This window comes from Actomonas aquatica (genome assembly GCF_019679435.2).
Taxonomy (GTDB): Bacteria; Verrucomicrobiota; Verrucomicrobiia; order Opitutales; family Opitutaceae; genus Actomonas; species Actomonas aquatica.
On the sequence record NZ_CP139781.1, the window covers coordinates 1,267,993 to 2,190,738 of the forward strand.

Genomic DNA, 922,746 nt, shown 5'->3' on the forward strand with positions numbered 1-922,746 from the left:
TGCGCTGATCGAACGAAAGTAATTTTCGTTTTTTCGGAAATAATAGACCGACCGGTCGCCTCTCATATCTAAAATAGACCGTCCGGTCGGTCGCCTTTAACTCACCAACAACAACGTCGATTCCCTTACCCCCATGAACTTAGGCCCCACCCTTCGCCCCAAAGCCGTTCCCACCGCAGCCGAGTTCACCATCCCCCCTTTCCTGCTCTTCAACCACCCGTCGCAGGGGCCTAACCCCTCCGGTCGGTCAATCGCCACGAGCCTGCGTCAATGACCGTCCGGAGGGTTTCCCTCCTGTCTCCCCCGCCCTCTCCCGACGCCCCCCCCACCTCTCCGCTTTCCGCCTTCGTCATGAACGAGAACTTCACCCACCTCGCTTTCGGCCCTTCTGCCCTCTCTCTTCAGGAACGCTACGGTTCACGCTTCGCCTACTCTCGGGTCGCGCAATCCGGCGAGCGCTTCAGGCTCACGCCTTCCGAGATCGATTTTATCCGCGAGCGAGACGGTTTCTACTTCTCATCCGTTGGAGCCAACGGCTGGCCCTACGTCCAGTTTCGCGGCGGTCCCACGGGCTTCCTGAAGATTCTCGATGAGCGCACCCTCGGTTTCGCCGATTTCGGCGGCAACAAGCAGTTCATCAGCATGGGCAACATGGCCGACGACGGACGGGTGGTCCTGTTCCTGATGGATTACGCGCGCCGCCAGCGTCTCAAAATCTGGGCTGAAGCCCGCTGGACCTACGCTGAAGAGGACCCCGAGCTTATCAATCGCCTGCAGGATCCGACCTACCCGGCGGGGCGCGCCGAACGCGCCGTCGTGCTCACCCTCCGTGCCTACGACTGGAACTGCCCTCAGCACATTCCGCAGCGCTACACCCTCGATGAGATCCGCCGCGATCCGGACCTGCTCCGTCAACTTGGCACCGCCGCCTGATCCCGCCGTCCCTGACTCCATCTTCTCTCCTTCCGCTTTTTCCCAAACCAACCCGAACCTACCCATCCAGCCATGACCACCGATCTCGATATCGAAGCCATCGCCGAGGAGCATTACGTGCCCCTCTTTCGTTTCGCCGCCTCCCTCACCCGTGAGTCCCACACGGCCTCCGATCTCACCCAGCAGGCCTTCCTCGCTCTGGCCCGCAACAGCCACGCCGTTCGCGATCGCTCCCGGGTGAAAAGCTGGCTGCACACCACCGTATATCGGGAGTTCCTCCACAACCGCACCCGCCAGAATCGTTGGACCGACACGGAGAATATGCCGGAAACCGCCGACCACTCCGCCGTCCCTGGCACCGGCTTCGGCCGCGACGAAAAGGAAGCCGTGCGCAAGGGCATCGATTCCCTCGAGCCGATGTATCGCGACACCCTGCGCCTGCGTTACCTGCAGGGCATGGACTACCGCTCCATCGCCAAGCATCTCAACATCCCCATCGGCACGGTCATGTCGCGCCTCTCCCGGGCCCACCGTCGCTTGGCGAGCTACATCCAAGACTCCGCGTCTGAAGTGCTCACCACCTGCCTCGCCCGCTAAAAGAAGGAACGGCTAATACGGTTCCGCGTAGCCGATGCGAAAATCAGCTACGCGGGCCGGTGGCAAAGCCATCCACCGAATCCGGACTGGGCGCATACTCTCCCGTGCGAACCGTGCCCTCGCGATAGTTGTAAAGTTCGATGACCCGCAACAACTCGGTCAGCGAGAGGTATCCATCTCGATCGTAGTCACCGGAATGATAACGAGCCAATGCCACGCCGCTTTCAGCCAAGCGAGATGCGTCCGAACTAAACCCGTCCACGCTGGCGCTCGCCACCGCATAAGCTCCAGTCCGCACGGTGCCATTGCGGGTGTTGTAGAGCTCGATGATGCGCAGCAGCTCCGTGAGATCCAGCGCCCCATCCTGGTTGTAGTCGCCGGAGTGAAAGGCTCCGCTGCCGCCGAACGTGATTTCGTCAAAGCTCACTGCAAACGCCGCGTCCCCATCCAGAAGGCCGCCCGACAGGCGCAACACTTCCACTTGGCTCGCATCAAACTGCGACGAAGCTACCAGCATCGCACTCACCGTTGCGGGAGCATCGCCCGCAAAGGCCGCTGCCTCGAACATGGCATAAGCGGACGCCCCGGCCGTATCGAAAAGACGCACCTCGATCGCCGTCGCCTCGTTGCCACTCAGCACGTGGGCCTTGACCGAGAGGGTCTGAGCCTCCCCGAGGTCAATCGGCGTGGTGAAATGCCGCTCCAAAAACGAGCCCGCATCGTTGGTCGCGCCACCCGCATCGACGTTAAAAACACCCTCCCCCTGAGTCAGGGAAGCCTGCGGGGTCGTCGAACCACTCACCGAAGCCGCCGACTCCCAGGAACCGGCAAAATAAGTCGAGTCACCCAAGAGCGCAGAGAAATCCTCCAGCGTGTCAGCCGCGAACGCCTGGGAGCCAAACACTCCGGCCACCAAAGCCGCGGGCACCATCTGAGAGAGAAAACGAGATGAACTACGCATGGCTGAATCCTCAGGAAGAAACCGGGTTGCTCAGGACCAGGCTCGACGTTCCGGCCGTCGCACCTCGCCGCAGAATCTGTAAGGGTTTGCCCGCCGGGACGACCACCGAGCCGCGGTCGCTCGCTGCCCCCACCGTGCGGCGCCAAGCACTGCCGTCGTGATAATAATACACCCAGCCAGCGCCGACCGATACGCCTACCAAATCCGCCAGGTCCGGGTTTGCGTCACTCACCCAGCCGGCAATGGCCGTATCGAGCCCCAGCTCACCGAGCGTCTTATCGACCGGAAACCCGACGTGCGTGTAGGTGACGCCGGAGTTGGCTACCGGGAAATTTAGATCAGTCGATGCGACCCGACCGGTAACATAGAACGTCAGCGCTGGTCCGCGGCGCGTCACCGCCACCATGCCTTCCGGGCTGAGCCGGATATCGCTGGCCGGTGTCGTCGGTGCCAGCGCCTCCACCCATTGCTCGGCCGTCGTGTCGTAATAATACGCGCCTCCCGCTGCGCCCAGATGTTTGACGGTCACGCCATCGGCGGTGTCTGCACTCGCGCCGCCATCGAAGAGGTCGTTGGCAAACAAGGTCTCCAAAGTGTCGACCGGCACGAGCTCCAGGCTGTCGCCTTCGGTCCCCGCACTCAGCCCCAACGCGGCCAGATCTCGCCCGGCCAGATTGACCGTATCGGTCGTATTCGCCGTGATCGCCGCCCGCGTCCCCGTGGCGGAGCCACTGAGCACCCGCGCGTCATAGGGGAAGGCCGACAAGGCGAGCGCTCCGTCCGTCCACCCCGCGCCGGTGGCCGTCAGCACCGTGCCATCATAGGCGTTGGCCACAAAAACCTTGGCGCCACTGGCCCCGGGCGTGTCGGCCAAGGGCAGGCTGAAGGTCGTCGTAACCGGAGCGGCTGGCGTGCCGCCTTCGATGCGATAGGCCATGATCCCGATAGGCGTGGTGTAAGCCGATTGCGCGACCAGCGCGCCTCCCGTCAGCAACCCACCGAATGCCAAGATAAAACCGAAACGTGCACGCTTAGCTTTCACGGAGGAAACCGAGTATCGAAACGTCTCTAGGGCGGCAAGTCCGTAGCCCTAATAGGGAAAATTAATTCCGGTAACCGTCCCCCCGATCCCCTCCCGCACCGGGCCGCAGAAACAAGAAGGGCGCCCTTTGATGGACGCCCTTCACTACCTAACACCAAGCAAAACTTAAGAACTAAACCCTAACTGCTACGACCTTTCTAAAGTCGTTGTGCAGAGGTAGACGCCGGGCTCCTTCAAAACGCTCAAAGAAAACTGGAAGTTTTTCCATCGACCGCCCCCGAACTACGCTTCCTGTTGTAGTTCTTCACCTTGCAAAAGTATGCACAGTTTTCGCCCCCGCCCAATACCGTGACTATTCCCCCCAACAAATAGGGGCGCCCCCAAGAAAAGGGCGCCCCTAATGACCTAACACCAAGCAAACCGTAAAACCTCAACCACAGCTGATTCTCTTACGGGTGCTGTCTATCTGCACCGGGATAGACGCCGGCTTTTGCAATTCGCTCAATTTTCCTGCCGGAAAACTGAAAAAATATTCATACCAGTTTGATCCGCCTCCGCGAAGGCGTGGCGCAGGGCCAACCTTCCCTATTCAGGAAGCGTCGATCAAAGCAGCTGGATCCTCCACTGCCCGCTTTAAGCCAGTAGAGTGCAGCGGGTAGCGGAACTGCTTCCCTTCGTAGTTTCGAAACACCACTTCGTCGTCGGTGATCTGCTCCAGATAGTCCGGATTGATGGGCACTTTGCCACCGCCACCGGGCGCATCGATGACGTATTGCGGCACCGCGTAACCCGTGGTGTGACCACGCAGCGCGCGGATGATTTCAATGCCCTTGCGCACATCCACTTTGAAGTGCGCCCCACCGGTGATGAGGTCCATCTGGTAAATGTAATAGGGCCGGACCCGCATCCGCAGGAGTCGATGCACCAGTGCCTTCATCGTCTCGGGATCGTCATTCACGCCGGAGAGCAACACGCTTTGATTGCCCAACGGCACGCCGGCAAAGGCCAGTCGCTCGCAGGCATCGCGTAGCTCGGCGGTCGCCTCCTTGGGATGGTTCACGTGGATGCTCATCCAGATCGGTCCGTATTTTTTGAAGATCTCGCACAGCTTCGGCGTGATGCGCTGCGGCAGGAACACCGGGATGCGCGATCCGATGCGGATGAACTCGACATGCGGGATCTCGCGCAACCGCGCCAAGAGGTGCTCCAGCTTGCGATCGGAGAGCAACAGCGGGTCTCCCCCTGACAGCAGCACGTCGCGCACCTCCGGGTGGGATTCGATGTAGCGCAGACCCTGCTCGTATTCCGGGTGGAAATTGTAGTCCTGAGCGTTGGAGACCAACCGACTGCGCGTGCAATAGCGGCAATAGGCGGCACAACGATCGGTCACCAAAAACAGCACGCGATCCGGATAACGATGCACAATGCCCGGCACCGGCGAGTGTTCGTCTTCACCGAGCGAGTCCAGTTGCTCCTCGTTGGAGATAAACATTTCCCCTTCACGCGGGATCAGCTGCTTACGGATCGGGCAGTTGGGATCGTTACGATCGATCAGATTGAAGAAATAGGGCGTAATCGACATCGCCAGCTTCCGCCCGGCAAAGGCCACCCCGCGCTTTTCCTCCGGCGTGAGGGTCATGTAACGCTCGAGATCCTCGCCCGAGGTGAGGCGATTCTTAAGCTGCCAAGTCCAGTCCTGCCACTGTTCGGCTGGGACGTGTTGCCAGAGTCCTTGGCCTTCAAACCAGCTGGAGCGATCGTCGGTATATGCCATTATGCCCGCAGTAAGCGGCCCCAAAGCGCGCTGTCAAACGAGGTGCCAGCTTCCGACCTCCGAGAATCTCACCACCGGTTTATTCCCGCATTCGCGCAGAACTTGGGCGCCCCCTGAGAAATCCCTTGGCAGGTGCCGGACCACGAGTTTTCGTCCGCCTTTAATGTCCTCATCCAAACCCGCGGTCCTCGCCCTCGAAGATGGTTCGGTCTACCATGGCCTCGCTTTTGGCGCCGATGCCACCGTCGCCGGAGAATGTGTTTTTAACACCTCCATGACGGGTTATCAGGAGATCGTCACCGATCCGTCCTACTTCGGCCAAATCGTGACCATGACCGCTGTCCAGATCGGCAACTACGGCATCAGCCCCGAGGACGCCGAGGCCGGACACCCGATGTGCTCCGGTTTTGTGGTGCGGGAACTCTCCCCTATCGCCTCCAATTGGCGTTCGACCATCACGCTCGACGCCTACCTCGCGAAATACGGCATACCCGGCATCAGCGAGGTCGATACCCGCGCCATTACCAAAAAGCTCCGCGTCGACGGCGCCATGAAGTGCTGCATCAGCACCCTGCCGATCACCGACGAGGAAGCCGTGGCCCAGGCCCGCGGCTGGCAAGACATGGCCGGCAGCGACTACGTAAAGGACGTGAGCTGCAAGGAACCCTACATTTGGGGTGCCGATGAGCCCGAGCGCTACAACGCCCCCTACTTGCCCGACGGCACGTCCTTCGGCGCCCACCAAACCCGCGAGAAGCGCTTCCGCGTCGCTGCCTTCGACTTCGGCGCCAAGCACACCATCTTCCGCAAACTCATCCGCCACGGCTTCGACGTGCAGGTCTTCCCCTCCACCGCGACGCCCGAGATGATCCGCGAACACGCCCCCGACGGCCTCTTCCTCTCCAACGGCCCCGGCGACCCGGCCGCCCTCGACTACGTGCACCGCACCGTCAACGCCCTGCTGCCCGAGCTGCCGACCTTCGGCATCTGCCTCGGCCACCAGATGCTCACCCACGCCATGGGCGGCAAAACCTTCAAACTCAAGTTTGGTCACCGCGGCGGCAACCAGCCGGTCAAGAACCTCGAGACCGGCCGCGTCTCCATCACCGCGCAGAACCACGGCTTCGCCACCGATCCCGATAGCCTCGAAGCCGGCGGCGCCATGGTCACCGAGATCAACTTGAACGACAACACGGTCGAAGGCCTGCGCCACAAGGAGCTGCCGATCTTCTCGGTGCAATACCACCCGGAAGCCGCCCCCGGCCCCAACGACGCCGATCCGCTCTTCGTCGACTTCTACAACCTCATCCAGAAGCGCAAAGACGGAAAGATCTGAGGCCGCACCTCACTCCGTTTCACATCCCCACCTTCTGCAAAGGCCGGCCATTCGCCGGCCTTTGCTTTTGCCCGGGTCACTCCTCCGGCTCGGGCGCGGGTGTCGGCAGGTCCGCCGGATCCTGAATCACAATGCCCAGCATCTGCAGATCGATACCGTGATGCCGGAACAGCGCCCGCGCATTCGCATTTTCGTTGGTGCGCGTGGCCGTCGCCACGGCGCCGTAGGAGACCGGGATCTGCGTCTCGCCCGGCGTCAGCACGAAGTCACCAAACGCGCTCTCGCCGTTGGCGTCCACGGTGTATCCAGGTCCCACATACAGCGAAATCTCGTGCATCGGGAACGTGCGCAGCTTGTAGGACTGGTAGCGGGTCTCCTGCAGTTTCGCCGTCACGTAGGCTGGATTGGTGGTGCCGATGTCCTCGATGAGCGTGCGATCCGTTTCCCGTTGCAGGGAATACGCCCCGGCTGCGCGCAGAATCGCCAGCGCATCCTCGCCCACCGCCGGGTCGTCGGCCAACGCCATCAACGTGGTGAGGAGCTCCTCATCCGACACCTCGTCCGGATACGGATAGCTTTCCCAAATGCTCTGCCACGGCAGCTCGCTCAGGGGTTTGGTGGCCTGCTCCTTCGGCTGAATAAACGCCCGGCGCGAGAAGCTGGTGTAGGCGCTGAACACCCCATTATCCAACTGCGCGTCCACCGGGATACAGATCGCCAGCACCTTCACCCCGACCGCCTCCGAAGCGCCCAAGCCACCGAAGGTGCGCGCCGTGTAAGTCGACTTGATCCGGTCCTTCAGCAGATTGAACGGCTGCTGCAGCAGGTCGCAGTGGTTGAAGCTCAGGGGCTGCGACACTCGGTAACTTTGCGACGTGAATCGCTTTAACCCCGTCTCGGTATCCGGCGTCGCCCGCAGCCCCTCCAACGCGCCCTTGGCCGAGGTGAGACTGAACCCGGGCACCGACGTCTCGGTCCCGTTCAGGGTGCCGTTCAGCACCATCGCGATCGGGCCCTTCTTGCCCGGAGCCACATCAAGCACGGCGTTTTCGCCCAGCCCGACTCCCAAATTGATCGCCGCCGTGGTCACATCCACGCCCGGCTGACACGCCGCCAAATAGCCCCCCGAGGTGACGGTGCTCAGCACCGCATTCGCGATGATATCGACCGTGAGGTCGACCACCGCATCGGCCACGATTTTGGTCGCCTCCTCGTCGCCCTCGCTCTGCGTGGTCACCAACAGATCCACCGCCGGATCGCCCAACGCTTGGCGCTCCGTCAGGTTCAGACCGGCTTTGATCTTCCACGTGTCCGGATTGGCCGGCGCGTAATCCAAGGGATCCACCCCGATCGCGAAACTCGCCGAGATCCGCACCCCCGTCTCGACCGGCGCTTTCTTGTCGACGTCGCTGCCGTAAATCATGACCGGCCGCGGTTGAGTCGACCCGAGAAAGACCTCTTCAAACTGCGGCTTCGTCCCGGCCGCCGCGCCCACCGCGCCGAGGCGCGTCAGCGAGACTTGCTCCAGGTCATCCTCGATCGCCTCGCTAAACGGATCCCGGATCTGGTCGGCCTGCCCCTTGATCAGATAACCAGCATGCAGGCCCGGTAACTGCGCCCCGGGCAGCGTCGCTTCGATGGCAAAGGTCGGCGCATCGTCGGTGCGCACATCCACAAACCCACCCGAAACCGCACCCAGCCGAGGCAACAGTTCCAGATCATTGAGCGAGCCCGTCTCCGCCGTAAGATCCGTCACGATGTCGAGCCCAAGCAAGTCCGACGAGTTGGGCACGTAGTCGAACCGATTACTCGCCAGTGCCGCGGCCCCGTAGATCGCACTCGCCTCCGCGCCCACCACCGGAATGGCCGCATAAAACGCATCGCGCAGACGCGGTTTCGGCACGCTGCCGTGGTGCGCGTCGTAGAGCACACCATCGAGAGCGACGCCAAAATGGTGGCGCGTGGTGCCCGTCGGCGTGCCGGGCGGATCGAGTGGCGTGTATTCACGCACTCGCCCGTCTTTGCCCAAGTCGAAGACGGTGCCCTGATACACCTCCATCTGGAAGTATTGGTCCAGGACCCCACCGTAATACTGCGACGGCCATTGCCCGTAGAGGATATTCTCAAACGATGTCGTGGGCTCCTCCCCTTCCGGTGTCTCCGCCCGGAAGTGATCAAAGTCCGTCGCCTCGTGATCGACCCACACGGAGACCGACCGCGTGACCTTGGGATTGCCCGCCACATCCGCCAGGTTGAGCGGCAGATCAAACTGCGAGTAGCGCCGGTAGGTTTCGTGCAGGTCGGCCTTCACGTCGTCGAAGCCGATCACCGGTTCCTCCTCCGCCGGCACAAACTCGGTCGTAAAGTTATAGGCCGTGAAACGCTGGTAATCGACGTAGTTGCCGCTCGCGGTGATTTCCACCGCCTCGGCGCCCTGCCCGGAACTCAAGAAGTCCGGCAAGCCGTCCGGCAGGCCCAGCTCCCCCAATTGGCGACTGCGGCTGACCGTGCGTCGATCTGTAGTGTTCCCGTAGATACGCAGGCCCGTCCACGTGCCGATCGTGAACTCCCGCGCCAAGTCCCGCACCACCGCCTCGCCAGTGAGCGGGTCGGTCTGACGAGAGAAACCCAGCAAGGGACTGGTGGCAAATTGACCGCGGAAGCCCGCCGCCCCCGCCGCGACATCGGCTTCGTCAAAACGGCCGTCGTTATTGGTATCTTCCTCCGGGTCCGCGACGCCGTCCTGATTCGCATCCCACACGGCATGGATCGACGGGCGCAGGGTCGCGGTGAGCGGAGGCAACGTGAGCCCGCGTCGCTCAAACCCAAACTCCACGCTCCCACGCGGTGCCGCCAAACCGTAGCTGGCGTTCAGCGCGACATCGACTTCGCCATTCGGATTCTTCGGCGTGAGCGCCGCGCCGAAAAGTTGGAATTCACCGGGCCACGTGGAGCCGTCACCCAACACCAACTCCACCTCGCGCACGTCGTAGTCATTGGTCGTCGCACTCCCCCAATAGGTCGCGTCGACATCGATCACGAGACGCAGGGCGTCGCCGTCGATTTCGTGACTCGCCAACGATAAACCGTCGCCCAGATCGAGGGTCCCGTCAAAACCCGCGGCCAAGGCCTCAGCAAAACCTTCCGTGCCTTCGAGTGTCACGCGCACTTGCGCCGCTTCTGCCGGCAGGTCGCCATCGGCCACGGCTTGCCGCACCCGCTCGGACGGGATCGGCAAGCGGTCCGGCGTGAACACCACGCCGTGACCACCGATACGGATCACGAAGTTGTGCAGCGCACTCCAGGCGGGATCGGCGTAGTTAGCCGCTGCAATCGTTGGCGGCGCGATCGCGGGTTGTTCGGTCAGCGGGTAGCCCGAGCCGTTGAACGTGTAGGTGTAACTGAAAAAGCGATCACCCTCAAAGGGCGTGTAGTAGTCGCGCTGCACCGGAGTCAGGTCGAAGCCGATCAACAAATCGTAGCGTTGTTGTTCCGCAGTGTAATTGGAGTTTTCCAGCACATTGATCGTGAAAGCCTGCTGACCGGTTGCATCGACGTAGAGGTTGTCCTCGTAACCCTGCCCCGTATCGAACTGGTCGTAGTCAAACGTCACGCCCGGGCCGATCAGCCGCCGCGGTCGCGCATACAGCAACGTGGTCGAGGGAGCTTCCACCCGCTCCGCATAACCGCCGACGTAGCTCTCCTGAAACGTCTGCCCGACGGCCATCGCCTCGCCGGCCGCGTTGTAGTGCTGCATCACGACGCGAATCGACTTGCCGGGAATCCACACCCCGCGCTTCGGCCACAGCACTTCGATGCCGCCCAACATCATGTTGTCCGGCACCTGCTCGCCACTGTCGTGCCAGGGATTGTCCCCCTTCGTCGGCCAGGTGAGCTCATCCAACGACGGCACCGAGAAGGTGAACGGCGCGGTCGAAATCTCCGGCCGGCCCGCCAGCGCGCGTCGCACCGTGTAGGTGCCAGGCGCGTCGAAAAACTCCTTAAAGTCGTAGAAGTTGGGCACCTCCGAGACCGGCACATGCAAGGTCCCGCCGCCCGCCGCCGACGATCCGGCGTCCGTCACGCCTTCCTCCGGCTGCACGGCCGGACGTTCGATCACCCACTCCTCGGGGTAGAGGTCCGCCCAGCTCGTGCCGTTGAACTGCATGCTGCGTAGATTGGGCTGTCCCTCCACCAACTGCAGTGGCAGGAAATGACGCACCGGCAATTGGTTGTCCGGCGGCACCGGCCGCCCCACCAACTCGACCATCTGCAGCTCCGGCTGAATGACGTTCAGCGTGAAGGTCTGGGCCGGGATGTTGGGATCATTCACGACACTCACGCGAAAGGTCATTTCGCCCGCGCGGGTCGGCGACACGCTGAAACGTGCCCGTCCGTGATTCGGATGCACGGTTACGCCGAAGCCACCCGTATCCGGCAAATTTGACTCAGCCACAAAACCCCGAAATTCCGCGGTCTTTTCCACCATCACATCGGTTACCGCCGTGCCATTCGTCGGCGGCAGCTCCCCATCCCGCAGATACCGATCGTAGACCACCCAGAACTCGTCGCCCTCCACGACTTCCACTTTCACTTCCATTTTGCCGACAAAAACACTCGCGCCGTTTTCGTAGTCGCCTTCGAAGGGGTTGCTCAGCTGCACGTCGAAATCGATCCATTCGGTGATGTAGACCTCGTCCGTCGCTTCCGTCTGCGACCCCATCACCGACACGTTCATGTCGAGCTGCGTGTAGCGCACATTCACGGTGGTGGAATTCTGATACTCACCGTCGTCATACGACACCGTGACGACGCCCTGCCCCGCCGTGTCGCCGATCTCCAGCACGCCGGACTTTTCCTCGATGCGCGCCGCGATGCCGGTGTTCTGCACGATGCGATCGAACTGGTTATAATCCACCACGTCTCCAGTTGCTGAATACGTAATGGCGGCGATGTCCCGCCCGCTGATGTGCTCCGGCTCGGGACCATAAATGCTGTAGAATGGAACCCGGGTGATACGCAGCCGCGGGTCGAGCGCAAAGGTCACATCGGGTTGCGTCACCTCGATCTGGTTGTATCCGCCCGCATAGGACACGTCCCCCAGCACCTGTGCCTCCACCGCCCAAAAATACACCGGCTCGCGCGCTTTCACCGTCGCTCGTCCGACCACTTGGTAGGTCAGGTCCTGCGCCGTTACGACCGCGAGACCCGGTTCCTCCCACACCGTCATCAAGCCGGTGTCATCGACCGTGACCCGTTCCTCCGGATTACTCGTCCACGAAAACGCCGCTGCCCCCGGGGTGCCGGTGGTGCCATCCGAGAAATGCCGCGTCGCCACAAACTGAGTCTGCGGTTCGGTGTCCCATTCCGTTTCGTCGAAGCGCACCACTTCCCCCGGCGAGATCTCCACATCGACCAGCGTGATCGCGGCCGTCTGCAGCGGCGCCTGTTCCGCCCCCAGCGAATAACCCACCACGATATCCACCGGCAACGCATCCGGCAAAACCGGCGGAGCCGTGTAGGTGCCGTCCAGCGACAGCGCGCCCAGGCCCGGCAAGCCGCCCACGTAGTTGTTCAGTTTCCAGACGGCGTTGCGCAACGGCAGGAAGCCGAAATCCACAATATGGATACCCGCCTGAAACTGCACCGTCTCCCCCACCCCGATGATGGAATCACCCGGCACAATGACCAACTCACCGGGCAACGCCTCCACCGTCACCCCCGTGTCGGCCACACGCGAAGCGTCATCCAAATCGGTCGCCCGCAGGGTCACGTTGAGCCCGGTCGTGCCGGTCGGCGCGGTGTAATACGCCACCGCCGAATCCGTCAGGCTGACCCGAATCGTGCCGACGGTCCCATTGCCGCCTTCCACGCCGTCCACGCTCCAAGCCCAGTTGCCCCCCGCGCCCCCCTGCAGACGCAGAATCAAGGTGTCGCCCGCCAGCACCCGCTGGTCTTCCTGCAACAGCTCAAACAGCTCGTCCTCGCCCAAGATCCGCGCCCGGTAAAACCGCTGCCGCGCACCGCTCACCCCCAGCCCGTCATCGGTCGCCGCATGCGCTCCGCCCGCTAACGTGCCGCGTTCCAACTCCGCCCAATGGATCAGGTCGTCCGAAACTTCGATCACCACCGGTTCACCATCCGGACCTGTCACCCTCACCTGCAGCTCAGCAGTGGATACGGATTCAAAATCGATCGAGAGCTCCTGCGCGACGACCGCGATCCCGGAAAGGATCCACGCGGCGAGGCAACGGACGCGTTGGGGGAAGAGGGACGAAAGCACCATGGGACCAGTTGGGGCACCCGCCAGAACGGCAGACATTAATGCCCCTATTGCAGGTCACTCTCATTTGCGACCCTAAGTCCCCCCGACGAGGCCATCAGCAGCAGAGGTTATAGAAAATCCCCCGCGACATGACCGATCATGGCCCGAACCGGTGCGCGCTCCGCCAGCCCGGTCGCGATCCGCCGCTCAACCCAGCGCCGCCTCAAAACGCTCGGCATCCGCCGGCGTATCGACGCCCAGCCCCGGATCATCGGTCAAACCGACCGCAATGTCGTAGCCATTCTCCAACACCCGCAATTGCTCCAGCTTCTCGATCTGCTCGAGCTGTCCTTGCGGCAAACCAGCAAACTGCTCCAACAACATCGCCGTGTAAGCATAGAGACCGAGGTGCTTGCGGCAGGGATTCGCCGCCACCCAGTCGTCCTCAATCGTGAGGCCCAGATCGCGCGGAAACGGCATGCGTGAGCGCGAAAAATACAGCGCACGCCCGTCCCGCCGCATGACGACCTTCACCTGATTCGCGTTGTAGAAATCCACCACCCGCTTGAACGGCGTCGCCAGCGTCGCCATCGCCACCGGCCCCTGCACCAGCTCGGCCAGCGCGCGGATCTGCTCGCCCGTCACCAGTGGCTCATCGGCCTGCACGTTGATCACGAACTCCGCCCCGACCGTGCGGTTCGCTTCGGCCAGCCGATCCGTGCCGCTCTGGTGGTCGGCGCGGGTCATGATGGTCTGAAAACCCGCCTCGCGCAGCGGCGCTTCGAGCAAGGCATCATCCACCGCAAACCACAGCGGAAACTCCGGTGCCTCGGCCGCGATCCGGCGCGCCACCCACAGCACCAGCGGCACGCCGCGCACCTCATGCAGGAGCTTGCGCGGGAAGCGCGAGGATTCGAGACGACAGGGGACGATGATCGCGAACTTTGGCATGCAAAAGGCTGAGACCTTGAGTAACAGGTTTTTGAGTTGCAAGCCGCCCTGCCGCTCCGGAGCCTTTCCCGCTCATGTCTGAAACGTCCGATCCCGCCTCCCCCACTGCACAAACCGCCCGCGAGCTGGTCGTGCAGAACAAGATGGGTATCCATGCCCGTCCTGCGGCCATGATCGTTCGCGTCACCAACAAGTTCAAAGCCGACGTATTGGTCGAAAAGGACGACGAACAGGTGAACGGAAAAAGCATCATGGGTCTGATGATGTTGGCCGCCGGCAAGGGCTCCAAAGTGCGCTTCAGCGTCACCGGCGACGACGGTGCCGCCATGCTCGACGAACTCGAGGCGCTCTTCGCCCGCAAGTTCGACGAGGCCTGATCCACTCATCGGCACATCGTGCTCCTCTAGTTTAGAAATTTGAACCAGCCGAGTCTTGACCAATAATCCATTATATTGGATACCCCATCCACCTTGGCAGATAACCCGCGCTCCAGCGTCAACGAACACATCGCCGCCCGGCTCCGCGCCCTGCGCGACGCCCGGGGCGTCTCGCTCGCCGCGCTCGCCGAACGCACCGGCGTCAGCCGCTCGATGTTGTCGCTGATCGAACGCGGTGAAAGCAGCCCCACCGCCACCGTCCTGGAGAAGATCGCTACCGGCCTCTCCGTGCCCTTGGCCGAACTCTTCTCCCCCGTCCCCACCACCGATGCCACGCCGCCGTCGCCCCTACGCCGCGCCGCCGAGCACGTCGTGTGGCGCGATCCCGCCTCCGGTTATCAACGCACCGAAGTGAGCCCGGCCGGAGCCACCGACTTCGCCCGCATCGTCGACGTCTCCTTTCCCGCCGGCGCCCACATCGCCTTCGACACCACACACTACGACGCCCCCGTGCATCAACAGGTTTGGATGCTCGAGGGCGCCATGCACATCCGCCACGGCGACGACACCTACGAACTTAGCGTCGGCGATACCCTCGCCTTCCTCCTCGACCGCCCCACCGCCTTTCACAACCCAACTCGATCCGAAGCGCGCTACGCTGTCGTGATCGTGCCATCGGCCGCTTCCCGCCCCCGCTTGCCATGAGTGCATCGCCGCCTTCCATCCGTCTTCTGAGCGACCCGCTGCCCCACGAGCTCGAGCAACTCGCGTCGGTGTTGCACGACTGCGTAAACGGCGGCGCTTCCGTGAGCTTTATGGCGCCCTACTCCCTCGACGACGCACACAAATTCTGGGAGCGCATTGCGATGGATGTCCGCGCGGGGCAAAAAGCCCTGCTGGTCGCCGAAGACGAGCTGGGCATCTGCGGCACCGTGCAGCTCCACCTCGATCTGCCCCCCAACCAACCGCACCGCGCCGACCTCGCCAAGATGTTGGTCCACCGCCGCGCTCGTCGCCGCGGTCTCGGCGAAGCTCTCATGCGCGCCGCCGAAGCCGAAGCCATCGCCCGCGGCAAAAACTTGCTCGTGCTCGACACCGTCACCGGCAGCACCGCCGATCGCCTCTACACGCGCCTCGGTTGGGTGCGCGTCGGCGAGATTCCCCGCTACGCGCTCATGCCCGACGGTGAACCTTGTCCGACCACCTACTTCTATCGCGATTTACGCGACGAAGCTCAGACCGCCGTCGCCGGCAGACCGTAAAACGCCCGTGCGTTCCGCGTCGTGATCGTCGCCAGCGTCTCGTAATCGACGCCAAACATCTCGGCCGCAAAATCCGCCGTGTGGCGCACGTAACTCACTTCGTTGGGTTTGCCGCGGTGCGGCACCGGCGTGAGATACGGCGCATCGGTTTCGAGCATGAGGTGCTCCAGCCCCTGCACCTTCGCCGCCTCCCGCACCGACTCGGCGTTCTTGTAAGTCAGAATGCCGGTGAAGGAGCCAAATCCGCCCCGCTCGCGCAGCACGGTCATCTCGGCCGGACCTTCGGCGAAGCAGTGAAACACCACCCGCTTCCAATTCACCCCGCTCGCGTCGATCAACTCGACACACTCGGCAAACGCGCCCCGCGAGTGCACCACCACCGGCGCGTCCAACTCCTTGGCCAGCGCCAGTTGCGCCGCAAAGGCCGCCTTTTGCCAGGCCATCAACTGCTCGGCCTTCGCTTCGTCCTTCTTGGGCAAATGAAACCGATCGAGCCCACACTCGCCCAGCGCCACGGGCACCAGTCCGCCGTCGCGCCAGAAGACCGGCAACTGCGCCAGCTCCTGCTCCCATGTCTCGTCGACCGAGCACGGATGCAGCCCTGCGGTGTAAAATACCGTGCCGGCCTGCGCCATTGCCAGTTCCCGGTAACCCAACCAGTCGTCGCTGGCCGTGCCGACCGTGATCATGGCGTCGACGTCGGCCGTGCGCGCACGGTCCAGAATCGGCGCCAACTCCCCGCGCCGCACAAACGAGTCGAGGTGCGTGTGTGAATCGATCAGGCCCATTGTTCAGACTTGGTAAAGGCTCGCGTATCGATCTTCCAAATACGCCAGCAGCGGTTGCGGCGAGAGCGGTTTGCCCGTCACCTTCTCCACCAGCTCGAGCGCCGAATAACGTTTGCCGTGAGCATGCACATTCTCGCGCAACCAGCCGAGCAGCCGCCCAAACTCGCCGCGCGCAAAGTCCGCTTCCAGATCCGGCATCGCCCCCCGCACCGCATCCCACAGCTGCGCCGCGATCATGTTGCCCAGGCAATAACTCGGGAAGTAGCCAAAGGCGCCGCCACTCCAGTGCACGTCCTGCAGCACGCCCTCGGCATCGTTGGTCGGACGCTGTCCGAGCAGCGCTTCACAGCGTTCGTTCCACGCCGCCGGCAGATCGGCCACCGCCAGCTCGCCGGAGAAGAGCCGCTGCTCCAACTCGAAGCGCAGGATGATGTGCAGGTTGTAATACACTTCGTCGGCTTCGACCCGCACCAGCGTCGGCGCCACGGCATTGATCGCCAGCAGCAGTTCGTCGGACGATATGCCTTCCAACTGCGCCCCGAAACGCGCGCGGAATTGCTGCTCAAAAAACATCCAGAACGGCCGTCCCCGTCCCACCTGATTCTCCCACATCCGACTCTGCGATTCATGCATCGCCATGCCCGCGTGCTGACCCAGCGCCGTCGCATGATGCTCGAGCGGCAGGCCCTGTTCGTAGAGACCGTGGCCGGTCTCATGGATCGAACCAAAGAGTGAACTCAGCGGCAGGTCGGCCTCATACCGGGTCGTCATGCGGATGTCGGCCCCGCTGCCTTCACAAAATGGGTGCGGCGACACATCGATGCGACCGCGGCGATAGTTAAAACCGATCCGCTCCGTCACCTCGCGCAGAAACGCTGCCTGCGCTTCGACCGGAAAACCACGCAACCGCTCGGGCTTCGCCTGCACCGGCGAGGCCGCGATGCGCTGCACCAGCGGCACCAATCCTTCGCTCAGTTCAGCGAACAGCTTGGTTATGGTCGCGGCGTCGAGCCCCGGATCGTGCTGATCGATCGCGTAGTCATACGGCCGATCGCCCCAGCCGAGATAGGCCGCCTCACGCTTGGCCAGCTCCAGGTGTTTTTCCAAATACGGCGCGTAGCTGGCAAAGTCGTCCGCCTCCTTGGCCTTGTGCCAGGCGTGGTAACTCGCACTGCAGTGTTTGGCTTTCTCGGTGACAAACTCGCTGGGCAACTTGGTCACCCGATCGTAGTCCCGCCGCGCCGCCCGCACGACCACCCGTTGCGCATCGTTCAAGCTATCGAGATCGCTTTCCAGCTCCGCCAACGCCTCGCCGATCGCCGGCGCGCTCGACGCCGCGTGAGCCAACTCCGCCATCACCGCCATCTGCTCACCGCGCAGGTCACTGCTGTCGGGCGGTAGGTTCACCTGCTCGTCCCAGCCCAACAGGCCGAGCACGGAGTTTAGGTGATGCACTTTGTGCAAATGGGTGAGAAGCGAATCGTAGGCTGCAGGCATGGTCAAAGTGCAGACACCATCAAGGCGCGATCCGCCCTGAGGCAACCCCACTCAGAACCAATCGTTCTCCAACTTGGGCATCGTCTTGATCACCACGTCGCCCCCACTGGAACGCACGTCGAGATTCACCCCGCCACCGTTGGAAACGCCTTCCAAGCGCCGCTTGCCATCGCCGCCCCGCAAAACTTCGTCAAAGGCGTAACGCGATCGCACCCGCCCCCAACTCGCCCGCGCCTTCAACGCAAACGCCGTGCCTTCATCGATCGACATCATCACACTGCCGCCGTCGGCCACCAACGAGGCCGGCTGCTGCAAATCCGAGCTGAACTGAGCAGTCACATTGCCATTCTCGGCTTCCGCCAAGACGCTGCCCTGCACCTTCATAAATTCGATACTACCGCTCTTGGTCGCGAGGCTGGCGTTGCCCAACACCGTGCCGACGGTGATTTCGCCGAAGCCACAGTTCACGTTCAAGTCGCCCGCCGTGCGCGACACCGTGACGCTGCCTCGCACCGATTTGGCCGAAACCGAGCCATCCACCCGCCCAAAAAAAATGTCTCCGTCCCGCACCCGGGCGCGCATGTGACCCGTGATGTCATTGCCCACATCGATGCCGCCAAGATCAGTCTCCAAATCCAAACTACACTGCGGCGGCACCCGCAAGGTGATGGCCAGCTCCCGAATCGGAGCATCGCCAACCCCAATATCCACGCCCCAGTCCGAACGTTTGATCGACACCGACACGCCCGCGCCAAACGCCGCACCGTTCACATCGATCGCCTTCAGCCAATCGTCCGGCGTCTCGTTGTTTCCTTCGTTGGCGTGCACGATCAAACTCACCCGTCCCGGCGCGGACCGCTCCACCTGAATCGTGCCCCGAAAGGTGTGCAGCTTCACCATCGGCATATCCCCCACCTCCCAGGAAAAGGCCTCAAAACGCTCAGCAGCCGTGACCACCGGACTGAGCATCAGGGACATCGCAATAACCGAAAAAAAGAGGTGAAGTGCTTTCATTTCTGGCGTGACGGCGGACTTTAACGGGAAACAGGCCCGCGGTGGAGTGAAACCCGGACCTGCCCATCCAGACTAGGGTTTTTACCCTACCTGTCAATTCTTCGTCACTCGTTTGAGGAATAGAGCAGGCCAAATAGGTCTCTTCCCGACATGCGCTCCCTTTTTGCCCTCTTTCTTGGCTCAATCCTCATCCTGCTGGCGGGGTGTGAAACCGACTCGCTGGATGTCCGCGCGGCTCCGCCGCTGCCCGCCGATGCCGCCGCCGCCGTGGCCGCCGCCGACCTCACCCCGATCACCCGCTCCGACGCCGAATGGCGTGAGACGCTCACCGCTGAGCAATACTACATCCTCCGCCAGGACGGCACCGAACGCCCCTTCACCAGCCCTCACTTGAAGGAAAGCCGCCCCGGCTATTTTGCCTGCGCCGCCTGCGGCCTGCCCCTCTTCAGCCAGGACACCAAGTTTAAATCCGGCACCGGCTGGCCCAGCTTCTGGGCCCCCATCGCCGATGGTTTTGTGGCCGACAAACGCGACTTCAGCCTCGGCATGGTGCGCACCGAAAACCGCTGCGCCCGTTGCGACGGCCATCTCGGCCACGTCTTCGCCGACGGTCCCCGCCCCACCGGCCTGCGCTATTGCATCAACGGCGACGCGCTCACCTTCGTGCCGGCTGAGAACTGAGCCCTCTCTCTGACTAACGGTTCGCCGAGGCGCGCGCGCCGGATCTTTGCGCCAAGCTGGCCTCGCGTCCAAGGTTGCGGGCATGCCCCATCCGTTACCCTCCCCTCGCCGGTGGCTACCGGCGCTCGCGGGCGCCCTGTGCCTGCTCGGCCTCACCGGCTGCGAAACCACCCAACGCCTCGCCCTGCTGCCTTCGCCCACCACACCCGTGCAGAGCGATGCGTCCCTCGCCATGACCCAACGACATCGCGTCAGCCTCGCCCTCGAGCGCGTTGACTTCAGCAACGAGACCGCCGCGCTCCCTTCACTCGTCCTTCGCGTGACCAACCTTGGCGAAGAACGCCTCTCCCTCACCCCCGGCAATGTGCGGGTCTTCGCCGGCGACCGACCGATCCCGCTGCTCACCCGCGACGCCTACATCGCACGCATCCACGAAGACGCCCGTCGCGACGCCGAGGCCTACACCGGTCAACAGGCCGAAGTGATCCTCGCCGCCGACGCCTCCCGACACGATCCCAGTTCGGCCCTGGCCAACCTCGCCGCCGCCAAACGCACCAACCGCGCCGGTAAACAAAAGCTCCACGAGGCCGAGCTCCTTTCCCGCGCCTACCGCGTGCTGCACCAACTGGACGTCGCCCCCGACGCCACCGCCGAGGCACTCCTGGTGCTGCCCGCCACGGAGCTGACCGCCGGGGAATCCATGCAGGTGCGCATTGCGCTCGACGAACAAATCTACCCGTTCGATCTCAGCGTATCCGCCAACTGATTACGACCGCCGCGGCCGGACCGGACCCGGGCGCTCAGCGCAAAGCCGCCGCCCAAACCTCTTCCTTGAAGCCCACCAGCCCCACCGTGTCGGTGAGCAGAAACGGCCGCTTCACCAGGTTACCGTTGGCGTGCAGGAGGTCGAACGCTTCCGTCTCGGTCATCGTGGGTAGCTTGGACCCAAGTTTCATTTCCCGATAATCGCCGCCCGAGGTGTTGAAGAGTTTCTTCAGCTCCCCGTTTTGCGCCGCCAGCATGCGCTTGAGTTCCGCCTTGCTCGGCGGGGTCTCCCGAATCGGTTTTTCGGTGAAGGATATGCCCTCAGCCTCCAACCATTTGACCGCTTTGCGGCAGGTGGAGCATTTGGCGTAGGTGTAAACGACCGGCTTTTTCACGGCACCCAACTGATATCCTGCACCACGAACTGCCAACTCCCTTTGTAGGTTCCGAGTTCGCCGTAAAACTTCACCCGGCGGTTGCTCGCATGCTGGGCCTTGAGTTCGTCGATGACCTCACGTTGCGGCGCGTAGATGTCGTAGACCTGGCCGCGCACCCGCACCTTAACCCGCCGCCCGGCGATGGAGCTGCCTTCCACCAGGAAGAGTTTCCCACTCCAGCTGCCGTCCTGGAGATCCACGCTGTCCGGCAAGGCATCGATATCGACCGCTTGGTTGAGATCCACTCCAGCATAGTTCACGCGGTAAACATCACCGTTGATCGTTTCATCACTCGGGTTCTCCAAGGGCATGCCCATATCGGCGCGGTTGGCATCGACCGTGCGGAAATGGGCGTAGATCGGCAGGTGATCCGAATAGCCACCGCCCACCGGACCGCCGCCATCCCAACGCCGCGGCGCGAGCGCGGCATCGGCGTTCACGCCGGGTAACCGGGCCACCCGGAAGGAGTTGTCCTGGTATTGCACGCCCGCCCAATCGTAGAGGCCGCGTGACACCACCATGTTCATGAGCGTGCCCCACTCGCCGCGGTAAACGTCACTTCCCCGCACGGGCGGCGGCAGTTCAAACCACAGGTTGTAGAACCGGGCTTTGCCGGCCTGCAGCGCCTTCTCACTCCCCTGCGCCTGCAGCACATCATTCATGCTCGTGCGCGGCATTTCCGGGTAGCGCGCCTTTTGATTATAGTGCGCGTTGAAGTCGCCACCGATCACGATGTCGGCCCCGGCATCGGCCGCCAGGAGCGCGTCGAGCCGCTCCTTCAAAACCGTCGCATTCTGGATGCGCAGCACCTCCATCTGTTCGCTGCCCGCACCGGACTTCCAGTGGTTGTTGAACACATACAGGCTGTGCCCATCGATGGTGAACTCGGTCTCCAAAATATTGCGCGCCGACTCGATCGCGTAACGCCGCACCGCCGTCGCTTCATACTTCGAAAGAGTCACGCACTTGATCGCTCGACGACTGTCCGCATTCGCCGACGACGGCTCATCCGCGCCGCTGTAAACGTGATACTCCGTCATGCCGGCCTCGCGCAGCGCGGCCAACAACCAGGCCTCGGCCGGCGCATCACGCCAGACCTCGGGCAGGGTCGCCATCTCCGCGAGGCTGGCGAGCGTGACGCCACGCGTCGCTTCGAGCCACGCCGCTTGATCCCAGTCCGCCGCCCCGGGCGTTTGATCAATCTCGATCTCCTGCAACAAAACGATGTCCGGTCCTTCGCCCTGACGGAAACGCGACAAAATCGAGGCCACGTTGCGCACCTTGGTGATCACGTGCCGGTGCGAATACAGCTCCGGCTGGAAATCATCATAGACCGCCACGCCGTCCGCATCGTGGAGGTTTTCCACGTTGTAGGTGACGATGGTGAAGGAGTGTCCGGCCAGGACGGTCGCCGCCGTGGCAACCCAGAGAGTCAATCGAGTCAGTGCGCGAGCCAACATAAGCGCGCCAAACTACGCTTCGACTTGGGCGGCGCCAGTGCTTTCCCGAACTTTCACCCAATTTCCACCGCGGTCGAAACCGGTTTTGCCCCTTTGTAGATCGGACGCGCTCACGTTGCGCCGCCTTGCTTGTCATCAGATCGATCCGCACCTACACCCTTCCGCTCCTCGCCCTCATGGACGGTCCCACCGTGGATTCAAACGAATTGCACCATGCCGACAGACACCGCGCCTGCGCCTCACTCGCCCTTGCTAAACATTGATCGCCTCACTCTAAAACGCGGTCAGAAGACCTTGCTGCGCAATGTCGATTGGACCGTTCAGCCCGGCGAAAACTGGGTCATCATGGGACCCAACGGCTGCGGCAAAACCTCCCTGCTCCGCGCCCTCACCGGATTTCTCACCCCTAGCTCCGGCGACATCTCCCTCCTCGGAGCCATCTATGGCGAAACCGATTGGCGGGAAATCCGCCGCGGCATCGGTCTTGTTTCGTCCTCTCTCCAACCGCACATCCCGCCCGCCGAGCCCGCCATCGAAACCGTCATCAGCGGACGCTACGACCAACTCGATCTGTGGGTGGAAACCACTCCCGCCGACATCCGCGCTGCGCGCCGTTTGCTCAAACAACTCGATGCCACCGAGATCATCGACCGCGAATGGATCTACCTCTCGCAAGGTGAACGCCAACGCGTGTTGATTGCGCGTGCGCTCGCCGCCGAGCCGCAACTGCTCATCCTCGACGAACCCTGCGCCGGCCTCGACCCCGTCGCCCGCGCGTCCTTCCTGCGCAGTCTGGCCCGACTCGCGGCAGATCCTTCCGCTCCCGCCATCGTGCTCGTCACCCACCACGTCGAAGAGATTACCGCCGGCTTCAGCCACGCGCTGCTGCTGGCCAAGGGCCGCCGCGTCGCCGCTGGCCCGCTGCGCGCCACCCTCACCTCCGCTCAGCTCAGCGACACTTTCGGCGCACCGGTCACCGTGCGCCGTCGCGGCGACCACTGGTCACTCACTTTGTAGCACGCGCTGCGCTCAGCCCAAATAATCCGCCAACCGGATCACGTCACCCGGCTGCACCGGAAGCGCCCGCGCCGCCGCCAGCGCTTTCGCCGTCTGGTAGACCAAACGCCCGCCGCGAATCACCGCCAAGGCACGCTGAGCCACCCCGACCTTGGCCATCGCACTGCTGCCATAAACATTCAGACCTGTGCGCCATGGCACCCGCACCACCGTGCCGGTTGAAATATCCACAAAGGTCACCATGCCCGCCGCCGAGAGTTTGCTTAGCGAACGAATGCTCGCCGCGCTCAGCGTGCCCGCCGCCTCCACCGATGCCGCCGCCACCCGCGTGCCAGCGTTCACCGAAGCCGCCGAGACCCGGCCTGAACCCTCCACCGACGCCGCCGAAACCCGCGAGCTCGAGCGCACACCTGAGACCGCTACCCGACCCGCGCCACTCACCGCACTGCCCGCGACCTTGCCGCTCGTGGCGACCGACTTCGCCGCCACCTTGCTCGTCTGCTTCACCGCTTCCGCCGCCACGCCCACCGGCGATGTCGCCGCCTTGGCCAAAGCCAAAATGGTGCAACCGGACAACAGGGGTGTAGTGGCAATCAGGATACCCGCAAAACAGCGGAGGGGCTTCATGAGTTCGCGACCATGCGCCCGCCCTCTTCCGCGTCAATCCTCGGTCCGCCGCAATTCCTCGCGACTGAAGCGGTTGAAGGAGAACCGCAGGCCACCCGCTGATTCCTTACGGTAGTAACTGATCAGGTCGTTCATGTAACCGTAGCGATACCAGAACTTCAGCGGGAAGCCGTTGATCAGCAGACCCGCCTCAGCCTCGAAGGTGTGATGCCGAAACGGTCGCGCGATGCCGGTTTTGTAGATGAGCGCCCACTCCGAATCGATCTCCACGCCATCGAACAATTCCCAACGCGCCAACGGCATCATGCCATCGTAGCGCAGCTCGAAGCCATCCACCCAATCACGCGGTTTGCCTTCGGCGTCGTCCTCCCAAATCGCAAACTCCTCGGCGTCCTGCTGCAGCAGGCCCCAGCTCAGATAGTGGCTCAACTTCATCTGCAGGCGGTGATTGTCATTCGGCAAAATCCCCCCGCCGCGCACGCTGAAGTTCAGCCCAATATAATCCCAGCCGCGGCTGATTTCGTCCCGCGTCGACTCATAAGCCGTGCGCAGCGCCCGAGCCCGCAGGGCGTCATTTAGCGGGCCGCGCTCTTCCTCCAATCGGTGCAACTCGTCGAGGTAGTGCAAACCCAACGACGCCCGAAACGGCGCTTCGCCCGATATCCACTGCCCGTTGGATTCGTGCGCGTAAACCAACTCCACAAAGGTGTCCGCCCGCGCCTCCGGGGACGCCCCCTGATTCCACCACCAATACCGCGCACTGATCAGTGGATTAAACCGCTTGCCCACCACCGGCTGCGAATTGCGCGTGTTGATGTATTGGCCCGCCCGCCCCGTGAACGCGAAATAAGGCCGCAACTTGCTCCCCGCCGGCATCTCCGTCTCCCCGGTCGGCGGTGTCTCCAAATCCGGGTAATAGCCGTGGAGCAGCGGCACCATCACCGACAGGGTGAAGTCGAGGAAATGCTCGTCCTCCTGGAAGGTGTAGCCGACCGACAACGGTTCGTAAGCCCGCAGGAACGGTCGCCGCCGATCCGTCTTGGCATAGCCGCCGTCCTCCGCCGCGTCAGGCTCCGCGCTATCCGCCTCCGCGAGCACCGGCTCCGTCTCCGCCGCCTGACCGGTCTTTTCCACCACCGCCGCGATCTCCGCCGCCGTGGGCAAGGAGGGACGCGCGTGCGCGATCGCCGCGCTGCCGACCAGCGCCATTATCTGCCAAAACTTACCCCGAAAAACTAGCATCCGTGGCCAATGCCGCGCGTCCGCCTGCGGGTCAACTCCCGCTCACCGGGATCCGCCACCGAAGAGGCCACCCAGCGCATTCAGGCTCTTGATCGGCTTTTGTTTGGTTTTACCGGGCAGCGGCGTAATCGCCAGTGGCTTGGGCTTCGGCTTCGTCGCCCCCCCAACCTCCGGCGCCACGCTCGCTTCCGCCAATCCGGCTCCGGCGCGCACCGCCGCGATCGCCCGCTCGACCTTCTTCACCGACACCGGTTCCGCCGTGCCGAGATGTTGCGCGAATACACTCACCCGCAACTCCTCCAGCAACCAACGCAGCTCCGCCGCCCCCGGTTTGCCCACCACCGCCTCAGCTGCTTTGGCCAGCTGGGTCAGCTCCGCCGCCCGCTGCTCGTCTTTGGCGCGATTCTGTTGCCAACGCTCCGCCCGCAGTAACCGCGCCTGCAGGTAACGCGGCAGGTGCTGCAGCTGCGCCTGCGGCACATCCCGCAGAAAATGGCGGCCGACCAGCGCCGCAACCTCGGCCTGCATCCCCGGATACGGCGTCGCGTGCACCTGCGTCTGCTGCCGCAACTCCAGCACCGCTTTCACCTCATCCAGAAACTGCGGCACGCGTCGTCGCAGCGCCACCTTGGTGTCCGCCACCACCCGCTCAAACTGCACCCGCGTGCGCCGCCCGTCCACCGTCGGCAAACGCGCCGGATCCGTCGCCCACGTGGTGAGGTTGGCCAGCGCGTCGACTTGCAACTCCGCCAGCGGCACAAACGTCGCCGCCAAGGGCCCGACCGCCTTCAGCGCCTTCAGATCCTTTTCCAACCATGCGATCTCGTAACGCAGCCCTTGCGCCAGCATCGCCCGCAGACCCGCCGGTCGCCGCCGCGCCGCGTCGTCCTCCGCCCGGCTTAGCCGCAGCATGATGCCTTCCGCCGTGTCTTGGAAAACCGGATACGCCTTGATCGCCACGCCCGCCTGTTCGCCGATCTGCACCTCGTCGGGAATCGCGCGCTCGGGCCACGTTTCGAGCGGACCATCCTCCCAATCGCGCCGCGCCTTCTTCCAGACACTCGGAGCCTCTTTGACGACCGCCCGGCTCGCCTCCGCTTCGCGCGCGGTCAACGCGGCCTGGATCTCCGCCAACTCGCGCGAGGCCGCGATCTCGCGGTCGTTTTCGTCGAGCACCCGCACCCGCACGCGCAGGTGGTTCGGCAGCGGGCGTTCGTCCCAGACCGACGGACTCACCCGCAGTTGAAAACGTTCGCCCAGCAGCGCCGCCACCGCCTCGGCCACCGTTTCGCGTCGCCCGGTCAAGCGGTCGCGGGATTGCAATTGCGCCACCATCGACGCCGCCGTCGCCGCCAGCGGCGTCACCGCCCGGCGCAACTCCTTCGGCAAGCCCTTCAGGTAATGCTCCACCTTGCCGGCGAGGTGTCCCGGCACCGCCCAGTCGAGCTCCGCCGGGGTCAGCGTCGTGGCCGTGAGCACATCGACATCCAAAGTCACGCCGTCGTCGTCTTGGCCCGGTTTGTAAACGTAGTTGAGCGGCAGCACCGTCGTGCCCAGCGGCAGGCTCTCCGGGTAGGCCTGTTCATCCACCTGCGCTTCGCGCGGCGGCTGCAGGTCGGCCGCATTCAACTCCAGAAAGTGCGGCTCCCGCCCCTTCTGCTCGCGCACCAATGCGATCAGTTCACCGACCGCCGAAACATAAAACTCCCGTTCCAGCAGCGCGTCCTCATAAAATCGATACACCGCCTCATCGAGGTTCATCGCCGCGCCGTGCCGGGCCCGCGTTAACTGCAGCTCCACGTCGGCGCGCACCTTGCGGTTGTGCGACAGAAAATCGAAGGGCCACTTGATGGTGTCATTCACCAACGCTTCGCGGATGAACAACTCGGTCGCGTGCTCCGGGTTCACCTTCCCATAGCCCACCGCTCGGCTTTCGATTTCCAGGCCGTAGAGCCGCGTGCGCTGCCGCACCATCACCCGCCCCTTCTCCTCATCCCAGAATGGTTCGCTGTGCTCGACCTTCAGCAAATGGGCGCCGAGCTCCAAGGCCCAGCGCGGATCCAGCCGAGCGCAGGTGCGGGCGTAGAGGCGCGAGGTTTCCATCATCTCGGCCGACATGATCCAGCGCGGCCCTCGCGGTCCGCCGCCGCCCAGCACCGGTTTCAGCGCGCCGTTTTTGCCGCGCTTGCGCTCTTCTTTCACGAAGAGGCCCGAGCCGGGAAAAATCGCCACCTTGCGATCGTGCGTCGCTTTGTAGCCACCCTTCTCTTCGTCGCGCGCCGCGATGTTGCCGAGCAAGCCCGACAGGATGCTGCGGTGAATCGCGCGGTAGGCCGGGTGCTCACAGCGCAAGTCGCCGATGTCGACCGGCTCTTTAATGCCGTCGTTCACCGAACTCATGCGGAAGTCCCGCCGCTCCCGCAGCGTATCCACCAATTGGCTATGGATGTCGCGCCATTCCCGCATGCGCGTGTAGCTCAAAAAGTGGGTGTGGCACCAGCGCCGCATCTTCGACTGCGACAGCCGTTCAAACTCATCGTGCAACGCTTCCCAGATCGCGAGCAGGGTAAGAAAATCCGACTCCGGGTGCGTGAAACGCCGATGCGCCTGATCCGCTGCCTGCTGCTTGTCGAGCGGTCGCTCCCGCGGATCCTGCACGCTCAATCCCGCCGCGATCACCAACACTTCGCGCAACGCCTTTTCGCTGCGCGCCTGCAGAATCATGCGGCCCACCGCTGGGTCCACCGGCAGACGCGCCAACTCCCGACCGATGTCACTCAGGCGGCGCTCCCCCACCGTCTCCGGTTCGGCGTAGGCGTGCAGTTCCTCCAACAGGGCGTAGCCAGCTCGCACTGCCTTGGTCGCCGGCATGTTGATGAAGGGAAAACGCTCAATGTCGCCCAGCCCAAAGGCCTTCATGCGCAGGATCACGTCGGCCAAATTGGCGCGCTGAATTTCCGGCTGCGCAAAGCGCGGTCGCTCCTCGTAGTCCTTCTCCGAATACAACCGCACGCACACGCCCTCGGCCACGCGACCCGCGCGGCCCTTGCGTTGATCGGCACTGGAGCGCGCCACCGGCTCGATCGGCAGTCGCCGCGTGCGGGCCTGCGGCGCATAACGACTGATGCGCGCCAAGCCCGTGTCGATCACGTAGCGGATGCCCGGCAACGTAAGCGACGTCTCCGCAATGTTGGTCGCCACGATGACGCGGCGCCGGGCCGTCGCCGCAAACACGCGTTGCTGCTCGGCATTGGAGAGGCGGCCGAAGAGCGGAATCAAATCGCAGCCCCGCGCCGACCGCGATCCCTGCAGCAAATCGATCGCCTCGCGAATATCGCGCTCGGCCGGCATGAAGACCAACACGTCGCCGCCCGCCGTCGAATCGAGGATGCGTTGCGCCGCCTCCACCGCGCCGTCGATGTAGTGCAGCGACTCGTTGCGCGAGGTGGGTTCGTCCCCTTCGGCCTCGTCGCTGCCAAACTCGTCCAGCGGCGCATACACCACCTCCACCGGAAAGGTGCGCCCCGAGACCTCGATCACCGGTGCGTCGTCAAACGCCTTGCTGAACGCCGCCGTGTCGATCGTGGCCGAAGTCACCACGATGCGCAGCTCCGGGCGCCGATGGCGCAGTTGGCGCAGATGGCCGAGCAGGAAGTCGATGTTGAGCGAGCGCTCGTGCGCCTCGTCGATGATGATCGTATCGTATTCGCGTAGCTGCGGGTCGCCCTGGACCTCGGCCAGCAGCATGCCGTCGGTCATAAACTTCACCCGCGTGTCGCGGGAGGTCTGATCGGCAAACCGCACCTTGCAGCCTACTTCACGTCCCCACGTAACGCCCATTTCCTCGGCCACCCGACGCGACACCGACAGCGCCGCCACGCGTCGCGGTTGGGTGCAGGCGATGCGCCCCTTCTCGCCGCCGCCGGCCGCGAGACAGAGTTTCGGGATCTGCGTGGTTTTGCCGGAGCCGGTTTCACCCGCCAAAATCACCACCTGATTATCCCGCAAGGCCTCCATGATCTCCCCAGCGCGCGCGCTGATCGGCAGCTCGGGCGGGAATTCCAAACGGAAGGGAAATGGCTTTTGGTCTGGCACAGTTGAAAAAGGCGAACGCAGAGTGAACGTCCCACGCACCATGGCTGGCAAGACAGCACCTAAACCACCTCCGCTTCCCCTTGAGATCGCCGAACGGGTCAACCGTTTGGCGACCACCCACGGTCGCATCATCATGGTCATGTCGGGGGTGTTTGCCCTGATTGCCGCCCTTCAGCATCGCACGCCCACCGCGATCGCCGCGCTGCTCGCCTTCGGCGCCGGCGCCAGCGAATGGCAGGGCGCAAAACACCTGCGGGAAGGACGCGCGTCCGGGGTCAGTTGGATGGTCGCCGGCGAACTCGCCCTGCTCGTCGTGATCCTCGCCTACAGCGCCTGGATGATGACCCACTTCAACTACCACGAGTTTATCACGCAGATTCCCCAGTGGCAGCAGGACAAGCTGTTCGACGATCTGCGGGCGCAAGGCGCGACCGAGGCGGAGATTCCCGACCTGTTTCGAGTGCTTAACGCCATGGTCTACGGCGTGCTCTCCTTCGTCAGCGTTTTCTACCAGGGCGGTTTTGCCCTCTATTATCACCGTCGCCGCGGTCCGATCACCGTCGCCATGACCCAGCTGCCCAACTCACGCTGAGCTGCGTCGTTCGCCTCGCGCTTGCGTCCCGCGCCGCCCTCTACCTACGTTCCGCGCCATGTCGAAAGAGCGTTTCATTGCCGCCAAGGAAGCGTGGGCCCAGAAGCAAGTTGCCCGCGGGGTGCGTCCGCGTGAAGTCCGGTCCGAGGATCGCCTGCCGCCCGGCCAGAAACTCACCACCAACTTCCCGGTGCTAGACCTCGGCATTCAGCCCGAGCTCCCGCTCGCCGAGTGGACCCTCACCGTCGACGGCGAGGTCGCCCAGCCTACGACCTTTGACTGGGCTCAGTTTAACGCCCTACCGCAGGTCGAGGACACCAGCGACTTCCACTGCGTCACCACGTGGAGTCGCTACGACTGCCGCTGGACGGGCGTGCCTTTCACCGCCCTTTACGAGGCGGTGCAACCCACCGCCCAGGCCCGCTTCGTCTACTTCACCGGTTACGACGGTTACTCGACCAACGTCCCCCTCGAGGCCTGCCTCGACGACGACGTCCTGCTCGCCACCCATTTCGACGGCCAACCCATCACCCGCGAACATGGCGCGCCCGTCCGCGTGATCATCCCCAAGCTCTACGCCTGGAAGGGGGCAAAATTTGTCAAAGGCGTGCACTTTTTGGCCGACGACAAACTCGGCTTCTGGGAAGTGCGCGGTTACTCCAATGGCGCCGACCCGTGGAAAGAGGAACGCTACGCCTGATCGGGCCGGTCCGGCACCCGCAGTTTCAAGCCCGGTGCAAAAACGCTGCGCCTAGGGCACTTTTCTTCGGTTAGTTAACATTCTGGCTCGTTTGCTGCTTGGATTTTCCGCAAGTCGCCAACCTCACGGGGACCGCAGCACCTGAGCCAATATGCCGATCCTGGACAGCCGAAAACTACTCGCCTTTGTGACCTTGGTTCGCGTCGGGAGCTTCACCCTCGCCGCAAAAGAACTCAACGTGACGCAATCGGCCGTAAGTCACTCGATCAAATCCTTGGAGGATGAGCTGCAGTTGCGCTTGGTGGATCGTCGGGGACGCAAGATCCGGCTCACGCCCCCGGGCAAAGAGCTGCTCAACCACGCCCACCGCATCCTCAACGAGATGCAAGAGGCGCGCGCCGACCTCGCGCTCTACGTGCGCTAGAACGTTTTCCGGGCTGCTCGCAGCCGATTCGGCAGCTTAACAACCCGAAGGCGTTGCTCCGACTGTCGCGTTCTCCGTCCAACGCAAAGCCCCCTCTCTCAAGAAGAAAAAGGGGGCTTCAAAATGGTGCCCAAGACTGGACTCGAACCAGCACGCCTCGCGGCACAGGCTTCTGAGACCTGCGTGTCTACCAATTCCACCACCTGGGCAGGAGGAAGGACGAGGAAGACACGACGCCCGCACGACCTTGGCAAGCCCGGATTTTGACCTTTCTTGAAGCATTCCGGCTTTCATCCCTCCGCCGCCCGGCCCAACGTGCCCTCCGATGCTTAAGAAGGAGGTTCTGCAACGCCTGGATTCCCACCGCCTCATCGCTCTCGCCCGCGCCGATTCCGCCGCGCAATTGCGCGAACTCGGCCAAACGCTGCTCGATGCCGGCCTGCCTCAACTCGAACTGCCCCTCACCAGCCCGGCCGTGCCGGACATCATCGCCGCCGTCGCCGCCGACCTGCCGCAACTAACCCTCGGCCTCGGCACCGTGATCGATACCGACACTGCCCGCCGCGGCATCCTCGCCGGCGCCCGCTTTATCAGCACTCCGGCTCTGCGGCCCGAGGTCATTCTCCTTTGTCGCCGCCACCACGTGCCCGTCATCTGCGGCGCCCATTCCACCGCCGAAATTGAGGCCGCTCTCGAAGCCGGCGCCGATGCCGTCAAACTTTACCCGTCACGGGATCGTTTTGGTCCCACCCACGTGCGCGAGACTCGCCAACGTTTCCCGGACGCCCGCTTGTATCCAGTGGGTGGAGTCAACGCATCCAACGTCGCCGACTTCATCCACTGCGGCGCCAACGCGGTCTTTGTCGCCAGCGGACTGGGCTTTTCGTTCGAAGACGGCGCTGCCGCCACGCCCCCCTCGGCTCACGAACTCGCCGACCACGTCCGCGCGTTGATCGCGGCCCTGCCAGCGGCCGACATCGCTGCCACGAACTGACCGCTCACCTTCCTGTCTTTCCTCCGATGCTGCGTTCCTCGCTCCGCCTCCTTCCGCTTGCGCTATTGAGCATAACCCAAACTGCCTGCGCTCAGAATCGCGACGCGCCCGATCTGTTCGCCCAGTTCTGCGCCAATTGCCACGGCCCCGATCTCGGCGGCGGCAGTGCCCCATCCATGCTCGATGATGTGTGGACCTACGGTGGCACCGGCACCGACGAGGAGCTCGCCCACCAGATCGCCAAGGGTAACCTCGAGAAAGGCATGCCCGCGTGGGAAAGCGTGTTCAACGAGGCTGAGATTCGCGCGCTCGTCGTCTTCATCCGCGAGCGCCGTGCCGGTTACCAACGCAACCGCGAAACCCTGCCCGCCCCGCCGGCCGACCTCGTGCTCCATACTCAGCAACACGACTTCGTCATCGAAACCGTCACCGACGAAGTCGACACGCCCTGGTCGATCAACTGGCTGCCCGACGGCACCATGTTGATCACCGAAAAGTCCGGCTCTCTGCGCCTCCTGCGCGACGGCGAACTCCTGCCTCCGGTCATGGATACACCTTGGGTGGACGGCGCCGGCCAAGCCGGTCTGCTCGAGGTCGCTCCGCACCCCGACTACGCCACCAACGGTTGGATCTACCTGAGTTTCAGCGACCCCGCCACCACCCCCGCCGGCGCCAACGTCAGTTTCACCAAGATCGTGCGCGGCCGCATCACCGACGGCACTTGGACCGATGAGGAGGTCATCTACGCCGCCGACATCGCCCACTACCGACAGCCCGGCAGTGTCCACTACGGCAACCGTATCGCTTTTGATGATACGGGCCACATCTTCTTCTCCATCGGCGATCGCGGCGCTCAGCAACACGCCCAGGACCTCGGCCGCCCCAACGGCAAAATCCACCGCCTGCACGACGATGGACGCATCCCCAACGACAACCCCTTCGTCGCCGATCCCACCGCCCTGCCGTCCATCTGGAGCTACGGTCATCGCAACCCGCAGGGGCTCGACTTCGATCCCGCCACCGGCGAGCTCTGGTCGACCGAACACGGGCCGCGCGGCGGCGATGAGCTCAACCTCATCACCCGCAGCACCAACTACGGCTGGCCCCTCATCACCTACGGCATGAATTACAACGGCACGCCCATCACCGCCCGCACCGCCGCCGCAGGAATGGCCCAACCCGTCATCCACTGGACCCCGTCCATCGCCGTCTGCGGCATCGATTTCTACGAGGGCGACCTCTTCCCCGGCTGGCGCGGCAACCTGCTCGTCACCGCGCTTGCCCAACAACACCTGCGCCGCGTGGTCATCGTGGACAATCAGGTCGTCGAACAAGAAATTCTCTTCCAGGATTTTGGTCGTTGTCGCGATGTCGCCTCCGGTCCCGACGGCGCCATTTACGTCGCCCTCAATCGTCCCGATCGCATCGTGCGCCTCGTGCCGGCGCCGACTGCTCAACCCTGATTTCCCGTCCCGCGCCGCCTGTTTCGTTTTAGCTCATGAAAGTCCTGCTCCGGTCCTGTCTCGTTCTCGCTCTTTGTTTAACTCTGCCCGCCTACGCCCAGCGCTCGGCGGTCCAAGCCGGACGCGGCATGGTCGTCTCCGCGCACCACCTCGCTTCGCAGGCCGGCATCGAAATCATGCGCCAAGGCGGCAACGCCATCGACGCCGCCGTGGCCACCGGCTTCGCCCTCGCCGTCACCTACCCGCGCGCCGGCAACCTCGGCGGTGGCGGATTTATGATCGTGCAGACGGCCGACGGCGAAGAGGTCGCTCTCGATTTTCGCGAAGTTGCGCCGAGCGCAGCTCACCGCGACCTCTACCTCGACGCCGACGGCAACATCATCCCGCGTGCTTCCACGCACGGCTACCTCGCCAACGGCGTGCCCGGCACCGTCGCCGGCCTCCATCATGCCTGGGCGCGCTACGGTTCTGGTCAGGTGAGCTGGGCCGCCGTGCTTGAGCCAGCCCGCCGACTCGCCGCCGATGGATTCACCGTCAGTCCCGCCCTCGCGCAGGACCTGATTGCCAGCACCACCCTGCTTTCCGCCAACGCCGAATCGAAACGCATCTTCCTGCGCGACGGCCGCCCCTACGCTGCCGGTGATCGCCTTTGCCAACCCGACCTCGCCGCCACCCTCGCCCGCCTCCAGGCCCACGGCGCCCGCGAGTTTTACGAGGGCGAAACGGCCGCACTCATTGCCGCCGACCAAGCCCAGGGCGGCGGCCTCATCACCGCGGCCGATCTCGCCGCCTACCGCCCCGTCGAACGCGAACCGATTCGCTTCACGTATCGAGGTTTTGAATTCGTCACCATGCCGCCGCCCAGTTCCGGCGGCATCGCCCTCGCCCAAATGTTCGGCTTGCTCGAGCCCTACGATCTGCGGGAGATGGGCCTGCACTCCACCACCTACATCCACCTCGTGACCGAAGCCATGCGCCGCGCCTTCCGCGATCGCGCCGAGTTCCTTGGTGATCCCGATTTTTATCCGGTGCCGCAGGAGGCCCTGCTCTCGCCGGCCACGCTCGAGCACCACGCCGCTTCCTTCGATCCGCAACACGCCACGCCGAGCGAAGGCCTCGCGCCCGCGCCGATTCCGTCTGCGGAGTCGACCGAGACCACCCACTTCGCCGCCGTCGATGCCGCGGGCAATGTCGCCAGTTGCACCTACACCCTCAACGGCCTCTACGGCAACGGCGTCACCGCCGCCGGCACCGGCGTGCTGCTCAATAACGAGATGGACGACTTCACCTCCAAGGTCGGGGTGAAAAACATGTTCGGCCTGATCCAAGGCGAATCCAACGCCATCGCCCCCGGCAAACGTCCGCTCTCGTCGATGACCCCGACCATCGTGAGCCGCGACGGCAAACCCTACCTCGTGACCGGCTCTCCCGGCGGCCCCACCATCATCACGACCGTGCTGCAGGTGTCGCTCAACGTCATCGACCACCAGCTCCCACTCACACTCGCCGTCGATGCACCGCGTTTTCACCACCAGTGGCAGCCGGACCAGATTTATCGCGAACCGTTCCTCGCTTCGCCCGACACCCTCGACGCGCTCGAAGCCATGGGCCACACGCTCGCCCTCCGGCGCCTCTATCGCAACGAAGCCGTGCAAGCCGCCCGCTACTGGGGCGACGCCGAAAGCATCCTCATCGACCCGGAAACCGGCATGCTCGAAGGCGTGAGCGATCGCCGTAGTCCCGAGGCCGCCCCGGCTGGTTTCTGACGCCGCCTGCTCAACGAGCGGCAGCGTCCCTCGATTCGGGTTCGGCAACCGTCGCCACGGCCGCTTAGGCTTCGGCCACGATGAATTACCGTAAGTTTGGTCAGCACGAACCTCTCGTTTCCGAAATCGGCTTTGGCGCCTGGGCCATCGGTGGCTCCTGGGGTGCACAGGACGACAGTGATTCCCTCGGCGCGCTCCATCGCGCCCTCGATCTCGGCTGCACCTTCATCGATACCGCCGCCGGTTACGGCGACGGCCGCAGCGAAAAACTCATCGGCCAAGTCCTGCGCGAGCGCCGCGCCGCCGGCCACGAAGAATCGGTTTTTGTTGCGACGAAAACCCCGCCCAGCCCCGGTATCTGGCCGCCCTCGCCCTACTGCCGCGCCGAAGATCGCTACTCCGAAACCTACCTGCGCACCGACCTCGCCGAACGCCTCGCCAAGCTCGGCACCGACCGTCTCGACCTGTTGCAACTTCACACCTGGACGCGCGCCTGGAACCGCAACCCGACCCCTTTCAAGATTCTGCGCCAGCTGCAGGCCGAGGGCAAAATCGGTCTCATCGGCGTCTCCACACCCGAACAGGATCAAAACAGCGTCATCGATCTCATGCGCGACGGGTGGATCGATTCCGTGCAGGTCATCTACAACATCTTCGAACAGGAACCGGCCGCCGAACTCCTCGACGTCGCCGCCGAATGTGGCGTGGGGGTCATCGTGCGGGTCGCCTTCGACGAAGGTGCACTCACCGGCAAGTTTACGCCTGAGACGACCTTCGCCCCCGACGATTTTCGGGCCGGCTATTTCGCCGGTGATCGCCTCGAGCGTGTGATCAAGCGCGTCGACGCGGTCAAATCTGACCTCGTCGACAGCGGTTACACCATGCCGCAGGCCGCGCTCAAATTTGTCCTCGCCCACCCCGCCGTGAGCGTGGTCATCCCTGGCATCCGCACCGTCGCCCAAGCCGAGGCCAACTGCGGCGTGAGCGACCTGCCCGCCATGCCGGCCGAACTCGTCACCAAACTTCAGCGCCACAACTGGCGCCGCGGCGTCTGGTATGGTGGCAAGTAAGCGCCCCCCAACCGCTACCGCAGATACGAACGCACGATCTCGGCAAAGGTGTCCGGCTCAAACGGCTTGGCGATGTAACCCGAAAAGCCAGCGTCCAACGCCTTCTGCTCATCGTGAGGTTGCGCGTAAGCGGACGACGCGATGAGCGGTAAATCGCTCGTCGCGGGATTTGCTTTGAGCAGTCGCGCCGCCTCGTAGCCGTCCATCACCGGCATCTGCAGATCCATCACCACGAGATCCGGTTGCTCGCTTTGCGCCATCGCGACTCCCTCCTGGCCGTTCGCCGCGTGCAGCACTTCCATGCCGGCGCGTTCGAGCAGGAAACGCACGAGGTAAACATTGGAGTCATTGTCTTCGACGAGCAGGATACGCGGTTTCATGAGCGGTTGGAATCAAAGGGGGGGTTGCGATCCGGAGCGCGGCGCGGTGGCCCGCAGCGGCAGCCAAAAATGAAAGGTGGAGCCCTGCCCGAAGACGCTGTCGACGCCGATCGCGCCGCCGAGCATGGAAACAATTTTGCGACTGAGATAGAGCCCCAGCCCCGTGCCTTCAAAATGGCGGCGGGCCGAACTGTCGACCTGACGAAACGCTTCGAAGAGATAACCCATCTTGTCGGCCTCGATGCCCATGCCCGTGTCCACCACCTCGAACCAAAGTTTCTCCTGCTTCTGGGTGACGCGCACCGTAACGCGCCCCTGTTGGGTGAACTTCACCGCATTGGTCGCGAGGTTGACCAACACCTGATACACCCGCGTCGGGTCACTCACGATCTCCACCTCCGGCGCTTCGTTCTGCACCACAAACTCCATGTCTTTTAATGCTACCATCGGCGACAGCAGGTGCCGCAAATCATCGAGAAGTTTTTGCGGATTGAATCGCTCCACCGCCAGCCGCATGCGCCCGGCTTCGATCTTGGACAGATCCAGCAGATCGTTGATCAAACCCAGCAGGTGCACGCCCGCACTGTGCACGCGGGTAATCTGGTTGGTCTGCTCCTCATTCAACTCCCCCGCCAACCCCGTCTTCAGAATCTTACTGAAACCGATGATCGAGTTGAGCGGCGTGCGCAGCTCGTGACTCATGGTGGCGAGGAACTCCGACTTGAGTCGGTCGAGTTCCTGCAAGCGTTCGTTGGCCAACTGCAACGCTTCCGTGCGCTCTGCCACACGCTGCTCCAGCGACGTATTCAACTCATGCACCGCCCGTTCCGCCCTCACTCGCTCCGTCACATCCTCCACCAGCGAGCTGATACCCAGCGCCCGGCCGTCCACGTCGCTCAACAAACTGTTGTGCCAGTCGCAAATCACCTCGCGTCCATCCGCGGTGCGGTTGCTCACCCGCAATTCGATACTGCTGTTGTTGCGCAAGACCTCCCGCCAACCTCGCACGACCCGCAGTCGATCCGTCTCGTCGACCAAAAACCAACCACTTTGCCCGAGCACCTCCGCGGCCTTCACCCCGAACAAACGCTCCGCCGCCGGGTTCCACCCCCGAATGCGCATATTGCGATCCCACTCAATCGCTGCCAACGGCGTGCGCGCGATGAGTAGGCGCATGCGCTCCCGCGCTTCCTCATTTTCCATCTCGGCGATCCGGCGGGCTTCGCTCTCAAAAACACTGCCCACCATGTCGGCGATCGCGCCGACGAAGATCTTCTCTTCCTCCGTCCAAGCGTGCCGCGTGGTTGTCGACTCGATGCGCAGCATCCCCGCCAATTCACCACGTAAGCGCACCGAAGTATCAAACAGGCTCACCACCCGTCGCTGCGCCAATTTTTCCCCGCCCAGTTCGTCGGCCCACTCATGCTGGCTCACCACCGGAACCAAGACATGCCGCTGCGCCTCCAGTGCCGCCATGTGTCGCGGTGCCACGGCGCGAGACAAACACTCCACTTCGCCGCGCTGCTCCTCCCGGGGCCCCACCCGATGATGCAGCTCCAACCGGTCAGGCTGGCGATGTCGGAACCACACGCTCACCTGCACGCCGGTCAGACCATCCACACAAATCGTGGTGAGACGCCTTAGGGCTTCCTCCGCCTTGTCGCCGTGCACCACCGGATCCGTCGCCACCCGACTGAGCGCCGTATTCATCTGTCCGATACGATCGGAGCGGCGCCGCAGATACTCCTCGGCTTGACGCCGCGCCAGTGACTCCATCCGCAACGACAACACGTCCGCCACCGCGCGAATAAAGAACCGTTCTTCCGGTCGCCACTCCCGCTCCAGATCGGTCACCTGCGCACAAATCACGCCCACGGTGCGATCGCGGGAGAACACCGGCGCGATGAGACAATTGAAGGCCGGCAACTCCGGCAGGTTGCGGGAAAAATACGCCCCCAGCACCGGATGCTCCATACTGTTGGGCAACACCACACACCGCTCATCCGCCAACTGCCGCAGGAGCCCCGCCAGCGCCCGCGACGGCAAGGGCACGCCCTGCAGATGCTCTCCGCTCTTCACGGCATAGACGTCCGCATTCTCGTAAACTTGATCGTTGTCGGCGCCCAGCCAGACCACCACGTAATCAACCTCGAGCGCCTCGCCGCAATATTGGTTGGCCGCGCGCACACCTTCCTGAATTGAGCCCATCGCGCTGATCTCCCGGGTCAACGCCGCCACCAGTTCGCCATTCCGCGCCAATCGACTCGCCTGCACCTCCAGAGCCCGCTCGGCCCGTTCGCGCGCTTCCCGCTCGAATGCAAAAGCCAACAGATCGGTCATCGCGCGTGCCACCAATTCGTCCTCCGGGCTCCATTGATTCGGCCCCTCGCGGTGCACTGAAAACAGGCCCGAAAGTTGCCCGCCCACGAAGACGCCCAGATCCAGCGCGGCAAATGGGCCGTCCTCCGGGAGGCGCTCCGCCACCAACGCCTTGGTCCGTGGGTCCGTGGTCACATCCTCGATCACGACCCGGCCATCCCGTTCCATGTCGCGCCAATAACCGGGTTGATCCTCGTGCGAAAGTCGTCGCGTTTCGCGGGTCATTTCCGCCTCGGCGGTGCGCAACGCCACCAGCTCGAAATCGCTGCTTTCCTCACATCGCCGCCACACCGAAACCCGCCACGCCCGCAACAGTTCCACACTCGATTCCAGAACCTGCTCGATCGCGTCCGCCAAGGTCGTCTGCGCGAGCACCAAGGCGATCTCGTGCATGCTGTCGTTGGCCCGCCAAAGTCGCCGCGCTCGCGCCCGCAGGGATGCCTCCGCCTGCCGCCGCGCGTCCCGTTCCCAAAGCAGCGCCACGACGTCCGCAATTCCACCCGCCAACAACATCTCTTCGGCCGACCAACCTTCCTCCCGACCTACCGTCTGCAACGACACCACTCCCGCGAGTTTACCCTCCGATTTAATCGCTACGTCCAACAATCCCACCCGGCCGTCCACTTTCGGCCGCCGTGCATAAAACTCGGCAATGACCGGATCACGGGCCGCATCTTCCGTCACCAATCGTCCCGTTTCCCTTAAGGTCACATGATAGGTCGGCATATCCTTCCACGGCAAAAATACATACCCTTCGCCAGGCACCACCGCCTCGCCGCAGCTTCCTACGCAGGCGATGCCACCACGAACGTCATCCACTCGCCATATCATGGCCAGTTGCACCTCGATCGCTTCCATCACCAATTCGAGCAAACGCTCAAAATGACTGGCCGCCTCCCCCTTGGCTTCCACCACCTCCTGCGCCGCGGCTAACAACGCCCGGTGTGTCGCCTGCACCCGCTGGCTCTTGGCCCGGGCCTGCGCTTCCGCCGCCACCAACTCCTGCTCCCGCTGGGCCACCCGGTCCGCCATCACCTTAAAACGCTGCGCCAGCTCTTTGACCTCGCGCGGCCCTCGTTTGCCCACCTCCAGGTCCACCTCCTCCGCCCGGGACAATCGATCCACCTGGGTCGACAACTTGATCAGCGGCCGATTCAGCCCCGCCGCCAGCAACCATGAAAAGGCCAGACCGCCCGCCGCGATGAACGCCAACCCCCAAAACGTCGCCCACTGCAATGCGTTCAGATTTCCGCTCACCGCCGCCACTGGCAGGACCGATACCACCATCCATTTGGGTTGCGCCTCCCCCGAGAGCACGAGTGCCGACGCCACGTAATCCTCCTCATCAAAGTGGAGTAACACCGACTCCGCTTGCCCGCTCGCAAACGAATCGAATCCACCGGCCAAGCGTTGCGAGCTGGCCAACACCAGCGGATCAAAGGCCAGTCCAGCCGCACTGCCCAACGCCATCGCTTCGGCGTCGGAATGCACCACCAGACGTCGGCTGCCATCGCTGCGCTCTTCAAGCACAAAGACCTGCCCCGCGATGCCGCGCTGCAACTCGGCCACATAGCGCGACAACTCCAAGGTCCCAAAATCCACCTCAACCACCGCCAGCAATTCCTCCGCCTCGCCGCGTATCCCCGCCGCCAGCGTCACCCCACGCTCGGCGGCGGTGAACTCGTTGGCGGGAAAGAGGTAACTGTCCGTCCACACCCGTCCCGTTCGGGCCTGTGCCGCTTGGTAGAACGGTCGCTCCCGCACATCATATCCATCCCACGGAGACTGCGTCTCCCCCTCCATCGTGCCATCTGGCCGCATCGCCGCGTCACGAATGATCCATGCGCCCGTTTCATCCCGCGTGTAGTGCCGCAGTCCTACGGCGCCGGATTCCCGCCGTTGCAAAAAGGCATATTCACCCGTCCCGGCTACCGCCACCCCCGCATATGTCAGCGTGTCTTCAGCCAAAAACAACGGGGCCACTTCCAATAACGCCCCCACCGGGTTGACCGTCTTGCCCTGCCGCGCCACCACCGTTTCCAGAATCTGTTCCTGCCGCACGGCGTCGGCGGTGATGGAACGGAGCTGACTGACCATGCGCTGCAACCCCTGCTCAGCCAAAGCCTCGGCATGCGACACGATCATTCCTTGGCCGTAGTGCCGATTGAGGAGCAGCATGGCGATAAAACCCAACATCACGACACTCGCCATCGCCGCGAGAAAACGCGCCCGATAACTGTCGAGACTCATCCGCACGAATCGGCCCACAATCTGCATTCCGCGCAGCCCTGTTCCAAAATGCAAATCATTGCCCTGCGTCCCAAAGCTCTTTTCCTGACTAGCCACACTCCGGCCCGCTAATTTGACCCTTCGCTCCACCACCTTCTCCCGCGTTTTCCTGGTCGCTGTCGCGGCGGGAGGCATCGGCCTGTCCTGGTTGGCGAGTCACACCATCCACCGCGATGAAGCGAGCGCCCTGCATGCTCGCAACGAAACCCTCGCACTGCAGTCCTCGGCTTTGGTCACACGCCGGGCCGAAACCTATCGCGACATCCTGCTCGAATCGGCCCACCCGTTTGCCCAGGACACGCAACCGGTCGCCGTCACCCTGCCCTCGCCGTTTCGGCAGATCGCGTGGATTCCCGCCGCCTCGGCGTCCCCCGCCTCGGCGCCGCCCCCTCCGGCACGGCTGCTCGCTCCCGCCAACGCCGACCTCTCGCTCGCCCAAATCTCGATGTGGCATAACTCGCTTTGCGGCGCGCACGTTGATACCAACGCTCCGCGCCTCTTCCGGGTGAACGACACTGCGTGGGCGCACCTTTTTTTGCTCGACGTGCCGGTGTTTCGCACCGCGCCCGACTCCCCCCACGCTTTGCCGGCCGGTCACTTGGTGGGTGTGCTCTCCGCCGCGACCTTGATGGCCGACCTCGAACCCTACCTGCTCATCGGAGCCGACCACGTTCTGCTGCTGCAAAGTGCGCCCGGCGCATCACCGCGCGCGGTGGGGCTATTGGCGCGGGGCAATGCGCCACTCACCACCGCCTTGCCGAATCCGGATACGTTTGGCGCCCAATATCCCCACGCGGCCACGGTGCCGTTTTCACTCTTTCAGAGTCATTGGGACATCATCGCTGAGGCGCCGACGCTGACGTCATCGACGGCTTTCGGCTCCACCAGCAATCTCGTGCTCGTTCTCGGTCTGATCGTCACTGCCGTGCTGTTTTTGGTGAGCTGGCAAAACCACCGGGCTCTGGCGCACTTTTGCCTCACCAGCGCGCAAAACGACGCTCACGCCAAACGCTTGGAGCAACTCAAGGACAGCCTCATCGCCGCCAGTCCCCAACCCATCTTCATCAAAACTCCCGACCTGCGCTACATCTCGGCCAACGAGCCCTTCGCCCAAATCCACGGTCTGTCCGCCGCCGCCATCGTGGGCAAAACCGATGCGGAGTTGTTTCCGCCGGAACTCGTCAAAAGCTTCCGCGAACGCGACCAACAAGTCTTCTCGCGCGGACTCATCATCATGTTTGAGGACGTGCTCGAAACCCCCAAAGGTCCGCGGCGCTTTCTCGTGACCAAGTTTCCCATCCGCGACGAAAAGGGTCAGATCTACGCCCTTGGCGGCATTGGCACCGATCTCGATCGCCTGCTCTAAACGCCCTCCATCGCCGTCGGCCGCCGCCCCTTCGCATGCTCACCCACCCCCGCCAGACCCGCTCTTTTCTCGGTCAAGTTGCCGATGGCGGACTGTTCATGCTGGCACTGGGTCTGGCCTACACCCTGCGCGCCAACCTCGCCCGCTTCTCCCTCGATCCGCTTGAGGACATCATCAAATACCTCTGGCTCTTCCCGTGGGTCGGCGTCTTTGGCCCGCTCATGCTGCGCGCGCAGGGCTTCTATTCCCAACCCCGCCTTTCCTCCCGCTGGGGCACGCTGATGATCATCGTCCGTGGCTGCCTCATCACGGTCGCCGGCACCATTCTGCTGCTCTTCCTGGTGCGCGAGGAATTCGCCCGATCGGTCATCCTCTTGGTTGGTGGTTTTGGTGGTATTCTGGTCTACGGTCGCCACGAGCTTTCCCGCTGGAGTCGGCGCGACGAACGCTGGCAGCGCCGGGTGCTGTGGCTCGGATCCGCCGCCGAAAACCGGGTCGCCCAAGCCGCCCTCTCCGGCATGGAACGCGAAGCTCTCCACACGGTCGCCGAACGCGATCCCGCCACGCTCAACTCCGCCGACCTCGCGGCACTGCTGCACACCGAAGCCATCGACGCCGTCATCGCCAACCTCGCCGGCACCGACGCCGATCGCATCAAGCCGCTGCTCGACACCTGCGAAAGCGAAGGCGTCGAACTGCTCATCCGCCCGGGCCTCCCCCTCGGTTCGGCCTGGCGCCTCGCTGTCGACGAGTTTGCCGGCGAACCCGTGCTCTACGTGCGCGCCCAATCCGCCGCGCCCACCGCGCTGGCGATCAAACAAGCCTTCGACTACCTCGCCGCCGGCGCGCTGCTTCTGGTGTTGTCACCTCTCTTTCTGCTGCTCGCCGTGCTCATCAAACTCACCTCTCGCGGCCCGGTGCTGTTTCGCCAACAACGCGGCGGCCGCAACGGTCGTCCCTTCACGATGCTGAAGTTTCGCACCATGCGCGTTGGCGCCGAAGCCGAGCAGGCCGCCCTCGCCGAGCAAAACGAACTTAAGGGCCCCGCCTTCAAACTGAGCTCCGATCCCCGCATCACCGCATTCGGTCGTTTCCTGCGTCGCCACAGCCTCGATGAACTGCCGCAACTCTGGAACGTCATCCGCGGCGAGATGAGTTTGGTGGGCCCCCGCCCTTTGCCGCTCTCCGAAGTCGCCGCTATCGCCGAAGGCCACGACCGTCGCCGCCTCAGCGTGAAGCCCGGCCTCACCGGCCTCTGGCAAGTGAGCGGTCGCAGCGACCTCGCCGACTTCGCCGACTGGGTGCGCCTCGACCTCGCTTACATCGACCAATGGAGCCTCTGGCTCGACCTGCGCATCCTGCTCGCGACCATCCCCGTCACCCTACTGGGCCGCGGCGGCCGCTGAACGACTGAGGCGGGAACGCAATCTCCTGTGGGTCGGGCTTTACGCCCGACAGCGTTTCCACCTGCAAACCTCAGTCCCCGCGCAACGCCTCCATCGGGCTCACCCGCAGCGCCCGCCACGCCGGCACTGCGCAGGCAAACGCGCCCGCCGTGAGCAACACGATCACCGTCGCGCCAAAGGCCGGCGGATCCGTCGGCTCCACTTGGTAGAGGAAGCCCTGCAGCATTTGCGCCGCGAAGAAGGACAATCCCAGCCCCACCACCAGTCCGATGCCGAGCTGCCTTCCGCCCTGGCGCAGCACCAGCCCCATGATGCTGCGTGGATTCGCGCCCAGCGCCACACGCACGCCGATTTCCGGCACGCGCTGACTCACACTGTAAGCCATCACGCCGTAGATGCCGACAGCCGCCAGCACCAAGGCGACTCCGCCAAAGATGCCAAAGATCCACGCGAACAATTGGCCGAAAAACTGCGCCTGATCGATGTGCTGCTGCAGCGGCTGCACCCAGTAGATCGGCAGGTCCGGATCAATGCGGCGCACCTCCTCGCGCATGATCGCCGCCGCCGTCGACGCATCGCCCGTGGTTGTGCGCAACAGCAGCGAATAATACCGGGCGTCGCCCTGCGTCATCGCCAGATACACCTGTGGCTCCAGCGGATCCTCAAAATCGCCTTGGTAAACCGAGGGCGTTACGCCCACCACCGTCACCCACGGCGCATCCGTCAGATCATCAGTATGGCCCAACTTCAGCCGCTTGCCGATCGCACTCTCGCCCGGCCAGAAGGTCTCCGCCGCCTTCAGATTGACCAAGGCCACCGGATCGCGTTCTGCCGTATCCGTATCCATAAAGTCACGACCGTCGACGAGCTGAACCCCCAGCGTCGCAAACCAATCCCGCGACACGTAGCCGGATCCCGCCCGTGGTTGGACTTCACCGCCGGCCAACGGTGAATCCTCCAACACGACTGATCCCGAGCCATCCCAGGTCGGCAGCCGCGTGCTGAGCGCCGCCGCCGTCACCTCCGGACGCTCCTGCACATTGCGCAGCAGTTTTTCAAAAAACGCGATGCGACCGGGCTCGTCGGTGTATTGCGCCTCGGGCAGACCGATGCGCGCCGACATAATGCCGTCGGGATCATAACCGAGCGGAATGTCGGCGGACTTGATCACCGAGTGAATCATCAGGCCCGACATGACCAGCAGCACGCACGACAGCGCCACTTCGCCCACCACCAGCACGCGCGTGAGGCGGCCACCTTTGGCGCCCGTGCTGCCCCGCGAGGCGTCATTAAGAAAGGTCACCAGATTGGTCGTGCTTAGCCGCAGCGCCGGCAGCAGCCCCGCCAGCACGCAGGTCACGACCGCCACGCCCGCGACGTAGAGCAACACCATGCCGTCGATCTCCCATGTCATCCAGGCCGGTTGGGTCTCGCCGGAGAGAGCCATCGCGCGGTCAAAGGCATCGAGGAGCACCTGCGCCAGCGGCAATCCCAGCGCCGCACCGCCCAGCGCCAGCACGAGACTTTCCATCAGCAGCAAACGCACCGTCCGCCCGCGCGCCGCGCCGAGTGCCGTGCGCACCGCCAGTTCTTTGGCCCGCGCGCTGCCCCGCACCAGCAGCAGGTTGGCGACGTTGGTGCAGGCAATCAGCAGCACCATGGTCACGCAGGTCATCATGACGCCGAGCATCCGCGCCGTGTTGTCGCCGATAAAATCCTCCTTCAACGGCACGACCCGAATGGCCAGCGCGTCATACATTTCCGCATGGTTCGCCGCCCAGCCGGCGAACAACACTTCCATCTCCCCGCGCGCCTGCTCGATCGTCACGCCCGGACGCAGCCGCCCCACCACGTTGAGGTAGCGCGTGTCGCGCTCTTCATCCGTGCGGCTGTAGCGCCGGGGCATCCACAGGTCGGTCGAGTCCGGAAAATCAAATTTCGACTGCGTCACGCCAATGACGGTCGCGACTTCGCCGTTCACCCGCAGCGTCTGACCCACCACGTCGGGCGCCGCGCCAAACCGCGTCTGCCACAGCGTCTCGCTGATCACGACCACCGGACTGGCGCTGGCCAGCTCCTCCTCCGCCGTCCACCAACGCCCGATGCGCGGCTGCGCGCCAATCGTCTGCAATCCGCTGCCCGTCATCCAGGTGCCCGTAAAACGCTCCGGCGCGAGCTCGCCGCCACTCACGTTGAACGTGCCCGACTGCATGGAGAACAGCCCCTCGAGCGTGGTCGCGCCCGCCGCCAGTTCGTTAAATTCCTCCATCGATAGGTCGCCCCGCAGCCAACCCTCGGTGGGATTCGAGAGGTTCACCGCCACAAGCTCCTCGGGCCGTTCGTAGGGCAGCCCACGCAAGAGGACTGCGTTAACGATACTGAACATCGTGGCGTTCACCCCGATGCCGAGAGCGAGGGTAAAAAGAGCCACGAGCACGAAGCCGGGGGCCTTGGCGAGGGAGCGCAGCGTGAAGCGGAGGTCTGTCAGCATGCCGAAACCACCCCGCAACCACGCTTCAGGTTGCGAAATATCGCAATTTTCTGCGACCCGGCCCCAAATTTGCGGTCCGTCCGGGAGCTTTTGTGCTTTCTGCCCCCGTCCGCAGGCAGCTAGACAAAGGGCGTCACTCGCCTGACACACACACTACTACAGACCCACCGATATGTTTCGTTTCATCGCCCGCCGCCTGCTGGAGGCCGTTCCGGTCCTCTTCATCATTGTGGCCGTTTCCTTCGTGATGCTCCACCAGGCGCCCGGAGGTCCCTTCGACAGTGAAAAGGCCGTCACGCCCGAGGTGCTTGCCAACCTCGAGGCCCACTACGGCCTGAACAATCCGCTGCACGTGCAGTTCTTCGACTACTTGAAGAGCATTCTGCTGCACTTCGATTTTGGGCCCTCGTTCAAATACCCGAACCGCACCGTCAATGAGATCATCGCCGACAAGCTCCCCGTTTCGCTGGAGCTCGGCCTCACCTCACTGACCGTCGCGCTCCTGATCGGTATCCCGCTCGGCACCCTCGCCGCGGTCTACCGCAACAGCTGGGCCGACTACCTGTGCTCTTCGATCGCGATGACCGGTATCTGCATTCCGACCTTCGTGCTCGGTCCGCTGCTCGTTTTGTTCTTCGCCATCCACCTCGGGTGGTTCAACGCCTCGGGCTGGTATACGAGTTACGACCGCGTGCTCCCGGCCGCCACCCTCGGCATGGTTTACGCCGCCTACGTCGCCCGCCTCACCCGCGGTGGCATGTTGGAAATCCTTAACCAGGATTACATCCGCACCGCCCGCGCCAAAGGAGCCAGCGAGACGCGCGTCATCTTCAAGCACGCCCTGCGCGGCGGTCTGCTGCCGGTGGTGTCCTTCCTCGGCCCGGCCATCGCCGGCATCCTCTCCGGCTCCTTCGTCATCGAGACCATTTTCCAAATTCCCGGCCTCGGCCGCGAATTCGTGAACAGCGCCTTCAACCGCGACTACACCTTGGTGCTCGGCACCGTCATCCTCTACGCCTCGCTCATCATCACGCTCAACCTCGTGGTCGACGTCGTCCAAGTGTGGCTGAACCCCAAGCTCAAGTTCGAGTAAGCCGACCGACGCCTTACTTCATCCTTCGAACTTCTTACTTCCTACTTCGAGCATGTCCCTTTCCCTCTCTCCCTCCGCCGAACAACTCCCGTCCAGCGCCCCGCTGCCCGAGGACCTCGAGCAAGGCTCCTCCCTCTGGCGCGACGCCTGGCACCGCCTGGCCAAAAACAAATTGGCCCTCTTCGGCGGCATCGTCCTCATCGTGCTGACCATCGCTTGTATCGCCGGCCCCTGGTTCAGCCCCTACAGCTACGAGGAAACCAACCTCAACAACACCTTCGCTTCGCCCAGCGCCGCACACTGGCTCGGCACCGACCAACTCGGTCGCGACCTCATGGTGCGCCTGCTCTACGGCGGTCGCATCTCCATCGGCGTGGGCCTTTGCGCCACCTTCGTCGCCCTCACCATCGGCGTCGTTTACGGCGCCACCGCCGGCTTCTTCGGCGGCAAGACCGACTCCGTCATGATGCGCATTGTCGACATCATGTATGCCCTGCCCTTCACCATCTTCGTCATCCTGCTGATGGTGTTTTTCGGCCGTAACATCATCCTGCTCTTCGTCGCCATCGGCGCGGTCGAATGGCTCACCATGGCGCGAATCGTCCGCGGCCAGATCATGTCGCTCAAGAAAATGGAGTTCATCGAAGCCGCCCGCTCGCTCGGCCTCGGCAAACGCCGCATCATCTTCCGCCACATGATCCCCAACGTGCTTGGGCCGATCATCGTTTACACCACCCTCACCATCCCGGCCGTCATGTTGCTCGAGGCCTTCCTCAGCTTCCTCGGCCTCGGTGTGCAGCCGCCCATGAGCTCCTGGGGCTCGCTGATCAAAGACGGCGCGGAAAAGATGGAGGAATACCCGTGGTTGCTCCTCTTCCCGGGTGCGGTCTTCTCGCTCACCCTCTTCTCGCTCAACTTCCTCGGCGACGGCCTGCGCGACGCTCTCGACGTCCGCTCCTCCAAGGACTGATTCACCGCGCCTCGTTCGCGGTCTCATCATGAAGCGTTTCCGTCCCTTTCTCGGCTACCTCAAGCCGGTCAAAGGCACGCTCATCGCCGCGCTGTTCTGCGGCCTGATCTTCGGTGCCGCCAACGGTGCCGGCCTGCCGCTCATGATGAAGTGGGTCTTCCCGCAGATCTTTGCGGAGGACGCCGTCGCACTCACCACGATGGAGCTGTTGCTGGTCGCCGCCTGGCTGCCACTCATCTTCGTGATCCGTGGTCTCTCCGGCTACGCCAACGTCTACCTGGTGCAGCTGGCCGGCGTGAAGGTGCTCGAACGCATCCGCCTCGATTTCTTCAGTAAGCTCCAACGCCTTCCCCTGTCGTTCCTACAACGTCAGTCCAGCGGTGACCTGATCTCCCGCGGCCTCGCCGACACCAATCAGCTCCAGTTCACCCTCACCTTCGCGGCCAACGAAATCATCCGCCAGCCCGCCACCTTGCTGGGCTCGATCGGCTTCCTCGTCTGGGTCGCCTTCAACGAGCGCGGCGTCGCCCTCGTGTTGGTCTGCCTCGCCGTCGTGCCGCTCTGCGTGCTGCCCATCCGCTTCATCGGCAAAAAGATCGTGCGCCGCGCTCAGGAGGTGCAGACCGAACTCGGCTCCATCACCGGTCGTTTCAGCGAAAACCTCGCCGCCGCCCGCGAGGTGCGCGCGTTCGGACTCGAGGAGCGTGAGGTGGGCAAATTCAGCGGCATTAGCAGCGCCCTCGTGCGCTTCCAGATGAAGGTGGTGAAATACCAACAGGCCCTCAACCCGGCCATTGAGATCATCTCCGCCGTCGGCATCTCCATCACTCTCATCTATGCCTACCGCGTCGGCGTGGAGTTGGAGTCCTTCCTCTCTCTCATCACCGCCCTCTACCTCAGCTACGAGCCGATCAAAAAACTCGGCGGACTGAACAACGAACTCAAAAAGGGCTCCGCCGCCCTCGCCCGCATCGAGACCGTGCTCAACGAGCCGGTCACGATCAACGACCCGGCCGATCCGCAACCCTTCGACCAAGTCCGCGGCGACATCTCCATGGAGAACGTCGCCTTTGCCTACCGCGGCAGCGAACTCGTGCTGCAGGACATCAACGTCCACATCCCCGCCGGCACCGTCTGCGCACTGGTCGGTCCGTCCGGCGCCGGCAAATCCACCTTCGCCAACCTCGTCCCGCGCTTCTACGAAGCCGCCGCCGGCGCGGTGAAGATCGACGGCACCGACGTGCGCGATGTCACCCTCGCCGACCTCCGTCGCCACATCGGCATCGTTTCCCAGGAGTCCGTCCTCTTCGACGACACGGTTTACAACAACCTGCTCGTCAGCCGGCCCAACGCCACCCGCCAAGATGTCGAGGCCGCCGCCCGCGCCGCCTACGCGCACGACTTCATCATGTCCTTGCCCCACGGCTACGACACCGTCGTCGGCGAACGCGGCGCCTCGCTCTCCGGCGGACAACGTCAACGCCTCGCTCTCGCCCGCGCCTTCCTCCGCGACGCGCCCATCCTCATCCTCGATGAAGCGACCAGCGCGTTGGACAGCGAAAGCGAAGCCTTCATCCAATGGGCCCTGCGCGAACTCGTGGTCGGCAAGACGGTGCTCATCATCGCTCACCGTTTCAGCACCATCCGTGACGCTTCCATGATTCTCGTCTTCGACCGCGGCCGCGTTGCCGCCCGCGGCACCCACGCCGAACTCCTCGAGTCCAGCCCCCTCTACAAAACCCTCTACAACCGCCAAGCCACCCTCAGCAGCGAGTGATTCATTTGAACCACCGATAAACACGGATAAGCTTCGCTACCGCTGCGCTGGATGGCTCCTTGGGAATTCAATGCGGCGCCGTTAGGCGACGATATCCGTGTCCATCCGTGGTTTAATAAAGTTCTGAGAGTATGCCGCCCAAAGATCCCGAAGTGCCCAAATTTAGCCGTCTCGCCGAAGAACTCATCGGCGACTTGCGCGGCGTGCCCTTCGAGGAGCCGCGGCGGCAGGTGAAACGACCCACGCAGCACGCCAGCAACATCATCGAGAACCTGCTGCACAAGTATCACCTCTCGGACAACTCCCCCGTTCAGGAACTGCGCAACCGCTGGCGCGAACTCGTCACCCCCACCCTCGCTGCCTACTCCAACCCGGTGGAGATCAGCAAAGCCGGTTGGCTCGTCGTCCTCGTTTCCAACTCCGTCGCCAAACAGGAACTCTCCAACAACCGCCGCCGCTTCCTGCCCAAGATCAAAGCCGTCCCCGGCTGCACCGCGATCAAAGGCATGACCTTCCGCGCCGGTTAAACAGACGGTGGGTGTAGCAGCGACCGTGTCGGCCGCTCCCCCCTGCCTCTCAGCTCACCCGGCCTTCCGTCCGCGCATCATCCAGCCGCGGCCATCCTCCAAGGCCATGTAAAGGCACGGCACGAGCACGAGGATGATCATCGTCGCAAACACGATGCCGAAGCCCAGCGAGATCGCCATCGGGATCAGATACTGCGCCTGCATCGAGCGCTCGGCGATGATCGGAATCAACCCGCCCGCCGTCGTCATCGTTGTCAGCGCAATCGGCCGGAAACGCCGCAGGCCCGCCTGCAAAATCGCATCGAACGCCGACTTCCCGTCGCGCCGCTGCCGATTGGCAAAATCGATCATGATGAGCGAGTCGTTCACCACCACGCCCGACAGCGCGATGATCCCCATCAGGCTGATCAACGACAGGTCGTAGCCCAAAATCATGTGGCCGATCACCGCCCCGATCCCTCCAAACGGGATCGCCACCAAGACCACCAACGGCTGCACATAACTGCCAAACGCGATCGCCAGCAGCGCGTAGATCACAAACAGCGCCATGCCCAGTCCGGCATACAGCACATCCGTCGATTCCCGCATATCGGCCTGCGAACCTTCGAAGGTCCAGGTGAGCCCCGGGAAATCCGCCCGCAGTTGCGGCAACACTTCGTTGTCGAAGGCCTCGATCACCTGCCCCACCGCGCGCTTCGGCTCCACATCCATCGACACGCCGACCACTCGCCGGCCATCGCGTCGATTGATGGAGGTGAACGCTTCGCCGTAACTCAACTCCACCACATCGTAGAGCGGCACCTCCGCGCCCGACGGCGTCATGATCACGAGGTCCTCCAAATTGTGCAGGTCCTTGCGTTCGGCCAACGGCAGTTTGACCCGCACCTCCACTTCGTTGGTGCCGCGCATCTGTCGCGTGGCCAAGGCCCCATAAAACGCATCGCGAATCTGCTGCCCCACGTTGTCCGAGGTCAGCCCCAACGCCCGACCTTCCGGCCGCAGGCGGAAATCGATCTGCTTCTTCCCCTTGTTGTAGTTGTCGCTCACATCGCGGGTGTTCGCGAACTGCTCCGCCCGCTCCACAAAAGCCGCCGTCGCGCGCTCCAACACGTCGATGTCGTCGTGACTCAAATCCACATCGATGTCCTGCCGGTAACCACCGGGGCCACTCTCCGCCTCAAAAGTCATCTGGCTCACGCCCGGGATGTCACCGATCTCGTCGCGCCACAACGCGATCACTTCCGCCGCCGTCATGTCGCGCTCATCCGGCGGTCGCATTACGATCTCCACATCCACGAAGCTCCCGCCACGCACGTTGGTTTTAATCCCCTCCGCCACGGCGTAGAGATTGTGCTCCTCAAACATGCGCTGCGTCGACTCGGTCACATCCATCGCCACCCGGGCCGCCTGGGCCGGCGTCACACCCACCGGCAGGCGGATGCCTGCTTCGATTTCGTCCGCGGCCACCTCCGGCATGTTGATCATGCCCATGTGCGCGCTGGTGGCGTAACTGCCCACAATCACAAACAAGGCCAACGCCGCTGTAAGTGTCACGTAGCGCGCCCGCAGGCAGGCGTTCAGGAAACGCTTGTAACGCGTGTTCACGAAGCCACTGAAGCCTTTCGCAAAACGTTGCTGCACCCCGTGGAGTCGCGCGCCGATCCGACCGCCTCCCCCGCCCGTCTTGGTATGCGCCAGATGCGCCGGCAGGATGAACAGCGCCTCGAAAAGCGACACCAGCAGCACGATGATCACCACCGCCGCCAGCGGCCACCAGAACATGCCGGTCTCCCCCGGAATGAAGAGCAACGGAATGAACGCCACCACGTTGGTGAGGATGCTGAACACCACCGGCCCGGCGATGTCGCGCGCCCCCTTCACCGCCGCCTCCATGGGGCTCATGCCTTTCTGGCGGTATTCGTAGACGTTCTCGCCCACCACGATCGCGTCGTCCACCACGATGCCCAGCACCACCAGGAAGGCGAACATCGAGATCATGTTGATGCTCACATCAATTGTAGGTAAAAACAGGATACCGCCGATGAACGAGATCGTCATCCCCATCATCACCCAGAATGCCAGACGGAACTCGAGAAACACCGAGAGGATGCCCAGCACGATGAGCATGGCTAGCAGGCCGTTCTTCACCAGCAGCGAGAGTCGCTGCCGGTAGTCCTCCGCCGCGTTGCTGTCGATGCGCCACTCCATGCCCGGCGGCAGGCCGGTTTCGAAGTCGGCCATGATCTCCTCCACCGCTGCCGCGATCTCCAAGGGCGACTGATCGCCGATCCGAAACACGTTCACTTCGACCGACAGCGACTGATTAAACTGCGAGGGAAAACTGCCTTCCTCAAAACCGTCGGTGATCTTCGCAATGTCGCCCAGCAACACCCGCGCGCCGTCCGGCGCCGCCAGGATTTCAATCTGCGCATACTCCTCCGCCCATTGCTTGCGCTCCTTCATGCGCAACAGGATCTCACCCGTGCGCGTCTCCACCGCGCCAGCCGCAATGTCGTCGCTGGAAGCGCGGATGATCGCCGCCACTTCGCCGAGTGTAAGTTGATACTCCCGCAAGGTCGCGCGCGGGATCTCCACGTGTGTCACGAAGTCCGGCGAGCGCCCCAACTCCACTTGCGTGATCCGCGGATCACTCAGCATCCGGTCCCGCAGCCGCTCGGCCATGCGCCGCAAGGTCCATTGGTCGCCCGCACCGAAGAGCACGATGTTCAACACCTCACGTTCCCTCGACCGCAGGCTCACCCGCGGCTCTTCGATATCGTCCGGAAAGGTGCGGATCCGACTCACCGCCTGATCGACATCCTGAAACGCCCGCATGCGATCCGCCCCAGTCACCAGCTCGATCGTCACCGAGCCACCGCCTTCGCGGGCCACCGAGGTGATTTCCTTGATGCCGTCCACCCCTCGCACGGTCTCTTCAATCGGCAGCAAAATACCCTGCTCCACCTCCGCGGGAGCCGCCCCCGGGTAACCCACATTCACGGTCACCACATCGAGCTGAAACGACGGGAACACCTCCTTCTGGATATTCACCGCGGTCCACAAGCCCCCCACCAACAGTATCACCACCAGCAGATTGGCCGCGACCGAGTTGCGCGCCATCCATCCGATGACGCCATCGCCCTCCGATTTCGGCGGCTGCGGGACGGGCGCTTCGTCGCTCATTCGTTGCCTCCTTCGCCCTCGGTGCGGAGAGGCGCACCTTCAACCACCGCGCTCAACCCCGTCGTCACCACCGCCGCGCCATCGGCCAACCCGTCGCGAATGTAAACATACTGAGCATCACTGAACACGACCTCGACCGCGACAATGCGGAGCTCGCCGCCGTCATTCACCCACACCGTATTATCCTCGCGCAGGTAACTGCGATCCAGCCGCAGCACGTCATCCAATGGCGCTCCGTCAATCGTCACTTCCAACAACGCACCGATGATGAGCGGCGACTCACCGGCATTCCCGGCCGAACGCGCCAGCGGATCGTCGACCACCACGTTCACCCGCGCCAGTCGCGTGTTTTCATCCAGCGCACCGATCAGCCGATCCACCCGCCCCTCGCGCGTCGCCCCGGTCGGCCAGGTCGCCCGACTGCGCACCGTCACCGCCGAGCCGCCCACACCTTGCGTATCCGCGAACTGGATGCGCGACAACTTATCGAGCGGCACCGTCGCCGTGACCCAATACGAGTCCACGCTCACCAGCCGCCCCAGCGACTCGCCGGCGCTCACCTGCGAACCGACGCCAACGTCCCGCGAAAGCACCATCGCCTCAAACGGCGCGCGCACCGTCGTGCGCTCCAGATCGAGTAGCGCCTGATCGAGATCCGCCTGCGCGGCCTCAACGTCGGCCTTGGCCGCTTCGAGCTGCGGTTCGCGTAGCACCAGCGAAGCGTTGTCCGTGCCGAGTTCATCGCCCAGCAGTTCGTAATCGAGTTTCGCCACCCGCTGCCGCCCCATCTCCAGCTCCAGATCGGCCTCCGCCTGGTGCAAAGCACTGCGACGCTGCGCGACGGTGTTTTCGTAATCGGCCGGATCCAGTTTCAGCAGCAGCTCACCGGCCGCGACCAGGTTGCCGGGCTCAAAGGCTGGCAGCCGTTGCAACACCTCGCCGCTCACGCGCGGGCTCAGTGCCACATCATCGCGGGCCCGCACCACCCCCATCACCACGATCTGGGGACGATACGTGCCGCGCTCCACGGTCACGGTGTCGACGAGCATGGCGGTCCGCTTGCTCATGGTGGAGCGCTCCGCCGCCGGTTCCGTCGAATAGATCAACCACGAGAGTCCCGCCGCGATGGCGGCGATGATCACGCATACGAGCAGGCTTCGTTTCCAATTCATGAGTTCAAAGGGCGATGCGGTTCAGGGGTTGCCGACCAGTTCCTCCAGCGCAGCCCGATCCGGCACGATGTTGCCCCCCAGCGCCCGATAGACCGCCACCCGGTATTCGGCCAACAGACGACGGGCTTCGAGGAGATCACGTTCCAATTGCTGCGCCTGGTTAAGCGCGGTGAGCGCGCCGAGGTATTCGGTCACGCCGTTAAGGTATTCATTGAGCAGACGCCGATACGCTTCCTGTGCCAGCCGCTGCTGCTCAACCAGACTCGCCAACCGCTCGGCCTGTCGTCGCTCCCGCACCAACGCATCCTCCACCTCTCGCAGCGCCTCCAATGCGGTCTGACCATACTCAGCCAACAACCGGCGAGCGACCGCTTCGTTGCGATCCACCTCCGCCCGGCGACCTCCCGCATCAAACAGGGGCGCCAGCACCTGACCACTGAGTGAGCGGATCCAATCATCAAACAAGCCCGAGGGATCCTCCGCCACCGTCTCGAGTGACGCGCCCAACGTGATGCGCGGAAACCGTGCGGCCACCGCCACCGCCACGTCTTCGTTGGCCGCCCGCAATCGCGCCCAAGCCGCCTGCAGATCGGGTCGCCGTTGCAACAGCTCCGCCGGCACGCCCGTCCGCGGCATCGCCGGCAACTCCGGCAAAGCCTCGGGCGTGACCTCCGCGCCACTCCCCGGTGCCCGCCCCTCGAGCACCGCCAGCGTGTGCTGCAGCAGCGCGATCCGCATTTCGAGCAACGCGAGCTGGCCGCGAGTGTTCTCCACCAATTGCTGCTGGCGCAACACGTCGGCGCTGCGCACCAGCCCGCCACTGAAACGGGCTTTCTGCGAGGTCAGGACCTTGCCGTTGGTCTTAAGCTGCGCCTCCAGCAGGTCGCGCTGCTGCCGCGCCTCGATGAGTTGAAAATAGGTCACCGTCACCTCCGCCGCGAGCGACAACGCTGCCGCCTGCACCTCCGCCTCGCTCGCCGCCGCCCGAAACTCTGCCGCCGACGCCGCCGCACCGACCCGCCGCCACAGGTCGACTTCATACTCCGCCGCCAGCCCCGCGGAATATTCGCTCGAACTGGCCCCGTCTTCCCGGCGCTCCCCGCCGCTAAACTCCGCCTCCAGCGTCGGCCAGCGGGCCGCGCCCTCGCGCCGCGCCACCGCCTCGGCCTCACGCAGCGTTTCCCACGCCGCTTCCAAACTGAGGTTTGCCGCCAGCGCCCGCTCCACCCGGCGGGTCAGCTCCGCATCGCCCCACGCTTCCCACCAACGCGCGGCCTGCGGCAGATTTCCGCCAACGCCTCCAAATCGTTCCGGCACGGCGACCGGCGGAGATTCCGTCTCGACCACCAGCGATGCGCACCCCGTCCAGCCGACCAAGCTGCCCAGTATGGCAACCAGCGCCGCGACTCCCCTCACTCCCTTGCAATGATTTTGCACCCGGGAACGCGGCGCTGCTCGTCGCGACTGGTGGGGGTAATCGAACACGCGCCCACCCAAACCGAGTCCGCCCGAGAATCAAATTGCCCCGGACGATTACCCCTTCCATCCACCCCGTGCGTGCCCGGACATTGACCCCATTCCCGACTGCTCAATTGGGGTCATATCGCCCCTGACAGAATGCGTAAAAATTGCGCTTGCACGGCGCGTCCCGGTTTTTGAATGTCGCCCCTTGCGTTAGTGAAATCCCGCCGGTTGCGGGGTTCCACCATGACTGGTTTCGCATTCCGCGGAATTGGAACGGTGGTCTCGGCTGATGGCACAGTTAGCGCTGTGTTGGATGCGGGGATCTCGGGGCTGCGAAGCCCCCTACAGTTATGCAACCCTCCTAATAACCAATGTCTACCGTCGCTAAGCCCGAAATCATCGAAAAGTTCAAGACCCACGATAAGGACACCGGCTCGTCCGAAGTCCAGATCGCCATCCTGAGCGCTCGTATCAACCACCTGACCGAGCACCTGCGCACCCATCGCAAGGACTTCCACTCCCGTCGCGGCCTGCTGCAGATGGCCTCCCGCCGTCGCAAGCTCCTCGACTACGTGAAGCGCCACGACCTCGCGAAATACCAAGAGCTCCTCCAGAAGCTCAACCTGCGCAAATAACGTTTTCCCCCTTCACGGGCGCCTCCCTCACCGGGGGCGCCCGTTGTTCTTTTCACCGCCCCTCGTCCTCTCCCATCGGGACATTTCCGTCTGCCGCCGGCTCCTCATCCCCGGCGCCAAACGGAAATCTCTCGAAACCAGATTTGAGAGTCATCGAGAGCGGTTACCGCTCCTTAAAACCCCTCCCCTTCCTCACTTTCCGGGACTCCCTCGCGGCTCTTCCGCCACTTCCGTGGCGACGAGCGTGAGTGAGTGGCACCTGCCACCTCCAGTCCCTTTCGGAACCCGTCCACTGCGTGTGGTGACGTGTTCCTTTCGTCCGCCACACGCACTTTCCGTTAAGCGATAATGAATAACAAACAAACCGTCGAAGTCCCGGGTATGGGTCTTCAGTTCACCACCGGCGACATGGCCAAATTTGCCAACGGCGCCGTCACCGTCACCCAGGGCGAGACCAAGGTCTTCGTGTCGGCCACCGCCGCCACCACCATGCGCCCCGGCCAGGACTTCTTCCCCCTGACCGTCGACTACCGTGAGAAATACTCCGCCGCCGGCCGTTTCCCGGGCGGCTTCTTCAAGCGCGAGGGCCGTCCCTCCGAGAAGGAAATCCTCACCTCCCGTCTCTGCGACCGTCCCTGCCGCCCCCTCTTCCCCGAGGGTTTCCTCAATGAGGTGCAGCTCATCGGTCTCCTCCTGTCGGCCGACCAGATCAACGAGTCCGACATCCTCATGCTCAATGGCTGCTCCGCCGCCCTCGCCATCTCCGACATTCCGTGGAATGGCCCCGTCGGCGCCGTGCGCGTCGCCGAGATCGATGGCGAGTTCGTCGCCAACCCGAACCACGAGCAGATGGGCATGTCGACCCTCGACCTCATCTACGTCGGCACCAAGACCGAGATGCTCATGATCGAAGGTTCCGCCGACCAGATGCCGGAAGACCGCTTCATCGAGGCCCTCGAGTTCGGTCAGCAGGCCATCCAGCCGATCATCGCCTCCATCGAGGAGCTCCGCGAGAAGGCCGGCAAGGCCAAGAAGGAGTTCGACCTCGTCAAGGCTTCCGACGCCGCCCGCGCCATCATCGAGCGCGTCGCCGGTGACCGCGTTGGCCCCGCCATCTTCGGCTTCGAGAAACAACAGCGCGCCGCCAACGTCCAGGGCATCAAGGACGAGGCCCGCGAGGCCCTCACCGCCGAACTCGGCGAAGACGGCTTCACCGATGCCGACATCGCCATCGTCTTCGAGGAGCTCCAATACAAGGCCTACCGCAAGTCCGTCCTCAAGGAGAACATCCGTGCCGACAAGCGTGGCCCGAAGGACCTCCGTCAGATCGACTGCGAAGTCTCCGTCCTCCCCCGCGTCCACGGTTCCGCCCTCTTCCAGCGCGGCGACACCCAGGGTCTGGTGCTCACCACCCTCGGCCCGACGAAGGAAGCCCAGTCCATGGACGGCCTCACCGGTGGTGCGACCTCCAAGTCCTTCATCCTTCACTACAACATGCCGCCCTTCACCGTCGGTGAAGCCGGCCGCTTCGGTGGACAGTCCCGCCGCGAGATCGGTCACGGCGCCCTCGCCGAGCGTTCCCTCGTGCCGGTGCTCCCCTCCGAGGAAGTGTTCCCCTACTCCATCCGCGTCGTCTCCGAGCTGATGGCCTCCAACGGTTCCACCTCCATGGCCTCCATCTGCGGCGGCTGCTTGTCCCTCATGGACGCCGGTGTGCCGATCATCGCCCCGGTTGCCGGTATCTCCTGCGGTCTCATCACCGAGAACGAAGAGAAGCCGCTCGAGGGTAAGTGGGAAACCATCACCGACATCCTCGGTGAGGAAGACCACTTCGGCGACATGGACTTCAAGCTCGCCGGCACCACCGAGGGCATCACCGGCTTCCAGCTGGACCTCAAGATCAAGGGCCTCCCGTTCGAGATCGCCAAGCAGGCCATCTACCAAGCCCGCGACGCCCGCATTGAGATCCTCAAGAAGATGCTCGGCGCCATCCCGGCCCCGCGTAAGGAGCTCAGCACCTACGCCCCGCGCATCCAGACCATCCAGATCGACCCCGAGAAGATCGGTCTCCTCATCGGCCCCGGTGGCAAGACCATCCGCCGCATCGTGGAAACGTCCGGCGCGCAGATCGATATCTCCGACGACGATTCCGGCAAGGTGTTCATCTACTCCAACAACGCCGACTCCATGAACCGCGCGGTCCAGGAAATCGACGCCCTCTGCGGCGGCGGTTCCCAGATCGAAGTGGGCAAGATCTACGAAGGTCGCGTGACCGGCACCAAGGAGTTCGGCGCCTTCGTCGAATGTCTCCCGGGCAAGGAAGGCCTCTGCCACATCTCCGAGCTGGCCGACTTCCGCGTGCGCCGCACCGAGGACGTCTGCAAGGTCGGCGACTCGATCACCGTCAAGTGCATCGGCATCGACGAGCGCTCCAAGAAGGTCCGCCTCTCCCGCAAGGCCGCCCTCGCCGAGCTCGAAGAGCAGAAGGAAAAGGAAGCCGCCCCCGCCGAGGAGGCCGCTCCCGAAGCCCCGGCTGCCGACGCTCCCGCCGCCGAAGAGCCCAAGTCCGAGTAAGACTCCCGACGTCTGAACGACGTCTTCACCTTCCGGCCCGCGTCCCTTCCCGGACGCGGGCTTTTTGTGCGGTCGAGAACCAAGCGCCCTACTATTTGACCAACCACGCATATGGCCAATAGACGCGCAGGCTAACGCAAGGAAGGATTCAGTTCCGGCATTGAGCTGAACGGATTAATTCCCTTGGGTTCAAGGCACTGACATGCCTCCCGTGTCTACAAACCCCTACGCGTTTCTTGCGCTCTTTCTCGCCGTCGCTCTCGCCTTTCCACTCATCATGTTGGGCGTCGCGCGACTCTGGGTGAAAACCTTTCAGGCCGCCAAACCCGGCCCGCTCAAGAACGCCACCTACGAATGCGGTCTGCCCGCCACCGGCACGCGCATCCAGTTCAAGGCGCACTACTACCTATACGCCATTTTCTTCCTCATCTTCGACGTTGAGGTCCTCTTCCTTCTGCCCTTCGCCGTCGCCTTCACCGGCCTTTCCACCGGCGCCCTGGTGACGATGTTCGTGTTTCTCCTCCTCCTCGCCGAGGGCCTCGTATGGGCCTGGAGCCGCGGTCATCTCGACTGGAAATAACCCTGACCATGAGCGAGACCTCCGACCGTTCCTCTCTCCCGCCGGCCGCCCCCGAACCCTTCCCCGCGGCCGGCAACATATCGGATGAAGAGCGCGAGGAACTCCGCCGCCACGGCATCCTCCTCACGAGCCTGGAAGAACTCTACAACTGGGGCCGCACCAACTCCATCTGGCCGCTCCAATTTGGCCTCGCCTGCTGCGCGATCGAGATGATCGCCACCGCCACCGCCCGCTTCGACATCGCCCGCTTCGGCGCCGAGATTTTCCGTCCCTCGCCCCGCCAGGCCGACCTCATGATCGTTTCCGGCACCGTCACCAAAAAAATGGCCCCTCAGGTCGTGCGTCTCTTCAACCAGATGCCCGAGCCCAAATACTGCATCGCCATGGGGGCCTGCGCCATTTCCGGCGGCCCCTTCAAACAGGGTTACAACGTGCTCAAGGGCATCGACCGTTACATCCCGGTCGACATCTACATCCCCGGTTGTCCGCCGCGGCCCGAAGCCCTGCTCAACGGCCTCATCCAACTGCAGGAGAAAATCAAAACCGAGCGCCTCAAGGGCCCGGCCACCGCCCGCCACCTCAAGCCCGACGCTCCCAGCGAGTATCCGATTCCCGAATACGATGCGCACGATTTAAAACCGCCCAAAAATCCGGCGGTCTGGACGCAAAACCCCCTCCCCCGCGACCAGTAACCGCCGACCTCCCTCCTCCCCGTTTTCTCATCCATGTCTTCCACCGCTGAACTCCTCGACCACCTGCGCGCCCGCTTCCCGGACGCGACGCTCGAGCTGGTGGAGAACCCCGGCCCCGCCGCCCAACACGGCCTGCGCCTCGACCACACCTCCGCCCGCCTCATCGCCACCTACCTGCGCGAGGATCCGGCCTGGCAACTCGACTACTGCTCCAACGTGAGCGGCGTTGATTGGATCGACCGCGAGGAGACCGAAAAGGTCACCACCACCGTGACGGCCGAAGACGGCTCCACCGCAGAAAAGGTGGAGAAGGTCACGCGCACCATTCCCGGCTATTTCGAGGTCGTTTATCACCTCTATTCCATGGCCCGCAAAACCAGCGAGCCCGTCATCCTGCGGCTGCGCACGGCCAACCGCACCGACGACACTGTGGTGCCTTCCCTCACCCCGGTCTGGCGCTCCTGCGAATTTCAGGAACGCGAGGTTTACGACCTCTACGGCGTCTCCTTCACCGACCATCCCGACCTGCGCCGCATCCTCATGTGGGACGAGTTTAAGGACCACCCCATGCGCAAGGACTACGTCGAGCCCGACGACTACGAATACGAGCCGACGCCGCACGCCACCGTCCTCGAACGCGCCGCCAAACACTATCCCCCCGCATCGCCTGCCGAGGAGGGCTCGCAATCATGAAGGACCTCCCGTCCGTTCCTCCCTTCGGCACCCCGGGCAGCCCCTTCGGCGGTCCGTCCGTGCGCTCCGTGCATGACGATTTTCACGGCGACCTCCTGGAGGTTTCCATGGGCCCGCAACACCCGTCGACCCACGGCGTGTTCCGCATGAACGTCGCTCTCGACGGCGAGACCATCGTTAAACTGCAGCCCGTCTTCGGTTACCTCCATCGCAACCACGAGAAGCTCGGCGAAAACACCGGCTACCTCCAGTCGATGCCCTACACCGACCGGCTCGACTACCTCTGCGCGATGACCAACAACTGGGCCTACGCGCTGTCGGTCGAAAAGCTCGCCGGCTTCGAGGTGCCTGAGCGCGCCGAATACCTGCGCATCATCATGGGGGAACTCACCCGCCTGGTGAACCACCTCTGCCTCGTCGGCTTCCTCTTCAACGACCTCGGCACCTCCTTCACCCCGCTGCTCTACGCCTTCCGCGAACGCGAAAAGATCCTCGATCTCTTCGAAGCCCTCAGCGGCTCGCGCATGATGGTCAACTACCAGCGCTTCGGCGGCTGTCGCGTTGACCCGACCCCCGAGTGGCTCGACGCCGTGCGCGCAATCGTCGACCGATTCCCGCGTTTCCTCGACGAGTATGAAACCATGCTCACCGGAAACGAGATCCTGCTCGCCCGCACCCAGGGTGTCGGTCCGCTCTCGCCCGAGCTCGCCATCAACGCCGGCCTCACCGGCCCCGTCCTGCGCGCCACCGGCGTCGATTACGACATCCGCAAGGTCGACCGTTACGGCATCTACGATCGTTTCGATTTCCGCGTCCCTCTCGGCGACCACGGCGACACCTACGACCGCTACATGCTGCGCATCCTCGAGATGCGCGAGACGCTCAAAATCCTTCAACAAGCCCTCCGCGACATTCCGGCCGGCGACATCATCGCGCCCAAAGCCAAGTCCCGCGGACTCCGCCCACCCGCCGGCGAAGCCTACGGCCGCATCGAGGGACCCAAGGGCGAGATCGGTTTCTACCTCATCAGTGACGGCAGCGCCCAACCCTACCGCTACCGCGTGCGTCCGCCCTCCTTCGTCAACCTCACCGTCCTCGAGGACATGTGCATCGGCACCACCATCGCCGACGCCGTCGTCATCCTCGGCTCCATCGACATCGTCCTCGGCGAAGTCGACCGGTAGCTGCCCCACTTCTTACTTCTCACTTCTTACTTCCGACTTCCGCCCATGCTCGGCTCCGGCATCATCAAAGGTCTCGCGGTCACCGCGAAAAACTTCTTCGGCACTTACACGAAGCCCGAGGAATGCATGACCACGGTGTCCTATCCGGAGGAACAGGCGCCAATCGGTGAGCACTACCGCAGCTTTCCCTTCCTCGTTTGCGACGATGAGGAAAAGCCCTTCGACACGATGCGCTGCGTCTCCTGCACCATCTGCGAAAAGGAGTGCCCGCCGCAGTGCATCTACATCGTCAAAAGCAAGGACAAGAAGCCCGATCACGTCGGCAAACCCCAGTTTTACCCCGTCGTTTTCGACATCGATACCTCCGTCTGCATGAGCTGCGGCATCTGCGCCGAGGTCTGCCCCTTCGAGTCGATCAAGATGGACAAGGACTTCGAAATCGCAGCCACCAACCGCTTCGAGGGTCTCATGCTCCACCGCGACACGCTGCTCAAACCCAACAGCCACTACCAAAAGATCCGCCCCACCGACGCCGCCGTATCCGACGCCAATCTCGCCCAACAAAAGGAAGCCGCCGCCAAAAAAGCCGCCGCGGCCGAGGCGAAGAAAGCCGCTGCCGCCAAAGCCGCGGCCGAGGCCAAAAAAGCTGAAACTGCCGAAGCGCCCCGCGCCGACGCCGATAAGTCTTCGTCTTCCGACGCATGAACCCGACCGCCACTGGTCCCTTCCTGGAACGGGCCCCGCTGGAACTCCGTGACGCCGTCGTCGGCTGGTTCCCCCAGCCCCTTCACTGGCTGGTGCACCACCTCATCACCGTCGTCGCGATCCTCGCGGTCTTTGGCCTGTTCTTTGCGATGCTCACCATCGTGGAACGCAAGTTCCTCGCCCGCATCCAAAACCGCCGCGGCCCCAATCGCGCCGCCCTGCCTTGGGCTCCCAAGCTTCGCCTCTGGGGCCTCACCCAACCCTTCGCCGACGCCGTCAAAGCCCTCACCAAGGAAGACGTCGTCCCGGCCGACGCCGACAAGTTCCTCCACTTCCTCGCGCCGGTCGTGGTCTGCAGCTTTGCCCTGATGACCTTCGCGGTCATCCCCTTCGGCCAAAACATCATCGCCATCGAACTCGACGCCGCGGTGCTCTACTTTTTCGCCGCCGGCGCCGCCTCCGAACTCGCCATCTTCATGGCCGGTTGGGCCAGCCAGAACAAATACGCGCTGCTCGCCGCCATGCGCGCGCTCGCCCAGCTCATCAGCTACGAGCTGCCGCTCTTGCTTTCCATCGTGCCGGTCGTGCTCATCACCGGCTCCCTCTCCACCATGGAGATCGTCGAAGCCCAGGGCGGTTACGCCTTCGGTTTTATTCCTCAGTGGAACATCCTTACTCCGTGGGGCATCGCCGGGTTCCTCGTCTTCTTCATTGCCACCTTGGCCGAGACCAACCGCTCGCCGTTCGACCTGCCCGAGGCCGAAAGTGAACTGATCGCCGGTCACCTCACCGAGTATTCGGGTTTCAAATACGCCCTCTTCTTCATGGCCGAATACTTCGGCATGACCGCCCTCTGCGGTTTCGGTGTCACCCTCTTCCTCGGCGGCTGGCAGGCTCCGTTGCCCTTCCTCACCTTCATCCCCTCCTACGCCTGGTTCGGCCTAAAGCTTTTCCTCATGGTGCTGTCGCTCATCTGGATCCGCGGCACACTGCTGCGCCTGCGCATCGATCAGCTCACCCGCCTGTCGTGGAAGCTGCTCGTGCCGCTCGCGTTGGTGAACCTGCTGAACGCCGCCGTCTGGTCGCTCACCGCCGACGTCTCGCTCGTCGGCCAAATCCTTCGTTGGACGATCTCCCTCGCGGTGGTCGTCACCACCTTCGTGGTCCTCGGCCGCCGCCTCGGCTCCGGCCTCGGCCCCCGCACCTACCGCTACGCGTCATGATCGGCTTCGTCATCATCACAGGTTTCATCGCCGGGTCGGTCGCGCTGGCCTTCACCCGGCGCAATCCCGTGCACGCCGCCCTCCTCCTCGTGCTCACGTGGGCCGGCATTGGCAGCTACTACCTTTGGGCGGGCGCCGAGTTCCTCGCCTTCGCCCAACTGCTGGTTTACGCCGGTGCCATCTCCATGGTCGTGCTGTTCGCGGTGTTGCTGACCCGCCCGCAACCCGAAGACCCCGCCGACCTCCCGCCCGATTCCCGCAAACGTGCCAGCATGGCTATCATCGCCGCGGCGGCCGTCGGTGCCGTGCTCTTCAAGGCCATCAGCGCCACCGAATTTAAGACGGCCCCAGCCACCGCGCCCACCGTCACCGTGAAAGACCTCGGCGAGCAACTCATGGGCGCTTACGCCCCGGCCCTGCTCATCGTCGGCCTCATCCTTACGATCGCCCTCATCGGTGCCACCACCATCGCCGCCGCCCGTCGGGTTTCGTCGACCAACCGCGCTCAACCGGAGGACCACGCATGACCCCGCTCGCCGCCTGTCTCATGCTTTCCGCGTTCCTGTTCTGTGCCGGCCTCGCCGCCGCGCTCGCCCGTAGCAACACCATCCTCGTGCTCCTCGGCGTCGAGCTGATGCTCAACGCGGCCAACCTCAACTTCATCGCCTTCTGGCGCTTCAATCCCAACCCCGACGCCGGCACGGGCATTGTGTTTGTGCTCTTCGCCATCGCCGTCGCCGCCGCCGAAGCCGCCGTAGGCCTCGCCCTCATCATCGCGATCTACCGTCACCGGCAGACCATCAAACTCCAAGAGGCCAACACCCTCAAAGGCTGAAGGACCAATGACGCTCCCGGTTTCACTTCTTTGGCTCATTCCTGCGCTGCCCTTGCTGGCCGCCGGCATCACGGCGCTGCTCCCGGCCACGGCTCGCCGCGCGGGTTCCAGCCTGGCGATTGGCGCGCTGGGCCTCTCCTTTATTCTCTCCGTCGGGGCGCTGCTCACCGCCCTGCAGGATCCCGCCGCTCACTCGGTCAGCAACTTTGCCTGGTTTGACCTCGGCGACGGCGCGCTCCGCCTCGGTTGGCTGCTCGACCCACTCACCGCCTTCATGGCCGTGATGGTGACCTTCGTCGGCACCCTCATCTTCATCTTCGCCAGCGGCTACATGGCCGACGATGCCCGCTACAAACAGTTCTTCTGTTTCCTCAGCCTGTTCGCCGCCGCGATGCTCGGCCTGATCGTCGCCAACAGCCTGTTGCTGCTCTTCATCAGCTGGGAAGTGGTCGGCCTCGCCTCCTACCTGCTCATCGGTTTCTGGTTCACCAAACCCGAAGCCGCCGCCGCCGCCAAAAAGGCCTTCATCACCACCCGAATCGGTGACCTCGGTTTCCTGCTCGGTCTGGTCTGGCTCTACGATGCCGGCGGTTCGCTGCTCCTCTACGATGGCGGCACCGGAGTGCTCGAGCCCGCAACGCTCGCCCATCTTTCGACCACCTTCGTCTGCGGTGGCCTCGCCGCCTCCACCGCCATCGGTCTGCTGCTCTTCTGCGGCGCCGTCGGCAAGTCCGGCCAGTTCCCGCTGCACGTGTGGCTGCCCGACGCCATGGAGGGTCCCACGCCGGTCTCGGCCCTCATCCACGCGGCCACCATGGTGGCCGCCGGCGTCTTTCTCATCGCCCGCATTTTCCCGCTCATGGCCGCCGACCAAGGCCTCGCCGAGGTGCCGGTGCGCGCCCTCACCGTCGTCGCTTACATCGGCGCAATCACCGCCCTGCTCGGCGCCTGCATCGCCGTTGCTCAGAACGATCTCAAACGCGTCCTCGCTTTTTCAACCGTCTCCCAGCTCGGCTACATGATGCTGGCGATCGGCGTCGGTTCGTGGGTGGCCGCCATCTTCCATCTGCTCACCCACGCCTTCTTCAAGGCCCTGCTCTTCCTCGGCGCCGGCTCGGTCATCCACGGCATGCACCACGAGCAGGACATGCGCTTCATGGGCGGACTCTCCAAGAAGATGAAGACCACCTTCCGCACCTTCGCCGTCGGCATGATGGCGCTCGCGGGCGTGCCCTTCCTCTTCTCCGGATTTTGGAGCAAGGAAGCCATTCTGCATGCCGCGCACGAATGGGACGTCTCTCACCTGCCGCTGGTCTTTGGCCTCATCGCCGTCGTGCTCACGGCGTTCTACATGACCCGCCTGATGGCCGAAACCTTTAGCGGACACGGCCGTTCATCTCACGCCGAACACGCTCACGAATCTCCGGCCAGCATGACCCTACCGCTCGTGATCCTGGCGGTCTGCGCAGTGCTGCTCGGTTTCCTCGGCACGCCCGCGTGGCCTTGGCTGCAGAGCATGTTGCTCGGCCAACATGAGGTGCATGGTCACTCCATTTTTGCCGGTGCCGGACTCATGGTCCTGTCCATCGTGCTCGTCGCCTTCGGCATCGGTGCCGGCTGGTTCATCTACGGCCGCTCGCCCCGCCGTTACGCGCAGGATGCCGATCCACTGCAGGCCAAAGCCCCCGGACTCTTCGCCGCGCTCGCGGCCCGGCTCGGCTTTGACGAGCTTTACGCCGCCACCGCCTTCCGGCTCAACGACGCCGTCGCCACTGCCGCGGACTTCGCCGACCGCTGGGTGTGGGGTGGGGTGATCAAGGCCCTCGGCGGGCTCGGTCGTTTGATCGGCCTCACCAATCTTGAATCCGACGAAGAGATCATCAACCGCGGCTTCGACGGCACCAGCCGCTCACTGCGCGAGAGTGGTGAGTCCTACTCGCGCGTCCAAACCGGCGATGCCCACGGCTACCTGCTCACGATCGCCCTCTCCTTCGTCGTCCTCGCCACCCTCTTGCTGATCGGAGGTCTGCGATGAGTAACCTGCCGCTGCTTTCCCTGCTCATTTTCGCCCCGTGGGTCTTCGCGCTCATCCTCGCGCTCTCGCCCAAACTCGGCCGCACCTTCGCCCTCGTCGGCAGCCTCAATACGCTCGTGCTCGGCCTCGTCGCGCTGACGCACTTCGACCCCGCCGCCGGCCTGCAGTTCGTCGAGCGTCACAACTGGATCGAGCCGCTCAACATCACCTACCACCTCGGCCTCGACGGCATGAGCCTGCTGCTGGTGCTGCTCACCGGCATCATCGCGCCGATCGCCCTGCTCGCTTCGTGGAATGAGAAGCGCGACACCCGTCTCTTCGGCGCGCTCTTCCTCGTGCTCCAAGGTGCCGCGCTCGGCGTGTTCCTCGCCCTCGATTTCTTCCCGTGGTTCATCTGCTGGGAACTGAGCCTCGTGCCGGCCTACTTCCTCATTCGCCTCTGGGGCGGCCCCCGCGCCACCGCTGCAGCGTATCAGTTCGTAATCTACACGATCGGCGGCAGCGTGTTCATGCTCGCAGCCTTCGCCGCGCTCTACGCCTCCACCGGCACGCTCAACTTCACCGAGCTCGCCGCCCTGCGCGCCAATGGTGCGCTCGACGCCGCCCTCTCTCCGACCCTCGCCACCGTCGTGTTCGCGGGTGTGCTGATCGGCCTCGCCGTCAAGGTGCCGCTCTTCCCCTTCCACACGTGGTTGCCCGCCACTTACGCCGAAGCGCCCACCGGCGCCTCGATGTTCCTCACCGGCGTCATGTCGAAGATGGGCGTCTACGGTTTCCTCCGCATCCTCTGGCCGCTCTTCCCCGCCCAACTGCAGGCCTGGGCCACGCCGCTGCTCTGGCTCGCGCTCGCCGGAGTCGTGCTCGGGGCCTTCGCCGCCCTCGTGCAACGCGACCTCAAACGCGTCATCGCCTACTCTTCGGTCAACCACTTGAGCTACTGCCTGCTCGCGCTTTTCGCCGTGGCGAGTGCGCCCGGCAGCAATCCCGCCGCCGCCACCGCCGCCCTCAACGGCACGCTCCTGCAGATGTTTAACCACGGTCTCTCCGCCGCCGCCCTCTTCGCCTGTATCGGTATGTTGGAGACGCGCAACGGCGGTCGTCGCGGCCTGCACGACTTCGGCGGAGTGCGCACCGCCCTGCCGGTCTTCGCCGGTTTCTGCGGCGTGGCGCTCTTCTCCTCCCTCGGCCTCCCCGGCCTGAATGGCTTCGTCGGCGAATTCCTCATTTTCCGAGGCGTCTTTGGTTTTGCCCCGGTCGTGACCGCCATCGCCACCCTCGGCCTGCTCGCCACCGCGCTCTTTCTGCTGACTCTGTGGCAACGCGTTTTCCACGGCCCCACCCGCGGTGACGTCGCCAGCTTTGCCCCGCTCGCCGCCAGCGAAAAGCTCACCCTCATTCCGCTGGTGGTGCTCATGTTCCTCTTCGGCATCCTGCCGCAACTCCTCATCGGCTTGGTCAACCCCCTCGTGACCACCTGGGCCCTCAACCTGCCATGAACGCGCTGCCCTACGCCATCTACCTGTCGTTTGCCGGCGCCCTCGCCTGCCTGCTGCTCGGCTCTCGCTCCGCCGCCGCGGCTCGCGTGACCGCGCTCCTGACCGCCCTGGCTGCCTGGGCCTGCACCTTGTATGCCGCCTGCGGATACATCCCGACCATCGGCCTGCAGGACCTGACCCTCGTGCCGTGGATCCCCGAGCTGGGCATCCACTACCATCTGGCCGCCGACGGCATCAGCCTCACGCTCGTCGTGCTCACCGGTCTGGCCGCGACCGCCGGCATTCTGTTCTCCTGGAACATCGAGGAACGCGCCGGTGAATTCTTCGCCCTCTTCCTCGCGCTCATCGGCGGCGTTTACGGTGTGTTTCTCAGCGCCGATGCCTTCGTGTTCTTCGTCTTCTACGAGATCGCGATCGTCCCGAAGTATTTCCTCATCGCCAATTGGGGCTCCACCAACCGCGAGTATGGTGCGATGAAGCTGGTGCTGTATTCCTTCGCGGGCAGCGCCCTCGTGCTCGCCGGACTGGTCTGGACCTACGCCGCAGGTGGTGCGGTCAACTTCTCCCTGCCCGAGCTTGCCTACGCCGCCTCCACCCTCAGCTGGGCCGAGCAACTCACCGTCTTCGGTTTCCTTTTCTTCGGCTTCGCCACCCTCGCCGGTATTTTCCCGCTGCACACCTGGGCCCCGACCGGCCACGTCGCCGCGCCCACCGGCGCCTCGATGTTGCTGGCCGGCGTGGTCATGAAACTCGGCGCTTACGGCTGCCTGCGCGTCGCGCTGCCGCTGCTGCCCGACGCCTTCGCCGCTTGGCAACCCATCATCGCGGGCCTCGCCCTCATCGGCATCCTCTACGCTGGTCTCGTTGCGCTGGTGCAGGAGGACTTCAAGTTCGTCATCGCCTACTCGAGCGTCAGCCACATGGGCTTCGTCATCCTCGGTCTCGCCGTCGCCAACGAACACGCCCTCAGCGGAGCGGTGCTGCAAATGTTCTCCCACGGCGTGATCGCCGGCCTGCTCTTCGCCGTGGTCGGCCGCATGGTTTACGAACGCACCCACACCCGCAAACTCACCGCCCTGCGCGCCCTGCCGCTCTTCCGGTTGATGCCTTTCGCGGCCGTGACCTTTGTCATCGCCGCTCTCGCCTCCATGGGTATGCCCGGCTTCTCCGGTTTCCCTGCCGAGCTCACGATCCTGATCGGCACCTGGACAACGTCCCCCGTCTGGACCTTCGCCGCCGCGCTCGGCGTGATGATCGCCGCCGCTTTCACCCTGCGGGTCCTGCAACTTTCCTTCTTCGGCAAGTCCGGGACCACCGATGTCTCCAGCGGCCATCCCACCTACCCACCGCTCACCTGGCCCGAGAAGACCGGCGCCGTGCTGCTTCTGGCCACGACCATCCTACTCGGCCTGCGGCCCGACCTGTTGCTCAACTGGATTGAGCCTGCCCTGCAGTCGCCGCTCATGTCCGCCATCTCGAAAGGACTCACCTCATGATCGCGCCCCTGCTCTATTCCGATCTGCTGCACGCCATGCGGCCGGAGCTCGTGCTCACGGTCGGGGCCTTGGTCGTGATTGGCGTGGACCTGAGCTTCGGCAAACGCCTCACCGAGGCTGCCCGCATGAACACCGCCGCCACGCTCGGCGTCATGTGGCTCGTCGCCGCCGCCTTTGGCGTTTTCCAAGTCGGCGCTCCCGGTAACCTCTTCGGCGGCGTATTCCGCCTCGATGTGCTCGGTGGCATTTCCCGCCTCGGCATCCTGTTGCTCAGCCTGCTCACCGTCGGCCTCGCGCCGTCCAGCACCCGCGTGCGCAATCCTGTGGAGTTTATCGCGCTCGTGCTGCTCGCCACCGCCGGCCTCACGCTCATGGCGGTCGCCCAGCAACTGCTGGTCGTCTTTCTCGCGATCGAGCTCGCCAGCCTCTCGCTCTACCTGCTCACCGGCTTCGACAAACGCAGCGGCGCTTCCGCCGAAGCCGCGCTGAAATACTTCCTCTTCGGTGGCATGGCCGCCGCCTTCCTGCTCTTCGGCTTCAGCCTTCTCTACGGCATCACCGGCTCCATCGAGCTGCCACAAATCGCCATCGCCCTCGGCGCCGTTGACTCCTCGCAACCACTCATGCTCGTCGCCCTCGTCATGGTGGTGGTTGCCCTCGGCTTCAAAGCCGCCGCCGCCCCTTTCCACCTCTGGGCGCCCGACGTTTACCAAGGCGCCCCGGCTCCGGCCGCCGCGCTCATCGCTTCGGCCTCCAAGCTCGCCGCCGTCACCGTGTTTGCCCGCCTGCTCTGGCCGGGACTCGCCGCGGCCTCCGGCGGACCGGGCACCGATATTCCCATCGCGGGCTGGCTGCCCGTCGTGGGCATCCTCGCCGCCGCGTCCATCGTGCTCGGCAACCTCGGCGCCCTCGCCCAAAGCAACGTCCGCCGTCTGCTGGCTTACTCCGCCATCGCCCACGCCGGCATCATGTTGCTCGGCATCATGGTGGCCGATCACGCCGGCTACGGTCCACTCGTGTATTACGCGCTCACCTACGGCCTCGCCACCGTCGGCGCCTTCGGCGTCATCGGTTTGATCGATCGCGCCGAGATTGGTCCCAACTTGCGCGACCTTGCCGGACTGCATCGCCGTTCACCACTCCTCGCAATCACGCTGCTGGTGTGCCTCCTGTCCCTCGCCGGTGTGCCGCCGCTGGCCGGTTTCTTCGGCAAGTTTGGCGTGTTTGTCGCCGCCATCCGCAACGGTGGTGTGCTCGGCGCCACTGGCGGTCTCGCCCTGCTCGGCATCGCCGCCAGCGCCGTGGGCCTCTATTACTATTTGCTGGTCCTGAAAAACGCTTGGGTCGTCACCGCGACTCCCGCGCAGCCCCCACGCATCGCCGTGCCCGTCGCCACCACCTGCTTTCTTTGGGCCATCAACCTCGGGCTCCTCGCCCTCGGTTTGGCGCCGTCCCTGATCCTCTCGCGACTGTAGGCGCAATTTCTGCGCGTTTCACCCCAGGGGCGAGCGCCACTCGCCCCGCGCGGCCGACAACCCGCCCCGCCGTCCGGCCGCATGGCCACTGTCGGATTCTCGGCGGTGCCAATATCTGCATAGGTCCCGGCAGCACGACGCCCCAAAGTCGTTGCTTTGCCCCCATACCTCGATGCCCCGCCTTGCCCCTCTCCTTGCTGGGGTCGCCTGCCTAGCTGCGACCTCTCCGCACCTTTCCTATGCGGAAACCAATCCGGTCCTGTTCTGGAATGAACAGGCTCTCAACGCGACCCGCCTCGCCCGCAACCCGCCCCCCGTCAGTGCCTTGTGGTTCGGTTCTTACCATGCTGCCATCGCCGATGCGGTGAATGGCATCGAGCAACGCTGGGAGCCGTGGCTCGTGAAAGAATCCGCCCCGGCCGGTGCCAACGTCGATGCCGCCATCGCCGCCGCCGCGCGCACCATGCTCCGTCAAATCTGGGGCCAGCAGGCCAATCCGCGCCTTTTCGACGTGGCTTACACGGACGCCCTCGCCGCCATTCCCGACGGGCCCGGCAAGGACGCCGGCCTCGCCTGGGGCCAAAAGGTCGCCGAAGCCGTGCTCACCCAACGCTCCCTCAGCGGCTTTAAAGTTGCCCCCAAATACCTCCCCAGTGACGCCCCGGGGAAATGGCGTCCCACCGCGCCGGACTTCCGCGCTGGAGTCACGCCGCAGATGGCCACAACCCAACCCTTCGTCCTGCAAAAACCCAACCAGTTTCGCGCCCCACCACCGCCGCCGGTTGATTCCAAGGCTTACGCCGAGGAGCTCATGCATGTCATGCGCGTGGGCAGTCGCGACGATGCGGATCGCTCCGAATACGACACCCTCAGCGTGCCGTTCTGGGCCGATGGCCTCGGCACCGCCGGTCCCTCCGGCCATTGGAACGAAATCACCGCCCGCATCGCCCGCGACCGGGGTCTCGACACCATCGAATGCGCCCGGCTCTTCGCGTTGCTCAACTTCGCCGCCGCCGACGGTTTCATCACCGCATGGGACAGCAAATACTTCTACAACACCGCTCGCCCCGAAACCGACGCCCGCGAACTCACGGCCGAAATCAACCCTTACTTCAAACCGGACCCGGACTTCATTCCCAGCATGGCGTCCCTGCCATTCCCGGCCTACATCTCCGCCCACATGACCTTCACATCGGCGGCCGTGCGTGTCCTGCAACGCTACTTCGGCACCGACGAAGTGGCCTTCTCCATCGGCTCCGACGCCTTGCCCGGCGTCGTGCGCGACTACCAGACCCTCTCCTCCGTGCGGGAGGAAGTTGGCGCCAGCCGCATCTTCGGTGGCATCCACTTCCCGATGGATGTCGACGCCGCCCGCATCGCCGGCATCCATGTCGGAGACTGGGTGTTCGAAAACAGCCTTCAACCCCAGCACTGATGTCCTCGCTTCCTCGCCCCACCTCCGCCCCCAACGAGTCTGTCATGCTACCGTGGATACTGCGCATCGGCGTGGCCGGTTGTTTCATTGGTCACGGCGCTTTTGGCATCATCACCAAATCCGGTTGGTTGCCCTACTTCGCCGTCGCCGGCATCCCGGCCGACCTCGCCTGGCAACTCATGCCCATCGTCGGCACCATGGACATCCTCATGGGCATCAGCGCCCTTGTTTTCCCGACCCGCGCCCTCTTTCTCTGGGCCGGACTCTGGGCCGTATGGACCGCGTCACTACGCCCGCTTGCGGGTGAGCCGTTTTGGGAAACCCTCGAACGCGCCGGCAACTACGGCGTGCCCTTCGCCTTGCTGGCTGTGGTCGGTTTGAGCGGCCCGTTGTTCAAACGGCTGCCCAACGCCTGGCCGTCCCTCGACGGCGTCACCCGCCAACGACTGGCTTGGACCCTGCGGATCACTACCGCACTGCTGCTCATCGGCCACGCCGGCCTCGGCCTGTTCAGCCAAAAAGCCGGGCTCGGCCACCACTACGAATCAATCGGACTTTCGGCGGGAATCACGCCTGCCGTCGGAGCCTTTGAGTTTTTCCTCGCCGCCATGGTGCTGCTCCGTCCGGCCCCTGCTCTCCTGATCGGCGTTGCGGTTTGGAAGCTGCTCACCGAAATGCTCTTCCTCCCCGCTGGGGCTCCCTTCTGGGAAGTCATCGAACGCTTCGGCAGCTACACCGCTCCGCTCACCCTGGCCTTGATGATGCGTCGCGACTTTCCGCGCCTCGCGGCGCGGTCACTGCACACCGCTTAAACGCCCCTCCCCTATGTGCACTCGCCTCGTCCTGCGGCTGCTCGCTGCGGGTTGCGGAACCGTCTGCCTGACGGCATCGCATCTCTCCGCCCAAGCCCCATCCCCTGCGCCGACGTTTCAATTCCTGCGCTGGCAGGAAGACTGGTCGGCTTGGTCCCCTCCGGCCGGACCCACGTCCGGCTTTGATGCCCTCAAACACGTCACCCTTAAATCCGGTGACTGGTTGAGTTTTGGCGCTGATTTCCGCGCCCGCGCGGAATCCTGGCGCAACTTCAATTTCGGGGCCCCCGCCGGTATTTCCCACGACGATACTTTTATCCTCACGCGCTGGCGCGCCCACGCTGACTACCATGCCACCACTGGATTGCGCGCCTTTGCCGAGTTGAAAGGCGCCTACGCCAGCGAACGAGATTTGCCCGGCGGAATACGGCCCATCGATCAGGACAAATTTGAACTCCAACAGGCCTTTCTGGAGTTCGATCTGCCGTTCGCTCCCTCCGTGCGGGCGCGCGCCGGTCGACAGCTCTTTGCCTTCGGCGCCCAACGCCTTATCAGCGGATTGCCTTGGGCGAATGCCTTGCGCACCTGGGACGGTTTGCGTCTCGATACAAGCGTGGCCGGTTGGCAGATCAGCGGTTTCGGCGCCGCATTTGTGCCCTCCACGGCTCGCGGCATCGGCACCGCCGCCGATGACAATCGCCTCTTCGGCGTGTATGCATCGCGCCCCGGTCTCGACGCCTACGTGCTGCACCACCAGTGGCCTTCCCGCACATTCAACGGCAGCACCGGTCGCGATGCCCGCTGGACCCTCGGCACCCGCCTCCACGGTCGCGTTTCCGCCCGCACCGACTACGAACTCGAACTCAGCTACCAGACCGGCTCAGTCGGTCCGCACGATGTCACCGCCTGGTCCATCGCCAGCCAAATCGGCCTGCGTCCACTCGCCGAAGCTGACACCCTGCGGCTTTGGGTGGGCTTTGATGCCGCCAGCGGCGACGATCGGCCGGGCGGCCGCGTGGGCACCTTCAATCAACTTTACCCGCTCGGCCACGCCTACTTCGGCATCGCCGACGTGATTGGACGACAGAACATCATCGACCTCAGCGCCGGCGCCACATGGAAACCGTTCCCACGTCTTACTTTGAACGCCGCCTGGCACCACTTCCGGACCCAAGACACCGCCGACGCGCTTTACAATCCCGGCGGCGGAGTCGTCCGCGCCGCCGGGACTTACACCGATCCCGAAATCGCCGACGAACTCGACCTGGTGGCAGCGTGGAAAATCAACCGTCACGTCGTCGCCGCGCTTGGCTGGGCCCACGTCTTCGCCGGTCCGGCCATCCGCCAAAGTGGGCCCGCTCAGGACATCGATTTCGCCTACGCCACGACTACCTGGACCTTCTAGCCCCGCCTCGCCGAACCGGTTTGGCGATTTACGGGTAAAATTCTTTCCCGAACCAATGGAGGTTATCCGGCACTCGACTGTCTCAGACCGACAGACGTGCCAACCGCCCTCCAAAGAGATTTGCCAGCTGCTGACCTGCCCCCTCAAATGGGCGCTACTTCAGCGCGTCTGGCCCGCGCGGTGACACCCATGAAAGATCCAGACGACGCGTCCACCCGCCCGGCCCAAGATTTTAGCAGCCTCTACCAGACGACCATCGCACCACTGCGTCGCTACTTGGGTCGTTTGCTCGGCAACCATTCCGAAGCCGAAGAGATTGCCCACGATGCCTTTGCCCGCATCTATCAACTTCCGGCCAACAAACCCGAGGCACTGCTCTACACCACCGCCCGGCGCCTCGCCATCAACCGGATCAAACGCCGCTCCATTTCCCCCATTGCGCCCACGGACGCGCCCTTGGAAAACGCTGCCTCGAGCATGCCGGATGTCACCCGCCAGGTCATCGCCCGCCAGGAGCTCGAGTTGCTTGATGAAGCCATCAACGACCTGCCCCCCGGCTGCCGTAACGTGCTCCTCCTGCGGAAGGTGGAGCTGCTCTCGCACAAGGAAATCGGCGAGCGTCTCGGCATCGCAGTGAGCACCGTCGAAAAACAACACGCCCGCGCGCTGCGCCTGCTGCGCGCGTCCCTGCTCGCGAAAGCCGAGGACGCCTCCTCGCCCTTCGCGACCGACTCTCCCAGACCATCATGAATCCTTCACCATCCCGTCCCGAGTCCTCACTCGAGGAAACGGCCTCTCTGTGGGCGGCGCGGTTGGAGGGTGCAACCCTCACCGCCGATCAGCGCAACGAGCTCGACTCTTGGCTCGACGCCGATCCGTCCCACCGGGAAGCACTCTCAAACTTCTGCCAACTCTCGACCGACCTTGAGCGGCACCTGCCTCAACTCCTTTCATCCGGTTCCGTCACCATGCCCGTAGCCTCCCCGGCCGCCGCGACGCGCCCAGCGCGTCACGGTCTGGTCTGGGGATGGCTCACGGCGACGGCCGTAGCCGCTCTCGCGCTCACCACCCTATGGTGGCAATCCCGTCCGGCCCCCGCCTCTCCCACGCACTTTGCCACCGCCGTCGCGCAGAGTCAGTCGGTCATCCTCGCCGATGGCACGCATGTTGATCTCAACGCCGGCACCCGCCTCGTCGTTGAACACACCGCCAAAGAGCGCCGTGTTCGCCTCGCCGGCGGTCAGGCCTTCTTCCAGGTCACCAAAGACCCCAGCCGTCCTTTTATTGTGGATACACCCGCCGGATCCGTGCGCGTCACCGGCACTGCATTTGACGTGCGCACCCCATCGTCCGGTCAGATCGAAGTCACCGTGCAGGAAGGTTCCGTCCAGGTGCGCCTGGGTCCCGAATCCGCCCCAGCAGATGTCGGTCCGATCTCGCTCACAGCCGAGGACCAGCTCACCTCCCACGGTCCCGCCGCACCGCTCGTGCGGCGCATCGGCTCCGACGGTGTGGCCGATGCCCTCGCCTGGCGCGATGGCATGATCGTCTTCGACCGCACGCCGATGGAGGAGGCGCTGGCGCGCTTCGCCCAATTCCATGGCCGCGGCATCAGCGCCGCGCCGCAGGTGTCCGCGACCGAAGTCAGCGGCCGTTACCCGCTCGCCAATCTGGATTTCTTCCTCAACAGCCTCGAGTCGGTCTTCCCCGTCACGGTCATCCATGACCAAAGCGGCACCATCCGCGTGTTACCACGCGCCTAGACTGCCGTCGTTCCGACTTCCTCCTTCGTCTTCGTATGCGATTATTCGCCGTCCCTTTCCGGGCGACAGTTCACCTGTGCCTTGCCTTCTGCCTAAGCCTCTCCGCGGTTTCGTCGGTCCTGGCGGCTCCGCAGCTTTTCGACATTCCGGCACAACCAGCCGACCGCGCCCTCGCCACCTTCACGCGCGTCACCTCCGTGACCCTGCTCTACGCCCCGGCCGAGCTGCACAAAGTTCAGTCCACCGCCGTCCACGGCGAGTTTGAGCCCAGTGATGCGCTGGTGCGCCTCCTCCGCGATACCGGTTACGTCCCCCGCCTGCAGGATGGCGCCTACCTCATCACCAGCGCAAAGGAACCACTGGGCGCACTCGTCGGCCGCATCACCACCGGCAACGGCGCGCCTCCCGCCGGAACCCTGGTCGCCATTCCCGCCCTGCATCGTCAGACCGTCACCAACCGCCACGGCGAATACCACTTCCCGAATTTGCCGCGCGGCTCCTATCAGATCGTGGCCAACCGCGCCGGCTACCACCCCTTGCACATCAATGCTGCGCAAGTGACCGCCGAGCCCTTCACCTATCTGGCACCTGCGGTCCTGCGCCCGGCCAACACCGCCACCGAACTCGCCCCCGTGGTCGTCGAAGGCCGCCTCAATCGCCGCGGCCCGCTCGATCCCGGCCCCACCATCTGGGGACCACGCCGCGCGGGCGACAACCTCGACCTCAACCGGCACCTCAACGACGCGCTCCCGTTCATCATCTACGACCGCGATCGCATCACCCGCAGCGGAGTGGTGAACCTCAACGATTTCCTGCGTCGCGAAATTTTGGATACAGATGCCACCGCGCTGCCACCGGATCAAAACAGCAGCGGGAGTCTCATCGCCAGCGGCAGCTCCAACCTCAATCTCCGCGGATTCAGCGCCGAGGAAACCGTCGTGCTCGTCAACGGCCGCCGCCTGCCCGAGATCCTCACCACCACCGATCCTTCCGACGGCAGTCGTCCCGGCTACCAACCGCCCGACGTCAACTTCATCCCGCTCTCTCTGGTGCAGCAGGTCCAGGTGCTGCCGGCCTCAGCCTCCGCGCTCTACAGCGGCAATGCCATCGGCGGCGTGATCAACATCCTCCTGCGCCCCGACGGACTCGGCACCGAACACAGTGAGATCACCGCCACCTATACCAATGCCACCGAGGGCTTCGACGCCGCCTACAGCTCGGTTTCGCTCATGCACACGCAGTCGTTGCTCGACGGAAAACTCGCCCTGCGCCTCAACGCCAACTTCGTCTCCACCGTTCCCGCCACCGAAGCCGAGCTGCACTATCAGCGGAACAATGCCCCCGCTGAAATTGCCCCCAACGATGCGCTTTATCGCGCCACCCCCAACGTCCGCGCGGTCGGCTCCGGCAGCTTGTTTCCAGACTCCCCCGCAAGGGTGACCTCCGTGGCCCCCGGCGCCGATGGCTCCGGGGGTCTTGCTGCTTTTGCGGGCCGGGAAGGCCAACGCAATTTCGACCTCTACGATTCGCCCGGCACCCTCGCCAACGCCCTCTACGGCATCGATTACCCCTACGGTCGCGAACAGAAGCGTGAGCTCTACTTCGCCTCCGCCGTCTACACCGTTTCGCCCTGGCTGGAACTCGGCCTCGATGCCGCGTATTCGTCGACCACCATCAATCGCGGCTACGATGTCTTCCGCGCCGATTTGCTGCTGCGCCGCAACAACCCGCTCAATCCCTTCGGCACCGACGCGCGCGTCTCCCTCTACGAAACGCCAACCGCTCTCGGACAAAACTACAGCGAGGCCAACATCGATTTTTACTCTCTCGTCGGCAGCGCCCTCATCACCCTGCCGTGGGATTGGAAAGCCGTCATCGACACCCAATACTCCCACAGCGCGACCAAATACCGCGGCCTCGCTGACGTCGACCGCGCGCGTTGGCAGGCCCTTGTCGATCGCGGCGATTACAATCCCCTGCGCGACACCCAACTCGATGGACCGCCGCAAGCCTTCTACGACGAGGTGCTCATCTACACCGGAGGCCGCGATCAGTTTGTCACTCTCGGCGACTACGAAACCTTCGACGGTGCGTTCCGCCTCACGCACGAGAACCTGCCGCTGCCCACCGGCCGTTCGGTCGTCAATCTGGGCGCCGACTACCGCATCACTACCCTCAAAGGTTATGACGCGGTGCGCCGCTACGGTGACGGTTCCTTGCAACGGCTCCCTGATCGCTGGCGTGGACGCACCCTCGAACGCGTGAGCGCCTTCATGGAGTTGCAGGCTCCGCTCTACCCGCGTCAGCGCCTGCCCACCTGGATCGAGACGATCGAAGGCGACTTCGCCACCCGCTTCATCATCGCCGACACCGCCGCCGAAACGAACATCGCGCCCACCGTGGCGATGAAGATCGGCTTCACCAACGGGCTCACCCTGCGCGGTAGCTTCACCACCTCCAACCGTTTCCCGACGCCCTACATGAGCCGCAACACCGGCAACGGCGTCACCACCGGCACCGGCGTGCGCTACGTCGGCATCACCGACCCCCGTCGCGGCAACGAAGCGTATGAGGCCGAAGAGGTCTCCGTGCTCAACCCCGGCCTGCAGAGCGAAAACGCCGTCACTCAAACCTTCGGCATCATTTACGAACGGGGGGAACGCCACCGCCTGCGCCTCTCGCTCGACTTTTTCGACACCCAGAAAACCAACGAAATCCGCGGACTGGGACCGTCTGAGCTGCTCAACCTCGAGGCCTATTTCCCGGAACTCGTCGTGCGGGAAGCGCCCGCGGCCGGAGATCCCTACGCCGTTGGCCGCATCACTGAGTTCCGCACCGGCGCCTACAACCTCGCCAGTCGTCACTCCCAAAACTACGTCGCCGCCATCGACTATGCTCGCCGCGATGTGTTTGGCGGCACCCTCGACCTGCGCGCCCGGCTGCTGTGGTTCGACAAATACGACCAGGAAATCTTCCCGGAAGAGCCGCTCATCGACGAGATTCGCGATCCCAGTGGGGCCACCGGCTTGTTGGAGTATCGCGCCACCTTTGGCGGCGGATGGTCCAACCGTTGGTTCGCCGCCGGCTTCGACGGACAATACTTCCACTCCCGCCGTCTCCCGCGCTTGGAATGGCCAGCTCAGGGGGCCCGCACCCTTGATCCCTATTGGCAGACCGATATCTACGTGCAGGGCGACCTCGGCCATTGGTTTCTCCCCGAGGAATCCAAGCTCGGGCTGAAAGGCCAGCTGCGCGTGAACAACGTCTTCAAGAAGGATTATCCCTATTACGCCAACGGTCCGTCCAGCTCCGGCGTGCAACCCTACGGCGACTGGCGCGGCCGCACCTTCTCCGTCTCCCTCACCGCCGAGTTTTAGTTGCGCGAACTAGCGGGCTCGTGGCCGCGGATTGTCTTGATCGCCAACATGCGATCACGCGCGACACCTCCCTCCCGTCGGTCGAGTTCGGCCGTTTCCCTGCTCGGCTTGGCGGCTCTCCTGTTCGCGAGTCCTGTGTCGGCGACACTCGGGATTCTGGAATCGGGCACATCGACCGCTCCGCGCGCTCCTCTCAACCGTGAAGTCGGCACCGCAATCGCCTTCACGGTGGCTTGGCCCTCCGCCACCGAACTCGCGACTGAAGACCTGCAATGGTTTCACAACGACCAGCCCATTCCGGGGGCTGTCACAACCGAACTTGCGCTCGATCCGTTGACTCTGTTGCACTCCGGCAACTACGAGGCGCGGACCGCTTCGACCCGCAGCAACATCATCGTTCTGAACGTGGCCCCCGCACGGCCCGCGCTCGTGAAGCAGACCTTCGACCTTCCACTCGATGGCTCAAACTACCGGTTCCTTCACTACGACGCCGACGGCACCCTCTACGTCTTCGTGAGCCGGCCGGATGGGAACCACATCCTCGCGCATCAAAACGGCACTCTACGCGCGGACTTCGACATCGCTCTCGAGCAACGCAGCGTCTCCTTCCTCGAGCCGCTGAGCGGCGACCGCTACTTGGTCGGCACCTCTTGGGCTTCCGGCAGTTTCGAAATCTCAAATCAGACGGTAGTTTTCGACAACGTCGGCCAAGCTTCCGCCCCTACGCTGCGGTATGACACGCATGTGGCCGCAACCGCGCGCCTCCCTTCGGGCGCTCTCTTTATCGGCCAAAACCTGCATGACGTCACCGGCAACTACCGCCACGTCATCCATCGCCTTCGTGCCGACGGAAGCGTTGATCCTACCTATGCCCGCACTAACTCTCGCGCAGGGGTCCTGTATCATCTACTTCCAATCGACAACGACAGTTTCGTCGCAGTCATCCTCGACCCTGGCAACAATGGCAACCGGAGGTTTCGCATCGAACGCTATCGTGCCGACGGCTCGGCTTACCCCGGTTTCCACACCTTCTACAGTGCCGATATCATTCGACTGCATACCGCTCTGCCCGACGGCAGGTTCGTGATCGGAATCGAGAATCGAGACGCCGCTGGGCCACAAAACGTGCAAAGGTTAAACGCCGATGGCACCTGGGATTCCGCCGCAGGTATCCTTTCCCGCTACGACAGACACCCCCTGCGTGTCACCCGCGACGGCACCTTATTCGATCGAGTGGGGGTCAACAGTGATGGGAATATTCGGTGCCTTCTCCGACGCATTCAGTTTCCCGGCACCTCCTCTCCACCCGCTCCTTTTGATGATATCGGTGCCAGCACCTCCTTCGACTTCTACATCGACCGTGAGGATCGGATCGTGACCGTGGGTGACTTCGTCTCGTTCGGCGGAGTCCCGACATCACACGCCGCCGTGCTCGACAGCAGCTACATCTCGCCCCCTTTGCCTCCGTCAGCCGCGATTGAAGCATCCGTCACGTTCGACGACGAAACGTATCAACTCCGCACGGCCACCCTTTCGACCAGCGATCAGCCCGCCGCCGACACCACCATCGAGTGGCTCGCGCTTGATGGCCCCACGCCGGCCGATCCCGCTAGCACAGCTCTCACCCTGACTGCTGGCACCAGAGGCCGTTTTCAGCTTCGCGCAACCAATGCGGTAGGCAGCACCTACAGCCGTATCGTCACCATCCCTGCCACCGCGCCGTCGCCCATCCTGACCAATCTATCGGCGCGTATTCAGATTCCACCTACCGGCGACCCCGCCACGCTGGGATTCATCTCTCGCGACTCTCCAACCACGCCCGGCGTGCCGGCGCTGCTCTTCCGCGGCATTGGCCCGGGATTGGCGCCTTACCTCGACAGCGCAACGGTGGCCGACCCGCAGATTACGCTACGCTCTGCCAACGGCTCCGTCTTGGCCTATAACGACAATTGGGCGGCTGAGCTGAATTCCGCATTCGCCCAAACCGGAGCCTTTCCTCTGTCGACCGGCAGCAACGATGCCGCCATCGTGACCACCATTCCGGCCGGCCTGCACACGCTGCAGCTTTGGCCGCTCGACGAGAGCACGGCCAAAGCAGGTCTCCTCGAAGCCTACCTCGCAGGCGATGGCCAGGAACTGCACAATCTCTCGGTGCGCGCATTTACCGAAACCGGCGACCACGCCCTCATTGCCGGTTTTGCCCTCGCACCTCCGCTCGACCAACTCACCGCGCCTCGCCCAGCGCGACTTCTCATCCGCGCCATCGGCCCCGGTCTGCAGGACTACGGGATCACCTCCCACCTCCCCAACCCACGCCTGCAGATCTTCGACCATGAAAACCGCCTCATCGCCGAGAATGTGAGCTGGTCGGACGCCACCGATCCGGCGGAACTTAAAGCTGTCATGTCATCGATAGGAGCCTTCCCGCTCACCGAAGACTCCGCCGACGCCGCCCTCATCATCGAACTGCCTTCCGGGGTCTACACCGCAGTGGTTTCTCCTGCCGACGGTCAACCGGGCACGGCTCTCCTTGAACTCTACCTCCTGCCCTAGGGGCTGTCTTCAAATTACGTGAGTCCATCGCCGTGAATGCAGCAGGAGGCAGCCAAGGCGGCGCGCAGGGAGCTGTGCCCGAAGGCACTGCGCCTGCGCGACAACGCCGGCCGCCTCCTGCTCCGTCGCGGCCCGAAGGGTGAGCCACGTTTGCCGCTCACGCTGGACCCACGTAAGTTGAAGACAGCCCCTAACTCTCGCCCTTTCGAAAAAATTGCCCCCCGCGATGGCGAGTCTCCCCTTCCCGCCTGTCGAGACTCTGTAACATGCCTTCCGCCACCCTGACTTCCGAAGCCGACCTGCGCAGCGCGCTCAAACGCTGCCGCCCCCAGACCATCGACGCGGCCGTGGCGTATCGGCAATCCGGAGACGCCGCCTTGTTGCCGGTCATCATCACCGGCGTCATCGAACGCTTCGTCGAACCCGACCTGCGTCCCGTCCTGCGCAGCGCCGATGACACCCTGCGCCTCAGCGAAGACCTCGGCCTCGATTCCCTCACCATGATGGAAATCGTGCTCCTCGCCGAAGAGGTTTTCTCGATCAACGTCAGCGCCGAGGAGCTCCGTCACCTCTGCACCCTCGGCCAGATCAAGATGTTTATCGTGCACAAAGCTCGTAACAGCTGACGCCTTCCCGCGTCTTTTTCACCATGCCCTGCCCGTTACCCCTGCGACGGTTGACCTTTCTCGCCGTCTGCACCTTGGCTCCGTTGGGGGTCAATGCGGACCCGATTACCGAATTGCCGGTCGATCGATCTCTATTTGATACCAACGTCGAGATCTTCACCGAGCCCTTCGAGGCTCACCTGCCCGGCCAACCCCACTTCCCCCGCCCCGGTGCCAACGTGATCCTGCGCGCCACGACGCTGCCCGGGGACCATCTGCAGTGGTTCCGCGACAGCGATCCCGTGGCCCCCGATGTCACCACTCGGGAACTGCGCCTGAAAAACGTCACTCCCGCCGACACCGGCGTGTATTGGGCGCGCATCACCCGCGACGGTGTCTCCGTTGATACCGCCCCGGTCCCGCTCAACGTCGTCACTGCGCCCTCCTCCAGTTTGGTCGATCCGACCTTCGTCAATCGCTCGGTGCCCCCGGGCGACATGCTGCCCTACAGCTTGCTGGTCGAAAACAATGCCGGGGAGATCGGATACCTGCGCTTCTTCAGTAACTTCTTCTCCGGCTCCTGGGGCTGGCTCAGCCCGGGCGGTGACTACAGTGAAACCGTGTATGCGTGGTCCTACGGCGAGAGTCAGGTGGACGAAGTGGCGACCCTCCTCCCCGACGGCTCACACCTGCGCGTTGCCAACTCGCGCTTAACTCGCATCGACCGCCAGGGCCAATCGACGGTCATCGACTACCAAGGCGAGATCCCCCTGGAAGTCCATCAGTGGAACCTCGCGGAAAACGGGGATCTACTCCACCTTGCTGGCGCCCATCTCCTATGTTTGGCCTCCGACGGCGCCGTGCGCGCCACCCTCCTTCCCGAGACCGTGGATTGGGCCAGTTTCACCCAGCTCACCCCGTTTCGCGATGGCTCCGGGCGACTGTTGATCCAAGGTTACGACAACGACGCCAGACCGGTCGCCCGCGTATTGGAGGCCGATGCGGTTCCCGTCGCCGGATCATCCACGATTCATACCCTGGAGGGCCAACCGCCCACCCGTCTGACGAACGGCGATTGGGTGGAAGTCGCCAACTCCACCCTACGTCGCTACGGCCCCGACCTCACTCTCATTTCGGAATCTGATCTGGGGCGCTGGAGCACGCTCAGCTGGCAGCCCCTGCCCGACGGCTATCTCTACGCCTTCGTCGTTGGACAGGGTATCCTTCGACTGGATACCGAGCTCAATCAGGACATGGGTTTTTCCGTCCAACTCCCGACTGATGCCGCGCCTTCCCACGGACGCAGCTTTCTCCTCTCGGGCGACAGGCTGTTTGTCTCCGGACAATTCGACATAGCCGATGATCTCGCCACCCGGCTGGTTGCCCGTCTGGACCTCACCGGCAACGCGTCAGGCCATGCGCCGAGGCCCTTCATCAACTCGCGGGATTCTGTTCTTGGCGGCCATGTGCTTACCTTGGACGCCTTTGCGATCGGCAACGGTCCCTTCACCTACGAATGGCTTAATCTGGATCAACCAAACCTGCAATTTCCGGCGGAACCGTCGATCACCCTCAGCCCCTATAACGCCACCAACGCCGGTCGCTACGTGGTGAAAGTCACTTCGGCGGCGGGCACGGCATACAGCGAAGCCTTCGATCTCCGCGGATCCAATAGTGTCCCCGTCCTGCGCAACCTCTCCGCCCGCCTGCCGTTGGGACCGAATCAACCGGTGTTGTCCATGGGGATCGTCGTCGCCCCGCAACTGCCGCTGGAGCTGCTGCCTCAGCCCTCTCAGGTGGTGGTCGCCCGCGGCATCGGACCGACCTTGGCCGAGTTTGAGGTCCCAAATCCGCTCGCCGACCCGATGCTGCAACTCTCCACCGACTCCTCCGCGCCAACGCAGTGGACCAACGATGACTGGAGGCCTTTGAACGGATTCGATATCCTCGCTTTCAACGCAATCGGCTACCTGCCCCTGCTCCCCGGTTCCGCCGACAGTCAACTCTCCGCGACTCTCTCTCCTGGTGTCCATCATCTGCAGGTCCTCGCCAAACCTGGCGACAGTGGCATCACCCTGGGCGAAATCTACGCGCTCTACACCACCCCGCAAAACGCCACCTTTACCAATCTCTCGCTCCGGGCGCGCACCGGCGATGGCGACGACACCGTGATCGGTGGCTTCGTGATTGATGATCCAGCCGAGCTGGGTCGCCCCGTGCGCCTCTTGATTCGGGCCATCGGCCCCGGGTTGCTAGATTTTAACGTGGCAGACGTGGCGACCGATCCGGTGCTGCAGATCTTCGACCACACTGGTGCACTCGTCGCCAGCAACGACAACTGGTCCGACGATGCCTCCAATACGCTCGCAGACACCGCCCTGCGCGTCGGCGCCTTTGCCCTCGCGGTCAATTCGACTGATGCGGCCGTGCTGCTCGAATTGGCACCCGGCCCCTACACCGCTCAAGTCAGTGTCGCTGACGGCCAACACGGCCAGATCCTGCTCGAGCTCTATGTCGTGCCCTGACCGTCCAACCGGTTCGACCCGCGCCCGCACCGCGCCTCCTTCAGCCGTTCAGCCAGCCCTGCCGCCGTTCATCACCGCGGCGTTGCCATCGGCCCGATTCCGACTGTCTTGGCCCACCATGCAACTGAACCGCCCGTGGGGGACCTGCGCCCTCGCTCTCTCTCTGATGTCCGCGCCGCTGCTCGCCAGCGAGGTGGAGTTCATCCCCATGCAATTCACCACCGAGTTCATGGATCAATCCGTCGACCCCGCCGTCGACTTCAACCGCTACGCCAACGGCGGCTGGCTCGACGCCACCGAGATCCCGTCCGACAAGTCCCGCTGGGGCGCCTTTGATGCCCTCGCCGAAAACAACTGGCGCCGCATCCACCTGCTCCTCGAAGAGATCGCCGAGTCCGACGCCCCCGCCGGCTCCAACCTGCAAAAGGTCGCCGACTTCTATCGCACCGCCATGGATACCGCGGCCATCGACGCCGCCGGCATCACCCCGCTCCTGCCGACCTTCGAACAGATCGAGGCCATCGGCGACATCGACGATCTCGCCGACTACGTGGCCGCCGCCCACGCCGGCATCGGCAGCCCCCTCTTCGGCCTCTACATGTATGCCGACCAGCGCAACAACGAGGACGTCATCTTCATCATGGTCCAGGGCGGCCTGAGCCTCCCCACCCGGGACTACTACTTCGACGAGCAATACGCCAAATATCTGCCGCTCTTCGTCGATCACATGACCACGATGTTTGAGCTCGCCGGCACGCCGACCGATCAGGCCCGCGCCGACGCCGAGACCGTGCTCGCTCTCGAAACCAAACTCGCTGGGTTCTCCAAAACGGTCACTGAGCTGCGCGACCCGATCGAAAACTACCACAAGATGCCGATCGCCGAGGCCGACGCGCTCATGCCCGACTTCCCGCTCGAGCGCTACATCCGCGCCCTCGGCGTGCCGGAGTCCGAGACCGAGCTCGACTTTAAACAACCTGAGTTCTTCGCCGGCCTCAGCGAGGTGCTCGCTTCCGAGCCGCTGGAGAACATCAAGACCTACCTGCGCTGGCAGGCGCTCACCAGTGCCGCCCCTTACCTCGCCAGCAGCTTCGAGCAGGAGAACTTCCGCTTCTTCTCCACCGAACTCAGTGGCACGCCCGCCCAGGAACCGCGCTGGCAGCGCTCCGCCCGCATGCTCGATCGCAACGTCGGCTTTGCCCTCGGTGAAGTGTATGTCGCCAAATACTTCCCGCCCGCCGTCAAAGACCGCCTCGAGGAAATGATCGTCACCATGCGCGACGTGCTGCACGAGCGCATCGTCAACCTCGATTGGATGACCGAACCCACCAAGGAGAAGGCGCTCGAGAAACTGAAGACCTTCCGCGTCGTCGTCGGTTACCCGCCGGAGTGGCGCGACTACTCCGCCCTCACCATCACCGACGAGAGCCTCTACGCCAACATCCTGGCCTCCGCCCAATTCGAAACCCAACGCCAGCTCGCGAAGCTGGAGAAGCCCTTCGACAAATCCGAGTGGCTGCGCACGCCCCAGCAGGTCAACGCCTACTACCAGCCGTCCGCCGGCCAACTCGTCTTCCTCGCCGGCATCCTGCAGCCGCCCTACTTCGATCCGGAGCTCGACGACGCCGTCAATTACGGCGCCATCTGCGCCGTGATCGGTCACGAGATCACCCACGGCTTCGACGACAAGGGCCGCAACTACGACGCCCACGGCAACCTCGCCGATTGGTGGACCGAAGCCGACGCGACCGAGTTCGCCGGCCGCGCCCAAAAACTCATCGACCAATACAACAGCTACGAAGTCCTTCCCGAAGTCTTCGTGAACGGCGAACAGACCCTCGGTGAAAACATCGCCGACCTCGGCGGCGTTTCCATCGCCCTCGAAGCCCTGCAACGCTCCATTGCCGGCAAAGAGGATCCCATGATCGACGGCCTCACCCAGGAGCAACGCTTCTTCATCGCCTGGTCCCAAGTTTGGCGCACCAAATACCGCGACGACGCCCTCAAGCGCACCGTCTCCTCCAACGTGCACTCGCCCGGCATGATCCGCGCCATCGGCCCGATCGTGAACGTGCCCGAGTTTTACGAGGCCTTCGGCATCAAGGAAGGCGACCCGATGTGGTTGCCCACCGCCGAGCGCGCGAAGATCTGGTAAGGCCTTCTCGGCCCAGCGGTCCATTTCCCTCCAGCCCGTTCGCCCCGCGCGGACGGGCTTTTTTGCGTCCGCCCACGCTCACCTGTGTTACCGTAGAACCGATCCCGCCGCCAACCGGTCTACGTCCCTCGACTCAGCATGCCCGATTCCCACTCCACCGATCCCAAGCAAGGCGAACGCGAATACTACGCGCAGCTCGGCGATGCCGCCATCGCCCACGCCATCCGCAAACCGTTCTCCGATGAGAACTGCGCCTTCAACCTGGCCAACCTCGCCGCCCTCTTTCACCTCCTCCCTCCACCACCACTGCGCATCCTCCACCTCGGCTGCGGGGTCGGCTGGCTCAGCCACATGCTCGCCGAACGCGGTTACCACGTCACCGGCATCGACATCGCCCCCGAAGCCATCGCCGCCGCCACCCGGCGTCGCGACGAGGCCGGTTTGACCGATCTCGTGTATCAACTCGGCGACTACGAAGACGCCATCAACCACGAGCCCTACGATGTCGTGCTGTTCTACGATGCACTCCATCACGCCGAGGAGCCGTCGCGCGCCCTCACCACCGCCGCAGCGGCCCTGAGGCCCGGCGGCAAACTGATCGCCTTCGAACCCGGCGAAGGTCACCACGACTCCGCCAAGTCCCAACAGGCCATTGCCAATTTTGGCGTGCACGAGGCCGACATGCCCCCGGCGCGCATCATCGCCCTCGGCCACGCCGCCGGATTTAGCCGCCACCAGATCATGCCGCATCCCGCCGATCTCATGGCCGAGCTCTACCACCCCGACTACGCCGTCGCCACCGATCAGATCGCCCTCGCGCGCCGCCAATTCGACCGCTCCTGGCAATTGGTGCGCGAACTCTGGCGCGAGCCCCGCCGCCACGCCTTCACCGTGCTCTGGAAATAGGGGCCGAGGCGCGGCGCGGTGACCGCGAAAAAAACCGTGTTCATTTGGCGCTGGGCGTGGTTAACACAGCGGCTCCTCCAGCGCCCATGATCGAAGTCGACCAACTCACCCGCGTTTTCCGCACCTACAAAAAGCAGCCCGGATTTTGGGGTGGCGTGAAAGGCCTCGTGAAGCGCGAGTTCGAGGAACTCGCCGCCGCCAAGGACATTTCCTTCTCCATCGCCGAGGGCGAATTTGTGGGCTTCCTCGGGCCCAACGGTGCCGGCAAGACCACCACGCTCAAGATGCTGGCCGGCCTCATCTACCCGACCAGCGGCAGCGCGCGGGTCGCCGGCTTCGATCCCACCAAACGCGAGAACGCCTACCGGCGCATTTTCGCCCTCGTGCTCGGCCAGAAGAACCAACTCTGGTGGGACCTCCCCGCCATCGAGTCATTCCACCTGCTGCGCCACATTTACGGTCTGCCCGCCGACCAGTATCAGGAAACCCTCGACGAGCTCGTCGACCTGCTCGCCGTCCGCCACAAGCTCAACGTCATGGTGCGAGAGCTCTCCCTCGGCGAGCGCATGAAGATGGAGCTCATCGCCGCCCTGCTCCACCGTCCCCGCGTCCTCTTCCTTGATGAGCCCACCATCGGTCTCGACGTGGTGTCCCAGCGCGCCGTGCGCTCATTCCTCAAGGCTTACAACAAGCGTCACAAGGTCACCATCCTGCTCACCAGCCACTACATGGCCGACATCCAAGAACTCTGCGACCGCGTCATCGTCATCCACAAGGGCACCAAGATTTACGATGGCGACCTCGCCCGCCTCGAAACCGGCAACGCCGGCACGCGCCAGAAGATCATCACCTTCGAGCCCGACCTGCACAGCGCCGAAAGCGCCGGCCGCGTCGCCTTCCCCGCCGACTGGCAATCCGCTCACGGTGCCACCACTCGCGACGACGCCGGCAAGTTCACCCTCCGGGTCGCCAGCAACAAGGTCGCCGCCGTGTCACAGGAGATCCTGCAACACGGTCCAGTCGCCGATATCACCATCGAAGACGTCCCCCTCGAGGACGTCATCGCCGACCTCTTCGAGCGGCACTGAGGGAAACCTTATTCTCCACCGTTCAACGCTGCGTATTCGACCGGCAGTGCTCCAAGAGTGCTGCGCCTGTTGCGTCCACCGTCATCAACACCTTCCGTGTCGCCAAGCGAATCGAGGCGATTTCAGGCAAACAGGACACCCGCAAAGCATCCAACTCCTGATCACTTAAAATCATCTCAAGCCGTCTGGCGTCATGAAACGAGGTCAACCCTCGCCGCACCCGCAACTCGTGCGCCAGCGTAAATGCGATCTCCGCAAGATTAACATGCAGCCATCGTTGAGCAGCCAATAGTTCCCCTCGCTGGAGCTTCGTTTCTATCGAATCAGCCAAGACATGAGCCCCGACCATAGCGTTCTGCACCGCCGCAGCATCCATTAGCGGCACCATCACTTCCGTGGCGATAATGTTATAAAAACGCTCCCACCTTTGCCCACCCTTCAGCACCTTGTATCCACCCCGCAACAACAAGCGGATGTAGCCGGCGAAACGCCGCACGATAGCGAAGTGCCGGTGAAAACCCAGCAGCAGCAGCAGCCTCAGGAAGGTGACCCGCGGCCACGGCACTACACTCACGTCCACCGTCGCACTCTCGAATTGCAGGGTCACTCGCAACACCCCACCAAAGGCCGGCTGCAAATAGAAACGTTTTATGGGGTGATCACCAACCAGCCTCTGGGCCTCCTGTTCCGAAAGAAAAAGCGCCGGCTGCGTTGTCACAATCTGCAGATCATAGTCTGAGAGTGAATCGGAACCGATCGCATCCTCGCGAGCCCTCGAACCGAACAATAGCACCGCCTTCACCGCAGGCGATTCCAGTAATTTTTCTACTGCTCCAAACATGGGCATCGCTACGAATATAGGCGATCGGCTACCAACATTTGACCGACATCAGGATCTCGTTTCCTGCCATCCCCGGGCCGGCGTGAATGCTCCCGCCGTGCAGGCGCAAAATCTCCTTCGCGATAAACACCGTAAGACGCCCTTGGTTTGGAGTGTCCGTCGCGTTGCTCACAGGTATGATCCCCTCGAGTTCCAGATTACTCCCCTGGATGGAAATGAGAGCTGTGGTTTGCTCTCCTTCCCCGGTGGATCGCAACTGTAGCACCAGAGGTGCCACGACATCTGTCGGTCGGTTCTCCTGCACAGTCCGCACTAGCGATTCCAAGGCAAAGGAGAGCATGGGGGAAACCACCTTCAACTCCACGACTGTGCGCGGAAGCTCCAGCTTTACATCCAAGTCCTTGGCCAACTCCGTCAACATTTGGCCGATATCAGTCAACTCCTCATCACACTCTTCGAGGTTACCCATCGCAGCAAGATCCTCGTTCAAGCGTCTCAATCGTTCCAAATCCTGCAGGATCGTTTGCGCCATACGAGGCGGGATCGGCTTTCCCGAATCCAGATGCTGCAACGAAGTTAACGATACCAAAGCATTACCGATCTCATGGTTCAACGTCAGCGACAAATCCCGCAGCAGAGCCAGACGTTCTTCCCGTTTCGTTTGCGTGAGGTCATATACCTCGCCACTGGCTTCCTCCCAAGTCGCCCAGACACCTCCGGTTTCAGGCACGACGCCAGCAGAAGCACGAAACGGCTGACCGGCTGAGGGTCGGAGGAACTGATTTTCTCCTTCATATCGCACGCGATCTATCAAGGTGCGCACCACCAACGGAACCTGTCGGGACGGCGCTTCATCTCGCCCTAACACAATCCGGGACGGCAAGTATCGATCCCCCACCAGTGAGTCGCGATACAGTCTTTCCAGCCGGGAGTAATGTTGATTCTGTCCAACCAACTGCCGCAGCAATCGCGCCACGGAAATGGCCCGGGATTTATCGTTCTCGTCATACGGCTGTCCGTCATCCCGCACCCCGCAGGATATGATTCCAACCAAGTGCCCGTTGTCATGCATCGGCACCAGTAATCGCGCCCCCCAAATCGCCATCTGGTTGCGCACCGCCATTTCAGCAAGCGGATCAGAAGGACTGGGCCACTCTTCTCCATCCAATACCACCGGATGAGTCGAAAGATAGGAAATCATCGGATCGTGCACCGAACATTGAGACGCACCGCGATCCGCTCGAAACTCCATATCCTCACGGAGGAAAAATACGGTGTGCGAAGCTCGCAACAGGTGGCGCGAGGCCCGACGAAACTCCGCCAACAGGCGTTCTCGCGAAGAAATGTTCTCCACCGCGCCTTCCAAGAAATCCCAAATCTCGACCGGGAGCTGCGAACCTGCGCTGGCCGGCAGCATTGGCGGTCGGCTCAGGCTCGGTCGGCGTGACTTATCCGCCAGAATCTCCAGCGCCGCGCCGCGCTCCGCGACCTCTTCCAACAGCCCGATGTAAGCCACCAGTTGGGTTCGACTTTCCTCATAATTGAGCGAGCAGCGGGCTTGGCCACCTGCCTTCAGGGCCTCAAAGGCCGGGGTGTGTTTTTTGCCCACCAAAACCAACGGACAACGTCCCAACCCACCCGGCACGACATCCGCCTTCAACGCATCGAGCACGATCACAATTGATACCCCTGCAGGGACCGAACCGAACGATTTGACCTGCTCTAGATTCAACAGCGGCCGTCCCCGCGGGATCTGCTTACTCCATGATTCAAGCAGAGACTTGTCGTCAGTGATTAGTAGGAACGATGCGGGCATGGCAGTTGAATGCGAAAGGTAGCTCCCTTTCCGGGCTGATAGGGATCCAAGATGATCGTCGACCCAAGGCTCGACAGGATATCACGGCACACGGTTAGCCCTAACCCAAAACCTTTCGATTTTGTCGAATGAAACGGTTCAAACAACTGCGCACGAGCTTCTGGGGGAATGCCAGGGCCATTGTCCGAGACCTCCAATTCGACAGAATCCCCACGGCTCCGAGTCGTGATCCGCACAGAAACCGCGACACCATCCCGCCTGCTTTCCTGCGCTTGGACCGCGTTGAAACACAGATTCAACAACACCTGTTTTAATCCGTTTGAATCGCTCAGCACGACATCCGGCTCCGCGGTCAAATCCTGCTCAATCGTCACCACGTCCGCATCCGCTCGCGCCATCACCACTTCCACGCTTTCCCTTACGACCGCATGCAAATCGACCTGCGTGGGTTGAAAGTTCTTAGGAGAAGCCAAATCCAGGAGTTGTTCGGTCAGTCGATCTATCCTCGACACCTCCTGCCCGATCAATCGGGAGAAGCGCTCTCTGAACGTGGGGTCATCGTAGTGCTTCGGCATCAACTGCGTGAATGTTTTGATCGAAACCAACGGGTTGCGAATCTCGTGCGCCACACTCGCTCCCAACAGCCCCACCGTCGCCAGTTGCTGAGCACTCTGCGCCTTTTCAATCATCTCGGTGCGCGACAATCCCGTCTGAAAAATCGTGGCCAGCTCCTTCAACTGATTCACTTCCGGAAAGGTCACCGGACGGCGGGTCGCGCGGACTCCAACTCCCACCAGCAGAACAGCGCCGCCTCCTTCCTGCCACAATAGCACCCCCAGTCCGTGTTCCCGCATACAGCGCTTCAATAACCGACGCCCTTCGGTCTCTCGCTCGCGCTCCAATCGTTCGGGCGTCACCCACTTCAGAGACCTGAGTGACTTCAACGCGGGATTGTCCTGATGATATTCTTCTTCACCGATCAGAAAGGACTCTCCCTCGCGGAGTGAGATCAAAGAGTGCTCCGATTGCCCCCAACCGTCCAAAATTGAGCAGAATTTTTTGATCAGAGACTCCGTCTTCGCCTCGGCTTGAGAAGCCCGCACTGCTGCCATTCGCGCCTGGATCGCGTTGGGATAATGAAAGAACGCACGGTCCAATAACCCATTTAGCCAAAACGAAAACCAAAGCATGATTGCCACCGTCGCCGCAAAGGCGACGGAACTGGTGAGGAACATGGATAAGACGATCCAACTCAACCAAGCCAAGGTGACACATGTAGCCCACAACAACCCGCGCTGCAGCGCCACGAGGAAAATGTGACGGGCATCAAAAATGCGGTAAGTCGTGATCGCCACCGCCGTCCACGAGTAAAAGACAAGCACGATAACCGGTTGCAGACTCAATGACACTTGGACGACCGAGCGAATCGCCATCAGAGCCAATATGCACAGCGACGCCGAACATCCGCCCAACAGCCAGACCTGCATCTCCAGACGCGGCAGTCCGGACAAGGTTCGCATTCTTACAAATGTCCGCCAGCCGATGAGCAAATAGAGCAGCAACGTCGCTCCGATGTAAAAATAGTAGCCGCCACCATAAACCCGCTCGGTGTTCGTTGAATACGATGGGATGAACCAATTCGTGTAACAAACGACGGCCAAGGACGTCGATGCCATTGCCCAAGGCAGTGCCCTCAGGACCAATCGCCTTGAAAGTCGATACTTCGCTTCGGCGATCACTTCCTGCACCATCCACGCGCTGAACGGCACAAAGGCACCAATCGCCGTGGTCAAACGCAGGAAGGGCAACCCTTCCTCGGCCAAAAGGGTGAAGTGCAAAGCACCGAGCCACGCCGCCACGTTCACCGAACAAAGCCCCACCATCCGATTCGTCCAGCGACTGGGATTCGCCCAAAGAATGGCTATCCCCAAGCCCAAAACCGCTAAACTGGCAAACAACGCGAAGCTCATCAGCTGCGACTCAATACCATCGCCGAATTTACGCCGGCCAATCCATGTGCATTCACCAAACAATGTTGGTGTCGTAACTTCTCCGCCCGGTTCGATAGCGGGAGATCACAAGCTGGATCCGGGAACGACCAGTTCACCGTCGGCGGGATCTCTCCTGCCTGTAACCCCAGGGCAGCCACTGCCACCTGCAATGCCGGCGCTGCGCCCAGCGCATTGCCCACGCTGCCTTTGATCGACCCCACCATCACACTTTTTATCTCCCCACCGAAGACCTGATGAATCGCCCCACTCTCCGCCGCATCAATCTCGCGGTGGCCCGGCGCCCAGGCACTGAGCACGTCGATATCGCATGGCCGCAATCCCGCGCTCGCAATGGCATGTTCCATCGCCTCGACTAAACCACCGCACAAGGCCGTCGGCCCATCGCTGCCGTTGCCATAACCTGCAATAAAACCGTAACCGTTCCGCGGCGAATCTTCGGGCTCCAGCACCAACATGGCCGCACCTTCTCCGATCGTCCCGGTTGTTCGCCACAAATCGAATGGCCGACAGTGTTTCTCGGCATTCTCCCAAGTTGCCGGCGTAAGTCCCGCCAAACGAAACTCAAGCAACGGATGAATGAAAAGCGGCGCTTCTGCGCCTCCCGCTATCACAATATCTGCTGCGCCGCTCGCAATCAGATCCGCCCCATGCGCGATGGCATCCATCCCGGAGCAACAAGACGACTGCACTGCCATGGCCCGCCCGTTCACTCCCGTCGCATGCAGAATCGCCGCCGGCACGTTGGCCACACTTGTAGAATAAACCAGCCGCGGAGAAACCCCGCGCAATCCACGGCGGGCGAATGATTCCGCGCCATGTGAGATACCGCCAAAATCCATCAATGAGGTTCCGGTCACCACCGCAAAATCCTCTGGGTTGATCTCGCCGGGCGATATACCCGCATCGCGCAACGCCAATATCCCCGCAATCGCTGCGAACCAAGAATGCCTCGCGAGATGCTTCGGCAGCAGCGTTTTCGGCATCACCTCCTCAAGCCCCGCATCGTCCACCGTCGTGGCGATGAACGGTCCCCATTCGCTTCCCAACTGCTCAAACGCCCGCACGCGGCTCACCGGCTCCAAAATGCCCTTCCAAAAGGCATCCCGACCGATGCCAGCAGGGGTCACCGGGCCGACCCCGGTGATCTTCACTCGGCGTCGCCTCATTTGATGGCCGGGAAGGTCAAGTGGACGGTCGTGCCGGAACCGCGTTCGGACTCGATGCCGACGCTCGCACCGTGCGCTCCCAACAAATGCCGGCAAATGCTTAAGCCCAGCCCAGTGCCATGTGTCTTCGTGGTGAAACCACCTTTCAGCGCACTCTTCGCCGTCGCTTCATCCATTCCGGAACCATTGTCGGTGACGAATACTTCCACCGCATCCGCACCTCCGACAAATCTGACCTTCACCTTGTTGGCCCCCGCCTCCAACGCGTTGCGAAACACATTCTGGAAGACCCGCGCCAATTCAAAGCGCGACCCCCGCACCGACGCCGTCAACGCTCCACCAAATTCCAACGCAGCGTTGCTGAAGAAAATCACCTGCTTCACCTCCTCCGCCAACGCTACCAGATCCACCTCCGTGAATTCCGCCGACTGCCGCGCCGCCCGCCGCCAATTCTCCGCCAGGTGGTGACAATACTCCGCCGCCCGTTCCACGATCTGGGCATACTCCTTCAGGCGCTCCGCCTTTCCAGGGGCCACTTGACTGAGTCCATCCGCCTCCTCCGAAAGCAAACCAGAATAACCGATCATCACCGTGAGGGGATTCGCCAAATCGTGCACCAACTCCACTGAGGCCCGCCCCTGCCACACCGAAGACTCCGACTCCGCCATCTCCTGCTTGAGCCGGCTCAGCATGCTCTTGGTCTTTTCCACCGAAGCAGCTTCCCGACGCCGCACCTCCGTGCCCTTCGCTTGCGTCCTCACCGCCTCGAGCAATTCCTGCACATCCGGCGGCTTGCGCAAATACTGATTGGCCCCGCCCAACATCGCTTGCTGCGCCGTCGTCAAGGTGCCGTATCCCGTCAACATCACGACCGCGATCTCCTTGTCCATTTCGCGGATCCGCGCCAGCGCCTTGATGCCATCCATCTCCGGCATCCGGATATCGAGGATCACGACGTCAAAAACTTCATTCGCCAGCTTTTCGAGCGCCTCGATCGCCCGCTCCGCCGTGTCCACTTCAAACTCCGTCCCCAACGTGAACGCAATAGACTCACGCGGACCATATTCGTCATCCACCACCAAAACGCGAATTGGACTCGTCTTCGTGGTTTTATCGGCGGTCAACGGTTCGGCAGCCATGTTGTAAATAGATCAGGGTTCGCATCCTCAGGGCCGGCTCAGTAAAACGGGCGCAGCCACACCCGTAAGGTCCTGATCGCTGCGAGGATGTGTTTGCGAGGTGCCGCCAGCAGTGTCAAGAAGGTCGGATGGCAGTCGTTTGCAGTAACGACTCACTCCACCTCTTTACATGGATTTTACATTTCTAAGCATCCTCGTGCTGCTTGTCGCCTGCGCGATTTACGCCATTCGCCTGCACCTTCGCCAAACGCATGTCGCGACGGAACGCGACTACGCCAAACGCGAACTCGACGCCCTCCGCGCAGCAGCATCCCAAGCCAGCGCCGATCTACAGCGCGAACGCGCCGCCCACGCCGCTGCCGAGCAAAAACTGGCCGCCGTCGAAGCCGAGTCGACCGCCCGCCTCGAAGCCGAGCGCAACCGCTTCGCCGAACAGGAAACGCGCACCAAACAATACCTCGCCGATCTCGAAAAACTGCGTGCCTCCATGCAGACCGAGTTCCAAGCCGTCGCCGCCAAGCTCCTCGACGAGAAATCCAAAAAGTTCTCCGACCAAAACAAGGAACAGGTCGACACCCTCCTCCACCCACTCCGCCAACAGATCAAAGAATTCCGCGAGCGCGTCGACACCGTCTACAAGGGCGACACCGAAGACCGCGCCGCGCTCAAGACGCAGATCGAGCAGCTGCGCCAACTCAACACCCATATCACCGAGGAAGCCTCCGCGCTCACCCGCGCCCTCAAAGGCCAGTCGCAAGCCCGCGGCGCTTGGGGCGAACTCGTCCTCGAGCGCCTCCTCGATTCCGCCGGCCTCGTCAAAGGCGAGAACTACCTCGTCCAGGAATCCATCACCACCACCGACGGCCGCCGCCTCCGCCCCGACATCCTCGTGCGCCTCCCCGACGAGCGTCACCTCGTCATCGATTCCAAGGTCTCCCTCATCGCCTACGAACGCGCCGTCAATGCCGAGGACGACGCCGCCAAAACCGCCGCCACCACCGAGCATGTGCGCGCCGTGCGCACCCACGTCGAGCAGCTCAGCGCCAAGCAATACGACGACACCGGCAAACTCGTCACGCCCGACTACGTCTTCATGTTCGTGCCCCTGGATCACGCCTTCGCTATGGCCATCCACGCCGATCCCGCCCTCTACGAATGGGCCTTCGATCGCCGCGTCATCCTCGTCACCGCCCCCAGCCTGCTCGTCGCCCTCAAGACCGTGGCGATGGTCTGGAAACAGGATCGCCAAACCAAAAACGTCCAAGCCATCGCCGACCGCGGCGGCGCGCTCTACGACAAGTTTGTCGGCCTCATCAACGATCTCGAAAGCATCGGCAAAGAACTCACCCAAGCCCAGAGCGCCTACGACGCCGCCATGAACAAACTCAGCACCGGCCGCGGCAATTTGCTCAACCAAGTCGAGGACCTCAAACGCCTCGGCGCCAAAGCCAAAAAATCCCTCCCCGCCGCCGATCCCGCGCTCGACGACTGAGGCCCCCTACCGCACCTCGGCAAACACCCGCCGCGCTCGCTGGTCGTCCCGCGAAAACACCAACCGCGTCGGCGGTCGGTCCGTGATCTCCAGCACCTCTTCGACCGAGAACGAAGACTCGGTCACATCCGTCGCCACGAAGCGCACCGCCACCGAGACGGGCTGGCGCAGGAAACCGTGAGCGGTCACCGGCAACTCCACGCGTTGCGGGGCCAAACCCACCGCCTGCCGATTCACCACCACCATCCCGGCGCCGTCACCATCAGCCACAGTCACTTCGATGACCGCCATCGCCACCTCCGAACCCGGCTTCTCCAGCGGCAGACCCTGCTCCACCGGCTGAGGCATCGCTTGCGCTTCCTCCGGTTTGATCGTGCCACACCCAGTCAGTGCTCCCATGCCCACCAAAGCACCAAAGGTTATCAGCCACGACTTCACCGGCACATTCATTCGCCAAGCTGCGACCGCCCGCCAAGCCTCAAAGTTCCCGCCGCGCCTTTCACCATTCACCATTCACCATTCACTATTCCCAATTCTCCATGCCTCGCTACATCGCCTTCCTCCGCGGCATTAACCTCGGCAAACGTCGCATCAAAATGGACGCCCTGCGCGCCCTCTTCGCCGAGCTCCCCCTCACCGACGTCGCCACCTACATCGCTTCCGGCAACGTGCTCTTCACCTCGTCCAGTCGCTCCCCCGCCAAACTTGAAGCGACCATCGAATCCCATCTCCAGACGCGCACCGGCTGGGACGTCCCCACCGTCATCCGCTCACTGCCCGAGCTGCAACGCATCGTCGACGAAGCTCCCCTCGGCGACCTGTTCACCGATCAACCCCACGCCAGCACCCAAGTCACCTTCTTTAAAACGCCCGTGCCCGCCGAACTCGCCAGCCGCATCACCGCCACCCATACCGCCACCGATCGTTTTGCCGTGATCGATCGCGAGGCCTATTGGCGCTGCGCCACCAAACTCACCGAGTCCATCGTCTGGAACGACCAGAAGAACAGCACCTATACCCTCCCCGCCGGCACCACGCGCAACCTCAACACCCTGCAGGCCATCCTCGCCTTGTAGGAAATCACACCGCCGGCAGACAAATCCTCACGCCCGCGGCGCTTACTCGTCCGTGACCCGCCCGCGCCTCTGCTTCACCACACTCTTGCGCCGTTTCGATTCCACCTGCCGCCGCTTCGTCGCTGCACTTTTGCCGCGCTTGCGCCGCTTCTCCTTCTCGCGCGCCGCCAACACCGCCGCCCGCGCCGCGTTACGCCGCTCCTCCAACTTTTCACACAGCGCCAGCCACGCCAGTCGCCGATTCACCGCCTGCGAGCGCTCCGTCTGCCGCCGCACCTCCACTCCGGAGTCGCCATGGCGCAACACCACCGTCGACGCCGTTTTGTTAATCTTTTGCCCTCCCGGTCCCGCTCCACGCACAAACCGCTCCTCCACCTCGTGGGCTTCCACGCCGAGGTGCTGCAGTCGTTCTTCGATTTGAGGTGGTAAATCCACGGGTGGCTCCTTTGTTTCGCCCGAAACACTTCCGGCAAATCCGAGTCAACGGACACTTCCGTCCTCTCCTCAACCTTTACCATGATCAACGGTTCCACTTGGTCCCAAAATCTTCGCGCCGAAATCGGCAAGGCCGTCATCGGCCAGGATGATGTTATTGAACGCCTGCTCGTGGCCCTGCTCGCCAACGGTCACGTGCTGCTCGAGGGCATGCCCGGTCTTGCCAAGACCCTGCTCATCAAATCGCTCGGCACCGCCTTGGGCGTCCAGTTCGAGCGCATCCAGTTCACCCCCGACCTCCTACCCAGCGACGTGGTCGGCACCATGATCTTCCAGCCCAAGACCGGCGAGTTCACCGCCCACCGCGGACCCATCTTCGCCAACCTCGTCCTCGCCGACGAAATCAACCGCGCCCCTGCCAAGGTCCAGAGCGCCCTCCTCGAGGCCATGCAGGAACGTCAGGTCACCATCGGCGGCGGCACCATTATTCTGCCCAAGCCCTTCTTCGTCATGGCCACCCAAAACCCGGTCGAGCAAGAGGGCACTTACCCGCTGCCCGAGGCGCAGGTCGACCGCTTCCTCTTTAAGCTGCTCGTCGATTACCCCGAGGCCGACGAAGAGGCGCTCATGATGCAACGCTGGGGCCAGGTCACCAAAGCTCCCGAGCTCAAAGCCGCCTCCTCCGGCGAGGAACTGCTCTCCCTCCGCACCGCCGTCGACGAGATCCACGTCTCGCCCGCCGTGCAGGGTTACATCCTCGCCCTCGTCCGCGGCACCCGCGCTCTCACCGTCCCCGACGACAAGGGCTACCGCCTCCTCAGCTTCGGCGCCTCCCCCCGCGCCTCCCTCGCCCTTTACCAAGCCTCCCGTGCCCTCGCCTGGCTGCGCGGTGAAGACTTCGTGTCGCCCGCCCTCGTGCAGGACATCGCCCACGACGTCCTCCGCCACCGCATCGGCCTCACCTACGAAGCCGAAGCCTCCGACAAGACACCCGATCAAATCCTCGGCGAACTCATCGCCAAAACCCCGGTGCCCTCGGCGTAAAATTTTCGAATTTCGATACTCGATTTTGGATTGAGCTAAACGAGCGACGGGAACGATCGCCTCGTCCCCGCCCATCGAAAATCGAGAATCAAAAATCCAAAATCCCTTGTCTTCCGACACCAACGATCTCGTCACCACCTCCGCCCTGGCCCTCCTGCGGCGTTTGGAGTGGCGCGTGCGTCACGCGGTCGAAACCGTGCTCTCCGGCGAATACCGCTCCGCCTTCCGCGGCCGCGGCATGGAGTTTGATCAGGTCGTGCGTTACGAGTTCGGCGATGACGTGCGTGACATCGATTGGAACGTGACCGCCCGTCTCGGTGAACCCTACCGCAAGAAGTTCGTCGAAGAGCGCGAAATCACCTTCATGGTCCTCTTCGAGGATTCGCCCTCGCTCCAATTCGGCTCCGGCGCCCAATCCAAACGCGAGGCGCTCCTCGAACTCGCCGGCCTCGTCATGCTCCTCGGCGCCGTCAACCGCGACCGCGTCGGCTGTATCCACGCCACCCCTACCGGCTACACCTTCAACGAACCCATGCGCGGACGCGGTGCCATAATGCACTCCGCCGCCAATCTCGTCGGCCGCCCCGCCCCCGCCCTCGACGGTCCGCAATCGGTGGAGTTCCCCTGGCGCCTGCTCTCCAAAGCCGCGCCCAAGCACTCCATTCTCATTTGGCTCGGCGACTTCCCCCCGCGCATCGCGCCCGAGGGCTGGCCGGTGATGGCGCGCCGCTACCAGACCATGGGCTTCCGCGTCGATGACCCCTGGGACCGTGAACTGCCCAGCGGCGACCGCTTCGCCGCCTACGACCCGCTCACCTCCCAACTCGTCACCCTCGACGGCTCCCGCGGCGAACGCGCCGCCCACGCCGCCTGGCGCGAAGAGCGTGAACAGGCCTGGACCGCGCTCTTCCCCGATCCGCTAAGCCGTCTCGTCGTCAGCACCGAAGAAAACCGCCTCGACGCCCTCGTCCGCTTCTTTCACGCGAGACTCGCCGCCCGCTAAACCGCACCGCGCTAATTCCTAAAACCGCCTCCGAACCACATCCCATGTCCGACCACTCCCCTTTAGGATTTAGTGCCTAGGATTTAGGATTTCCCCACCGATTTAGGATTTCCACCTCGTGATCACCTACGCCTTCCAAGACCCGCTTTGGTTCGCCGCCCTGCTTTTGCTGCCGGTGGTGTTCCTGCTGCGCGGTCGCCGACGGCTGCCCGTTCGCGTGGTCCCGTTTGCTGCCGCCTGGCATCGCCCCTCGGCTGTCAACGCGTCCCGTCTGCCCGCCGTCTTCGCCGTGTTGGGACTCATCCTGCTCACCGCCGCGCTCGCCCGCCCGCAGCGCCAAGAGGACCGCCGCGAGGTGCACCAACAGGGCTACGACCTCATGCTCGCGATCGATTTGTCGGGCTCGATGTTGGCCGAGGACTACATGCGCGGCGGCAAACACATCAACCGCCTCCAGGCCATCAAGCCGGTCATCTCCGCCTTCATCAAAGACCGCCCCGGTGACCGCATCGGCATCGTCGTTTTCTCCGGCCGCGCTTACACCCTCGCGCCCCTCACCTTCGACCACGAATGGCTCGCCCGTCAGGTCGAGCGCCTCTCCGTCGGCCTCATCGAAGACGGCACCGCCCTCGGCGACGGACTCGGCGTCGCGCTCTCCCGCCTCGAGCAGGAAGACCGCACCGTCAACAACCGCCGCCAAGGCGCCTTCGTCATTCTTCTCACCGACGGCGTCAACAATGGTGGAGCCCTCGATCCCATCGACGCCGCCGAGATCGCCGTCAACCGCGGCATTCCCGTCTACACCATCGGCGCCGGTCGCAACGGCATGGTGCGAGTGCCGCGCATCGACCCCGCCACCGGTCGCACCATGGGTTACGCCCAACGTATGTCCGAGCTCGATGAAGCCACCTTGCGCCGCATGGCCGACATGACCGGAGCCGACTACTTCCGCGCCGGCGAAAGCGACACGGTCGAGTCCGCCTTCGCCGCCATCGATCGCGCCCAGAAGATCGAGTTCGAAGCCAAGTCCTACCTGCTCGCCGACGAATTGTTTTTCTACTTCGCCGCCCCCGGCGCGCTCCTGCTCCTGCTCGCCGCCGCCCTCGCTGGCCGCACCCGCCGCCGCGGCAGCGATGTTCACGCCGCCCTGTCCTCCGCATGACCTTTCACTGGCCCATTGCTCTTTGGCTACTCGTCCTGCCCGCCGCTCTGATCCTCGCCGAAATCAGCCGCCGGGTGCGCGCCAGTGTGCGACGTCATCCCAAGATCCTGCGCGCCGAAGCCGCCCCCTCCGGTCTGCAACTGCTCGCCGACACTTCCGGTGTGATCGCCAACCGCACCCGCGTGCGCTGGCGCCTCTGGCTCGGCCTCGCGCTCGTCATCACCGCCCTCGCCCGTCCGCAATGGGGCGAAGTGGAAGAACCCGTCTTCGAGCAGTCCCGCGAGATCCTCATCGCCCTCGACCTCTCGCGCTCGATGCTCGCCCCCGACGTCGCCCCCAGCCGACTCGAACGCAGCAAACTCCTCATCACTTCGCTGCTCGAAAAACTGCAGGGCGAACGCGTCGGCCTCATCGTTTTTGCAGGCACCGCCTTCCTCCAAAGCCCGCTCAGCGCCGACTACGAGATCCTCGAAGATTTTCTGCCCGCCCTTGACCCGGCCTTCCTACCGCAGGGCGGCACCGACTACGACGCCCTGCTCACGGCCGCCCTCGACGCGTTCAGCCACGAGACCAACGCCGACCGCTACCTCATCGTCCTCAGCGACGGCGAATCTCAGACCGAGACCTGGCAGAGCCGCGTCGACGAAATGCGCGAACGCGAGATTCATGTGCTCACCCTCGGCGTCGGCACCGCCGACGGCGCCATGCTGCCCGACGGCACCGGCGGGTTCATCAAAGACCAACGCGGCGCCGTCGTCCTCTCTCGCCTCAACCCGTCCACCCTCGAAGACCTCGCCCGCCGCACCAGCGGCCTCTACCGTAACGCCTCCGCCTGGGTCGACCTCTCCGAGCTCCTCCAACAAACCGTCGAGGCCGGCCGCCAAGGCGAGTTTGCCGAAACCCGCCGCGCCCGCCGTATCGAGCGTTTCCAATGGGCTCTCGCGCCCGCCATGCTCTTCCTGCTCTGGAGCTTCTGGCGCGAGTTTCCCGTGCAGCCTCGCCAGCGCGCCATGACTGTTAAAACGGCCTCTCGCCGCGCCACCAGCATCGCCGCACTGCTCGTATCCGCGTTTCTCTTACAACCGGCGCCAACCACCCGCGCCGTCGAAAAAGTCGACGCGACCGGCAACACCATCGACGATCCCAACCAGATCCTCCAACCGCTGAACGGCGAAGGTGCCGAAACCACCGAACCGCCCCCGCCGCCGGAGGCCCCGGTGCGCGACGTCATCGGCCGCCTCGCCCTCAAGGACGAGATCACCGCCAGCGACTACGCCGAGGTCGCCAACGACACCCTCACCTACGGCGAGACCGTCAAGTCCGCCGGTGAGCAGCTTCACAAACCCGCCGTCCATGACGCCCTCGATGCGGTCGACGCCGGTGAAGCTCTCGATGCCGACGCCGCCGATTGGCCCGCCCTCCGCGCCGCGCTCGAAAAGCTGCTCGAGGATCCGCCCCCGCAAGATCAACAGGATCAGGACGGTGACCAAGGCGAGGACGGTGATCAGGAAAACCAGGACGACCAACAAAACCAAGGTGACCAAGGTCAGCAGGACCAGAACGGTGACCAGGGCGAAAACGACGACCAAGGTGAGTCCGGCGACCAAGGCAATCAGGGCGAGCAAGATCAACAGGGCGAGAACGGTGACCAATCCGACCAGTCCCAATCCGAGCAGGAAGACGGTTCCGATTCACAACAAAGCCAGGACGGCGAAGGCGACGAGCAACAGAACCGCGATCCCGCCGGCTCCGACAACCAATCCCAGGATTCCGAACACCGCCCTCCCGAAAACCGCGAGTCCGCGTTCGGTGATCTCGGCGACGAGGAGGAAGAGGCCCCGCAGCCGCAACCCCAGCCCCAACCGCAACCTCAGCCCACCCAAGCCGGCAACCAAAGTATCGGCGGCAAACCCACCCAGAGCACCGAGGCCACCGACAACCCCGCTCTCGCCGTGCCCCTGCAAAAACTCGACCAACTCAAGCAGCAGGACTCTCCCGCTCAGCTCTTTCAACTCATGCAAGATCCACAATCCACGAAGTCCGATCCCGGACGCGATTGGTGACCATGCGCAACCGACTCCTCCTCCTCTTCCTGGCCCTCGCCTGCACCCTCGGTCTGTCCGCCCAGACCGTCCGCTGGCAGCAGCCCGACTACTTCGCCATCGGCCAAGTCTCCAACTTGGTGCTCTTGCTCAACAACTGTGAGATCGAGGGCGACCTCACCATCCCGCAGGTCCCCAACCTCGAGATCGGCCAACCCCAGCGCGGTGAGCAAAGCTCCACCCGTATCATCAACGGCGCCCGCACCGACCAGGTCCTCGTGTATTACGCCTTCCCGGTGCGCCCCCTCGATCAGGGCCCGGTCCAAATCCCCACCTTCACGCTGCAGACCAATGCCGGCCCGCAAACCGTGCCCGGCCTCAGCGTGCCCGTGCGCGAAGCCACCCTCGGCGACACCAACATCCTCATTTCCGACATCACCGCCTCGACCCTCGAGGTCGGCGACGGCAGCCCGATCTGGGCCGGCCAAGTCGTGCCGATCACCTACTCGCTCGGCGTGTCCGCCCGCTTCAACGCCAACCTCGCCAGCGAACCGTCCTGGGAACCCTCCCCGCTCATCGTCGAGTCGTGGACCGACCCCACCGGCCGCGCCGAGGGCTCCGGTCGCGACGCCCGCAAACTCGTCACGTATCCCTCCCGCGGATACTTCCCCGCCCCCGGCAGCTACACGGTCAACTCCGTGCAACAGTCGGTGAACATCGGCATCCCGTCCTCCGGATTCTTCAACTCCCTCCGCGGCGAAACCTTCGCCATCACCAGCGACGCTCCGCAGGTCACCGTGCAACCGCTGCCCGCCCCCGCACCCGCGTCCTTCGCCGGCGCCGTCGGTTCCTTCACCCTCACCTCCCAAATCGTCCCCGAAGACGCCGCCGTCGGCGATCCGATCACGTGGACGCTCGCCCTCGAAGGCACCGGCAACTGGCCGGTCATCTCCGCCCTGCCCGCCCGCCAGGCTTCCAACACCTTCCGCGTCGTTCAACCCGAAGCCACCCGCTCCAATCCCGAGGGCAAACTCTTCGACGGCAGTATCTCCGAGGACGTCATCCTCATCCCCACCACCGCCGGCACCTTCACCCTGCCCGCCGTCGAGTGGACCTACTTCGACCCGACCTCCGGCACCTACCAAACCCTCACCACCGAAGCACACGAGCTGACCATCAGCCCCGCCGCCACCACCTCGACGCCCGCGACCAACCCCACCGCCGCCAACGGCACCACGCCGCCCGCCGTCAACGGTCCGCTGCCGCTCGACGCCACCGCGCCCATTCGCTCCGCACCGGCCCCCGACTCCCCGTCGGCCCTGCCCCTCGAGCCCTTGCCCGCCGCGCCCATCGCCGCCCTGCCGCTCGCTCGCCGCGACCTTGCCGTCGCCGGCATCGCCCTCGCCGCGCTGCTGCCCCTGCTGTGGCTCGTCCTCGCTTATCGCCACGCTCGCGCCGCCGATCCGGGCCGCATCGCCCGCGCCGCCAAACGCCAGCTGCCCGTCGCCATCAGCCGCGTCAGCCACGCCGCCACGCCGACCGATCGCTCCGCCGCGCTGTTGGAGTGGCAGCGCCTCACCGCGATCCTTTGGCAGTCTCCGCTCGCCACGCCCTCGGCCAGCCTCTTCGCCTCCGACGACACCTGGCATCAACTCTGGCAGGAAGCCGATCGCGCGCTCTATGCCCGCGACGTCGAACTGCCCGCCGACTGGACCCAGCGCGCCCACGCCGCCGCCAAACAGAAGCGCGGCCCCGGATTCCCCGTCTTCCGTTGCCTGGCCCTGCGTCACCTCTTCCCGGCCATCGCACTCCTGCTCACCGCCTTGGCCTTGACGCCGAACCACCTTCCGGCCGCCGAACCCGCCGCCGATCCGATCGCCGCCTACCAGAGCGGCGACTTCGCCGCCGCCGAAGCCACCTGGCGCGCCGCCGTTGATGCTGCGCCGACCGACTGGGTCGCCCACCACAACCTCGCCCTCGCCCTCGCCCAGCAGAACCGTTGGAACGAAGCCGGAGCGCACGCCGCCGTCGCCTTCCTCCAAAACCCGCGCGATCCCTCCACCCGCTGGCACCTCAACTACGTGCTCGATCGCGCCGGCTACAGCCCGCCCATCATCGGCCGCTTCCTCAATCCGTCGTGGACCGAAAAGATCGCCGCCCAGGCCTCTCCGCCTGAGTGGCAACGGCTCCTGCTCCTCGCCTTCGTGATCTTCGTCGCCGCCATCGCCGCGATCATCGTCTGCGCCTACCAACCGCGCTGGCGCCTCCTCCGCGCCTTTGCCTGGCTCATGGTGGTGCTCGCCATCGGCACCGCCGCCGGCGCCGGCCTCAGCCTGCGCACCTACGGCCTCACCATCGAGTCCGACGCCGTGCTCACCTGGCGCTCCGCCACGCTGCGCTCGATCCCCAGCGACTTGGACGAAGAACAACAATCCACCCCGCTCGCCCCCGGCTCCCTCGCCCGCGTGCAAAAGTCCTTCCTCGGCTGGCGCCAACTCAGCTTCCCCAACGGCCAAACCGGCTGGATCCGCGCCGAAGAACTGGTCGGAATTTGGAAGAAAAAATAGTGAATGGTGAGTGGTGAAAGGCTCCGAACTGCCTCCCCTTCTCGTTTCACCATTCACTCTTCACCATTCACCATTCACCATTCTTCCCGTTTTCCGCGCCATCCGCAGCATCGACTCCTCGCTGTTGAATTCGGCCATGCGCTCGATCTCGATCCACGCGAGGTCATGCGACTCATCGGACACCACGAACGCTTCGTCCGCATTTGCCTCGACCATGAAGCGCAGGTCGTAATGCCAATGCTCCGGTTCTCCCTTGCGGGCCGGAATCCGATGCCGATCGACGTCAAACAGCGTCGGCGACACCAAACGCAACTCGCTCAGGCCGCTCTCCTCCTCCGCCTCGCGCATCGCCACCGCCGCGATGTCGAGATCGCCGTCGGCGTGCCCGCCGAGCTGCAGCCACATGTTTAGTTTTCGATGATGTGTGAGCAGCGTCTTGCGCCGCGTGCGATCCACGATCCACGCCGATCCGGTCAGGTGACCGACTTCCAACGAGCGCTCCGCGCAACGCGGCTCCGCTTCCACAAACGACAGCGTGGCTTCCACCATCGCCGCCTCATGACCAGCCTCAGCTCCGCTCACCAAATGCGCCCGCAGCAGCGCCGCGACGTGTTCACGCGTTCCCACGACGGCCATCAGGAGGACCTCCACAACGCATCCACTTCAAAGGCTTCGGGTGAGGTCAGCAGCGGCCAGATTTCCTCCACCGTCGACGCCACGCCAAAGAGCTTGCGCATGCCATCCGACTTAAAGCGCTCCACGATCATGCGCTCCAAAAACTTCAACAGATCGTCGTAGAAGCCATCTTGATTGAGCAGCACCAACGGCTTCTGCGTGAGCGCCAACTGTCGCTCCACCATGATCTCGCTCACCTCCTCCAGCGTGCCAATGCCGCCCGGCAAAGTGATGAACCCATCCGCGCGCTCCGCCATCACGCGCTTACGTTCGCGCATCGTGTCCACGGTGATCAACTCGTCGGCCTCGTCGTAAGCCAACTCCCGCGACTTCATGAAGTCCGGAATCACGCCCACGACATGACCACCCGCCTGATGCACGCCCTTGGCCACCGCGCCCATCGTGCCCACGTTGCCGCCGCCGTAGATCAGCCCCCAGCCTTGCTCGGCCAACCCGCGCCCCACCGCTTCCCCCACCTCATAATACTTGGGGTCCAGTTTCCGACTCGAAGAACAATACACACAAATCAGCTTGGTCATGAGCCCCCCGGAACAACCACATTCCCCCGCGGCCCACAAGCCCGCCTTCCAAACGTTTCTTTTTAACCACGGATGAACACGGATGGCTCCACTAACGTTTCGCCTTTGGGACCTCGTTTCAGTGGTTTCGGACAACTTCAAATCCTTGCTGCGCGTAGCCGGTAGGCGAAGCCATCCGTGTTCATCCGTGGTTAAAAAAACACTCTGCCTCTCCGCCATTTCCTCCACACCCTACCCCTCCGTGGTTCACACCTCCCAACCCTATCTCGGTCGCCTCGCGCCTTCGCCCACTGGGCTGCTGCACTTGGGTCACGCGCACACCTTTTGGCTCGCCGCCCAGCGCGCCGCCGCGGCTGGCGGTTCGCTCCTGCTGCGCAACGACGACCTCGATGCCGCCCGCTGCCGTCCGGAGTTCGTTGAAGCTTTTCAAAACGATCTGCGTTGGCTCGGCCTCTCGTGGACCGAGCCCATGCTAACCCAAAGCCAACGCGTCCCGCTCTACCGCGCCGCCCTCGCCCGCCTCCACGCCGCGGGTCACATCTACCCCTGCCATCACTCGCGCCGCGAGATCGCCGAGGCCGCAAGCGCTCCGCACGAAAACGGTCTCAACGACGAACCGCTCTACCCCGCGGAATGGCGCCCGCCGCCCGACGCCTCGTTACCCCCGCTCACCGATCCCATCATCTGCAACTGGCGCTTCCGCGTCCCCGACGGCGAAACCGTCGCTTTCACCGATGCCCACGCCGGCCCGCAATCCGCCATCGCCGGCCGAGACTTCGGCGACTTCCTCGTCTGGCGCAAAGACGACGTGCCCAGCTACCAACTCGCCTGCGCCCTCGACGACGGGGAACTCGGCATCACCGAAGTCGTCCGCGGCGACGACCTCATCAAATCCACCTTCCGCCAACTCCTCCTCCTGCGCGCCCTCGGCCTGCCCGAGCCCACCTACTACCACGCCGACCTCGTAACCGACGACACCGGCCAACGCCTCGCCAAACGCCACGACGCCCTCTCTCTCCGCGCCCTCCGCGACTCCGGCCAATCCCCCGCCCAACTCATCGAGCGGTTCTAATTTCAGCGTTTCAGTTTTCAGCGTTTCAGCATTTCAAAGATCAGATGATCCGCATCGGTGTCCTCAACATTTCCGACCGCGCCGCCGCCGGCGTTTATGCCGACGAACCCGGCCAAGCCTGCGTCGCCCTCCTGCGCGAATGGCTCACCACGGAGTTTGAGCCCGTGTATGCCATCATCCCCGATGAACAGCGGCAGATCGAAGCCGAGCTCATCCGCCTCGCCGACACCGCCCACTGCGCCCTCATCGTGACCACCGGCGGCACCGGTCCGGCCGCGCGCGACGTGACCCCCGAAGCCACCGAAGCCGTCTGCGAAAAGATGCTCCCCGGCTTCGGCGAACTCATGCGCGCCACCTCGCTGCGCTACGTGCCCACCGCCATCCTCTCGCGCCAAACCGCCGGCACCCGCGGCGCGACCCTCATCGTCAACCTGCCCGGCCGCCCCAAAGCCATCCGCGAAAACCTCGAGGCCGTTTTCCCCGCCATCCCCTACTGCATCGACCTCATCGGCGGCCCCCGCCTCGAAACCAACCCCGAGGTCATGCCCATCTTCCGCCCCAAGCAATAGGACTTCAAAATGTAGCAGCGGCCATCTTGGCCGCTCCTCGTTGCCCCTCCGCCCCTTCTACCGCCGTCGCGCAACTGCTTCGCTGTTTCCTCCCTTCCCTCTCCCAAACCGCCTTCAGAGCTCCGTATACTTATCCGCCCGGCCCTTGGCCTTCTCCACCGGATACTTCGCCGCGTTGGCGGCCATCTTGCGTTCGATCGCCGCGGCCAGATCGATGCCGGTCATGTTGGCGAACTCGATCGCGTAGATCACCACATCGGACAATTCCTCCTCGATCTTCGCACGCTTCACCGGCTCCTTCACCGCATCGCGCGAGGCCTCGGACGTCGTCCACAGGAAGTGCTCCATCAGCTCTCCGGCCTCAGCCGCCAGCGCCATACTCAGGTTCTTGGGCGCATGAAACTGCTCCCAATCGCGTTCCTGCGCAAAGCCCAACACCCGGGCTTTGATCTCCGCCAACGTCGTCACGTCGTCACTCATCGTGCTCATAGGCTCGCGACGATGGCTTGTCCCGACATAGGACGCAATCTCCCACCGCCTCAGCATCGCGCCCTGAGTCACGCAATCTTGGCCATGGATAGCACAGATTCCCACGGATCCGATCCACGCTCGTCCCTGCCCATCCTTGAAATCCGTGGCTAAACCTTCGTCTCGCCGCGTGACCGCCACCACGCCGCGAAGATACTCCCGATCACAGAATGCATCGCGGCTGAGATCGCGCAGGGCACCGCCGCGAGGGCCACGCCACTCGCCGGATTTATGAAGTGCTTGTTCGCCAGGACCACGCCCAAACCGGAGTTCTGCATCCCCACTTCAATCGCCACGGTCCGCGCGGAGCGCTCCCGCAACTTGAGCAAGCGCGCCAAGCCGTAGCCCAGCGAGAACCCGAAGAGATGCAGCAGCGTCACTGCCAGCAACAGCGGACCAAAGCTCGCTTTCACTTCGTCCACCCGCTGCCCAATGATGCTCGCGCAGATCAGCGCGATCACGATGACCGACACCAAGGGCGCCACCGGCAGCAAGCGCTGCACGGGACGGTGGAAATACCGGTTGAGCACCACGCCCAGCACCACCGGGATAAACACGACTTGGATCGTGCTCTGAAAGAGCCCCCACGCATCCACCGGCACCCGCGTGCCCACCAAGGTCGCCGTCAGCAAGGGCGTCATCACCGCCGCCGCCAAGGTCGAACACGCCGTCATCACCACCGACAGACACACGTCGGCTTTGGCGATGAAGGTCACGACATTGGATGCCGTCCCGCCCGGACAGCACGCCACCAGCACCAGCCCCACCGCGTATTCAGTGGGCAACGACAACGCCCACCCCAGGCCCCAGCCCAGCAGGGGCATGATGGTGTATTGGGCCACGAAGCCCACCGCCACCGCCTTGGGCATCGTCTTGATGCCGCGGAAGTCCTCCAGCGTGAGCGTCACGCCCATGCCGAGCATGATCACCGCGAGTCCCCACACGATCCACGGACCGCGAAACCACGTGAAGGCATCCGGCACCACCAAGGCGGCGCCACACAGCGTGAGGACCCAAAGCGGGAAGGCATGGGTCAACCAGGCAAACAGTCGGGGTAGGGGCATAAACCGCGACGCTGAAACCTCCCACCCCCTCACGCAACCCCGTCCACCGCCGCCGCGGCAAGGATGCCGCGCCCACCTCGTCCACCCCAAAGTGGCCGAGGCTTCCAGCCTCGGCCCCCTGCCCCTCCGCCATCCCCCATCTCCCATCCCGCATCCCGTATCCCACATCCCGCATCCCGCATCACCCATCCCGCATCCCGATCGCCCGCCGTCACCCAATCTTCACGCGCAAAAATGCCCTCTGCACTTGGCACGACGCATGCATGTGCCGTTAGTGTAAGCAGAATCCCATGACGCTCGCCTCCGCCAATTCCAATCCGTGCCTTACCGCTGCCAAATCTATGCAGCGCGGCACGGTGGTATGCGGCCAGCAAGGTCATGACTCCGTGCAGCGTTGGCAGAAACACCAGCGACGTGCGGGCTTTCAGGCCTAAACCCTTTCCTCCCACGGATCTCGTTTAGCCCCCCTGAATAGCCCGGCCGCCCAAAAAGGCTCCGAGGTCCGTATCCTCCCTTTTACCAACAGTTTCCTGCCATGAATAACATCACCCTCCCTCCGCCGTCTGCACCGAAGTCCCGTCGTGAGGAAACCGCGTCCTCCGTGACCGCTTTCCGCACGCCGCACTTCGACTGCGAGACCCTGCCCGATGCCCTGAGGCTTATCGTGTATGTGCCGGGAGTTCAGCCCTCCGGCGTGGAAATCGCCACCCGCGGGCCCGATCTCACCGTCACCGCCCGCAAGGCGCACGTGGTGCGAGCCAACTGGAAATCCATGCATGTGGAGGGTGTGCAACGCGATTATTTGCTCAATCTCCGCCTCGGGCGGTCGTTGAACTTCATGGCGTTGCAGGCAGAGCTCCGCGACGGCGCCCTCACCATCACCATTCCCATGCGGAATGGCTCCAGCGTGACCGGCGTCTCCGCGGCCAGTGTCCGCGCCGCCTAATTACAACAGGGGAAGGACCAAGCCCCGGCCGCTCTCTGCGCATTCACAAAAATGCGCGGGGAGCGGACTTTTTTTTTAAGAATCGGGAGCCAAGGCCGATGTCTCTGGTCAGAGACAGCGTTCGGGTGAGCCGGATGTCCGTCTCTGACATCCATGGACACCCCGCCTCCGCCTCCACCTTCAACCGCAGACACCAAACCCATCGTGCAACACGTCGTCGTTTCCCAACCCAAAGCCGACGCCATCTGGGGCCGCCCGATCTTCCGCGCCCCCGAACTCAAGAGCTTCACTCCCCGGAAAAAGGAAGGTTACTTCCCGCAAAAGCCCTTCAAGGGCCGCGTCCGCGATAAACGCGCCGGTTAAGGCGTAAGCTCTCGAACTCAGCGTCGCCCGTCTCCCTCTCCCTATTTTTGTGTAGTCTGTGTAGGCGTCCCGCCGGACTGGACCAGTCCCGCGGGACTTTTTTTGCCCACTCACCTCGGTCGCCCCGCCGCTCAGCGCTCCGGCACCAACCACCGCAGCGAGCCTTCGCCGCCCGCCGCCTGCGCCAAGGTTTCGCCCAGCCAAGTCATCGCCGGTGCCACCGCCTGATCAAGTTGCCACGGTGGATTGACCACCATCACGCCGGCCCCGCGCATTTTTAACCCGGCCTCCGGTCCCGCCACGGTGAGCTCAGCCGTCCAAGTCGGCGCCCAATCGGCCTCTTTTTCCACCGCGGCCAAAAACGTCGGTGCCCCGGCGCGCGCCGTCAGCGGATACCACACCGCAAAGGTGCCGCCCGGCAGCCGTCGCAATCCCTCGCGCAACGCGGTCATCACCTTGCGGGCTTCGTTCTCCGCTTCGTAAGGCGGATCAATCAACACCAGCGCGCGGCGCTCCAGCGGCGGCAGACAACCGCGCACGGCTTCGTAACCATCGCGCTGCTCCACCTGCACCCGCCGCCGCGGTCCAAGATTCTCGCGCAGCCCGTCAGCCTCGCCGCCCTGCAGCTCACACAAGACCGCCCGGTCCTGTTCCCGCAGGCGATCGACCACTAGAACCGGCGACCCCGGATACGGTTTGAAAGAATCACTTTGCTCAGTCGGAGCCGACTCAACCTGCCGCTGCGCAAAACCGCTCACCGCCGCCGCATAATCGCGCAACAAGGTCGGCACCTTGGCCGCATTTTCGCGCCAAGCTGCCTCCACCCGTCCCCAGCCCATCGGCCATTCCGGCGCGCGTTGCAGACTGTCCCCCTGAGACGCCGCCGCCAAATCGTAGGCCCCGCGTCCGGCATGCGTGTCGAGAAACAGGAAACCCTTTTCCTTGCGCTGCATGCCCGCCACCAGCGCCAGCACGATGGCATGCTTCGCGACGTCGGCGAAATTGCCCGCGTGATAATGGTGCCGGTAATTCACAGGCGCACCTTCACCACGGTCTTGTGCGCGAGCACCGGCGCCGCGCCCGCCGCCAGCGACGGTTTGTGCGCATCACCCGGGAAAAACACCGCGATCTCGCCCGGGGCCACCACCCAACGCGACACCGCTGCACGATCCGCCAAAAACACCACGTCCTTGTCGGCCAGCAAATCTTCGGTCACCGCGAGACCAGCACGTGCCGTCACCTCCATCGCCTCCTCGCCCGACAGCACCGCCTGCAAATCGACATACTGGTCATGCGCTTCAAAGCGCCCCTCGCCCGCCGGTTTGCCCGTGTAAACCTGCTCGAGGGCAAACACCCCATCGGCCAAATCGACCCGCTCCGTCACGCCCTCCGCGATAGCCATGATCCGACCATGGACCGCCGAACCCGGCGCGAGCGCCTCACGCAAATACGCCAGCGCGGCCTCGAACCGTTCATTCGAAGCGAGTTGTTGGGAAATGAGATCCAGCGTGCCCCAGATAGCCATGCCCCGCACTCCAGCGCCGCCCCCACCCCGCCGCAAGCTCATCCACCAAGCTCACCACTCCGCACTCGTCTGTGTCCACTGGTTCGCCTCTGGCGCATTCGTGGTTCAAGGAAACCTTGCCCCACGGCCAATTCACCAAGGCGAAACGTTAGTGAAGCCATCCGTGTTCATCCGTGGTTAAAAAATTCTCTGCCCCACCGCCCTCTGCCCCTCCGCCACCTACCTCGCCGCCCTCAGCTCTCAGCCCTCCGCCGCAAACATCCCCTTTTCCAGCGGCGGATTCCCCTCCATCCAATTCATCATCGTTTCGCTCACCAGCTCCTCGCCCGCCCACACGACCACTTTGTGCGGCAGGATGACGCCCTGCACGGGGCGAAAATCGCCATAGAACGTCTGCGTCTCGCTCTTCGAACCATCCGGGCGCAACTGCACGCGATCCTGTCGCACGATGAAATACGTGTCGGCCGCGATATAGAGCACGCTCTGATCCGAGGCACTGCGCGTCGCGATCAACTTCACCACCGGACGCTCACCCACCTCGTCCTCCCCCGCGTAGTCGAGCACGTAACCGCGCTCCTCCGGATTCACGAGGGGGTCATCAAACTCCGACTCCAGCTTGAAGGCACTCGCCAACGCCGGCGGCATCGCCCGCCGCTCCCCCTCCGCGCCGGCTTGGATCCACGGTTCTCCTTCGCCGCTCCAGCCCTGCACCATGTAAAGCCCCTGCGCCTCCACTTCGATGCGCACCGCGTTCGGTCGCCGCGCCCACATCTGGAAGTCCATTTCCTGGCCGCTCGCCACCGTCTCGCCGCCTGCCCGCAACGACTCCAAACGATTGATCCGATCCACCCCGCCGATCGCCTCCACATGGATGCGCGCGATATCCGCCGCCACGTTGGCATTGGCTTTCGCCGTCTGTGCTCCCGCCAAAACGAGGAGCCCGATCAGAACCGTGGAGAAGCGCACTTGCATCCGCCGATCTCAACCGACGCGCCCGCCGCGGCACAAGCCTGTTGCCCTTCCTGGCCAAATCCCCTGACGTCCCCCGCTCTCCGTTTCCGTTCGCCACCACACCATGCTGCGCATCCTTTCCGACCTCCATATCCGCGACGCTGCGTCCAAGATTCGCCGCCTCGCCGACCTCGAGCCGCTGCTCGATGGAGTCGATGAACTCTGGCTCAACGGCGACACCTGCGACAACCAAACCGGACTCGCCCCCGCCGACCTCGACGAGATCCGCGCCTTCTTCATCGCACGCGTCCCCGTCGTGCGTTTCCTCACCGGCAACCACGATCCCGACATCTCCACCGTCCACGAAGCCAGCGCCGCCGAGGGTAGGCTCTGGGCGACGCACGGTGACGTCTTTCTCGACAGCGTCGTCCCCTGGAGCCGCGTCCGCGATAAGATCGAAGAGCGCGTCGCTCGCGCCCTCCAAGCCGACTCGGCCCTCGATTTAACCACCTTCGAAGGCCGCATCGCCGCCATGCGCCAAGCCTGCCTCGGCTTCGGCCGCGAATGCGACCCTGAGCGCAATGATCCCGCCCATCGCCTGCGTCGCCTGTTCACCGAGTTTTTCCCGCCCCGCCAGCCGCTCGCCATGCTGCACACCTGGTGGACTTTCCCGCACCGCGCCGTCACCCAAACCCGCCGCTGGCGCCCCGACGCTCGCGTCATCGTCACCGGCCACGTGCACTTCCCCCGCGTCTGGCAGAGGGGCGACTATACCGTCATCAACACCGGCGCCTTCACCGGCCCGCTCGGTGCCCGCTGCGTCGACGTTTTTGACGGCCACCTCGCCGTGCGCACCATCACCTGGCGTCGCCGCGCCTGGCACGCCGGCGACCGAGTCGCCACGATTGCGCTGGCCACCTGACGAATCACCCGCCTATCGCTTCAGCCATGAGTAGCATGTTCGAATTCGGTTGGTGGAACCGCGATCCCGAGGAAGGCAAATACGAAGTGAAAGCCTCCTTCCGCGGCGGCGTGCTCAGTTTCCGGCGCCATCAGGGCCACCACACCCTCTGGCAAGACCACACGCCCAGCCAGGATGACTACGACCGCCTGCTCAAGGAAGCGGAGAAACGCGTCCCCCGTCGCCTCATCTCGCCCAAGCAGATGAAACAGCTCGAAGAGCTCGTCGCCCGCGAACGCGACCGCCGCCTGTAAATCGGGCCGCGCCCCCCGCCGCGTCAAAGCTGCCGCGCCCACAACCGGAACGTGGCCGAGGCTTCCGGCCTCGGTGCCCAACCCGAGCGCCCCCAATCGAGAATCGAGACTCCAAAATCGAAAATCCGAAGCCTCAATTTGTTGCAAATGAGCTTCAGGTCTTGAACCCCTCCGCGCGGGCCGGTTGAACCGTCCGCATCATGTTTGCTTACGCCCTGTATAAGGGCGGGTTGGTCGTGTCGTCCCCGCTTCGCAACGGACTGCTTACGTCGCTCGCTTTCCTGGTTCTGGCCCCCGTTCTCTCCGCCGACCGCCTGCGCGGTCAGCTCCGCCACGAGTTCCTCGACAATATCCCGGTCGCCGGAGCTCGCATCGAACTCGCCGACGCGACCGATCCCACCCAGACTGACGTCGTCGAATCCGATGCGCTGGGCTACTTCGTTTCCACCGCCTTCTACGCCGGCGATGAGGTCAACGTCACCGCCACCCACCCGGCCTACCAGCAGGAGACGCCCACCGTCACGCTCGCCAGCGACGACCACTTCGAGTCCATCCTCATGACCCCGCTCGGCGAGGTCACCACCGACTACCACAACATCATCATCCAGGTCGCCGGCGCCGTCGCCCAACTCCCCCTCGCCGGCGTCCCGGTCGAGATCACCCGCTGGTCCGCCGACAACACCCTGCTCTCCACCGATCAGGTCGAAACCGATGCCAAGGGCGTCGCCGTCCTCCGCGGCGCCCGCTCCGGCTTCTACGAGTTTAAACTCAACGACTCTTCCCTGCCCGACACCGATCGCCGCGCCCGCTACGAGGACTACGCCACCCCGCTCCTCCAACGCGTTGAGATCACGCAGGACCATTTCATGAACGTCTTCCTCAAGCCGCTGGAGCAGGACCTCAAGGTCCGCGTCACCGGCTACGACTTCGTGAAAAAGGAGGGCGACGCCCCGCTCGAAAACGTGCTCGTCGAAATCCGCGGACTCGATCCCGCCGACCACGACATCGAGGTTCTCCACCCGCGCAGCGATTTCACCGTGCTCTTCGACGCCGGCACTGCGGGAGGGAGCGGCAGCGGCAGCTCCGTCGATCCAACTCTTTTCTACCTGCAAAACGGCGAGGTGGTTTTCCAAGGCCTGCCGCCGGTCGCCTATGAGGTGAAGGTCAGCCGTTTCGGCTACATCACCCAGCGCATTCTCCTCGAGCCCGACTCCGTCACCGGCCTGCTGCCCAACAGCTACGACGTCCCGCTCGAAGTTTCGCTCCCCGCCGAAGGCCACGCCGTCGATATCCTCGTCGATTTCCCTCACCACGTCTCCGCGACCTTTGATCAAAACGGTCTCTTCGCCGGCAGCGGCGTGACTGGCCTCGGCCTCAAGGTGCGGGTCGTCGGTATCGAAGGCACGAATACAGACGGTCTCAGCTACGAGGCCTACACCGGCCAGAACCTCAACGGCGAAACCTACGCGCCTTTCTACGAGCCCTTCCTTTCCGGTCGCTATCGCGTCTTCGTCGACGGCCTCTCCGGCGAGACCAATTTCGAATACAACGAGACCTTCGACTACTACAGCCCGGTCGGCTACGACTACGACCTCGCCTCCACTGGCGCCACCATCATCGAGGTGCCCGTCGGCCGCACCGAAACCACGCCCGAGTTCCATCGCTTCACCGTCGACCTCGAAACCCCGCTCGTCCCCATCCGCGGCCAACTGCTCGCTGCCGAATCCATCGAACCCGATTCGCGCCAACCCATTTTCCGTCCCTACACCGATCAAACCATCGAGCTCGTGCCCGGCCCCGCCGAGCGCAACCTCGCCGATCCCTCCGCCGCCGCCGTCACCGTGACCACCGACGCGCAGGGATACTTCGGCGCCGAACTCCTGCCCGGTCTCTACGGCATCCGCCTGCCCGGCATGGACGACTATTTCGGCGACGAGGTCATCGTGCACGTCGGCGAAGCCACTCGCCCCAACAACGCCAACCGCACCACCACCTACGAGTGGCCCCTCGCCGAAGCCTTTCCCGAGGTGCCCGGAGCGGTCTCCCTCCAAGCCCACAGTTACTTCGAGCTCAACGGCCTGCCCATCCATGCCGGTCGCGACCAATTCCTCGAGCTGCGCGTCCGCCGTGAGCACTACATCATCGAGGCCTACGGCACCGAAAACACCGACTTCAATCGCAAGGTCGTCGCCGTCACCGGCACCGGTTTTCCCATCGAAGCCGACTACTCCCCAACCCTCGCCAACCAAACCACCATCACTCTCCTCGGTGCCGATGGCGACGTGACCACGACCATCGAACCCGAGCCGCCCGGCAGCTTCTACAACCCTCTCTACGCGCGCTGGGATAACCTCGCCCCCGGCGACTACACCGGCGTCACCGCCACCATTCCCGGCCACGACTTTTCCGCCGAGTATTTTGGCGCCAAAACCCTCTTCGATTGGCCCACGCCCGGGTCCGCTCCCGATCTCACCCAAGCCGCCCTTTTCGACGTCGTTAACTTTCCCAACAACGAATTCCCCTGGGAGCCGCTCACCCCGGTCCAAACCGGCGGTTTCGAAATCGTTATGACGCCGTATGAAGCCGCCACCTACAGCGTTTACCAATGGGAGGAACGCACCGTCGATGGCGAGACCGTCGGCGAATACGTGTTCCAATACGATACCTCCGAGGGCTTCATGACCGAGACCACCGTCGCCCCCGGCTACTTCGGCGGCTACCCTTCTCTCGGCGGTCCCGTCACCGCCATCTGGTCCAACGGGCTCGACGACCAGGGCAACTCCTACCGCGTGCGCCTCACGCCCGGCGGCCGCCTTAACCTCGAGGGTCCCTCGGCCACGCCCGAGACCGCCATGCCCAGCCTAAGCTACACCCTGCTCATCGACGGCGTCGCCGCCACCGATTCCGCCACCGCCATCAACGACGTGGAATACACCCTGAGCAATAGCGGCACCACCATCCTCACCGGCACCCCACTGCCCGGCCTCACCGAATCGCCCAACGTCTACAAAGCCTCCTCCGACAACTACAGCGAACAATACCAATCCAGCATCCGCGTCCTCACCGACGCCGCCAGCCCCACCCTCGGCATCACCGTCGGCCTCGAGCCCGGCATGGAGGTCACCGCCACGCTCCGCGACCAGACCCCCACCGGCCTCTCCCAAACGCCCATCGACATCCCCGCCGCCAACCTGCCCGTCCAGATCCGCAACCGCTACGGCCGTCTCCTCGCCACCGAAACCACCGACGCCGAGGGCAAGGTCACCTTCAACGCCCTCCCCGGCTACGCCGATTACTTCCTCACCGTCGACGCTCCCGGCTTCACCCCGGTCCGGCGTCGCCTCGCCGCCGCCGACGCCACCCTTTCCGAGAGCCTCGATACCGCCGCCACCCACGATGTCACCCAGGACGTCGTGCTCCTGCCGCGCCCCACGCTCCACACCACCGGCGTGCCCCACGATCGCTGGGGCATGTTCCTGCCCACCGTCTCCCGCTCGGGCGACGTCAACGCCGAGGACGGCATCAAGACCTTCGACTTCTTCGCCGCCGCCGACGCCCTCACCACCACCTGGAAAGTCGAAGTCACCCCCTACCAACTTAACCTCACCCTGCCCGGCTTCGACAACGGCCTCGGCACCACGCCCGCGGACGACACCCTCACCGGTCCCGACCCCATCGTCGCCGCTTACCTCATCGACGAACGCCGCTTCCAAAAAGACGGCTTCAGCGGCGGCACTGATCCCCTCGAAGGCGAAGAACTCTTCGCCATCCCCGCCGACGACGAACCCACCGACCTCGCCGCCATCGTCAAAGCGACCACCCAAATCCAAAGCGAGCAGGACGGCTCCTTTGTATCCACCAGCCAACAACGCCGCGTCTTCGTTGACCCCGCCGATTCGATCAAGATCGATGCCACCTCCGGCCGCACCGTCGTGACCGGCAAGATGCCGCTCTGGGATCTGCCCCCCGGCGAGTTTGATCCCGTGATCGTGCTCCAAACCCAGCGTGGTGCCTTCCTCGCCTACGATGTCGCTTACACCGGCGACGATGCCCCCAAACGCCTCCGCGGCCCCGAGCTCCCGCCGTGGTTCGCCAACCTCCTCGATCTGCTCGGCATCGCGTCCGGTATCGCCGGCACTCAGGGCCGCGTGCAGGAAGCCCTCAAAGACTACGTGCCCGAGGATAAATTTATCCCGCTACCCGACTTCTCGATGACCATCACCGTCGACAAGGACGATCCCGAGAAGGAGGAGGGTTACCTCAAATACGCCCTCAAACTTGGCATGAGCGAAGAGGTGGGCCAGGAGAGCAAAGCGGCCGGTCTGCTCTCTTACGGTCCAGGTTTCCTTGGCGTTAAACTCGAAGCCTCCGCCGAACTCGCCACCAACGGGCGCGAAAACACCACCGCCTTCACCCTCGCGGCCAGCGCCTCCAAAGAAAGCCTTATTGACGAAGACTACGGCACCAAGATCGCGCCCATCGGCGGCTCCAAGGTCAGCTTCGAAGATCCCCGCGGCGGCGTCTCCACCACCGCCTCCACCAACTATCCGGGCGGCGACGACGCCGACCCGCTCAAATTTCAACTCACCGCCACCGCCGGCGCCGGCGTTGCGGCCAAGGTCTCCGCCAACCTCAACCAATACGCCCGCCCCATTCCCTACGCCGGCCCCGTCATCGGCATCCTCGGCGACACCGGCATCGCCTCTCTCGACGCCGCCATCTTGGGCCGCATCGCCGCCTCCCAAACCTACACCATCAAGACCGAGTTCCCGCGCTCCCGCAAAGTGAGCACGCGCCCGCGCGACGAAGCCGTGCCTCGCTCCAGTTTCCTCGGTGAAACCGTCACCGCCGAGACCGAGTTCTGCCTCGGTGTCGGCTTCGGCACCGAACTCACCCTCTCCAGCCAAATTGGCACCCAGAATTTTAACGTGTTCTCCGGCAACGCCAAGATCGCCTTCGATGTCGGCGGCGGTGGCTGTGGCGTTTCCGACAAGCTCGGCACCATGGAGATGAAGCTCAACCCGCTCGGCGGCTGGCCGCTCATCACCGAGATCAGCGGCGAAGTTTCCGTCAAAGCCGAGGCCTCCGCCGGCGCCGGCCTCGCTCAGATGAAGGGCGAATGGACCCTCGCCAAGGCCGATTTCAAGGTGCAGTTTGGCACCGAGACCGTCGTCACCCACTACCCGGTGCAGGCCGTGTATTCACTTTCCGGCGACGTCGCCGCCGGCGAAGGCCTGTTCGTCGACGCCGGCCCCGAAATCGTCGGCGGCCTCGCCCCCGCCGCGACCTTCAACGTCAACGGCGACCTCACCGACTCCTTCGCCTTCACCACCTTCGACGAGACGTCCGGCCAGTTTGTCCTCCGCATCGCCGGCCGCACCGGCGAGCACAGTTGGTCCGACCCACTCGACATCGCCCTCGCCCCGCAGATTGGTGCCTCCACCAGCCTCGTGCTGGGGGACGGCCGCACCCTCATCGTTTACGCCACCCTCGTCGACGGCCATGACCCCTACGATCCCTACGCCGACCACCAAATCTTCAGCCGCCTCATCGAAACCGACGGCACCGTCGGCCCCCAAACCTCCGTAGCCTACCTCAACAACCCGGTCACTCAACTCGCCCTCGCCCAGTCTGGCAGTCGCGTGGAACTCCACACCAAGGCCCCCGCCACCGATGGTAGCCAGCACTACTGGCAGATGTTCCTCACGCCCTTCGATCCCACCACCGCCACCTGGGACAGCACTCAATTCCGCGTCAACGAATCCGAAGACTTCGCCCTCTCACTCACCTCCGGCGGCCCCAGCGGAGCCGACGAAATCCTCCTGCACTGGGTGACCACCTCCGGCACTTGGAAATGGCTGCGCTCGACCGACTCCACGCCCCAAACCGTCACCGGCACCTTCGCCGCCCCGCCCGCCAGCTGGGCCACCGCATCCTTCTACGAACTCGTCGCCCCTGCCACCGACGGCCGCCTCCTGCGCTTCGGCCAAACCGCCCTCACCGGCGCGCCCAGCGAACGCGACACCCCGCTCACCACCGGTCGCTCCACCGTCGAAGTGGGTCTCACCCAACAATCGGTCACCGCCGAGGGCGGCTACCTCCTCGCTTGGGTCGAACAGGTCGGCTCCCACCGCGAACTCTTCTACCTGACCTACGCGCCCGACGGCACGCCCACCATCGATCCAACGCCAGTGACCGCCAACACCGTCGGTCGCTACTCCGATCTGCGCCTCACCCGTCAGAACGCCACCGCCGCCTACATCTTCGCCCGCTTCGATCACAACGACGTGCACAACCTGCGCACCTTCGAAATCGATCTGCTCGACGGCCTCGCCGACAACGATGCCGACGCCGACGGCCTCCCTGATCCGGCCGAGCTGCTCATCATCGACGCGGACACGACCGACGGCATTGAACTCATCGACCAAGTCCTCGCCGGGGACGACTTCGACAGCGATGGCTTCACCAACGGCGAAGAAATCCTCGCCGGTTCCGATCCCGCCAACCCGTTCTCCACACCCGCGCCGCCCGGCCCGCCCGTGGTCAGCCTCGTCGCTATCGACGCCGTCGCCGGCGAAGGCCTCTCCGGCACCGCCAGCTTCACCGTGCAACGCACGGAAAATCTTCTGGCCGACCTGCCCATCAGCCTCACCTACAGCGGCACGTCATTGCTCGACACCGACTACAGCACCAGCCCCAGCGCCCCCACGCTCGCCGCTGGCTCGGCCTCGACCGAGGTGACGCTCACCCCGCTGGCCGACGACCTCGCCGAGGGCCCGGAAACCATCACCGTCACGCTCGACCCATCCGCCGACTACGAGCTCGGCACCACCACCAGCCTCACCCTCAATCTCGCCGACCTGCCCATCCAGCAATGGCGCCTCGATCAGTTTGGGGCCGAGGCCAACACCACCGCCGCTGCCGCCACCAGCGACGCCGATGGCGACGGCATCATTAACCTCCTCGAATACGTCTTCTTCCTCGATCCCGTCTCCCCCGATGGCCCCGGCGGCCTCGAGCTCGCCCTCGCCCCCCTCGATGGGACGACGTATCTGGAGATCCACTACACTCGCAACCCCGCCGCCACCGACGTGATCGCCACCCTGGAAGGCTCCGCCGACCTCACCACCTTTACCGAAGTCGCGACGGAGTTCACCGAAGTGTCTACCACCACCAACCCCGATGGATCGGAGACGGTCGTCCTCCGCAGCACGGCTCCCTTCCAGGACCTAACCGCCCGCTTCTTCCGCCTCCAGCTCGAGCTGATGCCCTAGGGCCACGCTTTCACCTCCGGCTCAAGCGCAGCTACGTGTCGGGGCACAAGGCATCTGGCCCCACACACAAAAAAGCCCGGCCAACCTTGGCCGGGCTTTGCCTTAAAATCAGGCGGCCAACTGGCTGCGTCGCCGCCGCCAACCGGCCCATCCCAGCACCCCGCAACCAAAGATCAGCGCATACGTCCCCGGCTCCGGCACCGCCGAAGTGGCGATTCTCACCGAATTGACCGTAAACCAAGCCGAATAGTTTTCCGGGCTGCCGTCTCCGTTGGTGTAGAATTGCAACTGCAACCAATCATCCCCCGAAAAGGGACTGCTGTAGGTTCCGGTGAAATCGCTGAAGTAAGTCGCCACATCCGAGTCGAGGTTACCCTCGCTGAAATCCGGGAACGGAGACCCAGAAACATTCGCGCGGATGGATACCAAATCCGTGCCCCCCAGGGAGTTTAGTCCAATATCACCGGTATAAAGGGGATCCTCCCCGCCTGATTCCGTTTCGTCCGTGGCCTCGAACGTCAGCCCGGGAGACCCGGTCACGTTGAGTTTGGAGAACGTAGCGTCGCCAGATGGCGTAATATACGAGCCCGCCAAACCCGTGCCCGAGATGGAGGACCAGATGTCCGTTTCAGACGACAAGGTGGTTTCGTAGTAGGGAGAGCCCTGGTAACTGCCCGCCGACCCATAATCCGTCGCCGACCGCGATCCATCGGTCGTGAAGATGAAGGTGTAACTGGCCCCACTGGTGTAACCTTCTGCAGTGGAGTTCGCGGTGGCCGTGATGGTGAAGGTGACCTGAGCCGACAAAAACGTGGTGCCGAGCACACACGTGAGCAGAGCCAAAAGTGGCAATCGTTTGGGAATCATGAGCGTTTGGGATAGAGGTGGATTCACGTGACCTAACGCCCCCCAAAGCGAAATCCCCCCAAACGATGGGCCATCCCCTACCCAATTTCCCCCTCCCCGTTCCGCCCCCCTTCGAAAATCAAGAATCCAAAATCAAAAATCCCCTCATCCCGATCATCCCAGCTTCCCCTCGCCCACCAACCGCCACCACAGCAACCGGAACGCGGGCGCGAAGGCCTCCGGCTCCGCCTCAATCGCCGCGCTCACTTCGCCCACGCCCCACCAGCGCCCTTCGTCGATTTCCGCCGGATGCAGTTCAAACGGTCCTTCGTGCTCCAAATGGTAAACCCACACGAACTCCCAGCCCGTCGCCTCCGAGGGACGTTCGTAGATCCAGCGCTTCGGCGGAAACGACACCGTCACCCCGATCTCCTCCTCCAGCTCCCGCACCGCCGCCACATCGTAATCCTCCCCGGCATCGAGATGCCCGGAACACGAGGAGTCCCAACATCCCGGGGCCATGTCCTTCGCCATCGAGCGTTTTTGCAAAAACACCTCACCTGCGCGGTTAAACACCAGCACGTGAATCGCCCGATGCCACAACCCCTGCGTATGCACCGCCTTGCGCGTGGCCTGCCCGATCACCTCATCCTCGGCATTCACCACATCAAAAACCTCGTCGTCACGCTGGGCCTTTACTTCGTCACTCATGTGTGCCCCCTTCGTGAGCCAAATCCCTTTTCTCCGCCATGCCCAAAATCGATGTAAACCAAGTCGCCGATATCCTGAAACGTAACGAAGTTGATCCCAAGCTGCTCAACCAAATCGTCTCGGAAATCAACGCCGTCCTGGAGCAGGAGGCCGGTGAGGAGAAGCCGCCGCCCGTCAAAAAGCAGTGGTGCATTCTGGTGTCCGATCCGGAGGGCAAACTCCCCGAGGACGCCGACTTCGCCGGCTGGGTCGTGCAGATCCCCGAGGGCGAAAGCCCCGCCTCCACCCAAGAGCGCATCAACCGCGCCGCCTACGATTTTAACGCCACCAAACGTGGTCGTCTCCTCCCGGCCACCACCGTCGGCGAGGCCCTCGAAAACGTCGCCGCCAAACACTTCAAGGAAGCCGGCATGTGGGTCAAAACCAAGGAACCGGTGCTCATGCTCCGCACCGACAACAAGATCCCGACCGAGAAGACCGACAAAGACGCCCGCCGCGGCAACCTCGGCTAAGCGCCTAAACGTGTCGGGTTCGACTTCGGGTCGAGCCGCGACCGTCACCCGACCGTCGCCCGACCACCGCTGCTCTCACTCCACGTCTTCCAAGCCGGCGTAGTCATGCACGCGGAAACCGCGTGCTTCCACCGCCGCCTTGAGCGCGGCCAGGTCGAGCTTGTCGCCCAGCTTGATGCCGAGTTCGGCGAATCCGCCCTGCTTCAACTCGAGCGCGTATTGCACATCGTCGCGGAAGGAGCGCACCGACGTCTCGTCGTAGGGATACATCGGATACACCTCGCGCAGCACACCGTCGTTGGTGAAGAAACCGATGTCCAGCGCCGTCGGCGTATTGCGCATCCAGAAACTCAACACCTGCGGTTCGCGGTAGAGAAACAACATGCCCTGGCGGTCCGTCAGGTCGGTGCGCCCCATCAGCCCCCGCTGCATCTCGGTCATGCGCATGGCGAGCTGCATATCCACCGTCGTATCCCCCACCGAGATCGAAAACCAATCCTGCACCGTCTTCGGTGCCACGGTCTCGGACTCCTTCGTTTGGCCACAGGCCGTCAACATGAAGGACGCCAAAAGGGCCAGGCCCACACTCCATCGCCACGAAACCGGATTTGCGTTTTTCATCAACGCGTTGGCTAATCGGCCCCAGTTCGAAATTCAACCTCCATACCATTCCCTCCCGTGCCAAAATCCGCGCTTCTTTTCTTCGACGAAACCCTCCGCTCCCTCGACCTCCGCTACTTCTGCGGCTTCGAGGTGCATGACCCGTTCATTGCCGTCCAGGTCGGCAGCAAACGCATCGGCGTGCTCAACGCCCTCGAATACGGCCGCGCCCTCAAAGAGTCGTCCTTCGACCAAATCATCCCGCTCGAAGAACTGACCGCCGCCGCCCAGGAAGCCGGCGTCGAACAGCCCGGCCCCTCCGATCACATCGCCGCCCTCGCCAAGCGCCTCAAAATCGCCTCCTTCGACGTGCCGGAGGATTTCCCGTCTGCCATTCTGGTGAAGCTCCTCGATATGGGCATCGACCTGCAGATCATCGACGGTGCCGTCTTCCCCGACCGCGAGATCAAGTCCGACGACGAAGCCAAATGGATCCGCGAAGGCAACCGCTGCGCCTCCGCCGGTTTCGCCGCCGCCGAGGCCATGCTGCGCGCCTCCGAAATCAAAGGCCGCCGCCTCGTTTACAAGGGCAAGACGCTCACCAGCGAGATGGTGCGCACCGCCATCCAAACCGCCTGTATCGCCGCCGGCGGTTTCCCGGCCGACGCCATCGTGGCCGGCGGTGACCAGGGTTGTGACCCGCACTGCCGCGGCTCCGGACCGCTCCGTCCGCACGACCTCATCATTCTCGATATCTTCCCGCGCATGTTCAAAACCGGTTACTGGGGCGACATGACCCGCACCTTCCTGCGTGGCGAACCCAGCGACGTCCAACGCGACCTCGTCGCCGCCGTCGCCAAGGCCCAAAAGGCCGCCACCAAAGCCATCAAGGCCGGCGTCTACGCCGACTCCGTGCACGCCGAGTCCAACCGCGTCTTCGATGAACTCGGCTACAAAACCGAACGCACCGCCGAAGGCGCCGTCGGCTTCTTCCACGGCACCGGTCATGGCCTCGGTCTCGCCATTCACGAATCCCCCCGCCTCGGCTCCGTGCACCGCAAGCTCAAGAAGGGCATGGTCGTCACGGTCGAACCGGGCCTCTACTACCCGGGCTTGGGCGGCTGCCGCATCGAGGACGTCGTCCAAGTCACCGACGCCAAACCCAAGAAGCTCTCCAGCTTCCACTACAACTGGGTCTTCTAAGGCAAGTAGTCCCGCGAACGCGGCGATCTCGCCCGCTCCCCCTGCCCCTCAGCCCGTCACCCACCGTGGCCGAGGCTTCCAGCCTCGGCTAACCTGCCGCGTGGGATCGCCGACGCCCCCGTCGGCATCCCCTACGACGAACGCGGGCGACACGCCCGCGGCTACATCCCCGTCCGAGTGTGTAGCAGCGGCCGTCTCGGCCGCTCCGACCTGCCCCTCGGCCCGCCACCCATCGTGGCCGAGGCTTCCAGCCTCGGCTAACCTGCCTCTCGGCCAGCCCCTCCTACTTCCGCCCGATCCACCCCCGCCGCCAGAAGTAGAACGCCAGCCCGCCCGAAATCGAAATACACGCCCCCCAGAACACGGCGTAGCTGTATCTCCATGACAGCTCGGGGATGTAGTCAAAATTCATCCCATACACCCCGGCCACAAAAGTGATCGGGATGAAGAACGAAGCCATGATGGTGAGCACCTTCATGATCTCGTTCATCCGGTTGCCCACCGCCGACATATACAAATCGTTCAGACTCGCCGCCTGCTCCCGGTGCATCTCCACGATTTCCATGATCTGGAGCGCATGGTCGTAAACGTCGCGCAGGAAGGTCCGCACCTCCGCATCGATCAACGTCGTCTCCGAGCGTTGCAACTCGTTCGCCACTTCGCGCAACGGCCACATCACCCGCCGCAGCACCGACAACTCTCGCTTCACGCCGTGGATGTCGCGCTGCACCGAAGGCCCCGGATCGTCCAACACCACCTCTTCCAACTGCTCCAGCCGCAGACCGTAGGTTTCCAGAATCGGATAAAAATGGTCCACCACCGCATCCAGCAGCGCGTAAAACAGATACGACGTATCCAGTGAACGGAGACGCCCGCCCGCCCGCTTCAACCGCTCACGGATCGGTCCCCACACGTCGCCCGGAATCTCCTGAAACGTGATCACCGTGCGCTCGTAAAGCAGCATGCTCACCTGCTCCTGTTTCAGCACCTCCCCTTCCAGCCGCATCATGCGCACCACCGTGAAAAGGTGGTTTTCGTAGAGCTCCATTTTCGGTCGCTGCGAGGTGCGCAGGATGTCCTCCGCCGTCAGCGTATGGAACTTATACTTTTTGCGCAGCTGATTCACCGCATAGGGGTGCAGGCCATCCACATTCACCCAACGCGCCGTCGACCACTCCGGCCGCTTGGACGCATGAAACTCATCCACCGTGCCCTGATGCCACTCGATACGATCGGCCGTGTAGTCGCACCAATACACCCGCACGGCCTCTGGATCCGGCGGTTCATCGAGTCCCGCGATCGATTCGATGCCGGGCGATTCGCCGGGTCGCGCCTTCGGTGACGGCGCACCGCTCGTAAAGGGATTCGCCCCGCTCAAGCCCGACATCAACCAGCGGCCCAGACGGCTCACGCCTTTGAGTGGATTCACCGACAGTTTGGAGGGGGTATCGTTCGGCACGTCCGCATCAGTGTCACAAATCGCCGCCGTTTCAATCCCCCACAAGACTTGTCCTGTCGCCGCCCCTGCCTTCAGCTCCCGCCATGCCCGAACTCGCCGAGGTCGAATTCTACCGCAAGCGCTGGCACCTCGCCGGTGCCGGGCAGCGCGTGACCAAGGTGCGCGTCCACGCCGGCAAAAAGACCTTCCGCGAGGCCCCCGCCGCCAGCATCCGCCGCGCCCTCACCGGCGCGACATTCACCAGCTCCGAGACTGCCGCCAAACAAATGGCCTTCCGCTTCGATTCCGGCGCCTGGCTCGGCGTCCACCTCGGCATGAGCGGCGAGCTCACCACCGCCCCGCTCGGCACTCCCGCCGGCAAACACGACCACCTCGTGCTCGATTTGGAAAACGTCAGCCTCGTGTTCACCGATCCCCGCATGTTCGGCGGCGTGCGTTTCGCGCCGGGCCCCGACGCCCCCGACTGGTGGACCCGCATCGCGCCCTCCCTGCTGTCTTCCGCCTTCACGCGCGCCGCCCTCACCGCCTTTCTCCAACGCCGGGCCCGCGCCCCCCTCAAGGCCGTGCTGCTCATGCAGGAACGTTTCCCCGGCATCGGCAATTGGATGGCCGACGAAATTCTCTGGCGCGCCGCCCTCCATCCGGCGCAGCCCGCCGGTTCTCTCACCGCCGCCGAAATCAAAACCCTCTATCGCGAGATCCGCACCGTTTGCCGGCTCGCGCTCAAAAACATCGCCGGGGCCGGTGACCTGCTGCCGCACGACCTCAACGTCGGCATCCCCGACACCTGGCTCTTCAACCACCGTTGGCGCAACGGCGGCATTTGCCCCCGCACCAAGGTTCACCTCGCCCGCGCCGAAATCGGCGGCCGCACCACCTGCTGGTCCCCCGCCCGCCAACTCCTCCGCGAGACCACGCCATGATCCGATTCGCCTCGGCCCAACCCATGTCGGGCATAAAGCCCGACCCACATTCCCGTTCCGCCTCGCCGTGTGGGTCGGGCTTTATGCCCGACATCATCCGTCGCTGATCGCCCCCCTTCTCGCATGAGTTCCGCCCCCAAACAACGTCTCGACGAACTCCTCGTCGCCCGCGACCTGGCCACCTCCCGCGCTCAGGCCAAGGGCCTCATCATGAGCGGTCGCGTGCGCCACGGCACCACGCGTCTCGATAAACCGGGCAAGACCTACCCCAGCGACATCGAAATCGAAGTCGAACAACCGCCCCGCTTTGTCAGCCGCGGCGGCGAAAAACTCCAGGGCTTCCTCGCACACTTCGACCTCTCCCTCACCGACGCCCACGTGCTCGATGTCGGCGCCTCCACCGGGGGGTTCACCGACTGCGCCCTCCAGGCCGGTGCCGCCGACGTGGTCTGCATCGATGTCGGCCGCGCCCAGCTCCACGCCAAACTCCGCGCCGACCCCCGCGTCACCAACATCGAAAAACTCAACGCCCGCCACGTCACCGCCGCCGACCTGCCCCGCGCCGACTACGATGCCATCGTGATGGACCTGTCCTTCATCTCCTTGCGCCAGGTGCTCCCCGCCGTATGGCCCCTCCTCGCCCCCGGCGGACGCCTCATCGCCCTCGTCAAACCCCAGTTCGAAGCCGGCAAAGCCGAGGTCGACAAGGGCCGCGGCATCATCCGCGATCCGGCCGTGCACGAGGCCGTGCTCTCCGGTATCCGCGACTTCGCCCTCGCAGAGCTTCCCGGTGCCACCCTCATCGGCACCATCGACTCCCCCATCGAGGGCACCGACGGCAATCGCGAGTTCCTCCTCGGCCTCCAAAAGTAAGCCCCCTCGCGCCCCCGCGCCGATTCTATGATGGCCAACCCCAAGCACTTGCTGGTTTGGTCAAAACGTGTCCCTTGTCGGACATCGCCCGGACCGATCTTCCTTTGCCGACCATGACGCCTCTCCGCCATCTCGCCTTTGTCATCAACGCCCAGAAAGAGGGCGCGGCCGACATCGCGCACGACCTCATGGCCATCGCCACCGAGGCCGGTGCCACCGTCAAAACGACCTCCGACTACCCTGTGGCCGACGACTTCCTGGAAGACTGCGATTCCTGCTGCGTGATCGGCGGTGATGGCACCTTGCTTGGCGTCACGCGCGCCGCCGCCCGCTCCAACGTGCCCATCATCGGCGTCAACCGCGGCAGCCTCGGCTTCCTCACCACGTTTTCCGCCGAGCAGGCCCGCGAGTATTTCGCCGATATCATCGCTGGCAACTACACCATCTCCGAGCGCGCCCTGCTCGACTGTTCCTCTGCCCCCGGCCAGCACGACCTCGCCCTCAACGACGTGCTCATCAAAGACGAGCGCCACTCCCGCCTGGTGGAGCTGTCCCTCTTCGCCGACGACGAGTTTGTCACCACCTACTCCTGCGACGGTCTCATCTTTTCCAGCCCCACCGGCTCCACCGCCTACAACCTTTCCGCGGGCGGCCCGCTCATCCACCCCACCGCGGAGACCATCGTGCTCACGCCGATCTGCCCGCACACCTTGAGCAACCGCTCCATCATCTTTCGCCAGGATGTGCAGCTGCGCGTCATCCCCCGCCACAGCGAGGCCTGCCTGCTGGTGGCCGTCGATGGTCAGCGCAACATCAGCATCTGCGAGGGCAACCCGGTGCACATCACGGTATCCGATAAAAAACTACGCCTGATCAACCACTCCACCTACAACCACTTTGCGGTCGTCCGCCAGAAGCTCGGTTGGTCCGGCGGAGCCATCAAAGGCTGCTGAACCGCCGCCGACCGGGAGCGCTCACGCCTCCCCCAGCTCCGCCACCAAACGTGCGCGAATCCCCGCCAGTCCTTTGTAGGCCGCGACGCGCTCCGGCATCGTGGCCAACGCCCGCCGCAAGCCTGTGCGCGCCGTGGCATCGGCCACCACTTCGCCCCACGGATGCAACGCGATGCGGATGCCAAACACGATCGCCCCACTCTCCGGCAAGGCCGCGAGAATCTGATGCTCCACGCGCAGCCACACCGACTCCAACGGTGTGTCGGCCCGCAAGCGCGGTCGCCCCAGCGCCGGGTGCAAATTCAGCTCCGCCGTCGCCGCCAATCCCCAGTTGGCGCGCATCGCCGCCGCGCCCGGTTTCAGCCGATCGAGGAAACGGTCGATGGCCGCGCCGATCTGCGCGTTGAGTCCCGGCACCACGTCATGGGTCTCCGCCAGCGTCAGTCCGGCCTTCTCTGGCAGCGCCCAACTGGTCGGAAACACCACCACGCCGCTGCGCACCCGAAAAGCCCCCACTTCATCGCGCCGCAGCAACACCACGTCCGGCTCGACCTGCGCCCCCAACGCCCGCGGCTCCGACGCGCTCACGCCGATCGCGCCCGCCAACTCCGCCCACGCCGGCGCACTCTCCGGGTCCTCGATCACAGAGTCCTGCGGCCGTTCCGCCAGCCAACGGCGCCGCTCCGCGAGCACCGTCGGCGCGTCGTCCGAAGCGGCGAAAAACGCCCGCAACTCGCCCCGCTTGAGCGTGAGTCGGAAGCCAAAATCCTCCGGCGGAAACAGCGCGGCGAGCGGTGGCGGCGTCACGGTCGCACGACCAATTGAGTGCAGGCGCGGCGGTTCAGGTAACGCTTGGCAAAGTCCGCCAGCGTCTTCGCCGTCACCGCGTTCACCTTGGCTTCGTAGTCCGCGCCGTCATCCAACGGCGTGCCGTAGAGTTCATTGAGCGCCGCGTGCATCGCCTTCGAGCCGTTGGACTGCAGCCCCATGCGGCGCGCTGCACACAAGCGAGTCTGACACCGCGCCAACTCGGCCTTGCCCACGCGCCCGCGAGCCATGCGCGCGATCTCGGCTTCGATTTCGGCCAGCACCTCGCCTTCCTTGCCCGGCGCCGTGCCGGCAAAGAAGTAGAACATGCCCTGATCGAGTCCGATCACCCGCGCCGAACGCACGTAGTAGGCCAGCCCCTTCTCTTCGCGCACCCGCTCAAACAGGCGCGAAGACATGCCGCTGAACAATTCGTCGGCCACTTCGGCCACATGGAAATCCTCGGCACGCACGCCCGGCCCCAAGTAACCTTGGAAAACGACGGCCTGCTGACGCGGCTGCGTTTCGACAAAGTCCGCCACCTCGGCCGGACCGGCGAGCGTCGGCGACTCCACCGCCAAATCGGCTTTGCGGAAACGCCGCAACAGGCTGCGCAGTTTCGGCGCGAGCACCTTGGGATCAAAGTCCCCCGTGACCGAAAGCACCACGTTGGACGCCACCATCAGGCGGCGGTGCAGCGCTTTCACGTCGGCCGGTTTCAGCGCGCGCAGATCCGCCACCTCGCCATGCGCATCGATCGCCAGCGGATGCTCGCCAAAGAAGCGTTTGCGCAACTGCCGCCGACCGATCGTCACGATGTCATCGGCGTCCTGCTGCAGGTCGGCCACCTGCGCGTCGCGCTCGATGGTGAACGACTCCTTCGTGAAGTTCGGCTTGAGCGCCGCTTCGGCCAACAGATCGAGCGCCAGATCCACATCGTCGGGCAACACCTCCACCGCGAGGCCGAAGGTATTGTTGCCGAAGACCGGCGAAAGCGAACCGCCCACCGACTCGATCGCCGCGGCCACCTTCGCGGCCGAGCGTTTGGCCGTGTCGCGCGCCAACAACGTCGACATCAGCGCGGTCGCGCCGCGTTTGCCGGGTTGCTCAAAAATCGGTCCGCCCATCGCCAGCAGACGCAGGTGCAGGTTGGGGAGTCGCCGATCGGGCTGCAGCAGCAGACGGGCACCATTGAGCATCTGCTCGCGGGTGATCGTCGCGTCGCTACGCGCCGCCGACTCCGCGCTCGCGGCCGCCGCGGCCTCCGTCGCCTCAGGTCGCGGATTGAGCGAGACCGTCGTGGGATGACCGTCGATCAGGTAGGTTTTGAGCACGGCCTTCAGGCGCGCCGGCGTAACGGCCTTGAGTCGCTCAAAATAGCCCTGGGTGAAAAGCATTTCGCCGGCGATGACCTCCGCCACACCCAGGCGCGACGCGCGGCCCGCGACGGTTTTGCGTCCGTTGATTTCGCCCACCACCAACTGGCGCACGGCCTTGCGAATCTGCGTCGTCGTAAAACCTTTGCGCAGGACCCGCAGCAGCTCCTTTTCCACCGCCTTGAGCGCCGCGTCGCGCTGACCCGGATCGCAGACGATGCTCACGTAGAACAGACCCTGTTGGGAGGGATTCCAACTCGTCGCGTCGATCGAATGCACCAGCCGTGCTTTCTCGCGCAGCGACTGCCAGAGGATCGAGCTGTCGCCGTGGCCCAGCACCAGCGCGAGCACATCGAGCGCCGCCGCGTCCGGATGCGTGAGCCCCGGGATGCCCCAAGCCATCGCGCCCCGCACGATCTCCACGTCGTCTTCGATGTGTTGCGTGCGACGGGACAACGCCGGTGGTTCGGACGGCAGATAGATCGGCGCCAGACGCTTGCGCGGTGCCTGCCCGAAGTGCTGCTCCACCGCCGCCTCCACGGCCGCCCGATCGAAGCCGCCCGTGATCACCAGCACCATGTTGTTGGGCACGTAACGCTCCTGATAGTAACGCCACAGCGTGTCGCGATCGATGGCCTCAAACACCTCGCGATGACCGATGATCGGCTGCCGGTAGGGGTGTTCCCGATACACGCTCTCAAAGAGCGATTGCCACAGGCGTTGCTCGGGGTCGTCGAGCCCCATGTCGATCTCGCGCAGGATGACCTGTTTCTCCCGCTCCACCTCGTCGGCGGGGAGCGTGGAGTGCAGCACCGCGTCGCCCAGAATATCGATCGCGACCGGCGCATGCTCCGCCGGGATATCGATGTAATACACCGTGCGCTCGAAGGACGTGTAGGCGTTGATGTAACCGCCGTGAGCCTGCACCTCGACCGAGATCTCGCGACCCGCCCGTCGCGTGGTGCCCTTGAAGAGCAAATGCTCGAGGTAGTGCGAAAGCCCCGCGCCCAATTGCTCCCCCTCGTGGATGCTGCCGGTCTTTACCCAAGTTTGCACCGAGGCCACGGTCGCAGCCGGATCGGGTTGGAGGATGAGCGTCAGGCCGTTCGGCAACACGCGGCGCACCGGCGCATCGCGCCAAAGGGCTCGCAGGAGCTTAAAATCGTTGGAAGCAGACATGTAAAAGAATGAGGGGGCTTCAGCACCGCTGGACCGCGGCGCTTAGTCATCGCACTAGGGCCTGCCCGGTGGTCGGGCGCAATCTTCGCGTCAATTCTCGCCAATTAGACCCACCACCACGTCCCGGTCGCTTCACGCGCCCAGCGGCTTCTTCGGCAGGAACGGCTCATCGAAGGCCTCGTCGAAGGTGTAGACCTCGGAGAAGTCCTCCCGACGGTCCTTCTCCGTTTTGCTGAAGACGTTGTATTCGATGAGGTTAAATACGATATCGCCGAAATGGGTGCATTTTTTGATGCCCCATTCATTGAGAACCGTGCGCGCCATCGGGCCATATTGGTCGAGCGCGTAGGCCCGCAAGCCCATCAGCAACTCCACCCCCGTGACGTGCAGAGAGCGACCAGCCCGCCGCGAATCGCTCTTCTTCAATTCCTTGACGGTGAAATCGAGGCCTTGTCGCACAAAATTGTAGGCCTGCTTTTGAAACCGATTATCTTCTTTGCAAATCAGTGTCACCACTTCACTAAAGTCTAAGTCTTGCATGATCTTGTGCTTATAAAACGGAACCTGCCCGCCAAGGCAACGGGTGCAACACCCTAGATTCGAACCTGTAAAAATGCCATGCAGGACAATGCATTTGTAAATAGAATGTAAAGCGATGCTCCTTGTTTACATTTTGCGTTACCTAACTGTAACTCTCTGTCAAAAGGACCACCGTAAACAATGATTGCCTCGACTCAAACCAATCACCCGCTTCCCACCAGCAACGACGACGAATCGCCGACCGCCGCTGCTCTCCAAGTGGCTTGCAATCGCCTGAAGAGCGCTGGCCTGCGCATCACCCAGCCGCGCATTGCGATCCTCGAAGCGCTCATCAAGCGCTCGCTGCCCGCCAGCATCGAGCAGATTCACGCCGAGCTGTCGCACACCGCCTGCGACCTCGTGACCGTGTATCGCTGCTTGGCGGCGTTTGAGGAGCTCGGCCTTGTGCGCCGCTGCTTCTTCCACAACGGGACCAGCCTCTACCAGATCGCGCTCGATGACACGCCGTCCTACCACGTGGTGGACAAGAGCAACAACTCCGTCAGCGAACTCGATTCCGACCTCGCCGTGGAACTCCGCGACGCCATGGAAGAAATCGAGAAGAAGCTCATCGCTCGTGGTTACACCAACGTGTCCCACATGATCGAGTTCTTCGCCCGCGCCCCCAAGCACCCGATCGATCGCGTGCAAAACGGCGCCGTCATGGCCGAGATCCGCTAAAGCGAGATTCGTCCTCTCTCCTATTTTCCGAGACCGCAGTTCTGGCCAACTGCGGTCTTTTTGTGCCCCAACCGGGACCGGGCCCGTCACAACGCGGTTCTGTGAACCACGAATAGACCTGAACGGCTCCAATACCGCTACGCCATCCCCCTCCCTGGATGAGCTACGTTTCAGTGCGTAGCCGGTAGGCGGCCTGTGCGCCGAAGCCTAGGCGAAGGAGTAAGCCATTCGTGTCCACTTGTGCGCCTCAGGCGCATCCGTGGTTAAAAAAACCTGCGTTGCCTATCAGCCTTCCAAGTAAGCCGCCAACTCCGACACCGTCAGGAACACACATCCCTGCCGCCGCAACTCCGCCAAGATCGCTGGCATCTGCTCCCGAGTCTCCCGCCGCCACTCGTGGAAATTGATCAACGTCCCATCGCGCACGTCGGTCGTCGCGTTACGCAGAATTGCCGCCGCATCCACCTCCGGGTTCCAATCATGTGACCAGACCTGGTGCGTGAACCCGAAGTCGCGAATCTCCGCCTCCGCCCAACCCGCCGCCTGCCGCGGGTCAGCCTCCGCATAGGGTTTCCAATACCACCGTGGCGCTACCCCAAGCTCGGCCGTCAGCACGCGCTGCGCTTCGACGATGTCTTCCCGCAGCTCCGCATCACTGCACTCGGCCGGGTGTCGATGCGCCAACGAGTGGTTCACCACCTCATGACCAGCCGCCAACATCGCCCGCGCTTCCTCCCGATGGGCCCGCACCTGCTTTGCAACATACGCCCAACTCACCTTTACATTCTCGGCCCCCCACAACGCCCGCCAAGCCGGACCGCAGACCTCGTCTGGCCCGTCGTCAAAAATCAACGCCACGTGTTTCCGACCGTCTGCTGCAGGTGTAGCCATCGTCGTCCTGACTTCCGTCGTAATCACCACGCTCGTCAACGTCGTGCGCACGACCGCGGCTTTTGCTCCGACGTCCCTTGCGCCTTCCTGCCCTCGGTTTATCGATGGGCCACCATGCCGAGAACCCCACTCCGCCGCTTCGCCCCCGTTGCCGCCCTGCTCCTGCTCTTCACCCTGCTCCTTGCCCCCGCCCGCGCCGCCCTCGAATCGGGCGAAGTCCATGTCTGGACCCAGCAGGAAATCCAACTAGAGGCCAACGGCACCTACGCCAATCCCTACACCGACGTCACCTGCTGGATCGACCTGCGTGGCCCCGATTTCGCCCAGCGCGTTTACGGCTTCTGGGACGGCGGCAATACCTTCCGCGTGCGCTTCGTCGCCACCACTCCCGGCGAATGGACCTGGACCACCGGCTCCAATCAACCCACCGACGACGGACTGAATTCCGGCCGCGGCAACCTGCGCGCCGTCGCATGGTCGACCGCCGAACACGACGCCAATCCCAATCGCCGCGGCTTCATCCGTGCCACCCCCAACGGTCGCGCGCTGCAATACGCCGACGGCACGCCCTTCTTCTGGCTCGGCGACACCTGGCTCGCCGCCTCCACCTGGCGCCTGCCCTACCGGGGCGAACGCGCCGCCCCCGACTACGAACCCGCCGCCGGCATCTCCTTTGAGGAGGCCGTGGCCTACCGCAAACGCCAGGGCTTCAACTCCGTTTCCTTCATCGCCGCCTTCCCCAACTGGGCGGCCGATCACCGCGGCGCCACCTACGCCAACGCCGACGGTGTCTACCTTCGCAACGCCTGGGAAAAGTTCGGCCATTGGGCCGCGCACGGTGAGATCAGCACCGCTGACGGTGCCATCACCACCGGCAAGGACATGCACGACGAGCACGGCAATCGCCCCTTCGCCATCCTCCCCAACCGCGAGGGTCTGGCCGACTTCGACTCCATCAACCCGGCCTACTTCCGCAGCCTCGACCGCAAGATGCAGCACCTCTCAGAGGAGGGTTTTGTGCCCTTCCTCGAAACCATCCGCCGCGACAACGCGCCGTCCTGGAAGGCTTACTTCGATTTCAACGCGTCCTACGCCCGCTTCGTCCAGTATCTGATTTCTCGATACGGCGCCTACAACATGGTCTTCAGCGGCATCCACCTCGATTGGATTCCCGAAAACTACAGCCTCACCGAACACGAGTTCAACGAGGCCCTCACCTACCACCATCAGCACTACGGTCCGCTGCCCTTCGGCCAGCCCTACACCACGCTCATCGACAGCACCACCTACCGTCGCTTCGGCCACGGCGACGACGCCCCCTGGCTCACCATGCACACTGTGGGCAACAAGCCGCGCAACCACGCCATCTACGCCTTTATCGAGGAGAGCTTCAACCTGCCCGATCCCTACCCGGTCGCCAACCTCGAGCCCTACTACACCGGCTGGAACCACTCAATCAACCGCCCCGGCGGCGAAACGCCCACGGCCGGCTCCGCCCGCGACATCTACTTCGCCCGCGCCCAGATGTATGGCTCCGTCCTCTCCGGCGGCCTCGCCGGTCACGTGCATGGCACCGCCGCCTACGACATCACCACCACCGGCGAACCCGAGGGCTGGCGCCCGCATATCTGGACCGCCCTGCGCTACGCCTCCGGCGCCCAGATGCAGCACCTGCGCGACTTCGTGCTCTCCCTCGGCCCCGCCTACCGCGACCTGCAACTCGCCAACGACGCCCTCGCCCCCCGCACCGCCCCCGGCGCCATCGACGACGGACTCGACGGCTGGTCCTTCGCCATGCGCACGCCCGACGCCGCCCACGCTTTGCTCTACTTCGAGCACCAAGCCGTGCCGACCACCCTCGCCGGCCTCACCGCCGACGCCGCCTACACGTGGACCTGGTTCAACCCGCGCACCGGCGCATGGCTCGACGCCCAAACCGTCACCACCGACGCCGCCGGCACCCTGCGCAGCCCGCCCTTCCCGAGTGACGCCGATTCGCCGATGACCGACTGGGCTGCGCGCCTGCAACGCACTGAGCGCTGAACAGTCAGCGCGCTTCGTCCCCATCACTCTCCGCCCCGCGTTGCCGTCCGGCCCCGCGAGCGCACCAATACCCCCTCACCCCTTGATGCCCCACCGCCTCTGCGCGGCGGCTTTGCTGTAGCCCCAAACCATCCCCGTGGCCAAATCCGCCTTCGCCCTCCTCCCCTTCGCCGCCTCTCTCCTCCTCGCTTCGCCGTCCGACCAGCACCGCACCTGGTCCGACTACGGCGGCGGTCACGACCAGTCCAAGTTCACCACCCTCAGCCAGATCACGCGCGAAAACGTGACCGATCTCGAGATCGCCTGGATGTATCCCACCGGCGACGAGCGTTCCTACCAGTTCAACCCCGTCGTCGCCCACGGCGTGATGTATGTCCTCGCCAAGGAAAACTCCCTCGTCGCGATCGATCTCGATACCGGTAAGGAAATCTGGATACACGCCCACCTCAGCGGCATCTCCCGCCGCGGCATCAGTTATTGGGAAAGCGAGGACGGCTCCGATCGCCGCCTGCTGTTCACCCTCAACAACACCCTGCAGGCCATCGATGCCCGCACCGGCAAATCAATCCTCAGCTTCGGCGACAACGGCATGGTTGACCTCCGTCGCAACATGCTCCGCGACCCCGCCACCGTTTACCGCGCCACCTCTAGCACGCCCGGCCGCGTTTTCGAGAATCTCATCATCCTCGGCTCCTCGCCCGGCGAGGGTTACCTGTCCGGCCCCGGCCACATCCGCGCCTACGATGTCGTCACCGGTGAATTCATGTGGCGCTTCAACACCATTCCCCAGCCCGGCGACTACGGCTACGAAACCTGGCCCAAGGAAGCCTACCGCTACGTCGGTGGCGTCAACGTCTGGGGCGAGATGTCCGTCGACGAGGCACGCGGCATCGTCTTCCTCCCGCTCGGCTCACCGTCCTACGATTTCTACGGGGCCGACCGCCTCGGCGAAAACCTCTTCGGCAACTGTCTTGTTGCCCTCGACGCCCGCACCGGCCGCCGCCTCTGGCATTTCCAAACCGTGCACCACGACCTCTGGGACTACGACCTCGTCTCCGCGCCCCAGCTCATCACCGTCGAACGCGACGGCGAGCGCATCGACGCGGTCGCCGCCGCCTCCAAACAAGGTTTCCTCTTCGTCTTCAACCGCGAGACCGGCGAACCTATTTTCCCCATCGAGGAAAAACCCTTCCCCGCCTCCGACATGCCGGGCGAAGAAGCCTGGCCCACCCAGCCCGTCCCCGCGCTGCCGCCCTACGCGCGCCAGATCATGACCGAGGACGACATCACGCCCGTGCTCATCACCCCGGCCGAGCGGGCCCACTGGCAGGAGCGCGTCGCCAAAGCCCGCAAGGGGCTCTACGTGCCACCCTCCCTCGATGAAGTCGTCTCCCTCCCCGGTGCCGTCGGTGGCGTCAACTGGGGCAACTCCGCCGCCCACCCCGAGGACGGCATCGTTTACCTGCTCAACCAGGATTTCCCGTCCTTCTACAAACTCGCCAAACGCCAGCCCGTGCGCCTGCGCAACCGCGCAGGCGACAGTGACGAAGAAACCGCCGCCGCCAAACTCCGCGGCGAAAAACTCTACGCCACCTACTGCGGTGCCTGCCACGGCCCCGACCGCGCCGGCTCCGATGTCGGTCCCTCGCTGCTCGCCGTCGGCAGCCAGATCAACCAAACCCAAGTTGCCCGCTCCATCATGTATGGCAGCGGTCGCATGCCCGCCCTGCCGCACTTCACCGACGAACAAATCGACGACGTTTACACCTACCTCGATGACGGCGTTTCCCCCTACGCCTCGCTCTTTGCGGCAGCGCAAAAAGAAGACCTACCCGAGGGCCCCGTAGTCGCCTCCGGCGGCGCCCCGCTCCCCGATGAAGAGGCCTTCGCCGGTGGCTTCCGTTTTAACCGCGGCGAAAACGACTATCCACCCGGCGTCGACGCCCCCGCCGATCGTTACTTCACCGACTACGGACTCGGCCACCCCTACATCATCACCCCACCCTGGTCGACCATCCTTGCCTACGACCTGAACAAGGGAGTGATCAAATGGCGCCAACCGCTTGGTCAGGATCGTGACGCCGCCGCCGCGGGCATGACCGGCACCGGCGTCCCGCGCGGTTCCCAACGCATGGGTATGATCGTAACGGATACAGGTCTCGTATTCTCCACCGCCAAAGACGGCCACGTTTACGCCTTCGACGCCGATAACGGTAAAGTCCTCTGGAAAGGCGCCCTGCCCATGGGCGCCGAAGGCCTGCCTGCCATGTATGAACACAACGGCCGCCAATACCTCGTCATCCCCGCCAGCACCCCGCTCACCTGGGGCCTCAAATCCCGCGAAAGCGGCATCGGCTCCACCGAGGAAAAAGGCCACGGCGGCTACGTCGCCTTCGCCCTCCCCGCACAGAACTGATTTCACACCAAGCCAGCAAAGAAAGCAAAGGCCTCCCTCCAGCCCGCTCCTTTTGTGAATTTTTGTGCCTCTTCGCGGCAATCCCCACTGCCTCTCAGCCCCCAGCCAGCCTCCTTTGCTCTCTTTGCGACCTTGGTGTAAAAACCCTCCCTGTCTCTCCGCTCTCTCCGCCTCCTCGCCGCCCCATGCTTCGTCGTCACTTCCTGTTCTCCACCGGCCTCGCCCTCACCGTCGGACTCACCACCCGCAGCTTCGCCCACACCCCGCTCAAGCACGGCAAACGCCTCGCCATGGGCACGGTCATCTTTCGTCACCGCTTCGCGCAGACGCGTTCCGACAACCTACCTCACCCCGGTTCGCCCCTCACCCTGCTCGATGTGCCGGAGTATTATCACCAGCGCTTCGGCCTCAGTCAGGTCGAGTATTGGAGCTACCACTTTGAGTCGCTCGAACCCGCCTACCTCGCCCGTCTGCGCGCCGCGCTCGATGCCGCCGGTTCGCGCCTGATCAACATCCAGATCGACACCGATTATAACCTCGCCGCCGAAAACCCGACCCGCCGCGCCGAGTCCATCGCCGAGGTCGAACGCTGGATCGACGCCGCCGTCGTGCTCGGCTCCCCCAGCGTGCGCGCCAACCCCGGCAACGGTCCCATCGAGCACGCCATCGCTTCCCTCCGCGAGATCAACACCTACGCCCAGGACCACCGCATCGTGCTCCTCAACGAAAACCACTTCGGCATCGAGATGGACCCGGATATTCACCTCCGCATCCGCGAAGAAGCCGGCCCCGAAAACCTCTACACCCTGCCCGACTTCGGCAACTACAGCGACGAAGCCCGCTTCGCCGCGCTGGAGAAGATCCTGCCCTACGCTTACCTCATTTCCGCCAAAGCCGTGCGCTTCGACGCCGAAGGCCACCACCAGCCCTACGACTTCGATCGCTGCGTGCAGATGGCCGAAGCCGCTGGCTTCAAAGGCATCTACTCCGTCGAGCAATGGGACCGCACCGACCACGACATGGACTACGAAAAAGTCGCCGACTGGCTCCTCACCCACGTCTCCCAAAACCTCCGCACCTAAGCCCCTCTTGTAGCGGTCCGCCTCGCCAGCCCCTCCCCTTCGCTTCGCTCTCTTTGCGGCCTTGGTGTAAAAAGAAAACCCCTGCCCCTCCTTTTCGTGACTTTTTGTGCCTCTTAGTGGCCATCCCATCCCTGCCTCACAGCCCACCTGCTCCGTGCTCTCCGTGCCTCCTCCGTGACCTCTGTGTCCAAACCAGCCCTGCCCCTCAGCCTGCCAGCCACCCCACTGCACCTCCTTCGCTACCTTGGTGTTAAGCCAAACTATCCCGCCTTCCGCACCGCAATCCGGCTCATCGCCGCCAGCACGACCACGCCACCCGCGACCATGCCAACGGTAAGCCGCTCGCCGTCCAACAACAGCAGCGATTCAAACACGCCCGCCAGCGGAATGAGGAACCGATAGGTCGCCAGCTCCGGCGCGGGGAAAAGCGTCGATAGGTGGTTCCACAACGCAAAGGCCGCCGCCGACACAAACGCCAGCCACGCCGTCCACGCCCACACGTAGGCGTCGAACCACGCCAACCCGCCCGCTTGCACCGCAGGCCAACCGAGCGCGAGCAACACCACGCCGCCCAGGAACAACGAATACCCCGTGCCGGCCCGCGCCCCCATCGTGCGCTTCACTCGCTGAAAGGCCAGTAGCCCCAGCGCCCCAAAAAAACTCGCGGCCAAGATCAACCCGCCCCCCAGCCGCGGACTGCCTTCCCCCACGCCCGGCGAATAGACCGCCATGGTCACGCCCAGCGCCCCCGCCGCCAGCACCAGCCACTGTCGTCGCGTCAGCCGCGGCGTCCCCAAAAACGGCGGCGCCAACAACACCCACCAGAAGCTCCCACTCGAAACCAGCAACGACGCCAGCGCCCCACTCGACAGGCTGAGCCCCATGTAGAAGCACACGTATTGTCCCACCGTCTGCGCCGCCGCCATCGCCAGAATCCAATACCGCGGCGTCTCCGCCCATTCTCGCAACGGTGCCCGCGCAAACAACAACAGCCCCAAACCCGCCACCGTAAAACGCACCCCGGCAAACAACGACCGCGTCGCAAAATCCGCCTCGATCCCCTGCGCCGCCCAGTGGTCGAAGACCAGCTTGATGCCTGGAAACGCCGACCCCCACAGCACCGCACACACCGCCACCAGGGCCAGCAGTTGCCACCGTGAACGCCGCTTGGCGCCATACTCAGGATCCATCACCGAAACCATTGCGTCACCACCACGCACATACGTCCCGCCACCGCCAGCCCGAAGCTGCGCGACCAGAGCCCCGTCACCCGGCGTCTCATCCTTCGCCCAGTCGGGCTTTACGCCTGCCTCCCCCCTACTCAATGTCGCGCCTTTCATGCCCCGTCCCCCCGCCCAGTCCCGCATCGGTTGGATCCCTAAACTCCTTCTCGTGGTGCTCGCGCCGCTGCTCTTCCTCAGCGCGCTTGAACTCTCCTTGCGACTGGGCGACTACGGCCGCGATCCGCACTTTTTTATCCCCGACGACTCCCCGGGCGCACCAGCCGATGCGTTCCGCAGCAACCCACGTTTCACCGAAAGTGTCTTCCCGGCTTCCTTCGGCCTCAAAGCGGTCAACCTGCGCCTCACCCGCACCAAACCCACTGGCACCAAACGCGTCTTCCTGCTCGGCGGTTCCGCCGCGATGGGGGTGCCGGAGGCCGGCTTCGGCCTCGCCCCGCAACTCGAAGCCGCCCTGTCCACCATGCTGCCCGGCGAACCCATCGAGGTGCACAACCTCGGCATCACCGCCATCAATTCCCACGTCGTCCTGCCCATCCTCCGCGAGGTGCTGGCCTTCGAACCCGATCTCCTCGTCATCTACCTCGGCAACAACGAGGTGGTCGGTCCCTACGGTCCGGGTTCGGCCATCACTGCCGCCACCCCGCCCCTGCCCCTTATCCGCGCCAGCCAACGCCTTCGAGCCACCCGCACCGGTCAACTGCTGGAGTCCCTCATCGGTCAGGTCAAAGGAGCCGCCGCCTCCGATCAACGGTCGTGGCGCGGCATGGAAATGTTTGCCCGCGAGGAAGTGCCCGCCGATGACCCGCGCCTCGCCACGGTCTACGCCAACTTCACCGCCAACCTGCACGACATGCTCGAACTCGCCGCCGCCGCCGAGGTCCCCGTCGTCGTATCCACCGTCGCGGTCAACCTGAGCGACTGCGCTCCGTTTGTGTCCCGCCCCGCCCCCGACGGACTCGACGCCGACACCCATTTTCACCGCGGCCGCGAACGGCTCGCCGCCGGCGACACCGCCGCCGCGACCACCCACTTCCGCACCGCCCTCCAATACGATGCCCTGCGCTTCCGCGCCGACGACCGCATCAACCAGATCATCCGCGACACGACCGCCGCCGCCCCCGGCGCTTACCTCGCCGACTCCGCCACCGCCCTAGGTCTCGGCGGTCGCCGCCACTTTTTCGAGCACGTTCACCTCACCTTCACCGGCAACCACGCCATCACCCGCGAGCTTGCGACCGTCGCCGCCCCCTTGCTCGCACCGCACGCCACGATCGGTCGCTTCCCCTCCATCGCCGACCTCGCCGCCGCGATCGGCTTCACCCCCGTCGGTCACCTGTCCCAGTGGCAGGTGATGAACGACCTCGTGACGCGCCCCCCCTTCACCGGCCAGTCAACCTACGCCGAAGACCGGACCTTCGCTCGCGCCGAAATCAACCGCCTGAACCACCTGCTCACCCCGGATGCCCTTTCCCGCGCCTCCGGCACCATCGAAGCCGCTCGTCTCGCCGATCCCGGTTCCGCCTTCCTTGCGTTCCACGCCGCCAAGCTCGCTGTTCAACTCGGCGACCGCGCCCGCGCCCTCCGCCTGCTCGACGCCCACGACGCCATCGTCCCGGCCAACGCCGAGTCCCGCGTGCTGCGCGCCTTTCTGCTCGCCGAGACCGGAGCCCCCCGGGCGGCAGTGGACCTCTTCCTCGCCGTGATCGAGGCCGAACCCTACTACCCGCAAACCTATCCGCTGCTCGCCTCCCTCTGGAGTGCCCTCGGCGACTTTGACACCGGCCGCACCGCCTTTGCCACATGGGTCGAAGCCATGCCCAACAACCGTGGCGTGCGCCTCGCCTACGCTCAATTGCTCGACGCCGCCGGTGACCGCTCCGCCGCCGTCACCCAGTGGCAAGCCGTGCTCGCCATCGTGCCCGACGACGAACGCGCCCTGCAACCGCTCCTGCAATACCACCTCGCCGCCGAGCGCTACGACGACGCCGTCGATCTGATGTTGGCCGCCCACGCCTACAACCCCCGCAACTTCACCAACAACGACCGTCTCGTGCAGGTGTATCAGTCGCGTGGTGACACCACCGCCACCCTGCGCTACATGCGCGACCTTATGGCCAGCGGTCCGGTCTCGACCGAACTCCGCCGCGACTACGAACGCCTCTCCGCCGCCGCCAACGCCGCTTCTTCCCGGTGAGAACTTACATACTCGGCCTCTCCGCCTTCTACCACGACTCCGCCGCCGCCCTCGTCGTCGACGGCGAGATCGTTGCCGCCGCCCAGGAGGAGCGTTTCACGCGCAAGAAACACGACGCCGGGTTCCCTCAGCACGCCATCGACTACTGCCTGCGCGAGGCCGGCATCACCGCCGCCGAGCTCGACCACGTCGCCTTCTACGAAAAACCCTTCCTGCGCTTTGAGCGCCTGCTCGAGACCTACCTCGCCGTCGCTCCGGCCGGCTTCGCCTCTTTCCTCAAGGCCATGCCGCAGTGGATCCACCAGAAACTGCAACTCCCCCGCGAGATGAACCGCGGCCTCGGCGGGCTCTACACCAAACCTTACGTCTTCACCGAGCACCACGAGTCCCACGCCGCCAGCGCCTTCTTTCCCTCGCCTTTTGCCGAAGCCGCCATCCTCACCATCGACGGCGTCGGCGAATGGGCCACCGCCAGCCTCGGCCACGGCGACGGCAACCGCATCACGCTCACCTCCGAGCTGCACTTCCCCCACTCGCTCGGCCTGCTGTATTCAGCTTTCACCTACTTCTGCGGCTTCCGGGTCAACTCCGGCGAATACAAACTCATGGGCCTGGCGCCCTACGGTGAGCCGCGCTACGCCGACACCATTCGCGACCACCTGCTGGACCTGCGCGACGACGGATCCTTCCGCCTCGACCAGAGTTATTTCAACTACTGCCAGGGCCTCACCATGACGTCCGACAAGTTCGCCAAGCTCTTCGGCGGACCGCCCCGGCGCCCCGAAGCCAAGCTGACCCAACGCGAACTCGACCTTGCCGCCTCCGTGCAGGTCGTCACCGAGGAGATCGTCCTGCGCATGGCCCGCCACCTCCATGCCACCACCGGCTCGCGCCACCTCTGCCTCGCCGGCGGCGTTGCCCTCAATTGCGTCGCCAACGGTCGCCTGCTGCGCGAATCCTCCTTCGAGCACATCTGGATCCAACCCGCCGCCGGCGACGCCGGTGGAGCCCTCGGCTCCGCGCTCTTCACCTGGCACCAACTTCTCGAAAAACCCCGCACTCACCGCACGCCCGACGCCCAACACGCTTCCCTCCTCGGTCCCGCCATCACCACGACCGACATCGAGGCCACCATCGCCCGTCACCAAGCGGTCGCCGAACACCTGCCCGACGAATCCGCCCTCCTGCAACGCGTCGCCGAACTCCTCGACGAGGGGCAGGTTGTCGGCTGGGTGCAGGGCCGCATGGAGTTTGGCCCCCGCGCCCTCGGCAGCCGCTCCATCCTCGGCGATGCCCGCGACACGCGCATGCAGAGCACGATGAACCTGAAGATCAAATTCCGGGAATCGTTCCGCCCCTTCGCCCCGCTGGTGCGCCGTGAAAACGCCAGCGATTACTTCGAGATTTCCCCCGAGCACGACAGCCCCTACATGCTCATCGTCGCGCCCGTGCGGGAGGAACACCGTCGTGAGGTCACCACCGATCCCCGCGAGGGCGTCGAGCGCGTCAACGAAGTCAGGAGCACCGTCCCCGCCATCACCCACGTCGACTATTCTGCTCGTATCCAAACCGTGGACACCGAGCGCAGCCCCCGCCTCCACCGCCTGCTCACCACCTTCGCCGAGCGCACCGGGTGTCCCGTGCTCATCAACACCAGCTTCAACATCCGCGGCGAACCCATCGTCTGCACCGCCGAGGACGCCTACCGCTGCTTCCTCGCCACCGGCATGGACGCCCTCGTCATCAACGACCACCTCTTCCTCAAGGACGCCCAACCCGAGACAGCAGTAGACGAACGCACCGCCTACCTCGCCCGCTTCGGCAACGACTGACCGCCCCCCCCACCACCACTTTTGCAGCCACGAACTTACACGGATGGATATGCCCAGATTCCCGAGAGTAGCTGCGCTTGAGCCGGAGGTGAAAGCGTGGCCCGAAAGCGACCACTCCGCTAACACCGAACCGTTGCACTCCAACCCACCCACCGGCAGAGACAAGCTCGAGGGCGTGTCGGGGAAAACCTTCGGGCAGGAATCCGTGTTTATCGGTGTGATCCGTGGCCCCACTTTCATACTAACGAAGTAGAACGAGTCGCCCCCGCCATTATAGCTTTTTAGCCTTTCAGTTTTCAGCATTCCGACAGCGGCTCCGCCGCTGCCCTCCCTCATGTCTTTGATCAAAATCAACCGCCACCCATCGCCCAAAGACCTGCGTGTTTTCGCCACGCTCTGGCTGCTCTTCCTCGGCGTTTTCGGTTTCGTCGCTCAACACCGCGGTGCGTCCAACCTTGCCTGGACGTTATGGTCGCTGGCCGGCCTCGTCGGCGCACTCGGTTGGATCGTTCCGCCCGCCGTCCGCTGGGTTTATCTCGCCGCGATTTATATCACCTCCCCCATCGGCTTTGTCCTCTCGCACGTGATTCTTGGCCTGGTCTATTACCTCGTCCTCACCCCCATCGGCCTCATCATGCGTGCCTTGGGCCGCGACCCACTGGAACGCCGCTACGACCCCACCCAAACCTCCTACTGGAAACCCCGCGCCGGACAACGCCCCCCCGCCTCCTACCTCAAGCAGCACTAGAGCCCCTCAAAGTAGCTGCGCTTGAGCCGGAGGCGAAAGCGTGGCCCGATGCCGCCCCACCACATCGACATTTTATCCGTGTTCATCTGTGCCCATCTGTGGTTAAGAACTCTCCAGCCATGCCCGACGACACCGAACCCAGTTTTGCCGAAGCCTCCCGCCAAGAACAGCGCGGCATGATCGCCGAGTTTTGGGATTTTATCCGTCACAACAAAAAGTGGTGGCTCACCCCCATCATCATCGTGCTTCTGCTCGTGAGTGCGCTCATCCTACTCGGCGGCTCCGGCGCAGCCCCCTTCATCTACTCGCTGTTCTGACCCCGTAGCGGCGGCTTCAGCCGCCGTTCCCGAGTTATGCCGCCATCTCGGCTCAATGCTCGTGCTGCAGCCACAGCGCGACCACCGCCAACACCGCAAACAACGCCGCCAGCAGCCCGGCTTCGTAGCGTTCAAAACGCTCCACCCGCAGGCGTTCGCTACCGACCAGCGTTAACCACGTGAGCAGCGTCATGCCGCCCACCGCGCCCAGCGCCAAAATCACGCTCAGCACCACAAAACCGGTCCAGCCAAACTGCACCCCGCTCAAATAGATCGGCAAAAAGCCTTCACACGGCGACAGCGTGAGCATGACAAACAAGCCACTCACCGCCGCCCAATCGCCGCGGTCGGGTTTCACCAAAGGCGTGTCCTTCAGCTCGTCGTCCCAGTGGGTGTGGCCGTGGTCATGTTCATGCTCCCCACAAGCCTTGCTCGGCGCATGCGTCGTCCCGGGCGGATGGTGATGGCACACGCCCCGACCCGTGAGTTGCCGCCACCCATAGTAGAACGCGATGGCCGCGAGCAGCCCCGCCGTCAGCAGCGGAAACGCGTGCCCCAGCTCCTCATCGAGTCGAAAGCCAAACCACGCGATCGCCAGCCCCAGCAGACTGGTCAACGCCACATGGCCCAATCCAGCTGCGCTCACCATCGCCAAAGTCTTGGCGTGGGACCACGAGCGGGCCTTCGCCACGAGGACAAAAGGCAGCCAATGGGTCGGGATCGCGGCATGCAGAAAAGCAACGGCGAAACCCGTCAGGGCAATGGTGGCTAAAGCGGTATCGTTCATGAAGAAATGCGTCTGGCGGACGCCCGGCGCACCATCCATCGCGATGGTTCGCCCGCTGTCCAACGCGAACTCTAGCAAAGTCGTCAAGCCCCCTCAGCCCGAAAAACCTGTCGCAACCAAACTGCCGCCAATCACCGCGACCCGGAAAGCGCCATGACGCTATCCGGCCCACGCCGCCCCACTACCCCCCAACTGATTCACCCTGCCCTGTTGGCCTCAGGAGTTGGTTCGGCCTCTCTGCCGCAACCTTACTTCTACTTGTTATGCTCATACGCCAACCACTCCTCTAGGCCTCCAACAAACGTCCCGTTTTCGAAGAAGAAACGCGCCTCTTCGCCGGCCCCCTCGCCGTAAGTGAACGTGAGGGAAAAGCGACCTTCCGTATACGGCTGAGTGCTATTCTCGTGAAACGTAATCCTCAAGGAGTCCAAGCGCGGTGCGACGATGCCTTCTACGGCGCTGGATGGCACCTGATACTCGATGTCTTCACGTGAAACGACCGTAATCGCGGTCAAGGCAACAGTGTTGAGGTGTGTCGTGAAAATCACGCGATCACCGCTTTCGAATGCGACCTCGATACGTTCGATGTGCGGGTGATATGTCCGAGTCGCAAACAACGGGGACGCCAGCGTCATTAGAATGAAAAAGGCGATCAATCGTTTCATATGCTAAATTTTCCAACGATTCATAGGTCAGACAGGCCGACTTGTCGGCCTTGTCTGCACCGGTTGGTTGGGCTTTGACTTTGATTTCGCCAGGTTGCGCAGGCCGCCAGCGATACAAGCAAGACCACTCGAAATCAGTAAGAGCCGGCCGGCGGTATCTTTCTCGAGCACGGCCAATAGCAAGGCAACGGAGCCGAATACGGTCAGAGTCTTCGCGGTCAGGCTGACCTCTCGTAGGGACATCTTCCGACCGGACGTGCATGCAAAATGGTAGGCCAAGTAGCACGAAAACAGCGTGAATCCGGCGGTGAGAAAAATCGCTACCACACTTTTCAGGAATGTGACCGAGAACCAAAGTGACGCCCCTCCAACGGCACACAAGACGAGCGCGCAAATCACCCCAACCGCTCTTTCGAAAGAGGTCGGCTTACGATCGAGATTCCAGTCTGCACTCATCGGTTCTTAGCGCCCAACGTCTAAGCTGAGACAGGCCGACTTGTCGGCCTTGTCTGCACCAGGTGTGTTGGACTCTTTCCTGAGAATCATGATGCGCCAAACACTGATGCCGTGAGAAGGAGTAGGATCGAAGCAACGAACGCGACGAGGAATCTCAGATACCACTTTCGATACCACAACCCTTGGGGCGAAAGGGCCTCAGGACGAAACGGAAGAGTGCCCCAACTAAAAATCACCCAATCGCTGAATGGCCGCAGATCTTCATTTGTCTCACCGACAAGTAGAACATTCAGAATGGTCATGGCTGCCACCGAAATGAAGCCGACTGCAAAACAGAGACCTGCGACGATTTCCGCACTCATCAGCGTCCAACGTCTAAGCTGAGACAGGCCGACTTGTCGGCCTTGTCTCCGGCGATTGGTCCAGCCCTTTTTCTTTCGGAAACTCCCGAGTCACTGCTGGCTTAAAAACCAAGAAGTAGAGACACGCAGCCGAGAGGAATGGAACTGACGCAGGAAGGTGAAGTGCCGACGAGGCGAGTATCACCCAGGTTCCGAAGCTAGCCCCCAACGAAACGAACAACGCTGTCGCACGTTCAGGGCGGCGCAAAAAGGCGATTCCGCTCAATACCGCACCGACCGCGGATATCGCCGCGAGCGTGAACACGGGAAGAACGAACGAGATGTGGTGCGGCCCATCGAACCAGGCCTCCGCAACGATCGCTCCACCTACACGAACGAACGCAAAGAACCCTCCGACAATCGCAACGAATGAGGCAGCGCGTAAGTATTTCATAGGCCGGATGCTGAACGATTAAAGTGAGATACTCCAATCAGTGCGAAGCACTGACTGGAGTTGTATCGACTGGTTGGTTGGCCTTCTTCTCTTCATGGGTTTAGGGTTTGGAGATACTTGGCGACAATCGAGAACCCATTCGAACGTGCGTATGCCTCGGCAGTTCGCTGCGAAACTCCCGAATGAATTCTAGGATTCGCTCCGGCCGCGACTAACATCTGCACGACCTCCAAGTGACCGTTCGATGCGGCCATCATCAGCGGAGTCGGATATGTGTCGTAGTCCTCATGTAGATCGGGCCACGCGCCACTGCCCAATAGCTCCTCGACGACATGAAGATGCCCGCGCCCAGCGGCATGGCACAACGCGGTCCTACCATATCCGTCCGGCACATTGGGATCGACCGCTTCGAGCAACAATCTTCTCACCGTCACCAAATCGCCGACGTAAGCTGCCGATCTTAGCGCTGTGGCAGGAGTGCTCATTTACGGCCAACGTTAGAACTGAGCCGCGCCGGACGCGTCCCTTTACTCCTCCAACACTCAATCTCCGCTGAAGCTTCGGACTGGGAGATTCGGGTGAACTTCGTCTCAGGGGGGAGATACGGCGTCAGGAATCCTGAGCCCCGCTTCAAGTTTGGTCGCAACTATCTCTTTGTCGCACCAAAAGAGGGCAGAAATCGCGTAGTCGATAACGGTATCGGCCTTTACGTGGGCCACGATGTCAATGGTGGGCAGCAAAGGGGCTACCCCACTTACGAAAGATGCGTCGTCCCATCTCACGACCGTCAACAGATCATCTGCAGTGGCAGTCCGCGCCGACACTACCAAAGGATGTCGAGGGTCCCCTTCGCCGCGATAAAGGACGCATCCGTCGAAGTCTGAGGTAATTTGGAAATGCACCGTTCTGGTCGAGACGGCCTTCCCGATCAGAATGCCTGCGTAAACCAAGGTAATGGCTCCGATACAGACCACCGTGCGTTTCTTCACTCGCCCAAGCACCTTCATATTTGTCAAACGATCTAAGTGTGGGGCAATGGCCGCGCAGCGGTCGCCGTTGTCTCGACCGGTTGGTTGGGCTCATTTTTTTTCATAAACCGTGGCGATGAGGGCGGCTGAGCCGATGGCTGAATAAAACAATCCACTCGCAAACGCATGACCGAGCAAATGCCGATTTTCAGGAGGATCGGGTAGGGCAAAGATCATCTGGGAAGGGAAAAACAGCCGATTCTGTGAGAACGGACTAGAATGCCCAGACATGCCAAAGCTCCACATCTGGAAGAGTCCAGATACGATCGAGAAGCCTAGGACAGTAATCGTATACGCCACAGTCAGAAACGCCCACCAACGAACGAAGATCTTCGAGTATCGATTCATCTTGGATTGCCCAATGTTAGAGGTGAGCCAAGAGGGTCCGCGCAAAGCGCTGGCCCGAATTGGCTCTACTGATTGGTTGGATCATTGATTCCTGGCTCCTTTGGTAGGAAAGCATGGGATATAAACCGAGATCGTAGCGCCCTCGAATCCTCCTCTGCAATCTCCCCCTCATACTTCAAGAATTCTTCGGCCATCAGGTCTGCTACGCTCCTCGTGATCTCAGGATCTGTGTGGATGAAACCCATCTCCACGATCAAACTCAATCGAACCAAGCCAATAACCGTATTCTGAGAAAATACCTCGAACCCGACCTCGTCGGAATATTCGCGCTCTCCCAAGTAGGGATCAGCAACTGATCGCTCTAGTCCCTCATCGACCACTCTTCGCCAATATCTTCTCTTCAGGTCGTGGCTGCTCGCTACCAACACCACGGTTCTCGCATCCTCCCCGGATATGATCGCGTCATCGACGACGTCCGAAGACCTGGCTGACCGCAGTATTTGGACAAGAGCATACGAATGATACTCGATCTTTCCATTCGAGCTTTTGGCGCATCCGAACAAAAGGAGGCCAAGTAGCGCTGGTAAGAAGTATCTCATATTCATCGTCTCAAGTGAGCCGCGAGTCACAGCGCGGAGCGCTGTGGCTCGTTGGCTCGACTGGTTGGTTGGACCTTTTCATTTCAGGGGGAAATGTAGTGATAGCGGGCTACCAAGCGGCCCGACTCATCAAACCCAAACGCATACTGTTCGGGAAAGAAGAAAGCTACGCACCACACTTCTTTCTTCACGTCGGGGTGATTCTGGCGGAGCGAATATCCGAGAGGGGACTTTCCGTCTTCGAACTCGAGGGTCTCCCACCAGAGCGCCTGCTTCACTTCTTCCTCGGACCTGCCGTCCGGGAGGATTTCGAACTTCTGCTTCCATCCGTCTTCGGCGACCAATCGACCAATCGCGAAGCCCAAGCACATCAAGGCTAACGGAATGCCGATCTTCCTTCGACGTGGTGAGAAGGCCATCACGACGCCGGTCAGAAATGCGATCAACAGCAGTGGAACGCCCAGAATATACATCTCTGATGTCCAACGTCTGAACTCAGCCGCGCATGTCAGCGGAGCTGACATGCGTTGGCTGCGGTGGGTGGATGGGCTCTTTTCTTTTCATGAAGCGTGGAACGATCCAGATGCCGATCGAACTCCAAAATGATACGAAGGAAATCCCAAGTGCGATATTGCTCACGAACTTCAAGTGAGGCTGGTCTGCGGAGCCGGTGCCGGACGCCCAGCCCCAAAACAGAGACAGATAGAGGGTCACTGCCGAAACGATGAGAAGGAGAATCGTCGCTCCGATCCGAAGCAGGTCTTTCGTATCACGATTCATTCGTCCGCCCATCGATTTAGCTGAGCCGCGAGCGCCGACGCGTAGCGGCGGTGCTCGTTGGCTCGGGCGACTGGATGGGCTCTTTCTTCATTCGTAGTGCTTTCCTGCGTGGAGGATTTCCGCACACCGTTTCCATGGGTTCGCGGCGGCACGAAACTGGGGGGATCTCTTCGAGCTTTCGGCCCAAGCGGCCGCAGACTCCAAGAATGCTTCGACCGTGGCATTCTCCCATCCGTTCGCGCCGGGTCCAAACGGAGAGGACGGTGACTGCTCTTCTTTCCGAAGTTCGTCAGCGCGATCGGAAGCGAGCGCGCTGACGAATGCCACAAAGCTGACCTCATCACACACAGCATCGAGCTTCGCCTGTAGACTATCGCTCATCACTTGTTCGCCCATCGTCTCAGCTCAGACAGGCCGACTTGTCGGCCTTGTCTGCGGCGGCTGGTTCGGTCCTTTCTTCCGGGGTTCGGTATCGATGCGACGAAGAACTCTCATGGTCAGCGCGAGGCCTACAAAACCCAATATCGTGCCGAGTGGGAATAGAAAGATCTGAACCACCGATGAGACCAGAATCCCCCAAACGATCTTCTTACTTCTCTCCTCTTCACGCAGGAGCGTCACAAGCAAGGCGATGAAGCCTAAGAAGCCGACGATCCTACTGGCTCGGACGAAGCTCCAGTTCGCTTCAAGCGTGGCACTGACAGCGTCAGAATCACCCTGGTCGGCGTAGTTCAATGCGCGTGTGATCGCAGTAATACCGACCGCGAGACCAACCCAAAGAAGCGCCTGCGAAAAAAGCCCAAGTAGAGAAACGATTCGATATGGACGCATCTTTTAAACCGAACGATTCAAGTGAGACGCGGAGTGCAGTGCGCAGCACTGCACGGAGTTGTCTCAACTGGCTGGTTCGCCTTCTTGGAACTTCTCATAAGAAATCTTCGTTCGGATTTTGGGCTCTGAACTCTTCCGCGATCTTTTCAGCAACAGGGTCTTCAAAATACAATAGCGAGCTGTAGGCCCAAGACCGGACTGCCATGAGGTCGCTTTTCAGCTCTGCTTCTAGGATCGGGATAGCCTCGCTCCGTTTTGAATCGCCAACCAACTCAACGAACTTCGACCGAATGTCTTCGTCTTGCTCCTTCTGCATAAGCACCACGATGTCTTTGAAGTGCGTGCTTAGGAATCCCTGAAGCCACTGGTAGCCGTCTTCGTAGGTCATCGGGTCTTTGCTTCTCAGCATCCCCACACACTCTTCGAACGTCGGAGTCTCCATTTTGGGCGAACGAGACTGTCGGGAAACCCGCTGCTGTCGAGGTTGGGGTGGGCTTGGTTGGGATTGATATAGGGGCACGGGATTTTTGCTACAGGGGCGCGGTTTTGGGGAGGATCTGGGGATTTGAGGGGAATGATGCGATAGGATGCCTTGGCGGCGGCGTTGCGCGCCGCGATCGCGGGCTGGATTGCGCCCCTTCGCTCATCTTATGGGTCTGCCGTGGCGGGCGATCTTCTCCAGGTTGTGCACCAGGCAGTAGAGTTTCCATTGGGTATCCACTTTGGCCCTACCGCGCAGCGTCGATCGGTTCATGCCTTTTTGCGCGCCGAGGTTGCCGAAGACCGGCTCCACGATGCCGAGGCGGCGGCTGTAGATCTGTCGGCCCTCAGGCGTGTCGATCTTGTCCTTCATGCGCGAGGTGAGGGTCTCGGTGACGCGTCCGTGGAAGACGCGCACTTGGCGTGGGTTGCCGCTCTCGGGGTGTTGCAGGCAGCGGTCACGCAGCTCGCAGCTTAAGCAGGCGGTCTTAGGCGCGCGGTAAGAGGTGGCGCGGTAACCTTGCGCGGTGACGTGGTCGTGGCCGCAGCGATACAGGCGCTGGCCGGCGGGGCACATGAGGCGCTCAGTGGCTTCGTCGAACGTGAAGTCGTCGCCACGGAACCAGCGACGTTTGGAGCGGTAGTCCTGTTTGCGGCGGTCGGTCGGGCGACGGTGCCGCTTGGCGGTGGCCAGTTGCGGGTCACGGGAGCGGAACTTCGGATCGGGCACGTAGGCGTCGACCTCGGCGGCCTCGAACGCTTCGAGGTTTTGGTTGGAAAAATAGCCGGTGTCGGCGCTCACGATCTTTTGGCGCAACGGGTCGTCCTCGCCGGTGGCGTGAGTGAGGTGGGTGGCGGCGCCGGCCAGCATGGCAGTGGCCACCGCGCCGTCGTCGCCGACGCCAAAGGCTTCGCCGTGCACGATGACCTGGTGCTTCGCGTCGACCATGGCGTTGGCGTTGTAGCCCTGGATGATGCCGTGGCTGCTCTTCATCTTGGCCGACTCGTTGTCGGTCACGTTGCTTTGGATCTCGGTGCCACTGCGGCCCTGGCGGGGTTCGTTTTCGTTGAGGAATCGTTCGATGCGCTCGGCCTGGCGTTGGAGGCGCGCGAGGCGCTTGGCGGGATCGCGGGGCAGCAGGGACGAACTGCCGCCGCCTTTGCCGTCTTCACTGCGACGGTCGTTGTGCTGGTGCGTGCGCACGTGTTCGCGCACCAGCTCCTTGAGCTTGTCGCGCTTTTTGCGCAGGTCCTCATGCGTGCCGCTCGATTCCTTGGCCGCGTTGCTGGAGAGCTTGTAGCCGTCGATGGCGAAGTGGGTCCCTCCGAGTAGCTCGGCCTCATGGCAGACCAAGAGCACCTGTGAGAACAGCGTGCTGATGCGTTCCTCGCCCATGCCCGAGACAAACGTCGCGATCGTGCTGTGATCCGGCCGTTGGCCGCAGCACAGGGCCATGAACACGATCTGTTCGCGGCACGCCGCCTCCAGCTTGCGAGAACTGAGCAGCCCCCGCGAGTAGCCCAGCAACACGACCTTGAGCAGCACCCGTGGATCGTAACCCGGGCGGCCCCCATCGTCGTTGTGATGCTCGGCGTCAAAGGCGCGCAGATCGAGTCGCTCCTGCACCACGTAGTGGATCGTGTGTTCCAGTGTCCCCGGCTGCAGTTGGTCCGCCAGCGACACCGCCACCATCATCGTCTGCGCGTAGTCATAAGGTTTATACTTCGCCATGATGTGCACGCCTCTTTCGGGCGTGCCCATAACCCATCATTTATCAGGCCAACCGTGTATCAAATAATCACCGACAAACGGGGTTTTTCGACAGTCTCAACGATTGAACTCAGCCGCGACTGACAGCGGAGCTGTCAGTCGTTGGCTGCGGTGGCTGGATCGGCTTCTTCTGCCTCCGGTATTCAGAAAGCTGGTGGTCAACACCTCCAGCGCTGCCGAGTATGGTGACGGTGCCTGAGGCTCCATCGACCACGACCGGACCATTCCCGGCGAGCGCGAAAGAGATCTTCTTGGTTTCGAGGTAGCGGCGCGAATTGTAGAAGAACACCCAGCCGAAATATTCTTCTTTCGTGGCTTCGTCGACGATCGCCGGCTCGTCGTCGCTCACAGACCAACCTGAGCGTATCTTCGCCATCGCAAGCTCACGTGCTTTTTCGCGGGAGATCATCTTTCTTCTGCCGATCGTCTGAGCTCAGCCGCGACGGGGCGCCAGCCCCGGCGTTGGCTGCGCCGGTTGGTTAGGCTCTTTCACGACTACGGCGATTCGGTAGGCGTATTGGCTCTCACGCGTCACCCGAACGGGAAGAACCTCGGTAAGTGCAGACATAAACCTATCGATGTCACCAAGTGCTAGCTCTCCGCTAAATCTCAGTGAACTGGCTTCCTGAGTAACCGTGAATTCAACGCGATTGGCGTCTGCGAACTCGCGGACAATACTGCCCAATCTCGCGTTCGAGAATTTGATTCGTCCGTCAACCTTGTGGATTTCGCCCTCGAATTGCTGAGCCAAAGGTTGGCTTGCGGTGCCGTGATTCGACTGCGCGATAGCGATCGAACAGTGTAGTCCTGCCACGAATAGTAAACCTGATCTGAAAGCGGCCATGACTCGGGTGCGTATGCCTAACGTTTGAGATGAGCCGCGGGTGTCAGCGCGGAGCGCTGACACCCGTTGGCTCGGTCGATTGGTTAGGTGATTTCATCTTCAAATCGACACCTTTCAACTACAGCTCCCGTCACATCGAGTTTCATCCAAGCTGGAACAAGGCGGACCCCAGGGCGGTAGTGGTCATCGTCTCGAAATTGGCGCCCGTGCATCGCCTCTGGCGAAAATGCGATCGCATCGCCTCGAAAATCATTCTCTTTCACTCTTTGCTCCAACTTCTTGAGGAAGGGAAGGCAGGCAAGGTGTATGGCATCTAGTCGCTTCCCTTTCTCTTGCTGCCTGTAAATCCAATCCGGCTGCAATCCCCAGTAGATCATCAAAGCCGTTCCCTTCGAACAGTGTCGATGTGCGGCCATGTCCACGAGCTCGCGAACTTCGAATCCGTCGTGATTGAACCACCATGCGACTTGGTGGAGCTCAGCCGACGTCTCGACCTGCGAAACCAATCGGCTGCGCTCTTCGAGGTCTTCATACTCGTCGAAAGCGAGCCTGCGTATTCGGACTAATTGGGTATCACTATACATTTACCTAACGATTTAGCTGAGCCGCGAGCGCCGACGCGGAGCGGCGGTGCTCGTTGGCTCGGGCGACTGGATAGGCCTTCTTCTTAGTTTTTCGTCAGTCCAACTGACTCTCGAAAAAGCAATCTTCTGCTCCAGATCCTCACCATGGTAGACGGCTTCGATCAAAAGCTCTCCGAGCGGAACGGTGACAGTGGTAGAACGGGTCTCCATCTCTTCTTCTTTCAAGACTTCCGCATGCACGGTGGCGTCCAGATTGAAGTAGAACTGTAGAACCGTCTCGGGGGAAAGCCGAATCCCCATGAAGCTCCCCTTTGGTCCGAGCCGAGCGAATACGCCTCGGGCTTCTGACTCGTCCGCTTCGACGGGCGTCGCGGCAGGCACGTCGTCCCGTCCGTAAGCTCCGTGAAAGTATATCAGCATCGTGATATTCCGCCTATCGTCTGAGCTCAGCCGCGACTGCCAGCGGAGCTGGCGGTCGTTGGCTGCGGCGGATGGTTAGGCCCTGTCTTCTTCATGTGACAGGGTGATAAGATAAGAAATAGATGACCGCATGTTTTCTGTGATCTGCCTCACTGACTTCATGCCCTCCTCAAGGACCTCCAAGTTCAGTAACTCTGATGTCTGAATATGGAGCTGACGCTTTCTGTCCTCTGGATAGCGAAAAACCATACCGATCGGATCGATACACGAAAAATCAGATATCGCCTGCTCAAGCTTCAGAACATCGTCGGCCTCAACGACGGGTGCAGGGAGCTCGCTAATCCGAGTCTTAAGGTCACGCCACAACTCTCCAAGATCGTGTATCATCGGCAGCTCGGGATTTGATCGTAATACCAAGGTCGATTCGATGAGCAAATGCTTCAAGGAGAGTTCCAGTCCGTGTCTATACGACTGAACAATCGGATAGATTGCGGTATCGATGTGCAGTCTCGGTTCGCGTCGAGAACGAATCGACTCAATGAGGTGCTCAGCGGCATCGAAGAAGCCATCTGCATATGCCCGGTAGTCGTGGGGGCCGCCATTTGTTCCAATGCAGGCGTTCATTTGCCAGTTGACGCCTTTTCGAAACAGGGAGTTTGGGGAGTATGGCATCGCGCCTAACGTTTCAAGTGAGCCGCGACCACAGCAGATCACGGACGGGGAGGTGAGCCAATGAAACCGACCGAAAAAGGACGGCCTGTGGTCGTTGGCTCCACTGGTTGGTTGGCCTCTTCATCTAAGTTCGATCTTGTTCAGGGCGGGACATATACACCCTGCGCGGACTTTCGTGCCGTATCGATTCGGCTTCCCAAATACGGGCCATGTCTTCTGTCCACAACGTGGACACGACTCGCGATATGGCTCTTCGACCGGCGATTCCGCCGGCTAGGATTCCGTCGGATACCGCGCTTATATCTGGTGCCTGATCGCTGGTCACAGCTCGTCCGGCATTCTCCAGGCGAAGTCGAAGGAAATAGCGTGTGCGCTCATCTACTTCAGGCCACGACCCTGTCCGAATCCATACGTCTTCAGCTTCTTCTGCTGCGCTCACACCTGACCAGAGATGCTCTCGCCAGAATGTATCCGGACGATGCTCCCATGGATCAAATCGGGGCGACCAGCACTCTTCGGGGACGGCGTGAAACTCACTGGCTAGAACCTCATGTATGTCGTGCGATCTCATGGCTTACGGCCAACGAGACTGTCGGGAAACCCGCTGCTGTCGAGGTTGGGGTGGGCTTGGTTGGGATTGATATAGGGGCACGGGATTTTTGCTACAGGGGCGCGGTTTTGGGGAGGATCTGGGGATTTGAGGGGAATGATGCGATAGGATGCCTTGGCGGCGGCGTTGCGCGCCGCGATCGCGGGCTGGATTGCGCCCCTTCGCTCATCTTATGGGTCTGCCGTGGCGGGCGATCTTCTCCAGGTTGTGCACCAGGCAGTAGAGTTTCCATTGGGTATCCACTTTGGCCCTACCGCGCAGCGTCGATCGGTTCATGCCTTTTTGCGCGCCGAGGTTGCCGAAGACCGGCTCCACGATGCCGAGGCGGCGGCTGTAGATCTGTCGGCCCTCAGGCGTGTCGATCTTGTCCTTCATGCGCGAGGTGAGGGTCTCGGTGACGCGTCCGTGGAAGACGCGCACTTGGCGTGGGTTGCCGCTCTCGGGGTGTTGCAGGCAGCGGTCACGCAGCTCGCAGCTTAAGCAGGCGGTCTTAGGCGCGCGGTAAGAGGTGGCGCGGTAACCTTGCGCGGTGACGTGGTCGTGGCCGCAGCGATACAGGCGCTGGCCGGCGGGGCACATGAGGCGCTCAGTGGCTTCGTCGAACGTGAAGTCGTCGCCACGGAACCAGCGACGTTTGGAGCGGTAGTCCTGTTTGCGGCGGTCGGTCGGGCGACGGTGCCGCTTGGCGGTGGCCAGTTGCGGGTCACGGGAGCGGAACTTCGGATCGGGCACGTAGGCGTCGACCTCGGCGGCCTCGAACGCTTCGAGGTTTTGGTTGGAAAAATAGCCGGTGTCGGCGCTCACGATCTTTTGGCGCAACGGGTCGTCCTCGCCGGTGGCGTGAGTGAGGTGGGTGGCGGCGCCGGCCAGCATGGCAGTGGCCACCGCGCCGTCGTCGCCGACGCCAAAGGCTTCGCCGTGCACGATGACCTGGTGCTTCGCGTCGACCATGGCGTTGGCGTTGTAGCCCTGGATGATGCCGTGGCTGCTCTTCATCTTGGCCGACTCGTTGTCGGTCACGTTGCTTTGGATCTCGGTGCCACTGCGGCCCTGGCGGGGTTCGTTTTCGTTGAGGAATCGTTCGATGCGCTCGGCCTGGCGTTGGAGGCGCGCGAGGCGCTTGGCGGGATCGCGGGGCAGCAGGGACGAACTGCCGCCGCCTTTGCCGTCTTCACTGCGACGGTCGTTGTGCTGGTGCGTGCGCACGTGTTCGCGCACCAGCTCCTTGAGCTTGTCGCGCTTTTTGCGCAGGTCCTCATGCGTGCCGCTCGATTCCTTGGCCGCGTTGCTGGAGAGCTTGTAGCCGTCGATGGCGAAGTGGGTCCCTCCGAGTAGCTCGGCCTCATGGCAGACCAAGAGCACCTGTGAGAACAGCGTGCTGATGCGTTCCTCGCCCATGCCCGAGACAAACGTCGCGATCGTGCTGTGATCCGGCCGTTGGCCGCAGCACAGGGCCATGAACACGATCTGTTCGCGGCACGCCGCCTCCAGCTTGCGAGAACTGAGCAGCCCCCGCGAGTAGCCCAGCAACACGACCTTGAGCAGCACCCGTGGATCGTAACCCGGGCGGCCCCCATCGTCGTTGTGATGCTCGGCGTCAAAGGCGCGCAGATCGAGTCGCTCCTGCACCACGTAGTGGATCGTGTGTTCCAGTGTCCCCGGCTGCAGTTGGTCCGCCAGCGACACCGCCACCATCATCGTCTGCGCGTAGTCATAAGGTTTATACTTCGCCATGATGTGCACGCCTCTTTCGGGCGTGCCCATAACCCATCATTTATCAGGCCAACCGTGTATCAAATAATCACCGACAAACGGGGTTTTTCGACAGTCTCAACGATTGAACTCAGCCGCGACTGACAGCGGAGCTGTCAGTCGTTGGCTGCGGTGGCTGGATCGGCTTCTTCTGCCTCCGGTATTCAGAAAGCTGGTGGTCAACACCTCCAGCGCTGCCGAGTATGGTGACGGTGCCTGAGGCTCCATCGACCACGACCGGACCATTCCCGGCGAGCGCGAAAGAGATCTTCTTGGTTTCGAGGTAGCGGCGCGAATTGTAGAAGAACACCCAGCCGAAATATTCTTCTTTCGTGGCTTCGTCGACGATCGCCGGCTCGTCGTCGCTCACAGACCAACCTGAGCGTATCTTCGCCATCGCAAGCTCACGTGCTTTTTCGCGGGAGATCATCTTTCTTCTGCCGATCGTCTGAGCTCAGCCGCGACGGGGCGCCAGCCCCGGCGTTGGCTGCGCCGGTTGGTTAGGCTCTTTCACGACTACGGCGATTCGGTAGGCGTATTGGCTCTCACGCGTCACCCGAACGGGAAGAACCTCGGTAAGTGCAGACATAAACCTATCGATGTCACCAAGTGCTAGCTCTCCGCTAAATCTCAGTGAACTGGCTTCCTGAGTAACCGTGAATTCAACGCGATTGGCGTCTGCGAACTCGCGGACAATACTGCCCAATCTCGCGTTCGAGAATTTGATTCGTCCGTCAACCTTGTGGATTTCGCCCTCGAATTGCTGAGCCAAAGGTTGGCTTGCGGTGCCGTGATTCGACTGCGCGATAGCGATCGAACAGTGTAGTCCTGCCACGAATAGTAAACCTGATCTGAAAGCGGCCATGACTCGGGTGCGTATGCCTAACGTTTGAGATGAGCCGCGGGTGTCAGCGCGGAGCGCTGACACCCGTTGGCTCGGTCGATTGGTTAGGTGATTTCATCTTCAAATCGACACCTTTCAACTACAGCTCCCGTCACATCGAGTTTCATCCAAGCTGGAACAAGGCGGACCCCAGGGCGGTAGTGGTCATCGTCTCGAAATTGGCGCCCGTGCATCGCCTCTGGCGAAAATGCGATCGCATCGCCTCGAAAATCATTCTCTTTCACTCTTTGCTCCAACTTCTTGAGGAAGGGAAGGCAGGCAAGGTGTATGGCATCTAGTCGCTTCCCTTTCTCTTGCTGCCTGTAAATCCAATCCGGCTGCAATCCCCAGTAGATCATCAAAGCCGTTCCCTTCGAACAGTGTCGATGTGCGGCCATGTCCACGAGCTCGCGAACTTCGAATCCGTCGTGATTGAACCACCATGCGACTTGGTGGAGCTCAGCCGACGTCTCGACCTGCGAAACCAATCGGCTGCGCTCTTCGAGGTCTTCATACTCGTCGAAAGCGAGCCTGCGTATTCGGACTAATTGGGTATCACTATACATTTACCTAACGATTTAGCTGAGCCGCGAGCGCCGACGCGGAGCGGCGGTGCTCGTTGGCTCGGGCGACTGGATAGGCCTTCTTCTTAGTTTTTCGTCAGTCCAACTGACTCTCGAAAAAGCAATCTTCTGCTCCAGATCCTCACCATGGTAGACGGCTTCGATCAAAAGCTCTCCGAGCGGAACGGTGACAGTGGTAGAACGGGTCTCCATCTCTTCTTCTTTCAAGACTTCCGCATGCACGGTGGCGTCCAGATTGAAGTAGAACTGTAGAACCGTCTCGGGGGAAAGCCGAATCCCCATGAAGCTCCCCTTTGGTCCGAGCCGAGCGAATACGCCTCGGGCTTCTGACTCGTCCGCTTCGACGGGCGTCGCGGCAGGCACGTCGTCCCGTCCGTAAGCTCCGTGAAAGTATATCAGCATCGTGATATTCCGCCTATCGTCTGAGCTCAGCCGCGACTGCCAGCGGAGCTGGCGGTCGTTGGCTGCGGCGGATGGTTAGGCCCTGTCTTCTTCATGTGACAGGGTGATAAGATAAGAAATAGATGACCGCATGTTTTCTGTGATCTGCCTCACTGACTTCATGCCCTCCTCAAGGACCTCCAAGTTCAGTAACTCTGATGTCTGAATATGGAGCTGACGCTTTCTGTCCTCTGGATAGCGAAAAACCATACCGATCGGATCGATACACGAAAAATCAGATATCGCCTGCTCAAGCTTCAGAACATCGTCGGCCTCAACGACGGGTGCAGGGAGCTCGCTAATCCGAGTCTTAAGGTCACGCCACAACTCTCCAAGATCGTGTATCATCGGCAGCTCGGGATTTGATCGTAATACCAAGGTCGATTCGATGAGCAAATGCTTCAAGGAGAGTTCCAGTCCGTGTCTATACGACTGAACAATCGGATAGATTGCGGTATCGATGTGCAGTCTCGGTTCGCGTCGAGAACGAATCGACTCAATGAGGTGCTCAGCGGCATCGAAGAAGCCATCTGCATATGCCCGGTAGTCGTGGGGGCCGCCATTTGTTCCAATGCAGGCGTTCATTTGCCAGTTGACGCCTTTTCGAAACAGGGAGTTTGGGGAGTATGGCATCGCGCCTAACGTTTCAAGTGAGCCGCGACCACAGCAGATCACGGACGGGGAGGTGAGCCAATGAAACCGACCGAAAAAGGACGGCCTGTGGTCGTTGGCTCCACTGGTTGGTTGGCCTCTTCATCTAAGTTCGATCTTGTTCAGGGCGGGACATATACACCCTGCGCGGACTTTCGTGCCGTATCGATTCGGCTTCCCAAATACGGGCCATGTCTTCTGTCCACAACGTGGACACGACTCGCGATATGGCTCTTCGACCGGCGATTCCGCCGGCTAGGATTCCGTCGGATACCGCGCTTATATCTGGTGCCTGATCGCTGGTCACAGCTCGTCCGGCATTCTCCAGGCGAAGTCGAAGGAAATAGCGTGTGCGCTCATCTACTTCAGGCCACGACCCTGTCCGAATCCATACGTCTTCAGCTTCTTCTGCTGCGCTCACACCTGACCAGAGATGCTCTCGCCAGAATGTATCCGGACGATGCTCCCATGGATCAAATCGGGGCGACCAGCACTCTTCGGGGACGGCGTGAAACTCACTGGCTAGAACCTCATGTATGTCGTGCGATCTCATGGCTTACGGCCAACGAGACTGTCGGGAAACCCGCTGCTGTCGAGGTTGGGGTGGGCTTGGTTGGGATTGATATAGGGGCACGGGATTTTTGCTACAGGGGCGCGGTTTTGGGGAGGATCTGGGGATTTGAGGGGAATGATGCGATAGGATGCCTTGGCGGCGGCGTTGCGCGCCGCGATCGCGGGCTGGATTGCGCCCCTTCGCTCATCTTATGGGTCTGCCGTGGCGGGCGATCTTCTCCAGGTTGTGCACCAGGCAGTAGAGTTTCCATTGGGTATCCACTTTGGCCCTACCGCGCAGCGTCGATCGGTTCATGCCTTTTTGCGCGCCGAGGTTGCCGAAGACCGGCTCCACGATGCCGAGGCGGCGGCTGTAGATCTGTCGGCCCTCAGGCGTGTCGATCTTGTCCTTCATGCGCGAGGTGAGGGTCTCGGTGACGCGTCCGTGGAAGACGCGCACTTGGCGTGGGTTGCCGCTCTCGGGGTGTTGCAGGCAGCGGTCACGCAGCTCGCAGCTTAAGCAGGCGGTCTTAGGCGCGCGGTAAGAGGTGGCGCGGTAACCTTGCGCGGTGACGTGGTCGTGGCCGCAGCGATACAGGCGCTGGCCGGCGGGGCACATGAGGCGCTCAGTGGCTTCGTCGAACGTGAAGTCGTCGCCACGGAACCAGCGACGTTTGGAGCGGTAGTCCTGTTTGCGGCGGTCGGTCGGGCGACGGTGCCGCTTGGCGGTGGCCAGTTGCGGGTCACGGGAGCGGAACTTCGGATCGGGCACGTAGGCGTCGACCTCGGCGGCCTCGAACGCTTCGAGGTTTTGGTTGGAAAAATAGCCGGTGTCGGCGCTCACGATCTTTTGGCGCAACGGGTCGTCCTCGCCGGTGGCGTGAGTGAGGTGGGTGGCGGCGCCGGCCAGCATGGCAGTGGCCACCGCGCCGTCGTCGCCGACGCCAAAGGCTTCGCCGTGCACGATGACCTGGTGCTTCGCGTCGACCATGGCGTTGGCGTTGTAGCCCTGGATGATGCCGTGGCTGCTCTTCATCTTGGCCGACTCGTTGTCGGTCACGTTGCTTTGGATCTCGGTGCCACTGCGGCCCTGGCGGGGTTCGTTTTCGTTGAGGAATCGTTCGATGCGCTCGGCCTGGCGTTGGAGGCGCGCGAGGCGCTTGGCGGGATCGCGGGGCAGCAGGGACGAACTGCCGCCGCCTTTGCCGTCTTCACTGCGACGGTCGTTGTGCTGGTGCGTGCGCACGTGTTCGCGCACCAGCTCCTTGAGCTTGTCGCGCTTTTTGCGCAGGTCCTCATGCGTGCCGCTCGATTCCTTGGCCGCGTTGCTGGAGAGCTTGTAGCCGTCGATGGCGAAGTGGGTCCCTCCGAGTAGCTCGGCCTCATGGCAGACCAAGAGCACCTGTGAGAACAGCGTGCTGATGCGTTCCTCGCCCATGCCCGAGACAAACGTCGCGATCGTGCTGTGATCCGGCCGTTGGCCGCAGCACAGGGCCATGAACACGATCTGTTCGCGGCACGCCGCCTCCAGCTTGCGAGAACTGAGCAGCCCCCGCGAGTAGCCCAGCAACACGACCTTGAGCAGCACCCGTGGATCGTAACCCGGGCGGCCCCCATCGTCGTTGTGATGCTCGGCGTCAAAGGCGCGCAGATCGAGTCGCTCCTGCACCACGTAGTGGATCGTGTGTTCCAGTGTCCCCGGCTGCAGTTGGTCCGCCAGCGACACCGCCACCATCATCGTCTGCGCGTAGTCATAAGGTTTATACTTCGCCATGATGTGCACGCCTCTTTCGGGCGTGCCCATAACCCATCATTTATCAGGCCAACCGTGTATCAAATAATCACCGACAAACGGGGTTTTTCGACAGTCTCAACGATTGAACTCAGCCGCGGCGCGCTAGCGCCGTTGGCTGCGGTGGCTGGTTCGACTTTTTCATTTTATCGGCGCGGAAAGAATAGGGGCCTCCATAAACATACTTACGGCGTAGAGCAAAACCCACACTAAGACCGAAATCAAAAACGCCTTAAAGCAGCGGTCACGAATCTTCCACATGATCCAGGCTTCCTGTTTGTAGCACTCGATCGGTGTCATCGGGCTCCCCAGAAACAAAGACGATGTGGTGCGCCTCTTCTCGATCGCTTCTGGATCGCCGAAAAACAGAAGCGTGATCGACGCGGTAAAACCGCCAACAAAAACCACGACCATCGCGATCGACAAAGCGGAGGCACAAACATGGAGAATGGTGTCAGTCATTCTATTTCCGTCGAACGATTTAACTCAGCCGCGGCGGCTTGCCGCCGTTGGCTGCGGTGACTGGATCGGCTTTTTCGTCCCTGGCGGAGATGCTGCTCGGAAACAGCAGGGCGATCCAAAGGCACAGATTCAGAAACGGGACGAACGAGACAATCGATATCCAAGGGGACCAACCGCAATCTCGGCAGCGCGGCCGAACGATAAACATGAACCAATAGATCAGCGCAATGAATGAAACTAAGAGTAGGGATAGCGACGGAACGTATTCCTCCTCTTCAACCCTCGCCATTTCGAGCGAAACGGGGGCACACAGAAAAACGAAGATGAGCATGCGGATTAGATACGCGATACGGTCGATCTTCCTAGGGAACAACAGTGTCATCATGTTCAGTCTTCCGCCGATCAGTGTTATTAGCCTACCTCCGGACTTACTTCCGACTGGGGTAAATACCTGCGGTGGAATGATTTGCTAAATTCTTGGTGCATTTTTTGCTTTGGGATTCAGACACTCCTTACACCGCAAAATTTACGGGGCAAAATTTACGGACGCTGGATTTTATACCTTGTCGCTGCGCGGTTTGTGAAAGATTCGGGGGCATTTTTGCGTTCCAAGGGTATGGCACGACAGAAGGCGCGATTTCGGATTTCGATAAAGGACATGGAGCGCGGATACACGCTCAAAGTCGAACTCCTGCCCTGTAACCGACTCTGGTCGGAACACCTTTTCACGATCCGCGTGAACGACCGAATGTCCGAACGTTTTTCCGCGGTCTCCCTGACCACCGTCTTCAACCGCCTGCGCCGCTGGTTGGTCATGCGATCACACCACCGGCAAGAGCATTAGGAACGCCAAGGAGCCACGCTTGGCCCGGCGGTGACAGCGTGGTCCCAGGGGCGACCATTCCACAGCCGCGGGATCGCTGCGCGGCAACGCGGCTACCGCGCAAGCCCCCTTCACCTGACTTTCACGTTGCCCGGCGGGCGGACTCTGTTCGGCTTGGCGGTCTGCCATGTCCGACCTGCCCGACCTTTCCGCCGTCCGCTCCTACCTGCTCGATCTGCAGGATCGCATCTGCGCGGGGCTGGACGCCGAGGAAACGGGCTCGGCCCGCTTTGAGACCGACGAGTGGATCCGCCCGGCCGGCGGCGGCGGACGCACCCGCATCATCGCCGACGGCGAGACCTTCGAGAAAGGCGGCGTCGGTTTCTCCCACGTCTGCGGCGACCAACTCCCGCCTTCCGCCACCGCCAACCGCCCCGAGATCGCGGGCAAACCGTGGCAAGCCATGGGCGTCTCCCTCGTCATCCACCCCCGCAATCCCTACGCACCGACGAGTCACGCCAACGTGCGCTTTTTCTGCGCGGGCGACGGCCTCGATGATCCCGCGGTATTCGAGAATCCAGAATCGAAAATCAAAAATACCACGTGGTGGTTCGGCGGTGGTTTCGACCTCACCCCTTATTACGGTTTCCGCGAAGATGCCGTGCACTGGCACGAGACCGCTCGCGCCGCGGTCGCGCCCTTTGGCGAGGACTACTACCCGCGGCTCAAAACGTGGTGCGACGACTACTTTTACCTGAAACATCGCGACGAGCCCCGTGGTGTCGGCGGCCTCTTCTTCGACGATTTTAACGAGCTCGGTTTCGCCCGGAGTTTCGCCTTCATGCGCAGCGTGGGCGACCACTACCTGCCCGCCTATCAGCCGCTCGTGGCCCGCCGCAAAGCCACGGCCTACACCGACCGCGAACGCGACTGGCAGTTGTATCGGCGCGGTCGTTACGTGGAGTTCAACCTGGTCTGGGACCGCGGCACCCACTTCGGCCTGCAGAGTGGCGGCCGCACCGAGTCGATCCTCATGAGCCTGCCGCCGCAGGTGTCGTGGAAATACAACTACACGCCCGAACCCGGCTCCCCCGAAGCCGCCCTCCACACCGATTTCCTCCGCCCCCAAGACTGGCTCGCGGAGGTTTAGGATTTAGTCTCTAGGATTTAGGATTTTCACCATATGACCTCCCGCGAACGTTTCCTCAAAGCCTGCGCCTGCGAGCCGCTCGACCGACCGCCCCTCTGGGTGATGCGCCAGGCCGGGCGCTACCTGCCTGAATACCGCGAGTTGAAGGCCAAGTCGTCCTTCCTCCACATGGTGCACACGCCCGAGCTCGCTCTCGAGGTCACCCTGCAACCGCTGCGCCGCTTCAACCTCGACGCCGCCATCCTGTTCTCCGACATCCTCACCATCCCGGAAGCCCTCGGCCAACCCTACCACTTCCGCGACCAAGGCGGCATCGGCATGGAATACCGGCTCGAGACCCGCGCCCAGGTCGACGCCCTCGCCGGTCCCGACGCCGTGGGCGAAAAGCTGCACTACGTGCCCGCCGCGCTCCGCCTCATCCGCGCCGAGTTGGGCGACAGCAAGGCCGTGCTCGGTTTTGGCGGCTCCCCGTGGACGCTCGCCACCTACATGGTCGAGGGCGGCAGCTCCGACGACTTTGAACGGATCAAGCTGCTGTTCTACACCGACCGCCCGATGTTCGACGCGCTGCTCGGCAAACTCACCGACGCCCTCATCGCCTACTTCAAGCTGCAGATCGAGGCCGGGGCCGACGCCATTCAGATCTTCGATTCCTGGGGCGGCATCATCGCCGGGCCCGACTACGAGGCCGCCTCCCTCCAGTGGATCAAACGCATCGTCGCCGCGCTGCCGGCCGACTTCCCCATCATCCTCTACGCCAAGGGCACCGCGCCCCACCTCACTGATCAGGCCTTCAGCGGCGTGCGCGCCATCAGTCTCGACTGGACCTGCGACCTCGCCATCGCCCGGCGCAATCTGCCCGCCAACGTCGCGGTGCAGGGCAACCTCGATCCGGTGCTCATGCAGACCACGCCCGAGATCGTGCGCTCGGCCGCCACTCGCCTGCTCGACTCCATGCGCGACCTGCCCGGCCACATCTTTAACCTCGGCCACGGCATCACCCCGCGCGCCAAGATCGCCTGCATGGAATCGCTCGTCGACACCGTGACGAGTTGGGACAACGCCAACACTTAAGCACCCGAACCGATGGCCTTTGTTTCGAAAACGTCGGTCGACGACGCCTCTACGGCAAAATTCGCGCACGTCGCGACCGACTTTTCGGCTAAGCTGAGCGGCAAGATGCCCGAATCACGCTCGATTGCCGTCATCGGTGGCGGTGCCACCGGCCTCGCCGCCGCCCACGACCTGGCTAAAGCCGGTGCCAAGGTCCGCCTCTTTGAGTGCAACACCCACCTCGGCGGGGCCGTGCGCAGCGAACGTGACGGCGAGTGGTTGATCGAGAGCGGTCCCAACTCTCTGCAGGAAAGCGCCGAGCTGGGTGCCCTCATCGCTGAGCTGGGGCTGGGCAACGAACGTTGTTACGCGCAGCCCGAAGCCAAGAACCGCTACATCCTGCGCGACGGCCGCCCCGTCGCCGCGCCCGCGTCGCCTCCGGGACTCTTCCAATCGAAACTCTTCTCCTTCGGTGCCAAGGTCCGCCTCTTTGCGGAGATCCTGAAACGCCCGCGTATCCGTCCGGCGGATATCAGCCTCGCCCAGTTCATCCGCTCCCACTTCGGCGACGAGTTGGTCGACTACGGTCTGAATCCCTTCGTCTCCGGCGTCTATGCCGGCGACCCTGAGAAGCTGTCGGCCAAATACGCCTTCCCCTCGCTCTGGAAAATGGAGCGCGAGACCGGGTCCATCATCCGCGGCCAAATCAAGGCCGCCAAAGCCAAACGCGCCCGCGGTCAGAAAGCCGGCCCGCCCGCCATCATTTCCTTCCGCGAAGGTCTCGGCACGATTCCCGCCGCCCTGGCCCGTGAGTTGCCCGAAGGGGCCATCGAGACCAACGCCCGCGTCACGACCCTGGTGCGCGGCGAAACGGGTTGGACGCTCGTGTGGGCCCGCGACGGCAGCACCTCCTCCGAGACCTTTGATCGGGTAGTGATCGCCCTGCCCGCGCTGCCGCTCTCGCAACTCGCCATCGGCCCCTTGGGCGAGCGCCCGTTGGCCGAACTCGCCAACATCGTCTCGCCGCCCGTCGCCTCCCTCTTCCTCGGCTATCGGCGCGAACAGGTCACGCACCCACTCGACGGTTTTGGCATCCTCATGCCGCAAAAGGAAAACCGCCAGGTGCTCGGCGTGCTCTTTTCCTCGTCGCTCTTCCCCGGTCGCGCCCCCGACGGCCACGTCGCCGTCACGGTCATGATGGGCGGAGTGCGCCGCATGGATTTGGGCCGCGCCGACGAAGACCAACTGCTCGCCATTGCCCGCCGCGAACTCGGTGAGATCCTCGGCGTGAGCGGCGACCCGGTCTTCCACCGCCTCAACCGCTGGCCTCGCGCCATCCCGCAATACGACCTCGGCTACGGGGCCTATCTGAAGGCGATCGAAGCCTGCGAGCGCACCCATGCCGGCCTCTACATCGGCGGCCAGGTGCGCGACGGCATCGCGGTCCCCAGCTGCCTGAGCGCTGGCGCCAAACTCGCCGAACGCGCCCTGGGCTAAAGGGTGGACGAAACTGTCGGGCATGAAGCCCGACCCACTGCAAAGCGCTGAAACAAAATGTGGGTCGGGCTTCACGCCCGACAGCGCCTCGCGGCGGTCTGCAACCCCGGATCCTCCGCCCTCAACTGTATCGCCAGCGCCCTCCTTTGCTCCCTTGGTGTAACAACCTTCCCTGCCCCTCCTTTTCGTGAATTTTTGTGCCTCTTCGTGGCCATCCCCCCCTGCCCCTCAGCCCCCAACTCCGCTTCCTTCCTGTCGCTTGCCCGTCCTTCGGCGGGCTCCCTTCTGTAACAAAAAAGCACCTACGCCACCGGCTCATCCAAGATCTCGCGCACACGCCGCGACAGCGCCGCCGGGCCAAACGGCTTCTGCATGAAGCCCATGCCCTTGCCGAGCGTGCCGGTGCTGAACGCCGCCCGGTCGGTGTAGCCCGAGATGAACAGGACCTTCATTTCCGGCGCGACCAGTCGCAGCCAGTAGGCCAGCTCCCGTCCGTCCATCTGCGGCATGATCACATCGGCCACCAGCAGGTCGATCTGGCGACAGCCAAACTGCTTGGCCATCTCCAACCCCTGCGCGCCGTTCTCGGCCGTGAGCACCCGGTAACCGAGCCCCTCCAACACGATGCTGGTCAGGTTGCGAATCGTGCCGTCGTCCTCCACCACCAGCACGGTCTCGTCGCCTGTCGGTCCCCCGCCGCCATCGACAAAGGGATGACGGCTCGGCGGCGCTTCCGGCACCAGCGGCAGGAAAAATCGCACGGTCGTGCCCTGACCCAACTCGCTGCCCACCAGAATCTGTCCGCGGTTTTGTTGAATGATGTTGTAGCAGGTCGCCAGCCCCAGCCCGGTGCCCTTGCCCTCTGATTTTGTGGTGAAGAAGGGCTCAAATAACTTGGACTGCACCTCGGCCGACATGCCCGTGCCGTTGTCGCGCACCGCGACCTCCACGTAGTCGCCATCCGCCAAACCGATCATGGGCGGCGTGTCGGCATCCGGAATCTGAATACGACGGGTGCTGATGCCGAGCAGGCCGCCGTTGGGCATGGCGTCGCGCGCGTTGACCACCAGGTTGAGGATCACCTGTTCGATCTGCGTGGCGTCCGCTCGGATCGATAGGGTCTCGTCCGCCAGCGAGGTCTCCAACACAATGTTTTCGGTGATGAGGCGGCCGAGCAGCTTTTGCATGTCCTGCACGACCCGGTTCAGGTCCAGCACCTGCGGCAGCACGGCGTGTCGCCGGCTCAGGATGAGCAGCTGCCGACACAGCGCCGCCGCGCGTTGCGAGCCATCCATCATGGCGTCGAGGTAGGTCTTGGCCGGCCCTTCCGGCACCAGCGTGCGCAGGATTTCGGAGTAGCCGACCAAGGCCGTGAGGATGTTGTTAAAGTCATGCGCCACCCCGCCGGCCAAGCGACCGATGGCATCCATCTTCTGGGCCTGCCGCAGCTGAGCTTCGATCTGCTTGCGCTCGGTGATGTCCTCAATGAACCCCTCAAAATACAGCAGCTTGCTCGTCTTCGGATCCCGCACCACCCGCGCGTGCTCCGAGATCCAGATGAGCGAGCCGTCCTTGCGCTGCACCTGATACTCCATGCCGCGCACTTCCCCCTTCTGCTCCATCAGCCGCACAAACTCCTCCCGCACCGACGGGTCGGCATAGACCGACCTCGAGATGTCATCGATGCTCTGCACCAGGCTCGCCGGCGAATCATAACCGTAGAGCCGCGCCAGGGCCGGGTTGACCAACAGGAAGCGTCCATCCGGCGTCGATTGGAAGATGCCTTCGACCGCATTCTCCACGATGCTTTCGTAGCGCTCCAAGGAAGAGGGGAATGGCGAGCCGCTACCCTGCTCCGAGGTGGGCGGGTTATTTATGTGATTCATGGACAGCGCCCAGCGCCGCAAGCCTTGTGCCAATTCCGCTGCAAACGGCCGGCACTTTCCCCGCGCCCCCACCGGCGGGATCCGGCGACAAAGTCGCCGGATCGCGTCATCCTCAAATTCGTCGTCGTCGTATCCAAACAATCGCTACGGCCATGAGCCCCATCGCCACCGCGTAGGTGGCGGGTTCGGGGACTGCACTCAGGGAGGCGGTGACCTGCAGCACTTGGTTCTCGATGCCGAAGGTGAAACTCAACCCTGCCACGCTGTCACCCAGGGTGAAATCGAGCACATCAAAACCATTCACCGCTTCCGCCCCCTGGAAGTTGATCAAATCGTAAGTGCCGACACCCAAATACTCTCCGTTGATAAAGTTGAAGGTCGCGCCGCCCACCGAGTCAGGGCCGGTGAGCACACCGCCCGTCACCATGATGAGGTCCGACGCCTCTTCGCCGAGTTCCCAGTTAAAAACCGCACCGTCGAGGATGGTAAACCCATCGGCGAAGGTAATCGTGCCCGGGGAATTACCTGGTGCGATGACACCGCCCGCGCCCACCGTGACTTCCCCGTTAAAGGTGCCGATGCCCCCCAGGGTTCCGCCTGCATTGACCTGCGTGAGCGACGCGAGGATGCCATTGTTTTCCAAAAGGCCGCCGTTCACCACCGTCGTGCCGGTAAACGTTTGTGTCCCGGTGAGACGCAGGGTGCCGCTGCCGATTTTGTGCAGTTCGCCGCTACCGGAAATCACCCCGGAGAAGTCTGCCGTGGGCAGACTCTGCCCCGCCGACAGGGTGGCACCGCCCAGCAGAACCGACCCGGCACCGGAAAAATCACCGACGGTTTGGTCGAAACCATTGAGGTTAAAGACCGCTCCGGCATCGACGCCGATCCCACTCGCCTGTGCGATGACGTTCTCGGCCTTCGCCGTCAGGGACCCCTCCGCCACGGTGAGCCCGCCAGTGAACGAATTTTGACTGCTGAAGATCAGGTCGCCAGCGCCCACCTTGGCCACCCCGCCCGAGCCACTGAGATCCCCCGCCCAACCGGCCGACCCGATACTGTTCGCCACGAACAAGGCCGCCCCATCGCGTAGCACAACGTCGCCCGAGCCGGAAAAATCGCCCACGCTCTGGGTGTAACCATTCAGGTCCCAGGTCGCGCCAGCCAGGACGCCGATGCCACTGGACGAAGTTAACGAAAGCGCTGACGCCATCAACAGCGTGCCCTCTTCCACCGTGGTGCCGCCACTGTAGGTCATGACCGTGTTGAAAGACAGCGTGCCCGCACCGTTCTTGATGATGCCGCCACTGCCCCCCATGGCCTGGTTCAGACCGAGCGTGGCACCGTCGACCGCACTCAAACGCGCACTGCCAAAGCCCAGGGTAATCGGGCGATCAAGGTTGACGGAGGCGGTGGCCTGAAACGTAGCCAGATTATCAATACTCACCCCCACGCCGGCCGCGCCAAGGGCGGCATCGCTGTTAAAAGCCAGGGTGCCGCCCGTGAGCGCGGTGCCGCCGGTGTGGGTGTTGACCCCGTTGAGCGTGAGCGTGCCCGCGCCCTGCTTCTGCAAGGACCACACCCCGTTGGTGCCGCCGTTGCCGGAGAGGCCGCTGCCGACTTCGTCGGTGATCGTATTGTTTATGGTGTAAGCTTCACCCGTCGTATTCGTCACCCGCAGAACACCAAAGCCCTGCAGGAAATACCCCGCACCCGCCCCCGACCCGTCGGTCCCGTTGTGATTGGAATTCGCATGAACCGTGCCCCCGACCGCCGACCCACCGGACTGGTTACCGCCACCTTGCAAGTGGAGCACATACTCTCCGCCTCCGGCCGTGGGGTTTCCCATCACAAACAAGGCTCCGCCCAAACCGGCACCACCACCTCCCGATGGGTAAAGCGATCCCCCGAATGGGGTGGCCACTGTGCCGCCAGTGGCATTGGTGGTCTCAAACGAAACGTTGATGAGATTCACATTGGACCTAGTGGCGTTGCCGAAGATGGCGATACCACCGCCCGCACCGAGGCCTCCTCCGCCAGACCCACCGCCCGTAATGCTCCCGTTGGTAAAATATTCCTCGTAGGTTCCCGCCGACCCTTGCCCGGCACCAAAACCCGCCGCGCCGCCGGTCCCGGCTCCGCCACCGCCTCCGCCGCCGAAGCCGCCGGCACCACCCTTGGCCAAGGCACCACCGCCTCCGCCACCGCCAAAACCACCGGCACCTCCGACCGCACCCGCCACCGGGGGCGAGTGCGATAACCTATACTGCCCGCCCGAACCTCCGCCGCCACCGCCGAAACCGCCCGCACTGCCCACCGCCCCGACACCACCGCCGTCCGCCACGTCGAATTCACCGAAGCCACTCAATAACTCGCCGAACTGACCGCCGCCAGCACCGGGCACAATGCCACCGCCCACGCTGTGGACATATCCGCCACCCGCAGCTGCTCGACCAAAACCACCCGCTCCTCCTGTGTTACCTGCCCCCCCGTCCGACGAACCGCCAGCCCCACCCAATCCTCCACCACCGGCGCCTAAGACCCAAGCATCGGCGCTGTTGAACTGTCTGGCGTGGCCCGCCCCACCCGTGCCACCAACCGCCCGCGTGTTCTGCACCGTCAAATTTTGAAAGGTCACATCACTGTCATACACCGTGAAACCTTGATTCACGTTGCCCCCATCATAGCTGTAACCCGCGCCGTCGATGATCCAGCTCCCTCCGCCCGAGATGGCTTCCAGCACCGTCCCGGTGTGGGTGATGTCGTTGGTAAAGACGATGTGTTTGGAGCCGCCGGCACGCCCCGCCGCCACCGCCGCATTAAACTGAGCCTCCGTGCCCACCAACGTTTGGGTCCAACCGAGGGCGGCAAGATTCAGGAATACCGCGCTCCCCAGGAGCGCACTTCGAACAGAGTTTTTCGTCATCGAGGTAGGGTAAGTTTAGTTGATCGGCATCCGGGTTTTGTCGGGACCCGGACGCCCTCCAGCCAATCGCAGGTGAGTGGCAGCAACCTGCTCATCCGCTTCCGCCCGGCAAGCCCCAAACTTGCTCCCGCCAACCTCCGGCAAATACCCCTTCGCCGCCCTTGACTCGCACGGGGCCCCGGGTAGCCTCTGCGCCCTTTATTTCCGGATGGCGCAAGACCTGAAAAATACGCTTCTGCTGCCCAAAACCGACTTCCCCATGCGAGGCAACCTCGTGAAACGGGAACCGGAGCGCCTCGCGCATTGGAACCAGCTGGACCTCTACCAGGCGATGCAAAGCCTCCGCGCGGATGCTCCCACCTTCGTGTTGCACGACGGCCCGCCGTTCACCAACGGCGACGTGCACATCGGCACCGCGCTCAACAAGACGCTCAAGGACATCGTCTGCCGCTACAAAACCATGCGCGGCTTCCGCACGCCCTACGTGCCGGGTTGGGACTGCCACGGTCTGCCCATCGAGCAGAAGGTCACCCGCGAGATCCAAGCCGCCGGCGAAGACCTCTCCACCGCCGAACGCCGCGCCCGCTGCGACGCCTTTTCCGAGAAGTGGATCGGCATCCAGAAGGAGCAGTTCAAACGCCTCGGCGTGCAGGCTGACTGGGCCAGCGAATACAAAACCAAGGCCCCCGCCTACGAGGCCGACATCATCCGCACTTTCGCCTCCTTCGTGGAGCAGGACATCGTCTACCGCTCCAAGAAGCCGGTCTATTGGTCGATCCCCTTCGAAACCGCCCTCGCCGAGGCCGAGATCGAATACAAGGACCACGTCTCGCCCGCCATCTGGGTGAAGTTCACCGTGCCGACCGACCAGGCCGAGAAGTTTGGCCTGCCGACCGACAAGCCCCTTTCCGTCGTCATCTGGACGACCACCCCGTGGACCATCCCGGCCAACCTCGCCATCGCGGTGCACCCGCAGGTCGACTACGTCGTGGCCGACCTCGGCGCGGAACGCATTCTCGTCGCCCAAGCACTGCTCCCACAGGTGCTCAGCTCGGCCAAGATCGAGGGCGAAGCCCCGGTCGTCCACACCACCAAGGGCGAACAACTCGAACACCTCGCCACCCGCCACCCGCTCATCGATCGCGCCTCGCCGATCGTGTTGGCCGACTACGTCACCACCGACAGCGGCACGGGCTGCGTGCACACTGCCCCCGGCCACGGTGCGGAGGACTATCTCACCGGTCTCAACTACAAGCTCGATATCTACTGCCCCGTCGGCGACGACGGTTGCTACGTCGATGATGGTCAGGTGCCCGCCGAACTCGTGGGCCTCTCCTGCCTCGAGACCGTCGAGGACCTCGCCGCCAAGAAGACCTCCCCGGCCAACATCGGCGTGCTGAAAATGCTCGCCGAAAAGAACGCCCTGCTCGCCAAGGCGCGCTACCCGCACAGCTACCCGCACTGCTGGCGCTCCAAGACCCCCATCATTTTCCGCGCGGTCGACCAGTGGTTTGTCTCCCTCGACAAAGCCAACCACCGCGCCAAGGCCCTCGACGCCATCGGCGGCGTGCAATGGATCCCCGGCTGGGGCGAGTCCCGCATCCGCGGCGCCGTGGAAGCCCGCCCGGACTGGTGCATCTCGCGTCAACGCTCCTGGGGCGTTCCCATCATCGCCTTCTACGGTCCCGACAAAGCCCCCTACATCGACGGCGGCGTGATCCGGGCCGTGGCCGACAAGATCGCCACCCGCGGCACCAACTACTGGTATGACGCGCCCGCCACCGAGCTCCTCGACGGCGTGGAGCTGCCCGCCGGTTGGCCCGCCGCCAGCGAACTCACCGCCGGCCGCGACACCCTCGACGTGTGGATCGATTCCGGCTCCTCCCACAACGCTGTGCTCGGCACCCTGCAGGGCACCACCTCTTGGCCCGCCGACCTCTACCTCGAAGGCAGCGACCAACACCGCGGCTGGTTCCAGTCCTCGCTCTGGACTTCCATCATCTCCCGCGGCGCCGCCCCCTACAAAGCGGTGCTTACCCACGGCTTCATCGTGGGCGAAGACGGCAAAAAGATCTCCAAGAGCGGCCAATACGAGAAACCGCCCACGTCCGATCGTTACATCAACGAACACGGCGCCGACGTCATCCGCCTCTGGATCGCCTCCCAGGATTTCACGCAGGACATCACTTTGTCCGACAAGATCCTCGGCATCGCTGGCGACGCTTACCGCCTCTTCCGCAACACCTTCCGCTATCAGCTCTCGACCCAGTTCGATTTCGATCCGGCCACCGACACCGTGGCCGTGGCCGACATGGACCGCCTCGACCGCTGGGCCCTGCATCAGACCGCCGTCCTCGCCGAGGCCTGCACCGCGGCTTACGACGCCTACGAATTCCACCGCGTCTTCCAGCTCTGCAACCACTTCTGCTCGGTCACGCTCTCGGCCGTCTACCACGACATCCTCAAGGATCGTCTCTACACCTTCCCGGCCAACCACCCGCAGCGCCGCTCCTCGCAGACCGCCATCCGCGCGATCTTCGACACCCTCGTGCGCCTGCTCGCGCCGGTCCTCACTTTCACCGCCGACGAAGCCTGGTCCCATGGCACCGCCGGCAGCGATTTCACCGACCAGACGATCCACTTGCAGGATTGGCCGGTCATCCCCGCCGATTGGAAAAACGACAGCCTCGCCGCCGAAGTCGCCGCCCTGCTCAAGGTGCGCGCCCAGGTGACCGAGGCCATCGAGCCCGCCCGCCAGGCTGGCAAGATCGGCAAATCTCTCGACGCCACCGTGTCTCTGGCCATCGCGGACGACGTCGAGCCCGCCGCCCTGCTCAAGCAATACCAAGACCTCCTGCCCGAACTCTTTATCGTTTCACGGGTCGATCTCACGACCACCGATGAGAAAGCCCTGCAGGTTAAAGTCTCCCATTGCCAAGAGCACGGCGACCAACGTTGCCCGCGCTGCTGGCGCTGGGTGCCCGAACTTTCCGCCACTCCCCATGGCGAAACCTGCCCCCGCTGCGCGGAGGCCCTCGGCTAACTCCCTCCCCCCAAACTCCCCATCATGGCTAAGAAGATCCCCACCCGCTCCGCCTCCCCCAAAGCGACCGCCAAGAAACCTTCATCCCCTAAGCCAGCCAAAAAATCCTCTCCCACCAAAAAGACCGCCGCCACCAAACCTGTTGCCAAGAAAGCCGCCGTGAAAAAAGCGCCGGCCAAAAAGAAAGCTTCCGGCAAGGCCACCAAGGCTCTGCCCGTGAAAAAGGCGCCGGCCAAGAAAACCACCGCTAAAACATCTCCCGCCAAAAAAGCCGCCCCGACCAAGGACAGCGGCACGAAATCTGTTTCCACCGTTAAGAAAGCGACCAAATCGCCGAAGAAAGCTGCGGCCACCCCGTCAGCTCCGGCCAAAGCCGCGACCAAAACCAAATCCACTTCTGTGAGTTCCTCTGGAAAACCCAAACCCACCAAAAAGTCCGCCCTGCGCAGCCGAGCCCTCGGTCGCGCCAAAGGCTCCAAATCGATCGCCTTCTCCCTCGATGAGGTGAAGGAAATCGCCAAGACGGCCGCCCAGCGCGAGGAGGAGGAAAACAAGGCCAAGGCGACCAAGACCGCCGAGAAGAAGGCCGCCATCGAGGCCTCCCTCAAGGCCGCCAAACCCTCCCACGTCGCCGCCGCTTCCCTCGCCGACATCCTCGGCTTCAACCCGGCCGGCGGCGCCAAAAACAATTACGACGATCCGTCCCAAGTGCCGGACAAATACCGTCGCTATTACAAGGCCCTGCTCGAGCTCCGCGAGGCGCTCACCGGCCAGATCGACCAGCACTCCGAAGACACGCTCAAGCGTTCCTCCAAGGATGACGCCGGCGACCTGTCGTCCTACGGCCAGCACATGGCCGACGCCGGCACCGATACCTTCGACCGCGACTTCGCCCTCTCTCTCGTCGCCAACGAGCAGGAGGCGCTCTCCGAGATCGAGGCCGCCATCCAGCGCATCAAAAAGGGCACCTACGGCGTCTGCGAAGTCACCGGCAAACCCATTCCCAAGGACCGCCTCATGGCCGTGCCCTTCACCCGCTACTCGGCCGAGGCCCAGAAGCAGCTGGAGCGCAACCGCCTCCGCGTCCGCTCCCAAGCCGGTCTCTTCGGCGAAATGGGCGAAGACGGTCCCACCCTCAGCGACACCAGCGAGGACGATTGATCATCCGTAGCGGCGGCCCCGGCCGCCGCTTTCTGCGGTGAGCGCCCCCGATTCGCCTTCGCCGGAGACCACTCCGGCCCCCCTTTCCAGCCAGCCGCCCGCGCGCGACTGGCTGTCTCGCTTTGCGGCCTACCGCCTGCTCTGGATCCTCGCGCTCACCACCCTGGTATTCGACCAGGTGAGCAAGTTCTGGATCGTGCAGCACCTGCCCCTCGGCACCTACCACCTGCAGCAAGGGGCCATCCCGGTCATCGAGGGTTTCTTCCATCTCGTGCACGTCGGCAACACCGGCGCAGCCTGGAGCCTGTTTACCGGCAAATCCACCCTGCTCGCCCTGCTCGCCGCCTTCACCCTCGGCGCCATCTACTGGTGGCGCCATGAACTGGGCCTGCGCGACCGCATGGTGCAGTGGGCCTTCGGACTGCTCTGCGGCGGCATCGTCGGCAACCTCATCGACCGCATCGCCTATAAACACGTGGTCGACTTCCTCGACTTCCACTTCGGCAGTTACACCTACCCCACCTTCAACATCGCCGACAGCGGCATCTGCATCGGCGTAGGGTTATACCTGATACATTCGCTGAGGCAGCCACCGGAAGGTGAAAACCCCAAATCCCAATAAACAAATCCCAACCGATCAGACATGGTTGGGATTTGGGGTTTAAACCATTGGGATTTCCGACGCCCCGCGTCGGCGCGTCGGCCTTATTCCTGATACATTCGCTGAGGCAGCCACCGGAGGGTGAAAACCCCAAATCCCAATAAACAAATCCCAACCGATCAGACATGGTTGGGATTTGGGGTTTAAACCATTGGGATTTCCGACGCCCCGCGTCGGCGCGTCGGCCTTATACCTGATACATTCGCTGAGGCAGCCGCCGGAGGAGGAAAACCCCAAATCCCAATAAACAAATCCCAACCGATCAGACATGGTTGGGATTTGGGGTTTAAACCATTGGGATTTCCGACGCCCCGCGTCGGCGCGTCGGCCTTATTCCACATTCGCGATTTGCTCGCGCACGCGCTCGAGTTCGTTCTTCAGCTCGATGACGTGTTTGGAGATTTCCAGGTCGTTGGCCTTGCTGCCGATGGTGTGGATCTCACGACCGATTTCCTGCAGGATGAACTCACCTTTGCGGCCGATCTCGCCGTCGGTTTTGAGCAGCGCCTCCAGCTGCTGCAGGTGGCTTTTCAGGCGGGTGAGTTCTTCGGTGATGTCGGAACGATCGGCAAAGAGCGCAACTTCCTTGAGCACGCGTTCGTCGGACGGATCCAACTCCAGGTCGGCCTCCCGCAGGCGCTTGAACAGCAGCTCTCGGTAAGCCGGCGCGACCTGCGGCGCGCGTTCCGCGACGGCCGCCACGTTTGTCCTCAGAATTCCAATACGCGTGAGAAAATCGATCAGCAGGGCTTCCCCTTCCTTGGCCCGCATCGCGGCAAAGGCGCGCAGGGCCTCCTCGACCGCCGACAGCACCGCGTCCTCCACCGCCTCATCGAGTTCAGGTTCGACGGACGCACGACGGTCGTTGGCGATGTCCCACAACAGGCGGGCATCGGGTTGAAACGGCAGCCCGTTGGCGTCGGCGATCCGGCGCAGGCGCTCGAGTGCAGCCTCGACTTTGGCCTCGTCGCCGCTGGCGGCTTCCATGCCCACCTGGACATGCACCTTGCCACGGGTGGCCACCTCACGCACGGCCTCGGCGATCTTGCTCTCAAGAGCCGCCCAAGCCTCCGGCAGCCGCATCGTCAGATCGAGTGTCTTCCGATTCACCGAGTTCACCTGCACCACCACGGACCCGCTCCCCAACGAAGCCACCGCCCGCCCAAATCCAGTCATACTCTTCATGCCCTAGTCCATGAAGAGAAATCCCAACCGCTTAAATCCCAAATCCCAAATAGTTACCGTCCCAAACGATTGATGATCGCCGAGAAGATCGAGACGAACTGCATCGCTTCATCAACCAAACGAGCACGCTCGATTGCCAATGGCTCAGCGGTGCCGACATCCACCAAAGACAGCCACAAGCGCGATTCCTTGGCTTCTTTGCGGCAGATGCGAAACCTCATCAGTTTGTCCTTCGGCCCCAATGCGTCATCGGCTTCGATGTAGTTGGCGGCCACAGATCCGGAAGCGCGCACCAATTGCTTCACATCCTCACGATTGCTCACAGTGCATGGGAGCATTTTTACAAACGCTCGCACCTCTCGAGCAAACCGCTCCGTCCTTGGTCCCAAATCCTCCGGCTCCTTCATCGCTTCATTCCGTTGGGATTTGGGATTTCCTCTGTTGGGATTTCGGCTGGGCGATCAGTGCAACTCAACACCCAGCAGCTTCGCGACTTGCGATACGTCTTTATCTCCTCGTCCGCTCAGATTGATCACGAGGATCTCATCCTTGCCCATCTCCTTGGCGCGTTTGACGCCGTGCACGAGGGCGTGGGTCGATTCGAGGGCCGGGATGATGCCTTCGGTGCGGGAGAGGAGTTGGAAGGTCTCCATCACCTCGTCGTCGCAGGCGTAGGCAAAGTCGATGCGCTTACGGTCCCGGTAATAAGCGTGCTCCGGACCGATCGCGGCATAGTCGAGACCGGCACTCACCGAGTGCGTGAGCTCAATCTGGCCGTCCGGATCCTGCAGGATGTAGGTCTTGCAGCCCTGCAGCACGCCGAGCTTGCCGCCTTCAAAACGCGCCGCGTGGTCGCCACGCGTGATGCCGCGGCCACCCGCTTCGACGCCGACGAGACGCACCGCCTCGTCTTCCAGAAATTCGAAGAAGAACCCGATCGCATTCGAGCCACCGCCCACACAGGCGATCATCTCGTCGGGCAGTCGGCCCTCGGCGGCGAGGATCTGTTCCTTGGTCTCCAAGCCGATCACGCGGTGGAAATCGCGCACCATCATCGGATACGGGTGCGAACCCAGCGCCGAGCCGAGGATGTAGTGCGTCTCGCGCACATTCGTCACCCAGTCGCGCATGGCTTCGTTGATCGCTTCCTTGAGGGTCTTCTGACCGGCTTCCACGCCAATCACCTCGGCCCCCATGAGACGCATGCGAAACACGTTCAACGCCTGCCGCTCCATGTCGACTGCGCCCATGTAAACGCGGCAACTCAGCCCAAACTTCGCACACACCGCCGCCGTGGCCACGCCGTGCTGACCAGCTCCCGTCTCGGCGATGATGCGCTTCTTACCCATGCGTTTGGCGAGCAGCGCCTGGCCGATCGCGTTGTTGATCTTGTGCGCGCCCGTGTGCAGCAGGTCCTCACGCTTCAGGTAAATCTTGGCGCCGCCGCAATGCTCGGTGAGACGCTCGGCGAAATAGAGCTCGGTCGGGCGACCGGCGAACACCTTCAAATGGTGACGCAGCTCCTCGATGAAGGACTCGTCCTGCCGCGCCGCCTCGTAGGCCTCGCCGAGCTCCTTGAGCGCGGTCATGAGGGTTTCCGGCACGTAAACGCCGCCGTAAGGCCCAAAGTGTCCCGCGGCATCGGGCAGCGAGAAACGATCGTGGGTCGGGGCGGAGGGAGAATCGACAGGAGTGGACATGGGAACGCTCACACTGGAACCCGCTTCGCCCCACTGGCAAACCGGATTTCGCCGGGGCCAAGCGTCTCAGCCAAATGTAGCAGCGGCCGTCTCGGCCGCTGCGGCCAATCCACTGCAGAACGGCCGACACGGCCGTTGCTACAACACTCCGCGCTCGTCACCGCGCTGTAGGGCTGCCGCTTGCGGCACGCCGCCCTGCCCCTCGGCCAATCCACCGCAGCACACGGCCGACACGGCCGTTGCTACAACACTCCGCGCTCGCCACCGCACTGTAGGGCTGCCGCTTGCGGCACGCCGCCCTGCCCCTCAGAGCCGCCCGCCGCCTAACGCCTAATACCTAACACCCAACCTCCTACGCCTTCACCGAATCGAACACCATCACCTTGGCCCAGCGGTGCTCATTCTCATCGATGAACTTCTGGTGCAGCGGATGGCTCTGGTAGGTCGCCTGCGCTTCGAGGCTGTCGAACAGCAGGATCTCCGACGCGCTGTAACTGTTCTCCACCACTTCGCGCTTTTCTGTGTCGGCCGGCACGCCGACGTGCAGCCCTTTCACGCCCGGGATCTCGGCGAGCGCGCGAATGCCATCGAGCAGCGCATTGAGGTCTTCTTTTGAATCCGGGTTCTTCAGCCAAAAGAAGACGTGGTGAACGAGAAAGGTATCTTGGAGTTTGGACATGGTGGACGAGGTTGTAGCGGTCTGGCCGTTGGCGCCAACCGCGAACATCGCGCCCAGGGCGGCGGCACCCGCGACAAACTCGCGGCGGTTAAGCGAAGGCGCGGACGGGCTGGCGGAGGACGGTTTCATTTCGGGCACGCCGCACCAGCGCCTCAACGCCACTGAAACGCAAAGTAGCGCGACGGTTTTTCGCCGTGGGTGAACAGTGAGTGCGGATCGTTTGCCGCCACAAAATACACGTCGCCCGGTTTGCCGATGTAGCTCTCGCCGTTGATCTGCAAATCCACGTGCCCTTCGAGCATGATCACCATCTCCTCGGCCTCGTGGGTGTGCACCGGGTGGTTTTGCACGCCCTGCACCAGCGTGGTCTCGTGCAACTCAAACAACCGCAGCGTCTCGGTCGTGCCGTTAAAGAAACCGCGCCAGCCTCCCCGCGGATTGGCCGAGAAAGGCACCTCCGCCGAATCGTAGATCGCCGAACTCAGCCGCTTCTCCGCGTCCCCCTCCGCGTCGAAGCCGAGGCGGCTCTTGTAACGTAAAACATAATACGTGACCGGCTCGTCGCCCGTATTGGACCAGCCATGCGGATCACCGGCCAACGCAATCGCCACACTGCCCGGACCCACTTCCTTGGTGAGCTCACCCACGGTGATCGTGAGCCGACCTTCCTTCACCACGATCATCTCCTCCATGTCGTCGTGCGTATGCGGCGCATGCGGTCTCTGACCGGGGTTGAGCGTCGTGGCGTGCACCAAAATCCGCGAGGCGTCCGCGCCTTCACCGGCGAAGATCTCCCGACGCTCGCCGCTGTTCGTCTGCTCGACCGGCAACGCGTCCCAGCCCCAGACACCAGATTGTAACCTTTCACCACCGAGGGCGACCGACAGGGATGACGCGGACATTAGACAGCAAAGGACGAGGGTTTTCATAGGGGCAGACCCCACCCAACGACTGCTCCCCACCGCACCGCAAGCCACCCGACGCCGGGTCTCGCCAATCGTTAAACTTCAGTTGATTCGCCCCCACCGCCTCCGCACAGTGCCGCCCGTGCCGATCCGTCTTCGCCTCGCCACTCTTCTTTTCCTCCTGCTCGCCTCGCCCCTCGTCCACCTGCGCGCCGACGACGTCGCGACGACCGACCTCGACACCGCATGCGACCTCTTCAACGAGCGCCGCTACGCCGAAGCCCAACCGCTCTTCGAAGCCGCCCTCGCGGCCGAGCCCAACAACACGACCGCCCTGCTCCACCTTGGCAAACTCGCCGCCAAACGTCGCGAGCGCGAGCTGGCCGTTGATTACCTGCAACGCGCCGTCGACCTCGAGCCGGACAACGCCGAGTTCCAATTCGAATACGGTGCCGCCTGCAGCTTGCACGCCGGTTCCCTCGGCACGTCCTTCGGCGCGCTCCGCCAAGCCCACCGCGGTCGCAAAGCCATGGAACGCGCCGTCGAACTCGCGCCCGAAAACCTGATCTTCCGCCAAGGTCTGCTGGAGTTCTACGCCACCGCTCCCGGCATCGCCGGCGGCTCCATGCGCAAGGCCTTTGAGCAAGCCGAGGCCATCGCCACCCGCGACGCCGACCAAGGCGCCTTTGCCCGCGCCAACCTGCAGCGCGCCGAAGACGATCACGCCGGCGCCCTCGCCACCCTCGGCGGCATCCTCGAACGCGCGCCCGACAACTACTTTGCCCTCTATCAGTTCGGCCGTTGCGCCGCCGAGTCCGGCCTCGAACTCGAACGCGGTCTCGCCGCCCTGCAGCATTGCCTCGAACTACCGGCCCCCGACAAAGGTGCTCCGCCCGCTTACGTGTGGTGGCGCATCGGCGAGATTCAGGCGCAACGCGGCGATCCGTCCGCCGCCCGCGAGGCCGCCGCCCGCGCCCTCGAGCTGGCTCCCAATGATCAGCGCCTGGCTCGCGGAGTGGCCGATATCGCCAAAATACCGGACGCCTGAACCCATCCGCCGTCGCGCTCCCACCTTGGCAGGGAGGTTGCTAAACGCGTCGGCCAATGCCAGTCGCTCCCGTTTCCCACACTCCGCTGTGCGTCGCCCACGACGCCACCTTCTGGCCGTGGCACCGCTGGCCGGAGTTCGCCCACTGGCCCGACCCGGCCTCCACCCTCGTGGTGGTGCCCATCGCCGGCTTCGGTGAGTGGGGCCTCGGCCACGGTCAGGACGTCGAGGAGACCGTGCTCAACCACGTCCTGCGACGTGCCCTGGAACTGGATACACCCGCGCCGCACTCCCTGCTCGTCATCCCGCCGCTGCGCTTCGTCTTCGCGCCCAATGACGACAGCCCCTTCGCCCTCGATCCGCCCACCTTCCACACGCTGCTGGAAGAGGTCGTCACCTCAATCAAAGCGTCCGGCTTCCGCCGCATTCTGCTCTACAATGCCAGCCCGTGGAACGATCCCCTCACCGCCGCCGCCGCCCGCGACCTGCGCATAGATCACGAACTGCAGATGTTCCGCATCTGCCTGAGCGGACTCGATCTCGGCTTCGACGCCGCGACCAATCCCCACCACCGCGACCTGCAGACCCTGCTCACCGGCCTCACTGGCGCGGCGCCCCGCGGTCCCGCCGCCGAGGGCGCTCTGCCGCTCGCCGCAGCGACCGATGCGGCCACCGCCCTGCTCGACCGCGCCGCCACGCGCCTCGCCGGCCTGCTCGGTGAAATCCAAGCCTGGCCCGCCCTTCCCGACGAAGGCCGCATCCCCCGCGCCGTCCCGCCCGCCGCCTCGACCTCGACCCCGACCACGCCCTCCGCATGACCGCCACCACCTTTCCCACCTACCGCTCTCGCTATCTGCCGGCCATGTCCGCGGCCGAGATCGCCGCCTTGCCCGACAAGGAGTGGGCGCCGGTCATCGTCACCACCGGCGCGATCGAGCAACACGGCCCCCACCTCCCGGTCGCCGTCGATGCCCTCATGGGCCAAGCGTGGCTCGAGCGCATCATGCCCTGCCTCTCCGCCGAGGCCTCCTGCTACGTCGCGCCGCCCATCACCATCGGCAAGAGCAACGAACACGTCGGCTTCCCCGGCACGCTTTTCGTTTCCAAGGACACCCTGCGGCTCCTCCTCTTCACCATCGCCCGCCAGATCGCGGCCTGGGGCTTCCGCCACCTGCTGGTGCTCAACACCCATGGCGGCAATACCGACGTCATCCTCTACACCCTCGCCGAGATCGAAACCCGTTGGGGACTCAGCACCGGCTTCCTGCGCCACGGCGTCGACTACGGCCTGTCCGAAAAGGAACGCACCCTCGGTATGCATGCCAACACCGCCGAGACCGCCTGGGTGCGCGTGATCGCGCCCGGTTGCGTCGATATGGACGCCGCCGTCGCCGAGTATCCCGATGATGCCGCCTCCGCCGGCGAACTCCGCCCCGAGGCCGCCCCCGCCACCTTCGCGTGGGTCACCGCCGATGTCTCCCGCACCGGCATCATGGGCGACGCCCCCGCCGGCACCGCCGAGCGCGGTGAAGCGTGGCTGGCCACGACTGCCCAGGCCTACGCCAACCAAATTGAGACCATTTGCCGGAAAAACCGGTCTGACTAGAGTTCAGGTGATACCCCTACCCACCTCGTAACACATTTCCTGATACCCCGGCCGAAAAATCCGGCTGGCTTCAAAGCTGCTCAAAGCGATCCCAAGCTGGCCGCCCAAGGGGAGCGCATCGCTTCACAGCGCCAGCTCACAGGAACAGAAGTCTCCATGCTCAGATCCGTTGCGGATTACCCGATGGCTAGTTACCGTCAGGGGCTCCACCAACCCGGGAAATACCACCTCATGACCCTCGCGGAAAGTGAACGCGAAGGGCATGATCGGCACGTCCCTCATCGGCATGATTTCTTCGAAATTGTTTGGATCCAGCGCGGCCACGGTCACGTGAGCTGCGACCTCAACGGATTCGAATATCGAACGAATACCTTGCTGATTGTCTCTCCGGGCCAGTTTCACGCCTGGCGTCGTGAGAGCGAAACCGAAGGCTTCATCGCCGGCTTTTCACCCGACTTCCTCGCCGTCAACAGCGAGCACCCGGGTCTGCTGGCCAAGATGCCGTTTCTCTATCCTGAGAACCTCGATCCCATCCTCCATCTCGACCGCGTCGAAGCCGGTCGGGTGGATCAGATCTTCGAGCAATTTCAGGATCTGGCCCGCCAGGATGCGCCCGGTCGCGACGACCTCGCCCGCGGCTTCCTGCTCGTGCTGCTCAGCTACATGCGGCAGCTCTTCGCCCACCGTAACCAAACCGCGGATACACCGACCCGCGGCGAAAGCGAATTGCTGGTGCAGCGCTTCCGCCTCGCGTTGGAGGAACACATCCCCGAGGTGGTGGAGGTTGGCGAATTCGCCGAGCTGCTCGGCGTCTCGCGCACGCACCTCAACAACGGCCTGCGCCGTTGCACCGGACGTTCCGCGAGTGAGCTGATCCACGAGCGCATGCTGCTGGAAGCCAAACGCCGCCTGCTGCACTCGTCGCTCACCATCGCCGAGATTGCCTACGAGCTGCGTTTCCAGGACCCGTCCTACTTCGGCCGCTTCTTCCGCAAATACACCGGCGTCACGCCCGGCGTCTACCGCGGTTCGATGCAACAGGAACTGCTCGCCGGATAAGCCACCGTCGCTCGCTCCCCTTCCAAAACTTTCGGCGCACCGTTCACCACGGTGCGCCTTTTTTTTGGCGCGTCTCACGCTCCGACCAACCGCAGCGATGTCGGGCGTAAAGCCCGACCCACAAGAAAGTTACTCTTCAATAATGTGGGTCGGGCTTTACGCCCGACATCGCCCTGCCTCTCGGTTCCGTGGGCCAAACCGATCCGACGCGAGCGCGAGCAAGCTCGCGGCCTACAATGCGCTCCCGAAACCCAAATGTAGGCTGCGAGCTTGCTCGCGCTGCGTTGCCCCTCCGCCACATCGCCTTCCGCCTTCCGCCTTCCGCCTTCAAAAACCAAAAGCGCCGGCGGATCTTACTCCACCGGCGCTTCCTGCTATAGACTATCAACCAATAGGAAATCAGGGACGATACGGGAGGCTGATCTTGGCCTTGGCCGGCCACGGATACACCGCCTCCCCTTCATCCGGAAAAGGCATGAGCCCCAGCTTCTGGAGCTTGCCCACGTTGTCGTCGAAATACTCGAGCCACAGGATCATCTTGCCGTCGACGATACGGCCGACGCCGAGGGTGAACTCGTGCTCCGTGAAGTTGTCGCTCAGGTAGGTGGCTTTGTAATTCCACTCCACCGCGAACCACTCGCCGTCGTAGACGTAGGAGCGGTCGAAGATCTGCCAGTCCTTGGTGATCGGATTCTGGAACCAACGGGCCTGCACCCATTGCTCGTGGAAGCGATTACTGCGACCACCGGGAAACTGCCCTTCCCAATCGGGATGGTAATAGTCCCACCAGGTCTCGCCGTAGAGCGGTATCCACTCGGCGGAGTCGTTGGTGTAGACCTCCATGGGTTTCGTTTCCGCGGCAGCGCCCAAGGCACCAACGACGGTGAGACAGAGTAGACTCAGAATGCGCGTTGTTTTCATGGCGTGGGGGGTTCCGGTTCTCAGTCGATGGTGTCGGGACGCAGCCAAACCGAAGCCGGCCACGGCGTGACGACACCTTCATCGAGCGGCAGCTGACCGGCCTTTTGGCGCGGTGCCACCTCGGTGTCCCAATACTCTTTGAACAACACGATCTTACCGTCGGCGATTTTGCAGAGCACGCCGGTGCCGACCGCGAAACGTTGCTCCGTCTCGCGATCGGTGGCGGCGAATTGGTAAGCCGTCACATGGGTCTCTCCGTTGGTGATGAAGTAGTCGGCGAAGTAGATTTTGATCGCCGTCTTTTCCTCCTGATAGGAGTCGAACAAGGCGATGACTTCGTCGCGGTTCAGGCGTCCGCCGGGATAGGCAAACTCCAAGTCCGGGTGCAGCGCGGCGGCAAAGGTCTCGGCGTCACCAGATTCCCATGACATCAGGAATCCTTCGATGAGCGCCTTGGCTTCCGCGCGTTCGGTGGCGGCGTGCGCGCCGCTGACCGCCCCGAGGAGGAGCAGGGCCAGCAACCCACCCCGCGCCACCCCGGAGCGCAGACTATTCAGCTTGAGGAAAGACCACATGGACAGCACCTCGGCTTAGAACTTCACCTTGAGGCTCAGCTGAGCTTCGAAGGGTTTGGCCTTGGTGACGATCATGGTCGGCGCGAACGACGAGCCGATGAAGTAGTCCTCATCCGTGAAGTTGTTCAGGCGGAGGAAAACTTCGTAGCTGTCGGTCTTGTAGAAGACGTTGGCGTTCCAGACCAGCGAGTCGGGGAGCTTGAGGGTGCGCTCGTTATCGAGCCAGAAGTCCTCTTTGTAGCTCGGGCCGACGCCGAGACCGAAGCCGTTGTCGAAGTTGTAAACCGCGAAGAGGTTCCAGCTCATCTGCGGGTAACCCGAGCGGATGCCCTCCGGGTTGTTCGCGTAGCGGCCAGTGGACTCACCGACGACGCGGGCATCCCAGCTGTATTGGATGGCACCGGAGTAGAGGGCGACGTTTTCGGCGTTGTAGAACGGATAGGTCGCGAAGGGATAGCGGTCGACGTAGCGGGCTTCGAGTTCACCGATGTTGCCGACGATCGTGAAGTTGTCGGTCGGGGCCCAGGTCAATTCGAACTCATAACCCTCGGCCTCGTAGGCGTTGGTATCGACGCCGGTGACGTTGAGCGAGAGGCTGGTCTTCTCGTATTGGTAAGCCGCGAAGGAGGCGAAGAACTTGCCGTCCGCGGAGCTCACCTTGACGCCGCCTTCGTAGAACGGCGCTTCGAGGAAGTTGCCTTCACCGCTGGCCGCACCACCGGTCTGGCCCGGCTCAAACGCCGTGCCGCCTTGGATCGCACCGTAGAAGGAGATCCAGGAAGCCGGCTTGAAGACCGGGTTGATCGACCAGTTGACATAGTCGGTGTCGCCATCCGTCCAGGACGGCGTGGCGGGGAATTCCTTGGCGGTGGAGGTGTAGGAGAAATCGGCACGCTCGACGCGGGCACCACCGAAAAGGGAGAACTTTTCCCCGAAGCCGGCCTTGAATTGGGCGAAGGCACCGAGCTGGGTGAGCTTGGACTGGCTGCCACCGACGAACCAACCGGGCAGACCGACGCTGGTCGGATCCCAGTCGTAGAGCGGGCCGGTGTAGACGTAGGACCAGGCCGGGATGTCGGAAGAGCTCACGTCACGACGGTTGAACGGCTCCACACCGAAGTCGTTGGCGTCGTTGTTGTAGGTGTAGCGAACGTCCGCGCCGTATTGCAGGGAGACATCCACGCCGCCCAACTCGAGCGACGAGTCGACCGAGAGCTTCTCTTCGACGGCCCAGGAATCGGAGTCGTGGGCAAAACCGTAGCTGGAGAGCTTACGCGTCTCGAGCGACTCGAAGAAGGTCTTGGCGGTGATGGTGCTGCCGGAGTCGGCATGGTAAACGAGGTCGGCAAACCACAGGAAGGTGGTCGAGTCGGCGTAGTCGCTCGGGTCGGAGAGGACCTGGTTGCCCTCGATCTTGCGGGTCAGAGCGGTGCCACCGTTGGCGAAGTATTCCGGGGTGTATTTGTAACCGAAGAGGTCACCGTTGTAATACACCGGCGTGGCGAAGGCAGCGGCGCCGCCCAGATTCGGGTAGGCCGCGAGGAAGTCCGCCTCCCGCACCACGATGGCGAGGTTGGGATCGTAGCCCGTGGCGTAGGCGATATCGACCTGGTTCATCAAGAGACCGGGATCGGCGGTGCCGTTGTAGACGGCGGACACCGTGTTGGGATCCATCTCACCGATGATGTAGTTGCCGTTGTCGATGAGGTCCTGCGTCACGCGATTCCAACCGGCATTCTCGTTCGACTTGAAGTCGTAGTATTCGAAACCGGAGTAGAAGCTGAGCTTCGGCGTGAGCTTGGCCTTGGCGGCGGCGTAGACCGAAATGTAGTCGTTGCGCACCGCGTCGTAGTAGCTGTCGGCCTGCTGGTTGGTGATCGAAACGCGGTAGGCCATCGGCTTGTCGCCGATCATCATCGGACCACCGATGTCGACCTTGGTGTTATAGAAGTCGTAGGAGCCGAGCGTGAACTCCACCGAGCCGCGACGCTGGTCAAAGTAAGGCGACTTCGGGATGAAGTTGGCGTAACCACCGGCGTTCGTCGGGCCGAGCTGCGCCGGCGCCGGACCCTTAACCAAGTCCATGGCGTCGAGCGAACCGAAGGAGGTCGGCGTCTCGTTCTGATTGGCGATGCGGCGCATGCCATTGTAATACACGCCGGCGTTGTTGCCGCGCATGAAGGGCAGACCCGGGAGGCCGAAGATGTTGGGCCGAGTCATGCCCGCTCCGACGCGATCGAGGTCGCTGAAATCTTTCACCGCAAATTGCTTCATGGCCTCGGGGGTGAGCACCGTCACACTGCGGGGCGTGTCGAGGGCACTTTGTTCACCGAGGAAAACCGAGCCGATCGGCCGCGAGTTCTGCAGGAGGTCACCTTCGCCGGCGCCGCCGGTTTCTTCGAGGATGAAGGCTTCGAGCGACAATACATCATCCGTCGTCTCCTGCGCCGTCGCGGAAGATATCAAAAACGAGGCACTCGCTGCCGCCAGGGAAACGGCCGCGGTCACTCGGTCTAGGTTCGATAAGGTCTTATTCATGGTTGGTAGTTCGCACAGTAGTTTGCGTTGCGTGAGGCCAGTGGTTCACGACTGCTCACCCCCTGCCTTAGCATGAAGCTCACCCATCTGTGCCATGGGCGGGCAGAACGCGTGGAATTTTTGCGCAGATTGTAGGACTTATGGGCAACTGCTTATTTTTTGCTCTCTTCGGCCGCCCGATCGCGCACCGCAATGACGCGTTTGTTCACCTCTCGGCCGACATTTCTGTAATCGTGTTGCGTTAGCCGGCCGGCCTCGACGCGCTTTTCGCCGCCGACGTAAACCGCGGCCACATGCTCCTGCGCCGCCATGAAGGCGAGCGTGGCATAGGGATCAAAAACGACCCCGAAGTCCGTCGGATCGATGACCACGAAGTCGGCAAACTTGCCCACCTCGAGACTGCCGACCTGATCGGCGACCCCCAACGCATCGGCGCTGCCCCAAGTATGCAGGCGCAGCACGGTGTAGGGCGAAAGCACACTGGCATCCTCATATTTTGCTCTCACGGCATATAAACCGATCCGCACGTTCTCCAACGGATCGGCCCGATCGGCACTCGCCTGCCCATCCACGCCCATGCCCACCCGCAGGCCTTCAGCAAGGTAATGCGGGATGTCCGCCGTGCCCGAAGCGAGGCGCCCATTGGACAGCGGATTCCACGATATCGCCGCACCCGCATCGATCACGTGACTCAGGATCCAAGGGTCCACGTGGATGAAATGCCCCATCAAATCGCGCTCCGTGATCAACCCGGCATCCACCATCCAGCGAAAGCGGCTGCGCTCTTCATACTGCTCGGGGGCCGACTCCAGAATGTGCAGGTGGTTGCCGATCCCGTAACGCTCCCCCACCGCCGCCTCAGTGATCGCGGCCTGCGCTGTATCGCGAAACGCCGCGCTGCCGTTGATCATCACCCGCAGCATCTGGTCGCCGGTGTCCTCAGCTTCGATCCACTCTATAAAGGAACCTGCCGACGCCAGCCCTTCCTCCACCGTGGGCACCTGCCCCCAGCCGCCAAAATTCTGGCCGTGCACAAAACGCACGCCGGACTCCATCTCCCCCTTGAGCTGCACTTCGGCGAATTCCGGCTGCGCCCAGGCGCCGTAGTTGAAGTTGTAGGTGGTGGTGATGCCGTGCCGCAAATGGTCGAGCGCCCCCTGCAGGGTGAACCAATAAAAATCCTCCACCGGCGCAAACTGCGCTTGTTCCATATAGAGGGCCTCCACCCAGCCCATCAGGGTCTGGTCCGCGCCGAGTCCACGCCAGGCACTCTGCCAAAGATGACTGTGCGCCGACACAAACCCCGGCAGAATCCACATTCCGGATACATCGAGCTTCGGCGTGTCCGCCCACTCCGCGCCCGGCGCCCCCGCGCCGACTTCCAACAATTTGCCGCCTTCGTCGATCACCATAAAACCGTCGAACGGTTCCGGTTGATCGGCCGCCATCGTAAACAACTTGGCCTCGGTCACCACTAGCTTGGCGCTCTGCGCCAGCATCGGCCCGACCGCCGCCGTCAACATTCCCAACGCCATTCCGTAACAACAAGCACGCGAGTTCATGCCTCCGTTGCAGCCGTCCGCGAGCCGGAGCGGAGGCCGATCCAGCATTTGCGCATAAACACCATGTTTCCCGAACCGCCGCGCACGGGGCAAGCTGCCACCCCGGTATGCCTTGCACCCGCGCTTACGCGCCCGTCGTCCGCTTTACCCACCGCCGGACGTTTGGAGCGCTACTGCTTCTGCTCAGCCTGAGCCTCTCGCCGTCCTTCGCGGCTTCCCTGCTGGTTAAGAATGCCCGCCTCATCACCGTCGACCCCGCTCAACCCGACGTGTTTGTGGGTTGGTTCAGCGTCGACGCCGAGGGCCGCATCGACGCCCTCGCCGCCGGCGAACCGCCCGCCGATCTCGTCGCCGATTCCACCCTCGACGCCGCCGGTCGCTTCGTCGCCCCCGGGTTCATCTCCGCCCATAGCCACATCTATATGAGTCCGGTGCGCGGCGTGGGCTTCGACTCCACGCTCTACGGCTGGGGCAGCGCACTCGGCCCCATTCTTAAGCGCACGACCGGCGACGACATCTACTGGTTCACCCTCCACGGCGCGCTCGATTTTCTGCGCAACGGCATCACCACCGCCTACGACTTCACCAACAGCGGCGTCGATCGCATCGCCGCCGTGGGCCTCAACGAAAAGGTCCCCTACGGCGTGCAACGCCCGGGCCCGTTTGAGGAAAACCAGATCCGCGCCAAAGCCGCCGCCGGGCTGCGTTTCGTCAACAGCGTGGGCCTGCCGCGCGTCGGTCCGCCAGACGTCACTCGCGCGCGTTTTGAAAATGTCCTCGAGTTTTTCAACGACTTCGCCGCCACCGAACCGCTTGCCATGAAGATGGCCATCAGCGGCGGCGTGCAGCGCGCGCCCGACATCGGTGCCGCCCATCTTGAGGCCGCGCTCATGCGTGACCACGGGCTGCTCAATCAGAGTCACTTCCTCGAAAGCCCGGAGCGCGTCGACGAACAGCAGGCCAAGTTTGCCTGGTATGAGGAAGCCGGCGCCCTCGGCCCGCAGCTCATTTTTGGCCACTTCATTCAAGTCAACGACGAGATCGTGACCAAAGCCGCCGAGACCGGCTGCCGCATGTGCTGGCAACCCACGTCCAACGGCCGCCTCGCCTCCGGCATCCCCGATGTCACGCGCTATCGCGAGGCCGGCATGATCGTGGGCATGGGCCTCGACGATCAGAGCTGCACCGACATTTCCGACCCCTTCCAGAACATGCGCATCGGCATGTATACGATGCGCGCGCTGCACAGCGACGCCGCCGCCATGCCGATCGGCGACATCCTCTTTCTCCACACTCTGGGCAGCGCCGAGCTCCTCGATATCGATGACGACGTCGGCAGCCTCGAAGTCGGAAAATACGCCGACTTCCTCGTCGTCGATCCGCGCGATCCCGACACCGGACCGATCCACAATCCGCTCGCTTCCTACGTGCTCGCCTGCGGTCTGCGCAATCTTGACCTCGTCTACGTCGCCGGCCGCCCGGTCGCCGACGGCACCACCATGTTGAGTTACGACGAAACCGAAGTGCGCCGCGAGGTCGACACCCGCATGGCTCGCATCAAAGCCGACATCGCCGCCGCTGCCGCCGCGACGTCGACCGATTCATGAACGCTTCGCGCTCAATGATGTCCGCCCGCCTTCGCCCGTTTGCCCGCCACGGCCGCCTCGACGGCCAACGCGGCTTTGACGTCGAGCGCCGTGATCTGCTTGCCCTGATCGTAGGTGGTGAAGCCGACGTAAACCTTGCCGTAGATGTTGCGGATCTCGGGGTGATGATCGAGCTCCTCCAGCGAGTAGGACATGCGCACAATCATCGCGACCGCATCCTGAAAGGTGCCGGCCACGAAGACCTTGTAGAGAATCCCCTCCTGCGCCACCCAGCCGGGCAGCTCGGCCAGCGCGGTCTCGATCTCAGTCTCCGACAGGAGCTGCGTGCGGTCCGGATTGAGGTGCGGGTAAACCGGCTCGAGGCCGAGTTCCGCACTGTCCACCGCGCTCGCCGTCAGCGCCGCCGCGCCCATCGCCAAGCCACCGATCACGCCGCGCCACCACCGACTTTTTGGAATCATCATGCCCCGGCCCTCAGCAGGTCGGATGCCGTCTCCCTGTAGTTAATTCTTCAATACCATGCCACGTCCGCGCTCTGCCTCCTTTCACCGCCTGATCCTGCTGCTGCTCGCCGCCGCCGTGAGTGTAGCCCCGCTGTCCGCCGCCAAGCTGCTGGTGAAAAATGCCACCCTCATCACCATGGCCGATGATGCGGCGGAACCGTTCGTGGGTTGGTTCACCGTCGGCGAAGACGGCCGCATCGCCGCACTCGCCGCCGGAGACGCGCCCGCCGACGTTAGCGCCGACTCCACCATCGACGCCGCCGGCAAACTCATCGCGCCGGGCTTCATCTCCGCCCACAGCCACATCTTCATGAGTCCGCTGCGCGGCCTCGGTCACGACGTGACACTCTACGGCTGGTTCCGCGCCTGGGACCGATACCTGAGCCACACCACCGCCGAGGATGTGTATTGGTTTACCCTCCACGGCTCCCTCGACTTCCTGCGCAACGGCATCACCACCGCCTACGACTTCACCTACAACGGCGGCGTCGGCAAACCGGCCATCGGTCCCGGCGAGAAAGTGCCGCCGCCCGTGCTGAAAGCCGGTCCCTTCGAGCAGATGCAGATCGACGCCAAGATCGACGCCGGCATGCGCTTCGTCGACAGCCTCTTTATCTTCGAACTCGATACCGTCTCCGAGACGCGTGCCCGTTTTGAGGAGATCCTCGCCTACGGTGCCGAACGGCAGGCCGAGTCGGACCTCTTGCTCAAGATGGCCATCAGCGGCCGCGTGCAGTTTGAGCCCAATAAAGAAACCGCCTACATGGAGGCCGCCTTCATGCGCGACTACGGTCTGCTCAACCAGTCCCACTTCCTCGAGAGCCCCGAGCGCGTGCCGGAGCAGCAGCAGAAGTTTGAATGGTATGTCGAAGCTGGCGCCGTCGGCCCGCAGCTCATTTTTGGCCACTTCATTCACGTGAATGATCACATCCTCGACACCGTGCAGGCCGCCGGCGCCAAGATGTCCTGGCAACCCACCTCCAACGGCCGCCTCGCCGATGGCATCGCCGACATCGTGGAATATCGCCGCCGCGGCATCCCGGTTGCCGTGGGCCTCGACGACCAGAGCTGCACCGACGTTTCCGATCCCTTCCAGAACATGCGCATTGGGCTCTACACCATGCGCGGTCTGCACAAAGACGCCACCGTGCTCTCCGTCCATGACATGCTGCGCCTGCACACACTCGGCAGTGCCGAGGTGCTCGGCATCGAAGACGACGTCGGCTCGCTCGAGCCCGGCAAATTTGCCGACTTCCTCATCGTCGATCCACGCGCCCCCGACACCGGCCCCGTCTACGATCCGCTCGCCACCTACGTGCTGGCCTGCAGTCTGCGTAACCTGCAGCAGGTCTACGTCGGCGGTGAACTGCGGGCCGACGGTCTGACCCTGCCCGGTCAGGATGAAGCTCAACTGCGCGCCGAGATCGACACCCGCACCGATCGTATCCGCGCCTTCGCCATCGCCGAAGATCACGTGGTCGCCGCCGCCCTCGCCCGCCGCGACGGCGACGACGAACAGGCCATCGCCGAACTCACCGCCGCCATCGCCGCCGCGCCCACCTACGCCGATCCCTACATCGAACGCGCCCAGATCTACTACTACCGCGGCGATCACGCCGCGTCCTCCCGCGACTTCCGCGCCGCTGTCGCCGCCGATCCGACGTCCGCCCGCGCGCTGATCTATCGCGGCGATTTGGTCGCCCGCGCCGTCGATCGCGACTGGGCCGCCAGCGAAGCCGACTACGCCAAGGCGCTGGAGCTCGATCCCCACTTCCACGGCTATCACGCCTACACCGCCGAGCTCTACCTCTACAGCGGCGACCCCGCCCGCGCCGTCGCCGAGGCCGGCCAGGGCATCGCCCGCGAGCCCGACAATCTCATTCACCAAATCAACCTCGCGCACGGCCTCGCCTTCAGTGGCGACCTCGCCGCCGCCAAACGCATCTACCTCGAACTCTACGACGAAGAGATCTTCCCCGGTCGCAAAGGCGCTGCCTTCGCCCTCAGCGACTTCAAGAAGATCCGCGCCACCGGCGCCGTCGATTATCCTCAAATCGCCGAACTCACGCCCTGGCTCGAAAACCTCGCGCGCCCCTGATCGCGATCCAACTCCTCACCTCTGGCCCTCCCTCTCCCTCGACTCACCACATGACCCGCATCCTCGACTGCCACATCCACGCCTACCCGCCCGAAGTCTTCAACCAACCCCGCGCCTGGGGCGAAGCCCACAACGAACCGTGGTTCACCCACTGCGTCGCGCCCAAAGGTAAACCCACCATCCAAGCCTGGGCCGACACCGACCAGCTCCTGCGCGACATGGACCGCGCCGGTGTCGAGAAGGTCATCATGCTCGGCTGGTATTGGGAGAACCAGGAAACCTGCGAAATTCAGAACCAGTGGTTCATGGACTGGCACCGCGAACACCCCGACCGTATCCACGCTTTCGCTACGGTGAAACCCAGCTCCGGCCAGCGCGGCCTCGACAACGTCAAACGCTGTTTCGACGCCGGCCTCTGCGGACTCGGCGAACTCCTCCCGCAGGCCCAGGACTTCTCCTTCCAGGACGACAACTTCGCCGCCCTCGTCGAACTCGCCGTCCAGGCCGATGTGCCGTTCAACCTCCACGTCACCGATCCGCTCATCATCGGCGAGGCCAGCACCATGCCCACCCCACTGGGCGACTACCTGCAGATGGCCATGGATTACCCCGACGCAACCTTCATCCTCGCGCACTGGGGCGGCGGCATCCCCTTCTTCGAACACAATCCGCGGGTGAAGGAGCGCCTTAAAAACGTCTACTACGACACCGCCGCGTCGCCCTTGCTCTACGACAAAAAGGTCTTCCGCAGCGTCGTCGATATGATCGGCCCCGACCGCATCCTCTTCGGCACCGACTACCCGATCATGCTTTACCCGCGCGACTCATCGGATGCCGATTTCTCACGCATGATCGATGACATCCGCGCGGCCGGCCTGACCGACGCCGAGTTTGACGCCATCATGGGCGGCAACCTGCGCCGCCTCATGAAGTGGGACTGACGCAACCGCCGACGATGTCGACACCTCCCTCTCCTCCACCGCCGTCCGCCCCGGCCGATACTTTCGCCGGCCTGCAGGGCGCCGAACGCCGCATCACCTTTCACGATGCCGCATCCATTGGCGGCGCGCCCGTCGCCTACGTGATCGTGCTGGCGACCGTGATCGCCGTGCTGTCGTTCATCCCGTTTTCCATCGTGCTCTCGGGCGGTAGCAGCTTCCCCATGGCGCAGGGCGTTTACTCGCTCAATGGCTGGTTACTCGGTCCGTGGGCCGGTTTCGTGGCCAGTAGCGTGGGCTCGCTCGTCGGCGTATTCCTCGCGCCCCACACCGCCGGCATCCCGTGGCTCGCCGTCACCGGTGCCGGCCTCGCCGCCCTCGTCGCCGCTTCCCTGCATCCGACCGGCCGCAACCGCCTCTGGGCCGCGATCAGCGTGCTCATACTGGTGGGCTGGGTGAGCTTCTATCACCACGCGGTGAACCTCAACGGCGTCCGCCCCGCCGTCTTCATTCTCTGCTACCTCACCCACCTCTCCTCGACCTTGCTCTTTCTCGCGCCCACCCGGCGTTGGATCGGTCGTGCGCTGCGCAGTCCCGATCTCAAGAAAGTCGCCATCGGCCTCTTCCTCGGCACCTGGGTTTCGGCCAGTCTCATGATGTTCTACATGTCATGGTTGAGCTACATCCTGCTCACCTGGCCCGAAGAGGTTTTCTACATCTTCTTCGTCATGGTCCCGATCGAAAACGCCGCGCGCAGCGTCATCGGCGCGGTCATCGGCACCGGCGTCATCGCCGGTCTGCGCTCGATGGCCTTGGTCAAACCGCCGCACGCCAACTTCTGACCCGGCCGCATGACTCACCCGACATCTTCCACCTCGCCTGCCGCGCCGTTGGTCTGCTGCGAACAGGTTTCCTACGCCTACCCGACCTCGCCCGGCCCGGTCCTCCGCGACCTCAACCTCGAAATCGCCCCCGGCGAAATCGTCGGCCTGCTCGGTCCCTCCGGCGCGGGCAAATCCACCCTCTGTCTCGCGATGGTGGGTATCGTGCCGCAGTTCTACGGCGGACGCTTCTTCGGCAAGCTCACCGTTTCCGGTCAGGACACCATCGATACTCCCATCCACACGCTGTCGCGCACCGTTGGCCTCGTCCTGCAGGATCCCTCCTCGCAGCTCGTCACCGCCACCGTCGAAAACGAGGTCGCCTTCGCCCTCGAAAACGCCGCCCTGCCACCCGACGAAATTCGCGCCCGCATCACCTGGGCACTCGATGCCGTGCGCCTCGGTGACTTCGCCGCCAAACACCCGCACGAACTTTCCGGCGGACAACAACAACGCCTCGCGCTCGCCGCCGCCCTCGCCCTGCAGCCGCCGCTCATCGTGCTCGATGAACCGACCTCGCAGCTCGACCCGGCGAGCACCGCTGAAGTGTTTGCCTTGGTGCGCGAACTCAACGCCTCCCACGGCATCAGCTTCGTCATCGCCACCCACGCCAGCGAAGAACTTGCCGCCACCGCGCAACGCATCCTCGTGCTGGAAGAGGGCCAACTCAAAGCCGACGGCCCCACCGCCGAGATCCTGCGCGACACCGCGCTCTTTGATCGTCTGCACCTGCGCCCGCCCGAAGCCACCAGCACCTTTGCCCACCTGCGCGACGCCGGACTCTGGCCCGCCGATCAGGCGCTGCCCACGACCCTGCCCGAGGCCATCGCGGCACTGCCGCAGTTGCCGCCCGCCCGGTCCTTTGACCCGCCTCCGCCCGCGCCGCCCAACCGCGGCCGACCCATTCTCGCACTGCGCAACGTCACTCACACCTACCCCGACGGCACCACCGCGCTGAACAACATCACCGTCGAGATTCCGCGCGGCGAATACTGCCTGCTCATCGGCCAAAACGGCGCCGGCAAGAGCACCCTCCTGCAGCACTTCCTCAACCTGCTGCAGCCCTCCAGCGGCGAAGCCCAAATCGACGACGTCGACCTCGCCCAGTTCAACGTCGCTCAGCTCGCCCGCCGCATCGGCTACGTGCCCCAGAACCCCGACCGCCAGCTCTTCAACGCCAGCGTCGAAGCCGAGGTAGGGTTTTCCCTGCAGAGCACCGACCTCGACGAAGCCGCCAAAAAGGCCCGCCTCGAGGAGGCGCTCGCCGCGATGAACCTCACCCACCTGCGGCACGCTCATCCTTTCTCGCTTTCCAAGGGCGACCGGGCCCGCGTCGTCATTGCCGCCGTGCTCACGCTCGATCCCGAGGTGCTGATCTTCGACGAGCCCACCACCGGACAGGACGCCGCCGGCGCCCGCGCCATCCTCGACCTCACCCGCGAGCTGCACGCCCGCGGCCGCACCATCGTCATCGTGACCCACCATCTGTATTTGATGCCCGAATACGCCCGCCGCGTGCTGGTGCTCGGTCAGGGTCAGCTGCTGCTCGACGCGCCCATTCGCGAAGCCTACCACGCCATCGAAACCCTGCGCCAAACGTCCGTCGATCCGACCCAGGCCGTCGCTCTCGCCCAAGCTTCCCACCCCGGCAACCGCGCCCTCTCGCCGCGCGAACTCGCGGCCACCTTTCAACCCGTGCCCGCCGACTCATGAACACGCCTTCCTTCGTCTCGGCCACGCGCCACACCGGTTTCTCCGCGCTCGATTTTCGCGCCAAGCTCGCCCTCTTCATCGCCGCCACCGTGGCCGCCGTGATGTGGAACGACCCTTGGCTCAACCTGCTGCTCGCCGCCGGCATTTGTGGCACCTGCTTCGCCGTTGGTATCCCGGCCCCCTACCTCAAGTTGGTCGCCAAAGTGATGACGCCGTTCTTCGTCATCCTGCTCATCACCCACGGCTTCTTTAATGTGCAACACGTGCAACGCCTCCTCGGCGGACGCGAACTCACGCCGCTGTTCCACTTACCCGAAAACCTCTGGTTCATCGGCGGCGCGTCCTTCTCGCGCGAAGGCGCCCTCTATGGCCTCAACGCCATCGGCAAAAGCCTTACCTTCATCCTGCTGGTCCCGTTGTGTGTATTCACCACGGATCCAAACCACCTCGTGGTCAGCCTCGTGCGATTGGGCCTGCCCTACAAACTGGCCTTCGTGATGACGTCCACCTTGCGCTTCTTCCCACTCATCTTTGACGAGATTCAGGCCGTGATCCGCACCCAACGCCTGCGCGGCTTTGCCCCCGAGGATCTCTCGGCGGTGCAGCGCCTAAAAATCTACGCCAAGGTCGCGGTGCCCGTCATCCTCGGGGCCCTGCACAAAGCGCAGCAAACGGAGGTCGTGCTCCAGGCCAAAGGCTTCTCCGGCAGCGCCCAACGCACCTACCTGCACCGCGCCGAACTCGGTGGCCGCGACTACGCCACCATCCTGGCCGCGGTCCTCATCATCGCCGCCGCCGCCTGGCTCACCCTCAGCGGCATCGCCCGCTTCCACGGGTAAGGGGCGGCCTCACCGGGCTCACCGAGCCCGGCTACAGCACCAAGGAATGTAGCAGCGGCCGGTCTCGGCCGCTCCGCCCTGCCTCTCCGCCGTCACCCCGCAAATCTGCGCCCCTCTGCGTAATCTGCGGTTAATCCCGTGTCGGCCGCTCCGCCCTGCCCCTCCGCCGCGCCACCAGCCCTTTGCTCCCTTTGCTACCTTGGTGTAATAAATCGCTTCCGCCGCTCCTCACCGCCAACCGCCCCTCACCGCCCCATCCCGCCGCGCCACCTCACGGCGTCGCTTCACTCAAGAACGCGATCAACGCCGCAAAATCCTCATCCGTAAACTGCGGGTGACGCGGCATGATCGTCTCCGGATAAAACTGCTTCGGATCCGTGACCATCTTGCGGAAATAATCGGCGTTAAACTTCGCGTGCGTCTGCAGCACCATGAAGGGACGCTGCGACACGTTGCCGCCGGCCATTCCCGGCCCTTGGTGGCAGGAGTTGCAGTTGGCCAAAAACAGCGTGCGCCCGGCCTTGGCGGTGTCACTCAGCGCCGCGTTCGCTCCCGCGTAAAACGGTTTATACCGCGCCTCCTCGTTCGCCGCGCTGATCTTTACCACCTGCGTTGCGGAGATCATGCCGTGCGGGGTTTCATCCTTAAAATCCGGATGATCCGCCGGGCTCACAAACACGTAATACGGCGCCATGGCTTCGATGCCGTTAAAGATCGGCCAACCGTCACCTTCGCCCGGCGCGTTGCCGTTGTAGTAGAGGAGCAAATACGGCTCACGCTCTTCGACCAGACTGTTGGGCAACCACGATTCCCAACGGTCCTCGCACGTCAGCACGAGGCCATCCGCGTCACCTTCCCAACCCAGTTCCGCCGTCAGCACGGAGATCGGGACCACCGTCAGATCGGCTTCGGGCATCGTCGCCCACGGCCGATCACGCACGGTCTTCGCCCCCGGCAGCGCCGCGAGGTCGGCCCGCGTGGCATAACGCACCTCGCCGTCCGGCACGGCCGCCCAGGTGCCGTCAAAGGCGAGGTCATGTTTGCCCTGCGGCTCAGCCGAAAGGGTCAATTCTGCTCGCGCGGCGGATGCTCCCGCCAGCGTCAGTGCCAGCCCCGCGACGGTGAAAATCGAGTGTCGAATCATCCCCTCACCGCGAGCACCGCACGTGCCACGACCAGGCGGTGCCAGACTCCGCGCAAATTCACCAGCCCGCCCGGCACCGGGGCTGCTCTACAAATCCCAGTCATGTCCACTCCCGGTTTTGTCCCGCTCTCTGCCACCTTCATCGCCGCGCTCTCCGACCTGCTCGGAGCCGACAACGTCATCACGTCCGGCAAGAACCTGACGACGCTCTCGCAGGACTTCTATTGGTATTCCCCCGTGCTGCGGGAACGCATCGGCGACCGCTACGCCGCTGCCGCCGCCAAGGTGTCTTCGCTCGATCAGCTGAAGCAAATCGTCTCGCTCGCCGTGAAAGAACGCGTGCCCCTCACCGTGCGCGGTGGCGCCACCGGCAACTACGGCCAATGTGTGCCGCTCTTCGGCGGACTCGTCCTCGATCTCACCGGCATGGACAAGATCATCGACCTCAGCGACGGCGTCGTGACCGCCGAGCCCGGTGCCCGCCTCGGCATCATCGAAAACCAGGCCCGCCCGCTCGGTTGGGAACTGCGCTGCTACCCGTCCACCTGGATCAAATCGACCATCGCCGGTTTTGTCGGCGGCGGCTCCGGCGGCATCGGCTCCATCGCCCACGGTGGTCTGCGCACCCCCGGCACCATCAAGCAGTTTAAGATCCTCACCATCGAGGAAGAGCCGCGCATCCTCACCCTAGACGAGGCCGAAACCATGCGTGTCTTCCACGCCTACGGCACCAACGGCATCATCGTCGAAATGCAGCTGCGCCTCGCGCCCGCCCGCCCTTGGCAACAGATGGTCGTGTCCAGCGCCGACTGGGATGGGTTGCTCAACTTCGCCGACGAACTCGCCCACGATCTCGACGTGCCCAAGCGCCTGCTTTCGGTCATCGAGGACCCGCTCCCGGCCTACTTTAAGCCCATCAAAAAGTTCTACCCCGAGGGCCATCACGTGATCTTCCTCGAGGTCGACGAAGCCTCCGCCGACGCCGTCGCCGCCCGCGCCGAAGCCGCCGGACTCGAGGTGCCGCATCGCATCCCCTACCACTTCCCGCGCAAGGCCCCGATGCTGTCGGACTACACCTGGAACCACACCACCTTGTGGGCGCTCAAGGCCGACCCGGCCTACACCTACCTGCAGTGCGGCTACGGCGAAAACTTCCGCGAACAGGTCAAGACCCTCCAGGCCCGCTTCCCGGGTGAGATGTTCTTCCACTTCGAATTCACCCGCGGCAATTCCAAGATGGGCCTCGAGGACAACATCGTCTGCGGCGGCGTGCCGGTGGTGAAGTTCTCCACCGAAGAGCGCCTCAAAGAGATGATCGATGCCTGCCACGAGATCGGTGTCTTCGTCGCCAATCCCCACACCTGCATCATCGAAGAAGGTGGCCGGGACCTCGGCTACGACATCCAACTCGAACTCAAAGCTGAAGCCGATCCGCACAACCTGCTCAATCCCGGCAAGATGAAGCAGGCGCCGCTCCCCGAATTTGCCACGCCGGGCTCCATGCCCAAATTCCTTTATTCGTGATCGGGCAAAACCTCACCGACGCCTTCGCCGACGTCGCCCTCGAATCCGGCGTCGTTGCCACCATGCGCGACGGCACCCGGCTCGTGGCCGACATCTATCGCCCCGCCGGGCCCAACGCCGGACCCGGCCCCTGGCCGGTCCTGCTCATGCGCCAGCCCTACGGTCGCGACATCGCGTCGACCGTCGTCTACGCCCACCCCAACTGGTGGGCCCGACAGGGCTTCATCGTCGTCATTCAGGACGTGCGTGGCCGCGGCGACAGCGAGGGGTCATTCTACACCTTTCGTAACGAGGTCGACGACGGCTTCGACACCGTCGCCTGGGCCGCCGCCCTGCCCGGCAGCAACGGCCGCGTGGGCATGTATGGGTTCTCCTACCAAGGCTCCACGCAGCTCCTCGCCGCCCTCGCCCAGCCGCCCGCGCTCAAGGCCCTCGCGCCGCATATGACGGCGTTCGATCTCTACTCCGGTTGGTTCTACCGCGACGGCATCCTGCAACTCAGCACGACCGTCGCGTGGGCCAGCCAAATGCTGCGCGAAGACGCCCGCCGCGCCGGCGCCACCAGCGTGGCCGCGCTCGATGCCAATTGGCTCAACCCCGGTCGTCTCAGCAGCGTCATGCCGCTCCGGGACGCCGCCCCCCTGGCCAACGACGACGTGCCGTCCTACGGCATCGACTGGATTCGCCACGCCACCAAGGACGATTACTGGGCGGAGTTTGATCTGCTCGAGCGCGTCGCCGAGCTCGGCCTGCCCATGTTTCACATCAGCGGCTGGTATGACTTTTACCTGCGCGGCTCCGTCGACGGATTCCGCGCCATGGCCGCCGCTCATCCGAACCAGGTTTTGCTCGCCGGCCCCTGGCAACACATCCCCTGGGGCGAACACGTTGGCGGCACTCACCTCGGCCCCGGCGCCAAACCGGAAACCGATACCGCCCTCGCGGCGTGGTTTCACCACTGGCTCGACCACGACACGCCGACCGCCCCCGCGCCGCTCCCACCGGTCCGCTACTACGTGCTCGGTGCCGACACCTGGCGCGACGCCCCCGCTTGGCCACCACCCGCCGCCATGCCGAGCACCTGGTTTCTCACCTCCTCCTCCCGCGCCAACTCGCGCTACGGGGACGGCCAACTCTCGCCCGCCGCCCCCGGCGGCCCCGAAGACCTCTACACCTACGATCCGGAAGTCCCGGTCATGGCCCCCGGCGGTAATCGCGGCGGCAACGTCGCCTTCGGTCCGCACGACCTTTCGGCGCAGCAGGAAGGCAACAACCTACTCGTTTACACTTCGGCGCCGCTGGCCGACCCGCTCTCGGTGGCCGGCGACCCGACCTGCACGCTGCATGTCCGCTCCAGCGCCCCGCACACCCACTTCGTCGTGCGCCTCAGCCGTGTGCGCCCGAGCGGTCGCGCCGAGTTCCTCACGCTCGGTGCCAAAGCCGTCAGCGGCGCCGATGCCCCGGAAGGTTTGGAAATCGAACTCCCACTCGACCCCATCGCGGTCGATTTCGCCGCCGGCGACGCCCTCCGCCTCGACGTCGCGAGTTCCGCCTATCCGCTGCTCATCCGCTCCCCCAACACCGCCACGGACCCAGCCGCCATCGCAGCCCCCGGCGAATTTAAACGAGCCCTCCAAGTCGTCTACCACGACGAGACGCACCCCTCCACCCTCACCCTCCCGGTGATCGGGTAAAGGGAGCCGCCAACAAAACTGTAGCCGGGGTCGTTGACCCCGGTCGTCGCCAGCCGGCCGCCTACATTTCGTTTTCGAAACCACACTGTAGGCCGCGAGCTTGCTCGCGCTCCCGCTGCCCCTCGGTCCCGGATCCTACCCGGTCAGCAACTCACCACACTGCCCACCATTTCGGGCGTAAAGCCCGACCCACAAACAAGTTACTCTGCATAATGTGGGTCGGGCTTTACGCCCAACATGTTCGCTGCGGTCAGCCGCCCCCGCCCTCTCCGGCTACAGCAGCCCCGAGTGTAGCAGCGGCCGTGTCGGCCGCTCCTCTGCCCCACCGCTCCGTTCCCCTCTGTTACCTCCTGTTAAAAAAACACCCTGCCCCTCCGCTTAGCTCCCTTTGCGACCTTGGTGTTCAAAAAGAAAGCCCGGCCCCTCAGCTCACCTGCCCCTCGGCCTCCCGCCCTTCACAGCTCCCCGTCCGCAAACGCCTCCTCGACCAGCGTAAAATCCGTCCACGCCGCCATCGGCTCGAGCTCGGCGTCCGGATGCGTCGACCGAAACCGCTCCGCCGCCTCCGTCCACGTCGCCGGACTCGCCGCGCCCGTGCGCTTATCCTCGGCCCACACCAGCTCGCCGATCTGTTTGAGCGACTCCACCTGATAAGCCAGATCCAGCTGCGGCTCATAACGCTCGACCACCAGCTTCGCCGCCGCTTCCGGATCCGCCAACGCCGCCTGCCAGCCGCGGTGGTGCACCTGCAAAAAACGCACGAGCGCATCCCGGTTTTCGGCCAAGGTCGTTTCGCTCACAAACAACACCTGCGAATACGCCCGATGCCCAAAGTCCTTGTAGCGCAGCACCGTCACGTCGTGGCCTGCCTGCCGCATGCGCACAAACTCGTCCACGTAGTAGGCCTGCTTGGCATCCACCTCGTCGCGCAACAAGGGGCCGTCACCATACTCGGCTTCACTCACCGTCACCAGCGCCGGATCCACGTCGCCGGTCTCCAACACCGTGGCCAACGCCTCGTGCCCGTCGCCGTGCACCGCCACCTTCAGCCCCACCAAATCGGCCGGCGTCTTCACCCCGTGATGGACCTTGGACACCAGACCCAGCGGCGAAGCCTGGAACATCGTGCCGATCGCCACCACCGGCTCACCCGCCGCCCGACCCGACAAAAACAGCCCGCCTTCGATCGAGCCGATCGTGTGCTCCCCCGCCGCCACGTTGGCCGCCAGATCACCGTAGCCCTTCGGCAGCGGACGGATCTCCAGATCGAGCCCCGCCTCCTCAAACCACCCATGGGCATCCGCCCATAACACGCCGGCAAACTGCACGTTACGCACGCCCAGATCGAGCTGCAGCACCAGCTTGTCCGGCTCCTCCGCACGCGCCGCCCCGACCGCGATTCCCGCCGCCAACACCATTCCCGCCACTCCCCGCATCCACCGCATCAGGCCATGTTTGATCATCGGTTTTTCCATATCGCCGCCCGTTCGCACCTTCTGCGCCAAAACCGGTTTCGACGGACGTTTTTCGCCGCTGCGATTGGCCAAAAAACGTGCATGAATCCTGCTCATGGCACTTGTGACCGATCTCCTGACCTTCCCGACGCGTGGCAAGCCGCCTGCTAACCGTATCGCCTCCGATTCGACCTAAATCCCGCATGCCCGACCGACCGCCCATTGTTAAATTTGACCACGTTGAAAAACGGTATGGTGACGGCCCCGTCATTCTCGACGACCTGAGCTTCGAAGCCCGCCGCGGCGATTTTGTGTCCCTCATCGGACCCAGCGGCTGCGGCAAGAGCACCATCCTCAAACTCATTTCCGGTCTCAATCCCATCACCCGCGGCACCGCCACCGTCGAGGGCGTCGCCCCCACCGAGGCCGCGCAGGAACTCGCCTTCGTTTTCCAGGAACCGACCCTCCTGCCCTGGCTCAATGTCCAGCACAACGTCGAGGTCCCGCTCAAGCTCCGCGGCACCGATCGCACCAAACGCGTCAAACTCGCCCAAACCTGCCTCGATCTCGTCGGCCTCAAGGAACGCGCCACTTACTACCCTCGCCAACTCTCCGGCGGCCAGAAGATGCGCGTGTCCATCGCCCGCGCCCTCTCCCTCTCGCCCAAGATCCTCCTCCTCGACGAACCCTTCGGCGCCCTCGACGAGATGACCCGCGACCATCTCAACGAAGAGCTGCTCGCCATCCGCGCCCAAAAGGAATGGACCGCGTTCTTCGTCACCCACTCCGTCGCCGAGGCCGTCTTCCTATCCAACCGCATTTTTGTGCTCAGCGCCAACCCCGGCCGCCTCCATCGCGAGATCAAGGTCGACCTGCCGTATCCACGCACCGATGACACCCGCCAGTCGCCCGAATACCAGCGTCTGGTTGCCGAGGTGTCCAAACTCCTTCGCTCGGTCGAATCCGCCCACCGCTGAAGCCCTCCCTTTCCCGGCACCATGTCCAAACGCCTGCTGACCAAGCTGCTTCCTCTTCTCACCGGTCTCGTCTTCATCGGCCTGTGGTATGCCATCCGCGCCGGCCTCGGTGAGGAGCAACACTTCCTCCTGCCCACGCCCGACGAAATCATCCGCGCCTTCGGCACCTACGGCAGCGAACTCTGGGCCGGCTCGATCAACACGCTCAAAGGCGCGGTGCTCGGTTTCTTTTCCGCGGTGCTGGTGAGTTTTATTTTCGCCCTCATCCTGTCGCTCACACCGACCATTCGCGCCAGCCTCTACCCCTACCTGATGATCCTGCAGATGACGCCGATCATCGTGCTCGCCCCCATCCTCATCCTCTGGGTGGGACCGGGCCTCATCAGCGTGACGATCATCACCTTCCTCATCTGTTTCTTCCCGCTCACGGTCAACACGACCCAGGGCCTCATCTCCACCGATCGCAATCTGGTCGACCTCTTCCGCATGTGCAAAGCGACCAAGCGCCAGGAGATCTTCCTCCTGCGCGTGCCCGCCGCGCTGCCCTACTTCTTCACCGGCCTGCGCATCGCCGCCACCCTCGCTCCCATCGGGGCCATCGTGGGAGACTTCTACGCCGGCAACTCCGCCGGCGGCCAAGGCGGACTGGGTTTCCTCACCATCATCTTCAGCTCGCAGTTCAAAATCGCCGCCCTCTTCGCCACCGCCGCCGCCAGCTGCGTGCTCGGCTTCCTCTTCGCCGGCATCGGCATCGGCTTGGGCTGGCTCAGCTTGCACAAATGGCACGACTCCTACGCCAAAACCGACTCATGACCCTCCGCACTCTCTCTTCCCTCGCCCGTCCCGTCGGCCTCGCCGTCCTCGGCCTCGTCGCCCTCAGTGGTTGCGGCGGTGGCCACGCCGACGAAACCGGCGAAAGCGGCCTGCCCAAGGTCACCTTCCAAACCGATTGGTATCCACAAGCTGAACACGGCGGCTACTACCAAGCGGTCACCTCCGGCTACTTCGCCGACGCCGGCATCGAGGTCGACATCCTGCCCGGCGGCCCCGGCGCTCTCGCCACCCAAAAGGTTGCCACCGGCCGCGCCGATTTCGCCATGGGTCGCAGCGACGACGTCATGTTGGCCGTTCAGGAAGGCATGCCGATCGTGATTGTATGCGCGCTCATGCAACACGATCCCCAGGCGCTGCTCCTCCACGAGGAGAACCCGATCACGTCGTTCGCCGAACTCGACGGCAAATCGATCATGACCGTCCCGGGCTCCGGCTGGTTGGTGAACCTCGAGGCCACCTACGACATCGATATCAACATCATCCCCATGAACTATGGCCTCGCCCAGTTCATGTCGGACAAGAACTTCATCCAGCAGTGCTTCGTCACCAACGAGCCCTACTACGTGCGTGAAAACGGCGGCTCGCCCAAAACCATGCTGCTGGCCAACTCCGGCTACGATCCCTACCGCGTTATCTTCACCAGCCGCAAATACGCCGAGGCTCACCCCGATCGCGTGCGCGCCTTCATCAACGCCTCCATCAAGGGCTGGGAAACCTTCCTCAATGGTGACGCCACCGCCGCCAAGGCCCTCATCGCTTCCCGCAACGAAGCCATGCACACCGAGTTTATGGACTTCTCCATCGCCGCGATGAAGGAAAGCCAACTCGTCGGCGGCGACCCCGCCAAAGGTGAGCGCATCGGCGCCCTCCGACGCAGCCGCCTCGCCTCCATGGGTGACCGCCTGCACGAACTCGGCATCCTCAACGCGCCCATGCCGGTCGACCGCTACGTCGACTTCTCCTTCCTGCCGGCCGAACTGCAGCCCCTGGTCGAACAGTGAGCGCCCTCCGCTTTCGTCGCACCGTCGCGCTACTCGCCGTCGGTGCGCTCGCGCTTTCCAGCTGCCTTCACGCCGAAGCGGAAGCTGACGAACTGCAACCCGTGCAGTTCAACCCGGGCTGGTTTCCCTCCGCTCAATTCGCTGGCGTCTTTGTCGCCATCGATGCCGGGCTCATGACCGAAGCTGGACTCGCCGTCACTGAAGGCACCTTTGCCTACGGCCAGAACAGCACCGCGCTGCTGCAACAGGACCTGACCACGCCCACCCTCGCCACCATCGAGGGTTACATCCTGCTGCAAAAGCTCGACCGTGGTGACGACCTCGTCGCCCTCGCGCCCATGCTTCGCGAAAGCCCGGCCGGCGTGATGAGTCTCGCGGAGAGCAACATCACCTCCGCCGCCGATTTCGCCCACCAACCGATCGGAGTGCACGCCTACGCCGACGCCCTGTTTCACTGGTTCGCCACCGCCGCCGGTGGGCTCAGCGAGGACGAAATCAACTTCGTGCGGGTCGAGGACGACATCGCCGATCTGCTCTCCGGACACGTCGTCGCCATGCAGGGTTACGCCTCCGAAGAATACGTGCGCCTGCAGTCCGCCGCCGCGCCGCGCGAAACACGGTTCATTTCCTTCGCTGCCCTCGGCTTCCGTTCGTATTCAGAAATCCTCTACACCTCCCGCGACCAGTGGGAGCAACACGGTCCGGTGCTGCAGCGCTTTGTGCAGGCCGTGCGCGCCGGCTGGGAACTCGCTTACCGCGAGCCCGAGTTGGCGGTGAAAGCCGTCGCCCAACGCCGCGGCCCCGACGCCGACCCGGAGCACATTGCCGCCGCCCTGCAGGCCCTGCGCCCGTATGTGCTCGGCGACGACGGCCACGCCCTGCCCCCCATGGACGCCGACCTCTGGCGCAACCTACAAACCATCGCGTCCGAAATCGGCCTCATCCAAAACACTCCCGCCGACCCCACCACCTGGCTGGCCCCATAGTCCCAACCGTAGCGGCGGCTTCAGCCGCCGTTCCGCCGAGTGAGAGAATGCCTGCGTTCCCACTCCAGCGCTAGCGCGAGCAAGTTTACCCGCCTATGGCGGCGCCGAAGGCGACCAGGGCTCACGGCCTACACCGAGGGGCAGGTGGAACGACGCGGCCCGGAGGTCCGCGTCCACCTCACTCTCCCGGCTTTGCGATCTCTCCGTCCTTTGCGCCTTTGCGTTCCCCCCCCCTGCCTCTCCGCCACCCACCAGGCCTTTGCTCCCTTTGCTACCTTGGTGTTTAAAAAACCTTCCGGATCACTCCCCCGATTCCGCGCTGATAAACGCGACCAACGCATCCAACTGCGCGTCGGTGTAATGCGGATGCGGCTCCATCGTCGCACTGGGAACCAGCGACTTCGGGTCCCGCACGTATTTGCGGAAATAGTCGGTGTTGTACTTGGCGTGCGCCTGCAGCACCGGAAACGGCCGCTGACTCTTATTGCCGCCCACCAAACCACCCGGACCCGGGTGACAGCTCGAGCAGGAATTCACCCAAATCGTGCGCCCCGCGGCGGCCAACTCACTCACGTCCGACCACTCCCCGGCAAAGGCCGGAGCGAGGGCTTCGTCTTCATTGACGAACTTGATTTTGTCGACGCCCCACGGCCGTTTGTGACCGACATCGAGAATCGCGCGCGTGCCGGGCACCACCTCATCGGCGACACTGATCACGTAAGGGCCCGGATTAAAACTCAGCCCCTCCGGCGGCCATTTGTCCGGACCGTCGCCGTTGATTTTTACCACCACGAAAGGCTTCTGCTTCGCGATGAACTCCGGCGGATAAATCGAAAAATAATCATCGGTGCACCACGCCAGCAGCGTGTCGGCTTCGGCTGCGACCGGCAGCACCTTCCAGAGGTCCTCCACAAACACCACCGTCACCTCCTGCTTGCCGGGCACAAACTCTCCGGTGAGCTCCAGCGTGGTGGTGGGCAGTCCGGCCACCTCGTCCCAGCTCACATAACGCGTCTCGCCAGCCGGCACCCCATCGAGGCCGCCGAGAATCGCCAAGTCATAGGGCGAGGACGATTCAGTCGAGAGGGTCAGGTCTCCTGCGTTAGCCAGCGGCGCCACCGCGGTCGCGAGGAGACCGGCGCAAAGCGCGAAACCAGATTGGAACGAACGACGACCCGAACAGCGGGACCAAGGAAATGCGTAACCAGACATAGAATACAGAGAGGTTTGAGACGACGCGGGATCCCACTCGCGCCGAAGCAACCCGCGCGAGGGCTCCGGCATGACCGTCGATCCTCACGATCGTGGCCGCGTGGTTGCCAGCAAAACAGATGCCATTCATGGTCTCCCCAGCATGAAGCCAGCCCTACTCCCACGTCTTTTGATTTTGTGCCATTGCCTCGTGTTCGCCGCGTGCTCTCGGTCGTCCAACGAAAAGGCCGATTCCACCCCGACTAACACCGCCCCCGCCGCCGACAACACTTTCCCTGTCGTCGTCCAACTCGACTGGATTCCTGAACCCGAACACGGCGGCTTCTTCCAAGCCCAGGCCCGCGGTTGGTTCGCCGAAGCCGGACTGGACGTGCGCATCGACCAAGGCGGTGCCAATGCCTTCCCCATGCAGAAGCTGGCCACCAATCAGGCCAACATCGCGCAGGCCGACAGCACCAACGTCATCCTCGCCATCGCCGAGGGCCTGCCGGTGGTCAACATCGGCGCGGTGTTCCAAAACGATCCGTCGGTGCTCATGCTGCACGCCGAGAACCCGATAAGCAGCTTCGCCGAACTCGATGGCAAAACCATCATGGCCCGCCCCGAGTGGGCGTTTTTGCCCTACCTGCGCAAAAAGTATGATATCGATTTTAACCTCATCCCGCAGAACTTCCAGGTCGCCAACTTCATCGCCGACCGGAACTTCATCCAGCAGGGCTTCTACATCGCCGAGCCCTTCTACATCGAGCAGGGCGGCGCCCAAAAACCGAAGTTCCTCTACGCTTGGGATGCCGGGTTTGACGCTTACACCGTGATCTGCGCCAACAAAGACTGGGCCGCCCGCCACCCCGAACAGGTGCGCGCCTTCATGGCTGCTTACATCCGCGGCTGGGAGGACTACCTCTACGGCGACCCGACGCCCGCCCATGAGCTCATGAAGCAGGTCAACCCGCGCAACACCGACGCCTTCCTCGACTACTCCCGCCAAATGATCATCGACGAAAAGCTCGTCATCGGTCGCATCGGCGGCGGCGTTGAACAAATCGGTCGCGTGAGCGCCGAACGTTTCGACGTGCAAATCCAACAACTCGAGGACCTCGGCATCCTGCGCCCCGCCGGCAAGCTCAGTGCCGACGATGTGGTAACTACGCGTTATCTACCGTGACTTTTGAACACGGGCACATCGTGAGCTGAAAATTGCGGCGATGCATCTGTTTGAAAATGCGCGTGTTCCGGCCGCTTGTGTGCCCGCTGAACTGATCGCCGGGGCCCCCGCCCCCGACGCTCTGGAGCCGTGGGTGTCCTGCGACATTTGCATCGAGGGCTCCACCATCCAGGCCGTGCGCGCCGGCGATACCACCGTCGGTCTGTGGCCCGAGACGCCTCCCGCCACCACCGATCTCGGCGGCGCGATCACCTGGCCCGGGCTGCTCGATGCCCACACCCATCTCGACAAGACCCACACCTGGGATCGCGCGCCCAATCCGCGCGGCGAGTTCTGGGACGCCATCCGCATCCTGCGCGAAGATGCCCTCGCCAACTGGACCCCCGAGGACGTGCACCGTCGTGCCGACTTTGCGCTCCGCTCCGCCTGGGCTCACGGCACCGTCGCGCTGCGCACCCACCTCGATTCCAGCGAACAACTCGGCCAGGAATCCCACGCCGTCATCGCCGAGTTGCGCGACCAATGGGCCGGCCGCATCGCCGTCCAAACCGTGAGCCTCTGCAACCTCGCATCGTTCATGGAACGCGATGCCGACTACGTCATTGAAATGTCGCGACGCTACGGCGCTTCCGCCGTCGGCGGTTTCCCCCAACCCGGTCCCGACCTGCCCGCCCAACTCGACTACCTGCTCGCCGCCGCCAAGGAAGCCGGGCTCGGCGTGGACCTGCACGTCGACGAAAGCAGCCTGCTCCACGCCGAGTGTCTGCGCGCCACGGCCGAAGCCGTGCTGCGCAACGATTTTCCCTATACCGTCACCTGCGGCCACTGCTGCTCCCTCTCACTGCACGACGACGAACGCGCCGCCTCGACCATCGACCTGCTGCGCCGGACCGACATCCGCGTCATCGCCCTGCCCCTCTGCAACACCTACCTGCAGGGCCGCAAGTGGACGCCCGACGGCCGTCCGCTCTCCAGCCAGTGGCGCGGGCTCACCCGCGTGCACGAGCTCATGGAAGCCGGCCTCACCGTCGCCTGCGCCAGCGACAATGTGCGCGACGCTTTCTTCGCCTGGGGCGACTACGACCTGCTGGAAGTGTTTCACGCCAGCGTGCGTATCGGTCACTTGGATACTCGCCTCCCGGCCGCCCCCGGCGTGGTGACCACGGCCGCCGCCAAGATCATGGATCTGCCGCACTACGGCACAGTGGGCCCGGGCGCACCCGCCGATCTCATCGTGACCGCCGCACGCTCCTTCAGCGAATTCCTCGCCCGACCGGGCGCGCCCCGGCGCCTCGTGCACGGTGAAGGCTTCCGCGAAGCCGCGCCGCCCGACTTCCGTGAACTGACCACCTGAACCTTCTGCCGCCTCCGCCTCCTTTCGACCGCCATGCTCAGCACTCGTATCTGCAAAATCGCTCTCGTCGCCTCCGTGGCGCTCTTCCTCTTCATCGTCGTTCTTAACAACGCGATCTTCGACTACCCGTCCAACTACGGCTTCGTGCACCACGTGCTGGCGATGGACACGCTCTTCTCCGGCGATAGCCAATCCTGGCGCGCGCTCCGCGACCCGACGCCGGACGACGGCTCGTGGTGGTTCTACCATATCTTCTACGCCACCATCATCATGTGGGAAGCCGCCGCCTGTGTGCTCTGCACCGTGGGCGCATGGAAACTCTGGCGCAACCGCACCGCTCCGGCTGCCGCGTTTGCCGCCGCCAAGAAGCTCGGCCTCATCGGCCTCTCCGTGAGCATGCTGCAATGGTTCGTCGCCTTCATCACCGTCGGCGGCGAGTGGTTCCTCATGTGGCAATCGAGCACCTGGAACGGCCAGGACGCCGCCTTCCGCATGTTTGCCTGCCTCGGCATCATCCTGCTCTTCCTCAACCAGCCCGACGAGTAAGGCTGGTGCGATAAGCACGGGCTGCGGTAGGGTGACGCCATGCGTTTCCTACCCCTGCTCGGCGGCCTGCTGCTCCTCGCTTTCACCTCGGTATCCTGCTCTCGCGAAGCGCCGCCGCCGCCTCCACTGCGGGCGCTCATCATCGACGGGCAGAACAACCACGACGTCTGGCCCAAATCGACCTTCATGATGAAGGCCTACCTCGAAGAGACGGGCCTCTTCAGCGTCGACATCAAGCGCACGGCCTTCACCTGGCGCGGCGGCAAATGGTTGCCCGCCTACCCACTGGCCGACGCTCCCGCCACTCAGGATCTGGCCGAGCCGACCGCGGATCCGGACTTTGCGCCCAACTTCGCCGACTACGACGTCGTCATTTCCAACTTCGGTTGGCAAACCGCGCCGTGGCCGGACGCCACCCGCGCCGCCTTCGAGGACTACATGGCCAACGGCGGCGGACTCGTCGTCGTCCATGCCGCCAACAACAGCTTTCCCGAGTGGCCCGCCTACAACCGCATGATCGGCCTAGGCGGCTGGGGCGGTCGCAATGAAACCCACGGGCCCTACCTCTACTACAACCTCGAGGACGAGCGGATCGCCGATCCCTCGCCCGGTCGCGGCGGCAGTCATGGTCCGCAACACGAGTTCGTCATCGAGTTACGCGAACCGCATCCCATCACCGCCGGCCTGCCCGCGCGTTGGCTGCACACCATGGACGAGTGTTACGACCGCCTGCGTGGTCCGGCGGAGAACGTCACCATCCTCGCTACCGCGTTCTCGTCCCCGGAGCAAAAGGGCACCAATCGCCACGAGCCCATGCTCATGACGATCAACTACGAACAGGGCCGTGTCTTCCACACCACCCTCGGCCACGACGACTACTCGTTCGCCTGCGTCGGTTTCACCACCACCTTCCAACGCGGCGCCGAATGGGCCGCCACCGGCAAAGTCACGCAAACCGTGCCAGCGAATTTTCCGGACGCCACCACCACGAGTTCGCGGGAGTTCTGAACTCCGGGCCAACGCAGCGCGAGCAAGCTCGCAGCCTACAATCCGCCGTTCGAATCCTCCATGTAGGCCGCGAGCCTTGGTCGCCTTCGGCGCCGCCAGAGGCGGGTAAACTCGCTCGCGCTGGCCCTGCGTCTCGGGGCTCTACCGCTGCGGCGTAGCCAGGCCACTCGCCCCACCCGCAAACGCCTTGCGGCATTCCACCACATTACACCGGAAATGGTCTCGTTCTGAGGCAGAGAAATTGCCTCGATTTCGGCCATGTTTGTTCCTTCGCGTCCCTGCTTGCCGGCCTCCCGGCAGCACTCTCGAAACCCATCCCGCTCAACACCCTCACAAGGGTTCCTGCTTCGCACCGTTTCGTTGCTCTGCGCGCTGTGCTTTTTCGCCGGCCCCGCCTCCGCCCAAGGCATCCAGCAAACCAAGGGGGCCTTCCAAGATAAGTTCCGCCAACTGGACGAGGTGCTGCCCACCCCCAACACCTACCGCAACGCCTCGGGTCAACCCGGACACGACTACTGGCAGCAGCGCGCCGACTACGTCATCGCGGCCACACTCGACGAGGAGGCCCGACGCCTCACCTCCTCCGCCCAAATCACCTACCACAACAACGCGCCCGACTCCCTGGAGTTTCTGTGGCTGCACCTCGACCAAAACATTTTCCGCAAAGATTCGCTCAAGGAACTGACCGACGATTTCGGCGGCTCGGGCGGCCGCGGTCCGTCCGCCAGCGCTCCTTCCAGCCGCTCGCCCGCCCGCATCAGCTTCGGTGAACTGCGCCGCCAACAAGGCATGGCCGACGGCGATTACGGCTTCGACATCACGGCGGTGACCGACGCCAACGGCGCGCCCCTGAGTCACAAGATTCTGGATACCTTGATGCGCATCGACCTCGCGCAGCCGCTGGCGCCGGGCGAGACGTTCACTTTCTCCATCGATTGGGCCTACACCATCCACGAGCAAAAGGCCGTCGGTGGCCGCGCGGGCTACGAGCACTTCGCCGACGACGAGCGCGAGGGCGGCAATGACATCTTCGAGATCGCTCAATGGTTCCCGCGCATGGCCGTCTATTCCGACTACGAGGGCTGGCACAACAAAGCCTTCCTCGGCCGCGGTGAGTTCACCTTGGAATTCGGCGACTACGACGTGACCCTCACCGTGCCCGACGACCACATCGTGGCCGCGACGGGTGCGCTGCAGAATCCGACCGACGTCCTGACCGCCACCCAGCAACAGCGCCTCATCGAGGCCCAGACCGCCGACCGCCCGGTGTTCATCGTGACGCAAGACGAAGCCCTCGCCAACGAGAGCTCACAGCCCACCGGCACCAAGACCTGGCATTTTGTGGCCGAAAACGTGCGTGACTTTGCCTGGGCCTCCTCCCGCAAATTCGCCTGGGACGCCCAGGGCTACCATCAACCCGACGCCGCCATGAAAACGGTCATGGCGATGTCCTTCTGGCCCAAGGAAGGCGGCGAGCTCTGGCGCAAATATTCGACCCCGGCGATCATTCACACGCTCGAGGTCTACGGCCGCTTCTCCTTCGATTTCCCTTACCCCGTGATCCAATCCGTCAACGGTCCCGTCGGCGGCATGGAGTATCCCATGATCACCTTCAACGGCCCCCGCACCAAGCTGCAGGACGACGGCGATCGCACTTACACGATGGCCGAAAAAGTCTTCCTCGTCGGCGTGGTGATTCACGAGGTGGGCCACAACTACTTCCCCATGATCGTCAATTCCGACGAGCGCCAATGGACCTGGATCGACGAGGGCATCAACAGCTTCCTCGACTCCGTGGCGGGCTACGAGTGGGACCCCGACATGCCGTGGACGCGTTCCCTGCCGCGCGACCTCATCCCCTACATGATCAGCAGCAACCAAGTGCCGATCATGACGCAGTCGGACTCCATCCTGCAGTTTGGCAACAACGCCTACGGCAAACCCTCGGCCGCCTTCCATCTGCTGCGCGACACCATCCTCGGTCGCGAGTTGTTCGACCACGCCTTCAAGACCTTCGCCAACCGCTGGAAGTTCAAGCGCCCCACCCCCTCGGATTTCTTCCGCACCATGGAAGAGGCCTCCGGCGTCGACCTCGACTGGTTCTGGCGCGGCTGGTTCTACACCACCGATCACGTCGATGTCTCCCTCGACGCCATCTACCGCCTCCGCCTCGACACCGAGGATCCCGACATCGACTACACCCGGCGGCGCCAGGAGGAGTTGGACAAACCCATCAAGGTCGGCGTGAAGCTCAACGAGCAGGAGGGCATCGAAACGTGGGTGGATCGTCACCCCGACCTCCGCGACTTCTACGACGAAAACGACGTCTACATCGTCACCAACAAGGAGCGGAACAAGTATCACGAGTTCCTCGAGAAGTTGGAGGATTGGGAACGCACCGCGCTGGAACGTGCCGTCGCCGAGGACAAAAACTACTACGTGCTCGAGTTCTCCAACCTCGGCGGACTCGTCACCCCGATCATCCTCGAACTGGAGTTCGCCGACGGCCGCAGCGAACGCCGCTACATCCCCGCCGAGATCTGGCGGCGCAATCCCCATCAGGTGCGCAAGCTCATCGTGTTGGAAAAGGGGGACGAACTGACGAGTGTCGTGATCGATCCCGACTGGGAAACCGGCGATGCCAACGTCGACAACAACGCCTACCCGCGGCGCATCATCCCCTCTCGCATTGAGTCCTACAAAGACAAGCGCGAGGGCTTCACCAATCGCGACATCATGCAGGACATCAAAACCGAATTGAAGAGCGACGAAGCCAAGGACGACGCGGATGAAGACACGCCGTAAACACCTCGCCGCCCTTCTCCTGCTGAGCCTTTGCCTCGCAGGAGTCGGCGCCACGGCCGTCTCGGCGCATGAACAAAAAGCCGCCGAGACGGACGTCTTCTACAACGTGCACTCCGGCAACCTGGAGGTCGCCCACCGCTTCATCCTGCACGATGCCGAGCACGTGCTCCGTCAGGTCACGCACTCGGAAGCCGACCTCTTGACCTCGGCCGAGGCTCGCCGCGCCTTCTCGCGTTACGTGGCCTCGCGCTTCGCGATCACCCGCGTCGACGAGCAGCCGCTGGAGTTCACGCTGGTCGGCGAAGAAATCGACGGCGGTGCCTTGTGGGTCTACCAGGAGACTTCGCTCCCCCAACCGCTCGACACACCACTCTACCTCGAGAACCGCATCCTGCAGGACGTGATCACCGGTCAGGTGAACCGCGTAAACGTCCGCTACGGTTCGCAGGTGAAGACCTTCGTCTTCGAAGTAAACACCGGCAAAAAACGCTACGACGGCCCCGTGCTCGCGACACCCGCAACGGGATCCGAGTAAGCACCACTCCCACGCAGCGCGAGTAAACTCGCGGCCCACACTCCGCGTTCGACACCTCAATGTAGGCCGCGAGTTTACTCGCGCTAACCCTGCCCCTCCGCCGCCCCGCCCCGGCTCTTTGCTCTCTTTGCGTCCTTGGTGTGAAAACCAAACTCACTCCGGCAGCGCAAACGCCACGTAGGTGTCGCCGCTCTTGGTGCCCATCTTGCCGCCGCCACAGGCGACAACAACATACTGCCGTCCATCCACCTCATAAGTCGACGGCGTGGCATAGGCCCCGGCAGGCAATTTGAAGCGCCAGAGTTCACGCCCGGTCTTGGTGTCGAAGGCGCGGAAGTGTTCATCTTTGCTCGCGCCGATGAACAACACCCCGCCCGCCGTGACGACCGGGCCGCCGTAGTTCTCGGTGCCGGTCGGCGGAATACCCAGCGCGCTCAACTCCGGCAATTCGCCCAGCGGCACGGTCCACAGAAACTCACCCGAGTTCAGATCGATGGCGTTCAACGTGCCCCACGGGGGCTTGACCGCGGGGTAACCATCCGGGTCGAGAAAACGGTTGTATCCAGTATGCGTATACGGCGGCGCCGGATGATCCACCTGGCCCTCGTCGCCCACGTAAGTCACCCACCCCTCCTTCGGCGGCTCCGCGTCCGGATCCGGGGCGGCACGATCGGGTTCCGGCACCGGACCATGCAGGAAATCGAGCACGCCCTCGAGCTGGTCGCCCGAGAGAAAACCCCACGGCGGCATCATGCCCCGCCCATGCACAATCACCTCACGCGCCTGTTCGCGATCGAGGCGTGCGTTCAGCTCCAGTAGCGACGGGATGCCCATGTTGTTGCCCGCCCGGTCCGCGCCGTGACAGCCGACGCAGTTCTGCAGATACACCTGTTCGCCGACCGTCGCACTGCCGCCGGTCTCGATCATCGTGAGCACCCACGCCATCTCGTTGGCGTTGACGTAAATCACGCCCCGCGGATCGGTCGCCGCCCCGCCCCATTCGCCACCACCGTCAAAGCCCGGGAAAATGATCGTGCCCTGCTCACTCGGCGGCGCGAACTGGGTGTGGGCCCGCAGGCGTGCGAAACGCTCCAGCACCGCGCGGCGCGCTTCGGGCGTGCGATTCGTCACTTCCGCCGCGGTGAAAAACTGCCGCGCAAACGGCGCCGGTTTCAGTGGCAGGGGTTGTGTCGTCGCCGCCACTTCGCCGGCGAGATCCGACGACGGCACGATGACCTCTTCCATCGGAAACAGCGGCTCGCCCGTCTCCCGATTGAAGACAAACACGTGCCCCGACTTCGTGATCTGCGCCACCGCGTCGATCTCCTGCCCGTCGTGCGTGACCGTGAGCAGGTTGGGCGGGGCCGGCAGGTCACGGTCCCAGATGTCGTGGCGCACAAACTGGTAATGCCACACCAGCTCGCCCGTCTCGACTTTGATCGCCAGCAGGCAGTTGGCGTAGAGGTTGTCGCCGAGGCGATCGCCGCCCCAAAAATCGAAAGCCGCCGAACCCGTCGGCGCGAAAAGCAGCCCACGCTCTTCGTCGACACTCATGCCCGTCCACACGTTCACACCGCCCACGTAGGTGTAGGCATCTTCCGGCCAGGTTTCGTAGCCGGGTTCTCCGGGCTGCGGGATGGTGTTGAACACCCAACGCAATTCACCCGTGCGCACATCGTAGGCGCGAATCGGTCCGGGCGCAGCCGGGGCGGGTCCTTCGCCGAGCCGCATGCCCATCACGATGAGGTCGCCCACCACGATGCCCGGCGTGTTGGCCTGGATCGCAAAGCCCGTCACATCGCGGCCCATGTTTGCCGCCAGGTCCACCCGTCCACCTTCGCCAAAACTCTCAATCAGCTTCCCGGTGCGTGCATCCACCGCCTGCAACCACTTGCCCGCGCCGAAGAGAATGCGTTGATCGTCGCCATCCGCCCACCACGCCACACCGCGGTTTACGCCGGTCGGCTCATGGGCCGCATAACGCCAGCGCAACGCGCCCGTTTTGCCGTCCAGCGCCACCAGATCAAGACTCGGAGTTGTGGCATAGATGACCCCATCGATCACCAGCGGATTGCATTGGATCTGGGTGGAGTTGCCCCGCGCGTCGCCGGCCTCCCAAGTCCACGCCACTTCCAACTCCGCGACATTGGCCGGCGTGATTTGATCGAGGGTCGAATACTGACTCGAGTGCGCATCGCCCAGATAACTCGACCAATTCTGATCAGAGGCAGCGACGACGACGGACGAAAGAAAGAGAGAAGCGGCAGCAACAAGGAACGACGTCCGACCGGACGTCAGGGCGGGGTAAGGCATGGGCAACATCCAGTCGCAACGCCCACCGCCCGCCAAGCCCAAGTCCGCGTTTTCGTCGCGCGTCCACGCCATCCGTTGAGCACCGCGTCGCGCTCGCAGCTCCGCCCCTCGCGCCCGCTTGCACATTTCCGAGATGTAAAAACCCGCCGGACAAGCCCGTCCTCGCTAGGACATTACTTAGCTCTCTTAATAGACTAGACGGGTTCCAGTTGCTTTCCCGCCCGGGCGTGGTCTCCTTTGGCAAATCGACAGCGCTGCGACAGCCCCCCTCGGTCGCGGAAATGTCCTCCCTCCAAACCCCTTAGTTACCCATGAAAGAGCGACAAGTCTTAGCTGGCTCGTGCCCCGGCAAACCCCTTGATCTCCACGCCCGCGCTGAAATGCGGGAGCTTTTCGCCCAGAGCATTCTCGCTGCCGATCGCCAACGTCTGCGCCTGCGCATCCCTCGAGCCGAGGGCCTGCTGCTTAAGCGCAAGGACATGCACTTCCATTTCCGGCCCGAGATTTTTGTGCAGATTCACGGCAGCACCACGTTCCGTTTTCCCAAGGAGGAATTCACCCTCAACCCCGGAGAGATGCTCATCGTGCCGGCCGGTCTGCCGCACGGCGAAACCATCTTTCGCGATGACTTCGGCAAGTTCCGCAACCTCGTCGTCGGGTTCTACAGCCACACCCTCTCGCTGCACTTCGCGCACGAGGTTGCCCCCGGCCGCCCCGACATCGAGACGATCGAGTTTTTTGAGGCGCCGGAGTTGGAATCGTTGGTGGGCCTCACCAATCAGCTCGTGAGCACCTTCCACATGAACACGCCCGCCCGCGACGCCGTTCTCAAGGGCCTCACCATGGCGGTGCTCGGCACGTTCCAAAACCTCGTCGAAACCGGCGGCGGGTCGCTCGAAGGCGACATCGGCAAGGTGCTGCAGACGAAGTGGATCGTCCGCGAGCAGTTCTCCAACCCCAACCTCAACGTGAAGACGATCGCCGAGCGTCTGCAGTGCTCACCCGATTACCTTTCACACCTCTTCCACACCGAGACCGGCGAGAAGCTCATTCACTACATCCAGCGCGTGCGCATCGACGGTGCGGTGCTGGCGCTGGAAACCACCCCGCTCTACGTTTCCGAAATCGCCTACGCGTCCGGCTTCTCCGATCCGGCCTACTTCGCGCGGGTCTTCAAAAAACACCGCGGCGAATCGCCCGCCGACTTCCGCGAACGCCTCGATAAAGAGCGCCGCAACCAGGAAGAGCGTCCCAAGACGATCTACTACGACCGCGTCGACTTCACCGCCGGCGCCCCCGTCAAAGCCGGGGCGTAGCACAAACGTAGTGCCGGCTTCAGCCGGCATTCTGCGATTCCCCGAGTGGCAGGGTTAGCGCGAGTAAACTCGCGGCCTACAGTCCGGTTTCGCACACGCACTGTAGGCCGCGACCTTGGTCGCGCTAACGCCGGATCGGAACATCGCTCGCCTGTCCCTCACCCCGCCCCCTGCTCGCCTTCCGCATCGGCGTGCGGCACGAGCACCATGAGCAACACGGCCGCCAGCACGAGCGACGCGCCACCGGTCATCACCGCCGGCATGGCGCGCCCGTCGAAAAACCAGCCCACGACCTTGCCCATCACGGCCGAGGCCAGGATCTGCGGCAGCACCACGAAGTAGTTAAACACGCCCATGTAAAACCCCATGCGGGACGGCGGCAGCACGTTGGCCAACATCGCATAGGGCAGCGCCAGGATGCTCGCCCACGCCACGCCCACCAACAACATCGAGGCCAGCAACGGCGTTGAGCTGTTCCACAGGCCCGCGCTCAGCAGGCCGAGTCCGCCCAGCGTGAGACACAGGGCATGCACACCGCGGGCGGAGAATTTTTTGACCAGCGCGACCAGCAAAAACGCGAAGCCAAACGCCACGCCGTTGTAGACCGAAAAGCACAACCCCGCCCATTCGATGCCATCCTGATAGGCCGCACTACCGGGCTCCCCACCAAAGATCGTGCGACCAATCGCCGGCGCAAAATAGATCCACATGCAGAACAGCCCGAACCAGGTAAAAAACTGCACCACCGCGAGGCGCTGCATGAGCTTCGGCATGCCGACAAATCCACCCAAAATTTCCTTCACCGCATGCTTCACGCCCGCCGTGCGTTTCCGCTCCGCCTCGAAGGCCGCCATGTCCGCCGGCGGATGCTCTTTCGTGGTGACGATGGTATAAACCACCGCCGCGATAAATACGACCGCGCCGATGTAGAACGAGAGGTGCACCGACCACGGGATGCGGGAAACTTCCGCGCTCGCGCTCCCCGCGCCGCTCGCTTCGCCGACGCCAAACACGTTGGTCAACAACCACGGCAGCGACGAGGACGCCACCGCGCCCAAGCCGATCAATACACTCTGCATGGCGTAACCGACCTTGCGTTGCTCCGGCGGCAGCATGTCGCCCACGAAGGCCCGGAACGGCTCCATGCTGATGTTCACCGACGCATCCAGAATCCACAGCAGCCCCGCCGCCATCCACAGCGCCGACGCATTGGGCATGGCGACCAGCGCCAGACTCGCAAGGATCGCGCCGACCAAAAAATACGGCCGACGTCGCCCGAGCCGTGTCCAGGTGCGATCGCTGTAGTAGCCGATGATGGGCTGCACCACCAACCCCGTCACCGGGGCCGCCAGCCACAGGATGGCCAGCTCACTCTCCTCGGCGCCGAGGAACTGGTAGATGGCGCTCATGTTGGCCATCTGCAGCCCCCAGCCAAACTGGATGCCCAGAAACCCAAAACTCATGTTCCAGATCGCGGGCAGAGAGAGACGTGGCGGGTGTTTCATGAGAGGGACGGGGTGGTGCTGCTGATTACGACGGCAGACTCGGAGCTTGGCAACGCGGTCAACTCACCGGGCGGCGCGCTGTAGTCTCGTTGCCGCGGATCGCCGTCGCGATCAAACAGCCGGTGCCAGTGCCGCAGGGTTTCTCCATGTTTGCGGACCAGCTGATCGAGTTGGCCCTTTTGGAAACGCCAACGCCAGTTGTCCTCCATCGTGCCGGGGCGATTCATGCGCGCACTCGAAGGCAGATCCAACAGGTCCTGGATCGGCACAATCGCCAGCCGCGCCACTGACGCAAACGCGGCCCGCAACAGCGGCCAGGCCGTATTGGATTCGCCGATACCAAAATACTCCGCCACCGGCTCGCGCGCTTCCGCATCGAGATGCTCCAGCCAGCCGCGCGTGGTGTCGTTGTCGTGCGTGCCGGTGTAGACCACCGTCTCCGCCGGATAGAAGTGAGGCAGGTTCACGTTGTTGTCATCGTGGCCGTAGCCAAACTGCAGAATTTTCATCCCGGGCAGGCCCACCGCCCGGCGCAGCTCGGCCACCCCGGCGTTGATGTAGCCCAGATCCTCCGCAATGAGGCGCACCTCCGGCAGCGCCGCAGCGATGGCTTCAAAAAACGGCAGTCCCGGACCGTCGCGCCAGACCCCGCCGCGCGCATCGGGCGCGCCCGCCGGAATCTCCCAAAAGGTGTGAAAGCCGCGGAAGTGATCGAGCCGCACGATGTCGCACATCGCGAAGGCCGCGCGCAGGCGCTCGATCCACCAGGCATAGCCGGTCTCGGCCTGTTGCGCCCAGTTGTAGAGCGGATTGCCCCAGCATTGGCCGCGGTCGGAAAAGTAGTCGGGCGGCACCCCGGCGATGGCTTCGGGGCGGCCCCGTTCGTCGAGCCGAAACACCTCACGCCAGCGCCAGGTGTCGGCGCTGTCCATCGCCACGAAGATCGGCACATCACCGATAATGGCGACACCGCGCGCGGCCGCGTAGGTGCGCAGCGCCTCCCATTGGCGGAAGAAAAGAAACTGGCAGAAACGCTGGTGCGCGGCGTCCTCGGCGGCCGGGGCCGGCAAGCGTGCTTCGATGCCCGGTTGCCAGTCGCGCCAGGTGGTGAGCCACAGCGTCCAGGCGTGGCCGCCGAAGTGGTTCTTGAGCGCCATAAAGGCGGCATAGGACGGCAGCCACTCGGAGTGCGTGGCTTCGAATTCGGCCAACGCCGACGCCCCGCCCCACGGCGCATCTTCACCGCGGGCCAGAAAACGCTCGTGAGCCCGCGCGAGGAGCGTGCCAAAACGTTCGTAAAGGGTGCCGTAGTCAACGGCGTGCGCGGGCAGCGCCCGCAGCGGAGCCAGTTCGTCCGCCGTCAGTAGCCCCTCCGCCTCCAATTCACCGAGGTCGATGAAGTAGGGGTTACCGGCGAAACTGGAAAAGGATTGGTAAGGCGAATCGCCAAAGCCGGTCGGGCCGGCTGGGCAGATTTGCCAGTGCTGAAACCCCGTGTCGGCCAGGAAGTCGACAAAGGCGCGGGCGCCTGTGCCCAGATTTCCGATACCAAACGCGCCGGGCAGCGCCGAGAGCGGTGCCAGCACGCCGGAGGACCGGCAGCGCAGCCAAGTGGGACGGGAAGCGTTCACGGGAGTCTGAAAAGAGGTTGAGTCGAAAAGGGAGCCAGCTCGCGCCAAGCGCTGAGCCGCGACCGCTCCCCGTCGCCGCGTCACCGTCAACGGGGACGGTTGCGCGGGCATCAAGGACAGGGAGCGGTTTGGTTCAGTAGCGGTTCAGGTGTGACCGCAGCTCAGAAGCGGTAGGCGAAACCGAGGGAGTAGGACGCGCCGTATTCCTGGAAGTTGATCACCTGGCGCGGGTCGTCGTTGTTGTAGGTGACGAGCGGCTCATTGGTGAGGTTGTAGGCTTGCAGGAAGAGCGAGAGACCTTCGGCCGGACCGCTTTGCAGCGTGTAGCTAACCTGCGCATCCATGACCGACTCCGGCTGGGCGACCGAGAAGCCGCCGTTGGGATTCACGTCACCACCGGGATTGGGCGGACCAAAGGTGGTGATGTATTGGCGATTCTCGGAACGGTAGCGGTTGCTCACGCGGGCGGAGAAACCACCGCGCTCGTAGTAAACCGTGAGGTTGGCGACGTGGCGGGAGAGACCAGCGATCGGCGCATCACCACCATCGGGGCCCCAGGGCTGCACGCTGCTGTCGGTGTAGGCACCGCCGAGCACGAGACCGAAGCCGCGGAAGTTCGGGTTAATCATCTCCGAGGCGAGCGAGAGCGTGAACTCGAGTCCGCGCACGTTGCCGCCCTCGCCGTTCACCGGCTGGGAAATGATACCGTAATCGAGCGACGGCATCACGCCGCCGGGGACCGGGTAGCTGGAGAAGTCCGCCACATCCTGCTGCTCGTAGATGTAGTTTTTGAGGTCCTTGTTGAAGGCCGCGACCGCGAGGTAACCCCGGTTCTGGCTGAAGTATTTTTCAATGGAGAGGTCGATCGAGTCGCTCTTCCACGGCTTCAGCTGCGAGTTGCCGCCGCCACCACTCCACGGGCTCTGGGACGGATCAGTCGAGTCGACCTTGGAGCCATCGAAGCCCCAGCTACGGGAGGCACGCATGTCATACATGCGGGGACGGGCGATCTGACGCGCGACGCTGAAGCGCACGTAGAGGTTGTTCCCGAAATCGAAGTTCAGGTTCAGGCTCGGCGCGAAGTCCGTGTAGGTGTCGCCGTCGGTGACCGCGTTGAGGGAGTTACCATTGGCGGAACGACCTTCGGAGGACTGGTCGGTGTGGACGATACGGCCACCGATGTTGCCGGTGACATCGACATTACCGAGCTTGGTCTCGAAGGTGCCCACGCCGTAGAGCTGGCTCACCTTTTCACGGATCATAAAACGATTGGCCACGATGCCGGTGTCGGTGTTGGGCGTGAAGCCCCAGACGCCATTTTCGAAAGAGGCCAACGGATCGTAGGCATAGACCTCACCGAGACCGAGGAAACCGAGATCGGTGGTGCCGACCTGCGGCGGCAGCGGCAGCGTAATTTGGCTGGCGCTGGGCGAGTGGATGTAGCCGGAGGGATCTTCACCGTCGCGCTTGTAGCGGTCGGTGTAGCTGGCGCCGATCTTCACGTTGGTGAACAGCCCGTCCATGGCGTGCTCGGTGGAGAGCTGGAGCTGGCCGAGCTCGTCCTTGGAGCGGAAGCCCTTGTAGTAACCATACATGCCATTGCCCGGCAGCGTGTCGGGTCCCCACCCTTGCGGGTCGGTCAGACGCAGCACCGAACCATCGGCGTAGTCGAGCGAGGAGGTAATAGTCGGGATCTGGCCTGGCACGAGCTGGATGCGCATGGTGTCGGGCGTCGTAGCGTTTCCGCGGATACCGAGGCCGGACCAGGTCTCAAGATTGATGTCGTCGCGCACCACGCGGGAGTAGCTGGCGTCGAAGGTGACGGGCCAGGTGGAGTCTTCGCCCAGCACCACGTTCCAGCCGATCGCGATCGGCTCGGCGTCGCGGTCAAACACATCGTTACGCACGACGGGCTGCACGTTGGTCATGGTGGCGTCGGTGTAGAGGCCATCCTCCACCGTCGGCGTGCCCTGCATCGCCGCGCCACTCCAGATGAGCGGGATCTCCATGCCGCGGAGCAATTGGCGCTCGTTGAACTGGGAGGCAAAGACGTCGAAGGTCGTGTGGAAGTTGTCGTTCGGCTGATATTCGATGGTCGCCATCACGCCGTCACGATCGAGCACACTGTTGCGGGCGTAGGACTTGGTGCCGCCCAAACCATAGTTGCCGTCTCCATCCTGTGGATACCCCCACGCCTGGAACTGCTCGCCGGCGAAGGGTTTGCTGGAATGCGAAAAGCCGACGGCGACACCGAGGGTGCCCTCTTCGTTCTGGTCGATGTAGGACACGCTGAAGCGGTTGCCGGTGGCGCTGACGCCCGGGGTGAGTTTGCCGAGCTGGTTCCACTCGTAGTAGCCGTTGAGGGCGATCACGCGACCGGTGCGGCTGAGCGGACGGATTGTCTGCAGATCGATGGTGCCCGCGAGGCCCTGACCGATGAGATCGGCCTCGGCGGTTTTGTAGACGACCACCGAGTTGAGCAGATCGGCCGGGTATTGGTCGAACTCGACAGCGCGGTTCAAGCCGGTCGAAACCTGTTCGCGGCCATTGAGCAGGCCGGTGGAGAAATCACCGGTGAGACCGCGAATGCTTATCGCCTGGCTGCGACCGTTGGTGCGTTGGGTGGTGAGACCGGTGAGGCGCGTGAGCGCGTCGGCGATCGAAATGTCGGGGAGTTTGCCGATGTCTTCCGAGGCGATGACTTCGGCGATGATTTTTTGATCCTGCTTGATCAACGCAGCGGCGGCGAGACTGCCGGCAAAACCGGTGGTGACTTCGAAGGCGTCCATCACAACGACGTCTTTATCTTCGTCGTTGGTCGCCTGGCCAAAACCAGGCGCGCTGATGCCCAGGGAAAGGGCGACCGTCAGCGCAAGTTTGGAACGGAGGTGGGTATGCATGGTTCGTAGTGTTGATGTCCTAAGAAAGAAGAGCGCGCGGACTGACTTACCGGGCCGGGGGCTTTCAAGCTGAGGGGTTGGGTAGGGGTTCACGCGCTATTCGCGTTGCTTGATCCAAACGTGCGCTTCACGCGCCATTTCGCCACCGCCAAACCCTCGGATAAACTGATATGAACAGGACAAAACTTCGGTCCACCGGTTTCCGTATCCGTGGAATAACTACTTTTCCCCGGGGCGCTTGAGGGATCGCCCTCGGTTCCGTCAGGGTGCCCCAAGTTTTGTCCTGATCAGGCATCGTGGAGCAGCGCGTCGCCCTGCCCCGCCGCGTCCAACCTTGCCAACGACACCACAAAAAAGGGCGGCCCTGCTTACGGGCCGCCCAATCGGGATCCAACTAACAGACTAAATTCGAAACCTATTCGCTCACCAGCACCAGGTAGCCCCACGCCGGCAGGGCAAGCGAGACGCTGCCCTTCAGCGTGTGCGTCGCACCGCCGAAGACATCCTGCCAGGTGCCGGCCAGTGCCGGAGCAGCGGCATCGAAAGTCACGGGGGCGTCACTCAGGTTGAGAAAACCCACCACCTTCTCACCGGTCGCATCTTCGCGCAGCAGTGCATAGATTGACTCGTTGGCCGTGGTGCCGATCCGGGTCATGCCGGTGCCGGTGTGCAGTGCCGGGTGATCGCGGCGCAGCTGGTTGAGGGTGCGATAAAACCCCGCCAGCGGATGCGGCCGCCACGCGATGGGATCGCGCTCAAAAAACTCCAGACGCTTCGCCATGCCAGCTTCCTGACCGTTGTAGATGAGCGGTATACCGTCGAAGAGATAGGTGAGCACCGCAAAGGTCTCCACGCCCCCGCCCAAACGCTCCTGCACGGTGCCCTGCCAGGAGTTTTCATCGTGGTTGGTAGTATAGTAAATCAGGGCGCCGTCGTCCGGAAAACGCACCTGCGTGCGGGCCAGTTGATCGTCGAGGTGCGAGGCCCCGTGTTCGCCGGCCGCGACCGTGTTGATGACGTGCATCATGCCGAACGAATAGGAGGCGTTGAAGGCATGCAGCTGGTGTTGCGGCACCTCCGACTCGGAGAGCATAAAAAAGTCCGGCTTCGCCTCGCGCAGACGACGCCCGGCTTCGTTCCAGAAGGCCGTGGGCACACCCGTCGCGTAGTCGCAGCGGTAACCGTCGATACCGGCGACCTCCACCCAGTAGAGCATGTCGGCAATGGCCGCATCCCACGTGGCGTGGTTTTCGTAATCGAGCTGGATGACATCGGTCCAATCGAAGCCGAACGGCGGCACAAACTCACCGGCCTCGTTGGTGGCGTAATACTCGGGGTGCGACGACGTCCAAGGGTGATCCCACGCGGTGTGGTTGCCCACCCAATCCATCACCACTCGCATACCCATGGCCTGCGCGGCTTTGACCAAGCGCACGAAGTCGGCCTCGGTGCCAAACTCCGGGTTGATGCCGCGATAGTCGGCGATCGAATAATAGCTCCCCAGCGGGCCCTTCCGGTTGATCTCTCCGATCGGATGCACCGGCATAAACCAGAGGATGCCAACCCCGAGGTCGCGAATGCGCGCCAAGTCGGCCTCGACCGCCGCGAAGGTGCCGGCCTCGGAATACTGGCGCACGTTGATTTCGTAAATCGTCTCGGCCCGCACCCAGTCCGGCACGCCGAGGGCGGGTTGACCTTGGCAGACTTCCAGCGGCTCGGGTTTAAAATCAGCCGCCAGCGGCACCGACGACAAAACCGCGGCTACGGCGAAACGAAGAGAGAGGGTAAAGCGGCGCAAAGGGATCATGGTTCGCAGGGGTTGTTGCTTCCCTCACCATCCACGCCCGACGCGCCGGGGCCACCGGATTCGTGAGGACAGAGCCACGCTCAGCCGGACAATTCTTTGCCTGACGACGTTGCTTATTCGCCCGCGTCAGACCGCGATGCGTGCCCACAAAAAAGCCGGGGACACTTGGAGTATCCCCGGCGATCTAGGCGCGAGCTTCGGCGTTGAGCGTCTGCCGTGAGCTCACTCCGAGCTCGGCGCCTGATAGGAATAGTGGAACTTGCCCGACACGAACTGGCCGTTTTTCACCGCCGGCACAAAGGGCACCGTGGCAAACGACTTCGCCACCGCATTGAGATACTTGTCGGGAATGCCCGGGCCGGGCTGCACGACCACGTTGGTCGCCTTACCCGTCTCGTCGATTTCTGCATCGAGCTCAAACGCGGTCACGCCGATCCGCGCGAGCAACGAATCGAGCAAAGGCGGCCCCACCAGCATCGGACCCGCTTCGCCCTTGGCGAACTCCCGTTGGCGCACGTTCTTGTAGTAGTCGACCTTCACCATCCAGGTCTTGGGATTGTTTGGCACCATCGCGCGCAGCAGACCCTCGAGTTCGGCAAACACCTGGTCGATATCCGACGTGAGCAAACCGGGTTTACTCGTCATCAGAACGCCATGCCGGTTGATCAAGGCATAACCCGGCGTCGGGTCCGGCACGTAGTCGGCGATTTCCACCAACCGATTTTGTTCACTGCGGTTCATCACCAACCACGGCATGCCGAGGCTCTCCGCCAAGCCGATCTGGTCGGCCAAGGTGTGCCGCACGCCCACGAACAGGACTTCAAAATCGTCACCATACTTTTCCGCCAACGCATTGTAGGGATCGATCGCCGCTCGAAACAGTTCCCGCGCATTGCCGCCCGCTTCCACGTAGAGCACGAGCAGCAATTCCGGCTCCGGCCGATCGGAGAGATCGACATCCTGCAGCTTGCCGTCGATCACCCGCTGCACGCGTCCGAGCAGCTCCTTCGAAATCTGGCTTTCGCCATTCGCCCAGACCGGGGCGCGCTCCGGCAGCTTCCGCAGGCCTTGGTCAAATCGATAGGCATCCTCCGGCCGCAGGAACGGCAACGGGAGTCGTTTGCCGCGTTTGCGTCCGGGTTTGAACAGCGCCAGCGGTCCGACGAGACCCGCCGGGTCGCCGGAAAACTTTTCGCCTTGGGTATCTACCCAGTCTTCCGCCTGCGCGGCGGGCAGCACGAGGGAGGAAGCCAGGACCGCAGCAGCCAGCAAGCTCCTCATGGAGAGTCGAGAGGGGGTAATCATAAGCATAAGGGGGTTAGGGTCGGCCACAGGCTCCGGAGAAATCGCCCTGAAGGCAAACCCCGGAAGTTGTCGCGGCACGTCATTTGCAGCATGTTCAGCACATGCCGACTCTGCGCGATTGCATCCTCCTTCACGGGCCCGACCTCAACCCGATCCATTGTAAAACTTTTGCCTGGCAGGACGATCACGTCACCGAAATCGCCGTGGGCGACCCTGCGCCTACGCTCCCTGCGCCGTCGCTCGTCGTCATTCCTGGCCTCTACAACGGCCACACCCATGTCGGCGACGGTGCCCTGCCCGACGGCGCCGCCGGCCTCACGCTCGAAGAGGGTTTCTTTCGCCCCCACGGCTACAAATACCGCGAACTCGGCAAACTCACGCCGGCCGAGCTTCGCGAACACATGACCAACACGCTGCAGTTTATGGCGCGCACCGGCACCGTCGCCCACCTCGACTTCCGCGAACAAGGCGCCGAGGGCGCGCAACTCCTCCGCGAAGCCAGCAACAACACCGGCATCGACTCCATCATCCTCAACCAGTTCAACGAGTCGCCCTTCGACGAAGCCACGCTCGACGCCGGCACCGCTTCCCTGCCCGCCTCAGCCTTGGCCGAGCTCGAGGCCATGCTCGCGATCGCCGACGGCTTCTCCGAGAGCACGATGAACGATCTCACCCCGCGCGCCTGGCGCGAGATTCGCGAACGCACCGCCGCCACCGGCCAGCTCCGCGCCATCCATTGCTTGGAGAATCCGGCCTATCGCGACATCTCGATGCGCCGCAACGGCCGCGGTGACCTCGCCCGCGCGCTCGATACAACCGATTACGACGCCGACTTGATCGTCCACCTCACCCTCGCCAACGCTGCCGAGATCAAACTTATGGCCGAGTCCGGCCGCACCGCCGCCCTCAATCCCCGCGCCAACGCCACCCTCGGCCTACCGTTGCCTCCGGTCACCGCCCTGCTCGACGCCGGCGCCCGCCTTCTGCTCGGCACCGACAACGTCATGCTCACCCCGCCCAACCTCTTCGCCGAGCTCGACTTCACCCACCGCCTCGCCCGCTCCCAGGCCACCGAAGCCCGCCCTTCCGTGCCGCCCCCCGTCGACATTCTGCGCATGGTCACCTCCAACATTCGCCCGCTCCTCGGCGGCGACCACTACGGCTACCTCGACGTCGGCCTGCCCGCCTCCTTCGTCGTGCTCGACTTCACCGCCCCTCACCTCCGCCACACCCGCAACCTGCTCGCCTCCATCGTCGGTCGCGTCGGCACGGCCGACATTTTGGCCACCTATCACCGCGGACGGGAACTCTGGCGTTCCGCCGAACTTTCCTTCTGAGTGCCGGGCGCATGTCCCAACTCCCGCCTCGCGAACGTTTTCTCACCGCTCTCCGCCAAGCCGTCGCCGACGACGCCCTCGTCAAACTGACCCTCGGCCATCCGTCCCCCGACGCCGACCCGACGCTGCGCAATCTCTTCGTTCGCCCGGTCGCCCTCAAAGCCGGCCCGCACCTGAGTTTCGTCACCCGCCACGAGACGCGCGACCTGACCAAAAACCACCCGCCCGAGGCCGCGCTCGCCGAGATCGAGCACCTGCTCGGCTTCACCTTTCTCGACGCCCATCTCTTCACGCCCGCGCAGACGGTGCAGTTCACCACCGCCCCCAACGGCCGCTGCCGCGTCAAGTTCCAGCTGGCCGACAGCGCCCCGCCCGCCCCCAGCGCCCGCCACGACAAACAAAAGTCCCGCCTCGTCGACACCCACGCCGGCTGGCTGCAGGACCTCGGCGTCACTTCGCCCGAAGGCCAGCCGCGCCCAGGCATGGCAGCCAAGTATCGCCAGATCCAAAAGTTCGCCGAAACGCTCTCCCATCTCCTCACCACCGCCGGACTGATCGACGGCTCCGCCCTGCGCGTGGCCGACATGGGGGCCGGCAAGGGTTACCTCACCTTCGCCACCGCCGCCCTCCTCGGTCCCACCGCCCGCGTCACCGGCATCGAGCGCCGTAATGACCTCGTGGATACCTGCAACCGCGTCGCCCGCGCCCACGAACTCACCGGCCTCAGCTTCACCGCCGGCGACATCAACAGCGCCGCCGCCGATCTCACCGAGCTCGACGTGCTCATCGCCCTGCACGCCTGCGACACCGCCACCGACGACGCCCTCGCCGCCGGTATCCGCGCCGGCGCTGCCCTGCTGGTCGTCTCGCCCTGCTGCCAAAAGGAACTGCGCCCGCAACTCACCGCCCCGCCCGTGCTCGCCCCCGCGCTGCGCCACGGCATCTTCCAGGAACGCCACACCGAGTTTGTCACCGACGCCATGCGCGCCCTCCTCCTCGAAGCCGTCGGCTTTGAAACGAAAGTATTCGAGTTCGTTTCCACCGAGCACACCGCCCGCAATGTCATGCTCGCCGCTTGGCGCAGTCCCGAGGCCTCCCGCGTGCCCCGCCCCGCCGCCGTGCAACGCGTCCGCGAGTTCGCCGCCTTCTACGGCATCAGCGACCACGCCCTCGCCCGTCACCTCGATATCCCCCTCGGGTAAATCGAGTATCTAAAATCGAAATTCGAAAATCCCGTGACTTGGGACGAACTCGACTGGTCCATCCTCGATCGCCTGCGCGACGGTTTCCTTTCCGGCGGCGCCGCGGCCGGGCCGTATTGGCAATCCCATGACGACCTCGCCCATTACGATCACACTTACGCCGAACGCATCGGTTGGAAGTGGGATCACGTGCTCGGCGAACTCCAGCGTCGCGGTTGGACGCCCCCGCCCGGCCATCTGCTCGATTGGGGCTGCGGCTCCGGCATCGCCACCCGCCGCGTGCTCGCCCACTGGCCCGACGCCGTGAGTCCGGACCACGCCGCCCACTTCTTCGACCACTCCACCCTCGCCGAGAGTTTTGCCCAGTCGCGCCTGCGCGAAACCCATCCGAATATCGCCGCCCAATCCTGGGACCGCAGCGCCGCCCCCCTCGGCACCGTGCTCATCAGTCACGTGCTCAACGAACTCGATGAGGACAGCGCGACCGAACTGCGCGAAACCCTCGCCCACGCCTCTGCCGTCATCTGGGTGGAGCCCGGCACCTCGACCGTGGCCGGCCAACTCGTCCGCTGGCGCGAAAACCTGCTCCCGGACTTTCGCGTCCTCTATCCGTGCCCGCACCAAGGCGCCTGTGGCATGCTCGCGCCCGGCAACGCCCGCCATTGGTGTCACCATTTCGCGCCGCCGCCTCCCTGGATCTTCGGCGATTCCAACTGGGTAAAGTTTGGCCAAGGCGCCGGCATCGATCTGCGCAGCCTGCCCTACAGCGCCCTCGTCCTCGAACGCGCCGATCGACCCGCCACCGCCGCCCCCTTGCCCTCCGACGCCGGCCGCATCATCGGTCGCCCCGAACGGTTTAAACCCTACGCCCGTCTCCTCGGCTGCGATACCACCGGCCTGCCCGAACTCACCCTGCCCAAACGCAGCCACGCCCACCTCATCAAACGCCTCGACCGCGCCGACGCCCCTCGCCTCTTCCGCTGGCAACACGACGGCTCCACCATCAGCCGCGCCGAACCACTCCACCCCGCGAGCGAAACTTGAAACTTCGCGTCCCATTATTGGGAATACCCATTGCCAACTTCGCGGCACTTGCCCGCCCCGCCACCCGATCTCCACCATCACAACTTAGCCCCCACCCGCAGCTTACGTCCGCCCCCTTCAACTGGCACACGACCTGATTACACGGTCCCTTCTTTCACCCTTCTCACTTCACCCTTCACCATTCCCCATGATTTCCCTCCGCGGACTCGAACGTGTCTATCGCCTCAAGGGCGGCCCCTTTTACGCCCTGCGCAACATCAACCTCGAAATCGCGGCCGGCGACTTCGTCTCGATCATGGGTCCCTCCGGTTCCGGCAAGTCCACGCTCCTGCACGCCCTCGGTCTGCACGACAGCGCCTGGGAGGGTGAATACTGGTTCGACGACGCCCCCGTCCATAAGCTCAACCAGAAGCAACGTTTCGCCCTGCAAAAGCAGAACATCGGTTTCGTCTTCCAAAGCTACCACCTGCTCGACGACCTCACTGTTTACGAAAACCTCGAGGTGCCACTCTCCTACCGCGACACCCCGCGCAAGGATCGCGAGTCCATCGTCTGCGACATGCTTGATCGCTTCCGCATCGTCGGCAAACGCGACCTCTACCCCAGCCAGCTTTCCGGCGGCCAACAACAACTCGTCGGCATCGCCCGCGCGCTCATCGCGAATCCGCGCATCATCCTTGCCGACGAACCGACCGGCAACCTCCACTCCGACCAAGGGGCCGAGATCATGGAGCTCTTCAAGAAGCTCAACCAGGAGGACGGCGTGACCATCGTTCAGGTCACCCACTCCAACGACAACGCCGCCTACGGCTCCCGCACCGTCCGCCTCGCCGACGGCATGATGGTGGGTTGATACCAGTCCCGGTGTGTAGCAGCGGCCGTCTCGGCCGCTCCGCCCTCAGGAGGTCTGCGTCCTCCCCGTCCCACCGGTGGACGCGGACGTCCCGGCCGCGTCGCCCCTGCCTCTCCACCGCCCCCACATCCCGTCGCGCCGCCTCTCGCGCCCGTCCCAAAATCGGGACGCCCCTTTCCCGACCGCGACGACCGCCCGTCACCGCCCGAAAGCCCCGTAATTCTTTCCTCCTACGCTGCAGCCACTTACGCCACCCCACCACCATTTGGCACAGGCACTGCATAAACCGACGCATCATCAATTCCCGCATGCGACGCTCCCGTTTCCGTTCCCGCTTCCTCTCCCTCCTGCCCTTGGCTGCCTGCGCGCTCGCCCCGCTCACCGCCAGCGCCCAAGAGCGTCTCGACACCTTGTCGCTCAACGACGCCATCCGCGCCGCGCTCGCCAAGAACTACACCATTCAGGCCCAGGCCGCCGGCACCAACGCCTCCCGCGCCGACCTCTCCGCCGAATGGGGCGCCTTCCATCCCGGTTTCCGCGCGACCTACGACTACACCTCCGACGGTAGCCCGCAGTCCGCCGATCCCTTCACCGGCAACCGCCCGCCCGCCTCCGTCGTCGAGACCGATGCCTACAGCGTCGGCGTCGGTGGCGTCACCCCCTGGGGCCTCAACTATACGGTCTCAGCCTACTCCCAAAACCAGCGCGGCACCTACAACGGCTTTGCCGACAACTATTACTCCTTCGCCGGCATCGAGCTCACCCAACCCTTGCTCAACGGCTTCGGCTGGGACGCCAACCTCGTCGGCGTGCGCCTCGCCCGCGCCGCCCACAACACCGAGCGCTGGGCCTATCGCGGCGCGGTCATGAACATCGTCACCGCCACCATCAACGCCTACCTCGAACTCGACTTCGCCCAAAAGAACCTCGCCATCGCCCGCCGCTCCCGCGACCTCGCCCAGGGCCTGCTCGACGAAAACGAAAAACGCTTCGAAGCCGGCTCCCTCTCCCAAGCCGACGTCACTTCCGCCCGCACCCGCGTCGCCACTCGCGAGGAAGCCATCCTCCTCGCCGCCCGCGCCGTCTCGATCGCGCAAAACAACCTCAAACGCCTCATCACCGACGAACACAGCCCGGCCCTGCTCGCCGACACGCTGCACATCACCAGCGTCCGTCCCCTCGCCGACCGCGAGCCCAACCCCGCCGCCGAATTCCTCGCCGCGCTCGATCGCCGCCCCGATTACCAACAGGCCAAGTTCAACGTCACCCGCGCCGACGCCAACCGCCGCTACCGCCGCAACCAACTCATGCCGCGCGTCGACCTCGTCGGCTCCCTCGGCTACAACGGCCTCGATCCCGATTTCTCTGAGAGCCGCGATCAGGTCCTCGACCGGGACAGCCGCTCCTACTCCCTCGGCGTCGTCTTCAACAGCCCCATCACCTTCGCCGCCGAACGCGGCCGCTACCGCTCGGCCAAGTTCAACCAGCAACAGGCCGAACTTTTCCTCGCCCAAACCGAACAGGACATCGTCGTCTCGCTCGGCAACGCGGCCACCGACATCGACACCGCTCGCCAACGCGTCAAAGTCACCAACGACTCCCTCGGCCTCGCCGAGCAGGCCCTCGACGCCGAACTCAAGAAGCTGCGCGCCGGCACCGGCTCCACCTTCGTCGTGCTCGCCCAGCAGGAGATCCTCGCCGGAGCCGAGATCAGCGCCTACCGCGCCGAGATCGATTTCCAACGCGCCCTCGCCGAATACAACCGCCAGCTCGGCCTGACCCTCGAAGCCCACGGCATCTCCATCGAGGGCGACACCCAGACGAGTTTCTGAACGCCGGATTTTCCCGGCCTCGAGGTGGACGTCGACCTCCGGGCGGCGTCTCCCCTGCCTCTCGGTCGATTCAAGGCTCCTCCCTTGACCTCGCCGGCCACCCGCACACGTTGGCCATTCGTGCGCCCCAACCGCTCCCGCCTTCTTACCGTGCTTGTGCTGATGGTGCTGACCACTTGGTCGGCGGCCACCGCGCACTGCATGCTGGAGGCCGTCGGATTGATCCCGCACACCTCGGCGGCCACCGATGATGGTTGCTGCCAATCCACCGACGATTGCTCCGCGGACGCCTGCGATGTTGTCGAGGACGAGAATTACTCCGCCCCCACCGACGACCTCGCCGCCCCCGCCCCGCACCTCTTCGTCGAACGTTGCCTGCAATGCCTCTGGGACGCCTCGCTGGCGCTCGCCAACGAGCCGCCCTTGGACGACTCCCACGAGCGTGCACAGCACGCCCCCAGCACCCTTGGTGAGACCCTGCGCGTAGCGCACACCGTGGTGTTCCGTTTGTAAGCCTCCGAAGCCTTCCCGGTTCCCGTTCTCCGCCTGTCCGTATCCCGGACCCGGATACACCCGTCAACGCTTCAGGTTTCACATGCACTTTCCCTCCCTTTGGGCTGGGCTGCTCCTTGGCAGCTCGGCCGGGCTGCTTGCCCAATCACTTCCGCCCCCGGAACTCTCTGCGCCGGTCTCTCTCCCCGTCGCCCGCCAATGGGCGCGCGACCAGGACCCGCTGCTCCGCCAGTTCGCCACGCTCGATGACGCCGCCGCCGGCCAGGTCGAGCAGGCTGGCTTGCGGCCCAATCCCGTCGTCGGCGCCGAGCTCGAAAACATCCTCGGCACTGGTCCGCTCTCCGGTGTCGACGGTATGGAAATCACCGTCGGCATCAGCCAACGCCTCGAGACCGCCGCCAAACGGCGCCATCGCACGACCGTCGCCGAGCGCGAGCGCGATCTCCTGCAATGGCAGGCGGCCCAACGTCGCGCCGAGCTCGACGCCGCGGTGAGCGCCGCCTTTGTCGAGGTCCTCCTCGCCCAACAAACGCTCGACCTCGATCGTGAGTTGCTCGACCTCGCCAGCCAGAGCCTGCGTGAGACCGAACGCCTCGTCGAAGCCGCCCAAAGCTCCGCCGTCGATCGCTCCCGCGCCGCGCTGGCCGTGTCGCGCCACCGCTTCGCCCTCGCCCAAACCGAACGTGAACTTGCCGCCGCTCGCGACGGCCTCGCTTCGCTCTGGGGCATGGCGCCCGCCCCCGCGTTCAGCGTGACCGGCGAAACCTCGCCACCACCGCCGCACGCCTTGGCCGACCTGCTCGCGCTCCTCGACGCCACCGCCGCACTCGGCCGCTTCGCCGCCGAAAGCGCCCACCGCGAGGCCCAACTCACCCTCGAGCAGGCCCGGGCGCACCCCGACGTCGAAGTCTCCGCCGGAGCCCGCTACTTCAATGAAGCCGGTGGCGACGGTGCCTTCCTCGTCGGCGCCAGCATTCCCTGGCCGCTGCACGATCGCAACCAGGGCAACATCCGCAGCGCCCGCGCGCGCCTCCAGGCCGTCGACCACGAGCGCGAAGCCGCCCGCCGGGAACTGCTGCGGGAGGTCGCCCTCGCCCATCGCGAGTGGACCAACGCCCACGCCGCCAGCGAGACGCTCGCCAACGACCTCCTGCCCGCCGCCCGCCAAACCCTCGCCGATACCGAGGCCGGCTACCAACGCGGTCAATTCACCTTGCTCGCCGTGCTCGAAAGTCGCGGCGCCCTCATCGAGGTGCGCGCCGCCCAACTCGAAAACCTGCGCCGCGCGCACCGTGCCGCCGCCCGCATCGAGGCGCTCACCCGCCCCGCAGACCTCCAACCCTGATTTCCCTTCACCGCTATGAAAACCCGTCCCTTTCTGTTTTCGCTTAGCCTCCTGCTCGCGACCTCCTGCTTAAACGCTCAATCCCACGACCACGATCATGGTGCGGCAGCGCTCGACGATGATCACCACGACGAAGACATCGTCCAACTCAGCCCCGCCGTCCTGCGCGAGTTCGACCTCGAGCTTGGCCCCATCGGTCCCGGCGCGCTCCATGAGACCGTCGTCCTGCCCGGCGAGATCGAGTTCAACCGCGAACACACCGCCATCATCACCCCGCGCTATGACGCCACCGTGACGCGCATCGAGGTGCGCCTCGCCGATCGCGTGCAACGCGGCCAGGTCCTCGCCCGTCTCGAAAATACGGATACGCTGCGCCCCTTCGAAGTGACCGCGCCGATCGACGGCACCGTGGTCTCCTACGAACTCACCCCGGGCCAGGCCGTGGCCGCCGGCACGCCGCTCTTCACCATCGCCGACCTATCCACCGTATGGGCAGATCTGCGCATCTATCAACGCGACCTCGATCAGATTCACGAGGGACAGACCGTGCGCGTTTCCAGTCGCCATGGTATCACGCCGTTTGACGGCACCCTCTCCTACATCGCGCCCACCATCGACGAACACACCCGCACCGGCCTCGCCCGCGTGGTGGTCGCCAACCCCGACGGCCGCTGGAAGCCCGGCCAGTTTGTGCGCGGCACCGTGTCGATCGAAGAGCATCCGGTCGACCTCTGGTTGCCGCGATCCGCCGTGCTCACCTATGAGGAGCAAACCGTCGTGTTTGTGCAGACCGAGGAAGGCTTTGCACCACACCCGGTGCAACTCGGTCACCACGACGCCGAGGGTTACGAGGTGCTGGGCGGCGTGCAGGCCGGCGACATCGTTGTCCTGCGCAACGCCATCTCCCTCAAAGCCGAGCTGAGCAAGGGCGCCTTCGGCGGCCATCACCACTGAGACCGAAGGATCGCCTCCCATGTTTGACTCCCTCGTTTCCAGCGCCCTGCGCAACAAGCTGGTCGTCGTGCTCTTCACCTGCGCCGTTATCGGCGGCGGGTATTGGGGCTACAAACGACTGCCCGTCGACGCCTTCCCCGACGTCTCGCCCGCCCTCGTGCAGGTCTTCACCGTCACCTCCGGCCTCGGCCCCGAAGAGGTGGAGAAGTTCGTCACCTTCCCGGTTGAAGCCGCCATGAGCGGTCTGCCCCGCGTGCGCGAAATCCGCTCCGTTTCCAACTTCGGATTGTCCGTCGTGAGCGTGTATTTCGAAGAGGACACCGACATCTACTTCGCCCGTCAGGTCGTCGGCGAACGCCTCTCCGAAGCCCGCGAAGCCATCCCCGCCGGCTTCGGCGAACCCGAGATGGGCCCCATTTCCACCGGCCAGGGTTTGGTGCTCTACTACAACCTCATCGACACCACCGGCACCTACTCACTCGAAGAGCTGCGCACCCTCCAGGACTGGGTGGTGAAATACAACCTGCAGACTGTTCCGGGCGTCACCGAGGTGCTCGGAATCGGCGGCTACGTGAAGCAATACCAGGTCAACATCGATCCCGATGCACTCCTGCGCTACAACCTGCCGCTGCACACCGTCATCGAGCGCATCGAAGCCAACAACCAAAACGTCGGCGGCCAGTTTCTCGAGCGCAACGGCGAGATGTTCATCGTGCGCTCCGAGGGCCTCGCCCAAAGCATCGCCGATCTCGAAAGCATCGTCGTCACGCACGAAGACGGCACGCCCGTGCATCTGAGTGACGTTGCCACGATCCGCCTCGGCGGCGAAATCCGCCAGGGCCTGCAAACCCGCAACGGCACCGAAGAGGTCGTCTCCGGCATGGTGATCAAACTCTACGGCACCAACTCCTCCACGGTGATCGACGCCGTCGAGGCCAAGCTCACCGAGATCGAAGCCGCCCTGCCCGCCGGCGTGATCATCGATCCGTATTACCAGCAGAAGACGCTGGTGCAGTCGGCCGTCTCCACCGTCACCAGTTCGCTGATACAAGGCGTCGTGCTGGTGGTGCTCATCCTGCTGATTTTTATCGGAGGTTTTCGCCCCAGCGTGGTCGTCGCGCTGGCGATTCCATTCTCCGTCCTCTTCGCGACGCTCGCGATGTATTATGCCGGAATCTCGGCCAATCTCATGTCGCTCGGCGGCATCGCCATCGCCATCGGCATGATGGTCGACGGCACCATCGTCATGGTGGAAAACGCCGACCGTCTGCTGCGCGCCGCTCCGGCCGACGAACCGAAACACCACACCATCGCCGCCGCCTGCCGGGAAGTCGCGCGACCGATTTGCTTCTCCATCCTCATCGTGGTGCTCGTTTTCCTGCCGCTGTTCACCCTGCAGGGAGTGGAAGGCAAAATGTTCCGACCGCTCGCCTACACCGTTTCCCTCGCGATGTTTGGTTCCTTACTCTACGCCCTCGTCGGCGCGCCGGTTTACAGCTGGCTGTTTATGGCCAAACCGCGCCGCGTGCACGCCAACCGCGATGTCTGGATCGTGCGTCTGCTGGTCACTGCTTATCGCCCGATCGTGCGTGCCTTTGTCCGCGCTCGTTTCGCCGCGGTCTTGCTCGCGCTCGGTCTGCTCGCGCTCGGCGCCATCGTCTTCCCGCGGCTCGGCTCCGAATTCACCCCGCGGCTCATGGAAGGCGACATCATCGCCAACCTGACCATGGCGCCGTCGGTCTCGCTGGAGGAAACCAAACGCAACACCCTCATCGCCGAAAAACGCCTGCTGGAGATCCCCGAAATCGCCCAGGCGGTTTCCCGCATCGGTCGCGGTGAAGTCGGCGCGCACGCCGACCCCATCAACACCGTGCACATGATGGTCGTGCTGAAACCCTCCGCGGGGTGGCGCGACGGATTCACCCAAATCGACATCGAAAACGCCATGCGCGAAAAGCTGCACGGCATGCCGGGGGTGATGGCCAACATCACGCAGCCGATCCAGCTCACGGTCGACGAACTCATCGGCGGCTCCAAAGCACAGCTCTCGATCAAGCTCTTCGGCCCCGACCTCGATCTGCTCAAAACCCACGGCGACGAACTCGCGGCCGTCCTCCGCCAAATCGACGGTGCGGCCGACGTGCAGGTGGGCCAGCTCACCGGCGCACCACAAATCGTCGTCCGCCCCGACCGGGAAGCCATCGCCCGGCACGGTCTCAACCTCTCGGAGGTTCAGGAGCTGATCGAAGCCGCCGTCGGCGGCGTGCAAGCCGGCCAAGTTTACGAGGGCGTCCAGCGCTACGACATCCAAGTGCGCTACCGCGAGGACGCCCGCCGCACCATCGAGAATCTGCGCGACCTCATCGTGCACACCACCGACGGTGCGCTCATCCCGCTCAGCGAAATCGCCCGCATCAGCGAAGTTGTCGGCCCCCGCGAGATCGTGCGGGAAAACAACCAGCGTTACATCGAGGTGCAGGCCAACGTGGTCGGCCGCGACATCGGCAGTTTTGTGGCCGAAGCGCAGGCCGCCATCGCTCGCGACGTGTCCTTGCCCCCCGGATACCTCGTGAGTTGGGGCGGGCAGTTTGAGTTGCAACAGGAGGCCAACGCCCGGCTCGCCGTGGTGGTGCCGGTCACCCTCGTGCTCATCGCCCTGCTGCTTTACCTCAGCTTCCACTCGCTGAAGAACACCGCGCTCATCCTCCTCAACATCCCGCTCGCCCTCGTTGGTGGCGTGGTCGGACTCTGGCTGGCGGGCGAAAACCTCTCGGTGCCTTCCAGCATCGGTTTTATCGCCCTCTTCGGCATCGCGTTGGGCAACGGGATGGTCCTCGTCACCTACCTCAACCAACTGGTGGCCGACGGTCGATCGATCGACGAAGCCAGCATCGAAGGCGCCTGCCTCCGCGTGCGGCCCGTGCTCATGACAGCCGGCACAACCCTCCTGGGACTGCTCCCCCTCCTGCTCGCCAGCGGCACCGGCAGCGAAGTCCAGCGTCCCCTCGCCATCGTGGTCATCGGCGGCCTCGTCTCCTCCACCCTCCTCACCCTCCTGGTCATCCCCGCCCTCTACAAATGGTTCACCAGGTAGGGTCGGACCGCCCCGTGAGCAGCGCTTGACTCGCACGCTCGGGTTCGCGAGAAACGACCCTTTCACTCCTTTCATCACTATGGGCCAACAAATCAACAAGATCCAAAAACGTCGTCGTCGCGAAGCTTACCTGAAGCGCAAAAAAGAAGCCGCCAAGGCCGCTCCCAAGAGCAAGGCCAAGGCTAAGAAGTAAGCCGCCTCCCGCTTTTACGCACCAGAAACCGCAGCCTTACCGCTGCGGTTTCTTGGTTTCTGGATTTCCGCCCCAACACTTTTTGTTATGCCTGCCCCCATGTTCCCCGCCTTCAAGGAGTGGCAGGCCGTCGTCAACGCCCTCGCGAGCGGGCATCAGACCCTCATCCTGCGCAAGGGCGGCATCGCCGAGGGCCGGGGCGGCTTTCGTCCCCGCGGTGAACCGTTTTGGCTCCTCCCCACCGGCTTCCACGCCCAAGCCGATAAACTCATCCCGGCCGCCGCCCCGTTCCTGCCCGTTGCCGAGACACCGGCTCTCGCCACCGTCACCCTCACCGCCTGGGCCGAACTCCACCATCACACCTTTCTCGACGATTGGGAATCCGTCACCCGCCTTGCCCCGAACCACCTCTGGACCGAGACCACCGTGCGGGAACGATTCGACTGGACGCAACCTGCCGGACTCCACCTGCTCGTCCTGCGGGTGCATCGCTTGGAGACCCCGGTGGACTTCGCCCTCACCTCCGCGCAGGCGGGCTGCAAATCTTGGGTCGAGCTCCCGCTCGATCCGACCGACCTCCCCAGCCGACCGGCCCTCGACGATGCGACTTTCGCGACCGCCATCCGTGACCTCCTCCAGCCATGATCACACTACGACGTTGGGGATGGCTGATTCCCCTGCTCTTGCTGAGCACCGCCTGCTCCCGGCAGGAAACCGCGACCGCCACTACGTCGGCAGCGGACTCCCCCGCCGCTGCGACCGCGCCCTTCGTCGATGAAACCACCGCCGACTATTTCGACCTCGATCTGTCCCCCTTCGCGGTGCGCGAGTGGCCCCCTTCCTTTGCGTCCATCAATCTCGACGGACGCCCCCTGCACCTCGACCCGTGGACGCTCACCGCGCTCCTGCTCCAGACCGAATCCCACAGCACCAACCGCGACGACGAAGCTCGCCTCCAACTCGAATCGCTCCTGCGCGCCTTCGATCCGAGCGACTTGGAGCGGGCGCCCCCCGAGCTCCTCAAAACGCGCGCATTGGAATTCATCCGTCCCCAGATCGGCGACGGCGCTGAGCGACCGGCTCGCTACAACGCAGCCAGCGCCTCGCTCAGTCGCGTGGTCCGCACCGGCACGTGGCAGTGCCACACCGGGACCCAGTTGTTTTTCCTCTCCGCCCTGCGCCTGCCCGCCGACGCCTTTCGCCGCCATCATTTCGTGTTGATCTACGAACGCGGCCACGTCCTGCCCGGCTACCTCCGCCAGATCAACGGCACCTGGTTCCTCTACGGCATCGAAATGACCGTGCTCGGCGCCGGCCACAAACCCTACGGCCCCACGCCGCGCCTCGCCGAACGTGGCTTCGACCTGCGCATCGTATCCGCCCCCGAAGCGCTCACACTGCAGGCGGTTGGGCCTTACCTCACCAACAGCGCCACCCTGGCCACGCACCTCCTGCGTCGCACCGCCGAACGCTACGACATCCCGCTCGCCGACCTCGAACGCAACATTCGCGCCTCGGAGCAACGCACCCAACGCACCACCACCGGTAGCACGGCCGCCGGTGCCGATACCAACATCCGCCAACCCGCCCTCGCCTCGCCCTGGGCCTTCGGCCGCGCCGAGGTGCCGGAAGGCGATCGCCCCATGCTTACCGCCGAACGCCTCAATCCACGTTTCGTCACCTACTCCTTCACCGAAGTCCTCGGCATGCTCCCCGCCGACGCCACCCGTGACGACCCGCTCAACCCCCACGCCACCACCACCGACTCCGAAGGCGACAGCGAGCCCGCGGTCGGCGAAGAAAGCGACGAAGGCGACCTCGGCCTGGTCTACCCCTGGCACCCCGACTACCCCGGCAACAACTGAGCGGCACTGAGGTCTGCAATCTCGGATGGACACAGATGAAAGGCACGCGGTGCGTAGCCGGTAGGCGGAGCCCTTCGTGTCTATTCGTGGTTAAAAATGTCCTGCCTCTCGGCCCCACGCTTTGCGTTCGCCATCACCGCGGATCGGACGACCGTTCTGATATGATCACCTACCGCACGGCGACCCGTGCCGAACTCGATATCGCGGTTGAATGGGCCGCCGCCGAGGGTTGGAATCCCGGCCTCCACGACGCCGCCTTGTTCTGGCACACCGATCCCGCGGGCTTCGTCTGCGCCGAACGCGACGGTGGGGTCATCGCCACCGGCTCCATCGTGGCTTACGGCGACGCCGCCGGGTTCATGGGCTTCTTCATCGTGCGCCCCGACCTGCGCGGCCAAGGCATCGGTCGCGAGTTCTGGACGTGGCGTCGCGATACCCTGCGCGCCCGCCTGCGTCCCGACGCCCCCATCGCCATGGACGGCGTGTTTGACATGCAGGCCTTCTACGCCCGTGGCGGTTTCCAATTTACCCACCGCAATCTGCGCATGGCAGGCACCGGCCGTCGCTCCGCCCAACTCGACCCCGCGCTCGTTGACCTGTCTGTCCTGCCTTTCGCCGATGTGTTGGCCTACGATACCGCTCACTTCGGTTGCAGCCGGGCCAGGTTCCTCGAGCCTTGGATCCGCCCGGCCGGTGGACTCGCGCTCGGTTTTGTGACCCACCACACCCTGCGCGGCATCGGCGTCATCCGTCCCTGCCGGGAAGGATATAAGATCGGCCCGCTGTTCGCCGACGACGCCCACATTGCCGAAGCCCTCTTCGTCGGACTCTCCGCACACGCCGCCGACCAGCCGCTCTTCCTCGATACACCGGAGAACAACCCCGCGGCGCTCGCGCTCGCGCAAGCCCACGGCCTGACCGAGGTCTTCGGCTGTGCCCGCATGGTGCACGGCCCGATTCCGGACCTGCCGTGGAACCGTATCTACGGCGTCACTACGTTCGAACTGGGTTGAGCCAACGCCGTCGGGCGTCCCCGCCTCAACTTTCGCCTGCTGCCATCTTCACAAACGCATCGATGATGCCGTCGAAGGAGCCGTTGGTGAAGAAGACCACCACCCGCGGTTTGCCGTCGCCGGGCAGCGTGCTGACTTCGAGCTTCACCAGCAGTTTGCCGTTCGTTTCGGCCGTGTGTGCTTCGGTGCCGTGTCCGGTCAGGTAGGCCATCACCGCCTCGCGGTTAAAACGTTCGGCTTCGCTGAGCCGTTCCGCGCGATTGACCGCGCCGAGATACACCTCATCGGCCAGAGCGAGGGCGTGCATGAACGGTTCCTCCAGCGCCCGGGTGCGCGCCGTGTTGCTGCGCGGCTCAAACACCGCCGTGAGCACATATTCCGGATAACGCGCCCGCAGCGACCGCAGGGTCTGATCCAGCGCCGTCGGGTGGTGACCAAAGTCTTCGATCACCACCAACTTCTCCTGTTGCACGCGAATCTCCTGCCGCCGCCGCACGCCCCGGAACTTCGCCAGCGGCGCCAACGACACCACCGTCGGATCCTCGGGGTTCAGAGCCAGTCCCGCCGCCGTCGCCGCCATCGCCGCATTGCGCGCGTTGAACAGCCCGGCAATCACCCACTCGACCCGCCCCCAGTCGCGACCGCGCCATTGCAGACCAAAGCTCGCGCCGGTGCCCGACTCGGCAAAATCCACGATGCGCACGTCGTTGTGCTCCCCCACGCCGACCCGCAGCACCTGCGTCCACGGCATGTCGTCGAGCTTGGCCAGATTGGCGTCATCGCCGTTTAGCAGCACAAAGCCATTGCGCGGCACGATGCGCGTCAGGTGGCGGAACGTCCGCTCCACATCGACGAGATCGCGAAAGATGTCGGCGTGATCAAACTCGAGGTTGTTGAGCACCGCGATGTGGGGTGCGTAGTGAATGAACTTCGACCGCTTGTCGAAGAACGCGCTGTCGTATTCGTCACCCTCGATCACAAACGGATCGTCCAGTGCCCCGAGGTGCTGCCCCACCGGCGGATCCAGCGGCACGCCGCCGATCAGGAAACCCGGATCGCACCCGTTCTCGCGCAGCAAAAACGCCGTCATGGATGTGGTGGTCGTTTTGCCGTGCGTGCCACAGATCACGAGATTGCGCCGCCCCGCCAACACCGTCTCCGCCAACAAAGCAGGCAGCGACGTGAAGCGCAGCGCGCGGGACTCCAACAGCCACTCGACCTCCGGATTCCCGCGGCTCATCGCATTGCCCACCACCACCAGGTCCGGGGCCAGCTGCGCCAGCCGCTCCGCATCGTAGCCCTCGTGCACGGTGATGCCCGCCTCCGCCAGCACGTCGCTCATCGGCGGATACACCCCGGCATCCGCGCCAGACACCTCATGCCCCGCCGCCCGCGCCAACAACGCGGCGTTGCCCATCGCGGTTCCACAAATGCCCATGAAGTAAAGCTGCATAACGAACCTCTCTACCTACTCTATCGGTCCTTCGCCAGCCCTCCCGAACCAAAAAATTCGCGCCCTCTACGGGGCCAGCACCACCGCGCCTTGCCGGGCTTCGCTTTCCACCAGGCGATGGGCCTCCGCGGCCTGCGCCAAAGGCAACACGCGATCGACGATCGGCCGCAAGGTGCCATCCGCCAACATCTCCATCAGCGTATCCAGTTCGGCCTGAGACTCGCCCGCAAACGCCACAAACACCATCTTGCCCTCGGCTTTACCGGGCTTGCCGAAGCTGCCGCGCAACAAATCGCCAAAACGCGGATTCCCCAGCAGCACCCGCCCGCCCGATTTCACCCCAGCCAAACAGGTCGCCAGCGAGACCCCCACCGGCATGCTGAAAATCACGTCAAACGCCGCGCCGCGGTCCTCCCACCGCTCCTGCGTGTAGTCGATGAAATCGTCCGCCCCGGCCCTGCGGATAAGCTCCGCCTTCTCCGTCTTGTCCACCACCGTGACGTGCGCCCCGCGCGCTTTCGCGATCTGAATCGCCAGCAAACCAATGCTGCCGCCACCGCCGATGATCAGCAGCTCCTCGCCCGGTTGCAGCTTCGCCAGATTCAGAAAGTGCAACGCATTCAATCCGCCCAGCAAGCTCGCTGCCACCGCGTCGAAATCCACCGCCGCCGGCAGTCGCGCGATCGTATAATTTTCCGGATACACCGCTTCCTCGGCGTAAGCGCCCATGCGCAGCTTGGCGCATCCGGCCACCCGGTCGCCGACTTTAAATCGCGTCACCGCCGCCCCACACGCCGTCACTTCACCGGCCCAATACCCTCCCAGCACCTGATGCGCCCGCCGTGGCCCCGTCACGCCCCACGCCAAACGCAGCGCCCACGCGAACCACTTCACCGGAAACCGCATGCTGCGCAGCTCACAATCTCCCTTCGTCGCCTCGACCGCGCGAATGCGCACGCGCACCTCGTTCGGCTTCGGTTCCGGCTGGGGCCGCTCGACCACCCGCAACACCTCCGGCGGCCCATAGGATTCATAAACAACGGCTTTCATCGCAACGCCCCCCATTCCCCGCCATCCGCCCCAAATGACAACCTCCGATCCCGGACCGCATCCAATATAACCGTTTGGTGCCTATTGCAGCTGACACTGCCTGCCCCGCCCAACCACCATACCCACCCCCATTCCCCGGCCTTCCCTGCTCCTCCGGCAGCGCCCTCCCTGTGGTCAAAAACCCTCCCCCTTCCATGCGCCCAATCTTCCCCGCACTTTTCCTCGGAATCGTCGCCACGGCCACCGCCACCACCCTCTCCGTCGACCTCGACGCCCCCGGCAAAGCCATCAGCCCCGACCTCCTCGGCATTTTCTACGAGGACCTCAATTACGCCGCCGACGGCGGTCTCTACGCCGAACTCCTCCAAAACCGCTCTTTCGAATACCGCGCCTCCGAGCGCAGCTCCTGGACCAACTTCACCGCCTGGCAACTCGAGCAACGCGGCGGCGCCGAGGGCCGTTGGGAACTCGGCGACGCCCGCCCCGTCCACCCGCGCAACCCGCACTACCTCCACCTGCGCACCACCGCCCTGCCCGACGAATCCACCGACGCCGCCGTCGGCATCAGCAACGCGGGTTTCGACCAGATTCCCGTCACCGCCGGCGACGCCTACGAGGCCTCCTTCTTCGCCTACCAAACCTACAACGGCATCATGTGGCGCGACGCCGACCAATCCGTCCCCATGCCCGTGACCGTCCGCCTCGAAGCCGCCGACGGCACCGTCCTCGCCGAGCAATCCCTCGAGATCACCGGCCGCGCCTGGACGAAGTATGCCGCCACTCTCACGCCCACCCGCAGCGACGACCACGCCCGCTTTGTCCTGCTCATGCACCGCCTCGGTGGTGTCGCCCTCGACATGATTTCGCTCATGCCGCACGACACCTTCAAGGGCCGCCCCAACGGCCTCCGCCGCGACCTCGCCCAAGCCATCGCCGACCTCCACCCGAAGTTCATGCGCTTCCCCGGCGGCTGCCTCGTCCACGGTCAGGGCGCTCACCGCTTCTACGACTGGAAAAACACCCTCGGCCCGCTCGAAGGCCGCGAATCCGCCCGCAACCTCTGGGGCTACGACCAAACCTTCGGCCTCGGCTACTTTGAGTTCTTTCAATTTTGCGAAGACATCGGCGCCAAACCCCTGCCCGTCGTCGCCGCCGGCGTCAGTTGCCAACACTCCGGCCACAGCCCCGGCCGCGGTCAGGAATGCCTCCCGCTTGAGGAAATGCCCGCCTACATCCAGGACGTGCTCGATCTCATCGAGTGGGCCAACGGTCCCGCTGACTCCACCTGGGGCGCCCTCCGCGCCGCCGCCGGCCATCCGGAACCCTTTGGCCTCACCTACCTCGGCGTCGGCAACGAGGACGCCATCACGCCCGAGTTCGAGGCACGCTTCACCCTGATCCGCGACGCCATCAACGCCCGCTATCCCGACATCGTCGTCATCGGCACCTCCGGCCCCTTCGCTTCCGGTGAGGATTACGAAAAGGGCTGGGCCTTCGCCCGCGCCACCGACGTCGCCATGGTCGACGAACACTACTACGTCCCGCCCGCCTTCTTCTGGGACAACCAACAGCGCTACGACGCCTACGATCGCGACGGCCCGCTCGTCTATCTCGGTGAATACGCCGCCCACGAACCCAACCGTCGCAACACCCTGCGCAGCGCCATCGCCGAAGCCGCCGGTCTCATCAGCTACGAGCGCAACGGCGACCTCGTGCGCTTTGCCTCCTACGCCCCGTTGCTCGCCCGCCGCGGCCACACCCAGTGGCACCCCGACATGATCTACTTCGATGCCACTCAGGTGTATCCGAGTGCCAACTACTACACCCAGCAGCTCTTCGGCCATCACGGCGGCGACACCTACCACACCACCACGCTCGAAGGCCTGGCCACCGACACCCGCCTCGTCGCGGGCACGGTGTCCGACTCCACCACCGGTGACATCATCCTCAAGATCGTGAACGGAGAGGCCGAGCCCCAGACCGTCGACCTTCAGCTCGCCGGCCTCGGCGGCCCGACCACCGCCACCCGCATCCTCCTCACCGGCCCCGCCGCCGATGCCGTCAACGAGGACGGCGAGCCGCCCGTCATCGCCCCCGCCACCGACACGCTCACCCTGTCCCCCACCACCACCTACACCGCCCCCGCCCACTCCCTCACGGTCCTCCGCTTCTCCCGCTGAGCCAGTAATCAAATTGTTGTAGCAACGGCCGTCTCGGCCGTTCCCCCTGCCCCTCGGAACAATCCCCCCCCCCAAGGCGAATCGTTAGTGAAGCCATCCATGTCTACTTGTGCGCCTCTGGCGTATCCGTGGTTAAAAATAACCCTGCCCCTCCGTCTCTGCCCCTCCTTCTCCCCATGCGCCCCTCCCGCCTGCCCCTCGCCACCCTCGCTCTCACCGCTGCTGCGCTGCTCCCCCTCGCCACTACCACCGCCAGCGCCCAAACTTGGACCGCCGATAACGGCGACGGCACCTACACCAACCCACTCTTCTACGACGAGTTCTCCGACCCCGATATCATTCGCGTCGGCGAGGACTACTACCTCACCGGCACGACCATGCACTCCATGCCGGGCCTGCCCGTCCTGCACTCCCGGGATCTCGTCAACTGGTCGCTCGCTTCCTACGCCGTCGAGACGCTCGACCTCGGCCCTGAATACCGCCTGGAGGATGGCGGCTCGATCTACGGCCAAGGCATCTGGGCCCCCTCCTTCCGCTACCACGACGGCGTTTTCCACATCTTCGCCAACGTCAACCGCCAGCGCACCCAACACTTCTACACCACCGATCCGCACGGCACCTGGACCCACGAGCAGATGGACATCTCGCTCCACGATCTCTCCGTGCTGTTTGAGGACGACGGCACCGCTTGGGTGATCTGGGGTTACCGCGGCATCCACCTCGCCCAACTCACGCCCGACCTCAAAAACATCGTGCCGGGCACCGAGCAGCTCATCATCGGACCCGATTCCGGCATCGGCGAGGGCGTGCACTTCTACAAGTGGGACGGCCGCTACTACATCACCTCGTCCAACTACGACCCCGTCGGCTACATGGCCTGCGCCCGCGCCGACCGCATCGACGGTCCCTACGAGGTCATCACCATCAGTGCCCAGGAAACCCTCGGCACCGGCGACGGCTACCGCCTCCAAGGCATCGGTCGCGGCCCCTTCGGCGAGTTCACCATTCACCCGCGCAACCCGTCTTCGATGGGTGCCATTCCCATGCACCAAGGCGGCATCGTCGACACCCCCTCCGGCGAGTGGTGGGCCGTCTCCATGACCGACCACAACTCCGTCGGCCGCGTCTCCGCCCTCTCCCCCATCACTTGGCAGGACGGCTGGCCCTTCTTCGGCCTCCCCGGCAACCTGCTGCGCTCGCCGCGCACCTGGATCAAACCCAACACCGGCCACACCGTCGACACGCCCCACGCCCCCTACGCGCGCAACGACGACTTCTCCGGCCCCGAGCTCGGCAAGGTCTGGCAATGGAGCCACGTGCCGGTCGCCGACGCCTGGTCGCTCTCCGCCCGCCCCGGCCACCTGCGTCTCACCGCCCTGCCCGCCAAGGAGTTTTGGTTCGCCCGCAATACCCTCACCCAACGCGCCATGGGCCCCGAGTCCATCGCCACCACCGTCATCGATCCGGCCGGCATGCAACCCGGCGACACCGGTGGCCTCGCCGTCGTCAACTACCCCTACGCCTGGATCGGCATCACCAAAGCCGCCGACGGTTCGATCAACCTCCGCCGCTACGATCAAAACGGCGGCGATCGTTACAGCCGCCCCATCGTCGCCGATCGCATCTGGCTGCGCACGCACTGCAATTTCGACACCGAACAGGCCACCCTCAGCTACTCCACCGACGGCGAAAACTTCACCACCCTCGGCGATCCCTTCACCCTGGTCTTCCAGCTCCGCACCTTCCAGGGCGTGCGGTATGGACTTTTTCACTACAACGCCTTCGGCGAAACCGGCGGACACCTCGACTTTGATGCCTTCACCGTGGACGAGCCTCGCGCCGTCCGCTCCATTCCCTTCGATCGGCAGATCCGCCTGACCTCCCGCGCCCACGGCAGCGTGCTCGCCAATTGGCGCGGCCGCCTGCGCCTCTTCGCCGCCGACTCCGAAACCGCCCAATCCGACGCCGCGTGGTTCCACGTCATCGATCGCGGACAGGGCCGTGTCGCCCTCGCCGCCGCCGATGGTTCCGGCTTCGTCACCGTCACCGGCCTCGGCGCCATCGCCGACGTCAAACTCACCGCCGAGATCGATCCCGTCGCCTCCGTCTTCCAGTGGCAGCACATGCTGCAGGGCGACACCATGCTGCTCTCGCTGCTCACCGAACGTTTCCTCACCGCATCGCCTGCCGTCAACGGCCTCGCCTCAGCCGACGCTCCCGGCGCCGCGCCCGACCGCAAGGGCGGTGCCACCTTCACCTTCGAGACGCGCCCGCTCCCGACCGTCGCCACGCCACTGCGCTACTTCGAGCTCGACGACGTCACGCTGCTCGACGGCCCCTTCAAACACGCCCAGGACCTCAACGTTTCCTACCTGCTCGCCCTCGATCCCGATCGCCTGCTCGCCGGTTTCCGCCTCGAAGCTGGCCTCGAACCGCGCGCCGAGAAATACGGCAACTGGGAAAACATCGGCCTCGATGGCCACACCCTCGGCCATTACCTCACGGCCCTCGCCCAAAGTTGGGCCGCCACCGGTGACGCCGAAATGAAGCGCCGCCTCGACTACTGCGTCGCCGAGCTCGCCCTCTGCCAGGAAGCCAACGGAAACGGCTACGTTGGCGGCGTGCCCGAGTCCGACAAAGTCTGGGCCCGCGTCGCCTCCGGCGGCTTCGACGCCCAGGGCTTCTCCCTCGGGGGCGCCTGGGTGCCTTGGTATAACATGCACAAGACCTTCGCCGGTCTGCGTGACGCCTGGCTCATCGCCGACAACGCCCAGGCCCGCGACGTCCTTGTCAAACTCACCGATTGGTGCGCCGACCTCCTCGGCCAGCTCTCCGATGCCGACGTGGAGATCATGCTGCGCGCCGAACACGGCGGCATGACCGAAATTATCGCCGACGTCTATGCCATCACCGGCGACGCCAAATACCTCCGCCTCGCCCAGCGTTTCACCCACCGCGCCATCCTCGACGACCTCCTCCAGCGCCGCGACAACCTCACCGGCAAACACGCCAACACCCAGATCCCCAAGATCATCGGCTTCGCCCGCATCGCCGAGCTCGGTGGCGACCCGGCCTGGGACGGCGCTGCCCGCTACTTCTGGGAAACCGTCGCTGCCCACCGCAGCGTCGCCTTCGGCGGCAACAGCGTGCGCGAACACTTCAACGCCACCGACGACTTCCTCGACATGTTGCGCTCCCGCGAGGGCCCCGAGTCCTGCAACACCTACAACATGCTCCGCCTCTCCGAGGCCCTCTTCCGCCGCGACGGCGACGCCCGCTACGCCGACTACTACGAACGCGCGCTCTACAACCACATCCTCTCCACCCAACACCCCGAACACGGCGGCTTCGTCTACTTCACGCCCATCCGTCCGCGCCACTACCGGGTCTACTCGCAACCCGAACAGTGCTTCTGGTGCTGCGTTGGCTCCGGCATCGAAAACCACGGCAAATACGGCCAGTTCATCTACGCCACCAACGACGCGCACGACCTCTGGGTAAACCTCTTCATCGCCTCGCGCCTCGATGCCGGAAACGGCCTCACCGTCACCCAGGAAACCGCGTTCCCCGACGAGGCCTCCACCCGCCTCACCCTCAACCTCGCGGCCAACACCAAGCGCGACTTCGCTCTGCACCTGCGCCACCCGTCTTGGACGCCCGCCGGCGCCTTCGCGGTCCGCGTCAACGGCGAGCCCGTGCGCATCACCTCCACGCCCGGCAGCTACCTCGCCCTCGAACGCACGTGGCAGGACGGCGACGTGATCGAGATCGACGTGCCCATGAGCACGCACCTCGAACGCCTGCCCGACGGCTCCGACTACGCTGCCATCATGCACGGCCCCATCCTGCTCGCCGCCAAAACCAGCACCGATCAACTCGACGGCCTCATCGCCGACGGCTCCCGCATGGGCCACGCCGCCCCCGGCGCCTTCAAGCCGCTCGACGCCGCCCCCATGTTGGTGGGCAACCCGATGGCCATGGTCGCCGCCATCCAACCCGTGCCGGGTGAGCCGCTACACTTTACCGCCGCCGACGCCATCCGTCCTGACAATTTTGATACGCTCGAACTCGAGCCTTTCTTCCGCGTGCACGACGCGCGTTACATGATGTATTGGCGCATCGCCTCCGCCGCCGACTACGACCAAGTTGTCGCCGACCTCCACGCCAGCGAAGCCGCCCGCCTCGCCCTGGACGCCCGCACCGTCGACCTCGTCATGCCCGGTGAACAACAACCCGAAGTGGAGCACAACTTCGCCGGCGGCGACACCTGGCAGGGTCACACCTTCGGCCGTTCCTTCCGCGCCGCCAACGATTGGTTCTCCTACGAGCTGAATCCCCACGGTGCGACCGAGCTCGAACTCCAACTCACCCACTGGGGCAACAGCTGGCGTCCCGAGCACCTCGCCGTCGAACTTAACGGCACCCCGCTCGGCACCGTCACCCTCCCCGGCAACGAAGGTGAAGCCTTCATCACCAAAACGCTGCAAATCCCCGCCAGCCTGCTCACCGCCGACACGCTCACCGTCACCTTCCGTCCCGGCCACGACTCCACCCGAGTCCCCGCCCTCTACGAAGTCCGCCTCACCAAACCCCAGCCGTAGAAACCACCGGGGCTTTTTAACCACGGATGGACACGGATAGCTTCGCCTACCGGCTACGCACTGAAACCTAACTCCACCGTGGACGCAGGAAGAGCCTACTAAAGGCGCAACGGTAGTGGAGCCCTTCGTGTCCACTTGTGCGCCTCAGGCGCATCCGTGGTTAAAAATCAGCGCTGCCTCTCGGCTTCCGTCCGGCCGCGGTCTATAATTCGTCCTGCTGCTTTCGCGACCCGCCGCGGGCTTCGCCGTTAGAACACACGTTCCCCATTTCCATGAAGAACCTGCTACCCAAAATCACTACCCTGGCCGCCGCATTGACGGCCGCCACCACCCTCACCGCCGCGGACCCGGCGCCCGTGGTGTTCGAGTCCTTCGAATACACCGGCAACGACACCATCTTCAACCTCCCGCTGGCCGATGGTGAATACCGCAACCCCGTCCTCGCCGGCTATTACCCCGACCCGTCCATCTGCCGCGTCGGCGAAGACTACTACCTCATCAACTCCTCCTTCGCCCACTTCCCGGGCATCCCGGTCTTCCACTCGACCGACCTCGTCAACTGGACCCAGATCGGCAACGCCATCGACCGCGTGGACCAGATGCCGGCCGACGGCCTGCGCATCACCCGCGGCATCTTCGCCCCGGCCATCAGCTACCACGACGGCCTCTTCTACATCGTCTGCACCAACGTCGATGCCGGCGGCAACTTTGTGATCACCGCCGAGGACCCCGCCGGTCCGTGGTCCGATCCCATCTGGCTTGAGTTCGACGGCATCGATCCGTCGATTTTCTTCGACGAGTCGACCGGCCGCGCCTGGATCGTCAACAACGGCAACCCGCCCAACAACGACCCGATCTACCAGGGTCACCGTGCCATCTGGATTCAGGAGTGGGGCATCAAGGAGATGAAGCCCATCGGCCCGCGCAAGATCATCATCAACGGCGGCGTCGACCTCAGCAAAGAGCCCGTCTGGATCGAGGGCCCGCACATCTACAAACGCGGCGACTGGTATTACCTCAACTGCGCCGAGGGCGGCACCTCCGTCAACCACTCCCAGGTCATCTTCCGCTCCAAGTCTCCTGACGGTCCCTACACGCCGTTCACCGACCATCCCACCCTCACCCAACGCGACCTGCCGGCCGATCGCGATCACCCCGTGACCTGCACTGGCCACGCCGACTTTGAAATCGGTCCCGATGGCAACTGGTGGTCCGTCTTCCTCGCCTGCACGCCGTATGTGGATGGCCACTACAACACCGGTCGCCAGACCTTCCTCCTGCCCGTCACCTGGAGTGAGGACGGTTGGCCCACCATCCTCAAACCCGGCCTCGAGGTGCCCTACACCCACACCAGCCCCGCCGGAGCCGTCTTCGCCGATCCCGCCGGCGCCACCATCACCGCCCCGGACTTCCCCACCACCGGCAACTTCACCTGGCGCGACGAGTTTGATCGCGACGAGCTCGGCAATCCGTGGCTCTTCCTCCGCGCCCCGCAGCAGACCTTCTGGTCTCTCGCCGACGGCGCCCTGCAGGTCACGCCGCAGGACCGCGTGCTCCGCGATCTGCACACGCCCGGCTTCATCGGTCGCCGCCTCCAGCACAACCGCTTCGTGACCTCTACCACGATGCAGTTGCCCGCCCAGACCGGCGTGCGCGCCGGCCTCTCCGCCTTCCACAACGAGACCCGCCAATACAACTTCCTCGTTCGCCGCACGACCACTGCCGGCAACGCCTACGAGATCATGGTGGAAACCCAGCGCGGCGCCCCCGAGGACACCCAGCTGACCGTCGGCCAGCTCAACGCCGCTCCCGGCAGCGCCATCACGCTGCGTCTCACCGGCCACGACGAAGCCTACGTCTTCGATTACAGCCTCGACGGCGGTTCCACCTGGACTCAGCTCGGCGGTGTCTTCGACGCGCGTAACCTCAGCGTGGATACAAGCTACGACTTCATCGGCGTCCTCCTCGGCGTTTACGCCACGACGAAGTAACGCCGCTCGTTCACGTCACCCACACCTTCCCCCGGGGCACCCATCGCGGTGCCCCTTTTTTGTGCGCCGACGATCCGCTCTTCGCGGCACGCATAGGGTTATACGCCAAGCGCATAGCGGCTAGGCGATCCGCACATTAGTCAGATGCCCGAAGCAGGAGTAAAGTAGACCCAGTCAATCAACCAATCATTCCAGCATATGAAAATCTCCATCATCGGTTCCGGTAACATGGGTCAGGGTCTGGCCCGCCTCCTCTCCGCCAAACACGAGGTCACGCTCGTCTCTCGCCAAGCCTCGGCCGACGGCGCCAAACTCCCCGGCGTCGCCTCCGCCACCTACGCCGACGGCGTGAGCGAGGCCGAAGTCGTTTTCTTCGCTCTGCCCTACGAGGGCGTGAGCGCCGCCGCCGAGAAACTCGGCGACCTCGCCGGCAAGCTCGTCGTCGATATCACCAACCCGCTGACCGCCGACTACATGGGTCTCACTCTCGGCTACAGCACCTCGGCCGGCGAACAGATCGCCGCCCTCTTCCCGCAGGCCAAGGTGGTGAAGGCCTTCAACACCATCTTCGCGCCCGTTCTCGCCCTCGCCGCCCAAGGCGCCAAGTCCCTGCCCACCGTGCTGATCGCCGGTGACGACGCCGACGCCAAGGAAACCGTGCGCCAACTCGCGACCGACATGGGTTTCTCGGCCGTGATCGCCGGTCCGCTCAGCACCGCCCGCTACCTCGAGCCGCTCGGCGGCCTGCAAATCCGCCTCGCCTACGCCGAAGGCCACGGCGCGGAAGTCGGCTTCACCTTCGGTCCCGTGGCGTAAGCCGCTCCCGCCATGCTCTCCTCCCTCCTCCTTCTCGCCGCGCTGGCGGTGTTCGTGTCGCTCGACGCCCACGACACCCCGCAGGCCTGAACGATTCTTCCCCCACTCTCTCTCAATCTAAACCAAACCTACAAAAAACCATACCATCATGCGTAAGCTCCTCATCTCCCTCCTCGCCGTTGCCGGCTCCTTCATCTCCGTCGCTCGTGCGGCCGACACCTACAATGTCGACCCGGCTCACACCAGCCTCACCTTCTCGGTCCGCCACCTCGGCCTGACCAACGTCAAGGGCCACTTCAACGAGTTCACCGGCTCCCTCACCTTCGATGGTGAAAAGCTGCAAAGCGCCCAAGCCACCATCCAGGTCGCCAGCATCGACACCGGTGTCGAACAGCGTAACGCCCACCTGCGCACCGCCGACTTCTTCGACGCCGAGACCTACCCGGAAATCACCTTCGTGACCAAGCGCATCGAAAAGGACGGCGACAAAACCATCCTCGTCGCCGACTTCACCATGCGTGGCGTGACCAAGGAACTCCGTCTCCCCGCCAACTTCTACGGTCCGGCCACCGATCCCTGGGGCAACACCCGCATCGGCCTCACCGCCATCGCCAAGATCAACCGCCTCGACTACAACATTAACTACAACCCGCTGCTCGAGACCGGCGTGGCCGTCGTCGGCGAAGAGATCTCCCTCGAGATCAACGCCGAAGCCGTGAAGGCCTCCGCGGAATAAGACGCATCTCCGTCAGCTTCCTCTTCCAACGCCTCGGACGATTTCGTCCGGGGCGTTTCTTTTTGCCCCGTCTTCACCCCGTCACGCCGTTTGCCTTTTGCGGCGAGCCGCACTGGTTGCGGCATGGTTAAACTTTCCATTCTCGATCTGGTGCGCGTGCGCGCAGGCGGTGACGCCCGGCAGGCGCTGGATCAGGCCCGCGACCTCGCCCACCACGCCGAAGCGTGGGGCTACGAACGCTTCTGGGTCGCCGAGCACCACAATTTCCCCGGCATCGCCAGCGCCGCCACTTCGGTCGTGCTCGCCCACATCGCCGCCGGATCGCAACGCATTCGCATCGGCGCCGGCGGCATCATGCTGCCGAACCACGCCCCCCTCGTCATCGCCGAACAATTTGGCACCCTCGCCCACCTCTATCCGGGCCGCATCGAACTCGGTCTCGGCCGCGCCCCCGGCACCGATCAAGGCACCTTGCGCGCCCTGCGCCGCCGCATGGGCGCCGTCGAGTCGTTTCCCCAGGACATTCAGGAACTCCAGCACTACTTCGCCACCCCGGAACCCGGCCAATCCGTGCAGGCCGTCCCGGCCGCCGGCACTGAGGTGCCCCTCTGGATTCTCGGTTCCAGCCAATACGGCGCCGCCCTCGCCGGCGAGTTGGGCCTGCCCTACGCCTTCGCCTCCCACTTCGCCCCGGCCGAATTGATGCCCGCCCTCGAAACCTATCGCCGACGCTTCAAACCTTCGGCCCAACTCGACCGTCCCTACGCCATGGTCGCGGTCAACATCGTCACCGCCCCCACCACCGCCGAAGCACGCCGTCTCCACACCACCCAGCAAATGTCCTTCACCCATCTGCTGCGCGGCGACTCCCAACTCAGCCAACCACCGATCGACGACATCGACACCTATTGGACCCCGGCGGAACGCTACCGCGCCCAGGAAATGCTCGCCCGCTCGCTCGTCGGCACGCCGGCGGAAGTCCGCGACGGCATCGCCGCCCTCGTTTCCGAAACCGATGCGGATGAACTCATGGTGGTGAGCGACGTATTCGATCATTCCCTACGCCTGCGTTCCTACGAACTCACCGCCGAAGCCCTCGCCACCGCCGCGGCGTAAACCCGCCAACCGCTCGTCACGGCGCGGCCGCCACCCACTCCGGCAGCACGTCGATCTGGACGCCGAACACATACGGCCCCAACAGCCAGATCACGCCCACGATCAACGGCACCAGCAACAGGTTGAGCCACAGTCCGGTGCGCGCCATCACCGGCAAGGGAATCGCCCGACTGCCAAACACGATCGCGTTCGGTGGCGTGCCGACCGGCATCATGTAACTGCAGTTGGCCGCCAGCGCCGTCGGCACCAGCAACAGCAGCGGGTGTTGCCCGAGGCTGATCGCCACCGCCGCGATCACCGGTAGGAAGGTCGCCGCCGTCGCCGTGTTGCTGGTGAGCTCCGTCAGCATCAGGATGCCAAAACACACCGTCGCGACGGTCAGCACCAACGGCAGGCCACCGAGCCCAACCGCCTGCTCGCCCAGCCACGCCGAGAGTCCGCTGTCCTGCACCCGTCCCGCCAGACAGAGGCCACCGCCGAAGAGCAACAACACATCCCACGGCAGCGCCTTGGCCGCGTCCCAGCTCATCACAAAACGTCCCGGCCGCTGCGGATCCGGTATCATAAACAGCACTACGGCGCCTGCGATCGCGATCGTGGTGTCGGAGATCATCGGCGAAATCTCGGTCAGCCAGCGCCGCGACACCCAACCCAGCGCCGTCAGCGTAAACACGATCGCCACGATGCGCTCCGCGCCCGCGAAGGCGCCGAGCCGACGCTTCTCGTGCGCGATCAACTTGCCCACCTCCTCCAGCGGCGCGGAGCCCACCCGGAACGCCACGCGCGTGAGCACCACATACACCACCGGCAGCGCCAGCAGCACCACCGGCACGCCCACCAACATCCACTGCCCAAACCCGATCGCGACGTCGTATTGCCGCTGCATGAAACCCGCGAGCAAGGCATTCGGCGGCGTCCCGATGAGCGTGCCCATGCCCCCCGTCGTCGCGCCGTAAGCCACCGCCAACAGCAGGGCCACGCGGAAGGTGCGCGCCGCGTTCGCCGCCTCGCCCTCATCCGGCACCAGCGCGGCCACCGACAGCGCGATGGGCAACATCATCAGCGCCGTCGCCGTGTTGCTCACCCACATGCTGAGAAACGCCGCCGCGATCAAAAACCCCGCCACGATGCGCCGTGGTTTTAGTCCCATGATGCCGATCAAACCGAAGGCGATCCGCCGATGCAGCCCGCTGCGTTCCATCGCCAGCGCGAGCAGAAACCCGCCGAGAAAAAGAAACACAATCGGATCGGCGTAGGCCGGCATGATGCTGCGAATCGGCGCCAATTCCCCGAGCGGAAACAGCACGATCGGCAACAAGGCCGTCACCGGAATCGGCACCGACTCGCTGATCCACCACACCGCCATCAGCGCGGCCACACCCGCCGTGCGCCAAGCGTCGTCGCTCATCCCGGCCGGCGCCGGCGCGAGCCAGGTGAGTAGCAGAAGGAGCGGTCCCAGCACGGCGCCGATCTTCTGGCGCAGGCCGTAGGTGGTGGGATGCTCGAGCGAGTCTTTGACGGAATGGGGCGTTCTCAAAACGGGGTAGTGTCGCCGACCCTAGCCAGCCCTCCCGGCAGGAAAAGCGGGAAAGTAGGCATCCCGTTGCGCAACTCAATCGGACTGCGCCGCCGCCGCGTCGGGCCGCACCGCTTTGCTGCCCGCCGGTCCCGGCGCACTCGCACCATCCATCCAAGTCGCGCCGATGAGGGTCGCGCGCGGAAACTCATGGATGCCGGTCTCGTTGTTGTGGATTTGGCTGATCACCATGTCCACCGCCGCCTCGCCGACCGCAAAGTTGTGCTGATTCATCCCCGCCACCTCCGGTCGCGTCGCCCGCCATTCGAGCTGAATCGCGCCGATATCTTCCGGGATGCGTCGGCCGGTCGCTTCGATCCAGCGCAGCACGCGATTGTAGAGCGTGAACACGACATCCGGCTGATGTTTGTCCAGCCACTGGCGAAACGCCATCGGGACATCCTCGCCCAGCCCTTGCGCGTCAAACACCGGCACCTGCCGCGTCTTGGGCAGATGGCGCTGCGCCGTGCGAAAACCCGCCGAAAAACGATGCTGCACGAGCGCGTCGATGACTTCGTCGATCACGAGACCCGGCCGCTGATAGCCCAGCTCCAACGAACGCTCCAGCGCCCGCATCGCCACGTGATGATGGTCGACGCAGCAGAACGAGAGCGCCGGATTGCGCGTGCGCACCCCCGTCACGACCGTCGGAAACGCCTCCCAGACCGAAGTGTGCTCGGGCGGCAGGCGATTGGAATCCATCAGGCCCACCAGGATGATGCCCTTGATGCCCCGCGTGTGCAGAACGCGTTTGAGCCGCTCCGGTTTGTAGGCCGGGTCATGCATCCAAAACCGGTCAAAGGCATAGCCGGTTTTTGCCGCCCGGCTCTCGCAGCCTTCCACGTAAGTCGGAATCGTTGGATGCTGCGTGAGCGCATCGCGATCGCGATTGGCATTGATCAAGGCCAGCTTCGCCTGAAACCCCGTCGACCGCGAGGCGCGCAGCTGCGCCATGAGGTGGGCCACCACGGCGTTGGGTTTGTAACCCAGCTCATCCGCCGCCGCCTGCACCTTTTCGCGCGTGCGCGCCGAAATGCGACTGTCCCCCTTCAGCGCCAGCGAGACGGTGTATTTGGAACAGCCCACGTGACGGGCAATATCTGCGAGCGTGCAACGCGCCATCCGCCCCTTGTCCCCGGATTCTAGCTAACGGTCAAGTATTGCGCCCGTTTTTCGCATCCGTCCGAGCACCTAAAACGCCCCTTTCCCTTCGCGCGGCCCGGCTCTCGTCGCCGGTCAATCCTTCCCCATCACAACCCCTCCCCCTCCCCTCCTTCTCATGCCCGCCACCTATACCCTCGGCCTCGACTACGGCACCAACTCCGCTCGCGCGCTCATCGTGCGCACGTCCGACGGCCAGGAGTTCGGCTCCTGCGTCGTCAACTATCCCAGCGGCCACCAAGGCATCCTGCTCGATCCCAAGGATCACAACGTTGCCCGCCAAAGCCCGCTCGACCACCTGCACTGCCTCGAAACCGCCACCAAGGGCGCCCTCGCCCAAGCCGCCAAGAAGCGCGGCTTCAAAGCCGCGCAGGTCATCGGCATCGGCGTCGACACCACCGGCTCCTCGCCCATCCCGGTCGACAAAAACAACCAGCCGCTCGCCGCCCAAAAGAAGTTCGCCAATAACCTCAACGCCCACTGCTGGCTCTGGAAGGATCACACCTCCTGGCGCGAGGCGGCCAAGATCACGACCCTCGCCGCCAAACACCGCCCGGAATACATCGCCAAGTGCGGCAACACCTATTCCTCCGAATGGTTCTGGGCCAAACTCTGGCACTGCCACAACGTCGACCGCACCGTCTTCGACGCCGCCTACTCCTGGGTCGAGATGTGCGACTGGCTCCCGGCCATCCTCGCCGGCGTGACCGACCCCACTGCCGTCAAACGCGGCGTCTGTGCCGCCGGTCACAAGGCCCTCTACGCCGAAGACTGGGGCGGCCTGCCCGACAAAAAGTTCCTGCGCAAACTCGCCCCCGCCCTCGCCGACCTGCGCGACCGCCTTTACACCGAAGCCTTCGACGCCAGCGCCTCCGCCGGCAACCTCTGCGACGAGTGGGCGACCAAGCTCGGCCTGCCCGCCGGCATCCCGATTGCCATCGGTGAATTCGACGTGCACTACGGCGCCATCGGTTCCGGCGTCGCCGAAGGCACGCTCGTCAAAGTCATCGGCACCTCCACCTGCGACGTGGGCGTCGTCTCGGCCAAGAAAGAGGTCGCCGACATCCCCGGCATTTGCGGCATCGTCAAAGGCGCCATCCTCCCCGGTTACTACGGCATCGAGGCCGGCCAATCCGCCGTCGGCGACATCTTCAAATGGTGGGTCGAAGTCGTCTGTGGCGGCGACGACAAGACGCACGCCGCCTACACCAAAGCCGCCGCCGCGCTCGCTCCCGGCGAAAGCGGCCTGCTCGCGCTCGATTGGAACAACGGCAACCGCACCATCCTCGTCGACCAACGCCTTACCGGCCTCCTCCTCGGCCAGACCCTGCACACCCAACCCGCCGAAGTTTACCGCGCGCTCATCGAAGCCACCGCCTTCGGCGCCCGCGCGATCATCGAACGCATCCGCGAATACGGTGTGCCGATCAAACGCGTCGTCTGCGCCGGCGGCATCGCGGAGAAAAACCCGATGCTCATGCAGATCTATGCCGACGTCACCGGTTGCACCATGCTGGTCGCCGGCTCCTCGCAGGCCTGCGCCCTCGGCTCCGCCGTCTCCGCCGCCGTGCTGGCCGGCGCCCATCCCGACTTCGCGACCGCCGAAGCCAAAATGACGTCCCTCAAAGACGTCACCTACAAGCCCGAGCCCAAGGCGCGCCGCACCTACAACCAGCTCTACGCGCTGTATCGACAACTCCATGACAGCTTCGGTGGCGTCAGCCAGAACGCCGACCTCGGCAAGGTCATGAAGGACCTGCTCACCCTCAAGGAAAAGGCCCGCGCCTAACCGCCTCTTTTTCACTCTTTCCCATCACTATCTTTCTCCCCCCATGAAGCTCCTTCCCTCCCCCGAGATCTGGTTCGTTTGCGGCTCCCAGCACCTTTACGGTCCGGGCCCGCTCAAAGAAGTCGCCGCCAACGCCGCGACCATTGCCGCCAAACTCGACGCCGCCAAACAGCTGCCGCTCAAGGTGGTCTTCAAGGCGCTGCTCACCACGCCCGACGAGATCACCAATCTCTGCATCGAGGCCAACGCCAACCCGAACTGCGGTGGCCTCATCGTGTGGATGCACACCTTCTCGCCCTCCAAAATGTGGATACGCGGACTCGGCCTGCTGAAGAAGCCCTTCCTCCACCTCCATACCCAGTTCAATCGCGACCTGCCGTGGGGCACGATCGACATGGATTTTATGAACCTCAATCAGGCCGCTCACGGCGACCGCGAGGCCGGGTTCATCCACACCCGCATGCGGCTCGATCGCAAGGTGGTCGTCGGCCACTGGAGCGACAGCGAGGTGCAGGATCGCATCGCCGCCTGGATGCGCGCCGTGCGCGGCTGGACCGATTGGCAGGGCGCCAAGTTTGTCCGCTTCGGCGACAACATGCGTTTCGTCGCGGTGACCGATGGTGACAAGGTCAGCGCCGAGATGAAGCTCGGTTTTGCCGTCAACACCCACGCGGTCGGTGACCTCGTGGCGGTCGTCAACAAGGTCAAGAAAGCCGACATCGACGCCCTCTGCGCCGATTACGAAAAGGCCTACGCCGTCGTGCCCGCCCTGAAGAAAGGCGGCCAGCGGCACGAGGAGCTCCGCTACTCCGCCCGCCTCGAACTCGGCATGGGCCAGTTCCTCGAGGAAGGCGACTACAAGGGCTTCACCGACACCTTTGAAGACCTGCACGGTCTCAAGCAGCTTCCCGGCATGGCCACGCAACGCCTCATGGGCGCCGGTTACGGCTTCGGTGGCGAAGGCGACTGGAAAACCGCCGCGCTCGTGCGTGCCATGAAGGTCATGGGCCACGGCCTCAAAGGCGGCACCTCCTTCATGGAGGACTACACCTATCACATGTCGCCCAAGGGCCACCAGGTGCTCGGCGCTCACATGCTGGAGATCTGCCCGTCGATCGCCTCCGGCAAACCCAAGATCGAAGTCCACCCGCTCGGCATCGGCGGCAAAGAGGACCCGGTCCGCATGGTCTTCGACGCCCCGACCGGCGAAGCGCTCAACGCCAGCCTCGTCGATCTCGGCAACCGCTTCCGCCTCATCGTCAACGAGGTCAAGGCCGTCAAAACGCCGAAGCTGCCCAAGCTCCCCGTCGCGCGCGCCGTCTGGGAATGCAAACCCGACTTCAAGACCGCCTGCCAGTCCTGGATTCTCGCGGGCGGCGCCCACCACACCGGCTACAGCTACACCGTCACCAGCGAGATGTTGGAAGACTTCGCCACCATCGCCGGCATCGAAACCGTCCACATCGACGCCGACACCCGCATCGCCCAACTCAAACAAGACCTCCGCAACAACGAGGTCTATTACCACCTAAACCAGGGCTTCCGCGCCTGACCCAATATTGCCCACGGACCACACGGAAAACACGGACCTGATTGGAGTGATTTCCGTGTCGTCCGTGTAGTCCGTGGGCTAATAATCCGACCATGCTCCTCGAACTCAAACGTGAAGCCTACGAGGCCAATCTCGCGCTGCCGCGCGAAGGTCTCATCAACCTGACCTTTGGCAACGCCTCCGCCATCGATCGCGCCAAGGGCGTGTTCGCCATCAAACCCTCCGGCGTCGCCTACGAAGACCTCACGCCCGAGGACATGGTGCTCGTCGACCTAGAGGGCGAAATCGTCGAAGGCAAACTGCGGCCATCCTCGGACACCCCGACGCATCGCCGTCTCTTCATCGCCTTCGAGTCGATCGGCGGCGTCGTGCACACCCACAGCTCCCACGCCACCGCCTTCGCCCAGGCCGGCCGTGCCATCCCGATCTTCGGCACGACGCACGCCGACTACTTCTACGGCGACATCCCCGTCACCCGCAAAATGACCGCCGACGAAATCGGCGGCGGCGCCTACGAGTGGGAAACCGGCAACGTCATCGTCGAAGCCTTCGGCGACAAAGACCCGGCCGACTTCCCCGCCGTGCTGGTCAACCGTCACGCCCCCTTCACCTGGGGCCCCACCGTCGCCAAAGCCGTCGAGGTCGCCGTCGCGGTTGAATGCATCGCGCACATGGCCCTCATGTCGCTGCAGCTCGCGCCGCAGTTGCCCACCATCGAGTCCGAGCTCCTCAACAAACACTTCAAACGCAAGCACGGCCCCGGCGCCTACTACGGCCAGACCGGCAACTGCTGAGCGACACTCATCACCCTTTTGCTCGAGACGCCTTTCGCTTACCGCGGGGCGTCTTTTTTTTGCGCCCACTCGCCGACGGCAGCGCCCACGCCACCAACGCACCGGTCACAAAACCGCCGGCATGCGCCCACCACGCCACCCCGCCCGCCGGCTGAGCGCCCAGCGTGTCCATGCCTTGGGATAGCTGTAGGACAAACCACACCACCAAAAACACCACCGCCGGCACCGGCAGGATCGGCACCACCCACGGCACCAACGAGACGATCCAGCGCGTCGGCAGCCGCAGCAGGTAAGCCCCCATCACGGCCGAGATCGCCCCACTCGCCCCGACCATCGGGATCTCGCTGCCCGGCGCCGCCGCGATCTGCGCCAACGCCGCGCCCACCGTTCCCACCGCATAGACGAGCAGGAAGCGCCAGCCGCCCATCTCCTCCTCCAGCGAGCGGCCAAACACCCACAAAAACCAGGCGTTGCCCGCCAGATGCATCGGTCCGCCATGCAGAAACGCCGCGCTGAAGACAGGGCCCCAGCCGATCCATCGCTGCCACTCCTGTATCCACCGCTTGGGCACGAGCGCCAAACGCGTCAGCCACGCCTCGGCCATCGCCGGGTCAACCCAAGTCAGCGCGACCTGCGCGATGAAGACCACCAGCATCAGCCCGACCAAGGTGCTGGTAACGTTAGCGCGTCGATGAAGCGTAAGTTTATCCCACAATGGAAACACGCGGCGCAGCTTGGCTCCGTGCCGGCGCAGGGCGAGCCTGGCGCCGCAACTTTTCACCGGGCGCGACAAATTCTATTTTGCCGGGCATTGATCTGGCTCCCCGGGCCCGCTCACATTCCCCGTCTTGCCGCCCCCCGAATCGTCGTCCGCCTCTTCGAACTTCCGTCGCGTCCACATCGTGGCGGCGCTGCTGCTTACGATCGTCGCCCTGCTGCCCTGGTGGCGCAACCACGGCCTGCTGCGCGAACCGCTCGACTACAGCCTCATGATGCGCGCCAGCGCCCGCATCGCCGCCGGGGAGCGACCCTACGTCGACTTCGCGTCGGCTCAGCAGTCCGGTTCGCTTTGGCTCAATGCCGTGATCGAGCGCATCGGCGGCGGCACCTACCAAGCGCTCACTTGGGGCAATGCTGCGGCCATCGTCGGAATGATGCTCTTACTGGGATTCATCCTGCGCCGTTGCTTTTCCCCTGCCATGGCTCTGCTCGGCGCTGCCGTGCTCGTGGTCGGCACCCTCGGCCAGCATACCATCGTTTGGTATAATGCCATCGGCACGCTGGCCTTGGCCGTTGCCGTGCTGACCGCAGCACAGGCTCCGGTTTGGCACCGATCAAGTTGGGCCTGGCACGCGCTGACGATCGTCGCCCTCCTGGTCGGTGGACTGAATAAACTCAATTACCAGGCGGTCGCCTTGGCTGGCACCTGCGCCTGGGTCGTGCGAGCCGCGCTGCTGGGGCACGCCAGCATGACCCGCAGCATCTTCACCCTCGTGGGTTTGGTGCTGTGTGGCACCGCCCTCCCGCTCGTGATCGAACTCAGTTGGACGGGGGCCGACCTCGACGCTTGGCTACGAAACGTCATCATCGCACCCGCGCAGAGTCGCGGAGGCCTGCTCCGGCAGCTTCTCTCACTCTCCCCCTACCTCGCCCCCCCGCACGACCACTATGGGGCGGTGCTGCGCCCGGTCGGTCTATTAATGGTGGGCTGGCTCGGCTGGACGGTGGTGGGCTTGTGGCGGGGCCGGTCCGGACTCGATCGTTTGCTGCTACTGACCGCGGCCGCGTTTGTGATCACCGCGACCATGGCGTTGCTGCTCACCAACCTGGAGATCAATTATCTGGCCCTGTCCGCCGGTTTCGCCCTGCTACTTTCCCTCTGGATCGGCTTTGGGCCTCTCCCCCTGCCGCAGACCAAACGCGCCATCTCCCTCTGGCTTCCCGCAGTTCTGGCGGGGTTGATCATGTGGGGCTCTGCCTGGAGCGGCCAACGCGCCCTGTTCGGATCCGATCGTGCCGACCGTGCAACCTTCCGCGAACTGAATGCCGCCGACGAACGATTCGCCTATTTCGCAGGCACCCGCCTCCCGCCCAACCTCGCCGACGATATTGAGACGCTCGTGCTGGACCTGCCCCGCCACCCACCGAACGCCGGCTCGCCCTATCTTTACGCGACCGGCACGGAGTGGCTCGAACGGATTTACCCGGTCGATTCTTTGCACGGACTACCGTTGCTGCTCACGGGGGTGGGCCTCGAGGCGGATCGGATGGCGCAGCTCAAAACCATGCTCGCTCCGCCAGGCCCCGTAGAACGGGTCTTTGGCATCTCCAGCTGGGTATGGCCGGGCGACCTCGAAGCCCATGTCAAACTACGCGGGCCTCTGATCCTGCGGGGCCGGTTGAAATACTACGACCTGCGTCCCACGGCCCCGCCACTGCCTTTGAGTGACCTCGGTGATAGCATCGAACTGATCAACCAGTTGGGCTCGGGCATGGATCCAAATTTGGTCCACCTCAACCCGATCCACCCGGTCCGCCCGCTGCGTCTCCCCTCGGGGCAACACGTGCTCGGCATCACCAGCGGAACGGGGGCCTTCCAGTTTGCTCGTCCCAGCAAGTTCATTCGCGGCGAGGTCCGGTTGGCTCGCACCAGCGGTTCGACCGGGTCGCCCTTGTCCGCTCGTTTCACCGTGAGTCACGCTGGCCGCCCCGACCTGCCTCCGTTCTGGTCGGCGGACGTTCGGCTCCCGGCCGGGGAGACGGAGACCACCATGTCATACGATCTGGACGCGGCCAACCAGCCCACTCGCTTCGCCGTCACCGTCGCCGACGACTATGCCGAGCAACTCCACGCCGGTTGGCGCATGCCCCAAATTTACGATTCACGGGTCGACACCCCCACCCCGCCTCAACTGCGACGGACTTACCGCTCGGAAACCACGTTGGAATCCGCAGACCGCTTGGCCCTGCTGCCGCCGGGATGGGCCGAGCGTGCGCAGGTTGTGGTGCGCGGTGGCACAATGGAGCTTAACTCCCTTCATCTTCCCGCCGGGGGAGAGGGGTGGATCCGGCTGGACGACTATTTTCGCACGATGCGCGTGCGCGTGAGAAATCCCGATGCCAACCCTCAGATCAAACCCGTTGTCCGGGTGCTTTGGTATAGAGGTGGGCGCATCGAGATGATCACCCAACGGGAAATCCCCGCCGAAGGCGAAATCTCCTTCGATGCCTGGATGGCGGAATACCAAGGCTGGGTGGCCGTGCTCGTCGATCCCAACCCCGAGGAGGCCAAGGTCCGGCTGCAAATTGAATATATCGACGACACTCGATAACCCGTTGCGTCGCCCCGGTTTTTCTCCATCACCCGTGCCTTTGGGCTCGAACCAGCCACGCGCTTTCATCCTGCGAAGCCATTATCATGTCTCGTTTCAAGAAGTTGATCCTGACCATCTTTGTCGTGGGTGCTCTGTTGGGAGTGTTCTTCCACTTTTGGTGGATGCGTTCGTGGGGCCCGCGTGCTGGTGTGGTGGATACACCCGCCGGTCGCTACGATTGGGCGGCCGATCTGCCGGTGGCCCGCACCGAAGCCGGTGGCACCAGCGTGGGTAACACCTTCTACGTCCTCGGTGGCATCAACGCCTGGGCGCAGACCTATCAGGACCTGCTCGCATTCGACGCAGCCAGCAACCAGTGGGAAGAGCGCGCCCCATTCCCCTACCTCATCAACCACCCCGGCGTGACCAATGATGGGCGTTACGTTTACGTCGCCGGAGGCTTCGGTCCCCTCGGGATCCGCCTGCGTGGTTTCATGTTCGCCCGCTGGGATCCGATGGAGCGGCTCTGGCGCTACGATCCGGCAACCAACGCTTGGGCCGAACTTGCATCCATGCCCGCGCCGCGCGGTGCGGGAGGCGTCACGTGGGGCGACGGCAAACTCTGGTATGTCGGCGGCATCAACGAAAACCGCGAACTCGCGGCCGAGCTCTTCGCCTACGACCCGAAGACCGACACGTGGGAAGAAATGCCGCCCATGCCGACGCCGCGCGATCACATGCGTTTGGAATACGTCGACGGCGCGCTCTACGCCCTCTCCGGCCGCAAGGACGACATGCGCTTCAACCTGGGCCAAGTGGAACGCTTCGACATCGCCACCCGCACCTGGTCATCCCGCGCCCCCATTCCGACACCACGCGGTGGTTTTGGCAGCGCCGTGCTGGATGGCCGCATCTACACCTTCGGCGGCGAAGCCGTCTGGACCTGCTTCGAAACCGTGGAAATCTACGATCCGCAAACCGACACGTGGAGCACCGGCCCCTCCCTGCCCGAGGCTCGCCACGGCATCATCGCCGGCGCGATTGGCGACGACATCCACTTGGTCTCCGGCGGACGCCATCCGCGCGTTTCGATCAGCGCCCTGCACCGGGTCTTCACGCCCACTCCCCGCCCGACCCAACCGTGAGTCGCTCGGCGCGCCCGACCATCTCCTTCGTCGCTCTCTTTTATCGCGACGCGCCGACCGTCGAGAGCGTTCTCAGGGCACTCGACCGGGTGCTCGCCGAGCTTTGCGAGAGCTACGAAATCATCGCCATCGATGACTGCAGCCCCGACGACACCTGGGCCACCATCCAACGCGTTGCGACCACCCTCCCCCGCGTCGTTCCGGTGCAAAACCCCACGAACCTGGGAGTGGGGGCCAGTTTCCAGCGGGCCGCTCGACGGTGTGCGTATGACTGGATCGGATACACCGACGGTGACGACCAGTTTGAAGTCGATGATTTGCGCCTGCTCACACCTCATCTGACTGAGGCCGATGTCGTTTCTGGCCGACGGGCCCGCCGGGCCGACGGATTTCGCCGAGTCTTGGCCTCCGAAGTATTCAATTTCCTGGCGCGCAGCTGCTTTCCCATCCCGTTGCGCGACATCAACTCGGCGCTGAAGCTCTACCGCACAGCTCTGCTCAAAGCCCTGCCCGATTGGGACAGTGGCGCGTTCTACGACACGGAGATCATCGTGCGACTGGCCGTCGATCACTCCGCCCGTATGGTGGAAGTGCCGGTGCGCCACAAACCACGTCCGTTCGGCGAGGCTGGTGGACTCTCGACCCGCAACATTCGCAACATCCTCCAAAACTTGTCGGGGGAACGCATGCAGCGCTACCGCCGGCCGGGTCCGGTGGCGGCGACCACGCGCGTCGCGCTCAGCGTCGCCCTCCGCTGCCTGCCGGCCGCGACGTGAACCTGCGGCCCCTCAGAGCGCCCGTTCGGTGATGAAGCCGCGGATGGCGTCGGCGGTGGCGGCGACCGGGTGTTTGATGATCGGACGCTCCTTCAGCGCTTCCAGCGACGGATGCGTCGGGTCGACTCCGATGGCCGCACGGATCGTGTCGGGGAACTTTGCCGGGTGGGCGGTTGAGAGCACCACGCTGAGACGATCCGGATCGTGTTCCGCAAAGGCGCAGGCCGTGTGCGGATCGGCAACGTATCCGTAGCGATCATACACCGATTTGATGATGCTCGGGATCTCGGCATCGTTGCAACGCGAAGCCGAGAAGGTGTCGGCGTCGAAGTTCTCGAAGCGATACTGCCCGGTCGCTTTGAAAGTGCTCATGATCTCGCGCACTCGGGCCGCGTCACGCCCGACGGAGAAATAGAGGAAACGCTCGAAGTTGGACGCCACTTGAATGTCCATCGACGGGGCGAGGCTCGGCGCCACCCGGTCGACCTGGTATTCGCCGGTGGTGAAGAGCCGGTAGAGAATATCGTTCTGGTTGGTCGCCACCTTGAAGCCGCGGATGGGCACGCCCATTTTTTGCAGCATCCAGCCGGCGAGCACGTTGCCGAAGTTGCCGGTCGGCACCACAAACTCGACGTTGTCCTGGCGGTCCGCCGGTAGCCGCAACCACGCCGAGAGGTAATACACGCACTGCGCGAGGACCCGGGCGAGATTGATGGAGTTCACCGCCGACAAGCGATGCGAGAGGCGAAAGTCCTGATCGGCAAAGATCTCCTTCAGCGCGGTCTGCGCGTCGTCGAAGGAACCTTCGATCGCCATGGCGAAGACGTTGTCCGCCCCCGTGCAGGTCATCTGCCGCTCTTGGAGCGGCGCGACGCGGCCATCCGGATAAAGAATGAAGATGGCCGTGCCGGGTTTGCCGAGCAGGCCGTGAATGGCGGCCGCACCGGTGTCGCCGGAAGTGGCGCCCAGCACGTTGATCGTCTGCTGACGCGTCGCGCATTGGTGTTCGTAGAGATTGCCGAGCAATTGCAGGGCAAAGTCTTTGAAGGCCAGCGTCGGTCCGTGGAAGAGCTCGAGGACCTGCAGGTTATCGGCGAGCGGGACCAGCGGCGCGATCTCCGGATGCGAAAACGTCGTGTAGGATTTGGCGACGATCGCGGCGAAGGTCGCGTCGTCGATATCCGTGGCGAAGCGACGGAAGAACGCTGTGCACAGCGCCGGATAATCGAGCCCGGCAAACGCCTTCAAATCATCGCCGGAGAACTGCGGCAGCTCTTCGGGCAGAAACAAACCGCCGTCCGGCGCGAGACCAGTAGCGACTGCGTCACTAAAACCAAGCGCCGGTGCTTCGCCGCGAGTGGAGATGAAGTTCATGGGAGTCTTTAAACCGTTCTCGGGGCCGAGTGTGTCGGGCGTAAAACCCGACCCACCGGGCGCGGAATTTTGACTTGGAAGGTGCGTCGGGCCTTACGCCCAACATCCGATCCTACTCGGCGTCGAGGCCGAAGATGGTGTGCACGATACGGGCGGCTTCGTCGGCGCGATCGAGCTCGATCACCACCGAGATCTTGATCTCGGAGGTCGTGATGAGGTCGATGTTGATCGACGCATCGGCCAGACCCTTGAACAGGTCGGCAGCGACGCCGGAGTGCGTCTTCATGCCCACGCCCACGACGGAAAGTTTCGCGATGGCTTCGTGCACCGCCACGTGACCGCCGCCGATTTCGTCGAGCACCGGCTCGAGCGACTTCTGGGCTTTGAGGGTGTCGCCCTGCGGCACGGTGAAGGTGAGATTCGCGATGCCGTTGCGACCGACGTTCTGCACGATCATGTCCACGACGATGTTCGCATCGGCCAGGGCGCGGAACACTTTCGCGGCGGAACCGGGCTTATCGAGAATGTTGCTCACGATAATCTTGGCCTGGTCCTTATCGACCGCGACGCCGCGGACGACGACTTTTTCCATGTGGGGGACTTCTGCTTTCACTACGGTTCCTCGGTTGAAGTTAAAGGATGAGCGGACTTCGAACAAAACGCCGTGCTTTTCGGCGAACTCGACAGAGCGGGGTTGCATGACCTTCGAACCGGACGAGGCCAGCTCGAGCATTTCGTCATAGGAAATTTCGTTGATCTTCTGAGCCTTGCCCACGATGCGCGGGTCGGCGGTGTAGACGCCATCGACGTCGGTGAAGATCTCGCACTTGTCGGCCTTCACGGCCGACGCGAGGGCGATCGCACTGAGGTCGGAACCACCGCGACCGAGCGTGGTGATGTGGCCTTCCTCATTGATGCCCTGGAAACCGGCCACGATGACGACCTTGCCGGCTTCGAGCTGCTTTTCCACGGCCGAGGCGTCGATGGTGACGATGCGGGCCTTGGTGTGGGCGCGGTCGGTCTGGATGCCGGCCATGGCGCCCGTGAAGGACACGGCGTCGACGCCTTGATCGTGCAGTGCCATCGCGGTGAGTGCGATGGTCTCCTGCTCGCCCACGGCCAGCAGCATATCCATCTCGCGCTCACTCGGGTCTTTGCACACCGCGCGAGCGCGGGAGAGCAACTCGTTGGTAATGCCGGCCCGGGCAGACACCACCACCACGACCTGGTTACCCTGGGCGGCGGTGAGTTTGACGCGTTCGGCGACTTTCTTGATTCGTTCGACGTCACCTACGGAGGTGCCGCCAAATTTTTGCACGATTCGTGACATGGATGGAGGGGGAAAAGGAATCAGTCGTCGAAGCTGGCGATGCGCAACAGCAGGGGCTCGCCCAGCACGCAGGCGAGACGGGACAGGTGTTTCACGGTCGCGCGAATCGCTTTTTCGTTACTGCGGTGGGTCGTCAGGATGAGCGAGGCGGCGTCCTTCTTGTCGGCCGGGCGTTGCTGCAGGCTGGCGATGCTCACCTTGTATTTGGCGGTGACGCTGGAAATCTTCGCGAGCACGCCGGGCGTATCACTCACGTCCATACGCAGGTAATATTCGCCTTCGATCCGTTCCGGCAGGCAGAGCGGGCACTGGTGCTCGACCGGCTCCGGCAACGGCGCGTTGCCGCGCAGCAGGAGGGCGATGGCATCGACGATGTCGGAAATGACCGCGCTGGCGGTGGCGTCCTGGCCCGCGCCGCGACCGATGTAAACCGTCTCGCCGACCACGTCACCGGCAACGGAGATGCCGTTGTAGACCTCGTTGACGTTGGCCAGCACCTTGGTGCGCGGCAGCAGGGTCGGAGCCACGCTCACGGCGAGTTCGTCGGAATCGAGGTCGCGTGTGATGACCGCGAGCAGCTTGATCGCGTAGCCGCTTTCCTCCGCAAACTGGATGTCGGCTTGGCTCAGCTTGGTGATGCCCTCCACCACCATCGACTTGGTCGGCACCCAGGTGCCGTGGGCGAGGTAGGCGAGAATCGAAGCCTTGTGCGCGGTGTCCCAGCCTTCGACGTCAAGCGACTCGTCGGCCTCGGCGTAACCGAGGGCCTTGGCCTCTTTGAGGATGACCGGGTAGGACAGCCCCTCGCGCTCCATGCGCGTGATGATGTAATTGCAGGTGCCGTTGAGGATACCGTAGATGCGGCCGAAACGATTGGCCACGAGACCCTCGCGCAGGGCTTTGATGATCGGAATACCACCCGCCACCGACGCTTCGAAGAAGTAATGCCCGCCGTTCTCGCGTGCCGCCGCGAAGATCTCCGGACCACATTCGCAGACGAGCGCTTTGTTGGCCGAAATGACGGTCTTGCCCAGCTTGAGCGCCGCCAGCGTGACCTCCTTCGCCACAGTGGTGCCGCCAATCAACTCACAGACGATCTGAATGGACGGATCGGTTGCGACCGCCATCGGATCGTCCGACATGCGGGACTTGCTGACCCGCACGCTACGCTTCTTGGCGAGGTTGCGCACCGAGGCTCGTTTCAGGACGAGTTTGGCCCCGAGGCGGGATTCAAATTTGGCACGGGAACGGGTGATGTGTTTCCACACCCCCTGCCCTACGGTGCCGAGGCCGCAGATGCCGATATTAACGACAGGGAGATCGCTCATGAGTAGGAAGGAAGGGAACCGACTACTTACGGTCCCAACGATGCTCGGTGCCAGCCATGAGACGGCTGATATTCGCGTGATGCCGCACGATGACGAGCAAACCGAGCAGGGTCGCCATCACGTTGAGGGTCATGCCAAACGACAGGAACCACGGCGTAATCGCTATGATTGCGGCGGCCACAATGGACGCCAAAGAAACAAACCGGCTCGCAAAGAAGGTGACCACCCACGCCACCGCGGCAACGAGGCACGGCAGGGGCATGAGCATCAACAAACCACCGGCAGCCGTCGCCACCCCCTTGCCGCCGCGAAAGCCGAGGAAGCAGGAGAAGGAGTGCCCGAGAACCGCTCCGACCACGCCGGCCACGCCACCGAGATCATAAAGGAAGGTGCCCGAACGAGCGGAATCGCCGAGCACGATCGGAAACACGATCAACGGCGTGATGGTCGCGAAGATCCCCTTGCAGACATCCAGCGCAAACACGACGTTGCCGGGGCCTTTGCCCAGCACGCGTTTTACGTTGGTGGCGCCGGGATTTTTGCTGCCGACCTCGAGGATGTTAACGCCCTTGCGCTTCGCCACCCAGTAACCAAACGGCAACGATCCCAACACGTAGGCAAAGGCAACGGTGAGGAGGATCGGGGTGATCATGGGTGGAGGAGCGGGCGCGGCAGCGGGGCTAAGTCGAACGAGGTTACAACTGCACGAACTTGGCCAGCTTGATCTTCGGGTGCGCCTTGAGTTCGGTGCGGGCTTCGTCGCCCGGCTCGCTGTCGACGCGCACCACCATGTAGGCGGTCTCGCCCTGCACGAGTCGGCTGAGCGACATGTCGGCGATGTTGACCCCGGTGCGACCGAGCAAGGTGCCGACCTCGCCGACCATACCGGGCTGGTCGAGATTCTCGAGGACGAGCAGCTTGCCTTCTGCCGCCACCTCGACCTCGCGGCCGTTGATGCCGACGATGCGGGGCTGCTGAGCCTTGCCGATCAGGGTGCCCAGCACGGAGTGAGACTTGCCTTCGCCGTCGATGGCGGCGACCGAGATGAGCTCGGTGTAGTCCACGTCGGAGTTCGACTTGGTCACCTCCACCTCCACGCCGAGGCGCTTGAGCAGGTAGGGAGCGTTAACCTCGTTGACCTCATCGCCGGAGATGCGGCGGAGGTAACCGCGCTGGATCGAGCGGGTGACGGCGTTGGCGTCGAGGTCGATGATCTTGCCCCAGTAGGTGATCCGCAGGCTGCTGATCTGATTCGGGGAAATCTGTTGCACGAGCGTGCCGAGCTTGGAGCCGAGATCGAGATACGGGCCGAGCACCTTGATGGCGGCGCTGTCGATTGAGGGCATGTTCACCGCGTTGCGGATGATGCCCTTGCTCAGCACGTCGCTGATCTGTTCGGCGATTTCCACACCGACGGCGGCCTGGGCTTCGACGGTCGAGGCACCGAGGTGCGGGGTGAGATTCACATTGGACAAGGAACGCAGCTCGCTGTCGTTCGCGAGAGGCTCCTCTTCAAACACGTCGAGACCGGCGCCGGCAACCTGACCGGACTTGAGGGCCTCGATGAGCGCGGACTCCTTGATGATGCCGCCGCGAGCACAGTTGTAGAGGCGCACGCCCGACTTGCACTTCGCGAGGGCCGCCTCGTCGATCATGTATTTGGTGTCGTCGGTGAGCGGCATGTGCACCGTGATGAAATCCGATTTCTCGAGCAATTCGTCGAGGGTGACGGCCTCCACCTGCATGGCCTTGGCGCGGCTCGGGGCGAGGTAGGGATCGTAGGCGACAACTTGCATGCCGAAGGCCTGCGCGCGCTTGGCGACTTCGCCACCGATGCGGCCCATGCCGATGATGCCGAGGGTCTTGCGGAACAGCTCGACGCCGGCGAAGACCTTGCGGTCCCAGCGACCGGCCTTCATCGAAGCCGCGGCCTGCGGCACCGGGCGGGCACCACTGAGGATGTGGGCGAAGGTCAATTCGGCGGTCGCGATGGTATTGCCCGAGGGCGTGTTCATCACGACGACACCACGTTCGGTGGCCGCCTCGACATCGACGTTGTCCACACCCACACCGGCACGACCGACGACCTTCAGTTCCGGGGCGGCCTCGAGGACCTCCCGCGTCACCTTGGTCTCGGAGCGCACCGCAATGGCGTGCACGTCTTTGACGAGCTCGAGCACTTGCTCGGGGGAGGAGCCATAGGCCTCCACGACTTCGAAGCCCGGCTGCTCACGCAGATAGGCTACTCCTTTGGCTGAGATCTTGTCGGCTACGAGGATTTTCATGGAGACAGTCGCGGTGGATCGAAGGGGCCGCCATGAAAACCGGCAAGGAAAAGCTGCACCCCGCCTAGCGGCCTTTTTGCAATCCGATGGCGCCCATCAGACTCGCATTGCGCGCCCTCCGCTCGTTCGACCAAGCTGGGCCATGGAACCCTCGTCCGCTTCGCTCGACCGCCTCGGTCGCCAGATCGCCTTCATCGTGGAGGTCGACAAACTCAAAGAGATCTTCCGCCAGACGCTGGTGATCAACAGCCGTCGGCAGGAAAACGACGCCGAGCACTCCTGGCACCTATGCCTCGTGGTCATCACCCTCGCGGAATACGCCAACGACCCCGACCTCGATGTGTTGCGCGTGCTCAAGATGCTCATCTTGCACGACATCGTCGAAATCGATGCCGGCGACACCTTCGCCTACGACACTGTCGGCATGAGCGACCAACACGAGCGCGAAGCTCGCGCCGCCGATCGTCTCTTCGGTCTGTTGCCCGATGACCAAGCCGCCGACTTCCGCGCGCTGTGGGACGAGTTTGAGGAGCGCGCCACGGCCGAAGCCAAGTTCGCCGCCGCCTGCGATCGCTTCCAACCGATGCTGCTCAACCTCAACACCGAGGGCGCTTCCTGGCGCAAACACGGTATCACCAAACCCCAGGTCGTCGCGCGCAACCAACACGTCGCCGAGGGGTCTCAAGCCATGTGGGAGCGCATCTCCGCGCTGCTCGATGAAGCGGTCGCCAACGGTCTCCTACCTGCCCAAGCACCGGCCAAATGAGCCCGCACTTGCGCAAGCACGATCAAGCGCCCGCCGCCCTGCTCTGTTAATCTTTAGCCGCACTCAATCATGCGGCCTGTTACCCTCAACGACTACAAACGACGCTTGCTGCGCGTCATCGAGCACATCCACGAAAACCTGGATGAACCGCTCCCGCTGGCGACCCTCGCCGGCATCGCGCACCTCTCGCCGTTTCACTTTCATCGCGTCTTCACCGGCATGCTCGGTGAGACCGTGCAAGGACTGGTCCGCCGCCTGCGTCTCGAACGCGCCGCCTGGCAACTGCGCCAGCCCGCTCGTCCCGGCATCCTCGATGTCGCCCTCGATGCCGGCTATGACTCCCACGAGGCCTTCTCCCGTGCGTTCGGGCGGGCCTTCACGGTGAGTCCCAGCCGCTTTCGCGGCGACCGGGCCCGGCCGCCGCGTCTGCGCGCGCATTCCGGAGTGCATTATGACCCCGCCGGCACCCCGGTCGGGTTTCGCTCCCGCCCCGTGCGGCCCTTTGCCATGAAAGTCACCATCAAACACCTCCCCTCCGTCCTCGTGGCCTGTGTGCGCCACGTGGGTCCCTACGAAAACTGCGGCATCGCCTGGGAAAAGATCTGCACCCTGCTCGGCGCCGAAGGTTACATCGGGCCCGGCAGTCAACTGATCGGGATCAGCTACGATGACCCGGAAAACACGCCCCCAGCTGAGATCCGCTACGATGCCGCCATCAGCGTGCCCGACGATTTTGTCGCACCGGCAGGCGTCACCCTTCGCCGCATCGCCGGCGGCGACTACGCCGTCCTCACCCACCAAGGGCCCTACAACCAGGTGAGCCGCGCCTACCGTCATCTCATGGGGGAATGGCTGCCGCGCTCGGGTCGTGAGCTGGCCGACGAACCCTGCTTCGAAAGCTACCTCAACGACCCGGACAACACCCCGCCCGCCGAGCTACTGACCGACGTCTATCTGCCGCTCGCTCCCCTGCCCGCCTCCGCTCACGCCTGACCACCCTGCCCCATGCCTGCGACCGACAAAATCGACCTCTTTAAGTCATTAAAAACTGAATACGCCTCCCCGCGCCAACCGCGCCTGATCAACACCTCGCCGGGACGTTACCTGAGCCTCACCGGCAGCGCGGTCCCGGGGAGCGAAGCCTACGGCGCTCACGTGGCCGACCTCTATGCCGTGGCTTACACGATGAAATTTCGCGCCAAGCTCCACGGCGGACTCGATTACGCCGTCGGCAAACTCGAATGCATCTGGCTGAGCCTGCCCGACGCGCGCGACGCGACCACGGGCTGGCGCTGGCAACTGCTCATGCGTGTGCCCGACGCCATCGGCGAGGACGACCTTGCCACCACCATCGATGCGCTGATCGACAAAAAAAAGCCGGAGTCCGTGCGCGATGTGCAACTCGTCGCGCTGCACGAAGGCCGTTGCGTCCAGATGCTGCACGTCGGTCCCTACGATCGTGAACCGGAGACCTTTGCCCTCATGGCCGAGTTTGCCGCCGCCGAGGGCTTGAGCACCGCTGGCGGTCACCACGAGATCTACCTCTCCGACCCACGCCGCGTGGAGCCGGATCGCCTGAAAACCATCCTGCGCCTGCCGGTCACCAGCTGAGGCCACGCTCGACATCTTCACGCTCCGGGCCACCGTCTGTCGTCGTGCCTCACCTGCGCTTCGACACCGTGCTCGGCCCCTGCGTGATATACTGGGAAAGCGACCAGCTCACCGGCTTTGCGCTGCTGCCCGATGACCCAAGCGACGAAGCCACCGCACCACCACCCGAGTGGATCGTCCGCATCGCGAGTCGCGTGCGCGCCCACCTAGCCGGCGCCCCGGAGGATTTCAGCGCGTTGCCCTACGCATGGCACACCGTCAGCGATTTCCAGCGACAGGTTTACGAAGCCGCCCTCCGCGTGAAGTCCGGCCACACCGCCACCTACGGAGACCTCGCCCACGCCATCGGCCAGGGTCCCGCCGCCGCCCGCGCGGTCGGCACCGCCCTCGGCCAAAACCCGTGGCCGCTGCTGGTGCCCTGTCACCGTTTCGTCGGGGCCGGCGGCAAGATGACCGGTTTCTCCGCGCCCGGCGGCGTGCAAACCAAACTCCGGCTGCTTGCCATCGAGGGGAACCAATTGTTCGCCGATTAGCCTCCCCTCGGCGCCCCCCGAATCTTTCATTCGCATTCAGATTGTTTCTGCCGGGGCGGGACTTCCATGCTGCGCCCATGTCTGAACGCACCATGCGGGCCATTGCCAAAACCTCCGCCGGCCCCGGCCTCGAAATGATCGAAGCGCCGGTGCCCCAGCCCGGCCTCAACGACGTGCTCATCCGCGTCAAACGCACCTCCATCTGCGGCACCGATGCCCACATCTACAACTGGGACACCTGGGCGCAGGAGACGATCAAACCGCCCCTGATCATCGGCCACGAATTCGTCGGCGAGGTGGTCGAGGTGGGCTCCAACGTGCAGGGTTTTGTTCCCGGCGATCTGGTCGACGGCGAGGGCCACATCGTCTGCGGTCGTTGCCGCAACTGCCTCGCGGGCCGCCGCCATCTTTGCCAAGCCACCAAGGGCGTGGGCGTAAATCGCAATGGCGCCTTCGCCGACTATTTGTGCATCCCCGCCACCAACGCCGTGTTGGTCGACCCGAGCATTCCGCTCGATGTGCTCTCCTGCTTCGACCCGCTGGGCAACGCCACCCACACCGCCCTGCAATGGGACCTCGTTGGCGAGGACGTGCTCATCACCGGCGCCGGTCCGATCGGCTGCATGGCCACCGCCATCGCCCGCAAATCCGGCGCGCGCAACATCGTCGTGACCGACGTCAACGACGACCGCCTCGCCCTCGCCCTGCGCATGGGCGCGACCGCCACCGTCAACGTGGCCCGCGAAACCGTCGCCGATGCCCAAAAACAACTCCGCATGAAGGAGGGCTTCGACATCGGTCTCGAAATGTCCGGCAACCCCGCCGCCTTGCGCGACATGATCGACAACATGACCCACGGTGGCCGCATCGCCCTGCTCGGCATCATGCCCGGTGCCGCCGCCATCGATTGGAACAAGGTCGTGTTCAACATGCTCACCCTGCGCGGCATCTACGGCCGTGAGATGTATGAGACGTGGTATAAGATGACGGCGCTCATTCAGAGCGGTTTGGACATCTCCCCCGTCATCACCCACCGCCTGCCCTGCACCGATTTCGAGGAGGGCTTCGAGCTCATGCGCTCTGGCCGCTCCGGCAAGATCGTGCTCGACTGGGAAAACAACTGAACCGCGTCCGCGCCATGACTCCCGCTTTTCAAGACCATCTGTCCTCCACCCTCGCCGACATCGAGTCGTCCGGTCTGTTCAAAACCGAACGCCTCATCGCCACGCCGCAAAGCGCCCGCATCGCCCTGCACGACGGCCGCGAGGTCCTCAATTTCTGCGCCAACAACTACCTCGGCCTCGGCAACCATCCCGAGATCGTCGCCGCCGCCCACGCTGCCCTCGATCGCTGGGGTTACGGCATGGCTTCCGTGCGTTTCATCTGCGGCACGCAGGAGATTCATCGCGAACTCGAGAACGCTCTCAGCCGCTTCCTCAGCATGGACGATACGATTCTGTATTCGTCCTGCTTCGACGCCAACGGCGGCGTGTTCGAAACCCTGCTCGGCCCCGAGGACGCCGTAATCAGCGACGCGCTCAATCACGCCTCCATCATCGACGGCATCCGCCTCTGCAAAGCCAAACGCTTCCGCTATCGCAACCGCGACCTCGACGACCTGAAGGCGCAGCTCGAAGCCGCCGATGCAGCCGGTGCCCGCTTCAAACTCATCGTCACCGACGGCGTGTTTTCGATGGATGGCTACATCGCGCCGTTGCGGGAAATCTGCGACCTCGCCGATCAGTTCGACGCACTCGTCATGGTCGACGACAGTCACTCCGTCGGATTCATGGGCGCTCGCGGTCGCGGCACGCCCGAGCACTGCGGCGTGAGTGACCGTATCGACATCATCACCGGCACGCTCGGCAAAGCCCTCGGTGGCGCCAGCGGCGGCTACGTGAGCGCCCGTCGCGACATCATCGGGCTGCTCCGCCAACGCTCCCGCCCTTACCTGTTTTCCAACACGCTCGCGCCTGTGATCACCAACGCATCACTCAAGGCCCTCGAACTCCTCGAAGCCTCCACGGAGCTGCGCGACACCCTCGAAACCAACACCGCCTATTTCCGCGCCGAACTCGAAAAACTCGGCCTCGAAATCAAAGCCGGCACCCACCCGATCGTCCCGGTCATGTTGGGCGATGCCGCCCTTTCGCAACGCGTGTCCGCCCGCCTGCTCGAGCTTGGCATCTACGCCATCGGCTTCTTTTATCCGGTCGTGCCCGCCGGTGAAGCGCGCATCCGCACCCAAGTCAGCGCCGCCCATACGCGCGCCGATCTGGATGCTGCGATCGCCGCCTTTGCCACGGTGAAGACCGAATTTAAGCTCTGACTCCCATGCCACGTTCCGCCGCCTCGCGCCCGCTCAGCCAAGCCAAACTCAAAACGCTCGAGCGCGCCGCCAAGGCCGCCGCCGATCACTCCTACTCGCCCTACTCCGAGTTTCGGGTCGGCGCCGCCATCCTCACCGCGAGCGGCGAAACTTTCAGCGGCTGCAACGTCGAGAACGCGTCCTACGGCCTGTGCAACTGCGCCGAGCGCACCGCCATCTTCACCGCCGCCGCTGCCGGCCACCGGCAGATCCGTTGTGTGGTGGTTTACACCCCCACCACCAAAGCCACCGCGCCCTGTGGGGCTTGTCGCCAGGTGATCTACGAGTTTGGACCCACTGCTCGCGTGGTGAGCGTGTGCGACAGTAAGGACCGTTTGGATACAGACATCAACGCCCTGCTCCCGGGCGCATTCGGTCCGGCGGACCTCGCCTGAACGCTCGCGAGGTCAGCCGTCGGTCTCGTCGTCGACCGTCACGCGCTGATGACCGGCGAGCGCCAGCGCTTGCTCGGCCTTCGCCAAGGCATCCTGCCGCACCAACACATAGTCGGTGTCAAAGGTCGCCATTGAGAGAATCGGAATGCCGGCCTTCGCCAGCGGACTCACAAACCGCACGAGGATGCCCACGGCGTCGAAGGCGAACGGCCCCACGACCTTCAACACCCGCCACCCCCGCTCCATGCGAATACCGGCCGGCACATTTTCGGCGGCGCACACGATGGAGAGTTCGTCCTGCGTGCGCGTGATGTTGCTATACCCCGGTGCCCGTGCCCAGTCCGGCTCGGGCTCACTGGGATCGAGGCGACAAACGGCAAAGTCGCCCGGCAATACGCGGTATCGCAGGGAATCGGTCGGCATACTTAATCGTCTCCGCTCAGGAAGTCGCGCACCGCCAGCGCAATCTGTTCGCGAGGCACCTCCACTTCTTCACGTTTGGCGAGATCGCGCAGCTTGACCACCCCGCGGGCGAGTTCGTCACCGCCATAAATGATCGCGAGGCGTGCGCCCGACTCGGTCGCAGCTTTGAACTGCTTGCCGAAGCCGAGGTCGCGCAACGGATAGTCGACGCGGAAGCCGCCGGCGCGCAACGCGTTGATATCGGCAAACGCCGCGAGGCGTTCGTCGGCACCGCCGATCACGGCGTAAACATCGGGCTTCGAAACGAGGTCCGGCAGCAAACCACGTTGCTCGAGCAGGAGCTCCATCGTCATGTCGCCGATGGCAAAACCGACCGCCGGCAGATCCGGTCCGCCGAGCTTGCCCACCAGGTTGTCATAGCGACCGCCACCGGCCAGCGCCCGCAGGTCGCCCTTGCGATCGAAGGCCTCGAACACGAAGCCCGTGTAGTAAGCGAGCCCGCGCACCACACCGAGGTCGACGCTCACAAACTCGCCCAGCCCCATCGCTTCGAGCGCGCCCAGCACCTTGCGCCAGTCGCCCAGCCGCGCGGTGAGGTTTTCGCCGCCCAGTTCGCCCACCACGCTTTCGAGGTCGGCCAAGGATTTGATCGCGAGAAAGGCTTCGATCTTTTCGCGGCGCTCCGGCGCGAGTTCGCCGTGCGCATCGGTGTAAATCTTGAAGGCCTCGCCGCCCAGTCGCTCGTATTTGTCGATCGCCTGCAGCATGCCCTTGGCCTGCGTCTCGTCGAAGCCCAGCGCCTCGAGGAAGTAGAACCAGAGATTACGATCGCTCAGCCGCACAAAAAAGTCGGCAGCCTCCAGCCCGAGTCCGCGCAGGCATTGCACGAGCAGCGAGATCAACTCGATCTCCGCCTCCGGACCGGCCTCGCCAAAAATGTCGGCGTTGAACTGCGCGAAGCAGCGACCGCGCCCCTTCTGCATGCGCTCGTAACGGAAAAAGTCGGCGATGCTGAACCACTTGATCGGGCGCTTGAGGGCGTTGGCTTTGGCGCCGACCAGACGGCACACCGTCGGCGTCATCTCCGGCCGCATCGCGACCTCGCGTCCGCCCTTGTCGGTGAAGCTGAAGAGCTGGGCTTCGATCTCGTCGCCCGACTTGGCCTTGTAGAGATCCAGCGGCTCCAGCACCGGCGCATCATACTCTTGAAAACCGTAGACATGCGCGGCCTGGCGCCAGCAACGGAACAGATGATTCCGACGCGCCAACGCTTCGGGATAGAACTCACGAAAACCGGGCAAAGACTGAAAAGTAGCCATGGGAATCGGAGAACTTGTCCCGGCAGCGGCGCTCGCGCCAACCGAAAAATCGGTCTCGGAAAACTCCGCTCGAGGTCGGACTCCCCCCCGGTGGCTACGAGCGTGAGCGAGTGGTTTGGAGAGGTCGCACCTCCACTCGCTCACGCTCGTAGCCACCGCCCCCCCTCTCCCGCTGGCCACAAAAAAAGCCGGACCCGCGGGTCCGGCTGAGAAAGAGACGAGTGAGCGGCGACCTCAGTTGATGGTGCCGATGTCGAGCTTCTTGAGCTTCTGCTTGAGAATCTTGCCCGACTTGAACTTCACCACCGCGCGTTCCGGGATGACCACCTCGGCCGCCGGCTTGTTCGGGTTGCGGCCGATGCGGGACTTGCGGCGCTGCACTTCCAGCACACCGAAATTCCGCAGCTCCACGTTGCGCCCTTCCGCCAGCGCACTCATGATGATATCGAGAGTCATCTGGACCGTCGCGACCACTTCCTTCTGAGGGAAATTGGTCTTCTCGTAAATCTGCAGCACAATTTCGCGCTTCGTGAGGTTCGGGAGATTCGAGGGCATGAAGGGTGTTCCTTTCGACAAAAAGTTCGTTTAGTGACCGCAGATCGTTTTCAGAAGTCCTAAAAGGTCAATCGATTAGGACGGATTTACCTAGCAAAAATGAGTGAAAAACCTCCACAAGATCCTTTTGAACAACTCCCTAAGCAACTCAGGGACCTATTTAAGAGCTCTCCATTCGGAGGGTCATTTCAATCAGGAGTGACCCCGCCTGCGTCGGGAAGTTCCTCCCCTGCACCGGATTCTGAGAAAGATCCGCACGCCGAAGTCATCGAGCGCATCCGCAATTTTAACCTGCGCCCGCGGGAGATCCGCGACCACCTGGACCGGTTCGTGATCCAGCAGAATGAGGCCAAGAAGGTCCTCTCCGTCGCCATCTGCGACCACTACAACCACGTGCGCCGCTGCCTCGAGGACCCCACCCTCACCGAGCGCGACTACGCCAAGCAGAACATCCTCCTCCTCGGCCCGACCGGCGTCGGCAAGACCTACCTCATGCGCTGCATCGCCCGTATGATCGGCGTGCCGTTCGTCCGGGCCGACGCCACCAAATTCTCCGAAACCGGCTACGTCGGTGGAGACGTCGAAGACCTCGTCCGTGACCTCGTGAAGGCCGCCGATGGCGACGTCGACCTCGCCCAATACGGCATCGTCTACATCGATGAAATCGACAAGATCGCCCAAAGTTCCGGCCCGGCCGGCAGCGGCGGCGGTCGCGACGTGTCGGGTCGCGGCGTGCAGATCAATCTGCTCAAACTGATGGAGGAAACCGACGTTTCCCTCACCAGCCAGAACGACATCGCCTCCCAGATGCAGGCCATGATGGAGATGCAGCGCGGCGGCAAACCGCGCAAAAAGACCATCAATACGCGCCACATCCTCTTCATCGTCAGCGGCGCTTTCGACAAACTCTCCGACCGCATCAAGAAGCGCCTGCAGAGCGCCTCCATCGGTTTTGCCGCCAACCACGGAGATGCCGACAAACCCGACAGCGATTACCTGCGCCACGCCCAGTCCCGCGACATCATCGACTACGGCATGGAGCCGGAGTTTGTCGGTCGCCTACCCGTGCGGGTCGCCTGCCAATCGCTCGAGCCCAAGGACCTCGAAAAGATCCTGCTCACCAGCGAAGGCAGCATCCTGCAGCAATACCGGGCCGACTTCGCCGGCTACAAAATCGATTTCGACATCACGCCCGAGGCCGTCACCGAAGTCGCCAGCCGCGCGCACCGCGAAGGCACCGGCGCCCGCGGACTCATGACCGTGCTCGAGCAGACCTTCCGCAACTTCAAGTTCGAGCTCCCCTCAACCGGTATCCGCTCCTTCAAGATCGAAGCCAACACGGTCGCCGAGCCCGAAAAGACCCTGCGCGCCCTGCTGGAGTCCAACGCCGAAAACCAACGCGACGTGCTGCGCGCCGAAGTGCAGACCTTCGCCGATCGTTTTCATCAGGCTCACGGCTTCACCCTCAACTTCCAGGAAGACGCCATCAGCGCGCTCATCGAGCAAAGCCTGGAGACCGACAAAACCATCCGCGCGCTCTGCGAGGAACGTTTTCACAACTTCCATCACGGCCTCACCCTGCTCTCCCGCGACGGCACCACGCCGAGTTTCGACATCACGGCCGACGTCGTGCGCGATCCGGAGAAAGCCCTCTCCAAATGGGTGGTGGAACGCTTCCGCGACAACGAAACCGACGCTCCCGCGGCGTCTTAACGCTTCCCAATCCGGAACGTCGGGCGTAAAGCCCGAGGTTCCGCTGGACGTCCCAGCCTAGTTCGTGTGCGTCGGGCTTTACGCCCGACATCTCTCCTGCTGCTCTCGCTCACCATACCATGCCCGATCCCAACGCCGTTAATTCCATGTTTGGCCGCATCGCCGGCCGCTATGACGTGGCCAACCGCTTGCTCAGCGGGGGCGTGGACATCTGGTGGCGCAAGCGCCTCATCCGCGCCGTGGCCGCCCACCAACCGGCCGACGTGCTCGATCTCGCCACCGGCAGCGGCGACGTCGCCTTCGCCCTCGCCGATGGCCTGGCTGACGGCACGCCCATCACCGGCATGGACTTCTGCCGCCCGATGCTCGACGAGGCCGAGATCAAACAACGCGACCGCGGTGGCTATGAGCAGATCACTTTCCGCGAGGGCGACGGTCTGAACCTGCCGGTCGAAGACGCCAGCTACGACGCCGCGACCATTTCCTTCGGGCTGCGCAACATGGCCGACCGGCATCGCTGCCTCAGCGAATTGCACCGCATCCTGCGCCCCGGCGGCCGCCTCTGGGTGTTGGAATTTTCGCAGCCCTACCGCTGGTTCCGCCCGATCTACTACGCTTACCTGAAGTATCTGCTGCCCATCATCGCCGGCATCGTGACTGGCGACAAAGGCGCCTACGACTACCTCTGCGGTTCGATCGAAACTTATCCCGGTCACGAAGGCATCGCTGCCGAGATGGAGCGTGCCGGGTTCGACGCCGTGGAGTGCCATCGCCTCACCCTCGGTATCGTCGCCCTGCACGGCGGCTGGAAAAAGCCCAGCGCCTGAGCGCCGCGTTGCGAATCAGCTGAACGACTTGCCGCAACCGCAGGTGCTCTGCGCGTTGGGGTTCTGGATCTCAAAGCCCTTGCCCTGCAGTCCGTCGTCAAAATCGATGTTGGAGCCGTCCAGGTAAGCGTGGCTCGCCGGATCGACTAAAAACTGCACCCCGGCCGATTCGAGCTGCTCGTCGTCGGCTTTCGGCGCGTCAAAGGACATGCCATATTGAAAACCGGAGCATCCGCCGGTTTCCACAAACACGCGCAGCAGCTGGCCTTCGGTGGCCGACTCTTGGTGCATGGCTTGGATCTGGCGGGCAGCGCGCTCGGTCAAAGTGATCATGCCGACAACCTGCGGTCTCCCCCTCGCCTGTCAAATCCCGGACTCGTGGAAGCAAGTTCCATGCTAGATGAATTTTTCGTTACTTGCCACGCCGCCCGGGCCTGCTTTGCTGGCCGAACGTGAACGCCCTAAAGAATCTTCTCACCGAGGTCCACTTCGAGATCGTGCGCAAGATCGCCGACGGTGGCATGGGTATCGTTTACGAAGCAGCGCAACTCGGCGCCGGCCAGTTCCGCAAGCGCGTCGCCCTGAAACTCATCCGCGAAGAGTATTCCGCGATCTCCGAGTTTCAGAAGAATTTCATCGGTGAGGCCCGTCTCGTCGCCGACTTGATCCACACCAACATTGTCCAGACCTACCATCTGGGCGAGGTGCACGGCCAATACTTCATGGTCATGGAATTGGTGAACGGGCTCAGCTTGGAGCAGGTCCTCGAGCGTCATCGCGAGCTCGGCCGCCCCATCCCGGTTGATCTGGCGGTGTTTATCATTTCCCGCATCGCCCGCGGTCTCGCCTACGCCCATCAAAAGACCGACGAGCGCGGCCGTCCTCTCGGCATCGTGCACCGCGACATCGGCCCGAAGAACGTGCTGCTGGCTTGGGAAGGCGACGTGAAGCTCACCGACTTCGGCATCGCGAAAGCCCTCGACCTCATGTATAACGAGGAAGGCAAGGTCATCGCGGGCAAAGACGAATACCTTTCCCCCGAGCAGGCCAGCTATGCCGTGACCGATGCCCGGGCCGACCTCTTCCCTCTCGGAATTGTGCTCACCGAGCTTCTGCTCGGCCGCAACATCTTCCGAGCTCCCGACCGTCTCGATTCGCGCCGCAACATCCTCACCATGCCGATTCCCCGGTTTGGCGATCTGCGCCCCGATATCGACGAACGCCTCGAGGCCATCATTCAGAAGGCACTCCGTCGCGACCGCGACCAACGCTATCAGTCCGCGTGGGAAATGCTCACCGAACTGGAAATGTATCTCTATTCGGACCGCTACGGCCCCACGAACGAAAAGCTCGGTGTGTATCTGCGTGAACTCACCGGCTATTCCGCCCCGGGTGTCGTGTTACCCCCGTCCTGATCACCCGCGCTCTCGCCCCATCGCATAAGCACGCTGTTTCATGGCCGGTCCCGGTTTTTCGCAAAGTCTTAGTCAAAGGCAGACGCAATCGCTCGTTCTGGCGCCTCAATTGCGCCAGTCGCTCAAGATCCTGCAGGTCGCTGCCATGGACCTGCGCACCGTCATCCAGGAGGAGCTGCAGGCCAACCCGACCTTGGAAGAGCTGCCCATGGACGGCGTGTCCCTCGATCACGAGACCGCCGCCGCCAGCGGCGATTCTGATAGCGGCAGCGACTCCAGTCACGGCGACGATGGTCCGTCCTCCGGCGGCGACGAAATGGACTTCTCCAAGGAGTTCGAAATCCTCACCAAGCTCGATCAGGACTGGCGGGACTACATGAGCAACGCCGGCGGCAACCAGCCGCACACCAGCGAGGACGAGGAAAAGCGCCAACACTTCTTCGACTCCCTCGTCAGCGAGACCTCGCTGCAGGAACACCTCATGAGTCAGGCCGAAATGGCCGACGTCGACGACGCCACCATCGAAGCGATGCAATACCTCGTCGGCAGCCTCGACGACCGCGGCTTCCTGACCCAATCGATTCCCGACATCGCGCTCCAGACAGGCCTCCCCCTCGACGCCGTGCAGAGCGCCCACGCCCTGCTCAAAACCTGCGAGCCCGCCGGCATCGGTGCCGCCGATCTGAAGGACTGCCTCGCGCTGCAGCTTGTCGCCAAAGGCCGCGGTGACTCCCTCGCCGCCCGCATCGTGCGCAACCACTTCCCTCTCCTCATCCGTCGTCGCATTCCCGACATCGCCCGCCGTTCCGGCGCGACCCTCGAGGACGTGCAACACGCCATCGAGGAGATCGGCACCCTTGATCCCGCCCCCGGCCGCCGTTTTGCCGACGACTCAAACCGCGTCGTCACGCCCGATGTCACAGTCGAAAAGGACGGCGACGAATGGAAGATCGAGCTCAACAGCGACTACATCCCGCGTCTCCGGATTTCGAATACGTATAAGGACCTCATCGCCAAGGGTTCCCTCAACCGCCAGGAGCGCGACTACCTGCGCGAACGCATCCGCTCCGGCCGTTTCCTCATCAATTCCATCGAACAGCGCCAACAGACCATCGAGCGCATCACCCGAGAGATCATCAAGGTGCAGGAGCCGTTCTTTGACGAAGGCGTGTCCAAACTGCGTCCGCTCACCATGACGCAGATCGCCGACACCGTCGGTGTGCACGAGACCACCGTGAGTCGCGCCATCGCCAACAAATACATCCGCACCCCGCACGGCGTCTTCGATTTCAAATTCTTCTTCACGCCCGGTTATCAATCCGATGGCGGCGCTTCCGTCTCCAACACCAGTGTGAAGGAGATGATCCACGATCTCATCGACATCGAGGATCGCAGCCGACCGCACAGCGATCAGGACCTCGTGGCCAAGCTACAGGACAAGGGCATCAAAATCGCCCGCCGCACCGTCGCCAAATACCGCGAAGAGCTCGGCATCCTCCCCAGCAACCTCCGCCGCGAATACGCGTAGGCAGGCGCAGATCGGACGACCATCCATCGCTGTCGGGCGTAAAGCCCGACCCACAGTAAACGCCTCCAACATGTGGGTCGGGCTTTACCGCCCGACATCCTCAGCGCGCCAGTGGCATGCTGGGGTGAATAGCCAGTTCGGCCGGCGCCACGTCCTGCACCATCGGATCCACCCACGCGGCAAACGCGATCATGCCGGCGTTGTCGCCAGTGTGCTTCGGCTGCGCGGCGAGGAATTTAAAATGCCGGCGCTCGGCCATCGTCTGCATCGCCGCCCGCAGGGTGCGATTGTTGGCCACGCCACCCGACAGCCCCACGCTGCGAAATGTCTCGGTGCGCGACGCCAGTTTGGCCTTGCGCACAAGGGCATCGATCACCGCCTGCTGGTAGCTCGCACACAGGTCCGCTTTGCGCGCTTCGATTTCCTCCAGCGACATTTTTTCCAGCTGGTATCGCAGCGCCGTTTTTAGCCCTGAAAAACTGAAATCGAGCTCGGCCTTCTTGCCGATGCCGCGGGGAAAATCGAAAGCCGTCGCATCGCCCTCCGCCGCCAGCTTCTCCACCCGCGGACCGCCGGGATAACCCAGCCCCAGCAGCTTGGCACCTTTGTCCAAAGCCTCGCCCGCCGCATCGTCGCGCGTCGACGAAATCACCGTAATGCGCCGCGCTTCGTCCAATTTGAAGAGCAGCGTATTACCGCCCGATACGATCAGGCCGAGATGCGGCAGGAGCGCAGCGAAGGCCTCATCAAATCGCTCCGGCGCTTCGGCGTGCAGCGCGATGAAAGGCGAAAAGGTGTGCCCCCGCAGATGGTTCACTCCGGCCAGCGGCACGCCTTGCGCCACCGCGAGCGCCTTGGCCGAACTGGTGCCGATAGCCAGACAGCCGGCCAATCCCGGTCCATGCGTGACGACCACGCGCGTCACCGCCGTGAGATTGTGCTGTTTGCCAACTTCGGCCAACAGCGGTCCGATCGTGCGTAAGTGCTCACGCGTGGCGAGATCCGGCACCACACCGCCATAGTCCTCGTGCAACGCCATCTGGCTGTGCACCCACTCGCCCACCAGGCCGTGCGCGGGATCAAACAACGCCACCGCGCTTTCGTCGCAGGAACTCTCGATCGCCAGAATCACGGTTGTGCCGCCTCTTCCTTTTGCTCGATTAACAACGCGGCTTCGAGGATCGCCTGCGCCGCGTCCAACTGCCGGTCCGCGACCGGCGCGATACCAAAGCGTTCCTCAAACGCCGCCGGATCATTCAAGTCCGGCCGCAGGCGCTGCAGGGCCACGTTGCGGTCCTCGTCGGGTGACATGATCACCTCGACATCCGGCGGCACGCCGCGCTCGTGAATCGTCTCACCGCCCGGCGTGTAGTAGCGCGCCGTGGTAAGGCGCAACGCCTCGCCTTCATTCAGGCGGAAAAGGGTTTGGACGGAGCCTTTGCCAAAGGAGCGCTCGCCGACCACGACCGCTTTGCCGGTGTCCTTGAGCGCGCCGGCCAAAATCTCCGCCGCGCTGGCGCTGCCGGCATTGATGAGCACCGCCATCGGCAATTCGATCGGATCCTTCTCGTTGCGCGAACGCAGTTCCTCGCGGTCCTCCGCCTGACGTCCCTGGGTGTAAACCAACAAGTCCCCGCGCTCGAAAAACGGCTCGAGCACATCCGCCGCCGACGTGAGCAAACCGCCGGGGTTGTTGCGCACATCGATGATGAGTGCCCGCGCGCCTTCTCCCAACAATTGGGCGAGCGCCGCGTGCATCTCCTCCGCCGTGGGCTCCGAAAACTGCACAATCCGCACGTAGCCGATGTTGCCCTCCAGCATCCGCACATCGGTCACACTCTCCACGCGGATAAACTCCCGCACGATCGTCAGCTCGATCGGTTCATCTACCCCCTCACGCCCGAAACTCACCTGCACACTCGTGCCGGGTTTGCCGCGCATCCGCTCCACGACCTCGTTGAGCGTTTTGCCTCGCATGGATTCGCCCTCGACCGCCAACACCACGTCGCCGCGCAAAATGCCCGCGCGTTCTCCCGGAGTGCCCGCGATCGGTGCGACCACCACCACCTGATCCTCGCGCCGCTCAATCTGCACCCCGATGCCCCCAAACTGACTGTCGAGATCCTCCTGCAGATGCGCGAAGTCGCTCGCCCGCAGGTAGGACGAGTGCGGATCCAGATTCTCCATCATCCCAACCAGCGCCTCCCGCGTCAGCGTGTTCACGTCCTCAGCCGCGGCTTCGTCGACGTATTGCTCCTGCACCAACTGCAGCACCTGCCGGTAGTAAGTGGACGCCTTTCGCAGCTCGGCGTCCTGCCGCAGGCCGAGCAATTCGACCACGTGCAGCAGGCCCATCGCAATGAGCGTGCCGACCACCATGCCGACTGAAAGGGACAGAATCCGTTTGAGCATCACGGCGACTGTGACCAATGCATCGCGCTTGTAAATGGGTTCATCGTCACAACCGCATCCCACCACTCCGCACATCGCCACCCAACTGCGCGCGCGTGCTGCCGCCGACGGCTTTATCCCCTTTGCGGACTTCATGGACGTCGCCCTCTACGACCCCCAAACCGGTTTCTACACCGCTGATCGCGAGCGCGTGGGTCAATCGGCCGGCACCCATTTTTACACCGCCACCTCCCTCGGCCCGGTTTTTGGCGAACTGGTCTCAGCGGCCGCGCAACATCATCTCCAACGGCACCACGCCGACCCCGCCGCCTACCGTTTCATCGAAATAGGCTCCGAACGCGGCCGCACCGTGCTGGACGGGATCGAACATCCTTTCGCCGAACTCGTGCCACTGGGCGTCGGCACCGAGCTCAAGCTCTCCGGCCCCTGCATCGTATTCTCCAACGAGCTATTTGATGCCCAACCCTGCCGCCGCTTCCTGCGCTCCGGCGACGCTTGGCTGGAACGAGGTGTGACGCTCGACGCGCAAAACCAGCTGCACGAAACCACCCGCCCGGTCGCTCCGGCCGACGCCATCGCCCTCCGACTTCCGGCCGACGCGCTCGATGGCTACGAACTCGATCTGCCAATCGCCGCCGATGCCCTCGCCGCCACCATCGCGAGCCAACCCTGGCACGGCCTCTTCCTCGCTTTCGACTATGGCAAAAGCTGGCACGAACTTAGTCACGAAACCCCGCAGGGCACGGTGCGGGCCTACCATCATCACCGCCAGAGCAACGCCCTCTACGACCACATCGGCGAGCAGGATCTAACCTGCCACATCTGCTGGGACACCTTGGGCGAGGCCCTGCAGAAGGCCGGATTTTCCGTCGATTCCGCCCTCTCGCAGGAGGCCTTCTTCATCAAAAACACCGCCTCAACCCTCGCTCGCATCATGGCCGCCGAGGCCTCCACGATGAGTCCGCGAAAAGCTGGGCTCATGCAACTCCTTCACCCCTCAGCACTTGGACAAAAGTTCCAAGCGCTAACGGCTTGGCGTGACGAAGCGTAAAAAATCCCCTTGCTTCGCACTCCGCCAAACCCTTAAGTCCGCCCCTTTTAACTGAGGAAAAGCCATGTCCCGAATCTGTGCCATCACTGGAAAGCGCCCCACCACGGGCAGCATCATTCATCGTAAAGGTGTCGCCAAGAAGAGCGGCGGTATCGGCACGCACGTGACCAAGGTCACGAAACGCACCTTCCGCCCGAACCTGCAACGCATCCGCGTGAAGCTGCCGAACGGCACGATCAAGCGCATGTGGGTCTCCGTGAAGGCCATCAAGGCCGGTCTGGTCCAAAAGGTCTGACCCCACCCGCTCACCGCGGTCACACACACTACTTTCCCACCGCCGCTTTTTCGCAAGCGGCGGTTTTTTTGTGCCCGGCGCGAAACAACTCCAACCGCAGCGCGAGCAAGCTCGCAGCCTACATTCCGCGTTCGTTCCCGCACTGTAGGCTGCGAGCTTGCTCGCGCTACCCTGCCCCACGGCCCGCCCTCCTTTACGCACCTATGCGTATACCGGATGGCGCCCCTCCTCCGCTAAGGTTTTGGCGTGCGCGACGCCACCCCCTCCGACACCAGCGACCAACCGATCCTCTTCCGTCATCCACACGGCAGACGCATCCGGCTGATGGCCCGCGCCGCGAGCGCCCTGGGTCTGCTCACGGCGGTCACCACCACGAGCGTGGTCCTACGCGCCGCCTTTCAGCACGGCTTCGCGGAGCTGCACGCGCCGGCGCTTGCCCTGGCCTCATTGCTCGCCGTCGGCGGTCTGGGATTTGCCCTCCTCGCCTGCCGCTTCGCGCGGAGCTTCGTCACTCATTTTGAACTGTGGCCACGCAGCCATCTGGCGGTGGTGCGTGCTGCCGGCTGCTGGCGCGAGCAACTACAGCTCCTCGCTTGGCGTGAGTTCAGCACGGGGCACCTCAAGGCACACGCTCTCGCGCACGATCCCACGCTGCGTTTTTACACCCGCTCGCACGGCGCACTCATCTTCGAGCAAAGCGCCGGCGAAGCCCCCCACGGTTGGGTGGCCCTGCACCGTTTCCTGGAGAAGTGCAGCTTGCCGGAATGCCCGACGTCGCGAGACGAAAGGGAGGAAACCCTCCTCCGCACCCGCGTCGCCCGACCGACTCAGACCTTGCGGAAGACGACGGCGGCGTTCTGACCACCGAAGCCGAGGTTGTTGCTCAGCACCGTATCCACTTTGGCCTCACGCGCCGTGTTGGGCACGTAGTCGAGATCACACTCGGGATCGGGTTCGTGGAGATTGATCGTCGGCGGCAGCGTCTGGTGTTCGATCGCTTTCAAACAGGCGATGCTTTCGATACCGCCGGCGGCGCCCAGCAGGTGACCGGTCATCGATTTGGTCGACGAGACGGCGAGCTTGGTCGCGTGGTCGCCGAAGAGACGCTTGATCGCCATGGTCTCAAACTTGTCGTTGTAGGGCGTCGAGGTGCCGTGGGCGTTGATGTAATCCACGTCGGTGGTCTCGACTCCAGCCCACTTGAGCGCACGGGTCATGGCCATGCCAAGGCCCTTGCCTTCGGGATCGGGCATCGTGATGTGGTGAGCATCAGCCGTGGCCGCGTAACCCGCCACTTCGCCGTAGATCCGGGCACCGCGCGCCTTGGCGTGTTCGAGCGATTCGAGAATCAGCACGCCGGCGCCCTCACCCATCACAAAACCATCGCGGCCCTGAGAGAAGGGACGGCTGGCGGTGAGCGGATCGTCGTTGCGCGTGCTCATGGCCTTCATCGAGCAGAAGCTGGCGTAGGCAAACGGCGTGATCGCCGCTTCTGCGCCGCCTGCGATCATGACCTTGGCGTCACCGCGGCGGATCATGTGCATCGCTTCACCGATGGCGTGGGTCGCCGTGGCACAGGCGGACACCACGCCGAAGTTCGGACCACGCACGCCGTAGCGGATGGCGATGAGACCCGAGCAGATGTTGCCGATGAGGGCAGGAATGGTGAACGGCGAGACCTTGCGCGGACCACCATCGACGAGACGACGGAGCTGTTGCTCGTAGGTGAGCATGCCGCCAATGCCGGAGCCGACCAACACGCCGATCTCGTCGGGGTTCTCAGCGTCAAAATCGAGACCCGAATCCTCCACGGCCTGCTTCGCCGCCACAAAACCGAAGTGGGTGTAGCGGTCGTTGCGCCGCGCTTCCTTGGGATCCATGTGCTCCTCGACATTCCAGTCTCGCACTTCGGCACCAATTTGGCAGGCGAACGGTTCGGGATCGAACAACGCAACGCGGTCAACACCGGGTTTGCCGGCGACCAAGCTGGACCAGAAGGCCACCGGATCGTGGCCCAAACCGTGCACCGCACCGAGACCGGTGACGACCACACGCTGGGAATCGGGAAGGGTATCCATTCAGCGAAGACTTAAGGGAGGAACGATTTTAACAACAAAAAGGGCGCCCCACAGCGGCTCGCTTACGAGACCGGTAGGACGCCCAAAAATGTGACGGAAGACTCAGCTGTTGCCGGCCTTACCCTTGATGTAGTCGACGACCTGACCGACGGTCTGAAGCTTCTCGGCGTCGGACTCGGGAATCTCACCCTGAATCTCTTCCTTGAACTCTTCCTCGAAGGCCATGATCAGCTCGACAGTATCGAGGGAATCGGCACCGAGATCATCCAGGAACGAAGCTTCCGGAGTGATCTGTTCCTCGTTCACGTTGAGTTGGTTAACGATGATTTCCTTAACCCGTTGTTCGATGGTTTTTTGGTCGGACATGTGGAGGGACTACTAAAGGCGCTGAGGCTTCACATCACCATACCGCCGTCAACGGTAAAAACCTGTCCTGTGATGTAGGAGGACTCCTCACTGCACAGGAAGGTCGTGGCGTTGGCGATGTCGGTGGCTTCACCGAAGCGGCGCATGGGAATGAATTCAACGACTCCCTTTTGCACTTCTTCGCTGAGCTCAGCGGTCATATCAGTTTTGATGAAGCCGGGAGCGACGACATTCACGGTCACATTGCGGCGCGCGAATTCCTTCGCGACCGTCTTGCTGAAACCGATCATGCCCGCTTTCGCGGCAGAGTAATTGGCTTGGCCGGCATTCCCCATGATGCCGGAAACAGAAGAGATGTTGACGATGCGACCCCAGCGGTTGCGGCACATCGGCCAGCCGATGGCTTTGGTCCAATGGAAGCAGCTGGTGAGGTTCGTCTGCAGCACGGCGTCCCAGTCCTCTTCGGACATGCGCGCGAGCAATCCATCGCGGGTGATACCGGCGTTGTTCACCAAGATATCGATCTTGCCGAACTCCTTGAGCAACTCTTCGGCAGCGGCCTGCACGGCCGGTCCATCGGACACGTCAACCGCCCGCGCGACGGCTTCACCGCCGGCGGCTTTAATGGCGTCAGCGACCCCCCCGCAGCTGGCGGGATTCTTGGACACACAAATGACTTTAACGCCCTTTGCGGCGAGGGACTCGGCGATGGCCTTGCCGATGCCACGGCCAGCGCCCGTCACCAATGCGGTGCGATCAGTAAACGTCATAGAAGGTGCAAAGTGCGCGAAGCTCTTAACCGGGGGCGAGGACAAAATGCATCGGCTGCGCCCACCGGTTTAACACATGCGCCCTCACTCGTCTGGCGGCGTAAAGCCGCGCCGCAGCACGTTTTCACTCACCAACCGCGGGACGAGGAAGTTCTCCAGATAACCGCGGCCGCCCGCCTTGGTGCCACCACCACTCATGCGGTAACCGCCAAACGGCTGACGTTCGACGATGGCCCCGGTGATCGCGCGATTGAGGTAGATGTTACCCGCTTCGAGCTCAGCCGCGGCCCGACGCAATGCAGAAGGTCGCCGCGAGAACAAACCGGCCGTGAGCGCATAGTCGGTGCCGTTGGCCCACGCGATGGCTTCATCGAGATCACGGGCCCGCAGGATCGCGACAACGGGTCCAAAAACCTCGTCTTGGGCGATGCGATGGTCGGGCCGCACCTCGGTGAACACGGTCGGCCCAATGAACCAACCGTGGGCCGGCGCGGTGCCTTGATAAGCCAGACGCGCCTCCCCTCGCCCGGTATCGATGCAGCCGCGAATCTTGCGCTGCGCCTCCTCGTCGATGACTGGCCCCACCAACGTGCCGGGATCGGTCGGGTCGCCGATTTGCAGGCTGCCGCAGGCCGCGACAAAACGCTCCACAAACGTATCGTAGATGCCGTCGAGCACGATGAGTCGCGACAGGGCCGAACACTTCTGACCGCTGAATCCAAACGCTGAATACAGCGCCCCAGGAATGGCTTCATCCAAGTCGGCGTCGTCGTCGATGATGAGTGCGTTCTTGCCGCCCATTTCACAGACCACCTTCTTGAGCTGCGTCTGGCCCGGCAGCGTGCGCCCGGCGGCTTCCCAAATGGCGGTGCCCACCGCTCGCGAGCCCGTGAAAGCCACGAAGCTGATCTGCGGATGCGCCACCAGATGCGCGCCAATTTCCTCACCTCGCCCGGGGAGGAAGTGCAGCACCTCGGCCGGCACGCCGGCCTCGCGCAGGATGTCGTAGCATACGCCGGCGATGAGTGTGGTTTGCTCCGCCGGTTTCATGATGACCGCATTGCCCCCGACCAGCGGCGCGACGGTGAGACCCGTGAGGATGGCGAGGGGGAAATTCCATGGCGCGATCGCCACCCCGACGCCGCGGGCGGTCCATGTCGTGGTATTGCGTTCACCCGCCACGCGCTGCGTCAGCACAGGTGCATCGATCCGCCGCATCTCGGCCGCGTAGAAACGGCAAAAGTCGACCGCCTCCGACACATCGGCGTCGGCTTCCGGCCAAGGTTTGCCGGCCTCAAGAATGATGAGGGCGGTAAGTTCGGAGCGGCGCGCCTCCATCAGATCGGCGGCGCGGTCCAACATGCCAGCGCGCTCGGCCACCGGCGTGCGTCGCCATTGCGGCCACGCTTTTTGCGCGGCAGCTACGGCCTGGTCCGCATCAGCGATGGTGGCGACGCCCCAACGGCCGAGCACCTGCGCGGGATCGGCGGGGTTGCGCGATTCGAGCCATTCGCGGGGCGCGATGGCGCGGCCGCCCACGATCGGCGGACGCTCCTGGCCGAGCTTGGCGCGGACGTCCTCGATCGCCTGCGCCAGACGCTCGCGTTCCGCCGTTTGGCTGAAGTCGCGATTGGGCGCGTTGACAAATCCGGTCGCCGCGGGCGGCGCCGGCTCGGCAGTCACATCCGCGGCGGGATCCCGCAATAAGGTCGCCGCGGAGACTTCGCCGGAGGCGGCCGAGCTGAGGAAGCCTTCGTTACTGGTATTTTCCAGCAAGCGGCGCACGAGGTAGGCCATGCCCGGCAGGAGTTCGCCGATCGGACAATACTCGCGCACCCGATGACCCGTGGCGGCGAGGGCTGCCTTGAGATCATCGGCCATGCCGTAGAGCGCCTGAAATTCGTAGTCCCGCGGGTCGAGTCCGAGCCGTTCGGCTTGCGCGATCGCGTGGGCGCAGGACCGCACGTTGTGCGACGCAAAGGCCGCCGTGATCCATTCGTGCTCTTCGAGCAGGCGGGTGGACAGGCGCTCAAAACAGGCATCACTCTGCGCCTTCTGCGACCACACCGGCACCGGCCAGCCCCGCTGCTCGGCGAGCACCGTTTCGAAATCCCAATACGCGCCTTTGACGAGACGCACCGTAATCGGCCGACCCTGTTGCCGCACCCATTGAATCAACGCGTCCAGATCGGCATCGGCCGAGCGCAGGTAAGCCTGCAACGCGATGCCCATGGCGGGCTGTTCGCGAAATTCGGCTTCTTCCAAAATCGAACGAAAGAGCGCGAAGGTAAGGTCCTTCAGCTTGTAGCTCTCCATATCGAAATTGATGAAGGCCCCCACCTCGATGGCGCGTCGCAGCAGCGGTCGCAGACGCTCCTTCAGCGCACGTAAACTGGTGGCGGGATCGGCGGGGTTCACTTCTGGTGTGAGCGCCGAAATTTTGACGGAAAGATTGAGCCGCGGCAGCGGACCGCGACTGGTCGCATCGCTGAACCCGCCCTCCCCGTCCTTCTCCATCGCGGCGGAGACTTCGGTGAGAACCTCAAGGTTGCGTTGTAGAAACACATCCGCTTCGGCTTCGCTCACCACCGTTTCGCCGAGTAGGTCGATGGTGGTCGCGATGCCGCGCTTGGTGTTGGATCGGATCCGCTTCACCAAATCGCGCGGCGTCTCGCCGGCTACAAATTGGCGGGCCATATCGGTGACCTGCGCTTTGACCGGCCCGGCCACCAATTTCGGGGCAAATCCCGCCGCGCCCAGACCAGCTTTGAGCGCCGGATGCAACACCACCGCGTGGTCGCCCAGATACTCCCGCAAATGGCCGACAATCTCGGCCGACGAACGGAGCACCGGCAATACATCCACGAAGCGAAACAACTGCGCCTTGAAGGCCGGATCGCGCATCGCCCACTGCATGATCCGCGCATAAGCGCCGGACTTGGAGAGGAGCCCGGGCGCCGGGTGCTCCGCCATGCGGTTGAGGAGGTCTTCTCCGATGGCCCGCACCGTTGCTTCGGCTTCAGGGGCATCGACCGAATTCGTCTTAAGCATGGCCCAAGCTAAGCACCGGTTTGACCGAGGAAAAGCTGGATCGCTGACCGTTTTCGCGCGCAAAAAAAACGCCGCCCTCACGAGGAGGCCGGCGTTCGGGAAAAGCACGGAAACGAGTGACGACTCAGTAAACGTCGCGCTGGTAGCGCTTGTCTTTCTTGAGCTGCTTAACCCACTCGGCGGCATCTTCGACGCTCATCTTACCCTGCTCGGCGGCGATGTCGTGCAGGGCTTGGTCGACGTCCTTGGCCATACGTTTGGCGTCACCACACACGTAGAACAGCGCACCGTTCTGCAACCACTCCCACATCTCGGCGGCATTCTCGCGCATCTTGTCCTGCACGTAAACCTTCTGCTCCTGGTCGCGGGACCACGCGAGGTCGAGTTTCGTGACAGAACCCTTGGCGACGTAATCCTTCCACTCGTCCTCGTAGAGGAAATCGGTGGCGGCGTGCTGGTCACCAAAGTAAACCCAATTACGCCCCTTGGCGCCCACCGCGTCACGCTCCTGGACGAAGGCACGGAACGGTGCGATGCCGGTGCCCGGACCGACCATAATGACGTCACGCTCGGCATGATCTTCCGGCAGCCCGAAATGGGAGCTAGAGACAAACACCGGCACCGGTGTTTCGCTGACGATCGCGCGATCCGCCATAAACGTGGAAGCCACGCCCACGCGCTCACGGTGGTTGGATTCGTAGCGCACAATGGCGACCGTGAGATGCACGCCCTGCGGCGACACGGCCGGCGAGGACGCGATCGAGTAGAGCCGCGGCATGAGTTTGCGCATTTGGTCGACCAACTCCTGCGGGCTTAGGCGAGTCTTCGGAAACTCCTGCAACACGTCGATGTAATGACGCTCTTCGAGGTAGGTGCGCAGGACCTCCTTGCTTTCCGGGGCCAGCAGTTCGTCAAGTTTGGCCTTTTCCGCCGCGTCGGTGGCCTTTTCGGCCAGTGCCTTCATGAGCTTCGGCGTCGGCGAAGCCAGCGCCAGACGGTCGGAGAGGGCTTCGCGAAGCGTAATCGGCGTTTCCAGCTTCAGCATGGCCGGCGAAACCAGTTCTCCGCCGGAGGCGTGGATCGCCTCGAGAACCTCCGCCACCTCCACCGGGCGATTGGACGGAAATACCCCCAGCGAATCGCCGGCGGTGTAGGAGAGGCCACTGCCGGAAATATCCACCACAAAATGGCGGGTCTCTTTGGCGGAGCCAGGCTGGTTCAGCACGCGATTTTCGATGATGCGCGCGGGAAAGGGATTGGTCTTGGAGTAGGCTGAGTCGGCTTCAGGTGCGGACATAAGTAAGTGAATTGATCAACACACTCGGCTTACGTGCAAGGCTTAGTTGAGTCGGACAGAACGGCATTCCCGCCGTGACGGCTTGCCACACCTCGGCAAATCCAGCCAACTGCGCGTTAATGTCATTAGAGCCTATCCGTGTGCAAAAATTTCTGGCCGACGCCGGCGTCTGCTCCCGTCGAGCCGCCGAAGCGCTGATCGCGGAGGGAGAGGTCACCGTCAACGGCCAACCCGCCGAGCTGGGTCAACGCATCCGTCCCGGAGAGGACGAAGTGCGCGTGGACGGTCAGCGCGTCAAACCGGTCGAGGAATCGCATATCACCGTAGCGGTGCACAAACCGCGCGGATTGGTCTGTTCCAACGACGATCCGCATAACCCCCGCACGGTGTTCGACTTGTTGCCGCCGGCGCTGGCCGCGCGACGCCTCTTTTGCGCCGGTCGCCTCGACAAGGATTCCGAGGGTCTGGTCATTCTCACGACCGATGGAGACCTCGCCAACCGCCTCATGCATCCACGCAACGTCGTCGTGAAGCGCTACCAGGTGAAACTCGACGAACCCTTCCCGCGCGCCCGCCTCGCGCGCCTGATCAAGGGCGTGAAGATGGAGGATGAATGGTTCAAAGTGGAACGGGCAGCGCTGGTGAACCCGCGTAAAGACGCCTCGGTCGACCTCGACGTGTGGATGCACCACGGCAAAAAGCGCGAGATCCGGCAGCTCTTTCTCGCCCTCGGTTTTCCGGTCCAACGCCTGCGACGCTACCAAATCGGAGCCTTTCCTCTGCGGGGAATCCCGTTGCGCGCCGTGAAGCAACTTTCTAGCAAGGAAATCGACCGCCTTTTCCAAGTGCCCACGGCTCCGCTCCCGGAACATCAAGCTGCCGTGATCCGCAAACCGTCCCGTCCTCGTTCGAACCCATCATGACCGTCAAGTCGCCGCTCGCCGTCCTTCTCTGCCTGCTCACCGCCACACTCGGTGCTCAAACCGCCCAGCGCGCCACCCCGATTCATACCGCGCCCGAGGTCACCGCTCCGGTCGTCAAACTCGTCAAACCGGGCGAAGACCTCCCGGCTGCCTCCCCCACCGGCACCGCCCCCGCCGGCTGGAGCGCTGTCGTCCTGCCGGGTCCCCACGAACTCTTCGTTCGCAACAGCGACATCGGCAAAGACCTCGACATCAAACCTGGCTCCTCCCTCCGCGCCGACCCGAAATCCGACGCCGCAGAATTAACCACTTTTCAAGCAGGCGATGAAGCAGAGATCACCGGCCTGCGGGGACGTTGGACCCAGATTCGCCTCAACCGCGACGTGATCGCCTACGTGCAAGGCACGAGCGCCCCCGCGGTGCAGCGCACTGCCCCGGTTGTCACGACCGCGCCGGTGACCGATGCTCCCTACTCCGCCGGTAGCAACACCTCTCCGGTGGTGAACCCCACGCCTCGTCCGGCCGTCGGACGTCCGGTGGACCGCACCGCTTCCGACCGCTCGAGTTTGGCTGCCCTGCCCCGCTTGTTTGAGGGCAAACTGGCCTCGACTCGCGTGCCGTTGCGTCCGCGACGTCCCTACGACTTCGCGCTCGAAGCCGAAGACGGCACGCGCTTCGCCTACCTCGATCTCACCAAGCTGCTGCTCACCGAACAGATCGAAAAATACATCGACCGCACCGTCGTCGTTTATGGCGTGGCCCGACCCGTGCCCGATACCAAAGACATCGTGATCGCCGTTGAATCGCTGCAGTTGCGCTGAGCTCGCGGCAAATCATCCGCCTCCTCCACTCTCTCCCATCCGCCAAGACCCCGTCCCTCTCCTGCTCAAATGGAATTGATTAAAGGCAACGATATCGCCGCCACCATCATCGCCGAACTCAAGGCCGAAGTCGCTGCTATCAGCGGTCGCAAACCGTGCCTCGCGCTGGTCCGGGTCGGAGACGACCCCGCCTCGGTTTCCTACGTGAAGAAGAAGGAGAAAACCGCTGCGGAAATCGGCGTGGAAAGCCGCGTTATTCTGCCTCCAGTCGACATCAGCCAGGCTGAACTGGAGAAACTCATCGACGACCTGAATGCCGACGAGACCGTCGATGGCATCCTCGTCCAGTCCCCCCTGCCCAAGCCACTCGACGAGCTGGCCATCTTTCGGCGGGTGTCTCCAGCCAAGGACGTTGACGGTTTCCACACGCTCAACCTCGGCAAACTCGCGCAGGAAGATGCCACCGGCTTCGCCTCCTGCACCCCCGCCGGCATCATGGAGTTGCTCGGCCGCAGTGATGTCGACCTGAAGGGCAAGCATGTGGTGGTGCTCGGCCGCTCGCTCATTGTCGGCAAGCCTATCGCGTTGCTGGCCCTGCAAAAGAAGGCCGGAGCCAACGGCACCGTCACTATTTGCCATTCCGCCACCAAGGACCTGCCCTCGATCACCCGCTTGGCCGATGTCCTGATCGCCGCCATTGGGCGTGCTCACTTTGTCACCGCCGACATGGTGAAGGAAGGCGCGGTGGTCATCGACGTCGGCATCAACCGTATTCCTGATGCGTCACGAAAATCCGGATACCGCTTGGTGGGTGACGTCGATTTCGACAACGTCGCGCCGAAGACCGCCCAGATCACCCCGGTGCCCGGCGGCGTCGGTCCCATGACGGTGGCTATGTTGATGAAGAATACCGTCAAAGCGCGTCAGCAAGGCACCGCCGCCTGAAACAGGTTGCGCTCCCGCATTGCGTAACGCGTTCCATCTGGTCAACTTACCCTCTGATGCCCGCTCCCAAAATCCTGGTGGTCGACGACCAGCTTATCAACGTCCAGCTGCTCAAACGGAAATTGGAGCGCGAGGGCATCACCGTGATTTCCGCCTACTCCGGACAGGAAGCACTCGATGCCGTCGCCGCGGACAAGCCTGACCTCATCCTGCTAGATGTTATGATGCCTGAGATGGACGGCATCGAGGTTTGCACCCGACTGCAGTCCCGCGAAGAAACCCGCTCCATCCCGGTGATCTTCATCACTGCCCGGAATTCCAAGGAAGGGAAAATCGAGGGCCTCGCGGTCGGTGCGGTCGATTACATCACGAAACCCATCGATCTCGACGAAACCCTGGCCCGGGTGCAGACGCAGCTGCGTTTTGTGCACATCAACCGCGAGATGGTTGATCTACAACGCCGCCTCGCGGAGGCCCGACGCGCCGCCACCGTCGGTGCCGTCACTCAAGGCATCGCCCACAACCTAAACAACCTGCTAGGCGTCGTCATCGGCTACCTCGACCTAATCAAGAGCGGAGCAGACAAACCCGATGCCGTTCGCCGCAACGCCGATGCAGTGGAACGGGCGGTGCAGCGGATCGTTTCCATCATCAAGCAACTCAGCTCGATGGTGGTGAAGACTCGCCTGCCCACTGAACGCTTTAAACTCTCCGAGCTGCTGGATGGCGCCATCAAACGTTTTGAACAAGAGGTCGAAACGACCGGAGCCGTCACCCTCCAAAACGAAATTGGAGATCTCGATATCGATAGCCATGTCGAGGTTTTCGAAAGCGCGATCAGCGCGCTGCTGTGCAACGCGTGGGAAGCCTACGGGCATTTGCCAGCCGGCGAGCGCCACATCGTGCTGAAGACATCGATGAAGCCCGATGCCGAAGTGCCCACCCTTGAACTGCGCATCGAAGACAGCGGACGCGGTATCGACCCCACGATTCGTGATCAGATGTTCGAGCCCTTCATCAGCACCAAGCACACGGTGGGAGTGGGCATGGGCCTCACCGTTGCCCGCCATGCCCTGCGGAACATGAGCGGCGACCTCATTCTCAAGGATCTGGAACAAGGCGGCACCGTCGCCATTGCCCATCACCCCATCAACCGACCGGAACGCAATCGTGCCTAAAATCGCCTTCATCGGGGCGGGCCGGATGGCTTCAGCCATCGTTGACGGCCTGCTCGCCCAAAACTCCGAGCGCCGAGCTCAGATTTCCTGCTATAGCGCCAGCGGTAAAAGTGCCGTCGCGCTCTCCCAACGCACTGGTATCCAATACGCCGCCGACTTGCCCGAGTTGCTCGATGGAGCCGATTGTGTGGTGGTGGCGTTCAAACCTCAGCATCTGGCCACGGCCGATTCCCGCCTCGCGGAGCTTACAACAGGTAAGATTGTGCTCTCCGTGCTGGCCGCCAAAACCATTGCTCATCTGGAGGCGGTTTTCCCGCAGGCTCGCGCCGTTGTTCGCACCATGCCCAATACGCCCAGCGCCATTGGAGCCGGCATTACCGGCTGGTGCACCCGCGAACCGCTGCCGGATACAGATCGTAGCATCGTAACCGAGCTACTGGGCGCCGTGGGCCAGGCAATCGAAGTGCCCGAAGAAAAAATCGACGCGCTCATGGGTGTGAGCGGCTGCGGTCCTGCCTTCGTTTTTGAGTTCACTGCGGCCTTACGCGACGGCGGTGTCGCAGCTGGGTTGACTGAAGAAGAGGCTTCAACCCTGGCGCAAGAAACGGTGCTGGGCGCTGCCCGTTTGATGGCCCGCAGCGAGCTGACTCCGGAACAACTCCGCGATCAAGTCACTTCCCCCAACGGCACCACCTACGCGGGCCTCCAACGCATGTCCGCGCACAATATTCGGGATATCATGCGCGAGACTGTGCTGGCAGCCAAAACCCGTTCTGAAGAACTGGCGCGCGGCGACTGATCCAGCCCGCCGCTTTTGCAAAATATCCCAACAAAAAGACCGTCGTTGGAACGACGGTCTTTTGCTTTGAAAGCGGTGTCGGGATTCGCGTCGAGCTTACTGGATCGCCAGTAGCTCTTCGGCGGAATATTGAGTGGAGCGGGAACCGTCCGCTTCGCGAATCGCTGTGACTTGCTCCGGCGAGATGGGTTCAGCCTCGTTGCCCCATTCCGAACGGATGTAGGTCAACACATAGGAAATACGCTCATCGGTCCAGTTGTAGGAGCTGCCTTGGCCGAACGCCGGCATGTTGCCGTTGTAGGTGTTGCCGCGCACTTCAACCGGACCAGCCAAGCCGTGGACCAAGATACGAACGAGCCGCTCTTCGGACCCAAGAACCCATTCTGACTCCGCCAACGGCGGAAAGGCACCGGGAAGACCTTGGCCATTCACCTGGTGACAGGTCGCGCACACTTGGGTGTAAAGGCGTTTGCCCATCACCAGCGGATCGACTTCTTGCACCACTTGCGCGCCACCATCGGTCTTCGGATCGAAGAGCGGATCGTAAATGAGCGCCGCCTCGTGAATGCCTTCGGTGAGGCCGCCCCGGTGATGGATGAAGTAAATCGAGACGATGAAGATCATCGCCGACACGAAACCGAGCAGGAAGAGCGGCATCGGCGTGTAGCCTTCGCTGGGCTCACTCTTTTCGCGCAGGAGGACAGAGTGCAGATTCTGAATCTGCTCATCAGAGGCCGCGGCCTGTTCGATCTTAGGATCGGACTTCTTGAAATTGTCTTGGCTCATCTCAGTTGCCCTCCTCTTCGCTGTCCGCGGCGTCTTCTTCCTCCGCCTTCTCGTGGTGCAGCTTAAATGCCTCCGGGAAACCGTAGGTATCCTTACGTTGAATGAGGTAGGCGACCAACGCCTTGGCACGAGCCGTAGGCACGACCTCATAACCTTCAGCCGGGATGGAGTGCGCCGGCACCGCCACACCGTCGGTGTAGGTGGTCGGAATGCTGATCGCGTCCGGACTGGGTTCACCCACGATCTTCCGCATCTCAAAGAGGAAGCGATACGGAGGCATCACTGAGCCACGGGACGTCAGCTGCGGATCGTAAAGATGCAGGAGGTGCCACGTTTCGTCGGACTGGCGTGCGCCGATGTTCCGGAGGTCCGGACCGGTGCGCATCGTGCCGAGCATCACGCGATTCTCGTAAATGTAGTCGCGGGCGACACTGCCGCGTTCACCCCAACCGCGCTCGATATCCGAGCCATAGCCCGGACGACGCACCTGTTGGGTGTGACAATAGACACAACCGAGGTCTTGGTAGACCAGTTCACCGCGCTTCACGATGCCAGGCATCGGCTCGGGGAAGGCCTTACTTTCGTTTTCGTCGTAGATCGGAGTCAGGCTGCCGTAGGCAATCTGGTTAACCAGCACGATGCCGGTCCACGAAAACGCGAGGGCGAGAAAGACGCCGAGGAAAATCAGAGGAGCGCGATTCATCGGGCGATCTCCATGGACTCGGGATTACGGAACAGCGTGGGCGCGGAGGCTTCGGTGGAGCGGGACTTGAAGAGCATCCATGCAAAGTTCACCGCAAAGGCAATGTGGCCGACCGTGATGAGGATACCGGCGAGACTGCGCGTCACGAGGTAACGTTTGGTCATCTCGACGATATCGAGGAAGATCGGGTAGTTATCCACGTCGTTGAGCGCGAGCCCCTGCTCGACACCACCGATGGACAAGGCCGCGACATAGATCAGGATACCAATCGCAGTGGCCCAGAAGTGAGCGGTGATGAGCGCGGCGGACGGCCACTCCTTCAGCAGCAGGCGCGGCAGGATGTAATAGATGCTGCCAAACATCACCATGGTGAAGAAGGCATACATACCCCAATGCGCGTGACCGACCGTGTAGTGGGTGAAGTGCGTCACCTCAGCCCAGCTGCGGATCGCCATGGAGGAACCCTGCAGGGAAGTCAGCGTGTAGGAAACCGCACCAAATACGATGAAGCGCAGGGTCGGGCTATACTTCAGCGCACCGAAGCTGCCGACCATTGTCATGTGATGGTTGATGGCGGTCACCACCACCGGCACGACCATCATGAAGGAAGCGGCAATACCAGCGGTCTGCACCCACGCCGGCACCGGACCACCGATGAGGTGGTGAACACCAGCCCAGTTATAGAAGAACGCGAGGGACCAGAAACCGAGCACCGACAGGTAGTAACTGTGAATCGGCTTACCGAGCACCTTGGGCAGGAAGTAGTAAACGGCGCCCAGACCGATCGGCGTGAACCAGAGGCCGAGCACGTTGTGGGCGAACCACCAGTTAACGAGGGCCTGCACCGTGCCACGGGCCGGCTCGAAGATGAGCATCATCTGGGCGATGGAATAGAGCCACGGGAACCAGAAGAGGGCCGCCATGATATACCACTGCGACACGTAGATGTGCTGTGACTTGCCGAAACGGAAGGTGATGATCGCCCAAGCACCAACGAGGGCGTAGGCCACAAACAGAAGAGGCGTGGCGTAGGCCGGCATTTCTAGCCACTCGATGGAATTCGAGTCGCCGCGCATGATGCCAAACACGCCGATGCTGACGCCGATGTTCCAGAAGGCACCGGCGACGAAGAGCAGCTTCGGGTGACGCAGCACCGAACGGGAGAGACGCGCCATAAGCCAAAAGGCCACGGCGAAAGCGGCATTCACGCTCCAGCCGAAGATGACCGTATTCAAGTGAGCGGTGCGGGCCCGACCAAAAGTCATCCATTCCCAGTCGCCCATGAACTCGGGGTTGTGCAGCTTGAAGGACGAGATCAGTGCGAACACCGTTCCCGCCAGCAGCCATAGCACACTGGAAATAAGGAAGAATAATGCGGGCGCTTTCGTCGAAGCGTCGATTTCGCTCAGCTCCGCGCGGGACACCGAAGTGGCCGACGTCGCGGGATCAAGCGATTGAGCGATACTGGGGGCGGATGCCATCGTCTTATTGAAGCAGAATTAGCGGCGGGTTGGATCCGCCGGTCGTCGACCAGGAAAATAATCGGTGGGCTGACCCACGGGCTCCTCGTCGTCGAATATGGAAGCAGCGTTTTTCTCGAATTCCTTGAGCTGGCCGTTCTTCACCGCCCAGTGCAGCGCATAGGCCGCAGACGCCAGAAAGAGCAGCGTAAAGGGCAGCGCGACGGCATAGAAAAACCAGTCCATCAGATCAGCGAGTAGCGTTGATATCGGCCAGCGTGAGTTCGATCGCGCGGTCGACGGGGAGTTGGACGACGCCCTCCTCCTGATTGATCCAAGCGTAACTGTCGGCCTTGGCGTCCGCCGCACCGCGCAGCTCCTTGAGACGGCCCTTGCGGCCATCTTCCGTCAGTTTCCATTGCTCGCTCTCCGGCACGTTGGTCGCCTGCGTGAGCGGGGTGACCGGCGTGCGGGCCAGGGCCATGATGACGAGAAAGATCGCGAAGACACCGATGATCGCTACGGCGAGCGGCCAAATCGGGCTGTCGGTTTTCTGAGACGGGTTACTCATGATAGGTCAGGGATTCGCCGATGCGGGGATCGCGGATCGGGATGAGTTTAGCGGTCGGGAAGCTCTTGAGGTAGGCCCAGATCCAGATGCCGCCCACGCCGATGATGGCGGTGAGGGTCCAGAGCTGGTGGGTCGCGAGGAACGGGAGCGCATCGCCGACGCCGAGACCGTAGGCGTGGCCGGATTCAACCATGTCGACGGTCACCTTCTTGGAGGGCCAGATGTTGTAGATCATGTCGACCATCACGATGGTCAGGATCCAGTAGGCCATAAACTTCATCCACTTCTTGCTGACCTTCGCCGGGTAGCTGATGAGGCCGAGGAAGGGGAAGAAGAAGTGACCAAAGAGAATCAGCATACCGATCCACTTCCACTGGTTGGCTTCGCCCGTGCTCAGGTTGATCTCGCGCAGGTTATACCAGAAGGTTTCTTCCGGCACATTGGCGTTCCAGATCAGGAAGTATTGGGAGAAGGTCACGTAGGCCCAGAACACCGTGAAGGCGAAGGAGAGCATACCGATGGAATACCAGTGGTTGGTGTTCAGGACTCCCTTGTAGTCGCCCCGCACCCACAGCCAGCACATCATCAACACGCCGACGGCGAGCGCCGCACGGACGCAGTTGGCGAAGAACCAGACACCATACATGGTGGAGAACCAGTGGTAATCGAGCGCCTTGACCCAGAGAATCACGCAGAGCGTGAGCGTGACGGCGGTGAAGGGAATACCGGCAGCCGCCCATTTGCGGCTGGAGATGGTCCACTTGGCATCACCGTCGCTGTCTTGGGTGAAGGAGTTGCGACGGAAGCGGCTCGCGAGGAAGATCCAGCCGAGGAAGGAAACCACCGTCGCACCGATGAAGAAGTTGATGTTCAGCATGCCCGACTTCTTCACCCAGAGCACGTCTTCGCCAACGGTGCCATGACCACCGATGGAGCCGAGGTCGTAGGCGGGATTGAAGTATTTCCAGAGCAGGCTGGGATCCATCACCGCGGCAACGACCAGCGGGATGAAGAGGAGGGCCAACCATTTGAAGGCGGAAACGCCATGTTCAAACTGGCGGCGGATCACCGTGGACCAATTCGCATCGAAGATGTGATGGATCATGATCAGCATGAGCATGCCGATGGTGATACCGGTCCAGAAGGTCATCGCGGTGAGCCACGAGAAGGCGACCTTGGAGCCACCGGAGACGGCAATGCCCGCGGCGGTCAGCACGATACCGATCACCCCAACGGCGAGAGCGAGCCCGGCCGGCGTGCTTTTGCTCGCGGCGGGAGCTCCGGCCGCAGCGGCGGTGGAGGCGGAAACAGTGGAAGAGGCAGAAGACATGTTAGTTCAACTCCGCTTGGTAAGCAGCCGGCACATCGGAGAGGCGGCCATTCTGAGAACGTTGCAGGGCGCGAACGTAGGCGATGACGGCCCAGCGGTCCTCGGGGACCAGCTTGTCGCCGTAAGCAAACATGGTGTTCTTGCCGTGGGTGATGGTATTGAAGAGCTCGCCTTCAGTCTGCGCGCGGAACGTATCGCTGTGCAGATTGGCCGGCGTGCCCCAGCCATACTGGGTGACGATGCCGCGGCCGTCAGCGAGGGTGCCGTGACAGGGCGTGCAGTAGATGTTGTAGCGCTCCTGACCGCGAAGGATGAAAGCTTCATCGATGTCGAGCGACGCCGGGAAGCCGGCAGCGAACTCGCCATCGGCGTTGCGACCCGTGGTGAGGTGCGCATCACCGATGATGATCTCACGAGCAACCGTGCCCGCGGGGATCGGCCGATCGGCCCGACCATCGGCAAAGAAGGCCGACTCACCCTGCGGTTGGTATTTGGACTGGCGATCCATGTCCGGGAATACTTCCAGCGGCGGCTTGGTTGAAATGGAGCCTCGGAATCCGAGAGCACCAACGGTCAAAACGACCAGAAAGAAGGCGACGAGGTAAACGTAACGCATCTGGGTCAGGCCTCGATTTCGGTGATGTCTTTACCCCCGATGGACTCGAGCAACGACTTGGTCGCAGCGGCGTCATACTTGGGGTCGCGGGATTCGATCACGATGAGGAATTTGTCATCGAGACCCTGGTGGATGTGCGGCGCTTTCAACACCGGGTGATAATGCATGGGCAATCCGTTGAGGATGAACATGCCGCCGATGGTGAAGAAGGCCGTGAGCAGAATGGTGAGCTCGTAAGACACCGGGAAGGCAAACATCGGGCTGAAGAGCGGCTTGCCGCCGACGATCAGCTGGTAGTCCACCGCGCCGGTGAAGAAGATGAGGGACATGCCGGTGGTGAAACCGAGGATGCCGCCGATGAGCGAGAAGCGCGGAACCTTGGAGCGACGCACGCCCATCGCACCATCCAGACCGTGAACCGGACACGGGGTGATGCAGTCCCAGAATTTGAAGCCGGCGTCGCGCACTTTCTTGGCCGCCTCGTAAATGTCCGAGGCGGTGTCGAAGGTAGCAATCACGCCATGTGAAGGAGCAGCCATGATCGTAAAAGTTGAATTGCGCTGGGCTTAGTGGTGGCCGTGACCCGCGTGCGGATCGGCTTGCGGGGTGACCGCCTTGATTTCCGCCATCGGCATGATGGGCAGGAAGCGGATGAAGAGCAGGAACAGCACGCTGAAGACACCGAAGGTGCCGAAGAAGGTGAAAATTTCCACGATCGACGGGCTGTAGTAACCCCAGCTGGACGGAAGGAAGTCGCGGGCCAGCGAAGTAACGATGATCACGAAGCGCTCGAACCACATACCCACGTTGACGAAGATCGAGAGGATCCAGACGAACATGGTGTTGTTGCGCACCGCCTTGAACCAGAAGAACTGCGGCGTGATGACGTTACAGCCAATCATCCACCAGTAGGCCCAAGCGTAGTGACCAAAGGCACGGTTGATGAACGCGAAGCCTTCATACGGATTCGCGCCATACCACGCGATGAAGAACTCCATACCGTAGGCGTAGCCCACGATGGTGCCCGTCGCCAACGTGATCTTACACATGCAATCGATGTGATACTGCGTGATGAGATCCTCGAGTTTGAAGATCGCGCGCAGCGGCAGCATGAGCGTGAGCACCATACCGAAACCGGAGAAAATGGCGCCGGCTACGAAGTAAGGCGGGAAGATGGTGGTGTGCCAGCCCGGGAGGAGCGACACCGCGAAGTCGAACGACACGATGGTGTGCACGGAGAGCACCAGCGGGGTGGAAATACCGGCGAGCACCAGGTAGGCCATTTCGTAGTTGGACCAGTGGCGGTTCGCACCGCGCCAGCCCATGGCGAACAGGCCGTAGAGCCAGGAACGCACCTTGTTGCCGGTCTTGTAGAAACGGTCACGCAGGATGGCCAAGTCGGGAATCAAACCGACATACCAGAAGAGGACCGAAACCGTGCCGTAGGTCGAAACCGCGAACACGTCCCACTCCAGCGGCGAACGGAAGTTCTGCCAGATGTAGTTGGCGTTGGGGATCGGGAAGAGATACCAGGCGAACCAAACGCGACCGACGTGGAAGACCGGGAAGATCGCGGCGCAAACCACCGCGAAGATCGTCATGGCCTCGGCGGCACGATTGATCGAGGTGCGCCACTTCTGTCGCAACAGACAGAGAATGGCGGAGATCAGCGTGCCGGCGTGACCGATACCGATCCAGAACACGAAGTTGACGATGTCCCAAGCCCAGTTGACCGGATTGGCGTGGCCCCACACACCGACGCCCGTGGCGACGAGGTAGGTGATGCCGGCTACGGTCCAGCTGGCGACGAAGCAGGCGAGCGCGAAGCAAATCCACCACCAGGTGGGGGTCTTGCCTTCGATGATGCCGCAAATCTTATCGGTAATCCAACCGAAGCTGCGGTCATGCTCGACCAGCGTCGCGCGCGGCAACACCGCGGGCTTCACTTCACTGAGAATTGCCGGAGCGGCGGCGGAGTCTGCGTGCGACGACATTAGCTAAGTCCTCCCGTGCGAAGGGCGTTCTTCATGATCGACGTGTGACCATCGGTCGGCTCGTGATGGCCGGCTTCCTCTTGGTCGTGATGGCCGCCACCGTGACCGGAATCGTCACCATGGGCGGGATGGTTCTTGGTGTTGTATTCGACGCGGCTCAGGGGCAGCTCGTTGTAATCGGGCATCTTCGGGTTCGGGTTGCGCAGCTTGCCGAGGTAGGTCGTGCGCGGACGGATGTTGAGGTAACCCAACAACGCGTAGTCCTGCTCACGCTTCTTGGCCTTCGAGACGGCGCTCTCCGGATCCTTGATGTTACCAAACTCAATGGCGTCGACCGGGCAGACCTGCTGGCAGGCCACCTTGATCGTGCCGTCGGGAATAACGACGTTGTCGGTGTCGCGGGCCTTCGCCTTTTGGGCGATCTTGGCCTGCTGGATGCGTTGCACGCAGTAGGTGCACTTTTCCATGACACCGCGCATGCGCACCGTCACGTCCGGGTTCTTCACCATCTTGACGAGCTCGGGCATGCCCTTGTCGCCCGCCGGGCCCATGTAGAGCTGGTCGAGCGAACGGTCATTCCAATCAAAGAAGTTAAAGCGACGCACCTTGTAGGGGCAGTTGTTCGCGCAGTAACGCGTGCCAATACAACGGTTGTAGGCCATCGTGTTGAGACCTTCGTCGTCGTGCACCGTGGCGTTCACCGGGCAGACCGTTTCGCAGGGAGCGAGCTCACACTGCATGCAGCCCACCGGCATGATGGACGCCTGCGGATCCTCGGGGATCTGCTTGTTGCCCTCACCACCGAAGGCGGCGGCGTCGATGTTGCCATCGGAGTAGTAACGATCGAGACGGATCCAGTGCATTTCACGACCGCGCAGGACCTGGTCCTTGCCGACGATCGGGATGTTGTTCTCCGCCTGGCAGGCCACGACGCACGCGTTGCAGCCCATACAGGTGTTGAGGTCGATCGACATGCCCCACTGGTGCACGCCTTCGAAATTCGGCGTCTCGTAGAGCGAGTTACCGCGCGGCGTTTCGGCAGCGACGACGCTCAGCGGTTGGTCCTTGTCTTTGCCGAGGTTGGCCGGGGCGTGGGACTCGATGCCGAAGGTATCAACGAAGTTCGGAGTGTGGTCGAATTCGCTCTTGTTGGCTTCGCGCACGATGTCGCGACCTTCCATCGACCAGTGCTCTTGCGTGTTCGCGAGCAGGTAACGTTCGTCGAGCACCTTGATGGAGGCACCGGTGGCGAAGGCCATCGAGCCCGAGGTGCGAGCCGGGAAGTAGTTGTGACCAGTCCCCTGCCCCACGCGACCGGAAGCGGTGCGCCCGTAACCGAGCGGCAGCACGATGGTCCAGTTGGAGAGACCCGGTTGGATGTGCAACGGACCGCGGACGGTCACGCCGTTGACGGTGACTTCACCGATGAAAGCAGCTTCCTTACCCTGAGGGTAATCCGCGAGCTCCTTACGGGCCACCTGCAGCGCGACACCATCCGGCTCGATGCCGAGTTCCTTGCCGAGACGCGGGCTGACGAGGATCGCGTTGTCCCAGGAAATCTTGGTGATCGGATCCGGGCACTCCTGCAGCCAGCCGTTGTTAGCAAAGCGGCCGTCGTCGAGCTTGTGGTCGATCGCAAAGCGCACTTCGAGGTTGTCCTTGCTCAGCGCCGCCGAGGAAGCCGAGGCAGTGAACAGCGAGCCAGCGCCCGATTGGTCGTAACGAACCGAGGCGGACTTGTAGGCGGAACCGGCGAGCAGACCATCGTGGAGGAACTTGCGGAAAGCCTCTTCGGCGTTGCCGCCGGCGATTCCAGTGACGGTTTCAAACACGATCGCGTAAGGATCGGCGTTCTCTTCACCAGCGAGACGGGCCACGACTTCGAGTTCGGTAAGACCATCGAAGAGCGGCAGAATCATCGGCTGGATCGGCACGATGGTGCCGTCGGCCGTGCGGGCATCGCCCCAGGATTCGAGGAAATGGGTTGCGGCGATGTGCGTGCCGGCCAAGGCCGACGTTTCATCGACGTAATAACCGTAGCGAACGACGTCGCCGACCGCACCCGCGATACCAGCGAAATCGAGATCCGCCGGAGCGTTGTAGGCCGGATTGCCGCCGAGCACCACGAGCGTCGAAACCTGACCGGCCTTGGCGGCAGCGGCGAGGTCGGCGAGCGAAGCGGCGTCGTTTTGCGGGACCGACACGAAGTCGATCGTGTGGCCGACGTTACCGAGGAAGGTGTTGATCGCGTAAACGAGAGCGTGGACCTGCGGGCTCTGGTGAGCACCGGCCACCACGAGACACTCACCCTTGTGGGCGGCGAGGTCGGCGGCGCAGGCTTCGATCCATGCGTCCTTGTTTTTGAAATCGAGGCCCTGCGCGAGCGAAGTCAGCTCCGAGCGACCGGAAAGCTGCTGCAGCAGCGCCGCGGCGAAGGCCAGCATGTGGCTGCTGGCGAGACGCAGCCGGTGGTCAGCCATCGAACCGGTGAGCGTGAACATGCTCTCGACCGCGTAGAGGCGGTTCATCGGATCGTTGGCCTTCAGCACCTTGCGGCCCTTGGCGAAATCGCGGGCGTAACCGAGGGCGCCGGATTCGGCGTGGAAGAAATCGGAGTCGATCGAAACGATGCGCTTGGCCTTCGCGAAGCGGTAGAGCGGCTTCACGTTCTGACCAAAAGCAGCGCGCGCGGCGGCGGCCGGCGGCGTATCGATCACCGCGTCATACTCCGCCCAGATCGCATTCGGCAGCTTTTGCTTGAGCGAGCGGACGAGACGAGCGCGGCTGGGCGACGAGGAGGTCTCGGCGAGGATGGCGAGTCCGGCACCACCACTGCTGGCAGCTGCGGTATGGATCGCGGCGAGCTTGTCGCGCATGGCGACGGCCGTGGAGGCCCTCCCACCCGTGGTGTGGGTCGTGGCGCGGTCCGGGTCGTAAAGATCGAGTACGGAACCTTGGGAAACCAGCGACGAGGCACCGCCGTAGGGCGCGTAGCTCGGGTTACCCTCGAGCTTGGTCGGGCGGCCTTGATGCGTCTCAGCCAGCAAGGGCAACGCTGCGCCACGCAGCGGGAACGCGGTGGCGAAATATTGCGGCACGCCGGGGATGACGTTCTCCACCGACTTGCCGTAAGGCAGGATGTTCGCCTCGGGGCGACGGCAGCCCGTGGCCAGACCCATACCACCGAGGGCAAAGGAAGCCGCCATGAGCTTGAAGAAGGAACGGCGGTCAACGCCGTTCAGATTCGAGGCACCTTCGGGGAACTCGCGGGCGAGCTTGTCCTGGAAACCGGGGGTCTCCACGAGCTCGTCGAGGCTGCGCCAGTAGCGCGGACCACTCAGCTCACGGGCGGAGGGTTCGGGATGGTTAACTTTGCGTTTCATCGGTGGCAGCCTGAGCAGCTTTGCGGAGGATGGATATTCCAGTCGTGAATGAACTTCTCACCGTCGGCGCGTTGACCGTCTTCGCCGCCGGGGTGCTTCCAATCGAGCTGGGTGACAAGCTTGGGGTCGCGGAGGCGCGGGGCCGGATCGCGATGGCAATCCAAGCAGAAGCCCATCGAGAGCGGCTTGGAGTGCGTGACCACTTCCATCTCGTTGATCTGACCGTGGCACTCCACGCAGGAGACGCCGCGGTTCACGTGCACGGAGTGATCGAAGTAAACATAGTCAGGGGCTTGGTGCACCCGCACCCACTCGACCGGGTCACCGGACTCGTAGCTGGCGCGCACCGGCGCGAGCAACGGGCTCTGGTTCTTCACCTGGGAGTGGCAGTTCATGCAGGTCTGCGCCGTGGGCACCGCCGCGTGGCCCGCCTTTTCCACCGTGGAGTGGCAGTAGCGGCAATCGATACCGAGCTCGCCATTGTGCTTGGCGTGGCTAAACGGCACCGGCTGGACCGGAGCATAGCCAATCCGAGTATACTTCGGCGTGGCGTAATAAGTCGTGGCAGCCGTCACGATACCGCCGAACACCACCAGGAAGATGATGATCTGCAGCGGCAGACGGTTGGCCGATTTCGGGAAGATATGCGACATGGGCCGGTGGCTTCTGGCGTCTGGGCCGGGGTTAGAGCGAATCCTCGTCACGCGCTACCGCACGGACGTCGGGTTTGAGCGTAAATTTGGTCCGTCCCGCAGGATGAACGACCGCTCGGGTCGCGGACTTCGCCATGATTTTAGGCGCGAAAACGGCAGCGGCAAAAATCGCTCCGATTCGGCCAAAGAAAGACTTGCGCGTAGTTGGCTGGCTCACGGGTTCAAGAGTGGTCACGGTCAGCCGGTCAAAGAACCGGTCGAGTTTTCCAAAGTAAAACAAAATTTCTCATCGAAGTGGTCTGATCCGAACTATTAGCGAAAACACACACGGTTTCCGCCGCACCTAATCGTTACTTGCGAAAAACGACGCATTTTCAGCCATCTCTCAGGCTGCGTTCTTCGAGACATTCTTCGGGGCGCGCCGCAACGAGGGACGGCGCTTTCCGGCGACCACGGCAGCATCGATCACAACCTCGGCCACATCATCGCGGTCCGGCAGGTCATACATCACTTCCAGCATGATTTTTTCCATAATGGAGCGCAGGGCGCGAGCGCCGGTCTTCAGGTCGATCGCCTTCTGCGCCACCGCCCGGATCGCATCCGGCGTGAAGCGCAGTCGAGCGCCGTCCATGGCGAAGAGCTTCGAATACTGCTTCACGATGGCGTTCTTGGTGCGGAGCAAAATCTTCTCGAGATCGGCGATCTGCAGCTGATCAAGCACAGATACCACCGGCAAACGGCCGATGAACTCCGGGATCATGCCGAAGCGCACCAAGTCCTCGGGGGCGATTTGTCGCATGATTTCGACGGAATCGAGTTCGACCGACTGATCACGCGTAAATCCGAGCGAGCGAGCGCCCAATCGCTTCTGAATAATGTCTTCGAGGCCGACGAAGGCACCACCACAGATGAAGAGGATGTTGGCCGTGTTGATCTGGATGTATTCCTGGTTCGGGTGCTTGCGCCCGCCCTGCGGCGGCACGTTGCAGACCGTGCCCTCCAAAATCTTGAGCAACGCCTGCTGCACGCCTTCGCCCGACACGTCGCGCGTGATCGAGACATTTTCGGTTGTGCGGCGGATCTTATCGATCTCGTCGACGTAGATGATGCCGCACTCGGCCTTCTTCACGTCATAGTTCGCCGACTGCAGGAGTCGCAGCACCACGTTCTCCACGTCCTCCCCCACGTAACCGGCTTCGGTCAGCGTGGTGGCGTCGGAGATGGCGAACGGCACATCCAGAATGCGCGCGAGCGTGCGCGCCAAAAGGGTTTTGCCAGAGCCGGTCGGCCCCGAGAGCAGGATGTTGCTCTTCTCGACTTCGACGCCGTCGAACTCCGGCGCGAGCGTGGCGCCGTCACTCTCCGGGCCTTGTCCGTTATCGAAGGCCAGTCGCTTGTAGTGGTTATAGACCGCGACCGAGAGCACCTTTTTGGCGTGCTCCTGCCCGATAACATGTTCGTCGAGGGTGGCCTTGATCTGCGCGGGCTTGAGGAGGCGGAATGACGGCTTGGACTCGATCGGGCTCTGCTTCGTTTCGCGATCGATAATCGTCTTACAGACGTTCACGCACGAGTCGCAGATGTAGACGCCCGGCCCCGCGATGATTTTTTTCACCTCGGTCTGGGATTTACCACAAAAGGAGCAGAGCGTCATCCGCGACGATTTAGCCATATCGGAGGGTTATCGGCACGAATTGCTCTGTCGAGGGGAGAAAAATGCAAAAACGGACCAAAAAGATTTTGGTCCGTTTCGAAAGTGCTGCGAACAGCTGAAATAATGAGTGGCGAAACGCGTCAGGCGGCGGACGGCTCGGAGAGGTTTTGGGCCTCGCGGGTGGATTCCACCACGTGGTCCACCAGACCGTATTCCTTGGCTTCAAGAGCACTCATGTAGTAATCGCGATCGGAATCCTTGGCGACCTGCGCGGCAGTCTTGCCAGCGTGTTTGGCGATCGTGGCATTCAGCGTCTCGCGCCAGCGCAGGATCTCCTTGGCGGCGATCGAGATGTCGGTCGTCTGACCGCCGGCACCACCGGAGGGCTGGTGAATCATCACCCGACTGTTCGGCAGCGCGAAGCGTTTGCCCTTCGTGCCAGCGGCCAGCAGGACGGTGCCCATGGAGGCCGCCATGCCGATGCAGTAGGTCACCACATCGCATTGCAGGAAGTTGATCGTGTCGTAGATGGCCATGCCACCCGTCACCACGCCCCCGGGGGAGTTGATGTAGAGGTGGATGTCCTTCTTGGGATCCTCCATCTGCAAAAAGAGCAGCTGGGCGATCACGCTATTGGCCACACCGTCATCGATCGGCGTGCCGATGAAGATGATCCGATCCTTGAGGAGCCGGCTGTAAATATCCATCGACCGCTCACCACGGCCGGTGTTTTCGATGACGTAGGGAATGTAGTATGAGCTCACGGGCGTTGAATTAAATCGGTCGCCGCTGGCCTAACTTTATTCAGCAGACGGAGCGGCGCCTTCAGTGACACTGGATTTTGCGACCACCAGATCAAGGGTCTTGTCGAAGAGGATCCCTTGCTGAATGGAACGCAACCGTTCGCGATCCTTTGCCAGCTCCTTAACGAACTTGTCCGGGCCCTGACCGCTGCGCATGGCCTGCTGGTAAATGACCTGGTTCATGTCGTTCTCCTCGACCTTAACCTTCTCCTTCTCGGCGATCTTGGCGATGAGCAACTGGCTTTGAATGCGAGTCTCGGCGGTCTTGCGCGCGTTGGCGTAGAGCGCCTCCTTGTCCTCTTCAAATTTCTCGGCCGGCACGCCCTGGCGCATCTGCTGGTCGATGAACTGGCGCAGCACGCCTTGGGTTTCCTGCTCCACCAGCGATTCCGGGGCGGCGATGGCGACCTTGCCGAGCATGGCTTCAATCACCTGACGACGCTGCTCGGAACGGTTGCGCGACTCCTTCTGCATCTTCACGTGGTTGCGGATGTTGGTCTTAAGCGACTCCAGGTCGTCGGCCTGATGGGCCTTGCAGAATTCTTCGTCGAGCTCCGGCAGCACGCGCTCGCGCACCTCCAACAGCTCCACGGCGTAGACCGCTTCTTTGCCCGCGAGGGCCTCAACGGCCTTGAAGTCGGCCGGGAAAGTCACGGTGGCGTCTTTCTTGTCGCCCTTGGCGAGGCCGCCGAGCTGGGCACCGAGACCGGGGATGAGACCTTCGTTCTCGCCCTCAACCTCTTCCCACGTCTGCGGGACCTTGCCGTAAATCTGCTTGTCCGGAGCGATCTCGAGAATCGGGGTGCCGTCGATCGTGCCTTCGTAGGCGATCTTCACGTAGTCGCCCTTTTGGGAGGCGCGGTCGGCCTCCTTAAAGTCCGCGCGTTCAGCGCGCATGTTTTCGAGCACCTTCTCCACGTCCTCATCGGTGGCCTCGGTGGGCTCGACGGTGGTGGGGATGCCTTCGTAATCCGGCAGCTCGAAGCTCGGCTGAATGTCGACCGTGATCGTGATGGTCGCTTCGGCATCTTTGGAAATCTCGCCTTCCTGGACGTCGGTCACGCCGATCACGTCGAGTTTCGCTTCGTCCATGGCGCTCTGGTAGGCCTTGGTGACGACCTTCTTACGGAACTCGCCCTCGATGTCCTTGGCATAGCGCTTGGTCACCATGGCGGCGGGAGCCTTGCCGGGGCGGAAGCCCGGGAGGCGGGCCATCTTGGTAAACTCAGCGACCACGGCTTGGTGCTCAGCGGCGACCTCGGCGGCGTCGAAGGACACGACCAGGCTCTTGCGGGTTTCAGAAACGTCTTGGGTTTGGATGTTCACGACCGAAATTGTGGTGAAGGATTCGTTGAGAGAATTGGACACGCTACGGAGCCCGCTTCGGGCCGGTCAATGCCGGATTGCAGGCCTGTTCCCGTCGCTGAAACCGCCAGCCCCGCCCCGCCGTCTTGTCTCTGCATGCCCGCTACCCCTGCGCTACCCCACCTTACCGCTGAGACCGCCTGGCAACCGCTTCCCGCCGAAGATTGGTCTGCCTCACACGCGCGCCATCTTCTGCGGCGCGCTGGCTGGAGTGCCCAACCTGCAGAGGTCGAACGCGCTCTGGCCGACGGTTTGCCCGCCACCTTGCAGCGACTTTTCCCTCCCTCACCTCCGTCATGGCCCGCCCCCGCTGCCGTAGCGGAAACCGGACGCGGCTTACGGGAAACCCTCCGAGAAATCCGCGACTTGCCCGAACCGGAGCGCCGCCGTGCCCGCAATCGCCTCCAGCAACAATCCCGCGCAGCCGGCCAAAGTCTCGCCCTCGATTGGTTGCAACACGCTCGCGCCCCCGAACACGCCACCTTCAGCAAATGGGTCCTGTTTCTCGATGATGTCTACGTGGTGTCCGCCCAGAAGGTGAAGCAGCCGGCCCTCATCCACGCCCACGACCACATCCTCCGCACTCACGCTTTCGGCCCGGCCCAGGCTCTGACCAAGGCCGTATCCCGCTCGCCGGCCATGATCGTCTACCTCGATCTGCAGCAAAGCAAAGCCAAGTCCCCCAACGAAAACTTCGCCCGCGAGCTCTTCGAACTCTTCGTCCTCGGCGAGGGCCACTACACTGAAAACGACATCAAGGAAGCCGCCCGCGCTTTCACTGGCTACCGCCAAGCCGGTGGCGAGTTCCGCTTCGCCCGCCGCCAACACGACCGCGGACGCAAAACCGTCTTCGGCCACACCGGCGCCTTTGATGGTGATCAGGTCATCGACCTCGCCTACGCGCAACCCGCCGCTGCGACCTTCCTGCCCACCGAACTCGCCCGCTTTTACCTCACCGAAGACCCGTTGCCCGCCGATTGGATCGCAACGCTCGGTGACGCCTGGCTGGACGACGCTTTCGATTTGCGCGCCCTCGCCCTCCGGTTCTTCGGCAGCCGCGCTTTCTTCGCGCCGGAGTTTCGCGGCAACGCCATCAAAAGCCCGATCCAGTTCTACCTCGGCCTGCTGCAGGACCTAGATCTCGACGTCCTCCCCGCCCCGCGCTTCACCCTCAATGCCCTCCGCGCCATGGGCCAACTGCCCTTCACTCCGCCCAACGTGCGCGGCTGGGTCGGCGGCCGCCGCTGGATCAACTCCACCACCCTCGCCGCCCGCCGCCAAACCGCGGCCTTCCTCATCGAAGGACTGCCCCACAACCGCTTCAACGCCGACGAACTCCGCGCCATGGAGGCCGCCCGCGCCGCCGGTCATGAAACGTTCTTCCTACCGCCGGAAGCGCTGATCGAACTCTCCGAAGACTCCCCGTCTGCCACCGTGCAGAACTGGGCGTCACGCTGGCTGGCCTCTCCCCCGCCGCCCGACGCCCTCGCCGCCCTCGCCGAGCTTCTGGCCGACGCCGACCGCGACGAAACCGCCACCGCGCTCACCACCCTGCTCCAATCGCCGGACTACCAACTCTGCTGAAGCCCCCCTTCCATGTCTGCCTCCTTCCCCTCCGACTTCCCCACCACCCGCCGCGAGTTTCTCCGCACGACCGGCAGCGGCATCGGGCTGCTCACCTTCGCCCAGTTTGCCCCCGCGTTTTTGGTCAACTCCGTGCGCGCCGCCGCCCCGTCTCCCGAACGCGATCGCACCATCCTCGTGCTCGTCCAACTCGCCGGCGGCAACGATGGCCTGAACACGGTCGTGCCCTTCGCCAACGATCACTATCACCGCCTTCGCCCCTCCCTCGGCCTGACCCGTCAGGCCGTCCTCCCCATCAACGACGAGCTCGGCCTGCATCCGGCCTGCCGCGAGTTGTATGCGCTCCACCAGGACGGCCAGCTCGGCATCATTCAAAACGTCGGTTACCCCAACCCCAACCGCAGTCACTTCCGCTCCACCGAGATCTGGGAAACCGCCAGCGAGGCCGACGACACCCTCAGCACCGGCTGGCTCGGCCGCTACCTCGATAACGCCTGCGCCGGTGCCGACGCTGCGACCACGTCCGCCGACCCCGCCGCCATCCATGTCTCCGGCGAGACGCCACCGTCGTTCGCGTCCGACGCCGATCACGCCATCTTCGGTGTCCCCGAACGCCCGCTCCGTCGCAGCACCCGCAACCGCCGCAACACCACACCGACTGACGTCTTGGAAGCCTTCGCTCGCAGCCCCGATCACGCCCACGACGACGACCATTCCAACCACGCCTTTCTACGCGCCACCGCCATGAATGCGCTCGTCACCGAACGCCGCGTCGAAAAGGTCCTCGCCGCCTACCGCCCCGGTGCGGCTTACCCGACCGACAACCGTTTCGCGCAGTCGTTGCAAAAGGTCGCCGCCATGATCGCCGCCGGCTTCGACACCCGGGTGTATTTTGTGAGCCTCGGCGGCTTCGACACCCACGCCAACCAGGCCGGCGCGCACCAAAACCTGCTCGCCACGCTCAGCGGTGGACTAGCCGCATTCCAAGCCGACCTCACCGCCCACGGCCTCGCCGACCAGGTGCTCACCACCACCTTCTCCGAGTTCGGCCGTCGCCCGGCCGAAAACGAAAGCGGCGGCACCGACCATGGCACCGCCGCGCCCCTCTTTGTGCTGGGCTCCAAACTCGACCAAACCCTGCTCGGCGCCGCCCCCGACCTCGACCTGCCGTCGCCCAAAGCAGACCTCACCTACAGCACCGATTTTCGCTCCGTCTACGCGACCCTGCTCGATCGCTGGCTCGAAGCCGACGCCGATGCCGTGCTCGGCCAACGCTTCGATCGTCTTGCCTTCCTCTAAACGGCCGCGTCTCGCTGCACGCTTGCACCGGGTCGGGCACCGACGTTTTCTCGGCCCTTTCCTGCCGTGACGTCGATCCGCGAACTCCTCACCGAACACCCGTCGCTCCTCCTGATCGACGCCGCCTCGACGGTGCTGCACCTCGGGCTGACCCGCCCGGGCATCGCCCCGGTTTGGCTGCACCGCGAGGGTGAAGCGAGTTCGACGCTCTTTGCCCTGCTCGCCGAGTCCGGCGCGAGCCCCAACGACTTCGATGGCTTTGTCTTCTGCGAAGGTCCGGGCTCCATGCTCGGTATCCGCACGGTCGCTACAGCCTTGCGCACCTGGGTCGCGCTGCGCCCGCGGCCCATCTGGAGCTACCGCAGTCTCGATCTGCCTGCCTCTTCCCGCGGCACAGTCGGCGACGCCTTCATCTGCGACGCCCGGCGCCAATCCTGGCATGTGCTCACGCTCGCCGACGAAACCGCCAGCGCGACACCGCTCCGCCGACTCAAAACCGAGCAATTGGCCCACACCTTCATGCCGGCCGGTTTCCGCACCTGGACGCCGTTACCCGATCCTGCGCCCACGGTTGTGCCCTATGAGCCGTCAGAGCTCACTGGCGCGCTGATCGACGCCCCGTTGCTGCGCGCCAACCCGGAACCCGACGCCTACCAGGACACCGCACCGGACTACGTGCGCTGGACACCGCAAGTCCATCGCGCCCCGGAAGCCAGCCGATGATCCCGCGCACCCAAGTTCCGCTGCGTTGCTGGGCCGAGATCGATCTCGCCGCCCTCGAACGCAACCTGCGCCGCATCCGCGCCTCCCTGCCCTCCTTCATGCGCTACGTCGCCGTCGTGAAGGCCGACGCCTACGGCCACGGTCTGCACCAGGTGGCCGCCCGTTTGATGCACGCCGGGGCCGACCTCTTTGCTGTCGCCACGCTCTCCGAAGCCGCCGCCTTGCGTGAACTCGGTCCCGGTTGGCCGATTCTCCTGCTCAGTCCGCTGGTGCCGGAAGAGGACGACTACATCCCGCGCCACGACGTGGCCGTCACCGTTTCGTCCGCCGACGAAGTGGACCGCTTCGCTGCCGCCGCCGAACGCGCCGGGCGCAAGATCAGCGTCCACCTCAAGATCGATACCGGCATGGGCCGCGCCGGCGTTTGGCACGAAACAGCCGCCACGGTGTATCAAAAAATCCGTGACGCCGCCGGACTCACCCTCGCCGGCATCTACACGCACTATTCCAGTTCCGACGACGATCCGGCCTTCACCGCCGAGCAACGCCAACGTTTCCGGCAAGCGCTCGCCTCCTTCGACGGGCTCGATCCGACCTCATTGCTCATTCACGCCGACAACAGCGCCGGCCTCGAAACCATCGAACGTGCGGGTCCCTTCAACGCCGTGCGCATCGGCCTGCTGCAGTTCGGCATCCTGCCCCGCACCGGATCACTGCTGGCCGACGTGCACGCCGAGCCGGTGTTCAGTTTTCGCACCCGCGTGGGCCTCGTGAAAGACCTGCCCGCCGGCACCGCCATCAGTTACGGCCAAACGCATCGCCTCGAGCGCCCGTCCCGCATCGCCGTGCTCACCGCGGGTTACGGCGACGGCATCAACCGGCTCCTCAGCAACCGGGGCGCTGTGCTCATCGGCGGTCGCCGTTGCCCGATTCTGGGCCGCGTCACGATGGACCAAACCATCGTCGACGTCACCCATCTCGACACCGTCAAATCCGGCGACGAGGTCACGCTCATCGGCCATCAACAAGGTGCCGAGATTTCCGTTACCGAGTTCAGCACTTGGGCCGAAACCATTCCGTGGGAAACACTCTGTTCGGTGACTAAACGCGTGCCCCGCCTCTACCGCACCGCCCTCGGCGTTTAGTTGCGTTCCGGATCGTCCGGTTCTTCCGCCAACAGTTTCCACTCGGGGCTCACGCGCACCAAAATGCCCCGCCACATCGACTCGTTCTGCTCGTAATCGAGCACGTCCGATGGGATCGCACTCACCGCCCAGGTATCGTGATCCAATTCGTTTTCAAGCTGCCCTTCGCCCCAGCCGGAATACCCCACAAAGGCGCGCAACTCGATGTCGTCGCCCTGCTCCGCCTTGAGCTTCTCCGCCTCCAGCGGCTCCAGGCCAAAATGCAAACGCAGCCCCGCGCCGTCCGAATGAAATCCGAGCGCGCAAATCAGGAGCCGATCCGTCTGCACCGGCCCGCCCGCCAACACCGGCACCGTCGCCAAAGCCCCAAACGCAAACGCCTCATCGAGGTCCGCCAGGGTTTTACCCGTTCCGCGATTCAGCACCACGCCCATCGCGCCTTCCGCGTCGTGCGCCGATAGCAACACCACCGTGCGCCGGAAATTCGGGTCCTTCAGGCTCGGGTGCGACAGCAGCAGCGAGCCCGCCAGAGACTCCGCCGCTTCCGCTTCACTCGGATCGTTTTCCATCATGCCGTCGTCTCGCTGCGTTGATCGCTCCAGTTCGCGTCGCGCCTCACTCTACAGTTTCGTCACTTTCACGCCCGCTTCGACGAGCACGTCGGCCACAATCGGGTCGTTGTGGTAATCGGCCCGGTAACGCACTTCGGCGATGCCGGCCGCCGCCAGAATCTTCGCACAATTGATGCACGGGTAATGGGTCACGTAGGCCACGCAACCTTCCATCGAGGAACCGCGTCGCGCCGCATCGGCCACCGCGTTTTGCTCGGCATGCACCGTCGCCTGCTCGTGTCCGTCACGCACCCGCGAGGTGTGCGGCGTGCCGGGCAAAAAGCCGTTGTAGCCCGCCGCCACGATGCGATTGCGGCGATCGCCGCCACTCACCAGCACGCAGCCCACGTGCAATCGCTCGCACGGCGAGCGCGTCGACAACAACACCGCCGTGGCCATGAAATATTCATCCCAGGACGGGCGTTTGGTAAACTTCGACGCCGCGTCGGCGATCAGATCCACGGGGTCAGTGAGGTCGAGTTCCGCGATGGTGCGCTCCATGTTCTCCACCGCTAAGCCGCCCCCCGCCAAAAATCCACCTCGAAAGCCCGCCGCTGATCCCCCTAACGTCTGCCCATGCCTTCTCTCGACGAACTCGTCGCCTACGCCAATCAACGCACCCGCCTCGACGCCTACCAGGACGCCCCCGGCGCCCGCAACGGCCTCCAGGTCGCCAACAACGGCGCCGTCACCAAGATCGGCGCCGCGGTCGATTCCGGCCTCGTGCCCTTCCAACGCGCAGTCGCCGCCGGGGTCGATTTCCTCATCGTGCATCACGGCATGTATTGGGACATGCCCCAGCTCCTCACCGGCCCGGTTTACACCCGCGTCAAAACCCTCTTCGACGGCAACTGCGCCCTCTACTCCAACCACCTGCCGCTCGATGGTCACCCCGAGATCGGCAACAACGCCCTGCTGGCCAAACAACTCGGCCTCACCCCCGACCGCCCCTTCATGGAGACCGAGGGCGGTGCCGTGGGTTGCTCCGCCCCTTGGTCAGGCTCGCGCGATGACCTCAAAACTCAGCTCGAGGCTCAATACGACCGTGTCGTGCCCATCACCTGCGGCTCGACCACCCCCTCCCGCATCGCCTTCTGCAGCGGCAGCGGCAACAGCGCCATGAAGGAGCTCGTCAAAGCCGGCATCGACACGCTGGTCACCGGCGAACTCCGCGAGGAATGGTTCAACTTCGCCCAGGAGCGCGGCCTCAACGTCTTCCTCTGCGGCCATTACGCCACCGAGGTGCACGCCGTCCAGGCCCTCGCCGCCGAGCTCGCCGCCAAGTTCGACTTGCCGTGGGAGTTCATTCGCACCGAAAACCCGCTTTGAACGAAAAGCGTTCTCTTTCCGCGCCGCATCCGTTTTCACCAACCCCGTCCATGAAACGCATCGCCATCCTCAACGGCCCCAACCTCGATCGCCTCGGCAAACGCGAGCCGGAGATCTACGGCTCCACCACGCTCGCCGATCTCGAGACGCAACTCACCGCCGCGTTCGTCGATCAGGCCGAGTTCTCCTTCTTCCAGAGCAACCACGAGGGCGCGCTCGTCGACCAAATCTCCGCCCTCGCCGAAGCCGGCATCGACGGCCTCGTCATCAACGGCGCCGCTTACACCCACACCAGCGTCGCCCTGCGCGACGCCTTGCTCGGCTCCAAACTCCGCGCGGTCGAGGTGCACATTTCCAACATCTACCGCCGCGAGGATTTCCGCCACAACTCCTTCACCGCGCCCGCTTGCGTCGGCGTGATCACCGGCCTCGGTCTCGAGGGGTATTACGCGGCCGTGCGCTTCCTACTCCAAGACGCGTGAGCGACACCGATCCCGCACCGTTCAGCGCCTTCGCCAGCGTCGAAGGCGAGTCGTGGTGGGTTTGCCACACCAAACCCCGCTGCGAAAAGAAGTTTGCCGCGCTCATGAACGCTGAGCGCATGCCGCACTACTTGCCGCTCATCACCAGCGTGCGACGCTACGGCAACCGCGAACGCAGCTTCACCAAACCGCTCTTCGCCAGCTACGTCTTCGCCCGCGTGCCCGACGAAAAGAAGGCCCGCATCTACCAACAGGACCTGCTCGCCCGCGCCCTGCCGGTCACCAACGAAGCCCTCTTTCTCGCCCAGCTCGCCGACGTGCAACGCATCGTCAGCTCCGGTTTCGAGACGTCGATCCACCCGCTCTTCAAACAGGGTCAACCCGTGCGAGTCGTCAGCGGTCCGCTCCGCGGCCTGGAAGGCGTCATCGACGATCCGGCCGACCCCAAGGGCATCATCGTCACCGTCGACGTGCTGCAACAAGGCCTGCACGTCTCGATCCCGATCGCCGACCTCAAGATCCTGCCGCGATGACCCTCTACCCTCACTCTCCTGTAGCCGGGGGCGGTGACCCCGGTCCGGCCTCACCGAGGCCAGCTACAGCGCCTGCGTCATGAGCGAATCCGACCCCACGCCCGCCCCGGAACTCCTTCCGCTGCCGCCCGTGCCGGCCTACGCGGCCTCGCGCCTCGACGCCGCCGCCATCGCCCGCCTCACCCGCTACGGTGAAGCCCTCGCCAGCGACGGGGTCATTCGTGGACTCATCGGCCCGCGCGAGGTGCCCATCCTCTGGGACCGTCACCTGCTCAATTGCGCTGCCATGGCCGAGGCCATCAAACCCAACGCCAAGGTTGTCGACATCGGCACCGGCGCCGGGCTGCCCGGTATGGTCCTCGCCCTCGTGCGTCCCGACCTGCACCTCGTGCTCGTCGACACCCTGCAACGCCGCTGCGAATTTCTCGAAGAGATGGTCGCCGCCTTCGACCTCGCCGATCGCGTCGAGGTCATCTGGGGCCGCGCCGAAAGTATCCCGCCCTGCGAGGCCGACATCGTCACGTCGCGCGCGGTGGCTGCGCTCAAAAAGCTCGCCCCCTGGTGCCTGCCGCACGCCCGCATCGGCGGCCGTTTGCTCGCCATGAAGGGTCAAAAAGCCGGCGAAGAACTCGTCGCCGCCCGCAAAGTCCTGCACCAATGGGGCGCCGCCAAAAGCGCCCGTGTCGTCACCTGCGGCGAGGGCTGGATCGAGCCCACCGTCACTCTCGTTTCCGCGACGCGCACCAAATAGGATCGCGCCGCGCCGCCCGCGATCAGTTCAGCATCGCGATCACCTGCGCCAGCACATGCAGCGTCAGGCAGGCCGCCAGCGCCGCCGCGATATCGTCAGCCACCACGCCCCAGCCATCCGGCAGGTCCTGCAGTTTGCCGATCGGTCCGGGCTTCCAGATGTCGAAGAGACGAAAGAGCGCGAAGCCGGCCAGAAACACCGCCCACGGCGCCGCCCAATTTGGCAACACGACCGCCACGTAGGGCCAGCCGATGAAACAGAACGGGATGGCGATGAACTCATCCAATACGATCTCACCCGGATCCCGTCGCCCGAGCCGAAACTCCGCTTCGCCACACATGGCGACAGCCAGGTAGATGCCCAGCGCCCCAAAGAGCACCGTGCCGAACCAGCCCACGTCGTAGAAGAACAGGGTGAAATACAGCAGCCCCGCCACGGACCCCCAGGTGCCCGGCGCTTTGCGGATGCGGCCCACCGGCCCCACCGTCGCGAAATTGAGCACCAGCTGCAGCGGCAGAAAGCGCGGCCAGATCGGTTGACGCAGTTTCATCGTCGTGCGCTCCGCTTAGTCGGCGAACACGTGCGCGTGGCGGCGCAGGTAGTTCCAACCCGAGGTCACCGTCAGCAGCGCCGAAAGGAAATAGAAGCAAAGCCCCACGATGTGCACGACGCGGATGATCATCATGTCATCCCCCGGAAACAGGTCGCCAAAATCATCCGACAACATGCGCGCGCCCATCAGCCAACCGATGGCATTGAGCTGCGTGAAGGTCTTCACTTTGCCACTTTTGTCGGCTTCCACCACGAGGCCCTTCACCGCCGCGATCATGCGCAGACCGGAGATCGCGAATTCGCGCGTCAGGATGCAGAGCCACGCCATCAGCGCGATCAGCGTGAGTTCCCCGAAGTAACCGCCTTGCAACAGCGCGACCATCAGGCCCAGCACCATCACCTTGTCGATCACCGCATCCATAAACCGCCCAAACTGCGAAACCTGACCCGACTTGCGGGCGATCAACCCATCGAGCCAATCAGACAAAGCCGCGACGATGAACAGCCAGAAGGCCAGCGTCGCCGCCGGGTTGAAATCGGCGATCATCAAGCCCACGACGGCAAACATCATCGGCACCCGCGAAACGGTGATCACATTGGGCAGAGTCCAGCGCATTACCTCGATTCACTGCCCCCGCTTCGTCGCTGGCAACCCCGGAAACATTACGATTTGCGCTCGCTCCATTTGCGCCCCTCGCATCTAGTGCCCCTTCGCTCATGCGCCACTGCATATACCCCGGGACTTTCGACCCTGTCACCTACGGCCACCTCGATGTTTTGCGCCGTGCCGCCAAGCTGTTTGACCGCGTCACCATCGCCGTCGCTCACAATCCCGGCAAAGGTCCCCTCTTTCAGCCCGAGCAACGCATCGAGATGATCGGCCCCAACATCACGGAGATGCCCAATGTCGATGTGACCACCTTCTCCGGCCTGCTCGTCGACTTCGCCGTCGAACAAAAAGCCACCGCCATCATCCGCGGTCTGCGTGCGCTCTCCGACTTTGAGTTCGAGTTCAACATGGCCCTCATGAACCGCCACCTGAAGGCCGAGATTGAAACCATCTTTGTCATGCCGGCCGAGGCGTTCAGCTATACCAGCTCCCACCTCGTCAAGCAGGTCGCCAAATACGGCGGCGACGTCACGAAGTTTGTCCCCGCCAACGTCGCCGCAGCCCTCGCCGAGGCCTACCGCACGTAACTGCCCACGTCGTTCTGCAAGCCCGGCGCGTAGAGCAACGCGTTGAGCAACATCGGCACCGACGCGTGCCACATCGCCCGGTAGCCCGGCTCGTCGCTGAACAGAATCAAGTGGCCGTCGCCGATCGGCTCGTCGATCACCGCCGCCGCCCTCGCCAGTAGGCGCTCCGTATTCTCCGGCCAGATGTGGCCCGACACCCACAGGTTCTCGTCAGCAAACCGCACCACATTCGTGCCGGTCGTGGATGGTTGGAAGAACGCGTCCCCATCGGCGAAATACGGCAGCTCCGTCTGCGCATAACCAAAACTCAGGAAGTGCTCCGGCTCGATCGTGGCCCGCAGCAACGCCCCCGGCAGCGGCAGCACCTGATCGTCAAACGCGACCTCTTCGTCCTCGCCGTCCGCGACACCCACCAGCCGCGTGTCGGTCCAGCCCGTGTCGGCGTCGACCGCAAACTCCGCCGCGCCGCCCAGACAGATGAGCGTGCCGCCTTGCTCCATCCACGACCGCAGGTGCGCCCGACCGTCTTCGTCGAAGGCGTCCGACCAGCGACCCGACCACGCCGACGGCAGAATCACGACGTTGAAGCCGCTCAGGTCGAGCGACCCCAGCCGATCCGCCGCCACCGGCACGTAGTCCACCACGCCCAGCGTATCCAAAAGATGATACATCGCCCCATAGCTGGCCGGCGTCACGGGATCTCCCGCCGCCACGATCACCTTGGGCACTTTGAGCGCCATCATCGCCACCGAACCCACGCCGGTGCTGCCGTCCTCAGTGAACGTGCCGTGCACCGGCACTACTCCGGCAGCTTGGCCGTCGAGACTGAACGGCCCGAGCCGCGCCACCACATCCGCCGGATTGCGCTCCGCCCGCACCACCAAAGATCCGGCCGGGAAACTCTGATTGCCGACCTGCAACGGTTTGACCGCCGCCGACACGCGGTAGCCCGCGCGCAACAAGCTCAGCGCGCGCTCCTTCATGCCCGCTTGGTCGACCGGCAGCACCCACGCCGTCGCGTCCTTCACCGACAGCGCCGGCTTCACTGCCACCGGCGGCAACCCGCTCTTCGATCGCGCTGTCGTCGCGACCGACGCCAGGTCGACCGGCGTCGCCGTTTGGTAAGCCTCCACGCCAAACAGCAACGGCAGGCTCCACGCCGTCTGATCGTAAAACTCGTAGTCGTCCTCGGGCGCGTTGTCCCCGCGCTCGCGATTGCGCTCCACCTTGGCCAACTGCCGCTCGACAAACGCCGCGTCCATCTGCGAATGCGTCTGCAACAGCGCCCGCGCCAACGGCCCGCGCGGCTGCGCCAGATCCACCACCAAGGTGCCCGGCGCCAACTCGATCTCACTCACGTCGCGACCTTCAAAGTCGCGCGCCCCAGTCAGCCGCACGCGCTCGTTGAGCTGTTGCACTTCGATCCCCTGCCCGCGCAACAACGCGCTGAGCGGGTGTTCGAAAGGCAAACCCGGCAGAAACACCTGCTGCATCTCCCCCTGCCGACCGACGGCCACAGCATCAACAAACGCCGCGTGGAAGTCGCGCAACCGCGCATCGCGGTTCGCCGCCGCCGTGCGGATCGTCGTCATGCTCGCCACAAAGTGTTTCGCGATGGCTTGGCGCAGCGTCATCGTCGTGCCGTCGTCGCGCCGATAATTGCGGCCTCGTTTGCCCCCGCCGCTGGTCTCGTAGGTCATGCCGGTGGCGCCTTGGAGCGACGGCCAGCTGTCCCAGTAACCCGGGTAAAAAATGTCGAAGTCGTCACGCACGTAGTAGAGCCAGTGCTGCGCGTCGAAGGCCGCCGCGTTGGCGCGGCCAAACACGTCCTGCCAGCGTTCCGTCTGCTCGCGCGGCAACTGCGGATTGATCGGCAGCATCGCCGGCGGGAAGAAATACTCTTTGGTTTCGCCATGATGGTCCGCCGCCACCTGCGGCATCCACTCGAGGTAGGCCGCGGCGGTGTTGCGACTCTCCACCTGCGAGAGCGCGATCATGTCGCGGTTGAGGTCAAAGTAGTAGTGATTGTAGCGACCCTGCACGTTCCACGGGTTCTCCTTCTCCCACGCAAAACGCTCCGGCCGGCCGATGCCGTGGGCGTTGGCCCACACCACAAAACGTTCCCGACCATCCGGGTTCTGGCAGGGGTTCATCACCACCACCACGTCGCGCAGCAGCGCCTCCACTTCGGCGCTCCGCGACGCGAGCAAGGTGTAGAGCACCTGCATCGCCGCCTCCGTGCCCGCCGCCTCGTCGCCGTGGATGTTGTAACCGAGCCACACGATGATCGGCTGCTTCGCCACCGCGCGATCGAGCGCTCGTCCGCTGAGCGGAGCCCGCCCGTCGACCAATCGTTGGTTGGCCGCTTTGATCTCCTCGAGGCGGGCGAGGTTTTCCGGCGAAGAGATCACCAGCACCTGCATCGGCCGCCGTTCGTTGGTCATGCCCGTGGGCTCAATCATCAGGCGTTCGCTGCCGCGGTAACGATCCACCAGCCGCAGCACCGCGCCGTAATCGGCGTAGGCCTCCCCCACGGCATAACCCAGCACGGTCTCCGGCGCCGGCAACGCCTCGTCCAAGGTCCAACCCGCGCGGAAGTCGAAGGGCGTCTCCGCCACCGGCAGATACGGCGTGGGCTCCTGCGCCCCCAGGCTGACGGTCAGCGCGACCAGCGCGCCCACCCACTTACAACGAGACCAGGAAAATAGCGTAGCGATCATGTGGCGGAAATCCGAGCGACGGAACCAGCAAGCAAGGTTCCGCCACCCCACTCCCGCAACGCCTTTCCCTGCGCGTCACCGGGTCCGACCACATTTTTCAAAACGCGCTCAAATCTGCTGAGCCGTTTTGCCGATCCCTTGCGCATGACTTCCCGAACGAGCGCATCTTTTCCCGCTTCCACGCCCCTCGGGTGTGGGTTGACGACCCCGCCCCGTCCGGCTCCGGCCGGGCGGGGCCCCGTTCCTTTGCTCCCGTCTCCTAATCCACCATAACGGAGCCCCCGGCCCCGGGACCGTCACGTCCCGGGGCCATCCGGGATGGCGTCCGCTCAAAAAAAATCGCCCAACGCCGGGAGCGTTGAGCGATTCAAAAAAACGGGGTCGTCGCGGGATCAGAGCGAACCGCAGAAGCGGGCCAGACGATCCAAGCCCTTTTGCAGGGTCTCGTCCGAAGTCGCGTAACTGATGCGCAGGAACCCTTCGGTGCCAAACGCACTGCCCGGCACGGCGGCAACCTTTTCGCTCTCCAGCAAACGCGAGCAGAACTCCATGTCGGGCACGCCAAAACTGGAGACGTTCGGGAAAAGGTAGAACGCGCCCTGAGCGAGCTGACAGTCGATACCGGAGATGGCGTTGAGTCCGGCGTGGACCAGTTTACGTCGACGGTCGAAGGCCACCAGCATCTCATCGAGCGCCGCCTTCGTTTTGTCCCACTCGGTATACGCCGCGAGCGCGCCCCACTGGGCGAAGGTGGTGGCATTGGACGTCATTTGGCTCTGCAGATCGGCGATCGCGGTGGCGATCGGCGTCGGCGCGACAATCGTGCCCAAGCGCCAACCCGTCATCGAAAAGGTTTTGGCGAAGCCGGAGACGATGATGGTGCGCTCCCGCGCTTCGGCCGAAAACGACGCCGGCGAAACATGCGTGACGCCATCGTAGAGCAGGTGCTCATAGATTTCGTCCGACATGATGTAGAGGTTGTGCTTCACCGCGACGGCCGTGATGGCCTCCAACTCCTCACGGGTGTAAACTGCACCAGACGGATTGGAGGGTGAATTGAGAATGATCAGTTTGCTCTTCGGCGTGATCGCCGCTTCGACCATGTCCGGCGTGAGCTTAAAGCCGGTCGCATCGGTCGCCACGACCACCTTGGGCGTCGCCCCCGCCAGCTTCACCATCTCGGGATAACTCACCCAAAACGGCGCCGGCACGATCACCTCGTCACCCGGCGAGCACAGCGCGAGGATCGTAAGGTAACAGGAGAACTTGCCACCCGGACTCACGACCACTTGAGCCGGCTTCGTCTCCAGGCCGTAGACGTCGGCGTATTTCGCGGCCAACGCCTCGCGCAGCGGCGGGATGCCGGGGGTCGGGGCGTATTTGGTTTTACCATCCCGCAGCGCCTGCGCCGCGGCCTCCTTGATGTGATCAGGGGTGTCGAAGTCGGGCTCACCGGCGGCGAACCCACAGACGTCTTCACCGGCTGCTTTCAGGGCCTTGGCCTTGGCGTCGACAGCAAGCGTCGGCGACGGCGAGACATTCAGGGCCCAGGTGGATAATGGGGAGGGGGCTTGGCTCATGGTCAAAACGGGACGGAACGCTTGGTCGCGTTCGTCAAATAATCAAGTTCATCGGGAATGCGCGCCGCCAGTCTGAGCGACCGGATCGGTCGCGCGCAAAAAAGAAGCCCCCACCAGCGGTGAGGGCTCGCAAATCTGTGCGGAAGCTAACCCGCGACTTAGCGGGACTTCTTGCCCTTCTTGGCGGCTTTCTTGGCCGGAGCAGCTTTTTTGGCCGGAGCCTTTTTCACCGCGGCTTTCTTGGCCGGCGCTTTTTTAGCGGGAGCCTTTTTCGCCGGAGCGGGCTTGGCAGCGGCCTTCTTGGCGGTCGCCTTCTTCTTGCCCTTGGCCACGGTGGGCTTGGCCGGTTTGGTCACCGCGAGGTCGTCGAGTGCCGCGCGCAGGAGCTCACCCACGCTGACCTTCTTTTTCTTCGAGGTGCGGGTCAGCACCGTCTTCATGTCGCCCGGCAGGCGGACCGAAATCTGACGATGCTCTTCACGAGTGCTCTCGTAACGATCAAAGTTGTAGGAAGCGAGAGCGAGGCGAACCACTTCACTGGTGGACGCGAGACCCATCTTGGACTGGGCGGACGTGATCTTGCTGATCAACGAAACCGGCAGGTCAAAGGTGAGCGGGGAAGCGGGGCTGGGAGCTTTTTTTGCCATGGCAGAGTGACGTTCAACCGGAGAACAGGAGAAGAGAGTGCTCAAGGCAATCCACGGGACCGCCCACCAAGCAATGCTAAACTGCCGTCATTGCCCGGTTTGAGCCATTCTCCGACCACAATTACGCTGTATTGACGCTTTCCCTACCCTGCCCGACCGCGTCGAGTCGCGCGATCGCGCCCGCATTAGGAGAGCGCAGCCACCAATTCACACCGCGTCGATTCACTTCCGCCCACATAAAACGTGCGCGGCATTTCGAGGTCGAAACGTCGTAACGGCAGCGGCGAATTCGCGATGAACGTCACGTCTCCTCCCGCACCGCGCACCATCGCGATGCCTGCCGCGATATCCCACAACTTCACGTTGTGATCGACCACGCCGTCGAACAGGCCGGCGGCCACGTAAGCCAAGTGCAACGCACTGCTGCCGAGCGCCCGAATCTTGTAACGGCTGACCAGCGCTTCGCCGTGGCCGGGAAATTCTCCCTGCGCATGCGGGCTGTGGAAACCGATCACCGACTTCGATCCCAACGGTCCCGGACGCACCCGCACAGCCTCTGCGCCATCCCACATGCCGATCCCTGGCCCGCCATGCATCAGCACGCGCCGGGCGGCGTCATAGATTACCCCATACACCGGCTCGCCATGTTCCAGCAGGGCCAACGAGATCGCACACTGCGCCAGGCCGGTGGCAAAGTTGTTGGTGCCGTCGATCGGATCCAGCACCCAAGTGAAACGACTGTCAGCCTCCAACACCCGATCGGTGAGCAACTCCTCGCTGAACCCACGGTCCTCCGGATGGGCCTCCGCCACCGCCGCCAGAATCGCGCGCGAAATCGCATGGTCGATCGCCGTCACCCGACTGCCGTCCGCCTTCCATTGGCTGCTGACCTGCCCCAGATTTTCGTGCAGGCAGTCAACCTGACCGAGCACCACCGTCTTGGCGGTGGCGATACGTCGTTGCAGATCAGAATCGGTGGCAGTCGTGGCTTCGGACATGTTTGTGTTCAACATGCGACAAGCCCCGGACACATGGCATCAAAAAAGTCCCCGCGACGACGAAGCGTAACGCGGGGACTAGAAAATCACTCGTAATCGTAGAGCTGCGGATCGCGGCGCGGCGGCCGCAGGCGACTGCGGAAGCGGTGCCGCTTTTCCTTGGGCTCGGGGGCGCCTCCTTCCGGCCCGCCTCCCATGCCGCCCATGCCCATGGGATCGCCGTAGGGATCCATGCCGTCGCCGCCGGACTCATCGCCCATCATGTCTTCGAGCGAATCGGGATCGGCCCCCTCCTCCAACTTGCGCACGACTTCTTCCATTTCACCATCGAGCTTTTCGCCGGTGAGTTCGGACATGCGGCGCATCATGCGCCCCATCGCCTTGGGGTCGTTTTCGTCGACGTTGGCAAACTCACTTTCCATCGCCGCCATCGCGGCCTCCATGCGCGGATCGTCCGGATCGCCGCCTGCTCCTCCCCCGACGTCCGGCGGCGGCTCGTCGCTGCTGCCGCCCTTGGTGATGGCGAAACCCGAGACCATCTTGCTCATCTTAAACTTCGGGTTGTCGGGGCATTTGGGCACCGTCTGACCTTGGGCCAGCGACTTGGCGTAGAACTGGTAGACGGTGTTATTGTCGGGACAGTAATACTCGTAAATAGGCATGACGAAGGGACAAAAAAGAGGAGCACCACTGCACTCCTCTCCTTCGGCTTGGCAAGCTCGCAGCGAAGCTCCGATCAGCGCAGCGGAATCCAGACGGAGGTGTCGGCGTGAAACGCCTGCCAGGCGAACCAGAAGCAGGAAATGACCGGCAAGTTCTCGCGCGTCGTCATATCCTGCACCAGCACGTCCCCCGTATCGGCGTTGTAGGTTACTTTGATCGTCTGAGCGCCGATCGCATCGTAGAGTTGTCCCTTCTCCTGCAGCTTCGCCAGCGGCCAGCAACGTTGCGCGTCCTCGCCCACGTATCCCACCACTCGCTCCTTGGTGCTAAACTCGTTACGGTTTACATCGAAGGGAAAGATCGTCGCGCGATCGAACGCGTAGTCGCCGTAGGGCCAGTCACCAAGGTAATCCACCGCAAAGCCTGTCTCGCGGGTCAGCACTTTGCCGGCCGGAAAAGCCTGCTTCCAAGCAGCCCAGGACATGCGTCGCACCGGAAGGAGTTCCAACGCCGTTTCGTTGGCCTCGCCCGCGATCGACGCCATCCCCATCTGCGACCACAGGCTCTCCGTCGCATGGTCATACATCAGCAGGCAACTGTTATAGAGCACGCCCGACACCCCGAAAGTCCGCGTCGAACCGTCGGGATTGTTGCCCGGCGCGAACGCGATGCCCGAACCGCTCAACGCACTGTAGGTGATCGCCACCGGGATGTCGCCGAACTGGTCATTCACCACCTCGTGCCATACCAGAATGCGCAGCGGATAGGCTCGGGTCTCCTCCCCCATCGTGATGCTCAAAACCTCATCGGTATCCGCCAGCCAATCACCCGCCGTGAGGTCACCCCACTGCGGTTCCATGATCGCCTGAATACTGTCTTTGGCGGGAGCCGCACGCACCAGGTGCGTCGCCGGCACCGAACGTTCATCAATGTTAAAACCGTTGATGGTGGCCGCGACCAACGGGTTCAGGAGGGCCGAGGCGCCGAGAAACACCACGAGTGCAAGTGGGCGTCTCCAAGCGCTTACGGCTGCGAAGAGAGCTGGGTAATTCGCAGTAAGCATCGGGTAGGGTCGTGCGTGCAATGTCCGACGACGGTGCCACGTTGGCGACAGAAATTTTACTTATTCCCAGTATTCGAATTACGAACACCTACGGACGCCGCGGCGAGCCGATCCCCCGCCGCCGTCCCGCCCCCGGCGCTTCCAACTGATGCCCGTGCAGCACATTGGCTCCGCCGGCAGCATTCAGTCGGTCAAGATAGCCCGCCAATCGGCGCCGCCGTTCGTCAGTCTCGCCGAAGATGTCGAGCTGTCGGGCACCGTCCTCCACCCCCGACACTTTGATGCTGATTAACCGAAGCGGTCGCCGCTGCGTCCAGGCCTGTTTCACCAACTTGGGAATCAGCGCATAAAACGCCGTCTCAAGATCCGACGCCTCCGGCAGGCTCCGCCCGACTGACTCCTGGGTAAAATCCGGGTATCGCACCAGCAGCGTGAGCGTGCGCACGCGCTTCCCGTCTGCCCGCACCTTGGGGAGCAACGAGTCCACCATCCCTTTGGCGATAGCCTCGATCGCCGCGACGTCGCGGATGTCCTCCCCAAAGGTCTCCTGCTGCGAATAGCTCTTGGCCTCGCCTCGCTCCGGGTTCACTGGCCGATCATCCTCGCCCCGACACCGCGCCAGCCATTCCCGCCAGTCCCGCCCAAACAACGACGCCAGTTCGGCCTCCCCGCGATCCACCACGTCACCGATCCGATGCACGCCGCGGTTCGCCAAACGTTCCTGCGTCTTCTGGCCGATCCCGGGCAACACCCCAATATCAAGCGGCGCCATAAACGCCGCTTCCCCACCCCGTGGCACCACCACGAACCCACGCGGCTTGCGCAGCTTGCTCGCCACCTGAGCCACGAGCCGATTGGCCGCGATGCCCATCGAAACCGGAATCTGCAACACGTCCCAAATCCGCCGCTGCAACTGCCGCGTGCGCGCCTCCACCGCCGCATCATCGGCCAAACCACAGGGCCCCAGATCCAGATACCCCTCGTCGATCGAGTTGCGCTGCACCAGCGGCGTCACCTCCTCACACAGGTCAAACATGCGCCGCGACACCCCGGCGTAGTCGCCTTCATGCGGTAACAAAATCAAATCCGGACACGCCCGCAGCGCCCGCTGTGTCGGCATCGGCGTGTAAACCCCGGCCGCCCGCGCCTCATAACTGGCCGAAGAAATGATGCCCCGACTCCGCCCGCCCACCGCGACCTTTTTACCCCGCAACTCCGGCCGCAGCGCCAGCTCGACCGAAACAAAAAACGCATCGGCATCGAGGTGGACAATGGCAGCGGGTTTCACCGCTCCACGCAACGAGCGGTGCCCGCCGCTGGCAAGCACCGCCCCGCAAATCCTCCCGCCGCATCGTGTCGTGCGCTCAGAACCGCTCTGCCGCGGCCGCTTCGCGCCACTCGCGGGAATGCTCCCGGGCGATCGCCTGCAACGGCTCGGTGCGGCCATTGGCCGAGACCACCACCAGCTCATCGTCACTGCAGACCACCAGACAGAGCTCCAACGCGTCCGGATCCGCCGCCGCTTCGGGCGAGAAAACCATCACCACGTCGTCACCATCGCGCACCGCGACCACCCGATGCCAGCCGTCTTCCCGCATGTTGGCCGCAGTGACTTCCATCATCGCGATGCGTTCGTTCAGCGAGGGGGCCGAGTCCAGTTGATAGACGCCCACACTCGCACTGTGCACCGCTTCCATGGCCCGCAGGGCTTCCGGCGGCACGTCGTCCACAAAACCGGCCACAAACCGCACCAACCCGATCGCCCCCGGACCGACCGAGAACTGCACCGTGGTGGTCGCATCGCCCTTCACCACGCGGTGAATGGCCGAGCGCAGTTCACCGGCTTCCCGACTCAGGCGGAACATGCTCGCGGCCTCCACCACCGCCACGACGGTCATCGCCGCCAGCATCACGAACAACCAATGCAACCAACGGAAACCGCGGCGCGCCGGGCGGGAGGAGGTGGAGGGAGAAGCGGACGTAGTCATCGTATGGATACGTTAAAGGTTGGGACAGGCGGGAGCAGCGATCAGCCGATTTCAGGCCGACTTGCCGTGCGCTTCCTTGAGCTTGAGCTCGCGCAGCGGCTTGATGTCGAGGGAGTCGCCGAGCTTCGCGATCTGCTCGATCGCGACGTCACCGACCACGTTGACGAGCACGGCTTCACCGTCGCCGCTCATGACCGTGACGACCACACCGTGGATGGTTTCACCCTCGGCCTGCTTGATGAAGACCGCGACGTTGTCGCCGCTGTTCTCGCGCACCGTTACGACCTGCTCCCAGCCTTCGTTGGCCAGCTTGCCGCGCAGGCTTTCCATACGCTCGAGCGTCGCCGCGCGATTGTCGTCGTTCACGCCGAAAACGTTTACCCGCACGCGCTCCAAGTTGTTGAGCAAGGCCGCGACTTCGGGTTCGTCATTCTGCGTGAACGCCGCGGCGAGGCGCAGGAGGGATCCGTTGATGTCGACCTCGACATACTTGTCGCCGGAGCCGTCCGACATCTGATCGAAATCAACATAACCCGGCGAAGCGGCGAAGGCGGAAACAGCGAGGACAGAAGCAACCGTAACGGCAGCGGTGATTTTTTTGAGAGAAGCGATCATGGCAAAAAGGAGGGTTGAGGATTTAAGCGGCCGACCATCGGTCACTCATGCCTACATCACCCCCTCATTTGCCCCGGGGTTGCAGAATTCTGCCAAAAAAGTTTCCGGCCCGAATCGTCCTAGCTGCCGATTGGCGCCACGCCATCCCATCGCATCACCACGTCGCCGGTCTCCCGTGAGGCCGCGAGATCCACGTCCAGTCGCAGCTCCCAATCCCCGAGTCCCTCACCGTCGATCAAAACCTGGGCCACGTGCCAAATGGAGCCGTCTTCCTCGATGTGCGTGTGTTTGGCCGCGCGTCCTTCCGGGTCGAGCCGCAGGCGCTCGCTCGCTTCGAAATAGGGTCGCCACGCATCCTCGACCGCCAACGCCTCACTGCCGGTGCGTTGGGCGATGGTCTCAAAATCGCCCGCGTTCGCATCCTGCAGAACACCGTGCACCGCAAAGCGCACCAGCCGCAGAAACGCCTTGGCGTCGCGCGTGATGTCGACCGGCGTTTTGCGCTGCGGCTTATCCGGAGTCTCCGCCGCCTCGAAGTCCGGGTTCTGCATGCGTTCCCACTCCTCCAACAAACTCGAGTCGATGCCGCGAATGAGCTCACGGAAATACACTTCCAGTTCTTCGACCTCCTCCGTCTTCGCCGCCGCCGGCACCGTCTGGCTCAGCACCTTCCACGTCTGCGACAAGTGGCGCAGTAACAGGCCTTCACTGCGCTGCAGTCCGTAGCGCTTCACGTAGTCGGCAAACGAGTCGTAGCGCTCGAACATTTCCCGCGCGATCGACTTGGGTCGCACGTTCTCCTGCTCCACCCACGGGTGCTTCGCCGCAAACTCGTTAAAACGGTCGTAGAGAAAATCGCGCAACGGCTTGGGATGCTCGATCGCGTCCAGCTTATCCATCCGCTCTTCGTAGCCGAGTCCCTGCTCCTTCATCTCGGCCAAGGCTTCGGTCTTCGCCCGGTCGATCTGCTTCCGCAGGATCGCATCCGGATCCTCCACGATGGATTCGCACAACGTCAGCACATCCAGCGCGTGATCCGGCGACGTCACATCGAGCAGCGGCAGCGTATCGATGAGGAAAAGCGACAACGCGTGATGCAGTGAAAAGTCCTCCTGCAGTTCCACGTTCACCCGCAGTTTTCGGCCGCCGGCCATCGGCCCACTGGCGCCATCGAGCCGACGTTGCGGCTCCACGATACCACGCTCAATCAGGCCGCGAAACAGCTGCCAGGCGCGTCGCCGCAACTGCTCTTTTTTGTGCGGGGTTTCATGACAATCACGAATGAGCCGCTGCATCGCCCGGCAGCCGTCGCCCGGGCGCGAGAGCACCAGCAGCAACATGCCGTGCGACACGCCAAACTGGGAGCTCAGCTCCTCGCACGGCGCGTCCTGAAGTTTCTGATACGTGCGCTCGTCCCACACCACTGCGCCCGGCGGCGCGGTGCGGCGCACGAGCTTCTTTTTCTTTTTCGGGTCGCTCGCCGCCTTGGCCTCGGCGCGCTTGTTTTCGATGATGTGCTCGGGCGCCTGCGCGACCACCAGTCCTTCGTTGTCGTAACCACGCCGCCCGGCGCGGCCGGCCACCTGCCGGAAGTCGCGCACACTCAGAACCGCCGCCTTTCGGCCGTCGTATTTCCACAACTGGGTGAAGACGACCGTGCGAATCGGCACGTTGATACCAACGCCCAGCGTGTCGGTGCCGCAGATGATTTTGAGCAGGCCCTGCTGCGCCAGCCGCTCCACCAGGATGCGATACTTCGGCAACAGCCCGGCGTGGTGCACGCCGATCCCGTGCCGCAGCCATCGCTTCATATCCTTGCCGTAGGGACTGTTAAAACGTTCGCCCTCCAAGGCCTCGGCCAAGCGCGCCTTTTCCTCCTTGGAGGTCAGGTTGAGACTCATCCAGCCCTGCGCCGACTCCGACGCCGAGCGTTGCGTAAAATACACAAGGTAAACCGGGGCTTTGTCGCCCTCCACCAACTCCGCCACCCGCTCCGTCAGCGGCGTTTCCGAATATTCAAAGGTCAACGGCACCGGCCGGCGATCACTGCGCACGGTCACACTCGGTGCCGCCGTGACGCGCGTGAGTTCACGCTCGAAGAACGAGGTATCGCCCAGCGTCGCCGACATCAGCAGGAAACGGCACTGCGGCATCGTGAGCAGCGGCACCTGCCACGCGTAACCGCGCTCGGAGTCACTGTAGTAGTGAAACTCGTCCATCACCACCACCCGCACGTCCGAATCCGGTCCACGCGCGAGCGCGATATTGGCCAGGATCTCCGCCGTGCAGCACAGGATGGGCGCGTCCGGATTCACCGCCGCATCCCCCGTCATCATGCCCACGTTTTCCGGCCCGAAATCCCGGCACATGGAGAGGAATTTTTCATTCACCAGCGCCTTGATCGGGCACGTATAGACCGAGCGCTGGCCCGCGCACAGCGCCCGGTAATGAGCAGCCGACGCAACGAGAGATTTGCCGGAACCGGTCGGCGTATTGAGGATGACGTTGCTGCCCGCAAACAGCTCCAGAATCGCCTCCTCCTGCTCGTCATACAGTTCCAGACCCCGCTCGCTCATGACCGTCAAAAACCGGTCGAGCACAGCGTCGGAATCAAAGGGAGGCGGAAGTGGTGGAAGCAGCGCGGACACAGGAAAAGCCCCCAACACGACGGCACTCCCGGCGGAGTGCAAGCGTCGGCTAGCCCGCCGCAACTCGTCGCTTGTCCCCGGCGCTGACGCCCCATAAGACTGGCTGCCCCATGAGTCGCTGGATGCGGTTACCCCTCCTCATTGTCAGTGCCACCGCTTTCGCGGGGATTTTGCGTGCCCAAACCCCGACCACCGCACGCCCCCACTACACCGTCGGCGTGCTGTCCGACAATTTCCCCTACGCCTACTTTCCCGCCAACGAGGTGCATCCGGTCGGATTTGCGGTCGAGTTACTGCAGGCGATCGTCGATACGAGCCAGTTGGATATCGAATGGGTGGTCGGCGGGACCCTCGATATACAACAACGTTTCCAAGCCGGCGAGATCGATGCACTGATCGCCTACGCCTATTCGGCAGAACGCGCCGAGCGCTTCGCGTTCACGCGCCCCTATCTGGAAATGTCCGGCAAGGTGTTTGTGCGTCCCGAAAACGCCGGCTGGGACAACCTGAGCGATTTGCGCGGGCGCCGCGTGCTGGTGCACCGCAACAGCCTGGGCGAACAGGTGCTGCGCGAACAGGGCTTGGCCGAGAGCATCGTCTACGCCGACTCCGTCAACGCCGCCATGCATCGGGTCTCGGAGGGCGATGGCGACGCCACCCTCGTCACCATCCTCTCCGGCGCCTCCATCGCGGAGCGCGACCGGCTGAATCTTGTGCCGACCGCCATCACGGTGCCCGACTACGACGTCGACTACTGCATCGCGGTGCAAAAATCGCAGCCCGACCTGCTCGCCACCTTGGACGAGAGTCTCGCCATCCTCTATCGCAACGGCAGCTACGAGACCATCTACCGCAAGTGGTTCGGCCGACTCGAGCCCCGCCGCTTCACCCCCGTGCAGGTGCTGCTGGCGGTCTGCGCCGGTCTCGTCGTCGCCCTCGTGGTCGCCATGGTCGCCGCGGCCCACCAGCGACGCCTGCGCCGGCAACTCACCACCACCCTCGACGCCCTCACCGAGTCCGAGCAACACTTCCGCGAAGTCTTCGACGCGACTCCGATTGGCTTGTTGGTGGTCAGCAGCACCTCGTCGCCCTCGCCCACCGGCTTGAACCTCGATGACGCCAATCCCGCGGCGCATCGGCTCTTCGGTTGGCGGGAGCCTCCGTTCAACGCCGAGCTCTCCGCCAGCACGCCCGTCTTCGCGCCCCTCTGGGAAGGCATTGCCGCCGTGCGCGCTCACACCTCCCCGCGCCCGGCGGATCTGCGCATCGACCTGCCGGACGCGCCCCCCCTGCACCTGCGTTGGTCGGCCGTGCGTGATGATCAACGGATCCTCGTCGTCATCGAAAACACCACAGCCCAGGTGCGGGCGACCGAAGAGCTACGGGCCAGCGAACGCCATCTCCAGCAGACCCAAAAACTCGACGCCCTCGGCAACCTTTCCAGCGGCATCGCCCACGATTTCAACAACGTGCTCACCAGCATCCTCGGCAACATCGAGCTGCTGCGCCTCGAAACCGCCCCGGATTCTTCCGCCCAGGAACTGACCGAAAACATTCTGCGCGGCAGTCGTCGCGCCCGTGACCTGGTGCGGCAGATTCTCACGTTCAGTCGCCAGTCCCCGCCCGAGCGCAAACCGGTCGATCTGCGCGAAATCATCGGCGAGACCCTGCAGCTCGTTCGCGCGGCGGTGCCCCGTTCCATCTCGCTGCCGAGCAAGCTCCCGGCCTCCCCGTGCGTCGTCTCGGCGGACGGCACGCAGATCCACCAAGTCATCCTCAATCTCATCACCAACGCCGCCCAAGCCATCGGCGACGCCCCCGGCGAGATCACGGTCACCCTCGAGGAACGCACCGTGCGGGCCCGCGCCGACACCCGCTCGCCCTTCGGGCTACCCGCCGACCGCTACCATTGTATTACTGTTTCGGATACTGGCCCCGGCATGCCCGCGGAGGTGCTGCAGCGGGCGATGGAACCGTTTTACACCACCAAGCAACAAGCGCGCGGCACCGGACTGGGACTATCCGTCGCCCACGGGGTGGTCACCCAACATGGCGGTATGCTCCGCCTCGAAAGCACTCCCGGTGAAGGGACCCGCGCCGAGGTTTGGTTGCCGATTTCCGCCGAACGATTGCCCGAAGGCGCCTTGGATCTGCTCGACATCGAACCGGTGGCCGACGACGAACCGTTGATCCTGGTGATCGACGACGAACACATCGCCGCCCACACGGTCGCTCGCATGTTGAAACGCCTCGGCGCCGTGCCCGATGTGCACGAGAACCCGCTCGAAGCCCTCGCGAAATTCCACGCCGCGCCTCAGCGCTATCGCGCCGTCCTGTGTGATCTCTCCATGCCTGAGCGCAGCGGGCTTGAGGTATTGCGCGAGATCCGCGCAACCCGCCCGGATTTACCCACGCTCTTGATGACGGGATTTTGGTCGAATGGCTCCCGCGACAAAGCGCGGGACCTCGGGGTGAACGTGCTTTGTGAAAAGCCGCTCTCGATCACCGAATTGCACGCCTACCTCACGCTGCTCCTTGAACGATAGCAGCGCAGGAGGCGCGAAATCGTTCAGCTGCCGATTTCTTTGTCGGCGACTTCGCGACGACGCAGGTTGGCCTTTTCGCGATCCGTGAGGAGCTGGCCCATCGGCACCTCGGGACGAGCGTCCGCGCGGGCCTGCAGGATTTCCATCTCTTCATCGGTCATGAGCTGCATGTAGTCCTGCAGGGTATAGCCGTATTGGTCCTGCACCGGTTGCGCGCGCACGGTGCCCCGCTCGTAGCGGCGGTCTTCCTCGCGGTCCTTGGCCGCGCCCATGGCAGCACCCGCGGTGCCTCCCACGGCGGCGCCAATGGCCGCGCCGGCGGCGGTTTCGCCTGATTGGTGACCGATGATGCCGCCGATGATCGCACCGGCGACGGCACCGGCTTCGGTTCCACGGCGTTCATGGGTGTTCGGCGCGGAACACCCCACCATCAACAACAGGCCGAGGCCAACAACGGAGGAAGTGAGAGTCTTTTTCATAACAGGTATCTTGGTTTCGACCCCTTGTGACGTTCCAAGTTCGGCAAAGATTCACTCCCGCGGCAAAATTCCCGCGTCGTCCCTCCTGAAATCTCTGCGCTTGCCGCCCCCAAAGCCCCTCGGCTAGTTGCTCCTCATGGGTCGCCAATGGCTGCACGCGAAACGTGCCATCGTTAACAACAAAAAGGGTCAATTTGTCGGGAAACTCGTCAAAGAGCTTTCGGTCGCCGCCAAACTCGGCGGACCCGATCCCGACGCCAACCCGCGCCTCTTCGCGGCCATGGAAAAGGCCCGCAAGGCCAGCGTCACCCGCGAGGTCATCGAGCGCGCCGTGCGCAAGGGCGCCGGCATCGGCGACGAGAAGATGGTCATGGAGCACGTCGTGTTTGAGGGCTACGCCCCGCACAAGGTTGCCGTGATCGTCGAGGCCTACACCGACAACGTGCAGCGCACCACGCCCGAGATCCGCGTGCTCTTCCGCAAGGGCACCCTGGGGCTCGCCGGCAGCAACAAGTTCCTCTTCGAACACGTCGGCATCGTCGAAGCGTCGCACGCCGACACCGGTTTGGACCCCGAGGAAGCCGCCATCGAAGCCGGCGCCAACGAGGTGGAGTCCCTCACCAACGAGCAAAACGACGACATTCCGGAGGACCACCTCGGCGCGCGATTTCTGGCCGAGCGCACCGACACCCACGCCGTGTCGACCTGGCTGGCGAAAAACGGCTGGTCGGTCGTGACCGCTGAAATCGGCTACGTCGCCAAGATGTTCCCCGACCTCGACGACGACCAACGGGCCGAGGTCGGAGAATTCCTGCAAGCGCTCGAGGACCACGACGACGTGCAGCGCGTCTGGGCCGCGGTCCGTTGAGGCTGGGTGATTAACGCTCGTCCGGACGGCGGTTGAGCGGCGGCAACGCCTCGCGCAATTCGTTGGGCTGACCGTCCCGCTTGATCAGCTCAAAGCGATCGTAGAGCCGCCCCGTCGCGGTGCGGGCTTCGAACGACAGGGTCTGCCCGTCGACGCTGATGATCTGATACAGCTGCGTGTCTTCCGCCGAACGCACGAAGGCCTCCTGCGTGATCTCATACATCTTGGGACCGCTCACCGATACGACATACACCGTGCCGATGGCCGGATCGTAAGCCTGGTTGTAGCCGGCGGGCAGGTTGTGAATGCCAACCGTCGCCGACACATCGCCCGTGCGGGCATAGGTGTGGTCGTGACCGGTCAACACGAGGTCAACTTTGTGCGCGTCAAACACGGGTTTCCACAGCTCGCGCAGCTTGGGATTATCGCGGTTCTTGGCCGGCGAAAAGATGGGATGGTGGAAGGTGACAATCGTCCAACGCTGCGGGTTGTTCGAAAGCACCTGCTCGAGCCACGCCACCTGCTCCTCCTGCTTTTCGTTGGAGTTGAGCGCGATGATGCGCGCCCCCTGGTAGTCGATGTAGTAGCAGGTCTCCTCGAGACCGGCGGGCACCGCTTGCTCCGGGAAGGAGAACTGCGGCCGCCAGTGCTCGGAGATGCGGCGCTCACCCTGCACTGCCACGCGATCGCGTAGCGGCAGCTTGTCGGGTTGCACACCGCGCAAGGTCGCGAGGTTGTAACCCGTGAGCGCGGTGAAGCCCGCATCCATACCGGTGATGAGTCCCTGCGCATCAAGCAACACGGCCGCACGACGTCCATCGGTGGCAGTCGCCTCGACCCGCGTGCCGACCTTGGCACCGGCGGGGTCGCGCAATACTTCGAGTTGCACCGACACCGCGACCGTTTCGCCGTTGGCGGTATCCCACAGGCGGTCGGTTTCCGGTCCGGCGCCGTAGCGATAATACTCGTGGTTACCGGGCGCGGCGATTACCGGCACCGTCGCATTCACCCACCCCGGCGCGCCGAACCACTCGCCCCACTGGGCATCGTTGTTGGCGTTGTTGATGAGGTCACCAGCGTGCAGCGTGAACGCCGCGCGCGGCGCATCACGAAATGACTCACGAAACACGCGTGACCAATGCGTCTTCACGTCGTTCTGCGCGTCGCCGAAGTAAACGAACTTAAACGGCTGAGCGTCGCGCGAGGCGGTGCGGAAGTGGAACCACTCGCTCCAGTTGAGGCCGTCCCCCACGCGGTAAGCGTAGAGCGTGTCCGGCGTGAGCCCCACAAACTCGGCGTGGTGCTGGTGCGCCTCACCGAGGTTGCTGACAAACTCCTCGGTCTCGGCCGCGATGCGCACCGGCTGCAGGGCGCGACCGTTGTCGTTGGCGATCGCGAGTTCCGCGACCGCGCGTTCGATGCTGGTGTCGGTGCGCCAGGTGACGGTCTGGCTCGTGCTGGGATCACCGGTCCACGTGAGCACGATGCGATCGGGCAAGGGCCGCGGGGCGTGCGCGGCGGACTCGGCGTAAGCCGTCGGCTGCCAACTCACGGCATCGAGATGGGTGCCGGGCTCGTCATGCGCCAAGGCGGCTGAGGTCGTCACTGCCAGCAGGAGCGCGGGTCGGAAAAAAGAATAAGTGTTCATATCAAAAATAGCGCCGCCGCCTGCAGATTGGCAGCAGACGGCGGCGAAGAAGGTTCAGAGTCGAAGCGGTTTAGAACGTGTAGGTTGCGCCGATCGTCGCGCGCCACGAATAGGTGGTGAAGTCCTCGGGATTGTCGGTGCGCAGGTAGCCCTGATAGGACATCTGCGGCTCGTCGGTGAGGTTGCTCACGTTGAGGAACACGTTGAGCTTGTCGCTGAAGCGATAGCTGCTCTCCCAATCGAGCGACTCGTTGGCGCCGAACCAGTCGTCGAGCGTTTCGTTGCCGTCGAGACCTTCGAGGTAGTCGGAACGGTAGCGGTAGCTGAGCTGCCCGCGGAACTTGCCGCGCACGTATTCCAACGCCGCGTAGTAGATGCGGTCGCTGAAGCCGTAGGTCGGCAGCTCTTCGTCCAAGCGACCTGGATACTTGCCATCACTCTCGGTGAAGGTCGCGGAGAGCGAGAGGTAGAAACCGTCGAGCACCGAAGGCAGGAAGTAGAGCTGCTGCCGTGCGATGAGTTCGATGCCGTAGTTCGTCGCGCCGAGGGCGTTGTCGACGGTGGAGAACTCGTAGGGACCCAGCGGATCGATGATCGGGTAACCGCTGGCATCAAACTCGGAGAAGTTGGTGGTCCGCTCGTAGTAGAAACCCTTCATGTCCTTGTAGAACAGGCCCACGGAGTAGAGACCGGCGCGCTCGGTGTAATACTCGAGCTGCACGTCGAAGTTGTCCGAAGTGGTTTCGGTGAGGTCGGGGTTGCCGCCCTCGGCGTTGCCGTCCTCGTCGATCTCGATGCCCTGCACCAGCGCGTCCATATCGGGTCGGCTGTAGCTGCGGTTGTAGCTCTCGCGCAGGATGAGGTTCTTACGAAGCTCGTGCCGGAAGTGGATGCCCGGCAGCCACACATCGAAGTCCTTCTTGCCGTGCACGACGGTCGGGTTGAGCGCGTCGGTTTCGTTGAAGGCGTAGGTGTCGGACTCGAACGTATTATGTTCGTAGCGCAGGCCCGCGATCATCTGATGACGGCCCTTGGTCAGCGTGCCCATTGCGTAAGCCGCCGTGATGGTTTCCTTGGCGGTGAAGTCGTCCACCACGCTGTCGAGCACCGCGCCTTCTTCATCCAGGCTGAAGAGATTTGGCTGGCTGGCGAAAAGCGCTTCGAGGGCATCGATGTCCGGCTCAAGATACATCGTCACGCCCATCGGCGCGTAGTTGCTGGCACGCATGACACTGGCATAGGGAAACCCATCCGCCGCGGAATCGGTGCGGAAATTGCGCTCCTGTTTGTCGCGCGTCTTTTCGTTGGAACGATACTTCGCGCCAAACTTGAGCGAGCCGCTCAGGTCCTCGCCCACGAAGGACTTTTCCCAGTCGGCTTTGAAGCTGTAGACTTCCTCTTCCACGTCGTTGGTTTCCAGCCCCATATCGCCGCGGGAAATGTTGTTTACGTCCATCGGATCGACGCCGTTGCGAATGGTGTAGATCGGCGCGGTGCGGTCGGTCTGGTCGTAATCGAGCTGATAGCCCGAGCTGCGCACGGTGAAGCTGGTGTCGCGATCGCGGCTATCCTCGTTGGTCGAATAGAACGCATCGAAGTTCATCGTGATCGTATCCATCTCGTAGATACCGCCAAAGGAGAAACCGTAGAGGTCACCGTCGTCGTGGTTTTTTTCGTTTTGGAAGCGGATGTCGGTCAGGCGGTCGGGTTCACCGCGACCGGTGTTGTAGTCCATCTCCGCGATGTAGCGGGTGTTGGAAACCGTATAGAAACGATTGCGGGCCTTCTCGGCGGTCGTTTCACGATCGCTCCAGAAGGGTTTGAAATAGAGCGTGGCCGACTCGGAGAGACGCAGGTCAAACGCCAGATTCACGCCCAACGACTCGGTGTCGCGGAAGTTGGTCTGCGGGGTGCCGTTGGTGTGAAAGTAAAGCGGCTCGGCTAGGTTCAGATCCGGGCGGGAAGCGGGGTCGATGAAAGCGTAGTCCTTGTCGAGGTTGTCGTAATCGCGCGAGGTCTTGTAGGAGCTGAGGTTGAGGCTCAGGCCAAAGTTATCCTCGCCGCCGAACGCGTTGTAGAGGTCGCTGAACGACAGGCCCACGTTGTGGCCCCAGGAGTCGTTTTTGTCGTAGTAGACGCCACTGGCCGTGACGCTGGCGACGCGGCCCTCACGCTGAAACGCGGAGCGCGTCTTCACATTGATGATACCACCAATAGCGTCGCCGTCGCGGTCCGGCGTGGCGGCCTTGATAACCTCGATGTTGCTGATGCCATCGGCCGTCATCTGGCTGGTCGAGAAGTTGCGGCCCGTGCCGCTGGTGGGCATGCGGTTACCGTCGATCTGGAACGAATTGTATTTCGACTCGAGACCGCGGATGTTCACGCCGTTGGGTGTGCCGTCTTCGGACTCGTTTACGGTGAGGCCCGGCAGACGCTGCAGGGCGTAGCCGATGTTGCCGCCGATCATGTTGCCGAAGGTTTCCTCGGACACGACGTTCACGATGCCCGCGGCGGTCTTCTGCTGGTTGACCGCGAGAGCCTGGCCACGCGCCTTTTCGCTGACCGTGAAGGCCTCCATGCTGAGCACCTCGCTGGCGAGGCGCACGTTGACTTCAACGGTCTCGGCGCGGCGCACCGTGACGGAGCCGCGCCATTCGTCGAGGCCGACGTATTCGACCTGCAGCGTCTGGCTGCCGGCGGCGACCTCCGGCAGATAAAATCTACCGTTCGCGTCGGTCGCATCGGACGCCGTGCTGCCGATGACCGTGACGATCGCACCTTCGAGCGAGCGCCCCGAGGAATCGTCGGAAACGCGGCCGCTGATGCCGCCGTTGTCCGAGGTTTGAGCCGAAGCGCGGAATCCAAATCCCAACGCCACGAACGTAGTCAGCACGGCGATACAACGCCGGCCGAATTTGTGGTTTTGCATGAGTGTTGTGTTACGAGTCGAGACAGTGCGGCCGTCACAGGACCAACCATCGCGATCAACCCTCCGCCCGCACGCTCAGCAACCTACCCGGCAATTGTGACCAAACGGCGTCCTTTGGCTTACAACGCGGTTAACGGTAAGTGACAAAATGGAAGCGACCCGCGCCCCACTCATGCAGGGGCTGCGGGTCGCGCAAGGAATGGAGGGGTAAGCTATTCTTTATGGGTAACCCAAAGAACGCTGGCGACCGCGGCGAACATCAGGGTCGGCAGGATGATCCAGTTGGCGTTGAGCGGCACGTTCCAGTGCTGGAACGCCCAATTCACAAACACGCACTTGGCCAGAATCACCAACCAGGCAATGGCGAGAAACCACTGTTCGCCCCGGGTCATGGGCACCTCCGGGAGATGTAATTTCAGGTGCATGGCGATAAGCTATACCGGCGCCGCGTTTCGCGCCCCGCTCCCCTTGCCTTAGCCTGCGCGCCTCTTGGCGTGACGCCAACCGCTTGCGGCGGCCCGCCAGTTGCTCGCAAAGGCCTCAGGCCGCCAACAGCTCCGCGGCGTTGAGCAACGCCTGCAATTTGGCGATGTCGATTTCCCCGGGCGCCGCTTCGATCGCTGCGCCCTGCAACAACAGGCTGCGCGCCTGCGCCGTGCTGACCGCTTCCGCGATGTTTTCCGGCGTCAGTCCACCGGCCAACACCCACTCGCATTTCGCGTGCATGGCTTGAAGTCGCGCGAACTCGTTCCAATCCCCGATCTTCGCCTCCAGCGCCATCGAGTTGGGCCGGTAACGATCCAGAATCATGCGGTCGGCCAGCGGCAGAAATGCCAGGTCGAGGATGCCGCCCGGCAACACCTGCGGCGCAAACCACAGTTTTTCCGGCGCCACGGTGTCGGTCCAAAGGGCGACTTCGAAGAACGGAGTTTCGTTGGGGAAATAGATGATGACCTGATCGAACTCATCGCCGGCCACGGCCTCCAGGTCGCCAAAACCCGGATTGCGCACGAGGGCGACTTTGGTGACGTCGCCCGGCAACTGCCCCCACCACGCCGCGCGATCCTCCGCCGCCACACAGCGCGGCGACGTCGGCGAGACCTCCACCGCCACGGCATCCGCACCCGCTGCCGCGACGGCTTTTGCCACTTCGAGAGAGCGCACGCCCGCGACACAGAATTTGAGTTGGCCAACCATGGAGGGAAACAGGAACAAAAAAACGCGTCCCCGGCAGGGGGCTAGGGTCACGCGTCCGTCTTCTCTTCGACACTTCCCCGGATCGATTTAGGAAATACTCCAACTCCCTACCCCACAGGCGCTTGCGCCCAACGCCGCAGCGCCGCTCCCGTCAGACTGCGCGGTTCATCCACGATGCCGCGGCGGTCGCCGGCGTAGACGATGTCGCCGCCGTTGCGCCCGCCCCCCGGCCCCAGATCGATGACCCAGTCGGCCAGATTGATCACATCCAGATTGTGCTCGATCACGATGACGGTGTTGCCGGCGTCGCGCAGTTTGAAGAGCAGGTCCATGAGGTGCTGGATGTCGACCCAGTGCAGGCCGGTGGTTGGCTCGTCGAGGATGTAGAGGGTGTCGCCTTGCTGGCGCTTCGAGAGCTCCAGCGAGAGTTTCAGGCGCTGCGCCTCGCCGCCCGACAACGTCGTGGCCGACTGGCCGAGCTGCAGGTAACCGAGTCCCACCGCGGCCAGCGTCTCCAGTTTGTCCATGATCCGCGGGATGTTGCGGAACAGGTCCATCGCGTCGCGCACCGTCATCGCCAACACATCGGCGATCGAGTAGCCGTGGAAGAGCACCTCGAGCGTCTCGCGGTTGAAGCGTTGCCCGCCGCAACTCGGACACGGCGCGTAGGCGTTGGCCATGAACTGCATGTCCAGCTTGATGGCGCCGTCGCCCTGGCAGCGTTCGCAGCGCCCGCCGCGGATGTTGAAGGAAAACCGGCTCGCCTTGTAGCCGCGCACCTTTGCCAGCGGCACCTGCGCGAAGAGATCGCGCAGGAGGTCGAGTAACTTGGTGTAGGTCGCCGGATTCGACCGCGGACTGCGCCCGATCGGCGACTGGTCCACCTGCACGAGTTTGTTGAAGAAATCGAGATGCTCGATGTGGCGGTGCAGGCCCGGCACGGACTTCGCGCCGTTGAGCTTTTTGGCCGCGCCGGCCGCGAGGATGTCGTTCACCAGCGTGCTTTTGCCCGAGCCGGAAACGCCCGTCACGCAGGTCAACAAGCCCACCGGGAAACGCGCGTCGACGCCGCGCAGGTTGTGCTCGCGGGCTTCGCGCACGGTGAGGAAGGCGCCGTCGGGCACCTTGTTGACGGCCGACTTCTCGACCTTTTGGCGTTTGGCCAGATAGGGGCCGCTCACACTTTGTTTGGCGCTTGTCGCCATGAGTTCCTGCGGTGTGCCCTGAAAGAGGATACGTCCACCCTCGCTGCCCGCGCCGGGGCCGAGTTCAAGGATCTCATCGGCGAGTCGCATGGTGTCTTCGTCGTGCTCGACGACCAACACCGTGTTGCCGCGATCGCGCAGCTCGCGCAGCAGCTCGAGCAGCCGATCGTTGTCCGCCGGGTGCAGGCCGATGCTGGGTTCGTCCAACACGTAGATCACGCCCATCAGGCCCATGCCCAACTGCGTCGCCAGCCGCACGCGCTGCGATTCACCGCCGGAGAGACTGCCGTAGTCGCGATCGAGCGTGAGATAACCCAGCCCCACTTGACCGAGAAAACGCAGGCGTTGCTCGATGCCCGTGACCACGTCCCGCAACGCTTCCTCCTTGGCGAAACGCGCCTGCAGATCCTGCGCGACTTCGTGCGCCGCCGTCACATCGAGGGCGAAAAACTCCGGCAGATTCAGCGTTCGCTCGCCTGCTCGCACGATCACCGCGCCGCTGCGGGCGTTGAGCCGCGTGCCTTTGCACTCCGGACAAGGACCGCTGATCATGTAAGTCGTGAGCCGCGCGCGAAACCCTTCGCTGTCGGTCGTGCGCCAGGTCTCTTCCAACGACGGGATGATGCCCGCCCATGGCATCGCTCGCGGCTGGCGCATGCGTTTGAGTTTGAAGGCAAACAACCGATCGCCCGCCCCGTGCAGCAGCGTCTGGCGCGTGTCCTCCGGCAGCTCCTGCCACGGTGTCTTCGCGTCGAACGGCAACTGCTCCGCCAGCTGCTTGAGCATGGCGTTGTGCTGAATGATCAGGTTCTTGCCGCCGAGTCGCCACGGTTTCAGCGCGCCACCGTGCACGCTCTTGGTCGGATCGGGCACCACCAGTTCCGGCACGAAGCGCAGTTTGCGGCCGAGTCCGCCGCAGGTCGTGCACGCGCCCTGACTGTGGTTGAAGGAAAAATGCCGCGGGGTGAGCTTTTCGAATACGTCGCCGCAAATCTCACAGGCCAGCGATTGGCTCAATTGGATCTCCCGCCACGGCGCACTGCGATCGGCCTGAGCCAGAATCACCGCCCGGTCCTGCCCTTCGCGAAAAGCCAGCTCCAGCGAGTCGGCCAGACGACTGCGTTGATCCACGGTCGCGACGAGGCGATCGACCACGATGTCGACGGCGAGTTCTTCCGGCGGCAATCCACTCGGCAACAGGTCGGGTTCGTCGAGCTGCTTCACCTCCCCCTGCAAGCGCACGCGCTGGAAGCCCCGTTGTCGCAGCCGCGGCAACTCATCGCGCAACACGCTCGGCTTCGCGTGCAACGCCGGCGCCAGCACCATGATGCGTTGCCCCGCCGCCTCGGCCAACACTCGCGCGACATTGTCATCGAGCGAGCGCCGCACCACCCGACCGCCGTCCTTCGGGCAATGCGCTTCACCGTGCAGCGCCCACAGCAGCCGCGCGTAGTCCGCCACCTCGGTCACCGTCGCGATCGTATTTCGCGGCGACTCGCCGGCCGTGCGTTGCTCGATGGCCAACACCGGCGAGAGCCCGTGCACAAAATCCACATCCGGCCGTGGCAGTTGTTCGAGCACCTGACGCGCCGAAGTCGACAGCGACTCCATGTATTTGCGATAGCCCTCCGCATACACCGTATCGAAGGCCAACGACGATTTGCCCGAGCCCGACGGCCCCGTCACCACGATCAGTTTACCGCGCGGCAGCCGCACCTCCAGATTCTGCAGATTGTGCTCCCGCGCACCTTTGATGTGGATGTGAGTGTCGGCCTGCATGATGACGAACGCACACCTTAGCCAAAACGTGCCTACCGCAAGGGTGTAATCTCAGGTTTGTTACCCCGTATTATCCCCTATCCGAACGGGCGTTTACCGCTTGTCTAGTCCCTTTCACCTCGTAACGTCCGCGTCACAAGATCAGCCGGGGAAAAACCCTCTTTCCCACTCCGGCCGCTCTGCGCGAACCCTCTTAGCGACCGCTCGGTCCTACTTCGAACCAAACCACGTCCATGCAATCACACTCCCCTGCCCGCAGCTGGTGGCTCGCGGGAAGTCTGCTTACGGCAACCTCGCTCTCCGCCATCACCTTCACCCACGGTGATCTGAGCGGCAGCTTCGACACGACCGTATCCGTCGGTGGCATCTACCGTCTCGACGACCCCAACCCGGCCTTCATCGGCACCTCCAACGGTGGCCTGGCCAACTCCGTCAACTCCGACGACGGCAACCTCAATTTTGACGACGGCTGGGTCTCAAAGGCCTTCAAAGTCACTTCCGAACTCGAACTGCTCTTCGGCGAAAACCTCGGCTTCTTCACCCGTGGTTCCTGGCTCTACGACGATGCCGTCGAAGGCGCCAAAAACCTGCGCAAGCCCCTTTCCGAGGAAGCCCTCGACCGCGCCGGCAATCGCCTCGACTACTTCGATCTCTACGGCGTCGTGCGCTTCGACGTTGGCGAGATTCCGGTCGACGTGCGCATCGGCCGTCAGGTGCTCAGCCTCGGCGAATCCACCTTCCTGCCCAACGGCAACAACATCATCAACCCGATCGAAGTTGCCAACCTGCGCGTCCCCGGCGCCGAGCTCCGCGAGGCCTTCCTCCCGGTTAACATGCTCAAGGTCTCCGCCGACCTCACCTACAACCTGTCGATGGAGGCCTTCTGGCTGCTCGAGTTCCGCCACACCGAGATCGAGCCCGCCGGCACCTTCTTCTCGACCAACGACTTTGCCTCCCGCGGCGGCGACACCGTTTACCTCGGCTTCGGCGCCCTGCCCGACACCGCTCCGCTCGGCGGCATCCCGCGCGGCCGGGATGACGAGGGCAACAACTACAACCAATGGGGTCTCGCCCTGCGCTACCTCGCCCCGGGCCTCAACGACACCGAGTTCGGCCTCTACTACGCCAAGTTCCACAGTCGTCTCCCGCTCATCAACGCCCTCACCCCGACCCGCGGCATCAGTGTCGCCGAGGTGCAAGGCACCGCTTCGGCCCTCGCCCAACAGCAGCTCGTGCCCGCCATGGTCGCCAACGGCGTGCCCGCCCAGGCCATCCCGACGATCCTGCCGCAGCTGCTCGGCGCCGCCCTCACCGACGTGCCGGCCGCCGCCATCGCGCAGCACCCGACGCTCGCCGGCTTCGCGCCCTTCTACCCGGCCGCCCAACAGATCGCCGCCGGCGCCCGCCAGCTCGGCCTGCTCTCCGCCGCCGCCACGGCCAACTACTTCATCGAGTATCCGGAAGACATCACCATGCTCGGCGCCTCCTTCAATGCCGACCTCGCCAGCATCGGCGTCGCCTGGCAGGGTGAAGTGTCCTACAAGCAGGACGTGCCGCTGCAGGTCGACGACGTGGAGCTGCTCTTCGCCGCCCTTTCCACCCTCGCCCCCCAGTTCGGCGCCAACAACCAGCTCGGCAACTATCTCGGCCAATACGGCCAGATCATCCGCGGCCATCGTCGCCACGACGTCTGGACCGCCCAGACCACCTTCACCAAGGTCTTCGGTCCCACCCTCGGCGCCAACGCCCTCACCATGGTCGGTGAAGTGGGCGGTCTCTGGGCCGACATCCCGTCCAAGGACGTGCTCCGCTACGAGGTCCAGGGCACCTACACCTCCGGCGATCAGGCCGCCATGATCGGCACCGGCAGCGCCCTGCCCGCCACGCCGATGAGTTACTTCGCCGATGACTTTGCCTGGGGCTACCAGCTCCTCGCCCGTCTCGAATACAACAACGTCTTCGCCGGCGTGAACGTGTTGCCCACCGTCGCCTTCTCGCACGACGTGAGCGGCAACAGCCCCGCACCGCTCTCCAACTACCTCGAAGGCCGCAAATCGCTCAGCCTCTCCGCCGAGTTCGTGTGGCAAAACGCCTGGTCCGCCGACGTCCGCTACGTCTCCTACTTCGGCGGCGGCGTGCAAAACCTCCTCGGCGATCGCGATTACTTCGCCACCACCTTCAAGTATTCCTTCTAACCCGGGTTCACTCCCCCACGTGCCACGATGAAATCTCTTCTTCACCTCACGGGTAGCCTCCTCCTCACCGCCACCTTTGCCTGCGCCGAGATCAGCGACACCGATCTCGCCCGCCTCGGCAACGACCTCACCCCGCTCGGCGGTGAAAAGGCTGGCAACGCCGATGGCTCCATCCCGGCCTGGACCGGCGGCATCACGACGCCTCCCGCCGGCTTCCAAGTCGGTGACCACCATCCCGATCCCTTCGCCGATGACCAACCGCTGGTCACGATCACCCGCGCCAACCTCGCCCAGTATCGCGACCAGCTCACCGCCGGTCACGTCGCCCTGATCGAGGCCTACGACGACTACAAACTCGTCGTCTATCCCACCCACCGCAGCGCCTCGGTGCCCCAGCGCATCTACGACGCCACCAAGGAATTCGCCCCCACCGCCCGCCTCGTCAACGACGGCGCCGGCATCGAGGGCGCCATCCGCGGCATCCCCTTCCCCGTTCCGCAAAACGGCCACGAGGTCCTCTGGAACCACCTCACCCGCTACCGCGGTGACGCCGCCATCCGCTACATCGGCCAGGCCGCCCCGCAGCGCAACGGCAGCTACACCATGGTCGAGTTTGAGGACGAGTTCTGGTTCAACTACGCCCGCACCGACATCGGTCCGGACGAGCTGAACAACACCCTCGTTTACTTCAAACAAGCCGTGCTCGCTCCCGCCCGTCTCGCCGGCACCATCCTGCTCGCCCACGAGACCCTCGACCAAGTCATCGAGCCGCGTCGCGCCTGGGTTTACAACGCCGGCCAGCGCCGCGTCCGCCGCGCCCCGCAGGTTGCCTACGACAACCCCGGCACCGCCGCCGACGGCATGCGCACCTCCGACCAGTTCGACATGTTCAACGGCGCGCCCGACCGCTACGACTGGAAGCTCGTCGGCAAGCGCGAGATGATCGTGCCCTACAACAGCTACAAGCTGCACAGCGATCAGGTTTCGCCCGACGAGATCCTGCAACCCCTGCACATCAACCAGGACCTCGCCCGCTACGAAAAGCACCGCGTCTGGGTCGTGGATGCCACCCTCAAGGACGGCACCTCCCACCTCTACTCGCGCCGCACCTTCTACATCGACGAAGACTCCTGGCAGATCCTCGCCGCCGACCAATACGACTCCCGCGGCGAACTCTGGCGCGTCTCCGAAGCCCACTGCATCAACTACTACGACGTGCCCGTTTTCTGGAGCACCCTCGAAGTCCACACCGACCTCGTGGCCGGTCGTTACCTCGCCATCGGCTTGGACAACGACCAGCAGATGTATGACTTCAGCATCCAACGCGGTGAGCGAGACTACTCGCCCAACGCCCTGCGCCGCGACGGTATCAAGTGACCTCCTCCGCCCGACCACGCATTCCCTGTGGGTCGGGCTTTATGCCCGACATCCGCGGCGGCCTGCGCCTGCTCCTGGCGCTGGTCGCCCTCTGCGCCGCAACCGTCGGGTTCGCGGCCCCCACCGGCCCCCTCCTGCTCGACGCCACCTTCGCCGGCGAGTCCATCGTGACCGTCGGTGAACGCGGGCTCATCCGCCGCTCCACCGATGGCGGCAAAACCTGGATCACCTCCGATCCCGTCGTGCCCTACACGCTCTGCGCCGTGAGTTTTGCCGACGCCCGCAACGGCTGGGCGGCCGGCCACGGCGCGGTCGTGCTGCGCACCACCGATGGTGGGCTGTCATGGCAACACCAATACACCGGGCCCGACCCCGAGTCGCCCTTCCTCGACCTGCTCGCCCTCGACGGCGGCCACCTCATCGCCATCGGCGCCTTCGGCTCCTACTTTGTCAGTCATGACGCAGGAGCCACCTGGGAGCAGGAATGGATCCTGGATGAGGACATGCACCTCAACCGCATCACCCGCATGGCCGACGGCACCCTCTTCATCGCCGGTGAAATGGGCGCGCTCCTCCGTTCCAGCGACAACGGCGTCACCTGGGACACACTCGACACCGGCGAAGACGGTTCGCTCTACGGCGTGATGGAGCTCTCCGACCACACCCTGCTCGCCTACGGTCTGCGCGGCCGCGTCTATCGCAGCACCGACCGCGGCGACAGCTGGACCGCGGTGAAAACGCCCGGCACCGGCCTGCTCATGACCGGCATCGAACTCGGCGCCGCCCGCACCATCATCCTCGCCGGCCAAGCCCGCACCTGGTGGATGAGCCGCGACGGCGGCCGCACCTTCACGGCCCCCACCGATCGCACGCCCAGCATCGCCGAGGTCCTCCTCACCCCCGCCGGCCAACTCCTCACCTTCGGCGAGAACGGCGTCAACCCAGCTCCGTAAGCTGAATTCTTAGACCCAGAGGACACTGCGGTGAACACAGAGCGCACAGCGTCACTTGCCGACTATGGTCTCCACCAAGGTCCCTATGACCGCCTCCTGCGCCAGGCTCTTCGCTGCCTTTGCTACCTTGGTGTAAACCCCACCGTGCCTCTCCGCCTCCGAGCCCTCTGTGCCCCCTCTGTGCTCTCCGTGACTCAAAGCCCATGAAGGATCGCATCACCGCCGCCTTGGAAAATTTCGTGTTTGGTAACCGCGCCAAACTCGTCGTGGTGTTCGCCCTCCTCACGGCGTTGATGGCGTGGTTCACCTCGCGCACGCACGTCGACGCGAGCTTCAAGAAGTCGCTGCCGCTCGACCACCCCTACATCGATACCTTCACCCAATACGAATCGGACTTCGGTGGCGCCAACCAGATCGTCATCGCGCTTATGGCGCGCAACGGCGACATGTTCACCCCCGAGTTCTTCGCCGCCCTGCGCGAAGCCACCGACGCCGTCTTCTTCCTGCCCGGCGTCGACCGCGCGCAGGTGCAGTCCCTCTTCACGCCCAACGTGCGTTACGTCGAGGTCGTCGACGGCGGTTTCGCCGGCGGCAACGTCATCCCCGCCGACTTCACCCCCACCCCGGCCAACTTCGCCAAGGTGAAGGAGAACATCATCAAGTCCGGCAAACTCGGCCAACTCGTCGCCAACGACTTTTCCGGCGCCATCATCAGCGCCCAACTCCTCGAGGTCGATCCCACCACCGGCGAGCGCATCGACTACATCGAGGTGGCCGACGCGTTAGAGAAAAACATCCGCGGCCAATTCTCCGGCTGGGCCGTCGATGTGCGCCTCGGCGTGCACATCATCGGCTTCGCCAAGGTCATCGGCGACATCTCCGACGGCGCCCAGAACGTGCTCTTTTTCTTCGCCGTCGCCTTCGTCATCACCGGCCTGCTCATCCTCTTCTATTCGCAGTCGCTCAAACTCACCGCCTTCACCCTCGGCTGCGCCTTCATCGCGGTCCTCTGGCAACTCGGCACGCTCAACGCGCTCGGCTTCGGCCTCGATCCCTACTCGATCCTCGTGCCCTTCCTCATCTTCGCCATCGGGGTGAGTCACGGCGTGCAGATGATGCGCGCCTACCGCGCCGAGGCCTTTGCCGGTCGCAACAGTGTCGAGGCCGCGCGCGCCGCCTTCCGCCAATTGCTCGTGCCCGGCGGTGTTGCCCTGCTCACCGACACGCTCGGCTTCGTCACGATGCTCATCATCAAGATCGAGGTCATCCGCGAACTCGCCATCACCGCTTCGCTCGGCGTCGCCGTCATTCTCATCACCAACCTCTTCCTGCTCCCGATTCTGCTCTCCTACGTGAAGCTGCCGAATCACTACCGTGAGAAGATCGCCGGTCGCCGCACCCGCACCGACGCCGCTTGGAAGAAGGTCTGCATCGTCATGCGCCCCGGCGTTTCCGCCACCATCCTGCTCGTGTGCGTCGGCCTCGGTTGGTGGGCCTTCGGCCAATCCCAAAAGGTGCGCATCGGCGACACCCAGGCGGGCGTGCCGGAGCTGCGCCAGACCTCCCGCTACAACGAGGACAGCCGCACCATCACCGACAAGTTTTCCATCGGCGTGGACATCCTCAAAGTCATCGCCGAGGGCGGCCCCAATGCCTGTGTCGACTACGACGTCGTCACCCTCATGGACCAATTCCAAGGCCACATGAGCACCGTGCCCGGCGTGCAGTCCATCATCAGCCTCACCTCCGTCGCCAAGACCGTGAACGCCGGCTGGAACGAGGGCTCCCTCAAGTGGCGCATCCTGCCTTCCCACCCCGCCGCTCTCGCGCAAGTCGTGTCGCCCATCGAGACCTCCACCGGCTTGCTCAACGCCGACGGCAGCGTGATGCCCATCCTCATTTTCCTCACCGACCACCGCGCCGAAACGCTCACCCGCGTGACCGATGAAGTGAAGGCGTTCGCCGCCGCCAATCCGTCCGAGAAAGTGAAGTTCCGCCTCGCCAGCGGCAACGCCGGCGTGATGGCCGCGACCAACGAAGTCGTCGCCGCCGCCCAATACCCGATCGTCTTCTGGGTCTTTGGCGCCGTCATCACCCTGTGCCTGATCACCTTCCGCTCCGTGCGCGCCATGCTCTGCATCGTGCTGCCGCTGCTGCTGGTCAGTTACCTCGGCTACGCGCTCATGGTTGCGCTGCAGATCGGCCTCAAAACCTCCACCCTGCCTGTCGTCGCGCTCGGCGTCGGCATCGGCGTCGACTACGGCATCTACATTTTCTCCCGCTTCATGATCTGCCGCCGCGAAGGCATGGCGTTCGAAGACGCCATGTTTGAAGCCTTCACCCGCACCGGCAGTGCGGTGGTGTTCACCGGCCTCACCCTCGCCATCGGCGTGAGCACCTGGATCTTCTCCGAACTCAAATTCCAGGCCGACATGGGCGTGCTGCTTACCTTCATGTTCCTCGTCAACATGATCGCGGCCATCGTCATCCTGCCCGCGCTCGCTCGCTGGCTCTTCGGCAGCCGACGCGTAAAGACCCTCGACTAGGGTTTCGGCGCCTGCCGGAGTTCCGTTGATGGCTCTGCTCTGCCTGCTTGTTCTGCTCCTCGGGGCCGGTCTGCCCTTGGCTCCGCGCCTCGCCGATACGCCTTGGCGGCGCGCGGCCCTCACGCCGTTTGCCGGGTTGTTGGTGCTGTTTCTGATCGGCGCGCTGCTGCACGGTCTGCGTCTGCCTGCGACCTGGTGGCCGCTGGTCGGTCTGCTCGCCACCGGCGGACTCTGGGCGGGCCGCCGTGAAGTGAAATCGTGGATACAGGATCCTGCCACGCGCACCTTGCTCGCCCACTGGGCGTTGTGGGCCCTGTGGTTGCTCGGCTGCCTCGCGCTCATTCGCCACTACTCCGGCGGCGATTGGACCAATGACTGGATCGGCCACTACCACCGCGCCCAACACATCCTGCACCAGAGCCCGACCGATGCCGCGTTCTTCGCCGCCGATCCCTTTCCCTCGCGTCCGCCCCTGCTCAACACGATCACCGCCCTCGTGCTCGGCACCGTCGGCGACACCTTTGCCCACTATCAAGTGGTGATGACGCTGCTGGGTTCACTCGCCTTCTTTCCTGCCCGCCTGCTCGTGCGCGAGCTCTGCACCGGCACCACCGAAGACCGTGCCGCCCGTTGGTTGCTGGTGCTGCTCATGGCGTCGCCCGCGCTCATGCAGAACGCGACCTTCCCGTGGACCAAGCTAGGCACCGCCGCGTGGGTGCTGCTCGCCGCCGTGTTGACCTGGCGAGGTCTGCGCCACCAACACGCCCGCGACCTGCAGCTCGCCGGGGCCGCCGCCGCCGGGGCCGTCGTGAGTCACTATTCCGCCGCGATCTACTTGGTGGTCGCGTTGGCGACGCTCGCGTGGATCGCGCGGCGGCCCGAGCCCCGTCGCCTGCTCCTGCGCGCGCTGCCGTGGAGCGCCGCCTTGTTTGCGGTCGTGATGGGCACCTGGCTGCTCTGGTCGGTCGGTCGCTATGGCTGGACCACCACTTTTGCCTCCAACTCCACCGTAAGTTTCGCCGCCGAAGGTGACGCCCTGCGCGCCTTTGCGATCAACCTGCTGCGCACCGTGGTGCCTGCGCCCTTCTTGCCGCCGTTTGATCCGAGCTACGTGCCGCCCGCCAACGTGATGGCCGATTGGCGCGACCATCGCTTCCATTTTTATCAGGAAACGCTGCCGGGCATGCTCGGCCTCACCGGCCTCGTGGTGCTGGTGCTCTCGCGCGCGGTTTGGTGGCCTCGACTCGGGGCCGTCGTCCGCCAACTCGGTCTGCCCATCCTCGCCGTCGTGCTACTCGGCATCGCGGCCCACACCGCGCCCGCGGCCTGGGGCGTCGCCCACATCTGCCTGCTCACGCTGCCCCTCGCCTTCGTCGCGGGCGCCGCGGTGCTCCTGGCCAAACTGCCGTCACCGCGCCGCGTGGTGCTCGCCGCGGCCCTCTTTTTCGATCTGGCCGCAGGTATCGGTCTGCAGCTCTTCATCGAGAACGCACGCATCACGCCGGGCATCCTCGCCTACGGCAACGGAGAACCCCTCCTCCACGCCTACGGCCAGACGCTCTGGCTCAACGCCGCCATGCAGATCCGCGCCGGCTACACCTTGTTGGGCGAACAACTGCCCGGCTTCGCTTGGGCCCCGCTGACGCTCGGCCTAGTCGCCTTGTTCATCACCACCTTCCGCCGCGCCCTCCGTGCCTAAAACCGCGCCTAGCGCCGCGCCATCGCCAGCTGCAGCATTTCCGCCGCCGCCTCAAACAGGCCCAGAAACGTTTCCTCCGCGAGACCAAGCCGACGGCCCTTCAAGTGACCCACGCCCCACTCCCGGCGCAGCGGTTGGACGCCAATGGGCACCGGCACGAGCGAACCTTCCTCCACCTCCTTCTGCGCCACCCAACGCGCGAACACTCCCACCCCCAGGCCGATTTTCACCAGCTCCTTCGCTGCTTCCATACTGCCCATTTCGATGGGGTTCTGCAGGGTGACGCCTTCGCCCCGCAGGTAGTCGGTGACCATGCCGTAAGTGTAGGTGCTTTTATCATACAGCACGTAAGTCTCACTGCTGCGCTCCTCCGCCGAGGGCACCGCCTTCGGTTTCGTAGCCCACCGATGATTAGCCGCCACGTAGAGTTCCAACTCGTCGGTAAAGATCGCCCTAAATTCCACGTCTTCCCGGCTCGGTGGCCGCAGCATGAGCGCCAGGTCGATATTGTTGGCCCGCAGCGCTTCGCCCATCAGCGGACTGTCGCCCGGCTCGATCCGGATCACACACTCCGGGAAACTCTGCTTAAACTCCCGCAGCACGCCCGGCAGCAGATACTGACACGCCGTCGTGCTCGCGCCCACCCGCAGACGCGATTGCCCCCAGTTGCACAGTTCTTCGATGCCACTGCGCGCATCCTGCATCTCCCGCAGAATCCGATCCGCATGCGTGAGCAAACGCTCCCCCGCCAGCGTGAGATGCGCCTTCTTGCCCACCCGATCGAAAACCTTCACTCCGAGATCCGTCTCCAGCGCCTTGATGGCGTGGCTCACCGCCGACTGAGTCAGAAACAGCTCCTTGGCCGCACTGGTGAAACTGCCGTGGCGGGCCAGGGTGGAAAACGCGAGGAGTTGGCGACTGTCGATCAGAGCAGGCATCGATTGTGACGTGTTAGCATGAGCAGACTTGGCCGTTTCCTAGCAGTTCATGCGCCAGCCTCATTGTATTTGGCATTCCCCTAGCTCTCCGCGCGCTGAACATGCCGCGCAAAGCCTCCGCCAAATCGACCGCCTCGTCCTCGCCTTCCCCAGCCGCTCCCACGACGCCCACTGGCTCGCGCGTGCGCCTGGGCTTTGTTTCGCTCATCGATGCCGCCCCCCTCGTGGTCGCTCACGAATACGGCCTCTTTCGTCAGCAGGGCCTCGACGTGCAACTCCGCCGCGAACTCGGTTGGGCGACGATTCGCGACAAGATTGCCTTTGGCGAACTCGAGGCGGCCCAGGCCATCAGTAGCCTGCTCATCAGCACCCGCCTCGGCTTGGGCGGCGCGGCCCCCACCGACTGCCTCACCGCGTTCGTGCTCAGCACCGGCGGCAACGCCATCACCCTCGCCAACCGCTGGTGGGAGCGCGGGGTGCGGGACGCCGCTTCGTTCCGCGAGCAGATCGTCGCCTCACGCCACGAACACCAGGTCGTGCTCGGCGCCCCCGGCCTGCACTCCACCCACTACTTGCACCTCTGTGACTGGCTGGCCTCTGGCGACATCAACCCGCGCCGCGATGTGCGCATCGTTACCGTGCCGCCGCCCCAAGTGTTTCGTAATCTCTCCGCCGGCACCATCGACGGCTACTGCGTCGGCGAACCTTGGAATACCCTCGCCGTCCAAGCCGGCATCGGTTGGTGCCCCACCACCAGCGCCGAGCTCCACCCCGGCGAACCGGAAAAGGTGCTCATGGTGCGCAGCGAGTTCGCCCAGTCCCGCCACGACGAACACATGCGCCTGCTCGCCGCCCTCGCCGCCGCCTGCACCCAATGCGAAGACCCCGCCTTCCGCCCCGAGCTCATCAAACTGCTCGCCCGCCGCGAATACCTCAACCAACCGGCCCGCGCCGTCGCCGCCTCCCTCGCTGGCCCCATGGACCTCGGCCAGGGCCGCAGCGCCTCCCTCGAGACCTTCCTGAGCTTCGGCGTCGGTGAACGCTCCGCCCCGGACCCGCGCTGGGCCGACTCCCTCCTCGAGCGCATCAAACGCCACGGCCTGCTCCCTCCCGGCACGACCATCCCGCCCCACTTTGCCCGCTCCCTCTTCCGCCGCGACCTGCACCAACAGGCCATGCGCCGGGCCGCTGCATCCGCGGCATAGCCCGCCAAATCTGCCCATTGGACGTTTCTGCACAACGATATGGGCAAATCGCACCACCCGGTCCGCCCCCCCAAGCCAGCACCAACGCTAATGCGGCATAGAAACATCTCATATCACCGCCCGTGCCGTCCCGGGATGAACGCCCAATTCACTCATGTATGAATGATCCGGCGGATTTTCATCGATTTGATCCATCTCACTATTCGTCCACTTTGGCACGGTTGGCACCGCGGGAGCTAAAACAGGGGCCGATGGCGCAAGCTGCGCCGCTATCTGCGAACCGACCAACCTGACTTCACTACCATGCTTCGTTCCCTCCGATCCTCCCGCCTGACCCGCCTCACCCGCGGTCTCGCCGCGCCGGTCATCGGCCTGCTCGCCCTCGGCTCCGCCGTCACCGGCTCGGCCCAACTCACGCCGGAAAAGACCGAACTCAAGTTCGGCTTCATCAAGCTCACCGACTGCGCCCCGATCGTCATCGCCAAGGAAAAGGGCTTCTTCACCGACGAGGGCCTCGCCGTCGAGGTCATCGCCCAGCCCAACTGGAAGACCCTCCTCGACAACGTGATCTCCGGCAACCTCGACGGTGCCCACATGCTCTCCGGCCAACCCATCGCCGCCACCATCGGCATCGGCACCCAGGCCCACATCGTCACCGCCTACACCCTCGATCTCAACGGCAACGGCATCACCGTCTCCAACTCCGTCTGGGAGCAGATGCAGCTCGAGGACATCGACCTCGACACCCCCGAGCCCCAGCACCCGATCTCCGCCCGCGGTCTCCGCCCGGTCGTCGACGACTACCTCGCCAAGGGCGCCAAGCTCCAGATGGGCATGGTCTTCCCCGTCTCCACCCACAACTACGAGCTGCGCTACTGGCTCGCCGCCGCCGGCATCCACCCGGGCATGTATACCGCCACCGACATCGGCGGACGCACCGACGCCGAGGTCGAACTCTCCGTCACCCCGCCCCCGATGATGCCCACCGTGCTCGAAGCCGGTAACATCCAGGGCTACTGCGTCGGTGAGCCGTGGAACCAGCAGGCCGTCGCCAAAGGCATCGGCGTGCCCGTCACCACCAATTACGACATCTGGAAGAACAATCCGGAAAAAGTCTTCGGTGTCTCCAAGGCCTGGGCTGACGCCAACCCGCAGACCCACGTCGCAGTCGTCAAAGCCCTCATCCGCGCCGGCAAGTGGCTCGATGAAACCGACGCCTCCGGCAAGCTCGTCAACCGCGAGGAAGCCGTCCGCATCCTCGCCCAGCCCAACTACGTCGGCGCCGACTACGACGTCATCAAAAACAGCATGACCGGCACCTTCATCTTCCAGAAGTCCGACGTGCGCGAGATGCCCGACTTCAACGTCTTCTTCAAATACCACTCCACCTTCCCGTGGTATTCCGACGGCGTCTGGTTCCTCACCCAGATGCGCCGCTGGGGCCAGATCACCGAGACCAAGTCCGCCGAGTGGTATGCCCAGACCGTCAAGGACATCTACCTGCCCGACGTCTACCTCGCCGCCGCCAAGCTCCTCCTCGAAGAGGGTCACATCGCCGAAGCCGACATCCCCTGGGACACCGACGGCTACAAGCCGGCCACCGACGAGTTCATCGACGGCAACCCCTTCGATGCCCGCGACCCGATCGGTTACATCAACTCCTTCGCCATCGGCAACAAGGACACCGTGTCCGACGCCGTCGCCGCCAATCCCTAGTCCGTAGCACTCGTTGCGGGGCGTGGCCGCCCGCCGCGCTCCGCAACTCCTCTCCCTCCTCCGTCTCCTCTCTTTCGCGTTTCGCCCGTCCTCGGAGTATCCACTCATGAAATACAAGATCCTCAAAGCCCTTGATGTCGCCGGCCTGCAGGTGTTCGACCCCGTGGTCCGCCTTTGCTACGGCGAAGAGCCCAAGGCCCAACTCAAGAAGATCGGTCAGTTCATCGTCATCCCGCTGGTGACCTTCCTGCTCTTCCTCGCTTTCTGGAACTTCGCGGGCCCCCGCCACACCACCAAGTCCGGCGAAGTGCCGACCCCGGGCGTCGTGGTCGATGCCGCCGACGGCGTGCTCACCTTCCACCAACGCGAAACCATCAAGGGCGAAGACATGCTCCGCACCGGCGCCGAACGCGAGGCCGCACTCGCCGCCGTCGAGGCCCGCATCGCCGAACTCACCCCGCTCGCTGCCACCGCCGCCGAAGAACTCAAAGCCACCGAGACCGCCTCTCGCGAAGCCCTCAAATCCAGCACCGCCGCCATCAACGACGCCTACCGCGCCAAGCGCCTTGAATACCGCGACACCGCCAAAGCCCGCCAAGCCGAACTCACCGCCCTCGCCGCCCAGGTCGTCGCCGGTGACGCCACGCCGGACCAACTCCTCGCCGCCGTCGCAGCCGATCAGGTCGCCACCGAAACCGAGACCGCCGAGATCCAAGCCCTGCGCGACGAGCGCACCGCCCTCGAGAACGCCAAATACCCGCCGCTCATCGCCGCCCGCGCCGCCTCCAACCGCCTCGAGGAAGAACTCCAGTTCCTGCGCAAGCGCCGCGACCTGCTCACCGATGACAATCGCTCGCTCAAAGTCGCCGACGCCCAGGCCCAAATCGACGCCCTCCGCGCCGATCTTGCCAACGCCACCGATCCCGCCGCCGCGCTGAAAACCGCCACCGCCATCCAGCAACAAGAGGGCAACCTCACCACCCTCGCCGTCGCGACCTACTCCAAGCCCTGGACCCTGCCCGCCCAGATCGACCGCTCCGTGCGCTGCGTGCTCTTCGGCTTCCTCGTCGCCTCCGTCATCGCCATTCCGATCGGCATCCTCTGCGGCCTCTCCCGCATCTTCATGGCGGCCATGACCCCGATGATTTCCCTCTTCAAGCCGGTCTCCCCCATCGTCTGGCTCCCCATCATTTTCATCATCGTCGGCGGCTTCATTCCTGACCCGTCCGACAGCGCCCTGCTGCGCTTCTTCGACGCCATCCCCGGCCTTTCCGGCATGGACGTCAACCCGGCCTTCCTCGCTTCCGCCCTCACCGTTGCGATGTGCTCCCTCTGGCCGACCCTCGTCAACACCGCCCTCGGCGTCGCCTCGATCGACAAGGATCACCTCAACGTCGCCCGCGTCCTGCGCCTCGGCTTCTTCGCCCGCCTCTTCAAGATCGTCATTCCCTCCGCCCTGCCGCTCATGTTCACCGGCCTGCGCATCTCGCTCGGCGTCGGATGGATGGTGCTGATCGCCGGCGAGCTGCTCTCCTCCTCCGAAGGCATCGGCAAGTTCGTCTGGGACATGTTCAACAACGGCAGCTCCCAGACCTTCGCCCAGATGTTCGTAGTGGTCTTCGTCGTCGGCGCCATCGGCCTCGCCTTCGACCGCATCATGATCGTCCTCCAACGCCTCGTCTCCTTCGACGGCGCCCCCACCGCCATCTGAGCTGAATCTTTAACCACAGATTACACAGATGAACACAGATACTCTGACGCCTCTCTCTGCGGCCTCTGCGTCCTCTGCGGTTAAGTCCGCACCCTACTTGGAACTGAAAGGGGTTAACGTCGGCTACGGTCCGTCCAACAACCGCACCGAGGTCCTCGCCAACGTGAACCTGCAGGTGCAGGAAAACGAGTTTGTCGCCATCATCGGGTTCTCCGGCTCCGGCAAGTCCACCCTGGTCAACCTGCTCGCAGGTCTCCAACAACCGGATACAGGCGAGGTGCGCATGGCCGGCCAGCTTGTCACCGAACCCGGTCCCGAGCGCGGCATCGTTTTCCAAAACTACTCGCTCCTCCCCTGGCTCACCGTCGCGGGCAACATCGATCTCGCGGTCAAATCCGTCTTCCCGCAGTTCACCGCCGCCCAGCGCCGCGCCCATGTCGCCCGCTACATCGACATGGTGAGCCTCACCCCCGCCGCCGACAAAAAGCCCCGCGAGCTTTCCGGCGGCATGCGCCAGCGCGTCTCCCTCGCCCGCACCCTCGCCATGCAACCCGGTGTGCTGCTCCTCGACGAGCCGCTCTCCGCCCTCGACGCCCTCACCCGCGCCAACCTGCAGGACGAGATCACCCGCATCTGGGAACAGGACCGCCGCACCGTGGTGCTCATCACCAACGACGTCGACGAAGCCCTCCTGCTCGCCGACCGCGTCATCCCCCTCACCATGGGCCCACGCGCCACCCTCGCCACCTCGTTCACCAACACTCTCGAACGCCCCCGCGATCGCACGGCCATGAACCACGATCCGGCCTTCAAACACCTCAAGGCCGAGATCACCCACTACCTGCTCGAGCTCAACCGCGAAGCCAAGGCCCTGCGCGTCAACCAGACCCTCGAGATGCCCAACGTCCTGCCCGCCGACTTTTCCTCCGGCCGCCGCGAACCGCCGCGCGCCGTCACCCGCGAGGGTATCCGCCAGGCCAATACTCGCTTCAACGACGACTCCAACTCCTCCGCCGCATGAACGCCGATCGCTTCCTCGAAATCTCCAACCTCGTCAAAGCCTACCCCAATCCCTTCGGGGCCGAGGTCAAAGTCGTCGACGGCTTCAACCTCACCGTGCGCCAGGGCGAGTTCATCTCCGTCATCGGCCACTCCGGCTGCGGTAAGTCCACCGTGCTCACCATGATCGCCGGCCTCAACCCAATCTCCGACGGCGGCATCATCGTTGACGGTCGCGAGATCTCCGGCCCGGCCCCCGACCGCTCCGTCGTGTTCCAAGCCCCCTGCCTCCTGCCGTGGCTCACCGCTTGGGGCAACGTGATGCTCGGCGTGAAGGAGGTCTATCCGCACGCCACCAAGCAGCAGAAGAAGGACATCGTCGCCTACGCCCTCTCCGCCGTCGGCCTCGCCGAGTCCATGCACAAATACCCGCGCGAGATGTCGGGCGGCATGCAGCAACGTGTCGGCATCGCCCGCGCCATCGCCCTCAAGCCCAAGATCCTCCTGCTCGACGAGCCCTTCGGCCGCCTCGACTCTCTCACCCGCATGGAGCTCCAGGATGTCATCCTCGGCATCCTCGATCGCGACCAGATCACCACCATGCTCATCACCCACGACGTCGACGAGGCCGTCTACATGTCCGACCGCGTCTGCATGATGACCAACGGTCCCGGCGCTCACGTTGGCGAGCTCATGGAGATCGACTTCCCCCGCCCCCGCGATCGCGACGCCATGATGACCGACGATCGTTTCTTCGCATACCGCGAACGCCTGCTCCGCTTCCTCGACGAGTGTGAGCACGCCAAAAAAGCCAAGGTCAAACCTGGCTCCGGCAGCGGCCACCCGCCCGCCGCCAAACCCACTTTCCGTCAGCGCATGACGGGCGCCATTGCCGCCCTGTTCTGACCGAAAACCGAACCGACCCTGCACCGTCAAAATCTGCCTATCATGACCAAGTTGTGCCCAAAAATATCGATGTGCGGCCTCGCCGCCTTCGTTCTCGCCGCCGCCACGGCCCCCGCCGCCTCGACCTTGGACGAGGTGTTTTCCGAAGGTAAGGTCTCCCTCGCCTCCCGTCTCCGTTACGAATACGGCGACCAGCCCGGCGTAAACGACTCCACCGCCTTCACCTTTCGCAATCGCCTCGGCTTCACCTCCGGCAAGTTCAACGGCTGGAGCTTCATGATCGAGGGCGAGAACGTCCACGCTTTCGATCCCGATGCCTACAACCAGGCCGGCCTCAACCCCGGCGGCGCCGGTCAGGTCGTCATCGCCGATGTCGAGGGCACCGAGGTCAACCAGGCCTTCCTCGCCTACGCCGGCGAGAGCGTATCCGGAAAACTGGGACGCCAGCGCATCGTGGTCGACAACGTCCGCTTCATCGGCGACGTCGGCTGGCGCCAGGACCAGCAGACCTACGACGCCTTCACCGTCAGCGGTTCGCCCACCCCCGAGCTCAAGCTCACCTATGGCTACCTCTGGCAGATCAACCGCATCTTCGGCGATGCGCGCGACTGGGAGTCCGACAGCCACTTCCTCAGCGCCGGCTACAAGGTCGGCTCCGGCACCCTCGCCGGTTACGCCTACCTGCTCGACTTCGACAACGCCGCCGCCAACTCCTCCGCCACCTACGGCGCGAGCTACAACGGCACCGTCAAGATTGATGACACCACCTCGATTCTCTACCGCCTCGAGGCCGCCACCCAGTCCGACTACGGCAACAGCCCCTTCGACTACACCGCCACTTACTACGTCGGTGAACTCGGCGCCAAGTTCGGCAAGGTCACCGCCAAGATCGGTTACGAAGTGCTCGGCGCCGGCAATGGTCAGGGCTTCAAGACCCCGCTCGCCACCTTGCACGCCTTCAACGGCTTCGCTGACCTCTTCCTCGGCACGCCCGGCACCGGTCTCGAGGACTTCTACGTCAGCGTCGGCGGCCCGATCGTCGGCGTCAACGTGACGGCCTTCTACCACGACTTCTCCGCCGAGAGCGGCGGCGCCGACTACGGCTCCGAAATCGACCTCGTGGTGGCCAAGAAGTTCGCCCAGCGCTTCACCGCCATCGCCAAGTTCGCCTCCTTCGAGAGCGACGGTTTCGCCCGGGACACCGACCGCTTCAGCGTCGAACTCAACTTCGCCTACTGACCGTAGGTGCTGTCCAGCTGCAACCAACGGGAGGGCCGGCTTCAACCGGCCCTCCTCTCCATCCGACAATCGATAAACGCGCCTCATTATTTCGAGCAATTCCACGCGCCGCATTAATTGCTCATTTCGCCCCCACGGCACCGCCGCTGCTATTTCTCTCCCCGTGAACACGTCGCTTCCTCCCTCCTTTCCCGCCTCCGGCAGCTTCTCCGCCGAACAAAAGGAATACCTCCAAGGCTTCCTCGCGGGCGCCATGGCGACGGGACACCTACCCTTCGTCGGCGAGAACGACGCGGGCCAGCTCACAGACGATCCCGCCACCGGTGGCCCCAACCTCGCCGCCGCCGCTCCCGAGACGGTTTACGGCACCCCTCTCGAGGACCTCTGCAAACCCGAGCTCATCAAACACGAGCTCAATGGCCTCGACATCTGGGACCGCCTCGTCGCCCACGCCGACGCCGGCACCTTCCCTGACGAGAGCGACGCCTTCCGCTTCAAATACTACGGCCTCTTCCACGTCGCTCCGGCCCAGGACAGCTTCATGTGCCGCCTGCGCATTCCCGCCGGCATCCTCACGTCCACCCAGCTTCGCGGCCTGGCCGCGCTCGCCGACGACCTCGGCAACGGTCGCCTCGACATCACCACGCGCAACAACCTCCAGCTGCGCGAATTTGCCCCCAAGGACATCGTCAACGTCCTCACTCGCATCCAGGACCTCGGCCTCACGTCCAAAGGTTCCGGCGCGGATAACATCCGCAACATCACCGCCACGCCCACCGCCGGCTTCGACCGCGACGAACTCCTCGATGTGCGCCCCTTCGCCAAGGCGATGCATCACTACATCCTCAACCACCGCGACCTCTACGGCCTGCCCCGCAAGTTCAACATCGCCTTCGATGGGGGCGGCACCATCTCCGCCGCCGCCGACACCAACGACATCGGCTTCTTTGCGGTCCGTGTCGGTGAAGGCCACGAGGGTATTGAACCCGGCGTCTACTTCCGGGTGCAGCTCGGCGGCATCACCGGCCACAAGGATTTTGCCCGCGACACCGGCCTGCTCATCAAGCCTTCCGAAGCCGTCGCCCTCGCCGCCGCCATGGTTCGCGTCTTCGTCGAGAACGGCGACCGCACCAACCGCAAAAAAGCCCGCCTCAAATACCTCCTCGCGCAGTGGGGTGATGCCAAGTTTGTCGAAGAGGCCGAGAAGCGACTCGCCTTCCCCCTCACCCGCCTGCCCCTCACCGCCTGCGAGCCGCGCAAGCCCGTGCTCAAACACGGCCACCTTGGCACCTACCGCCAAGCCCAGCGCGGCCTCAACTACATCGGTCCCGTCGTGCCCGTCGGCCGCCTCGAGTCCTGGCAGGCCCGTCGCGTCGCCGACCTCGCCGATCACTTCGGCCAGGGCGAGATCCGCCTCACCGTCTGGCAAAACTTCCTTATCCCGCACGTGCCCGACGCCTTCACCGGCACCGTCGAAACCAGCCTCGAACGGATGGGCCTCACCACCAAGGCCTCCACCTGCGCCGGCTGCGTTGTCGCCTGCACCGGCAACACCGGCTGCAAATACGCCGGCGCCGACACCAAGGGACACGCCATCTGTCTCATGAAACACCTGCGCGGCCGTCTCGGTGAACTCGACTTCCCGGTCAATATCCACCTCACCGGCTGCCCCCATTCCTGCGCCCAGCACTACTGCGGCGACATCGGCGGCGTCGCCACCAAACTCAAGGACGGCCGCGAGGGTTACCACATCGTGCTCGGCGGCGGCATGGACCAGGAGCAGGGCATCGCCCGCGAGATCTTCAAGGGCGTCGGCCACGACGAACTCCCCGCCCTCTTCGACCGCATCCTCGATACGTATCAGGAATCTCACGACACCGGCGAAACCTTCGTCCAGTGGACCCGCCGCCACAGCGTCGGCGAACTCCAAGAGCTCTTCGCCAACCAAGTCTGAGCACATCCGACCTCAAACATCTTACATCAAACATCAGACATCTTACATCAGACATGTCTCCCACCGTCCCTTTCGTCCCCGACAGCGCCCCCTTCTCCCCCGAGCAACGCGCCTGGCTCAACGGCTTCTTCGCGGGTGCGTTCTGCCGCACGCCCTTGGACCAATCCAAAATCGAAAATCCAGAATCAAAAATCCCAGCGGCGGCGACGCCGCTGACGATCCTCTGGGGTTCCCAAACCGGCACCGCTGAGTCGCTCGCCAAGCAGGCCGCCAAGACCGCCACGAGCAAGGGCTTCACCCCCACCATCCTCGACATGGCCGCGGCATCGCCCGCCGATCTCGCCGCCCACGAGAACGTGCTCGTCATTACCAGCACCTACGGTGAAGGCGAACCACCCGACAATGCCAAGGCCCTCTACGATGCCGTGTTGGCCGACGGTGCCCCCGCCCTCCCCGGCTCCCTGCGCTACAGCGTGTGTGCCCTCGGCGACACCAACTACGAAGCCTTCTGCCAATGCGGCAAAGCCTTCGACGAGGCCTTCGCCAAACTCGGCGCCACCCGCATCGCCGAACGCGTCGACTGCGACGTCGACTACGACGAACCCTTTGCAACGTGGCTCGAGCAAGCCCTCACCACGCTGCAAAAGTCAGAAGTAGGAAGTAAGAAGAACGAAGTAACTTCAGCAGCCACCTCTACTTCTGACTTCAAACTTCAAACTTCAGACTTGGACGCGGCCTACGGCCGCGCTCGCCCCTTCCCCGCGCCCGTCCTCACCGTGCGCAACCTCAACGGCGCCGGCTCGGCCAAGGAAGTGAACCACGTCGAGTTCTCTCTCACTGGCAGCGGTCTCACCTACGAGGCCGGCGACGCCCTCTCCGTCATCCCGCACAATTGCCCCGAGCTCGTCGCCGGCGTCCTGCAGGCTCTCGGCTGCGACGGTGAGGAAGCCGTCACGACCGCCAACGGTGAGCTCCCCCTGCGCACCGCCCTCACCACCTGCTTCGACCTCGGCAAACCCACCAAGACCCTGCTCGAGCTCCTGCAGCTCCCGGCCAGCGATACCACCCTCGATGTGCTCGACGCACTCCATGCCGCCTGCCCCGCGGCAATCGAAAATCTAAAATCCCAAATCCAAAATCCCGACTTCCTGCGGAAGCTCGCCCCCCGGCTCTACTCCATCTCCTCCAGCCCCAAAGCCCATGCCGACCAAGTCCACCTCACCGTTGGCGCCGTGCGCTACGACCACGGTGGCCGTCCGCGCAAAGGTGTTTGTTCCACCTTCCTTGCCGAGCGCGCCCTGGCCGCTGGCACCGCGCACGTCTTCGTTCACAGCAACAAAGCCTTCCGTCCGCCCGCGGATCCGACCGCGCCCATGATCATGGTGGGGCCCGGCACCGGCATCGCGCCATTCCGCGCCTTCCTCCAGGAGCGCGAAGCCACCGCCGCTGCCGGCCGCAACTGGCTCTTCTTCGGCGACCAACACGCCGCCAGCGACTACCTCTACCAGGACCAGATCGCGGCCTGGCAAAAGACCGGCCTGCTCCATCGCGTCGACACCGCCTTCTCCCGAGATCAGGCGGAGAAAATCTACGTGCAGGACCGCATGCGCGAAGCCGGCGCCGAGCTCTGGCAATGGCTCGAAGACGGCGCGCATTTCTACGTGTGCGGCGACGCCAAACGCATGGCCAAGGATGTCGATCTCGCCCTGCACGACATCATCGCCACCCACGGCCAAAAAACCGCCGAGCAAGCCGCCGCCTACGTCAACGCCCTCAAAGCCGCCAAACGCTACGGCCGCGACGTCTACTGAAGTAGCATCGCGCATCCCGAATCCCGCATCGCGCCATGATCGCCCCCGGCAAACCACCGCTGCTTTCCCTCGTCGACGAATTGCTCGCCGAGCAGCAGACCTTGCAGACGCCGGTCGGTCGTTTCTCGCGCCTGCACGACGCCGGGACCACGCCGGACCTCGAGCCGGTTTACCGCGATCTCATCCCCCTCACCGCGCCCGGTCCGGGCGAGCAATACGCCTTCGAGGTCGATCTCGATGCCTGCTCCGGCTGCAAGTCCTGCGTCTCCGGTTGCCACTCCCTCAACGGCCTCGACGAGACCGAAACCTGGCGCGACGTCGGTCACATTGTTGGTGGCTGCTCCGACCATCCGTTCCAGCAAACCATCACCTCGGCCTGCCACCACTGCGCCGACCCCGGCTGCCTCAACGGCTGCCCCGTGCTCGCCTACGAAAAGGATCCCCTCACCGGCATCGTCCGTCACCTCGACGATCAGTGCATCGGCTGCAGCTACTGCATCCTGAAGTGCCCGTATGATGTGCCCAAATACAACGAGCGCCTCGGCATCGTGCGCAAATGCGACATGTGCCACGGCCGACTCGCCGAGGGTGAAGCTCCCGCCTGTGTCCAGGCCTGCCCGACCCAGGCCATCAAGATCGTCAAAGTTGCCATCGACCTCAACGGCTCCCGCCCGCGTGTCGACACCGACCACTTCCTCGCCGCCGCGCCTTCGCCGGAAGATACCCAACCCACCACCCGCTACGTCAGCCGTCGCGAGCTGCCCACCAACCTCCGCCCGGCCGACGCCGACCACCCGCGCCCGCAGCACGCGCACTGGCCGCTGGTGATCCTCCTGAGCGCCACCCAAGCCGCCCTCGGCTTCAGCGTCGCGGCCTCGTTCTCGGCGTCACCATGGATTGGATACCTCGCCGTCGCCCTCGCCACGCTCGGCCTCGGCGCCAGCGGCGCTCACCTCGGCCGCCCGCTCCGTGCCTGGCGTATTTTCCTCGGCCTGCGCCGTTCCTGGCTCAGCCGCGAGGCGGTCCTGCTCGGCCTCTGGTTCCCGCTCCTCCTCGGCGCCGTCTTCGCCCCGACCTGGGTGCCGCCGCTGCTTGCCGCCGGGATCGGCACCGTGGGCATCTTCTGCTCGGCCATGATCTACATCGATACGCCCCGACGCTTCTGGCGTGCCCCCGCCACCGCCATCCGCATGGGCGGCACTGTCACCATCGCGGCCACCCTCCCGTCCCTCCCCCTCGTCGCCGCCGCTCTCCTCCTTGGCAAACTCGCCTACGAGCGCCACCAAAGCAGCGCCACCACGCCCTCCGCTACCCTCCTCCGCACCGTCCTTCGCCCCCAATTCCGCCTCCGCATCACCCTCGCCCTCATCGCCTTACCCACACTTGTCACGTATTACGTGACAAATTCACCAGTGGCCTTGCTGGGGTCCATTGCGCTCGTTTTGGGCGGGGAGCTGGCGGAGCGTTACCTCTACTTCCGTGCGGTCGATACCGCCAAAATGCCCGGAGTCGCCGCGCCATGACCGAGATGCTCACGCAACTGCTGCGCCCGCGTCAGGGCCCCACCACGGCGGAACTCGTGCAGGAGCCCGGCCGCTTCGGTCTCGGCCGCGTGCCCTCCCGTGTGGCCCCGGTCGCCACCGCGCGTTCCGTCTGTGGCTTTTGCGCCACCGGCTGTGGTCTGAAGGTCCACCTCGGTCCCGTCGGCAACGCCCTCAACCTCTCCCCGGACTCCGCCTACCCGGTCAACCTCGGCATGGCCTGCCCCAAAGGCTGGGAAGCCCTCGCGCCGCTCGCCGCCACCGACCGCGCCACCACCCCGTTGCTGCGCGATCCGGCTTCCGGCGAACTGCGCCCCACCGACTGGAGCACCGCCCTCAACACCTTCGCCGCCCGCATGAAGGCCGTGCAGGAAAAGCACGGCAAACACAGCATCTCCTTCCTCTCCACCGGCCAGATCCCGACCGAGGAAATGGCTCTGCTGGGCGCCCTCTTTAAATTCGGCATGGGCGGTCTGCACGCCGACAGCAACACCCGCCAATGCATGGCCACCGCGGCCACCGCCTACAAACAGGCCTTTGGTTTCGACGCCCCTCCCTACACCTACGCCGACTTTGAAGAGAGCGATGTGCTGGTGTTCATGGGCGCCAATCCCGCCATCGCTCACCCCATCATGTGGCAGCGCGTCATGCGCAATCCCCACGATCCGCGCATCGTGGTGATCGATCCGCGCCGCACCGAGACCGCCATGGCCGCCACCGATCATTACGCCGTCGCGCCCAAAGGCGACCTCTGGCTGCTCTACGGCGTCACCCACGAACTGATCACCCGCGGCTGGATCGACCGCGACTTCGTCGATGCTCACACCACCGGCTTCGCGGAACTGAGCACCTTTATCGCCGACTACAGCCCGGAACGCTGCGCCACCGAATCCGGCATCTCCGCCAAACGTATCCGCGAACTCGCTACGATGATCCATCGCGGCAAGGCCGTCTCCTTCTGGTGGACCATGGGCGTCAATCAGGGACACCAATCCACCCGCCTCACCCACGCCCTCATCAACCTTGCCCTGCTCACCGGCAACATCGGCCGCCCGGGCACCGGCGCCAACTCCATCACCGGCCAGTGCAACGCCATGGGCTCGCGCCTCTTTGGCAATACCACCTCGCTGCTCGGCGGCCGCGACTTCGCCAACCCACAACACCGCGCCGATGTCGCGCACCTGCTCGCCATCCCGGAGGAGGTCATTCCGTCCGAACCCTCGCTCGCCTACGACCAGATCATCGACGGCATCGAGTCCGGCACCATTCGCGGCCTCTGGGTGATCGCCACCAACCCCGCTCACTCCTGGATCCACCAAGGCCGCTTCGCCGCCCTGCGCGAGAAACTCGATTTCCTTGTCGTGCAGGACATGTATGCGACGACCGAGACCGCCCGCATCGCCGACCTTGTCCTGCCCGCCGCCGGCTGGGGCGAAAAAGACGGCACCTTCGTCAACTCCGAGCGCCGCATCGGCGTCACCCGCAAGGTCACCCGCGCGCCCGGCCAAGCCCTCGCCGATTTCTCCATCTTCAAACTCATCGCCGAAGCCTGGGGCTGCGGCGCGATGTTCGAAGCGTGGTCGTCCCCCGAAGCCACCTTCAAACTGCTCGCCCGTCTCTCCGCCGATCAGCCCTGCGACTTCAGCGGGATCACGGACTATCCCTTCCTGCAGGACGCCGGCGGCATCCAATGGCCTTATCCCGCCAGCTCCGATCGGGTCGCTCCGCCGGCCAACACCGCACTAAACCGCCTCGCGCCGGCCCGCCCCACCGCCACCGCCGACGTCTATCAGGAGCGCCGCCTCTTCAACGACGGTCGGTTCTTCACCCCCGATCAGCGCGCCCGCCTGCTGTTTGAAGCCCCGGCCCCCGCTCCGGAATCACCCGACGAGAGCTTCCCCTTCTGGCTCAACACCGGCCGCGGTTCCTCCGCCCAATGGCACACCGGCACCCGCACCGACAAAAGTCCCGTGCTGCGTAAACTCGCGCCCAAGCGCGTCTACGTGGAGATCAACCCCGACGATGCCGCCCAGCTCGGCATCCACAACGCCGAGCCTGTCACCATCCGTTCGCGCCGCGCCAGCATCACTGCCACGGCCGCCGTCACCCCGACGGTCGCACCAGGTCAGGTCTTCATGCCGATGCACTTTGCAGGTGTGAACCAGCTCACCTACGCCGCCTTTGATCCTCACTCGCGTCAGCCCAGCTACAAGGCCTGCGCCGTCTCCGTGGGCCGCACCTGAGCCTCCCGAAGGTGAAAAATCATCTCCCGAGCCGTTCCCGGTCTTAAGTTTTCCCCGGGGTGGGACGATGCGAAGTGAAAATTGTCCCTTGGTGCCGACTCCACCGGCGCACGCATTGTCCCCTTCATGAGCTCGGCCCATACCAACCGCCTCCGCTTTACGCTGATCATCGTGGCCTGCGCCACGCTGCCGGTCGCGGCTATCATCGCATACCTCACGCACTCCCGATACCAAGAGGAGCTGGCTCGCTCAGAACGCGAACTCACCGTCATCGCCCAATCGCGCCTCGGTGCCCTCGACCTCTTCCTTCAGGAACGCCTGCTCACGGTCGCCAGTCTGGCCAAGTCGTCCGCCGTCCGCGCCGCCCTCAGCGATCCTGCTTCGGCCGATGCTCCCGCTCCCCAGGCGGCCCTCTCCGAACTCACCTTGTTGCAGGAAACCAATTGGGGACCGTCTCATCACATTTTTGTGACCGACGTCGACGGCCGCGTGGTGCTCAGCCCCGAACACGACTCAGATAGCAGCTCCCACTTCGACGAAAGCCTGGCCAACCGTTCCTTCTTCGCTACGGAACCCGAGTCCCCGTTCGTGACCAGCTTCAACGCCTTCGCCGAACGCGGCCACAACCACCAACTCGCCCTCGCCCCCGTGCGCGACGAGGCCGGCGCTTTCCTCGGTATGGTCGCGATGGAAATCTCCGTCGACTACGTCCAACAGATCCTCAACCAAAACCTCTATTTCGGGGAGTCGGCTCAGCTCTATCTCTGCACCCCCAAGGGACTCCAGATCACCCACGACAGCGCCGCCTCGCGCCAGCGCATCGATCCCGCCGTCGTCGCCCAAGCCACCGAACCGGTTGCGCTGACCAATAAGTCGTCGAGCGACGCCGGATCTCCCGGCACCCTCGCCATCGTGCTCCGCGATCCCCAATACGATTGGGCGCTCGTCGCCGAACTCGACTACGCTGAGGCCATTGCTCCGGCCCTCGCCTCCCTCTGGTCCAATCTGCGCGCCGCCGTCATCGTGCTGGTCCTCGCCGGCCTCTTCATTTTCGCCACGGTCAACCGCATCATCGGCTTCTTTGTCATCCGCCCCCTGAGCAAGATGTTTGGCGCCGTCAGCCAGAGCGTGAGCGTCCTGAAAGACCACGTGCGCACCATGTCGTCCAACGGCGTGCAACTCGCCAGCAGTTCGTCCACCCAGGCCTCCATCCTACTCGATACCGTCGCCGCCGTGACCGACCTCGCCAGCAAGACGCAGGAAAACGCCGGCAGCGCCGCCGAACTCACCACCATCGCCTCCACCGCCCGCCAATCGAGCGAAGCCGGCATGCAGGAAACGACCGACATGCTCGACCGCATCAAGAGCTTGGCCGAATCCAACGTCCAGGTCTCCCACATCATCCAGACCATCGACGAGATCGCCTTCCAAACCAACCTGCTCGCCCTCAACGCCGCCGTCGAGGCCGCCCGCGCCGGTGAGGCCGGTGCCGGCTTCGCCGTCGTCGCCGAAGAGGTGCGCGCCCTCGCTCACCGCAGCGCGCAGGCCGCCCGCGAGACCGCCGTCAAAATCGACGCCTCCAAGGCCAACATGCATGAGGGCGAAACCGCCTCCCGCCACGTGAGCGAGCGCCTGGCCCAGATCCTCAACAACGTCACCCGCGTCGACGAATTCTCCGGGCGCATCGCCCACGCCACCAACGAGCAGGACACCAGCATCCGTCGCGTGAACGACACCATGGGGCGCCTCGAAACCATCGCCGGCCAAAACGCCGCCGCCGCCGAAGAGACCGCCGCCGCCTCGACCGAAATCCTCAGCGAGGCGGGCGAATTGGAACAACGCGTCGGCGCCCTGCTCTCCCAATTTGGCTACGAAGTGTCGCGCCCCAAGGAGCCCGAGGTCTTCATCGGTCGCAGCGCCATCTCCGCCCAGATTTCCGCCAATAAGCAGCAGGCCGCCAAGGAATTCTACGAGACCAACGTCGAGTTGTTTTAACAATCGGCAGGTTGCCTCGTCGCCCCGCATCGACTGCGCTGGCGGACATGTTGCTGCGCCGCCTTTTCGCCGCCCTAAGTCTCCTCCTGCTCGCGCTCGGACTGCGCGCCGAGCCTCTCGTGATCTTCGTCTCCATCGATGGGGGACGTTGGGACTACCCGGAGCTGCACGAGGCGTCGTTCCTACAGGAAATGAGCGACGCCGGCACCCGCCTCGAGCGCCTGCGCCCGTCCTATCCCTCCAAAACCTTTCCCAACCACTACACCCTCGTCACCGGCCTGCGCCCCGAGTCGCACGGCATCATTCAAAACCGCTTCTACGACGAGGAATTCAACGCGTGGTTTGGCATCGGTCCCCATCCGGCCAAACGTGAAGGCCGCTGGTGGGGCGGCGATCCCATCTGGCTCACCGCCCAGCATCAGGGTCTGCGCACCGCCTCCCTCTTCTGGCCCGGCGCCTCCGCCGACATCCACGGCGAGCACCCCACCTACTGGCGCGTCTACGACGGTCGACTTACGCCCGCCGATCGGGTGCAGCAGGTGATCGACTGGGTGGACCTGCCCGCCGGCGAGCGCCCGCAATTCATCGCCCTCTACTTCAACCGCGTCGACAATACCGGCCATGGGTTCGGTCCCACCGCCCCCGAAACCCGCGCCGCGCTGCAGGAAATCGACGAAGCCCTGCGCACCCTGCGCGACGCCTTGGTGGAGCGTAACCAGTGGGCGGATACGCATCTGGTCGTCACCGCCGACCACGGCATGACCGCCACCGACCCGGACCACATCATCGCGCTTGATGACCTCATCGATCTGGCGGAGGTCGACATCATCTTCAGCGGCGCTTCCGGCGGCCTCGAAGTGAAGGATCCAACGCGTATCAACGCACTGGTGACACAGCTCGACGACCGCCTCCACTTGTCCGCCTACGCCCGGGCCAACGTGCCCGAGCGGCTCCATTTTTCGCACAACGCCCGCATCCCCTCCATCGTGCTCGTGCCCGATCTCGGCTGGCACGTCACTACTCGCGCGCAACTGGAAGCCGGCCGCGGTCCCAGCCCCGGCGACCATGGCTTCGATCCCGCCGAACCCGACATGGGCGCGATGTTCATTGGCGTGGGCCCGCGGTTTCGCGCCGGCGTTAAACTGCCGCCCGCCGACAACATCGACGTCTACAACCTGCTCTGCGCCTTGCTCGAAATCACGCCCTCCTCCAACGAAGGCAGCACGGTCCTGGTCGACGCCCTGCAAACCAAGTAGTGCCGGCTTCAGCCGGCATTCCGCGGTCTCACGACCTACCGAGAGGCAACGCAGCGCGAGCAAGCTCGCAGCCTACATTGAACGTGCGAATCCTCACTGTAGGCCGCGAGCTTGCTCGCGCTCCAACCTGCCTCTCGCCCCCCCCTTGTGACCGCCCACGTCACCCCACGCCGCGGCAAGATGCCGCGGCCACACCCGCCATGACGCAAACGCCGGCGACACGCCCGTGGCTACATTTCCGCGGAGTGTAGCAGAGGCGATCGCGGCCGCTTCACCCTGCCTCTCGGCCACACCGCGCTCAGGCCGTCTTCACCTCGGCCGCTTCAACCACCGGCTGCGCCAAACGCCAATCCACCAGCTCGAGCTGCAGCAGCTTGCGGCCGTTGAAGTGGTTCCAGCGCAGGTGCACCGCGACATCCAGCGGCTCGCGCACCGGCGGGATGCGGTCGGCCATCTTCCAGGCGACGCCAAAGAGGCGCCGGCCGCGGGAATCCTCGAAGTTGAAACGGAAGTGCGCCGCTTTGAAGACGTCCGGCCGCTGCCGCAGCTTCACGCCGCGCAGTCCAAAAACCGGCTCCGGGTTGCCCTGACCGAACGGATGCAGGGCATCGAGTTCGTCCATGAGCTTCACCCCGATCTGCTCGGGCTGAATCCACGCTGCGATGGGCAGTTCCTGATCCTCGATTTCGCCCCCGACATGCGCGGTGACGGCAGTCGCAAACGTGCGGCGGAAGTCGTCCAACTTGTCCTTGGTCACGGCTACGCCGACCGCCATCGGATGGCCGCCCCAGCTGCCGAGGTGCTCGTCACAATCGGCCAGCACTTCCACGAGGTTGATGCCAGCCACACTGCGACCGGAGCCTTTGGCGAGTTCACCTTCGTTGCCGAGCACGACGCAGGGACGGTTGTATTTGCGCGAGACGCGACCGGCCACGATGCCCACCACTCCGGGGTGCCAACCGTCGGCATACAACACGATGCCGGCGTCGTTGGCGTAGAGGGTTTCGATCATGTTTTCGGCTTCGGTCGTGATCTGCCGTTCGATCTCCTGACGCTCCCGATTGAAGGCGTCCAACTGCTCCGCGGTCTGCACGCAGAAGCGCGAGTCCTCGCTGAGCATGAGTTCGACCGACAGCGCGGCGTCGGCCAGACGGCCACTCGCGTTGATGCGCGGCCCGAGGCGGAAGGAAATGTCGACGGGCGCGATGCCCTGCTCGGGTCGCACCCCGGCCACCTGCATGAGCGCGCGCAGCCCGGGCCGGTTGGCGCCTTGGAGGATGCGCAGACCGTAGCGGGCCATGAGACGATTCTCGCCGGTGAGCGGCACGAGGTCGGCCACCGTGCCCATGGCCACGAGGTCGAGGTAGTCGCGCAACTTCACGCGGAAGGCCACCGGATGGTTCTCGTTGCGCAGGCGTTTAAGCAACCCGTGCGCGAGTTTGAAGACGAGCCCGACGGTGCAGAGGTGGCGCCACGCTTCGTCATCGTCGCCTGGATACACGTGCGGGTTGATGAGCGTGGCCGTGCTGACCGCGCCCTCCTTTTCCCGGTGGTGATCGATGATGATGACGTCGATCTGACGCTCCTGCAGGAACGCGACCTCGGCCTGGGAATTGGTCCCGCAATCGAGGGCGACAAAAAGCTGCGGCCGGCCTTCCTCCAACGCGCGTTCGATCGCACTGAGGGACAGGCCGTAGCCATCCTCCATGCGACGCGGCACGATGAAGCGCGGGTTGAGGCCGAAGCGGCGCAGCAGGCTCACCAACAAGGTGGTGCTGCTCACACCATCGACATCGTAGTCGCCGAGCACGACGACATCCTCGCGGTTGGCAATGGCCGCGGCGAGCCGCTCCGTGGCGGCGTCTAAATTGGCGAGTAGGAAAGGATCACCGAGCTCGGCCAGGGCCGGGCGCAGAAATCGCTGCGCCGCGGCTTCGTCGGCAATCTCGCGGCGCCATAGCAGCTCCGCGAGCACCGGGCTCACGCCGGCGCTCCTACTCAGCGCCCCGACCTCATCGGCCGGGGGCGGCGTGTAGGTCCAGCGCATGGAAGGCTTGTGCTGTATCAGCTTATTCCGATGCGCGGCTTGAACCCGTCCACTCGTAGGTGGGCTTCACGTCCTGATGACGTTCCACATGCTTACGGTCTCCCTTGTGCCACCAGAAGAAGATCGGACTGGCGATGAAGATGGAGGAGAACGTGCCGGTGATGACGCCGACGAGGAAGGTGAAGGCCAGGTCGTTGATGACACCACCGCCCCAGATGAAGAGGGCGAGGGACGCCAGGAAGGTCGTGGCGCTGGTGAGCAAGGAACGGGTGAAGACGCGGTTGATGGCGGTGTTGATGACGTCGCGCAGCTTCATGTCCGGGTTGGACTTGAGCTCCTCGCGGATGCGGTCGAACACGACGATGGTGTCGTTGATCGAGTAACCCGCGATCAGGAGGATGGCCGCGACCATCGGAGCGGTGAACTGGCGGTCAAACAGCACGAAGATGCCCACCGTCATAAGAATGTCGTGCACGGTCGAAGTGACCGCACCCACGCCGAAGCCGACCTCGAAGCGGAAGGCGACGTAGAGCAGGATGCCCACGATCGCGAGGCCGAGGGACATGAGGGCGTTCCACTGAATCTCAGCGCCGATGGACGGACCGATGGATGACTGACCGATCGACTCAAAGCCGGCGCCCGGGAAGGCCGCCTGCAGGGTCGGAAGCACGTCATCACCGTGGCCAACCGGAACCTGCACCTGCAGGGTCTCGTTCTCGCCATCGAAGTCGTTCTGGAAGATCGGGTTCACTTCGCCGATGCCGGTGCCTTCGAGGGTGTCGCGCACGTCGCCCGATTCAAACGCGTCGCGATCGGTGAAGGTGAGGGTCACTTGGTCACCACCCACAAAGTCGATACCGTAGATGCGGTGGCCCTTGTAGACGACCATGCCGATACCGATGATCACGATGAGCCAGGAAATGGCGAAGGCCGGACGGGCGAACTTCAGGTAATCGAAGTTCGGCACCTTGGACGGCAGGGTCATCGGGAACTTCTTGATGATGTCACCCTCGATGAAGAACTCGAGGAGCAGCTTGGTCACGATGAGCGCGCAGAAGACGGTGGAGAACACACCGATGGTGAGCGTCACACCGAAGCCCTGCACGGGGCCCGTGCCGAATGCGATCATCAGCGAGGAGGTGATGAGCGTGGTGATGTTGGCGTCCAAGATGGTCGACAGCACCTTGTCGTGACCGGACAGGAAGGCCGCCTTGAGCGACTTGCCGGCGATGAGCTCTTCACGGATACGCTCGAAGATGAGGATGTTGGAGTCCACCGCCATACCGACGGTGAGCACGATACCGGCCACACCCGGCAGCGTAATGGTCGCGCCGATACTGGCGAGGGCGCCCAGCACGATGAGGATGTTGACCGCCAAGCTGATGACCGCGAAGGCACCACCGATGGTGTAAACGGCGATCATGAACACCGCCACGAGGATGACGGCGATCTCGGAGGCATCGACGCCGGACTGAATCGCGTCGGCAGCGAGGGACGGGCCCACCTCGTTTTGCTCACGCACGATGAGTTCCACGTCGAGCGGGTTGTTGAGCACATTGGCGAGGTCAATGGCCTCACGCTGGGTGAAGGTGCCGGTGATCTCGGCGGAACCGCCGTTGATGCGGGTGGAAACGCGCGGAGCGGAGTAGAGTTTGCCGTCGAGCACGATGGCGAGTTGGCCACCCTCGCGGGATTCCTGAGCGATCTCGCCGGTGACGTCGGCGAAACGCTCGGCGCCTTCGTCGGTGAAGCGCAGGTTGATCTTAAAGCGGCCAAATTCGTCGGTGGTGGCGAAGGCCACATCGATCGATTCACCGGTCATTTCCGGCAGGCGCTTCACGAAATACGGGACGTCCTGGATGGAGCCATCGCGGCCTTCGCGCTCCTCGATCATCAGCTCGTAACCGGGAGGCGTCTGGTTCGCCGGAGTGTTCAGCGGCGAGAGGCGCGGGTGCACGCGGCGGAAGTCGAGGCGGGCCGGCTTCTTGACATTATCGACGACCTCGGGGTTGTCCTTGGTGCTGATGCCGGGGAGCTGCACCTCGATGCGGTTGGTGCCGACCGGGCGGATCACGGGCTCGGCGACGCCGAACTGGTTCACGCGCTCACCGATGATTTCGATGGCCTTGGCGAGATTTTCCTCGCGCTCGTATTCGGCCACGTCGCCGGAGACGCCCTCATCGGCGACTTCGAGCATGAAGGACACGCCGCCCTTAAGGTCGAGACCGAGCTGAAGTTTGCCCTTCGACTCCTTGAGCAGGTAGTCGAGCAGGATGGCGTTGCGCTTCTCGACGTTGCGGAGCGAGGACTCGAGCCGGACCTGCGGGAAGTATTGGGTGAGATCGATGCGTTGCTCGGCACCGATTTGTTTGAGTCCGACAAACACGCTGGCCGCCGTGCCGGCGTCGACGCGGGCCTGGGCCTGGGCCATCAGCGCCTCAAATTCGGCGTTGTTGGCGCCGACTTCGGCGACGATGTAGTCGTTGAACTCAGTATCTTTGAGCGGAAGGATCGACGAGACGGCCCATACGACGATGAACGCGGTCAGCGCGATCTTCCAGAGGTTGCGTTTGAACATTGGTGTTTTGGGTTTTGTTGAAAAGGGGGAGCGCTGAAGGCGACAGCAGCGGGTCGGGAGGAGTGCTGTCAGCTCTCGCAGCGGCCACGCAACCGAGGCGTGGCGAAATGCAGATCCGGGGCAACGAGTCGGCTAAAGCGAAATCAGGCGCCGGCCTTCTTCAGCACCTGCGTGACGAAGGTCTTGCCGAGCTCCATCTTGGTGTCTTCCGCCGTGCGGATCACCAGGCGATCTTCCTTCACCGCCACGATGGTGGCGATCACACCGCCGTTGGTGATAATCTCATCACCTTTGCCCAGTTCCTTCACCAGCTTCTCGTGCTCCTTCTGCTTCTTACGCTGGGGAGCGATCATCAAAAACCACATCGCCGCGAAGAGCAGCACGTAGAAGATGATCATAAAGCTGCCACCGCCGCTGGGAGCGGCTTGGGCCAAGAGAGGGAAAAACGAAGTCATTTTCGGCGTTGCGTGTTGCTAGATTGAAAAGAAGAAACGGGCATCTAACCGTTCTCAAAGTTCAAAAAGCAAGCCAGTAAACCCGTCACCACCTTCCCCTTTGAACACTGATCCTGACTCCTCCTGGTCCACGGCCCAATCCGAAGATTTCTACGGCTTCAAACGGTGGGGTGCCGGCCACTTCAACGTCGACGAAACCGGCCTCGTAACCGTCCACCCGCTCGCCGATGCCCGCAGCGTTGCCATCAAGGACGTCATCGACGAAGCCGCCGACATGGGCCTCAAGGCCCCCTTCGTCATCCGTTTTCAGGATTTGTTGCGCCATCGCGTCGAGCAGCTCAACAAGCTCTTTCGCAAGGCAATTGCCGAAGAGGATTACGAGGGTCGTTACCGCGGGGTGTTTCCCATCAAGGTCAACCAACTCCGTGAAGTCGTCGAAGAGATCGTCGATGCCGGCGAGCAGTTTGACTACGGTCTGGAAGCCGGCTCGAAACCCGAACTGATGATCGCCCTGGCGATGCACGAGGGCGCCGACCGCCTCATCATCTGCAACGGCTACAAAGATCAGGATTACATCCGCATCGCCCTCCTCGGCCGCAAACTCGGCAAACAGATCGTCCTGGTCGTCGAGCAGCTCAGCGAGCTCGACCACATCATCGAGCTATCTCAGGAAACCGGCGTGGAACCCCTCATCGGCTTCCGCGCCAAGCTCCTCACCCGCGGCGAGGGCAAATGGGCCACCTCCACTGGCGACAACGCCAAGTTCGGCCTCAACACCGCCGAAATCCTCTTTGCCGCCGAGAAGCTGGAGAAAGCCAAGCTCACCCATTGCCTGCGTCTCCTCCATTTCCACATCGGCTCGCAGGTCCCGAACATCCTCACCATCAAGAACGCCGTCGTCGAAGCCACGCGCTTCTACTGCCAGCTGGTGAAGATGGGCTTCCCCATGGGTCTGCTCGACGTCGGCGGCGGTCTGGGCATCGATTACGATGGCTCCCGCACCAACTTCGAGAGCTCCATGAACTACTCCATGGCGGAGTATGCCCGCGACGTGGTCGCCAACGTGCGCGACATCTGCACCGACATGGGCATCGATGTGCCCGACATCGTCTCGGAATCCGGCCGCGCCGTCGTCGCGCCTCACTCCCTGCTCGTGCTCGAGGTCTTCGAACGCATCAACAAACGCGAAACCCTCGGCCGCAAACAGCGCCCGAAGCGCAAACACAAGGTCGTGCGCGCTCTCGAAACCCTGGCCAAAAACAAGTCCGATCTGGGTCGCCTCGAACGTTTCCACGACGCTGTGCAGCGCAAGGAAGAGGCCTTCTCCCTCTTCAACCTCGGCTACCTCGATCTCGAAAACCGCGCCGCCGCCGAATCCCTTTATTGGCAGATCTGCGAAGACATCGCCTCCGAAAACTCCGAAACCGGCTACACCCCCGAGGAGTTGCATGAGCTCTCCGCCGTGCTGGCCGACCAATACGTCTGCAATTTCTCCGTCTTCCAGTCGCTGCTGGACCATTGGGCCCTCGGTCAGCTCTTCCCCGTCGCCCCGCTGCACCGCCTCGACGAAAAGCCCTCGGTCAACGCCATCTTGGTGGACATCACCTGCGACTCCGACGGCAAGATCAGCACCTTCATCGACCTCGAGGATACCAAGGACCACCTCAAGCTCCACCCGCTCAACGGCCAGCCCTACTTCCTCGGCGTCTTCCTCACCGGTGCCTACCAGGACATCATGGGCGACCTGCACAACCTCTTCGGCCGCGTCAACGAGCTCCACGTCTTCCTCGAAGAGGACGAAGAGAACGGCTTCTACATCGAAGAAACCCTCCCCGGCTCCCGCATCCGCGACGTCGTCGCCGGCGTGCAATACCAGCACACCGACCTCTGCCGCCGCGTAAAACAGCAGATCGACGCCGCCACCAAGCGCGACGAGATCAAACCGCGCGAAGGCGTGCGCTGGCTGGAGTTCTACGAGGAGATGCTCGAGACCAAAACCTACCTGCGCGTGCATCCCGAGCCGAAGGGCAAAAAGAAGCGCGCTCGCCGGAAATAATCGGGCGTATTAGGCACTTCGCAGACCGTATTAGGTTCTATGCCCCAGACCCTATTGGGTGCATATGAACCCAATATCAGCGCCCCTTGGCGATCGTGTAAAAACCGATAAGCCCGACCTATACTTTCGCAGCTCATTAGCAGTTGGTTTGAATCTCCTGCGGGGGCGCTACAGGTTTCCCGTCCCGCCATGCCCCGGAAATCACGACCTACCCTCTTCGTCGGCCCCGGCAGCTCCAGCTGTTTGGAGTCGATCCGCCTTCTGAGCCAAGAGCATGTGGACTACGAGCAGGTCGATGTTTCGCGCGACGAATCCGGTCGCGACAAACTCATCCGCCAGACGGGCCGCTGCCAAGTGCCGACCCTCGTCTGGGGTCGCGACATCATCGCCAATTTCCGCGACTGGGAACTGCGGCGCTTCGTCGCAGACCACCGCGTCGCCGGCTAACCCCCGCCCGTTCAACACGGGAAGAAACCGCGAAGCCGAAAGGCACCGCGGTTTTTTTAGCCACAGAAGACACCGCGGATCACAGAAGCATCCGCTGTAGCCTGGGTCGTTGACCCCGTTTCGCCGGGTGATTCACCACAGAAGGTAACGAAGCAAAGCCCCCCTCCGGTAGCTACGAGCGTGAGCGAGTGGATGCCACAAAGGTCCAAACCACAGATACCGAGAGGCACCGCTGTTTTAACGCATCCTCCGTCGCTCTACGAGCTATGGCGGACTGGGAAGAACGCCGAGTCCACGAGACGCAAAGTTCCTGGTTTCAGTCTGCCCTGACGCGCCTCTCCGACTTTCGTGTTTTTCGTGTGTTTCGTGGTCACCCTCCTTCCGTGTCCGTCCGTGTGTTCCGTGGGCCACGCCCCTCCCTGCCCCTCAGCAATCCCGCATCGCATCCCGCATCGCGCATCCCGTATCCCCTATCCCGCATCCCCTTTCACCATTCACTCTTCACCATTCACCATTCCCTATCCGACTACGCTCCGCGTCCCGGCCCCTCCGGCCACGGGTGTTTCGGATAACGCCGCGAGAGCTCCGGGCGGATCTTGTTGGGATACAGGTCCTCCCAAAACGCCTTCAAATCGTCCGTCACTTGGATCGGCCGCTGATTCGGCGCCAGCACCTCGAAGCGCACCGGCACCCGTCCATGCCCGAGCTTAAACGTCGATTTGATCTCCACCAACTCCTGCACCCGCGCACTTAGGATCGGCGGCCCCTCCTCCGCGTAACGAATCCGCGCCCGGCGCCCATTCGCCATCTCGATCCGCTCCGGCAAATAGTCATCGAGCACCGCAAGCTGCTCCTTGCGTAGCCACTGCTGCAGCACCGGCATGACCGCCTGATCCTTCAGATCGCGTGCGCCAAAACAGCCCAGACACATTTGCTCCACCAGGATCGAACGGTCCTCCGCCGTGATCGGACTCACCTCCAACTCCGGGAACCACTCCGCCAGACGATTCACGCGCACAATCCAGCGATCCACCACCTCCGTCCACTCACCGAGCTTCAGGTTGCCGGCCATCACCTCACGCGCCAGCAGCTCCGCCGCCCGCCCTTCATCCGGCATTTCCGCGGTTTGTTTACTCTCCAACACGAGGTCGCGGAAACGCCGCTCACGTTTCACCACCACCCGTCGCGTGGTCCCATCGTAAACCGTCGCCAGCTCCTCCACGAAGTCATCGGGAAACAATTCACCCAACCACGCCTCCTCCACCGCTGTCACCAGCGAGAGCAGCACATTCACCTCCCCGCCCCGGCCTTCGATCTCACTGATCTCCGCCGCGACCAAAAGCGTCGCGGTGTCCACCGCCGACTCTCGCGCCAAGGTGCCACGTCGCCCATGCACCATTTCACAGCGCAACGTGCCGCGATCGAGTCGCTTGGCCAGTTGGTCACTGAACCCGGCCAACACACACTTGCAGACGTCTTCGGCCGAACCGCGATCGTCGCCCACCAACAGCCCTTCCCGCTCGGCGATCTTCAGGAACTGTTGAAACAAAGGCCCCACCTGCCGCGCGCCCTGCGCGTGAATGCCCAAACGACGGCACGAGTCCAAATCGTAGCGCTGTTCATGCGCGTAACTCCACGCCCGCATCAGTCGGAAAAAGTCGCTGCCCTCCTCATCGCCCAACACGTCTTCGCGCGCCTTGTCGACATCGCGCGCCACCCCGCGCAGCAGGAAACTGCGCCCCTGTGTCAGCGCCGACATCAGCGCCACACTGCGCACGCAACCACGCCGCTCCGCTTCGATCATCATGCGCGCATAACGTGGGTGCACCGGGAAACGCAGCATCTTGCGACCTACCTCGGTGATCGCACCCGCCGCCCCCGCTCGGATCGCTCCCAGATCCGCCAGCAATACCTCCGCTCGCGCCAGCGCCTTTTCGTTCGGCGTCTCCAGCCAGGGGAAACCGGCCACATCATCGATGCCGCTCGCCTTCAACGTCAGCACGACCTCCGCCAGATCGAGCCGATGCACTTCAGGCAACTCCTGCGCCGCGCGATCCGCATGATCCCGCTCCGTCCACAACCGCAGACACACGCCCGGTGCCGTGCGACCCGCGCGACCCGCGCGCTGATCGGCACTCGCCCGCGAGATCTTTTCGATTAAGAGCGTGTTGATCCCGCGATTCGCATCGTAGCGGGCTACCCGCGCCAACCCCGCGTCCACCACCGCCGTCACGCCTTCGATGGTGAGCGAGGTCTCGGCCACATTGGTCGACACAATGACCTTGCGCCGCGCGCCCCGCGCCACCGCCGCATCCTGCCGTTCCGGCGGCAACTCGCCGTGCAGCGGAAACACCTCAAACTCCCGCAACGCCCGATTCGCCTCCACTGCCTGCACCGTCCGGTTGATCTCGTAGGCCCCGGGCATGAACACCAACACGTCGCCATCGTTGCGCGCCACCACCTCGGCCACCGCCCGCGCGGCCACCTCCCACACCGGCTCGCGATCAAAATTCGGCGTGCGCGGCAGGTAGCTGATGTCGACCGGATGCGTGCGTCCGGCCGATTCCAACAACTCGCACGGCGACAGGTATTCGCCCAACCGGCCCGTCTCCAGCGTGGCCGACATCACGATGATCTTCAGGTCCGGTCGCGTCTCGCGCTGGATCTGCAGCGCCCGCGCCAGCGTGATGTCACCGTAAAGGTGCCGCTCGTGAAATTCGTCGAAGACCAGCACGCTCACGCCCTTCAGTTTCGCATCAAAGGACATCTGCCGCAGCAGCACGCCCTCGGTCACAAACTTGATCTTGGTGCGCGCCGAACTGCGCCCCTCCATGCGTATTTGGTAACCCACTACGCCACCCAGCTCATCACCCTCCTCGCTCGCCACCCGTCGCGCCAGCATGCGTGCCGCCAGCCGGCGTGGCTGCAGCACCACCGCCTCGCCCGTATCCAGGAACCCATGACGCAACAGCATGCGCGGCACCTGGGTCGACTTGCCCGACCCCGTCGGCGCCCGCAGCAACACCCGCCCGGTATCGCGCACCGCGCGCACCAGGTCGGCTTCCAGTTCGTAGATCGGGAGCGAAGCAGGCGAAGAGTCCAAGCCCGCCACGCTCGTGCTCCCGCCCGCGTTTTCAAGCCTAAGGCGTGCCAAACCACGGTGTGAATAACGCACAGCTTATTCACCGGTTATTCACCATACTCCTGATGGTGAATAACTTGTGCACATCATTTACGTGACTTTTTCGCAAAGATCCGGCACGTTCTGACCTGTTCCTTGATAGAACAGTCAAGCGCACGCCGAAATGAAAAAACCGGTGGAAGCGGAGACTGGGATACGCCCGGGTAACCGGGGAAAGGGAAATCGGAGCTGGTCCGGTTTACCCCCTCACGCTGAGCGCCCTTCGCGCCCCGCGAGGCATATATCACCAGTTCCTCTGGCCGGGGTCGTGCCCGGTCTAGAATCACGAATCAGGAACTGAGCGACGAGCCGCGAAGTAAGAAACCGCAGGCGAGTCGAGTCAGGTGTGGCGGAAGTTTCGAACGCCGCACTGATACGGTGACCCAGAGGGTTCCGGCTGCTACCGTAAGCCAGCCTGTGGAACGATTTCGGACGGACCGCAACCCGTCGAAAGGCCCTTCCCGAGAGGGAGGCGGCGCGAAAACGAAAACGGCACACAGGAGACCGCAGGAGTCTGGCAAAGCTCGTAACGGTCTCGACAACGGGGCGGGGCGAAAAACGCGTCACCCCATTGCAAGGTAGAAGGCAGCCTGAGAGGTAAGAGGTCAGACCCGTCCCACGGGGCCAACGCCCGGCCAAAAGCCGGGGCCGACCCCGCGAGAACGGTGCCGATGTGAGGGTAACGTCCTTGCAAGCACATCAGCACCTCGTTTGGCGCACCGCTCCCGGCAGGGAGAGGTCGAACCAGGCGCAGAGGCCTCACTCAATAAACTCCGGCCGGTAACGGCCAGAGCGATCCCGCCATGAGATCGAAAGCCGCGCATGCCGTGCGGAGTGGCGTCGGGGAGTCTGCAGCCCGCGAAAGCGAGAGCGCCTAATGCAGACCATCGGGAAAGAGCGCGTGGCGAACGCCCACTCCCCAAATTTGGCCCAGAGAGCTTCGGCTCCCTGGGCCTTTTTTGTGCCCCCGTCCATCGCACGCCCCACTTCCGTTTTCTTTCCGCCCGCCATCGCCGGAGGTTTGCAAATTGCCAGCAGATCGCGATTAGCTGCTTCAGAACCCAGCCTCCCGTCCGATCAACGAAACAGAGGATGCCCCATGCCCCCTGAAGAATCGCCCGCCAAAGCCACCGTCCTCATCGTCGACGACACGGAACGTTCCCGGGTCCTCCTGAATTCATTGCTCGCCCCCGAGGGCTACAAACTCATCGAAGCCGCCGACGGCTTGGAGGCCATCGAACAAGCCCAGGCCCACGCCCCCGACGTCATCCTCCTCGACGTCATGATGCCGGGCATCGACGGCTTCGAAACCTGCCGTCTCATTCGCGAAATGGAAGGCCTCAAGGAGGTCCCCATCCTCATTCTCACCGCCCTCGACGACCGCAAATCCCGCCTCGAGGGCCTCAAAGCCGGTGCCGACGACTTCATCACCAAGCCCATCGACACCACCGAGCTGCGCATCCGCCTGCGCACCATCACCCGCATCAACCGCTTCCGAAACCTCTACGAAGAACGCGCCCGCTTCGAACAGGCCATCAACCACTCCCCCGACGGCGTCATCATCGCCAACGGCGAGGGCAACATCACCCTCATCAACCCCGCTGCCCGCGACCTGCTCTCCCCCGAGGCGCCCGTAAACGGTAAGTTCTGCGAATTGCTCGCCCCCGACGCCGCCGAACAACTGCGCACCCAGATGCAGCAGCAAAAAAGCACCGGCCGCAGCTCCATCCTCACCGAATTCGTCTACGGTCGCCGCATCCCCAACCAGGTCGAAATCACCGCCGCCCACCTCGACGGCGACTCCATCATATTCAACATCCGCGACATCACCGAACGCCAATCCCTCGAAGCGCAGCTCATCAGCATGCAGCGCCTCGAGGTGCTTGGCCAACTCGCCGGCGGCATCGCCCACGACCTCAACAACATCCTCGCCGCCGTCATGGGCACCGCCTCGCTCATGGAACTCACCTCGCCCGAGGCCGATAAAAAGCACCTCAAAACCATTCTCACCAGCAGCCGCCGCGGTGCCGAGATGCTGCGCCAGCTCCTCGCCTTCTCCCGCGGCTCCGACACCGACATCGGCGCGGTGGATGTCACCGAGGTCGCCCGCGAAGTCGCCGATGTCGCTTCCGAGACCTTCCCTGCCGTGATCGACGTGCGCTTCGAGACGCCCGCCGAAGCGTCCCTGCCCGACATCACCGCCAACGCCTCGCAGCTCCACCAGATTTTCATGAACCTCTGTGTGAACGCCCGCGATGCCCTGCTCCCGGGCGGTGGCACACTCACCGTCACCCTCGGCCGCCGCACCATCGAATCCGTGGAAGGCCTCACCGATTCCTCCGGCGGCAAACCCGGCGATTACCTCACGGTGGCCGTGTCCGACACCGGCACCGGCATCCCGCCCGAAGTGCGCCCTCGCCTCTTCGAACCTTTCTTTTCCACCAAACCCCAGGGCCGCGGCACCGGCCTGGGTCTGCCCACCGTCGCCCGCCTCGTGCACCTGCACCACGGCTTCATCTCCCTCGACAGCACCGTCGGCCAAGGCACCACCTTCACCTGCCACTTTCCCCTCACGCCCCCGGCCTCCGACTGAGCGGAGAAACACCGCTGGTTTCTCAACCGCAGAAATCACCGCGGTTCACAGCAACACCCACTGTAGCCGGGGTCGGTGACCCCGGTTCGCCCTGTGAGTCCACAGAGGATAACGAAGCAAAGCAGTCCAAGGTGGATACCGCTACGGATCAAACCGCAGATCACGCCGATAACCGCAGATACCGAGAGGCACCGCTGTTTTAACGCAAAGACGCGAAGACAGTAAAGGTCGCAAAGCCGGGTGGACGTAGCGTTGTTTCCCCTGCCTCAACGCACGAGCCCCCGCCTTCGCGCCCTTCGCGCCCCCCTGCCCCTCGGCATCCCGTATCCTGAATCCCGCATCCCGCCCGCATCCTGCATCCCGCCTCCCCTCGCCTTTCACCATTCTCGATTCACTATTCACCATTCCTCCCCCCTTTCAGCTTTCCCGATTTCAGCTTTTCAGCTTTTCGCGGTTCCTCCCACCCCGCCTTCCGTCTTGCTTTGGCGATAAGCGCCACGCAACGTGGCCCTTTTCGCGCTCAACAACCGCGTCTCCGGACATGAACCAGAACATCCGCAACATCGCCATCATCGCCCACGTCGACCACGGGAAGACCACCCTCGTCGACAATCTGCTCAAACAGGGCGGAGCCTTCCGTGCCAACCAGCAGGTGGACGAACGCGCCATGGACTCTATGGACCTCGAGCGCGAAAAGGGCATCACCATCAAGGCCAAGAACACCTCCGTGCATTGGGGCGACAAGATCATCAACATCGTCGACACCCCCGGGCACGCCGACTTCGGTGGTGAAGTGGAGCGCGCCCTGCGCATGGTCGACGGCGTGCTCCTGCTCGTCGACGCCTACGACGGCCCGCAGGCCCAGACCCGCTTCGTGCTCCGCAAGGCCCTCTCCCACGGCCTCAAGGTCATCATCGTCATCAACAAGATCGACCGCGAGAACGCCGACCCCAAGGGCATGTATGAGAAGGTCCTCGAACTCCTCCTCGAGCTCGACGCCAACGAAGAACAATTCGACGCCCCCGTCGTTTACGGCTCCGGCCGCGACGGCTACATGGTGAAAAACCTCGAAGACGAGCACAAGGACCTCACCCCGCTCTTTGAAGCCGTGCTCGAGCACGTGCCGCCGCCCTTCGCCCGCCCCAACCAGCCTTTCCACATGCTCGTCTCCAACATCGATTGGAGCGACTACGTCGGCCGTATCGCCATCGGCAAGATCCTCGGCGGCGAAGTCGACGTCGGCGACACCGTCTACGTGATGCGCCACAACGAGGACAAACGTCAGCGCGGCAAGATCACCAAGGTCATCGAGTTCTCCGGCCTCGGCACCACCGAGACCAGCCACGCCGTCGCCGGCAACATCGTCGGCCTCTCCGGCTTCGAGGACATCGACATCGGTGACACCCTCACCGCCGACGCCGAAGGCCACGCCCTGCCCTTCACCGACATCGACCCGCCCACCCTCGAAATGCAGCTCGCCGTCAACGACGGCCCGCTGGTCGGCAAGGACGGCAAGTTCGTCACCTCCCGCCAGGTGCGCGAGCGTCTCTACCGCGAGGTGAAGACCAACATCTCGATTTCGGTCGAGGACGCCACCGTCGGCGGCGCCTTCAACGTCAAGGCCCGCGGCGCCATGCAGATCGCCGTGCTCGTCGAAACCATGCGCCGCGAGGGTTACGAGCTGCTCGTCTCCCGCCCGTCTGTCATCACCAAGACCGCCGAAGACGGCACCATCCTCGAGCCTTACGAAACGGTCTGGATCGAAGTGCCCGACGATTGCGTGGGCGCGATCATGCAGAACCTCGCCAACCGCAAGGGCCAGCTCACCAACATGGAGAAGCTCAACGCCACCACCATGGTGGAGGCCACCATCACCACCCGCGGCCTCATCGGCATGGAGGTTGACCTCGTCAACGCCACCAGCGGTCACGGCGTCATGTCCCACCTCTTCAAGGAATACGGTCCCTGGGCCGGCGAAATCGCCACCCGCCAGACCGGCACCCTCGTCGCCACCGAAGCCGGCGTCACCACCGCCTACGCCCTCGAGAGCATCCAGGAGCGCGGCAAACTCTTCACCGGCGCCGGCGAAGAGGTTTACGAGGGCATGATCATCGGCGAAAACCCGCGCGACGAAGACATCCCCGTCAACGCCGTGAAGGCCAAGCAGCTCACCAACTTCCGCTCCCAAGGTGAGGGCAAGGGCATCCAGCTCACCCCCGCCATCAAGATGTCCCTCGAGCGCTGCATCGAATACATCGCCAACGACGAATACGTTGAGGTCACCCCGTCCTTCCTGCGCCTGCGCAAGAAGATCCTCAACAGCAACGAACGTCGCAAAGCCGAGCGCGCCGCCAAGTCGGGCAAATAAACGCCCGCCCGACGCCACACTCCCCGCTCTGCCGGCCCCTCTTCACTCGCCGCCGTCGCTCCCCGCGCCGGCGGCTTTTTTTGCCCCCAACTCTCGATTTCTACGTAGTTTTACGAGGATTTTGCCGATTTCCCTCCGCCGCTTACCGGGGCAATGTCCCTACACTCCATGGGCTTGGAACTCGTCGAAACCGTCATCTACCTCACGAACACCCTGATTTGCGTCATTCTCGCCGTGTTGGTGACCGACGCGTGGTTCCGCGGAGATCACAAAGGGTCGCTCCTCTACTGGATGATCGCCGCTTGGGTGATGTTCGCCGCCGACGTGCTTTTTGCTTCGCGCCCCCTCCTCTCGCCCGTCGTCGCCCGCATCCTGCCCACCCTGCTCGTCACCGTTGGCCAGGCCATCCTGCTCATCGGCGCCCGGGTGAACTCCGGTCAGACCAAAGTCACGCTCGTCGAGCCCATCGGCGCCGTTGTGCTGCACGCGGTGCTGCTGACGGTGTTTCACTTCCTCGCCCCCGAGTCCCCGCTGCGTCGCGTCAGCAACGGCCTCATCTGGGCCACCCTTGCCTACCTGTCCTATCGCGGCCTGCGCCAATCGCCCCCTGTCTTCTGGCGCTCCTACACCGCCCCCGCCAAGGCCTTCATGGCCCACGCCATCTTCCACCTCGTGCGCACCGTGCTGGTGCTCCTGCCCCTCTCCTCCACCTCCGAAGCGCTCAACACCTTCGTCGCCATCCTCGGCGACCTCGAGGTCAGCTTCTTCATGGTCGCCCTCTTTGTCGGTCTCCTGCTGGCCCACCTCAAACAGCGCAACGAGCAGCTCTCCTCGGCCCTGGCCGAAGTGAAAACCCTCAGCGGCCTGCTCCCCATCTGTGCTTGGTGCAAAAAGGTGCGCGACGACGACGGCTACTGGCAGCAGGTCGATCACTACTTCCGCAACCACAGCAAGATCCGCTTCAGCCACGGCATGTGCACCGACTGCGCCGACGACTTCCGCAAAGAAGCCGAAAAGCTCCAACCCTCCGACCTCTGATCGAGAGGCACCGCAAAGGTCGCAAAGCCCGGGAAAGGGTGGACGCGGACCTCCGGGCCGCGTCGTTCCACCTGCCCCTCGACCGAACCTCCCTTTTCGTGACTTTTTGTGCCTTTTCGTGGCCTAAAAGATAGACCGCAGATCACGCCGATAACCGCAGATACCGAGAGGCACCGCGGGAAAAAACCGCGAAGAACACGAAGAAGCGCGAAGCCGAGAGGCACCGCTGTTTTAACGCATCCTCCGTCGCTCTACGAGCTATGGCGGACAAGGAATAACGCCAAATCCACGAGACACAAAGTTCCTGATTTCAGCCTACCCCGACGCGCCTCTCCGACTTTCGTGTTTTTCGTGTGTTTCGTGGTCACCCTCCTTCCGTGTCCATCCGTGTAGTCCGTGGGCCACTCGCCCCCTGCCTCTCAGCCATCCCGTATCCCACATCCCGCATCCCCCATCCCGCATCCCGCATCCCGCATCCCGTATCACCAACTCACCCGGTCGCACTCCATCGTGTAAACCGCGGTCACGAAACCGTCATCGTCCACCGGGCCGACCCGCAGGGTGCCAAAGAGGAACAGCGGGCTGTCCATCAGCGACTTGGTCGCACCGTTCTTCATCGTGACCAAAATGATCTCGGTGAGCTTCGGTTCACCGCCGTAGCAGCAGGAATTGGTGTCGGCCATGCCCAGAAACTCCACCACGCCGTCATCGTCAAAACGCAGCGGCAACATGTAGGCCGGGATGCAGACCTTCTTGCCATCCAGCGCCATGATCTCCGGCGGGATCTTCGAGGCCGCATACTCGACCTCCGTCATGTCGCCGATGTCTTCGAGGTTGTTCAGGTCGATGGTGAACTTCGCCAAGGTATCGAAACTGAGCGCCGCATAGTCCCGCAGGTTGATCTTCTCTTCCGCCGAGAGCGTCGTCGTCGTCATCGCGAAAATGAGGGTGGCGCAGGTGGCCCAAAAGGCGGTCGTGAGTCGTCGGAGGGGTCGCGTCGGCATAACGCCACCGTTCTGCGCCCCTTCCCGAGAGTCAACGAGCCCCGGCCGTATCCGGCTCGGTGATTTTAGATCAATTGATATAAGGTCGACTTTTGCGGGCCTCCAGCCGCCCTTACTCGATCCACCACCCGTTGCCGCTGCCGCTTCCGGCGTTCACCGCGCACCTGCTCGTCTCGTGTCTTTGCTCAAAATCTCCCAACTCACCAAAAGCTACGCGACCCCGGAAGGGTCCCGGCAGACGGTGGTCGATGTGCCGCAGTTCGATCTCGCCGCCGGCGAACAAGTCGCCGTGCGCGGCCGCAGCGGCACCGGCAAAACCACCTTCCTGCACCTCATCGCCGGCATCCTCGAGCCCGACTCCGGGTCGATTCACGTCGGCGAGACCGAGGTCACCGCCCTCTCCGAATCCGGCCGCGACCGCTGGCGCGCCGCCCACCTCGGCTACATTTTCCAGACCTTCAACCTCCTCCAAGGCTTCACCGCTTTCGAAAACGTGCTCCTCGGCACCGCCTTCGGCGGCCGGCGCCCCTTCCCCGAAAAAGCCACCGCCATGCTCGAGCGCGTCGACCTCGCCGCCCGCCGCGACTACCGCCCCCGCCAGCTCTCCACCGGCCAGCAACAACGCGTCGCCATCGCCCGCGCCCTCGTCAACCGCCCGCCCCTCGTCCTCGCCGACGAACCCACCGGCAACCTCGACCCCCACCACGCCGCCGAGGCCCTCGGCCTCATCCGCTCCGTCTGCTCCGAGACCGGCTCGGCCCTCCTGCTCGTCAGCCACGACGAGGCCGTGCTCAACGCCTTTCCCCGCATCGTCGATTTCGCCACCCTCAACCAAGCCGGCACCCCGGCGTCGGAGGTCCGCTGATGCTGCTCTTCATCGTCCGGCGCAGCCTGCGCCAATACCTGCTCTCAACCATCGTCACCTCGCTCGCCATCGCCCTCGCGAGCGGCCTGTTGCTCTCCATCTGGACGATCAAAACCCAGAGCCAAGCCACCTTCACTCGCATGAACAGCGGCTTCGATGCCGTGCTCGGCGCCCGCGGCTCCAAACTCCAGCTCGTCCTCAACGCCATCTTCCACCTCGAAGCCTCCTCCGGCAACGTCTCCGCCGAGGACTTCGCCGCCGTCCGCCGCCACCGCCTCGTTAAACGCGCCATCCCCATCGCCGTCGGCGACAACTACGAAGGCATCCGCCTCATCGGCACCGAGCCGGAGATGTTCACCGAGGTCGAAATCGAGCCCGAGCAAACCCACCGCTTCGCCGCCGGCCGCGCCTGGACCGACGAACACGCCCACGAAGCCGTCGTCGGCAGCTTCGCCGCCCGCCACCTCGGCCTGCGCACCGGCGACACCTTCCACCCCTCCCACGGCCTCGCCGACAACGACATCCACGAGCACGAAGAACTCTACACCGTCGTCGGCGTGCTGGAGCCCTCCGGCACCCCGGCCGACAAAGTCATCTGGATTCCGCTTCACGGCCTGCAGCACATGAGCGGACACAACGAAGCCGCGGCCGACGAAGTCAGCGCCGTGCTCATCCAACTGCGCACGCCCACCGCCGGCTTCATGCTCGACGGCTACTACAACCGCCAGGGCGACCGCCTCACCTTTGCGTATCCCATCGCCGCCATTGTTTCCGACCTCTTCAGCAAAATCGGCTGGTTCGACCGCGTCCTCGCCTGGGTTGCCTACCTCGTCGCCGCCGTCTCTGCGGCCACCGTGTTGGTCGCGATCTACAACTCCATGTCGGCCCGCCGCCGCGACCTCGCCATCCTGCGCGCCCTCGGCGCCTCGCGCCGCACCCTCTTTGGCTCGGTCGTGCTCGAAGCCATCGCGCTCGGTTTCATCGGCACCCTGGCCGGCTTCCTCGTGCACGGCGGCATCAGCCTGGTTTCGGCGACGATCATCCAGCGCGAAACCGGCGTGGTGATCGACCCATGGACGCTGCATCCCGTGATGCTCTGGGCCCCCTTGGCGATGATCGGCCTCTGTGCCCTCGGCGGCGCCCTCCCCGCCACCAAAGCCTACCGCACCGACGTCGCCGAACACCTCGCCCCCCAGTCCTAGCCCAGGAAAAACCGCGTCGATCCGCCTGCCCCACCGTGCAGGCCGCGAACCCTGCTCACGCTACGTTGGAAACGAGTTTCAACCGCGAAGCACCGCTGTTTTAACGCATCCTCCGTCGCTCTATGAGCTATGGCTGACCGGGAAGAACGCAAAGCCTGCTAAGGTGGACGCGGACCCCGCCTAAGGCGGGCAAGCGCCGGGCCGCGTCGTTCCACCTGCCCCTCGGCCGCACCTCCCTTTTCGTGACTTTTTGTGCCTTTTCGTGGCTAAAAAAAAGAACCGCAGATCACGCCGAAAACCGCAGATACCGAGAGGCACCGCAGGGGAAAAACCGCAAAGAACGCGAAGGTTCGCGAAGCCGAGAGGCACCGCGGCTTTTTTACCTCAGAAGACACCGCGGTTCACAGAAACATCTGCTGTAGCCGGGGTCGGTGACCCCGGTTCGCTGTGGAAGTCCCACCGAAGCAAAGCAGCCCTCCGTAACTACGAGCGTGAGCAAGAGGATGCCGCAAAGGATCAAACCCCAGATCGCGCCAAAAGCCGCAGAGGCCGCGAGGCATCGCAGCGAGGCCCACGGACCACACGGAAAGACACGGATTCAGGTGCCATCATCGGCAAGCCCAACAATTGTGAGGCTCCGGCTTTCGTGTATTTCGAGTGTCCCGTGGGGCCAGGCTGGGTGCAGGAAAAAAACGCCGTTTTTCATGAAACGAATTATTTCGGTCCTTGGCTTAAAACTCTCGTAATCACATGAGCATTATAGCCTTGGATTCTATGGTGGGTTCATGAAGACGATGTGCGCCGCGGAATTATGCGGCGTTTTGCAGCCCGACCAAACCACGTTGCAATTTCCCGCTCGCAGAAACGCCGCTTTTTGCCGAACGTCATCCCGGCCTGCTCAGGCTAAAATATCCCCTATCATCCTGACGAAGATGACCTTAACCTCTACCGACCGCCGTATCGAATCCGATCAGCTTTCGGAATTAACAGGCGAAAACGCCGCATAATAACACTGTTCGACAAGAAGAGATGGAAATACCGCGTCTATTGATCGTTCTGGATCTCGACGAGACGCTTATCCGGGCGACGGGAAATCCCACGCTTGATCCGCCAGATTTCACCATCGATTCCTATCGCGTAAGACGGCGTCCGATGGTCCACGAGTTTTTGTGCGCTGCAGCGACTTTTGCCGATCTTGGCATTTGGAGTTCGGCGAGTGAGTCATACGTCGATGCGATTGTCCGAAAAATTGTGCCTGATTCGATTTCGCTTCAGTTTGTGTGGGCTCGGTCGCGTTGCACGCGGCAATACGATTCTGAGCAGATGGAGGAATACTGGGTGAAAGACCTAAAGAAGGTGCGTCGGTTAGGGTATCCCCTTGAGCGAGTGTTGATGGTCGATGATTCGCCCGAGAAAGTTGAGCGCCATTTCGGAAACTACGTGCGCGTAGAACCATTTTATGGAGACCAGAATGACCGAGTCCTACCTGATTTGGAGCGCTACCTTCGCTCCTTCATCTCCGTTCCAAACGTCAGAACCGTCGAGAAGCGGGGCTGGCAGCACGATCAAAACCAGATAGAGTCGAATCGGGTAGGCGGAGGTAATTAGCCTCCGCCCCCCACACCACCCGGCGTGCGGGTCCGCACCGGGCGGTTCCGAGTCGTTATCGGACCGTAGTTGGATAATGGATATGCGTCCAAAGCTGGACGAGGGAGGGCAGGCCTTCGACGGTGAGCCAGTCGTTGTGCAGGGCTTGGTTGAGGGCCGGGGATTTGGACATGGCCCAACATCCCGAGCCGGACAGCCCGTTGAGGATCGCGTCGCGTTTGCTCACGCCGAGGCGCAGCAACTGGCGGATTCGGTTCCGACGGGTCTTCCACATCTTCCAATAGCAGCAACGCAGGCGTCGTCTGATCCAGTGTTCGAGGTGGCGCACCGCGCCATAGGTGCGGCTCAGTCCGTAGTAACCCATCCACCCGCGCAGATACTGCCCGAGGTGTTGGATACGCACGGCCATCGCCACGCCCCAGCGGCGGCTGGTCAACTCACGCACTTCGTGTTCGAACCGCCAGAGCGATTGCTCGCTCCAGACGATACGACTGCCTTTGAAGGCAAAGCCGAGGAACGTGAGCGCATTCGTTTGCACGACCGCACTCTTCGTCTCGTTCACCTTTAGTTTGAGCGTGTCTTCCAGGAACCGGCTGATGCTGGCCATGACCCGTTCGCCCGCGCGCTGACTCTTCACCAGGATGACAAAGTCGTCGGCGTAGCGAGCGAAGCGGTGGCCGCGTCGCTCCAGTTCGTGATCGAGGTCATCGAGGACGACGTTGGCGAGTAACGGCGAGAGAGGCCCGCCTTGCGGCACGCCCTCGGCCGTGCGTTGCCAACGCCCGTCCACTGCAACTCCTGCCCGCAGGTAACGGGCGATCAGACGCAGGACGCGTCGATCCTTCACCTTGCGGGCCACCCTCACCATCAGCACATCGTGGTTCACCCGGTCGAAGAACTTCGATAGGTCGAGGTCCACCGCGATGCGGCGGCCCTCTTGTTTGATCGTGTTCGCGACATGGCGCACCGCGTCGTGGGCGCGACGGTGGGGGCGGAAGCCATAGCTGTGATCGCTGAACCCCGGCTCGAAGATCGGGCCGAGTTGTTGGGCGATCGTCTGTTGGATCACTCGGTCGAGGACGGTGGGGATGCCCAATGGGCGCACCCCGCCGTCCGGTTTGGCCAGTTCCACGCGGCGCACCGGCGCGGGCACGTAGGTGCCTGCGAGCAATGCGTCGCGCAGTCTTGGCCAGTGCTCGCGGAAGCGGGCCGGGAAGTCGTCGATGGTGATGCCATCGACGCCCGGTGCTCCGCGGTTGGCCTTCACCCGTCTCCACGCTGTGGATACATTGGTCGTATCCAGGATCGCTTCGAGCAGGTGGTCGGCCTGTCCCTGTCCCTGTTCATATCCCGCGTCCGGCGGGACCGCTTCGCACCACCAGTCCGCAACGCCGGGCGGCGTTTGGGCGGACGATGAGCGGGCGGAGCCGGACGCGTGCGTTCGGTTCGGGCCTTCGTCGGGGTGAGACCTCCGGATCCTTCGGCGGACGGGTAACCCGTCGGAGCCTACTCCCGGCTCGTTTCCGCGGCGACTACTACGCCCTCTGCTGACTCCTGCGCGCGCTCCGCCGGTGTTGCCACCGACGATGCTTCCGGAAGGCACCGGATGCTTCACGCGCAGGCCTCCCCGGATAAGAGCATCAACGTCCCTCGCACGAGCGCATCGTCTACCCTGCGGCCTGAACCTGTGGGCTTCATCATGTGGTGGTGACTCGCCCCGGCCGCTAAGCCTTTTACGATGTTCCTGTTCGTCGCCCCGCGAGTCCGCCTACGGCTTCTTTCAGACCCAGCCTCGCGACTGCGCCCTTGCCCTCGGCTACTGCTTTTCATAACTCAATGTTCATTACTCCATTAACTTACAAGTTCTTGCACAGGGGACTTGAACCCCATTCGTTGACGCCCATGCCGGGCATACACCAACCACTCGAGCCAACGAGCCACAGCGCTCCGCGCTGTGACTCGCGGCTCACTTAAAAACGATGGGCGAAGAAATGCCGAACGAAGACCAGTCTTCTAGCATCCTGCATCGGATTCTGGATCGGGAGCTATTGCCGGATTTCACCATTTGGCGTGAATACTTTGGGGCACCGAGTCCGGTAGAGGTTGTTATCGATCGAGCTTTGGAAGCCCTGTCTAGTGCGATTCCCGACGACACGCATTGTGTTTTGCACGGTTGGATAGATCAGGCCGTATTGGAGATTGTCGCGATCGATCGCGTTGCAGAAATCCGCGATCGAACGAAGCGATATCGGCCAGATCAAGGAGGTGACTCAGGTTTGCTTGCTGTTGTCGGCAGAAGGATCCTCGTCCTCGAATTCTCGTATGAACGCGGGGAGGCTTTACTTACTGAATACAAGCCCATCCAGCCGCCCGAGCCAACGAGCACCGCGTCGGCGCTCGCGGCTCAGCTAAATCGATGACAGTAGATTCCTTAGTATCATTTTCTGAGATTTGGAAAGAGTTAGGAGGCATTTTCGGGACGGCGGCCGCCATCCTGACGCTTCTTATTCGCTATCGTGAACATCGATCAGCGCAGTCCACTAAGCCCCCGCCGAAAAAGTCTGACTACGATGTCGCTATCGAAGCTTTTGGTTCAGATGCAGTTCTCCGGACCGTTTTTCAGGATCTCAAGAAGATTGACCTAATCAGAAAGAACATCGACATCACAGTATCACCTGAAGAAATCGGTCCTCTTATTCGGTTTATGAAGTCAGGCGTGGCGACTCCTTACGAGCTTAAGCGAGCATGGGCCTACAGGAAGTTTCGCAGAAATCGGAGAGGAGAGATTGTGCGATTAACTTTTCGTTTAGGCTGCTTCGATCGGTGCACCTTACATGCCATGAACGCGTATTCCATCGCTCTTGCATTCTTTTTCATGGGGTCAATGCTCCTGAATATATATGCCTCATTTGCGATGCCACTCCCGGTTTTATCGCTCCTTCTATTGGTTTGCCTAATTATTAGTATCACCCTGATCAGTGATTCTTTGACTGCGGCATCGAGGCTGGAACGTCGACTACGCACGCGAAGAGGAATTAGAAGGTCGAAAAAATCGCCGGAGATAAGGCCGACAAATCAGCCTGTCTCAACTTAGACGTTATGCAAGAAATCGACAGAATCGATAATTTCGACGAAACTGGAAACTCCGTCGATGCATGGAAACAGAAAGCCGAAGAGTTGTCGTTTTGCGCCGAGGGTCTTCAATCCCATGCAGACTCCGAGTCTTCGAAAGTCTACGATCTTCAAAAACAGATCATACTGCAAATGAGCTCATTCTGGGTGAAGCAGATGCTGAGGGGGTTTACTTTGGAGTGTTTACTCAAAGCACTGTGGCTCAAAAATGGGAATTCTTTATGCGACCAAGGAAGATACAACGGTCTTGATGGAATTAAGAACCATAGAATTCACGAAATGGCACCAAAAGTCGGTTTTCAAACGAACGACACAGAAAAGAGAGTCCTACGCATACTCGGTGCTTTTGCTACCTCTGGAGGCAGGTATCCGGTATTCACAAAATATGACAGCTTGAGTAAGGACTTCGGAAGCGGAAATCCGAAGTTTATTCTGGAGTGGAACCTTCAAGAACTTGAACCTGCTTATTTCGAACTAAGGAGAAAACTAGTTAATGAAATTGAAGAATAACCAGTCGTCTCATAGGGAACCGGACCGGGTCATGTCGTCACATTGTCTCATTCCCCAAAAAATCGGATCCTCTGCTCCCTTCGCTGGCTTCAAATTCGATGGTGATTTTCAAGGTGCTGCGCTTGCCAGATATGTAACGTTATATCGACATACCCCAATCAACCTGCCCCATGACTTACGAACGTGATATCGAGACCCGCCGGACGGTGCTTCTCATCGTCGCCGGCGGGATTCTGCTGCTGGCTGCTTGGTCCTTTTATCACCTTCCAACCTCCCCGGCCCCCTCCTGGAGGAACTGGGTTACGCCCGCCGGATGGACCGTCATTGGCGTGTTTCAGCTCATTCTCGCGTTGGTTCATCGTTACGACCGGGTGCGCATCAGCCTCGACGACTCAAACTGGTCGATCCACGTGAACAAACGCCTGTGGTATCAGGGAGCGCCGCTTACCGCGAACCAGATCACCGAAGACCAAGTCGCCTTTAACCTCCACCCGCCTCGGCCGTGGCGATCTCGCCCCCTCGCCAAGCGGTGGCTTTCCGACGAAGTGATCGCTTGCTTCCGCTCCATCACAAATCCCGCTCCAAGCCTGAGCTCGGACGGAAACCACGCCCTCCATTCCACCCAACCCACGAGCCCCCACTACAACGCCGTCTCCAGCCGGCACACCGCGCAGTGAGTGAGTTCAGGCAATGAAAGACGATTCCACTGCCGAACTGCGAGAGGCCGGGAAGATCTGGCTCTGCCTCATTTTCAGCGTGATGTGGATAGGACTCGGAGTCGCCGGCTTCGCGTTCGTCCTCAATAGCCAATACTTTGGTCGAATACCGCTGGCATCACTCGGAGCCATCGTGCTCAGCGGCTTCATTCTCCTGAAAGGGGGCTACATGTTCGTCAGATCCCTGATCGCCCTATTTCGCCCATAATTTGGCTCAGTTAGGGAGTGATACTTGGTCGCTCGGCCGGTGCGCCTCACCCCTCATGGCTGGACAGAGGGAGCGCTGAGGCGAGATGGTGGTGAGCTCGCTTGTTTCCTATGAATCTGCTTCTGCACGCTGCTTACTTCGCCGCCGTCAAACACTCCGACCAACGGAGGAAAAACACCGCGGCCGCGCCTTACATCAACCATCCGCTGGAGGTGTCCTGTCACTTGTCCGAGGTGGGTGGAATCTCCGATGAGGCCGTGCTCATCGCTGCCGTGCTGCACGATACGGTCGAAGACACTGCCACCACCCGCGAGGAGATCGCCACCACATTCGGCGAGACGGTCGCGGCCCTCGTCATGGAATGCACCGACGACAAGAGCCTGGAGAAAGCCGAACGCAAACGCCTGCAGGTCGTGAACGCGCCGAAGAAAAGCCCCGGTGCCAAGGCCATCAAGATCGCCGACAAAACCTGCAACCTGCGCTCCATCCTCGTCGATCCGCCCGCCGGTTGGTCCTGGACCCGCCAATACGACTACTTCGTTTGGGCCAGCAAGGTTGTCGCTGGACTTCTGGGCCACCACCCCGCCTTGGACGAAGACGTGCAACGCGTCCTGCAAGAGGGTCTGGACAAACTCCAACCTCTCGCCGCCGCCGAAGGCACGGCGTGATAGCCGCTCCCGGTCTCTCGGCGTAGGCTGCGAGCTTGCTCGCGCTCCCCTTGCCTCTCGGTAAAACCCGGCGTTCAAACGCAGAGCCCTTTAACCGCGACGCCGCCCGGAGGCTTGCCCGCCTTTGGCGGGTCGGCGTCCACCTCAAGGCAGTGCTTCCCCTGCCCTCTTCCTCAATGCGTTGCTGGGGCGCTGTAGGCGGGGGCTCCGGCCGGGGTGGCTGAACCTCCCGGCGTCGGCGCCACCGGCGCCTGGATGGTGCCGCGAATCTCGGCGGCCCGTTTGAGGCCGGCCGCGCTGCTGCGACCCGTGAAGCGCAGACAGAGGCGATCCATAAACACGTAGGTAATCGGCACGACAAACAGGGTCATGATCGTCGCGATGCCGAGTCCACCCACGATGACCAGACCGAGCGGGTTGCGGATCTCCGCGCCCGCCCCCTGCGCGAACGCGATCGGGACCGCACCGAGGATGGTCGATACCGACGTCATCAAGATCGGGCGGAAGCGCGCCGAGGTCGCCTGAAACACCGCCGTCGACGCATCCAAGCCTCTCTCGATTTGGAGCTGGTTGGCGAACTCCACGATGAGGATGCCGTTCTTCGCGATGAGTCCGATCAGCATGATCAGACCAAAGCGCGAAAACAGGTTGTCGGTCATCGCCGGCCCCCAATACCGCGTCGCATACAACACCGTGATGCCTCCCGCCACGGCGATCACCACGCCGGTGAAAATGGTGAAGGGATGGACCCACGACTCAAACTGCGCCGCGAGAATCAAAAAGGTGAACAGCAGCGCCAGGCCGAACATCACGTAGGTGTCCCCCGCGCCTTCCAAAAACTGCCGCGCCGGGCCGTCCCACGCATAGGTGCTGCCCGCCGGCAGCAACGCGTCGATTCGGTCCTGCAGATAGGTGATGGCGTCGCCCATCGCCACGCCGTCAGCCAGCGGCGCCGAGAGCGTGACCGAGCGCAGGCGGTTGAAGTGCGGGTAACTCTCCGGCACGGCGTTTTCGTCCCACGTCACGAGGTTGCCCAATTGCACCAGACTGCCCCGCTCCGAGCGCACGTAGATGCGCGCGAGATCGCCCGGGGTCATGCGACGGCTGTCCTCCACCTGTAGAATCACGTCGTATTGCTGACCGCCGCGCTGAAACTGCGTGACCCGCCGACTGCCCAGCAAGGTCTCCAAGGTCGTGGCGATGTCCCGCACCGGCACCGCGAGGTCGGCCGCCTTGGCGCGATCGATGCGCACATCGAGCTGCGGTTTCGTCGGCGACGGATAAAGCCGCACCGGCCCAAACACGCCACTCGCTTCCATGTCCTCCACAAACTGCTCCCCGCTGGTCTGCAGCTCCTCAAAATCACTGCCCTGCAAGACCAGTTGCAGGGAGCTGCCCCGCCCCGGTCCACCACCACCGCCGAACGGACGCTTCGGTCCCACGCTCACCTGCAGGCCGGGGCGACCGGAAGACGTCAGGTCTTGACTCTTGACAACTAATAAATCCCGACGCGAAAAGCCCCGCCTTTCCTCCTGCCGAAGACTGAATTCGGACCGAAAATCAAATGAACTCGACCAGGTGGATTATCTTCCCGTGCTTCCTGATTTTCGCTGCTGGGTGCTATCGGCAAACTGAAGCGGCTTACCTTGACCTACTCCCTCCCGGCGCAAGTGAAGTCCGTTCCACCACCATACCTGCCGGCATAGACTTCAGCGTTTTTATTAAAGCCAAACTCACACATGGTGAGTTTCATCAATTTATCAATGCCACGGGATTAACGGCCGGCGACATCAGGAATGTCTCACTCATACCAGAGGACGACGTTTCGGCTTGGTGGCACCCACAAGGGACTGGACCGCAATACTCCAAGAAGGAGGCTCATAGAGATTCCGACATCGTGAATGCGGTTCTGTGGGCAACCTATGAAGAGGGAACCCTGTATTTCCACCACATCGACCTCTAGCTCCGCCACCACCCAAGCATCGCAAAAAACAGGAACTCAAACCTCGCACGCTGGCAGGCCGACCCAATCCGACAAAGCCAAGCTCAACCGAGCCTTCCTCATCCCTCGTGGCTGGACAGGGGGAGCGCTGAGGCGAGATGGTGGTGGGCTCGTTTGTTTCCTATGAATCTGCTTCTGCACGCTGCTTACTTCGCCGCCGTCAAACACTCCGACCAACGGAGGAAAAACACCGCGGCCGCGCCTTACATCAACCATCCGCTGGAGGTCGCCTGTCACTTGTCCGAGGTGGGGGGAATCACCGATGAGGCCGTGCTCATCGCTGCCGTGCTGCACGATACGGTCGAAGACACCGCCACCACCCGCGAGGAGATCGCCACCACGTTCGGCGAGACGGTCGCGGCCCTCGTCATGGAATGCACCGACGACAAGAGCCTGGAGAAAGCCGAGCGCAAACGCCTGCAGGTCGTGAACGCGCCGAAGAAGAGCCCCGGCGCCAAGGCCATCAAGATCGCCGACAAAACCTGCAACCTGCGCTCCATCCTCGTCGATCCGCCCGCCGGTTGGTCGTGGACGCGCCAATACGACTACTTCCTTTGGGCCAACAAGGTCGTCGCCGGACTCCTGGGCCATCACTCTGCCTTGGATGCTGACGTGCAACGCGTCCTGCAAGAGGGTCTGGACAAACTCCAACCTCTCGCCGCCGCCGAAGGCACGGCGTGATAGCCGCTCCCGGTCTATCGGCGTAGGCTGCGAGCTTGCTCGCGCTCCCCTTGCCTCTCGGTAAACCCCGGCGTTCAAACGCAGAGCCCTTCAACCGCGACGCCGCCCGGAGGCTTGCCCGCCTTTGGCGGGTCGGCGTCCACCTCAAGGCAGTGCCTCCCTGCCCTCTTCCTCAATGCGTCGCTGGGGCGCTGTAGGCGGGGGCTCCGGCCGGGGTCGCTGAACCTCCCGGCGTCGGTGCCACCGGCGCTTGGATCGTGCCGCGAATCTCGGCGGCGCGCTTGAGACCGGCCGCGCTGCTGCGCCCCGTGAAGCGCAGGCAGAGGCGATCCATAAACACGTAGGTAATCGGCACGACAAACAGGGTCATGATCGTCGCGATGCCGAGCCCACCCACGATTACCAGACCGAGCGGATTGCGGATCTCCGCGCCCGCCCCCGACGCAAACGCGATCGGGACCGCGCCGAGGATGGTCGATACCGACGTCATCAGGATCGGGCGGAAGCGCGCCGAGGTCGCCTGAAACACCGCCGCCGACGCATCCAGGCCTTTCTCGATTTGGAGCTGGTTGGCGAACTCCACGATGAGGATGCCGTTCTTGGCGATGAGGCCGATCAGCATGATGAGACCGAAGCGCGAAAACAGGTTGTCGGTCATCGCCGGTCCCCAATAGCGCGTCGCATACAACACCGTGATGCCACCCGCCACGGCGATCGCCACGCCGGTGAAAATGGTGAAGGGATGGACCCACGACTCAAACTGCGCCGCGAGAATCAAAAAGGTGAACAGCAGCGCAAGGCCGAACATCACGTAGGTGTCCCCCGCGCCTTCCAAAAACTGCCGCGCCGGGCCGTCCCACGCATAGGTGCTGCCCGCCGGCAGTAACGCGTCGATTCGGTCCTGCAGATAAGTAATGGCGTCGCCCATCGCCACACCGTCGGCCAAGGGCGCCGAGAGGGTGACCGAGCGCAGGCGGTTGAAGTGAGGGTAACTCTCCGGCACGGCGTTTTCGTCCCACGTCACGAGGTTGCCCAACTGCACCAGACTGCCCCGCGCCGAGCGCACGTAGATGCGCGCGAGATCCCCCGGAGTCATGCGACGGCTGTCCTCCACCTGCAGGATCACGTCGTATTGCTGACCGCCGCGCTGGAACTGCGTGACCCGCCGACTGCCCAGCAAGGTCTCCAAGGTCGTGGCGATGTCCCGCACCGGCACCGCGAGGTCGGCCGCCTTGGCGCGATCGATGCGCACATCAAGCTGCGGTTTCGTCGGCGAGGGATAAAGCCGCACCGGCCCAAACACGCCACTCGCTTCCATGTCCTCCACAAACTGCTCCCCGCTGGTCTGCAGCTCCTCAAAATCACTGCCCTGCAAGACCAGTTGCAGGGAGCTGCCCCGCCCCGGTCCACCACCACCGCCGAACGGACGTTTGGGTCCCACACTCACCTGCAGGCCGGGGATCTTGTCGCGGGCAATGCGGCGCACTTCGGAAATGAGGTCCTGGGTGGTGCGCTCGCGTTCTTCCCAAAGGGTCAGCGTGCCGGTCACGTAGGCGCGCCCCGATGTCTGACGCTGAAAGGTGCGATCGATTTCCGGAATCTTGAGAATCTCCTCCTCCAGCTGCCGGCCGTAGGAATCGGTGTATTCCGGCGTCGCGCCCACCGGCGGCTGTATGTTGGCCGTGAATACGCCACGATCCTCCGCCGGAATGAGTTCGCGCTGCAGTTGGGTGTAGAGCCACAGGCCGAGCACGGTCATGGCCAGCGACCCGATCATCACCACGGCGCGCCAGCGCATGGTCAGCGCCAGCAGCGCGTTGAAACCGCGGTTGAGCGCCGCAAAGGCCGGTTCGGTTTTGTCGTAGAGCCACCCGTGGCCGCCCTGCTCGCGGGGCGGCGACAACAGGCGTGAGCACAGCATGGGCGACAGCGTGAGTGCGACCACGGCCGACATCACGACCGCCACCACCAGGGTGATGCCAAACTCGAAGAAGAGCCGCCCTGTCTGCCCCGACTGAAAAGCCACCGGCAAAAACACCGCCGCCAGCGTGAGCGTCGTCGCGATGATGGCGAAAGCGACCTGCCGCGCGCCGTGCACCGCCGCGGCGACCGGCGACTCGCCCGTCTCGATGCGGCGATAGATGTTTTCCAACATCACGATGGCGTCATCCACCACCAGGCCGATCGCCAGCACGCAGGCCAGCAGAGTCAGGATGTTGATCGAAAAGCCCAGCGCCGCGATCACCGCCACCGTGCCCACCAGCGAGACCGGCACCGCCAGCAGCGGAATGATGGTCGCGCGCCAGTTGCGCAGGAAGAGGAAAATCACCGTCACCACCAGCAACAGCGCTTCGTAAAGCGTGCGGTAAACCTCATCGACGGTGCGCTCGACGTAGGCCGAGTCGTCCTTGCTGAGCTCCACCACGATGCCGTCCGGCATCTCGCGCTGAAACACCGGAATGAGCGCCTTCACGCCATCGCATAGTTCGAGCAGGTTGGACGTGGGCTGCCGCAGCACCTGCACGCCCACACTCGGTCGGGCGTTGAAGTAAGTTTTGCTGCGATAGTCCTCGGCGCCCAACTCCACCCGCCCGATGTCGCGGAACTTCACCTGGTAATCGCCGCGCGTCGCCAGCACAAGGTTCTCAAAATCCGACACCTCGGTCATGCTGCCCATGAGCCGCACCGGGAACTCCTGCGTGCGCGATTCGATGCGGCCACTCGGCACTTCGACATTCTGGCGCTCAAGCGCCGTTTGCACATCGGCCACGGTGAGGTTGTAGGCCGCCAGCCGATCGCTATCGATCCACAGCCGCATCGCATAACGCGCCCCGTCGACCTGCACCGCGCCCATGCCGGGCAGCGCCTGCAAGCGTGGCACGACGATCTGCTCGATCATCTCCACAATCTCGAGGCGGTCATACACCTCGGAGTTAAACGACAAGGTGATGACCGGCGTCGTGTCGGGATCCACTTTGCTGATCCGCGGCCGATCCACCTCCTCCGGTAGCCGCACCCGTGAAACGAGATCGCGCACGTCGTTGGCCGCTTCGTCGACATCCCGATCCAGATCAAACTCGATCGTGATGCGCGAACTCTGCTCCGACGAGGTGGAGCGCATGACGTTGATGCCCTCCACTGCCGAGAGTTGTTCCTCCAGCGGATCGGTCACCTTGGTCTCCACCACCTCGGCGGAGGCTCCGCGATAGGTCGTCGAGACACTCACCGACGGCGATTCCACATTCGGGTATTCGCGGATCGGGAGCTGTTTAAACGAAAGCGCGCCGATGAGCACGATGAGCAAACAGCCCACGATGCAGATCACCGGGCGACGGATCGAGAGATCGGAGAGGATCATGGAAAATCAGTCGACAGCGTGAAACTCCGGACGGAGTTCGTCGCGCAGCGGGATGGTCTTCAGGGCGCGACCGGCCGGCAGATTGATCGCGCCCACGCCGGACGCCACCACCGGTTGACCGTCATCGACGGCGGTGGCCGGGATCACTTCCACCAATCCTTCGCTACGCAGACCGGCCTGCACCGGCACAAATTTGGCCACCTGCTTTTCGCCCTGCCGATCCACCACCGTGATGCGCATGCCGTCACGCGTGACCAGCAGCGCGCTCTCGGGCACGACCAGGATGTCGTGGCGCACATCGAGCACCAGTTCGACGTTGGCAAACATGCCGGGCTTCAAACCCGCCGGCGAGCGCTCGAGCCACCCCTTCACCGCGGTCGAACGCGTGTCGCGATCGATGCCCGGGCTCACAAAATACACTTCCCCGTCCACGCCATCCAACGACTCCAGCGCTCGCGAACTCACGCGAAACGTCGTCCCTGGGCGCACCTTGCGTTGATAGGCTTCGGGCACCTGAAACTCGATCTTCAGCTTCGAAACATCCTCCACCGTGGTGACGATGGTTTGATTGGAAACGTAATCTCCGGGGGAGATTTCGCGACCGCCCGCCAGACCGGTGAACGGCGCCCGCACGGTCGTTTTGTCCAGCCGGCTGCGTTGCAGCTCCACGCGCGCCCGCGCACTCAGGAGGCGCGCCCTCGCGGCATCGATGTCGGCCTGCGGAATCGTGTTCTGCCGACCGAGCTCTTCCATGCGGCGGTAGTTGGACTCGGCCAACTCCAGCTCCGCCTCCACCTCCAGCAACTGGGCGCGGATTTCGGTGTCGTCGATCCGCAGCAGGGTCTGCCCGGCCTTCACCAAACTGCCCTCTTCAAACTCGATACTCGTCACCACGCCCGACGCCTGCGGCCGCACTTCGGCCGATTCACGCGCGGCGATGGAGCCGACCAGCGTGAGGTTCTCCACCAGATCGCGTCGCGCCAGGGGCACGACTTCGACCAGTTGTTCGTAGTTGGCGTTACTGCGCGCAACCGCGGCGGTGGGTTTGCCGCAGCCTCCACTCAGGAGACTCAGACAAGAAACAACGGCAAGACACGCGCGGGAAGACTTCATAGGGTGGCAAAAGGAAGGAACGAGCGCGCACAACCGGCGGCGCTCACTTGCGGTAATCGAGCGGCGGTGGCCGATCCCCGAGCAGCGGCTCGTAATGGAAGTCGGCCCCACGGCGCGCTTCGAGATCGTCCGATGCCGCGGCGAGGATCTCGGCGTCGGTGAACAAATCCATGGCGGTGAGCGCCAGCGTCTTGGCGGCGACCATCATGCCCTTGGTGCCGATGGACATGCCGCCGGCCGCGACGGCCTGCCAACTATGCCCGGGCGTGCCCGGCACCCAGGTGGCCGTGCCGAGACCGATGGTCGGCACCGTCCAGCTGATGTCGGCCACGTCGGTCGAAGCCGGGAACGGCGGCGACTTCGGGCGGAAGGGCTGCACCTGCGCGGCGACTTCCAGCGCGGCCGCCCGGCCGCCCGGCAAGGTCGCGCCGATCCGCTCGGCAAACTCCCGCTCCGCGTCGTCGTAGGTCACACCGCCGACGAGTTCGAGATTCTCCCACATGGTGCGACCCAGCGGTTCGTTGGGCAGCAGCTCGTAATTGCCGTGAATGATCTCCCAGTCGACCGTCGTGCCGGTGCCGGCGGCCGCGCCCTGCGCCGCCGCTTCGAGGCGTCCCCAGACATCCTGGATCACGCGACGATCGGGATTGCGCACGTAATAAAACACTTCGGCGAAGTCGGGCACCACGTTGGGCGCCTCGCCGCCTTTTGTAATCACATAGTGGATACGCGTGTCCGACGGGACGTGTTCGCGCATCAGGTTGGCCATGAAGTTGAGTGCCTCGACGCCGTCGAGCGCCGAGCGACCGCGCTCGGGCGCGCCGGCCGCGTGCGAGGACACGCCATGGAAACGAAACTTGGCCGATTTGTTGGCCATGGAACTGCCCATGCCCACGCCGTTGCGATCACCCGCGTGCCAGTGCAGCACCGCGCTCGCGTCATCAAATTTACCGGCCCGCACGAGGTAAACTTTGCCGGAACCACCCTCCTCCGCCGGACACCCGTAGTAACGCAGGGTGCCCTTCACATTGTTTGCCGCCATCCATTCCTTCACCGCCACCGCGGCCGCAGCCGAGCCGGTGCCAAACAAATGGTGCCCGCAGGCATGACCGGCGATCGCACCATCGGTGCGCAACTCGCGCTCCGGCGAGGCCGTCTGCAACACGCCGGGCAAGGCGTCGTATTCCCCCAACATGCCGATGATCGGCTCTCCCTCGCCATAGCTGGCAATGAAGGCCGTGGGCATGCCTGCCACGCCGGCCTCGATCGAAAACCCCGCTGCCGCCAGTTCGTCCTGCAGCAGCCGGGTGCTTTTGAATTCCTGATAACCGACTTCGGCCAAGCTCCAGATTTCGTGCGCCATCTCACCGTAGTGAGCGGTGCGTTCATCCAGCCGCCCGATGACCGCCTGCTTGTCGGCGGGATCTGCCTGCCCGCTGACTCCCAGCGCCGTCACCAGACCGAAAGTCAGTCCAGTGAGGCGCCGGGCCCAGCAAGGAGGGAGTGCTCCCCAGAATGGGAACCGAGATACATTCTGTTGAGCACTCCCCGTCATCGTATGGCTTTCTGAAACGAACTTGGCTTGGTGTTTCGGACTTCTCGCGAGGGCTTAGAACTCGCGGGTAAGGCTCAGGGAGTAGGCGCGGCCGATCCAGAGGGACGTGCCCGTGCCACCGGTGTAGCCCGTGCCGTCGGCGTCGTAGAGCGCCGGCTCCTCGTCGAGGACGTTGTTCACACCGAGGCGGACGCGGGTGTTGCGCAGCCAGGAGCGAGCGTCGTCACCGAACTTGTAGGAGAGACCCAGATTGATCTGCAGCTGGGAGTCACCCTTCTCGTAGTAGTAGGTCTGACCATCGTTGTAGACCACGGCGATGTAGCTCGGGGAGCCCGCGCCTTCATAACCCGCGAGGGTCGTGGTGGCGTCGGTGCGAATGGCACTCTGGTAAGTGGCGTTGATGGAGGCGTTCCAAGGGCCGCTGTTCCAGACCAGGGTCGTGGAGGACTTCCACTCCGGCAGCTCGAGCGAGACGATGTCGTCATCAATCGGGGAGGTCGGGGTGTCCTGGGTGTATTTCTCGATGAACTGCGACCAGGTGGTGTTGAAGCGGAAGCTTCCCCACGGGGTCTGCGGCAGGTTGTAATCGATCTGGTAGTCAACACCGTTGGTGAAGGCTTCACCCGTGCCGTTGATCAGCTGACGGGTGGTGCCGATCCAGCGACCGACCGGAGCCATCCACTCGCTCTGCGGGAGGTTGGCATAGGTGGCGGCGAAACGAGCGCGGTCGTCGTCGTTGACGGGAGCACGCAGCGTGTAGGGATCACCCACGTAGGTATCGATCGAATCCGGATCCTCGTGGTAACCCACGTCGATATCCATGATGTCGACGCCCGCGGCGAGCTGCTGCTGGGTGTAGGCGAGGAGCAGCGCCTCGTCATCACCCGTGCTGCGGGTCTGGTTGAGCACGAGGTTGGTCTGCTCGATTTCCCAATAGTCCACACTCACGGTGAGACCCTTCACGCCCGGGACTTCCACGACGATACCGGCGGAGAAACCTTCGGACTCTTCCGGCATGAGGTCCGGATTCGGCGAAGAGTAGGTGCGGGTGAGCACGCGGCTGTCGGCGGCCTGACCGGCGCTGGTGAAGTAGTTGCTGCGCACGACGTCGAGCGCACCGGGAGGCGTGGCGACGGTGAAGGAGGTCGGCTGGTTCATGTCGGTGAGATCCGGCGCGTGGAAACCTTCGTTGAGGGAGGCGCGCACCATGATCCAGTCGTTCGGCTTCCAGTTCAGGCCGAACTTCGGCTTGGTGGTGTTGCCGAAGTCACTGTAGTCTTCGAAACGAACCGAGGCGGTGGCCTCGAGGGAGTAAACGAGCGGGACATCGTTGTCCGGGCGAGCGAGCGGCAGGACCGCTTCGGCGTAGGCGCTGGCCACCGTGCGGCTGGCGGCGTAGTTGTATTTCGGCGACATGACGAGGATGTCGTTATTGCCCTGGTCAACCGTAGGATCGTCCTCGGGATTGGTGCCCACGTAGGGATCCTTGTAGTCGACCTTTTCTTCGTAGCGCCATTCCAGACCCACGGAGGTCGCGAGCGGACCGGCCCAGAGGTCGAAGATGTTGCCGGAGGCACGGGCGTCGACACTGCCGAGGCGGCTGTGACCGATGCGGTTGGCGCTCTGGGTGTAGTAGTCGATGACTTCAGCCGGGTTCGAGTAGGGCTGGTCGGCGACAACCTGACCGTTCTCCACCTTGAAGGTGTAATCGAAGGGATTGTAAGCGTCCGGCGTGGTGCGCAGGGCGGCGGTCTTGATGAGGGACTCGCGGATGCTGTTGATCGCACGGTCGGTGATGCGGTAGGCACCGAACATGGCGGCGGCTTCCCAGTTCCAGGTGGACTCACCGAACTGGCCGCGCAGACCACCGAGGATGCGATACATGCGGTCGGTCGCTTCGACACGCTCCGGACCACCGTCCATGGCCAGCTTGGTGGCGATGGTGATGGGGCGCGGCTCGCCGTCGATCTTGGTGCCATTGGCGCCACCGACCTCGTAGAAGGCCGAACCGAAGGGATTGTAGGGATTACCCTCGCTCAGGGTGACGCGGGCGTCGGACGAGCGGATCGAAATCGCCTGACGGCCGGTCTTCGAATTGCTCATGTAGCCGAGCACTTCACCGAAGGCGGTGAGCTTCGGGGAGATTTCAAACTCTACGCGGCTGAAGAGCGAACCACGGGTGGCGAACGGCTGACCGATCTGGTATTCCGCGTAGTTCATGTAAAGGTCGCGCGGCAGCGAGGACGTGGTGACCTGCGGCGTGCCGTTGACCGGGTAGAACCAGTAAACCTGACCGGAAGTCGCGTCGGCCCCGAGGCGGAAGGACGGCCAGTTGGTCGTGCTGGAACGGCCATCGTAGGGACCACCCGGAGCGTCGAACGGCGGGCGGGCCTCATCGAGACGATTGGTCGAAGCCGACCGATCGCGCTCGCGGAAGTAGATGGCGTCACGATTGAAGATGTTGAAGGTCGAAATCCAGTGACCACGGCCTTCGGCAAACACGGTGCCGTAGCTGAGGGTCGCCTGGGAGCTCATGCCACCACCGTGCTCGGTCGCACCAAAACGCAGCGACATGGTGCCGCCCTGCAGGTTGGTGTCGGAGATGTAATTGATCACGCCCGCGACCGCATCGGCACCATAAATGGCCGAGGCACCGTCACGCAGCACTTCGATCTGTTGCAGACCCACGGCCGGCAAGGTGTTGATGTTCACCGTCGAGTCGGCCGGGCTCAGGGAGCTGACCGGGTTGAAGGGAACGCGGCGACCGTTCATCAGCACCAGCGTATTGGATTGACCAATACCGCGGAGCGAGGCGGCGGCATTACCACCACGGGAGGCCACGGAATTCACCGAGGTCTCGTTCTTGGGGAATTCGGTAATCTGCGGGATACCGGCCAACAGGTCGAAGGAGGTTTCCGCGTCGCGCGCCTCGATTTGGGCATTATCAAAGAGCGTAACCGGCAAAACGGTTTCGGCATCCATACGCTGGATGTTCGAACCCGTGGTGACGAACGCCTCCATGACGATGGTGTCATTGGGAGCGGCGGAACTGTCTTCATTGGAGGTCGGGGCCACTTGACCCGAGACCAACGCACTTGCTGTCGCGAAGATTAGACCGGCCGCGACTCTCCGGTGGCTGTAGTAGTTTGATCGGTGCATGGCTTTGTTGATCCGCGGACGCAGCTAATTGCTCGCGTCCGCAACGTGCTCACTTTTGCCGGGTGCCCCTGGGACGCTCCCCGACGCTCATCACTCGATCAGGGCCGGACCGGTTCCCCAACGCCGCCAAGTATACCTTTGGATATACCCCTGTATTAGAAGCTCTTGATCAGCTCCAACCCCCACGTGCGTCCCGCTACCAACCGCGCATGCGCCTCCATGGAAAACCCGGCCGCGTTGGACTGTAGCGGCGGCTCTTCATCGGTGACGTTGGCGACTTTGAGACGTGCCGTGCAGCGCCGCAGCCAGGACCACCGCGCCCGGTCATCAAACTGATAGGACAACGCCAGATCGGCGCTCAGGGTGCTCGCCACCCGGTAGGCGAAAAGCTGCTCCCCGCGATCCGCCAGGCGCATGATGTAATCGGGTTCGCCCAATTGGGCGTAGGTTGCGGCGGAAGTGGTCGCCGTCGTATCGGCAAAGCGGCTGGTGTAATAGGCGGTCAACGACACGCCCCAACCACCGCCCCGCCAGGACAGGCTGCTGATCCCGCGCAGGCGCTGCCCGATCTCGGTGTCGCGCCGGGCCTGCCGTTGCCCAGTGCTTTCGTTTATCGTGTATGAACGAAGCAAATACGATGCGTTGAGATCAAAATCCCACACCCCGGAAGACGTGCGTCCGCTGCTCCACTCCAGGCCAAAATCGACGCCCGAGGCATAGCCACTGCGGTTGTTCTGAAACGGTCGAGCCAGATAGTCGACCGCGCCGATCACCGGTCGCTGTTCGTCGGCCGGTTGGTTGGCGTTGTAGTCCGCAAACAGCGCCTGGTCGGCGGCAGTCGGACGCAGGCGCTGCACCCGCGGGTCGCCCCGATAAAAGGCCGTGCCGCTGCCGAGGTTGATGCTCGCCGCCGGCACGCCCGCCGCCACCTGCTCCGCAATGTAGCTGGTGAGCAAGCGGTAGTCGCTGGCCATGATTTCGAAACCCGAATCGGAGCCGACCACGCTGCTTTGTTCAGTGAGCCAGTAATCCAGCTTCAGGGTGAGGTTCTCCACCCCGGGCACCTCCGCCGCGAAACCCGTGTTGAAACCCACCGCCTCCTCCGGCTGCAAATCCGGGCTGCCCGGGTAGTAGATGTTGGCCGAGTAGGTCCCCTCCCCCGTCACCGTGCGGCGATAGTTGTCCGACACTCCGGTCAGCACGCGGCGGCGCGGCAGCGCGTGCAGCACCGCGAGGTTGGGCGCGCGGAAACTCCGGTCCAGCGAGGCGTGCACCTGCAGTCGCGGACTGATCAACCAGTTCAGCCCAAAACGCGGGGCCAGCTCGTCACCAAAATCATCATACCGTTCGTAGCGTCCGGCAAAGGTGAGCTCGAGATACGGATCGCTGCTGCCGGCGGCCGCCTCACCAAAGATCGGCACCGCGCTCTCCACGTAAACCGCCGCCACGTTGCGATGCGCGCGGATGTTGGCCGTGGGCGAGGCCTGCACAAAATCATTGTCCTCCGGATCCAATCCAGAATCAGCGGGATTGAGCCCCGCATAAGGCGCGCGCCAGTCACTGAAGCGTTCGGCCCGGTATTCGATGCCAAAGGCCAGTTGCAGCACGCGGTCCCCCGGGAGCAGCACGTCGCCGGTCGCGCGAAAATCGGCCATCGTGAGCGAGGTGCGACCGATCCGCTCAAACTCGTCGACATACAACGCCACCGCTTCGGCGGAGTTGGGCTGCGGCTGATCGGTTACCACCGCGTCGCCATTCACCAGGAAGATGTAGCCGAAGGGGTTGAAGGCCAGCGCATCGCTGCGTCGCGCCGCCGCCTGCAGCAGGCTTTCCCGCACTTCGTTGCGCGAGATGTCCCGGGTCGAAGCGGCACTGTGCAGCAGAGCCGATTCCCAACTCCAACTTCCCGCCCAACGGCCGCGCAACCCCAGCAACCCGCGCCACACTTCGGAACGGATGTCGATCTGCTCCGGCCCGGCGTCGACCAATGAGACGCTGCGCAAGGTCAGTTCCTGCGGGCTCCCCACCAGTCGCGGCGAACCGTCCGGCGCGGCCGAACCATCCACAGCCCAGAACTGCGCGCCGTAGGGGTTGTAGGGATTGTCGACGCTGAGCACGACCGGCTGGTCGACTCCACTGGCGCCGTTGTAGGGAATGGGCCGGCGCTGCACGAAGGAATCCGCCACGTAGCCGGAAAACTCGCCAAAGGCCGTGAGGTCCGGCGTGAGGTCAAACTCCAGCAGGTTGTAGAGATTGATCCGATCGGCCTCGGGAAACGCCGACTGCGACTCGTTGACGTTGTAATAATACTCCGGGTCGGCGCTTTGGCTCGGACGTTCCGTCGTCAGGACCGGCACGCTGCCGGCCCCATTCTCCGGCCGGAAGTAATAATCGGTCGAACTGGAGCCGACGCGAAAGCGCGGGAAACGGCCCACGCTCGACGCATCGTCAAACGCTCCGCCGGCCTGGTCAAACGGCACCGGCGCGCGGTCGGTCTTCACCGCTTCGGCGGAGAACTCCCGATCCGCCATCAGCAGCGGTTCGCGGTGAAAGAAGTCGACCACCGAGAAATACCTCCCCCGCCCTTCCGCAAAGGCCCCACCGCCCATCCAGTGCACTGAGGTTTCCTCGTTTTCGCCCGCCTCCGGAATCGCCACCTGCACGCCAATTTCCTGTCCGCGGAAATCCGTTTCCATGCGGTAGTTCACCACCCCGGCCACCGCGTCAAAACCGTGCGTCGAGGACGCCCCGCCCTTGAGCACATCGATCTGGTAGAAGCCGTGCATCGGCAACTGGTTCACATTGACGGTGAGGGTCGGCACCGACTGCTCGTCGAGCGGCGCGATCGGGTGGGCCACCATGCGGCGACCATTCAGCAGCAGCAGGGTGTTGCCGGATCCAAGCCCGCGCAGACTGATGGCGGTATTGTCGCCCCGAGCAGAGGTGCCTGCGACCGCAGACACGTTGAGGGGCAAGCCATTCACCTCCGGCACCGTCGCCAACAGCATGGCTGGCGTGATCGCACTGCGTTGGGCCAGCGCCTCGCGGTCCAGATGGCGCTGGCTGAGGGAGGCCGCGCCGATGCGTTGCAGGTGCGAGCCCGTGATGGTGTCCCGCGTCCACGACTCGCGGGTCTGGGCCAGACCGCGCAGCCGCGGCGCATGAATGGTGAGCTCCGCCAGCGTGGGCACCTCCCCATCGCGGCGCCAGACCGGCAGCCGCTGCGGCGGCACCACCAGCGTTTCACCCGGGCGCACCACGACGTCGGTCAACTGCAGCCGCAGGTCGTCCCCCTGAAACACCTGCAAGGTGTAACCGCCTGGCCGCAGATCGGCCAAAATGTAACGACCGCTGCCATCGGTTTGCACGGTGAGGTCCGCCTCGACCGCGCGCACGATGAGCCCCTCCACCGGTCGGTTGTCCTCCGTAGAGAGCAAGGTCCCCTGCAAGGTCCCGCCCTGCCGTGCCGTCGGGTCCACCACCGGTGCTCTTTGGGCGCGCAGCAGCGGCTGAGGCGTGCCGATGACGAGAAACGCCATCAACGCCCAGCCGCGTCGGAATCCAAAATGAAGAAGACCTGCACCCATGGTTGCGCCCTGCGGGCGAAGCAGAATAAGCGCCGCCGTGACTGCCAACTCACGGAACCGGTGCAAATTTTTTCACCCCTAAATATACCAAAAGATATACGCCCCAACCGTTCCGCCCCTTAATCCTGATTTTCAACTGGCGGGCTCCCCCGCTCGGCGGGAAACCTGCTAAACCAAAGCCCATGTCTTCTAACCGCTTGCACGCCATCGCCCGTCTGATGGGACGCGTGTATTCGTGGTTTGGTGACATTTGCCGCGAAGCGCTTGCGATTACCCGCCCCCGCCGCCGACGGCTGGTTTTAGGCAGCTTGATCGCAAGCTACTTGCTCGTCGCCGTCGCCACGGCGCCCGCCGCCGCTCCGGTGGTCGGTCGACCGGTCATCGCCCCGCTGCTCGCCGGTCCGGGCGAAGTCGATGGCCCGGTGTGGGCGGTGCTCGAAGCGGCCAACGGCGACGTGATTGTGGGCTCCAATCGGCTTGCCATTTTTGACCACCACGAGTGGCAGGTGCTCGCCCTCCCCGGCGCCCACGCCTTCCGAGCCCTCACTCCGGCGCAGGAACCCGGCCGGGTCTGGGTAGGCGCACTGCACGAGATGGGCTCACTGCAGCTGGGGGACGACGACCGCTGGCATTACACCTCCCTCGTCGAAGCCTGGCGCCGTGATACTCAAACCAATTTGCGCGATGTCTGGGCCGTGAGCGCGTTTCCCGGTGGTTCGCTATGGCTCACCTCGGATCGCGTCGCCCGCTGGGACGGCACGGCCTTCACTACGTGGGAGGCAACCGGTCCGGAACGCCTCATCGGCGCGGAGGGCGAACGCGCGCTCTACTACTTCGATACCGGAGTCGGGTTGCAGCGATTGACCGCCGTCGGTTCGCCCCGGGTCCTCCTCGCCACCACCCAGATTCCCGGCGGCACCGTGACTTGGATTCTCCCGCCCGATGGAGACGACGAGGCCCTGGTCTTTGGCACGCCCAAAGGCGTTTTTCGCCATACCGGCACCCTGCCTCTGGAACGTCTCGGTCCGCTCTCCGCCGAGTTGCAACACGCCCTGCCCGGACGCGCCATCGCGTTGCCCGACCAACGCTTTGCGGTGGGCACCTTCCGCTCCGGCGTGGTGGTGGCCGAGCTCGACGGCACCGTGGTCCAGGTCATCGACCGCAACCACGGCCTGCCGGACAATACCATCTACACCATCTCCCACACCGGGGATCATCTTTGGGTAGGTTACCAAGGCGGCGTTTCCCGCATCGATGGACTTGGCCACAGCGCCATGATCGATCGGCAGACGGGACTGGGTGACGGCGTGCCGCGCGGACTGTCGTTTGGTCCCGAGGGCGTGTGGCTGGTGACCAGTCACGACGTGATGCTGCTGCCGCCTGGTGCGACTCAACCCCAACCCGTGCTGGCCGACGAAGCCCTGTTGCGCGAAGGCGTGCACGACGGCGAGGCCTTTTGGGTGGGCGGACTCGGCGGCATCTGGCGACTTACCGCCGATGACGCCCGGCGTGAGCATTTTTCGCCCTCCGACGTCATGCAGCTGGTGCGCCCGCCGCAGGACACGCCAGGGACGGTGTTTTTGGAGGATTACGAACTCAAGATCCTGCGCCCGGCCCGCTTCGGCGGTTGGGTGGCCAAGGACCTGAGTGCCCAGATTTTTGATACACCGGTCTCCATGACTGCCACACCGGACGGCGACCTCTGGATCGGCACCGTGGCGGGTGGCATCACCCGCTTTGGCTGGGACGGCCCGCCGAGTGCCGCGCGCAGCCGCCTGCAGGCCCGCACCCGTTTCCTGCCCGGGCAGGGTCTGCCGGAACACGCCAACCACCTGCACGTGTTCGACCTCTTCGGTCGCACCATGGCGTTCTCCGCTCACGACATCCTGCAACTCTCGTCCGACGGCACCCGTTTCGATCTGGCCAGCGAGTTTTCCACCCTCACCGGCGTCGCGGCCGCCACCGCCCCCGACGGACGCAGCGCCTACTGGCTGGTGCGCGGCCAGGACCTGCCCCTACACCGCAACCTGGGCCTGCTGCGTATCACCCCCAATGGCGACGATCTGGAGATCACCGCCCTCACCGCCCCGGGCCTGCCGGAGTTGATGGCTCCGAGCTTTTTGGAGGTGGGAGCGTCGGCGCTCTGGATCGGCAATACCGAAGGCGTGCTGCGTATCGACCTCGCCGCCGTCACGCCCGCGCCCGCGCCGCCGCCGGTCGCCATTCACGTGGAGCCGCTCGCCACGACCGACGCCGCGTCGACCGCACTGCCGGCGTCCGGCCCGCTCGAACTCTCGGCCGACGAAAACCGCATTGAGCTGCGGGTGTTGGCCCGCGCCCACACCCGCGAAGCTTTGCTCCTGCAAACCCGTCTGGTGGGCGCCGCCACCGATTGGGAAGCCCCGCGCTATGGCAACCGCGCGGCCTTTACCGGCCTCGAACCCGGCCACTACCACTTCGAGGCGCGCGCCGTCGACGGCCTGGGTCGCGCCGGTCCATCCACTACACTCGAATTCACCGTGCGACCGCATTGGTATCGCACGCCTCTGGCCCAAGTCGCTTATGGCCTGATCACGCTCGGCGTCGCCCTCGGCATCTTCCGCTGGCGCCTGCTGCATCTGCGCCGCAAAAACGAGCACCTCAATCGCATGGTGGAAAAGCGCACCCGCGAACTCGCGCTGAGCAACCTGGCCAAAACCGACTTCCTCGAAAACATCTCCCACGAGATCCGCAATCCGCTCAACGGCCTCACCGGTTTGCTCGCGCTGTTGAAGGACGAAAACCTCGGCCCCCGCGAACGCCAACTCACCCGCTCCCTGCGCTCCGTCTCCCGCAAACTCATATCGGTGTTTGAGGACGTGCTCACCCAGGCCCGACTCGATTACGGACAGGTGCAGGTTGACCCGCGCCCCTTCCATCTGCGCGAGACCCTCGAGGAGGTCATGGACCTCTTCCGGGTGCAGGCCGGCCAACAGAATCAGGCCCTTTCCCTGCTCTGGCCCGAGACCTTTCGCGACGAGTTCTACGGCGACGAACCGAAGATTCGCACCATCATCGAGAACTTCGTGGGCAACGCGCTCAAATATGCGCCCGGCGCCGCCATCGAGGTCTCGTTGCTCAACGATCCGACCGAGGACAACAACCGCGATCCGGTGGAGCTTTTCATCGAAGTCGCCGACCAAGGCCCCGGCATTCCGGCCGAAGAGCAGGTTGTTGTCTTCTCCAAATTTGTCCGCGGCAACCGCGCCAAACAAAGTGGCCAGGTCGGCACCGGTCTCGGCCTCGCCACCTGCCGCTCACTCGCCCAACTTATGGGTGGTGAGGTCACCCTCCACAGCGAGCCCGGACAGGGTTCGGCCTTTACGCTCGTGCTCACGCTGCCGCGCTCGGACGTCGAAATTCATCCGCGCAACGCCCCCGATGCCGCCGCCGCGGCCCCCACCGCTCTCATCGCCGCGGGCGACAAGGGGCGCGCGCTGGTCGTCGAGGACGAGCCCTACAATCGCATCGCGCTCGAAGGCCTCGGCATGGAGCTGGGGTATCAGGTCGACGTGACGGAAAACGCCGCCCAAGCCATCACCCACGCCCAACTGCATGACTACGACGTGATGTTCTTGGATTGGGAACTGCCCGGAGCCAAAGGCGCCGACGTCGCCCGGGCCGTGCGCGAACTACCGAATGGCGACCAGCCGATCATCCTCGCGACGACGGCGCACGATAGTGAAGAGATCCGCCGTCGCTGCCGCGAAGCCGGCATGGATGAGTTCCTGCTCAAACCCTACGACACCGCGATGGTGCAACGTATCATCGCCACGGTGGAAGCTCGCCGCCGCGGCGACCAAGCGCCGGCAGAGCAGAACCCGGTGGTCACCTCCGCGGCGACCGAACCTTTTAACCGCAAAGCCTTCGCCTACTACTCGCTCAGCAAGGGCGAACACGAATCGACCGCCATCCAACAGTTCAGCGACAGCCTCGACCAGGAACTCATTCTGCTGCAGGACGCCATGACCGCGGCCGACCGCGAGAAGGCGCAATTTCACGCCCATCGCCTGCGCGCGTTGGCCGGACTCATCGGCGCGCGCGATTTGGGTCAGGCGGCCAAGACGCTGGAAGAACTCGCCATCCGCGCCAAAGGCACCAGCGAACTGCAACCCGCCTGGGCTCGCACCGATTCCGCCGCGGCCTACCTCCGCGCCCGCCTGCAAAGCCTCTCCGCCGAAGCCGGCCGGTAATGGGGGGGACCGCCGGCCCCCTTCCGGCGATCTTTATTCTTTAGTCTTTCTCTTTCTCTTTATCCCCACCGGCCAACCGGCTCCCGCTACCCGGCGACGCTTCGCGTCGTCAGAGAAAGATAAAGACGAAAGAGAAAGAGAAAGAAGGGCACGACGACTTACCGGGCTTCCCTGCTCCTCGGCCGACTCAGGCCAACCCACAAAAAACCTGCGCCGGAAAACCGACGCAGGCGAAAGATTGCCGCGTGACTTCTCGGGCTCCTCTCAGGCCGAGTGCGCCATCATGCCGGGCGAGTTCATATGCACAAACCCCTTGGCGATGGCGTAGCGCATGAGTTGCGGGGTGCTGTGCACGCCGATGCGCATCATGATCTTGTTGCGGTGCAACTTGACCGTGGTCGGCGCGAGGCCCACCCGCTGAGCGATCTCGTCGTTGCTCAGTCCCTGACCGAGCAGCGACAGTAGCGAGATCTCCCGATCGGACAGCACCTTGCTGAAGCTCATCGGATCAAAGCGGATCTCCTCCCGCACGCGGCGGGCGGTATTGGAAAGGTATTGGCGACCGTCGAGGACCGATTCGACCGCTTCCTGCAGCACCTCGATGGGCTGCTCGTTCTTGTCGACGAATCCATTGATGCGCAGATGCGAGGCGCGGTGGATGGTAAACTCGTCGGTGTGCGCGGTGAGCGCGATGATCTTGGTCCGCTGGCAACACTCGCGGAACTTGGTGGTGAAATCCAAGCCCTCACCATCCGGCAGACACAGGTCGAGCAGGATGATATCGGGTTGCAGGTCCTGCGCGATCTCGAGGGCTTCCTGCCCCGACGTTGCGCCCATCACCTCGGCATCCGGCCAATTGCGCTGACAGGCTTCCACCAGCATGTCGCGCACGAGCTTCAGGTCTTCAACGACCAGAAATTTGAGTTCCCTACTGCGAGTCGGCATCACCATGCCCCTCTTCTAGCAAAAGCGCTGCCAGCCCCCGGAACTGTTTCGAAAAAGAAGCCCTTTGAGAGGAAATTTCATAACACCGGTCTCCGGCATTCTTCGCGCTCATAGTCGGCGGTCCTAACGCAAAAAAAATGCGCCCCACCGCGAACGGTGGGGCGCAATCTACAACACAGTTAACCGTAAAAAATGTGCGGAGGACTGTTAAGTGCCCTTAGAGTTCGAGCTCCTCGGCCTGACCCTGGTAGAGGCCATTGAAGAAGAGCTTGAACGTGCCGTGCGGCGTGGCGCGGAAGGTCGCTTCGATGGAGATGAGGACGAGATCGCCCTCACCCATCTTGGCGCTGGTGGCGACTTCACCACCGTCGAGGTAGTGCTCACCCATCGCCCAACCGGAGTAGAGCAAATCGGTGCCGTCGAACCAGGCGACCTGCTCCGCGTGAATCTCCTCGTCGTCCTTGCGATGGAAGACCGGGCTGCTGTCGAAGAAGACGTAACCATCGGACGGCATGCCATAAGCCAGCGGCGTCTTGTTGTTGAACTTGGCGCGCAGGATGGAACCGGGGACGTAGAACTTCTTGCTGTCGAGCGGCACGCGCTCGCCTTGGGCATTCCACTCGGTGAGGTGGTCGGTGACGGGCAGGCCCATCGAGCGGCCGATGACCGAGGACGAACCGATCGCGAGCAGGGTGCCGCCTTCGGCCACGAAGGTCTTCAGTGGCGGGATGCTCTCGCTCTGGGTCAGCTGACCGAGCATGGAGCGGTATTCCTCCGGAATCGTATCCGGCTCCGGCATACGGCGGAAACGACCGCGGCTGCCTTCGGAGTAGGTGCTGCTGGGCACCACGATCACGTCGAAGGCGGCGCGCAGGTTGCCGGCGTCGAGCACCTGCGGGAAGATCACTTCGTAATCGAACTCGTATTGTTCGAACATCCAACGCAGCCAACCGGAGGGCATGACACCACCGTAGAGGTCGACCAGACCGATGCGGATCGGCTTGAGCTTCATCGCTTCGCCGGTCGGCTCCTCGGAGACACCGAAGGCCGGAATGCCGAGATCGCTGGCGGCGGTCTTGACGATGGCGGAGGACTCGGCGGTGGCCGGGATCCAGAGAGTGCCGGTGCCGAGGGCGTGGCCGTCGACCGTGCGCTCATCCTTGAGCCAGTAAACCTCTTCGCCGGCCTTCATGAGGCGGTTGGTGAGGATGACCGCGTCGTTGATCTTGTGGGAAACGAGGTAACCCACCGGGCTGGCCGGGCCGTAAACCTTGGCGGCGGCCGGCTTCTGCATCTCAAAGCTCTGACGCTCGAAGGGACCGTCGAAGTCTTCGAACACGCGGTCGAAGTCCACGCCCATCTGCACCACCGGCGTCCAGCCCGCGATGTCGTAGGGACGCATGGGCGGGCCACCCGGATACTCGAGATCGATCGGGTGATCCTGCGGCTCAAACATGTCGCGGATGGCGGGGCGGAAGGACTGGTTGGCCTTCACCACGTATGAACCAGCCGGATACGTCTTGCCGTTGACCTCGAAGTCGGCGGTGGCGAGATCGACGAAGATGCCCTGCTTGAGGAGCACGTTGACAAACTTGACCGCGGTCGGGAAGTCCGCCTGGTCCTTGCTGATGATGTAGCCGCGGGCATCGCGGGCGTCAGGCGCCTGCAGCACGGTCTCGTAGAGCTCGGCCGGGACGGTCGGGTTCTTGCCGCCGCGCCAGCGCACACGCATGGCGACTTCTTCAGTCATGGTTTCCTTGCCGGCCGCTTCGAGTTCCTCGATCAGGCGAGCGCCTTCTTCCTTGAGCTTGTTGACGCGGGTCGGGGAGATGGTCCAGCTGTCGGTCTCACCCTTTTCGATGGAACGACGGCCCATCTTGTAGATGTCCCAGAGGAGCTGCTCGCGGTTGCGGGAAGCGTAGTCGAGGACGGCGCGCTCGACCTCGATCATGTAGTCGATCGACATGCGGTAGTGCCACATCTGCGGCTTGATCGCCATCGGGCGCTCGCTGTCCGGGAGCTGCTTTTCCGGCACGAGCGGCACGGGTCCGGGCGTCGGGTTGCCGATGATCTCGGTGAGCAGACCGATCTGGTTGTGGTAATACACCGCGGTGCGCATGCCGCCGTTCCACCAGGTGGAGTAAGGGGCGTTGGAGCGCATGGAGGAACCACCCATGCCCTTGGAGAGCAGGCGGGCGTGCATGGCGGCGCCGACGCGCTCGATGCCGACCGGAATGAGCGGGTCGAAGTTGTAGTTAAAGGGATCGCGGAACGGCGGGATGAAGATCACCTGACCGAGCGGACCCGTCTGGTGCACGTTGTGCATGATCTGCGGGTTCCAATCGATGAACAGCACCTTGTTCTGGTTAATGGTCTCCGGCATGTTGTTCATGATCGAGTCACGGTTGTTATCGTGACCGACATACTTGTGATAGAGCACCGGCAGGTAGTTGAGGGAACGCTTCTCGGGATCCTCCTCGCGCATATACCAGTTGGCCACCAGCTCGACACCGTCCGGATTCGGAATCGGCATGAGCAGGATGACGTCGTCGAGGAAACGCATGGTCTCGCGATCCTCGAGACTCACCATCTGGTAAATCATCTCGGCGAGCGACTGGGCGTTGACGGTCTCGGTGGCGTGCAGACCACCATCGATCCAGACCACCGCCTTACCTTCCTGAGCGAGAGCTTCGGCTTCGTCTTCCGGCATCTCGGCCACCGAAAGTCGACGGGAGATGTCCTGGTAGTAGTCGAGTTTGGCGTGGTTCTCCGGCGAAGTGATGATGCCCATCAGCATGGGACGGCCTTCCACGGTGGTGCCGATGTTCACGACCTTGAGGCGGTCGGACTCTTCATCCCACTTCTTCATCATCGTGGAAATCTGAGTGTAGTTGGCCATGTGGTAGTCATCGCCAATGTTGAAACCTAACATCTCCTTGGGAGGAGTGATGGACGGCGCCGCCACCAATGTGGAGACAGCCAGCCCACAAAGAATAGCGCCGCGCAACAGGCGATCGATGGGTCGTTTTATCATGGTTGTGTTTTCGTTGTCAGGAAAGGTGCCGGGGGTGCGCCGGCGGGAGAATCAGCGGTAGACGTAGGTCAGCTCTTCCGAGCGCACCCAGCCGGTCTGGCCGTTGGGAAAGGCGAGTTGGGTCCAGCCCAGGAAGGTGCGACCAGCGGTCGCGAGCGTGCCCGCGGGCAGCGGCACGGTTTTCTGGGCGGCGTTGGCTTCGGTCGGCACGGAACGCAGCGCCGTGTCGAGTGTGACGATGGCGGTTTCTTCGGCGCCCAACGCGCCGTAGCTCGCCTGCGCCTGCACCGCGACCAAAGCCACCGCGAGCGCGAGCCCCGCAGGCACCAAGGGCCAACCGGCCTGCGCTCCGCGGCGACCGCCGTAAAACAGCCACAGGCTTCCAGCCAGCGCGAGGCCCACGACAAAACACGCCGCGGCAAACACCCGCGACCAACCGCCCACCGAAAAATGGGTCGCCACGCGATACCAACCGGGCCGATGCGCCAGTTGCAAAATCTTGGTCTGGTCGATGCCGGAGCGATCAAGGCTGAGCAACAGCTGCCAGCGCACCGCCGGGTCGCCCGGGTCCAAACACAGCGCCACCAGCGACTCCATGGCCGACTCCGACCACCGGTCGAGCTGGGCCAGCGCCAGCGCACGATTGTAGTGCGGCGCGACCGCCAAGGGCTCCTCCGCCGCGGCCGCCGCCCAGGCGGTTTCCGCCGCGACAAAATCACCCGCGAGGTAAGCCTGCGTGCCGGCATCCTCCGCCGCCTGCAACCGCGGCGCGCCCGCGCCGAGCGCCAGCGCGACCAGCAGCGCACTGACTGCACTCGGCCACAGGTTGCGGCGCAGAAAAATGGCACTCAACGGCGGCTCGACCGTGGCGGTGGCGGACAGCAACAGGGTCGCCGCCGACGCCCAATCGGCCGGCAGGATGTCCGCCCCACCGTAAATCACCGCATCGGCTTCCGCCCAAACGCGCTGCCACTCGTCCGGCGTGCCCAAGGTGCTTGCCGCCAAAGCGCGTTGCATCGGCACGCCGCAGGCCGGGTGCACTCCCAGACCCAGTGTTGTCGCGGTGGCTTCCTGCCAGGCGATAAGTTGACGACGAATGGCCACCGTCACCGGCGCCCCTGTCGCAGGCAGTTGGCTCAGAATCGCCATCGCCCGCGCCCGTGCTTCGCGTTGGCCGCGCAGCGGATCGGTCAGCTTGCGCCGACGCGCCGCCAGCGCCAACCACAGCACCACCGGCAATGAAAGGGCTGCCACCGCCGGTATCCACCATTTGGACACAGCCACTGGATGAATTCCCCGCGTAGCACCTGACGAGGGATCCAAGGGCAACGGCGGCGGCAAATCGGGCACGGCCACGCCGGTGTGCTCCGGCATGCCTTCTTCCGCGGCGGTCGCCGTGCCAATCACCTGCAGCGGGTGGGCCGGCGTTTGCAGCGTGCGATACTCCCCGGCGGCCGGGTCAAAATAAACAAACGCCACCGGCGGCAGCGTGAAGTTGCCCGGACGACGCGGCACCAGACTCAGCTCCTCGCTCAGGACTGCATCAAAGGCTTTGCCGTCGATCGCCGAACGACGCTCACCGGGGCTGACGACTTCGAAATTTTTCGCCAGCGGTCGCGCCGGGAGCCGACGGATCTGCGGCCAGTTGCCCGTGCCGCGCAGCTCCAGCGTCCACGTGACCGCTTCGCCGACATTCACCTTGTCGGTCGTGGCCGTGGAAGTGAGTTCAAACTGCCCCACCGCGCCGGAGAAGCCTTCGGGCGCCGGCTGCGGCAAGGGATTGATCGTGAGCGTGAGCGGCGCGCTCGCCACCGGCACCTGGATCACCACCCCACCCTGCTGAAAACCGACCGAGCGATCGGCGCTCTGGATGTTCACCTTCTGGGTGGCGGCCTCGAGCGTGATGCGTCCGGGCGAGGGCACGTAGCCGCGCGTGGTGACCGCCTGCGTGGCCATCCAATTGGTGCCGAAGCGTTGGCGGCCTTTTTCCGGCTCCGACCAATCCTCAACCTGCATGTTGTCGCTGCGCCATTCGACCGAACCCACCATCGACTGAAACTTCGCTTCCGGCACGAGCGTGCGGAACGTCAGCGGGAATAACTCCCCGGTCCAAAAGGTTTCCTGCGGCGCCGTCAGCGTAGCCGACACGTTGGCCTCGGCGGCGATGGTTGCCGTCGTGCTGCCCAGCATCAGCGCAAACGCGGCGCCCAGCAGCTGGGATGGCCCCTGCCACCATCGTCGATTCGTTGAGATCTCTGCTACTGCTGCTTCCCGCATTGGCGGCATTACCAATCCTCCCCCGAGGTCACCACCGGCAATTCCGGCGATTCCATCAATTGATATAGCCGCGCCGGAGAGTCCTCGCTCTCGATCTGCGCGAGCCGATGGAGCGGCAGCGAAAGGTCCACTTCACCGCTCTGCGGCGGCACGGCCATGGTGAAGGTTGGGCGACGGCGACGGCGGTCCTGTTCCTCCTCCACCGGCGGTTCCGCCACGGTCGTGAGGTCGCCAAAAGCCGAGCCCTCCCCCTGGCGGGACGGGCGGTCGCGCAACTCGTCCGGGATTTCCATACCGTCGTCCTCCGGCTCATTGCGTTGCCGGCGATTTTCCTGCTCGTCCTCGGCCATCGCCAGGAGCGTTTCCAAACTCACGTTGCCGGCACTCTCCGCCGCGTAAACTTTGGCCGGCGCGAGCGTGCGTTTTAGCAACCCTTCGAGGCGCTTCGCGATCACGTCCCAGCCGGCGCCTTCCGGCTCGAGGGAACGACCGGCTTCGATCGCCGCAGCGACATCGGCCAGAATCGAGAGCGCAGGTTTCTCGCGGATCTGCAGCTTGGTTTCGATGTAACCCATCGTGTCGATGCAGAAGCCAGCGTAATCCAACGCGTTGGGTCCGCCTTCCCGCTCCAGCATCAAACCGATGCGGTTGGTCACGATGATCGCCTGACCATCGACGGGCGAACTCGGGCGCTGGTTCGGTCCGATGGCATTTTCATCGCCGTCGAGCGCGAGTGAAAGGTTGTGACTGCTCACCGCCACCAGCGCCGCTAAGAGCACCAGCGAAAGCGACCGTGCCAGACCCACCGGACGCAGGCGACGCTCCGGCGGTGCCTCGGGCAATTCGAACCGCTTGTGGTGCGGTCGATACGGCACCTCCCAAGCAAAGCTCGCAAACAAGAGCAGCAGCGCCGGCAACAGCGCCCACCCAAAACGTTCCTCCTGCACCGGCGTCGCCTGATCCAAGGCGGCCGCCCGCGGCGCACTGCGGTGCAACTCCTCCAAAATGTCGGCCAGCTGCAGGTAGGTGTTGCCCGCCACGTAACGGCCGCCGGTGGCCGCGGCCATCGCCTCCAGCGAACCGGGATCGGCCTTCGACAAAACTTCCGCGCCGGTCGCATCACGCACCACTCCACCCTCGCGCGCCGGGATCACCGCGCCGGCCTGCGTGCCGACCGCGACCGCCACGATGCGAATGTTGCGCTCCTGCAACTGCGGCAGCTTTTCTCGCCAATTCGGGTCCGAAGTCTCACCGTCGCTGATCACGATGAGGTAGCGCTCGTTGGCGGAGTTTTCGTCAAAGGCTTCCAGCGCCGCGTCCAACATCGCCGAGTAGCGGGTGCCGCCGCGCGGGAAGTTGTCGGGGTTGAGCGAGTCGAGCGTCTCGATGAGGATCTGATAATCGAGGCTCAGCGGCAGCTGCACAAAGGCGTTGCCCGCAAACGGCGCCAAACCCACGCGCACGCCCACCAGCTTGTCGAGCATGCCGAGCGTCATGAGCCGCCCGTGTTCGATGCGCGAGGGACGCACGTCCCGGGCCAGCATGCTGCGCGACATGTCCATCGCCACCACCACATCACTCGCCGGATCGTATACGGGTTGTTCGGTCTCGCCCCACCGCGGTTGCGCAAATGCGACCACCGCCAGCGCGAGGCCCAACCACAGCCGCCAACGCCAGACGCTGCGTCCCAGTTGGCGCTGACCAAAAATCAATTCCCCTTGCCCCGCCCAAACGCGCGCGATGTGCGGCAGTCGGCGCGCGATCGCGTCACGTCGACGCCACTCCATGCCCGCCGCCACCAGCACCGGCACGAGCAACCAAAACGCTTCCGGTTGTCCCCATTGCATCAGGCCATGTCCTCCTTGGTTCCGCCGGCCCGCGCAGTCCACGCGCCGACCACGATGAGCCCCACCGAGGCGCCGAGAAACCACGTGAACAGTTCCCGCGCCCGCAGATGCGCGCGCGCCGTAAACGATACCTTCTGGCTCGCATCGATCGCCGCAAACGCGGCCTTCACGGTGTCGGCGCTATCCGCGCGATAAAATTCTCCACCGGTGCGGGTCGCGACTTGGCGCAGCGTGCCTTCATCGAGATCGGAAACGATGCGGCGGTAGCCGGTTTTGTTGCCGGCCGAGTCGAAGATCGGAAAAGGCGCCGTGCCCGCCCGCCCGGCGCCAATCGTATAAACCGGAATGCCGCGCGCTTCGGCGATGTCGGCCGCCTGCATCGGTTTGAGCGCACCGGCGTTGTTGGCGCCATCGGTCAACAGCACGACAAACGCGCCCGCGTCGTCCTGCTCCGTCGCCTTGCCCTCGCCCGCACCCGCGCCTTCCTCATCATCGTCGCCGTCGCGCGAGTGATCGAGTCGCGCCAGCGCCATGCCGAGTCCGTCGCCGATCGCGGTGCCGTCCTCCATGATGCCGATGCGCAACTTCTGCGTCTGCCGTGTGAGCCAACCGTGGTCAAAGGTCGGCGGCGCCAGCGTGTAAGCACGCCCGGCAAAAACGATGAGCCCGATGCGGTCGTCCGGCCGATCCGCCATGAAGGCCTGGATGACCGGTTTGATCGCTTCGAGGCGATTGATGCGTTGCCCATCGCGCTCGTAATCCTCGGCCAACATCGAGCCCGACAGGTCGATCGCCAGCATGATGTCGTAACCCTGCTTGAGCACTTCGTTGTGGCCTTCGAGCACCTGCGGTCGGCTGAGTGCGACGACGCCCAAAACCAGTCCCAACATGGTGAATACCGCCGCTTGATTGGACAGCGGGTTGATCGGCAACCGGCACCAAGTCGCAACGTAAGGCACGACCATGGCATTGGCCCCGCGCCGCCAGCGCCACCACGCCACGAGCGGCAACAAGAGCAGCAGCGCCAGCCAGCCGGGATATTGAAGCGAGAGGTCGTTCATCGCTCAGTGGGCCGCCATGTGACCTTGGAAAAACCGCGCCAACGCTTCCGGCATGGAGCCGTCGGCGAGCACGACCAGCCGCTCACGCGGATCGCGAAACAGCGCCGCAAAACGTTCCTCGCGCTTCGCCACCCATTCGGCATGCGCGGCGCGTTGGTCCTTGGCGCGCGGATCGAGCACCACCAGGTGCTGCGCCATCGGATCGTAAATCGTGAGCGGCTGGTCGGTCGGCAGTTCACGCTCCCAAGGATCGTCCACCCGGAAACCGAGCACGCGATAGCGGCCCTTCATCATGGTCCAGCCGAGTGGCTCCGCCTGCGGCGCAAAATCTCCACCCCACACCAACACGCTGTGCCGCGGCGCCGCCTGACCCACAAACCGCCACGGCACGCGCACGGGTCGCGTATCGTTGAGTTCCGGCGGGGGCTCGGCCAGCAGCTTGGCCGCGGCGTGCATGATGGCGTCGCGACCACGCACGGGTTTGGTGAGACGATAACCGCCCGGCCGCGCGTGAATGATCCCGATGCGATCACGGTTCTCGGCCGCCAGCATCATGACTTGGCAAATCAACTCGAGCAGCGCATCGCGTTTGCTGCGACCGGCGGAGCCAAACTGCAGCGAGAGGCGGTCCTCAAACACGATCAGAATGGTGAGCTCGCGCTCCTCCACGAACTTCTTGCGGTAAGGCTCCCGCATGCGCGCGGTGACCTTCCAATCGATGTCCCGAACGTCGTCGCCGTAGGTGTAACGCACGACCTGATCGAACTCCATGCCCTTGCCGCGAAACACCGAACGGTATTCGCCGGCCAGCGGGTTGGACACCTGCTGCTTCATGCGCCACTCGAACTGCCCGAGCGTGCTGATCGCCGCGCGAATGGCTTGGGCTGGACTGGTGCCCGTCCCTGAGGTCGAAGCGCTCATGCGGTCCCTCCGCGGCCGTGCTCAAGCAAACGCATAAGCTCAGGTCAGGCGGCCACCGATTTGGCGTCGTCCGCGGACTCCACGTCGGACTCGGCGGGCACGGGCACGTTGGCCAGGAGGTTCGCGATGATCTTTTCGGTGCTCAGGCCCTCGGCCTCAGCCTCGTAGGTCAGGCCCACGCGATGGCGCAAAATCGCCGGCGCGAGCGAGCGCACGATGTCGGGTGTGACGAAGCTCTGCCCCTGCATGAGCGCCCGGGCGCGGGAGGCCTGGAAGAGCGCCAGACAAGCGCGCGGCGAGGCGCCGAAGCTGAGCAATTGCGGCTCCCCGTTCTGGCCCGGCTGGGCGAGTTCACGGGTGCCGCGCACGAGCTTGAGGATGTAGCGTTTCACCACCCGCGAGACGAGGATCTGGTCCACCGCTTCGCGCAGCTTGAGCAACTCCTCGCCGCTCGAGACCGCCACGAGTTTGGGTTTGGCGGTCACCTGCCCCCAACGGTCCATCATGGTCTCCTCGTCGGCCTCGCTCGGATAGTCGACGAGCAGTTTGAAGAGAAAACGGTCGAGCTGCGCTTCGGGCAGCGGATAAGTGCCCTCCTGCTCCACCGGGTTCTGCGTCGCCATGACGAAGAACGGCTTGGGCAGCGGGTGGGTCTGGCCACCGATCGTGACCTGCTTCTCCTGCATGGCCTCGAGCAGGGCGCTCTGCACCTTGGAGGGAGAGCGGTTGATTTCGTCGGCCAGCACGAGGTTGGCGAACACGGGGCCCTTGTGGACGGAGAACTCGCCGGTCTGCGGTTGGAAAATCATCGTGCCCACCACGTCGCTGGGCAGCAGGTCGGGCGTGAACTGCACGCGGTCGCCATCGACACCGAGCGCGGACCCGAGGGAGTTGATCAACAAGGTCTTGGCCAGACCCGGCATGCCCTCGAGCAGCACGTGACCGTCGGCCAGCAAGGCGACGAGCAGTTGGTCGATTACCTCTTCCTGGCCGAGGACCGCCTTGGCGACCTCCTGCTTGATTTTGGCTCCCCATTCCGGACCGGATATCATCGCTAACTTTCGTTGAGATTACGCTGTGCCGGCCCTTCCGGCCCGCGAATACCTGCAGTGAGACTTCCGCCCAAGACCGCCGCGACGCGGTCGATTATATAATCCGATATACCCCGATGCCGATTACGCGGCCGCCTACCCTCTAGGCGGCCGCGCTGCTATCAATCGTCGCCGACTGAAGCAAAGGCATCGAAATCAAATTCACCCTCCGACTTGGCCACGATGACCGAGACGACACAGTCGCCGGAGACATTCACCGCGGTGCGGACCATATCGAGCAGACGGTCCACGCCGTAAATCACGCCGATCGCGGCCACCGGCAGTCCCACCTGCTGAAACACCATCGCCAGCATGATCAGACCCACGCCGGGCACGCCGGCTGTGCCGATGGACGACAGGGTCGCCATGAGCACCACCATGAGGTAACCCTGCACGCCGATGTCCACATTCAGCGCCTGGGCGATGAAGACCGTGGCCACCCCCTGCAGGATCGCCGTGCCATCCATGTTGATGGTCGCGCCGAGCGGAATAGTGAAGGCCCCCACGGCCGGTTTTACGCCGAGGCGGTGCTCCACCGTTTCGAGCGTGAGCGGCAGCGTGGCGTTGCTGCTCGCTGTGGAGAAGGCGAAGAGCTGCACCTTGCGCACTTTGCGCATGAAGGTGCGCACACTCAGGCCCGTGCAGACCCGGAAGAGCAGACCGTAGGTCACGAAGAGGTGCACCAGCAGCACACCAACCACGAGGAAGAAGTATTTGCCCAGCGCGAGGATGGCCGGGAGCCCCTCCGCCGCGAAGGTGCGGGCGACGAGTGCAAAGACACCGAAGGGCGCGATCTGCATGAGCAGCATCACCAACTTCATCACGATGTCGTTGAGGTCGTTGGCGAGCCGCAGCACACGCTGCCCGGGTTCACCCGCCAGGCAGGTGGCTACGCCAAAGAGAATGGCAAACACGATGATCTGCAGCATGTTGCCTTCCGCCATCGAAGCGAAGGGATTGCTGGGAAATACATTCATGATCACCTCGGTGAGCGGCGGGCTTTCCCGCACCGCAAACTCCGCCGTGTAGTCGAGGCTCAGGCCGTCGCCCGGACGTATCAGCACGGCCAATACGATGGCGGTGCTCACGGCGATGGCGGTCGTGGCCAGATAAAAAGCCACCGTCTTCAGGCCGATGCGACCGAGTCGCCGCACGTCGTTGAGCGAAGCCGTGCCGCAGATGAGCGAGAGCAGCACCAGCGGCACCACCAGCAGCTGCAGCGACTTCACAAAAATGCGCCCCACCACCGGGAAGACGCCATCGACCAACCAGGCAAAGCCCGGCGTTGCGGGTCCGACCATATTGATCACCACCCCGAGCGCGGCGCCGAGCACCATGCCGATGAGGATATTGCGGGTGAGGTTGGCGGATTTCATCGTCGCAAAGCGCTTAGTCGCTGAAGCACTCCAGGTATTTGAGGCCGCAGCCGGTGTTGAAGATCACGACGCGTTCGTCGCGCTCGATTTTGCCGTCCATCAGCAGCTGCACCAGCGCAGCATGGCAGGCGGCGCCCTCCGGGGCGGCGAAGATACCCTCGCAACGACCCATCTCCCGCACCGAGGCCAGCATGGCTTCGTCGGACACCGCGACCGCTCCGCCGTGCGAGCGGCGAATGGCGTCGAGCATGATGAAGTCGCCGATCGCCTTCGGCACGCGCAGGCCGGACGCCTTGGTGTGCGCGTTGGCAAACATCTCGGCCTTTTCGGCGCCGGATTCGAAGGCCCGCACGATCGGCGCGCAGCCCTCGGCCTGGACGGAGTAAATGCGCGGGCGACGCGAATCGATCCAGCCCATGCGCTCCATCTCATCAAAGGCCTTCCACATGCCGATGAGCCCCGTGCCCCCGCCCGTCGGGTAAAGCAGCGCATCGGGCAGCTCCCAGTTGAGTTGCTCGGCCAGTTCGTAACCGAGGGTCTTTTTGCCCTCGATGCGATACGGCTCCTTCAGCGTGGAAACATCAAACCAGCCCTCGGCCTCCTTGCGGCGCCCAACCTCGGCCCCGCAGTCGGTGATGAGGCCATCCATCAAGGTGACCCGGGCGCCCATTTCGCGACACTCGATCACGTTGGCGATCGGGGTGTCCTTGGGCATAAAAATGTAGGCCGGCAAACCAGCGCGTGCCGCATAGGCCGCCATCGCGCCCGCCGCATTGCCCGCGGACGGCACCGCGAGTTTTTCCACGCCGAGTTCCTTGGCCATGGATACCGCCGCCGTCATGCCGCGGGCTTTAAAACTGCCGGTCGGATTCTGCCCCTCGTCCTTGATGTAGAGGTGCTTCATGCCGATTGCGGAGCCGAGACGCTGCACCGACAGGAGCGGCGTCATCCCCTCGCCCAAACTCACGATGTTGGCCGGATCCTCCACCGGGAGCACTTCCCGGTAGCGCCACATCGAGGCCTCGCGGCCGCGCAGGGATTCCGGCGAAAGCGTCTGGGCGGCGGCCTCCAAATCATACTCCACCAACAACGGTAGTCCGCACACGCGGCACAGGTTGTGGATTTCGCCGGCGGGGTGGGTTTCGCCGCAGCTGGAGCAAGTGAGTTTGGTAACGTTCATAAAAGCAGAAGGCGCGAGCGCCGACGGGTTGTATGCGATAAGTGGTGACGCCGGATTTTTCCGCCGACGAGGGTTTCGCTTATACCTCCTGCAATAGCCGCGGGGTTTGTCAGGCGATCCACCCCGCCCGGATCGCGAGGTAGGTGCCCACACACACCACGAACCACAGCAGCACGCCCATCTGTAGCGCCCGCAGCCCCGCCTGACGCCAGGCCTGCCAACTCATCCCGACCCCGACCAAAAACAAACTCAGCGTCAGCAAACGCTTCGCGCCCGTCACCACCACGGGAGCCAACTCGCTCAGCCCCGGCAGCCACGTAAAGAGCGCCGACACGAGGAGGAATCCGCCGATAAACCACGGGATCGCCACGCGGCGCCGAGTCCCTTGATCGCCCTGCCCGCGGAAGGCCAGCCCGAGGCCCAGCGCCACGGGAACGATCCAGAGCGCGCGCGCCAATTTGACGGTGGTGGCAATGGCCAGCGCCTCCTCCCCACCGGCCAGCGACGCGCCCACCACCGAGCTGGTGTCGTGGATCGCCAGTGCGCACCACAGCCCATAAGCCTCGGGCGCGAGATGCGTCCACGCCCCCAGCACCGGGAAGAGCAACAAGGCCACCGCGTTGAGCAAAAACACCGTGGCGAGCGACGCAGAGATCTCGTCGTTTTCCGCCCGAATCACCGGGGCCACCGCCGCGATCGCACTGCCGCCACAAATCGCGGTGCCCACCATGATGAGCGTGCCCAACCGCGATTTTACGCCCAGCCACCGTATGAGCCCAAACGCGACCGCCCCGGTCAGCAGTAGACTCACCGCCGTGTATCCCAAACCCGCCACGCCCACCCGCGCGACCACGGCCAGGTTGAGCCCGGCACCGATGCCCACCACCGCCGATTTTAACAACAGGTGGGTGGCCCGCGAGAGTGGCAGCCACGTTGGCGCCCCCACGCTGAAACCCACCGCCATGCCGGCCAACAGGGCCAGCCAAGGAGGCACTCCGACGACGAGCGTCGCGATCACGCCGGCGAGCAACAGCCCACTCGGCAGCATCGTCGACGCCGTCGTCGGCGTGGCCCCCGACGTCATTACTGCAACGCCGCAGCGAGACCGTCGCTCGCGATCGCAGTCGAGGGACCGTGATACATTGCGTTGAAGAGCAGCTTGGTGGTCGCCCGGGCCTGCGCGCGGAAGTCCACCTGGGTGGCAAAGGTCACCACCATACCGTCACCCACCGTGAACGACACCACGTTGGCCTGGTCGTGCAGGTAGTCTTCACCAAGCAGCCAGCCGCTTTGCAGCACGTCCTGCTCCGGGTATTTGGAGACCACCGAAGCCTTGACGCCAAACGACGGACGCAGGCGGTAGGCTTGGTTGCGCATGAAGAAGACCGGCCACTCCTCCGGCATGCCCCAGGCCACCGGGTTGCTCGGGTCGAAGAGGTTGTCGAGCAACGCGCCCGGGCAATAGAAGAGCGTCGTCGGATCGGCCACTTCCTCGCGCAGCGTGGTGAGCAGCGAGGTCGGGCTCATGAAGGTGGCCTTCAACTTTTCGTCGATGGCCGAAGCTTTCACCATCTTCGCGTCAGCGTCGGAGCTACCACTCTCCCACCAGCGCTCCGGCGGTTCCGGCAGCACCTTTTCGATCGGCAGGTCGAGCAACTCCCGGGCGGTTTCCACCGCCGAGCCGATGGCCAGCAGAGTGCCGCCGTCGTGGACCCAGTCCTGCAGCTTGTCCCAGCCTTCTTCGCCGATGCCGGCCGCCCAGCCCCAGACGGCGGGATCATTCTTCTCCTGATCCAAGCCTTTGACCAAACGTTGTTTCGAAAGTCCGGCGGGCATCACGATCACGTCATAGCGCGCGGATAGATCGCCGTCAAAGTCGGAGGCTTTCACCACCTCATAATTCACTTCGTATTGATCGAAGATCCACATGAGCCAGCCGCCCGGCATGAGATTGGCGGAGCGGTAGAGCCCCACTCGCGTGCCCGGCTTGAGCGCGAAGCCCGGCACCTCCGGCAACTCAGCCGTGGCGCCCACCGGCAGACCGAGGTCGGTCGCCGCCATGGCCATGATCGGGCGCGTCGCCGCCGTGATCGGCGCGATGAGCGTGCCCGGGGCCCAGGTTTTGCCGTCGAGCGTCACCGCTTCCTGGATACGCACAGCCGGCACGCCATGGGACTGCAGTTGGGCAACGACTTTGAACAGACCGTAGGACTCGGGCCCCACGAGGTAATAACCGCGATTCAGGGACGGCAGCGTCTTGGGGGCCGCGGCCACCGACTCCACGCGCTCCAGCGCCACGTCGAAGGCTTCATCAATCGTATCCACTTCGACGCCCATCAACATCCACAGGGTGTGACCGGTGGCATCGTAGGGGCGCTTGGGCGGACCACCCGGGAACTCGGTGAGGTGCGGATACTCCTGCTGCTCCAGCATCGTCTTGGCGAACGCGCCGTAGGGCTGGGCGACCTTGATCACCCAGGACCCGGCGGCGTAGTCCTTGCCACCCGCGCTGAAGGCGGCGGTGGCCTGATCGATCTCCAATTCGGCGACCTCGAGGATCTCGAGCATCTCATAGGTCGCATACGGGTCACGCTGATCAGCCGGCACGACAAAGGCAAACGGGCCGTCGGTGCGCTCGGTCCAGGACTTCTGCACCGTGTAGAAGTTGGTCAGGAACTCCTTGCTGTAGCGGGCGACATGTTTGATGCCGGCCATCGCCACGATCACGCCGTAATCGACCTGATCCTGCAGGGTCCACGTGTCGCTGGAGTAAGCCACCGGGAAGTCGCGGCGCGTCTCCTGCGGGCCGAGCGGGCTGCCGTCCTTGCTCACCTGCGGATCGGCGAGGTTGGAACGGGCGATCTCGGTGAGGATGCGGGGCTGGCCCTTGTAGATCATGAACTGGCGAGCCGGGGTCCAACCGTCGAAACGTTCGCCCCAGGTCACGCCTTCCTTGCCCGCGGCGAAGAGCGCCTCGGCCATGGCCTGGCCGACCGTGGCCTGCTCGATCTTGAGCAGCTGGTGCATGTTGGGATCAAAGGGATCGTCGAAGGGCGGCACCCAGATGCGGGCCCCGTTGTTGCCCATCTGGTGCATGTCGTGGGTGATCACCGGACGGAAGCGCGCCTGGATGCCGAGGTTCACGCGGGTCTCCTTCTGCGTGAACATGAACCAGTCGCGGTTGTCGTCGTGACCGGTGTATTTGTGATATAAATCCGGATACACGCGCTGATAGGGCGTGTCCTTGGTCTCATACCAATGGTTGACCACGTGGAACTGCCCATCGGGATTTTGCGACGGCAGGATCACCACCACGGACTCGTCGAGGATCTCGGCGATGTCCTCGGACGTGCCGGTGGTTAGCTCGTAGGCGACCTCGGTGACGGAGGCGATATTGCAAACTTCCGTGGAGTGAATGGTCGCGTAAAGGAAGTAGACTGGCTTGCCCTCGGCGATGAGGGCCTGGGCTTCGGTCTCGTCGAGACCGCGCGGATCGGCCAAGCGTTGGTTGATCTCCAGCAGGCGGTCGAGGTTGGCGAGATTCTCGGGCGAGCTCACCACGATCATGCCGAAGGTATTGCCCTCGGTCGTCGTGCCCGGCTCCTCGTAGATGACGCGATCGCTGCCGTCCGCGAGGGTCTGCAGGTAACGCAGGACCTCGGGGTATTTCACCAGCTCGCCGGTGGCACCGGGCTTGAAGCCAAAAAACGTTTCCGGGTTCGGCAGGGAGGACGCTGCGCCCAACACGGCACTCGTCCACAGGCAAAGGGCGGCGATGAAGCCAGCCCGCTTGATGCGCGCGGCGCGTCGGTTGGAGAGCGCCAGCATTATCAAAATCATCATAGATGGGTCGGGGTTGAATCCGCCGCGGCTGCGACACCGAGGAGGTCCTCCCTCCCCAGTGCCGCCGCCTACAGACGAACGCCAAAAGAACTACGTTCAGCGTGCACCCTGCGGACCTCCGCCGCTCGTTTTAATCCCGCCGGGTATATCTCGCGATATAGCGGATCGCAGGCGAACTCGCTGATCAAAACGTGTCGGGCGTAAAGCCCGACCCACAGCAAAGCGCTGAAACCTGAAAATGTGGGTCGGGCTTTACGCCCGACATCAGCCCCTCCGCTGTAGCCGGCCGCGCTGAGGCCGGCCTCGCTGAGGCCGGTCCGTAGCGCTGCTCCCCAGCCCTGCCTTTACGGCAAAGTCGCCCAGGCCGCGTAATACCGTCGGCCCAACTCGCGCAGGGCAGCGGTCTCGAAATGAATCCCGTCCGGCTTGGCGGTGAGCCCTTTGGCGGATACCCACACCACGTGCGCATCCGCCGCCGCGATGCTGCGGTTGGCCGCGTCGACTTGCTGCTGCGGCTCGCTCAGGGCATCCGGCGTAAAGCGTCCGGTCTGCCCAATCACAATCGGCACGGTCGGCGCAGCCAAGGCGGCGCGGAAACGTTGCAGCAGTTCCCGCAAACCCGCCTCGTAATTCTCGGCCAGTCCCGGATGCGAGTCGCTCTCACCCTGGTGCCACAGGATGCCACGCAGGGTGCCGTCGGTCATGGCCAGTTTCGCTCGGCGGGTAGCGTCGAACCACGGATGACTCCGCGTCTGCTCAAAATACGCGCCCACCGCCCAATCGTGCAGGGCCGAGCCGCCACAAGCGGCCGGGATGAGTCCCACGTCCACGTCGGGATGGGCCGCGCGGTAAGCAGCGGCGAAGCTCTTCGCCAGTCCGGCGCCGGCCATCGATTTGTCCCAATGGTAAGGTTCCACCGCCGGCATCCAGCGATCCTCAGCGCCCCAGACCCACACGCCTTCGAGAGGTGCGTTGTCGGCCGGATCGATCTCCCCGCGGCCAGCCATGTTGGACTGCCCCACGAGAAGAAAGAGGTGCAGCTCCCGGGTCGGCTGCTCGGCCGCGTTCACGCTGCCTGTGGCCAGCGGCAGCAGCAGCAGAGCGGCGCCAACCGCGAGGCGATGGAAGAGAAATCGGAACATAGGAATTAACGCACTTCGTAGACTTCGATCAGAGCCGTGCCGTCGCCGCCATCGGCGCCATTCACCTGCACGGTATAACCCTGGCCACCGGCTTCAACCACAAGCAGCAACGCCGCATCGGTGCTACCCGCCGTGAGCGGGAACGCGCCCAGGTCGCCCATCAGGGTCGCCAACGAAGCATCCCAGTCGTCGTTGGTCGCGATCACATTGCGCGCGGCGTCATACACCGTGATCTGCGGATTTGCCAAGACCCCCGGCACCCCAAAGCGGCTGTTGAGTTCCGGCCCCACACCACGAATGAGCACGCGGGCATGGCCCGGACCACCGACCGTGAAGCCGGCCGTGAGCACCTTGTCGCCCGGACCCGTGTAGGTGAGCGCCGAGACGTTGACGAGCCGCGGACCGGTCGCACTGGCCGCCGGATCATAGACCTCGCTCAGAATCACCCCACCCTCGTCGCCGGTGATCTCCACGGTCTTGCTGCCGCTCACGTTTGCGATCACGGCGGCATCCTTGCTGTCGACCACGAAGGGGAAGCCTCCCACCGCGTTGGCGGTATCGAAGATGTCGGCGTAAACCCAATCGTCATTGGCCGCGATCACGGTCGGCCCTTCCTGCACGGAGAGGCGCGGGTCGGGCATCGTGCCGCTAACGTTGTAGGCCGCCAGACTCGGGCCGGCGACGCGTGCCAGGACGGATTTGCTGCCCCCATCAACCACGAAGCCGAGGCTCAGGTTTTGGCCGGCATCGAGCGGCGCGCGCACCGACAGATTGGTGAGGTAGCTGCCGCTGGTGTCCGGCGGCGTGGTGTTAAACTCGACGTCCAACGTCTGGTCGCTGCTCAGGTCGCGCACGAAGGTTTGGGTCTCGCCGTTGTAGGTCACCGTGATGCGGTGCTGGCCTTTGAACACCGTGCCGGTGAAATCGCCGCTGGCATCGGACAAGCCGTTGAGGTCGGTCCACCAAGTGCCCTTGACGCGGTCCACCCACACCTGACCGCTCGGCTTGATGACCCAGTTGGAGTCGTCGGTATCGTCGAAGAAGATCGCATTGTCCCGCCAGTGGATCGAGTCGCGCAGGCCCCAGATCGTCACGCCGTCGACCGACGGGTGCTCGAACGCGCCTTCCAGCACGTTGGCCGTGACCTCGGCCTGTTGCGCGGGGGTGGCTGAGGTCCAGCCGTTGGTGTTGATGTCGAGCTCGGTGATTTCGATGCGCAGGCCCGGCAGACCATCGGGGTGATTGGCCGTTGCAGGCATCGGCGCGGCCAGCAGATCGAGGCGGCGTTTGATCTGCTCCTTGCTGATGTAGCGATCCATGTGCGCCTGCAGACCGATACCGTAAACCGGACCGCCCGCATCGCGCACGGCGTCGACGAAGTTTTTATAGGCGATCACGTCGGAATCGTTCTCCTGCCAGAAGTTGAGGATGTTGTATTCGTTGAAGAACAACTGCGCCGCCGGCTGCGCCTGCTGGGCGAGTTTGAACCACTCGGCGACCTCGGCCGCCTGTTCCGCGACCAAGGTGGTGTTGGTCGAGCCCGGCACCGCTTTTTCAATGATGAACTCCCGCTCGTGGAAGTGCTCGTTGTAGAGATCGAAATTCACCACTCCGGTGTCCTTCAGCTCGGTGTGATACTCCGTCACATGATTGCGGATACGGGTCTTGGCCGCTGCGGCATCGGTCTGGTTGCGCAGGTCGGACGGCACCTGGTAGGAGGCGCCCCAGATGGTGACGTGGCCTCGCACGCGGAAGTCGTAGTCACTGTTGAAGGGTTTAAAGGCCATCGCGTCGCTGATGGTCGCGCGAGTGGTGTCCCAGGGACGGCCCTCCACATAGGTCCACTTCATGTAGTTACCGAAGGTGAGCGAGTTGAAGTAGGTCTGCAGCGCATCGAGTCCCCGCACATCATATTCGGACTGACCTTGGTAAAGCTCGCCATACACGACAGCGGTGCCGAAGCGGAAGGAAGGGTTGAGCATCTCCACCTGCACGGTCGCGCCCTGCAACGGCGCGTCGTCCTGGTTCGTCACCTGCACCTCTAGGGTGCTTTGGCGATGGGAGAGATCCTGACCGTGGAGCCAGGCACCAGTGGTTCCCAGCAGCGAGAGAGCAAACGTCGACAGACGCAGGCGAAACGAGGCCGTCATAATGAAGGGTATAAGGGGTTAAAAGGGGGCGGGAGCGGTAATCTTGCCGCGACGCGGCGCGGGGCAACCTGTCCTTCGGTTCTAAAATAAGCACAGCCCGAAAAAGCGGCTCTACGTTGCGTCTTGCCCGATCGAATCCACCTTAGCCGCCATGCGTTTGCCTTTCCGCTGTCTCCTCGCCGCGCCCCTCGTGGTGGCGACCGTTATCGCCCAAGCTCCCTTCAGTCCGCGGCTGCTGCAGGACGATTCCATCTGGGGTGACGGCAAGGCCGAGGTGACGGTCTTTGCGGCGCAGGAGAAACGTTATGGCGAACTGCGCGAAACAGAGGTGCGCCACATCGTGGTGCGCGAAGACTTTGCCGCCGACGCGCAGGTCAAAGCCGACAACTGGCAGGCTCCCGGCACCTACCCGGTCATCAAACTCAACCAGATCATCACCGTGCCCACCGGCACCTACCGCTACGATCAGGGCCATTCCGCTTTCTGGCGGGTGAGCGACGGACAACTCATCAAGTTCGCCTCCACCACCAACGACTCCTGCGGCCTAAGCTACAAACAGGGCAACCTCACCGCGGGGGACTGGCACTACCGCGCCTTCACCTACTGGGAAGGTATGAGCGAGGTGGATACCACCGCCGCCGCCCCGGTCGGCGCCCTCACCTACGACGAGTTGCCTTTCAAACTCCGCACCCTCGACTGGGGCAAAACCACCCTCTTCGAAGCGCCGCTGCTGGAAACGGTGATCGACTCCAAAGCCGACACCCTCGCCTGGGCCCCGGCGGCCTTCGCCATCCAACGCGTGCCCGACGGCTGGCGCGTCACGGTGAGTCACGCCCACGGCACCGACCGCCTCACCTTCGATCGCGAGAGTCCCCACACCCTGCGCCGCTGGATCCGCTGGGACGGCAGCCGCCTCGAACGCACGCACACCATTCGCCTCCCCTACTGGCAACTCAACCAACCCGGCGACGAACACTACCTGCAACCCGGCGCCACGTATCCGTGACCGCGAGGCGTTTGCCCGCGCAGCCGCACTGGCGGATGAATCAGGCGTTCTGTTCAAACCCAGCGAGATTTTTTCTGATTCCAGCCAGCCCGAAATTGAGCCTGACCTCCTTCGCCCGAGCGGCACATTCGCGGCATGCGTTCCGCCGCCATTGCGACCCTCGCCTTATCGATTCTCGCCCTGCCCCAAACGCTTCTGAGCTGGGACACCGTCCTGCAATTCCCCAATGATGAGGGGCTGTGGGGATATCCCCGCAGCTCCCCCGCGGATAACGCTCCGTCCCCCGGTCTCGCCACCGGCGAAAACGGGGTGATCTACCACGCCGTTTTTGGCGCGGACACCGCGCGCAACCCCACTCGCGCCTACCCTGCCATCGAATGGGATACGCCGCCCTTATTTGGGGGATACATGCTGTATTCGGAAAACCACTCCAACGGCAGCTTCGGTCCCAACTTCGTGTGCACGATCAGCGCTTCAGCCAACGGCCACGGCGCCATTTCACTGCCCGTAACCGAAATCATCAAGACCGGCACCACCGGCACGCTCACCAACGTAGTGCTCGGCACGCTTGTAACTCCGACCGCGATTTCCGGTGACGGTGAGTTCCGCATCTTGCTGCTCGAAAAAACCTACGACCACCCCATGGCCAACGGCGGAATCGCCGAGTTCCGCGGCGCCGCTTTCGACGGCAACCGTTGGTTGGTCACCGCCGACGCGGCCAGCGACGTGCCCAACACCGGCGTCAAATCCGTCATGGTCTCCACCCGCTCCGGTTGGCACGTCCTCGATACCACAAGCTTCACCTACGACGCGGAAACCACCACCGCGCCCGCCGGCCCCCTCACCCAGGCTGGAGTGTGGTTTATGGCGGAGGAAACCAGCGCGCCGGCCGAGGCGGGGTTCCAGTTCGGGGTTTCCGACAGCTACTTCACCGCACGGGTCACACCGACGGTTTATCACCCCGACGAAGACGGTGATAATCAGATCTCTCTCTCCGAGCTCTTGAACGTGATCGAGCTCTACAACAGTCGCTCTGGTTCCACCCGCACCGGCCGCTATGACACCAACTTTGCTGCCGACTCCACCAGCGACCCCACCGCCATCGCGCTCTACGAGACCTACTATGCCGCCGACACCGATCGCGACGGCACCATTTCTCTGAGCGAACTCCTCCGCGTCATCGAACTCTACAACGTTCGTGAGGGCACCACGCGCGTCGGCCGCTACCACCTAGATTCGCAGTTCGACGATGGCGTGGCCCCCGGCGCAGCCGTGGTCGTGCCGTGATCAGAGGGGGCTGGTCGAGTTGTCGGGCGTAAAGCCCGACCCACAGTGACTGCGCCAACCTCCTTGTGGGTCGGGCTTTACGCCCGACAGCGCCGTCGAGGCCGGCTACAGCAGAGGACCCCCCTCCCCGCTTACTCGCGGGCTCCGGCCAGGGACTCCTGCTTCGCCACTTCCTTTTCGATCTGGGCCGCTTGCACCAGACCGTGGGCACTGGACTTGCCGGTGACCTTCATGACCATCGCGTCCATCATGATGTAGATCGCCGGAATCACGAAGAGCGTGAGGAAGGTCGCGATCGCCAGGCCGCCCACAATGGCCAGACCCATCGGGTTGCGCGTTTCGCTGCCCGGACCGCTGGCCAGCGCGAGCGGCAAGGCACCGAGGATGGTCGACACCGCCGTCATCAGAATCGGCCGGAAACGCAACGTGGCCGCTTCGTGCGCGGCCTGCGCGGCGTTACGCCCCTCGATGCGAAGTTGGTTGGCGAACTCGACAATCAGAATGCCGTTCTTCGCCACCAGGCCGATCAACATGATCAGGCCGAAGCGCGAGAACAGGTTGTCGGTCATCGGCGTGCCCCAGAAACGCGAGGCCCACAGCACGGCCACGCCGCCGGTGAGCGCCAGCACCACGCCACTGAAGATCGTGATGGGATGAATCCATGACTCGAACTGAGCCGCGAGAATCAGGAAAGTGAATACAAGCGCCAATCCGAAGAGCACGCGCGCATCGGCCGAGCTTTCGACAAACTCCCGCGTCTCGCCGTCCCAGGTGTAGTTGTAGTTCTCGGGCAGGATCGCGGTCGCGAGGCGTTCGAGTTCCGCCACACCGTCACCTTGGGTGAAACCTTCGTTGAGCTGCGCTGAGACCGAGATGGAACGTTGGCGATCAAAGTGCGGGTAGGCCTCGGGCACGATCTCCTCGCTCGTCTCCACGAGGTTGCTGAGCTGCACCAGATGACCATCCGTCGAGCGCAGGTAGATCTTGCCGAGATCGGCCGGCGAGGTGCGATCGGCGTCCTCGACCTGCAGCATGACATCATACTCGTCGGCGCCGCGGCGGAAACGGGTCACGCGGCGACCACCGAAGAGGGACTCGAGCGTGGTCGCCACGTCGAAAACCGGTACATTGAGGTCGGCCGCGCGCGCGCGGTCCACCTGCACGTTGAGCTGCGGTTTGTTGGGCTCGGGGCTGATGCGCGGACGATTCAGCACCGTGCTGTCGCGCAGGCCGGCGGTGATCTGTTCGGCGATGCTTTGGAGCTGCTTAAACTCGGGTCCGACCAGCACCATCTCGACGCCACCCGAGGCACTGCGGCGTCCGCCCAGCGGGCGCACTGGCGCGGCGATGATCATGCCCCCGGGATTGGCGGCAAACTTGGAACGCAGGTCGGCCAACACCTCCTGGGTGGAGCGTTCGCGATCCTCCCAGTTCTTGAGCATCACAAACATGAACCCCCGGTTGGCGCCGCCGCCGCCAAATCCGGTGATGCGAAACATCTTTTGGATTTCGGGGGTGTTGAGCAGCACGGCCTCGGAGTCGCTGGCGTAGCTCGCGGCGTATTGCGGCGTCGAACCGAGCGGGAAATTCATGATCACGCGGAACACACCGCGGTCCTCGTTGGGCGTGAGTTCACGCTGCAGGTGGCCATAAAACCACGGGCCCGCCGCCGCAAAACCCGCGACGACCAGCAGCACCACCCACTTCACTCGCAGCACCGCGGCCAAGGTCCGCGAAAACACCGAGTTGATCGCCTCAAACATCGGCTCGGTGAGGCGGTAAAACAGACCGTGGGTGATTTTGCCGTCCGCCCCGTGGTGCGCATTGAGCAGCCGCGAACACAACATCGGCGTGAGCGTGAGTGCGATGAGACTCGAGACCGAAACCGCCACCGCGAGGGTGATGCCGAACTCAAAAAACAGCCGCCCCGTGCGCCCCGATTGGAAAGCCACCGGCACAAACACCGCGATGAGCGTGAGCGTCGTCGAAATGACCGCGAAAGCCATCTGCCGCGCACCGAAGATCGCCGCGTGGATGGGCCCCTCTCCTTCCTCGATGCGCCGATAAATGTTTTCCAGCATCACGATGGCGTCGTCCACCACCAGGCCCACTGCCAGCACCAGCGCGAGCATGGTGAGCAGGTTGAGGCTGAACCCAAACAACTGGATCACCGCAAACGAACCGACGATCGACACCGGGATTGCCACCAACGGGATCACCGTCGCCCGCCAGTCACGCAGGAAGAGGAAGATCGTGAGCACGACCAACACGCCGGCCACGTAGAGCGTAAAATACACCTCATCGACCGAGCGCTCGATGAACACACTGGTGTCGTAAGCGACCTCGAGATTCACGCCTTCCGGCAGGTTGCGTCGCAACGCGGGCAACTGGGCTTTGATCTCGTCGGCCACCTGCAGGAGGTTGGCCTGGGTCTGCTTCTGCACGCGCATGCCGACCGCAGTGCGACCGTTGTAGTAGGCCTGCACGCGGTAGTCGCTGGAGCCGAGTTCCACCCGGCCCACGTCGGAAAATTTGATCTGCGTATTGCCCCGCGTTGCGAGCACCAGGTTCTCGTAGTCGCTCACCTCGTTGAGGCGGCCTTCCAGGCGCATGCCAAACTCGCGCGTGACCGACTCGATGCGACCGCTGGGGATGTCGACATTCTGCTGGCGCAGCGCGCGTTCGATGTCGGACACCGTCAACTGATAGGCGGCAAGCCGATCGGGATCGACCCACAGGCGCATCGCAAAGCGCGGCGCCCACAAGCTCACGCGGGAGACGCCCGGCACGGTTTGCAAACGTTGCACGACGACGTTCTCCGCGAGCTCCGCCAACTCGAGGCGCGAGAAGCGATCAGAGTTCATCGAGATGGTAAGCACCGGATCGGCGTCGGAGTCGGCCTTCTCGACGTCGGGCGAACGCACCTCGTCGGGCAGGCGATCCTGCACGCGGCCCACCTTGTCGCGCACGTCGTTGGCGGCTTCGTTGATGTCGCGGCGCAAGTCGAATTCGAGGCTCACGCTGCCGCGACCGGCGTTGGCGTTGGCGCGCATGATGCGCACGCCATCGATGGAAGAGAGCTCCTCCTCCAGCGGATCCACGATCTGGGTCTCCACCACCTCGGCCGCGGCGCCAGGATAGTTGGCGTCGACCGAAACGATGGGTGATTCGATGTCGGGGTATTCCCGCACCGGCAGGCGCAGAAAGGACAGGCAGCCCACCAAGATGATGAGCAAAGCCAGGACGATACAGACGACCGGGCGTTTGATGGAAACGTCGGAGAGCAGCATGGGTGAGCGGGTCGCGCCGAACGGCCGGTTCTAGGGTTGAGTGAACTCCGCGCGCAGCGGCTGCGGATCCAGCGGCGCGCCCGGGAACAGGATCAGCGCCCCTACACCGGAGGCGACCACTTCGGTCCCCTCGTTCAACACCCCGCGCAGGGGCACGACCTCCACGATGCCATGCGCGCGCAAGCCGGTGCGCACGGGCACGAACTGCGCGGCAGGCACCTCGCCGCTGCGGTCGACCACGATGATCTGCACGCCGCGCGAGTTGGTGAGGATGGCGCCTTCCGGCACCGCGAGGACGTCGCTCTTCTCCTCCAGCACGAGATTGATGTTGGCAAACATGCCGGGGCGCAGCGCCGCGTCGCTCGATTGCAGCACGGCCTTCACTTCCGAGGAGCGCACCGTGCGATCGATCGTCGAACTCACAAAATACACCTCACCGCGCAGGTCCTGATCGCTCTCCCCCGCCCGCACGCCGCGGGTGCGCACGTTGACCACCGTGCCGGGATGGACTTTGCCGAGGAAACGCTCCGGCACTTGGAAATCGATCTTCAACCGACTCAGGTCGTTGATCGTCGTGATGACCGTCGAGGGCGTCACGTAATCACCGGGCGAGATCGTGCGGGCTCCGACCACGCCGTCGAAGGGCGCGCGGATCTCCGTCTTGCCGATGCGCAGGCGGATGAGCGAAAGCTCGGCTTCGGCGGCGGCGAACTCGGAACGCGCCCGATCGTATTCCGACTGCGCGATGGTGCGCGATTGGCTCAGGTTCTCCGAACGCTCGACATTCAGTTTGGCGAGATTGAAGCGGGCTTCGATCTGCGCGAGCTGAGCGCGCAACTCCGCGTCGTCGATCTTGAGTAACAGGTCCCCCGCCTTCACCTGCTGGCCTTCGTCAAAAAAGATGCCGCGCACGATGCCGCCGATCTCTGTGCGCATCTCGGCCGATTCGTTGGCCGCGAGCGAGCCCACCAGATTCAGGCTCTCGATCATGGGTCGCTTGCTCAGTGTGACCACCTCCACCGCCTGCGGCTGTTGGGCATTGGCCCGACCCGCCTGCGAGCCGGTGAGCGGACGCTCCCCGCCCTCATTCTTGGCGCAACCGGTGGCCAACACGGCACCGATCAGCGCGACCAGCAAAGTCGAGGGAATGGAACGAGGCAGGGGCATGCTTCCTCTGCATGAAGCGGCTTTCAACATCGGGGGCAAATACCGCCCCCGATTTACGTTAATAGCAAGCGAGCCGGTGTGAACGGCACGCGATTTTAGCGCGAAACGCGCCAGGCGCGACCTCAGGCCGTTTCAGCCGTGTAGGCTTCGCTGTCGAGCAGAGCGTCGATCGCGGCGGCATCGGCCACCTTGACCTTCATGATCCAGCCACCCGCGTAGGGCTCCTGGTTGACCAGCTCCGGCGCACCGTCGAGGGCTTCGTTGACTTCCACGACTTCGCCGCTGACCGGCGCGTAGAGATCGGAGGCCGCCTTGACGGATTCCACCACGCCAAACACGGCGCCGGCTTCGAGCGTGTCGCCCACGGCCGGCAGTTCGACGTAGGTGATGTCGCCCAGGCTGCTCTGGGCGTAGTCGGAGATCCCGACTTCCACCACGCCGTCTCCGGCGTCTTTCACCCATTCGTGGGACTTGGCGTAACGGCGATCAGCAGGGACATTGCTCATGACGATTTCTTTAGTTCGACGAAGGGCGGTTTGACCAGTTGCAAAACAAACTTCTTGCCGCGCAGGTCGACCGCGAGCTCCCCCGCTTCGACAGCGGCAGCCGGCACCAGCGCCGAACCGATGGCCTCGCCAAGCATGGGCGACATCGTGCCGGAGAGCACCGAGCCGACCACCGCGCCGCTGGCGTCCAACACCTCGGCGCCGGCCCGCACGATGCGGCGGTCGCCGGTGCGGAAGAACACCACGCGACGGCGCGCCGGGTCGGCCTTCTCGGCCTGGAGCGCTTCGGCGCCGGTGAAGCTGCCTTCCTTTTGAAATTTCACCGTCCAGCCAAGGCCGGCGGCGATGGGCGACAGGTCGTCATTCAACTCGTGCCCATAAAGCGGATACCCGGCCTCGAGGCGCAGGCTGTCGCGCGCGCCGAGTCCGGCCAGTTGCAGGCCGTGCGCCGCGCCCGCTTGCATGATGGCCTCGGCCAACGCCGGGGCATCACTGGTGGCGTGGTAAAGTTCAAAGCCGTCCTCGCCGGTGTAACCGGTGCGGCTGATGTAGCAGTGCACGCCCGCCACCGTGCCTTCGCCAAAGTGGTAATAGCGCAGCATGCCGAGCTTGGCTCCGGTCAGGCTCTGGAGAATCGTCTCCGCCTTCGGCCCTTGCACCGCCAGCAGCGCGTAATCGTCGGAACGATCGGTGATGGTCACGTCAAAGCCCGCCGCCTGCTCACGCATCCAGGCGAGGTCCTTGGCGATGTTGCTAGCGTTGATGACCAGGAAATAGCGCTCCGGCTCGTGCATGTAGACCAGCAGGTCATCCACCACGCCACCGTCGGGCCGGCACATCGGCGAATACAGCACGCGCCCCGGGTAGAGCTTGCTCACGTCATTGGTGACCAAGCGGTTCAGGAACGCCTCCGCCCCCGGACCGGTCACATCGGCTTCCCCCATGTGACTCACGTCAAACAAGCCGGCGGTCGTGCGCACGGCTTTGTGCTCTTCGAGGATGCTCTGGTATTGGACCGGCATATCCCAGCCGGCGAAATCCACCATGCGCCCGCCATGGGCGACGTGAAAGGCATGAAGCGGGGTCCGTTGCAGTTCAGACATACCTCCGAGCAAGCGCGGGCCCGTCGACGCCCGCAAGAACTGGCTCCGGATTTTTATCGTCTTCACTGGCACAAGGACCGCTAATCCCGACAACTCATGTTCCTGTTCGCCCTCGCGATCGCTCTCACTCTTGGTATCTCTTTCATCTGTTCACTGATGGAGGCACTCATCCTGAGCACCACCGTCACAGAGGTGGAGATGCTCAAAAGAGCCAACCCTCGCCGGGGTCAGATCCTCGAGCAACTGCGCAACGGTTTGGAGGAAACCATCTCCACCATCCTTACGCTCAACACCATCGCGAACACCCTCGGCTCGATCACCATCGGCGGTCTCGCCATCAACCTGTTTGGGCAAACCGCCCTGGGCATCATCTCCGCCCTCATGACGCTCGGCATCCTGTTCTTCTCCGAGGTCATCCCCAAGAACCTGGGCGTCGTCTATCGCAAGCAACTGCAACCGCACGTCGTTTACCCGCTGCTGTGGATGCGCAACATGCTGCGTCCCGTCACCTACCTCTGCAATCTGCTGGTGCGCCTCGTCATCACCAGCGCGCCGGAGAAAACCGATTCCGAAGAGGAGATCATCCTGCTGGCCGAACGCGGCGCCCTCGACGGCTCCCTCACCAAGAGCGAATCCAGCATCATCGCCAACGCCCTCTCCCTCGACGATGTGCGCGTGCACGAGATCATGACCCCGCGCACGGTCATCACCGCGCTCAAGCGCACCGACACTGTCGGCGAAGTCTTCGACAGCTACGCCAACATCCCCTTCGCCCGCATCCCGGTGTATCAGGAAAGTCTCGACGACATCGTCGGCCTCGTCCGTCGCCGCGACCTGCTCAAGGCCGTCGCCAGCGACCAGGAAAACGACCTCATCTCCGCCCACATGCAGGAGATCCATTTCATCCCCGAAACCGCCACCGCCAGCCAGGCCCTGCAGGAGTTTCTCAAAACCCACCAACAACTGCTCATGGTGGTCGACGAGTTTGGCTCCACTGCCGGCGTGCTGACGATGGAGGACGTGATGGAGCATCTCATCGGCAAGGAAATCTTTGAAAAGGACGACCTCGCCGTCGACATGCGCGAGCTCGCCCGCAACCGCCTGCAAAAGCAGCCGCGGCCGAAGCGCCCCTCCCCGCCCGCCGGCCCTTCGGCTGGTCCGGCCTCCCGCGCCGCAGAGCAAGAGGACGGCGGCAAGATCGCGCCCTTCCCGCCCGCCGACTGATTGCGTTAACCGACCTCCCGCTGCCGCATGGATTCCGCCCCTGCCCCCACCCATTGGGTGCACGACCTGAGCCCGTTTCTCATCCAGTTTAATGAGAACTTCGGGATTCGTTATTACGGCCTCGGCTACCTGCTCGGGTTTCTGCTCGGCGGCCTGATCCTCCACCGCGCCGCCGTGCGTGGTCGCCTGCCCCTGCCGCCACCCGCGGTCTGGGATCTGCTCACCGCGCTGATCGTCGGCGTGATGGTGGGCGGTCGTCTCGGTTACTTCGTGCTCTACGAGCCGGCCGTGCTGTTTCAATCGCCGCTTGAGGTGTTCAAAGTCTGGCAGGGCGGCATGGCCTCCCACGGCGGATTCGCCGGCGTCGCCGTGGCCATGATCTGGTTCGCCCGCCGCCACCAACTCAGCTTCTGGCAACTTTCCGACGCCGTCGTCACCGCCGCTCCGCCCGGGCTGTTTTTGGTGCGCGTGGCCAACTTCATCAAAGGGGAGCTGCCCGGCAAAATCTCCGAGGTCCCGTGGGCGGTCATCTTCCCCGACACCGCCCCTCCCGGCACGCCCGTGCACCTCATCGCCCCGCGCCATCCGTCGCAGCTCTACGAGGCCGCGCTCGAGGGTTTGCTCCTGCTTGGGTTTACGCTCTGGCGCTACTGGCGCACGCTCGCCCCGGTCGCCACGCCCGGTCGCCTCACCGGCGAGTTTCTCATCGGCTACGCCTTCGCCCGCTCGATCAGCGAGCTGTTCCGCGAACCCGACGCCGACCTCATCCTCGGCCTCTCCCGCGGCACCTTCTACTCCCTGTTTTTTGTGGTCGCTGGCATCGTCCTCATCGTCCGTTCCCGCCCGGCCAAACGAGCCTGACCATATAGCCTGGGTAATGAACCCCATTAGATTGGGTTGGGCGATTGGCCGGCTTTTTGCATGCTGCCTTTCCCGTGGCATCCACGGTCCGGCTTACCCGAATTTGGCTCCTTTTGGTCGCGCTAAGCAGCGCGCCACTCTTCGCCGCCGCGACCCAAACCAAGCCCGTCAAATGGGTGCGTGGCATCTACGTCGCCGAGACGCCGAGCCCGCAACTGATCGCCTCCGATCAACTGTGGTCGCATGCCGAGGCGCGGGCCAAAACCCTGCGCGGCATCACCCTGCGCGGCCAAGGCCGATCCATGTTGCCGCTCTATAAACCGGGCACCGTGCTGGTTATCGCCCCGATCAAGTTTGCCGACCTGCGCCGCGGTCAGACCGTGGTTTATTACAACAGCGAACATCGCCAAGTTGCTCACGTGCTCGTCGCCAAATGTGACGACGGCTGGCGCGTCGCCGGTCTCAACAACCGCCTCCACGACGATGAAGGTGTGACCGCGCAAAATCTCTTCGGCGTCGTCGCCGAAGCCTACCAGCCCCTCCCCGCCGGCACCTCCGTCGCGTCCTTGAACTGAGGACAAAACTCAACCGCGAAGGTCTCGAAGACTTCGGTGTTATCCCGCTGCAGTCAGATCGAATCAGTCGGTTTCGCCCAACGCGGCTGCGATGGCCGCCACCAAACCGTCGGCCATCTTGGCGCGGCTTAAACCCGCTCGCGGACGCGGCACGTGCACAAAACCACCACGCACGCCGGGGCGCTGCGCCAAGCGGTGCATAAGGCCGTAAAACAGATGGTTGCACACGTAGGTGCCGGCCGTCTCCGAGAGTTTCACCGGCACATCCGCCGCCGCCAATGCCGCCTCCATGCGCCGCACCGGCAAGGTCGACCAATACGCCACCGGCCCGCCTGCCACCACCGGCTGCTCGATCGGCAGATTGCCCGCATTGTCGGGAATGCGCGCGTCATCCAAATTGATCGCCACGCGCTCCGGCGTGATGTGTCGCCGATTACCGGCTACGCCGAGACAGACCACCAGCGCCGGTTGCACCCGCTCGATCGCATCGTCGAGGGCCCGCAGACTTGCGCCAAACACGACCGGCAAGACCACGCCCGTCACCCGGTGGCCGGCCAGCTCGCGCCCATCCAAGGCTCCGGCGATGAAAGCCGACGGATTGCTACGCTCCCCGCCAAAGGGTTCAAAGCCGGTGACCAACACCGTGCGCGCTGAAGGTGCAGGGTTCTTGCTCACGCCCCCTCCTCCCCCGTCTCGACAAACGAACGCACCAACAGATCACCTCCGTCCAAAGCTTCCCGCAACCGCCGGGCAAATGCGACCGCGTGCGGTCCGTCGCCGTGCACACACACCGACTCCGCCCGGATCTCCACCCACTGCCCGCCGCTGCTGAGCACGCGCCCTTCCGCGACCATCGTCCAGACGCGGCGCTCCACTTCCGCCGGGTCCTCGATGAGCGCTCCCGGCGCATCCCGCGGTAGCAACCGGCCGTCGTCATCGTAGCCGCGATCGGCAAACACTTCGCTCACCACGCGCAATCCGGCCGCCTCACCCGCCGCCAGCAACTCGCCCCCGGCCAACCCGAGCAACGCCAGCGTGGAATCGTAAGCGGCCACCGCTTGCGCCACCGCGTCGGCGACGACCCGATCCCGCGCCGCCATGTTGTAGAGCGCGCCGTGGGGTTTGACGTAATGAAATTTCCCATACGCCGCCAAAGCCTTGAGCTGCCCGGACACCAGCGCGCCGATCTCCTCCGCGCTCATCGCCAGTTCGCGCCGCCCAAAATATTCGCGGTCGGCGAACCCCGGATGCGCTCCCGCCACCACGCCGAGTTTGCGCGCGAGCGCCATCGTATCGGCCATGATCGCGTCGTCGCCGGCATGCGCGCCACACGCCACGTTGGCCGAGCTCACCCAGGGCAACAGCTCCGGCTCCACCCCGGCGCCTTCACCCACATCACAATTCAGATCCACGGTTCGCACCTTCATGATTTGAGCAAGCGCCCTTCCACCGCCGTCGCAAACAAGCCGAGGTCCCGCTCTTCGGTCAGTCGCAACGCCTCGGCTTCGGCCAGCGTGGTTTCGACAAACTGCACCCGCCCGCCCGGCGGCACCTGCGCCAATACCGGCAGGTCGACCGAGATCACCGTCGCGATGCGCGGATACCCGCCCAGCGATTGGCGGTCGGCCAGTAACACGATCGGTTTACCGCTGGGCGGCACCTGCACCGTGCCGGCCTGCACCGGCTGGGAAACCATCTCCAAGGGTTCGCGCAACTCCAGTTCCGGTCCCTCCAAACGCATGCCCATGCGATCCGAACTGCTGCCCACCCGATACGGTTCGCTCAGCAATTGATTCCACGCCGCCAGTCGAAAGGCGTCCCCCTCCGGCCCGCGCAACACCCGCACCTCCGGAATGTCACCGGTCACCGGTTTCGACAACGAGGGCGAAACCAACCAACCGCTCTTCACATCGCGAATGGTGGCCGTCCCCAGCGGCAACACGTCACCGGTCTCCAGCGCCCGGCCGCCCCAGCCGCCGAAACCGCCCTGCAGATTGGTGGAGCGTGAACCCAGCACCACCGGCGCATCCACGCCGCCATTAATGGCCAGGATACCGCGGAATCCCACCGGCACCTGCGACAGGTCCAACACCGCTCCCGGCTCCATCACAAAGGGACGGCCAAAGGGCACCCGCGCGGCGATCGCGCCCATGACCACACACACGCGTCGATCCCGGAAACGCAGCACCGGCCCGCGCAAGGCCCACTCCAACGCCGCCGCATCCGCCGGGTTGCCCACCATGAGATTCGCCAAACGCAACGCCCTCCCGTCGACCGCGCCGCCTTCGGTCACGCCTGCATCCTGATAACCGCGCCGACCATAGTCCTGCACCGTCGTCTGCACGCCCGGCTGCTCGATCTCAATCGCCGCACCGACGATCTGCGACGCATCCGGCTCCGCGGCGCTTTCCTCAGTCATCAGCTCGGTCAAGCTCACAAAGGTCGCCGCATCGATCGGCTTAAACCGCACCCAGTCGCCCGCCCGCAACAGCGCCGGCTCGGCCGCGTTGACATCAAACAAGCGGCGCGGCGTGCGCCCGATCAGATTCCACCCGCCCGGCGAGCGTTGCGGATACACGCCGGTCTGCGCGCCGCCAATGCCCACGCTGCCCGCCTCCAGCCGCGTGCGCGGCGTCGCCTTGCGCGGACACGCCAGCGCCGGATCCAAGCCACTCAGATAAGGAAAGCCCGGCGCAAACCCCACCGCCTGCACCCGATAATGTCCGCCGCTGTGACGGGCGACGACCTCCGCCGGACTCAGCCCGACCGTCTCCGCCACCGCCGCGAGATCGGGCGCGTATTCACCTTCATAACACACCGGCAGCTCCACCTCCCGCTCGCCGTCGCAGGCCGTGGCCAACTCGTCGGCGGTCACAGCCTCCAGACACTCGCGCACCTTGCGCGCGACGTCGGCCCAGCGGGAGCTCGCAGCAAAATACACCCCGACGGTCGTGATCGCCGGCACCACTTCGAGGATCTCGGGCAGCGCCAGGGCGCGAATCGCGCGGGTCGCGGCCTGCACTTTGGCCAAGGCGTCAGCTGGCGGCGTGGTCTGCACCTCGACCAGCAAGGCCGTGTCGCCCAAAACCTTGATCATCATGACGACAGCTTATCTTAGCCTGCCCGCGGAGACACAAGCCTGAGAACACTTCGCCCCGAATCGCACCGATATTTGACCGGATAGGGTTGAAGTTGGCGCGACCAGCACGGATAGGTGGCGCGATGCCCTCTCGACTTGCACTCATCGCGACGCTTGGCGCCCTCCTGCTGGCGGGCTGCGCGCGTGAAGAAATCCGGACCTACCGCGTGCCCAAGGAAGACCCCATGGCCGCCGTGCCGCCCGCCATGCGCACCGCCTCCGGCGCCACGGTGCCGACCGATGCCGGCGCGGCCGCTCAGCTCGCATGGAGCGCTCCGGCGCACTGGCAGGAACAGGAGGCGTCCGGTTTCCGCCGCGGCAGCTTCACCATCCCGGGTGACGGCGGCGCCTCCGCCGACTTGTCCATCATCGCCTTCCCCGGCGACGCAGGTGGTCTCGGGGCCAACCTCAACCGCTGGCGCGGCCAGATCGGTTTGCCCGAGTTGCCGGAAGCCGACGTGCAGGCCACCGTCGAACATGTCGACACCCCGACCTTCCACGTCGACTTTATTGATTACCTGGGCGAAGCCGACGGCGCCCCGACCCGCATCGTGGGCGCGATCCTGCACTTCGGTAACGAGTCCTGGTTCTTCAAGCTGATGGGCCCCGCCGAACTGGTCGCGGCCGAAACTCCCAATTTCCGCGCCTTCGTCGACACCGTCGCTCCGGCCCCCGCCCCCTGATTCCGATCATGTCCTCCGAGGTCACTGTCTCCCAAGCGTTCATCAAGTTCTTCACGTCGCTGAAGCTCACCGTCGTCCTGCTCGTCCTCTCGATGCTACTGGTGTTCATCGCCACCATCGCACAGGTGCAGCTCGGCATTCACGGCGTGTTGGATCGCTACTTCCGCACCTTCTTCGTGATGGCCTTTGTCGGCGAGAACCGCATCCCGCTGCCGTGGTTCCCCGGCGGCTACCTCATCGGCGGTTTCCTGCTGATCAACCTGATCGCTTCGCACCTCTACCGCTTCAAAATCACGTGGAAGAAGGCCGGCATCCAACTCACCCACTTCGGCCTCATCGTGTTGCTGGTGGGCGAACTCGTCACCGGCATCCTCCAGGAGGAGTTCGCGCTAACCTTCAACGAAGGCGAAACCAAGAGCTACTCGGAAGCCTTCCGCGACAACGAGGTCGTCATCATCGACACCACCGATGCGGACGAGGACGTGGTCACCGCCATTCCGGAATCCGTGATCGCCGATGGTGATCCCATCCAGCACGGCGCCCTGCCCTTCCGGGTGTTGATCCACGGCTACTACGCCAACGCCGATCTCACCATGCGCAACTCGCTGCCGGCCGACAGCACTCCGCCCGGCATGGCACCCAACATCGCCAACCAAGGCATCGGCCCCCGCATCGCGGTGTTCCCCAAGCGCTACAGCTACGACGACAACGACCGCAATCTGCCGGTCGCCATCCTCGAACTCGTCGGCACCGAAGGCTCCATCGGCACCTGGCTGGTGTCGCCCATGCTGCCCATGCCGCAGACCTTCGAGTATGCCGGTCGCAGTTTCCGCATCGGCATGCGTTTCACCCGCGAATACAAGCCCTTCGCGATGAAGCTCATCGAGCTCAAGCACGACGTTTACCCCGGTTCCCAGATCCCGAAAAACTTCTCCTCGCGCGTGCACGTCACCGCCCTCGACGGCTCGGAAGACCGCGAAGCGCTCATCTACATGAACCATCCGCTGCGCTACCAGGGTTACACCTTCTACCAGTTCCAGATGGACAGCGCCAACGGCATGAGCCGCCTCCAAGTGGTGCGCAACCCCGGCTATATGATGCCCTACATCGCCACGATCCTGATGACGCTCGGCCTGCTCCTCCAGTTCGGCATCCACCTCGTAAAATTCACCCAACGCCGCACCGCCTGAGCGAGGGCTTTTCTTAAACACCAAGGCACAACTTTTCCGATTCCTCTGCGAACTCCGCCTCCTCTGCGGTAAATTACAATGAAGCGCCTCATCCCTCTTCTGCTCGCTGCCGTGCTCGCCCTCTGGGTGGGCATGGGGCTCAAAACGCCCAAGCTGGAACGCGAGTCCGCCTTTCACCTCGACGAGTTCTCCCGGCTGCCGGTGCTCTCCAACGGTCGTATCAAACCACTCGATACGATCGCCCGCACCCACCTGCTGAGTTTTCAGGGCCGCCAACGAGTCAAGAACGCCGAGGGCGAAACCATCGCGCCGACCGCGTGGTTGCTCGACATGTTCTTCCGCCCCGAGCTGGCCGACAGCTACCAGACCATCGAGATCGTCCATCCCGGCGTGCTCGACGTGGTCGGGCTCAGCATCAACGACGGTCAGGACAAAAAACGTTTCTCGTTCAGCCAACTGGAATCGGCCCTGCCTGAGATCGATCGTCAGGCCAAACTGGCCGACGCGCTGCAGAGCGCCCAACGCGATGCGTTCCAACGCGCCATCGTGCAACTGCGCAACCGCCTCGTCTCTTACCAGCAACTCAAGTTCACCTTCACCCCCGGCGATGGCTCCGATTTCCGCACCGACCTAGTCTGGCTGCAGGATAACGTCGGACCGGCGGTGGCCGCCATTCGCGCCCGCTTTAATAACGAAGAGCACGACGAGGCCCTTGCCACCCGCGCGATGAACCTGGGCAGCGCCTTCGGCCACATGAACGACATGGCCGGCATCCTGCCGATTCCGCCGCAGGGCGACGACACTTCGGACCACCTCTGGCAGAAGAGCGGTCAAGCTCTGGTGAGCACCTTTCAGACCGGCCAAGTTCATCCCTTCGCCCTCGTCTACGCCGGTCTCGGCACGGCGTGGCAGGATCAGGATCCGGAGACCTTCAACACCATCATCACGCTCTACCGCGGCATCCTGGACGACAGCTTCGCCGAGCAACTCAAGAAGGCTGATCGCGAAAACACGTTCAACGGCGCCGAGCCCTTCTACCGGGCCTCTGTGCTCTTCGTGATCGCCATGCTACTGGCCATCGGTTCGTGGCTCGTCTGGCCCAAGGTCCTGCGTCCGTCCGCCGAAGCCGTGTTGGCCGTGGCGTGGTTTGTCACCACCGTCGGCATCCTCACCCGCATGTGGCTGGAGGGACGTCCGCCGGTCACCAACCTCTACTCTTCCGCCCTCTTCGTGGGCTGGGGGGCCGTGGCGCTGTGCATCATCCTCGAACGCCTCTTCCCGCAAGCGATCGCGGTCACCGCCGGCAGCCTCATCGGCTTCGCCACCCTGCTCATTGCCCACCACCTCTCGCTTTCCGGTGACACGCTGGAAATGATGCGCGCAGTGCTCGACTCCAACTTCTGGTTGGCGACCCACGTGATCGTGATCACCATCGGCTACTCGGCCACCTACCTGGCGGGGGCTTTGGCCATCATCTACATCGTGCGCAGCCGCGTGCCGGGTGGACTCGACAAAAACACCGGCGATGCCCTCAACCGCATGGTCTACGGCATCGTGTGTTTCGCCACCCTCTTCAGCCTCATCGGCACCATCCTCGGCGGCATCTGGGCCGACCAAAGCTGGGGCCGTTTCTGGGGTTGGGATCCGAAGGAAAACGGTGCGCTCATCATCGTGATCTGGAACGCCATCATCCTGCACGCCCGCTGGGGCGGCATGGCTCGCACCCGCGGCATCATGGCCCTGGCGGTCTTTGGCAACATCGTCACGAGCTGGAGTTGGTTCGGCACCAACATGCTCGGCGTCGGCCTGCACAGCTACGGTTTCATGGATGCCGCCTTCTGGGCGTTGATCGGATTTGTGACCAGCCAGCTGATTCTGATCGGCATCGCCTACCTGCCGACCAGTGCCGCCAAGCCGACCGCGCCGCACCTGTCCGCATCCCTCGACTCCGCCAAAGGGTCGAACAGCTGAGGCAGAGGCCGTCCCATCGTAGCGCGAGTAAACTCGCGGCCTACAATGCCGATGCGAAAGCTCAATGTAGGCCGCGAGCTTGCTCGCGCTCCCGTTGCCTCTCGGTGTGGTCTAACTGACTCGCCGCTCAGATCGCGCTCACGTTGCCTTCGGCTTCGGAGCCGGACTCCGCGCCGTATTGTTCGATGTCGTCGATCGCCTCGGTGGTCGTAACGATACGGCAATAGCGGTTGCGCAGGGTCTTGAGCGAAGCCTCGTGCAGCTCCGGTGTCACAGTGGTGCAACCGTCTTCGATGAGGGTCACGAGGTAACCCAAATCACACGCATCCCGCACCGTCGTTTCCACACATTCGTTGGTGTAAACGCCGGTCACGAAGAGCGCTTCGATGCCCATGTTTTTGAGCACGTAGTGCAGATTCGTGGACGAAAACACACCGCTCGCCGTCTTGTTGATCACGATCTCGTCACCGCGCGGCGCCACTTCCTCAAGGAAGCACGCTTCGGCCGAGCCGGGCGCCGCCAATAGCTGCAGGCGCTTGTGCCCTTTCGAGCGATCACGACCGTCGTGGGTGAGCGCCTGGATGCGCACGTGAATCACTTCAAGGGCATGGCGACGGAAGCAGTTCTGCAGTTGGTGCACGTTGGGCAGCACCTTGGTTTTGAGCTGACCAAAATAATAGTCCCGACCCTCGTGTGAAACCGGTGAGGTTTCGTCGTCCTTAAACAGGCCGTGCCCTTCCGCCGCATCGAGATACTGCATGTCGATGCACAGCAGCGCGGTGTGCGCATGGGCGATGTTGTCGAGATGCCCCGGATTCTGGACGATGTTTTTGCGGTAGATCGGCCGCAGCGGATCAGGGGAGTTTGAGGAGGAAGACGAGGGGAGCGGCGTGGCCATGAGGGTTCAGGAGGTTGACGTGGGCAGAGTCTCTTGGGTCGCAAGTCGATGCAGCGCACCGAGCATGAGGTTGGCCCCGGCTTCAATGTCGCCCCACGCGGTCCACTCTGCCGGGGAGTGACTCATGCCACCGCGACTGGGCACAAACACCATCGCCATCGGCGCCACGCGACCGACCATTTGCGCGTCATGCGCCGCGCCGCTGAGCATGCGCCGGTAGCGCAGATCGAGGCGCTGCGCTTCGGCCTCAAGCAAGTCGGCCAACTCCGGCAGACACGGCACGGGTTTGATGTCACCCTGCACATTCACCTCGAACTGCAGGCCGCGGCGGCGGGAGATCGCGGCGAGCGCTTTTTGAAAAGCTTGCGACAAGGCCTCCAGTGTTTCGGAGGACGGATCGCGGAAATCGAGTGAGAACACCACCGTGCCCGGCACCGAGTTGGGCGCACCGGGTTGCACCTCCGCCTTGCCGATGGTGGCGCGGCTGTGCTCACCGCCGTTCTCATCGAGGATGCGCGGGATCTCATGGGCAAAATCGGCGAGGCCCATAAGGGCGTCCTTGCGGTAGTCCATCGGCGTGGTGCCGGCGTGATTGGCCTCGCCGGTGAGTTTAAGTGACCAGGACCGCAGCCCGGTGATCTGCTCGACGATGCCGACCTGTTGCAGGCTCTGATCGAGCACCGGCCCCTGCTCAATGTGCAGCTCGAGGTAGGCACCGATGTCGGTCGGCGGACGACGGGCATCCAGCGCACGCTTGGGATCGAGGCCCTGTTCGAGCATGGCGTCGCTGAGCAGGACGGCGTTGAGGTCCTTCGCACTTAGCAGCTTCTCGGGGGTGAGCGCACCGGTGAAGGCCTCCGAACCAAACATGCCGCCGAAGCGCCCCTCTTCATCGGAAAACGCGATGAGTTCGATGGGACGTTCCAATTCCACCCCGGCGGCGCGCAAAGTGCGCAGACATTCGAGTCCGATGACGACGCCCAGCGTGCCGTCCAGCATGCCGGCGCACGGCACCGTATCGATGTGCGAACCGACAAACACCCGCGGATTCTCCACCTTGCCCGGCAGGATGCCGGAGATGTTGGCCGCGCCATCCGACGCCGGCACGAGATCGTTCTCTTCGATGCGATGCAGCAGCCACCGTTTGCCCTCCATGTCGGCATCGGTGAAGGCCATGCGATAGATGCCGCGATCGGCATCGTTGTGACCAATGGCCGCGAGCGCATGGATGTCGGCCTTGATGCGCTCAAGGTCGACCGCCAGCGGCGAGGAGAAGGAGGAGGCTGCGGGGACGGGTGAAGACATGATTTATTAACCACCGATGAATTTACGGCCGTTCTACGAGTCAGGCGCGTAGCCGGTAGGCGAAGCCATCCGTGTTCATCCGTGGTTTCTAACCTCGCCTAGGCGGCGATGAATTTGTGGTGGAGGATGTGCAGGGTAAGCAGGTGGTTGAGGAGCGTGTCCTTGCGCACGAGCGAGGTCGGATCGGTGTCGGTCCGGTAGTCGTTGAGGAAGGTGGCCACGCGCTCCGGCGAGCAGATGCCCGCGTCCTTGACCGTATCCATGTTGAGGAAGGAAGTGATCAACTCCTCGACCTTGGCCTTCTTGGACTCATCGGTGTGCGCCGGCGGCGCCATGAAGGCGAATTTCTCGCGCTTGTAGAGCACCTCGGGGAGGACGCCCTTCACAGCTTCGCGCAGAACGTATTTCTCGATGTTGCCTTTGATGCGCAGGGACGGCGGCACGTCGACCGCAGCGGCTGCGACATGGTGATCAAGAAAGGCCGGGCGCGACTCCATGGAGTTGGCCATGTCGACGCGGTCCCCGCCCCAGTTGAGGATCTGCCCTTCGAGCTGGCACTTCGACCACGTGTATTGGGCGATGTCGAGCGGGTGCCGACCATCGAGCATCGACTTGTCGATGCGGCTGGCGATCTCGGCGATCGGATCGTAGTCGCGCAACTCGGCCGCGACATCGTCGGCCAGCAACGGGCGCGCGATGTCGAGCGTATCCATCCACGGCTGGATCCACGACGGCGTGAAACCACACAGGGTTTCCCACTCCGGATGGTGGCGCTGATTCTCGGCCAGGATGGCGCCTTTGAAGATGGCGTTGGTTTTCTCGAGCGCCGCCTGGTATTCGGCCCGCACTTCCGGTGGCTCGTGGGTGAGACCATGCAGGAACATGTCGCGCTTGAGCGCCGGGTAACCGGCAAACAACTCGTCGGCGCCCTCCCCCGTGATCACGCAGCGATAACCGGAATCCCACACGCGTTTCGACATGAGGTTCTTGGCCACGCCGAGGGTGTTGTAGAAGGTGCGTTCGGCGTGCCAGGCGGTCTGGATGTAGTTCTCGCCGTAGAGGTCCTCGGCCTTGAGGTGGATCAGCTCCTGGTCGGCATTCATCGACTCAGCCATCTCACGGGCGATCGGAGCCTCGTCGTATTTGTCGTCGTCGAAGGAGATCGTGTAGGCCTTCACCGGCGACTGCATCGCGCCGGTGGCGAGGCCGAGGATGCAGCAGGAGTCGATGCCACCGGAAAGGTAGCAGCCCACCGGCACGTCGGCCTCGAGCCGCAGCACGATGGCGCGGATGAGTTCCTCGCGCACGCGCTCGACGTGTTCCTGCTCGTTAAACTCGGTCGGGCGATCGGCTTCGAGCGGGAAGTCGAAGTCCCAGTAACGGTGCGTCGTGATATCGAGGCGACCGTTGTGTTTGCGCACGCGCATGAAGTGTCCGGGCGCCAGCGAGGTCACCCCGGCAAACGCGCTCATGCCCGGCGCGATCGTCTGCATGAGCTGATGCAGCGCGGCTTTGGGATCGAGTTTCGCATCGACCTGCGGGTGGGCCAGGATGGCCTTTACCTCAGAGCCGTAAACGAGCGTCGAGCCATCAGGCGAAATCCAGGTGAAGAGCGGGCGCACGCCGAAACGATCGCGCACCAGAATGAGTTCATCCTCCTGCTTGTCGTAGAGCACGAAAGCAAACTCGCCCCGCAGCTCCTCGGTGAACTTGAGCCCCATCTTGCGATAGAGCCCGATGGCGATTTCGGAGTCCGACTTCGTGGTGAAGCGGTCGCCCTGCGCCATCAGCGTGGAGCGGTGCCGTTTGAAGTCGTAGAACTCACCGTTGATGGTGAGCACACAGCTGCCGTCCCGCGCATGGATGGGCTGTTTGCCGCCCTCCAAGTCATTGATCGACAGGCGCGTGTGACCGAGGGCCACGCCGTGCGGCGCGTCGATAAATTCACCGGTGGCGTCGGGGCCACGGTGGCGGATCGTCACCAATTGTTTGGCGAGGATCTCGGGCGTTTCGGGAGGGAGAGGTTGGGCTGAAAAGAAGCCAGCAATGCCGCACATTAGGATTCAGGGTCTTCCAGGTTGACGAAGCTCGGCAGCGCCTTGAGGCGACCGAGCACGGACATGAGCAGGGCCTGACGCACAAAGACGGCGCCGTGGGCCTGCGAGAAATAGAGGTTGTGGGAGGTCTTGTCCAAAGACGTATCCAACTCATCGAGACGTGCGAGCGGGTGCAGGATCACCGCGCTCTCCTTGAGCGGGCTCTCTGCGGTCAGCTTAAAGCGGCTGTCCATGTTCTTGTAGGAGTCGCCGAGGAACGCGATGGAGTTCATGTAGATCACATCAAGGGTCGGCAGGTGCTCGCGCACGTCATTGGTAACCTGATACGAAATGCCGGCTGCCTTGAGCTTTTCGGTCACCTCTTCGCCGAAGGGATCCGCCATCTCCGAGATCACCGTGACCTTGCGGATGTGATCCTTGAAAAGCAGCGCCATGAGCAGGAAGGACTTCACCGCGCGCATCGAGCCGGGCGTGCCGAGGATGCCGAGGTTGAGCTTGGGCGTGCCGCGGCGGTAGGGCTCGGCGAGGCGCGGGTTCCACTTGAGCAGGGCATACCAATCGGCCAGCGCCTGCGTGGGATGTTCGCCGCTGCCGTTGCCGGCGTTGATGAGCGGGATGCGCAGGTTCTCCAGGATCTGCTGCGGTGCCTCGGTCTTGGTGTGGCGCATGATGATCACATCGGCGTAGGCGTTGAACATCTCGCCGATGTCCTGCAGCGACTCGCCCTTGGCCTGGCCGGTGGTGGAACCATCGGCGATGGAGATGATCTTGCCGTCGAGGCGCAGAATCGCGCTTTCAAAACTGGTGCGGGTGCGGGTCGAAGCCTCGAAGAACGCGGTCACCGCGATTTTACCGTCGAGCGGATGAAACGGCCACACCTCGATCTTCTCGAGAATGGCGGAGAGTTTGCAGAGCTCGACGACTTGGTTGAAGGAGAACTGCCCGGCGGCGAGCACGCTCTGACCTTCGAGTTCGCGCAGTGTGCTGAGGCTGACCGGGTTGTCGCGAAACAACTCGGCTGGCTCTGGTCGGATGGCTTCGGAATCCGCCGGTGGCTTGAGCACGGCGTGGCGCCGGTCGGCGGAAAAAGCGGGAGGAGGATCTTCCATGTCCATGGTGTTAGGAGGGCTGATGGGTTGAAGCGGAGAGGCTCACCAGAGTTTGCCGTTCTTGTAGTCGCGGTAGAGCAACAGCAGGAGCGCGACCGCGCCGGCGGCAGTCCAAGTGAGGGAGAGAAGCACGAGGCCGTGCAAAAAAGCTTGGGAGAACATAGCGGCGACAGGAGTTAAGCGGTTTGGTTCTCGGTCGCATCCCGCGGGAACGGCGTCGGCGCGATCCAACGGGCGGCCAAGGTAAAGACCATCGAGACGGCGGCACCGATGAGTGAGGCGGTGAACCAGCCGATGTTGAAGTAGGCCCAGACACCGAGTCCGCAGCCGAGCACGATGCCGGTGAGCACCAGCGGCCGGTTGATGCCACGCCAGAAGAGCCCACCGATCACCGGCCAGATGAGGCTGGCGACCAGCGGCCCGGAGATGAAGAGCGCCTCAATGATGGGCCAGTGCGGCGCGGCCAGCAGCCACGTGACAGCACCGACGATCAGGATGACCGTGCCGGTGATCTTGCGGAAGTTCTGCTCCGGCAATTCACGTTTGAGCAGGCCGCCGTGCACGTCCTTGAGCAACAGATCCGAAGTCGCCGCGAGCAGCGAGTCGATCGACGAGGCCATCGAGCAAAAGAGCACCACCAGGATGAGCACACCGGCGATGGCACCGAGCCCGGCGGTCTGCATGACGGTTGTCGCGACGAGCGGCCCGGTCTGATTGCTCTCGGCAATGTTGATACCGAGCGGTCCCGCCGCGAGAGCGATGAAGCCGGCGGCGATGGGAATCGGGAACCACAGCAGGCCCGACAGGAAGAACGCTTTCGGCGCCACACCCGGTCGCATGGCAAAGGCCCGCGACCACCAGACGTTGTTGTGAAACACTTCGCCGAAACCGAAGAGCATGTTGTTGAACACCGCCAGCAACGCCGCCGGCATCACGTGCAATAACAGCGCGGGCTGCTGCGTGCGCATGTGGGTGTAGGCGTCGTCGAAGTCGAGCTGCGCCACCACCAAGCCACCAATCAGCACGATGCCCACGAGGATGATGAGGCTCTGAATAAAGTCGGTGCCGATCACCGCGTAGAGTCCGCCGAAGAGCGTGTAGAGCACGCACACCACGAGGATGAGCGTCATGCCCTGCAGATACGGAATGCCGGCCAAGGCTTCCAAGAGGTCGCCGCCCGCGATGGCCATGCTCACCAACCACGACAGCGAGTAGAGCATCGTGATGAGCAGGAAGAGCGTCCATCCCACCCGACCGTAGCGCAGTCGGAAAAAATCACCGGCGGTGTGCCCCTCGGGCAACAGGCGGCAGATGCGCATGGCCATGGGCGCGAAGAGCAACAGCCCAAAACTCGCGGTCGAGTAAGCCACCATGCCCCACACGCCGAGTGTGAGCGCCAGCACCGGCGCGAGCATCGTGGTGTTCGAGGTGACCCAGGTCGCCATCGCCGTCGCGGAACCGAGCGAGAGGCCGACGTTGCGACCGGCGAGGATGAAGCCCTCGGAGGTCTTGGCATTGCGGCCCCAGAACATACCGAGGATCACCCACAACACACCCAGACCGAGCACGATGAGCCAACCGGTGGTCGGCGAAATGGACGTCGCGCCACTCATGCCTCACCTCCCGCGTCGCCGCGCAATTCGTCGCGATGCTTCAGGAAACCACTCACGATCGCTCCGACCGTGAGCAGCACGACCACACCACCGAGACCGAGCAGACTGAAGAGTTTGCCGCGGTCCATGAACGTGACCTGCACCTCCAGCGGATCCGACCATGCACTGCCCTCGCCCAGATTATTGAGCGCGCGCAGGCGAAAGTAGTGTGTGCCCTCCGGCAGCCCGGTGATGACCGAGCCCGTGTCGCGACCGATGAACCGGATCGTCTTCTCCGCGAAGTCGGCCGAGTCGCTTTGTTGCAACTCCACCCGCGTCATGAGCGCCAGTTCGCCCCAAGCGAGCGTGACCGTGCCATCCTCGGTGGTGACCGCGGTGCCCTCCGGCGCACGCATGTTAAAATCGACCGGCGGCGGTGTGGCCGCCTCGGCGAGTAGGCAGGCGAAAAACGCGGCTGCGCAAAGACAGCCGCGATGGACGCGAAAAAGTATTCCTGAAGGCATGAAGCGAGTCAGTGGTGGGAAGGACGGGCGATCAGGACGGACGAACTCAACCGGCATGACCGGCGTTCAACGCTCGCGGTGCGCAAAGGCCCAAAGGGCACAAAAGCCTCAGCAAGAGGCACGGCGCGCACACGATCCGTCAGGGGGTGGGACTGTCAAGGGGTCGCACAGGCTCTGGCCCATCCGCCGAGAGGTCAACCCCTCGCCGGTAAAGCCTTAATGAAAAGCACTTATGGAAAACGGCTTCCGCAACGCCCGTCTGCCGTCGTCACACCCACAGCAAACTCGCGGCGAAGCCGATGAAGACCAGACCCAGCGCCCGGTCGATCCACACCGCCCCACGTTGGTAAACCGAACGCACCCGCTCGCGCGTAAACACCCACGCGACCAGCGAAAACCACGCCCCGGTCGCCACCGCCATCCACCCGCCGTAAAGGGCCTGCACCCCCACCGGGGTCTCCGGCGAAATGCCCACGGTGAAGAGCGCGATGAAAAACAAGGTCGCTTTCGGGTTGAGCACGTTGGTCAAAAAACCGCGCAGCCACGCCCGGCGTCCGTGCGGCGGTGCCGGCGCAGCCACCTCCGCGGTCGTCGGCGCGGCCGTGCTCCCGCGACTGCGCAGCGCCATGACACCGAGCCACGCGAGGTAAGCGGCTCCGGCATATTTCAACAGCGCGAAGAGCTGCGGCTGGTGCCGCACCAAGGCGCCCACCCCGAGCAGTGAAATCGTGACGTGCACCAGAATGCCGCTGCCGATGCCCCACGCGCTGGCCACCGCGGTGGCCCGGCCGTGGACCAAACTCTGACGCAGGATAAGGGTGAAGTCCGGCCCCGGACTGGCCACCGCCAAAGCGTGGGCCAGCGCCACGGAGCCAAATTCAAACCACAGCGCATCCATCGGGCTGGACGGTCGTCTTGCGCCGCTCCGCTTACATGTCGGGCGGCACGTTGGAGATCGCTTCCTCGAAGGTGGTCACACCTTCCTTGACCTTGAGCAGCGAGTCCTGGTGCAGCGTTTTCATGCCGCTCTTCATGCAGATGCGTTTGAGCTCGGCGGTGTCGGCTTCGCGGTTCACCGCTTCGACCAACTCCTCGTTGTTGATCATGAGTTCGTGAATGCCCACGCGGCCCTTGTAACCGGTGCCGTTACACTTCGGGCACCCATCGTCGTTGGCCTTGTAGATCTGACCACTCCAGCCGATGGCCTTCTCGAGCAGGTCCTTCACGCGGCCTTCTGGTTCGTAGGGTTGGCGGCACTGTTTGCACACGCGGCGCATGAGACGCTGGGCGCACACACACAGCAGCGACGACGAAATCATGAACGGTTCCACGCCCATGTCGGTGAGACGGGCGACCGTCGACGGCGCGTCGTTGGTGTGCAGGGTCGAGATAAGCAAGTGACCGGTGAGCGCGGCCTCCACCGCGATGTTGGCCGTCTCCTTGTCACGAATCTCACCCACCAGAATGATGTCGGGATCCTGACGCAGAAAGGCGCGCAGGGCCGACGCAAAGGTGAGGCCGATCTGGCGGTGCATCTGCATCTGGTTGATGCCGGCCAGGGTGTATTCGATCGGGTCCTCCGCAGTGCGGATGACAAGCTCGGGCGAGTTGATTTCGTTGAGCGCGGAATAGAGCGTCATCGACTTACCCGAACCGGTCGGACCGCAGTGCAAAATCATGCCGTAGGGCTGTTCGATGGCTTTACGGTATTTCTCGAGGTTCTCTTCTGAGAAACCGAGCGCAGTCATCGGCAGGGTCGACTTCTGTTTGTCGAGAATACGCATGACCACACCTTCGCCGTGATTGAGCGGCGCGGTGGAGACACGGAGGTCAACGTCGAGGCCTTTGCGGGTGTATTGCTTGAAGACGATACGACCGTCCTGGGGCAAACGCCGCTCGGCGATGTCGAGGTTGCACATGATCTTCAGACGCGCGACCAGCGCCGGTCCCACCTTGCCGGGAAGCCGCAGCTTTTCCTGACACACACCGTCGATGCGGTAGCGCACGATGATTTCGTGTTCCCACGGCTCGATGTGAATATCAGACGTGCCGGCGAAATAGGCGTCTTCGATGATACGGTTGGCGAGATCGATGATCGGGCCGGACTCCTCGTCGGTCAGGTCTTCATCGCCCTCCCCTTCGCTGCCGAACTCCATGCCGATCGCACTCACCACATCGGCAAAGTCGCTCGGCTCGTTTTCGTTCTTTTTGAATTTCTCCCGGATGTCTGCTTCGCGCCCGAGCATCCGCATGACCGTCAAACCAGTCATCTCCTGCACCTTCGAGATGATGGTCACATCGAAGGGATTGGCCACGACCAGCAGGAAGAGCTCTCCCACCTCGCCGACCGGCATGACTACGTTCTCCTGGCAGAACTCCAGGGGCAGGCGTTCAAAGGTGCCGGGATGCACCCGGTAATGAGCCACGTTGAACGGCGGCAGGTTGAAGGCGCGGCTCTTGGCGACCTGCAACTGGAACGGGGTGATCTTAAAATCTTCGAGCAGCATCGCATCGAGCTGCTCACCGGTCATTTCCTCCTCGATGGCGGCGATGGCGGCGCGGTGCTCATCGGTGAGACGCCCGGCATCATCGAGGGCATTGATGATCTGAGTCTGGATTTTGCCTAGTGACATGATCGATCAGGGGTTGGCCGGGGACCCCGGCGAGCTCGGAGGATTGCTGTCACCGGCGGCGGCATCCGCGATGGGTGGGTTCGAAAGGTTGACCGGTTTCGGAGCCGGGGCGACGGCCGGTTTGGGGGCCTTCGCGTCCTCGGCTTCCATCGCTTCGATAAAGTCGGCGATGGCCTCCAGGGTGGTGCCAAACCAGAGCACCCGACCGTCGTATTGATCTTCCCAATACTTGCGCACCGCCGGACTCAGATAGTAGGCGGTCGCGATGAAGGTCATGTCTTCCTCGATGTCGAACGGCACCGACCAGGTGACCCAGCAGGCTTCGCGCTCGATGGTGAGTTTGAGGTCGTCGTTGGCCTCGTAGTGCCGCAGGTCCACCAGCCCGACGCCCTCGTGCTCGCGCATGTGGGCAAGGATGTCCTCCTCCTTCACCGCCTTGAGATCGTAAGCCAGAATACCCAACACGGTGCGCTGGCGGGCGGTGCCGGTGTTGATGATCTCGAGGAGCTTCTCATTGGCCGTCTCAAGGTCGTCGATCTTGATCAGGTTTTGCTCCACGAGCTGCGCGCCCAACAAGCGGTTGGCGCGCATGAGCAGAGAACGGTGGGTAGTCTTCATGATGGCTGGGGCGGGCGTCAGGGACTTCAGGACGTGGCGGCATCGGCCACGTTGTCGCGGTGGCTCCGCACCCGCTCACGCAGGACGGTTTTCATGGCGTCGATCCCTTCCTCGGTCTCACAGGAAATGGGCAGCACCTCGACCTTGTGGCGGCGCTTGAACTTCGTCAGCCAGGCTTTGGCTTCGGGCAGGTCCATTTTGTTGGCGATCACCAAGCGCGGCTTCTCCATGAGCGCGGGGTCGTAGGCCTCCAACTCGGATAGCAGCGTGGCGTAGTCCTCGCGCGGATCGCGGCCGTCGACCGCCGCCATGTCGATTAGGAACATGAGCACGGCGCAGCGTTCGATGTGACGCAGAAAACGATGACCCAGACCGCGGTTGTCGCTGGCACCTTCGATCAACCCGGGCACGTCGGCCAACAGCAGCCGGTCATACTCCTCCGGGTAATGGATGACGCCGATCTGCGGATGCAGCGTGGTGAACGGATAAGCTGCGGTGCGCGGGCGGGCTGCGGTGATTTTGTTAGTGAGCGAGGATTTGCCCGCGTTGGGGAATCCCACCAGCCCGGCGTCGGCGATGGATTTGAGGATGAGCCGGTAGACGCCGTGCTCGCCCTCCTCTCCGGGATTGGCGCGCCGGGGGGCGCGATTGGTCGAGGACTTGAAGTGGGTGTTGCCCCAGCCGCCGTTGCCGCCCTTGCACAGGACGATCTCCTGATCGTGCTCCACGACCTCGGCCACCATCTGGCCAGTCGCTTCGTCGATCACAATCGTGCCCAAGGGCATGCGCAGCATGGCGGGTTTGCCTTCATGCCCGTTGCAGTCCTTGCCCATGCCGTGCTCGCCGCGTTGTCCCTTCCAGTGCGGTTTGTATTTATAGTCGATGAGGTTGTTGGTGTTGTTGTCTCCCACCAACACGACATCGCCACCCTTGCCGCCGTCCCCACCATTGGGGCCGCCGAAGGGTTCATACTTCTCGCGCCGAAAACTGATACATCCGCGACCACCATCCCCGGCCCAGGCTTTGATGACGCATTCGTCGATAAACATGGGCGCGATCCTGCATAATCCACCCCACTTGCCAAGGGGCTGGTTTGTGAACCGCGCGTAAACTTAAACGCGGCCGCTCGCCTCCACTAGAGGTTGATCTTGATGCCTTTGCGCAAGTAAGTCGGCACGTCCAGATCCTGCCCTTCGAAGAGATTTCGATCGGTGCGCTCAAAGTGACCGCGGTTCTCCGCCAGGTTTTGGAAGAAAAACTCGTTCTGCGATTCATCCGCCGCGGGGCGTTTACCCCGGGCTTTGGCACCCGCTTTTTCGACTTCGGTTGCCCCCGACGCAGCCGCCGGTTCGGGCGTTTCCACCCGGGCGATGTCGGCGACGCGAACCCCCACCGGACTCGCGGCCCCGGCGTTGCTGCGGCCGCGGCTGGAGGACGGCCGCCGTGGCGGCAGGCGGCCGCCGATGTCGCTCGTGCCGATCACACAGACCTCCACCCGACCCTGCAGGTCTTCGTCGATCACCGCGCCCATGATCACATGCGAATCGCGCCCGTAGCGCTCGGTGACCGCGCTCATGATCTCGTTGACCTTGCTCAGCTTCAGGTCGGTGCCGCCCACGATGTTGACCAGCAGGCGGTCGGCTTTGCGAGCATGCTCGGGCGTGGCGAGCAGCGGGCACATGTCGAGACTCGCAATGGCCTGCGCCACCGCGTCCGGCCCTTCGCCTTGGCCGAGGCCGAAAAGGGTTTTGCCACCGCGCGTGTGGAAGGCCTGTCGCAGCGTGGCGAAGTCGAGATTGATCAGGCCGGTGCGGAAAAGCATCGCCCAGACCGAACGCACCGCCTGCCCGATCCACGCATCGGCGCGCGCAAAGGAATCGAGGGCGGTCTCCCCTTCGGAGGCCTCCTGCAGCAAAATGTCGTTGGGCAAGGTGATCACCGCGTCGCAACTGCGGCGCAGCGCGAGCAGTCCTTCCTCCGCCTGTTTGCCGCGACGGCCGCCTTCGAAGCTGAAGGGCATGGTGACAAACGCGATCACCAGCGCGCCGGCTTCACTCGCCACGTCCGCCACGATCGGAGCGGCCCCGCTGCTGGTGCCGCCGCCCATGCCGGCGATGAGAAACACCAGATCACAATCGCGCACGACTTCGGCGATCTTCTCGCGATCAGATTCCGCTGCATCAAAGCCGAGGTCGGGATCGCCGCCGGCGCCGAGGCCGCGGGTGATGGCCGAGCCGATGAGCACCTTCTCCTCCAAGGGCGAGGAGTTGAGCGCCTGCAGGTCGGTGTTGATCGCCGCCAGCCGCAGGCGATCGAGATTCTCCATCTTCAGTCGATCGACGACGTTGCCGCCGGCACCACCGAGGCCGATGACCTTGATGGAGACGTCTGGATCGTTCAGAGCGTTGGCCGGAGCCGCGAGGGGGAGTTCGGAAGCGTTGAGAGACATCGGAGGTAATCAGGCGCGGGCCGGGAAGAGTTTGCGCAGGATGCCGCCAGTCGCGCGGCGTTTCTGCAGCGGACGATCGCCGCGGGATTGCAGGCCGTAGTGCAAAAGGCCGAGCACCGCAGTGTGAGACGGGTCCTGGAGCTTCTGCTCCAGACCCGGAGGCATCTGTCCCCTTTGGGCGGGCAGCCCGAGAATGGCGCTGGCCGTATCTTCGATGCCCGGCAGCTTCGCGGTGCCGCCCGTCAACATGACCCCGGCCGCGCAACGCTCCGGCGCGAGCGCCGGGCCAAGCTTCTTTTTGATGACCTCGAAGAGTTCCTCCATGCGGGCCGCCGTGATGGTCTCGATGGTCTGCTGCGGGAACTGGCGGTCGCCGATGGCGTAGTCGCCGTTGAGCCAGACCTTCTTGCCCTTTTCGTGAGTGATCACGTTGGCGCGGCCGTGGCGTAGTTTAAGTTTTTCCGCCTGCCCTTCGGTCACCCGCAGGCCGAGGGTGAGGTCGTTGGTGAGGTGTTCACCGCCGACCGGCACCACGCCGGTCATGAAGGGCACCCCGTCACGGTAGAGCACGAAGTCGCTCGTGCCCGCGCCGATGTCGATGACCAGCGCGCCGTGTTGGCGGTCCTGCTGAGTCGTCACCATCGTGCCGGAACCGAGACTGGCCAGAATCATATCCCCCACCCGCACATCAAAACCGCGGATCACATGGATGCTGTTGGCGATCATCGCCTCCTGACCATGCACCGTCCAATATCCCACCTCGAGACGCTGCCCGTTCAAGTGCTCGGGGTTGGCGCCGACCATCTTGCCGTCCAGCAAATAGGGGCGGCGGATGTGATGCACCACCATGCGGCCTTCCGGAAGCGCCTTGGCTTTGGCGAGACGACACACCGTATCGATGTCCATCTGGCTCACCATGTTGTCGGCGGCACTCACGCTCACCGAAGCCTGGTTGTAGAAGCCTTCGAGGTGGCCACCCGATTGCGCCAGGTAAACCTCGTCGATCTTCACGCCCGCACTCTGTTCGGCGGTGATGAGCGCGTTGTGGGCGGCGTCGCTGGCGGCTTTGAAGTCGGTCACCACGCCTTTCATGACGCCGTGTGACTGGCACTCGCCGAAGCCGATGAGGTTGACGGTGTTTTGCACAATCTCGCCGATCAACACGGCGATCTTGGATGTGCCGATTTCAACGGCACCGATGAAGCGGGACTTGGAACTCACGAGGCGATGGGATTAGCGGTTCGGAAGACGGAAACGGACGGTGGGTGCACCGGACTTATCAGACCGCTGCGGAGGAAGTTGGATCGCAACCGGCACCTGTTCAGCGCCGACGGAAAGGTCGATGGACTTGAGTGGTTCGGGACGACCCCGGACTTGCTCGAGAATCAGATCGAGCCGGGCGACCTGAGTGTAGAAATCCTCGCGCAGTCCGAAGATGATGCGCGGCACCTCCGAGGACTGCACCACGATCTGGCCGTCACGGGCCATCTCCCCGAGCGAGATGACATGCCAGGTGCGATAAAGCTCCGGCACGTTGCCGCGAGCAGTTGAAAGCAGATCCGCCACCCGATCCATACCATCAAGGGGTTCATAACCCCGCGTGGTGGCGCGCAGGCGCACGCCGGCCAACCACGGCAATTCGCCGGTGCTGGTGCGGTCGTAACCGTGGCCCTCAAAAATCACTCCATCCCGGCCGACCAGAAAATCCGTCATGCCGCTGCCCTCCATGCGGGCGCGCAGTCGCACCACCGGGGAGCGTTCCTCCAGATGGACCAGGAGTGTATTGGGAAATTTGCGACGCAGGTCGGCTTTCTTGACCTGGCGGTGCGCCTCCAGACGGGAACGCAGCGCCCACAGGTCCAGCTCCATCAAGCCGAGGGTCGGTTTGATATCGAGCACCTGCTCCACCCACTCGCTGGTGAGCACGCCATCGGTTTCGACCACGATGTGCTCCACCGGCTGCCCGCCACCTGCGGCGGTCAGTTTGGTGGGATCGTTTTGCATGGTCTGCCAAAACTGAAAACCCCCGTAGAGTAACAACGCGCCCAATGCCACGAGGCCGAGGTTGCGCACGTTGCGCAGGGTGAGGCGACGCCGGCCCACCCGGGACATGGCGCGGGGCGTGATCTCTTGGGGGATGTCGCGCCAATGGCGGGCGGACGGAGAAGCGGATTCGGGTTCGCTCATGGCTGGACGGCGGGGTCGCGCCGGGCGAGGAAGCGCTCTCGTGCGGGAGCCATGAGCTCGCGCACGAGGGCCGCGAAGTCATAACCCACGCACTGCGCGCCCATCGGCAGCAGGCTGGTTTCCTTCATGCCCGGCAGGGTGTTGATCTCAAGAAAGTGTAATGCGCCGTCCTCCGTCACCATAAAGTCGATACGGCCATAGTCGCGGCAGCCGCAAGCGGAGAATGCTTTTTCGGCGTGCGCCTGAGCCAGACTGGCCACCGCGGGATCCAATGGTGCCGGCGCGAGGTATTCGGTGAGTCCCTTGGTGTATTTGGCGGCGTAATCAAACACCCCGGATTTGGGCGCGATTTCCACCACTGGCAACGCGCGGCCATGGAGGATGCCCACGGTGATTTCGCGACCTGACACTCGGCGCTCGGCCAACCACTCGCCCGGGGTCAATTGGGTCAGCGCCGTCGCGATCTGGACTGCGGTCGCGCACAGGTGCAGTCCCACACTGCTGCCGCCGCATTGGGGTTTGATCACCACCGCTTCACCCAAGGTGGCGACAATCTCGTCGAGTGCCGGTGCCGCCGTCGCAGCAAACGTGATGCCGGGGATGGTCGGCACGCCCACGGCGGCCACCGTGCTTTTGGTGCGTTGTTTATCGAAAGTAAGCGCGCTGCTTTCCGCGTCGCAGCCGGCATAGATCACCCCCGCTTCATCCAGCAGCGTCTGCATGCCACCGTCTTCGCCGAAGGTGCCGTGCAGGGTCGAAAACACCACGTCGCGGTCCGGCCGCAGTCCGAGCGGCGCGGCGGCGGTTTTGACATCGATCAACCGGGTCGGCCAGGTCTGCGCGAGCGCGAGCGCGCTGGCCTTGCCCGAGCCGAGTGAGACCTCCCGCTCGGAGGAAATCCCGCCGCACAAAACCGCCACGTGAAACTGACCGCGCAGGTAACTCACAACACGTCCTCCCATTCGCTGCCGTAGAGCAGCACTTCCGGTTGCAACAGCACGCCCGCCTCCTGATGCACCTTGGTCCGCACCCGGCGCACCAACTCAATCACGTCGGCGCTGGTGGCATGGCCGCGATTGATGATGAAGTTGCCGTGAGTCGTGGACACCTCGGCGTCACCGATGCGCGTCCCTTTCAAACCGCAGACGTCGATCAGTCGACCAGCGCTGTCGCCTTCCGGGTTTTTGAAAATGCAACCCGCGCTCGGTTCGCGCGGCTGACTCTCCTGCCGCTTGCTGCGGTAAACATCGATCTTGCGCCCCACCGCATCGGCGCTCGCTCGCGTCACCGGCCGCAGCGTGGCCTGCACCGCGATGCAATTGGCCAACTCCCGACAGTGGCGGTAACCCGTGTGCAACTCCTCGCGCGGCAGGTTGATCACCTCGCCTTCGCTCGTCACCACATCTACCGACTCCACCACATCAAACATCCATCCCCCCATCGCACCGGCGTTCATGCGCAGCGCGCCGCCGACGTTGCCCGGGATGCCTTCCAAAAACTCAAAACCACTCAGGCCAGCCTTGGCCGCGAGGCCGCAGAGGTTCTTCAAACGCAGCCCGGCGCCCACGCGCACCCGCCCGTCCGCCAACTTCGTAAAGGTCTCCCACGCCGGTCGGCGCAAGGACACCACGATCGCATCCACCCCGGCATCCGGCACCAGCAGATTGGACCCGCGGCCCAACATGCGCACCGGCACCTCGGCCCGACGGGCGACCTGCACCACCGCGGCCAGATCCTCGGTGGATTCCGGTTCGACGTAAATACGGGCGGCGCCGCCGATCCGCATCGTCGTCTTTTTTGCCAACGGTTCCTCGCGCACGACTTTGGCGTCGGCGGAGAGGACTTCACGCAGGCTGTGAGCAATGCCATCCCATTCGCTTCGCCGCGCGGTTTCCTCGGCCAGCTCGGCCAACCACTCCCGCGCTCGCTTCTCGATATCCCCGGCGCCCACAAAAGCCACCACATCACCGGCCCGACGCGATTGTCGCAACAATTCCAATACGCCGGCTGCGTCGCCCGGCAGATAGTTTACCGGCAGCTCCGGCTCCGTCTGCACCAGCTCGGCATAAAGGTCCGCCGTCGTCCCACCCGGCAATGGTGCCTCGCCCGCGCCATAGACGTCGAGCAGGTGCAGCGCGTCCGCCTGCGCCAGCGCCGCCGCGAGCTGGACTTTAAATTGACGCGTGCGGCTGAAGCGGTGCGGCTGAAACACCACCACCAGACGCTGCCCTTCCGCCAAATCCTGACGCAGGCTGCCCAACAGGGCGCGAATCTCCGCCGGATGGTGCGCGTAGTCTTCGATTACGGTCAGATCAGCATCCGCCAACAGCACGGTCTGCCGACGCCGCACGCCACGATAGTCCGCGAACACCTCAGCGGCGGGCGTTTCCCCCATCAAGCTCATCGCACCGAGCGCCGCGGTGGCGTTGAGCGCGTTAAACTCGCCTCGCGCCCGTAGGGTCACGGTCAACTGCGGCAATTCGCCGCCGAGCTGAAGCTGTTGCTCCCCGGCTCCAGACTCCAAAGTTACCAGACGAAAATCGCCGTCGCGACCAAAGGTTTTGGCGGTCAATCCCGCCGGGGCCTGCGTCAACAGACGCTGCGTGAGCGCGCAACCTTCCCACCCGAGCACCGTCGTGCGCGTGCGCTGGAGCAGTCCGGCAAACGCAGCGACCAGATCCGTTTCGGCGGTGTAGTGATCCGCGTGATCCCAATCGAGATTCACCAGCACCGTGATCTCAGGGGCAAAGTGTTCGATGGTGCCGTCGCTCTCGTCGATCTCGGCGATCAGCCAATCCCCCGCCCCGACCGCCGCGGGCGGAAGCTCGTCATCGACCCAGAGTCCCCCCAGCACGTATCCGACCGGCACACCTTGAGCACGCAGCGCGGTCAGCAACAGCGCCGTGGTAGTCGTTTTGCCGTGCGAACCGCACACGGCCACCAGCCGATAGTTGCGGGCCAGCTCCGCCAGCAACTCACCGCGACGCACCACCGGAATCCCCTGCTCGGTTGCGGCCAAACAGGTAGGGTGGCTCGACGAAATAGCCGACGAGATGACCACCAAATCGACTTCGACCGGCAGCTCTCCCTCGTCGGTGAGCCGCACTCCGACACGATCCAGTTGCACGGCCATGGCCGGCGAAAGCGCGACATCTTCACCACTGACCGACCATCCACGACCCGCCAGAAACACGACAAGCGGACCCAGCCCCATGCCTCCGACTCCCACTGCGTGCACGCGGCGGACGGAACGGCCAAACAAGGTGGACTGCGTCGAATCGATCATGCGCGGGCGTAGCGGGGGAAAGGCGGACTCGTCTTGGTCCCGCCCGTGGCCAGTTTTTCGATATCGTCGAACATGAGCGGCAGCGTGCTCGCCCGGGCGATTAAAGTGATTTCGGAACGCATCGCGGTGAGACGCTCATCGTCCAGCACGAGACCCACCACCAACTCGGTGAGACTGCCGAGGCTGGTTTCCTCGACCACTAGACCGGCGCCATGGTTGGCAAACTCCTGCGCGTTGGCGGATTGATGATTGTCCGCCGCAAATGGATACGGCACCAGCACCGCCGGCACGCCCACCTCGATCAACTCGGCCAAAGTGCCCGCGCCGGAACGAGAAACCACCAGATCGGCCAACGACATCGCCGCAGCCATGTCATCACAGAACGGAATGGAGACGGTCGCAACCGCCTGGCCCTCAAGATCGGGAAACGTTTGGGTGCCGCCGTCACCTTTGCCCGGTCCGGTCACGATCAGCATCTGCACGCCGCGCTCCGCCAGCACCGGCGCGGCGGCGGACGCCCAGCGATTCAGTGCCTGCGCCCCCTGGCTACCACCGAGCAAAACGACCGTGCGGCGGTTGGGATCGAGGCCCCATTTCTCCGCCGCTTCGCCGCGCGGACGACGTTTGATCTCGTCGCGCACCGGCAACCCGGCGTGCCGCAGTTTGGCAATATCGGTATGCGGCAGCTTGATCCCGCGCGGCAAATACACCCGCCGGGCGAAACGCGCCAGCGCCCGCACGGCCCGGCCGGGCACGCGGTTCGACTCATGCAAAGCCACCGGCACCCGCAAGACCCACGCGGCCACGATCACCGCAGCAGTGGTGAAGCCGCCAAAGCCCATGACCAGGCGCGGCTTCTCGCGGCGAATCAGACCCCACGCATGCAGGAAACCTTTGGCTTGGGTGCTCACAAACCGCACCACCCCCGGCACCGTCAGCAACAACGGAGCCCCCGACACCGTGTCGAAACGACGCTGCGGATATTTCTCGGTGAGGGTCTGATCGATCCGTTTTTTGGATACGAGCAACAGGGAGCTGTAACCGCGACGTTCCATCTCCTCGGCCAACGCAATGCCGGGCGTGAGATGACCACCGGTGCCACCACAAGCGATGAGGAAGTCGCTCATGCCACCACCTCCTCGAGGTCGCGACTCCGATGCACGAAGTTGGGTTTCGCCCAGGTGCGCGCGCTGTTGACGATGATGCCCACCAGCAAGCCCATGAGGAGCAGATTGGACAGACCCGCGCTGATGAACGGCAGTGACATTCCTTTGGTCGGGAGCAGACCTGTCACCACGCCGAGGTTGATGATGGCTTGGAGGCTCACCAGGAGGATCGAGCCGGCCACCAACAAAAACTGAAAGAGGTTGGGCGCCCGCCGCAGGTGCAGCAGGCCAAAGAGGAAGATGATCGCGTAGGTGATCACGACCCCGAGCGTGAAGCGCAGGCCCATCTCTTCGCCCATCACGGCAAAGATAAAGTCCGTGTGCGCCTCGGGCAGGAAGTGGTTCTGCTGGCGACCCTGCCCGATGCCCGCGCCATTGATGCCACCGACGGCAAACGCAGCCAGCGATTGGTAGAGCTGGTAGGTGCCATCGAGCTTGTTGGCTTCGACATCGAGGAAGGCCGTGAAGCGGTGCAGACGATTGGGGTTGTTGATCACCAACGCCGCAAAGCCCGCGATCACCGCGCCGAGCGTCGGCAGAATGTAGAGCCAACGGGCGCCGGCGAGGAAGAGCATCAGCACGCCCACGGCCACGGCCAGCGCCGCGGTGCCGAAGTCGGGCTGCAACAGAATGAGGCCGGCGCAAAGTCCAATGATCGCGATGGGATACACATAACCGCGCCGGAACTCACCGATGCGCGTCTGATTGATGGCCAGATAGTGCGCGAGGCAGAACACCAGCGACAGCTTGGCGAATTCCGAGGGCTGCAGGCGGAAGGAACCCACGCCCAACCAACGGCGGCTGCCATTCACCGTCACGCCGATGCCGGGGATGGCGGTCAACACGAGGGCGCCGATCGTCGCGACACCGATGACCCACGCGAAGCGCCGCAGGTATTCGAGGTCCATGCGGCTAACGATCAGACAAAGCACAAAGGCGGCCGAGATACCGACCACCTGTTTCACGAGATAAAAGAAAGGCCAGGAGGACTTGCCGGCCGTTGCACTAAACAACACCGGCAAGCCGACAATGAGCAGTCCCAGCACACACAGCACGATCACCATGGCCGGGCTTTGGGCAAAGGACGGTGAGGATCGGCGAGGTGGCGTTTTCTTTTTCACGTGGCGAGTGAACACAGCGGTCGAAGCAGGAAGCGGAGGTGACGTTGGCGGGTTAGAATGTGGAGGGGCCCTCGTTGGATCCGCCGCCGATGGTGATCGTCTGGATGGGCGGCTCGTCCTCTTCGACCGGCGCGCGCTCGACATCGATCACCGGCACGTTGTCCAACGAGTCGTCGAGACCGGCGTCGAGATCGTCATCGGCGGAGTAGGTCGTGGCTGGCGACGTCGTGACGGTGTTGGTCGCCGGTCGGGTGGCGGGCACCGTGCCGGCGGGCGGCGTGCTGGTGGCATCCCAACCCGGAATGACCAACTCCTGACCCGCGCGGATGAGGGACGGATCACGGATCATGTTGGCAACGATCACGTCACCGACTTTCACCCCGTAGCGGCGGGCGATGACGGTGAGGCTCTCACCTGGCTTCACCACATGCTTGTAGGTGCCGGCGGGAACCGTGGCGGTGGAAGCCGGGGCGGTGGCCGTGGTGTTGGCGCTCACGGCGGGGCTGTTGGCAGCCGTCGTGGACTCGGGGATGGAGAGCGTGTCGCCCACGCGCACGAGATCGCTGCGCAGGTTGTTGAAGGCCTTGAGCTCGGCAACCGTCACGCCGTGTCGGCGAGCGATGCGACCGAGGGTGTCGCCGGATTGGATGGTGTAGGACTTGCTCGAGGTCTCATCGGCGGAAGCCGCAGTGGTGACGGGGGTCGGAGCCGGTTGCTGGCCGGGGATGACCAGCACCTGTCCCAGGCGCAGCATGGAGTCCGCCGGGATGCTGTTGGCGGCGGCGAGCTCACGCACGGTGATGTTATTGCGCTTGGCGAGGGTCCAAAGGTTGTCGCCGCGTTGCACCGTGTAGGTCTGGGCGGGCGCTACGCTCACCGGGGTGGCGGTCTCGGTCTGAATCGCCGTGGCCACGGTGGAGTTAGGGCGAGTCGGGCTGTAACGACCGGAACCACCAACGGACACGGCCGGCGCGTTGGGATCAAAGATCGGCGGCTCGGCACTGCCGGCGAGCGGCGGGTTGAGGTCGCGGTCGGAGAGCTCCGGGGCCGACGTGAAAGTCGGCGCGGCGGTCTGCTGCGCGGGCGGATTGTAGGCGGTGGTCGGCGTGTCCGCCGCCGGAGTCGCGGTGCGGGTGGAACGGCAACCGGGAATGGCAACGGCCAGCACCAAGACAGCCACGTGAGCGGCGATAACGGCTCCGAGTATGTTGAGAAGTTTCATGACGTTGGTCTGGGGATGATGATTAGAAATAGAGTCAGGCGGTGGTCGCGGACGGCAGGGCCTGGACGAGGGATTCGAATTGAAGACCGCGCTCGGTGTAACCGGTGAACGTGTCGAGGCTCGAGAAGCCCGGGCTCAGCAACACATGGTCCCCCGCTTGCGCGAGAGCGGCCGCGGCGTGCACCGCGTCGGCGAGATCGGTGCACACTTGATGCGGCACACCGGCCGCACCGAAGAAGGTAGCCAGAATATTGCGGGTTTCACCGATCAACAAGACTTGCTTCACGCGCGGAGCGATTCGTTGGACGAATCCCGCAACGTCGCCGCCTTTCGAGCGGCCGCCGGCGATCAGCACCACCGGCCCGCCAAAACGCAGCAACGCGGCTTCGGTGGCGTGGAAGTTGGTGGCCTTGGAATCGTTCCACCAAGTCACGCCGTTCCGCTCGCCGATCTGGGCGAGGCGGTGCGGGCCCACCTGGAAGGTGCGGGCGGCCGCATAGAGCAACGGTTCGCGCAGGCCGGCGGCGCGCCACCACGCGGCGGCAAGTAGGAAATTTTCGCGCTGCGGCTGGTCATCGAAGACGGTGCCGCTCAGCAGGATGTCGCCGGCCGGATCTTCGGTGTCGATCACCGCCGCTTCGGGCAGCGACTGACCGTAACGCTCGGCCGCGCGTTGCACGGAAGAACCCGCAAACACTTCGCCGCCGACGGCGCGCTCGAAGAGGTGCCACTTCGCTTCGAAGTAAACCTGCATGGAGCCATGCCGCTCGAGGTGATCCTCCGCGAAGTTGGTCCAGATCACCGCATCGGCGCGGAAATGACGCAGCATCTCGGCTTGGAAAGAGCTCACCTCACACACCGCGATGGAATTCGGCGCCCCACCCTCACGCTCGACGATGATGTCGCCGAAGGCCTTGCCGATGTTGCCGACAGCCCAGGCATCGATATCGGCTTCGTTGAGCGCGTAAGTCAGAAATTCGGTGAGCGTCGTTTTACCGTTGGTGCCGGTCACCGCCACCACCGAACCGCGCCAGAAGAGAGAAGCAAAATCGAGTTCGGCGAGGCAGACGATACCGGCCGAGCGCGCATCGACCACCCAGTTGTGGCTCGGGGTAAAGCCGGGGGAAACGATCACCAGTTGATGCTCGCCGGGACGAAACTCTGCGACCGTGCCTTCCCCGCCTTTTTGATCGTAGATCACCGCGGTGCCACCGAGGTGTCGCACCAGCCGGGCCGCCGCCTGTCCACTCACACCCGCGCCCAACACCGCGACCGGTGAGGCAAGCAAGGGAGCGAGAAAGGTGGGTGGATTAAGCATGGAAAAAATCAGCGCAGCTTGAGGGTGCCGAGGCCCGCCAGAGCACACATGAGCGAGAGTATCCAAAATCTCAGCACGACCTTGGTTTCAGGCCAGCCGGCTTTTTGGAAATGATGATGAATGGGCGCCATGCGGAAGAAACGTCGGCCTTCGCCATAGCGTTTCCGGGTGGCTTTGAAGTAGGTGACTTGGATGATGACCGACAGGGCTTCGGCTACGAACACACCACCGACCAGCACCAGCGTGATCGGTTGCTGCACCATGAAAGCAATCATGCCGATGAGTCCGCCGAGCGCGAGGGAGCCGGTGTCGCCCATGAAGACTTCGGCCGGATGGGAGTTATACCAGAGGAACGCCATGCCGGCGCCGACCAGTGCGCCGCAGATCACCGCCAGCTCCCCTACTCCCGGCACGTAGCCGATCAGAAGGTAGTCCGCGATGCGGGTGTTGCCGGCTGCGTAAGCCATGATGCCGTAAACCAGCGCGACCGTGATGGTGCAGCCGATCGCGAGTCCGTCCAAACCATCGGTCAGGTTGATCGCGTTGGAGAACCCGACCACCCAGAAGAACATCATCACGAAGAGCAGGATCGTGCCCGCGATGCCGAGAAACAGGAAAACCGGCTCTTTAAAGAATGGCAGCCACAGCTCCCGAATGTGACCGGCGCTGGTTTCGTTGGTGGCGAGTAACACCAGCGCGACGGCCGTGACGCTGGTTTGCCAAATGAGCTTCTCGCGCGAGGAGATACCGTCGCGGTTCTTCTTCACCGCCTTGAGGTAATCGTCGCGGAACCCGACCGCCGTGAGCGCGCCGTAAACGAAGAGCGAGGTCAGCACCCACACGTTGGGCGTCGCCCACATCAGCGTGCTCACCGCCACGGCGAAGAAAATCAAAAGACCGCCCATCGTCGGCGTGTTCTTTTTGTCGAAGCGCGCGGCCAGATCACCGGTGCGATCGTCGTCGTAGTGCTGGCCAAACTTGAGGCGCTTGAGCTGCGCGATGAGCCATGGACCAATCACGAAGCCAACCAAGGTCGCGGTGCCCGCAGCCAGCAAGGTGCGCAGCGTGATGTAACGCAGCACGCGCAGCGGGCCCCAGAGGTGTTCGTATTCAGCGAGGTAAGACAGCATGGCTCAGTGGGTCGACACGCTCGCGACGGAGCCGTTCATGATGGTTTCCAACCGGTATCGCCGGCTGCCTTTGACGAATACCGGACCTCGCCACGCGGCGACGCGTTCGGCCACACCGGTGAGGTCGGTGAGAATCTCGATCTGCGTCTCCCTCGCGCCACTCGCCAGCGCGCCGGCGCGGACTTCGGCGCTGCCCGTGCCGATCACCAGCACCTGGTCGCCGGCCTTGAGGCGCAGGTTGCGACCCAGCTCCTCGTGCTTCTGTGCGCATTCCTCGCCGAGCTCTTCCATGCCGCCGAGCACCAGCAGACGGGCATCATCGTTTACGGTGAGGTCGTCAAAGGTGCGCAGAGCGTCAGCCATCGAGGCCGGGTTGGCGTTGTAGCAATCGACGTAGAGCAGGCGGCCCTGCTCGCGCCGCACTTCGCCGCGCAAAGGCGCCGGGCCCCAGCCGTGCAGGCGTTCCCGAATGGTGTTGGCGGACACGCCCAGCCAGCGCGCCACACAGATCGCGAGCACCGCGTTTTGGGTCATGCCCTCACTGGTGCGGCGGAAAACATAAGTCTCGGGCCGCGCGTCGGCGGCGCTCTGCGCGACGGTGACCGCGGTCTCTTCGGCGCGCTGCGTGACGGTGTAAAACACGCGATCGTCGCCAGTCGTTTCCGGACGGATCACATCGGCACGCTCGACCGTGAGACGTCGCACCGGCAGGTGCCGGAACGCATCGCGGCGGGCGACGTCGGCCGGAAGGACCGCCACCCCATCCGGACGCACGGCGGCCGGCAGCACGGCCTTTTCGCGGGCCACTCCATCGATGCCGCCGAGGTCGCGGGTGTGCGCGTGATCCACCATGGTGATCACCGCCACGTCGGGCTCGATCATGCGTGCCAGCGGCGCCATTTCACCCGGCGCACTGATGCCGGCCTCGATGATGGCGAAACCGTGTTTTTCGGAATCGAGGCGCGTGAGCGTGAGCGGCACCCCGAGGTGATTGTTGAGATTGCCTTCGGTCGCCAGCGCCCGCTCGCCGAGCAAACGCGCCAGCAGGTCCTTGGTGGAGGTCTTTCCCGCGCTGCCGGAAATGCCCGCCACCGGACCGCGGAACGCACGGCGATGTTCGCGCGCGATGGTTTGGAACGCCTCCAGCGGGTTCTTCACCACCAACTGCGGCAGGCCGAGGTTGGGGTTGGCCTGCTTGACCAAGGCCGCGCCGGCGCCGGCTTCGGCGGCAGCGCCCAAAAAGTCGTGTCCGTCGCGCAGATCCGTGCGCAGCGCGACGAACATCTCGCCCGGTTTCACGCGCCGGGAATCGATCGCAAAGCCCGTCAGCGCACCCTCCGGCGCCACGGTCCAAGAACCGTGGGTCCAGTCGGCGAGTTGAGCGGGAGCGAATCGGGGCATGGCGCGGTGAAGAGGAACTAGGTGCGGGAAGAGATTTGTTTGATGCCGATGAGCTCACGCGCGACGAGGCGGTCGTCGAACGGCACGACGGTGTCAGCAAATTCCTGATACGGCTCGTGGCCCTTGCCCGCGATGAGCAGGCTGTCGCCCGGCTTGGCCATATCGAGCGCGAGGCTGATGGCGCGGCGGCGGTCATCGATCCACATGATTTTGCCGGGCTCGGTGACGCCCTGCTTCATGTCGGCGAAGATCTGGCTGAGCTCCTCGCGGCGCGGATTGTCAGCCGTGGCGATGGCGAAATCGGCATACTCCTGCACGGCCTGCATCATCATCGGACGCTTGGCGCGGTCGCGGTTTCCGCCGCAGCCGAACACGACGAGCAGACGGCCCGGCGTCACGGAACGCAGCATCTTGGCGGCGTTGCGCAGGGCGTCGTCGGTGTGGGCGTAGTCCACCAGCACGTTGAAGGACTGGCCTTCCTCGATGCGCTCCATGCGGCCGGGCACGCCCGGGAAGGTGTCGAGACGCGCGAGGAAATCAGCCGGGTTGCGGCCCACGCCGTAAGCCGTGGCGACGGCGGCGAGCACGTTGGAAAGGTTGTAATCACCGATGAGTGGCGAGGACATCTCGCGCTCCCCTTCCGGCCAGATGATGCGGAAGGTCGTGCCTTTGAAACCGTGCTGGACGTCGACCGCGCGGATGTCGGCAGCGGCGTTCTCGCCGAAGGTCACGCGCTTTTGATCCGGCGCGAGCAGGTCGAGGAGGCGCGCGCCGTAAGCGTCGTCGAGATTGATGACGGCGACCTCGGGACGGTTGCCGAGATCACCGGTGAAGAGGCGAGCCTTCACCGCGAAATAGTCCTCCATCGACTCGTGGTAATCGAGGTGGTCGCGGGTGAGGTTGGTGTAAACGGCGGCGTTGAGGCGCAGGCCGTCGACGCGGTGTTGGTCGATGCCGTGCGAGCTGACTTCCATGACCGCCTCGCGGCAGCCGGCGTCGCGCATCTGCGCGAGCATACCAAAGGTGTCGATCGCTTCCGGCGTCGTCTTGAAGGACGGCACGGTGCGGGCGCCGAGATCGTAGGCGATGGTGCCGAGCAGGCCGACCGGCTTCTGTCCGCCGAGCAGGTGACGGACGAGATGGGCGACGGTGGTTTTGCCGTTGGTGCCGGTGACGCCCACGACGTCGAGATCGGTGTCGGGCTCTTTGTTGTAGCGACGGGCGACCTTGGCCACGAGGGCACGCGGATCGGGCGTCTGCACAAAGGTGACCTTGGCCTGGGTCGTGCGCGGCATGACCGTGGAAATGATCGCCACGGCGCCGCGGGAAATCGCTTCGTCGATGTAGTGGGCACCGTCGGTGCGCAGACCCGGCAGCGCGAAGAAAGCGTTGCCCGGCATCACGCGGCGCGAGTCGATGGCGAGTCCGGAGATGGGGCGCGACAGCGAGCCCTTGACCGCGCTCACCTCATCTTCGCTGAGATAATCGGAGAGTTTGGGAGCCATTTTGAAGACACGGTTGCGGGCCATCGTCTCGCGACGAGTGCGGGTGGGAAGACGGCCGGAAAAGGCGTTAATGAGAGGATAGTCTTGAGTCAGGTAACCGATCACCGTCGGCCTCCTTGGATTGCGTAGCGCGGCGAGGTCCGGGTGGGCCCCGTCGCAGGTTGAATGTCGAGATAGGAAATGAGTCCGCGAGCAACGCGGGCAAAGGCGGGCACGGCCACTTGGGAGCCGTAGTTGATCATCCGGCGGGACGGATTGTAGGGGCTGCGAATGACGGCGTCGTCGACGATAACGGTCACCACCACGCGCGGATCGGACGCCGGGAAGAAACCGGAAAAACTGCCGATGTGGTGACGTTTTGAATACTTGCCATCGATGAGCTTCTGCGCGGTGCCGGTTTTGCCCGCGACCTCGTAGCCAGGGATCTCGGCCTTCTTGGCGGTGCCTTCGTCGGAGGCCACGCCCATGAGCATCTGCGCCATCTCCGCGGCGGTTTCGGGCGAGATCACGCGACGGCGCGCGCTGCGGTCGAAGCGGAAGATGGGTTCACCGTTCTCATCGAGAATGGCGCGCACGACCTGCGGTTTGAGCAGCTCGCCGCCGCTGGCGATGGTGGCCATGCCGTAGTGGATCTGCATCGGCGTGGCCGAGATGCTGTAACCGGCCGGAATGCGCGTGATCTCCACGGCGCTCCACTTGTCCGGATGATTGAGCAGGCCCGGGCTCTCGTAACCGAGCGGCAGGCCGGTCTTTTCGCCAAAGCCAAATTTGTGGGCCGTGTCGTAGAGACCTTGCTCACCGAGCAACATGCCGAGCTGAGCGGCGCCGATGTTGGAGGAATGGGAAATGATCTCGGCCACGCTCAGCGGATGCGTGTTGGCGTGATCGTCGGGGATGAAGCGACGCACGCGGCCCTTGTATTCGATGGAGTCGATCGAGCAGTTGAAGCGGGTGCCGGGGTTGACCAAGCCGGCTTCGAGCGCGCCGGAGGCGGCAACGATTTTGAAGGTCGAACCCGGGTCGAGTTGGTCGGTGATGGCGACGTTGCGCTGCTGGTCTTCTGTCGCGCTGCCGTAGTCGTTTAGGTTGTAGGTCGGGTAATTCGCGAGACCGAGGATGAAGCCGGTCTGCGCATCGCTCACGATGATGGAGGCCTTCTTCGGCTCGTAGGTCTGGGCGATGTAAGCGAGCTCGCTCTCGATGAGATGCTGGACGGCGGAATCGATGGAGAGTTGGACGTTGAGACCGTCCTCGGGCGGCACGTCACGCACGCGCAGGTGAGCCATCTCGCGGCGGCGGCCATCCTTCTCCGATTCCCACCAACCATCGTAGGCGCGCAGGTAGTCGTCGGCGTGGGCCTCGATGCCACCGAAGGGCACGTTCTCCTTGTTCACAAAACCAAGCACGTGAGCAGCGAGTTGCTTGCGCGGATAATAACGCTCGTAGCGGCGCTTGAAAGTGAGGCCGAGGGGCAGGCCTTTGTAGGCGCGCGGCACTTCGTTCAGCGCCTTGGTGCGGTCGCCGACGTTGATCGCCATGATGCGATCGAACACGCTTTCATCGACGCCATCGTGAAGCTTGCGCCAGCGCACCGGGATGGTGCGGCCGTCGGAGGTGTTGCGCTTTTCCGGCTGCCAGAACGCCTCCAGCTCGGCGTAGGGAATATCCAGAATGTCGGCCAGCTCGCGACGCTTCTGGCGCTCGATCGACTCGCGCTCGACGGCGCGGCCGGGATTGTTTTTGCCGATGTGCTCGAGGTATTCTGGCACATACCAAGCGTCGACCGCGAGTTGCACCAACGGACGCGAAGTGGCGAGCACGTCACCACGGGCGTCGAGGATGTCACCACGCCGACCGTGCTCGCGCTCCATGTCGTAGCGCGCCTGATCAACGTAGGTCACCAAGTGGGCTCGCTCCAGCACGTGCAGGCTCACCAGACGCGCGCCTACCGCGACGAAGCACAGGAGCACTCCGGTGGCGATGAGGACGAGACGGTAGCTGGACGCGAAACCTTTGGACATCTATGGCGGCTGGTCGACTAGCTGCGGTCGGCGAGCGTGAAACGAACCAGCCGGTTGTCGGCGGGGGTCGTCACATCGCGGGAGAAGATCTCGATGTTGCGCTTGGCGGCCAGGCGCTCCTCGGGCGATTCGTAGATGCGCACGATGCTATCCTCGACGGGCGGCACGAGACCGAGCGCCATCGCGGTGTTTTTGGCTTCGAGCACTTCCGGGGAAAGTTCGGCGGCGAGCAACGCAGTGGTCTCGTCGATGCGACGCTCAATGGCGGCGATCTGCGCCTCGGCGGTCTTGGTGGCCGCGGCGGAGGCGGAGATCTGGTGATTGGTCCACACAATGCCGAGCCCCACCGTGCCGTTCACTCCAATCATGAGGAGGACGTAGATGAGGAGTTTGTTAATGAAAGCGTGGGCGGTCGACGTGTTCATGGTGCGAGGTCGGAACAGAGGGTAAACGAGCTGGGTTCAGAGCTTACGCAGGCCGCGGAGTTTGGCGGAGCGGCTGCGGGGGTTGGTGGCGAGTTCGGCCTCGCCGGCGGTGATCGGTTTGCGAGTGAGAGGCTCGGCGAACTTGGCGCGCAGATCCTGGGGAGTGGAATCGTGCGCCCCGACGGGCTGGCCGCATTGGCGGCGGAAGAAGCGCTTCACGGGGCGATCTTCGAGGGAGTGAAAACTGATGACCGCGAGCACGCCGCCGGCGTTGAGACGCTCGAAGGCGGCGGGCAACGCGCGCTCGATCGCACCGATCTCGTCATTCACCGCGATGCGGATGCCTTGGAAGGTGCGGGTCGCCGGGTGGATCTTGCTCTGGCGGCGCTGGGCGGCCGGGATGGCGTCGGCAACGACCTCGGCCAGCGAGGCGGTGCGGGCGAGTTGACCGGAACCACGGGCGGCCATGAGGGCACGCACCACGCGGCGCCAGCTGTTCTCTTCCCCGAAGTCGCGCACGGCTTGGACGAGCATCTGCTCGGTGGCGGTCTCGAGCCATTGGGCGGCCGACACGCCACTGCGCGGATCCATGCGCATGTCGGCGGGAGCGTCGGCGCGGAAGGAGAAACCACGCTCGGCCTCGTCGAGTTGGAAGGAGGACACGCCCAGATCGAAGAGCGCACCGTCCAGCGAACCCGTCTCCGTCTCGGCGAGGCGACCGAAGTCCCGGTCGATGAGACGGAAGCGTTCGCCAAACTCGGCTTGGAGCGCGGCGGCCCGCGGTTGGGCGGCCGGATCACGATCGAAGGCCACGACCTCCACGGCCGGAGCGGCTTCGAGGATGGCCCGGGTGTGCCCTCCCCCGCCGAAGGTGCCGTCGAGGATGCGCGCACCGGCCCGCGGCGCGAGCAGTTCGAGCACCTCTTGCAGCAGGACGGGTTGATGGCCGGGAGTCATGACAGGGACAGGGCGTTCAGCTGTGATGACGGCCATGGCGGCTCCTCCAGAGGACAAGACGATCGACGGTCGAAGGCAGCGCCGAGGGCGAGGCCGCGACCAGCGGCGAGAAAAAGGTTTCCAACAAACGCCGACGGCGACGCAGGCATTCCTGGCGCCACGCCGCGAGTGCGGACGCCCCACGGCGGTCGGAGCCGGAACCAACCGGATCGGAGCGACGGGCGGGTTTCGGGAGATCGAAAGCAGTGACGGCCATGATCAGATCCCGAAGCGCCGCATCGTATTACCCTGCGTCGCAGGAGTCGATTTGGCCTGGATGGCAGCCCAGCGCTCTGAGCTGTAGATGTTGAACTTGTTCATGCCGCCCACGAGGACGACTTCGGCTTTGGGACCTTCGAGGTTAGCGTGGCTGAACAGCGACTCCATGAGCGCCAGACGACCGGCCCCATCAAATTTGAAGGCCTGTGTGCTCGCGAAGAAGGTCGAGATCTCGTCCTGCGCCTCGGTGTCGCCCAGCGGAACCTCGGCAAACTTGTCGTAGAGCTTATCCGCCTCGGCCGGCGGCAAAACGGTCACGTAGCCACCCGGATTCGGGATAGCGAGGAACTGATCCTCCTTCTCGAAATTCTTCCGCCAGGCAGACGGCACCGTGCAACGACCCTTGTCGTCGAGGGTGTGCCGGAACTGTCCGGTGAAGTAATTTTTACGAGGAGAAGACATCTATTTGCGACCGCCTAGCGCTACATTTCGCCCCATATCGCTACATTTTCTCCCCCAACTCAAGAAAATAGCCCCCCTCGCGCCCCAAAGTTATTCACACCTAATCCCCAACGCCCCCGCTCTACTGCCGGCCATTAGACGCTTTCCAAACGCCTGTTCCGGCCCGGCTTAAAACCAACCCGCGCGCGGCGGCGCCGAAGCCCATACCCGTTCTCGCCAAGCGTGGATGCACCCGCCAAGGTCCGCGGTTCGACCATGCAGACTCCGACCAATATTCAGCTCATCGGCACGGAAGTCGCCATCGTCTGGGACGACGGCGCCGAGACTTATTTCCAGTCCGAAATGCTCCGGGCGGCCTCGCCCAGCGCCGAAAACGTCGGGGAGCACGACATCCTCGGTAATCAATACGGCGGCGACGGGCCGACCGAATTCCCCGGGGTGACGGTCCAGGGTTGGGAAATTGTGGGCAACTACGCGGTGCGTTTCGACTTCAGCGACGGCCACCGCACGGGCCTCTTTACCTACGGTTACCTCCGCGACCTCGCCCGCAAAGGCGAGTGAGTCGGACCGACGGCCTTACTCGGCCACGCAGCGGGCGACGATGACGGTGACGTTGTCGCGGCCGGAGAGGCGGTTGGCCTGTTTGATCAATTCGGCGACGGTTTCGGGCAGCGTCCTTTCCTCCTCGGCCGCCGCCGCCAGAATGGTCGCGATCTCCGCGTCACTTACGCCATCGGTCAGGCCATCCGTGCACAGTAACAGGACATCACCGGGCACCAGATCGATGCGCGAGCAATCCGGCAACAGGCCCGGATCTCCGCCGCCGAGGCATTGGTCGATGACATGGCGGCTGGGGTGACGGCGCGCGTCGCTCTCCGACAAGTGCCCGGCCTGCCGCAGGCGCCCCACTGGCGAGTGGTCGACGCTCAGCTCCTCCAGCCAAGATTCACGCCAGCGGTAAATGCGACTGTCGCCCACTTGACCGAGCATCGCGGTGCCCCCTTCGACCCACACAAATGAAATCGTCGCGCCCATGCCGGCCCACTCCGGATTCGAGCGCGAGGCCCGCAGCACGGCGGTGTTGGCTTTGTCCAGCGCCTCCCGAGCCAGCGTCTCGTCCACCTTGCCGCGTGGTGCCGTCGCCAAGGTGCCTTGGGTTTCGGTCAGTGCGATCCGGCTCGCGACCTCGCCGGCATTGGCTCCGCCCAGGCCATCACACACCCCCAGCCACAAACCGGCCGAAAATTCGCCTGCGCCCGTCGCTTCGACCAAGGGTTCTTTCGCCAAATCAGCCAACGATCCCGCCCACCACGCGTCCTCATTGTTCTCCCGCCGCAGGCCCACGTCGGTGGCACCGGCAAACTGGAGTTTAAGCGTTGGCGACGAGGAATCGAACATGCGGCAAAGGACTAGGTGAAACCGCTCGTCCTGTCTGCGCAACGCTGCGCTACGCCTCTTTTTTACCCTCGCTTCGCACACCCGGCCCGTTCGACCCCAATTCAACCCGATTCAACCGGTGCTGGACGCATCCCGCTGGAGCCACCAAGCTCCTCGGTTCCATGTCCGCATTCCCAGAACGCACCACCCGTGAAGAGGTTGAGCTCGGCTCGACCCTGCAACCGAAGTTCGGCCCCGACGGCTTGATTCCCTGCATCACTCAGGATCACGCCACCGGCGAAGTGCTCATGTTTGCCTTCATGAATGCCGAATCGCTGCAGCTCACCCTCGACAGCGGCAAAGCCACCTACTGGAGCCGCTCCCGTTCCAAGCTCTGGATGAAGGGCGAGGAATCCGGCAACGTGCAACTCGTGCGCGAGGTCCGCACCGACTGCGACCAGGACGTGATCCTCATCAAGGTGGAACAATCCGGCCCGGCCAATGCGTCCTGCCACAATGGATACAAGAGCTGCTTCTACCGGAAGCTGGTCGACCCCAAGGCCAACGACTACGTGCTCGAGACCACCACCGAGCCCCTCTTCGACCCGAAGCAGGTTTATAAGAAGTAAGGCAAACGCGCCGCCGCGGCGTCACTGTAGCCGGGGTCGTTGACCCCGGTTTTTTATAGGTGGTGGCAAAGCGCGACCGGGGTCGGCGATCCCGGCTACTGCACGCAGATTCGCCGGTCGGGCTCAGGCGCCGGGCGCCAGACCGCGTTCGCTGGTGGCGGCAAACGACAGCACCGCGGCGATCTCGGCCGACTCGCTCTGCGGATGCGCGCGGAGTTTATCCAAGGCCTGGCTGCGGTTGAGCCCTTCGCGGAAGAGCACGCGGAACACCTGCTTCACCCGATCAAGTTGCTCGGAGGTGAAACCGCGGCGCTCGAGTCCGATCTTGTTGATCGCTCGGATCACCGCCGGCTGACCATCCGCGATCATGTAAGGCGCGATGTCCTGCACGATCTTGGCGTAAGCACTGATCATCGAGTGCGCGCCAATGCGACAGAACTGGTGCACCCCCGACATCGCACCAAAAACCACGTAGTCCTCGACGATACAGTGGCCGGCGATCCCGGTGTTGTTGCTCGCGATGATGTGGCTGCCGAGCACGCAGTCGTGCGCGACGTGGCCGTGGGCCAGCAGGACGTTGTCATCGCCGAGAATGGTGTGGGCCTCTGGATCCGTCGCCGCATGGATGGTGACGTATTCGCGGAACACATTGCGGGCGCCGATGCGCACGCCGGGGTTGCCGCCGTTAAACTTAAGGTCCTGCGTTTTCGCCCCAATGTTGGCGAAGGGGAACACCTCGCAGCCCGCGCCCAACACGGTGTTGCCTTCCACGCCAGCATGGTGATGCAGGCGGGTGCCGTCGCCGAGCGTGACGCCCGCGCCCACATAAGCCAGCGGACCGATCTCAACGTCGACGCCGAGCTCAGCGCCCGACTCGACCACCGCGGTAGGATGTATTTGCGTAGCCATGACGTCGGGCGGGTTAGCTTTCTTCGTCGACGATGGCGAACATGAGCTCCGCTCCGGACACCACCTGACCGTCGACCGAACAGGTGCACTCGGCTTGAGCCATCTTCGAGCCGCGCATCTTCACGATCTTGGCGTTGATGATGAGTTGGTCGCCCGGACGGACCGGACGGCGAAACTTCACCTTGTCGGCGCTCATGAAGAACGCGGTTTTGCCGCCCTCCCCGCCCTTGCGCAGCATGATGATGCCAGCGGCTTGGGCCATGGCTTCGAGTTGCAGCACGCCAGGCATGACCGGGTTGCCGGGGAAATGGCCGGTAAAGTAGGGCTCGTTGATCGTGACGTTTTTCACCGCCACCAGCGCGTCGTCGCCGATGAATTCGACGATGCGATCCACCATCACAAACGGATAGCGGTGCGGGATGGTGTCGAGGATGCGACGGATATCGAGGGAGGTCTCCGTCGGCGAAAGGGTCTTGGTGCGCTTCTTCTTTTTCTTGGCGCGGCCAGCCAGTTGCTCGGCCAGACCCTTGGTCAACTCGGCGTTGATGGCGTGACCCGGGCGGGTGGCGATGATGTGCGCCTTGATCGGCAGGCCCAGCAGGGTGATGTCGCCGATGATATCGAGCATCTTGTGCCGCACGAACTCGTCCTTAAAGCGGAGCGGGTCCTTCGACATGATCTTGTCGCCCTTGATGACGACGGCGCAGTCCAGTGAACCGCCCTTGATCTTGCCGAGTTTGAGCAGCTCCTCGATGTCCTCGTAGATCGTGAAGGTGCGGGAAGCGGCGATCTGGGTGATGTAGACGTCGGGATCGATATCCAGCGTGAGATGCTGGGTGTGGATACCGCGATCGTCGGCCGAGGTGCAGGTGATTTTAAAGCCGTCGTAAGGCAGCGCGATGATGGAAGAATTGCCGCGCGTGACGGAAACCGGCTCCTCCAACTCAAAATACTCCCGCGTCCCGTCCTGCTCGATCGGTTCACCCGAAAGGATCATGTCGACGAAGGGTTTGGCCGAACCATCCATGATAGGCGGCTCCGACGAATCCATTTCGATGATACAATTGTCGACGCCGCAGCCCGAGAGCGCGCTGAGCACGTGCTCGACGAGATTGATCTTGGTGTGGCCCTCCTGGATCGTGGTGTTGCGCACCAGGTCAGTCACCTGGGCAATACGGGGCTTGATCTCGGGTTGGCCGGAGAGGTCGATGCGTTTGAAGACGAGGCCGGAACCGGCAGGGGCAGGCTTGAGGGTAAGCTTGACGGGCTCCCCGGTGTGCAGGCCTTGACCGGTCACCGAAACCTCACGCGTGAGCGTGCGTTGTTTCATGGATTGGAGCGGACTCTCCACGGAAGCCCCACCCTAGGGCAAGTCCTGAGATGCGAGTCGCTAACGCAAGCGGCGGCGGCACCCTTGACAGGCCCGACCCCGCCCGGTTACGCACCACCCTTTTAAAACCTAAAAACCCACGCATTCTCCCATGCCCTCAGCCAACGACGTCCGCCGCGGCCAAGTTATTAATTACAACGGTGCGCCGCACCTGATCCTCGAGACCAACCACCGCACGCCGGGCAACCTGCGCGCCTTTGTCCAGATCAAGATGCGCAACCTCCTCTACGGCAAGTCGTCCGACCAGCGCTTCTCCTCCTCCGACAAGATGGAGGTGCTCATGACCGACCGCAAAACCCTCGAGTTCAGCTACGAGGACCGCGGCACCTTCGCGTTCATGGACCCGGAGACCTACGAGACGATCGAGCTGACCGAGGAACTCATCGGCGACGCCAAGAACTACCTCACCCCGAACGGACAGGTGGAAGTGCTCTACGTCGACGGCAAGCCGCTGACCATCGATCTGCCGACCTCCGTCGTGCTCGAAGTGACCGAGAGCGCCGAAGGCATCAAGGGCGACACCGCCAGCAACGTGCAGAAGCCCGCCACCCTCGAGACCGGCCTCGTGGTGCAGGTCCCGCTCTTCATCAAGGAAGGCGAGAAGCTCAAGATCAACACGGCCGACGGTTCCTACATGGGCCGCGCTTGAGCGCGATGCCGCGACGCTGTCGCCGCATCGAGTTTAAGAGATAAGTTTAAGTTTAAGGAGAGCCGGCCTGCGGGCCGGCTTTCTTGTTTTTCCTTCAACCTAAACTTCGGACTTAAACTCGCGGGGCGGATCCACCGCCACGCGTCATACGACCCGCGCCCAGAGCACCTTCAGGTATCGCTGGTCGGGAGCGTTTGAATACACCGGGTGATCGGCGCCTGGCCCGGTGCGTTCGATGAACTGCAGTCGACGGTTCTGGCGGTGCGCCGCTTTGGTCACCAACTCCTCGAACACTTCCGCCGCCAACAGACCCGAGCAAGAGCAGGTCACAAACACCCCACCCGGTTTCACCAGAGAAATGGCGAGTCCGTTGAGGTCTTCGTATTTGCGCCGCCCTTCGGCCGCGCCCGCCGGATCGCGCGTGAGGATGAACTTGGGCGGATCGCACACCACGACGTCGTAGGTCTCCCCGTTCGTCTGCATCTGCCGCGCGTAGGCGAAAGCGTCGGCGTGCACATATTTGATGCGGGCTTGGTTGAGGTTGGCATTCCGCTTGGCCTGCGCGATGGCGGCTTCGTCGAGGTCGACGGCGGTCACGTCTTCCGCGCCGCCGGAGACCTTGGCGTTGAGCGAGAACCCCGAGGTGTAGCAGCACAGGTCCAGCACCCGGGCACCCGATGTGAACTGCGCGAGTAGACGGCGGTTTTCACGTTGGTCGCAGAAGAACCCCGTTTTGTGGCCTTCGCTGAAGTCGACCTCGTAGCGCACGCCGTGTTCGGTGATCTTCACTTTGCGCGGCGCGGCGGCATTGGTCTCGTTGAAGGTCGAGGGTTTGATGCCTTCGAGACTGCCGAGGTCGTGATCGACCTGCACCCGGGCGTAACGCGTCCCGGCAAGCTCATGTAGTATCGGCAACCACTGCGGCAGGCGCTGGGCGATGCCCAGGCTCATCACCTCGCAGAGCAGCGTGTCACCATAGCGGTCGACCGTCAGGCCGCTGAGACCATCACCATCCGAGTTGATCAAGCGGTAGGCGTCGGTGGTCGCATCGAGTTTGAGGATGTCACGCCGCAGCTCGACCGCGCGCCGCAAGGCTTCGTCGAAATACGCCGTCTCGTCGCGGCCCTCAGCACCGTGCCGCACCACGCGCAGCGGTATCTTGGCCCGCGGATTGTAGAGCCCGGAGCCGCACACCTTGCCGGCCTTGTCGTAAACCGTGACCCAGTCGCCTGGCTTCGCGCCCGGCGAAACCTTGCCCAGCATGCGCGGAAAAATTGCGGGCTGAAAGGTGAAGAACTTGAGCTGCGCCCACGGCGTGGGCCGATCAGCAGGATCGACAGCAACGGAAACAGGCGCGGTGGAATCTGGGTCGGACATCGGAAACAGGAATGCGGTGACGGCGTAAACCGGAGTGCAAGCAAAAGGCCGGCGCCACGGCGCCGGCCTTGCAAAAACAAGCGGTGAAAGGACCCGCGACGACTTAAGCGACGCGCTCCACCACCAGCGGCGGCGGGGTCGGACGCTTCGGGGCGAGGCGGTAGGCGCTCTTGAAGTATTCGAGGGCCTGCTCGAGTTTCGCTTCGTCGTTGTAGTGGATCATCATGAGCGGCTCACCCTGTTTGACCTGGGTGCCGACCTTCTTGATCTCGGAGACGCCGACCGCGTAATCGATCTTGGCCTTCGGGCCGATCTTGCCAGCGCCGAGGAGGTGCACGCCGCGGGCAATCATGGCCGCGTTGATGGTGTGCACGTAACCACGCTTCGGGGCGGGCAGCTTGCGAATGTGCTTCGCCTCCGGGAACTTGCTCGGATCGTCGATGAAGGAAGTGTCACCGCCCTGGGCACCCACGAGATCCTTGAGCTTCTCGAGTGCGGAACCATCGGTGAGGTGACGCTGCACGGTCTGCTTGGCCGACAGGGTCGAACCTGCGACGCCGGCGAGACGCACGATCTCCATGCCCAGCTTGAGCACGAGCTCCTGCAGATCCTCGGGACCTTCGCCCTTGAGCAACTGGATGGCTTCCTTGAGCTCGAGCCCCGTGCCGACGGTGTCACCGAGCGGCTGGTTCATGTCGGTGACGAGCGCGACGCAGCGACGCTTCATCGAGCGACCCACGCGAGTCATGGAACGGGCAAGCTGCTTGGCCTGCTCGAGATCCTTGATGAAGGAGCCGTTGCCCCACTTCACATCGATGACGAGACCCTCGGAACCCTCGGCAAGCTTCTTGGAGAGAACGGAACCCGTGATGAGAGGCAGGCTCGGGATCGTGCCCGTCGACTTGCGCATGTCGTGGAACTTGGCGTCAGCCGGAGCGAGATCCTTGTCCTGCTTAACGATAGCGCCACCGATCTTGCCGAGTTGCTTCACGAACTCGTCGATCGAAAGCTCCGGCTTGAAGCCCGGAACCGCGCCCAGCTTGGTGAGGGTGTTGATGATGTAATCGTGCTCATTGCCGCACATCATGGGAACCACCACCCCCGCCGCCATGGCGAGCGGCACCAGCACGAGGGACGTCTTGTCGCCCACGCCACCGGTGGAATACTTGTCGATCTTCGGCTTCGCAATGTGCGAGAGGTCGATCACCTCGCCGGAAAGCATCATTTCCTCGGTCAGCTCCGCGGTCTCTTGCGCGGACATCTGCTGGAAATAGATCGCCATCAACAGCGCCGCGAGCTGATGCTCGGGCAGATCCCCATCAAGGGTGCTATCAATGATATAGCGGATTTCTTCCTGGGTGAATTCGCCGCCGTCGCGCTTCTTTTCGATAAGGAATTCGAAGGTCGGCTTGATGAACCTGCGTGGAGGCAGAGTGCGTTTCGTCATGTGTGATGGTGTGTGACTCGTAAAGACCTGTCTGGCCGTAAACCGACGAGGTTAGACAAAAAAAACCTAGGTTGTCGAGTCAAAATTACGGCTGCTAATAGCCATTCATAGTGCCTTTCACCCTCCCCTGCAGTTACTTAGGACTCCTTGTCATGGCTCGTAATAGTGCTCAAATTGCCCGAGCGGGGCCCCAAATCCACGCTTGCGAGGCCCCGGCAGCCCTCCGTTGAGTGAAGAAATGTCCGTCCCGTTCAACTTCGCCACGTCGATTGAGAGCGCGCTGCAAAGCGCCGCGACCTCGCTGGAGCTCGATCTGAGTCTCTTCGCGCCCGAGGTCCGCACGGCCGATCCGCGCCACGGCGATTTCCAGGCCAACGGGGTGCTGCCCTACGCCAAACGGACCCAACAGAACCCCCGCGCTCTCGGCGAGAAGATGCTCGCCGCCCTGCCTGCCGAGCTGCTCGCCGAATTTGACGTCGCGATCGCGGGTCCCGGTTTTCTCAACTTCACCCTCAAACCCGCTACGCTCGACCGGTGGCTCACGACTTACGCAACGGAAGACAGCCTGCGCGAGGGTGCCCGCGCCTCCCAAGCCGAGGCCGGTCAGACCTTCATCGTCGACTACAGCTCGCCCAACACCGCCAAGCAGATGCACGTGGGCCACCTGCGCTCCATCGTGATCGGTGAGGCCATCTGCCGCCTGCTCGATTTCGCCGGCGCCAAAGTCATCCGCGACAACCACATCGGCGACTGGGGCACCGGCTTCGGCAAACTCATCTGGGCCTACAAACGCCACCTCGACGCCGCCGCGCTCGAGGCCGATCCGCTGGAGGAGTTCGAACGCCTCTACAAGGTTGGCAACAAAGCCGCCGACGAAGATGAGAGCGTGCTGGAAGCCGCCCGCCAGGAACTCGTTAAACTCCAGGGCGGCGACGAGGAGAACCTCGCCATCTGGAAGCGCATCAACGAGGTCTCCCTCGAAGCCTTCCAGAAGATCTACGACCAGTTCGGCGTGAAGTTCGACTACACCCTCGGCGAGAGTTTCTACAACGACAAGGTCGGCCAAGTTTACCAAGAGCTCAGTGATCTCGGCCTCGCCGAAGAGAGCGAAGGCGCCCTCGTCGTCTTCCACCCGGAGCACCCGCGCTTCCACAAGCAACCCTTCCTCGTGCGCAAGAGCGACGGAGCCGCCAACTACGCCTCCACCGATCTCGCCACCCTGCTCTACCGCACCGAACACTTCGGCGCCGACGCCTCCATCTACGTGATCGACTCGCGTCAGAGTGACCACTGCGAGCAACTCTTCCTCACCGCCAAAAAGTGGTTTGAGAAGACCAACCGCAAACTGCCCCGCCTCGAACACACTTCCTTCGGCACCGTGCTCGGCGAGAACAACAAGCCGCTGAAGACCCGCTCCGGCGAAAACATCAAGCTGCGTGACCTGATCGACGAAGCCACCGAACGCGCCGCGCAACTCGTCGCCACCAAGAGCGGCGAACTGCCAGCCGACGAGCAGGCCAAAATCGCCGAGATCGTGGGCGTGGGCTCCGTCCAATACGCCGACCTGAGCCAAAACCGCTCCTCGGATTATGTGTTCTCCTGGGACAAGATGATCTCCCTCGAGGGCAACACCGCCGCCTACCTGCTCTACGCCGTCGCGCGCATTCACTCCATCTTCCGCAAACTCGCGATCGATCCCTCCGACGCCGCCGCGCTCGCCGCCGCCGACACGCTGGAGACGCCCACCGAGCTCGCCCTCGCCCGCAAGCTGGCCAAGTTCCCCGACGCCCTGCGCGCCGCCGTCACGCCCTTGCGCCCCCACATGCTCTGCCTCTTCCTCTTCGAATTGGCCGGCGAATTTAGCGCGTTCTACAGCGCCGACAAGGTCGCCGTCGACGAGCCCAACGTCCGCGCCCGCCGCCTCCGCCTCTGCGCCCGCACCTTGCTCCTGCTGGAGACCGGCCTCCACCTCCTCGGCCTGCGCACTCTAAAGCGAATGTAAAACAGCTGGCCGCCCTCCCAAGCGCCTCGCCAAAACAACCTTGCGGCTCTTCCCCCGCTGAAACAGCTTCGCGCCGATGGCCCCGCAGGAGTTCTACATCCGCAACGCGTCCGACACCGAAGCTCGCGGTCCCTTCAACCTCGAGCAACTCTCGTCGCTCGCTGAGAACGGCCAGGTGGCCGCCGACACCGTTTATTACGATGCCGCCGGCGAAAAATGGGTCCGGGTGGGCTCCAACGCCGAACTCATGACGGCGCTCTTCCCCGAGAAGAAGAAACTCAAAGTGCGCCCCAAGGATCAGGTCCAGTCGCTCAACACGTCGACGGAGAGTGTGCCGCCGATCGAGGTGACCGACATGCTCGCCGCCGCCGAAGGTCGCTCGGCCGACACCAAGGATAAAGCCGATCCCCGCGAGGCACTCGCCCGCGCCGCCCGCATCGGCATGTATGCCTGCACCGCGATCCTGCTCATCAGCGGTCTCGCCCTGCTCGCGCCCTCGATCGACACCATCGTCGCCGGTAACTACCCGAAGCTGCTCACCCAGCCCTTCGCCGTGCTCGGTGCCGTCGACCTGTTGCTCTTCCTCCTCATGATGCTGCAGGCGGTCGCCATCTACCCGATCATCCGCTTCCGTGCTGCGCTCGGCGCCGGTTTCCTCGGCCTCTTTTTCTACGTTCAAGGTGAACCCCAGACTGCTCTCTACGCCGTGCTCGGCTGCGTCGGCATCTACTTCTCCACCATCTTCACCAACCTCTTCGCGGTCATCCTCACCGCCTTGATAGGCATCGGCGGTATGGGCGCCTTTGCCTGGACGGTGCTCAACACTTGAGCGCGTCCACCGGCCCCTCGCGCCACCGCGATCCCCTCCGCCTCATGGACTGGTTGAAGCGTCAGTTCGCCGCTCTCGTCCAACTCTTCCAAGTCGACATCTGGTCGGCCGAGTCGCTGCGCGAGAACAACCCGCGCGGCCGTCTGCACGCCTTCCTGCGGGTGCTCTCCATCACCTTCAGCGGCCTCGGCGAAAACCGCGCCGTCAGCCGCGCCGCCGCGCTCAGTTTCAGTTCGCTCATCGGACTCGGGCCCCTCGTCGCTCTCACCATGATGATCGCGGGCTTCATGCTGAACGATGAAGACCCCGATCTCGCCGTCGATTACCTCAATCGCCTCATCCGCTTCGTCGCTCCCCAAATCGACCAATACGAACTCGCCGCCGCCGCCGAAGCCGTGGAAATCCAGCAGGAGACCGGCGGCACGATCGTCGTGCCGGCTCCCACCAACGACGACGGTGCCAGCTCCGACGACGCCGACGCGCCGCAGGCGATCGAAGTGCGCCCGGAGTTGGTGGAGTTCATCAACGGCTTCGTCTCCAGCTCGCGCAACGGGGCCGTCGGCGCCGTCGGCGCCCTCACGCTCATCCTGATCGTGCTGCAGCTGTTCACCTCGATTGAAACCGCCTTCAACGACATCTGGGGCGTGCGCCGGGGCCGCGCCTGGATCATGCGCATCGCCTTCTATTGGATGGTGATCTCCCTCGGCGCCGTGCTGTTTTTTGCCGCCCTGACCGGGCTCGCCGGCGGTGCCTTCACCAACGCTTTTGCCGCCAAACTGCCCTACGGCTCACAGCTGGTCGCGATGATGCAGTTCTTCCTGCCTCTCATCTCCTTCATCACCCTCGTGGTGGTGCTCACCATCTTCTACCGCGCCATCCCCAACACCCACGTCAACTGGTTCGCCGCGCTCGTCGGCGCCTTCATCGTGGGCGTGTTGCTCATCGCCAACAACTACCTGGCCTTCCTCTACATCAGCCGCGTGCTGCTCTCGCGCGCCCTCTACGGGTCGCTGGCCATTCCGATCGTGCTGATGTTCGGCCTCTACGTGTTCTGGTTCTTCGTTCTCCTCGGCGGCCAGGTGAGCTACGCCGTCCAAAACGCCCGCTTCCGCAACTCCCTCGCGGCCTGGAACACCCTCGCCGAATCCACCCGCGAACGCCTCTCCCTCATGGTGCTGCTCACGGTCTGCCGCCGCTTCCACAACTGCCAGGAGCCGCCCACCGCGCCCGAACTCGGCGAGTCCATGGGGGTGCCGGATCAACTGCTCAACGAGTGCCTCAACCGACTCGTGCGCACCGAGCTGCTCACCCCCATCCCCTCGCCTGACGGCCAGGCGACCGTCGACGACCGCTACATGCCTGCCCGCCCGCTTGGCCGCACCACGCTCGCGCATTTCAAACGCCGTGATGACGACCACGGCGACGATCCCGCCGGCCCCGACCTCGCCCACCACGAGCCGCTCCTCGCCTGTTACCATCAGGCCACCACCGAGCTCACCCAGACTGAACTTTTCCAAACCCCACTCGATCAGCTCTTCGAACAACACCCCCTGCCCCCGACCTCAACCGAGTCCGCCCGAGCCCTCCGGTAGACTCACTCCGCCGGCCGCACCCCGCCCTCGCACCACCACCACTCCCCGGTTGACACCCCCTGCGCCCGACCTAGCGTCGCTCGTTTTCTCCCCATGATTTCCTGGATCCAGATCACCTTCCAAAGGCACTTCCGTATCGTCTTCCTCGTGCTTTTGGCGGTCCTCATCGTCGCCTTCGTCTTCACGATCGGTGCCGCCCCCGGCATTGGCCAAGCTGACCGCAGCGCCCAAGCCCGCACCTTCTTCGATCTCAACCTGAGTTCGCCGGAAGGTCAGGCCACGCTCTATCAGGACGCCTCCCTCAGCATCATGCTCCAGGCCGGCACCATGCAGGTGCCCCAGGCCCAGATGCAGGAGTTCGCCCTCCAGCGCTACGCCTCCCTCTACCTCGCCAAGCAACTCAACCTGCCGGGCCCGACCGACGCCGAGCTCGAAGAGTTCATCCAAGGCGTGCGCACTTTCAGCGGCCCCGATGGCAACTTCGATCCCGAGGCCTACGCCACCTTCCGCGAGAACCTCAAAGAAGGCGGTCGCTTCACCGAGGCCGATATCGTGCGCGTCCTCAAGGGCGACTTCCTCGCCCGCCGCGTGAACAACCTCCTCAGCGGTCCCGGTTACGTCGACGAGAGCGAAGTCGCCTTCCAGCTCAAACAAACCGACACCGTCTGGACCGTAAACGTGGCTCGCGTCGACTACGCGTCCTTCGCTCCGACCATCGAGCCCAGCGACGAAGACCTTCGCACCTACTTTGACAACAATGGCTTCCGCTACGAGACGCCCGCCATGGTCCGCGTGAACTACGTCGAGTTTCCGGCCACCCGCTACCTCACCCAGGTGCAGCTCACCGACGACGAAGTGCGCGCCTTCTACGAGTCCAACCCGGCCCGCTTCCCGGCGCCGACGACCGAAGAGGGCGAAACCCCGACCATCGGCGCCGACCTCGATGCCGACTTCCTCGCCGTCCGTGACCAAGTCTCCGCCGCCCTGCGCTACGAGCGCGCCCGCAGCCTCGCCCAGCACGACGCCGCCGACCTGACCGTCGCCATCTTCGATGCCAAGGTCTCCGGCGACGCCCTCGGCGAGTTTGTCGCTACCCAAGGCCGGACCCTCCGCGCCGGTCAGCCCTTCCCACGCAACGCGCCCCCCGCCTTCCTCGGTGGCTCCGGCCAAGCTGCTGCCGCGGCCTTCCAACTCGACGAATCCCGTGCGCTGTCCGATGCCCTGCCCACCGCCGCCGGTGCCGTCGTGCTCGTGTTCCAAGAGCGCATCGAACCTGCCCCCTCCGCGTTTGAGGCCGTGGCCGACCGCGTCCGCGCCGACTACCTCGAGAACCAGAAGCGCGAGCGTTTCGTGGCCCTCGGCCGACAGCTCCGCTCCTCCCTCGAGTCCAAACTCGCCGCTGGCACAGCCTTCGCCGACGCCGTCGCCGATCTCGATGCCAAGGGTGCCACCATCAAAACCGAGAGCTTCGCCGACTTCACCCTCATGAGCCGGCCGCAGGACTTCCCGTTCTCGATCCTCTCGAGCCTGCAGAATCTCGACGCCGGTGACGTTTCCCAAATGGTCATCACGGGCCAGGAAGGTCTCATCACGCACGCCGCCGCCAAGGTCGCCCCGGTGCTCGACGAGAGCAACCCGCGCTACGCCGAGGTGAAGGCGCAGGTCGCTTCCGTCAACAGCTCCACCACCGCCTCCGCCGCCCTCCGCGCTCTGATCGCCGAGGAGCTCGGCCTCGACGGTGAAGACCACGCCGGCCACGACCACTGAGCCGCCGTTCATCTCGTTTCAATTATGCCGAAAAGGCGTCCGTCACCCGACGGACGCCTTTTTTTGATCCGTCCATCCTTACGTCAAACCGTCCATCCGGTTCACGTTCGCCAGCCCGCCGCATCGTGTTTCTTTCACGATCATGCAATTCGCCCCCTCAATTGCTCACAAATTGAACCCTGCGGGTGAAACCCTGCGACTTTTTCGCACGTCGCGTGTATTCCTTAACGAATCTCCCTTCGCCACTATGTCTCGAACGCTCCGCACCGTCTGCCTCGCCGCGCTCACCCTTTCTGCCACCGCCTCCGCCCAAGAGCCGGTGCTCACGCTTGAGGAAGCGGTCGCCCGAGCCCTCGAGAAAAACTTCGCGGTCGAAATCCAACGCTACACCACCGAAACCGCGGTGGCCGCCGTCGAAATCGCCGACGCCAACTTCGACCCGTCCTTCTTCGTCAGCGCCACCAAGAGCGTCAATCAACAGGCCCAACCGAGCAGCACGCTCGACGGTGTGAGCCAGGAAGGCCCGCGCAGTGAAAACACCACCATCCGCGCCGGTGCCCGCCAACGCATCATCACTGGTGCCGACATCGAACTCGGCGCCAACCTCAACCGCCGCGAGACCAACTCCACCTTCTCCCTGCTCAACCCGGCCTACGCCAGCGACTTCTCCCTCACCGTAAGCCAGCCGCTGCTCGCCGGCTTCGGCAGCGAGGTCAACCGCGCCGCCCTCAAACGCGCCCGCCTCGGCCTCGAACGCGCCGGTCTCGACTTCGAGTCCGCCCTCCTCGACATCGTGCGCAACGTCGAAACCGCTTACTACAACCTCGCCTTTGCCCGCGAACAGCTCGCCGTGCGCGAGTTCAGCCTCGCCGTTGCCCAAGGCCTGCTCGAGGAAAACCAAACCCGCCTCGAAACCGGCGTCGCTACCGACCTCGACGTGCTTCAGGCGCAAGTCGGTGTGGCCAACGCCAACCGCGGCGTCCTCCTCGCGCAGCAGACCGTCAAAGACCGCGAGGACGCGCTGAAGAACCTCATCACCCAGTTTGAACTCGATCGTCCGATCGGCGACATCGTGCTCCAGCCCGTCACCACGCCGAACGTTTCCTTTGCCGAGTCCTACAACCTCGCCCGCAACAACCGCCCCGACTACGCCTCCGCCGTGCTGGCCGTCGAACAGTATCGCATCGACGAACGCACCGCCACCAACGGCCGTCGTCCTTCGCTCAACCTCGATGCCGGCGTTGGCCTCAACAGCAACGAAGGTTCCGCCTCCGACTCGACCAGCAACCTGTGGGACGGTGAAGGTTACTCCTGGCAGCTCGGTCTCTCCCTCAACGTGCCGTGGGGCTTCAAGGAAGAGAAAGCCCGCCTCGCCCAGGCCCGCGCCGTGCTCAGCCGCGAAGAGGTCCGCCTGCGCCAGCTGGAGCAAAACATCATGGTCGATGTGCGCGCCGCCATCCGCTCCGTCCAAACCAGCGCCGAGAGTTTCCAGATCAGCCAGCTCGCCACCAAGCTGAGCCAGGATCAATACAACCTCGAAAAGGCCCGCTTCGACGCCGGCCTCTCCACCTTCCGCCGCGTGCAGGAATCGCAGGAAGACCTCGACACCGCTCGCGTCAACGAGATCCAAGCCGCCGTCAACCTGCGCATCGCCTTGGCCGAACTCTCCCGCCTCGAAGGCAGCTCCCTCGACCGTTTCGGCATCACGCTCGAAGCCGAAGAATAAGCGGAGTCGGGCATAAAGCCCGACCCACAGTTCCGCCGGCAACCTCCTTGTGGGTCGGGCTTTACGCCCGACTCCTCACCCCCTCACCGCTCAAACAGCGCGGCGACCGTTGCGGTCGTCGCGTCCAACTCGCGGTGCGGCGGAATCTGCGAACGGAACCAGGTGCGCTGCTTCTTCACCAGCCCGCGCGTATTGCGGCCGATTTCCACCGCCAGGTCGCGCGCCGCCAGCTCTCCCCGCAACATCGCCAAGGTTTCCCGATAGCCGATCGAACGCGCCGCGCTGGGATTCTGCTCCAGCCCGGCGCTCCGCAACGCCGCGACTTCCTCGACCAGACCATCGGCCAGCATGATCTGAATCCGCTCATCAATGCGCCGGTTGAGCTCCTCCGGATCCCGTTCCAGCCGCGTGCAACGCACCTCATGCGCTGCAAACGGACCGGGCAACGCCGCGAACTCCGCCTGCAGGGTCAACAGACCGCGCCCGCTGGCCCGACAACGCTCGAGCGCCCGCGTCACCCGTCGTGGGTTGGCCGTATCCAAATTTCCGAGACCAGCGGGATTCAGCGCCCGCAACTCCGCCACCAGCGGCGCCAGCCCTTCCCGTTCGTAACGGGCCCCGATCTCCGCGCGCAGCTCCGCCGGCACGGTCACGTTGTCGGCCACCGGCGCAAAAAACGCCTTCAGGTAAAAACCGCTGCCGCCGGTGATCAGAACCTGACGACCGCGCGCCGTAATGTCCGCGACCGCTGCCTGCGCCAGCTCCACAAAACGCCCGATGTCCATCGGCTCGGTCACGTCACGGATGTCGACCAGATGATGCGGCACGCGCGCGAGCTCGGCCGCGGTCGGCTTGGCCGTGCCGATGTTCATCCCGCGATAGAACAACAAGGAGTCGCAGGAAATGATCTCGGCGTCGTTGGCCTCCGCCCAGCGCAGCGCCAACTCGGTCTTCCCCACCGCAGTGGGACCCGTGAGCACGTGCAGAACCGATAACGCTGTCGACATCGCCGCCGAGTAGGCCCGGAGCCGGGTTTTGTTACAAGGACGTGATAACAAATCCGTCGCGTTCTTTTCGCCTCGCCCCCCTCTGCGGCACCGGTTGCAACCAGCCTCAGTTTTGCACCTCGCACTCGTTACCGAAACCTTTCCGCCGGAGATCAATGGGGTCGCCATGACGCTCGGTCACGTCGCCGAAGGCCTCACCGAACGCGGCCATCACGTGGTGGTTCATCGGCCTCGCCAACGCGACGAAGCCCCCGAGGCTCCCAATCAAAACATCTACCCCGAGGTTCGTCATCCGAGCCTGCCCATTCCCGGCTACCCCTTCCTGCGCTTTGGCCTGCCGGTGCGCGGTCGCCTGCTCAAGGCCTGGCGCACGCAGCGGCCCGACCTCGTCCACATCGCCACCGAGGGTCCGCTCGGTTACGCCGCGTTGCTCGCCGCTCACAAGCTGCGCATCCCGGTGAGTTCCAGCTTTCACACCAACTTCCACGACTACAGCGCGCACTACGGTTTCGCCTGGTTGGAACGACCGGTCCTCGGTTACCTGCGCCACTTCCATAACCGCACCCGCATCACCCTGTCGCCGTCGCCCGATCTCAACGCGCAACTCACGGCCGATGGATTCCGCGACGTCCGCCTGCTCTCGCGCGGCGCCAACACCCGCGTCTTCAACCCCGGGCATCGCTCCAACGAACTGCGCGCCAGCTGGGGGGCCGGGCCGGAGGATTTGGTCGTGATTCACGTCAGCCGTCTCGCCGCCGAGAAAAACTACGCGCTGCTCTTCCGTTGCTACGACGCCATCCTGCGCCACGACCCCAGCGCCCGTTTTGTGATCGTGAGCGACGGACCGGAACGCGCCAAACTCGAGCGCGCGCACCCGTGGGCGCACTTCACCGGCTTCCTGCCGCGCGACGAGATGGCCCGCCACTACGCCTCGGCCGACCTGTTCCTCTACCCCAGCCTCACCGAAACTTTCGGCAACGTGGTCATGGAAGCCATGGCTTCCGCCCTGCCCGTCGTCGCCTTCAACTACGCCGCCGCCGCCCGTTACATTCAGGATCATGTGAGCGGTCGCCTCGCCAACTTCGGCGACACCGAAGGTTTTATGCGCATGTCCCGCTCGCTCGCCGTCGATCGCAGCAGCCGCAGCCGCTACGGCCTCGCCGCCCGTGCCGTCGCCGAAACCGTGCCATGGGATGCCGTGCTGGACGGCCTCGACCGGGACCTCCAGAGTGTGATCGCCAACGCCGCGCGTTCATGAGCTCACGCTACGACATTCGGTCCGCCCGGACCTGCTTCATCTTCAATCCCCACTCCGGCCACAACCGCCGCGATCCCTACCTGCTGGACCGCACCCGGGCCTTCATCACCGAGCACAAACTGCCCGCCGAGGTCCGGCTCACCGAACGTCCCCGCCACGCCACCGACCTCGCCCGCGCCGCCATCGCGGAGGGCTGCGAACTCGTCGTCGCGATTGGCGGCGACGGCACCCTCAACGAAGTTGCCGCCGCCCTCGTCGACTCTCCGGCCGCGCTCGGTCTCATCCCCTGCGGTTCCGGCAATGGACTCGGCCGCCACCTCGGCATCCCCGACCCCGGTCGCGGTGCTTACCGCACCCTGCTCGACGGTCGTATCCGAGCCATCGATACGGGCGTCGCCAACGGCCACCCCTTTTTCAACGCCATGGGCATCGGCTTCGACGCCGAGATCAGTTCCCGCTTCAACCATCTCACTCGCCGCGGTCTCTCCGCCTATGTGCGCACCGGGCTGAGCGCATGGTTTGGTTACCAGCCCCAGACCTACGCCATCGCCAATGGCACCAGCGAACTGGAAACCCGCGCCTTCATCGTCGCGGTGGCCAACTCCGACCAATACGGCAACGACTGCTTCATCGCGCCGGGCGCCTCGGTCGATGACGGCCAGCTCAACCTCACCGTGCTCAAACACGTCTCGGTCCTCAACGCCGCCCCGCTGGCCTGGCGCTTGTTTCGTGGTCGACTCGACGGCAGCCCCCAGGCCGTGCGCCTCACCGGTGCGCACTTCACCCTGCAGCGCGCCCACGCCGGCCCGATCCATACCGACGGCGAGGTGCACGAAACCGGCACCACGATCGACATCGCGGTCAAGCCGCGCAGCCTCCGCGTTTTGGTTCCCTCCGAGAGGTAACGTTACCGTGACGAACCGCGCGCGCCTCTAGGCAAGCGCCCCCCAAACCTGCTAGGGTGCAAATCCGATGACACCGAAACCGCTCAAGGTGAGGACCGTGATAATCTCCGATGTGCACTTGGGCACCTACGACTGCAAAGTCCGTGAGGTGAACCACTTCCTCAAGCACACCCGCTGCGACAAGCTCATACTCAACGGCGATATCATCGATGGCTGGAGGCTGAAAAAGACCGGGCATTGGCCCAAGTCCCACACCCGTTTCATTCGGCTCGTGCTGAAGAAAATGGAAAAGAAGGACACCGAGGTGATCTACCTGCGGGGCAATCACGACGACGTGTTGGCCAAGTTTCTGCCCATCGCGTTCGAGAACCTGCAGATCGTCGAAGACTACGTGCACGAGACGCCGCGGGGGAATTACTTCGTGTTGCACGGCGACGTCTTCGACACCGTCACAAAGAACTTCGTCTTCCTCGCCTACCTCGGTGACTGGGGCTACCGGCTCCTCATGCGCATCAACCGCCTCTACAACCATTGGCGGGCCTGGCGCGGCAAGGACTACTACTCCCTTTCCAAAGCCGTGAAGGCGCGCGTGAAGCAGGCCGTGAATCACGTGTCCAACTTCGAAGAGCACATCGTCGAACTCGCGCGCAGCCGCGACTGCATCGGCGTCATGTGCGGCCACATCCACACCGCGGCCGACAAGGTCTACGACGGCGTCCACTACCTCAACAGCGGCGACTGGGTCGAGTCCCTCACCGCCATCGTTGAACACGAGGACGGTCGCTTTGAGATCATCGACTTCGCCGAGTTCGTGAAGACCTACCCGATGCCGGCCGACGAAGAAAACGAGCGCGTCGACGCCTCCGATCTCAACGAGGTCATCGCTCCCGCCCCGGCAACGGCGCCCATCACGCCCAACGTCGCCTGATCGCGCGCAGCAGCGGCTGCGCGTAGCTTTTATTCCGCCACTTCGACGCGGTCGCGCCCGTTGGACTTGGCCGCGTAAAGCGCCTTGTCCGCCGCCTGCACCAACGCCTTGGCCGTGGTGGCGTGGTGCGGCATGGCAGCGACGCCCGCGCTGATCGTCACCGTGAGTTCCTTGCCGTCCTCATCCAGTGGATACGGCGTCCCGTGAACGACCTCGACGATGCGAGTCGCCAGCTTGCGCGCGGCCTCGGCATCCAGCTCGACCAACAGCACGGCCAATTCCTCGCCGCCAAATCGCGCCAGACGATCAACCTTGCGCATCAGTCCGCCGAGCCGTCGGGCGGTCTCGCGCAGCACCGCGTCGCCCGCCGGATGACCGTGGGTGTCGTTGACCGATTTGAAGTGATCGAGATCGAGCAGCACCAGGGAGAAGTCGCGGCCAAAACGCTTCGCGCGTTCCGTTTCTTCGGCGAGGATGCGGTTGAACTCCCGCCGATTGAGCAAGCCGGTGAGCGCATCGTGCGTGGCGAGGCGTTTGAGCTCCGCCAGGGTTTCGCTCAGCTTCAGCGCGTATCGCAACGAGCGCTCGAGCATCGAAGCCGAGATCTCGCCCTTGACCAAATAATCGAGCGCGCCGGCGTTCATCGCTTCGATGTCGATGCTCGAGGAAGATTCGGCCGTCAGGAAAATGATCGGCACCTCACAGCCCGCCTCCTTGGCCTCCCGAATGAGCTCCAAGCCGTCCCGGGGACCAAGCTGAAAATCCAATAAACAGGCGGTGTGTTCGCCGCTGAGCAGCCGTTGTAGGCCCTCCTCATAAGTGGCCGCCCATTCGAAAGCGTAAACCTCACCGTGAAAGGCTTTTAGCTGCTGCTGCACAATCCGCGCCTGCAGGCGGTCGTCGTCGATGAGGAGAAGCTTACGTGAGTCCATATGGGCCTACCCGTATTGCCCTATCGCGTTTGTGAGCTGCAAGCGTTTAACACGTGGAGCGCTGTCTTCATCGCGGACAGATCCAATTTAGTCTCGCCCCACTCCGGCGACCAGATCGGAGACTTTAGCCGCCATCGCCGGACCGATCTCCGCGCGAGCGTCCACGCGGTCGCGGATCACATTCACGAGCGCGCTGCCCACCACGACACCGTCAGCATGCGCGGCGACTTCATGGACGTGTTCGCGGCGCGAGATGCCGAAGCCGACGACCACAGGCAGCTCCGTGTGGCGTTTGATGGTCGCAATCGCGTCGGGCACGTTGGCCGCCACGCTGTCCCGCTCGCCCGTCACGCCTTCGCGAGACACGTAATAGATGAAGCCGGTCGTCGCCGCGGCGATGGTCGGTAGGCGGGCTTCCGGGGTGGTCGGCGCGACGATGAAAACCGTCTTCAGGCCATGCGCCTGGCAGGCTGCGGAGAGTTCGTCGGCTTCCTCGGGAGGCAGATCGAGCGTAAGCAGACCGTCGAGCCCGGCTTCTTTGGCGCGCTTCACGTAGGCATCGACGCCGTTGGAAAACACCAGGTTGTAGTAGGTGTAGAACACGATGGGCGTCTCGGGGAATTCGGACCGCAGCTCAGCCACAAACGCAAACACCCGCTCCGCCGTCATCCCGCCCTCCAGCGCGCGCTGGGCGGCGAGCTGGTTGGTCAGGCCGTCAGCCAGAGGATCGGAAAACGGCACGCCCAACTCCAGCACGTCGACGCCGTTGCGCAGCAAAGCGCGGCAGGCTTCGAGGGAGCTGTCGAAATCCGGATCACCGGCACAGAGGTAGGCCACAAAAGCGGCACGGTTTTGAGCCTGGGCGCGGGCGAAAGCTTGGGCGATGCGATCCATGAGTCCGCCATCGCGCCAAATTCCCCGCGCGGGGGCAAAGCCTATTTCGCAACCGACGCCATCAACTCAGCTCAAAATCCACCAGCACGGGCCGGTGATCGGAGAGCATCGCGCGCACCACCCGACAACTCGGCTCGCGCGCGCGGGGCGGCATAAAAACGAAGTCCAGCAACCGCGCCGGCAGCGGCGACGGAAAGGTGCGGCCGCGCCGCGGGTGCAGCGTGTAAGGTGCCAAGTCCTGCAGGTGGCGCTTGAGCGCGGCGGTCACGTCGGACGCACCGCCGGGCGTATTGAAGTCGCCGCAAACGATCGGCAGCACCGGCCATTCGCCGCCGTGGGCCTGCCGTTTGGCGCGGAGGAAATCGAGCAACTGCTCGAGCTGCCGGAAGCGGTGCATCCGCGAGCGATAATGCAGGTGCAGGTTAACCAACGGCACCCGCATGCCGTGCAGGTCCACCTCGGCGAAAATGAAGCCCTTCTCGCCGACTTGGCGTTGGCCGAAGCTCACCGTCTCGGACGCGATGATGGGATGCCGCGACAAGATGCCGTTGCCGTAGGCGAGATTGATCAGTCCTTCCCGGCGGTTGTGCACCCCGAAGACCGAGTAGGGCATGCCGGTGTGCTGGCTCAGGTAGTCGAGCTGGTCAAAGTTGCCTGCCCAGCGCGACCGTTGGTCGATCTCCTGCAGCGCCACGACATCGGCGTCCAACCGCGTCAGCAGATCGGCAATCTTACGCAGATTGCGCCGCAACTTCTCGGCCGAAGTGATCCCTTGGATGGGATTCAGCCCGCGGCCGTGGGCGATGTTGAATGTCACAATGCGCACCCGTTGCATGCACTTAGGGTGATCCGACGCCGGGCCGATTCAAGATTCCATGCGGGTTCATTATATTCCCCTTGCGTTATATTCCCGCTTGGGAATGTTCCCGCTTCATGGAGCTCGTTGAGATCTACCAATGCCTCTGCGATCAGACCCGCCTGCGCATCCTGAACCTGTTACTGCGGGGGCCACTCTGCGTCTGTCACCTGCAGGAGGTGCTGGAGGAGAAACAGGTGAAGGTCTCCAAACATCTCGCCTACCTCAAGGAGCGCGGACTCGTGACCGCTGAGCGCCGCGGCACGTGGATGATCCACGCCATCGCGACAGATCGCGCTCCCGAACTCGAACGCAACCTCGCCTGCCTGCAGGACTGCACCCGCGAGAACCCGATTTTCACCGAAGACCTCAAGCGCCTCACCCAGCTGGAATCGACCGTCGACGCGGTCAACGCCTGCTGTGCTCCGAGCACCTGCGCCTCCACCCCCTCCCAAACCTGACGCCCTCCTTGCCCAGCCCAACCCACCCAACCATGAGCACCACCGCCACCACGCCCGCCGCCGTTTCCATCCACCAGCTCAAGGCCGCTCTCAGCGCCGCCCCAGAGCTCCCGCTCACCGTCATCTGGACCGATGGCGAGCCGATCGAACCGCACTTTCACGTGACCGAAGTCGGCCGCGTGCAAAAGGACTTCGTGGATTGCGGCGGCACCGTGCGCCGCGAGGTCACGTGCCTGCTGCAGACCTGGGTCGGTCCGGACGAGGACCATCGCATCACCGCCGACAAGTTGCTCAAAGCCTTCGCGCACGCCGAGCCGATCCTCGGCGCCGAGGACCTGCCCGTGGAGCTCGAATACGAGGCCTGCAACGTGGTGCAGCTCAAACTCGTCGAGGTCCGCCAAGAGGCCGATCGTTTCGTGATCCAACTCGGCCACAAGCACACAGATTGCCTCGCCAAGGACGTGTGCCTGCCCGGCTCCGGCTGCTGCTAATCTCCCCTACTGCCCCCCTCACGTTCCGCTCGCGCCATGTCCGACGCCGTCGCTAAAAACATGAGTTTCCTGGACCGTTACCTGACGGTCTGGATCTTCGCCGCCATGGCTGTGGGCGTGTTGCTCGGCCATTTTGTGATCACCGATGCCGCGACGTTTTTTGCGCCGCTCACCATCGGCACCACCAATGTGCCCATCGCCGTCGGACTCATCCTGATGATGTATCCGCCGCTGGCCAAGGTGCGCTACAGCCGCCTGCCGCAGGTTTTCGGCAACCCGCGCGTGCTCAGCCTCTCGCTGGTGCTCAACTGGTTCGTGGGCCCTCTGCTCATGTGGGGCCTCGCGGTGATCTTCCTGCGCGACCAACCCGGCTACATGGTCGGTCTCATCCTCGTCGGCATCGCGCGCTGCATCGCCATGGTCTTGGTGTGGAACGATCTGGCTGACGGCAGTCGCGAATACGCCGCCGCCCTCGTCGCCCTCAACAGCATTGCCCAGATCCTCACCTACGGCCTCTACGCTTGGTTTTTCCTCACCGTGTTGCCGCCGCTCATCGGCCTCGAGAGCACGGTCGTCGACGTGTCGATGGGACAGATTTTCCAGAGCGTGATGATCTATCTAGGCATCCCCTTCGCCGCGGGGGCGCTCAGCCGCATCGTGCTGGTGCCGCTCAAGGGCGAGACCTGGTATGAGCAGACCTTCCTGCCGCGCATCTCCCCGCTCACGCTCAGTGCCTTGCTCTTCACCATCGTGGTGATGTTCACCTTCAAGGGGGATACCATCGTGCAGCTGCCCTTCGACGTGCTGCGCATCGCCCTGCCCTTGCTGGTGTATTTTGCGGTCATGTTCCTGGTGAGCTTCGTCCTCGCCGGCCGCGTGGGCGCCAACTACGAGCAAGCCACCTCGGTCGCCTTCACGTCGGCGGGCAACAATTTCGAGTTGGCGATCGCCGTCGCCATTGCGGTGTTTGGCGTCGACTCCGCCGTCGCGCTCGCCGCCGTCGTGGGCCCCTTGGTGGAAGTGCCCGCGCTCATCGCGCTGGTGCACGTCGCGTTCTGGTTCCGCCGCCGCTGGGCCGCCCGCGCCGCCTGATTTTCCATCACCTTCCCTCCTGCTTCATGAAACCCAATATCCTCATTCTCTGCACCGGTAACTCCTGCCGCAGCCACATGGCCGAAGGCCTTCTACGCGCCGCCGCTGGCGATCTCGTGGACGTCCACAGCGCGGGTTCCAATCCCGCCGGTTACGTGCACCCCAAAGCCATCGCCGCGCTCGCCGAGCTCGGACTCGACCTCTCCGGTCACAGTTCAAAGCACATGAACGATTTCCTCGATCGCGACATCCACACCGTGATCACCGTCTGCGGCAACGCCGACCAAGCCTGCCCCACCTACCCGGGCCAAGTGAACCGCTACCACTGGGGCTTCGACGACCCCGCCCACGCCACCGGCACGGACGAGGAAATCATGGCGGAATTCCGCCGCGTGCGGGACGAAATCAAACTCGTCTTCGAAGCCTACGCCGCCGGCCTCCGCGCCGCCCGAGAACTGGGTTAAAGCCGACCCCTGCCGTTTTCGCCGACCGGCCTATCCGGACTGTCGATTCACCCCATGGTGAGGCTGTCCGGATCCTGCCGCGCATCCCAAATGCGCACGATCTCCACCGAGCCATTGGCTTCGTCGATTCGGTAGAAGATCAAGAACCACGGGTGATGCAGCACGCTTCGGTAACCTGATCGCCCCACCACCGGACGGCCGCGATAAGGCAGGCTCGCCAACGAAAAAACAGAACCTACCAGCCCCAAACCAAGTCGCTCGGCCGCGGCAGGGCTCTTGGTCGCAAGGAAAGCAACGGCCCGCTCAAGATCGAGTTCGGCTTGCCGGTTAAGACTTACGCTCCAGCCCATTGCCGCACTTTTTGCTCGAGTTGTTCACGAGTGTATTCGCGTGCTCCCTCTTTCTCCAGCGATCGGATGCCTTCATCAAGGGCTGCGAGCATGGCGGGAGTCTCAGAAATGAGCCGCGAGTTGAGCCAGTCGGCGATTTTACCCTGATCCTCCACGCTGAGCTTTTCGATAGCGGCTTCGATCTCAGTGACAGTGCTCATATCGACAGTCGTGGCTCATTTGGCCGGTTCGGGCAAGCCTCCTGCGGGTTCTCATCCCTCACGCGTCCTCCAGCCTCCCCCAATCGAAAATCGAGAATCAAAAATCGAAATTCCTAAAAATGGGGCGACCAACGGGATTGGCTTCGCCTCCGGCTCGTTCCGCTCTCGCGGAATCGACGCTGCGCGTCGCCCCTTCTCCGCTTCGCTTCGTCGAACCCTGCGGGTTCTCATCCCTCGCGGGTCCTCCTGCCCTCCCAATCGAAAATCGAAAATCTCAAAAATGGGGCGACCAACGGGATTCGAACCCGCGACCCCTAGAATCACAATCTAGTGCTCTAACCAACTGAGCTATGGTCGCCATGTGAGGGGGCGGAGAAAATCGGCCCCCATTTCCGCTCTGTCAATGCAGAGTTTTACCGGTTTCCACCGGCTTTTTTCTGCCCAGCCGCCGTTTCAGGCGTCAGGCGAATTTTTGGTCGCTTCCGTGTGCCGCACATCCCGGCCCTTCGCGAGGTAGATCATTTCCTCGGCGATGTTGGAGGCGTGGTCGGCAATACGTTCGATCGATTTGGAGATGAACATGAGCTCCAAGGCCCGACTCGTCGTGGCCGGATTTTCGATCATGTAACTGGTGAGCTCCCGGTAAAGCTGGCGGTTGATGGCGTCGACTTCGGCATCGCGTTTGCAGACGGCGAGGGCCTTGGGCTCGTCTTCCTGCAGGAAGCAGTCGAGCGCATCGCGCAGCATCTCCACTGCGATTCGCGCCATGCGCGGGATGTCCACGTAGGGCTTGATGGAGGGCTCGGCGGCGAGCTTGGCCACGCGACGGGCGATGCTGGTGGCTTCGTCCCCCACCCGCTCCAGATCGTGGCTGGCCTTCATGCCCACGATCACCAGACGCAGCTCGGTCGCGACCGGGGAACGCAGGCTCATGTAGCGCACGGCCTCCTCATCGATCTTCACTTCCAAATCATCCAACTCGTCGTCGGCCGCGGTGACTTGGTCGGCCAGCGAGATGTTGCCCTCCACCAACGCGTCGACCGCCTGGCGCACCTGGCGCACGGCAATCTCTCCCATCAACACGAGTTGGGAGCGGAAGGTTTCGAGTTCGGAATCAAAAAATCGTTTCATACAGGGGACGGCAGGCAGCAAGGAATTCGCAAGTCAGTGGAGACACAAGTCCATCAACCAAATCGACCGGAGACATAAGCTTCGGTCTGCGGATTGCCCGGGTTCATGAAGATGGTCTGGGTGTCGGCGTATTCGATCAACTTGCCGAGGTAGAAGAAAGCGGTGCGATCGGAGCAGCGGGCGGCCTGCTGCATGTTGTGGGTCACGATCACGATGGTGAACTTGGACTTCAGTTCGTGGATGAGCTCCTCGACCTTGGCCGTCGCGATCGGATCGAGCGCCGAGCAGGGCTCGTCCATGAGGATGATCTCCGGCTCGACCGCAATGGCGCGGGCGATGCACAGGCGTTGTTGCTGACCACCCGAGAGACCGAGGCCGCTGGTGTGCAGACGGTCCTTCACTTCATCCCAGAGGGCGGCGCCGCGCAGGGAGCGCTCCACCACTTCGTCGAGGTGGGCCTTGTTGCTCACGCCTTGGAGACGCAGGCCGTAGGTGATGTTCTCGTAGATCGACTTGGGGAAAGGGTTGGACTTCTGGAAGACCATACCGACGCGCTTGCGCAGCTCGATCACGTCGACGTCGGGTTGGTAGATGTCGATGTCGTGGATCTTGATCGAACCATTGGCCACCCGCGCCACATCGATGAGGTCGTTCATGCGGTTGAGGCAGCGCAGCAGGGTCGACTTACCGCAGCCGGACGGACCGATGAACGCCGTCACTTTCTTCTCCGGAATCTGCAGCGAGATATCGTGGAGGGCTTGGCTTTCGCCGTAGAAGAAGTCGACATGGTTGATGTCGATGATCGTGCGATCGGCCGGACCAGGGGTGGACTTGGGCGCGTTTGCCTTGATAGCCGGAGCAGTGGTCGGTCGGGACGACGGGGATTCCATGGTGAGGAGAGAGGGCATGACGTAGGAGCACGTCCCTTACCAGCGGTAGCGGGAACGCAAACGGTTGCGAAGAATAATCGAGGTGGTGGCGATGAGGGCGACGATCGCGAGGAAAACGAAGGCGGTGCCGTATTGGACGCGCTCGGAATACTCGTTTTGCGGGATCTTGGAGCTGACGACGTAGATGTGATACGGCAGCGCCATCACGCCCTGGAAGAGGAAGTCCATGACGTGCTCCACTTCCCACGGCAGCTTGTCGCGAATGACATACGCCGCGGTGAACATGATCGGCGCGGTCTCACCGGCGACGCGGGCGATACCGAGAATCGACGAGGTCAAAATACCCGGCGTGGCATAAGGCAGCACGGCCTTGCGGATGGTCTGCCACTTGGTGGCACCGAGCGCGAGCGAGCCCTCGCGAAAGCCCTTGGGCACCGCTTTGAGCGACTCCTCGGAGGCCGTGATCACCACCGGCAACACCATGAAGGCGAGCGTGAACCAACCGGCCATGAGCGAGACGTTCCACCCGAAGAAGATCACAAACATACCGAAGCCGAAGAGGCCGAAGACGATCGAGGGCACACCTGCCAGATTCAAAATGGCGAGGCGGATCGCCCGCACCACCGGCCCCTGTTTGGCATATTCGTTGAGGTAAATCGCGCTGGCGACGCCGAGCACGAGCGCGATGGTCATGGAACCGATCACGAGCAGAATGGTGCCCACAATGTTGGGGAAAATACCGCCGGCGGAATAGACGTAGGTCTTGGGCTTCAGGTCGGGCGCGGTCGTGCCGCTGGCTTCGGCTTGGGCTTCGAGGCTGGCCCGGAAGTCGCGGTATTCGTCGTCGGCCAACTCGTATTTGTCTCCCTGATACTCGAAGACGTAGAGCGACTTCGGCGCCTCGGTCAGGAACGGCACGTTGATGAAGGGAAACTCCGCCTGAAAGACCGTGCGGGAGCCTTTGATAATGATGTCGCCGAAGACCACAGCACCGGCCAGCAGGATGACGTAAGTGGCGAGACGGAAGACCCAGCCCATGCCGACTTCGGCGCGACGCCGCGCGCTCGGACGAGAGGAAAAGATGTGTCGATGTTTATCGCTCATGGGGAGTCCTCAGCCGATGGAGATACGGTAGCGCTGCACGATCTTCTGCGCGACGTAGTTGATGACGAGGGCGATGAAGAAGAGCAGCATACCCACCACAAAGAGCGCCCGGTAGTGGATGCCCCCCTGCACCACTTCACCCATCTCCTGGGCGATGATGCCGGTCATGGTGTGCACCGGCTGCGTAAAGGCCGCGAGGCCGGTGGAAAAATCAGGAATGGCGATACGATTACCGGCGCACAGCAGCACGACCATCGTCTCACCAATCACGCGGCCGAAACCCAGCAGCACGGCCGAGATGATACCCGATAGCGCCGCCGGCAGGATGATGCGCAGAATCGTCTGCAAGCGCGTGGCGCCGAGCGCGAACGACGCCTCTTTGAAAGCGCGCGGCACGTTCTGCAACGCGTCCTCCGCGAGGGTGAAAATGGTCGGCACCGCGATGAGCGCGAGCAGCACGCCCGCGGTGAGCGCGTTGAGGCGTTCGGCCACCGGGAAGCCCGGCACCCACTCAAGCCAGGACCAGCCAGACATCACGCGCAGGGCCTCGCCCAACACTGCGATACCGAAGAAGCCGAGCACCACCGACGGGATGGCGGAGATGAACTCGATGCAGGGTTTGATGAAGCGTTGCTCCTTCCCGTTCGCGAGTTGGTTCACGTAGATGGCCGCACCAACGCCGAGCGGCACGGCGATGGCCAGCGCCACCATCGAGACCATCAGCGATCCGGTGAAGAGCGGCAGCACGCCATACCAGTCCTGCCAAAAACTCGCAGTCAGCCAGTTGCTCCCGGTGAGGAAACTGGACACAGCCTTCGTGAACGGCACCGGCTCCTGCCAGTCCCATGCCGCCATGGACGCTTCGATGCGCGAAAAGCCGTCACGGTATTGGCGCACCAGCTCCTTGAAGCGTTCGAACCGCGCCGCCAGTTCCGGCGTCGGCAGATCGGGATTCGGCGCCTCCAACACACCATCGAGGGCGGCGGCAAAGTCGGTATTGAGTTCGCGATAAACCGGCAGGAAATCGATCAACACCTGCACCTCGGCACCAAAGTCGATCTCGTCGATCGTGACCTCGGCGGCCTCGGCGGTTTTGCCCTCGGCCAGCAACTGGCGTCGTTCTTCCTCACGGTCGGCATTGATGAGCGCGCGCGTTTTGACCGCCGTGGCGACGTCGCCGAGGTCCATCACGGCGCCGCGCAGCGGCTCGACCGTGTCGCCGAAATCGTAGGAATAATCGTCAAAGGGCATCAGCCGCCGATTGGCGTCGGCCAGCTCCATGCCTTCCACCTGCGTGTAGTGCTGAAACGCCTTGATGCGCAGGTCGAACAGGTAGCGAGTGAGCGCCGTGTGGTCCTCCTCCTGCTGGCGCATGAAGTCGACATACTCGAGTCCCGCTTTGCGGTAGAGCTCGAGGTTGGCGCGGTTCTGACCAAAGAAACCGGCGCCCTCGCGGAAGAGGAAGACCGTGATCAGCCCGAGCACCACGACGGCCACAAACGCGTTGCCACCGAAGAAGGCCTGAATGCACTCGTCGAGCGTGAGCCCGAGGAAGCGGGTGCGGGTCTTGGTGATGGCGAATTTAGGACGGGTCGTGGTATCCATGCAGCGGCGACAGAGGGCGAAGGTTCGCGGGCGGACAAATCAGCAGAGGGTCCCGCCTGACCACCGTCAAGCGGGCCCCTTGTGACAATTGTGCGAAGCTCGGCGCAGGATGCGTGATCAGGCTCAGTTGACCGGCACAAAGCCGATCTGGCCCACGATGGCCTGCCCCTCGGCGCTGAGGGTGAAGTCGACGAAGTTGGCCGCTTCGCCCTCCGGCTCACCGTTGGTGTAGTAAAAGGTCGGACGCGCGTAGGGATAGTCCTTGGACTGCACGGCTTCCTTGGACGGCTTGCTGCCCTCGATATCGACCACGGCGGTGCCGGGCGTGTCGGCGTAAGCCAGACCCACGTAACCGATGCCGTTGGGGTTACCCGCGACCTCGGACGCAATCTGCTCGTTGCCGGCCATCTTCTGGGACGACGGCGCATAATCGCGGCGCTTCATGGCGAGGTCCTTGAAATCCGAATACGTGCCCGAAGCGGTGTTGCGGGTGTAGATGGAGATCGGGCCCGGGTTGCCGCCCACGGCCGACCAATCGGTGATGTCACCGGTGAAGATACGCTCGACCTGACGCTTGGTGAGCGACTTCACGGGATTGTCGGCGTGCACCAGAATGGCGATGCCGTCGTAAGCGACGACGATGGGCTTGAGCGTCACGCCCTTGGCGCGGCCGGCCGACATCTCGGTCGGCTTGGCGCGACGGGAGGACATGCCGATGTTGGCGGTTTCGTCGATCACGGCGGCGATGCCGGTGGACGAACCTTCGGCGGCGATCTCAAAGGACACGCCGGGGTGCTTCGCGCGGTAGGTTTCGGCCAGCATGGGCACGAGCTTCGCGCCGAGCGTATCGGAGCCCTTGATCACGAGCTTCTGGGCAAAGGTCGGGGCCGCGAGCACGGCACCGAGGGCGAGGAGAGAGAGGACTTTTTTCATTTCGAATCCTTAAAGCAAAGAGAGTGGTGGCGGGCTTAGAAGTTAACTTGGAGCTGCGAGCGCACGCCGTCGGCGGACTCGTCGACGTTGCCGCGCTCGGCGGTGCCGTGCACGTAGCCGAACTGGAGTTTCAGGTCGGAGCCCACGATGTAGTAGTTAAAGCCGAGGTAATACTCGGTGAGGTTGTCACCGGTGAGCGAAGCCGGCGCGGAACGCACGCCGTCGGACACCTTGATGCCGCGACCGTCGGAGTCGGTATAGCTGTAACGGCCCACGATTTCGAACTGCTCGGTGATGCCGTAGGAGCCCTGCACCCACACGCCCCACGGGGAGGCGTCGGTGGTGCCGGCGATGCCGTTGTCGATATCGGCGGAGAGGAACTCACCGGAAACTTTCCACGGGCCGCGCTCGGCGTTGGCGTAGAGGTTGAAGACGGTCAGGTCGCTGTCCTCGGTGGGGGTGCGGCCACCTTGGTCGGGCAACAGGCCCACGGCGGCGCCGAGGCGGAAACTGCTCTCGGCATTCACGATCGAGTAACCGGCATCGGCCCAGTAAGCGAAGGTGTTGTTGCTGTCGCTACCGGCAGAGGACGCGCCGCCCGGCCCCTCGGTGCGCTCGGGATTGGTGATGGCCGCGCCCCAGAAGAAACCGCCGGTCTTCTGCTTGCGGGCATTGGGCACGGCGTCGAAGAACACACCCGTGCGATAGGAACCGGCGCCGAGACGACGACCGTTGTTGCCCTCGACAAAGTAGCGGGTGGCACCGGAACGCTCGATGGCGTCGAGGCTGCCGGAGGAGGTCCACTCCTCCATGCCGAAGTTCACCTTGCGCACGCCCACATCGAGGTTGAAGGGCAGCTCACCACCGAGGTTGCCGGTGTATTCGATGAAGGCTTTGTCGAAGTTCTCGCCCGCGAAGTCGTAGACGAGGTTGGCAGACCAGTTGGCACCGACCGAGGCCTTGGCGCCAAAGTAGAGGCGGCGCAGGAAAATGTGACTGGTGTCGGCGACGTTGGCATCGGAACTGAGACCGGCGTATTGCGCCTGGATACGACCGCTGATCGCGAGCGAGTGGGTGGACTTGCCGCCGGAGACGGAGCTGATCACCGCCGCATGGGACTCGGCCGTCAGCTCGGCGCGAATGTCTTCGGCCTCCTGGTCGGTGAGAATGCCCTTGCGCACAAGGACATTGAGCAGGGCCCCACTATCTTGGGCCACAGCGAAGGAGGCGAAACCGCCGAGGAAGGCGCCGAGGAGCGCGACGCGTCGTAACAGGGAGTTAGTCATGGATGTCGAAGGGAAACGTTGCGGTGAGGGTTACGCTGCAACAGCGGACGACATTGCCTGAGTATTGTTACGGTTTCGTGACGGTCGTGTTACGTAGCAGGAACTTCATGCTTTCTGTCACGTTTTTGCCGCCCTTCCGTAACACTTACGCACGTCTGTAACAAATGCGCCCGCGGCACTGTGACGTGGTCGTCACAAAAAAGGCCGCCCCGCATTACGGGACGGCCTTATGGACTTTGGCTAGTGATTAGGAAACTCGGGGCCGCGGCTTATTGGCCCACCGGCACGAAGCCGACCTGCGCAGCGATGCGTTGACCCTCTTCACTCAGGGTGAAGGCGATGAACTCGGCCACGATGCCGGTCGGCTCACCATTGGTGTAATAGAACGTCGGACGGGCGTAGGGATACTCGCCGGAGTTGACGGACTCCGCCTCAGGCAGGTGTCCGTCGATCGTGGCGACCTTCACGCCTGGGGCCTGCGAATAGGCCAGACCGACGTAGCCGATGCCGTTCGGGTTGCCGGCGACCTCGGACGCGATCTGTTCGTTGCCAGCCATTTTCTGGGAGGAAGGAGCGTAGTCGCGCTTGCGCATGGCGAGCGCCTTGAAATCGGAATACGTGCCCGAGGACGTGTTGCGGGTGTAGACCGAAATCTCCCCCGGATTGCCGCCCACCGCGGCCCAGTCGGTCACGGCACCGGTGAAGATCTGCTCCACCTGGCGCTTGCGCAGGTCGCTGATCGGGCTGTCGGCATTCAAGATCACCGCGAGGCCGTCGAAGGCCACAACGTGCTCAGTCATCTCCACGCCCTTGGCGGAAGCGGCGGACATCTCGGTCGGCTTGGCCGAGCGGCTCGACATGCCGATATCGGCCGTGCCGTCGATCACCGCGGCGATGCCGGTGGAGGAACCTTCGGCGGCGATTTCGAAAGAGACCCCGGGGTGACGGGCTTTAAATTCCTCAGCGAGAATCGGGACCAACTTGGCACCGAGCGTATCGGAACCCTTGATCACAATCTTCTGCGCCGAGACCGACGTCACCGCCGCCACGGTGGCCAACATGCAACCCAACAGGAAACGAAGAGGAGTTTTCATCGCGACCAGCGTGAGCGTGGCGGGAAGGGCCGCTCCAGCGTATTCGGTGACAGCCGCGTAACGTTTGCGTGACGGCGTCACCCGGTCGTGACAGCTCCCCTGCCCGCCCGCGGCCGCGCGTGAAGCGGACACAAAAAAGCGGGCCACCGTAGTGGCCCGCTTGATACGAAAGGACGTTAAACGCGCGAGGCTTAGTCGAGCTCGTAGACCTCGACGATCGCGATGCCGGTGGCATCGTTGACGCCGGAGACGACGACCGTGTAAGCGCCCGGGGCGAGCGTCGCGAGCATCGCGGCGTCACCGGTGGCGTTGAGCGGGAAGCCACCAAGCTCAGCGCTGTAAGCGATGGTCTGGGTGCGGACAACCGTGGTGCTGTCGAGCGGAGTGTTCTCACCGGCGCGGTAGAGGGTCAGCTGCGCGGCGGACAGGGTGCCGGACAGACCGAAATCAGCGGCGAGGGTCGGGCCCGCCACGCGGATAAGCAGCGACTGGACCTGGGAACCGTTCACCACGAAACCAGCGGTGAGGGCGGAGTTGCCGGTGCCCACGAAACCGCGGGTGGAGATGTTGACCGGCTTGGAGGTGGAGTTGCGCACGACCGGGGTGGTGACGGTGACGTCGCCAGCCGGATCTTCACCGTTCTCATCGACGAAGACGCCGCGGGAGGAAACGTAGCCAGCGAGGGCGAGGTTGGTCCAACCCTGGATCCAGAGGTTGTTGCCGAAGGCGCCGACGTAGTCGGTCACTTCCGCACCAGCGGCGCTGGCGTCGAACACGGTGGTGGTCCAGATCGGGGAGTTGTCCTTGTCGGCGGAACGCGGATCGAGGAGCTGGGCGAGCGGAGCGCGGGAGACGCCGAGCATCATCGGGTCGGCGATCATGTTGTTGAGCGTCGCGTCGGTGAAGTAGCTGGTGGCGTCGAGGTCGTCCGAGCTACCCGAGGTGCCCCAAGCGGTGGTGGTGTTGGAGTCGGCGTCGTGGCTGAACCAGACGTTGCTCTTGATCTCCGGCATGACGTCGCCGATGTCCTTCTCGATCTCGATGCCGGCCTTGAAGTCGACGAACACGGAGTTCACGAGGTGCACGGTGGCGTTGTCACGCGGGTTGATCGGGGCGGCGGCGCTGGAATCGCCGATGCCGATGGCGGTGAGGTTGGACACCCACACGTTGCCCTTGGGGGTGCCGGCGATCGAAGAGGTTTCGCCATCCCACTCGATGGCCTTGTCGCCGTAGGGCTCTTCGTTGGTCTTCACCTGGACAGTGAAGAGGTATTGCAGGGTGCCGCGGAAGCCGGTGTCGAAGTCGAAGGAGTCGTCACCGCAGAAGGCCGCCACGAGGTGGTCAGGGGAGACGGTGCCACCGAAGAACTCGAAACCGTCGTCGTAGTTGGCGAACACTTCGATGTAGGAGAGGGTCGTGCCGGAACCGACACCACCGCCGGTGAGACCGTTAATCTCGTTACCAGCACCGAGGTCGGCACCACCGTGGCGGATGGAGACGTAGGTCATCACGCCGGAGCTGTCTTCGTCATTGGTGCCACCGAAGGTGATGAGCGGGATTTGGTCGGCGGTGACCGAAAGACCTTCGATCTGGTCGCTGACCGGAGCTTCGGCGGTCTCGCCATCGGCGCGAGAGTTGATCGTAGCGTTGCCGAGCAAGATCACGCCGCCCCAGAGACCCTTACGGTCCGGACCGAGCGAGCCGTCGAGGGGATCGAGTTCGGAGGTGAAGACGATGGGGGCCTCGGCGGTGCCTTCGGCCATGATTTTGGAATCCTTCGTGATGATAAGGGCAGCCGCGCCAGCGCCGGAGCTGACTTCGCCCTTGATGACGGTGCCGGGGTCGATGGTCAGGACCGCTTCGTTGGTCACGAAGACGTAGCCGCTGAGCTTGTATTCATTGTCAGCCGTCCAGTGGGTGTCGGCGGTGATCGAGCCGCTCACGTTCACAGTCGCGGCGTGCAACGAGGCCGCAGCGCTGAGAAGCGCCACGGAAACCAGGGATTTCAGTTTCATGCTGTATTTCTTGGGTTGTGGTGTGTGGAACACAGAGAGGGATGGGAAAGCCCGGCTCACTCGAAGAGGTAGCTGAGCGAAAGGGAGAAGCTGCGACCGGATTGGTAGCGGCTGTAGATGAGGTCACGGTCGGGTAGCCCGATCAGTTTCTCCTTGTCGGAATCGAGGAGATTCTTGGCGCTGAGTTTGAGCTTCCAGCGGGTGCCGAGGCGTTGGCTCAGCACAAAATTGAGGTCCGGGGCCGGCTGTTCGTAGACGTCCGGCATCGGGCCAAACACGACCAGATCGAGACGCTCGCCCACGACGTTGTAGGACAGCGTCGCGGAGGTGCCGGACTCCTCGCGGGAGTAATTGATGTCGGCGTTAAACACGTAAGGCGACTGGCCGAGCAGCTCGCGCTTGTCGGCGGCGTTGGGGTCGTAGGCGCGCAGGATGGACATCTCCGCCTCCGGGATCGTCACCTCGGATTCGATGAAGGTGAGGTTACCGCCCAGCGACCAGCGGCGGAAAGCTTCGCCGAGGAAGGACAGGTCACGACGGAACTCGAACTCGATGCCATAGACCGTGCCCTTCTCCACATTCTGCGGTTGGATCGAACCCACCGCCGGCTGGTAAAGCACCTCGATCGGCTGGCTCATGTCCTTGTAGAAGGCGCTCACCGCGACGGTCTCGCCCTTGCCCGGGAACCACTCCCAACGCAGGTCAAAATTATCGATGACGGTGAGTTCGAGGTCGGCGTTGCCGAGGTAAACGTCGCCGGTGAACACGTCGGCGTAACGGATGTCGGAGAGTTCCTTGTAGGTCGGACGCGCGATGGTGCGGCCGTAGGCGGCGCGCCAGTTCATGCGTTTGGTCTGCGCCCACACGAAATTGATCGCGGGGAGGAAATTGTCGTCATCGACGATGCCGGTCTTCGGCGTCAGGCCCGGCACCTCCACCGGCGTGGTCACGATCTCGGTGCTCTCGTAACGCGCGCCGAAGACGCTGCGCCAGCGCTCGCTGATCTGGTAATCGAGCATCGCATACACCGCGCTGATGTCTTGTTCGCCGATGTATTTGTTGGGCTCCTGCTGACGCGAAATCGTGTTGCCGAAGGTCACGCCATTGGCGTCGCGGTCGATGATGCCGACTGCCCCCGGGAACGCTTCGACGGCGTCGCGGGTGCGGGCGGAGCGAAAGTATTGGAAGCGCTGTTCGTCGTAATCGCGCTCGTTGCTCGAGGCCATGCCACCGAACTTGAGGCGCGACTCGTAACCGCCGAAGTGCAACGGCACGGTGATGTCGATGCCGCCTTCGGTCGCCTCCTCAGTGAGCTCGCGGAAGTAACGGTCGGGCTGCACGCCGGTGGCGTTGACCGGATTGCCGTCGAGGTCGTAGAGGGCGTTGAGGGTGCGGTAGTCGGGCTGGTCCTGCGTGCTCTCGGACTGCGAGAGGCGCCACTCAATCTCGGTTTCGCCGAGGCCCATGAAGAGGCTCTTGCCCTGCAACTGCGCCGAGGCGACGGAGCGCTCGGTCCGGAGCAGATCGTAGATTTCGTAGATCGCGCCGCCGTAGTTGAAGACCTCCTCGCCGACACCGCGCTTGACGGTGTCATCCACGCTCTCGTTGTAGACCAAATCGAGGCTGACCTCGTGATCGATCGTCGGGCGCACCGCCAGCTTGATGAGGCCACCCTGGGCATCCGAAATCGTGCTCGAGGTCACGCCAAACTGGGGCGTTCCCGCCGGCGCGAGGGTCGGATCGAAGGAGAGCAGATCCGCGTCGGAAGTGAGCAGATAACGCAGCACGACGTTGTCGGGCGTGCCGGTGAAGCGGCCGATCACGCCGTCGTCGTAATGGCTGTAGGAGCGGCTCTTGTTGAAGCTGCCGGTGATGCCGAAGAGGCCTTGGTCACCGAACTCGAAGCTGTTACCGGCGGCTACGCTGAGGCTCGTCGTCGGCTGACCGCGACGCTCGTAGGGATAAAACGGAGTAGTGAAAAGCTTCGTCGCCGCATCGAGCTGCTCGGCCGGCTCAAAGTTGCCAAACAAGTCGGCTTGAATCTCGGCAGAAACGCGATTCGGGAAGGTTTCCGGCAAGCCATCCGGCACCCGGCCCATGTTGCCCTGCGAGGCGAGAATCTGCTCGTCGTAAACGTTGCTATTGCCGCCCGAGGCGATGGAAGCGGTGAAGAAGAAATGGTCGGGGAACGACTTGGTCTTCAGGTTGACGCTACCGCCGGAAAACGCCCCCGGTTGATCGGGCGTGAACGACTTGGTGGTGACGACGCTTTCGATGATGTCGGTCGGAAACTGGTCCATCTGCACCGCACGTTTGTCGGGGTCGGCGCTGGGCACCGAGACGCCGTTCATGAGGGTGTTGGAGTAACGGTCACCGAGACCGCGGATGAGCACGTATTTGCCGTCCACGACGGACGCGCCGGTCACCTTGCTGAGCGCTTCGGCGGCATCGCCGGCCCCAAGGCGGGAAAACTGATCGCTGCCGATGGCGTCGCTGATGGTGGCCGCCTTCTGGCGCGCCACGAGCAGACCGATATCGGAGGATTGCACCACGTCGGCGGAGACGGTGAACGCCTCCATCTTCACCACGTCGCTGCCCATCGCCGCCAACGGAATGTCGAGACGCAGGGTTTCGCCCGCACTGATGCTCAGGTCCGTGATGTTGGCCGCTTGGTAACCCTCTTTGATGACCGACAGCGTGTAGGTGCCCACCGGCAGATCGGAGAGCACGTAAGCACCCGCGAGATCGGTGGTGGCAACAGCGCCGGTTTCGACGACGGTCACCTCGGTCCAGGACACCCCGAACCCGGTGCCTTCGTCGATCACTCGACCGGACACAGCACCAGTCGCGCCCGATTGGGCATGCGCGGCGGCAACCAAGACCAGCGCCCCGGCGAGGGCGGCGAAAGAACGAAGGATGTATCGGGCGCCCAAACGACGCGGGATGCGTGACATGCGACCGACACCGCCATGAGGCGAGCCTCCTACTCAAACCGAATGAAAGGCCGCCACCAACATGTTACCCGGCCGACAAGTCGCCGTAACCTACGTGACGCTCACGTGACAGCGTCACGCAATTGTGGCCAATCAGTTACCGTTGTCGGCGTTCTCGCTGTCCTTCTCGGTCGCTGCCTGCGTGAGGGTCACCAGGTCCTGCAATGAGGTGAAGTGCTGGCTCAGGTCGAAGTCGCCCCCTAGTCCACCCACGATGCGGTCGAAGAGCTCCTTCTTGGAATCCTTCAGGTCCTGGATGCGTTCCTCGATCGTGCCGGCCGTGACCATGCGATACACAAAAACGGTGTTGGTCTGGCCGATGCGATGCACCCGATCGACCGCCTGCGCCTCCACCGCGGGGTTCCACCACGGGTCGAGCAGGAACACATAATCGGCCGCGTGCAGCGTGATACCGGTGCCAGCCGCCTTGAGCGAGACCAACATGGCCGCCGCGCCTTCGCCTCCCTGAAAGTCCTGCACGGGCTTTTGGCGGTCGAGGGTCATGCCGGTGAGTTCATACTGCGGCAAATCCGGGTAATGGAGCGCCAACGCCTCCTTCACGCGGTCGAGCAGCATGACAAACTGCGAAAAAATCACGACCTTGTGACCGCTCTCGATGATCTCGGCCAACTTGTCGACCAGCAGCCCGATCTTGCCCGAGTCCTCCAGCGGCGATTTGCGCCACGGCAACATGTCCGGGTCGCAACACACCTGGCGCAGGCGCGTGAGCAGCGCGAGGAAGCCGAACGACTTCTCCCGCATCGCCTCGCCCACGTCGTCGCCGAGCCGCTGCAGGCCTTCGGAACAGATACGGGCGTATTCGGCCCGCTGCACGTCGCTCATCGGGCAGTGCAGGTCCATCTCCACCTTCGGCGGCAGCTCCTTGGCCACTTCACTCTTGGTGCGACGCAGGATGAACGGCGCCAGCTGCGCCCGCAGGCGCTCCAACGTGCCGACACGGTCGACATTGAGCTGAGATTCGAAACTGGAGCGCGAACCGAGCAGCCCCGGCAGCAGGAAGCGGAAGATCGACCACAGATCCAGCTGGCGGTTTTCCAGCGGCGTTCCCGTCAGGACGACGCGGTGTTGCGCGCGCACGGCGAAGGTCGTTTGCGTGACCTTGGCGTCGGGGTTCTTGATGAACTGCCCCTCGTCGAGCACCGCGTAACCAAACTCCACCTTGGGCAGGAGCTCGCGGTGTTTGCGCAGCTGCGTGTAGCTGGCCAACCAGATGATCGGCGCCGTGTTTTCCACGAAGTCGTTGCCCGTTTTGAGCACGTTGGTGGTCAACTCCGGGAAGAAGCGCTCGATCTCCTCGCGCCACACCGGCACGACCGAGGCCGGGCAGACGATGAGGTGCGGCTTCGCGGTGATCGGACGGGCCTTGAGCAGCGAGATGACCTGCAGCGTTTTGCCCAGACCCATCTCGTCGGCCAGCAGACCGTGGCACCCCACATCGGCGAGGTGATGCAGCCACTCGACCCCGCGCCGCTGGTAGGGACGCAGCAACTCCGGCAACGCCGCGTCCACCGGCTGAGGCTTCAGCACACCCTCGCGCCATTCCTCCAACTCCGGCGTGACCGTGAGTTTGAAGCGCGAGTCGTTGAACAGGGAAAACACCAGATACGGCGACAGTGCGTCGGCCATATGCGTGTCGGAGACATTTTTGCGCCAGGCCTCGATCGCCTGCAGCTGCTCCGTCGGCAGCTCCACGATGCCCACGCTGGGCAAAATCACCGGCGAGGTCCCGCGCCGCAGCAGCGAGCGCACTTCCTGATCGGTCAGCAACTGCTCACCGGCCTTGAAGATCCAGCGCAAGTCGAGCGCCGGGGCGGCCGAATCGCGCCCCCCTGCCCCGTTTTCGCCCCCCGCGACATCCTTGCGACCAGCGACCGCCTCGATCTGGATCGTCTTGGTGCCTTGGATCAGGTTGGCCGCGTTGTTATCGAGCTCGATGTTGAAGAGACGGCGCCAGGAGCTGAGCGTGCCCTTCAGGAAATTGGGGATCTCCATGACGTTCTCGAGCAGGTAGACCCCACTCTCGCTGTCATATTGGAAGTGCGCCTTGCGCGCGTAGGCCGCCAGACCGATCAACTTGGCGCGCTCGCCGGACGTGACATGCGCCTGCCCGTCGGCGTGGGCCGCGGTCCCCAGCGCCTGAGTCCGCTCTTTGTCTTTGGTCTGCCAAAAGGCGCGGAAGCTGAGCCCGCCGACTTTGGTTTTAAAGACCAGCACCAGGGTGCGCGACGAAACCCGCGCCCCCGAGGCACCGCCGATGCGATGAGAGGAGGTCTTTTGCGTGGCCGACCAAGGCGAACGCGTGGTGCGAGCCGCCCCGCCACTGGCGGCGGCCATGCCCCGCCCAAATGTCGCCGTGCCGTGCCCGTTGCTGCGACCGTTGCCGTTGGAGGAACCGTTGCTGTGACCATTGGAACTGACCGCCACCGCTTCGGGCTCCGGCTCGGGTTCTTCGGTCGGCAGGGGCGAAATCTCATCGGCCACCAACTCTTCGATCTCGTGCAGGCCCGCCACCGCCAGCGCCCGCGCGTTATCCAAATCCGTCGAGGACGAGCGCACCGAGAGTTTGCCGTTGGCCCACTCGATGACCGCGTATTCGTCCTTCTTGTCCACCCGCCGGTGCACGATCGCATCGTGATCGGTCAACTCCAGTTCACGCACCTCACCCTCTCGATAAAGGCGATGACCATCTTCCAACTGCGGCGTTGAAAAATGGGGCTCCCACTCGTCGGCGAGCTTTTCGAACCAAAATTCCAGGGACTGCGGGGTGTAGACGCGCTTGGGACCGTGCGATTGCATCCAGAGAAAAAGGAAAACCGTAGGGGGGAGCCCCCCCCCGGCAACGTAAATCACCTAAATCGTGCAAATAGCTCTCATCTAGAGACCTAAGTGCAATCGAATGGCCTCGACCGTGCGGTCCAAGGCACCGCGGTTGGCCACATGCCACGCCCGACCGGCTCCACCCATCCGTTTTCGGGCCGCCTTATCCTGCAGGAGTTTACTCACCGCCGGCGCGACTTCGGCCGCATCTGCCAAGCGCTGCGCGGCCCCCACTTGCACCAAATCCTGTGCGATGGCGCGGAAGCTGCCCATGCCCGGTCCGAAGAGAATCGGTCGCCCCAATCCGGCCGCTTCGACCGGGGTTTGGCCTTCGGTGTGCGGCGGCAGGCTCTTGCCCACGACCACCAGGTCGGCCAGCTGCGTCAGGCGCTGCAACTCCCCCGTCGTATCCGCCACCGCGATGTCCACCTCACTAGGCGCGACGCCACGCGACCGCAGGTGATAACGCTGGCCCGTCGCTGCCACCAAGGCCTCCACCTCTGCCCGACGCTCGGCGTGCCGCGGCACCAGCAGGAGCCGGAGCACTCCACCGTCTTCGGTCCCCAGGCCGGCCGCGCGCGCTTTTTGCCACGCCTCCACCAGGACCGCCTCCTCTCCCGGCCAGGTCGAAGAACCCAGTAAAATCGTATCGGCCGCGGCGAACCCGAGCTCCTGCCGCAGTGCCAATCGCGCCGCCGCGTCGATCTCCGTGATCGCGTTGTCGACTTTCAGGTTGCCGGTCACCCTCACCCGCTCCGCTGCAAAACCGAGCTCTATAAAGCGCCGCGCGTCCTCGGCCGACACCGCCAGGAGCTGCGTCACGTTGCCCATCAGCCCCGGCACCAACGCCCGCACCTTACGCATACGCCGATAGCTGCGATCACTCAGACGCGCGTTGATCGAGAGCACCGGCACCCCACGACGCGCCGCCTGATGCATGTGCTCCGGCCAGCGCTCCCCTTCCGTGAGCACCAACACATCGGCCTCCACCTGCCGCCAGGCGCGCGCCACGAAGGGCCAAAAATCCATCGGGAAATAAGCCACCGCCACCGTCTCCGCCGCATATCGCTCCCGCGCCAGCCGGTAACCCGTGCTCGTCGTGGTGGTGAGATACACCTCCACATCGGGCAGCGCCGCCAGCCGCCGCAGTAGCGGACCGATCGCCAGCAACTCGCCCACACTCACCGCCTGCAGCCAGACGCGGCGTTTGCCGCTCGCCGACTTCGCCGGCAAGCCACTCGGCACCGCGCCAAAACGTTGCCCAAAGCCATCCCCATAGCCGCCGCGCCGCCGCATGCGCCACAGGTAATATGGCGCCAGGACGAGCATCACGGGCAGAAAGACCAATCGGTAGAACCACAGCGCCATCGGCAAAGGGTCTGAGGAATCGAAAAAGCCCGCCCCCCTCAAAACATTATTTGGCGTTTCCCCATAAGCGCGCATGGTTTGCGTCACCATGATTCCTGCCTCCCCGCGTTTCCGACGTCGCCTCCCCACCCTCTTCGCCGTCGTCGCCGGCCTGCTGCTCGGCCTCTGTGCCACCGCTCGCGCGGCCGATTTCACCCACGAAGAGAGCGACCTGCCGGCCGACGAATCCGTTCGCTACGGCAAACTCCCCAACGGCCTGCGTTACGCGCTCATGCCCAACACCGAACCCCGCGAGCGCACCGCCCTGCGCCTGCTCGTGGAAACCGGCTCGCTGCAGGAAACCGAGGACCAGCTCGGTCTCGCCCATTTCCTCGAGCACATGGCCTTCAACGGCAGTGAGCACTACCCGCCCGGCACCCTCATCGAGTTCTTCCAACGCATGGGCATGAACTTCGGCGCCGACACCAATGCCTTCACCAGCTTCGACCGCACGGTCTACATGATCGACCTGCCCGATTCCACCGAACAACACCTCAACGAGGGCCTGCTCGTCTTCCGCGACTACGCCGGCGGCATGCTGCTCCTCGATGAGGAAATCGAAAAGGAACGCGGCATCATCCTCTCCGAAAAACGCACCCGCGACTCCGTCCAGTGGCGCTCCTTCCTCGCCGAACTCAACTTCTTCTACGGCGACACCCGCATCGCCAACCGCCTCCCCATCGGCGAGGCCGATGTGCTCTCCTCCGCCCCCCGCGCCGAATTCGCCGACTACTACGACACCTGGTATCGCCCTGACCGCATGACCGTCGTCGCCGTCGGCGACTTCGATATTGATCTCGTCGAACGCCTCATCACCGAGCAGTTCAGCGACCTCACCGCCCGCGGCCCCGCCCGCCTCGATCCGCCCGCCGACACCGCGCCCGACGCCGATGGCGTGAAAGTCCTCTACCATCACGAACCCGAGGCCGGCAACGTCACCGTGGGCATCCAAATCTCCACGCCCTACACCGAGGAGCCCGACACCGCCGCCACCCGCATCCAGGACCTGCCGCGCGATCTCGCCCTCGCCATGCTCAACCGCCGCCTTTCCGAACTGGCCAAACAAGAGGGTGCCCCCTTCTCCAGCGGCAGCGCCTCCGCCGGTTCTTTCTATAAGGTGGCCGATTCCGCCTCCATCGAGCTGCGCACCCTGCCCGACCAATGGCCGGCCGCGCTCACTGTGGCCGAAAACGAACTCCGCCGCGCCCTCCAATACGGTTTCCAGGAACCGGAACTGCGCGAGGTCATCGCCGGCATGCGCAACGGCCTCGAACAATCCGTGCGCCGCGCCCCCACCCGCCGCTCCAGCGGACTCGCCATGAGCATCCTCTCCGCCGTGGCCGACGACAATGTCTTCACCACCCCGCAGACCAATTACGACCTCTTCATGCCTGCCCTCGACATGGTGAGCATCGAGGCCTGCAACGCCGCCTTCCGCGAACTCTGGAACGTTGATCACCGCTACGTCACCGTCATCGGCAACACCGGCACCGAACAAACCGACGCCCCCGAGGGCAAAGTTCGCGAGCTCTTTGCCGCCGCCCAAGCCGCCCCAGTCGAAGCGCCGCCCGAGATCGAAGAAGCCGCCTTCGCCTACACCGACTTTGGCCCCTCCGGCGAAGTCTACTCCCGCGAATACGTCGAAGACCTCGACCTCACCCTCGTCGAGTTCGCCAACCGCGTGCGCCTCAACGTCAAGAAGACCGACTTCTCCGCTCAAAGCATCAGCATGAGCATCCGCGTCGGCACCGGCCAACTCTCCGAACCGATCGATCAACCCGGCCTCGGCGTTTACACCTCCAACACCTTCACCCTCGGCGGCCTCGGCAAGCACTCAGCCGACGACCTCCGCCGTATCCTCGCCGGCAAAAACGTCGGCGTAGGCTTCGGCGTCCAGAGCGACGCCTTTGTCCTTTCCGGCGGCACCACCCCCGACGACTTGCTGCTTCAACTCCAACTCGCCGCCGCCTACCTCGTCGATCCGGGTTTCCGTCCCGAGGCCGATCGCCAGATGCGCAAAGCCATCGCGCAATATTACACGCAGCTCGCCCACAACCCGCAGGGCCCGCTCCAAACCGAAGTGCCGCGTCTGCTCGCCAACGGGGATTCGCGCTTCGGCCTGCCCCCCCAGGAGGTGCTCGATCAGCGCAACCTCACCGAAGCCCGCTCCTGGCTCATGTCGGAATTTGCCCAAGGCTCCATCGAGATCGGCATCGTGGGCGACCTCGACGTCGACGCCACGATCGAAGCCGTTGCCCAGACCTTTGGCGCCCTGGCGACCCGCGGTCCGAAGCCGCACTACGCCGAGCGCCGCGAAGTGTCCTTCCCCGACGAACCGTTCACGCGCGACTACGCCGTGCCGACCGAAATTCCGAAGGGCATCATCGCCCTCTTCTGGCCGACCACCGACGGCATGGACGTGCAGGTCGACCGTCGTCTGCGCGTGCTCGCCAACGTGCTCGGCGACCGTCTTCGCCTGAAGATTCGTGAAGAGCTTGGCGGCTCCTACAGCCCCAACGCCGGCAGCTCCACCAGCGACACCTTCCCGGGCTACGGTTCGCTCAGCGCCTCCATCGTGGTCGACCCCGCCGAGGCCCAGAACCTCGCTCAAGTCACCCGCGACCTCGCCGACGACCTCGCCGAAAACGGCACCAACGCCGATGAACTCGAACGCGCCGTGCTGCCCATTCTCACTGGCCTCAAGGAAAGCGCCCGGACCAACGGTTACTGGCTCGGCGCCGTGCTAGCGTCCTGCCAAGAGTTCCCGCAACGCCTCGACTGGGCGCGTTCCCGCTACAGCGACAACGAGTCCATCACCGTCGAAGAGATCAGCGCCCTCGCCGCAAAATACCTCCACGACGACCAAGCCTTCCAAGTCATCTCCCTCCCGGAAAAATAAAGACCGTCGCCGTCTCACTAAATGTAGCAGCGGCCGTCTCGGCCGCTCTCCTGCCCCTCCGTCACCAATGCCGGCTGAAGCCGGCACTCCGCCCGACCAACGAACGCGGGCGACACGCCCGCGGCTACATCTCCCGTCCGAGTGTAGCAGCGGCCGTCTCGGCCGCTCTCCTGCCTCTCGGCTCGTAGCGGCTGCTTCAGCTGCCGCTTCGCCCTGCCCCTCCGCCACCAATGCCGGCTGAAGCCGGCACTCCGCCCGACCAACGAACGCGGGCGACACGCCCGCGGCTACATCTCCCGTCCGAGTGTAGCAGCGGCCGTCTCGGCCGCTCCCACCTGCCCCTCAGCCACTAATGCCGGCTGAAGCCGGCACTACGCCCGGCCAACGAACGCGAGCGACACGCCCGTGGCTACACCTCCCGTCCGAGTGTAGCAGCGGCCGTCTCGGCCGCTCCCACCTGCCTCTCGGCTTGTAGCGGCTGCTTCAGCTGCCGCTTCGCCCTGCCCCTCCGCCACTAATGCCGGCTGAAGCCGGCACTACGCCCGACCAACGAACGCGGGCGACACGCCCGCAGCTACACCTCCCGTCCGAGTGTAGCAGCGGCCGTCTCGGCCGCTCTCCTGCCTCTCGGTTCGTAGCGGCTGCTTCAGCTGCCGCTGCGCCCTGCCCCTCCGCCACCAATGCCGGCTGAAGCCGGCACTACGCCCGGCCAACGAACGCGGGCGACACGCCCGCGGCTACACCTCCCGTCCGAGTGTAGCAGCGGCCGTCTCGGCCGCTCCCGCCTGCCTCTCAGTCGCCCCACCACCGAACGCTCACGCCCCGGCCCGCTCGCCGTCGCCATCGCCATCCACATCCCCGTCTCCGTCCTCGTCTTCCTCGTCCCCAACCGCCCACTGAATCTGGAAGAGCGGCAGCAGGCACAACAGACCGACTACCGTCAGGCCCAGCACCGAATACCCCGCCACATCATGCACCGTGCCTTCGATGGCGCGGTGCCCGTAGCGGTAAGCCCAGCCGGTCAGGAACAGCGAACGGATCAGGTTCGTCAGAAACGCAAAGCACATCGCCGCCGCGACCAGCGCGACCTTCTTCCACAGCTTGTCGAGGAAGACCGCCGACAGGAACGATCCGGCAAACAAACACGCCGTGAGCGAACGAATGCCCGAGCAGGCCTGCTCCACGCCCACACGATTCGGCTCCCCATCCGCCAACGGCGGCAGGACCAACACATTGCCTTCCTGCTGCAGCGGCAATCCCAACACATCAAAGGTGAAAAACACCACCGTCGTAACCTTGTGCAGCAGGAACAGGCTGAGCTGATTCTCGATCACCGACACCATCGGCGCCGACACCAGCCACACCAGCGCCGGAAACAAAAACAGTCCCGCCAATCGCACGCGCGGATCATCCAGAAAACCCGTGGCCGGTCGGGCATGCGTCGTCTCCGGCGCATTCACAAACAGCAGCGTGAGCACGATCGCACCCGTGCCCAGCGACAGCGCCAACGATCCCGGATGTGACGGCCCCGCGCCCGCCCGATAAAACGCGCCGAGCAAAAACATCAGCGCGCCGCACAGCATCGCAGAGCCCACCAGCGTATTCATAAACCACTTACGCCAGCCCGCCACGCGCGGACTCTCCGTCGCGGCACAGGCCTGCACCTCCACGGTGATCTTGGCCCAGCGATCATAGACCACAAACGCCACAAACGCCGGCACAAGCCAACCGAAGCCGTAATCTTCGCGATTCGCCCACCAGTGGGAATGATCCCACACCACGAAGCCCATGAACCCGACCGCCAGCAACATCGCCAGCAGCAGGGGAAGGGTGAGCAGCTCAACCGCTTGTTTCCAATACAACTTCACAGGGGGAAAGCGCGGACGTTGGTCACGCCGTCCTGCCCGGGCCAGTCCAAAACGACGTCACTTTGCGAGAGCCCCCACCTCACGCCCCCCGCCCCGCCGTTCCACTTGTCACGTAATACGTGACAGTCCGCCCGCCGGCCTCCCGCTCCACTTGTCACGTATTACGTGACAAGTGGCTCACGGCTACCGGTGCGGGTGGGGGGTGGGCGAATTTAGCGGTGGGTCGGTTCGGTGAACCGTCAAATCGTCGGTTCGGCCGCTCTCGCGGTCGGTCCGCTCAGATCGCCTGGAAGACGAGCGAGGCGTTGGTGCCGCCGAAGCCGAAGCTGTTGGCCAGCGCGCCACGCACCGTCTTTTGCACCGCGACGTTCGGGGTCACGTTGAGGCCCGTCGCCTCCACCGCCCCATCGAGCGTCTCGATGTTGATCGACGGCGAAATGATGCCGGTCTCGATCGCCTTGATCGCCGTAAACGCACCCATCGAGCCGGCCGCGCCGAGCAGGTGACCCGTCATCGACTTCACCGCACTCACGTTCAGCGAGTCCAGTTGCGTCGCAAACACGCTCGCAATGGCCGCGGCTTCTTCGCCGTCGCCACCCGGAGTGGAGGTCGCGTGCGCGGCCACAAAATCGATCGCCTCCGGGCCTACACCGGCCGAGTCGAGTGCCGCGCGCATCGAGCGTTGGGAGCCTTCGCCGCCCGGAGCCAGCGACGACAGGTGGTAGGCATCGGCCGAAGCACCGTAACCACTCACCTCGGCATAAATCCGCGCGCCGCGCGCTTTGGCCTGCTCGTATTCTTCGAGCACAAACACCACCGCCCCCTCCGACAGCACGAAGCCGTCGCGATTCGCATCATAGGGCCGCGAGGCACGGGTCGGGTCGTCGTTGCGGGTCGAGAGCGCGCGCATCTGCGCAAAGGCGCCCACCGCCAGCGGCGTCACGGTCGATTCCGCGCCACCGGCCACCATCACATCGGCGTCACCGCGCGCGATCGCCGCCGCCGCTTCGCCCACCGCGTGACCCGAGGTCGCGCAGGCCGAGGCCACCGCCATGTTGGGGCCTTTGGCATTGAGCAATAGACTCACCTGACCGGAGAGCAGGTTCGGCGCGATTTGGATAATAAAGAACGGCGAGATCTTCCGGAAGCCGCCCGTCCGCCAGGTCTCCTGGGTCGCTTCGATTTCCGGCAAACCGCCGAGGCCGACACCCAGGTTCACGCCCATGCGTTCGGCCTTGAACGAGCCGCGATGCGCATCGAGACCGGAATCGGCATACGCCTCCACCGCCGCCGTCGCGCCCAAGTGGGTGAAGCGACCAAACTTTTTGGCGTCCTTGCGCGTGAACACGGCTTCCAACGCCGGACCCTCCGCACCGTAAGGGTGCAACGGATTCGCCAACGCAGCGGTCGCATCGAAGTCCTTCACCTCACCCGCGATCTTGGCCGCACAATCGGTGGCATCAAAGCGGGTGATCGGGCCGATACCCGACTTGCCCGCGGCCAAACCCGCCCAGGTATCGGCGGCGTTGAGGCCCAGCGGCGTGACCGCTCCGAGACCGGTTATAACTACACGGCGTTGTGATTGAATGACTTTCATTGCGCGCAAAACAGACACCCGTGAGCCAGCGTCGCAGATTTGTCACCTTTGAAGTGGTGGTTTTAGCGGTCTCGATTGTCGAAGGGAACTTGATCGTTAAAAGCCTGTTAACATTGTAACTGCCGCATCGCCGATGGACGCATCCCAGAGCCGCGAAGAGTATAAGTTCCTCCTCCCCGCCGACTTGGCGGAGAGCGTGCGCGCTCAGATCGCCGAACACCTCCCCGCTGACCAAGGCTCACCCGGCGGCTATGACATCGTCTCGGACTACTTTGATAACGCGGAGCGGCTTACCTACTGGCAAAAATTAGTAGGCCATCCCAACCGCCGGCGCATTCGCACCCGCACCTATTTATCGAGCAAAGCCCACCGCCAGCCGGCCGCCTTTATCGAAATCAAACACAAGCTCCTCGATGATACGGTCAAACGCCGCATTCCGGTGCCCGCCGCGTTTCTCGACGAGCGCGACCCAGCCGCGCCGCTCGTCCTCCCGCCGATCGACGAGGACGACTCCCAGCCCCGCTCCCAGTGGCGGGCGCGCGCCGAGTTGGAGGAGTTGCTCGCCAAAGGTTTCAACCATCCCGTCGTGCGCATCTGGTTTCACCGCCACGCCTACGACGCCGGTCGCACCGGGCGACTGCGCGTGACCTTCGACAGCCAGCTGCGTTGGCAACCGCTCGCCGAACTCGCCGGCGATCTGCCCCCCACGCCGCGCCCGCTCTTCGGCCCTGGTGAAACCATCATGGAGGTAAAAACCGCCGGCGCCGTGCCCTACTGGTTTCGTTCCCTCGTCGCGCAACACCGTCTCGTGCCGCGCGGCACCAGCAAATACGCCCGCGCGCTTCAACACCTGAACCCTTCCACCCAACTGGTCGGCTGAAGCCGCCCTTGCGTCCGCGAATCGCCGCGTTGTTCATCGCCCCCTTTCATGGAGACATCCAATGACATCCCCCACCCTGACTCGCTGTTGCAGTTTATGGAGAGGTTCCTCGACCTCTCCCTGCCCTCCGCTGGCGAGGTGGTATTGGCGATGTTGCTGAGTCTGGCGCTCAACCTCGTCATCGCCCGCGTCTATCGCTCCACCTACCGCGGCACCCGCTACTCGCAGGACTTCGTGCAGGCGCTCGTCATCATCGGAATGGTGACGACCATCCTCATCATGGTGGTAAGCGGCAATGGCGCCATCGCCTTCGGCATGTTCGCCGCCTTCTCCGTCATCCGCTTCCGTCGCGAACTGCCCCAGGCCCGCGACGTGGGTTTTGTCTTTTTCGCCATGTCCATCGGCATGGTCGTGGGCGCGCGTTTTTACGGGACGGCCCTGCTGATCACTTTGATCGTGAGTGCCGCCATCTGGATCCTGACGCGCATCGACGCCTTCGCGCCGGAGCGCGCCTCCCACCTCCTCTCCGTGCGCGTCGACAGCGACAACGACTTCGCCGCCGAAATCAACCCGGTGCTCGACCGCTTCACCGTCAAACACCAGCTGCTGCGCGTCGCCAGTGTGCAGGCCGGCATGCTCACCGAGCTGCGCTACGGCATCCAACTCCGCGAAGAGAACCAACTCGCGAGCTTCGTCGAAGCCCTGCAACAGAGCTGCGGCAACAACCGCGTGGTCATCGTGCCCACCGGTCAGGCCTTCGATACATGAGCCTCCGTCGCGCGATCCTTTTCTCCAGCATCGGCCTCGCCCTGCTGGGCACCTGCACCTCGGCCGACGCCAAAGAGAAAGCTCCCAAAACCTATTGGGAAGACCTTACCGACGGCACCATTGATCTCTACGAGAGCGATACCAACCGCGTGCTCCAACGCCTGCGTCTCGCCGGCCGCGCCCACTACCAGGCCGCCCGCGTTGAGGGCAACGACGCCAGCGAGCGCGAGTTCACGCACGAGTTCGACGAATACCGCCGCTTTCGCGTCGAAGCCCAACTCGACCTCCTCCACTTCGCCTCCGCCGAGATCGGCGCCGACCTCGTCGATGATAACCGTTTCCGCGGCCGCGCCGATCACACCGGCTTCGGCTATCAAAAACTCTCCAATGCCTGGATCAGCGTCGATCTGGAGAGCGCCTTGGAATGGAACTGGGTGGATGACTTCGACGTCAAAATCGGCCGCCAAAAAGTCGGTATCGGCTACGAGCGCGACCAGTCCTCCACCGACATCCTCACGGTCGAACGCAGCGCCCTCGCCGACTACCTCGGCGGCGAAAACGAACGCCCCACCGGCGTGTTGGTGAGCGCGGAGAAAGGCGACTTCGAACTGGATCTCGGTTACTTCAGCACCACGCCTTCCGACGGCCTCGCCTCCTTTGAGGGCGACGGTTTCCTCTACAGCCGCCTCACTTGGAAACCCACCAAACGCTGGACGGTCGCGACCGACTGGGTGCAGGCCGACAACAACGGCAACGGCGGCGACGATGCCGTGCTCGGTTACGCCTCCGCCGGCACCTTGTCCGTCGCCTACGAACGCGACCGCTTCGGCGCCGCGCTCTACGGTGCGCTCGGCGACAACGGCGGACCGCGCCACGGCAATCGCCGCGCCCGCCGCCAAGGCGATTTCTCCGGCTACGTCGTCATGCCCTGGCTGTGGCTCAAACAGGACCTGCTCCAACTCGTCGCCCGCGGCCAATGGCAACGCAGCACCGAATCCGAAGGCATCCGCCTCGGCTCCCGCTACCTGCGCGCCGTCGACGACATTCCCGGCTTCAACATCGAAAACGGCTACGGCGATCGCCACGAATCCTACTACGTGGGCCTCAATCTCCACCCGTGGAAGGGCCGCACCAAGATCATGGGCGGCATCCAGACCGACCGCCTGCGCACCGTGCGTTCCACCGTCGATGCGACCACGCAATGGGTCGCTGTGCGCACCGCCTTTTGAAAAACGCTTGCGGCTATTGAGGCTCGCCCCCGGCCACTCCGGGTTTTGACATGCGCGTGGCCACATTCTTCACTGGCCTTTCGCAACTATGGACCAGCTTCACGCCTATTGGCGCATGGAATACATCGAGGCGCCGCGTTTTCCAAAAACCGAGCGGCCCTTCAGCGAACTCCCGGCGCTCGGCGATGACCGCGCGGCGCTCATCGTGCATCGCAGCACCTTGTCCTACCTGATGCTCAATCGCTTCCCCTACAACCCGGGGCACCTGCTCGCCATCCCCTTCCGCGAAGTGACCGACATCGAGGACCTCACGCCCGAGGAATCCGCCGACCTCATGGCTATCATGACGTTTGCCAAAAAAGTCATCCGCACTGCCCTCAAGCCCAACGGCTTCAACGTGGGCTTCAATCTCGGTTCCGCCGCCGGCGGCTCCATCCCCCACCTGCACGGCCACATCGTGCCGCGCTGGGATGGCGACACCAACTTCATGCCCGTCATCGGCCAAACCCGCACCCTGCCTCAGGCCCTCGAGTCGACCTGGGAAAAACTCGCCGCCACCGCCGCCGAATTGACTCGCTGACCGCCCGCACCGCTCGCCCGGCGCCGCCCGCGACCTTGTTCGCCGCCGCGCCCTGTCCGTTGTCCGGTGCTCCGCCCATGGCCTCCAAGACGCTTTACTTTCCCAATCCTCGGCACCTCAACCAGCTCTACGCCGGTCGGGCCGAGAACCTCAGCTACGCCGAACAGGCCCTCGAGACCAAGCTCACCACCCGTGAGGAATGGCTCAAGGTCGAGGGCTCCGACGCCGCCATCGGCCGCGTGGAGAAGCTCTTCGAGTTCCTCAACCAAGCCCGCGCGCAAGGCGTCGCCGTGCACACGCCCGACTTCCACCGCTTCGTCGACCTCATGGCGCAGGGCGAGGACGAGCAACTGGCGGAGCTCTTCGCCGCCCCGCTCGTCATCACCACGCAGCGCAAATCGATCGTGCCCAAAACCCTGGGCCAAAAGCTCTACCTGCAGTCCCTCCAACACTGCCCGGTCGTCTTTGGCGTCGGCCCCGCCGGCACCGGCAAAACCTACCTCGCCGTCGCCCACGCCGTCTCCGCCCTGCTGCGCAACGAGGTTGAGAAGATCATCCTCACCCGCCCCGCCGTCGAAGCCGGCGAAGCCCTCGGTTTCCTGCCCGGCGATCTGCGCGAAAAGATCCTGCCCTACCTGCGCCCGCTCTACGACGCCATGGCCGACATGCTCTCCGGCGACGACGTCACCAAACTCACCGAGCGCGGCATCATCGAGATCGCCCCCCTCGCCTACATGCGCGGCCGCACCCTCTCGCGCGCCTACGTCATCCTCGACGAGGCCCAGAACACCACCTCCGAACAGATGATGATGTTCCTCACCCGTCTCGGCGAAGGCTCCCGCATGATCATCACCGGCGACACCACCCAGGTTGACCTGCCGCGCTCCAAAGGCTCCGGCTTGCTCGAAGTGGAACGTATTCTGCAAGGCATCGAGGGCATTGCCTTCCACCAATTTTCCGGCGCCGACGTCGTCCGCCATCCCATCGTGCAGCGCATCATCGCCGCCTACGATCGCTACAAAAACCCAATGAACGCCGAGACCGGTTCCCGCGTCTGACCCCTGAGCTCGCACTTCACGGCGTTTCACTGGCCCTTCCACCTCGACTCCTTTTTCGTCCCTTCCTCTTCCCTTGGCTCTGCTCCCCAAACTGAAGCTCCTGCGCGGCGGCAACACGCCTCGTCGCGTGCGCAAACGCGAAGCACCTCCCGGCCTGATCCAGTTTCTGGAACAAAGCCGCGTCATCGCCGCGCTCATCTTCATCGCCACCGTCGCCGCCATTGTGCTCATCAGCTTCGTGGGCGTGCGCACCAGCGATGTGCCGGTCCTGCCCAACCAGACCGCTCCGGTCCGCATTGTCGCCAATGCGCCGTTCAGCTACGAAAGCGACGAACTCACCCGCGTTCAGCGTGAGCAGATCCGTGACCGCATCCCGCCGGTTTATCGCCTCGAGTTTGAGCCGCTCACTCAGTTCGAAACCAACATCCAAGACCTCCTCGAAGCCTTTGAACGTTTCGAACAGGCCTTCCCCGCCGACGCCGCCTCTTCCCCCGCCGCCCACGAGCAACTCGAAACCATCACCCAGGACTTCAACCGCGCCGGTCCCTACCGCACCACGATCGACGATCTCCGCGCGCTGCTCTTCCTCGGCAATGCCACCCAACGTTTCACCGTCGTCGAAAACGCCCTGCTCGTCCTCCGCGAAATCTACGCCCAAGGCGTCCACGACGAGACCGCTCTCGGGGCCGAAACCGCCGCCGGCGGCATCACTGTTTTCCAGATCAACAAAGCCGATCAGGTCTCCAATCAGGCCGTCGAGTCCATGGAGGACGCCCTCACCCTCCTGCGCATCAACCTCGCCGCCGAAGGCATCGGTCGCCCCACCACCCTCGCCCTCTTCCGCATCTTCCGCAACGGCGTGACGCCCAACTTGGTCTACGACCAGGAGGCCACCCGCGCGCTGCAACAACAGGCCATCGCCGACCTCAAACCCGTCGTCGTCGAAGTCACCGGCGGCCAGACCATCATCGAGCCCGGCACTCGCGTCACCCCCGAGCAATACGAGATGCTCGTCGCCCATCGCCGCGAGGTCCTGCAATCCGGCACCGCCGCCATGGACGAAGGCCTGCAGCTCTTCGGCCGCGTGCTGCTCGTGCTCGCCATGGTGCTCGCCTGCTCGATCTACATTCGCCTCGAAGACATCGAGACCCTGCGCTCCAACAGCCGTCTCGGTCTGCTCGCCCTCGTCGTGATGCTCAACCTCACCGCCGTGCGCGTGAGCTACGAACTCGGCGCCCTGCCCTTCTTTGTCGAACACACCAGCGCCGCCGCCCTCCTGCCCTACATCGCGCCCACCGCCCTCGCGCCCGTCATCGTGGCGCTGCTCATCGACGCCGGCTCCGCCGTCTTCATGGCGCTGCTCATCTCCATTTTCACCGGCGTCATCTACGGCAACCGTCTCGACCTGCTCGTGCTCACTTTCCTCGCGTCCATGGTCGCGATCTCCTCCGCCCGCCTGACCCGCAAACGTGGCGCCATCGTGCGCGCCACCACGCTCGGCGGTGTGGTCGTGGCGACCTTTGCGATGTTGATCGGTGTCGTGGACCGCCTCCCGCCCCTCAGCGTCCTGCAGCAAATGGGCGCCGGCCTCGGCACCGGCATCCTCACCGGCGTGGTCGTTGTCGGTATCCTTCCGCTGCTCGAGTCACTCTTTAAGCGCACCACCGACATCACCCTGCTCGAGCTCACCGACTACAATCACCCCCTGCTGCGCCGCATGCAGATGGAGGCCCCCGGCACCTACCACCATTCGCTCGTGGTCGCCCAATTGGCCGAAAACGCCGCCGATGCCATCGGGGCCAACGCCCTCCGCGCCCGCGTCTGCGCCCTCTTCCACGACATCGGTAAGATGGTGAAGCCGGAGTATTACACCGAAAACCAACGCGAGGGCATCAACCCCCACGACTCCAACAACCCCTCCCTTTCCGCTCTCATCATCAAGAGCCACGTGAAAGAGGGCGTCGACCTTGCCCTGCAGCACCGCCTGCCCCGCACGGTCATCAATGTCATTCGCCAACACCACGGCACTTCCCTCATCCGCTACTTCTTCTACCGCGCGATGGGCGCCATCAAACCGCCCGGCCAGTCGCAGGCGCCGTTCCCCAAAGCCGAGGACAGCAACCCGCCGCTGCGCGACCCCGGCACCCCCGCCCTGCCCGGACTCGAACCGGTGCCCGTCAGCGAAACCACTTACCGCTACGACGGACCGCGGCCCCAGTTTAAGGAATCTGCCATCATCCTGCTCGCCGACTCCTGCGAAGCCGCTTCGCGCTCCCTCGCCAAGGTCACGCCCCAAGGTCTCGGCGAACTCATCGACAAAATCGTCCACGACCACATCGCCGACGGCCAGCTCGACGAATCCCCCCTTACCTTTTCGGAGATCACCCGTATCAAGAGCAGCTTCAACTTCACCCTGCTCAACATGCTCCACTCCCGCGTCGCCTACCCCACCGGCGAAAAACCCAAACCCGCCGAAAACGCCGGAAGCTGATCATGTAAGAAGTCAGATGTAGGATGTCAGAAGCAAGTCCGGCGCCCCCCTTTCAGGCTGACGGCACATCTCACATCGCACATCTGACATCAGATATCCTACATCTGACATCCCACATCAGACATGCCTCGCTCCGTCTCCCTCCACAACGCCCACCCGCGGCTCAAACTCGATCGCAAGGCCGTCCTCCGCGTCATCGCGCTGCTCGACGCCGCCGCCGATCGTTTTGACGGAGGACCGCCCGACGGTGAACTCTCCCTCGCCTTCCTGACCGACCCTGCCCTCGCCGACCTCCACGGTCAATTCCTCGACGACCCCACCACGACCGACGTCATCACCTTCGAGGGTGAACCCCAGTTTGGCACCGCCGGTGAAGTCTGCGTCTCGGCCGACACCGCCGCGGCCTTCGCGAAGAAACACGACAAGGACTTCAGCGAGGAACTCACCCTCTACGTCGTCCACGGCTGGCTCCATCTCGCCGGCTACGACGACCTCGAACCGGCCAAAAAACGCCGCATGCGCGCCGCCGAAGCCCGCGCCATGAAACTCCTCTCCGAAGCGTCGGCCGTGCCGACATTTAGTTGGAAAAAGTAAGGCATGAGGCCCACGGTGGACTGAACTGGCCCAGTTCAAAATCCCCCGCTTCGTGAAACGCATACCCGCTCCCCTGTGGCCAGCTTTGGCGTATTGCCTGGGTTTCCTCGCTGCGCCCACTTTTGCCCAATCGGATGAGAATCCCACCGAGCCAGTGCTTCCACCCGGCGTGGTTGAACACGCCAGCTACACCCTCAAATTGGGAGCCTTCCCGGCGAACTCGAACATCCGGCGTCCCGCAACCTTCCTCGCACCCGGCACCGCGGTAACCCTTCGCCTATCTTCCGAATTCGGCGAGGTCACTAACATCCGTTGGTATCGCAACAACACCTTGCTCACGAATACCAGCGAACTGGTCATCCCCGCGTTCGATTCCCCCGACAGCGGCTACTACCGCGCAACATTCTCCGGCCACGCGGAATACAGCAGCACCAACACGGTCCTGCTCCTGGCCGGCATCGCCGACCGACATCGCCTCATCAACCAATCCACCCGTGTGACGATCTCCCCATCGTCACCTCGGGCGACCTTCGGTTTCGTCATAAATCCACCGCTGGCCGGTTCCTACGGCGATCTACGAATTCTTATTCGCGTCATTGGTCCCGCATTGGCAGGATTTGGAGTCGCTTCGCCACTCTCCGACCCGGTCTACCGCCTCTACAGCAGTGCCGGCGATGACGTGACGCCGGGCATGGTATTTCTCGACTACGTCGGCGCTCACCAAGACTACCGCGATCGCGTCAACACCACCTCGACCGCCGTCGGTGCTTTCCCGGTGGATTCCGATATTCAGTCAACCGTCCCTCCACGCAACCTCGCCGATGTCGTCCAACTCTCCGCTGGAGCTTACACCCTGACCGTCTCCTCTGCCTCGGGTGCCACCGGCGAAGTCCTGGTCGAAATCTACGACACCTGGACCGATCCGGCCGAAAACCCCACCGATCAGTAGCGGCATCCCGGTTAACGCGCTTCACACCACTGCTACCGTGCCGGTGTTCGCGTGGAAGCGTTAACGCCCCAGCGGCCAATCGCTCACTTGCGCTTGCGAGTGCCGCTCGCCGTCGCACGCTGAGCCGTTCATGTCTGCGGCCCAGCGTTCCAGCTCCAAAACCAAACCCAAGTCCGGCTTTCACACGGCGCGCAATGCCTTCCTGTCCGGCCTGCTGCTGCTCGCTCCGCTGGCGGTTACCTGGCTCGTCTTTTCCTGGTTGATCACCAAGGTCGGCGGCACCTTCCGCCCCGTTTTCCAGGTCTTCGCCCCCGAGTCCTTCAAACGCGAAAACCTCGAGCTCATCTGGAACGTGCTCACCACCATCATCGTGGTGGGACTCGTCACCCTGCTCGGCTACGTTTCGCGCTACGTGCTGTCCGCCTACTTCGGCCGCACCGCCGAGCGTTTCATCGACAACATTCCCGGGGTCGGCTCCGTCTACCGCTGGGTCAAACAGATCGTCGACACCTTCTCCGCCCAGAAGCGCAACATCTTCGAAAAGGTCGTCCTCGTCGAATATCCCGCTCCCGGATCCTGGGTGGTCGGTTTCCTCACCAACCGCGCCGCCGGCGAGATCCAACACCGCACCGAAAACGAACTCGTCACCGTCTTTATTCCCACCACGCCCAATCCCACCTCGGGCTTCCTGCTCTTCTACCCTCAACACCGTGTCACGACGCTCGACATGTCCGTCAGTGAGGCGATGAAACTCATCATCTCCGGCGGCACCGTCGTCCCACCTTGGCCGCCGCCCCCGCCCACCAACCCGCCCTTCGAAATCGAAGCCGGCGAAGAGGACACGCCCCCGCGCAACGACGCTTCCTGATCCGTGGCCGGCCCGACCCTCCACACCGAGGTCCATATCCTGCAAAAGGCTCCCCCCAAGGAAGCCTTCCAGCCCGCCACAGCCTATTCCGCCGAACACGGCACTTTGCGCATCCTGCAACGGGTCCCGCGCAAACCCACGCCCAACCACATCGGTCTCGATCTCTTTGATCACGCCGCCCTCATCCTCGACGCTGGCTCCGGCGGCACGTGGTTTGTGAAAGAGGTGCGCCTGCTCCACCGCCACACCGGCATCGGCCAAAACTACCGCCGCCTGCAGCACGCCTCCACCTTCACCGCCCTCATCGCCCGCAACCCCGTGCACGAAGAGAGCCGCGAGTCCGTCGACGCGTTGCTTCACACCGCGCTCCACGCCTTCGCGACGAGCGACCGCCCCGACATTGTCGGTTTCAAAAGCCTCTACTGCTTCGCCCGCGACGAGGGCTACCCGCTTAAACAACACTGGTATCCCACCCTGCCGCGCGACGACCGCACCGACCTCGCCGCCCTGCTCAACCAACCCGTCGCCGAGCTCGTCACCTCCACCGACCGCGTCGCCCACCTCCAACGCCGTCTCGAAGACTACCTCCGCGGCCACACCGACATCCTGGTGGAATGAAGAATTCTGAAGAGTGAAGGGTGAAACCGCCGGGTCATATTTTCACCATTCACTCTTCACCATTCACCATTCCTTCCACCATTCACCCTTCACTATTCACCATTCCCAAAGATGGACTTCGACCTCGCCGCCAAAACCGCTCGACTCTCTGTCGGTGAGCTGGCCGATTTTTCAATCGGCCCGCGCGACGGTGGCGACGGTCCGACCGGCGTCTGGCGCGCCCAACTCGGCTCGCATTGGCACCGCGAGATGCAGGTGCAGACCACCAGCGAACACCCCGACGCCCATTTTGAAGTCACCATCGAGGGGGACGTCTATCACCGCGGCTGGCGCCTCCAACTCACCGGCCGTATCGACCAACTCATTACGCTCGGCGACACCACTGTCCTACGCGAGATCAAGACCGTCACTCGCCCGGTGCCCATCGCCGAATCCGAGCTGCGAGCCGACTACCCGCACTACTTCGCCCAGCTCGCCATCTACCTCGCGCTGCGCCGCATCAACGCCCCCACCGATCGCGAAAACCTCCGCGGCGAACTGGTCTTCGTCGAAACCGCCAGCGGCCTTTCCCAAACCCTCGTCCTCACCCGCGACGACGAGTCCCTGCTCGACCAGCGCCTCGATCGTGTCACCCAGTTTCTCGACCTCAATCAACGCGCCCTGGAGCGCCGCCGCACCCTCCACTTTCAACCGCCCTTCGCCGCGCTCCGTCCCGGCCAGGAAGACACCCGCGCCCTGCTCGAAAACGCCCTCGCCACCCGCCCCATCGTGGCCTTCGAAGCCCCCACCGGCTTCGGCAAAACCGGCGTCATGCTTGAGGTCGCCCTGCACGCCCTGCGCGACGCCCGCGTCGATCGCATCCTCTACCTCACCAGCAAATCCACCGGACAACTCCAGGTCGTCGAAACGCTCCAGCGCATGACCGCCCCCCCCGCGCCGGCCAACACCCCCACCTCCCCCGCGGAAGCCCCCGACACTTGTCACGTATTACGTGACAGTTCCACGCAAGCGCCTAATGGGGAGGGTCATACGCTCGCGGTCTGGCACGTGCGCAACAAGGCCGAGCACTGCGTCAACCACTCCTTCCACTGCACCCGCGACAATTGCCGTTTCATCAACGACCTTGAGTCGCGCTGGCCGCAGAGCGGACTCGATCGTTTCCACCTCTTCGAAGACCACCCGCGTGACCTGCCCACCCTGCGTGCCGCCGGGGACCACGCTGGCATCTGCCCCTACGAGATCACCCGCACCGCCCTCGCCTTTCAGGACGTCTGGATCGGCGACTACAACTACGTCTTCGCCCCGCGCAACCGCGGTCTCTTCGAGAACCAACCCGGCTGGAATCCCGCCCGCACCCTGCTCATCGTCGACGAGGCACACAACCTGCCCGCCCGCGTCGCCGACGCCCATTCCCACATCCTCACCGGTGCCGCCTGCCGCGCCACCCTCGCCGAACTCGATCACCAACGTGTGCCCAGTTCGTTGATACGCGCCTGGGAAAGCCTCACCCTGATCGTGGCCGGCCAACGCGCCTGCGATGCCGTCGATCTGCCCACCGAGGACGACCTCCTCGATGTTCTCCAACGCATCGCCGATCAGCTCCTTAACGTTCCGCTCGACTACACCGCCCTCGGCCCCGATCTCGCCGACACCCTCTGGCTCTGCGCCGACCTCGTGGAGTGGCTGCAGAGCCCCACCCTCACTCGCCTGCTCTGGGCGCCCGTCGATGCCGAGCTTCATTTCACCTGCCTCGACGCCGCGCCCGTCATCGGCAGCCTGCTGCGCGGCTTTGGCCAGGTGATGCTCGCGAGTGCCACCCTCGGTCCACCCGACGCTTTCAACGCCTCCCTCGGCCTCGACACCGCCGCCTTGCACTACGTCGAGGCACTCACCCCGTGGCGCGACCACAGTTACGACGTCGCCATCGATGCCCGCGTCGACACGCGCTACCAGCAACGCAGCCGCCACTACGCGCTCACCGCCGCCACCGTCGCGGACCTTCACACGGCCGCCACCCGCGGTCCGGTTGTGGTCTTTTTCCCCAGTTACGCCTACGCCCGCGCCATCGAGCAACAGCTTGTCGATGACGGTCATCCGTTGCGCGTCGCGCTCCAGCCGCGCCTGCCCGATCTCGCCGCCCAGTCGGCTTGGGTGGAGCAAAACCTCACCTTCGCCGACGCGCTTTTCCTCGTGCTCGGCAGCAGTTTTGCCGAAGGCATCGATCTGCTCGGCGGCCGCGTCTCCCACGCCATGGTCGTCGGCCCCGCCCTGCCCGAGGTCAATGCCCGCCAACGCGCCCGCCTCGACGAGCTCGAGCGCGCCGGCGCCACCCGCGAGGCCGCCTTTGATCGTGTCTATCGCATCCCCGGTATCCAAAAAGTGAATCAGGGCCTCGGCCGCCTCGTGCGCGCCCCCGGCCAACACACCCGCGTCCTGCTCCACTGTCGCCGTTTTATGGATACCGCCTTCGCCCGCCTGCTGGCGCGCGATTACCAGTTTGGCGAAACGCTGCCCGACAAAGACGCCTTCCACACCTGGTTGGAAACGCCTGTCCGCACCGACTAGCATCAAGTCGGGCACCGCGTCACCGGCTCCGAACCGCAGCTTTCACCTATCCAAGGTGCGAGTTTAGGCCACTCAGCATCTGGGAAGAGCCGTGCCATCCGGGGCTGAAATCGCCCGGCCTGCGCCTAAGTGCGCCGCGAAATCTGCGGTTACTAGCCGCCGCCGCAGGCGGGCGCTACGCAAGTGTGCGTATGGTGAGTTCAAGCGACCTGCAATACCGTGGGGCTGGCTCCAACCCACGCCTTTAACCGTTCCCAAACTATGCCTAATCACCTCTCCCCCTCCCGTCGCTGGTGGCGACGTCTGACCGCGGTCGCGACCTGTCTCGCATTGCCGCTTGCCGCCTGGGCTCAGGCCGACCTCGCCGGCCGCTACGTCGGCACCCTCAACACCAAGGTTAATGCCGGCGGCTTTGCTTTCGAATCCGGCTTCGGCGTCTACATCGCCGACGTCGATGCCAACGGCGACATCACCCTCAACGGCAACCTCACCGGCACGGTCGACGCCGCCGGTAATGTCACCTTCGCCGGCGGCAGCGCCTTCTCCCTCATGGGCATCACCTCCGCCACGATCTCGGGTGGCGTGTTGAGCTCCGACTACGGCGCCTTGGTCGCCAATGGCACCACCCGCTACAAGATCAACGCCAGCACCGGCTTCACCTCGTCGGGTGGCGGGGTTGGCGGTGGCAATGGCGGTAACGGCGGCAACGGCGGCAATGGCGGCTCCACCACCGGTGACCTCCTCGCCTACTACTCGTTCAACGACTCCAGCAATCCCTTCGCCGACGACTCCGGTCGCGGTGTGACCCTGGCTCCGGTCAATGGCTCGCCCAGCGTGACCGACGGCGCTTTTGGCAACGGCATTCGCCTGCAAAACGTCCGCCTTCGCGCCCTGGTTAATGACTCCTTCAGCTCGGACGCCGTGACCATTTCCTACTGGATTCGCGTCCGCGGCGCCGGCAACTGGAACCCCCGCGTGGTCGCCGTGCAGCGCCCCGGTTCCTCCAGCCACTACTACGGCACCTTCATCGACGGCAGCAGCACCACCGCGAATCGCAAGTTCGCCCACTACAACGAAACCACCTCCGGTTCCGCCTCGCTCATCTACACCGACACCGGCGTGCATCCCACCGGCACGACCGAGCCCTATCGACACGTCGTGGCCGTGCACGACGGCTCCACCGTCCGCCTCTACTACAATGGCCAACTCGTTAAAACCGCCGCTGCCAACCCGCTCAAAGCCTTCTCTTCGGCCATGCTCTCCATCGGCGGCTCCGACAACAACCTCGACCTTCTCACCGCCGATCTCGACGAAGTCCGCATCTATAACCGCGCGCTGACCGCGGCCGAAATCACCTCGCTTTCCAGCAACCAAGAGGTCGGCACCGCCGTCGATGTCGACGGCTCCGAGGGCCAGATCGCCTACAACGTCATCGCCGCGCCCAACAACCTCGTCGGCTACCGCAACCGCGTCGGCCAATCCCTCCAGTTCTCCATCACCGGCTCCACCTCCGGCGCCGTCTGGGGCTCGGGCGTCTACACCGACGACTCCTCGCTCGCCGCCGCCGCAGTCCATGCCGGCGTGGTCGCGCCCGGTCAGACCGCCACGGTCACCGTCAACATCCTCGCCGGCCAGTCCTCATACGCGGCCACCACCGCCAACGGTGTGACCACCCGCACTTGGGGCTCATGGGGCGGTTCCTACTCCTTCGCCGACGCCACCAACGTCACCATCGGCGAAGTCGCCACCCAAGCGCCGACCCTCGCCACGTCCTTCACCGTCGCCAACACCAGCATCGCCCTCGGCCAACGCCTGGTGCTCCCCATTCAGATCGACGGAGTCGGGCCGTTCACCTTCCAATGGTATCTGAACGGCGTGCTCATCCCCGGCGCCACCGCCAACCCCTACGTCATCCCCACCGTGACGTCCGCCAACTCCGGCACCTACTCCGTGCGCGTCGCAAACATCGCCGGCGCCAACACCTACAATGTCGGCACCGTCGCCGTGAACGGTCCGGGAGCCCCGACCTTCACTCTGCAGCCGTTCAACAAGGTGGTCGCCCCCGGTGGCACCTTTGCCCTCGCCTGCTCCGTCTCCGGTTCCGGTCTCTCCTACCAATGGTATCGCAACAACGTGCTGCTCGCCGGCGAGACGGGCTCCATCCTCCTGCGCAACACCGCCAACTCCGGTGACGCCGGCAACTACCACGTGGTCGTCACCAACAGCGATGGCTCCGTCACCTCGCAGACCGCCACCGTTACCCTGAGCAACACCGCCTCCACCCTGCGCAACATCTCGGTGCGCACCAACGCCGCCGCCGGCCAGGTCATCAAACCCGGCTTCGTCATCCGCGGCAGCGGCTCCAAGCGCGTGCTCATTCGCGCCATCGGCCCCGGCCTCGAGCAGTTCAACCTCACCGGCGTCATGCCCGACCCCATGGTCACGGTCTACAATAGCTCCGGTGCCGTGGTCGCCACCAACGACGACTGGGACGCCGCCTCCGTCACGCCCTTCGCCGCCGGCGTTGGTGCCTTCGCCATCACTCCGGGATCCAAGGACGCTGCCCTCGTGGTCGACCTGCCCGCCGATGATTCCTATACCGCCGACATCACCGGTGCCGACGGTCAGGGTGGTCTCATCATCCTCGAGGTCTACGACGCCGACGAGACCCCCACCTCCAAACTCGTCAACGTCTCCGTCCGCTCCAATGCCGACAGCGGCAGCGACGCCCTCATCATGGGCATGAGCCTCCAGGGCACCGGCAAGCGAACCCTGCTCGTCCGCGGCGTCGGTCCGACCCTCGGTGGCTTCGGAGTCCCCGGCACCATCGCCGATCCGCAGCTCACGATCTACGACGCATCGCAGCGCTCCGTGCTCGCCAACGACAACTGGAGCAACGCCGACTTCGTCTACGAGCTCCTCGAAGCGTCCAACTTCGTCGGCGCCTTCGCCCTCGGAGCCGGCTCCGGCGACGCCGCCACTCTGTCGCTGCTCGATCCCGGCAACTACACCATCCAGATCACCCCGACCGACTCCAACGACGGCGAGGCCCTGGCCGAAATCTACGAAGTGCCGTAACGCCCCCCCTAGCGGATAACTACCGCACCCGCCCTCTCCAGCCCCGCCGGACTCTCGCCCGGCGGGGCTTTTCTTTCCCGGGTAGGGCGGGACCTCCGGGCCCGCCGCGTCGCGTAGCCCTTACCTCACGCCCGGTCGGCCCGGCGCTTGCCCGCCTCAGGCGGGGTCCGACCCTACCTTGCAGGATATGCTTTACCCCTCCGCACCCTCCCGGCAAAACCGGCACTCGTGCCTGCGCCGCTGACTTTCGACGCCCCCGAGATCCACTCCGCCATCGAGCGGATCACCACCGCCATTCGCGAACGCCACGGAGAAAAACCGCCGCTCGCCCTCATCGGCATCGCCAACGGAGGCAGCGAGCTCGCCCGCCGCCTCCATGCCGCCCTCGGCATCACCGAGCGCCTCGGCGAGATCGATATCTCGTTCTACCGCGACGACATCGGCCGCAATCCCATCCCCAAGGAATCGCGCCCCACCATCATCCCCTTCGATGTGCACGGGAAGGACATCCTGCTCGTCGACGACGTGCTGCACTCCGGCCGCACCCTCAACGCCGCCCTTAACGAACTCTTCGACCACGGCCGCCCCGCCTCCGTCGAACTCGCCATCCTCGTCGATCGCGGCGGCCGCAAGCTGCCCTTCGCCGCCAACTACACCGGCATCACGGTCGAAACCACCGGCGCGCAAAAAGTCACCGTCGACCTCGCCCCTGAAGACCCGACCCAGGACCGCATCACCATCGCTCCCGCCAAAGCCTGATCCCGCATCCCGCATCCCGTATCCCGCATCGCGCATCCCGTATCCTCTTCTCCATGTCCTGGAACCGCCGCCACCTCCTGACCCTCGAAGAGCTCTCCCTCGACGAGCTCAATCAAATCCACAGCACCGCCACCGCGTTTAAAAAAATCCTGACGCGCAGCGTGAAGAAAGTCCCCGCCCTGCGCGGCAAGACCATCGTCAATCTCTTCCTCGAACCGAGCACGCGCACCCGCATGGCCTTCGACATGGCCGCCAAGCGACTCTCGGCCGACGTCATCTCCCTCGACGCCAAAACCTCCTCCACCACCAAGGGCGAATCCCTCCGCGACACCGCCCAAAACATCGAGGCGCTCCAGGCCGACATGATCGTGGTGCGCCACTCCGCCCCCGGCTCCCCTCTCTACCTGTCCAAGATCCTCGGCATCCCCGTGATCAACGCCGGTGACGGCGCCCACGAGCACCCCACCCAGGGCCTGCTCGACACCTTCACCATGCGCGAACGCATCGGCGACCTGAAGGGCCGCCGCGTCGTCATCCTCGGCGACATCCTCTACAGCCGCGTCGCCCGCTCCAACATCCAGGCCCTTATCAAATTTGGCGCCGACGTCACCCTCTGCGGCCCCTCCACCCTCGTGCCCCACCGCTTTGAGTCCTTTGGCGTGAAAGTTTCGCACAACCTGCGCGAGGCCCTCCACGACGCCGAGGTTGTCATGCTGCTCCGGATACAGCACGAGCGTCAGAACGCCGGCATGTTCCCCTCCATCGGCGAATACACCTCCATGTTTGGTCTCAATCAGGAACGCGCCGCCTGGCTGCACCCCGACGCCATCATCATGCACCCGGGCCCCATCAACCGCGGCGTCGAGATCGACAGCGAACTCGCCGACGGTCCCCGCAGTGTGATCCTCGACCAGGTCACCAACGGCATCGCCGTGCGCATGGCCGTCCTCTACCTCTGCTCCGGCGGCCAACCCGAATACGTCACCAGCAGCGCCGCCTGAGGGCTGGCGCCAAGTTCCAATCAAGCAGTGACCAAGTAACAAGAGCCCGCCTGCCTCTCGCTCCTCCTGCCACTTGTCCACCTGATACCTTTTCAGCTTCTCAGCTTTTCACCCTTCACTCTTCTCCATTCCCCATTCTCTGATGCCCAGCCTCTGGATCAAAAACGCCCGCGTCATCGACCCGGCCAACAAGCGTGACGCCGTCGGTGAGCTCTTCGTCAAGAACGGCCTCATCGTCGACAGCCTCTCCGCCGCCGAAAAGAAGAAGGCCAAGGTCATCGACGCCGACGGTCTCGTGGCCTGCCCCGGCCTCGTCGACATTCACGTCCACTTCCGCGAGCCGGGTCAGACCCACAAGGAAAACATCGCCACCGGCTCCCACTGCGCCGCCGCCGGCGGTTTCACCACCGTGGTCTGCATGCCCAACACCTCGCCTCCCGCGAGCAACACCGGCACCATCCAGTTTATCAAGGACGCCATCAAACGCGACGCCGTCGTGAAGGTCCTGCCCACCGGCTGCATCACCGTCGACATGAAGGGCGAAAAACTCGCCTCCATCGGCTCCCTCGCCAAAGCCGGCGTCGTCGCCATCACCGACGACGGCGACTGCGTGCAGAGCAACGAGCTCATGCGCCGCGCCTGCGAATACGCCAAGATGTTCGACCTGCCCCTCATGGACCACTGCCAGGACCACTCCATGACCGTCGGCGCCGTCATGAACGAGGGCGAAGTCTCCGCCCGCCTCGGTCTGCGCGGTTGGCCCAACGCCGCCGAAGACCTCATCGTCGCCCGCAACATCATCCTCGCCACCTACACCGGCGCCCACATTCACCTGCAGCACATCTCGTCGGCCAACTCCGTCGAGCTCATCCGCCGCGCCAAATCCCGCGGCGTTTCGATCTCCGCTGAAGCCACCCCGCACCACATCGCGCTTACCGACGACTGCATCGAGACCTACGATCCGAAGTTCAAGATGAACCCGCCCCTGCGCACCGCCGCCGATCGCGACGCGATCATCGAGGGTCTGCGCGACGGTTCCATCGACATCGTCGCCACCGACCACGCGCCGCACACCGACTACGAAAAGGATCAGGAATTCGACTACGCGCCCAACGGCATTCTCGGACTCGAAACCTCCCTCGCCGTCACCCTCGACGTGCTCGTGCGCAAACACCGTTTCCGCCTGCCCAAGGTCATCGACCTGATGACCCGCAAGCCCGCCGAACTCATGAAGCTGCCCGCCGGCACCCTCAGCGTCGGCGCCGCCGCCGACATCTGCCTCTTCGATCCCAAGGAGGAATGGACCTACGACGCCAAAGCCGGCTTCTCCAAGTCCTCCAACAGCCCGTGGCATGGCGAGACCCTCCGCGGCCGCGTCAAAACCACCATCGTCGACGGCAAGGTCATCTACGACGGCAAGACGGTCAAAAAGCGCGGCTGAGCTCGCCCCCTCCGCATCGCCGCTCCGCCGACGACCGGCCCTCCCTTTCCTCTGGCTCCAACTCCCTCGGCTCACAACTCCAGCTCCTCCATGTTCTGCTCCTCCCTCCTTCGCGCCGGCCGCCTCGGCCTCGCCGCGCTTTGCTTCGCAGTTGTCGGCGTCTTTGCCCAAGACGCTACCGCCCCTGAAGAAGGCGAACTCACCGCCGAGCAACAAGCCGCCCTCGCCGAAGCGATGTCGCAAATGTCCTTCGCCCAGCAGTTGCAAGCCGTCGGCGTGCCCATGACCACGGGCCCCGCCACCGCGCAACTCGGCGACATCGCCGAGGTGAAACTGCCCGAGGGTTATCACTTCGTCGGAGCCGACGGCCTCGAGCTGTTCTATGAGCTCACTCAAAACATGCTCAACGGCAACGAAGTCGGCGTCGTGCTCTCGCCCGACGGCTGGATGCTCTTCTTCGACTTCGACGACATCGGCTACGTCGCCGATGACGAGAAGGACGACCTCGACGCCGCCGAACTCATGGAGTCCATGGTCGACGGTCAGGAAGCCGCCAACGAGGCCCGCGCCGAACGCGGCTGGGACCAGATGCGCCTGCAGGGCTGGGTCCAGCAACCGCACTACGATACGCAAACCAACAACCTCAAGTGGGCCTTCAACCTGTCGTCCTCCACCGACAATTTTCAGGAGACGTGGATCAACCAAAACATCCGCCTGCTCGGCCGCACCGGCGTCATGAACGTCACCATGGTCGGCAACCCGGCCAATTTCGCCGCCGAAGAAGCCGCCGCCGACGCCCTACTCGCCAACAACTTCTCCTACCTGCCCGGCGAACGCTACGCCGAGTTTAAGGAAGGTGACAAAGTCGCCCAATACGGCCTCGCCGCCCTCGTGCTCGGTGGTGCCGGCGCCGTCGCCGCCAAGACCGGCCTGCTCGCCAAACTCGGCATCATGCTGGGCAAGTTCTGGAAGTTCATCGCCATCGGGGTGATCGCCTTCTTCAGCTTCTTCAAAAACCTCTTCCGCCGCCTCACCGGCAGCCACCCGGTGGAAAAGAACGACGACGCGCCGAACGCCTAAGCGCGTCCTCGCACCGCGCCCATCATGTCGGACCTCGCGAGCCTGCTTCTCGTGGCTTGGGCGCTTTACGCCCTCCACGGCCTCGCCTGGCAACGCCGACCTCGCTTCCACCTCAATGCGTGGCTCGGTCGTCCCCGCGCCACGCCCCGCCCGCGCACCTGGAGCGTTTTTGGGCTGCTCCCCAACGGCTGGCGCCTGCGCACCGACGATCTGCCCTTCGCCTTTTCCGCCGAGGGCATCACCAACCTGCCCGTCGCCTCGCTCGCCCGCCCCGCGCCCTTGCCCACCCACCTTGAGGCCTGGACGTGGGAAGAGATCGACAAGGTCGAACAGCGCGGCGCCGACCTCTGGATCAACGGCCGCCGCTTCTGCCCCGCCACCGGTCATCTCACCCCGGCCGCCCTGCGTCGCCTCGCCGCCCTTTCCGCGGCCGAGCGCCCTGCGCGTATCCAGGAACTGATGACGTCCTGGCTGCGCCCGACCCGCCTCCGGCGCCTGCACCGCCTCCTCATCCGCCTCACCAGCACCACCGCCTCCTGCAACCTCACTGCCGCGTTCCTCCTCGCCCTCGTGAGCATCTACTACGGCTTCGAACTCCCGGCGCTGCTCGACGACCGCTGGAGCGAAGCGCTCGCCCGCACCACGCCCTGGATTCTGGGTTATGCGCTCCTCCTGCAACTCGGCGCCATCGCCACCGCCTGGTCCGCCGCCAAACGCCTGCAACGCCACGGCGGCGCCGCTCCCGGCAAACTTTTCTCCGCGGCGCTCTTCATGCCACCCCACACCTTTCACCTCCGCGCGCTCGTCGGTGAAGGGCTTTGGCCCACGCTCCATCCCCTCGCTGCGTCTCTGGCTTTCGCGCCACCCGCCGCGCGCCGTGAACACGCCTTCCAGGTTTTGGCCGACCTGCACCACCCGCTGCCCCTCGCCGCCAACGCCGACGACCTTCCGCGCCGCATCGCCCGCGACCACCGCGCTGCCTTCCTCCCCCTGCTCGAGTCCGCCCTCACGGCCCACGGCATCGACCCCGCCGCCCTGCTCGCGCCCCCGCGCCATCACACCGCCGCCGCCTGCGCCTATTGCCCCCGCTGCCACGACCAATTTGTCACGGCCAGCGGCCAATGCCCCCATCGCATTCCCCTGCGGCCCCTCGATCGCGCGTAACAATCCCTTTGGCGTAATTTCCGACGTTGGCATTCCCGCCTCGCTTGCTGTGATCGCAGGCCTTCAGCCACACCATGCCGACCGACAACCTGTCTCCCTCCGCCCAACTGGGCCTCAGCATCCAAGTGCTGTTGCTGCTCTGCGGCTTGGTGGTTCTGGTGAAACTCTTCCTCACCAAAGCGGGCCGCGAGGCATGGCGTCGCCCCAGTCCGCTCGCGCCCTTGCCGTGGACTGGCGTTGAATTTGGCGTCGCGCTGCTCGTCGTGCTCTTTGGCGCCGTCGGCGGTCAGATCGTCGCCTCGCTCGTCGTCGCCGGACTGCCCTTTTCCGAGGAGCAGGAACTCCCGATTCTTGGCGCCGGTTTCCAACTCGGCATGCTCGCCGGCGCGGCGATGGCTCAACTCGTTATCGTGCGCACCCGCGCCCCGGTCGCGATCGATGAACCCGCGCCGGTGGATCCGCCGCCGCTCGATCCCGCTCAGCCCTCGCCTCCACAACACGCCCCGTGGATCGCCGGCCCGGTCACACTGCTGGCCGCCATTCCCCTGCTCACCGCAACCAACATCGGCTGGATCTTCCTGCTCGATCGCCTCGGCCTCAGCACGGACAAGCAGGACATGATCGACGTCTTTGCCGAGAGCCAATCCCTGCCCGTGCTCCTCGGCATGAGTTTCCTCGCCGTCATCATCGCGCCCGTGACCGAAGAGGTGATTTTCCGCGCCGGCCTATTCCGTTACCTGCGCACGCGTCTGCCCCGTCCCGTCGCCCTCGTTTTGCCCGCCGCCATCTTCGGCCTCCTCCACGGCAACCTGGTGGCCTCGCTGCCCCTCATTCTGCTCGGCGTGGTCTTCGCCCTCGCCTACGAACGCACCGGCCGTATCTCCGTGCCGATCGTCGCCCATGCGTTGTTTAACCTGAACACCATCCTGCTGCTGATCGCCGGCGTCGACTTCTGACCTGACTTTGCCCCATGTCCCCCTTCACCACCCAACGCCGCCTCGCCGTCACCAGTTTGGGCGAAGCCAAACTGATCGGTGAGATCCGCCGCTGGTTAAGCACCGCCTCCCCCCGCCCCCCCGGCGGCATCGGCGACGATTGTGCCGTCCTGGCGGGCTCCATGCGCGACCAACTCATCACAGTCGACCCGGTCATCTACGGGGAGCACTTCGACGACAGCGTGCCCGCCCGCGGGGTCGGCGCGAAGCTCTTCAACCGCAACCTCAGCGACATCGCTTCCATGGGCGGTCGCCCCCGCGCCGCCGTCATCGCACTGGCCCTCAACGAGCAGGTGCGCCTCGACTGGTTGCGCGAGTTTTACCGCAGCCTTGCCACCATCGCCCGCCAACACCGCGTGCCGATCATCGGCGGGGATATTGCCCACCATGCCTCCGGTCTCATCGCCACCATGACCATTATCGGCGAGGCCCCCGAGGATCGCCCTCTCACCCGCCAGGGCGCCGCGGCCGGCGATTGGATCTTCGTCACCGGCACCCTCGGCGGCAGTCGCCTCGGCTGGCATTACAAATTTTCTCCGCGCCTCGCCGAGGGCCAATGGCTCGCCCGCCATCCGCACGTGCGCTCCATGATGGACGTGAGCGACGGCCTCGCCAAAGACGTGCACGCCCTCACCCCGAACGCCTGCCGCGCCGCCCTCGATGGCAAAGCACTGCCGATCAGCCGCTCCGCCCGCAAACTCGCCACGACCAGCGGCGTCAGCCCGCTGCATCACGCCCTCACCGACGGCGAAGACTACGAACTGCTCTTCACCCTTAGCGGCAAAGCCGATCCGGCCGCCTTCATCGCCGAGTGGCGGGAAATCTTTCGGCGCCGTCTCACCTGCATCGGCCGCTTCGTCAAACGTCGGGCCCGTTCGCCTTATACCGACGAACTCGATCTCGCCTCCGTCCATGGCTTCGAACATCTGCGCTGAACTTCGCGCCGGTCTCACCACCAGCGACGCCGCCGCCACCCGCGCCGCCGCGGCCGCGCTCGCCAGCGAGTTGCCCGACGACACGGTGCTCGCCCTTCACGGCGACCTCGGCGTCGGAAAAACCACCTTCGTGCAGGGACTCGCCGCCGGCCTCGGTATCCAGGATCCGGTGACAAGCCCCACCTTCAACCTCTACACCCTCTACGAAGAAGGGCCGCGCCGCCTGCTCCACCTCGACGCCTACCGCCTCGACAACGAGGACCAGGTCGAAGCCCTCATGCTGGAAGACTTTTTGGTGAGCCCCTGGATCGCCGCCATCGAATGGCCCGAACGCATCCCCGGCTGGCTCCCGACCAACACCTGGCATCTCGACCTCGGCATCACGCCCGACCAACGCCACACCCTCCGCCTCCGGTAACGCGGGCGCGGGACCGCCGACACGCCCGTCCGGCCCCACCCCACCGAACGCGGGCGACACGCCCGCTCCCTCCTGCCCCTCGGTCTTTGCGGTCTTTGCGTTAAAACGCACCGGCCGAGCGGCACGTTGCCTTTCGGCTCGTCCCCCCGACTCCCCACTCTCCCAAAAAAAACGGGATGACCACATGGAGCGGTCATCCCGTAAAAGTGCCTTACTCGGCCGACTTCTTTTCGTCGTCCGTTTCCGCCGGCGGTTCGGCCGTCTCAGCGGCCGGTTCCTCCGCGGTCGGAGTCGGAGCCGGTTCAGCCGGAGCGGCTTCCGCTGCCTTCTTCTCCGCTTCCGGTTCGGATTCCGTTTCCGGTGCGGCGGCAGGCTCATCCGGGACTGCCTCAGGCTCGGTCTCGGCTTCGGACTCATCCACGTCCGCAGCAGCTTCTGCAGCAGCAGCGGGCTTGGTCGCTTTCGCCGGTTCCGCCTGGGGCTTCGGTTTCGCTTCCGGCATCGGCGGCGCGGCAAAGAGGCTGCCGTCAATGAACTCGGTCACGTAACCTTCGGTCACCAGCCAACGCAGATCGAGCTGCATGCGCTTGATCTTCGGCTGGTCATCTGGAGCAAAGGGAGAAGTCGTGCCAGTCGCGGCCGGAGCCGGAGCTTCCGCAGCGGCGGGAGCAGCCGCCTCGGGGGCCGGCGTCTCAGCTTCGGCTGCGGTCTCCTCTGCTGCAGCCGGCTCTTCCGGCGGCGTGGTTTCAGTCGCGGGCGCGGCGGCCGGGGCTTCCGGCGCAACCGGGGCTGCGGTCGCTTCCGCTACCGGCGTGAGCCCGAGGAACTTGTCCGGCAACTCGCTCACCTTCACCATCGAGTGCGTCTCGATGAAGTTGATCAGCTCGTCGATCGAATCGGCAAAGGTCTGACCCGGCACGCGGAACTTCCGCTTCACCGCGCAAACGTAGCTGATGCCCTTGGAGCCCTTCTTGAAGATCGTGAATCCTTCCCGGCGCAGGCGACCGCGCAACGCGTTGGCGGTGTCGAGCGGGAAGCGTTGTTGGCGCTCCAACGCGCCGACCACGGCCCGTTTGATTTCACCGTCCGGCATCTTCTCGATGATGTTGCCGTGGAAACGGCCATGCTCGTAGGTGCGCACCGCTTTGTCGCGGGCGTGGCTGAGCAGGTAGACCTTGGCTTCAGTAAGGCTGTCGAAGCTCGGCGCGGCAGGCGCAGCCGGAGCGGCGGCCTCGGACACGGCACTCTCCTCGGCGGCCGGAGCTTCCGTCGCCTCGCCTTCGGGAGCCGGGGCCTCAGCCGCTTCCGGCGCGGCTTCGGCGGCAGGAGCGGTCGGGGCGGCCGGCGTTTCCGCGGGCTTCGGGGCACCGTCGAGCGCCCACGTGTAGCGGGTGACCTTCTTCATCATCTCCAGCCAAGCGTCGACGACTTCCTGCTCGCGCACCGATTCGATGCGATTGCGGAAGGTCTCAAACGGCATGCGGCTGAGCCGGCTGGCGTGATGCTGTTGGCAAATCTGGCTGTAGAGGTGGTAGTTCGGCGGGCCAAGCAACTCGCCCGTGACACCGCAGCGGTTGATCACTTGGAAGCTGCCCTTCGGCGGGTCCACCTCGACCTGCTCCGCGCGGAAGAACTTTTCCACATGGTGCTGCATGATGTGGTTGATCGCAGCATCCTCGGACTCAAACGGCATCCCATCCGGCAGCGACACGTAGAACGGACGCTTCTCCGCGGGCTCGGCTCCTTTGGCAGCCGGCTTGCGCTCGAGCACGACCACGAAGCGATCGTTCTTGCCGATCACGGTCTTCGCGATGTCGAACAACTCGAAGGTGCGGCACGACGCGCGGATCGTCTTCGACAGCGCGGCAAAGCTCACGTCCTCCGGGTAAAACGTCACATCAAAATACGGGCTCACGTAGGGAGCCGGCGGCATCGCCGGACCACCCGGGCCACCAGGACCGCCCCGACGACGATCACCGCGGAAACCTCCGCGACCACCGCGGCCTTCGCCACCACGACCTTCGCCGCCGCGACCACCGCCGCCACGGCGTTCCCCACCACGACCTTCGCCGCCCGGGCGCTCACCACGACCGCCGCCAGCGGGACGATCGCCGCGCTCACCGCGACCTTCAAAGCCACCTCCGGACGGAGCACCGGCCGGGCGCTTGAAGCCGCGGCGATCCTTGCGCGGTTCGCGCGGTCCGCCTTCGCGGCGCGGGCGGTCATCACGACCACGCGGTCCGCCGCCTTTCTCGGCTTTGTCTTGGGTCCATTGCGTGCCGAAGCTGAAGCTTTCAAGCTGGCTCAGATCGAGCTTGTTGAAGTCCTTCTTCGGTTCTTCGTTCGTTGGCTTGTCGTCCATGCGAAAACGGGCGGGCGCCCGTGCTAGTCGGGTAGTTGTTTGATAAGTGTCGGCAGTTGAGCACGAAGGCTCAGGGCGCAGTGTCCACGGCCCCTCTGGACACGCAAGCACGATTCCGTGGGCTCGCCGACCACCAGCACGACTGTATTTCGCGCACTTCTTCCGCACGGTTCGGCCACTTAAGTGTCCTGCCCATCGCGCCGATGACGAGCAGTCACTCTCCGCAAAGATGCTTGCCCAACGCGACTTGCCCAATGCCAGACGCTTGCGTGAAGCGCCAGATTCCCTTGGCATCTGCCCGTCGTTACCCCCGTCCCCCCGGCTTCATGGAATCCAAAACACAGCCGAACTATATCCCCCCGCCGCAACCGCTGCCCAAGCCGGACCAGTCCGAGCTGCTTTCCGTCGTCTCTCTTTCTTTGGCCAAAGACATCCGGGCGACGGTCTACGACGAGGAACATGTGGTGGTGAAATACACGCCCGCCCGCACCTATCTCGCTCTCACGCCCGCCCAGTGGAAGGTGCTTAAAGCCTTCGCCGATCGCACCGCCACCGTCCCGCAAGTCCTCTTCGAACTCATCTCCGACCGTCGCTGCATTCCGCTGCGCGAGTTCTACGAGATCATCATCAAGGCCTACGAACGCGGCATCCTCCAGGCCGTCGGTGAACCGGCCCCAGCTGAAGTGCCGGCCGAGGATTGGACCCATCGCGCCTCCGGCCGCAAGGTGCGCCCCATGGTCATCGTGGCCGCCGTCGGCGCGGTGGTTTCCATGGTCCTGCAACCCTTCGCCCTGCCCACCGCCTGGTGGGAGCTGCTGGTGGGTTGGCTGATCGCCTGCGTGGCGGCCAGCTCGGGTTACTTCCTCTCCGCCTGCGTCGCTCGTGATGAAGAATCGGAGATCTACCACCCTGGCTGGCGCTTCCGCACCCTTTTCCCGCGCTGGAACGCCGACCTGCACGACGCCGTCATGGGCGGCCGTGAGACCGTCGTAAATGTCGCCCTCGCGCGCATCGCTCCGCTCCTCGTCGCCATGGGCATCGTGCCCTTCCTGCACCCGGGCATCTCCTTCCTACTCTTCTGTGCCTTCATCTACCAGCTGTCGCCCTTCTGGTGGTCGCCTGGCCTCACCCTGCTGCACGCCCGCTACGGAAAACCGTCCTTGGACGCGTTCAGGTCCTTCATCTTCGAACCCAACCGCAACCGCTGGTTCGCCTTGCGCACCCGCCTCAAGCACACCGACCTCAAGTTTCTGAATCTCCACCTGGGCATGACGGCGGGTTGGCTGCTCCTCGTGCTGCTCGCCGGCTCTCTGCCCCTGCGTGCCAACGCCCTCGAACTCTGGCAAAACTACCAATCCTCCGGCGGCCTGCATTTCACTGCGCTGGCCATGCTGGCCCTGCTCGGCTTCATGGTCGTCGGCTCGATCGGCACCGCCGTGTGGCTGATTGCCCATTCCGCGCTGCATCGCATCACCACGTGGATCAACAAATCCCTGCCACCCAAATCCGTGCCCCTCTCCGCTGAGGCGCTGCAGGAAACCATTTCTTCCTCCCTACTCTTCAAGGGCTTTGGCCGCGACGAACGCGCTCGTATCGCCGAAGCTGCCGCCCCCCGTGAATACAAACGCGGCGCTATGATCGTGAAGGAAGGGGATCCCGGCGAAGAAATCTTCCTCGTGCACAGCGGTCGGGTGGAAGTCCTGCGCGACACCCCCGCCGGCCGCCCGGAATGGGTGGCTACGCTTGAGCGCGGTGACGTGTTCGGCGAACGCGCCCTCCTGGAGACCGGCGTGCGCACCCGCTCCGTGCGCGCCCTCAGCCCCTGCATCCTGCTCGCGCTGCACCGCCAGACCTTCGAGGACCTCGTGCTCTCCCGCCTCAATCGCACCCAAGTGGAGGAGATTCTGCAAAAGGTCGCCTTCCTCCATCGTATCGAACTTTCCGCTACATGGAGCCCGCAGGCCATGTTCGCCTTCGCCCGCCGCGCGCTCATGCAGTCCTTCGAGGTCGGCCAGACCCTCATCCGTGCACACGACGACAACCAGTATTTCTTCCTGCTCTACGAAGGGGAACTCTCCGTGCAGAAGAACAAAACCGAAGTCGCCCGCCTCAAAGCCGGAGACTTTTTTGGTGAGATCAGCGCCCTGCAAAACAGCACGGCCACCGCCACCGTCAAAGTGCGCACCCCCGCCAAATGCCTGGTGGTCGCCAAGCGGGAGTTTTTGCAGTTCCTTGTGAACGACTTCCTCGTCGGCCTGCACTTCGAAAAGATCAGCTCCGACCGCCTCGGCGAACCCATCTTCCCGCTCCGCGGCCGCAGCTTCGACGTCCTGCGCTGACCTTAGGGAAATCGGCGGGGAATCCGCGAAGGAAGCGCAGAGTCGCCAAGCCCCTCCGCCGCAAACGCGGTCGAGGACGCCCACGTCCACCTCAGCGCAAAAAAGGTGGACGTCGACCTCCAGGCGACGTCAGCGCCCTGTCGGCCCGCTGCCACTCACCCTATGCCCCTTCAACCGCCATGCGGGCGACACGCCCGCGGCTACATCCCCATCCATTTAGGTGTAGCAGCGACCGCCTCGGCCGCAACCGGACACAAAAAAACCCGCAATGTGCGGGTTTAAAAATGGTGCTCAGGAAGGGACTCGAACCCTTACACCTTTCGGCACACGCCCCTCAAGCGTGCGTGTCTACCAATTCCACCACCTGAGCAGGTTTGAAGAGGGGAAGGCGGACTAAGAAAGATGCTCCCTTTCTTGTAAAGCCCCGAAATGTATTTTCTCAATTCCCTTGGAATGCCAGCCGCTCGCTGCGCATCTAGCCTTACTCTCGAAGCCCATGACGATCGACGCCATCCAGCGCGCCCTGCTTGAGTCCTACCAGACTCTGGGAGGCATTAACCACATCAACGGCAGTAACTTGCCGTCGGATCAGTCCATCAATTGGCTCGCGGCCGAGATCATGCACCTGCTCTTCCCCGGCTTCTTCGAATCGAAGCCCCTCGCCACGGAAGATGTGCCGAAAATCACCGCCGAGCGTCTGAAAAACGTCTGCGCCCGTCTAGAGGAGGAAATCGCCAAAGCCTTGAGCTTTGCCGGCCACACCGCGCCCGCCGCACGCGCCAGCGAGCTCGCCAGCGAAATCCTGCTCAAACTCCCGATGCTGCGCCAAATCTGCCGCACCGATGTGCAGGCCGCCTACGAGGGAGACCCCGCCGCCCGCAGCGTGGAGGAGATCATCCTCGCCTACCCGTGCGTGCTCGTCATCTCGATTCAGCGCTTCGCCCACGAGCTCTACAAACTCCAGGTCCCGCTCATCCCCCGCATGCTCACCGAGTATGCCCACGAGCGCACCGGCACCGACCTCCACCCGGGGGCGACGATCGGCACCCACTTCTTCATCGACCACTGCACCGGCGTCGTCGTCGGCGAAACCACCCGCATCGGCAACCACGTGAAGATCTACCAAAACGTGACCCTCGGCGCGAAGTCGTTCGAACTCGATGAAGACGGCAACCCCATCAAGGGCGTCAAACGTCACCCCGACATCGAGGACCACGTGACCATCTACCCAAGTGCGACCGTCCTCGGCGGCAAAACCGTCGTGGGCCGCGGCTCCATCATCGGTTCCAATGTGTGGCTCATGAAGTCCGTGCCCGCCGAAAGCATCGTATATTACGAGGGCGATCGCACTTCCGTCGTGCGTAACCAGAACGATCGCAAGGCCTCCCGCACCAACCCCGACCACGAAGCCTGGGACTGGACGATCTAGGGGCGAGGCTGTCGCACCGACTCATCAGCTTCGCCGCGCGTAGACCCCTCCGCCGTAGCCGCGTTGGAGCTCAGCGACAACGTGGCCGCCGTCGGGCCACGCTTTCGCCTCCGCCCCCCTCCGCCTCAGCGGGTGAACAGAGTGTCGAGCTTGCCGCGCAGGCTGCGGCTCAACGGCAACTCCACCCCTTTGCGCAACACCAGCGTGTAGTCGCCATGGGAGTTGGGCCGCACTTCATTGATCTCGTCCAAACGCACCAGCGCCGAGCGGTTGGCGCGCAAAAACAGTTCTTTGCCGAGGCGTTTCTCCATCGCCGCCATCGTATCACGCACCATGTGACGCGGACCGGCAGCCGTGTGCAACACGACGTAGTTGTCCGCCGCCTCCACCCAGTCGATCTCGCGCGGTGAGAGCAGCACCAGACGCCCGTCAACCTTGAAGGTCAGACGCTCCGGCTCGCGAGTCTCACTGCCATTGGTTTTGGGCCCGGTATTCTTCTCCCGCCATGTCCGCGCCCGCTCGAGCGCGACCTGAAAACGTTCCCGATCAAAAGGCTTCAGCAGGTAGTCGACCGCCTGCACTTCAAAGGCATCGAGCGCAAAACTCTCGTGCGCCGTCGCGAATACCACGGCCGGACGGTTGTTCGGCGGCAACTTGGCCAACACCTCCAAGCCGTTGGCTCCGGGCATTTCCATATCGATGAAGAGGATGTCCACGTCGCCGTCGGCCAAGCGGGTGATCGCGTCCGTCCCGCTGCCACACTCACCCACAATTTCCATTTCGGATTCACGCTCCACCAGTCGGCGGAGTCGTTCTCGCGCCAACGGTTCGTCATCCACAATCAGTATGCGCATTGCCGTCATCGGTGCCGCTGATTTTGCGCACAAGTGCCAATGAAATAACATCAAAACCGCAGCGCATGAATTGTGGTTCTTTTGCCACCCTATGCTTCAACCCGCTGGTTCGCGGGCAACTTGGGTAAACTGAGCCGCACCTCCGCTCCCGACCGATCCGTTCGGTTGCCCACTTCCAGGCGTCCGCCCAGCGTCGCCGCCAACTGCATCGAAAAGCGCAGCCCCGTTTGGTGCCCGACCGCATTCGCCGCGCCGCTCGCCTGCGCTTGGCCAAACCCCGCCCCTTCGTCGCGCACCCGCAGCGTCCACCCCGCCGCATCGCTGCTCGCGGCGATCTCCACCAACCCGCCTTCCCGGCAAAACTTCACCGCGTTGTGCACCACGTTGCTCAACACCCGCTCCAAGCGCAGCGCATCCGTCACGATCTCTTCGGCCGCCGCCACCTCCTGCTCGACCACCACGCCTTTGGCCGCCGCCACCGGCATCACATCCGTCACCACCCGCGCCACCACCTCCGCCGGTCGCAAACGCGTCTTCTCGCCCCCCTGCCGCCCGAGCTGGGCATCCAGAAACGCGTTGATCATCTCCACTGATCGACCCGCCGCCCGTTCACTGTCCGCCAGCAAGGTGCGCCCGCCTTCATCCAACCGCGGCCCCCATTGATCGCGCAACATGCCCAGCCCAAAACGCACCACCGCCAGCGGCGCTTTCAGGTCATGCGTCGCGATGCCCATAAACGTGTCCTTGTCGGCATTCGCCTGCGCCAACTCCCGGTTGGCCGCTTCGATCTGCCGGTTCGCCCGCCGCACCGACACATAGCGCCACGCGACCATCAATCCGACGACCAACACCACCGCCGCCGCCCCCGCCCATCCATTGCGCAGCGCGCGCGCCCGCGCTGCCTCCGCCGCCGCCTGCGCCTCGGCCAACTCCAGACGCTCCAGCTCGCGGTCCTTCTTCTCCACCGCGAACAACACATTCAAAAACTGCGCCCGCTGCCGCATCCGCTCTTCATTCCACTCCCGCCGATAGGCCTCGCGTTTCGCCGCCGCCGTCCACGCCTGCTCGTCCTGCCCCAGACGGCGATGCAGCTCGATCAGCTGCCCATATTTTTCCTCCAAGGTATCACGCCGCCCCTGCGCCTCCAACTCCGCCACACTGTCGCTTAATACCTCCAATGCCCACGCTTCCTGCCCCGGCACTGCCGCCAAAGCTTCCCCAAACGTGCCGGCAAAACTCGCTCGCTCCGCCACCGCCCCCACCTCGACAAACGCCGCCATCGCCCCCTCGTAATTCCGTCGCGCCTCCGCCAGTTCGCCGCCCCGCGCCTGCACCGCCGCCAGCATCATCTGGAGCCCCGCCTGCAAGTAGGCGTTGTCCGCTTCACTCGCCAGTGCCACCGCCTCTTCGATGTGCCGCCGCGCCCCCGCCACGTCGCCTGACCGCAGCGCCCGGTCGCCAAGGTTGTTGTAACTCATTGCCTGCCCCACCGTATCCTCCGCCTCGATACGCATGGCCAGCGCTTCCCGCTCCAGCTCCTCCGCCCGCGCGGCATCACCGAGGTCGAACCACACCACCGCCAGGTTCCCCAACGTCTCCGCCACGTAGGCCGGCGGCGACTCTCCCAAGCGATCGTAGTCCAGCGCACGCTGATAATACTCCACCGCCAAATCCCGCTCGCCCGAGTCATGGAACACCGCGCCCAGATTCGACGCCGCCCCCGCCGCCCAGGTCCAATCCTCATGCGCCGCAAAGGTCTCCAAGGCCGGCGAAAACGACGCCACCGCCGCCGGATAGTCGCCCAATCCCCACTGCGCCAATCCGATGCCGTTACGCGCCCGCGCCGCGAGCTGATCACTCTCGATTCGCTCCGCCAATGAGAGCGCACGCTGCGCCAGTCCCAGCTCCAATTCGAAGTGCCCCCGCGCATCGGCGTCGCTCGCTCGCTCCGCCAAAAACCCCGCCCACGCGGCCCACTCCGTCGGCTCCGCCGCCTGTTCGCCCGGCTCCCGCAGCCATGCTTCCGCCGCCACCGCGTCCTTCGCCCAACGCTCCGACCATTCCGCCTCGCTTGGCGGCGGCTCGGCCGCGAGCCCTCCGACCCAGCAGAGTAGTCCGACGCAGACTCGCCTCACCTCAAGCCGCCTCCTCTTGGCGCGGCTCCCGTGGCAAGCGTATCCGCACGCACAAGCCGCCGCCTTCCGCCGGCTCCAACGCAAAGGCATGCGCCTCGCCGTAAAGCTCCGCCAGCCGCGCCCGCGTATTGCCCACACCGATACCTTCGCGCGTGAAGCCCCCCGGCGGCATGCCCACCCCATTGTCCTCCACCGTTATCTCCAGCTCCTCGCCCGTGGGCGCCGCCATCACCAGAATCCGCCCGCCTTCGGTGCGCGGTTCCAGGCCGTGCTTGATCGCATTCTCCACCAGTGGTTGCAGCAGCAGGCTCGGCACCCGCCATTCCCGCACCGCCGGATCCACCTGCACCTCCACCGTGAACCGATCGCGAAAGCGGATACGTTCGATATCCAAATACTTCTGCACAAACGCGACTTCGTCCGCCAACCGCGTCAACGGCTGACCCGACTGGTTCATCGTCAGTCGCAACAGCTCACTCAGGCGCACGAGCATCGCGTCCGCCGCGTCTACATCGCTGTGCATCAGCGACGCGATGCCGTTCAGAGTATTGAAGAGGAAGTGCGGCTTCAGCTGCCGCAACAGCGCCTGCAACCGCGCCTCCGCCAGATGCTTCTCCAACTCCAGCGCATGCACCGTGCGCTCGTGGTATTTGCGGTAATAGTCGAGCGCGTGACTGGCCGAAAACACCACGCCATAAACCAGCAAATTAAACGGAAAGGTCTTCACCAGCAGCGGCCGAAACACCTCCAGAAACGTCAGCGGCTCATCGATCAACCACCCGTGCACCAGCCCCACCATCGAGCGCAGCACCACATAAAGCAGCGAGATCACCAACGCCGCCCCCAGATGTATCAAACCCACCCGCAGCGGCCGCGCTTCGTCCGGCGGAAACTTCCGCGCCAGCAACAGAATCGGCACCGACAACACCGCCCACACATACCAGTCGCCCAACGAATAACTGATCGCCTCGCCCCACGACACCGAACGTCCGATCAACGAGCTCGACAGGTAAAACTGACTCGCAAACGCCAAGCCCACCAAGGTCCACAGCAGCAACACACCGCTGTAGCGAAGCCAGGGACGGGAAGGGGCAGAAGAAGACATAACCGCGAACAACGCGCCGACGCGTGCAGTCACTCCAACGCCTGCGCAGAAAGTCACCAGCTAAAATCCATCCATCGGGTCCAGCGTTGCCCCCATCCACTTCTTCACGTCTCTTCGCATTCCTCGCGGTTTCACCCAGTGCCCACCCACGCCCACAGTCCCGTTTCCCCGACCCGCGCCGCGGTTCCGCCGCTGCTGCCGGTGCTGGTGCCCCTCATCATCGCCTCCATCGCGCTCAACGTCGCCTTCGCGTGGCTCTTCCCCAACGAAGACGAACCGCGCCGCCCCGCCCCCAACGTCCGCTTCACCGCCGCGACCGCCGCCGTCGGCATCGATTTTACCCACCGCCACGGCACCGAACCCGCGCCCACCAGCATGGGCGGCGGCGTCACGGTCTTTGACGCCAACGGCGACCGCCATGCCGACATCTTCTTCGTCAACGGCGCTCCGTGGCCGTGGTCCGATCACGCCTGGCAAACCCCTGCCACCAGCCACCTCTACCTCAACGACGGCACCGGCCAGTTCGCCGACGTCACCGCCGCCGCCGGACTCGACCTCGTCATGAACGCCATGGCCGCCGTCGCCGGTGACTACGACGCCGATGGCGACACCGACCTCTTCGTCACCTGCATCGGCCCCAACCGCCTCCTGCGCAACAACGGCGACGGCACCTTCACCGAAACCACCACCACCGCTGGCGTCGCCGGTCTCGATACCGACTGGAGCACCGGCGCCGCTTGGCTCGACATCGACCGCGACGGCCAACTCGACCTTATCGTCTCCCACTACCTGCGCTGGTTCCCCGAAGCCGGCCTCGCCGCCGCCATCAACTTCGCCCGCGTCGGCCGTTCCTACGGCACCCCCGTCGGCTTCCTCGACGTCTTTCCCACCGTGTATCGAAACAATGGTGACGGCACCTTCACCGAGCAGCGCGATCACGCCGGCCTGCAACCGATCGATCCGCTCACGGGTTTCCCTCGCGCCAAAGCCATCGCCCTCACGCCGCTCGATGCCGACCACGACGGTCACCTCGACCTCCTCCTCCATTTTCACACCGGCGATCCCGTGCTCTTTCTCAACACGCCCACCGGGGGCTTCGCGCCCTGGGTCTCCGCCGAAACCATCCGCCGCGAGGGCCTTTCCGCCAGTCTCGCCGCCGCCGCCACCCTGCCCTTGCCGACCGTCAATCAGGACAACGACATCGCCCACATTCTCCCCACCCTGCAACCGGAGCGCCACACGCTCGCGCCCGGCAATGAGATCGACCTGATCGCCAAGGCCGGCTGGACCGCGCTCGACTACGACCTCGACGGCCATCGCGACGTGTTTGCCGCCCACGGCTTCATGGAGCCCGACCTCGCCCGCATCGAAACCGATGCGCCCTTCGCCTCTCACCCCACTCTGTATTGGCGCGAGCAGGACACCTGGCAGGCCGCGCCCACGATCGAGCTCACCGGCCTCCCCACTCCCTTCACCGCCCGCGGCACCGCCACGGCCGATTTCGACGACGACGGCGACCTCGACCTCGTCATCGCCCAAAACCAAGGCCCCGCCGTTTACCTGCGCAACGACCTGCGAACCAACGCTCCCTGGCTGCGCCTCACCTTGCGCGCCACCCGCACCCACCCCGCCGCCTACGGCGCCCGCGTGGAGCTGCACACCCCGCGCTTCGTCACCGTGCGCACCGTCGCGCCGCAGCTGGGCTACCTCGCCCAATCCACCGACGACCTGACCTTCGGCCTCAGCGAAGATACCCGCGTGCGCCGCCTCGTCATCACCTGGCCCTCCGGCCAACGTCAGGAACTGCGCGGCCTCGCCATCAACCAACACCTCACCGTGGTGGAACCGTAAGGCGCCCCACGCTTTCGCCTCCGGCTCAAACGCTGCTACGGCTCAATCCCGTTCCAGCACAAACGGCGTTTGTTCGGTCACGCGCACCCGATCCACGAAGTCTTCGACCTGCTCCGCCAAGTCCGGCGCCCAACGCCCGGAGCGCCACTCGAGCTCTCGTTCGACCAGCACCTGGTGCGACGTCTCGTCGTAGCTGGTCTTAAAAACGTAGCGCCCAAACTCTGTTTCCACCGCCTCGTCCTCCGGCGCCTCATCGATGATGTAACCCTCCGGCAGGACAAAGGTCGTGCGCTCCACCGTGCGTCCCGCCTGGAGCCAAATCGGATTCACCCGTTCCTCCGCGGCTTGGAATCGCGGCAAATCCGTCGGCAACATCACCGGACTGAAAACATACAAGACGTTGCGCATGAGTCGGGCGTAACCCTCGCCCTCGAACTCCAGGTCCAGCGTCAACGCATCCTCCGCAAAGGCATCCTTTACCTCCAAGCGATTCACCGTGGGCGCGGTCCATCGGTCGCTGAACCAGTTGCGCAAACCCCTGCGCCGTTCGTCGTCCGTCGTCCGCCGTGCCCAAGCTCGCATCGGCCCGGCATCATCGCCGCGATAAGTCACCTGCATGGTGCCCGTGGCGGTGCCGTCGGTGGTTAGGGTAACCTGCGTGTCCCGCTCGATCACCGAACGCGCCGGGTTCAGGGGTGGCAGCTGGATAATGCCGCCCTCGTCCGCCGCGAACCACAGCCCCTGCGCCGAAAGCCCCTCCACGTCCAATTGCCCCGGCGGCGTGAACTCATCGGTGGGATCAAACACCAACCAACGCCGTCCCTGCGGCCCGGTAAAGCTGGCCACCTCGGCCGGCGCAGACTCATCCAGCGGAATCGTCAGCACGCAGTGATTAAACCACGACGGGGACACCCACGCTTCATCGATTTCATAACGGGCCTGAGAGCTGACCAACAACTCCCGTCCCTCCAGTCCCGCCGCCCGCAACAAGGCCCGCAGGTAAACCGACTTGTCCTTGCAATCGCCGTAACCCACTCGCTGCACCTCCGCTGCCGCCCGGGGTCGATAGCCCCCGGAACGCCCCATGTCCAAGGCGACCGAAATGTAGCGCACGTCCTGCGCCAGACGACAGAGCCGTTGTATGCGTTCCCAATTATCCGTCGCTCCCGCCAGGGTTTCATCGACGAGTTGTTGCACCGCGGCATCCGGCGTCGATGCCTGCGCGTAGTCCGCAGCGAAATACCCCACCAACTCCGGCCACGTCTCCACGCCGATCATGTTGCGGGTGCGCGTTTCGTTCGCGGGTGCGATGAAAGCCACGCTCATCCCGATGCTGCTCGCGGCCACCCGCGGGCGCCACGCCTCGTCCTCCACCGCCGGCAAATCCCGCAGGGTCCACGCGTAGGTTTGCCCCGATCGCTCCGTCGTCACTCCGGGGTGGTTGTAAAACTTTGTCCGCAGGTCCCAGCCGTCGGGCAGCGTCACCGCCAGCCGCGAATGCACCACCGGCAACTCACTGCGAAACGTCCAGCCCAACTCCGCCCAGTCCGTCTCGTCGCGCCATTTGATCTCGTAGGCGAAGACATCCCCCTCGCGGGCTACATCCGACGCGCCCGCCAGGACCGCGTATCGACTTTCCCCATACAGCTCCAACGCGTTGGTGTGGGCCGCCACATCCACGCGCTGCTTCTTGCCGTATTCGCGCACCGTGCCGTCCGGACTCAACAGCCACGCCTCGATCGAGCTCACCTTGCCGGCCCCATCCACATAACTCGCCAGCGCGGTAGCGTGATCGCGCCCTTCATCGGCCAACAAGCGGATCACCCAGCGCGTGTGGTGATTCACCCGGCCCGTGCGCTCGATCTCCACCTGCCCCTCGTCCCACAATACGACCGCGGTCGCATCGCCGGTCTCGACGTTCACCGGCAGCTTGCTCGCCGCCACCATCCAATCCGGCGCCTTCGGTCGCGCCCAGAGAGGGAGCGCCAACAACAGCATCATCAGGGTTCCCATCGTCCATCGCGGCAGCAGCGGATGGGTCGGCCGTCTCTTCATCTCCATTTTGCTCATGGCGGGTAGTTCGAGTCGGGTGGAGGCGGTGCCGCCTATTTCCGCTGACGCCGCAACGTCAGCGTATGATTGTCGGCTTCCTGCCGGGCCTCGAAGAGGCCTTTGAGATACGGATAGCGGGAGGATTCATGCGCCAGCTCCCCCAGCGCCCACAGCCGGGTCAGCTGGATTTCCCGCGTTTTAGGATTCACCTGCAACCGCACTTCGAAGGCCCCCATCCGGCCAAAATCAACCGGCGAAGGGGCGGACGGTTCCTCCAACTTAAAGTCCTCCGGATACGTGATCGTGATCTCGTCCACCTCGCTCCAAAGATAGGGAAACACGATTCGGTTCTCCCGCGTTTCGGCTTCGAAGATCGGATCCTGTCCGCGTTGAAACACGGCGGGGGAGAAAAACAACCGCGACCCGGTGCGCTCCGCAAACGCGGGCACCTTCAGGTGGTAGCGAACCACCAGCGGTTGCAGGACCGCATATTTGTTCTCCGCTTCATATTCCGTCACCTCCGCATCGCTCAGACTCTCGCGCAACCACTCCTCCTTCGACGTGCGATCCTCCTCGGCCGAATCCTCGTCGCGATTCTGTCGCCACGCCAATGCCCAGTAGCCGCTGAGATGCTCCTCCACCGTGCCCTCCAGGTCGCCGTTGCTCTGCAGCTCGAAATGCGCCACCCGGCGGCGGCTGGACAGCTTGGGACTGGTGCCAGGAGAATTCACCGTCACCTCCTGCTTGGCATCGCCAATACACGTCATCGCGTAGGTATAATCCGGAGCCAGCATCGTCACCGGCAGGTAGGTCGCGCCGGGATCGGTCAACAGCCACCCGTGGGCCATCTTCACCGCCGCCACCTCACGGGTGATAAAATAGAGCTCGGTAATATTGCGGTTCATCGGGAACGTCTGCCGATCGGCAACCTTTGCCACCCGCGCATCCAAACCCGCCGCCACCGCCAGCGCCACGAACGTCCGATTGATCCACTGATCATCGCCCATGCGGTGTTTCAATACATCCTTCACCGCATCAATTTCCGGTGGATTATCCGCCTGCGCCGCGACCGCTTCGGGCGACTCCCGGTTGAGGTTGATGAACTCCGACCGACAATAATCGTGGAGCTTCCGCAACTTCGCTTCGGCATCTTCACTACCATCTAAAATTCGCGCCAGTTCATCCCGCAGCAGCCGTTTACTCGTGCGCGTGACCGCTCGCGTCTCCTTGGCCAACACACCACTCGCTTTGCGCCAATACTCGTCCTTGTCCTCTCCTGCACTGTAGCTCACGTAGAGGAGCACCGCGGCGCCGAGCCCCTCAAAATCCGGCGCAAACCGCTCCTCCGCCAAAGCCGGCAGATTCTCCATCACGAAGTTGTAGCGGTTGCGACTGTCGGGCTTCACCGGCTCCTTCGCGCGATTCATGAACAAGGCCCGCAGATATCCACCCACCGGGGGAATCCGCACTTCATACTCACAGCGCCGCACCGGCCGTGACTCCTGAAAGGTGAGCAGGTTCACGTAACCAGCACCACCGTTGTAAACCTCGTAGCGGTATTCGATGATCACGCCGGGTTCGAGGCCCGGCGGCGCAAAGGACGTCGTGGTGACCCGCACCCCGCGGGCTTTCACCGTCTCCTGCTTAAAGATGTCATCCTTCTCCAACGTCAGCACGGTGCCGTCCGGCTTGATCGTGCGCGCTTCCAGATCCCGCACGCGCCCACCGGTCCGATGCTCCAACTCGATCTTCGCATACTCCTCCACGCCTTTTTCGTCATAAATGCGCACCCGAAAGTAAGACTCCCGATTCGGGTTCCCGTAGGAGATCCGCTTGAGAATGACCTCTGCGTGCGCCTCCGGATCGATCTCCGACTGAGTGCGACTCCACTCCGCCGGGTCGATCGGATCCCAGTCATTCTTGGCCTCCGCCACCCCCGCCCCCAGCCACCACACTACCGCTGCCAGCGCGGCTTTTCCGCCAACGCTCATTCCGACCGCCGGCCTGGCCCGACGACGGAGTTCGAACCACGCAAATAACCGGACAAATCGTTGGAGGGGTAACAGCTTCATAGGGGTAAACGGCAGGAGGTTAAGGGGGGCAATCTGCGCTGGGATTACGTTCGTATCCCCGCCTCGGTTTCCGCCCGAAATGCACCTCCATCCACCTGATGGCGGCTGCACCGTTCCGGCCTTCCAACGCGTCGCAGATCATAACTTGTCTTCACACAGGGTTGGATCGGCCAGATATCACCCTGCCCCACAGAACAGGTGCTTCTATCTATCTGGCAAGACTTTGCTCACCCCCGCCTCAAGTTTTGCCACCATAATTCAGGCGGCGCTCAAACTCGGATTTCCACAACGAGTGATTAGCTCGCGTCAAATCGTGCGCAGCACAGAGTTAGTTTTTTTAATATGCTAGGGTTCGCACTACCCCGCGCCCCATCATGAAACCCCACCTCTACTTGTCGCTCCTTCCGGAGGCACTTGTCGCGTCTCATTTGGATCCCGCCACCTTCGGCGCGTATCTCGCCACCGGCTCCCGCAAGCGAGCGCGCGGGCAGGCGATTTTCTTCCGACTCTCGGACGATTACTCCGCCGCTAAACTGGCCGAGTTGGACGTTTCGCCCGACCTCGAACGTGGCGACACCGCGAACCCTCGTCACTCCGCCTACCTCTCCATTTACCGCGTCCTTGAGACCACCCCGCTCGAAGCCCTCGAAGCCCTCTACCTCGTCACCAATGACGGTCGCGTGCTCGAGCTCTCGCCCGCCGACTACTTCCGCGTCGAGGGACCTCGCTTCCATCTCTACCAGGAGTTTGCCCCCATCACCCCGCGTGTGGTGAGCACCCTCGGCCCGCGCCAATTCGGCAAGCAGATCACCGACCCCGCCCAACGCGTCTCCGTGCCCACGCTCGTTTACGCCGAGCTCGATCTGCAACGCCTCGCCGACGACCCCGAGGCCGAGAACATCGATGATCTGCCCTACTACAACTTGGAGCATCTGCGCGACTGTCTGCGCGAGCTGCGCACCAAGGTAGGCAAGCCCACCAAGACCGTCATCCGCTACCTGCAACAGGACGTGCTCTTCCGCACGCTCTACCGCGGCTTCTACGTGGCCAAGGCTGGCGAGGGCTTCCGCTTCTTCCCCTTCCCCGATCGCGAAACCTTGGAAACCCAGCACTACCCGTGGTGGCGCTCCGCGTTGAGCACCTGGGGAGCCTGAGCCCCGCCCCACCGCCCCGCTCTTGTATCACCGTCTCCCGCTTCTGGCGGGGGCCGGGTGACGCATCCGCCGGTCCGGTCCCCTGCCCCGTTTTTTCCAATACATCGCCATGAACTCCCCCCTCTTTTGGTTTGTTCCGGTAGCTTCCGCGTGCGCGCTTGGTTTCGCCGCGTGGTTTTATCGCCGTATGAAGGCAGCGCCTGAAGGCACGCCCCGTATGGCCGAAATCGCGGGCCATGTCCGCGCCGGAGCCATGGCGTATCTGCAACAACAATACAAAATCGTCGGCGTCTTCTTCCTGATCCTCACCGGCGTCTTCGCCTGGCTCGCCTATGGCCTGGGCCTCCAGAACACCTGGGTGCCCTTTGCGTTTCTGACCGGCGGCTTCTTCTCAGGGCTCGCCGGTTTTTTTGGCATGAAAACGGCGACCTACGCCTCCGCCCGTGTCGCCCACGCCGCCAGCCAGTCGCTTGACGCCGGCCTGCGCCTCGCCTTCCGCAGCGGTGCAGTCATGGGCCTCGTCGTGGTCGGCCTCGCCCTGCTCGACATCTCCGTCTGGTTCGTAGTGCTCAACAGATTTGTCACCGATGCCGACCCCGCTCACAAGCTGCTCGTCATCACCACCACCATGCTGACCTTCGGCATGGGCGCCTCCCTCCAGGCCCTCTTCGCCCGCGTCGGTGGCGGCATTTTCACCAAGGCCGCCGACGTCGGTGCCGACCTCGTCGGCAAGGTCGAAGCCGGCATCCCGGAAGACGATCCCCGCAACCCCGCCACCATCGCCGATAACGTCGGTGACAACGTCGGCGACGTCGCCGGCATGGGCGCCGACCTCTACGAATCCTACGTCGGTTCCATCCTCGCCACCGCCGCCCTCGGCGCCGCCGCCTTTGCCGCCGCCGGCGATCCCGATGCCGCCTACAAGTCCGTGCTCGCGCCCATGCTCGTGGCCGCCGTTGGCACCATCCTCTCCATCATCGGCATCTTCGCCGTGCGCGTGAAGAGCGGCGCCTCCCAACGCGATCTGCTCAACGCCCTCGGTCGCGGCGTGAACCTCAGCTCCGTGCTCATCATCGCCGCCTCCTACCTCATTCTGCGCGCGCTCGACCTGCCGAACTTCACCGGCATCTGGGGCGCCATCGTCGTCGGTCTCATCACCGGCATCGTGATCGGCAAAGCCACCGAGTATTACACCTCCCAGGAATTTAAACCCACCCAGGGCATCGGCGAACACGCCCGCACCGGCCCTGCCACCGTCATCATCTCCGGCCTCGGCGTGGGCATGATGAGCACCGTCGTGCCGGTCGTCGCGATCGTCATCGGCACCACCCTCGCCTACGGCTTCGCCGCCGGCTCCTGGAGCTTCTCGCCCGAGACCATTTCGCTCGGCCTCTACGGCATCGGCATCGCCGCCGTCGGCATGCTCTCCACCCTCGGCCTCACCCTCGCGACCGACGCCTACGGTCCCATCGCCGACAACGCCGGCGGCAACGCCGAGATGGCCGGCCTCGGCCCGGAAGTCCGCCGCCGCACCGACGCGCTCGACTCCCTCGGCAATACCACCGCCGCCACCGGTAAGGGGTTTGCCATCGGCTCCGCCGCCCTCACCGCGCTCGCCCTGCTCGCCTCCTACGTCGAGGAACTAAAGATCGCCATGCTGCACAACGAGCAGAACAGCTTCATCCTGCGTGGCGGCGAAGTGGTCGACACCGCCCTCGCGACGCTGCCGCAGTTCATGGAGTATTTTCAGGTCAACCTCATGAACCCCAAGGTGCTCCTCGGCGTGTTCATCGGCTCCATGATGGCCTTCCTCTTCTGCGGTCTCACCATCAACGCCGTCGGTCGCGCCGCCGGTCGCATGGTCGAGGAAGTCCGCCGTCAATTCGCCGACAAACCCGGCATCCTCAACGGCACCGACACTCCCGACTACGCCCGCTGCGTCGCCATCTCCACCGCCGGTGCCCAACGCGAGATGCTCTTCCCGTCCGTCATCGCCGTCACTGTGCCCATCCTCGTCGGCGTCCTCTACGGCGTGCCCGGCACCTTCGGCCTGCTCGGCGGTGGCCTCTCCACCGGCTTCGTGCTCGCCGTCTTTATGGCCAACTCCGGCGGCGCCTGGGACAATGCCAAGAAATACATCGAGGAAGGCCACCACGGCGGCAAAGGCTCCGCCGCGCACAAGGCCGCCGTCATCGGTGACACCGTGGGTGATCCCTTCAAGGACACCGCTGGTCCCTCGCTCAACATCCTCATCAAACTCATGAGCATGGTCTCCATCGTGACCGCCGGCGTAAACGTCGCCTTCACGATCTTCTAAAAAATATCCTGCGGTTTAATCACACCAAGGTAGCAAAGAGCGCAAAGGCGGTGGGCCCCTCCTTCGCTACCTTTGCGTTCTTGGTGTAGAAAAAACAATATATGCCCGCAACGGCCGCCAGCCGGTGATTTCTCACCGGTCGGCGGCCTCTTTTTTGCCCGTCGGCCACGGAGCAAAACGCTTTACGCTCCGGCTTCGTCCGGAATCCTTCACCGCTCCGTTGCCTCCTCCCATGTCGACCTCTCCCTCCCGTTCCCGCTTTTGGCGCACGCCCGTGTGGGGATTGGTCGCAGCCGGTCTGCTCGTGACTGGACTGCTGCTGACCAAGGGGCCCTATGCCACCTGGCAATGGTGGGGCTTCGTCGCCTCCAATCCCGCCTTCTACGACACGCAGGTCATCACCGCCGGCGCCGAGTCATTTCGGGAGGGCCACGATCCGCTGCGCGAAAACCCGGCCGATCTCGGCGGCCGTCCGCTCAACTACCCGCGCATCTGGCACCAGCTTTTCGCCCTCGGTATTGATCGTTCGGATACGCCCATTCTCGGCGGATTCATGCTCGGGTGTTTCCTGCTGACCCTCGCGCTGTTCGTCCACCTGGTGCGCGGCCCACCCGCCTGGTGGTGGTTTGGCGCCATCCTTTCGCCGGCCATTTTGCTCGGCCTCGAACGGGGCAATACCGACATCCTCGCCTTCGCGCTCGTCGCCGCCGCAACGTGCCTGACCGCGGTAGGCCGCAGCCGCGCCGCCAGTGCCGCCATCGTCTTCGCCGGCGCGCTCAAACTGTTCCCTTTCGCCGCCGCACCGCTGCTCTTGGGCGGATCGCGCCGTCGCGCGCCCTGGCTGGTTTTTCTCAGCATCATCATCGGTCTGCTCTACGTGCTGGCCAACCGCGATGACCTCCAGCTCATCCGCGACGCCACCCCGCTCACCTACTACCTCTCCTTTGGCTATCTCGCCTTTGGGCTGGGCGCCGAGCAGCACTTCGGCTTCACCGTGGCGACCTTGCCGTTGTGGGTGCCTGTCCTGTTGCTCGCCATCGCGACCTTGATCCCGGCCGTCCGCTCGTTGCGCGCAGCGCCGTCACCGGCTCCCGACACAGCCCCCGATCTGGCGCTCACGGGATTCCTTGGCGGCACGTCCATCTACCTCGCCTCCTTCCTCCTCGGTTCGTCCTTCAACTACCGCCTCACCTTCCTGCTCCTCGTCCTGCCCCAGCTCCACCGCTGGCTGCGCTCGCCCGCGCATCGGCCCTTTGCCGTCGTGGCCCTCGCCTGCACCTACCTCGTCTGGTGGTTCCCCTTGCCGCAACCGGTGAACCCCTTCGCCGACGGACTCGTGTTCGTGCTCGATCAGCTTTCCCACTGGATCCTGTTCCTCACGTTGGGCGGCCTGACCGGCTCACTCGCGCCCCGCCTCGACCTGTTCCCCGCCGGCCCGCTTTCCGCTTGGTTTAAACGTCAGCCGTCTCGCCAGGCGCCCCGCCCGTCTTTCCTCCCTGCCTTCGCCCGCGCGTGTCTCATCGTCGTATTAGGCGTCACCGCCTTGTGGTTTGCCCGCACCCCTCATGTGGAGTCGGCCGCTCCCGCTTCTCTCGAAGAATTGCTGCTCCTCGACCGCCACCAGCGTATTCCCGACTACACCGCGTTCGACGTTACCGCCGACCTCGGAGAGAGCGGACCCGCCACCTTGGCCTTGCTCGAACTCACCGCCGCCAATGATGCGGCCGACGCCCGACGCCTCACCGTCTTCGTCCTCGCCGCGCTGTGGATGGCCGCGTGGTCGGGCCTCTCCGCCTCGCTCGGCATCCGCCGCAGCCTACTGGCGAGCCTGCCCCTGTGGTTGGCCCTCGCTTGGGCTCCGTTTGCTTTTCTGCAATCGTTCGGCTCCGCGCCACTGGTCTGGGCAGCCACCACGATGGCCGTAGCGCTGCTCTGGGTCGCTCAGTCTCAGCGTCCGATTCGTCCCGTTCTGGCCGGACTGGCCGGGGTTTTCGCCGCCTGCAGCATCGCCCTCCTGCCTTGGCTCAACCTCCCCGGTTTTCTGGTTTGGCTCCTTCTCCTTATCGCGGGCCTCCCACTCGCCCAACGCCACGGCCCGTGGTGGCGGCGCAGCTGGTTCCTCCTCGCGGTGGGCCTGCCAGCCCTCACCTGGGCTTGGGTGCAGGGCGACGGACGCCTCCCCGATCTGCTGCATCTCTACTTCGGTTACCTCGGTCATCCGAGCGCCTTGGGGGTCGCCTTGTGGACCCAAACCCTTGGTGGTCTTGCGGTCATCACGCTCCTGATGGCCGGCGGTCTCGCCCTCACGCGCCGACTCGACACCCGCAGCCCCCTTCCTATCGCGCTCGCCGTTGCTGCGACCGCTCTACCCGCGCATTGGGTCGCTCAACATCGCGAGCCCGCCACGCCCGCTGCGACCTCCGCGATTGTCGACGTGCTCAACCAATTCCCCGGCCGTCTCCCGCATGATCGCCTCGGCGTATGGGGCGTGCGCCCGGGCATCTACCGCGAGACCGGCCTGACCCCCGCGACACTTTCGCCGTTCCCGTTAGCCGCGCTGGCTCACGCCGACTCCGGCGCCAACCGCTACCTCGACCGATATTTTGGTGAGCTGAGTTTTTACCCACCCGAGTTTCTCGTCGATACGATCGGCCCCGGCGACCCGTTCTACAGCAACCGCTCCACGCACGGTCACGAAGCTTACCCCAAACTCGCCGCGTGGTTGGAAACGCACTACGTGCTGATCCGCGACGTGGGTTCCGGCCGGCTCTACGTTCGCCATCGACAGGACGAAGGCCGCGACCTCACCCGGCCCAACATCCTGCCCGTCACCCTCGAAGACATGCAGGAAACCGAGGCCATGGTCGCCCCGTTCTACCTGCCCGAGTTTCCCGACCACGTGCGTTTCTTCGCCCACGCCCCGGCCCGCTTTGTCCTCGCCGCCCCTCCCCAAGCCCTGCGCCTCTCCGGCACCTTCGGTTTCCGCGACGGCGTCACCGATTCCCCCGAGGGCCACACCGACGGCTGCGTTTTTCGCATCGTGCTGCGGTCAGTCGACCGACCGCCCGTGCTGTTACTCGAACAAACCCTCGATCCCTACAAAGACCCCGCGCGTCGACTCTTGCAGGGCTTCACCGTCGACCTGCCGGCCGACCGGGCCGACAACGCCACCCTCGAGCTCCAGGTCGACCCCCGCGGCAACCCCAGCTTCGACTGGGCCTTTTGGGGCGACCTCGAGTTCGTGCTCACCTTCCCCTGACCCACCCGCTGCTTTCCGCTTTGCACCCGCCCGCGAAACCGCGACCCTGCCCGTCGCATGGATTTCATTCTCGACCGCGACGACGACGCCCCGACCCGCCCCGGCTTCCCGCCCATCGACTTCAAGGCGGAGCTCAATGAGGAGCAGTTCAACGCCGTGACCGCCCCGCCCGGTCCGGTGCTCGTGCTCGCCGGCGCCGGTTCCGGCAAGACCCGCACCCTCACCTACCGCGTCGCCTGGCTCCTCCACCAGGGCATCCCGCCCGGCGAGATCATGCTGCTCACCTTCACCAACAAGGCCTCCAAGGAAATGCTCCACCGCGTGCATGACCTCACCGGCGCCGAAGCCAACCGTTTCTGGGGCGGCACCTTCCACAGCCTCGGCAACCGCGCCCTGCGCATGTTCGGCGATTCCCCCGCCCTCAAACTGCCGCGCAACTTCACCATCCTCGACGCCGACGAATCCGAATCACTCCTCAAACGCGTCGTCGAGGCCGAGCACAAATCCTTCTTCAAAGACAAAACCAACCCGCGCCCCGGCCCGCTCTTCAGCGTGCTCTCCATGTCGCGCAATACCCAGAAGTCCCTCGCCCAGACCGTCGAGGATCACTACCCGCAATACAGCGACATCGCCGTCTCCCTGCCCACCTTCGCCAAGGCCTACGAGGCCACCAAACGTGAACAAAACGTCGTCGACTACGACGACCTCCTCGAGCTCTGGCTCAAGCTCCTCCAGGAGGACCCCAAGGTCGCCGACTACTTCGCCCAACGCTTCCGCCACCTCCTCGTCGATGAGTATCAGGACACCAACACCATCCAGTCCCAGATCGTCGACGCGCTCGCGCCCCACCACCGCATCATGGCCGTCGGCGACGACGCCCAGTGCATCTACTCGTGGCGCGGCGCGAACTTCGAAAACATCATGACCTTCCTCGAGCGGCACCCCGGCGCCCAGCTCCACCGCATCGAGACCAACTACCGCTCCACCCCGCAGATCCTCAACCTCGCCAACGGCGTCCTGCTCGCTCAACCCGCCGGCCGCCACTTCGACAAGGAACTGCGCGCCCACCGCGCCAACTCCCAAAAACCCTACGTCGTCCAGACCATGGACGACCGCGAGCAGGCCGAGTTCCTGATCAAACGCATCCGCGCCCTGGTCGAAGACGAGGGCGTCTCGCCGCACGAGATCGCCGTGCTCTACCGCTCGCACTTCGTCGCCCTCGAAACCCAGCTCGCCTTCTCCCGCGCCGGTGTGCCCTACCACATCACCTCCGGCGTGAAGTTCTTCGAACGCGCCCACGTGCGCGACCTCGTCGCCATCCTGCGTTTCGTCTACAACCCGACCGACGAATCCGCCTGGCAACGCTGCGCCTGCCTCCTGCCCAAGATCGGCGAAAAAGGCGCCTCCAAGATTTACCACGCCGCCCTCGATCACGCCCGACTCATGCAGCAGGACTTCGTCGACGCGCTCACCACCGACGACGTCAAAAGCAAAGTCCCCAAAGGCGCCCGCGACGAATGGCCCAGCTTCTGCGCCTCGCTCAAACAGACCGCCGACGCCATGCGCGACGAGTCGCCGCAGATCACTGTCGAGGTCGCCATCGACGGCTGGTATGGCGACTACCTCAAAGGCGCCTTCGCCGACTACATCGACCGCCTCGACGAACTCGGCGCGCTCGCCGGTTTTGCCGCCCGTTACACCGAGATGCAGGACCTGCTTGCGCAAATCGTCCTGCTCAACGGCGAGACCAGCGATCGCTCCGTCGACTCCGAACAGGACGCCATCCGTCTCACCACCGTGCACCAGGCCAAGGGCCTCGAATACGACGTCGTGTTTGTGATCGGTTGCGCCGACGGCCAGTTCCCCACCCGCCGTTCCATCGAAGCCGGCGACGTCGAGGAAGAGCGCCGCCTCTTCTACGTCGCGGTCACGAGAGCCAAAAACGAACTCTACCTCTGCTACCCCAAAGTCGCGACCAAAGCAGGCCCCGGCGGCATGCTGCTCAGCCCATCACGCTTCCTCCAAGAGCTCCCCCCCGACCTCTACGAGGGCCTCCGCATCAAACGCGCCTACGGCTGGTAGGCGTCGCTCCCCATGAATCTCTCCTCCGACCAAAGCGACGCCTTGTTCGCCACCCTCGCCGCTCGTTTTGAGGCCAACCCACAGCGGCATCCGGGAATCTCTTGGGCCGACGTCACCGCGCAGCTCAACGCCGCCGCCCCGGCGAAACTCACCGCACTCCACCAACTGGAAGCAACCGGCGGCGAACCGGACGTAGTGAAGGTCGATGCCGCGAACGGCGAACTCACCTTCATGGACTGCTCGCCCGAGAGCCCCGCTGGCCGCACCGCGCTCTGCTACGATCAAGCCGGTTGGGCTTCACGCAAAGCCCATCAGCCGGCCGGCAACGTCATCGATACCGCCGCGGCCATGGGGGTTGAGCTGCTGACCGAAGCCGATTACCACCACCTGCAGTCGCTCGGCGCCTTTGACCAAAAAACGTCCAGCTGGCTCGCCACGCCGGCCGACGTGCGCGAGCGCGGCGGTGCCCTCTTCGGCGACCGCCGCTACGGCCGCGTCTTCATCTACCACAACGGCGCCCAATCCTACTACAGCGCCCGCGGCTTTCGCGCCCTGCTCCGAGTCTGACGCCCGACCGCACTCCTTCTCCTGCCATGCCCTTCTACCCCAAGTGGCTGCTCTTCCCCGTCCCCGCCAGCGCATGGGCCTCTCGGCACTTTAAGTCCGACTCCGAGTGCTCACTACATGCTCCGCCCCGACCGACACCCGAACGGCGATTCCCCTACTTATAAAGTAGCGGATTTCCCTCTCCTCGCCTGTCATCACGATGCGGCGCCTGCGCCTCCTCACCCCACCATGAATTCGCCTGCTTCCCGCTCTTTGCTTCGTCGTCTGAGTCTGGTCCTCGCCTTGGGGCTCACCCTCAGCACCCACGCCCAGACCCTGCGCTTCGCCGAGACGCCCTTCGGCACCTCCACGTTTTCGGGCGGCGCCTTTAAGGTCGCCCCCGGCTCAGATGTCAGTCTCGACATCGATCCCACCAGCCTCCCCCCCGAGGCGACCGTCCAGTGGTTTCACGACGCTACGCCCATTCCCGGCGCGACCGCTACCGCGCTCGATCTGGTCAACCTGAGCAGCGCCGACACCGGCAACTACCGCGTGCAGCTCACCACCCCGCTCGGCACCAGCTGGAGTCGCGACACGCTCACCATCAATGTCCAGCCGCTGCCGCCGTCCGGCATCGATCCCTCCTTCCAGGGGAACCTCCTGCCGGATGAACTCCGCACCAGCCAACACTATTCCCAAGGCTTCCTGAGCGACGGCCGGCCCATCGTCGCCTACGAAACTGCCAGCACCCGCCGTCTGGCCGTGCTCGGCCTCGACGGTTCCCTGCTGCACTATTTTGACTGCCCCAGCACCAACGGCCCGCTTCTCACCACCACCGCCGACGATCGTTTGGTGTTTGCTCAAGCCCCCTACCTGCGCAGCTCAACCGGAGAACCGCTCGACTTCACCCTGCCCGAGACACTGGACCCCACCTTGCCGCTCGACCAAGCCCTCCCACTGGCCGATGGCAAACTCCTCCTTCGCCAGCAAAACACCGTGCTGCGCTGCCTCGCCGACGGCACTTCCGATCCAACCTTCACGCCCATCGTCTGGAGCAACGCCGACATCCGTGCTTGTTCCGTGGATACACTCCGACGCCTCTACGTGTGGGGCAACGCCACCCGTCCTCACGACCGGTGGATTGATGAGCTGGAAAAATCCGAATGGTGCACGCGCTACACGACGGACGGTTCCATCGACCCGAGTTTCACCGGCATCCAAGCCGACAGCATCTACGACTTCAAGGAATGGGACTTTGCGCTCCACGTGACGCCTTTGACCGATGGTCGTATTTTGGTCCAACAAAGCGAGGGATCCGGGGCAAACTACTTTCAACTCCACTCCGCCAGCGGCGAACTCATCGCCGGCTCGACCACCGACAGACTCGTCTGCCTCTTCCCGCCGCAAGTCGACGTCTCCCGAGACTACCTCTACCTGTTCGACGAACAACTGCGACGCTACAGCATCACCGCCACCGGACTGACGCTCAAAACGGATGCCTACTTCGGCCTCATCGAGGAAACGTGGCGCTACCAATTCCACGCACTCGCGCCGACCGGGGAGCTTTACACCCATACCCCCGCCGACGTGAACAAAGGGTTCGTCCGACTCCGGCAGGATCTCACTCCGCCGACCTCATTGGCCCCCAAGGCGAATGCCTATGTCGCCCCCTGGGATTACAGTGCAGGGGATACCGCGACGCTGGCCCCCAGCACCCCCGCAGCCGACTCGGAATCCTACGAGTGGATCGCTCTCGATGGCCAACCGCTGGACACCGCCGCTGCCGCCCAGCACACGCTCATCATGGCGAACGTCTCCGCCGCGCAACTCGGCCGCTACCAGCTCCGGGTCACCAACGCCTACGGCAGCACCCTCAGCCCAGTCGTCGCCCTCACCGCAACCGACCGCCCGACCGCCCTCGCCAACCTCTCCGGGCGAGCCGTGCCCGGCAGCGGGGACGATGTCTTGATCGTCGGCTTCAGCGCCCGGCGTCAGGCAGGCACGGGGCCCTGGTTCATGTTCCGCGGCGTCGGTCCGGGCCTTATCCCGCACGGCATCACTCACCCGGTGGCCGATCCCGCTCTCCTCCTCTTCGACAGCACCGGAGACGAAATTGGCGACAACGACTCTTGGGATGAAACCACCAACATGCGCGACCGTTTCGACGTGCTGGCCTCACGGGTGGGTGCCTTTACCCTCCAAGCTGGCAGTGGCGATGCTGCCCTCGAACGAACGCTTCCCGGTGCCACGCCGTTCAGCCTGCAACTCGTCAACCGTGGCGCCACCACCGGACCGGGTCTGCTCGAAATCTACGAAACGACCGACGAGCCTCATGGTCTCCAAAACCTCTCTTTCCGCGCGCGCACCGGTCCCGGCGATGCCGCCGCCACCGCCGGCTTTGTCGTCCGCGACCCCGCCGGTTTCGACCGCCCGGCCCGCCTGCTGTTGCGCGCGGTCGGCCCGGGCCTGACCGCCTTCAACGTCAACAACACCTTGACTGCGCCACGACTCGTGCTGCGCGACGCCAGCGGCACCGTCATCCGCGCCGCCGCCACCTGGCACGAGGAAGCGGACGCCGCTCAGATCGCCTATGCCACCCCTCAAGTGGGCGCCTTCCCCTTGGCCGAAGACGCCACCGACGCCGCCATGCTCGTCGAGCTTCCCCCCGGGGTCTTCACCATGGCGGTCGAAAGCGCCGACTCCAGCCAGACCTCGGGCATCGTCCTCCTTGAAATTTATCTTCTACCGTAAGGGCTGTCTGGGAAAGTGATCGCAATCCCGCTCGCCTCCGCCGGGTCCTGCGCTTTCGCTGTCCGCCATGCCCGTTCATCCGCGACTCTCTGAGCTTCACTCCACTCACACGGCCTGGCGGCGCGATCTGCACGCCCATCCGGAGATGCTCTACGATACCGTGCGCACGGCTGGCTTCGTCGCCGACAAACTGCGCGAGTTCGGCTGCGATGAGGTGGTGACCGGCGTCGGCCGCGTCGGCGTCGTGGGCGTCATCCACGGTCAGTCCCGCGTCTCCGATCGGGTCGTCGGCCTGCGCGCCGACATGGACGCCTTGCCGATCAACGAGGACACCGGTGCCGCCCATGCCTCCCTCAACCCCGGCGTCATGCACGCCTGCGGTCACGATGGCCACACCACCATGCTACTCGCCGCGGCCCAAGTGCTGGCCGAGACCCGTAACTTCGACGGCTCCGCCGTGCTCATTTTCCAACCCGCCGAAGAGGGTGGCGGCGGCGGCAAGGCCATGTGTGACGACGGCCTCATGGAGCGCTTCGGCATCCAGGAGGTTTACGGCATGCACAACATGCCCACCCTGCCCGTCGGCTCCTTCGCCATCCGGCCCGGTCCGTTCTTCGCGTCGGCCGACGAATGGATCATCGAAGTCACCGGCCGCGGCGGCCACGCCGCCATGCCGCACCTGACGATCGACCCGACGGTCGTTGCCTCCCACCTCACCCTCGCCCTGCAAACCATCGCCTCGCGCACCGTCGATCCGATGCTGCCGGTGGTGGTCTCCGTCACCAGCTTCCGCACCGCCAGCGACGCCTTCAACGTGATCCCACCCAGCGTCGAACTCCGCGGCACCGTGCGTGCCCTCTCGGCCGAGGCCCGTGAGATCGCTCTGCGCCGCGTCACCGAAATCGCCACCCACACCGCCGCCACCTTCGGCGCCACCGCGACCTGCCGCGAATACAAGCTGGGTTATCCGGTGACCACCAATCACCCCCTCGAAACCCAGCATGCCCTCACCGCGGCCCGCGCCATCGCCGGGAACGAGCAGGTAAACGCCAACGCCCCCGCCGTCCTCGGCGCCGAGGACTTTGCCTTCATGCTCAACGAGCGTCCGGGCGCCTACATCCTCACCGGCAACGGCGACACCGCCAACCTCCACCACCCGGCCTACGATTTCGACGATGCTGCCATCCCGCACGGTGCGTCCTTCTGGATCGAACTGATCGAGCAGCGCCTGCCTTTGGGTTCCTGAGCATATGACCGCGCGTTGGCAGCGCCTCCTCGGGCAACTCGGTCCGGGTCTCGCTTGGTTGGTGCTGGTCTGCGGCGGCCTCACGCTCGTGCCCGACTACGGGCTCTACATCGACGAATACACCAACCACTTCTTCGGCGTCACGTGGTATGACTATGCCCGCGACGTCATCGTGGACGGCCAACCCATCGCCCCGCTCAACGGCGCCACCGATCACGATGTGGTGCACGGCCCGATCTTCGAGATGGCCCTCGCTTGGCTTGGCCGAAGCGTCCTTCACCTCGAAGGCCTGCCCGCTGTCATTCACCTGCGCCATGCCGCCGTCTGGCTGAGTTTCTGCGCCGCGGTGTTGATGGTGTATGGGCTCGCTCGGCAGCTCGGCCTCGGCCGTGGTTGGGCCCTCGTCGCCGGCGGGTTTACCCTCTGCCAACCGCGCATCTTTTCCCACGCCTTCTACGACTCGGTGGATATTTCGTTTCTGGCGTTCTACGCCGCCGGCCTGCTCAGCTTGGTGTGGTATGCGCGCCGCCCCCACCTCGGGCGACTAGTCCTTCATGCGGTGGCCTGCGCCTGCGCGATCTCCGTGCGCTCCATCGGCGCGGTCCTCCCGATCCTCACCGGCGGCGTCATCCTCTACCACCTCATCACCGCTACCGCCGCGACCTCCACTGTATCCGGCAAAGCACGACATCCGCGCTGGCGACTGATTGGCCACGGGCTGCTGTATCCGCTCCTCGTCTTTGGCGTGACGGTCCTGAGCTGGCCCTTCCTCTGGAACCATCCGCTCGATCGCCTCGCCGAGGTCGTGCAACTTACACCACGCGTCGGCTGGGCCGGCAAGGTGCTCTACGGCGGCACCGAGATCATCACCACCGACCTGCCCTGGCACTACGTTCCGGTGTGGATCCTCATCACCACGCCCGTGGCCATAAGCCTGCTCACCCTCGTCGGCGGGCTCGATCTGCTGGTGGCGACGTTGCGTCATCCGTGGCGGACCTGTCGGGAGCGCTTGCCCGAACTCTGCGTCGCCGGCGCGTTCGCGGGTCCGCTCGCCGCCGTGATTCTACTGCGCGCCGAGGTCTATGACGGCTGGCGGCATTTGTTCTTCATCTACCCGGCCATGTGCCTGCTCGCCGCGCTCGGCCTGCACCGCGCCAGCCAATGGACCCGCGCCCTCCTCCCCGCCACGTGGCACCGCCCGGCCTTCGCCACCGGGGCCCTGCTCATCGCCCTCAACCTCGGCGCGATGGTGCTCTTCGCTGTCCGCCACCACCCCTACCAGAACCTCTATTTTAATCGCCTCGCCGGTCCCGATCTGCCCACCGCCAAGAGCCGCTTTGAGCTTGATTTCTGGGGGCTGTCCTACCTCGAAGCGCTGCGCCATCTCGTGGCCACCCAACCCGACGGTCCGCTGCGCATCTACCACGGCCAAAACGCCATGCTCGCGATCAACCGCACCATGTTGGCCGACGCCGATCACCACCGCATCCAGCAGGTCGAATACGACGCCGCAGAGTGGGTGTTCAGCAACTACCGCCAACGTCGCCACGGTTACCCCGACCTCGCGGAGTATTATTCCCTCATCATCGACGACGCCAAGGTCATCACCATCTACCGCAAGGATCCCGCGCAGCCTTAACATGAGCCGCGCGCGCAGCCCTGCATTGCGTTACCGGGCGCCCCGATCACACGCTCGCCGTTGTGAGACTTCTGGCCCCGTTTTTGTTGCTGCTGCTGTTACCCTGGTCCGGCACCGCGGCTGATTTCCCCGGCGAAACCTCCACGTGGAATGGCTACGTTCGCCACGACTTCGTCTTCGAGGGTCACGAGGCCATCGTGGTGGTCCCCGATCAACCCGCTCCCGGACGCCCTTGGTTGTGGCGTGCCCGCTTCTGGGGTCACGCGCCCGAGTCCGATGTCCTCCTGCTCGAACGTGGTTTCCATATCGCCTACTGCGATGTGGCCGACCTCTTCGGCTCTCCCACCGCCGTCGAACGTTGGAATCACTTCTACACCGCTATGACCCGCGACTACGGCCTGGCCCCCAAGGTCGCGCTCAAGGGCCTCAGCCGCGGTGGCCTTATCATCTACAACTGGGCCAAGGCCAACCCCGACAAGGTCTCCTGCATCTACGGCGACGCCCCCGTCTGCGACCTGCGCAGCTGGCCGGGTTCGCGCCGCGACCTGCCACGCTGGCAGGTGGTGCTCGATCTCTACGGTCTCAGCGAAGACGAAATCGATACCGCGCCCGTCAGCCCTATCCACGGCTTGAAGCCGCTCGCCGCCGCCGGCGTGCCGCTGCTCCATGTCGTCGGCGATCGGGATGAAACCGTGCCGGTGGCCGACAACACCGCGGTGCTCGCCGCCCGCTATCGTGCCCTCGGCGGCTCCATCACGATCATCCACAAACCCGACGTCGCCCATCACCCGCACGGACTGGAGGATTCCACGCCCATTGTGGATTTTATCCTCGCGCACACACCGGCCCCGGACGCCGCTCGTCCCTGAATTCCCCGCCCTCCCCTGCAATCGGACAATCGCGCTTGTCGCGCGGCGCGTTTAGCGCTCTGGGTATTCGTTTCCATGAGCTCTGAATCCGTCGAAAACGTCGTCATCGTAGGCACCGGCTGTGCCGGCCTCACCGCCGCCATTTACACCGGCCGCGCCAATCTCAACCCTCTCGTGCTCGAGGGCACCCAGCCCGGCGGACAGCTCACCACGACGTCCGAAGTCGAAAACTTCCCCGGTTTCCCCGAGGGCGTGGACGGCTTCATGCTCATGGACAACCTGCGCAAGCAGGCCACCAAGTTCGGCGCCCGCTTCCAGCAGTCGCTCGTCGACTCCGTCGATTTCACCAGCATGCCCCGCAAACTCGTCTGCGGCGGTAAAACCATCCTGGCCAAGTGCGTCATCATCGCCACCGGCGCCTCCCCGCGCCTCACCGGCGTCCCCGGTGAAAAGGAACTCTACGGCGGCAAGGGCGTGACCACCTGCGCCACCTGCGACGGTGCCTTCTACCGCAAGATGGACGTCGCCGTCATCGGCGGTGGCGACAGCGCCGCCGAAGAGGCCCTCTTCCTCACCCGTTTCTGCAGCAAGGTTTACCTCGTCCACCGCCGCGACGAATTGCGCGCCTCCAAGATCATGGCCGAGCGCGCCACCTCCCACGAAAAGATCGAGATGGTCTGGGACAGCGTGCCCGTCGCCGTCGAAGGCGTCGAAGAAGGCGCCGTGAGCGGCCTGCGCATCAAGAACGTCAAAACCGGCACGGAAAGCACCCTGCCGATCAAGGGCCTCTTCGTCGCCATCGGCCACGTGCCCAACACCGGCCCCTTCGCCGCCGCCCTCGAGACCGAGGACAACGGCTACTTCAAGCCCGCCGCCGGCTCCCAGGTGAAGACCTCCGTCCCCGGCGTGTATGTCGCCGGCGACTGTGCCGACCACGTCTACCGCCAGGCCATCACCGCCGCCGGCATGGGCTGCGCCGCCGCCATCGAGGCCGAGCGCTGGCTCGCCGAGCAGGAGTAAAGGCCCGGACGACCGGCTCTCCCCCCCATCCGATCAAGGCGCGCCCACCCGGCGCGCCTTTTCATTATCTTTCATGTTGCCCGGGCCGGATGCGCCAAACGCACTGGCCCCGTGTCTGACACCCCTGCTGCCCCTGCCCCGCCCCCTTCCTGGGGCCAGATCGAACGTCTCCGCCCGGCCGAGATCGAAGCCATCGCCGCCGCCACCCCCATCGCTTACCTGCCTTGGGGCGCCCTCGAATACCACGGCACCCACGCCGCCACCGGCCTCGACAGCCTGAAGGCCCACGCCCTCTGCCAGGCGCTCGCTCGCGAGCTCGGCGGCCTCGTTTACCCCGCCGTCAACCTCGCGGCCAACACCATCAAAACCGCCCCCGATCTCAGCTTCCCGCGGCACTCGATCGATTTTTCCGAAAACACCCTGCGCCTCGTCGCCCGCGAGTATTTCGCCCAACTCGCCGATGAGGGCTATCGCGTCGTTTTCATCCTCTGCGGTCACGTCGGCCAACCTCACTACGATATCCTCAAAGCCGAAGCCCAACGCGCCGACGCCGCGCACGCGGCCACCACGTTCATCGCGTCCTCCGAAACCGACCTCGTTTCGCCCGACCTCTTCATCGTCAACCACGCAGCTCTCGGCGAGGTCGCCCTGCTCATGGCCTCCGATCCGGACTGCGTGGACCTCTCCCAGCTGCCCGCCGATCGCGAGCCCACCCTACAGGAGGACGCCGTCTGGGGGCCCGACCCACGCCCCGCCACCGCCGAACTCGGCCAACGCTTCACCGCCGCGTTTGTCGCCGCCGCCGCCGCCCGCCTGCGCCCGCTGTTGGACGCTCCTGCCCATCCTAAGTCTCAACTTCTGCCCCGGCCGGATCGTCGGGCATAAAGCCCGACCCACCTTACTCACCAGCGTTCACCCGATTGTGGGTCGGGCTTTACGCCCGACATCCTCGCCCGCTCCTCTTTATGAACTATCGCACGCTCGGCCGCACCGGCCTTTCCGTCAGTGAAATTAGCCTCGGCACCTGGTCCTTCGGCTCGCCCATTTACGGCGGCGTGGATCAGACCGACGCCCACGAAGCCATCCGCGCCGCCCTCGATCTCGGTATCAACAGTTTCGATACCGCTCCGCTCTACGGCACGCCCGCCGAAGACGGCATCGCCGAAAAGGTGCTCGGTCGCGCCCTCGGCGCCGATCGCGATCAGGTCACCATCACCACCAAGTTTGGTCGCTATCCCACCCGCGGACACTTGAACACCTTTTACTCCGCGGCCGGTGTCACCGAGTCGGTAGAGGACAGCCTGCGCCGCCTCGGCACCGACCGGCTTGACGTCCTGTTCTTCCACTCGCCCTTCGGCCCCGAACAGATTGAAGACGACGTCTGGGGCGCACTCGATGCCCTCAAGACCAGCGGCAAGGTGCGCTTCGTCGGCCATTCCGTTTCCCTGCCCGACAAAACCAGCGAGATGACCCGCGAGTGGGCCCGCGACGGTCGCATCGATGTGGTGCAACTCGTCATCAGCCTGATGAATCGCGAAAACACCGCGCTCATCGCCGACCTCGCCGCGCTCGATGTCGGCATCCTCGCCCGCGAGTCGCTCGCCAACGGCTTTCTCGCCGGCGTTTACACGCCCGAAACCACCTTCCCCGCCGGCCACCTCAACGCGCGCTACTCCCGCGAGGAAATCGCCGAACGCGTCGCCGTGGCGGAGCGTTACCGCGCCGAACTCGTGACCGGGGAGGTCACCTCCCTCGCCCAGGCCGCTCTGCGCTGGGTGCTCGACCAGCCCGGCATCTCCAGCGTCCTCGCCGGCTCCAGCCGGGTGAATGAGATCACCGACTGCGCCGCCGCCTCCGACGCGCCCCCCTTCTCCACCGCGCAACTCGCCGCCGCCGCCGCGATCCACACCCGGGACTACCCGCCGGCCTGAGTGGAGCGGGCACCGCCCCTCCCCCAACCTCACTCCGCATCGGATCTAGGGTGCATTACCCTATCGGCTTAACTTTGCCCGCAATGAGACGAACGAGACGCAACGCCACGCTTACCCAACCGCCCGTGGTCTTGTCGTCCCATGCAACTCAACGTCACTCATAAAATCTTCCTCGTCACCCTCACCGCCGGCGTAGCCTTGGCCGCCCTCGGAGGGATGGTGCTCGGCACGTTCAACAAGGTGGTGCACACCAATGACGAACTCGCCCTGCTCAATGAAGCGCTGAAAAACCACCAATCGGCCGACATGATGCACGACGCCATCCGCGGTGACGTCATCTCCTTCCGCCTCGCCGTCGCGACCGGAGACAAAGCGTTCGCCCAAGAAAGCGCTCAGGATCTTATCAGTCACGGCGACGACCTCAAAACCCACATCGCCGCCAACGCCGCCCTCGCCCTGCCCAAGCACATCAGTGCCCTACTGGAACCGACCTACCGCCCCCTCGAAACCTACCTGGCCGCCGGACAAAAGCTCACCGCCGCCCAGGATATCGAACCGGCCAAGTTGGCAGCCCTGCTCAATACCTTCAACACCGCCTTCGAAGATCTCGAGGGTGCCATGGGCGACGTAAGTGACGCTCTCATCGACAGCATGAAAACCACCCAAGCCGCGAGCGCGTCATTCGTGTCCGGTTTCAAACGCTCCCTGCTCATCGGCTTCTCCATCGCCGCGATCCTCCTGATCGTCGTCAGCTTGCTCGTTGCCCGCAGCGTCCCCCGTCCTTTCGCGCTCATCATCTCCGAGCTCGCGCAAACCTCCTCCCTCAATGCCAGCGCCGCCGCCCTCGTCGCTCAAACCAGCAACGAGTTGGCCGACTCCTCCAATCACCAGGCCGCGTCCCTCGAGCAGGTCGGCGCTTCCCTCGAAGAAGTGGCCGGCATGACCGCCCGCAATACCACTCACGCCGAGCGCGCCAAGACTCTCTCCGGCTCCGCCCGCCACGGCGTCGATGCCGGCAACCAAAACATGCAGCGCATGGTCTCCGCCATGGACGCCATCAAGAAGGCCTCCGAGGAAATCGCCGCCATCCTCAAGACGATCGACGAGATCGCTTTCCAAACCAACATCCTCGCCCTCAACGCCGCCGTCGAAGCCGCCCGCGCCGGTGAGGCCGGCGCCGGCTTCGCCGTCGTCGCCGACGAAGTGCGCGCTCTCGCCCAACGCTCCGCCAAGGCCGCCAGCGAGGTGGAGGGCCGCATCACCGACGCCATCCAACGCAGCGACTCCGGCGTCGCCATCTGCTCCGAGGTGTCGACGCAACTCTCCTCCATCGCCGCCCAAGTGCGCGAGGTCGACGACCTCATGGCCGAGATCGCCAGCGCCTCCCAAGAGCAGGCCCAGAACACCGCCCAGGTGAACAGCGCCGTCTCCCAGATGGACAGCTCCGTGCAGCGCACTGCCGCCCAAGCCGAGGAAAGCTCCTCCACCGCCTCCGACCTTTCCGAGCAATCCCGCGCCCTGGAATCCATCGTCAAACGCCTCAGCGACCTCGTCGGCCGCAGCGGCGCCGCCGCCGTCTCGTCCACCCCAGCCCCCGCCGGACGCGCCTCGCGCGGCAAAACCAGCGCGAAAGCTCAGCCGGCGCGCGAAGCCTCGTTTGCGGAGTTCTGAGGAGCGACTCAGCCGCTAATTTTCTGAAAGTAAGCTGCCGCCCGTGGTGTTCGCACCGCGGGCGGTTTTGTTTTTGGGACAGTGAAACGCACCTGCGATCCGCCTCTTCGACGGCGAACACGTAACCCATGTGACTTTAAGAAAGCCACTTACATCACACATCTGACGAAGAGGCTGCTCGTATTACCCTATCCTGCCCCATTCCGCCAACGCTTCGCCCCATTCTTTAGAATAATTCCAATTCCTACTTGCGAATTGGAACCATTCCAAATTCGGTGACCGAACTCTTCGACCCATGCCTGTTTCCCAAACCCAGCATATCGTCCCTGCCGAGCGGCTCTCCGCCGCCGGTCTGCGCCCCACCCCCCAGCGCGAAACCGTTTACGAAGTCCTGCTCAACAAACGCGACCACCCCACGGCCGATGAGGTGTATGTCCGTGTGAAGGAGGCCATGCCCTCCATCTCCCTCGCCACGGTTTACAACTGTCTCGAGGCCCTTGTGCAACACGAGCTCGTCCGCGCGGTGAACTTCGAGCGCGCCCCCACACGCTACTGCCCCAACCTCGTGCCCCACGCCCATTTCCACGACGAGGAGGGCCGCACCCTCGATGTCGACCTGCCCACGCCACTGCTCGAGCAGCTCCGCGCGCTTCTCCCCAACGGTTATACCGCCAAACACATTGAAATAAATTTCCACGGCCGCGCCCCTCTCTCCTGACGCCGCGTCGCGCCGCCCTTCACCACACCAAGCCTGCCTTTTCCCTCCTGCCAGTTTCCAGCTTTTCCAAATCCATATGAACACCCTCGAAATCCGAGACCTCACTGTCGCCCTCGCCGACACTCCTGATCAGCCCATCGTGAAGGGCCTCTCCCTCACGATCAAAACCGGCGAAGTCCACGCCATCATGGGCCCCAACGGCACCGGCAAGTCGACCCTCTCCAAGGCCATCGCCGGCCACCCCGATTACGAAATCACCGGCGGTGACGTGCTCATCGACGGCGAATCGATCCTCGAAATGGAGCCCGACGAGCGCGCCCGCGCCGGCATCTTCCTCGCCTTCCAATACCCGGCCGAGATCCCCGGTGTCTCCATCGCCAACTTCCTCCGCGCCGCCGAACAGGCCCGCCTCGGCGAAGGTGAAAACATCAACGCCCCCGCCTACTACAAGAAACTCTACGAGAAGATGGACATGCTGAAGATCGACCGGAAGTTCACTTCCCGCTCGGTCAACGAAGGCTTCTCCGGCGGCGAAAAGAAGCGCTGCGAGATCCTCCAGATGGCCATGCTTGAGCCCCTCTTCGCCCTCATGGATGAGACCGACTCTGGTCTCGACATCGACGCCCTCAAGATCGTCGCCGAAGGCGTCAACGCCCTCCGCGGCGACAAGCTCGGCGTGCTCATGATCACCCACTACCAGCGCCTGTTGAACTACATCGTGCCGGACTACGTGCACGTCATGTATGACGGCAAGATCGTGAAGAGCGGCGACAAATCCCTCGCCCTCCAGCTCGAAGAAAAGGGCTACGACTGGGTCAAGGAAGAGTTCGCCGCCGCGACCGCCTGATCCGCCAAAATCGAGAATCAAAAATCGAAAATTTCGACATGAAGCCACCTACCGAAACGGACGCCCCCGTCGCGCCCGAGATCGAAAATCCCGCTGAGGGCATCGATCAGTCCGCCGGCGATTTCACCTACGACGTCAAATACGACTACGACGCCGGCACCGGTCTCAGTGAAAACGTCGTGCGCTACATCAGCGACGTGAAGAAGGAAGAGGACTGGATCCGCGAGTTCCGCCTCAAGGCCCTCAAGACCTTCCAGGAAAAGCCCATGCCCACCCACTGGGCGACCAAGGATCTCGACAACATCGATTTCGACAAGATCCGTTACTACCTCGCCCAAGGCCAGGCGCCCAAGCGCACCTGGGACGAGGTGCCCGACGACATCAAGCAGACCTTCGAGCGCCTCGGTATCCCCGAGCAGGAGCGCAAGTTCCTCGCCGGCGTCGAGGCCCAGTTCGACTCCGAGGCCGCTTACTCCAACGTGAAGGAAATCGTCGCCAAGCAGGGCGTCATCTTCATGGGTTCAACCGAGGCCCTCCGCGAGCATCCCGAGATCTTCCGCAAGTGGTTCGGCAAGGTCATCCCGACCTCCGACAACAAGTTCTCCGCCCTCAACAGCGCGGTGTTCTCCGGCGGCTCCTTCATCTACGTGCCCCCGGGCGTGAAGGTGGACATGCCGCTGCAGGCCTACTTCCGCATCAACGCCGAGAACTTTGGCCAGTTCGAGCGCACCCTCATCATCGTCGATGAAGGCGCCGAGGTCACCTACATGGAGGGCTGCACCGCGCCCAAGTTCTCCACCGCCACCCTGCACTCGGCCGTGGTCGAGCTCGTGGCGATGAAGAACGCCAAGATTCAATACATCACCGTCCAAAACTGGGCCGCCAACGTCTACAACCTCGTCACCAAGCGCGGCATCGCCCACGAGGGCGCCGAGATCAAGTGGATCGACTGCAACATCGGCAGCCGTCTCACCATGAAGTATCCCGGCGTCGTCCTCAAAGGTAAGGGCGCCCGCGGTGAGGTCGTTTCCATCGCCCTCGCCAACGACGGCCAGCACCAGGACACCGGCGCCAAGATGATCCACGCCGCCGACGACACCACCTCGACCATCGTGTCGAAGTCCATCTCCGTGGGCCAGGGTGTCGCCACCTACCGCGGCGTCGTGCACATCCCGAAGCACCTCAAGGGCTGCAAAAACAACACCGAGTGCGACGCGCTCCTCATCAACTCCAACTCCCGCACCGACACCTACCCGGCCATCACCGTGCGCGGCGACAAACACGCCACCCAGCACGAGGCCTCCGTCTCCAAGGTGAGTGAAGAGATGATCTTCTACATGCAGCAGCGCGGCCTCTCCGAGGCCCAAGCCATGAGCCTCGCGGTCAATGGCTTCGTCAACGACCTCGTCCGCCAATTCCCCATGGAATACAGCGTCGAGCTCAAGCGCCTCATCGATCTCGAAATGGAAGGCAGCGTGGGCTAACGCCGCCGCGCTCCCCTTTCCGCATTTCAGTTTTTAGCTTTTCAGCGTTTTAGACCATGTCTTCGACCACTTCACTAAACGGCCTCAACGCCGAGCGGTTCAACGCCCACCTCGCCCAGCGCAGCTACCTGCCCGCCTGGTGGATCGCCGCCAAGCAGGAGGCTTGGAACGAATTCCAAGCCCGGCCGATGCCCAAGCGCACCGATGAGACCTGGCGCTTCGCCACCCTCTCCGGCCTCGCGCTCGACAACTACATTGTCCCCGAGGACCACTCCAGTCTGGTCCCGCACCTGCCCGATTTCCCGCACGCCGCGGAGATCGTTTTCTCCAACCGCCAGATGGTCGGTCGCACCAGCCTGTCGCAGGACCTCATCGACCAGGGCGTCATCTTCGCCCCGCTCGACGAAGCCCTGCGCGATCATCCCGACCTCGTGCGCCGCTTCTTCCAGCAGCACGGCGTCAACCTCGGCAGCGAGAAGTTCACCGCCCTCAACATCGCCTTCACCGTCAGCGGTGGTTTCCTCTACGTGCCCAAGGGCGTGAAGGTGGAGCAACCGTTTGTGGTGCAGCACACCATCACCGGCGCCAACCAATCGATCTTCCCCCACACCATCGTGGCGCTGGAAGACGAGGCCGAAGCCACCTTCGTCGAGTTCTTTGTCTCCGGTGACAAGGCCGCTCACCTCGCGTCGGGCGTCAACGACCTGCACGCCGGCCAGAACGCCAAGCTCACCTACGTGGGCGCGCAAAACTGGTCCGACGAAACCCTGTCGTTCCAGTCCAACAGCCTCGCCGCCCAACGCGACGCGCGCATCAGCTGCCTCAACGTGCACCTCGGCGGCCGTCAGGCCCGCCACGATTCGCACTCCCGCCTCCAAGGCCCCGGTGCCCACTGCGACATGCTCGCGCTCACCGTCGCCAAGGACAGCCAGGAGTTCGACCAACGCACGCTGCAGACGCACCAGGCGCCGCACACCACCTCCGACCTGCTCTACAAGAACGCCCTCCTCGACACCGCCAAGACCATCTTCTCCGGTCTCATCGTGGTCGAGCCGGACGCCCAGCAGACCGACGCCTACCAGACCAACCGCAACCTCATGCTCTCCGAGGAAGCCGAGGCCAACAGCCTCCCCGGTTTGGAAATTCAGGCCAACGACGTGAAGTGCTCCCACGGTGCCACCTCCGGTCGCGTGCCCGCCGAACAGGAGTTCTACCTCCAGTCCCGTGGCATCGACCCGAGCAAGGCCCATGAGTTGATCGTCTTCGGCTTCTTTGAGGAAGTCCTCAACAAGCTCGAAAACGACGACCTCCACGCCGTCCTCAGCAACCTGATCCAGAGCAAGTTTAAGAAATGATCTAGCTCACAGCCATCAGCCGTCAGTAATCAGCGACCAAACCTGATTGCTGACTCCGGCTGAGTGCTGAAAGCTGAATGCTGAACGCTACTTCCTAACCATGAACCGCGACCGCACCCTCTCCCGCGAAGTCATCGCCACCCAGATTCCCTCCGGTGACAAACACACCCTGCCCGCCGACTCCAAGGTGTTCATTCACCAGATCCTCGGCGGCAGCTACACCGTCCAAACCGACATTGGACTCTACCGCATCGACGGCAAGGACGCCGACGCCATCGGCGAAGAGGTGGTCGAGGAAACGGTCGAAGCCACCGCCACCGCCGACGGTTCTCCGGATCCGGACGCGGTGTGGGAGCAGCTGAAGAAGGTCTTCGATCCCGAGATCCCGGTGAACATCGTCGACCTCGGCCTCGTGTATTCGATGGACGTCATCAAGCTCGACGACGACCAAGGCTACAAAGTCGACGTCGCCATGACCCTCACGGCCCCCGGCTGCGGCATGGGCCCGGCCATCGCGGAGGATGCCAAGAGCAAGATCATCCTCGTCCCCGGCGTCACCGACGCCGACGTCCGTCTCGTCTGGGAGCCCGCCTGGACCCAGTCGATGATCAGCGAAGAAGGCAAAATGGTCCTCGGCCTGATCTGAGTCCGCCGAACAGTCCTTTCATCCCACGAAGTGCCGGCCCACCGCCGGCACTTTTTTTGGCCGCATCCCAAACCTAAGGGGTCAATCTTATATTCTTGAATCGATAGAAACTTTCGCACCTTGATGGCTGCATCCCGCGCTGGTTTAAACACGGATGTGTGCCGATGAAACCGGAGAATGGCTGGTAAGTGCCTAGCCGTTGAAACACAGCGGTCCAGTGTCCCCGGTATGGTCACCTTTCGCCCACGCTTTCGCCTCCGGCTTAAGCGCAGCTACTCATGGGCGCCAGGGCATATTCATCCGTGTCGATCCGTGGAATTCATGGCTAAAGACCGGAATAACTGAGCAGCCTGAGGGCGTGTCTGGCACAGCCCTAAGTTTCCTCTGCCTTGATCCACCCTTTCCGGAAGCAAACGCCGCCGCCCGAATTACGGCGGTATGGTCGTCCTGCCATCGTCATGATCAGTCGACGTCGGCGGGCACCCACCAAACTTGGTTGGTGAGTTGATCAGTGAGGGACGCGCCGCGCTCTCCGCCGGTATAGATGAAGCTGTTGCCGTTGGGCACGGCGTTAAAGCCCGTGCGGCGCTCCACGTTGGGCATCCAATGCGGCACGTCCGGGTCGACCGACCCCACGATCTCACTGTTGAAGCTCGCCCCACCGTCGACCGACACAAACCGCACGATCTCCATGCTCGGTTCCCCCCAAGCCGTGCTATCGGGGTCCATACGCAAGACCACCGCCAACACGGTGAGCTTGCCCGCTTCATCAAACGCCGCCCCGCCGTGCGCCATCACAGCGGCGTCCGACCAAGCCGACGGCAGGTAACGGTTCAACCACCGGTGGCGCCATTCCGGCGCCCCGGGCTGGCGGAGCGCCACGTAAGACTGCGCGCTGTCATCCACACGCACGCTGTAGGGCACCGCCACTTCCCCCTGCGGCCCCACATCAATCGAGCCGCCGTTTAAAACCCGGCCTTGCTCAATCGACCCCACCGCCAACGGCGTCACCGTATCCAAGGTCGCCGGCACGGTCACGGCCTCGCCGATGGCGTTCCGCCAGGTCGCTCCATCGTCCTCACTCCGCAGATACACGATTCCCGTCGCATTCCACGTGGAGTCGTCCGGCCGCATTTCATAAATGCGGGCCCCCAGATGCAGCGTCTCGTGATCCGGACTCCACGCCAGTGAGGCGGCAAACTGCGCGTAGTTGCCCTGCCGGGAACGCAAGATCGGCCCCTGCGCCTGCCACGCCCCGCCCGGGCGTTTGGTCCACATCTCCAGTTCCCAAGGTTGATCCTCGTAACTGCGTCGCGCCGCCATGATCAAGGTGCCGTCCCGAGTGCACACGAGGGCCGGGTAAGTCAGGTTGTGCCCAAATTCTTCATACGCCATCCAAGCAGTCGCATCGTTGGGCCTCACCGAACGGCGATAGCGGAAGGGATGATGATGGGAGTAATACAGAACGTGCAGGTAACCGGCTTCATCGATGGTGAGCGCCGGGCCGCCGTGATTGTCCTGCGCTTCGCCGAGCGTCACCACCTCGCCCCACGTGCCGGTCGCATTGTCGCGGGTGCGGATCCGCACCCGAAATCCCTCCGCTTCGGAATCCAGCCACGCCATATGCGTAAGCCCCTCGCGCGTGATGATCTTGGGCGACTCCACATAGGCGGTCGCTCGTCCCGATCCGGCACTGGAGATAAGCTCGGGCTCCGCGGCCGCCAATCCCATCGCCATCAAGCTTAGCGCCATCACCAACACGCGCCACCGCGCTCCAAATGATATTTCATCACGACGATTTCGGAAGTAGCTCGGCATGAGCACGATCCAATATCGACCTACTGTCGCCCGGTCAACCACCACGCGATTCTCGACCGGTGCCACCCGACGCAAAAAAGGGGGAGAGCGGTCGAGCGCTCTCCCCCTTTCAGTTCTCCTATTCTATGCTGCCTGCATAAAGTGGTGGGGCGGGAGCGGCGGCCGAGGATGCGAACTCGACCGCCGCCGTTTTCGGGCGACCGCTAGCGATCACCCAAATCCGCGCCGGCAATGTTGGCTTACATCGCGGCAAAGTAGGCGCTGCGCAGCTCGTTGGCGCTCAGCTGAATCTCCTCACCGGTGTGCGGTTCGATGAAGATACGGCCGCGCTCGGTGATGGCCTGCACCAGCGCGTGCTGGGTGCCGGAGGTTTCGCGGACATACCAGATGGACCCGATCGCGATCGCCTCGGCGTCGACCTCGGAGTGGAAGCTGGTCTTGAAGTAGTGAGCCTGGGCGTAGACGCGGTAGAGGTCGGCCACGCGGCTGCTGTCGAAATTGCGATCGGTCTCAGAGATGCCGAGGCGGGTGAGCTCGCGGCGGAAACGCTTGTTGAAGTCGGCCAGCCAGGCGCTGTTGACCTGAGCGTAGCTGCGATCGCCGAGGACCATCTTACCGTCGATCGAACGCATCTCATTGTAGGAGATCACCTGCCCGGTGGTGTTATGGGATGAGGCCTTGCCGTAAGCCGGCGCGTCGGGCGGGGCGATGGTGTTGCAACCGGTGGTGCCGAGGGCGACGGCGGCCATGGCGACGGCGATCAGCACGCGGGGGGCGCGGAGGGCCTTGAAGAGGGAGGAGGTGAAGGTGGAGGTGTTTCGCATCGAGATCATGCCGCAGACCTTACCGAACGCCGCGGCTTTCGGGTATCGGGCCGCACCTTCATTCTGCGGGCCTCAGATTCGAACGCGCCGGGTAAAGCAAACACTGCCCTCGCCCCCCGCGTTTCCGCCTTCAACCAGGGGCTTCTCCTCACGCCTCCAGAGGAAAAACAACCGACGCAAAATCGGCGCTTACTAGGAGGATCCCCCCAAGCGGGACCGGTAAAGGGTCCAAAACCCGCGGAAAATTCGGAAATTCTTTTTTGTTTTTTGCGGCAGAAATCACTCGGAACCCCGCAAACACGCCCCTCATTCCCAACCCGGCTGCAACGGCACCACCGCCGCTACTCGCTTCCGTAAACCCCTCGTTGCAAAATGGTAACATCTCTCGCTACGTGAGATTACGTATGGCCTCAAAGCTGCTAGTCGGTCATCCTCCAACCTTCGACTCAACCGTTTGCATCGCTCCTGGCCCTTGCGCGCAGACCTTTACCCAGATCTCGCCTCATCCCCTCGAGGGGACGAGTCAGCAGCGAGCGAACGGCGGTGTCCCTCCTTGCACCATGTCCACCGCTTCAACCCGCTCATCCTTCCTCGAACGCTACTGTCACTTCTACAGTATCACCGAGGACGCTTACCCTCCCCACGTGCTCAAGCGCTGCCTGCACGCACCGCTGCGCTGGTTCTTCCCGGTTTTCCGTGCCGCCCTCACCGACTACCTGGAGCCCGACATCATCTGCGTGCGCGCCGCCGCCCGCCTCACGGGTCGGCGCGAATTGGAGGGCGAGCTGGCAGAGTTCAGCTACCACCCGCGCAACCGTTCCTTTTGGCGTGGCCCGCTGAAACAACGTCTCTCCACCCATCGCCTGCGCCGCCTCTTCCGCGAACTCCCAGCTGACTAAGCGCCGGGAGTGGCGTGCTCGCACCGCGCCGCAGCGCGGCTCAGATCATGGCGATCGCTTCCATCTCCACCAGGAGATCGTCGCGGCACACGTCGGCTTTCACCGGCACGAAAGGGATGTCCGGCACCTGCAGCAGTCGGCAGACGCGTTGCCAAGCGGCCCACGTTTCCTCGGTTTTGCAGAACAACGTCGCCGAGGTGATGTTGCGCAGCGATCCGCCTTCATCCTCCAAAATGGCCGCGATGCACATGAGCGTCTCCAAGCACTGCAACTCAGGGTCATCGATGTGCACACTGTCGCCCGCCGGATTGATACTGGCCGTGCCAGAGATGTGCACCGTGCGCCGCCCTTCGATTTCGATACGCATGCCCCGCGAGAACGCCGAGCCATAGTTGAACGACTGCTCCTGCCGCGAGCTGCGTTGAATCGCAGTGGCCACCGGCTCCGTCACGCCCGTATCGCCGCGCTCCTCGACCGCCAGCACGTCCATCATGCAGGCCTCGTCGGCGCAATGACATTGAATCCCGGTGCTGGCCGGATACGGCAACCCATCCGGCCCCCCGAAGCCCGCCGGCCGATAGTAGGAGGTGCGCACGCGGTTGAAGTCGTCATACCACTCCAACAGCTGACCCATGTAGATCCAGGTGCGCACCACTTGGGCGTATCCAAATCCTTGTGACTTCAGCGCGATCTCGGCATTGGCAAACATGGCTTCGGTCTGCGCCGGCTCGTCCCCCACCAGCGAGCCATCCTCGCGTGTGCCGCGCACAAACGGCAGGTGCAACATCCGGAAGCCGGGCGCCTCCCAAAGGCGGGCGTAACCCACGCCGGGCGTCTCGACCGTCGTCACTTCCACGCCGCGCACCCGCGGCACGACGCCCCAGATCTGTTGGCCGACCACGGCACAGTTGCCCAGCGGCAGCCCTTCGAGCCAGGTGGGGATCGCTCGCACGTCGAGTTCGTGATGGCGAAAGATCTCATCGCGCAGCGCCAACACCGGGGTGCGCACCTCCGACCGGCCGTAAATCTTTTCGGAGATCGGTTGGATTCGATGCTCCGTCAGATAATCCGCCACCACCCGCAACATCGCCCGGGCGCCCTCCACCGTATCGGTGTGCTCCTCCACCAGCGCAGTCACATGGTATTCGTAGAAGGAGGGCCGTTCGGTGCAGCGCACCTCCAAACGGCAGCCGTCAATCTGGTCCGTTGTCGCCAGGGTGGCTGCAGCGGCGGGTTGGGCGGTGGTCAAACAACTGACGCGGGAGTCTCGGTCGGTGGGGTGAACAGGGGTAGTTGCAGAGGTGGTGTTCATGGTAGATCTTTGACGCAGCGAAACCCGGTGTCGGGCTGCCAATAACCCGGGTTCGCCCAGAGGCGCCGACTGGCGCGAAGGTTGAACGCCGTCTGACCAGGCGCTCCGTCCGCCCAACAACCTCCCCGCACGACTTTGCGCGTGTTGGTTTCGCGGCCTTGTTGGTTTTGCTGAAAAAGAGGTGCCGCCGCGTCGGGTCCGGCGATACGGCCGTCCGCCAAACCTTCGTGCCCTTGCGGATTTCGGTCGCGCGGCGTTTGCGTATAACTGGCCGGGCCATACCAATCGGCGCACCACTCCCACACGTTGCCGGCCATGTCTTCACAACCGTAGGGACCGGCGCTCTGCGGATGGCTTCCCACCGGCGACGGCCCGACCGACCACGCCAGCCCGGCGTGCGCGAGGCCTTCACCGTAGTCATGGCCCCACGGATACACCTGCGCGTCGGTGCCGCGCGCGGCCTTTTCCCACTCCGCCTCCGTCGGCAGCCGTTTGCCGGCCCACGCGGCGTAGCCCGCGGCGTCCCGCCACGAGACGCTGCGCACCGGCAACGATGCCTGCGCTTCGATCAGCGCCCGCGCCGTCGGGTCCGGCACGAGGTCTTCAATGGATGCGTCGGCGTGCCAAGGGTGGTCCAGCCCTATAAGTTCACGCAAAGCCGCCACCCCGGCACGCCAACGCAAAGTGTCTCGAGCCCATTGCACGGACTCCGTCCCCCCGCTCGCCTCGTCCGCCGCCACCGCCTGCGCATAGGGCAACCCATACCGTTGCTCATAATGCCGCAGCAGGTCGATACAGCCCTCCACACTGTAGCGAAACCAATCCCCTTCCGTCTCATCCCACGATCCCACCGCCCGCACGTGAGCGGCAAACTCCGCCACCGTCACTTCGTGCCGATCGATGTAGTAGGCATCCAAATACACGCGATGCGCCGGCGCCTCGTCGTAGAGGCCATCATCCGCCCCCATCACAAAGGGCCCCGCCGGCACCAGCACCATGTCGGGCGGCGGCAGGTCGCCGACCTCCGCTGCGGTCGCCAGGCCGAGCGCCGCCGTGGTGCCGAGCAGAGATTGAGCGAGGAGTTTAGCGATCTTGGGCACAACGAAATCCGAGGGTGAAGTGCCGGAACTCCGGCTCGTGATGAAACCGCACCGTGCAGCGCACGTTGCTGGCCATGTTGTTGGAGCCACCGCCGCGCACCGCACGCGTCTCGCCCTTGGCCGGACCGGTGGGGTTGCGGGTGGCGCCGTGTTCGCCGATGTCAGCCTGATACCAATCGGCGCACCATTCGGCGGCGTTGCCCGCCATGTCTTCGCAGCCGTAGGGACTGCGACCAGCCGGGAAGCTGCCCACGGGCGCCGGGTAAATGAATCCGTCCTTCTCGCGCCCTTTCGCATTCACGTCGGCCCCAAGCTTCTCACCGCCGATATTGGCCATGCCCCAGTCCCAGCGATTGCCCCAGGGCCAACGCCGTTCATCGGTGCCGCGAGCCGCGAGTTCCCACTCCGCTTCGGTCGGCAGGCGTTTGCCCGCCCATGCGGCGTAGGCGTAGGCATCCCACCAATCCACGCCCACGACCGGCTTGTCGTCCGCGCCAAAGGTGTCTGCCGAGCCATACTGCGCGAGCGGACGATACGCTTCGTCGCGCAGCAGCGGATTAAAGTCCTGCCAGTAGCGCGGCGTGTGATCTTTGTCGGCCGGTTCGTCGGCCGCGCAGTAACGGTGATCGTTGGTGCGGCGGATCCACTCGAGGAAGCGACGGTATTGCGCGTTGGTCACCTCGTGCTGATCGATCGCAAACGCATCCACCCGCACCTGTCGCGCCGGTCGTTCGTCGGCGTGCGACCACGCCGCTTCGGCACGCGCCGCCAAGACCTGCGGCGGATGCAAGGGCCGCCCCTCCGCCGGAATGGCGGTGTGATCCGGATGCCGCTCGTCGGTGCCCATCGTAAAGGTTGTCGCCGGGATCTCCACCATCGGCGCGTCGTCGCGCGGGCCATCCGTGCCCGTAGCGGCACCGGCAAAACTCAGGCTGCCCACGCAGCAGAAAAGGATCAGGCCGCGTTTCATTGGATGGAGAGCAGGTAGTTCACGAGGTCGTCGATTTGCGTCGCGGTGAGGTGGGAGGTGCCACCGTGGGTGTCGCTCCCGATGCGCCCGCCCGTATCGAGGTGCGTTTTGTTTTTATCGTTCCGCGCTTTGACGAAATAGGTCTCGTTGAAGCCCACCTCGCGGCGATGCGGACGCTCCGGTTCACCACCCATCAACGGTTCGTATTTAAAGCGGCGCAGGTGAGTCTGGCCCGGCACCGAAACAACTTCACGCACCGTGCGTGCGATGCCGTTGTGCAGGAAGACCGGCGGACGATCCCACATGCCGCGCAGACCGAAAGGAGTGTAGTGCACCTGCTCGTCTTCCGAGCGCCCCGGATCCCAAGGCTCAAGATCACGAATGATCCCCGCCAACGCATCCAGTCGCTCCATGCTCAAGAGCGTAAACGATCCATCCCGCACACTCATCGTCACCTGCGGCGGCACCACTTGGCGCGGATTGTTGGGCATGTCCTTCTTCGCAAAATGCGGCGCCGGGTGACAGGACGCACAACCCGTCTGGGCTTCATTAAACAACGCCCGCCCGCGCAACACCGAGGCATTCTCCTGATCAAAGGGCACCGGCATCAGGCGCGGTTCGTTGGCCTGCCATTCGCCCACAAAGCGCTGGAAATCACGGAGCACAAAACTCTTCCCCATCGTGCGCAGCGTCGCCTCGCGGAAGAACGCGTTGCGCCGCTCTTCGATGCCCGCCTCGCTCGTCGCCTGAGAGTTCATCTTCGACTGCACGTCGGCGATCGCGTGCAGAGGCTCGTGGGCCTCGATCGCCCGGTAGTCGCCCGCTGGCGTCACTCCGCGGAAGTCGTCCGCCGGGCAATGCTCCATCAGCATCGAACGCGGATCATACACCGAGAGCGTGCCTTCGAAGAAAAACGGCTGCAGGCCCCAAAGGCCGCGCTGTTGCGGCACCATCATGGTGGTGCCTTCGATCAACTGCCCCACCCGATCCTCGCCCGACAGGTATTCCTGCCCCACCACCTGGCTCACGCCCCACGGCCGCCCGTCCCCGGTTTCCTGGAAGTGGCAACTCACACAGGCGCTGTCATGGTCCGAGGAGAACATCGAGTTGTGCACCAGCAGTTCTCCGCGTTCCGCGTCGGTGGCCGGCACGGGCAGCTGCAGCACCGAGGGATCAACCACGACTTCGGTCGATGGCTCGGTCTGGTAGCCGGCACCTTGCCGCCAGCGCACATCGGTATCGATGAGCGACATGGTGCCACCCAGGAAGTTGGCGGTAAACAGCCGCCCCGACGTTGGGGTATTCGTCGGGGCGACCGCCAGGCCACAGGGCTCAAACCCGGTGGCAAAAACCCGCGTCGGCGTCAGCACATTGCTGGGGTCACTCGCCGTCGGCTCGATGCGTAACTCCTGCACCTGATTGCTGCCCTGCATGCAGACGTAAAGCCGGTCGTCCTGCTTGACCAAACGCAGCGGCAACGCACCGACCACGCGCATGAGGTCCGGCGGGATGTCACCCTTCACGTCGCCGTAGAGCGACTCCGCCGTGTCGGAGGTGTAGCGCACCCAACCGCGATGCGATTCGTAGCGGTTGGCTTTGAGCAAATAGGTCAGGCCGTCGGTCGGCGGCGTCTCCGGTATCGACAGCGCGGATACGTCGATCGCCACAAGATCGTTCTGAATATCGCGGAACTTGATGCCCGCCGTGCCATCGATCGCGTCATACGGTCCGAGAATCTCCTGTTGGTCCTTGGGCAACACCTCTGCGGTGTCGACGTCGCGATGCACGCTGAATTGCGCCGCCACCGCCGTCTCATCCCAAGTCTCCGAACCCCACGGGTCGCGCTCCTTGCTCACGCCGAAGCCCACGCCCATCGTCGCCACCAGCAGCCAGTCGTGGCCGTTCTCCGGCGCACGATGCACCACCAGGTCGGCTACCGCGTTCTGCACGTAGATCGCGCCCACTTCACAGCCGAGCTTCAGATCGATGATCGAGATATCCTGCGTGCCGGTGTTGCCGACGTAGAGGTAGCGCCCCTCCGATCCCAGCGCCAGCGCCATAGGCTTGCTCCCCGGGTTGCCCACCGGGATGCCGGGACCGGGCCGGGTCTCATTCACCCACGTCGCGAGCTTTTGGTAGTCGGCGTCATTCGTCGCATCGGGAAACACCACGGTCTGCCCGGCATGACTGCGGAAGTAAGGCAGGATGTCGGCGTATCCACCATCTCGCGACCGCGTGACCGCGCGCAGCAAGCGGCTCTCCTCCGCCTGCCCGGGCACCAAGTGCTCCAGCGCGGTGGCAAAGCTGGCCGACAGATCCGCTCCCGCCACAAACCCACCGCGGTATTCATCGTGGCAACCGATGGTGCCGCAGTGCGCCTGCAGCACCGGCCCCACGCCTTCGGGCGCGATGTAGGCCGCTTCGTCAAAGCCGCCGAGCACGCGCTGTTGCCCGCGGAAAATCGGCTCGGCCCCGCCCTGCCCCGGTTCGACCGTAACGTCCACCAGCAGCACCTGCTCCAGATAACGATTGGACACGTAGGCGATGCCGCCGTCGGCGTTAAAGACCAGGTCCTGACAATAGAAGTCCAGCGGGATCTCCGCGCACACCACGTCGCGCGCCGTATCGATCACACTGGCGAAATTCGAAAAGCGATTCAGCACCACGAGGAAGCGTCCATCCGGGTGCAGCTCCATCCGCGACGGACCCGTGCCGGGCTCGTCGCCACTGCCGGGCAGCGCCAAGGTGATGCGGCGCAGCACCTGTCCCGTCTGGGCGTCACATACGATCACTTCGTGGCCGGGATTCGCCTCCGAGCCGAGCAGGCTCAGATAGGTCTTGGTGCCATCGGCCGAAACCAACACATCGTAGGGATGATCGCGCAACGGCCGGGGTTCCGGCGCGGGATTGGGGTTGGTCACCGGGGTGAGGTTTTCACGTTTCCACGTTTCGCCGTAGGCCCATTGCCGACTGGTCAACATGCCGAAGCGCGACACCGGCCGGCCCTTCACCTGCCCCGCCTCATCGGTCGGCGTGTAGCTCACCTGCTGGCGACCGTATTGGGCGGGCGGCGTCGGCGTGTTGTGGAAGGGAGCAGCGGCAAACACGGCTGCTGCTCCCAAGGACACAACTACAAACCAACGACCAGAACGGCCGCGGGAAAACCAAGAGGAATGAAAACGAGTTGAGCTCACAGGGTGCGCAGGTAGGCGACGAGCGCCGCGAGTTCAGCGGACGAGAGACCGCGGGTGCGGCCATGCACATCGTCCGGATTGTGATCGGTGAAAATGGCTTCGAGCGTCATCGCCCGCCCGTCGTGCAACCACGGGCCATTGCGATACACGTTGCGCAGCGAGGGCGTATCAAAACGCGCGCGGAAATCGTCGACCGTTTTGAAACCGAGGTCGTGCAACTTCTGATCGGTGAAGCGCGGCGCCGGGTGGCAGATGTCGCAGCCCGCCGCGAGGAAGATGAGCCGCCCGCGCTCGATCAACTCCGGCGATTGCCGCCGCTGGTAGGGATTGGGCACGTGTTCCGGCGAGCCGAAGTAGGTTTCCAGCGCGTCCTGCCGATCCTGATCGGCCACAAACCCCTCAAAGCGTTGGCCGCCCGCGATGCCATCGAAGAGGCTCGCCCGCACCGCCCCCCACATGGCCGGTGCGGTATCGTGACCGTTGATCAGATCCTTGGCGCTCTTGGGATTGCCCAGGCCGTCGTTGGCAAGGTCCCAGTTGAGCCCGTCGACCGTGCCGTCCTCCTGGTGGCAGCTCACGCAGCTGAACCAATTTTGGTAACACATGCGCGCGTCGCAGGAGAGCAGTTCCCCCTGCCGCCACAACGACATCTCCACCGGATCATGCAGCGGAATGCTTTCTTTCACCGTGCCGCAGTTCGCATCAAGCACCGCCACCGCATCGCTGAAATAATGGGCCACCCACAGCTCCCCGCGGGCTTCATCGAGCGCCACGCTGCGCGGACCGAGGCCACCGGAAGACACGCGTCGGGCGATGCCCAGCTGCTCCACGATCTCCACGTTTTCCTGCAGCCGCCGCACGTCATCCGCGGTCTGCGCCGTGGCGGCGAGTTCCAAGGCCTTCGCCACATCGACGATCGCGATCTCATGGATGCCCGCCAGACTCACGTAGAGCCACCGGTTGTCGGCCGAGAGGACTAAACCCGTCGGGTTGGCCGCGCCCTGCAGGAGATGGTCGAGCAGGAGCGTCACCCGATGGCCGGGCTGCTCCAGGTCCATGATCGTAAAGCCATTGGAGTGAATCCACCCGCGCTCGATCTGCAGCGTGGGCATCTCGTCGTGCGACACTAAGTTGGCGACAAAAGCCCAGCGGCCGTCGCTCGAGGTCACCACCTCGCGCAGCATCGAACAGCGGCCAAGATCGCGTTGCTCCGCCACCCGGCCCGTCGCCGCCTCCACGATGGTGAGCGTGCGCCCGAGGTTGTTGCTCACCAACACCCGCGCACCATCCGGCGTGGTCGTCACGTAGCGCGGCTGATTGCGCACCGGCGTCTCCCACTGTATCCGTCCACACCCTACATCGATCGCCCGCACCCGATCTTCGGACGCATCCACCACGTAAAGCGTCGCACCATCCGGCGAGAGGGCCACGCCGTTCGGAGTGCCCCCCGCATCCCAGCGCGCGCTCACCTTGCCCGCGGCAACGTCCACCACATCGATGGTGCCGTCCCACGCGCAGGAAACGTAGAGCTGACGGCCGTCGGCGGAGAAACGGGCGTGGTTGGGTCGCTGCCCCACCGGCACCTGCCGCAGCACCGCGTGCGTGGTGGCATCGATAAAACTCACCGAGTCGCTGGTGGCGTTCACCACCGCCACCAAGGCGCCATCCGGCGAAAGGCACAGCGCCTGCGGCGACGCATGCACCGGCGCGGCGGGGCGGTCCGCGCGCAGCGCGCCCGTCACCAGGCAGGCGCAAAGTATCCAAAATCTCACCACACGCGTCATTGCTGCCCTCCGATCACACCGAGGATTTTGTGCAACTCGGCCGGTGCAGCCTCCCGCCCCACCGTCGACTCGTTGCGCAGCCAACTCAGGTAGGCCGTGATTTGATTGAGCTCCAGATCGCTGATGTGCGCCCGGTAGGCCGGCATCTGGATGACTTGGCCGTCGAGGAAGTAGCGGGCGACCCGATTTTGATTCAGTCGCGCCACTCGGCCATCGAGGGTCCACTCGCGAAACTCCGCTTCGTCGCGCACCAAGTGGGCGTAGTCACTGCCGTCCCACGCCGGGATGTAACCTTTGAGGCTGCCCGGATTGGGCGTGCCACCGATGCCCGCCGGACCATGGCAGTCGAAGCAGCCGAGCCGCTGCGCCGCCATCCGGCCTTCGTAAACATCATCGCTCATCGCCAAGCCGAAGCCCGAGATGACTTGCAGGTAGGCCAATAGATCCGCGCGGTCCTGCGCGCTCAGCCGATCGCGATAGGCCGGCATCGGCACAGTTGGATTCTCCGGCAGGATACCGTCCAACGCGACCAGACGCGCCGGACGTCCGTCATCGATCCACTCGGCCATTTCCGCCTCGTCGAGACAGAGTGCGGCCATCGTCGGCCCATCCCAGCCCGGCACCTCACCGCTGCGCGAGCCCGGGTTGGCTTTGCCGCCGATCCCATCCACGCCGTGACAGGCAAAACACCCCTGCGCTTCCGCAACCCGCCGACCTCGCAACGCGGGCGTTGATTCGGGCTGGCGGAACCACCACAGGAAACCGACCGCACCGGCTGCCACCAGGGCGAGGGATGCGACTACAAGTTTCCGTAAGGACCACCGGGTCCTGCTCAAGGGGTATGACATGGGGTTTGCTTGGGGCTGGCCTTCGCCATCTCCGCTTACCCACGAAACGTATCCGCAGGGGCTTCGGCGACGAACGACGGGGCGCTTGTTGCCGGGCCCCGTCGGCCCTCGCCACCCGATAGTGGTAAATCGCACCTAATGTGGCGCGAGTTGCCATGAAGATGAACTTATCTATTAAGCAACCGAACAATCAGCTCCGCCGTCCGCCGACAGGGGCCGCGCGTCAGAAAATCGCCGACAGAATCAGCACCTCCGCGAGACCCAACAACGACACCGCGGTAAGCACCACCGTCCAGCTCTTGAGCGTCGTGCGTTCGTCCCAGCCACACATGCGGCTCACCAGCCAGAAGCCCGAATCATTGGCCCACGAGAGCACCACGCTGCCGTAGCCGATCGCCAAAAACACGAAGAGGGGATTTACACCCCACCCCGCTTCACCGGCGGCCGCCGTGAGCATGCCGGTCGACGTGATCATCGCCACGGTGGCCGACCCCTGCGCCACGCGCAGCACGGCGGCCAACAGCCACCCCAGCAGCACGAAGTTCAATTCCCGCCCAGCCGCCAACGTGGTCACGGCCTCGCCGATTCCCGCATCTCGCAACATCGCGCCAAACGCGCCGCCCGCCGCCGTGATCAAAATGATCGGCCCGGCCAATTCCAGCGGCCGGCCCAACAAGGTGTGCAACGACTCCGCCCGCCCACGCTCGCTACGCAGGGCCAAGGCCAACGCCGCCACCGTGCCCACGCCGAGCGCGACGTGTTTGTCTCCCACCAACTGCAGCCACATCGGCAGATCCCCGCTCAACACCAGGCCCGCCACCGAAGCCCCTCCGATCATAGCCAGCGGCAGGGTCACCGGCGCCAGCGATCCCCACAGTCCCGGCAAGGGGCGCCCGGCCATGGCTTCGTCTTCCGCCGCCAGCTTGGGTTGCGGCACGATCACCCGTTTACCCAGCCAACGCGCCAACATCAGCGTGCCCGCTGCCGGCACCACCGCACAAGCGAGCCCACCGCCGATCGCCACCGCCATGCTCAGACCCAGCTCCTCTGCCACCAACAGCGGCCCCGGCGTCGGCGGCACCGTGCTGTGCGCGATCACTGCGCCCGCGCACAGCGCCATCACGTAAAACAAGTAGTCCTTGCCCGTGCGCACCGCCAACACCCGCGCCAGCGGCAGCAGCAAGAGGAAGACCGTGTCAAAAAACACCGGGATCGCGAGCACCAGGCCTGAGAGCAGCAGCGCCACGCCCGCTCGTTTCTCCCCCCACAGGCGCAGCAGCGCGTTCACCACCCGCTCCGCGCCGCCACTCACGGTGAGGCACTCGCCAATCACCGCCGCCATCGCAATGATCACCGCGATGCCGCCCGCCGAACGCCCCAGCGCCGCCGTGGCATGCCCGATCGCATCGATCGGCGTGAGCTCGCTCCAGCCGCCCCACGCCGTCACCAAGCCCACCGCCACCGCCGCGCCCATCAGCGCGAAAAACGGATGCATGCGCCAGCGTGCGATGCCCAGCACCACAAACGCCACGCCCACGCCGAGCGCGATCATCGGTCCGGCCACCGGAGCCGCCGCGCCCGCGCCCGTCGCCGCGGCGATCACCGCTACGGCGATCATACCGCCACCTCCGCGCCATGCCCCACCATCGCGGCGTGGATAAAGTTCAACGAGCGCGACGCCACGACAGGCGCCGCCGATTCAAAACGGGGCAAAAGCATCATAGGGGCTGGGGAGGGGTAAGCAGCCCCCAAGCCCTAGGGGCTCTCGCCGACCGGGGCCAAGCCGTTTACGCGTGGCCGCGATCGAGTCTGCGGAACGTTGATCGACCGCGGTGTCCGCTACCAACCCGCGGCCAGCTCGAACAGCGGCAGCTCGTCGTGCAACGAGGCACGCACTTCATAGTGGTTAATCGAAGCCGAAAACGCGTTGGCCAACAGGTCCTGCAAAGTCGACTGCGCCTCCGGCAGCACCAAAAACGCCACGTAGCGCCCCGGCTCCGCCACCGATTCGGCGCGTAGCACATGGTGTTCATCGGCCTGCAGCCGCCGCGAAAGTTTGGTCGCAAACTGCAGCACCGCATCGACCTCGCGACGCTCAAGCCGCTGGGCCGCCCGACTCGACGACATGACCTCGAAAACCACTTCGGTGTGGTCGCCGTAGATCCCTTCGAGGGCGACGCGGAAGACGGGCGCGAAGGTGCGCTGCAGCTCAGTCACCTCCTCGGATTTGGCGCCTCGCTCCACCCACGCCACGCGAATGGCGCTGGTCGCGGTCACAGTTACAGGTTCGCTCGCCCAACCCGGGGTGCAGGTGACGAGCACGAGAAGCAGGAGTTTTGCAGTGAATCTCATGATTATCAGGGGGTTGCTTTCAACAACGTCCCCGCCGCGGCTTAACTTTAGCTCCGGCGGGTCGATTCCCTCCTTCCGACGCGGCCCACCCGGCTTCGCGACGGATCTTTCCTGCCGCTTGCCAAATCCGCCCTCTCTTCCCACCGTTTGTCTTCCATGCACTTTTCGAATCTTCAGCCCGGCCTCAAAGAACCCACTCCCCGCCTCGACGACGACGATGATGAGGACGAGGACCAAGAGGTGCCCTCCAAGGGTCCGGCTCCCGTCACCGCCCTCATCCAAAAGAAGTTCCTCGATCAGCGGAAAATCTTTCTCTGGGGCCCCGTCACTGACGCCTCCGCCAAGGATCTCACCGAGAAGCTCCTGTATCTCGAGGCCATGAAACCCGGCAAAGAGATCATCTTCTATCTCAACAGCCCGGGTGGTTCCGTGACCGCCGGCATGGCTGTCTACGACACCATGAAGCTCATCACCTCGCCCATCACCGTCGTGGTGACCGGCATGGCCGCTTCCATGGGCTCCATCCTGCTCTCCGGCGCCCCCAAGGGTCGTCGCCTCCTCTACCCGCACAGCCGCGTGCTCATTCACCAGCCGCTCATTTCTGGTCGTTTCACCGGCCCCGCCACCGATATTCATATCCAGGCTCAGGAAATGGAAAAGCTGCGCGAAGAACTGAACCAGATCCTCGCCGAAGCGTCCGGTCAGCCCATCGAGCGCATCAATCAGGACACCGATCGCGACTTCTACCTCAACGCCAAGGAAGCGATCGAATACGGTCTCGCCGACGAGATCGTGGAAAAGGTCTGAGGTCGCCGCGCCGACACCGACTCCCTTTCAGCCCCGCGCCACTCAAGGTGCGGGGCTTTTTTGTGGCCGCGGGCCGTGATCAGCCGCCCACGCCTTTCCTAATTCTTCACGTCCGTCGTGAGCAGCGTGATCTCCTGCTCCCAATCGGCCGCTTGGCTGAACTCGCCCGCCGCCCGCGCCACCGTCACCGCTTCCCGCAGCCACGCCACGCGCTGCTCCTTGGGGAGCTCCTGATTCAAAAGATTGCCCCACGCCTTCAAGGCAGTCGCCGGGTCCTCCCATTCCACCAGTTGCCGGCTGATGGTGATCACCAAGCCCCGTTCATCCGCCCGCACCCGCCGCATGTAGGCCACGAGCCCCAGCGCCCGCAACGCCCCGGCCCGGTCGCCCGCCGCTTCTTTCAATTGCGCCTGCGCGAGCGCCATCGCCAGCGAGGGGTGTTTCGCCATTACGCCATTGGCCAACGCCAGGCGTTCCTCCATCGGAGCCTCGGACATCGCCATCATGCCGAGTTGCCGCAAACCGAGGTAGGAGGCGAACCGCCCGGGAAGTTCGTCGCGCGCCGCCCATTGCGCCTCGAAACTCACCGCGGATGGTCGATACAACGGGTCGCCGATCACCACACTCTGCCACGACAAAACCGGGATGGAAAAATACGCCGCCTCCCCCAAGGTCGCCCCCGCCAGCAACGCCCGCACGATGTGCTGCGGCCGATGCGTGAACTCCAGATACGGTTCATACACATTGCCAAAGGTCGCCGCCACGCCCCGCCCGACCAGTGGCCCGACCCAGCCGCCATTGTTGAGCGACCGCAGTGACGACGCCGAAAAACTGTGCAGGTGCAACGCGATCGCCCCCGGCGCAAACTCGTAGTCCGGCGGCAAAAATGGTCCGTTCACCCGACTCGTATACCACCCCATATACCACGCCACGCCATCCGCTCGCGCCTCCGCCGGAAAGGTGCTCTTCTCCCGGTCCACCTGCGGCGCCCAGCCCGCCGCCGTAAGCGCCTTTTCCGTATCGCCAAACCACGTATCGCCCAGTTTGTGCGGGCCGCCGATATCCACTATCGCGCGCCCGATCAGGCCCCGTCGCTCAGCGATCAAGGCCGACTCCACCAGGTTGCGCGCGGCCGGATAGGACGGTCCGTCGAGTCGTGCCACCCGCACCACGCTCCCGCGTTCCCACAGATCCGGCCGGTTCTTCTGAAAAAGCCGATTCGGCAAATAACCGTGCCGCCGCGATTCGTTGACCGCCAGGACCGCCAACTCGGAATCCACCGCCGCCCGATTGGTGCGCACCGCCTGCCGATCCGACTCCGGGCCATCAGAGGGAATTTCATCCGACTGGCGGATCTTCAGCGGCACTCCCCGCACCGTCACCAAATAACTGATACGGTGGCTCGATATCGACATACGCGTGCGTCCGGCGTCATCCACCAGATTCATCGGCACGGCCTGCAGCCAATCGTGCTCGATCAACCAACTCCGCAGCGGCTCCAGAAGCTGCGTCACGTAAATCGGCCAACTGATCTCCTCCCCGGCCGGCAAATCCAACGCCACGATGTTGGCCCGCGGGATGGCCCGCTCGTCGGCGTAAAACCGCGCCAACTGCACCGAGTCGGGATCGTTGGCGTTGGCCACGATCACGACCCGCTCCGCCTCGTCGGGCACAGGGGCAAAGGTCAACGGCGTCGCCGCGATCAGGCCCGCGGTCCCTCCGAGCCCGAGCACCCACCCAACCAGCCTCAGCCAACCTCTCATGCGGCGCCCGTCCACAAACGGCCGAGTCGCCAGCCCAACCACGTCATGACCACGCAGACCAAGACCGACACCGCCACATGCAGCAGCGCTGTCCCGATCTGCCCTTGCCGCACCTGCTCCAGCGTCTGCCAGCTGAAACTCGAGAAGGTGGTGAACCCACCGCAAAAACCGATCGCGGCAAAGGCGTGCCAATGCGGCTGATCCGTCGCTCCGGTCTCCCCCAACCGACCGAGCACAAACCCGATCACGAGCGAGCCCAGCAGATTGGCCAGCATGGTGCCCCAGGGCAACTTGCCCGCCGGCACCCACCAGGCCACCCCCATCCGCAGCATCGATCCCAGGGCGCCTCCGAGGCCGGCAATGAGGAGGTGGGAAATCGACATGGTCAGGAGGATTGGGTGGACAGCACGAGGTTCGCATAAGCGACCACCCCGTTGGCGATCGCGCGGGCAATCTCGGCGCGAAACTCCGGTGAGGCAATCCTCCGGGCTTCGGCGTCATTGGTCAGGTAGGCCGATTCCACCAGCACCGCCGGACACTTCGCCAGCCGCAGCACGGCAAACCGCGCCCGCTTGAGACCGCGGTCCACCGATCCGATCTGGCCCTGCAGGCTACGATGCATCTGGTAACCCAACACTGCATTCCACGGGTCGCTGCCATTGCCGAGCTCATGGGTATGGTCGCTCGGATCGTCCTTGTCGCTCGACGTCGAACGCTGGTGCTGCGGCGTGCAGATGTAGGTCTCGGTGCCGCGCACACTCTCCCGTCCCGCCGCATTGAAATGCACGCTCACAAACAGATCGGCCTTCGCCTGCTGGCCGATGAGGGCCCGCTCCGCCAAACCGATGTAGGTGTCGTCCTCCCGCGTCATCACCACCTCAAACCCCTGCGCGGTGAGCAGCGCTTTGAGCCGTTTGGCCACATCGAGGGCGAAGGTCTTCTCCTGCAGTTTAAACGTTTTGTGCGCCGTCCCGCCGTCCTTACCGCCGTGCCCCGCATCGATCACGATGCGCTTCACCGGCCGCAGGCTATCGGCGTAGGTCGCCGGCCGCAGCAAGGGTGCCAGCAGCTTCTCGGCATCGATGCGATCGATCCAGATCCGCCCCTCGCGCACCACCGTGCCCAGTCCCATGAAGAGGCGCAGGCCGTTGAACTCGATCTCGCGCGAATCGACCTCCAACACGATCGTCGTCCACGCGCTGGCGAAGCGTTGCCGTTTGCCCGGCTCGATCCACTCCCCGCTTAAATTGTAGCGGGCCAGGAACGCGGCGACGTCGAGGTAGTGCGACTCGCCCACCGGCACCGTCGGCAGGTGGTCGGTGGCCCGAAACGTCTCCGCGGGCGTCGCCGCCGATGCTGCGTTTGTCGCCCCCACCGATCCCAGCAGAATGCAAAGCGCCACGAGCAGACCGTGAGCAGAAAACAGCACATCCCGCCGGGGGAGACCGGCGGGATGTTTGCAGAACAGCCATGGACGTCGCATGGCCGGGAAAACTCAGGACTCGTCGGACGCTTCGTCGTCAGCCGGAGCGTCACCGCTCGACTTATGCTCGTCGGGCGCGGGCCCCTTGGCCTTCGGCGTGTAATATTTCAGCTTCCGCTTGTTGGCCGGATGCGGCGTCATCATGACGTTGATCTGGCGGCCGTTGAGCTTCGGCTCGCTGTCGGCATGACCCATGCCCACGAGTTCCTCGATGGCGCGCGTCATGACCTGGAAACCGATCTCGGTGTGGGCCATTTCACGGCCGCGGAACTTAAGCCGCAGCTTCACCTTGGCGCCCTCATTAAGGAACTCCTCGGCGTGACGCAGCTTGGTCACGAGGTCGTGATCGTCGATGCGCGGGGACAGCTCCACCTCCTTGATTTTCGAAGCGGTCGACTTGGAGTGCGAAGACTTCTTCGACTCCTCGTAGACATACTTGCCGAAATCCATGATGCGGCACACCGGCGGGCGGGCCTGCGGGGCGACCTCGACCAGGTCCAGATTGAACTGCTGCGCGAGGGTCAACGCCTTCTCGGTCGGCAGCACTCCGAGCTGCTTGCCCTCAGGCGAGATTACCCGGATTTCGGGGACCCGAATCCGCTGGTTACGGCGGATATGGGCGTAGGGGTCATTGTTTCGGCGGAAGTTTCGACCGCCGCGACGTTTACCGCCGCCAAATGAAAAGGATGTAGCCATCAAATAAGGTTCAACTCGAGTAGATCGGGACGCTTTTCTCCCGCTCCCAGCGCGATTTCAACAACGAAGTCGCGGGGAAAGTGCGTCCCGGAGAGGAAGTAACGACAGGACGTCGTCATACACTGAAGCTTTCGCCACAGGAGCAACTGGCCTTGGCATTGGGGTTGGAGAACTTGAAACCGCCGGCGATGAGTTTCGCCGAATAGTCCAGTTCCGTGCCCTTCAGGTAGAGGGCGGTCTTGGGGTCGACCAGCACCTGCGCCCCGGCGGAGCGCACCAGAATGTCGCCTCGCCGCGGCTCGCGCACGAAGCGCAGCTTGTAGCTGAGGCCATTGCAACCGCCGCCCGTGATCGCCACCCGCAGGTAGTTGCCCTGCTGCTCGCGCTCGATGAGCGCAGCCACCTTGAGCCCGGCGGCCTCGGTGAGGCGCACCAGATTCTCATTGCCCTCGCGCACCCCTTCGGGAGTCGCGGTGGCCGGTGGCGGTGTGACGGTTTCGGACGACATAGTCACTCGGAGACTATCGGTGTGCCGCCGCACAAATCAAGCGGCCTTCCGAGTCTGCCCCACTGGATACTCACCATTTTCTCCGAAAACGTGTAAGGAAACCCCGGCGACTTGCGCCTGATAGAGCAAACCCATGAGTCCGCCGGATCAACACGACACCTTCCAGGACTGGATCACCGCTCACGCGGGTATCCTGCACAAGGTCGCCCGATCCTACTGCGAGCGGCCGGCCGACCGGGAAGATCTGTTGCAGGAAATCCAGCTCGCTATCTGGCACGCCATTCCGGCCTTTCAAGGCGGCAGCCGGGTATCGTCCTACCTCTACCGCATCGCCCTGAACCGCGCCATTTCTTGGGTGCGTCGTGAAAGCAGTCAGCGCCGGCGCCACGAAAAACTCGCGGCGGAACCCGTCCACGTCGCGCCTGAGCCGGAAGACCCGCGCCTCGCCCTGATTTATGCCGAGATCCGCCGCCTCAACAAGATCGAGCGCGCGCTCATCCTCCTGCAGCTCGACGGTTTCAGCTACGACGAGATCGCCACCGCCCTCGGCCTCACCGCCACCAACGTCGGCGCCCGCCTCACCCGCATTCGCCAAAAATTAGCCACCAACCTGAAGGACCAATAAGCCATGAGCCTCGACGAAATGGAATCCACCTGGCACCAGCAGCCCCCCCCGCCCCCCTCATCCGCCCCGCACGACTGGATCGAGCAGACGCGCCGTTCGTTCCGTTGGCACGCCTTGCTCGTGCTGTTTGGTGCGCTCGCCAATGGCATCGGGCTCATCCTGCAGCTTCACCGGCTTCTCACCGACCCGGGCCGCACCTTCAGCAACAGTTTCTGGGAACTCCTGATCCCCGGACTCACTTTTCTGATCTGTCTCGTCGGCGCTGTGCTGCTGCGTCGCGCGCTGCAACGCTACCACTCGCTCCAACACGATACCCGCCGCTGTCTCGAACACATCCTCCACGAAAAACGCCAGGAGATCACTGCGCTCACCGTTTGGCTACCGCTCACTTATCTGGGCTTCATGGGACTCGTCATCCTGGGCAAATTTCAGTCCATCGCCGCCGAGTTCGAATCCCCGGCCAATGCGTGGTCGGGCGCGTGGATGGCCGCCGTGCTTTTCATCGTCGCCGGAGCCTTCCTCTTCCATCGCGCCAACGCCTTTCTCAAGCCCGAGGTGCGTGAGCTCGAAGCCACCCTCCACGCCTTGGATGTCGACTTGGCGCCGCGTCAGTAACGCAGCCGCCGCACCTGATACTCCCCGCCGAGCACCAGAAACTCCGCCTCGCCCGCCAACAGCTGCGGCGGCAACAGGCCGCTGAAACACACGATCTTGCTCAGCGGCACCCGCGCCTCCCAGACCGACGAGCCAAACTCCCACGCCACTTCACGATCCGCCGTGAAGGAGCTCAGGTTGTTCAGCCGCACCAGCGTGCCGTCCGCATCGCCACCATCCTGCACCGCATATTCCTCCGGATCGTGGGTGCCGCGATAAAGCGTCAGCCAACGTTCGCCCGGATACCGCCGCGCCAGCTCGTCCTGGCAAAAGGTATAAAGCAGATCCAATTGCATCGCGACGCCTATGGTGCGCGCCGCCCCGCGCATGCGGTCGTTCCAATAATGCTCCCGCGCCGCCGCATCCTCGACCAGCCGTCCGCGATGGTAGGTCGCCGGCAACCCGAACCGACTTTCGATCCAGGCTTTTAGCACCGCGCCGGAGTGCCCGTTGCTATCGGCTCCCCAACCGTGGAGCAGTTGCACGTAACTGTGCCGCAGACTCGACCGCGCCGCATTCGCGTGCTCCTGCCACTCGTGCAGGCGAAACTTCACCGACACGTAATCATGGAACACCCGCCCGCGCTCCATCGGATCATCGATCGTCGCCAGTCGCTCGAACAAACGTCGGTCCGTCGCCCGCACACCCTCCAGCTCCAGCGGCTGCGGATCCGCCTGAAACTCCACCGCCCCGATCGTCCAGGGCGATAGGTTACAACGGTTGAAAGTGACGCGTTCGTCAGAAGCGGGAGCCGGCATGGCGGAAGGAGCCACGAGGATGCGCGCGTGCCCGCTCAAGTCGAGCGCGCAGCCGTGACCTGCGGGGCCAATTCCAACAACGCGATCGCCTGCGCGCGAATCTCGCGCTGCACCTCGCGATCGAGTTTGCGCAACCAGCGCGCCGGAATCGCCTCCACGCCGTGATGCGCCCCGGCGAGTTGTCCGGCGAGCGCCCCCGCTGTATCCGCGTCACCACCACGGTTCACCGCCCGCACCACACAACTCTCGAAGTCGCTCGTGTGGAAAAACGCGTCACACACCGTCTGCATCGTATCGACCACATACCCGCTCGTATTGCCCGGCCACGGCTCAAACCGAAACACGCGATGCGCCGCGACCAACGCATCCGCAATCCGCCGCGCCCCGGCCATCCCCTCGCCGCGCAACAAGGCCTGCGTCATCCGCCCCAACGCCACCGTCGCGGCATCGGAATAACGATGGTTGTGCGTCACGTGAGCCTGTGCCACCGCCCGCTCGCACCACAGGTCATCGTCGCCCAGCGTGGCGATCGCCAGCGGCAGATGCCGCATCGCTGCGCCGTTGCCGCCATCCTCCTCCGCCGGCGGCGACATCAGGGTGCCGTCCATCGTGTAACGACGCAGGCCGCGCCGACAGGTGTTGCCGATATCGATCGGCTTCGACCGCATCCAGTCCACCCACGCCTCGGCCACGTGATGCAGGTCCCACGGTCCTTTCAACAAGGCCCGCCCCAGCGCGATCGCCATCTCCGTGTCATCGGTCACCCGCCCCGGCCGCAGCCGCAGCCAACCGCCCCCTACCATCTGCCGATGCACCCCATAGGTCCCGGCGATCTCATGCGCCGTCATAAACTCCACCGTCGCCCCCAGCGCGTCACCTACCGCCAGTCCAAGGTAGGCGCCCAGTGACCGACTCGAAAGCGGGGTATCCGGCGACGTCATGCGCGTCGCCGTGGAGCATGCCGCATTCCAATCACCGCGCGTCACCGCGCCAGCCGATCACGCACTCAAACGCCGCGCCAACTCCACCGCCCGCGTAAAACTCGTCGCGCTCGCCACGCCCCGCCCGGCGATGCCAAACGCCGTGCCGTGGTCCGGACTCGTGCGCACAAACGGCAGCCCCAACGTCACATTCACCGCGTTGTCGAAATCGATCGTTTTGAGCGGCGCCAACCCTTGGTCGTGATACATCGCCACCACCGCATCAAACTCCCCGCGTAGTGCGCGCCCGAATACAGTATCCCCCGGCAACGCCCGCGACAGGCCGGGCAACTCCGCCCGCAGTCCGTCCAAGGTCGGATCGATCACCGCCTGCTCCTCTCCGCCCAACAAACCGTCCTCGCCCGCGTGGGGATTGAGGCCGCACACCGCCACCCGCGGCGTCGCGATGCCATCGGCCGCGCACAAGTGCACCGCCGCGCGCACCGCGCGTTCGATCGCCGCCGGCGTCAGCGCTGCACTCACCGCCGTGAGCGGCACATGCCACGTGGCCAGCACCACCCGCAGTTGATCACTGCGAAACCCCATCACCGGCTCCCCGCCCCACGACTCTGCAAAAAACTCCGTCTGGCCCGGATGCTGATAACCGACCGCCGCCAGTTGCGCTTTGCTCACCGGTCCGGTCACCACCCCCGCAAAACGTCCACTCACACATCCCTCCGCCGCCACGCGCATCGCCTCCCAAGCCGCCCGTGCGCCCGCCGCCTCCGGTTGTCCCGGCACCGCGACATGATCGTCCGCCCCCACCGCGATACGCCCGACTCCCGCCGGCAGACTCTCCAACCACCGCGCCGGCCCCAGCACCGTCACTGCGCCGGTGGCCACGTCATCCGGATGCTCCGCCAGCCAACGCGCAATGATTTCCGGGCCCACGCCCGCCGGGTCTCCGCAAGTGAACGCCAGCGGCTTCAAGCGTCGTCCCCTCCGTCATCCCGCCCGCGCCGCGGCCGCGCGATGGGCCGTTTCCCGCCCGTGGTAAAGAACTCCAAAAACGTGCGGGCCTGTTCCGACGACACATCCGGCAACAACTCCGCCGCGACCGTGCGCATGTTGCCGGTCGGCCGCATCACCGCCCGATAGGCGTCCTTCAGTTCGCGGATCACCTCCCGCGGCCAACCGCGTCGCTTCAACCCCACCACATTTAGCCCCGCCACCACGCTGCGATCGGCCACCATGCAATACGGCGGCACGTCACCCGTGATCGGCGACACGCCGCCGATCATCGCCACCGGGCCGATCCGGCAGAATTGATGCACCGCCGCATTCCCGCCGATGAAACTGAACGCGCCCACCTCCACGTGCCCGGCCAACAACGCGCCGTTCGCCAGGATGACATCATCGGCCACCTGCGCGTCGTGACCCGCATGAGAATTGGCCATAAAAAAACACCGCGCCCCGATCGACGTGACTGCGTCTTCGTGGATCGCCCGATTGAGCGTCACGCCTTCGCGCAACACCGTATCGGCGCCCACCTCCACCCAGGTCGGCGTCTCGCGCTTGAAGCCCAGATACTGCGGATCTCCCCCAATCACCGCCGTAGGATGCACCACCACCCGATCGCCCAGTCGCGCCCAGCGCGTGACCACCGCGCCCGGCATGACTTCAACGTCGACGCCCAACTGCGCCGCCGGATCCACGTGCGCGCCCGGATGTATCAATGTGCCCATGACAACGAGGGTGTGATTCGAAAATCCGCAGTGTCAACGTGGGCGGAAAGGAGGGTTCGCGCAAGGCGACGGCGACGGAGGTGGCCGTTGGAGGCCATGCCGTTGCCGGCAACACAGCGCCAACGCTTCTTGCCGCCCACCATCAGGCCAACAGCGGTGGCACTGCGTGTTTTGGAATTACGCCCTCAATGCTTGGCCCGCCGGTCGCCCGTCAAGAGATCCAGTTGGCCGTCGCGCAACAGGTCGTAGTTTTTCAGGATGCGCAGCACCTGCAGCGTATCGCTTTTGCGGTAGTTGCGGTTCACCTCAACCTTGTCGATCAGGTCGAGCAACATGGCCCGAAAGGAGATGATGCCGTCCACCCCACGCTCCTGCAGTAAGGCCACACTCTGCGAGCGATACGGCTCCTGCGTCGGCAGCCCGGGCAGCACCAAAATCTTCGCAGGCTCATCTTCGCTCTCCTCGGTTTCCTCCGCCGGAAACAACCGGTGCACCTCCTTCACCACCTCCTCCTCGAGGAAACGCAAAATCTCCGGCGACCCACGCAGCGTGCCCGCCGAGAACACACCCGTGTGCCACGGTTTCACCGCCACCACCGCGCGGTGCACGTAGGGCAACTCCGACGAAAACAAAAAGAAGTCCGCCTTCCGCCGACTGCGTCGCCACGCCGGATTGTAGACCAGCAAATCGATCTCCTCCTCCGAATGCTTCTTGCGCGACTGCACCTGGTATTTGCGCACCTGCCGCACGAGGAAGCCGTTCTGCTCAAAATACTCGCGCACAATGCCTTCGTCGATCGCCGACATGCCTGCACTTTAAAAGCACCTGTTCGGCAAACACACGCTCGAAACGTGGCCGAGGCCCCCTGCCCACCAATCCAAAATCGAGAATCAAAAATCGAAAATCTAACCTCACTCGGCGCCCACTTCACGCCAAACCGATCGCACCAGCTCCGTGTCCACGTCATCGCGCGTCACCGCCGTGCCGATCGCTTCCAGCACCACAAAACGCAACCGGCCCGCTCGCACCTTCTTGTCCTGCGCCATCGCTGCCAAGAGCGCGTCGAGCGCGATCGGTTCTCGCAACCGCACCGGCAGCGCATGCGCCGCCACCGTCGCCTCCACACTCGCCACCACCTCGTCGCCCACCAGACCCAGCGCCCGCGACAAGCGCGCCGCCGCCACCAGACCGACCGCGACCGCCTCGCCATGCAGGTAGGCTCCGTAACCCGCGACCTTCTCGATCGCATGGCCAAAGGTGTGGCCGAGGTTCAGCAGCGCCCGCCCGCCCGACTTGGCCGTTTCAAATTCGTCCGCTTCCACCACCCGCGCTTTCGCCGCGCAACAGCGCCGCACCACCGCGGCCAGCGTCTCACTCTCCACCGTCAAAGGCGTCGCCGCCAGATCCGCATACAGCTCCGCGTCGCCCAACAGGCCATACTTGATGACCTCCGCCATGCCCGCCGCAAACTCGCGCGGCGGCAGCGTGCTCAACACGCCCGTCGCCACATACACCGCTTGAGGCTGATGAAACGCACCAACCAGGTTTTTGCCCGCCGCCAGATTGATGCCGGTCTTGCCGCCCACCGAGCTGTCGACCATCGCCAGCAGCGTCGTCGGCACCTGATAAAACGCCACACCGCGCAAATAACTCGCCGCCGCAAAGCCTGCCAGATCGCCCACCACCCCGCCGCCAAACGCGACCACCACGCCGCCGCGATCCAGCCGCTGCGCCGCCAAAAACTCCCACACTTCGGCGATCACTCGGGCCGACTTCGCGCCCTCGCCCGCCTCCACCACAAACTGCGGCGCATCGCCCAACATCGCCGCCAAGACCGCGCTCTGCGCCTGCGCCACGCGCCGATCGGTGATCACCGCCACCTTACGCCCAGCCGCGTGCAAACGCTTCACCTCGGCCGCCACCTCACGCGCCAATTCGGCCCCAAACACGATGGGGTAGCTGCGGTCGCCCAGATTGACGGTGAGTTGTTCAACCATAAGAGCGCGGTTAAAGCCCGCCGCCGCCGCGCGGTCAACCCACGCGTCACCCGCCTCCCCCTACGCCAAACGGACCCGCCGCTTACGTAAGCTCGCACCCGTTTTCGCATTTTTTTGACAGGAATCTGCCAGCAACTGGCAGATCCACTCGCCATGGGGATTTCTACGCATCACGTTCCGGGCTTCCTCCCTAATCATCAGTTCCTGAAATGATCGCGCCAACTTTCTCTACTGCTCATCCGCGTCGCATTGGCGTGACAGCGATTTGGGCCTGCGCGGTAACTGCTCTCTCCGCTCAAACCGACGTCGAACATCTCGGCGACGCGTCCTGGACCAATCCCGCCGGTTGGAGCACGGGCCAACTCCCCGGCAGTAGCGACACCGCCGTGCTCAACGCCGGCACCCTCACCGTCGACGGCGACTTCGCCATCGATGCCCTCAAGATGAACGGCGGCACGCTGGCCGGAGAGTTCGACGCCGCCACCGACTCCATTACCCTGCTAGGCGGTCGCCAAGCCGCTTACTGGCGCAACGGCACCATTTCGAACATCACCCTCAACGTGGGCTCCGGGAGCCTGTTCGAGATCGATCACTCCAGCACCGCCACCAGCAGCGGCAGCATCTTCGTTTTCGATACCGAATCCATCATCGACTGGCTCGACGGTGACATCCTGCTCAACCAGGGCGGGGCCATTTCCAACTACGGCACCTGGTATGACAGTGCTGCCGGTAGTGGCGAAACCCACGCCGTGCGCACTACTTCCGGCGCCTCCGGCAGCGTCTCCAACGAGAGCGGCGCCACCTACGTCGCGCAGGGCGGCGGCACCACGCGCTTCGACGTCTCGTTCGACAACCAAGGTAGCCTCCAGGTCGACAGCGGCAGCACCGTCATCCTCAACGGCGGCGGCACCATGACCACCGACGGCACCATGCTGGTGGCCGCTGGCGGCGAGCTGAAATTCGCCGACGACTATGCCATCACCGACGCCATCAAACTCCAGGGCGCCGGACAATACACCCTTTCCGGCGGCACCCTCAGCATGGCCGGCAACCTCGCCGCTCAGGATTTCCAGATCACCGGCGGCACCCTTAACGGCAGCGTCGCCTTCCTGGCCGGCGCCACCTGGACCGGCGGCACCATCGGCGCCGGGTTCACCACCAACGCCAGCGACTCGTCCTTCGTCATCGCCAATCCATCCGGCAATACCTTCAACGCCACCAGCTTCGTAAACGCCGGCCAGGTTCTCTGGAACGACGGCGACATCCTGCTCTATCAGGATGCCACCCTCACCAACGGCGTCACGGGTTCCTGGCAGGACGACGCCGCCGGCGCTGGCGAGACCCACCAGATCCGCAGTCCTGATGCCTCCACCAACGCCGCCTTCACCAACCGCGGCACCTACTCGAAAAGCAGTGAGGGCACCACCCGCGTGTTGGTGCCGCTCGCCCTCGACTCCTCCGGCGTGGTTCAGGTCTATGCCGGCACCTTCATCATCGACGGCGGCGGTTACGCCAATACCGGCACCAGTTTCGACGTCGCCTCCGGGGCCACCCTGTCGATCCACTCCGACTTCGCCATCGACGACGCCAACGGCCTCCTCGGCGACGGGCAGGTCGCGCTCGATGACGGCAAACTCACCCTCAACGGCTTCGTCAGCGCGCCCGATTTCGCTATCAACGGCGGCATCCTCACCGGCGACCACACCTTCCTCGCCGGAGCCACCTGGGCCGGCGGTGAACTTCGCGACGGCGCCACTTACAACCAGCCGGGCTCGACCTTCAACCTCAACGACCCGACCGGCAATACGCTCAACAACCACTACCTCGATAGCTCCGGCACGATGGTATGGAACGACGGCGACATCCTCCTCAACGGCGACACCACCCTCTCCAATCAGGGCGACTTCAACGACGATGCCACCGCCTCCGGCGAATCGCACTCCATTCGCCGCTCCGATGCGTCCTCGCCCGCCTTCATCAATTACGCCGAGTCGACCTACAACAAAACTAGCGCCGGCACGACGCGCATGCAGGTCTACTTCAACCACAACAGCACCCTCAACATCTACGACGGCGTGTTCCGCCTCGAGGGCACCGGCGTGGCCTTCGAAAACACCACGCTCTTCGTCGACAGCCCCGGCGAACTCGTCTTCGCCAGCGACTTCGAGTTGCAGGACGCGGGCAGCCTCTCCGGCGACGGCCTCGTGACCCTCGAATCCGGCACGCTCAACACCGCCGGCGATATCGGCGTCGCCCGCTTCGACATCGTCGGCGGCACGCTCAGCGGCACCGTTGCCTTGCTGACCGACACCCAGTGGACCGGCGGCACCATCGCCGCCAACCTCACCAATCAAACCACCGGCACGCTCACCATCGCCGATCCCACCGGCAACACTGTCGATGGCGGCACCCTCATCAACGAAGGCCAGGTCGAGTGGGACGACGGCGACATCCTGCTCAACAACACCGCCAGTATCACCAACCAATCCGGGGCCATCTGGACCGACGACGCCGCCGCCGCCGAACAGACCCACACCATCCGTTCCTCCACCGCCACGCCCGCTTCCTTCACCAACGCCGGCACCTACGAAAAGGTGAACCTCGGCACCACCCGCATCGACGTCCCGTTCTACAACGAGGGCACGGTCGACATCTATGACGGCGTCCTCGATCTCGGTGCGGGCGGCAACGCCACCGATATCGCCGCCTTCAACGTCGGCGCCGGCTCGAAGCTCACCTTCTCCGCCGGCTACGATCTCACCGATGCCTCCAGCCTCCAGGGCGCTGGCGAAGTCTTCCTCACCGGCGGCACCCTCTACACCACCGGCAACGTCGATGTCGGCAGCTTCAATCTCAACGGCGGCACCCTCATCGGCACCCTCACTTTCAACGAAGCCCTCTACTGGAACAACGGCACCCTCGGCACCGCCGGCAGCACCCACATCTCCAGCACCGGTGAACTCACCCTCGCCGACCCCACCGGCAACAGCCTCGACAACAATACCCTCATCATCGACGGCGTCGCCTACTGGCAGGACGGCGACATCATCCTCAACAACAGCTCCACCGCCACCACCTCCGTCGGCGCGGTCTGGCACGACCTCGCCACCGCCTCCGGCGAGACGCACACCGTCCGCGTCAGCTCCGGCGACCCGACCTACTTCACCAACCTCGGCGACTACGTGAAGGACAGCGCCGGCGACACCCGCTTCGAAGTCGCCTTCAACAACAGCGGCGCGGTCGACGTCAACGCCGGCCAACTCATCCTCGCTGGCGGCGGCTCCGCCACCAGCGGCGCCAGCTTCGATGTCGCCTCCGACGCCGCCTTGGTCGTGCGCGACGAGGAATATGTGATCAACGAAGCCGACGGTCTCACCGGCAGCGGCGCCCTCCAGCTCGAAAGCGGCGGCCTCTCGCTCAGCGGCACCCTCTCCGCCCTCGATTTCTCGATCACCGGCGGCGTGTTCTCCGGCTACTCCACCCTCGCCACCGACACCACCTGGTCCGGCGGCACCTTCGGCAACTACGGTTTCACCACCATCGCCCCCTCCGGCACCCTCACCCTCGCCAACCCCAGCAGCAACCGCTTCGAAGGCCACTCGGTCGAGAACTACGGCACCGTCCTCTGGAACTCCGGCTCCCTCATCCTCAACGACTACGCCGGACTCACCAACTACGGCACCGTCACCGAACAGACCGGCACCAACAACGCCGTCTATTCCTCCTCCCAGTTTGGCGACGGCTACTTCACCAACAACGAGGGCGGCCTCTTCGAAAAGACCAGCGACACCAACACCGACTTTGAGCTCTACTTCCTCAACTACGGCGACGTGTCCGTGACCGCCGGCGAACTCCGCCTCAAAGCCGGTGGCTACATCGAATCCGGTTCGACCATCGACGTCGCCAGCGGCGCCGCCGTCGTCTACCGCGATTCCGCCAACTTCACCATCGTCGATGCCGCCAGCCTCACCGGCGCCGGCACCCACCAGGTGACCGACACCACCGTCATGTTCGATGGCGAGCTCAGCGCCTTCATGCGGGTGGAAAACAGCACGCTCGGCGGCACCCACATCCTCTCCGACAATTTTCTCTTCCTCGGCGGGTCGTTCGACTCCAGCGGCACCACCACCATCAGCTCCTCCGGCGTGCTCATGCTCCAGGACGCCTCCGGCAATACCTTCGACGGCCGCACCCTCCTGAACGAGGGCCTCATCAATCTCACCTACGGCGACCTCCTGCTCGACAACGGTGCCACCTTGACCAACGACGGCACCCTCCTGCTCGATAGCAGCGCCACCCACGACACCTTCACCGTGCACACGGCTACCGGCTCGTCGGGCCTGATCCAAAACCAACTCGGCGCCCAGATTTCACTCCAGGGCCAAGGCACCACGCATATCGACGTCCCGCTCGAAAACGCCGGCACGCTCGACGCCGGCTCCGGCCACCTTGTCCTCACCGGCGGCGGCTACGGCACCAGCGACGCCGCCTTCAAAACCGACGCCGACGGCACCCTCACCTTCGAGTCCAACTTCCAACTCACCGACATCGCCTCGCTCCAGGGTCCCGGCGGCTTTCGCGTCGGCTCCGACACCCTCACCGCGTCCGGCACCCTCGGCGCCGACCTCGTCATCGACGGCGGTTCGCTCGACGGCGACGTCGACATCGCCGGCACCCTCGAGTTCACCGGCGATGATCTCGTCGCCGGTCACACCCTTTCGGTTCTCGACGAAGGCACCCTCATCCTCGACTCCCCCGCCGGTTTCACCCTCACCGGCAGCGGCCTCAACATCGACTCGACCGGCACCCTGCGCTGGCTCGACGGCAACCTGAACCTCGGCCCGGCCAACGCCCTCACCAACGAGGGCGAGATCGAGTTCTCCGGCCTCTCCGCCGAACTCCGGCCCACCACCGCCGGCGCCACCTTCACCAATCACGGCGTGCTCCGCCTCGTCCCCGGTGTCGGCAACTTCGTCATCGACCTGCCCTTCACCAACACCGGCACCATCGTGCTGCAGGAAGGCCAGCTCTCCCTCACCCAGGACAGCATCCTCGATCCGTCGTCCGACATCCAACTCGCCGACGTCACCGAATTCCGTATCGACGCCGGCACTACAACCGTCACCGACGCCCGCATCTTCAGCGGCGACGGCGCCGTCGTCCAACTCGGCGGCACCCTCAATCTCGACGGCGACCTCAGCGTCGATCTCCACCTCATCGAGGGCACCTTCAACACCAGCACCCTCGTCACCTCCGGCGAGCTCCGGATCGACGACGCCATCATCCCGACCGACGCCGACTTCGGCATCGTCGACGGCGGCGTCGCCAAACTCGACCGCGCCACCTTCGACCTCGGCAACACCACCTTCGAAGTCGACGCCAGCAGCCAACTGCACTGGACCGGCGGCACCCTGCTGACCGACACCGCCGGCGGTTTCGCCATCAACGGCCTCATGCTCATCAAAGGCGACGGCACCTACGGCGCCTCCGTCTCCACGCCCGGCGTCTTCCTCATCAGCTCAACCGGCAACGTGCGCAAAACCGCCGGCACCGGCTCCCTCGTTTTCGACGCCCCCATCAGCTTGGACGGCCGTCTCGAAGTCCACAGCGGCGACATCACCCTCAACGCCGGCGGCTACGCCGATCAGGCCACCATCGACATCTGGAACGGCGCGTCCCTCCTCCTACCCAACGGCTTCGAGATGCGCGACGGCACCTCCGTCATCAACGGCGGCGCCCTGCGTCTGACCGGTGGCACCTTCGACCTCTCCGGCGACATCGGACTTGGCAACGACGCCCTCTTCTCCGGCGGCACCATCACCGGCACCCACACCCTCTCCGGCACCCTCACCTGGACCGGCGGCGACTTCGATGCCAACGGCGCCACCACCATCGCCAACGACAGCATCCTGCAGTTGCTCAATTTCACCGGCACCCACCTCGAGCGCGACCTCACCATCGACGGCCAGATGCTGTGGGGCGTCGGCGACATCACCGGCACCGACGCCACCATCACCAACAACGGCAATATCCTCCTCTCCTCCGACGGCACGATCTCCTCCGCCGACGATTCCCTCGAGCTCCAGAACAACGGCATCTTCGCCAAGGTCGGCGGCAGCGACACCAGCACCATCGACGTGCCCGTCACCAACGCCGGCTACGTGCTAGGCGGCAGCGGCACGCTCCACTTTGCCAATACCTTCACCTTCGCCGGCGGCACCATCGGCGTCCAAAACGGCGGCCTGCTCACCTTCGCCGCGCCGCTCGCGTTGCCCGCCTCCACCACCCTCGCTGGCAACGGCACCGTCACCGCCGACATCAGCACCGGCGGCACCATCTCCCCCGGCGCCAGCGTCGGCAGCCTCACCATCGACGGTGACCTCACGCTCGAATCCGGAGCCCTGTCCTTCTTCGAAATCGACTACGTCGACACCGCCCTGGCCTTCGACCGCCTCACCGTCACCGGCACGCTCACGCTCGCGGGCGATCTGGAAATCGATTTCCTCACCGCCATCGATCCCATCTCGACGGACATGTTCACGCTCTACACCGCGGCCAGCCTGCTCGGCGACTTCGACAACGTGGCCAACGGCGGCCAAGTCTGGGCCGACCTGCCCGATGGCGGACGCGGCATCTTCACCGTCAACTACGGTGTCAGCAGCCTCTTCGATCCCAACAGCGTGATCCTTTCCGACTTCGAGTTCTCCCCCATCCCGGAGCCCTCCACCTGGGCGCTCATGATCACTGGCCTCGGCCTCATCGGAGTGCAGCTCTACCGCCGCCGCCGCCGCGCCTGATCCCACCCTTGTAGCGGGCTGGCTCGCCAGCCCCTCCCCGTAGCCGCGTTGGAGCCCAGCGACAACGTGCCCCCCCTGCCTCCCAGCTCCGGCCCAACCCAATCTTTCTCTTTATTCTTTATCTTTCTCTTTATCCCCACGGGCCGAAGAGCCTGCCCCCCGGCGACGCTGCGCGTCGTCAGAGAAAGAGAACGATAAAGACGAAAGTGAAAGAAGCCCCCCGGCCCCACCCGCTGCAGCGGGCTGGCTTGCCAGCCCCCCGTAGCTGGGTTGGAGCCCAGCGACAACGTGGCCCTCGCCGTATCCCAGCTCCCAGCCCCCCATCACCCAGCAAACCAGCTCCCAGCTACCCAGCCCCCAGCCTAAACCCCGCGCCCATCCGGCCGATGGAAAGAAAGCTCCGCGCTATCCGTCGCACCCGTTCGCCTCTGTGCAATTTTTGACCTCCTTATGCCTCCCATAAGCGCCACCCGCGCCCCCGCCCGGCCGGTCGCGCCCCTCCAACAACCCTTCAACCGCTTAAGCGTCGTCTCCTGCCGTTTCCGCCGCTCCACCCTCCATCGTGTAGCCCCCCACGTCACCGCCATTAGCCACGTCACATTGTGGTGATGCGGCGTTTTTTGGCGTGCCTCCCCCCGGCCCCATCTGCCAAACCAAAATCGTTTATGAACATCCACGAGTATCAGGCCAAAGCCCTGTTTGAGAAATACGGCGTGCCGGTGCCAAAAGGCGCCGCCGCTAAAAACGCCGCGGAATTCGACACCGCCCTGGCGACCCTCCCCGAAGGTCCCACCATGGTGAAGTCTCAGATCCACGCCGGTGGCCGGGGCAAAGGCACCTTTACCGACGGCTACAAGGGCGGCGTGAAGTTCTGCCCCACCAAGGCCGAGGCCAAGGAAGTGGCCGGCAAGATGCTCGATAATACGCTGGTCACCATCCAGACCGGCCCCGCCGGCCGCAAGGTGCAGACCGTCTACTTCACCGTCGCGAGCGACATCAAGAAGGAGTATTACCTCTCCATCCTCCTCGACCGCGGCACCTCCCAGCCGGTCATCATCGCCTCCACCGAAGGTGGCGTCGAAATCGAGAAGGTCGCCGAAGAGACGCCCGAGAAGATCACCAAGGTCTTCGTCGATCCCGCCTACGGCCTGGCCGACTTCCAGGTGCGCGAGATCATCTTCTCCCTCGGCCTCAACAAGACCGAGTCCAAGAACGCCGCCAAGCTCCTGCGCAACCTCTATAACTGCTTCTGGGAAACCGACGCGTCCATGATCGAGGTCAACCCCCTCATCACCACGCCCGACGACGACGTCCTCGCCCTCGACGCCAAGGTCTCCTTCGACTCCAACGCCCTCTACCGTCATCCCGACATCGTCGCCCTCCGCGACCTCAACGAAGAGGACCCCAAGGAGATCGAGGCTTCCAAATACGACCTGGCTTACATCGCCCTCGACGGCAACATCGCCTGCCTCGTCAACGGTGCCGGTCTCGCCATGTCCACCATGGACATCATCAAGCACTTCGGTGGCAACCCCGCCAACTTCCTCGACGTCGGTGGTGGCGCCTCCAAGGAGAAGGTCGTCGCAGCCTTCAAAATCATTCTCGGTGACCCCAACGTGAAGGGCATCCTCGTCAACATCTTCGGCGGCATCATGGACTGCAACGTCATCGCCGAGGGTGTGGTCGAAGCCGTCAAGGAAGTCGGCCTCGAGCTCCCGCTCGTCGTCCGTCTCGAAGGCAACAACGTCGAAGCCGGTAAAAAGACCCTCGACGCCTCCGGCCTCTCGCTGGTCTCCGGCGACTCCATGGCCGACGCCGCCCAGAAGATCGTGAACCTCGTCGCCTGATTACCATGTCCATTCTCATCAATCCCGAAACCAAGATCATGGTCCAAGGCATCACCGGTGCCTTCGGCGGCAAACACGCCGGCCTGTCCATCGACTACGGCACGCAACTCGTGGCCGGCGTCACCCCGGGCAAGGGCGGTCAGTTTTTTGAGCATGGCGACGTCAAAGTCCCCATCTTCAACACCGTGGCCGAAGCCGCCGCCGCCACCGGCGCGACCGTTTCCGCCATCTTCGTGCCGCCGCCCTTCGCGGCCGACGCCATCCTCGAGTGCGTCGATGCCGGCATCGACCTCGCCGTCTGCATCACCGAAGGCATTCCGATCAAGGACATGGTCCGCGTGAAGCGTGCCATGCGCGGCAAGCCCACCCGCCTCATCGGCCCCAACTGCCCGGGTCTCGTCACCCCCGGCACCGGCCCGGACTCCTCCGGCGGCTGCCGCATCGGCATCGCCCCCGGCTACATCCACAAGAAGGGCCACGTCGGCGTCGTTTCCCGCTCCGGCACCCTCACCTACGAGGCCGTGTTCCAGATCACCACCAAGGGCCTCGGCCAGTCCACCTCCGTGGGCATCGGCGGCGACCCGGTCAACGGCACCAACCACCTCGACGTCATCAAGCTCTTCAACGAAGACCCCGACACCAAGGGCATCATCCTCATCGGTGAAATCGGCGGCAACGCCGAGGTCGAGGCCGCCCGCTGGATCAAAGCCAACTGCAAGAAGCCGGTCGCCGGCTTCATCGCCGGAGCCACCGCGCCTCCCGGCCGCCGCATGGGCCACGCCGGCGCCATCGTGGGTGGCAAGGAAGACACCGCCGAAGCCAAGATCGCCGTCTTCAAGGAATGCGGCATCGAAGTCGCGGTAACCCCGTCCGACATGGCCGACGCGCTCCTGCGCAAAGCCGAAGCCCTCGGCGTCAGCCTCAGCTAAAGCCAAGACAAGCTCCACCTCTCTCAGCCGCTCCCTCCCGGGGAGCGGCTTTTTTGCGCGCCAGCTTCCCTCCTTCTGCCTTCTGACTTCACTGTTCCCCATCCCGCCCCTCTCCCACGATGGCCCGCAACGATCACTTCTCCGCCTTCGCCGCCACCTACGCGTCGTATCGCCCCACCTACCCAGCAGCACTCTTCGCCTGGCTGGCCGACCAAGCCCCCGCCACCTATGGCGCCTGGGACTGCGCCACCGGCACCGGTCAGGCCGCGCTCAGCCTCGCCGAGCATTTTGCACACGTCTTCGCGTCCGACGTCGGCATCGGCATGATCGAACACGCCGTGCCGCACCCGCGTATTTCCTACCACCTCGCCCCCGCCGAAGAGCCCCCGCCCAGCATCACTGACCTCGACCTCATCACCGTCGCCCAAGCCCTGCACTGGTTCGATCGCGACACCTTCTTCGCCGCCTGCGAGCAGCGCCTGCGCCCCGGTGGCATCCTTGCTTACTGGGGTTACCTGCTCCCCTCCATCACGCCCGCCGTCGATGCCGTCGTCCGCCACTATCACGACATCGCAGTCGGCCCCCACTGGCCACCCGACCGCGGCCCGTTGCTCGACGGCTACGCGCAAATCGCGCCGCCCAATATGGAGCGCCTGACCGCGCCTCCCTTTGCCATGACCGCCACCTGGACCCTCGATCAACTCATCGGCCAACTCGACTCCTGGTCCGCCACCCACCGCGCCCGCCAGGCCACCGGCAATGACCCCTTGGCCCCGATCGTCCCAGAGCTCCGCGCCGCCTGGGCCGAAGCCCCCCAACGCCCCATCACTTGGCCCCTCCCCTTCCACGCCTTCCGCAAGCCAAGGTAGAGCCGGACCGCCTTTCTTGCGACGGGGTGTCTCGCTAGCCCCAACTCAATCTTTCTCCTTATTCTTTATCTTTCTCTTTATCCCCGCAGCCCAAACACCCCCCCCCGGCGACGCTCCGCGTCGTCAGAGAAAGAGAAAGATAAAGACGAAAGAAGCGCCCAGAGCCCCAGCCCCAGCCCTGCCCCTCCGTGTAGGCCGCGAGCTCGCTCGCGCTACCGTTGCCCCTCAGCCCCAGCCCACCAGCGCACCAGCACCCAGCCTAAAACACCGCCTTATACGCAAACGGCGAACTCGAGTTATTGGCGGTAAACCCCGTGTTTTCGGTATCGCGCACCCGCGCCACCAAACGCGCATTCATCATCGTGGTCCCACGGTCTCGCAGACCGTAACCGACCAGCCACTCCGGCCCCGTGTAACTCACGCCCGAAAGCGTCGGTTCATGGATCACCTCGACCTGCTTGCGCCGCAAAAACGACACCGTGCGCACCCGCGCCGGCTCCCGCGCCAACACCTCCACCGTGGCCTGCGCAAACGTCCGGCCGGTGTCACAAATATTGTCCACCAGCACCACGTCACGCCCGCGCAGATCGACCTCCGGCCAATCGATCTTCACCGCATCCTCCGGCTTGGCGGTCATATCTTTGGCGTAGCTCCAAGCCCGGCAAAACGCCGGTTCGATCGAGTAACCGATCCGCTGCACCAAATCCGAAAAGAAAAACGCCCCGCCCCGCAGCACACACATCATCAGCAGCATCCGCCCATCTCGCTCCTGACATTCCTGCGCCCAGCCCTCGACTTCCACCGCCAGACAATCGAGCACCGCTTCGATATCTTCCGCTGATTGAACCAAATCCAAATGTTGCGGCAGAGCGATCGAAGACGACGAGGGACCCATGGCCGACTGATTTATCGATCCACCAACCGGTTTTCCACCCCAAGAATTACGCATTAAAAATTTTCCTACCTCCCGCCCGAAAAACGAGTCCTTCCCACGAAGCATTTAAACCACGGATGAACACGGATGGCTTCGGCTACCGCCTACGCTCTGCAACGACCTGAATGCATCTGTGCCCTCCGCGGTCAAAAAACCTGTCCGCCATAGCTCGCAGCACGACAAAGGATACCTCTCACTACCCAGCCATCAGCCATAAGCTATCAGCCACCAGCTACCAGGCCCCAGTAGTCTACCAGCCACCAGCACCTAGCACACCACCACCCAGCATCCAGCCCCCCTCTGCCCCTCCGTGTAGGCCGCGAGCTCGCTCGCGCTAGGCTGCCCCACAGCCCAACCTCCAGTCACCAACACCCAGCCACCGTCCACCCTGCCCCCAGTCCCCCAGCCTCCATTCCCCCAGCCCCAGTCCCCCAGCACCCATCCCCCACCCACCAGTCACCAGTCCACCAGCCTCCAGCACCCAGCCTCCAGCCACCAGCCCACCAGTCCCCAGCCCCCAGTCCCCCCAGCAATGAACGTCGCAGGCAAACCCACTCGCACCATCTGGCCGGCCGCCGACGGCGCCAGCGTTGAAATCATCGACCAAACGCGCCTGCCGCACCGCTATGAGATCGCCACCCTGCGCACGCTCGACGACGCCGCCCACGCCATCTCCGCCATGCTCGTGCGCGGCGCGCCCCTCATCGGCGCCACCGCCGCCTACGGCATGTGGCTCGCCCTTCGCGCCGATCCCTCCGACGCCGCCCTGACCCACGCCTACGACACCCTCTACGCCACCCGCCCCACCGCGGTGAACCTCCGCTGGGCCCTCGACCGCGTGCGCACCGCCGTCTCTCCGCTCACCCCGGCCGATCGCGCCGCCGCCACCCGCGACCTCGCCGCCGCCCTCTGCGACGAAGACGTCGCCATCAACCACGCCATCGGCCAGGCCGGCCTCGCCCTCATTCGCGACCTCGCCGCCACCAAACCCGCCGGCCAGCCCGTCAACATCCTCACCCACTGCAACGCCGGGTGGCTCGCCACCGTCGATTGGGGCACCGCCACCTCCCCCATTTACCAAGCCCACGATGCCGGCATCCCCGTGCACGTCTGGGTCGACGAAACCCGCCCGCGCAACCAAGGCTTCCACCTCACCGCCTGGGAACTGCTCAACCACGGCGTGCCCCACACCTGCATCGTCGACAACGCCGGCGGCCACCTCATGCAACACGGCCAGGTCGACCTCGTCATCGTCGGCACCGATCGCACCACCGCCACCGGCGACGTCTGCAACAAAATCGGCACCTACCTCAAAGCCCTCGCCGCCCACGACAACGGCGTCCCCTTCTACGTCGCCCTGCCCTCGCCCACCATCGACTGGACCGTGCGAGACGGCGTGCGCGAAATCCCCATCGAGGAACGCGGCGCACATGAAGTCACCCACGTCAGTGGACTCACCACCGATGGCGAAGTCGCGTCCCTCCAAATCCCGCCCACCGGCAGCCCGGCGGCCAACCCCGCCTTCGACGTCACCCCCGCCCGCCTCGTCACCGGTCTGCTCACCGAACGCGGCCTCTGCCCCGCCACCCACGCAGGCCTCGCCCAGCTCTTCCCGGACCACGCACAAATTTCGTAAACGTGGGTCTGCCAAGGAGGGCCGAAGCGAACCCTACGTCTTTAATCACGTCGCCTTTTCACGGCGGCCACCGCAACCAATCCCACCAGCCCCAGCCAAAGCGCCGTGGTCGCCGGTTCCGGCACGGCCGATGCACCGTAGATCGACACGTTGTCCAGCGACACCCAGCCCCACGCGCCTTGGTCCATATCGACCAGGTCCAAGGTGTAATAATCGCTGGTATTCACCAGCGACTGCAGCTGACCGGAGGTCCACATGACAGTCTGCTCATGCGTCGACGTATCCGTCATCGTGCTGGCGATCAGGTAAGCGCCGGTGGAGGCATTGCGCAGCAACAGCCCAGTGTATCCATCAACGGATGACGGCTGACTCAGAGCGGCATCCGCATCTGTGCTCGGCGCGCCATCCGTCGTGCCACTCCCACTACCCAGTTCAAACGTGATGGAGAACTCCGGCAGACTATTCACCTGAAACTCCGGCGAACGAATCAATAAAGCCGAGCTCTGCGCCCAGTCACGATGAGGACTGTTCCCATCGCTCACGCTGATGCCCGGACTTTCCAGACGAAGAAGATCCGATACCGGTTGATAACCGAAAGCCAACGGACCGGTGGTCGAGGTCAGCACATTGCTCCACCCCTCCAAATCAGTATCAAAAGTGTAGGTGATCGCCCGCGCTCGCAGACCACTCGTCCACGCCAAGCCGGCGAAAAGCGAAACCAGCAACCATGTCGCACTTCTATATACCAACATGAGCGGATTTATTATCCGCTCAATACGCACCGACAAAGCGTCTGTGGCCAAGCGGCCGCGAAATAAGTCCACATCATCCTTCGCATCAGGGCTTTCGGACACCCGCGCCTGATTCCTCCCGCCTCTCAACCGAGGACACTATCTCTTGCTGAGATAAACCTTACGCCAAACCCAACCAAACAAGACCGTCACCAACAGCGTCCCTACGATCGTGCCCAAAAGCTCGGGGGCCTGATTCCCACCGCGGGACAAATCGATGAAGCAGTAGCGAATCGTGAGGATCGTGCGCAAGGTGCCCGAAGCCACGACAAACCCAAGGAAAACGAGGAGGAGGATACGAAGAACAGGATTCATAAAAGATGCGTCACTTGAGTCCGCCCGGGTAATCCAACGCGCCAACGCAGAGCAACGATGCGCGTTGGCGAGGGCAACTGGATGCTCATTTTCTTCACTCTAAATCACCCGAAATAGTGCGGTTCCCAATGATGCGATGACAGCGACGAGGGAAATCAGGACTGCTCGGTTTTTCATTTTCACAGATTCCAGCGAGCGAGGTATCCAATGGTGGCCCATCGCCAAGCATGCTCCCAACGCTAGCAATCCAACACCAATGCAAATGGCCTCAAACCCTCCGTAATCATACATGCGGAATCGGATGCGCTGGGTGATGAAGGCCCTGATCGCGAGCGCGGCCAACGCGAGCGGAAATGCGGTGCCGGTCAGGAATCGACCGAAGGCAGTGTCGAGGAGATCCCGCGTCCAGATGCTCTTGGGTTTATCGTCCATACCTTGAAGATTAGGGCGTGTCTGGGCGGAGACGATTTGACGACCTCGCCGGCACCAGATCGTTCGAACTACTCTGCAAGCGACGCATAGAACTCAGGGGAAATGATACTTGCGCTGAAAAAGACGCAAAGCCCTAGAAGTGATATCCCAAGCGGCTTAGCAGTGTCCTTCAGATTTAAGATGCAGAAGGCAATTAATCCGATGGGAGGAGCAACGATACAGAAGACAAACCACGCTAGTCCCTTTCGAAAAATGGCGATGTAGATCGCGATGCATGCCCAAAACATGATGAGGCCTCCCGCTAACGCCAAAATCGCTGCAAATAGATCCTTCATTTCTAAAATTTGAACTCAGCTGCGGCGGGCCGAGCCCCACGTTGGCATCGGCGGCTGGATAACCTCTTTCATAATTTGGAAACCTCCCAACGACCGGTGTAGGAGGAGAAAGTCTCACCGGTGATGAAAACACCTCTGGTGACGAAGAATCCGTCGGCCAACGGTAGATACCGAACCGAGTCTCCCGCAATCCAAGCGACCACTTGCTCGGAAGTGTCGAAAGGCTGCATAGCCGCTGCCGACTCGGGAAAGATGCCGTCACTTCGACGGAATTCCTCCGCACGAACCACCAACCGCATCGACTCAGCGACCATAGCATACCGCATCAAGTCATCGCGGGCGAACCAGCCTGCGAAAAGAAACGATGAAACCGCTGCCAGGCTTCCGAATATCGGAAGTGCCTCTGACTTCTTCCTTCTCAGAAGGGCAAACAGGGTCGAGAACGCTCCGAAAACTATAGCGAGCAACGCGACCCCGAGGAAAACGATGCTCAGCAGAGGGTGCCAGGCTACTAAACCCACCAGAAAAGCAGTCGAGGCAACTGAGACGGCGATTAGGCAGCGAATTCCCGATGTCTTCATCTGACTAAGTCTCAGCTCAGCCGCGACGCGCATCAGCACCTCGTTCGCCGCGGCGGCTTGCCGTCGTTGGCTGCGACGACTGGGTAGCTTCATTTTCTGTCGGATGGATTTTCGTTCGAGTTCCCGTCTCTTCACCGACGATAAACAACGCCCCGGAATCCACCTCCAACCGGTGCATTTCCGGAATGGGCGGCATCGATCTGCTGGCTAACCGCCACGCACCTTCCTCGGCCGCGAAAACCCAGAAACCGATGTCCGGCACTCCTGATCCGAAAACCCGGAGAACGAGCACCTTCTCATCTCCCAGGTCGAAAACCTGAACCTCGCCTCCCGCGAACAAGGACTTCGCATAATCCTCCGCCTCAGCAGTCGTCCGAAAAAAGCACGGCTCCTCGTCGGCCGCCTCAGCACAAACACCAGCAGCGATCAAACATAGGGCTCTGAGCAACGCATTCATCAGTTCCTGCTATTTGAGGGACACTACACTAGCTCACGCTAGCGTAAACCTATTCGGGCTCGACTTCCTCATCATCTCAAGTCCTTCACACAAGAGTAGCTCGAAACTACACTGACCGGAAACGGTCGCCCCCCCTTTTGTTGATACGTGCTCCCTATTTCCAGTGCCATGAAAATACGTAATTCAAGTCCCGCCCGGTTCGCTCAAATGATGGCGAACCACATCGTGGCTTCAGCACCTCGATGCTGGTTTATATTCATCGTCTGCTGGGGTGGAATGGCTTTCACCCTACGCGTTGGAGCACAGGAATCCGTGGAGTTTTACGCCTCTGATTTTAGTGGCAGCGAGAATACTGCACTCCACGAATTCGATGGCTGGTCGACAAGCGACACCCAATCTACCGGCATTGTCGATTTCGAGGGAGACATCGGCCGCAAGGCCTATGTTGGTTATGTGCTCCCGGCCGGCCAGACTCAGGTTTGGGCAGGTCATACCGTGAACGGGGCCTCACCTGATGCTGGACGTCCGGTGCTGTCTGTCTCGCTGAATCTGGCCATTATTGACTCCTCAAACAGCCAATACGACTACTTCGACTTGGAGCTTTTCAACGGGAATGGGCGCCGACTCGCGTCTCTCAATTTCAGCAATTACGACCTTCACGTTTACGCCTACTCTCAGGCTTCGGGTTCGTTTGTCGACACCGGGGCCACCTTCGAAAACGGGCAATTTTACCAAGTCGAGCTTCTGTTCGATCCCGCCATCGACGTTTGGTCCGCGTTCATCGACGGCGTTCCCATCTGGGTCGATCAACCGCTGGTGGGCACCTCCGAGGTGGTTGCCTCCCCGGAAGCGTTTTACGCGACTTGGTATCCGCGGGACACCGAGTCGCCGGGGGATAATTTCCTCATCTTCGATGAGGTGAGCATGAAGACCCAGGTCAGGCAGACGGTGCCGGTCTTCACGGCTACGTCGCCAACGGTAGAGGTTCCACCGGGCTTTTCTCCACGGCTGGCAGTGGAGGCGACTGGAGGGCTCTTGAGCTACCAGTGGTATCAGGGGGAAAGCGGCGATACGTCTGCGCCGATCGCCGAGGCGACCGCGGCGGTTTTCTACACGCCGGCGATTGTCGAACCGGCTTCATTCTGGGTGCGGGTTTCGAACGCCGCGGGCACCAGCGACAGCGAGACCTTCGCCCTCGCCCCCACGACCGAACCCGGGCTGGTCCTGCTGGGAATCGGACGTAACGACCCGATCAGCTTCGGCGGGGGCGATCAGCAGTCCTATGACCAGCCCGTCGTTATCTCCACCGGACTGGCCAAAGTCGAAGCAGGCATGTCCCACAGTCTATTCCTGGGGACCGATGGCACGCTTTGGGCGGTGGGGGGGAACGATTACGGTCAATTTGGGGATGGCACCACCACCAAAAGGGATATTCCAATTCAGATCGCAAACGACGTGTCGTCCATGGCGGCTGGGAGCAACCACAGCCTGTTTGTGAAAACGGATGGCACACTCTGGGCGATGGGCTACAACGAATTCGGGCAGTTGGGCGATGGCACGCAGCAGGATCGCAATGTCCCAGTCCAAGTCGCCGATGACGTGGTGGCGGTGACCACGAACGTGTATCACAACCTGATTTTGAAATCAGACGGCTCGCTATGGGCTGTGGGCTTCAACAGTCTCGGGCAACTGGGTGACGGGACCTCCACGAATCGGTCCATCCCGGTGCAGATCGCAACGGACGTCGCTTCGATGGCGGCGTGCTACCAACACAGCGTGTTCGTGAAAACGGACGGCACTCTGTGGGGCATGGGCCAAAACGAATACTACCAATTGGGGGACGGCACGACCACGAGCCAAACCACCCCGGTTCAAATCGCGACCGGAGTCGCCATGGCCGACGTTGGAGACCGCCACACCATGTTTCTGAAACACGACGGCACGTTGTGGGGCATGGGCACCAACGAATTCGGCGAGCTGGGGGACGGCACCACCACGCCTCGTCCCACTCCGGTGCAGCTTGCGAGTGAGGTCAGCTTCGTAGATTCCGGGATCTACCACACTCTTTTCGTGAAAACGGACGGCACCCTGTGGGCCACCGGCTACAATGACTACGGTCAGCTGGGGGTCGGCGACAGCCAGGGCCGAAACGCCTTCGTGCCTGTAACCTCAATATCCGGCGTGCAGGCGATCTCGGCGGGCTACGAGCATACCCTGATGTTGCAATACCTCGCCATCACGACCCAGCCGTCAGACCAGTTTGTTGCCATCGGACAGGGGACGACGCTCACCGTTTCGACTGTCGGCACCGAACCGGATGCCCTCCACTATCAGTGGTATCGGGGAGAGAGCGGCGACATCAGCGATCCCGTGATCGGTGCGGTCGGATCGACACTGGACACCGGGCCCTTGGCGTTCACGACCTCGTATTGGGTGCGGGTGACCCACCCACAGGCGGTGGTCGACAGTCCCGCCGCCAACCTGACGACGGTCAGCACCCCGATGATCACGGCGCAACCCGAGGCAACGGAGGTCCTGCCAGGATTCGCGGCAACGCTAGTCGTAAACGCGACCGGCGAAGCATTGTCCTATCAGTGGTATGCTCGAGTGAGCGGTGACGTTTCGGCACCGGTGGAAGGCGCGACGACCGCGCATTTCGCCACGCCCGCAGTCACGAATCCGGTTTCCTACTGGGTCCGGGTATCAAACATAGCCGGAGAAGTCGCGAGCGTTGATGTGCAGGTAACTTCTCAGGCCACTCAAGGGTTCCGGCTGGAAGGCGCCGGGGGAGTCACAGTGGTGCAGCCGGGTGACGATACCTTTACCAATCAACTCTCCCCCGTGCATATCGCCGACGGAATTATCGGCGCGTCACCGGGACGAGGGCACGGACTGATGATCGACGGCGCGAATCGCTTATGGGCCTCCGGTTTCAACGACCACGGCCAACTCGGCGACGGGACCAACACCACCCGCCTTACGCCAGTAAAGGTGGCAGAGGGGGTCGTGAAGGCAGAAGCCAGCGACGGCTTCAGCTACTTTATGACCTTGGATGGCACCCTTTGGGCCATGGGAGAAAACAACAATGGACAATTGGGGGATGGCACTGCTGTCGCACGCAATCTTCCGGTTCCAGTCGCCAGCGATGTTTTATCCATCGCGAGTGGTGCTGATCATGGTTTGTTCATCAAAACGGACGGCACGCTTTGGGGGATGGGCTACAACTACTACGGGCAATTGGGGACAAGCACATCGTGGCGTTTACAATCCCCGATTCAGATTGCCTCCGATGTGGTTTCGGCGGCCGCCGGCGATACCCATACTCTGTTCATCAAGGCCGATGGCACACTTTGGGGAATGGGCGAAAACAATTTCGGCCAGCTGGGAGATGGCACGCAAACCGATCGGCATGAACCTGTCCAAATCGCGACCGATGTGGTTTCAGCAGACGCGGGTCACCACTTCAGTATGTTTATCACTTCGGACGGCCGACTCTGGGGCATGGGGTATAACTACCTTCATCAGCTGGGTGACGGCTCAACGAGCACTCGCATCACTCCGGTGCAGATCGCGACCGAAGTCGCTGCGGTATCCGTTAATGCAGATACGACGGTGTTTCTCAAAACCGATGGCACTTTCTGGGCGATCGGCAGTAACTACTCGGGCCAGTTTGGAAATGGAACGACCGAAGATGCCAGCACGCCTTTATTGGTGGCCACAGGACTATCCCAAGTGGTCACAGGATTTGGTCAAACTTGGCGATTCCGACCGCTTGCCCCAGACATCGCAGCGCAACCCGAGAATGCCTCAACAGTGGTGGGAAACCGCGTAATCCTCTCGGTCGAGGCCACCGGATCGGCGCTGTCCTATCAATGGCACCGCAATGGCGAAATTATCGCAGGCGCAACAGCACCTAGTCTCGTAATTGAGGAGGTGTCGCTAAGTGACGATGCCGATTACACCGTTATGATATCTAATGAGCTCGATACCGTGACCTCCGCGCCGGCTCACCTAACCGTGCAGGCACCGCCGGTGATCGAGACTCAGCCCATCGCACAGACCGTGGTGACGGGCAATAGCGCGACCCTGAGCGTCACGGCAAACGGTGTGCCCGCACCAAGTTACCAGTGGCGCAGAAACGGCGAAGCGATTGTCGGCGCAACGGCGGCAAGCTTGGTGATCGAGTCGGTATCGTTGAACGACGATGCCGACTACGACGTCATGGTCAGCAACGCGGTGAGCACCATCACTTCGGAGACAGTGCACCTGACCGTGCATACGCCCCCGGCGATCGAGACGCAGCCGCTCGGCCAAACGGTGGCGATTGGCGAAAACGTGACGCTGACCGTAGTGGCCAGCGGAGTGCCGGCGCCCGAGTATCAGTGGCGCCACGACGGCGAGCCGATCTCCGGAGCAACCGACTCCAGCTATACCATCGCCTCCGCGATGGCCGAAGATGCCGGGAGCTACGATGTAGTGGTGAGCAACCCGAAGGGAAGCGTGACCTCCGATGCGACCACTCTGGTCGTCATCGAGGCACCGGTCATTACCCAGCACCCTCAATCGCAGGCCGGGTTTGTTGGCCAGAGTTACACGTTCACGGTCACAGCTGAGGGGCCCGCTCCCCTGGCCTACCAATGGTTCAAGGACGATGGCGCAATCGCGGGGGCCACCTCCACGTCCTTCACTGTCAGCAGCACGAGCCTGGCAGATGCGGGGAACTACCGGGTGGAAGTCGCCAACTCGGCCGGATCGGTTTCGTCGGAAGCCGCCACCCTTTCACTCCTTTCCTTGTCCACCTCTCATGAAGTGCGGGGCTATGGCTATAGGGCTGGAGGCACCGTGATGATCGACAATACGATCACCTATGCTGGCCCTTTGTCCGGATTCGCTTGGTCAGTCATTCCACCGTCAAACTTGGACCAGTCCTGGACTTTTGCGGGGGACTCCAACGAGGAGGGAACGGTGGTTTCCCCGCGTCCGGGCGACACCGACTTGTTGGAATGGAGGTGGACCATCGCGCCAGCGAGTCCTTTTACATTTTCCTACTCTCTCCAAGTTCCCGAAGATGCCACCGGGGTGCAGTCCTTGATCGCCCTGGCAACGCTCAGCTTGGCAGATAATGTTTTGGACCAGGTGGCCATACCCGATCCGCTCCTGTTGCCTGAAGCGCCCGCAACTCACTCTGCCGACGTGAACGATGATTTTCTCCTGTCATTGTCCGAGCTCCTTCGCGTAATCGAACTCTACAACTATCGGAGCGGCACCACACGCACTGGCGAGTATCACCCCGATCCATCGACGGAGGATGGTTTCGCCCCAGCACCCCGTGAAAGTGTCCCCGAGCAACTCCACTCGGCTGACACCGACCGCGATGGTGCGCTCAGTCTCTCGGAGCTGCTTCGCGTGATTGAACTCTACAACCACCGCGAAGGCACCCAGCGCACCGGTGCCTATCATCCATCCCCCAGCACGGCGGACGGTTTTGCCGTTGGACCATCATCTTGACCGGTCTCGATCACCAATGCCGAAAACGGCTAGATCGGAACGAACCGAACTTCGGCAAATGCAAGCCCGGTAGCCTAAAGCTGGCTTGCTGAAACAAGGGTCTTCGCGTCGGTTGGGGTCGTGTCCAATTCATTTTTTCGTGAACAAATCATCGACACCTGCCTCGCTCTCGAGGCCCGTGGGCTCAACCAGGGCACCTCCGGCAATGTCTCCGTGCGCGACGAGGCCGGCACCGGTTTTTTCCTGACGCCCTCTTCCCTGCCCTACCACCAGATGACCCCCGACGACATCGTGCACGTCGATCTCGCGTCGGGCACCATCACCGGCACACGCAAGCCGTCCTCCGAATACCCCTTTCACCTCGCCATCCTTCGCGCCCGGCCCGACGCCCAAGCCGTCGTCCACACCCACAGCCAACACGCCACCGCGGTCGCTTGCCTGCGACGTGACCTGCCGGCGGTGCACTACCTCGTCGCCCTGTTCGGCGGCGCCCAGATCCGCTGCGCGCCCTACGCGACCTTCGGCACCGACGAACTCTCCGCCAACGTCGTCGCAGCCCTCAGCGACCGCCGGGCCGCGCTCATGGCCAACCACGGACTCGTCGTGATCGGTCGCAATCTCGACGAAGCCCTCGCGCTCACTGCCGAAGCCGAAACCCTCGCCAAACTCTACCTGCAAACCCTCGCCGCCGGCACGCCGCACATCCTGCCCGACGATGAAATGGCGCGCGTCGTCGACCGTTTCCGCGACTACGGCTACGGGCCAGTCGGAGGAATGAAGAAGGGTGAATAGTGAATGAATGGTGAGTGGTGAAGGTGGGGCGTGACCGCCGGGCGCGCGGATAGGTTCGCCGGGACGGGGAGGCAACGTGGGCTGTCGGGCGTAAAGCCCGACCCACATTTATGGAGAGGCACTTACCGTGTCTGGCGAGACCGAGAGGCAATGGAGCGCGAGCAAGTTAAACCGCAGATGGCGGCGCCAAAGGCGACCAAGGCTCGCCCCCCTACCTTCCCCCGCCCCGCCTTCAGGGTCCTCCGCGAGTTTCGTGTGCCCCTCCCCTACCGCTTTCACCCTTCACCATTCACCACTCACCATTCCCCATTCGTTATGGAATCCGTAGTTCTTGGCCGGGGCGCAGGGCGTTGGCTTCGCTGAGCAACTCGCGGTTGGCCTCATAGATTTCCCGCCAACGCGTGGGCGTGCCGTAGTAGCGCAAACTGATGCGCGACAGTGAGTCGCCCTCCACCACAATGTGCGTGCGCGGCACTGCGGCCGTTGCTGTCGCCGGCGGCGTGGCCGTGGTGGTCACCACCGTCGAGCGCCCTGCTGTCACCGTCGTGGGCCCCGCGTTGGGGTTCAACACCCGGGCCGCGGCGGCGATCTGGTCCAACGTGTTTTGCGCCTGCCGCAAACGCCCCGCGAGCGCTGCGTTCTCGCGCTGTGCCTGCGCGAGGCGGGCTTCCTGCGTCTGCCGTTCGTTGGTCAGCGCTTCCTGCAGCCGCAGGTTGGCCGAACGATGCGTCACCAGTTCCTGCTCCGCTTCGCGCACGCGCGCCGCGAGCTCGGCGACCTGATCGCTGTCGGCCGTCGCTTCGGCCACCGCCCGCTCGAGGCTGGCGATGCGCGAACGCGCGCCGTTGAGCTCGTTACGCACGCTCGCCAATTCTTCCACGCCTTCCTCCGCCCGCGCGGTCAGCGTATCCTCGTTGGCCTGCAAACGAGCAATCACGTCGTTCAAACGCGCTCGCTCGGCGGTCCATTCGGCCACCGCGCTCGACGCCTGTTCCTGCGCCGCCGCCTCAGCCGCCGCGACCTGCTCGGCCAGGGCTGCGTTCTCGCGGCTCAAAGAATCATAGGCCCCCCGCAGCGCCGCCAAATCTGCCCGCACGTCCTCAAGCGCGGTCGCCGACGCGGTGAGTGTGTCAACGCGATCGGCCAAGGTCGCGCGTTCCGCCTGCGCCGCCGTCAAGTCGGACGCCAACGCATCGGCGCGTCGACTTGCCTCGGTCCGCTCGGTGAGGGCGGTGGCGACCTGTTGCTGCAGTTCGGCCTGCGCGGCGAGCAGTTCGTCGTTGTTGCTCGCCAGCGTGTTCACCTGGTCACGGTAAGCCTGCGCCTCCGCCAGCTGCGTATTCAAATTCTCGATGCGAGCCGTGAGCGCCTGCCGGGTCTGTTGCCAATCGGCTGGCGGCTTCGGCGCCGCCTGCGCCTCGCTGAGCGCAGTTTGCAACGCGAGGTTCTCCGCCCGCAACTCGGCATCGGCATTCACCAGTTCGGCGACTTCACGTTCGAGATCGGCCAAACGGCCCTGCGCCGCCTCCTCGTCCATCTCGCGGGTGGCGAGCAGGGCGCGATTGGCGTCGGTGAGCGACTTCGCGGTCTCTCGGGCGCGCTGCAACTGCACGGTGAGCGCCGCAAACTCCCGGGCTGCCGCCGCCCGTTCCTCGGCCATCTGTTCTTCGACTTGCTGCACGCGGCCTTGCAGCGTCGCGACTTCCATTTCGAGCGCCGGGTTCATGCCGGCTTCCTCGACCGCTGCAGCCTGGGCGGCCAGCGCCGCCGCAACCGCCTTTTCAGACGCCTCCAGGTCGCCCTGCAGGCGCAGATTCTCCCCCGTCAGCTCGGCGATGGTCGCGTTGTTTTCGTCCAACTTGGACTGAATACCGGCCAGCTCGTCGGCCAACTGACTGGCCTCGTTCACCGCGTAATCGCGCGCTGTCACCAGTCCGGCGATACGTTCCGACTGTTGATCCGCATCGGTCAACAAACGTTCGGCGGACGCAAGTTGTTCCCGCAGGCGTTCGTTCTGCGTGCGCAGCTGACGCGCCTCGGTCTCCGCCGCCACCTTGGCCGACGCCACGGTGTCCAAATCCCCCACCCGGCTGCGCGCCAACTGCAGCTCATCCTGCAGACTCGCGATCACCCCGCGGGCTTGCGCCAGCGAGTCGCGTGTCGCCGCCAACTCACCGGCCGCATCCGTCGCCGCCGCCAGTTGGATATTGAGCGTCGCCACCTCGGACTGCCACGCCTCCGCCGCTTCATTCGACGCCAACAACTCTGCCTGCAACGCCGCCAACTGGTCGCGCAGCGCCACGTTGGCTTCGCTGGTGTTATCCGCGGCAGCGAGCTCGGTCCGCAGCATGCCCAATTCCTCCTGCAGCGCCTGGACACGTTCCTCGCTTTCGGACAACGCGGTGCGGACCGTCACTACTTCGCCAGCGTCCTCCCGCGCAGCTTCAAGTTGAGTCAACAAGCGGTTCGCTTCCGCCTCCCAGCGTTCGGCATCGCCGGTTACCCCGGTCAATTGCGTCTCCAGCGCGGCCAGCTGATCGCGCATCGCGGCGTTGGTCGACTGCACCTCGGCGGTGTCGGCCAATTGTTCCCGCGCCTGCGTAAGCTCGCGCCGGAAGCTCGCCACGTCCTGCTCCCGCTGGGCCAAGGACGCACGGGCAGTCGCCAACTCCGCGCTCATCGCGTCAGCCGACTCAAGTTGCGCGGTCAACGTTTCCGACTCGCGCTGCCAACGCTGCGCTTCGTCCGTCGCCGACGCCAACAGCGATTCCAACGTCGCGACCTGATCGCGCAGCGCAGCATCGTCGGCCAAGCCACTCTCGGTCGCCGCCAGCCGCGCCCGCACCTGGGCCAACTCGGCGTCGAGCGACTCGGCCCGTTGCTGACTTTGCGCGAGCGACGCGCGCACCGTCGCCAGCTCGGCGACCGTGGCTTCAGCCGACTCCAACTGATTCGACAAACGATTTCGCTCATCGGTCGCCTCCGCTAAGCGCGACTCCAGCGAGGCGATCTGGTCCTGCAGCTCGGCATTGTTCGCCTGCACTTCGCCCGCATCGGCGAGCCGAGCCCGCACTTGGGCCAACTCGGCGTCGAGCGACTCGGCCCGTTGCTGACTTTGCGCGAGCGACGCGCGCACCGTCGCCAGCTCGGCGACCGTGGCTTCAGCCGACTCCAACTGATTCGACAAACGATTTCGCTCATCGGTCGCCTCCGCTAAGCGCGACTCCAGCGAGGCGATCTGGTCCTGCAGCTCGGCATTGTTCGCCTGCACTTCGCCCGCATCGGCGAGCCGCGCCCGAACTTGGGCCAACTCGGCGTCGAGCGACTCGGCCCGCTGCTGGCTTTGCGCGAGCGACGCGCGCACCGTCGCCAGTTCGGCGACCGTGCTTTCGGCCGACTCCAGCTGATTTGCCAGAAGGTTCCGCTCGTCGGCCGCTACCTCCAGGCGGGCCTCCAACGCCGCAACCTGCGCGGTCAAATCGCTGTTCGAGGTTTCAAGCTGCTGCGCCCGAGCGCCAGCTTCGCGCGCCTCCGCGAGCTGTGTCTCCAACCTTTCGATACGGCGAAGGCTTTGCGCGTAAGAGTTTTCCACCCGCCCCAATTCGTCCACTTCCTCTGCCGCCGTCTGCGCTTCCACGCGCCACTGTTCTACCTGCTCACGCGCGGTGGCCAACTGATCCACCAAGTTATCCCGCTCCGCGGCCAACGCGGCCAATTGGGTCGAGGCGGTGTTTTGGCTGCGGGTCACCTCGGCTTCGAGCGTGGCGTAACGTTCCAGCAAATCCTCGTGCTCGGTGGTGAGTCCGGAAAGTGCCTGCCGGGTTTCGGCCAGACTCGTGGCCAAGCTTTCCCGCTCCGCCTGGGTGTCGGCGAGACGAGCTTGGACTTGGTTAAGTTCCTGATTGGCGGTCTCCAGTGCGGCCACCCGTTCGGCGAGCTCGCCCGACAGGCGATTGGCTTCGCGTTGGGTCTCGACGGTTTCGGTGCGCGCTTCGGCCAACTCCACCCGTAGGTTCGCGGCCGTGGCGTCCAGATCGGCGGCCCGCGCCAACGCGGTCTGCAAGCGGGCGATTTCGGTGGCGTCACTCTCGGTCTGCGCGGTCAAATCCGCGACGGCCGCCTCGCGGTCGCGCAGGGCATCTTCCAACGAAGTCACGCGCGCTGCGCTTTCCTGCAAACTTTCCAGTTGGGCAGCGGTGGCGGTTTGGAAATCGGCGCGCTCGGTATTGGCTCTCGACTGCAGCGCGGCCAACTCACCACGCACCTGCTGGAGTTGCACGTCGGCCTTGCTGGCGAGGTCGCGCCACAGGGCGGCGTCGGCGGCGGCGGCCCGAGCCTCGGTCAACGCGGTCTCCAACTCGCCCACCTGCGCCTGCGTCGCCGTGAGGGTCGCGTTGAGTTGTTGCTCACTCGCTTGGAGCGTGGCGAGAGAGTCCTCACGCTCAGCCGTGGTCGCTTGCAAACCGGCCACCGCAGTCCGCGCCGCAGAGAGCTGTTCATCCAAGGTGGCAACGCGCTCCACCGCCACCTTCAGCGCGGCCTCGGTCTCGGTTTGGCGGGCGAGTGCCGTGCGCAGTTCGTCGAGTTCGCGATCCCGACCGGAGAGCGTTTCCTGCAAGTCGCTGACCTGGACCTGCAGAGCGGCCAGCTGCTCGGCCTCCGCCTCCGCAGCGGCCAGGCGGGCCGACAATTGCAAACGATCATCAGCCGCCTCGTCCTGCATCTTTAACGCGAGGGTGATTCGTCTTTCGGCGTTGGAAAGATCGGCCGTCAGCGATGCGTTTTCCTCCCGCATTCCGGCCAAGTCCGCCGCCAGCGCGGTCGCGCGATCCTCGGTTTCCGTCAAAGTCGTGCGCAGGGTTTCGGCTTCGGCGAGTTGGGCCTGCAAGCTTGTGATCTGATCGGCGGCGGTGGCGGCGGTTTGTTCGGCCGCGGCCAAATCGGCGAGGAGTGTGTCCCGCACGTTCTGCATCTCAGCCAAGTCACTGGCCAAGGTCGCGGCACGAGTGTTGGCCTCTTCGAGGTCCGATGCCCAGATGGCTTCGTTGGCGAGCCGGGCGTTTAACTCAGTCAGTTCCGCGTTGCGTTCACGCACAACTTCGGCGCGGCGCTCGGCGATATTCTGCGCCTCCTCGAGCTGCGTGCGCAGACGGTTGAACTCGGCCTGCAACGTTGCGACTTGTTCGGCGTCGCTCTCGCGACGACTCTGCTCGCGGGCGGACTCGGCCCGCGCAGCTTGCAATTCGGCCTGCAGGGCGACGACGCGTTGATTGGCCTCTTCCAAATCAGAGGCCCAGATCGCCTCCTGGGCGACACGGCTTTCCAGCTCGGTGATTTGATCCGCGCTGGCGGCCAGCGCGGCGGCGCGTTCAGTGGCCAAAGTCTCCGCTGAGGTCAGGGCCTGTTGCGCGGCGTCAAGTTGACTTTGCAAGGCGACCACCGCGGCCCGCTGCGTCTCGCTCGTCTGCGCCGCGGCGGTCATCGCGCGCTGCAGTTGCGTTTCGAGTTCGGCCACGCGTTGCGTCGCGGTGGCGAGTTCGGCCGCGGCAGACTCAGCGGCAGTGAGACGGGCGGTGAGCGTCGCCACCTGTTCGCCCTGAGCGGCCAGTTCGTCGCGCAGGGTTTCGTTGCGCTCGGCGGCTTCGGCTTGAGCGGCTTGCGCCGCGTTTAAGTCGGCTTCGAGGGCAGCGACTGCGTTTCGTTGCGCGTCGGTGCTTTGCGCCGCGGCGGTCATCGCGCGCTGCAGTTGCGTTTCGAGTTCGGCCACGCGCTGGGTCGCCGTAGCAAGTTCGGCCGCGGCCGACTCGGCGGCGGCGAGACTTGCGGTGAGGGTCGCCACCTGTTCGCCCTGAGCGGCCAGTTCATCGCGCAGGGTTTCGTTGCGCTGGGCGGCTTCGGCTTGGGCGGTTTGCGCCGCGCTCAAGTCGGCTTCGAGGGCGGCGACTACGTTTTGTTGCGCGTCGGTGCGCTGCGCCGCGGCGATCGTGGCGCGCTGCAGTTGCGTTTCGAGTTCGGCCACGCGCTGGGTCGCCGTAGCAAGTTCGGCCGCGGCTGACTCGGCGGCAGCGAGACGTGCGGTGAGGGTTTCGACCTGCTCACGTTGGGCGGCCAGTTGTGTCCGCAGGGTTTCGCTGGCGGCGGCGTCCTGCTGCAAATTGGCCACCTGAGACTCGAGGGGCTCCAGGCGGGCGATCCGACTGCGTAGCGTGCCCAACTCCGTGGTGAGCGACGCGAGTTCGGCATCGGCCTGCTCCGATCGCGCCCGCGCTTCACGCAGGGCGGCGGCGAGCTCCCGGGCTTGCTCGGCGTTGCTGGTTTCGGCGGCGCGCGCGATGTCGAGCGCCGTAGCCAATTCGGCCGCCTGCTCGCTGGATTGGCGCAACGCGCTCACTTCGTCGCGTAGGGCGGCCAGTTCCGTGCTCGCAGCGGTGAGCTGCGTCGACGTTTCTTCGCCGGCCTGTCGCAGCGCCGCGATTTCGGCGTCGCGGGCGGTCAGTTCGGCCGAGAGTTCGGCGGAATCGGTTGCTCCATTCCGGGCTTCCGCCAAGGCTGTATCGGTTTCCCGAATACGCTGGGTAAGTCGACCGTTCTCCGCTTCGAGTTCAGTGAGCCGGGCGTTGAGACCGTCGATGTTGCCGAGGGCGTTTTCGAGGGTGTCGACCCGTTGACGGGCCTGCACCAAATCGCTCTGCAGGGACACGATTTGATCACGGGCGTTGTCGAGTTCCGCGGCGGCGGCGGAGTCATCACCGACGGATGCACTGGCGCCGCTGTTGGCGCGGCGTTCGGCCTGGCGCAGGCGACGCCCCATGGCACTGAGCTCGAGGGTGGCGCGTTTCACCTCGGCATTCAGCACGCGGTTGTCCTCGGCGGCGGTGCGCAGGAGCGCGGCGGCTTGTTCGAGCACCCGGCGGGTGGCGTCGTCGGACGGCGAGACGTCGAGGAGCTTATCCGCCACGCTGGCGATGTGAGCCGGAGCCGCCGCGTCGTTGTCCACCGGGGCCATGGCCTGCACGACCCGTTGCTCCAGTTCGTATTTCTGGCGGGAAAGGTTTTGGTTGGCCGAGACGAGGCCGGAGTTCTCGCGTTGAAGCCGTTGCACTTCGGCCTCCAGCGCGATGAGACGGGACTCGAGGACGGGGTCGTCGCCACCGGCTGTGGCCGGCGCCGGGGACGACGCCACGGCAGTCGCCGGGCCGAGCCCGAGGCGGTTGCGCAGAGCGCTGAGTTTGACGTCGGCGGCCGCCTTTTGCACGCGATCCAGTCGCCGCAACACCATGTCGCGGGCGCGCGGATCGGCGCCGTTGTCGGCGGCGAGCATCAGCCACGGGTAGGCCTCGACAAGGCTCTGCGGCAGCCCGCCGCGACCTTCCGCATACATGATGCCGAGGTTGTTCTGGGCGGGACCATAATTCTGCTCGGCGGCCTGGCGGTAGAGTTCGACGGCAGCGGCATCGTCGCGCGCCACGCCGCGGCCTTCTTCGTGAAGCAGAGCGAGGTTGTGGGCGGCTTGGACCGAGCCCTTGGCGATCGCCTGGCGATACCACTTGGCGGCTTCGGCGGGATCGGCCTGCACGCCCTCCCCTTTTTCGTAGTGCAAGCCGAGGTGCAGCATCGCCTCGGGCAGACCGTTCTCGGCCGCTTGCCGAAACCACAGCACCGCTTCCAAGGTGTCCTGCCGCACACCGATGCCGCGGGCATACATGTTGCCCACGTTGAACTGGGCTTCGACAAAACCGAGATCGGCCGAGCGGCGGTAGAACTGAAAGGCTTTACTGAGATCGGCCGGCACGCCTCGACCCAGCTCATGCACCAGACCGAGGTTAAACGCGGCCACCGCATCACCGCGAGCGGCGGCTTGTTCGTAGGCGGCCAGACCGGCGGCGAAGTCTTGGTCGACGCCATCGCCGTTCATGTAGGCGTTGCCCAGGAGTGTCAGCGCACTTACGTCGCCCGCCTCAGCGCGCTCGCGCAGGGTCGCAACATCAACCTGTGCGCTCAGCGAACCGGCTGCCCACAGCACCGACGCCACCCACAAACCGCGCGGCAAGATGCGGCGTGTGAGGGTTTTGGAGATACCTGAGTGGTTCCCGACCGGTGAAAGCACACGCCCTCTTGTGGGGAATTTGCCCCAAGGCGCAAGGGCCGGTTATGAGGGGGATCACTCAACCACCCGGCAGGGCAGGAGCGCGGCGTCCTGCATGCCGTGGATGATCTTCTTATCAGGCGGGCAGAACGTCGCCAAGGCGCCGCTCAATTGCACCTTGTCGTCCTGGACAAAATAGTAGGGACAGAGCCGCAGGCGGCCTTGGCGCGAGGTGGCCGTGCCGGCCGTGGCGGGGTCGCCGCCCGCCGGCGGATAGAGAGGGTGGCTGAGACGGCGCGGCTTCCGGTATTCCTGCAGCACGTGGAGGTTGTGCAGGGCATCCTGGATCGCGATGTCGATGCCGGCGCTCCACTCCTCGCGGGAGCAGTCCGCGCCGTAAACGACGCTGCGCGCGCCCCAGGCGGACTCATGGTAACCGGAAATTTTGAGAATGAGGTCGCGCTCTTTTTGGGAGGCTTCGGCCAACTGCCCCCAATGCGCGAGGGCACGGCCCCCGGCGGTCGGCCCGTCGAGCACGGCGCCCGGCGGCAAGGGAGCCGGGTCGACCACCCACGAGCGCGGGAAAAGTTTGTTGAGCTGCTTGAAGGAGCGTTTGGGCAGCGCCTCGCGCCAGTAGTCGCCGAGCAGGTGATGGTGGAAGAGTGCGGCGGCGAGCTTCTCTTCCTGAAAGGGGCGCATGGGCGGCGCGACGACCAACTCGTCGGCTTCCAGCGCTTCGAAAAGGTAGGTGGCGGTGGAGATGTTTTCGAGGTCGTGCAGCTCGAAGAAGCGGTAAACGACGTCGATCTTTTCGGGGTTGCCGTCGATATCGAAGCAGAGCGCGGTGCCGAGGGGGAACAGGTCGTCGGGGTCGAGGCAATACACGCGATGGCCGCGCAATTGCAGTTGCTCGGCCAGCCACTGCATCTCGGGACGGTAGGTGGCGGACTCGTCGCTCACCACGATGGCAATGAGCGGATTTCCCACGGTGGGGGCGAGCGCGGCGAGCGACTGGTAAAAGTGAAGGATCATCGCATCCCCCTGCCCCACGATCTCGCCCTGTTCATCGTAGAGCCGGTTGAGGAAGGCGGTGAGGCCGATGCCGCCCGGCACCGAGTCGAGCTCGGTCATGACAAAGCCGTCGTCGGTGAGCAGCAGGTCGGGCCGCAGGACGGTGGGCAAGGCGCCGCGTTGGCGCGCGTCGCGGGCGTGTTTGACGAGCGAGGCCGGCTTGCCGCGATCGAGGTATTCGGCAACCCACGGTGCTTGCAGCGATTTGTTGCGCAGGAGGTTTTTGCCCGCAGCCGAGCGCAGGTAGAGGTTCTCCAGCGCCTGGTGAAAATGCAGGCAGGCCTCGCCGATGCGCTGCAACTCGTCGACCTCGCCGCGGGTGAGCGGCCAGGCCTCGGGCGACAATTGCCAGGTCTTGGCCTCGAAGAGCGAGGTGTTGGCAAAAGCAGATTCTAAGTCGGCGCGCGGGAGTTCCATGGTGTGCAAAGCTGAGCGACTAAAACGCTGAAAAGCTGAAAGGCAGAATAGCGAATCGGGGACTCACTTATTTCCGCCTTTCAGACGTTCAGTCGGTGGTCATCTCGAGGGATAGGAGCACCCTCGCGACGGTTTATTCGTCGTCGACGTTGATGTCCTTGTTGCGATGACGCGGGCAGCCGGCGCGGAGCCAGCCGCTGATGAAGGGATCGAGCTCGCCGTCGAGCACGCCCTGCGTGTCGGCCGTGGAGACGCCGGTGCGCAGGTCCTTCACCATCTGGTAGGGTTGCAGCACGTAGGAACGAATCTGCGCGCCCCAGCCAATCTCACCCTTTTCGCCATAGAACTTTTCCATCTCGGAACGCTGCTCATCGAGTTTGCGTTCATAGAGGCGGGCCTTGAGCACGCTCATGGCGCTGGCCTTGTTCTTGATCTGGGAACGTTCGTTTTGGCAAGTGACGATGAGGCCGGTCGGCAAGTGCGTGATGCGCACGGCGGAGTCGGTCGTATTAACGCCCTGTCCGCCCTTGCCGGAGGAGCGATAGACATCGACGCGAATGTCGTCGTCGGGGATGTCGATCTTCACCTCGTCGTTGATCTCCGCCACGACGTCGACCGCGGAGAAGGAGGTGTGACGACGTTGGTTGGAGTCGAAAGGACTGATGCGCACGAGGCGGTGCACGCCACGTTCGGCTTTGGCGTAACCGTAGGCGTTTTCGCCCTTGATCAGGATGGTGGCCTTGGAAATGCCCGCCTGATCCCCTTCCTGGACGTCCTGCACCTCGACCTTGAAGCCGCGGCGTTCCGCCCAACGGGAATACATGCGGAAGAGCATGTCGGCCCAGTCGTTGGACTCGGTGCCGCCGGCGCCGGCCTGGATGGAGAAAATGGCGTTGTTGGCGTCGAAGCGACCGGTGAGGAAGGCGCCGATTTCGATCTCGTCGATCTTCTCCAGCAGCTCGCTGACGGTGGTCTCGAGCTCCTCCGTGTATTCGGCCTGTTCCTCGGGGGAGCCGGCTTCGATGAGCTCAAGCATCACGTCGATATCGTCGAGTTTCTTGCGAAAATCGACCACGGGCAGGACGGCTTTTTTGAGGCCGTTGACCTTGGCGATGTGGCGCTGGGCCTTGTCGTTATTGTCCCAAAAATCGGGCGCGCCCATCTGGGCGTCGAGGGCTTCTATTTCGCGGAGTTTTTGTTCTCCGTCAAAGAAACCTCCATAACTGCCCGGCACGTTTTTTGATGAGCTCTATGTGGTCGTAAGTTTCAGGTGCGATCATGGTCGGCAAATGAGTGAAGGGTCATCGCCGCAAAGAGCACGCCCCGGCGCAAGTGCGAAAAAGGGGCGACGACGCACGGCCTGAACGGGGGCGTTCACGTTTCTAATGCGCCGGATTCGAAGCGGCCATTCCCGCCGACGCCTTGTGGGATGGGCTGGCTCGACTGGTCGTATCCCGTTGTAATCGCGGTCTTTTCCCCATGCAGAGCTACTTCAAAAAACACCCGGACGCGCAGGGCTTCTTCAACGGTTTCGGCGGCAGTTTCATCCCGCCGCAACTCCAGACCGAGATGGAGAAGATCACCGACGCGTATTTCTCGATCAGCAAATCCCACGAGTTCATTTCCGAGCTGCGCAGCATCCGGAAACACTTTCAAGGGCGCCCCACCCCGGTTTACTTCTGCCGCTCGCTCAGCGCCAAATACGGCGGCCGCATCTACCTGAAGCGCGAAGACCTCAACCACTCCGGCGCGCACAAACTCAACCACTGCATGGGTGAGGCCCTCCTCGCCAAGCACTTGGGAAAGAAGCGCCTGATCGCCGAAACCGGCGCCGGTCAACACGGTGTCGCCCTCGCCACCGCCGCCGCCTACTTTGGCCTCGAGTGCGAGATCCACATGGGCGAAGTCGACATCGCCAAGGAACACCCGAACGTCGTGCGCATGAAGATCCTCGGTGCCGAGGTGGTGCCAGTTTCGCACGGACTCAAAACGCTGAAGGAGGCGGTCGACTCCGCCTTCGAGTCCTACCTCAAGGATCCGGAAAACACGATCTACTGCATCGGCTCCGTCGTCGGTCCCCACCCCTTCCCGATGATGGTGCGCGACTTCCAACGCGTGGTCGGTATCGAGGCGCGCGAGCAATTCATGGAAATGACGGGCGAGCTGCCCGACAACGTCGTGGCCTGCGTCGGTGGCGGCAGCAACGCCATGGGCATCTTCTCGGCCTTCATCGACGACGAAGACATCGCGCTGCACGGCGTCGAACCGGCCGGTCGCAGCCTCGAACAGGTCGGCGAACATGCCGCCACCATCACGCTGGGCAAACCGGGCGTGATCCACGGCTTCAAGTGTTACGTGCTGCAGGACGACAAGGGTGAACCCGCGCCCGTCTACTCGGTGGCCAGCGGTTTGGATTACCCGGGCGTCGGCCCGGAGCATTCCATGCTGCACGAACTCGGTCGCGTAAATTACGCGTCGGCCACCGACGACGAAACGATCGCGTCGTTCTACGAGTTGAGTCGCCTTGAGGGCATCATCCCGGCTCTCGAAAGCGCCCATGCGGTCGCCCACGGCTGCAAGCTGGCGCAGGCCAACCCGCGCCAGTCGGTGTTGATCAACCTCAGCGGCCGCGGCGACAAGGACATCGACTTCGTGGTCGAGAAATACGGTCTGCCGGACTGAGCCGCGCGGCGGCGATTGTCGCCTTTCACCCCTTCACCAAAAGCAAGGGCGGCCTGCTTTCGCGGGCCGCCCTTTTGGTGTTAGGCAGAATGGTATCGAGTGGCTCGACTTGAGCTCAGCTCACCTCTTCGACGGTGACCTCGTGGGCCTGACCTTCGACGGTGAGACGCAGACGCGTCGTGGCACCGGTGCCAGCAGCAGCGGCGGGCTTGCCAGCCGGAGGCGGCGGCGTGACGGCCTTGGCGGGCTGCGCAGCCGCGGCCGGAGCCGGCGCGTCCTTCTTCTTGTGCAATGCGGCGAACTCGACCGGGAACATGGCGTGCAGCACGCAGGCCTCGTCGTCGGTCGGCAGGCCCTTGGCCTTGAGCTCCTCGCGGAGCTTCGGCATGCGCGGTTCGAGGCCATCGGCCGGACGGCCTTCGACGGGCTTCTGGTTGCTGCGCTGGAGCACGAGCTTCATGAGCTCCGGGTCGATCGGGCCCGGGGTCTTGCCGTATTTGCCCAGAGCGATGTCGATGGCGGGCTGGGAGATGTTCTTCCAGCGGCCAAACTTCACATTGAGCATGGACTGGCTGCCCACGATCTGGGAGGTCGGCGTGACCAGCGGAATGTAACCGAGCGCGGCGCGCACGACCGGGATCTCGGCCACTACGGCGTCGAATTGGTCGGCCATGCCTTGCTCTTTGAGCTGGTTGCGGAAGTTGGAAAGCATGCCACCCGGGACTTGGTAAGCGAGGGTGTCGGCATCGACGCGCTCGTTGGCCGGGTTGGTGAACTTGGAGAGTTCGGCGTAGACGCCTTTGAAGTATTCGCCGAGCTCGCGGAGCTTATCGATGTCGTAGCTCGGGCAACGCTCGTGGCCTTCGAGGAGGGCGAGCATGCGCACAGTGTCGGGCTGGGCGGTGCCGTTGGCGAAGGGGCTGATCGAGGTCTCGATCACGTCCACGCCCGCGTCGATGGCTGCCATGTAGGAGGCGGCGCCGAGACCGGCGGTGTCGTGCGTGTGGATGGTGATAGGCAGGCCGACCTTGGCCTTGAGTTGCTTCACCAGATCGTAGGCGATGCGCGGCTTGATGATGCCGGCCATGTCCTTGATGCCGAGGGAGTGGCAGCCCATCTCCTTGAGCTCGATGCCCATCTTCACGAAGGCGTCGATGGTGTGGACGGGGCTGGTGGTGTAGCAGATCTCACCGCGGGCGTGCTTGCCGCAATCGAGCACCGTCTTGATGGCGGTGCGCAAATTACGCGTGTCATTGAGCGCGTCGAAGATACGGAACACGTCCTGCCCGGCGGCGGCGTTGGCTCGCACGAAGGCCTCCACCACGTCGTCCGGAAAACTGGTGTATTGGACGATGTTTTGACCACGCAGCAGCATGAGCTGAGGCGTCTTGGGCGCGGCCTTCTTCAGGGCCCGCAGGCGGTCGAAGGGGTTCTCGTTCAGAAAGCGCAGACAGGAGTCGATGGTTGCGCCGCCCCACGTTTCGAGACCATGGAAACCAAGTTCATCGAGGATGGGGGCAGCCGGCAACATCTGCGCAGTCGACATGCGAGTAGCAGCGAGCGACTGATGGCCGTCACGAAGGACGGTATTGGTGAATGCGACGGGCTTGGACATAGTGCGAATAGGAGACTGCTTGCAGTCTAGCGCAGGAGGGACGTTCCCGGCTGCGCGCATTTTGCGCTTATGTGATCGCTGGGCCCGAAACCGCAAACGCAAGCCCCCGAAACGGGAAGCGTTTGCGGGCTTCAGATCGACGCAGAATCGCGGTCGAGAGGACCGGGGGTGTGGCGCTTAAAACCAACCTTTGCGCCCCTGCACATAGGTGGCGACAAACTCGTCGTCCGGCTTCACCAAATACACGATGCCCTCGATGAGACCGATGAGGCCCATGATTGGGGCCAACATGCCCAGCGTCAGGATGCTGACGAGCAGCATGATGATACCCTCCTTGGTGTAACCGAGGATGAATTTGTGCACGCCGAGCGAGCCGAGCAGGATGCCACAGATACCGGCGGGAATTTTCTTATCGGCGCCAGCAGATGAAGGAGGAGGAAGGTCACTCATGGTTCGGAGGTGTCGTGGGTTGTTTGGGAGATGCGTCGCAACGCACCGCAAATCCTGTGCCCACGCACCGGTTCAAGTCGAAACCGAAAACAAAAACGCACCGCCGACGCACCTTCCTCCGCAACGGGCTTGGCGAGCCAAGCCCCTACCTCCCGTCAACCGCACCACCTTGTAGCGGGCTGGCCTGCCAGCCCCCCGGGGCGCGGGTCCTCCCGCAGACGCGACCTTTAGACCAACAGACTTTAAGACCTTAAGACCCTTTAGGCCGACGTACGTCGGCCTAAACCCGCAACGTCCCGGCGGCCATTTCGTCCAAGAACGATTGATACGTCTTCGTTACCCCTTCGCGCAGCGCGATGCGGGCGCTCCAGCCGAGGGCGCTCAGCTTGGAAACGTCCATTAGCTTGCGCGGCGTGCCGTCGGGTTTGCTGCTGTCCCAGGTAATCGTGCCCGCATATCCGACTACCTCGGCCACGATTTCAGTGAGTTCTTTGATCGAGACGTCCGTGCCGGTGCCGACGTTGATCAGGTCCGGCGGCTCGGCCATGCCGAGCAGGAAAGCGCAGGCGTCGGCCAGATCGTCGACATGCAAAAACTCTCGCTTCGGTGATCCCGTGCCCCAGGCCACGACCTCCGCTTGTTTGCTTTCCTTCGCTTCATGGAAGCGGCGGATGAGCGCCGGGAGCACGTGGGAGTTCTGCGCGTGGTAGTTGTCGCCCGGACCATAGAGGTTGGTCGGCATGGCGGAGTGGTAACACACGCCGTATTGGCGACGGTAATACTCGGCCAGTTTGAGGCCGGCGATCTTGGCGATGGCGTAAGCTTCGTTGGTCGGCTCGAGCGGGCCGGTGAGCAGACAATCCTCCGGCATGGGCTGCGGGGCCAGCTTCGGGTAGATGCACGAGCTGCCGAGAAAGAGCAGTCGCCCCACCCCATTGCGGTAGGCCGCATGGATGCAGTTGGTGGCGAGGGCGAGGTTGTCGTAGGCGAACTCCGCCGGGTAGGTATTGTTGGCGTGGATACCGCCAACCTTGGCCGCGGCGATGATGGCGACGTCGGGTTTCTCGGAGGCGAAGAACGCGTCGACCGCGGCCTGATTGGTGAGGTCGAGCTCGGCGCGGGTGCGCGTGACGATGTCAGCGTCCGCTTCCTGCGCAAAGCGCCGCACCAGCGCCCCGCCCACCATGCCACGATGTCCAGCGATGAAGAGTTTCATTTTCAGTAGCGAGTAGTCAGTAGCGGGTAGCGAGTAGAAATAGGGTCGGCGACCGGCGTATGCTCGCTACTCGCTACCCACTACTCGCTAGTGCATCACAGCGCGGGCAGCGCCGCGATCTGGGCTTCGCGTTTGGCCAGTTCGAGGTCGGCTTCGGTCATGATCTTGACCAGCTCCTTAAAGCGCACCTGCGGCTCCCAGCCGAGTTGCTTCTTGGCTTTGGCCGGATCGCCGATGAGCAGCTCCACTTCGGCCGGACGTTCGTAACGGGCGTCGTATTTCACATACTTCTCCCAGTCCAAATCGAGCAGTGCAAAGGTCTCCTGGATGAACTCCTTCACCGAGTGGGTTTCGTTGGTCGCGACCACGTAGTCATCGGGATTATCCTGCTGGAGCATCATCCACATCATCTCGACGTATTCCTTGGCGTAACCCCAGTCGCGCTGGGCATCGAGGTTGCCCATGTAAAGGGCGTCCTGCAGGCCGAGTTTGATGCGGGTGGCCGCGCGAGTGATCTTGCGGGTGACGAAGGTTTCGCCGCGGCGCGGGGACTCGTGGTTGAAGAGGATGCCGGAAGATGCGTGCAGGTTGTAGGACTCGCGGTAGTTCACCGTCAGCCAGTGCGCGTAGAGCTTGGCGCAGGCGTAAGGCGAGCGCGGGTAAAACGGCGTGGATTCGGTCTGCGGCACGGCCTGCACCTTGCCGAACATCTCGGAGGAGGAGGCTTGGTAATAACGCACCTTCTTCACCAGACCGGCTTCGTGAATCGCTTCGAGGATGCGTTGGGCGCCGAGGCCCACCACGTCACCGGTGTATTCCGGCACATCGAAGGACACGCGCACATGGGACTGGGCACCGAGGTTGTAGATCTCATCGGGCTGCAGATCGTAGAGCAGCTTCACCATCTGCACGCTGTCGGCCAGGTCACCGTAGTGCAGAAACAGCTTCACCCCGTTCACGTGCGGGTCGCGGTAGAGGTGGTCGATCCGACTGGTGTTGAAGGTGGAGGCCCGGCGGATGATGCCGTGCACCTCATAGCCTTTGTCGAGCAGGAGCTCGGCGAGGTAAGATCCGTCCTGACCCGTGATACCAGTGATGAGGGCTTTCTTCATGAACCGGTCACCTCAACGACTGCGGCTCAGCCCCGCAAGCGCGCAAAGCGAGGTCACTTGCAGCAACCGAGCGAGCGTGCACAGTCAGCCGGATGCGCACTGTTCTCATCGTCGCCCAATCCCTGGACGGCTTCATCACCCGTCACGACGACGCCGGCACCGCCTGGGCATCGTCGGCCGATCAGGCGTGGTTTCGCTCCTGCCTGCCGCGTTTTGATGCGCTGGTGATGGGACGGACCACCTACGAGACGGTGCGTGACGTCATCCTCGCCAAACGCGACGACGGAGTGCATCGCCTGATCATGACCCGCTCACCGGAGGCGTGGAAGGACGACGCGGCCCCGGGGGCGCTCGATTTTACCGCCGCCATCGCCGCCGAGGTGCACGCTAGCGTGGTGGCCGCTGGCCGGAGCAACTTTGCGGTGCTGGGCGGAGCCCACGTGCACGATCTCTTTCTCGCCGCCGGGTTGGTGGACGAAATCTGGGTCACCATTGAACCGCGCATCTTTGGCGCCGGCACCCCGCTGGTGCAGGCACGCCATGACGTAAAGCTCACCCTCCTTGAACAGACGCGGCTCGACGACAGTGACTCGGTTGTGCTGCGCTACGCGGTTTCCCGATGACGCGCTTCAAGATTCCCCGCTGGCCCTTCTATTTCCTGAAATGGATGCTGGGCATCACCCTCGCCGGTGCCGTGCTCGGCGCGATCATCTTTCCCTTGGTCGGGCTCATCTTCGAGACCGGCTACACGCCGTCCCAATTGGTAATGAACGGCGTCAAAACGCTGGGCTTTTTCTTCGGTATCTGGGCGCCGGGCACGGCGCTCGTGCTCACGGTCAAAAAGGTCTACGAGGCCAAAAAAGCCGGCGACCTCCCGGAGGAAGAAACGAGCGAATCGTCAGCCTGAGTTTTCAGCCACGGATCTTACGGATTATCACAGATACCCCCTCTGGGTCGCTTCGCCGGATCTACGTTTCTTCGCGCGCTTCGCGGTGAAAATCCCCATTCCTTCCGGATCTCAGATCTGGAAGTCGGGCTGGCCGCTCAGCTCATGCAGGCCGCACTCGCGCTTGAGGCCGCCGAAGCGCGTATCCTCTTCGTTCATACCGGCGGTCAGCGGCGCGGAGCTGTGCCAGTCGCCGAGTGACACGTAACCCTGCTCCCACAGCGGGTGATACGGCAGGCCGTGCTCGGTGAGGTAGCGGTGCACGGTGCGGTTGTCCCAATCGATGATGGGATGCACCTTGGTGACCTTGTTTTGCTGCTGGGCCACCGGCAGCTGCTCGCGCGTGCTGGCCTGCGAACGACGCAAACCCGCCAGCCACGCCACCGCGCCGAGGTCGCGCACCGCGCGGTCCATCGGCTCGACCTTGTTGATGAGATTGTAGGTCTTGAGCCCCTCGACGCCCTGTTCCCAGCGTTTGCCATACAAGGCCTCTTGACGGGCCGCGGTCAGGCGCGGGGTGTAGACCTGGAGGTTGAGTTTGAGCTTTTTCTCCAACTCATCGGCAAAGCGGTAGGTCTCGGGAAACAGGTAGCCGGTGTCGATGAACACCACCGGAATATCCGGCACCACCTGAGTAACCAGATGCAGCATGACGGCCGACTGCACCCCGAAGCTGGTGGTCAGGATCAGGCCGTCGCCAAAGGCGTCGGCCGCCCAGCGCACGCGCCCGGCCGCATCCAACGCTTCCAGCGCGGCGGCATCGATCTCAGGTGAAGTCAAGGCAACAGAACTCATGGTCGGCGATAACCTGCCCCGAATCGGCGCAGAGTAAAGCCTACTTTATGAGTTTGTTACCTTGTTTACCCTAGTTAGCTGATTTACAGCGCTTTAAGCAGGCGCTCCACTTCTGCGGCCTTGGCTTGGAGGTCAGCCAACTGCTTGCGGGCGCCGTCGATGACGGCCGGCGGGGCCTTGCTCACGAAGGCTTCGTTGGCCAGGCGGCCTTCGGTGCCCTGGATGTGCTTCTGGATCTGGCCGAGCTCCTTGGTCAGGCGCGCGCGCTCGGCCTCGGGGTCAACTTGGACGCCGGTGTCGAGGTAGAGCGTGCCAAAGGGCGACACGATGGCCGGCAGGGACGGTTCTTCGCTGGTGCGGGCGATACCTTCGGCACCGACCATGCGCACGAGCTTGGCGAGGTGCGGCTCGATGGCGTTCCAACCGGCGTCGTCGGCCAGCAGGTGGAAGGTGACGTCGCGCTTCTGCGCCACGGCTTGGTCAGCCTTGAGCTGACGCGCCTGCGAGGTGAACTGCTTGAGCTGTTCGACCAGCTTCGAGGCGGCGGCATCGACGGTCGCACCGTGGGCGGTCAGGGCCTCGGCCAGCTCGTCAGCCGACTCGAGTCGGTTGGACTGCACGAAGCTGTCCTCGGCGCCGTAGCCGAGCTGGTGCCAAAGCTCCTCGGAGATGAAGGGCGCGAAGGGCTCGAAGAGAAGCAGGAACTGGCGGATGACCAAATCCTGCACCGCGAGGGCGTGATCCTTGGCGGCCGGGTCCTGCACCCGGGTCTTGGCGACCTCGACATACCAGTCACAGAAATCATTCCAGAAGAAGGAATAAAGCTTCTGCGTAGCGGTCGCGAATTCGAATTCGACGAAGCTCTTCTCCAGCGTGCGCATGGTGTCGAGCAAGGCCGCGAGGATGGCGTGGTCGTCCTCGTCCATCTGCGTGCTGTCGAGGCGCGCGAGGATGGCACCGAGGGAGCGATTGTCGCTCATCTCGCCGCTCATGGTGCGGAAGCGGCAGGCGTTCCAGAGCTTGTTGCAGAAGTTTTTGCCGCCTTCGATGCGGGTCTCGTCAAACTTCACGTCCTGGCCCAGCGGCGCGATCTGCAGCAGGCCAAAACGGGTGCCGTCGGCGCCGTAGGTCTTGATGAGGTCGAGCGGGTCGGGCGAATTGCCGAGGGTCTTCGACATCTTGCGGCCCTGTTTGTCGCGCACGATGCCGTTGAAGTAGACGTGCTTGAAGGGGATGCGCTCTTCGATCGGCGCGCCCGGGCGGGCAAACTCGAGGCCGGCCATGATCATGCGGGCGACCCAGAAGAAGATGATGTCGGCGCCCGTCGCCAGCGTGGTGGTCGGGTAGAACTGCTCGAACGCGCTTTCCTTTTGCTTCTCGGCGTCAGGCCAACCCAGCGTGCCGATCGGCCAGAGCCAGGACGAGGCCCAGGTGTCGAGCACGTCGCCTTCCTGATCCCAGTTTTCGGGGTCGGACGGACCGTCGAGGGAAACGTGAATCTTGGTCGGATCACGCAGATCCTCCTCGGTGAGGGTCTCGCGATCGACGCCCTTGGCATACCAGACCGGGATGCGATGGCCCCACCAGAGCTGGCGGCTGATGCACCAGTCCTGGATGTTCTCGAGCCAGTTCAGGTAAACCTTTGACCAGCGGGCCGGGTGCATTTGGACGAGACCGTCGCGCACGACCTGCTTGGCCTCTTCGACGCGCGGGTAACGCAGCCACCATTGCTGCATGAGGCGCGGCTCGATCGGCACGCCGGCGCGTTGCGAATATCCGACGTTGTTTTCGTAAGGTTTGGCCTCGATGAGATTGCCGCTTGCCTCGAGCAGTTCGGCGGCGCGTTTGCGGCCCTCAAAACGATCCATGCCCTCGAGCTCCTCGCCCGCGAACGCGTTGAGCGTGCCGTCGGGGTTGAGGCAGTCGATGACCGGCAGGCCGTGGCGCTGGCCGATCTCGAAGTCGACCTTGTCGTGCGCCGGGGTGACCTTGAGCGCGCCGCCGCCAAATTCCATTTCGACGGCCTCATCGGTGATGATCGGAATGGCCACGCGGTCGCCCAGCGGACGCCAGACGGACTTGCCGACAAGGTGCTTGAAACGCTCGTCCGCCGGATGCACCGCGACGGCCACGTCGGCTGCGATCGTTTCTGGGCGAGTGGTTTCGAGGATGAGGTGCGTCACATCGCCAACCGGCTCAACCAGCTCGTAGCGCAGGCGGTAAATGTGGCCCTTGGTCGGACGCATCTCAACCTCCTCATCGGAGAGCGCGGTGAGCGAAGCCGGACACCAATTGACCATGCGTTTGCCGCGATAAATGTGTCCGCCCTGGAAGAGCTTCACGAACGCCGTGAGCACGCCGCGGCTGTAATCCGGATCCATCGTGAAGTGCGTGCGTTCCCAGTCGCAGGAGCAGCCGAGTTCGCGCAGCTGTTGCAGGATCTTGTCGCCCTTTTCCTGACGCCATTCCCAGACGCGCTCGATGAACTTCTCGCGACCGAGGTCGTAGCGGGTCTTGTGCTCGGTCTTCTTGAGATGGCGCTCGACCATCGTCTGGGTGGCGATGCCGGCGTGGTCGGTGCCGGGGATCCAGCAGGCGGCCTTGCCCTCGAGGCGGGCTCGGCGGATGAGCACGTCCTGCAGGGTGTTGTTGAGCACGTGGCCCATATGGAGGATGCCGGTCACATTGGGCGGCGGGATGACGATGGAATACGTCTCCTGACCTTCGGCGGGTTTGCCGGCAAAACAACCGGCCTGCTGCCAGGCAGCATACCATTTGGCTTCAACGTCGCGGGCTTCGTAGCTCTTGGTGATCTCGGGCATAACGGAAATAACGGAACCGGGAAGCGAACCGGCCAGCCCCCCCACTGGCAAGCGCACAGACACCTCGCCGCGTCCGACTCATTTCACGCTTTGCCCCGCTGCGGTTTCCGCCCACGTTGAGCGCCCCTCTGTCATGTCCGGCACCGACTCCACTCCCGAACGTCTCCGCTTCACGACCGCGACCTCCGTGGCCGACCGCACCAAGGCGTGCAAGAGTCACCTGCAACTGGAGACCAGCATGATCAAAATGCGGCACGACGCCGGCGCCACCGGTCTCTCCACCGCCGCGGCGCTGTCGGCGGCCGTCGATACGATGTTGGTCAGTCTGTTTCAGGTCGCGATCGACTCGTGGGAAGCCGCGCAGGGCAAACTTCCCTGCCCCGTCACCTTGGTCGCCCTCGGCGGCTACGGCCGCGCCGAGCTTTGCCCGCACAGCGACATCGACCTGATGTTCCTCTTCCCCTCGAAGGCGCGTTCGTCGCTCATCACGCCGCTGCAGGAGCACCTCACGCAGGAGATCCTCTACCCGCTCTGGGACTGCGGCCTCAAAGTCGGTCACTCCTCCCGCACCGTCGATGAGGTCTTCAACGAAGCCCGTGCCGAGATCCAGTCCAAGACCGCCTTGCTGGAGTCCCGCCGTCTCGCCGGGTCCAAGTCCCTCTACGAAACCTTTTCCGCGGCCTATCGGAAGTTTTACACGCAGGAGTATCCGGCCGTTTACATCGCCACCCGGCTGGAGGACCAGCTGTCGCGCCGCGACAAATACGGCAACTCCGTCTTCCTCCAGGAACCCGACATCAAAAACGGCGTCGGCGGTCTGCGCGATTACCAGAACACCATCTGGATGGCGCGGGTGAAACTCGACATCGACAACATCGAGGAGGTCGTGACGCAGAACTACCTGCGCGCCGCCGAGCTCAAGTCCTTCCAGCACGCCTACGACTTCCTCCTGCGCGTGCGCAACGAGCTGCATTTCCAAAGCCGCCGCCCGACCGACGTGCTCGATCTCGAAGCCCAGCCCCGCATCGCCCTCGGCCTCGGCTACACCACCCCCGACATCTTGCGCCGGGTGGAGCTGTTCATGCGCGATTACTACCGCGCCGCTCAGGAAATCTACCGCACCTCCAAACTGGTGGAAAACCGGCTCGCCCTCACCCTCGAGGCGCCGCCCGACGAGAAGTTCTCCTTCCGCGAGGTCATTCGCTCCCGCCGCTACGAGAAGACCAAACGTCTCGATGGTTTCATCCTGCGCGCCAAGGAACTCTCCGCGGCCTCGCCCGACGTTTTCCAGGAAGACCCCGTGCGCCTCGTGCGCATCTTCCGCCACAGCCAGCGGCTCGGCGCCCAACTCCACTTCGACCTGCAGGCGCTTATCCGCGAGCACGGCCACCTGATCACGGCCGACGTCATCGCCTCGGAAGACGCCAACACCAGCTTCAAAGCCATCCTGCAGGAACCCGGCTCGGTATACCCGGCGTTGAGCCTCATGCATGAGCTGGGCATTCTTGGTCGCTTCATCCCGGAATTCGACGGTCTCACCTGCCTGGTGCAGCATGAATTTTACCACCGCTACACCGCCGATATTCATACTTTGAATACGATTCGGGAGCTTGATCGTATCCTGTCCGAGGACACTCCGATCGTCCTCAAATACCGTAAGGCCCTGCGGGAAACGAGCGAGCCCATGCTGCTGTATCTCATTCTGCTGCTGCATGATATCGGCAAGGCCCGGGGCATCCGCGGCCACGCCGAAAACGGCGTCAAGATCGCCGAACCGCTCCTGCAACGTCTGCACATCGGCAAAGCCAATCGCGAAATCGTCGCATTTATTATCCAACACCACCTTATGATGGCACGGTTTTGGCAGAAGCGGGACGTGGATGATCCCGCCACCGCTGAAGCCTTTTCCCAGCAGATTTCGGAGCCTGATTTGCTCCGTTTCCTCTACGTGCACACCTACTGTGACGCGCAGGGCACTGCCTCTGGTTTGTGGAACAGCTACAAGGACACGCTGCACACCCAACTTTACCGTTCCTCGCTCGAGCACCTCATCCACGGCGACGCTCTGGCGGAGCGCCAAACCCAACGCATCGCGATGATTCGCCAAGAGCTCATTGCCAAGCAGTTGCCCCACGTGCGCGAAGAGGAAATCGAGGCGCACTTCAACCTGCTACCCGACCGCTACTTTCTCAACACCACCCAGCCGGACATCGTCCTCCATCTGGGCATGGTCAATCGCCTCCTGCAGACGATCGCCGAGACCGATTCCATCGGCTCACTGCGCCCGGTCGTGGAGTGGCGTGACGACCTGAACCGCTCCCTCACCGTCGTGCACGTCGTGACCTGGGACCGCGCCGGGCTCTTCTACAAACTCGCCGGTGCCTTCAGCGTCGCCGGCCTCTCCATTCTTTCCTCCAAGGTGGTCTCCCGCAACGACCACATCGCGATCGATACCTTCTTCGTGACCGAACCGGGCGGCGGCGTCGTCGAGAACGCCAAGGCGCAGAAGCTCTTCAACGACGCCCTCGAGAAGTCCCTCATGCACAACAAGGATCTCCTGCCCGAGATCCTCCGCCAGGCCGAGAAACAAGCCGCCGCCAAACGCTACTCCCGCGACCACAGCCGCGCCGAGATGGTGCAGGCCACCTTCCCGCCGCGGGTCGATATTTACCACGAGCTTTCGATGCATCGCACCATCGTGGAGATCCAGGCCCCCGACCAGATCGGCCTACTCTTCCGCGTGGCCAAGACGATCAGCGAACACAAGTTCGACATCACCTTTGCCCGCGTCGGCACGGAGCGACACATCGCCATCGACTCCTTCTACATCGTCGACGTCAGCGACGAAGCCGTGAGCGACGCCAACCGCCTGCACACCCTGCGCGACGCCCTCACCGAGGTCGTTTCCCCGCCCCGCAACGCGACCAAGACAGCGGTCTAAGGTAGCGGCGGTCTTCAGCCGCCGTTCCGCCGGGTTGCTCGTCCACCCGGGGCCACGCTTTCGCCTTCGGCTCAAGCGCAGCTACCCGATCGGACCGAAGATCCGTTGTTTTGTAGCTGCGTTGGAGCGCAGCGACAACGTGGCCCCGTGGGATGGCCTCTCCACCCGGACCACGCTTTCCCCTTCGGCTCAAGCGCAGCTACCCGAGGCAGCGACTCACATCTTAATCGTCGTCGCTGCTGTCTTCGCCCGGATCTTCCGTCTCCCCCGCCTCATCGGCTTCGGCGGCCGCCTTGGCCGCTGCCTTCGCGGGATCTTCGTAATCCTTAAACACCGCTGCCGGCACGCGCCGCACTTCGGTAAATTTGGCGCGGAACAGCTCCTCCAATTGCTCCTTCGTCTCGGGCGGAATCTGCCCAATGATCTCGTCCAGCGCGGGCAGCGGCGGACCATCCAAGGTCTCCCGCGCTTCGCGCACCCGGCGCGAGGTCGGCGCGCGTCCGTCGCCCCCATCACGGTCGGCGGCTTCCGCACTCATCGCCGCCTCGATATCGGGCGGCGGCCAATCCGGCCGATCCTCCTCCTCTTCACGCGAGGAGCCGTTTCCAGGCACCGGGCTCGACGGATCGATGGTGTGTCCCGCCATCGTCGGGCTGATCGGCGAGCTGCTGGCGCGACTCAAGGCGCTGCGCACTTCGATGGGAGCCCCGGCAATCGCCGCCGCCCGGTCGCTGGCCGATTTGGTTTCGAGCTGAAAAACCGCCGCCAGACGGGCGTCCAGCCGGTCAATCAGGGCTTTTTTTTTTCGTCGCCCGCCGCAGCGGCAACTTCCGCTCCGTCCGGAGCGATCTCCGCGAGCGCGGACAACTCTTTGATGAGGCTGTCGATGGCGCGGGCGCGGCTGGCCTCCACCGCCTTGAGCAGCGTGACCTCGAGATTGATTTTCTCCGCCAGACCAAGCTTCACGCCACCCTCACCTTCGCGCAGGGCGTCGAGCAGGCGGGTGACCTGTTCGGTGGTGAGGTCCGGACCGAGTTGTTTGGTTTTGCCGCCTTGGGCGATGGCGTCGAGCAGCGCAGTGCGCACGATCACCTGCAGGTCCGACAAGAGGCGCACGAGATCGCGGCCCGACTCGTCGCACTCGTCCACGATAGCGATGAGTTTGCGGTGATCACCGGCGGCGATGGCGCCGGCCAACTCGGTGAGTTTTTCGGCCGAAATCAGACCATACACATCGAGCACATCGGGCTCGGTGATGTCGTTGCCGCAGAACGAAATCATCTGGTCAAAAATCGACTGCGCATCACGCATACCGCCGTCGGCCATGCGGGCGATACACTCCAGCGCCTCGGCGGTCACTTTCACGCCTTCGTCGTCCCCGATCTTGCGCAAACGCTCCACAATGAGCGGCGCCGGGATCGGCTTGAGGTCGAAGCGCTGGCAGCGCGAAACGATGGTGGCCAAAACCTTCTGCGGATCGGTCGTGGCGAAGACAAATTTCACGTGCTCCGGCGGCTCCTCCAAGGTCTTCAACAAGGCGTTGAAGGCGGCGGCGGAGAGCATGTGCACCTCGTCGATGATGTAGACTTTGAACTTACCCTGCGCCGGAGCGTATTGGACCGTGTCGCGCAGGTCGCGCACCTGGTCGACGCCGTTGTTGGAGGCACCGTCGATCTCGATCACATCGAGGTGGGTGCCCTCGGCGATCGAGACGCAGGAGGGATCAGCCGGATCGAAGTCGGCGTTGGGTCCGTCGGTGCAGTTGAGCGCCTTGGCGAAGATGCGGGCGGTGGAGGTTTTGCCGGTGCCGCGCGGTCCCACAAAGAGGTAGGCGTGGGCGATACGATCGCGGGCGATGGCGTTGCGCAGCGTGCGCACCACATGGTCCTGCCCCACGACGTCTGCGAACGTCTGCGGGCGCCACTTGCGGGCAATGACCTGGTATCCTTTTGCTGCCAAAGTAAGCGCTCAGCTAAGAAGCGATTTCCGAGTTCGAAAACCCAAAACCGAATTTAAAAATAAAAGTGGCCAGGCACTCCACGGCACTGGGAGAACGTCGCTACCGTTGCTACCTTCCGGTCCTGGCGGAGTTCGCGCGCCTGCCCATGCATGGGACCTGGCCGGCGCGGACCATGCGACAGCTGCTCGCCGGGATTCAACGAGAAACTTTACGAAAAGCTTCGAGCTCGGCGACGTAGCGGGCGTCGAGCTTGGCGAGGCGGGCGCCGTGGATGACGGCTTCCAGCTCTGGGACCAGCGGAGCGCCCTCGGGCGCAGTCGGCGCAAAGTAGGTCGTCGCGGGAATCCGCGGACCGGCCGGGCAAATGATCATCATGACATTGCGGCTCAGACCCCGCTCCTTCGCCCAGGCATCGAGTTTCACCATGGCAGTCGCTGGCACCACCCAAAGCACGCCCCAGGCGACGCTGCCGTCCTCGGGTTTGAGGTTGGGGTGACCTCCCGCGGTAAACGTGAGTCGCTGGCCATCGGCGCGGGCGAGTCCCATTTGTTCACATGCCTCGTCCACCGCCGTCATGGTGCGTTCGTCCATGTGGGCGTCGTAGGCAAAAAGTAGGATGCTGGAGGTTTTTTTGCTCATCGGGTTCACGTTTCGCTGGCGAGCAGCGTCAAAATTTCCTGCACGATTCCCTCCACCGGCCATAGCCGCCCCACGCCCTCATAACCGCAGGCCAACATGCCCTCCTCCGGCCCGATGAAGTGCACCCCGCGGCCACGCAAGGTCGCCACGTTGGCCACCGTCGCGGGATGGGTCCACATCTTGCCGTTCATGGCCGGGGCGATCAGCACCGGGCAGCGCGCCACCAGATGCAGCGAGCTCAGGTAATCCGGCGCGAGCCCGTGGGCGAACTGCGCAATCACATCGGCCGTCGCCGGCGCGACCACCAACAGGTCGGCCTTGTCCGCCAGCTCTACGTGTCCCGGTTGCCAGCCGTTACCCTCCGACCACAAATCCGCCGCCACCGGTTGCCGCGCCAGGGTCTGCAGAGTCAGGGGCGTGATGAACTCCGCCCCGCCGCGCGTGAGCACCGGAAACACCTCAGCGTCCAGCTTGCGCAGCTGGCTCACCAAGTCCGCCGCCTTGTAGGCCGCGATGGAACCGGAGACTCCGACGATGATGTTTTTACCCTGCAATGGCGACGCCATGGGCGGAGCAAAAAGCGCCTATCGGGCGGGCACAAGCCAGCAACTGGCAAAAGGATGCAAATCAATTGCCCGGAGGCACATCCGCAGGCGGAGCCGGCGGCGGACCTTCCGGTGGCGGTCCGTCCGGACGGGGTCCGCCGCTCCCCGGGCCGCCTTTGCCGTTCTGGCGGCGCTCGACGAGCCGTTGCCAGCGTTGGCGATGTTTCTCCTGCATCGCGACGTAAGCCTCTTTCTGCGCCGCGTCCAATTGCTCGATGATCCGCGGCTCCATCGCCCGCATCGCATCGACACTGCTGCGACGGTATTCGCGTAACGTAGCCCAAGTCTCCTCCAAGATGGGGCGAATCGCGTCCTCCTGCTCCGGCGTCAGGTTAAGCTCCTCATCCAAACGCTCCAGATGACGCGGAATGAACTCCCCCCCGGCCCGGCCGCGCTCGACCAGCGCATCCGCGACCCGCAGGGAGACAAAACCACCGGTCACCCCGCCGGCGAGAAACACGCCGATCAGGACCAGCCAAGCGACCCATGCGTTGCGTGTCTTCATTCGGAAAAGTCCATCATGGCGGTGACGGGATCGTCGCCCGACAGCACGTCATATTCGATGTGATCCACCACGGCGGGCAGATTGAATGCCACCGCCATCAACGCCACCACCGCCGAGACCACCAAGGCGCGACGGCCTTGAGCCATCAGTAATTGCAACAGCGAAACACTGCCGGCGTCTTCGCGACCCGCCCACGCCAACGCCACCACGCGGGTGGCAAACCCCGGCGGGGCCACGACGTGTTCATCGCCCGAGACCTCCGGACCGGCGGCACGCGCCCGGGCCAACAATCGCTCCAGCTCTGTAGGTTTGCGGTTCATGTTCGTTCCTCAGCTTCGAGTTTCTTCAGTAGGGTTTGCAACTTTCGACGGGCCCGAAAGGCCCGCACTTTGATCAAGGTCGTGTTCCAGCCGGTCTCCTCGCTCACTTCCACCAGCGTCTTCTGCTCGAGATCGAGCAGCTGCAGGACGAGCTGGTCGTCGGGTTTGAGCTGGCTCATCAGCTTGGCCAACAACTCCCGAGCCGCGAGGGCCTCGCCCGCGTCCTCCGCCGACGTATCGGCCGTGACCGCGTCCAACACCTGCGCCTCGCCCTCCGAGAGGTCGGCCCAACGCAGCTCCGGCCGCCGCTGCTGTTTGCGCAGGTGGTCGATGCCGGTCGTGACGGCGATGCGCGATACCCAGTGCGGGAACGGCATGTCGCCACGGTATTGGTCGAGTCGGGTGAACATTTTTAAAAACACTTCCTGCGCGAGGTCTTCCTCCCCCACCCAGCGGGGCAGGCGACGACGCACGATTTTGATGACTTGCGGATACAGCTCCTCCACCAGCTCCCGGGCCGCGGACTGCGAACCGGCGCGCACCTGCTCGAGACACGCTTTGTAGTCAAAGGGCTCGGGTTCCACAGGCATCGTTGGGAGAAGCAAGACACTGCATACACGAAGAGCAAGACGCGCCCGTGACAGCCGGGTTACGCCCCTTGACTACTTTGCCGCCCGTGCCGATAAGTCCCCTGTGATGCGACCTGTCGCCACTGAGCTGCTCTCCCTACGACTTAGCTAGACGCACGATCCGCGAGGGTCCCGTGTGCGGGACTGATTGTGCGTCCGATCCTCCTGTCCGAGCAGCCGCGTCGTCTGACCGAGAAAGCAGATTTGCGGGCTTTTCCCTTTCCCTTCCTCCCGTCACTTTCACTCTCCCTGTTTCCGTTCCCATGTCCGCGTATAAACCTTCGAAATACCGACCGCTGCCCACCGTCGACTTGCCCGACCGCCAGTGGCCCAACCGCACGCATACCTGCGCCCCCATCTGGTGCAGCGTCGATCTGCGCGACGGCAATCAAGCCCTCGCCCAGCCCATGAGCGTCGCCGAGAAGCTCGAGTATTTCGCCATGCTGGTCGACATCGGCTTCAAGCAAATCGAGGTCGGCTTCCCGTCCGCCTCCCAGATCGAGTTCGATTTCTGCCGCCGCCTCATCGAGGAAGACCGCATCCCCGACGACGTCTCGATCCAGATCCTCTGCCAGTGCCGCGAGGACTTGATCACCCGCTCTCTCGAGGCCCTCCAGGGCGCCAAGAACGTCATTTTCCACCTCTACAACTCCACCTCGCCCGCCCAGCGCAACTACGTCTTCGGGGCCGAGCGCGCCGACATCGTGGCCATCGCCACCCGCGCCGTGGAGCTGCTCAAAACGCACAGCGCCTCGCACCTCGCCGCAGGCATGAACCTGCAGTTGGAGTATTCGCCGGAAAGCTTCACCAGCACCGAGTTGGATTTCGCCCTCGAGATCTGCGAAGCCGTTTCCGACGTCTGGCAACCCACCCCGGAGAAGAAGATCATTCTCAACCTCCCCGCCACGGTCGAATACGCCACGCCCAACGTCCACGCCGACCAGATCGAGTGGATGTGCCGCCACCTCACCCGTCGCGACGCCACCATCGTGTCTCTGCACACGCACAATGACCGCGGCACCGGCGTGGCCGCCACCGAGCTCGGCCTGCTGGCCGGCGCCGACCGAGTGGAAGGCACCCTCTTCGGCAACGGCGAACGCACCGGCAACCTCGATATCGTGACCGTTGCGCTGAACCTCTACACCCACGGCATCGATCCGCAGCTCGACTTCTCGAACCTCAACGAGATCCGCGAGATCTACGAGCGCACCACCCGCATGGAGGTGCCCGCCCGCCTGCCCTACGGCGGCGATCTGGTCTTCACCGCCTTCTCCGGCTCCCACCAGGACGCCATCAAAAAGTCCTGGGACAAACAACAACCGGGCCAGCCCTGGGACGTGCTCTACATCCCGATCGATCCCGCCGACATCGGCCGAAACTACAAGGCCATCATCCGTATCAACTCCCAGTCGGGCAAAGGCGGCGTGGCCTACATCCTCGAGACCGAATACGGCTTCACCCTGCCCAAGGCGATGCACCGGGAGTTTGGCCCCATCGTCAACCAGCTCGCCGACTCCCGCGGCACCGAGCTCAGCTCCGCCGACATCCTCGCCGCCTTCCAGGCCGAATACCTCGACCGCCAGACGCCCATCGAGGTGCTCGACTTCCGCACCACCGAGAAGGCGCGCAGCGTCACGGCTGAAGCCGATCTCAAGATCAATGGCGAGACCCGCACCCTCACCGGCACCGGCAACGGTCCCATCGCGGCCTTCGTCACGGCCATCCGCGACGCCGGCATCCTGCAGTTTGAGTTCCTCAACTACACGGAGCACTCCCTCGGCTCCGGTGCCCGCGCGCAGGCCGTCTCCTACATCCAGATCAAACCGGTCAACAGCCCGCCGCTCTACGGCGCCGGCATCGACACCAGCATCGAGCTCGCCTCGATCAAAGCCGTCGCCAGCGCCATCAACCGCGCCCTCGCCGACTGAGCGACTCTAACTGGAGTCAGTTTTACAGAAGGTAAGGAAGAGAACGAAGCCACTCCGCCGCCACACGGTGCTGCCCAGCCTCCCGGCCTTTGCGCTCTTCGCTGCCTTGGTGTAAAAACCAGCACTGCCTCCCGGGCCCTTCCTTCCCTTCGTTTCCTTCTGTGAAAATCACCGTTGGTCGGGCGTTCTCTCCTGTAAAATTGACTTCCGGTCCGGGCTGCGCGGCTTTCGTGTAAGACTCTCGCCATGAACTTAGACGATCGCACCTGGCTCTGGATCGCCGCCGCCTGCTACTTCGCCGGGTTTCTGCTCGGGACCCTGGCGTTGCTGCGCGACCGCAAACAGTCGCGCGCGATCATGTATGTGATCGTTTCGGCCGGCTTCACCCTCCAGACCTTCGGCCTCTACGTGCGCGGCATGGAGGTCAAGGGCTGCCCCCTCGGCAATACCTTCGAACTCTTCCAGTTCACCGCCTGGTCGGCCACCGCCCTCTATCTCGTCGTCGGCGCGACCTTCCGACTGAGCCTGCTGGGTTACTTCACTTCGATGATGGCCGCGGCGCTCACCGCCCTGTCACTGGCCATCCCATCGTGGGACGCCACCCGGCGCACCAACATCTTCGGCGACAATCCCTGGATCGAGTTCCACGCCGCGCTCGCCCTCTTCAGTTACGGCGTCTTTGCCCTGCTCGCGCTCACTTCGGTGATGTATCTGCTGCGCAATTACAGCCTGAAGCACAAACAACTCAGCGGCTTCTTCGCCTTCCTGCCGTCGATCCGCGACCTCGACGCCATCGGTCACCGGCTGCTCTCCTTTGGCACGGCATTGCTCGGCGGCTCGCTCGCCCTCGGCGCGGTGCACTGGTTGCCCAACACCGACACGGTGAACCTCGGCAAACTCTTCACCACCGTCGGCGTCTGGCTCGCCTACGGCATCATCTGGGGCCTGCGTCGCGCCGACCGTCTCTACGGCAAAACCCTCGCCTGGTGGTGCATCGGCCTCTTCGCCGCCGCCCTGCTCTCGCTCGCGCCCGTCAATTCCAGTCGCAACAGCGACTCCGCCACCGCGTCTGAGCCGAGCGCGGTCGCCACCACCCCCGCCCCGTGAGCGCGCCCGGTGCAACCTTGTTCGTCGTGGGGGCCAATCACCACACGACGCCGCTGGAGTGGCGGGAAAAACTGGCCCTCGGCCCGGAGAAGCTGCCTGCCTTCGCCGCCGAACTGCGCGCCCAGCCCGACCTGCCGGAGTTCGCTGTGCTCAATACCTGCAACCGCATCGAGTTCTACGGCGTGGCCGAATCCCCTGCCGCCATCGAAGCGCTCGCCGCCCGCTTCTGCGCCGCCCAAGGTATCGCGCCGTCCGAGTTCGCCACTATTCGCGCGCTTGCCACCGGCCCCGACGCCATCCGTCACCTCGTCAAAGTCTCCTCCGGACTCGATTCCCAACTGCTGGGCGAAAACGAGATCTTCGGGCAGGTGAAGGACGCCTACGCCGCCGCCCAAAGTGCGCAGACCACTGGCCCGGTGCTCAACCGCATGTTCCAAAAAGCCTTCCAGGCGGCCAAATACGTGCGCACCCACACCGCCATCAACGAGGGCCAGGTGAGCACCGCCAATGTCGCCGTCGAACTCGCCCGCACCATCTTTGGTGAACTCGACGACGCCCGCGTGCTCGCCATCGGCGCCGGCGAAATCGGCGAGCAGACCACCAAGGCTTTCCAAAGCCGCGGCGCCCGCCACGTCACTGTCGCCAGCCGCACCCTGGAGCGCGCCATGGAGCTGGCCACCCGCCTCGGCGCCGCCGCCCTGCCCTACGAACAGATCGAGGCCAACCTCGCCGACTTTGACATCGTTTGCTGCGCCACCGCCGCACCCGGCGCCATTCTTACCGCCGCGACCATCCAGGCCGCCATGCGTCGCCGCCGCGCAGAGCCTCTTTTCCTCATCGATCTCGCCCTGCCGCGCGACGTCGATCCGACCGCCGCCGACCTCGAAGGCGTCTACCTCTACAACCTCGACGACCTCGCCAAGATCGCCGAAGAGAACCGCCTCGCCCGCGTAGCCGAGGTCGAACGCGCCGAGTCCATCATCGCCGAAAAAACCGCTCACCTTTGGCAGGCCCTGCGCCCGCAGGTGCCGGGGGGGAGCCCGCCCGTCCCGACCGATTCCTAGACGCGCTCACGCGCCGTGCCGGTTCGCGCCCGCTCCATCACGGCAGCCAGATCGCCCAACTTGAGCGGCTTGCTCACATAGTCGTTCATCCCGGCCGAGAGGCAACGTTCCCGATCGCCCGCCATCGCATTGGCGGTCACCGCGATGACCCAAGGCTGGCGCTCCGCCGGCAATTCCTCTCGCACACGCTGAGTCGCCTCAAAGCCATCCAGCCCCGGCATCTGCACATCCATCAACACCACGTCATGGTGCTTGGCCTGCAGCCGACTGACAACCTCCGCGCCATCGTTCACACACGAGCAAGCGTAGCCCAGGGAAGAGAGCATCAGCGAGACCAGCTCTTGGTTGACCAAGTTATCCTCGGCCACGAGCACGTGAATCTGCCCGGGCGCTTTGGCCGCCGCCGAGTCGCTCGCCGGGGCCTTGACTGCGCTCGACACGGGTTTGGCCGGCTCGACCTTGGTTGTTGGTCGTGCCAGCAACTCCGCCCACGCACGCAACGTCGCTCCCTGACACAGGGGCTTCTTGATGACCAACTGGGCCAGTCGACGATGCGCCGGTTGCAGACGAAAGGTCTTGGGGGCCAGCACGGCGACCGCGGGAGCCTGGTCGCGCCAGATGCGATGTAGTTGCTCGAGCACTTTCGTCCCCTCGCTCCCCGCCAAATCATGGTCCACCATCGCGAGATCGAAGCGCTGGCCGGTCGACATCGCCTCCAAGGCGTCATCCCGCTCCGCGCACAAGGTGACCCGCATGCCCGCACGCTCCGCCAACTCGCCCAGCAGGCGTCGGCTGGAGGCGTTGTCATCCACCACCAGTAGGGAGCGCCCCCGCAAGCTCGACGGCAGCGGTTCCGGCGCACGCCCGGCCCCCGCCTGCATCCGCAGGGAAAACCCAAACAGCGTGCCCTCGCCCGGCGCACTCTCCCACCACATCGAGCCGCCCATCAACTCCACCAAGCGTTTGCAGATCGGCAAACCCAGCCCGGTGCCGCCGTAGCGCCGAGTGGTCGAAGCATCGTCCTGCGTAAAGGCGTCAAAGAGGCGCGGAATCTTGCGCGGCTCGATGCCGATGCCGGTGTCGCTGACTTCAAAACGCACCTCATTGCGCCCGCTCGGCAGGGCCCTCCGCGTGACCTTGAGCATCACCTCGCCTCGTTCGGTAAACTTCACCGCATTGCCGAGCAGGTTGACCAAGACCTGCCGCAGGCGCAGCGCGTCCCCGACCAGTCGCTTCGGCACATCGGGGGCCAGATCGAGCAGCAGTTCCAATTTCTTCTCCGCCGCCCGCAAGGCCAGTAACTCGATCGATTCCTCCACGCAGGTCACCAGATCAAAGGCAGTGCGCTCCACCTCCAGATGCCCCGACTCGATTTTGGAGAAGTCCAGGATGTCGTTGATGATCGAAACGAGGTCGCTGCCGCTGTTGGCGATGGTGCGCACAAACTCCTCCTGCCGCGGCGTCAGGTCGCTCTCCATCAACACCGAAGCCATGCCGATCACACCGTTCATGGGCGTGCGGATCTCGTGACTCATCATGGCGAGGAACTGGCTCTTGGCGCGGTTGGCTTCCTCGGCCAGTTCCTTGGCCGCCTCCAGATCGGCGGTGCGCGACTTCAGCGCCGTGATATCCACCAGCGTGACCACCTCCTGCCACGCCGCCGACTGCGCCTCGACGTATCGACGCCGTGAATACTCCACCCACACGACCTTGCCGTCCGGCTGCAGCAGGCGCCGCTCCAATTCGTAGTGGTTGATCTCGCCCGCGGTGAGCCGCTCGTCGAGGACCTCCACCTCCGCCCGCTCCTCCGGCAGCATCACCTCCAGCAGAGCGCCCGGGCGGCGCGCCCGCTCGGCCCGCAGCCCCGTGATCCGCTGGTAGGCCGGATTGACGATCTGGGCATTCAGGTTGTCGTGACGCACCCACGACATGCCCACCGGCGAGGACTCAAAGACAAACCGCAACTGCGCCTCCTGCTGGGCCAGTTGCAGGGCCGTGCGTTTGCGTTCGGTGATGTCGCTCTCGATCGCCATGTAGCCGGTGAACTGATCCTCCCGGTCAAAGAGCGGCTGCGCTTCGATGAACACCCAGTAAGCGTGGCCGTCCCGGTGGTAGTTGATCATCTCGATCGTGAACGGCTGTCGTTGGCGTTGCGCCTCGTGCATGATCTGAATCGCGCGGGCTTCGCTTTCCGGCCCCTGCAAAAAGGTGCCCGGTCGTCGCCCCATCACCTCTTCAATCCGCCAGCCGGTGAGACGCGTGAAGCCTTCGTTGCACCATTCCAGTTCCCCCTGCGAGTTGGTGATCACGACTGCGTTGTGGATGTTCTTCGCTACGATGGTCAGGCGGCGGGTTTGCTCGGTCGCCAGCGCCAGATCCGCCTGCGCCCGCTGGGCTTCATCCTCCGCCCGCCGCTGCCTGCCGCTCAACTGCGCGCTCAGCCAGACGGCCAGGACGCCGAGCACCAGCCCCCCGCGAGTGAAACCCAAGCCAGCGATTGCGCGGTCAGATCACGCAGAACGGGCTTCGATTCGGTAACCAAAACCCACGGTTGGCCAAACACACTCACGCGCGTGATGCGGCTGAACCGAGGCGGCGGTCCCGCCTCCCCCTCCCCATTGCCGCGCCACAGTAGACGACCACCGGCCAGCGTCTCGCCCTCCAGGATACTGAAATTGATCTCCTCCTTCACCCGCTCCTGCAAGGGGTTGACCAGCGTATCGACGCGCACCGCCGCATAAACCCAACCCTGCAACGCTTCCTCCCGCTGCACCATGGTGGCGACCGCCGCGTCCCGGTGATAAACCGGATAAAACAACAAAAACCCCGGCGTGGTGCCCTCGCCCACCAGCACCTTGATCCGGCGCGACATCGACACGCGGTTCTCGCGCATGGCGATTTCCGCGGCCTCCCGCCGACTCGTGCCGTCGGCGATGTCGATACCAAGAGCCCCGCCGTTGATCTCCCGGGGTTCGATGAAACTCACCAAATAGAGTTGGGGGTGACTGCCGTTGAGCGCGGCCTTGTAATCCGGTTCGCCGCGCGCCCGCACCCAAGCCTCATGTGCCGCCACGTCGGCCCGATTGACCCGCGCCACGTAACCCAGGCCGACCAGACCGTCGTCGGTCCCCAGCGCCACCCGGTCCAGAAAGTTCACCCATGTCTGCCGACTCATCGTTTCCTGCGACGCGGCCGCAACACTGGCCGCGCGCAACGCCTGGGCCGTCGAGGCCAAACGGGTGTTAAAACCGGCCGACACCTGATCGGTCAGCGCCTCAAACCGCGCCTCGTCGGCCCGTTGAGCTCCGTGCAGCAACAGCGCAAACAGGATCGAGACCGCGCCCAGTGCCAACGCCCCCACCGCCGGGGGCAAGGGTCCGTAACGCAGGAGCCCCCGGCCCCGCTCGCCTCCGCGGAAAATCTCCAACTGCTTCATCGGCGACGCGACACGCCCGGATGCGCCCGAGCAAACAGGTCCCGCTCGTCGCCCGGACAGCGCGGTGGGAGGGGAAACCATCGGTTGAAACGGAGGAGAGTAGCCATCGAAGCAAACGGGCCGTTCAGCTCACGGAGATCCCACCCCGAGTGCAACTGCTTTGGTGCCAACGGTGGTGAGTCCATCCAGCGCGTCCGGGGCGCGTCCGGGGGTCAGGCCGCCGCAGCGGAGGCGTTCCCTGGACTGGGCATCGGCACGGGGATGTGCGCGCCCGCCGGAGCCGGCACCAGACCCGAGTTTTCGATCTCGGTGGCCGGCGGGATTTCCTGGAAGGCAATAACCGCCAAACGCGGGAAGCTGGGCTCGAGGAAACGTTGCAGGGCCAGCCGAATCTCCGCGCCCACCACCAGCACGGGCGGCTCGCCCAACTGCGTCGCCGCCGCCACGCGCTCGGCCAGGTGATTGACGATGTGGTGCGCCGTGGTCGGGTCGAGCAGCAGCACCGTCTCGCCGCCACCGCGATGCACTTTGGACGCCAAGATTTGCTCCAGCCGCGGATCCAGCGTGGTCGCCTTCAAGGTGCCCGGCATGGTTTCGTAAGCCGGGACAAAATACAGGCCGAGGGACCGGCGCACGCGCTCGCTCAAATCGTCCGGGTTCTTGGTCAATGGCGCGTAGTCGCCGATGCCTTCGAGGATGAGCGGCAGGTTGGTGATCGAGATGCTTTCGCGCAGCAGGTTCTGCAACACGCGTTGAATGATGCCGAGGTTGACCAGATCCGGCAGCAGCTCGGATACGAGCGCCGGGTGCGAGGTCTTCACGTGGTCGATGAGCTGCTGCACGTCCTGGCGACCGAGGAGGAGGTGGCCGACATTGCGCAGGGTTTCGGAAAGGTGGGTGATCATCACCGCCGAGGGTTCGACGATGGTGAAGTTGCCGAGCTCGGCGTTGCGCTTTTCGGGTTCGTCGACCCACACCGCGTCGATGCCAAAGACCGGCTCCTTGGTCGGCACGCCGCGCAGCGAAACGGAGCTGCCGGAGACATTCATGGCCAGCCAGCGGCCCGGCATCACACTGCCCTTGGCCACGGCGCGGCCACGCAGCAGGAAGCGGTATTCATTGGCCTCGAGCTCGATGTTGTCGCGCACGCTGATCGGCGGCACCAACAGACCGCGCTCACGAGCAATGGTCTTGCGCACGCCGGTGATGCGGCCGAGCAACTCGCCGCCCTTGGCCGTCTCGACCAGCGGCAGGAGCCCGTAGCCGATCTCGATGGCAAACACGTCCTGAGTGAGGCAGCTCTTCAACTCCTCGGCCGGGGTGCGCTCGGTCTTGGCTCCCACATTCGCCGCGCCTGCGCCGCCCTGACCGGCGTCGCCCTCGCCGCCACCCGCCGCTTGGGCCGGTTTGGCGGGGGCATCGTCCTCGTCGTCGGCCACCGGATGCTTCTCCAGCATGGTGCCCACGTAGAACGCCATGCCGCCGAGCAGGGCAAAGGGGATGATCGGCATGCCCGGCATGAGACCGAAGGAACCGAGCATCGCGCCAGCGATCTTCATCGCCCGCGGATACCGCACAAACTGCTGACCGATCTGACTACCGAGGTTGCCCGACTTCGACGACGCCCGCGTCACGAGGATACCGGCCGCCACCGAGATCACCAGGGCCGGGATCTGGGACACAAGGCCGTCACCGATGGACAGCAGGGTAAACTTCTGCGCGCTCTCCGCCAGCGACAGGTCCATCTGCAGCGCACCGATGGCGAAGCCGCCGATGATGTTGACCAGCGTAATGAGAATACCAGCGATGGCGTCACCGCGCACAAACTTGGACGCACCGTCCATCGCACCGTAGAAGTCGGCCTCCTTCTGCACCTTCACACGGCGGCGGGTGGCGGTGGTCTCGTCGATGATGCCGGCGTTGAGTTCGGCATCGATGGCCATCTGCTTACCGGGCAAGGCGTCCAAGGTGAAACGCGCACTCACCTCGGCGATACGACCGGCACCCTTGGTGATCACCATGAAGTTGATCACGATGAGAATGAGGAAGACGACGAAACCGACGATGTAGTTGCCCTGAATGACGAAGTTGCCGAACGAATCGATCACGTTGCCGGCCTCGCCCTTGGTGAGGATGAGGCGCGTCGACAACACATTGAGCGCGAGGCGGAAGAGCGTGAGCGCCAGCAGGATGGTCGGGAAACCGCTGAACTCGGGCGGGTCCTTCACGTAGATCACCACGAGGAGCACCATCATCGCGCTGCCGATGTTCATCGCCAGCAGGGTGTCGAGCATCACCGCCGGCATCGGCAGGATGAGCATCAACACGGTGGCGAACAACACGCCCGCGAAGAGCAAGTCGGCGCGATGCAGCAGGGCTTCGGCAAAGGATCGCTGAGGAGCGGCGGAACTGGCGGCGGTGGATGCGGACATCGGTTAAATCAGGAAAGGAAAAGGTGTAACAGGCTGACGGATACGGTGCTGACGGAGTCGGCGGCAAAAGTGACTTCTGACATCATACTTCCTACATCTTACTTCTTATCTGCTCCGTGCTGCGCCAGCAGCAGGCGGCGCGATTTGAGCTCGTGGAAGTAGTAGCGGTGGGTGCGGTAAACGTGGGCCAGGATGTTGGCCACGGCCTGGAAGAGTTCGGAGGGAATCGGTTGGCCCACCTGCCCGACTTTGAAGAGGAAGCGCGCGACCGGCTTGTTCTCGACCATCGGCACCCCGTTTTCTTTGGCGATGGCCTTGAGACGCTGCGCGAAACGGTTCTCGCCCTTCGCCAGGACGATCGGGGCGGAGTCGACGCCGCGCTCGTATTTGAGCGCGATCGCAAAGTGCGTCGGGTTGGTGATCACCACGTCGGCCGTCGGCACGGCTTCGACCATCTGGCGCTGCATGAGACGACGGGCCATGCGGCGCATCGCCATCTTGGATTCCGGGCTGCCCTCCTGCTGCTTGCTCTCATCTTTGATGTCCTGACGCGACATCTTCATGTCTTCGCCAGTCTTGAACTTCTCGTAAGCGTAGGAGAGCGCGGCGATGATGCTCATCGCGATGATGAGACGTGCGAGGAAGGCCATCGACGAGCGGTGCATGAACTCCGCCAAATACCCGGCCTCGATTGGCGCGTTAAACATCGGGTCGGCCACCAGCGTGCGGGCGGCCATCGCCAAAATCAGCGCAATCGCGATCACCTTGAGAATATCCAACCCACCCTTTACCGCGGCCTGTTTGGAAAAGATCCGGCCGAAGCCCTTGACCGGGTTGAACTTGTTCGGGTCGAACTCGAAGACCTTGGGGGTGAGGTTAAACCCGCTCTGAAATCCACCCACCAGCAACGCGGCCACCACCGCCGTGACCATGATGGGCAGCAACACCGGCATCGCCGTGTTGGAGATCTCCATCAGGTGGGTCGGCGCGGAACGCAGGGTAACCTCGGCCGCGCCCAAATTGCTGAAGGTCCGCACCGCCATGCCCACCACCGTCTGCACCGACTTGGTGAGCGTGAGGCCCAATGCGCCGAGGGCGGCGATCAACAACACCACCGCCTGCAGGTCCTGTGACTTCGCAAACTGGCCCTTCGCGATCGCGTCTTCCAAACGCTTCGCGGTCGGTGCCTCCGTCTTTGAGTCTTTGTCCTGATCTTCGGCCATAGGTGTGCACCTGCGAGATGCAGGTGGCATGCCCGCCGCTCGGACCCTAACGTAGGGCACTAACCATCAGTGACTTGCCAAATTAACAAAGAATAAAACCGCCCCCGGTGGCCCTGCTAGCCCCGACTGAGCCCCCCCGGCAGGCAAGGTTTGCCGAGCCCGGCGGCAGCCCTAGCGAGGCACCGAGCTTCGCGCCCTTTCCGGGTTTAACTCCCCCCCGGGGTAGCAGCGGCCGTCTCGGCCGCTCACGCCTGCTGGATCGGCCCGCCCACCGCGCACGGCCGGGACGGCCGTGGCTACATCCAAACCCGCTCCACCTCCTCAGCGGAAGGTGGCGCGGTCGATGAGTTCGGTCACCGCTTCGCCGATGACCGGATCATCCGCAAACTCCGGGAAGAGGCCCAAAATCTGCGAACGCGTCTGCCAATGCAGTTTGCGGTCGTAGGTTTTAATCAGCTCCAAACGAAACGCGTCGTCGTTGGCCAAGGCTCGCAGGGACTCCGCCGCCTTCATCACCTTGACCGGGTAAAGGCCAGTGACGCGGGTCGAACGGATCAGGCGAATGATGCCTTGTTTCGCCATCGCCACTTCCTCGTCGGTCGAATTGGCGTCGGTCGCGATCGCCAGCCACGCATCCACGCCGCTGATATCGGTCCAGCGTCGCAGCGAGTTCATCGCCTCGGGAGCCAGGGTATCGTCACCGATCACGAGGTCCTGCAGGTAGGCGGCCGCTGCGGGTCCGGAGGCACCATCGAGGATGGCCAGGATGTCGCGCCGACCGTCATCGGTCGCGAGCTGCATGGCGGGGGCATACAGTTCGGTCCACTGATAGTCCGGCACGCCCAGCACGGCGGAGAGTTTTTTCAGGCTGCCCTGCGCGTCGCGCTTCTGCGGGTCGTTGTTGAGGATCGCTGCGAGCAGCAGACGCACGCTGTCGGCGTCGCCCACCACTTCCATGCCGGTAAAGGCCGCTTCGCGCAGCGCCGGCGGATTGGCGGCGTCGGCAAAACCGTTGAGCAACGCGGTCACGCCATCGGTGTTGCGCAGCACCAACAGACGCAGGGCGGCAGCGCGGTCCTCGACCGGGCCGTCACCTTGGGCCGTGGCCAGCAGGGAGGCGTCGACCAAGGGCGCCTGGAGTCGGGCCAGAGCTCCGGCAGCGTCGCGATCCCGTCCGTCCGCTAGATAGAGGTCGAGCAGCGGTTGGAAACTTTCAGCCGAGCCGACCAGACCCAGGGTGCGGATGACCACCGGCTTCAGCTCGGGCGAAGCGGTTGCGAGCAAAGCCAGCACCGACGGCTCATAGGTCGAGAGGCCGAGATCGGCGATGGCGCCCAATACGATGCGTTGTTCGTCCTCACCGAGATCCGGCAACATCGCCACCACCGTTTCGCTCAGCGCAGAATCCATGGCGGCGCGCAGGAAGGTGCCGCGGTCGACGTGCGCCGCATCGGCCAGCACGGCCTTGAGCACGGAGGCGGCGTCGTTGGGTTGCTGCTTGAGCAGCGCGGCAAAGGCAGCGGTGCGAATCGCCTCATTGCCGCCAAAATCGACCATCGCCCGGCTGGTGTAACCGCTGTCGAGCAAGGCCCATTCGACTTCCAGTTTGAAGTTGCCGGTGGCGGATTCGTGCGCCCGCACGAGGGCCTTCTGCGCGGCGCGATTGCCGATCTTGCCGAGCGCCAGAGCGGCGTCGGCCGATTCCTCTTTGAGCAGGGCGGCCAGTTCGCGCACGGCTCGCGCTTCCGCCCGATATGCCAGCGCGTCGGCATAACCGTCGCGCTCAGCGGCCGGGGCTTTGAGGGCGGCCTTTTCGAGGGCAGCGGCGGCGCTGCTGGACGGAATGGCGCTCAGGGCGCGGCGCGCGAGATCGCGGACGCGCGGGTCTTCGTCGTTTAGCAACTTGGCCAGCGGCTTCACCGCGGATTTGGAGCCAACGAGCTCGAGCATGCGCAGCGTCCAGTCGCGCGTGGCCCAGTCATGCTCGGGGCCGGTATTGGCCAGCAGTTCACGTTCGTAGGCGCGCAGGTCGCGAGCCGGGGCGTCGACCAAGGTCTGACGCAACTCGAGCCGGGCGGATTGGCGGGCGGCGTAATCATCGGCGTTGAGGGCGTCGATGAGCGGGGTGATTTCGCTGGCCGTCAGCGAGGCGCAAAGTGCGCAGCAGGTGGCGGCGGCGAGGAGGAAAAAACGGGGGGACATGTGAAAGAGGGAACAGGGTTGCGGTCGGCGGCGGGGATTAGGCGGGCAGTTCGTAGCCGGCGCGGCGCGGCCGGTCTTCCCAGCGGCTGGCTTCGGCATCATCGACGATGCGCTGCTTCACCGGATCCCACCGCACGGGGCGGTTGAGGCGCTCGGCGATGCCGGCGACCTGACAGATCGTGGCGGTGCGATGGCCGATGTGGGCCGAGCAGATCGGCGTCTGGCGCGAACGGATGCATTGCAGCCAGTTCTGCTGGTGGTTGTTCGACTCGTAGAGCCGCACGTCGTCGGGACCCAGCGGGCGTTTGGCCAACTCGGGACGGGAGGTGTCGAGGCGACCCTCGCGGCTCACCCAGATGTCGCCCTCGCTGCCGACGAACCGGATCATGTGGTTGCGCTCAATCGGGTAGTCGCGGATGACCTTAATGCCGTCGTCGTATTGGTGATACTGATACTCCTCGCCCTCGTAACCCTTGGGCACGAAGAGCGACGGCCCGGAGTCGTCGCGGCCGAGCGCCCATTGCGCGATGTCGAAATGGTGCGCGCCCCAGTCGCCATTCTTGCGGGAACCGTATTCCCAATAGCTGCGCCAGCCGCCTCCGTAGTCGCCCAGCACGCGATTGGCGGTAAAGGGCTCAAAGGGCGCCGGGCCGAGCCATTTGTCGTAGTTGAACCCCTCCGGGATTTCCTCGGCCGGGCCGAGGGTCGGCGGCGGAAAACTGCCGAGGCGGGTGTGGATCTCTTTGATTTCGCCGATCCAACCGCTGCGCACCATCTCGGCGGCCTTGCGGAAGGCGTGTTCGGAGCGCTGTTGGGAACCGACCTGCAGGACGGCGCCGTAGCGACGCTCGGCTTCCACCATCGCTTTGCCCTCGGCGATGGTGAGGGTCATGGGCTTCTCCACATACACGTCCTTGCCCGCGCGCATGGCGGCGATGGCGATGGCGGCATGCCAGTGGTCGGGCGTTACGATGAAGACGGCATCGACCGCGGGGTCGTTCATGATGTCCTCGTAGTCCGGCGTCGCCACCACGTCGGGGAAACCGCGTGCGGCCATGTCGGCCTTGGCGGCAGCGAGAGCCTTGGCTTTCACGTCGCACACGTAGAGGGGTTGCACGCCCGGGGTTTCGACGACGGCAACGTGACCGCCCATCTGCTTGCCGTGGCCGATAAAGGCGAGATTGATGCGGTCGTTGGCGCCCGGCACGCTCTTACGGCCAAGCACTTGCGATCGAACAATCTGGGGAGCGGCAATGAGGCAGGCGCCAAGGGCAGCACTGCGCTTGAGAAACGCACGACGCGAATCCGAGCGAGGGGGGCGGGGGTTATTCATGAGTGGTAAGAAAGAGAACGGTCCCGGGCGCACCGGCCAAGCGCGGAGCCACCCGAGATTGAAAGCCGTTAAACTTGCGCGGTTCCGCCCCGCGGTCCGAACGAATTCTGCATCGGAGGCAAAAATTGCGCGTTAAGTAGCCGCGGTTGCCGGCACCTCGGCGTAGCTGCGCTTGAACCGCCGGTGAAAGCGCGGCCCTCCCCTATCGCACGGCCAGCTCGAGCAATAGCTGCGGCAGGCGATCAAACTCCACGTAGAGGTAGCGTCCCAGCAGCATGCCGAAGCCGGCAAACAGCAGCATGCCGCCCATAATCTTGAGCGGAAAGCTGAGGATGAAGACATTCATCTTCGGCACGGCCTTGCTCAGAATCGAGAAGGCCATGGTGACCAAAAAATTGAAGGCAATGAATGGCGCCGACATGCGCAGGCCCAGTTCCACCACGTGTGCGGTGCCCTGCACCATCGTCTCGGGACTCATCGGCCCCAACATACCCGCCCCCGCCGGCATGAGTTGAAAGGTGCGGGCAAAGGCTGCCAGCACCTGGTGGTGCGCGCCGAAGCCAAAAAACAAGAGTCCCGCCAGAAACATGAGCGCGGCCGCCAACGGTTCCTGGTCGGGCCGCGGGGCATCAAAACCGGGCGCGCCGCGCAGACCGATTTCGTTGGTGATCACGCGGCCGGCCATCTCGACGGCCGCGAACACAAACTTACCCACCCACCCCAGCGCGAGACCGAGCACCAGCTCGCCCATGCTCGCCAGAATCAAAGGCCCCCACCCCGCCACGGCCCCGGCATCGATCGGCACCAGGGGCGTCAGCAAAGTCGCCAAGCTGAGGGCAAACGCGACCTTGAGCGTCGGCGGCAAGGGCTTGTTGCCCACTGTCGGGATCATCGCCAGCAGGCCCCCGGCCCGCAGTGCGATCATTACCCAACCCAATGCCGATTCGACCGTCATGACTGCGGTGCCCGGGCAGCGGACAGCTACGAGGTGACGCCACCCATGCGGGTGATCATTTCCGTCGCAAACTCCGTGGTCGTGCGAATCGCCCAGGGCGCCATGGCGATGCTGGCGGCGGCGAAGACCAGCAGCTTGGGCACGAAGGACAGGGTCTGCTCCTGAATACTCGTGACCGACTGCAACACGCTGATGATAAGACCCACCGTGAGCAGGATGATGAGAAACGGCGCACAGAGATACACGGCGAACGTGATCACTTCTTTAAGCAGATCGATGGCGGCTTCGGGAGTCATGGGGGAAGAAGTAAGATGTAGGAAGTTGGAAGTAAGAAGTGGTGGAAGCGGCCAAAGGCGGTCGAGTAGGTGACTGGGTTCTTCTGACTTGTGACTTCTTACTTCATACTTGGAGCGCGGAGCGCTCCTAGGTGGCGAAACTTTGCACGAGGCTCTGGACGACCAGATGCCAGCCGTCGACGAGGACGAAGAGCAGCAGTTTGAAGGGCAGCGAAACGATGGCGGGCGGCATCATCATCATGCCCAGCGACATGAGCACGGACGACACCAGCACGTCGATCACCAGGAACGGCAGGAAGATGAGGAAGCCCATCTGAAAGGCGGTCTGCAGCTCGCTGATGATGAAGGCCGGGATGACCACCCGCATCGGCAGTTCGTCGACGCGGGTCGGCGGGAAACGACCGAGTTGGAGGAAGAACTCGAGATCGCGGGTGCGCGTCTGCTTGAGCATAAACTCCCGCATCGGCACCGAGGCGCGCTCGATGGCTTCACTGGAGGAAATCTCCCGATCGAGGTAGGGTCGCAGGGCTTCATCGTAGGTGCGATCCAGCACCGGGCCCATGATGAAAAAGGTCAGGAAGAGTGAGAGACCGATCACGATCTGATTGGACGGCGCACTCGGCACTCCGATGGCCGTGCGCACAAAACCGAGCACAATGACCAGGCGCGTGAAGCTGGTCATCAGCATGATGAGCGACGGCGCCAGCGTGAGCAGCGTCATCAACAACACCAACTGCACCGTGACGCTCACGTTGCCGGTGCTGCCCTCCCCTTCGAGGCCGATGTTGAGTGAGAGGCCTTGGTTGGAATTGGCCTCCGGCGCGGGCGCTTCCGCCGCGGCGCGTTGGCCGGCGGTGGGCGCATCGAAGCTCACCGTGGGGGCGTCGTCGGTCGCTTCCTGCGCGACCAGTCCGAGCGGCAGGAGAAAGCAGAGAACCCACCACCACCAACGTCGGTTCATCGCTCGGCCTCCGGGGCCGGCGGAATCACCGCGGCACTGGTGGGCAGATCATCCAGATCGGCCAGCGTATTGATGTGGCCGGGGGACACGCCCAGAAGGAAGCGACGGCCGTCGCAGGCGGCGACGACCAGGAACTGACGATTGCCGAGGGACTTGGTCTCCTCGATGTCGATCAACCGGGCGGATCCCGCGCGCCGCGGCAGACGGCCGCGTTGCAACCAGACCCAGACTCCGGCACCGACCAGCACGAGTCCGGCCAGCAGCCAGCCCGTGGATAAATGGTCCGCCGGCGCGACGGCCCCACCCCCTATCCGATTGTCTCCATCAGCCGGATACAATAGGGTGTTACCGCCGCGCTCGGCAGCAGAGGAACTGGCAGGCTCCTCAAACTCAGAAATTGTAGAAGATTCGTTCGACGTCGCGTCCTCCGCCACCGCGGTGGCGGGTTGCGGGTCAGCGGCCAAGGCCGGCTGCACCAGCTCCAATCCAGTGCAGCCGGCTACCACTAGCAGCCAGCGGGTGACGCTGGTAAAGCGACGGGAAACTGGAGAAAGAACGCTCACACTCAGTCCTTGGAGCGGGAGCCCACGAGCTCGGTGATCTTGATGCCAAAGCTCTCCTCCACGACGACCACTTCGCCATAGGCGATGAGCTTGTCATTCACGTAGAGGCCCACCGGATCGGTGGCCTGCTGATTGAGCTGGATCACGGCGCCCGGCGAGAGGTCGAGCACCTCGCGCATCGGCAGCTGGCAGTGGCCGAGCTGGACCGTGACTTTCACTTTCACGTCCAACACGAGGTCGAACGTTTTGTCATCCATTGTTCCGGGCATGGGATCAGGGCTCCTGGGAAGGAAGGTTTTTGGTAAGGGTTACGGCCACGTGGTCTCCTTCGAGGCCCACTTGACCGACAAATTTGGGGGTGCCGTTGAGGGTGATGTGCGTCTCCTCGGTGATCTTGGTCGGCAATTGCAGCAGGTCACCGGGACGCAGGGCCAACAGCTCGCGCAGCGAGGTTTCGAAGGCCGGCCATTCGGCGCGCACCGGCATGGTGATGTGCTCACACAAGGGCGACATCGCCTCGGGAATGTGCACGGTGACCGGTTGGGTGTCCTTGGCGCGGCGCGCGTGGATGGACTTCACCATCGGCTCGATCATGTAGTAAGGCACGCCGATCGTGATCTGCTCGGAGCAATCGCCGAACGCAGCCTCCATGCTCAGCAGCAGCACGATGGCGTCACGCGGCGAGGTCTGCAGGAAGCGACCGTTGGTCTCGTGACCGATGAGGTGCGGATGCATCTCCTTGTCCCACTTCCACTGGTGGCACCACTGGTCGAGGATCTCTTTAATGACATCCTCCAGCAGCGAGATTTCGATCTCGGTGAGGTAGCGCTCGGCTTTCACCGAGTGACCGCGACCACCGAGCAGTCGATCGACGACCGTGAGGGCGAGGCGGGTATTGAAGTCGAGCACGCCGACGCCGGTCAGCGGGTCGACCTTGAAGAGGCAGAGGTGGGTCGGGTTGGGCAGACCCTCACAGAACTTGGTGTAAGTGAGCGTGGTGAGCTTCGCCATCTTGAGCGAAAACTCCATGCGCAGCACCAGCGAGAGTTTGGCCTGCAGGTAGCGGATGAACTCCTCGTGAATGAGACGCAGCCGGCGCAGCTCGACCTCGGTGAGGAAGACCGGATTGCGGAAGTCGTAGTCCTCGACCTTGGGCAGCGTGGCGCCCGTCATCCGGGTGCCATCGGCGCGGAGCATGATCTGCTCCTCCACCACCTCGGAAGAGTTGAGCAGATTATCAATCTCGCTCTGGTCGAGGATGTCGAACGGGTTGACGTCGCCGTCGGCGGAATTGTCGTCGTCTGCCATGGGAGTGGATTCCGAGCTGCGGTGGCGGGAGAGTTCGCGAAGGAACGCGGCTTACTGGATAACGAAGTCCGAGAAATAGACTTGTTCGGCGAGGGCCTTGCCGAGGGCCTGGTTGTAGGAGTTAACCAGTCGCTCGCGCAGGAGGTTCTTGGCCCCGGCTTCCTCGAGTTCGACCAGCGAAAGGGAGGACAGCACGGAGAGGGTGACATCGGTGAGCTGCACCTTGCGGGAATCGAAGGCGGAGCGCAGGCCGCCGTCGCGACCGGTGACCACGAAGGAGCACTTCAGGTAGCGCGTGCCCATGGTGCCGGCGAGGTTCACGACCATGTTTTCGAAGGCGTAGGTTTTGGGATCGCCGGCGGCTTCCCCTCCCTCGCCATGACCACCGCCGCCGTGACCACCACCGCCTTCTTCGGCGTGCTCTTCGACTTCCTCGGCGTGCTCGTCCCCATGCGCGGCATCGGGATTGAGCTCCGCCTTGAGCGCGGGAATGAGGACAAACTTCGCGACGCCGAAGGTGATCGCGGGCGCGAGCACCAACGCAGCCACCAGCGCGATGAGTGGCATCTTGTCGGCCTTGGCCGGCGCGGCGCCGGCGGGAGCGGCTTCGGGTGTATCAGACATGGTATTACAGAAGGGGGGAGGCGGAGATCAGGGATTACCGCTTCAGGTTGACGATGTCCTCGAGCACGGTGTCGGACACGGTGACGAGACGGGAGGATGCCTGGAAGGAGCGCTGCGCCGTGATCATGTTGGCGAACTCCTCGGTGAGATCGACGTTGGAGAGCTCGAGGGTGCCGGACTGGATGGAGCCGAGACCGCCCTCGCCCGGGCCGTTGGTGGTGCCGTCCATCGGGTTGTTGCCGATGATGCCGGCGGCGGCGAAACCGTTGAAGAGGTTGTCGCCCTGCTTCTGCAGCGCGCTCGGATCGTTGTAGTTCTGCAGCAGGATGCGATTGGTGGTGGCGGAGGAACCGTCGGAGTAGAACTCAACCACGTTGCCGAGCTTATCGATCGAGAAGGATTTCAGGGTTTCACCCGCGGGCGGGTTGGACCCGATGATGACGTCACCGAGGGTGGCGGGAGCAACACCCGCGGAACCACCGGTGAGGCCCTGCACGCGGTAACCCTGCGAGCTCACGAGGTAACCCTGGTCATCGGTGCGGAAGTTGCCGGCGCGGGTGGCGAACTGCTCACCGTCGACCGGGTTTTCCACCACGAAGAAACCGGCTCCGGAGATGCCGAGATCGGTCTCGCTGCCGGTGGTGGTCAGCGCGCCCTGGGTGAAGCGGGAGTTGATGCCCGCGACCCGCACACCCGTGCCCACCTGCACGGCGGACGTGTTGGAGGAGGTGCCGGAGGACGGGGCCGAACCGCGAATCGTGTTCGAAAAACTGTCGGCGAAGGAGGCGGAGGACGCCTTGTAGCCGGTCGTGTTCACGTTGGAGATATTGTTACCAATGACCTCGAGGCCTTTGGTGAAGCTGCGCATGGCGGAGACGCCGGAGGTGAGAGTGCCGATAAGAGACATGGTGCGAAGAGGTTGGTGGGTGAAGTTGCGTTAAGGCGGGTGGTTTTGGTTTTAGAAGGTGTCGGGATCCGTGACGGATGGAGGCGCGATGCGGGTGACGGTGGAGAGGTCGTAGCTCTGGCCGTTGATGACCACGGTGACGCCGTCGACGGAGGAGTTGTCCACCGCTTCGACGATGCCGGTGGTGAAGGCTTCACCGTCGTCGACGGTGACTTCACGACCGATGAGGTTGCTGGCCGTCGTCATCTGCTGATCGAGGCGCAGGCGGGCGAAATCGTTGGTGAGCGAGTTCATTTGCTCGAGGGAGCTGAACTGCGCCATCTGCGCGATGAAGGCGGTGTCTTCCATCGGCTTCATCGGATCCTGCTTGGTCATCTGCACGGTGAGCAGCTTGAGAAAGTCTTCCTGCCCGAGGGCCTGCTTCGGCACACGCGTGGTGGCGGCGTTGTCCGCGGGGCCCATGCTGGCGGCGGGCATGTAAGTGGTGGAATTTACAGAAGGCATGGCGTTCGACGAGTTGGGAGTGAAGCGGTGAGGGTTCAGGCGGCGCGGCCGGGGGATTTGCGCTGGGCGGCAAAGAAGGCGGCGAGCGTCGCATCCTCTTCGCGCTGGGCGCGTTCTTCATGCTGGCGACGGCCGGAAGACTGATCGCCCGCCGCACTGCGGTCCTGACCATCGTGCAACTGGCTGAAGGAGGGTTGTTCGACGCGGACGCTGGTGCCTTCGCGATTGAAGAGCTGACCGAGGCCCGGCCACTCCCGCAGGAACAAACGCTGCAGCTCCGGCGAGGCGTTCTGGAACTCGCAGGCCACGCGACCACCGCGGCACGACACGCGCACTTTGAGATCGGGCGCGCCCTGCATCGGCAGGCTCACTTCGAGACGGGCCGGAGCCAGGCGCTCAGCCCGCGCGGTGAGCTGGGCAAGTTTCTCCGCCCACTCCGCCGGGATGCTCGACAACGAACCGTTCGCGGAGGCAACCGCGGCCGTCGAATCGACCTGAGGAACGGAATTGGAGAGCAACGAGGGCATGATGCCGTCGGTTTTTGCATCTTTGATGCCAACCGTTTCAACCTCACCCTTAACCCGTTGCTTGTAAGCGTTTAATAATATTTTTTTCCATCCTTCACCCTGCTGCGGCAGCGCCACGGCCGGACTATCGTCAACCAGCCCGGCAACATCTGCCGTCCGTCCGGCACCTGCCGTGGAAAGGCCTGCCGGGGTCTCGGCGGGAGGCGTGTCGACGGTGCCCGGGGTGAGCGGCAACGCGGTCGGTGTCGGGGCGGCCGTCGTCGGCGCAGTGGTAACGCCCGCCGGAGTCGTCACCGCCGGGGCGACTGCGCTGCGGGGCGTCGAGAGAATGGATTTTTCAGTCGGGCGCAGCTGGGCCGACTCCGTCACCGTCGCGGCGGCAGAGGCGCGCATGGCCTGCTCCAAAGGCGTGGCACTGGGCAGTGAGAGGTCGGCCGGGTTGGCGAGTGCCTCAGGGGCGACTGGGCTCGTCGCCGAGACCGCCGGGGCCGGGTTGGCCAGAATGGGCTGCGCCGTCACGGCCGTCGGTCGGGCAGGCGTGGCCATCGGCTGCGGCTCGGCCTCGCGGGGTTTCGTTTTGGCGGCCACTGCAACGTCGGCAGCGAACACCGGTCGAGTGCTGGCGTGACTCACCGGGGCTGTGGTCGGAGTCGCGGACGCGTCAACCGCCGGCCGCGAGGACTCGGAGGCGACGGGAGGTTGCGATGGGATCAGCCGCGAGTCGGCCGTCTGCACCGAGGGGGTCACGCTCTCCGCCGGGTTGGCTGGCGTGCTCGCAACCGTGGCGGGCACCGGAGTCAGGGCGGATGCAATGACCGGAAGATCGGGGGCGTCCATCGGAGCAGAGTCGTCGGCAGCGGCCTCGTCGGCTTCGTCGGGCAAAGGCGCATCCTCGACGGGCGCAGTCGCCGCGTCTTCGGTGGGCCGGGACGCATGGGCCGGACTCGACGCGTCGGCCGAAATCACCGGGGACGGAGCTTTGGCGCGCGCATCGATCACGCGGACCGGCAGGGCGGCAGGAGCCTCGCCCTCCGCCAAGTCGACACCCAGGACAATCGGTTCACCGGTCTCGGTCGGCGTGGCACTCTCGTTGAGTGTGCCGAGGAGCTGGGCGACAACCGCCTTGGCCTCGGGCGAGACGGGCTGCAAGGGCATGAGACCGTCGAAGGCCTGACCGACGGGCAAGGGCCCGAACTCGGCCAGCATGGCGCTTTCGACGCGGGCGGCGGCCTTACCGGAGAGCGGAGTCGCGGAACCAGAAGTCGGCTGGGGGCCGAACGGCAGCAAAGAGGGAGTGGACGACGGATTCATTCATGGGTGGGCCCTTCTTGGGCAGATCGCGGGTGCCGTCCGTGGCTCCCAGGGGGAAAGTGAAACTAACGAGGAAAAGGGTCGGGGCGGTGCGGGGAGCTAGCCTTTGACGGGGTCGCGCGGCAGCAGGCGCAGGCGTTCGGACCAAATACCGGCGCGTTGCACCATCTCGGGATCGGCGGCGGCGTTTTTGGAAATTTCGTCGAGCAGCGGACGCACGTTGTCCGGTTTCCACACGGCGAGGATTTTGATGATCGTGTCATCGGAGAGTTCACGCAGGAGGGGCAGCGCGGCCTTGGGCTTCATGTCGCCGTAGGTCGCCGCGAGGGTGCGGATGTTTTTCATCTCCGATTCCTTCAGCTCACCTACATGGCGGGTGAGCTGGGCGCGCAGGGCATCGATCTCCGAACGTGCGACGTCGAGTTCCTGCATCGCGGCGGCCATGCGGGCCTCGCGGGCGACGAGATCGGCTTCGCGGTCGGCGAGATCGGTGAGTTTGCCTTCGAGTTCGTCGGAGAGTTTTTCGATCTCAAACGTCCAGAAGTCCCACGGCTTCTTGGGAATGATCACGGCCTCCATGTGTTCGCCCTGGGCCGCGGCGGCTTCGCGGATGTAAGGCGCGGCTCCCTTCACGAACACGAAGAGGCCGACGCTCGGGCCGACGCCGGCACCGATCAAAACCGTAAGTGCGGGGAAAAGTTTTTTCATGTGAGGAGGGAGGGAAACTGGGAGCGGTGCCTAGCTGATGGCTGACCGCTGAGGGCTGATGGCTGTTTCAGGAGTAGAGCCCACCGGTGCGGGCGTGGATGGCGGCGGCGCGCTCATCGAGCAGGGCCTGCTCTTCGCGGGCGGTCTCGAGGCGGTGTTTTTCGCGGGCGCGTTTCTCGAGGGCTTCGACGGCCTTGAGGCCGGCGCGCGCATCGCGCCAGTCGGCACGGGCGGCTTCGAGTTTTTCGTTGGCTTCGGCCACCTGCGTCTCGCCTTCGATGATGGCGTTGGCGGCGACGCTGTAGGCGTGGAGGAAGGCGGCCTGGTCGGCCGGCTTGAAGTGATTCTCACGGGCGCGGCGCACGATGGCCTCGAGTTCCTCGGCTTCCTCATGGAGCGCGGCGAGGTGTTCTTCGGCATCCACGTAGGCTTGAACGGCGGCGGCGAGGGCTTCGCGGGCTTTGGCTTCCTTCCACACGCGCACGGTGGAGACAGCCTGCAGGGAAAAGGTGAAACGTTTCATCAGATGAGCTCCTTGAGTTGGGTGAAGGACGCGTCGCGTTCGGTGTGTTCGTGAATCCCCTGGCGCAGGAACTTCACGATGCCGGGTTGGCGGCGCACAGCCGCGTCGAGTCCGGGGTTGGCGCCCTTTTGGTAGGCGCCCACGGTGATCAGGTCTTCGTTCTTGCGATAAACCGCGAGGTGTTCGCGCGCCTTGGACACAGCGTCACGATCCTCCGGTGCACAGACGTCGCCGACGAGGCGGCTCACGCTTTCCAGCACATCAATGGCGGGGAAATGGTTGGCGTGCGCGAGGGCACGGGAGAGCACCACGTGACCATCGAGGATACCGCGCACGGCATCGGCCACCGGCTCATTCATATCATCGCCTTCCACCAGCACGGTGTAGAGCGCGGTGATGGCGCCACGCTCCCCTGCCCCACTGCGTTCCAGCAGGCGCGGCAACATGGCGAAGACCGAGGGCGTGTAACCGCGGGTGGCGGGCGGCTCGCCGATGGCCAGGCCGATCTCACGCTGAGCCATGGCGAAGCGGGTGACGGAGTCCATCAGCAGGAGCACGTTTTTGCCTTCGTCGCGCAGCTGCTCGGCGATGGCGGTGGCGGTAAAGGCGGCGCGCAGGCGCAACGGCGCCGGCGTATCGGAAGTGGCGACCACGACAACCGAGCGGGCCAGACCGGCCTCGCCCAGGTCCTTCTCGATGAACTCGCGCACTTCACGACCACGTTCACCGACGAGCGCGATCACGACGGCATCGGCCTCGCAGTTGCGGGCAATCATGCCGAGCAGAGTCGACTTACCCACACCGGAACCAGCGAAGATACCCACGCGCTGGCCTTTGCCCATCGGCGTGAACGTATCCAAAGCGCGGACACCGGTGACGAACGGATCTTTGATGCGCTGGCGGCGCAGCGGGTGCGGCACATTGGAGGCCGAAGCGTCACCGCGCATGGTGGGAATGACGCCGAGCCCATCAAAGGGTTTGCCGAGCGCATCCACCACGCGGCCGAGCAGACCCGGGCCGGGCTTGGGCAACGGCGGACGATCGCAGGCGGTCACCTCACAACCGGCGTGCAAGCCGGCGGTCTCGCCCAACGGCATGAGCAGGACGCGCTCGCCGCGGAAACCGACCACCTCGGCGGTGACACTGAAGTCACCGCGATCGGAGGTGAGGCGGCAAAGTTCGCCGAGGCCGACATTGGGACCGTCGGACTCGATCACCAAACCCGTGACTCCCGTCACCCGGCCGACACGGCGGGTCACGGGCGCATGCTTCACTTGGGAGCGCAATGCGTCGACGAACACGCGGAGATCGGCGGAAGGTCTGGTGGCGGCGGTGGTCACGGTTGGAGGAAAGGAAAGTTGGGAAGGGAGGACTCAGCCGTTGGCGCCGAGGAGTTCATGGCCGAGGTTCTGCAGCTTGGCGTCGAGGCGGGCATCGGTGACGCCGAAGCGGCTGTGCACCACGCAGTCGCCGGGGCGCAGGTGGCTGTCGCGGGTGATGCGCATCTCCGGGTAGCGGCGCAGCCAGTCGGGGCTGAGCTTGTCGAGCAGATCGGCGTCGCGGGAACTGAGGCGCAGCTCGAGGTTGTTGGTTTCTGGATACAGCTGTTCGAGCGTGTCCTGGCAGATGCGGCTGACCTGATCCGGGTCGGGTTCGAAGCCTTCCAGCAGGCGGCGGGTGGACTCGAGCACGAGCTCCGGCAGGGCCTCGCGGACCTGTTGCACGAGACTTGGTTCGATCTCACCGAGGGCACGAAAGATGCCGTCCTGCAGGGCCTGCAACTCCGTGCGCACCTCGACCATCTGCTGGTCGGCGAAAGCGCGGGCGGCGTCCTGCCCCTGCTGATACGCCTCGGTGCGCGCCTTCTCCATGTCCTCATGCGAGACCGGCGCGAGCTGCCCGGAAATACGGGCGCCGCGCAGCGGGCGGTCAAAGCGAATGAGAGTGGAGGTGGGCATGAGGAATGGAGAATGGTGGGGGGTGAATGCTGAATTGGCTGAGAGCTGATCGCTGAGTGCTGAGTGCTTTTCTACGCGACCACCGCGGCATCGGCGCCGTCGGTTGCGATGGCGCCTTCTTCTTCGAGGCGGCGGACGATTTGAATGATGCCGTCCTGCGCGGTCTCGACGTCTTTGACGCGCACCGGGCCGAGCATATCGATCTCGTCTTTGAGGGATTCGGCGGCGCGCTTGGAGATGGCGCCGTAGATCTTTTCGCGCAGCGATTCGGGGGCGGACTTCATTGCCACCGCGAGGCTGGAGGACTCGACCTCGCGCAGGACGCGCTGCAGGTCCGACGGCGTGAGGCGGCTGAGATCGTCGAAGCTGAAGAGCTTCCGGCGGATGGCCGAGCCGAGGGTCGGGTTGCGCTCTTCGAGGCGGCCGAGAAGGTTCTTGGAGGTCTCTTTGTCGAGACCGTTGAGGAGGTCGGCCACCGAACGCACGCCACCGCTGTTGTGGTAGCTCGGCTGGGTCTTCTTGTCGAAGTGCTTGCCGATGTTGCGCACGATCTTGGTGACGAGCTCGACGGAGGTGCTCTCGATGATGCCGAGGCGCTCGAGAATCTCCTCGCGCTGCTCCGGGCCGAAGAGGCTGAAGACCTCCGATGACTTGTTGCCGGGCAGGTAGGACAGGATGAAGGAAATCGTCTGTGGCTGCTCGTTCTTGATCAGATTAAAAATCTGCCGGGCATCCATTTCGGACAGGTCGTTGACCATGTCGACGGTGGTGCCGGTGGGAGCGAGGCCCACGCGGCCGAGGATGGCGTTGGCTTTGTAGTCGCCGTGGGAGCGCGTGAGGGCGTCACGAGCGTAGTCGATGCCACCGCGGGTGGAGGCGACGCTCTTGCCGATGACCGGCGTAAACTCTTCGGCCACCTTTTGACGGATATCGTCGGGCACCATGGTGAACTGGTTCATCTCACGGCACAGGGCCTCGATCTCCACCTCATCGAACTCGCGCAGCACCTCGGCGGCGGTTTCCGGACCAATGATGATCAGGAACAGCGCGAGCTTCTGCTGTTTGTTGAGTTTGGTGTAGTCGATATCGGCCATGGGGAAAGGGTGAGTCGGAGGTCAGAAGGCGGCGGACGGATCGCGCTCAGTTATTGGAGGAACCGGCCCAGTCGCGCAGGGCGGTGGAAACGTTCTCGGGCTTTTGGCGGATGAGTTCGGTGAGCAGTTCCGGGGTGAGGGCTCCGCTCTTTTCGGACTTGTTCTTGGCTTCGTCGGCGTAGCGCAGGACCTCGAGCGGCACGGGCTCGGGGCGGGCCTTCTTGAGCTGGCGCCAGAAGGTCATCATGAGGAAGCCGGCGAGCAGGAACCCTCCAATGCGCATGCCCAGATCGATGAGCGGCTGCAGGCGGGTGACCTGTTCCATCTTGGACACTTCCTCAATGATCGGAGAGGAGGCAAAGGGCATCTCGGTGAGCGTGACGAGTTCGTTGAGGTCCTGGCCTTCCTCGGCGCGCAGGCCCAGGGCGTTGACCACGATGCGGCGCAGCTCGTTGAGCTGTTCCTCGGTGCGCACGATCGGTTCACCGGCTTCGTCCGCAGGTAGTGGCGCGACGAATACGGCGGCGGTGAGGCGCTTCACCGTGCCCGGGGTGCGGGTGATGTTGGTGAGCACGCGGTTAATTTCGTAGGCGGTGGTGCGGGTGGTGCGGGCCTGCTCGTTGACCGAGGTGGGACCGCCGCCGGGAGCCTCGTTGCCGCCGGCGCCGGGGGTGTTGGCGGTCACCCCGACGAGGTTGCCACCGGCGCGGGCTTCCTGGGAGTTGGAGGTGTCTTCGGTGACGGTCTGCGAGCGGACAACCTGGGCTTCCGGATCATAGCGCTCTTCGGTGAGGGTGGCGGCTTCGGTGTCGATGTCGGCCGAGACGCGCACGACCACGTTGCCCTCACCCACGACGGGCTTGAGCATGGTTTCGACCTTCTTGGCAAAGTAGTCCTCGACCTGCTGGCGGTAGCGGATCTGGGAGGAAGCGTTGGCGAGCATGGGATCTTCTTCGAGCTCGGCGGAGAGCACGCGGCCCTTCTGGTCGATGACGGCGACCTCGTCAGGGGTGAGGCCCTGCACGGAGTTGGCCACGAGGTGGCGCACGGAGTTCACCGCTTCGCTGTCGAGCCGGTTGCTGGACACTTCCAAGAAGACGGAGGCGCTGGGGCGAATGCCCTGCTCGGTGAGCAGGAGGCGGTTTTCCGGCTGCACGATCATGACGCGGGCGGAGCGCACGCCGTCGAGTTGGGCGATGGTGCGGGCGAGTTCGCCCTGGAGGGCGCGCAGGTAGTTGGTGCGTTGGATGAAATCGGAGAGGCCGAACTGGTTCTTGTCGAAAATCTCAAAGCCGACGCCTTCACCGGAGGGAAGACCGCGGGAGGCGAGATCCATGCGCAGGCGATGCACGTGCTCGGACGGCACATAGACGGCAGAACCACCGTTGGAGACTTCGTAGGGAATGCCCTGTCCTTGCAGACTGGATACGATGGCGGCGGCGTCCTTCTCCGTGAGCCGACCGAAAAGCAACTGCATGTCGGGGCGATTGGACCAGACGGTGAGCGCGGTGAGCCCGCCGATCACGGCGACGGCCGCCACCACGAGGGAAACCCGTTGGTTGGCACCCAGTTCTTTCCAAAGACCGGCAAGGGAGGAGAGGAAGGACTTCATCGATTAATACGATTGAGAAAATCGGCTGCAGATAGAGGGGAGGTCCGGCGCATCAGACCGGCATGCGCATGAGTTCCTGGTAGCCCTCGACGAGTTTGTTGCGGGTCTCGACCATGAGACTGAGCGAGACCGAGGCCTCCTGCATGGCGATGACGCTTTGGTGAATCTGGTCGGAACGACCGAGCATCACATCGCGGGCGGCGGCGGCGGACTCGAGTTGCTTGGACTCGACCGCATCGATCAGCTTGCCGAAGGAAGCGGCGGTATCGGCGCCCGGGAGGCTCGCCGGACCGGAGGGACGCAGGGTCGGAGCCTGCGGCTGGTCGATGCGGGTGAGCGTCGGTTGACGCATACCGATGTTGCCGGCGATGGATCCGAGGGAGCTGATGAGCGACATGGTGAAGAGTGGCTGGGGGGCTTTAGGCGGGAGGCGGTATTTAGCTTATTGCTTAATGCTTAGAGCTTACTGCCATTTCATCGCCCGATCTGCAGGGCCTTCATGGCCATCTGTTTGGCGTTGCGGACGACGGAGAGGTTGGCCTCGTAGGCGCGGGAGGCGGTGATGAGGTCGACCATTTCAAAGGCGAGGTTGACGTTGGGCATGGTGACCATGCCTTCGGCGTTGGCATCGGGATGCTGCGGGTCGTTGACCTGTTGACCGGGAGTCTGGTCCTGGGTGATGCCAGCAATCTTGATCCCGGCGAGCGGCGACCCGTGGGTGCGATGCATGAGCTCAGTCTCAAAGGCGACGATCTGGCGTTGGTAGGCCTTGCCGTCGGGCCCGCGGGTGGTGTGGGCGTTGGCAATGTTTTGCGCGACCACGTCCAGACGGGTGCGCTGCGCGTTGAGGGCGCTGGCGGAAACGTCGACTCCAGAGATTAGGTTCATGGTAGGGAAAGGGGCGGTTTAGGTGAGGACAGCGGTGGAATCAGCCGCGGCCGGTGATGGCGAATTTGAGGGACTTGAAGCTGCTGCTCACGTAGTCGGTGAGGAACTCGTAGGCCACGGTGTTGCGGTTCATCTCGAGGATCTCCTTCTCCACTTCGACGGTGTTGCCGTCCTTGCGCATGGTGCGGGCGTTCTCGTCGGTTTTCAGTTCCAGCCGCAGACCGCGAAGCTCGGCGGGGGTGGAGCCGGAGCCCATGCGCGTCTCCAATTCGCGGGCGAAATCCGGGTTGATATCGACCCGTTTGTAGCCCGGCGTCTCGGCATTCGCGATGTTGGTGGCAATCGCCTCCTGCCGCATGACCGCCGCATCAAGGAGTTTGGCGGCGAGGGCGAAATTGGTGGATTGCGAAACAGGGCTGATCATGACTCCGCCCGAGAATGCAGCCGTGATGCCAACCCAAATTCAGGACACCTCTACCATCTGAACTCCAGTGCTTTAAAAAATTTTACTTTTACGCCGATGCCTCCGCGACCGGCCCCATCCCCCTAAGCGCAAACGGGGGCGGCAAGAATTTCCGCCCCGCTCCTCCCCCCCGCCCCGCATGGCAATTTCACGCTAGGATTCGTTTCCTCTTCAGTCCGCCAAGCCTGCGCCGAAGTAGCCTCAGATCACGCATGCTCGATACGGATTATGAATTCATCCGCGACTTGGTCTATCGCCACAGTCGCATCAACCTCGGCCCCGACAAAAAGGCCCTGGTTTCCGCGCGACTGGGTAAACGCCTCCGCGCCACCAAGATTGCGACGATCACGGACTACTGCCGCTTCCTGCAGGGCCAGTCCAACAACGACGAATTGTCGCACCTGATCGACGTCATTTCGACCAATCACACCTTCTTTTTTCGCGAGCCGGCGCACTTCGATTTCCTGCGCGAGCGGGCCTGGCCAGAACTGCGTGACCGCGCGCGCAAGGCCAACTGGCCCCACCTCTCCATCTGGAGCGCCGCCGCCTCCTCCGGCGAAGAACCCTACTCCCTCGCCATCACTCTGGCCGAACTCGAGGCCCGTGACAAATGGGGCTGGCGCCTGGAAGGCACCGACATTTCCCACCGCATCCTCGCGCGCGCCCGCCAGGGGATCTACGACGCCTCGGTCGTCGATCGCATCGACCGCAGCCTCGTTTCCCGCTACTTCCTCAAGGGCTTTGGCCCGCAGGCCGGCAAATACTGCATAAAGTCCGACCTGCAAAAGCGCATGACCTTCCGGCAGCTCAACCTGCTCGACGCTTCGGTGCCCTACACCCAGCCGTTCCACGTGATCTTCTGCCGCAACGTGATGATCTACTTCGATCGCCCCACTCAGGAGGAACTCGTCAATCGCCTCACCCGCCTGCTCGTGCCCGGGGGTTACCTCATGGTCGGCCACTCGGAGAGCCTCACCGCCATCCAGCACAGCCTGAAGTCCGTCGCCCCGGCGACCTACCGCAAACCCGACTGAGCCCTCCACCGCTCGTCGCCCCACCCTCTCGTTCAACACCACCATGTCCCAACGCCCCATCCGTGTTCTCATCGTCGATGACTCCGCTGTCGTGCGCCGAGTCGTGCAGGACGTGTTGTCCAAGGAACCCGACATCGAAGTCGTTGGCACCGCCATCGACCCGTATTTCGCCCGCGACAAGATCATCGAGACGAACCCCGACGTCCTCACGCTCGATCTCGAAATGCCGCGCATGGACGGCCTCACCTTCCTCAAGATCGTGATGCAACAACGGCCACTACCGGTCGTGATCATGAGCTCGCTCACCCAAAGCGGTTCCCACCACGCCCTCGAAGCCCTGCGCCTCGGCGCCGTGGAAGTCCTCGGCAAACCCAACGGCTCCTACTCCATCGGTGACCTGGGACCGCAACTGGTGCAAAAAATCCGCGCCGCCGCCGCCTCCCGGCCCCGGCCCTCGCGCGAAGACGAACCAGCCACTTCCCCGACGCCGGCCGCCGCACCGGCCGCCCCGATCACGCCCTCCGCCCGTCCGATCGCCTCCGCGCCCCTGCGTGCCGTGCCCGATCCCCGTCGCCACAACCCCAAACGCCTCCTGCTACTCGGCGCTTCCACCGGTGGCACCGAAGCCCTGCGCGAAGTGCTCACCCGCCTCCCGGCCGACATCCCGCCCACGGCCATCGTGCAGCACATTCCCCCCACCTTTTCCCGCGCCTTTGCCGAGCGCCTCAACGCCAACTGTCGTTTCGAAGTGCGCGAAGCCCGCGACGGCGACGTGCTCACGCCCGGCCTCGCCCTCGTCGCCCCCGGCAACTACCACCTCACCCTCCGCTGGAACGGCGCCCGCTACATCGCCCATGTTGTCTCCGGCCCGATGGTCTGGCACCAACGCCCCGCCGTTGACGTCCTCTTCAAATCCATCGCCGACACCGCCGGTCGCCACGCCGTGGGAGGCGTGCTCACCGGCATGGGCAAGGACGGCGCCGAGGGCCTCCACGTCCTGCGCCAACACGGCGCCCGCACCTTTTCGCAGGACGAAGCCTCCTGCGTCGTTTACGGCATGCCTCGCGCCGCCTGGGAAGCGGGCGGTTCCGAAGCGCAGGTCAGCCTCGCCAATATGCCGCGCCATATCATGAACTTGCTGGAACAACCGACCGCGCGTCCCTCCGCGATGACCACGGCCTGATCCCCACCCCGTTTCCCGCACCTGCTTCTTCCCATGTCCGCCTCCGCCACCACCAAGTCTCCCGCCGACCTCAGTCGCTGCGTCCTCGCCGTTGACGACGAGGCCGCTGCGCTCATCGCCCTGCGCGAGACCTTGGAGCGCGAGGGCTACCACGTGGCCACCGCCCAGCACCCCCTGCGCGCGCTCGAGCTCGTGCGCGACCAACAGTTCGGCATCATCATTTCCGACCACCGGATGCCCGACATGACCGGCCTCGAATTCCTCGTGGCCTGCAAGGAGATGCAGCCCAACGCCTCGCGCGTGCTCATCACCGCCGTCCTGTCCCTGCCCACCGTCGTCGCCGCCATCAACCGCGGTGAAATCTTCCGCTTCATCGCCAAACCGTGGCTACGCGAAGAACTCATCGCCACCGTCGACAACGCCCGCCAGCGCTTCGAACTCGTTGAGCAAAACTACCAGCTCCTGCAGGAATCGCAGCGGCTCAACACCGAGCTTTCCGTCGCCAACGAGCGCCTCAACAGCCAGGTCACCGACCTCGATACCGCCAACCGCAACCTCGACGCCGCCAACAAGGACCTCGCCGAACGCTACGAGCACTCGCTCGAGCTCTGCAGCCGCATCCTCGCGACCTACGACCCCTTCCTCGGCAGCCGCACCCGCGCCCTCGTCGACCTCGTGCAACTCATGGTGCAGACCGAGCATTTTGAGGGCGACGAAAAGGACGTGCTGCGCACCAGCGCCTGGCTCTGCGACCTGGGCCTCATCGGTGTATCCCGTGAGGTGATACGCGCCTTCCGTCAGCACCCCGAGCGCCTCTCCGAACGCGAGCGCGACATCATTTCCCACCACCCGGTTTACAGCCAGACCCTCGCGTCCTTTGTCGACGCCCGACCCGCCGTGGGCGAGGTCATCCGCGCCCATCACGAACGTTTCGACGGCCGCGGTTTCCCCGATGGCATCGCCGGCGAACACATCCCGTGGGTCGCCCGCTGCCTCGCCGCCGCGGTCTGGTTCGTTGAGACCGGCCTGCCCAAAGCCAAAGCCGCCGAGGCTATCCTCGCCGAGAGTGGTCGCGCCCTCGACCCCGAGGCCGTGCGCCTCGTGCTCAAGGTCACCGAAAGTTTCCAACTCCCGCGCGTCGTGCGCGAGGTCCTCCTCTCGGAATTGCAACCCGGCATGGTCTTGGCCAGCGGTCTCTACAGCCCCCACGGCATGCTCCTCGTGAGCGAAGGTCAGGCCCTCAACGAGGCCATGATCACCAAGCTGCGCAACCACCACAATGTGAACCCCATCAGCCAGCGCCTGCTGGTTTACAACTGAGTTAATCCATGGCCGGTTCAGCGAGCATCAACGATGTCTTCGGGGCCTTTGCGTCCCCCAAACCCAAAGCCGCTCCATCGCCCGGTGGCAGCTTTGGTTCCCCCACCGGCGCACACAGCAAGTCCTTCGCCCAACGCGTCGTCGTGGGCGTGGGCGACATGGCGGTGTCCAACGTCGAACACGTCACCTTGTCCACCTTCGCCCTCGGCTCCTGCGTGGGCGTGATCGTCTTCGACCCCGTGGCCCGCGCCGGCGGTCTGTTGCACCTGATGCTGCCCGACTCCACCCTTTCCCCGGATCGAGCCGGCAAAAAGCCCGCCATGTTTGCCGACACCGGCATTCCCATGCTCTTCAACGCCCTGCGTGGTATCCGCGCCGAGCGCCAACGCGTGAACATTCTGCTCGCCGGTGGCGCCTGCGTGCTGAACGGCCCCGACCAATTTAAGATCGGCGAACGCAACATCGCCACCACCCGCAAGCTCCTGTCCCTCTACGGACTGCGCGCCTCCTACGAAGAACTCGGCGGGAACGTAAATCGCACCGTCCACCTCAACATCGCAACCGGCGAAGTCTTCCTCAAACTCCCGGGGCGCGAAATCCGTCACCGCCTCGGCTGAGTCTTTTCCCGGCGTGCCCGGACGCAACCGGAGCCGCCCTCGGACCTCCGGATCCTGCCTCCTCGCCCGCTCATGAAATCTCTGTCGCTCGGCCACCGCGTTGCCCTGATCATCGCCGCCTTCTGCGTGCTCATCGCCGTCGGTATCGGCGTCACGCTCCACCGCGTCACCCAGCTCCACGACCTCGGCGACCAGATCGCCACCAATAACCTGCCCGGCGCCGCCTACGCCGGTCGCATCGGGGTCGAAGCCGCCAACCGCCAGATCATGCTCGGCCGCGTCCTGCTCGCCTACGACGACAGCGAGGTAGCGGCCGCGCGCGCTGCGGTCGACGAGGTTGATGCCCGGCTCCAACACTCGCTCGACGCCTACGTGGCCTCCATCCGCACCGACGCAGACCGCGCCCGTTACGAGACCTTCCTCGCCTCCGAGAGAGCCTATCAGGATGCCGCGCAAAACTTCTACGCCAAGGTCGGCATCGATCCAGCCGACGCCGCCGACGCCTTCGATATCGACGTGGCCCAAGCCTATGCCGCATTGCGCGAGGCCGTCACCAGCCTCATCGATCACAACATGGATGCCGGCTTCACCGCCGGTGAAGCCCTGCGAGCCGACGTAAGACTGATGCAGTGGCAAACCGTCATCGTCGGATCCGTCATTTTCGTCGCCATCATCCTCGCCAGCACCCTCTCCGTGCGCGGGCTCAACCGCAGCCTCGGCCGCATCGCCGGCGCGCTCGTCGCCAGTGCCGACCGCACCGCCGCCGCCACCCGCCAGGTCGCGCAATCATCGCAGACCCTGGCCGACGACGCCGGTAGCCAGGCCGCCGCGCTCGAAGAGACCAGCGCCTCGCTGGAGGAGATCAGCACCATGACCCAGCGCAACGCCGACAGCGCCCGCGAAGCCAAGCGCTATGCCTCCGACACGCGCACCGCCGCCGACGCCGGGGCCCAGCACATGACGCGCATGCTCGAAGCCATGGAAGCCATTCACCAGTCCTCCGACGAGATTGCCTCCATCGTGAAGACGATCGATGCCATCGCCTCCCAAACCAACCTGCTCGCCCTCAACGCCGCCGTCGAAGCCGCCCGCGCCGGCGAGGCCGGGGCCGGCTTCGCCGTCGTGGCCGAAGAGGTGCGCAACCTCGCCCGCCGCTCCGCCGAGTCCGCCCACGAAACCGCCGCCCGCATCGAACAATCGGTCACGCGCAGTCGGCACGGTCTCGCCATCTCCCGCGAAGTCAGCGGCGCCCTCGAGCGCATCGTCGAGTGTGCCCGACAAGTGGATACACTGGTCGCCCGCATCGATCACGCCTCCAGCGAACAAAGCCAGGGCATCCAACACGTCACCCAAGCGGTCACGCAAATGGACACCGTCACCCAACAAAGCGCCGCCGTCGCCGAGGAATCCGCCGGCACCGCCACCACCTTGGATCACGAAGTGCGCACCCTGCGGGAGAGTGTGGCCAACCTCGAACGCCTCATCGGCGCCACCAGCATCCAGGACCACGCCACCGACCACGAGGTGGCGACGGCCGCAAACTACGCCCCCACCACCGTCGCAGCATAAAGCCGTCGCGCTGATTCCAATTCAAACGGCTTTCTCTAGTGGCGCCCGGAACGATTTCCGGTAGGATGTCCGGTCATGGGCATCAATGTCTCCTTAAACGGCCGCCCCGTGCGATCTCCGATCGTGCGTGGACTCGCCTTCCTCGTCGCCCTCCTGCTGGCCCTCGTGGTGGGCACCGTCGCCGTGGCCGTGCTGCTGCCGCTGCTCGGCGTCGCCCTGGCGGTAGGTGCCATTGGCACCGGAGCCTTCCTGCTCAACCGCCATTTCCGCCGGGGCCAGCTCCGCGCCAAACCACGCGCAGAAAACGCCCCGCCTCCCGGCACCACCGAGGTCATCGACGAAGACACCAAACTAGCCCGCGCCAAACCGGTCGAGCGCGTGTAAAAACCAGCTGATCGAAAGCGGCAACCGGCTGCGCACCCGGGGTCAACGCCCCCGGCTACAGACCCTCCGACCGGAAACCCTTCGCGATTCTTCGCGACGTTCCCGGTTTGAACCCTTAACCACGGGCCTCAGAGCTCGATTTCGCCCGTCGTCATGCGGTCGTGCAGCATGCGCTCGGAACGCTCGAGGACGATCGGGAAGGCCTTTTCCAGGACCTCGGCATTGAGATTCCACTCGTCGAGCAGATCTGCCTGAAGATCGAAAAGGAAACCATCCTCGGCCACGCCGGCGCCGATGCTCGTCGCCACGTATTTGGCGGCATGCACCACCATCACCAACGGCATGTCTTCCTCCGGCACGTCCCGGCTCGGCGGATTGTGCTCCACCGGCGCGATGAGATTGGGCGGAAAATTCCAGCGGCGCAGCAACTCCGCGCCGGCTTCGATGTGGCAATAGCCGAGGATCGCACGCTCGGACTCCGCCCACGCGACACCGTGTTCGCGTTGGTGCGTGCGAATGTCGCCAAAGTAGTCGGCGCATGAATACGCCACGGCCATCTTGCCGATCTCGTGCACCAGGCCGGCCGCGTAGGCTTTACCCGGATCCACGACGCCAGTGGTTTCGGCCAGATACTCCGCGGCGACCGCGGTCACCAGCGACAGGCGACAGAAATCCCCCTGTTGCCAACCATAGCCGGCGATCTCCTGGTTGAACCAACGGCCTACCAACGCGAGTGCGCTGAGGCGGTAGATTTCCTTGATGCCCAAACGCATGAGCGCGCTGTTGAGCGTATCCACCGGCTCGCCACCGCCAAAGAAGGCGGAATTGGCCAGACGCAGGGTCGAACCCGCCAAGGCGGCATCCAACTGGATGATCGCCCCGATCTCTTCGATACCGGTCTCTTCGTCGTCGAGCGCGGAGATTAAGCGCGGCATGAGCGAGGGCGAACAAGGCAGTTTGAGCGCCCGTTCGCAGACTTGGTCGAGGGAGGGGATCTGGCTCATTTCGGAGGTAGGATGTTGGCGGTCAGAGGTAGGAATCAGAATGCAGGTGAGGAAGCGATGCGGGTGATTCGCGGACGCACTTCAAACTTCTTACTTCTGACTTCTGACTTCACGCATGTGGTCAGGCGGCTTCGTCAAAGAGCGCGCCCGGATCGAGAATGAGTGCGATGTTGCCGTCACCGAGGATCGCCCCACCAGCGACACCGCGCAGGCCCTGAAGGAAGGAACCGAGGCTCTTGATGACGACTTCCTGCTTGTTGACCATCTCGTCGACGAGGAGCGCGTGACTGCGGCCGGCACTCTCGACGATGACCATGATGCCTTCGGTCGGCTGCTCGATCGCGCCCGGGATGCCAAACTGCTGGTGCAGGCGGGTGATGGGCAGAATCTTGCCGCGATGATCGAGCACTTCGCCGGTGCCTTGCACCTTGGAGAGGATTTCGGGACTCGGACGCAGCGCCATCTGCACCGAAGTGCTGGGCAGAATGAAACGGTCTTCGCCCACCTTCACCACGAGGCCGTCGATGATGGCCATGGTGAGCGGCAACATGATGCGGAAGGTGGACCCGATCCCGAGTTCGGACTCGATCTCGATCTTGCCGCGCAACTTCTCGATATTCCGCTTCACCACATCCATGCCGACGCCACGACCGGATACGGCGGTGACCTTTTCGGCGGTGGAGAAACCGGGGTGGAAGATGAGCTGGTAAATTTCCTGTTCCTCGAGGCCGTGGTTCTCGCCGATGAGGCCCTGCTTGCGGGCCTTCGCCAGGAGCTTGTTGGCATCGAGACCGCGACCGTCGTCGGTCAGCTCGATCACCATATTGCTGCCCTGGTGGTAGGCGTTGAGGGACACATTGCCGGTCACGTCCTTGCCGGCCGCGGTGCGGCCCTCCGGATCTTCGAGACCGTGGTCCATCGCATTGCGCACCATGTGCACGAGCGGATCAGCGATCTCTTCAACGACACTGCGATCGATTTCGGTGTCTTCACCGGAAACATGGAAGGAGACCTTCTTGCCGCACTCGCGCGAGAGGTCGCGGGCGATGCGTTCCATCTTCTGGAAGGTCGGTTTCACCGGCACCATGCGCAGCGCCATGGCGGTGTGCTGCAGCTCCTTGGTGATGCGGCCGAGTTGGGTGAGGTTGCGAGTGAGGGTGGAGCCGTCGTCGGTGGAATCGGCCGCACGATCGCGGGAGGATTCCATCAACTGGCTCTGCACAATCACCAGCTCGCCCACGACGTTCATGAGATTGTCGAGCTTTTCGGTATTCACGCGCACCGTGGCAGTGGCAGCCATCGGACGCACCACATTGGCGCGGCGCGGCGCAGCCTTGGCGGCGGGGGCGTCACTCTTGGCGGCGACCGGCGCGGCCGCTTCCTCCTGCTCGGCTTCCAGCTCCGCCGCGGCATCGGCAAAGGAAATTGGCGCCGGGGCGGCGGGGGCTGCTGCAGCCACCGGAGCCGGCTCGGTGCCGCGCGGCACCGCCACGCGCTTCACGGAGGCGATGAGATTGGAAACCGGGATCACTTCGTCCGGCAGGACTCCCTGCTCGAGCGCGACCGTGATTTGCTGCACCATCGCCTGCACGGCGTCACGGGAACGCAGGATCTCGGTGATGATGGAAGGCGTGAGATCGAGTTCGTTGTTGCGAGCGAGGTCGAGCAGCGACTCCACCTCGTGAGTGAGCGTGTGCATCGGCGTGAGCTTCAGGAAGCCTGATACGCCTTTGATGGTGTGGAAGGAACGGAACATCGACGCCATCGCGTCGGCATCCTTCGGCTCTTCGTCGAGCACCAGCAAAGCAGCCTCGATCTGTTGCAAATGGTCCACCGCCTCGGCGTGGAATTCGGCCAACAGCTCGGCATTCTCCTCCATGTTGAGATCCAACACGGTATCGATCGAAGTATCGACCTCGGGCTCGGCGGCAGCAGTAGCCGCGGCGGGGACCGGCTCTTCCGCGACCGGGGCGGCCGCAGATTCGACCCCTCCGTCGCGCACTTCCAGCACGTCCTCATCCCAAGTGGGGAGATCGTCTTCCGCGCGGCGCGTCAACACGGCCATGGGAAGCCAGTCGATGAGACGCTTCACCTTGGACACATTGGCCTCGTCGAAGGGCATGGCGTTATCGAGCAGGGCATCCAGCCCGCTCCGCACTTCCAGCGCGGGCGCAAGGAACGCGCTGTCGTCGCCGGCCAGTTCGATGAGCTCACCAAGGAGCGAGTAGATGGGAATGAGGCCATCGTCCTTCCCGACCTGAATGAGAATGCTCTCAGAGGCGAGACGGTTGCTGATTTCGTCGATGGCGGTAAGGTTTTCCTGGGAGATAGGCATGGCCGCGTTGAAAAATTGCTACGGGGAGTGGCTACTGATTTCGGCTCAGCCACGGAGAACTTAACCACCAATCTTCCCGGCAAATATCCCCACTTTTTCCTGAAGTGCCCCTCCACCCGTGTCGATGCAGGCTCCATCACACCCGTGCTCATGTCCAACGCCACCGATACCCTCGAAACCACTCAACTTTCCGGCAAATACCTGACCGTGTTCCTCGACCAGGAATCCTATGGCATCGCCGTCCTGAAAGTTCGCGAAATCATCCGCCTGCAAAAAGTGACTCCGGTGCCGCAAGTGCCGCACTATGTAAAGGGCGTCATCAACCTGCGCGGTCGCGTCATCCCGGTCATCGACCTGCGCCTCAAGTTCGGCCTCAACGCCGAGGTCTCCGAGCGCACCTGCATCGTGGTCGTCCAAGTCCAGATGGCCAGCGGCACCAACCAGATGGGCCTCATCGTCGATAACGTCGAGGAGGTTGTCACCCTCAGCGACTCCGATATCGAACCGACCCCCGAGTTTGGCACCCGTCTTGACACTTCCTGCCTCCTCGGCCTCGCCAAGGTCAAAGGCGTGGTCAAGACCCTGCTCGACATCGACCGTGTCGTCGGCGGCGACGAGATGGGCCAGATTCAGAACATGTTCTGATCGGCTCGCCCTCCGTCGTCCTCCTCCCCCCTTCCCGTCTCCTATCCTCCTCGGGGTCCGGCCTGCCTCCGCGCCCCCGTCTCTCTCCAACCGCTCACCCGCCGGGACTGCTAGTCAGGGTGGGCTGAGCGGTTGCGCCTGCTGTCGATGTCTCCGTCCTCCGTCTCGTCTGCCCTCTCCACCGCCGCCGAACCCGCTCCGCCGGACCCTGCGCCTGTGTCCTTGGGAGACGATGCGAAACATCTCCTCGACGCCCTGCCCTACCCGGCGGGCTGGTGCGACCACTACGGCACACTGCACCATACCAACGACCTGTGGCGCGAGGCGTCCTCCGCATCCCTGAGCGCCCTCGACCCGCGCACCCTCGCCGCGGGTGATACGGTCACCGAACTGTGGCCGGCCAATTCCGAGCTCGCCGAAGACCTCTCGCGCGTGCTCGCGCGCAATACGCCATCCGCCCGTCACCGGATTCCGGATACGGCCATCGATCTTTTTTGGCGCTACTGCCCACTCGGTGGTTGCGACGGTGCCCTGCTGCAAGTCCTGCCCCAGACGTCACCCGCTCCATCGGCAGAGGTGCCCGACTCCGCCCCTCCCCCCCTCGAGCCCGCGGACAGCCTGCTCGCGCGCATGATCGCCCAGTTGCCGCTCGCCGTCGTGGTCACCGATGCCGAGGGGACTCTGAGCCAGGTCAACCCCGCCTTTACCATCCTCACCGGCTACGCGGAGGATGAAGCCATCGGGCGTCCGCTCACCATGCTGCACGCCGAGGGCACCCCGGCAGAGATCATCGACTCGCGCGACCGCGCCCTGCGCCTCAGCGAGGCCTGGAGCGGCGACATCCTGCACCGCAACCGTTTCGACGAAACCTTCTGGGCCCACACCCAGATTTCCTACCTGCGCGACGCCCGTGGCGGCGTGACCCATTTTCTCTACCTCCTCGAGGACATCACCGATCGTCGCCAAGCCCAGGCCGAACTCGCCCGCCTCTCCCTCGTGGCCAGCAAAACCACCAATGCCGTGGTCATGTCCAACGCCGCCGGCGAAGTCGAGTGGGTCAACGAAGGCTTCACTCGCATCACCGGTTTCGAAGCCCACGAGGTGCGCCGCCGCAAGGTCGTAGACCTATTGCGCGGTCCCGCCACCGATCCCGCCGCCAGCCGCCGCATCGAAGAGGGCATTCTCAGTGGCTCCAGCGTGGAGGAGGAAATCCTCAACTACCACCGCGACGGAGGCGGGTATTGGGTGCGCCTCCGCATCGACCCCGTGCACGATGCCCACGGCACCTTCACCGGCCACATCACGATGGCCCACGACGTCACGGAACGTCGCCACGTCGACGCCGCCCGCACCGAGGCCAGCCAACGCCTGCACAAGATCGCCTCGCTCGTGCCCGGCATGGTGTTCCAGTTTAAGCTGCGCCCCGACGGCACCTCCTGCCTGCCCTACGCCTCCGAAGGTATCCGCGACATCTACGGCCGCTCGCCCGAGCAGGTCGTCGACGACGCCTCCGCCATCTTCTCCTCCCTGCACCCGGAGGATTTTGCCATGGTGGTCGACGCCATCTACGCCTCGGCCCGCACCCTGCAACCCTGGCGCCAGGAATACCGCGTCACCCCGCCCAACTCCCAACTGCGGTGGCTGCTGGTGCACGCCAACCCGTCCCGCGAGTCCGACGGCTCCACCCTCTGGCACGGCCACATCGCCGACATCACCGAGCTCAAACAAACCGAGGAGAATCTCCACCGCTCCAAGGAAGACCTCGAGTCCACCAATCTCCAACTGCAGGAGGCTTTCGCTCACTCCAAGGAACTCGCCAACCAAGCCAAGGCCGCCAACCTCGCCAAGAGCGCCTTCCTCGCCAACATGTCGCACGAGATCCGCACGCCCATGAACGGCGTCATCGGCATGACCGGCCTGCTCCTGCAAACCCAGCTCAACGCCGAACAACGCTCCTACCTCGAGATCGTTCGCACCTCTGGCGAAAACCTCCTCCAAGTCATCAACGACATCCTCGACTTCTCCAAAATCGAAGCCGGCCGTCTCGATCTCGAACACATCGACTTCGACGTGCGCGACACCGTGGAGGAAGCCGTCGACGTCCTCGCCGTGCGCGCCCTTGAAAAGAACCTCGAGATCGTTGGCCATGTTGACCCCTCCGTCCCGCTGCGGGTCAAAGGCGACCCCGGCCGCCTGCGCCAGATTCTCGTCAACCTGCTCGGTAACGCGGTCAAATTCACCGCCCAGGGCAGCATCCGCGTCACCGCCAACCTCGTGCTCCCCGCGCCGGCGGGCGCCGTGCCCAAGGTCCGCTTCTCGGTGCGCGACTCCGGCATCGGCATCCCCAAGGATCGCCAATCGCAGCTCTTCCTCCCCTTCAGCCAAATCGATAGCTCCACCACGCGCAAATACGGCGGCACCGGACTCGGCCTGGCCATCTGTCGCCAGCTTGCGATTCTGATGGGCGGCGAGATCGGCGTGGAGAGCGAAGCCGCCGACGGCGCCACCTTCTGGTTCACTGCCGACCTGCCCCTCGCCAGCACCACGCTGCCCGCCCCACCCAAAGTCGACACCCGCACCCTCGTCGTGGAGCCCCGCGAAGCCACCCGCCGCCATCTCGGTGCCACGCTCGACCAACTCGTCCTTTGGCACCACGAAGTCGCCGACCTCGAGGCCGCCATGGCCGAACTGCGCCGCGCCGCGCTCACCGCCCAGCCCTACGACCTGTTGTTCGTTTCCAGCGAACTGCCAGGGAGTGACCTGGTGCGCTTCGCCTGCAAAATCCCAATCGAAAGCGAACAGCCCAACCTGCGCGTCGTGTGGATGCACCCCATGACCCAGCCGGTCGATCCCTCGCTGCTCGGCATCTACAAGGAACGGCTGCCCAAACCGATCCGCCGCGACCCGCTCATGACCTTGCTCAAGGTGCTAGACACCTCGAGCGGCACCGCCACCACCCGCGCGCCGTTTACCGGTCCGCGCGAACGCTACGACGACTGCCGCATCCTGCTGGTCGAGGACAACGCGGTGAATCAAAAGGTCGCCCGCGCCATGGTGAAAAAGTTTGGCGCGCACGTGGACACCGTGGGCAACGGCCGCGAAGCCGTGAAGGTGCTCGAGGAAATCGACTACGACCTTGTCTTCATGGACTGCCAGATGCCGGAAATGGACGGTTTCGAAGCGACCGCCATGATCCGTTCACCGGAGTCAGCCGTGCGCAACCACAACATCCCCATCGTCGCGATGACGGCCAACGCCATGCAAGGCGACCGCGAGCGATGTCTGGAAGCCGGCATGAACGACTACATCCCCAAGCCCATCCACCAAGGCGCCGTCGCCGCCGCCCTCAAGCGCTACCTCGGCCCCCCCGAATCCAACGCCGACGCCGCGTGAGGACGGGATGCGGGATGGAATCCCGAGCGAAACGCACCGCGCGTTAAATAAGCTCAGTCCCGCCGAATTCGACAGAAGGTGGACGCCGCCCCCCGGGCGGCGTCAGCGCCTTGCCGGGTTTCGGCCACCCGCACCACGCGCCCTTCCAACGCCACGCGGTCGAGGACGCCCGCGTCCACCACCCTAACCGAGACTCTGCGCCCCCCTCCGCGGGCTTTCCTCTTAAGCTGAACCCAAACCGGAGCCTTCCGCCCCCCGTCCCGCGATCAATCCCCGAAAAACATAGAGTTTTAGGTCATTTCGGGAAATGTTCGCCGCCGTGACCGAAACAGATCCCTCGCGCGTCAGTTCGTCGAACGCTCGTAACCCGCTGATCTCGCATCTCAAGTGCATGGGTCTTCAGCGCGAACCAGCTTCGACACAGGGTATCGATCCCGCCCAGCTTCCACGGGCGGGGCTGTCCCTACCGCTCCACCCATGACCGCCACTCAATGATTCAACATGGATCCAGAGACCGTATCTTAGACCTTCAACTCCATTTGGTTTGCGCCGTCATTCATTCTGGGCCTCGGCATCACCCGACTGTCATCCGATGCGATCACCCTGTTTCGTTGCCGATCCAGAACCCGCATGGATCCGATTCCGATCCTTTGGGCCATTTCGATCTTCGTCTGGCAGATTCAATATCTCTGGGCCGTGATCGAACTCTCCAACTACGGCAGGGCGTGGACCCTGTTCGACTTTCTCCTGCTCGTTGGCTTGTCGCTCAGTTTGTTCATCGCCTCCGCGTTGGTTCTGCCCGACGCCGAGTTAAGCGGTGACAAAGACCTGTCGCAATCGTTCCAAAGCGACGGACGATGGTCCCTCGCCGCACTGTCTTTTTGGGGCGCACTGGCGATCATCACGGATCGGCTCCTCTTTTCCACCGGGCTGCTCAGCATCGACATCGTGCTGATGGGTTTTGCGACCATTCTTCCGGTCGGATTTCTGGTGCTTAAAAAGCGGCAGTTACAGACCACCATCACGATAGTCTATCTCGCGCTCACCCTGGCTTCATCCTGGATCCTGTCGCCGAAAGCCTACCCCTAAGGGGTCAATCTTATATTCTTGAATCCCTTTCCCCGAGTCCGCTCCACCATCGCCTTTCACCGTCGCTCCAGCACGGATCGTAGGCGTTGGCCGATGTCGGCGAGGCTATAGGGTTTCACGATCACGTCGCCGACGCCCAGTTGATTCAGCTGGTCGCGTTGTTCGCGGCCGACGTTGCCGGAGATGATGATCACCGGCATGCTCGGACGAATCCGCCGCACGGAGCGCAGGACTTCGATGCCGTTCATGCCCGGCAGATTCAGATCGAGCAGGATGGCATCGAGATCACGCCCTCCGCCGTTCAACAAACGCTCCGCCGCCGCCAGGCCATGTTCAGCCGTCTCGACCGTATAACCCAACTCGGTCATCGCGGTGCTCAGCAATTCGCGCAGGCTTTCTTCGTCCTCCACGATAAGCAGATGCTCCGTGCCGCGCGGCACCGGTTGACTGGTCCCTTCCGCGTCGGAACTGCCCGCCTTCTTGGTTTCAATGATCGGGAAAAACGCGCGGAACGTCGTGCCCTTGCCGGGGGTGCTGTCCACCGTAAGCGCGCCTTGGTGATTCACCACGATGCCGTAGACAACCGACAGGCCGAGCCCCGTGCCGCCCTTCTTCATCTTGGTGGTGAAGAACGGTTCAAAGATGCGCGCCCTCACATCCGGCGGCATGCCGTGCCCGTTGTCGGCAATGGTGATGCAGACGTAGTCGCGCTTGGGGTCGATGTTCTGCTGATCGAGAATCTGTGACCCTCGCACCCGCTTGGACGACAGCCGCAGGCGGCCACCTTCGCCCATCGCGTCACGCGCGTTCACGCACAGGTTCATGATCACCTGCTGCAACTGATTCGGATCGGCCATCAACGACGGCAGGTCCTTTTGCAGGTCAAACTGGAACTCAATCGTGCGCGGGAACGTTTCCGAGAACAGGCGTCCGAGCTCGTTGAGCAACGCATTGATATCGACCGGACGCGTGCTCACTTCGGCCTTGCGCGAGAAGGTGAGGATCTGGCGCACCAGTCCGACCGCCCGATGCGAGGCCTTGTGGATCTCGGTCAGGTAACGTTGCAACGACGCGTCTTCGGTGCGGCCGAGACAGAACTCGGTGTAACCCTTCACGATCGCGATGATGTTATTAAAGTCGTGTGCGATACCGCCGGCGAGCGTGCCGAGACTCTCCATTTTCTGCGCCTGGCGCAGCTGCAGCTCGAGCGTCTTGCGCTGCGTGATGTCCTCGCGCAGGCAGAGGAACTGCACCACCTCATCGGCGTGATTTCGGATCGGGGTGATCTGCACAAACTCCCACAGCTCCTTCTCGTCGCGGCCCCACGAGCAGACTTCGCCGCTCCACGAACCGCCGCGGCGCACCTGTTCCAGCACGTCACGATAGGCACCCGGATCGTCGAAACCGCGCCCGAGCACCTCGATTTCCTTTTCAAAAATCTCTTCCAGGGTGAGTCCCGAAATCTCCGTGTATCGAGGATTCACATACTGCACCTGCCCCTGCGGGGTCGACAGCACGACCGCGGTCGGGCTCTGATCGATGGCTTTGGCCAGTTTGGAAAAATGTTCTTCGCCGAGCCGGCGTTTGGTGACATCGCGACCGATGGAACGCACCGCCCATACCTCACCATCGGCGTTACGCAGGCCCGTCTCCTCCCAAGCGATCCAACGCCAGCCTTGCACGGTCTGCCAGCGGTGCTCGCGCGACACATGCCACGGACGCATGTCGATGCGCGTGATTCCGTTGCGCCAATCCAACGAATCATCGGGGTGCACCTTCTCGCCGAAGGGTCGGCCCACCCATTCTTCGCGGGCGCCAAACTTACGGGCAAAAGCGTTGTTGCAGCTCAGGATGCGTCCATCGCGATCCCACACCACCGCCAGCTCCAAGCTCTCCGCCCATGACTCGACCAGGGCCGCGGCATCGATCGGAGGGGTCTCCGCACAGGTTGTGACTTCTGCACTCATCGCGTTGGTTACACCAGTCCGTTGAGCATGCCCGGCAGGCGGCGCAGGGCGTTTTTCGTCGAGGTCTCCGCCATTTCCGCTTCGCGCGTGTCGTTTTGGAAAAGAATGTTCCACGCGGCGCTGTCCCGCCAGGACCCCGGCTCGACGGGTTCGAGTTGTTCGAAGCCATTACCGATCTCGACCGAGCGCACCATCAGGTCGGCCAACTGCACCGACGCCGCAAACGGCGCATACTCGCCGGCTTTCTCCGGGTCGTGATGCCAGCGCACCGCCGCCACGATTTCCGGGGCCAGGCGGTGACGTTCCAGATAAGCGGCGCCCACTTGGGCGTGATCCCAGCCAATGAGCTCCTGCTCCCGTGCGACCACTTCATCGGTCGTGCCGTAGGTGGCCTTGGTGACCAATGCGGTCTCGGCCGGGAAGGCCAGGGCCATGCCGACTTTGCCGATGTGGTGCAACAGCCCGACAATGTAGTCGGTGTCGTCATCGAGCATCATCGACGTCGAACCCAAAATCTCGCGGCTCATGATCGCGCAGCCGATGGAGTGTTTCCACAACTCGCGCCACGGGAGATGCACGCCGCTCGGGCTGATGCGTTCGAGTTCCTCCAACACCGGCGTCGCCATCGAAAGTTCGCGGATCTGGCGCACGCCGAGATAAAAGACCGCCTCCTCGATGTTGCTCACCTTCGCGGTGAGGCCGAAAAACACGCTGTTCACCATGCGCAGCAGTCGCGTCGTCAGCGAAGGGTCGCGCCGGATGATCTCCGCGATTTGGGCATTATAGCTTTGCTCGGAGTTGACCAAACCCGCCAAGGCCCGGTTCACGCTCTGGAGGGACGCCAATTTTGGGCACGCCTCCAACCGCTTCCGGATCTCTTCTTCCGGATACGGCCCCGTTGCCGGCGGGATAGTGGTAAATTCTGTGGAAACCATGGGATCAGGGGTCCGTCTGGACCGAGTGCTACGTGACCTATCGGTTCGCTGGCCCAGCGATTGAATGGAAAGCGTCAAAATCTTGCGAAGAAATTGGCCTCAACTTTCGCCGCTTCGTGCCGATCTCGCCGTAACCGTGCCCTTACCCAACTCCGCGAACCAACTGCTCCAGGATGCACTGCGCTTGCATCGCGCGGGCCGCCTCAATGACGCCGCCGCCCGTTACTCCGCGGTCCTGCGCATGGATCAACGCAATTTCGACGCCCTTCACCTCGGCGGCCTCGTGGCCCTGCAACAAGGCAACTCCGACCAGGCCCTGCGCCTCCTCGCCGCCGCCAACCGCGTCAACCCCCGCGACCGCACCTGCCTCCTCCGTCTCGCTCTCGCCGAACGCGCCGCCGGTCGCATCGACGCCGCCGAAAAACGCCTGCGCACCCTCACCACCGCGGAGCCTCCCATGGCCGAAGCCTGGGACAACCTCGGCATGGTGCTCAAATCCCGCGGCGCCATCGCCGAAGCCCTCACTTGCCACCAGAAAGCCACCGAGATCGACCCGACCTGCGGCCAACACTGGTATAACCTCGGCCAGACATTCTGCCTCCTCGGCCAACCCGAGCAGGGCCTCTCCGCCCAGAACCACGCCCTCAAGGGGGCCCACGCGTATCCACGCGCCCGTTACGGCCGCGCCATCGCCCTGCAGCAGCTTCACCGCCTGCCCGAAGCCCTCGAAGACTACGCCACCCATCTCCGCCGCGAGCCCGCCCACTTCGCCGCCCACAGCGGCCGCCTGCTCTGCCAACAGTATCTCGATCAACCCGATCCGGCCGGCCGCACCGCCGCCCTCGCCGCCTGGCGCGCCGCCCTGCCGAAACCGAACCGCCTTGAGGCCCGCTCCTCCATCGGTCGCCGTCTGCGCATCGGTTTGGTCTCGGCCGATTTCCGCCGCCACTCCGTCGCGTGGTTCATGCTGCCGCTGCTCCGCCATCTCGATCGCAGCCGCTTCGTCATCACCCTCTATCACGACCACGGCATCACCGACGAGATTTCCGCGGAGCTGCGCGGCCTCGTCGACGTTTGGCGCGAGACCATCTCCCAATCCACGCCCGACTTCGTGAAGCTGCTCCGCGCCGACGCCCTCGACATCGCCGTCGAGCTCGGCGGCCACACCGGCGGCAATCGCCTCGCCGCGTTCGCCCACCGCCTCGCGCCCGTGCAGATCACCTACCTCGGTTATCCCGACACCACCGGCGTGCCCGCCATCGACTACCGTTTCGTCGACGCCGTGACCGATCCGGAAAACCACCACGACGAGCAGACCAACGAAACCCGCGTGCGTTTCGCCACCACCGCCTGGGCCTACCAACCGCCCCCCGAAGCCGGCGCGACCCAACCCGGTCCCGGCGCCCGCGGTGAACCCGTCACCTTCGGCTCCTTCAACAACTTTGCCAAGGTCTCGCCCCGCACCCTCGAGGTCTGGGGCCGCGTCCTCGCCGCCGTGCCCGGCTCCCGCCTCGTGCTCAAGAGTCCCGGTCTCACCCGCGAAGCCGCCCTCGCCGCCGCCGAGCCCGCCGGCATCCCCGCCGACCGCCTCGAGGTGCTGCCCATGCGCGACAATACCGCCGACCATCTCGCCGACTACGAACACATCGACATCGCCCTCGATCCTCTCCCTTACCACGGCACCACCACCACCTGCGAAGCGCTCTGGATGGGCCGGCCCGTCATCACTCTCGTCGGTGAGCGCCACGCCAACCGCGTCGGCGCCTCCCTGCTCTCCGCCATCAACCATCCCGAGTGGATCACCGACTCGGTCGACGCCTACGTCGCCCAAGCCGCCGCCCTCGCCGCCGATCCCGCCGCCCTGCGCGCGCTCCACGACGGCGCCCTGCGCTCAGCCGTGCAAGCCTCACCGCTGCTCGACCACGCCGGCCAGGCCCACCGTTTCGCCGACGCCCTCATCGCCTGCTGGAATGGCGAAGTCGCGCCCCCCGCCTCCACGCCAGCCGCCGCCTGATCCCGTCGCCCGGCCCACCCGCTTCCTCGCGACCCCAGCGCGATGAATCCGAACCAACTCCTTCAGCGCGCCTTCACGGCTCACCGCGCCGGCCAACTCGCCGCCGCCGCCCGCGACTACGCCCAACTGCGTCGCATCGCCGCCACGTCCTTCGACGTTTGGCACCTCTCCGGCACGCTCGAGCTGCAACGCGATAACCCGCGCCTCGCCGCCGACTTCCTGACCCGCGCCCGCCAGCTCAACCCCCGCGACGCGCAGTGCGCCTTTCGCCACGGCCTCGCCCTTCAGGCCCTCGGCCAACTTCCCGCCGCCATCGAGGCCTATCGCCACACCGTTTCCCTCGATCCGGCCCACGCCGATGCCCACGACCGCCTCGGCGCCCTCGCTCTCGCCACCACCGGCCACGCCGACGCCGTGCCGCACTTTCGCGCCGCCACGCAGGCCAAACCCGATTGGCCGCAACCGTGGTGCAACCTCGGCATCACCCTCACCTACACCGGCGACTTCGACGCCGCCCGCCACGCCCTCGATCGCGCCCTCGCGCTCGATCCCGCATTGGCCAAAGCCCACACCGCCCGCGGCCTCCTCCTCCAGCAGACCTACGACCTGCCCGCCGCCGCCGAAGCCTTCGGCGCCGCCCTCGCCCGCAACCCGCAGGACCTCGAAGCCCGCAGCGGCCGCCTGCTCACCCTGCACTACCTCGACGACGTCAGCGCCGAGCAACTCGCCGCCGAACACCGCGCCTACGGCGACCAACTCGCGCCGCTCGAGGACCGCATCACCGCCGCCCTCCAACCCGCCCCGTTCGCCACACCGCCGACCCGCCTGCGCATCGGTTTCGTCTCGCAGGACTTTCGCCGCCACTCCGTCGCGTGGTTCATGCTGCCCCTGCTCCAGCACCTCGACCGCGACCAGTTTGAGGTCTGCCTCTTCCACGACCACGCCATCGAAGACGACATCTCCCAACAACTCCGCGGCCTCGCCGACCATTGGGAAAACCTCCACGGCCAGCCCGACGTCACCGTCGTCGCCCGCCTGCGCGCCGCCCGTCTCGACCTCGCCATCGACCTCGCCGGTCACACCGGCATCAACCGGCTCGGCGTCTTCGCCCAACGCGTCGCCCCCGTCCAGATTTCCTACCTCGGTTACCCCAACACCACCGGCCTTCGCGCCATGGATTACCGGCTCGTCGACGCCCACACCGACCCCGCCCCCCCCGCAGTCGATGCCCGCGCCAGCGAAACCCTCCTGCGCTTCGCCGACACCCTCTGGGCCTACGCCCCGCCCCCCGCCAGCCCGGCCGTCTCGCCGCCGCCCGTCACGACCGCACCCGACCGCACGCCCACCTTTGGCTCCTTCAACGCGCTCACCAAAGTCAGCGACGCCACCGTCGCGCTCTGGGCCCGCCTGCTCGACCAAGTCCCCGGCAGCCGCCTCGTCCTCAAGAGCGCCGGTTTGGAGCAACTTGACCTCGCCCGCCAGGTTCGCGCCCGCTTTGCCGCCCACGGCATCAACGTAGAACGCCTCCGCCTGCTCGGCCGCACGCCCGACTCCACCAGCCACCTCGACCTCTACCGCGAGATCGACATCGCGCTCGACCCCTTGCCCTACCACGGCACCACCACCACCTGCGAAGCGCTCTGGATGGGCCGCCCCGTGGTGACCCTCGCCGGCGACCGCCACGCCAACCGCGTCGGCGTCTCCCTCCTCCACGCCCTCGGCCACCCCGAATGGATCGCCACCGACGAGTCGGACTACCTGCGCATCGCCACTGACCTCGTGCGTGACCGCGCCGCCCTGGCGAGCACCAGCGTCCAACTGCGCGGCGAGCTGCAAGCCAGCGCGCTCATGGATCATCGCAGCCAAGCCGCCAAATTTGGCCAAGCGCTGCAAACCTGCTGGCGCACCACCCACCAACTCCCCGCGCCCCCCGGCACCACCCAAGCCGCCTAAGGGAACCGCGCGGAACGCCCACAACCGCGACGTAGGCCGCGAGCTCGCTCGCGCTAAGCCTGCCCCCCGCCCGCCGCCCTCGACGCCGTCCGGAGGCCGGCGTCCACCTCGGAAACCCAGGTGGACGCGGACGTCCCGGCCGCGTTAGCCCTGCCCCTCCGCAACCATCCCCTGATACCGAGACCGAGTGGCAGAGCGTTTTTAACGCAAAGACCGCAAAGCAGATCGCAAAGGCCACTCCACCGCAACGCGGGCGACACGCCCGCGGCTACAATCTCAAGCTGGATGTAGCAGCGGCCGTCTCGGCCGCTCACGTCGGACCGGCCACCATTCCCCGGCCTCACGTGTCACCCATTAGGTGACACTTTTACATTTCGCGGTCTCCCGTGGCTACGAGCGTGAGCGAGTGGCAGCCCTGCCCCTCCGCAACCATCCCCTGATACCGAGACCGAGTGGCAGAGCGTTTTTAACGCAAAGACCGCAAAGGCCGCAGAGATCGCAAAGGCCCTTCCACCGCAACGCGGGCGACACGCCCGCGGCTACACTCTCCGGCTGGATGTAGCAGCGGCCGTCTCGGACGCTCACGTCGGACCGGCCACCATTCCTCGCCCCACGTGTCACCCATTAGGTGACACTTTTACATTTCGCGGTCTCCCGTGGCTACGAGCGTGAGCGAGTGGCAGCCCTGCCTCTTCGCCGCCATCGCCGGATACCGAGACCGAGCGGCAGAGTGTTTTTAACGCAAAGGCCGCAAAGGACGCAGAGACCGCAAAGGCCACTCCACCGCAACGCGGGCGACACGCCCGCGGCTACAATCTCAAGCTGGATGTAGCAGCGGCCGTGTCGGCCGCTCACGTCGGACCGGCCACCATTCCCCGGCCTCACGTGTCACCCATTAGGTGACACTTTTACATTTCGCGGTCTCCCGTGGCTACGATCGTGAGCGAGTGGCAGCCCTGTCTCTTCGCTTCCTCTCCGCCTCCCTATCGCCTCCTCTCCGCCTCTGCTTCGCCACCCCCTCCGCCCCCCCGGGCAAATCCTGCCGCTTCCACCTCACCGTCCCCTCCTACCTACCCTTCCCGCGTCGCCCTTCAACTCCTTTCATTTTCTTTCACTTATCCCGCAACACCTTACGCGACGCCTCCGAACTATGGCACCCGGATTGCATAACCCGACGGACCATGACCATGCCCGTCGCCGCCACCGCTCCCCAGGCCACCCGCGCGCCCTCCTCGACGTCCTCCGTTGCCGACCACTTCACGGCTGCGCTTGAGGCCGCCATCGCTGCCCCCACCGACTCCGCCGCCCTTTCCGCGTTCCGCGCCGCCCGCCTCGAACTGGCGCAGGCCGTCGCCGAGCTTGCCCCCACCGAGCTGCAGTCCCCTCTTGCCACCGCCGCCCGGTCTGCCGTCACCGCCCTCTGCGCCTCCGGTCTGCTCGATCTCGCTCCCGAACCTGCCGAGACCGCCCTCCTCGCCGAGCTCCATCCGCGCCAGTGGAACCAACTCCTCGCCGGCATGCTGCTCACCGCCGCCTGGCGCTGGGACGCCGCCCCCAGTTTCGACGATGTGCCCAACGACCTCTGGGGCCTCTTCGCCCGCTGGTCCCTCCTGCCCGTCCAAAGCTTTACCCAACTCGGTGACGCCCAACGTTACGCCGACGCCCAACTCCCTCGCCTCGAATCCCTCGCCAAGTGGGTCGAACGCAACTGGGGCTCCGCCGCCGTGCGCGCCGCCACTCAGGCCTACCTCGCGACCAGCAACAGCATCCCGCTCTACTTCAGCGCCGGCGACCTGCGCCGCCACGCCGAAGCCCGTGGCCGCATCCTCCAGCGCGCCTTCAACACCGATCCCGCCGGCACAATCCGCCCCGAGGCCTTCGAGCGCTACGGCCGTCCGCTGCGCATCGGTTTTGTGAACCGCCACTTCGGTTCCCAGACCGAGACCTACACCACGCTGCCCACCTTCGAGCACCTCGATCCCGAGCGCTACGAACTCGTGCTCTTCAGCCTGCACGAGAACGGCTCCACGCTGGAGAACCATTGCCGCAGCCGTGCCACCGAGTTCCACGTGCTGCCCGCCGACGACGTGCCCGCTCAGGTCGAAACCATCCGCCTCGCCGCCGTCGACGTGCTCGTCTTCGGCACCAACGTCACCGCCGTCGTCAACGAAGTCACCCGCCTCGCCACCCACCGCATGGCGCCGCTCCAGGTGGTCAACAACTCCTCCTGCATCACCTCCGGCCTGCCCGAGGTCGACGTCTACGTGTCCGGCGATCTCACCGAAATCACCGACGCCGCCCGCCAATTCTCCGAGCGCCTCGCGCTCCTCCCCGGCCCGGCTCACGCCTTCAACTACGAGGCCGACGCCGAGGAACCGACCACTTCTCCGACGCGCGCCGACTACGGCATCGCCGATGATGCCCTGCTCTTCGTCTCCGCGGCCAACTACTACAAACTGGTCCCCGAGATTCAGCACACCTGGGCCAAGCTCCTCACCGCCCACCCGACCGCGCACCTGCTCGTCCACCCCTTCAATCCCAACTGGTCGTCCTCCTACCCGATGGAGCGTTTCCGCGCCGAGTTCGACGCCGTGCTCGCCGCCCACGGCGTGACTGCCGACCGTCTCACGATTTCGGATACGTTCTTCCCGTCCCGCACCGACGTGAAGCAGCTGCTCGCCCTCGGCGACATCTACTTGGACACCTTCCCCTTCTCCGGCGTCAACTCCCTCGTCGATCCCCTCGAGCTCGGCCTGCCGGTCGTCGCCTGGGACGGCGAAACCTTCCGCTCCCGCATGGCCGGCGCCCTCCTGCGTCAGCTCGAGCTGCCCGAGTTCATCGCCACCGACGAAGCGAGCTACCTCCAGATCGTCTGGCAACTCGCCACCGATCCCGCGCACCGCGCGACCACCGCGCAGCGCATCCAAAACGCCATGCACGGCGCCCCGCTCTTCCTCGATCCGTTGGCCGCCTCCGACGCCTTCGGCGCGCTCATGGAACAGGCCTACGACGACCTCGCCACCCAAGGTGTCCGCCCCTTCACCAAGCAGGCCGACCGCGTCATCCAAGTCGACCGCGACATCGACGTCGCCGCCCTCCTCGCCGAAGCCAAGTCCGCCGCCGAGATCTACGACTTCGAAGGTGTGCTCACCGCCACCCGCGCCATCCTCGCCGTGCGACCCAACCACCCTGAGGCTCGCCGCGCTCACGCCCGCGCCCTGCTGGAAACGCACCGTGCCGACCGCGCCACCACTTACTTCCTCTCCAGCCTGCAAGGCGCCGAAGAGGACGCGACCATCTGGTTCGACGTCGCCCGCGCGCTCCACGCCAGCGGTGACACCGCCCAGGCCCTCGCCGCCCTCGAAGCCAGCCTGCGCCTCGATGCCGGCAACCTCGAAGGCTGGATCATGATGGCCGACCTCGCCGACGCCGCCGGTTCCACCGACATCGCCGAAGAAGCCCGCAACGTCGCCCGCCAACTCGCCCCCGAAGACCCGCGCCTCGCGGCAGCCTGAGCCAAGTAAGAAGTGAGAAGTCCGAAGTAAGAAGTCACTCGACCTCCTCTGCCTCTCCACTGCCTCCCACTTCTTACTTCATACTTCCCACTTTATACTTATTCGCACCAATGCCTCCGCAAACGCTCACTGACTCCCGCTCCGCCACCGCCGCTTCCTCCGGTCCGTTGCCGTTTTTCGTCACCCGCTACCATGAGGTCATGCGGCAGAGTTTTGACTCCCCGGCGTGGTATCTGGTCGAGCCGCTCGCCGAGGCGCTCATGCAGGCGTGGCTCAGCCAGCGGCAGGTGTTCCTCTGCGGCAACGGCGGCAGCGCGACCAACGCCGCCCACATGGCCAACGACCTCATGCTCGGGCTCACCTCCACCAAGCGCGGCGGCATTCGCGCCCACGCCCTTTCGGCCAACCCCGCCGTCATGACCTGCCTCGGCAACGACGTGGGTTACGACAACATCTTCGCCCACCAGCTCTCGACCCTGTCCCAGCCCGGCGACCTGCTCATCGCCTTCTCCGGCTCCGGCAACTCGCCCAACATCGTCAAGGCCATCACCACCGCCAAACAACGCGGACTCGATACCTGGGCTATCCTCGGTTTCGACGGCGGCGCCACCCGCGAGCTGGCCGACCACGCCCTGCACTTCGCCGTCAACGACATGCAGATCGCCGAAGACCTGCAGACCATCGTCGGTCACATGGTCGCCCAACACCTCAACCAAATCGCCCGCTAACCCCACCCCTTCGTTTCCGTCCGTCATGGCCAAGATCGCGATCATCGGCAGCAACTCCTTTTCCGGCGCTTCCTTCGCCGCTCATTGCCTCCGCGAGGGCCACGAGGTGCTCGGCCTGAGCCGCTCCGCCGAGCCCGCGCGCTGCTTCCTGCCCTACCGTTGGCTCGACCCCGACGCCCAGGCCCGTTGGCACTTCACCCAGGCCGATCTCAACCACGACCTCGACACCGCCATGACCGCGCTCGACGGCTTTAAACCCGCCGCCGTGGTCAACTTCGCCGCTCAGGGCATGGTCGCCCAAAGTTGGGAGCAACCGCTCGATTGGTATCGCACCAACGTCATGGGTCAGGTCGCCCTGCACGACCGCCTGCGCCATGCCGACTGGTTGGAAAAATACGTGCACATCGGCACCCCCGAAGTTTACGGCAGCACCTCCGGGTCCATCGACGAGACCGCGCCCTTCAATCCGTCGACCCCCTACGCCGCCTCCCGCGCCGCCTGCGACCTGCACCTGCGCACCTTCCTCGCGCAGCACAAATTCCCCGTCGTCTGGACCCGCGCCGCCAACGTCTACGGCCCCGGCCAACAACTCTACCGCATCCTGCCCCGCACCGCCCTCTTCATCAAACTGGGCCACCAACTCCAACTGCACGGCGGTGGCCACAGCGTGCGTTCCTTCATTCACATCGACGACGTCGCCGCCGCCACCCTCGCCATCGCGCTGCGCGCGCCCGCCGGCGAGTGTTACCACCTTTCGACCGATCGTTTCGTCTCGATCCGCGAACTCGTTGAACTCGTCTGCCGCGAAATGGGCGCCGACTTCAACACCGTCGTCAACGTCACCGAAGACCGCCCCGGCAAAGACGCCGCCTACCTGCTCGATTCGACCAAGGTGCGCACGACCCTCGGCTGGGAGCCGACCGTGAGTCTCGAGGACGGCGTGCGCCAGACCATCGCCTGGATCAACGACCAGTTCGAGGAGATCTCGTCTCAGGAATTTAACTACATCCACAAAGCCTAAGACCGCCCGTTCCGCATGGCCTTCCGTCGCCCAAACCATCCCTGCGCCCAACGCCACCTTAGCCCGAACCTCTTCCCGCCAACTGTCACGTATTACGTGACAACTACCACCGTCCTACCGCCGCCCCTCTTTCACACACTGTCACGTATTACGTGACAAACTCCCCGGCCTCTTTCGCCCCTCCTCACTCCTCGTAATACGCTCCGTTCTCGAAGCACTCGTCCAGATTCACCGCCCGTTCCGCCATGAAGGTCCTCACCTCCGCCGACTCCAAGATCATCGCCTTCGACGACGCCGCCGGCCACTTCGCCAAGCTCCGTCACGCCGGACAGCGCATCGTGCAGTGCCACGGCACCTTCGACCTCGTGCACCCCGGCCACATCGTGCACTTCGAGGAAGCCCGCGCGCTCGGCGACATCCTCGTCGTGACCCTTACCGCCGAGAAGTTTGTCAACAAAGGCCCCGGTCGCCCCTTCTTCGACGACGCCATGCGCACCCGCTGGCTGGCCGCCCTCGCCTGCGTCGACTACGTGGTCATCATTCCTTTCCCCGCCGCCGTCGAAGCCATCGAGGCCGTCCGCCCGCACTACTATTGCAAGGGCACCGAATACGCCGACCAGGCCAACGACGTCACTGGCAACATCGCCGACGACGTCTCCACCGTGCGCCGTTGCGGCGGTCAGATGCGCTACGTCGGATCGGTCGTGCACAGCTCCACCAAGCTGCTCAACCGCCACTTCTCGCCCTACGCACCCGAGGTGCAGGAGTTCTGCCAACTCGTCGCCGCCGAGTGCCCGCCGGCCGAGTTCCGCCGCACCGTCGAGAGTTTTGCCAAGCTCAAGGTCCTCGTCATCGGCGACATCATTTTCGACAAATACACCACCGTCGAAGTCCAGGGCCTCACCGCCAAGGACCGCATCCTCTCCGGCCGCTACGTCGAAGAGAGCCTGCAGGCCGGCGGCTCCCTCGCCGTGCTGCGCCACCTGCGCGAGTTCACCTCGCAGGTAAAACTCATCGGCCTCACCGGCACCGAGTCCTGGCTCAACGACACCCTCGCCCAATACCTCCAGCCCGGCGAAGACGCCGTCGTGCGCGCCAAGTCCTTCACCACCGTGGTGAAGCAGCGCTTCGTCGAGTCGAAGGGCGAAGGCAAGGGCGTGAACAAGCTCTTCTCGATCAACTATCTCAACAAGGAGGCTCCGGCCCCCGACGTGCAGAAGGCCCTGCTCTCCCGCATCACCAGCGAAGTCGACGAAGCCGACCTCGTCATCGTGATGGATTTCGGCCACGGCCTCATGGAGGACAAGGTGCGCGACCTCGTGCAGCGCCGCGCCAATTTCCTCGTGGTCAACTGCCAGACCAACAGCGCCAACCACGGCTTCAACGTCATCAACCGCCGCTACCGCCGCGCCGACGCCTTCACCCTCGACCAGACCGAGATTCACCTCGCCGCCGGCAACCGCGACCTCAACTACGGCGAAGCCCTCACCGATCTCGCGAAGACCTTCCAGAGCCGCTACGCCTGGCTCACCCGCGGCGCCACCGAAACCCTCGGTCGCAACTGCCGCAAGGAACTCACCCGCTGCGTGCCCTTCGAGCGCTCGCCCGTCGACACCGTCGGCGCCGGTGACGCCTTCTGCGCCGTCGCCTCCCTTGCCGCCGTATCCGGTGTGCCCCTACCGGTGGCCACCTTCATGGGTCAGCTCGCCGGCGCCCAGGCCGTCAAGGTCGTGGGCAATACCGAGCCCATCAACAAGGGCCGCTTCCTCAAAGCCGGCCAATCGATGCTCACCGTCTGAACCGCCCTCCCGCCTCAGGCCGCCGCCTCATGCCCTTCCTGCTCGTTCACCGTCATCGTTTCGATCGCGCCGCTGGTCGCGGACGTCTCGACGTCGGTGACAGGCGGACCGAAACGGTCGGTGAGATCCATGAGGTCGAGCTGCAGCGGGTAAAGATGTTCGGACATGAGCGTAATGGTGCTCTTCCCGTATCGACCCAACCGACCGCCAGTTAAACACATCCGCAATGCCAACTTCGCCCCATCTGGCCATCTTCACTGACGATCCCGACCGCGGCGGCGTCGCCGCCTACAACCACCAGGTGGCCATGGGCGCACGCCAACGCGGGTTTGAGGTTACGATGTTGCAAACCCGTAGCGCGGGTGCCGCTTTCCAAGAACAGAAGGCCGCCGGCATCGGTCATCACTGGATTCCGTATGACACAAGCGCCGAGTTTGTGCGGACGATCACCGATACCGAAACCGCCACGCGTCTGTTTCAAACTGCGAAGCCGGATGTGGTGCTATTCTCAGACTGCTGCGCGGTATCGAACATCGCCGCCAAGCACGTAGCGATTTCAGCCCACCTGCCGTATCTCACGATCAATCACAACGCGGCACCCTACCTCGCTGAACGTTTCGCCCAATGCCTTCCGGTGGTGGGCAGCCAAATGGCCGGTGCTACGAACGTTATCACGGTTTCGACCGAGAACCTCCGCCTGTTGCGCGCTCATTTCGGACTGGCCGCTGATCGCGGGCTCGTCATTTACCCCGGAGCGACAGCCTCATTCTTCGCGCCGCCAAATGCCGTAAAACGCCGAGAACTCCGACAGCGCTATCGTATCGACGAGGATGCCATCGTCAGTTTCACCGCGTCCCGTCTCGACCCGATGAAAGGGTTCCTCTTCCAGATCCGTGCGCTCGAGTTGCTGCGGCAACAAAACCCTCGTTCGAAGATCGTCTGTGTTTGGGCCGGCGATGGGGAAAGCTTGTCCGCCTTCAATCGGGAGATCGGCCAGAAACGATTGGGTGACCGTATCAAGCTGGTTGGGAGGCAGTCCGACATCCCGGGTTGGCTCGATGCATCCGATATATTCACCCTGACTTCGCTCAGCGAAGGCATGCCCATTTGCATTATGGAGGCTATGGCCAAAAAGGTTCCGGTCATCAGCACCAACGTCGGCGGCGTGGCTGAAGAACTCGCCGACACCGGCATCCTGTTGCCCGATCCGAACACGCACCCGAAGGAGGTTGTGATCGGGCTCACCCAAGCCTGGCACGACTTGGAGAGCCATCCTGCCAAACGTCAGACCTTGATCGAAGCCGCGCATCAGCGCGCGTTGACCGAATTTCAAATTGAAGGCATGATCGATCGCGTGTTGACGGAGGTGGAACGCATTTCGTCCTCTCCCGCAGCAGTTTGAAAACCGCCAAAGCCATCTTCCTTGATCGCGACGGAACCCTGATCGTCGATACGCACTACCTGCACGATCCCGCCGAGGTCCAGCTGCTGCCCGGCGTCTTTGAAGCCATCCGCTTGCTGCGTGAAGCGGGCTATCTCCTTTTCATCCTCACCAACCAAAGTGGTGTGGGGCGCGGCTACTTCCCGCTCGAAGATGTGCACCGTTGCAACGCTCGTATGTTTGAGTTGCTGGAGATCGAAGCGTCTTGGTTTTCCGCAACCGGCATTGCTCCCGAAGCGCCCGATCAACCTTCACGCTACCGAAAACCCAACCCTCAATTCATCAACGAGTGCGTTGATGCGTTCGACCTCGATCGCGAGGCATGCTGGATGATTGGCGACCGGTCATCTGATGTGCTTTGCGGAATCAACGCCGGAATCCGAAGCGTCTTCCTTGGAGGTTGTCTGCCCAACGACGTGCCGGGCGACACCGCCAAGTTTTCGACCCTGCTGGACTTCGCCCGAGCGCACTGCGACGGACGGGCCTGATCAGGCGGCGTCTTTGTGCAACCTATCGCACCAGTTCGGTGAGCCAGAGCTTCCCAACGCCCCGACCAGAAAATCCTGCAAGGCTTTCTCCGGAGCCTTTGCCTCGAAACCCCACCAGGTTCGCGCCCGATCCGGATTGCCGCATGAGCGTTTGATGTCGTTTTCACGGGCGGGCAAATACACCGGTGCAGGGAGATCGGGCACCAGACGCTGAATCATAGTCGCGATGCTGTTCAGTGAAACCTCCGCCCCGGTGCAAACATTGGCTATTTCCACCCGCGCTTCACTCTCCAAGGCGGCAGCAACGCAGGCCCTCGCCACATCCCGCACTGCAACAAAATCGCGAGTTTGCTCACCATCCCCAAATATCGTCAGCGCCTTACCTTGGCGTCCCAGATCGACGAACTTCGACAGCACGCCGGAATAGGGCGACGACGGATCCTGCCGCGGACCGAATACATTGAAGAAGCGTAGGCAGCTTGCGCTCGCACCACCCACCCGCGCGGCCACCGCCAATATCTGCTCGGAGATCAGCTTGGCCGCGCCGTATCGACCCAAGGGACACGGCATGAGATCCTCGTGCAATGCGCCTTGATGCGCGTCACCATACACTGCCGCCGACGAAGCCATCACAATCCGCCGCACGCCCAGCTTCGCGGCGGTCTCGGCCAACACATGGGTGGCCTCGATATTGATCCGAAAATTGTAATCCGGATCCCGGTCTGCCTGCGGCACGGAAACGAGGGCCGCCAAATGAATAATGGCGGAAGGCCGCACCTGCTCCAGCACGCGCCGAAATGCGACCGTGTCGGTGAGGTCGGTGCGCTGGATACTAAAACGCGAGTCTTCGATCACGTTCGCCAGGTTTTCCATGCGACCCGTGCTGAAATTGTCCACCCCCACCACCGCGTTATGCGACCGCAGCAACTCCTCCACAACATGGCTGCCGATGAAACCAGCACAGCCGGTCACCAACACCGTATCAGTTGATGGTAAGCTTGCGATCATGACGGGCGAGGCTCACGCGGCGGCGGAATTAGGCCGCCATGCCTTGTTGGTAAAGGTGGCCACTCTTATTGACCGCATCTTGCGCCCAATATGCGCGCCAATGCAGCCAATCGCGATCCTGCTCCGGATACTCCACGCAGTGAGGGCGCAACTGCTTCTCCAGTTCGGCGTATCCATCCAAAATCTTCCAAAGATCAACCACTGCACTGTAGTTCGTGCGCTTCTCGTAAACGCGCTGACAGGCAAAGAAGGTCTTGTCGAAAAACATGCCGTGTTTGAACGCCAATGCGTGGTTGAGATAATAGTCAGCATGAGAGCCGAGCGTCCCCAGCATGCCGGCAATGTCGCTCCCACCCTGACCCAGCCACCAGTCGGTGCGGAAGATCGCACTGGGGGAGGTGACCACGGAGCGGCACTTGAGGAAACCTTCGCAGCATTGGCGCGGGGTGTTGTAGCCGACGGTTTCGGCCGTGCCCATGCCTCCGGTGATCTTGTTCAACTCGTCGGTGAAGATGCCGCAGATGCCGTAAAACCCGGCCGGGCGTTCGTCGCGCTCCAGCGCCGTCACGGCGCGTTGGAAAAACTCCTTGTTGGCCACGAAGTCGTCGGCCGCCGTGCAATAGAGATACTTGCCGCGCACCCGCGACAACATGTCCTGGGCGGCCGGCATCACGCCGCGGTTTTCCGGGAAGTAGTTCACCTTGATGCGCGAGTCCTTCTTTTCGTATTCGCGCAGGATGTCGCGGCTCTCATCCGTCGAGCCGTCTTCGGTGACCACGATTTCGAAGTCACGAAAGGTCTGCATGAGCATGCCGTTGAGGCACTGGCGCAGGTAGCGACCATAGTTGTAACTGGCGAAGCAGACGGAGAGGAGCGGCGGACGGGACATGGTCGAAAAAAGGAAAAGGGTCAGGCGGATGTCGAAGCGGGTGCGACCGGGCGCGGCGCGGCGATTTCATCCCAGGCGGGAATCATCATCGCCTCGGCAAACTCACGGCGCTCCAGCAGTGGGGCCATGTCTTCCAAGGGACGCGCGGCAAAGGTGCCGTCTTCGCGCTGGCGGAAGCCCTGGCGGGGCGTGATCTCCTGATTCGGCGCCGTGTGCACGACGCAGAGACTCGGTCCCGGCGCGGCCAGCGCCGCGGCCAGACCGTCGCTCAGCTCACCTCGCTCGGTGATTTCAAAGACGGGCAAACCATAGGCCGCCGCGACCTTGGTGTAGTCGGGCAGACTCACCCCACCGGACGCTTGCGAGCCGGTGTAACGCGCGCCGAGAAACTCGCTCTGCGTGTGGCGGATCGACATGTAGCCGCGGTTGTCGGAGATGAAGATTTTGATCGGCAGCTGGTGATGCAGAATCGTCTGCAGCTCCTGGATGTTGAGCTGGGCGCTGCCATCACCACACAGGCAGATGGTGCGACGACGTTCCCCGCCGATGCAGATGCCGATGCTCTCCGGAAACCCGGAGCCCATCGAGCACAAGGCGGTCGACAGATACATGCGTTGCCGGCCTTTCAGCTCAAAGGTCTGGAAGGAGGTGTAAACATTGGTGCCACCGCCATCGACGACCACGAGGTCATCGTCGGCACTCAGGTCCGACAGGGTGCGCACATAATCGTAGGGGCTGATCTCCCCGGTCGTCGCGGCTGGCGGCTGCAGGTAGTCGCGGTAACGCTCACACGCCGCCATCCAGGCGCTGCGCGCCGCCGGCGCCTGAAACGGCGCGCGGGCCGACAGCCGGTCAAGAAAGCGTCCGGCATCGGCCTGCACCGGCAGGTGCACCGGGACCGTGCGCTCCGCGAGTTCATCGGGATCGATATCCACCACCACGATCTTCGCGGTGCGGGCAAAGGCGTGAAACATCGTGCCGGTCACCGGGATGTTCAGATGGGAACCCACCGCGATGAGCAGGTCGCAGTTTTGCACCGCCAGATTGGCGCCCCGCTGACCCGCCACACCCGGTCGACCGAGGTTGAGCGGGTGGCCGCTGGGCATCACATCGATGGCGCCCCAGGTGGTAACGAACGGGAGTTGGGTCTCCTCGACCAAGCGCGCGAATTTGTCGCGGGCTCCGCTGCGCACGACGCCATAGCCGGCGAGCAGGAGCGGACGTTCGGCCTGAGCGATCCAGGAGGCAATGGTGTCGATCGACTCGTGCGTCGGCTCCAGCACGAGGTCGGCCGTGGTGGCATCGTCGGCCGGATCGTAGTGGCGGCAGGTCGCCGGATCGATGTCGGCCCATTGCAGGTCGAGCGGCAGGTCGATCCACACCGGACCGGGACGGCCGGTGGTGGCGAGGTGCAGCGCGCGACCGAGTTCGTAGGGAAAATCTTCGGCCTTTTCGACCATGACGGCCGACTTGGTCATGCTCTCGACCAGCGGAATCACATCCAGCTCCTGCGTGCCCAACTGGCGGATACGCTTGTGGCGGGTGGTGTGCGCCACGCGGGTCTGGCCGGACACAAAAAGACAGGGCACCGAATCGAGCCATGCGGCAGCGAGGCCGGTGATGGCATTGGTCACGCCCGGACCCGTCGTCACGAAACACACTCCGAGGCCTTCGGTGACGCGGGCATTGGCCTGCGCGGCAAAGGCGGCCGCCTGTTCGTGGTGATGAAAGATCGGCTCGATGCGCCCGGTCTGGGCCGCCGAATCAAACAGGTGCACGACGGCACCGCCGGTGAGGCCGAAGACGTTCTTCACCCCATGGTCGGCGAGGGTTTCAGCGAGGTAGTCGGTGAGTTTCATGACGAAGCAACGAAAGTTGGTAGCGGCGGCGGGTCAGCCCACCCCGTTGAAGTGAAAGTAGTGACGAGCCTGGCCACCCTCGACCGGGACGATGGAGCCCACGCAGAACGAAGCCTGTTGCGAGCAGAGCAGCGCGACCATCGGGCTGATCTCATCGGTGCGGCCAAAACGCTTCAGCACGGTGCGCTCCTCGAGGTATTTTTCGGCGTGCTCGGGACGCTCTTCCATCACGGTGGCCCAGTGGCCGCGTTCGGTGAAAACGACGCCCGGCAAAACGGCCGACATGACAATGCCATCGGTGGCGAGCACGCGGCCCATGGAGCGGGTGTAGGCGGTGTAGGCGGCCTTGATCGCGCAATACGGCACCGGGCCGCTGTTCTCCATCGAGGCCCCGGCGGAGATGTTCACGATACGCCCCCAGCCCTTCTCCTTCATCGACGGGATGAAGCAGTTGTTGGTTTCGATGTGCACCTCGAGGTTGAGGCGGAAAATCCGGCGCCAGTCGGTGATCGGGCACAGCGGATCGGTCACGCCGAGCGTGTCGCCGACGTTGTTGATCACGATGTCGGGCACGCCCCAGTTGGCGCGCAACTCATCGGCCATGCGCTGCGGGCCGCCCTCTTCGGCGATGTCGATGACGATGGCGTAGTGCCCGGCTTCCTTGCCGCCGAGCGCCGCCAACGCGGCGGCCGCGTCGTCGGGTTTGCGGGTGGTGAAGGCAACACTCACGCCCTCGCGGGCGAGTTCGGCGCAGATGGCGGCACCGATGCCGGTGGCTCCGCCGGTGATGACGGCTTTCTTTCCTTTGATTCCTAGATCCATGGCTGGGGTTCCGTGGTTAAGCAGCGACCTCCTCGGCCGCTTTGGCCGCCAGTTCTTTGGCGACTTCGATGATGATGTCTTCCTGACCCGCCACGACTTTGCGGCGGCCCAGTTCGAAAAAGAGATCGCGCGCATCGACGCCAAATTGGCGGGAAATGCGGGCGGCGGGTTTGGCAAAGGTCGACACCACGCCGGCCATGCCACTCACGATGCTGCCCGAACGCACGACGGGCACCGTTTCGAGGATCTGCTCCTCGGCGAGATCGGACAACTCGAGCACCTTGTAGAGATCGATCCCGGTTTCATAACCGAGCTTGTGCAGCACGCCGACCAGCACCTCGAGTTGGGTGTTGCCGGCGCCGGCGCCAAAACCGCGGGCCGTGCCATCGACGATGGTCGCACCGACTTCGAGAGCGGCGACGGAATTGGCGACCGCCATGCCGAGATTGTTGTGCGCGTGAAAACCGACCGCGATGTCGAGACCTTGGACCATGACATCGATGCGGCGACGCACCTCATCGGGTAGCAGCGCGCCGGCGGAGTCCATGAGCACGACGCCTTGGGCGCCGGCATCGGCCATCTTGCGGGCCTCCTCGCGCAGCGTTTCCGGCTCGGCCATGTGGCTCATCATGAGGTTGCCGTAGGCCGCGCAACCGCGTTCACGGGCATAGGTCAGATGACGCAGCGTGGTGTCGGCTTCCGTGCAATGGGAACCCACGCGCACGACCTCGGCTCCGAGATCGATGGCCGGACCGAGGTCGCGTTTGATGGTGCCGAAACCGGCGATCACAAACACACCGAGGCGGGAGCGTTGCAGGTTGGCGCGCGCCACGCGGATCATGTCGGCATCGGAGACGCGGGCCAGACCGAGCTGCAGCGAGGACGCGGCGAGACCGTTGCCGTGGCCGACCTCCACCACCGGGATGCCGGCGGCATCGGCGGCGCGACAGTAGGCCGCGATCTGGGCTTCGGTGAGCTGGTGCGCGACCGCATGGTTGCCGTCGCGCAAGGTGGGATCACTGACGAGAATCGAGGTCATGCGGCGACGAGCTCCGGGGTAGGCACCTCGCCGGCCGGGATGCGTTCGGCGGCGGCGATGGCGGCGCAGTTGATGATGTCGAGATTGCCGGCGTAGGTGGGCAACGAGTCACCGCGACCGGCGACCCGCACCATGACGACCACGCGGTTTTGTTCGTAAACCGGCGGGACGATGAGTTCGTAACCCGGCACGTAGGCGCGAATGCGCGTGACCATGGCGTCGACACTGGCGCGCACCCGATCGAGATCGGCGGAGGCCACTTTGGCGCTCACGGTCGTCTGCATGTGGATGGGCGGATTGGCCGGGTTGAGAATGAGAATGGCTTTGGTGCGCGCGCAGCCGGAGAAGCGCTGCAGACCGCGCTCGGTGGTCTCGATGTATTCGTCGAGATTGGCGCGAGTGGCCGGGCCGGCGCTGAGGGACGCGATCGAGGAAACCGCCTCGATGTATTCAATATCTGGTAACACCGCCGCGAGGGCGTGCGCCATGGGAATGGAGGCCTGGCCGCCGCAGCTCACCATGTTGATGTTCTGGGCGAGTTCGGCGCCGTGCGGATCGACGGCGGGCACAAACATCGCGCCAAGATTGGAAGGCGTCATGTCGATGACGCGTTTGCCGAGCTGGCGCAGCAGCGGCCAGTGCCGCTGGTGATCGGCGGCCGAGGTCGCGTCAAAGACCACGTCGCATACGGACGGCTCACGCATGATCGCATCGATACCGTCGGCCGACACCCGCACACCGAGTTCACGCGCCTTGGCCAGTTGCGGGCTGGCGGGATTGCGGCCGATGAACAAGGCGCACTCCAGCACCGGCGAACGGCGGACCTTGATGAGCAGGTCCAATCCGATGCGGCCACTGCCGAGGATGGCGACTTTGAGTTTGGGCGACATGGGCGGAGGCTCAGAACGGGTTGTTGGGCACCAGCAGGTAGCGGGCGTTTTTCTGGATGAGGTGCGGGATGAGCACGCGGGCGCTGTCGAGCGCGGTGAGCAGCACGGCGTGGCCGGAGAGATCGTTGAACTCGGCACTGGAGGCGATGGTGGTGCCGATGCTCGGCCAGGTGCGGCCGTTCTTGTCGGGGTTGTCGTCGACGATGGCCTGCAGCTCGCTGAGGTCGGTGCCCATGTGGTAGGCCAGCGTAGGCACCATCTGTGCGGCGCCGAAGCCCACCGCGGGCACGCCGCGATCGAGGTGGTGACGGAGCTGCGCGGTGAGGTCACTCATCTGGCGACGGTAACGAGCGTATTGAGCGCGAATGTCGGCGGCGGACGCAACCGGGGCGCGGGTGATAGTGGAGGCTTTGGCGCCGTCGGCCGGCTTGCGGAAGGCCACCATCATGGTGCCGAGCCAATAGCCGTAATTAAAACGGTGATCGAGGTATTCGCCGCCGAGGCACTCGACCATGCGTTGGGCGGAGGCCAGCGAGAAGTAGTTGAGGTGCTGGTGAAACACCTGATCGAAGCGGTTGATCGTGAGCAGCGTGTCGAGGCTCGGAATCTCGATCATGAACAACGCTCCCGGACGGGCATGGGCGTAGATCGGGCGGAGCGACTCCAAGGGGTTGTCGACGTGCTCGAGGGTGTGCACCGAAACCACGAGATCGGGACGTTCCGGCAGGTCCTCGGCGGTGATCTCCTCGACGTATTTGCCGAACACGCGGATCTCGCCGGCTTCGGCGGGCTGATGGTCTTTCCAGATCGGATCAAAGCCGGTCAGGTGGGTGGCGCGGGACTGCAGTTTCTTGAGCAGGTAGAGGTCGTTGCAGCCCACTTCGGCGACGGACTCGAAGTGACGGTCGCCCGCCACGTCTTCGATGAAGCGATGGAAGAAATCGTTACCGCGGGTCGAGATCGGGCTGAGCGAAGAGCGGTGCGTGTAGGTGTCCTGATAAAGGTAGATCGGATCGACCGAGTCGCGCAGCTGACCGTGACCGCAGGCGGTGCAGCGCAGCAGCGCTTGGTCAAACTCCGGATAATCGGCGCGGGTTTGCGGCGAGACGAAGATTCCGGTCAGCGGCAGGCGCGGCAGGTCGAGCACCTCTTCCAGGGCGTTGCAACCGCAGGCAGAGCAGCAGGTGCGTTGGTGAGTGGCGACTTTCTCGGCGCGGGGTTGGGTAAGCGTGGTGGGCATCGGCGGTGCGGCGGTGAAGGTTGAGGATCGGGTGTAGTGTTAAAGTGGTGACGCCTCAGGCGGCGGCGCTGAGCGCGGGGAGCGGGGTGACAGTGCTCGGGGCGGCGGACAGGAATTGGAACGCGGCGGCGAGGTCGGCCGCGGAGGCCGGATGCGGGCGGCGGACCTGGTTGGTCGTGGCAAAGGGCAAGGCGGCCGGGGCGGCGGCGGCATCAAATACGACCTGCGGCACATCGCTGAAGTGAGCGGCACAGGACACGCCCGAGCTGTAACCGAGGTAACCCTGGACGGTTTCGAGGAGCGCGAGTTGCGTCATCGTATCCATGCCGAGATCGGCGGCGCGGTAGGCCCCGGCGCCGAGACGCCAGCAGAACTCCACTGGGTCGTCGCCCAGCACCAGAAATTCACATTCTCCCGGGCGGGCATGGCGGGCGAAGAACTCCATCCATTGGGACACGAGCGATAAGGGATCATCGGCCTGGGCAAAAACCGCCCGCGGCACATGCACGGCGTAGAGTCGCGCGGCGAAGTGACGGCGGAACATCCGGGCGTCGCGGCGAGCGGTGTCGGACCAGTGTAGCCGCGGGGTCACGCGACGGGCGGCGCTGAGCTCCGCGAGCGGCGCAAAATCAACGGTGGCTTCGTCGGCGGCCGGTGCGGGCAACGGTAGCGCCACGGGGCGATTCTCCGCGGCGGTGGTTTCGACTTGAAACGCGAATCCGGAGGCCGCGAAGACGCGGCGCAGCAACATTTCGCCCTGCGGCCAACGCGGGGACGTGCCGCGGAGGGTTACCCGCAAAGCGGAGACGTCGTCGCCGTTGGTCGTGCCGTGGGTCCAAGCGTTCAGCTCCGCCCGCATGCGCAGCAGGAGGGCATCGGCCAGCGACGGCGTGCGCTGGGTGAGATCCCAGCTGATCGCAGCGCCGGCGGCGGTGGATTGAGCGTTGGACGTGGGGCGAGACATCAGGCGGCGGCGGGGAAGGTCACCATCGTGTGCACGGCCTGGCCCTGGCGCATGGCAGTGATGGCTTGGTTGATGTCGGTGAGCGCGGTGCGGTGCGTGACCATGCCGCGCGGATCGAAGCGTCCGCCGCGCATGGCGCGGAGGTAACGCGGGATGTCTTCGGCCGGGCGGCTGGACCCGCCTTCGGTGCCGGTGAGCACCTTGCCGAAATGAAGTGGCAGCGTATTGAGCGAAAACTGACGGTCGTGGCGCATCACGCCGATGAGCACGAGACGACCGGTGCGGCCGAGCAGTTGCCAGGCTTGATCGAGCACGGCGGGTTGACCGGTGCCGTCGATCACGACATCCACCGCCTCGCCGTCGAGCAGGTTGCGCACGCTTTCGACGAGGTCGTAGTTGGAGGTGTTGACGGTGTGGGTAGCGCCGAACTGGGACGCCTTTTCGAGTTTGTTGGGCAACAGGTCGGCGGCGATCACCGGGTAGGCCCCGGCGAGGCTGGCGGCCTGAATGGCGCCGAGGCCGATGCCACCCGCGCCGATCACGAGGACCGACTCCCCGATCTCCACTTTGGCCTCGCGGGTGACGGTGCCGAAGCCGGTGGTGAGGGTGTCGGCGAGCAGCGCGGCGACTTCGAAGTCGACGTTCTCGGGGATGACCGTGAGGCGATTCTCCGAGACGACGGTGAACTGTTGGAAGGTGGTGATGTTGCCGGCGTTGATGACCTGGGAGCCGCGGCGATAGGAGACGGGCTTGGCGTTGATGCCTTTGCCCGGACGCCAGTGCAGCACGACGTGATCTCCGGGCTTCACCTGCGTGACCTCGGGACCAACCTCACGCACGATGCCGCCGGCCTCGTGGCCGAGCAGGTGCGGCAGGTAGCGGTCGGGGCCTTTGGCGCCGTCGATCTCACCGATCTGCGAACCACAGATGCGCGTCGCGCGCACCTCGACCAGCACATGGCCGTAGCCGAGCGCGGGCAGTTCGATCTCGTCGATCTCCAACGGAGCACGTTGCTCCACCAAAATGGCAGCCTGGGTTTTCATGGGATGAAACGGGGAGAACCACGAAACACACGAAATACACGAAAGCCTTCAGCCAGCTGGTCGGTGCTTTGATCGGAGTATTCCATTTTCGTGTCTTTTGTGTGTTTCGTGGTTTCCAAAATCAGGGGATGAACCAGAAGAAGTCGCCGGTGTAGCCGACCTGCTCGAAGAGCTTCTTCCAGTCGTCGACGTGGAAGTAGGACTCGGCGGTGAGGATCCAGGAGAGGAGGCGCTGGTGCTCTTCCTCGGTGTGCCAGGCATCGACGGTGATGTAGGACGCGCCGCGGCTCACGCGCTCGATCTCGGCCAGGGCGCGACCGCAGGCGGCGGGGGCGAGGTTGTGAATCGAGTTTATGGATACAACGAAGTCGAAGCTGTCGTCGGCGTAGGGCAGTTGCTCGCCGGAGCCGATGTCGATGAACTCACCCATGCCGCCGTGAGCGTTGAGCTTGGCGTAGGTGGAGACGTCGATGCCGCGCACGGTGCAGTGGGGCAGCACCTGCTTGAAGTCGTGCATGAGAAAGCCCTTGGCGGCGCCGACATCGAGGATGCGCGCATCGGCGGGGAGGTTGTAGAACTCCACCAAACGCTCAGCCACCGGCAGCCAACGGCCGTCGTAGCGGTAACCACCGTAGCCGTGGCGACGCTCGCCGTCGAAGAAATCGAAGTCGAAGCGCTTCGCGATGGCGCGGTCCTCGGCGGTCTTTTCTTCGGCGCGGGCCTTCAGGTTGCGTTTGGTCTGAGGGAGACGGTCGAGCAGGTTAATCTCACGGCCGATCCGCACAGGCGGAGGAAGGGTGGCGGTGTCACTCATGATGAAAGGAAAGGGGTTAGAAGGGGCCGGTGAAGGCGGGGTTGGGTTTGTCGAGTTCGACGCCGGCGGGCACGAGGAGGTCGGCGTCGTTGGGCGGCAGGTCGAGCACCTCACGCACGGCGGCGGCGATGTGGCCGGCGCGCGGATAATAATCGGCGGCGAGCGAGGGGCTGGTGGGCGTCGGGCAGTCGGGCAGGCACACGCGTTTCGGCGCGGCCTTGAGCGCACCGAAGGCGGACTCGCTGATGGACGCGATGAGTTCGGCGCTCATGCCGGCGGACGCCCAGGCACCGTCGGCGACGACGAGTCGGCCGGTGCGCCAGATGGATTGGATGAGGCTCTCGCGGTCGAGCGGACGCAGGCAGCGCACGTCGATCACCTCGGCTTCGATGCCTTCGGCAGCGAGGCGGTCGGCGGCTTCGAGGGCTTCGATCACCATGTAGGACATGGCGGCGATGGTGACCTTGTCGCCGGAGCGAGCGGTGCGGGTGGGACCGAGCGGCACGGTGTAGTGGCCCTCGGGCACCGGACCGGTGAGATGGTGGAGCCAGCGGTGTTCGAGGAAGACGACCGGATCGTCGTCCTCAATGGCGGCGATGAGCATGCCCTTCGCATCGTGCGGAGTGGCGGGCATGACGACCTTGAGGCCGGGAATGTGGGCGAACCAGGATTGCAACGACTGCGAGTGCTGCGGGCCCTGGCCCCAGCCGCGGCCGATGATGGCGCGCATGACGAGCGGCACGCGCTCCTTGCCCCCAAACATGTAGCGCCACTTGGCGGCCTGGGTGCAGAGCTGGTCCATCGAGAGCAGCGCAAAGTCGAGACGTTGGTGATTGATGACTGGGCGCATGCCGTTGACGGCCGCGCCGAGCGCGACGCCGGTCATGCCGGCTTCGGCACAGGGCATGTCCATCACGCGGTCCTCACCAAACTCGAGGTGCAGGTTGATGGTGGTGCCAAAGAAGCCCTTGGGATCGGACACGCCGAGCCCCATGAGGACGACCGACGGATCGCGCGCCAGGCAGGTGGCGAAGGCTTCGCGGATGGCGGCGGCGTAGGAGATTTCGCGCGGCGGAGTCATGATGGCGGAAGCAGGGCGGGTCGGGATTAGGCGGCGGCGTAAACGTGATCGGCCATGGACGCGTTGGCCGGGAACGGCGCGGCTTCGGCGGCGGCAAAGGCCCGATCGATCTCAACCTGGATGGCCTTGATCTCGGTGGCGTAGGCGGTGGCGTCGAAAGCGTGCGCGTCGGTGAGGCGCTTTTGCAGGCGGGCGATGGGATCGAGGGCGCGCCAAGCGAGGTATTCCTCTTCGGTGCGGTAACCGATGTGGTTGTCCCAACCCGGGCCGCAGTGCTCGCGCCAGCGGTAGGTGGCGAGTTCGAGGAAGACGGGTCCCTCCCCTGCCCGCGCGGAGGCGGCGGCATCGCTGGCGAGGGCGTGCACGGCGAGGGCGTCGTTGCCGTCACCATGGAGCGTGCGCAGGCCGTGGCCGGCGGCGATCTGGTGAATGGCGCGTGTATCCGGTTGGCGGACACGCATGGGCGAATAGACCGAGTAGAGGTTGTTCTCGCAGGCGTAGATGATGGGCAGGCGATGGAGCTGCGCGAAGTTGAGGCTCTCGTGAAAGACGCCCTCTTCCGTCGCGGCGTCGCCGAGGAAGGCGACGGTCACTCGCTGGATGCCGCGTTGCTTGTCGGCAAAGGCGAGACCGGTGGCGATCGGGATGGTGCTGCCCACGATGGGCACGGCGCCGAGGAAACCGGCGGCGCGATCGATGAGGTGCATGGAACCGCCGCGGCCGCCGCAGCAGCCGGTGGCGCGGCCGTGCATCTCGGCGATCATGGCGTCGAGGTTGCCGCCCTTGGCGAGGTAGTGCGCGTGCGAGCGGTGGCCGCTCATGGCGAGGTCGTCGGCGCGCAGCGCGGCGCACACGCCGGCGGCGGCAGCTTCCTGGCCGATGGACAGGTGCACCGGGCAGCGCATCTGTTGGCGGGAGTAGCGATCGGCGATCGCTTCCTCAACGAGGCGAATGCGCTCCATGGAACGAAGCAGCGAGGTGGCCAACTCAAGTTGGGCCGACGGGATGCTGGGGGTCATCGGCGTCATGGCAGTGGACGTGGCGGTGGCGGTGGCGAGTGCGGCTGCGGCTGAGGCTGAGGCGAGGTGGCGGGGCACTCAGGCGGCGACCGCGAGGCGCTTCATCGTCTTGATGTTGTAGCTGTTGTCTTCGTCGCGCAGCAGACCGGCTTCGAAGGCGGCTTTGACTTCGAGGATGGCGTCCTCGACGCAGAACGACGGCGTGAAGCCGGTGGCGAGGAGCTTGTCGGAGCAGAGGCGATAGGAGCGCGGGTCGTTGGACGGCGTGCAGACGATCTCAGCCGGCACGTGCTTAGTGACCATCTCGGCGATCTGGCGGATGGAGATGTTTTCAAAGCCGGCGTTGTAGATGCCGGTGAACTCGCGACCGCACTCGAGGAAGTGGTGGTAGACGCGAATCATGTCGCGCAGGTGAATGTTGGGGCGGGTCTGGTCGCCGCCGAAGACGGTGATGACGCCCTTGGTGAGGGCCGACATGGTCAGGATGTTGACCGAAAGATCGAGGCGTTGGCGCGGCGAGACACCGCAGACGGTGGCGGGGCGCACGATGTTGACGCAGATCTTATCGGCGTAGCTGAGGAGCACGCGCTCGGAGACCATCTTGGTTTTGTTGTAGTCGGAGATCGGCACGAGGGAGAGCTCCTCGGTGACGCGCTCCTCTTCCTTCACGCCGTAGACCGAACCGGAGCTGGCGTAGATGAATTGGCCGACGCCGTGGGCGATGGCTTTCTCGACCAGGCGCATGGTGGCGAGGGCGTTGACCTCCCAGTTGAGCTTGGAGTCGAGATCGGCGCAGGGGTCGTTGGCGACGTTGGCGAGGTGGAGGATGGTGTCGATGCCCTCCATCGGGACCGCATCGATGTCGCGAATGTCCGCGCGGATGACGGTGAGGTCGGGATGCGGCGGCAGGTAATTGCCGAACCACTGGATGTCGACGACCGTGACTTTGTGTCCTTGGGCAAGGAGCGATTGGGTGAGCGGGGTGCCGACGTAGCCGCAGCCTCCGGTAACAAGCAAGTTGAGTGATTTAGACATGGAGATCGTCGTGGTTTCTGGGTTCGCGCCCATGGATTGCAGCCCGCATGCCAGTAACGCCTCTGCGCCCGTTACCGCCTGATTATCATTGGCTTAAAACTCTTACAATTTTCCACTCTCCGCTCACGAAAGCGCCCCGACCGAAACCAGACGGGGCGCAGGAAAAAAGTGCCGAGCGTGCGTAGAACCACGAAGAGCGGGCGGGGCGCGGGGCGCGGGACAGGGCTGGGTCGTCGTCCTTAAACAACGAAGTCGGGCGTAAAGCCCGACCCACATGAAGGCAGAACAACTGCTCTTATTTGTGGGTCGGGCTTCACGCCCGACATCCCCCTGCCCCTCCGCCGCCGGTTTGGCGCAATCGCTCAGGCCACCAGCTGGGACTCGGGCGCGATCGGGCGATTGTAGAAGGCTTCGCGATCGGACAGGCGACCCATGCGGTGTTCGGCGGCAATTTCCCAGATCGCGTCGTCGATCTTGTAGGTGGGTTGGAAACCGAGTTTTTGCAGCCGCGAGCTGTCCAGGTTGGACGCGTTCGACGCGCCATGGTGGGCCACTTCGAGGTCGCAGGGAATCTGGTGGGCGACGCGCAGGGCGAGATCGAGGTGGTTCACGGTTTCGAAGCCCGCGTTGTAGAGTCCGGCTGGCAGGGTTTCGCGTTCGAGGAGCGCGACAAACAGACGGACCAGATCTCGCAGATGGGTGTGGCTGGCGGAGCCGGTCGGATCCTCGACCGTGATGCGGCCGCGGGTGAGCGCCTGCATGGTGAAGAGGTTGACCGGCAGATCGAGGCGCATGCGCGGCGAGACGCCGCAGACCAAACCGGGCCGCACCACGTCGACCCGCAGGTCGTGACGGTAGCCCTGCACCAGGCGCTCCGCAAAAAGGAGCGACTTGGACAGCAGGTCCGGAGTCTGAATCAGATCGGCCTCGGTGCGTGCCCCTTCGAGGGTGTTTCCGTAGATGGCCGCGGCGCTGCAGTGCACGAAGTGTTTCACGCCGGCGTTGATGGCGGCCTCGAGCAGCAGCGTGGTGTTGGCGACATTGGTGGACCAGACGAGTTCTGGATTCGTCGCGGCAGTCGCCGGATCGGCGATTCCGGCGAGGTGCACAATGGCATCAATGCTGGCGAGATCGATGCGCTGCAGATCGGGCAAAGGATCGAGAGACAGGTTGAGCCGCGGATGAATCGGGAGGTTGCAACCATGCCATTGCGCGTCGATGACGGTCACATCATGGCCGAGGGCGAGCAGAGTCTGAGTGAGGGGGGCGCCGATGTAGCCGCAGCCGCCGGTAACGAGGAGATTCATCTGAAAAAGTGGGACAAAGAGGGATCGAAGGAGGGACGAAAAAACAGGCCGGGATTCGCCTCCAGCTCCCGCCGCGAGGGACTCGCGGCGAGGGTGATCTCCGGGACCAATCGGGGACCACGCAGCGCTGGATGGGAGGTGAATCACGTCACGCCCAGAGAGATTGCATGCCGTGTGCCAATCGCTGGCGATGGCCCGCAGGTATATTGATGTGCAACGGGTTATAGTTTTTGGACGCGATGGCGGCATGGAGGAGGCTGGCTCGCGAGCCGGGGCGACGGCAGAACTTGCCGAGGTGTGAGTGGCCGGTGGCTGAGGGGCAACAAGGAGCGGCCGAGACGGCCGCTGCTACATCCCGAATCCCGCATCCCGCATCTCGCATCTCGAATCCCGCATCCCCCATCCCGCATCGCGCATCCCGTATCCCGCATCCCGTATCCCGCATCCCGCCCGCAAACGCCAAAACGCGCGCTCGCCGGGTGAAGGGCAAACGCGCGTTTTGATTGTTTCTCGATGCATCCCGTTGGAGACGGGAGGATCGAAGATCTGATCAACGGAGCTCTTTTAACTAACTATCGGAAGAACCCTTACCAAGCGTCCCCCCATGCGGCGTCCAGACCGCATGGGGGTAGCTTTGGAAGAAACCGAATCAATACGTCATTTAATAAGTAACCTATCTCGATTAGCCGAGGAGACGGAGGGCCGTCTGAGCCGAGCTGTTCGCCTGCGAAAGCATGGCGGTGCCGGCCTGGACCAAGGTGTTGTATCGAGCGAGTTGCGTCGATTCCTCGGCCACGTCGACGTCGGTGATCCGACTGTTGGCGGCTTCAAGATTGGACTTATTGACGGAGACCAGTTCCGAAGCGAAACCGAGGCGGCTTTGCTCAGCACCGTTTTCGGCGCGGAACGTAGCGACGTTCTGGATCGCGGTGGTGATGTCGGACAGGTTGATGTCACCGAGGTCGGTCACCGAAGTAGCGGTGAGCGCACCCACACCGGTGCCGGTGCTGGTGAGATCGCGGCCGGCCATCGATACCGAGGCGGAGGTCTGATCTTCAGTCGTGTTGACGGTCAAAGAGCTGGAGCCGAAGAGGCTGACGCTGTTGAACTTTTCGCCAGCGACCGCGGTCAACTGCGTCTGCAGAGCGGTGAACTCCTTGTCGTAGTTGGCGAGGTCGGAGCTGTTCTTGGTCGGATCGGAGTAGAGCGTCTTGAGCTCGGACATACGATCCAGGACCTTACCAGCGACCTTGAGGGCGCCATCCTGAGTCTGCAGGAAGGAAACGGCGTTACCGATGTTGGTCTGCACGGCGCCGGAACGTTTCGCGGCGGCGGAGAGCTTCATCGACACGGCGAGACCGCCGGCATCGTCAGAAGGGTTGACGATCTTCGAGCCACTCGAGAGCCGGTTGAGGCTCTTTTGCAGCATTGAGGTGGACGCGGCGAGGTTGTTGGAGGCCTGAGCCGCCGCGGTGTTGGTGTTAATTACCACTGCCATGGTATTATCTTTCCTTGATGTATTGCGACGTCCGTCGTCGCCACGGGCCCGTTGGAGAACAGCGCGGACCGCGCCGGTTGGTGCAAGTGCACCAAAGGATCACCCTGCGAGTGGGTTGCTGGCTGCTAGTGGATAGCCAAGGAACGATGGAGAGAGCCTGCCCCGCGGGCCGGTCGGGACCAATCGACGATGGCCCGCGTGGCGGGGACCGGTTTGGAGAACCGATCCCATCAGGATCAGGAAGCGCCTAAGCTGCTTTAGCTCTGGAGCAATCGGAGGGCGGTTTGCGCGCTCTGATTGGCCTGAGACAGCATGGCGGTGCCCGCCTGGACGAGGGTGTTCCATCGTGCCAATTGGGTCGACTCTTCCGCGACGTCCACGTCGACGATGCGGGAGGAGGCGGCCTCAAGGTTGGCCTTGTTGACGGTCAGCAATTCCTGCGCAAATCCGAGTCGGCTTTGCTCCGCACCATTCTCAGCGCGGAAGGTCGACACGTTTTGCAGGGCCGTCGTGAGATCGGACAAGGTCACATCACCCAGATCGGTCACCGAGGAGGCGACGAGGACGCCGACACCCGTCGCAGTGCTGGACAGGTCGCGGGCCGCGATCGTGGTGGTGTTGGTGCCATCTTCGGAAACAGCGACGGACAGAGCCGTGGTGCCGAAGACACTGTTGCTGTTGAATTTCTCCGTGGTGAGAGCCGTGAGCTGCGACTGCAGAGCGGTGAACTCCTTGTCGTAGTTGGCCAAATCGGAGGCGTTCTTGGTCGGGTCGGTGTAGAGCGTTTTAAGTTCGCCCATACGCTCGAGGACCTTACCGGCAACCTTGAGCACGCCGTCCTGCGTTTGCAGGAACGAGACGGTATTGCTGATGTTGATCGACGCAGCACCGGAGCGGCGGGCAGCGGCTGTGAGTTTCATGGACACAGCGAGGCCACCAGCATCATCGGCCGGAGAGACGATCTTGGAACCACTAGAGAGCCGGTTGAGGCTCTTTTGCAGCATGTTGTTCGAAGCGGCGAGATTGTTGGACGCAATCGAAGCCGCGGAGTTGGTGTTAATGACGACTGACATGGTTATCTTCCTTGATAAGTTGCCCTGTCCGTAGGGCGACGGACCGGAAGGAGGTGAAGTCCGGTCACTTCGGGCTCAGCGATTGCTGGGCTTGCCCCTGATTTACGGGCCAACGGGGCGCGGTCTTTAGCGCCGTTTTAAGCAAAATCGCATTTTTTCATTTCCGGCCCACTTCCCCCGCGCTTGTGGGCGATTCACCTCAAGTTTCCCCGCGCTGAGCCGATGGCGCACCTAACTCTCTTTTAATCCTATGGCCGGACTTCAACTTGCAGGACTCGCTTCGGGCTTCGACTGGAAATCTCTCGTCGACAGCCTCATGTCGCTCGAACGCGTGCCCATCCAACGCCTCGAGACGGAACAGGTGACCAACATCCGCCGCAACAACGCGCTCACCGAACTCGGCACCCGCCTCAAGGCTCTCAAGACCGCGAACAACGCGCTCAACGACAGCGACCTCTTCAACGCCCGCAGCGCCTCCTCCTCCACCAGCGACTCCACCTGGGACCCCGCCGTCATCGCGGGCGCGACCACGGGCACGCACACCTTTAATGTCACCCGCCTCGCCACCGCCGCCTCCCAGCGCGGCGCCGCCGATGTCGCCGACGGCATCGCCGCCAGCACGGATGTTTCTGGCGTGACCCTCGCCGCCATGCCCACCGCCACCGCGGTGAGCGCCGGCACCTTCACCGTCAACGGCGCGCAGGTGACCATCGCGACCACCGACTCCCTGCAGGATGTCTTCGACGCCATCTCCACCGCCACCGGCGGCGACGTCACCGCGGCCTACGACAACGTCACCGATACCATCACCCTCTCCAGCGCCTCGGAGATCGTGCTCGGCGCCGCCAACGACACCTCCAACTTCCTGACCGTCGCCAAGCTCGCCAACAACGGCACCGGCACCGTCACCTCCAGCAACGGCCTCGGCACCGTCGACACCGACGCCGCCCTCGTCGACGCCCGCCTCAAATCCGCCATCACCGCGGTCGACGGCTCGGGCAACGGTTCCTTTTCCCTCAACGGCGTCGCCATCGACTACAACGTCAACGACGACTCCATCACCGACATCATCGCCCGCATCAACGCGTCCGACGCCGGCGTCACCGCCGCCTACGACTCCGCCGCCGACCGCATGACCCTCACCAATGATCGCACCGGCGACATCGGCCTCGGTCTCAGCGAATCCGCCGGCGGTCTGCTCGGCGCCCTCGGCCTCACCGCCGCCGCCGGCGGCAGCCTGCAACGCGGCGTGAACGCCGAGTTCACCATCGATGGTGGCAGCACCATCACCAGCACCAGCAACACGCTGACCGCCGACGTGCACGGCGTCACCGGTCTCGACCTCACCGTCGACAGCACCGGCAGCCAGGACATCAGCGTGAAGGCGAACACCACCGAGATGAAGAACGCCATCAACGAGTTCATCACCCGGTTTAACGCCGTCCAAAGCTACATCGATGACGCCACCCGCATCACCACCAGCTCCAGCGGCGTCTCCACCTCCACCCTCTCCTCCAACCGCGAGATCCAAGACTGGGCCCGCCAACTGCGCGGCTACGCCTTCTCCGAGATCTCCGGCGTCAGTGGGTCCATCACCCGCCTCGAGAAGCTCGGCATCGATTTTACTTCCAGCACCTCCTCGCTCTCCATCAGTGACGCGTCCAAACTCGACGACGCGCTCAACAACAACGCCGAGGACGTTGCCGCCTTTTTCACCACCGCCGACACCGGCTTCTTCGCCCGCTTCGACACCCTGCTCGACAATTACGTCGGCGACGACGGCAACGGCGGTTACCTCGAAGACCAACAGACCGCGCTCACCGACGCCAACAAGTCCATCGATCAACAAATCGAGGATGCCGAGCGCCGTCTTGAGCAACGCCGCGCCGTCCTCGAGGCTGGCTTCATCGCGATGGAACAAGCCCAGCAACAGCTCCAAACCATGGCGCAGCAAATCTCGTCCATCCCGAGCATCGCCCCCACGACCTCCTCGAAAAGCTAATCTCGCATGACCCGCCCCCGCCAGTCGCCGCTTCGCGCGGCCCTCGGTTATTCCGCCGCCGCCTTCGCCCTGCTCGCGAGCACCGGCTGCGAATCCGTTTCCGACCGCCTCGCCGTCGATCCACTCACGCCGTCCTACAAACCGACCAACGTCGCCGGCCCCGATTACCTGCCCATCGAGGTGCGCCGCGTCGCCGTCCTGCCCGTCTGGTCCGGCCAGCCGCTCGACGAACGCTCGCTCACCAACATCGAGCAAGCCTTCAACGTCGCCCTCACCCGCGCCGCCCGCTTCGAGGTCGTGCCCGTTTCGCGCGACAACCTGCGCGCCTGGGTGAAACACAGCAGCCTCGGCTCCACCGAAGCCCTGCCCGCCAACCTCTTCACCCAACTCCACGAACGCCTCGGCGCCGACGCCGTGCTCTTCGTCGACGTCACCTCCTACTCACCCTACCCGCCCCTCTCCGTCGGTCTGCGCACCCGCCTCATCCAGCTCGACAACGGTGCCCTGCTCTGGGCCACCGATGAACTGTTCGACGCCGCCCGCGCGGCCACCGCCGCTGGCGCCCGCCGCCACCATTTGCAGGGCGGCCCCGCCCCCGCCGACCTCAGCCCGACCGTTTTACAAAGCCCCGCCCGCTTCGTCGCCTACGCCGCCGATACGCTTGTGGGCACGATTCCCGCTAGGTGAGGGAATACCCCTTCCCTTACAGGTTTTTCACCTAAACTCCTCTCACCCTCGGGCCGATATCTTTTACAAACTCACATAGTCCTCTTCATCCGAAGGGGGCGACCTCACGAATCAACAGGACCAAACAAAATGATTCACTCCACGTCACCATCCAACCGCCCGTCTGTTCCTATCACGGACGAAGCTACGACTCGCAAAGCGCACGTCGCCAGCACGCCCGCAGAAGGAAAAGACCAGATCTATTCCGGCGCCTCGGCTCATATCAAAGCAGCCCTGGCCCGCCACCCGGAGATTCGCTCCGAAGTGGTCGAGCGCGCCCGCGTGCTCGTTGATGATCCGCAATATCCTCCCCGCGAAGTGATCGACTCGATCGCCCGCGAACTTCTCACCCGAGTTTCCGAAGAGGCTTAAGCCCTCCCTCCGTCCTATGATGCCCGCCGCCTACGCTCGTCAGTATCAGAACCAAGCTGTGCTCAGCGCCTCGCCCGGCCAGCTTGTCCTCATGCTCTACGATGGGACCCTGCGCTTCCTGCGCCAGGCCATCGACGGCTTCTCGCCGCAGCATGACGAGATCCAAAGCATCGCGGTCGTCCATACCGCGCTCGGCAAAGCCGGCGCCATCCTCGCGGAACTCCAATCCAATCTCGATCACGCCGCCGGCGGTGAATACGCCGCCAACCTTGATCGACTTTACGACTACTACCAACGCCGTCTGCACGAGGCCAACATCAAGAAAGATGTGGAAGCCATCCAGGAAGTGCTCCGTCTCGTGACCGAGCTCCGCGATGGTTGGGCCGAGATGCTCCGCCAGCAGGAAACGCCCGCGGTGCAAGTCGCCTAAGGTCACGGTTCGCCCTTCGTTCTACCGATGCCCGCCACCCCCGCTCAGCTGGTTCAGGATCTGGAAAGCCTGCTGGAACGTGCCCTCAGCCGTTCACAACGCGGGGCTTGGCAAGCCTCCCTCGAGACGATCAATCGGGCGGCGCAAATCCTGCCGCCCCTGCTCGCCCAACTTGGCCCGCACGACACCTCCTTGCGACGGTGCCAGGACCTGCTCGGACAGCTGCGTGAACGCTTCGTGCTCGCCCAAGAACGCACCCGCGAAGAACTCGACCAATTGCGCTACGCCCGCAATCGCCTGCGCCCCACGCGCAACGCCTATACCGACGCCGCCGCCGCCCACGCCAACCGCCGCTGCAGCCTCAGCGCGTAAGCAACCGGCACGCCCCAAAGGTAAACGTGGCCGTCCCCGACCGCGTCATCATTGCCGCTCGGTCACAACGCGCCAACGCGACATCGTGGCGCCATTCACTGCAACTTCCTCGCGTATCAGTTTTTGCCCTACAGATAGGGTTGGAATACGAAGATCAAATCGCCATCGCGTAACTCGACCGACGGCGTGGTATCGGCACGACGATCGTCCATTTTAAAACGGATGGTTTCTCCGTCGTCCGTCTTGCGCGTCAAAAACAGGCGAGGGTTGGCCAGCAATGGCACCGGACGCTCCCGCCAAAATCGCAGCAGGGTGAAGTCCGGCGGAAAGTAGTAGCGCCCTTCGTGGCCGCTTTCCACGCCGTGCCCGATCACGGTCACCAAAACGTAGCCATCCACCGGTTCATTTCGCACCGGCAGTTGTTCTTCTTCAGCCGCCCCCACCACGGTGAAGACCATGAGGAGAACGAAGAAAGAACGGAACGTTTTCATGGCGACGAGACCGGCACGGTGAACCTGAAACGCGAAAACCACCATCACTAGTTTTTCGCTCCGAAAGCCCGCCGAGGGCCGGCAACGTGCGCGGTATCACCGCCGAGGTGCGGAGATACCGTCTGCGGATAGTAGGGCGCGCAAGGTCGCAAATTCCGTATGGGGAAAATCGTATTGAACCCATCGCTCCTTGTATCCGCTGACCCCATACATGCGCTCGACCTCCGCCAGGGTCCGCAGCACCATCCCGCCAAATTCTACGGATTCAAAAGTAAACTCCCCGAGCAGGGTCCCGGCCGAATCGGGTCGATTCCCCCAAAGTTTATCAAACTCCAGCAACGTGAGCCGGTGGTGCCCCGGCGATTGTTTTCGAAGGATCCAACGATACTCCCCCGGTTCCTCCGCAAAGGAAAAGCTAACCTCTCCCGTCCCCCGCACCACCGCAATCGCGGCCCGAGCCAAATCCCCCAACGCGTCCGACAGATAGGACGCAGAAACCGCCACCGACTCTCCGTCATGATCAAGGACGGCCTCCGCCCATCCGGTCCCAACCAGCGTGTAGTGAAGGTTCGTCATCGCCTGTCGATATGCCGCCCCCGCCTGCTAGATTTCGATCTGATTCAGCAAAACGATCCGCACTTCGCTTTTCCGGCACTCGTCCAACACGGGGAAAAGGTCTCCCCATTTTGAGCCCTTGGCCGGAAAGACCACGACATATTCGATTTCCGCTCTCCGGACCTTCTCATTCAAGTAATCCGTGATCCGCTCTCGCGGCAGGTGCTCGTCCCCCACAAACGCCTCCCCATTCAATAGGGTGAACCGTTCGGCCTCCCGCACCCTCCAATACCCTTTCACTCCTGGCGGGGCTTCCCATGAGAATTGAATGGGAGCGAAATCCAGATCCGCCCGATTTGCGGTCGTGGCCCACCAGTAGAAAGCAGGCTGCCCAAACTCGCTTCGCGGGATCGCGCTCCGTCTAACGACGATCAACAGACTAATCGCGATAAGCGGCAGAGAGATCGCACCACCCCAAATCATGCGGCGGGACCGTGTTGTCATCATCTCCTGAAACATGCGGAGGACATCTCGTTCGGCCAGCAGAAGCGTCAGACCAGTCCGAACGGATCGCTGGAAGCCGCTCCATCTCAGAGCGCAGTAGGTTTTCCAAAACTCGAACTCCCACGAAAACCGCCAAAGCCGACATCACATGCCAAACGGCGCGCCCTTGTAGGGGAGCACTGGGATCACAGAGCCATCCCCCTGGCCGATCTTCGACTCGCTACTCGCTCAAGCACTCGCTTGCAGCGGCTCGTCTTCGGCCTCGGCCATCTCGTCGTCAAGGGACGGTTTGGAACCACCGGAATCCGGCGCACCATCGAGCCACAGCTGCGCGAGCTGGTAGGCCGATTGTTTCCAAATCGTCAGGCGGTTCTTTTCGTTAGGATAAACCGCCACCTCGCGGCACTGTTCGCTGTCCGCCCAGTGCACGACCGCCTTCAGGCAGTCGCGACCATCGGCCAACTCGAAGCACTGCACCGCCACCAAATCACCGGCCGGCGTGAGCTGCAGTCGGGCCAGACCCTGACGAAAATCGATCGCGCGCGAGGTCGGCCCCGGAATCGCGGCCGGATTCAGGCTTCGGATCATGTCTTCGACTTCAGAGAGAAAGGAGAGTGGACGCATGATGGGACGTTTCTCTCCATCGGCCGCCCCACCCGGAACTTTACGCAAAAATACAACTTGTTTTGCCCTTTCCACGCTCCCACCCGCCCGACTAGCTTTCCTCACCTTCCGGCATGCCCCTCGAGAGAATACTGGTCGTTGACGACGAACCGCTTATCCAACGCTCGCTCGGCGAGCTCCTGCGACGACGCAAATACCACGTCACGATCGCTGGCTCGATCCGTGAAGGCGAGGAGCAGCTGGCCAAAGAGGTGTTTGACCTCGTCATCCTCGACGTGCGCCTGCCCGACGGCGACGGCCAACACTTCCTCGAGCGTATCGTCGCCATGCCCGATCGCCCCTTGGTCACCATGATCACCGGCCACGGCACCATCGAACACGCCGTGACTTGCATGCGCATCGGCGCCTTCGACTACCTCATCAAACCCTTTTCCGCGTCGCAGATCGACGTCGTGCTCAACAAGTGCGCCTCCTTCATCCAGCTCCTGCGCGTCAACCGCTACCTCAATGAGCAGGAGCACACCGGCGGCGACGGGCTCGTCTTCGGCCGCAGCCCCACCATGGCGCGCCTCAAACAGCTCATCGGCCGCGTCGCCCCTTCCGATGTCACCGTGCTCGTCACCGGCGAAAACGGCACCGGTAAGGAAATGATCGCGCGCGAGCTCTACCGCCAGTCCAGCCGCCGCAACGAGCCCTACATCAAGGTCAACTGCGCCGCCCTCTCCGAAACACTCATCGAGAGTGAGCTCTTTGGCCACGAGCGCGGTGCCTTCACCGGTGCGACCACCCGCCGCGAGGGCCGTTTCGAACTCGCCCACAAAGGCACCCTGCTGCTCGACGAGGTCAGCGAGATTCCCCCTTCCCTGCAGGCCAAACTCCTGCGCGTCCTCCAGGAACGTGAATTTGAACGCGTTGGCGGCACCAAGACCATCAAGGTCAACGTGCGCATCCTCGCCACCTCCAACCGCCACCTCGAACGCTCCGTCGAGCGCGGTGAATTTCGCTCCGACCTCTACTACCGTCTTAATGTCTTCCCCGTAAACGTCCCGCCCCTGCGCGAACGCCCCGAAGACATCGAAGCCCTCGCCAGCGAATTCCTCACCCGTTTCGCCAAACGCCACCGCCTCGCCCTGCCCGGCTTCACCGAACAAGCCACCCGCGCCCTTGAGACCTACCCCTGGCCCGGCAACGTGCGCGAACTGCAGAATACGATCGAGCGCGCCGTCATCCTGGGGGAGGAAGGTCGCCCCATTTCCAGCGCTCAGCTCAACCTGCCCACGCTGCCCCCGTCCATTTTCCCCACGGCCCACGTCGCGCCACAGCCCGAACCGACCGCTGCGCCCGTGCCCACCGGCCCCCGCGGTGCCCCGCAACCGGAACCGCCCCCCATGTCCATGGGCACCGGCCAAATGCCGCCACCGCCGCCGCCGCCTCCCGCCGAGGAGGCCATGATTCCGCCCGCCGCCTTTGCCGAGCCCGCCCCCCCGCCGGCTCAGCCCCCGGCGCCCGCGCCCGAACCACCCTCCATGGCCGAAGAGCCTCCGCTCACCGAATCCGAGTCGCTCCCCGGAGCCGACCCCGCCACCGGCATGGCCCCCGATGCGCCCGTGCCGCTGCACGAGATGGAAAAACGCGCCATCATCGACACCCTGCGCGCCACCGGCGGCAACCGCACCAAGGCGGCCGACCAATTGCAGATCTCCATCCGCACCCTGCGCAACAAGATCGCGGATTACCGCAAGCAGGGCGAAGTCATCCCCGGCGACGACTGAGCGGGATTCGGGATACGGGATACCCGATACGAGATACGGGATTCGGGATTCGGGATACGGGATACGGGATATGGGATATGGGATAAAGAGCCCGCCGCTGTAGCCGGGGTCGGTGACCCCGGTCCCTCGCGCCCGCGCCCCCAGAGCGTGCGTATTCACATCCAGACGCCCCACCCACGCGCCCGAATCCCGCATCCCCGCATCCCGCATCCCCGCGTCCCGCGTCCCGCATCCCGCATCCCCCCATCACGCCGTTTTTCCCGGAGAAAATACCGACCCGCTCTGCTTTTTCCCTAAATTCCCCCTCAGGTGGCCGATAACAACAAGGCTTACATTAAACCTCTGAAATGCCGCCTTATGCCACTCGTCGAATCAATCAGTGACGCCGTTTTCCAGGACACCCTGTCCCGCGCGGTGCAAGATGTCTTCAGCACCATGCTCGGCAAATCTGCCGTCCTTCGCGAAAGCAAGCAGGAGCTGATTCACGCCGAACAAGTCGATGCGCTCGAACTCAAAGGAGCTCAAATCGTCGGCACCGTCGGCTTTATCGGTGAAATCACCGGTCTCATTTATCTCTACCTGGAAATCCCCTTCGCCGAAGAGGTCTCCTGCGGCCTGCTCGACATGGAGCCCGCCGAACTCGCCGAGTGCGAAGACGAGGTGGTCAACGACGCCATCGGCGAACTGACCAACATGACCGTCGGCGCCTTTAAGAACCAACTCTGCGACGTCGGCTTCCCCTGTAAGCTCACCATCCCCTCCATCCTCCGCGGCAGCAACTTCACCATCGAGCCCGTGCGCTCCGCTGCCCGCCGGATCTACCACTTCGATGTCGGCGGTCACACCCTCGTGGCCGACCTCCTGATGAAACAGGGCGAATAATCTCCTCCAACCCTCTGCTCCCAGCACACCATGCGCTATAAAGTCCTCACCGTAGACGACTCCAAGACCGTCCGCATCATCGTCAAGAAGGCCTTCAAGTCCTACGACTGCGAAATTATCGAGGCCGCCAACGGCGTCGAGGGTCTCGCCGCCGCGGCCAAAGAACAGCCCGACGTCATCCTCCTCGACATCACCATGCCCGTCATGGACGGCGTCGAGATGCTGACCAAGCTCAAGGCCGACCCGCAAACCAAGGCCATCCCGGTCGTCATGCTCACCGCTGAAGGTGGCCGCGACAACGTGCTGAAGATCGCCAAGATCGGCATCCGCGACTACATCGTGAAGCCCTTCAAGGAAGACGTGCTCATCGAGAAGATCGGCCGCATCATCGACCTCAAGCCGCTCTCCGACACGCCCACCAAGGCCAAGTCCATTTTCGATCCGGCCAACATCCTCGTCGTCGAGGACAAGCCTGCCATCATCCAGCAGATCACCGAGGGCCTCAAGCAGACCCCCTGGCAGATCACCGGCTGCCACACCACCGGCGAGGCCATCGACTTCTGCGGCCGCACCGTGCCGGACCTCATCATCATCTCCCTCTCCCTGCCCGAAGAGTCCGCCTACACCCTCTTCCGCCTGCTTCGCACCCAGGTGAAGACCAAGTATACGCCCATCTTCGGCCTCACGGTGAAGACCGATGTCGCCGCCCAAAACCAAGCCCAACAGGTCGGTTTCAGCGCCATCGTCACCAAGCCGCTCGATGTGAACGAACTCGAGTCCAAGATCGCCAAGGCGATGAACCTCGACACCTCGCAGCGCTATTTCGCCCAGGACGGTGACTTCTTCGTCATGCGCCTCCCGGAACAGACCGGCCAGGCCGCCATCCACGAGGTCAACACCTACCTCAAGCCCAAGATCTCCGACGCCGTCGACGCCGGTATCGGCAAGGCCGTCATCGACCTCTCCGAGCTCAAGCGCCTCGACATGAACGTCATCAAACTGCTCGTCAGTGCCATGAGCACCTGCCGTGACCTCGGCCTCCAGTATTCCATGGTCGGCTCCGGCCCCATCGTGCAGGAGTGCAAGGGCTTCGAAGACACCCGCAACTGGCAGTTTCACGACTCGCTCGAAGACGCCAAAGCCGCCATCGACAAGTCCCTGCCGGTCGGCGCCTGAGGCGTCCTCCCACGCTCATCCCCCTTTGGTGAAACCGGCTCCGTCCCACGCGACGGATTCCGGTCGATCACCACCCTGCGAGTCCCGCATTCCGACCTCAAAAACCGGAGTGCGGGCCTTTGATTAAACCACCTCAGTTCTGTTTCCGTCCGCTGTGTGATCGTCCAGTCACCGTGGACTACGTGGAAACACCCTCTTAAGGCCGCGCCCCCGCGGTCCGATGCTATTGTTTGGAAACCGGATCAACCACTTGAAGCCCACGACCCAAACTGCCGCCCATGATTTTACGACCTTCCCCCTCACGGAAGTCGCCCGCGCCTCTGCGCGTGGCATGGCGTGCGTTAATGGTCTCAGCCTGTGCGTTGACTCCCTCGGTCGCCTCGGCTCACCAGAGCTCCCCGCGCCGCACTGTCGTCCACTCGCCCGCTCCCGCAACCCATCCCTATTTGGCGTTGCTGGTGCCCACACCATTACGTTTCGCCGCTCCCGAACGCCCGCCGGTGACGCTCAAAATCGAACCGCTTCCCGAAGTCCAGACCGAGGAAGCCGACGAGATTGCCGAAGCCACCCGCGCCGCCGCTGCCGTGTCCAACGCCAGCATCTTCGGGGACTTCAGCGACTTTAACTTCGCCGTTCCTAACACCTCCGATCTCGACCGCGCCTTCGACACCATCGATCCCGCCAAAGTCGATTCCGTATCCGATATCACCGAAAACACCGAAAGCGACGCCAACGCCGTGCCGCAGGGGCCCCCGCCCATCATCCTCTCGGATGACTACCTGAACGAGCCGCGTGCCGAAGACATCATGCCGTTCTTCCGTCTGCCCTCGGTGCCTTCCAAAGCGACCTACCGCAAACAATGACCGCCCGCTCCCGTCTCGTGCTCTTCCTACTCTCTGCCTCGTGCCTCCTCGGGCGCCTGGCTGCGGCGGAGCCGAGTCACGGGCACGGCGAGTCGCCGGTCGCCCCGGACCCTCACCACGTGGAGGCCGCGCCGCTTCACGCTGCAGAGCCCCCCCACCACGGCGACACCAACGCCAACGCCGTCGTTACCGCCGACCCGCACCACGCGGCCGCACCGGCTCACGGCGAAACCCACGCCCCGGCACCCGCCCAGCACCAGCCGGACGCCCACGGCTCCGCCGCCGCCGATTCCCATGCGACCGGCAACGGCCACGGCGCCGTGGCAGATTCTCACGCGGCCACCGCCGCCCACCAACCGGCCGCAGCGCACGGCTCGGCTTCGGGCCATCATGCCGAAGTCGACGAACACGGCATCGCCACCGCGCCCGACAATCCCGCCCTCCTTTCCGGTGCCCCGCTTGAGAGCCTCATGCGCCTCGGCGAAAGTCAGGCCGCGACCGGCGATCACGAGGGCGCCATTACCGCCTATTTCCAAGTTCTGGAAAACCATGCCCCCGACGACATGGAAGTGCAGGCCCTCATCGGCCTGAGCCAAGCCTACCAAGCCCTCGGCGAACGCACCCGCGCCGTCGCCATCCTCGAACGCCTCATCAAAGACCACCCGGGCTCCCCCCACACCGCCAAAGCCCTGCTCGACGCCGGTCGCCTGCACCGCGCCCTCGGCGCCGACCGCTTGGCCATGTCGCGATTTTACGCCGTTCTCCAAGCCACCCTGCGCATCCCCGACAACACCTGGGTCGATCGCTACCGCCAGCTCGCCCGCACCGCCCAATACGAAATCGCCGAGACCCACCTGCGCGCCGGCCGCTACGAAGAAGCCGAGCGCTACTTCACCCGCTTCAGCCTCCTGGAACTCGCCGACGCCGACAAAGCCCTCGGCGCCTTCAAGGTCATCGAAGCCCGCTCCGCCGCCGGTCGCCACGAGGCCGTCGTCAACGCCGTCAACCGATTCGTCGATCAATACCCGAACAACCAACACGTGCCCGCCGCGCTCTACGCCGCCACCACCGCCCTGCGCGAACTCGGTCGTGCCGACGACGCCCTGCAACAGACCTTCCAACTCCTCCAAGCCTCCACCGAGGAGCAATCCGGCGACCCCAACGCCTGGGCCTACTGGCAACGCCGCACCGGCAACGAGTTGGCAAATACCTTTTTCCAACGCGGCGAGTTCGCCCACGCCCGCCAGATCTACGATACCCTCGCCAGCCTCGACGACGACCCCGCCTGGCGCCTCCCGGCCAATTACCAGGCCGCCCTCTGCCGCGAACGCCTCGGTCTCACCGAAGAGGCCATCGCGATGTATCACAACATCGTCGCGAGCGTCACCGACGACTCTCCGGCCGGCATCCAGGAAATCGGCCAAATGGCCTCCTGGCGCATCACCCATCTCGAAGACCTCGAACGGGAACGGTCCGACATTAGCCTTCTCATCAGTTCGCTTCCCCCAGAAGCTACCACCGCTGCGACGACCCCATGAACCCGAACCTTTCCGAATTTGCCGCCACCTGCGACGAAGCCTACGCGCTTCACCTCGCTGAAAACCGCGCCCTCAAAGCCGGCAGCCACGCCGAGAACGCCTCGCTGCGCGAGCGCCGCGAAACCCTCCTGGAGCGCCTCAACACCGTGCTCCCCGCCCTGCAGGAATACCGCCCCAACCACCTCACCTCCGACGCCCGCGCCGAGGTCGCCCGTCTCCGCGAGCGCATCCTGCAGACCCTCCACCTTTCCCGCGAAAACGAACAACTCCTCCTGCGCGGCAGCCTCCAGCGCCCCCAACCCACCGTCGCGCCGAAGCCGCCCCCCGCCTCCACCGCCGCCCGCGCCTACGGGGCCTGAGGCGGGATACGCGATGCGGGATTCGGGATTCGGGATACAGGATCCGCGATAGAACTCCCGCCTCGCCCATCACAACCCGCATCACGCATCACGTTACGCGCATCCCGCATCTCGCATCTCGCATCTCGCATCGCATCGCATCGCGCGAAAAAGAATTCGACAACCCCGCTCCACCTCGCCTCCCTCTGCACACCATGGCCCAGTCCGAAGTCAAATTCGTCCGCAAGTCCGACTTCCTCGTCGATATCGTCGCCGTTGGCGCGTTCTTCTGCCTCTTCGCCTTCCGCTGGCTGCCCAGCCACGTGCCGTCGAACGACCCGGTGATGATCAACCTCTGGTCCATCGGCACCGCCGCCTGCATGTCCGGCACCTTCTGGCTCGCCCTCTGGATGCTGCGCATGGTCGCCCGCTACCAGAAGGTCCTCAACAGCCGCAGCTGATTCTGCGCCTGATCGCCTCCTGGCGTCAGACCTCGGAGGGTTTTAACTTTCACCGCGTCGCCACGCGGCTTTGATTTGCGTCGTGGCTGTCCCCGCTCGCCCCTCCTCTCTCCCCCGCACCACCTCCGCCGTCGAGGACTACCTCGAGCGGATCAGTGAACTCATCCAGACCAAGGGTTACGCCCGCGTCGTGGACATCGCGGCCGAGCTCAAGATTTCCCAAGCGAGTGTCTCCACGATGGTCCAGCGCCTCGATGCCGAGGGCCTCGTGAAATACGAAAAATACCGCGGCATGGTGCTCACCGAAACCGGCCAGGCCGTCGCCGCCCACATCGCCCACCGCCACGAGCTGCTCACCCAGTTCCTTGGCCTGCTCGGCCTCGACGCCGACGTCATTTCCCACGATGTGGAAGGCATGGAACATCACGTGAGCCCCGAGACGTTCGCCGCCCTCGGCCGCCTCACCGCCCACCTCGAAGCCCACCCCGACCTCGTAGCGAAACTCCGCCAACCCGAGTAGGTCATCACGGCGCCCCATCCTCCGAATTTTTACAGGAGGAAACCCTCCAAAGGCGGGCGAGCAGAGGAAAACGAAGGAAAACTCCGTATGATGTGGGTCGGGCTTTACGCCCGACAACCTCGTAGGAGCGACTCGGTGCCCTCTATGCTCCTTCCTTACCTTCGTTGCCTTCTGTAAAATCCGTTCCGGTGCGTAGCCGGTAGGCGACTTGTGCGCCGAAGCCTTGGCGGAGGCGTAAGCCATCCGTGTCCACTTGTCCGCCATAGCTCGTAGAGCGACGGAGGATCCGTGGTTAAAAACTCAGGCTGAAGGCCCTGCCTCATCGCCGGCCGCGCTTACCTCACCGCCTCCGTCGGACGGCTTACTCCGCCGCTTCCGCTTGCTTCTTCTCCACGCGTCGCGCCGCCACGATGGCGATCCAGTAGAGTGCATACAACGACCCCGCCAGGATCGACTGGTTGATCGGATCCGGCGTCGGCGTGACGATCGCCGCCACCACAAAGCACAGCACCAGCGAGTGCCGCCACCAACTGCGCAGCTTATCACTGGTCACCAATCCGAGGTAGACCAACAACACGATCAGCAGCGGAAATTCAAACGCCGCGCCCACGCCGAGGCACAGCCAGATCAAGGTCCCGTAATACGAACCCGGCGTCCATCGCATGGTGAAGCCAAACAACTCGTTGAGCCCGATCGACACCTTCATCGTTCCCGGCACCAGCAGGAAGAAACTGAACGCCACCCCGAGCAGGAAGAGCACAAACGCCGCTGCACAGCCCGGCGTCACCAGTTTCAACTCTTTCTCATGCAGCGCCGGGGCGACGAACTGCCCGACAAAAAACAAAATGAACGGCGCCGAGAGCACCAGGCCGCCGATGAAGCACATCTGGATCACCACCGTAAAACTCTCCATCACGCTCACCGTGCCCAGATCCAGTTGGATCGCGTCACTCTCCTGCTGCACCCACTCCAGCGGCAGCATCAGCACGTGGTTAAATTCCTTCAGGAACACGCCCACCAGCACCGCACACACCGTGAACGCGATCGCGCTCTTCACCAGCGTCCAGCGCAACTCCTCCAAATGCTCGAAGAACCCCATCGGCTTCTCACGTGCAGAGACCGCGGCATCATCATCCGGATCAATCAAGGTGGCGGGATCTTCGTCAGAGCGAGGCATGGAGGGCGGTCAAAAACGGGAACCCCGGATCCTGCCGGAATCAAGCCCCAGAGGAAGCGTAGAATGCGTCGAGTTGTGACCTCGCATCGACCGACGGGTTTGCTGCCGCCGCCACCTCACGCCCGCTTCGGTCCTTCCTGGTGTCGCCGCCGGTATTCGCCCGGCGTGATCAGCGTGATGCGTTTAAAGACCACACTCATGTATTCAACGTGCTCAAACCCCGCCAGCTCCGCGATGCGCTTCAACGGATACTCCGTCTCCACCAACAGCTGTTTGATGCGCTCCACCTGCACCCGCCGAATCTCCGCCTGCGGCGACCGCCCGAAGAACTTGCGAAACTTCTTCTCCAACTGACTCCGCGACGCCGCCGCATGCCGCAGCACCTGGTCCACCGTGAGCCCGGAACACGCGTGCTCGCGAATGTAGCTCAACGCCGCCGCCACGTTGCGGTCATTCACCGCCAACACGTCACTCGACTGCCGCGCCACCACTCCGCGCGGATCGATCCGCACCTCCGCCGACGCTACGTCTCCCCCCGTCATGAGCTGATCCAACAACTCCGCCGCCCGAAAGCCCGACTGGAACGGATCCGTCGCCACACTCGACAGCGGCGGAAACGACAACTCGCAGCGAATCGCATCATTGTTGGCCCCGAGCACCGCCACTTCCTCCGGCACCAACAAATCGGCCGCCTGACACGCCGCCATCATCTGCAGCGCCTGCATGTCGTTGCAGCACATCACCCCCACCGGCTTCGGCAACCCCTTCACCCAATCCGCCAAAGCCTTGGTCTGCGCCTCATCCCAGGTCGGCGTCAGGTCGCCCGGATAGTCGACCTCAAACACCTCACAACGCACCCCCGCCAGCCGCGTCGCCTCCACAAATCCATCGCGCCGCTCCGCCGCCCAGCCGTGGTTGGAAAACCCTGCAAAGGCCACCTGCCGAAAACCGCGCTCGATAAAATGCTCCGCCCCCAGATGCCCCAGCGCCCGATTGTCCGGCCGAATCTTCGGCACATCCGGATACGGCTCCGTATCACTCAAATCCACCAACGGGATCTTCAGCCGCCGACATTCCTCCACCATCTCCGGCGTCGTATGCCGGCTGATCACGCCCGACCACGGCTTGCTGCGCAGCCAGCGCAGATCGGTCTTGGCTTTCGCCTCGTCGTCCAAATACGCCTGCCACGGCTGATGCGAACGCTCGTAGTGGGCCACGCCCCGCAACATAGGGGTGCACTCCTCGTGGAACATCATAAAAACCAGCAAAACCTGCGGACGCATACATCGATTTGCCACAGCTCGCCGTCCGAGGAAATAAGAAATATTTCTCAGCTGAGCGGAGGGGCATCCGCCCCCACACTCGTGTGCTGACGCAAAATATATCCGCCACCTAAGTAGCCTTGAGAATTACCTCCGGCCTCCCTCCGGCCGAGTAAAAGCAAGAGCCGACCGCGTCCCTCGAAATCCTTCAACCTGGGTGGTGTGTGGTATTTGTGGCTGAGATACGAGTGGAGCGGTCGGCTTTGTCACTTACATCGACACAGACCCACCTCCCCTGAAGAGGTTCACGCCTTTTTTCACTCGCGCCACGTGAAGGCATGACAGAGCGCCACGCCCGCCGCATCGGCCTCGTCGGGCGCCAGCGTGCGCCCATGCCCCAGCAGGCTCATGACCGTGCCTGCCATCTGCTCCTTGCTCGCCCGACCGATGCCCACCACCGCCTGCTTCACCCGCAGCGGCGGATACTCAAACACCGGCAACTCTCGCAACGCCGCCGCTGTGATCGCCGCCCCGCGCGCCGCGCCCAGAATCTGCGCGGTCTGAAAATTCTGCACGTAAATCGTCTGCTCCAGCGCCACGTGCCGCACCTGAAAATCCTTCAGGAAGCGCTCCACCGAGCGGTGAATCTCCGCCAGCGCGTCCGGCATCGGCACCTTCGGACTGATCTTCACCGTCTCGCAGCGCAGCATCACCGGCTGCCGTCCGCCGCCGTTAAACTCGATCAACGCCAAACCCGTCCCCCGCAACGACGGGTCGACCCCCAACACCTGCCCGGCAAAAGGTGTGCGTTGCATATTCGGCAGCGCCCGCGGCGTCGCCCCCGCCCGGGCTGGCCGCGCCGAAGCCGCCGGCACCTCTTTGCCTGCCAGTTTCGCCGCCCACATATCTCGCACCGTCATTCGCGCCATATCAGTTCAGAACCTTTGAACCACGAATGCGCTCCGATGCACACGATTTTTCCCCCGATCCCATCTGTGTTTATCTGTGTCCACTTGTGCGCCTTCGGAGCATCCGTGGTTAAAAAAAAGTCCTCCCGACTCGCCTCAAAACAACAGCTTCATCCCCGCCAGTGCGCTCGCCCACAAGGCCAGGTTTTCGAACAGCCGCTGATCGATCTTCGGCAGGATCTTGCGCCCGATCAACGCCCCCACGAACACCGCCGGCGCCAGCAGCAGGTTACCCTTCGCGCTCTCCCACGTGATCAGCTCCAGGTTCACCATAAACGGCACCTTGAAGCAGTTGATCAGAAAGAAGAACACCGCCCCCGTGCCCATAAATTCCATCTTCGGCAGCCGCATCGATAGCAGGTAAATCGCCATCAGCGGCCCCGCCGCGTTCGCCACCAGCGTCGTGACCCCCGCCATCACCCCGATGAAGGCCGCAAACGCATAACCCATCTCCACCTCCTCGCCGCCCGGGCCCTTCGCCGTCGCTTTACTCCGCCGCCGCCACAGGTGAATCGCGACCATGACAATCACGATGCCGCCGATCAACAAACTCGCCTGCCGATTATCGATCCGCCCCATCGCCAGCCAACCACCGAGGATGCCCAGCCCCGCCCATGGGAACAGCCGCCCCAAATGCTGCCACTGCGTGTGAGCCCGGTAGGACTTCACCGCCACCACGTCGCCACAGATCAACAAGGGCAGCACGAAGCCACTCGATGCTTTGGCCGCTTCCGGAAACACGAAGTTCGCAAACAACACCACCGACACCATGCCCAGCCCGCCAATCGCGGTTTTCGACAACCCGATGAACATCGCGGCCGTCAACGCCATCACCCACTGCCATGGTTCCAAATGCATATGCGCTAGGCCTTAGAGACCACATCGCCGCTCACCACAACCCAACACGTCATCGTTCAACGCAACCCACCCGACCTTCCCGGTTTCCCGCTTCCCGCCAATTGCGCTCCACCTACGCTGCACTCCACCCATGAGTGCCCCCGCCCCCGCCCCTCGCACCGCCCGCCTCCTCTTCGTCGCCTGCTGCACCGCGCTCGCCTGCACCGCCGCACAACCCTCCACCCCCACACCCCCGCCGCTCGTCTACGACGTCGAAGACACCGGCGCCCACTTCCCCGCGCCCCCGCTCCCCGCCTTCGCCGACCTGCCCGTCGTCCATCCCCTGCCCGATCCTTTCGCTTGGTCCGACGGCAGCGGCCGCTCCACCGACTTCGCCGACTGGGCCCGCCGCCGCGCCGAAATCAAAGCCGAACTCGAGCACTACGAGATCGGCGCCAAACCCGCCCGCCCCGCCGACATCACCGCCAGCTACGCCGACGGCACCCTCACCGTCCACGTCACCGCCAACGGCGAAACTCTCACCCTCACCGCCGCCATCACCCTGCCCGCGGGCGATGGTCCCTTCCCCGCCATCATCGGCATCTTTCGCCCGACCGGCAGCCTGCCGCCCGAAATCTTCTCCGCACGCAACGTAGCCCAGATCGGCTTCGATTTCACGCAGGTGATGTCGCACACCCAGACCCGCGGCGAAGAACCGATCAACCGCCTCTACCCCGACCAAATCGAGATGGGCGCCTACGCCGCATGGCCCTGGGGCGTCAGTCGCATCATCGACGGCCTCGAACTCGTTCAGGACCAACTCCCCATCGACCTCTCCCGCCTCGCCGTCAGCGGCTGTTCCTTTGCCGGCAAAATGGCTCTCTTCGCCGGCGCCCTCGACGAACGCATCGCCCTCACCATCGCCCAGGAACCCGGTGGCGGCGGCGCCGCCGCCTGGCGTGTCTCCGAAACCCTCGGTGAAGTCGAAAAACTCGGCCGCACCAACTACGCCTGGTTCAAAGAGAGCATGCGCCAGTTCTCCGGCGCCGCCGTTTCCCGCCATCCCATCGACCACCACGAACTGATGGCCCTCGTCGCCCCCCGCGCCCTCTTCGTGCTCGGCAACACCGACTACGAATGGCTCGCCGAAGAATCTGGCTACGTCTCCCTCCGCGCCGCCCAACGCGTCTGGGACACCTTCGGCATCTCCGATCGTTTTGGCTTCTCCATCGTCGGTGGTCACCCACACTGCCAGGTGCCCGAAAGCCAACACCCCGAGGTCGCCGCCTTCGTCGACAAATTCCTCCTCGGTATCGAAACCGCGGATACGACCATCGCCCGCCACCCCTTCCCCGACGTCGACGCCGCCGCCTGGACCGCCTGGTGGGGCACCGACACGCCGACCTTCACGCCCCGCGACGGTGAACACACCCTCACCCTCGAAGCCGAGTCCGGCACCATCGGCGCCGATTGGACCGCCGCCCATGATCCCCAAGCCTCCGGCGGCGCCTACGTGACCCCGGTCGACGGTGCCGCCAGTCCCGAAGCCGCACCGACCGGCAGCGATGGTTTCATCACGCTCAACTTCGCCATCGAGCACCCCGGTCACTACGCCATCCTCGCCCACCTCGACTGCCCGTCGTGGGAAGCGGATTCAGTTTGGGTCCAGCTCGACGACGAAACCTTCTACAAACGCGACGGCCTCGGCACGACCGGCTGGGGTTGGCAAACGCTCAAAAGCTACGACCTCACCGCCGGCGACCACACCCTCAAGATCGGCTACCGCGAACCCGGCCTGAAACTCGACCAAATCCGCCTCTCCACCATCCCCTTCGCCCCCGAGCCTAACTTGTAGCAACAAGGGCTGCCGCTCACGGCACGCCGCCCTGCCCCTCGGCCATCCGTGCCGATCCGTGCGATCCGTGGCTAAAAACCCAGCCCCCCTAGCACGACGCAACGCGCCCGCCCAACTTCACTCTGCCGCTCCAAACGACCCGTCGCGCACCGTAAACACCTGCCATCGGCCCAGCGACTCATCCGGTGCCGTCGTGCCTGTCGCGATGACCTGCGCCTCCTTCGGCACCGCACTCCAAAACCGATCCCGCCGCACGGGATCCAATTCGCCCAACACGTCATCCGCCAACAACACCGGCTGCACCTGCCGCTTGGCCCGAAACCACGCCGCCTGCGCCAACCGCAACGACAACACCAACGCCCGCTGCTGCCCTTCCGACGCAAAACTCTTCGCCTCCCGGTCGTGGAGCAGAAAATCAAAGTCGTCCCGATGCGGCCCGTTCGCCGTCGACCGCAGCGCCAGATCACGCCGCCGCCCCGCCGCCCACTTTTCCAGCAAGGCCTCCGCCGACTCCACCTCTACGTCCGCCGCGTAACCAAAGCCCGCAGGCTCCGCCCGATCCGCAATGTGCGCGTAGGCTTCGGTCAGGTCATGCGCCAGCGCCGCCAACGCCTCCCGCCGCGCCCGCACCAACACCACGCCGTGCTCCGCCATCACCTGTTCAAACGCCGCCAACTGCGCCACCGGCGCGTCCTGCTTGAGTAGCGCGTTCCGCTCCGTCAGCGCGCGGTGATAAGCCTGCAGCGCTTTAAAATAACCACCGTCCGTCGCCGAAAGCGTCAGATCCAACCACCGCCGCCGTCCGCCCGGTGACCCGCGCACCAGCTGCTGATCCTGCGACGAAAACACCACCGTCGGAAAACGCCCGATCACCTCCGCCAACCGCGACACCTTGGTCGCCTCCAACCACGCCTCCTTCGCCCCGGGCTTTAATTTGATCGTGAGCTGCGTCTCGCCCTCCACCTCATGCTCCATGTCCACCGCGATTGCCGCCTCGTTGCCGCCGTGCGAGATGAGTGTCTTCACATCGGCCGACCGAAACGACCGCAGCGCCGTGATGAAGCCCGCCGCCTCCAACAGGTTGGTTTTCCCCTGCCCATTGCTGCCCACCAAAAAGTGCAGCCGCCCCTCCAACTCGAGCGCCGCCCCGCCGATGTTCCGAAACTGCTGAACCGCAATCCGTCGAATCTGCATCAGACTGAAAAGGGACGCGTTTCAACCACAGCGGGACACCGACTCACCCGGAAAAAATCTCCGCCGACCTGCTTCCTGCCTCCCAACCATCTGTGTCCATCTGTGTTCATCTGTGGTTAAAAAACAACTACACCGACACCACGTTGCTCGGCGGTTTCAGTTCATCCGCGACCGCCACCAGCGCATCGGCCAGCTTCTGCCAATCCCCCGGCACCGTATCCCAACCCGCGCTGATCCGGATCACCCGCCGCGCCTCCTCCGGCGCCACGCCCATGCCTGCCAACACATGCGACGGCGCTTCCTTGCCGCTCGCACAGGCCGACCCGGTCGACACCTGCACGTCGTGCTTGTCGAGCTTCGCCACCCAGCGGTGATTCTCCGCATACGGCATCACCAACGCGACCGTGTTCCACAGCCGCTCCACCACCGGCGCGAGCACTCGCACGCCCTCCAGTCGCCGTGTGATCTCCGCCTCAAACGCCTGCCGCGTGCGCACGCGATCGTCCTCCAGCAACACCTTCGATTGCTCCGCTTCCGCCAACGCCGCCACCATCGCCGCGATGCCCGGAAAGTCCTCCGTGCCGCCTCGCTGACCGCGCTCCTGCGCGCCCCCGCGCCGCACACTAAAACCATTCTCCGCCGCCGGTCGCAGCAGGAAACCCACGCTCTTCGGGCCGCCAAACTTGTGCGCCGAGCCGATCACCCAGTCCGCCTCCGCCAAGCCGCCCGCCGCCAGTTTGCCCAGCCACTGCGTCGCGTCACACACCAGCATCGCCCCCGCCGCGCGACACTTGCGCGCGACCTCCGCCCACGGCTGCAAAAACCCCACTTCGTTATTGGCCGCCATCAACACGATCACCTTCACGCCCGCCGCCAGCGCTTGGTCCACGCGCTCCAGCGCCACCGTGCCGCCAAAGGTCCCCGGAAGACGCACCACGCGCTCCGACTCAAAATAACTCCCCACCGCCGCCAGCACCGCCGGATGCTCCGTCACGCTCACACCGATCCGCGCGTCCAACGGCAACTGCTCCGACAAGTGCTGCATGATCGCATGCGCGCCTTCCGTCGCCCCACCGGTGAACACGATGCGCTCCGCCTCACAATCGAGCAGCACCGCCAGCTTCTCCCGCGCCGCCTGCAAACGCAGCCCCACCCGCACGCCCGCACGATGCGGACTCGAGGCGTTTTGCCACGCCTCATCCTGCGCAGCGACCCAAGCTTCCCGGGCCACCCGCACCATCGGCGACGTCGCGTTGTAATCAAAATACGGCACAGCCGCCCACCGTGCGAGCGACCTGCCCGCCAATCAAGCCCCGGACTCCCACTTCTTACTTCCTACTTCAAACTTCTTACTTCTCCGCCCCCGGCATCTCCGTCCGATACGTCTCCCAGCCCTCCAGCAGCGCGTGCACCACCTTGCTGCCCACGCGGTGCGCCGCGTCCAGCGACGGAAAATACGCCGAATACCCCGGACCCAACTTTTCGCCACTCAGGCTCTCCGCCGCATCCCCACCCGGCCACTGCATCGAAAAATTGCTCGCCGTGCGCAGCACCAGCAACCGCTTCACATCCACCTTCCCGGCCCGGTCCAGCCAGGACAACGAGTTGTAGGTGCCCGTGTCTTCCATCGCGCTGGTCACAAACTCGCCCTGCCCCTCGGTGTAATAGTCGACCCACTTGTTGGCCCACTCATTCAGGATCTCTCCGTGCCAGTAAGTCATCGCCGCCAACTGGTCGCCCTTCAGCACGAAGGGCGGCCGCTGCGCCACCGGATACCCTTCATACAGCGCCCGCTTGTTCGCCATCGCCTCGGTATCCATCAGCTCCGTGTCCTTGGTGAGCTGATACGCCCACTCCACCAACGACGGCACCAACCGAAACACCTGCCCCTCACTGCCATCCACCGGCTGCTGATACGGCCGCGCCTTGCGCAGCGGAATGTAACCCGTCTCCCAGCCCTCCGGCACCTCGCGAAAATCGATCTCATGGCCCAGGTCGCCATCGACCAACCACTCCGCCCACGCCGCCGAGCCCAGCGACATGTCCGTCGGATCCACGCCCGAAATCCCCGCCACCAGCCAATACGCCTCGGTCAAATCAAAGCGCGGATCCAGCCCCAGCGCCATGATCGTCGCCGCACTCTTCGCCGTGCCCACGCCCGTCACCACCCCCAGCAACTCCCCGTTCGGCGTGCTGCGCAGGTCCCGATAACCCTGCGGAAACGGAATCACCTCCGTGAGCCCCTCGCGCTCCACCCAATACTGAAACTCGCCCGGCCGATCTCCGGTATCCTCGCCGGCCTCAAACATGGCCACCACGACCACCTTCACCTTGATCGGCTCCTCCGCCGCCAAACCACCCACCGTCAAACCCAACAGCACCGAGCAAAGAGAAAACAAACGCATCCCGCCACCAGAGCACACCCCATGCCCCACTAAAAGCCCTTTCCACCCCCTCAACGACCGCCCGCCTCTCATCCCACTTGTCACCTAATAGGTGACACTTTTTTCGCCCCCACTCCTATTCTACCCACTCTTTTCATCCTGTTATTACGCTACTTACCTCGTTCACCACCCGATCCGCCACCCAATTTTGTCACCTAATGGGTGACAACTTTCTCTCGCCGGGAGAGTGATACGTGGGGCGAGGCGGGGCGGTGGCGGGGCCCGGCGCGCTCGGCCGTCGACGTTGCCTGCTTGCACCGAGGCTTGACCGACGCTCACTCGGCTCGCGATCCTCCGCGCCTTTATGAGCACTGAAAACTCCGCCTCCGAAGTCGCCGTTATCTCCACCAGCTACGGTGACATGACTCTTTCCTTCTGGCCCGACGTCGCGCCGAAGACCGTCGAAAACTTCAAGAAGCTCGCCCGCGAGGGTTTCTACGACGGCACCGCCTTCCACCGCATCATCAAGGGTTTCATGATCCAAGGTGGCTGCCCCAACACCAAGGAAGGCGCCTCCGGCATGCCCGGCACCGGCGACCCCGGCTACAAGGTGAAGGCCGAGTTTAATGACAAGCACCACGCCCGCGGCGTCATCTCCATGGCCCGCGCCGCTCACCCGGACAGCGCCGGTTGCCAATTCTTCATCTGCCACGGTGAAGCCGGCTTCCTCGATCGCCAATACACCGCCTTCGGCCAACTGACCGCCGGCGACAGCGTCCTCGAGCAGATCGCCACCGTTCCCACCAAACACGGCGGCGGCGGCGAAAAGAGCACCCCGGTCGAGCGCGTCGAGGTGAAGTCCATCAAGATCGTCGAGGCCTAAACCTCCGCGCCCCGGATCCTCTCTCTTTTACTCAACCCCGGCCACCTCGGCCGGGGTTTTGTTTTGGTGCATCTGCCAAAGCTCGCCCGCGACCGTCGCCAGCAATTCGTCGGCGTAGTGAGCGTAGGCTTCCAATTTCGCCCGTGCCTCCGCGTTGTCGGCTTCCCGTCTCAGCTGCAGATGCAGCAACGCCACTTCGGTCAAATCGGACCACCCCATCCCCGCCAAACGTCCCTCAACCAGCGCCACGTTTTCCGCATCAACATCCGCCGCCAGGGCTTCCACCCAAGCCAACACCTCGATGGCGGATTCGTCGGTTGGATCGGTCGCTAGAATGCTCCGCAAACGCATCCGCCATTCCGGCAGACGAGCAGCGTCCGCTTCGGTCCAATCCCCAAATTCCAAAACATGCCAGCGCCCCTCCACCGCCAACTGCGGCGCCAAGCGCAGATGCGCACTCACTTCCGACCCCGCCAAAACGGCTCGCTCCCAATACGTCTCGGCTGCTCCGAGCTCGGCCTCGTCCAACGCATACAGTCCCAACAACGATAACGCGCGCCGGTCCTGCGCATTGGCTTCGAGTCGTTCGCGCAACGCCGCCACCGTCTCTGGGTCCCGCCGCAATCGCACCTTCATGTCTTCCAACAACGTTTCAACCTCGGTCTCTGCCATGACGCGGAAGTCCAACTCCACCTTGGCTCCCAGCCGACGGTAGACCTCTCGCGACCGCTGCCGCCGCAGAAGCTTTTCCAACGCTTCAGTCAGTTCCTCCGGCGCAATCTCAGCCTGCGCAAATACCCGATCGCCGACGTCACCGCCCTTCAGACGGGGATCGTCCAGTGCGGCCTGCAACGCCTCGGCCAGACGCGTATCGTCCTTCCGGTTGAACCGGGCATGCTGCAACAGCAACCACGCTTGGGAGGCGTAGGCATACCGGGCACCGGGTAGCTCAAACACCTCGTCACCGGCCGACTGTTGGAAAAAGTCCGGCCACGCGGTGAGTTGCCTCATCGCCACCAGAAAACTCCCCCTACTGCTACTCCAACTGCCCAGCGCATAGTCGTCTCCCACCACGCGAAACTCCCGAAGGATCGCCGCGACGCCATCCTCATACCACAGCGGGAGCGGCTTCCGTTGTTGGTCCAGATGCAGTTTCACATACGGCCAACGCATGGCTCGCGCGGTGTGCTCCCATCGACGTTCGCCCGAAAGCGCGATCCAACTCACGTCTTCGTCAGCCCCGTAACGCACATCCAAATCCTGGTTTCCGCCGTCCACGCCATGCCCGACCCAGCCAATCTTCCGTTGCAGGCGCGGCGGCCCGACCAACGTGCGTAAGGTCGACATCGTCCGATTCGGATTCCCCGCGCCCACCGTCCGCCAACGCAACTCGCGTTCGTAGCGCTTCCACAACCCGTCTTCATCCAACGGGTCCGCGTCCTCCTCTGGCGGTATCGGCTTGAAGGCCTCGAAGTCCCACTCCCGGTCCCACAGCACGATCCTTACCCGGGCCCGGTTGCCCATGGACTCCCCCAACTCATCCACCACGGCCGACCGAAACAGCTCCAGATCCCCCACGATCTCCGCCGCCTCCCGCTCCCCCGTCGCCGCATACACGTCGAAGTGCTCGGTTTGCGCGTGGAGCCAGACGTCTTTTGCCTCCGCTTCAACACGCGCTCCGGCGAGTCCCAAAAGCCCCAAACCCAACAACGCCCAACGTCGCATCATTGCCGCCACAACAGCAGGGTTGGCCGCCCACGGAAAGCTTTTCGCAAGCTCGCTTCAAATTCCACCACCGTCATCCACACGCGCCCCCGCCTCCGCCGCCAGTGCCCGCCACTTCCAGGTCTCCCAGTCCTCGCCATAGCTGGTCACGATTTCGCGCGCGGTCGCTTCGTCGCCCACCCGCGCCTGCATGATCGCGACCGCCATCATCACGCCGTCGGGTTGCGCCATGCCTGCCACCACCGCGCGCTGCACCCGATTCATGTTCTCCACCGACGGCGTCTCCGCCAGCCCTTCCAACCAACCCAGCCATCGCAGCGTCACCTCATCCGCCGGATCCAATCGCAGCGCCGCTTCCAACTGCGTCCGCCAGACGACCGCCTGCTCGTCCCCAATCAGCTCAACCGCGCCCGCCGCCTCCGTCTCCACCCACGCGCGCAACCCCGCCACTGCTTCATGCCGCACCACCGCGGGGTCGGCCGACCCCGCCGCCGCCGCCCTCCCCCAGTAGTCGACCTGCGCCGTCGCATCCCCCCGCAACATCGCAGCCACGCCCAGCAGTTCCAGCGCGGCGACATCGGTCTCGCCCGCCGCGTTGGCCGCCGCTAGCCGCGCCTCCAGTTCCTGCACCGCCTCCGGATCCCGCGACACCCGCACCCGCACGTCCAACAATGCCGCCTCCGCCTCCTCCTCGCTCGCCCGCTCCAGCGCCACCCGATCGCCAGCCCACCGCTCCGGCCGTTCCAACACCAACCCCGAAAACTCCGCCCGCTGACAATACGTCTGCAACTCCGCCGTGAGCTCCGCCGGCGTCACGCCAAGATGACGTTGCATGAGCTCCACCATGTCGCCCTCTCCGCGCTGCACCTCCGCGATCCAGGCCAGCAACGCCTGCCGCCACTCCGGCGAACGCTCCTCGCTAAAGTAACAGTAGTGCACGAGCAACCACGCCTGCGCCGCGAAGAGATCACGATTGCCGAGCTGCCCGTAGGCCCGCGAGTCCGCCGCCATCGCAAAGAACTCCTCCCACGGCATAAAATACCCCAGCTCGCGCATGAACCCGATCAGCTCACCGTCCGGCTGCCCCACCACCGTAGTGTCACGACGGATACCAAAACTCGTCAGCATTTCCGCCATGCCTTCCAAAAACCACGATGGCTCCGTGAGGCCGCACTGCTGCAGCAGGTTCCGCATGTAGCGGCCGAACAACACCGCCTTGGTGTTCTCCCATTCGTCCTCGCCCGAGAGCACGATCAACGCCTGGTCCGGATGCACCACCGAGTAGGCGTGCTGCGCGTCCACCTTGCCCGGCACCGGTTGCCGACTCACCCCGCGCGGCGGTTGCAACGCCGCCCGCATCGCATTCATCCGCGCCGCGTGCATTTCGCGCAGGGAGATGTTCAGTCGCACCGGCCTGGGCGTTTCCATCATCTGCGGTCCCGCCGGCGTGAAACGTTTCCGGTTAACATCATAACTCAGGCTGTCGTCCGGCGGCCCGACACCGTCGCGCGCGATCTGCTCCCCCTCCCATGCCTCGCCGTGCGGATTCTCCCCGCTCTCAATCTCCGGCTTGTAAGGGTCCAGATGTCGCTCCCGGCCGAAGATCACAATGCGCGTGCGGCGCTCGCTCTGCGGCTTGAGCGCGAAGACCTGCAACACCGTTTGGTGAAACAACTCCAGATCACGGATGATCTCCCGCGTCTCCGCCTTGCTCGCCGCCGAATACACCTCGAAGTGCGGCGTCTCCACCTTGCGCCAGCGCGGCGCCGCGTCGACTTCGACGCTCATCGCCCCGACCGCCAACACGCCCACCAAACCCCAGAGTTTGCACCGTCGAGTTGCCGCTCTCATGGGAACGGCCACTCAACCGGCAGTCCGACTCCACGCAACGCGGCACGACGAACAAACCGGTTACCCCCACAGGTATCGCGACCGCTAATGCCGCGATACCTTGGCAGAAAAAACGCCCTCAGGCGTAGCCGAGCGCCTTGGCAACTTCGGCGTTTTCCACGACGCCGCCTCGCGTGTTCACGCCCTTGGCCAGGCCGGGGTGATTGGTCAGCGCGGTCTCGATGCCTTCGCTCACCATCTGCACCAGATACGGTTCCGTCGCCTGCGTGAGCGCCACCGTCGAGGTGCGGCCCACCAGCGCCGGCATGTTCGGCACCGCGTAGTGGACCACGCCATTCTTCTGGTAGGTCGGCTCCAGGTGCGAGGTGGGATGAATCGTCTCAATGCAGCCGCCCTGATCGATCGCGATGTCCACGATCACACTGCCCGGCCGCATCTTCTTCACCATCTCCTTGGTCACCACGGTCGGTGCCTTGGCGTTGGGCACCAGCACCGCCCCGATCAACAAATCACAATCCGCCACCGCCAGTTCGATGTTGGCCGGATTCGCCATCAGCGTGACCAGACCGCCGCGATACTCTTCGTCGAGCATCTCCAATTTGCGCAGGTCCAGATCGAGCACGACCGTGCGTGCGCCCATGCCCATGGCCATGCGGGCCGCATGCGCGCCAGAGTTGCCCGCGCCGATGATCGCCACCCGACCTGGCATCGTGCCGGGGATGCCGCCCAGCAGCACGCCCGAGCCGCCGTTCTGCGACTGCAACAGGTAAGCGCCGGTCTGGATCGAGAGCCGACCCGCGATGTGCGACATCGGCTTGAGCAGCGGCAAAAAACCACTCGGCGCTTCCACCGATTCGTAGGCGATGCCGAGCACCTTCTTCTTCACCAACGCCGCCGCCAGATCCGGACAAGCCGCGAGGTGCAGGTAGGTGAACAGGGTCAGATCCGGACGGAAGTATTTAAACTCCGGCTGCAGCGGCTCCTTCACCTTCACCACCAGATTGGCGTCACCCCACACGCGAGCCGCCGTCGTCAAAACCCGCGCGCCCGCTTTGCGGTATTGTTCGTCAGTGAAGCCCGCCCGCGCGCCCGCGCCTTTTTCGACGAGCACCTCCGCGCCGAGACTCACGCAGCGGCGGCACAGATTGGGGGTCATCGCGACCCGCGTTTCACCAGTTTTGATTTCTTTGGGGACGCCAATTTTCATGCCGCGCAGCATTGTCGTCGGAGCGCCGGACACAAGCCCGGCGCCCACTCATCGGCCGACTTTTCGTCAGCGTTTTTTGCCCGGGATATGCTGGCCGGCCTGATGCAACACCAGCCCGGTCACCGCGCCGGTCTCGTCGCGCTGAAATTCCAGCTCCGCCTCCACGACGTCATAGAAGAAACGGTCCGGCGCCTTGGCATACACCGGATAACGGGCCTGCCCGGTCAGCTGGGCAAAGACCTGCCCGCGATCGACGGTGATCGACACGATCAAAGTCGGCGCGAGCTCGTAGTCCCCGGCCAGACCTTCCAACTGCGCCGGCGCCAGCTCGATGCCTTTTGTCTCCTGCTTCACTTCGCTGGCGTCTCGCCGCGGCGCCGGCATGTCCCGACCGCCTTGGTGCAGCACGAGTCCGGTGACCGCACCGTCGTCATCGCGCTCAAAACTCAGCCGCGCGGCCACGCCTTCGAAGGCAAAGGCATCCGCGCCCGCCGCCTTCAGGCCGAAGCTGGGCTGACCGGTCGCCTGCGCCCGCAGTTGCCCGTCTTGCAGAAACACCGAGATCACAAACTGCGGGGCGAGCGGATACTCCCCCACAAAGTCTTCCAAAACGACCGGCTCATCCGTCGATTTCACCGCGCCGTCGAAAAGCCCCTGCAACCAGCCCAGACCGATCCCGGCGACATCCTCGTCGCGCGCTCCCAGCACCACGATGCCGCGCCCGGTCGCCGGTTGGATACCGACGAAAGACCGATAGCCCCCCGTGCCGCCCGCGTGTCCTTTCACCGACTCACCGGCCACATCGTGGATCATCCAACCGTAACCCATCGCATACGGCCCGTCCGTCTCGGCTTGCACCTCCATGGTCGAGGCCCACGGCTCTTCCGCGGCCATCAGCCCCCGCATAAATCGCTCCATGTCGGCCGCCGAACTGATCCAAGCCCCCGCCGGCGCATACCCATCGAAACGCCAACGCGCCGCCGGCCCCGCCGAGTTGAATCCCGGCGCCAGCTTCGCCGTATCCAGTTTCTCCAGACCCGACATCACCGTCTCCGTCATACCCAAGGGCTGCAGCACCCGAGCGCGCACCGCATCCTCGTAGCTCATCTTGAGCTCAGCCGCGACCGCCTGCCCGAGCACCGCCGCGCCGAGATTGGAGTAAGCCCAGGTGCCCTGCTCCGCCTCCGGTGCGTTGGCCGCAAAGGCGCGCTGCACCTCCGCCACGTCCGAAATCGCATACGGGTCCACCAGGTCCAGCGACGGGAAATCCGTGGGCAGTCGCGGCAGCCCCGACATGTGCGTGGCCAGATCTGCATAGGTGATGGTCGACGGGGCGAATCCGCCCGCCACCGGCTCATCCCAGGCCAGCACGCCGTCCTGCACCGCCGTGGCGGTGAGCAAGGCGGTGAACACCTTCGAGATCGAGCCGATCTCAAACAGCGTGTGCTCATCCGCCAGCCGCTCGTCCTCGGCACTCCAGCGACCGGCCGTCGCGATCCCGCGGGCGTCGCCGTCGATGACCAGCGCGATCACCGCGCCGGGTTTGTCGCCGGCCCAGCTGGCGAGTTCCGCCTGCAGGCCCGTGGTATCAATCGTCTCCGCCGACCAGCCGGTGACGGCGGTCGCAAGCGCGAGGGTGGTTTTTAGTATCCAGTTTTTCATCACATCAATCCTCCGACCGCAGTTCATCGCGGCGTTGTTCAAGTTCAGCCAGGCGCGGTTCGAGGTCTTCGCGCACCGCCTTTTGGTTCAGTTGCCACACCCACCAGTCAAAGAGGCCGGTCGGCAGCAGCACGAGCGCGCCGATGATCCAGCGCCCCCAGACAGGAAAGTTGGCCGGGGCATACAGAATGATCTGCAGACCCAGCATCACCGAGCACAGTGCCAGCGGCAGGATATACCACCAGAGCACATTGCGCAGCAGCCAGATCTGGTGCCGCACCGCGGCGGCCGCCCGCTCGATTTCTTCGATCACCGTGCCCCCCTGCGGGCGAGCCCGCCGGTGCATCATCCAACGATCGATGAGGAAGTATGCCGCCACCAGCAGCGGCAGCGCCGCCGCCACCCAGGCCGGCCAGGCGGTTGAGCCCTCGGCTTCGGCGTCGAGGGCCACTTTGCCAAACACCCCGGCCACAATGAAACTCGCCGAGATTTCGCGCACATCGCGCCAGAAGACTTTCTGCGCAAACGAGCGGCTGTCTTTGCGCACCTCGGCCAAGAGGCTCGCGTCAATCGTTGCGCCACCGGGCGCGGGGGCCTGCTGCCAGGCTTTCTGCAGGTCATCAAAGTTCATCACCAACCTCCTTCAACAATGCGGACAATTTTTGGCGGGCGCGGTTCAAGGCCACCCCCACGTGGTTTTCTTTCATGCCCGTGACTTCACCAATCTCCCGATAGCTGAGACCATCGAGCGCCAACACCACCAGCGAACGGTCCGCCGGGCGCAGCCGACGCACGGCCTGCATGAGCTTGGCCATGAGGTCCTGCTGCTCCTGCGTGCGCGCCGGGCCGTGGGCTTCACAGACCGCGGCCTCCACCGGCGCCGATTGCGCCACCACCCGCGCCTCGCGACGCCGCTCGGTGCGACGCCAAGTCAGCGCGGTGTTGAGGCACACCCGGTAGATCCAGGTGGACGGTTTGGCTTGATCGCGAAACCGCGGCACCGAGCGCCACAGCTGCACCATCATCTCCTGGCGCAGATCGTCTTCGTCGGCGGACTCCGGCGCATAAGCGCGACTCAGCTTGTGCAGAATCGCGCCATGCTCCTCGAGCCAGGCGGCAAAACGTTGTTCGTGGGGATCGGCGGAAATCATCGGTTCACCCCATTGGTGGCCGCTCGGCCCGACTCCCTTACAACTATTTTTTCAAAACTTGTTTTTGCTCCACGATCCACCGCGCGATGTTGGCCTCGAGGGTCTTCAGCGGCAGCGCACCGTGACGCAGCACTTCGTCGTGGAAGGCCCGCACATCGAAGTCGGCGCCGAGCGCCTCCGTGGCCTGCGCGCGCAGCCGCTTGATCGTCAGCTCGCCCAGCTTGTAAGCCAGTGCCTGCCCCGGCCAGACGATGTAGCGGTCGATCTCCACGATGATGTCGTTCTCGGTCTTGGCCGCGTTGGCCTTGAAATAGTCGATGGCCTGCTGCCGCGACCAACCCTTCGAGTGCATGCCCGTATCGACCACCAGGCGCACCGCGCGCCACATCTCGTAGGTCAGCTGACCAAACTTCGAATACGGGTCCTGATAAAAGCCCATCTCCTCACCCAGACTCTCAGCATACAGCCCCCAGCCTTCCACGAAGCCGGTATAGCCCCAGGAGAAACGCCGAAACGCCGGCAGGTTTTCGATCTCCTGCTGCAACGCGATCTGGTGATGATGCCCCGGCACGGCTTCGTGCAGACTCAGCGCCTCCATTTCCCAGCGCGGACGGGTCTCCAACTTGTAGGTATTGGCATAATACGCCCCGGCTCGGCCGCTCTCCAGCGACCCCGGCATATAGTAGGCGGTGGTTTGTGAGGGCGCCGAATAGGCTGGAATCTCCACCACCCCGTAGGGCAGGCGCGGCAAGAGCCCAAACAGCTTGGGCATCTCGTAATCGACCCGCTTGGCGATGTCGCGATACTCCGCCAACAACGCTTTCGGCTCCGTGTGAAAGAACTGCGGATCGGTGCGCAGGAATTCGAAGAACGCTTCCAGCGAGCCCTCAAATCCGGCTTCGCCTTTCACCCGTTCCATCTCGGCGCGGATGCGGGCGACTTCATTGAGACCGATTTGGTGAATCTCATCGGGAGTCAGATCGAGCGTCGTGCGCGACTTCACCGAGGCGGCATACCAGGCCTCACCGTCCGGCAAGTCCGTCGCGGCGATATCGGTGCGCGCCGCGGGCAGATACTCCTCGCGCAAAAAGGTCTCCAGGCGCGCAAAAGCCGGCGCGATTTCCGCCGTGTAAACTTCGATCGCCTCGCCGCGCATCATCTCCAGATCCTCGAACGGCACCGACGCCGGCACGTTGTAAAAGCCCTGCAGCAGCGGATTCTCCTCCGGCGTATCCACGATCATGTTACTCACCTGATCCGGCACGGCCCGCAAGGTGATCGCCGGCGGCGTGACGCCCTCGGCCAGACCTTCGCGCAGCAGCACGATGGTATCATCGATGACCCGCGGCAGCCCGCGCAGCCGCCCCAGTTGATCCTGCAGCTGCGCCACCGAGCGATTGGGCATCATGCGCAGCAGGCCGGCCGCGTTCTGCTGCACGCCATTCAACTGCGTGAGCGGCATGAGATACTCCGGAAACGCCAGCATCTCCACCTCTTCGCGTGCCAAGTCGCGGAAGAGGATGTAGTTCACCTGCTCCTCTTCGCCAAACTCGCTCGGGTCGATCGACTCCACCACCGCGAGGCGGGTGCGGGCGCGGCGTTCGGCCTGCGCCCGGCCGGCCGCCGAGATGTCGCTCCAATGATCGTTATGCCCCGGCACGCCCACGTAGGTGGCGATCTCCGGGTTTTGCTCCAACCCCACCTGCCAATCCACCTCCAGCAGGCGGGCGAAGCGCTCACTTTCCGTCATCCCGCTGTCCGCGGTCAGACCACCGTAACGATCATCCTCGATGTTTTGGGCCGTCAGTGAACTGACCAGCGAGACGCAGAGCGTGAACAAAAGGGAGAAGCGCAGCCGCATGCTGCCGACCTCTAGCGGGGCTCGGCGGCAACGCAAATCTCAAGACCGGTTCAGATCGTTTCGCCCTTTTCGAGGCGCTTGTGCGCGGCGGAAACGGCGACGTATTTTTCGGCCCAGCCCTTGAGCGACGCCTGTTCCTCCTCGGTCAGCGCGCGGCGCACCTTTGCCGGCGCGCCCACCACCATCGACCCTGGCGGGATGACCGTGCGGGGCGTGACCACCGCGCCCGCCGCAACCAGACTGCGGGCACCGATGTGCGCGCCATCAAGGATCGTGGCGTTCATGCCGATGAGGCACTCGTCCTCGATCGTGCACGCGTGCACAATGGCGTTGTGGCCCACCGTGACCCAGTCGCCGATGATGGCGTCGAGATCGTCGGCCAGATGCACGGTGCAATTGTCCTGAATGTTGCTGCCCTCGCCCACGCGGATGCGAGCGATGTCCCCGCGCAGCACTGCGCCGTAGAACACGCTCGAGCGCGGACCCAGCACGACGTCTCCCATCACGTCGGCGGAAGGAGCCACCCAATTGGCGGCCGCGATATCAGGCGTTTTGCTAAGGTGTTGCTGCAAGCGTTCTTCAACGGTCATAACAAAGAATGGTTCTCGCGCCCCGGCCCCCAAACCGCAAGCTCAGCGCCTGTCGCCGGCTTTTCTTTTACAGAAGGAAACAGAGGCAAACAGAGATCCTGATGGCACACCCCTTGTTCGACAAAGCCAGTTCGCTGATAGACGCGGTCCCGACCAAGCTCGTTGAGCGCCAACCCGTCCTTACGAGGGCAGCGCATGCGCCCACGCTCCGTTTGACCAACTGGGCGAAAAGATTGCTCCCCTAAAACTCCGCGATGGAACAAATCCTGCCTGCGCACGCCCCCTCACCGCATCCGTCCAATGAAACTAATTTACGCGCCCGTCCGGTTAGACCCAACCCGTTCAGCCAATTGCCCGTAAGAGGCAACCTACTGCCCCCTCAACGGCACCTTCCTTCCCTTCGTTTCCTTCTGTAAGTAATCACCATCCCCACATGGACACTGTTGTTCCCATCCTGCGCGGCCTGATCGGCATCGTCGCATTCACCGGCATCGCCTACGCCTTCAGCACCAATCGTCGCGCCATCGACTGGAAACTCGTGGGGACCGGCATGCTGCTGCAGATCGTGGTCGCCCTCATCGTCATCAAGGTGGGCTTCGTGCGCGCCATCTTTGACGCCGTGGGACGGGGCTTCGTGAAGGTCATCGACTTCACCAACGAGGGCACCGGCCTCGTCTTCGGTTGGCTCAACAACATCGCCCCCGGCAACGTCGAAGGCCTGCCCTTCACCAATGGCGGCCCGGTCTTTGTCATCACCATTCTGCCGACGATCATCTTCTTCGCTGCCATCACCTCGATGCTCTACTACCTCGGTGTCCTGCAGCGCATCGTCTACGTCTTCGCCTGGCTCATGTCCAAAACCATGCGCCTGGGCGGTGCCGAGAGCATGAGCGCCTCGGCCAACATCTTCGTCGGCCAGACCGAGGCCCCGCTACTCATCAAACCCTACCTCGATCGCATGACTCGCTCCGAGTTGCTCGCCATCATGATCGGCGGTATGGCCACCATCGCCGGCGGCGTCATGGCGGTCTACATCGCGCTCCTCGGCGGCGACGATCCCGCCGCCCGCGTCGCCTTTGCCACCCACCTGCTCACCAAGTCCGTCATCTCGGCCCCCTGCGCACTCGTCATCGCCAAGATCCTCCTGCCGCAGGAAGAGAAGATCGACACCAACATCGAGATCCCGCGCGACAAGTTCGGCTCCAACGTGCTCGACGCCATCTGCTCCGGCACGACCGATGGCGTAAAACTCGCCGTCAACGTCGGCGCCATGCTCATCGTCTTCACCGCCCTCGTCGCCATGATCAACTTCGGCTTGGGTGACCTGCTCGGCGAGTGGCTCGGCCTCAACAGCCTGGTCGCCTCCCTCACCGGCGGGGAGTTCACCAAATTCTCCATGGAGTTCATCCTCGGCATCATCGGTGCCCCGCTCGCCTGGCTCATGGGCATCGACAGCGGCCACCTGCTCATGGCCGGCAACCTACTTGGCCAGAAGACCGTGCTCAACGAGTTCGTGGCTTACTTCTCCATGAACACCCTCGCCGCCAACGGCGAACTCACCGACGAGCGCACCCGCATCATCCTCACCTACGCCCTCGCCGGTTTCTCCAACCTGGTGTCCATCGGCATTCAGATCGGCGGCATCGGCGCCCTCGCCCCGGAACGTCGCGCCGACCTCGCCCAACTCGGCTGGCGCGCCCTCCTCGGCGGCTCCCTCGCCTGCTTCATCCCCGCCTCCATCGCGGGCATGTTGATCTGACGCGTATCCGCCGATCGCCTACGCCGGCGGCGAGGCCTCCTCAGGCTTCGCCGCGACGCTCGGCCAGCTCCGCTTGGATCTCCGCAAACTTGCGGTCGGTCAGCGGGTAAAACCAGAAGGCCGCAAACGCCACCAGGCAGCCGACCGCTGGCAGCACGCTCATCAAGGCTTTGATGCCCCATAAAGCACTCGGCGTCTGCTCGAGGTTGGCCGCGTAACCCGACGACGCCAGCACCAGACCGGTGAGCCCACCACCCACGCCGGAGCCGAACTTAAACGAGAGCGAACCGGCCGAATACACCAACCCGGTCGCCCGCCGCCGGTGTTTCCATTCCGAGAAATCCGCCGCGTCTGCCAACATCGAGAAGAACAGCGTCACGACCGGACCGGAGGCCGCTTCGGTGATCAGACCGAGTCCAAAAACAAGCGCCGTGCCTTCCCGCCCCACGGCATACATCGCCGCACAACTCAGTCCCATGATCGCCAGCGCACCGAGCACCACCCGGCGCCGCCCCCACCACTTCACCAGCCGGCCTGTCAGCGCCGCCCCCACCAACGCGCCGACCGTGCCGACGACCATGTAGCTGCCCGCCAGCGCCTTCGAGTTCAGGAAATAGGTGAAGTAATACATCGTGGATCCCTGCTTCAGCGTCGTGATCGTCACGAAGCAGAGACCGAGCGCGAACAGCACCAACCACGGGCGATTGCGCAGCAGGTCCGCCACATCACGCCGCAACTGCAGCGGCTCCCGTGTGGCCACGGCCTTCACCCGCTCCTTGGTCATCGCAAAGGTGACCAGGAAGAACCCCACCGCCACGGTGGCGAAGAGCACCATCGTCCACCGGTAACCCTCCGTCGCATCACCGCCGCCAAACCAACGCACCAGCGGTTCGTTCAACCCTTGCGTGAGCAGCGCACCGCCGAAAGCACCCACAAACCGATACGAAGACAAACGCGTGCGCTCGCCGGGATCCGCCGACATCACTCCCGTCATCGCCGAATACGGCACGTTGCTCGCCGTGAAGACGAGGATCAGCGCGTTGTAGGTGAGATAGGCATACACGAGCTTCCCCGTGTCGCCCAAATCCGGCGTCGTGAAAGTGAGCACCGTCAGCACGCCAAACGGCACCGCCGTCCACAGGATCCACGGTCGGAATTTGCCCCAACGCGTTTCGGTGCGATCGGCGATCACACCCATCACCACATCGGAGAGGCCGTCACTGAACCGACTCACCAGCAGCAGCGTGCCCACCGCCGCCGCCGACAGCCCAAACACGTCCGTGTAAAAGAAGCCGAGGAACACCATCAGGGTGCGCCACACCAGGTTGGTCGCCGTGTCGCCCAGCCCATAGGCGACACATTCGCGCACGCGCAGCGAAGCCGTCGCGCCCGGGGTCGTCGGGTGGTTCATTGCAGGCCGTTGTTGGCGATGATCTGCGCATACACCCGCGCCGAATCTTTCGGCGTGCGGCGCCCGGTCGCGTAGTCGACATGATGCAGACCAAAGCGCTGCGTGTAGCCACAGGCCCACTCAAAGTTGTCCAGCAAAGACCACACAAAATAGCCGCGCAGATCGACTCCGTCTGTGATCGCTTGATGACAGGCCTCCAGATACGTCGTGATGAACGCCGCGCGGTCCGGGTCCGCCACCCGCCCGTCCACGACCGGGTTGTCCTGCGCGAAGCCGTTTTCGGTGATCACAATCGGCGGATGCCCATAGCGGCGGTCGATCCACTTCAGCAGTCGTTCACACGCCCACGGCAAGACCGGCCAACCCATGCTGCTTTTCTTCCACGTCGGATCAGCCGAGAGTTCGACATCCTGATCCTCCGAAATCCCGCCGTTGCCGTAGGGATTCGATTCGCCGGAGGTCTCCTCGCCTTGGTTCGCCGCGTAGAGGCCGGTGTAGAAATTCAGGCCGAAGAAATCCGACGACCCGCGCAGCAGCGCCCGGTCCTCGTCGCTAAACTGCGGTAGGCGATCGCCCAGCCGTTCCCGCATCACCGCCGGGTAATCGCCGTGATAAATCGGATCGCCAAACCACCCGACAAAAAACTCCAACGCCCGCTGCGCCGCCGCCTGATCCGCGGCCGAGTCCGTCTTCGGTTCGCGCCAATCGCAGTTGTTGGTGATGCCAATCTGCCCGCCCTGCTCGGCCTGAAACTCGCGGCGATATACGTCCACCGCCTTGCCGTGCGCGCGCAGGAGTTGGTGCGCCACCGCGTAAGGTTCACGATTCGAAACCCGACCCGGCGCCATGACGCCGTTGGCGTGACCCATGATCGAAACCACCCATGGTTCGTTCAGCGTGATCCAGTGCTTCACCCGATCACCAAAGCGCTCAAAACACAGCCGCGCGTAAGCCGCAAAATGATCGGGCAGCTCCGGGTTGCGCCAGCCATCCAGTTCCAGCTGCAGCGCCAGCGGCAAATCCCAGTGATAGAGCGTGACCCATGGCTCGATGCCGTGCGCCTTCAGCGCGTCGAGCAGACGCGAGTAGAACGCGATGCCTTCCTCGTTCACTTCGCCGCGCCCCGTCGGCATCACGCGCGACCACGCGATGGAGAAGCGGTAAGCCTTCAGGCCCATCGCCGCCATCAACGCCACATCCTCCTCCATGCGGTGATAGTGATCACAGGCGACGGTGCCGTCGTGGCCTTCGGCAATCTTGCCGGGGATCTGAGTGAACGCGTCCCAAATCGAGGGACCTTTGCCTCCTTCGTTCCATGCTCCTTCGATCTGGTAACTCGCCGTGGCCGAGCCCCAGGTAAAACCAGTGGGGAATGTCTTCATGTTGGGGTTGGGGTTCGGTTGCGATTCAGCGGATCAACAACCGTCATCGACCCTGCCCCCGCCCCCTCTCGCCTCGCGAGTGAAATTGGAATGAAAGTTTAGGGGTCGCCATCCTCGCCGACATCTCCTTGCGTCCGCTCCCGATCATGCCGCGCCGCTCCTCCCGTCGACCGTTCCGCTCGCGTCTGCCGTTTGCGCCGAAACCGGATCCCATGTTTCGCTGGCGCGGCGCCGGTGTCTCTCGCATCGAGGGCCTCGCCGATTCGGTCTTCGCCTTCACCATCACGCTACTCGTCGTCGCCCTCGAGGTCCCGCGCGACTACCGCGCCCTGCTCGCCATCTTCGAAGGCTTTCCCGCCTTCGTCGCGACCTTCGCCATCCTGCTGTGGTTTTGGAACATGCATTACACCTTCTTCCGTCGCTATGGCCTGGAGGACGCGTGGACCCGTTTTCTGAATGCCGCCATCCTGCTCTTCGTGGTCTTTCTGGCCTACCCCTTGAAGTTCATCTTCAACAGCGCCTTCTCCGCCATGCTCGGCCTCGGCGACTACCCCACCGGCATTCGCTCCCTCTCCGATCTGAGCACCCTCTACATCATCTACGGCGGTGGATTGGCCGTCGTCAGTTTCGGCTACCTGCTCCTCTTCACCCACGCCTACCGCCAACGCGCTGCGCTGCGTCTGTCCGAGGCCGAGACCATTCTCACCCGCGGCTCGATCTGCCGCATCCTGGTCAACATCTCCATTTGCCTGCTTTCCATCGTGCTCGCCACCCTGGAACGCTTCACGTGGCAGCCCGGTGTGATCTATGCCCTGCTCGGCCCCGGCATCGGCTTCACCGCCGCCTACCACGGCAATCTCGCCCTCAATGCCTACAACGAAGCCACCGCGAATCGAAAGTCAGCCAAACCGCAGGACGTGTCCGGGTAGGGGCGAACCACCGGGCCGAAGGCCTCTCTTCCGCCCACCGCCCCCGCTTGGTCCCGCCATTTCGCTCTTCAATCTTCCGGCGCAGCCGTCCAACGTCGCCGTTTGGACATGGCTTTTCCGTCACTCCCCGCGATTCTCTCCGAGCGCCAACTCAGCGCCGCCGAACTTTCCGGCGACGACGCTGCCGCCTCCACCGCCGCCCAGCTGCGGCTCTACGCGTGGATGCACCTCGCGCGCCGCACCGACAACCGCATCCTGGAACTCTTCCGCCAGGGGCTCATCAAGGGCACCGTCACCGGCGGCCAGGGCAACGAGGGCCTCATCGTGCCCCTCACCCTCCTCGCCGACAAGGCCCACGACGTCACCTGCTTCAGTCACCGCGACCTCGGCGGTCACCTCATCTGGAGCGGCCACCTCTGCGAGCACCTCAACCAATACTTCGCCAACGCCGACTCCCCCACCCGGGCGCGTGAGGGCAACATCCACCACGGCGACCCGGTCAACCGCTCGCTGCCGATGATCTCCCACCTCGGCGTGATGCTCTCCAACGTCATCGGCCTCACCGACGCCCAATGCCGCGCCGGTCACCGCCCGGTCGGTTTCACCTTCTTCGGCGACGGTGGTTCCTCCACCGGCGACGTGCACGAGTCGATGAACCTCGCCGCCCTGCTCGGCCTGCCGGTGCTCTTCGTCATCGAGAACAACCACTACGCCTACTCCACCCCCGAGGCCGAACAATACGCCGCCCACACCGCCCTCTACCAACGCGCCGCCGGCTACGGCATCGAGGGTCGCCAGATCGACGCCACCGACGCCCTCGGCGCCGCCACCGCCTTCGCCGACGCCATCGCCACCGTTCGCGACTCCGGTCGCCCCATGCTCGTTGAGGTCAACACCCTGCGCCTGCGTGGCCACGCCGCCTACGACACCTGCGACTACCTCAAACCCGGTGAGTCCGACGGCTTCTTCGCCGCCGACCCCCTGCCCAAGTTCCGCGCTCAACTCGTCGCCGCCGGCCAGACCGCCGCGGTCGAAGCCCTCGAAACCGAGCTCAACACCTTCATCGAGACCTGCATCAAACACAGCCTCGCCGTTGCCCGCCCCACCGCCGATGTCGACGCCCTGCTCGCCGATGTCTACGCCCCGCCGGCCGCCCCGCTGCCCTGGCAGCCCGAGCCGGCCACCGCCAAACCGCTCAACTTCGCCCAGGCCATCAACGCTGCCCTGCGCAAGGTGCTCACCGAACGCCCCGAGTCCCTCGTCCTCGGCCAGGACATCGCCACCTACGGCGGCGCCTTCAAGGTGACCGATGGTCTGCTCGCCGACTTCGGCCGTAGTCGTGTTTTTAATACGCCGCTCGCCGAGAGTGCCTGCACCGGCTACGCCATCGGCCTCGCCCTCGGCGGCCACCGCCCCATCGAGGAATTCCAGTTCTCCGACTTCGTCACCGAAGCCGCCACCCAGATCACCCTCAACGCCGCCACCTACCATTTCCGGGCCGGCGCCCAGGTGCCCGTCGTGTTCCGCCTCCCGACCGGCGGCGGCCTCACCTTCGGCTCCTTCCATTCCCAGGAACTCGATTCCTTCCTGCTCAGCATGCCCGGGATCAAAGCCCTCTATCCGAGCACGCCGCAGGATGCCTTCAACGCCGTGCTCGCCGCCTACGAGGACAACAACCCTGTGCTCCTCTTCGAGCACAAGGCCCTCTACCGCGCCGTCAAAGCCCCCGTCGCCTTCGACCCCAATTACCGCGAGGTCTGGCGACCGCGCCACCTCGCCCGCGGCGATTTCGCCACCGTCGTCACCTACGGGCAGATGGTGGGCCTCGCCGAGCAGGCCACCGCGTATTTCCGCGATGAATACGAAGTGGACTTTGATCTCTTCGACCTGCGCGCCCTCAACCCGCTGCCCCTCGACGCCATCAAGGCCTCCCTCGCCCGCACCCATCGCCTCATCGTGCTGCACGAAGGACGCCGCACCCACGGCTTCGGCGCCGAACTCGTGGCCCAGCTCACCGAAGAGTTCTTCTTCGACCTCGAGGCTCCGCCCCTGCGCATCGCCTCCCTCGATATGCCCGTGCCCTTCGCCCCCGAGCTCGAGGAAGCCTTCCGCCCCACCCTCGACAAAATCACCACCGCCATCGCCGACTGGATCGGCTAAACTGCCCCCCCCTGGAAGCAAAGGTAGCCCCACTTCACCATTCACTCTTCCCCATTCCCAATTCTCCATGCCTTCCCTGTCCGACATTCCCGCCGCCCGCTGGGCCGCCATCAAACTCTTCGCCACCGATGTTGATGGCGTGCTGACCGACGGCTGCATCCATGTCTCTTCCGATGGCGTTGAAACCAAGACCTTCAACGTGCTCGACGGCATGGGCATGGTCCGCCTCCTGCGCGACAACATCGCGGTCGCCTGGATCTCCGGCCGCGCCTCCGGTGCCACCACCGTGCGCGCCACCGAGCTCAAGATTCCGCACCTCATCCAGGGTCGCAGTGACAAATACACCGCGCTCTCCGAACTCGCAGCCGAACTCGGTCTCAGCGCCGAAGAATGCCTCTACGTCGGCGACGACGACATCGATGCCGGCGCCCTCGCTTGGGCCGGCATCGGCATCACCGTGCCCGACGCCATGCCGGCCGCCGTCAACGCCGCCGACGCCATGACCACCCGCCGCGCCGGCGCCGGCGCCATCCGCGAGATTTGTGAACAAATCCTCGCGCACAGCGGTCAGGACTAAGCCCGCCGTGATCCGCCGCTCCGCACGCCTCGTTCTCTCCCTGCTCGGCACGATCGCCGTGACGTTCGCGCTCGCCCAGCAGCCGACCACCGAATCCACCGCCGGCCGCGTGCGCACGCCTGCGCCGGTTAAAAACTATACCGTCTCCTTCTTCAGCGACGAGGGCTACCCGTGGGTGCGAGTGCTCGGCGAAACCGCCGACCTGCGCGACCCCACCGCCGTCGTGCTCGGCGATACCATCATCACGGTTTACACCGGCCTCGAAGACCGCGGCACCGAAGCCACCCTCACCGCCCCTGTCGCGGTGCTGGCCCCCGAGCCGCGCCTCGTCACCGGCCCCGACGCCGTGCGCTGGGAACAACGTGACCTCACCGTCGAGGGCGAGGACTGGTCCTACGAATACCTCGGCCCGCAGGAGCACCGGCTCCACCTCAAGCGCAACGCGCATGTCATCTTCGAAACGCCGATGGTCGACCTCATCAAATAACCTTTTCGCCACCATGCTCCGCTCCTTCCTTTTCCTGCTCGGCCTCGGACTCGCCACCAGCCTGACCGCCCAAACCGACCCCGTTGCCATCCCGCTGCAACGCACCGAACTCACCGCCGACGACATGGAGGTGGTCAGCTCCGGCACCGAGACCCGCGCCATCTGCGTCGGCAACGTCATGCTCACCGGCACCAACCTCAAAATCACCTGCGACCGCCTCGAAGTGGTCGTGCTGCGCGAAGACGATCCCGACGCCACGCTCGGTGAGCTCAAAGGATTCAAACACCTCTTCGCCACCGGCAACGTGCGCATCGTCCAAGGCCTGCGCGAAGCCACCTGCGGCCGCGCCGAGGTATTGCCCTTGGAAGACAAAGTCGTGCTGAGCGAAGACCCCGTCGTGCTCGACCGCGCCTCCGACTTCGTGCAACGCGGCGACAAGATCACCCTCTTCCGCGGCGAACAGCGCATGCACATCATCAACCCCGTCCTCTCCGCCCCCCCCATCCAAGACCTCGGCGCCAACGCCCCCAAAGACGAACCGGCCGACACCACCGAGCCCGCCCCTGAGACCAACTGATCTGTCTTCACAGAAGACAACGAAGGGTAAGGAAACCGGATGGCAGTAAAGGATAGCCACAAAAAGGCACAAGAAGTCACAAAAAGGGATGCCCCAATCCACCATCAACGAGCTCTGTGACACCGTCCGAGAAACCGCCTTCGCGATTCACCGCTACCATCGCCATGGGCATCTCGAAAAAATCTACGAAAACGCCCTGGCCCATCGCCTGCAAAAGGTCGGTATCTCCGCAATCCAACAGCACCCTCTCCACGTCTACGATGAAGACGGCACAATTCTCGGCGAATACTTTGCGGATCTCTTCGTGGACAACCGGCTCATCGTCGAATTGAAGGCAGTCAGGGCAGTAAGCGACGAGCATACCGCTCAGATTCTTGGTTACCTACGATCTTCCCGCATTGAGACCGGACTACTGATCAACTTTGGTGCCCCGTGATCCTTGGAGGATGAATTGGGACACCTGAAAAAGCCTGCGCTGGGCTGAATAACCCTGAACCTACAGAGGGAAAAAGCCGCCGCGATCGTGCTTTATGGTCGTTTTGGTGAGGTTGGGACAGGTGAGGCCGGAAATCAGGAAAGTGGCAGAGGTTTGGGACACATTGCCGACTGAGTCGCGGAAAGAGCGGAAAGAGGCACGAGAAGCATTTGAGGGATCCTATAGAGCTGCTCGAGCACGGGTAAAGGCACCTTTAAGAGGACTCAGAAAAGCTGGCCCTGCTTGTCCTGTTCGGCCTGCTTGGCGCGGGCGCGGGTCTTTTTCTCACGCAGGGTTTCGTTCAGCTCTTCGCGTTCCTGGGCAACCAGCGCGGGGAGCGTGCGGGCGATATCGGTGAAAGCCATGGAGGCGATGTTGCCGGCGCGCATGGACTCGGAGCGGATCTCTTCGGCGTTGCGGCCGACGTAGCTCCGAACGACGGAACGGAAGAACGGCCAGAACTCCTGGACGCGGCCAGCTCGCTGGGCGTTGCCGACGTCGTCCAGGACGGCGATCACGTGAGGGGCGAGACGTGCGCCGTCCAGGAGCCAGCCGCGGCGGAATAGCTCGAGCAGCATGCATTTGATTTCGGCGAGGCACTGACCGGTGCGGCGGGCCTTGGCGGTGGCTTCCTCCGAAAGAACCAGGCGGGACTGTATCTGACGCCGACACCAAGCCTCAAAGGCAAGCAGGCGCTGTTCTTCGGTTGCTCCCTTGATCTCCCACCAGGCGCGGTCCTTTTGGGCGTCTACGGCCGCGGCGTGGCGCTTCTGGGGATCTTCCCGATCATCTAGGAACTGGCCCAACACGTCCATGGCTCACAGGCTGCCGAGATGGAGCCCGCGCGCATCAGTTTGGATCCGGAGCTTTCCTCGTGGAGCTTTGGTGGTCGTGTCTACCGGTTGGCGAGCCAACCGGACGGAAGCGTCACGGTGACGAATGATCGTGGTGACGTGGCGACGGTTCGAATTGGAAAGCGGCGCAATTCCTGGGGCCCCAGCCTGGAGGTGGATCCGACGCGGGGTTACGCAGCAGCGGCGAGCATTTTGACCGCGTTGGTCAATCGAGGCCTCGCCCGCTACATCATGCCGGAGGGTGATCATGACTCTCCGCCTTTGTAACCGCCGTGAAAGGCGCGGGTGTAGATGAGATAGCTCTCATCCATGTCGTCGCGCTGACGGCGAAAGCCGTCCATGCAGCTGTGCAGGTCTTTGGTGGTGCAGTCCTCCCAGAGGCGATAGCCGCGGCTGCCAGGGTAGCTGACGATGCGAGGCCGGGCCTTCCGGGCGCAGGCGCGCACGATGCGTTCGCTCATTCCCAGCTCCTCCTGAAGCTGCCGTGATTTCACCCACCCCTTTCCCTCGAGATATTGGATCACCCGGTCGACCTGTTCTTCGGAGACAACCGGTCCGGACTCGGCGGGTTCACCCGCGCGGTCAAAATCGAGCTCGAGGGAGTTGTCGGGGAGGCGTCTCAAAACGGGTTGTCTTGGTCGAATGGAAGCGGATCGGCGATCGGGCTGAGTTGGCGGTTAGCCGGAACTTGGCTGGCCGGATTCTGGCCAGCTTTTTGGTGCCCGACGCGGTGCGCGTAGCGGGAGCGGTCGCCGCGGCCGGTGTAGGGGTGACTGTGCTGCTTCCCGAGCTTGTGGGCGGCGGTGTGGTTGAGGGCGGATAAGACGACGCCGAGGTCTTCGACGGGCATGCGGTCGAAATGGATCTCGACCAAGCCTTCCTCGCGGATCCGCTTGCGCTGCGTGTTGCGGTAGATGCCGGCGAGGTAGGCTTCGCGCTTGGCCGGTTCGATCTGGAGCGCATCCAGCAGGGCTTTGCATGCGACCAGGGCACGCTTCACCGGTTGCTCCTCAAGCTCCATTTGGGCATTGAGATTTCCGGGCTTCGAGTAGCCGCGGCAGAGTTTCAGATAATCGTCGACGTGGTCGTTGTTCATCCGCTTCGACGGGAGCGGGTGGCCGGCACCGTCGACGGCACCGGCGCGGATCTTGAGTGATCGACGCCATTGCTCACGGTTGAGCTGATCACCACCGCCGAGCTTGCGGCGTGCCGCCCACGCCTTGCCGAACTCGATCTGGGTCATGGTGACTTGAGCGGGAGTCATGAGGTTAACCTTTCAATCGGAGAGTTTGGCCATCGTCGTCGTCGAGATCGCGCGGCTTGCTAGGGCGCATCTTTCGAGAGTCGACGTATTCCAGGGTGAGCGCGCCGCGGGAAAGCTCGTCCTCTGGCGTGGGAAACCAGACCACATTACGTCCGTAGCCGACAGAGGACACCGCCTCGGCGCTGGATAGCGCCTGCAGTATCTTTGCTGCGTCCACTTTCGGCGGCAGGGCGAACTTGCTCCATCCGATGGTGATGATGGCAATCTTGCTCATTCGTTCGGCATCTCCCGGATTTTGAGTTCTTCCGGCCACTCCGACATGTCTCCGCCTTTGCGATCGTAGAGGTTCGGGCGGGCGCTGGCCGCGTGATCACCCCATGGCAGCCACTCGGTTTCATCGGGCCAGTCGAGGAGATTGACGTTGGTCGTAACCGGCCGAGCCCCCAGCTGCTTCATGAAGAAGCTAATGTCGTAGCGATCGCACTGGAGACGGATGTCATAGGCGTGGTCGACCACGAACTCACGGGCATTCCCACCGCTCTCACCGCCAACGATGATCAGATCCAATGTAGCCGACTCCGGCTCATCTTCGCCCCCTGCATTCCACTCGACCGCGGAAATATCCAGAGGACCGAGAAGCGGTTCCGCGGAGCAGAACAGATACGGGATTCGGAACAGTCGCCCCATGTGTTCGACGATGGGCCAGCGTTCGTCGAATCGCTTCTGGTTCTCGGCCGTGAAGCCGAGCCAGGCGTTGCGCGGCCAGTCACTGTAGCCGAACGCCGTGAGGTGTTCGATGTTCTCCGGCCGCTTGGTGAGCAGCATCCAGTCGAGCCAGGGCGTTGCGTCGATCAACGCGAAAAGCTTCGCCCGTTCGGTTGAGACGGTGGGGTGATCTTCGAAGACGTCGGCCATCGACGAGCAGAAAACGCGGCGGCGCTGACCGGCCTTCTCGGCCGCACGGTTCCAAGCGAGCGGTTCGCGCCAGTGCTTGTCGCCGAAGGTGCGGCGGGCTGCTCGTGGACCCCATTCGAAACCGCAGCGCGCGGCCCACTTCTCGGCGTAGCAATTTTCGCAGCCTTCGGAGACTTTTGCGCAGCCCCAGACGATGTTGAAGGTGTGGTGAGTCCACTCAATCTTGGTGTTTAGTCCCATGGCGGTTGAGCGCGTGCAGCGCGTTGAGGATTTCGTCGCGGTCGGTGGAGCTGGCAAAGTGGGTCTTGTCGCCGATGATCTTGGCGGGGATCCACTGGTTGAGGGTGTCGCGGCAGTGCGACTTGAATTCGATCGTGGCGTGCGGTCCCGCGCGGAAGGCGAAGCCTCCAGCCTTGAAGCAGGACGCAATCTCCAGGATGAGCTCGGGCGGGACCTCGGATGCGGTCACGGCGCGGGCTCCAGTTCGACCGGCGGCGGAGCCGGGATGGTGATGGTGTTGGCGGTGGCGCAACCACCGAAGCACGTCGCGGCGATCGCCAGCACCAGCGCGATCACGATGAGGCGGTCTTCCTGCCAAACACGGCGGGCGAACTCCACGGGATGCCGGAAGAGGTAAGCGAAGCCGTAGGCCAAGAAAAACAGGAGCATGGCGGCAATCGCGAAGGCGCTGAGGACGTAGAGCGTGGGGGATTTGATCGTGTGCATGGCTCAGAGAAAGATGGGGGTGTAGGCGGAAGCGCGCTCGGCCGGCGAAAGGGTCACCCAGCGCTGGGTCTGCGGTTCCCATTCGGAGAACTCGCCGCCGATGAACCAGGTGACGATCGCGTGGCCGGAGCCGTTCCGGTCCTGCGTGTAAGGAAGCAGGCCGATGGCGATGCTTTCGGCGGTGATTGATTCGTCCTGCTGTGCGGCTACGTCGAGGCAATCGACCGCGGCCATGACGGTGCGCATGGCGAAGTGCTCGCACTGGTTCCCACGTTGGCGCCAGGTGTCTTTGTTGAGCGACCACTGCAGCTCCTTGAGGTATGGAGCAAAGACGCGATCGACCCATTCGACAGTGACGCAGTGATAGGTCTTGTTGCCCATAAAGGGCGGCTTGAGCGGAGTGCGGAGGTAGCGACGATACAAGGCGCGACGCAGATCAGCGCCCGCAATGACGTGGTGGGCTTGAGTGCTCATGCGTTGGCGAGGTCGAGGTTGATTTGTTGGTAGCGGTCGGTGTTGCCGACGCGCTCGTAGACGCGGATGTAGCTGCGGGTGTTGGACACCTGCAGGGCGTCGCTGATGGCCTCCATGGCGCTCTTCCACCGAGGGTCTTCGATCTCCAAGCGGCGGAGGCTGAGCACGCGGGCGGTGTCGATGCGACCCTGCTTGTTCACCTGGAACGCGTCATCGATGAGGGTGCGAAGTTCGGGTCGAGCGCCGTCGGCCCAATCGGTGATGCACTCGTCGATGAGTTTCTTTGCGGCCTGCAGGCGCTCGTCGAAAACGAGCTGCTCGGAGATGGCGCGCATCACCTTGTAGCGGCCGTCGTAGCTGGTGAGCGTGAGGTTGCCCTTTTTGCCGCCGAGGGTGGCACCGTATTTCTCGGCGCTGAGTTCGGCGAGGGCTTGGATGTCGTCGTGGGCGGAGATGCGAAACGCGCGGAGACGCTCGTTTAGGAATCGCGCTTGGGACACGAGTGAATCGACCAAGGTGTCGCGCTCGAGGTCGATGGGCTTGATGTTGGCAACGGGAACGAGACGGCCGAGGGAGTCGGCTTTGTAGCCTTCGGGGATGGTGGGTGTGGTGGACATGGTTCAGGAGGGGCGGCGCTGGGAGCCGCGTTTTTTGACGGTGAGCGAAGTGGCGTGCTCGGGGCGGATTCCTGGAGCGGCACCGGTGAGAGCGTGACCGAGGGTCGTTGCTTGGGCGTGACTGAGGTCGACCGTCGCGAGCTTGCCGCGGATCTCGATGCACAGGACGAGGCGGTCGGGATGCTGGATCGCCATGAGCTTTGCACCGCGGGGGCTGAGGCATGGAACGACCGGCGAGAGGCGGGTGGGCCCGGTCTCGGTCCGGCCCTGCGCGAGACGCCGATCGACGGCGGCGAAGACCGACTGCGTGGGTTGGCTGAAAGTCTTCATGGCCGGGTGATGTAGGCGCTCAGCCAGATCCCGCCAGCGAAGCCGATGGCGACCAGGAGGAGCGAAAGGAGGATGCGGGTGAGGCGAAGCTTTCGTTCAATCTCCTCTAGGAGATCGTCCTTTGTCGCCGGCATAGGTTGGGTAACCAATGAGTCGACACTTTCGACAAGAGCGCCGCGGGAGGATCGAATGCGGCGGATGCGAATCACGACTCACCTCCTTCTTTCTGCGTGTGTTGCGGCTGCGGTTGATACTCGTAGCGGTCGAGACTGAGAAGAAATCGAATAGACATAGCGGCCAACTGCACCGCCTCGATTCGGACCGCTTCCTTGCTGGATTTTTGTGGTTCGTAGGTGAGCTGAAGCACCTCCTTTTGAAGCTCGCCGAACTCTTCACCAACGACGCCAACGGCGTGCAGAGGATCGGTCGGCCAGACCGGAAACTTCCTCGTAGCGCGAGCAACCTCAGCGGCGATGAGTTCGATGATTGACGACAGATTAGCGAGGGACAGCCCCACGTGAGTGTAGCGGAGGTCCGCGACACAGTTGCGGGCGTGTTGGATGATCTTGCGGGTTTCGTCGTGGTTGGCGTATCCGCGCTCTTTGGTGAGGGTCAGTAGTGCCAAGTCGGCGAGGTTTTGCTCGATAAGATCAACGAGTTTGGCCGAGGTGAGTTTGTCGGTTTTCACGCTGCGCCCTCCTCAGCGCTAGGGGTGATGGCGATGCAGTCTGCTGCCTCGAGGTGGGCGAGCTTGATGTAGTCGCACCCTTCATCGGTGGCGAAGCGGCGGGCGCGCTGCAGGCGCGAGAAGAGGATTCGTTGCCGACCGGGTTGGCGCGACCACCGGCGCATGAGGTCGATCGCGTTCTTCCCACCGGCGATCTCCATCTTTGCGGCGATGGCTTTGAGGTCGGCCAGCGGCGTGAACTCCGGCAATTCGATGATCGTGTCCAGGCCACCCAAGCGGCCGACAAACTGTTCGAAGTAGCGCTGGTCGGCTCCCTCGCGGAAGATCTCGGTGAAGACCGGCGTCCAGTTCAGGATGATCGTGCAGCCGGTGTCGTCCTGCAGCTCCTGGAGATAGTTAAGGACGGGCTGGTTGGGTCCGTGGAGCTTGTTGTAGAGCTTCTGGATGTTGTCGACGATGATGGTGGAATCGGCGCGAACGCACTCGGTGATGCGCACGTTGCGCTCCTGCGCCGGTGCGCTGATCGAGACGCTGTAACAGCTTCCCAGCTTAACCTGGAACTTGGAGAGAGAGCCGCGCGAAGGTGCCTCGAGGTGCACCGTTTTGCCGTGGTTGTTGATCAGAGCGTAGCGCTTGGTCATGCGGCTCTTCCCGGTGCCGGTGCTGCCGACGATCCCGCCAAACTTGCAGACCTCGGTGGGCTCGCGCTTGGCGTCGATGTAGTCGGCGACGGATTGCCACGTGGGCGTCTCGACGAAGGCCATGCCGCCGGCCTCGCTGTTGAATACGACCCACGTGCGCAGGGCGTCGGCGATTTCCTTCACGGTTTCGCGCGACCCTTGGATCTTCCCCGTTCCCTTTTGACGGCGGAAATACTTCCCGCCGAGCAGCTGGTAGAAGAACGCGTCGGAGCGGTCGATGCGCAGCTCACTGCGCACCAGGTGAGCCAGCAGGGGATACTTGCCGGAGAACTCACGTTGATTGACCTGGTAGATGAAGAGGCAGTCCTCGAAGACTTCCTCGGGGTATCCAGCCTGGACCATCCGAGCTTCAAACTGGCTCAGATCCTTACGGATCGTGAGCCGACCCTCGGGCGGTTCGGCGGTGATTGCGGTGTTGCCCTTGGCAGGGGCGGTGGGTGCAGTTGCAGTCATGTTTACGATTGGCTGTCGTTGGTTTTTCGTGAACTAGGGCCGGTCGGCGTTGGCGCGCTGGCCGGTCCGTCTTGGTTGTAGGGGGAAGGTCAATACGTGGATTTTTCGCGCTGTTCGCGCAGGCGGCGGGCGCGCTCGGCATCGGAGCGGTTGTTGCGGAGGTTGGTGCTCTGGCGGCTGCGCTTCTCGCCCGCGGTCTCGGGCTCGGCTGGGCGGACGAACTCACCGGCCTGAGCGGTGCGCACGAGGTCGGCGTTGTGCTCGGCGGCTTCGGCGTCGCGGCGCATGAGGCCGCGACCGGCAGCGACCGCGGGGGCGAGGAGCTCGCGAGCGGCTTGCTGCTTCTGGCCGTAGGCGTGGGCCATCTGCGTGGCGTCGCCGTGAGTCGGGACCAGGGTGCGTTGCACCCAGCCCACGTAGGAGCCGCGGGCGTCGCAGAGGTGCATGCGGGTGGGGTCGATGGTGCTGACGAAGGTCGCGAACTTTTCACCCGCCGGGAGGCGGCAAGGCTCGCCATCGCTGGCGTAGCAGAGGCCCTCGTAGTGATGGGTGTCGGGACCGACCTCCATGTCGTCGAAGTGGAAGCGGCCGTCCTTCCCGAGCTTGCGTTCGGTGGCGTGCTCCATGCCTACGATGAGAGGCACGAAGTGAGCCGGCAGGCGGGTGAGCTGCGGGCGGTGCAGATCGAAGACCTCGCGGGGGCTCATGCGGCGCGGGTTGGTGAGCGAGGGGTCGGACTCCATCGCCAGGCGCAGGGCATCGCGCAACGCCGGGGCGAGTGCGGCCAGCTCGGAGGCCGGTTGCCAGGGCGCGCCCTTGTGCGTGCGCCAGTCGGTGGTGAGGAAGCCGCAGGCGTTCCACCCTTCCAGCTCGTGCTCGGTGCGCTGGTTCATCTCCTCCTGGATCCGGTCGGCGATCTCGATGGCCTGCCAGAGGCTCGGAGCGCCAAAGCGGAGCTGCTCGCGCACGGCGGGCGGAAGCGTGGCGGCGACCTTGACGAGTTGGGCGGCGTTGCGGTCGCGGCCGTAGAGGTCGTCGACCGCGTCGGTGCGGCTGTTGCTACCGGTCTGCGCGGGCATGAGACGGCGGTCGCTCATCTCGTTGTGCACAAGGTTGCCGAGGGATTCCAGCGCGGCCTTGAACTTGAAATTACCGCGGGACTGCCCACCGAAGAGGCCGGGCGCGACTGCGCCGTCGCCGATGCTGCCGCGCATGATCTTGAGGGCACCAGCAGAGGCGTCGAAGAGGTGTTTCTCCACCCGCTCGGAGACGCTCGCCGTGCCGTGCTCCATCATGAGCCAGCAGGCGTCGGCGTTGTATCCAAGATTGCACAACACGTGGACCAGGAGGAAGAGCAGTTCCTTTTCCTTGAGGCGCTCGAACTTGCCGGAGCGGTCGTTGAGGAGTTCGGGCTTCATGCCGCGGGCGGCTTGGCAGGCGGAGAGCAGCTCGATGCAGTGAAACTGGAGTAGTCGACGCAGGCCGGACTGACCCGGCACCATCACCTTGTGGTCGTGCCACATGTCGTCGAAAACCCAACGGCTGCCAAAGGCGAGACCGGCGCGAGTCGTGAGCACGCCCGGCACCAAGTCATAGGCGGCACGGATGCCGTGGCGGGCCATCGCATCCTGCACCGCGTCGGGGCGATATTTGCCGCGCATGAGGGTCTCGTAGGACATGCCGTCGGGCATGTCCTGCGACCAGGTGCTGTCCTCGAAACCGGGCGGCAGGATGCGTTGTTTCCAATCCCGTTGGATGGAGCGCCACGCGGCCTTGTGCTTTCCCCGGAAATCGGCGCAGCGCTGGTGCCAGTGGTCGACGAAGGCGGGGGGGAGGCCCTTGGTGACCGTGGGGGTCTTGGCCTTGTTGCGCAGCTCAAACCAGTCGCGATTGGCGGCGAGCCAGCGGTCGTAGTAGACCTTCCGGATGGTGCCCTCGCTGAGCACCGCGCCGGCGTGGGTGCGGCGGGTTTCGGCGAGGATCGCGGCGCGCTTATTGCGGGCGCTGTCGATGCGCAGGCAGAGATCGAGGCGGGCTTCCACGTAGGCCTTGCCCTCATCGCTGAGGGAGCCATAGCGCGGATCGGCCATCATGGCCGAGACGGTGAGGGCTGCGTTGTCGGCGACCATGGCTTAGAGCGTCTCCTTTACGGCGGCTGTCAGGTCGACCAGCAGGCCGTGGAGGGCCTTGCGTTGCGCCTGTGGGGCGGCGTTGAACGGGCGATCTTTGAGCGCCTCATCGAGCAGGTTTTGCAGCCGTTCGGTTTTGGTGCGGGCGACTTCGGCAGCGGCCTCGGCGGGGCTGGGTTGGGAGTCGGGGGCCTTGTGCCCCTTGCCGAGCGCACCGCCCTTGGCGGCTGATCCCTGCGGGGCTTTGGTGATGCCCCACTCCAGCATCAGCTCGGTCTGGGTCGCCCCATCGGTGATCTTGTGGACGGCGCGCTTGAGGGCGTCGCGTTCGTCGGTGGTGAGGGCGCTGGGCGGGGTGTCGATCAGCGCGGCGAGGTCGGTGCTGTCTTTGGCGAGGCGCTTGCGGGCCTGCTTGCCCATTTCCATCCAGCGCCAGGCGGTGGCCTCGGAGACGCCGATCTCCTCTTTCACGGCCGCGCCCCAACTTCTTTCATCGTGAAAGACGTTGAGATCGTTGCGGCGTCCGCGGCCCTTGTAGGATTGGTGGAGCTGGAGCAGCTCCATGCCTGCCATGACCTGGGAGCCGGTGGAGGCGGCGAGGTGGAGGCCGGCGAGGTCGACGTAGTGGCGGACCCGTTGCCAGGGCTCGGACTTGGCGGTCGTGATCGCCGGAGAGTCCGAGACGACTTCGACTTCGAGGGCGGGTTGTCTAGAGGCGGATTTAAGAATGGGTTTAGGCATGTGAAATCGGGGCAATAGGGGTCCAACGGGCGGGGTCTCCGGCGAAGAAGAAGCGCAACTCATCGAGCGTGGGCGGGCTGGCTGGGCCGTAGAAGCGGGCGAGCGTCGCCCAGCACTTCCCGTCCTGCCAAAGGACGCATTGGTAGAGCTGGAAGCCATCGGCGCTCAGGCCGGCATTGCGCACCACGCAGCCAGGTTCCGTCGGGGTCTGTTTCGGCAGAGGGATCATGGCTCAGGCTTGCTCCGAAGGTGTGACGGTGGTGTTTTCGCCGGATGAGTGACGCTGATCGGATACTTCGCCTGGAATCGGAGCTGGAGTCGCTGATGCGTGATCACGGTTCTCGGCTGGCGACACTCGAGGGCACGCTGAAGGTGCTGCAGGAGCAGGTTGTGAAGCTTGAGGAGCGGGTGTATTCCCACCAGGGGCAGGTCGCGGAGGTAGAGCGCTTGCGCGAAGACCTGCGTTCGTTGCGGCAGACGTTAGATAGGCTTCTGCTCGGATCGCCGCCTCTCCCGCCTCTGCCAAGAGATTGAGCGCGGTGCGGCGGGTGGTGAAGTCGACGTCGTCGAGGTGGTCGAAGAGGTGCAACCGCGCCTCGCGAAGCGCGGCGGATGCGCGAGTCGTTTGGAACAGCGCTACATGAAGGGTCTCGTGTTCGGATGGCATGGTGTCAGGCGGCGGTGGCAGGTTGTAGTTGGGAAATGGTTACGCGGCGGTCTTGAGGAGGTCGTCGATCTCAGCGCGGAGGGCGCGCAGGGAGCCCTTGGGAAGCTGCAGGAGGAACTCGCGACGGTGCTCCGGATCGGTGAGGCGGCGGACGATGAAATCGCGGTAGGAGTCGATGGGCACGCGATGCCGGGAGCGGGACGAACCGTTACCCTTGCCGTCTACCGAGAGCAGATCGCCGCTCTCGATCCAGCCGGCCACGTGGCGGGGGGTGAATCCGAGAGCCTCGGCGATTTCATGCACCGTCACGACGCGACGACCCGGAAAGTCGAGGCAGGCAAGGATGCGCGTGAACTCCAGTTGCTCAGGCATGTGATTATCCCTCCGATTTGCCTCCGATGCCCTTGATCAAGGCTTCGAGTTGCAGTTGGTGTTTTGCCGCCTCCCGGCGATGGTAGAGCGAGCGCTCTGCAAGCAAGGACTCGTTACCGGCAGAGTATTCGATGAGGCAGACCAGAATTGCTTCTTGGTCCTGGGGAGAGAGCGCATCGAAGTCGCGGTCACGATAAGCAAGCTTAGTGACGCGGAGCACTGCAGCCCGAAGAGCAGTCTCATCCATTGAGCACCTCCCTGATCTTGGACAGCACGCGTGGGTAGCGCCCGTGGTTGATTGCTTTACTGACGACAGAAACGTCGTGCCCGACCAACTCGGCTAGGTCGACGAGTCGGAGGTTCCGGCGCTTTCGGGCGACGAGAAGTTGAAATCGTTCTTGCTTTGGAGGCGTGCGGCGCATTGAAGTCTTGAAGAAGGTTCAAAAACTAGAACCTAACCAACTTCAACTATTAAATTGAATAGAGTTCAACATTCTCCGCCATGGACCTGGTAGATCGGCTCACTTCTACCCAGGAAGCTCTCGGCCTGAAAGGTTACCAGATGGCTGGCGAGCTAAGCATCACACCTGAGTGGTATTCCAAGATCACTCGGAGGCGCGAAACAGCCTCTGGGGACTTGGCGTTGCGACTTGATGAAATGCTGCGACGCCGCCGAATTGATCCCGCTTCATTTTTTGAGGGCGATTCAACTCTGATGGTAAATGAATCCCCCCTAGAAATAGGTGAAAGAACTCAGGTAGAAGCTCCGTTACAGAGGAAGAATGTCAGTGACTCGATTCCCGGCCGGGTGATTGCACCCAGTGATTATTTTTCACCCCCCTCACACCCTCCAGACGCAGAAGATATTCACGCTTACGTCGCGAAGCTGGTCGCCGCGACAGGCGGAGATCCGAAGCGCCTCGGATGGCTCATGGACGAGCTGCATACCCGATGTGAGGAACGCCGCTTACACTGGCTCAAAAACCCACCCCAAACATGAACACGCTCAAGCCGCCCCAATTCCTGATCTTGGCAATCGCTTTGCTCCCCGCGCGAATCCTGTTCGCTCAGGCAACCGTGTTTTCGGCCAGCTCCCCAGACGGATCATGGATCGATGCATCGATCTACTCTCAACCCAGTTTGGAGCCCTTTGATTTTGGAGCCCAAATCACAGTCGATCCCTCCTCGTTAACCATCAGTTTCGACGAGGTCGTTTTTTCCCTTCCAGCCTTCAGTGCGACAAACGCTTTCAGCTTTACCAACGGCTTCGGTCAGACCGACGACTACACGATTACAGCCGAGGTCGATGTGTCTTCTTTTCGTGTGACGATGCCAGAGCGCTCCTTTGATCTAGTCGCCGGAACGGGAGGAATCTACGTCGCGCAAAATTCCTATGCCTATTCACCGAGCACGTCTAGTGCCGTAGTCGAAGGGTCTTTCTCAGGAAGCTATTCCGTTGTTGGCCCCAATGGCACCACGTCTGGCAGCTTCGATAGTCAGATGGATGACCTGATCTACTACGCTTTTCCAGCACGTCTCGACACCTCCGATTGGCCGAATCAACTTACGTTCGAGAGCGCCTATAACTTCATGTTTGGAGTCAGTCAGGATCTTGTGACGGTTGAGGTTGACGGGCGAAGCATTTCAGCGGGAGTGCAGTCGTGGACGTTTAACGCGCAGATGAGTATCGGCCCCGCGTTCATTCCTGGTCAGCTCGAAAACCTTACGGCGGTTCCTGAACCTAGCGCCTTCGCCACCATCTTCGCGCTCGTTGCTCTCGGGTGGGTATTGTTTCTTCGACGAAGGGAGGGACGATGAGCTACACTGTTTTCTCGAAGTCGGAGAGCAGCCTCGGGCTAGAATGCTCTGTTTGTCACAAGGTGATCAAAGTCGAACGCGCCCGCCTTGGAACAGAGATTCAGTGCGTGTGTGGCCATCGAAACACGATTGTAAATGGGGACACTGGTCCGGCATCGGCGGAGGCGCCAACTCAAGAATCAAGTGACCCAAGTTTGGCTCATTGCCCGGATTGCAAGGGAGCCGTAGCGGCGACGGCTCATGTCTGTCCGCATTGTGGTTCCAGAAGGCGCTGGTATTGGCAGGGAATTGCTGCGCGACAGGGGGACGTTGGCCAGATCGTAAAAGCCGTTATTGGCGTCACCGGTTCCCTGATCGCACTGAGCTTTTTTGGCGGCTGTGTTTGGCTGCTCAATGGATAGCTACCTCCTCCTGTAGCCATGCCCGACATTCCGCTCTGGATCCTGATTCCCGCGGGCCTACTCGCATGGCTGGCGGGTATGGCGATTCTCTTCGGAATGATTAACGAGTTTCTCACCCGCGGACCTGAGTCCGATGAAGAACGAAAAGACGCGGACTAGACGATTCCGCGCACAAAAACCGGAATGGAGTGAACCGTGTGTATGGACGGGGTGACCCCCTCCTGAGGTCCTGTTAGTCTCGTGGCGTTCGTATGAGCGCCGCCGATACACTGCCAGCCAAATCCTCCAACCCGTCCATCCGGCGGGTCACCGATATCCGCGAAATCATCCACGCTGGCGCGGTGGAATCGGTCATCATGGCCGATGGCAAAGTGGCCATGCGATTCGGCACCCGCGAGGGCATCGTCGTGGTGATCTGCCCGCTCGATTCCTACGTCGCCGTTGCTCGTGCGTCACGTGATTATCATGGCCGGGCGTTTCCGGGCGGCGACAGCTCCGCTCGTGCTGAAGCCAGGAGCATATACCGGGATGATGCAGCCGCGAGCATGCCCAAGCAGGAGCCCGCACCCGCGGTCGAGTCTGTGCGTCCCCTCGTGGCTGCAGGGGCGCGTGTGCCGGTGTCCTTTTATGCGGAGGTCATGGAGGCCCTCGAGGCCGATGACGACCTCACCATTACCACCGCGGCGCAACGCCACGGGATGAAGGTGGCCCGCGTTTCGTTGGCGCTGCGAAAGCACTTCGCCGAGCGCCTGCAGGCGTGGAAGCACCGCCACTACGTCCTGCGCCGCATCGCCGCCGGCAAACCCGTCTCCGACGCCCAACGCGCCGAGGCCGGCCTCTCTATCCCCAAGCCTGCCGAGCAGGTTTGAAACGCCCCACTACAACCACGCCACGCCATGCCTAAGATCGATGTAAACCGAGTCGCCGACATCCTCAAACGCAACGAGATCGACCCCACGGTGCTCAACCAGGTCGTCTCCGAGATCAACGCCGTGCTCGAGATCGAAGCCGGCGAAGAGAAGCCGCCGCCCATCAAGAAGCAGTGGTGCATCCTGATCTCCGATCCAGAGGGCAAGCTGCCGGAGGGCGTCGATTTTGCTGGATGGGTGCTGCAGATCCCCGAGGGCGAGAGCCCCGCCTCCACGCAGGAGCGCATCAACCGCGCTGCCTACGATTTTAACGCCACCAAACGCGGACGTTTGCTTCCCGCCACGACCGTCGGCGAGGCGATGGAGAACGTCGCCGCCAAGCACTTCAAAGAGACCGGCGTCTACGTGAAGACGAAGGAGCCCGTCTTGATGCTCCGCACCGATAACCGGATCCCGCACGAGAAACTCGGCCGCACCGGCTGACCCCCACCTTGACCGCTCACGTCACCCGAAACCGCAACCCTCGATCATCATGAAACGATCCTCCCCATTCCGCTCCGGCCCCATCGCCTGGCTGATCGCCGCGCTCTTCCTTGCTCCCGTCATGCTCTTTGCCCAGGAGGCCGTCGACTCGGTCGCGACCGCCGCCGGTGAGACCGCGCTCGCGCTCACTTGGCAGCAGGCGCTCATTCCGGTGCTTACGCCGCTGATCATTGGTGGCGTGCGGTGGTTGCTCCCGAAGATTCCCAAGGTGTGGCTCCCGCTCGCCGCGCCCGTCATCGGCCTGCTCATCGATCTGGTGAGTCACTTCACGATGCAGACGGACATCAACCCCACGGTCGCCCTCGCGCTGGGTGCCGCCGGTGTGGGCCTGCGTGAAGCCAAGAAACAACTCTCGGGAGGCGGCACGGCCACGACGGCCTCGCCGTGAGGCATGCTCGCCGCGCTCACCGCTGCCCTGCACGCCCTCGCCGCCTACCTGCGAATCAAAGCCCTCCTCATCCCGGAGAAGATCCAAGATGACATCGACGAAATCGAAGATGAGATCAATCGCCTGCGTAATGCTGGTGACCCTGAGTCTCAGTGTCGCGCTGATCGGTTGCGGGACCGTCTCGCCCGTCGTCGCGGACTCGCCACGGCAGTTGCATCAGCCCGACGTCCTCCGCCTGCCGCAGGGCCAAGCGGTGCAGTCGACGGACGGGATCCACACGCCGGAAGTGGATGAAGTCTGGCACAGCGATCGGCGTTACCGCGAGCTGGAGACCGAATTGATCAACGCCATGGCGGCGCTCGCCGCCCTCCAGGCAAAGGAGGCCACGCGATGAGTCCCTTCGTCTTCTGGCCTCTCGCCATCACGGCGGGCCTGTTCTTCGGCTGGTTCCTGGTCTTTCTGGGCGACCGCCGCCGCGGCAACGACGAGACTCGCTGGCTGGGCACCATCTTGGTCGGCATCGGTGCGATCCTCGCCAGCCTGATCGCCTGGTGCACCTCGGGCTTCATTTGGTGGCTGGGAGGTGTCGCTTGATGCCGCTCATACTCGCCGAGCTCTCTTTCGATGCGGTCGTCTTCGCCGGCGTGATGGGATCACTCGGCGCGGCGATGTGGCTCTACAACGAAGGGCGCAAGGCTTTCGGCCATAACCCACCGCTGCACCGCTCCTACGTTGGTCGGGAGGAATACGACCGGGATCAAAAGGACAACGCCAAGCGCCACGACGGCGCGAAGGAATCTCGCGACAAGATGCACAACCAGCTCACCGACGCGAAAAGCGAGATAGCGGGCCTAAAGGCCAACCAGACTGCCACCAACCAGTGGCTGCATCGCATCGATACCAAGATCGACCAACTCCTCTCGCAAAAACGATGACACCCGCTGAAGTCCAGTCTCTCTACATTGCTCTCCTACAGGCCCTGCGGGCCCAGGGCGAAGTCGGCATGCCGGCTGATCGCCTGCTCAATGGTGTGCGAATCGCGGGGTTCACTACTGATCTTCCCACGCTCAACTCACACCTGCGCATGCTCTGCGATCGCAGTTGGGTGGCAGGGTGGGAAAGCGGCCTCGGTGGTCGTCGTTACCGCATAACGGGATTGGGCGAGAGCCAACTCACGGAGGCAGGTCTCTGATGAGCCACGCATCTAAAATCATTTTAGTCCCTTTCCTCGGCCTGGCAGCCGTAGCGAACGCGCCCCGACAGGCGGCAGTGGTTGTAGTCGTAAAAACCCCGGCGGGCGGTGGTGTCGGTCACCGTCGCTCCATCGCCCGTCGGGCAACATTTTGTGGTCCGCGCTCCGCGTCGGAAGTTGGCCTGAGCCAACCGCGCGCTGGTATGGACGGGGCGGGAGTGAGCGCGACTCCCGCCCGATTGGAGGCCGTCGCCTGATGCCGACCAAGATCGAGAAGCACCTCTCCCACGAAGAGCTTGGTGAGTTCTGCCAGCGGCTGCTGGAAATGCCGGGGCAGGAGCGCACGCTCGCCGGGATCCAAGGTCTCGCGGCCGAGTATGGCATCACCGTGAGCCATGAGGGCGCCCGCTCGTTCAAGGGCGGTCCCTTCGCGCGCTACATCGAGAAACTCGAAGCCGGCAAGCGCACCCGCGACGCCCTGGTGCACGCGGCGGGCGCAGGTATCCATCCACTGGATGCGATCGAAGAGGCGATGGTCATCGAGCTGCAGGACCATCTCACCGAGGCTGAGGAAATCGATGTGAAGTTCGTCATCGGCCAGGTGATGAAGCTGCGCACCTCCATTTCCATGCGGGAAGAGACCCGTCGCAAACAAACCGACCTCGAGCGCAAGCTCCGCGAGTCGGAGAAGAAGATCCAGATCGCCGATAGCGAACTGCGGATACGCGACGAACGCATCGCGAAACTCGAACGCGAGCGCGAGGCGTGGGAGCAGAAAAAACGTGAACTTGCCGCTCAGGCCGAAGCCCTGCGCGACAGCAAACCCGGAAGCGATGACGAGCTGCGCGAGAAGGTCGTCGACCTGATCGATCGCGCCGTGGGCCTCAAGCGATGAACGCCCTGCTGATCCTTTGCCTACTCATGACCAACGTTCTCCCCAGTAAGATCGACTCGGAGCAAGAAGCCTCGCGCTATTTCCTGCCGTATCAGCTCGATCACATCGGGCACGAGGAACGGCTTTCGGTTTGGGAAAAGTCCTTCCGCATCGGTGCGACTTGGGCGGACGCGTTTCGCAATGTGCGCAAGCGCCTGCGCTTCAAGAAACGCGACTACCTCTTCGCCACGCGGGACTACCCGTCGGCCATCGAATACATGGAGCAGGCGCGCCAGTTCTGCGAGATCTACAACCACACCAAGAGCATCGTGAATCACGGTGAGGAGGAGTGGAAAGTGCCGGTGCGTAAGAGCGATGGCACTCCGGCCGGCTTCACCGAGACCATCAAGGTGTCGTTCATAAAATTCGACAACGGGAGCCGCATCATCGCGTTTTCCTCCAACCCCAACGCGATGCTGGTCTACGGCGGCGACGTGGGGCTCGATGAGTTCCCGCGCCATCAGCGTGCGGAGGAACTCTACCAGGTCGCTCAGGCCCGCGTGACGTGGGGCTACGATCTCGACATGTGGGGCAGCCACTTCGGCAACGATACGCTGTTCTATCAGATTGCCCAGGACGGCCGCGCCGGTCGCGGCGGGTGGCGTCACCGGATGGTGACGATCGTCGACGCGGTAAACCAAGGCCTGGTCGAGAAGATCAACGCCACCCGCGGCACCAACTTCACCCGAGAGGGCTTCATCGCGGATTGCCGTAAGCGGGCCCGTGACGAGGCAACCTACGAGGAAGCCTACATGTGCAACCCGCGTGGGGGCACCGCGGTCATCGTGCCCTGGTCGCAGATCGAGTTGTGTATGGGTGCCTACGAGGCCGAGCGTCTTCATCTCGAGGCGACGCAGATCTCCGAGATGTTCGGCGACTATTCCACCGCTACGGAGCAGGATCGAGCACGACAAATCCGGAGCTTTCTGGACGCGACTTTCCCAGAGTTGTTCACCCGCGATGCGCATCACCACCTTGGATACGATGTCGCAGCGAGCGGACGCGGTGACCTCGCAGCCATTTACGTCGATGAGAAGGCTGGCGACACGCAAACGCTGCGTGGCCTCATGACCTGGCGCACCGACGACTGGAACTTCCACGACGTTGTGACGCATCACTTCATGAAGCGGGTCTGTGCCGTGCGGGGTGCCGGTGACGAAACCGGCCTTGGTCGGAAAATCTGTTGGGAGCTCGCGAAGAAATTCCCCGGCCGCTTCCAGCAGGTAAACTTCGCCAGCAGCAAACACGACATGGGCTTCTCGCTCATGAACCAATTGTCCACCGCGCAGAAACGGTTCCCGCGCGAGTGGCAAGACGTGGCGCTCGATTTCTTCGCGCTGCGCAAGACGCACAATGGCAAGAAGTGGCTCTTCAGCGAAGGAACCAATAACATGCTCTCTTACTCCCACTGCGACATTGCGTGGGGCGGTGGCCTGAGCACCGAGGCCAGCAAGTCGACCGGCTACCAGGGCAAGACCGAGGACTTCCAGGCATGGGGTAAACCACGCGGCGCTGGGCGCGACCGTAGCAACTTTTCGATGGAGGGCTGACGCATGGCACGAACCACCAAAGGCCTCATCCACCTGCAGGAGCGCAACCGCGCCCGCGACTACTACAACCCACTGCGCGGGCTCGATATGCCGCGGCTGGTCCGCCTCATTGAGGAAGGCGAGCGTGGTATGTTTGGCGACCTGCAGTGGCTCTACCGCACGATCGAAAAGCGCGACGCCACGGTTAAGGGACTCAAGGCTCGCCGCCTCTCCGAACTCAAGAAGCTCGATTGGGATATCCAGATCCCCGACAAGCTGCCGCGCGGGTTCACTGCCAAGCAGGCCGAGCGCCAGGCCACCACGCTGCGCGAACGCTACGAACGCATCGAGAACCTGCCGCAGTCTTTCGAAGCCCTCGCGCTGGCGAGCTTCCGGGGATTCGCTCACCTCGAGCCGCACTACCAGGACAACAACCGGTCGCTGCCGATCGTGCGCCTGGAGCCGGTGCCGCAGTGGCACTGGGTGCGCCATCCCGACAACTGGGAATGGATCTACGACGCCACCGCTGAGAGCAACTGGACGATGGGCACGCCGATCGATCCGCGTAGCTGGATCATCCGCACGGTCGACGACCCGATCAATGAAATCGCCTCCATCGCCTTCCTGCGAAAGAACATGTCGCAGAAGGATTGGGACGCGTTCATTGAGGACTTTGGCATCCCGTCGATTTTTGGTGTCTTGGGCGAAAACACGCCGGCCGATATGGTCGAGAAGTGGCTGGCCCAAATGGAGCGGGTCACCGGCAACAGCCGCGGCGCGTTGCCGCCTGGATCCGACATCAAGTCGGTCGCTTTTGGCCAGCAGGGCGAGACCCCGTTCAAGCAGCATAAGGATGAGCAACGGGAAGAGGTGGTGCTCGCCGGCACCGGCGGTCTGCTCACGATGCTCACCGCGGCGACCGGGCTCGATGGCGGATCCAATGCCGATGCGCACGACGCCGCCTTCCAGGCGCTGGCGATCGCCGAGGCGATGGAGATCTCCGCGATCCTCCAGACGCAGTTCGACAAGCCGCTGCTCGCTACGGAATACCCCGGCCAACCTGCCGTCGCCTACTTCGAACTCGCGGCCGTCGATGAAGAGGATCGCAAGGCGCTGGGCGAACTCCTGGTCAATCTCAAGAGCGCCGGCTTTGAGGCGGAGGCCGATGAGATCGCGGAAAAGGTGAACCTGAAGCTCACCAAATCCGGCGCGGTCGCGATGCCGGGTTCTGTCCCGAGCCAAGATCCCGATGGCAAGAAGCCGGCGGACGAAAAGACCGCCGAGGACGAACCCAAGCCGGGCGAGCCCAAGCAGGAACCCGAGGCGGAAAAGCCGCACACCAACCGTGCCGAAGGACAGGCAAGCCGTGCCGGTTCTCCGCTGGACGACGTGCGCGAGCGCTTGTTCCTGGCTATCGCCAAAGAGCAGTTCAGCGAAGCCGATCGTCGCCGCCTCACACCGCTCGCCCGTGCGCTTGCTCTGCTGCCCGACGATGCGACGGACGCTGAGTGGCTCGCTGCCTTTCGCGAACTCGAGGAAGTCTTCCCGCAGATCTACGCGACCGTCCTGGCGGACGATCCCGAACTCGACGCCGTCGATGCCAACGTCATCGCGACGGCTTACCGCAGCGGCCTGGAGGAAGGGAAGCAGGCCCGAAACATCAACCCGGAGAAATCGCCGTAGAAGCACGATCGGCCCCGTGACCCGCCCGTGGATAGCCACTCGCCCCCGATAACGCGCCTTAAGCGCCTTTTAAGCCGCCACAGCGCCTTCCAAACCATGAACCAGAGTCAGATCTCAGCCCCATTCCTTAACCGCGAAGGTGAATTCGACCCAGACGGTTGGTTTCACCTCGTGCCCAAGGGCACCTTTCCGATCACCCGCCTGGAGAAGGACGGCGTGCGCCGCACTTACTTCCAGGTCATCGATGACACCGCCGTGGATCGCATCGTCGCGGCGTTTGCCAACAAGCAGCAGGCCGATCCCGGCTACCGCATCATGGTGGGGTTTGAGCACTTCGCCCACCAATCCGACAAGAGCAGCGAAGCCGCCTGCTGGGTGGATGCCATGGAGGTCCGGCCGGACGGCGTGTGGGCCAAGGGCAAGTGGACCGACATCGGTGAGGCGGCGGTGAAGAACCGACGCTTCCGCTACCTCTCGCCGGTCTGGTTCCCGCGCCAGACCGAGACGATCGCCGAGAACCGTTTCCGCCCCGTCGAGGTGAACGACGCGGGACTCACCAACAAGCCCAATCTGGGCGACGCGCTCCAACCGTTCTGGAACCGCGAAGAATTTAACGGCCGTGAGGCCAGCACCCACCAACCCACCCATCAAAACACCATGAAAGATCGATTGATCGCACTGTTCAAAATGGATGCCGGCGCGACTGATGACCAGGTCATTGGCCAGGCTACGGCGTTTATGAATCGTGCCGCTGAGCTGGATACGCTCAAAGGCACCCACGACACTCTCCGGACCACCCACACGGCGCTGGAGAATCGCTTCAAGACCTTGCTCTCCAGCTCGGTCACCGCCGAACTCGAGGCCAACAAGGACGTCATCCCCGAGGGCCAACAGGACGCTTGGAAGAACCGTCTCGAGGCCGACTTCGACGGCACGGCCGCGCTGCTCCGCGGCCTCAAGCGCCCCGAGAAGGGCAAGACTCACAGCCCGGTGCACAAGCCCGGCAAGGGCGCGGCCGCGGCTGCGACCAAGACCGAGGGTGAAGACGAGTCCGCCCAGGACGCGTTCATGAACCGCGTCGCGGAGGTCATGACCAAGCGCGACCTGGACAAGGCCGACGCCATCGCGGCCGTCGCGAGCGATGAACCGGACCTCTACGCGGCCTACCGCGAGGAACTCAACAGCGGCGAGTAAGCCGCTCCGCCAATCACCTCAACCCGGAGCAACTCATGTCTCAAAAAATCACCGCCAGCGACTCCAACTACACGACCCTCACCGAGGCCGTCGCTGGTGCCCTCGATAACAAGGAAGATTTCCTCGTCTCCGTGAACGCGGCCGGCAAGGCCGTGCTCTACGACGGCACGTTCCCCGCCTTCGGCGTCATGGTATCCAAGCTGCAGGCCGGCGAGACGGCTGTGCGAGTGCGGATCCTCGGCAAGAACGGCACCGTGCGCATCAAGCAGGGCGGCGCGATCGTCCCCGGTGTCCGCGTCCAGGGCGACCCGGCCGATGGCATGGTCGTCACCGCTGCGGCCGGCGGTCGCACGCTCGGCATCAAGCTCGATCGCGCTGGCATCGGCAACGGTGCCGACGGCGACGTCATCGAAGTCGCCGACGTCGTCGAGGGCGACACGCCGGTGCCCAGCGCCGTCGCCGACGGTGCCACCGTCGCGACCGTCGTCACGGCGCTGAAGGCCCAAGGCATCTTCATCGATCCGTAAGCCCCTGCGCCCGGATCCATCCTCTCATCAACCCATCACGATAACGGAATATGAAATCCAACGTCACCCATAACCCGGTGCTCTCGGCGACCTTTAATAAGTTCTTCGCCAGCGCCGCCGGCTACGTCGGCCTCACCCTCGCCCCGATCTTTCGAGCCGGAGAGCAGGCCTCGTCCTACTACGTTTTCGATCGCGAAAACTTTCTGAACGTTCCGCGCCTCGATGCTCGTGCACCGGGCTCTCCCTATGCTCGCAGCTTCATGAAGCTCAGCGATGACACCTTCAACTGTAAGAACTACGGCCACGAGTCGCCGGTTCCTGACGAGGTGCGCAAGAAGTATGCGAACGCCTTTTCCGCCGACCAGGCGGCGGTGCGTCGCAACGCTCGCATCATTCTCTTCAACCATGAGGTGCGGGTGAAGGCGCTCTACGATGGCAACGGTGTGCCCAACAGCACGCCCGGCACCAAGTGGGACGACTATGCCGATGCCGCGAGCGATCCGATCGGCGACGTCAAGGCCGCCAAGCGCGTGATCCAGGTGAGCTGCGGCATGATGCCCAACACTATGGCTATTTCGCAGACGGTCTACGACACCCTCACCGAGCACCCGGCGATCAAGGCCAAGTTCACTAACACCGATGGTCCCATCTCGAAGGAGCAGCTTCGCAAGGCTTTCGAGATCGAAAACCTCGTGGTCGCCGGCCAGGTGGAGAACACGGCCAACGAAGGCCAGGCGCTCAATCCCGCCTACCTGTGGGGTGACAACGTCGTGCTCGCAGTCACCAGTGCCTCGACCGACATGGAGACGCCCAACGCTGCCCGCACCTTCATCTGGGACGGCGGCAGTGGCGAAGCCGGCTCCCGCGTTGAGTCCTACCGTGAGGACAACCTCAAGTCGGATGTCCACCGCTCGGAGCACTTTGCCGACGAGAAGCTCACCGGCGCGGAGATGTGCTACCGCCTCAACAGCGTGCTCACCGCTTAAGCAGCGCGCCACCCACCCTCAACCAAAGGTCACCAGTGAAACTCAAAATCACCGATCCCAACGGCGTCGTCTACAACGGTCAGACGCTCGCCAAAGGCACGGAGGTCGAAGTCTCCGGCCCGCACGCCGACGCCTGGCTCCGCTTCAAGCAAGCGCAGAAGGTGCCGGAGAAAACCGGGAAGGGCTCCGGCAAGTAGCCGCGTCTCTTCGAGCCCCTCTCTCCGAGCGGGGGCTCCTTAGAGCCGCAACTCCTGACCCTCTGGAATAATTCCACATGCCCATTACCTGGATCCCTCTTACCGTCGCTCAGCTCGACACCGCCAAAGCCGCCGCCTTGGTCGACGCGCTGCAGACCGCTGCGCTCGCCGATGGGCAGGCGGATCCGCTGCCGGAGATCATCGGCAACGTGGTTGCGCGGATCCGCATGGAGATCGCCGCCGGCGGTCGCACCGTGCTCGCGGCCGACACCACCACCATCCCGCCGTCGCTCAAATCCCTAGGCCTGCGGATGGTCCTGCGCGAGGGACAGTCCCGGCTGAATGTCGGAGGCGCGCTCGAACTCTCCGACCAGGAGAAAGAGGAGTGGCGCCAGGATGTGCGTCTGCTCGAGCGCATCGCCAAGGGCGAGATCACCGTGGAGTCCAGCGACGCCCCAGAGGCCACGCCCACCGTGCAGAGCAAAACCACCACGCCTTTGATCACCGCACGGGACCGCCAGTGGACCCGCGCCAACCAGGACGGCGTCTGAGCCATGTTCGAAGACGAGCCCAAGTTTGAGCTGCCGAAGGCGCGACCGGTCATTGGATGGCCGGGCGGCAAGGGGCGTTTGCTCAAGCACATCCTGCCCCATGTCCCGGACCACTTGGTCTACGTGGAGGTGTTTGGCGGTGGGCTCGCTGTGTTCCTGGGCAAGCCGCCGAGCGACGTCGAAGTGATCAACGACATCAACGGCGATTTGGTTTCGTTCTACCGCTGCTGCAAATACCACCTCGATCCGCTGCTCGATGAGTTGGACCTGGTCACCAACTCCCGCCAGGAGATGGAAGACTTTCTGCGGCAGCCGGGCCTCACTGAGATCCAGCGCGCGGCGCGTTGGTTCATCCGCAACAAGATCTCTTTCGGCGGCATGGGCGAGACCTTCGCGGTGTCGCGGGTTCGCCCGCTGGGCTCGCGTGTCAATCGGTTGACCGCTATCCGTTCGCTCAATCGCCGGCTGGATCGCACCACGATCGAGAACGTGTCCTGGGAGAAGTGCCTCGACCTCTACGATCACCCCAAAGGCTTCTTCTTTTTGGATCCGCCTTACCTGGACAGCGGCGGCGGTGCCTACAAGGGCTGGAGCGAGCTGGAGCTGGAGCGCTTCGCGATCGCCGTCCACGGCCTGCAAGCGAAGTGGATGGTCACCTTCCAGGACTGTGAGCAGGTGCGCACGGCGTTTGGCGGCAAACGCATCATCCCGATCGAGCGCGCCAACGGCATCGGCAACAATCACGGCAAGACCGGCCGCACCTACCGCGAGGTGATGATTCTCAGTGAAGACGCCCCGCGCGGCCGTCGCCGGAAGGGAGGGTCGGCGTCATGAAGCTCTCGGCAAACTTAACGACCGCGAACGACCGAGCACAAACTCGGACGAACTCGCCTCACCTCGCACGGACAACCGATCGTAATCTTTCAGCCGTTGATAGCACGCTCCCTAGTAAGGCCACACGCATCGCATGCCGCGGTGCGCTCAGGTCGCTAGGTTGCAATGCTGACTCTCGCGCTACTCCCCCCGCCATCTCTCTTCGCGTTTTTGACACCGGGCCTGCATTGTATGGCCACCGCGACAGAGTTCCTCACCGAGTATCTGAGAAACCCGAAAGTCATTCCGCTGCTGATCTATCTTTTCTCGGTGCTGAGATCGTGTTCCGCGCGGAACAATCGGGAGGTGCCCGGTGAAGTTCGCCCGGCCGATACCCTTCCGCGAGGCGCTGGACGCGCAGGCGGTGCGCTCGCTGTTCCCATCGTCAATGTCGTCGGCCGAGATCGCTCAGATCCCGGCGCGGATCTTGGAGCGCGCCCGGTTCAGCGCCAAGGTGCGCAACCTGGAGCACCTCGCCGTGATCGACGACGTAGCAAACGACGTCACGGCCGGCGCTCTCGACGTCGCGACCGCCCGCCTCCGGATTAAGCAGTTTGTCGCTTCCACCGGCTACCAGGCCGATGAGTCAGCTCGAGGCGGTCTGCAGGACTTTTTAAGCACCGCTCGAACCGACCTGCAGGTGCGCATGAATGTGCAGCTCGCCCAGGGGGCCGGCTGGCACCAGCAGGGGCAGGATCCCGCCATCCTCGATGCGTTCCCGGCGATGGAGTTTGTGCGGGTGGAAGCCCGCGACGAGCCGCGCCAGGACTGGCCGCGCCGCTGGAACGCTGCCCGTGCCGCCACCGTCCTGGACGGCGCGACCGATAGCAGCACCGGGCGCATGGTCGCGCTCAAGGGGCACCCGATCTGGCCGGAGCTTTCGCGCTTTGGGCTGCCCTACGAACCTTTCGACTACAACAGCGGCAAGGGCACCGAGGACGTGAGCCGCCAGGAGGCCATGGATCTCGACCTCATCGAGCGCGACACCGTGATCTTCCCCGACGACCGGGGCTTCAATGCCGACCTGCAGGCGCGGCCCAGCGCCCGCAGCGAGCGCCTGCGCGCCGCGATCGAGGCCACCGGCATCGGCCGCTTCGATGCCGGCGGCGTGCTGCACTACATCGACCCGGACGGAGGGAACAACTGATGGCTATCGCCCCGCAGTTCACCTTCGACGATCCGCGGCGATTCCCGCCGCTCCTGCGCCTGTCCGATCGCATCAAGCGACCGGAGGTGCGTCGGGTCATGGGCCGCGCGATTGCGACGTCGCTTCGCAAGCATTTCTCCAAGCTCGATCGCGAGCGGCCCAACAAGCTCGGAGGCCGTCGCACGCACTTCTGGGGGCAGGTCCGCCGCAGTGTGCAACAGCCCGCGCTCATCGCCGACGAGGGCGTGATGATTTCCATCAACCACGTGGGCATCGCCCAACGCTACTTCGGCGGCATCATTCAGGCGCGGCCGGGCGGCAAGCTCACCATCCCCGTGCACCCGGAAGCGCACGGCCGACGGGCGCGGGAGTTCGATCTCACGCCCATCTTCTTCGCCGACGGATCCGGGATCCTGGTCGACGACACCAACCCCAACGCGCCCGGCGGAATCGGCGAGGTTTACTACCGGCTGGTCGACCAGGTCGACCAGGAGCCCGATCCCACCGTCTTGCCCGATGACGACCAGCTCGAAGCCGTGGGCCTCGATGCCGGCGAAGACTACGTGCGCACCCTCTTAGCCAGGGAGAAACGCTGAGCCATGCCCACCGACCCACTCCAGACTCCCATCGACACCGCGGCCGACCTCATCAGCGCGCACGCCTACTTCGCGGCCGATCCGGCGCTCACCGCGCTCACCGAGAAGGTGGGCAACCTCACCAACGCGCTGCTCACCAATCTCGGCAAACTGGGCCTGTCGATCGCCGTGCTCGCTCCGGAACTCGGCGACCTGAAAACGCGCGGCGATGGTTTCGAAGCCGAGCTGCCCATCGTCGTGGAGATCTCCGAAAACGTGATGCTCAACAAGACCGACCGCGGCGCGTGGGAGGCGACCAAAGAAGTGGTCCGCGCCCTCCACAAGAAGCCCAACGGTCTCGACCCGGTCGGGGCGATGCACCGCGCCGGCATCAACGAGATCTCCATCAACCCGGAGCTGGCCGCCAAGCGCATCCCCCACGCCAAGTTCCTCGTGTATCACGTCTATGCATACACACGCGTCATTTTTTAACCCACCACCACCAATCCAACCCTAACCACGGAAAATCATCATGGGACTCGATTCCAACCTCCATCACACTCGCGCTGAGATTCAAGGCACCTCCTGGCTTGCCGGAAATATTGGCGCTCTCACCAAGGCCGATGCGATCGCCGGCGGCCTGCAGGACATGGGCAACTTCCTCGGCATCGAAATCAAGGGCGAGACCGAGAAGGAGCCCATCCTCAAGGCGCTGCGCGGTCGCGTTACCAAGAGCGGCCACACCGGCGGCATGATCTCGCTGGGCTACGAGTTCACCACCCGTGAGTTCGCCGACGCCCGTAAGTTCAAGTTTGCCCTCATGGGCAGCGAGACCGACCCGTTCACGCAGGCGGCGCTCGCCGGTGTCGACAGCACCGCGCTCGCCTTCACTGCGCAGGTGCCGTCGAAGGCGGGCTACTGGTATCCGCTCTTCTACCAGGGCACCCACGTGCACGCGCTCACCAGCGTGACCATCGCCGGCAAGGAAGAGGGCGTCGACTTCGAGGTGGATCTTAAGATGGGTCTCATCCGGTTCATCGTGGCGCAGACGGCAAACGTCACCTGCGTGCTCACCGGCCCGGCGATCGATGCGGCGCACAAGGAATACCTCATTGGCGTGCAACCGCGCGACCGCGTCGTCTACAGCGGCTACTGGAGCGTCGCCGCCTTCGATCAGGATCCGAACAACAACCTCGTCATGCGTCACGAGTTCTTCTCCGGCGATCTCACGGTGACTCAGTGGCCCAAGGTCGATCACACCGGCCAGAGCGAGCTGAAGTTCCAGATCGATATCACCCACGACAACCCGGTCGCCTTCCACCGCGACTAAGCGAACGGCGGCTGGCCCTCCTCAACTTAAAGGACACGTCCCATGAATCTCATCCTCGAAACCACCACCGGAAGACCGACCCCGGCCGGCACGGTGCCTCAGCTCCCGCGCGCATCGACCGATGCGACCCTGCAGCTGGTGACCAACGGGGTGGCGGCGCTGCTCCCCGAGGGCCAGCCCGTCGCTCTCAAGATCTACACGCCCGACGACCTGGTCACGCCCGTCGCGACCTTCAGCGTGTGGGCTCGCAATGCAACCTATCAGCTCTACACGGCGACGCTCGCCCCATTGACCACGGGTCTCGCCTGGCTGCGTGAGAAGACGCTGCGCGCCCGTGTCTCTTACGGCACGCCCAACGTCGACTCGGAGCTGTTCCACCTCATGCTGGGCGGCTCCGGCGGCGCTGCGCCCGACCTCCCGCAGATCGTGATCACGCAACCGGCCGGACCCGTGAAGCAGACCGTCTCGCTCGGCGCGAAAACCGGCAACCTCAAGCTCGAAGCCTACGGCAACCACGTCGTGCAGGCCGACGCCAAGGTGAACGGCATGCAGCTCTACGCCAACACCGCCCCGGTCGGCGCCGATGTCCTGGTCGAGTTGCGCAAAGGCGGCGTGGGCACCGGAGCGGTCGCAACGCTCTCCGCCGGCTCCAAAGCCGAGCGGACACCGTTTGATCCCGTCGTGAACGTGGAGGCCGGCGACGTCCTCGACTTCGAAGTCATCCAGATCGGCAGCACCAAACCCGGCGGCTACCTCAGCACCGAGATGGAACTCGAACTGGTGTGAGGAGCGAAGCGCACGAAACACCCGCAAAGAAAGCCATGAAGCACTTCATCAAAGACTCCTTCTCGCGTGGTCTGCTCTGCACCACGCTCCTGGTCTGGGCCCTCGCCCTGACCGCCCTCCAAGCCGACGCCCAGGACATCCCCTGGGAGGACGTGAACAAGACCGGCTCCGATCCGCGCGACATCGGCGCGGCCTCGATCGCTGAGGTAACGTCGCGCGCACCGCGCCAAGGTGTCGCGAGTGCAGGAACTCGCTATCTTGCTGCGATCAAGCCCGGCGTGATCGATCCGGGAGCTGGCGATCTGACCGTTTTTGGCTGGTTTCGGAAAAACTGGTCGGTTTCTTCCGGGCTGACACTTTGGAGCAACCTTGATAGCAATGTGGGCCTCGCGATGCAGTCGCGCCCGAACGGTGTTTTGCGAGCACTGCTCGGCACCGGCTCGACGGTGGCCTCCTTTGATTCAGCCGCGCACGGATTGGAGGACGGCGATTGGGCCCTCGTGGTTTTACGGCAGGACGTGGATGGGAATCTGTCGTTTTCTATCAATGCGCTGGATCTAGGAGCCGCAGATATTTCCGCGCACGCGGCACAGACTCGCACCTCGGTTGGCAACTGGTGGTGGGGGTCAGACGGATCCACGGACGCAGCGCTCACGATGGGCGAGTGGGGCGTCTATGCGGGGCTGTTGAGTGATGCTCAGATTCGCAAAATGCACGCAGCGGGAACTGCGCGTGGACTCGGTATCACCTTTCTGCATCATCTTGTTCCCTCCGACTCGCTCGCCGCTGGCCTCTTTGAGGATATATCGGGTCATAACAAGCACGCCGTTCTTGGTGCGTTACCGGAGCCTGGAGGTGCAATTGAAACGGTGCTGCCCATCGACCTGCCGACAAATGTTCCGGCGCAGGCATTGGTTGGTGACGGGAGCGGCGGCGCGGGCTTGTCGGCAGCTCTAAACGCACAAAAACCCGCTAACGCTACCGGGAGCGTAGCAGTTTTGTGGGAGGGGCTCTACCCGCAAGATGCGACGAGCACTGTGCGGATACTTGGCGTCCTGACTTCCAACAGCACAGACGTTTGGGCCGCTCGCCATTTCTCGTTAGCCTATAGCAGCGCAGGCGGCGTTATCGTGCAGCTGCTAGGTGCAACCACGTCGGACAAGCGCTATATGCAGTCCCTGCCTCTGCACTCAGTTCTGAGCGCGCTCGGGGCGCGTGGAGTCGCCGTTTGCATGGTCGCAGGAATCGATCGTCATGCAGGTGCTCCGTTTGTGTTGCTTGGGGTCGGAGGGATGGTGCTAGACGTGACAAACCAGTTCACTGAGGAGGAGGGGGGGAGCAGCCCACCCGCATGGACTGACGAAATCGACGGCGACTATTTGCAGGGGATCAAGCGCAACGGCACTACCGGCAGCGCGCAAACCCTCTACGCACTCGAACTCCTCAACGCTCCCATCACACTCTCTGATTTAGGATACCGCATGCGTAACTTCGCGTGGCACGAGAAGTTCGCCCGAGGTGATCAGACTCCAATTTATGAAACAGATTTTTCGACGAGCGTCGGTTGGTTGGCCTCGAACGCATACTCACAGGTAGCCTCTGGCCAGTTGCAGTATCTTGGCTCATTTGATTCGACCGCTTATCGGTCGATTTCGGGGCTCGTTCCAGGCCAAATGGTCGTCCTGCGTTTCACGGCGGACGCGTCGGGCTTGGTCAAGTTTGCAGATTCAGTCGGTGGGGCGATCTCGACAGAATACGGTCTGAATACGCAAACTTTGGCGGTAGGGCCAAACGAGTTTGTAATGACGCTAACCAACGCCGGAGCGGACGGGGTGGCGAACTTCGGGATACGTGGGATTGCTACCGGCCCGGCTTTTAACATCGATAATTTGGAGATCGTTGCGCTCGGCATCACCGCTGCACTCGATCTCCGAGAGGGCGGTGGATTCCAGCCCAAGAACCCGAGATCCGGGAATGGTTCGGGAAATTTCGTGCTTTCGACTACAGGTGTCAGTTGGGCGAAACCAGCGCCAATCGGTAAGCGAATCTCGATCACCGAGAGCTTCGATCACACCGAGATCAGCTCAACCACGGCAACGACCCGCCTCGGCTGGCAACCGCCAGGCTACGGTGTGGTTTCGGTCCGCACTCAGATTATCGAGGCCTTTGATTCAGGCACTACGCTCCGGGGTGGCACTGGCGCACTCTCCACGCAGTTTGCCAGCGGACTCGCATTGGATTCCGTTGGCTTCGACGGGCAGGATTCCGCCGACAAGAACCCAGTCAGTGCGTCCTCAAACGGGTCGATCTTCCTCACTAAATCTGGCGCGACGACACAGGGGCAAGTTGTCGTCACCTTCATACTCGAACGCGTCTTTTAACCCATCGTATCCGACATGAAATTACGAAACTTCATCACCCTTGCGCTCTGCGCTTTTTTTGCCGCGTCGGCTTCCGCTGCACTCGTCGTCCAGGTCGTCACCATCAAGCCGGTGATTGGTGACGGTCAGTTAATCGTCGAATACCAGATCGTCGATGACCAGGACACGGTCGACACCGCCGACGACGTCGTCCTCCGCCACGGCGATCAATGCGTCATGGCCTACGACGCCAACACGTCGACCGCCGCCGTCCAAGCTGCCGCCTACGAGGACAGCTGGATCAAAGGCACCACCACGCCGCCCGAAGGCTGGACGCCGCCATCCCCGGAGTCCGAGGGCGAACCCGATCCCGAGTAAACACTCAACCCCATCCGCACCACCATGTCACAACTCACCGCCAAAACCATCACTGTGCCGGCCGGTTCCGTCGGCCGTCAGATCTCCGTCAATCGCCTGCCGTGGCGTCGTGCTACCGAGCTGCTCAAGAAGCTCTCCGCCCACATCGGGAAGTTCTCCGATCTGGTGAAGAAACCCGCCGACGGGCAGCCCGCGACCTTCGACGTGGAGGGCGTATTGCCGCGCCTGGTCGACCTGATCACGAGTGTCGAGGAACTCGGCGACTTCCTGCTCGAGCACGCCACCGACCTCCAAGCCGCTGAGGCGGAGAAACTCGATCTGGTCGACGCCGGCGCGGTGCTCTCCGCGGCTTGCGAACTTAACCTGGGAGAGGATCTAAAAAACTCCTTCGCCGGAATCGCGGCCAGTCTCAGCGCGTTGGTTCCGGCAGCGACGAAGACGCCTACGCCGACATCTACCTCCACCTCGCCGAAGGCGGCATAAGTCCCGACTACCTCGACCGCTGCTCCTTCTGGGATCTCGACCTGCTCATGCGCCGCGCCAATGCCCGACTTGAGAAACGAGGCCCACGCCTGTTCTGACCGATGCCGCAAAACCTCGAAGTCCGTCTCTCGTTCCTGCCCAACTTCACCGGGCTCGATCGCTTCGTGCGTGGCATCGAGAACCGGATGGAGCGGGTGCGCGCCCTGCAGCTTCGCCTGGAGCGCGGCGCGCAGCAGACCAGCCAACTCCTGAACACAGTCGCGACCGCGGCCAGCGGTGCGGCCGTCATCAATTTCTTCCGCCAGGGTTCGCAAGCCGGCGTGGAGTTTAACGCCACGCTGGAGCAGGCCGAGCTGGGCATTGCGGCCGTGCTCAAGCAGTTCGACCGCAAAGGCGAGTATCAGAACTTTGACGACGCGATCACCGAGGCCGGCAACGCGATCGACCTGCTGAAGGCCAAGGCAATTTCATCGCCGGCGTCGTTCTCCGCACTGGTGCAGGCGTTCCAGGGCACGGTCGGCCCGATGACGGCCGCCAACATCCAGCTGCGCGACCAGGTCGACCTCATCGTGAACATGTCGCAGGCCCTCGCCGGCCTCGGCATTCGTGACGAGCAGATCCTCCAGGAGACGCGGGCACTCATCACCGGCAACATCAACGCAGATGCCGCGGCGGCGAAGATCCTCGGCATTACCGCGGCCGACATCACCGCGGCGAAACAACGGGGCGAGTTGTTCGAGTTTCTCAGCTCCAAGATCGCCGCCTTTGCCGAGGCCGGTGAGCGCGGTGCTGGCACGCTCAACACCCTCAAGAGCAATCTGGGCGATGCCTTTGAGCAGCGCACGGCCGACACCGCCACGCGCCTCACCGACAAGCTGAAGGAGTTCTACGCCAGCGCGACGGACTTCGTGCAGTCGCCGACCTTCACCGCGCTCTTCACCACCCTCAACGACAAGATCGCCGGCATCGTCGAAGCCGGCTCCTGGCTGGTGGAGTGGATGGCTGACCTCGGTGCATTGTCTCAGGTCTTTATTTCAATCGGCTCAAGTGCGGGAACCGCCCTGGTTCCGATCCTCGCACTGGGAGCTGCCGGGGTCGTTCTGCGTGGTGCCTTTGGAGGGCTGCTTTCACTCGCGACTCCACTACGTTTGCTTTTCGTTCTCCTGTCCGGCGTGGACTTCGTCGATGCCGTGCGGGACATGCGCCTGTTCAATCGGGAGCTGGGCACGGTGAAGACGTTCGCCCTGGCTAACTGGGGACAGCGCATCGCCGCCGGTCTCGCGGCAGTGGGTGTCGCCGCCGCCGCGCTCGCCGTGGGCAGCGCCGTGATCAAGGGGCTCGAACAGGCCGCAATCAACCGCCTCGAGCGCGAGGATGCCATCCGCCAGTCCATGGTCGACCAGACGCAGGAGTTGCGCGACCAAGTGCGAGCGGCGACCACGCTGGCGGAGTTGCGCAACGTTGGCACGAGCGCGCAGGAACAGGCTCAAGCGCTGGTGACTCAGATCGCCGACCTCGAGGAGCGCCAACAACGCGCGCAGGCCAACCGCGACCAGGCGATCGCCAACGGTGCGGATCCCTTCATGGCCAGCCTCTCGTTCCGCGGCCTGAGCAAGGAAGAGGCCGATCGGCTGCCGATCATGAAGCAGCAGCTGGTGGAACTCTACCGCACCATGAAGTTGCTGCGCGATCCGCAGGCGGTGCTTGCCAGCCAGGAGCAGGAAGCGGCGACAAAATCCAACGAGGCGGCGGTCGATGAGTTGGTGAAGAAACTCGCGGAGCTCCGCATCAAGTGGGACGAAGCACGGCTCGCGCAAATGGCTCCCGGCGATCGCGCCCGCGAACTGCTCGCCCGGCGGGAGGCGTTGTATGCCGAACTTGATGCACTGGGGCAGGACGCCAACGACCCGCGCAACGAAGCCCAGCGCCTCAACCTGCAGATCCGGATCGCGGCCGTCACCAACGACATCACCGCCGCCCAGAAGGAGCTGCAGCAGGCGACTGAGGACACGGCCCGCGCCGCCCAGGAGCGGGAGCTTTATCTCCTGGAGACTCAGGCCCTGCAGGCCGAAGCCGCGGGCAACACCGTGCTGGCTGAGCAGCTGCGGGAACAGATCTCGGAGCTGGAGCAGATCCGCGACCTCGGCGAGCAGCACCGCGACATGGTGGAGTCTCGCCTCGAGGCGGAGCGGGCGGTCTCGGCCGAGAAACGTGCGCAACTCGCCATCGAGCAGGAACTCTCCAACCGCATCGCCAACGTGCGCGCCGCGCTCACAGTGGTGCAGGCGAGTCCGCTGCTCACTGACACGCAAAAGGAGGCCGCCCAGCGCGCCGCCTTTGATGACGTCAACCGCGCCCTCGAGGAGCGGATCCAGTTGCTGCAGCGCCAGGCACAATCGGCCAGCGGTGACGAGGCGCAGACCATCCAACAGCGCATCGATGGCTACCGGGCGGAGCAGCAAGCGATCGAAGGACAGCTCGCCGCGATCCAACAGCTCACGCCGCGGCAGGGAGCGATCGCCGGTCTGGTCGACTACCTCAACACGATCCCGACTCTGGCCGAGCGCGCCCGCCAATCTCTGGGCTCGATCGCGCAGTCGTTGCAGCAGGGCATCGGCCGAGCCCTGGACGGCCTGTTCACGCGGACGATGAAGTGGGGCGACGCGTTCCGCGAGATCGGCACCTCCGTGGTGCGCGGTGTCCTGGACAGCCTCATCAACCTCGCGTCGCAGTGGATCGTGCAGCAGCTCATCATGGCGGTGATGGGCAAGGCCCTGCAGGCCGCGCAATTGGCCGCTCTGGCTCCGATTGCGGCCGCGCAAGCGGCCTTGTGGGCTCCGGCTGCGACGGCGGCGTCCATCGCCACGCTCGGTGCCGCGGCGGTCGAGGGCGCGGCCATGGCCAAGGCAGCCATCCTCACCTCTGCGATCGGCTTCGCGACGGGCGGTCTGGTGAGCGGTCCTGGCACGGGCACGAGCGACTCGATCGCGGCGCGGCTCTCCAATGGTGAATTTGTGCAGCCGGCCGCGGCGGTCTCGCACTATGGCGCCGACTTCATGGAGGCGATTCGCAACCGCACCTTTGACCCGGCGCGAGCGGTGGCATCGAGCATCACCCGCCCGGCGACGGCGTCACAAGGTGGCGGATACGGCGGCGGGGGCGCGGGCGGCGGTATGGACCCGCGAGCCTTTGTCGAGGCGTTTGCCGGCAAGGTTCAGTTTGTCGCGGTGAACTCCGATGCGGAGGCACGGCGGATCCAGCAGAAGGGGCAAGCCGAGGGCGACATCGTGATCATGGTGGAGCGAAATTTCGGGATCCGGAGGAAGCGCTGAGCCATGGGCACCTGGTTGCACAACGTCTCGCTGTCCGATCGCGACTGCCTGCTCATCCTGCCGGGGCTCGACTACAAGGTGCGTCCGCGCATCGGTGTCTCGTTCTCGACCCGTCTGGGCGAAGGCCGCACCGGCATCAATACCCGCAGCGGCGAGCGCACCGTGGGACTGCTCGCCCTGGAATACACTTACACCTTCCCGGTGGCAGAGCAGGCGAAGGCGGCGGAGTTTCACGCGGCACTGCTCGCGCTGGATCCGAAGCACAAGCTGGCGCTGCCGATCGAGTTCGATCGACTCACGCCGGCAGAGTTCGCCGATGACGATGTGCGGGTCTTCGATGCGCAGCACACCGTCAACTACGACGCGGCGAGCGGTGCTTACGTGCTCAACGGTTCGGGCGGTCACCCGAGCACCGTCAACCTCGTGCTCTGCACGCTCAACGCCCGGCCTTCGATGCGCCTGGCCAACGATTGGGAATACACCGTCACGGTGCGGGCCGAAGAGGACAGCCCGTGGGACGCTCGCGTGGAGATCAACACGCTGGCGCTGGCTGCCTGGACCTTCGATCCGGACTACGCGCACGCCGTGGAGGATTCCAGCGTCTGGCAGCGCACGGCCGAGCGCCTCGGCCGCGGCCGTGAAAAGGCGCTGGCCGGTGACGACGCGCCAACGATGCGCCTGCAGCGCGCCGGATTCACCTTTGTGAACCGGGCCGAGATCCGGCAGGCGCTGACGTTCTTTGCCGCCAAGCAGGGGCAGGCGGGCGTGTTCACGGTGCCGGCGTTCCTGCGGCCGGAGTGGGATGGCACCCCCGGCGGCGAGCCGGTCTTCCAAGCACGCTTTGGCAACGACACGCTCTGGCTCACGCTGGAGAATCAGGACGAAGCCCGCACCGAGCTGACGTTCCGCCAGGTGCCGATCCTCCTCGAGGGCGAGCCGGACCAGGAGGTGCCGCTCCCGTTCTTTGCCGTGAAGCTCCAGTGGGCAGGATCGGCCGTGGTTCACGCGTGGACGGATGGCGAGAAGCCCGTCACGATCGACGGGGTCGTTTACACGCCGCGTGCGATCGACGTGAAGGTGCCGACGGAGACCTTGGTGGCGGGAGAGAACGACTGGGAGATCGTCGCTCACCAGGACATCCCCAACAACCCGCTCAAGGCCTTCCCGTTGCTTGAGTTCACGCGGTCGATGAGCATCGAGATCCGCGAATATCGGGCGGCGGATCCGGACGGCAGCGCGACCGTGCGCATGGCGGGCAAGGTGCTCGATGCGCCGCGGCGGAATAAGAGCTACTACGCCCGCTGTGCGATCGTTGGCGGGCGTCTCCGTGCGAGCGTTCCGGACGGGACGGTGAAGACCACCTGCAACCACACCGTCTATGACGGGCTGTGCGGGGTGAACCCGGCGACGTTTACCGAGACCGGCGAGATCTCCGCCGTGAACGGGGCGGTGATCGACATCGATGTGGGAGCCGCCCGCGCGGCCGAGTGGTTTGCCGAGGGCTACGCCGAGATCGGCGCGGGCGACACGCTCGAGGTGCGACACATCGTGCGCAGCGCTCCGATCGCCGGCGGCACCCGGCTCACGCTTCTGCGTCCGCTCGTGGCCAACGGGGAGGGCGCGGCCGTCGCGGCCGTCGCGGGTTGTGACCTGCAGTTCTCGACCTGCCGCACCAAGTTCAACAACCGGCTCAACTTCTACGGGGCCCCGCACAAGCCGCCTTACATCGAGGCCGTGCAGAGCGGGATCAAAACCAAGATCGGCAAGTGATGAGGAAGCCCTACTACCGGACTGCAGAGCGCCGCGAGCGTCTCTTAAGCGAGGCTCGAAGCTGGGTCGGCACACCGTTTCGCGAGAACGCGGCGGTGAAGGGTCCGACCGGTGGCGTGGAATGCCGGCATTTTCAACACGAGTGTCACGTGGCGGCGGGGGCGTGTCCGCGTTTCCACATGGATGTGATGCCGGTGGAGGTAGTCCGGCATTGGCACGAGCACCACGCCGTAAGCCAGATCCTGTCCTGGCTCAACGCGCCGGAACTACGCGGTCTGGTGATGCGAGTGGACGAAGAGGACGCGCCGGCGATCGGCGACATCACCATCATCGAGACCCAGCGTGCCGCGCACCACGTGGGCCTCTGGTGCGGTCACGAAGTGCTGCACGTGGCGATCCCGGCCGGCGTCGTTTCCCACTCCACGCACGACCCGGATTTCATGCGCTTGGTGAAGTGCCACTATCGTTTGATGGAGGACGTGGCCGAATGAGTTTCCTTGTCCCCAAAACCAACCTACCGGACGGGCTCAACGACAACACGCCAGGCCGCACCGCCACGCAGAGCCCGAACTCACCGTTGCCGCTGCCGATCGGCCCCTTTAAGCTGGCGGTGCAATGGGTGACGCCGGTGCTGCACTGGCACTACCGCACCACCAAAACCAGCAACTACGCGTTTGCCTCGATCTACGGTTGGATCGGCTTGGGACCGGCGGATCAGATCCGCCAGATCCACGTGAATCGGAAGCCTTACCAGGGCGTTTACGTGCAACGTCATGAAGTCGGCGATGCGCCCTATGTGAAGGTGCTTAGCAAGGAAACGCCGGAGACCTTCACCTTCTTCTGGGGCACAGAAGCCGAGGGCGACAAGGATGCTCACCTGAATGCCCTGGTGCGCGACGCGACCCACGCCATGCATGGCGCGACCTATCCCGCCGACCGCGGTATCTTCAGCGTGTCGCTGCGCGACGTCGAGTGCGGCCAGGTCGGCCCAAACGGGGAGACGCCTGCGCTGCCCCTAGTGGAGATCGAAGGCTATCGCCGCTCGCCCAAGACTTACAGTTTCGGCCACGTCGACCACGGGGTGAACATGGCCGGAGCCGCGTGGGATCTGCTCACGCTCAAGCGCGGTGGCGGCAAGCTGGATCCGGCTCTCCTGGGCGACAGCTGGGACACCGTGATCACGAAGCTCAACACGACGGGCTTGGCCGGGATCAGCGGCACCGACTTGTTCGGTGCGATGGTGCTCGCCGAGCGGCGTGAGTTGGGGGAGCACCTGGCGGAGGTGCTGAGCTACTTTGATGGCTTCATCGTGGAGCGAAACGGCAAGCTCGAGCTGGACTACCAAGCGGCCGATGACACCACGACCGACCCGACGGGGCTCACGGTGATCAGCGAGCACGAAATGGACTCGGATGAGGATCCGACCGACGAGCCGGACAGCACCGATGAGATGGTGACGATGGTCAACGTGACCGGTCTCGACCTCGAGGCGGATCCGCCGCTCCAGGAAGCGACGGAGGGCGCGCCTGTGCCTGCCGTGCGTCGTATCCTCCAGGAGGATCGGCCGCCACACAGCGTGCAGCGACCGGGGTGGGTGCTGCGTAAGCAACTCAAGACCGCGGCGCAGATCATCGCCGGTCAGAAGGCCCTGCCGCAATGGCGGGGCACGGTGCCGATTCTGCGGCAGTATGCCTATCATCCGGACGGTGTGACGCCTCTCCGAGTGGGAGACCGCTTCGACCTCGATCGCGCCGACATCGGTCTGGATCTGGTGGTGCGCATCGTGCAGCGCGAAGAGACCGACACCCACATCGTGTGCAAGTGCGTCGGCGAGCGTGGGGCCTTCCCTCGGCCATATGAGCCCGAACCGGATCCGCGCGCCGACCTCTCCGCGCAGCCGCCGGCGGACTTGGTGAGGTTTGCCGCTGCGCAGCTTCCGCCGGACCTCAGTGACGCGGCCGACACGCTCGTGGCCATGCTGGCAGAGCGGGCGAGCACGGCGACCGTCGGCTTCGACACTCACTTCTCGGCCGACGACACCTGGCCTGGTCAGGTGATCGACAGCGGCAACATTCGCTGGGCAGTCGCGGCGACACTCCAAACCGGGATGGCCGCGACCTATGACGCCGGCACGATCACGGTCGACGAGGTCGGCATCGACTGGCCCTATCTGCAGAGTCAAAGCGACTTGGAGCAGGCCGACGATCAGCTCCTCATGTGGCGTGCGGGTGAGTGGTTTAGCATTGGCACGATCACGAGCCTGGGAGGGGGAAGCTACTCCCTGCACGTGCGGCGGGCGCGCCTCGGTTCGTTGCCGGTAGCACACGGGATCGGCACCACCGTTTTCATCATTCCGCGCAATGACCTGGTGTCGGTGACGCACGCCAGCTTCGCCGAGGTGGAGAGCGGGGGCAGCTACGACGTCCCGACCGCGACCAAGTATTTCAAGCTGCGCCCTTACTCGTCCCTCCAGGGCAACCTCACCGACTCCTTTTCCTGCGTGCTCCGTGATCCGACGCCGGATCAGGTGACCGGCTTGGTGGTGGTGATGCAACAGAAGCTGGCGAAGCTCTCCTGGACGGCCGTCGTCGGAGCGCTGGTGAATGAGTATCAGATCTACCGCTCCGCCTGGAACGGTAGCTCATGGGATGCGGATGTGTTGGCGGGCGAAACCACGAGCACTGATTTCTGGGACGTGGTGCCGGCGTTTGGGGTCTTCCGCTGGCGCGTGCGGGCGATGGGCACCGACGAAACGGATGGCACCTATTCCGACTACGTGAGCGGCACCGCCAGCCAGGTCGGCAGCAGCGACGTCGACCCCAACGCCCCGACGACGCCGAGCGCTCCGACCTTCAGCTCGCACGGCACCTATCTGTCCGATGACGGGGGTGCCTTCGCCTGGATCCAGTTGTCGCTCCCGGCGATGCCGAGCGGCGGTGTGCGTCTTCTGGTTCTTTACCGCCTCAACGGATCGACCAGCTGGACGATCGCTGACAACCGGCCAACGGCGGGCGGCACCGCCCGCATCGATGACCTGCTCGTGGGTGTCGGCTACCAGTTCGCCTGTCAGGCTCTGAGCAACTTTGGCGTCCCGAGTGGCGTTAGCAGCGTGTTGAGCCGGACGGCACCGACCGACAACACGACTCCGGATCCGCCATCCTCAGGAGGTGTGAGCAGCGAGAAGGTGGTGCCCTCGGTGTTCCCCGGAACAGGCGAGCTGCAGTTTGGCTGCCGCCTCTACTGGGATCCGACGGTCCCCAAAGATTTCAGTCACTGGGAGGTGAAAGTCACAGCCGCCAACGACGATGCATCGATAACCTACACATGGTTTTCCTCCGGGCAGTCCATCCCGATCCGGGTGGATAAGCCGGAGCTGCTCGTCTACACGAACCCACCGACGCCTGTCTCGGGGCACGCCCGCGTCCGGACCGTCGATCGCAGCGGCAACGTGAGCGCCTGGAGATACCTCGGGCAGTGCAACACCGCCACGACTAAAGGCGTCGGAACGATCGCCGAGGATGAGCGGAACGACGTCCTTACGACCGGCATCCGAACCGGCGGCACCGGCGCTCCGAAGGCTCAGGTCGTGAAGCCGTTCAACACGGTGATCAACACCGGTGCGGGCGGGGCTGAGGTTACCGTGACGCTTAGCATCAGCGGGGCAGGCTTCTCCTGGAAGCCTGACAAGGCGAACATCGATGTCTTGAGCGACGGAGTGCACGACGTGCGCTACAACTGGGACCATGTCGATAACAGCGCCTCCACGGTCTACTTGGTGATCACCCGAAAGAACGGCGCTGCTGTGGCCGCAGGCGCAGATATTCGCATTGGCGGAGATTTCATCGCCGGATCATCAATTCAAATCTGACCCACCATGGCCCTCATCAAGTCCTTCACCCTTCCAAACGGCGTCACCGCCGACTACCTCCGCTATCGTCGCACCGACTGCTGGGACCGCGAAGCGAAGGTGGCCTGCTTCCTCTTCGACCTTTGGCTCAACAAGGCCCAGACACTCGTCGCGGATGCTCAGCCAGTCGCTCCGATGGCATTTCGCCTGCAGGTCACCGGGGCCACCTTCGACACCTGGTTCAGCAATGCCGCTTTGGAGTCGGCCGATCTGATCCCGCATATCTACGCAGCAGCCAAAGCGCTGCCCGTCGATCATTGGGCAGGAAGCGGCGTGCTGCTTTCAGACGCTGTCGACGACATCTAGAGCCGCTCTCGACAGGCCCTCGAGAGACCTTCAAGAAGAGAGCCTCTTCACACCGCGAATCGTCGCAAAACCGGCAAAGTGTCCCAAACCTCTGCAATTCCGTCCCAAGTCAGGGGCGCGTTTACACCCGGTTCTCACCGTTAAAAAATACGTCCTAAACACCTGAGTTCATTTTTGTGTCTTTTCGTGCCTTTTTGTGGCCAATCCTTTCCTGCCCGTGACTGACACCTCCACCGCCGCCCATCGCATTGAGACCAAGGGTCTCGTCAAAACCTACGGCCAGCGCAACGTCGTCAACGGAGTCGACATCGAGGCGTCCGCCGGCGAGGTCGTCGGCCTGCTCGGGCCCAATGGAGCTGGCAAAACCACCACCTTCTACATGGTCGTCGGCCTGGTCGCCGCGACCTCCGGCCAAGTGCTCATCAACGGCCGCGACGCCACGCGCCTCAAGATGCACGAACGCGCGCGCCTCGGCCTCGGCTATCTGCCGCAGGAGCCCTCGACCTTTCGCAAACTCACCGTCGCGGAAAACCTGCTCGCCATCGTCGAAACCCTGCCCGTCCCGCGTCGCGACCGCGCCAGCGTCGTCGAGCGCCACCTCGAGGAGCTGCACCTCACTCACGTCGCCCGCCAAAAAGCCTACACCCTCTCCGGCGGTGAACGCCGCCGCCTCGAGATCGCCCGCGCCCTCGTCACCCAGCCGAAGTTCCTACTGCTCGACGAACCCTTTGCCGCGATCGATCCCAAGTCCGTCGCCGAGGTCCAACGCATCGTGCTCTCACTCAAGGAGCGCGGTATTGGTGTGATCATTACAGATCACAACGTGCGCGAAACCTTGCGCATCGTCGACCGGGCCTACCTCATCCACCAGGGCCGCGTGCTCACCAGCGGTCCCGGCGATTTCCTCATTCGCGACGAACAGGCGCGCGAGATCTACCTCGGCAAAGACTTCAACCTGTAACCCGGCCCGACACCACCGCCCCAGCCCCCTCTTCGACCCATGCACCGTTCCATCTCCGGCATCACCGTCGACCACTTCTTCTCCACCTATCGCGGGAAGCTTAAATTGGAACTCATCGCCGGGGAAAAGGGCCTGCACCGCCTCATCAAAGAGGGCGCGATCAACCGCCCCGCGCTCGCCCTTACTGGCTTCTTCAAGTTTTTCGCCAACAAGCGCATTCAGGTCTTTGGTGCGGCCGAGATGACCTACCTCAAATCCTTGCCCCGCGAGAAGCAGGAGGAGGTGCTGCGCGGCATGGCCCGCCGCTCGGTGCCGTGTTTTGTGCTCACCCGCAACTACAACGCCACCCGCGCCATGCTGGACGTGTGCCGTGAACTCAAGTTGCCGATTATGCGCACCCCGATGATCACCCGGCATTGGGTCAACGCCGCCACCCTCTGCGTCGACAACGAGTTTGCCCCCTCCACCACCGAGCATGCCACCATGCTCGACGTGAAGGGCATCGGCGTCCTCCTGCGCGGCGACAGCGGCGTGGGTAAAAGTGAGTGCGCCCTCGCTCTCATCGAACGCGGTTACTCGCTCGTCGCCGACGACATGACCCAGATCAAACTCGTCGACGAACGCGAACTCATCGCCTCCGGACCGCCCCTCAACCGCGGTTACATGGAGGTGCGCGGCATCGGCATCATCAACGTCGCCGAAATGTTCGGCGTGAAAAACGTGCGCATGGAAAAACGCGTCGACCTCGTCGTCTCGCTGCACGAGTGGACGCCCGACGTCGTCGAAGAACGCACCGGCCTCGAGGAAAACCACTACAAGATCCTCGGCATGGATATCCCCATGGTGGACCTCTATGTGCGCCCCGGTCGCGACATTGCCCGCCTCGTCGAAGTCGCCGCCCTCGTGCAGGCCCTCAAGGACATGGGGCACGACCCCGCCAAAGAGTTCAACGATCGCCTCATTGCCCACATGGCCGGCGATTCGGAGCCGTCCAACATCACCCGGCTCTAGGGCCTCGGGCGTATCCGGGCAAGGCCTACACCTCGGTTGTAGCTGCGCTTGAGCCGCAGGCGAAAGCGTGGCCCGAAGCTGACCGCGTGCTCGCTGCGCGCCACGCCCCGGCTGCAGAGGCACAAGTCCGTGCCTGGGTGGGGAGCGATCCGAGCCCCCTTTTCCCACTCACGCCGACACCTCGGTCACACGCAGCATCACCTCCAGCAGCTCGTGGCGCCGCACAGGTTTGGTGAGGTGATCGGTGCCGCCCGCCGCCATGCAACGCTGGCGTTGGTCCCCCATGGCCGACGCGGTTAAAAACACGATCGGCAGCGTGGCGGTCTCCGGCTGAGAGCGCAGGTGCAGCGTCGCATCGATCCCGTCCATCAGCGGCATCTGCACATCCATCAGAATGAGATCAGGCTGGCCAACAGTCGCCCGTGTAATCGCCTCCTTGCCATTGCGCGCTTCATCAATTTCGCACTCCACCGCCTGAAGATGTCGGCGCAGGACCGCGATGTTCATCTCATTGTCTTCGACTACCAATACGCGCAACCGCCGCTCCCGCACCTGCGCCTCCAGCCGGGCGATCGCCTCCTTCTGCTCAGACCGACTGACCTCGGCCACAATGCCCGACTCGTTCCGCGGTAAGGGCAGCTCTATGCGAAACGCACTGCCCTCTCCCAACACACTGTTCACCTCCACGGAGCCATGGTGCAGCTCCACCATGCGTTTGACCACCGCAAGACCCAACCCCGTGCCGCCCAGACCCGAGCGTTTGCGATCCCCCACCTGCACAAACGGTTGGAAGAGATGCTGCTGATCCTCGGCGGAAATCCCCGGACCATCATCCGTGACCGTCAGCAGCAGCCTGTCGCCCGACGAAGCGTCCGCCACCCGCAGGCTCACATGCCCCTGCGCCGGCGTGAATTTCACCGCGTTCGCCAGCAAATTGACCAAAACCTGTTTGAGCCGCCGCGCATCCAATTCCAGCGCGCGATCCGGCGCGGTCTCCCAAATCAACTCCACCTGCTGCTGCTTGCGCTGCGACTGCGGCTCCACCAAACGCAACGCCGCCTCGCAGATCGGCAACAGCGGCGCCCATTCCAAATCCAATTCCAACTTCCCCGCCTCCACCTTGGAGAGATCCAGGATGTCGTTGATGAGATCCAGCAGGTGGCTGCCACTTTCCTCCACACTGGAGAGACACTCCTCCACCTCGGTTCGCGCCATTTGCGGAGAATCCCGCACGATCTCAGTCATACCCAAAATCACGTGCAAAGGCGTTCGCAGCTCGTGGCTCATCGTAGTCAGGAATTCGCTCTTGGCCCGGTTGGCCGCTTCCGCCACCGCGCGCGCATCCTCCAGCTCCTGGGTGCGTTCCCGCACCTTCTCCTCCAATTCGCCCGACAACTGCTGCAGCGCCTGATTGGAGGCATGTAGCGACGTAGCCGCCGTCCGCAGCTCCCGGCCGATCAGGTTAAACTCCGCCGGACGGTTCACGTCTTCCGCCGTGTCTCCGACCGCGGTTCCCGTCGCCGCCTCGTGGGCCCCTTTGACCAAATCGCGCAAGGTCCGGGTCAACCGCCGTCCGGTCAGACTGGCCATGGCCAACACCAACCCCGCCAGAACCGCCGCCACCGCCGCAAAAAACAAATAAAACCCCGCGGTCTCCCGCCAGGTGAACCATCGGCGCTCCCGCATAAAGACCCGCCAATCCGCCAAAGCCACCGGCGCCTCGGTCACCCAAAACTGTTCCGCTCGTGCCTCGCCCGGTCGGCGCCCCTCCGCCACCCGCACCGTCTCCCGCTCCTCGGCCAACACGCGCTCCGCCTCGCCCTCAAAGCCGCCGAATACACTCAGCGGCGCCAACCCCACCTCCCCCGTCGCCACCACCACCCGGCCCGCACCGTCGGTCAACACGATGTCGCGTCGCGCCGATCCCTCCGTGCGCTCCAGCTCCGCCACCAGCTCGTTCAGGCTCAACGAACCTTCCAGCACCCAGCGCCGCCCGCTCGCATCCCGCCCCGGCACACTGATCGCCACAATCAGATCCCGCCCAAAACCCCGGCCCTCAAACACCCCGCTCACAAACGGCCGCCCCGTGCGCATCGGCACCCGGAAATACTCCCGGTCACTCACATTCTGCGGCTCCGTCGCGTCCACTGTCGTTAAATCCCCCAGCGCCTTGCCCACAAGGTTCCCGTCCTCATCGGCCACCACCATCGTCAGAAAACCGGCAAACTGCCCCTGCACCACCGCCAGACGCCGATCCCACTCCGTCGGCTCCGGCATCGGCTCACCATTCACCTGTCCGGCCAGCACCAGCAACACGTCCCGATGTTCCTGCAAAAAGTGATCCACCGTCATCGCCACCTGCCGGGCCGAGCGGGTCAGTCCTTCTTTGGCATGCTCCTGTGAAAGCCGCGCATAACGCTGCGCCGCCACCACACACACCACCAGCAAGGGTAGCGCCGCGATCAGCCCAAACCGCCGGAACAGATAATGCCGCAGGGGCTTCGGCTGCACCGGCGCATCCACCGCCAAAAGACGCCACGGCAGACTGAGCGAGGCCAAGCCATCCCCCAACAAGGTTCCTGCCAATCCCGCCAGCGCCACTCCGATGGCCCGATCCCAGTTCACCGGCAACACCGCCGGCGAAATCCAGCCAAAATACGCCGCACTTACCGGACCGCCCACCAACGCCCAAAACCACACCCCCGCCTTCACCCCACTGCCGCCCCATCGCCGAGCTCCGACTCCGGTCGCGGCGACCGCGCCCAACCCGAGCCCCCAGACCACCGCCGCCCCCACCGACCACGGCACCAACGCCACGCCCACCACCACCATCGCCACGCTCGGCCCCCACAACGACGCCACCAGCGATCCTGCCGCCACCGCCAGCAGCAAGCGTATCGCCAACGCCCCCCCCAAGCCCACCGCGCCCGCAAGCAGCAGAGCCAAGCCCAGCAAAAAAGCGCTCATCACGCGCATACGACCGGATTGAAAAACCGCGACTCGAGACATTCGCCCCTACCCTAGGCAACCGGTTCAGGCCTCGTCCATCGCACAATCTGACCCATCGGCCCCCTTCGCCGGGAGTATCTGCTCAAGCTGCGTAGCCACTTACCGATAACCGAAAGCACCTGTCGCATGCCCATCCCCTCAGAGTCTCTGCATCTCATCGTCGTCGATGATGATCCCGCCGCTCGCTTTGTCCTGCGCTCGCAGCTCAAGCGCGACGGCCACGTCGTGGAGACCGCCGAATGCGCCGCCGAGTGCATGACCCTCCTGCAGGACATCGGTCCCGACCACATCGATGCGGTCATCAGCGACTACTGGATGCCCGGCGGCAATGGCCTCGAACTGCTCAAACAGATCCGCGCCCTCGATCCCACCCTCTCCGTCCTCGTCGCCACCGCCGAAGGCGAAAAAAGCATCGTCGCCGAAGTCCTCCGCCAGGGCGGTGTCGGTTACCTCGACAAACCCGTCGGCGGCGAAGCCCTGCGCGAGGCCGTCAGCCGCGCCGCCCGCAAGACCCGCGAACAACGCGACCTGCGTGCCACCGCCGCCGATGCCTCCGCCCTCGGCGATAGCCAACGCCTCCTCCTCCAGCACCACCTCAGCCGGCTCGAAGACTGCGTCGAACTCTTCTTCTCCTCCAAAGCCGACGCCAGCGGCGACTTCGTCTCCGTCCTCCCCGTCAACGACCATCGGCACATCATCCTCGTCTCCGACGCCTCCGGCCACGACCTGCGCGCCGCCTTTCAGTCCAACTACTTTCACGGCATCGCCCGCGGCATGGCCGCCCGCGGCGCGCGCATCGACGAGGTGTTCACCCTTTTCAACGACATGCTCCTCGACGAGTGGAATCGCAACGACGACGTCCACCTCTCCCTCGCCGCCGGCAGCGTCGTGCTCGATCGCGGCGCCCTCTCACTCCATTCCCTCAACTGCGGCCTGCCTCCCCCCGTCGTCTGCGACAGCGACGGCTTCGCCTACCCCCTGCAGGCGTCGCAGTGCTCGGGTCCGCTCGGCTGGTTCCCCGACCTGCCCAGCTCCGCCTACAACCCGATGCCCACCGGCTACGTGATCGTCTGGTCCGACGGCCTGCCCGACCTCGCTGAGATCCACGATGTCGATCCCCTGGCCCTCGCTCATCGCCTTCTGCAAAGCGACCCCGCCAAAGCCTCCTACCTCGTCGACGCCCCCGACGACCTCGCCGCCGTGCGCATCAACCTCGCCCGCTACGCCGAGCTCGATGTCACCCCAGCCATCCCCCTTATCAGCCGCCGTCTCGCCGGCAATTCCATCGACGAGATCGACGGCCACCAAGCCTGGATCGAACGCTCCCTGCGCCTCGCCCTGCCCACCCTCGCCGACGCCCCGCTCGCCGATGTCACCATCTGCGCCCGCGAAGCCCTCATCAACGCCCTCACCCACGGCTGCGAGGGGCGCGCCGACCGCCTCGCCGACATCCAGGTCTCCTACACCCCCGAAAAGTCGCAGCTCCACCTGCGCATCACCGACAGCGGCACCGGTCACGACTTCGACCTCGATCAACACGAACCCGCCGCCGCCGCCGACCTGCTCACCGAACACCGTGGCCTCGTCATGATGAAGCACCTGCCGCACCGCACCGCCGCCTTCAGCCGCGGCGCCTGCCTCGCCATGGACTTCGAAATTTGAATCCCGCCCGCCCTCGCATGATCTCACCGCCTTCCCCTTTCCCTCGACCATCCGGCGTGCCCTCCGGACCGACCGTCACGGCCCCCGGCGACGTGCTGAGCACCAACGTCAACAGCTTCCGCGAAGCCATCATGCCGCAGGTCGAGGCCCTCACGCCCAACCGCACCCTCACCATCGATCTGCGCGCCTCCCGCCTCATCGACTCGGTCGGACTGAACCTGCTCGTCTCCGCGATCAAGAGCGCCAGATCCCGCCAGGGCAGCATCACCATCCTCGTCGGCAACGCCAGCGTGCGTCGCATCCTCTCTTTCACCCGCATCGACACCCACGCCACCGTGGTCGGCCCCGATCTGTCATGAAGCTCCGCGTGCGTAATCCCTTTTCCGCTCTACGCGGTCGCCTGCTCTCGTGGTTGCCTTCGGCCCGCATCACCGCGCCCAACCCGCGTCCTGCGATCTCCGCCATCCGCGACGGCCGCCGCAACCTCCAGCAAACGTTCCACGCCTTCGGCGGCGACCTCGACGAGATCGACTCCCAGACCCGCCAACTGCTCGACAAGTGCGAGGAACTCATCGAACTCGCCAACGGCCAATCCGAGGGCATCAACCTCTTCCAACAGTCCATGCAGGTGCTCGACCAACCCCTCGAGCACATCGATCGCTCCCTGCGCGGCCTCGAGCCCATGCTCGAGCACGTCGCCCGCTGCGACCAGCACTCCAAAGAGTTGCTCAAATGCCAGCTCGCCATGGGTGAGGTCCTCGCCCCGCTGCGCCACATGATCGTCTTCTTCCGCATCGAAGCCGCCCAACTCGAGCCGGAACACCAGACCACCTTCCTCACCGTCGCCGACGAAATTCACCGCCTGCGCGAACTCATCGACAAAACCTTCGACGACAACGTCACCCGACTCGAGGCCGCCCGCACCACCATCGGCGGCGTCCATCAAAAGATCCGCCACGACAACAACGCCTACGCTCAGGTCATCACCCGCAAGCGCGCCGAAATCGAACGCGCCATCGAAACCCTCGGCGAACAACTCAGCTTCGATTCCCAACGCGACACCCAAGTCCGCGACGCCACCCAACGGCTCAACCAGGAGATCTCCCAACTCGTCTCCGCGCTCCAATACGAGGACATTCTCACCCAGCGCATCGACCACGTGCTCAAAGCCCTCCACGCCGGCCCGCCCGTCGGGGCCATCGGCGCCTGGATGCGCCTCATGAGCGTCCAAGTCTCCGAGGTCATCCAGAGCATGGAAGAAGCCCGCCAACAACTCGACCAAGGCATCGATCGCATCGTCCTCCAAGCCGATGAACTCGGCGAAGCCTCCATCAAACTGCGCGACCTCGACAACTCCACCGCCTCCATCGACGGCATGGTCCAACTCCTCCTCGAAGCCTTTGAGGACATCACCGAAATCTCCGCCGCCAACGTGAAGCTGGCGGATGACTCCTACACCGCCCTCCAACCCGTCGCCGAAGTCACCGAAAACCTCTCGTCGGTCGTCATCGAGGTCTCCCTCAACATCCAACTCATCGCGCTCAACGCCCAGGTCCGCTCCGTCCAACTCGGCGACGGCTCCGGCCTCGAAGTGCTCGCCGCCCGCACCGCCGAAATCTCCGCCGAGCTCGGCGAACTCGGCGACCGCACCGCCAACGAAATCATCGAGCTGCGCACCGTCACCCACGAACTGCTCGATCAACTCGGCACCATGCGCGACACCGGTCGCAAACACCTCGATGACCTCCGGCAAAACGGCGCCGAGGTCATCCAAAGCCTCCACGGCATGCGCGACCGCACCCTCGCCACCCTGCAGGACGTCTGCAGCCAAATGGAAAACGTGCGCGACCGCACCAACCCCAAGCCCCAGCGCCTGCAGGAACTCGCCACCGCCAAAATCAGCTTCGAACGCGGCGTCGCCTGGCTCGAACACCACGCCTCCGATACCCCGCCCACCCTGCGCGAACGCGAGCTACTCGCCGCTCACACCGGCGGCTACACCATGGCCTCCCAACGCCAGGCCCACGCCGCCATCACCGGCGACGACAGCGACCTCGGCCAACACGACGACAGCCTCGAGTTCTTTGTCGATGTGCCCGACACCGACGCCACCACCACTCATGCCGAACCCGAACCGGCCTTCGCCACGGCCTTTTTCGAGCCCGAGCCCGCGACCGCCTCCTCGCCCGCCACTGCGCCCAAAACCCCGGCCGCATCGGGAGTCTCTAAGGAGAATCCCCCGCCTTTGGACGACAATATCGAACTCTTCTAAGTCACGCACCGGTTTTTAGTTAAAGCCCGCACCACCCACACCGATAGCACTCCCAACCCTCCATCGCTTTCCCATCCGCCATGAAACGTAAGGTCCTTACCGTCGACGACGCGCTCACCATGCGCAAACTTGTAGCATTCACCCTCCGCGGGGCTGGCCTCGAAGTCATCGAAGCCGCCGACGGCGTGGATGCCCTCAACCTCCTCCAACGCCAGGCCGTCGATCTCATCATCACCGACGTCAACATGCCGCGCATGGATGGCATCACCTTCACTCGCCAAGCCCGCGGCACCGCCAACGGCCGCAGCGTGCCCATCCTCATCCTCACCACCGAATCCGAGGTCGGGAAGAAGAACGAAGGCCGCGCCGCCGGAGCCACCGGCTGGATCGTTAAACCCTTCCAGCAGGAACAACTCCTCTCCGTCGTCTCCCGCGTCCTCCCCGGTGCCATCAAAGCCAACGCGGCATGAGCAACGACCTCCAGGAGCAGTTCGTCCGTGACATGCTCACGGAGAGCTACGAGGGGCTGGATCGCTACGACCAGGCCATCCTTGCCATCGAGCAAGGCGAGGCCGACAACGACACCCTCAACGACATCTTCCGTGTCGTGCATACCCTCAAAGGCACCGCCGGCTGCCTCGGGTTTCACCACATCGAGAAGATCTCCCACACCGGCGAGAACCTCCTCTCGCTCCTGCGCGATGGCGCCCTCGAGCCCTCTGCCGCCATCGCCGACGGCCTGCTGAAACTCTCCGATGCCCTGCGCGCCATGCTCGGCGCCATCGAGACCACCGGCACCGACGACTCCGGCGAAGACTACACCCCCCTTTCCGACCGACTCACCCGTCTCAAGGATCCGGATACAGCCGCTCCGCCCGCGCCCGTAGCGGCTCCCGCCGCCCCGGCCACCGCCACCGAGACCGCGGCCGACGCCAACGCCGGCTGGGGCCTCTTCGAAGACGAACCTGCCGAGGCACAGGAAGCCATCAACGCCGCCGCCGAAGACGACGCCAACGCCGCCAACCAAGGCTGGGGCCTCTTCGAAGATGAAGCCCCCGCGCCCGCCGCCGCCGAGACTGACCCGACCGACGAAGCCGCCGCCGCGCAAGGCTGGGGCCTCTTCGAAGACGAATCCGAATCAGCCCCCGAGGTCACCACCGACCCCGCCCAGGAAGCCCGCGAGAACGCGCAAGGCTGGGGCATCTTCCCGGAAAACGCTCCCCAAGCCGCCGCGGCCGGACAGGCCCCCGCCTCGACTGCCAAACCCATCGCCAAAGCCGCGCCCAAGACCGCCGCTCCCGTCACCGCCAACGCCTCCGTGCGCGTCGACGTCGGCCTGCTCGACAAGCTCATGAACATGGTCGGCGAGCTCGTGCTCTCCCGCAACCAGCTCCTCCAGCTCGCGCAAAACCGCACCATTTCTCAGAACGAGATCACCGCCGTCTCTCAACGCCTTAACCAGGTCACCACCGAGCTGCAGGAAGGCGTCATGAAGACCCGCATGCAGCCCATCGGCAACGTCTGGGGCAAGTTCCCCCGCATCGTCCGCGACATCGCCGCCGACCTCGGCAAAAACGTCCGCCTCGAAACCATCGGCGCCGATACCGAACTCGATCGCACCATCATCGAGGCCATCAAAGACCCCCTCACTCACATCGTGCGCAACTCCGTCGATCACGGCGTTGAGATGCCCGACGTGCGCGTCGCCGCCGGCAAATCCGCCGAGGCCCACGTCATCATGCGCGCCTTCCACGAGGGCGGTCAGGTCAACATCGAGATCATCGACGACGGCGCCGGCATTAACGGCGAGAAGGTCCGCCGCAAGGCCCTCGAAAAAGGCCTCATCTCCGAAGACGACGCCGCCCGCCTCTCCGAGCGCGAGATGGTGAACCTCATCTTCCTCCCTGGCTTCTCCACCGCCGAAAAGATCACCAACGTCTCCGGCCGCGGCGTCGGCATGGACGTGGTGAAAACCAACATCGAGAAGATCGGCGGCTCCGTCGACATCCACTCCGTCGCCGGCCAGGGCACCACCCTCAAGATCAAGATCCCGCTCACCCTCGCCATCGTGCCCGCCCTCGTCGTGCGCACCGCCGGCCAACGTTTTGCCATCCCGCAGGTCAGCCTCGTCGAACTCGTGCACGTCGACGGCGAAGAAGCCGCCACCGCCATCGAGCAGGTTTACGAGTCCCCCGTCTTCCGCCTCCGCGGCGACCTCCTGCCGCTCGTCTTCCTCGACGAGCAGCTCAAGTTGCGCGCCGAAGACGCCGCCGCCCGCGGCGCCCTCAACATCATCGTCCTGCGCGCCGATCAACAACTCTTCGGCCTCGTCGTCGACGAGGTGTCCGACTCCGAGGAAATCGTCGTCAAACCCCTCGGCCAGCACCTCAAGGGTCTGCCCATGTTCGCCGGCGCCACCATCATGGGTGACGGCACCGTCGCCCTCATCCTCGACGCCCTCGGCCTCGCCCAGCACGCCGGTGCCCTCGGCAACAACCACCGCGAGATCAAGTCCGTCGTCGAAGCCAGCGAAAAGGACACCAGCTCCGACATCACGCCGCTGCTCCTCTTCTCCGTGCCCGGCCGCGCCCGCGTCGCCCTGCCCTTGGCCGCCGCCGCCCGTCTCGAGGAATTTCAGCGCTCCGACATCGAAACCGCCGGCGGGCGCGAATCCGTGCAATACCGCGACGGCATCATGCCCCTCGTGCGCATCGAACGCATCCTCGGCACCATGGGTGGCGGCGCCGACAACCGCCTCTCCGAACAAGTCATCGTCTTCCAATCCGAAGACCGCTCCGTCGGCCTCGTGGTCGGCGAGATCCGCGACATCGTCGAGGAACGGTTCACCCTGCAACCCGGCACCGCCACTACCGGCGTCGCCGGCTCGGCCATCATCCAAGGCCAGATAACCGACCTCGTCGACGTGCCCACCATCCTCCAGGCCACCGGCCTGCGCGGTTCCCGCCACGCCGCCTGACCGCCATGAACACCCCGTCCCAACTGTGCACCTTTTACGTCGGCGACCTCTTCCTCGGTCTCGATGTGCTCTCCGTGCAGGAAGTCATTCGCAGCCCCGAGCTCGCCCAAGTGCCGCTCGCGCCTCCCACCATTCAAGGCCTGCTCAACCTGCGCGGCCAGATCCTCACCGCCATCGACCTGCGCCGCATGCTCAAACTGCGTGAGCCCAAGGAAGGCAGTGATCGCAAAGCCTCCATGCTCATGATCCTGCGCACCGCCAACGGCCAGGTCGCTCTCGTCGTCGACTCCGTCGGCGACGTCATGGAACTCACCGAAGACACCTTCGAACCTCCGCCCGATACCGTGCCGAGCGCCGTGCTCCACCTCATCCAAGGCGTGCACAAACTGGACCGGAAACTCCTCCACGTCCTCGACGCCGAAGCCACCGGCTCCTGCCAGGCCGCCATCGCCACCGCCGCCTGATTTTTCCTCTCCCTCTTTTCCCTTCCCTTTCACCAACCGTCCGAACGCCCAACCCACGCATCGCCATGCGCCTCAAATCCAAAATCGTCCTCCCCGTCTGCGCCATCATCGCCCTGAGCGGACTGGCCGTGCTCCTCGCCATCGTCCGCGAGGCGCAGAACCTCAAGCAATCCCAGCTGCTCACCCTCGCCTCTGGCGCCCGCGCCATCCAGGACAAGATCGATCGCAATCTGTTCGAACGCTACGGCGACGTGCAGGCCTTCGCCCTCAACAGCCTGTTCCACCGCGACCTCACCACCGCCGACGGCAACGAGCGCGACGCCCTCAACGCCAAGCTCAACGACTACGTCACCACCTACGGCTGCTACTCGCTCATGGTCGTCACCGACCCCGCCGGCAACGTCGTCGCCGCCAATAACGTCGATGCCACCGGAGGCTCCCTCGACACCGCCTCACTCATCGGCCGCAACCTCTCCCGCGACACCTGGTTCCGCGACGTCAGCCAAGGCCGCTACCTCACCTACAACGCCCCCGAGTCCCTGAGCGGCACCGCCGTCGGACCCGCCGAAAAGAACGCCCTCGTGGCCGAGATCTACGGCTCCGCCGCCCCCGCCTGGAACATCGCCTACTCCGCGCCCATCAAGGACAGCAGCGGCAAGGTCTACGGCTACTGGCACAACCTCTTTGATTCCGCCACCGTCGAGGCGATCGTCCTCGCCGAGTGGTCCCAGTTCAACGCCCGCGGCCTCTCCTCCACCGAGCTCGCCGTCACCGCCCGCGACGGTCGCATCCTCGTCGATGTCGATCCCGCCGAAACCGGCTCCCTCGCTGCCCGCCACGACGACGTCATGTCCGTCAACCTCGTGACCGTCGGCGACGAGCTCGCCACCATCGCCGCCAAATCGACCACTGAAGAAGGCACCGCCGAAGCCATGAGCGCCCGCATGGGCATCGAGCAACCGGGCGGTTACGCCAAGAGCGTCCCCGTGCTCGGTTACGCCGGCACCGGCTTCACCACCTTCGTCCGCGCCGAAGGCGACCAACTCTTCGCCGTCGTCAACTCCCTCTACCGCGTCGTCAGCGTCGTGGCTGTGCTCGCCCTCCTCGGCGCCATCGCCGCCGTCCTCTTCGTGGTGCGCCCCATCATCCGCAGCATCGAAGCCGCCGGCGCCGGCGTGGAAGCCCTCGCTTCCGGCCAGCTCGACTACGACCTCAAGGATCACGGCAAAGACGAAGTCGGCGACCTCGCCCGCGCCTTCAACAAGACCTGCAACGACCTGCGCCGCACCTTCAAGGTGAAGCAGATCAACTGGGACGACCTCGCCGCCATGAAGGTGCGCGCCGAAGTGACCGACGTCACCAGCATCGTCTCCGAGGCCGACCTCAAGGGCAACATCCTCTCCTGCAACGACAAGCTGTGTGAGATTTCTCAATACAGCCGCGAGGAGCTCATCGGCCAGCCGCACAATATTTTCCGCCACCCCGACATGCCCAAGGCCGTCTTCAAGGAGATGTGGGCCACCATCGGTAAGGGCAAAATCTTCCGCGGCATCGTTAAGAACCGCAAGAAGGACGGCACCCCCTACTACGTCGATGCTGTCGTCGCTCCGGTCATGGGCGAGAACGGCAAACCCGAGAAATACGTCGGCGTGCGCTACGACATCACCGAAGCCGAAATCGAGCGCCAGAATGCCAAGGGCATCCTCAACGCCATCGACAACGCCTACGCCTACATCGAATTCAACCCGCAGGGCGACATCCTCTCCGCCAACCAGAACTTCCTCTCCACCGTCGGTTACACCGCCGATGAGATTGTCGGCAAACACCACCGCATCTTCGTCGACCCGGCCTTCGCTGCCAGCGGCGACTACAGCGAAATGTGGAAGAATCTCCAGAACGGCGAAAGCGTCTCCGGCGTCTTCAAGCGCATCACCAAGGACGGCCGCGACGTCTACATCCAAGCCGTCTACGCCCCCGTCAAGGACGAGGTCGGCCGCGTCGCCAAGGTCGTGAAGATCGCCACCGATGTCACCGCAGCCAAGGTCCGCGAGATCAACAACGACCGCCAGATCGAGCAGGCCAACCGCAACCAGGCCGTTATCGAATTCTCCGCCGACGGCACCGTCATCAGCGCCAACGAAAACTTCCTCACCACCATGGGCTACGCCCAGAACGAGATCGTCGGCAAACACCACTCCCTCTTCGTTGAGCCGTCCTTCGTCGCCTCCCCAGCCTACCAGCAGTTCTGGGAAGACCTGCGCGCCGGCAAATTCCAAACCGCCGAATACAAACGCATCGGCAAGGGCGGCAAGGTCGTCTGGATCCAGGCCACCTACAACCCGCGCTTTGACGTCAGCGGCAAGGTCAACCGCGTGGTCAAATTCGCCACCGATATCACCGCCCGCAAGGCCGCCGAAGAGCGCCTGAAGGACACCATGGAAAAGGTCGGCCACAACTCGCAGACCCTCGCCGCCGCGGCCGAGGAACTCTCCGCCACCGCCCAGACCATGAGCTCCAACTCCGAGGAAACCGCCACCCAGGCCGGTGTTGCCTCCTCCGCCGCCGAGCAAGTCTCCAACAGCGTCACCATGGTCGCCACCGCGGCCGAGCAGATGAGTTCCACCGTCAAGGAGATCGCCAAGAGCGCGGCCGAAGCCGCCCGCGTCGGCACCGCCGCCGTCAAGGTCGCTTCCGACACCAACGCCACCGTCACCAAGCTCGGCTCCTCCTCCATCGAGATCGGCGAGGTCATCAAGGTCATCACTTCCATCGCTCAGCAGACCAACCTGCTCGCCCTCAACGCCACCATCGAAGCCGCTCGCGCCGGTGAAGCCGGCAAGGGCTTCGCGGTCGTCGCCAACGAGGTCAAGGAACTGGCCAAGCAGACCGCCGCCGCCACCGAGGACATCTCCGCCAAGATCGAAGCCATTCAGGGTGACACCGACGGTGCCGTTGGCGCCATCGGCGAGATCTCCAAGATCATCGCCCAGATCAACGACATCCAGAACACCATCGCCAGCGCGGTGGAGGAACAGTCGGCCACCACCAACGAGATCGCCCGCAACGCCGGCGAAGCCGCCCGCGGCGCCTCCGAGATCACCCGCAACATCGGCAGTGTCTCCCAGGCCGCCCAAAGCACCTCCGAGGGTGCCGCCAATACCCTCACCGCCTCGGCCGAACTCGCCCGCCTCTCCGCCGGCCTCAAGGCCATCGTGGAGAACAACGGCGCCTCCGGCGTCCAGGTGCACGACTTCCGTCAAGCCGCCTAATCTCCCTTCCCAGTCATTCACCCCTCCCCACTCGGGCGAGGGGTGTTTTTTTGCCAAAAAACCTCCGCCCGCCATCAGGTCCGCCCCCTCCGCGCCGATAACCCTTACGGCCCTCAACGCTCACCTCCCCACTCCTATTCCGTCATGCGCTTCCTCATTGTCGACGACTCCAAAACCATGCGGTCGATCCTCTCCTCCTTCGCCACCAAACACGGCTGCGAAACCGTCGAAGCCGAAGACGGTATCGCCGCCTGCGAAGTCCTGGAAAAGGACGGCAACTTCGACGCCATCCTCATCGATTGGGACATGCCCCGCATGACCGGCATCGAACTGCTCAAGATCATGCGCGCCAATCCCTCGCTCAATCACATCAAAGCGATGATGGTCACCGCCCAGTCCAACTACGACTGCGTCACCGAAGCCATCATGGCCGGGGCCGACGACTACCTCATGAAGCCGCTCAACGAGGACATGTTTGTCGATAAACTCCGCCTCCTCGGTCTCGTCGCCTGAGACGCCGCTCCGCCCTCCTATTCGCCGTCTCTACCCTTCCCTTTCCCATGCCCAAACACCGCGTTCTGGTTGTAGATGATGCCGTCGTCATGCGGCGTCTCCTCACCGTCGCCCTCGAACGGGAGCCCGATATCGAAGTCGTGGGCAGCGCGCCCAACGGCCGCATCGCGCTGCAAAAACTCACCCAGGTGAACCCCGACATCGTCACCCTCGATGTCGAGATGCCCGAGCTCAACGGTCTGGAAACCCTGCGCGCCCTGCGCCACAGCCACCCGGACCTGCCGGTCATCATGTTCTCGGCCACCACCCGCCAGGGGGCCGCCGCCACGCTCGACGCCCTCGCTGCCGGCGCCAACGACTACATCACCAAACCCACCGATGTCGGCGATCTCAACGGCGCCATCGCCAATCTCGGCAAACACCTCGTCCCGCGCATCCGCCAATTTTGCGAAATCGCCAAACGGCGGTTCGCACCGCCGCCCCCACCGCCGGCACCGGCCTTCACCGTTCCGGCCGCGCCGCCGCCCGCCGCTTCGAACGGTTCGACGCGCTTTGCGGCACCACGCGGCAAATACGATCTCCTGTGCATCTCCGCCTCCACCGGCGGTCCCAACGCCCTGGCCGAACTGTTCAGCCATTTCACCGTCCGCCCGCAGCTACCCATCGCCATCGTGCAACACATGCCGCCCATGTTCACCTCGCTCCTCGCCGAGCGTCTGAACCAGAGCCCCGGCCCGCTCGGCTGCGTGGAAGCGACCGACGGTATGGTGCTCGAACCCGGCGTCGCCGCGCTCGCCCCGGGCGGCTACCACCTCGCCCTCCAACGCGACGCCAACCGCCGCTTCATCGCCCGCATCAACCAGCAACCGCCGGAAAACTCCTGCCGTCCCGCCGCCGATGTCATGCTGCGCACCGCCGCCCAAACCGGCGCCCGCATCCTCAGCGTCGTCATGACCGGTATGGGCTGCGACGGCACCCGCGGCTGCAGCCACGTGCACGAAGCCGGTGGCAGCATCCTGATCCAGGACCAAGCCACCTCCACCATCTGGGGTATGCCCGGCGCCGTCGCTGCGTCCGGCCTGCCTTACGCAGAATATCCCCTCGGCCAACTCGCCTCCCAAATCGAGCGCCACCTCAACCGTCATCCCGTCCTCGTCGCATGAGCACCTTGGCCGCCAATCTCCAGCCCCTGTCCCGGGAAAACTTCCTTTTCATGCGCGACCTCCTCAAGAAGGAGACCGCCATCGTCCTCGCCGACGGTAAGGAATACCTCGTCGAAACCCGCCTCGCCACCATCGCCACCCGGCATGGCTTCGGCAGCGTCAACGACCTCGTCGCCCACCTGCGCACCAGCTTCGCCACCGGCCCGGGCACCCCGCGCGCCGAAGTCATCGATGCCCTCACCACCAACGAGACGCTCTTCTTCCGCGACCTCGCCCCCTTCGACGCCCTGCGCGACACCATCATTCCCGAGCTCGCCACCCGCAGCGCCGGCGCCCCGCTTTCCATCTGGTCCGCCGCCTGCTCCTCCGGCCAAGAGGCCTACAGCCTCACCATGCTCATGGCCGAGCACCACCCGACGATCAACTACCGCATCGTCGGCACCGACATCTCCAGCAAGGTCCTCGACAAGGCCAAGAGCGGCACCTACCTGCAGCACGAAATCAACCGCGGTCTGCCCGCCAAACTGCTCATCAAACATTTCCGCCAACAGGCCGGCGCCTGGATCATCAGCGAAGACCTGCGCCGCCGCGTTGAGTTTCGCTACCTCAACCTCATCGGCGCCTGGACCGGCCTGCCCAAGTGCGACCTCATCCTCATGCGCAACGTGCTCATCTACTTCGATGTGGAGACCCGTCGCGACATCCTCCGCCAAGCCCGCATGCTGCTGCGCCCCGGCGGTTACCTCTCGCTCGGCGGCGCCGAAACCACCGTGCAGATTGACCCGGCCTTCACCCCCGTCACCGTCGGCCGCGCCACCTTCTTCCGCGTGAACTGAGCGCCCCCCATCTTTCTCTTTCCTCTTTATCTTTCTCTTTATCCCCGATGGGCGAAATCCGTCCGCTCGTGGGAGGATAACGATAAAGATAAAGAGAAAGACTAAAGAGCGTTTCTGGACATTTTCGGCCAAAGGGCCGTTGTTACCCGGTCACACCTGCATGGCCGACTTCCTCGACAACTCCGCCCAACAAAAAGACGACCCGCTCCGCGTTGAGCGCGCCTACCTCGTGGGCGTGCAAAACCCGGACATGACCGCCGGCGAAGCCGAAGAGCTCGTCGCCGAACTCACCGAACTGGTCGAGAACCTCCAGATCTCCGTCGTCGCCTCCACCATCGTCAAACTCCGCGCCCCCAATCCCGCCACCCTCGTGGGCTCGGGCAAGGTCGAGGAGATCATCGGTGCCGCCCGCCTCCACGACTGCGACGTGGTCGTCTTCGACGAAGGCCTCTCGCCCGCCCAGCAACGCAATTGGGAAAAGCAGTCCAAGCTCACCGTCATCGATCGCCAGGAAGTCATCCTCGATATTTTCGCCGACCGCGCCCAGACCCGCGAAGCCGTGCTCCAGGTCGCGCTCGCCCGCATGGAATACTCCCTGCCCCGCCTCACCCGCGCCTGGACCCACTTGTCCCGCCAACGCGGTAAAGGCGCCATGGGCGGTGAAGGTGAGACCCAGCTCGAGCAGGACCGCCGTATCGTCCGCGACCGCATCACTCGCCTCAAACGCGAGCTCCACGAGGTGCAGCAACACCGTGGCGTGCAACGCGCCAAACGCCGCCGCGTGCCCGTGCCCACCGCCGCCATCGTCGGCTACACCAACGCCGGCAAATCCTCCCTGCTCAACGCCATCACCGGCGCCACCGTCCTGGCCGAAGACAAGCTCTTCGCCACCCTCGACCCCACCACCCGCCAGCTCCTCCTGCCCGGCAACCAGAAGCTGCTCGTCACCGACACCGTCGGTTTCGTCCGCCGCCTCCCCCACGGCTTGGTGGAGGCTTTCAAGGCCACGCTCGAGGAAGCCATTGTATCCGATTTTCTGATTCACGTGCTCGACGTCACCGCCGCCAGCGTGGCCGAGCATCACAAAACCACGCTCGAAGTGCTCGGCGAACTCGACGCCGATGAGCGTCCCCGGCTCACCGTCTTCAACAAAATCGACGCCGCCACGCCCGAGCAGATCAATCGGGCCAAGCTTCTCATCCCCGACGCCCTCTTTGTCTCCGCCGTCACCGGCGAAGGGCTCAAGGAGTTTGCCACCCACTGCACCGATCTCATCCGCGACACCTTCGGCAGCGCCGAGCTGCTCGTGCCGCACGAGCGCTACGACGTCGTCGCCCGCCTTCATCAAGTCGGCCACGTGCAGGAGGAGGAAACCCTCGACGAAGGCGTGCGCCTCATCGGCCGGTATCCACCGGCCCAGCACGGCTACTTCGCCCCCTTCGTCGTCAGCTAACCTAAAGGTAGGGTCGCCCCGCCCGGGCGACCGCCGACCCACGTGCCTCCCCGCACGCCTCCCCGCCTACCCGCTACTCACTACTCGCTACTCACTACTCGCTACTCGCTACTCGCTACCCGCTACTCGCTACTTCGCCTCCTCCTCCCCCGCGGCCAACTCGGCTTCCACCTCATTAAGCTGCGCGGTCACTCCCATGATCAGCAGCCGGTCGCCCGGCTGCAGCACCCACCCCGCATCCGGCGGCAACTGGCGCTGACCCGCGCGTTCGACCCCCACTACCTGCACACTCAGACGCTGCGGCCAGGCCACCTCATCAAGCCGCCTACCCGCCACCGCACTGCCGGCCGGCACGTCGAGCATCTCGACCGTCAAGTCATCGAGATCCCCGTCAGCGTCCGCCCACTCACTCCCCACCGCGTCCAACAGCAAACGCTTCGCCGCCGCGATCTGCCGCAGCGTGCCGAGCAAAAGCAACTTGTCTCCCGGGAACACCGTCGCCCCCGCCCCCGGGTTGTTGATGCGGAAACCGCGCCGCTCGATCGCGATCACCGCAACCTCACACCGGCGCCGCAGATCAATCTCGGCCAGCGTGCAACCCGCTCCGCCGAAACGATCGGGCAGTTCCAACTCGCCCAAGTGCAGCCCCCACGGGGCATAACGATCGGCCCAGGCCGGGGTGCCGGTCGGCGCCGCCGGGTCCTCCCCCAACGAGGCCTCCAGCGCCACCTCCATCTCGCTGTGCCAGCGAATGAACTGCCGCCAAAACAACATCGCCGCCGCGCCCATTAGCACCACGACCCCCGCCGCCAACCAGACGCCCCCCTGCACCGGGGCCACGTTCCACAACCACAACGCCAACCCTACCGCCACCGGCCAGAAGAGCATCGCTTCCAGAAAACCTTTGATGCGGTTCCAGGCTCGGTTTTTCCGCGCCAGATAATTGGCCACGATCATGGCGACCGCCTGCAGATTGCGCAGGATCGCGATCAGCGGCACCAGCACCAACAGCGCCAACACCGCGCCTAACGCGACCGTCGTGCCAACCCACGGCACCGCCTCCTCGCCCCACGTTTGCAGCGCCAGCCGCACCCCCGGGCGCGCCAGCACCAACAACGCCGAGACCAGCGCGACCTCCACCCCTATCTGCACCAGCCGTCGCCGCAGGAGCTTCCACAAGAGATTGCGGTCCCGTCGCTGCTTCAGTCCTTCCAGCAAGCGGTGATACAAGGACAGCACCTGATCAAAACCCGGCCAGCTCCGCCCCGCCACCAGCTGCGCGATCCGATCGCCCTGCTTCACCAGCACCGGCCCAAGCAACGCCGTCCCGAGCGCCGCGCCCACTGCCACCGCCAGATACTCCCGCGGCAACACCCCGCCATCGATACCGAGCTGCGCGATCACAAAAGAAAACTCGCCCAACGGCGTCAGGATCAGACCCGCCCGCACTGCCGTCACCTTGTCCTGCCCCAATAGCATAAACATCACCGCCGCCGCCAACGCCCGACCCACCACGGCCACCACCAGCGTGAGACCGATCGTGCCGCTCACCGCCGGCAGCGCTGCCACCGGAATCGACATGCCCACCGCCACAAAAAAGATCGCCCCGAACATATCCCGCATCCCGGCGAACGCCCGGTCCAAGGTCGGCCGCTGCGGGGTCTCCGCCACGATCGCGCCGAGCAGGAAGGCCCCCAGCGCCAGCGAATACCCCGCCTTCACCACCATCAAAGCCACCGCAAACAACAATCCCGCCACAAACAGAGTCTGCAGCTCCGTGCTCGCCTCCTTGCCCAGCCACCGCAACACCCGCGGCACCACCAGCAGCCCCAGCGTCGCCAGCACGAGAACAAACCCGCCAAACAACGCCACCGTGCGCCCTACTCCGGCCCCCGGCGCACCGCTCCCCTCCGGCACCACCGAGCCCAACAAGGTCAGCGCCACGATCGCCACGATGTCCTCCGCCAGCGTCACGCCCAGCGCCAGCTGACTGCTCTTGTCGTGCGAGGTGCCGCTGTCGTTGAGCAGTTTGCCAATAACCGCCGAGCTGCTCACCACCAACAGCGCGCCAAAAAAGATGCCGCCGGCTGGTTCCAAGCCCAACGCCTCGCCCAGACTGCGCGCCGCCGTAAACACCAACAACGCGCCACCCGTTGCGACCACCACCACACTCAGCCCGAGCTGCCGCAGTCGCTTGAGACTGAACGACAGCCCGATCCCGAACATTAAAAACACCAGGCCCAACTCCGCAAAGAGCCGCACCCGGTCGACATGCTGCACCACCCCGAGCCAGTCCGGCGTGTAGGGTCCCACCGCCATGCCGGCGACCAGGTATCCAACAACTGGTGACAAGCCAAGCCGACGGCACACCAGGCCGCCGATCGCTGCGGCGATCAAGATGATCGCCAGATCCTGCACAAAAATCGCCGCTTCGGTCATGAGGGTGAGAAAACGTCGCTCACAGTGCTCGCCCCCGCACCGCAGGCAAGCGAACCCGGACGGTTCCGGGAGACTGTCCCCGGGGTTGTAACTCCCGTCCAACCTGTCAGCGTCGCCGAAACCTACCTCGCATGATCGAAACGCTCGTCCCGATTTATGATGCCATCGTGAACGTGCTCACCTTCGAGCTCTTCCACCTCGGCAAAAGCGCCATCACTCTGGCGACCATTCTCAAATTTTTCATTCTGGCCGGCTTTGTCATCATCGCCGAGGCGATGTTGCGCCGCGTCCTGCTCCAGCGTGTGCTCCGCCGCACGCACCTCGACGAAGGCATGAGTTTCGCCGTCGCGCGCATCACCGGCTACGCCTTCATCGTCCTCGGCATCTACCTCGCCCTCACCTTTGTCGGCATCGATCTCAGTTCTCTCGCGGTGCTCGCCGGTGCCATCGGTGTCGGACTCGGTTTCGGCCTGCAGAACATCGTCAACAACTTCATCTCCGGCATCATCATCCTCGCCGAGCGACCCATCGCCATCGGCGACCGCGTGGAGGTCAACGGTGTCGCCGGCCAAGTCACCCGCATCAGCCTGCGCAGCACGGTGGTGGTCACCAACGACAACATCTCGGTCATCGTGCCCAACTCCAGCTTCATCAGCGAAACCGTCGTCAACTGGAGCCACGGTGATCCCAAGGTTCGCATCAACATTCCCGTCGGCATCGCCTACGGCTCCGACGTAGAGAAATTCCGCAAGGTCATGATGGAGGTCGCCCTCGCCCAACCGGAAGTCCTTCGCGAGCCCGCGCCCAATATTTTCTTCATCGGTTTCGGCGACAGCTCCCTCGATTTTGAAGTCGGCGTCTGGACCGCCGAAATGCTGCGTAGTCCCAAAAAATTCCGCAGCGAGCTCAACTACGCCATCGAGCGTGCCCTGCGCGCCAACAACATCGAGATCCCCTTCCCGCAGCGCGACCTCCACATCCGCAGCGGCACCCTCCCCATCACCCGCGAACAGCCCTAGGGGCCTAGGTGGCTACGAGCGTGAGCGAGTGGATCCACGGGACCCAATCAAACCGCAGATCTCGCCGATAGACGCAGATAACCGTGAGGCACCGCGGATTCTCAATCCGCACACAGCGCCACTCCACCGCTCACTACCAAACGCAAAGCACGCGCCCTCCGTGTTAATCCCCTTCGCGTCCCTTCGCGCTCTTAGCGGTTCCCTTCCTTCCTGCCCCTGGGCCCCGTTCACCTTTCACCTTTCACCATTCACCATTCTTCATTCACCATTCCCCTATTCTGCCGCCACCGGTAGCCACACCTTCACTTCGGTGCCCACCATCGCTTTGGACTCCAGCGTCACCGCGCCGCCATTACGCCGCGCGATGGCATACACCACCGCCAGACCCAGCCCCTGAGCGCCTTCCCGCGTCGTGAAATACGGATCGAACACCTGCTCCAGATTGCGGTCCGCCACCCCCTCGCCGTTGTCGCGCACCACCAGCTGCACGTAGCGCCCGGGCGCGAGCACGGTCTCCTTCGCGCCGGGCCGCATCACCTCCTCGACTTCCAAGGTTAACGCTCCGCCGTTGGGCATCGCCTGCATGGCGTTGAGCAGCAGGTTCTGCAGCAGCTGTTTGAACTGGTCAGGATCCACCCAAGCCCGACCACAAAAACCTGCCGCCCGGTGCTGCACTTCGATCGCCTTGGGCAGCCCAAACTGCGCCACCACCTCCGCCACCACGCGGGCCAGATCGGTCGCCGCCGGTTTCGGTTTCCCGCCCTTGGCCAGCGTCGTGAGGCGATGCACCAGATCCCCCGCCCGGATCGTCGCCACCCGCGCGTGCTCCAGCCGCTCCTGCCCCTCCACCGAAAGCGCCTCCCCGGCCTGCAACCCCGCCAAATGATCACCAATCACCCGTAACTTGGCGTTAAAATCATGCGCCACCCCACTCGCCAGCGAGCCCAGCGACTCCAACCGCAGCGCCTGCTGTAAATCTGCCTCCAACTGCGAGGCCCGGCGAATCTGGTCATTGATCTCATATGCCTGCTGGGTCACCCGCCGCTGCAAAGTCCACGCCCATGCAAAGGCCAACAACACGCCCGCCAACGCCACCCCGGCCGCTATCCGCACGCGCTCGATCGTCCACCACCGCGGCGGAGCCAACACCGTGACCTGCGACGGCGCCGCCAGCAGCAGCCGAAAGCCCACCGCCTGCCCCTGATCATCAAACACCGCCGCGTAGACGCCCTCCAACCGCACCCGGCTGCCCGGCTCCGGCATCGCCTGCTCCTGCTCCCCGTGCAGGACCTCCGCCTCAAACACCGTGCGCCCTTCCTGCAACGCCAGCAGCGCACGCCCCTCCGCCCGGTAACGTTCCAACACCTGCGCCGTCACCGCCACCCGCTGGCCGTCCAGCCGCGCATCCGCCTCTCCCAGCGCCGCCAACTCCCGCACCGCCGGCAACGTCCCCGTGCCCACCGGCACCACCACCGCTTCCCGCAACACCGTGCGCCCGCCACTGCGGCCCTGGAAACCCGCCACCTGCACCCGCGTGCCCGCCGGCAGACTCTCCTCGCGCCGCGTCTGCACCAGCAGCCACGCGTCACCATCCACCAAATACACCCACCCCTGCGGATCCCAATGCACCACCGTGCCCTCCACCTTGAGCCGTCGCCGCTGGTCCGCCGCTGAAATGTATTGCCCCACCTCCTGCATCGGCCGCAGCGGGAGCACCTCCAGATCCGCCGCCCCCTCGTCCAACACCTTCACCGCCGCGACATCCTGCAACCACAACTGCACCCCCGTCAGCCGCCGATCCTGATTGGTGATCGCCGTGCACACGCCCGATAACGCCACCACCGCGCCCACCAAGCCCCCTGGCTCACTGTCCACCGGCAACCGCGCCTGAAACGGCCCCGCCGTCGACGTCAGATCCAACACCGCCCAGCCGCGATCGCGGCGCGCCCGGTGCACATACCCCGTCAGCTCGACCCGCTGTGCCTCCTCCACCCCGGTCAACGCCTGCTCCAGCGTCACCCGTCGCGCCGGGGGCAGTTCCACCCGCCCGACCGGCGTCACCCGCGACGCCTGCACCGCCGGCGCGTAATCGCCCATCACCGTCACCCCTGCCACCTCCACCAGCGTGCCCGGCGGTGGCGGCGACTCCGTGGAATTGGCCCGATACACGCCGATGCCGCCCGACGAATCCTGCACGTAAAACAACATCGACCAACGGCTCGACCACGTCACCACCCCACTCAACGTCAGCGGGTGACTGTTGGCCGCCTGCTCCGGCCGGAGCTCGATCGCACTCGCCGCGATCCGGTGCAGCACCCGGCTAAAATTGTCCCCATCGGCCGGCACCCGGTTCGCCGCCTCCGGCAGCAGCACCAACATGCCCTGCGTGAGTCGCAACGTCAGCCCCTCCCCCCTCGGCACGCCGACGACCTCGACCTTTCGTCCCAGCAGATCCTGCACCGGCTGCTCGGTCACCACCTCCACCTGGCCACTCGCATCCCGCACGAAGGGATGCCCCTCGGGTGAGATCCGCACCACCTGACCCTCCACCTTCACCCGCGCATGCTCCGAGTGCTCCCTCAGCTCCTCCAAGGGGGTGGCCAAGCCCGCAAACAGCGCCTGCTCCGCCAACGACCCCAACGCCTCCACCTGCTCCAGACTCGGGCAAAACGCATCTGCCGCCGTCAGGTTACCCAAGCCATCAAAACGCGCCCCGCCCACCGCATTCACCCGCACATACTGCCCCGCCAGTGTCGGCACTGGCTCGGTCGGATCCACCAGCACCCAAACTCGCGAGCGTTTGCCATCCACCACCATGTCGAGCTCCAGGTGGTCCTCCCCTGCAAACCCCTGCGCCAAAACCAAACCCGCAAAAGAGATCGGGTGATTCACCTTCGATCGCAACCCCTCGACCGTGAAGGTCACCGGTTCCCACGCGATCGCCGCCTCGCCCACCACCGTCACCACCGGATCCCGAATCGTAAACACTCCCCCCGGAGCCACCGTGCGCCCCTGCAGGCGCACCCGTTGCCCGGACTCGATCGGCAACATCGCCTCCACCTGCAGATACTCCGCCAACGAAGCATCTTGCACATGCAGGATCGCCCATTCCCGATCATAGACCAACACCTCCACCTCAAAATCGTAGGCCAGCCCCGCCTCGCGATCCGCCACCGGCGCCGCCCAAAACTCCGCCAACTCGCGCAACACCCGCTCACCCGCCGCCTCCTGCGCCCACCCCGTGATCACCCAACTCATCGCTCCTACCCACCACAGCAGGCCCAACCAGCAAAGACGACGAAACGGGGTAGACACAGCGCTAGCACAGCGCCCCCCCGCGCCCACCACAAGCCCCTGCCGCTAAGCAATCTCCCCCAGCTCCTTCGGACAGACTCGCGTCGGCACCCATTTTGCTGAATTGTCCCGCGCAACCCTCGCCTCCCGGGCCCCTCTTAATCGCCCACTCCCCACATCATGGACGTTATCGCCTTCCTCATCGCCTTCTTTGCCTTCCTCACCGCTGCCCATTGCAAAACTCAGATCAAGACGCTCGAGCGCCAGATGGCCGTGCTGCGAGCCCGCAGTCCCATCGCAGACTTGGATCTGCTCAGTGAGGAAACCAAGGCCCTCATCGCGCAGGACCGGAAATCGGAAGCCCTCTACGCCATCAAAGCCGACGTCGGCTGCTCCCTCAAAGAGGCCGAGCCCATCTGGGACAAAGCCAAAGCGGCGTCGTCCACCTGACCCCGCCGGGCCCACAGCTGACCGAGAGGGCAGCGGGTTTTCTTAACGCAAAGGACGCAGAACCGGAATAGGCGGACGCGGACCACCTCGGCCCTGTCCGCCGAAGCCTCGGCGAAGCAGGAGCCGCGTCGTTCCACGTGCCCTTCAGCCCCCCCGTATCCACAGCGCCACCACGCTCCCCTTTTCGTGCATTTTTGTGCCTCTTTGTGGCTACAATCCATTAACCGCAGATCACGCCGATGACCGCAGATACCGTGAGGCACCGCCTCTTCACGCAAAGGCCGCAAAGACGGGGCCCGAGCCTAAGGGGTCAATACTATATTCGTGAATTGGTTCCCCTGCCGCTCCGCCATCTTAGCTGGCTGCCCGACATGGGTTGGCTTCGCTGCGCTCGTCCCGCTTAAACGGGATCAACCTCCGGTTGCCCCATCTCCGCCTCGCTGCGCGGGCCTCCGTCGAACCCATGGTTCTCACCCCTGCCGCTCCGCCGTCTTAGCTGGCTGCCCGACATGGGTTGGCTTCGCTGCGCTCGTCCCGCTTACACGGGATCAACCTCCGGTTGCCCCATCTCCGTCCCGCTGCGCGGGCCTCCGTCGAACCCATGGTTCTCACCCCTGCCGCTCCGCCATCTTAGATGGCTGCCCGACATGGGTTCGAACCATGACTAGGCGAGTCAAAGTCGCCTGTGCTACCATTACACCATCGGGCAGTGATGGGTGGATCGGGCAGCGTGGGACCTTTGCCTTCCGCGTCAAGCGTGTGTTCTGCACCGCTCCGCTTCGCCCCTGCCGTCCCTACTTGCAATCCCACCTCAGTTTGCCCTCCGCAGTAAAGAATTGCCCCTCGCGCGTCGCTAAAGCTCGCTGGTTGAAGCTTCTTCATGCCCTCCGACCCGCTCTGTCAGCCTTCGTCGCCGGACCGGTCCCGCCCTCAACGCCGGTTCGGTTTGCTCTCCCTTCTCGGCATTCTCCTTGTCGGGGGGGTAGACTCTGTCGTTGGCCAAACGGCTTCCGGTCCGTCGGCGGCCCCCGACCAGACAAACCCGCCACTGCCTGTCGTGCGTAACTGGGCGAGTTATTGGAGCCTGCCGGAACGTGTGCTCCCGGGCCGCGCCGCGTTCGATTTCAAAGCACACGTGGTTTATTTCGATCCGGATTGGCGCCTGCTTTGGCTGCACGACGGCACGGTCGCCGGCTACGTCAAGGACGACTGGGACTCCATGAACGTGGAACCCGGGAACTACTACCACATCACGGGCGAGATCCAGCTCCCCGCCGCCGAGCTGTCCCTGCGTGATGCCGTGATCACCGCGCTGCCGCCCGAACCCCTGCCCGCCCTGAAGGTCGACGATCTCACCGATCATCAACGCTTTCGGGACCAATTTGTGGAGATAGAGGGTCTGGTGGAGAGCCAGTCCCGCGCCGACGCCCAGCACCTCCAACTGAACCTCGCCGCCCACGGCCGCCGCTTCAGTGCTTGGGTGTTGGCCCCTTCCGACGGCGAATCCATTTTCTGGACGGGCTCCTTCGTGCGCCTCTCCGGGATTTACAACGCGAGGGTCACTCCCGCCGACGAATTCGTGAGCCTCGAGGTGATGGTCGGCCGCGAATCCCAAGTGCAGTTCCTGTCCCATCTGGCGGACGCCCCCCGGTTCGAGATTCCCGCCAGCCCGATCAATTCCCTCACCGAAGCCGCTCCCGACCAGCCGGTGCGCATTGTCGGCGAGTTGGTGCAACAGGTGCCGGGTCAATTCGTCACCGTGCGCGGCGAAACCGGCGAGGCCCAGGTTTTCACCGGCCAGATGACGCCCCTCCCCCTCCACACCCGGGTGGAAGCCTGGGGTTACCCCCGCGCCCAAAGCATGCAAGTGGAACTCACTCAAGCCTTCGTGCGACCGGCGGTCGCTGCCCCCGAAACGGTGCCGCCGAACGGTCCGGTCCGCCAGTTCACCCTGTCGCGTCGGGTGCTGGGACTCGCCCCCGAAGTCGCCAACGAAAAACTGCCGGTCGAGCTCGATGGCGTCATCACGTGGTCGCACCCGGAATCGCCGTTTCTCTACCTGCAGGACACCAGCGGAGGCATCGGCGTATATGTCGGCAGCAATCACCCCGAGATCCCTAAATTCGGCACTCGCGTAACGCTGCGCGGCACGACGGGCCTGGGTGACTTCGCCCCCGTGGTCATTGCCAATTCGTTTACCGAAACCGGCACCATCGAACTCCCGACCGCCCGGCCCATCACCCTGGATGCGGCGGCCACCGGTATCTACGAAGCCCAATGGGTCTCACTCACCGGCTATCTCCACCGCGTCGTGCCCGGAGCCAATCGCACCCTCCTGGACCTGTCCACCATTGCGGGGGACTTCCGCGCCGTGCTGCCTGAGACTTTTGATTTCACCGACCAAGAGGGCGCGATTGTGACGGTCGAGGGGGTGTGCACGGCCCTCACCGACGAGCGCGGTCGCGTCACCAGCATTCGGCTTTGGGTGCCATCCCGCGAACAGTTGCGCATCGAGATTCCCTTCCCGGAAAACCCTTTTGCTCTGCCCCTGGTCCCGCTCGCCGACTTCGGCCGCTTTGGCACGGTCGAGTATTATCGACGTCACGTGCGGGTGACCGGCACGGTCCTCGCCTCCACCCGTGACCGCGTCGTCTTGATCCAACAAGGGCCCTCCACCCTGCGGCTGTTGCGCCGCGATGATCACCCGCTGCGCGCCGGCGATCGCGTCGACGCCGTTGGCCTGCCCACGCGGTCCGACCAAAGCTTTGCCTTACGCGAAGCTCAGATCCGGGTCGTGGGGCCGGGCAATCCCCCCGCGCCTCATGATCTGCCCAACCCTCGAATCCTACACCCCGAATGGGAAGACCGTCTGGTGGCCGTCGAGGCCGAGCTCCTGGAACTGGCCATCGTCGACTCCCGCCCGCACCTCACTTTGCGCAGCCAGGACATCGTCTTCGAGGCCCAGGACCGGGGGCTGGATCCGATCGACCCCGATGAGCTCCGCACAGGGAGCCGGCTGCGCCTGAGCGGCATTTACCACCTGCAGCGCAATAGCTTGGGCGATCCCGAGAGTTTTAACCTCCATATCGACGGGGCACGGTCCGTCGATGTGCTCTCCCTGCCCTCGGCTGGCCCCCCCCATCGCTCGCTCTACGTCGGAGGTTTTTTGGTGTTGATGAATGCGATCACGCTCATCTGGGCGCTACGACTCCGCCGCCACCTCCACGCTCTGACCTGAGTCCCGGTCCCTCCGCGAACCGCGGTCATTACGGCTGTTTTGCGACAATCCACCGACAACGGTTTGCATCCCACTGCAAACCGTTGCAGAGTGATCGCCCAACATGAGTGAGAGCGATAACAAGCCGCGTCCACGCATCCTGTTTATGGATGACGAAGCCGATATCCGGCGAGTGGGCGGCAAGGTGCTCAAATACCTCGGTTACGAAGCGGTCGAAGTGACCAAGGGTGAAGAAGCCATCGCGGCCTACACTGAGGCTCTCAACAGCGACCGCCCCTTCGTCGCGGCCATTCTCGATCTTCAGATTAAGGGTGGCATGGATGGTATCGCGACCATGGAAAAACTGCGTGAACTGGACCCAGACGTGAAGGGCATCCTTTCCAGCGGCCTGCCCAAGGATACGGCCGATCCGTCCATCGCCTCCTACGGTTTCGCGGGCACCATCAACAAGCCCTACGAAATCGCCGCCCTCAGCGCCGTCCTCAAAGACATCCTCGGCCCCGCCTGAGCCCACGGCGCACCGCCTCCGCTGCCGCTGCGAGGATCCACCGCGCTACCGGATTGACGCGATAAATCCCGCTTCCTTCACTCGCTCCTCAAATGAGCGAAACTGAGCCGGACTCTCCCGCCCCGAAATATAAACGTATCGTCCTCAAATTGAGCGGCGAGGTCCTGCGTGGCACCGGCACCGATCCCATCGATCCCGAAGTCCTCAGTCGCATCTGTGGTCAGGTAAAAGAAATCCACGACATGGGCGTCGAGGTCTGCGTCGTCATCGGCGGCGGCAACATCTTCCGCGGCCTCCAGGGCGAGTCGCGCGGCGTCGATCGCACCACCGGCGATTACATGGGCATGCTCGCCACCGTCATCAACGGCCTCGCGATCATGGACTGCCTCGAGAAGATGGGCGTGCTCACCCGTGTGCAGACCGCCATCCCGATGGACCAAGTCGCCGAGCCTTTCATCCTCCGCCGCGCCCGTCGCCACCTCGAACGCAAACGCGTCGTCATCTTCGTCGCCGGCACCGGCAACCCCTACTTCTCCACCGACACCACCGCTGCCCTGCGGGCCAACGAAGTCGGCGCCGACATCATTTTCAAGGCCACCAAGGTCGACGGCATTTACGACAAGGACCCGAAAAAGCACGCCGACGCCGTCAAATACGACGACATCACCTTCATCGATGCGCTGCGCCAACGCCTCAACGTCATGGACGCGACCGCCTTCTCGCTCTGTCTCGACAACGACCTGCCCATTCTCGTCTTCGACCTCAGCGATCCGCACGCCATCCGCCAAGCCGTCCTCGGCGAGAAGATCGGCACCCTCGTGCACAGTTAAATTATAAGTTCATTCGCCAGCCCCCCACTCTTTAGCTTAGCCTCTCACCATGCCTCACGAAATCGTCAACGAAACCGAAGCCAAGATGAACAAAGCCGTGGACCACACCCTCCACGAATTTGCCAACATCCACACCGGCAAGGCCACCCCCGCCATGGTGGAAAACATCCCGGTCGAGGCCTACGGTTCCTCCATGCGCATCAAGGATTGCGCCGCCATTTCCACTCCCGACTCCCGCATGATTGTCATCCAGCCGTGGGACAAAGGTGTCATCCAAGCCGTTTCCAAGGGCATCCAAATCGCCAACATCGGCCTCAACCCGGTGGTTGACGGCGGCCTCGTCCGCGTGCCCCTGCCCGAGATGAGCCGCGAGCGCCGTCAGGAATTCGTCAAGGTGGCCCACCGCTATGCCGAAGAAGGCAAAGTGGCCGTCCGCAAAGCCCGTCACGACGGACTGGATACGCTCAAAAAAGCCAAGCTGCCCGAGGACGAATCCAAGCGGATCGAAAAAGAAATCCAGGCCGTAACCGACAAGTTCACCGCCACGATTGTCACGCATCTGGAGGAGAAGGAAAAAGAACTCCTCGAGGTCACCTGACCTTTCCCTTACACCATTCACCCCGGGGCGTCGCAAAGTCGGCGCCCTTTTTGTGCCACCGCCTCTCTCCTCCAACCTGAATCCCGCATCAAGCATCCCGTCTCCCGCCTCCCGTTCCGTGCCCGCATCCTTCGCTAATTTTTCCGCTCAACCTCCCAAACGCGTCGTCGTCAAACTCGGCACCGGCGTGCTCACCTCCGGCATCGGTCAACTCGATACCGGACGCATCGCCCACGTCTGCGCTCAAATCGCCGCTCTGCGCGCGGGCGGCACCGAGGTCATCGTCGTGTCCTCCGGCGCCGTCGGTCTGGGCATGGGCATCCTCGGACTCACCAAGCGCCCGTCGCTCCTCGCCCAGAAGCAGGCCTGCGCCGGCATCGGCCAAAGCCTGCTCATGCAGACCTGGCAGCAGGGCTTCGACCCTTACGGCGCCCATGTCGCCCAGGTGCTGCTCACCCACGAGGACTTGCGCGCCCGCGCCCGCCACCTCGGCGTCAAAGCCTCCCTCGAAGCGCTCATCGCCTATGGCACCATTCCCGTCGTCAACGAGAACGACACCGTGAGCGCGGCGGAAATTCGCTTCGGCGACAACGATACCCTCTCCGCCATGGTGGCCGGCCTCACCCACGCCGACTACCTCGTCATCCTCTCCACCGCCCCGGGTCTCATCGACATGCAGGGCACCGGCGAGATCGTGCCCACGGTCAACCGCATCACCCCGCAGATCGAAGCCATGGCCGGCGGCACCACCTCCGCCACCGCCGTCGGCGGTATGGTCTCCAAAATCTCCGCGGCCAAACTCGCCGTAAAATCCGGCTGCGGTGTCTTCATTGCCGACGGCTCCGTCGAGAACGTCCTGCCCCGCATCTTTTCCGGCCACAACCCCGGCACCTACTTCGTTCCCAGCGGCCTCCCCCTCGAAGCCCGTAAACGCTGGCTCGCTTACTACCAACGCCCGACCGGCCGCGTGATCATCGACGCCAAAGCCGCCGCCGCCCTCTGCGACAAAGGCCGCAGCCTGCTGGCGGTCGGCGTCACCGGCAGCGAAGGCCTTTTCGCGGTCGGCGACATCATCGACGTCACCAATCCCGCCGGCGAGGTGATCGCCCGCGGTAAAACCCGTTTCGCCAACGTCGACGTTCCGCGTATTTCCGGCCTGAATACCGACGAGCTCAAGAATCTCTTCCCGCAGCGCCGCCGCCTCGAGGTCATCCACCGCAACGACCTCGTCCTGCTGTAGGGCGGCCCCGTCGCCCCCTCTTTCTCGTTCGTCTTTATCTTTCGCCCCGTTGCCCGAAACCGTCCCGCGCTGCTGGGATAAAGAGAACGAGAAAGGCTAAAGATCCGGAAACTACTCCACCGTCACCTTTTCGGCTGCACGTAGCGCACGCACGCCGACCGCGATGCTGGAGCCGACCATCAAAAAGGCCGCGACCACGGGGTGCAGCCAACCACTCGCCGCCAGGATCATGCCGGTGACATTGTAGCAGGCCGCAAAACGCAGGTTGCCGTAAATGCCGCGCCGCACGACGCGCCCCAGGCGGATCGCCCGCGGCACGACCCGCAGGTCATCACCCGCCATCGTGCCCATGGCCGACGCCCGCGCCAGATCCGCGCCCCCGCCCACCGCGATCGAGCCGTTGGCCACGCCCATCGCCGCCGCATCGTTGACCCCATCGCCGACAAATACGACCTGCCGGCCGGCAGCCTGATGCGCCGCGATGCGCGCAACTTTGTCCTCCGGCGACAAGCCCCCCTCGACCGGCACGCCGAGATCCGTCGGTGGATGCCGGTCGCCCGTGAGCACCTCCACTGCCACACCGAGTTCGCGCAGTTCCGCGAGCGTCTCGGTGAGGCCCACCCGCCAGCGTTCGCCCAGCTCCACCGTCGCCGCGAGCGCGCCGTCCACCGACACCCACACCGCCTTGGCCGCGCCCGACGGCGCGTCCCCGGTGAACCCATGCAAATCCCATTCGCCCACCGCGACCTGGCGCCCGTCCACGCGGCCACGCACCCCACCGCCCGCCACCACTTCCCGCTCTGTCATGGTCGTCGCCGAACCGGGGTCACCGCCCCCGGCTGAAACCAGGGCCTGCGCCACGGGATGCATCAGGCCGTCCTCCAACCGGGCCACCGCGCCGCGCAGCCAGGCCGACGACGCCGGATCCGTCCAAGCGCCCTCCATACGCCACGCCAACACTTCCATGCGCTCTTCCGAGAGCGTGCCCGTTTTGTCGATACAGAGTTGATCACACCGGCCGAGCGCGTCGAGCAGGTCACCGGTGCGCGCCACGACGCCGAGTTTCACCAACCGCGCCAAGCCACTCCAGACCGCGATCGGCGTGGCCAAGCCCATCGCACAGGGACACGCCACCAACAGCACCGCCATGGCGTTGAACAAGGCTTCCGGCCACGGCCCCCGCAGCCACCAGAACGCAAAGGTGCCGACACTCACCGTCACCACCACGGGGAGGAAAAAACGCATGAGCGTATCGGCCTGCGCCTGCAGTGCACTCGGCGCCACCCGCGCGCGTTCCACTTCGCTCAAAATGTGATCGAGACGGCGGGCGCCGATCGTGGGCGCGATTTCCAAATCGCCGTCGACGGCATGCGTTCCCGCCAGCACCGCCTCGCCTTCACCCCGCGGCACCGGCCGCCACTCGCCGGTCATGCTTGTCTCCGAAATATAACTACGCCCGCGCACGATGGTGCCGTCCACCGCGATGGCTTCGCCCGGCGCCACCAACACCCGTTCATCGCCGCGCAGCGCTTTCACCGGCTTGGTGACTTCGCGGCCATCGGGTTCACGCACCCGCACGCTCGCAAACTGCGCGCGGGTTTTATCGACCGCCGACAGCGCCGCGAGACGGCTGCGCGCGCCGATAAGTTTGCCCAGCGTGTGCACCGCGATGAGCACCGCCACAACTTCGTAATAGACTGCTCCAGTGCGGGTGAAGGTGCTCACCAACGATCCCGCCAGCGCGCCGGTCAGCGTGACCAAAAACAACAGATCGATGCTGATGCGCGCCTCCCGCAGCGAACGCCACGCTGCGCCCACCATGTCACCGCCGAGAAAGATCAACACGAGCAGCGCCGAGAGCATGAGTCCGCCATGCACGACCCAATAACCCACGCCGTCGGCCGGCGTCACATTGATCGCTAGGCCAAACACCATCGCCTGCCCCGCCACCGCGAGTCCGATGCCGATGCGCATCCAGCCGCGCGCCACCAGATCGGCATCGGCCTGCAAACCGGGTTCGGCCGTTTGCTCTGCCGCGTCGCTCACGGTTCCACCTCGAACCAGAACGGCACGAAGGTCTCGGTGTCGTTGAGCACCATCTGCGCCCAGATGACATACAGCCCCGCCTCCGGAATCGTGACTTGGAAATGCAGTTCCGGCGCGAGCGCATCCGGCGGGTTTACCAGATCGGTCTCGCGCGGATGCAGGTGGGCGAATCCACTGCGCTCGCGGTCAAAGGCCACGAGGTGCGCAAAGGCGCCCATCACTTCACCGAGCTGCACGGGACTGCCATCGAGCGCGCGGATCGCCAACGTCAGATCGGCCGGCTCACGGGCTCGCACCTGCTCACCATCGGTGCGCAGCGAGAAAGCAAAACCATCGCGCTCGGCCGTCGGGTTGAGGATGACCGGGTTCTGCGCCACCTCGCCCGGCACCTCGATGTCAGCGCTCGCATACAAACCGCGCGCCGTCGCCGCCGGCGTGAAATCGGCAAACACCCGGTAGGTGCCCGCGAGCTTCGGGGTGAAACTCACGTGCCATTCGCCCGGCGTCTCCCCCGGCTCGGGATGCAGGTGATGATAGTCGCGGAGGGTCGGATCGACCGCCATCAGGTGCAGCTTGCGCGTGTGCGCCACCAGCAGATCGACCGGACCGATCGCCTTGCCGGTGGACGTCGCCAACGTGAGCGTGAGGTCGAGCGGTTGTCCGACCGCGGCGGTCGTCGGCGCCAGCGTGAGGCTCACCGGCGAGCGCGCTGTCGTGACCGGCAGAAACTGCGGCGCCGCCGGATCGCAGAACTCGAGCACGTTCTCCCCCTCCAGGCGGAAATCGCCATGGCTCAGGTTGGTGCCGGTGGGCAGCCAGCGAAACACCGCAAAGATGGCCAACGCGCCCAGGGTGAGCACGACCATCTGCCGGCGTTGGGCCGGATTAAACGAGGGCGCTGTCGCGGTTTCGCTCATAGGTTTCGTCTCGGGCTGGCTCTGCTTCAGCGCACGATCTTGCGCACAAACTGTTGGGTGTCCCAGCGGCTGCCATCCGCGCGATCGATGATGCGGCCCTCTTCGTTCACCAAGAGCGTCGCGAGCGTGTGTTGAATGAGCGGCCCCTCGACTTCGGCCAACACGCCGAGCTGGCGCAGCAGGTCTTTGATGGCCGACTCCGGACCGGTGAGAAAGCTGTAGTTGCTGGTGTCGATGCCGCGCGCCGCCGCGTAGTCGCGCAGCACGCCAGGCGTATCGTATTCCGGATCGAAGGTGACCGAGATGAGCTCGAGTTGATCACTCTTGCCGGCCGCCGCGACGCCTTCCTGCACCGTCATCATGTTGGTCACCGCCGCCGGACACATCGTCGCGATCGGGCAACGCGTGTAGATGAAGTTGATCACCACCTTCTTGCCCCGGAAGCGGTTCATATCGACGACCTGACCACTCTGATCATACAGCGAAAAGTCGGGCAGGTTCTCGCCCACCGCGCGGTAAACCTTGCTGCCGCGAATGACCGTGTCCTCGTGCAACTCGGCGGCGGCGGCGGCGATCTGTGACTCGGACAAACCGTCCTGCACCCAGATGTGCGCGAGACGGAAGACGCCGTTGGCTTCTTCGATGAGGCGCGCGCGGATGCGTTGGCCGGCCTCAAGATTGGCGAGGTCACCCGCGCCGGCTTGGAACTCCATCACCATTTGCGGCATGTAGTCGGGGATGGGGTCGTGGTCGACGAGCAGGGTGCCGCGTTCGAGATCGACCTTCACGATTTGCCCGGTGAGCGGACGGCCGGGCACCGGCAGTCGTTCGGGTTGCGCTGCCTTTTCGGCGCGGTTGCATGCGGTGAGCAACAGCGCGGTGGTCACGAGGCTCACGCCCAACCAACGGCGGACGCAGCACGAGAACCCGGCAATCTTCGAAGTCATGTGCTCACGGATTCCCCGGCAGATAGATTTGTCAAAGGGAATGCGGCTCGTAGGGTGACCCGCTCTCCCCTTCCGCCCCGCCGCTTTCTGCCCACCATGCCGTTGCTCAGCACGTCCGCCCGTTCTTCCAGCTACCAACCCGGTTTGGCGTGGTTCGCCACGCTCGGCGGCATCTGGGTGTTTGTGCTGGTGATGCTCGGCGCGTTCACCACCAGCATCGGCGCCGGCATGATCTTTCTCGATTGGCCGCTCTCCAATGGATCGCTCAATCCCGACGGCTGGCTGAGCGACATCATGATGTTTGCCGAGCACTCCCATCGCCTGAGCGCCGGCATGATGTCCTTTATCACCATCGGCATCTGGTTGGCTGTTTGGAAAAAGGAAGCGCGCGCCTGGGTGCGGCACGTCGCGCTCTTCGCCGTGGCCCTGGTGTTCGTGCAGGCGCTGGTTGGCGGACTGCGGGTGCTGCTCGACCACATCTTCCTCGATTCGGTCAGCGTAGGTCGCCTCTTCGCCATGCTGCACGCCTGCCTCGCGCAGGTCTACGTGTGCACCCTGCTCACCATCGCGCTCGCGCTGTCGCGCCCCTGGATCGAAGCCTCGGCCCGCTCCGACGGACTGGCCGCCCTGTCTCGCCTCGGCCGGTGGTGTTGCGGGCTGTTGCTGCTCCAACTCGCCATCGCGGCGATCATGCGTCATAGCTACGCCGGCATGGCTATCCCCACCTTCCCGCTGAGCTCCGCCGACGGCGACCTGTTGCCGCCGCTGTGGAATTTCCGGGTCGGCATTCACTTCGCCCATCGCGTGATGGCGGTCGTGCTGAGCGTGGCGCTCATCACTTACGCCGTGAAGCTGGCCAAAGCACACCTCGGCGGCGCCGGCACCACCATTGCGACGCTGCTCGTCGCTCAAGTCGCCCTCGGCGCCTCGGTCATTTGGACCACCCGCAATCCCTACGTGACGACCGGTCACGTGCTGGTGGGCGCCCTGCTGCTCGCCACCACTTACGGCGCCACCCTGTGGACCATGCGCCGGGAAGGGAGGGTCAGCGTATGAGTTCGAACGACGCCGCTTCGGCCTCCGCCCATGAACCGCCCGTCGCGGCGGCCGGTCGTTTTGCCGACTACGTGGAGCTCACCAAACCGCGGCTCAGCATGCTGTCGGTCATCACCGCCATGGTCGGTTACCTTGTGGTGAAGGCGCCGTGGGAGTGGACCCATTTCATTGCCACCATGGTCGGCACCTCCGCCTGCGCCGGCGGTGTCGCGTCGCTCAATCAATGGATGGAGCGCGACACCGACGCCAAGATGCACCGAACTGCCGACCGTCCCCTGCCCTCCGGCAAAGTGCCCGATGGCGCTGCCTTTGTGCTCGGTTGGGGCCTGTGTTTTGGCGGCTGTTTCCTGCTCTTCGCGCTGGCCAGTCCGCTCGCCGCCGCTTTTGCCCTCGCGACCATCGTGACCTACCTCGCGTGGTATACGCCCGCCAAGCGCTGGTCCAAGTGGAGCACCGAGATCGGCGCCATCGCCGGCGCCTTTCCGCCCCTCATCGGTTACGCCGCCGCTCACGGTGGCATGGAACCGCTGGGGTGGGTCTTGTTTGGCCTGCTGGCCTTTTGGCAAATCCCGCACTTCATGGCCATCGCCTGGACTTACCGGGAGGACTACAGCGCGGTCGATTTTCCGATGTTGCCGGTGCGCGACCGCGACGGCCAAACCGTCGCCCTCTGGTCGCTGGTCAACACCGTCGCCGTGGTGATCGTGAGCGCCCTGCCAAGCTTCATGGGCGATGCGACCTGGATCTACTTCGGCGTGACGGTGCTGCTCGGGCTCTGGTTCATGATGCGCGCCGTCGCTTTCCTGCGCAAAGACGGCCGCGACCAAGCCGCCCGCAAACTGTTTTTCGCCTCCATCGGCTGGCTTCCGTTGCAGCTTGGTGCACTGGTGATCGATCGCCTCTTCTTGGTATGACGATTCACGACATCCCCGCCCTCAACGCCATGCTCAATGGCCTCGCCACGCTCCTGATGACCTTCGGCTTCGGCTTCATCAAGGCCGGTTACCGCGACGCCCACCGCAAGGCGATGCTCGCCGCCGGCGGCGTGTCGGCGATCTTCCTGGTCGGTTACGTCGCCCACAAAATCGCCGTGCAGGGCGTGCACACCCCCTTCGGCGGCGAAGGCGCGATCAAGGGCATCTACTATGCGATGCTCATCTCCCACATCCTGCTCGCCATGAGCATCGCCTACCTCGTGCCGCGCACCTTCTGGTTCGCCATCAAGGGCAACTATGAGCGGCACAAAAAGTGGGCCCGCTGGACCTTCCCCATCTGGTATTACGTGAGTGTGACCGGCGTCCTGGTCTACTTTTTCCTCTACCGCTGGTGGCCCGCCACGGCCTGAGCCGAGCCGCTACAAATCCTCATCCAGATACAGCCATTTCGGGCGTAAAGCCCGACCCACAAATCGGTTACTCTGTCTGATGTGGGTCGGGCTCTTGCCCGCCTCGGGCGCGGTTACGCCCGACATCCCTACTTCTGTAACCACCAACTCGGCGAACGCGCCAGAGCGGCTCAGCCGAAACGTTTTTCAACCAAGGCGTCGACGCGCTCCTTGGACATCAACACGTGTCGCGGCGTGGTGCGCGGACTCAGTTCCAAGGTAAGCCGATGGTGCGGCTCCCAGAATGAGCTGATCATGTCGAAATCGATCTGCCCATAACCCACCGGCTGATGGTCATCGTCATCCGCGACGTCGTGCAGGTGGAAGCCCAGCAGGCGGCTGGCGTTCTTCTCCAAATGCTCACGGTGACTGATGACGCCCATGTTCTGCTTGAGCTCGGCATGGCCCGTGTCGTGCCAATAGCCGCAGTGCCGCTGCTCGGGCATCGCATCAAAAAAGGCCGGAAAGTCGTCATCGAGCGGCAGCTCTTGGAACTTCTCCCGATTCTCGCAGGCGATCATGACCTTCTTTTCGAGGCAGCGTTCGCGAATCTCTTCCAGGCTCGCCAGCACCTGCTCCCAGTAGGGCGGCATGCGCTTGCGCTGCTTGGCCAGCGCCTTCTCCAGCACCTTCCGGTAGCCCGGGTCCTTGGCCACATCGAGCTCCGAGTGCATGCGCCGGTAGGCCTTCACCTTGCGCACCGGATTGGTCCAAAAGAAGTGCACGCTGCCGAGGTGCGTCACCATGACCGACGCGCCCACCTGCGCGGTGAAGTCGATCGACTTGAGGGTGTGCCGGAGCCACTGGTCGTGCTCCTTGTGCGTCGCGTTCGACGGCTCAAACAGGTTGGGCGCCGAATGGTTGATGCCGGTGGGTAGCGGACAAAAATTGTGCGTCGAAGTGATCTGGATCAGCCCCTCTTCGACTGCCCGCAGAATCCCTGGCACCAGCACGATGCGCGTCCCGTGGCTCAGCTCCGCATAGTCGAAACCGAGGTCGCGAATCTCCTTGAGCATCGCGTAGCCATCGGTGTGGCGGTAGGAGTTCCAGCAGGTTGATAGCGCCAGGGTCGGCTTCACAGGGAGGTTAGAAAAGACGAAATCAGAAACAGGAGCAACTCAGGTCGTCCAAGTGTGAGTCGCTTGCAGAAAAGACGGATCAAGGCACAAAAAAACCGCGCCCGCGAACAACGTTCGACCGGCGCGGTGGGGAAAAAGGCTCGGTTCGTCGCGCGTGGCGACGACAGCGGGATCAACCCTCGTGGCGACGGCGCAGCATCTGGGTGAAGGCCATGACCTTCTCCTTGCGGCGACGCTTCGCGCAGGGCTTCTCGAAGTAACGCTTGGCGCGAACACCCTTGATGATGTTCTCGCGTTCGAGCTTCTTCTTCAGGCGACGCAGGGCGCGGTCGACCGGCTCGCTTTTGCGGATTTTGATTTCGATGGGCATGTCGTAGGACGTGTTTCTGAAAGGGAAAAAGGCTCATAGCGCCAAAGCGTGGCCTCTGCGTCAACGGCAATCTTTAGCCGCCCCATCTGCGCCAAAAAGGCGCCGCTTGATTTCCATTTCAGCGTTTCAGCTTTCTGATTTCAGCTTTTCCCTACGCCCGTGCCCGCCGATCCGAGTTTCGCCCACCTTCACGTTCACACCGATTATTCCCTGCTCGACGGAGCCTGCCGCATCGACCGGCTGATGGGCCGCGCCAGCGAGCTCGGCATGACCGCGCTCGCTCTCACCGACCACGGTAACCTCTTCGGCGCCATCGCGTTCTACAACGCCGCCAAGGCCGCCGGCATCAAGCCGCTCATCGGCTGCGAGCTCTACATGACCACCGGCTCCCGCCTCGAAAAGAAGGGACGCGCCGAGGACGGCAAGAGCTACTACCACCTGGGCCTCCTCGCCAAAAACCTCACCGGCTACCAGAACCTGCTCAAGCTGGTCTCCGACTCCCACCTGCGCGGTTTTTATTACAAACCCCGCACCGACATGGAGACCCTCGCCCAATATTCCGAGGGCCTCATCGGCTTCACCGGCTGCCTCGCCTCCCTCGTCCCCCAGCTCCTCCTGCACGATCGCGAAGAGGAAGCCCGCGAGGCCTGCGCTAAGTTCGTCGATATCTTCGGCAAGGAGAACTACTTCGTCGAAATCCAGGACCACGGCATCCCCGAGCAGAAGAAGATCATTCCCGGCCTCATCAAGCTGGGCGAGGAGTTCGACCTGAAACTCATCGCCACCAACGACGTCCACTACGTCAACGCCGACGACGCCCAGCCGCACGACGCCCTGCTCTGCATCCAGACCGGCTCCAAGCTGGCCGAGGAAAACCGCATGCGTTTCTCCGGCGACCAGTTCTACCTCAAGTCGCGCGCCGAGATGGAACGGGTCTTCCCAGAGTTCCCCGAGTCCATTCTCAACACCCAGCTGGTCGCCGAGATGTGCGACCTCGCCATCCCCTTCCCCAAGGGCTCCGAGCGTTACCCCAAGTATCCGCTGCCCCCGGAAATTTCCTCCAAGTATTCGCCTGCCGAATACCTTCACCAGCTCTGCGTCGAGGGCCTGAAGGACCGCTACGACGTCGATTACGATTCCATCGCCGCTCACGAGAACGTCGCCGCCAAACTCGACCTGCTCAACAACCGCCCCGAAGGCGAAAAACCCAAGCCGCCCGACTACTCCGGCCTCGATAGCGCCGAAGAGCTCGTCGTCCGTCTCGGCTACGAGCAGGCCATCATCAACGTCACCGGCTTCGTCGACTACTTCCTTGTCGTGTGGGACTTCATCAACTGGGCCCGCGAACACGAGATCCCCGTCGGTCCCGGCCGTGGTTCCGGTGCCGGCTGCCTCGTCGCCTACCTGCTGACCATCACCAACATCGACCCGATGCGGTTCGGTCTGCTCTTCGAACGTTTCCTCAACCCGGAACGTATCTCCCCGCCCGACTTCGATATCGACTTCTGCATGCGCCGCCGCGTCGAGGTGATCGACTACGTGCGCGAGAAATACGGCCGCGACTGCGTCGCCAACATCATCACCTACGGCACCCTCGGCGCCAAGATGGTCATCCGCGACGTCTCCCGCGTGCACGACCTCGCCTTCGCCGACGCCGACCGGCTCGCGAAGATGATTCCCGACGAGCTCAACATCTCGCTCACCGATTCCATCGAGAAGTCTTCCGAGCTGCGCACCGAGATCGACCGCAACCCGATGGCCAAGAAGATCGTCACCGCCGGTCTCGTCCTCGAGGGCATGGTGCGCAACACCGGCAAACACGCCGCCGGCATCATCATCACCGACCAGCCGCTGGAGAACTTCGTCCCCCTCACCCTGCAGGAAGGCGACGTCACCGTGCAGTTCTCCATGAAGGCCGTGGATAAACTCGGCCTGCTGAAGATGGACTTCCTCGGCCTCAAGACGCTCACCGTCATCTCCGACGCCGTCGCCAACGTCCGCCGCACCCAGCAGATGCCGGACTTCTCCATCGACGACGTCTCCCTCGAGGACCCCAAAACCTACGAGCTGCTCAACGCCGGCAAAACCGTCGGCGTGTTCCAGCTCGAATCGCCGGGCATGCAGAACGCCTCCCGCCAGGTGGGCATCTCCAACATCGACGACATCAACGCCATCTCGGCCCTCTACCGGCCGGGCCCGATGCAGTTCATCCCCGACTACGCCCGCGGTAAACACAACCCGGCCTCGGTCCAGTATCCCCACGAGCTCCTCGAGCCCGTCCTCCGCGAAACCTTCGGCATCATCGTCTACCAGGAACAGGTGATGGAGTGTGCCAAGGTCATCGCCGGTTATTCCCTCGGTGGCGCCGACATGCTCCGCCGCGCCATGGGTAAGAAAGACCAGAAGGCCATGGATGAGCAGCGCCAGATCTTCATCAAGGGCGCCAAGGAGAAGCACGACATCTCCGCCACCAAAGCCAACGAGATCTTCGACCTCCTCAACAAGTTCGCCCAATACGGCTTCAACAAATCCCACTCCGCCGCCTACGCCGTCGTCGCCTACCAGACGGCGTATTTGAAAGCCAACTACCCGGTCGAGTTCATGGCCGCCGTGCTCACCGCCGAGCTCGGCAACGCCGAAAAGGTGTCCCACTTCATCGATGAAGCCCTCGCCATGGGCATCGAGGTGCAGGGCCCCGACGTGAACGAATCCCGCGAAAACTTCGCCCCGGTCGCCGGCGGCAAAATCCGCTTCGGTCTCGCCGGCATCAAGGGCGTGGGTGAAGCCGCCTCCCTCAAGATCATCGAGGAGCGCGAAGCCAACGGGCACTTCGAGAACTTCGACGACTTCATCGCCCGCGTCGACGGCAAGGCCGCCAACAAACGCGTCCTCGAACACCTCGTCAAAACCGGCGCCTTCGATTTCTCCGGCGAGCCGCGCAAGGGCATCTTCGAGCGCATCGACTCCGCCATCGCCGCCGCCGCCGAGCAGGCCCGCGACCGCGCCGCCGGCCAAAACAACTTCCTCGACATGCTGGCCGAACCCGAGCCGCCGAAACCTGCCGGCAATCGAAAATCCGAAATCAAAAATCTGAAACCCGACGACGTCACCGACTTCACGTCATCGGAAAAACTCGCCTTCGAAAAGGAGCTGCTCGGCTTCTACGTCTCCGGCCACCCGATGAACACCTACATCGGTCTCGCCGACGCGCTCGACACCTACGACCTCGACGAGCTGCTGGAACAGGAGGACCGCACGCCCTTCCGCATCTGCGGCATCGCCGGTGGCCTGCAGAAAAAACTCTCCAAAAAGGACAACCGCCCCTGGGTCGCCTTCTCCCTCGCCACCAAACAGGCCACCCTGCAGCTCAACATGTTTGCCAACGCCTACGAGGAATACGGCGAGGTGCTCAGCGAAAACGCCCCGGTTGTCATCTGCGGCACGGTCATGGTCAACGAAGAGGGTGCCCGCCTCAACGTCCGCGAGGCGTATCATCTGCCCAACTACGTCGCCTCCAACATCAAGCGCGTCACCTGGCTGCTCGATCCGGCCAATACCGACAACAGCTCCTTCCTGCGCAGTCTGCGGCCCATCATCGACGGCCAGTCCGGTCCCACCTCCACCAGCCTCGGTTTCGTGGGCCCCGACCGCTCCGTCGCCATCGCCGACATCTCCACCGCCCTCGACTGGAAACTCTCCGGCGAAATCTTCCAGGTCCTGCGCAACCACCCCGCCGTCGTCGGCGTGCAAATCGAGACCGCCCCCTTCGAACTCAAACAGACCCAGCGCTGGGGTAAACGGCGCTAAACCGGGGCACGTTGCCCCTCCCTGCTTACGGTGCCCATTAGCCTCCTGATTGGCTCATGGGCACATTCACGTAATCGGGGATATATCCCTAAAGTATACTAGTAATTCCCCCGAATAGGTAGCTCAGCAGACCCTAGGACCGGTTTGCCACCAGCTACCAATGAACACCTCTCGAATCCGCACTGGCCTTGCGGCCGTATCGACCGCGCTCGCCTGCATCGCTTGGCCGAGCACCGCCTCCGCCACCGTATCCTTCGCTGACATTCAAGTCGGCGGCTTCATCAGCCAAGGTTACCTCCAAAGTTGGGGTAACAACTATCCCGTCGAAGCCGACGGCGGCACCTTCGACTTCCGCGAGATCGCGCTCAACGCGTCCTACTCGCGCGGCGACTTTCGCATCGGCGCCCAGGCGTTTGCCCAGAGTCTCGGCAACTACGGCGAGGACGAGCCGATCCTCGACTGGGCCGTCGCCGACTACCAATTCCGCCGCGAGATCGGCCTGCGCGCCGGTCGCCTAAAGTTTCCCCGCGGACTCTACGGCGAAGCCCTCGATGTCGATTCCATCCGCCCCTACGCCTTCCTGCCGCTCAGCCTCTACAACCCCATCCTGCGCGACTTCTTCGGCTCCTTCGACGGCGCCATGGCCTACGGCAACCTCGGCCTCGGTGACGCCGGCTCCCTCGACTACAAAGTCTTTTACGGCGACCGCTCCGTGAGCGCCGACCAAGGCGTGGCCGACTTCTTCAATAACTCCGGCATCTACGCCGCTCCCGGCGTGGCTGCACTCAAACTCGGCTCCGTCTACGGCCTGCAACTCTTCTGGAATACGCCCATCCTCGGCCTACGCGGCGGATACTCCTTCAACCGCCTCGCCGATGTCGCCGGCGACGGCGCCTTCGCCCCCGCTCCCGCCCTCCCCGCCGGCCTGACCTCCGACGCCTACGACACCCACGCGCTGTCGGTGGAATATTACTACAACGACTGGGTCTTCGCCGCCGAGTGGCAGCGTGTCGTGAGCGACTTCCATCTCACCACCCCGCTCTTCGTCCGCCCCAGCCCTTTCCAGTGGAGCAATTGGTATGTCTCGGCCGCCCGCCGCATCACGCCCTACCTCGAACTGGGGGCCTACTACAGCTCCCAAACCGACGACGCACCCGACCCCACCGCGCCAGACTTCTACAACTACAACCGCGAATGGGTCGCCAGCGCTCGCTTCGATCTCACCGACCAACTCCTCGTCAAAATCGAGGGCCACTGGATCGAGGGTGCCATGAACGTCTTCAACACCGTCAAGACGCCCAACCCCGCCCGCGACCTGCGCACCACCCTGCTCGCCGTCAAAACCACTTACTCGTTCTGACCCACCACCGCCTACCCGTGATCGTCATGCAACGCACCCTTCGCTCCTCTCTGCTCCTGCTGCTCGGCCTGTGCACCGCCGTCCTGAGCGCCTCCGCCGCCCCCGCCCTCGTGGGCAACGCCGACCTCGCCGGCAACGCCCTCGATGCCGACGCCGCCAAAGCCGTCCTCCTCGGCAAAAACAACAAAATCGGTTCCGCCCGCGTCGTCATCATCGTCGCGAAAAACAGCCCCGCCCAGGAGAGCTTCCTCAAAGCCACCGTCGGCATGAGTTCCGGCCAGTTCCAAAACCACTGGCGCCGCCTCTTCATGACCGGTGGCGGCTCCGCCCCCAAGGTCGTGGCCGATGAACAGGCCGCCCTCGCCCTCGCCGCCTCCACCCCCGGGGCCATCTGCATCGTCGACAACACCGCCGCCGGCGAGCTGCCCGTGCTTTCCGAAATCTAACCTGCCCCCGCCTTCGCCATGCAGTCCTCCAAGCCAGCCATCACCCTGCGCCGCACCATTGCCTTGGTGCTGGGCTCGTTCGCGGTCGTGCTGATCGGCGTGCTCAGCGTATCCGGCACCGTCCGGCACTACACGCACCTCGGCGCCCTCGGCACCACCGAGTTCACCGAACGCCACCTGCCCAATCTCCTGCGCCTAGGCAGCATGCAACAAGCCACCCTGCGCAGCGAAGCGGCCCTCTTCCAATTCGCCCTCGCCGGCGACGAGGCCAAAATGGCCCAGCGCCACGAAGCCTTCGCCGCCAGCATCGCCGTCGTCGAAGCCGACCTCGCCGCCATGGCGGAATCCGTCCAGGACCCGATCATCCACGGCCATCTGCAGGAGTTTAAAACCGCCCTCACCCACTACGAAGCGGTCGCGGCCAAATTCCACTCCGCGCTCGAAGCCGGCGATTTCGAAATCGCCATGGCCACGCTCGATCAGGACATCGCCCAAGCCGTCAAAGTCCTCGCCAGCGAGCAGGAAGACCTGTCCGGCGCCATCCTCGCCGCCTCCACCGCTGCCAGCGATGTCACCGTGCAATCCATCGCCCAGACCGAACGCATCGGCATGATTACCGGACTCGGACTCGCCGCCTGCACCGTGATCGGCATGCTTGTCGCCTACTTCAGTGTGCGCGCCGTCGCCAAACTGGTGCGCTCCACCAGCGACGATCTCACCGCCGCCACTGGCATCGTGCGCGAACGCGCCGCCGCCCTCGTCAACGCCAGCCAGTCTCTCGCCGACGGCTCCAGCGAACAGGCCGCGTCCCTCGAGGAGTCCAGCGCTTCCCTCGAAGAGATGGCCGGCATGACTCGCCACAACGCCGACGCCGCCAGCCAGGCCGAGACCGTTTCCCGCCAGACCCGCGACGCCGCCGATACCGGTGCCTCCCGTATGCGGGAGATGGATACCGCGATGGGCGCCATCATGAAGGCCTGCGAAGACGTCACCGCCATCCTCAAGACGATCGACGAGATCGCCTTCCAGACCAACATCCTCGCCCTCAACGCCGCCGTCGAAGCCGCTCGCGCCGGCGAAGCCGGAGCCGGATTCGCCGTCGTCGCCGACGAGGTGCGCTCCCTCGCCCAACGCTCCGCCCAGGCCGCCCGCGAAACCGCCGAAAAGATCGAGGTCTCCGTCACCAAGAGTCGCGACGGCGTGCGCCTGAGCGCCGATGTCGCCGCCAAGTTCTCCGAAATTCAGGAACAGGTCCGCACCCTCGCCGACCTCGTGTCCGGCCAAGCCTCGAGCGCCCAGGAACAGAGCCAGGGTATCGACCAACTCAATACCACCATTTCCCAGATGGACCAGGTCACCCAGGCCAACGCCGCCAATGCCGAGGAAACCGCCGCTGCCGCCGGCGACCTCGACACCCAGTCCGGCATCCTGCAGCACGGCGTCGACCGCCTGCAGGCGCTCATCGGGGAAAAACGGCGCACCACCCGCTTGGTGGCACCGCCTCCGCCCCCGTCCGGCGGCTTCAAACCATCCCATCGCCCCGCCGCGACGGCCCGCGTCCCGGTTGCCTGAACGCTCGGATGAGCCATTGTTTGGCCGCATCGCTCCCCGCGATGCGGGTTTTTTGTATCGCCATAATTCTGCGGGAATTGCGCAAGCGGACACGCCGGCACTCCGTAAATTCCGCCCGTTGCCGAAACCGCTTTCCCCCTTTCCTGTAGACGCTGTTTCTCCCCCTCAATCTCTCCCCTCCCTCATCCCCTTTCGTATCCCCTAAAGTCCGATCAATTCTGAGCCGTTGGGTAGCCCAAATCATGTTTGTTAATTCCTTTGGACCCCACTCCTTGCGACGTGCGGCCTGTCTTCTGCTTTGCCTGCGGGGACAACGGGGGTCCACGCGCGCCTCTTTGTCGGACTATCGCACCACCCGCTGGGGCCGACTGGTGCTCGTCCTGACCGCCGCCACCGTCGCGGCATTGCCGGTCGCTCGCGCCCAGTTCACCGACTTCACCACGATGGATTTGGCCGACCTGTCCTACGTGCGCATCACCTCTCTCGGCCGGACCGAACATACCCTCGTCGACTACCCCGCCGCCGCCACCGTGTTGGTGAGTGAAGACATCGACCGCCTCGGGGTGCTCACTCTGGCCGATACGCTCCGCGGCGTGCCGGGCCTGCAGGTCGCCCGCATCGATCCTTTCCACTTCGCCGTCAGTGCCCGTGGTTTCAACGATAACACGGTGAACAAAATGTTGGTCGTGGCCGATGGCCGTTCCCTCCACGACGGCACCTTCAGCGGCACCAACTGGGGCATGCAAGATATGCTCCTCGGCGACCTTGATCGCATCGAGGTGTTGCGTGGCCCGGGCGCATCACTGTGGGGCGCCAACGCCATGAACGGTTTCATCAACATCGTCTCCAAACCCGTGCGCGAGACGTTCGGCACCCACGCCGCCCTCGCCGTCGGCGAAGATCAGCTCGGTATGGCCGAGGTGCGCCATGGTTGGAGCCTCAGCAACCGCACCGCCGCCCGGGTCTACGCCAAGGTCCAACACCAGGAAGCCGACGCCTCCACCCTGCCCTTCATCGGCATCCACGAATGGCAGACCGCCCTCGCTGGCACCCGCGTCGAACACAGTGTGACCGACGACCGCCAGCTTACCGTCATCGCCGAATGGCGCGAACTGGATGCCAATGGCGAGAGCTTCTTGCCGACACTCGTGCCCCCCTACCGCGACTCCCTGCCCGAAGACCGTCACGCCCGCGCCGGCAACATATCACTCGAATGGCAACAACCCCTGCCGCTCTGGAACGGCGGACTCAAATTTAACGCCGGTTTCGACCATCTGCGCGACCGCCGCGACACGCTCAGCGAGGAACGCAATACTGTCACCGCCGACCTGCAGGCCAAACTCTATCCGTTGCCCGGCCATGAGCTGCTGACCGGCCTGACCTACCGCCGCACCCTCGATCACCTCTCCTCCAACACCATCTTCAGCTTCAGCGATCCGAGCGACACCGTCACCTTCTTTGGCGCGTTTGTGCAGGACGAATTTGACCCCATCCCCGATCGCCTGCGCCTCACCGTCGGCGCCAAGCTCGAGCAGAACTCCTATTCCGGTTGGGAATTCCAACCCTCCCTGCGCGCCATCTGGGCACTGCACCCCGAACACCGACTGTGGGCCGCCATCTCCAAGGCCGCCCGCACGCCCAGCCGCGCCGAACACGGCGTCGACTATTTCAGCTCCGTCGTGCCGGCCAACCCGCCCTACATCCCGCTGCCCGTGGCCACCCACATCCGCGGCTCCGAAGACTTTTCCAGCGAATACCTGACCGCGTTCGAAGTCGGCTACCGCTACGCCCCACACCCCCGGCTCACCCTCGAGGCCACGTATTACTACAACGACTACACCGACCTGCGTGGGTTCTACACCGGCACGGTGACGCCTGTGTTCGCCGCCCCGGTCCCCCACTTCGCGGTCGACGTGCCCACCTCCAACGACGTCGTCGGACACACCAAAGGCGGCGAGATCAACCTCACGTGGCAAGCCGCGCCCAGCCTGCGCTTCGAAACCTCCTACTCCTGGATGCACATGAACCTCACCGACCAAACCAATGTCGGTGACGAGATCTCAGGCTTCTCGGTCGAGCTCTACGAACTGAGCACGCCCTCCCACACCACGCGAGCACAGGCCAGTTGGTCGCCGCACCCGGACTGGGACCTTGACCTGGGCTGGCAACAAGTCGGGTCCCTCGAAAGCGGACTGGTGCCCACCTACGATGCGCTCCACGTGCGACTCGCGTGGACCCCTCACCCGGCTTGGCGCATCGAACTAATCGGCCGCGATCTGCTCGACGCTCAACATCGCGAATACGCCGAAATCTTTTCCCGCGAAGTCCAACCCAACCTCAGCCGCAGTCTCTACCTCCGGCTCACCTTCCAACGCTGAACCCCGTCATGCCTGCCCTGCTTCCGGTTCTGCGTTGCTGCCTTCACGCTCGCCCGCGCCACGTGCCCGGAGGACGCGCGTGGCTCGGCCTCTTCCTCTTTGCCCTGCTGCCTCTCACGACCTCGGCCCAGGGTCTCGAATACCGCGTTAAGGCCGGCTTCATTTTCAATTTCGCCAAGTTCGTGCAATGGCCCGAGGAAACCCTCCCCGCCTCCGTGCCGCTGCGCATCGGCGTCTGGGGACCCACGTCCGTTTACGATACCATCGCCACCAATTTGGCGGGCAAAGAGGTCGACGGACACCCCCTTGCCATTTTTCCCTTCGACGCCGAGATTGAAGCTCCCCACCTCCTCTTCGTTCACGCCGACGCCGAACCCATCCCCCCCGACCTGCTGCAACGCCTTTCTCTAGCTCATACCCTGATCATCGGTGAATCGCCCAACTTCGCCTCCCGCTACGGCGTGATCGGCTTGGTGCCCCGCGGCGATTCCCTCCGCTTTCAAATCAACGTCGCCGCCGCCAAACGCGCCCAACTCACCCTCAGCGGTCAGCTCGCCCGCCTCGCCGAAATCGTCAAGGACCACCCATGAGTGCCCCGGCCTCCTCCCCCCTGCATGAGACTCCCCGCCTGGCTTCGCTGCGGGGCAAGATCCTGCTGACCGTCGGCGGCACCTGCTTCCTGGCCATCGTCATCGCCTCACTCGCCCTCTTCGCCCACGAAACCGTCAACCAACGGGACCGTTTCCGCGACGACATGGAGGCCCTCGCCCGCATCGTGGCCGACTACGCCGTGGGTCCCATCTCCTTCGGTGACGAAAACGGCATGCGCGACGCCCTCGCCGTGCTCCAGACCCGACAGGAAATCATCGAGGCCGAACTCCAGAACTCCGACGGAACGGTCCTCCACCGCTTCGGCACCAGCGAAGCCGACGAAGAAATGGAGGCACCGGCAAACGGCGAGATCTCCAACTTTGCCGGCTGGCAACTCGTCATCCGCTACCCCCTCAGCTACCGCGGCGAAGACTACGGTGACCTCGTGCTGGTGGCCGACTACCAGCCGATCTTCCTCTCCACCGTGAAGAGCTTCCTCCCGGCGCTCTTCACCCTGCTGGCGCTCACCCTGCTCATCATCGGCCCGATCATCTGGATCCTCGCCGGCCTCCTCCTCAAAGGCCTCAACCGCCTCGCCACCAGCGCCGCCCACATTGCCGAAACCGCCGATTACAGCATCCGCGCCCCCGAGTCCGGTGAAGACGAGGTCGGACAACTCACCCGCACCTTCAACGCCATGCTCGATAAGCTCATGGCCGCCGACAGCGACCTGCGCGACACCAACGAAGCCCTGAACAAGGAGATTGCCGAACGCGCCCGCCTTGAAAAAGCCCTCGTTGAATCGTCCCGCTACGCCGGCATGGCCGAGGTCGCCACCGGCGTGCTCCACAATGTCGGCAACGTGCTCAACTCCGTCAACGTCTCCGCCCAGGTCGTGCGCGAACGCCTCGAAGGTTCCCGCATCAGCACCCTCCAACGCACGGTGCAACTGCTCGCCCCCCACCGTGAGGACCCCTCCGGTTTTTACGCCAACGACCCCAAGGCCAAGCTCCTCCCCCGCTTCCTCACCGAGATCCACCAAAACCTCGCCGAGGAGAACCGCCTCATCCGCGAGGAGATGGTCGCCCTCAACACCAACATCGAACACATCAAGGAAGTCGTCTCCGCCCAACAGAGCCTCGCTCGTTCCGCCGGGGTGGAAGAAAACCTCATCGCCTCGATGCTGCTCGAGGATGCCATGCGCATCCACATCGCGTCCTCCAAGCGCCACGACATTCACTTCGAGACCGAAAACCCCGAGGAACTGCGCCTCGTCGCCGACCGCCACGCCACCCTCCAAATCCTGGTCAACCTCGTCAGCAACGCCATGCACGCCGTCAAGCGCCTCGGCCGCGACCGCCGCCGCGTGGAGCTCTCCACCCGCCGCGACGGCGACGCCATCCAGTTTGTGGTTCGCGATCACGGCGTCGGCATCGCCACCGAAAACCTCGACCGCATTTTCCAACACGGCTTCACCACCCGCGAGGACGGCCACGGCTTCGGCCTGCACAGCGGCGCCCTCGCCGCCAAACGCATGGGCGGCGCCCTCTCCGTGCACAGCGAAGGCCTCGACCGCGGCGCCACCTTCGTGCTCAGCCTGCCCTCCAACCCCTCCGTCGCCCTCCGCGACCGCGCCAAACGCTCGCCCAACGCCCCCTCCCCGACGCCGCAGCCCGCTCCCGCTGCCGCTGCCTCCGCCGCTCCTGCCAAGGATTCGACATCATGAACAGCGCCAAGACCAGTTCCCCCACCCGGATCCTGATTGTCGACGATATGCCCTCCATTCATGAGGACTTTCGCAAGATCCTCGGCCAGACCGACAACAGTCACTCCGCCGAACTCGACGCCCTCGAACAGGCCTTTTTCGACGAGCCCCAGGACACCGCCTCCAGCTCCAAACTGCAGTGTGAATCCTTTGAACTGGTCCACGCCCTCCAAGGTCAGGAAGCCGCCGATCTTGTCGCCCGCAGCATCGCCGACCGCCAACCCTTTTCCGTCGCCTTCGTCGACATGCGCATGCCCCCCGGCTGGGATGGCCTCGAGACCATCAAACGCATCTGGCAAGTCGACCCCGACCTCCAAATCGTCATCTGCACCGCCTTCTCCGACCACTCCTGGTCCACCATCACCGAAGAGCTCGGGCAGTCCGACAAAATCATCATTCTCAAAAAACCCTTCGAGAACGTCGAAGTCCTCCAACTCGCCTGCGCCCTCTCCGAGAAATGGCGCCTCGCCCGCGAGGCCGGCCTCAAGATGGAACAACTCGAAGCCATCGTCGCCTCCCGCACCGTCGAACTCGCCCGCACCGCCGAACAGGCCGAGGAAGCCAACCGCGCCAAAAGCGCCTTCCTCGCCAACATGAGCCACGAGATCCGCACCCCCATGAACGGCGTCATCGGCATGTGCGCCCTGCTCATGGAAACCGATCTCGACGACACCCAACGCGACTACACCGAAACCATCGCCTCCTCCGGCGAAACCCTGCTCGCCCTGCTCAACGACATCCTCGATTTCTCCAAAATCGAAGCCGATAAACTCGAGCTCGAGAACCAACCCTTCCTCCTCGACGAAGCCATCTCCTCGGTCATCAACCTCTTCGCCCCCAAAGCCGCCGAGAAACGCATCGAACTCATTGCCGACCTCGACGAAAATCTCCCCCCCTCCGTCATCGGCGACGCCACCCGCCTGCGCCAGGTCCTCTTTAACCTCGTCGGCAACGCCATCAAGTTCACCGCCCAAGGCGAAGTCACCGTCCGCGTGCAGCTCGACCCCGCCACCAAAGCCCTCCACTTCGCCGTCAGCGACACCGGCATCGGCATTTCCGGCAAACAACTCGACCGCCTGTTTAAACCCTTCACCCAAGCCGACGCCTCCACCACCCGCCGCTTCGGCGGCACCGGCCTCGGCCTCTCCATCTCCTACCGTCTCGTGGAACTCATGGGCGGCAACCTCGCCGCCGACAGCACCCCCGGCCAGGGCTCCACCTTCCACTTCGAACTCGCCCTGCCCCACTCCCCCGAGCTCTCCGTTCGCGCCCACTCCGCCGCCGACCCGTCCCCCCTCGCCGGCCGCCGTATGCTCGTCGTCGACGACAACGCCACCAACCGCAAACTGCTTACCCGCCTCCTCGCCGCGTGGCAGGTCACCACCACCGCCGTGACCGACGGCGTGCACGCCCTCGACGAACTCCACCGCGCCGTCGCCGCCGACAAACCGTATGACCTCGTCCTGCTCGACTTCCAAATGCCCGACATGGACGGACTCGAAGTCGCTCGCCGTATCCGCGACGACATTACCAACCCGCCCCCCTGCCTCCTGCTGACCTCCGTCGGAGTGCACCCCGACGAGACCACTCAGGCGGAACTCGGCATCGTCGGCTGCCTCTCCAAACCCCTGCGCCGCCACCTCCTCCTCGACCGCCTCCTGCGCTCCAAACTCGCCGCCGGTCCCATCAACACCTTCACCCCCTCGGTTCCCTCTTCCGCCACCATCGCCCCCCTCGCCCGCGTGCTCGTGGCCGAAGACAATCTGGTAAACCAAAAAGTCACCCTCGGTCTGCTGAAAAAACTCAATTTGGCCGCCGAAGTTGTAAGTGATGGCCAAGCTGCCGTTGACCGCTTCCAAACCGGGGAATTTGATCTCGTCCTGATGGATTGCCAGATGCCCATACTCGACGGGTTTGCTGCGACCAAACGTATCCGCCTTTTCGAGGCAGAGCACGGGAAGACTCGCACCCCCATCCTCGCACTCACCGCCGGCGCCACCCTCGCCGAACGCGATGATTGTCTCGATGCTGGCATGGATGACTTCATCTCCAAGCCGGTGAATCCCGACGCCCTCGTCACCTTCCTCCACCGCCACCTCTCCAACGGCGCTGCCCCGGCCCCGTCACCCTCGCGATGAGCGAATCTAGCGAACTCCGCCGCGTGCTCATCGTCGATGACACGCCCAACATTCACGACGACTTTCGCAAGATCCTCGTCCCCGAGACCTCGTCGGCCAACTCCGGCATCAACGACCTCGAAGCCGCCATGTTCGGCGACGCCGGCGAAGAGCATCCCGAACTCCCCCATTTCGAGCTCGGCCACGCCTACCAAGGCCAGGAAGCCCTCCAACTCGTCAAAGACAGCCTCATCGCCGACGCCCCCTACCAAGTCGCCTTTGTCGACATGCGCATGCCCCCCGGCTGGGACGGCGTGGAGACCATCCGCCGCCTCTGGGAAGTCGACCCGCGCCTGCAGATCGTCATCTGCACCGCCTACTCCGACTACTCCTGGAAGGAACTCACCCGCTCCCTCGGCACCTCCGACAGCCTCATCATTCTCAAAAAACCCTTCGATAACATCGAAGTCGTCCAACTCGCCCACGCCCTCCTGCGCAAGTGGGACCTCACCCGCGAGTCCGAAGCCCGCGTCGCCGACCTCGGCGCCACCGTCGAACGCCGCACCGTGCAACTACAGGTCGCCGAAGAACGCTTCTCCGAAGCCTTCAACGCCAGCCCCCTGCCGCAGTGCGTCCAGACCCTCCCCGAAGGCCGCATCATCGACGTCAATCACGCCTACGAAGAGGTCATGAACATGACCCGCGAACAGGCCATCGGACTCACCCCCGAGACCTTCACCGGCATGGGCAACATCGAGGAATGGCACAAATGCCTCGAGACCCTCACCCGCGGCGAATCCATCGAAAAGGTCTCCGAACTACTCGACCCCTCCACCCAGAGCATCCGCCATTTCCGCTTCTTCGCCCGCCGCATCACCATCGAAGACCAACCGCACAGCATCTGGGTCTTCCAAGAGATCACCTCCGAGGTTCAACTCGAACGCCAGCTCCGCCAGTCCCAGAAAATGGAAGCCATCGGCCAGCTCGCCGCCGGCGTCGCCCATGACTTCAACAACGTCATGACCGCCGTGCAGGGCTTCACCCAGATCTCACTGGAACGTGACGACCTCGCCCCCGATCTGCGCGCCGACCTCGAACAAGTCCTCGCCTCCGGCAAACGCGCCTCCGCCCTCACCCGCCAGCTCCTGCTCTTCAGCCGCAAACAAGTGGTGCAGGAATCCATCCTCGCCCTCGGCGACATCCTCGCCGACCTGCAACCCCTGCTCACCAAACTCGTCGGCAGCAGCTTCGAACTCAAATTCGACCTCCCCGCCAACCTGCCCGCCGTGCGCGCCGATCAGGCCAACGTCGAACAGGTCGTCCTCAACCTCGTGAGCAACGCCCGCGACGCCCTCGGTCGCAGCGGCCGCATCGACGTCGCCGCCCGCATCGTCGAGGTCGACGAAGCCACCGCCAACGCCCACGCCGGAGCCAAGCCCGGCGACTACATCTGCGTTGATGTCACCGACGACGGCCCCGGCATCCCCCCCGACGTCCTCCCCCGCATCTTCGATCCGTTCTTCACCACCAAACCCGTCGGCGAAGGCACCGGCCTCGGCCTCGCCACCAGCTACGGCATCGCTCGCCAGCACAAGGGCTGGCTCGACGTCGAAACGGCTGTGGGCGAAGGCACCACCTTCTCCCTCTTCCTGCCGGTCGCAGAGATCGAGGACGAGCCGCCGCCCCCCGATTTTCCCGTCACCGGCATCCCCTCCAACTCGGAAGAGCTACGCGGCAGCGAACGCATCCTCATCGTCGAGGACGACGCCGT

General features: G+C 63.9%; 751 protein-coding genes, 4 tRNA genes and 1 other RNA gene (2 of these 756 cut by a window edge). 379 read left to right on the forward strand and 377 right to left on the reverse strand.

Going from position 1 to position 922,746, the window contains the following annotated elements; translation table 11 throughout:
- The 3 genes from K1X11_RS04790 to K1X11_RS04800 all read left to right on the forward strand — a co-directional run.
- On the forward strand, nt 1–22 hold the 3' portion of the coding sequence (locus tag K1X11_RS04790; RefSeq protein ID WP_221031810.1) for a TetR/AcrR family transcriptional regulator. It extends 560 nt beyond the left edge of the window; only the last 22 of its 582 coding nucleotides appear in the window; its start codon lies beyond the left edge, outside the window; it ends in the stop codon at nt 20–22.
- Nucleotides 23–351: 329 nt separating this feature from the next.
- The gene (locus tag K1X11_RS04795; RefSeq protein WP_221031811.1) at nt 352–933 is read left to right on the forward strand and encodes a pyridoxamine 5'-phosphate oxidase family protein; all 582 of its coding nucleotides are present in this window, start codon (nt 352–354) and stop codon (nt 931–933) included.
- Between the two features lie 72 nt (nt 934–1,005).
- A complete protein-coding gene (locus K1X11_RS04800; protein ID WP_221031812.1) occupies nt 1,006–1,530 on the forward strand; it encodes an RNA polymerase sigma factor in 525 nt (174 codons plus the stop codon).
- Between the two features lie 43 nt (nt 1,531–1,573).
- On the opposite strand, the gene K1X11_RS04805 is transcribed toward K1X11_RS04800, so the two are convergent.
- The 3 genes from K1X11_RS04805 to K1X11_RS04815 all read right to left on the reverse strand — a co-directional run bounded on the left by K1X11_RS04805 (nt 1,574) and on the right by K1X11_RS04815 (nt 5,307).
- Nucleotides 1,574–2,491 (reverse strand): hypothetical protein, encoded by a 918-nt coding sequence (locus tag K1X11_RS04805; RefSeq protein ID WP_221031813.1) that lies wholly within the window; start codon nt 2,489–2,491, stop codon nt 1,574–1,576.
- A gap of 10 nt (nt 2,492–2,501) precedes the next feature.
- Nucleotides 2,502–3,533, reverse strand: a complete 1,032-nt coding sequence (locus tag K1X11_RS04810; protein ID WP_221031814.1) for a hypothetical protein — start codon at nt 3,531–3,533, stop codon at nt 2,502–2,504.
- Between the two features lie 589 nt (nt 3,534–4,122).
- The gene (locus K1X11_RS04815) at nt 4,123–5,307 is read right to left on the reverse strand and encodes a KamA family radical SAM protein (RefSeq protein ID WP_221031815.1); all 1,185 of its coding nucleotides are present in this window, start codon (nt 5,305–5,307) and stop codon (nt 4,123–4,125) included.
- Nucleotides 5,308–5,470: 163 nt separating this feature from the next.
- Between K1X11_RS04815 and carA the strand changes: the two genes are divergently transcribed.
- Nucleotides 5,471–6,643: a glutamine-hydrolyzing carbamoyl-phosphate synthase small subunit gene (gene carA, locus K1X11_RS04820; RefSeq protein ID WP_221031816.1), complete on the forward strand. Its 1,173-nt coding sequence runs from the start codon at nt 5,471–5,473 to the stop codon at nt 6,641–6,643.
- A 76-nt stretch (nt 6,644–6,719) separates the two neighbouring features.
- Here the strand turns inward: carA and K1X11_RS04825 are convergent, their stop codons facing one another.
- Nucleotides 6,720–12,929: a hypothetical protein gene (locus K1X11_RS04825; protein WP_221031817.1), complete on the reverse strand. Its 6,210-nt coding sequence runs from the start codon at nt 12,927–12,929 to the stop codon at nt 6,720–6,722.
- Nucleotides 12,930–13,115: 186 nt separating this feature from the next.
- Nucleotides 13,116–13,859 (reverse strand): 3-deoxy-manno-octulosonate cytidylyltransferase, encoded by a 744-nt coding sequence (gene kdsB / locus K1X11_RS04830; RefSeq protein WP_221031818.1) that lies wholly within the window; start codon nt 13,857–13,859, stop codon nt 13,116–13,118.
- Nucleotides 13,860–13,933: 74 nt separating this feature from the next.
- Between kdsB and K1X11_RS04835 the strand changes: the two genes are divergently transcribed.
- The 3 genes from K1X11_RS04835 (at nt 13,934) to K1X11_RS04845 (ending at nt 15,498) form a co-directional block, all read left to right on the forward strand.
- Entirely contained in the window at nt 13,934–14,236 is a 303-nt protein-coding gene (locus K1X11_RS04835) for an HPr family phosphocarrier protein (RefSeq protein ID WP_221031819.1), read from the forward strand.
- A 75-nt stretch (nt 14,237–14,311) separates the two neighbouring features.
- Nucleotides 14,312–14,941 carry a helix-turn-helix domain-containing protein gene (locus tag K1X11_RS04840; RefSeq protein WP_221031820.1) on the forward strand — a complete coding sequence of 210 codons (630 nt, stop codon included), beginning with the start codon at nt 14,312–14,314 and terminating at the stop codon, nt 14,939–14,941.
- On the forward strand, nt 14,938–15,498 hold the full coding sequence (locus K1X11_RS04845; RefSeq protein WP_221031821.1) for a GNAT family N-acetyltransferase: 561 nt from the start codon (nt 14,938–14,940) through the stop codon (nt 15,496–15,498). The genes K1X11_RS04840 and K1X11_RS04845 overlap by 4 nt, the downstream gene beginning before the upstream one ends.
- Here the strand turns inward: K1X11_RS04845 and K1X11_RS04850 are convergent.
- Genes K1X11_RS04850 through K1X11_RS04860 form a run of 3 tightly spaced genes read right to left on the reverse strand, consistent with a single transcriptional unit; the run spans nt 15,471 to nt 18,761 of the window.
- Nucleotides 15,471–16,286 carry a TatD family hydrolase gene (locus K1X11_RS04850; RefSeq protein WP_221031822.1) on the reverse strand — a complete coding sequence of 272 codons (816 nt, stop codon included), beginning with the start codon at nt 16,284–16,286 and terminating at the stop codon, nt 15,471–15,473. The two genes, K1X11_RS04845 and K1X11_RS04850, sit on opposite strands and share 28 nt — an antisense overlap.
- Nucleotides 16,287–16,289: 3 nt before the next feature.
- Entirely contained in the window at nt 16,290–17,783 is a 1,494-nt protein-coding gene (locus tag K1X11_RS04855; RefSeq protein ID WP_221031823.1) for a carboxypeptidase M32, read from the reverse strand.
- Between the two features lie 51 nt (nt 17,784–17,834).
- Complete coding sequence (locus tag K1X11_RS04860) at nt 17,835–18,761, reverse strand: DUF4097 family beta strand repeat-containing protein (RefSeq protein WP_221031824.1); 927 nt, start codon at nt 18,759–18,761, stop codon at nt 17,835–17,837.
- A 186-nt stretch (nt 18,762–18,947) separates the two neighbouring features.
- Here K1X11_RS04860 and msrB point away from each other — a divergent pair, with 186 nt between their 5' ends.
- Both msrB and K1X11_RS04870 read left to right on the forward strand, forming a co-directional pair.
- A complete protein-coding gene (gene msrB / locus K1X11_RS04865) occupies nt 18,948–19,478 on the forward strand; it encodes a peptide-methionine (R)-S-oxide reductase MsrB (RefSeq protein ID WP_221031825.1) in 531 nt (176 codons plus the stop codon).
- Between the two features lie 82 nt (nt 19,479–19,560).
- Complete coding sequence (locus K1X11_RS04870; protein ID WP_221031826.1) at nt 19,561–20,244, forward strand: hypothetical protein; 684 nt, start codon at nt 19,561–19,563, stop codon at nt 20,242–20,244.
- 34 nt (nt 20,245–20,278) lie between these two features.
- Here the strand turns inward: K1X11_RS04870 and K1X11_RS04875 are convergent, their stop codons facing one another.
- Together K1X11_RS04875 and K1X11_RS04880 are read right to left on the reverse strand one after the other, a co-directional pair.
- Nucleotides 20,279–20,638, reverse strand: a complete 360-nt coding sequence (locus tag K1X11_RS04875) for an arsenate reductase family protein (RefSeq protein WP_221031827.1) — start codon at nt 20,636–20,638, stop codon at nt 20,279–20,281.
- The gene (locus K1X11_RS04880) at nt 20,635–22,116 is read right to left on the reverse strand and encodes an endonuclease/exonuclease/phosphatase family protein (RefSeq protein WP_221031828.1); all 1,482 of its coding nucleotides are present in this window, start codon (nt 22,114–22,116) and stop codon (nt 20,635–20,637) included. The genes K1X11_RS04875 and K1X11_RS04880 overlap by 4 nt, the downstream gene beginning before the upstream one ends.
- Before the next feature lie 237 nt (nt 22,117–22,353).
- On the opposite strand from K1X11_RS04880, the gene K1X11_RS04885 reads away from it, so the two are divergent.
- Nucleotides 22,354–23,157 carry an ABC transporter ATP-binding protein gene (locus K1X11_RS04885; RefSeq protein ID WP_221031829.1) on the forward strand — a complete coding sequence of 268 codons (804 nt, stop codon included), beginning with the start codon at nt 22,354–22,356 and terminating at the stop codon, nt 23,155–23,157.
- A 12-nt stretch (nt 23,158–23,169) separates the two neighbouring features.
- On the opposite strand, the gene K1X11_RS04890 is transcribed toward K1X11_RS04885, so the two are convergent.
- The 3 genes from K1X11_RS04890 to hrpA form a co-directional block, all read right to left on the reverse strand.
- Nucleotides 23,170–23,784 carry a hypothetical protein gene (locus K1X11_RS04890; protein WP_221031940.1) on the reverse strand — a complete coding sequence of 205 codons (615 nt, stop codon included), beginning with the start codon at nt 23,782–23,784 and terminating at the stop codon, nt 23,170–23,172.
- Between the two features lie 33 nt (nt 23,785–23,817).
- Nucleotides 23,818–24,993 (reverse strand): hypothetical protein, encoded by a 1,176-nt coding sequence (locus tag K1X11_RS04895; RefSeq protein ID WP_221031830.1) that lies wholly within the window; start codon nt 24,991–24,993, stop codon nt 23,818–23,820.
- A 75-nt stretch (nt 24,994–25,068) separates the two neighbouring features.
- Complete coding sequence (gene hrpA, locus K1X11_RS04900; RefSeq protein WP_225919550.1) at nt 25,069–29,091, reverse strand: ATP-dependent RNA helicase HrpA; 4,023 nt, start codon at nt 29,089–29,091, stop codon at nt 25,069–25,071.
- Nucleotides 29,092–29,161: 70 nt separating this feature from the next.
- Here hrpA and K1X11_RS04905 point away from each other — a divergent pair, with 70 nt between their 5' ends.
- The 3 genes from K1X11_RS04905 (at nt 29,162) to K1X11_RS04915 (ending at nt 30,837) form a co-directional block, all read left to right on the forward strand.
- Nucleotides 29,162–29,713, forward strand: a complete 552-nt coding sequence (locus K1X11_RS04905; protein ID WP_221031832.1) for a hypothetical protein — start codon at nt 29,162–29,164, stop codon at nt 29,711–29,713.
- A gap of 58 nt (nt 29,714–29,771) precedes the next feature.
- On the forward strand, nt 29,772–30,413 hold the full coding sequence (locus K1X11_RS04910) for a sulfite oxidase-like oxidoreductase (protein ID WP_221031833.1): 642 nt from the start codon (nt 29,772–29,774) through the stop codon (nt 30,411–30,413).
- Nucleotides 30,414–30,564: 151 nt separating this feature from the next.
- Nucleotides 30,565–30,837 carry a LysR family transcriptional regulator gene (locus K1X11_RS04915; RefSeq protein WP_221031834.1) on the forward strand — a complete coding sequence of 91 codons (273 nt, stop codon included), beginning with the start codon at nt 30,565–30,567 and terminating at the stop codon, nt 30,835–30,837.
- A 124-nt stretch (nt 30,838–30,961) separates the two neighbouring features.
- On the opposite strand, the gene K1X11_RS04920 is transcribed toward K1X11_RS04915, so the two are convergent.
- A tRNA-Leu gene (locus tag K1X11_RS04920) sits at nt 30,962–31,046 on the reverse strand.
- 116 nt (nt 31,047–31,162) lie between these two features.
- Here K1X11_RS04920 and K1X11_RS04925 point away from each other — a divergent pair.
- The 4 genes from K1X11_RS04925 (at nt 31,163) to K1X11_RS04940 (ending at nt 36,130) form a co-directional block, all read left to right on the forward strand.
- Nucleotides 31,163–31,831 carry a bifunctional 4-hydroxy-2-oxoglutarate aldolase/2-dehydro-3-deoxy-phosphogluconate aldolase gene (locus tag K1X11_RS04925; RefSeq protein WP_221031835.1) on the forward strand — a complete coding sequence of 223 codons (669 nt, stop codon included), beginning with the start codon at nt 31,163–31,165 and terminating at the stop codon, nt 31,829–31,831.
- Nucleotides 31,832–31,896: 65 nt separating this feature from the next.
- Entirely contained in the window at nt 31,897–33,294 is a 1,398-nt protein-coding gene (locus tag K1X11_RS04930; protein WP_225919551.1) for a PQQ-dependent sugar dehydrogenase, read from the forward strand.
- Between the two features lie 35 nt (nt 33,295–33,329).
- Complete coding sequence (gene ggt / locus K1X11_RS04935) at nt 33,330–35,060, forward strand: gamma-glutamyltransferase (protein WP_221031837.1); 1,731 nt, start codon at nt 33,330–33,332, stop codon at nt 35,058–35,060.
- An 80-nt stretch (nt 35,061–35,140) separates the two neighbouring features.
- Nucleotides 35,141–36,130, forward strand: coding sequence for an aldo/keto reductase (locus tag K1X11_RS04940; RefSeq protein WP_221031838.1), 990 nt, complete (start codon nt 35,141–35,143; stop codon nt 36,128–36,130).
- A 14-nt stretch (nt 36,131–36,144) separates the two neighbouring features.
- Here K1X11_RS04940 and K1X11_RS04945 read toward each other — a convergent pair whose 3' ends face one another.
- Entirely contained in the window at nt 36,145–36,510 is a 366-nt protein-coding gene (locus K1X11_RS04945; protein WP_221031839.1) for a response regulator, read from the reverse strand.
- Between the two features lie 12 nt (nt 36,511–36,522).
- A complete protein-coding gene (locus K1X11_RS04950; protein WP_255599898.1) occupies nt 36,523–41,139 on the reverse strand; it encodes a GAF domain-containing protein in 4,617 nt (1,538 codons plus the stop codon).
- A gap of 112 nt (nt 41,140–41,251) precedes the next feature.
- Here K1X11_RS04950 and K1X11_RS04955 point away from each other — a divergent pair, with 112 nt between their 5' ends.
- The gene (locus K1X11_RS04955; RefSeq protein ID WP_221031840.1) at nt 41,252–42,544 is read left to right on the forward strand and encodes a PAS domain-containing protein; all 1,293 of its coding nucleotides are present in this window, start codon (nt 41,252–41,254) and stop codon (nt 42,542–42,544) included.
- A gap of 35 nt (nt 42,545–42,579) precedes the next feature.
- Nucleotides 42,580–43,950: a sugar transferase gene (locus K1X11_RS04960; protein ID WP_221031841.1), complete on the forward strand. Its 1,371-nt coding sequence runs from the start codon at nt 42,580–42,582 to the stop codon at nt 43,948–43,950.
- Nucleotides 43,951–44,020: 70 nt separating this feature from the next.
- On the opposite strand, the gene K1X11_RS04965 is transcribed toward K1X11_RS04960, so the two are convergent.
- On the reverse strand, nt 44,021–46,441 hold the full coding sequence (locus K1X11_RS04965) for an ABC transporter permease (RefSeq protein WP_221031842.1): 2,421 nt from the start codon (nt 46,439–46,441) through the stop codon (nt 44,021–44,023).
- Nucleotides 46,442–46,613: 172 nt separating this feature from the next.
- Between K1X11_RS04965 and K1X11_RS04970 the strand changes: the two genes are divergently transcribed.
- The 4 genes from K1X11_RS04970 to K1X11_RS04985 all read left to right on the forward strand — a co-directional run bounded on the left by K1X11_RS04970 (nt 46,614) and on the right by K1X11_RS04985 (nt 50,808).
- The gene (locus K1X11_RS04970) at nt 46,614–47,534 is read left to right on the forward strand and encodes an ABC transporter permease (RefSeq protein ID WP_221031843.1); all 921 of its coding nucleotides are present in this window, start codon (nt 46,614–46,616) and stop codon (nt 47,532–47,534) included.
- A gap of 52 nt (nt 47,535–47,586) precedes the next feature.
- On the forward strand, nt 47,587–48,504 hold the full coding sequence (locus K1X11_RS04975) for an ABC transporter permease (protein WP_221031844.1): 918 nt from the start codon (nt 47,587–47,589) through the stop codon (nt 48,502–48,504).
- 28 nt (nt 48,505–48,532) lie between these two features.
- Nucleotides 48,533–50,281 carry an ABC transporter ATP-binding protein gene (locus K1X11_RS04980; RefSeq protein WP_221031845.1) on the forward strand — a complete coding sequence of 583 codons (1,749 nt, stop codon included), beginning with the start codon at nt 48,533–48,535 and terminating at the stop codon, nt 50,279–50,281.
- Nucleotides 50,282–50,412: 131 nt separating this feature from the next.
- A complete protein-coding gene (locus tag K1X11_RS04985) occupies nt 50,413–50,808 on the forward strand; it encodes a DciA family protein (protein WP_221031846.1) in 396 nt (131 codons plus the stop codon).
- 54 nt (nt 50,809–50,862) lie between these two features.
- Here the strand turns inward: K1X11_RS04985 and K1X11_RS04990 are convergent, their stop codons facing one another.
- From K1X11_RS04990 to K1X11_RS05000, 3 genes are read right to left on the reverse strand one after another with little or no spacing between them, the layout of a single operon-like run.
- Entirely contained in the window at nt 50,863–53,991 is a 3,129-nt protein-coding gene (locus K1X11_RS04990) for an efflux RND transporter permease subunit (protein ID WP_221031847.1), read from the reverse strand.
- Nucleotides 53,988–55,163, reverse strand: coding sequence for an efflux RND transporter periplasmic adaptor subunit (locus K1X11_RS04995; RefSeq protein WP_221031848.1), 1,176 nt, complete (start codon nt 55,161–55,163; stop codon nt 53,988–53,990). The genes K1X11_RS04990 and K1X11_RS04995 overlap by 4 nt, the downstream gene beginning before the upstream one ends.
- 21 nt (nt 55,164–55,184) lie before the next feature.
- The gene (locus K1X11_RS05000; RefSeq protein ID WP_324726099.1) at nt 55,185–56,480 is read right to left on the reverse strand and encodes an efflux transporter outer membrane subunit; all 1,296 of its coding nucleotides are present in this window, start codon (nt 56,478–56,480) and stop codon (nt 55,185–55,187) included.
- Between the two features lie 518 nt (nt 56,481–56,998).
- Between K1X11_RS05000 and rpsO the strand changes: the two genes are divergently transcribed.
- From rpsO to K1X11_RS05130, 26 genes are all read left to right on the forward strand, one after another.
- The gene (rpsO, locus tag K1X11_RS05005; RefSeq protein WP_221031850.1) at nt 56,999–57,262 is read left to right on the forward strand and encodes a 30S ribosomal protein S15; all 264 of its coding nucleotides are present in this window, start codon (nt 56,999–57,001) and stop codon (nt 57,260–57,262) included.
- Between the two features lie 348 nt (nt 57,263–57,610).
- The gene (gene pnp / locus K1X11_RS05010) at nt 57,611–59,836 is read left to right on the forward strand and encodes a polyribonucleotide nucleotidyltransferase (protein WP_221031851.1); all 2,226 of its coding nucleotides are present in this window, start codon (nt 57,611–57,613) and stop codon (nt 59,834–59,836) included.
- A gap of 202 nt (nt 59,837–60,038) precedes the next feature.
- Complete coding sequence (locus K1X11_RS05015; RefSeq protein WP_221031852.1) at nt 60,039–60,416, forward strand: NADH-quinone oxidoreductase subunit A; 378 nt, start codon at nt 60,039–60,041, stop codon at nt 60,414–60,416.
- Nucleotides 60,417–60,424: 8 nt separating this feature from the next.
- Nucleotides 60,425–61,108, forward strand: coding sequence for an NADH-quinone oxidoreductase subunit B (locus tag K1X11_RS05020; protein WP_221031853.1), 684 nt, complete (start codon nt 60,425–60,427; stop codon nt 61,106–61,108).
- Between the two features lie 33 nt (nt 61,109–61,141).
- Entirely contained in the window at nt 61,142–61,801 is a 660-nt protein-coding gene (locus K1X11_RS05025) for an NADH-quinone oxidoreductase subunit C (RefSeq protein ID WP_221031854.1), read from the forward strand.
- A 107-nt stretch (nt 61,802–61,908) separates the two neighbouring features.
- On the forward strand, nt 61,909–62,985 hold the full coding sequence (locus K1X11_RS05030) for an NADH-quinone oxidoreductase subunit D (RefSeq protein ID WP_343212919.1): 1,077 nt from the start codon (nt 61,909–61,911) through the stop codon (nt 62,983–62,985).
- Between the two features lie 45 nt (nt 62,986–63,030).
- The gene (locus K1X11_RS05035; RefSeq protein ID WP_221031856.1) at nt 63,031–63,690 is read left to right on the forward strand and encodes a 4Fe-4S binding protein; all 660 of its coding nucleotides are present in this window, start codon (nt 63,031–63,033) and stop codon (nt 63,688–63,690) included.
- On the forward strand, nt 63,687–64,913 hold the full coding sequence (locus tag K1X11_RS05040) for a complex I subunit 1/NuoH family protein (protein ID WP_221031857.1): 1,227 nt from the start codon (nt 63,687–63,689) through the stop codon (nt 64,911–64,913). The genes K1X11_RS05035 and K1X11_RS05040 overlap by 4 nt, the downstream gene beginning before the upstream one ends.
- On the forward strand, nt 64,910–65,440 hold the full coding sequence (locus K1X11_RS05045) for an NADH-quinone oxidoreductase subunit J family protein (protein WP_221031858.1): 531 nt from the start codon (nt 64,910–64,912) through the stop codon (nt 65,438–65,440). The genes K1X11_RS05040 and K1X11_RS05045 overlap by 4 nt, the downstream gene beginning before the upstream one ends.
- Nucleotides 65,437–65,748, forward strand: a complete 312-nt coding sequence (gene nuoK, locus K1X11_RS05050) for an NADH-quinone oxidoreductase subunit NuoK (protein WP_221031859.1) — start codon at nt 65,437–65,439, stop codon at nt 65,746–65,748. The genes K1X11_RS05045 and nuoK overlap by 4 nt, the downstream gene beginning before the upstream one ends.
- Before the next feature lie 7 nt (nt 65,749–65,755).
- Entirely contained in the window at nt 65,756–67,783 is a 2,028-nt protein-coding gene (gene nuoL / locus K1X11_RS05055) for an NADH-quinone oxidoreductase subunit L (protein WP_221031860.1), read from the forward strand.
- Complete coding sequence (locus K1X11_RS05060) at nt 67,780–69,279, forward strand: complex I subunit 4 family protein (RefSeq protein WP_221031861.1); 1,500 nt, start codon at nt 67,780–67,782, stop codon at nt 69,277–69,279. The genes nuoL and K1X11_RS05060 overlap by 4 nt, the downstream gene beginning before the upstream one ends.
- On the forward strand, nt 69,276–70,775 hold the full coding sequence (locus K1X11_RS05065) for a complex I subunit 4 family protein (RefSeq protein ID WP_221031862.1): 1,500 nt from the start codon (nt 69,276–69,278) through the stop codon (nt 70,773–70,775). Before K1X11_RS05060 ends, K1X11_RS05065 begins: the two co-directional genes overlap by 4 nt.
- Nucleotides 70,772–72,250 (forward strand): NADH-quinone oxidoreductase subunit N, encoded by a 1,479-nt coding sequence (locus tag K1X11_RS05070; protein WP_221031863.1) that lies wholly within the window; start codon nt 70,772–70,774, stop codon nt 72,248–72,250. The genes K1X11_RS05065 and K1X11_RS05070 overlap by 4 nt, the downstream gene beginning before the upstream one ends.
- Nucleotides 72,251–72,422: 172 nt before the next feature.
- Nucleotides 72,423–73,685, forward strand: a complete 1,263-nt coding sequence (locus tag K1X11_RS05075; RefSeq protein ID WP_221031864.1) for a vanadium-dependent haloperoxidase — start codon at nt 72,423–72,425, stop codon at nt 73,683–73,685.
- The gene (locus tag K1X11_RS05080; RefSeq protein WP_221031865.1) at nt 73,685–74,497 is read left to right on the forward strand and encodes a hypothetical protein; all 813 of its coding nucleotides are present in this window, start codon (nt 73,685–73,687) and stop codon (nt 74,495–74,497) included. Before K1X11_RS05075 ends, K1X11_RS05080 begins: the two co-directional genes overlap by 1 nt.
- A gap of 13 nt (nt 74,498–74,510) precedes the next feature.
- On the forward strand, nt 74,511–75,902 hold the full coding sequence (locus K1X11_RS05085) for an alginate export family protein (protein ID WP_221031866.1): 1,392 nt from the start codon (nt 74,511–74,513) through the stop codon (nt 75,900–75,902).
- A 189-nt stretch (nt 75,903–76,091) separates the two neighbouring features.
- Nucleotides 76,092–76,652 carry an RNA polymerase sigma factor gene (locus K1X11_RS05090; protein ID WP_221031867.1) on the forward strand — a complete coding sequence of 187 codons (561 nt, stop codon included), beginning with the start codon at nt 76,092–76,094 and terminating at the stop codon, nt 76,650–76,652.
- Complete coding sequence (locus K1X11_RS05095) at nt 76,649–77,665, forward strand: FecR family protein (RefSeq protein WP_221031868.1); 1,017 nt, start codon at nt 76,649–76,651, stop codon at nt 77,663–77,665. The genes K1X11_RS05090 and K1X11_RS05095 overlap by 4 nt, the downstream gene beginning before the upstream one ends.
- A gap of 35 nt (nt 77,666–77,700) precedes the next feature.
- Entirely contained in the window at nt 77,701–81,042 is a 3,342-nt protein-coding gene (locus K1X11_RS05100; RefSeq protein WP_221031869.1) for a TonB-dependent receptor plug domain-containing protein, read from the forward strand.
- Nucleotides 81,043–81,270: 228 nt separating this feature from the next.
- Complete coding sequence (locus K1X11_RS05105) at nt 81,271–83,595, forward strand: hypothetical protein (protein ID WP_221031870.1); 2,325 nt, start codon at nt 81,271–81,273, stop codon at nt 83,593–83,595.
- A gap of 266 nt (nt 83,596–83,861) precedes the next feature.
- Nucleotides 83,862–84,221 carry an acyl carrier protein gene (locus K1X11_RS05110; RefSeq protein ID WP_221031871.1) on the forward strand — a complete coding sequence of 120 codons (360 nt, stop codon included), beginning with the start codon at nt 83,862–83,864 and terminating at the stop codon, nt 84,219–84,221.
- A 23-nt stretch (nt 84,222–84,244) separates the two neighbouring features.
- Nucleotides 84,245–86,725 (forward strand): immunoglobulin domain-containing protein, encoded by a 2,481-nt coding sequence (locus K1X11_RS05115; RefSeq protein ID WP_221031872.1) that lies wholly within the window; start codon nt 84,245–84,247, stop codon nt 86,723–86,725.
- A gap of 118 nt (nt 86,726–86,843) precedes the next feature.
- Nucleotides 86,844–88,880 (forward strand): M13 family metallopeptidase, encoded by a 2,037-nt coding sequence (locus tag K1X11_RS05120; RefSeq protein WP_221031873.1) that lies wholly within the window; start codon nt 86,844–86,846, stop codon nt 88,878–88,880.
- Nucleotides 88,881–89,018: 138 nt separating this feature from the next.
- Entirely contained in the window at nt 89,019–89,786 is a 768-nt protein-coding gene (locus K1X11_RS05125) for a class I SAM-dependent methyltransferase (protein WP_221031874.1), read from the forward strand.
- Nucleotides 89,787–89,872: 86 nt separating this feature from the next.
- On the forward strand, nt 89,873–90,874 hold the full coding sequence (locus tag K1X11_RS05130; RefSeq protein WP_221031875.1) for an ABC transporter ATP-binding protein: 1,002 nt from the start codon (nt 89,873–89,875) through the stop codon (nt 90,872–90,874).
- 22 nt (nt 90,875–90,896) lie between these two features.
- Here the strand turns inward: K1X11_RS05130 and K1X11_RS05135 are convergent, their stop codons facing one another.
- Genes K1X11_RS05135 through K1X11_RS05155 form a run of 5 tightly spaced genes read right to left on the reverse strand, consistent with a single transcriptional unit; the run spans nt 90,897 to nt 97,848 of the window.
- Nucleotides 90,897–91,721 carry a nucleotidyltransferase family protein gene (locus tag K1X11_RS05135; RefSeq protein WP_221031876.1) on the reverse strand — a complete coding sequence of 275 codons (825 nt, stop codon included), beginning with the start codon at nt 91,719–91,721 and terminating at the stop codon, nt 90,897–90,899.
- Between the two features lie 22 nt (nt 91,722–91,743).
- Nucleotides 91,744–93,531, reverse strand: a complete 1,788-nt coding sequence (locus K1X11_RS05140; protein WP_221031877.1) for an ATP-binding protein — start codon at nt 93,529–93,531, stop codon at nt 91,744–91,746.
- Nucleotides 93,510–95,501, reverse strand: a complete 1,992-nt coding sequence (locus tag K1X11_RS05145) for a sensor histidine kinase (RefSeq protein ID WP_221031878.1) — start codon at nt 95,499–95,501, stop codon at nt 93,510–93,512. Before K1X11_RS05145 ends, K1X11_RS05140 begins: the two co-directional genes overlap by 22 nt.
- Nucleotides 95,501–96,694, reverse strand: a complete 1,194-nt coding sequence (locus tag K1X11_RS05150; protein WP_221031879.1) for a beta-ketoacyl-[acyl-carrier-protein] synthase family protein — start codon at nt 96,692–96,694, stop codon at nt 95,501–95,503. The genes K1X11_RS05145 and K1X11_RS05150 overlap by 1 nt, the downstream gene beginning before the upstream one ends.
- An 11-nt stretch (nt 96,695–96,705) precedes the next feature.
- A complete protein-coding gene (locus K1X11_RS05155; protein WP_221031880.1) occupies nt 96,706–97,848 on the reverse strand; it encodes a response regulator in 1,143 nt (380 codons plus the stop codon).
- A 169-nt stretch (nt 97,849–98,017) separates the two neighbouring features.
- Here K1X11_RS05155 and K1X11_RS05160 point away from each other — a divergent pair, with 169 nt between their 5' ends.
- A complete protein-coding gene (locus tag K1X11_RS05160; RefSeq protein WP_221031881.1) occupies nt 98,018–99,340 on the forward strand; it encodes a DNA recombination protein RmuC in 1,323 nt (440 codons plus the stop codon).
- A gap of 6 nt (nt 99,341–99,346) precedes the next feature.
- On the opposite strand, the gene K1X11_RS05165 is transcribed toward K1X11_RS05160, so the two are convergent.
- Nucleotides 99,347–99,739: a hypothetical protein gene (locus tag K1X11_RS05165; protein ID WP_221031882.1), complete on the reverse strand. Its 393-nt coding sequence runs from the start codon at nt 99,737–99,739 to the stop codon at nt 99,347–99,349.
- Between the two features lie 140 nt (nt 99,740–99,879).
- On the opposite strand from K1X11_RS05165, the gene K1X11_RS05170 reads away from it, so the two are divergent.
- A complete protein-coding gene (locus tag K1X11_RS05170) occupies nt 99,880–100,416 on the forward strand; it encodes a DUF1697 domain-containing protein (protein ID WP_221031883.1) in 537 nt (178 codons plus the stop codon).
- 42 nt (nt 100,417–100,458) lie between these two features.
- On the opposite strand, the gene K1X11_RS05175 is transcribed toward K1X11_RS05170, so the two are convergent.
- Complete coding sequence (locus K1X11_RS05175; protein WP_221031884.1) at nt 100,459–100,851, reverse strand: peptide chain release factor family protein; 393 nt, start codon at nt 100,849–100,851, stop codon at nt 100,459–100,461.
- Nucleotides 100,852–100,932: 81 nt separating this feature from the next.
- On the opposite strand from K1X11_RS05175, the gene K1X11_RS05180 reads away from it, so the two are divergent.
- From K1X11_RS05180 to K1X11_RS05200, 5 genes are all read left to right on the forward strand, one after another.
- Entirely contained in the window at nt 100,933–101,895 is a 963-nt protein-coding gene (locus tag K1X11_RS05180; protein WP_221031885.1) for an AAA family ATPase, read from the forward strand.
- Between the two features lie 106 nt (nt 101,896–102,001).
- Nucleotides 102,002–102,898 (forward strand): DUF58 domain-containing protein, encoded by an 897-nt coding sequence (locus K1X11_RS05185; protein ID WP_221031886.1) that lies wholly within the window; start codon nt 102,002–102,004, stop codon nt 102,896–102,898.
- A 118-nt stretch (nt 102,899–103,016) separates the two neighbouring features.
- A complete protein-coding gene (locus K1X11_RS05190) occupies nt 103,017–104,060 on the forward strand; it encodes a VWA domain-containing protein (protein WP_324726101.1) in 1,044 nt (347 codons plus the stop codon).
- Nucleotides 104,057–106,123, forward strand: coding sequence for a vWA domain-containing protein (locus tag K1X11_RS05195; RefSeq protein WP_221031887.1), 2,067 nt, complete (start codon nt 104,057–104,059; stop codon nt 106,121–106,123). Before K1X11_RS05190 ends, K1X11_RS05195 begins: the two co-directional genes overlap by 4 nt.
- A 2-nt stretch (nt 106,124–106,125) precedes the next feature.
- The gene (locus tag K1X11_RS05200; RefSeq protein WP_221031888.1) at nt 106,126–108,669 is read left to right on the forward strand and encodes a BatD family protein; all 2,544 of its coding nucleotides are present in this window, start codon (nt 106,126–106,128) and stop codon (nt 108,667–108,669) included.
- A gap of 60 nt (nt 108,670–108,729) precedes the next feature.
- On the opposite strand, the gene K1X11_RS05205 is transcribed toward K1X11_RS05200, so the two are convergent.
- Entirely contained in the window at nt 108,730–109,305 is a 576-nt protein-coding gene (locus tag K1X11_RS05205) for an NUDIX hydrolase (protein ID WP_221031889.1), read from the reverse strand.
- Complete coding sequence (locus tag K1X11_RS05210; protein ID WP_221031890.1) at nt 109,305–109,883, reverse strand: LOG family protein; 579 nt, start codon at nt 109,881–109,883, stop codon at nt 109,305–109,307. Before K1X11_RS05210 ends, K1X11_RS05205 begins: the two co-directional genes overlap by 1 nt.
- A 241-nt stretch (nt 109,884–110,124) precedes the next feature.
- Here K1X11_RS05210 and gluQRS point away from each other — a divergent pair, with 241 nt between their 5' ends.
- Both gluQRS and mog read left to right on the forward strand, forming a co-directional pair.
- A complete protein-coding gene (gene gluQRS / locus K1X11_RS05215; RefSeq protein WP_324726102.1) occupies nt 110,125–110,955 on the forward strand; it encodes a tRNA glutamyl-Q(34) synthetase GluQRS in 831 nt (276 codons plus the stop codon).
- A 44-nt stretch (nt 110,956–110,999) separates the two neighbouring features.
- Nucleotides 111,000–111,524, forward strand: coding sequence for a molybdopterin adenylyltransferase (mog, locus tag K1X11_RS05220; RefSeq protein ID WP_221031892.1), 525 nt, complete (start codon nt 111,000–111,002; stop codon nt 111,522–111,524).
- A gap of 114 nt (nt 111,525–111,638) precedes the next feature.
- Here the strand turns inward: mog and K1X11_RS05225 are convergent, their stop codons facing one another.
- Nucleotides 111,639–112,013, reverse strand: coding sequence for a nucleotide pyrophosphohydrolase (locus K1X11_RS05225; protein ID WP_221031893.1), 375 nt, complete (start codon nt 112,011–112,013; stop codon nt 111,639–111,641).
- A 149-nt stretch (nt 112,014–112,162) separates the two neighbouring features.
- On the reverse strand, nt 112,163–113,116 hold the full coding sequence (locus tag K1X11_RS05230; RefSeq protein ID WP_221031894.1) for a bile acid:sodium symporter family protein: 954 nt from the start codon (nt 113,114–113,116) through the stop codon (nt 112,163–112,165).
- Between the two features lie 535 nt (nt 113,117–113,651).
- Between K1X11_RS05230 and K1X11_RS05235 the strand changes: the two genes are divergently transcribed.
- Entirely contained in the window at nt 113,652–114,062 is a 411-nt protein-coding gene (locus tag K1X11_RS05235; RefSeq protein WP_221031895.1) for an Hsp20/alpha crystallin family protein, read from the forward strand.
- Between the two features lie 153 nt (nt 114,063–114,215).
- The gene (locus K1X11_RS05240; protein WP_221031896.1) at nt 114,216–114,425 is read left to right on the forward strand and encodes a hypothetical protein; all 210 of its coding nucleotides are present in this window, start codon (nt 114,216–114,218) and stop codon (nt 114,423–114,425) included.
- Between the two features lie 131 nt (nt 114,426–114,556).
- Here K1X11_RS05240 and K1X11_RS05245 read toward each other — a convergent pair whose 3' ends face one another.
- The 3 genes from K1X11_RS05245 to K1X11_RS05255 form a co-directional block, all read right to left on the reverse strand.
- The gene (locus K1X11_RS05245; protein ID WP_221031897.1) at nt 114,557–115,459 is read right to left on the reverse strand and encodes a 23S rRNA (adenine(2030)-N(6))-methyltransferase RlmJ; all 903 of its coding nucleotides are present in this window, start codon (nt 115,457–115,459) and stop codon (nt 114,557–114,559) included.
- The gene (locus K1X11_RS05250; protein ID WP_221031898.1) at nt 115,456–115,950 is read right to left on the reverse strand and encodes a NanQ anomerase/TabA/YiaL family protein; all 495 of its coding nucleotides are present in this window, start codon (nt 115,948–115,950) and stop codon (nt 115,456–115,458) included. The genes K1X11_RS05245 and K1X11_RS05250 overlap by 4 nt, the downstream gene beginning before the upstream one ends.
- A gap of 240 nt (nt 115,951–116,190) precedes the next feature.
- Nucleotides 116,191–116,922, reverse strand: coding sequence for a LolA-like protein (locus K1X11_RS05255; RefSeq protein ID WP_221031899.1), 732 nt, complete (start codon nt 116,920–116,922; stop codon nt 116,191–116,193).
- A gap of 103 nt (nt 116,923–117,025) precedes the next feature.
- Between K1X11_RS05255 and K1X11_RS05260 the strand changes: the two genes are divergently transcribed.
- The 3 genes from K1X11_RS05260 (at nt 117,026) to K1X11_RS05270 (ending at nt 125,390) form a co-directional block, all read left to right on the forward strand.
- Nucleotides 117,026–117,823, forward strand: coding sequence for a metallophosphoesterase (locus K1X11_RS05260; protein ID WP_221031900.1), 798 nt, complete (start codon nt 117,026–117,028; stop codon nt 117,821–117,823).
- Nucleotides 117,824–117,849: 26 nt separating this feature from the next.
- Nucleotides 117,850–118,116, forward strand: a complete 267-nt coding sequence (locus K1X11_RS05265; protein ID WP_225919553.1) for a hypothetical protein — start codon at nt 117,850–117,852, stop codon at nt 118,114–118,116.
- A 200-nt stretch (nt 118,117–118,316) separates the two neighbouring features.
- Nucleotides 118,317–125,390: a carboxypeptidase-like regulatory domain-containing protein gene (locus K1X11_RS05270; protein ID WP_221031901.1), complete on the forward strand. Its 7,074-nt coding sequence runs from the start codon at nt 118,317–118,319 to the stop codon at nt 125,388–125,390.
- 108 nt (nt 125,391–125,498) lie between these two features.
- On the opposite strand, the gene K1X11_RS05275 is transcribed toward K1X11_RS05270, so the two are convergent.
- Together K1X11_RS05275 and K1X11_RS05280 are read right to left on the reverse strand one after the other, a co-directional pair.
- On the reverse strand, nt 125,499–126,257 hold the full coding sequence (locus K1X11_RS05275; RefSeq protein WP_221031902.1) for a PEP-CTERM sorting domain-containing protein: 759 nt from the start codon (nt 126,255–126,257) through the stop codon (nt 125,499–125,501).
- A gap of 153 nt (nt 126,258–126,410) precedes the next feature.
- Nucleotides 126,411–126,947, reverse strand: a complete 537-nt coding sequence (locus tag K1X11_RS05280; RefSeq protein ID WP_221031903.1) for an NUDIX hydrolase — start codon at nt 126,945–126,947, stop codon at nt 126,411–126,413.
- Nucleotides 126,948–126,985: 38 nt separating this feature from the next.
- Between K1X11_RS05280 and K1X11_RS05285 the strand changes: the two genes are divergently transcribed.
- On the forward strand, nt 126,986–127,459 hold the full coding sequence (locus K1X11_RS05285) for a hypothetical protein (protein WP_221031904.1): 474 nt from the start codon (nt 126,986–126,988) through the stop codon (nt 127,457–127,459).
- A 75-nt stretch (nt 127,460–127,534) separates the two neighbouring features.
- Here K1X11_RS05285 and K1X11_RS05290 read toward each other — a convergent pair whose 3' ends face one another.
- Nucleotides 127,535–128,017 carry a DUF192 domain-containing protein gene (locus K1X11_RS05290; protein ID WP_225919554.1) on the reverse strand — a complete coding sequence of 161 codons (483 nt, stop codon included), beginning with the start codon at nt 128,015–128,017 and terminating at the stop codon, nt 127,535–127,537.
- A 120-nt stretch (nt 128,018–128,137) separates the two neighbouring features.
- Here K1X11_RS05290 and K1X11_RS05295 point away from each other — a divergent pair, with 120 nt between their 5' ends.
- Nucleotides 128,138–129,262, forward strand: a complete 1,125-nt coding sequence (locus K1X11_RS05295; RefSeq protein ID WP_221031906.1) for a M24 family metallopeptidase — start codon at nt 128,138–128,140, stop codon at nt 129,260–129,262.
- Between the two features lie 283 nt (nt 129,263–129,545).
- Here the strand turns inward: K1X11_RS05295 and corA are convergent, their stop codons facing one another.
- Entirely contained in the window at nt 129,546–130,721 is a 1,176-nt protein-coding gene (gene corA, locus K1X11_RS05300) for a magnesium/cobalt transporter CorA (RefSeq protein WP_324726103.1), read from the reverse strand.
- 83 nt (nt 130,722–130,804) lie between these two features.
- On the opposite strand from corA, the gene K1X11_RS05305 reads away from it, so the two are divergent.
- The 3 genes from K1X11_RS05305 to K1X11_RS05315 all read left to right on the forward strand — a co-directional run bounded on the left by K1X11_RS05305 (nt 130,805) and on the right by K1X11_RS05315 (nt 133,470).
- A complete protein-coding gene (locus tag K1X11_RS05305; protein WP_221031908.1) occupies nt 130,805–131,644 on the forward strand; it encodes an Fpg/Nei family DNA glycosylase in 840 nt (279 codons plus the stop codon).
- 123 nt (nt 131,645–131,767) lie between these two features.
- The gene (locus tag K1X11_RS05310) at nt 131,768–132,517 is read left to right on the forward strand and encodes a TlyA family RNA methyltransferase (RefSeq protein WP_221031909.1); all 750 of its coding nucleotides are present in this window, start codon (nt 131,768–131,770) and stop codon (nt 132,515–132,517) included.
- Between the two features lie 113 nt (nt 132,518–132,630).
- Complete coding sequence (locus K1X11_RS05315) at nt 132,631–133,470, forward strand: NAD(+)/NADH kinase (RefSeq protein WP_221031910.1); 840 nt, start codon at nt 132,631–132,633, stop codon at nt 133,468–133,470.
- A 21-nt stretch (nt 133,471–133,491) separates the two neighbouring features.
- On the opposite strand, the gene K1X11_RS05320 is transcribed toward K1X11_RS05315, so the two are convergent.
- The 3 genes from K1X11_RS05320 to K1X11_RS05330 form a co-directional block, all read right to left on the reverse strand.
- The gene (locus K1X11_RS05320; protein WP_221031911.1) at nt 133,492–134,277 is read right to left on the reverse strand and encodes a heme-dependent oxidative N-demethylase subunit alpha family protein; all 786 of its coding nucleotides are present in this window, start codon (nt 134,275–134,277) and stop codon (nt 133,492–133,494) included.
- A complete protein-coding gene (locus K1X11_RS05325; RefSeq protein ID WP_221031912.1) occupies nt 134,274–136,832 on the reverse strand; it encodes a M16 family metallopeptidase in 2,559 nt (852 codons plus the stop codon). Before K1X11_RS05325 ends, K1X11_RS05320 begins: the two co-directional genes overlap by 4 nt.
- A gap of 132 nt (nt 136,833–136,964) precedes the next feature.
- Nucleotides 136,965–137,372 carry a Minf_1886 family protein gene (locus K1X11_RS05330; protein ID WP_221031913.1) on the reverse strand — a complete coding sequence of 136 codons (408 nt, stop codon included), beginning with the start codon at nt 137,370–137,372 and terminating at the stop codon, nt 136,965–136,967.
- A gap of 180 nt (nt 137,373–137,552) precedes the next feature.
- Here K1X11_RS05330 and K1X11_RS05335 point away from each other — a divergent pair, with 180 nt between their 5' ends.
- Entirely contained in the window at nt 137,553–138,092 is a 540-nt protein-coding gene (locus tag K1X11_RS05335; protein WP_221031914.1) for a Fur family transcriptional regulator, read from the forward strand.
- A 285-nt stretch (nt 138,093–138,377) separates the two neighbouring features.
- On the opposite strand, the gene K1X11_RS05340 is transcribed toward K1X11_RS05335, so the two are convergent.
- Entirely contained in the window at nt 138,378–138,983 is a 606-nt protein-coding gene (locus tag K1X11_RS05340; protein ID WP_221031915.1) for a polysaccharide deacetylase family protein, read from the reverse strand.
- 114 nt (nt 138,984–139,097) lie between these two features.
- Here K1X11_RS05340 and K1X11_RS05345 point away from each other — a divergent pair, with 114 nt between their 5' ends.
- The 3 genes from K1X11_RS05345 to K1X11_RS05355 all read left to right on the forward strand — a co-directional run bounded on the left by K1X11_RS05345 (nt 139,098) and on the right by K1X11_RS05355 (nt 144,524).
- Nucleotides 139,098–141,026, forward strand: a complete 1,929-nt coding sequence (locus K1X11_RS05345; protein ID WP_221031916.1) for a DUF5060 domain-containing protein — start codon at nt 139,098–139,100, stop codon at nt 141,024–141,026.
- 136 nt (nt 141,027–141,162) lie between these two features.
- Entirely contained in the window at nt 141,163–143,442 is a 2,280-nt protein-coding gene (locus K1X11_RS05350) for an outer membrane protein assembly factor BamB family protein (protein WP_221031917.1), read from the forward strand.
- 185 nt (nt 143,443–143,627) lie between these two features.
- Entirely contained in the window at nt 143,628–144,524 is an 897-nt protein-coding gene (locus K1X11_RS05355) for a sugar phosphate isomerase/epimerase family protein (RefSeq protein WP_221031918.1), read from the forward strand.
- A 260-nt stretch (nt 144,525–144,784) separates the two neighbouring features.
- Here K1X11_RS05355 and K1X11_RS05360 read toward each other — a convergent pair whose 3' ends face one another.
- Entirely contained in the window at nt 144,785–145,726 is a 942-nt protein-coding gene (locus K1X11_RS05360) for a DMT family transporter (protein WP_221031919.1), read from the reverse strand.
- A gap of 136 nt (nt 145,727–145,862) precedes the next feature.
- Here K1X11_RS05360 and K1X11_RS05365 point away from each other — a divergent pair, with 136 nt between their 5' ends.
- From K1X11_RS05365 to K1X11_RS05380, 4 genes are all read left to right on the forward strand, one after another.
- Nucleotides 145,863–147,962 carry a tetratricopeptide repeat protein gene (locus K1X11_RS05365; protein WP_221031920.1) on the forward strand — a complete coding sequence of 700 codons (2,100 nt, stop codon included), beginning with the start codon at nt 145,863–145,865 and terminating at the stop codon, nt 147,960–147,962.
- Entirely contained in the window at nt 147,959–149,794 is a 1,836-nt protein-coding gene (locus K1X11_RS05370) for a carbamoyltransferase family protein (RefSeq protein WP_324726104.1), read from the forward strand. Before K1X11_RS05365 ends, K1X11_RS05370 begins: the two co-directional genes overlap by 4 nt.
- 334 nt (nt 149,795–150,128) lie before the next feature.
- Nucleotides 150,129–150,542, forward strand: coding sequence for an SxtJ family membrane protein (locus K1X11_RS05375; RefSeq protein WP_221031921.1), 414 nt, complete (start codon nt 150,129–150,131; stop codon nt 150,540–150,542).
- A gap of 119 nt (nt 150,543–150,661) precedes the next feature.
- Nucleotides 150,662–150,859 carry a DUF5989 family protein gene (locus K1X11_RS05380; protein ID WP_221031922.1) on the forward strand — a complete coding sequence of 66 codons (198 nt, stop codon included), beginning with the start codon at nt 150,662–150,664 and terminating at the stop codon, nt 150,857–150,859.
- Between the two features lie 52 nt (nt 150,860–150,911).
- Here the strand turns inward: K1X11_RS05380 and K1X11_RS05385 are convergent, their stop codons facing one another.
- From K1X11_RS05385 to K1X11_RS05505, 27 genes are all read right to left on the reverse strand, one after another.
- Nucleotides 150,912–151,646, reverse strand: coding sequence for a sulfite exporter TauE/SafE family protein (locus tag K1X11_RS05385; protein WP_221031923.1), 735 nt, complete (start codon nt 151,644–151,646; stop codon nt 150,912–150,914).
- Between the two features lie 254 nt (nt 151,647–151,900).
- Nucleotides 151,901–152,311: a hypothetical protein gene (locus K1X11_RS05390; RefSeq protein WP_221031924.1), complete on the reverse strand. Its 411-nt coding sequence runs from the start codon at nt 152,309–152,311 to the stop codon at nt 151,901–151,903.
- A gap of 542 nt (nt 152,312–152,853) precedes the next feature.
- Nucleotides 152,854–153,129, reverse strand: coding sequence for a hypothetical protein (locus K1X11_RS05395; RefSeq protein ID WP_324726106.1), 276 nt, complete (start codon nt 153,127–153,129; stop codon nt 152,854–152,856).
- Nucleotides 153,130–153,654: 525 nt separating this feature from the next.
- Nucleotides 153,655–154,047, reverse strand: coding sequence for an ankyrin repeat domain-containing protein (locus tag K1X11_RS23480; RefSeq protein ID WP_221031925.1), 393 nt, complete (start codon nt 154,045–154,047; stop codon nt 153,655–153,657).
- A gap of 105 nt (nt 154,048–154,152) precedes the next feature.
- On the reverse strand, nt 154,153–154,551 hold the full coding sequence (locus tag K1X11_RS05400) for a hypothetical protein (protein WP_324726107.1): 399 nt from the start codon (nt 154,549–154,551) through the stop codon (nt 154,153–154,155).
- A gap of 90 nt (nt 154,552–154,641) precedes the next feature.
- A complete protein-coding gene (locus tag K1X11_RS05405; RefSeq protein WP_255599905.1) occupies nt 154,642–154,767 on the reverse strand; it encodes a hypothetical protein in 126 nt (41 codons plus the stop codon).
- 236 nt (nt 154,768–155,003) lie between these two features.
- On the reverse strand, nt 155,004–155,537 hold the full coding sequence (locus K1X11_RS05410) for a hypothetical protein (protein WP_221031926.1): 534 nt from the start codon (nt 155,535–155,537) through the stop codon (nt 155,004–155,006).
- Nucleotides 155,538–155,620: 83 nt separating this feature from the next.
- The gene (locus K1X11_RS05415) at nt 155,621–156,010 is read right to left on the reverse strand and encodes a hypothetical protein (RefSeq protein WP_221031927.1); all 390 of its coding nucleotides are present in this window, start codon (nt 156,008–156,010) and stop codon (nt 155,621–155,623) included.
- 22 nt (nt 156,011–156,032) lie between these two features.
- A complete protein-coding gene (locus K1X11_RS05420) occupies nt 156,033–156,317 on the reverse strand; it encodes a hypothetical protein (protein WP_221031928.1) in 285 nt (94 codons plus the stop codon).
- Nucleotides 156,318–156,404: 87 nt separating this feature from the next.
- Entirely contained in the window at nt 156,405–156,713 is a 309-nt protein-coding gene (locus tag K1X11_RS23485; RefSeq protein WP_425503820.1) for a DUF7660 family protein, read from the reverse strand.
- A gap of 9 nt (nt 156,714–156,722) precedes the next feature.
- Nucleotides 156,723–157,148: a hypothetical protein gene (locus K1X11_RS05425; RefSeq protein WP_324726108.1), complete on the reverse strand. Its 426-nt coding sequence runs from the start codon at nt 157,146–157,148 to the stop codon at nt 156,723–156,725.
- Nucleotides 157,149–157,242: 94 nt separating this feature from the next.
- Entirely contained in the window at nt 157,243–157,590 is a 348-nt protein-coding gene (locus K1X11_RS05430; RefSeq protein ID WP_221031930.1) for a HEAT repeat domain-containing protein, read from the reverse strand.
- A 201-nt stretch (nt 157,591–157,791) separates the two neighbouring features.
- Nucleotides 157,792–159,390 carry an IS1182 family transposase gene (locus K1X11_RS05435; protein WP_324725960.1) on the reverse strand — a complete coding sequence of 533 codons (1,599 nt, stop codon included), beginning with the start codon at nt 159,388–159,390 and terminating at the stop codon, nt 157,792–157,794.
- 79 nt (nt 159,391–159,469) lie between these two features.
- The gene (locus K1X11_RS05440) at nt 159,470–159,748 is read right to left on the reverse strand and encodes a YrhB domain-containing protein (protein ID WP_324726109.1); all 279 of its coding nucleotides are present in this window, start codon (nt 159,746–159,748) and stop codon (nt 159,470–159,472) included.
- An 84-nt stretch (nt 159,749–159,832) separates the two neighbouring features.
- Nucleotides 159,833–160,243 carry a FecR family protein gene (locus K1X11_RS05445; protein ID WP_221033308.1) on the reverse strand — a complete coding sequence of 137 codons (411 nt, stop codon included), beginning with the start codon at nt 160,241–160,243 and terminating at the stop codon, nt 159,833–159,835.
- An 83-nt stretch (nt 160,244–160,326) separates the two neighbouring features.
- Nucleotides 160,327–160,827: a DUF4274 domain-containing protein gene (locus K1X11_RS05450; RefSeq protein ID WP_221033307.1), complete on the reverse strand. Its 501-nt coding sequence runs from the start codon at nt 160,825–160,827 to the stop codon at nt 160,327–160,329.
- A 12-nt stretch (nt 160,828–160,839) separates the two neighbouring features.
- Complete coding sequence (locus K1X11_RS05455; RefSeq protein WP_324726110.1) at nt 160,840–161,208, reverse strand: hypothetical protein; 369 nt, start codon at nt 161,206–161,208, stop codon at nt 160,840–160,842.
- Between the two features lie 114 nt (nt 161,209–161,322).
- Nucleotides 161,323–161,919, reverse strand: a complete 597-nt coding sequence (locus K1X11_RS05460) for a hypothetical protein (protein ID WP_221033305.1) — start codon at nt 161,917–161,919, stop codon at nt 161,323–161,325.
- Nucleotides 161,920–162,694: 775 nt separating this feature from the next.
- Nucleotides 162,695–164,293, reverse strand: coding sequence for an IS1182 family transposase (locus tag K1X11_RS05465; protein WP_324725960.1), 1,599 nt, complete (start codon nt 164,291–164,293; stop codon nt 162,695–162,697).
- A gap of 79 nt (nt 164,294–164,372) precedes the next feature.
- On the reverse strand, nt 164,373–164,651 hold the full coding sequence (locus tag K1X11_RS05470) for a YrhB domain-containing protein (RefSeq protein ID WP_324726109.1): 279 nt from the start codon (nt 164,649–164,651) through the stop codon (nt 164,373–164,375).
- Between the two features lie 84 nt (nt 164,652–164,735).
- Entirely contained in the window at nt 164,736–165,146 is a 411-nt protein-coding gene (locus K1X11_RS05475) for a FecR family protein (protein ID WP_221033308.1), read from the reverse strand.
- Between the two features lie 83 nt (nt 165,147–165,229).
- Nucleotides 165,230–165,730 (reverse strand): DUF4274 domain-containing protein, encoded by a 501-nt coding sequence (locus tag K1X11_RS05480; RefSeq protein ID WP_221033307.1) that lies wholly within the window; start codon nt 165,728–165,730, stop codon nt 165,230–165,232.
- 12 nt (nt 165,731–165,742) lie between these two features.
- The gene (locus tag K1X11_RS05485) at nt 165,743–166,111 is read right to left on the reverse strand and encodes a hypothetical protein (RefSeq protein ID WP_324726110.1); all 369 of its coding nucleotides are present in this window, start codon (nt 166,109–166,111) and stop codon (nt 165,743–165,745) included.
- A 114-nt stretch (nt 166,112–166,225) separates the two neighbouring features.
- Nucleotides 166,226–166,822, reverse strand: coding sequence for a hypothetical protein (locus K1X11_RS05490; protein ID WP_221033305.1), 597 nt, complete (start codon nt 166,820–166,822; stop codon nt 166,226–166,228).
- Nucleotides 166,823–167,597: 775 nt separating this feature from the next.
- Entirely contained in the window at nt 167,598–169,196 is a 1,599-nt protein-coding gene (locus tag K1X11_RS05495; RefSeq protein ID WP_324725960.1) for an IS1182 family transposase, read from the reverse strand.
- A gap of 129 nt (nt 169,197–169,325) precedes the next feature.
- Nucleotides 169,326–169,646, reverse strand: a complete 321-nt coding sequence (locus K1X11_RS05500; protein ID WP_221033097.1) for a hypothetical protein — start codon at nt 169,644–169,646, stop codon at nt 169,326–169,328.
- Between the two features lie 19 nt (nt 169,647–169,665).
- Complete coding sequence (locus K1X11_RS05505) at nt 169,666–170,031, reverse strand: DUF805 domain-containing protein (RefSeq protein ID WP_221033098.1); 366 nt, start codon at nt 170,029–170,031, stop codon at nt 169,666–169,668.
- Nucleotides 170,032–170,656: 625 nt separating this feature from the next.
- Here K1X11_RS05505 and hemF point away from each other — a divergent pair.
- Genes hemF through hemG form a run of 3 tightly spaced genes read left to right on the forward strand, consistent with a single transcriptional unit; the run spans nt 170,657 to nt 174,169 of the window.
- A complete protein-coding gene (hemF, locus tag K1X11_RS05510) occupies nt 170,657–171,619 on the forward strand; it encodes an oxygen-dependent coproporphyrinogen oxidase (RefSeq protein WP_221033099.1) in 963 nt (320 codons plus the stop codon).
- 33 nt (nt 171,620–171,652) lie between these two features.
- Nucleotides 171,653–172,693: a uroporphyrinogen decarboxylase gene (gene hemE, locus K1X11_RS05515; RefSeq protein WP_221033100.1), complete on the forward strand. Its 1,041-nt coding sequence runs from the start codon at nt 171,653–171,655 to the stop codon at nt 172,691–172,693.
- Nucleotides 172,694–172,705: 12 nt separating this feature from the next.
- A complete protein-coding gene (gene hemG, locus K1X11_RS05520; protein ID WP_225919724.1) occupies nt 172,706–174,169 on the forward strand; it encodes a protoporphyrinogen oxidase in 1,464 nt (487 codons plus the stop codon).
- Nucleotides 174,170–174,471: 302 nt separating this feature from the next.
- Here the strand turns inward: hemG and K1X11_RS05525 are convergent, their stop codons facing one another.
- Together K1X11_RS05525 and K1X11_RS05530 are read right to left on the reverse strand one after the other, a co-directional pair.
- Nucleotides 174,472–175,992 (reverse strand): ATP-binding protein, encoded by a 1,521-nt coding sequence (locus K1X11_RS05525; RefSeq protein ID WP_221033101.1) that lies wholly within the window; start codon nt 175,990–175,992, stop codon nt 174,472–174,474.
- A gap of 175 nt (nt 175,993–176,167) precedes the next feature.
- A complete protein-coding gene (locus K1X11_RS05530; RefSeq protein ID WP_221033102.1) occupies nt 176,168–178,978 on the reverse strand; it encodes a beta strand repeat-containing protein in 2,811 nt (936 codons plus the stop codon).
- 259 nt (nt 178,979–179,237) lie between these two features.
- Here K1X11_RS05530 and ileS point away from each other — a divergent pair, with 259 nt between their 5' ends.
- Complete coding sequence (gene ileS, locus K1X11_RS05535; RefSeq protein ID WP_225919727.1) at nt 179,238–182,021, forward strand: isoleucine--tRNA ligase; 2,784 nt, start codon at nt 179,238–179,240, stop codon at nt 182,019–182,021.
- On the opposite strand, the gene K1X11_RS05540 is transcribed toward ileS, so the two are convergent.
- A complete protein-coding gene (locus K1X11_RS05540) occupies nt 182,018–182,416 on the reverse strand; it encodes a hypothetical protein (protein WP_221033104.1) in 399 nt (132 codons plus the stop codon). The genes ileS and K1X11_RS05540 overlap by 4 nt on opposite strands.
- A 4-nt stretch (nt 182,417–182,420) precedes the next feature.
- Between K1X11_RS05540 and K1X11_RS05545 the strand changes: the two genes are divergently transcribed.
- Together K1X11_RS05545 and lspA are read left to right on the forward strand one after the other, a co-directional pair.
- Nucleotides 182,421–183,182 carry a TraR/DksA family transcriptional regulator gene (locus tag K1X11_RS05545; RefSeq protein ID WP_221033105.1) on the forward strand — a complete coding sequence of 254 codons (762 nt, stop codon included), beginning with the start codon at nt 182,421–182,423 and terminating at the stop codon, nt 183,180–183,182.
- 37 nt (nt 183,183–183,219) lie between these two features.
- The gene (gene lspA / locus K1X11_RS05550) at nt 183,220–183,804 is read left to right on the forward strand and encodes a signal peptidase II (RefSeq protein ID WP_221033106.1); all 585 of its coding nucleotides are present in this window, start codon (nt 183,220–183,222) and stop codon (nt 183,802–183,804) included.
- A 369-nt stretch (nt 183,805–184,173) separates the two neighbouring features.
- Here the strand turns inward: lspA and K1X11_RS05555 are convergent, their stop codons facing one another.
- The 5 genes from K1X11_RS05555 to K1X11_RS05575 form a co-directional block, all read right to left on the reverse strand.
- Nucleotides 184,174–185,028, reverse strand: coding sequence for a YicC/YloC family endoribonuclease (locus K1X11_RS05555; RefSeq protein WP_221033107.1), 855 nt, complete (start codon nt 185,026–185,028; stop codon nt 184,174–184,176).
- A gap of 53 nt (nt 185,029–185,081) precedes the next feature.
- Nucleotides 185,082–185,435, reverse strand: a complete 354-nt coding sequence (locus K1X11_RS05560) for a four helix bundle protein (protein WP_221033108.1) — start codon at nt 185,433–185,435, stop codon at nt 185,082–185,084.
- Nucleotides 185,436–185,489: 54 nt separating this feature from the next.
- On the reverse strand, nt 185,490–186,728 hold the full coding sequence (gene trpB, locus K1X11_RS05565; RefSeq protein WP_221033109.1) for a tryptophan synthase subunit beta: 1,239 nt from the start codon (nt 186,726–186,728) through the stop codon (nt 185,490–185,492).
- Nucleotides 186,729–187,080: 352 nt separating this feature from the next.
- Nucleotides 187,081–187,536: a Dabb family protein gene (locus K1X11_RS05570; RefSeq protein WP_225919728.1), complete on the reverse strand. Its 456-nt coding sequence runs from the start codon at nt 187,534–187,536 to the stop codon at nt 187,081–187,083.
- Between the two features lie 23 nt (nt 187,537–187,559).
- Entirely contained in the window at nt 187,560–188,309 is a 750-nt protein-coding gene (locus K1X11_RS05575; protein WP_221033110.1) for a cupin domain-containing protein, read from the reverse strand.
- A 145-nt stretch (nt 188,310–188,454) separates the two neighbouring features.
- On the opposite strand from K1X11_RS05575, the gene K1X11_RS05580 reads away from it, so the two are divergent.
- From K1X11_RS05580 to K1X11_RS05595, 4 genes are all read left to right on the forward strand, one after another.
- Nucleotides 188,455–189,360: a tetratricopeptide repeat protein gene (locus K1X11_RS05580; protein ID WP_221033111.1), complete on the forward strand. Its 906-nt coding sequence runs from the start codon at nt 188,455–188,457 to the stop codon at nt 189,358–189,360.
- 56 nt (nt 189,361–189,416) lie between these two features.
- Nucleotides 189,417–190,178, forward strand: a complete 762-nt coding sequence (locus tag K1X11_RS05585; protein WP_221033112.1) for a creatininase family protein — start codon at nt 189,417–189,419, stop codon at nt 190,176–190,178.
- Entirely contained in the window at nt 190,175–190,966 is a 792-nt protein-coding gene (locus K1X11_RS05590; protein WP_221033113.1) for a creatininase family protein, read from the forward strand. The genes K1X11_RS05585 and K1X11_RS05590 overlap by 4 nt, the downstream gene beginning before the upstream one ends.
- A gap of 183 nt (nt 190,967–191,149) precedes the next feature.
- Nucleotides 191,150–192,025: a helix-turn-helix domain-containing protein gene (locus tag K1X11_RS05595; RefSeq protein ID WP_221033114.1), complete on the forward strand. Its 876-nt coding sequence runs from the start codon at nt 191,150–191,152 to the stop codon at nt 192,023–192,025.
- Between the two features lie 399 nt (nt 192,026–192,424).
- On the opposite strand, the gene K1X11_RS05600 is transcribed toward K1X11_RS05595, so the two are convergent.
- The 4 genes from K1X11_RS05600 to K1X11_RS05615 form a co-directional block, all read right to left on the reverse strand.
- Nucleotides 192,425–192,946, reverse strand: a complete 522-nt coding sequence (locus tag K1X11_RS05600; protein WP_221033115.1) for a nuclear transport factor 2-like protein — start codon at nt 192,944–192,946, stop codon at nt 192,425–192,427.
- Nucleotides 192,947–192,966: 20 nt separating this feature from the next.
- Nucleotides 192,967–193,521 carry a nuclear transport factor 2 family protein gene (locus K1X11_RS05605; RefSeq protein WP_221033116.1) on the reverse strand — a complete coding sequence of 185 codons (555 nt, stop codon included), beginning with the start codon at nt 193,519–193,521 and terminating at the stop codon, nt 192,967–192,969.
- Between the two features lie 15 nt (nt 193,522–193,536).
- The gene (locus K1X11_RS05610; protein ID WP_221033117.1) at nt 193,537–196,059 is read right to left on the reverse strand and encodes a TonB-dependent siderophore receptor; all 2,523 of its coding nucleotides are present in this window, start codon (nt 196,057–196,059) and stop codon (nt 193,537–193,539) included.
- A gap of 152 nt (nt 196,060–196,211) precedes the next feature.
- Nucleotides 196,212–197,621, reverse strand: a complete 1,410-nt coding sequence (locus tag K1X11_RS05615; protein WP_221033118.1) for an amidohydrolase family protein — start codon at nt 197,619–197,621, stop codon at nt 196,212–196,214.
- 107 nt (nt 197,622–197,728) lie between these two features.
- Between K1X11_RS05615 and K1X11_RS05620 the strand changes: the two genes are divergently transcribed.
- Nucleotides 197,729–199,228: an amidohydrolase family protein gene (locus K1X11_RS05620; RefSeq protein ID WP_221033119.1), complete on the forward strand. Its 1,500-nt coding sequence runs from the start codon at nt 197,729–197,731 to the stop codon at nt 199,226–199,228.
- A gap of 11 nt (nt 199,229–199,239) precedes the next feature.
- Here the strand turns inward: K1X11_RS05620 and K1X11_RS05625 are convergent, their stop codons facing one another.
- Complete coding sequence (locus tag K1X11_RS05625; RefSeq protein ID WP_221033120.1) at nt 199,240–199,692, reverse strand: 4a-hydroxytetrahydrobiopterin dehydratase; 453 nt, start codon at nt 199,690–199,692, stop codon at nt 199,240–199,242.
- A 55-nt stretch (nt 199,693–199,747) separates the two neighbouring features.
- Here K1X11_RS05625 and K1X11_RS05630 point away from each other — a divergent pair, with 55 nt between their 5' ends.
- From K1X11_RS05630 to K1X11_RS05650, 5 genes are read left to right on the forward strand one after another with little or no spacing between them, the layout of a single operon-like run.
- Nucleotides 199,748–201,829, forward strand: coding sequence for an amidohydrolase family protein (locus K1X11_RS05630; RefSeq protein WP_221033121.1), 2,082 nt, complete (start codon nt 199,748–199,750; stop codon nt 201,827–201,829).
- 50 nt (nt 201,830–201,879) lie between these two features.
- Nucleotides 201,880–202,770: an amidohydrolase family protein gene (locus K1X11_RS05635; RefSeq protein ID WP_221033122.1), complete on the forward strand. Its 891-nt coding sequence runs from the start codon at nt 201,880–201,882 to the stop codon at nt 202,768–202,770.
- A gap of 14 nt (nt 202,771–202,784) precedes the next feature.
- Nucleotides 202,785–203,609, forward strand: a complete 825-nt coding sequence (locus tag K1X11_RS05640; RefSeq protein WP_221033123.1) for a hypothetical protein — start codon at nt 202,785–202,787, stop codon at nt 203,607–203,609.
- Between the two features lie 9 nt (nt 203,610–203,618).
- The gene (locus tag K1X11_RS05645; RefSeq protein ID WP_221033124.1) at nt 203,619–205,361 is read left to right on the forward strand and encodes an ABC transporter ATP-binding protein; all 1,743 of its coding nucleotides are present in this window, start codon (nt 203,619–203,621) and stop codon (nt 205,359–205,361) included.
- Nucleotides 205,358–206,200 (forward strand): energy-coupling factor transporter transmembrane component T family protein, encoded by an 843-nt coding sequence (locus K1X11_RS05650; RefSeq protein WP_221033125.1) that lies wholly within the window; start codon nt 205,358–205,360, stop codon nt 206,198–206,200. Before K1X11_RS05645 ends, K1X11_RS05650 begins: the two co-directional genes overlap by 4 nt.
- 271 nt (nt 206,201–206,471) lie before the next feature.
- On the opposite strand, the gene K1X11_RS05655 is transcribed toward K1X11_RS05650, so the two are convergent.
- Nucleotides 206,472–207,344 carry a c-type cytochrome gene (locus K1X11_RS05655; RefSeq protein ID WP_221033126.1) on the reverse strand — a complete coding sequence of 291 codons (873 nt, stop codon included), beginning with the start codon at nt 207,342–207,344 and terminating at the stop codon, nt 206,472–206,474.
- Nucleotides 207,345–207,446: 102 nt separating this feature from the next.
- Here K1X11_RS05655 and K1X11_RS05660 point away from each other — a divergent pair, with 102 nt between their 5' ends.
- Nucleotides 207,447–208,868 carry an FAD-binding oxidoreductase gene (locus K1X11_RS05660; protein ID WP_221033127.1) on the forward strand — a complete coding sequence of 474 codons (1,422 nt, stop codon included), beginning with the start codon at nt 207,447–207,449 and terminating at the stop codon, nt 208,866–208,868.
- Entirely contained in the window at nt 208,865–210,562 is a 1,698-nt protein-coding gene (locus K1X11_RS05665; protein WP_324726111.1) for a CocE/NonD family hydrolase, read from the forward strand. Before K1X11_RS05660 ends, K1X11_RS05665 begins: the two co-directional genes overlap by 4 nt.
- Before the next feature lie 455 nt (nt 210,563–211,017).
- On the opposite strand, the gene K1X11_RS05670 is transcribed toward K1X11_RS05665, so the two are convergent.
- Nucleotides 211,018–212,025, reverse strand: a complete 1,008-nt coding sequence (locus K1X11_RS05670; protein ID WP_324726112.1) for an ABC transporter substrate-binding protein — start codon at nt 212,023–212,025, stop codon at nt 211,018–211,020.
- A 194-nt stretch (nt 212,026–212,219) separates the two neighbouring features.
- Between K1X11_RS05670 and K1X11_RS05675 the strand changes: the two genes are divergently transcribed.
- The 4 genes from K1X11_RS05675 to K1X11_RS05690 are packed head-to-tail and all read left to right on the forward strand — an operon-like array spanning nt 212,220 to nt 215,814.
- Nucleotides 212,220–212,993: an ABC transporter ATP-binding protein gene (locus K1X11_RS05675; protein ID WP_221033129.1), complete on the forward strand. Its 774-nt coding sequence runs from the start codon at nt 212,220–212,222 to the stop codon at nt 212,991–212,993.
- 21 nt (nt 212,994–213,014) lie between these two features.
- Nucleotides 213,015–213,806, forward strand: coding sequence for an ABC transporter permease (locus K1X11_RS05680; RefSeq protein ID WP_221033130.1), 792 nt, complete (start codon nt 213,015–213,017; stop codon nt 213,804–213,806).
- Nucleotides 213,803–214,828 carry an ABC transporter substrate-binding protein gene (locus tag K1X11_RS05685; protein WP_221033131.1) on the forward strand — a complete coding sequence of 342 codons (1,026 nt, stop codon included), beginning with the start codon at nt 213,803–213,805 and terminating at the stop codon, nt 214,826–214,828. Before K1X11_RS05680 ends, K1X11_RS05685 begins: the two co-directional genes overlap by 4 nt.
- Nucleotides 214,825–215,814, forward strand: a complete 990-nt coding sequence (locus K1X11_RS05690) for an ABC transporter substrate-binding protein (protein ID WP_221033132.1) — start codon at nt 214,825–214,827, stop codon at nt 215,812–215,814. Before K1X11_RS05685 ends, K1X11_RS05690 begins: the two co-directional genes overlap by 4 nt.
- A 300-nt stretch (nt 215,815–216,114) precedes the next feature.
- Here K1X11_RS05690 and K1X11_RS05695 read toward each other — a convergent pair whose 3' ends face one another.
- The gene (locus K1X11_RS05695) at nt 216,115–216,933 is read right to left on the reverse strand and encodes a c-type cytochrome (RefSeq protein ID WP_324726113.1); all 819 of its coding nucleotides are present in this window, start codon (nt 216,931–216,933) and stop codon (nt 216,115–216,117) included.
- A 283-nt stretch (nt 216,934–217,216) separates the two neighbouring features.
- Between K1X11_RS05695 and K1X11_RS05700 the strand changes: the two genes are divergently transcribed.
- From K1X11_RS05700 to K1X11_RS05725, 6 genes are all read left to right on the forward strand, one after another.
- Nucleotides 217,217–218,191 (forward strand): ABC transporter substrate-binding protein, encoded by a 975-nt coding sequence (locus tag K1X11_RS05700; RefSeq protein ID WP_221033134.1) that lies wholly within the window; start codon nt 217,217–217,219, stop codon nt 218,189–218,191.
- A gap of 40 nt (nt 218,192–218,231) precedes the next feature.
- The gene (locus tag K1X11_RS05705; protein WP_221033135.1) at nt 218,232–219,545 is read left to right on the forward strand and encodes a cytosine deaminase; all 1,314 of its coding nucleotides are present in this window, start codon (nt 218,232–218,234) and stop codon (nt 219,543–219,545) included.
- A 33-nt stretch (nt 219,546–219,578) separates the two neighbouring features.
- Nucleotides 219,579–220,091 (forward strand): DUF2165 family protein, encoded by a 513-nt coding sequence (locus K1X11_RS05710; RefSeq protein WP_221033136.1) that lies wholly within the window; start codon nt 219,579–219,581, stop codon nt 220,089–220,091.
- Nucleotides 220,092–220,130: 39 nt separating this feature from the next.
- Entirely contained in the window at nt 220,131–221,099 is a 969-nt protein-coding gene (locus K1X11_RS05715) for a ThuA domain-containing protein (protein ID WP_221033137.1), read from the forward strand.
- A 360-nt stretch (nt 221,100–221,459) separates the two neighbouring features.
- Nucleotides 221,460–223,904 carry a M1 family metallopeptidase gene (locus K1X11_RS05720; RefSeq protein WP_221033138.1) on the forward strand — a complete coding sequence of 815 codons (2,445 nt, stop codon included), beginning with the start codon at nt 221,460–221,462 and terminating at the stop codon, nt 223,902–223,904.
- Complete coding sequence (locus K1X11_RS05725; protein ID WP_221033139.1) at nt 223,888–224,439, forward strand: DUF6702 family protein; 552 nt, start codon at nt 223,888–223,890, stop codon at nt 224,437–224,439. The genes K1X11_RS05720 and K1X11_RS05725 overlap by 17 nt, the downstream gene beginning before the upstream one ends.
- A 153-nt stretch (nt 224,440–224,592) precedes the next feature.
- Here K1X11_RS05725 and K1X11_RS05730 read toward each other — a convergent pair whose 3' ends face one another.
- Nucleotides 224,593–226,752 (reverse strand): outer membrane protein assembly factor BamB family protein, encoded by a 2,160-nt coding sequence (locus K1X11_RS05730; RefSeq protein WP_221033140.1) that lies wholly within the window; start codon nt 226,750–226,752, stop codon nt 224,593–224,595.
- Between the two features lie 380 nt (nt 226,753–227,132).
- Between K1X11_RS05730 and K1X11_RS05735 the strand changes: the two genes are divergently transcribed.
- Nucleotides 227,133–228,068 carry a helix-turn-helix transcriptional regulator gene (locus tag K1X11_RS05735; RefSeq protein WP_324726115.1) on the forward strand — a complete coding sequence of 312 codons (936 nt, stop codon included), beginning with the start codon at nt 227,133–227,135 and terminating at the stop codon, nt 228,066–228,068.
- A gap of 158 nt (nt 228,069–228,226) precedes the next feature.
- On the opposite strand, the gene K1X11_RS05740 is transcribed toward K1X11_RS05735, so the two are convergent.
- The 5 genes from K1X11_RS05740 to K1X11_RS05760 all read right to left on the reverse strand — a co-directional run bounded on the left by K1X11_RS05740 (nt 228,227) and on the right by K1X11_RS05760 (nt 237,216).
- Nucleotides 228,227–229,573, reverse strand: coding sequence for an MFS transporter (locus K1X11_RS05740; RefSeq protein WP_221033142.1), 1,347 nt, complete (start codon nt 229,571–229,573; stop codon nt 228,227–228,229).
- A complete protein-coding gene (gene malQ, locus K1X11_RS05745; protein WP_221033143.1) occupies nt 229,570–231,204 on the reverse strand; it encodes a 4-alpha-glucanotransferase in 1,635 nt (544 codons plus the stop codon). The genes K1X11_RS05740 and malQ overlap by 4 nt, the downstream gene beginning before the upstream one ends.
- A 161-nt stretch (nt 231,205–231,365) precedes the next feature.
- Nucleotides 231,366–234,104, reverse strand: a complete 2,739-nt coding sequence (locus K1X11_RS05750; RefSeq protein ID WP_221033144.1) for a TonB-dependent receptor — start codon at nt 234,102–234,104, stop codon at nt 231,366–231,368.
- Nucleotides 234,105–234,519: 415 nt separating this feature from the next.
- Nucleotides 234,520–235,911 (reverse strand): alpha-amylase family glycosyl hydrolase, encoded by a 1,392-nt coding sequence (locus K1X11_RS05755; RefSeq protein ID WP_221033145.1) that lies wholly within the window; start codon nt 235,909–235,911, stop codon nt 234,520–234,522.
- A 222-nt stretch (nt 235,912–236,133) separates the two neighbouring features.
- Nucleotides 236,134–237,216 carry a hypothetical protein gene (locus K1X11_RS05760; protein ID WP_221033146.1) on the reverse strand — a complete coding sequence of 361 codons (1,083 nt, stop codon included), beginning with the start codon at nt 237,214–237,216 and terminating at the stop codon, nt 236,134–236,136.
- A gap of 101 nt (nt 237,217–237,317) precedes the next feature.
- On the opposite strand from K1X11_RS05760, the gene K1X11_RS05765 reads away from it, so the two are divergent.
- The 12 genes from K1X11_RS05765 (at nt 237,318) to K1X11_RS05820 (ending at nt 252,461) form a co-directional block, all read left to right on the forward strand.
- Nucleotides 237,318–238,553, forward strand: a complete 1,236-nt coding sequence (locus K1X11_RS05765; protein WP_221033147.1) for an amidohydrolase family protein — start codon at nt 237,318–237,320, stop codon at nt 238,551–238,553.
- Between the two features lie 11 nt (nt 238,554–238,564).
- Nucleotides 238,565–239,755 carry a class I SAM-dependent methyltransferase gene (locus tag K1X11_RS05770; RefSeq protein ID WP_221033148.1) on the forward strand — a complete coding sequence of 397 codons (1,191 nt, stop codon included), beginning with the start codon at nt 238,565–238,567 and terminating at the stop codon, nt 239,753–239,755.
- A 33-nt stretch (nt 239,756–239,788) separates the two neighbouring features.
- On the forward strand, nt 239,789–240,799 hold the full coding sequence (locus K1X11_RS05775) for a small ribosomal subunit Rsm22 family protein (RefSeq protein ID WP_221033149.1): 1,011 nt from the start codon (nt 239,789–239,791) through the stop codon (nt 240,797–240,799).
- Between the two features lie 187 nt (nt 240,800–240,986).
- On the forward strand, nt 240,987–241,652 hold the full coding sequence (locus K1X11_RS05780; RefSeq protein WP_221033150.1) for an ABC transporter ATP-binding protein: 666 nt from the start codon (nt 240,987–240,989) through the stop codon (nt 241,650–241,652).
- 308 nt (nt 241,653–241,960) lie between these two features.
- Nucleotides 241,961–243,484, forward strand: coding sequence for a TolC family protein (locus K1X11_RS05785; protein ID WP_221033151.1), 1,524 nt, complete (start codon nt 241,961–241,963; stop codon nt 243,482–243,484).
- A gap of 162 nt (nt 243,485–243,646) precedes the next feature.
- Nucleotides 243,647–243,997 (forward strand): hypothetical protein, encoded by a 351-nt coding sequence (locus tag K1X11_RS05790; RefSeq protein ID WP_324726116.1) that lies wholly within the window; start codon nt 243,647–243,649, stop codon nt 243,995–243,997.
- An 82-nt stretch (nt 243,998–244,079) separates the two neighbouring features.
- Entirely contained in the window at nt 244,080–245,342 is a 1,263-nt protein-coding gene (locus K1X11_RS05795; RefSeq protein WP_221033153.1) for a TolC family protein, read from the forward strand.
- Between the two features lie 15 nt (nt 245,343–245,357).
- Nucleotides 245,358–246,296 carry an efflux RND transporter periplasmic adaptor subunit gene (locus tag K1X11_RS05800; protein WP_221033154.1) on the forward strand — a complete coding sequence of 313 codons (939 nt, stop codon included), beginning with the start codon at nt 245,358–245,360 and terminating at the stop codon, nt 246,294–246,296.
- Between the two features lie 19 nt (nt 246,297–246,315).
- The gene (locus tag K1X11_RS05805) at nt 246,316–249,390 is read left to right on the forward strand and encodes an efflux RND transporter permease subunit (protein WP_221033155.1); all 3,075 of its coding nucleotides are present in this window, start codon (nt 246,316–246,318) and stop codon (nt 249,388–249,390) included.
- A gap of 280 nt (nt 249,391–249,670) precedes the next feature.
- Nucleotides 249,671–250,228, forward strand: coding sequence for a DUF1802 family protein (locus tag K1X11_RS05810; protein ID WP_221033156.1), 558 nt, complete (start codon nt 249,671–249,673; stop codon nt 250,226–250,228).
- Nucleotides 250,225–251,448, forward strand: a complete 1,224-nt coding sequence (locus K1X11_RS05815; RefSeq protein WP_221033157.1) for a hypothetical protein — start codon at nt 250,225–250,227, stop codon at nt 251,446–251,448. The genes K1X11_RS05810 and K1X11_RS05815 overlap by 4 nt, the downstream gene beginning before the upstream one ends.
- A gap of 161 nt (nt 251,449–251,609) precedes the next feature.
- Entirely contained in the window at nt 251,610–252,461 is an 852-nt protein-coding gene (locus tag K1X11_RS05820) for a GNAT family N-acetyltransferase (protein WP_221033158.1), read from the forward strand.
- A gap of 25 nt (nt 252,462–252,486) precedes the next feature.
- On the opposite strand, the gene K1X11_RS05825 is transcribed toward K1X11_RS05820, so the two are convergent.
- The gene (locus K1X11_RS05825; protein ID WP_255600027.1) at nt 252,487–253,899 is read right to left on the reverse strand and encodes a UDP-N-acetylmuramate--L-alanine ligase; all 1,413 of its coding nucleotides are present in this window, start codon (nt 253,897–253,899) and stop codon (nt 252,487–252,489) included.
- Nucleotides 253,900–253,980: 81 nt separating this feature from the next.
- Nucleotides 253,981–254,925 (reverse strand): NAD(P)-dependent alcohol dehydrogenase, encoded by a 945-nt coding sequence (locus K1X11_RS05830; RefSeq protein ID WP_324726117.1) that lies wholly within the window; start codon nt 254,923–254,925, stop codon nt 253,981–253,983.
- 233 nt (nt 254,926–255,158) lie between these two features.
- Here K1X11_RS05830 and K1X11_RS05835 point away from each other — a divergent pair, with 233 nt between their 5' ends.
- From K1X11_RS05835 to K1X11_RS05860, 6 genes are all read left to right on the forward strand, one after another.
- Entirely contained in the window at nt 255,159–257,144 is a 1,986-nt protein-coding gene (locus K1X11_RS05835) for an alpha-L-arabinofuranosidase C-terminal domain-containing protein (protein WP_221033161.1), read from the forward strand.
- A 176-nt stretch (nt 257,145–257,320) separates the two neighbouring features.
- A complete protein-coding gene (locus K1X11_RS05840) occupies nt 257,321–261,745 on the forward strand; it encodes a beta-L-arabinofuranosidase domain-containing protein (RefSeq protein ID WP_221030798.1) in 4,425 nt (1,474 codons plus the stop codon).
- A gap of 272 nt (nt 261,746–262,017) precedes the next feature.
- Complete coding sequence (locus K1X11_RS05845) at nt 262,018–263,736, forward strand: glycoside hydrolase family 43 protein (protein WP_221030799.1); 1,719 nt, start codon at nt 262,018–262,020, stop codon at nt 263,734–263,736.
- 198 nt (nt 263,737–263,934) lie between these two features.
- Nucleotides 263,935–264,552 carry an NADPH-dependent F420 reductase gene (locus K1X11_RS05850; RefSeq protein ID WP_221030800.1) on the forward strand — a complete coding sequence of 206 codons (618 nt, stop codon included), beginning with the start codon at nt 263,935–263,937 and terminating at the stop codon, nt 264,550–264,552.
- A gap of 148 nt (nt 264,553–264,700) precedes the next feature.
- Nucleotides 264,701–265,288, forward strand: a complete 588-nt coding sequence (locus K1X11_RS05855) for a YceI family protein (RefSeq protein ID WP_221030801.1) — start codon at nt 264,701–264,703, stop codon at nt 265,286–265,288.
- Between the two features lie 123 nt (nt 265,289–265,411).
- Complete coding sequence (locus K1X11_RS05860; RefSeq protein WP_221030802.1) at nt 265,412–266,404, forward strand: LLM class flavin-dependent oxidoreductase; 993 nt, start codon at nt 265,412–265,414, stop codon at nt 266,402–266,404.
- Between the two features lie 16 nt (nt 266,405–266,420).
- Here the strand turns inward: K1X11_RS05860 and K1X11_RS05865 are convergent, their stop codons facing one another.
- Nucleotides 266,421–267,941 carry an SLC13 family permease gene (locus K1X11_RS05865; protein WP_221030803.1) on the reverse strand — a complete coding sequence of 507 codons (1,521 nt, stop codon included), beginning with the start codon at nt 267,939–267,941 and terminating at the stop codon, nt 266,421–266,423.
- Between the two features lie 75 nt (nt 267,942–268,016).
- Complete coding sequence (locus K1X11_RS05870) at nt 268,017–269,066, reverse strand: LacI family DNA-binding transcriptional regulator (protein ID WP_324726118.1); 1,050 nt, start codon at nt 269,064–269,066, stop codon at nt 268,017–268,019.
- Between the two features lie 193 nt (nt 269,067–269,259).
- On the opposite strand from K1X11_RS05870, the gene K1X11_RS05875 reads away from it, so the two are divergent.
- The 3 genes from K1X11_RS05875 (at nt 269,260) to araD (ending at nt 273,276) form a co-directional block, all read left to right on the forward strand.
- The gene (locus K1X11_RS05875; protein ID WP_221030805.1) at nt 269,260–270,930 is read left to right on the forward strand and encodes a ribulokinase; all 1,671 of its coding nucleotides are present in this window, start codon (nt 269,260–269,262) and stop codon (nt 270,928–270,930) included.
- A gap of 43 nt (nt 270,931–270,973) precedes the next feature.
- Entirely contained in the window at nt 270,974–272,482 is a 1,509-nt protein-coding gene (gene araA, locus K1X11_RS05880) for an L-arabinose isomerase (RefSeq protein ID WP_221030806.1), read from the forward strand.
- Nucleotides 272,483–272,574: 92 nt separating this feature from the next.
- Nucleotides 272,575–273,276: an L-ribulose-5-phosphate 4-epimerase AraD gene (araD, locus tag K1X11_RS05885; RefSeq protein WP_221030807.1), complete on the forward strand. Its 702-nt coding sequence runs from the start codon at nt 272,575–272,577 to the stop codon at nt 273,274–273,276.
- 10 nt (nt 273,277–273,286) lie between these two features.
- Here the strand turns inward: araD and K1X11_RS05890 are convergent, their stop codons facing one another.
- Nucleotides 273,287–273,943 (reverse strand): rhomboid family intramembrane serine protease, encoded by a 657-nt coding sequence (locus K1X11_RS05890; protein ID WP_324726119.1) that lies wholly within the window; start codon nt 273,941–273,943, stop codon nt 273,287–273,289.
- A gap of 181 nt (nt 273,944–274,124) precedes the next feature.
- Between K1X11_RS05890 and K1X11_RS05895 the strand changes: the two genes are divergently transcribed.
- The 3 genes from K1X11_RS05895 (at nt 274,125) to K1X11_RS05905 (ending at nt 278,511) form a co-directional block, all read left to right on the forward strand.
- Nucleotides 274,125–276,608: a hypothetical protein gene (locus K1X11_RS05895; protein WP_221030809.1), complete on the forward strand. Its 2,484-nt coding sequence runs from the start codon at nt 274,125–274,127 to the stop codon at nt 276,606–276,608.
- 86 nt (nt 276,609–276,694) lie between these two features.
- Complete coding sequence (locus tag K1X11_RS05900; RefSeq protein WP_221030810.1) at nt 276,695–277,735, forward strand: Kelch repeat-containing protein; 1,041 nt, start codon at nt 276,695–276,697, stop codon at nt 277,733–277,735.
- Nucleotides 277,732–278,511: a glycosyltransferase family 2 protein gene (locus K1X11_RS05905; RefSeq protein ID WP_221030811.1), complete on the forward strand. Its 780-nt coding sequence runs from the start codon at nt 277,732–277,734 to the stop codon at nt 278,509–278,511. The genes K1X11_RS05900 and K1X11_RS05905 overlap by 4 nt, the downstream gene beginning before the upstream one ends.
- Before the next feature lie 12 nt (nt 278,512–278,523).
- Here the strand turns inward: K1X11_RS05905 and thrC are convergent, their stop codons facing one another.
- The 5 genes from thrC to serA all read right to left on the reverse strand — a co-directional run bounded on the left by thrC (nt 278,524) and on the right by serA (nt 284,828).
- A complete protein-coding gene (gene thrC / locus K1X11_RS05910; protein ID WP_221030812.1) occupies nt 278,524–279,885 on the reverse strand; it encodes a threonine synthase in 1,362 nt (453 codons plus the stop codon).
- 112 nt (nt 279,886–279,997) lie between these two features.
- Nucleotides 279,998–281,215: an aspartate kinase gene (locus K1X11_RS05915; protein ID WP_221030813.1), complete on the reverse strand. Its 1,218-nt coding sequence runs from the start codon at nt 281,213–281,215 to the stop codon at nt 279,998–280,000.
- Nucleotides 281,216–281,235: 20 nt separating this feature from the next.
- Entirely contained in the window at nt 281,236–282,543 is a 1,308-nt protein-coding gene (locus K1X11_RS05920) for a homoserine dehydrogenase (RefSeq protein WP_221030814.1), read from the reverse strand.
- Between the two features lie 22 nt (nt 282,544–282,565).
- On the reverse strand, nt 282,566–283,195 hold the full coding sequence (gene plsY, locus K1X11_RS05925; protein ID WP_221030815.1) for a glycerol-3-phosphate 1-O-acyltransferase PlsY: 630 nt from the start codon (nt 283,193–283,195) through the stop codon (nt 282,566–282,568).
- A 43-nt stretch (nt 283,196–283,238) separates the two neighbouring features.
- Nucleotides 283,239–284,828, reverse strand: a complete 1,590-nt coding sequence (gene serA, locus K1X11_RS05930) for a phosphoglycerate dehydrogenase (protein ID WP_221030816.1) — start codon at nt 284,826–284,828, stop codon at nt 283,239–283,241.
- A gap of 142 nt (nt 284,829–284,970) precedes the next feature.
- Here serA and K1X11_RS05935 point away from each other — a divergent pair, with 142 nt between their 5' ends.
- The 7 genes from K1X11_RS05935 to K1X11_RS05965 all read left to right on the forward strand — a co-directional run bounded on the left by K1X11_RS05935 (nt 284,971) and on the right by K1X11_RS05965 (nt 290,501).
- On the forward strand, nt 284,971–285,594 hold the full coding sequence (locus tag K1X11_RS05935) for an HD domain-containing protein (protein WP_221030817.1): 624 nt from the start codon (nt 284,971–284,973) through the stop codon (nt 285,592–285,594).
- 69 nt (nt 285,595–285,663) lie between these two features.
- A complete protein-coding gene (locus tag K1X11_RS05940) occupies nt 285,664–286,587 on the forward strand; it encodes an AraC family transcriptional regulator (protein ID WP_221030818.1) in 924 nt (307 codons plus the stop codon).
- 12 nt (nt 286,588–286,599) lie between these two features.
- Nucleotides 286,600–287,205 carry a GyrI-like domain-containing protein gene (locus K1X11_RS05945; RefSeq protein ID WP_221030819.1) on the forward strand — a complete coding sequence of 202 codons (606 nt, stop codon included), beginning with the start codon at nt 286,600–286,602 and terminating at the stop codon, nt 287,203–287,205.
- A gap of 44 nt (nt 287,206–287,249) precedes the next feature.
- Entirely contained in the window at nt 287,250–287,738 is a 489-nt protein-coding gene (locus K1X11_RS05950) for a methylated-DNA--[protein]-cysteine S-methyltransferase (protein ID WP_221030820.1), read from the forward strand.
- Between the two features lie 77 nt (nt 287,739–287,815).
- Nucleotides 287,816–288,862 carry an L-threonine 3-dehydrogenase gene (gene tdh, locus K1X11_RS05955; protein WP_221030821.1) on the forward strand — a complete coding sequence of 349 codons (1,047 nt, stop codon included), beginning with the start codon at nt 287,816–287,818 and terminating at the stop codon, nt 288,860–288,862.
- A gap of 14 nt (nt 288,863–288,876) precedes the next feature.
- Nucleotides 288,877–290,067 carry a glycine C-acetyltransferase gene (locus K1X11_RS05960; RefSeq protein ID WP_221030822.1) on the forward strand — a complete coding sequence of 397 codons (1,191 nt, stop codon included), beginning with the start codon at nt 288,877–288,879 and terminating at the stop codon, nt 290,065–290,067.
- Between the two features lie 5 nt (nt 290,068–290,072).
- Entirely contained in the window at nt 290,073–290,501 is a 429-nt protein-coding gene (locus K1X11_RS05965) for a cytidine deaminase (RefSeq protein WP_221030823.1), read from the forward strand.
- 12 nt (nt 290,502–290,513) lie between these two features.
- On the opposite strand, the gene K1X11_RS05970 is transcribed toward K1X11_RS05965, so the two are convergent.
- The 3 genes from K1X11_RS05970 to K1X11_RS05980 all read right to left on the reverse strand — a co-directional run bounded on the left by K1X11_RS05970 (nt 290,514) and on the right by K1X11_RS05980 (nt 292,798).
- A complete protein-coding gene (locus K1X11_RS05970) occupies nt 290,514–290,924 on the reverse strand; it encodes an ACT domain-containing protein (RefSeq protein ID WP_221030824.1) in 411 nt (136 codons plus the stop codon).
- Between the two features lie 2 nt (nt 290,925–290,926).
- Nucleotides 290,927–292,243 (reverse strand): histidine--tRNA ligase, encoded by a 1,317-nt coding sequence (gene hisS / locus K1X11_RS05975; RefSeq protein WP_221030825.1) that lies wholly within the window; start codon nt 292,241–292,243, stop codon nt 290,927–290,929.
- 234 nt (nt 292,244–292,477) lie between these two features.
- Complete coding sequence (locus tag K1X11_RS05980) at nt 292,478–292,798, reverse strand: HU family DNA-binding protein (protein ID WP_221030826.1); 321 nt, start codon at nt 292,796–292,798, stop codon at nt 292,478–292,480.
- Between the two features lie 198 nt (nt 292,799–292,996).
- On the opposite strand from K1X11_RS05980, the gene K1X11_RS05985 reads away from it, so the two are divergent.
- Entirely contained in the window at nt 292,997–294,511 is a 1,515-nt protein-coding gene (locus tag K1X11_RS05985; protein WP_324726120.1) for an AAA family ATPase, read from the forward strand.
- 119 nt (nt 294,512–294,630) lie between these two features.
- The gene (locus K1X11_RS05990; RefSeq protein WP_221030828.1) at nt 294,631–295,338 is read left to right on the forward strand and encodes a class I SAM-dependent methyltransferase; all 708 of its coding nucleotides are present in this window, start codon (nt 294,631–294,633) and stop codon (nt 295,336–295,338) included.
- 15 nt (nt 295,339–295,353) lie between these two features.
- Here K1X11_RS05990 and erpA read toward each other — a convergent pair whose 3' ends face one another.
- Complete coding sequence (gene erpA / locus K1X11_RS05995) at nt 295,354–295,671, reverse strand: iron-sulfur cluster insertion protein ErpA (RefSeq protein WP_221030829.1); 318 nt, start codon at nt 295,669–295,671, stop codon at nt 295,354–295,356.
- Between the two features lie 119 nt (nt 295,672–295,790).
- Between erpA and K1X11_RS06000 the strand changes: the two genes are divergently transcribed.
- Together K1X11_RS06000 and rpoN are read left to right on the forward strand one after the other, a co-directional pair.
- Nucleotides 295,791–296,753 (forward strand): serine/threonine protein kinase, encoded by a 963-nt coding sequence (locus K1X11_RS06000; protein WP_221030830.1) that lies wholly within the window; start codon nt 295,791–295,793, stop codon nt 296,751–296,753.
- A gap of 40 nt (nt 296,754–296,793) precedes the next feature.
- Nucleotides 296,794–298,281, forward strand: a complete 1,488-nt coding sequence (rpoN, locus tag K1X11_RS06005) for an RNA polymerase factor sigma-54 (RefSeq protein WP_221030831.1) — start codon at nt 296,794–296,796, stop codon at nt 298,279–298,281.
- 100 nt (nt 298,282–298,381) lie between these two features.
- Here the strand turns inward: rpoN and tsaD are convergent, their stop codons facing one another.
- Both tsaD and K1X11_RS06015 read right to left on the reverse strand, forming a co-directional pair.
- Nucleotides 298,382–299,413 (reverse strand): tRNA (adenosine(37)-N6)-threonylcarbamoyltransferase complex transferase subunit TsaD, encoded by a 1,032-nt coding sequence (gene tsaD / locus K1X11_RS06010; protein ID WP_221030832.1) that lies wholly within the window; start codon nt 299,411–299,413, stop codon nt 298,382–298,384.
- The gene (locus tag K1X11_RS06015; protein ID WP_221030833.1) at nt 299,410–300,693 is read right to left on the reverse strand and encodes a S41 family peptidase; all 1,284 of its coding nucleotides are present in this window, start codon (nt 300,691–300,693) and stop codon (nt 299,410–299,412) included. The genes tsaD and K1X11_RS06015 overlap by 4 nt, the downstream gene beginning before the upstream one ends.
- Nucleotides 300,694–300,727: 34 nt before the next feature.
- Between K1X11_RS06015 and K1X11_RS06020 the strand changes: the two genes are divergently transcribed.
- The 3 genes from K1X11_RS06020 to K1X11_RS06030 all read left to right on the forward strand — a co-directional run bounded on the left by K1X11_RS06020 (nt 300,728) and on the right by K1X11_RS06030 (nt 302,900).
- The gene (locus K1X11_RS06020) at nt 300,728–301,744 is read left to right on the forward strand and encodes an SAM-dependent methyltransferase (protein WP_221030834.1); all 1,017 of its coding nucleotides are present in this window, start codon (nt 300,728–300,730) and stop codon (nt 301,742–301,744) included.
- 64 nt (nt 301,745–301,808) lie between these two features.
- A complete protein-coding gene (gene rpmB / locus K1X11_RS06025) occupies nt 301,809–302,039 on the forward strand; it encodes a 50S ribosomal protein L28 (RefSeq protein WP_221030835.1) in 231 nt (76 codons plus the stop codon).
- A 246-nt stretch (nt 302,040–302,285) separates the two neighbouring features.
- A complete protein-coding gene (locus tag K1X11_RS06030) occupies nt 302,286–302,900 on the forward strand; it encodes a hypothetical protein (protein ID WP_221030836.1) in 615 nt (204 codons plus the stop codon).
- Here the strand turns inward: K1X11_RS06030 and fabF (K1X11_RS06035) are convergent.
- The 5 genes from fabF (K1X11_RS06035) to K1X11_RS06055 form a co-directional block, all read right to left on the reverse strand.
- Complete coding sequence (gene fabF / locus K1X11_RS06035; RefSeq protein WP_221030837.1) at nt 302,867–304,117, reverse strand: beta-ketoacyl-ACP synthase II; 1,251 nt, start codon at nt 304,115–304,117, stop codon at nt 302,867–302,869. The genes K1X11_RS06030 and fabF (K1X11_RS06035) overlap by 34 nt on opposite strands.
- A 102-nt stretch (nt 304,118–304,219) precedes the next feature.
- Nucleotides 304,220–304,483, reverse strand: a complete 264-nt coding sequence (gene acpP / locus K1X11_RS06040) for an acyl carrier protein (protein ID WP_221030838.1) — start codon at nt 304,481–304,483, stop codon at nt 304,220–304,222.
- 29 nt (nt 304,484–304,512) lie between these two features.
- A complete protein-coding gene (gene fabG / locus K1X11_RS06045; RefSeq protein ID WP_221030839.1) occupies nt 304,513–305,253 on the reverse strand; it encodes a 3-oxoacyl-[acyl-carrier-protein] reductase in 741 nt (246 codons plus the stop codon).
- Nucleotides 305,254–305,337: 84 nt separating this feature from the next.
- Nucleotides 305,338–308,304 carry a proline dehydrogenase family protein gene (locus K1X11_RS06050; RefSeq protein ID WP_221030840.1) on the reverse strand — a complete coding sequence of 989 codons (2,967 nt, stop codon included), beginning with the start codon at nt 308,302–308,304 and terminating at the stop codon, nt 305,338–305,340.
- A 124-nt stretch (nt 308,305–308,428) separates the two neighbouring features.
- On the reverse strand, nt 308,429–309,601 hold the full coding sequence (locus K1X11_RS06055) for a sulfite reductase subunit alpha (RefSeq protein WP_221030841.1): 1,173 nt from the start codon (nt 309,599–309,601) through the stop codon (nt 308,429–308,431).
- A 140-nt stretch (nt 309,602–309,741) separates the two neighbouring features.
- Between K1X11_RS06055 and K1X11_RS06060 the strand changes: the two genes are divergently transcribed.
- The 5 genes from K1X11_RS06060 (at nt 309,742) to proC (ending at nt 314,267) form a co-directional block, all read left to right on the forward strand.
- On the forward strand, nt 309,742–310,524 hold the full coding sequence (locus tag K1X11_RS06060; RefSeq protein ID WP_324726122.1) for a pseudouridine synthase: 783 nt from the start codon (nt 309,742–309,744) through the stop codon (nt 310,522–310,524).
- On the forward strand, nt 310,521–311,345 hold the full coding sequence (locus tag K1X11_RS06065; protein WP_221030843.1) for an SH3 domain-containing protein: 825 nt from the start codon (nt 310,521–310,523) through the stop codon (nt 311,343–311,345). Before K1X11_RS06060 ends, K1X11_RS06065 begins: the two co-directional genes overlap by 4 nt.
- 69 nt (nt 311,346–311,414) lie before the next feature.
- Complete coding sequence (folD, locus tag K1X11_RS06070) at nt 311,415–312,290, forward strand: bifunctional methylenetetrahydrofolate dehydrogenase/methenyltetrahydrofolate cyclohydrolase FolD (RefSeq protein ID WP_221030844.1); 876 nt, start codon at nt 311,415–311,417, stop codon at nt 312,288–312,290.
- A gap of 56 nt (nt 312,291–312,346) precedes the next feature.
- Complete coding sequence (locus K1X11_RS06075; RefSeq protein WP_221030845.1) at nt 312,347–313,468, forward strand: hybrid sensor histidine kinase/response regulator; 1,122 nt, start codon at nt 312,347–312,349, stop codon at nt 313,466–313,468.
- Entirely contained in the window at nt 313,461–314,267 is an 807-nt protein-coding gene (gene proC, locus K1X11_RS06080; RefSeq protein WP_324726123.1) for a pyrroline-5-carboxylate reductase, read from the forward strand. Before K1X11_RS06075 ends, proC begins: the two co-directional genes overlap by 8 nt.
- A gap of 96 nt (nt 314,268–314,363) precedes the next feature.
- On the opposite strand, the gene K1X11_RS06085 is transcribed toward proC, so the two are convergent.
- The 11 genes from K1X11_RS06085 to K1X11_RS06135 are packed head-to-tail and all read right to left on the reverse strand — an operon-like array spanning nt 314,364 to nt 325,763.
- Nucleotides 314,364–315,053, reverse strand: a complete 690-nt coding sequence (locus K1X11_RS06085; RefSeq protein WP_221030846.1) for a c-type cytochrome — start codon at nt 315,051–315,053, stop codon at nt 314,364–314,366.
- A gap of 1 nt (nt 315,054) precedes the next feature.
- A complete protein-coding gene (locus K1X11_RS06090; RefSeq protein ID WP_221030847.1) occupies nt 315,055–315,756 on the reverse strand; it encodes a cbb3-type cytochrome c oxidase subunit II in 702 nt (233 codons plus the stop codon).
- Entirely contained in the window at nt 315,753–317,237 is a 1,485-nt protein-coding gene (locus K1X11_RS06095) for a cbb3-type cytochrome c oxidase subunit I (protein ID WP_221030848.1), read from the reverse strand. Before K1X11_RS06095 ends, K1X11_RS06090 begins: the two co-directional genes overlap by 4 nt.
- An 18-nt stretch (nt 317,238–317,255) precedes the next feature.
- Entirely contained in the window at nt 317,256–317,462 is a 207-nt protein-coding gene (locus tag K1X11_RS06100; protein ID WP_221030849.1) for a cbb3-type cytochrome oxidase assembly protein, read from the reverse strand.
- Between the two features lie 4 nt (nt 317,463–317,466).
- Complete coding sequence (locus K1X11_RS06105) at nt 317,467–317,787, reverse strand: hypothetical protein (RefSeq protein WP_221030850.1); 321 nt, start codon at nt 317,785–317,787, stop codon at nt 317,467–317,469.
- Nucleotides 317,780–319,117, reverse strand: a complete 1,338-nt coding sequence (locus K1X11_RS06110) for a hypothetical protein (protein WP_221030851.1) — start codon at nt 319,115–319,117, stop codon at nt 317,780–317,782. Before K1X11_RS06110 ends, K1X11_RS06105 begins: the two co-directional genes overlap by 8 nt.
- Before the next feature lies 1 nt (nt 319,118).
- Nucleotides 319,119–319,733, reverse strand: a complete 615-nt coding sequence (locus tag K1X11_RS06115; protein WP_221030852.1) for a c-type cytochrome — start codon at nt 319,731–319,733, stop codon at nt 319,119–319,121.
- 5 nt (nt 319,734–319,738) lie between these two features.
- Nucleotides 319,739–320,272 (reverse strand): DUF3341 domain-containing protein, encoded by a 534-nt coding sequence (locus K1X11_RS06120; protein ID WP_221030853.1) that lies wholly within the window; start codon nt 320,270–320,272, stop codon nt 319,739–319,741.
- Nucleotides 320,273–320,299: 27 nt separating this feature from the next.
- A complete protein-coding gene (gene nrfD / locus K1X11_RS06125; RefSeq protein WP_221030854.1) occupies nt 320,300–321,727 on the reverse strand; it encodes an NrfD/PsrC family molybdoenzyme membrane anchor subunit in 1,428 nt (475 codons plus the stop codon).
- On the reverse strand, nt 321,727–325,110 hold the full coding sequence (locus tag K1X11_RS06130) for a TAT-variant-translocated molybdopterin oxidoreductase (RefSeq protein WP_221030855.1): 3,384 nt from the start codon (nt 325,108–325,110) through the stop codon (nt 321,727–321,729). The genes nrfD and K1X11_RS06130 overlap by 1 nt, the downstream gene beginning before the upstream one ends.
- Nucleotides 325,107–325,763: a cytochrome c3 family protein gene (locus K1X11_RS06135; RefSeq protein WP_221030856.1), complete on the reverse strand. Its 657-nt coding sequence runs from the start codon at nt 325,761–325,763 to the stop codon at nt 325,107–325,109. Before K1X11_RS06135 ends, K1X11_RS06130 begins: the two co-directional genes overlap by 4 nt.
- 103 nt (nt 325,764–325,866) lie before the next feature.
- Between K1X11_RS06135 and K1X11_RS06140 the strand changes: the two genes are divergently transcribed.
- The gene (locus K1X11_RS06140; RefSeq protein ID WP_221030857.1) at nt 325,867–326,079 is read left to right on the forward strand and encodes a hypothetical protein; all 213 of its coding nucleotides are present in this window, start codon (nt 325,867–325,869) and stop codon (nt 326,077–326,079) included.
- Between the two features lie 69 nt (nt 326,080–326,148).
- On the opposite strand, the gene clpX is transcribed toward K1X11_RS06140, so the two are convergent.
- The 3 genes from clpX to tig form a co-directional block, all read right to left on the reverse strand.
- Entirely contained in the window at nt 326,149–327,435 is a 1,287-nt protein-coding gene (gene clpX / locus K1X11_RS06145) for an ATP-dependent Clp protease ATP-binding subunit ClpX (RefSeq protein ID WP_221030858.1), read from the reverse strand.
- Between the two features lie 122 nt (nt 327,436–327,557).
- Nucleotides 327,558–328,181, reverse strand: a complete 624-nt coding sequence (locus tag K1X11_RS06150) for an ATP-dependent Clp protease proteolytic subunit (protein WP_221030859.1) — start codon at nt 328,179–328,181, stop codon at nt 327,558–327,560.
- 36 nt (nt 328,182–328,217) lie between these two features.
- Entirely contained in the window at nt 328,218–329,588 is a 1,371-nt protein-coding gene (gene tig / locus K1X11_RS06155) for a trigger factor (protein ID WP_324726125.1), read from the reverse strand.
- A 93-nt stretch (nt 329,589–329,681) separates the two neighbouring features.
- Between tig and K1X11_RS06160 the strand changes: the two genes are divergently transcribed.
- The 4 genes from K1X11_RS06160 (at nt 329,682) to alr (ending at nt 334,336) form a co-directional block, all read left to right on the forward strand.
- Nucleotides 329,682–331,169: a DUF1800 domain-containing protein gene (locus K1X11_RS06160; RefSeq protein WP_221030860.1), complete on the forward strand. Its 1,488-nt coding sequence runs from the start codon at nt 329,682–329,684 to the stop codon at nt 331,167–331,169.
- A gap of 12 nt (nt 331,170–331,181) precedes the next feature.
- Nucleotides 331,182–332,468 carry a DUF1501 domain-containing protein gene (locus tag K1X11_RS06165; protein ID WP_221030861.1) on the forward strand — a complete coding sequence of 429 codons (1,287 nt, stop codon included), beginning with the start codon at nt 331,182–331,184 and terminating at the stop codon, nt 332,466–332,468.
- Nucleotides 332,469–332,534: 66 nt separating this feature from the next.
- Nucleotides 332,535–333,191 (forward strand): peptidase M22, encoded by a 657-nt coding sequence (locus K1X11_RS06170; protein ID WP_221030862.1) that lies wholly within the window; start codon nt 332,535–332,537, stop codon nt 333,189–333,191.
- Nucleotides 333,188–334,336, forward strand: coding sequence for an alanine racemase (gene alr, locus K1X11_RS06175; protein WP_221030863.1), 1,149 nt, complete (start codon nt 333,188–333,190; stop codon nt 334,334–334,336). Before K1X11_RS06170 ends, alr begins: the two co-directional genes overlap by 4 nt.
- On the opposite strand, the gene K1X11_RS06180 is transcribed toward alr, so the two are convergent.
- Together K1X11_RS06180 and K1X11_RS06185 are read right to left on the reverse strand one after the other, a co-directional pair.
- Entirely contained in the window at nt 334,333–334,908 is a 576-nt protein-coding gene (locus K1X11_RS06180; RefSeq protein WP_225919414.1) for a YqgE/AlgH family protein, read from the reverse strand. The two genes, alr and K1X11_RS06180, sit on opposite strands and share 4 nt — an antisense overlap.
- A gap of 48 nt (nt 334,909–334,956) precedes the next feature.
- Nucleotides 334,957–335,448, reverse strand: coding sequence for a deoxycytidylate deaminase (locus K1X11_RS06185; RefSeq protein ID WP_221030864.1), 492 nt, complete (start codon nt 335,446–335,448; stop codon nt 334,957–334,959).
- Between the two features lie 75 nt (nt 335,449–335,523).
- Here K1X11_RS06185 and K1X11_RS06190 point away from each other — a divergent pair, with 75 nt between their 5' ends.
- The 4 genes from K1X11_RS06190 to rsmG all read left to right on the forward strand — a co-directional run bounded on the left by K1X11_RS06190 (nt 335,524) and on the right by rsmG (nt 338,042).
- A complete protein-coding gene (locus K1X11_RS06190; protein WP_221030865.1) occupies nt 335,524–336,276 on the forward strand; it encodes a Nif3-like dinuclear metal center hexameric protein in 753 nt (250 codons plus the stop codon).
- 50 nt (nt 336,277–336,326) lie between these two features.
- Nucleotides 336,327–336,758 carry a type II 3-dehydroquinate dehydratase gene (aroQ, locus tag K1X11_RS06195; RefSeq protein WP_221030866.1) on the forward strand — a complete coding sequence of 144 codons (432 nt, stop codon included), beginning with the start codon at nt 336,327–336,329 and terminating at the stop codon, nt 336,756–336,758.
- Entirely contained in the window at nt 336,755–337,291 is a 537-nt protein-coding gene (gene nusG, locus K1X11_RS06200) for a transcription termination/antitermination protein NusG (RefSeq protein WP_221030867.1), read from the forward strand. Before aroQ ends, nusG begins: the two co-directional genes overlap by 4 nt.
- A 79-nt stretch (nt 337,292–337,370) precedes the next feature.
- The gene (gene rsmG, locus K1X11_RS06205) at nt 337,371–338,042 is read left to right on the forward strand and encodes a 16S rRNA (guanine(527)-N(7))-methyltransferase RsmG (RefSeq protein ID WP_221030868.1); all 672 of its coding nucleotides are present in this window, start codon (nt 337,371–337,373) and stop codon (nt 338,040–338,042) included.
- 22 nt (nt 338,043–338,064) lie between these two features.
- Here rsmG and K1X11_RS06210 read toward each other — a convergent pair whose 3' ends face one another.
- On the reverse strand, nt 338,065–338,592 hold the full coding sequence (locus K1X11_RS06210) for a phosphatidylglycerophosphatase A family protein (protein ID WP_221030869.1): 528 nt from the start codon (nt 338,590–338,592) through the stop codon (nt 338,065–338,067).
- 15 nt (nt 338,593–338,607) lie between these two features.
- The gene (pgsA, locus tag K1X11_RS06215; RefSeq protein WP_221030870.1) at nt 338,608–339,210 is read right to left on the reverse strand and encodes a CDP-diacylglycerol--glycerol-3-phosphate 3-phosphatidyltransferase; all 603 of its coding nucleotides are present in this window, start codon (nt 339,208–339,210) and stop codon (nt 338,608–338,610) included.
- Between the two features lie 101 nt (nt 339,211–339,311).
- Between pgsA and coaD the strand changes: the two genes are divergently transcribed.
- Entirely contained in the window at nt 339,312–339,791 is a 480-nt protein-coding gene (gene coaD, locus K1X11_RS06220; RefSeq protein ID WP_221030871.1) for a pantetheine-phosphate adenylyltransferase, read from the forward strand.
- On the opposite strand, the gene K1X11_RS06225 is transcribed toward coaD, so the two are convergent.
- From K1X11_RS06225 to K1X11_RS06270, 10 genes are all read right to left on the reverse strand, one after another.
- A complete protein-coding gene (locus K1X11_RS06225) occupies nt 339,779–342,511 on the reverse strand; it encodes a M14 family zinc carboxypeptidase (RefSeq protein ID WP_221030872.1) in 2,733 nt (910 codons plus the stop codon). The two genes, coaD and K1X11_RS06225, sit on opposite strands and share 13 nt — an antisense overlap.
- Nucleotides 342,512–342,903: 392 nt before the next feature.
- The gene (locus tag K1X11_RS06230; RefSeq protein WP_221030873.1) at nt 342,904–344,091 is read right to left on the reverse strand and encodes a pyridoxal phosphate-dependent aminotransferase; all 1,188 of its coding nucleotides are present in this window, start codon (nt 344,089–344,091) and stop codon (nt 342,904–342,906) included.
- Between the two features lie 158 nt (nt 344,092–344,249).
- The gene (locus K1X11_RS06235) at nt 344,250–344,738 is read right to left on the reverse strand and encodes a hypothetical protein (RefSeq protein ID WP_221030874.1); all 489 of its coding nucleotides are present in this window, start codon (nt 344,736–344,738) and stop codon (nt 344,250–344,252) included.
- A gap of 185 nt (nt 344,739–344,923) precedes the next feature.
- Nucleotides 344,924–345,736: an inositol monophosphatase family protein gene (locus K1X11_RS06240; RefSeq protein ID WP_221030875.1), complete on the reverse strand. Its 813-nt coding sequence runs from the start codon at nt 345,734–345,736 to the stop codon at nt 344,924–344,926.
- An 86-nt stretch (nt 345,737–345,822) separates the two neighbouring features.
- Nucleotides 345,823–346,398: an FmdB family transcriptional regulator gene (locus K1X11_RS06245; RefSeq protein ID WP_221030876.1), complete on the reverse strand. Its 576-nt coding sequence runs from the start codon at nt 346,396–346,398 to the stop codon at nt 345,823–345,825.
- Between the two features lie 74 nt (nt 346,399–346,472).
- Nucleotides 346,473–347,396 (reverse strand): DUF3179 domain-containing protein, encoded by a 924-nt coding sequence (locus K1X11_RS06250; RefSeq protein WP_221030877.1) that lies wholly within the window; start codon nt 347,394–347,396, stop codon nt 346,473–346,475.
- Between the two features lie 154 nt (nt 347,397–347,550).
- Nucleotides 347,551–348,750, reverse strand: coding sequence for a Y-family DNA polymerase (locus K1X11_RS06255; RefSeq protein ID WP_221030878.1), 1,200 nt, complete (start codon nt 348,748–348,750; stop codon nt 347,551–347,553).
- A gap of 76 nt (nt 348,751–348,826) precedes the next feature.
- Complete coding sequence (locus tag K1X11_RS06260; RefSeq protein WP_221030879.1) at nt 348,827–349,450, reverse strand: hypothetical protein; 624 nt, start codon at nt 349,448–349,450, stop codon at nt 348,827–348,829.
- A 51-nt stretch (nt 349,451–349,501) separates the two neighbouring features.
- Complete coding sequence (locus K1X11_RS06265) at nt 349,502–350,065, reverse strand: DUF4252 domain-containing protein (RefSeq protein ID WP_221030880.1); 564 nt, start codon at nt 350,063–350,065, stop codon at nt 349,502–349,504.
- A 119-nt stretch (nt 350,066–350,184) separates the two neighbouring features.
- Complete coding sequence (locus K1X11_RS06270; protein WP_221031110.1) at nt 350,185–352,641, reverse strand: DEAD/DEAH box helicase; 2,457 nt, start codon at nt 352,639–352,641, stop codon at nt 350,185–350,187.
- Nucleotides 352,642–352,823: 182 nt separating this feature from the next.
- Between K1X11_RS06270 and K1X11_RS06275 the strand changes: the two genes are divergently transcribed.
- On the forward strand, nt 352,824–355,259 hold the full coding sequence (locus tag K1X11_RS06275; protein WP_221030881.1) for an ATP-binding protein: 2,436 nt from the start codon (nt 352,824–352,826) through the stop codon (nt 355,257–355,259).
- Nucleotides 355,260–355,282: 23 nt separating this feature from the next.
- On the opposite strand, the gene K1X11_RS06280 is transcribed toward K1X11_RS06275, so the two are convergent.
- On the reverse strand, nt 355,283–355,738 hold the full coding sequence (locus K1X11_RS06280; RefSeq protein ID WP_221030882.1) for a glycine zipper domain-containing protein: 456 nt from the start codon (nt 355,736–355,738) through the stop codon (nt 355,283–355,285).
- 136 nt (nt 355,739–355,874) lie between these two features.
- Between K1X11_RS06280 and K1X11_RS06285 the strand changes: the two genes are divergently transcribed.
- A complete protein-coding gene (locus K1X11_RS06285) occupies nt 355,875–356,606 on the forward strand; it encodes a YebC/PmpR family DNA-binding transcriptional regulator (protein WP_221030883.1) in 732 nt (243 codons plus the stop codon).
- 10 nt (nt 356,607–356,616) lie between these two features.
- Here K1X11_RS06285 and K1X11_RS06290 read toward each other — a convergent pair whose 3' ends face one another.
- From K1X11_RS06290 to uvrA, 5 genes are all read right to left on the reverse strand, one after another.
- Nucleotides 356,617–358,254 carry a fibronectin type III domain-containing protein gene (locus K1X11_RS06290; RefSeq protein ID WP_221030884.1) on the reverse strand — a complete coding sequence of 546 codons (1,638 nt, stop codon included), beginning with the start codon at nt 358,252–358,254 and terminating at the stop codon, nt 356,617–356,619.
- Nucleotides 358,255–358,324: 70 nt separating this feature from the next.
- A complete protein-coding gene (locus K1X11_RS06295; RefSeq protein ID WP_221030885.1) occupies nt 358,325–361,183 on the reverse strand; it encodes a TonB-dependent receptor in 2,859 nt (952 codons plus the stop codon).
- 212 nt (nt 361,184–361,395) lie between these two features.
- Nucleotides 361,396–361,608, reverse strand: coding sequence for a hypothetical protein (locus K1X11_RS06300; RefSeq protein WP_221030886.1), 213 nt, complete (start codon nt 361,606–361,608; stop codon nt 361,396–361,398).
- 115 nt (nt 361,609–361,723) lie between these two features.
- Nucleotides 361,724–362,380, reverse strand: a complete 657-nt coding sequence (gene trpF, locus K1X11_RS06305) for a phosphoribosylanthranilate isomerase (protein WP_221030887.1) — start codon at nt 362,378–362,380, stop codon at nt 361,724–361,726.
- A gap of 107 nt (nt 362,381–362,487) precedes the next feature.
- Entirely contained in the window at nt 362,488–365,364 is a 2,877-nt protein-coding gene (gene uvrA, locus K1X11_RS06310) for an excinuclease ABC subunit UvrA (protein ID WP_221030888.1), read from the reverse strand.
- A 233-nt stretch (nt 365,365–365,597) separates the two neighbouring features.
- Here uvrA and K1X11_RS06315 point away from each other — a divergent pair, with 233 nt between their 5' ends.
- The 5 genes from K1X11_RS06315 (at nt 365,598) to K1X11_RS06335 (ending at nt 374,134) form a co-directional block, all read left to right on the forward strand.
- Nucleotides 365,598–367,559 (forward strand): DUF1302 domain-containing protein, encoded by a 1,962-nt coding sequence (locus K1X11_RS06315; RefSeq protein ID WP_221030889.1) that lies wholly within the window; start codon nt 365,598–365,600, stop codon nt 367,557–367,559.
- 27 nt (nt 367,560–367,586) lie between these two features.
- Entirely contained in the window at nt 367,587–368,936 is a 1,350-nt protein-coding gene (locus tag K1X11_RS06320) for a DUF1329 domain-containing protein (RefSeq protein ID WP_221030890.1), read from the forward strand.
- A gap of 41 nt (nt 368,937–368,977) precedes the next feature.
- Nucleotides 368,978–369,889, forward strand: coding sequence for a WD40/YVTN/BNR-like repeat-containing protein (locus K1X11_RS06325; RefSeq protein WP_221030891.1), 912 nt, complete (start codon nt 368,978–368,980; stop codon nt 369,887–369,889).
- A gap of 203 nt (nt 369,890–370,092) precedes the next feature.
- Nucleotides 370,093–372,435 carry an efflux RND transporter permease subunit gene (locus tag K1X11_RS06330; protein ID WP_225919417.1) on the forward strand — a complete coding sequence of 781 codons (2,343 nt, stop codon included), beginning with the start codon at nt 370,093–370,095 and terminating at the stop codon, nt 372,433–372,435.
- A gap of 28 nt (nt 372,436–372,463) precedes the next feature.
- Nucleotides 372,464–374,134: a glycosyltransferase family 39 protein gene (locus tag K1X11_RS06335; RefSeq protein ID WP_221030892.1), complete on the forward strand. Its 1,671-nt coding sequence runs from the start codon at nt 372,464–372,466 to the stop codon at nt 374,132–374,134.
- Between the two features lie 8 nt (nt 374,135–374,142).
- Here K1X11_RS06335 and K1X11_RS06340 read toward each other — a convergent pair whose 3' ends face one another.
- A complete protein-coding gene (locus K1X11_RS06340; RefSeq protein ID WP_221030893.1) occupies nt 374,143–375,072 on the reverse strand; it encodes a LysR family transcriptional regulator in 930 nt (309 codons plus the stop codon).
- A gap of 101 nt (nt 375,073–375,173) precedes the next feature.
- Here K1X11_RS06340 and K1X11_RS06345 point away from each other — a divergent pair, with 101 nt between their 5' ends.
- The 12 genes from K1X11_RS06345 to K1X11_RS06400 all read left to right on the forward strand — a co-directional run bounded on the left by K1X11_RS06345 (nt 375,174) and on the right by K1X11_RS06400 (nt 393,648).
- Entirely contained in the window at nt 375,174–376,277 is a 1,104-nt protein-coding gene (locus K1X11_RS06345; protein WP_221030894.1) for a CmpA/NrtA family ABC transporter substrate-binding protein, read from the forward strand.
- Nucleotides 376,278–376,580: 303 nt separating this feature from the next.
- On the forward strand, nt 376,581–377,993 hold the full coding sequence (locus tag K1X11_RS06350) for a CmpA/NrtA family ABC transporter substrate-binding protein (protein WP_221030895.1): 1,413 nt from the start codon (nt 376,581–376,583) through the stop codon (nt 377,991–377,993).
- Nucleotides 377,994–378,015: 22 nt separating this feature from the next.
- Nucleotides 378,016–379,704 carry an ABC transporter permease subunit gene (locus K1X11_RS06355; protein WP_221030896.1) on the forward strand — a complete coding sequence of 563 codons (1,689 nt, stop codon included), beginning with the start codon at nt 378,016–378,018 and terminating at the stop codon, nt 379,702–379,704.
- Between the two features lie 28 nt (nt 379,705–379,732).
- Entirely contained in the window at nt 379,733–380,725 is a 993-nt protein-coding gene (locus K1X11_RS23490) for an ABC transporter ATP-binding protein (protein WP_324726127.1), read from the forward strand.
- Nucleotides 380,722–381,609, forward strand: a complete 888-nt coding sequence (locus K1X11_RS23495) for an ABC transporter ATP-binding protein (RefSeq protein ID WP_221030898.1) — start codon at nt 380,722–380,724, stop codon at nt 381,607–381,609. The genes K1X11_RS23490 and K1X11_RS23495 overlap by 4 nt, the downstream gene beginning before the upstream one ends.
- Nucleotides 381,610–381,651: 42 nt before the next feature.
- On the forward strand, nt 381,652–382,848 hold the full coding sequence (locus K1X11_RS06370) for an alginate export family protein (RefSeq protein WP_221030899.1): 1,197 nt from the start codon (nt 381,652–381,654) through the stop codon (nt 382,846–382,848).
- 163 nt (nt 382,849–383,011) lie between these two features.
- Nucleotides 383,012–384,802 (forward strand): NirA family protein, encoded by a 1,791-nt coding sequence (locus K1X11_RS06375; RefSeq protein ID WP_221030900.1) that lies wholly within the window; start codon nt 383,012–383,014, stop codon nt 384,800–384,802.
- 53 nt (nt 384,803–384,855) lie between these two features.
- A complete protein-coding gene (locus K1X11_RS06380; protein ID WP_221030901.1) occupies nt 384,856–386,613 on the forward strand; it encodes a sulfite reductase subunit alpha in 1,758 nt (585 codons plus the stop codon).
- A gap of 35 nt (nt 386,614–386,648) precedes the next feature.
- The gene (locus tag K1X11_RS06385) at nt 386,649–388,136 is read left to right on the forward strand and encodes a 4Fe-4S dicluster domain-containing protein (protein WP_221030902.1); all 1,488 of its coding nucleotides are present in this window, start codon (nt 386,649–386,651) and stop codon (nt 388,134–388,136) included.
- On the forward strand, nt 388,133–390,397 hold the full coding sequence (locus K1X11_RS06390) for a molybdopterin oxidoreductase family protein (protein ID WP_225919418.1): 2,265 nt from the start codon (nt 388,133–388,135) through the stop codon (nt 390,395–390,397). Before K1X11_RS06385 ends, K1X11_RS06390 begins: the two co-directional genes overlap by 4 nt.
- 126 nt (nt 390,398–390,523) lie before the next feature.
- Nucleotides 390,524–392,392: a methyl-accepting chemotaxis protein gene (locus K1X11_RS06395; RefSeq protein ID WP_221030903.1), complete on the forward strand. Its 1,869-nt coding sequence runs from the start codon at nt 390,524–390,526 to the stop codon at nt 392,390–392,392.
- Between the two features lie 47 nt (nt 392,393–392,439).
- On the forward strand, nt 392,440–393,648 hold the full coding sequence (locus K1X11_RS06400; RefSeq protein ID WP_221030904.1) for an alkaline phosphatase family protein: 1,209 nt from the start codon (nt 392,440–392,442) through the stop codon (nt 393,646–393,648).
- A 298-nt stretch (nt 393,649–393,946) separates the two neighbouring features.
- Here K1X11_RS06400 and recJ read toward each other — a convergent pair whose 3' ends face one another.
- The 3 genes from recJ to yajC form a co-directional block, all read right to left on the reverse strand.
- Nucleotides 393,947–395,695: a single-stranded-DNA-specific exonuclease RecJ gene (gene recJ / locus K1X11_RS06405; protein ID WP_221030905.1), complete on the reverse strand. Its 1,749-nt coding sequence runs from the start codon at nt 395,693–395,695 to the stop codon at nt 393,947–393,949.
- A gap of 22 nt (nt 395,696–395,717) precedes the next feature.
- Complete coding sequence (gene secD / locus K1X11_RS06410; protein WP_221030906.1) at nt 395,718–398,273, reverse strand: protein translocase subunit SecD; 2,556 nt, start codon at nt 398,271–398,273, stop codon at nt 395,718–395,720.
- A 143-nt stretch (nt 398,274–398,416) separates the two neighbouring features.
- Nucleotides 398,417–398,707, reverse strand: a complete 291-nt coding sequence (gene yajC / locus K1X11_RS06415; protein WP_225919419.1) for a preprotein translocase subunit YajC — start codon at nt 398,705–398,707, stop codon at nt 398,417–398,419.
- Nucleotides 398,708–398,828: 121 nt separating this feature from the next.
- Here yajC and speA point away from each other — a divergent pair, with 121 nt between their 5' ends.
- Nucleotides 398,829–400,784 carry a biosynthetic arginine decarboxylase gene (gene speA / locus K1X11_RS06420; RefSeq protein ID WP_221030908.1) on the forward strand — a complete coding sequence of 652 codons (1,956 nt, stop codon included), beginning with the start codon at nt 398,829–398,831 and terminating at the stop codon, nt 400,782–400,784.
- A gap of 189 nt (nt 400,785–400,973) precedes the next feature.
- Entirely contained in the window at nt 400,974–401,231 is a 258-nt protein-coding gene (locus tag K1X11_RS06425; protein WP_221030909.1) for a glutaredoxin family protein, read from the forward strand.
- Between the two features lie 526 nt (nt 401,232–401,757).
- Here the strand turns inward: K1X11_RS06425 and hrpB are convergent.
- Entirely contained in the window at nt 401,758–404,334 is a 2,577-nt protein-coding gene (gene hrpB, locus K1X11_RS06430) for an ATP-dependent helicase HrpB (protein WP_221030910.1), read from the reverse strand.
- 1,177 nt (nt 404,335–405,511) lie between these two features.
- Here hrpB and K1X11_RS06435 point away from each other — a divergent pair.
- The 3 genes from K1X11_RS06435 to K1X11_RS06445 all read left to right on the forward strand — a co-directional run bounded on the left by K1X11_RS06435 (nt 405,512) and on the right by K1X11_RS06445 (nt 410,411).
- Nucleotides 405,512–407,005, forward strand: coding sequence for a response regulator (locus tag K1X11_RS06435; RefSeq protein ID WP_221030911.1), 1,494 nt, complete (start codon nt 405,512–405,514; stop codon nt 407,003–407,005).
- Between the two features lie 541 nt (nt 407,006–407,546).
- The gene (gene typA, locus K1X11_RS06440) at nt 407,547–409,373 is read left to right on the forward strand and encodes a translational GTPase TypA (protein WP_221030912.1); all 1,827 of its coding nucleotides are present in this window, start codon (nt 407,547–407,549) and stop codon (nt 409,371–409,373) included.
- Between the two features lie 153 nt (nt 409,374–409,526).
- The gene (locus K1X11_RS06445) at nt 409,527–410,411 is read left to right on the forward strand and encodes a hypothetical protein (protein WP_221030913.1); all 885 of its coding nucleotides are present in this window, start codon (nt 409,527–409,529) and stop codon (nt 410,409–410,411) included.
- Nucleotides 410,412–410,893: 482 nt separating this feature from the next.
- Here the strand turns inward: K1X11_RS06445 and K1X11_RS06450 are convergent, their stop codons facing one another.
- Nucleotides 410,894–411,415, reverse strand: coding sequence for a DUF3299 domain-containing protein (locus K1X11_RS06450; RefSeq protein ID WP_221030914.1), 522 nt, complete (start codon nt 411,413–411,415; stop codon nt 410,894–410,896).
- Nucleotides 411,416–411,590: 175 nt separating this feature from the next.
- Here K1X11_RS06450 and K1X11_RS06455 point away from each other — a divergent pair, with 175 nt between their 5' ends.
- The 3 genes from K1X11_RS06455 to K1X11_RS06465 all read left to right on the forward strand — a co-directional run bounded on the left by K1X11_RS06455 (nt 411,591) and on the right by K1X11_RS06465 (nt 415,090).
- A complete protein-coding gene (locus tag K1X11_RS06455) occupies nt 411,591–412,280 on the forward strand; it encodes an ABC transporter ATP-binding protein (protein WP_221030915.1) in 690 nt (229 codons plus the stop codon).
- Nucleotides 412,280–413,482 carry an ABC transporter permease gene (locus K1X11_RS06460; protein WP_221030916.1) on the forward strand — a complete coding sequence of 401 codons (1,203 nt, stop codon included), beginning with the start codon at nt 412,280–412,282 and terminating at the stop codon, nt 413,480–413,482. Before K1X11_RS06455 ends, K1X11_RS06460 begins: the two co-directional genes overlap by 1 nt.
- A gap of 1,029 nt (nt 413,483–414,511) precedes the next feature.
- The gene (locus tag K1X11_RS06465; protein ID WP_324726129.1) at nt 414,512–415,090 is read left to right on the forward strand and encodes an HAD family hydrolase; all 579 of its coding nucleotides are present in this window, start codon (nt 414,512–414,514) and stop codon (nt 415,088–415,090) included.
- Nucleotides 415,091–415,145: 55 nt separating this feature from the next.
- Here the strand turns inward: K1X11_RS06465 and ltrA are convergent, their stop codons facing one another.
- Nucleotides 415,146–416,567: a group II intron reverse transcriptase/maturase gene (gene ltrA / locus K1X11_RS06470; RefSeq protein WP_484460792.1), complete on the reverse strand. Its 1,422-nt coding sequence runs from the start codon at nt 416,565–416,567 to the stop codon at nt 415,146–415,148.
- A gap of 502 nt (nt 416,568–417,069) precedes the next feature.
- On the opposite strand from ltrA, the gene K1X11_RS06475 reads away from it, so the two are divergent.
- The 5 genes from K1X11_RS06475 (at nt 417,070) to K1X11_RS06495 (ending at nt 420,324) form a co-directional block, all read left to right on the forward strand.
- Complete coding sequence (locus K1X11_RS06475) at nt 417,070–417,510, forward strand: hypothetical protein (protein WP_221030919.1); 441 nt, start codon at nt 417,070–417,072, stop codon at nt 417,508–417,510.
- Between the two features lie 679 nt (nt 417,511–418,189).
- Nucleotides 418,190–418,732, forward strand: coding sequence for a hypothetical protein (locus K1X11_RS06480; protein ID WP_221030920.1), 543 nt, complete (start codon nt 418,190–418,192; stop codon nt 418,730–418,732).
- A gap of 170 nt (nt 418,733–418,902) precedes the next feature.
- Entirely contained in the window at nt 418,903–419,409 is a 507-nt protein-coding gene (locus K1X11_RS06485; RefSeq protein WP_221030921.1) for a hypothetical protein, read from the forward strand.
- A gap of 13 nt (nt 419,410–419,422) precedes the next feature.
- Entirely contained in the window at nt 419,423–419,656 is a 234-nt protein-coding gene (locus K1X11_RS06490; protein ID WP_221030922.1) for a hypothetical protein, read from the forward strand.
- Nucleotides 419,657–419,766: 110 nt separating this feature from the next.
- Nucleotides 419,767–420,324 carry an HD domain-containing protein gene (locus K1X11_RS06495; protein ID WP_221030923.1) on the forward strand — a complete coding sequence of 186 codons (558 nt, stop codon included), beginning with the start codon at nt 419,767–419,769 and terminating at the stop codon, nt 420,322–420,324.
- A 173-nt stretch (nt 420,325–420,497) separates the two neighbouring features.
- Here K1X11_RS06495 and K1X11_RS06500 read toward each other — a convergent pair whose 3' ends face one another.
- A complete protein-coding gene (locus tag K1X11_RS06500) occupies nt 420,498–421,772 on the reverse strand; it encodes an efflux RND transporter permease subunit (RefSeq protein ID WP_221030924.1) in 1,275 nt (424 codons plus the stop codon).
- Between the two features lie 677 nt (nt 421,773–422,449).
- Here K1X11_RS06500 and K1X11_RS06505 point away from each other — a divergent pair.
- On the forward strand, nt 422,450–423,007 hold the full coding sequence (locus K1X11_RS06505; protein WP_221030925.1) for an HD domain-containing protein: 558 nt from the start codon (nt 422,450–422,452) through the stop codon (nt 423,005–423,007).
- Nucleotides 423,008–423,179: 172 nt separating this feature from the next.
- Here the strand turns inward: K1X11_RS06505 and K1X11_RS06510 are convergent, their stop codons facing one another.
- The 5 genes from K1X11_RS06510 to K1X11_RS06530 all read right to left on the reverse strand — a co-directional run bounded on the left by K1X11_RS06510 (nt 423,180) and on the right by K1X11_RS06530 (nt 435,779).
- Nucleotides 423,180–426,365, reverse strand: coding sequence for an efflux RND transporter permease subunit (locus K1X11_RS06510; RefSeq protein ID WP_221030926.1), 3,186 nt, complete (start codon nt 426,363–426,365; stop codon nt 423,180–423,182).
- Between the two features lie 6 nt (nt 426,366–426,371).
- Nucleotides 426,372–427,478 carry an efflux RND transporter periplasmic adaptor subunit gene (locus tag K1X11_RS06515; protein ID WP_221030927.1) on the reverse strand — a complete coding sequence of 369 codons (1,107 nt, stop codon included), beginning with the start codon at nt 427,476–427,478 and terminating at the stop codon, nt 426,372–426,374.
- A 43-nt stretch (nt 427,479–427,521) separates the two neighbouring features.
- The gene (locus K1X11_RS06520; protein ID WP_221030928.1) at nt 427,522–428,934 is read right to left on the reverse strand and encodes an amidohydrolase; all 1,413 of its coding nucleotides are present in this window, start codon (nt 428,932–428,934) and stop codon (nt 427,522–427,524) included.
- Between the two features lie 153 nt (nt 428,935–429,087).
- Nucleotides 429,088–432,108, reverse strand: a complete 3,021-nt coding sequence (locus K1X11_RS06525; protein ID WP_221030929.1) for a TonB-dependent receptor plug domain-containing protein — start codon at nt 432,106–432,108, stop codon at nt 429,088–429,090.
- A 239-nt stretch (nt 432,109–432,347) separates the two neighbouring features.
- On the reverse strand, nt 432,348–435,779 hold the full coding sequence (locus tag K1X11_RS06530; protein WP_221030930.1) for a TonB-dependent receptor: 3,432 nt from the start codon (nt 435,777–435,779) through the stop codon (nt 432,348–432,350).
- Between the two features lie 182 nt (nt 435,780–435,961).
- Between K1X11_RS06530 and K1X11_RS06535 the strand changes: the two genes are divergently transcribed.
- Entirely contained in the window at nt 435,962–440,011 is a 4,050-nt protein-coding gene (locus K1X11_RS06535) for an ATP-binding protein (protein WP_221030931.1), read from the forward strand.
- 264 nt (nt 440,012–440,275) lie between these two features.
- Here K1X11_RS06535 and K1X11_RS06540 read toward each other — a convergent pair whose 3' ends face one another.
- The 13 genes from K1X11_RS06540 to K1X11_RS06600 form a co-directional block, all read right to left on the reverse strand.
- On the reverse strand, nt 440,276–440,962 hold the full coding sequence (locus tag K1X11_RS06540; RefSeq protein WP_221030932.1) for a response regulator transcription factor: 687 nt from the start codon (nt 440,960–440,962) through the stop codon (nt 440,276–440,278).
- 211 nt (nt 440,963–441,173) lie between these two features.
- Nucleotides 441,174–443,990, reverse strand: coding sequence for a M14 family metallopeptidase (locus K1X11_RS06545; RefSeq protein ID WP_221030933.1), 2,817 nt, complete (start codon nt 443,988–443,990; stop codon nt 441,174–441,176).
- 51 nt (nt 443,991–444,041) lie between these two features.
- A complete protein-coding gene (locus K1X11_RS06550; protein ID WP_221030934.1) occupies nt 444,042–446,180 on the reverse strand; it encodes a BatD family protein in 2,139 nt (712 codons plus the stop codon).
- A gap of 95 nt (nt 446,181–446,275) precedes the next feature.
- Complete coding sequence (locus tag K1X11_RS06555) at nt 446,276–448,114, reverse strand: vWA domain-containing protein (RefSeq protein WP_221030935.1); 1,839 nt, start codon at nt 448,112–448,114, stop codon at nt 446,276–446,278.
- A complete protein-coding gene (locus tag K1X11_RS06560) occupies nt 448,114–449,175 on the reverse strand; it encodes a VWA domain-containing protein (protein ID WP_221030936.1) in 1,062 nt (353 codons plus the stop codon). The genes K1X11_RS06555 and K1X11_RS06560 overlap by 1 nt, the downstream gene beginning before the upstream one ends.
- A gap of 3 nt (nt 449,176–449,178) precedes the next feature.
- Nucleotides 449,179–450,096 (reverse strand): DUF58 domain-containing protein, encoded by a 918-nt coding sequence (locus tag K1X11_RS06565; protein ID WP_221030937.1) that lies wholly within the window; start codon nt 450,094–450,096, stop codon nt 449,179–449,181.
- 44 nt (nt 450,097–450,140) lie between these two features.
- Nucleotides 450,141–451,148: an AAA family ATPase gene (locus tag K1X11_RS06570; RefSeq protein WP_221030938.1), complete on the reverse strand. Its 1,008-nt coding sequence runs from the start codon at nt 451,146–451,148 to the stop codon at nt 450,141–450,143.
- A gap of 161 nt (nt 451,149–451,309) precedes the next feature.
- Entirely contained in the window at nt 451,310–452,563 is a 1,254-nt protein-coding gene (locus K1X11_RS06575) for a dicarboxylate/amino acid:cation symporter (protein WP_221030939.1), read from the reverse strand.
- A gap of 13 nt (nt 452,564–452,576) precedes the next feature.
- Nucleotides 452,577–453,743, reverse strand: a complete 1,167-nt coding sequence (locus K1X11_RS06580; protein ID WP_221030940.1) for a threonine synthase — start codon at nt 453,741–453,743, stop codon at nt 452,577–452,579.
- Between the two features lie 109 nt (nt 453,744–453,852).
- Nucleotides 453,853–454,827: a YeiH family protein gene (locus tag K1X11_RS06585; protein WP_221030941.1), complete on the reverse strand. Its 975-nt coding sequence runs from the start codon at nt 454,825–454,827 to the stop codon at nt 453,853–453,855.
- Entirely contained in the window at nt 454,827–457,586 is a 2,760-nt protein-coding gene (locus tag K1X11_RS06590) for a M14 family zinc carboxypeptidase (RefSeq protein WP_221030942.1), read from the reverse strand. The genes K1X11_RS06585 and K1X11_RS06590 overlap by 1 nt, the downstream gene beginning before the upstream one ends.
- A gap of 344 nt (nt 457,587–457,930) precedes the next feature.
- Entirely contained in the window at nt 457,931–458,728 is a 798-nt protein-coding gene (locus K1X11_RS06595; protein WP_221030943.1) for a sialate O-acetylesterase, read from the reverse strand.
- 5 nt (nt 458,729–458,733) lie between these two features.
- Nucleotides 458,734–460,878, reverse strand: a complete 2,145-nt coding sequence (locus K1X11_RS06600) for an endo-1,4-beta-xylanase (RefSeq protein WP_221030944.1) — start codon at nt 460,876–460,878, stop codon at nt 458,734–458,736.
- A 151-nt stretch (nt 460,879–461,029) separates the two neighbouring features.
- Here K1X11_RS06600 and K1X11_RS06605 point away from each other — a divergent pair, with 151 nt between their 5' ends.
- Together K1X11_RS06605 and K1X11_RS06610 are read left to right on the forward strand one after the other, a co-directional pair.
- Entirely contained in the window at nt 461,030–461,884 is an 855-nt protein-coding gene (locus K1X11_RS06605; RefSeq protein WP_221030945.1) for a hypothetical protein, read from the forward strand.
- 135 nt (nt 461,885–462,019) lie between these two features.
- Nucleotides 462,020–463,171, forward strand: a complete 1,152-nt coding sequence (locus K1X11_RS06610) for an EF-hand domain-containing protein (RefSeq protein ID WP_221030946.1) — start codon at nt 462,020–462,022, stop codon at nt 463,169–463,171.
- A 131-nt stretch (nt 463,172–463,302) separates the two neighbouring features.
- Here the strand turns inward: K1X11_RS06610 and K1X11_RS06615 are convergent, their stop codons facing one another.
- The 4 genes from K1X11_RS06615 to gcvT all read right to left on the reverse strand — a co-directional run bounded on the left by K1X11_RS06615 (nt 463,303) and on the right by gcvT (nt 469,237).
- Nucleotides 463,303–466,461, reverse strand: a complete 3,159-nt coding sequence (locus K1X11_RS06615; protein WP_221030947.1) for an efflux RND transporter permease subunit — start codon at nt 466,459–466,461, stop codon at nt 463,303–463,305.
- A 30-nt stretch (nt 466,462–466,491) separates the two neighbouring features.
- Nucleotides 466,492–467,628, reverse strand: a complete 1,137-nt coding sequence (locus K1X11_RS06620; RefSeq protein WP_221030948.1) for an efflux RND transporter periplasmic adaptor subunit — start codon at nt 467,626–467,628, stop codon at nt 466,492–466,494.
- 122 nt (nt 467,629–467,750) lie between these two features.
- Complete coding sequence (gene gcvH / locus K1X11_RS06625) at nt 467,751–468,134, reverse strand: glycine cleavage system protein GcvH (RefSeq protein WP_221030949.1); 384 nt, start codon at nt 468,132–468,134, stop codon at nt 467,751–467,753.
- Nucleotides 468,131–469,237, reverse strand: a complete 1,107-nt coding sequence (gcvT, locus tag K1X11_RS06630; RefSeq protein ID WP_221030950.1) for a glycine cleavage system aminomethyltransferase GcvT — start codon at nt 469,235–469,237, stop codon at nt 468,131–468,133. The genes gcvH and gcvT overlap by 4 nt, the downstream gene beginning before the upstream one ends.
- A 96-nt stretch (nt 469,238–469,333) precedes the next feature.
- On the opposite strand from gcvT, the gene K1X11_RS06635 reads away from it, so the two are divergent.
- From K1X11_RS06635 to K1X11_RS06645, 3 genes are all read left to right on the forward strand, one after another.
- Complete coding sequence (locus K1X11_RS06635; protein ID WP_221030951.1) at nt 469,334–470,461, forward strand: hemolysin family protein; 1,128 nt, start codon at nt 469,334–469,336, stop codon at nt 470,459–470,461.
- Nucleotides 470,462–470,488: 27 nt separating this feature from the next.
- Nucleotides 470,489–471,322, forward strand: a complete 834-nt coding sequence (gene lgt / locus K1X11_RS06640) for a prolipoprotein diacylglyceryl transferase (protein ID WP_221030952.1) — start codon at nt 470,489–470,491, stop codon at nt 471,320–471,322.
- Nucleotides 471,323–471,396: 74 nt separating this feature from the next.
- Nucleotides 471,397–471,897 carry a S24 family peptidase gene (locus K1X11_RS06645; protein WP_221030953.1) on the forward strand — a complete coding sequence of 167 codons (501 nt, stop codon included), beginning with the start codon at nt 471,397–471,399 and terminating at the stop codon, nt 471,895–471,897.
- Nucleotides 471,898–471,960: 63 nt separating this feature from the next.
- On the opposite strand, the gene pcp is transcribed toward K1X11_RS06645, so the two are convergent.
- Genes pcp through pxpB form a run of 3 tightly spaced genes read right to left on the reverse strand, consistent with a single transcriptional unit; the run spans nt 471,961 to nt 474,997 of the window.
- A complete protein-coding gene (gene pcp / locus K1X11_RS06650) occupies nt 471,961–472,572 on the reverse strand; it encodes a pyroglutamyl-peptidase I (RefSeq protein WP_221030954.1) in 612 nt (203 codons plus the stop codon).
- Nucleotides 472,569–473,324, reverse strand: a complete 756-nt coding sequence (locus tag K1X11_RS06655; RefSeq protein WP_225919420.1) for a 5-oxoprolinase subunit PxpA — start codon at nt 473,322–473,324, stop codon at nt 472,569–472,571. The genes pcp and K1X11_RS06655 overlap by 4 nt, the downstream gene beginning before the upstream one ends.
- Nucleotides 473,321–474,997: a 5-oxoprolinase subunit PxpB gene (pxpB, locus tag K1X11_RS06660; protein WP_221030955.1), complete on the reverse strand. Its 1,677-nt coding sequence runs from the start codon at nt 474,995–474,997 to the stop codon at nt 473,321–473,323. Before pxpB ends, K1X11_RS06655 begins: the two co-directional genes overlap by 4 nt.
- 122 nt (nt 474,998–475,119) lie before the next feature.
- Here pxpB and K1X11_RS06665 point away from each other — a divergent pair, with 122 nt between their 5' ends.
- The 3 genes from K1X11_RS06665 to K1X11_RS06675 all read left to right on the forward strand — a co-directional run bounded on the left by K1X11_RS06665 (nt 475,120) and on the right by K1X11_RS06675 (nt 478,880).
- Nucleotides 475,120–475,719 (forward strand): hypothetical protein, encoded by a 600-nt coding sequence (locus tag K1X11_RS06665; protein ID WP_221030956.1) that lies wholly within the window; start codon nt 475,120–475,122, stop codon nt 475,717–475,719.
- A gap of 8 nt (nt 475,720–475,727) precedes the next feature.
- Nucleotides 475,728–476,909: a cytochrome c biogenesis ResB family protein gene (locus K1X11_RS06670; RefSeq protein ID WP_221030957.1), complete on the forward strand. Its 1,182-nt coding sequence runs from the start codon at nt 475,728–475,730 to the stop codon at nt 476,907–476,909.
- Between the two features lie 78 nt (nt 476,910–476,987).
- Nucleotides 476,988–478,880: a cytochrome c biogenesis protein gene (locus tag K1X11_RS06675; protein WP_221030958.1), complete on the forward strand. Its 1,893-nt coding sequence runs from the start codon at nt 476,988–476,990 to the stop codon at nt 478,878–478,880.
- Between the two features lie 127 nt (nt 478,881–479,007).
- Here the strand turns inward: K1X11_RS06675 and K1X11_RS06680 are convergent, their stop codons facing one another.
- The 27 genes from K1X11_RS06680 to K1X11_RS06810 form a co-directional block, all read right to left on the reverse strand.
- The gene (locus K1X11_RS06680; protein ID WP_221030959.1) at nt 479,008–479,778 is read right to left on the reverse strand and encodes a cysteine hydrolase family protein; all 771 of its coding nucleotides are present in this window, start codon (nt 479,776–479,778) and stop codon (nt 479,008–479,010) included.
- Nucleotides 479,779–479,784: 6 nt separating this feature from the next.
- Nucleotides 479,785–481,083 carry a Zn-dependent hydrolase gene (locus K1X11_RS06685; protein ID WP_221030960.1) on the reverse strand — a complete coding sequence of 433 codons (1,299 nt, stop codon included), beginning with the start codon at nt 481,081–481,083 and terminating at the stop codon, nt 479,785–479,787.
- Between the two features lie 98 nt (nt 481,084–481,181).
- Nucleotides 481,182–483,140: an asparagine synthase (glutamine-hydrolyzing) gene (asnB, locus tag K1X11_RS06690; RefSeq protein ID WP_221030961.1), complete on the reverse strand. Its 1,959-nt coding sequence runs from the start codon at nt 483,138–483,140 to the stop codon at nt 481,182–481,184.
- Nucleotides 483,140–484,249 (reverse strand): aspartate/ornithine carbamoyltransferase family protein, encoded by a 1,110-nt coding sequence (locus tag K1X11_RS06695; protein WP_221030962.1) that lies wholly within the window; start codon nt 484,247–484,249, stop codon nt 483,140–483,142. Before K1X11_RS06695 ends, asnB begins: the two co-directional genes overlap by 1 nt.
- A 176-nt stretch (nt 484,250–484,425) precedes the next feature.
- On the reverse strand, nt 484,426–485,862 hold the full coding sequence (locus tag K1X11_RS06700; RefSeq protein ID WP_221030963.1) for a sodium:solute symporter family transporter: 1,437 nt from the start codon (nt 485,860–485,862) through the stop codon (nt 484,426–484,428).
- Nucleotides 485,859–486,365 (reverse strand): fibronectin type III domain-containing protein, encoded by a 507-nt coding sequence (locus tag K1X11_RS06705; RefSeq protein WP_221030964.1) that lies wholly within the window; start codon nt 486,363–486,365, stop codon nt 485,859–485,861. Before K1X11_RS06705 ends, K1X11_RS06700 begins: the two co-directional genes overlap by 4 nt.
- A 268-nt stretch (nt 486,366–486,633) precedes the next feature.
- The gene (locus K1X11_RS06710) at nt 486,634–487,263 is read right to left on the reverse strand and encodes a LysE family translocator (RefSeq protein ID WP_221030965.1); all 630 of its coding nucleotides are present in this window, start codon (nt 487,261–487,263) and stop codon (nt 486,634–486,636) included.
- A gap of 31 nt (nt 487,264–487,294) precedes the next feature.
- The gene (locus K1X11_RS06715) at nt 487,295–488,998 is read right to left on the reverse strand and encodes a GspE/PulE family protein (RefSeq protein ID WP_221030966.1); all 1,704 of its coding nucleotides are present in this window, start codon (nt 488,996–488,998) and stop codon (nt 487,295–487,297) included.
- 6 nt (nt 488,999–489,004) lie between these two features.
- Nucleotides 489,005–489,616, reverse strand: coding sequence for a hypothetical protein (locus tag K1X11_RS06720; RefSeq protein WP_221030967.1), 612 nt, complete (start codon nt 489,614–489,616; stop codon nt 489,005–489,007).
- A gap of 26 nt (nt 489,617–489,642) precedes the next feature.
- A complete protein-coding gene (gene obgE / locus K1X11_RS06725; protein ID WP_221030968.1) occupies nt 489,643–490,665 on the reverse strand; it encodes a GTPase ObgE in 1,023 nt (340 codons plus the stop codon).
- A gap of 86 nt (nt 490,666–490,751) precedes the next feature.
- Nucleotides 490,752–492,065 (reverse strand): cell division protein FtsZ, encoded by a 1,314-nt coding sequence (gene ftsZ, locus K1X11_RS06730; protein WP_221030969.1) that lies wholly within the window; start codon nt 492,063–492,065, stop codon nt 490,752–490,754.
- A gap of 9 nt (nt 492,066–492,074) precedes the next feature.
- Nucleotides 492,075–493,286: a cell division protein FtsA gene (gene ftsA / locus K1X11_RS06735; protein WP_221030970.1), complete on the reverse strand. Its 1,212-nt coding sequence runs from the start codon at nt 493,284–493,286 to the stop codon at nt 492,075–492,077.
- Between the two features lie 12 nt (nt 493,287–493,298).
- Complete coding sequence (locus K1X11_RS06740) at nt 493,299–494,252, reverse strand: cell division protein FtsQ/DivIB (RefSeq protein ID WP_221030971.1); 954 nt, start codon at nt 494,250–494,252, stop codon at nt 493,299–493,301.
- The gene (locus tag K1X11_RS06745; RefSeq protein ID WP_324726131.1) at nt 494,249–495,199 is read right to left on the reverse strand and encodes a D-alanine--D-alanine ligase family protein; all 951 of its coding nucleotides are present in this window, start codon (nt 495,197–495,199) and stop codon (nt 494,249–494,251) included. The genes K1X11_RS06740 and K1X11_RS06745 overlap by 4 nt, the downstream gene beginning before the upstream one ends.
- Entirely contained in the window at nt 495,196–497,538 is a 2,343-nt protein-coding gene (murB, locus tag K1X11_RS06750) for a UDP-N-acetylmuramate dehydrogenase (RefSeq protein WP_221030973.1), read from the reverse strand. The genes K1X11_RS06745 and murB overlap by 4 nt, the downstream gene beginning before the upstream one ends.
- The gene (locus K1X11_RS06755; protein WP_221030974.1) at nt 497,535–498,665 is read right to left on the reverse strand and encodes a UDP-N-acetylglucosamine--N-acetylmuramyl-(pentapeptide) pyrophosphoryl-undecaprenol N-acetylglucosamine transferase; all 1,131 of its coding nucleotides are present in this window, start codon (nt 498,663–498,665) and stop codon (nt 497,535–497,537) included. The genes murB and K1X11_RS06755 overlap by 4 nt, the downstream gene beginning before the upstream one ends.
- On the reverse strand, nt 498,662–499,825 hold the full coding sequence (locus K1X11_RS06760) for an FtsW/RodA/SpoVE family cell cycle protein (RefSeq protein WP_324726132.1): 1,164 nt from the start codon (nt 499,823–499,825) through the stop codon (nt 498,662–498,664). Before K1X11_RS06760 ends, K1X11_RS06755 begins: the two co-directional genes overlap by 4 nt.
- A 52-nt stretch (nt 499,826–499,877) precedes the next feature.
- The gene (locus K1X11_RS06765; protein WP_221030975.1) at nt 499,878–501,047 is read right to left on the reverse strand and encodes a LysM peptidoglycan-binding domain-containing protein; all 1,170 of its coding nucleotides are present in this window, start codon (nt 501,045–501,047) and stop codon (nt 499,878–499,880) included.
- 34 nt (nt 501,048–501,081) lie between these two features.
- Nucleotides 501,082–502,365 carry a UDP-N-acetylmuramoyl-L-alanine--D-glutamate ligase gene (murD, locus tag K1X11_RS06770; RefSeq protein ID WP_221030976.1) on the reverse strand — a complete coding sequence of 428 codons (1,284 nt, stop codon included), beginning with the start codon at nt 502,363–502,365 and terminating at the stop codon, nt 501,082–501,084.
- Nucleotides 502,366–502,373: 8 nt separating this feature from the next.
- Nucleotides 502,374–503,495 carry a phospho-N-acetylmuramoyl-pentapeptide-transferase gene (mraY, locus tag K1X11_RS06775; RefSeq protein ID WP_221030977.1) on the reverse strand — a complete coding sequence of 374 codons (1,122 nt, stop codon included), beginning with the start codon at nt 503,493–503,495 and terminating at the stop codon, nt 502,374–502,376.
- A 3-nt stretch (nt 503,496–503,498) separates the two neighbouring features.
- Complete coding sequence (locus K1X11_RS06780; protein ID WP_221030978.1) at nt 503,499–504,896, reverse strand: UDP-N-acetylmuramoyl-tripeptide--D-alanyl-D-alanine ligase; 1,398 nt, start codon at nt 504,894–504,896, stop codon at nt 503,499–503,501.
- 17 nt (nt 504,897–504,913) lie between these two features.
- Nucleotides 504,914–506,401, reverse strand: a complete 1,488-nt coding sequence (locus K1X11_RS06785) for a UDP-N-acetylmuramoyl-L-alanyl-D-glutamate--2,6-diaminopimelate ligase (RefSeq protein WP_225919421.1) — start codon at nt 506,399–506,401, stop codon at nt 504,914–504,916.
- A 101-nt stretch (nt 506,402–506,502) separates the two neighbouring features.
- On the reverse strand, nt 506,503–508,422 hold the full coding sequence (locus K1X11_RS06790; protein ID WP_221030980.1) for a peptidoglycan D,D-transpeptidase FtsI family protein: 1,920 nt from the start codon (nt 508,420–508,422) through the stop codon (nt 506,503–506,505).
- Between the two features lie 17 nt (nt 508,423–508,439).
- Nucleotides 508,440–508,847 (reverse strand): hypothetical protein, encoded by a 408-nt coding sequence (locus tag K1X11_RS06795; protein WP_221030981.1) that lies wholly within the window; start codon nt 508,845–508,847, stop codon nt 508,440–508,442.
- A gap of 36 nt (nt 508,848–508,883) precedes the next feature.
- Nucleotides 508,884–509,804 carry a 16S rRNA (cytosine(1402)-N(4))-methyltransferase RsmH gene (rsmH, locus tag K1X11_RS06800; protein ID WP_221030982.1) on the reverse strand — a complete coding sequence of 307 codons (921 nt, stop codon included), beginning with the start codon at nt 509,802–509,804 and terminating at the stop codon, nt 508,884–508,886.
- Between the two features lie 16 nt (nt 509,805–509,820).
- On the reverse strand, nt 509,821–510,060 hold the full coding sequence (locus K1X11_RS06805) for a hypothetical protein (protein ID WP_221030983.1): 240 nt from the start codon (nt 510,058–510,060) through the stop codon (nt 509,821–509,823).
- Between the two features lie 2 nt (nt 510,061–510,062).
- The gene (locus K1X11_RS06810; RefSeq protein WP_221030984.1) at nt 510,063–510,524 is read right to left on the reverse strand and encodes a division/cell wall cluster transcriptional repressor MraZ; all 462 of its coding nucleotides are present in this window, start codon (nt 510,522–510,524) and stop codon (nt 510,063–510,065) included.
- A gap of 255 nt (nt 510,525–510,779) precedes the next feature.
- On the opposite strand from K1X11_RS06810, the gene K1X11_RS06815 reads away from it, so the two are divergent.
- Entirely contained in the window at nt 510,780–511,085 is a 306-nt protein-coding gene (locus tag K1X11_RS06815) for a gamma-butyrobetaine hydroxylase-like domain-containing protein (RefSeq protein WP_221031115.1), read from the forward strand.
- Between the two features lie 15 nt (nt 511,086–511,100).
- Here K1X11_RS06815 and K1X11_RS06820 read toward each other — a convergent pair whose 3' ends face one another.
- Nucleotides 511,101–511,922, reverse strand: coding sequence for a PP2C family protein-serine/threonine phosphatase (locus K1X11_RS06820; protein ID WP_221030985.1), 822 nt, complete (start codon nt 511,920–511,922; stop codon nt 511,101–511,103).
- Nucleotides 511,923–512,083: 161 nt separating this feature from the next.
- On the opposite strand from K1X11_RS06820, the gene hisI reads away from it, so the two are divergent.
- The gene (gene hisI / locus K1X11_RS06825) at nt 512,084–512,530 is read left to right on the forward strand and encodes a phosphoribosyl-AMP cyclohydrolase (RefSeq protein ID WP_221030986.1); all 447 of its coding nucleotides are present in this window, start codon (nt 512,084–512,086) and stop codon (nt 512,528–512,530) included.
- A gap of 123 nt (nt 512,531–512,653) precedes the next feature.
- On the opposite strand, the gene lpxA (K1X11_RS06830) is transcribed toward hisI, so the two are convergent.
- Both lpxA (K1X11_RS06830) and K1X11_RS06835 read right to left on the reverse strand, forming a co-directional pair.
- Complete coding sequence (gene lpxA, locus K1X11_RS06830; protein ID WP_221030987.1) at nt 512,654–513,439, reverse strand: acyl-ACP--UDP-N-acetylglucosamine O-acyltransferase; 786 nt, start codon at nt 513,437–513,439, stop codon at nt 512,654–512,656.
- Nucleotides 513,440–513,452: 13 nt separating this feature from the next.
- Nucleotides 513,453–514,769 (reverse strand): bifunctional UDP-3-O-[3-hydroxymyristoyl] N-acetylglucosamine deacetylase/3-hydroxyacyl-ACP dehydratase, encoded by a 1,317-nt coding sequence (locus K1X11_RS06835; protein WP_221030988.1) that lies wholly within the window; start codon nt 514,767–514,769, stop codon nt 513,453–513,455.
- A 151-nt stretch (nt 514,770–514,920) separates the two neighbouring features.
- Here K1X11_RS06835 and efp point away from each other — a divergent pair, with 151 nt between their 5' ends.
- Nucleotides 514,921–515,478, forward strand: a complete 558-nt coding sequence (efp, locus tag K1X11_RS06840) for an elongation factor P (RefSeq protein WP_221030989.1) — start codon at nt 514,921–514,923, stop codon at nt 515,476–515,478.
- A 144-nt stretch (nt 515,479–515,622) separates the two neighbouring features.
- Here efp and K1X11_RS06845 read toward each other — a convergent pair whose 3' ends face one another.
- Nucleotides 515,623–516,855 carry a class I SAM-dependent rRNA methyltransferase gene (locus K1X11_RS06845; protein WP_221030990.1) on the reverse strand — a complete coding sequence of 411 codons (1,233 nt, stop codon included), beginning with the start codon at nt 516,853–516,855 and terminating at the stop codon, nt 515,623–515,625.
- 103 nt (nt 516,856–516,958) lie between these two features.
- Nucleotides 516,959–518,302, reverse strand: a complete 1,344-nt coding sequence (locus tag K1X11_RS06850; protein WP_221030991.1) for a thymidine phosphorylase — start codon at nt 518,300–518,302, stop codon at nt 516,959–516,961.
- A 238-nt stretch (nt 518,303–518,540) separates the two neighbouring features.
- On the opposite strand from K1X11_RS06850, the gene argS reads away from it, so the two are divergent.
- The 5 genes from argS (at nt 518,541) to K1X11_RS06875 (ending at nt 526,218) form a co-directional block, all read left to right on the forward strand.
- Entirely contained in the window at nt 518,541–520,304 is a 1,764-nt protein-coding gene (gene argS, locus K1X11_RS06855) for an arginine--tRNA ligase (protein ID WP_221030992.1), read from the forward strand.
- A 76-nt stretch (nt 520,305–520,380) separates the two neighbouring features.
- Nucleotides 520,381–521,133 (forward strand): DUF4339 domain-containing protein, encoded by a 753-nt coding sequence (locus K1X11_RS06860; protein WP_221030993.1) that lies wholly within the window; start codon nt 520,381–520,383, stop codon nt 521,131–521,133.
- Between the two features lie 44 nt (nt 521,134–521,177).
- Entirely contained in the window at nt 521,178–522,725 is a 1,548-nt protein-coding gene (locus tag K1X11_RS06865) for a YihY/virulence factor BrkB family protein (protein ID WP_221030994.1), read from the forward strand.
- 93 nt (nt 522,726–522,818) lie between these two features.
- Nucleotides 522,819–524,492, forward strand: a complete 1,674-nt coding sequence (locus K1X11_RS06870; RefSeq protein ID WP_221030995.1) for a peptidylprolyl isomerase — start codon at nt 522,819–522,821, stop codon at nt 524,490–524,492.
- A gap of 247 nt (nt 524,493–524,739) precedes the next feature.
- Nucleotides 524,740–526,218, forward strand: a complete 1,479-nt coding sequence (locus tag K1X11_RS06875) for a TolC family protein (RefSeq protein WP_221030996.1) — start codon at nt 524,740–524,742, stop codon at nt 526,216–526,218.
- A gap of 83 nt (nt 526,219–526,301) precedes the next feature.
- Here the strand turns inward: K1X11_RS06875 and miaA are convergent, their stop codons facing one another.
- A complete protein-coding gene (gene miaA / locus K1X11_RS06880) occupies nt 526,302–527,225 on the reverse strand; it encodes a tRNA (adenosine(37)-N6)-dimethylallyltransferase MiaA (protein WP_221030997.1) in 924 nt (307 codons plus the stop codon).
- Between the two features lie 112 nt (nt 527,226–527,337).
- On the opposite strand from miaA, the gene K1X11_RS06885 reads away from it, so the two are divergent.
- The 3 genes from K1X11_RS06885 to K1X11_RS06895 all read left to right on the forward strand — a co-directional run bounded on the left by K1X11_RS06885 (nt 527,338) and on the right by K1X11_RS06895 (nt 530,316).
- Nucleotides 527,338–528,483 (forward strand): glycosyltransferase family 4 protein, encoded by a 1,146-nt coding sequence (locus tag K1X11_RS06885; protein WP_221030998.1) that lies wholly within the window; start codon nt 527,338–527,340, stop codon nt 528,481–528,483.
- Nucleotides 528,480–529,388, forward strand: a complete 909-nt coding sequence (locus K1X11_RS06890) for a diacylglycerol/lipid kinase family protein (RefSeq protein WP_221030999.1) — start codon at nt 528,480–528,482, stop codon at nt 529,386–529,388. Before K1X11_RS06885 ends, K1X11_RS06890 begins: the two co-directional genes overlap by 4 nt.
- Before the next feature lie 97 nt (nt 529,389–529,485).
- Nucleotides 529,486–530,316: a UDP-2,3-diacylglucosamine diphosphatase gene (locus tag K1X11_RS06895; protein ID WP_324726133.1), complete on the forward strand. Its 831-nt coding sequence runs from the start codon at nt 529,486–529,488 to the stop codon at nt 530,314–530,316.
- Nucleotides 530,317–530,345: 29 nt separating this feature from the next.
- Here the strand turns inward: K1X11_RS06895 and K1X11_RS06900 are convergent, their stop codons facing one another.
- The 3 genes from K1X11_RS06900 to K1X11_RS06910 all read right to left on the reverse strand — a co-directional run bounded on the left by K1X11_RS06900 (nt 530,346) and on the right by K1X11_RS06910 (nt 532,977).
- Nucleotides 530,346–531,248 carry a GGDEF domain-containing response regulator gene (locus K1X11_RS06900; RefSeq protein ID WP_221031001.1) on the reverse strand — a complete coding sequence of 301 codons (903 nt, stop codon included), beginning with the start codon at nt 531,246–531,248 and terminating at the stop codon, nt 530,346–530,348.
- 87 nt (nt 531,249–531,335) lie between these two features.
- A complete protein-coding gene (gene trpA, locus K1X11_RS06905) occupies nt 531,336–532,142 on the reverse strand; it encodes a tryptophan synthase subunit alpha (RefSeq protein ID WP_221031002.1) in 807 nt (268 codons plus the stop codon).
- A 61-nt stretch (nt 532,143–532,203) separates the two neighbouring features.
- Complete coding sequence (locus K1X11_RS06910) at nt 532,204–532,977, reverse strand: endonuclease/exonuclease/phosphatase family protein (RefSeq protein WP_221031003.1); 774 nt, start codon at nt 532,975–532,977, stop codon at nt 532,204–532,206.
- A 98-nt stretch (nt 532,978–533,075) separates the two neighbouring features.
- On the opposite strand from K1X11_RS06910, the gene K1X11_RS06915 reads away from it, so the two are divergent.
- From K1X11_RS06915 to K1X11_RS06930, 4 genes are read left to right on the forward strand one after another with little or no spacing between them, the layout of a single operon-like run.
- On the forward strand, nt 533,076–533,459 hold the full coding sequence (locus K1X11_RS06915) for an ArsR/SmtB family transcription factor (RefSeq protein ID WP_221031004.1): 384 nt from the start codon (nt 533,076–533,078) through the stop codon (nt 533,457–533,459).
- A 32-nt stretch (nt 533,460–533,491) separates the two neighbouring features.
- Nucleotides 533,492–533,950, forward strand: a complete 459-nt coding sequence (locus tag K1X11_RS06920; RefSeq protein WP_221031005.1) for a DUF6428 family protein — start codon at nt 533,492–533,494, stop codon at nt 533,948–533,950.
- Nucleotides 533,951–533,986: 36 nt separating this feature from the next.
- Complete coding sequence (arsB, locus tag K1X11_RS06925; RefSeq protein WP_221031006.1) at nt 533,987–535,042, forward strand: ACR3 family arsenite efflux transporter; 1,056 nt, start codon at nt 533,987–533,989, stop codon at nt 535,040–535,042.
- A 26-nt stretch (nt 535,043–535,068) separates the two neighbouring features.
- Complete coding sequence (locus K1X11_RS06930; RefSeq protein ID WP_221031007.1) at nt 535,069–535,506, forward strand: arsenate reductase ArsC; 438 nt, start codon at nt 535,069–535,071, stop codon at nt 535,504–535,506.
- Between the two features lie 47 nt (nt 535,507–535,553).
- Here K1X11_RS06930 and K1X11_RS06935 read toward each other — a convergent pair whose 3' ends face one another.
- From K1X11_RS06935 to K1X11_RS07000, 14 genes are all read right to left on the reverse strand, one after another.
- Entirely contained in the window at nt 535,554–535,856 is a 303-nt protein-coding gene (locus K1X11_RS06935; protein ID WP_221031008.1) for a type II toxin-antitoxin system RelE/ParE family toxin, read from the reverse strand.
- A complete protein-coding gene (locus tag K1X11_RS06940) occupies nt 535,841–536,056 on the reverse strand; it encodes a hypothetical protein (RefSeq protein ID WP_221031009.1) in 216 nt (71 codons plus the stop codon). The genes K1X11_RS06935 and K1X11_RS06940 overlap by 16 nt, the downstream gene beginning before the upstream one ends.
- A 281-nt stretch (nt 536,057–536,337) precedes the next feature.
- Nucleotides 536,338–536,414: transfer RNA gene (locus tag K1X11_RS06945), tRNA-His, on the reverse strand.
- Between the two features lie 95 nt (nt 536,415–536,509).
- On the reverse strand, nt 536,510–537,187 hold the full coding sequence (gene phoU / locus K1X11_RS06950; protein ID WP_221031010.1) for a phosphate signaling complex protein PhoU: 678 nt from the start codon (nt 537,185–537,187) through the stop codon (nt 536,510–536,512).
- A 53-nt stretch (nt 537,188–537,240) separates the two neighbouring features.
- Nucleotides 537,241–538,095, reverse strand: coding sequence for a phosphate ABC transporter ATP-binding protein PstB (gene pstB / locus K1X11_RS06955; protein WP_225919422.1), 855 nt, complete (start codon nt 538,093–538,095; stop codon nt 537,241–537,243).
- A gap of 18 nt (nt 538,096–538,113) precedes the next feature.
- The gene (pstA, locus tag K1X11_RS06960; RefSeq protein WP_221031011.1) at nt 538,114–539,181 is read right to left on the reverse strand and encodes a phosphate ABC transporter permease PstA; all 1,068 of its coding nucleotides are present in this window, start codon (nt 539,179–539,181) and stop codon (nt 538,114–538,116) included.
- A gap of 9 nt (nt 539,182–539,190) precedes the next feature.
- Nucleotides 539,191–540,786: a phosphate ABC transporter permease subunit PstC gene (gene pstC / locus K1X11_RS06965; RefSeq protein ID WP_221031012.1), complete on the reverse strand. Its 1,596-nt coding sequence runs from the start codon at nt 540,784–540,786 to the stop codon at nt 539,191–539,193.
- Nucleotides 540,787–540,909: 123 nt separating this feature from the next.
- Nucleotides 540,910–541,719 carry a phosphate ABC transporter substrate-binding protein gene (locus K1X11_RS06970; RefSeq protein WP_221031013.1) on the reverse strand — a complete coding sequence of 270 codons (810 nt, stop codon included), beginning with the start codon at nt 541,717–541,719 and terminating at the stop codon, nt 540,910–540,912.
- A 35-nt stretch (nt 541,720–541,754) separates the two neighbouring features.
- Entirely contained in the window at nt 541,755–543,005 is a 1,251-nt protein-coding gene (locus K1X11_RS06975; RefSeq protein WP_221031014.1) for a porin, read from the reverse strand.
- 269 nt (nt 543,006–543,274) lie between these two features.
- Entirely contained in the window at nt 543,275–544,099 is an 825-nt protein-coding gene (locus tag K1X11_RS06980) for a phosphate ABC transporter substrate-binding protein (protein ID WP_225919423.1), read from the reverse strand.
- 191 nt (nt 544,100–544,290) lie between these two features.
- Entirely contained in the window at nt 544,291–546,114 is a 1,824-nt protein-coding gene (locus tag K1X11_RS06985; protein ID WP_221031015.1) for a hypothetical protein, read from the reverse strand.
- Between the two features lie 56 nt (nt 546,115–546,170).
- Complete coding sequence (locus K1X11_RS06990; protein WP_221031016.1) at nt 546,171–549,068, reverse strand: TonB-dependent receptor; 2,898 nt, start codon at nt 549,066–549,068, stop codon at nt 546,171–546,173.
- A 132-nt stretch (nt 549,069–549,200) separates the two neighbouring features.
- Entirely contained in the window at nt 549,201–551,924 is a 2,724-nt protein-coding gene (locus K1X11_RS06995; RefSeq protein WP_221031017.1) for a DEAD/DEAH box helicase, read from the reverse strand.
- Nucleotides 551,925–552,002: 78 nt separating this feature from the next.
- Nucleotides 552,003–553,313: a 3-deoxy-D-manno-octulosonic acid transferase gene (locus K1X11_RS07000; protein WP_221031018.1), complete on the reverse strand. Its 1,311-nt coding sequence runs from the start codon at nt 553,311–553,313 to the stop codon at nt 552,003–552,005.
- Between the two features lie 88 nt (nt 553,314–553,401).
- Between K1X11_RS07000 and K1X11_RS07005 the strand changes: the two genes are divergently transcribed.
- On the forward strand, nt 553,402–556,251 hold the full coding sequence (locus K1X11_RS07005; protein ID WP_221031019.1) for a M16 family metallopeptidase: 2,850 nt from the start codon (nt 553,402–553,404) through the stop codon (nt 556,249–556,251).
- 815 nt (nt 556,252–557,066) lie between these two features.
- On the opposite strand, the gene K1X11_RS07010 is transcribed toward K1X11_RS07005, so the two are convergent.
- Together K1X11_RS07010 and fabF (K1X11_RS07015) are read right to left on the reverse strand one after the other, a co-directional pair.
- Nucleotides 557,067–558,119: an exosortase/archaeosortase family protein gene (locus K1X11_RS07010; RefSeq protein WP_324726134.1), complete on the reverse strand. Its 1,053-nt coding sequence runs from the start codon at nt 558,117–558,119 to the stop codon at nt 557,067–557,069.
- 277 nt (nt 558,120–558,396) lie between these two features.
- Nucleotides 558,397–559,716, reverse strand: coding sequence for a beta-ketoacyl-ACP synthase II (gene fabF, locus K1X11_RS07015; RefSeq protein ID WP_221031020.1), 1,320 nt, complete (start codon nt 559,714–559,716; stop codon nt 558,397–558,399).
- A 133-nt stretch (nt 559,717–559,849) separates the two neighbouring features.
- On the opposite strand from fabF (K1X11_RS07015), the gene K1X11_RS07020 reads away from it, so the two are divergent.
- The 20 genes from K1X11_RS07020 (at nt 559,850) to tsaE (ending at nt 583,187) form a co-directional block, all read left to right on the forward strand.
- Nucleotides 559,850–560,596: a polyphosphate polymerase domain-containing protein gene (locus tag K1X11_RS07020; protein ID WP_221031021.1), complete on the forward strand. Its 747-nt coding sequence runs from the start codon at nt 559,850–559,852 to the stop codon at nt 560,594–560,596.
- Between the two features lie 48 nt (nt 560,597–560,644).
- A complete protein-coding gene (locus tag K1X11_RS07025) occupies nt 560,645–561,364 on the forward strand; it encodes a DUF4956 domain-containing protein (protein ID WP_221031022.1) in 720 nt (239 codons plus the stop codon).
- Entirely contained in the window at nt 561,361–562,593 is a 1,233-nt protein-coding gene (locus K1X11_RS07030) for a porin (protein WP_221031023.1), read from the forward strand. The genes K1X11_RS07025 and K1X11_RS07030 overlap by 4 nt, the downstream gene beginning before the upstream one ends.
- Nucleotides 562,594–562,681: 88 nt before the next feature.
- Nucleotides 562,682–563,173: an HIT family protein gene (locus K1X11_RS07035; RefSeq protein WP_221031024.1), complete on the forward strand. Its 492-nt coding sequence runs from the start codon at nt 562,682–562,684 to the stop codon at nt 563,171–563,173.
- A gap of 77 nt (nt 563,174–563,250) precedes the next feature.
- The gene (locus K1X11_RS07040) at nt 563,251–564,231 is read left to right on the forward strand and encodes a PhoH family protein (protein WP_221031025.1); all 981 of its coding nucleotides are present in this window, start codon (nt 563,251–563,253) and stop codon (nt 564,229–564,231) included.
- A 73-nt stretch (nt 564,232–564,304) separates the two neighbouring features.
- Complete coding sequence (locus tag K1X11_RS07045; RefSeq protein WP_221031026.1) at nt 564,305–566,722, forward strand: HD family phosphohydrolase; 2,418 nt, start codon at nt 564,305–564,307, stop codon at nt 566,720–566,722.
- 123 nt (nt 566,723–566,845) lie between these two features.
- Nucleotides 566,846–567,316, forward strand: a complete 471-nt coding sequence (ybeY, locus tag K1X11_RS07050; protein ID WP_221031027.1) for an rRNA maturation RNase YbeY — start codon at nt 566,846–566,848, stop codon at nt 567,314–567,316.
- Nucleotides 567,317–567,368: 52 nt separating this feature from the next.
- A complete protein-coding gene (locus K1X11_RS07055) occupies nt 567,369–568,265 on the forward strand; it encodes an immunoglobulin domain-containing protein (protein ID WP_221031028.1) in 897 nt (298 codons plus the stop codon).
- 130 nt (nt 568,266–568,395) lie between these two features.
- A complete protein-coding gene (locus tag K1X11_RS07060) occupies nt 568,396–569,133 on the forward strand; it encodes a DUF502 domain-containing protein (protein ID WP_221031029.1) in 738 nt (245 codons plus the stop codon).
- 3 nt (nt 569,134–569,136) lie between these two features.
- Entirely contained in the window at nt 569,137–569,751 is a 615-nt protein-coding gene (locus tag K1X11_RS07065; RefSeq protein ID WP_221031030.1) for a hypothetical protein, read from the forward strand.
- 111 nt (nt 569,752–569,862) lie between these two features.
- Nucleotides 569,863–572,316, forward strand: coding sequence for a helicase C-terminal domain-containing protein (locus K1X11_RS07070; RefSeq protein ID WP_221031031.1), 2,454 nt, complete (start codon nt 569,863–569,865; stop codon nt 572,314–572,316).
- Between the two features lie 261 nt (nt 572,317–572,577).
- Complete coding sequence (locus K1X11_RS07075; RefSeq protein ID WP_221031032.1) at nt 572,578–575,394, forward strand: LamG-like jellyroll fold domain-containing protein; 2,817 nt, start codon at nt 572,578–572,580, stop codon at nt 575,392–575,394.
- A 228-nt stretch (nt 575,395–575,622) separates the two neighbouring features.
- Nucleotides 575,623–576,153 carry a bifunctional pyr operon transcriptional regulator/uracil phosphoribosyltransferase PyrR gene (gene pyrR / locus K1X11_RS07080; RefSeq protein WP_221031033.1) on the forward strand — a complete coding sequence of 177 codons (531 nt, stop codon included), beginning with the start codon at nt 575,623–575,625 and terminating at the stop codon, nt 576,151–576,153.
- A 53-nt stretch (nt 576,154–576,206) separates the two neighbouring features.
- On the forward strand, nt 576,207–577,154 hold the full coding sequence (locus K1X11_RS07085) for an aspartate carbamoyltransferase catalytic subunit (RefSeq protein ID WP_221031034.1): 948 nt from the start codon (nt 576,207–576,209) through the stop codon (nt 577,152–577,154).
- 142 nt (nt 577,155–577,296) lie between these two features.
- Nucleotides 577,297–578,595, forward strand: coding sequence for a dihydroorotase (locus K1X11_RS07090; protein WP_221031035.1), 1,299 nt, complete (start codon nt 577,297–577,299; stop codon nt 578,593–578,595).
- Between the two features lie 90 nt (nt 578,596–578,685).
- Nucleotides 578,686–579,675: a DUF2167 domain-containing protein gene (locus K1X11_RS07095; RefSeq protein ID WP_221031036.1), complete on the forward strand. Its 990-nt coding sequence runs from the start codon at nt 578,686–578,688 to the stop codon at nt 579,673–579,675.
- 24 nt (nt 579,676–579,699) lie between these two features.
- Nucleotides 579,700–580,839 (forward strand): hypothetical protein, encoded by a 1,140-nt coding sequence (locus tag K1X11_RS07100; RefSeq protein ID WP_221031037.1) that lies wholly within the window; start codon nt 579,700–579,702, stop codon nt 580,837–580,839.
- 74 nt (nt 580,840–580,913) lie between these two features.
- Nucleotides 580,914–581,795: a CPBP family intramembrane glutamic endopeptidase gene (locus K1X11_RS07105; protein WP_221031038.1), complete on the forward strand. Its 882-nt coding sequence runs from the start codon at nt 580,914–580,916 to the stop codon at nt 581,793–581,795.
- Nucleotides 581,796–581,809: 14 nt separating this feature from the next.
- The gene (locus K1X11_RS07110) at nt 581,810–582,769 is read left to right on the forward strand and encodes a thiamine-phosphate kinase (protein WP_221031039.1); all 960 of its coding nucleotides are present in this window, start codon (nt 581,810–581,812) and stop codon (nt 582,767–582,769) included.
- Nucleotides 582,747–583,187 carry a tRNA (adenosine(37)-N6)-threonylcarbamoyltransferase complex ATPase subunit type 1 TsaE gene (gene tsaE, locus K1X11_RS07115; RefSeq protein ID WP_221031040.1) on the forward strand — a complete coding sequence of 147 codons (441 nt, stop codon included), beginning with the start codon at nt 582,747–582,749 and terminating at the stop codon, nt 583,185–583,187. The genes K1X11_RS07110 and tsaE overlap by 23 nt, the downstream gene beginning before the upstream one ends.
- Nucleotides 583,188–583,398: 211 nt before the next feature.
- Here the strand turns inward: tsaE and K1X11_RS07120 are convergent, their stop codons facing one another.
- Nucleotides 583,399–585,549 carry a hypothetical protein gene (locus tag K1X11_RS07120; protein WP_221031041.1) on the reverse strand — a complete coding sequence of 717 codons (2,151 nt, stop codon included), beginning with the start codon at nt 585,547–585,549 and terminating at the stop codon, nt 583,399–583,401.
- 326 nt (nt 585,550–585,875) lie between these two features.
- On the opposite strand from K1X11_RS07120, the gene K1X11_RS07125 reads away from it, so the two are divergent.
- Nucleotides 585,876–587,888: a cyclic nucleotide-binding domain-containing protein gene (locus tag K1X11_RS07125; protein ID WP_221031042.1), complete on the forward strand. Its 2,013-nt coding sequence runs from the start codon at nt 585,876–585,878 to the stop codon at nt 587,886–587,888.
- Between the two features lie 285 nt (nt 587,889–588,173).
- Here the strand turns inward: K1X11_RS07125 and K1X11_RS07130 are convergent.
- A tRNA-Leu gene (locus tag K1X11_RS07130) sits at nt 588,174–588,258 on the reverse strand.
- A 126-nt stretch (nt 588,259–588,384) separates the two neighbouring features.
- On the opposite strand from K1X11_RS07130, the gene K1X11_RS07135 reads away from it, so the two are divergent.
- Complete coding sequence (locus K1X11_RS07135; protein ID WP_221031043.1) at nt 588,385–589,317, forward strand: serine O-acetyltransferase; 933 nt, start codon at nt 588,385–588,387, stop codon at nt 589,315–589,317.
- A gap of 125 nt (nt 589,318–589,442) precedes the next feature.
- On the opposite strand, the gene K1X11_RS07140 is transcribed toward K1X11_RS07135, so the two are convergent.
- From K1X11_RS07140 to K1X11_RS07150, 3 genes are all read right to left on the reverse strand, one after another.
- On the reverse strand, nt 589,443–590,171 hold the full coding sequence (locus K1X11_RS07140; RefSeq protein WP_225919424.1) for a LytR/AlgR family response regulator transcription factor: 729 nt from the start codon (nt 590,169–590,171) through the stop codon (nt 589,443–589,445).
- Nucleotides 590,172–590,260: 89 nt separating this feature from the next.
- Nucleotides 590,261–592,306: an ATP-binding protein gene (locus K1X11_RS07145; RefSeq protein WP_221031045.1), complete on the reverse strand. Its 2,046-nt coding sequence runs from the start codon at nt 592,304–592,306 to the stop codon at nt 590,261–590,263.
- A gap of 1 nt (nt 592,307) precedes the next feature.
- Entirely contained in the window at nt 592,308–593,411 is a 1,104-nt protein-coding gene (locus K1X11_RS07150; protein ID WP_221031046.1) for a sensor histidine kinase, read from the reverse strand.
- Between the two features lie 138 nt (nt 593,412–593,549).
- Here K1X11_RS07150 and K1X11_RS07155 point away from each other — a divergent pair, with 138 nt between their 5' ends.
- Entirely contained in the window at nt 593,550–595,262 is a 1,713-nt protein-coding gene (locus K1X11_RS07155; RefSeq protein ID WP_221031047.1) for an FG-GAP-like repeat-containing protein, read from the forward strand.
- 42 nt (nt 595,263–595,304) lie between these two features.
- Here K1X11_RS07155 and K1X11_RS07160 read toward each other — a convergent pair whose 3' ends face one another.
- Nucleotides 595,305–597,332: a DUF3857 domain-containing protein gene (locus tag K1X11_RS07160; RefSeq protein ID WP_221031048.1), complete on the reverse strand. Its 2,028-nt coding sequence runs from the start codon at nt 597,330–597,332 to the stop codon at nt 595,305–595,307.
- Nucleotides 597,333–597,367: 35 nt separating this feature from the next.
- Complete coding sequence (locus tag K1X11_RS07165) at nt 597,368–599,386, reverse strand: DUF3857 domain-containing protein (protein WP_221031049.1); 2,019 nt, start codon at nt 599,384–599,386, stop codon at nt 597,368–597,370.
- 374 nt (nt 599,387–599,760) lie between these two features.
- On the opposite strand from K1X11_RS07165, the gene K1X11_RS07170 reads away from it, so the two are divergent.
- The 18 genes from K1X11_RS07170 (at nt 599,761) to sufT (ending at nt 624,921) form a co-directional block, all read left to right on the forward strand.
- Complete coding sequence (locus tag K1X11_RS07170) at nt 599,761–600,540, forward strand: hypothetical protein (RefSeq protein ID WP_221031050.1); 780 nt, start codon at nt 599,761–599,763, stop codon at nt 600,538–600,540.
- Nucleotides 600,541–600,649: 109 nt separating this feature from the next.
- Complete coding sequence (locus K1X11_RS07175; RefSeq protein ID WP_221031051.1) at nt 600,650–602,857, forward strand: sodium-translocating pyrophosphatase; 2,208 nt, start codon at nt 600,650–600,652, stop codon at nt 602,855–602,857.
- A 232-nt stretch (nt 602,858–603,089) separates the two neighbouring features.
- On the forward strand, nt 603,090–606,116 hold the full coding sequence (locus K1X11_RS07180; RefSeq protein ID WP_221031052.1) for a hypothetical protein: 3,027 nt from the start codon (nt 603,090–603,092) through the stop codon (nt 606,114–606,116).
- 57 nt (nt 606,117–606,173) lie between these two features.
- Nucleotides 606,174–608,198 carry an ATP-dependent helicase gene (locus tag K1X11_RS07185; RefSeq protein ID WP_221031053.1) on the forward strand — a complete coding sequence of 675 codons (2,025 nt, stop codon included), beginning with the start codon at nt 606,174–606,176 and terminating at the stop codon, nt 608,196–608,198.
- Nucleotides 608,199–608,210: 12 nt separating this feature from the next.
- Complete coding sequence (locus K1X11_RS07190; RefSeq protein ID WP_221031054.1) at nt 608,211–608,765, forward strand: DUF4256 domain-containing protein; 555 nt, start codon at nt 608,211–608,213, stop codon at nt 608,763–608,765.
- Nucleotides 608,766–608,993: 228 nt separating this feature from the next.
- Nucleotides 608,994–611,495: a hypothetical protein gene (locus tag K1X11_RS07195; RefSeq protein ID WP_221031055.1), complete on the forward strand. Its 2,502-nt coding sequence runs from the start codon at nt 608,994–608,996 to the stop codon at nt 611,493–611,495.
- Nucleotides 611,496–611,562: 67 nt separating this feature from the next.
- Nucleotides 611,563–612,741, forward strand: coding sequence for an amidohydrolase (locus K1X11_RS07200; protein ID WP_221031056.1), 1,179 nt, complete (start codon nt 611,563–611,565; stop codon nt 612,739–612,741).
- 4 nt (nt 612,742–612,745) lie between these two features.
- On the forward strand, nt 612,746–614,380 hold the full coding sequence (locus K1X11_RS07205; RefSeq protein WP_221031057.1) for a phospholipid carrier-dependent glycosyltransferase: 1,635 nt from the start codon (nt 612,746–612,748) through the stop codon (nt 614,378–614,380).
- Nucleotides 614,381–614,442: 62 nt separating this feature from the next.
- Complete coding sequence (locus K1X11_RS07210) at nt 614,443–615,249, forward strand: alpha/beta hydrolase family protein (RefSeq protein WP_221031058.1); 807 nt, start codon at nt 614,443–614,445, stop codon at nt 615,247–615,249.
- A 75-nt stretch (nt 615,250–615,324) separates the two neighbouring features.
- Nucleotides 615,325–616,269, forward strand: a complete 945-nt coding sequence (gene trxB / locus K1X11_RS07215; RefSeq protein ID WP_221031059.1) for a thioredoxin-disulfide reductase — start codon at nt 615,325–615,327, stop codon at nt 616,267–616,269.
- A 111-nt stretch (nt 616,270–616,380) separates the two neighbouring features.
- On the forward strand, nt 616,381–617,154 hold the full coding sequence (locus K1X11_RS07220) for a creatininase family protein (protein ID WP_221031060.1): 774 nt from the start codon (nt 616,381–616,383) through the stop codon (nt 617,152–617,154).
- Nucleotides 617,155–617,234: 80 nt separating this feature from the next.
- Complete coding sequence (locus K1X11_RS07225) at nt 617,235–618,200, forward strand: aldo/keto reductase (protein WP_221031061.1); 966 nt, start codon at nt 617,235–617,237, stop codon at nt 618,198–618,200.
- Nucleotides 618,201–618,341: 141 nt separating this feature from the next.
- Nucleotides 618,342–619,871 (forward strand): methyl-accepting chemotaxis protein, encoded by a 1,530-nt coding sequence (locus K1X11_RS07230; RefSeq protein ID WP_221031062.1) that lies wholly within the window; start codon nt 618,342–618,344, stop codon nt 619,869–619,871.
- A 295-nt stretch (nt 619,872–620,166) separates the two neighbouring features.
- Entirely contained in the window at nt 620,167–620,589 is a 423-nt protein-coding gene (locus K1X11_RS07235) for a Fur family transcriptional regulator (protein WP_221031063.1), read from the forward strand.
- Between the two features lie 76 nt (nt 620,590–620,665).
- Nucleotides 620,666–621,436 carry a Fe-S cluster assembly ATPase SufC gene (gene sufC, locus K1X11_RS07240; RefSeq protein WP_221031064.1) on the forward strand — a complete coding sequence of 257 codons (771 nt, stop codon included), beginning with the start codon at nt 620,666–620,668 and terminating at the stop codon, nt 621,434–621,436.
- Between the two features lie 38 nt (nt 621,437–621,474).
- Nucleotides 621,475–622,920, forward strand: coding sequence for a Fe-S cluster assembly protein SufB (gene sufB, locus K1X11_RS07245; protein WP_221031065.1), 1,446 nt, complete (start codon nt 621,475–621,477; stop codon nt 622,918–622,920).
- A gap of 56 nt (nt 622,921–622,976) precedes the next feature.
- On the forward strand, nt 622,977–624,275 hold the full coding sequence (gene sufD / locus K1X11_RS07250; RefSeq protein ID WP_221031066.1) for a Fe-S cluster assembly protein SufD: 1,299 nt from the start codon (nt 622,977–622,979) through the stop codon (nt 624,273–624,275).
- Nucleotides 624,276–624,375: 100 nt separating this feature from the next.
- On the forward strand, nt 624,376–624,921 hold the full coding sequence (gene sufT, locus K1X11_RS07255) for a putative Fe-S cluster assembly protein SufT (RefSeq protein ID WP_221031067.1): 546 nt from the start codon (nt 624,376–624,378) through the stop codon (nt 624,919–624,921).
- 462 nt (nt 624,922–625,383) lie between these two features.
- On the opposite strand, the gene K1X11_RS07260 is transcribed toward sufT, so the two are convergent.
- Both K1X11_RS07260 and K1X11_RS07265 read right to left on the reverse strand, forming a co-directional pair.
- Nucleotides 625,384–626,739, reverse strand: a complete 1,356-nt coding sequence (locus tag K1X11_RS07260; protein ID WP_221031068.1) for a BNR-4 repeat-containing protein — start codon at nt 626,737–626,739, stop codon at nt 625,384–625,386.
- 239 nt (nt 626,740–626,978) lie between these two features.
- Complete coding sequence (locus K1X11_RS07265; RefSeq protein WP_221031069.1) at nt 626,979–627,572, reverse strand: hypothetical protein; 594 nt, start codon at nt 627,570–627,572, stop codon at nt 626,979–626,981.
- 551 nt (nt 627,573–628,123) lie between these two features.
- Between K1X11_RS07265 and K1X11_RS07270 the strand changes: the two genes are divergently transcribed.
- A complete protein-coding gene (locus tag K1X11_RS07270) occupies nt 628,124–628,462 on the forward strand; it encodes a hypothetical protein (RefSeq protein ID WP_221031070.1) in 339 nt (112 codons plus the stop codon).
- 40 nt (nt 628,463–628,502) lie between these two features.
- Here K1X11_RS07270 and K1X11_RS07275 read toward each other — a convergent pair whose 3' ends face one another.
- From K1X11_RS07275 to K1X11_RS07310, 8 genes are all read right to left on the reverse strand, one after another.
- Nucleotides 628,503–629,774: a RidA family protein gene (locus tag K1X11_RS07275; RefSeq protein WP_221031071.1), complete on the reverse strand. Its 1,272-nt coding sequence runs from the start codon at nt 629,772–629,774 to the stop codon at nt 628,503–628,505.
- A complete protein-coding gene (locus K1X11_RS07280; RefSeq protein ID WP_221031072.1) occupies nt 629,771–630,874 on the reverse strand; it encodes a formylglycine-generating enzyme family protein in 1,104 nt (367 codons plus the stop codon). Before K1X11_RS07280 ends, K1X11_RS07275 begins: the two co-directional genes overlap by 4 nt.
- Nucleotides 630,858–631,844, reverse strand: a complete 987-nt coding sequence (locus K1X11_RS07285; RefSeq protein ID WP_221031073.1) for a formylglycine-generating enzyme family protein — start codon at nt 631,842–631,844, stop codon at nt 630,858–630,860. The genes K1X11_RS07280 and K1X11_RS07285 overlap by 17 nt, the downstream gene beginning before the upstream one ends.
- Nucleotides 631,841–634,951, reverse strand: a complete 3,111-nt coding sequence (locus tag K1X11_RS07290; RefSeq protein ID WP_221031074.1) for a YncE family protein — start codon at nt 634,949–634,951, stop codon at nt 631,841–631,843. Before K1X11_RS07290 ends, K1X11_RS07285 begins: the two co-directional genes overlap by 4 nt.
- A gap of 83 nt (nt 634,952–635,034) precedes the next feature.
- A complete protein-coding gene (locus tag K1X11_RS07295; protein ID WP_221031075.1) occupies nt 635,035–636,780 on the reverse strand; it encodes an SMP-30/gluconolactonase/LRE family protein in 1,746 nt (581 codons plus the stop codon).
- 38 nt (nt 636,781–636,818) lie between these two features.
- A complete protein-coding gene (locus K1X11_RS07300; protein WP_221031076.1) occupies nt 636,819–637,604 on the reverse strand; it encodes a c-type cytochrome in 786 nt (261 codons plus the stop codon).
- Nucleotides 637,605–637,893: 289 nt separating this feature from the next.
- A complete protein-coding gene (locus K1X11_RS07305) occupies nt 637,894–639,288 on the reverse strand; it encodes a GntP family permease (protein ID WP_221031077.1) in 1,395 nt (464 codons plus the stop codon).
- Nucleotides 639,289–639,509: 221 nt separating this feature from the next.
- Nucleotides 639,510–640,022: a hypothetical protein gene (locus tag K1X11_RS07310; RefSeq protein WP_221031078.1), complete on the reverse strand. Its 513-nt coding sequence runs from the start codon at nt 640,020–640,022 to the stop codon at nt 639,510–639,512.
- A 156-nt stretch (nt 640,023–640,178) separates the two neighbouring features.
- On the opposite strand from K1X11_RS07310, the gene K1X11_RS07315 reads away from it, so the two are divergent.
- Entirely contained in the window at nt 640,179–640,829 is a 651-nt protein-coding gene (locus K1X11_RS07315; protein WP_221031079.1) for a ClpP family protease, read from the forward strand.
- Nucleotides 640,830–640,927: 98 nt separating this feature from the next.
- Here K1X11_RS07315 and K1X11_RS07320 read toward each other — a convergent pair whose 3' ends face one another.
- From K1X11_RS07320 to K1X11_RS07340, 5 genes are all read right to left on the reverse strand, one after another.
- Nucleotides 640,928–642,502 (reverse strand): TIGR03790 family protein, encoded by a 1,575-nt coding sequence (locus tag K1X11_RS07320; protein WP_221031080.1) that lies wholly within the window; start codon nt 642,500–642,502, stop codon nt 640,928–640,930.
- Nucleotides 642,503–642,588: 86 nt separating this feature from the next.
- Nucleotides 642,589–642,975: a fluoride efflux transporter CrcB gene (gene crcB / locus K1X11_RS07325; RefSeq protein WP_221031081.1), complete on the reverse strand. Its 387-nt coding sequence runs from the start codon at nt 642,973–642,975 to the stop codon at nt 642,589–642,591.
- Between the two features lie 2 nt (nt 642,976–642,977).
- Nucleotides 642,978–644,075 (reverse strand): N-acetylmuramoyl-L-alanine amidase family protein, encoded by a 1,098-nt coding sequence (locus tag K1X11_RS07330; protein ID WP_221031082.1) that lies wholly within the window; start codon nt 644,073–644,075, stop codon nt 642,978–642,980.
- 12 nt (nt 644,076–644,087) lie between these two features.
- A complete protein-coding gene (infC, locus tag K1X11_RS07335) occupies nt 644,088–644,771 on the reverse strand; it encodes a translation initiation factor IF-3 (RefSeq protein ID WP_221031083.1) in 684 nt (227 codons plus the stop codon).
- A gap of 115 nt (nt 644,772–644,886) precedes the next feature.
- Entirely contained in the window at nt 644,887–645,279 is a 393-nt protein-coding gene (locus tag K1X11_RS07340; protein ID WP_221031084.1) for a HesB/IscA family protein, read from the reverse strand.
- Between the two features lie 133 nt (nt 645,280–645,412).
- Between K1X11_RS07340 and K1X11_RS07345 the strand changes: the two genes are divergently transcribed.
- A complete protein-coding gene (locus K1X11_RS07345; RefSeq protein WP_221031085.1) occupies nt 645,413–645,904 on the forward strand; it encodes an RNA polymerase sigma factor in 492 nt (163 codons plus the stop codon).
- 3 nt (nt 645,905–645,907) lie between these two features.
- Entirely contained in the window at nt 645,908–646,519 is a 612-nt protein-coding gene (locus K1X11_RS07350) for a hypothetical protein (RefSeq protein ID WP_221031086.1), read from the forward strand.
- Here K1X11_RS07350 and K1X11_RS07355 read toward each other — a convergent pair.
- The 6 genes from K1X11_RS07355 to aroB all read right to left on the reverse strand — a co-directional run bounded on the left by K1X11_RS07355 (nt 646,513) and on the right by aroB (nt 651,978).
- Complete coding sequence (locus K1X11_RS07355) at nt 646,513–647,316, reverse strand: NAD(+)--dinitrogen-reductase ADP-D-ribosyltransferase (protein ID WP_221031087.1); 804 nt, start codon at nt 647,314–647,316, stop codon at nt 646,513–646,515. The genes K1X11_RS07350 and K1X11_RS07355 overlap by 7 nt on opposite strands.
- A gap of 35 nt (nt 647,317–647,351) precedes the next feature.
- Nucleotides 647,352–648,257, reverse strand: a complete 906-nt coding sequence (gene draG / locus K1X11_RS07360) for an ADP-ribosyl-[dinitrogen reductase] hydrolase (RefSeq protein WP_221031088.1) — start codon at nt 648,255–648,257, stop codon at nt 647,352–647,354.
- Between the two features lie 57 nt (nt 648,258–648,314).
- Nucleotides 648,315–649,226, reverse strand: coding sequence for a 4-hydroxythreonine-4-phosphate dehydrogenase PdxA (pdxA, locus tag K1X11_RS07365; RefSeq protein ID WP_221031089.1), 912 nt, complete (start codon nt 649,224–649,226; stop codon nt 648,315–648,317).
- Entirely contained in the window at nt 649,223–649,981 is a 759-nt protein-coding gene (lpxA, locus tag K1X11_RS07370) for an acyl-ACP--UDP-N-acetylglucosamine O-acyltransferase (protein WP_221031090.1), read from the reverse strand. Before lpxA (K1X11_RS07370) ends, pdxA begins: the two co-directional genes overlap by 4 nt.
- Before the next feature lie 185 nt (nt 649,982–650,166).
- The gene (locus K1X11_RS07375) at nt 650,167–650,787 is read right to left on the reverse strand and encodes a hypothetical protein (RefSeq protein ID WP_221031091.1); all 621 of its coding nucleotides are present in this window, start codon (nt 650,785–650,787) and stop codon (nt 650,167–650,169) included.
- Between the two features lie 105 nt (nt 650,788–650,892).
- Nucleotides 650,893–651,978: a 3-dehydroquinate synthase gene (gene aroB / locus K1X11_RS07380; protein ID WP_221031092.1), complete on the reverse strand. Its 1,086-nt coding sequence runs from the start codon at nt 651,976–651,978 to the stop codon at nt 650,893–650,895.
- Nucleotides 651,979–652,187: 209 nt separating this feature from the next.
- Between aroB and K1X11_RS07385 the strand changes: the two genes are divergently transcribed.
- The 4 genes from K1X11_RS07385 (at nt 652,188) to K1X11_RS07400 (ending at nt 662,420) form a co-directional block, all read left to right on the forward strand.
- Complete coding sequence (locus K1X11_RS07385) at nt 652,188–658,775, forward strand: PEPxxWA-CTERM sorting domain-containing protein (RefSeq protein ID WP_221031093.1); 6,588 nt, start codon at nt 652,188–652,190, stop codon at nt 658,773–658,775.
- A gap of 665 nt (nt 658,776–659,440) precedes the next feature.
- Entirely contained in the window at nt 659,441–660,622 is a 1,182-nt protein-coding gene (gene sucC, locus K1X11_RS07390; RefSeq protein WP_221031094.1) for an ADP-forming succinate--CoA ligase subunit beta, read from the forward strand.
- A 5-nt stretch (nt 660,623–660,627) separates the two neighbouring features.
- Nucleotides 660,628–661,551 (forward strand): succinate--CoA ligase subunit alpha, encoded by a 924-nt coding sequence (gene sucD, locus K1X11_RS07395; RefSeq protein WP_221031095.1) that lies wholly within the window; start codon nt 660,628–660,630, stop codon nt 661,549–661,551.
- Between the two features lie 119 nt (nt 661,552–661,670).
- A complete protein-coding gene (locus K1X11_RS07400) occupies nt 661,671–662,420 on the forward strand; it encodes a class I SAM-dependent methyltransferase (protein ID WP_221031096.1) in 750 nt (249 codons plus the stop codon).
- 259 nt (nt 662,421–662,679) lie between these two features.
- Here K1X11_RS07400 and K1X11_RS07405 read toward each other — a convergent pair whose 3' ends face one another.
- The gene (locus tag K1X11_RS07405) at nt 662,680–663,270 is read right to left on the reverse strand and encodes a phosphoribosyltransferase (RefSeq protein ID WP_221031097.1); all 591 of its coding nucleotides are present in this window, start codon (nt 663,268–663,270) and stop codon (nt 662,680–662,682) included.
- Nucleotides 663,271–663,886: 616 nt separating this feature from the next.
- On the opposite strand from K1X11_RS07405, the gene mtnA reads away from it, so the two are divergent.
- Entirely contained in the window at nt 663,887–664,990 is a 1,104-nt protein-coding gene (gene mtnA, locus K1X11_RS07410) for an S-methyl-5-thioribose-1-phosphate isomerase (RefSeq protein ID WP_221031098.1), read from the forward strand.
- Between the two features lie 41 nt (nt 664,991–665,031).
- On the opposite strand, the gene K1X11_RS07415 is transcribed toward mtnA, so the two are convergent.
- The 5 genes from K1X11_RS07415 to K1X11_RS07435 form a co-directional block, all read right to left on the reverse strand.
- Nucleotides 665,032–665,793 (reverse strand): PEP-CTERM sorting domain-containing protein, encoded by a 762-nt coding sequence (locus tag K1X11_RS07415; RefSeq protein ID WP_221031099.1) that lies wholly within the window; start codon nt 665,791–665,793, stop codon nt 665,032–665,034.
- A gap of 87 nt (nt 665,794–665,880) precedes the next feature.
- Nucleotides 665,881–666,096: a hypothetical protein gene (locus K1X11_RS07420; protein WP_221031100.1), complete on the reverse strand. Its 216-nt coding sequence runs from the start codon at nt 666,094–666,096 to the stop codon at nt 665,881–665,883.
- A gap of 99 nt (nt 666,097–666,195) precedes the next feature.
- Nucleotides 666,196–666,528, reverse strand: a complete 333-nt coding sequence (locus tag K1X11_RS07425) for a hypothetical protein (RefSeq protein WP_221031101.1) — start codon at nt 666,526–666,528, stop codon at nt 666,196–666,198.
- A gap of 403 nt (nt 666,529–666,931) precedes the next feature.
- Complete coding sequence (locus K1X11_RS07430) at nt 666,932–667,444, reverse strand: DUF502 domain-containing protein (protein WP_221031102.1); 513 nt, start codon at nt 667,442–667,444, stop codon at nt 666,932–666,934.
- Between the two features lie 16 nt (nt 667,445–667,460).
- Nucleotides 667,461–667,901: a hypothetical protein gene (locus K1X11_RS07435; protein ID WP_221031103.1), complete on the reverse strand. Its 441-nt coding sequence runs from the start codon at nt 667,899–667,901 to the stop codon at nt 667,461–667,463.
- Nucleotides 667,902–668,069: 168 nt separating this feature from the next.
- Here K1X11_RS07435 and K1X11_RS07440 point away from each other — a divergent pair, with 168 nt between their 5' ends.
- Nucleotides 668,070–673,409 (forward strand): RCC1 domain-containing protein, encoded by a 5,340-nt coding sequence (locus K1X11_RS07440; protein WP_221031104.1) that lies wholly within the window; start codon nt 668,070–668,072, stop codon nt 673,407–673,409.
- A gap of 120 nt (nt 673,410–673,529) precedes the next feature.
- Nucleotides 673,530–674,201 (forward strand): class II aldolase/adducin family protein, encoded by a 672-nt coding sequence (locus tag K1X11_RS07445; protein ID WP_221031105.1) that lies wholly within the window; start codon nt 673,530–673,532, stop codon nt 674,199–674,201.
- A gap of 313 nt (nt 674,202–674,514) precedes the next feature.
- Here K1X11_RS07445 and K1X11_RS07450 read toward each other — a convergent pair whose 3' ends face one another.
- From K1X11_RS07450 to prfB, 3 genes are all read right to left on the reverse strand, one after another.
- The gene (locus K1X11_RS07450; RefSeq protein ID WP_324726135.1) at nt 674,515–682,251 is read right to left on the reverse strand and encodes a LysM peptidoglycan-binding domain-containing protein; all 7,737 of its coding nucleotides are present in this window, start codon (nt 682,249–682,251) and stop codon (nt 674,515–674,517) included.
- Nucleotides 682,252–682,362: 111 nt separating this feature from the next.
- Nucleotides 682,363–683,775, reverse strand: a complete 1,413-nt coding sequence (locus K1X11_RS07455; RefSeq protein ID WP_221033276.1) for a hypothetical protein — start codon at nt 683,773–683,775, stop codon at nt 682,363–682,365.
- 133 nt (nt 683,776–683,908) lie between these two features.
- Nucleotides 683,909–685,055, reverse strand: a protein-coding gene (gene prfB, locus K1X11_RS07460; RefSeq protein ID WP_221033277.1) for a peptide chain release factor 2 whose coding sequence is annotated in 2 segments (ribosomal slippage) — nt 683,909–684,982 and nt 684,984–685,055 — 1,146 coding nt in all. Because the reading frame shifts where the segments join, the coding sequence is not laid out codon by codon here.
- 199 nt (nt 685,056–685,254) lie between these two features.
- Here prfB and trpB (K1X11_RS07465) point away from each other — a divergent pair.
- Nucleotides 685,255–686,457: a tryptophan synthase subunit beta gene (gene trpB / locus K1X11_RS07465; protein ID WP_221033278.1), complete on the forward strand. Its 1,203-nt coding sequence runs from the start codon at nt 685,255–685,257 to the stop codon at nt 686,455–686,457.
- A 115-nt stretch (nt 686,458–686,572) separates the two neighbouring features.
- Here trpB (K1X11_RS07465) and K1X11_RS07470 read toward each other — a convergent pair whose 3' ends face one another.
- The 4 genes from K1X11_RS07470 to gmd form a co-directional block, all read right to left on the reverse strand.
- Nucleotides 686,573–688,072, reverse strand: coding sequence for a pyruvate carboxylase subunit B (locus K1X11_RS07470; protein ID WP_221033279.1), 1,500 nt, complete (start codon nt 688,070–688,072; stop codon nt 686,573–686,575).
- A 177-nt stretch (nt 688,073–688,249) separates the two neighbouring features.
- Nucleotides 688,250–688,522: a TM2 domain-containing protein gene (locus K1X11_RS07475; protein ID WP_221033280.1), complete on the reverse strand. Its 273-nt coding sequence runs from the start codon at nt 688,520–688,522 to the stop codon at nt 688,250–688,252.
- A 280-nt stretch (nt 688,523–688,802) separates the two neighbouring features.
- Nucleotides 688,803–689,738 carry a GDP-L-fucose synthase gene (fcl, locus tag K1X11_RS07480; RefSeq protein WP_221030063.1) on the reverse strand — a complete coding sequence of 312 codons (936 nt, stop codon included), beginning with the start codon at nt 689,736–689,738 and terminating at the stop codon, nt 688,803–688,805.
- 95 nt (nt 689,739–689,833) lie between these two features.
- On the reverse strand, nt 689,834–690,850 hold the full coding sequence (gmd, locus tag K1X11_RS07485; protein ID WP_221030062.1) for a GDP-mannose 4,6-dehydratase: 1,017 nt from the start codon (nt 690,848–690,850) through the stop codon (nt 689,834–689,836).
- A 92-nt stretch (nt 690,851–690,942) separates the two neighbouring features.
- Between gmd and K1X11_RS07490 the strand changes: the two genes are divergently transcribed.
- Together K1X11_RS07490 and K1X11_RS07495 are read left to right on the forward strand one after the other, a co-directional pair.
- On the forward strand, nt 690,943–691,473 hold the full coding sequence (locus K1X11_RS07490) for a dihydrofolate reductase family protein (RefSeq protein WP_221030061.1): 531 nt from the start codon (nt 690,943–690,945) through the stop codon (nt 691,471–691,473).
- The gene (locus K1X11_RS07495) at nt 691,470–691,757 is read left to right on the forward strand and encodes a hypothetical protein (RefSeq protein ID WP_221030060.1); all 288 of its coding nucleotides are present in this window, start codon (nt 691,470–691,472) and stop codon (nt 691,755–691,757) included. The genes K1X11_RS07490 and K1X11_RS07495 overlap by 4 nt, the downstream gene beginning before the upstream one ends.
- 111 nt (nt 691,758–691,868) lie before the next feature.
- Here the strand turns inward: K1X11_RS07495 and K1X11_RS07500 are convergent, their stop codons facing one another.
- Nucleotides 691,869–692,591 carry a phosphoadenylyl-sulfate reductase gene (locus K1X11_RS07500; protein WP_221030059.1) on the reverse strand — a complete coding sequence of 241 codons (723 nt, stop codon included), beginning with the start codon at nt 692,589–692,591 and terminating at the stop codon, nt 691,869–691,871.
- A gap of 83 nt (nt 692,592–692,674) precedes the next feature.
- Nucleotides 692,675–695,413 carry a valine--tRNA ligase gene (locus K1X11_RS07505; RefSeq protein WP_221030058.1) on the reverse strand — a complete coding sequence of 913 codons (2,739 nt, stop codon included), beginning with the start codon at nt 695,411–695,413 and terminating at the stop codon, nt 692,675–692,677.
- A 133-nt stretch (nt 695,414–695,546) separates the two neighbouring features.
- Between K1X11_RS07505 and glnD the strand changes: the two genes are divergently transcribed.
- Complete coding sequence (gene glnD / locus K1X11_RS07510) at nt 695,547–698,354, forward strand: [protein-PII] uridylyltransferase (protein ID WP_221030057.1); 2,808 nt, start codon at nt 695,547–695,549, stop codon at nt 698,352–698,354.
- Between the two features lie 223 nt (nt 698,355–698,577).
- On the opposite strand, the gene K1X11_RS07515 is transcribed toward glnD, so the two are convergent.
- From K1X11_RS07515 to K1X11_RS07550, 8 genes are all read right to left on the reverse strand, one after another.
- Nucleotides 698,578–699,036, reverse strand: coding sequence for a hypothetical protein (locus K1X11_RS07515; RefSeq protein ID WP_221030056.1), 459 nt, complete (start codon nt 699,034–699,036; stop codon nt 698,578–698,580).
- Nucleotides 699,037–699,143: 107 nt separating this feature from the next.
- Nucleotides 699,144–700,313: a DNA polymerase III subunit gamma/tau gene (gene dnaX / locus K1X11_RS07520; RefSeq protein ID WP_221030055.1), complete on the reverse strand. Its 1,170-nt coding sequence runs from the start codon at nt 700,311–700,313 to the stop codon at nt 699,144–699,146.
- A 64-nt stretch (nt 700,314–700,377) separates the two neighbouring features.
- Nucleotides 700,378–700,476: signal recognition particle sRNA small type (gene ffs / locus K1X11_RS07525), an RNA gene on the reverse strand.
- A 33-nt stretch (nt 700,477–700,509) separates the two neighbouring features.
- A complete protein-coding gene (locus K1X11_RS07530) occupies nt 700,510–700,953 on the reverse strand; it encodes a gamma-glutamylcyclotransferase family protein (RefSeq protein WP_221030054.1) in 444 nt (147 codons plus the stop codon).
- A gap of 5 nt (nt 700,954–700,958) precedes the next feature.
- Entirely contained in the window at nt 700,959–701,519 is a 561-nt protein-coding gene (locus K1X11_RS07535; protein WP_221030053.1) for a flavoprotein, read from the reverse strand.
- 61 nt (nt 701,520–701,580) lie between these two features.
- Complete coding sequence (locus K1X11_RS07540; RefSeq protein WP_221030052.1) at nt 701,581–702,063, reverse strand: periplasmic heavy metal sensor; 483 nt, start codon at nt 702,061–702,063, stop codon at nt 701,581–701,583.
- Complete coding sequence (locus K1X11_RS07545) at nt 702,060–702,383, reverse strand: hypothetical protein (RefSeq protein ID WP_221030051.1); 324 nt, start codon at nt 702,381–702,383, stop codon at nt 702,060–702,062. Before K1X11_RS07545 ends, K1X11_RS07540 begins: the two co-directional genes overlap by 4 nt.
- Nucleotides 702,380–702,973 (reverse strand): RNA polymerase sigma factor, encoded by a 594-nt coding sequence (locus tag K1X11_RS07550; protein WP_221030050.1) that lies wholly within the window; start codon nt 702,971–702,973, stop codon nt 702,380–702,382. Before K1X11_RS07550 ends, K1X11_RS07545 begins: the two co-directional genes overlap by 4 nt.
- A 302-nt stretch (nt 702,974–703,275) precedes the next feature.
- Here K1X11_RS07550 and leuA point away from each other — a divergent pair, with 302 nt between their 5' ends.
- The 3 genes from leuA (at nt 703,276) to hemA (ending at nt 707,111) form a co-directional block, all read left to right on the forward strand.
- On the forward strand, nt 703,276–704,940 hold the full coding sequence (leuA, locus tag K1X11_RS07555) for a 2-isopropylmalate synthase (RefSeq protein WP_221030049.1): 1,665 nt from the start codon (nt 703,276–703,278) through the stop codon (nt 704,938–704,940).
- Nucleotides 704,941–705,186: 246 nt separating this feature from the next.
- Nucleotides 705,187–706,047: a cytochrome C assembly family protein gene (locus K1X11_RS07560; protein ID WP_221030048.1), complete on the forward strand. Its 861-nt coding sequence runs from the start codon at nt 705,187–705,189 to the stop codon at nt 706,045–706,047.
- Nucleotides 706,044–707,111: a glutamyl-tRNA reductase gene (gene hemA / locus K1X11_RS07565; protein ID WP_221030047.1), complete on the forward strand. Its 1,068-nt coding sequence runs from the start codon at nt 706,044–706,046 to the stop codon at nt 707,109–707,111. Before K1X11_RS07560 ends, hemA begins: the two co-directional genes overlap by 4 nt.
- Here the strand turns inward: hemA and K1X11_RS07570 are convergent.
- The 25 genes from K1X11_RS07570 to flgB all read right to left on the reverse strand — a co-directional run bounded on the left by K1X11_RS07570 (nt 707,108) and on the right by flgB (nt 732,900).
- The gene (locus K1X11_RS07570; RefSeq protein WP_221030046.1) at nt 707,108–709,600 is read right to left on the reverse strand and encodes a response regulator; all 2,493 of its coding nucleotides are present in this window, start codon (nt 709,598–709,600) and stop codon (nt 707,108–707,110) included. The genes hemA and K1X11_RS07570 overlap by 4 nt on opposite strands.
- A complete protein-coding gene (locus K1X11_RS07575; RefSeq protein ID WP_221030045.1) occupies nt 709,549–710,547 on the reverse strand; it encodes a CHASE domain-containing protein in 999 nt (332 codons plus the stop codon). Before K1X11_RS07575 ends, K1X11_RS07570 begins: the two co-directional genes overlap by 52 nt.
- 212 nt (nt 710,548–710,759) lie before the next feature.
- On the reverse strand, nt 710,760–712,979 hold the full coding sequence (flhA, locus tag K1X11_RS07580) for a flagellar biosynthesis protein FlhA (protein WP_221030044.1): 2,220 nt from the start codon (nt 712,977–712,979) through the stop codon (nt 710,760–710,762).
- A 98-nt stretch (nt 712,980–713,077) separates the two neighbouring features.
- Entirely contained in the window at nt 713,078–714,202 is a 1,125-nt protein-coding gene (locus tag K1X11_RS07585; protein WP_221030043.1) for an EscU/YscU/HrcU family type III secretion system export apparatus switch protein, read from the reverse strand.
- A 321-nt stretch (nt 714,203–714,523) separates the two neighbouring features.
- A complete protein-coding gene (locus K1X11_RS07590; RefSeq protein ID WP_221030042.1) occupies nt 714,524–716,404 on the reverse strand; it encodes a HEAT repeat domain-containing protein in 1,881 nt (626 codons plus the stop codon).
- Nucleotides 716,405–716,441: 37 nt separating this feature from the next.
- On the reverse strand, nt 716,442–717,737 hold the full coding sequence (locus K1X11_RS07595) for a Gfo/Idh/MocA family protein (protein ID WP_221030041.1): 1,296 nt from the start codon (nt 717,735–717,737) through the stop codon (nt 716,442–716,444).
- A 202-nt stretch (nt 717,738–717,939) separates the two neighbouring features.
- Entirely contained in the window at nt 717,940–718,662 is a 723-nt protein-coding gene (locus K1X11_RS07600) for a flagellar biosynthetic protein FliR (protein WP_225919319.1), read from the reverse strand.
- Nucleotides 718,663–718,718: 56 nt separating this feature from the next.
- The gene (locus K1X11_RS07605; protein ID WP_221030039.1) at nt 718,719–718,988 is read right to left on the reverse strand and encodes a flagellar biosynthetic protein FliQ; all 270 of its coding nucleotides are present in this window, start codon (nt 718,986–718,988) and stop codon (nt 718,719–718,721) included.
- A 127-nt stretch (nt 718,989–719,115) separates the two neighbouring features.
- Complete coding sequence (gene fliP / locus K1X11_RS07610) at nt 719,116–719,949, reverse strand: flagellar type III secretion system pore protein FliP (protein WP_221030038.1); 834 nt, start codon at nt 719,947–719,949, stop codon at nt 719,116–719,118.
- Nucleotides 719,946–720,512, reverse strand: coding sequence for a FliO/MopB family protein (locus K1X11_RS07615; protein ID WP_221030037.1), 567 nt, complete (start codon nt 720,510–720,512; stop codon nt 719,946–719,948). Before K1X11_RS07615 ends, fliP begins: the two co-directional genes overlap by 4 nt.
- Before the next feature lie 2 nt (nt 720,513–720,514).
- Nucleotides 720,515–720,769, reverse strand: coding sequence for a flagellar motor switch protein FliN (gene fliN, locus K1X11_RS07620; protein WP_221030036.1), 255 nt, complete (start codon nt 720,767–720,769; stop codon nt 720,515–720,517).
- A 16-nt stretch (nt 720,770–720,785) separates the two neighbouring features.
- Nucleotides 720,786–721,820, reverse strand: a complete 1,035-nt coding sequence (locus K1X11_RS07625) for a flagellar motor switch protein FliM (protein ID WP_221030035.1) — start codon at nt 721,818–721,820, stop codon at nt 720,786–720,788.
- A 51-nt stretch (nt 721,821–721,871) separates the two neighbouring features.
- Nucleotides 721,872–722,444 (reverse strand): flagellar basal body-associated FliL family protein, encoded by a 573-nt coding sequence (locus tag K1X11_RS07630; protein ID WP_221030034.1) that lies wholly within the window; start codon nt 722,442–722,444, stop codon nt 721,872–721,874.
- 34 nt (nt 722,445–722,478) lie between these two features.
- Nucleotides 722,479–723,351, reverse strand: coding sequence for a flagellar hook-basal body protein (locus K1X11_RS07635; protein ID WP_221030033.1), 873 nt, complete (start codon nt 723,349–723,351; stop codon nt 722,479–722,481).
- A 51-nt stretch (nt 723,352–723,402) separates the two neighbouring features.
- Nucleotides 723,403–723,855: a flagellar hook capping FlgD N-terminal domain-containing protein gene (locus tag K1X11_RS07640; protein WP_221030032.1), complete on the reverse strand. Its 453-nt coding sequence runs from the start codon at nt 723,853–723,855 to the stop codon at nt 723,403–723,405.
- Between the two features lie 35 nt (nt 723,856–723,890).
- Nucleotides 723,891–725,693: a hypothetical protein gene (locus K1X11_RS07645; RefSeq protein WP_221030031.1), complete on the reverse strand. Its 1,803-nt coding sequence runs from the start codon at nt 725,691–725,693 to the stop codon at nt 723,891–723,893.
- 99 nt (nt 725,694–725,792) lie between these two features.
- Nucleotides 725,793–726,401 (reverse strand): MotE family protein, encoded by a 609-nt coding sequence (locus K1X11_RS07650; RefSeq protein WP_221030030.1) that lies wholly within the window; start codon nt 726,399–726,401, stop codon nt 725,793–725,795.
- Between the two features lie 67 nt (nt 726,402–726,468).
- Nucleotides 726,469–726,924, reverse strand: a complete 456-nt coding sequence (gene fliJ / locus K1X11_RS07655) for a flagellar export protein FliJ (RefSeq protein ID WP_221030029.1) — start codon at nt 726,922–726,924, stop codon at nt 726,469–726,471.
- A complete protein-coding gene (locus K1X11_RS07660; RefSeq protein ID WP_324726137.1) occupies nt 726,924–728,264 on the reverse strand; it encodes a FliI/YscN family ATPase in 1,341 nt (446 codons plus the stop codon). The genes fliJ and K1X11_RS07660 overlap by 1 nt, the downstream gene beginning before the upstream one ends.
- A gap of 33 nt (nt 728,265–728,297) precedes the next feature.
- Entirely contained in the window at nt 728,298–728,882 is a 585-nt protein-coding gene (locus K1X11_RS07665) for a FliH/SctL family protein (RefSeq protein ID WP_221030028.1), read from the reverse strand.
- 71 nt (nt 728,883–728,953) lie between these two features.
- Complete coding sequence (gene fliG, locus K1X11_RS07670; protein WP_221030027.1) at nt 728,954–729,976, reverse strand: flagellar motor switch protein FliG; 1,023 nt, start codon at nt 729,974–729,976, stop codon at nt 728,954–728,956.
- A 46-nt stretch (nt 729,977–730,022) separates the two neighbouring features.
- The gene (fliF, locus tag K1X11_RS07675) at nt 730,023–731,588 is read right to left on the reverse strand and encodes a flagellar basal-body MS-ring/collar protein FliF (RefSeq protein ID WP_221030026.1); all 1,566 of its coding nucleotides are present in this window, start codon (nt 731,586–731,588) and stop codon (nt 730,023–730,025) included.
- A gap of 52 nt (nt 731,589–731,640) precedes the next feature.
- A complete protein-coding gene (gene fliE / locus K1X11_RS07680) occupies nt 731,641–731,985 on the reverse strand; it encodes a flagellar hook-basal body complex protein FliE (protein WP_221030025.1) in 345 nt (114 codons plus the stop codon).
- Nucleotides 731,986–732,062: 77 nt separating this feature from the next.
- Nucleotides 732,063–732,476: a flagellar basal body rod protein FlgC gene (flgC, locus tag K1X11_RS07685; protein WP_221030024.1), complete on the reverse strand. Its 414-nt coding sequence runs from the start codon at nt 732,474–732,476 to the stop codon at nt 732,063–732,065.
- Between the two features lie 40 nt (nt 732,477–732,516).
- Entirely contained in the window at nt 732,517–732,900 is a 384-nt protein-coding gene (gene flgB, locus K1X11_RS07690; RefSeq protein ID WP_221030023.1) for a flagellar basal body rod protein FlgB, read from the reverse strand.
- 251 nt (nt 732,901–733,151) lie between these two features.
- Here flgB and K1X11_RS07695 point away from each other — a divergent pair, with 251 nt between their 5' ends.
- From K1X11_RS07695 to K1X11_RS07720, 6 genes are all read left to right on the forward strand, one after another.
- A complete protein-coding gene (locus tag K1X11_RS07695; protein WP_221030022.1) occupies nt 733,152–733,973 on the forward strand; it encodes a CheR family methyltransferase in 822 nt (273 codons plus the stop codon).
- 43 nt (nt 733,974–734,016) lie between these two features.
- Nucleotides 734,017–735,156 carry a protein-glutamate methylesterase/protein-glutamine glutaminase gene (locus K1X11_RS07700; RefSeq protein WP_221030021.1) on the forward strand — a complete coding sequence of 380 codons (1,140 nt, stop codon included), beginning with the start codon at nt 734,017–734,019 and terminating at the stop codon, nt 735,154–735,156.
- 33 nt (nt 735,157–735,189) lie between these two features.
- Complete coding sequence (locus K1X11_RS07705; protein ID WP_221030020.1) at nt 735,190–736,476, forward strand: response regulator; 1,287 nt, start codon at nt 735,190–735,192, stop codon at nt 736,474–736,476.
- An 8-nt stretch (nt 736,477–736,484) separates the two neighbouring features.
- Complete coding sequence (locus K1X11_RS07710) at nt 736,485–737,093, forward strand: chemotaxis protein CheD (protein ID WP_221030019.1); 609 nt, start codon at nt 736,485–736,487, stop codon at nt 737,091–737,093.
- A gap of 72 nt (nt 737,094–737,165) precedes the next feature.
- Complete coding sequence (locus K1X11_RS07715) at nt 737,166–738,662, forward strand: methyl-accepting chemotaxis protein (protein ID WP_221030018.1); 1,497 nt, start codon at nt 737,166–737,168, stop codon at nt 738,660–738,662.
- A gap of 108 nt (nt 738,663–738,770) precedes the next feature.
- Nucleotides 738,771–739,046, forward strand: coding sequence for a hypothetical protein (locus K1X11_RS07720; protein WP_221030017.1), 276 nt, complete (start codon nt 738,771–738,773; stop codon nt 739,044–739,046).
- Nucleotides 739,047–739,174: 128 nt separating this feature from the next.
- Here K1X11_RS07720 and K1X11_RS07725 read toward each other — a convergent pair whose 3' ends face one another.
- Nucleotides 739,175–740,050 (reverse strand): HDOD domain-containing protein, encoded by an 876-nt coding sequence (locus K1X11_RS07725; RefSeq protein ID WP_221030016.1) that lies wholly within the window; start codon nt 740,048–740,050, stop codon nt 739,175–739,177.
- Between the two features lie 121 nt (nt 740,051–740,171).
- Complete coding sequence (locus K1X11_RS07730) at nt 740,172–742,385, reverse strand: chemotaxis protein CheA (protein WP_221030015.1); 2,214 nt, start codon at nt 742,383–742,385, stop codon at nt 740,172–740,174.
- Between the two features lie 150 nt (nt 742,386–742,535).
- On the opposite strand from K1X11_RS07730, the gene K1X11_RS07735 reads away from it, so the two are divergent.
- From K1X11_RS07735 to K1X11_RS07745, 3 genes are all read left to right on the forward strand, one after another.
- Nucleotides 742,536–743,030 (forward strand): chemotaxis protein CheW, encoded by a 495-nt coding sequence (locus K1X11_RS07735; protein WP_221030014.1) that lies wholly within the window; start codon nt 742,536–742,538, stop codon nt 743,028–743,030.
- 147 nt (nt 743,031–743,177) lie between these two features.
- Nucleotides 743,178–746,423: a PAS domain S-box protein gene (locus K1X11_RS07740; protein WP_221030013.1), complete on the forward strand. Its 3,246-nt coding sequence runs from the start codon at nt 743,178–743,180 to the stop codon at nt 746,421–746,423.
- Nucleotides 746,424–747,053: 630 nt separating this feature from the next.
- Complete coding sequence (locus K1X11_RS07745; RefSeq protein ID WP_221030012.1) at nt 747,054–747,512, forward strand: hypothetical protein; 459 nt, start codon at nt 747,054–747,056, stop codon at nt 747,510–747,512.
- Nucleotides 747,513–747,568: 56 nt separating this feature from the next.
- Here the strand turns inward: K1X11_RS07745 and K1X11_RS07750 are convergent, their stop codons facing one another.
- On the reverse strand, nt 747,569–749,479 hold the full coding sequence (locus tag K1X11_RS07750) for a hybrid sensor histidine kinase/response regulator (RefSeq protein ID WP_221030011.1): 1,911 nt from the start codon (nt 749,477–749,479) through the stop codon (nt 747,569–747,571).
- An 8-nt stretch (nt 749,480–749,487) separates the two neighbouring features.
- The gene (locus K1X11_RS07755; RefSeq protein WP_221030010.1) at nt 749,488–750,414 is read right to left on the reverse strand and encodes an HDOD domain-containing protein; all 927 of its coding nucleotides are present in this window, start codon (nt 750,412–750,414) and stop codon (nt 749,488–749,490) included.
- A 136-nt stretch (nt 750,415–750,550) separates the two neighbouring features.
- On the opposite strand from K1X11_RS07755, the gene K1X11_RS07760 reads away from it, so the two are divergent.
- The 6 genes from K1X11_RS07760 (at nt 750,551) to K1X11_RS07785 (ending at nt 761,444) form a co-directional block, all read left to right on the forward strand.
- A complete protein-coding gene (locus K1X11_RS07760; RefSeq protein WP_221030009.1) occupies nt 750,551–752,428 on the forward strand; it encodes an O-linked N-acetylglucosamine transferase, SPINDLY family protein in 1,878 nt (625 codons plus the stop codon).
- Between the two features lie 42 nt (nt 752,429–752,470).
- On the forward strand, nt 752,471–754,381 hold the full coding sequence (locus K1X11_RS07765) for an O-linked N-acetylglucosamine transferase, SPINDLY family protein (protein ID WP_221030008.1): 1,911 nt from the start codon (nt 752,471–752,473) through the stop codon (nt 754,379–754,381).
- 1,187 nt (nt 754,382–755,568) lie between these two features.
- Nucleotides 755,569–757,896 (forward strand): tetratricopeptide repeat protein, encoded by a 2,328-nt coding sequence (locus K1X11_RS07770; protein ID WP_324726138.1) that lies wholly within the window; start codon nt 755,569–755,571, stop codon nt 757,894–757,896.
- A gap of 110 nt (nt 757,897–758,006) precedes the next feature.
- Nucleotides 758,007–758,624 (forward strand): SIS domain-containing protein, encoded by a 618-nt coding sequence (locus K1X11_RS07775; RefSeq protein WP_221030006.1) that lies wholly within the window; start codon nt 758,007–758,009, stop codon nt 758,622–758,624.
- A gap of 25 nt (nt 758,625–758,649) precedes the next feature.
- The gene (locus K1X11_RS07780) at nt 758,650–759,645 is read left to right on the forward strand and encodes a GDP-mannose 4,6-dehydratase (protein WP_221030005.1); all 996 of its coding nucleotides are present in this window, start codon (nt 758,650–758,652) and stop codon (nt 759,643–759,645) included.
- Nucleotides 759,646–759,890: 245 nt separating this feature from the next.
- Nucleotides 759,891–761,444 carry a PfkB family carbohydrate kinase gene (locus tag K1X11_RS07785; protein WP_221030004.1) on the forward strand — a complete coding sequence of 518 codons (1,554 nt, stop codon included), beginning with the start codon at nt 759,891–759,893 and terminating at the stop codon, nt 761,442–761,444.
- Nucleotides 761,445–761,458: 14 nt separating this feature from the next.
- Here the strand turns inward: K1X11_RS07785 and K1X11_RS07790 are convergent, their stop codons facing one another.
- The gene (locus K1X11_RS07790) at nt 761,459–761,611 is read right to left on the reverse strand and encodes a hypothetical protein (RefSeq protein WP_221030003.1); all 153 of its coding nucleotides are present in this window, start codon (nt 761,609–761,611) and stop codon (nt 761,459–761,461) included.
- Nucleotides 761,612–761,670: 59 nt separating this feature from the next.
- On the opposite strand from K1X11_RS07790, the gene K1X11_RS07795 reads away from it, so the two are divergent.
- Both K1X11_RS07795 and K1X11_RS07800 read left to right on the forward strand, forming a co-directional pair.
- Complete coding sequence (locus K1X11_RS07795) at nt 761,671–762,846, forward strand: glycosyltransferase family 4 protein (protein WP_221030002.1); 1,176 nt, start codon at nt 761,671–761,673, stop codon at nt 762,844–762,846.
- Nucleotides 762,843–763,373, forward strand: coding sequence for a D-glycero-alpha-D-manno-heptose-1,7-bisphosphate 7-phosphatase (locus K1X11_RS07800; protein WP_221030001.1), 531 nt, complete (start codon nt 762,843–762,845; stop codon nt 763,371–763,373). Before K1X11_RS07795 ends, K1X11_RS07800 begins: the two co-directional genes overlap by 4 nt.
- Here K1X11_RS07800 and K1X11_RS07805 read toward each other — a convergent pair whose 3' ends face one another.
- From K1X11_RS07805 to K1X11_RS07880, 16 genes are all read right to left on the reverse strand, one after another.
- Nucleotides 763,374–764,381, reverse strand: a complete 1,008-nt coding sequence (locus K1X11_RS07805) for an NAD-dependent epimerase/dehydratase family protein (RefSeq protein WP_221030000.1) — start codon at nt 764,379–764,381, stop codon at nt 763,374–763,376.
- 28 nt (nt 764,382–764,409) lie between these two features.
- Nucleotides 764,410–765,270: a glycosyltransferase family 2 protein gene (locus tag K1X11_RS07810; RefSeq protein ID WP_221029999.1), complete on the reverse strand. Its 861-nt coding sequence runs from the start codon at nt 765,268–765,270 to the stop codon at nt 764,410–764,412.
- 20 nt (nt 765,271–765,290) lie between these two features.
- Nucleotides 765,291–767,129, reverse strand: a complete 1,839-nt coding sequence (locus tag K1X11_RS07815; RefSeq protein WP_221029998.1) for a thiamine pyrophosphate-binding protein — start codon at nt 767,127–767,129, stop codon at nt 765,291–765,293.
- Between the two features lie 33 nt (nt 767,130–767,162).
- Entirely contained in the window at nt 767,163–767,951 is a 789-nt protein-coding gene (locus K1X11_RS07820) for an SDR family NAD(P)-dependent oxidoreductase (protein ID WP_221029997.1), read from the reverse strand.
- A 16-nt stretch (nt 767,952–767,967) separates the two neighbouring features.
- Nucleotides 767,968–768,990, reverse strand: coding sequence for a 4-hydroxy-2-oxovalerate aldolase (dmpG, locus tag K1X11_RS07825; protein ID WP_221029996.1), 1,023 nt, complete (start codon nt 768,988–768,990; stop codon nt 767,968–767,970).
- On the reverse strand, nt 768,987–769,880 hold the full coding sequence (locus K1X11_RS07830) for an acetaldehyde dehydrogenase (acetylating) (protein WP_221029995.1): 894 nt from the start codon (nt 769,878–769,880) through the stop codon (nt 768,987–768,989). The genes dmpG and K1X11_RS07830 overlap by 4 nt, the downstream gene beginning before the upstream one ends.
- Nucleotides 769,881–769,890: 10 nt before the next feature.
- Nucleotides 769,891–771,120, reverse strand: a complete 1,230-nt coding sequence (locus K1X11_RS07835) for a class I SAM-dependent methyltransferase (protein WP_221029994.1) — start codon at nt 771,118–771,120, stop codon at nt 769,891–769,893.
- Nucleotides 771,121–771,175: 55 nt separating this feature from the next.
- Complete coding sequence (locus K1X11_RS07840; RefSeq protein WP_221029993.1) at nt 771,176–772,084, reverse strand: hypothetical protein; 909 nt, start codon at nt 772,082–772,084, stop codon at nt 771,176–771,178.
- Entirely contained in the window at nt 772,084–773,127 is a 1,044-nt protein-coding gene (locus K1X11_RS07845) for a zinc-binding dehydrogenase (protein ID WP_221029992.1), read from the reverse strand. Before K1X11_RS07845 ends, K1X11_RS07840 begins: the two co-directional genes overlap by 1 nt.
- A 121-nt stretch (nt 773,128–773,248) precedes the next feature.
- Complete coding sequence (locus tag K1X11_RS07850) at nt 773,249–773,941, reverse strand: class I SAM-dependent methyltransferase (protein WP_221029991.1); 693 nt, start codon at nt 773,939–773,941, stop codon at nt 773,249–773,251.
- 16 nt (nt 773,942–773,957) lie between these two features.
- Nucleotides 773,958–775,022, reverse strand: a complete 1,065-nt coding sequence (locus K1X11_RS07855) for an alpha-ketoacid dehydrogenase subunit beta (protein ID WP_221029990.1) — start codon at nt 775,020–775,022, stop codon at nt 773,958–773,960.
- A 26-nt stretch (nt 775,023–775,048) separates the two neighbouring features.
- Nucleotides 775,049–776,119: a thiamine pyrophosphate-dependent dehydrogenase E1 component subunit alpha gene (locus K1X11_RS07860; protein WP_221029989.1), complete on the reverse strand. Its 1,071-nt coding sequence runs from the start codon at nt 776,117–776,119 to the stop codon at nt 775,049–775,051.
- Nucleotides 776,120–777,076 (reverse strand): NAD-dependent epimerase/dehydratase family protein, encoded by a 957-nt coding sequence (locus K1X11_RS07865; RefSeq protein WP_221029988.1) that lies wholly within the window; start codon nt 777,074–777,076, stop codon nt 776,120–776,122.
- 362 nt (nt 777,077–777,438) lie between these two features.
- Nucleotides 777,439–778,383: an NAD-dependent epimerase/dehydratase family protein gene (locus K1X11_RS07870; protein ID WP_221029987.1), complete on the reverse strand. Its 945-nt coding sequence runs from the start codon at nt 778,381–778,383 to the stop codon at nt 777,439–777,441.
- A 682-nt stretch (nt 778,384–779,065) separates the two neighbouring features.
- The gene (locus tag K1X11_RS07875; protein ID WP_221029986.1) at nt 779,066–779,881 is read right to left on the reverse strand and encodes a flagellin; all 816 of its coding nucleotides are present in this window, start codon (nt 779,879–779,881) and stop codon (nt 779,066–779,068) included.
- 257 nt (nt 779,882–780,138) lie between these two features.
- On the reverse strand, nt 780,139–780,954 hold the full coding sequence (locus K1X11_RS07880) for a flagellin (protein WP_221029985.1): 816 nt from the start codon (nt 780,952–780,954) through the stop codon (nt 780,139–780,141).
- 250 nt (nt 780,955–781,204) lie between these two features.
- Here K1X11_RS07880 and fliD point away from each other — a divergent pair, with 250 nt between their 5' ends.
- The 5 genes from fliD to K1X11_RS07905 all read left to right on the forward strand — a co-directional run bounded on the left by fliD (nt 781,205) and on the right by K1X11_RS07905 (nt 784,856).
- Nucleotides 781,205–782,956 (forward strand): flagellar filament capping protein FliD, encoded by a 1,752-nt coding sequence (gene fliD, locus K1X11_RS07885; protein ID WP_221029984.1) that lies wholly within the window; start codon nt 781,205–781,207, stop codon nt 782,954–782,956.
- 6 nt (nt 782,957–782,962) lie between these two features.
- Nucleotides 782,963–783,643 carry a DUF799 domain-containing protein gene (locus tag K1X11_RS07890; RefSeq protein ID WP_221029983.1) on the forward strand — a complete coding sequence of 227 codons (681 nt, stop codon included), beginning with the start codon at nt 782,963–782,965 and terminating at the stop codon, nt 783,641–783,643.
- Nucleotides 783,644–783,772: 129 nt separating this feature from the next.
- The gene (locus K1X11_RS07895) at nt 783,773–784,054 is read left to right on the forward strand and encodes a hypothetical protein (RefSeq protein ID WP_221029982.1); all 282 of its coding nucleotides are present in this window, start codon (nt 783,773–783,775) and stop codon (nt 784,052–784,054) included.
- Between the two features lie 16 nt (nt 784,055–784,070).
- Nucleotides 784,071–784,484, forward strand: coding sequence for a flagellar export chaperone FliS (fliS, locus tag K1X11_RS07900; RefSeq protein WP_221029981.1), 414 nt, complete (start codon nt 784,071–784,073; stop codon nt 784,482–784,484).
- A gap of 27 nt (nt 784,485–784,511) precedes the next feature.
- Nucleotides 784,512–784,856, forward strand: coding sequence for a hypothetical protein (locus tag K1X11_RS07905; protein ID WP_221029980.1), 345 nt, complete (start codon nt 784,512–784,514; stop codon nt 784,854–784,856).
- A 128-nt stretch (nt 784,857–784,984) separates the two neighbouring features.
- Here K1X11_RS07905 and K1X11_RS07910 read toward each other — a convergent pair whose 3' ends face one another.
- The 4 genes from K1X11_RS07910 to K1X11_RS07925 form a co-directional block, all read right to left on the reverse strand.
- Nucleotides 784,985–785,347 (reverse strand): hypothetical protein, encoded by a 363-nt coding sequence (locus tag K1X11_RS07910; protein WP_221029979.1) that lies wholly within the window; start codon nt 785,345–785,347, stop codon nt 784,985–784,987.
- Between the two features lie 96 nt (nt 785,348–785,443).
- Nucleotides 785,444–785,923: a hypothetical protein gene (locus K1X11_RS07915; RefSeq protein ID WP_221029978.1), complete on the reverse strand. Its 480-nt coding sequence runs from the start codon at nt 785,921–785,923 to the stop codon at nt 785,444–785,446.
- A gap of 27 nt (nt 785,924–785,950) precedes the next feature.
- Nucleotides 785,951–786,421 carry a hypothetical protein gene (locus tag K1X11_RS07920; protein WP_221029977.1) on the reverse strand — a complete coding sequence of 157 codons (471 nt, stop codon included), beginning with the start codon at nt 786,419–786,421 and terminating at the stop codon, nt 785,951–785,953.
- 213 nt (nt 786,422–786,634) lie between these two features.
- Nucleotides 786,635–787,030: a hypothetical protein gene (locus tag K1X11_RS07925; protein WP_221029976.1), complete on the reverse strand. Its 396-nt coding sequence runs from the start codon at nt 787,028–787,030 to the stop codon at nt 786,635–786,637.
- A gap of 113 nt (nt 787,031–787,143) precedes the next feature.
- Here K1X11_RS07925 and K1X11_RS07930 point away from each other — a divergent pair, with 113 nt between their 5' ends.
- The 8 genes from K1X11_RS07930 (at nt 787,144) to mntR (ending at nt 794,580) form a co-directional block, all read left to right on the forward strand.
- The gene (locus K1X11_RS07930; RefSeq protein WP_221029975.1) at nt 787,144–788,802 is read left to right on the forward strand and encodes a sigma-54-dependent transcriptional regulator; all 1,659 of its coding nucleotides are present in this window, start codon (nt 787,144–787,146) and stop codon (nt 788,800–788,802) included.
- A 357-nt stretch (nt 788,803–789,159) separates the two neighbouring features.
- Nucleotides 789,160–789,684 carry a chemotaxis protein CheX gene (locus K1X11_RS07935; protein WP_221029974.1) on the forward strand — a complete coding sequence of 175 codons (525 nt, stop codon included), beginning with the start codon at nt 789,160–789,162 and terminating at the stop codon, nt 789,682–789,684.
- A gap of 30 nt (nt 789,685–789,714) precedes the next feature.
- Entirely contained in the window at nt 789,715–790,860 is a 1,146-nt protein-coding gene (locus K1X11_RS07940; RefSeq protein WP_221029973.1) for a response regulator, read from the forward strand.
- 458 nt (nt 790,861–791,318) lie between these two features.
- A complete protein-coding gene (locus K1X11_RS07945) occupies nt 791,319–791,723 on the forward strand; it encodes a hypothetical protein (RefSeq protein ID WP_221029972.1) in 405 nt (134 codons plus the stop codon).
- Entirely contained in the window at nt 791,720–793,261 is a 1,542-nt protein-coding gene (locus K1X11_RS07950) for a tetratricopeptide repeat protein (protein WP_221029971.1), read from the forward strand. Before K1X11_RS07945 ends, K1X11_RS07950 begins: the two co-directional genes overlap by 4 nt.
- Entirely contained in the window at nt 793,258–793,620 is a 363-nt protein-coding gene (locus K1X11_RS07955) for a hypothetical protein (RefSeq protein WP_221029970.1), read from the forward strand. Before K1X11_RS07950 ends, K1X11_RS07955 begins: the two co-directional genes overlap by 4 nt.
- 194 nt (nt 793,621–793,814) lie before the next feature.
- The gene (locus tag K1X11_RS07960; protein WP_221029969.1) at nt 793,815–794,060 is read left to right on the forward strand and encodes a hypothetical protein; all 246 of its coding nucleotides are present in this window, start codon (nt 793,815–793,817) and stop codon (nt 794,058–794,060) included.
- 82 nt (nt 794,061–794,142) lie between these two features.
- Entirely contained in the window at nt 794,143–794,580 is a 438-nt protein-coding gene (gene mntR, locus K1X11_RS07965) for a transcriptional regulator MntR (RefSeq protein ID WP_221029968.1), read from the forward strand.
- A gap of 361 nt (nt 794,581–794,941) precedes the next feature.
- On the opposite strand, the gene tatC is transcribed toward mntR, so the two are convergent.
- From tatC to K1X11_RS07985, 4 genes are all read right to left on the reverse strand, one after another.
- Nucleotides 794,942–795,757 carry a twin-arginine translocase subunit TatC gene (gene tatC, locus K1X11_RS07970; RefSeq protein ID WP_221029967.1) on the reverse strand — a complete coding sequence of 272 codons (816 nt, stop codon included), beginning with the start codon at nt 795,755–795,757 and terminating at the stop codon, nt 794,942–794,944.
- Nucleotides 795,758–795,873: 116 nt separating this feature from the next.
- Nucleotides 795,874–797,013 (reverse strand): XylR family transcriptional regulator, encoded by a 1,140-nt coding sequence (locus K1X11_RS07975; RefSeq protein WP_225919317.1) that lies wholly within the window; start codon nt 797,011–797,013, stop codon nt 795,874–795,876.
- Between the two features lie 323 nt (nt 797,014–797,336).
- Entirely contained in the window at nt 797,337–797,834 is a 498-nt protein-coding gene (locus tag K1X11_RS07980; protein ID WP_225919316.1) for a crossover junction endodeoxyribonuclease RuvC, read from the reverse strand.
- Nucleotides 797,835–798,083: 249 nt separating this feature from the next.
- Nucleotides 798,084–798,818, reverse strand: a complete 735-nt coding sequence (locus K1X11_RS07985) for a sulfite exporter TauE/SafE family protein (RefSeq protein WP_324726139.1) — start codon at nt 798,816–798,818, stop codon at nt 798,084–798,086.
- Nucleotides 798,819–798,975: 157 nt separating this feature from the next.
- On the opposite strand from K1X11_RS07985, the gene K1X11_RS07990 reads away from it, so the two are divergent.
- Nucleotides 798,976–800,679 (forward strand): glucuronyl esterase domain-containing protein, encoded by a 1,704-nt coding sequence (locus tag K1X11_RS07990; protein WP_221029963.1) that lies wholly within the window; start codon nt 798,976–798,978, stop codon nt 800,677–800,679.
- Between the two features lie 117 nt (nt 800,680–800,796).
- On the opposite strand, the gene recF is transcribed toward K1X11_RS07990, so the two are convergent.
- The 3 genes from recF to K1X11_RS08005 form a co-directional block, all read right to left on the reverse strand.
- Complete coding sequence (gene recF / locus K1X11_RS07995; protein WP_221029962.1) at nt 800,797–801,873, reverse strand: DNA replication/repair protein RecF; 1,077 nt, start codon at nt 801,871–801,873, stop codon at nt 800,797–800,799.
- Nucleotides 801,874–802,000: 127 nt separating this feature from the next.
- Nucleotides 802,001–803,146: a cysteine desulfurase family protein gene (locus K1X11_RS08000; protein WP_221029961.1), complete on the reverse strand. Its 1,146-nt coding sequence runs from the start codon at nt 803,144–803,146 to the stop codon at nt 802,001–802,003.
- Nucleotides 803,147–803,222: 76 nt separating this feature from the next.
- Nucleotides 803,223–804,278, reverse strand: a complete 1,056-nt coding sequence (locus tag K1X11_RS08005) for a purine nucleoside permease (protein WP_221029960.1) — start codon at nt 804,276–804,278, stop codon at nt 803,223–803,225.
- 343 nt (nt 804,279–804,621) lie between these two features.
- Here K1X11_RS08005 and K1X11_RS08010 point away from each other — a divergent pair, with 343 nt between their 5' ends.
- Nucleotides 804,622–805,140, forward strand: a complete 519-nt coding sequence (locus K1X11_RS08010; RefSeq protein ID WP_221029959.1) for a peptidylprolyl isomerase — start codon at nt 804,622–804,624, stop codon at nt 805,138–805,140.
- Nucleotides 805,141–805,167: 27 nt separating this feature from the next.
- On the opposite strand, the gene K1X11_RS08015 is transcribed toward K1X11_RS08010, so the two are convergent.
- The 8 genes from K1X11_RS08015 to K1X11_RS08050 all read right to left on the reverse strand — a co-directional run bounded on the left by K1X11_RS08015 (nt 805,168) and on the right by K1X11_RS08050 (nt 815,187).
- Nucleotides 805,168–806,868, reverse strand: a complete 1,701-nt coding sequence (locus K1X11_RS08015) for a tetratricopeptide repeat protein (protein ID WP_221029958.1) — start codon at nt 806,866–806,868, stop codon at nt 805,168–805,170.
- Between the two features lie 54 nt (nt 806,869–806,922).
- Complete coding sequence (locus tag K1X11_RS08020) at nt 806,923–808,716, reverse strand: hypothetical protein (protein ID WP_221029957.1); 1,794 nt, start codon at nt 808,714–808,716, stop codon at nt 806,923–806,925.
- A gap of 118 nt (nt 808,717–808,834) precedes the next feature.
- Nucleotides 808,835–809,923, reverse strand: coding sequence for an alanine dehydrogenase (gene ald, locus K1X11_RS08025; RefSeq protein WP_221029956.1), 1,089 nt, complete (start codon nt 809,921–809,923; stop codon nt 808,835–808,837).
- 66 nt (nt 809,924–809,989) lie between these two features.
- Nucleotides 809,990–811,585: a serine hydrolase gene (locus K1X11_RS08030; protein WP_221029955.1), complete on the reverse strand. Its 1,596-nt coding sequence runs from the start codon at nt 811,583–811,585 to the stop codon at nt 809,990–809,992.
- Nucleotides 811,586–811,589: 4 nt separating this feature from the next.
- A complete protein-coding gene (locus tag K1X11_RS08035) occupies nt 811,590–812,216 on the reverse strand; it encodes a hypothetical protein (RefSeq protein WP_221029954.1) in 627 nt (208 codons plus the stop codon).
- Nucleotides 812,206–812,736: an RNA polymerase sigma factor gene (locus tag K1X11_RS08040; RefSeq protein WP_221029953.1), complete on the reverse strand. Its 531-nt coding sequence runs from the start codon at nt 812,734–812,736 to the stop codon at nt 812,206–812,208. Before K1X11_RS08040 ends, K1X11_RS08035 begins: the two co-directional genes overlap by 11 nt.
- A gap of 43 nt (nt 812,737–812,779) precedes the next feature.
- The gene (locus K1X11_RS08045; RefSeq protein WP_221029952.1) at nt 812,780–814,576 is read right to left on the reverse strand and encodes a DUF885 domain-containing protein; all 1,797 of its coding nucleotides are present in this window, start codon (nt 814,574–814,576) and stop codon (nt 812,780–812,782) included.
- Between the two features lie 71 nt (nt 814,577–814,647).
- Nucleotides 814,648–815,187 carry a gamma carbonic anhydrase family protein gene (locus tag K1X11_RS08050; protein ID WP_221029951.1) on the reverse strand — a complete coding sequence of 180 codons (540 nt, stop codon included), beginning with the start codon at nt 815,185–815,187 and terminating at the stop codon, nt 814,648–814,650.
- Nucleotides 815,188–815,620: 433 nt separating this feature from the next.
- Between K1X11_RS08050 and K1X11_RS08055 the strand changes: the two genes are divergently transcribed.
- The gene (locus K1X11_RS08055; protein WP_221029950.1) at nt 815,621–816,946 is read left to right on the forward strand and encodes a NupC/NupG family nucleoside CNT transporter; all 1,326 of its coding nucleotides are present in this window, start codon (nt 815,621–815,623) and stop codon (nt 816,944–816,946) included.
- A 40-nt stretch (nt 816,947–816,986) separates the two neighbouring features.
- Here the strand turns inward: K1X11_RS08055 and K1X11_RS08060 are convergent, their stop codons facing one another.
- Both K1X11_RS08060 and K1X11_RS08065 read right to left on the reverse strand, forming a co-directional pair.
- On the reverse strand, nt 816,987–818,357 hold the full coding sequence (locus K1X11_RS08060) for an MFS transporter (RefSeq protein WP_221029949.1): 1,371 nt from the start codon (nt 818,355–818,357) through the stop codon (nt 816,987–816,989).
- A complete protein-coding gene (locus K1X11_RS08065) occupies nt 818,354–819,739 on the reverse strand; it encodes a GH1 family beta-glucosidase (protein ID WP_221029948.1) in 1,386 nt (461 codons plus the stop codon). The genes K1X11_RS08060 and K1X11_RS08065 overlap by 4 nt, the downstream gene beginning before the upstream one ends.
- Before the next feature lie 146 nt (nt 819,740–819,885).
- On the opposite strand from K1X11_RS08065, the gene K1X11_RS08070 reads away from it, so the two are divergent.
- The 6 genes from K1X11_RS08070 (at nt 819,886) to K1X11_RS08095 (ending at nt 824,905) form a co-directional block, all read left to right on the forward strand.
- The gene (locus K1X11_RS08070; protein ID WP_221029947.1) at nt 819,886–820,668 is read left to right on the forward strand and encodes a TMEM175 family protein; all 783 of its coding nucleotides are present in this window, start codon (nt 819,886–819,888) and stop codon (nt 820,666–820,668) included.
- A gap of 108 nt (nt 820,669–820,776) precedes the next feature.
- Nucleotides 820,777–822,828: an alpha-ketoacid dehydrogenase subunit alpha/beta gene (locus K1X11_RS08075; RefSeq protein ID WP_221029946.1), complete on the forward strand. Its 2,052-nt coding sequence runs from the start codon at nt 820,777–820,779 to the stop codon at nt 822,826–822,828.
- A 67-nt stretch (nt 822,829–822,895) separates the two neighbouring features.
- Complete coding sequence (locus K1X11_RS08080; RefSeq protein ID WP_221029945.1) at nt 822,896–823,405, forward strand: KdsC family phosphatase; 510 nt, start codon at nt 822,896–822,898, stop codon at nt 823,403–823,405.
- 7 nt (nt 823,406–823,412) lie between these two features.
- Complete coding sequence (locus K1X11_RS08085; RefSeq protein WP_221029944.1) at nt 823,413–823,892, forward strand: hypothetical protein; 480 nt, start codon at nt 823,413–823,415, stop codon at nt 823,890–823,892.
- Nucleotides 823,893–823,905: 13 nt separating this feature from the next.
- A complete protein-coding gene (locus tag K1X11_RS08090; protein WP_221029943.1) occupies nt 823,906–824,469 on the forward strand; it encodes an LptA/OstA family protein in 564 nt (187 codons plus the stop codon).
- An 88-nt stretch (nt 824,470–824,557) separates the two neighbouring features.
- A complete protein-coding gene (locus tag K1X11_RS08095; RefSeq protein ID WP_221029942.1) occupies nt 824,558–824,905 on the forward strand; it encodes a GxxExxY protein in 348 nt (115 codons plus the stop codon).
- Between the two features lie 263 nt (nt 824,906–825,168).
- On the opposite strand, the gene K1X11_RS08100 is transcribed toward K1X11_RS08095, so the two are convergent.
- The 16 genes from K1X11_RS08100 to K1X11_RS08175 all read right to left on the reverse strand — a co-directional run bounded on the left by K1X11_RS08100 (nt 825,169) and on the right by K1X11_RS08175 (nt 835,065).
- Complete coding sequence (locus tag K1X11_RS08100; RefSeq protein WP_221029941.1) at nt 825,169–825,759, reverse strand: hypothetical protein; 591 nt, start codon at nt 825,757–825,759, stop codon at nt 825,169–825,171.
- A 284-nt stretch (nt 825,760–826,043) separates the two neighbouring features.
- On the reverse strand, nt 826,044–826,421 hold the full coding sequence (locus tag K1X11_RS08105) for a hypothetical protein (RefSeq protein ID WP_221029940.1): 378 nt from the start codon (nt 826,419–826,421) through the stop codon (nt 826,044–826,046).
- Complete coding sequence (locus K1X11_RS08110) at nt 826,418–827,062, reverse strand: hypothetical protein (protein ID WP_221029939.1); 645 nt, start codon at nt 827,060–827,062, stop codon at nt 826,418–826,420. The genes K1X11_RS08105 and K1X11_RS08110 overlap by 4 nt, the downstream gene beginning before the upstream one ends.
- 4 nt (nt 827,063–827,066) lie before the next feature.
- Complete coding sequence (locus K1X11_RS08115; protein ID WP_221029938.1) at nt 827,067–827,336, reverse strand: hypothetical protein; 270 nt, start codon at nt 827,334–827,336, stop codon at nt 827,067–827,069.
- Nucleotides 827,333–828,217 (reverse strand): DUF5131 family protein, encoded by an 885-nt coding sequence (locus tag K1X11_RS08120; protein WP_221029937.1) that lies wholly within the window; start codon nt 828,215–828,217, stop codon nt 827,333–827,335. Before K1X11_RS08120 ends, K1X11_RS08115 begins: the two co-directional genes overlap by 4 nt.
- On the reverse strand, nt 828,195–828,446 hold the full coding sequence (locus K1X11_RS08125) for a hypothetical protein (protein ID WP_221029936.1): 252 nt from the start codon (nt 828,444–828,446) through the stop codon (nt 828,195–828,197). The genes K1X11_RS08120 and K1X11_RS08125 overlap by 23 nt, the downstream gene beginning before the upstream one ends.
- Nucleotides 828,443–828,703, reverse strand: a complete 261-nt coding sequence (locus tag K1X11_RS08130) for a hypothetical protein (RefSeq protein ID WP_221029935.1) — start codon at nt 828,701–828,703, stop codon at nt 828,443–828,445. Before K1X11_RS08130 ends, K1X11_RS08125 begins: the two co-directional genes overlap by 4 nt.
- 3 nt (nt 828,704–828,706) lie before the next feature.
- Nucleotides 828,707–829,177, reverse strand: coding sequence for a hypothetical protein (locus K1X11_RS08135; RefSeq protein WP_221029934.1), 471 nt, complete (start codon nt 829,175–829,177; stop codon nt 828,707–828,709).
- The gene (locus K1X11_RS08140) at nt 829,174–829,794 is read right to left on the reverse strand and encodes a DUF3164 family protein (protein WP_221029933.1); all 621 of its coding nucleotides are present in this window, start codon (nt 829,792–829,794) and stop codon (nt 829,174–829,176) included. The genes K1X11_RS08135 and K1X11_RS08140 overlap by 4 nt, the downstream gene beginning before the upstream one ends.
- 3 nt (nt 829,795–829,797) lie before the next feature.
- Nucleotides 829,798–830,124 carry a hypothetical protein gene (locus K1X11_RS08145; protein ID WP_221029932.1) on the reverse strand — a complete coding sequence of 109 codons (327 nt, stop codon included), beginning with the start codon at nt 830,122–830,124 and terminating at the stop codon, nt 829,798–829,800.
- Nucleotides 830,121–830,258, reverse strand: coding sequence for a hypothetical protein (locus tag K1X11_RS08150; RefSeq protein ID WP_221029931.1), 138 nt, complete (start codon nt 830,256–830,258; stop codon nt 830,121–830,123). Before K1X11_RS08150 ends, K1X11_RS08145 begins: the two co-directional genes overlap by 4 nt.
- A gap of 71 nt (nt 830,259–830,329) precedes the next feature.
- Nucleotides 830,330–830,812 carry a hypothetical protein gene (locus K1X11_RS08155; RefSeq protein WP_221029930.1) on the reverse strand — a complete coding sequence of 161 codons (483 nt, stop codon included), beginning with the start codon at nt 830,810–830,812 and terminating at the stop codon, nt 830,330–830,332.
- The gene (locus K1X11_RS08160; RefSeq protein ID WP_221029929.1) at nt 830,809–831,966 is read right to left on the reverse strand and encodes an AAA family ATPase; all 1,158 of its coding nucleotides are present in this window, start codon (nt 831,964–831,966) and stop codon (nt 830,809–830,811) included. Before K1X11_RS08160 ends, K1X11_RS08155 begins: the two co-directional genes overlap by 4 nt.
- An 89-nt stretch (nt 831,967–832,055) precedes the next feature.
- On the reverse strand, nt 832,056–834,095 hold the full coding sequence (locus K1X11_RS08165; protein ID WP_221029928.1) for a hypothetical protein: 2,040 nt from the start codon (nt 834,093–834,095) through the stop codon (nt 832,056–832,058).
- 3 nt (nt 834,096–834,098) lie between these two features.
- Nucleotides 834,099–834,836, reverse strand: a complete 738-nt coding sequence (locus tag K1X11_RS08170) for a hypothetical protein (RefSeq protein WP_221029927.1) — start codon at nt 834,834–834,836, stop codon at nt 834,099–834,101.
- Entirely contained in the window at nt 834,829–835,065 is a 237-nt protein-coding gene (locus K1X11_RS08175) for a hypothetical protein (RefSeq protein WP_221029926.1), read from the reverse strand. The genes K1X11_RS08170 and K1X11_RS08175 overlap by 8 nt, the downstream gene beginning before the upstream one ends.
- 44 nt (nt 835,066–835,109) lie before the next feature.
- Here K1X11_RS08175 and K1X11_RS08180 point away from each other — a divergent pair, with 44 nt between their 5' ends.
- The gene (locus tag K1X11_RS08180) at nt 835,110–835,370 is read left to right on the forward strand and encodes a hypothetical protein (protein WP_221029925.1); all 261 of its coding nucleotides are present in this window, start codon (nt 835,110–835,112) and stop codon (nt 835,368–835,370) included.
- A gap of 172 nt (nt 835,371–835,542) precedes the next feature.
- On the opposite strand, the gene K1X11_RS08185 is transcribed toward K1X11_RS08180, so the two are convergent.
- Together K1X11_RS08185 and K1X11_RS08190 are read right to left on the reverse strand one after the other, a co-directional pair.
- Nucleotides 835,543–835,875: a hypothetical protein gene (locus K1X11_RS08185; protein WP_221029924.1), complete on the reverse strand. Its 333-nt coding sequence runs from the start codon at nt 835,873–835,875 to the stop codon at nt 835,543–835,545.
- A gap of 4 nt (nt 835,876–835,879) precedes the next feature.
- Nucleotides 835,880–836,122, reverse strand: a complete 243-nt coding sequence (locus K1X11_RS08190; protein WP_221029923.1) for a hypothetical protein — start codon at nt 836,120–836,122, stop codon at nt 835,880–835,882.
- Nucleotides 836,123–836,377: 255 nt separating this feature from the next.
- Here K1X11_RS08190 and K1X11_RS08195 point away from each other — a divergent pair, with 255 nt between their 5' ends.
- From K1X11_RS08195 to hprK, 34 genes are all read left to right on the forward strand, one after another.
- Nucleotides 836,378–836,875 (forward strand): hypothetical protein, encoded by a 498-nt coding sequence (locus K1X11_RS08195; protein ID WP_221029922.1) that lies wholly within the window; start codon nt 836,378–836,380, stop codon nt 836,873–836,875.
- A complete protein-coding gene (locus tag K1X11_RS08200; protein WP_221029921.1) occupies nt 836,872–837,693 on the forward strand; it encodes a hypothetical protein in 822 nt (273 codons plus the stop codon). Before K1X11_RS08195 ends, K1X11_RS08200 begins: the two co-directional genes overlap by 4 nt.
- Before the next feature lie 419 nt (nt 837,694–838,112).
- Complete coding sequence (locus K1X11_RS08205; protein WP_221029920.1) at nt 838,113–838,253, forward strand: hypothetical protein; 141 nt, start codon at nt 838,113–838,115, stop codon at nt 838,251–838,253.
- A 92-nt stretch (nt 838,254–838,345) separates the two neighbouring features.
- On the forward strand, nt 838,346–838,963 hold the full coding sequence (locus K1X11_RS08210; protein ID WP_221029919.1) for a hypothetical protein: 618 nt from the start codon (nt 838,346–838,348) through the stop codon (nt 838,961–838,963).
- Nucleotides 838,964–838,990: 27 nt separating this feature from the next.
- On the forward strand, nt 838,991–839,446 hold the full coding sequence (locus K1X11_RS08215) for a hypothetical protein (protein WP_221029918.1): 456 nt from the start codon (nt 838,991–838,993) through the stop codon (nt 839,444–839,446).
- A 49-nt stretch (nt 839,447–839,495) separates the two neighbouring features.
- On the forward strand, nt 839,496–839,894 hold the full coding sequence (locus K1X11_RS08220) for a hypothetical protein (protein WP_221029917.1): 399 nt from the start codon (nt 839,496–839,498) through the stop codon (nt 839,892–839,894).
- A 136-nt stretch (nt 839,895–840,030) separates the two neighbouring features.
- Nucleotides 840,031–840,288 carry a hypothetical protein gene (locus tag K1X11_RS08225; RefSeq protein ID WP_221029916.1) on the forward strand — a complete coding sequence of 86 codons (258 nt, stop codon included), beginning with the start codon at nt 840,031–840,033 and terminating at the stop codon, nt 840,286–840,288.
- Nucleotides 840,285–840,488, forward strand: coding sequence for a DUF4175 domain-containing protein (locus K1X11_RS08230; protein WP_221029915.1), 204 nt, complete (start codon nt 840,285–840,287; stop codon nt 840,486–840,488). The genes K1X11_RS08225 and K1X11_RS08230 overlap by 4 nt, the downstream gene beginning before the upstream one ends.
- Nucleotides 840,488–840,829, forward strand: a complete 342-nt coding sequence (locus K1X11_RS08235) for a hypothetical protein (protein WP_221029914.1) — start codon at nt 840,488–840,490, stop codon at nt 840,827–840,829. Before K1X11_RS08230 ends, K1X11_RS08235 begins: the two co-directional genes overlap by 1 nt.
- A complete protein-coding gene (locus tag K1X11_RS08240; protein ID WP_221029913.1) occupies nt 840,826–841,086 on the forward strand; it encodes a hypothetical protein in 261 nt (86 codons plus the stop codon). The genes K1X11_RS08235 and K1X11_RS08240 overlap by 4 nt, the downstream gene beginning before the upstream one ends.
- Before the next feature lie 256 nt (nt 841,087–841,342).
- Nucleotides 841,343–841,981, forward strand: coding sequence for a hypothetical protein (locus K1X11_RS08245; RefSeq protein WP_221029912.1), 639 nt, complete (start codon nt 841,343–841,345; stop codon nt 841,979–841,981).
- A gap of 26 nt (nt 841,982–842,007) precedes the next feature.
- Entirely contained in the window at nt 842,008–843,570 is a 1,563-nt protein-coding gene (locus K1X11_RS08250; RefSeq protein WP_225919314.1) for a terminase large subunit domain-containing protein, read from the forward strand.
- 3 nt (nt 843,571–843,573) lie between these two features.
- Entirely contained in the window at nt 843,574–845,232 is a 1,659-nt protein-coding gene (locus tag K1X11_RS08255; protein ID WP_221029910.1) for a phage portal protein family protein, read from the forward strand.
- Nucleotides 845,233–845,328: 96 nt separating this feature from the next.
- On the forward strand, nt 845,329–846,426 hold the full coding sequence (locus K1X11_RS08260) for a phage protease (protein WP_221029909.1): 1,098 nt from the start codon (nt 845,329–845,331) through the stop codon (nt 846,424–846,426).
- A 35-nt stretch (nt 846,427–846,461) separates the two neighbouring features.
- On the forward strand, nt 846,462–846,953 hold the full coding sequence (locus K1X11_RS08265) for a hypothetical protein (RefSeq protein WP_221029908.1): 492 nt from the start codon (nt 846,462–846,464) through the stop codon (nt 846,951–846,953).
- A 50-nt stretch (nt 846,954–847,003) separates the two neighbouring features.
- A complete protein-coding gene (locus tag K1X11_RS08270; RefSeq protein ID WP_221029907.1) occupies nt 847,004–847,939 on the forward strand; it encodes a major capsid protein in 936 nt (311 codons plus the stop codon).
- Between the two features lie 35 nt (nt 847,940–847,974).
- A complete protein-coding gene (locus K1X11_RS08275) occupies nt 847,975–848,136 on the forward strand; it encodes a hypothetical protein (protein WP_221029906.1) in 162 nt (53 codons plus the stop codon).
- A gap of 77 nt (nt 848,137–848,213) precedes the next feature.
- Nucleotides 848,214–848,687: a hypothetical protein gene (locus K1X11_RS08280; RefSeq protein ID WP_221029905.1), complete on the forward strand. Its 474-nt coding sequence runs from the start codon at nt 848,214–848,216 to the stop codon at nt 848,685–848,687.
- Between the two features lie 3 nt (nt 848,688–848,690).
- Entirely contained in the window at nt 848,691–849,521 is an 831-nt protein-coding gene (locus K1X11_RS08285; protein WP_221029904.1) for a DNA adenine methylase, read from the forward strand.
- A gap of 427 nt (nt 849,522–849,948) precedes the next feature.
- The gene (locus K1X11_RS08290) at nt 849,949–850,707 is read left to right on the forward strand and encodes a hypothetical protein (protein ID WP_221029903.1); all 759 of its coding nucleotides are present in this window, start codon (nt 849,949–849,951) and stop codon (nt 850,705–850,707) included.
- Nucleotides 850,707–851,303: a hypothetical protein gene (locus K1X11_RS08295; RefSeq protein ID WP_221029902.1), complete on the forward strand. Its 597-nt coding sequence runs from the start codon at nt 850,707–850,709 to the stop codon at nt 851,301–851,303. The genes K1X11_RS08290 and K1X11_RS08295 overlap by 1 nt, the downstream gene beginning before the upstream one ends.
- Before the next feature lie 3 nt (nt 851,304–851,306).
- On the forward strand, nt 851,307–851,774 hold the full coding sequence (locus tag K1X11_RS08300; protein ID WP_221029901.1) for a hypothetical protein: 468 nt from the start codon (nt 851,307–851,309) through the stop codon (nt 851,772–851,774).
- A 40-nt stretch (nt 851,775–851,814) separates the two neighbouring features.
- Nucleotides 851,815–852,612 (forward strand): hypothetical protein, encoded by a 798-nt coding sequence (locus tag K1X11_RS08305; RefSeq protein ID WP_221029900.1) that lies wholly within the window; start codon nt 851,815–851,817, stop codon nt 852,610–852,612.
- Nucleotides 852,613–852,654: 42 nt separating this feature from the next.
- Nucleotides 852,655–853,398 (forward strand): hypothetical protein, encoded by a 744-nt coding sequence (locus K1X11_RS08310; RefSeq protein WP_221029899.1) that lies wholly within the window; start codon nt 852,655–852,657, stop codon nt 853,396–853,398.
- Between the two features lie 35 nt (nt 853,399–853,433).
- Nucleotides 853,434–855,779, forward strand: a complete 2,346-nt coding sequence (locus K1X11_RS08315; protein WP_221029898.1) for a hypothetical protein — start codon at nt 853,434–853,436, stop codon at nt 855,777–855,779.
- Between the two features lie 15 nt (nt 855,780–855,794).
- The gene (locus K1X11_RS08320) at nt 855,795–856,136 is read left to right on the forward strand and encodes a hypothetical protein (RefSeq protein ID WP_221029897.1); all 342 of its coding nucleotides are present in this window, start codon (nt 855,795–855,797) and stop codon (nt 856,134–856,136) included.
- Nucleotides 856,137–856,160: 24 nt separating this feature from the next.
- On the forward strand, nt 856,161–856,619 hold the full coding sequence (locus K1X11_RS08325; RefSeq protein ID WP_221029896.1) for a hypothetical protein: 459 nt from the start codon (nt 856,161–856,163) through the stop codon (nt 856,617–856,619).
- 101 nt (nt 856,620–856,720) lie between these two features.
- Nucleotides 856,721–859,951, forward strand: a complete 3,231-nt coding sequence (locus tag K1X11_RS08330; protein ID WP_221029895.1) for a tape measure protein — start codon at nt 856,721–856,723, stop codon at nt 859,949–859,951.
- 3 nt (nt 859,952–859,954) lie between these two features.
- Nucleotides 859,955–861,721 (forward strand): phage BR0599 family protein, encoded by a 1,767-nt coding sequence (locus K1X11_RS08335; protein ID WP_221029894.1) that lies wholly within the window; start codon nt 859,955–859,957, stop codon nt 861,719–861,721.
- Entirely contained in the window at nt 861,721–862,212 is a 492-nt protein-coding gene (locus K1X11_RS08340) for a hypothetical protein (RefSeq protein WP_221029893.1), read from the forward strand. Before K1X11_RS08335 ends, K1X11_RS08340 begins: the two co-directional genes overlap by 1 nt.
- Complete coding sequence (locus K1X11_RS08345) at nt 862,209–865,589, forward strand: phage tail protein (protein WP_221029892.1); 3,381 nt, start codon at nt 862,209–862,211, stop codon at nt 865,587–865,589. Before K1X11_RS08340 ends, K1X11_RS08345 begins: the two co-directional genes overlap by 4 nt.
- A gap of 6 nt (nt 865,590–865,595) precedes the next feature.
- The gene (locus K1X11_RS08350) at nt 865,596–865,934 is read left to right on the forward strand and encodes a hypothetical protein (RefSeq protein ID WP_221029891.1); all 339 of its coding nucleotides are present in this window, start codon (nt 865,596–865,598) and stop codon (nt 865,932–865,934) included.
- Nucleotides 865,935–866,151: 217 nt separating this feature from the next.
- Nucleotides 866,152–866,895, forward strand: a complete 744-nt coding sequence (lptB, locus tag K1X11_RS08355) for an LPS export ABC transporter ATP-binding protein (RefSeq protein WP_324726141.1) — start codon at nt 866,152–866,154, stop codon at nt 866,893–866,895.
- A 39-nt stretch (nt 866,896–866,934) separates the two neighbouring features.
- Entirely contained in the window at nt 866,935–867,906 is a 972-nt protein-coding gene (hprK, locus tag K1X11_RS08360) for an HPr(Ser) kinase/phosphatase (protein WP_221029889.1), read from the forward strand.
- Between the two features lie 168 nt (nt 867,907–868,074).
- On the opposite strand, the gene K1X11_RS08365 is transcribed toward hprK, so the two are convergent.
- Nucleotides 868,075–870,852: an ATP-binding protein gene (locus K1X11_RS08365; protein ID WP_221029888.1), complete on the reverse strand. Its 2,778-nt coding sequence runs from the start codon at nt 870,850–870,852 to the stop codon at nt 868,075–868,077.
- A gap of 189 nt (nt 870,853–871,041) precedes the next feature.
- Between K1X11_RS08365 and K1X11_RS08370 the strand changes: the two genes are divergently transcribed.
- The 11 genes from K1X11_RS08370 (at nt 871,042) to hflX (ending at nt 885,524) form a co-directional block, all read left to right on the forward strand.
- Nucleotides 871,042–872,577, forward strand: a complete 1,536-nt coding sequence (locus K1X11_RS08370) for a response regulator (RefSeq protein WP_221029887.1) — start codon at nt 871,042–871,044, stop codon at nt 872,575–872,577.
- 56 nt (nt 872,578–872,633) lie between these two features.
- Nucleotides 872,634–872,936, forward strand: a complete 303-nt coding sequence (locus K1X11_RS08375; RefSeq protein ID WP_221029886.1) for an STAS domain-containing protein — start codon at nt 872,634–872,636, stop codon at nt 872,934–872,936.
- Between the two features lie 8 nt (nt 872,937–872,944).
- Nucleotides 872,945–874,849 (forward strand): coiled-coil domain-containing protein, encoded by a 1,905-nt coding sequence (locus K1X11_RS08380; RefSeq protein ID WP_324726142.1) that lies wholly within the window; start codon nt 872,945–872,947, stop codon nt 874,847–874,849.
- Between the two features lie 80 nt (nt 874,850–874,929).
- Nucleotides 874,930–875,319 (forward strand): response regulator, encoded by a 390-nt coding sequence (locus tag K1X11_RS08385; protein WP_221029884.1) that lies wholly within the window; start codon nt 874,930–874,932, stop codon nt 875,317–875,319.
- Entirely contained in the window at nt 875,316–877,826 is a 2,511-nt protein-coding gene (locus K1X11_RS08390) for a chemotaxis protein CheA (protein ID WP_221029883.1), read from the forward strand. Before K1X11_RS08385 ends, K1X11_RS08390 begins: the two co-directional genes overlap by 4 nt.
- A 5-nt stretch (nt 877,827–877,831) precedes the next feature.
- Entirely contained in the window at nt 877,832–878,290 is a 459-nt protein-coding gene (locus K1X11_RS08395) for a chemotaxis protein CheW (RefSeq protein ID WP_221029882.1), read from the forward strand.
- A gap of 65 nt (nt 878,291–878,355) precedes the next feature.
- Nucleotides 878,356–881,559, forward strand: coding sequence for a PAS domain S-box protein (locus K1X11_RS08400; RefSeq protein ID WP_221029881.1), 3,204 nt, complete (start codon nt 878,356–878,358; stop codon nt 881,557–881,559).
- 144 nt (nt 881,560–881,703) lie between these two features.
- On the forward strand, nt 881,704–882,072 hold the full coding sequence (locus tag K1X11_RS08405; RefSeq protein ID WP_221029880.1) for a response regulator: 369 nt from the start codon (nt 881,704–881,706) through the stop codon (nt 882,070–882,072).
- 47 nt (nt 882,073–882,119) lie between these two features.
- Entirely contained in the window at nt 882,120–883,235 is a 1,116-nt protein-coding gene (gene cheB / locus K1X11_RS08410) for a chemotaxis-specific protein-glutamate methyltransferase CheB (protein WP_221029879.1), read from the forward strand.
- Complete coding sequence (locus K1X11_RS08415) at nt 883,232–884,071, forward strand: CheR family methyltransferase (protein ID WP_221029878.1); 840 nt, start codon at nt 883,232–883,234, stop codon at nt 884,069–884,071. Before cheB ends, K1X11_RS08415 begins: the two co-directional genes overlap by 4 nt.
- Before the next feature lie 160 nt (nt 884,072–884,231).
- Nucleotides 884,232–885,524 (forward strand): GTPase HflX, encoded by a 1,293-nt coding sequence (hflX, locus tag K1X11_RS08420; RefSeq protein WP_221029877.1) that lies wholly within the window; start codon nt 884,232–884,234, stop codon nt 885,522–885,524.
- A 129-nt stretch (nt 885,525–885,653) separates the two neighbouring features.
- Here hflX and K1X11_RS08425 read toward each other — a convergent pair whose 3' ends face one another.
- A complete protein-coding gene (locus K1X11_RS08425; protein ID WP_221029876.1) occupies nt 885,654–887,963 on the reverse strand; it encodes a cation:proton antiporter domain-containing protein in 2,310 nt (769 codons plus the stop codon).
- A 131-nt stretch (nt 887,964–888,094) separates the two neighbouring features.
- Here K1X11_RS08425 and K1X11_RS08430 point away from each other — a divergent pair, with 131 nt between their 5' ends.
- A complete protein-coding gene (locus tag K1X11_RS08430; RefSeq protein ID WP_221029875.1) occupies nt 888,095–888,982 on the forward strand; it encodes a mechanosensitive ion channel family protein in 888 nt (295 codons plus the stop codon).
- A gap of 273 nt (nt 888,983–889,255) precedes the next feature.
- Here K1X11_RS08430 and K1X11_RS08435 read toward each other — a convergent pair whose 3' ends face one another.
- Nucleotides 889,256–892,297, reverse strand: a complete 3,042-nt coding sequence (locus tag K1X11_RS08435) for an ATP-binding protein (RefSeq protein WP_221029874.1) — start codon at nt 892,295–892,297, stop codon at nt 889,256–889,258.
- Nucleotides 892,298–892,456: 159 nt separating this feature from the next.
- On the opposite strand from K1X11_RS08435, the gene K1X11_RS08440 reads away from it, so the two are divergent.
- A complete protein-coding gene (locus tag K1X11_RS08440) occupies nt 892,457–892,726 on the forward strand; it encodes a hypothetical protein (protein WP_221029873.1) in 270 nt (89 codons plus the stop codon).
- 635 nt (nt 892,727–893,361) lie between these two features.
- On the opposite strand, the gene K1X11_RS08445 is transcribed toward K1X11_RS08440, so the two are convergent.
- Nucleotides 893,362–893,435 (reverse strand) — tRNA-Gln (locus tag K1X11_RS08445).
- 348 nt (nt 893,436–893,783) lie between these two features.
- Here K1X11_RS08445 and K1X11_RS08450 point away from each other — a divergent pair.
- From K1X11_RS08450 to proB, 5 genes are all read left to right on the forward strand, one after another.
- Nucleotides 893,784–895,964 carry a hypothetical protein gene (locus K1X11_RS08450; protein WP_221029872.1) on the forward strand — a complete coding sequence of 727 codons (2,181 nt, stop codon included), beginning with the start codon at nt 893,784–893,786 and terminating at the stop codon, nt 895,962–895,964.
- Between the two features lie 103 nt (nt 895,965–896,067).
- Nucleotides 896,068–896,472, forward strand: coding sequence for a response regulator (locus K1X11_RS08455; RefSeq protein ID WP_221029871.1), 405 nt, complete (start codon nt 896,068–896,070; stop codon nt 896,470–896,472).
- Nucleotides 896,473–896,564: 92 nt separating this feature from the next.
- The gene (pyrH, locus tag K1X11_RS08460; protein WP_221029870.1) at nt 896,565–897,302 is read left to right on the forward strand and encodes a UMP kinase; all 738 of its coding nucleotides are present in this window, start codon (nt 896,565–896,567) and stop codon (nt 897,300–897,302) included.
- Nucleotides 897,303–897,351: 49 nt separating this feature from the next.
- Nucleotides 897,352–897,900: a ribosome recycling factor gene (gene frr, locus K1X11_RS08465; protein WP_221029869.1), complete on the forward strand. Its 549-nt coding sequence runs from the start codon at nt 897,352–897,354 to the stop codon at nt 897,898–897,900.
- 118 nt (nt 897,901–898,018) lie between these two features.
- Nucleotides 898,019–899,140, forward strand: coding sequence for a glutamate 5-kinase (proB, locus tag K1X11_RS08470; RefSeq protein WP_221029868.1), 1,122 nt, complete (start codon nt 898,019–898,021; stop codon nt 899,138–899,140).
- 111 nt (nt 899,141–899,251) lie between these two features.
- Here the strand turns inward: proB and K1X11_RS08475 are convergent, their stop codons facing one another.
- From K1X11_RS08475 to K1X11_RS08485, 3 genes are read right to left on the reverse strand one after another with little or no spacing between them, the layout of a single operon-like run.
- On the reverse strand, nt 899,252–901,186 hold the full coding sequence (locus K1X11_RS08475; protein WP_324726144.1) for a heavy metal translocating P-type ATPase: 1,935 nt from the start codon (nt 901,184–901,186) through the stop codon (nt 899,252–899,254).
- A complete protein-coding gene (locus K1X11_RS08480) occupies nt 901,183–902,103 on the reverse strand; it encodes a hypothetical protein (protein WP_221029867.1) in 921 nt (306 codons plus the stop codon). Before K1X11_RS08480 ends, K1X11_RS08475 begins: the two co-directional genes overlap by 4 nt.
- Nucleotides 902,104–902,129: 26 nt before the next feature.
- Complete coding sequence (locus K1X11_RS08485) at nt 902,130–903,050, reverse strand: SCO family protein (protein WP_221029866.1); 921 nt, start codon at nt 903,048–903,050, stop codon at nt 902,130–902,132.
- A 96-nt stretch (nt 903,051–903,146) separates the two neighbouring features.
- On the opposite strand from K1X11_RS08485, the gene K1X11_RS08490 reads away from it, so the two are divergent.
- The 3 genes from K1X11_RS08490 to K1X11_RS08500 are packed head-to-tail and all read left to right on the forward strand — an operon-like array spanning nt 903,147 to nt 905,451.
- Nucleotides 903,147–904,106 (forward strand): COX15/CtaA family protein, encoded by a 960-nt coding sequence (locus K1X11_RS08490; RefSeq protein WP_221029865.1) that lies wholly within the window; start codon nt 903,147–903,149, stop codon nt 904,104–904,106.
- Complete coding sequence (cyoE, locus tag K1X11_RS08495; protein ID WP_221029864.1) at nt 904,103–905,020, forward strand: heme o synthase; 918 nt, start codon at nt 904,103–904,105, stop codon at nt 905,018–905,020. Before K1X11_RS08490 ends, cyoE begins: the two co-directional genes overlap by 4 nt.
- Nucleotides 905,017–905,451 (forward strand): DUF420 domain-containing protein, encoded by a 435-nt coding sequence (locus K1X11_RS08500; protein WP_221029863.1) that lies wholly within the window; start codon nt 905,017–905,019, stop codon nt 905,449–905,451. Before cyoE ends, K1X11_RS08500 begins: the two co-directional genes overlap by 4 nt.
- 170 nt (nt 905,452–905,621) lie before the next feature.
- Here the strand turns inward: K1X11_RS08500 and K1X11_RS08505 are convergent, their stop codons facing one another.
- Entirely contained in the window at nt 905,622–906,569 is a 948-nt protein-coding gene (locus K1X11_RS08505; RefSeq protein WP_324726145.1) for a sugar phosphate isomerase/epimerase family protein, read from the reverse strand.
- A 172-nt stretch (nt 906,570–906,741) separates the two neighbouring features.
- Nucleotides 906,742–906,939 carry a 30S ribosomal protein S21 gene (gene rpsU, locus K1X11_RS08510; RefSeq protein ID WP_221029862.1) on the reverse strand — a complete coding sequence of 66 codons (198 nt, stop codon included), beginning with the start codon at nt 906,937–906,939 and terminating at the stop codon, nt 906,742–906,744.
- A gap of 159 nt (nt 906,940–907,098) precedes the next feature.
- Between rpsU and dnaE the strand changes: the two genes are divergently transcribed.
- The 9 genes from dnaE to K1X11_RS08555 form a co-directional block, all read left to right on the forward strand.
- A complete protein-coding gene (dnaE, locus tag K1X11_RS08515; protein WP_221029861.1) occupies nt 907,099–910,746 on the forward strand; it encodes a DNA polymerase III subunit alpha in 3,648 nt (1,215 codons plus the stop codon).
- Nucleotides 910,747–910,906: 160 nt separating this feature from the next.
- Nucleotides 910,907–912,106: a hypothetical protein gene (locus K1X11_RS08520; RefSeq protein WP_221029860.1), complete on the forward strand. Its 1,200-nt coding sequence runs from the start codon at nt 910,907–910,909 to the stop codon at nt 912,104–912,106.
- 26 nt (nt 912,107–912,132) lie between these two features.
- Nucleotides 912,133–912,552, forward strand: coding sequence for a hypothetical protein (locus K1X11_RS08525; RefSeq protein ID WP_221029859.1), 420 nt, complete (start codon nt 912,133–912,135; stop codon nt 912,550–912,552).
- A gap of 18 nt (nt 912,553–912,570) precedes the next feature.
- Nucleotides 912,571–914,124 carry a methyl-accepting chemotaxis protein gene (locus K1X11_RS08530; protein WP_305082539.1) on the forward strand — a complete coding sequence of 518 codons (1,554 nt, stop codon included), beginning with the start codon at nt 912,571–912,573 and terminating at the stop codon, nt 914,122–914,124.
- A 335-nt stretch (nt 914,125–914,459) separates the two neighbouring features.
- Nucleotides 914,460–916,502: a TonB-dependent receptor plug domain-containing protein gene (locus K1X11_RS08535; RefSeq protein ID WP_221029858.1), complete on the forward strand. Its 2,043-nt coding sequence runs from the start codon at nt 914,460–914,462 to the stop codon at nt 916,500–916,502.
- An 8-nt stretch (nt 916,503–916,510) separates the two neighbouring features.
- Nucleotides 916,511–917,092 (forward strand): YfiR family protein, encoded by a 582-nt coding sequence (locus K1X11_RS08540; protein ID WP_221029857.1) that lies wholly within the window; start codon nt 916,511–916,513, stop codon nt 917,090–917,092.
- A complete protein-coding gene (locus tag K1X11_RS08545; RefSeq protein ID WP_221029856.1) occupies nt 917,089–918,819 on the forward strand; it encodes an ATP-binding protein in 1,731 nt (576 codons plus the stop codon). Before K1X11_RS08540 ends, K1X11_RS08545 begins: the two co-directional genes overlap by 4 nt.
- A complete protein-coding gene (locus K1X11_RS08550; RefSeq protein WP_255599467.1) occupies nt 918,816–920,996 on the forward strand; it encodes a response regulator in 2,181 nt (726 codons plus the stop codon). The genes K1X11_RS08545 and K1X11_RS08550 overlap by 4 nt, the downstream gene beginning before the upstream one ends.
- Nucleotides 920,993–922,746 carry the 5' portion of a response regulator gene (locus K1X11_RS08555; protein WP_221029854.1) on the forward strand. 346 nt of this gene lie beyond the right edge of the window, so only the first 1,754 of its 2,100 coding nucleotides appear in the window; the start codon lies at nt 920,993–920,995; its stop codon lies beyond the right edge, outside the window. Before K1X11_RS08550 ends, K1X11_RS08555 begins: the two co-directional genes overlap by 4 nt.

Excerpts from the sequence above, each read along its gene's own strand:
- K1X11_RS07070 (WP_221031031.1), top strand. The coding sequence starts at position 569,863 with ATGGACTTCGACCTCGCCGCCAAAACCGCTCGACTCTCTGTCGGTGAG.
- K1X11_RS08180 (WP_221029925.1), top strand. The coding sequence starts at position 835,110 with ATGAGTGACGCTGATCGGATACTTCGCCTGGAATCGGAGCTGGAGTCG.
- K1X11_RS07600 (WP_225919319.1), bottom strand. The coding sequence starts at position 718,662 with ATGATCGCACTGCGGGCCGGGGGCCTGCTGGCGATGATCCCGACAGTG.
- K1X11_RS07920 (WP_221029977.1), bottom strand. The coding sequence starts at position 786,421 with ATGTTTCAGGAGATGATGACAACACGGTCCCGCCGCATGATTTGGGGT.
- K1X11_RS07625 (WP_221030035.1), bottom strand. The coding sequence starts at position 721,820 with ATGGCAGACGACGACAATTCCGCCGACGGCGACGTCAACCCGTTCGAC.
- K1X11_RS07775 (WP_221030006.1), top strand. The coding sequence starts at position 758,007 with ATGCCTCCGCAAACGCTCACTGACTCCCGCTCCGCCACCGCCGCTTCC.
- K1X11_RS05705 (WP_221033135.1), top strand. The coding sequence starts at position 218,232 with ATGCATCTGTTTGAAAATGCGCGTGTTCCGGCCGCTTGTGTGCCCGCT.
- K1X11_RS04910 (WP_221031833.1), top strand. The coding sequence starts at position 29,772 with ATGTCGAAAGAGCGTTTCATTGCCGCCAAGGAAGCGTGGGCCCAGAAG.
- K1X11_RS07545 (WP_221030051.1), bottom strand. The coding sequence starts at position 702,383 with ATGAACCGCAAACCTACAGAGCTGGAGCGATTGTTGGCCCGGGCGCGT.
- K1X11_RS07780 (WP_221030005.1), top strand. The coding sequence starts at position 758,650 with ATGGCCAAGATCGCGATCATCGGCAGCAACTCCTTTTCCGGCGCTTCC.
- K1X11_RS06570 (WP_221030938.1), bottom strand. The coding sequence starts at position 451,148 with ATGATATCCGGTCCGGAATGGGGAGCCAAAATCAAGCAGGAGGTCGCC.
- K1X11_RS07940 (WP_221029973.1), top strand. The coding sequence starts at position 789,715 with ATGCGCTATAAAGTCCTCACCGTAGACGACTCCAAGACCGTCCGCATC.
- K1X11_RS08395 (WP_221029882.1), top strand. The coding sequence starts at position 877,832 with ATGAACACCCCGTCCCAACTGTGCACCTTTTACGTCGGCGACCTCTTC.
- K1X11_RS05840 (WP_221030798.1), top strand. The coding sequence starts at position 257,321 with ATGCGCCCCTCCCGCCTGCCCCTCGCCACCCTCGCTCTCACCGCTGCT.
- K1X11_RS05100 (WP_221031869.1), top strand. The coding sequence starts at position 77,701 with ATGCGATTATTCGCCGTCCCTTTCCGGGCGACAGTTCACCTGTGCCTT.
- K1X11_RS06110 (WP_221030851.1), bottom strand. The coding sequence starts at position 319,117 with ATGTCTTCTGCCTCTTCCACTGTTTCCGCCTCCACCGCCGCTGCGGCC.
- K1X11_RS08265 (WP_221029908.1), top strand. The coding sequence starts at position 846,462 with ATGTCTCAAAAAATCACCGCCAGCGACTCCAACTACACGACCCTCACC.
- K1X11_RS08195 (WP_221029922.1), top strand. The coding sequence starts at position 836,378 with ATGGACCTGGTAGATCGGCTCACTTCTACCCAGGAAGCTCTCGGCCTG.
- K1X11_RS07850 (WP_221029991.1), bottom strand. The coding sequence starts at position 773,941 with ATGAGTGACACCGCCACCCTTCCTCCGCCTGTGCGGATCGGCCGTGAG.
- typA (WP_221030912.1), top strand. The coding sequence starts at position 407,547 with ATGAACCAGAACATCCGCAACATCGCCATCATCGCCCACGTCGACCAC.
- K1X11_RS07875 (WP_221029986.1), bottom strand. The coding sequence starts at position 779,881 with ATGGCAGTGGTAATTAACACCAACACCGCGGCGGCTCAGGCCTCCAAC.
- K1X11_RS06335 (WP_221030892.1), top strand. The coding sequence starts at position 372,464 with ATGGCTCTGCTCTGCCTGCTTGTTCTGCTCCTCGGGGCCGGTCTGCCC.
- K1X11_RS07740 (WP_221030013.1), top strand. The coding sequence starts at position 743,178 with ATGTCTCCGTCCTCCGTCTCGTCTGCCCTCTCCACCGCCGCCGAACCC.
- msrB (WP_221031825.1), top strand. The coding sequence starts at position 18,948 with ATGCGCTCCCTTTTTGCCCTCTTTCTTGGCTCAATCCTCATCCTGCTG.
- K1X11_RS06140 (WP_221030857.1), top strand. The coding sequence starts at position 325,867 with ATGAACGACCGCTCGGGTCGCGGACTTCGCCATGATTTTAGGCGCGAA.
- K1X11_RS07710 (WP_221030019.1), top strand. The coding sequence starts at position 736,485 with ATGGCCGGTTCAGCGAGCATCAACGATGTCTTCGGGGCCTTTGCGTCC.
- K1X11_RS08530 (WP_305082539.1), top strand. The coding sequence starts at position 912,571 with ATGCAGTCCTCCAAGCCAGCCATCACCCTGCGCCGCACCATTGCCTTG.
- K1X11_RS07285 (WP_221031073.1), bottom strand. The coding sequence starts at position 631,844 with ATGAAACGCGGCCTGATCCTTTTCTGCTGCGTGGGCAGCCTGAGTTTT.
- K1X11_RS06330 (WP_225919417.1), top strand. The coding sequence starts at position 370,093 with ATGAAGGATCGCATCACCGCCGCCTTGGAAAATTTCGTGTTTGGTAAC.
- K1X11_RS07840 (WP_221029993.1), bottom strand. The coding sequence starts at position 772,084 with ATGTCTCGCCCCACGTCCAACGCTCAATCCACCGCCGCCGGCGCTGCG.
- K1X11_RS07150 (WP_221031046.1), bottom strand. The coding sequence starts at position 593,411 with ATGTCTTCTTCTGCCCCTTCCCGTCCCTGGCTTCGCTACAGCGGTGTG.
- K1X11_RS05825 (WP_255600027.1), bottom strand. The coding sequence starts at position 253,899 with ATGGGCATTTGTGGAACCGCGATGGGCAACGCCGCGTTGTTGGCGCGG.
- K1X11_RS06865 (WP_221030994.1), top strand. The coding sequence starts at position 521,178 with ATGGACTGGTTGAAGCGTCAGTTCGCCGCTCTCGTCCAACTCTTCCAA.
- K1X11_RS06485 (WP_221030921.1), top strand. The coding sequence starts at position 418,903 with ATGACTTACGAACGTGATATCGAGACCCGCCGGACGGTGCTTCTCATC.
- K1X11_RS05365 (WP_221031920.1), top strand. The coding sequence starts at position 145,863 with ATGCCCCGTCCCCCCGCCCAGTCCCGCATCGGTTGGATCCCTAAACTC.
- K1X11_RS07935 (WP_221029974.1), top strand. The coding sequence starts at position 789,160 with ATGCCACTCGTCGAATCAATCAGTGACGCCGTTTTCCAGGACACCCTG.
- K1X11_RS04795 (WP_221031811.1), top strand. The coding sequence starts at position 352 with ATGAACGAGAACTTCACCCACCTCGCTTTCGGCCCTTCTGCCCTCTCT.
- K1X11_RS08010 (WP_221029959.1), top strand. The coding sequence starts at position 804,622 with ATGAGCACTGAAAACTCCGCCTCCGAAGTCGCCGTTATCTCCACCAGC.
- K1X11_RS08040 (WP_221029953.1), bottom strand. The coding sequence starts at position 812,736 with ATGATTTCCGCCGATCCCCACGAACAACGTTTTGCCGCCTGGCTCGAG.
- K1X11_RS06850 (WP_221030991.1), bottom strand. The coding sequence starts at position 518,302 with ATGACGAAACGCACTCTGCCTCCACGCAGGTTCATCAAGCCGACCTTC.
- K1X11_RS05710 (WP_221033136.1), top strand. The coding sequence starts at position 219,579 with ATGCTCAGCACTCGTATCTGCAAAATCGCTCTCGTCGCCTCCGTGGCG.
- K1X11_RS06495 (WP_221030923.1), top strand. The coding sequence starts at position 419,767 with ATGAATCTGCTTCTGCACGCTGCTTACTTCGCCGCCGTCAAACACTCC.
- K1X11_RS05750 (WP_221033144.1), bottom strand. The coding sequence starts at position 234,104 with ATGCATACCCACCTCCGTTCCAAACTTGCGCTGACGGTCGCCCTTTCC.
- K1X11_RS07535 (WP_221030053.1), bottom strand. The coding sequence starts at position 701,519 with ATGGCGTCGCCATTGCAGGGTAAAAACATCATCGTCGGAGTCTCCGGT.
- K1X11_RS05425 (WP_324726108.1), bottom strand. The coding sequence starts at position 157,148 with ATGCGTCCATATCGAATCGTTTCTCTACTTGGGCTTTTTTCGCAGGCG.
- K1X11_RS06015 (WP_221030833.1), bottom strand. The coding sequence starts at position 300,693 with ATGCTCAAACGGATTCTGTCCCTTTCAGTCGGCATGGTGGTCGGCACG.
- K1X11_RS08490 (WP_221029865.1), top strand. The coding sequence starts at position 903,147 with ATGCCGTTGCTCAGCACGTCCGCCCGTTCTTCCAGCTACCAACCCGGT.
- K1X11_RS05380 (WP_221031922.1), top strand. The coding sequence starts at position 150,662 with ATGCCCGACGACACCGAACCCAGTTTTGCCGAAGCCTCCCGCCAAGAA.
- K1X11_RS08520 (WP_221029860.1), top strand. The coding sequence starts at position 910,907 with ATGAACACCTCTCGAATCCGCACTGGCCTTGCGGCCGTATCGACCGCG.
- K1X11_RS07085 (WP_221031034.1), top strand. The coding sequence starts at position 576,207 with ATGTCCTGGAACCGCCGCCACCTCCTGACCCTCGAAGAGCTCTCCCTC.
- K1X11_RS08425 (WP_221029876.1), bottom strand. The coding sequence starts at position 887,963 with ATGACCGAAGCGGCGATTTTTGTGCAGGATCTGGCGATCATCTTGATC.
- K1X11_RS07455 (WP_221033276.1), bottom strand. The coding sequence starts at position 683,775 with ATGGAACTCCCGCGCGCCGACTTAGAATCTGCTTTTGCCAACACCTCG.
- K1X11_RS06460 (WP_221030916.1), top strand. The coding sequence starts at position 412,280 with ATGCTGCTCTTCATCGTCCGGCGCAGCCTGCGCCAATACCTGCTCTCA.
- hemG (WP_225919724.1), top strand. The coding sequence starts at position 172,706 with ATGGCCTTTGTTTCGAAAACGTCGGTCGACGACGCCTCTACGGCAAAA.
- K1X11_RS07040 (WP_221031025.1), top strand. The coding sequence starts at position 563,251 with ATGGCCTCCAAGACGCTTTACTTTCCCAATCCTCGGCACCTCAACCAG.
- K1X11_RS06180 (WP_225919414.1), bottom strand. The coding sequence starts at position 334,908 with ATGATGGAAAACGATCCGAGTGAAGCGGAAGCGGCGGAGTCTCTGGCG.
- fcl (WP_221030063.1), bottom strand. The coding sequence starts at position 689,738 with ATGAAACTCTTCATCGCTGGACATCGTGGCATGGTGGGCGGGGCGCTG.
- K1X11_RS05330 (WP_221031913.1), bottom strand. The coding sequence starts at position 137,372 with ATGCAAGACTTAGACTTTAGTGAAGTGGTGACACTGATTTGCAAAGAA.
- K1X11_RS07400 (WP_221031096.1), top strand. The coding sequence starts at position 661,671 with ATGGCCCGCAACGATCACTTCTCCGCCTTCGCCGCCACCTACGCGTCG.
- K1X11_RS05060 (WP_221031861.1), top strand. The coding sequence starts at position 67,780 with ATGAGTAACCTGCCGCTGCTTTCCCTGCTCATTTTCGCCCCGTGGGTC.
- K1X11_RS08005 (WP_221029960.1), bottom strand. The coding sequence starts at position 804,278 with ATGCGTTTGTTTTCTCTTTGCTCGGTGCTGTTGGGTTTGACGGTGGGT.
- flgC (WP_221030024.1), bottom strand. The coding sequence starts at position 732,476 with ATGAACCTAATCTCTGGAGTCGACGTTTCCGCCAGCGCCCTCAACGCG.
- K1X11_RS07385 (WP_221031093.1), top strand. The coding sequence starts at position 652,188 with ATGATCGCGCCAACTTTCTCTACTGCTCATCCGCGTCGCATTGGCGTG.
- ybeY (WP_221031027.1), top strand. The coding sequence starts at position 566,846 with ATGCCTCGCTCCGTCTCCCTCCACAACGCCCACCCGCGGCTCAAACTC.
- K1X11_RS07820 (WP_221029997.1), bottom strand. The coding sequence starts at position 767,951 with ATGGATCTAGGAATCAAAGGAAAGAAAGCCGTCATCACCGGCGGAGCC.
- K1X11_RS07745 (WP_221030012.1), top strand. The coding sequence starts at position 747,054 with ATGGATCCGATTCCGATCCTTTGGGCCATTTCGATCTTCGTCTGGCAG.
- K1X11_RS06490 (WP_221030922.1), top strand. The coding sequence starts at position 419,423 with ATGAAAGACGATTCCACTGCCGAACTGCGAGAGGCCGGGAAGATCTGG.
- K1X11_RS23490 (WP_324726127.1), top strand. The coding sequence starts at position 379,733 with ATGAACACAGATACTCTGACGCCTCTCTCTGCGGCCTCTGCGTCCTCT.
- K1X11_RS08150 (WP_221029931.1), bottom strand. The coding sequence starts at position 830,258 with ATGCCGGCGACAAAGGACGATCTCCTAGAGGAGATTGAACGAAAGCTT.
- K1X11_RS06535 (WP_221030931.1), top strand. The coding sequence starts at position 435,962 with ATGTCTTCTAACCGCTTGCACGCCATCGCCCGTCTGATGGGACGCGTG.
- carA (WP_221031816.1), top strand. The coding sequence starts at position 5,471 with ATGTCCTCATCCAAACCCGCGGTCCTCGCCCTCGAAGATGGTTCGGTC.
- K1X11_RS08060 (WP_221029949.1), bottom strand. The coding sequence starts at position 818,357 with ATGAACCACCCGACGACCCCGGGCGCGACGGCTTCGCTGCGCGTGCGC.
- K1X11_RS06910 (WP_221031003.1), bottom strand. The coding sequence starts at position 532,977 with ATGCAACGGGTGCGCATTGTGACATTCAACATCGCCCACGGCCGCGGG.
- K1X11_RS07270 (WP_221031070.1), top strand. The coding sequence starts at position 628,124 with ATGTCCACCGCTTCAACCCGCTCATCCTTCCTCGAACGCTACTGTCAC.
- K1X11_RS06575 (WP_221030939.1), bottom strand. The coding sequence starts at position 452,563 with ATGAAATCCGCCAACCTCACCCGCAATATCCTCATCGGCATGGTGCTC.
- K1X11_RS06715 (WP_221030966.1), bottom strand. The coding sequence starts at position 488,998 with ATGTCACTAGGCAAAATCCAGACTCAGATCATCAATGCCCTCGATGAT.
- fabF (WP_221031020.1), bottom strand. The coding sequence starts at position 559,716 with ATGAAAGTCATTCAATCACAACGCCGTGTAGTTATAACCGGTCTCGGA.
- K1X11_RS05240 (WP_221031896.1), top strand. The coding sequence starts at position 114,216 with ATGGACACCCCGCCTCCGCCTCCACCTTCAACCGCAGACACCAAACCC.
- K1X11_RS05305 (WP_221031908.1), top strand. The coding sequence starts at position 130,805 with ATGCCCGAACTCGCCGAGGTCGAATTCTACCGCAAGCGCTGGCACCTC.
- K1X11_RS05920 (WP_221030814.1), bottom strand. The coding sequence starts at position 282,543 with ATGAGCGATCTCCCTGTCGTTAATATCGGCATCTGCGGCCTCGGCACC.
- K1X11_RS08525 (WP_221029859.1), top strand. The coding sequence starts at position 912,133 with ATGCAACGCACCCTTCGCTCCTCTCTGCTCCTGCTGCTCGGCCTGTGC.
- K1X11_RS07830 (WP_221029995.1), bottom strand. The coding sequence starts at position 769,880 with ATGTCGCCCAAACTCAAAGTCGCCATCCTCGGCAGTGGCCGCATCGGA.
- K1X11_RS05605 (WP_221033116.1), bottom strand. The coding sequence starts at position 193,521 with ATGTGGTCTTTCCTCAAGCTGAATAGTCTGCGCTCCGGGGTGGCGCGG.
- K1X11_RS07890 (WP_221029983.1), top strand. The coding sequence starts at position 782,963 with ATGACCCGCCCCCGCCAGTCGCCGCTTCGCGCGGCCCTCGGTTATTCC.
- recF (WP_221029962.1), bottom strand. The coding sequence starts at position 801,873 with ATGCAGATTCGACGGATTGCGGTTCAGCAGTTTCGGAACATCGGCGGG.
- K1X11_RS08330 (WP_221029895.1), top strand. The coding sequence starts at position 856,721 with ATGCCGCAAAACCTCGAAGTCCGTCTCTCGTTCCTGCCCAACTTCACC.
- K1X11_RS05765 (WP_221033147.1), top strand. The coding sequence starts at position 237,318 with ATGCCGACTCTGCGCGATTGCATCCTCCTTCACGGGCCCGACCTCAAC.
- K1X11_RS06990 (WP_221031016.1), bottom strand. The coding sequence starts at position 549,068 with ATGTCACGCATCCCGCGTCGTTTGGGCGCCCGATACATCCTTCGTTCT.
- K1X11_RS05625 (WP_221033120.1), bottom strand. The coding sequence starts at position 199,692 with ATGATGATTCCAAAAAGTCGGTGGTGGCGCGGCGTGATCGGTGGCTTG.
- K1X11_RS05655 (WP_221033126.1), bottom strand. The coding sequence starts at position 207,344 with ATGATTCGACACTCGATTTTCACCGTCGCGGGGCTGGCACTGACGCTG.
- infC (WP_221031083.1), bottom strand. The coding sequence starts at position 644,771 with ATGGCTACATCCTTTTCATTTGGCGGCGGTAAACGTCGCGGCGGTCGA.
- K1X11_RS07925 (WP_221029976.1), bottom strand. The coding sequence starts at position 787,030 with ATGCGTCCACTCTCCTTTCTCTCTGAAGTCGAAGACATGATCCGAAGC.
- K1X11_RS05940 (WP_221030818.1), top strand. The coding sequence starts at position 285,664 with ATGCGGCCTGTTACCCTCAACGACTACAAACGACGCTTGCTGCGCGTC.
- K1X11_RS07865 (WP_221029988.1), bottom strand. The coding sequence starts at position 777,076 with ATGTCTAAATCACTCAACTTGCTTGTTACCGGAGGCTGCGGCTACGTC.
- K1X11_RS05210 (WP_221031890.1), bottom strand. The coding sequence starts at position 109,883 with ATGACCAAGCTGATTTGTGTGTATTGTTCTTCGAGTCGGAAACTGGAC.
- K1X11_RS06275 (WP_221030881.1), top strand. The coding sequence starts at position 352,824 with ATGAGTCGCTGGATGCGGTTACCCCTCCTCATTGTCAGTGCCACCGCT.
- K1X11_RS06380 (WP_221030901.1), top strand. The coding sequence starts at position 384,856 with ATGTCTCCCACCGTCCCTTTCGTCCCCGACAGCGCCCCCTTCTCCCCC.
- K1X11_RS05790 (WP_324726116.1), top strand. The coding sequence starts at position 243,647 with ATGGTGCTGACCACTTGGTCGGCGGCCACCGCGCACTGCATGCTGGAG.
- K1X11_RS08070 (WP_221029947.1), top strand. The coding sequence starts at position 819,886 with ATGCCGCGCCGCTCCTCCCGTCGACCGTTCCGCTCGCGTCTGCCGTTT.
- K1X11_RS06100 (WP_221030849.1), bottom strand. The coding sequence starts at position 317,462 with ATGGACTGGTTTTTCTATGCCGTCGCGCTGCCCTTTACGCTGCTCTTT.
- K1X11_RS08090 (WP_221029943.1), top strand. The coding sequence starts at position 823,906 with ATGCTCCGCTCCTTCCTTTTCCTGCTCGGCCTCGGACTCGCCACCAGC.
- K1X11_RS06225 (WP_221030872.1), bottom strand. The coding sequence starts at position 342,511 with ATGATCGCTACGCTATTTTCCTGGTCTCGTTGTAAGTGGGTGGGCGCG.
- K1X11_RS06940 (WP_221031009.1), bottom strand. The coding sequence starts at position 536,056 with ATGAGCACTGTCACTGAGATCGAAGCCGCTATCGAAAAGCTCAGCGTG.
- sufD (WP_221031066.1), top strand. The coding sequence starts at position 622,977 with ATGTCTTCGACCACTTCACTAAACGGCCTCAACGCCGAGCGGTTCAAC.
- K1X11_RS06740 (WP_221030971.1), bottom strand. The coding sequence starts at position 494,252 with ATGAGCGAACCCGAATCCGCTTCTCCGTCCGCCCGCCATTGGCGCGAC.
- K1X11_RS07990 (WP_221029963.1), top strand. The coding sequence starts at position 798,976 with ATGAGTGCCCCCGCCCCCGCCCCTCGCACCGCCCGCCTCCTCTTCGTC.
- K1X11_RS05255 (WP_221031899.1), bottom strand. The coding sequence starts at position 116,922 with ATGCAAGTGCGCTTCTCCACGGTTCTGATCGGGCTCCTCGTTTTGGCG.
- ald (WP_221029956.1), bottom strand. The coding sequence starts at position 809,923 with ATGAAAATTGGCGTCCCCAAAGAAATCAAAACTGGTGAAACGCGGGTC.
- K1X11_RS05460 (WP_221033305.1), bottom strand. The coding sequence starts at position 161,919 with ATGCCATACTCCCCAAACTCCCTGTTTCGAAAAGGCGTCAACTGGCAA.
- K1X11_RS06765 (WP_221030975.1), bottom strand. The coding sequence starts at position 501,047 with ATGAAACTTCTCAACATACTCGGAGCCGTTATCGCCGCTCACGTGGCT.
- K1X11_RS07500 (WP_221030059.1), bottom strand. The coding sequence starts at position 692,591 with ATGAGTTCTGTTGCCTTGACTTCACCTGAGATCGATGCCGCCGCGCTG.
- K1X11_RS07505 (WP_221030058.1), bottom strand. The coding sequence starts at position 695,413 with ATGCCCGAGATCACCAAGAGCTACGAAGCCCGCGACGTTGAAGCCAAA.
- K1X11_RS06985 (WP_221031015.1), bottom strand. The coding sequence starts at position 546,114 with ATGAAACTGAAATCCCTGGTTTCCGTGGCGCTTCTCAGCGCTGCGGCC.
- K1X11_RS07635 (WP_221030033.1), bottom strand. The coding sequence starts at position 723,351 with ATGTCTCTTATCGGCACTCTCACCTCCGGCGTCTCCGCCATGCGCAGC.
- K1X11_RS06515 (WP_221030927.1), bottom strand. The coding sequence starts at position 427,478 with ATGAAGTCTTCCCGCGCGTGTCTTGCCGTTGTTTCTTGTCTGAGTCTC.
- K1X11_RS07605 (WP_221030039.1), bottom strand. The coding sequence starts at position 718,988 with ATGACTCCCGAAGCCGCCATCGATCTGCTTAAAGAAGTGATCACGTTC.
- hemF (WP_221033099.1), top strand. The coding sequence starts at position 170,657 with ATGTCCGACCTGCCCGACCTTTCCGCCGTCCGCTCCTACCTGCTCGAT.
- trpA (WP_221031002.1), bottom strand. The coding sequence starts at position 532,142 with ATGGATCGCATCGCCCAAGCTTTCGCCCGCGCCCAGGCTCAAAACCGT.
- K1X11_RS05785 (WP_221033151.1), top strand. The coding sequence starts at position 241,961 with ATGCGACGCTCCCGTTTCCGTTCCCGCTTCCTCTCCCTCCTGCCCTTG.
- K1X11_RS06720 (WP_221030967.1), bottom strand. The coding sequence starts at position 489,616 with ATGAAGACTACCCACCGTTCTCTGCTCATGCGCGCCAACCGCTTGTTG.
- K1X11_RS08210 (WP_221029919.1), top strand. The coding sequence starts at position 838,346 with ATGAGCGCCGCCGATACACTGCCAGCCAAATCCTCCAACCCGTCCATC.
- K1X11_RS07725 (WP_221030016.1), bottom strand. The coding sequence starts at position 740,050 with ATGAGCCAGATCCCCTCCCTCGACCAAGTCTGCGAACGGGCGCTCAAA.
- K1X11_RS07225 (WP_221031061.1), top strand. The coding sequence starts at position 617,235 with ATGAACTATCGCACGCTCGGCCGCACCGGCCTTTCCGTCAGTGAAATT.
- K1X11_RS04975 (WP_221031844.1), top strand. The coding sequence starts at position 47,587 with ATGTCCCTTTCCCTCTCTCCCTCCGCCGAACAACTCCCGTCCAGCGCC.
- erpA (WP_221030829.1), bottom strand. The coding sequence starts at position 295,671 with ATGATCACTTTGACCGAGCGCGCTGCCCGCCAGATCCAAGCCATGCAC.
- K1X11_RS06295 (WP_221030885.1), bottom strand. The coding sequence starts at position 361,183 with ATGCAAAACCACAAATTCGGCCGGCGTTGTATCGCCGTGCTGACTACG.
- clpX (WP_221030858.1), bottom strand. The coding sequence starts at position 327,435 with ATGGCTAAATCGTCGCGGATGACGCTCTGCTCCTTTTGTGGTAAATCC.
- K1X11_RS06315 (WP_221030889.1), top strand. The coding sequence starts at position 365,598 with ATGCAATCACACTCCCCTGCCCGCAGCTGGTGGCTCGCGGGAAGTCTG.
- K1X11_RS05620 (WP_221033119.1), top strand. The coding sequence starts at position 197,729 with ATGCCTTGCACCCGCGCTTACGCGCCCGTCGTCCGCTTTACCCACCGC.
- K1X11_RS08455 (WP_221029871.1), top strand. The coding sequence starts at position 896,068 with ATGAGTGAGAGCGATAACAAGCCGCGTCCACGCATCCTGTTTATGGAT.
- pstB (WP_225919422.1), bottom strand. The coding sequence starts at position 538,095 with ATGCCCTCTCTCCTCACCATGGAATCCCCGTCGTCCCGACCGACCACT.
- K1X11_RS08050 (WP_221029951.1), bottom strand. The coding sequence starts at position 815,187 with ATGACCGTTGAAGAACGCTTGCAGCAACACCTTAGCAAAACGCCTGAT.
- K1X11_RS05195 (WP_221031887.1), top strand. The coding sequence starts at position 104,057 with ATGACCTTTCACTGGCCCATTGCTCTTTGGCTACTCGTCCTGCCCGCC.
- K1X11_RS05205 (WP_221031889.1), bottom strand. The coding sequence starts at position 109,305 with ATGGCCGTCGTGGGAACGCGTGAACACGTCGCGGCGCTGCTGCGGGCG.
- K1X11_RS06795 (WP_221030981.1), bottom strand. The coding sequence starts at position 508,847 with ATGAACACGTCGACCGCCCACGCTTTCATTAACAAACTCCTCATCTAC.
- K1X11_RS05590 (WP_221033113.1), top strand. The coding sequence starts at position 190,175 with ATGACCGCCACCACCTTTCCCACCTACCGCTCTCGCTATCTGCCGGCC.
- arsB (WP_221031006.1), top strand. The coding sequence starts at position 533,987 with ATGTCCGACGCCGTCGCTAAAAACATGAGTTTCCTGGACCGTTACCTG.
- hisS (WP_221030825.1), bottom strand. The coding sequence starts at position 292,243 with ATGGCTACTTTTCAGTCTTTGCCCGGTTTTCGTGAGTTCTATCCCGAA.
- K1X11_RS07985 (WP_324726139.1), bottom strand. The coding sequence starts at position 798,818 with ATGGCGTTGACGGCCGCGATGTTCATCGGGTTGTCGAAAACCGCGATT.
- rpsO (WP_221031850.1), top strand. The coding sequence starts at position 56,999 with ATGTCTACCGTCGCTAAGCCCGAAATCATCGAAAAGTTCAAGACCCAC.
- K1X11_RS06705 (WP_221030964.1), bottom strand. The coding sequence starts at position 486,365 with ATGCCTTCAGGAATACTTTTTCGCGTCCATCGCGGCTGTCTTTGCGCA.
- K1X11_RS07310 (WP_221031078.1), bottom strand. The coding sequence starts at position 640,022 with ATGAGATTCACTGCAAAACTCCTGCTTCTCGTGCTCGTCACCTGCACC.
- tatC (WP_221029967.1), bottom strand. The coding sequence starts at position 795,757 with ATGCCTCGCTCTGACGAAGATCCCGCCACCTTGATTGATCCGGATGAT.
- K1X11_RS08545 (WP_221029856.1), top strand. The coding sequence starts at position 917,089 with ATGAGTGCCCCGGCCTCCTCCCCCCTGCATGAGACTCCCCGCCTGGCT.
- K1X11_RS06210 (WP_221030869.1), bottom strand. The coding sequence starts at position 338,592 with ATGAAACTGCGTCAACCGATCTGGCCGCGCTTTCTGCCGCTGCAGCTG.
- K1X11_RS07650 (WP_221030030.1), bottom strand. The coding sequence starts at position 726,401 with ATGAAAAAACTTTTCCCCGCACTTACGGTTTTGATCGGTGCCGGCGTC.
- pstA (WP_221031011.1), bottom strand. The coding sequence starts at position 539,181 with ATGAGCGATAAACATCGACACATCTTTTCCTCTCGTCCGAGCGCGCGG.
- trpB (WP_221033278.1), top strand. The coding sequence starts at position 685,255 with ATGCAGAGCTACTTCAAAAAACACCCGGACGCGCAGGGCTTCTTCAAC.
- K1X11_RS08350 (WP_221029891.1), top strand. The coding sequence starts at position 865,596 with ATGGCCCTCATCAAGTCCTTCACCCTTCCAAACGGCGTCACCGCCGAC.
- K1X11_RS04800 (WP_221031812.1), top strand. The coding sequence starts at position 1,006 with ATGACCACCGATCTCGATATCGAAGCCATCGCCGAGGAGCATTACGTG.
- K1X11_RS08145 (WP_221029932.1), bottom strand. The coding sequence starts at position 830,124 with ATGAAGACTTTCAGCCAACCCACGCAGTCGGTCTTCGCCGCCGTCGAT.
- K1X11_RS05110 (WP_221031871.1), top strand. The coding sequence starts at position 83,862 with ATGCCTTCCGCCACCCTGACTTCCGAAGCCGACCTGCGCAGCGCGCTC.
- K1X11_RS06620 (WP_221030948.1), bottom strand. The coding sequence starts at position 467,628 with ATGCCCCTGCCTCGTTCCATTCCCTCGACTTTGCTGGTCGCGCTGATC.
- tsaE (WP_221031040.1), top strand. The coding sequence starts at position 582,747 with ATGGCTTCGAACATCTGCGCTGAACTTCGCGCCGGTCTCACCACCAGC.
- K1X11_RS06095 (WP_221030848.1), bottom strand. The coding sequence starts at position 317,237 with ATGGCATCCGCCCCCAGTATCGCTCAATCGCTTGATCCCGCGACGTCG.
- K1X11_RS05795 (WP_221033153.1), top strand. The coding sequence starts at position 244,080 with ATGCACTTTCCCTCCCTTTGGGCTGGGCTGCTCCTTGGCAGCTCGGCC.
- K1X11_RS05670 (WP_324726112.1), bottom strand. The coding sequence starts at position 212,025 with ATGATCAAACATGGCCTGATGCGGTGGATGCGGGGAGTGGCGGGAATG.
- K1X11_RS06340 (WP_221030893.1), bottom strand. The coding sequence starts at position 375,072 with ATGCCTGCTCTGATCGACAGTCGCCAACTCCTCGCGTTTTCCACCCTG.
- K1X11_RS07645 (WP_221030031.1), bottom strand. The coding sequence starts at position 725,693 with ATGAATCCGTCGTCCACTCCCTCTTTGCTGCCGTTCGGCCCCCAGCCG.
- K1X11_RS07495 (WP_221030060.1), top strand. The coding sequence starts at position 691,470 with ATGACGCGCTTCAAGATTCCCCGCTGGCCCTTCTATTTCCTGAAATGG.
- mtnA (WP_221031098.1), top strand. The coding sequence starts at position 663,887 with ATGAACGTCGCAGGCAAACCCACTCGCACCATCTGGCCGGCCGCCGAC.
- K1X11_RS04860 (WP_221031824.1), bottom strand. The coding sequence starts at position 18,761 with ATGTCCCTGATGCTCAGTCCGGTGGTCACGGCTGCTGAGCGTTTTGAG.
- K1X11_RS06615 (WP_221030947.1), bottom strand. The coding sequence starts at position 466,461 with ATGCTGCTCTCCGACGTTTCCATCAAACGCCCGGTCGTCTGTATCGTC.
- K1X11_RS06345 (WP_221030894.1), top strand. The coding sequence starts at position 375,174 with ATGCCGCGCAAAGCCTCCGCCAAATCGACCGCCTCGTCCTCGCCTTCC.
- K1X11_RS06120 (WP_221030853.1), bottom strand. The coding sequence starts at position 320,272 with ATGGCTGCTCCTTCACATGGCGTGATTGCTACCTTCGACACCGCCTCG.
- K1X11_RS05835 (WP_221033161.1), top strand. The coding sequence starts at position 255,159 with ATGCGCCCAATCTTCCCCGCACTTTTCCTCGGAATCGTCGCCACGGCC.
- K1X11_RS05065 (WP_221031862.1), top strand. The coding sequence starts at position 69,276 with ATGAACGCGCTGCCCTACGCCATCTACCTGTCGTTTGCCGGCGCCCTC.
- K1X11_RS04995 (WP_221031848.1), bottom strand. The coding sequence starts at position 55,163 with ATGAATTGGAAACGAAGCCTGCTCGTATGCGTGATCATCGCCGCCATC.
- crcB (WP_221031081.1), bottom strand. The coding sequence starts at position 642,975 with ATGTCGATTTCCCACCTCCTCATTGCCGGCCTCGGAGGCGCCCTGGGA.
- K1X11_RS06665 (WP_221030956.1), top strand. The coding sequence starts at position 475,120 with ATGCCCTCTCGACTTGCACTCATCGCGACGCTTGGCGCCCTCCTGCTG.
- fliN (WP_221030036.1), bottom strand. The coding sequence starts at position 720,769 with ATGGATGACAAAACGTTCGACCTCGTGTTGGACGTGAAAGTGAAAGTC.
- K1X11_RS08310 (WP_221029899.1), top strand. The coding sequence starts at position 852,655 with ATGAATCTCATCCTCGAAACCACCACCGGAAGACCGACCCCGGCCGGC.
- K1X11_RS07345 (WP_221031085.1), top strand. The coding sequence starts at position 645,413 with ATGAGTCCGCCGGATCAACACGACACCTTCCAGGACTGGATCACCGCT.
- K1X11_RS05480 (WP_221033307.1), bottom strand. The coding sequence starts at position 165,730 with ATGTATAGTGATACCCAATTAGTCCGAATACGCAGGCTCGCTTTCGAC.
- sufT (WP_221031067.1), top strand. The coding sequence starts at position 624,376 with ATGAACCGCGACCGCACCCTCTCCCGCGAAGTCATCGCCACCCAGATT.
- K1X11_RS07020 (WP_221031021.1), top strand. The coding sequence starts at position 559,850 with ATGGACGCATCCCAGAGCCGCGAAGAGTATAAGTTCCTCCTCCCCGCC.
- folD (WP_221030844.1), top strand. The coding sequence starts at position 311,415 with ATGGAATTGATTAAAGGCAACGATATCGCCGCCACCATCATCGCCGAA.
- K1X11_RS08200 (WP_221029921.1), top strand. The coding sequence starts at position 836,872 with ATGAACACGCTCAAGCCGCCCCAATTCCTGATCTTGGCAATCGCTTTG.
- K1X11_RS08285 (WP_221029904.1), top strand. The coding sequence starts at position 848,691 with ATGTTCGAAGACGAGCCCAAGTTTGAGCTGCCGAAGGCGCGACCGGTC.
- nuoK (WP_221031859.1), top strand. The coding sequence starts at position 65,437 with ATGACCCCGCTCGCCGCCTGTCTCATGCTTTCCGCGTTCCTGTTCTGT.
- K1X11_RS05560 (WP_221033108.1), bottom strand. The coding sequence starts at position 185,435 with ATGAAGGAGCCGGAGGATTTGGGACCAAGGACGGAGCGGTTTGCTCGA.
- K1X11_RS07030 (WP_221031023.1), top strand. The coding sequence starts at position 561,361 with ATGAGCCTCCGTCGCGCGATCCTTTTCTCCAGCATCGGCCTCGCCCTG.
- asnB (WP_221030961.1), bottom strand. The coding sequence starts at position 483,140 with ATGTGCGGCATTGCTGGCTTCTTTTCAGCCCAACCTCTCCCTCCCGAA.
- K1X11_RS05820 (WP_221033158.1), top strand. The coding sequence starts at position 251,610 with ATGATCACCTACCGCACGGCGACCCGTGCCGAACTCGATATCGCGGTT.
- K1X11_RS08075 (WP_221029946.1), top strand. The coding sequence starts at position 820,777 with ATGGCTTTTCCGTCACTCCCCGCGATTCTCTCCGAGCGCCAACTCAGC.
- K1X11_RS06135 (WP_221030856.1), bottom strand. The coding sequence starts at position 325,763 with ATGTCGCATATCTTCCCGAAATCGGCCAACCGTCTGCCGCTGCAGATC.
- K1X11_RS07195 (WP_221031055.1), top strand. The coding sequence starts at position 608,994 with ATGAATTCGCCTGCTTCCCGCTCTTTGCTTCGTCGTCTGAGTCTGGTC.
- K1X11_RS08340 (WP_221029893.1), top strand. The coding sequence starts at position 861,721 with ATGAGGAAGCCCTACTACCGGACTGCAGAGCGCCGCGAGCGTCTCTTA.
- K1X11_RS08315 (WP_221029898.1), top strand. The coding sequence starts at position 853,434 with ATGAAGCACTTCATCAAAGACTCCTTCTCGCGTGGTCTGCTCTGCACC.
- aroB (WP_221031092.1), bottom strand. The coding sequence starts at position 651,978 with ATGGTTGAACAACTCACCGTCAATCTGGGCGACCGCAGCTACCCCATC.
- K1X11_RS06090 (WP_221030847.1), bottom strand. The coding sequence starts at position 315,756 with ATGAATCGCGCTCCTCTGATTTTCCTCGGCGTCTTTCTCGCCCTCGCG.
- K1X11_RS06585 (WP_221030941.1), bottom strand. The coding sequence starts at position 454,827 with ATGACGTCGGGGGCCACGCCGACGACGGCGTCGACGATGCTGCCGAGT.
- K1X11_RS06545 (WP_221030933.1), bottom strand. The coding sequence starts at position 443,990 with ATGATAAAACGACCCATCGATCGCCTGTTGCGCGGCGCTATTCTTTGT.
- K1X11_RS07695 (WP_221030022.1), top strand. The coding sequence starts at position 733,152 with ATGCTCGATACGGATTATGAATTCATCCGCGACTTGGTCTATCGCCAC.
- K1X11_RS05900 (WP_221030810.1), top strand. The coding sequence starts at position 276,695 with ATGTCTCGTTTCAAGAAGTTGATCCTGACCATCTTTGTCGTGGGTGCT.
- K1X11_RS07975 (WP_225919317.1), bottom strand. The coding sequence starts at position 797,013 with ATGATGTTCCACGAGGAGTGCACCCCTATGTTGCGGGGCGTGGCCCAC.
- araD (WP_221030807.1), top strand. The coding sequence starts at position 272,575 with ATGCTCCTCGAACTCAAACGTGAAGCCTACGAGGCCAATCTCGCGCTG.
- K1X11_RS05675 (WP_221033129.1), top strand. The coding sequence starts at position 212,220 with ATGCCCGACCGACCGCCCATTGTTAAATTTGACCACGTTGAAAAACGG.
- trpF (WP_221030887.1), bottom strand. The coding sequence starts at position 362,380 with ATGGTTGGCCAACTCAAATTCTGTGTCGCGGGCGTGCGCTCTCTCGAA.
- K1X11_RS08095 (WP_221029942.1), top strand. The coding sequence starts at position 824,558 with ATGCCCCAATCCACCATCAACGAGCTCTGTGACACCGTCCGAGAAACC.
- K1X11_RS06565 (WP_221030937.1), bottom strand. The coding sequence starts at position 450,096 with ATGAGCGCTTCGACCTCAGGGACGGGCACCAGTCCAGCCCAAGCCATT.
- lgt (WP_221030952.1), top strand. The coding sequence starts at position 470,489 with ATGGATTCCGCCCCTGCCCCCACCCATTGGGTGCACGACCTGAGCCCG.
- K1X11_RS04990 (WP_221031847.1), bottom strand. The coding sequence starts at position 53,991 with ATGAGCGACGAAGCGCCCGTCCCGCAGCCGCCGAAATCGGAGGGCGAT.
- K1X11_RS05915 (WP_221030813.1), bottom strand. The coding sequence starts at position 281,215 with ATGTCACGAATCGTGCAAAAATTTGGCGGCACCTCCGTAGGTGACGTC.
- K1X11_RS06130 (WP_221030855.1), bottom strand. The coding sequence starts at position 325,110 with ATGAAACGCAAAGTTAACCATCCCGAACCCTCCGCCCGTGAGCTGAGT.
- K1X11_RS05945 (WP_221030819.1), top strand. The coding sequence starts at position 286,600 with ATGCCTGCGACCGACAAAATCGACCTCTTTAAGTCATTAAAAACTGAA.
- K1X11_RS05125 (WP_221031874.1), top strand. The coding sequence starts at position 89,019 with ATGCCCGATTCCCACTCCACCGATCCCAAGCAAGGCGAACGCGAATAC.
- K1X11_RS07700 (WP_221030021.1), top strand. The coding sequence starts at position 734,017 with ATGTCCCAACGCCCCATCCGTGTTCTCATCGTCGATGACTCCGCTGTC.
- K1X11_RS05715 (WP_221033137.1), top strand. The coding sequence starts at position 220,131 with ATGCGTTTCCTACCCCTGCTCGGCGGCCTGCTGCTCCTCGCTTTCACC.
- K1X11_RS06805 (WP_221030983.1), bottom strand. The coding sequence starts at position 510,060 with ATGGCCGTCACTGCTTTCGATCTCCCGAAACCCGCCCGTCGCTCCGAT.
- K1X11_RS08220 (WP_221029917.1), top strand. The coding sequence starts at position 839,496 with ATGAAACGATCCTCCCCATTCCGCTCCGGCCCCATCGCCTGGCTGATC.
- K1X11_RS07165 (WP_221031049.1), bottom strand. The coding sequence starts at position 599,386 with ATGAAGCTGTTACCCCTCCAACGATTTGTCCGGTTATTTGCGTGGTTC.
- K1X11_RS06115 (WP_221030852.1), bottom strand. The coding sequence starts at position 319,733 with ATGCGTTACGTTTACCTCGTCGCCTTCTTTCTGGTCGTTTTGACCGTT.
- K1X11_RS07120 (WP_221031041.1), bottom strand. The coding sequence starts at position 585,549 with ATGGACGACAAGCCAACGAACGAAGAACCGAAGAAGGACTTCAACAAG.
- trxB (WP_221031059.1), top strand. The coding sequence starts at position 615,325 with ATGAGCTCTGAATCCGTCGAAAACGTCGTCATCGTAGGCACCGGCTGT.
- K1X11_RS05735 (WP_324726115.1), top strand. The coding sequence starts at position 227,133 with ATGCGGGAGCTTTTCGCCCAGAGCATTCTCGCTGCCGATCGCCAACGT.
- K1X11_RS06930 (WP_221031007.1), top strand. The coding sequence starts at position 535,069 with ATGAAACCCAATATCCTCATTCTCTGCACCGGTAACTCCTGCCGCAGC.
- K1X11_RS07420 (WP_221031100.1), bottom strand. The coding sequence starts at position 666,096 with ATGAATCCTGTTCTTCGTATCCTCCTCCTCGTTTTCCTTGGGTTTGTC.
- K1X11_RS04970 (WP_221031843.1), top strand. The coding sequence starts at position 46,614 with ATGTTTCGTTTCATCGCCCGCCGCCTGCTGGAGGCCGTTCCGGTCCTC.
- efp (WP_221030989.1), top strand. The coding sequence starts at position 514,921 with ATGCCCTCAGCCAACGACGTCCGCCGCGGCCAAGTTATTAATTACAAC.
- K1X11_RS05145 (WP_221031878.1), bottom strand. The coding sequence starts at position 95,501 with ATGAGCTTCGCGTTGTTTGCCAGTTTAGCGGTTTTGGGCTTGGGGATA.
- K1X11_RS08035 (WP_221029954.1), bottom strand. The coding sequence starts at position 812,216 with ATGAACTTTGATGACCTGCAGAAAGCCTGGCAGCAGGCCCCCGCGCCC.
- K1X11_RS06165 (WP_221030861.1), top strand. The coding sequence starts at position 331,182 with ATGTCTGCCTCCTTCCCCTCCGACTTCCCCACCACCCGCCGCGAGTTT.
- K1X11_RS07160 (WP_221031048.1), bottom strand. The coding sequence starts at position 597,332 with ATGAGCAAAATGGAGATGAAGAGACGGCCGACCCATCCGCTGCTGCCG.
- K1X11_RS06555 (WP_221030935.1), bottom strand. The coding sequence starts at position 448,114 with ATGCAATGGGGACAACCGGAAGCGTTTTGGTTGCTCGTGCCGGTGCTG.
- K1X11_RS06540 (WP_221030932.1), bottom strand. The coding sequence starts at position 440,962 with ATGGTGATGCCGACTCGCAGTAGGGAACTCAAATTTCTGGTCGTTGAA.
- K1X11_RS08430 (WP_221029875.1), top strand. The coding sequence starts at position 888,095 with ATGATCGAAACGCTCGTCCCGATTTATGATGCCATCGTGAACGTGCTC.
- K1X11_RS06610 (WP_221030946.1), top strand. The coding sequence starts at position 462,020 with ATGCGTTCCGCCGCCATTGCGACCCTCGCCTTATCGATTCTCGCCCTG.
- rpoN (WP_221030831.1), top strand. The coding sequence starts at position 296,794 with ATGGCCGGTCCCGGTTTTTCGCAAAGTCTTAGTCAAAGGCAGACGCAA.
- K1X11_RS08345 (WP_221029892.1), top strand. The coding sequence starts at position 862,209 with ATGAGTTTCCTTGTCCCCAAAACCAACCTACCGGACGGGCTCAACGAC.
- K1X11_RS04890 (WP_221031940.1), bottom strand. The coding sequence starts at position 23,784 with ATGAAGCCCCTCCGCTGTTTTGCGGGTATCCTGATTGCCACTACACCC.
- draG (WP_221031088.1), bottom strand. The coding sequence starts at position 648,257 with ATGACGTCGCCGGATACCCCGCTTTCGAGTCGGTCACTGGGCGCCTAC.
- K1X11_RS08500 (WP_221029863.1), top strand. The coding sequence starts at position 905,017 with ATGACGATTCACGACATCCCCGCCCTCAACGCCATGCTCAATGGCCTC.
- K1X11_RS06235 (WP_221030874.1), bottom strand. The coding sequence starts at position 344,738 with ATGGCAAAAAAAGCTCCCAGCCCCGCTTCCCCGCTCACCTTTGACCTG.
- K1X11_RS06285 (WP_221030883.1), top strand. The coding sequence starts at position 355,875 with ATGGGTCGCCAATGGCTGCACGCGAAACGTGCCATCGTTAACAACAAA.
- K1X11_RS05965 (WP_221030823.1), top strand. The coding sequence starts at position 290,073 with ATGCCACGTTCCGCCGCCTCGCGCCCGCTCAGCCAAGCCAAACTCAAA.
- K1X11_RS05640 (WP_221033123.1), top strand. The coding sequence starts at position 202,785 with ATGTCGACACCTCCCTCTCCTCCACCGCCGTCCGCCCCGGCCGATACT.
- kdsB (WP_221031818.1), bottom strand. The coding sequence starts at position 13,859 with ATGCCAAAGTTCGCGATCATCGTCCCCTGTCGTCTCGAATCCTCGCGC.
- K1X11_RS07475 (WP_221033280.1), bottom strand. The coding sequence starts at position 688,522 with ATGAGTGACCTTCCTCCTCCTTCATCTGCTGGCGCCGATAAGAAAATT.
- K1X11_RS06160 (WP_221030860.1), top strand. The coding sequence starts at position 329,682 with ATGCCCGCTACCCCTGCGCTACCCCACCTTACCGCTGAGACCGCCTGG.
- K1X11_RS07200 (WP_221031056.1), top strand. The coding sequence starts at position 611,563 with ATGCCCGTTCATCCGCGACTCTCTGAGCTTCACTCCACTCACACGGCC.
- K1X11_RS05685 (WP_221033131.1), top strand. The coding sequence starts at position 213,803 with ATGACCCTCCGCACTCTCTCTTCCCTCGCCCGTCCCGTCGGCCTCGCC.
- flgB (WP_221030023.1), bottom strand. The coding sequence starts at position 732,900 with ATGATCAGCCCTGTTTCGCAATCCACCAATTTCGCCCTCGCCGCCAAA.
- K1X11_RS05855 (WP_221030801.1), top strand. The coding sequence starts at position 264,701 with ATGCGTAAGCTCCTCATCTCCCTCCTCGCCGTTGCCGGCTCCTTCATC.
- K1X11_RS07630 (WP_221030034.1), bottom strand. The coding sequence starts at position 722,444 with ATGTCTGATACACCCGAAGCCGCTCCCGCCGGCGCCGCGCCGGCCAAG.
- K1X11_RS05160 (WP_221031881.1), top strand. The coding sequence starts at position 98,018 with ATGGATTTTACATTTCTAAGCATCCTCGTGCTGCTTGTCGCCTGCGCG.
- K1X11_RS08400 (WP_221029881.1), top strand. The coding sequence starts at position 878,356 with ATGCGCCTCAAATCCAAAATCGTCCTCCCCGTCTGCGCCATCATCGCC.
- glnD (WP_221030057.1), top strand. The coding sequence starts at position 695,547 with ATGTCCGGCACCGACTCCACTCCCGAACGTCTCCGCTTCACGACCGCG.
- pnp (WP_221031851.1), top strand. The coding sequence starts at position 57,611 with ATGAATAACAAACAAACCGTCGAAGTCCCGGGTATGGGTCTTCAGTTC.
- K1X11_RS08115 (WP_221029938.1), bottom strand. The coding sequence starts at position 827,336 with ATGAGCAAGATTGCCATCATCACCATCGGATGGAGCAAGTTCGCCCTG.
- K1X11_RS07575 (WP_221030045.1), bottom strand. The coding sequence starts at position 710,547 with ATGAAGCAGTTGGAGATTTTCCGCGGAGGCGAGCGGGGCCGGGGGCTC.
- K1X11_RS05960 (WP_221030822.1), top strand. The coding sequence starts at position 288,877 with ATGACTCCCGCTTTTCAAGACCATCTGTCCTCCACCCTCGCCGACATC.
- K1X11_RS06465 (WP_324726129.1), top strand. The coding sequence starts at position 414,512 with ATGGAAATACCGCGTCTATTGATCGTTCTGGATCTCGACGAGACGCTT.
- K1X11_RS07585 (WP_221030043.1), bottom strand. The coding sequence starts at position 714,202 with ATGGCCGAAGATCAGGACAAAGACTCAAAGACGGAGGCACCGACCGCG.
- K1X11_RS07770 (WP_324726138.1), top strand. The coding sequence starts at position 755,569 with ATGCCCGTCGCCGCCACCGCTCCCCAGGCCACCCGCGCGCCCTCCTCG.
- K1X11_RS07170 (WP_221031050.1), top strand. The coding sequence starts at position 599,761 with ATGAAACCCCACCTCTACTTGTCGCTCCTTCCGGAGGCACTTGTCGCG.
- flhA (WP_221030044.1), bottom strand. The coding sequence starts at position 712,979 with ATGTCCGCATCCACCGCCGCCAGTTCCGCCGCTCCTCAGCGATCCTTT.
- K1X11_RS05375 (WP_221031921.1), top strand. The coding sequence starts at position 150,129 with ATGTCTTTGATCAAAATCAACCGCCACCCATCGCCCAAAGACCTGCGT.
- ggt (WP_221031837.1), top strand. The coding sequence starts at position 33,330 with ATGAAAGTCCTGCTCCGGTCCTGTCTCGTTCTCGCTCTTTGTTTAACT.
- K1X11_RS07755 (WP_221030010.1), bottom strand. The coding sequence starts at position 750,414 with ATGGTTTCCACAGAATTTACCACTATCCCGCCGGCAACGGGGCCGTAT.
- K1X11_RS05310 (WP_221031909.1), top strand. The coding sequence starts at position 131,768 with ATGAGTTCCGCCCCCAAACAACGTCTCGACGAACTCCTCGTCGCCCGC.
- K1X11_RS06185 (WP_221030864.1), bottom strand. The coding sequence starts at position 335,448 with ATGGAGCGCACCATCGCGGAACTCGACCTCACTGACCCCGTGGATCTG.
- K1X11_RS08080 (WP_221029945.1), top strand. The coding sequence starts at position 822,896 with ATGCCTTCCCTGTCCGACATTCCCGCCGCCCGCTGGGCCGCCATCAAA.
- K1X11_RS06370 (WP_221030899.1), top strand. The coding sequence starts at position 381,652 with ATGACCAAGTTGTGCCCAAAAATATCGATGTGCGGCCTCGCCGCCTTC.
- K1X11_RS06085 (WP_221030846.1), bottom strand. The coding sequence starts at position 315,053 with ATGAGCCAAGACAATTTCAAGAAGTCCGATCCTAAGATCGAACAGGCC.
- K1X11_RS06920 (WP_221031005.1), top strand. The coding sequence starts at position 533,492 with ATGAGCACCACCGCCACCACGCCCGCCGCCGTTTCCATCCACCAGCTC.
- rpsU (WP_221029862.1), bottom strand. The coding sequence starts at position 906,939 with ATGCCCATCGAAATCAAAATCCGCAAAAGCGAGCCGGTCGACCGCGCC.
- K1X11_RS08290 (WP_221029903.1), top strand. The coding sequence starts at position 849,949 with ATGTCGTCGGCCGAGATCGCTCAGATCCCGGCGCGGATCTTGGAGCGC.
- K1X11_RS06780 (WP_221030978.1), bottom strand. The coding sequence starts at position 504,896 with ATGCCCCGATTCGCTCCCGCTCAACTCGCCGACTGGACCCACGGTTCT.
- K1X11_RS07355 (WP_221031087.1), bottom strand. The coding sequence starts at position 647,316 with ATGCCGGCTCCCGCTTCTGACGAACGCGTCACTTTCAACCGTTGTAAC.
- K1X11_RS08165 (WP_221029928.1), bottom strand. The coding sequence starts at position 834,095 with ATGGTCGCCGACAACGCAGCCCTCACCGTCTCGGCCATGATGGCCGAT.
- K1X11_RS23495 (WP_221030898.1), top strand. The coding sequence starts at position 380,722 with ATGAACGCCGATCGCTTCCTCGAAATCTCCAACCTCGTCAAAGCCTAC.
- K1X11_RS04940 (WP_221031838.1), top strand. The coding sequence starts at position 35,141 with ATGAATTACCGTAAGTTTGGTCAGCACGAACCTCTCGTTTCCGAAATC.
- K1X11_RS07275 (WP_221031071.1), bottom strand. The coding sequence starts at position 629,774 with ATGAACACCACCTCTGCAACTACCCCTGTTCACCCCACCGACCGAGAC.
- fliD (WP_221029984.1), top strand. The coding sequence starts at position 781,205 with ATGGCCGGACTTCAACTTGCAGGACTCGCTTCGGGCTTCGACTGGAAA.
- K1X11_RS06065 (WP_221030843.1), top strand. The coding sequence starts at position 310,521 with ATGACCGTCAAGTCGCCGCTCGCCGTCCTTCTCTGCCTGCTCACCGCC.
- K1X11_RS06995 (WP_221031017.1), bottom strand. The coding sequence starts at position 551,924 with ATGCAATCGCACGGTCCCAAGCGCGTCTACACCCCGCAGTCCCTGGAA.
- rpmB (WP_221030835.1), top strand. The coding sequence starts at position 301,809 with ATGTCCCGAATCTGTGCCATCACTGGAAAGCGCCCCACCACGGGCAGC.
- K1X11_RS05595 (WP_221033114.1), top strand. The coding sequence starts at position 191,150 with ATGGCTAGTTACCGTCAGGGGCTCCACCAACCCGGGAAATACCACCTC.
- K1X11_RS07035 (WP_221031024.1), top strand. The coding sequence starts at position 562,682 with ATGGACCAGCTTCACGCCTATTGGCGCATGGAATACATCGAGGCGCCG.
- K1X11_RS06290 (WP_221030884.1), bottom strand. The coding sequence starts at position 358,254 with ATGAACACTTATTCTTTTTTCCGACCCGCGCTCCTGCTGGCAGTGACG.
- K1X11_RS07910 (WP_221029979.1), bottom strand. The coding sequence starts at position 785,347 with ATGAAAACGTTCCGTTCTTTCTTCGTTCTCCTCATGGTCTTCACCGTG.
- nuoL (WP_221031860.1), top strand. The coding sequence starts at position 65,756 with ATGACGCTCCCGGTTTCACTTCTTTGGCTCATTCCTGCGCTGCCCTTG.
- K1X11_RS08405 (WP_221029880.1), top strand. The coding sequence starts at position 881,704 with ATGCGCTTCCTCATTGTCGACGACTCCAAAACCATGCGGTCGATCCTC.
- K1X11_RS04960 (WP_221031841.1), top strand. The coding sequence starts at position 42,580 with ATGCTCACCCACCCCCGCCAGACCCGCTCTTTTCTCGGTCAAGTTGCC.
- sucD (WP_221031095.1), top strand. The coding sequence starts at position 660,628 with ATGTCCATTCTCATCAATCCCGAAACCAAGATCATGGTCCAAGGCATC.
- K1X11_RS06550 (WP_221030934.1), bottom strand. The coding sequence starts at position 446,180 with ATGCTGGGCAGCACGACGGCAACCATCGCCGCCGAGGCCAACGTGTCG.
- K1X11_RS07895 (WP_221029982.1), top strand. The coding sequence starts at position 783,773 with ATGATTCACTCCACGTCACCATCCAACCGCCCGTCTGTTCCTATCACG.
- K1X11_RS05450 (WP_221033307.1), bottom strand. The coding sequence starts at position 160,827 with ATGTATAGTGATACCCAATTAGTCCGAATACGCAGGCTCGCTTTCGAC.
- hflX (WP_221029877.1), top strand. The coding sequence starts at position 884,232 with ATGGCCGACTTCCTCGACAACTCCGCCCAACAAAAAGACGACCCGCTC.
- K1X11_RS08110 (WP_221029939.1), bottom strand. The coding sequence starts at position 827,062 with ATGACTCCCGCTCAAGTCACCATGACCCAGATCGAGTTCGGCAAGGCG.
- K1X11_RS08440 (WP_221029873.1), top strand. The coding sequence starts at position 892,457 with ATGGACGTTATCGCCTTCCTCATCGCCTTCTTTGCCTTCCTCACCGCT.
- murD (WP_221030976.1), bottom strand. The coding sequence starts at position 502,365 with ATGCTTAATCCACCCACCTTTCTCGCTCCCTTGCTTGCCTCACCGGTC.
- K1X11_RS08020 (WP_221029957.1), bottom strand. The coding sequence starts at position 808,716 with ATGAGAGCGGCAACTCGACGGTGCAAACTCTGGGGTTTGGTGGGCGTG.
- lpxA (WP_221031090.1), bottom strand. The coding sequence starts at position 649,981 with ATGGGCACATTGATACATCCGGGCGCGCACGTGGATCCGGCGGCGCAG.
- K1X11_RS06300 (WP_221030886.1), bottom strand. The coding sequence starts at position 361,608 with ATGCACCTGAAATTACATCTCCCGGAGGTGCCCATGACCCGGGGCGAA.
- K1X11_RS08295 (WP_221029902.1), top strand. The coding sequence starts at position 850,707 with ATGGCTATCGCCCCGCAGTTCACCTTCGACGATCCGCGGCGATTCCCG.
- K1X11_RS06325 (WP_221030891.1), top strand. The coding sequence starts at position 368,978 with ATGCCCGACATCCGCGGCGGCCTGCGCCTGCTCCTGGCGCTGGTCGCC.
- pstC (WP_221031012.1), bottom strand. The coding sequence starts at position 540,786 with ATGGATACCACGACCCGTCCTAAATTCGCCATCACCAAGACCCGCACC.
- K1X11_RS04925 (WP_221031835.1), top strand. The coding sequence starts at position 31,163 with ATGCTTAAGAAGGAGGTTCTGCAACGCCTGGATTCCCACCGCCTCATC.
- K1X11_RS07205 (WP_221031057.1), top strand. The coding sequence starts at position 612,746 with ATGACCGCGCGTTGGCAGCGCCTCCTCGGGCAACTCGGTCCGGGTCTC.
- K1X11_RS05410 (WP_221031926.1), bottom strand. The coding sequence starts at position 155,537 with ATGAGATACTTCTTACCAGCGCTACTTGGCCTCCTTTTGTTCGGATGC.
- K1X11_RS07640 (WP_221030032.1), bottom strand. The coding sequence starts at position 723,855 with ATGCCTTCTGTAAATTCCACCACTTACATGCCCGCCGCCAGCATGGGC.
- K1X11_RS08485 (WP_221029866.1), bottom strand. The coding sequence starts at position 903,050 with ATGACTTCGAAGATTGCCGGGTTCTCGTGCTGCGTCCGCCGTTGGTTG.
- K1X11_RS05585 (WP_221033112.1), top strand. The coding sequence starts at position 189,417 with ATGCCAGTCGCTCCCGTTTCCCACACTCCGCTGTGCGTCGCCCACGAC.
- serA (WP_221030816.1), bottom strand. The coding sequence starts at position 284,828 with ATGAAAATCCTCGTAGCCGACAAGATCTCAGCCAAAGGAGTAGCCTAT.
- K1X11_RS08550 (WP_255599467.1), top strand. The coding sequence starts at position 918,816 with ATGAACAGCGCCAAGACCAGTTCCCCCACCCGGATCCTGATTGTCGAC.
- murB (WP_221030973.1), bottom strand. The coding sequence starts at position 497,538 with ATGATCGATTCGACGCAGTCCACCTTGTTTGGCCGTTCCGTCCGCCGC.
- K1X11_RS07185 (WP_221031053.1), top strand. The coding sequence starts at position 606,174 with ATGGATTTCATTCTCGACCGCGACGACGACGCCCCGACCCGCCCCGGC.
- K1X11_RS07095 (WP_221031036.1), top strand. The coding sequence starts at position 578,686 with ATGTTCTGCTCCTCCCTCCTTCGCGCCGGCCGCCTCGGCCTCGCCGCG.
- K1X11_RS08305 (WP_221029900.1), top strand. The coding sequence starts at position 851,815 with ATGGGACTCGATTCCAACCTCCATCACACTCGCGCTGAGATTCAAGGC.
- K1X11_RS05475 (WP_221033308.1), bottom strand. The coding sequence starts at position 165,146 with ATGGCCGCTTTCAGATCAGGTTTACTATTCGTGGCAGGACTACACTGT.
- K1X11_RS05805 (WP_221033155.1), top strand. The coding sequence starts at position 246,316 with ATGTTTGACTCCCTCGTTTCCAGCGCCCTGCGCAACAAGCTGGTCGTC.
- K1X11_RS07795 (WP_221030002.1), top strand. The coding sequence starts at position 761,671 with ATGCCAACTTCGCCCCATCTGGCCATCTTCACTGACGATCCCGACCGC.
- K1X11_RS06815 (WP_221031115.1), top strand. The coding sequence starts at position 510,780 with ATGCAGACTCCGACCAATATTCAGCTCATCGGCACGGAAGTCGCCATC.
- K1X11_RS07425 (WP_221031101.1), bottom strand. The coding sequence starts at position 666,528 with ATGGACGATAAACCCAAGAGCATCTGGACGCGGGATCTCCTCGACACT.
- K1X11_RS04965 (WP_221031842.1), bottom strand. The coding sequence starts at position 46,441 with ATGCTGACAGACCTCCGCTTCACGCTGCGCTCCCTCGCCAAGGCCCCC.
- K1X11_RS07595 (WP_221030041.1), bottom strand. The coding sequence starts at position 717,737 with ATGAATAACCCCCGCCCCCCTCGCTCGGATTCGCGTCGTGCGTTTCTC.
- hemE (WP_221033100.1), top strand. The coding sequence starts at position 171,653 with ATGACCTCCCGCGAACGTTTCCTCAAAGCCTGCGCCTGCGAGCCGCTC.
- K1X11_RS05035 (WP_221031856.1), top strand. The coding sequence starts at position 63,031 with ATGCTCGGCTCCGGCATCATCAAAGGTCTCGCGGTCACCGCGAAAAAC.
- K1X11_RS05015 (WP_221031852.1), top strand. The coding sequence starts at position 60,039 with ATGCCTCCCGTGTCTACAAACCCCTACGCGTTTCTTGCGCTCTTTCTC.
- phoU (WP_221031010.1), bottom strand. The coding sequence starts at position 537,187 with ATGAAACGATTTTTTGATTCCGAACTCGAAACCTTCCGCTCCCAACTC.
- K1X11_RS05345 (WP_221031916.1), top strand. The coding sequence starts at position 139,098 with ATGCCGAGAACCCCACTCCGCCGCTTCGCCCCCGTTGCCGCCCTGCTC.
- trpB (WP_221033109.1), bottom strand. The coding sequence starts at position 186,728 with ATGTCCACTCCTGTCGATTCTCCCTCCGCCCCGACCCACGATCGTTTC.
- K1X11_RS05725 (WP_221033139.1), top strand. The coding sequence starts at position 223,888 with ATGAAGACACGCCGTAAACACCTCGCCGCCCTTCTCCTGCTGAGCCTT.
- K1X11_RS07350 (WP_221031086.1), top strand. The coding sequence starts at position 645,908 with ATGAGCCTCGACGAAATGGAATCCACCTGGCACCAGCAGCCCCCCCCG.
- K1X11_RS07810 (WP_221029999.1), bottom strand. The coding sequence starts at position 765,270 with ATGTCCCGTCCGCCGCTCCTCTCCGTCTGCTTCGCCAGTTACAACTAT.
- hisI (WP_221030986.1), top strand. The coding sequence starts at position 512,084 with ATGTCCGCATTCCCAGAACGCACCACCCGTGAAGAGGTTGAGCTCGGC.
- K1X11_RS08055 (WP_221029950.1), top strand. The coding sequence starts at position 815,621 with ATGGACACTGTTGTTCCCATCCTGCGCGGCCTGATCGGCATCGTCGCA.
- K1X11_RS06980 (WP_225919423.1), bottom strand. The coding sequence starts at position 544,099 with ATGAAAACTCCTCTTCGTTTCCTGTTGGGTTGCATGTTGGCCACCGTG.
- K1X11_RS06580 (WP_221030940.1), bottom strand. The coding sequence starts at position 453,743 with ATGAACGTTACCAAACTCACTTGCTCCAGCTGCGGCGAAACCCACCCC.
- K1X11_RS07100 (WP_221031037.1), top strand. The coding sequence starts at position 579,700 with ATGTCGGACCTCGCGAGCCTGCTTCTCGTGGCTTGGGCGCTTTACGCC.
- K1X11_RS05770 (WP_221033148.1), top strand. The coding sequence starts at position 238,565 with ATGTCCCAACTCCCGCCTCGCGAACGTTTTCTCACCGCTCTCCGCCAA.
- K1X11_RS08065 (WP_221029948.1), bottom strand. The coding sequence starts at position 819,739 with ATGAAGACATTCCCCACTGGTTTTACCTGGGGCTCGGCCACGGCGAGT.
- tdh (WP_221030821.1), top strand. The coding sequence starts at position 287,816 with ATGTCTGAACGCACCATGCGGGCCATTGCCAAAACCTCCGCCGGCCCC.
- K1X11_RS07835 (WP_221029994.1), bottom strand. The coding sequence starts at position 771,120 with ATGCCCACCACGCTTACCCAACCCCGCGCCGAGAAAGTCGCCACTCAC.
- cyoE (WP_221029864.1), top strand. The coding sequence starts at position 904,103 with ATGAGTTCGAACGACGCCGCTTCGGCCTCCGCCCATGAACCGCCCGTC.
- K1X11_RS07190 (WP_221031054.1), top strand. The coding sequence starts at position 608,211 with ATGAATCTCTCCTCCGACCAAAGCGACGCCTTGTTCGCCACCCTCGCC.
- K1X11_RS05030 (WP_343212919.1), top strand. The coding sequence starts at position 61,909 with ATGGGCCCGCAACACCCGTCGACCCACGGCGTGTTCCGCATGAACGTC.
- K1X11_RS07750 (WP_221030011.1), bottom strand. The coding sequence starts at position 749,479 with ATGAGTGCAGAAGTCACAACCTGTGCGGAGACCCCTCCGATCGATGCC.
- K1X11_RS07590 (WP_221030042.1), bottom strand. The coding sequence starts at position 716,404 with ATGTCCCCCCGTTTTTTCCTCCTCGCCGCCGCCACCTGCTGCGCACTT.
- pgsA (WP_221030870.1), bottom strand. The coding sequence starts at position 339,210 with ATGCGCTGGACTCTGCCCAATGTGATCACCGTTTCGCGGGTGCCGATG.
- K1X11_RS07870 (WP_221029987.1), bottom strand. The coding sequence starts at position 778,383 with ATGAATCTCCTCGTTACCGGCGGCTGCGGCTACATCGGCGCCCCCCTC.
- K1X11_RS08140 (WP_221029933.1), bottom strand. The coding sequence starts at position 829,794 with ATGTCCACCACACCCACCATCCCCGAAGGCTACAAAGCCGACTCCCTC.
- K1X11_RS04825 (WP_221031817.1), bottom strand. The coding sequence starts at position 12,929 with ATGGTGCTTTCGTCCCTCTTCCCCCAACGCGTCCGTTGCCTCGCCGCG.
- leuA (WP_221030049.1), top strand. The coding sequence starts at position 703,276 with ATGTCCGCGTATAAACCTTCGAAATACCGACCGCTGCCCACCGTCGAC.
- K1X11_RS07880 (WP_221029985.1), bottom strand. The coding sequence starts at position 780,954 with ATGTCAGTCGTCATTAACACCAACTCCGCGGCTTCGATTGCGTCCAAC.
- K1X11_RS05025 (WP_221031854.1), top strand. The coding sequence starts at position 61,142 with ATGTCTTCCACCGCTGAACTCCTCGACCACCTGCGCGCCCGCTTCCCG.
- dmpG (WP_221029996.1), bottom strand. The coding sequence starts at position 768,990 with ATGACCTCGATTCTCGTCAGTGATCCCACCTTGCGCGACGGCAACCAT.
- K1X11_RS04915 (WP_221031834.1), top strand. The coding sequence starts at position 30,565 with ATGCCGATCCTGGACAGCCGAAAACTACTCGCCTTTGTGACCTTGGTT.
- K1X11_RS08030 (WP_221029955.1), bottom strand. The coding sequence starts at position 811,585 with ATGAAAAACTGGATACTAAAAACCACCCTCGCGCTTGCGACCGCCGTC.
- K1X11_RS05200 (WP_221031888.1), top strand. The coding sequence starts at position 106,126 with ATGCGCAACCGACTCCTCCTCCTCTTCCTGGCCCTCGCCTGCACCCTC.
- K1X11_RS05250 (WP_221031898.1), bottom strand. The coding sequence starts at position 115,950 with ATGGCTATCTGGGGCACGCTGGATCTCATTTCCCAACAACTCGCTTCG.
- secD (WP_221030906.1), bottom strand. The coding sequence starts at position 398,273 with ATGTTCAAACGCAACCTCTGGAAGATCGCGCTGACCGCGTTCATCGTC.
- K1X11_RS05115 (WP_221031872.1), top strand. The coding sequence starts at position 84,245 with ATGCCCTGCCCGTTACCCCTGCGACGGTTGACCTTTCTCGCCGTCTGC.
- K1X11_RS06635 (WP_221030951.1), top strand. The coding sequence starts at position 469,334 with ATGTTCCTGTTCGCCCTCGCGATCGCTCTCACTCTTGGTATCTCTTTC.
- fliJ (WP_221030029.1), bottom strand. The coding sequence starts at position 726,924 with ATGAAACGTTTCACCTTTTCCCTGCAGGCTGTCTCCACCGTGCGCGTG.
- K1X11_RS07330 (WP_221031082.1), bottom strand. The coding sequence starts at position 644,075 with ATGCGACGTCCATGGCTGTTCTGCAAACATCCCGCCGGTCTCCCCCGG.
- K1X11_RS05800 (WP_221033154.1), top strand. The coding sequence starts at position 245,358 with ATGAAAACCCGTCCCTTTCTGTTTTCGCTTAGCCTCCTGCTCGCGACC.
- K1X11_RS06695 (WP_221030962.1), bottom strand. The coding sequence starts at position 484,249 with ATGGAAGATCCTCCTCCCGCTTTTTCCGCCGACCGGCGCCACGCCGTG.
- K1X11_RS05845 (WP_221030799.1), top strand. The coding sequence starts at position 262,018 with ATGAAGAACCTGCTACCCAAAATCACTACCCTGGCCGCCGCATTGACG.
- K1X11_RS07000 (WP_221031018.1), bottom strand. The coding sequence starts at position 553,313 with ATGGCGCTGTGGTTCTACCGATTGGTCTTTCTGCCCGTGATGCTCGTC.
- K1X11_RS06435 (WP_221030911.1), top strand. The coding sequence starts at position 405,512 with ATGCCCCCTGAAGAATCGCCCGCCAAAGCCACCGTCCTCATCGTCGAC.
- K1X11_RS07440 (WP_221031104.1), top strand. The coding sequence starts at position 668,070 with ATGAAAATACGTAATTCAAGTCCCGCCCGGTTCGCTCAAATGATGGCG.
- K1X11_RS04985 (WP_221031846.1), top strand. The coding sequence starts at position 50,413 with ATGCCGCCCAAAGATCCCGAAGTGCCCAAATTTAGCCGTCTCGCCGAA.
- K1X11_RS08185 (WP_221029924.1), bottom strand. The coding sequence starts at position 835,875 with ATGCCTGAGCAACTGGAGTTCACGCGCATCCTTGCCTGCCTCGACTTT.
- cheB (WP_221029879.1), top strand. The coding sequence starts at position 882,120 with ATGCCCAAACACCGCGTTCTGGTTGTAGATGATGCCGTCGTCATGCGG.
- K1X11_RS05225 (WP_221031893.1), bottom strand. The coding sequence starts at position 112,013 with ATGAGCACGATGAGTGACGACGTGACGACGTTGGCGGAGATCAAAGCC.
- rsmH (WP_221030982.1), bottom strand. The coding sequence starts at position 509,804 with ATGACTCCCGGCCATCAACCCGTCCTGCTGCAAGAGGTGCTCGAACTG.
- K1X11_RS06530 (WP_221030930.1), bottom strand. The coding sequence starts at position 435,779 with ATGGGTGCAGGTCTTCTTCATTTTGGATTCCGACGCGGCTGGGCGTTG.
- K1X11_RS07470 (WP_221033279.1), bottom strand. The coding sequence starts at position 688,072 with ATGTCCAAGCCCGTCGCATTCACCAATACCGTCCTTCGTGACGGCCAT.
- K1X11_RS07235 (WP_221031063.1), top strand. The coding sequence starts at position 620,167 with ATGCCTGTTTCCCAAACCCAGCATATCGTCCCTGCCGAGCGGCTCTCC.
- K1X11_RS08135 (WP_221029934.1), bottom strand. The coding sequence starts at position 829,177 with ATGAGCACTCAAGCCCACCACGTCATTGCGGGCGCTGATCTGCGTCGC.
- K1X11_RS04885 (WP_221031829.1), top strand. The coding sequence starts at position 22,354 with ATGCCGACAGACACCGCGCCTGCGCCTCACTCGCCCTTGCTAAACATT.
- mog (WP_221031892.1), top strand. The coding sequence starts at position 111,000 with ATGATCCGCATCGGTGTCCTCAACATTTCCGACCGCGCCGCCGCCGGC.
- K1X11_RS07560 (WP_221030048.1), top strand. The coding sequence starts at position 705,187 with ATGAACTTAGACGATCGCACCTGGCTCTGGATCGCCGCCGCCTGCTAC.
- K1X11_RS05555 (WP_221033107.1), bottom strand. The coding sequence starts at position 185,028 with ATGAAGAGTATGACTGGATTTGGGCGGGCGGTGGCTTCGTTGGGGAGC.
- K1X11_RS05335 (WP_221031914.1), top strand. The coding sequence starts at position 137,553 with ATGATTGCCTCGACTCAAACCAATCACCCGCTTCCCACCAGCAACGAC.
- gmd (WP_221030062.1), bottom strand. The coding sequence starts at position 690,850 with ATGAAGAAAGCCCTCATCACTGGTATCACGGGTCAGGACGGATCTTAC.
- K1X11_RS07980 (WP_225919316.1), bottom strand. The coding sequence starts at position 797,834 with ATGCAACGCACACCTTTTGCCGGGCAGGTGTTGGGGGTCGACCCGTCG.
- fliS (WP_221029981.1), top strand. The coding sequence starts at position 784,071 with ATGATGCCCGCCGCCTACGCTCGTCAGTATCAGAACCAAGCTGTGCTC.
- K1X11_RS08160 (WP_221029929.1), bottom strand. The coding sequence starts at position 831,966 with ATGACTGCAACTGCACCCACCGCCCCTGCCAAGGGCAACACCGCAATC.
- K1X11_RS05040 (WP_221031857.1), top strand. The coding sequence starts at position 63,687 with ATGAACCCGACCGCCACTGGTCCCTTCCTGGAACGGGCCCCGCTGGAA.
- K1X11_RS04845 (WP_221031821.1), top strand. The coding sequence starts at position 14,938 with ATGAGTGCATCGCCGCCTTCCATCCGTCTTCTGAGCGACCCGCTGCCC.
- K1X11_RS08250 (WP_225919314.1), top strand. The coding sequence starts at position 842,008 with ATGACCAACGTTCTCCCCAGTAAGATCGACTCGGAGCAAGAAGCCTCG.
- fliE (WP_221030025.1), bottom strand. The coding sequence starts at position 731,985 with ATGTCGCTCATCAGCTCCCTCGGATCCATCGCCGGCAACATCGGTATG.
- K1X11_RS05635 (WP_221033122.1), top strand. The coding sequence starts at position 201,880 with ATGACCCGCATCCTCGACTGCCACATCCACGCCTACCCGCCCGAAGTC.
- uvrA (WP_221030888.1), bottom strand. The coding sequence starts at position 365,364 with ATGCAGGCCGACACTCACATCCACATCAAAGGTGCGCGGGAGCACAAT.
- ileS (WP_225919727.1), top strand. The coding sequence starts at position 179,238 with ATGCGAGGCAACCTCGTGAAACGGGAACCGGAGCGCCTCGCGCATTGG.
- K1X11_RS07490 (WP_221030061.1), top strand. The coding sequence starts at position 690,943 with ATGCGCACTGTTCTCATCGTCGCCCAATCCCTGGACGGCTTCATCACC.
- K1X11_RS07375 (WP_221031091.1), bottom strand. The coding sequence starts at position 650,787 with ATGTCGGCGATCGACGAAGGCATTGTGCGCGAGTATTTTGAGCAGAAC.
- K1X11_RS06590 (WP_221030942.1), bottom strand. The coding sequence starts at position 457,586 with ATGATGATTTTGATAATGCTGGCGCTCTCCAACCGACGCGCCGCGCGC.
- K1X11_RS06675 (WP_221030958.1), top strand. The coding sequence starts at position 476,988 with ATGAAGCGCCTCATCCCTCTTCTGCTCGCTGCCGTGCTCGCCCTCTGG.
- K1X11_RS05415 (WP_221031927.1), bottom strand. The coding sequence starts at position 156,010 with ATGTATATTCTGGGCGTTCCACTGCTGTTGATCGCATTTCTGACCGGC.
- K1X11_RS05130 (WP_221031875.1), top strand. The coding sequence starts at position 89,873 with ATGATCGAAGTCGACCAACTCACCCGCGTTTTCCGCACCTACAAAAAG.
- K1X11_RS04855 (WP_221031823.1), bottom strand. The coding sequence starts at position 17,783 with ATGCCTGCAGCCTACGATTCGCTTCTCACCCATTTGCACAAAGTGCAT.
- sufB (WP_221031065.1), top strand. The coding sequence starts at position 621,475 with ATGAAGCCACCTACCGAAACGGACGCCCCCGTCGCGCCCGAGATCGAA.
- K1X11_RS07950 (WP_221029971.1), top strand. The coding sequence starts at position 791,720 with ATGACCGCCCGCTCCCGTCTCGTGCTCTTCCTACTCTCTGCCTCGTGC.
- K1X11_RS06755 (WP_221030974.1), bottom strand. The coding sequence starts at position 498,665 with ATGAGCGACTTCCTCATCGCTTGTGGTGGCACCGGTGGTCATCTCACG.
- K1X11_RS05135 (WP_221031876.1), bottom strand. The coding sequence starts at position 91,721 with ATGCCCATGTTTGGAGCAGTAGAAAAATTACTGGAATCGCCTGCGGTG.
- alr (WP_221030863.1), top strand. The coding sequence starts at position 333,188 with ATGATCCCGCGCACCCAAGTTCCGCTGCGTTGCTGGGCCGAGATCGAT.
- K1X11_RS08390 (WP_221029883.1), top strand. The coding sequence starts at position 875,316 with ATGAGCAACGACCTCCAGGAGCAGTTCGTCCGTGACATGCTCACGGAG.
- K1X11_RS07955 (WP_221029970.1), top strand. The coding sequence starts at position 793,258 with ATGAACCCGAACCTTTCCGAATTTGCCGCCACCTGCGACGAAGCCTAC.
- K1X11_RS06280 (WP_221030882.1), bottom strand. The coding sequence starts at position 355,738 with ATGAAAAAGACTCTCACTTCCTCCGTTGTTGGCCTCGGCCTGTTGTTG.
- K1X11_RS07090 (WP_221031035.1), top strand. The coding sequence starts at position 577,297 with ATGCCCAGCCTCTGGATCAAAAACGCCCGCGTCATCGACCCGGCCAAC.
- K1X11_RS04815 (WP_221031815.1), bottom strand. The coding sequence starts at position 5,307 with ATGGCATATACCGACGATCGCTCCAGCTGGTTTGAAGGCCAAGGACTC.
- K1X11_RS08325 (WP_221029896.1), top strand. The coding sequence starts at position 856,161 with ATGTCACAACTCACCGCCAAAACCATCACTGTGCCGGCCGGTTCCGTC.
- K1X11_RS08230 (WP_221029915.1), top strand. The coding sequence starts at position 840,285 with ATGAGTCCCTTCGTCTTCTGGCCTCTCGCCATCACGGCGGGCCTGTTC.
- K1X11_RS05645 (WP_221033124.1), top strand. The coding sequence starts at position 203,619 with ATGACTCACCCGACATCTTCCACCTCGCCTGCCGCGCCGTTGGTCTGC.
- K1X11_RS04805 (WP_221031813.1), bottom strand. The coding sequence starts at position 2,491 with ATGCGTAGTTCATCTCGTTTTCTCTCTCAGATGGTGCCCGCGGCTTTG.
- K1X11_RS07905 (WP_221029980.1), top strand. The coding sequence starts at position 784,512 with ATGCCCGCCACCCCCGCTCAGCTGGTTCAGGATCTGGAAAGCCTGCTG.
- argS (WP_221030992.1), top strand. The coding sequence starts at position 518,541 with ATGTCCGTCCCGTTCAACTTCGCCACGTCGATTGAGAGCGCGCTGCAA.
- K1X11_RS05570 (WP_225919728.1), bottom strand. The coding sequence starts at position 187,536 with ATGAAACCGTCCTCCGCCAGCCCGTCCGCGCCTTCGCTTAACCGCCGC.
- K1X11_RS05090 (WP_221031867.1), top strand. The coding sequence starts at position 76,092 with ATGAAAGATCCAGACGACGCGTCCACCCGCCCGGCCCAAGATTTTAGC.
- K1X11_RS08245 (WP_221029912.1), top strand. The coding sequence starts at position 841,343 with ATGCCGACCAAGATCGAGAAGCACCTCTCCCACGAAGAGCTTGGTGAG.
- K1X11_RS07930 (WP_221029975.1), top strand. The coding sequence starts at position 787,144 with ATGCCCCTCGAGAGAATACTGGTCGTTGACGACGAACCGCTTATCCAA.
- K1X11_RS06425 (WP_221030909.1), top strand. The coding sequence starts at position 400,974 with ATGCCCCGGAAATCACGACCTACCCTCTTCGTCGGCCCCGGCAGCTCC.
- K1X11_RS05970 (WP_221030824.1), bottom strand. The coding sequence starts at position 290,924 with ATGCCGACCGATTCCCTGCGATACCGCGTATTGCCGGGCGACTTTGCC.
- K1X11_RS05390 (WP_221031924.1), bottom strand. The coding sequence starts at position 152,311 with ATGAAACGATTGATCGCCTTTTTCATTCTAATGACGCTGGCGTCCCCG.
- K1X11_RS05265 (WP_225919553.1), top strand. The coding sequence starts at position 117,850 with ATGAGTAGCATGTTCGAATTCGGTTGGTGGAACCGCGATCCCGAGGAA.
- K1X11_RS07665 (WP_221030028.1), bottom strand. The coding sequence starts at position 728,882 with ATGCCCACCTCCACTCTCATTCGCTTTGACCGCCCGCTGCGCGGCGCC.
- K1X11_RS06595 (WP_221030943.1), bottom strand. The coding sequence starts at position 458,728 with ATGTTCCGATTTCTCTTCCATCGCCTCGCGGTTGGCGCCGCTCTGCTG.
- K1X11_RS08480 (WP_221029867.1), bottom strand. The coding sequence starts at position 902,103 with ATGAGCGAAACCGCGACAGCGCCCTCGTTTAATCCGGCCCAACGCCGG.
- K1X11_RS05260 (WP_221031900.1), top strand. The coding sequence starts at position 117,026 with ATGCTGCGCATCCTTTCCGACCTCCATATCCGCGACGCTGCGTCCAAG.
- K1X11_RS23485 (WP_425503820.1), bottom strand. The coding sequence starts at position 156,713 with ATGGGCGAACAAGTGATGAGCGATAGTCTACAGGCGAAGCTCGATGCT.
- K1X11_RS07105 (WP_221031038.1), top strand. The coding sequence starts at position 580,914 with ATGCCGACCGACAACCTGTCTCCCTCCGCCCAACTGGGCCTCAGCATC.
- K1X11_RS07715 (WP_221030018.1), top strand. The coding sequence starts at position 737,166 with ATGAAATCTCTGTCGCTCGGCCACCGCGTTGCCCTGATCATCGCCGCC.
- K1X11_RS05155 (WP_221031880.1), bottom strand. The coding sequence starts at position 97,848 with ATGGCTGCCGAACCGTTGACCGCCGATAAAACCACGAAGACGAGTCCA.
- K1X11_RS06055 (WP_221030841.1), bottom strand. The coding sequence starts at position 309,601 with ATGTCCGCACCTGAAGCCGACTCAGCCTACTCCAAGACCAATCCCTTT.
- K1X11_RS06890 (WP_221030999.1), top strand. The coding sequence starts at position 528,480 with ATGAGCTCACGCTACGACATTCGGTCCGCCCGGACCTGCTTCATCTTC.
- araA (WP_221030806.1), top strand. The coding sequence starts at position 270,974 with ATGAAGCTCCTTCCCTCCCCCGAGATCTGGTTCGTTTGCGGCTCCCAG.
- K1X11_RS05780 (WP_221033150.1), top strand. The coding sequence starts at position 240,987 with ATGATTTCCCTCCGCGGACTCGAACGTGTCTATCGCCTCAAGGGCGGC.
- K1X11_RS07340 (WP_221031084.1), bottom strand. The coding sequence starts at position 645,279 with ATGTCGTCCGAAACCGTCACACCGCCACCGGCCACCGCGACTCCCGAA.
- K1X11_RS04835 (WP_221031819.1), top strand. The coding sequence starts at position 13,934 with ATGTCTGAAACGTCCGATCCCGCCTCCCCCACTGCACAAACCGCCCGC.
- K1X11_RS07435 (WP_221031103.1), bottom strand. The coding sequence starts at position 667,901 with ATGAATGCGTTGCTCAGAGCCCTATGTTTGATCGCTGCTGGTGTTTGT.
- lpxA (WP_221030987.1), bottom strand. The coding sequence starts at position 513,439 with ATGGCTACGCAAATACATCCTACCGCGGTGGTCGAGTCGGGCGCTGAG.
- K1X11_RS06510 (WP_221030926.1), bottom strand. The coding sequence starts at position 426,365 with ATGATCCTCTCCGATCTCTCGATCCGTCGCCCGGTGATCTGCATCGTG.
- K1X11_RS05740 (WP_221033142.1), bottom strand. The coding sequence starts at position 229,573 with ATGAAACACCCGCCACGTCTCTCTCTGCCCGCGATCTGGAACATGAGT.
- K1X11_RS06605 (WP_221030945.1), top strand. The coding sequence starts at position 461,030 with ATGCGTTTGCCTTTCCGCTGTCTCCTCGCCGCGCCCCTCGTGGTGGCG.
- gcvT (WP_221030950.1), bottom strand. The coding sequence starts at position 469,237 with ATGTCTGAACTGCAACGGACCCCGCTTCATGCCTTTCACGTCGCCCAT.
- K1X11_RS06975 (WP_221031014.1), bottom strand. The coding sequence starts at position 543,005 with ATGACTAACTCCCTGTTACGACGCGTCGCGCTCCTCGGCGCCTTCCTC.
- K1X11_RS06445 (WP_221030913.1), top strand. The coding sequence starts at position 409,527 with ATGTCCCTACACTCCATGGGCTTGGAACTCGTCGAAACCGTCATCTAC.
- K1X11_RS05610 (WP_221033117.1), bottom strand. The coding sequence starts at position 196,059 with ATGAATAAGACCTTATCGAACCTAGACCGAGTGACCGCGGCCGTTTCC.
- K1X11_RS07180 (WP_221031052.1), top strand. The coding sequence starts at position 603,090 with ATGTCGACCTCTCCCTCCCGTTCCCGCTTTTGGCGCACGCCCGTGTGG.
- plsY (WP_221030815.1), bottom strand. The coding sequence starts at position 283,195 with ATGATCACCCCGATCCTCCTCACCGTTGCCTTTGCCTACGTGTTGGGA.
- K1X11_RS05385 (WP_221031923.1), bottom strand. The coding sequence starts at position 151,646 with ATGAACGATACCGCTTTAGCCACCATTGCCCTGACGGGTTTCGCCGTT.
- K1X11_RS07530 (WP_221030054.1), bottom strand. The coding sequence starts at position 700,953 with ATGAGCAAAAAAACCTCCAGCATCCTACTTTTTGCCTACGACGCCCAC.
- K1X11_RS06655 (WP_225919420.1), bottom strand. The coding sequence starts at position 473,324 with ATGAAGGTGCGAACCGTGGATCTGAATTGTGATGTGGGTGAAGGCGCC.
- K1X11_RS05340 (WP_221031915.1), bottom strand. The coding sequence starts at position 138,983 with ATGGCTACACCTGCAGCAGACGGTCGGAAACACGTGGCGTTGATTTTT.
- K1X11_RS05120 (WP_221031873.1), top strand. The coding sequence starts at position 86,844 with ATGCAACTGAACCGCCCGTGGGGGACCTGCGCCCTCGCTCTCTCTCTG.
- K1X11_RS07230 (WP_221031062.1), top strand. The coding sequence starts at position 618,342 with ATGCAACTCAACGTCACTCATAAAATCTTCCTCGTCACCCTCACCGCC.
- K1X11_RS05020 (WP_221031853.1), top strand. The coding sequence starts at position 60,425 with ATGAGCGAGACCTCCGACCGTTCCTCTCTCCCGCCGGCCGCCCCCGAA.
- K1X11_RS08100 (WP_221029941.1), bottom strand. The coding sequence starts at position 825,759 with ATGGACGTGTTGGGCCAGTTCCTAGATGATCGGGAAGATCCCCAGAAG.
- K1X11_RS05165 (WP_221031882.1), bottom strand. The coding sequence starts at position 99,739 with ATGGGAGCACTGACTGGGTGTGGCACGATCAAACCGGAGGAAGCGCAA.
- K1X11_RS05760 (WP_221033146.1), bottom strand. The coding sequence starts at position 237,216 with ATGATTACCCCCTCTCGACTCTCCATGAGGAGCTTGCTGGCTGCTGCG.
- fliG (WP_221030027.1), bottom strand. The coding sequence starts at position 729,976 with ATGGCCGATATCGACTACACCAAACTCAACAAACAGCAGAAGCTCGCG.
- K1X11_RS05230 (WP_221031894.1), bottom strand. The coding sequence starts at position 113,116 with ATGCCCCTACCCCGACTGTTTGCCTGGTTGACCCATGCCTTCCCGCTT.
- fliF (WP_221030026.1), bottom strand. The coding sequence starts at position 731,588 with ATGAAGTCCTTCCTCTCCTCCCTTGCCGGTCTTTGGAAAGAACTGGGT.
- K1X11_RS08300 (WP_221029901.1), top strand. The coding sequence starts at position 851,307 with ATGCCCACCGACCCACTCCAGACTCCCATCGACACCGCGGCCGACCTC.
- K1X11_RS06685 (WP_221030960.1), bottom strand. The coding sequence starts at position 481,083 with ATGTCTTCACCCGTCCCCGCAGCCTCCTCCTTCTCCTCGCCGCTGGCG.
- K1X11_RS06395 (WP_221030903.1), top strand. The coding sequence starts at position 390,524 with ATGAGCTCGGCCCATACCAACCGCCTCCGCTTTACGCTGATCATCGTG.
- fabF (WP_221030837.1), bottom strand. The coding sequence starts at position 304,117 with ATGGATACCCTTCCCGATTCCCAGCGTGTGGTCGTCACCGGTCTCGGT.
- K1X11_RS06785 (WP_225919421.1), bottom strand. The coding sequence starts at position 506,401 with ATGGCTCCCAAACTCTCCGATTATCTCAGCGAAGATGAGGTGAGCGCG.
- K1X11_RS05325 (WP_221031912.1), bottom strand. The coding sequence starts at position 136,832 with ATGTCTGCTTCCAACGATTTTAAGCTCCTGCGAGCCCTTTGGCGCGAT.
- K1X11_RS05465 (WP_324725960.1), bottom strand. The coding sequence starts at position 164,293 with ATGGGCACGCCCGAAAGAGGCGTGCACATCATGGCGAAGTATAAACCT.
- K1X11_RS04945 (WP_221031839.1), bottom strand. The coding sequence starts at position 36,510 with ATGAAACCGCGTATCCTGCTCGTCGAAGACAATGACTCCAATGTTTAC.
- K1X11_RS05235 (WP_221031895.1), top strand. The coding sequence starts at position 113,652 with ATGAATAACATCACCCTCCCTCCGCCGTCTGCACCGAAGTCCCGTCGT.
- frr (WP_221029869.1), top strand. The coding sequence starts at position 897,352 with ATGCCTCACGAAATCGTCAACGAAACCGAAGCCAAGATGAACAAAGCC.
- K1X11_RS07735 (WP_221030014.1), top strand. The coding sequence starts at position 742,536 with ATGTCCAACGCCACCGATACCCTCGAAACCACTCAACTTTCCGGCAAA.
- K1X11_RS05290 (WP_225919554.1), bottom strand. The coding sequence starts at position 128,017 with ATGTTGACGGCCTGTGGCCAAACGAAGGAGTCCGAGACCGTGGCACCG.
- K1X11_RS05360 (WP_221031919.1), bottom strand. The coding sequence starts at position 145,726 with ATGGTTTCGGTGATGGATCCTGAGTATGGCGCCAAGCGGCGTTCACGG.
- K1X11_RS06475 (WP_221030919.1), top strand. The coding sequence starts at position 417,070 with ATGGGCGAAGAAATGCCGAACGAAGACCAGTCTTCTAGCATCCTGCAT.
- K1X11_RS05085 (WP_221031866.1), top strand. The coding sequence starts at position 74,511 with ATGTGCACTCGCCTCGTCCTGCGGCTGCTCGCTGCGGGTTGCGGAACC.
- recJ (WP_221030905.1), bottom strand. The coding sequence starts at position 395,695 with ATGCGCTGGACCTACACGCCGCCCCCGGCCGATGAGGTCGGGGCGCTG.
- K1X11_RS06670 (WP_221030957.1), top strand. The coding sequence starts at position 475,728 with ATGTCCTCCGAGGTCACTGTCTCCCAAGCGTTCATCAAGTTCTTCACG.
- K1X11_RS05070 (WP_221031863.1), top strand. The coding sequence starts at position 70,772 with ATGATCGCGCCCCTGCTCTATTCCGATCTGCTGCACGCCATGCGGCCG.
- K1X11_RS04950 (WP_255599898.1), bottom strand. The coding sequence starts at position 41,139 with ATGAGTCTCGACAGTTATCGGGCGCGTTTTCTCGCGGCGATGGCGAGT.
- nrfD (WP_221030854.1), bottom strand. The coding sequence starts at position 321,727 with ATGTCGTCGCACGCAGACTCCGCCGCCGCTCCGGCAATTCTCAGTGAA.
- K1X11_RS06230 (WP_221030873.1), bottom strand. The coding sequence starts at position 344,091 with ATGAGCCAAGCCCCCTCCCCATTATCCACCTGGGCCCTGAATGTCTCG.
- K1X11_RS08120 (WP_221029937.1), bottom strand. The coding sequence starts at position 828,217 with ATGGGACTAAACACCAAGATTGAGTGGACTCACCACACCTTCAACATC.
- K1X11_RS06860 (WP_221030993.1), top strand. The coding sequence starts at position 520,381 with ATGGCCCCGCAGGAGTTCTACATCCGCAACGCGTCCGACACCGAAGCT.
- K1X11_RS07540 (WP_221030052.1), bottom strand. The coding sequence starts at position 702,063 with ATGAAGACACGCAACGCATGGGTCGCTTGGCTGGTCCTGATCGGCGTG.
- K1X11_RS06700 (WP_221030963.1), bottom strand. The coding sequence starts at position 485,862 with ATGAGTGGCGCGACGTCCATTTCGCCGACCACCGGTTGGCTCATCGTG.
- K1X11_RS05615 (WP_221033118.1), bottom strand. The coding sequence starts at position 197,621 with ATGAACTCGCGTGCTTGTTGTTACGGAATGGCGTTGGGAATGTTGACG.
- K1X11_RS05815 (WP_221033157.1), top strand. The coding sequence starts at position 250,225 with ATGATCACACTACGACGTTGGGGATGGCTGATTCCCCTGCTCTTGCTG.
- K1X11_RS06505 (WP_221030925.1), top strand. The coding sequence starts at position 422,450 with ATGAATCTGCTTCTGCACGCTGCTTACTTCGCCGCCGTCAAACACTCC.
- K1X11_RS05600 (WP_221033115.1), bottom strand. The coding sequence starts at position 192,946 with ATGAAAACAACGCGCATTCTGAGTCTACTCTGTCTCACCGTCGTTGGT.
- K1X11_RS08190 (WP_221029923.1), bottom strand. The coding sequence starts at position 836,122 with ATGGATGAGACTGCTCTTCGGGCTGCAGTGCTCCGCGTCACTAAGCTT.
- K1X11_RS08130 (WP_221029935.1), bottom strand. The coding sequence starts at position 828,703 with ATGCACACGATCAAATCCCCCACGCTCTACGTCCTCAGCGCCTTCGCG.
- K1X11_RS06845 (WP_221030990.1), bottom strand. The coding sequence starts at position 516,855 with ATGTCCGACCCAGATTCCACCGCGCCTGTTTCCGTTGCTGTCGATCCT.
- K1X11_RS08235 (WP_221029914.1), top strand. The coding sequence starts at position 840,488 with ATGCCGCTCATACTCGCCGAGCTCTCTTTCGATGCGGTCGTCTTCGCC.
- K1X11_RS05355 (WP_221031918.1), top strand. The coding sequence starts at position 143,628 with ATGCTTCGTCGTCACTTCCTGTTCTCCACCGGCCTCGCCCTCACCGTC.
- K1X11_RS06190 (WP_221030865.1), top strand. The coding sequence starts at position 335,524 with ATGCCTTCTCTCGACGAACTCGTCGCCTACGCCAATCAACGCACCCGC.
- K1X11_RS05495 (WP_324725960.1), bottom strand. The coding sequence starts at position 169,196 with ATGGGCACGCCCGAAAGAGGCGTGCACATCATGGCGAAGTATAAACCT.
- K1X11_RS05170 (WP_221031883.1), top strand. The coding sequence starts at position 99,880 with ATGCCTCGCTACATCGCCTTCCTCCGCGGCATTAACCTCGGCAAACGT.
- K1X11_RS07025 (WP_221031022.1), top strand. The coding sequence starts at position 560,645 with ATGGAGACATCCAATGACATCCCCCACCCTGACTCGCTGTTGCAGTTT.
- K1X11_RS07815 (WP_221029998.1), bottom strand. The coding sequence starts at position 767,129 with ATGAAACTCACCGACTACCTCGCTGAAACCCTCGCCGACCATGGGGTG.
- K1X11_RS05430 (WP_221031930.1), bottom strand. The coding sequence starts at position 157,590 with ATGGAGACTCCGACGTTCGAAGAGTGTGTGGGGATGCTGAGAAGCAAA.
- K1X11_RS07260 (WP_221031068.1), bottom strand. The coding sequence starts at position 626,739 with ATGCCGAGCTACTTCCGAAATCGTCGTGATGAAATATCATTTGGAGCG.
- K1X11_RS06075 (WP_221030845.1), top strand. The coding sequence starts at position 312,347 with ATGCCCGCTCCCAAAATCCTGGTGGTCGACGACCAGCTTATCAACGTC.
- mraY (WP_221030977.1), bottom strand. The coding sequence starts at position 503,495 with ATGCTGTCTTACCTCGCTGAATACGAACACCTCTGGGGCCCGCTGCGC.
- K1X11_RS08215 (WP_221029918.1), top strand. The coding sequence starts at position 838,991 with ATGCCTAAGATCGATGTAAACCGAGTCGCCGACATCCTCAAACGCAAC.
- sufC (WP_221031064.1), top strand. The coding sequence starts at position 620,666 with ATGAACACCCTCGAAATCCGAGACCTCACTGTCGCCCTCGCCGACACT.
- K1X11_RS06265 (WP_221030880.1), bottom strand. The coding sequence starts at position 350,065 with ATGATCGCTTCTCTCAAAAAAATCACCGCTGCCGTTACGGTTGCTTCT.
- K1X11_RS06480 (WP_221030920.1), top strand. The coding sequence starts at position 418,190 with ATGCAAGAAATCGACAGAATCGATAATTTCGACGAAACTGGAAACTCC.
- K1X11_RS07075 (WP_221031032.1), top strand. The coding sequence starts at position 572,578 with ATGCCTAATCACCTCTCCCCCTCCCGTCGCTGGTGGCGACGTCTGACC.
- K1X11_RS05530 (WP_221033102.1), bottom strand. The coding sequence starts at position 178,978 with ATGACGAAAAACTCTGTTCGAAGTGCGCTCCTGGGGAGCGCGGTATTC.
- K1X11_RS08205 (WP_221029920.1), top strand. The coding sequence starts at position 838,113 with ATGCCCGACATTCCGCTCTGGATCCTGATTCCCGCGGGCCTACTCGCA.
- K1X11_RS04870 (WP_221031826.1), top strand. The coding sequence starts at position 19,561 with ATGCCCCATCCGTTACCCTCCCCTCGCCGGTGGCTACCGGCGCTCGCG.
- K1X11_RS05045 (WP_221031858.1), top strand. The coding sequence starts at position 64,910 with ATGATCGGCTTCGTCATCATCACAGGTTTCATCGCCGGGTCGGTCGCG.
- K1X11_RS07430 (WP_221031102.1), bottom strand. The coding sequence starts at position 667,444 with ATGAAGACATCGGGAATTCGCTGCCTAATCGCCGTCTCAGTTGCCTCG.
- K1X11_RS05505 (WP_221033098.1), bottom strand. The coding sequence starts at position 170,031 with ATGATGACACTGTTGTTCCCTAGGAAGATCGACCGTATCGCGTATCTA.
- K1X11_RS07730 (WP_221030015.1), bottom strand. The coding sequence starts at position 742,385 with ATGCCTATCTCCCAGGAAAACCTTACCGCCATCGACGAAATCAGCAAC.
- K1X11_RS07125 (WP_221031042.1), top strand. The coding sequence starts at position 585,876 with ATGGAATCCAAAACACAGCCGAACTATATCCCCCCGCCGCAACCGCTG.
- K1X11_RS06020 (WP_221030834.1), top strand. The coding sequence starts at position 300,728 with ATGGGTTCATCGTCACAACCGCATCCCACCACTCCGCACATCGCCACC.
- K1X11_RS06270 (WP_221031110.1), bottom strand. The coding sequence starts at position 352,641 with ATGAGCGAGCGGGGTCTGGAACTGTATGACGAGCAGGAGGAGGCGATT.
- K1X11_RS06560 (WP_221030936.1), bottom strand. The coding sequence starts at position 449,175 with ATGAACGACCTCTCGCTTCAATATCCCGGCTGGCTGGCGCTGCTGCTC.
- K1X11_RS05875 (WP_221030805.1), top strand. The coding sequence starts at position 269,260 with ATGCCCGCCACCTATACCCTCGGCCTCGACTACGGCACCAACTCCGCT.
- K1X11_RS05730 (WP_221033140.1), bottom strand. The coding sequence starts at position 226,752 with ATGCCTTACCCCGCCCTGACGTCCGGTCGGACGTCGTTCCTTGTTGCT.
- K1X11_RS08175 (WP_221029926.1), bottom strand. The coding sequence starts at position 835,065 with ATGATCCCTCTGCCGAAACAGACCCCGACGGAACCTGGCTGCGTGGTG.
- K1X11_RS07790 (WP_221030003.1), bottom strand. The coding sequence starts at position 761,611 with ATGTCCGAACATCTTTACCCGCTGCAGCTCGACCTCATGGATCTCACC.
- K1X11_RS07265 (WP_221031069.1), bottom strand. The coding sequence starts at position 627,572 with ATGATCTCGATGCGAAACACCTCCACCTTCACCTCCTCCCTCTTCAAG.
- K1X11_RS05180 (WP_221031885.1), top strand. The coding sequence starts at position 100,933 with ATGATCAACGGTTCCACTTGGTCCCAAAATCTTCGCGCCGAAATCGGC.
- thrC (WP_221030812.1), bottom strand. The coding sequence starts at position 279,885 with ATGAACTTCATCTCCACTCGCGGCGAAGCACCGGCGCTTGGTTTTAGT.
- K1X11_RS05095 (WP_221031868.1), top strand. The coding sequence starts at position 76,649 with ATGAATCCTTCACCATCCCGTCCCGAGTCCTCACTCGAGGAAACGGCC.
- K1X11_RS06680 (WP_221030959.1), bottom strand. The coding sequence starts at position 479,778 with ATGGCCACGCCGCTCCCCTCGTCTTCCTCCTCAAACTCCCCTGATCCG.
- K1X11_RS08255 (WP_221029910.1), top strand. The coding sequence starts at position 843,574 with ATGGCACGAACCACCAAAGGCCTCATCCACCTGCAGGAGCGCAACCGC.
- K1X11_RS05395 (WP_324726106.1), bottom strand. The coding sequence starts at position 153,129 with ATGAGTGCGGAAATCGTCGCAGGTCTCTGTTTTGCAGTCGGCTTCATT.
- acpP (WP_221030838.1), bottom strand. The coding sequence starts at position 304,483 with ATGTCCGACCAAAAAACCATCGAACAACGGGTTAAGGAAATCATCGTT.
- ftsZ (WP_221030969.1), bottom strand. The coding sequence starts at position 492,065 with ATGTCTCTCAACGCTTCCGAACTCCCCCTCGCGGCTCCGGCCAACGCT.
- fabG (WP_221030839.1), bottom strand. The coding sequence starts at position 305,253 with ATGACGTTTACTGATCGCACCGCATTGGTGACGGGCGCTGGCCGTGGC.
- K1X11_RS07315 (WP_221031079.1), top strand. The coding sequence starts at position 640,179 with ATGCACTTTTCGAATCTTCAGCCCGGCCTCAAAGAACCCACTCCCCGC.
- K1X11_RS05075 (WP_221031864.1), top strand. The coding sequence starts at position 72,423 with ATGCCCCGCCTTGCCCCTCTCCTTGCTGGGGTCGCCTGCCTAGCTGCG.
- hprK (WP_221029889.1), top strand. The coding sequence starts at position 866,935 with ATGCACCGTTCCATCTCCGGCATCACCGTCGACCACTTCTTCTCCACC.
- K1X11_RS07110 (WP_221031039.1), top strand. The coding sequence starts at position 581,810 with ATGTCCCCCTTCACCACCCAACGCCGCCTCGCCGTCACCAGTTTGGGC.
- K1X11_RS06600 (WP_221030944.1), bottom strand. The coding sequence starts at position 460,878 with ATGACGGCCTCGTTTCGCCTGCGTCTGTCGACGTTTGCTCTCTCGCTG.
- K1X11_RS05935 (WP_221030817.1), top strand. The coding sequence starts at position 284,971 with ATGGAACCCTCGTCCGCTTCGCTCGACCGCCTCGGTCGCCAGATCGCC.
- coaD (WP_221030871.1), top strand. The coding sequence starts at position 339,312 with ATGCGCCACTGCATATACCCCGGGACTTTCGACCCTGTCACCTACGGC.
- K1X11_RS04850 (WP_221031822.1), bottom strand. The coding sequence starts at position 16,286 with ATGGGCCTGATCGATTCACACACGCACCTCGACTCGTTTGTGCGGCGC.
- K1X11_RS05680 (WP_221033130.1), top strand. The coding sequence starts at position 213,015 with ATGTCCAAACGCCTGCTGACCAAGCTGCTTCCTCTTCTCACCGGTCTC.
- K1X11_RS06400 (WP_221030904.1), top strand. The coding sequence starts at position 392,440 with ATGTTGCTGCGCCGCCTTTTCGCCGCCCTAAGTCTCCTCCTGCTCGCG.
- K1X11_RS06900 (WP_221031001.1), bottom strand. The coding sequence starts at position 531,248 with ATGGACTCACGTAAGCTTCTCCTCATCGACGACGACCGCCTGCAGGCG.
- K1X11_RS08260 (WP_221029909.1), top strand. The coding sequence starts at position 845,329 with ATGAACCAGAGTCAGATCTCAGCCCCATTCCTTAACCGCGAAGGTGAA.
- K1X11_RS05315 (WP_221031910.1), top strand. The coding sequence starts at position 132,631 with ATGACGCCTCTCCGCCATCTCGCCTTTGTCATCAACGCCCAGAAAGAG.
- K1X11_RS06450 (WP_221030914.1), bottom strand. The coding sequence starts at position 411,415 with ATGCCGACGCGACCCCTCCGACGACTCACGACCGCCTTTTGGGCCACC.
- K1X11_RS07855 (WP_221029990.1), bottom strand. The coding sequence starts at position 775,022 with ATGACTCCGCCGCGCGAAATCTCCTACGCCGCCGCCATCCGCGAAGCC.
- K1X11_RS08540 (WP_221029857.1), top strand. The coding sequence starts at position 916,511 with ATGCCTGCCCTGCTTCCGGTTCTGCGTTGCTGCCTTCACGCTCGCCCG.
- K1X11_RS05285 (WP_221031904.1), top strand. The coding sequence starts at position 126,986 with ATGCCCAAAATCGATGTAAACCAAGTCGCCGATATCCTGAAACGTAAC.
- K1X11_RS06260 (WP_221030879.1), bottom strand. The coding sequence starts at position 349,450 with ATGACTACGTCCGCTTCTCCCTCCACCTCCTCCCGCCCGGCGCGCCGC.
- K1X11_RS06050 (WP_221030840.1), bottom strand. The coding sequence starts at position 308,304 with ATGCTTAAGACGAATTCGGTCGATGCCCCTGAAGCCGAAGCAACGGTG.
- K1X11_RS08370 (WP_221029887.1), top strand. The coding sequence starts at position 871,042 with ATGCCCATCCCCTCAGAGTCTCTGCATCTCATCGTCGTCGATGATGAT.
- K1X11_RS07550 (WP_221030050.1), bottom strand. The coding sequence starts at position 702,973 with ATGCCTGTGGAACCCGAGCCCTTTGACTACAAAGCGTGTCTCGAGCAG.
- K1X11_RS08170 (WP_221029927.1), bottom strand. The coding sequence starts at position 834,836 with ATGCCTAAACCCATTCTTAAATCCGCCTCTAGACAACCCGCCCTCGAA.
- K1X11_RS05755 (WP_221033145.1), bottom strand. The coding sequence starts at position 235,911 with ATGATCCCTTTGCGCCGCTTTACCCTCTCTCTTCGTTTCGCCGTAGCC.
- K1X11_RS07805 (WP_221030000.1), bottom strand. The coding sequence starts at position 764,381 with ATGATCGCAAGCTTACCATCAACTGATACGGTGTTGGTGACCGGCTGT.
- K1X11_RS07785 (WP_221030004.1), top strand. The coding sequence starts at position 759,891 with ATGAAGGTCCTCACCTCCGCCGACTCCAAGATCATCGCCTTCGACGAC.
- K1X11_RS08270 (WP_221029907.1), top strand. The coding sequence starts at position 847,004 with ATGAAATCCAACGTCACCCATAACCCGGTGCTCTCGGCGACCTTTAAT.
- K1X11_RS05810 (WP_221033156.1), top strand. The coding sequence starts at position 249,671 with ATGCCTGCCCCCATGTTCCCCGCCTTCAAGGAGTGGCAGGCCGTCGTC.
- K1X11_RS05575 (WP_221033110.1), bottom strand. The coding sequence starts at position 188,309 with ATGTCCGCGTCATCCCTGTCGGTCGCCCTCGGTGGTGAAAGGTTACAA.
- K1X11_RS07305 (WP_221031077.1), bottom strand. The coding sequence starts at position 639,288 with ATGATCGCCGTAGCGGTGATCGCCGCGGCGACGGGCGCGGGCGCGGCG.
- K1X11_RS08385 (WP_221029884.1), top strand. The coding sequence starts at position 874,930 with ATGAAACGTAAGGTCCTTACCGTCGACGACGCGCTCACCATGCGCAAA.
- K1X11_RS06835 (WP_221030988.1), bottom strand. The coding sequence starts at position 514,769 with ATGAAACAACGCACGCTCACGCGTGAGGTTTCGGTGACCGGTCAAGGC.
- K1X11_RS05660 (WP_221033127.1), top strand. The coding sequence starts at position 207,447 with ATGTCCACTCCCGGTTTTGTCCCGCTCTCTGCCACCTTCATCGCCGCG.
- K1X11_RS05630 (WP_221033121.1), top strand. The coding sequence starts at position 199,748 with ATGCCACGTCCGCGCTCTGCCTCCTTTCACCGCCTGATCCTGCTGCTG.
- K1X11_RS06390 (WP_225919418.1), top strand. The coding sequence starts at position 388,133 with ATGACCGAGATGCTCACGCAACTGCTGCGCCCGCGTCAGGGCCCCACC.
- K1X11_RS08320 (WP_221029897.1), top strand. The coding sequence starts at position 855,795 with ATGAAATTACGAAACTTCATCACCCTTGCGCTCTGCGCTTTTTTTGCC.
- K1X11_RS05275 (WP_221031902.1), bottom strand. The coding sequence starts at position 126,257 with ATGATTCCCAAACGATTGCCACTTTTGGCTCTGCTCACGTGTGTGCTC.
- K1X11_RS23480 (WP_221031925.1), bottom strand. The coding sequence starts at position 154,047 with ATGAGCACTCCTGCCACAGCGCTAAGATCGGCAGCTTACGTCGGCGAT.
- K1X11_RS06320 (WP_221030890.1), top strand. The coding sequence starts at position 367,587 with ATGAAATCTCTTCTTCACCTCACGGGTAGCCTCCTCCTCACCGCCACC.
- K1X11_RS08335 (WP_221029894.1), top strand. The coding sequence starts at position 859,955 with ATGGGCACCTGGTTGCACAACGTCTCGCTGTCCGATCGCGACTGCCTG.
- fliP (WP_221030038.1), bottom strand. The coding sequence starts at position 719,949 with ATGAACCGACGTTGGTGGTGGTGGGTTCTCTGCTTTCTCCTGCCGCTC.
- K1X11_RS07175 (WP_221031051.1), top strand. The coding sequence starts at position 600,650 with ATGAACTCCCCCCTCTTTTGGTTTGTTCCGGTAGCTTCCGCGTGCGCG.
- pyrH (WP_221029870.1), top strand. The coding sequence starts at position 896,565 with ATGAGCGAAACTGAGCCGGACTCTCCCGCCCCGAAATATAAACGTATC.
- rsmG (WP_221030868.1), top strand. The coding sequence starts at position 337,371 with ATGAGCGAATCCGACCCCACGCCCGCCCCGGAACTCCTTCCGCTGCCG.
- K1X11_RS06820 (WP_221030985.1), bottom strand. The coding sequence starts at position 511,922 with ATGTTCGATTCCTCGTCGCCAACGCTTAAACTCCAGTTTGCCGGTGCC.
- K1X11_RS07705 (WP_221030020.1), top strand. The coding sequence starts at position 735,190 with ATGTCCGCCTCCGCCACCACCAAGTCTCCCGCCGACCTCAGTCGCTGC.
- K1X11_RS05435 (WP_324725960.1), bottom strand. The coding sequence starts at position 159,390 with ATGGGCACGCCCGAAAGAGGCGTGCACATCATGGCGAAGTATAAACCT.
- K1X11_RS04980 (WP_221031845.1), top strand. The coding sequence starts at position 48,533 with ATGAAGCGTTTCCGTCCCTTTCTCGGCTACCTCAAGCCGGTCAAAGGC.
- K1X11_RS06245 (WP_221030876.1), bottom strand. The coding sequence starts at position 346,398 with ATGCCTATTTACGAGTATTACTGTCCCGACAATAACACCGTCTACCAG.
- K1X11_RS06105 (WP_221030850.1), bottom strand. The coding sequence starts at position 317,787 with ATGAGTAACCCGTCTCAGAAAACCGACAGCCCGATTTGGCCGCTCGCC.
- aroQ (WP_221030866.1), top strand. The coding sequence starts at position 336,327 with ATGAAACGCATCGCCATCCTCAACGGCCCCAACCTCGATCGCCTCGGC.
- K1X11_RS05140 (WP_221031877.1), bottom strand. The coding sequence starts at position 93,531 with ATGCCCGCATCGTTCCTACTAATCACTGACGACAAGTCTCTGCTTGAA.
- K1X11_RS07140 (WP_225919424.1), bottom strand. The coding sequence starts at position 590,171 with ATGCGCATACTGATTGTGGATGACGAACCGTTGGCGCGAGAACGACTC.
- K1X11_RS06935 (WP_221031008.1), bottom strand. The coding sequence starts at position 535,856 with ATGGGCTGGAGCGTAAGTCTTAACCGGCAAGCCGAACTCGATCTTGAG.
- K1X11_RS06875 (WP_221030996.1), top strand. The coding sequence starts at position 524,740 with ATGTCTCGAACGCTCCGCACCGTCTGCCTCGCCGCGCTCACCCTTTCT.
- K1X11_RS05650 (WP_221033125.1), top strand. The coding sequence starts at position 205,358 with ATGAACACGCCTTCCTTCGTCTCGGCCACGCGCCACACCGGTTTCTCC.
- K1X11_RS06790 (WP_221030980.1), bottom strand. The coding sequence starts at position 508,422 with ATGTCCAAAGGTTTCGCGTCCAGCTACCGTCTCGTCCTCATCGCCACC.
- K1X11_RS06240 (WP_221030875.1), bottom strand. The coding sequence starts at position 345,736 with ATGTCCGAAGCCACGACTGCCACCGATTCTGATCTGCAACGACGTATC.
- pxpB (WP_221030955.1), bottom strand. The coding sequence starts at position 474,997 with ATGATGATCAAGGTTTTGGGCGACACGGCCTTGCTGGTCGAGGTGCAG.
- K1X11_RS04895 (WP_221031830.1), bottom strand. The coding sequence starts at position 24,993 with ATGGCGCTGGTCGGCAGCGCGGCGATCGCGCACGCGCGTCCCTCCTTG.
- K1X11_RS06970 (WP_221031013.1), bottom strand. The coding sequence starts at position 541,719 with ATGAAAAAAGTCCTCTCTCTCCTCGCCCTCGGTGCCGTGCTCGCGGCC.
- K1X11_RS05420 (WP_221031928.1), bottom strand. The coding sequence starts at position 156,317 with ATGAATCGTGATACGAAAGACCTGCTTCGGATCGGAGCGACGATTCTC.
- K1X11_RS08415 (WP_221029878.1), top strand. The coding sequence starts at position 883,232 with ATGAGCACCTTGGCCGCCAATCTCCAGCCCCTGTCCCGGGAAAACTTC.
- K1X11_RS08015 (WP_221029958.1), bottom strand. The coding sequence starts at position 806,868 with ATGATGCGACGTTGGGCGTTGTTGGGTTTGGGGCTTTTGGGACTCGCC.
- K1X11_RS07765 (WP_221030008.1), top strand. The coding sequence starts at position 752,471 with ATGAATCCGAACCAACTCCTTCAGCGCGCCTTCACGGCTCACCGCGCC.
- miaA (WP_221030997.1), bottom strand. The coding sequence starts at position 527,225 with ATGTCGACAGCGTTATCGGTTCTGCACGTGCTCACGGGTCCCACTGCG.
- K1X11_RS06710 (WP_221030965.1), bottom strand. The coding sequence starts at position 487,263 with ATGGATGCGCTGTGGTTTGAATTTGGCTCCGTGGCGCTGGCCCACGCT.
- K1X11_RS05080 (WP_221031865.1), top strand. The coding sequence starts at position 73,685 with ATGTCCTCGCTTCCTCGCCCCACCTCCGCCCCCAACGAGTCTGTCATG.
- sucC (WP_221031094.1), top strand. The coding sequence starts at position 659,441 with ATGAACATCCACGAGTATCAGGCCAAAGCCCTGTTTGAGAAATACGGC.
- gcvH (WP_221030949.1), bottom strand. The coding sequence starts at position 468,134 with ATGAGCAATGTCCCTGCTGATCGCCGTTACGCCAAGTCCCACGAATGG.
- K1X11_RS06385 (WP_221030902.1), top strand. The coding sequence starts at position 386,649 with ATGATCGCCCCCGGCAAACCACCGCTGCTTTCCCTCGTCGACGAATTG.
- K1X11_RS06915 (WP_221031004.1), top strand. The coding sequence starts at position 533,076 with ATGGAGCTCGTTGAGATCTACCAATGCCTCTGCGATCAGACCCGCCTG.
- K1X11_RS05980 (WP_221030826.1), bottom strand. The coding sequence starts at position 292,798 with ATGCCCTCGAATCTCCCGAACCTCACGAAGCGCGAAATTGTGCTGCAG.
- K1X11_RS06810 (WP_221030984.1), bottom strand. The coding sequence starts at position 510,524 with ATGTCTTCTCCTCGTAAAAATTACTTCACCGGACAGTTCCGGCACACC.
- K1X11_RS05500 (WP_221033097.1), bottom strand. The coding sequence starts at position 169,646 with ATGACTGACACCATTCTCCATGTTTGTGCCTCCGCTTTGTCGATCGCG.
- K1X11_RS05490 (WP_221033305.1), bottom strand. The coding sequence starts at position 166,822 with ATGCCATACTCCCCAAACTCCCTGTTTCGAAAAGGCGTCAACTGGCAA.
- obgE (WP_221030968.1), bottom strand. The coding sequence starts at position 490,665 with ATGTTTATCGACGAATGCGTCATCAAAGCCTGGGCCGGGGATGGTGGT.
- K1X11_RS08240 (WP_221029913.1), top strand. The coding sequence starts at position 840,826 with ATGACACCCGCTGAAGTCCAGTCTCTCTACATTGCTCTCCTACAGGCC.
- K1X11_RS04905 (WP_221031832.1), top strand. The coding sequence starts at position 29,162 with ATGGCTGGCAAGACAGCACCTAAACCACCTCCGCTTCCCCTTGAGATC.
- K1X11_RS05280 (WP_221031903.1), bottom strand. The coding sequence starts at position 126,947 with ATGAGTGACGAAGTAAAGGCCCAGCGTGACGACGAGGTTTTTGATGTG.
- K1X11_RS07960 (WP_221029969.1), top strand. The coding sequence starts at position 793,815 with ATGGCCCAGTCCGAAGTCAAATTCGTCCGCAAGTCCGACTTCCTCGTC.
- K1X11_RS07915 (WP_221029978.1), bottom strand. The coding sequence starts at position 785,923 with ATGACGAACCTTCACTACACGCTGGTTGGGACCGGATGGGCGGAGGCC.
- K1X11_RS08280 (WP_221029905.1), top strand. The coding sequence starts at position 848,214 with ATGCCCATTACCTGGATCCCTCTTACCGTCGCTCAGCTCGACACCGCC.
- K1X11_RS05850 (WP_221030800.1), top strand. The coding sequence starts at position 263,935 with ATGAAAATCTCCATCATCGGTTCCGGTAACATGGGTCAGGGTCTGGCC.
- K1X11_RS07135 (WP_221031043.1), top strand. The coding sequence starts at position 588,385 with ATGACGATCGACGCCATCCAGCGCGCCCTGCTTGAGTCCTACCAGACT.
- K1X11_RS07060 (WP_221031029.1), top strand. The coding sequence starts at position 568,396 with ATGTCTGCGGCCCAGCGTTCCAGCTCCAAAACCAAACCCAAGTCCGGC.
- K1X11_RS06350 (WP_221030895.1), top strand. The coding sequence starts at position 376,581 with ATGCTTCGTTCCCTCCGATCCTCCCGCCTGACCCGCCTCACCCGCGGT.
- K1X11_RS05860 (WP_221030802.1), top strand. The coding sequence starts at position 265,412 with ATGGTTAAACTTTCCATTCTCGATCTGGTGCGCGTGCGCGCAGGCGGT.
- K1X11_RS05990 (WP_221030828.1), top strand. The coding sequence starts at position 294,631 with ATGCCCGATCCCAACGCCGTTAATTCCATGTTTGGCCGCATCGCCGGC.
- K1X11_RS07845 (WP_221029992.1), bottom strand. The coding sequence starts at position 773,127 with ATGAAAACCCAGGCTGCCATTTTGGTGGAGCAACGTGCTCCGTTGGAG.
- K1X11_RS05270 (WP_221031901.1), top strand. The coding sequence starts at position 118,317 with ATGTTTGCTTACGCCCTGTATAAGGGCGGGTTGGTCGTGTCGTCCCCG.
- K1X11_RS06870 (WP_221030995.1), top strand. The coding sequence starts at position 522,819 with ATGATTTCCTGGATCCAGATCACCTTCCAAAGGCACTTCCGTATCGTC.
- K1X11_RS07005 (WP_221031019.1), top strand. The coding sequence starts at position 553,402 with ATGATTCCTGCCTCCCCGCGTTTCCGACGTCGCCTCCCCACCCTCTTC.
- K1X11_RS05445 (WP_221033308.1), bottom strand. The coding sequence starts at position 160,243 with ATGGCCGCTTTCAGATCAGGTTTACTATTCGTGGCAGGACTACACTGT.
- K1X11_RS05405 (WP_255599905.1), bottom strand. The coding sequence starts at position 154,767 with ATGATCTTTGCCCTACCCGATCCTCCTGAAAATCGGCATTTGCTCGGT.